Genomic DNA, 922,746 nt, shown 5'->3' on the forward strand with positions numbered 1-922,746 from the left:
TTTGGTCCAAAAGGAGAAAAAATGGAAGTTTTTCCTTTTCCAATACTTGCTCAACCAAAGTCTCAAATTTGTGGAACTCCACTGGGGAAATCTGTCCCACTGCACCCTGATGGTTATTCTTGGTCAGGCGGTTTAATTTTTCAACAGGAACATAGGAACAGCTTATTCCGTTTTTTCTAATGGAAGTTTCCAGTTCCCGGAAAAGTTCCCCGCCAAGCCCTTTTTGTAGAAAAACCTTGTTGATGGGCTGTTCGGCCTCGATGGCCTCCAATACGGCCCGTATTCCATAGATTTGGTTGCTCATGATGTCGTGTTATACCAGTGGTTGCAAACTTATGAAGTAAATTTGTGAACGGTCACCTCCCCGTTATTGACCGTATTGATCAAATATTTTTCGTTGGTCCCGGTTTCTATAAGTTCCATATCCTTTACATTGCCCTCCATATACAAACCGGTTTCTTGTTGGGGAATGCTGTAGTAGCCATCCTTTCCATTAGACATAAGAATATGGCCCGAAATAGCATCCAATCTTGGGGTTTCCACTTCGGTTTCATAAATATTGCCTGCCGTTATCACATCTTCGAAACCGTCATTGTTCAGGTCTACAAAAATGCAATCCAATAGAGGAAAGGCCTGACTTTGGACCGGAAGTATTTTCTTCTCAAAATTCCCATCACCTTTGTTGATCAGCACTATAGATTGGAATTCGGTGACGGTCCTTTCGTAAGAACTGTCCAATTTTTCACCATAGATATCGATCAAACTAGCATTTGCGAATTCGCTATAAGTGCCAAATTTTTCCTTGATAAAGGGCATTTGCTGGGAAGAGCATTCCCTTCCCCGAACCGGGACATAGGTGCCGTTGTATTTTTTGCTCAAGACAATATCGTTGGTTCCGTTTTCATCAAAATCGGCAGCAAATACTTTAAAGGGTTTTTCTTCTGAAGCTTTGAATTTGATGTTAAGACCAGCATTGCCCACAACATAATCTTTAAGCCCATCATTATTAACATCGGTTTCATTCACCGAGAACCACCATCCATGTTCTTGCAAAATGGGATGATCTATGGCACTATTTTGAAAAGAGCCTTGATTGTTTATGAAAACTCCAATGCCCGTCCATTCTCCAACGGCGATAAAATCGTCCCACCCGTCATTATTGATATCGGTGGTTAAAAGGTCGTTTACAATGCCAAATTCAAGTAGTTGGGGTGCAACCTTTTCGGTCACTTCTATAAGTTCGCCCTGGTTGTTCTCAAAAAGTGTGGAAGTTTGATGGTTGGGATACATACCTGGAACCACCCTATTTCCTACCAAAATGTCGCTGTCCCCATCTTTGTCAAAGTCGATAAAAGTTACGGACTTCCCATTTTTTGGGAATTTGCCCAAAGCGGCACTTTCCAACTTGGTAAAGGATCCTGTACCTTCATTAATATAAATTCTATCTGTATGATATGAGGAATGCTCCGCAAACTCATTGCCACCACTGACTACGTAAAGGTCCATATCCCCATCCCCATCAAAATCAAAAAACATGGATTCCATATCCTCATAATTCGCGTCATTGGCTAGGGCAGGGGAATTCAGCTGCTTAAATTTGTTACCAGCTTGTAGGAATAGCTGTCCTGCTTGGCCCGAAGCTCCACCAATATGCAAATCCATTTTTCCATCGTTGTTAATATCGCCCTTGGTCACAAATGGCCCTAGGTTGGATTGTTTGTATGGGAGAAGGATTTCCTTTTCAAAATCGTCAAATGGGTTTTCCCGATGGGTAAAATTCAAGCCCAGGGTTTTGGGATTGGTTTCTTGGAACATGCTATTACCTCTGTTAGACACCACAGGCTGAACGGCTGTAGCTTCCTTAAAGGCAATGGTGCTATTTGCCGCAATATTAAATCGCTGTTCCATTTTACCAGACGGCCAATAAATAGATACGGTATCGACCACCGCATGATCACCCAAACCAAATAGGGCGTTGTTCTCTTGGGAAGATCGATAGCCCCTAACCCGTTTTATCTCGATCATCTGGGAGCTACCCCCGGCTGAAATCACCACTTTTGGAAAAGCATCTGAAGCCTTGTTGGCCAATTGCACCTTTAAATAGTTGCCGGTTCCCATTTCCACAGCCTTATTCTGATAAACAAAGGCTTCATCATCCATGTTGTTGACAATTAGATCCAAATCCCCATCGTTGTCCAAATCCCCACTGGCAGCACCATTACTAAATGAAAAGTCGTCCAATCCCCATTCTTGGGATACATTTTTGAACTTCAGTTCAGAAGTTCTCTTATACATGATGTTGGGCAACCTCTCGGATGGCATGGATTCGTATAAGCGTTGCTTTACTTCCAAGGGTACGTTGTTCCCATATTTTTGCCGAGCTTCAAATACTTTGCGTTGAAGGTCGTTGTCTAGGGCATAACGTCGGTAGCCATTGGTGATATGGATGTCTTTATGACCATCAAGGTCAAAGTCGTTCATGAGAACGGACCAACTCCAATCGGTGTTTGCCACTCCTGAAAGCTGGGATATGTTGTTGAACTTTAAATCTCCAATATTTTTCTGAAGGGAATTGTACATGTATTGGTGCTGGAATTCCCTTTTGTTCACCAAGTAATCAAATCTGCTGGTGCTCATGGAGGCCATCAAGGTTTTGGACCTTACGTGATCGTTGGCGGCCATGTCCAGTACAAAAATGTCCTGAAGATTGTCGTTGTCCAGATCGGCAATGTCCATACCCATACCATAAAAGGAAATCTGCTTGGTGGTTTCCTTTATTTTGTCTGAAAACGTTCCATCTTGGTTGTTCAGGTACAGTGCATCGGGTAGGTAGTAATCACTGGCCAAGTAAATATCCATCCATCCGTCTTCATTGATGTCAGAAATGGCAAGCCCAAGTCCAAAAATTGGTTTTTCAAGTCCTGCGGCCCTTGTAATATCCACAAATTTACCTGCATCATTTCGGTACAGGTGTGATGAGTTGTAATAAACACTCTCTGGGTTGGACTGGATATAACGCTCCAGGCTGATAGGGTCAAATCCGTAAAGCTCGTTTTCGTTCATCACCATGCAATCCAAATCCCCATCCTTGTCAAAATCAAAAAAAGCGGATTGGGTGCTTATTCCCTCATCAGCTAGACCATAGACCTCAGCACTTTCTTTAAATGTCCCATCTTTTTGGTTGATGAACAGTAGATTTTTCCGATTTTCCCGGTTTTTGGGCCCTCCTTGGGAAAAATAGATATCCATCCAGCCATCACCGTTGATATCTGCAAAGGATACCCCATTGGTCCAGTATTTTCCACTGTTTATTCCTGAAGATTCCGTGATATCCTTGAATTTCAACCCTCCTTGATTCAGGTAAATGCGGTTAGCAACCTGATTCCCGCAGAACACCACATCCAAAAGACCATCGTTGTTCAAATCCTCCAGGCCTACTCCCGCACCATTGTAGAAATAGTCGTAATCGAAGAGGTTTTCCATAGTTCCCACGTTGTGGGTAATGGTGTTACTGAAACTTATCCCAGTATGGGAGCTCTCCAGTTTCGAGAACAAGGGGCTGGTTTCATCTATCGCAACTGATTTATTGATGTTGGGGTGGTCTTTTTGGTCCGCCCCACAACTTACAAGCAGAAGAAGTAAAAAGAATATTTTAACCTTAGGCATGGGTGAATTCAATTCGAATGGAAATATACTATAATATTGAGCTTGAAATAGTTAATATTTATATAGAATGTGTTTACCTAAGCAAGCTATAGTCCTAAAGCAACAATCCCGGGATGGTCGGTGTCGTAGTGGTAAGATCTCCAATAGAACCCTGGAGTATGAAATTTCCAAACTACCTCACCTGCTTCGGTAACTTCCCAAACGCCGAAATCGCCTTCGGTTATCAGTCTGTTCCCACTAGATATCCTTACCATTCCGGAAACTCTGGGGGCATAAAGCGCTTCATCTGTAAAACTCCAAGCCACGGCAGGTTCGTTATCTGTGTTGACCTGTAGTTCCAGAGGGTCTGGGAGTTGTAGTTCATAGGCTGTGGATTGTTCCAAATCGGCTCCATTGCTATAGATGGAGAACTTGCCCAAATCCATTCCGTCGAGTAATCTGGGATGGTGATTGTTTCGAAACAATCTTTCGCCCATGGCGTTGTCGTATGCTTTGGGGTTCCCGAATCGGTAAACCAAGTTTCCGCCAAGTCCGTAATTACCGCCAGAATTGGACGCAGCTTCCTCTGTGCTGGTACTATGGTCTATAACCCAAACTTCATGATAAAAGTTGACGCTAAGGAAAATCAAATCGTTGTTTTCATCATATTCGAGACCGTTCGCGTGCATAATATCCCCTTCCTTATCGGTAACATAATTCAGGTTGATACGATTTGGATTATCGGCTATTACGCCAAAATTTTCTTTGGTGTCGTCATGATCTTGGATGATATGGTCCCATGCATGCCATTCCCATACAATTTGATCCGTTGCAGGATTCACCTCAATTATCGCTTCGGGGAAGACATCGATTGCCAAGCTTGAGCCAGCCTGCTCTGCCTCTTCGGCAGTTTTCCGTTCCCAAACGATGGTCAATACATTGCCATTGGGCAGGAGTTCAACATCATGATGGGTTATATGTTCGGGCGTAGAGTAATCGAAATTCCAGTCTACAGAACTATCAGGATTAATAAATTGGAGTTTACCGCCTTGACCTCCGTATTGGATGTCAGGTTCCTCTGCTTTCATAATACCTAAAAGTCGACCATCAGGCAACAATTCAACATCGTTGCCAATTCCGAATGGTAGGTCCCATTCGTATAGAATTATCGAATTTTTGTCCATAAGATAAACTCTATCTGCACCAGCGTCGTTAATGAGCACATACCCGTCACTTACAAGGTCTTCATTTAAAAATTCGACTGTGCCTGCTTCTTCCCCAACTCCTGGAGGGTCTACAGGTTCGTCGTCCGTGGGTTCATCATCGGTAGGCTCGTCATCAGTGGGTTCGTCATCAGTGGGGGTTTCCCCTGGAGTGTCGTCAATAACTATTGTGGGTGGGTCATCGCTATTGCATGCGTTCATCAAAAACAGAATGGATAGCAAAGAAGCCAGAATCAATCGAAAGGTACGCTTCATAGGAATTTTTGAGCTAAAGGTAACTAAATTCAAAAAAAGGGGTGTATGGATACTGAAGTGTGCATCCTAACACGTCCAATCCAAAAGAAATGGAGTTATTTAAAAAAGGGGCATCAGTATGATGCCCCTTATTATAATTTATGATAGTTGCGCTATCTTATTCACATACAAGAATAGTAATTTCTCCGACTGCGGGGAAAGGACCATCGCTTGCTGCTGTCTTTAAATTTGGATCTTGAATGGTATATGAAACTTCACTCTCCCAATCACCGGATGAATAGGCAATTACTAAAGAAGTAGCTCCTTCCGGTACGGTGAAAGTAGAAGTGCCATTTTCACCATTTTCAAGTGTATAGCTAACTGTGTCACCGCCATCTATCGTTACATCGATAGACGCTCCATTCCAACCATCACCATAAGAGTCAAAGTGGTTAATGGTGTATTCACCTGGGTATGGAGCATCAGCATTCAACTGAATACATTCTGTTACGAAAACAGCTCTGTAGTACTCTGTATCGTTCTCATCAGTGGTCACAACTCTTCCGTCAGCAGTTACGATTTCGTAACGCAATTGGAATTCGTCATTTACACCAAGGTCATCAAACGTTAGGTTAGGACCATACAAGTCATCAAGAGTGATTTCATAGTCCAAAGAACTTACACCGTCCTCAATATCCAAATCGGCAATGTTCCAAGTTGCGAAAAGCTCTTCTGGCTCAGATGCGTTTATATCATCAACGATACTTCTGTCAACAAATGCACGATACAGGTTCAAAGTCGCTAGTAAAGCTTGGTCGTTACCATCATCAATTGTAATCGCTACGGAATAATCCATATTTGGATTGGTAAGGGAAACTTCATTGGCATTCACATCTTCGATATCGAATGCAATTCCGTCATCAACCAACTCAGTGTACTGGTATGGAGAACTAAAGAAAGAACCTCCACTTACGTTACCAGTTGTGTCAGAGTTTTTGAAAGACCTACCATCTGTCAAGAAAAGCTCCATGTCGATTACAAATTGGTCACCAGGAAGTACTTCTGTAAGTGCAACACCTGTAGCACTCAATACTTCCGCCATGGTAACGCTGTAATCGAAACTTGGCAGTCCATCAGTCTCACCAAATTCACTAGAAGCAATAGTGGCCAATGCAGCGTTGGCAACAGAGTTGTCGGCACCATTGTTATCCACAAAGCTTGCAGTGATTTCCACACGATCCAATAAAGCTCCACCTTCGGCATCTTGCTCTTGAATAGAGAAGGCCAAGGTACTAGCCGTATCGAACATATCCAACGCTCCAGTTGCAGAAAGCGTCCTTAAAATAGCTCCACTGGTAACGGTATCCTGCACGAGTACCGAAACCTTGTCGTCTTCGCTACACCCTGCAATAAAAATACCCAAGGCCAACAAGACGTACATCTTGAAATTTTTCATGAAATTAATTTTTACGTTTTTCATCGCTCTTTTTTTTAATTAGCCACAGGAGCTGTGGGGTTAGTATCCCAGAATACGGGCTGTGTCTGATCTGCCTTTTGGGTGATGCTAGAGTTGTTGTTCACCGCGTTTGCAGGATAGTACATAGATCTAATGAAAGTTCCTGGATCCGGCTCCAAGTTAGGTTGCAATGTGGTTGGGAAACCTGTTCTTCTGTAGAAGTTATAAGGCTCAACTCCATTACCAAAATGAGCTATGAAATATTGCTCAGCAATTACATCCCACTTACCGTCGGTATCGGCATCGTCAAAATTGATTCCAATTTGGGTGCTATAAGCGTTTATGTCTCCTTCAGAAGGAACGAAAGAAAGGTCTGCTCCTGCTTCTCTACCGGCTAAGAAACCGTGTACTTTAGCAACGGATTTAGCCAAGCCTTCCAACATAAATGTTCTTGCATCGCCAGTATTTCCAGCAACCATCGCCATCTCAGCTCTCATGAAATCTACTCCGAAAGCGGTCAAAAGGTTGGTGATTCCTGTTCCACCGCCACCTGCAGATGGGCTAATGGCCAAGAAACTATCGTCATCAAATCTACCACCTACAGGGTACGTTCCATAAGTAGCTCTCAACAATCCATCTGGTGGAATACCATCTGCTTCTCCATGGGCTCTTCCCCAGAAACCGTTAGGCAACCAGCAGAAATCCCCACCGAATCCGGCGTTGATGTAGTGCTGTGGTGGAGTTTCCAAAGAACAGTTCAGCAATTCCTCGTTAGGAGCAATCTCTGCCCCAGGAACCGCAGTGGTCTGTCTGTAGAAGTAGAAACGAGTCCTTGGATCGGCGGTTTCATCCATAAGGGACATTAGCCAGTTGGACATGTACTCTCCAGCACCAGCAGCTTGGTAGTTGATACCATATCTTGGGTGTCTTGTATCAGGCTGTGTAGCACTTGTAGCTGGCCATCTCCATACAAAATCATCAGCAGTATCCATGATATAGTTTCCGCTGTTGATAATAGAGTTGAAGCTAGAAGCTGCATTTGAATCAACTAATCTACGCTGAACATAGATTTTAAGTTTAAGCGTATTTGCAGCTCTTTCCCATTTTGCATAGTCATTTCCATAGTAGAAATCAACCGCAGGGTTAGCAGTTGGAGTGCTCCTGAAATTGGCGATAGCGTCATCGATCAAAGCCAAACAAGCGTCATAAATGCTTGCTCCAGAATCCAAAGCTGGATTAAAGTTAGATTCGGCACCTTGTACAATTTCAGAGTAAGGAACATCTCCGAAGAAATCCACCATACTGATCATCAAGTAAGCTTCAATGAACTGGGCTATACCAATGTGTCTGGTTAGACCAGCTTCTTCAGCCAAAGGAGTCATTGCACGAATGTCTGCAAGTACACCTCTATAGGCATTCAGCCATTCATCGTTCATGTCACTGTCTTGGTAAACGGTGTTATAGTTCCTACCGTTCATATTTACGATACGGGTCATTTCCATACCCAACTCGTTGAAACCGTCACCTGTGGTGTTACCACCAGATTGCCAGTTATCGTTAAGGTCAAAATCGGCGTCTCCTTCAAACTGCCTTACGAAATCTTCCTGGATCGAGTTTAGGAAGAAATCGACGCCCGCCTGATCTGGAGTCAGGAAGTTAGGGTTAGCTGTAAGATCGAGCTCCGTGGTCTCACAAGAGGTAAACGCTAGCAATCCTCCTAAGACCGTCAAAGTCATATATCTGCTTATGTTTTTCATTATTTTCATTATTATATTTCTTAGAATGATGCTTTTACACTAAGTCCGTACCTTCTTGAACTTGGTCCGTTAATAAAGTCGAAACCAAAACCGTTACCTACACCAGTACCACTTGTGTTTGGATCAAAGCGCGCTCCTTTTGGAGTATTGATGGCTCTGTACCAAAGGTTGTTTCCGGAAACTGTGAATGTAAGTGCTCCGAATGGTGTTTTATCCAAGAATTTGGATGGTAGGCTATAGCTCAAAGAAGCTTCTTGTAACCTTACCGTAGTGGCATCATAAACTTGCAGTTCACTTGGGCCAAATAATAGGTTACTAAAGAAATACGTTGAGTTATTGATCTGTCTGTTGTTGACATTTCCGTTAGCATCAACTCCAGGTAAAATAAAGGTGTTTTCCCTGTCTATAGTCTCAGTAATCAATCCCCTACCTAGTAGTGTGGAGATTGTAGATGAGTAAATATCACCACCTTGTGTCCAGTTCCACTGGAAACCTAAAGTGAAGTTTTTATAAGACAGGCTGTTTCTTACGTTAGCTACCCAGTCTGGGTTTGGATCACCAATGATACCATCACTTGGATCTTGAACGTAGTTACCATCAGCACCTACAACATAGTTACCGGCAGCATCAGTTGCGATTCTGCTTCCGAAGAATACACCAAGAGGTTCGCCTTCGATTGCAGCGTTACCCAAGTTGGAAAAACCGGAGTAAACTACTTGGTCAGTATCCAATCCTAAATTCGTAACCGTAGTTTCGTAAGCTGTGAAGTTAAGGTTAGTGCTCCAATCGAAGTCACCTTCCTCATCCCCTCTGATCCAGTTTACACCTAAATCGATTTCAACCCCTTCAGACTCAATCTCACCAATGTTGGTCGCTGTTACTGTAAATCCAGTAGCAGGATCAAGAGGTCTGTCCAAAATCAAATCGTTGGTCTTTCTCTGGTAGATGGAAGCATCCAATGTAATTCTGCTGTCCCACCATCTGGATTCGATACCAATTTCGATTTCTTCCAAAGTTTCAGGCTGTAGATTAGGGTTACCCAAACGAGTTCCTGTAGTATTGGTTACAACATTCTGTCCAGTACCATCTTGCACATCCTGAGTGTCCAAGATCAAAGTACTTGCAACGGGGTAGTTGGTAGTCAATACATCAAAGTTTGCAGAAACTCCGATACCACCTCGAATCTTCAAGTAGTTCAATACATTTTCAGATTTCAAACCATCGATCGCCGCTGTTGGAATAAATGACAAACTTGCGGAAGGATAGAACTGAGACCTGTTATCCTTAGAGAAGTTGGATACCCAGTCGTTCCTAGCTGCAACAGTTAAGTATAAGAAGTTGTCATAGTCAAAATCTGCCTGGGCATAAACCCCTGCAATGTTCAACTCACTGAAAGTTTGAATCTCGTTCTGGTTCAAGAAGTTGAAGTGTCTTAGTACTCCAAATACTTGCTGACCATCACTAGCTACACCATTTTGGTCGAAAACAGTTCTTCTTGTGGTTGCCCCAACGTTAAATGTAGAACCAATTTTTTCGGTAAGATCATAATCTCCGTTGATAACAAGGTTATGGTCCCAAATCGTATTGGTGTTGTTCCAAGTTTCATATACACCACTTGCCAATCTAACATCACCGGAGTTACTGTTGATACCTCCTTTGTTTTGGAAGTTGGTGTTGTTCTCGCTATAAACATCGATACCGGCACGGTAAATAATGTTTAAGTTGTCATTCAGTTCATATTGTACAGTTGCCTGTCCAAACACCCTGTTGGTCTCCTGATTGGTCTCAGCATTATTAATTGTCCAAAGTGGGTGCTGAATGGAGTTGTTCTGTCTGTAGTAAACACTACCACCAGTAATTGGATCCTGGAATGGAAGACCTTGTACGTCGATACTTCTTGGAGTAAACCAAAGGTCACCAAATACAGAAGAACCTGTACCTGTTGCTCCGTTACCCTGGCTCAATGCTACAGGAGGAGAGATGAACTTGGTTCTTGCAAAGTTAACGGTACCATTAATGGTGAATTTATTGGACAATTGCGCTCTACCACCAAGAGATAGTGTGTTACGAGTAACACTGTTGTTTGGGGTAAATCCATTATCCTTTAAATAACCATAGTTCATGTTGTAACCAACCTTGCCATCATCAGAAGTACCTCTTACGTTCACAGAAGTGTTGGCTACTGTTCCAGTCTTAAAGAAATTCTTTACACTGTCATAAGGTCTCCACTCATAACGCTGTCCCTGGAATTGTGGGAATGCAGCTTGAATAGCAGCAGTGGAAGTAGAGTATGGGTGAGCCAAGGTTCCTTGGTCATCAATTGCGGCTTGTGCACCCCATCCGGAAGCTCCCTCTCTTCTAAAGCTTGGTCCCCAGTTACTGAAGAACCATCCGAAAGACTGGTCGAATCCGTTACCGTACTCATCTTGATAATCTGGCAAAGAAGCGATCTGGTTAAAGAACATAGAAGAATTAACCGTGATCTCTGTCTTCTTTGGTCCGCTTTGCGACGATCCACCTTTAGTGGTGATCAAGATTACACCGTTACGTCCTTGTGAACCGTAAAGTGTTGCAGCCGCAAGACCTTTAAGTACGTTTACGCTTTCTATACTGTTTGGGTCAAGGTCCAAGAATCTACTGGAACCATTGTTACCGTTAACGAAATCCTGACGGTCTCCGTTTCTACCCATAGAGTTGGTGTCCGTACTGAAAGGAACACCATCAATGATGAACAAAGCTTGGTTACTACCACTAAAGGTAGTTTGACCCCTAATAACGATGTTGGTACCAGATCCGGAAAGACCACTCTGCTGGGTAATCTGTACCCCAGAAGCCTTACCTTGAAGTACCCTGGCCACATCACCTTCAGGACGTTGCTCCAAATCATCGGATCCAACTTCGGTTACTGCATAACCCAGAGCTTGCTTCTCCCTTTTAATACCAAGGGCCGTAACCACAACCTCTTCAAGCGCTTGGGTATCCTCTTCCATTTGAACATCGATTACGTTACTTGCACCAATGACCCTTCTGGCATCTCTCTGCCCTATGTAAGAAAAAAGAAGTGTCTGACCTTGACTGGCACTAATAGCATAGTTTCCGTCAAAATCTGTTTGGGTACCCGTAGTGGTACCTTCAACGACAATGTTGACTCCAGGTAACGGAAGGCCGTCGGCATCCGTAACAGTACCCGTAATCGTATTGTCTTGTGCAAAAGAAACATGCACAACAAACGCCAATAACAGCGTTAACAATCCATTAAGTTTTGTTCTCATTTTAAAATTATTTGAATTAGCTAGGCGCTAAAATCATAATTTCATGTTAATAATCCAAACTAATTTTACTAAAATTTTAAGACCGTGTTTACAAATGGGAATGCTGTAAAATCACATTTGATAATTGTAGTGTCATCAATTCGAAGGACTAAAAATTATAAGAATGATGATTTTGGGGCCAAATGAAAATGTGTTATGGAACCGTAAAAATGTCTAAACACCTGTTGTATTTGTAAAAAAGGGACCCTAAAGGACCTATAATAAAACAGTTTTTTGTTAAAAGGGGGTTGGGGTGAAATTGGTAGGGTAATAATTTGTAATTTATACCTTAATATATATATGGGTATGAGGTCAATAATTTTCATCATGTTTTTCTTCACCTCCGGATTGATGTTGTTGGCGCAACAAAGAGCCAATGTGCAACCTGGGGTCATTAGTGTCTATCAAAAAGGACTGCAAGGTATTGGGCCAGATTTTGGAAACAATCCTGCGTCAGAAAACTTCTACAGCCAAATGCGGGATAAATTTGCCGCTATGGGAATAGATCAAAAGTTGCAATTGAAGGATATTGAGGGGTCTATTTATGTTAACGATAAGTTTGAACCTGGGATAATTTTCTTCAAAGGAGAGGAGGAACGGAAGTTGTTTATGAGGTACAATGCTTTTAACGATGAATTTGAGATTAAAAACTCGGATCTAAAGGGTGAAAGAGCATTGGCTTTGTTCAAGAATAAAGACATTTCGTGCTTGCTAGGTAGTGCAACTTTTTCCTATATGAGCCATATGGATAAAAAAGGGGAGTCTGCAGAGTCCTATTTAAAGGAGTTATTGGTTACTGGGGATTATCGGTTATTGGAGCAACAGAAAAAGAAGTTCAAGGAGGGGAAGAAAGCCAAAACCTCCCATGCTGTTTCCTTTCCCCATCGCTTTGTGGATGAGGTTCATTATTATATACAAGTAGGAGAAAAAGTTCCTATGTATGCCCCTTCAAAGAAAAAAGAGTTGATCGCCCTGCTTCATGTTGGCCATCAGGAAAGTGTGAAAAAATTCATCAAGGAAAAAGGTATCGATATAAAAACCCAAAAAGGATTGACCAATGTACTGATCTTTGCTGGAAATCTGTAGGGTTTAGGTGGGATTGGAGTCTTCAAAAAATCTACCTTAAAAGCCGTTATTTTCCCCCGTGCTTTTTGGTGTATAAATTTGATTTTCAGAACGGATCGGAAATTTAATCTTAAGGGATTTGAATTATTCCGAAATATCACTACATTTGCAGCCCTCAAAACGAGGGTTGTTTTGATTTTTAATAGAAGTTTTAATGCCAACAATTTCACAATTAGTACGAAAAGGAAGAGCCACAATTACCAAGAAGAGTAAATCGGCTGCTTTGGATTCGTGCCCTCAGCGAAGAGGGGTTTGTACGCGTGTTTATACGACTACGCCTAAGAAACCTAACTCTGCCATGCGTAAAGTGGCAAGGGTAAGGTTAACCAATGGTAAGGAAGTTAACGCATACATCCCTGGCGAAGGACACAACCTCCAAGAGCACTCGATAGTATTGGTTAGAGGTGGAAGAGTTAAGGATTTACCCGGTGTACGTTACCACATTGTTCGTGGTGCATTGGATACCGCAGGGGTAGCAGGTAGAACGCAACGTAGATCAAAATACGGCGCAAAACGTCCTAAAAAATAAGAAGCGATGAGAAAAAGACAGGCGAAAAAAAGACCGTTATTGCCAGATCCAAGGTTTAACGACCAGCTGGTTACCCGCTTTGTGAACATGATGATGTGGGACGGAAAAAAATCCGTTGCCTTTAAGGTTTTTTACGATGCCATCGACATTGTAGATGAAAAAAACCAAGACGAAGAAAAAGAAGCTTTGGAACTTTGGAAAGATGCCCTTTCCAATGTAATGCCACACGTTGAAGTAAGAAGTAGAAGAGTAGGTGGTGCTACATTTCAGATTCCTATGCAGATTCGTCCAGACCGTAAGATTTCCACTGCCATGAAATGGTTGATCAGCTATGCTAGAAAGCGTAATGAAAAATCCATGGCCCAAAAATTGGCTGCTGAAATTTTAGCTGCTGCCAAGGAAGAAGGAGCTGCTGTCAAGAAAAGAGTGGATACCCACAAAATGGCAGAAGCCAATAAAGCATTCTCACACTTTAGATTCTAGTCAAAACAATGTCAAGAGATTTAAAATACACAAGGAATATAGGTATTGCGGCGCATATTGATGCCGGAAAAACCACTACTACTGAGCGTATTCTTTTTTACACAGGTGTAAGTCACAAGATTGGTGAGGTGCACGATGGTGCGGCGACTATGGACTGGATGGAGCAGGAGCAGGAGCGTGGTATTACCATTACCTCTGCAGCTACGACCTGTACATGGCAATTCCCCACTGAAAATGGTCAGCCAACAGCTGATGCAAAAGGATACCACTTTAATATTATCGATACTCCCGGACACGTGGACTTTACCGTTGAGGTAAACCGTTCCCTTCGTGTTTTGGATGGATTGGTCTTTTTGTTCAGTGCGGTTGATGGGGTAGAGCCCCAGTCCGAAACTAACTGGAGATTGGCCGATAACTATAAGGTGCCTCGAATTGGTTTCGTAAACAAAATGGACCGTCAAGGTTCCAACTTCTTGAACGTGTGCAAGCAGGTTCGTGAGATGTTGGGTTCCAATGCCGTACCAATTGTTTTGCCGATCGGTGAAGAAGCTGACTTTAAAGGTATCGTTGATCTTGCCAAGAATAGGGCGATCGTATGGCACGATGAGAATTTTGGTTCTACGTTCGATGTGATCGATATTCCTGCTGAAATGCAAGATGAGGTTAAAGAATATAGAGCTGCGTTGATCGAGGCGGTTGCGGAATATGATGAGGAGTTGATGGAGAAATTCTTTGAAGATGAAGATTCCATTACTGAAGAAGAAGTTCATGCTGCTTTGAGAGCTGCTGTTATGGATAGGGCTATCATTCCTATGGTTTGTGGTTCCTCCTTCAAAAACAAAGGGGTTCAATTCTTGTTGGATGCTGTATGTCGTTATTTACCTTCTCCTTTGGATAAAGATGATATCGTAGGTACAGATCCCGATACAGGAAATGAAATCACAAGAAAGCCAGATCCAAAAGAACCGTTCTCTGCTTTGGCATTTAAGATTGCTACCGATCCTTTCGTTGGTCGTTTGGCTTTCTTTAGAGCTTACTCAGGACGTTTGGATGCAGGTTCTTATATCTTGAACAACCGTTCAGGTAAAAAAGAGCGTATCTCCCGTATCTATCAAATGCACTCCAACAAGCAAAATGCAATTGAGTACATCGAAGCTGGGGATATTGGAGCTGCGGTTGGATTTAAGGATATCAAGACGGGTGATACCATGTCTTCCGAAAAACATCCCATCGTACTTGAAAGTATGGACTTCCCTGATCCGGTAATCGGTATCGCGGTTGAGCCTAAAACCAAGGCCGATGTTGATAAATTGGGAATGTCTTTGGCTAAATTGGCCGAAGAGGATCCAACCTTCCAGGTTAAAACCGATGAAGCTTCAGGTCAGACCATTATTTCAGGTATGGGTGAGCTTCACTTGGATATCATCGTTGATCGTCTAAGAAGGGAGTTCAAGGTTGAGGTGAACCAAGGTCAACCTCAGGTTGAGTACAAAGAAGCATTGACTGCTACAGCGAACCACAGGGAGACTTACAAGAAACAGACCGGTGGTCGTGGTAAATTTGCGGATATCGTATTTACTATGGAGCCTGCTGAAGAAGGTCAGGCCGGACTAGAGTTCATCAATGAAATTAAAGGAGGTAACATTCCTAAAGAATATATCCCATCTGTTGAAAAAGGATTCAAAGAGGCCATGAAGAATGGTCCTTTGGCCGGATTTGAGATGGATAGTATGAAGATTACCCTTAAGGATGGGTCATTCCACCCTGTGGATTCCGATTCCCTATCCTTTGAACTTGCTGCCAAGTTAGGTTACAAAGTGGCCGCTAAAGCTGCAAGAGCTGTGTTGATGGAGCCGATTATGAAATTGGAAGTGTTGACACCAGAGGAAAACATGGGTGATATCGTTGGTGACTTGAACCGAAGAAGAGGTCAAGTAAACAACATGGATGATAGAGCTGGTTCCAAAGTAGTAAAAGCTGAGGTACCACTTTCCGAAATGTTTGGATATGTAACTGCTTTGAGAACATTGTCTTCCGGTAGAGCAACTTCAACTATGGAATTTTCACATTACGCAGAAACTCCTACCAATATTGCAGAGGAAGTAATTAAATCTGTAAAAGGGGTAACCGCTTAAATTTTTCAGCAAGATGAGTCAAAAAATTAGAATTAAGCTTAAATCTTATGATCACAATTTAGTGGATAAATCTGCTGAGAAAATTGTGAAAACAGTTAAGACAACAGGTGCTGTGGTAACCGGACCTATTCCGTTGCCAACGCACAAAAAGATATTTACGGTTTTGCGTTCGCCTCACGTGAACAAGAAATCGAGAGAGCAATTTCAACTAAGTTCATACAAGAGATTGCTTGATATTTATAGTTCTTCTTCAAAAACTATTGATGCTTTAATGAAATTAGAGCTTCCAAGTGGTGTAGAAGTCGAAATAAAAGTGTAAGTTTGCACGCCCTTAGAGAAAAGGGTTGACATGTCCTGAGCTGCGTGCGAAGGAAAAACGGGAAAAAGAAAAATATCTGGGTCACAGAATCTTTTCTTTGACCCAATTTTTTTGCCAAGCATTTGCATTGGCACATTGAAAAATTAAATAATTGATTAATTAAATATTTATGTCTGGGTTAATAGGAAGAAAAATCGGCATGACCAGCATCTTCGACGAGAATGGAAAGAACATTCCATGTACCGTTCTTGAAGCTGGACCATGTGTGGTTACCCAAGTCAGAACCGAAGAGGTAGACGGGTACAGTGCCCTTCAACTAGGTTTCGATGACAAGGCAGAAAAGCGTGCAAACAAGGCCGAATTGGGCCATGTTAAAAAAGCTGGCGCTTCTCCAAAGAAAAAAGTCGTTGAATTCCGGGATTTTGAAGGTGAATACAAATTGGGTGACACCGTAGGTGTTGATTTATTTGTTGAAGGTGAATTTGTTGATGTAGTAGGTACATCAAAAGGAAAAGGATTCCAAGGAGTTGTGAAGCGACATGGTTTTGGTGGAGTTGGACAGGCTACACACGGTCAGCACAACCGATTAAGGGCTCCTGGTTCCATTGGTGCGGCCTCTTATCCAGCCCGAGTATTCAAAGGCATGAAAATGGCCGGTAGAATGGGTGGTGAGAGAGTGACAGTTCAAAACTTGAGAGTATTGAAAGTGGTTCCTGAGAAAAACCTTATCGTAGTGAAAGGTGCAGTTCCAGGCCATAAAAATGCTTACGTAACAATTGAGAAGTAATGAAGGTTGCAGTTTTAGATATCAAAGGAAAAGATACAGGAAGAAAGGTTGACCTTTCTAAGGATGTATTTGGAATAGAGCCTAATGAGCATGCCATCTACTTGGATGTTAAACAGTATTTGGCCCATCAAAGGCAAGGTACCCACAAGGCCAAGGAAAGAGCTGAGATCGCTGGAAGTACCAGAAAAATCAAGAAGCAAAAAGGTACAGGTACCGCTAGGGCCGGTAGTATCAAGTCTCCTATTTTTAGGGGAGGTGGTAGGATCTTTGGTCCTAGACCGAAAGATTACCAACAAAAATTGAACAAAAACGTTAAGCGATTGGCCAGAAAATCAGCCTTGACGTTGAAGTCCAAAGAGAAGGCAATCACTGTTGTTGAGGACTTCAGTTTTGAGGGGCCAAAGACAAAGGATTTCAAAGCGTTTTTGACCTCATTGGGCATCGAAAACAAAAAGTCTCTTATCGTATTGGGTGGCTCGAATAATAATGTATATTTGTCGTCGCGCAATTTGGAGCGTTCTGAAGTTGTAACTAGCTCAGAAATAAGTACTTACAAGATTGTTAATGCAAACAATGTAGTGCTTACCGAGAGTGCTTTGGAAGGAATAGAATCGAACCTTAAGAAATAAGAATATCATGAGTGTGTTGATAAAACCAATCATTACGGAAAAAATGACCGCTGATAGCGAGCTTTTCAATCGTTATGGTTTCTACGTTGACCCAGCGGCCAACAAGCTTCAAATCAAAGAGGCAGTAGAGGCTACTTATGGTGTTTCTGTGGAAAAGGTGCGTACCATGAATTATGGTCCAAATCGTAAGAGTCGTTATACAAAAACAGGAATCCAACACGGGAAAACCAATGCTTTGAAAAAAGCGATCGTTGACGTGGCGGAAGGTGATATTATTGATTTTTACAGTAATCTATAAAGACGAGAAATGTCAGTTAGAAAATTAAAACCGATAACCCCTGGACAGCGTTTTAGAGTAGTAAACGGATTTGACGCGATTACTACTGATAAGCCGGAAAAAAGCTTGCTTGCTCCGTTAAAAAAGTCAGGTGGTAGGAACAGTCAAGGAAAAATGACCATGCGCCATAGAGGTGGGGGTCATAAGAGAAGATATCGAGTCATCGATTTCAAGAGGGATAAGCAAGGTGTGGATGCCACTGTGGTTTCTATCCAATACGATCCCAACAGAACTGCATTTATCGCCTTGGTGGAATACAAAGACGGTGAGAAAAGATATGTAGTGGCCCAAAACGGTCTGCAGGTAGGTCAGAAGATTTCTTCTGGTGAAAAAGCTGCACCAGAAATTGGAAATGCACTTCCATTGAGTGAGATTCCATTGGGTACCATCATTTCCTGTATTGAACTTAGACCGGGTCAAGGTGCTGTAATGGCACGTAGTGCCGGTACATTTGCCCAGTTGATGGCCAAGGACGGAAAGTTCGTAACCATTAAGTTGCCTTCTGGTGAGACCCGTATGGTGTTGGCCAATTGTTTGGCAACCGTAGGTGCGGTATCCAACTCTGACCACCAATTGTTGGTATCTGGTAAAGCAGGTAGAAGCAGATGGTTGGGTAGAAGACCAAGAACTAGACCAGTAGCTATGAACCCTGTTGATCACCCAATGGGTGGTGGTGAAGGAAGGGCTTCCGGAGGTCACCCAAGATCTAAGAACGGTATCCCAGCTAAAGGGTTCAGAACCCGTTCCAAGACCAAGGACACCAATAGATATATCATAGAACGTAGAAAGAAATAAAAGAAAAAGTAAATGGCACGTTCATTAAAAAAAGGACCTTACGTTCATCACAGCTTGGAAAAGAAAGTACAGGCGAATATAGATTCAGGTAAGAAATCGGTTATCAAAACATGGTCCAGAGCCTCTATGATAACTCCAGATTTCGTAGGACAGACCATCGCGGTACACAACGGAAGACAATTTGTTCCTGTGTATGTAACCGAGAACATGGTGGGTCATAAACTTGGGGAATTTTCACCCACTAGATCCTTTAGGGGTCATGCGGGAGCTAAAAACAAAGGTAAAAAGTAAGTAAGCTATGGGAGTTCGTAAAAGACAAATGGCCGAAAGGTTAAAAGAAGAGAAAAAGCAGCTTGCGATTGCCAAGTTGAACAACTGCCCTACCTCACCTAGAAAAATGCGCTTGGTCGCTGATTTGATTAGAGGAAAGCAAATAGAAATGGCTTTGGCCATTTTGAGGTTCAACCCAAAGGAGGCTTCAAGAAAATTGGAAAAACTATTGCTTTCGGCAATTGCCAACTGGGAGGCCAAGAACGAGGATGCAAGCATTGAGGATGCTGACCTTTATATCAAGGAAATCCGTGTGGATGGTGGAACTATGTTGAAGAGACTTCGTCCTGCCCCTCAAGGAAGAGCACACAGAATTAGAAAACGTTCCAATCATGTTACCATGATCTTGGAATCCAATAACAACGTTCAAAGCTAGATTTTAATATGGGACAGAAGACCAATCCGATAGGAAATCGTTTAGGAATCATCAGGGGATGGGAATCCAACTGGTATGGCGGTAACGATTACGGCGATAAGCTGGCTGAGGATGATAAGATAAGAAAGTATATCCATGCGCGTTTGGCCAAGGCCAGTGTGTCAAGGGTAATTATTGAAAGAACCCTAAAATTGATCACCATTACCATTACCACGGCAAGACCTGGTATCATTATCGGTAAAGGTGGGCAAGAGGTAGATAAGCTTAAGGAAGAGCTTAAGAAGATTACCAACAAAGAGGTTCAGATCAATATCCATGAAATCAAGAGACCTGAATTGGACGCCAATTTGGTTGCTGCGAGTGTTGCAAGACAGATCGAGAGCAGAATTTCATACCGAAGAGCCATCAAAATGGCCATTGCAGCTGCAATCCGTATGAATGCCGAAGGGATTAAGATTCAGATTTCTGGACGTTTGAACGGTGCTGAAATGGCACGTTCAGAATCCTATAAGGAAGGACGAATTCCATTGTCAACTTTCCGTGCTGATGTCGATTATGCTTTGGTTGAAGCCCACACCACTTACGGAAGATTGGGAATCAAAGTTTGGATCATGAAAGGTGAGGTCTACGGAAAAAGAGAGCTTTCCCCATTGGTAGGATTGTCCAAGAGTCAAGGAAAAGGCGACAAGCGTGATGGTAAAAAACCACAACGTCGTAGAAAGTAATAAGATAAAGAAAAGGTAAGATGTTACAGCCAAAAAGAACCAAATTTCGTAAAGCCCAGAAGGGACGTATGAAAGGAAATTCCCAGAGAGGGCACCAACTTTCCAATGGAATGTTCGGTATCAAATCCTTGGATTCCCATTTTATTACTTCCCGTCAGATTGAGGCTGCGCGTATTGCTGCGACAAGGTATATGAAAAGACAAGGTCAATTGTGGATCAAAATTTTCCCGGACAAGCCCATCACCAAAAAGCCTCTTGAGGTACGTATGGGTAAAGGTAAGGGTGCTCCAGAATATTGGGTGGCCGTTGTTAAGCCTGGAAGAATCATGTTTGAAGTTGCCGGTGTGCCTATGGATGTTGCCAAGGAAGCCTTGCGACTTGCAGCTCAAAAGTTGCCTGTGAAAACCAAGTTTATCGTAGCAAGGGATTATTCCGCTTAATATTTAATTGGAAAGAAAGATGAAACAATCAGAGATAAAAGAACTTTCAATTGAAGAGCTAAAAGAAAAGCTTGCTGACCTTAAAAAACAGCACGCAGATCTTAAGATGGCCCATGCCGTAACTCCGTTGGAAAATCCTATGCAGATTAGAAAAACTAGAAGGACGGTAGCAAGACTTGCAACAGAATTAACTAAAAGGGAATTACAATAATCGGTTTTGCCTTATGGAAGATAAAAGAAATTTAAGAAAAGAAAGAATAGGCGTTGTTACCAGCAACAAAATGGAGAAATCCATCGTAGTTTCTGAGGTAAAGCGAGTAAAGCACCCTATGTACGGTAAGTTCGTTTTGAAGACCAAGAAGTATGTGGCTCATGATGAAAAGAATGACTGCAACGAAGGTGATACCGTAAAAATTATGGAAACCCGACCATTGAGCAAGACGAAATGTTGGAGATTGGTTGAAATCCTTGAAAGAGCTAAATAATTATGTTACAGCAAGAATCAAGATTAAAGGTTGCGGACAACACTGGTGCAAAAGAAGTTTTGACCATCCGCGTTCTCGGAGGAACTAAGAGAAGATACGCTTCTTTGGGTGATAAGATTGTAGTAACCGTAAAGGAAGCTACCCCCAACGGAACTGTAAAAAAAGGTTCGGTTTCCACAGCTGTGGTGGTTAGAACAAAAAAGGAAGTAAGAAGACCTGATGGATCTTACATCCGTTTTGACGACAATGCCTGTGTGCTTTTGAACCCAACAGGTGAAATGCGCGGAACCAGGGTTTTTGGTCCAGTGGCCAGAGAACTTAGGGACAAGCAGTTCATGAAGATTGTTTCATTGGCTCCGGAGGTGCTTTAACAGAAATATTAGTAAGATGAAATTGAAGATAAAAACAGGGGATACCGTAAGGGTCATTACAGGAGACCACAAAGGCACCGAAGGAAAAGTGCTCCAGGTAGACCGTGAAAAGAACAAGGCCATCGTAGAGGGAGTCAATATGGTTTCCAAGCACGAAAAGCCAAGTGCCAAGAATCCTCAGGGAGGAATTGTGAAAAAGGAGGCCTCTATCCATATTTCCAACCTTTCGTTGATCGACCCAAAATCTGGGGAGACCACTCGAGTAGGTTACGAAGTAAGGGATGGTAAGAAAGAAAGGTTGGCCAAAAAATCCAATGAAGTAATCTAGTTATGAGCTACATTCCAAGATTAAAGCAAGAATATAGGGAGCGTGTAATCAAAGCGCTTTCCGAGGAATTTGGGTACAAGAACGTAATGCAGGTTCCCAAACTGGAAAAGATTGTTGTTAGCCGTGGTGTTGGTGCCGCAGTTTCGGACAAGAAGCTGATCGACCATGCCGTTGAGGAGTTGACCAACATTACTGGTCAGAAAGCGGTAGCTACAATCTCCAAAAAGGACGTTGCTTCCTTTAAATTGAGAAAAGGAATGCCCATCGGTGCCAAAGTTACCTTGAGAGGGGAGCGCATGTATGAGTTTTTGGACCGATTGATTACTTCTGCCCTACCAAGGGTACGTGATTTTCAGGGTGTAAAAGCAACCGGATTTGACGGAAGGGGAAATTACAGCTTAGGGGTGACCGAGCAAATCATTTTCCCGGAGATCAACATCGACAAGATCAACAGGATCAACGGAATGGACATCACTTTCGTTACTTCTGCTGAAACAGATAAAGAAGCAAAATCATTGTTAACCGAATTGGGAGTACCCTTTAAAAAGAACTAGTATGGCTAAGGAATCAATGAAAGCCCGTGAGAGAAAAAGGGCAAAGATGGTTGCAAAGTATGCAGAAAAAAGAAAAGCTTTGAAAGAAGCCGGTGATTACGAGGCTTTGCAAAAGCTTCCTAAGAACGCTTCTCCGGTTCGCATGCGTAATCGCTGCAAATTGACCGGTAGACCAAGAGGATATATGAGAACATTTGGTATTTCCAGGGTTACATTCAGGGAAATGGCCAATCAGGGCTTGATTCCAGGAGTTAAAAAGGCAAGTTGGTAAACAGATAAAGAAGAGAAATGCTTACAGATCCAATTTCAGATTATTTGACCAGAATTAGAAATGCCAGCAGGGCAGGTCATAGGGTAGTGGATATTCCTGCTTCCAATCTTAAAAGACAGATGACCAAAATTTTGTTTGATCAAGGATATATCCTGAGCTACAAATTTGAGGAAAACGATACCCAAGGAAATATTAAAATAGCCTTGAAGTACGATAAGTTTACCAAGGAGCCGGTTATCAAAAAATTACAAAGGGTGAGCAAGCCTGGACTTCGTAAGTACGCAGGTTCAGAAGAGCTTCCAAGAGTTCTTAACGGTTTGGGGATCGCTATTGTCTCTACCTCCCATGGGGTAATGACCAGCAAACAGGCCAAACAAGAAAACGTAGGTGGCGAAGTATTGTGCTACGTTTATTAATTGAGAAAAGAAAAGAAAAATGTCTAGAATAGGTAACAATCCAATTACGATTCCAGAGGGTGTCACTGTAGAAGTGAACGAGAATGTAGTTACCGTAAAGGGTAAATTGGGAGAACTATCCCAAGAATTTTCTGGAGTGGAGATCAAGGTGGAAGATGGAAGCGTTCAGCTTTCCCGTTCTTCCGAATCCAAAGAGCTTAAAGCGAAGCACGGACTTTACCGCGCCCTTATCGCTAACATGACAGAAGGAGTTTCCAAGGGATGGACCAAGGAATTGGAATTGGTAGGTGTAGGTTATAGAGCAAGCAACCAAGGACAAAAATTGGATTTGGCTTTAGGTTTCTCACACAATATTGTGTTGGATATTGCTCCCGAGGTTAAAATCGAGACGATTTCCGAAAAAGGAAAGAACCCTATCGTAAAGTTGACTTCACACGACAAACAATTGGTAGGCCAAGTAGCTGCCAAGATCCGTGGCTTCCGTAAGCCAGAGCCTTACAAAGGAAAAGGTGTCAAGTTTGTTGGTGAACAATTAAGAAGAAAAGCAGGTAAATCAGCATAATAAGTAAGACTATGGGATTATCCAAGACTGAAAGAAGATTACGCATCAGAAGAAGAATTAGAAAAATTTCTTCTGGTACTGAAGCAAGACCAAGACTCTCTGTATTCCGAAGCAATAAAGAGATATATGCTCAATTGATTGACGATAACAAGGGTGTTACTTTGGCTGCTGCCTCTTCAAGAGATAAAGATATCGAAGCCAAGGGAAACAAAACTGAAGTGGCGGCCTTGGTAGGAAAAGCCATTGCTGAAAAAGCAAAAAAGCTAGGTGTTGAAGCCGTAGCTTTTGATAGAGGTGGAAACCTATATCATGGAAGAGTTAAATCATTGGCAGAAGGAGCTAGGGAAGCAGGACTTAAATTCTAATAAACTATGTACCAGAAATACAAAAACGTAGAAATAGTTAAGCCAGGTGGACTGGAGTTGAAGGATCGTTTGGTTGGAGTCCAAAGGGTTACCAAAGTTACCAAAGGTGGTAGAGCATTCGGTTTTTCGGCAATTGTTGTTGTTGGTGATGAGAATGGAGTTGTTGGACATGGTTTGGGTAAATCCAAGGAAGTTGCCACGGCAATCGCCAAGGCCATCGAGGATGCCAAAAAGAATTTGGTAAGGATTCCATTGAACAGCGGAACACTACCACATGAGCAAAAAGGGAAATACGGTGGTGCAAGGGTTTACATCCAGCCAGCATCCCATGGTACCGGGGTTATTGCCGGTGGTGCCGTAAGGGCCGTATTGGAAGCAGTTGGGGTACACGACGTATTGTCAAAGTCCCAAGGTTCTTCCAACCCGCACAACGTGGTAAAGGCAACTTTTGATGCGCTTTTGCAACTAAGGGGAGCCCATACCGTTGCGAAGCAAAGAGGAATTTCCTTGGAAAAAGTCTTTAAGGGATAAACCAAGTTGACGGTAAGCAGTAAAGCTGAAGAACTGACAACTGAAAACTAAGAAAATGTCAAAGATTAAAGTTAAACAAGTAAAGAGCGCCATCAAAAGGACCCAGACCCAAAAGAGAACTTTGGAGGCCCTTGGTTTGCGTAAGATAGGTCATGTGGTGGAGCACGATGCAACACCGAATATCCTTGGAATGATCAATAAAGTAAAACACTTGGTTTCCACAGAGGAAGCTTAAATATAAGGCACATGGAGTTACATAATCTTAAACCAGCAGGAGGTGCTGTACATAAAGAAGGAAAACGTGTAGGTAGAGGAGAAGGTTCCGGTAAAGGAGGTACTTCTACCCGTGGACATAAAGGTGCCAAGTCCAGGTCTGGATATTCCAAAAAGATTGGTTTTGAAGGTGGACAAATGCCTTTGCAAAGACGTGTTCCCAAATTTGGATTTAAGAACATCAACAGAAAGGAATACCAAGGAGTTGGTTTGGACAAGCTTCAAGAATTGGTGGACAAGGGAATCGTGAAAAAAGAGGTGACCTTGAAAACTTTGGTTGAAAACAGATTGGCACACAAAAACGATTTGGTAAAGATTTTGGGGAATGGTGAGCTTAAGGCATCCCTAAAAGTATCTGTACATAAATTTACTGCTTCTGCAAAAGCAGCTATCGAGGCCGCAGGAGGTGAAGCAATAAGTTTATAAGGAATAAGAAGGCATGAAGAAATTTATAGAGACCATATCAAACATTTGGAAGATTGAAGAGCTAAGGCAACGTATTATTGTTACCCTTGGCTTATTGTTGGTGTACCGTTTTGGTGCACAAGTCGTTCTTCCCGGTATTGATACTTCCCAATTGGCACAATTGAACGATGCCACAGGAGAGGGAATTCTTGGATTGCTTAATGCCTTTACAGGAGGTGCATTTGCGAATGCATCCGTTTTTGCATTGGGGATCATGCCCTATATCTCTGCTTCCATTGTGGTGCAGTTGATGGGTATTGCCATTCCGTATCTGCAAAAATTGCAGAAAGAGGGTGAAAGTGGTAGAAAGACCATCAACCAGATAACCCGTTGGTTGACCATCGCCATCTGTATCGTTCAGGCGCCTGCCTATTTGTTTGGTTTGGGTGCTTTGGGTGTTCCAGATACCGCTTTTGTATTGGGTAAAGGTCTTGATTTTATTATCCCTGCAGTAATCATCTTGGTAACCGGTTGTGTGTTCGCCATGTGGTTGGGTGAGAAGATTACCGATAAAGGTATAGGTAACGGTATTTCCCTTTTGATCATGATCGGGATCATTGCCACAATGCCACAGTCCTTTGTTCAGGAGTTTATTTCAAGAACTGCCAACAACACCGGGGGAATCATGTTCATGTTGATTGAGGTGATCATTTGGTTCTTGGTAATCTTGGCCAGTGTATTGTTGGTGATGGCAGTACGTCAGATTCCTGTACAATATGCAAGAAGAACGGCTTCTGGAGGTTACGAGAAAAACATCATGGGATCAAGACAGTACATCCCTTTGAAGTTGAACGCCTCTGGGGTAATGCCAATCATCTTTGCCCAGGCAATTATGTTTGCGCCTAGTTTATTGGGTAGAACATTTAACGACACCGCTGTGGGTCAGTGGATGGAAGTCCAGTTTGCCGATATTTTCGGATTGGCCTACAACATCCTGTTCGCAGTGTTGATTATCATATTCACCTACTTCTATACGGCCATTACCGTTCCAACGAACAAAATGGCGGACGATTTAAAAAGAAGTGGAGGCTTTATACCGGGTATTAGACCTGGAAAGGAAACAGGGGATTTCTTGGACAAGATTATGTCCTTGATCACCTTGCCAGGTTCTGTTTTCTTGGCCTTGTTGGCAGTGTTGCCAGCGGTTGTGGTCAAGTTGATGGACGTACAGGCAGGATGGGCCCTATTCTATGGTGGAACATCGCTATTGATTATGGTAGGTGTGGCCATCGATACGGTACAGCAGGTAAATTCATATTTGTTGAACAGGCATTATGACGGTTTGATGAAAACCGGTAAGAACAGAAAAGTAGCTTAATTAGAAGATAGACTATAGTTGGATAGGGAACTAGCGACTAAGGACTAATAACTAATAACTAAATATGGCAAAGCAGCCAGCAATAGAACAAGACGGAACAATAATAGAGGCATTGTCAAATGCTATGTTCCGAGTAGAATTGGAGAATGGGCACGTTGTTACAGCTCACATCTCTGGGAAGATGCGTATGCACTATATCAAATTGCTTCCTGGAGACAAAGTGAAACTGGAAATGAGCCCGTACGATTTAACAAAAGCAAGAATTACTTACAGATACTAAAGCGATGAAAGTAAGAGCATCAATAAAAAAGCGTAGCGCCGAATGCAAGATTGTTCGCAGAAAAGGCAGATTGTACGTGATCAACAAAAAGAATCCTAGATTTAAACAAAGACAAGGGTAATTATGGCAAGAATTGCAGGGGTAGATATACCCAAACAAAAACGCGGAGTAATTTCATTGACCTACATCTACGGAATTGGTAAAAGTAGGGCACAAGAAATCTTGGCTAAAGCCCAAGTAAGTGAAGATACCAAGGTTTCCGACTGGAACGATGATGAGATTGGAAAAATCCGTGAGGCGGTTTCCGCTTTCACCATCGAAGGAGAACTTCGTTCCGAAACGCAATTGAACATCAAGCGTTTGATGGACATCGGTTGTTACCGTGGAATTCGACACAGAGCAGGATTGCCACTACGTGGTCAACGTACCAAGAACAACTCTAGGACAAGAAAAGGAAAAAGAAAAACAGTTGCCAACAAGAAAAAAGCAACTAAATAATAATTAGAAAGCAGTCATTAGTCTTTAGAAGTTAGAAGAATCTGTTTGAAATGTAAAAGTCTAGGATTCCAATAACTAAGATCTAACACCGCGTGCCGCTGAAGCTTTGGCGGAAGCGCAGCTAAACACTAAAAAATATGGCAAAAGCAAGTACCAAAACCACTAAGAAGCGCAAAGTGGTAATCGAATCCACAGGGGAGGCGCACATTGTAGCTTCATTCAATAACATCATTATTTCCTTGACCAACAAAAAAGGAGATGTAATCTCTTGGTCTTCTGCAGGAAAAATGGGATTCAGGGGTTCTAAAAAGAACACTCCCTACGCTGCCCAGGTAGCCGCAGAAGATTGTGCCAAGGTTGCGCACGAAGCTGGTCTAAGAAAAGTAAAGGTTTATGTAAAGGGACCTGGAAACGGAAGGGAATCTGCAATTCGTTCCATTCACAATTCAGGAATCGAGGTTACAGAGATCATCGATGTTACCCCATTACCGCATAACGGTTGTAGACCTCCAAAAAGAAGAAGAGTTTAATTAATCATAATCGGCCCGTTAGGGTCTTCACGAAAGTGCATGGAGATTATCGAAGGATAAGCCTTAATTCATAATCGCACTTTCAAAAAATTAGAAGATGGCAAGATACACAGGACCAAAAACAAAGATCGCTAGAAAGTTTGGAGAAGCGATTTTCGGAGACGACAAGTCTTTTGAAAAGAAAAATTATCCTCCAGGACAACACGGTAACAACAGACGCCGTGGTAAAAAATCTGAGTACGCTATCCAGTTGATGGAGAAGCAAAAAGCCAAGTATACTTACGGTATCTTGGAAAAGCAATTTAGAAACTTGTTTACCGAAGCCAAAAGACGCGAAGGTGTAACCGGTGAAGTGTTGCTTCAATTGTGTGAATCCCGTTTGGACAACGTGGTCTACAGAATGGGAATCTCCCCTTCACGTAGAGGTGCCAGACAGTTGGTTTCGCACAGACATATTACAGTAAATGGAAATGTAGTGAACATTCCATCATATTCCCTTAGAGCTGGTGATGTTGTTGGTGTTAGGGAAAAATCAAAATCAGTTCAATCCATCCAGGATTCTTTGTCCGCCAACAGCAGCGTGTACGAATGGATCACCTGGAATTCTGAAAAGAAGGAAGGAACCTTTGTTGCTGTTCCAGAAAGACTTCAGATTCCTGAGAATATCAAGGAACAACTAATCGTCGAGTTATACTCTAAATAAAATCAACATTAATCCAATATGGCATTACTAAATTTTCAGAAGCCCGATAAAGTTATAATGATCGATTCAACAGATTTCGAAGGGAAATTTGAATTTCGCCCTTTGGAACCTGGTTATGGATTAACAGTTGGAAATGCGCTAAGAAGAGTACTTCTTTCCTCCTTGGAAGGTTTTGCTATTACTTCTGTGCGTATCGATGGAGTTGAACATGAGTTTTCTGTTATCCCTGGCGTTGTAGAAGATGTTACGGAAATGATCTTGAACCTAAAACAGGTCCGATTCAAAAGACAGATTGATGATGTTGAGAGCGAAACTGTTTCTGTTTCCGTAAGCGGAAAAGAGCAGTTGACCGCTGGTGATTTCCAGAAATTTATTTCAGGTTACCAAGTGCTTAACCCGGATTTGGTTATCTGTAACATGGATCCAAAGGTGAGCATCAATTTGGAGGTGATCATTGAAAAAGGACGTGGTTATGTTCCCGCTGAGGAAAACAAGAAATCCAATGCTCCCTTGGGAAGTATTGCCGTTGATTCTGTTTATACTCCTGTAAAGAACGTAAAATATAGCATCGAAAACTTTAGGGTAGAGCAAAAGACCGATTACGAAAAATTGGTTTTCGAAATCATCACCGATGGTTCCATCCACCCAAAAGATGCACTGACCGAAGCTGCTAAAGTTTTGATCCATCACTTTATGTTGTTCTCTGATGAGCGTATCACCCTTGAAGCGGATGAGATCGCACAAACGGAGACCTACGATGAGGAATCCTTGCATATGCGTCAGTTGTTGAAGACCAAATTGGTAGACATGGACTTGTCCGTAAGGGCTTTGAACTGTCTTAAAGCTGCCGAGGTGGATACCTTGGGAGATTTGGTTTCCTTCAACAAAAACGATTTGATGAAGTTCAGGAACTTTGGTAAAAAGTCCTTGACCGAATTGGAAGAGTTGGTGATCAACAAAGGACTTCAGTTTGGTATGGACCTTTCCAAGTACAAATTGGACAAAGATTAATTAATCATATTTTGCTCTCCTGTTTTTGGGATTTGGTAGCAAGATGATAAACTAGAGAAATGAGACACGGTAAAAAATTCAACCACTTAGGGAGAACAGCAGCCCACAGAAAGGCAATGTTGGCCAATATGGCTTGTTCCCTAATCGAACACAAGCGAATCAACACCACGGTTGCAAAAGCCAAAGCGCTAAAGCAATTTGTGGAGCCTTTGATCACTAAGTCAAAAACTGAAAATAATCAGACCACCGAGAAAAGCACCCACAATAGAAGGGTGGTTTTCAGTAACCTTAGAAGCAAGCATGCAGTAGCAGAACTTTTCAGCACTGTTGCAGAAAAGGTTGGTGAAAGACCAGGAGGTTATACCCGAATCATTAAATTGGGTAACCGACTTGGGGACAACGCTGATATGGCGATGATCGAATTGGTTGACTTCAACGAATTGTACAACGCTGGTAAACCGGCCAAGAAATCTACTAGAAGAAGTAGAAGAGGAAAAGGTAAACAAGTCGAAGCTGCGGCACCCGTAGCTGAGACTAAAACAGCAGCGGACGATTCAGAAGAATAAGAAGATGTTATTAACTATTGTATTAGTGGAAAAAGGATAAGTGAAAACTTATCCTTTTTTTATGTTTTTTTGCAAACAGAAATTTTAGAACTCACATGAAATATCAGGCTAAGAAAAAGGCGCTAGTGCTATTGGCAGATGGCACGGTATTCTACGGCAAGGCCGTAGGCGACAGGGAAGGAACCGCAGTTGGCGAGGTATGTTTCAACACTGGGATGACAGGTTACCAGGAAATTTTTACCGATCCCTCGTATTACGGACAATTGATGGTGACCACCAACGCCCACATTGGGAACTACGGGACCAATTTAGAAGAAGTGGAATCGGATTCTGTTAAAATTGCCGGACTTATTGTCAAAAATTTCAGCTATGAATACTCCAGACCAAGTGCCGATGCCAGTCTGTTGGAATTCTTGGACAAAAACAACCTTTTTGCCATATCCGACGTAGATACCCGGGCCTTGGTAAGCTACATTCGCGATAACGGAGCCATGAACGCCTTGATCTCCACAAGGGTGGACGAGCTCGATGCCCTTAAGGAAGAACTGAAAAAAGTTCCGAGTATGGAAGGTTTGGAATTGGCTTCCAAAGTGTCTGCCAAGGAGCCGTACTATTTTGGCGAAGAAAATTCCGAAATCAAAATTTCGGCCTTGGATATCGGGATCAAAAAGAACATTTTGAGAAACTTGGCCCAAAGAGGGGCCTATGTCAAGGTTTTTCCGTACAACACCCCCTTCGAGGAGTTAAAGGCATGGAATCCGGATGGGTATTTTATCTCCAATGGTCCCGGTGACCCAGAACCGTTGACGGACGCCATAGCAACGGCCAAGGAGATGATCAATTCGGACAAGCCGCTTTTTGGAATCTGTCTGGGGCATCAAGTGTTGGCTTTGGCCAATGGGGTGTCTACCTATAAAATGCACCATGGTCATAGGGGAATCAATCACCCAATCCTGAATTTAGTTACCGGAAAGGGCGAGATTACCTCCCAAAACCACGGTTTTGCCATCAATAGGGAAGAAACCGAAGCCAATAAGGACTTGGAAATCACCCACCTTCACTTGAATGATAATACCGTAGCGGGTATCAAAATGAAGGACAAGGATGTTTTCTCGGTACAATACCACCCAGAGGCTAGTCCTGGACCCCATGATGCAGACTACCTGTTCGACCAATTTTTTGAAGCGATCAAAACCAGTCGCAACTAAAACGTTGTAGTTTATTTTTAGGTTATTATCAGTGTTTTATGGGTTTTAGAATGAAGCTAAAAGGGACTCCTTTTGTATCTTTGCCGAATTAATTTCAACCATAAATTTTAAGTTCACATGAGCATTATCATCAACATTCATGCAAGACAGATTTTAGATTCCAGGGGTAATCCTACAGTAGAAGTAGATGTTATCACTGAAAATGGCATTTTGGGAAGGGCTGCCGTGCCGTCAGGTGCGTCAACTGGAGAGCATGAGGCTGTTGAGCTAAGGGATGGTGGTGATACCTTTATGGGGAAAGGCGTAGGCCAAGCCGTGAACAATGTAAATACGATCATTGCAGAGGAATTGGTGGGGACCTCAGTATTTGAGCAAAACCATATTGATGAGACCATGATCGCATTGGACGGAACACCCAATAAATCCAAATTGGGGGCTAATGCCATTTTGGGGGTTTCGCTTGCTGCTGCCAAGGCTGCAGCCAATGAATTGGGATTGCCTTTGTACCGTTACGTAGGTGGGGTTAGTGCCAACACCCTTCCTGTTCCCATGATGAACATCATCAACGGGGGATCTCACTCCGATGCTCCAATCGCATTCCAGGAGTTTATGATCATGCCCGTGAAAGCAAAAGATTTTAGCCATTCCATGCAAATGGGAACCGAAATCTTCCACAACCTAAAAAAAGTCTTGCACGATAGGGGATTGAGTACCGCTGTAGGTGACGAAGGTGGTTTTGCCCCAAATTTGGAAGGTGGAACCGAGGATGCCTTGGATACCATTGCCAAAGCAGTGGAAAAAGCGGGATATAAATTGGGTGATGAGGTAATGATTGCCTTGGATTGTGCGTCCGCCGAATTCTATGTGGATGGCAAATACGACTATACCAAGTTCGAAGGAGATAAAGGAGTGGTAAGAACTTCAGAGGAACAAGCTGCATATTTGGCCGATTTATGTGCTAAATATCCAATCATCTCCATCGAAGATGGGATGGACGAAAATGACTGGGACGGTTGGAAAGTATTGACTGAAAAAGTAGGAGACAAGGTACAATTGGTAGGTGATGACTTGTTTGTGACCAACGTGGAAAGATTGTCACGTGGAATAGACAACGGGATTGCCAACTCCATTTTGATCAAAGTAAACCAGATCGGAACCCTTTCAGAAACCATTGCAGCCGTGAACATGGCCAAAAATGCCGGATACACCTCCGTAATGTCACACAGGTCTGGAGAGACCGAGGACAACACCATTGCAGACTTGGCAGTTGCGTTGAACACGGGACAGATAAAAACAGGTTCAGCTTCACGTAGCGACCGTATGGCAAAATACAATCAATTATTGCGTATAGAAGAAGAGTTGGGAAGTACGGCCTACTATCCACAAGAAAAAGCATTCAAAGTTCAATAATTGATGATGATTTGATAGCATTAAAAAGGCCTTTCCATATTGAGAAAGGCTTTTTTTTGCTTCCAACTTAAACTTTGGCTACCTTAATTGAATAAACCGAGCAAACTTACCTAAATGAAGAACTTTCTTTTTGTGGCAGCAGAAAACGATGCCTTGGCCAATTGTAAGGCCGGTGGAATGGGAGATGTGGTCAGGGATGTACCCAGGCAAATTTCCGAGCGCGGCGATAAAGTTCATGTAATTGTGCCTTCCTATAGCCGGTTGCACCAAGAGGGGCTATTTAAGGCAAATTTGAATTTCAGCTTAAGGGGACTTTCCTATACCGCAGAGTTGTACGAGGTAAAACCCAAAAAAGAGTTTCCGAATATTGTACACTATGTATTGCACCATCCAGAGATAGAAGCGGGTGATATCGCCCATATCTATCACAACGACCCCGAGGAGCCTTTCTATACGGATGCCATCAAATATTTCATATTTGGTACCGCGGTGGCCGAGGCCATAAAAAAAGGTGCCTTTGGCGATTTGGATATTGTGCACCTTCACGATTGGCATGCCAGTTTGCTGCTTTTTTTGAGGGAATACCATCAGGAGTATACCAACCTAAAGGATATACGCTTTGTATACAGCATCCATAATTTGGCGATCCAAGGTATTCGTCCTTTTGATGATAATTACTCCTCCGTTAGAAACTGGTTCCCCGATGTCATTTTTGACCACAGAATGCTGATGGACTATCGCTATCAAGATTGTATCAATCTAATGGCAGTGGGAATCCGTTTTGCAGATGCGGTTCATACCGTTTCCCCTTCCTACAAGGAAGATGTCATGAAACCTAGTTCCCCTCCAGAATTTATTGGGGGTGAAAGTTTGGAAGAGGACTTGAGAACAGCTGACGAAGAAGGAAGATTATTCGGAATTTTGAATGGTTGTAATTACAAAAACATCAACGTAGAGGAAAAAGGTTTTATCTACAGGAATACCGTAAAGGCCTTGTTCCGGTGGTTGCAGGAAGAATCCAAAAAATACAAAGCGGACTTTTTGGCCCATACCGGGGAGAAGATTATGGAATTTGTGGATAACCGACCCAAATTTATTGTGTCTAGTGTAGCACGGCTTACGGAGCAAAAGTTTTACTTTTTTAGGAGATCTCCGGAGGCCTTCGTCGAAATTCTAAAGAAACTGGAGAAAATCGATGGCATTTTTATGTTGTTGGGAACAGGGGCTCCCGAGTACGAGGAGTTGTTCAGAAAGCTGAGTTACGAACACAAAAACTTTGTGTTCACCAACGGGCAGTCAGAAAACCTGATAGACTCCATTTACCTCGAATCTGACTTGTATTTTATGCCCAGTCTTTTTGAACCCTGTGGAATAAGCCAAATGTTGGCTATGCGGAATGGAAATCCATGTTTGGTGCACCATACTGGAGGATTAAAGGATACGGTGAAGCACATGAAGACCGGATTCAGTTTTGATGGGGAAACTTATGATGACAAGATTAAAAATATGTTAGATAGCTTTGATCAGGCTTTGGGTGTGTATAAAAAAGATAAAGAAACATGGAAAAAAATCCAGGCTGCAGCCAAGCGGAAGCGTTTTACCTGGAAAAAATCCGTGGACAACTATTACAAAGATCTATATCAGTTTAACACTGCGTAAACTGTTTTATACTTAACATTTATTTGTGTTTTTGCCGGGGTAGAAAGGGGGTTCAGAAATTGTTAATGGTTCTCCTTTTTCGTAATTTCCCCCTCCTATTTTATTAATCCTTTACAAGTTAAAATGTCGGACAAAGCTACACTAGAATATGCAGGCGAGAAATACGAATTCCCAGTTATAGAAGGTTCTGAGAATGAGTTGGCAATAGATATAAAAACCCTCAGGGGAACCAGCGGGATCGTCACTATCGACCCTGGATACAAGAATACCGGTTCCTGTGAAAGTGCCATCACTTTTCTGGATGGGGAGAAAGGAATTTTACGCTACAGAGGATATTCTATTGAAGATTTGGCCGAAAAAGCTGATTTCTTGGAGGTGGCCTACCTTTTAATTTTTGGGGAATTGCCCAATAAGGAACAGTTGGAGACGTTCCATAACGACATCAAGGAAGAATCGCAGGTAGATGAGGAAATGAAGAAGATTTTGGATGCCTTTCCAAAGTCAGCACACCCTATGGGAGTTTTGTCCTCATTAACCAGTGCCTTGGTAGCTTTTAACCCTACATCGGTGGATGTATCCTCTGAAAAGGCCATGTACCATTCCATAGTGCGCATCCTGGCCAAATTCCCGATTTTGGTGGCTTGGACACAGCGTAAGAAAAAGGGTCTTCCCTTGGATTATGGGGACGATTCTTTGGGCTATGTGGAGAACTTCCATAAAATGATGTTCAAAAAGCCTAGCCAAGAATATAAAAAAGATACCATCGCCATAGATGCATTGGACAAATTGTTGATTCTTCACGCGGACCATGAGCAAAATTGCTCCACCTCCACAGTAAGAATAGTGGGGTCTTCGCATGCAGGACTGTTTGCATCCCTTTCCGCAGGAATCTCTGCGCTTTGGGGACCATTGCACGGAGGGGCTAACCAAGCTGTTTTGGAAATGCTTGAAGCAATCCAGGAAGATGGCGGCGACACCAAAAAATACATGGCCAAGGCAAAGGATAAAAACGACCCGTTCCGCTTAATGGGATTTGGACATAGGGTTTACAAAAATTTTGACCCAAGGGCCAGGATCATTAAGAAGGCGGCAGATGAGGTTTTGGGCAGTTTGGGTATTGACGATCCAATATTGGATATTGCCAAGGGTCTGGAAAAAGAGGCCTTGGAAGATGAATACTTCGTAAAGCGAAAATTGTATCCAAACGTTGACTTCTATTCCGGAATCATCTACCGAGCCTTGGGAATACCCACGGAAATGTTTACGGTGATGTTCGCAATGGGAAGATTACCCGGTTGGATTTCCCAATGGAGGGAAATGCGCTTAAGGGGCGAGCCCATAGGCAGACCAAGGCAAATTTATATTGGAGAAAACCACAGGCCTTTTGTGCCAGTGGGCAAACGCAAATAGTATAGTGTACAAATAAGTGTAGAGAGGCGGCCTATGGGGTCGCCTTTTTATTTGGAGTTTTTTGCCAATCCTTCGGAACTTGAACTGAGGGATTTGTCCAGATGGTAACAAATTTGCATGGCTCCTATATGGTAGTATGTATTTGCTTTTGATAAGGAATCGGTACCCAGCGCATCTTTGTACTTTTTGTATGCAGCATGCAAAAACTGGTGCGCCTCCGTGGAATTCAGGTTGTCCACAACAGAGTCCATGGATGCACCATATTTTTTTAAGGATTGGTCCATTTGGTTAGATGCCGCAGAATCTTTGGGAGCTGTTTTGGGCTGATTGATCAGGAATCCCGATAATTCCAAGGAATCTATACAATCGGAATATTTTGTGGCCTGATCTGGCACACGCTTTCCCCGTGTCCAAAAAGTGATTGTAGGGGGAACTTTTTCGGGGAACATACCTAAGGAGGCCAGACCAAGGCTCACCATTGCTATTAAACAGATGAATAGAACACTCTTTTTCATCCCGGGGGTTATTTTCTTACTTAAAGTTAGTACTATCTAGGATGATAATGGAAGGTTTTGCTAAAAAAGTCCAAATAAATTTTATCTATAAAACTCTGTAAATCAGTTAATTGAATCAATTTAAGGACTTTTACAATTATCATTGTTAAAAGTGTTTGTCCAACTGTGTTATTTTCCAATTATTGAAAGGGAAAATCGCCAACAAAGCACTAGTTTTGTCTTAGAATTTTTGAGGAATTCCTCCCAATACGGATAGTGACGCATCCTAGTATTGGTCCTGAAAATTGAAACAAAATGCAACTGCACATTGAAAATGAAACAAGCCCGCTTAAAGCGGTGATATTGGGAACGGCCGAAAGCTGTGGTCCGACCCCAAAACCAGAAGAGGCATACGATCCCAAATCCTTGGAGCATATTTTAGCGGGAACATATCCTGTTGAAGAAGATATGATCCAGGAAATGGACGCCTTCGCCAAAGTATTCAAAAAACACGGGGTGGAAGTGTTCCGTCCCTCTGTCCTGAGGGACTGTAACCAGATTTTTTCCAGGGATATCGCCTTTGTCATCGAAGACAAGCTTTTCCACTCTAACATCTTACCCGATCGTGAAAGGGAATTTGAGGCCATCCAACACGTTTTGGATAAGATCGATCCCAATAAGATCATTAGACCTCCAGAGGAAGTCCATATCGAGGGAGGGGATGTTATGCCTTGGAACGAATATATTTTTGTGGGTACCTATACCGGCCCTGATTATCCTGATTATATAACTGCGCGGACCAATAAGGAAGCTGTTGAGTTTTTGAGGGAACAGTTTCCAAACAAAACAGTGAAGGCTTTCGAACTCCGAAAATCCAATACCAATGCCAAGGAAAACGCACTGCACTTGGATTGCTGTTTTCAACCTGTGGGAACCGACAAGGCCATTTTGCACAAAAATGGCTTCTTGGTGGAAGATGAGTATCAATGGTTGGTGGATCACTTCGGTCAAGAAAATGTTTTTGAGATTACTAAAGATGAGATGTACCAAATGTTCAGTAATGTTTTCTCCATTTCTCCAGAGGTAGTGGTGTCCGAGAAAAACTTTACCCGTTTGAACAATTGGCTACGGGACCAGGGTTTTACCGTCGAGGAAATTCCGTATGCTGAAATTGCAAAACAGGAAGGACTGCTTAGGTGCAGCACAATGCCATTGATTAGAGAATAGCCCTTCATCTAAACTAGGAACCCTTTCCTCTAACAAGCCCGATTCGTTTTGGATTAAGGATGAAGCTTAGGAGATTGTTGGTATCAGACGATTGGACTAAATATAACTTTCCAAATTTTCCGTTAGTACAATATCAATGGGAAACAATCTTTTCCTGGCAACTTCGGTATTGTAAAGTAAATGCTCGGAAAGCGTATTGATGCACGCATCCCCTTGCAATTTCGGATTTTGGTTTAAAAGTATATGGATGTTGCCGGTTTGTAATTGTGCTATGTTTTTAGGAACCAGGTCATATCCAATAACCTTCATTTTTGGATGTTTGTTCAGATGTGTCGATAGCAAATGGGCTTTGGAAGTAGTAACATAAATCCCGATAAAATCCTCCAATTGATTGGGCAAATCCTCGGCTAAATTATCCGAGGCAAAAGAAACCGTATCAATTTCCACCTTTGCATTATGCTCTTTAAAGTAGGCCTTAAACCCTTTTTCCTTGTCCTTTAAATGAATGGCGTGATCCGTATCGATACCCAGATGGGCAATAAGGATTTTACATTTGGGAAAAGGCTCCACAAGATTATCCATAAGCTGTGCGGCAAGCCTACCACTCTTATAATAATCTTGCCCTACAAAGGTCATGTAATTCAGTTCCTCAATGGGTGTATTGATCAATCCGATTGGAATACCTTTCATTTCCGTGCTGGAAAATAGAGGCTTTAACTCTTCATAATGGATGGGGGCCATTAAAACGGCGTTTGGATTCAATTCCAAGGCTAGCTCCAACATTGTGGCAAAACTTTCCTTGCTTTTGTGGTAATGGAAATACTTGAGGATGATCCCAAATTGATCCAATTTTTTACCGGCCTCTTCAATACCTTGTGCACATTGGTTCCAATAAATATCCTGTGGATTGGGGTGGGGAATTACCACGGCAATAACGAGATCCTTATGTCTTTTTAGCGAACGGGCAATCAGATTTGGCTTATAATCCAATTCCTTGAGAACATCTTCCACCCTTTTTTTTGCCTTTGCAGATACCTTGCCTCTCTTGTTCACCACCCTATCAACAGTTCCTCGGGAAACTTGGGCAAGTTTGGCTATATCTTGTAGGGTATATTTTTTAGGGTGCATAAACAATTTTGATTTCAAGTCTTGGATAGTGGCGGTTTGGGATGGATTGAGGGTCCAATACTATGCAAAATTGGAGTGATATCACAATGATCAAAGTTGTAAAACAAGCCGCAATTAATAAATATTATTCAACAAAAATACATTTTCTTTATTGAATATATAAATGTGCTCGTGAACATTTTGTAATATATTAGAATATTTTAGATTTGTTACGGTTGGTTGATTGCGATCAATATGCACATCATGGCCATTCTTGGAGTTGTTGTACACTTTTTTGGAATCCCGAAGATAAATCAGAGGCACTATGGAAATTTCAAACATTGATATTGCAATTGTTGTTGCGTATATAATCGGGGTTTTGGCGCTTGGTTTTTATCTGTCCAAACGAGCTTCCAAAAACTTGGAATCCTATTTTTTAGGAGGCAATCAACTGCCATGGTACTACTTGGGACTGAGCAATGCCTCGGGCATGTTCGATATTTCTGGGACCATGTGGACCGTTGGGATCCTTTTCGTCTATGGACTTAAAAGTGCTTGGCTCCCATGGCTATGGCCCGTATGGAACCAGGTCTTTATTTTCGTATACCTCGCAGTCTGGATGCGTAAATCCAACGTAATGACCGGGGCCGAATGGATTACCTTTCGCTTTGGGGATGGCAAAGGAGCCAAACTTTCCCATATCATCATTGTAATATTTGCCGTAATCAGTGTGCTCGGTTTTATTGCCTACTTTTTTGAGGGAATTGGCAAGTATTGCACCTCCATTTTACCATGGGATTTGGCCTTTGACCTTTTCGGTTACCAAGTTTCCTCGGCCAAGAGCTACGCCTTATTGGTTTGTGGACTTACATCGCTATATACCGTCAAAGGGGGAATGCACAGTGTTGTGGCCACCGAGGTGATGCAGTTTGTTATTATGACCATTGCCTGTATTGGGGTTGGAATCATTGCCTATACCATGGTCGATGCGGGTCAAATAGATAAGGTGGTTCCAGCGGGTTGGAAAGATCTGATGTTTGGTTGGGAGTTAAATCTGGATTGGAGCAACGCCGCTTTTCCTCAGGTAAATTCCAAAATAGCAAAAGATGGGTTCGACCTTTTTGGGTTGCTTTTTATATTGATGGTGCTCAAGGGAATTTTTGCTTCCATTGCAGGCCCGGTGCCTTCTTACGACATGCAGCGAATTTTGGCCACTAGGACTCCTGGCGAGGCAGCTAAAATGAGTTTTTTAACCATATGTGTGCTTTATATCCCAAGATACTTCATGATTGTGGGTTTCACCGTGTTGGCATTGGTGTATTTGGGTCCGGAGCTTTTGCAGATGGGAGAAAATATCGATTTTGAACAGGTGCTTCCCATGGCCATAAACAAGTTTTTGCCTGTTGGTTTAAAAGGACTGATGCTAGCAGGGTTCTTGGCTGCATTTATGGGAACCTTTGCAGCTTTTGTAAACGCAGCACCGGCATATCTTGTAAACGATATTTATAAAAAATACATCAACCCCGGAGCTACGGACAAGCGTTTGGTAAAATTAAGCGTGCTTTCCTCCTTGGGGATGGTTATGGTGGGCATTGTTTTTGGCTTAAATGCGGGCTCCTTGAACGAACTGATACTTTGGCTTAGCTCTGCCCTGTACGGGGGTTATGTTGCGGCCAATGTGCTCAAATGGATTTGGTGGCGTTTTAGCGGAAATGGCTATTTCTGGGGGATGCTTTTCGGATTGATTGCTTCGACCGTCAAACTCTTTTTCTTCCCAGAGTATGTAGACATTTTTGTATTCCCCATCATCTTCCTTTTCTCGTTTTTGGGATGTATCATCGGCACCTATGTGGAGCCCCTTCCAAATAGGGAAAAAGTGAAAAAGTTCTACAAACAGACCAAACCATGGGGTTTTTGGGGGCCCATAAAAAGGGAAGTCATGCAGGAAGACCCCTCATTTGTCCCCAATATGGATTTTAAGCGGGACAGTTTCAATGTGGTTGTTGGCATTGTTTGGCAAATGGCACAAGTGGTCATTCCAATTTATTTTATGCTCCGGGAAAATACCCAAATGGTGATTTGGTCCGCAGTTTTGATTCTTACAAGTTACCTGCTCAAAAAGTTCTGGTGGGACAACCTAAAAAACCTTGAATAAGATGGGGAAACGGTTATTGATCAACGCAACGTTCTTGGATGAGATCAGCCATGATATCCCACACCAAAATTGGGGTAAAAAAGAGTGGGACAAAGATTTCCAACACATGAAAAAGATGGGGATCAATACGGTGGTGCTTATCCGTTCCGGATATCAAAAATTTTTGACCTACCCTTCGGAATATCTTATCCAGGAAAAGGGATGTTTTTCTCCCCCGGTGGACTTAGTCCAACAATTTTTGGAACTATCCGACACCTATGGGATGGATTTTTATTTTGGGACTTATGATAGTGGGGTGTATTGGAAAACTGGGGATATGACCCACGAGATTGATGTAAACCTCCATGTAATTGAGGAAGCTTATGAAAAATACGGGCATTACCATAGTTTCAAGGGGTGGTATTTGAGTTTGGAGCTCAGTAGAAAGACAAAGGGGGCTATTACCGCCATTGCCCAATTGGGAAATCACTGCAAAGCGATCAGCAATAATCTCCCTGTTCTTATTTCCCCGTGGATTGATGGCAAGAAAGCAATTACCGCTTCAGAAAGTATTTTGACCAAACAAAATGCAATTTCTTTGGAAGAGCATTTTCAGGAATGGGATGAAATTTTCAAGGGGATCCAAGGAGCTGTTGATATTGTGGCTTTCCAAGATGGACATGTGGATTACGATAAACTTGAGGAATATTTGGTGATCAATAAAAAACTGGCCGATACTTATGGGATGCGATCCTGGACCAATATTGAATCTTTTGATCGGGACATGCCCATCAAGTTCCTGCCCATCAAGTTTGAAAAGCTGTTGTTGAAAATGCAGGCGGCCCAAAGAGCCGGTTGTGAAAGAGCCATTACTTTTGAGTTTTCCCATTTTATGAGTCCGCAGTCTTCCTATTTACAAGCGGGCCATTTATACAATCGGTACATGGAATATTTCAAAAAAGAGATTTCGCAACAAACCCTAAATCAGAGTCAGTTTTGAAAGAATATGCCGCGCTATACCGATCAGAGCTGTTGGACGAGGTCCTTCCCTTTTGGGAGCAGCATTCCTTGGATACCGTTCACGGAGGGTACTTTTCCTGCCTTACCCCAGAAGGAAAGGTGTACGATACGGATAAATTTATGTGGTTGCAGGCCAGACAAGCTTGGATGTTCTCCAAACTGTACAATTCCTTGGAAGCTAAAGCAGGCTGGAAGGCAGCGGCCAAAAACGGCATTGACTTTTTAGAAAAATATGGACGGGACCCCCAAGGAAATTGGTACTTCGCCTTGGACCAAAAAGGGAATCCGCTAGTTCAGCCCTACAACATATTTTCCGACTGTTTTGCTGCAATGGCATTTGGGGAATACTATAAATTGGAAAGTGACGAACGCTACGCCAAGATTGCCAATGATACTTTTCATAATATTTTATCCAGACAACAAAACCCCAAAGGGAATTACAATAAAAAAGTTTCTGGAACGCGGAACTTACAGGATTTTGCCCTCCCGATGATCCTGTGCAACCTGGCCTTGGAACTTGAGCACTTATTGGAAGAGGGGCAGTTGGACCATTTAACTGATTCCATTGTGGATTTGATCATGAATTGGTTCTACGATGCCGAGACGGGGATGGTATACGAAAACATATCCCTCGACGGCAAATTTGTGGACAGTTTTGAAGGTAGATTGTTGAATCCGGGCCATGCCATAGAGGCCATGTGGTTTGTGATGAACATTGGTTTGCGAAAAAACGACCCCAATTTGGTGAAAAAAGCGGAAACCATCATGTACGAACAATTGGAATTAGGATGGGACAAGGAACATGGTGGAATATTCTATTTTATGGATGCCAAAGGCCATCCTCCCGAGAAATTGGAATGGGACCAAAAATTATGGTGGGTGCACTTGGAAACTTTAGTGGCCTTGGCCAAGACTTATGCCCACAACCAAAGTCCGAAGGCTGCGGCATGGTTTCACAAAGTGCACGAGTATGCATGGAATCATTTTAGAGATCCCATTAACGGAGGTGAGTGGTATGGTTACCTCAACCGCCAAGGACAACTTTTGTTACATTTAAAAGGAGGCAAATGGAAAGGTTGTTTTCACGTACCCCGGGCGTTGTTCGAGATTTCAAAAACCCTGAATATCTAATCCCTTAAGAGCATGACCACGCATAAACTTCTTAAAAGTGTACTGCAAATCGCTGCTTTTCTCATTTTCAGTTTTGGATATGCCCAGACAGAAAAAGGGGTATGGTTGACCGATGTGGCCAGCGAAGCTTTGGACAGTAAGGAAGGCATTCAACAAGTTGTTGCACGTTGCAAGGCCATTGGTTTGGACAATATTTATGTGGTAGTTTGGAACAGGGGACATACACTATATCCCAGTCAGGTGATGGATGATCATTTTGGAATCAAGGTGGCGCCTCGCTTTTCAAAGTTTGATGTGCTTCAGACGTTGATAGACGAAGCTCACAAAGAAAATTTAAAAGTGCACGCTTGGTTCGAGTTTGGCTTTTCGTCCAGTTATAAAGAAGCGGACGGGGGACACATCCTCCGTAAAAAACCGGAGTGGAAAGCTATTGATGTAGATGGAAACTTGGTATCCAAAAATGGGTTTCAATGGATGAATGCTTTTGATCCCGAGGTTCAGGATTTTCTATTGGATTTGATGGTCGAAGTAGTTGAAAATTACGACGTGGATGGCGTCCAAGGGGATGACAGGCTCCCTGCCAACCCCTCCACAGCAGGATATGATACCTATACGGTTTCCGAATACAAAAAGGAACACAATGGTGCATCCCCACCTGAGGATTATCGCGATTCGAATTGGGTGGACTGGAGGGCATCCCGGCTGAACCTTTTTGTCGAGCGGGTGTATAAAACCATTAAATCCGTTAATCCAGAAGTATTGGTCACCATGGCCCCGAGCATTTTCCCCTGGAGCAAGGAGGAATACCTCCAAGATTGGCCCACTTGGGTAGAAAATGGGTGGGTAGATCAGATCATTCCGCAAGTATATCGATATGATAGTAAAGCATATAGTTCAACATTGGAGTCGAATTTGGACTTTATGCCCATGGATAAACGAAGTTTGTTTGTGCCCGGGGTGCTATTACGGGTTGGCGATTACACACCTTCGAAACGATTCCTTAAAAAAATGATCAAGGCCAACCGCAGTTTGGGGTTAAAAGGGGAAGTGTTCTTTTTTTATGAAGGATTGCAGTTCCACGACGCCTTTTTCAATAAAACCTATCCAAAAATGTAAACTATATGAAAAAAGTAGTTGGTCTCTTGGTCTTCAGTTTAGTGTGTGTGTCCGCGATGGGACAACAGGAAGTGGATATAGTAATCGTTGGTGGGGGAGCTGGAGGAACTTCCGCAGGAATTCAGGCATCCCGAATGGGGGCAAAGGTCCAGATTATAGAAAAAACCTCTTGGTTGGGTGGTATGCTAACTTCGGCCGGGGTATCGGCCATTGATGGCAACCACAAAATGCCATCGGGCATCTGGGGAGAATTCCGGGAAAAACTATATGGTCATTATGGGGGACCCAAAGCCGTGGCCACAGGATGGGTGAGCCATACTCTTTTTGAACCTTCGGTGGGCAAGGATATTTTAACCGAAATGGCGACCCATCCCAATCTGGATATTGTTTATGGAGCCAGCTACAACAAGCTTGAAAGACAAAATGGAAGGTGGATTGTTCACTATAAAGTAAATGGGAAACCATATACCACGTTTGCTACGGTCCTTATCGATGCGACCGAAACCGGGGAGTTATTACCGCTGGTAGGGGCAGATTTTCGCTTGGGGATGGATTCTAAACAAGATACAGGGGAAAAGGAAGCTCCTGAAAGTTCCAATACCATAGTTCAAGATTTAACCTATGTGGCCATTTTAAAGGATGTTGGGGACCAAAGAAGCCGGAAAGGTCTTGTGAAAAAACCAAAAAATTACGACCCTGAAGCATATGTCTGTGCATGCAAACGGGAAGGAGGGGAAATGTTTGGTTCCGTGGCGGATTGTGATCAAATGCTGACATATGGAAAACTACCGAACCAAAAATACATGATCAATTGGCCCAATTGTGGGAACGACTTCTTTGTAAACTGGGCCGAACTTTCAACAACAGCGCGGGAAGATGCGTTGAAACAGGCAAAGGCCTTTACACAGGGGTTTGTGTACTATATTCAAAATGAGTTGGGGTATAAAAACCTGAGGTTGGCAGATGAATTCCCGACCCGGGACAATTTTCCCATGATCCCGTATCACCGGGAGGGCAGAAGGGCTGTTGGTAAAACCTTTTTGGTGGTGGACCATTTGGAAAGACCCTATGATTTCAAACTGTACAAGACCGGGGTGGCTATAGGGGACTATCCCATTGATCACCATCACGATAAAAACCCGGACACTCCGGCCATCGAATTCATCAATATTAAGGTGCCCAGTTATTCCATTCCCATGGGCAGTCTGGTCCCAGAAGGGGTCGATAATTTTTTGGTTTCCGATAAAAACATAAGTGTGTCCAATATTGTCAATGGAACCACCCGCTTGCAACCTGTGGTCTTGGGTATTGGGCAGGCAGCAGGTACCATAGCCGCAACCGCTATTAAAGAGCAAAAAAACACCTCGGAGGTGTCCATCAGACAAGTACAAAAGGCACTTGTTGAGAGCAAGGCCTACATTATGCCCTACATTGATGTAACTCCGGATGACAAAGCCTTCGGGGCAATCCAGCGGATTGGGGCGTCAGGGGTGCTTAAAGGATTTGGAGTTCCATACAAGTGGGCCAATGAAACTTGGTTTTACCCGGAAAGGATGGTATCGGAATTTGAATTGAAGCATGGGTTGCTCCCGCTATATCCTGAGCTTAAAAATGAACATGCTTCAGGTCAGGGGGTCACCCCAGCATTTTTGGCTGCAATCCTTGCGAAGGTTGATAAGGAAATCACCTTGGATAAGTTGGGGCAATTATGGAAATCTGAAGCGTTGGAACCACCGTTTTCGTCAGCTGTACAATTAAATAGGCGTACCCTTAGTATATTGATAGATAGGTTATTGGACCCTTTTGGGGTTCCAGTGGATTTTAATGGGAATTTTAACTAAAAAAATCCGACTTCCAAGGCTATTTTCTTGCATATAATTGTTGCATTTGCATGTATATTTACCCTTGCAAAAATGAAACAAAAAGACAAGGGTTGTATGCAGATTACAAATACTATTTTAATGGTTCGTCCGGCCACTTTTCGTTCCAATGAGGAAACGGCCGTGAACAATTATTACCAGAAATCGGATGTTGGATTAAGCGAAGCGGAGTTGTTGCAAAATGCCCAGGCTGAGTTCGATGCTTTTGTGGAAAAACTCCAAGCGCAAGGAGTGAAAGTGGTGGTTGTGAATGCGGTAGAAGCCGACGATACCCCAGATGCCCACTTTCCCAACAACTGGATTTCCTTTCATGCCAACGGAACGGTAGCTTTGTATCCTATGTTCGCCGAAAACCGTAGAAGGGAACGACGAGAGGTCATTTTGGATATTTTGGAGGAACAAGGTTTCCAGATTGAAAATGTGGTGGATTATTCTTCCGCAGAGGCCGAAAATCTTTTTTTGGAAGGAACTGGCAGTATCTTAATGGATAGGGTACATAAAAAAGCCTATTGTGCACTTTCGCCTAGGGCCGATGAGGAACTGTTTATTGAGTTCTGCGAGGACTTTGAATATACCCCCGTAATTTTTACCGCCAACCAAACCGTGAATGGGGAACGCATGGCCATATACCATACCAATGTAATGATGGCTTTAGGAGAAAATTTGGCCGTAATCTGTCTGGATAGCATTGACGATAAAAAGGAGCGTAAAAATGTGGTAAACCACCTTAAGGCGGATGGGAAGGAAGTAGTTGCTATTTCGGAGGAGCAGGTCACGCATTTTGCAGGAAACATGCTTCAAGTAAAGGGGGCAAACGGACAAGCCTATATGGTGATGAGTGCCGATGCCTACCAAAGTTTGACTCCAAACCAGTTAAAGGACATAGAAAAGCATGGCCCCATTATCCACAGTGATTTACACTGGATTGAAACTTGCGGTGGCGGCTCTGCCCGCTGTATGATGGCCGAGGTGTTTTTGCCCAGCTAGGATATACCAAAAAGAGGCCGCTTTAAGCGGCCCTTTTCTTATTTGGTTAAGTTGTTAAAAGTTTTATTCTATGTCGATGGCGGGATCATATTCCCAGAAATCACCCAAGTATTGTGAGCCTTCTTCATCATAACCACCAAAAACGTATCCTTTGCCATTAATTCCCGTTGACATAGCTTCCTTGCGTGGAATTCCTTCGAAATCTCCTTTTTTGGTCCATGTTCCGTTACCTGCGGAGTCAAATTCCCATAAGTCATTTAAGTTTACTCCTTGGTTGGTTCTCCCCATTCCAATATAGGCCTTTCCATTAGCTACGAAACAAAGTGGGTTATCCCTCAATTCCCCTGGAAAGTTGGTTTTTTTGGTCCAAGACCCATCTCCATTGTTGGCGTACGGGTCATATTCCCATATATCGTTCAATAATTCATTTTGATCTTCTCCAAGAGCAATATATCCTTTACCATTCAAGGAAAAACCAATGGCTTGTTTTCTTCCGTTGGCATCAAAACCTGCTTTCTCTGTCCAGGTACCCTCTTCGGATGGGTCATACTCCAATAGGTTATTGTGAAATGTATCTACCGTAATGGATCCGCCATAGACATAGGCCTTTTCTCCAATGGTAAAGGACGAGGAATAAAACCTATTCGGGTCTTCGTTATCTTTGAAATCATTTAATTGGATCCATTGACCATTCCCATTATTTGCTGCTGGATCGAACTTCCAAAAATCATTAAACTGTTGTACAATTGTTGATTGACCTCCACCTAAATAGAAATTATCACCAATGGCAAATGCAAATGGTGCTATTCTATGTTGAGCAAGTAGGTTAGGTTTTTGTGTCCATGTCTGGGTAGTGGAATCAAATTCCCATAACTCCATATTGGTGTCCCCACTTTCAGTATAGCCAAGAACCATGTAAATCATGTTGTTAACGGTAACCGCTACACCTTGTCTTCTTTTTTCCCCCCCTATGTTTCCCAACTGGCGCCAAGGCAAAACTGTAAAGTCCATTGTGCTTTCGACACTTTGGTTCTCACCATTGGTAACGCTAATAGGACCAGTTGTTGCACTTTCTGGAACTTCCACGAGTATATGATTGTCCTGTATATCAAGAATTACAGCCGTAATCCCATTGAATTCAACAATGTTGTCCTCCAAACCTGGACTTAACATAAACGGAGGGTGAACGGTAATATCCACAGACTCTCCTGGAGCCCCTGATGTGGGGTCAAAAGTAATTGGAGAAAGAACTGTAAAATCCTTCGCACTTACGACTTCATCCTCCCCAATCACTACTTTAATTGGTCCAGAGGTAGCCTCTTCTGGCACAAAGGCTTCAATAAGGGAGGCACTTATGCTTTCAAGCTCTGCCTTGACATCGCCAAAGTAGACTTCCAAGGGCTGGGAGCCAAAATTATCTCCAGTAATTTCCACCAACGTACCCGGCGTACCTTCCTTGGGCTCAAAATCCGTAATTGTGGCCTCTGGGTCAGAGTCCTGAACGGTAAAGGTATCTTCACTGGTGGCGGTTGAGCCATACACAGTTACCTTGATTTTACCCGTTTGTGCCCCAACTGGTACTGAGGTACTGATAGAAGTTGGCGTGGAGCTTGAAACTTCAGCTTCGGTACCGCCAAAAGTCACTGTGTTTGCGCTTGCTGTGGTACTGAAATTTGTTCCAGAAATAGTGACTGGGTCACCCTCTTTGCCTTCAGTGGTACTCAATGCTGTGATGGTTGGTTGATTGGCATCTGGGTTGTCGTCCGGCTTTTTGGAATCGTCATCCTTACTACAATTGAAAAGCAACAGACCAAAAACAAGTAAAATAGAAAAATAAAGGGTTCTCTTTCCCATAACTTTAATTTTTAGGTTAAAGCCTAAAGGAAATACATAGTTTGAGGAAACGGAGTTGTCAATTGACGGATGGCCGTTTTGAGTTGACGGATTAGCATGAGAAGGAAGGATTAACTCTTTTCTTGAAAATTTAGTATTAAAAAAGGGCCGTATAGCGGCCCCTTTTTATTTGATAGCTGCTATTCTTATCAGGGTTCAATAACTTCAAAATCACTTTCACTCTGTGTGGTTTGCCCGGCAACATCTACTGTAATTGGGCCTGTTTCGCAACCATCGGGTACAGTAACCGTAATGCTGGTATCCGTAGCATCGGAAATGACAGCAGCAGTACTATTAAATTCCACGGTTAGAGCACCGTGTGAGAATCCTGAACCGGTAATGGTAACTTCGGTACCTGGAGTTCCTTGCATGGGTTCAATAGTTTCAATAACTGGTGGGGGAATTACTATGAAATTTTCGGCGCTGGTTACAAATTGTCCACCGATACTAACTTCAATTTGTCCAGTAGTAGCTCCCATGGGAACAGTGGCATCAATTTGGACATCTGAGGAAGCGGTGACCTCAGCCTCAACACCATCAAATAGGACAGAAACCGTTCCGTGGTCAAATTCTGTACCTGTAATGGTTACCTTGGTACCAGCAGGGCCTTCCATTGGATCAAAAGTATCAATACTTGGAGCTGGGGTAACCAAAAAATCTTTGTCACTTTCAAAGGATTGTCCTGGAGATGCCAGGGTGATTGGTCCATCAGTTACCCCTTGCGGAACTTGGACCTCTATTCCAGTTTCTGTGATGCTTAATATAGTGGCTTCTAAATCATTAAAATGAATTGACAATGGAATGGAAAACAGGAAGTTTGATCCAGTAAGGGTTACTATTTGACCGGCGAAGCTTTCTGCTGGGGAAAAACTTTCAAAAGTAATTTCCTTGCCGAAATTATAGGAGCTGGTTCCTGTTACTTCATCGACCCTTACGGTGATTGGGCCATGTACATCGCCTTCAGGGACTATAACCTTAAGCCCATCACTAGTGACCTTGGTCACCTCGGCCTCGATTCCGTTAAATTTCACCAGATTATCTTCCGGGCTTGCTCCAAAATCTTTTCCGAACAGGGTCACCTCGGTTCCGGGAGCTCCGAAGAAAGGTTCAAATTTTTTGATTTTGGGTTCTGGCGTTTCAATTATTACAAAATCCTTTGCGGAGAACCCAATACTGTTTTCGGAAGAAAGGCTAATTCGTCCAGTTTCTGCATTTTCAGGAACTACAACTTCAATACCATCGGAGGATACCGAGTTGATTTCGGCGACCACACCATCAAATTTCACGGTGATTTCATCCGCGGAAGCAACAAAGTTTCCTCCGCTAATGTTAACGGTGGTTTTTCCCACTTTACCTTCTGTAGGACTGAAACTTGAAATATAGGGAGGATTGTGGTTGCCTGGGCCATCGGGTTCCAGTGTTTCGCTGTCGCAGGCCATGAACAATAGGCTAAAAATCAAGAGGTGGAAATAATGTGGGGCTTTCTTTCCCATAACGTAATGAGTTTTAAATTTGGGAATAAAGAAAGGATAGAAGGGCAAGAAAAAAGCGGGTCAATTGACGGATGATGGGTTTGAGTTGACGGATGGCCCCTCCGGCTCAACTTGTGTTGTGACACCTCTCCCAAAAAGGGAAAAGGGGCATATGGATAAGTATGAAACCAAGGGGAGGTGGTTCCAGCAAAGCTGGAACCGGAGGGGTTGCAGCTGGAACCGGAGTGGTAGGGTACTACTCAGCTACCTCAAACTCCCGAATAGCCTGATTCGGCTCCATAATGGTATGCCCTGCCCAAAATTCCGGGTTGTATGCAGACAGGTAAGTGGCCCTAACCGTTTCGTCCTCTTCCAAATTTTCAATCTGGGGTTTGGATATGGTTTGGCTATCAAAAGCCACCCATTCGTATTTTTCGGTGTTGTAATTAACAATGTCAAGGCCAAGGGATAGTTCGTTCTGTTTTCTTGGACCTTTTACATGTTTATTTTTTTCTATCACCTTTAAGGGTCTATCCACACCAAATTTGCGCCCAAAGGTTAGGTTCATGAACTTTAGACTGTACTTGTCATTCCCAAATTTGGAAAACACAGTACTCCCCTTATATTGTTGTTCGGAATAGCTGAAACCCAAAAGCCTGATGTTTCGTAAGGGCTTTACATTTTCGTAGTCCAATCTAACAATCGCAAAATTCTCGATGTTCACAAAAAGTTTGCCCTGGAAATCGGCCCGGCCTTTTGGGACAAACCCTATTACATAAACCCCTTGGTTTTCCAATTCGGAATATCCTTGAAGCTCATAGTTGTAGCGATTCAGTTTTTGGATCACATCCAACTTCGACTTTTTGCCGAAAAACTGTGAATGGATCTCGGATAACACCTGTTTTCGCCCTCCTAGAAAACCATTTTTCTCGGGTTTTTTGAGTTCTTCCTCCAAATCGTCGGTTTCGTCCTCTGCCTCCATAATGGAATCCAATTGCACCTTTTCCCCAAATATGCCGGATTTAATCTTTAGGTAGGAGTCTGGTTTCACATTGGATTTGAAAATGGTCTCCAACTTTTCCGATAAGGCTTCCATGGAGCCTTCATTGCTCTTGTCATAAAGCTCGGCAGCCTTAATGACCTCCAATTTGCTCCCTTCTTCAGTACGGTAATAATCGCCCAAAGTTTCCGTATAATACGAAGCACTTCTCGGAAGAATGGAAAGGATGCTATCCATGAGTTCCTCGTTGAGTTCTTCAATCGTGGATTTTTTGAAGTCGATGTCTAACTTTTGCAGCGAGTTAAAACTGGATTGGCGCAAAAAGAACCGCTGTTTCACCGGATTTTTAACATAGTTATAGGGGAGGTTTTCCTCCACTTTTTCCATGATCTGATCAACAGTAAGCTCCTTATCGAATAGGTAAACACCACTGAGTTCAATAGTCTTTGGGTCAATGGAAATTATGCTATCCGTTAACTGTTCTAAGGAAAATCCCGTTTTTTCATACCTCATGGACGAGATGTAGATGGAATCAAGCACGGGAAAACCATCGCTTAGGACAAATGAAAAACGACCTTCTTCATTGGTGATCACCCCGTGGTGTTCCCCATATTGCACCGTGGCATAGGCAATCCCTTTTTGAGTCTTGGCATCTACGAGTTTTGCGCCCACAGTTTGTGCAGTGCCAAGAAAAGTCATCGAAATAAAAATCGATAGGAAAGCAAAAGTCCTGGATAAAATCATGAAATGCTTTTTGATATCATTTTTATAGACAACCAAAATCATAAAAAGGTTGCATCTGTTTTAGGACGAATGTAATGCACGTTTGTAACAGGAATTGTGTTAAAATAGCTTGTCCAAGAATTTGGACAGACCCAACCTTTCCATCCAACTTTACAAATCCCCAATAGAAGTTGGTGCATTGTCTGCCTTGTAATCCAACAATTTTTTAAAGAATTTCTGAATTGCCTTGGTATCCGATTTTACTTTAATGAAATAGTGATCATGATGTATGGAATACGTTGCCAAATCGCCTTTGTGGAGTTTAAGTTTGTAATAGGGAATGATCAAACCATAAGTTTCCAAAAGCGACCTGAACCGAACAATAATACCCTTGGGCCGCATCTCTATATTGCAGCAGTTAAGGTTGTTGTCGAGGATCAGAAGGTTTTGAATTTCAAGACTGGTGTGTGTAATAAAGAGTTTTGGGGAACCAATTCCACCAAGCTCCCAACGCTCTTTTAGGGTAAAGGGTCCGCCTACAGCGGCATCTATCTTTTGTGTTCTTGTTTTGTCGTTATAGGAGACATTCAAAAGCATGTTTAAAATTAACCAAAATCCTTGGGTTGGTTATTGGCAAAGCCTATGAATAATGGTGTAAACGGGCAAAAAATATGTAGTTTTGCAGGCTGAAAAGCCCAGATACATGAGTTTGCAAAATGTCATTTCACAAAGTGTGAGCAAAGCGGTAAGAGACCTGTACCAACTGGAACTGCCAACCGTTGAATTTCAACCTACCCGAAAAGATTTTGAGGGGGATATTACCGTGGTTGTATTTCCCATGCTCCGATTTGTAAAAGGAAACCCTGTAGAAATAGGGACCAAGATTGGGGAATATCTGGTGGAACATGTGGATGAAGTGGCCAAGTTTAATGTGGTCAAGGGGTTTTTGAACCTTGTTATTGAAGATGTCATTTACCTCAATTTTTTCAATACGATAAGGGATGAAGCGGATTATGGATACGTAAAGTCTCCGACTTCCGATGCGGTTATGGTGGAATATTCTTCTCCCAATACCAATAAACCCTTGCACCTGGGGCATATCCGGAACAATTTGTTGGGATATTCCGTTTCGGAAATCCTAAAAGCTGCAGGGAAGAAAGTCTACAAAACCCAGATCATTAACGACAGGGGCATCCATATTTGCAAGAGCATGTTGGCCTGGCAGAAGTTTGGGGATGGTGAAACCCCGGAAACATCGGGATTGAAAGGAGACCATCTCGTGGGAAAATATTACGTGGCCTTTGATCAAGCATACAAGGCCCAGATTGCCGAATTAGTGGACAGCGGCACCTCAAAGGAACAAGCGGAAAAAGAAGCTCCCATATTGTTGGAAGCCCAAGAAATGCTCAGAAAATGGGAATCTGGGGAAGTAGCGACCGTGACTCTTTGGAAAACAATGAACAGCTGGGTTTATGACGGATTTGATACCACCTATAAGAACCTTGGTGTAGATTTTGACACCTTGTACTACGAAAGCGATACGTATCTCCTTGGTAGGAATGTGGTGAAGGACGGTTTGGAAAAAGGAATTTTCTTTAAAAAACCGGACGGCAGTGTCTGGATCGATCTTACAGAAGAGGGGTTGGATGAAAAAATCGTTCTCCGATCCGACGGGACAGCGGTTTACATGACCCAGGATATCGGTACGGCCATCCAACGGGTAACCGACCATCCGGACATCAATGGTTTGGTATATACCGTGGGGAACGAGCAGGATTATCATTTTAAGGTACTATTCCTTATTTTGAAAAAATTGGGCTATCAATGGGCGCAGCATCTATACCATTTGAGTTATGGGATGGTAGATTTGCCAAGTGGCAAGATGAAGAGCAGGGAAGGTACTGTGGTGGACGCGGACGACCTTATTGCCAATATGGAGGAAACGGCAGAGGAAATCTCCAAGGAACTGGGCAAATTGGATGGATATTCCGAAACAGAAAAGAAACAGTTGTACCGAACCATCGGCTTGGGTGCGCTCAAATATTATATCCTTAAGGTGGATCCCAAAAAACGGATTCTATTTAATCCAGAGGAATCGGTCGACTTTCAAGGAAATACGGGTCCATTTATCCAGTACACCTATGCTCGGATTCAGTCCATTCTCAGGAAGGCCGGAGATGTTGGGTCGAGCGAAGTTGCTACCTCCTTGGGATTGCACGAAAAAGAGAAGGAACTGTTGAAACAAGTCCAACTGTTTCCAGAAACCGTACAATTGGCCGCGGAAAACTATAGCCCTGCGCTTATTGCCAATTATACTTATGATCTCGTTAAGGAGTTTAACTCCTTTTACCAACAGGTTTCTATTTTGGGGGAACCCAACGAAGATAAAAAGCACCTTAGGGTACAGCTGTCCAGAAAAGTAGGGGAAGTGATTGCATCGGCCTTTAGACTTCTGGGAATCCATGTGCCTGATCGTATGTAATGGATGGACTAGGACTTACAGCAACACAAAAGGAAATCGCTGCACTTGTTTTAGCGTTTGGCCTGCTGTATGTCTTTGCCCGGGTTGGATATCAGCAAATATTGGGAGAACGGTTCACTGTTTATAATGTATTTCACCCCGTTCGACGGATAACGGCAAGACAGCGCAATTTCATAAACAGCTTTTTGCTTCCTTATGAAAAATTCGATGACAAACAGCGAAAGACGTTTTTGAGACGATTCGCTTGGTTCAAATCCAAAAAGCCCTTTATTTTTTATGGCAACATTGAAAACAAGGAGGAAATACGGGCTTATGTGTCCGCTTCAGCTGTTTTATTGACCATGGGTATGGGTGACTTCAGGTTTGAGCGCTCTATCTCGAGAATTGTCATTTATCCCAATGAATTTTATTCCAGGATTGGAAAAAATCACCATGTGGGAGAATACAATCCACGTTTAAGAACCTTGGTTTTTTCGGCTGAGGCTTTGGCCAAAGGCTTTAAAATTCCCAATGACAACATGAATTTAGGTATCCACGAAGTGGCGCATGCCCTGATGTTCGAAACCAAAAAGAAATCCAGCTGGGAAGCCCGAAGGTTTAAAGTGGGCTTGGTTAAGATCAAAAGCTTGTACGATATGCCCGATTTCCAAGATAGGCTGTCGGAATCGGATTATTTTAGGGAATACAGCCGAACCAATTTTTACGAGTTTTTTGCCGTAGCGGCGGAAAACTTTGTAGAGACACCGGAAAAATTCAAGGAGGAATTTGTGGGGATTTACAACCTTTTGGCAAAAATGTTCAATATGGAATTTAGCTGATATAGAATGATTCAAAGGTTGGTCATATTTATTGTATTCTCTATTGCAGTGGTGTCCCATGCCCAACAGGAAGTACGGATACATTCCCATAACGATTATGAGCAACGTGTTCCGTTTTGGGATGCATTTTCGGCTGGTGCAAAGTCTATAGAAGCCGATGTGTTTTTCAAGGATGGGGAACTTTTTGTGGCACATGAACGAGAGCATATTCGAATGGGGAGGACATTGGAAACGTTGTATTTAATGCCCCTTAAAAGGGCGGAAAAAATCTACGGAGGGGAGCATTTGGGATTTCAACTGATGATAGACGTAAAAACGGAGGCCTACATCACTTTGGAAGCAATTGTTGCTGCCTTGGAAGTTTAAAAGTCTTTTCTCTATCCTTACAATAAGACCGGGGTTTTCGTAGTAATTTCTGGAAACCGACCCAAAGAAGTGGACTATGGGAATTATCCGGAACACATAAAATTTGATTGCCAAAACATCCAAACCATGCCTGGGGAGGCATGGAAGAAGGTGGCTATGATCAGTACCAGTTTTAGAAAATTCTCCAGCTGGAACGGGCGTGATGATATGAGCGAACTGGATTTGAATGTGCTTAAGAACTTTATTGAGGAGGCCCGACCCTTTACCCAACCCATAAGATTTTGGGCCACTCCCGACACTGAAAAGTCATGGGAGTTATTTGCAAATTTAGGTGTGGACTATATCAACACCGACAAACCCTATAAGGTGGCTAAACACTTTAAAATTGACCTGCCAAAAGCAGAGGATTAGCAGTTTAGGTCGAAACCAAGTGTTAAAAGCTTATCCTAAAACTAACATTGGGAGTAAGCCCCAAGGAAATGTTTTCCACTGTTTCTATTTGGTCGTCCTCTGTAACGCGATAGTATCTGTTTAAACTATTCTTTCGGTTGGTCATATTGAGCAAGGATACCCCGGCGTTCGCTTTTACCGTCCTACCAATATTGAATTTATAGATTGCAGATGCATCCGCCCGAAAATAATCTGGCAATCTACTGCTATTGGGCTCTTTGTAGTTGATCCTTACAGGAAAAACCGAAGTGTCAAGGGCCTGATCACCATCTTGCGGCTCTGTAAAGGGTTTCCCAGACCTGTAGTTAATGCCCACACTCAGCTTTAAGTTGTTGTAGGAGTAGGTTCCAGCAAAGGTCAGGGTATGTCGTATATCGAGATTGTTGGGAAAACTATTGGGAACAATGCTCTCAAAAGTATAATCATTCTGGTTATAGGTATAACTAAGCCAAGCGCTATAGTTGTTCCCTTTTTTGTTGATCAAAAACTCAAGGCCTTTAATATCGTAGCTTCCGATTTCGCCATTGAATTGGTTTTGGTTTTGAAATCCCTGGGTGCTCGTGCTTATTCCATCCACTTTTTTGTAAAAGCCCTCCAAACCTATATAAAACTCGTTGGTGTCGTAATTGATGCCAACAGAACCCTGTTTGCTCCGTGTTATGGGCAAAGTATCATCATCCGATAAAATCCAGCGCCGTTTTTCAATGCCCAAAAAATTTTGTTCCAAATCAATGACCTGGTTGGTGGTCTGGCTCTTGAACTCCCCCAAAACCTCTGCCCTGAAGTGATTGGCCAGCTGTAGACTGATGTTTAACCGTGGCTCTATGAGGAATTTGGTAAAGGTGTTGAGGTTTTCCATGTAATTGAAACGAACCCCGCCTCGCCCCACTAGTTTATTGTCCTCAGAACTGTAGGCAATCCCAGAATAGGGGGCATGGATTCGCACCACTCCCTTGATCTCGCTCTCAAACTGGGGCTGGTTGATCACTGTGGTGTTGGTAATCCCAGTTTCAATATATTGATAGCCATTGTTCCATTCCAAATTCTCCATGAGCTTGTACCGGGTATCCAGTTTAAAAGCATTTTCCAACACCTCGTTGTTTTGCAGCAACAACTGGATTTGGTTGGCGAAAATACTCTCTGCATCCAAGATATATTTCGAATAGTAAACGTTGAGGTTGGAGGAAAACCTATTGGTCCAGTCGCTCTGCAATTGTCCTCCGATGGAGATGTTTGTTTGGTCCAAAATACTGTTGGTGCTTTCCACATCGGTAAGGTTGGTTTCCTCATAGTCCAAATTGTTGGCCATGCTGATAAAGTTCAACCGCAGTTTGTGGTAGTCATTGATGTCGTACAAAAGTTTACCGGTAAAGTCGTAAAAGAAAAAGTTCTCGTTTCGGATAATCTCGTCGGCCACGGTAATATTATTAGCATTGGTCACCTCACTATCCTGAAATGCCCGATCAAAAAACTTGTTATAAGTGGGGGTATTCAAGAAATCGGTTGTGGAGCGCCGGGCAGAAAATTGAAAACCTAGATTACGCGAAATGGGAATTTGCCCGTATAGGTCCCCACTGATAAAATTGAGTCCGGCCCCACCCACAAAATAATCACTAAGTTCGTTGGTGGTTTCCATTTGTATTACACTGCTCACCCCATCCCCAAAACGCGAGGGTGTACCATTTTTTATTACGGAAACCTTGTCCGTGAGATAGGGATTAAAGGCAGATATCAACCCAAAAAAATGCCCGGATTGATACATTTTGATTCCATTCCACAAAATGAGGTTTTGGTCGTTGGTGCCACCCCGAACATTGATGTCCGATACAGTTTCGTCTATACTTTTAATGCCCGGTAATGCCTGTACGGTCTGCAGGACATCCGGCTCAATTAATCCGGGAAGGATGCCAAAATCTGCCGTGTTCAAGGTAATGCTTGCGTCGGTTTCCTTTATAATTCCTGTAGTCAAGAATTGATAGACCACAACTTCCTGTAACTGTTCGTAATGCTGTGCCATTAATATTTTGGGACATTCACCTTGTTGCAGCAATTGTTCCACAGAAATGTATTTGGTATTGAACCCAAGGTACCTGATCTTAAGGGTTGCATTTCGGGGGATATCCATCAATAGGAAAGAGCCATCGCTTTCGGTGGTCTGTGCAATTTCAGTTCCATAAACTTCAATGGTCGCACCGGGTATAGTGTTTTCGGCAAAATTGTCCAGCACCATTCCGCAGACCCTGACCAAGGTATTTTTGGTAAGGGTGTAATACCGGTCATTGAGTTTTTGGGTTTGGATTTGGAGCTTTGTGCTGATATAATCCAGAATATCTTGAAGCGCTACTAAGTTTTTGGGAATTGTAATGGAAAAATCCTCCAAATCTTCGTGGATATAGGAGAACTTGATGTCGAATTTCTCTTCAAGAGTTTTGATGTAGGCCACAAGATTTGTTGGTGTCCCTGTTTCTTCCTGAGCACGCACGAATGGGGTCAGAAAAAGCAAAAACACCAAGAAGGGGCCTAATCGGCTGCTAAGGAGTCTTTTCAGCATAGAAAAGTACATTATCGCCCTCAAGTTTGTAATTCATTCGAGATGGGGTGCTAATACTTTTTAACGCCATATTTATGTCTGTGTTGCTAAAAGTTCCTGTAAACAGAAGATTTTTATCAACATTTTGTGTTTTTACCTCAATATTGAACTGTCTTTCCAGTTCTGCCAATACAAATTCCAAAGGAATGCGGTCAAAGGAACTTTCATTGTTCACCCAAGAAGGTTGTAGGGTATCTGGCTTATCGACATCCATAATTTGCCCGTCGATTACCAAAAAGGAGCTGCCAGCAGGTAATTTGGTTTCTTGACCCTTGTATGCAACACTGACCAATCCTTCAAAACAGGTCACCTCAAAAAAGCCTTTACGGTTCTCCACATTGAACTGTGTGCCCAAAACGGCCACGGTACCATGATCTGTGGAAACGGTGAATTTTTTCCCTTTGGCTACCTTAAAAAAGGCTTCTCCATCTAGGTTCACATTCCGCTTTTCGTCCCATTTCTTTTCGCTATAGGAAATTCGGGAATCGGCATTTAGGATAATTTCGGAGTTATCTGGTAGTGTTATCTCTGTACGCTCGGCCAATTGTGTGGCAATGGACTCGTCCAAGGAATTTACATAGAAATAGGAGCCCGTTATCAATATTGCGATAGCCGCTGCCACCTGCAAGAATTTCTTGAACGGATGTAAGGTGATAACCTTTGGAGCGGTTTCCATGCGTTCCGCTTTAAGTTGCTGGAATGCTTGGTCCACGTCAAATTCTGGGGCTTCCAGCGTACTGGAGACCTCCTTGAGCCTTATATACGAAGCATAGGCCTCGGACTTTTTAAATTCCGATAGCTCTGCTTCTGAAAGCTCTCCGCTAAGCCATTTTGCCAAGTAATTTTCTTGCATGATTTCTATGCTTTACAAGTTAATAACAACTACCTTCCAAAAAACCCTACTTCTTCATTCAACAATTTTCAATTAACAATGTACAATGGTAGTTTTCCCAAATCTGGGAATTTCCAATTTTTCATTTTCAACTTTCCATTTTTCATTGATAATTGTACATTGAAACTAAATCCCATCAATCTGCTCCCTCAATGTTTTTAGGGCCAGATGCATCCGTTTTTCAATGGCCTTTACACTCACCCCTTCCATTTCCGCAATTTCCGCATATTTTTTTCCATCGATCCTGTTTAATAGGAACGTTGTTCGCTGATTTTCGGGCAAATCGTTCAAAGCCTTGTCCAATTTTTCCTTGTATTGCTGTTCCTCCATCAAAAATTCCGGGGACTCGTTCGAATGTCCCAGGGACGGGGCAGCATACTTTAATCGTACCTTTTCTGCCTTGATCACGTTTAAATACAGATTGTTGGCTACCGTATATAAATAGGACTTGGCCTTTTCGGGCATTACCTTGGAACAATTCTCCCAAAGCTTCACAAAAGCCTCCTGCACAGCATCGTGCGCCTTCTCCTCGTTGCCGAACTTATAATATATATAGTTGAATACCGTTTTGGAATTAGCTTTGAAAATGGAGCTAAAAACCTGCTCTTCGCAAACGTTGTTCATTTAGGAGGTTTTGGTTTGGACCAAAGATATTTGAAAAAAAACAAAGAAGAAGTAGGGTTTTTTTCTGTTGGGTTGTTTTACGATTGAATTCTAACTAAAAATCCAAATCGTTATGAAAAAGTTGATAAACTTAATGTATGCCAGCTTCGTGCTTGTGGCACTTACCTTTACCTCTTGTCAGGAAGAGTTTGAAGAAGTGGCTGGCGGCAATGAAAATGAGACTATCCAAGCCGATTCTTCCACTGCTTCGTTGATCGAGAAAACATCGTCCAACGATGGTTCTTTTGACAACATTGTGGACGGCGCAAGTTGTATCGCCCTTAAATTTCCGTATACCGTAGAAGTAAACGGTATTGAGGTTACTATTGATTCCCGCGAAGACCTTCACACCATCGAAGATATTTTTGATGAGGTGGACATCGATGAGGACATCTTGGAAATTATTTTCCCTATTACCATTACCCTAGCCGATTTTACCGAAGTGGTAATCGAGAATATTGGGCAATTAAGGGAGTTGGCCGCCGAATGTAAGGAAGGTGGAGACGACGATGACATTGAGTGTATCGATTTTGTTTATCCGATTACCCTATACACTTTCGATATCAACGAACAACAAACCGGTGAGGTTACTGTTGAAAACGATGAGCAACTGAGAAGATTCTTCAAGGGATTGGAAGACAATGACCTTGTAAGTATTGACTTTCCTGTTACCCTTAAAAAATACGATGGTACCGAAGTTGTTGTAAATAGCAATGCCGAATTGGCCCATGCTTTGGAATTGGCCAAGGACGAATGTGATGAGGACGACGATGACGATTATAACGACGATGACTTTGACGAAGAAAGATTCGATTTCTGTTTGACCGAGTGTCCATGGAAGGTTATGGAAGTGGTCAGGGATGAAGTAAACCATACAGACCAGTATTCCGCGTATCTTATGAACTTCACTGAAGATGGAGGAGTTACTGTCAAAGACAGAGAAGGTAATGTATTGGAAGGTACTTGGAGCAGAAGCTTTACCGATAGAGGTCCACTATTGACCTTGGAGTTCGAAACCTTGGTTGACTTTAACCTAGAGTGGTTGGTATATGAAATCGGTGAGCATACCATCAAGTTGTACGCTGAAAATGGTAACAAGATTATCATGAAACAACTTTGTGAGGATGATGAGCCAGGACCTGACACCCTTCGTGAAATCTTGAAGGAATGTGAGTGGATCATCAAAAAGGTGAAAAACCAAGGCGAGGAAATCGACAGATTGCTAGGTTGGGAATTCAAGTTCCACCCAGAAAATGTGGTAACCTTGAGCAACGGAGTAAACACTTCCGAGGGAACGTGGGAAATTGGATTGAACAACGAAGAAGTACCTTCCTTGTTGATCACCATGGGAGACGAGCCCGGTGTTAGCTTCGAATGGCCATTGAGAGATCTAGATGATCATAGACTGAAGTTTGAAGTAGAGGAAGTGGATTACGAATTGACCCTGCTTAGAGTATGTGACGATAATGCCAACGATGGTGATGTTACCGAAATCAGAAGCGCTATGAAAGATGGTACTTGGGTCGTAGCCTTGTATGAAGAGGATGATATGAACAAGACCGAGGAATTTGCCGGTTTGGACTTCTACTTCAATGAAATGCACCAAGTAAATGTCGATGAAAATGACAATCCGATCATCGAAGGACTTTGGAGAGTGGTTCGAGGAGACGAAGGATATTTAAAATTCTTCCTGAGCTTTGACCATGATGGAATGTTCAATGATATCACCGATGATTGGTATATTGAATCCGTGACCGCCAATCGTATAGAATTGGTTCACGAGGATGAAAATTCCACCGAAACTTTAGTTTTCGAGAAACTATAAGAATTTTTCCCCTATCTTTTTTTGAAAAGGACGGCTCTCCCCAAAGCCGTCCTTTTCTTTTTATTATTAAATTTGTCCCTCCTTTAAAATGACGAGAGCACATGTTTGATAACTTAAGCGAAAAACTGGATAAGGCACTCCACGTCCTCAAGGGACATGGCCAGATTACCGAGATCAATGTTGCGGAAACCTTAAAAGAAGTTCGTAGGGCCTTACTGGATGCCGACGTTAATTTTAAGATTGCCAAGGAATTTACCAATCGGGTAAAGGAAAAAGCCTTGGGCCAAAATGTTTTGACCACCCTGCAACCTGGGCAGCTCATGGTCAAAATTGTTAAGGATGAGCTTACCGAGTTAATGGGAGGGGATGCAGAAGAAGTCGACCTTTCTGGCAACCCGTCCGTAGTTTTAATGTCGGGGCTACAAGGTTCTGGTAAGACCACCTTTTCCGGTAAACTAGCCAACTATCTCAAGAATAAAAAGTCAAGGAAGCCTCTTTTGGTGGCTTGTGACGTATACCGTCCTGCGGCCATAGACCAATTACACGTAGTTGGAGAACAAATTGGCGTGGAGGTGTATTCCGATAGGGGGAACAACGACCCTGTGGCCATCGCCAAGGCGGGGGTTAAGCATGCCAAAAGTATAGGGAGCAATGTGGTGATCATAGATACCGCGGGACGTTTGGCGGTTGATGAGCAGATGATGACCGAGATTGCCAATATCCATAAGGCAATTACTCCCCAAGAGACCCTTTTTGTGGTAGATTCCATGACTGGACAGGATGCTGTAAATACGGCGAAGGCCTTTAACGATGTCCTTAATTTTGACGGGGTTATTTTGACCAAGTTGGATGGGGATACCCGAGGTGGTGCCGCCATATCCATTAAATCCGTAGTCGATAAGCCCATTAAATTCATTGGTACTGGGGAAAAAATGGAGGCTATTGATGTCTTCTACCCTGCCCGTATGGCCGATAGGATTCTGGGTATGGGTGATGTGGTTTCCCTTGTGGAACGTGCCCAGGAGCAATTCGACGAGGAACAGGCCCGTAAAATCCAAAAGAAAATTGCAAAAAACCGTTTTGGTTTTGACGATTTCCTCAGCCAGATTCAGCAAATAAAGAAAATGGGGAACATGAAGGACCTTATGGGGATGATTCCTGGCGCAGGAAAAGCCCTAAAGGGACTCGATATAGATGATGACGCCTTTAAACATATTGAAGCGATTATCCATTCCATGACCCCGGATGAGCGATCTACCCCATCAAAACTGAATGCAAGTCGAAAAAAACGGATTGCAGCAGGAAGTGGACGCTCCATTCAAGAAGTGAACCAATTGTTGAAACAATTTGAGCAAATGAGCAAAATGATGAAGATGATGCAAGGCGGTGGAGGCAAGAAAATGATGCAGATGATGCAGAACATGAGATAACTTCCAAGCACCAAGCACCAAGCACCAAGCACCAAGCACCAAATAACCAATAACCAGAACCACACCCATGGAAATCCTTGACGGAAAGAAAGTATCGAACCAAATAAAAGATGAAATTGCCGTTGAGGTGGCCCAAATGAAGGAACGGGGCGAAAAAGTACCTCATTTGGCCGCTGTTTTGGTGGGAAATGATGGTGCAAGTCTCACCTATGTGGGCAGTAAAGTACGCTCTTGTAAAAAGATTGGTTTTGAGTCCACCTTAATACATCTTCCCGAAGAGACCTCAGAAAGCGATTTGTTGACCCAGGTTAAGGCCCTGAACGAGAACCCCGATATAGATGGGTACATTGTTCAATTGCCCCTTCCAAAACATATTGATGAGCAAAAAGTACTTATGGCTGTGGACCCGGACAAGGATGTTGATGGGTTTCATCCCACCAACTTTGGAAAAATGGCCTTGGACATGGAATCTTTCATCCCAGCCACTCCCTATGGCATCATGGAACTGCTTCGCAGGTACAATGTCGACACTTCGGGCAAACATACCGTTGTAATTGGTAGAAGTCACATCGTAGGAAGGCCTATCAGTATTTTGATGAGCCAAAAAGGGAAAGCTGCGGATTCTACCGTGACCATAACCCATAGCCGAACAAAAGATTTAAAGAGTATTACCCTTCAAGCCGATATTGTGGTTTCCGCCTTGGGCGTGCCCGATTTTCTAAAAGCGGATATGGTAAAGGAAGGTGTGGTAATCATCGATGTGGGCATTACCCGAGTACCGGACGAATCAAGGGAGCGCGGATATTATATTACTGGAGATGTAGACTTTGATGAGGTAAGCCCAAAAGCCTCCTACATTACACCGGTACCTGGAGGAGTTGGTCCAATGACCATTGCCATGCTGCTTAAAAATACCCTCTTGGCCCGGGAAAGACATCACAAAATGGGCTGATCAACCCAAACTTCCACTCTTATTCTGAACCCGGGTTGATACTTGGGTTTGATTTTGAATCTGGTTTTCCTCTTCCTCAGGAGTTAGAAAATCCAAATCATTGTCACCTTCTTCATTGGTGCAACTTGTTAAGGCTAGGGCTGAAAAAAGTAGGGTAATGAACAAAAGAACAGTTTTCATAGGTTAAGATTTGGGATCAAAAAGACCTGTTCAACTTAAAATTATAACGGTTTGGGAAGGTCAATCTTATTTTTTATTGCAATTATTCGATAAATTGTAACCAAATCAACCATTTATGTCTAGCAGTACCAGAAACAAAATTGCATGGGTCGTTTTTGCATTCTTAGCAATTGGCGTTGGCTTATACCCAGTTTTGTATTGGGTAAATTCCGAACCCTTTGGCCTCTTGCTTAGTAAAACTTCGGCACTTTTGGAAAGTCAACTTTGGAACATCGGTTTTTATGGCCATGTTACTTTGGGAGGTGTGGCTTTGCTGACCGGCTGGTCCCAATTCAGTAAAAAAATTAGGGCGCGGAATCTTAAACTTCATAGAAACTTGGGAAAAATCTATGTGGTTTCTGTTTTGATAAGTGGGATTTGTGCAGTTTACATTGGGTTTTACGCGACTGGGGGACTTATTCCGGCCCTTGGCTTTATCAGTTTGGGTGTTGTCTGGCTCTACACGACCCTAAAGGCTTATTTTGCCATTAGGGCGAAGGACCTTGGCCTACATCAAGGAATGATGATCTATAGTTATGCCGCCTGTTTTGCCGCGGTGACCCTCAGGTTATGGTTACCATTATTGACCATGATGTTCGGGGAATTTTTAATGGCCTATAAAATTGTGGCTTGGTTATGCTGGGTGCCCAACATGATCTTTGCTTATTTCTGGGTAAGGAAAAAAGGAATTTCCCTAGTGTAAATCCTCTAATGTTCCAAGACCTTCAGCTTGATATCTCTGAATTCTATGGGTTGCCCTTCACTCTGGAGTGCAATAAATCCCTCTTTTAGGGGTTTGCCATCAATCTTTATACGTTCATCGTACCTGTTGGCTACCCCGCCTCCTATTTGGGGATGCGTGTATTCCAATACTTTTTCGCCATTGATGATATGCGTAACCAAAGAGTCACCATGAACAATGAGCTCTGCTTTTACCCATTCATCGGGCTTGTAGGTCTTGCTGGTTGAACTGATGCAATGCCGGGGATCCACCTTCCCTTCAAAAACGACATCGGTTCCCGGAGAACACATATTGCCCGTAGGTCGCTCTTCCCCTTCATTGACCTCCGCAAGAAACTGCATCTCCACGGAAATGGGCCAATCCTGTTCCTTGGGCATGGTCCGGGGATCTTGTGAATGAAACATGAGTCCACTATTTAGCAATGTATAACCCGGGGCTGAATCGTACCATGGGTCCGAAAAGCGATATTCCATACTTAGGTGATAATGGGAATAAGGCGTGTTGTAATACAGATGACCATAACGCCCATTAAAATCACCTTCATACTTGTCGTATCGCACTTTTATCAACCCATCTTCGACCCTGAAGGTATCTCCAAAATTGTCACCCACCTCATAGTGATGTATTTTCACAGTCCAGTCATCAATATCCTTACCATTAAAGAGTTGAATCCATGAATCTTCGGGTTGGACTTGGATTGGGTTTTGGTCCTGGGTCTTAGGTTTGCAGTTCACGAACAACAAACAAATAATCCAAACCAATGCTGGTATTGGAAGAAGTTTAAATCGGTTTATCATGGATTGGGTTTTGGTTATTTTGCAAAAAGTTGAGAGATGTCCTTAAAAGCTTTGAACTCAAGGGCGTTTCCGGCCGGGTCCAAAAAAAACATCGTGGCCTGCTCTCCGATTTCGCCCTCAAAACGAATGTAAGGTTCAATAATGAAATCCACTCCTTTCGATTTTAGGGTGTTGGAAAATTCTTGAAAGACTTTCCATGGCAAAACCACCCCATAATGGGGAACGGGTACATTTTTGCCATCCACGGGATTGGTATGCAGTACTTCTTCAGATTTTGGCTTGTAGTGAATGACCAATTGGTGGCCAAACAAATCAAAGTCGACCCAGTGATCACTGCTTCTTCCTTCTTTGCACCCCAGAATCTCTCTATAAAATATCCGGCAATCCTCGAGATTTTGAACCGGAATGGCCACATGGAAAGGTGTTACATTCTGCATAGGTAATAAAAGTAAACCGTGACGGCCAACCTTGCAAATTGAGCCGGTGTAATTTTGGTTCAACTACAGATAATTCCTCATAAAATAACATTCGTGGTTCAAGTTGTGTTGGTGGTATAAAAAAGTTTAAGCTAAAAATAAATGTAGTTACCTTTAGTGACTATCATTATAACCCATTGAATAACAAATAAGAAATGAAGAAAATAGCGATTCTTATATCGTTTTTGGCCATTGGTGCCTGCAAGTCAGTACAAACAGCTGATGCTGGAAAAGAAGTAAATCAAGCATCCAACGAATGGATATATCTATTCGATGGCACCAGTATGGATGGGTGGAGAGCCTATAATGGAGAAAGCATGCCCCCAGGTTGGACCATTAAAGATGGTACGTTGACGTTTGATACGGAACTCGGTCTAGAACAGGATTATAAGGGAGGTAAGGACATTATTTATGGCGAGGAAGAGTTTGACAATTTTGAACTTTATCTGGAATGGAAAATCCCTGCAGGAGGCAATAGTGGAATCTTCTACCATGTAAAGGAAGGCTATAGCGGACCGCCAGTTGTATCCCCGGAATACCAGCTCATCGATGATGAAAATTATGCCAAAATCCACGATTTAACGGGGTATAATTCCCAATTCGGTGCCGAACATCCAGAACTACTACAAGACTGGCAGAAAACGGGTGCCGACTATGCCATGCATGTTGCCGATGATACGCAAAAACATTTGAATCCAGTCGGGGAATGGAATTCCTCAAAAATCGTTTTCACACCAGAAAAAGTGGAGCACTGGCTTAACAGAAAAAAACTGTTGGAATTTGTGCCGTGGTCCGAGGATTGGAATACAAAGAAAAACTCGGGAAAATGGGATGAAGCCCCCGATTACGGAAAATACAAAAAGGGCTATATAGCGTTGCAGGATCACTCGAGCCCCATCTGGTTCAAAAACATTAAAATTAAGAAGCTATAGGAGCTGTAGTAAAAAATATTGGACTTGCTATAGTCACGTTGGTTGGCTTGTCGTTGATTATCGTTTCTTGTGGCGGACAAAGGGCGGTTACATCTAATACCGGGTTTGTCTCCCTTTTTAATGGCAAAAATTTGGACGGCTGGGTTGGAAACAAAAAATCCTATCGCGCCGAAAATGGCCAGATAATTGTTGATCCCAATGGTGGGGGAAGCGGAGGTAACCTCTTTACGGTGGAGGAGTACAGCAACTTTATCCTGAAGTTTGAGTTTCAGTTGACCCCTGGTGCCAACAATGGATTGGGCATTCATGCGCCCTTGGAAGGTGATGTGGCCTATGTTGGGAAAGAGTTGCAAATTTTGGACAATACAGCAGCAAAATACGCCTCTTTAAAGCCCTATCAATACCATGGCTCGGTTTATGGGATCATACCCGCTAAACGGGGTTTCCAGAAACCGATGGGAGAATGGAATTCCCAAACAGTTACGGTGGAGGGTTCCAAAATTACTGTTGAATTGAATGGGAACCTTATATTGGAGGGAGATTTTCAGGAAGCCAGTAAAAATGGCACCTTGGATAAAAAGGAACATCCCGGGCTTCAGAGAAGTAAGGGCCATATTGGGTTTTTAGGACATGGCGATGTTGTCCATTTTAGAAATATTAAAATCAAAGAGTTACCATAGAAAATAATTTAGAACATTTAGTATGAGCAAGAAGATTTCCAATCAAGATAGGAGGGATTTTTTAAAGAAAAGTGGGGTGGGTGCCCTCGGTTTGTTGGCCGCACCTTCAGTTCTTAGCGCCCATGAAAAGCTAAGGACAATAAAGCCGGAAGGCAGAATAAGGACAGCACATATTGGAGTGGCCAATATGGGAGCTGCGGACCTCAACGATATTTCATCACATCCGCAAGTTGATGTGGTGGCACTTTGCGATGTGGACGCAATCAATCTATCCAAGGCGCGAAAACAACACTCCAAAGCCCGTGTGTTTTTTGACTACCGCGTAATGTTGGAAGAAATGGCCGATGAGATTGATGCTGTGATCGTATCCACACCAGACCATACCCATGCTCCTGCCTCCATACTCGCCATGCAAAAGGACAAACATGTGTATTGCCAAAAACCTTTGACCCACTATGTTTCTGAATCCAGGGCCATGAAGAAAATGGCTGAAGATAAAGGCCTGGTTACCCAAATGGGAATACAGGTGCATTCCTTCTACGATTATAAATTGGCCACTTTGTTGATACAGGATGGAATTATTGGAAAAGTGCATACGGTTCATGCTTGGAGTCCAAAATCTTGGGGCTACAATGGCGCAGAACCGGAAGGAGAAGACCCAGTACCAGCACAATTGGACTGGAACCTTTGGTTGGGTACTTCCGCGGAGCGTCCTTACAAGGAAGGATACTACCACCCAGGAAACTGGAGAAAATTAATGGATTACGGCTGTGGTACTTTGGGCGATATGGGTGTTCATATCTTTGATACACCTTACAACGCCTTGAACTTGGATGTTCCAAGAACCATTAAAAATGAATGTCGCGAACCGAATGGATATGGATATCCAGAAAACAATACCGTTACCTACGAATTTCCAGGGACCGAATACACCGGTAAAAGCTTAAAGTGGATTTGGTATGATGGCCCAGGAATGCCTCCAGCCCATGAAGATTTGGTGCTTCCGGGTGCCAAGAATGGATCAAAGACCAAAAAGAACACTACCAAAACCGACATTTCCTTGGATGCAGGTGTTGCCGGTGAAGGCGAGTTGCCAGAACAAGGCGCCATGTTCGTAGGAACAAAGGGACGTTTGCTGCTACCTCATTTTATGCAGTTGCCTAGAAAAATTGTACGAGGTAAATATGTGGACATTTCCAAGGAAATTGCCAAGCAAAATATAGGTGAGCCGGTTAGAAACTATGCAAGTGAAGGCCCAAAGCACTATCACCAATTTATCGATGCTTGTCTGGGCAAGGATAAATGTACAGCGCCTTTTGAATATGCAGCCCGTTTAACCGAAACCATTCTGTTGGGCGTTATAGCTGGACGTTTCCCTAACCAGACCCTGCATTGGGACAGTGAAAAGGCCAAGTTTGCCGAAGAGGAAGCCAATCAATATTTGGAAGGAAAGTACAGGGACTTCTAAAAGAAGAACTTTGATTTGAAAAATAGAACCCTGGGTGTCTTTGATGCCCAGTTTTTTTTTGCTTTAGATTTCGTTTAAGCCTCCAGAAATTTAATGATGGTGTTATTGATCTCTTCCTGGTGCATGGAATGTCCCAGCCCTTCAGTAGTGACCAACTTGCTCCCCTTCCAAGAGGCATGGACCTGCTCCGAAGCATGGTATGGCGCGACCATGTCAAATTTATCATGAAATAAGAGTCCCTTTTTTGTATTGGTCTTAGCAAATTTTGAGGTAGAGAATTCACGGATATGGAATCCAAATCGATCGTGGATATAGCTGTCCAGAATGCCCATAAACCGGTCACTGAACTTAACCACGTTCTGATACTGGTCCATAATTTCATAAAATTCTGAAGGAGCCCCAATGACCACCATTTTCTCAACCCCTGGATTTGGATTTTGGTACTCGTTGTAAAGCAGTGTTAGCCCGCCCATGGAATGACCGACAAGGTATTTGGGGTCGTGTTTTTTAACCATGAAGTGCAAAACTTGTTCGTACAGTGGTGCATAAAGCAACTTGCCCGAGGAATATCCGTGAGAGGGAGCATCGAAGGCGATGATATTATACTGGGCTTCCTTAAGTTTTTGGATGAGGTTCCGCCACCTAAATGTATTGCTCTCCCACCCATGTACTAAAAGGACAGTTTCCCTGCTTCCCGGCCAAAGGTAGGATTGAATTTGGTGCCCTGCAACAGACTCCATGGCCAGTTTGGCCTGATCCAAATACTGCTTTTGCTGTGGCAACACTTTTCCCTTTCTTATGGTACAAAACACATTGAAAGCCATGTGGGCCGTACGTTTAGGAGCTAAAAGGGAAGAAAGATTGAAAAATTGGCCGTAGGCCAAGGGAACCATTTGGGCGATTAGTTTTTTCATTCGGTTACTTTTTGTAACTTACTCTAAATTTGAAACTAAAATTAAACATTCCATTTGGAAGGACAATGAAGTCACTGGAACACAACTAAGTATGGAAAGGGATACTGTTACTGAAAATCAGAAAGTTAGAACAGCAAAAAAGTTGGAAAAAATGTTTGGGCATATCGACTATAAAAACCCACCCGAACTGTGCCCTGTCAGGGATGTGATGTCCGTGGCATCTGACCAATGGAGTGCCTTGATCATACTTTGGTTGGGCTATTTTCCTGTATTGAGGTTCAATAAACTCAAAAAGTTCGTGTACGGAATCTCCAACAAAGTGCTGAGCCAGCGGTTGAAGGTTTTGGAAGCAGATGGCTATATCCAAAGAAAAGCCTTTGCCGAGGTACCTATCAGGGTGGAGTATAGTCTTACCGATTTTGGACAGTCCTATGTAGAAAAATTACTGGAACTAGCGGAATGGATGCAGACCAACAGCCCAAAAGTATTGGCCAATAGGGAAAAATATGGCTTGCTTTAATCTACAAGTCGGTTCCAGATATCGATGTACATTTTCCATCCTCCATCCTCCTTTTTCCAAACCACAACATACTTTCCCTTCCATTCAGAAACTGGATTGTTTCCTTTTTGGCTGGTTCCTTTGTAATAGCCATAGTCGTAAGCATGATTTCCCATAATATTAATTTCCGAAGCATCCATACTGTGGCTTAAAATTTTGGTGTCCTTACCCGAGATCCATCTCGATTTGATAGCCTCTCTACCTTCTACGATAGGGGTTCCCAAGGGCATCAATTTGGCATTTTCCGTATAGAGCATGGCCATGGCATCGAAATCCTGTGCCATATAGGCTTTGGAAAACTTTTTCGAGGCCTCCCTGATCAATTTTTTTTCATTTGCATCACCATTGTTGATTTTTCCGTTGGAACAATCAATTTTCCAAGTGGGGAAAACCACGGATTCTGTTTTGTCGACCCATTCACCAACCCATTTAAAGCCTTTGTCGTTGATGTCGTAAAAGGACAGTCGATAGAAGCCATCCATTCCATTGGGGGCCTTTTGTTCCCTATAAAGAACGATTTTTCCCTCCTCGGTTTTGCTTCCCTCCCAAACAGGAAGTACGGTTGAGGGAGCCCTGGTGCTATAGTAATGCACGTACCAACGTGTGCTGTCCGGGATAAACTGGCGAATGCTCCCCGAGTAGGTTTCGTCCTCTTTCATGGTTTCGTCCTGAATGGCCATCCCGTTCATGATGTACTTGAAACGCCAGACCATGTCAACTGGTTCTGCCCAGGTCTGATCCGCTTTTCGGGTCTCCGATTTACAATTGCACTCCCCGATCATGGGGGCGAAATCCATCAATTCCTTTGGAGCCTTTGGATTCGGTAAACCAAATGGATGTTCCAATGAAGGTTCGTAGTTGTATTGTGCAAGAAGGAAAAAGGGTAAAAACAAGATTGGAAAGAGGATTCTTATTTTCATTGGGTTGGGTTTTGTTCTTTCAAATTACCCAATTGCCGTTGAGCTTCACCTTGTTTTAGGAAATTATTAACGTCTGTTGCATCAGACTGTCCAGTCGGACCTTAGCAGAAGTTATGCGTTGTTTTTTTGTCCCAGGCCACCACCTGAACCCCTGGAGAATAGTGCACTAGATCTGGTTGAAAGCTAAAAAGAGCGCTAAATCTTGGGTATTGGATGGTAAGTTCGTCTGGATGTAACTCATACACCGGCCATTCCACATGATGGATTTCAAATGCGTTTAAGTGTTGCCCGAAATCTTGAAATAAGGCGTACCGCTCGGTGAGCCAGAGATCTAATGCTGTTTTCGTTGTTATTGCTTTACCTACCTGATATGAAATTGCAAGCTGATCTTGGAATTCACGGTTGTATGAGCTAAAATGGGTATGATCCCTTTGCATTTGAGAAAATCGGTAAGGCAGTTGCGACATTTTCCTGGCGACAAGGCAAGAAACAGGATTGCCTCCTTCGATGCTCAGGAAGTACACCCCAGTTTTGTTCCCGTGTTTCGCGTACGTCCGAATATTGACCTCATGGAAATTGGAAATAGGAGGAAAGGACGGCAATGTTTTTGGACGAATCTGTTCCATTCTAAAAATGACTACCGAAACCCAAGGCTTCCCTTCAAACAGTTCCAATTCCAAATTTGCAGGGACAAATTGCTTCAAAATTTCAAAGTCCACAGCCCAATGAAGGAAAACTACCTTGTTCCACTCTTGGTAGAACTTCCAACTTTCCGTTGGGAGTGCCCACGGGCGATGGTCGGTGTCTTCAAGTATTTCCCTAATTTTCATCAAGGTGGTATGTAGTGGAACCTACTCCCATCCCAACATAAGATATTTCACCTTGGCCGTATTCGGGATTTGCACGGCTTCGATGGTCGTTGCCGAGTATCGAAGATTCGATGGGAGTTCTTCCTTGTCGATTGTGAAGTACAAGTTGCTGTTTTTGGGGAATATTACAATGCTGTTCAGGGTGGTCACAATCTTTTTAATCCCATAATTGTTCTGGATATCCTGAAAAGTACTGTTTAATCCAATTCCCCGTTCTGAAAGGTATCGCGTATCAAAAATCCGGACGTTCCCTATGGTCGGGATACTATCGGCGTTGGGGGTGAGGGTCAATAGGTGTTTCCCCCCTTTCTCGTAGATCTTAATTTTTTCCGCCTTTGATCCCATAGTGATCTTGGAGGTATCCTGGACCACCGAATCCTGGGCAAAAATTGTACGCAATTCTTCAACAGGCGTTGTCTTTGTCAAGGGACCTACACTGTCTTCGGAGATCAAAAAGGTGGTGTCCTTTTCAGCGCAACCCAAGAGCACTAAACCCAATATTCCTATACTCAATTTCGTTCTTATCATCTTTCTAACATCTAACATCTAACATCTAACATCTAACATCTAACATCGTTATCGAATAACCTTTTTTAGCACGCCCAACACCCCTCGGATAAAAGTGGCGCTGGTAAGTACTTTTACTACTGGGTTCATTCGGGTACTTCTTCTGGAAGAAGTTCTTCTTGATGTTGAGGTTTTTTGTCTTTTTTCTTCTTCCTTTTCGGCTTCTTTTTGAGCCTTTTCAATTTTTTCATTGAGGATTTCGTAAGCACTTTCCCGATCTATATCCTCGTTGTATTTCTTTATCAATTTGGATTTGCCAATGGCTTCTTTGAGCTCAGCATCCGTAAGCACGTCCATACGGCTCATGGGCGCCCTTAACAGAGTGGCTGCGAGGGGAGTGGGTCTTCCTTTTTCATCCAATGCGGAGATGAGGGCCTCGCCAATTCCAAGGGAGGTCAGCACCTCTTTGGTGTCATAAAATTCGGATAGCGGATAGTTTTCAGCGGTCAGTTTGATGGCCTTTCGATCCTTGGCGGTAAATGCCCGTAGGGCATGTTGCACTTTAAGACCTAACTGCGCAAGCACATCATCAGGGACATCGGTCGGGTTTTGCGTAACAAAATAAAGCCCAATACCCTTGGAACGGATGAGTTTTACGATGCTTTCTATCTGCTCCAGCAGGGCTTTTGAGGCCTCCTTGAAAATTAAATGGGCTTCGTCTATAAAAAGAATTAGCTCTGGTCGGTCACTATCTCCTTGTTCGGGAAAAGTGGCATAAATTTCCGCCAACAAGCTCAACATAAACGTGGAAAACAGTTTGGGTCGATCCTGAATATCGGTCAACCGAATTATATTGATATAACCCCGGCCGTTTTCATCTATACGGACCAAATCTTCCACGTCAAAGGACTTTTCCCCAAAAAAGAGCTCGGCCCCTTGTTGTTCCAACTCTATGATCTTTCTTAGAATTGTTCCTGTGGAACTGGTAGAAATGCGTCCATATGCGGATTGAAATTCCTTTTTGCCCTCACCAGTGGCATATTGCAATACCTTTTTGAAATCCTTAAGGTCTAAAAGCGGTAATTTATTGTCATCACAATATTTGAATACTACGGCCACAATGCCTTCCTGGGTAACTGTCAGGTCCAGGATTCTACTCAGCAAAACAGGGCCAAATTCGGAAACCGTGGCCCTTAGCCGTACTCCATTTTGTTCGGAGAGTGACATAATCTCAACAGGAAAGCCATTAGGTTCAAAGGGAAGGCCAATTTTTTCGTGACGTTCATCAATTTTGGGATGCCCTGGGCTTGGCTGGGCAATTCCGCTCAAATCCCCTTTAAGGTCCATGAGCAATACTGGGATTCCCTTATCTGACAGGTTTTCTGAAATCACCTGTAGCGTCTTTGTTTTTCCCGTTCCCGTAGCCCCGGCGATCAGACCGTGGCGATTAAGGGTTTTTAATGGGATTTTTATAAAGGCATTGGTTACGGCTTCCCCATCCAACATTCCGGCCCCCATGGTTATGTAATCTCCCTTGGTGGTGTATCCTTTCTCAATATGTTCGAAGAATTTTTCCTTGATGCTCATGGAATTCTATTTCGGATAAAAATAGGGTAATTTTAGGCAAAACTGAAACGGGAAAAATAAAGAAATATGTAGGTCTGTGGAGTAATCCAACCTTCCACCGTATCTTTGCGGAATGGTTTCAGAAGAGGTTATGCGCATGGTGGATGAAGGGAAAATGCTTCCCTTGATGGAGGAATTCTATACCATTCAGGGTGAGGGATACCATAAGGGTTCTGCGGCCTATTTTATCCGGGTTGGAGGCTGCGATGTCGGTTGTCACTGGTGCGATGTTAAGGAAAGCTGGAATGCTGGGACCCATCCACCAACGGATATTGGGAGCATTGCGGAAAATGCGGCCAAATATTCCGATACGATTGTAGTTACCGGGGGGGAACCCCTGACATGGGATATGGGCCCCTTGACCACGGGCCTTAAGGCAAAAAACCTACAGACCCATATTGAGACCTCTGGAGCCTATCCATTATCTGGTGCCTGGGATTGGATTTGCCTCTCGCCTAAAAAGAACAAATTACCTGTTGCTGAAATTTATCCTTTGGCCAATGAACTTAAGGTGATCGTTTACAATAAGCACGATTTTGTATTTGCAGAGGAACAAGCAGCGAAGGTAGGACCCAATTGTATATTATATCTACAGCCCGAATGGAGCGTAAGGGATAAAATGGTTCCTTTGATTGTGGATTATGTTATGGAAAATCCTAAGTGGAAGGTATCTCTCCAAACCCATAAATATTTGAATATTCCTTAAGTCTACAGTCTACAGTCTACAGTCTACAGTCTACAGTCTACAGTCTACAGTCTACAGTCTACAGTCTACAGTCTACAGTCTACAGTCTACAGTCTACAGTCTACAGTCTACAGTCTATAGTCTAAAGTCTATAGTCTAATGTCTGAAGTCTTGCTTCTATTATCTTCCCCCGTTGTTTTGAAGATCTAGAATACATTCATCGTCCAGCACGGGTATCACGGCAGCGCCTTTAGATACATTTTTTTCCAGAAGTTTCATGGTTGGTCCCCCAAATTGAAGTTCCGCTCTCATTAAACATCCAGAAACGTTACAGTGGTTTTCGGCCTCAGGGTCTTCGTGATCATTCACGAGCTCGGTACCTAAATCCACCAAGCCCATAAGGTGGGCAAATTCATGGTTCAAAGTGGAACTTTCCACATCGCTCACGCTAATTATGTTACTTCTACTGGCCAAATCCCTGATCGTGGATTCATATATGACCATGGAAGTGTTTCTATATACGGCACCTAGGGTTACCAACCCCTCGTCCAAATCATCACCGTCAGAAGGAGCATCTGCAAAATAGATATATACAGCCAATGTGGTACCGTCGTTGTAGGCCGTTCTATTTTCTTGCTCTATATCGTCTACTTCTTCCGTGGTCAATGATTCTTCATTAGGAGAAGCGAGACTTCGATAAGAAAACTCAATATCGGTTTTAAAAGTCCTTTCCCTAATAAAGGTTTCAAAATTAGTGATTGCAGTGGTGGTGGGCCTAAACCCGTCCACATAAACAATCTCAAATACCAGCTTATCAAAATTGGTATTGGAAAGGATATCGTTGGCCGATGAACCGGTTACTTGTAAATTGGCCGTTTTATCAACGTTGCCGTTCGAGGGTGGAGAATCATCAGAATCTTTTGAGCAACTTAGTACAACAACCAAGCCGAGCAATGCGTAAAAAGCAATTTTCTTTTTCATACCAAAATGTTGTATTTACATAGAACGCTGAACAGCAACTTCTATTATTGTTGCGGCAAAAGTTTTGCTAAATAGTCGTAATGATTTCCCTCACTTACAAGTTCACATTGTAGATTATTGGCCAAACATGCGTTTTGTAGTGTGTTGAAATCCAGATAAAGCCAGGGAAATGGTCGCCCTTTAGCGCCCTTGTATTCCATGGTGAAGGTTACCTCTCCGTAATATACGCCATTGTCTGGAATCCAGTAGCCCCCGTCATCATCTTGTTCGAACATGTAAATGATATCACTGGAATCCAACAAAATTTGTCCGTTTGGGCGTAACAAGGCCGAAAGGTGCTTTAAGAATGAACCCAGACTTTGCAGTTTACCTGCAAGACCAATTCCGTTCATGAGCAGTAACAAGGTGTCGAATTGTGCCCCGGTATAGTCTAAAATTGTGGATTGAACGGTGCAGTCCACACCTCTAATTTTACAGACTTCAATTGCGCCTGGGGAAGCATCCAGGGCGGTAACATCAAACCCTTTATTTTGCAAATGAATCGAATGGTTTCCAGCGCCACTTCCAATATCCAAAACCTTGCCTTTGCACAACTCCAATGCCTTTTGCTCCAAGTAGGGCATGGTTTTATAATCGCGAAATAGATAGGGCAGGGGAATGCAATCCTCTTCATCCAAAGATGAATAGGTTTTAATATCCTCCGAATACTTTCCGGCCTGATAATCCAAAAGTGCTTTGCCAAAAATATCTTCCATGTCCGATTTGTTCTTGCAAAAATGGCACATTCGTCACATATAGGGGCACATTAATCACAAATAAAGCGATAAACCGAAACAGTTTTTTATGTTTGTCTTGATGGAAGAAGTTCTGAAACAACTACCCAAAAAAGCAAAGGACAAGCATTCAGAAAACAAAAAGTTTTTCGGAAAGTTGAAAAAAAAGCCGCCCAAAAACCTGGACTATTTAATGCAGGAACTTCATACGGAAGAGTTTGAAAGAACGGATTGTTTGGAGTGCGCCAATTGCTGTAAGACCACGGGTCCGTTGTTTACCAATGCTGATGTTGAGCGGATTGCCAAGCATTTTCGACTAAAGCCTTCGCAATTTATAGCCCAATATTTAAGGGTTGATGAAGAGGACGATTATGTTTTGCAACAGGTACCCTGTACATTTTTAGGAGCTGATAATTATTGCTCCATTTACGATGTGAGACCAAAGGCCTGCAGGGAGTTCCCACATACCGACCGGAAAAAATTCCACCAAATAAGCAATCTCACCTTAAAAAATGTGGCTATTTGCCCAGCAGCTTTCAACATCGTGGAGGAAATGAAACAAAAACTGAAGTTATAGCGATTTTTACAATATAAAACATGGAACAGATTATCAACTATTTTGAAAACATCCCCGCATTGCACCGAAGCCTGATTTTGGTTGGGGGAATCACTTTTTTCTGGATTTTGGAAGGCATTGTCCCCTTGTTTAGTGTGCCCTATAAAAAGTGGAGACATTCCGTGCCAAATTTCTTTTTCACCTTGACGACCATTCTCGTGAATTTCCCCTTGGCCTTTCTGTTTTTGAAGACATCGGATTGGGCCGTGGCCAATGATTTTGGGATAATCAATTGGTTGCCCGAAGTGCCGCTTTGGTTGTATGTAATATTAGGGTTGCTGTTCTTGGACCTTATCGGGGCCTACGCCGCGCATTGGGTGGAACACAAGGTAAAACCACTTTGGATGGTCCATTTGGTGCATCATTCCGATCACAATGTCGATACCACAACCGCCAATAGACACCATCCCTTGGAGAGCCTTATTAGGTATATCTTTACCTTGACAGGGATATTTTTGGTCGGGGCGCCTATCGGAATCATTATGTTGTACCAAAGTCTATCCGTTGTCCTTTCCCAATTCAACCACGCGAATATCCAATTGCCGGAGAAGTTGGACAAGGCCATCAGTTGGGTCATCATTAGTCCGGATATGCACAAAGTGCACCACCATTACAAGTTACCTTACACGGATTCCAATTATGGAAACATATTTGCCATCTGGGATCGCCTTTTCGGAACCTATATGTACTTGGACACAGATAAAATTGTGTACGGGGTAGATACCTTTCCGGACGAAAAGGAAAACAGCAGTATCGTTGGCTTATTAAAGCAACCCTTTCATAAATACAGAAGGCCGACTACCGAAGATCAGTCGTAGATAAGGTACTTTGCGCGTATTTTTTTGAAGGAATCCAGATCTGCTTGCCATGTAGCCTTGATTTCTGATTCCGTAAGGCCAGCTTCAATTTGTTGCTGCAATACCTCGGTACCCGCATGTTTGGTGAAGGAACTGGTTCTAAAGAATTTCGATTTGTCCACACAGTTTTTATACGCATCCAATATCCACTGTAATGAAACACTTTGCATCCGTTCTGATCCCGATAAATCTTTGCCAAAGCAGGTTTTGTTTTCCTCCTTGGGATGTTTTGCCCCAAAATTCGGTTGGGGAACATAGCTAAAATCGTACTGTGTGCTATCCAGAAAAGAGGCCCCATACCTTTGGAATTGGAATTCGGTCCCACGTCCGGCATTGATAAAGGTCCCCTCAAACAACCCCAAACTAGGGTACAGGGTTATGGCCCTGTCGCTGGGCAAATTTGGAGATGGTCGTATGGGTAAATGATAGTTGGACCTATGCGTATAGTTTTCCAACTCAATAACGGTCAATGCCGCTTTGTTGCCACCCTCGAGCCACAGTTCGCCGTTGATCATGCGGGCATATTCCCCGATGGTCATCCCATAAACCAGTGGGATGGTCGTCATCCCCAAAAACCCGGTGTTTTCGGCCTTCATGGTAGGGCCATCAACATAATGGCCATTAGGGTTGGGACGATCCAAAACAATTATTGGGACGCCCAGGTCCGCGCAGGCTTCCATAACCAGTTGCATGGTTGCTATGTAGGTATAAAACCGAACGCCCACATCCTGAATGTCGAACAGCACCACATCGATTCCGGCCAGTTGTTCCTTGGAAGGTTTTCTGTTTTTTCCATAAAGTGAGATTATAGGTAGGGAAGTTTTGGTATCCACGCCATCCTTGACGAGTTCCCCGGCATCCGCCTTGCCTCTAAACCCATGTTCTGGAGCAAAAACCACGCGTACATCCACTGCATGTACAAGTAGGGAATCTACCAAATGGGTATGCCCGGTATCCTCATAGATCACACTGGTCTGATTGGCCACTATGGCCACCTTTTTACCCTTGAGGAGCGGAAGGTAAGCTTCTGTCCGATTGGCGCCAACAACGATTTCGGGAACCAAGGCGGTTTTTTCGCTATCTGAAGCTTTGGAATTATCCTGTCCTTTACAGGAAGAAAGTAATAAAACCAATAAGAAAAATGTACTTTTGAAATGAGATAAAATGGGCATTCGTTGAATTTAGAATTGTTTATTGCCAAACGCCTGATCACAGGGAAGGAGCATAAAATTAGCATTTCCGCTCCTATAATAAAAATTGCCATTGCGGCTATTGCCATTGGTATCGTAATGATGCTGATAGCGATTGCCACTGGAGTAGGGCTCAAGCATAAGATCAGGGAGAAGGTATCCGCTTTTAACGGGCACATCCAAATTTCCAACTACGATAATAATACCTCAGAGGTTTCGGTTTTGCCAGTTTCGCTGGAGCAGGAGTTTTATCCCGAATTCAAGGATGTTGATGGGGTAAACCATATTCAAGCCGTTGCCATCAAGGGGGGAATTATCCGAACCGAGGAAACCTTTGAAGGCATATTGGCCAAGGGGGTGGGTATCGATTACAATTGGAATGTATTCACAGAGTATTTGGTTGATGGCCGTATTCCGGATTATTCGGGAAAACTGAACGAGGAAGTGCTTATCTCCAGAATGATGGCAAATCGCCTTCAATTGGGGGTCGGCGACACCTTTTTTTCCTTTTTTCTGAAGGATGGGGATGCATCCAGGGTACCCAACAACAGACGCTTTAAGATTGTGGGTGTTTACGATAGTGGGTTCGAGGAATTCGATAGCACCTACGTTTTCGTAGATATCAGACATATTCAACGCATGAACAAATGGGGCGAGGATGAAATAGGAAATTTTGAGGTTTTTCTAGACGATTTTGATCAACTTGAAGCAAAGAGCAATGAAATCTATGGAAAAACCCCATCGAATTTGGATGCTATCAATATCAAATCCAAATACTTCCGAATTTTTGAATGGATAGGCCTTTTTGATTTTAATATAGCTCTCATCATTGGGATCATGATCATCGTTGGTGGGATCAATATGATAACGGCCTTGTTGGTCCTTATTTTGGAGCGCACCCAGATGATAGGGGTATTGAAGGCCCTGGGGTCTGAAAATTGGAGTATTCGCAAGGTATTTTTGTACAATGCTGCCTACCTCATTGGAATTGGACTGCTTTGGGGGAACGGCCTTGGATTGGGCCTACTCATACTTCAGGATAAATATCGTTGGTTCAAATTTCCAAATCCGGAAGAGTATTACATCGAATACATCCCTGTCCATATTGATATACCTACCGTGCTTGCGTTAAACTTGGGTGTTTTGTTGTTGTGCTTGTTAATGCTACTCGTTCCTTCCTACATCATTACAAAAATAAGTCCGGTCAAAGCAATCAAATTTGAATAAAGGTCAAATGATCAACAATCAATGATCAATAATCAATGATCAATAACCAATAACCAAGCACCAAATTCCAGGCTCCTGTTGTAATCGTTTTCAATTTTTCCTTTTCCACTTTCAATTTATTAAGGCACCCAGCACCCACCCGTCCTGTAATCAATTTGTAAAAAAACAGACCAAGCACAGGAAATTGAATAGCTATCTTTGCAGCGACTATGGAATATGCAAACAACATTTTGGAAACCATTGGAAATACTCCTCTGGTAAAACTCAATACGCTTACTGCTGAACTGCCTTGCCTTGTATTGGCCAAATACGAAACCTTTAATCCGGGGAATTCGGTGAAGGACCGTATGGCTTTACAAATGGTGGAAGATGCCGAAAAACAAGGCTTGCTAAAACCTGGGGGGACCATTATTGAAGGAACTTCCGGCAATACGGGAATGGGATTGGCTTTGGCGGCGGTGGTCAAAGGGTACCGTATGATCTGCGTGATCAGCGATAAGCAGTCCAAAGAAAAAATGGATATCCTTAAAGCCATGGGAAGCGAGGTTCATGTGTGCCCTACCGATGTGGCCCCCGAAGACCCTCGAAGTTATTACTCCACGGCTCGTCGCTTATCCACCGAAATTCCCAATTCCTGGTATGTGAACCAATACGACAATCCAAGCAACACCAAGGCACATTACTTGAGTACCGGACCCGAAATATGGAGGCAAACCGAAGGTAAAGTGACCCATTTTGTTGTAGGGGTCGGAACTGGGGGAACGGTTTCTGGGGTAGGCACCTATTTGAAGGAACAAAATCCGAACGTTAAGGTTTGGGGGGTGGACACCTATGGTTCTGTATTTAAAAAATACCACGAAACCGGGATTTTCGATGAGAACGAGATTTATCCCTATATCACAGAAGGCATTGGTGAGGATATTCTACCTAAAAATGTCAATTTTGATATTATTGATGGTTTTACCAAAGTGACCGACAAGGATGCGGCGGTATATACCCAACGGTTGGCCAAGGAAGAGGGGATGTTTTTAGGAAATTCCGCAGGAGCGGCCGTAAAAGGTGTCTTACAATTGGCGGAACACTTTTCCAAGGATGACGTGGTTGTAGTGCTCTTTCACGATCATGGGAGCAGGTACGTGGGCAAAATGTTCAACGACGATTGGATGCGTGAAAAAGGATTTATTGAGTAGCAGCAGTTTATGTTCTATATTAGGGGTAAAAGAATTGTGACTTTTCCAACCATTGATTCCAGTTCCCCTATGCGATATTGTTTCCTTTTTTATGTATTTCTAATCAGTTTTGCCTGTAGCACAGAAGATGCTACGGTTCCCGATGAAAACAATGGGAAGGAAGAAGAAAATTTGATCCCACCAGAAAGCAAGCTTCCACAATTTATTATAAATACAGAGGGAGGCACAATTGTAGACGAACCGAAAATAGACGCTAGTTTTATTGTTACAAAAGCTGATTTAGTCACGTATGAAGGGAAATTAGGCATCGAAATTAGGGGGGCATCCTCCCAGATGTTCCCAAAAAAATCCTATGGATTTGAAACTCGTGATGAAGCCAACGAAGATTTGGATGTGTCCTTGTTGGATTATCCTGAGGAAGAAGATTGGGTATTATATGCACCATACAGTGATAAATCCTTAATGCGGAACATGCTTATCTATGACTTGTCTCGGGCAATACAGCGCTATGCTAGTCGCACCCAATTTGTCGAGGTAACCATCAATGATGCTTATCAAGGCCTTTATGTGTTCATGGAAAAGCTAAAGCGGGATTCAGGACGCATTGACATCAATAAACTTAAGGATGATGAAAACTCTGGAGAAGATCTTACTGGAGGGTATATTTTAAAAATAGATAAGACCGCAGGCTCCAATTTGGGAGAAGGTTATAATGACCAGAACTCCTTTGTTTCACAATACGATCCCCCAATGGCTAGCTTTGACCAAAAAATCTATTTCTTGTATGAAGAGCCGGATGCAGAAGACATAACAGCTGAACAAAAAACGTATATTTCGAATTATATAGGCGCTTTCGAAACGGCCTTGGCATCGGATGATTTCACAGACCCTGATTTGGGTTACACAGCTTATATTGATGTGGATAGTTTTATCGATTTCTTTCTTCTAAACGAAATTTCCAACAACGTGGATGGCTATCGGCTAAGCACCTTTATGCATAAGGATAAAAATGGAAAATTAAAGATGGGGCCCATCTGGGATTTTAATTTGGCCTTCGGTAATGCGGATTATTGCGGTGGTGGCGAAACCAATGTTTGGGCTTATAAATTTAACGAGCGCTGTTCAAATGATACCTGGCTAATTCCTTTTTGGTGGTCGCGGTTGATGGAGGATCCACAATTTGTTTCAAAACTACGGGCACGATGGCAAGCCCTTAGAGCAGATACCTTTTCCAATGACCAGATCTTGGATAAAATTAACGCATATTCACTTTTACTGAATGAATCAGGAGCTGCCAACGCAAACTTTTCCACTTGGGGAGTTTTGGGAAGCTATGTATGGCCCAATAATTTTGTTGGCAACACCTACGAATCGGAATTGAATTACCTATCAAATTGGATTGAAAATCGGTTGTCTTGGATGGACGGAGCCATTAATAATTTATAAAATGAATAAAACTAAGCTGAAATTATTGGTGTCGTGCATCATGTTTTGTGTGTACGGAACTACGGCACAAAAGCTATCCCGAACAGAAAAGAAAATTGTAAACACCGTAACCAAAAACAATGGGGATGCCATAAATTTTTTGGAAAAGGTGGTGAACATCAATAGCGGGACCTTAAACCTCACGGGGGTCAAGGAAGTGGGAATGGTGTTCAAGGATGCTTTTGAGGGCATCAATTTTAACACGCAGTGGATAGCATTACCATCAGAAATGGGGAGAGCAGGGCATTTGTTCGCCGAAACCTCTGGAACCAAAGGTAAAAAGTTGTTGTTGATAGGCCATTTGGATACCGTTTTCGAGGAAGACAGTCCTTTCCAAACATTTAAGAAAATCAACGACAGCATTGCCCACGCACCCGGAGGAAATGACATGAAAGGCGGGGATGTGATCGTATTATACGCTTTAAAGGCACTGCATGAAAATGGGCTTTTGGATGATGCGCAGATTATTGTAGCGTTCACGGGTGATGAGGAAAGTACCGGGAAACCATTATCCATCAGCCGAAAGGATTTGATAGATGCGGCGAAGCGAAGCGACATTGCCTTGGGTTTTGAGAATTCGACGGGGTTCAATTATGCTACTGTAGCCAGAAGGGGCGCTTCCGGTTGGGCTTTGGAGGTATCTGGTAAAAGAGCACATTCCTCTGGGGTGTTCAGTGAAAATGTAGGCGCAGGCGCTATTTTTGAGATGTCTCGAATCCTGCATCAATTTTACACCGATGTAAAGGGCGAGGACTTGCTGACCTTCAATCCAGGTACACTTTTGGGAGGCACTTTTGTTAACTTTGATTCGACCACCAGCAAGGGAGATGCCTTTGGAAAAAGCAATGTGGTGGCCCAAAAGGCGATGGCCAAAGGAGGGCTGCGATTCATTTCAGAAGAACAAAAGGAACGTGCACGGAACAAAATGCGTACAATTGTAAGCCAAAATTTACCAAAGACCGCCGCTGAAATTACGTTCACTGATAGCTATCCAGCCATGCGGCCCACATCAGGGAACCATGCGCTGTTGGGAATCCTGAACCAGGTCAGTTTGGATTTGGGCCAAGGGGAGGTAAAGGCTTATGATCCTGGAAAGCGGGGGGCAGCCGATGTTTCGTTTGTGGCCGAATACGTGGATTGCCTGGATGGCCTCGGAACCATGGGCACAGGAGCGCATACGCCCCAAGAGACCGTGAACCTTAATACCATTGAAGCTTTGACCAAGCGTACCGCAATACTTATCTATAGATTGATCAACTCCAGAAAATGACCTACCTACACTTCGAAAACAGTTCCGTAGCCATTGACCTAGGTGAACTTGTAAGCTTTATTCATGGAGACCACGAGTTTATCCATCAAAAAGGGAGTCCAGGTTGGGGAAGTTCGGATACGGAGATGTTTCCCATTATTGGTCCCGTAAATGAGGCCGGCTTTAGGGTACAGGTTGGTAAAGGGAATGCCATACAGGATCAGCATGGACACTTGCGCCAAATGCAATACAAACTGGTTTCAAGTACAACATCTTCAGCCACCTATAGAAAAGAGTACAAAGCAGGTACTGCAGTAAAAAACTCAAAATTCCCTGAAAAGTCTACGGAAGAATGGCTCACATGGCCTTATTCCTTTCAATTTGAAAAGAGCTTCAACCTTACGGCAAACCAATTGGAGATTACCTTCAAGATTTCGGGAGAGAAGGATATGCCTTTTATGTTGGGATATCATCCCGCATTCAAACTGTATTTGGAGAACCCCATTATTGTAGCAGGGGAACTGGAAATTTCACTGAACCAGGTTTTGGAAGTGGGCAGCCGGGCCTTGTCCGTTGAAAACTGCGAGTCCATAACCCTTAAGGATAAAAAAGAGATAAGCCTGACCACAGAAGGGTTTGGAAATTTCATGTGCTGGACGGAAGTACCTAACATGGTTTGTATAGAACCTATTTCTTTTTACCCCTATACGGTTGCACAAGACCAATTACACCAAGGATTTCACTTGCTAACGGAAGAGCCCCAGGTGTTTAAGGTGACGCTCAAGGTCTGATTTTTCGATGTACTACCAATTTCTTTAAGCCTTCCCGGAAAAACGTATCCATTTTCTTACTAAATTTGGGTTATACCTAAAGGATCTATTCCTTTTGGTGGTACTTTTCCATAGGAAACATTAAGAATTCCAGCTGCTGGAATTCCGGTATTGGGGCTTCTTTTAAACTAGTTTGTTTACCATGGATATTCTTCTCCCTTATATCATACTTGCGGCCCTAATTCTGATTGCTTGGATTGTTTTTATGGTGAAAATGTACCGGAAAATCAACAAATAAACTGGGTTAAAGCACAAAGGACTCCGACCTTGGTAACAAAGATTCCACGATACGTTGGGTTTCCAAGGTATTTTTTTGTGGAATAATGAATGCCGCGATATCCTCCAATGAGGAGACTTCGAGTTGATGGTCTATAAAACCGTAACCCTTATATACCCCCTCTTCAATCAATACCACGGCATTCTCATTGGAATGGCGACCTTCTTCCCTGATAATTCGGATTTCGCTTTGGGCCGATTTAATGCTAAAAATGGCGCTTTCCACTTTTTGGTTGTAATCTTCAATAGCCTCTTCCCCAGCACAAATGCCATTACATGTTGTTATTTTATGGTGCGAACAACTAGCGTTGGTCTGTTGCAGATGGCAATATTTAGGACAAAGCGAGAAAGTTTTGCACAGTTCTTCCAAATAGGCCCTGCAATCCGTTTGGTTATAGAATACCTTAATGGGGTTGGGAACTCCCTTTAAGGTGTTATAGGCCAGGTGAACAATCCCTTTTCTATCCTCATAGGTAAATAGCGCGTATTGTCTCCCAATCCGTTTTTGCGCGCTGTTGTAAGTTGGGAAATGCCGCTTGATCTCGGCAGATTCCATCAATAGGGCCACCAGCTCGCTTCCCGATAGTTCAAAATCTATGGAGGCCGTTTCCCTACACATCCTAGTTTCCTTGGTGCTCTTATCGTAGAAATGTCCCAGCACCCTTTTTTTTAGGTTGATGGCCTTGCCTACATAGATGATTTCCCCTTTTTGGTTTTTAAAATAGTAGATTCCGGGCTTGTGCGGAATCGCATCAAATATCGATTTGGGTAAATGCGGTGGGAGGGTGGCTTCCTGACTTCGCGCATTCAAGAACTTTTGAATGACTCCTTCCGAACCGGGCAAATTCACCAATTTGTGGAACAAAATGGTGGTGGCTTGTGCATCGCCACGCGCTCTGTGCCTATCTTTCAGAGGAATCTTTACGGCCGAACAGAGTTTCCCTAAACTATATGATTGTAAGCCAGGAATCAGTTTACGGGAGAGACGTACCGTACAGATTTTTTTTCTAACAAAGGAAATCCCTAATTGTCGGAACTCCTCCTTGATCACCCCGTAATCAAAATTTACGGCATGGGCCACAAAAATGCAGTCTTGGGTAAACTGAAGCACCGTTTGGGAAATTTCGGCGAAAGTAGGGGCGTCCCGTACCATTTGATCATCAATCCCGGTAAGACCCGTGATAAAACTTGGAATGGGGCTCTGTGGATTCACCAGGGTAGTGTACTCGTCTATAATTTGGGTGCCATCAAACTTAAATATGGCAATCTCGGTGATTTTATTGCCCTTGATGCCGTTCCCGGTCGTCTCTATGTCTATTATAGTGTACAATATCCTCAAAAATGGACATTGAAGTTAGGGATTATAGCAAAGGAAGGCAAATGACCGTTCCAAACTAGCGAAGCTCAATTTTCTTGAAAAACGAGACCAATTCTTTAGGGGCCGACCATTGGGGGTTGTGGTCCGCTTCCATTTGAAGCATGGACCAGCCCATTTCACGGGCGCGTGATGCGTGGAAGGCAAAATCATCTGTTTCGGGATCCATGCCCTTACCTACGGTAAGAATGTAGAATGAGGGAATTTTGAGCCTTTCCGGGTTTTTTAAGGAGATGTTATCGGTCCAAGTCTTGTAAGGATGGGGAACATCCTTTGGAGGTGCCTTGCCCTCAGGAACCCAAGGGGCAACAACATGTCCGTCCTTGATTTCATAGTCCATTCCATCGCCAGCAAACAAGGTGACGACGTTCTCCCCATCATTGGGAACCATGGCATCCAAATACACCATTTTAGCTATTCTCTCAGGAATGCTATCCGCTACCCCGGTGATAACCATTCCACCGTAACTATGGCCCACCAAAATCACATTTTGAAGTTCCTCGTAGAGAATCATATTTACCACATCCATAATATGGGTGTCCAAACCTACATGGGTACTGGCCAAATGCACCCGTTCCCCTTGCCCGGTAAGGGAAGGGCGATAGACGAGGTTTCCTGTGGCAGTAAGTAGGGAATCTACTTCCTTAAATGCCCAAGAACCGCCCCAAGCTCCGTGGACAATCACATAGGTGGGTTTTGGGTTTGTCTGGGAATGTAGAGGATTTAAGGAGATAAAACTGAAGGCTAAAATCCAGGTCAGGCTAAATATTTTCATGGAGCGTGTGGATTGAGGTCATGGTCTTCTGGAACATCCAAAATTCCTATTCGGTTGAGGTTTAAAGATAAGGGAAAGCATTTAGGTATTTTTCCTAATTGAAGCTGTTTGCGGTGGATTCCCGGATAATCAATTGGTGTCTCAAACTGATGGCGTTGGTTGGGTGTAAATCAATATTGCCATTGAGGTGATTGATTGCCCCTTGGGCCGCCAATACCCCCATTTGGTATCCAGGATAGTCAATGGTGCTCAACGATGGGGTTATCAATTCACAAATGGGGTCGTTGTTAAATCCAATGACCTTAATGTCCTTTGGAATGTCAAATCCCGCTTTTTGTAGTTCTTTGATGCAGCTTGCGGCAAATCGGTCGTTGGAGACGAAAATGCCATCAAAGGAAACATCGGTCTGTTTTAAGAAATCCACTAATTCGTTCACATTTTTGGGGTCAAGATCGCTTTCCCAAACATTCGCTTTTGAGTACTTTATTCCGGATTCGGCCAGGGCGGTCTTAAATCCACTAAGCCGATCTGCGTAAACACTCCGATTTAAATGACCGGAAATATGAAGAAGGTTCCGGCAACCTTGTGCAATCAAATGTTTGGTCGCGTCATAGCCGGCCTTTCGATTGTCAATAACGATAGTGGCACAATCATCCAAAGAAAATACACGGTCCACAAACAACACAGGGACACCAGCACTGATATAATTGGTGAAATGCTCGTAGCTGCTCGTGTCGTAGGCCAAAGAAACAATTAAGGCATCCACACCACTTTGAAATAGTGCCTGGGCATTCATTTTTTCCTTTTCCATGGACTCCAAGGATTGACTAATAATCAGATTGTACCCTGCCTCATTGGCCACTTTTTCAACCCCTGCCAACATGGTGGACATAAAAGCAGAATCCAATTTGGGCACGATAACCCCAATGGTATTGGATTTCTGTTTGCTGAGGTTCACCGCAAACTTGTTCACCTTGTATCCTGCATTCCTTGCTGCGGTAAGCACCTTGGTCTTGGTCTTAAGGCTGATGGAAGGATGGTTGTTCAGCGATCTGCTGACCGTTGCCGGGGAGACTTCGAGTTGTTCCGCTAAATCGTATATAGTTATTTTTTTACCCATGATCGGTTGTGCTGACCGCTAGTAATTATATATCCAGTTAATTATAATTTGTCATAAACATCACACTTTTCAATTCAATTTTTGAATGAGAGAAAGCAAGAACGCTTTGCTGCAGGAACCAAGAATAAAGTCGAATCATTGACTTGGCTCTAGGCTCTTGGTTCAAATGATTTTTTTTTGACATTTTATCCTGTTTCAGCTATACTCAATAATATAAAGAACTCCCCCCGCAGGGTGAAGTTTCGAATCCTACCTTCATTTCAATATTTTTTCATAGGCGAATCGTCGCATTCCAAGTTGCCGGCCACATAGTTGAGTCCATTTAAAAAGAACTTCAACAAGGCTGAATTTTCCATGCTTTGTGCACTATGCGAAGGAGAGGAATAAAAGACCTTGCCCTTGCCATATCGCTTTATCCACGATACATATTTGATGTTGTCCGGAACTTCCTTTTTGAGCCCCTCAAGCTTGTTTGCTTCCAAATAGAGTAGGGGTTTAAAATTGTAATCAAAATAGGCGTTCTTAAAAAAATAGGGTTCATCCTGATGGACAAATCCCGTGGATTCAAAACTCTGGACCAAGGGGTGTGTTGGGTCCGCCAACTTTACATGGATCTCTTGATGTTTTGGATGATAATCAAAACTACCTCCGACCATTTCTCCATAAGCTTTGGAATTGTTCTGCATTACAATGGAACCGTGTAAAACCATCAGGCCATGTCCTTTTTTCACGTATTTAACGAGATTCTTTTCCAGCTGCTTTGCCTTTTTGGCCCTGTCCTCCTCGCTCATGGTATTGTTTACTTCAAGGGCATCCCAGAACAAATCCCTCCTTGGGCCGACAGAGCAATTATTGTTCAAAACAATAGCGTCGAATTTCCTTAAATGCCTTTTTTCAAAGACAGAGATGTCCTTGGAAGTCATGACGGTAAAGTCTCCGGACTTTTCGGCAATCAGCTTGACCACGGCCTCGGTATGTGGAATGGTCCAATGTTCAAAACCTGTATGCAGCGAAAAAATTAGGATGTGCTGTTTGTCGCTACTTGGAGTATCCGATGGCTCGGGAGCTATGGCCCCAATTTTGGATAGCCATTCCTCGGACAGTTCAAAAGGCTTGATATCCTGGGCGCTAACATCAAGCGTTAGTAAAAACATCACGGGAACTAGGATTTTGATGGCGTTTTTTTTCATGGGTATGGTGCTACTAAGTCTTGGGTCCAGCTTTAAAATTTATAAGGATGCGCTAAGGAATCAAAGACGAAAATTTATGCAACAAGTTTAATGATAAAATTCAAATAGCGTCTAAATTTTAGAAAATAAATCGATTACTTAACCATAAATCTACAAAAATGCCTGTTTTTGTTCCTTGTTTAGTTAAAATTTAATGCAATCGGTTGCGTAATATATTGCATTTGGTTAGATTTGATTTCGAGTTATTAAATTGAGTTTTGTCAACTTAAATTGTGCAATTGAAATTAGTTTTAACTAAATTATTTTGCCCAAACCCAACCTCATGAAATCTGTATTTTTCTTTCTGATTATTTTACTTCTTAGCTCCTGCCAGGAAAATGGAATAGTTGGATTTGAGGTTGGAAAGGATGGCTTTGAAGGCCCCGTTGCTGTAGATTTGGAACCATGGGGTTTGAGCCCGGAGGAAATTATATTGACCAAAGAGGAAAATGATGGAGTGATTGAGGTGCCTTTTCAGCAAGATTCCGAAGCTTCAGGAAAAATATGGTTTCTCCATACTGCTTCTGGGAGTACAAGATATTCCCTCGACACAAAAAAGGCTGTTGGCGACCCAACAGCGACTGTGGACTATGAATTGGATGGGGAAATTTTACAGTTGCGTTTGCAAGGCAATCCTGTTGTTTCGTATCGTCATAAAACAAAATATCCACCCAAAGGCGTAGACTCCATCTTCCGGAAATCGGGTTATGTGCATCCGTTGATGACTCCTAAAGGAGATACCCTAACTAGGATTCAACCCCCGGACCACTATCACCATTATGGCATTTGGGGTCCATGGACAAGAACCAGGATTGGGGAGAGGTCCGTGGATTTTTGGAATTTGGGCGAAGGACAAGGTACCGTCACCTTCAAGGAATTTGGGCCAATGGTTTCCGGAAAGGTGTTTACTTCTTTTACGGCACATCAGGAACATTTGGACCTTGGTGCAGGCAAGCAAAACAGCATTGCCTTAAATGAAACTATTGAATTGCGACTTTGGAATTCATCACATCCCGATAGATACCTATTGGATTATACGTCCAACTTTAGTTCTCCCTTGGAATCCGGGATACTCCTCGAGGCCTATCGCTATGGCGGCGGACTTGGAATGCGCTTTACCGAACGATGGGATAAAGACAATTGTAAGGTTCTTACTTCAGAAGGGAAAGATCGTTTTAATGCCGATGGTTCAAACGCCCGTTGGTGCATGGTCAGCGGTGAGTCCTCGGATGGGAAGGGAACCAATGGAATCTTGTTTTTAAGCCACCCGCAAAATCGAATGCACCCAGAACCTATGAGAATATGGCCCGTGGACTCCAATGGAGGTAGGGGAGACATGTTTTTTGAGTTTTGTCCGATCCGGCACGAGCCATGGCAAATAGCATCAGGGAAAAATTATCAACTCACTTACAGGATGGTAGTGTTTGAGGGCGAGCTTACCGCGGCCGAAGCGGAAGCGTATTGGCAAGTGTTTGCGAAACTACCACAGATTATCAAATTAAAAGACTAAAATAACCAGACAATGCAAAGAAGAAAGTTCATTAACAAATCTGCACTGGGAACCGCCGCGCTGGTCGGTTTTCCAAGTATAGTCCCGGCCCATGTTTTAGGGAAAGACGCACCGAGCAATAAAATCAATATTGGACAGATAGGTTGTGGCCGAATAGCCCGCAGCCATGATATTCACGATACCATTAGATTTGATCAAACCAGGTTTATAGGGGTGTGCGATGTGGACTCCAAGAGGGCCAGGGATGCTAAGGTTCTTGTGGATACCTACTACAAGGAAAAAACCGGAAAAGACAAATATGTCAATGCCAAGATTTATGAGGACTATAGGGAAATGCTCCTGAACAAGGATATAGATGCCGTGGTGATCAGTACTCCTGACCATTGGCATTCCCAACCTGCAATGGAAGCCGCTTTGGCTGGAAAGGATATATATCTACAGAAACCTACTTCTTTGACTGTGAAAGAGGGGCAGCAGCTACGCGAAGCTGTCCAAAAGAAAAAAGTAATCTTGCAGGTTGGGACCCAGCAGCGCGCAATGGAACAATTCCGCATTGCTGCAGAATTGGTGAGAAACGGTCGAATTGGAAAATTGCATACGGTTAAAATTGGACTCCCGGGGGATCCATCCGGACCAGAAGTTCCTGAAATGCCGATTCCCGCTAATTTAAATTTTGATATGTGGTTGGGATCCACCCCAAAGGTGGCCTATACGGAAACTGGGGTTCATCCCCAGCACGATTATAGTAGGCCGGGCTGGTTACGTATCCGAAACTATGGCGCCGGAATGATCACGGGATGGGGTCAACATCACTACGATTCGGCTGCTTGGGGGATGGACACGGAACTTTCAGGACCAACTTCAGTAGAGGCCATTGCCGAATTCCCGAAATCCGGACTGTGGAACGTGCATGGGGACTTCCTTGTAAAGCAGGAATACCAAAACGGTATAACCGTTTACACCAGTGGCGGGTACACCAACGGAATCCGATATGAAGGTAGTGAGGGGTGGATTTTTGTGTCCAGAGGAAACTATAGTGCCTCGGCATCCGATCCGGTTTCCAAAAAACAGAGCAACAAAGCACTGGCAGCTTCCAACCCAGACATCCTTACATCCGAAATAGGGGAAAATGAAACCCATCTTTATAAAATTGCCGATCAACATGGGAATTGGTTGGACTGTATCAAAAGCAGAAAAGCCCCAATCTCCCCAATTGAGTCAGGGCACAAGGCATGTGTGGTTTGTTTGATCAGTGATATCGCCATGCAATTGCCCAGAAAATTGGAGTGGGACAATGACAAGGAGGAGTTTATCAATGATGATGAGGCCAACGCCATGTTAAAACGACCACAACGCCATCCGTATGGAACCGATTATGTAAAGGGCTAATGCCATTAGTAAAGGCACCAGTTTCCTTAGTCCCCAATTTTACCTACTCACCTATTTTGGAAGCCCCTTTTATGAGTACTGTGTGTATGGCAATATCAAAACGCATTTTGTATGGATGAACTATTCGATTTAAAGGGCAGATATTATCTGCTTTCTGGAGCTACAGGAATTCTTGGGGGGTCTATAGCTACCTATTTGGTTAGGCAAGGAGCACATGTAATTCTATTGGGCAGGTCCACCCAAAAATTGGCCGCTAAGCAAAAGGAATTGGATGAAATCCAACAGGGTAGGACCCACACTTTTGTACTCGATTTGATGAATGCCCAAGAATTGCATCAGCTGAAGGATACCATAAACAATAGGTTTGAAAAGTTGGATGGCCTGATAAATTTGGCTGGGGGCAATATTCCCGGAGCAACCCTTAAACCGGGACAGACTATTTATGATATTCAAATTGACCATACCCGTGAGGTGGTGGATTTAAATCTATTTGGAACGGTTACACCCACCCTGGTTTTAAGCGAAATCATGGCAAATGCCGGTTTTGGTTCCATCATCAACATTTCTTCCATGGCCGCCAAACAGAGTATTTCAAGGGTCTTGGGGTATTCCATGGCCAAGGCTGGCGTGGATGCCTTTACCAAGTGGATGGCCAATGAACTTGCGTCCAAATTCAGTGATAAAATCAGGGTTAACGCCATTGCCCCAGGATTTTTTATTGGCAATCAGAACAGGGCAATTTTAACCAACGAAGATGGGTCTTACACCGAAAGAGGTCAAAAAGTAATTGCAAATACCCCCATGGCACGGTTTGGCGATGCTTCCGAGCTCAATGGAATGGTCCATTACCTGTTAAGCGATGCATCCAGTTTTGTAACGGGCTCCATTTTTGAAGTGGATGGTGGTTTTAGTTCATTTTCTGGAGTTTAGCCAATGAAATACCTTAAAAAAACATTCAGATGGTTTGGCCCTTCTTTTGGCGTTTCCCTAAGGGAGATTCAACAATTGAATGTTGATGGTATTGTAGCCGCTTGCGGAAAAATTCCTATTGGAGAAGTTTGGCCATCGGATAGTATCAAAGCCCTCAAAACGGAAATTGAGGCGCACGGATTGGAATGGTCGGTGGTTGAGAGTGTCAATGTCCACAATGCCATTAAATATGGTTTGCCGGAACGGGACCGATATATTGAAAATTATATACAAACCCTCCGGAATTTGGCAGCCGAGGGAATCTTTGTGGTATGCTATAATTTTATGCCCTTGATCGATTGGACAAGGACCAACCTCCATTTCCAACTTCCTTCCGGAGCCATTAGTCTTCTTTTTGATCCGGTCGCTATCACTGCTTTTGACCGCTATATTTTAAAAAGGGAAAAGGCGAATTCCATGTATTCGGATTTAGAAACAAATCAAGCAAAAGCCTATTTCCAGGACTTGGGCAAAGAAGGCCAAAAGGCTTTGGAACAGTCCATTTTGGCTGGGATGCCAGGCTCGAAGGACCCCATTGCGCTTAATGAATTTAAAATCAACCTGGATCGTGTAAGCGAGATGAACAAAACTGAGTTGCGGAATAACCTTGTATATTTCCTCAAAGCCGTTGTTCCCGAGGCGGAGAAACTGGGAGTCAAGTTGGCCATTCACCCCGACGACCCTCCATTTCCCGTGTTTGGAATTCCCCGAATTGCTGCTACCTACGAGGATTTACAATTTGTGTTTGACAGTTGTCCGTCTCCTAGTAATGGGCTAACATTCTGTTCGGGTTCTCTAGGGGCAACCAAGGCTAACGACCTGAACAAGATAATTCGGGATTTTGGGGCCAAAATCCATTTTATCCATCTAAGAAATGTGCAGCGGGATGCCCATGGTGGATTCTATGAAGCTTCCCACCTCGATGGTTCGGTTGATATGGCAAGCGTGATGAAGGAAATTGTGGGGGAACAACAACGGAGAAGTACAATTGGAGGTGTAGTTGACATCCCGATGAGGCCGGACCACGGTCATTTGATACTCGATGACAAGCACAGGGAACAGGAATTTTATCCGGGTTACTCACTAATAGGGCGGGCCATGGGAATGGCGGAGTTGAAAGGTTTGGAAATGGGAATAAGAAGTTGACTCGAAACGACGACGAATTAATAATTAAAAGATAAACCGAAATCATGAAAAGACAGTTAAACCTACTATGGATGTTGATTCCCTTGTTTTTGATTTGCTGTAAGCAAGAACCAAAATCCAAGGATATAAAAGAAGTCGAACCCCAAAAATTTACGGGTGCAAAGGGAGAGGTAAAATTAATGACCCTTGACCCAGGACATTTTCATGCTTCCTTGATTTTAAAAACCATGTACGACCAAATGAATCCCGAAGTGCACATTTTCGCACCCGATGGGGATGATTTGGAAGGTCATCTGGCGAGGGTTGAAGGATTCAATTCCAGGGAAGAAAATCCAACCTCGTGGGATTTAAACACTTATAGGGGAGATGATTTTTTCGAGAAAATGATTGCGGAAAAACCTGGCAATGTCATGAATGTTTCCGGAAACAATTCCAAAAAGACCGAATTTATCCTGAAAACTTTGGAAGCAGGGGTAAACGTTTTGGCCGATAAACCCATGGCCATTGATGCGGAAGGATTTCAGCAGTTGGAAAAAGCGTTTCAGGTTGCGGAGGATAAAGGGGTATTGCTCTACGACATTATGACCGAACGTTATGAGATCACCACAATGCTGCAAAGAGCGTTGTCGCAAATCCCATCGGTGTTCGGAGAACTTCTTGAAGGAAGCCCTGAAGAGCCAGCAATTACCAAGGAAAGTGTACATCACTTTTCCAAGCTTGTGGCCGGGAAACCTTTAACTAGACCTGCCTGGTTCTTCGATACGGCACAGCAAGGCGAAGGGATTGTGGATGTGAACACCCATTTGGTGGATTTGATTCAATGGGAGGCTTTTCCCGGTCAAGTGCTTTCCAAGGATGATGTGGAACTGGTATCCGCTCGTCGTTGGACCACTGATTTAACTCCTGAAATGTTCAAAAGCGTTACCCATTTGGATACCTATCCGGCGTATCTCCAGAAAGATGTGGATGGGGAGCTGTTAAAAGTCCATAGCAATGGGGAGATCATTTACAAACTTAAGGGCGTACACGCCAAAGCCTCTGTAATCTGGAATTTTAAGGCTCCCGAGGGTGCCAAGGATACCCATTATTCCATTATGAGGGGTTCCAAATGCGATTTGATCATAGAACAAGGGGCAAAAGAAGCGTATAAACCTACCTTGTACCTTGCGTCCAAAGACAACCAACTTACAACGGAAGATCTACAGGTGGCCATTGACGAGCTGGCCAAGAAATTTCCGGGGCTGGGCCTCGAAAAATTGGAAGATAAGTTGTGGAAGGTAGCGATACCTGAGCAATACAAAGTGGGACATGAAGCTCACTTTGGCCAAGTAACCCAAAAGTATCTCCAATTTTTGAAAGCTGGCAAACTCCCGGATTGGGAGGTCCCCAATATGATTACAAAATACTATACAACAACAGCGGCACTACAACTGGCAAAGCAACAATAGGCGATTCCATATTTTTGGTCCAAATGGGAACCATTTCAATGGGATGGCATAGATTTGCAACAGTTAAATCGATTGTTCACACCATTGAATCCCATACAACGTTTTATTTCAAGACTTTTTGATTTTACCAGCATTGGCCGATTGCTTATGGCCAACTACCTGCTTCAAAAGAACTTTTTATCCAAAATTGGCTGGAACAAAAGTGTGAAAGGCAAAAAGCCGGTTGATAAAAAGGGTGGGGAATTGCCTTGGTTCACCTATAGTTTCATGGCCTTTTTGAAGGATAGGATACAGGTGGAAATGCAAATCTTTGAGTATGGCAGTGGAAACTCTACCCTTTGGTTTTCAAAGAAGGGCTGTGCTGTGGTATCGGTGGAGCACCACAAGGCTTGGTACGATTCCATGTTTGCCAAAATAACCGCTAATCCAAAGGTGGAATATCTTTGGAGGGATTTGGAGTCCAAAGCGTATTCCATGGAGATATTGAACTACCAGAAAGCGTTTGACGTCATTATTTTGGATGGCAGGGACAGGGTAAACTGTTGCTTGAATTCCCTGGGCGCGCTCAAGGATAATGGGGTGATCCTTTGGGACAATTCGGATCGGGAAGAGTACAACGAAGGCTACCAGTTCTTAATCGACAATGGATTTAAACGTTTGGATTTCCATGGATTGGGGCCCATAAACTCCAAAATGTGGTGCACCTCGGTGTTTTACAAGCAAGATAACTGTCTGGGAATTTGATTCATTAATTCACCACAAACTCCTCGATAAGTGATTTTTTGGACGGAGTTACACAAAAACAGTCGCGAACCCCATCATCCTCACTTCTGATCAAGGTTTCGGTTTTTTGCAATCCCTTTTGGGTGTGGTTGTAAAATGCATACCCCAAATCCTTTAAAATTGCCTCGATTGCCGCTTCATTTTTATTGAATAACGTCTCAACGATGATAATGGGTTGGTGTGCAGTAATGGTGCGGATACTTCCCTTAAGAATTTCTACTTCGGCACCTTCAGTATCAATTTTTATAAGATCGATTTTTTCCTGGGATGGGACATAATCATCCAAGGGAAAGGTTTTCACTTGGACCTTGGAAGCTGGAAGATTCTTTTTTGTGCCCATATTGTGCTCCCCGGATAAATTGGGCATCGACGGAAATTTTGGGTTTACAATTTGATGGAACTCAATTTCACCCTTAAAATTGGATAGCGCAATGGGCTCTAATTGGATTTGGCCCGATAGCCCGTTCAGGCGGATATTCTCTTCTAGATATTTTTTTGGTCCTTCTGAAGGTTCAAAGGCACGAACTTTTAGCTGGGGATTTACAGTAGACCCCAATACGCTGTAGTACCCAATGTTCGCCCCGATATCCCAAAAAGTATCCACTTTATTTATAAGGTCTTTAAAGATGGGGGTGTACTCAAAGGCCATTGGTCCGTTCCAAAAAATTTGACGGGTGATGTAGCTGGTTGGGTTCGTCTTCAGCATAAATGAGCTAGAACCTCCAATGCGAACTTTAATTGAACCGGATGGATGCAATTTTAAGTGTTCTGGTATCAACACCGAAAACAACTTGCAAACATTTCTAAGAATCCAGTTTATCTGGGGTTGGTAAATAACCGAACGTAACCAGTTCATCGACTTTTTTGTGGATTAAAGAGGATAAAAGTACCAATTTTAGTACACAATGGAATCGGTGGGCAAAAAGGGTACCTCGTAATTCCCATAGTCCACTTGGATTCCCTTTTCTTGAAATGTGCCATCATTGTTTTGCTGTACGTTGGTTTGATAGAGATACAGTTTCTGAAGCGATTTGAGTTCGGACAAGGCCGATAGATGGCTTTCTTCAAAATTGGAATGGGAAAGGTTTATGGATTTCAAATGCTGCAGGGACTGCAACTGGTCAATACCCTCTCCCGTAATCTGGGTATGATCTAAAGCTAGGACGGTTAATTGGGGTAGCTGCCCAAGTCTCCCAAAAATGGAATCGGAAACCTGCGTGCCTCCCAAATCCAGGATAGCAGTTTGTGCCGAAATGGCCGACAACACCTTAAAATCCGAGTCTGTAAAGTTGGGTTGATTAATACATGAAACCCGCAAATACGGTGTGACCTTGCTTATGGGTTCTACATGAATCCCAAATTGCTTTATGGCCTGAATACTGTCTGGATGTGCCTGGCTCACCTGTACATCAGGGTAATTAACCTCTATTTTTTTAGGAAAAAATGCAAGGAAATAGTCCTTGTCCAAACCAGATTCCCCGATGGTTTGGTCAAAAGGATGACCTACATTTATCCATTGTTTAATAAGTTCGACTTCAGCTTTGCTAGGTTGACTCTTGTCCTTTGGGGGCATGTGGTCTTCATGATCCCTGGGCAGGTTCATTCGCACAAAAAGGTCGCTTTCGTCTGCATTGCTTGCTTCTAGCACCAATCCGCTTTCCCCTCCCTTGAGAATACCCTCAATAGTATGGAGTTGTAGCTCACCTTTCATTTTTTTGTCGCTGTGACAACTTACACAGGAGTTTGTTAAAATCGGCTGGATGACTTCATCATACAATTGGGCATCCTGCCAATCCTCCTCATGGAGCACGATTTGTTTTTTTTCATAGGTTGGGAGGCCCAAAAAGTTTTTGACGGAATTTGGTAGTGGTTCGGTTAAAAAATTCTTGCCATGGGTGATATTCCCTCCCAGATGTCCGGTGATGGATATGAGCACAAAAAACAAGACGGTGAGCGCTGTAGGAGGTATCTTGTTTATAGGCTTTAAAAAGGAGGCCTCTTTAAAGCGGTACATCATTAAAAAGCAGAACAAAGTGGTGGCTATTCCCATCCACAAGTGCCATTTGATGGTGTCGTACAGGTATCCTTCCCCCAAATATTGAAAGTAACCGGACACACATGCCAAGGCCCCACTGAGCCCGCCCCAGTAAAATAATACGGGAATTACCTTACCCAATTGCTGCTGCTTGCGATCCGTCCAGTGCAAGAGCAATCCGGCGATAATAAATCCAATGGGTAGATGTACGACTACGGGGTGAAGCCGTCCCAACAACTGCGTTAATACCTCCATGAAAATTTGAGACTATTCAATGTTCATTCTTTGTTTAAGGGATTCCATCATAAAAACGTTCGCTTTCCATTGACTGGATACAGGTAATTGGGTGTACGGTAGGGTCGGCATATAATTTGGGGGACCAAACTCCGTGGTAACAGTAAAGGGTTTTCCTGTTTGCTTCCATTTTTGGCGAATCACTTTTTCCCAGATATCCAAATGCCGTTCCAAAGCCTTTTGCCATTCCCCGGCCCTGGGGTCATTCACCTGTGGACCTTCGGCATGTCCAATACGTGCGTGAATGTGATGCGAACGGTCCACAACGGTTTCCAATGCTGCATCCTTTCCCTGCAGCAAAGATTCATGGACTACCATCCAGTGACTAATGTCCAGGGTAAGCTTTAAATCGGGGATTGCTTTGAGATACGATTGTGTATCCGGTAGATTGAAGCTGAATCTGCCCCGATGCGTTTCATGATAAATGGGAATACCACTTGCTTCGGAAATATTGTTGGCGGCAGTTATAAAAGCCTTGTTCTGATCAAAGCTAAAAAAATCACTACCCGTATGGCAGTTGATGTAAGCTGGCTTCCAGGCAATGAGCACGCTAAATTGTCGCTTGTACTTTTCCAGGCTTTGCTCAAAGGGAATCGATCTGTCCGTGCCATTTAAAAACCCCACTAAAAGATCGTATTTTTCAAGCGCTTCCTTTAATTTTTGTTGACTGCTTTGGTCCGCTGGTAACCAAGTTTCTATGCCGTTATAGCCCGCTTCCTTGGTTTGTTTGCAAAACTCATCCCACGAAACCTGGCGTCCCCAATCTGTCTGAAAAAATACCAATTGCGGGCTATCTTGCGAGTAGGTGATAGTACAGGAGATTAGAAATATAAAGAGGTAAATTATTCTCATTTTCAAGGTTGATTTGATTTGGGTTATGCTAATATTTCATGGATTACGGAGCCTTCCACATCGGTTAATCTAAAGGGCCTTCCTTGAAATTCGAAGGTAAATTGTTCGTGATCAAAGCCCAAGAGATGTAATATGGTGGCATGCACATCGTGTACGGAGACCCTTCCTTCTACTCCAGAAAAACCAATGTCATCCGTTTGTCCGTGCGAGGCACCTTTTTTAATACCTCCACCACACATCCACATGGTAAAGGCATCACCATGGTGATCCCTACCCTTGAACTGCATTTTTTTGTTTCCCCGGTTCTCTTGCATGGGGGTTCTACCAAATTCACCTCCCCAAACAATCAAGGTTTCGTCCAAAAGTCCTCTTTGTTTAAGATCCAGTATCAGTGCGGTTATGGGACGATCTATTTGTGTGCATTTATTCCGTAGACCCATATCAATAGATCCGGACTTGACCACCCCGTGACTATCCCAGCCCCAATCGAACAATTGAACGAAGCGAACCCCTTCTTCCACCAATTTTCTGGCAAGGAGGCAGTTGTTGGCAAAGGATTCCTTACCCGGTTCTACGCCATACATCCGTCTTATATTTTCAGGCTCATCGTTGATGTTCATGACCTCTGGAACGGCAATTTGCATGCGATACGCCATTTCATACTGGTTGATACGGGCCAAGATTTCTGGATCTCCATACTTGGCGTATTCTTCCTTGTTTATTTTGTTGATGGCATCAATGGTGCTCTTTTTTAAATTTCGTGATATACCCTCAGGGTCTTCAATATAGAGCACGGGATCTCCTTTGGACCGGCATTGTACACCTTGATAGACCGATGGCAGAAAACCACTTCCCCATACACTTTTTCCCGCATCTGGGGTTTTCCCGCCGGAGGTGAGAACCACAAATCCGGGAAGGTTCTGGTTTTCGGAACCCAATCCATAGGTGGCCCAAGCCCCAATGCTTGGACGCCCCAATCGCGCACTCCCGGTATGCATGAACAATTGGGCGGGTCCATGGTTGAATTGGTCCGTATGGACTGCCTTTAGGAAAGCGACTTCGTCTACTACATTTTTAAAATGCGGTAAAAAATTCGACACCCAATTTCCAGATTCCCCTTCTTGTACAAATTCAGCTTGAGGCCCCATCAGTTTTGGGGTACCCTTGATAAAGGCAAACTTTCTACCTTCCAGCAAGGACTGTGGGCAATCTTGACCATGAAGTTTGAGAAGTTTAGGCTTGTAGTCGAACATTTCCAATTGGGAGGGTGCACCTGCCATATGGAGATAAATCACGGATTTAACCTTGGGACTGAAGGGAGGAGGGATTGTGGCCAGAGGGTTTAAATCCCTTTCCGAAAAACTCCTATTGCTGGATGAGCCTGTTTTTGAAAAGGACTCGCATCCCATGAGCATGGAACCCAATGCCAGACCTCCAAGTCCACTGGAGCAGCTCTTGATAAAATGCCTTCGGGTCTTGGATTGTGCCTCTTTGTTGAGGTGTTCTTTTATGAGCGCTTCTAGATTGTCCATCGCTATGATTTGGTTAAAAACTCATCGAGATTCATTATTGCATTGGCTACTACGGCCAAGGCCGCAAGTTCTTTTTCAGGTCTTTTTTGCAAGTGGTAAAAAGGCGAGTTTTCCGCACCGTTATCGAATTCCACTAAAGAAGTATTATATAAATGGGTCAGGGCTTCAAGCTTTTCCGGGGTGATTTCTGAATAGGTAGCCAAACCGTATCCCACTGAAATATTCTCCGTTGGACTTTCTGATATATTCATACGTCTAGCCAATTCAAGGGAAGCCTCAAGGTAGACGGGGTCATTCAAGGTCACCAATGCCTGGAGTGGTGTGTTGGTGGTCGTCCTTCTGATGGTACAGACTTCCCGACTTCCTGCGTCGAAGGTCAAAAAGGAAGGGTAAGGACTGGTGCGTTTCAGATAGGTGTAAATTGCCCTTCTATAACGGTCTTCCCCTTTACTCTCCTTCCATTGTGCTCCACTATAAACGGTTTGCCAAACCCCATCGGGCTGTGGTGGCATTACGCCAGGTCCGTACATTTTGGAACTTAAAAGACCAGAAACAGCCAAGGCTTGGTCCCTGATTTGTTCTGCACTAAGGCGCAGTCTGGGCCCTCTGGCATAAAACTCGTTTTCGGGGTCAATTTCATAGGCTTCCGGACTTGCAATTGATTCTTGCATATAGGTGCCAGACATTACAATTTCCTTGACCAAGGCCTTTATGCTCCATTGGTGTTCATTCATGAAGCGTAGCGCGAGCCAATCCAAAAGGGCAGGATGCGAAGGTGGGTCGGACTGCGAGCCAATGTCTTCTACCGTGGACACCAATCCACGACCAAATATCTGATGCCATACCCTGTTGACCAAGGTACGGGCTGTTAGTGGGTTCTCTTTGCTCACCAACCATTTGGAGAGTCCGAGTCTGTTTTTGGGCCAGTCGGGATTCCATGGATTTAGAACCTCAGGGGTAGCGGGCGCAATGGTATCGGTTTTCATCAACCAGTTACCCCGCTCAAAGAGTTGGTTGGTACGTTGCATGTGAGGAGGATTCTCGATCATAATGGGTACGGTGGGGGTAGTGGCATTAAGAAGGTCCACCACCGAATTCTCGATGCGCGCATAACCATTGGTTCCCTTTCCTGGAAGATCAGGAAGCAACCCGATCCAGTAAATGTTGACCGTATTTACCTCTTTGGCTACCTGATCGTTATTGGTTTCGATATACAAATCATAGACTCCTTCGGTTTTGGCAAATGGGATTTTTCTAATAATGCTCCCTTTCGTCTTATTGATTTGCATTTGGGCCAGGACTTCTCCTTCAGCATTGTTTTTACGAATGGTCATTACTGTACCGTTGACCCCAGAGCTGTATTTGAGAAATAAAGCGGTTGCATCTCCTGTGGTCACATTAGCCAACCTGCACGAACCGTCATCCCATAAAATGGAGGAGGCATGATCATCATAGGAACCGTTTTTAAAATCGGTCAAAGTATGGGCGTTGTAAACCGGCTCGTTATAACTTAGGAATTTGTTGTAGGCCTTAGCGGTAGCGTTATCTCCACGTTTGGCAACCCATTCCACCACTTTTTCAACTTGTTTCTTTTGATTCTCGGAATAGAACTTTAGGGTGGGCGCTTCGCTGGGGATATCCTCATCCCTGGTATTGTTATAAAACGCCATGAGTTTGTAAAACTCCTCGTATCTAAAGGGGTCATAGGGATGACTGTGGCATTGCACGCAGCCCATGGTGGTGCTTTGCCATACCTCAAAAGTGGTATTTACTCGATCAATGACGGCAGCGACACGAAATTCCTCGTCCTCGGTTCCCCCCTCATCATTGTTCATGGTGTTTCTATGGAAGGCAGTTGCAATAAGTTGGTCCATAGAGGGTTCTTCCAAGAGGTCTCCTGCCAATTGTTCTGTGGTAAACTGGTCGTAGGGCATATCTTGGTTAAGAGCCTTGATCACCCAATCCCGATAGGGATAGACATTCCTTCCCCCATCTTTTTCATAACCTTTTGTGTCCGAATACCGAGCCATATCCAACCACCAACTTGCCCATTTTTCTCCGTAAGACGACCGCGACAAAAGCTTGTCCACAAAACTCTCGTAAGTGATTTTATCTGCAACGAATTCTTGAAAAAGGGTGCTGTCTGGCGGTAGGCCTGTTAAATCCAAGGCAACCCTGCGGGCAATAGTGTGCTTTTCCGCATGGGGATTTGGTGTCATTTGGGTGTCCTCCATTCGGGCGAGGACAAAGTTGTCTATATTGTTCTGAATGAAATCTTCGGTTTCCAATGAAAATCCGGCCAGGGCCGGAGGTGCAGGAACATCCACTTGGGTAGGAAGGGAATAGGCCCAATGTGCCCCCCATTGAGCTCCTTGATCTATCCATTCGGAAAGCAATTCGATTTCTGCATTCGAGAGCGGTTCCTGCTCATAGGGCATACGAAGTTCAGGGTCCTTTTCCTTAAGGCGCTTGATCATTTCGCTTGCCGATGCATTTCCAGGAATGATTGCCGGTCTTCCAGCTTCCGTATTTCCTAGGGCTTCTTCCTCAAAAAGAACACTAAATCCTGCATTTTTCTTGACCCCTCCATGACAGCTGATGCATTTTTTGTTGAGAATGGGTTTGACTTGGGTGGCAAAATCCACACGGTCTGTCGGCTTGATTTTATTCCACAGTAACCCAACAAGCGTCAAAACAACGATTGCTGCAATTCCATAATAGAGCTGTTTTTTCATTGAAATCCAGAGTGTTTGGACCGTTCAACTCTAAAATTAGGGAAAATAAAAAAGGTCTGGGTTCACAAAGCCGCGCAATTTTGTGCAATGCGACCTATTAAGTGCCCAAAAATTCCATTGGCTTAAGCCAATCCGGGTTTTGAATCAAAAACTTTGGATTTTTTACAAGTAATAATGGATTATAATAAAACCTCTCTATTAATCACTGCCATGATAAAGAACACAGTGATGGAAATAATTAGACAGCTAATGGCTGCTGTTCGGTTTTGAGGAGAAGCAAACTCCTTTTTTAAGGTGTAGGCAATAGTTTTCATTTGGGTATAATTTTGAGGTAAAGTTTTGAATACTTCGACATTTGCTCCAAACAAATGGTCAAAGGAACGGAAGATGGGATTAATGGGATGAAATCTTCATTTTATCGGAAAAAGCTAAAGATTTATCTATTTTTTTGGTCGGTAAAAGCCTTCGGATAAACAGGGACAATGTCTGCATTTTGCCTGCAATAGCGGCGAGATGTATTAAAATTATAAGACCGCTCTCCCCCAAGAGCGGTCTTTGATAAAATACTAATAAACGTATAGCCTCCCTGTCCCATGTATTAGAGCAGTTAGCTAGACTGTCTAAGCCACAAACCTATTGCTGTAAACCGACATGTGTTTACGGTTTTCCATAAATGAGGATTTCTTAACCAAATCTTGTACAAATGTTATGCTGTTCCGGCAATGGAAGATTGAAATCAGATCAGGTCCAAGTCCTTTGCGATTGCAATGAGTTGGACATTGTTTTTGGCCTTGAGAATGTCCTTTAGTTTGTTCAAGCGTTTTTCAATGGTACTTAAGCTATTTGGTGTGATACCATTGGTCTTGAACGATACGGAAATTTGATCCTGTGTAAGTCCTTCGGACAAGTTTTGCAATAAGGAGACATCAAATTCTTGAATTTCGAATACGGACTTTCCATTGACCACCCTTTCGATTTTTTCTGAGAAAAACTGCCTTCCCGCAAATACCTCTGAAACGGCTGTTTTTAAATCCTTTAATCCATCCCGGCCTTTTAGAATGTAGGAAGCGACTTTATGCTCGTTTACAAATTGCTTCACCATGGCAGGTTTTTCATCAACCGTACACACGATAATTGGAATATTGTGCCCTTGTTCCCGAATTTTTTCGATCAAGGCCCTGCCTGAATTTAAGGTAAGAGGTCTATGGTCCCTAACGAAAGAGAGATCTGTGATCAATAATTCAAAGGGCTTATTTTGAAGCAGCGCTTTTTTGAATTTTAAGTACGCCTCGTCGCAATATTGCGTTAGGACTACCTCGTTTACGCCCAGTTCCTTTTGTAGCATCATAGAGATGCCATATCCCACGGTATCCAAATCCTCGACCACAAGTACTCTGCTAAACATACCAATCACTTCTTAAAATGGAATGGAGATTTTGGCTTTTGCCCCATTTCCTTCATTCCCTCCAAAAATAAATGTGCCCCCGACGGCTTTAATACGGTTTTCCGTATTTATGATGCCTATCCCCTTGATGCTTTTGGGGTTAATGCCTACGCCGTTGTCACTATAGGATATATGCAGCTTACCACTTTCATCCTCAAATTTCAGTAACACCAAACTGGCCTGGGCATGTTTTTTCATGTTTACTAATAGCTCCTTTAGCGAGCGGTGTACCACGATGCACTTGTGCTGATTCATTCTGGACCAGTTGATTTCGGCCACACCTTGGGTAATAATGGTGGTACCGTTGTATTGGTAGGTATTGATCAGTCCATTGAGTTCATCTTCAAATCCCTGCCCCGTTCTAAGGGCTGAATTTTCGTGTGAAATTCTTCGGGAAGCCTCGTAGATTGATTCCAATCTATTTAGAAGGCCCATATCTTGTTGTGGTTCGCTTTGCACTTGTGTGATCAAGCCAAAAATGTCGTTGGCCAGACCATCGTGTAAATCTTGGCTTATCCGTTTTTCCGTATTATATACCACATTTAATTTCTCCTTTCTGTGTTTTTGCTTGAGGAAGTAGTAAAGCAACGTACCCATTATGATCAGGAAGATTCCAGTAGCAATGAAGAGTAACTTTTGGGTTTCCTGACGTGCCAATTGTGCCTCTTGTTTGGCTTTTTCGGCCTCTAGTTTTAGCAATTGTTCCTTTTCCTGTTGATCTTGGTACTTTAAATAGGCGAATTGGGTCTTTACCTTTAGTTCTTGATTGTACAGACTATCCTTAAGACCAATAAGACGGTTTTTATAGCGGATGTTGTTGGGAGCGATTTGGGTAAGAAGCTCCAAGGCATCCAATTCCAACCGAGGTCTCTTTATTTTTTTGGCCAATTGCACTGATTGTGTCAAATGCTCCTTGGCCTTTTCAGGGGAGATGGTGCGGTAATATTCGCCAAACCTTTTATGGCTAAAAATGAGTCCATTGTAATCATCGATTTCAGAACTGATATTATAGGCGTTCTGAAAAAAGGGCATTACCCCAGGTTCATGGTTTTTCCATAGAGAATAGCCCAAGTTTTGGGTCACCCTTGCCAATTGCACAGAATCTTTGTGAATCAGGGAATCGCGCAGAATGGCTCTAAACGTGTTTGCCGCACTTGCATTCTGACTCGACTCCAAAAGCGCTACGCCGTAATTGTTTTGGTATACCAAGCGATCCAAATCGGAGTCCGTTTGCGCTATGGCCTTAGAGTAAAAATTTTGGGCCTCGGGCAAGTTTTTTAGCTCCATGTTCACAATTCCCAGTTCGTTGAACAGATTGGCCAATTGGTTGTCATCCACATTCGATGATTGTAGGGATAGAGCGGCGGTCAATGTTTCCTTTGCCCCAAAATAATCCCCTTGAAATCGCTGTATGTACCCCAATCGTACCATTCTCCCGAAGGCCCTGGAGCTATCCCCCGCCTGTAAAAAGCTTCTTTTAGCCAAGTCGTGATAATAGTAGGCACTGTCGAATTTGGAAGTGTTTTGCTCATGGTAAAACCCCAATAGGTGATAATATTTACCTGTGTTTACAAGGGTATGCCTAGATTTTCCACCGGCGATGAGTACTTGCCCATAGTATGTTGTACTATCATATTGTTTTAAACGGTAATAATTCCGGCTTAACGAGTAAAGTGCGTATGGCGTAATGGTATCATTTTCGGAGGAATTTTCGACCACATCTTTTAAAATCTTAATTCGGTCACCTATTGCAAGATTTTCGTCTTGGGCCACGGTGTAACGTGCACTGGTAGTATCGGAATTTTTGGCTTGATTGGGGGGAGGTTCGTCCACGCATGCCAAACATGTGATAATTGCTGTGAAAAGAACCCGTTTCATTTCTTGTTATTTTAAAACAAATTAAAGAAAGTGGACAAATATTTGCCCACTTCCTCAGATAATTCGGAAAAGTATTTCCGTCAGGAACTGTTTTTAATCATTTTTCAGGATCATCATTCCCAGTTCCAGTGTTTCCTGTTGAAGCCTCAATTTCCAATTTTTGGTTTACGTCAGTTACGACTGAATCCATTTCATTCTCAATAGGCTCGTGGGTGCAAGAAACAGACCCCAACGCCACAAGGGCAAAAAGCAATACGATTAACGATTTCATTTTTTTGTTGATTTTGATTTATCATGAAATCGGCAGTACTACCTGGATCATCACTGCCGCAAATGATCCAAGAATGGTTTCAAAAGCGCTTTGCTTTAATTGTTACTGTGAAAGTAATTTTCCCGATTAGGGGAGGTCGAATAATGTTTATGAAACAGGGGTTTTGGTGTAGGAAGTAAATCGGAAACCCAAAATGAAGGAATTTCGGCCTTTCCTTTTAGTGTACAGACCCCCTAAAGTAGAACCCATAACATGGAATGGTACTAATAGCGTACCGATTTAAAGGTTGCATTGTAGTAAGAAAGAAGTCGAGGAATAGCTAAATCGGTCTACTCGGGCTTAAGATGGTTTCACTCCATAAGCGTACAATCTCTTTTTCATGGGGTTCTGCCAATCTATTGAATTTCCCCCGAGCTTGTATAATCCGCAATGAAATTGGGGATATTTCTACGGTCAACATTTTTTCTTCATTTTTTGTGAGGGAGAAAATGGCTGAGGAACCGGAAACACATTTGTTCACATAGGTGCGTACGCAATGCCCCATTAGCTTACTTTCTTGAAACAGCGCTTTGCCGGAATTTAGCTCCTTGATCTCCCAAATATCCTCTTCCTCCTTATAGGTCCAATCCAGCCCATGGCTTTTCCAGGTATATTGATAACCGCGGTAATTGTCCCGGTTCATTTCCTCAGCATATTCCCTACTTTGTGCCAAAATACTTTGTAGGCTTCGGCCTTTCCAAGAAAAAATACGTTCGTCTCCTAATTCGCTTTCGGTATATCTGTGGACACCCCATGCCAGTATAATGTCGCTCTCAAAATCATCGATAAGCTCCTCATGGGTAATGAGCCAGTTCATGGTTTGGTACCAGAAGTTCAAATAGGTTTTGTTGAACCTATTTTCGGTTGGGTCAATTACCAAAGACCTATTTTCCATAACTCTTTCGAAAGTGATATGACTACCTCCCAATCTCAAGATTTCGGTATAGATACAGGCTTCTTTGGGGTATCTAATTTGGTCGGGAACCTGGAGCAGGTAATGTTGGAACTTGCTATGGATATTCCAGCCAAATAATTGGGCTGCCCGTTTTAGGCTACCTCCTTGGGTTATGATCAATAACCAAGTGATCCATTTAAATTTTAGTTCACTATGGCGCATTTCATATTGTTCTTCGTACCAACAAGAAAGCAGGAACAAAGGGTAGTCGTAATGGGCAAAAACGTGATCAAAAATGTAGGTTTTTGTGGGTTGGGGGTACGATTGGGGTTTTCGAAGCCAAAAGGGAGAAAACAATACTGCGCATTTGGTTACAAATTCCGCAAATTCTTGGTCAATATTATTTTTGAGTACCCGTACATTGTCTTGGTCCCCAACCATTTTTCTCAACAGGTGCGCATATTCATCCATTTTCCCATTGAGGTTGGTAATGCCCTTGATATGCTGATAAATTCGCTCTTCAATATTGTTTCCGGGTGTGGTTGGTTCGGTTTCTACGGTGATGTTTTTTTTCAACCGCTGTATTTTCTCTGGATCAAGAAGGTTCTCCAGGGTGTTTTGATGGATTACACTTTCATACAGCTTGTGATAGTTGTAATTACAGAAATCGGATTCCACTCCAAGGCCGATATGGTTGTAATAGCAATCACGACAACAATCCCATCCTTCCTCATAGTAGTAAACATCCGCCATGGGATCCTGAAGATAATTCCACCCATAGTCATACTCATGATTGGGTTCTTCTGTAAAATAGGTATCCAGTTCCTCGCTAAGCGAGGTTTTATCATTTTTGAGTTTAAAACCACGCTGACTTAACCGATACTTTGGATTGTATGGTTTGTGCCAGTTTTGGACCTTCTTGCCGAATTTTTTCTGTTTCATTAGGCTGTAAAAATGAAATATAAAACGATTAGGACAATGATAGCAATGATGATTTTATACATGGCCCTGGACAGGGCTGCCACAATTCCGGCGCTTATCAGTACCACAATCCAATCTCCTTCTCCCAGTTGAAATCCTAGGATAGCACCAGCGATTAAACCTAAAAAGGTGAAGAAATCCTTGGTGCCCGAACCAGAACTGGTTGAGGTGGATTTTTTGGTACTCTTGGGCGTAGTTTTTGCCTTAGCCGGTTTTGGGGTAGGTTTGGTATAGGTGGGAGGGTCGGGAACATTCAAGTATCCGGTTCCCCCACAAGTGAGACACAGTTTTTGGTCGTAAGCATAATAACTTGCACTTACCATTTTTTTGCTGCTGTAATCGGTGACGGTGCCTGCTCCACTGCAGTACGAACATATCTTGCTTGCCATTTTAATTTGTTTTAGAAAGGTTAATATTTATTCCATTTTCAGAACCAATTCCCGCATCATAGTCAAGTCCTGTTTTTAGGATGTGCATATCTTTAATATCGATGTCCCCATCCACTCTGTTGATGCTAAAAACACCTAGGCACAAGGCATCTTTTCGTAGAATAAATGCGCTTATCAAGGATTCGTTTTTGCCGTCATAAAGTACCCTCGGGTCTTTAAGGGTAAAAGTCCAGTCCAATTCCTTTTGCCTTAAAGCAAAATTCTCTTGGAACAACCTTTTTTGGGTAACCAGGGTATACCTATTGTTTTTTTTGTCATGAACTATGTTCACCATGAGTTTTAAGTATTCAATTACATCACGGTCATTGAATAAAAAGGGCCTTGCTTCCTTTAGCTTTTTGCTTAGTTTATTGACCTTGCCATGCAACAGTATGCTGGAATCGTTTGCTTTGAGCACATAGTCCAAATGGGCCGTTGTTTCGGAAGTCTTTTTGGAATATTCAAGGAGTTCCCCGTTTTTATAAATCTCCATTTTTCGTTTTCGAACGGTGTATGCATTTTCATTCTGATCAATTGTTTTACCTTTTAGCTTCCCAAGCAGTTGTAGCATGGAAATTTTCTCAGGGATACTGTCGATTTTCTTCCAACCGTCCTCAAAAAGTGAGTAGGGTAGATCCTCTTTAAAGGCTTTGCCGGTATAGTTCCAATCCAAGACTTGTGGTTCACAATATTCCCTATAGTCTGTTCTCAAAGCCAATTTAATTTCCCGATCATTTCTTTGTTGCCAGCCTTCGTTGGCCAAGTCTTCAGACGTATAGGTTCTCACATAAATCCGTCCCGTGGATTCATCCTCAAAATTGTTTTCACTTAGTGCAGCGGATAGTTCTTCCTTGATAAGATCTTCGAACTTTTCGTAATTGGTTGCATTGGCCTTTGGTAAGTTAAAAACCGGTGTCATGAATAGTTTACGGCATTCCTCATTTGTACCGCCACTGTAAAAGTTGGCAAAAGCCCAGTATGTTTTTGTACTCTCTTGGCCATGTGCGAAGGCAGCGATCAAAAGGAGCAATAGGTATAGCTTGTTTTGTAGGGTTTTCATAGTTAAATGTTTGTGTGCATCAATAGATCAAATGAGGTGTTTTCCCAGAAGCCGCCAGCATTTTGTACTGCCATATAGGGCAGGCCATACTGTAAAGTCTCCTTCTGTTGAAAATCAAGCAACAATTTGTCCTCTGGATCCAGTAGAAAAATAGAGTGCTCCGTTTTTAAGCTGTTCTCATAAAAATTTATGGCATATTGGGAATCTTGTTGATGTTTTGCCTTACCCAATGTCCAGCTGTCCACAAAAACCAATTGGTAATTAGTTTCGAGTACCGCTATGGAATCTTGAAGGGACTCTAGTTGATCCAGACATGGCCCACAATGTTGGGAGCTATAAAAGACCACCATTTTAGGTTTCCCGTTGTCATTTGGTATTTGGTTAAAGTTGGTGGCAACATTGCCATCAACCAAAACCTCACGAACCGGAATGGAATCCATTTTAGGGGTGATACTTGCGTTCAACAAAAGAAATCCGATAATTGTGAATAGGGTTCTCATGACTATAAATACTTGATTTTGTTATTATTATGAAGTAAATCTATTGACGTTCCATTGATTCATCTTAAATCAATGTATGAAACACCATTATTGGTATATGAAGGCGTGCAAGTATTGGAATTTTCCAAATTGGCGACCTTAAAGGAGTCCTTCATCGCTACGCTGTGTTCATTATGTCCGATTTCGTAAACGGCGGAGAATACCCCTTGGTTGATGGTAACAAAAGCTTGGACCAAGGACGTTTTGGAACCCTGATGAAACACTCTTGGAGAAGAAATGTGCAAGCCATTTTGCACTAGATCTTTTGGAAGACCCTCGGGTGAGAACAACATTTTTGGAGCGTTATTGGAGCTATTCCATTCACTGGCTTTTACCACCAAAAATTCCAATACGGCCAAATCGGAGGACAAAACAGGCGGATGATCTTTAAAGAAGGCTGCAACCTTCTTGGGTCTTTGCAACAACACCGATTGCATATTATTATTGATGAGGTAAACCAGGTGCTGCTGCCCATTTTCCGTAACCGTGAATTCATAGAGCCAACCATCATCATAAAAGGCCAAGGGTCTTTTGCGCAAGGAAACCATGGCTACCTCCTCGGAGGTTTTGACGCCAAAATGGTCTTTTAGGATTAGGGCATACCCTTTTTGCGGCTGGGTTTCAACAATGTTCCAACCGTGTTCGAAAATGGATTGTACGTTGGTATTGGAACAGCCACATGGTTCTGGATTGGCTTGTAAAAAATTAGCTGAAAGAAGGGCGACTAAGGTTAAAATTTTGAGATACATGTTTTTGATTTTTAGATTTAAACCAAATGTATCCCCGGTAGGAGCGAAGCTCTGAAGTTAATTCACGAAATGGGGGTTTTGTTGTATGTAATTGGAATCAAGGTGCTTGGAGCAAGTTTGGAACTGGATCAGGATGCAAGCGTTTCGCTCCTTCCAGGGACAAAAATTGGAAGCCATGAAAATCATCATGTTGAGCTGGATGGCCGCTATAGTTTGGTAAAGAGAATGGTATAAGGTAAGATTCGGTTGTTAAGGGAAGTCCGATTCAAAGTTTGTCCAAGATCAATTGGTAATACTCATTTTCAGATATCTCCCGGTATTGTGCCTTAAAATCGGACTTATCCATATTCCCTATATGTTCTCCGAGTTTTCTGTTGTCAATGTCCAAAACATGCATTCTGTAAAACCCATCGGGTCTATGGCTAACAACGCGAACTGGATTGCCTTCATATAGGAAATAGGTCATAAATACATGTTGATATACATCCAGTTCAGAATGATCCACTTTTAGCTGAAACTTGTACATCAATACCCTGGTATTGCAGGCTTCATAAAATGCTTCCTCAGAAATATCATCGAAATAAGGTCCATATCTATCTTTGAAACTAACATGGGTAATGACTAAACTGCTTTCCTTTACATTTATGGTATCAATTCCCATATATCTGCCCTGTTCATCAAATGCCACCCGATACGGCTGCCCGCCTATATGTTTTATATACTCATAGCTCCCAAAACCAGCTTCCCTTTCAATGGTGTCTTTTATCATGATAATATCGTTTACTAGTTGTTACAGTTTAGGTTCACCACATAGTCTCCATCAGCGTCTATGTTCATGTCATATTTTCTCATATCGTAGTATTGGGAACCTACTTTTCTGGACTCGTCTCCGCTCCAAGAGTAGCTGTAGCTTTGTGCATAAACGTACACGATGCCATTGTTGGAACTTAGTTTGTTGCCATTGCTAAAGTATAGGTACGACCCTTTGTTGGGTTCTACCTCGAACCAATATTTTGTGGCCCAATCATCATCGTTATAGCGATACCTGATGGCAATCTTTATGGTTTCGTTGCAATCGTTTTTTACGTAAATCCGACGTTTGTTGGAACTGCTACTATAGTTGTAGGTACTGGTATTGGTGTAGCTACTGGTACTGGTGTTGGTTTCAGCAAAAGAGTCAATCAACACCCCGTACATTTCAATTTTGGAGGGGGTAAGTGCCCCCCTTACAGCACTATTTCTGTCGGTCTCGTAAAAATTGTAGGAACTGCCATCTTTTTTTACGGTAAGCCTTCCTTTTATCTCGAAAGTTTCCTCTCCTTCGCACAATAGACACAATTTTCCCTTCCAGATAGCGCTCATTTTTATGGTATAGCTCTGGGAAAAGAAGCTGTAATCGACATCGTAGATGTAATAATGCGGGTTGTACCCCGTGTTCGGACTCGTAGATTTCATTAGTTTTCTAGCCATTTGGGAGGCATAATTCTTTACTCTGGAATCCTGTCCGTAAGCGGAAGAGAAAATTCCACTTAACAGTAGGAATACAAACAATAGTTTTACTTGATTTTTCATGATTTCTGATTTTTGGTTCTCATTGATTTCTAGACCAAATATCAGTTCATGCAGTATGGAAGTTGTTTTTTATTGTCTGGAACCTTGGTTTTAGTGTATGAAACCCAAAAAAGGGGGATGTTTTTGGGTTTCGGATCTATTGATTTTTTCGTGACGCATTAATCACAATCTATTCCAATACCCATAGCGCAAAGTTGTTCTTTGTCGTCTTTTTGGGCCGTGGACCTGGAAACATCGTTCACTACTTTTTTCTTACGGGCCTGGACCCTTTCGGCTGTTTCTTTTTTGGTTGCAGGGGGAGAGGGAGTATCCGATTTTTTCAAGGAATTCAATATGGTTTGGGCCTCATCGAAGCAGACGGAGTCAGACTTAATGCTGGACAAAAGGCTTCTGGCGTAATCCAATGCCTCATTTTTGATTGCCTCTTGGGCCTCTGCAATTACGCCCTGGCATTGCCTGTTGTTGTACATCACATAAGCTTGGTCCAGCAAGGCTTCAATGTCGCTATAGCAGCTCCCAGATACATTTACAGGAACGCTCCAGAGGAGGTTGATGGCCTTTTCAACATCACCCTTTCTTAATTCTGCCGAAGCTTCATTGTAGATATTCCGGCAATTGGCCTTAAAATATTCCGTGATTTTTTGTTTTATCCGGGTTACAAACCCATCGATTTCTGAACCACTGGTCTTGATCGAACCAATGGCTTTGGTAATGGCATCGGCCCTGCTATTCATGGAAATACCTTCCAATTCGAATGGATAGGAGGAGGCGATCAACGCACCGGTTTTTATATTTTGGACCTTAAAGGTCAACTCGGCAACAATATGGTGGTTACTCCCAAAGTTTCCGGGAATTACATCATCCTCATATATTTCAAATTCCGGATATACCACAAAATCGTTGACATAATCTGTGCTGATTATCCCATGTCGGGATACCATACGCTGCACTTTGGTCCTGATTTTTCCCAAATGCCTGGCATTTAGACCTTCTATGGAAAGTGAAGGGGGAAGAACCGCCAGTTTTATGCCACTGTTGTCCTCAACTTGAGCATTTACAGCGCCCATAACCATTAATAACGTTATAATAAGTGCTTTTTTCATCTTAAAGGATTTTTACAAAAATGGACGACCTACCAGTTTTAATCTCGAAATCCAATCCCAGATCGTCAAAAAATCGAGTGAGCTTCCGCTCAATTCTACTCGTTCTCATATTGCATTCATATCGGAACTCGTCAACTGTAAGTTGATTTGCTGTGCTGGTCTGTATTCTATAATACCCATCTTTAGCATTTGCTTCCAACCAATCTTCGATCACATATTTCAATCGCGCATTGTCGGCTTCCGGGATCTTACAATTCATATCGCAATCGGCGGCAGAATCTATGGTGAATTCAATATTGGCAATCGACCCAAATTCGACACACCGGTCCAGATAGTCCACGATTTCAAGCATAAAATGATCAATGTAAGACAGATCATTACCTTTCTTATCAGCATAATTGACCATGTTTATCGCATTTTTGGTCAACGCACTAATGTCTGGTGACCTAATGTAACGGGATTCGCAAACCTCGCTGGCCCAAGATGTAGAAGACGAATAATGGTACGCCTCCACGATTACAGTGACCTTGTTACCATGCGGTGTCTCCACATATTCCATTTCGAGTTCCACCAATACATCGGCAACAGCTTGATCAAACAACAATTCCAAGGGTTCGCATCGATCACAATCCTTAAGCTTACCGGTCCTCAGTAATTGATTGTAAGCGGCCTCAAAATCCTTGGTGTCAAACCCGAAATTTTTGAAGGCATCGTTAACCGCTGCCATTCCAACTTTTAGGTTGAAAGGGATTTTGTTATCATTCAAATTTTTGAAGGCCTTTTTTCCCGGAAGGATCATGATGCTGGGCAAAATAATCCTATCGCTCTTTTTATCTTGGGCATGGGCGCCCAGTGATAAAAGGACGGAGACCATAATTATTATTGTCTTTTTCATTCCACTCAATTTATTATTTTGCCTGGGCAGAATTTACATTCCACTTCTTGACAAATCAGTTCTACATCGGGGTCTTCCATTAATTCTTTCAGTTCTGCCACTTTGTTCTTTGGAATTTTCCCAGTAGAATAATCCCCTTGAACATCGTTAATGGAAAATTTGGTTATTTCCAGTTTTCTAATAGATCCATCATCGTATCGCTTCACCTTAAAAATTGCAAATCGGCTCCCCTTTCCAACGCCTTGGGCCTCTCCAACCTTCAGTAAAATATTGGTGTTTTTTCCATCCCTTTCCAATTCCTCTATTTGGGCATAGAACGGGGTGTTCTCGATTATAAAATTGTTTAACTTATTCCGCCATAAGGTCACTCGAGTTGCCATTGAGGTAATGGAATCAATACCATCTGGCGAAATAGGGGGTACTGGCGATGGTTTAAAGGTTTTGGAGGCTATAATTTCCTCGGTTGCCACATCGGTAATATTTATGCTAAATGTCATCTTGCAATGCAAGCCGTTTTTCATTTCTTGATACTCCACTGCCGTCAAAGTTCCACCGACCAGAAAAAGAGCCCCTTTTCGTACACCCTGTTTGGCAACAACCCCATTGATGAATTCAATCCGTTTTTGCATTTCCAATTCATCATCGATAGCCGAGGTCTCTTCAAAACTTGAACGATCTAAGGGAGCGTACTTTTTCGACTCCACAAACAGTTGTTTCAATGTGTTGGTTAGCAGGGCTGCCTCCCTGTAATCCTCGATGTCCAGGGCATTGAAGGTCAATAGTCCCAAGGTGGTTTTTTTATTGCCCTTTTGTTGCGCAAGGCAGCACATCGAACCCATCATAATTGCAATAAACAATATGGGGTATACTTTGGTTATAAGATTGTTCTTCATTTTCATTATGGTTTAATTATGGTTCTTTTTTAGTTTATTTTTTTGTATTCGTCCACGGCGCTGAATTTGGTTGCAATGGTTTCCTTTCCCGACTTGTCGATAAATCCCCATTTGGAATTGGTCCTTACCGGAGCAAAGCCAGTTTTGAAACTTCCCGTTCGTTCGTATGTGAAATCGATTACCTGCTTTCCTTTTTTGTCAATGAATCCCCATTTATCACCCAAACGTACTGCTGCCATTCCCTCGGAGAATTTTTTGGCCCTATCAAATTGACGATCGATCAATACTTCTTCATCCGTGTTGATAAAGACCCATTTTTCATCGGTGTTGAGTACAGCGACCATGTCTTCGGCATAGTCCCCGGCCTGTAGGTAGTTAAAACCGATTACTTGTTTTCCAGACCCATCAATAAAGCCCCATTTCCCCATTTTTTTTACTGCGGCAAGTCCATTAGAAAACGAATTGGCCGCTTCAAATTCTTGGTTAAAAACCGGATTTCCATCCTTGTCTATAAATGCCCATCCAGAATCGGTCAGTACCGGTGCCTTATTGTTGGCGAACAATTTGGCAGCCTTAAAGTTTTGATCGAAGGCCTTGTTGCCCTTTTTATCGATATAAAACCAATCATCCCCATTTTTTACCAGGGCCAGACCATCCGAAAAGGGGGTGGCCAAGGCAAAGTTTCCACTGATGATGGGTTTTTCCTCGATATCGATATAATTCCAACCCGATGATGTTTTGATCGGGGCAAGACCTTCACTAAAGTATAATCCTGCTTGGTAGCTCGGCGCTATGACGGCATCACCGTTGAAATCGATATATCCCGTTTTCCCATTTTCGGTAACCATGGCCAGATAGGAGGCACCTTTGTTGGTTGTTCCAAACTGCATAATTGCAATGACGATTCCCGCCAAAACCGCTGCCGCTATTCCAATGGCCCATATTTTTCTATTTCCCCCTCCACGTTTGTTCACGGGTTCGGTTGTCACAGGGTCATTGTCCTCGGCCGAAATACCCTCAAGTTCTGCGTGGTCAATGATGATTGTTTTATCCTCGGCGCCATCATCGATGGACAAAATTGCCGTTACCGTTTCCTGATCGTCCAAAATCTTGGTTTTAGACGCTTCTGTGTTGTTGGCATTTTCCTTAAGAAAAATATCTTTCTCAAGGTTATAGAGATCTATTGGTAAACTTCGCAATAGATCCTTGCCCGTGGAAGGTCTATCGTTTGGATTACGCTGGAGGCATAATTTGGCAATGGGTTGCCAGGTCTCCGGAAGTTTGTTGAACTCGTCGCTAAAATCCTTTTTAAAGATCTGTTGAATGATTTCCCCTTGTTTTCCGGCCGTGCCTTCGGCATGGCCAACAGGGTCGAACAGGGTCTTGCCCGTAAAAACCTCAAAAATAATGATGCCAAAACTCCACAAGTCCGTATTGAATTTAATATGGGAGCCCCTAAGCTGCTCTGGGGAGCTGTATTCAACCGTGCCCCCAGCAAAACTGTTTTTGAACAGGCTATGGGAGTCATCTATTTCGGCCAGTTTGCTCAAACCAAAATCGGTTATTTTGGGAATGATTCCCTCTCCCGGTCTGTTCACGACCAGAATGTTCCCGGGCTTGATATCCCTGTGCACTACCTTCTTATGGTGCAAATAGGCAATCCCCTGAAGGATCTGTACCAGTATTTTGCTTTTTTCAACTTCATCGGCCTCCGTATTTTTAAGATAGCTGGAAAGATTTCCCAAGGGATAAAACTGCATAATGCCATAGTCGAATACTCCTGGGCCATCCGAATAGCGATGTACACTTTCGTAATTGGCAATATTGGGATGGTCGTCCAGCGCTTTGATGGCATCATATTCGGATTGAAGTGAAAATTCCTTTCCCTCTATATCCTTTATTTCTTGGACCTTTACCGCAACCTCCCGATCCAACCTTCGATCATACGCCCGGTACACGGTACCAAAAGCACCCCCGCCAATTTTGTTTTTGCGGTTGTCGTACTGATATCTATCGTAAAACTCTTCCCGGGTCATGCTACCTTACTTAATTTCTTACCTTAATATTATCCTCTTTTAAGTTCAAAAGAAAGACATTGGGGTCTTTAATTCTGTTCCCATAGGATATCCTGAAGGATTTATCCCCGTCCATGACAATATTTTTCTCAGTTTGTCCGATCAAAGCGGCTTTTTTGCCATTTTTTGAAATAATGGAGTAGGTGAGAATCATAATTCTATGGGTTCCCGGGGTCAGTTTTATCTTGTTGTTGTATTTCACGTTCTTTTTGTTCATTCCAAATTTATAGGCCTTTTTTCCTCCATCAATAAATACCCCTAAATTTTGATAATCCTGAATGGAGCCCAGAACGCTGGCAATGTTCAAGGTGTACTTGTCCTTTTCGGTAAATACTGGGGCTTCGTAGTTTTCGTCCAGACGCTTAACATCGGCCCAGGTTATTCTTTTTAGATCCTGTTTGCCATATTTGACCCAGCCAAATCCCTGATGGCCCCATTTTTCCCCCCAGGAATTTTTGATGAGCCAAGCCCCTTTTCCATCATCCCAACCTACAATATTGATGGCATGGGTAACCCTTCCTGTGTTGTTGTCTTGAAGAATGCCCGATTCACTATTATATCTTTGAAAGGCAGTGGAACTTGCATTTAATGCCGCTATCAGTGCTCCATGTTTGACCAAGGCCGATTTAATTTCACCAATGGAGGCATTGTCGTCCAGCTGGCCCCAGTTGGAAACCTTTATCGGAGAACTCTGTACCAAGGCACAGTTGCCTTTGGTATTCAGGTAGGGAATTTCCTTTTCGCTGACAACGCCCTTATCATAGTTCAAAAGTTCTTGAAGGGCACCTTCGGGATGGCCTCCGTTGCAACCCCTACTTTTGGAGATGCAGTTAACCAGCTGCTGCTCGCTAAGATCCATCTTCTTTTTGTTGATCAATAGGCTGCTTGACTCCAATGCGGCCAGTGTGGAAAAGGCCCAACATGATCCGCAATCGAATTGATCTTTTATTTCGGTAACTCCTTTGACATCGCGCAGGTCGAACCTTGCGCTTTTTTCATCGCCGTAGGACGTTAGGAGCGCATCGTACAACAGCTCACCGGCACCTATAAAATCTGCCCTTAATTTTTCGAATTCCTTTTTTTCTTCCGGGGTCATCGGAATTAGGCCCATCCCCTTATTTTGGGCTGGCATTTCCGTTAGGAACAATAGAGATAGCAGTGCTATGATCCAAGGTCTCATTTTATATCTATTTTTTGATTTTTATTTCTATTTGTTTTCGGTTTTCATCCAAAATCAGGTTGGGTTGAAAACTCCGTATTTTATTGAATCTTAGCGAATATGTTCCCCTGCTAAGCCCTTTTAGGGTGTACACTTTGGAATATTGGTACAGTCCATTTTCTTTTTCTTTGCCGAGGTTTGTGGAATCCACAATCTGTATTTCGGGTATTTTTTCCATGTTCCATCCGAATCCACCATCACCTTCACCCTCCAGGGAAATTTTAAATTCTTCTCCAAGGGAGTAGCTTTGGGTGGATTTGCAGGAGACCGAACTGAAAATCAGTATCCATAAAACAATGCAATAACTCTTCATGATCCTATGTTATATCCTCACCAAAATTGTCCTCTTCGGCATATGCCTCCCCATCATTTAAACCGTCGATAATTTCTTCGTCCGTTCCTATTTCTTCCAAAGCGACCTCTTCCCGCTCATCATTGGCTTCTTCTGAGGAGGGTTTTTCCTCGTTTTCTGTTTCCGGGTTTTCTTGATGGCCATTCGCCTCATCACCATTGGAATCATCGTTTCTTCTTGCCTCTCCGTTTTCAAAATCCGTGTTCTCCCTGAAAACTTTGAAAAAAGTGGATTTATCTTCATCTGTAAAAGCGTCCCATTCTTCCTTGGTGTAGGTATTATAGTGCTGCCCCCTCCAAGTGAAAAAACCACCTTGGCCCAATTCTTCGCGTGCAGTCTTAAAGGCTTCCCCAAAGGACATTTCGTCAGAAACCGTATCGGCAAACTCCACCGAGGTTGGCACTTCGTATTCGTACATTTCAGGATCTTCCACGAGGTCTACTTCATCAATGTCCTCCTCACTTTCGGATTCATCCCGGGTTGCGAACTTTTCTTTTGCATATCCAAAAGCCATGGTTCCTGCCGAGCCACTGAGCAATCCAACAAATGCCGACAGGGACATTTGGTTGTTCTTCAGCAGACCAACTTGGGTTTTGTCCAAGCCCTTAAGCTTGACTTTTGACTTTTTATTCGAATTTGTTTTAAGCTCCATTATGTATACCGTTTGTTTAGCCAAATTAAAATGAACCCCATGGCATTTCATTGCTTATATACATGAAACACCCGTTTTGGTTCATAAGACCAGCCAAGTAGGTTTTTTTTAACTATAAAGGGGGAGGGGTGAACTTTAGGGTAAATGGCGATTACCCTGCGAAGTATTTTATCACTTTAAACATACTAAATATTATCCAATACTTATGAGGGTTATGGACAATAATTTTCTTGAAGGGAAAGGGAGTAATGGAATTGGATGTTTTGCAGGAAAACCGCTATAAATTTGTAGGTAAAAGGAGAATATTCTAAATCGAGTTCTTTGAAAAAGTAATCAAGGTGTTTCGCCCTATTTTGACCTTGTCCGAGGGGTCCAAATAGACCTGCTCCCAAGCTTCGAGCACTTCGGTTTGGTCGGCTCCGACCAAACGGGTTTTGTGCATGCTGTTCAAATCCTTGATGACCAACTGGTTTTTGAATTGATCACTTGCGACCCTAATTTCGAAATGGACCCTGGACACGGCAGGATCAAATTGGGTGGGAATCAATATGGGTTCGGCGGTAGAATCCACGGCTTTGATCTTATCCGCGTTTCTGCCCACAATGTACACCTTGTTGGCCATGAGCTCCTTTATGGCAAGGGTCTCCATGGAGTTGCTGTTCGAAATGGTGAGCTGAAAGGACTCTTGGGACCAATCTGAACCCTGAGTACTAGTTATTACCGTACCAGTGTCGGTTCGGGTGGGGATATTTTTGGAGCCCACGTGCTTTTGGATATTGAGCTTTACTTTTTTTCCGCAAATTTGGCAGCAGATTTTCTCATCCTTGCCAGCAAGGATCCACTCCTTGGGAATTTCTACCCGATAACCGCAACCGCTGCACGTATGATTCATAGGTTTTAGAGATCTAGATGGTCCATATCGTTGTCGATTTCATCATCTTGTTGGTCGTCATCCGCTTCGTGATCGAATCCTATGTCGTCATTGCCATCCACGGAATCTTGATTTTCTTCTTCGTCCAAATAGGAATAATCCAGCTCGATCACATTGTCTTCGTTCACCGGTAAATCTTCAATTATGGACTCGTTTTCTACTTCAATTTCGTAAATAAGTTCGTTCATGACTTTTTAGTTTACGTGCCAAGTGGCATTACAATTTTTATTTCTGCATGTTTTTTTCTCCTTCCAGAAAAACCCCTCCTTGCCATAGAATTCCGACCCGCATTTGGGACACACGAATTCCAGTTGGAACCTGGTTTTGAGCTTATCTAGAAGTTCTTCTTTTTTTCGTTCCGAGATACCCAAGGTAGAAATGGTGCTCCCGACTAAGGTAGCCCCGATCATCAGGGGGTATCGCAGTTCCGTTCCAAGATTGGGGATCAGGTAAATTACCACCACAATACCGATGGTAATGAGCAAGCGCGGCAACATGGCCAGCAACCTATAATTTTTGTTGAGATTTCTTCGCTTGGATTTGTATTGGGACTCTATACCCAAAAGGGTTGTAAACTCTGCGCTAAAATCTGTTCTAGCTTGTTTGATGTGATTGTTAAGGGTCTTAAAAAGTACAGGTCCGGCTACCTTGCTGTTCCCAAATTGAAAACTGTCTTTTTCCGTAATCTTTTTGGAGGCAATTTTTCTGCCATTGACCTTGCTTCCGTTGGCGGATTGTAGGTCCACAAGGGTAAAATCCTTGAAATTTTCCGAAATCTTGACCTCGGCATGTTTTCCGCTCACGGTATTGTCATTCAATACCAAATCGTTGTCCTTATGTCGTCCTATGGTTAGTTTCATGATCAATACCAGTATACAAATTCCCTTATTCGTTTCATATAGGTGTCCCCAAAGGTCAAGACCCTGGATGGGCAATTTCTGTTCGCCGTAAAGTAGACCTTATGCTCTTTGGAATCGACCCTGAAAACCCGGTTTCGGTTTATGATATATGAGCGGCCAATCCTACCCATGGAAGCCACTTTTTGAAGCCTATCGTTAATAAAGGAGATGGCCTTGCTTTCCACTCTTCGCTTCCCATTGCCCAGATGGATTTCGGTAAAGTTTCCGTCGGCCAGGCAATAACAGATGTCTTGAATGGGCTCTAAATCAAATTTCCCTTTAGATTTTATCTTAAGTTTTTCAATAGGGGCATTTTTGTTATACGGATAGCACCTAAGCCTTTTGACCAATTGCCTCATGGACCGCCCAACATCCTCTAAGGAAAAGCAGAAGCTTATGTCCTCTTCCCAACCGTAAAAATTAAAGAAAACCGAAGGTTTGTCACCAACCACTGCGATTCTGGCATGGTGGTATTGGCTGGACTGCCGGTTGTCCTCTTCCTCTTCGTTTCTATAGTGGCTCAAAAAAGCCCTGAGCCTTGAGCGTTGTTCCAAATCGTCGTTCGGGAGGTAAAAGAAGACCAAATGCTCACCGTCATCCACGAACTTGTCCTTGTGCAAATCCCACTGTGTCTGAAGCGTAGCTTCAACATCAAGATTGTTGAAATTCCTGAAAAATAATTCCGTGGGATTGCTGTTCATGGGAGTATGTTTTCTTTATCCGTGGGAAGATAAAAATATAATCCAAATTAATTTTACGGTTCACCCGTGATCTTGGTCCAAGTGGAAGGATAATTGGTGAAAAGCTCGATATCACTGGATTCAAACTCACCAAGTATGGCCGAATTGTTGTCCCTGCTAAGCTGGAGACATTGCTGTTTAATGGCATCCAACTTTTGATCAAGGGATAGTTGGGTGGAACCCAGAAGGAGGATCAATTCCTTTTCTTCAAAGGCTTCCAAAACCCCATCGGTACAAATAAAACAGAGGTCACCGGCTTCGATGTCGGAGAGGAAGTTCACCTCAGGAGAGGCCATTTTGCCTTTGCTGTGGGTAACTATGGCATTTGTAATTTGGTTCTTTAGGGGGTGGACCCTTGCCTCTTGGAGGGAAATTTCCCCCAATTTTACCATGGTGGCCACCACCGAATGATCCCATGTTTGCCAATATCGCCCGTCCTTTTTAACAATAATGATCCTACTGTCCCCAATGTGTAGGGTAAACAGCCCATTCTTTGAAGTGTAGACCATGGCCAGAGTAGTGGCCATTCCCTTTAGCTGTTCGTCTTCCTGTAAGATTTCTTGCTGTACTTCATGGGCCACATGTTTAAGGTCGTCGGCAGAGACAATTTGGGCATCCTTGGTTTTTTCCAGTACCCTGTTTACCACAAAAGTACTTGCCACTTCCCCTTTCTGTTGCCCGCCAACACCATCGCAGACCACCAGGCAGTTGTCATTGACCCCCAGATGGTCTTCATTGGTACTTCTTTTACCTATGTTGGAATAGTGGACGACCCGCATATTGTTTTGTTCTGTTGTTGAGGTCCAAAGTTTAAATATATCACTTGGGTGGCCAAAAACAATGTATGGAATGGGCTTTTTAATGTATAAGCCTGTAATTGGGTGAAAAACCACAAGTAGGGCAAGATCTTTACTGGATAACAGCTTTAGTCGTTGGACACCTCCTGAACCAGTTATTTATTCCTTCACTTCACGTGACCTTGGGCTTATCCTCGTAATCAATCTCAATTTCCTTATAGTGTACCGCTTTTGAAATATCGGCCCTGTTGGAAACTACTTTGGGCGCATACAGGTCTTTACTGATTGGTTGTGCGTACAAAAGTTCATCCGGCATATCGGAAACAATGATGTTCTCCAGTTCGTTTCTTTGGGTAGCACTGTCCAACCATTCGGCTACCTGTTCATCCCGCAAAATCACCGGTCTCCTTTTTTTGGTATTGTGGATTTTTTCAAACAGGGGTGTCGCCTTTCTTGTGATGATGGTGAAGGTGGCATGGCCATCATGGGTAAACTCGTAGATGCCGGCCAACTTCATCACCTGTTTGTCCCGGCGCTCGAACCTAAAGGGCACCTTAAAGGGCCTGCCCTTGACTTTGTGGGGGGTGGTGTGGGGTTCAAAGAAACCCGTTACCGGGATTACGCAGCGTCTGCTCTCTGCACTTTCCATGAACATGCGGGAGGAGAACAATTTTTCGGCAGTGGCGTTTAGGCCAGATCCGTAGGGAAGGGTCTTTTTATAATAGTCCGGGATGGTCTCACCGGAAACCTCCCTTGGCACAAAGCCCCACATTAAGGGAGTAAGAAATTTAGGGTTCTCCTGGGGTTGGATGAGCATCATCGGGTGTTCGGCAACCTTTTTGCCGCCATCCATATAATGCTTGGCAAATCCGTTGATATGGAATCTCAGCAAATCGTCATCGCACATAAAATCGGGCATTCGGGCAACAGCATCCATAATTTTTTCCAGATCAGCGATCGGGTTTATCTGTTCGGTGGCGTAGCACATGTTTAGTTAGTTGTACGAACAATTTAACAAAAAACCCTTTACGTTAACCAAGTCTTTGTCTCCCCCAAGACGCCAACTCCATTAACCGCAAAGGGCAGGGAATGAAAATTGCAAGGCCTGATGAAAGACTATTTGGGTAGGCCTTGCCAACTAACTAACTAAAACTATAGGTAAAATAAGCGATAGTGATTCGTGAAGTCAATACCCATTTCAGGGTATTTTTGGGTTAAAAGCCCTGTTTAAAACTTCGGGATAGCGGTACCAATTGGTTGGTGATCATTAAGAGGCCGTCGCTATTGGTCTGCTTGATGAAATTGGAGTTTACAATATATGAGCGGTGACTTTGAACAAAATTGGGGGGCAATTCCTGTTTTATCGATTTTAGCTTGCCCCTTACAAAGTGATTTTTCCCATTACTAAGAAAAAGATTGAGGTAGTGGTCATCGGCTTTGATGAACACCAGTTCTGAAATGTATACCTTGGTTTTATCCTTAAGCACAATATGGTTTTTGACAACAATTTTCTTCAACTCGTCTATCCGCTTAATGGATTCTTGGTTTTCCTTTTCGAGAATATCGATTTTACTTCCGATCAAAACCGAAAATACGATGGCCTCGAACAACGAACCGCAATACATAAATAGGGTAGGGTGGGCACTAAATTTTTGAATGAAACCGGAGTAGCCCCCAAATGAGAAGCCTGCAAAGAAAGAGCAGGTGGCCATAACGGAATAGGAGAACGAGCCCAATAGGAACAAATAGGTAATTCGGTTCTTGATTCTTAAGAAAAAATAGTAGCAACAAAGGGAAAATACGAAGGTGGCGAATCCGAGAACCATAAAAACGTATGTAAGCGCCCTACCCCCAAATAGCCCATAAATAACCAAGAACATGGGAACCATGAAAATGGTAATGTCGCGTGCCTGGAGCATTGTTTTATCCCATTTTGGAATACGCTTTTTTGTGGGCAACACCTCCCGAGCAAATGAGAGATAAAAAATAAAGGTGCCACAATGGATGCTTGGCGTTAATATATGAAACCACGCCATTTCTCCATGCCGGCTTAGGTCCTGCCCCAGAAAGAACAGGAAAATGCATAGAAAATAGAGACTATAGTGCAGGAACTGTTTGTTGTTGTTCTGAAAATAAACAAATAGGTTGTAGATGCAGAGCACCAAGATTCCTCCACGGATATATTGATAAAAAACGGAGTTTAAATCAGCTAACAACTAAGTAGGTTTTTGCAATGGTGATGGTGGATTGTTAGGGAGTCATGGATTGTTTGGAATCGGAATAATTTCCATTTTCATCTACAGTCCTAATATTGATAAAATAGGTGATGCCATCCTGCATCGACACGGTTGTGGATTGCTCAGTGGTATTGGACAACAATTGACTCGGTGGATCTTGATTGGAAAAATACACATCGTAGTACGCTATGTCATCATCCAAATCGGTTCCGGTCCAGCTTAGGGTCGCAGTCCCATCCCCATGATCTATGAGGTCGATTTCGGCTGGGAACGGCACATGGTTTTCTTCCGCAAGTCCTTCGGTGTAAAAATTAAAAGTTTCACTTGTTTTCGAATTTCCAAAATCGTCGCTCACGGTGACCTTCCATGCGTACAGGGTGCCCGGTTCCAATTCCAGTTCCAAACCAGAAGTTGGACTGGAAGCTGCAAAGGTTTCCTGGCTCACCGTGTCCTCATACTCCAACTCGTATGTAGCTACACCATCAACATCTTCCCAATCAAAGCTTACCCTGATTTTCCCGTTGGGCAGATCTACACCCAAACACTCTTGATTGTTGATAGGCAATAACAATTGTACTTCACCCAGGGAATTCACGGGTTCAAATTTTCCTTCACAAGAAAGGAGGGCAAAAACCAAGACGACAATACATCCAAATGGTATTTTAATGATTTTCATGGCCATTATCTTTTTATGATTTTCATTTCAAATTGTTTTTCCGAATCGTGACCCAATACGATATAGATCCCAGTAGGCAGATCATAAACGGGAAGCCTAACGGTGTTGGAATTGGAGGTGCCGAGGTTAGCACTTTTCATCAATTGACCTTCCATTGAAAAAATGGAGAGTTTAACCGTATCGAGAGCAGGGAGACCATGGATGTTTAGGTCGTTGGTCACAGGGTTGGGAAATGCGGTAACATTATGCCCAAAGGCTATTGTGTCTTTGAAAATTCCCTGACAATCGGATGCACCGGTTATGATTATATCGTTGGTTCCGGAATGTAATGGAACCGAGATGGGGCGGGGAGCGGTGGTGTCAAACTCATATTTTCGGTCAGACCCGTTCACCATTACGGTGTACGACTTGCTCCCTTCCACAGTGTATAGGGCGGTGAAAGTGGTGGTATCCAAACCTGTGGGGGTGATATCAAGTCTTTCGAAAGTAGATACATTGACCCCAAAACATTGCTCAAATTCGGGTATATCGTTGAGGGTAACGCAAACTTGGTAGTCCCCATTTTCTCGATTCCCTATTGTCAACGGAGCGTTCGTGGAAGCTTGTCCGACTAATTCCCCATTGAGCAAAACATTGAACGTATAGTCAACGTTAAAAATACTCACCTGAATTTCACCGTTGTTCTGTGCCTCGCAGGTTTCGCTGGTCACCAATACCTGAATGGCGGTGGGGTCGATAGTGAACCCTCCCTGATCTGGACAGCCGTTGTTTTCCGATGTTCCGACTTCAAAATCACAGTCATCTTCGGTATCTGGCACCCCATCATTGTCATCATCCAGATCGGCATTATCTCCAATGCCATCACCATCATTGTCGGCGGTTTCGGAAGCATCGAATGGAAATTCATCTTCGTCGTCGTTTGTGCCATCGTTGTCGTCGTCGTCGTCGCAAAGGTCGCCAAGGCCATCAGCGTCAAAGTCGGCCTGGTCCGCATTTGCAAGGGCAGGGCAATTGTCTTCATCATCCAAAATCCCATCTCCATCACTATCTGAATTGCCTAAGTCATTATCGGTAATAAGCCCAATTGCTGAAGCTGTTTCCAATATGAGTTCTGGATACGTTGTGCTTATAGAAGCTATAAAATTTTCAGTGCTTTCGTTAGGTTCGGCATCGTCAATGATTTCTATCTCGAATGTGACGGTTGCTTCATTTTCACCAAGGAACACGGTATTATCTGGAATGTTCTTAACCGTATCACTGAAATCCTCTAAAATTGTAGCTGCATTTACTCCATTGCCGGAAGACAATACAATGTCAAAGTCAATGGCATTCCCTGTAGCGTTTGTGGCCAGGTTTCCATTTTCGTCCCGAAGGGAAATTTGGAATATGGCATCTTGGGAGCCTTCGGCACCATTTTGTGACGGGGCCAATGTGACCCTATTGTCGTTGTCCTGAATGCCCATAATATCTGAAGGAGGAGACTGGTTGGGGTCCAAATAATATCCGATGCCTTCAACAATTTCCAGTTCAATGGTTTCTTCGCCTTCAAAAAGACTATCGTCAATCGGGATTACTTCTATGGACAATGTAGATTGTCCAGTCGGAATAGTACCACCGTTGAGTTCGTAGTCCGATCCTTGTTGGGCATTCCCATTGTCCAGCCAAAATATTTCGAGGATATCCCCGGTTTCGTTCGTTACTATATTGCTGTTTTCATCCACAAGAACTACGTCAAAGCTGCTGTTGGTACCATTTTCCATGATATCTCCATTGCTCGAAATCTCTACCCGGTAATCGTCTTCCAAAATGGTGTAGGTAAAGTTGGTTCGGCCGCTTAAAGGCGTTAAACCTGAATTACCTACCTCCAGTTGAAGATTAACGGTCTCGTTGCCTTCATAATCGGTATCGTCAAGAATGCTCCAATCTTCAAAGGTGATGGGATTGGTACCGTCATAGGTTCCAGGGTCTATTTGTATTATAGAACTGGTGTTGTTGGGAGTCAGTATGTAATCATCATTTACCGTAGCACTACCATTTCTTAAATCGATAACGGTAACAAAGGTTGCCTGGGATACGGTACCATTAAGGACCAATTGAGGCCTGTTCTCACCGTCTTGCTCTAAATCGCTGTTGGAAGGTGTTTCAAAGCCAATGGTCACCAAAGGTGGATTACAATCGGTTTTGACGACATCATTGTCAAACTGCCAGGTATTGTTAGCCACGTTTGTCTGTGCCTGTATGAGGTCACCTTGGTTGACCAGCACACATGAAAGATTGGGATGCCCTGTAGCGTCAAAGACAAAGTTGGCCACATTGAAGTTACCCAGATTGTTCCTCAGGTCAATTTCTTGTAGTGAGCCGTCCCCCTCTTCATCCGTAAAGTAAAAGGTATCGAATGCATCAAGGTTGGTGATTTGGGTTAAATCCAAGAAAGTAATACCAGTGTTGTCGGGCCTAAAAATGGCCAGGCTTGGCGTTTTGGTCAGGTCTATGGCCGCAAGATTTCTATTGTTTTGAAGGCTTAGACTTTCCAAAAGAGGAAGCGAGTTTCCGTTGAGGGTAACATTATTGAGTATGTCTTCATTGCTTCCTTGAAAAGAAACATCTATTCGCGTAAGTTGCGTGTTTGTACTTGAAGCGGTCAAAGATGAAATTTCATTGCTTGTAGCTTCAAACTCTTCCAAATTTGTGAGCTGGGAGAGATCCACCGCCCCAGTTATCTGTGCGAAGCTGACATTTAGCCTGGTTAAATTCGTGAACTGTTCAAGCCCTGAGAGGCTGTTGATCGGGGTGTTGTTGTAGCCCCCGTCCAGGTTTATCTCGAAGACCTCAGCAGCAGCTTCTTGGCAGACCTCCCCATTGACGATTAGTCCTCCAACCGGATTTCCCCCGTTGTCGAGAATCCTGTTTGCGTTGGCAGGGTCCACTAAGAAGGCCTTAAGATTGGCATCGGCAAAAACCAGTGGGGTGCATGTTGGGCATTGGGTACCCACAATGTTGATGTTATCAAACACCCAGGTACTGTTGACAACATTGGTTTGGGCCTGGGCGAGGTCACCTTGGTTTACAAGCACACAGGAAAGATTGGGATGTCCGGTGGCATCAAAGGCAAAGTTGGCCACATTGAAGTTGCCCTGATTGTTCCTCAGGTCAATTTGCTGCAAAGCACCGTCCCCTTCCTCGTCGGTAAAATAAAAGGTATCGAACGCATCCAGATTGTCTATTTGTGTCAAATCCAGGAATGTGATTCCCGTGTTGTCGGGCCGAAAAGTGGTCAGGCTTGGTGTTCCGGTGAGGTCTATGGTGGTTAGGTTTCTATTGTCCTGTACGCTTAGGCTTTCCAAAAGGGGCATGGGGCCACCATTAAAGGTGACACTGGAAAGAACATCGGCATTGTTGCCCTGAAAGGAGACCTCAATACGGGTGAGTTGGGTGTTTGCACTTGAAGCGGTCAAAGATGAAATCTCATTGCTTGTAGCTTCAAACTCTTCCAGGTTGGTGAGCAGGGAAAGATCCACATCCCCGGTTATTTGAGCAAAACTGACGTTTAGTCTGGCAAGGGTGGAGAACTGTTCAAGTCCGTCGAGGCTGAGGATAGGGGTGTTGTTGTACCCTCCGTCCAGGTTAATCTCGAAGACCCCAGCAGCAGCTTCTTGGCAGACCTCCCCATTGACGATTAGTCCTCCTACCGGATTTCCCCCGTTGTCGAGGATCCTGTTGGCGTTGGCAGGGTCCACCAAAAAAGCCTTAAGATTGGCATCGGTAAAAACCAGCGGCGTGCAGGGCGCGGCACAGGTAGTACTACTTTGTAGTTCGTTGAAGGTTGGATTGTAGGCATTTCCGGTAACAGCATAAACCGATGGTGTGCTGGTCAGGGCTGCCCAGGGTTGAATAGCACAAAGGCTCGATAAGGAACTGTTATCATCAATATTTACTCCTTCAGTAATATTGCTAAGACTCTCCAGTCCAGTTAGACTGGTTAGGGAATCGTTACCATTTATGGTTAGAATAGCAAGGTTTGTTAATGCACGAAGCCCGTTTAGATCGAGAAGTGCATCATTATTGGCAATAGAAAAATCCGTGGTGCCAGAACGTACTGTTGTAATATTATGAAGACCTTCTAAACTGGTTAGTTTGGTATTCTCAATGATAAACAAACCAAAAACATTGGTTAACCCACTCAGTGCTTCAATGGAAATAAGCTCGGCATTTCTGGCAATGGTCAATGATTCATTAAAAAAAGGTGTTGAGGTATTCAATAAATTGAGGGACTCCAATCCAGAAAGGTTAGTAAGGCTTGGATTGTCGGTGATGAACAAATTTGTTGTTATTTCCAGAATAGTACTAAGGGGAGATAGGTCTGTTATTGGACTACCTGAAGCGTTATCAGAAATGGTAAGACTGCCATCAATGATCGTGCAGCCATTTTGACCAAAAGCATTGACCTCTTCTTGGGATGTAAGAACAATATCACCTATACATGGGTCCACCAGACATGTGGCAAGACTTTGTAATTCGATAAAGGTTGGGTTATACGCGTTTCCATTTACAATCCAATCGGCGGATGCTCCTGGGTTATTGAATGCCCACGATTGGAGTGCACAAAAATTGGCCAGACCAAAATTGTTGAAAATCTCAATGTCCGCAATAGTGGTCAAGTTTTCCAATCCTGAAAGGTTGGTAAGTTGGGTATCTGCTATAATCGTGGATGGGATTTCCGTTAGGGTATTGAGAGGTGATAAGTTACTAATGGAAGTTCCTCCGCTGCTAGTATCCTCCTGGATAGCTAAGGAGGTTCCAACAATCCTTTCAAAACCCAACCCACCTAGAAAATTTACTTGTTCTTGGGTGTTTAGTATAGGGTCGTGATTCAGAATTTTTGGGTCGTAAAAATTTAGGCTTCTTAAATTAATATCTGATGCGTTTATGGGATTGCCATAAAAATAGAGTCGGTCATTAAATACTTTTCCAAATAAGGGGCGGATGTCCTGGGTCAAGGAAGGAATGACTCCCCGTACCCGGGGTAAAACCGAAGCCAAGGTAGATTCCCTCATTTCAAATAGTTTTAGGGAACCCGATTCCGAAGCGTAAAAAATCAATGCATCGTTGTAAATTCCTAGAAACTCTGCTCCATTTAAATTCCCAAGTGGAATTCCAAAAAAAGTGTTGCCCGTACTTCTAGAGAACAGTACAATGTTGTCAATCACATTATCATTATTGCTACTTACCAACAGCGCGAGTTGATTGTTATAGATAGTAGCACCTTTATTACTTCTATTGGTGCCTTCAAAACTAAATGGCGAAAGTCCTGGAGAAGTAAGAATAGGCTCAAACTGGCCAAGGGAATCCAGTCTATAGAACTTCATTCCATTGTTTGGCCCATCCTTGGAAATAATGTAGAGGTCGTCTTCGAAAACTGCAGAAGCAGGTACGGTATTGGCTACCCAACTTATACTCCCAACAGGTGACAGCACATTTGTACCCCCATTGGTATTTAGGCTGTAAAGCTGAAAGAAATCCTCAAATGTGGTTGGTACATCTCCGGTATCAATAAAAAAGTATAGTTGGTTGTGCGCAATTTGAAAGCGTACGGGAGCGAAATCCGTGCCTGGCACAATAGTGTTGACCGTATTAACTCCCTCGCTTGGCGAATAGCTGATCAGCCCAACTTCGGGGACACTCGTGTTCTGCCGACCAGGGAAATAGAGTCTATTGTTATACACAATCATTTCGCTAAAAAATATCTCATCAACTCGAACCGAATTATCAACCACAATGGGCACCCCATTATTAAATCGGTATAAGAGATAGCCTCCGCCTACGGTAAGGTTTGCCATGGCAAAATAGAGGTCATTGTCAAAGACGGTAAGCGCAATGATATCGAAGGTGTCTGTGAAAGTACCACCGGAAGATGGGTCAAACTTAAGTTCTATGTCGTTTGTTTGATCCAGTGCAAGGATAAAATCGGTGTTGTTGGTAGTTCCCAGATCTGAAATGTAGTAGAGTTCATTATTGAACTCAACGAATTCTGGACTTGTAGCCTGTCCAAATTCGTATGTGTTGCCGAATTCGTCTTGGTATTCGCTGATCTGCCCCCAAACCAAGGTAACGGAGCACAGCGCAATTATAAGGAGTAGTGTTTTTTTCATTTTATTGAGTTTAGTTGAATATCAAGGATGCAGTTCTAGAAACCCTTTGGCCATCTGGCAAATTCACAATCAAGGTTACAACATCCCGTACACCGGATTCTGCGCCTGGAATGCTCAGTGAATATTCCCCCAGAGCCTGCGGTTGAAGTGAGGTAGAATTAGAACTAAAAGTTATTTGGTCCGAATATCCGTCTGAGCCTGCTACAGAAATACTTCCTACCGTTCCTTGATAGAGACAAAAAATATCAGCAATGGCAAAATAGTCCTGACCAGCAACTGGAGAAGATGGCGATAATCTTAAAGAACGGATTGTAGTTTGCGAGTTGAAATTTATATTTAGTTTTGGAAGTAATCCACCTTCATTTACTTTTTCGAATGAACTTAGGACGTTATTCGGCAACGCTAATGCGCTAGCTCCTACGAAAATGTCCTCTTTGTATTCTCGGTCGAGAAAATCAGAGTTGCAAAGTTTTTGCTTTAAGTTTGGAGCACCCGGGGCAGGACTTCCAGTTGCAATGCAAACCACGTTTAAACCCGCAACTGCAGTGGCGCAAGCTGCTAAAAATTTGGCAGCTACCGGTGCCCCAACAACCGATTCCACAAGAGCTGCTGTGGTCGCAAGGCAAAGTTTTGGAAATAGATTGGAGTTAACTTTGTTGGCTAAGCACACATTACCCAATGCGGTTGAAGCTGACTGGCAGATATCTTTTAGATTGATTTTGGGTGCTATGGAAGAAGGGATAGAGGATGTATACCTTCCTGAGCTTAATCTCTTTGTTGGAAAAGTGCCCAATACTAGACCAGCTTCAGATTTCACGATTACCCTTACTCTAGCATCTTTTTCAACACCGCATTGAAAAACACTAATGTTTACCTTAGTTTCATCTATTGGTTTATTGGGATTATTAATAAATGGAATGCGGCTAGTGATTTTTCTTCTTGACGATTTATTTACGTTTAATACTTTATCTTCAAAATTATCTTTAGTAAAATCAACTTCAGTATTTAGCTGGGAACTTCCGTCATCTGATAAAAAAGTTACAGAAGCCTTTAACTCAGAATGCCAAACAAAATTTATTTGTGTTCCGTCTTGAGTAAAAATGTCCAGTGGCCGACCAATATTATCTAATCGGTAGATTGTTGTATCACCTTGATCTATTACGTCAAATTGGTTGATGTTAGTTGGCATTCCATTATCATCACGGTCCCCCCAGAAGTCAACTTGATAGTCATTGTCCATATAGGTTGCAATAAGCGGATCAGTAGCGTTGGTCATGACAAGAAAATTCGATTCGATTTCTGAGTTGCTATCTGTGACGTCCGTTTCTTCATCTTGCAATAAACTTGTGCAACCGAGCATTAACAGGGATAAAATAATTACCTTAATACCGATTCTGAGGGTTGATGACTTTTTCATTTTTTTGTTTTTACTTATTATCTTTTGTGATTTATCGGCACCTTAAAACCGAAATAAATGTTGGCTGTTTGGGCACTCTCCGTGAGTAAATTGGAAAGGATACTTCCAGAACCAATAATCACTGGACCTAATTTGAAACCGGCACCTAGACTTGTACTGCCCAATGCGCTATAGGTCACAGGCAGATAAATACTGATGGCTCGAGTCTCAAAACGCGGTGTTAAGGTGATTTGGTTAAGGCCATTGTTATTGTATGGACCCTCTTTTTTTACCAGGGTCTGATGAATGTCCAAGTTGGCATAGACCAGGGGAATTATTTTGTAATCAATATTAACACGAAGGGTAGTGGGCAACGCTACGGTTACATCCCCAGCTGCTGAAGTCGAAGTGAAATTGTTGTCCAAGGCATCGATAAAGTCCTCCTCAATTTCATCGGCATTTACTCCGCCATTTACATTGTAATTGGTGAGTTCGGTATCCTTGTAGGTAATGGAACCTATGTCTAAAACGGAAACCCCAATTTTTGCCCTGTATTTGTTCAGGGCCCTAGGGTTGTCATCGGCATCCGCAAATCGTGACCCCCTGGTGCGATATTCATAAACTACTCCTACATCCAACCCAAAACCCGGAGCCATGTCCTTGGCGTAGTCGCCTGTATTTTGATCTTGATCATAGCTGATCAGATATGACAATTCCCCATTTAAGGATACTTGGTTGCTTGTGGCATTAAAAGAACCATTCAATGTGCTGGAGGTAGCTTGGGCCACACCGGCCCCCATGAGGTATTTTAGGGTAAGTCCCCCTTTTAAATAGTGTTGGTCATAATCGTAGTATAACACTCGGCCATAGGCCAGTCCAACTTCACCCCAAATATGGGTAGTGGCGTTCAGGTTGTTCTGTTCAAAACTGAAATTGTCCGATGGAAAACCATCAACGATCCCTTCAAAGAATTCACCACTGATGTTATTGAATGTATTGGACATTCTGGCCTTGGTAATAAGACCAATACTGTGTTTTTCATTGATGTTGAACATAAATGAAGGACCCAATACCTCGGCATTGGCCAATACTTCATTTTGGGTTGATGATAGCGTGCCTAGATTGTTTAAATCTCCGTTGACCATGTCGATCATATTTGACAAGGAAAAATTGGTATAGTCGTTTGCTATTAATGCTCCGACGGAGAAAAGGTTCACATCAATTTGAACTCGGGCGTCTGCTATGTTTGCTGGGTTTACTGTTACCCCATGAACACCATTGAAGTTGTCTGTCTCATATCCTATCAAGGATTGTGACCATAAGGTTTTAGAGATGCTTAAAATAAATACTATGAGTAGCGTTTTCTTCATTTTTCAGGGTGGTTATTCGAGCATATCAAATGCGAGGGCAAACAATACGGTCTCCCTAGGGGTTTTTAGATTGATTTTCCTAGTGATATTCTTTCTATGGGTACCAACCGTATTCTTTGATATATTGAGTTCTGTTGCAATGGACTGGCTGCTATGCCCTTCCACAACTAATTTCAGAACTTGCCTTTCTCGTTTGGTCATTTTTTTAAATTGTACTTTATGTTCGGTGCATATGGCAGCTATGATGCCATACAGTTTGGTACTGGCTATTCTCATTTTTTTCGATAAAAATTGATGATTGGGGAAATCAGTCTTGTGCTTTAAAGGTGGGGGCCTTACATACTGACCATAACAAACTTAGCGTTCTAAGCAATGTTGGGAAATACCCAGTTCTGGGTATTTTTTTGCTCCAAATCCATAAAAAGAGCGAATAGGATTACATCTCGTAAACCATTAAACTTACCTTTTCTGTATATGTTCTTTTTATGGGTGTCTACGGTGTGTTTGGAGATGAATAACTTATCAGCTATTTCATAACTGTTTAGTCCCAAGGCCAGCTGCTTAATAATTTCTTTTTCCCTTGTTGTGAAGCAATGTTCATCAATGTGATGGTAGGATCTTGAGATGTTTGATAAGGTTCGCATAAAAGACAGGCTTATTTGTGCGTTTTCAGCATCTATGTTATCGAGTTTTTGCTTTGTTTCCATGTCAGTTGGTTTTATGTGTTCGATATCTCAAAACTCCTGTAAACAAAGGCTTTAGGCAAATATATGTCGTGAGTGACACGACAAATAGCGCGAATGGAATTTACAACGTATGAAAGGCGAAGATGATAGATTTGTTTGGGTTATGGAGGAAAGGCTTAACTCATCATTTAGACCACTCAAGGACTTCAAATAGATGAAGTGCTCCAGGAGTTTTCGACACGGTTAGCCAGAATGGAATTGCGATTTATTCGCACTTTTTAAGATGACGATCAAGAGCCGTCTGCAATTCGTTTATGATTAGATGGTCATTGGTCTTTTTAGCTTGTTCCAGTTTCTTCTGGAGCCTATCGATATTCTTTTGGCATTTACTGGTTTTGATTTTTGGAGGCTTAACCGACTTTTCGGACGTTTCGGATATTGGGTTTGCTTCCATATTTTCCGTTTTTGCCCTTTCTTTTGCTTCAGGCTTTTCTACATTGACCAATACGTCTGTTTTAACAGTACTATTTTCTGCCGATTCGGTTTCAATTGCTTGTTTTGCTGCTTCTTTTTCAGGGATGAATTGCTTTACCGGGTTAGGTAGGAATTCACCAAGTTCTACACGTTTGGCCAAATCGTCTATTTTGGATTTGCTGCTAAAATTTGGATATGCTGAATACACTACTTTCCGTTGTTGGGCCAAAGTGGTTTTAGAGGAAATGGCGCTGATCAACTCTTCAAACCGCAGAGCTTCCTGTTTTTTTTGGACCTTCTTTTTTACCACCGCCACTATTGTTGTAAACCCTTTACCACGAGTTTCGTTGACACGGATTGGAACACCCGTGCTTTCAATGGTAAAACTGCAATCCAAACATGCATAGGGGAATACAATACCTTCATTTTTTAGGTGGTTACCTGAAAATTCTCCCTCCGAAGTTTTAAATTTTTCAATGATGATGCTCCCTGGTTTAAGCTTGTTTCCCATCATTTCAAAAGTGCCTGAGAAACTGTTGTTGGATAAAAAACTCTTTTTCTGTCCGTAATTGAACATAGAACTAAGTAAGCATGCAGTTAGAAATAGTTTTTTCATGGGTTCGATTCAAATCAAAAATGTGCGTGTTGAGTTTACTGCCTCCTTAGTGTTAGGAAACCGGTAGCTTTATTTTTCCAGCCCGCGGTGCCACCACCCTCGTATTCAGATTCATAAGGCCCTGTGAAACTGTCTGTGTTCTCATCATAGGTTCCAGTATAGGTAAAAGTTCGGTCGGTGAAAAAGAAGCCGTTGCTTCTACTCACAATGTTGATATTGACAGTGGTTCCGTCAAATGTCCATTCATTTGTTACCACAGTATCTGAGTTGCCATTTCTTATATTGCTAAAGTCCATTATTCCGCAAATCATTGTCTGGCAGAACCCGTTAGGATTGGGAATAAAAACATAGGGCCTTGCATTTTGATGGTTGATACATTGTGTGTCATTACTGGTATTCGTAGGTTCACATGTTCTCACATCCCATTCCGGCATCCAATCCCCGTCCAATATGTTAGTGTTGTCCTCTTTTTTGCTAGCAGTATAACTCACTGTAGCAAATTGATTTAGGTCTATTGCCTCAATATCAAGAGCTCCATTTAGCGTTGTAGTGCTTGTTGTTGGATTAAACTGAGCCGTTACGGTCCGCATTTCACCAACCTCCAATACTGTTCCATTGCTCCAGTTGGTGGTAATTTCATCATGTTGGGGTGTTACGGAAAAACCTGCGGATGCATCAAGATTATTAGTGATGGTAAAGGTTCTGACCGAAGGGAAATCGCCTACTTCAACTTCCCCAAAATCCAAAACGTCAGGGTTGACAGAAATTTCCAGTTCCACACCTTCACCCATTATAGGTAATCGGATGGGCGTCTCTTGGGATTCCGTATTGTCCACTACGAATTCACCGTTGAAAAATCCGGCACGGTCAGGTTTGAAAGTTATTGTGAATTCCCGACTATCTTGCGAAGCAAGTGTGATTCCAGATGGATTGGCCAGCTCATTGTCCAGGGAAGTTGTGTAACCACCTTCAGCTTCGTTGGTGAACACAAAACCGTTGATTCCAATATTGATGTCTGTTGGGTTTGATATTCGCAATAATTTCGTTTCGCCTGTTTCTGAATTGACGTCCACTTTTCCAAAATCCAGGTCGTTTGGAGTGGATAAAACCTCTAATTGAAGCCCTTTATAACCATCCCCCCCCAGAGCTACCACAACATCCTCTTGGTCGGAGTCGGTTTTAAATATCAGGGAGGTGTTGTAATCTGCAAAATCATCTATTGGATTGAAAGCCACCTGAATAGAAACGGTCTCGCTGGCGACGAGGGTTTGCTCTGGAATGTTAAACGTATAACCATCTATAGAGGGCACTTCGCTTAGGATAAGATCCACATCAGATTCATTGGTCAGGATAATGGTTTGCGGTTCGCTGGATTCCCCCACCAAGATGTTTCCAAAATCAAGCTCCGTTTTATCTGATTTAAGGGCATTGACACCGTTAGCGAGTACTTCTAGTTTTGAGGTGCCGTTTTCTGCCAAATCCGTGATAACCTCAAACTCCCCAGAAAAGTCATCAACGGTTTGCGGGTTAAAGATGATTGTAAAATCCATGGAAGTACCATTTTCCAATTCCATGCCCTGATTCGGGATTTCAGGACTGCTTGTAAAGTCAGTTTTAGGGAATTTGAACTCGGTAATCTTAAAAGGTGCTTCGCTGTTGTTTCTTATAGTAACGGTTTTGTTTTGAGGTTTCCCAACTGGAACTCGGTTAAATTCCAACTCACCAGATAGGGTCACATCCTTGCAATTGACCACTTCGCCGGTAGATTTGTCTATGCAAAATTCAATTTTGTTTTTGTATCGGGCCCAATCTATGACCAGAAGACCAAATTCCGCTGCATTGAATAGTTCTTTCACTTTGACTACACTGGAAATTAGCAGCTTTAGTCTTTCGCTTTGGACCAGGGGATGATTACATTGATTTAGAACATTGCCGACCCCAACGGTATTATCCCTTAAAAGATTGAGGTTATCGTCTAGAAAATCGCTGTTGGAAATTTGGTTTCTAGAGATTTTTTGAAAGGTTTGATTGATATTCTGAAAAGCGAACTTGCCTAGAGCGTCGAGGCATTGGTCACTGGAGAAGGCACCTTTTAAGGAACTGCTTACCAATCCCAAAAGGCTGATTAGGATTTTACCGGCATTTCTATTAAAAACTGCATTGTCTTCTGCCGAGTTATCAAATTCCAACCCATTCTTTGCAATGATGGAATATTGCTGATTGTTGGGTATGTCAAAACTCACCTGGGTTTCTTCAAAGCCACTTAGACTTATGATGCGACCAATTTGGTCCAATGCAAACAAGTTTTTATTGACATCGGGAAGGATTTGCACTGCGTTGGAGCCATTTTCGCCCAATAACCTTATCCCATAGGCCATGCTGTTGTCAATGTTTTTAACCGTTAGGGTATTACCCTCTGTTGAAATGGCCAAAGGTTCTTTGAGTTCGTCTATCAATTTTGACGGTTTTGATTTACCGGCATTCGAGTCCAGAACCTTATTTATAAGATTTGCCAAGGAAGATTGTACCAGTTCGTTGTTTAGCAAATCAACATTTTCTTTAGAGACTTCGATTTCAATCCTAGTCTGTAAGGTTGTGAATTCGGGCATGCGCTCTATCTCGGTCATTACCTGTTTTTTAAGCTCAGTGGATAAATCCATGGCCCAGGGATGCATGAGCACTAGTGCTTGGGCAGTGCTACTGGAATTGAGGGTGAAGCTTGACGGATTGGTTGGATTAACAAAGCCAAAAAGAACAATATTCTGGTCAAGATCGGTCACAAAGGTCAATTCAAGACCGTCCCCGTTAAAATACTCCACGCTTGTGTTCCCAGCCGTAAGCGATGTATCATCTGTAAAGAGACCAGAGACTATAAGGTCAGAAGGGCTCAATTCGGCATTTGGAGGTAGTTCTATAGTAAGATCAACCAGGGTATTTCCATCTTGGGGCACTATTCCTTCAGATCCATCGTCAGTCCCTCCGAAAGGATTAGGATCGGAGGTGTCTGGTAGACAAGAAAAAAGGGTGGTAACAACAGTGAGAAATAGAGCTGCTTTTTTCATAATGGCTTTGACTTTGCTAAAGCGAAAACTACAAAAGAAGCGCTTGCGGCAAAATACCCATTGTTGGGTATTTTATTGATTTTCAACGAGTAAACCAGCAGTTGGTGGAAAGGTCAAGTAAGTTGACACTGTTCTAGGCATAAAAATATGGTTACTTTGGAAAAGCCAAAGATTGGCAAAGAGATATAGCTAATAGGTTAAAAACCCTCTTTAAAGCTTCGGGATATGGGAAGGATTTCGTTGTTGTAGATGATCAGGCTCTTGGCGTTTACCTGCTTGATAAAATTTGAGTTGACCACATAGCTTCTATGGCACTGTAGAAAATTTGGTGGCAATTCCTCTTTGATGGCTTTTATCTTACCGCGGACCAAATGATTTTTCCCATCACTAAGGAAGAGTTTGAGATAATGATCTTCGGCTTTGATATACATTAAATCGGCAATGTAGATTTTGGTTTTATCCTTGAGTACAATATGGTTTTTAATGACCAATTGTTTGAGTTCATCCAACTTTTGAAGGGTTTCCGATTTTTCTTCTTGGAGCTGTCCACTTTGCTTTTTATAATTCCTGAAAAGATAGTAGAGGATTGCCAGGACCAGTAGCAAAATACCTAGTATTGGCAAAACGGTATTCAGATTACTTTGTAATTTTTCAGCTTTCGCATTAATTGAATTTACTTCACTGTCAAGGCGCATCTTTGCAACTTTTGAGGCATGATCAATTTGGCTGAATTTATTTCGGATTACCCTGCTTTTTTCAGAAAAGTAGAATGCACTATCCAATTGGTTCAATTTTTCATAAGTACTTTTCAACCATACATATCGGTAAGAGTTTAAATAATCAATTGTTTTGCCACGCAAGTTTTGGTTAATTTGAAGCAACGGAAACACTTGATCATATTTTTGCTGCATAAAAAATATGACCGCCATATTGATCTTTATGGACTCCCTTAATGTGTGGTAAAGACCTGTTGATTGCCCTGCTATTAAGTCCAAAGCTTTCTTATGGTGGCTCAACGCCCTGGGGTAATCTTCGAGGACCAAATCATAATAATTGCCCAAAATTTTATGGGCCATTGATTTGTAATATTTGGATTTAATAAGGGGAATTATTCTTTTGATGTTGGCAATGATTTCCTCTCCATGAATGAATTTATCCCCATCAAATCCCATATCGGCTTCCAAGACCCAGAAAATGTATTTTTCCTGTTCGTCGTAAATGTTGTTTTTATATGTGGTTAGATAGTGTTTTGGATAATCTTCCAAAACCAAAAGCCTGTCATTATAGATAAGAATGGCCTTTATTACTTCACATGTGAGAACCTTATTCTGCTGCGAAATGGATAAGTTTAAAGCCCTATCAAGATAAGATAGGGCCTGGGATTCATTGTTATAGGTGTTTAGTAATAGCTGTAAGCCATAATTTAAGTTCTGAATTGTAGAATTCGGGTTTGGTCCACTTGAATTGGGCTTGGATTCAATCGTATTAAAATCGATTCCATAATTTTTATACGTGTTTAAATACCTATTCAACTCATAACTGATCGACTCATCATTGACCTTAGCTATGACCGATTCTGAATGCTGAAAATCAAAATGCCTAATCTCTTTTAAAACTTGGTCTAAAATATCATCCTTTGCGAACGAGAGAGCGGTAAAAGATGAGAAGCAACAAGCAATCAAAAAAACACCGAATCCTTTACAACCTAAATTGAACATAGGCAGGTCTGCATTTATAGGTAATGATTTCTCCATTTTTTTCGTCAATTTCAAAATCCCCGAAATTGTGGCCTTTGGGCAAAAAGACAGTTCCATCAGGCCTTTGGAATTTTTTGATATACAGTTCATCACCATCTCTTTCATACTTGTAACTATCAATGAAGATATTATTGTTGGTGCTGTCCTTTGGGTCAAAAATATTGGTGGGCAGATTATCATAGTATACAAGTACCCGCAATAAGTAATTTGGATTTATCCAGCCACCCATTAAGGACGACCAATCCGTGTTATCAGCGTAATCCTTATAGTTTAGAATACTTGGCTGTTTTCTTACCTTGATGGGTTGTGGCTGGTTGAATTCCACACAGGCATGTAAAGCCCTCACATGGACTTTTAAAAGATAGATGGGTTGATCAATAAATGCATCATAGATAATATCAACTTCTTGATTTAGTTTTACTAAACCCAAGGTGACATCCCCATAATAGTTTTGTAAAAATAGATCGCAAGACTCAGGATAAAATTTGACGTCATCGCCACCTCCCGTAATTTCACCGTTGAATTTGGCATACAAACAAAAGAAGGTGTTGTAATTCTGGGCTGGTATCAGCATTTGCATTTTTTGAAGCTTTCCATCTTTATTTCTTTCTTCTTTGGAAAGGTTCATTAAGGTTTGGTCATTAAGGGTAAACGAGGTTCTTAGGTTTTGATGCATACTTTAGAATTTAAGGTTACTAATTGGTTTTCAAATACGTTTCGATTAAATAGCAATTTCCAACGATAAGGCCCAATAACTCTGGTCAGCAAACCCTTTGGATGGGTCTTCTCCATTTTGATGGATAATGCTAATGGCCGGACTTATGTCTCTGTTATCGATTTTTGCCGGAAAGGGTTTATAAGAAACCGAGAAGGTCCATAGCGAAAATGAATTGCCTAGTTCTTCCGGTCTTGCAATCGCATACCTTTGTTGAAGGGAAATGGACGAGGAGAAAAATTGGGTGTCCTTTTTGGATAGGGCAAGGCCCAAAAGTGCCTTGCTATAGGTGCGAAAAAAATTTCCGTTAAAACCCGCATCGGGATTATTGTAGACATAGTCATACTCCAATCCGACCTTTGTATCGGTAAGGATGGTCAATGTCCCATTCAATAAAGGCTTAAAATAACTGGTTTTGACAAGCTTTTTGTTTTTATTCAAATGGCTAAGTTGCGGAGAGAGGATAATGCTACTTTGAAAGCTCTCCAAAACATTTTCATGGTCATCGCGATATGCAAGAATTACGGCTATTGGAACATTGAATAATCTACTGTCTGAATGGTTAGTTACAACATCTTCATAATCCAACCAATTCTGAACATAAGATACACCAGTTGTAAAATTATTCTGTTCCTCATCGATCAAGGTGTTTCGATCATACTGTACATAGGGGGCAATAGATCTTTTTGTATAGAGTAGCATACTGTCATTAGCGGCCACCTTTGAGAAGGAATACAGGAATCCGGCATTTACAAGAAACGAGGAACCTTTTTCCCTAGAGTTTGTAAAGCTCAAAATAGCCCCCTTTTTGGCTTTTTTGGATCCATTGTCCGCAAAATAATCTTGTATGGATTTCCGAAATATATAGACTCTTTTATGCTGTAAATCCAATGGGGTTGCCAAAAGATTAAATGATCTACTATCCTTTGTGAATTGTCTTTTTGTTACATATTGAGCCTTCAGGCTGGATATCATCGCGAACAAACAAACAAATAGTATTAGGTGCTTCACAACTTTTGGGTTTTGGTTGGCGATGATAAACTTCCCAGTAAATTAGTGAAAAGAAAAAAAAATGTCGTGAATTACACGACAAATAACGTGAATGGTGTGGTGTTTTGGTTAAACCAACCCTGGTAAGAAGGAGGCTAACCGCCAAATTAAACTTTTGAGTATAAGAGTTGTATAAATTTCGGGTTCTAAATGTTGGACGAAGAATCAAAAACAAGAGGGGGTAGCACGCTAATCTTTAACTGTAGTAAATAATCTGGCTCACTTCATCTGCTCCCGTACAGTATCCAAAAACTCGGCTTCCTCAAAAGGAATCAGTTGAGCTGCCACCTCCAAAACGGCTTTAATATGCTCATCCGGTTCTAAAATATCTTGGTGGTTGCCCGAGTTGGAGTTGTCCAACGCCAAAATACAGATGTTAAGAAGCGATTCCAATTTAAAAAGCAGGTCGCGGTAACCCTTTACCCGTAAACGGGTAAGCGAATAATCCTTTTTTTGCCGCTCTAAGGTTCCAAAATAGGCATCAACCGGGAGTTCCAGGTCATCAAGGTTGATCTTTTTCTTGTCTTTCATGGGAAATGATTTGGGATTGCTATTCAAAGATAATCATAATCTTCCGAATGCGGGCGATAGTCCGCACTTTATTCATAGCTAAATTCTTCCTTTGTTTACAATGGAAATAAACAAAGCCATTTGTAACTATATTTCATCGGAATGGATTGCTAAAGCCAAATCCAAACGAGCTTTTGCCTTAGACCATAATATTGATGAAAAAATCGTTAGAAAAATTTCTCAAAAGAACGGTTACAATATTCCATTAAAAACCCTCCACAGAATTTGTGAAGCAAGAGGAGTAAAACTTTCGGATTTTTTCAAACAAATTGAACTTCTACAAAGCTAGTTTTCAGTTTCTTGGCTTTAATAGGTGTAGCTTAAAGGTTTTAAGCCTTATTCTAAAAAATTCCTGTTGAAAGTAACAATCCATTTAGCTTATTTCTTAATTCCTCATAATTTAGTTTTGTATTGTTCAGCTTTAAATAATTGGTTTCGTCCAAAAATGATTCGGTCATTATATCGTTCAACTCTTCGGCAAGAATTTTGGAATATTTCAGATTATCTATTAAATCGTAGATTTTGGAAACATAAAACCCTGTAAAGTCTACAACATTCTTCTCATCTGCATAGTTGGACATGTATGATTCCAAATGTCGGATGAATCTTAAGAGATGGCTATTATTATTATATAATGTGCTGATAGCCTTCCCGATTTTTCGGTTATAGTCGATTTTGGTTTTTTTTAGGTACTCTGGATTATTAAGATGTCTGCTAACGAACGCTTCGTAGTCCCGGTTGAGAGCAATAATTCCGCTGATACTTCCCCTGTGGATTCTACTGTCAGATTCAACTACTGTGGTCTCAATTTCTTTAAAAAGATAGATAAGTGTATTTAAAGCTTGCTCTTTTCTAATCAGCTTCATTTGTATATCATGATTTCTTCGCTGGTCTAAGTTGGCTCTTATTTGAGCTACGAAAGACTTATAGACCAAAAAGGCAGCTAACAAGTTAACGAATGGTGCTGTAATACCCCCGATTGTATCTCCAATTTCTCCAGTGTTGTCAAATGTAATTCCCAAGAAGGTAGCCCTTGTAAAAATAAATGGTGCGCAGATAATCAAAAGTAAAAGCAAAATGATAATGGTCAATTCATATTTGTTAAAGTGTATTAGTGATTTTGTTGGATTCATTTCGAGTTTTTAGGTTGCTTTGGTATAAAATACCTAATAATATTATAGGAAAAATTTTACCATTCCTAAGCTAAAGCAAGATTGCATCTTATGGTAAGACAAATGGTTTCTTAGCTTGAGCCTAGATTCAACCTAACTTATGCTTTGGTTAGTCGTTGTAACTAATCCGCTCCCGTATCCCGCCACTGGCCCTATGGATAACAACGTCTGCCTTATATTTTTTGGCCAGGCTTTTGGCCTTTCTAATCGCTGTACTCTGTTTGCGGTGTTTGCTTGTAATGCGTTTGTTGCCCTCGCGGCGTACGGCCCAACCTTCTTCATAGGGCACCACATGTTGGTGCCATGTGCGACCTCGCTTATTCCCATTCTTACTGTTGATAAAAACCTCAATAAGCTCAATCAGGATTCGTAACCAAGATTTTCTTTTGGACATTGGAGTACTAGATAATCTCGAAGATAATGGTAATCAATGAAATAGTGAGGCCCTCCTTCACTTTTCGCTTTGCTCAAAACTACGGGGCGCGTTAAACCAAGCGTTTGTTCCTAAATGCTATGCCGGAGCCGGACTTTAGATATTTTTCAAATGCCAGGGCCTTGTATTTGTCTGTAAAAACTATGTAAGTGATCAAAATAAAGGGCAATCTATGTTTGGTGGATTTTACCTTACCATCATTGTGTTCAGAAAGTCTTCTGCTTAGATTACCGGTAAAACCCGTGTAATAATTTTTATCCTTGCATTTCAATAGATAAACTGTCCAACCCATAATAGCAGATATTGATACGGAACTTTGGTGGACCGGGTCCACCGAAGCCCGAGTGTTGTAAATAAAAAGAGGTTGAAAAGTGAAATAATGCCCTCCTTCGCTTTTCGCTATGCTCAAAGCTTCGGAGGGCGTAGGTGGAGCCGGGGAGAATCGAACTCCCGTCCAAACAAGCAAAGTCAATGCTTTCTACATGCTTAGTCTATGTTCAATTTTCGATGCACAACCGACCAAAGACCGCCTATTGTACACTTAGCTTCTTAAAGTTTTAGTGGTACTGCCAAAGCGAGCCGTACCCTTATGTTGACTTTTATGGTGCTCCAAAACGGATCGCCGTCAACAAGGGCTATCCAGGAACATCTCGCTTCCCTACCTAGTAAGGACGAGGCAAATCCTACTATAATTCAGATTATGCGGCAAGAGCGTAATTATTATCGCCAATTAAAAGTGTGGAAAATGAGTTTAACGAGCTGTATCCCAGCGCTCGACATGCTTACATTGCCAATGGTCTCGCTGTCAAAACCAGTCGGCCCCTTCAATGAGATAGCAAATCTATGATTTGCGTAATCGAATTGAATCCCGAACTTGATTCGGGATAAACCTGGTGAAAACCACCATCCACGATTTGCGTAATCGAATTGAATCCCGAACTTGATTCGGGATAAACCTGGTGAAAACCACCATCCACGATTTGCGTAATCGAATTACGTCCATCGAACCTGCCTTGCGCAGGGAAGATGGACAAAATCCTCTCATTTTTTTATCAAAGAACTAACGTCACTTCGAGTGTCCCAAACTTGTTTCGGGATGTATCGAGAAGTGGGCGTTCCCCTTTTTGCTAAAACTCCAAAGGGTTGGGCTTTCGGTGGTACATGGTACCTAACCTCTATCCCTAACGCAAAATCATACAAATTCCGTACGTTTGCCATGCCTTTAAAACTAGACATGGCCCGCAAAGGTACCCCAAAAAGCATTCCAAAAAAAGTTTTGAAATCCTACAGTCAAAATGTTATGTTTGTAACATTGGTGAATAGAAAAGTTATATAATTAATGAAATTCGGAATTATTCAGGAGCGAAAATCTCCGCCGGACCGTCGTGTAGTATTATCCCCGGAAGAATGTAAAAATGTGTTGTCAGCCTTTCCAGAAGCACAGATTGAAGTGGAAACTTCCCCAATCCGGGTGTTTACAGACAAAGAATATTCCGAAAAAAATATTCCCGTGGTTCAAAGCATGAATGGTGCCGATGTGCTGCTCGGGGTTAAGGAGGTACCCATAGATTCGCTGATTCCAAATAAGAAATATTTCTTCTTTTCCCATACCATTAAAAAGCAACCGTACAATAGAAAACTGCTCCAAGCGATTTTGGACAAGAATATTGAACTATACGACCATGAGGTCATCACCAATTCGAAGGGACAGCGCTTGGTGGCTTTTGGACGGTATGCCGGAATTGTTGGAGCTTACAATGGTATGCGTGCGTATGGCCTAAAGTATGGGATTTTCCAATTGCCCAAGGCGGAGACGCTTACAGATCAGCAGGCATTGATCTCGGAGCTCAAAAAGATAAAATTGCCCAATATCAAGATTTTGCTTACCGGCAGGGGACGGGTAGGGAATGGTGCCCGGGAGATGCTCGATGCCATGGATTTGAAACGGGTAAATGTGGGAGAATATCTTGCGGAAACCTTCGAAGAACCGGTCTATTGCCAAATAGATGCTTCGGAGTACAACAAAAGGAAAGATGGGGTTCGGGGCAACAAGGCCGATTTTTTTGCCAATCCCGAAGCCTATAAATCCAATTTTTTTAGGTTTGCCGAAGTAACGGACTTTTATATTGCCGGGCATTTTTATGGCGATGGCGCGCCCTATCTATATACCCGGGAGGATGCCAAGCACCCAAATTTTAAGATAAAAGTAGTGGCCGATGTAAGTTGCGATATTGATGGTCCGGTAGCTTCAACCATTAAACCGAGTACCATAACCGACCCCATTTATGGTTATCATCCCACATCGGAAAAAGAAGTTGATTTTAGGGATGAGGATGCCATTGCTGTAATGGCGGTGGATAATCTACCCTGCGAACTTCCCCGGGACGCCAGCAACGGATTTGGCGAGGCTTTTTCTAAATATGTGATCCCGGCTTTTTTCAACAATGATGAAGATGGGATTTTAGAACGCTCCAGAATGACCCAAAATGGAAAACTCACCAAGCAATACTCCTATTTACAGGATTACGTTGATGGCCTGGAATAGTTGACTAATCTTCACCTGCGGACTATTCCGTACCAACTTCAATTTCCCATTCAATGGTTGGATGTTGTTTCGGGGCCATATACGTCCCAACAGCCTCCAAGGATAGCGTAATATTTTCCTTTTTCTCCAATGTTTTTATCTGCAATGTGGTACTTCCTTTGGCTGGAACGGTAAACAGCGGCGGATGGGAATAAAATGTATAAGGCATTTTGTTCTGGAACAACAAGTCGCTGCTGGAATTGTTGGTTAGCGTAACCTTCAAAATGGAGGTCTTGTTGATATAAGCAATATCGCTGATTTCGATACAGGCTTTCAGCAACGGCTTAAGATACTCTTCCTTGCCTACCAACAATTCGTCGAACACGGCCACGGTCCTACCTGCCAAAAGAGCTTCTTTCAGGGCCGCTTTGGTTCTTTCTTTGGCAAAGACCAAGGTAATGGGGCGGGAATGTCCCTTTTCTTTAAAGTGCCAATCTATGAGACCATGGATATCACTGGTTCCCATGATGGTAAGGTTGTTTTCCAAGGCCATAGCTAAAGATTCCTCAGCATAATCCCCATCATTGATCACCTCAATTCCATGGAGTTCGCCATTTTTGATTCTTTCCTTTTGGAAGTCGCTTAGTTTGGGGTTCCCATTTGGATTTTGTGGGTACCATGCCGGATGGTTCCAGAAAACGAAGGCATCTTGTTTTTTTGCCGAAGCAAAGGCGTCCTCAGCTTTGTCCACCAAAAGCTTGTTCGCATCCGTGACAAACAGGGCATTGCTATGTCCAATTGGGGCTCCCCGGGTAATCTCCGAACCAGAAATAACCATCAAATCGTGGGATTTAGCCTCATTAAGCGCAATTTGATATGCTCTATTTCGATCAGGATGCGGTATATCTTCGGAATGGGGCTGGTATTCCAAATGCTCCGTGAGGGATACAGCATCCAAGTTATCCCGGAGGGCTTCCATAATCCTGATGGTGGGCCAAACATTTCCATCTGAAAAAACAGTGTGTTGGTGAAAGTCTGTGGTCAAAGTCTTGTACCCAGAGACATCCGGAAATGAAAAAGCGCGAGTGCTTTTATGGGAATGGTCCTGGGCATTTAGTGACAAACAAATTAAAAGAGCAAGGGAAAGAACTTGGATTTTCATAAGGTTGGTTTTTTCAAAAATACAAATCAGAAGGATTGCCTAAGCGCGGATTACGGTTATTTCTGGGTTAAACCGAAACTTTTTTGTAAAAAAATCCGCCTCGGATACACCAAGGCGGATTCCGACCTAAACCAACTATTGACCTCCAGACCAATCAATTTTTCTTGAAGTAAACATAATGGTGCCCAATATTAAAAATAACCCTATGCTTCCCACTAGCAAGGCGTAGTCTTCGAGCTGTATGATCACAAAAATGAAGGTGTACAAACTGAACATGGAACCTAGAACAAGCCAAGTGAACTTTGTATTTTTCAGAATGGATCGCGAATAAACACTGATCAAGGCGACCACCGAAAATCCAGAGACCAAGTAGGCAAAAAAGAAGTTTTGGTGTTCGGATATCGAAATCAACAAAGTATAGAACATTACCAAGGCCAAACCAATCATTAAATATTGGAATGGATGGATGGAAATTTTACTGCTGATTTGAATTAAGAGAAACACCAAAAGTGTGAGTCCAATGATCATAAGGCCGTATTTACTGGTACGTTCCGTTTTTTGGTAATCGTCCACGGGTACAAGAAACTCGGTTCCAAAGGCATAGTCGGATAAATCGGGAAGCTTGTCATAGAAATATTGCCCAAACCTCCGATTGGTTTCCAGTACCTTCCATTGGGCGCTAAAACCTTCCGGACCAATTTCCTTGCCCTCCACACTAGGGAGGAAATTTCCATTAAAACTGGGGGAGTGCCAATTGGATTTCATAGATACCCGGGTCTCTTTACCGATAGGCACAAATTGGAAACTCTTACTCCCGTTGATGTTCAGAAGGGAAATAAAAGGAATTGGGGAATCCCGAAGCAATTCCAAGTTCTTTAGATGTCCAGATTCCAAAGTGTTCATATACGAATGGTCAAACTGGGGTTTTAATTCGTAATCCTGGGTTCCCAAGGTCACCTTTACCGTACTTGTGATACCTTTTAGATTACTGGTTTTATAGAGTAGCGTGGCCTTGTCCCAAAGAATGTTTTCTGGTTGGATCTCTTTGTCTTTGATATAGGCTTCGAGCTGGGCAAAGCTTCCGCTGATTTTGGTGTTTGCATTGAACACAACGGATTCATAGATGCCACGTTCCAGGGGTTGGGTCTCCACTTGGGAGTCCATATCCAGTTCCCAAGGAAAAAAATAGGCTTCGTGCCGTACCGGTTTTTGTGTTTTTACAAAGGCTTCAGCCTTGCTGTCAAATACCTTTTCTTCGACAAATACATGGTAGGGTAATTTTAAAATGGGTCCGTTCAACACAACCTGTTGCCCCCATTTGGTGTTGATTTCTTCAATGACCTCGTGCTGGCGGACGCCTCTTTCCCGGATAAGATCTTTTACAAATGCCAAGGGAATCAGTAAGATCAGGATCAGAAATCCCACCACAAGCATTTTTGCTGAAATCGAGGTTTTGAACCAGTTTCCGATTTTTTGTTTTTGCGTATTCATAATTATAGGGTTTTAGAAATGGATAATTTTTTAAAAGTTGGCTTTGGACAAGTCCCAAAGAAGACACTTCGCAGCTCCGTCAAAGAGGCGGTAAGTAGTTTTTCAAAGTCCAATTGGTAAAAGGCATTGGCCTTTTTTCCTTTTTGATAGCTCCTTAGGTAATACCCGATATACTCGGGAAGCAATAGGGTTCCCAATACGATGGCGCCTAGGAGATAGGGACTTCGTTTTCCATTGCCGAAGCATAAGTATTGTAGGGCAATTTCATCTTCCACTTGGGTGCCATATCCGGTTAGTACGTGGTACACATCGTGCCGTTCCACCTTGGGGATGAGTTCAAAATTGTGGGCGGTTAAAAATTGCCCGAGTGCGTAACCCAGGGAGTGGGATGGAAGCTGCAACAGGGCCTCCCGATCCGTTTGCCAACCCGGATGGTGCTTGAACCACTGGGTGTAGCGTTTTTGGGAATTTTCAAACAGCCATATAACAAGATGTTTTCTTAGTTTTTTCATTTTTAAAAGTACTTTGAAATACAAAGTGAAGTAATAAAAAAATTTATGTTTGATTTTTAATGATATGTTCCAAGGCCTGAATATGTTTTTTAAAGGACAGCTTGCCCAATTTGGTCGCGGAATAACGCGTATTGGGCTTTTTGCCGATAAAGGACTTTTCGATACGGATGTATTCGGCCTTTTCCAAGGTTTTGGTATGACTTGCCAGGTTCCCGTCGGTAACCTCGAGCAACTCCTTCAATCGGTTGAAGTCGACTTCCTCATTGACCATGAGTATAGACATGATCCCCAACCGAATGCGATGATCAAATAGTTTGTTGATGTTGTCTATAAGACCCATGCTATTGCTTTTCCTCCTTAAAATAAATCAAACTCCCGTAGATAATGTGCAAAAGTCCAAAACCTAATACCCAAAACCAAAATCCATAGCCAGGGAAGGCTGCACAGACCAATCCGAGTGCTATTTGAAGATAGCCGAGGTACCTTACCTTACCAATGGTGTACTTGGATGCATTTACCAAGGCCAACCCGTAAAAAATGAGCATCAGCGAAGCTGTAAGTCCGTAATGTTGGCTGTTTAGTTTTATCAGGATATAGATTCCACCCGTGAGCAAGGGAACCAAAAAATTGACCAAAAGCCTACGTGTGGTTTCGTCCCATACTTTTTCGTTGTTCTTTTTGGCCTTTTTGGCACTGAGCAAATATGCAGTAACCGAGCTCAAAACCGCCACGGTCAACAGAATGCCAACGATCATTTTAAAGTTCCAGCTGTGCACGGTTAGGGGGGCTTCCCTTTGGGGGATAAGATAAAAGTATGCTACGGCAGCGCCGGTTATTGCATAGAGGCCGGCCAGTATCCCGGAGAGGCCACTAAGGGAAATAAACCGTGAGGAACGATTCATCATGTCCTTTATTTGAGAAATGTCTTCCAAGTATTTTTTTGATTCCATTTTAAAGTACTTTGAAATCCAAAGTTAAATGATTTTGTCAATCTACAAGGCTATTTTTCTTTTTTTTAAGATTTTCGGATGTTTACTGATCTAGCTTGAAGGCTATAATGGGTTTTTTGCCTATGTACAATATAAGTTGTTGCCCGTTCTTCAATTCTTCATCGATTTGCAGTTTGGAAACGAAGAGATTATCCCCTTGCCTTTCCACGTCCATGTTTTTGATTCTTCCTCTTTTTTGATCAGAAAAAATGCGGTATTTCAATTGATTTCTTTTTGGAAATTTTTCGAACGCAAATTCCAGCTCCAAATTTTCAGTTTGTTTAATCAAACCCTCCGTTAATGGGGCAAGCTCCACTTCTTTTTCAAAATAGGCCGGTAAAAAAATAGGTGCGGAGAAAAAAGTATTTAGCGATATGGGCTGTTCCAACAATTGCCATCGTCTTTTATCCGGAAAATGTTCCTTTATAAATGCCCCAGGGGCCGTGTCAAAATAGTGGTCATTGAATTTAGGGACAAAAACCTGTTTTGCCACATCTACGAAGCCGGCTGCCCATGTGGGATCCATCAACTTCCATTCGCTTTTTATTTTTACAGCGTTCCAAGAGTGGTTTTTATATACTTTTTCGCCATTTAGGGCCCTAATTTCCTCTTTGGCAATTCCCTGTATCACCTTGGATTCAAGCCCGAAGCGGTCGTACAATTCTTTTAAGATCATGGAATAATCAAAACAGACTCCCCTTCTGTTTTTAAATGCCTCTTTTGCTTTTTTGGCCCAAACCTTGTCCAATAACCTTACCCTTCCCCGTTCCGAATAGTAAATGATCTTTGTCTTCGGACTAAAAAGGTCGTCCAATGTTTTGCCGTAGCTAATGTTGCTGGCCACCCACACAAAAGCGGCCCTGACACGGTCAATATCATAAACAAAATCTGATTTGATTTGAGCGGCGAGTAAATCAATGCTCTTAAAATGGGGATAATCCAAGACAATTTCGTCCACTTCATCATAGTTTTGCGCAATACAAAACGAGGAAATACACATAAATATGTAAAGTGCTATTTTAGGCATACGCGAGTACATAAAGATATGAATCCTTCCGAAACCTATATTTTAAATCAAAAAGAACCGTTCAAATCAATTTTGCTACAGCTTCAGGTACTGATCGAATCGACCATCCCCCAATTGGAGCTTAAATTTAAATATCGCATACCCTTCTATTATCTTGAAGGGAAACCGTTTTGCTATCTTAATGTGCCTTCCAAAAAGAACTTTGTGGATGTAGGGTTTTGGAGTGCGGCCCATCTAACGGTCCACACCGACAAAATGGTGACCGAAGGTCGCAAGGTGATGAAATCCCTTCGGTATTCGGAATTGGATCAGTTGGATGCCCAAGTGCTTATCGAGGTACTACAAAATGCCATGGAAGTCAATCACAAAGGGTTTTGGAAGTGACTTAAAGCGCATTTATCGTTTTTCTAATAGCAACCAAATCGGTAAGCAATTTTTCCAGCAAGCTTAAATCCAGCATATTGGCCCCATCACTTTTGGCAGTTGCCGGGTCAAAATGGGTTTCCATAAAAAGGCCATCCACACCAGCTGCGATACCGGCTCTTGCCATAGTCCCAATTAATGCCGGTCTACCGCCGGTAACACCAGAAGATTGGTTGGGCTGCTGTAGACTGTGGGTCACATCCAAGACCACGGGGGCGTACTGCTTCATGGTGGGAATACCCCTAAAATCGACCACCATGTCCTGGTAGCCGAACATGGTGCCGCGATCGGTGATCCATGCTTTGTCACTCCCCGAATCAGCGATCTTCCTTACAGCATGTTGCATACTTTCAGGACTCATAAACTGTCCTTTTTTTAGGTTGACCACCTTCCCGGTTTTGGCAGCGGCAACGACCAAATCGGTTTGACGAACCAAAAAAGCGGGGATTTGAAGCACATCCACGTATTCGGCAGCCTTTTGGGCATCAGACACCTCATGGATATCCGTTACCGTGGGAACCTTAAAGGTTTCCGAAACTTTTCGCAAAATTTTCAGGGCCTTTTCATCCCCAATTCCCGTAAAGGAATCGATTCGGCTCCTATTCGCTTTTTTAAAACTCCCTTTAAACACATACGGAATTCCAAGCTTGTCCGTAAGGGCGACAACATGTTCGGCTATGCGCAAGGCCATATCCTCGCCTTCAATAGCACAGGGTCCGGCCAAAAGAAAAAAATTGTCACTTTTTGTATGTTTTATCTGGGGAATTACGTCTAACTGCATGCGCTAAGGATTTGTGCAAAAATACCATTTTGGTAAGTATTGCTATCTTAGAAAGCACCAAATTAACCTACAATGCAGAGATTTATTATTTTTTTGTTCTTGTTGTGTGCAGGGTATTCCCATGCCCAGTACGGAATCAACTGTGAGGTGCGCCAACTTAAACTAAATGCGTTTAATCCAGGCCTCGAGTACGAAATGGCCCTGGGTGTTAACAGTACCTTGGATATTCGAGCGGCGTGGCAACTGGCCTTGGAACCTGCTGCCTTAGAACCGATGGACGAACTTGTTTTCTTTCCGGCCCTAACAGTTCAAAATAGGTATTATCATAATTTTAATGGCAGGCAAAGGAGAGGACGGGATATCTATGGAAACTCCGGTAACTATTTGGCACCAACGGTGGCATTGTTTGCTCCAGGAGAACGGGTTGTGGAAGGTGAAATGGTGAAGGATTTCCACGGTCTTGGAGGTCTAGGGTATGGGGTTCAACGAAGCTATAATTCCGGGCTGAGTTTTTCTGTGGATGTGGGAGCGGGTTATTATGTGGGTCCCTTTATGGGAACGGTGCTTCCCGTGGCCAATTTGAGTATTGGCTGGATCATCAACGAAAAACGATGGTGTGTGGGGAGGTAAAGTTTAAACTATCTCAAAATCAATAAGATAAAATTAACGTGTGGTCGCATTTTCAAGTAAAAAATAGCAGTATCTTTGCAGGCTTAAAAATCAGCTTATGTCCAAGATCAAGAATATTGCGATCATTGCTCACGTAGACCATGGTAAAACTACCTTGGTAGATAAGATCATGTACCATTGTCGTTTGTTTCGGGATAACGAAAACAAAGGCGATTTGATTTTGGATAACAACGATTTGGAACGTGAACGCGGAATTACGATTGTTTCCAAGAATGTTTCCGTAGTCTACAAAGACACTAAAATCAATATTATTGACACTCCTGGTCACGCCGATTTTGGTGGGGAGGTGGAACGGGTACTCAACATGGCCGATGGGGTTTTGTTGTTGGTAGATGCCTTTGAGGGCCCAATGCCGCAAACTCGTTTCGTACTGCAAAAAGCCATTGATTTAGGATTGAAGCCCTGTGTGGTGATCAATAAGGTGGATAAGGAAAATTGTACACCGGAAGAAGTTCATGAAAAGGTCTTTGACCTTATGTTTGAATTGGGGGCTGAGGAATGGCAATTGGATTTTCCAACCGTCTACGGTTCGGCAAAGCAAAACTGGATGAGCGAAGATTGGCAAAAGCCAACTGAAAATATAGAACCACTTTTGGATATGGTTATCGACCATGTACCTGAATTTAAACCAGAAGAAGGTTCAACCCAAATGCTGATTACCTCTTTGGATTTTTCCTCGTTTACAGGACGTATAGCCATTGGTCGTTTACAACGTGGTTCGCTAAAAGAAGGGCAGCAGATTTCTTTGGTAAAAAGGGATGGAAGCATTGTCAAAACCAAGGTGAAGGAGTTGTTCACTTTTGAAGGATTGGGTCGCCAAAAGGTTTCAGAGGTGGTCGCTGGTGACATTTGTGCGATTGTTGGCGTGGAAGGTTTTGAAATTGGGGATACCGTAGCGGATTTTGAAAACCCTGAAAAATTGAAGACCATCGCTATTGATGAACCTACCATGAGCATGTTGTTCACCATAAACGATAGTCCATTTTTCGGAAAGGATGGCAAGTTTGTGACTTCTCGACACATCAAGGAACGTTTGGAGAAAGAATTGGAGAAGAACTTGGCACTACGAGTAGAAGAAACTGACAGTGCCGATAAATTCATGGTTTTTGGACGTGGGGTTTTGCACCTTTCCGTACTCATCGAAACCATGCGAAGGGAGGGTTATGAACTTCAGATTGGTCAACCGCAGGTAATTATCAAGGAAATTGATGGCGTAAAGTGTGAACCTGTTGAGCATTTGACTATTGACCTCCCAGAGGAAGTTTCAGGGAAGGCTGTAGAAATGGTTTCCATTAGAAAAGGGGAAATGACGAGTATGGAGGCCAAAGGTTCCCGTATGTTATGCGAATTCGTGATTCCGTCCAGAGGGATAATCGGTCTTCGAAATCAATTGTTGACCGCCACTGCCGGGGAAGCTATTATGGCGCATCGATTTTTGGAGTACCAACCCTTAAAAGGAGATATTGCCCAGCGTATAAATGGGTCATTGGTCTCTATGGAAAATGGTACCGCAATCCCTTACTCCATTGACAAATTGCAAGAAAGAGGAAAGTTCTTTATCGACCCGGGAGAAGAAATTTACGAAGGACAGGTAATTGGGGAGAACTCACGTGGCGATGATATGACCATCAATGTGACAAAGACGAAAAAGCTATCCAATGTTCGTTCTGCGGGGGCGGATGACAAGGCCAAAATTGTGCCTGCGATAAAGTTCTCTTTGGAAGAAGCCTTGGAATACATCCAAAAGGATGAATACGTGGAGGTGACCCCAAACCATCTTCGCCTTAGAAAGATTTACCTTAAAGAGGTAGATAGAAAAAGGAATAAGGTAAGCTAGCTTTTCTCGCTGAGGTTCAAGTGCCCATGGTGCTGTTCGCGCAAACATGCAACAGCAGGGCCGATAATGCCCGCATGGTTCATTAGTTCCGCTTTGACCACCTCGGTTTCTATTGTGATCAAATGGCTGAACTCCTTCCATTTTTTGGAGGTCCCACCACCTACAATGATCAAGTCAGGCGCGGTAATCAGCTCCACATAGTGTAGAAATTTATTGAAGCGCTTGCCCCACTTTTCAAAGCTCAGATTTTCCCGCTCTTTGGCCGAAGCCGCAGCCCAATGTTCTATTTTCTTGAATTTCTTATAGGGAATTTGTCCCAACTCAAAATTGGGAAGAAGGATGCCATTATAAAATGCTCCACTACCTAGACCGGTACCAATGGTGATCATGATCACCAAGCCTTTTCGGCCCTTTCCAACCCCGTAGTTCATGGAAGCGTAGCCAGCGGCATCAGCATCATTGAGCACAGTGAATTCATGGCCGGTAGCCTGGGTAAAAAGCTCGTCTATGTTCACCCCGACCCAGCTTGGGTGTAAATTTCCGGCGGAGGTACAAACCCCATTTTTAACGATGGTGGGAAAGCCACAGCCTACCGGACCCTCATAATTGAAGTGATCAACAATTTGCCTGACAACTGCTGCCATATCATTCGGTTTTCGTCCTTCAGGTGTTGGAATTCGATGCCTTTCGGACACCATCTCTCCAGTTTCAGCGTTGACCAAAGCACCTTTTATACCCGACCCGCCGATATCAATACCAAGAATTTCCATGCGAGGAATGTAGATTTAATTTTGACAAAGAAACAAAAAACTTTTTGCCATCAAAGTGTTGATTTGTTGGAATTTCCAATTGTTGTTAACGACATTGTTCAGCGCTTTGAATGAATTGTCCACGGAACTTCAAGTGCTCTGCAAAGCCATGTCGCATTCGATTCCGAATTATGTATGGATAATCCTTAAACTGCCTTTTGGATTACTTCAAAGACCTTACCACCATCGCACTTTAAGGTTTTGTGTGGATATTTTAAGATTAGGGCGTAGTCGTGGGTAGACATAATAACGGTTCGTCCCGTCTGGTTGATATCTTGTAATACCTTCATGACCTCCACGCTGGTCTGGGGATCTAGGTTTCCAGTAGGTTCATCGGCCAAGATAATTTCGGGGTCGTTCAAGAGTGCCCTGGCAATGGCAATGCGTTGCTGTTCCCCTCCCGAAAGTTCATGCGGAAATTTGAAACCTTTGGTCTTCATTCCAACCTTATCCAAGACCTCCTCGATCTTGGCGTCCATTTTGGAATCGTCCTTCCACCCGGTTGCCTTAAGTACAAACCGAAGATTGTTGTTGATATTTCGGTCCGGTAGGAGTTTAAAATCCTGGAACACGATACCGAGCTTGCGTCTCAAAAACGGAATGTCCTTTTCCTCCAGGCTCTTCAAATTAAAGTCCACGATAGTGCCAGAACCCTGTTTGAGCGGAAGATCGGCATACAGTGTTTTCATAAAACTACTTTTCCCACTTCCGGTCTTTCCGATTACATAGACAAACTCCCCTTTTTTCACTTGTAGGGTGATATGGTTCAAGATGAGATTTTCATTTTGAAATACGGCGACATCTTGTAATTTTAGAATGGTTTCGGGCATGTGTTGCAAAAGTTTAAAAGATTAGGGTTTGTCCTTGTTGCATACAGGCTTGAAAATTAACTGGAAAAGTTGTTAAATCCTAAATCAAAGTTACCATGTTTAAAATTAATCTACTTCGCACTTCTTCCTTACACCTTTTAATCAAAAATATACTTTGGCTTAAATTTTGACGTTATGGTAACAGTCAATCGAGAACAGCGTAGAACACTATGAGTCGAAAAAACTTCCTTTTGGTTCCCATTTTTCTGGGAACGATTTCCATACTTTTTGCCCAAGAGACCGAGATTTATTCGCATGATAATAAAGCATTTCAAGATGCTTTGGCCTTGTACAACGATCAGCAGTACCAAGCTGCGCAAACCATTTTTGAAAAAGTAAAGGCATCTACCACCGATGGCGAGATTGAGGCCAACAGCGCTTACTATTCCGCAAACGCCGCAATTCGATTGAACCAGCGTGGGGCTGATAAAATGATGGAGGATTTTGTGGCGCGTTATCCCACCTCCACCAAACGCAATTCCGCGTTTTTGGATGTGGCCGACTATTATTTTGAAACCGGAAAATACCCCTATTCTCTAAAGTGGTACAAAAAGGTAGATCAATCCGCAATGTCATATGCCGATCAAGAGCGCTTCAATTTTAATAACGGATATGCGCTCTACGCCTCCCGTAGACCCAAAGTAGCAGAACGTTACCTGAGCAGGGTCAGTACTTCCCAAAAATACGGTTCCCAGGCAAAATACTATCTGGGTTATATCGCCTATGAGCAAGACGACTACGATCAAGCCAGCACCCGTTTTGATCAAATCACGGACCCTTCACTCAACGAGAAACTGTCGTACTATCAGGCCGATTTGAATTTTAAACAGGGCAATTTCGAGGAGGCCATTGCCATGGCCAAAAAGCAGTTGCCCAAATCAGATAGAAGGGAAGTTTCCGAATTGAACAAAATTATCGGGGAGAGCTATTTCAACCTTAACCAATATGAGGAAGCCCTCCCTTATCTGAAAAAATATAGAGGTAGAAGGGGAAAGTTAAGCAACACGGATTATTACCTCATGGGGTATAGCCATTACAAACAAGGTGATTTTGAAGGAGCAATCCAACAATTCAATAAAATAATAGGAGGGACCAATAGTGTGTCCCAAAATGCCTATTACCACCTTGCTGAATGTTATTTAAAGTTGGACAAAAAGTCGGAGGCACTCAATGCCTTCCGAAATGCTTCCCAGATGGATTTCTCGCCGGAAATTGAAAAGGATGCCCTGCTGAACTATGCTCGCTTAAGCTATGAAATAGGAAATGCATACGAGCCGGTTCCCCAAGTAATGTCCTCTTATTTGGAAAAGTACCCCAAAGATGAGCACCAACAAGAGATACAGGAGCTTTTGGTGGACTCCTATATTACTTCAAAAAACTTTGAGGGGGCCATGGAACTGTTGGAAAAAAACAAAGGATATGCCAGCAAGGAAACGTATCAAAAAGTCGCCTTTTACCGTGGGGTTGAATTGTTTATGGACGGGGATTATGAAGGGGCCTTGGAACGGTTTTCCAAATCGATTAAGAGTGCGGATAACCCCGTTTTTGAAGCTCGGGCACAATATTGGCGGGCCGAAAGCAATTATAGATTGAACCGATTTGAGGAAGCTTTATCGGATTTCACACTTTTCCAAAGGAACACTGCGGCAAAAGCCTTGCCCGAATATCAAGAGCTGGACTACAATTTAGGTTACTGTTATTTTAAGTTGAAGGACTATGCTACGGCAATTTCGTATTTCAAAAACGCCACTGCCTCTGATGCTTCAGGGGAGGAGCGGGCGAACGATAGCTATGTGCGTTTGGGCGACAGTTATTTTGTGACCAGTAAGTACAATTCAGCTTTGTCTGCATATAACGAGGCTTCAAAAATGAATGGCCCCGAAAGGGACTATGCAGCCTTTCAAAAAACCTTGTGCCATGGGTTTTTGGGTAAGAATGCGACCAAAATTGACGGACTCAACCAATTTTTGACGAGATATCCCAAATCCTCCTTGCGGGACGATGCCTTTTTTGAGCTTGGGAATTCCTATATCAAATCGAATAATGAGACCCAAGGCCTCCAGACTTATGATCGGTTGATCAGTGAATATAGTCGAAGCAAATTTGCACCACGCGCCATGTTGCGACAAGGGTTGGTGCACTACAACGCGAGTAGAAACGATCAAGCCTTGGCCAAGTTAAAGATGGTGGTTCAAAAATACCCTAATACCCAAGAGGCCAAACAAGCGGTTGCTACGGCAAAATTGGTGTACGTGGACGAGGGTAGGGTAAGCGAGTACGCCGCTTGGGTAAGAAACCTGGATTTTGTCGAGGTTACCGACACTGAATTGGACAATGCGAGTTTTGAATCCGCCAACAGGAAATTTGCCGAAGGTAAAACAGATGCCGCGATACGTGGATTTGAGGATTACTTGAAACAGTTTCCGACCGGGATACATTCGCTGCAAGTGAACTTTAATTTGGCCCAGCTCTATTTTGGCAAGGATCAAAAAGACAGAGCGCTTGAAAAATATCTGGTTGTGGCCAACAGCGGAAGTGGGGAGCACACCGAACAATCCCTGACCCGGGTTTGTGAAATCTATATTGGAAAACAAGATTATCCCAGTGCCATTCCGTACCTGGAACAATTGGAGGGTATGGCAGAAATTGTCCAAAACAGGACTTTTGCCCAGTCCAACCTTATGAAAGGATATTATGGGCAACGGAATTATGACAAGGTAATTTCGTATGCGGAAAAGGTCCTCAATGCCCCAAAAATTGACAATCGGATAAAAAGCGATGCCCAGATTATGATTGCCCGTTCTGCCATTGCCACAAACGATGAGCGTTTGGCCGAAACCGCCTATCAAGAGGTCCAGAAAATTGCAACAGGTGAACTGGCTGCCGAAGCTTGGTACTACGATGGGTATTTTAAAAACAAAAACCAGGATTTTGAAGCATCCAATGCTTCCGTCCAGAAATTGGCCAAGGATTATTCCGCCTATAAAGAATGGGGTGGAAAGGGCTTGATTATTATGGCCAAAAACTTCTATGCGCTGGAAGATGCCTTTCAGGCGACCTACATTTTGGAAAGCGTAATTGCCAACTTTTCGGAGTACGATGAAATAGTTGCCGAGGCGAGAGGTGAGCTTGCCTTGATAAAATCTAGGGAGGCACAACACAATTCATCTGTAGACCCGGGCAACTAAATTGAGTCACTATGAGTAAGAACCACTATATATTTTCAGTTATTTTTTTGAGTCTTTGGGGAGCAGTTTTTGCTCAGGAAACCGATGATATAGGCACAGAAACGGTTACGGTGGTAAAACCGTATTCCCCCACCGTTTCAGATGCCTTTAAAATCAAATCCACGCCGGATCTCAACGATTCCATCGTCCTGAAGAAAAAAGAAATCGATTATAGCATTTTTTCAGTCCCTGTAGCTTCAACTTTCACCCCTGCGAAGGGTAAGGCTTCCAGGGTAAAACGGACGCCGCCGCCCACACTCTATAATTCCTATGCATCCATAGGTTTGGGCAACTACAACAATGCGTTGGTAGATTTGTACACCAGCAGGGGCTTTAACCGGGGAGAGGATTTGTTGGACTTTGGCCTAAGCCACCATTCCTCCCGTGGGGCCATTGAGACCACCCCTTTGGATGCTGATTTTTACAACACCAAACTGGACGTTTCCTATGCCAAAAAGGATAGGGACATGGATTGGGGTGCCAGTGTGGGACTACAACACCAATTGTACAATTGGTACGGAATTGAAAATGGGGCATTTGATGAGGCAACCATAGCTTCTTTGGATGAAACCCAAAATTATTTCAATGCCCAGGCCAAGGCCCACCTCAATTTGGAGGATTCTCCCTTTAAAAAGGGGCAGGTAATGTTGCGTCGGTTTTGGGATGCCACGGAATCTGGTGAGAACAGGGTGGTTTTGGAACCTACGGTGGAACTGCCCATTACCGAAGAATTGGTCACCATAAATGCAAAATTGGATTATGTTGGTGGAAATTTTAAAAATGCCTCCTTGAACAACACCGTCAATGATGGGGAGATCAATTATGGTCAATTTCAAGCGGGGATAAATCCGAGCCTTTTGGTACTACGTGACGATTTAACCTTAAATCTGGGTGCTAATTTTGTGTATGGCATGGATGTGGAAAATAGCGATTCCAACTTTTACATTTATCCGGCAGTTACGGCTTCCTACCGAGTAATGGATGAAACGGTTATTGCCTATGGTGGAATAGAAGGGCAATTGGAACAAAACTCGTACTACGATTTTGTCCAGGCCAATCCCTATGTGTCCCCGACCTTGGACATTCAACCAACTGATCGGCAATACGAAGGGTACTTGGGATTGAAGGGGCAATTGGTTTCCAATGTGGGGTATAACATTAAAGGATCTTACACCGCGGAAAACAGAAAGCCCTTGTTCTTTATGAATCCACAGAATTTGTTCCGAAATGACGACAAGGGATATTTTTACGGGAATTCCTTTCAAGTATTTTATGACGATGTAAAAACCTTGGGCATTTTTGGCGAATTGAATATTGATGTCAATCGGAATTTTACCTTGGGCATCAACGCTGAGTTTTTTGATTATGATACCGAAACGGATAATCCTGCATGGAACCTGCCCAGTGTCAAGGGCTCATTGTTCTTGGATTACCAGATAAACAAACAATGGTATCTAGGGGCCAATCTTTTTTATGTGGGAGAGCGTGACGATTTAATGGCACAGGCAATTCAAAATGCCCTTCCGTCCGAATTTCCGGCCACCATTGTTACCTTGGAAGGATTTTTTGATGCCAATGCGCATGCAGGGTATCGGTTTAATGATCAACTTTCCGTCTATGTAAAGGCTTCCAATATCGCCAATAACAATTATCAACGTTGGGCGAACTTTAGCGTACAGGGATTTCAGGCATTGGCTGGGGTTTCCTATAAGTTCGATTTTTAAAGTTATCCCAAAATTCTGGACATTCAACTGCTTTATATCTATCTTCCATGGCTAGGAGCTTATAAACTTGGCACATCAAATAAGATATAAGGAAGGCGATATTTTTGGAGTAAAGGGTAAAAAAGTGGATGGTAAAATACTTTTTTCCCAATTGCAAAAGTATGATGCAGCATCCTTAACCACGGACTACTCCATAAAGTTGGTTCTGAAGGGCATGGAGAAATATGTCTTTAACGGGCTTACAAAAACGGTGAAACCCGGTCAGTTTTTATTGGTGCCTCCAGGAGTTGAGCTTCAAACTCAGGTGATAGAGGGCCAGGGAGCTACTGGTATATGTATCTATTTGTCCAAGGACAGTTTTGAGGAAAGGTGTCATGACCTGACCCTAGAACCCATGAAAATGCCAACTTTCCCATTGGCCGTCAGCACTACAGGGCGAGATGTACTTCAAAAAGTAGCTAGAGGTGGCTGCAAAATTTCTCCTGACCACTACTTAAATGAAATTTTGGATTTCATGCCACAGTTCTTAAGCCATTATTCAAAAAAAGTGCAAGGAATCAAAGTCAAAAAATGGGAAACCAAGCTCCATTTAAGTGAAAATTTGGAAAAGGCACGGGCTTTTATGGACGAATATTTTTCCCATAAAATGAATCTTGATAAAATTGCCCAGATTGCTTGTCTTTCTCCTTTTCATTTCCAAAGAAATTTTAAGACGGTTCATGGGGTAACCCCAACCCAGTACCTAATGAAACTCCGAATTCAGCACGCTAGAAAATTAATTTCTACAGGGATGCCGTTACATCAAGTGGCCATGAAATCCGGTTTCCGTGATGTGAGATACCTAAGAAAGTGCTTACTGGATTGAATCCAAAACCAATTTCGCAAGATTTTTGCAGGGCAGATTTAGATCTAGAGTAAATTCCCTCTATGTTTTTATTGAATTTGATCGTAAACAGCAGGGATTTGAAGAAGAACGTACTAAAAAGGGATGTCTTAACGTGCATTATGTTGGGTGCCAGTTTATTGTTTAGTTTGAGCTGTACTGGCTTTCAAGAAGAGGCGAAATATGAAATCAAGGAGTTTTTTGATTTACCCTATTATCAAGGGGCAGATGCTGATAGCATAAAACACAAACTAAATTTGTTTGTGCCACAGGGCGTCCAAAATCCACCCTTGCTATTGTGGATACATGGTGGTGCCTGGGCATTTGGGGGAAGGAAGTTTGAAAGCAATCTGGCCAGGAAGTTTGCAAGGGAAGGGGTGGCCGTGGCGGCTATAAGCTATCGGCTAAGTCCAGGTACTTGGAGGAATCCAAAATTTAAGGAGGGAATCCAGCATCCGGAACATATTAAAGATGTGGCCAGGGCTTTTGCCTGGGTTCATGATAATGGACGAACCTATGGGTACGATACCCATTCCATATTTGTAAGTGGGTATTCCGCTGGCGGGCACCTGGCCGCACTACTTTCTATGGATCCGACGTACTTGCATGCTGTGGGTAAATCGGTGCGGGATGTACGAGGGGCAATTCCCATAGCCGGGGCCTATGATATTTCGGCCTATCACCAGAGCCATTTAAAATACAATGGCAGGGAAATGGCAGAAAAACACGTGCAAGCCGTTTTTGGGAATACCGAAGCGTCGTTCAGAAATGCTTCACCTACGAGTTTTGTGAATAATCAATGGGTACCCATGCTTGTGATATCGGAAAGGGAGACCTACGATTATACAAGGCTACTGGAAAATGCTGCAAAACAGGCAGAATATCACCATATGCAATTCCATCATATCAGCAATGAAGATCATGAATCACTTTTGGATAATTTGGCAAAGTCTGATCAAAGTCCATACAGAAAAATGATCTTGGACTACATTTGGGAGCATAGGGTACCATATAAAACCCTCCAAGCAAATGGTGTTCAGTTGGCATATCGGGTGTTTGGAACTGGTGAACCCCTTTTTGTTTTGAATGGGGGTCCAGGTTTTTCCAGTCATAATTTTCAGGGTTTGGCACAAAGATTCTCAAAAACCCATCAAGTTGTAATCTTTGACCAAAGGGGTACAGGTTTTTCCGAGTTGAATTCCGAAACGATTTCCATGAAGGCCATGGTAGAGGATTTGGAGGCACTCAGAAAACATTTGGGATATGACCAGATAAGTTTGTTTGGACAATCCTTTGGTGGAATGTATGCCATGTGCTATGCAAAAGCCTATCCCAATTGCGTAAAGTCCATGATTTTATCCCATTCTGGGGGAATGGACCTTCAATTTTTGGATGAGACCAATGAACGATTAATGCGTGGTTTAGCACCCGAAGATCATGAATCCCTGAGGGAGGTGTCAAGCATCAAAAACCCGGAACTACGAATGCTAGAACGACATAGGGCTTTGGCAGCAGGGTACGTTTTTGATAAAAATTTACGCAACCGTGTTTTTAAAGGGCTTGCCTTCAAATCTAGATTCTATCCGGAAGTGAATGAACAGGTTTGGTCTGATCTTAGAAAAAATGGCTACAACGTTTTTAAGGCAATGCAGCAGTTTGCAAACCCTGTGCTGATCTTGCACGGAGACCATGATGTTGTTCATCCAAAGTACGCTACATTGGCACACCAGACATTCCCCAATTCCAAACTCACCATCCTTAAGAATTGTGTCCATTACGGTTGGCTTGATGCTCCAAAAAATTACTTTGCGACCATTGAGAATTTTCTTCGTAGCCCATAGGTTTGTAGGAAAAATACAATAAAGTGTTAGGAAAATCGTTAGTACATGACCGCCAACCCATTTATTATGAATGGATTGGAAACCCCATATGGATTGGAAATCATGCGATTGCGATTCAGCTACATATTGACCAACCTCACAATTCCCCTGTTTTTTTCGACGGCGGTGGCCCAAAATCTAGTCCATAATGGTGGATTCGAGGATTTTGTGGATTGCCCTGTTAAAATGAGCAATCTCAACGGTGATGCCGAGTACTGGAGCGCTCCAACCCTGGGCACCACGGATTATTTTAACGAATGCAGCAAGACCAAGCTGGGAATCCCCATGAATTTTAAGGGAAAGCAGGAAGCCTATGAAGGTATCGCCTATGCGGGCCTTTATCTTTTTGCGCCCAAGGACTACAGGGAATATATTCAGGTGGCTTTGACCGAAACGCTGAAGAAAGGACATCGATATCGATTGAGCCTCACTTTAAGTCTTTCCGAAAAATCGGATGGCGCAGTAATGGACATTGGGGCCGTTTTTGCACAAAAACCCCTGTCAATTCATACCAAAAGACAACTCTCCAATGCGGTTTTAGCCTCTAATCAAACCAGAACAACACATGCCAAACAGTTTTCGGCAACCGGATTTTATGACGACAAAACGGAATGGATGCAGGTGAGCTTGGATATTGTGGCAAAGGGCTTCGAAAGTCACTTGATATTAGGGAACTTCAAAAGCAATGGAGGAACACACTATCTCGATTTTGGAAAAAAGACCACCCCGGGAGAAGGGTACTCGTACTATTATTTGGACGATGTATCGCTCGTTTATCTTGGACCGGATTACCAGCCAAACCAAAGTTATGTGCTCAACCACGTAAATTTCGACTTTGACCGTTTTGAATTGGAACCCAAGGCCAAACAAAGCCTAAAGGATGTTTTCGATTACCTCAGGAAAAACCCAAGCCTAAAAGTTTCCATTAGTGGGCATACGGACGACCAAGGTTCGGAAGAATACAACGATGTACTATCCAAACAACGCGCCCGAACGGTTGCTCGATTTTTGATGAATTTGGGCTTGGATTCCCGAAGGATATCTTCAGAAGGATATGGGAATAAGCTTCCCATTGATAGTGCGCTTACCGACAAGGCCAGACGAAAAAACCGGCGTGTGGAATTTGTGATGACGGAATTCGTGGACGAATAGATTTAGTCAGGAGGGCTTGAAGCTTGTCCATCATCTTCAAGCATGTCTTTTAGGTCCATATCAAATTCCAAAACAATGGCCCCGGTGTTTCCACCATCCAGTACAAAAAAGGATTCCGATTTATACCCCTTGGAGCTAATGTTGATCTTCCAATGAAAGTTCTTGGTACTACTTAGTTCAAACGAACCATCCAAATCTGTATAGGTAATGTTGTCCGTGGTCTGAAGTTCCACGGCCGCTCGATAAACAGGAAAGCCGAGCTCATCGACAATTTTGCCCATAATCTTGTTTTGCCCAAGACCAAAACAGGGCAGCAAAGTTAACACAAGCATACAGGTCACTATGCGCATCATAGTAAGATTTGGACTATTGTAACGCTTTATTTGGAAAGTTAGTATCATAGGAATGAGGAAATTAGCTCAATTTAAAATACCTGTAAAGGCAATACAGGCTTAAAACCCACGTTTATACTAACAGCACGGGAACCTAAAACAACGATAGTTATGTTTTATAAGGTTACCCGTATTTTTTTTGTCCCTCTTTTTGGTTTATTGCTCGGTAGTGCGGTCTACGGACAAAACCTGGTTATGAACCCCAGTTTTGAAAACTACAAAACTTGTCCAGTCAACATCACCGGATTTGATGCCGTTTTGGAAGATGTTTCCCTGCCGTCCTCAAGTTCCGGGGACTATTTTAACACCTGTGGTTCCGCAGATTTTGGTGTGCCTACCAATTTCAAGGGAATGCAAAAGGCCATTGACGGTTCTGGTTACGTGGGGCTATACTTTTATGCATTGAACGACTACCGCGAATATGTTCAACTGAACACCACCAAAACACTAAGGGAAAAACACCCATACAAGATAAGTCTGCAATTGAGTTTGGCCGAAGCCTCCAGTTTGGCCTTGAGGAATATTTCCATCTTATTGGTCAACAAAAAGGTAAAGCTCCCCAATAGCTCTGCCTTGACGAGTTCGCGAATGGATTTTCAAGAAGACCTTGAGTTTCATAAGGTAAAACTAAAACCGAGCACCTCTTTGGCAAACACGGACGACTGGATTACCATGACTGCAGAGTTTGAAGCCAGGGGGTTTGAGAACCACATTATTGTGGGCAACTTTGATGACAACACAAATACAGCGCTTTTGGAACAAGACGGTCCCGTTTTGTCCAGCGACTTCTCCTATTATTACCTTGATAACGTAGCGCTTGAAGAGTTGCCAAGGGTAAACTATGAAAAAGATAAGATCTATGTGCTTGAGCGCAACCCTTTTGAGCCTAAGGGATATGAACTGGATGCCGAGGCCATTGCCAGTGTCAAAAAGATATTCAAATACCTAAAGGAAAATGCCGAAGTGCAGATGAAGATTACCGGGCATTCGGATGACATAGGTCAACCTGGCTACACCAAGTTTATTTCCTCGCTTAGGGCCAGGGCCGTGGCACTCTATCTTACAAAACTTGGGATAGACGATAGTCGTATTGTCTGGGAAGGTGTTGGCGATACAAGACCCTTAGGCAACGGGAAACTCAAACAAAACCCCCTCGAAGATCGTAGGGTGGAATTTGTGATGACGGAAACAAAAAACTAGTTATTGACTAGACGTCTTAAATCTGCAAATATTTCTATAATTAATTGATTATCAAGGAAATGCATCTTGGTACAAGTGGGTATTGTCGGTTTTTAAAGTACCTCCGACGTTCCCCTTACATTTTCTATTTTTGAAGGAAACCTTCAAAACATGAAAAATTTCGTTTACTGTTTTTTCGTACTTCTATTTTTGATAGCCTGTAATCCAAAGGAAGAAGTGGATTTAATTGTCCATAATGCCAATATTTATACCGTAGACGGGGATTTCTCCACAGCCAATGAAATGGCGATTTCCGAGGGGAAGATTGTTGCAGTGGGGAATGCCAATTCACTCCTTGAAAAATTTAATGCAAAGGAGCAATGGGATGCCCAGGGAAAAACCATAGTTCCTGGTCTTATAGACGCCCACTGTCACTTTTATCGTTTGGGATTGACCCAACAGGTTGTGGATTTGGTGGGGACCAGAAGTTTCGAGGAAGTTTTGGAACGGGTAGTGGCTTTTCAAAAAGCACGGGCTTCCAATTTTATTCAGGGAAGGGGCTGGGATCAAAACGATTGGGAGGTAAAGGAATTTCCAACCAAGGAAAGATTGGACGAACTCTTCCCCAATACCCCTGTTGCGTTGGAACGCGTTGATGGTCATGCCTATTTGGTGAACCAAAAGGCGCTGGATTTAGCTGGCATTGATGGAACAACCATAATCGATGGTGGGGAAGTAGTCAAAGCACAAGGAATACCTACGGGAATTTTGGTCGATAACCCTATGGAATTGGTTGATGCAGTTATCCCGCAACCCAACAGAATGGCACAGATCCAAGCCTTAAAAGATGCCGAGCGCCTTTGTTTTGATTATGGACTGACCACAGTGAACGATGCCGGAATCGACCGATCTACCATTGAACTTATCGATAGCTTGCAGCAAGCAGGAGACTTGTCCATGCGGATATATGCCATGATCAGCAACACCCAAAAAAACCTGGATCATTATCTGGCCAAAGGAATTGTAAAGACTGAAATGCTCAACGTACGATCGGTAAAAGTGTATGGTGATGGCGCATTGGGATCTCGGGGAGCGGCCTTGCGCGAACCTTATTCGGACCATGAAGGGCACTTTGGTGCCATGGTAACTCCAGTGGATCAAATTGAATCTTTGGCCGAACGGATTTCGGCTTCAGATTACCAAATGAATACCCATGCCATTGGCGATTCCGCAAACATCGTGGTTTTAAGGGCCTACAAAAAAGCACTGGAAGGAAAAAAGGACAGGCGCTGGAAGGTGGAGCATGCCCAAGTCATCACCGAGGAGGATTTTGACCATTTTTCCGAAGGAATAATCCCCTCAGTACAGCCCACCCATGCCACTAGCGACATGTACTGGGCAGAGGACAGATTGGGCCCAGAAAGGGTCCAAGGTGCCTATGCGTTTAAAAAATTATTGGACAAAGCTGGACTGGTCGCTCTGGGTACAGATTTCCCGGTGGAACAGGTAAATCCATTCCTTACGTTCTATGCATCGGTGGCACGTCAGGATTTGGATAAATTTCCCAAAGGCGGTTTTCAAATGAAGGATGCCCTTAGCCGGGAGGAAACCCTGAAAGGAATGACGATTTGGGCTGCTTATTCCAATTTTGAGGAAGCTGAAAAGGGAAGCTTGGAACCTGGAAAATTTGCCGATTTTGTAGTATTGAGTGATGATATCATGACCCTTACAGCCGACAAGATTCCAAATCTAAAGGCTGAGCATGTCTTTTTGGGAGGAAAAAAAGTAAAATAAAAAAAGCCCCGACCATCGGGGCTTTTATACTTGATATTCTGTGTCTTATATGCTAATGGCCAAAGAAACCCTAGTGGTTCCCCAACCCATAACCAAGTTTCCGTTGTCGTCGAAAGCCATGGAAAAGGCTTCTAAGGACTCGCTATCGGAACTTGCTTTTGCTTCTACTCTGGCCACATCTGCAGCACTATCATAGGAGTAAGCCCCCCATTGATTCAGGTTACCGTTTAATATGACAGTCCACTCACCGTCCCCAGGAATTGTGAACATGGAGTAGGTTCCTGCTTTTACAGCCTTTCCACCTACGGTGGCATCTTTATAAAAAGTGATTTCAGCAGCTTCATTGGCTCCAGTTCTCCAAACCTTTCCTGCAGGTGCAAGATCAGCTAAACTTCTTCCTTTCAATTGAGGTCGGCTATAAATAACCCTTACCGACTTATCGGATACCCTATAACTCGAAGGGTAGGATGCAATATCAGCAGGACTTTTGTCCAGACCGCTAAATTTTTGGGCCGTGCTTTCCGTAGAAAATACTAAGGACAAGATTAAAATGGCAAGTGAAAAAATTCTTTTCATGATAATGATTTTAGTTGTTCCCAAAACTAGGGTGTTATTGAATGGTGATTTTATAAAAAGACGTTAAAATTTAACAAGACTTACAAAGTGATCGGGATTTGTGGTTTATCCAAACATATGATAACACTTGTTTCTGAAAATAGATATTGTAATTACAATTTGTAGTCATATTCACTATTAATGTTTGGTATTTGATATTACTGACGGATATTTGTTTCGAAAATGTTACAAACAGATTGAATTATGTGCGGAATAGTATGCGCGTTTGACGTGAAGGAGAGTACGGAGGCCCTAAGGCCACAATTATTGGAAATGTCCAAAAAAGTAAGGCACAGAGGTCCGGACTGGAGTGGAATTTATTCGGATGATAAGGCCATTTTGGCCCATGAGCGATTGGCGATCGTTGACCCGGTATCAGGAAAACAACCCTTGTTCAGCGAGGATGGAAAACTGGTATTGGCAGCCAATGGTGAAATATACAACCACAGGGAACTTAGGGCCCAATTTGATGGAAAATATCAATTCCAGACCCAATCGGACTGCGAGGTGATCCTTGCCCTTTATAAAGAAAAAGGAGTGGATTTTGTGGATGACCTCAATGGAATTTTCGGTTTTGCCCTTTATGATAGTGAGCAGGACGAGTATTTTATTGCCCGTGACCATATGGGCATTATCCCTTTATATATTGGTTGGGATAAGCACGGGACCTTTTATGTTGCTTCGGAACTTAAGGCTTTGGAAGGAACTTGCTCTAAAATAGAGTTGTTTCCTCCAGGACATTATTTGCACAGCTCCGATGGCGAGTTCAGGAGATGGTACCAAAGAGATTGGATGGAGTACGACGCCGTTAAGGAAAACGAGACCAGTATTCAGGAGCTCAGGGAAGCGCTCGAGGCAGCGGTACACAGACAATTGATGTCCGATGTGCCATATGGAGTGCTGCTTTCCGGTGGTTTGGATTCCTCTGTGACCTCTGCAGTGGCCAAAACATACTCCCAAATGAGGATTGAGTCTGGCGATACCAAGGAAGCTTGGTGGCCACAATTGCACTCTTTTTCCGTGGGCTTGGAAGGTTCTCCAGATTTGGCAGCGGCCCAAAAAGTAGCGGACCATATAGGAACAATCCATCACGAGATAAAATTTACCATCCAAGAAGGTTTGGATGCCATCAAGGATGTAATCTATAACCTTGAAACATACGATATTACTACCATCAGAGCCAGCACACCCATGTACCTTATGGCAAGGGTCATTAAATCCATGGGAATAAAAATGGTGCTGTCAGGTGAAGGAGCAGATGAACTATTCGGTGGCTACCTATACTTCCACAAGGCCCCAAGTCCAAAGGATTTTCACGAAGAGACAGTGAGAAAACTGGATAAGTTACACATGTACGATTGTCTTAGGGCGAACAAGTCCTTGGCGGCTTGGGGCATTGAAGGCCGGGTTCCATTTTTGGACAAAGAGTTCATGGATGTCGCTATGCGTATCAACCCAAAAGACAAAATGATCAACGGCGAACGCATGGAAAAATGGGTGATTCGAAAAGCTTTCGAATCCTATTTGCCTGAAAGCGTGGCCTGGAGACAAAAAGAACAATTCTCCGACGGAGTGGGGTATAGTTGGATTGACACCCTAAAAGCTCTGGTAGAGGAAGAGGTAACGGACAAGCAGTTGGCCAATGCCCACTTTAAATTCCCGATCCAGACTCCGACAACCAAGGAGGAATATTATTATCGTTCCATCTTTGAAGGGCATTTCCCTTCGGATGCAGCAGCCCTAAGTGTTCCGCAGGAACCATCGGTGGCCTGTAGCACCAAGATTGCCCTAGAGTGGGACGAAGCCTTCAAGAACATGAACGATCCATCCGGAAGGGCGGTCGCCAATGTTCACGAAGATGCATACGTAAAATAGCCGACCCATTATAGTTTATGTAGTAGGAAGATGCTGTTTTGTTTCATTTTCAATTAGTCAGAAAAGCCCCTTGAAAAAGGGGCTTTTTGATGGTGAGAACAACACTTACTGATGGAAATCAGGAACTGAATTTTTTAGGTGATCTTCGTAAGGGAATGGAAAATCCCATTTCAAGATTGGTGCTGTTATAGCCTGCGTTGGGACGCCCAAACCCAGCATTTGACACATGGCGCACCCCATATCGTAAATCGACCATTACACTATTGATCCTGTACAAAAAGCCTGTGGCTAGTATATCTGAAAAAGCAAACCCCTTTTTTTGGCGATAGGTCTCCGTATCGATAATCATGGGGCCAACACTTCCCAAAACATACCAATCCAAGTTTTTTTGAAGAGTATAGCTCATTTGAAGCCCTAGATTGAGTACGTACTCGTTCATATCACGCTGCAGCATAACGGCTGGCTCAGCAGTAGAAGTTTCCGATGTTTTGCTCACGGCTTTCACTTCCTTGCTAGAGGCTTCTATTTTGGGAAACTCGCCTTGGGTGCTAAAGTATATACCAGGCTCTATATTGAGCCCGATACGCATTTTATTGACCTTGGTGAGGTTGAGGTTGTAGTTGATTTTGATAAAACTTACATCGTAGGTATAGGAATCCGAGGAAAAGGGGAAGGACTGTTGCGTTCCCTGCCCATAATTTAATCCCAGCCTTTGATTAAATGGGTCCTGTTCATGGTTCATCTGGCTGTACCCGCTGTACAAACAAAGAACGAATACCACTTGGGCGACCGTCCATTTTTGGAAGTTGGTGAGTGTTCCCATTATCTTGTTGAGGTTTGGTATGTAACAATGTAATGGGGGGAATTGTCTTTAATATATCCATAGGAACCCGGTCCAGATTCCAGATATTTGGCAAGATCAAGATTCTGGACTCCTTCCTTTTACGGAAAAATGTACAGGTACTTTGGATTAGGAATGGGAATAGGCCTCGTCAGGTGTCACCCCAATCTCTTTTTTATATCTCAAGGGAGTTTTTCCGGTAGCTTTTTTAAATACATGGTAAAAAGCCGATTTGGAGTTGAATCCGGCCTCCAGGCCAATGGCCGTTATGGTGTACTCCGAAAAGTCCGGATTTTTAAGGTAGTTTTTGGCCTCAGTGATTCTTAGGTCATTGACATAATCGGTATAGTTGGTGTGTAGTTCGTTTTTTATGACCTTGGATAAATGGCTGGAGCTAAGGTCTAAATGATGGGCAACCGTTTCAAGGGTCAAATTGGGGTCTAAAAAGGCTTTTTCTTCCACAACCAATTTTTGAAATGCCTGAACGTGCTCGTTTTTGGCTTCACCTTGATTGGCAATTTTATTGTTTTTTACGGTATAGGCCCGAATACGTTTACGTTGTTCGATAATCCCAAATTTGTAGATTCCCACATGGCCCAACCAGTAAATGGTCGCCGCAATAACAATCCAGAGGGAATAATAGGATACATTGCTTCCCGGAACAAAAATGTTTCTATAGGTCAGATAGGCCCATAACAGGGTTCCAAGAAAAATTACGATTAAGGTGTACTTTAACCAATTTAGACTGGTGCGTATTACCTTGGGATTGAAGCCGACATGATGATTTCCAAAGGAAAATACTTTGATTATAGCCGCGGAAAGCAAAACAATGGCAAAAAGTACCGAGAAAATCTCAATGCCCATTACAAGCCTGCTAAATACGTCAAATACGGCATTTTCACTTCCATTCAGAACAAAATAGATGCGAAAAAGTAAAGTAAGCAATAGAAAGAGGGAAAAGGGGGCCAGCAAGCGCTTTTCAACGGCCGTGATTTTAGACATAGGCGTTAAAAAGTGGTGCACATACATGTAGAGCAACACCGGAATTAGGGCCGCGGAAGGCAAATATACGTAGCAGTACATGCTTTTTAAGGTCATGAGCCCCACATCGGGCAAAATATATTGGAGATTCCCCAAGGAATAGGCCAATACCAAAAAACCCAATAAACGGGTGCTAATGGATCTAAATTTCTTCGTGTTAAAAACCAAAAAAGAAAAGATAAACCCTTGAATGATTCCTGCTATTATAAGGCAATTGTAGATATTTAAATCCATCATTTTCAGGCTCTTATTAAATATATGAAATTTAAATTTGACCTAAACGCAATGAGAATAAGGGTTTTGAGCGATTTTTCTGATGGAATTCCAGTGAAAAAACTTCTGATTTTACCCTTTTTTGGCAAGGATTTTTTGAGTTTTCCCGATTCCGCCAAAAAATGGTTTTTTGAGCTTGAATTTTCCACAATTATTTGTTGATAACTTAAGGGGTCTAACAGACCTGAAACACCTATTTACATAGGGTATTCGTTATATTTGTAAGATTTGAAATTTTCAAGGCAAATAAAGAAGATGTATGAGCGAAGAAGCTAAAAAAAATCAATATTCCGCGGATAGTATCCAGGCCCTTGAGGGCATGGAGCACGTGCGCATGCGTCCCTCAATGTATATTGGCGATGTTGGGACCAGGGGATTGCATCATTTGGTATATGAAGTGGTGGATAATTCCATTGATGAGGCCATGGGAGGTCACTGTGATACCATTGAGGTCATTATCAATGAAGATAATTCCATTACTACAAAAGATAACGGTAGAGGTATTCCTGTAGGCCTCCACAAAAAAGAAGGTGTTTCCGCCCTGGAGGTGGTTATGACCAAGATCGGTGCCGGGGGTAAATTCGATAAGGATTCCTATAAGGTGTCCGGTGGTTTGCATGGTGTTGGGGTTTCCTGTGTCAATGCCCTATCCAGCCATCTAAAAGCAGTGGTGCACCGGGAAGGAAAGATTTGGGAACAGGAATACGAAAGAGGAAAGACCCTATATCCTGTAAAAAGCACTGGTACCACAAAAGAAACAGGAACCACGGTAACCTTTGTTCCTGACGATACCATATTCACCCAAACAACGGAATATAGCTACGATACCTTGGCCAATAGGATGAGGGAACTGGCTTATTTGAACAAAGGGGTGACCATAAGCCTTACAGATAAGCGAAATAAGGACGAGAAAGGGGAGTACATTTCCGAAACCTTCTATTCAGAAGAAGGACTGAAGGAATTTATCAAGTTTTTGGACGAGACCAGGGAACCTTTGATCCAAAGTGTGATTTCCATGGAAGGTGAGAAAAACGGAATTCCCGTGGAAGTGGCCATGATCTATAACACTGGATTTTCGGAAAACCTCCATTCCTATGTAAACAATATCAATACGCACGAGGGAGGTACCCATTTGTCCGGATTTAGGAGAGGCCTGACCACAACCCTGAAGAAATATGCCGATAATTCCGGCCTTTTGGATAAGTTAAAGTTTGAAATCTCCGGGGATGATTTCCGGGAGGGCTTAACGGCCATTGTTTCCGTAAAGGTGGCAGAACCCCAATTCGAGGGTCAGACCAAGACCAAATTGGGTAACCGGGAAGTAACCAGCGCCGTAAGTCAGGCAGTTTCTGAAATGCTGACGGATTATTTGGAAGAACACCCGGATGATGCCAAACAGATTGTTGAAAAAGTAAAATTGGCGGCCCAGGCACGTCATGCTGCCGCAAAGGCCCGGGAAATGGTGCAGCGAAAGAACCCAATGAGTGTTGGGGGACTCCCTGGAAAATTGTCGGATTGCTCCGAGCAAGATCCAACCAAGTGTGAGGTGTTCCTAGTGGAGGGAGATTCCGCAGGGGGAACGGCCAAGCAAGGTAGGGATAGAAATTTCCAAGCTATTTTGCCGCTTCGTGGTAAGATTTTGAACGTAGAGAAAGCCATGCAGCACAAGGTTTTTGAAAATGAGGAAATCAAGAATATCTATACGGCACTTGGAGTAACCATAGGTACCGAGGAGGATAGCAAGGCCCTCAACCTGGAAAAACTTCGATACCATAAGGTGGTGATCATGTGTGATGCCGATGTGGATGGTAGCCATATTGAAACCTTGATCCTGACCTTTTTCTTCCGCTATATGCGGGAATTGATCGAGAATGGGCATGTTTACATTGCCACTCCGCCACTTTACCTTGTTAAAAAGGGAAGTAAAAAGCGATACGCTTGGAACGATGAGGAACGCGATGAAATCGTGGAGTCCATGAAAGGTGGGGCGGGTATTCAACGGTACAAAGGTCTTGGAGAAATGAATGCCGAGCAGTTGTGGGATACTACAATGAATCCAGAGTTCAGGACCTTACGCCAAGTAACTATCGAAAACGCTACGGAGACGGATCGAATATTTTCTATGTTGATGGGGGATGAAGTACCACCAAGGCGGGAATTTATCGAGAAAAATGCAGTTTATGCCAATATAGACGCATAGCGGTATTCATCATATAAAACAAAAATCCCAGGGAAACCTGGGATTTTTTTTATGCGGTAAATCAGCAAACACATCAGTGCCACTCGAACGTTCCGTTTTCAAACGACCAATCGTTTCCAAAGAAACCGGCACATTTAACAGCGTCCGTTCCATATTCCATAATATCATTGCTAAACAAAAGCAAATCGGGATACGATGTTCCGTTCAATAGGTAGTGGTTGCTGTAAATGGCTTTCATTCCATCAATACCAGTTGCAGTTACCACCCCAACACTGGCTGTGTCACTATCCGGTCTGGGTGCAATAAAGTACATTCCCCATTGATTCCCCTTTACGGATTTTTTGTTTAATACCACCTCATTGTTCTTGACTACAACAGGAAAATCTTTTAAAAGTTTGTTCCATGCAGCATTGTTATCGCTATTGCCATAGATGACCACATTTCTATTGGAATAAGCTCTGGTTTTGAAGTCGACATCGGCGACCAATTCAACAGACCCGTTGGCTCTGTAATAAAAGGTTTCAGCATCCAAACGGGCTTTATTATAGAACCAGTCATTTTCCGTTGCTGTTCCCTTTGTGGCATAAACGAAAACCATTTGGTTATTGAATGCATCCTTGAACCCCCCATTTCTATGGGGTCCTTTTTCTTGGTAGGATGGTTTAACGCTTTGTTCCCAAGAACCATTGTTGTTTTTCAGATATACATGGTCTGCAGGGGTGACCTCTAGTTTGGTGTCATCAATCTGAAGGGATTTGGAGTCTGCTCCCAAGTCTTGCCAATCCAATTGTAACGAGCTTACATTGTTTGTTTGTATCGAAATTCCATTTTCTCGGGTAAAATCCACCGAACTTACTTCGAATGGTTTTTGTTGCTGTAAGATGGTTGCAAAATGTGAAGTGGCCGAAACACCCGGAGAGGCGGTGTAAAACTCCATCTTTTGGATTTCCGAATCTTGTGGAATGGTTCGTTGTTTAAAAAGGTCGAATATAGGAGGCCAATCCATGCTGTGGTCCCCGTACCAATGTGTTCCGCCCGGATACTCGTAATAGGTAAAATCGGGATGGAACTTGCCAAGTACCTGCCTCATTTCCCTCGCAATAAAGGTGGGCACTACATTGTCTTTTTCCCCATGGAGCACATAAATACCATGTTGCAGGTAGTTGCGCTTCAATTTTAAGGTCCTACTTGGGTTTCCGGCTCGTTGGATCATGTGGTCCATGGCCGTTAGCTGGGGTTTCTTTTGCATCTCTTCCAACATTTTGGGCGTAATGCCCCATCGCTTAAGCTCTTCCTTACTGGCACTTAAGGCCCTTTTTACAAAGCTATCGCGATAACCCAATAAATCTGGATACCCTGCACAGGGTGCAATGGCTGCAAATTTATCCGGGTAGGTGGCACCAAGATACCAAGTGCCATGTCCACCCATGGAATGCCCGGTAAGATATACTTTCTGTGGGTCGGGTCGGTAGATACGTTTACCTTCCGCCAAAACTTCCAAGGCGTCCAATCTGCCCCAATCCTCCCAAGCAAAACCAAATGGTCTTCGGTTGGTGGGCGCCACTACATGCCCCCAGTCTTTTTGTTTGTAGGCATTAGCCTGGTTTACAGCTTCAACCGATGCCCCGTGCACAGACAAGAAAAGCGCCCCATTTTCAAGGTCCTTGCTGGAGGAAGGCGCTACGCTGAAATACTGCACGCTATTGTCCATTTGACTGATAAATGTGCGTTTGTGTTTTCCGTATTTGGATTTGATATCAATGGCAATTTCTTGTTCGTCCAAGGCATTACCGATAGCTCCAAGGAGTTTAAGTTTTAGGTTGGATTTTCGAGGGGTAACACCGGTTTCCAAAGATGGGATTTCAAAAGCAACCTTGCGCACGCACATAGGGGGAATGGCAGGAATTGCTGAAATAGATGTTTTGCCCATGTGTTCCGTTTGTATTTTATGATCCCTGACCCAAGTGGTTGATGCATTTATAACCCGAATGGCACCCTGGTAGGTGATAGCTTCTTCAACAAGAAGGTCTGGAAGGGTCATGTCGCGCTGCGTAATAAGAACCCCTGCTTTTGGTTGTATCAATCGGGCGCGTACCCTGGGGAATCGCCCAACTTTAACCACAAAAACATTGACCCCTTTTTTTAGTTTAATAGGAATCAGGCTATAACCGAAATCATAATAGTCCCCTTCGTGGGGAAAACCATTGATGATGGCTTGGGTATGTCCGGAAGCCTCAAATAGAACGGTGGTTTCAGCATTGGACCTATAACTTAAGTATACATAGGAACCACGGAGCGATGGGTTGTTGAAAGTACTGCTGGTGTCCACCTCGATATTGGTCCATCGTTGGGCGGAACCGGTATGGTCAATATGGCCAATTTCACCTTCGGATACGGTCTTGGAGCTCATTAAAAAATCCTTGAAGACCTTGTCGGTGGGAAACGAAATGGAGTTTAGGGCATTTCTTTTGGTGGGAAGGTAAAGGGCCTCCTTGAACAAATGGATTACTTTGCCCTCTTTGACATCGTTAATTTTTTCCTTTCCAAAATACTCAACAATATTGCCTTGACGCTTTTGTGCGTGGGCAGCTGTTCCCAACAGGATACAGGCTAAAATTAGGTTTAGTTTAATGTTCCAAGATTTTCCCATGAAATATGATTTATCGTGAAAAATTAAAGATTTGGAACAAACGGCCCAAAAAGAATAGATTACCCAAGGGGGAGGGGCGACAGACAACGTAATTAAGCCAACCAACCGACTTTGGGAATGCTGGTCAAACATGGTTTGGTTGTAGGTGATTTCATCAAATACAATAGAATTGCCATCACAGAAATACGGCTAAGTATATAGATAATAGCGTTTCACAACAAAAAGTCGGCCCCAAAGGGGTAGTTTCATAGTTTTGGGAAAAACCTCACAGAATGAAAAAGATAGTTCTTTTACTTACATTTTCTAGTTTTTCGCTAGGAATGGCCCAGTCCAATTTGAACGACTTATTGGCGGCTGGATTAAACGATGCTGAGCGATTCACAACTTCTTGGTTGGCCCCGGTCACCGAAGCCGGTGTTTACAGTATCTCCAATGGATGGTACAATTCGGCCGATGCGAAGCCCTTGGGTGGATTTGAAATTTCAATAGTTGGAAACATCACGGGTTTCAAAAACAAGAGCGATAAAAAATCATTTACCCTCAACACCGCAGATTACGAAAACCTCACCTTTGTGGACGGTAGTATTTCCAAAGAGGTGGCCACAGCCTTAGGCGATATTGAAGGTGTGGACGTAGCCATTAATGCGTTGGTGCAGGGTCAACCCGTCAGTGCCACTTTTGAGCTTCCGTCCGGACTTTCTTCGGAAGACTTGAATTTTGTTCCCTCAGGTTACATTCAGGCCAGTGTTGGTCTTATCAAGGGAACCGAGGTAAAGGCAAGGTTTCTTCCCAAAATCAATACCGATGACGTTAAAATCGGATTGTATGGATTTGGAATCCAGCACGATTTTACCAAACATCTTCCCGCGGACAAGATATTGCCTGTTGCAATTTCTGCCGTAATTGGATACACCAATCTTAGCGGAGAGTACAATTTTACCAGTACCGATGTTATTGCAGGAGAAGATCAAAGGATAGATGCAGCATTTAGTTCTTGGAACTTTAGCGCAGTAGTGTCCACCCGTTTGCCCGTAATCAATTTCTACGGAGGGTTGAACTACATCACTGGAAAGGCGGATACCAACATCTTGGGTAGGTACGAAATTGAGACCATTGCCCAACCCATTGTATATACCGACCCGTTCAATATCAGTAATAAGGTAAGTGGGGTGTCTGGAAATATTGGAACCAAACTCAAATTGGGTTTCTTCAGGATAAATGCAGATTACAACATTGCGGAGTTTAGTACCTTGACCTTTGGTATTAACTTTGGATTCCGATAAAAAAGAGTATTCCACAAGTATGCATATAAAGAAGGCCCCGACATTCGTCGGGGCCTCCTATTTTCATATGGCGTGTCTTCATCTATTCCCTGGTGGCGAAGACGGAACCATTCTCCAAGGCTAAAATTTCTGGATCAGTTGATTTTTCAAGACTTACAATAACATCCGAAACCTGCTCATCGGAATACGTAATGGTGTAAACACCATTTTCCTCAGACCATTTAAAATCGGTATAGTATGTAAGGCTGGAATTGGAGTAGCTTTGATATCGACCTAGGTAAACGTCGTTAAAAATCCACTCTTCTCGGGAAGCATTTCCGCTCTTGTTGTTGTCCAAATTGGCATCGTTCCTGACCCAAATCCCAAGAATGGGATCATTGTTCTCAGGAATACTTGTACAGTTGCTGATCGCAATAATGGATGCAATGGCCAACAATGAAAAGAACTTTTTCATAGTTTAAGTAGGTTAAATCTGATTTGGGACTACTACAACGGTAATCCGGGACGAAGTATTGTTACAAAATCGACGTACGGTACCCTCCTTTCCAATTTCTTCGTTGAACTGCACAATTTGTTAACATTGTGAGTATTTTACCTACAATTTGTTAGTGAAGCTAAAACTGCCTTAAAATGGTGAAAAGTCAGGTTTTATCTGCTTCAAATGCCTTATTTTTGAGCGTTTAAAATTAAATCTTATAAAAATGAAAGTTACCGTAGTTGGAGCAGGTGCAGTTGGGGCCAGTTGTGCCGAATATATTGCCATGAAAAATTTTGCGTCTGAAGTTGTTTTGTTGGACATCAAGGAAGGATATGCCGAAGGGAAGGCCATGGACTTGATGCAGACAGCCTCGTTGAATGGTTTTGATACCAAAATCACTGGAACAACTGGGGATTACTCCAAAACTGCTGGTAGCGATGTTGCCGTGATTACCTCTGGGATACCTAGAAAACCGGGAATGACCAGGGAAGAACTTATTGGAATCAATGCTGGGATTGTAAAATCCGTGGCATCAAGCCTTTTGGAACACTCCCCAAACACTATAATTATTGTGGTGAGTAACCCAATGGATACCATGACCTATTTGGTGCACAAGACTACAGATCTACCCAAAAACAGAATTATTGGTATGGGTGGGGCTTTGGACAGCGCACGTTTCAAATATCGTTTGGCAGAAGCCTTGGAATCTCCCATTTCGGATGTTGACGGAATGGTGATCGGTGGACACAGCGATAAAGGGATGGTACCGCTAATTGGCCATGCTACCCGAAACAGCGTAAAGGTTTCCGAGTTCCTTTCCGAAGATAAAATGCAATGGGTCGTTGAAGAAACCAAAGTTGGTGGTGCTACCTTGACCAAACTATTGGGTACCAGTGCCTGGTATGCTCCCGGAGCTGCCGTTTCTGGATTGGTGCAGGCCATTGCGTGCGATCAAAAGAAAATGTTCCCTTGCTCTGCCTTGTTGGAAGGTGAATACGGCTTGGATGATTTGAGCATTGGTGTACCTGTAATATTGGGTAGAAACGGAATTGAAAAAATCGTGGAAATAGAGTTATCGGATGCCGAAAAGGCGAAAATGCATGAAAGTGCCGAAGGTGTGAAAAAAACCAACGGACTATTGCAGCTTTAAGCTAAATTTCCATAAACTTAAATGTCATTTCGACGGTAGGGAGAAATTCATCGTTGGATTTCCCATCCCCCGGATTCGAAATGACATTTTTGTTTTAACAGTTTTGCTGCCCTCCCCATATTGCAATTCCCCTAATTTCTATTGGCAAATCTTATCGGAAATGATATATTTGCACGCTGTTTAGCAAAACATCATAAAAATTTAATAATCAATGCAGAATAAAGGACTTATAAAGCTTTTCGCGCTCCTTTTTGGTTTGGTGAGCATCTATCAGCTTTCCTACACCTTCATCACAAGTAGGTTGGAAAAAGATGCTGAGACATTCGCCATTAGCCGGATTTCGGAAGCTGAGGATGATTATGTGACTAAGCGTGAGGCTTTAGAGGCATCGTATCTGGATTCCATTGGGAGCAATCCTATTTTGGGTTTCACAAGTTATGATGACGCAAAAAAGAAGGAACTTAATAAAGGATTGGACCTTAAAGGAGGTATTAATGTGACCCTTCAGATTTCCGTAAAGGATATCTTGAAAGGGTTATCAAACGATTCCAAGAATCCAGTTTTCAATAAGGCGCTATCCGATGCGGATACCGCTTCCAAGAACAGCCCCGACACTTATTTGGAGTTGTTTTTTGATGCTTTTGATGCTATCAAGGGAGACACCAAACTGGCTTCCCCGGATATTTTTGCCAACAAGGGCCTTAGCGATGTTATCAATTTCCAAATGACGGATGACCAGGTTAAACCAATCATCCGAACAAAAATTGATGAGTCCATCGTTTCTGCATTTGAGGTGCTACGTGAGCGTATCGATGGTTTTGGAGTGACCCAGCCCAATATTCAGCGGGAGGGGAATTCCGGACGTATTCTGGTTGAATTGCCCGGTGCTCGGGATATTGCAAGGGCACAGGAGTTGTTGTCCAGTACCGCTCAATTGGAATTTTGGGAAACCTATTCGCAGAGCAACCAAAGCTTGGGCACCTTCTTTATAAATGCCAATGAAAGACTTAAGGAAATTTTGGAACCTGTTGAAGAGGAGGAAGTGGCAGAGGCCACTCCAGAATCTGAGATTGATTCCCTGTTGTCCGATGTGGCACAAGATTCCTTGGACCTTACACCACAACTGAACCCACTATTGGGGAAACTAATTCCAGGAAATCCTGGTAGCCATGCCATCGCAAGGGCTTTGGTTTCAGATACGGCGGAAATTGGAGGATATCTAAGAATGCGCGAGATCAGAAGGTTGTTGCCCAGCGATGTGCAGTTTACCAAATTCCTGTGGGAGAGACCGGCCAAGGATTCTGAGATTGTAGAATTATATGCACTAAAGTCCAATCGTGACAATACCCCAAGAATTAGTGGGGATGTAGTGTCCGATGCACAAGATTCTTTTGACCAGTACAACAAGCCTTCGGTAGGGATGACGATGAATACCAAGGGGGCCAAGGAATGGGAAAAGTTGACCGGCGATGCCTTCAACAACCAAACCGGGATTGCCATTGTATTGGATAATAAAGTGTATACTGCTCCTGGGGTTTCCAGCGGACCTATTTCAGGTGGACGTTCGGAAATTACCGGAACTTTTACCGTTAACGAGACCAAGGATATCGCCAATGTTTTAAGGGCGGGTAAACTTCCGGCCTCTGCAGAAATTATCCAATCGGAAGTAGTGGGACCATCACTTGGGCAAGAAGCCATCGACAGTGGTTTTATGTCGTTCTTGATTGCCATGGCCTTTGTATTGCTATGGATGATATTCTATTATGGAAAAGCTGGAATCTTTGCAGATATCGCCTTGATCTTGAACATCCTATTGATTTTTGGGGTGTTGACAAGTCTTGGAGCAGTGTTGACCTTACCTGGTATCGCGGGTATCGTGTTGACCATTGGTATGTCGGTAGATGCCAACGTACTGATCTTCGAACGTGTCAAGGAAGAATTGGCAAGAGGAAAGGGTAAATCCCAGGCCGTGACGGATGGATTTAGCAATGCCTTGTCCTCCATTTTGGATGCCAACATAACCACAGGTTTAACAGCGATTATCCTATTTATATTTGGTTCTGGACCCATCAAAGGATTTGCAACCACCCTTTTGATCGGTATTGTGACATCCTTGTTCACCGCCATATTTATCACCCGATTGATGGTGGATACCTATATCGCCAAAAAAGGAAGAACCTTGGATTTCTCAACTTCTTTGACCAAGAACCTGTTCAGGAACTTGAGCATTAACTTCCTGGGCAAGCGAAAAATTGCATATGTGGCCTCATTCATTTTGGTCGGAGTTGGTATTTTCTCTTTGTTGACCACCGGGTTACAACCTGGGGTAGACTTTGCAGGAGGACGTTCCTACCAAATTCGATTCGAAAAAGCGGTCAATCCATCAGAGATTGCCTCCGAGTTGAATACAGAATTTGGAAGCGGCACCAATGTAAAAACCTTTGGTGAAGCCAATCAAATAAAAGTGACCACTCCATATAAGGTAGACGTTGAGGGAATCGAGGTGGACAATGAAATTCAGGATAAATTATATACTGCATTGCAAAAATATTTACCCGATGGTACTTCGTACGAAGATTTCACCGTAGGTGCTTCTGAGAAATCCATCGGTATCATGCAATCTGTTAAGGTAGGGCCGACCATCGCTGATGATATCAAGAACAATGCTTTCTTGGCCATTATCGGTTCCTTGGTGGTGGTGTTCCTTTATATTCTGTTGCGTTTTAGAAAATGGCAGTTCTCCCTAGGAGCCGTTATTGCGGTATTCCACGATGTAATGTTCGTATTGGGTATCTTTTCCCTCACCGGAAAGATCATGCCCTTTAACATGGAAATCGATCAGGCCTTTATTGCGGCCATCCTAACGGTGATCGGTTATTCCTTGAATGATACCGTGGTGGTGTTCGACCGTATTCGTGAAATTGTCAATCTGAAGGGTTGGAACAACGGTAAGAACATTAACGAAGCCTTGAACAGCACCTTGAGTAGAACATTGAATACGTCCTTAACAACTTTGATCGTGTTATTGGCCATCTTCACTTTTGGAGGAGAGAGCCTACGAGGATTTATGTTTGCAATGATCATAGGTGTTTTAGTGGGTACCTACTCCTCCGTATTCATTGCAACGCCAATAATGTTTGATGCCTTGAAAAAGAAAATCAGTTCAGCTAAGGAATAGTTGAAATTCTATAATTTAAGAAAGCCATTAATTCAATATTGATGGCTTTTTTATTTGGGTTTATGTAAAGAATGGACTCATCAATGTTTGCCTTTCCACCTTGGATAAATCGTAAAACCACATGGGGCAAATGCTTACTTTGGGGGTAGTGATTGTACATAATCATACCCTCTTTGAAGGTAATCGCCCAATACTTTGCTATTGTCCAACACGGCATCCGATATCAATACATATTCCCTCAAAACGGCACCATGCGATTTAAAAGGCAGCGCTCCATAAGCCTGGTCAAAAGCTTGCCTGTCTTCTTTTGATAGTCTAACTCCCAGTTCGCCATCCTTGTTGAGCAACGAGAACATATAACCATTTGCCGAGGTATAGGGCATGGTCTTTCCCTTACGGTCAAAATTGGGATTGGCGGCGACCACTTTATCGTAAATCTGTAGGACCTTTTCGCGCATAGACTCAAATTTAGGTTAATTCCTTGACCATGACCTGGAAATCAAAATCCTCCTGTCCAATACTGAAGTGATGATCACCTACCGTATTGAACCCATTTTTTAGGTAGAATCGGATGGCCCGGGTATTCTCTTTTAAAACGGAAAGCCAGATTTTTTGAAATCCAAGCGTTTTTGCTTTATCAAGTAAAACGTTTTGAAGTTCTAAACCAATTTTTTGGGAAAGGAAATCCTTCAATACATAAATTTTCTGAAGTTGACAGACCCTATCAGCATCCAAAAACGGACTTGGGGAATCCAATTTAAGCTTGGCATAGCCAACGGGAAGTTCATCCACATAAGCCAACCAGAATATGTTCTTTGGTTTAGCCAAACTAGCCCGCAATTTTGGAACTTTAAATGTCTGGTCCAAATATTTTTCCAAATCGGTCGGATCGGTAAAATAATGCCCAAAGGTTTCTGTAAAAGTAAACCGGGCCAATAAGGAGATGATGACAGCGTCATCCGGTGTGGCTTCCCTTAGTTGAATCATACCGGATTGTTTTTGAGGTTGTCCAGTATTTGTCGATCGTGGTGGGTCACGTGATAGATGGTGAAATAAAGCATCTCCCGTAGCGTCAATTTCCCCATGGCCGGATGCAATACTGCATGGGAGTCCAAAGTGGTTTCATCGAGTTGGGCTATACCAGAATTCAGTAATTCCACGGCGCCCATAAGTTCCGCTAGGGCCGATTTCCTGTGTTCAAATGTAATTTTGGTGGGAACAAACCTTTCGGGAAGTACAAAATCCTTTAAGTTTTCCAGCACCTTTAAATAATCGTTCACCAAAATTTGGTAACTCCTGCTCGGCTGTTCGGCCAATCCAAATTTGGATTCCAGGACTGATGGGTCGCTGTTAAAGATTTTAGCTGTTGGGATTACCGATTTTAAAATATGGTCCAATTGCTGGCCAGAGGTCCATTTACTGCCTGGAATACGTACAAAATCCTTCTCCGTTAAACCTTCAATTTTCTGCGCAAAGGCCTTGTGGTTGATGGTAAGCTGTTCGGTGATTTCTTCCTTTTTCATTTTTAGGATTATTTGACATATCCGATGGAGCCGGTTTCCCTCATTTCCAAAATATAATCATATTGGGGTTCCAGTCCAATTTCTTTCCTGTGGGAGACAAAAACAATGGTAGTGTTACTTTCCAGGGCAATTTTATTTACCAAGGCAATGAACAGGGAGGCGTTGGCATCGTCCAGCCCAGCTGTTGGTTCATCGAGGATAAGCAAAGGAGGATGTTTTACCATGGCCCGGGCGGTCATCACCAGCCGTTTTTGACCTTGGGTAAGTTCAAGGAACTGGGTCCCTTTCTTGTCTTCCATTCCCAAAAGTTTCAACCAAGCTTTGGCAACTCTTTTTTCATGGTCTGAAGGTCGGATATAGAGTCCTACGGAATCATGGAATCCAGAAACTAGCATATGCTCCACACTGTGATATCCATTAAACTTGTCGGTCATGGAAGGGGTAAAGTATCCAATCTTGCTTTTAAGTTCCCAAACGCTTTCCCCACTTCCTTTTCTCTGACCAAACAGCGTAAGGTCCTTTCCATAGCCTTTGTGACTATCTCCAGTGATCATGGACAAAAGCGTGGTTTTACCACTACCATTTGGACCAATGAGCTGCCAAAATTCCCCTTTTTTTATGGTCCAATTGATTTGGTCCAAAACTTGCCTGCCATCAAAACTGACCGAAACATCCTTAAAACTGACCAATGCATCCGTTGTGACTTCAATGGTATTGATGGGAGGGGGAATGGCTTCTTGAAATCTTTGGGTATCCTGTCTGTTCGAGGAAAAAAAGGCGTTGGAATCGGAATACCCAATAAGTTCCCCATTTTTTAGATTGAAATATTCGGAGTTTATAGGTAAAAAATCATTCAGCCGACTGATTACCTGGACCAAAATAGTGGATTTGGCTATGGCCATAAGCTGCTCTTTTAAACTGGCTTGGGTCGCTACATCCAGGTTGTCGTAGGGATTTACGAGTACCAAAAAGTCAGGATTTTGGGAGAGCAGATATTTGAGCAATGCCTTTTTTTGTTCCCCACTGCTCATGGTCTTCAAGGACTGTTCGGTCTCCTTGGTAATGATCTTTACATCGTGCCGTTCTTCCTCATCCATGAAACGATAAATCTCAGACTTGGAAAATAACAGTCCAAGTTTATTTTCCAAGCTTTGAAATTCCTTAGAATGGGATCCATTCAATAGGTTACTCACCAAAGATTTGGTCTTGGAAGTATTATTGGTGAGAATGGCAAAACTTTTAGGTTGGTCCATGTTGGCGTAAAGGATTTCAAATTAGAAATTATCCTTGATTAACCCTAAAAATATGTACAGGATTGTCCTTATAGCTTGTAGTTTTATCCAGGAACATTCCGTTTTTAATGGCCACCTTCTGGGATGGGATATTGTCTATATGGATGATGGAAATCAATGAGGTGGACAATTGATGGTCAAAGGCATGCACCTTACATTTGTTGGCCGCTTCAAAAGCAAATCCCTGCAGCCAGAATTCCGGAAGCACGGAATATCCGATTTCCAATTCCTGAATTTCGTCCACGGTCTGTACAAGTAGTCCGCACAAACCTATCAGTTGCCCTGTCTTTTTCAGAATCAAAGCGTTCATCCCACCAAGTCCTTGATCGTACCGTTCAAAAACCCGGTCAAATTGTTGTTGGCATGCTTCCTTGGGGTCGGAGGGCAATCCCTCCCAGAATTCCGTAGAACGCGAATCGTGGTAAAAAGGCAACCAAGAATCGAAATCCTCTTGGAGCAACTTTCGGAACATAAGTCGTTCCGAACTTTGGTTTTCTAAGAGTAGGGTAGCCATCTAGTTTCTGGAATATTCCACAGTATCCCCGACTTCCAATCCCCATTGGTCTGATAATCCCGCATTGACTTCCAAAACATATTTGATGGGGCCTTGGGACGGAAGTCCTGTTTCATCCAAGGGTTGGGCATTCTTCTGAAAACTTTCAATCTCCAGGTTTTCATCGATATAAATAATGTCCAAGGCAAATTGGGTATTCTTCATATAAAAAGAATGATGGGTCACATCTGGAAATATAAACAGCATTCCCTGACCATTTTGCATGGACTCCCGATACATCAAACCAGTCTGGGTTTCATAATCGGTTTCGGCAATTTCAATATCCAAGGCAACCAAAACCGAATCACTTTCCGCTTTACGAATGCTCAGCTCCCCTTCCTTTGTGAAGGAAACAGCCTTGGTCTTTATTTCTTTTTTGGCTTCGGATTTACAACCAATTATGCTTAAAGAAAAGCATAGCAGGCATACACAAAGTTTGCACCAATTGTACATGGAAAATTATTTATGGATTAACCTTGTTGGGACGAAACATAAAATACAGTCCAACCAAAATCATCGGGATACTTAACCATTGTCCTGTGGACAATAAGCCCAAGGTTTCTTCGATACCACCCTGTTCGCGTTTGAAGTTTTCAACAACAAACCTCACCGTCCAAAGGCAAACCATAAATAGACCGAATAAGTATCCCGGTTTATTTTTCTTATCAGTTTTCCAATACAGCAGGTACAGGATCACAAATACCCCTAGGTAACAAATGGCCTCGTAAAGTTGGGCTGGGTGTCTAAAAGGAATGGACTCCAAGATACTGGCAAACTGGGGGTCGTTCTCAATGGCCTTATAGGCGGCATTGGCGGTATTTTTCCCAGTAATCCGCATAGCATCGCTTTCGGGCATATCCTGATGATCCCTAATGAACCTGGTCGCCATAAAAAAGGAACCATCAGTTTCCTTTCCGTTGATTTCAGAATTGAAGAAATTGCCCAAGCGGATAAAACAAGCACCAATAGCGGAGACTACTGCCATCCTATCCAATAGCCAGAGCATTTTAATGTCTTTCCATTTCCGGCAGTACAGCCACATGCCCACAATAGCAGCAATGGTGGCACCATGACTCGCCAAACCTGCAAAACCCGTAAAGCGAAATCCGTTCACGGTGCTGATCGGCAACAGTACGGCCAAGGGGTCCTTGGTGAATAAATCGCTTTGGTAAAAAATAACGTGCCCTAAGCGCGCGCCGAGCATAATCGAAATCATTCCATAAAACAGCAGGGAATCCAACTTTTCCATGGACTTGTTTTCATTTTGGAAAATGCGCTTCATTAGCAGCCATCCCACCACAAAAGCGACAATCCAAAGTAGGTTGTAGTACTTGAGCTGAACAAAACCCAGCTGGAACAAGGTGCCATCAGGGTTCCAGTTAAATCCTAAAAAGTACATAGAGTAAAATTTTGGACTAAGATACTTAAAGATGTTAGACCGCTGCGCTTTTAGCCGTTAGATTTGAGCCAAAAAAGCACCCCGGATTTATCAGATCCCTTTCCTTTTTAACTTGGGTCCGTGTCTAATTGTAGAACTTGTTCAGGGAACTGGGTCATAGCCCTTGCCACCCCAAGGATGACAGCTGAAAATGCGCTTAATCGAAAGCCAACCGCCTTTAAAAAGACCATGTTTTTTTAGTGCTTCCAAGGTATATGCTGAACAGGTGGGAGAGTATCTGCAGGTTGCGGGTGTCAACGGGGAAATTAGCAATTGATACAACCGGACCAACAGTACAAAGGGGGCAATAAGGATTTTTTTAAGTGACATTCCCCTAATGGGCACAGTGTTAATTGATGCTGAAAGTTGTTCCGTCCTTGCCATCCTTCAATTGGATGCCCAAGGCGGTAAGTTCGTCCCTGATTTTATCGGAAGTGGCAAAGTCCTTATTGGCCCTTGCTTCATTCCTGAGGCCAATTAACAACTCCATTACTCCACTAAAGGTTTGGGATTTATCTTCGGAAGCTGCTTGGTTCTCAATGCCCAATATATCGTGAACAAAAACAGCCATCATGTTTTGCAGCTGGTTTTTGTCGGTTTCCGTGATGGTTTCTTTTCCTTCCTTGATTAAGTTGATGTGCTTTACGGCATCAAACAAATGGGAAATAAGGATAGGGGTGTTGAAATCATCATTCATGGCGTCGTAGCACTTTTGCTGCCATGCTTTTATATCAAAATCCGAATTTGATGCAGTTTCCAATTTTGCCAGATTGTCAATGGCCTCCATTAACCGATTGTATCCTTTTTCGGAAGCCTGGAGTGCTTCATCACTCAAATCGAGAATGCTGGTATAATGGGCCTGCATCATAAAAAACCGGACAACTGCCGCGGAGTAGGGCTTGCTCAAAATATCGTTCTCTCCACTCATAATTTCCGATGGGTAAATATTATTTCCCGTGGATTTGGACATTTTCTTCCCATTTAGCGTAAGCATATTGGCATGTAGCCAATATTTTACCGGGGATTTCCCCGTGCTGGCTTCGGCCTGGGCTATCTCGCATTCGTGGTGGGGAAATTTCAGGTCCATTCCACCTCCGTGGATGTCGAAAGTATCGCCCAAATATTTGGTGCTCATTGCAGTACACTCCAAGTGCCATCCCGGAAAACCATCGCCCCAAGGGGAAGGCCAGCGCATTATATGCTGCGGTTCGGCTTTTTTCCAAAGCGCAAAATCCTGGGGATTCCGTTTTTCGTCCTGGGCAGTGAGTTCCCGTGTATTGGCGATCATGTCCTCCAACTTTCTGCCACTCAACTTACCGTACTCATGTTTTTCATTGAATTTAACCACATCAAAATAAACCGAGCCATTGACTTCATAGGCTATGCCTTTGTCGATGATTTCCTTGATGATCTCTATTTGTTCAATGATGTGTCCCGTCGCAGTTGGTTCGATGCTGGGAGGCAAAAGGTTGAACTTTTGAAGTGTATTGTGAAAATCCACCGTATACCGCTGCACCACCTCCATAGGCTCAATCTGCTCTAGTTTGGCCTTCTTGGCAATTTTGTCCTCCCCATCATCCGCGTCATTCTCCAAATGGCCAGCATCGGTAATGTTCCGTACATAGCGTACTTTATAGCCCAAATGCTTAAAGTACCGGAAAATCATATCAAAAGAGATGAACGTACGACAGTTGCCCAAATGCACATTACTGTACACGGTCGGACCGCATACGTACATGCCTATATGCCCATCATTGATGGGTTGAAAAACCTCTTTTGTTCCTGAAAGTGAGTTATGTACCCGGAGTTGCTGGCTTTTGTAAAGTTGCATGGATTTGTTGAGGGTTAAAAGTCGGTATCTAGGTTGATGTAATCCAGAAATTCCCTTCTAACAGCTTCTTCCTTGAATTTTCCACCATATTCGGCCGTAACCGTGCTGCTCTCAATGTCACGGATTCCCCGTGAATTCACACATAGGTGCTTGGCATCGATAACACATGCAACGTCTTTCGTACCCAGTACTTGCTGAAGCTCCTTCACAATTTGGATGTTCATGCGTTCCTGGACTTGTGGACGTTTCGCAAAATAGTCGACTATACGGTTCATTTTGGAAAGACCTACCACTGTTCCGTTGGAAATGTACGCGATATGGGCCCTCCCGATGATGGGTAGCAAGTGGTGCTCACAGGTGGAATAGACCACAATGTTCTTTTCCACCAACATTTCGCCATACTTGTACTTGTTTTTAAAGGTGGAGGACTTCGGTTTTCTTTTGGGATGAAGGCCGCTAAAAATCTCCTTGACGAACATTTTCGCCACCCTTTTTGGGGTGCCGTTCAAGCTATCATCATCCAGGTCTAGACCCAAGGTCAGCATAATTTCCCGCACGCTTTTTTGGATGCGTTCAATCTTTTCTTCGTCGCTCAGTACAAAAGCATCTTCCCTGATAGGGGTCTCGGTTGAGGAACCAACATGGTCGTTGCCTCTTTCTTCATATTGCTCTTCCAAAGCCTGCTCTAGTTTCATTTGCTTTTTCTTCAAGACAGCAAAGATATACATTAATGCCCTATTTAACATCTGGTAGCCGCGGTTTGACAACATAAATTATTGTTAAGGGAAAAGCCATTTTATTTTTAATGTGCCCTAAATCTGTTGCACATCATGCTGAAATCGGCAATGAAACTAATCGGGATTGCGATTTTTGGTCAAATGACCTATGGCCAGGTCATTCCAGACTGTGGCAGTGCCGTGCCAATTTGTAGCAATACACCCATAAATGGTGGAACCAACGGTTTTGGAATCGACGATTTCAACGGGGCTTCGTCAAGTGGATGCCTAGAGCGGACTCCAAGTGGCAATATTGAGTCCAATTCGGCTTGGTATCGATTTAGAACCTCCGCTGCGGGACAGCTAGGCTTCAATATTGGACATGCCAACACGGAAGACTGGGATTTTGCATTGTACCAAGCCACCGATTGCAGCAATTTGGGCGACCCTATCCGATGTAATTTCTTCGACAACAGCGACGGTGTAGGATTTATAGGGGTAGGAGAGGACCCATCAGGGGTTTCGGACTCTGTCCATTATGAAGACTGGCTTCAAGTGGCCCCAAATGAGGATTACATCTTGGTCATCAATAATTTTAGCAACTCAAATTCCGGCTTTTCCATCCAATTTACTGGGGATATTTGGACAACCAACCCTACGGATGCCCTGGATTGTTCCATTATAAACAATCTTTTGGGACCTCCTGTAGCTGCTTGCGAGGGGGATACCATCACCTTGGATGCCACCACACCCGGAGCTCTTAGTTATGATTGGTTTAGCAATACTGGAAGTGGTTTTACCCCAATATCTGGAGCAACGCTGCCCACCCTGAATGTTACTGTTTCGGCCCAATATCGCGTGGTTGTGGGAACTCCATCGGGATCAATTATCAGCGATGTGCAAGCCGTTTTTAGCCCTATTCCGATTACCAATGCAGTCAGTGATGAGGTTTTTTGCCATACTTCGAATATGGTCTATGACCTTAACGGTAAGGATGCCGAAGCTTTGGGAGTCCAAGACCCCGCAGAGTTTTTGGTTAGCTATCATACGTCACAGGCAGAGGCCTTGTCAGGATCAAATCCGTTGGATAAAATGTACAACAAAGCGCAAGGGCTTGAAAGTGTATTTGTAAGACTCGCTTCAAGGATGAACCCCGATTGCTTTGATGCTTCCGTAAGTTTTGAATTGAATGCCTTGGAAACCCCAGAACCTAGCTTTTCTACAGAGGCTACACTCTGTGGGGATTCTGCAAATGTGGTTATTGGGGAAACCATGCCCAACCCTGGCTATATGTATCAATGGAGTTCTGGGGAGACGACTCCCAGTATTACAGTTTCGCAAGCTGGTGACTACACTGTGACCGTGACCAATTCGGCATCAGGGATAAATTGTGCTATAGACAGAACGGTCAGTGTGTTTGTTTCCAATGCTCCGCAAATTTCTGTGGACATTGAATTCGAGGATTTGAAACCCAACAATACGGTTAACGTGGAAGATTTGGTGGAAGGGGATTACGAATATCGTTTAGATGATGGCCCATATCAGTCCAACAACGTTTTTAACGAAGTTTCACCCGGGGCCCACACAATTACAGCCCGGGACATTTACGGTTGTGCCGAAGTGGTGGAAAATTTCGTTGTGGTTGGGTTTTTGCCCATTTTTTCACCAAATGGGGACGTGCTGAACGAAACTTGGCAAATTGAAGGGCTTTCGGTGTTGGATTCCCCTGTGGTGACCATATTTGATCGCTATGGAAAGCTCATTTGGGAGATGACCGAATTTAGTCCGGGGTGGGACGGAAGTTTTCAGGGAAAACCGCTTCCATCTACCGATTATTGGTTTAAATTGTCTTATTTGGATAGCGTAGGCAATAGAATTTATGCCAAGCATTTGCAGAGCCATTTTTCTCTTCGCCGATGATTTAGATTGCATTTTATCGATAAAGTGCGGTATTTTTCCGTTGAAGCATACTAAAACTTCATTTTTTGCAGTTATAGAGGTTATTATAGAATAACCCTATAGCCCCAAAATTCTATGAGAGCCCTATTTTGCGCTATTTGTTGCTTTCTGTTAGGCTTCAACATTGCAACCTCCCAAAATCCTCCAAATTCTCCGGATTGTAGAACAGCAATTCCCGTTTGTGCAGATATTGATGTTGATGCCCGAACTGATGGGAGTGGTGATATTGACGATTTTGACCCCATGGTCATCACCCAGTCGGGTTGTTTAGAAAAAGGGAGTGTGGCTTCAGCCAATATAGAGAACAACACTTCATGGTTTGTTTTTAGAGCGGGGACTGATGGGCAAATAGGATTTGATATTGAGTCTTTTCCGGTTTCCGGTACCGTTGTTACCTCGGAGTTGGATTTTGCATTATATGGACCTTTTGACCAGACATCGGGGCAAAATTTTTGCACCTTGGTGGGTAATGGTTCTGCTCAGCCCATCCGATGTAATTATGAGGTCAATGATACGCATCATACCGGGATTGGCGTGAATCCAGTTGACGGAAGGGTGGGAGCGCCCTTTGTTGTAGGAAGCCAGAATACCTATGATGAATACATCGATGTAATAGCTGGGGAGATTTACTATCTGTTTATCAACAACTATAACACCAATTTTAATGGGGATCCAGAACCTTATCAAATAAGATTTACTGGGAGTTCGGTGGATGCCGATCAGAATACCGCTTTGGACTGTACGCTAAGGGATGAATTTTTGGGCTTGGACATTATTGCCTGTGAAGGCGACCCAGACATTGTATTAAGCGCATTGAATTCACCAGCAGGGCCAAATATTACGAATATTACATGGGAGTTGGATGCCGATGATGATGGTACCTACGAAACTACCTTGGCCTCTGGGGCTGGCCAAACGGAATTAACGGTTTCCAGTCCAAATTCTGGAAGGTACCGAGTGACTATAGAAACTACATTTGCCACGATTATAACGGATGATATCCTAATTACCTTCTTTGCTACTCCCACTGCCACAGATTTTGATATTGTGGTCTTGGACGACTTGGTCAATAGTAATCAAACAGACCCCTACAATGTGGAGTTTATTCCATTATTGGACGGAAGTTATGAATATTCCCTAAACGGAGGTGAATATCAGGACGATCCCGTGTTTTCGGATGTACCCCCTGGTATGAACACCATGATTGTCAATGACAAGAACGGTTGTGGTACTTCAGAACCCATTCAGTTTTTAGTGGTGGGCTATCCTAAATTCTTCACCCCGAATGGGGATGGAATCCACGACAATTGGAATGTTGAAGGGATAGAGACGCTTACAAATCCGGCAGTATATATTTTTGACCGTTTTGGCAAGCTATTAAAAGAGCTGAACACGATTGGTGGATGGGACGGTACTTTTAACGGCAGGGATATGCCCTCTTCAGATTATTGGTTTCGGTTGGATTATGATCGGGATGACCAGGGCGTAGTGGTGGCGCGGCAGGTCAGGAGACATTTCTCCTTGGTCAGATAAATGAAAAAGGCCGGATTTCTCCAGCCTCTTTTACCTTTTTTTATTGTTGTTAGAACTTTAGGGTGTATCCCAAAGTAACATGGGTATTGATACGGTTTACCAAGGCTGTGCTGTTTATTCCGGAATCGAACAGGAACTCGTTTACATCTTGTTCGGTACGGTTAAAGGCCAAATCCAGTCTACTTCCTCCAAAATTATAGCCAATACCTCCTGAATAGCCGGTTAAATCGCCAACCATGTCCCCATTTTCATATGGACTTTCCTCCAAGCGATACCCCGCCCGAAGGCTGATTTGCTCAATACGATATTCACCGCCCACCCTATAGGAATTAACCACTCCCAGTTCACTGGCAATAAAATCATTCTCAGTGGCAAAACTGGGGTCGGTTGTGGGCCTCAGCTCTGCTTGGGACATATCTTGGTAGCCATAATCAAAGCTCAATAATCCATCTTTTCCAAATATCACGGCTACACTTCCAGTAAGTTTGGAAGGGGTCTTAATCCGATATTCCTCAAAGAAATTAACCACATTAAAGTTGATAAATCCAATGTCGGACACCGCTATATTGGAATTAATGCGTTGTGCGATATCATCTGTAAGTTCGTACCAAGTAGGTGACTGATAACTTCCTCCTACCCTGATATTCTCATTCAACTTGGCGATACCTCCAACACTAAAGGAAAAGCCATAACCCTCGGTATGAAGGAAATTGTCAAAAGTGGTGAAAGATACTGTGGAATCCTGATCGTATCCGTCCTCTTCCAAAAGGGTGAGTCGGTCGTAGATTATGGTATGGAAGTTCAGGGCCGCACCCAAATAGAGATTCTTTTGGTACTGTCCGGCGAAGTTTAAGGTAAACTTGCTATTGTAGCCTGTGGTGCTTTGCAAATATTCTTGATTGACATTGCTGTAATTGGCATTCGAAAAATATGTAGTATTGGCATCATCGTCTTCCGTGGGTTCTATAAGACCCGCTTGAAAACCAAGAAATGCCTGTTGCGCGCCATAGCCCAAATTGGAACCAATATCCAAATAGGCATCCTCGATAAGCTCTCCGTCCTGCACCCGCAATGGCCCGAGAGATTGTCCATCAGCAAAGTTTAGAAAATAGTTATCGATACCTTGGGAGGTATTTCCAGCTGCAAAAAACTCATTGTCAAAATTTTGAACCATATCGTAATTGAAGGCAAGGGCAATTTTTTGCCAGGGGCTATCCGATGATTTAAAGACGAATACCCCGCCCACTTGGTTCAAATCCACGGAATTTAGCTCTGTGTTCCGAACATTACTTCCAAAGAATGCGTCGTTGTTGCGATTGTAATTGGATCCCGAAATGGAAAACAGACTGTAGTTGAATACGGCCGACCCTGCCGGGTTTACATTTATGGAGGACATATCTCCGCCCAAGGCCCCAAATGCTCCGCCCATGGCTTGAAATCTTGCTGTTCCAAGTGTATTATCCGTACTATAGCGAACAACATCATTGATGTTTTGGGCGCTCACAAAAGCGCATGCCAATACCATTATGAAAGTTGAAATTCTTTTCATTTCCTTGATTTAGTTTTTACAATAAAAATTTATTGGATTTAATGCCTGCCACTGCTTCTACCTGCGGAAGACCTGGATGCTCCAGAAGATCTGCTGGACCCTGAACTTCTATAGCTTCCCGAACTCCTTGAGCTGCCTCCTGAGCTTCTGTAGCTTCCAGAGCTCCTAGAGGAACTACCCGAACTTCTGTAGCTTCCGCTACTACGAGAGCTTCTGCTCGGAGCACTGCTTCGGTAAGTCCCGGAACTACGTCTAGCACTGGACGATCTGCTGTAATTGCCAGTTCTTGGAATGGCCCTTCCGGACGATTGATAGTTTCTTGTGCTTCGGCCTTGCGTTCTATATCCTGAGGAACTTCTGTTCTGGGCACCACTTCTATACGTACCACTTCTTGACGCTCCGCTTCGGTACACCCCACTGCTTCTGGTCGCAGGGTTGGTGCCATACGAACGATAGGTTCTGGAACTCCTGTAATTGGGTGTGGCGCGGGTACTTCTACTTGTCCTAAAATTCCGATTCCTGGCGATTGCATCGGTTCCCACAGACCTTCTGGCCGTAGTACCACTTCTATAGCTTCTGGAACTTCTGCCCGTTGCACTTCTGCTAACATTGGAACGCCCTGCGCTACTTCTATATCTTGATGCATAACCGCTTCGTCTGGCTGTTACATTGGACCTGCCCCGGATTGTTGTTCCAGGAATAACCGAGTTGGAATATCCTCTTCTACTCCTATTATAGGCATAACCATAACCACGGTTAAAACCTCTGTTGTAATAATGTCCGCCATAGCCATAATAACCGCCCCAGCCCCAACGATTCAATCTCCAAGGGTTGTTCCAGCCCCAGCCCCAGGCGTAGCCGCCCCAGCCCCATCTGTTCCATCTCCAGGGATTATTCCATCCCCAACCCCAACCGGGACCCCAGCCCCAATTGTTCCATAGCCAAGGATCGTTCCATCCCCATCCTAAGCCCCAACCAAGACCACCCCAGGCCCAGCTGTTATCATAGACGTTGATGGATACGCTGGTCGGGTTATCTCCCCAACCGGGATTGCCATTGTATGTATTGTTGTTCGCGAAGTAATTGGTTTGCTCCCCTAGTGGAATGCTATCATTTGCTACATTGCTGCTATAGCTATCTATGTCCGTGAAAATTTCCTGATCTAAAATCTCTCCGTATTCTTGCGCCTTTTGCCCAAAATACTCTCCATAAATGTCACTTTCCTGTTGCGCCAACCTAACGCCTTCCGCATTTTGTTTCTCCACGTTAACCGCTCTGTTATTGTTCGAGTAAATGCCGTCTTCCTCGTAATAGGAAGACTGTTGGTACGAACCACAGGAGGCCAAAAGAAGAACGGCCAAAACCGATGTGGCAAGGATTTGAATTTTAGGTCGGGGTAAAGACTTTTTCATCGTACAATTTTTATTGTTGAACATACTAAAAATAGTTAGTTTTACCGAACTATTTTTGAAGATTAAGTCACAAGTTTTGTGCCAAACTACTGTAGATGGGTAAAAAATTAACGAGTCGAAGCGAGGATTATTCCAAATGGTATAATGAACTTGTTGTAAAGGCCGATTTGGCCGAGAATTCCGGAGTAAGAGGTTGTATGGTAATCAAACCCTATGGATTTGCCATTTGGGAAAAAATGCAGGCCCAACTGGATAAGATGTTCAAGGAAACCGGACACGAAAATGCTTATTTTCCACTATTTATCCCAAAATCGTACTTAAGCAAGGAAGCCAGTCACGTTGAAGGTTTTGCCAAGGAATGTGCAGTGGTTACCCATTATAGATTAAAGAATGCGGAGGACGGTAGTGGAATTGTGGTTGATGAAAATGCAAGATTGGAAGAAGAGCTTATCGTACGACCAACCTCTGAGACCATTATATGGGATACATACAGAAAGTGGATACAATCGTATCGCGACCTGCCCATTTTGGTAAACCAATGGGCCAATGTAGTTCGATGGGAAATGCGAACACGTCTGTTTCTCCGTACAGCTGAGTTTTTATGGCAAGAGGGCCATACCGCCCATGCTACAGAACAGGAAGCCTTGGAAGAAGCGGAACAGATGATGCATGTATATGCGGATTTTGTGGAAAACTATATGGGCGTGCCCGTAATCAAGGGAACCAAATCAGAAAGCGAACGTTTTGCCGGTGCTGTGGAAACATATTGCATTGAAGCCTTGATGCAGGACGGGAAGGCGCTTCAGGCAGGGACATCCCATTTTTTGGGACAGAACTTTGCCAAGGCATTCGACGTAAAGTTTGCGAATAAGGAAGGGAAGCAAGAATATGTTTGGGCCACTTCTTGGGGGGTATCCACAAGATTAATGGGGGCCTTGGTCATGACGCATAGCGATGACAATGGGCTGGTACTGCCTCCTAACTTGGCACCTATCCAAGTGGTTATTGTACCTATATATAAAGGATTGGATCAATTGGATGCTATTTCCGAAAAGGTGGAGCCATTAGTGAAGGAACTTAGGGCCAAAGGAATTTCCGTTAAATATGATAAACGGGATACCCACAAACCAGGTTTCAAGTTTAATGAATATGAACTAAAAGGAGTACCAGTTCGTATTGCTGTCGGACAGCGCGATCTGGAAAACGGAACCTACGAAGTAGCCAGAAGGGACACCCTGCAAAAGGAATCGGTCAAGGCCGAGGATATCCTTGAAAAGGTAGCATCCCTTATGACGGAAATCCAGGAGAACATCTTTAAGAAGGCCCTTGATTTTAGGGAGGAACGCATCACGGCAGTGGATACTTACGAGGATTTCAAAAAAGTAATCGAGGAAAAGGGAGGTTTTGTTTCTGCCCACTGGGATGGGACCACGGAAACCGAAGACAAAATTAAAGAGGAGACCAAAGCGACCATACGTTGCATCCCATTGAATGCCGAAACGGAAGCGGGGAGCTGTATGATATCAGGAAAACCATCGACCCAAAGAGTATTATTTGCCAAGGCCTATTAGGGGGAGCAAAAAATTAAAAAATTACTGTTGCAAGACTTAAAAATAGTTGTATTTTTGCACCCGCCTGAATGACATTTGGTTACAGATTTCAAAAAGGCTAAACGCTCATAAAATAAATTGGCCCGTTCGTCTAGGGGTTAGGACGCCAGGTTTTCATCCTGGTAACAGGGGTTCGATTCCCCTACGGGCTACTGAGTTCAATGAAAGATTGAAAATGTAAAACGCTTGGTTTGATTCTTGATTTTACATTTTTTATTTTTGGTTGATTTGGCCCGTTCGTCTAGGGGTTAGGACGCCAGGTTTTCATCCTGGTAACAGGGGTTCGATTCCCCTACGGGCTACCAAGAAAAATTGTAAATAATAAATGAAAATTGAAAAACGGGTATGCCAATTTTCAATGTTTCATTATCCATTTTAAATTTAGACAATGGCAAACCATAAGTCCGCATTAAAGAGAATCAGAAGAAACGAAGCAGTTCGCTTGCGTAACAGATACCAGCACAAGACGGTTCGTAACGCTATCAAAAAGCTGAGAAATGAAGAGGATAAGAAAGCTGCTGAAACACTTCTTCCCACTGTTGTTGGAATGATTGATAAGTTGGCTAAGCGCAACATCATCCATAACAACAAAGCGGCAAATCTTAAGAGCAAGTTGATGAGCAAGGTTGCTGCTATGTAAACCGATTCATGAAAAAGAATTAGAACGCCCCTTTTTAGGGGCGTTTTTTTTGTTGTTTTAGTTTCCTTTTAGCTTGGATTGATTCCTATAACCTGGAATGTTCTTATGCCAATCTTTTCTATTCTGTCCTCCAGATATTGCCCACTCTTCAAAAAACAGGTACCCCTCGTTAATAGGTTCTTTTTCCAAAAGTAATGGAAAGGATTCCACTACATTAATAGCCCATGGTAGACCATTTTCAGTAGCATAATTGCCATCGACATCTGCATTATTACCCTCTACATTGGGTTGGTTATCACCAAGGGATGTGGGTTCATGATTTGACAAATGAATTTCCTTGTCCCGTTCTCCATTAGCAACTAGAAATGGATTGAATGGTGTAGGATCTAGGATAGACTCTGTAATAGGATCGATTAAAACAATACTTACCTTATTTTCTTGATTTACGATGATGGAGTGATCATCAAATAGGGGAATTACCGAATGTGACTGCCCTAGTTCTGTTCCATTGCTATCCAGACTAAATACACTACGTTCCAAAAGTTGTCCTGAAATGGAAGCAACATTGTTTGGGTTGAGCCCTTTGATCTCAAATGCCAGGCTATTTACAAAACCAGCACCGTCTGAAGTTACCATGTAATCTATATCTATGGCTACAACCTCATTGGAGGCATTGAAGAATTTGGTAATGGAATAATCAATAGAGGTATCATTAAAATCCCAATCACCTCTAAATGGCCATAAATCTTCAAATACCAAAGAGGCCCTTGTACTGGCTGAAGGATAGGTTAGGGTAAAAGCCCTTGTGGCATCATTAGGAAACTCATCTACAGAATCAACTGCCCCATCTCCATCCTGGTCATTGCATAGTTCCACCTCTGAAAAAGTGAACCAATTGGAATCATTTTGAATATTGGACCCAGGTTCATCGATTCTTCTCCAGACAATTTTATCAAATGATCCACTTGTAGCTGAAATAAGTATGGTGCCATAACCATCACGGTAGTACCTTGCCCTTGATCCAGGATTTAGGTCTCTTAAAATTCGCTCGTTTTCGTCATATGTCAATTCACTTCCACCAGATAATAAGGTTTCGGTATGTTGGTTTCCAACAAACTGATATCGAGAAACATCCACACTTCTAACGTGCATCAACACATGCTGTATTGGTGCTTCAAAATCCATTTCAAATTCAACATAGCCATCGGGGTCGTTGTTGGTGTCGATTTTGGAATTGATCCAAAAAATAAATCCATTAAAGGTGAAAATAGGAGTGGAAAACCATCCTCCAGCTAAAGAAAATCTGTTTTTGAATTCGGCTCCATTAAAATCGGTTGCGGTGATAATCGCCGTCACATTGTTTTTGGGAAATTGAATATTGGATAAGGTATGCAACCCTGCGCCATTGGTGTCTATAGTGTTGCCAAGTTGGACGTAGAATTTTTGACCATAAACGTTGGAACAATCCGTATTTATTTTGGATTGGGAAAGTGGCGAACTGTTTTTTCCATGCTTTCCAATTATACCATTAAAGCTATAGGAGACTGAATTTTGAATTATTCGTATAGCTATATCATCTACTGAGGAATTGGATTTTCTAACCAAGAACAATTCGTCAACATAGGAAGGTACCGCAACACTTTCCAGGATTGAACCATTGTATGGCTCGCGTTCCAATAGTTTTTGGGGTAAGGGCCCGGAGACACTATCAAGGTTTTCGGTTAAATCGTCACTTAAAGGGTAAACTTCATAAACAACATTTGGTGTATTGTCCGAAATATTGATGGACACCACTTGTTCCGTTTTAAAATCAAAATTTTCAGGAAATTTCAATTCGGTCAATACGGGGTCTTCTACCAATGTTGAATCCCTAGCAAGAGATTCAAGGTACTTGTCATATTTCTGCTTAAGACAACTTTGGTTGAGCAGACCTACCAACAAAATGAGTGTTATATATTGAAATTTGAGCTTTTTCATCCATTATACCATTCCCTAAATGAACGAAAAAACCTACAAAATCATTGATTTTATCGATAAACTACCGCCCTAAGTTGTAAAACCCTTGAAAAGTGTTGTGAGCAAAATGTTTTGAGAATTTGATTTGCTTGCCTTCATGATTTTCACAGGGTTTTTACCCCAGCATAGGATCAATCCTTAAGCTGGGATTCATTTCTATAACCGGTTGAATCCTTATACCAATCTTGGAATAGCGTGCCCCCCGAGGTAGCCCATTGGTTAAAGTAATTATAGGCTTGGTTAACCGGGATATTTTCCTTCGGAGGCTTAAAATTATGTACAATGTTAATGGCCCATGGCAGTCCAGAATCGGTCTTGTAATTTCCGTCCAAATCTTGGTTCACACCTCCTACAGAGGTATCGTTTACACCCAAACTCGTTCTAAACCTATTGGGTAAATGAATTTCCCTACCTCTATCCTTGGCAACGATCAAAAATGGGTTGAACGGGGCAATACCCAATTGGTTTGTTGTGATGGGCGTAGTAAAATCGATGGTAACGGTACTTGGAATATTCAACATGGTTTCGTTATTATCAAATAATATTACCACTGCTCTGTCCTGACCCTGCTCCAATCCATTTTCGGCCACATTAATGTAACCCTCGGTTAAGACGGTTCCGGTTACGGACTCCACAAGACTTGGGGGAATACTCTCGAACTCGATGCCAAAAGCGTTGGTCAAACCGGCACCATCGGAGGTCACCTCAAAGTGGATGTCCAATTGGACTACCATATTATCGGCATTTAGAACAGCTACAAATCGGTAGTTGACAGCTGTATCGTTAAAGTCGTAATCTCCCATAAAGGGCCAAAGGTCTTCAAAAGCCACGGTTCCCCAACCATACTTACTGGGGGTGAACTGCTCAAAGGCCTTCTCGGCGTCATCCGGGAATTCGTCATTGCTATCGGTAATTCCATCCCCGTCTGTGTCTGGATCAACCGTCACTTCATCAAAAACCCTAAAAGTGGTCAAATCATTGATGGCACGGCCAAAGCTTACTCCTGAAGTGGAATTGGGCCCATAGCGATATTCCCAACCCCCAGTTTGCGTGTCCATAACAATGAGGTTACTGTTGCTACCATTATCAGCCAGCCACAATTCGTCATTGGAGTCAAAAGTCATCGATGTTGGTGAAAAGGGTAGGTCTTCCCCACTTATTCTAATGGCGTCATAACCACCACTTCCATTGGTATCCAAGCGATAAAGCCCTGAAAAAGAGCATAAAAATAAGGTGCCGTCAGGGGCAAATGCCAAATCCCCGCCATTCTTTTTGTGCAAACCAACGATATCCCAATTGGACAATACATTAGCCGTCTGCGGGTCTATGGAATATAGCTTGTTCCCGGTGGAAAAATACAGTAAACCGTCATTTTTATTGTAGTCCAATCGAGGCCCACCCATGCCCAGGTTACCAACGGTCACCCATGAATCGGTGGCCATGTCATACTTCATTAAGGGATGCGGATTACTTCTTCCCACGGAATACAACAGCCTATTGTCTTGATCAATGGCAGCTGTCCAACTACCCATGGGCATGTCCGAAATAAAACTGTAAGCCCCTGAGATCGGATCAATCTGAAACATTTCGCCACTGCCGTTAACACAGTAAAGAAAATCATCGACCATAGCTTTTCGGGTGGATGCGCTTTTTCCGTTATCGGGGATATGGGTATGTGTTATACTGTTTCCTGTAATATCAAGAATGGTTGAAGAAAACTTAAACCCCTCTTTTCTTCTTAGATACAGCTTTTCGATATAGCTGGGAATCGAAAACGTTTTTTCTAAGCTACCTCCAGATGGAATACCACTAAAGATCAGATGGTTGAGATTATCCACAGAAACCTCACGACCTGTTTCCTCCTCTTCCTCTTCGTTCAGGTATACGATTTCCTCCCCAAGGATTACTTCCTGGTTGTAGGCATAAACATGGTATTTTACATTGGGGGTGTTGTCGTTGATAACCAAGCTGATTTCTCTTTCGGTATCGAAATCAAAATCTACTGGGATGTTCAATTCTGTAATTTCAAGTTCCTCAACAGGCACTTCAATGGGTGTTTCTGGTTCTCCTGTTTCAGGATTTGGGTCGATAGGACTGTCCAAACTATCCTTTACACAGGAAGAAAAAGTACAAATACAAAAAATGCCAAGGGCAGAAAACAAGATTTGGGGCGCTTTCATAGCTTCTGATTTTACTATTTATTTAGTGCAATTTTCTTCTAAACTAGTTGTTGGTTCCCTTTTTAAGCCTGCGTTTTAGTTGGTTCGCAATCTGCTATCGATAAATGGTATGGTTTTATCGATGAATGATTTGAGGGGCCAAAACCATAGAATTGAACGAAAAAACCTACAAAACTGTATATTTTATCGATGAACGGTCGTTAGAAGTTCCGAAAGCCGTGAAAAATGTTGTGAAAATTACCTGAACGCTTGGCGCTTGCCCATGAGGAATCCAATGATAAACAAGATATACATAATAACGATGAAGCCCATTAGCCAATCGTGCAGTTGAAATCTGGCGTAGAAGCCAGGGGCATCGTAGGCGGCAATAAAAACAAAGGGGAAGAAAATATGGAAGATGGCCAATCCCAAACTGATCCAAAACAGGAGATTTCGTTTTTGGGGATATGGATTGTCCTCTGTCTTTTTCTCTTTGAAGTACATCCAAATACAAAAGAGCAATACCATCGAAGCTACGAGGTCGGCATAATATAGCCCTGTATGGAAGGGGTCCTGGAAAAACAGGCTTACCAAATAGCTTATGAGGCTAAAAAGAGCTGCATATTTTAGCCATTTTTTATGTGTATTGTTTTTTAGTACAACCCAGTAGATGTAATAAAAGAAAGCGAAGGACACCACGGAATAGATGTTGTAGATAATCACATTATGCCAGGTATACCGGGAATCCGAAAAAAACTGAAACTCCTCATAATTCTTAACAAAATACCCGAGTAGCTCTGTTAAAAAGGTGTACATGATAAAGATGGGGAAAAACCTAAGAACAGTGTCAAAATATGACCTGTACCGATACATGGCCACAAACCATGTTATCAGGTACAGGACTATATTGTAGCTATCCTCCAGGAAATGTTGGAATTCTTCGATCATCCCACTAGAAATCAGGATTTGGCGGTGGACCTGACTGTCCTCTGTTCAGATTTAAACTTCCTCCACCTTGGAGTGCTGCCGGTGAAAAGTTTGGCGCAAAACTTGCATAAGCTTTTTGCTTTTCGGTAGTGCTTCCCATTCCTTTGGCGCCAACCGCGTCCTTGATCAATTTGGCTTTCCCATCTGCTCCAATGTAGAAACCGTAATCCTGACCGTCAACCTTCATGGTGGGAACAATAAAGATGGAATTTTGTCTAGGGTGCACTATTTTTTTGCCATTAGGAAAATCTTCTTTATCCGGGTAGTTGGCAAAGTAAAGCCTAAGCGAAGAAATGTCGACTTCTGCGGATTTCGCCTCTTGTTCTATATAGGCCATATATTGTTGGATGGTTGCATAGTCAAAAGAACTAAACCTGGCCGCCTCAAAACCCTCTCCGCGTTGTACTTCATAATCCTGAATGATTCCAGCGCGGTTTTCGGTATAATTATCATAAAGGGATTTGGATTCTTCCAGCGAAATAATGCCTTCCGGTGGTTTCACCATTTCCTGCGTTTCTGCTGGAGCTGGTTCCGTTTCTTGCTGTTTCTTTTGTTGTTGACATGAGGCCAGAATCAAAAAGACAAGGGCCATTAATGGAATGGTTACTTTTTTGGTGTTTTTCATTTGTAAGGATTTTAAGTATTCATAGTATGGGGAAACTTTACTAAAGATATGTTTTTTCCCTAAATGAAATAACAAAAAAACCTTTGGGACTTCCCAAAGGTTCTTTAATATGTTGTGGAATAAATTGTGCTTGTGAACCTTATTCGTTCATGGTCAACAAAAACTCCTCGTTGTTTTTGGTTTGTTTAATGCGCTGCTCCATGAACTCCATGGCCTCAACCGGATTCATATCCGCAAGGTACTTGCGCATGATCCACATACGTTGGATTGTTGTCTCGTCCAACAATAGATCGTCTCTACGGGTGGAGGAAGTAACTAAATCAATGGCAGGGAAAATTCTTCTGTTGGAAATTCTTCTATCCAATTGAAGCTCCATGTTACCGGTACCTTTAAATTCTTCAAAAATCACCTCGTCCATTTTAGAGCCTGTCTCTGTCAGTGCGGTGGCAATAATGGAAAGCGAACCTCCATTTTCAATATTCCTGGCCGCCCCAAAGAATCTTTTGGGCTTGTGCAAGGCGTTGGCGTCCACACCTCCACTTAATACCTTTCCTGAGGCAGGTTGAACGGTGTTATAGGCTCTTGCAAGACGGGTAATGGAATCCAGAAGAATCACTACATCGTGTCCGCATTCCACCAAACGCTTGGCTTTTTCCAATACAATATTGGCGACCCGAACGTGCTCCGTGGCTTCCTTGTCAAAGGTGGACGCTACCACTTCGCCACGAACGTTACGTTGCATATCGGTAACTTCCTCCGGGCGCTCATCGATCAAAAGAATAATTTGGTATACCTCGGGATGGTTGGCTGCAATCGCATTCGCAATATCCTTGAGCAACATGGTTTTACCCGTTTTGGGCTGGGAAACAATCATTCCCCTTTGGCCTTTTCCTATTGGCGAGAACAAATCCATGATCCTGGTGGACAAGGTGCTCTGCCGTTCGGCCAATTTAAACTTCTCCTTGGGGAAAAGTGGTGTTAGGTGTTCAAAGGAAACACGGTCCCGGACCACTTGTGGATCCAAACCGTTTATTTTGGTAACCTTGATAAGCGGGAAGTACTTTTCACCTTCCTTGGGAGGTCTTACATTTCCGAGTACAGTATCACCAGTTTTTAGACCGAACAATCGGATCTGTGATTGGGATACATAAATATCGTCAGGGGAGGATAGGTAATTATAGTCGGAAGAGCGCAAAAAGCCATATCCGTCCTGCATAATATCCAAAACTCCTTCACTTTCTATTATGCTGTCAAACTCAAATTCCGGCTCCTTGTATCTGTTTTTCAGGTCCTTGTCAAAATTGCTGCTCTTCTTTTCTTGACCGTTCCTGTGGTGCTGGTTGTTCTTTTTGTGCTGATTTTTTTGGTGGGCGTGCTGCTTCTGATGCTCTTTTTTGGGAACTGGGTTTTCAGCGGTTTCAGCAGGCTCCTTGATTTCTTTTTCGGCCGGAGCTTCCTTAGTGGCTACGGCTACCTCTTTTTGCTCTTTTTGAGGTCGTGGCATTCTAGCCCTTTTGGGTTTCTGGGGAGTGTTTTCCTTGGCTGGTGCGGCTTTTTCCTTTACCGCCTGTGGGTTGGATGCCTGTACATCCAAAATCTGGTAGACCAAGTCCAGTTTTTTTAAGGTCTTGAATTTAGGGACATTAAGTCCTTTTGCAATTTCTTGCAATTCAGGAAGCTTTTTAGCTTTTAGATCTGAAATCTCGAACATTAAATAATGAATAAATTAAACTTGTCTAACGTAAATAATCTTGAAGTAAAAGTTATTGGGGTACTACGATAGGAAAGAATCCTGGGGCGAGTGCTTTGCTAATAACGACACAATAATACAAATTATTTTTCAACATAACAGCGTCTTTTACCGAAAAGACACCTATTTTTGCCTTCCGAAATCGATTTGGGCAATGATTCAAAGAATTCAGACATTTTTTTTGGTCTTGGTGGCACTAATTGCGGGAGTACTTCCGTTATTGGTACACTTGTGGCTCGATGAAAATGGAGCTGAGGTTTTTGCCAAAAATATCCTTTGGATCAGCTTGGCTCTTTATGCTTCGGCTTTACTGGCCTTGGTATCGATTTTTATGTATAAGAACAGACAAAATCAATTTGTTGTGAACAGATTGAATATGATATTGAACCTTTTTTTACTAGGATTTTTCGTTTACCGATCGCTAAACTTATCCGGAGAAACCATGGTTTCTGAGAAGGGTATTGGGATGCTGATTCCTGTATTTTCTATCGTTTTTCTGGTTCTGGCCAACAGAGCTATCAAAAAGGATGAAGATCTTGTAAAATCTGTTGATCGCTTACGTTAAACCTAACATCTTAGTAGTATTAGTGCGAGAAAACCCCGGTATTCACCGGGGTTTTTGTTTCCGGTAACTTTGGTTATAATCCAAATTGCTGCTGAAATTGCCCAATTTTAAATCCGTTCTTCAGTACAGAATCCCGCGCGGCACTTTCTTTTTTCAATAGTGGATTGGTATGGTTAAAATGGATAAAGTGGATTTTTTCTTTTTCCGATGGGGGTAGGGACTTAAAGAGTTCCATGCTCTCCACTACAAAAGGATGGGGAATTTCCGATATGTCCCGGCTGTTTATTTCCTCAGCATCAAAAAATGAGGCATCTAAAAAGGCGTAGTCCACCTTGCCCACTTCTTTGGAAATACTGGTTTCCCATTTTGCCCATTTATCAATATCTGGAATAAAAAGGGCACTTTTATTTGGGCCAATGATCTTAAAGCCCACGGTTTCGGAAAACTCATCCCTGTGGGGTACGGTAAAGGGCACTACTTTTAAGTTGGGGGTAAGTTCGACTTCTTGTAAATCCTCCATCTCATTTAATAAGATGTTATTTAGGTCCACTAACTGGCTCCATGGACCGTTACTTTCCAAAAAATGTTTCATTTTGGGCATGGCATAAACGGGGACTTGATTACTGCCTAATGCCTCACGTCCCAAGAACATGAGACCCGTATAATGCCCAATATGGGCATGGGTCAAAAAAATTCCGTTTGGTGTTTCCGGTTCCAATCCCGAAAAAGTTTTTAGCAGTTTCAACTGTGTGGGCATATCGGGAGTGGCCTCAAACAAATAGGATTTCTTGAACTCCTGGTCCACAACCCCCAAGGATACTACTTTGCGATTGGCATCTGGGTTTATGAACAATTCTGCACAACAATCACGTTTGCACCCAATATGGGGACTGCCGCCATCTTGAACGGTGCCCAAAACGATCAAAGAAACCTTACCCGTACTTTGGGAATTGCCATTGTGGTTTCCACAGGAAAAGAGCAATAGGCCAAAACAAATTATCCAGTATTTCATAAATTATCGTTTTCCCAATTCAATTACTTCCAAATCCGATATTTTATCACCATCGATTACAAAACGTAACATCGTGCGCACCTGATGGAATCCATACTTTCCACAGGCTCCTGGATTCATGTGCAGGAGGTTTAGTTTTTTATCGTGCATCACCTTCAAGATATGGGAGTGTCCGCAGATAAAGATTTTGGGAGGCCGTTTTTTGATTTCCTCCTTCACCCTGCGGTCATATCTATTGGGATATCCTCCAATATGGGTGATCCAAACATCCACCTCTTCACAATAAAACCGATTATGCTCTGGGAATTCCTTTTGTATCACATGGTCATCTATATTCCCATGTACGCCTCGTAAAGGTTTTAACTCCTGGATTTTGTCCGTAACCCCCAAATTTCCAATATCCCCGGCATGCCACACTTCATCAGCCTGGGCCACGTATTTTAGAATGGTGTCGTCCAAATGCCCATGGGTGTCGGAAAGCAACAATATTTTGGTCATTACGCTAAAAATATGCTAAAAATCAAAAGCAGGATTTCTTTTGGAGGGGATTAAAGTATCTTTAACAACTTAAAAGTAGGGAATCCCATTGAGATATTTTATCCGATTTTCTTATTTCGGAAAGCCGTACCACGGCTGGCAAAACCAACCCAATGCCATTACCGTCCAGGAGGTGCTGGAAAAGGCACTTTCCACCCTTTTGCGTGAAAAAGTGGAGGTTGTAGGTGCAGGAAGGACGGATGCCGGGGTACATGCCAAAGAAATGTACGCCCATTTTGATGTTGGGCCCATTGCCGACCCTGGTGAGCTGGTATATCGATTGAATGCTTTTCTACCCGAGGCGATTGCCATACAGGAAATAAGAGTGGTTAAGATGGATGCTCATGCCAGGTTTGATGCCGTTGAACGAACCTACGAATATTGGCTGGTCCAGGAAAAAAATCCGTTTTACGCCGAATATGCCCATTTTGTTTTCCAACCCTTGGATGTACAAGCAATGAACGAGGCTGCCAAGTACTTGCTGGCACATACCGACTTTGAATGCTTTTCCAAGTCCAATTCTGATGTGAAGACCTTTAATTGTGATGTGCGAAAGGCCATCTGGGAAAGCAGGGAGGACAAATTGGTTTTTACCATTACCGCGGATAGATTTCTGAGAAATATGGTCCGTGCGGTTGTGGGTACCCTATTGGATGTGGGCTTGGGCAAAATGGAAACTGGGAAAATAAACGACATACTTGCAAGCAAAGACCGCGGCCAGGCCGGAGTCTCCGTACCTGCAAAAGGATTATATTTGACAGCCGTCTCCTATCCTAAAAATATTTTTGATGAGCAAAAGTGACGAAATAGGCAAAGCGTTTGATTTTGGTTTGTTCAAAAGGGTGTTTGCCCATACCAAACCCTATAGGGGCATATTTTGGTTGGTGGCATTTGTGGCCATTTTGTCTGCCGGTTTTGCCGTATTAACCCCTGTTCTTGTTCGGGACGTTATCAATAAGGCCCTTACCGCCAAAGATGGTGGTTTATTGGAGTTTTTGGTATTGGCCATGTTGGGGGTGCTCGTAGGGCAGGTAATCTGCCAGCTTTTGTTTAACTACTACGCCAATTTGTTGGGAGAATCCGTGATTAAGGATATCCGGGTAAACCTGTTCCAACGGATGATGGGCTTTAAAATGACCTATTTTGACAATTCCTCTATCGGGGTTTTGGTGACCCGTGCAGTCGCTGATATGCAGCGTATTGGTGAAATTTTCAGCCAAGGGTTCTTTGTGATAGTGGCTGATACGCTCAAAATGCTGTCCGCGGCGGCGATTATGCTCATCATCAATTGGAAATTGGCCTTGATTGTGTTTGCCATTCTACCGGTGATTCTTATTGCTACCCGCTTGTTTCAGCAAGCCATGAAAGTTGCGTTTATAGAAGTGCGGGCCCAAGTGGCCAACTTAAATTCCTTTGTGCAGGAGCGCATTGCCGGTATGAAGATTGTACAACTTTTTAACCGGGAAGAAATTGAAAAGGAAAAATTCCGGAACATCAATGAAAAACATCAAAATGCGTGGTTACGTACGGTTTGGTACAACTCTATATTTTTCCCCATAGCAGAGATATCCTATTCAATAGGAATAGGATTGGTGGTGTATTTTGGGGTTATCCAGAATATAGAAAATGTTGGATTAAACGATACAGGTTCCATTTTTGCTTTCTTTTTCTTGATGGATTTACTGTTCCGTCCCCTTCGACAAATTGCCGATAAGTTCAATACCCTACAGATGGGGATGGTGGCTGCCAATAGGGTGTTTGGAATCTTGGATACCGACAGCAAGATTGCGGACGATGGAACACTCGAAAGGGAAAATGTAAAGGGAGACATCGTTTTCTCGGACGTTCGTTTTGGTTATTTGGAAAATGAAGAAGTGCTCCATGGAATCTCTTTTGATGTAAAGGCTGGGGAAACCGTTGCCATTGTGGGCGCCACGGGGGCCGGAAAATCCACGATCATTAATTTGCTCAATCGGTTTTATGAAATTAATTCAGGCGCTATTCTGATAGATGGGCACAATATTAAGGACTTCACTTTGAGGTCGCTCCGCTCCCACATTGCCATTGTGCTGCAAGATGTCTTTTTGTTTGCGGATTCCATTGCCAACAACATCTCCTTACGCGATGTGTCGGTGACTTTGGAGCATATCGAAAATGCGGCCAAACAAATTGGGGTGCACGAATTTATTTCCAGCCTTCCGAAAGGGTATCAATACAATGTGAAGGAAAGGGGAACCATGCTATCCAGCGGACAACGGCAGCTAATTGCCTTTTTGCGAGCCTATGTTAGTAATCCCAGCATCCTGATTTTGGATGAGGCCACCTCGTCCGTTGACACTTATTCGGAACAATTGATACAACAGGCTACGGACAAAATAACTGAGGGCAGGACTTCCATTATTATAGCGCACCGTCTGGCCACAATTAAAAAAGCGGACAAAATCATCGTTATGGATGCAGGTCAAATTGTGGAAATAGGCAACCATCAGGAGCTGCTGAAAAAAGGCGGATACTACAGCGATTTGTACGAAGCACAATTTTTGGCGGAGGAAGTAGCCTAGACTATTGACTATTTAGGAGCTAAATCCTCAATGGAAACTAATCCGGTCATCAAAGAAATGATGACAATGACGGCCCCAATTCCCATCATAACTATTATTAAGAGGACAAAATAAACCAGACCTCTCCAAAAGGTACCCCAAAATCGCAATTGGTGCATTCGCGCCAAAGCATAGAACTGGTATATGACCAGAAATATTAGAAACCCAAAATTGAACACATCAAATTTGATGGGGAACAGGCCTAAAAACAGGATGTAGGTAACAACCTGAACGTAAGAAGCTTGTCCGATGATATAGGCATTGGCCACCAAATGTTCGGTGTAATTGAATTTCTTGGTCCCGCTAAAGAGCATCCAAGTCATAAGTGCGTAAAGCGGCATGCTCATGTAGGCCAAAAGAGCCTGAAAATCGAATATAAAGTTTAATTGGGGAGCTGCTTCGTTGTTGAAACTGCTCTCGGTAAGGTTGATGTGATACACATCCCGAAGCACAAAAAACATTATCCCGGACAGGGTAATGGCAATGGCAAAATAGCCCACGGGGTTCATATATCTCCTACGAGTCCCTGAAATGTAGGAAAGAATAACTTCTTCGGGCTTGGAGCACAGTTTTTTAAAGGTTTTCAGGAAGGTATTGTCCATGTTGAATACCTGAAAACTAACATCCTGCCAAACATTTTTTAAGGTAAGTCGGTTCCGAATGACCTTGGCGCCACAGGCGTTGCAATAGCGGTCCGTGGGTTGCAGTGCATTATTGCAATTTTTGCACTCCATTTATTCCAAATCCTTTTTGATAAGGGCCGTAAGCTGATCAAGTCCCTTATATGGAACAAACTCTCCATTTTTGATATAGGAAATGGAGCCTGTTTCCTCACTGACCACCAAACAGATAGCATCTGTTTTTTCCGTAATTCCAACGGCGGCCCTATGTCGCAATCCAAATCGTAATGGGATGTTTCTGTCATTGGAAACAGGAAGTATCACCCGTGTTGCCGTAATGTAATTGTCCTGGATTATGGCCGCCCCATCATGAAGGGGGCTGTTTTTAAAGAAGATGCTTTCGAGGATGGGTTGGGTAATCTCAATATTCATGCTGTCACCAGAAGACTTGAAGAAGTCAAGTGGATTTGTACGTTCCAAAACCAAAATCGCTCCTGTTTTCGACATTCCCATTTTTTCACAGGCTGCAATAACTGCCTCCACGTTGGTGTCGGTGGGCATAGCTTCCTGTTTTAGGAACTTGAAGTGACGCGTAAAATTCCTTTTGGCGGCAAAATTGGTAGAACCGATCATCAACAAAAACTTCCTGATTTCTTGTTGAAATACGATGATCAAGGCTATAAGTCCGATATTCATAAAACCGCCGACCATGCTGCTGATCATTTTCATTTGTAGTAGTTCGGTGAGCTTCCAAAGCGCCCACACGATAACGATGCCAATGAAAATATTGATGGCCACAGTTCCTTTGACCAATTTGTAAATGTAGTAGAGTAGCGCGGCCACTAGCACGATGTCGATGACATCGGTAATTTTGAATTCAATAAAATTTAGGAAATCCAACCGCAGTGTTTTTGTAAAATTAGAAAAAAAAGCAGAACCTGAAATTAGAGTGAATTGGCTTTCAATTCTTGAACCAAGGTAACACATTCCATAGCTTCCCGAACATCATGTGCCCTCAATATATTGGCTCCCTTTAGGAGCGCTATGGTATGGAGGGAGGTTGTGCCGTTCAAGGCTTCTTTGGACGATGCTCCCAAAATCTTGTAGATCATGGATTTTCTACTTAGACCTACGAGCAGGGGCAAACCAAAGGTTTGAAACAAATCCAAATGGTTCAGTAGCGTATAATTTTGATTCGTGGTCTTTGCAAAACCAAAGCCTGGGTCAATAATAATATCGTTGATTTTTAAGGAAGCAGCCGCTTTTATCTTCTCGGCAAAGTACAATTTAAGGTCTTGGATCAGGTCGTCGTAAACCGTCTGTTTTTGCATAGATTGGGGAGTGCCTTTTAAGTGCATCATGATATAAGGAACCTGATGCTTTGCAACAGTATTGAACATTTCTTCATCCAGGTTTCCCGCAGAGATATCGTTGATTATTGCGGCACCGGCCTCGATGCTCAATGTAGCGACCTTGCTTCTAAAAGTATCGATGGAGATTAAGGTGTCGGGAAAATTCTTAAGGATCAATTCCACTATCGGGAGCATGCGTTGTAGTTCCACATCTTCAGGAACATGCTCCGCCCCGGGTCTGGAACTATAGGCACCCATGTCGATAAAAGTTGCTCCATCGGACAACATGTTTTCGACCCGTTTCAAAATGGCATTTTCATCCTTGTACCGGCCTCCGTCATAAAATGAGTCTGGGGTGAGGTTTAGAATCCCCATCACTTTCGGTTGGCCAAGGTCAATAAGCTTTCCCTTGCAGTTTATCGTCATAAAAAATAGGTGCTTTGTTGGGTTTGATTATCTTTGGCAAGGTGCTATTGTGCGCCTTATGTTTGGACGAAATTTACGCAAATTAGCAAGAATAGATGCAGCAGACCTCCCAACAATTCGATGCAGTGATCAACACCTGCAGGGAACTCTTTTTAAAAAAGACAAAAGATTATGGAACGGCATGGCGCATTTTGCGACTTCCATCGCTGACCGACCAAATTTTTATCAAAGCCCAACGCATTCGAAGTTTGCAGCAAAATGAAGTCCGAAAGGTGGATGAAGGGGAACAATCTGAATTTGTCGGGATTATTAATTACGCCATTATGGCCTTGATCCAATTGCAAAAAGGCGTTGCCGAACAACCCGATCTGGACGAAGCAGAGGCCATTGCACTTTACGATAAGGAGGTACTGACCGCCAAAACGCTGATGGAAAACAAGAACCACGATTATGGCGAAGCATGGCGCGATATGCGGGTTAGCTCACTTACGGACCTGATTCTCCAAAAACTGCTTCGCGTTAAGCAAATTGAGGATAATCAAGGGGAAACCTTGGTTAGCGAAGGTATTGATGCCAATTATCAGGACATTATCAATTATGCGGTTTTTGCACTGATACACCTAAGTCAAAATTCCAAATAACAATTCCCAAATCACAACTTATGCATGGTAAACGACAAAATTTATGATTTAGAAGAACGGACGTTTAAATTTGCAAAAGCCTGTAGAAAATTTGTAAAATCCCTCAACCAAACCATTGGAAATGTTGAGGATGGAAAGCAGTTGATTCGTTCGTCTGGATCTGTAGGTGCAAATTATATTGAAGCAAATGAAAAGCTTGGGGACAAGGATTTTTATTTCAGGCTTAAAATTGCAAGAAAGGAAGCTAAGGAATCTGGGTTTTGGTTACGACTTTTGTAGGATGGTAATCGGGATAAAGAAACTGTAATCCAAGAATTAATCGATGAATCCATAGCATTAAGGAAGATTTTGTCTTCTATAATAAATAGAGCCAAATAACCCTTTTTTCCATCTAATTCTAAATTTGGAATTTGGAATTTGGAGCTTGGAATTTGGAATTTGGAGCTTGGGGCTTGGAATTTGCCCATAGAATGGAATTATACTTTAAAGAAATATGAAATACTTGGTTTGGATATCCCGCATAATAGTTGGGATTTTATTTATTATCAGTGGCCTAATCAAGCTAAACGACCCCGTCGGTTTTTCCTTTAAACTTGAAGAATACTTTAGTCAAGGGGTTTTGGACCTTCCTTTTTTGATGCCCATGGCTTTGGCAATATCCATTTTTGTGGTAATTGTTGAAGTACTGCTGGGGGTGTTGCTTTTGATAGGTTTTAAACCCAAGTTTACAGTTTGGAGTCTTTTGCTAATGATTGTCTTTTTTACCTTTTTGACATTCTATTCCGCTTACTTTAACAAGGTTACGGATTGCGGTTGTTTTGGGGATGCCATCAAACTAACTCCTTGGGAGTCATTTACAAAGGATGTGATATTATTGGGGTTGATTTTGATTCTATTTTTCGGACGGAATTATATCAAACCGCTTTTTAATGATAAAACCAATTGGATAGTGGGTGGGGCCTCATTGCTTGCCTGCATACTTTTTGCAAATCAGGTGTTGAATCATCTCCCTTCGGTAGATTTTAGGCCCTATAAAATAGGGGCCAACATTCAAGAAGGAATGTCGGTGCCCGAAGATGCGCCCAAACCTCTTTACGAATATGCCTGGAGGTTCAAGGTGAATGGGGAGGATAAAATTGTGGTCACCCATGGGGAATATCCCTCCGTTGACGGTGAGTTTGTAGACGTGGAAACCACCGAAATCCAAAAAGGGTATGAACCTCCCGTTCATGACTTCACGATAGAACAACAAGGAGTTGATTTTGCCGCCGAACTTTTGGAGGAGGAAAAACTGTTGATGGTAGTTGCCTACGATTTGGCCAAGAGCAAAAAGGACTACTTTGCCGAAGTGGCAGAAATAGCCCAAAATGCCGCCGCCAAAGGTTTTAAGGTAATAGGGATGTCAGCTTCCAGCGACAATCAGTCCAAGGAACTGAAAAACAAATACAATCTTGGATTCGATTTTTATTTTACCGACGAAACCACATTGAAAACAATCGTGCGTTCCAATCCAGCTGTGCTGGTAGTAAGCAGGGGTACAATTTTGCAAAAGGTACACCACAACGATTTGGACGAGCTAAAACTTGATTGATGACCAATGACCAATTATCAATAAACAATTATCAATTAGCTATACCTAACAACTGAAAACTAATAACCGATAACTAAAAACCACTACTATGAGAAAGCAAATTGTCGCCGGAAACTGGAAAATGAATAAAAACCTGGAAGAAACCGAGAGCTTGTTGTCCGAGCTTTCCGCAAAACTACCCAATACCCATGCAGAGGTTGTTGTGGCACCTACTTTTGTGAATTTGGCCATGGCCCAAAGAAATCTGCAATCCTCAGCCATTAAGGTGGCCGCGCAAAACATGCATTTTGCGGAAAATGGTGCCTATACTGGTGAGATTTCAGCAGATATGTTGCTGAACATCCATGTGGATACTGTAATCCTAGGGCACTCCGAAAGACGTTCCTATTTTGGGGAGGATGATGCCTTGTTGGCCAAAAAGGTCGAAGCTGCCCTGGACAAGAATATGACTATTATCTTCTGCTTTGGGGAAGAATTGGATGAACGAAAGTCCAATAACCACTTTTCTGTAGTCGAAAGTCAACTTAAAAATGCATTGTTCCAATTGGATAGCTCTGCTTGGAAGAACATAGTTTTGGCCTACGAGCCCGTTTGGGCCATTGGAACTGGGGAAACTGCAAGCCCGGAGCAGGCTCAGGAGATGCATGCTTTCATTAGAAAGACCATTGCCGATGCTTATGGGTCCGCAATTGCAGATGAAGTTTCAATTCTTTATGGAGGTAGCGTTAAACCTGCTAATGCCGAAGATATTTTTGGAAAACCGGATGTGGATGGTGGACTTATAGGAGGCGCCTCTTTAATAGCGGACGATTTTATAGCCATTATCAAAGCGATTTAATACCAATTGTGGCATCGGTCTATATCGAATACCAATTTGAAATTGAGCCTGCTGTTCCGTGGACTGAGATTCTGATTGCGGAATTGGGGGAAGCGGGATTCGAAAGTTTTGTGGAGGGAGATACCGGTTTGTTGGCCTATATCCTAAAGACTGAATGGCGGGAAGATATGCTGCAAGATGTTGGCACTCTAAATAACCCGGAGGTTAATACCACGTTCACATTCAAGGAAATCGAGCAACAAAATTGGAATGCGGAATGGGAAAAAAACTTTCATCCCATACGTGTTGGGGAACAATGTGTGGTTCGCGCACCCTTTCATGAACCGGGGAAGGTTACCTACGATATTGTCATCGAACCCAAAATGAGTTTTGGCACTGGGCATCATGAAACCACCCACATGATGCTCCAGCATATTCTGGATATGGAGTTTAAAAATAAATCCGTTCTCGATATGGGTTGTGGAACAGGGGTCTTGGCAATTTTGGCCAAAATGAAGGGCGCTTCCACCGTTGATGCCATAGATATTGATGAATGGTGCTACCTGAATTCCTTGGAAAATTCGCAACGGAACAGTTGTCAAATTGAAGTCTCTCAAGGGGATAGTTCCTTGCTTGCAGGAAAGAAATATGATATTATCCTGGCCAACATCAACCGCAACATACTTTTGGAAGATATCCCCATCTATGCCGAATGCCTTAAATCTGGCGGAGCCCTTTTGCTAAGTGGTTTTTATTTAGAGGATTTGGATGCAATTTCCTCAAAATGTGGAGGGCATGGTTTACAATTTGAAAAAAAACTGCAAAAGAATAATTGGGTTTCGGCAAAATATGTAAATTAGGTAGTACTAATTCCAAATGTATGGGAATCAAGGAAAAGGAATCAGAGGAGCTATTACTGGAAGAGAAGGTGATCAAGCAAAGCGAGATTGTCTTGTTCAATGACGATGTGAATACCTTTGACCACGTTATTGAGACCTTGATTGCTGTCTGCGACCATACCCCTGAACAAGCCGAGCAATGTTCCCTCATTGTGCATTATAATGGAAAATGTACCGTAAAAACAGGCGAGTACAACGAATTAAAACCAAGATGCACCAAATTGCTTCAAGCTGGGTTGAGCGCGGAAATTATCTAAATTCCTAATTGTACTAACGCAGTCATAATCGGATTTTAATGCTTGTTGAAATATCACGAATTCTTTACATATCAACCATTGACCACCACCGTACTATATCTTAATTTTACCAACACAGACCAATTTATCGAACCAATAATCCGCTGGACCTGAAATGGGCGAATTTTTTAAGGCAGAATTAAAAGACCGTTTCTTGGAATATGCCCTAGAGCGACGAGATTATTTTGAAGTCCGGGTATTGTATGATGAGTTTTTGCGGCCCAATTACAGTCTGGCTTTTGTGGAAAAGTTGATTCGTGAGATTGAAGAATACGATTCAGGCTTATTGGATGTCATGGCTGGCAATGGGGTGGAATGGTTCATGTTGGCCTCCACACCCAAAACACAGGATTTTCTTCACGAGGGGGGATTTATGGAAATGCATGTGATGGAAGAGGAGAAGTGGGACACCTTTTTGGACCAACTCTCCGGGCATAGAAAACTGACCAAAGACGAAAAACAACTTTTAAAGGAAAACTCCCCCGAACTTAAACGGGAAAAAAAACTATTGATTTCCCTGATTTCGGCAGTGGTCATAAGCTTTTTATTTACCCTTTACAGTCTTATAAAGGGGGCATTCCTTGAACCCGAATATGTACCTGCGGACGAGTTTGAAAGAAAAATGGAAGCTTTACGTTCCCAGTATTCAGAGGAAAACCAACGGTTGGAAGCAGCACTGGAACAGGCAAAGACCACAATCGATTCCCTGTCAGGAAACTGAGCAACGCACCTAGGATTAGAGATCGTAATGATCAAATACTTCCTCTAGGATTTCATTGACCAATTCATAGCGCAACAAAGGACCGTCATCAGATCTACTTTGGTTGTTCAACATGGCAATACTGACCTTGCTGGTCGGCTCAAAGAACATATAGGCCCCGTAACCCCGCATCCCCCCTGTGTGACCGTAGGTAGAACGCCCATGAAAAATTACCTCCCGGGTACCCAGACCGTAGCTCACGAAAATATCGTCAGGAATATCAAAATGGGCGGTCGTCATATTGGTTCTTGATGCTTCGGAAACTGCATCGCCATTATACAGGTGTTGCGCCCACATGGAAAGGTCGGAGGCTGTTGCAAAAACATCGGCAGCACAATAGAAAATACTATGAAAAGCGGGGCCAAAGTCAGCTTCAATGTCTTCCAAGACCCCATCATCATCACTATCCCGCCATGGTGTGGCCCATGTGCCTTCAATGGGTTCGTTGGTGCCAAAATACATATGGTCCAGCTCCAAGGGAGTCCAAAACTTTTCGCGCATTACTTCCCCGACCGTTTTTTCGGTAGCAGCTTCAATGATCAACCCTAGAATAAGGTAATTGGAATTGGAATATTCGTGCCCAAACCCTGGTTCACCTACAGGGGGTCCTATAAAGCCATAAAGTGTCTCTTGTGGAATTGGAGTGTCAAGGTCTGCTTCGGCCATGGCCCAAAGATCATTGTACATATAACCAAACAGTCCGGAGGAGTGGGTCAACAACTGATAAATGGTAATGGAACTGTCCACGTTTTCCGAAGTCAATTCCAGCCAATCTGCTATGGTATCTTCCAGATCTAGAATGCCTTCATCCACGAGCTTCATAACCGTGGCGGCCACCACAGTTTTTGTAATGCTTCCAACCCCAAAACGCATGTTCTCCGTTATAGTAACGCCTAATTTGGAAATCCCTCCGGTTAAACTGAGATGTTCTTGGTCTCCAATTCGTACGGAAACGGATACCCCAACCAATTTGTCGGCATCGGTACCTACTTTTTCATCAATAATGTCCTGTAACTTTTCTTCGATGGTCAATTCGGGGGTCGGATTTGGATCTGGGTCAGGATTGGGATTGGAGTTCGGGTCTGGAGAGGTGTCGTCCCCGCCCGAAGAACAGGCCATTTGACAAATAATGAATATCAAACTTAGAATGCGGAGGGCATAGCTGGTAATACTGGATAACATCGGAAATGGGTTTTGATCGATGGTTAGCGAAACTCAATATACAGAATATTAAACAATTACAGTTTTGGAGACACTTACGAGGTATTCTTTGGAGGTTTATTGTTTATTTTGCGTTCGTTTCAAACTAAAAGACTGTAGGTCATGTATAAGTTTACCAATAGAAATTTACATAGGGATTTTGCTTACTTCTACGTAGGCTTGATCATTGCATTTTCATTTTCTGGTATCATATTAAACCATAGGCAGGATTGGTACCCCATGGATTACACTTTTGAAAGTGAGGAGGTATCCCTGGCCTTGGAGGCCAAAACCACGGACTTTTCCAAAGAACAGATTGAAGATTTTTCCAAGGATTGGGATGTGGAATATGACAGTCATAGGGTTCGCGATAATTCCCTGCGGGTATACTACAAGGACAATGTGATTCTGGACGCAGACCTGAAAACTGGCAAAGGGGTTTTGGAGTACAAGCGCAAGGTGCCATTTATTGGGCATACCATGTTCCTACACAAATCGACCAACTCCTTTTGGATTTGGTACTCGGATATTTTCGGGGCGGCAATGTTACTGATTGCCATCACGGGGATTTTGATTCCCAATGGAAAAAATGGCTTTAAAAGCAGGGGCTGGAAATTTGCAGTTGCCGGAATTTTATTTCCACTGCTGTTTTTGATACTTTACTCTTAGTTCGTTTTTCACGGGGTAGTGGAAATTATGGTTATGCCTTTAAAAATGAGAATGACTAAATTTTTTGGACTTGGTTGGATATTTAGTGACATGGACGTGTTTTCATAAGATATGATCTTGTAACTAGGGAGAACTAAAGAAATTTCTAATATGAATTTAAACTCGAAAGAAATTGAAAGCGTTTCAAAATTAGAGCCTTTTAAGAGGTATAATTATTTTATTAAAAAGATTGCTGATTTTGAAGAAATCTGGACGATTGTTGATAAACACGGCGAATTAGCTTTATCCGACATAGAAGAAAACACCCTTATATCATTTTGGACAGCAGAAGCTTTTATTAAAAGTAATCTTTATGGCAATTGGGAAAACTGCATTCCATTCAAAATTACGTTAGATGATTTTGAAGACATTTTTGCCCCTTTAATTGTGGATAATAATTATTTGATAAATGTTTTTCCTGTGAATGGAAAATCTGGCTTTGTTGTTAATCTAGATGAATTCATAAGAGATTTGAATGATGAATTGGAAAAATATCAATAGACCCTGCTCTATGTTACTGCTGGATTATATCTAATGGTTCTAACTAAAGCTGATGATTTCAAGCAGTTTTTTTAGAAACTGACTATTTTTTTGCAAGGTTTATCTAAGTGATTTTAGGGTGCCTGGCCCAATATCTCAATAATCCAGTGCAAAAACATCCATCACCTCCTCATAAGTCATTTTTTGAAGTGCTTTTTTGGAATAACCCGAATTTTTACCAATTAAAGTGCCTTGAATTATGACGTATTTAAAGGTGTATTCAGCAATCGTAAAAGATTGCAAATTTCCTGGCGTTGATCCTTGGACGGGTGTCCAAAAATAATGTAATCTAATATTGCCCACATTTGATTCGTGAACAATTTGCGTCTCATAGTCGGAACCAAATGCTGTAAATTTAAAGGGCAATGAATACCAGCCGTTTGATCCCCTCCTAAAGTAGACCAAAATCAATCCGTTTTCGTTAATATCTTCGTCGATTTCAGGGATACTCAAGTCCACATAGCGCGTGAACCAGGATGTAGAGGATGCTCCACCTTCTCCCGTATTAAAGGTGTAGCTGGCATTCCAAAGCCAATCTGCATTGGCTAAATCAACTGTTCCTGTTCGGACGTTGGCATTACCGTCCACACCGTCTTGCCCCGCAGCTCCTTGTTCTCCTTGTGGTCCTTGTGGGCCAGGAGCTCCGTCTTGTCCATCTTCCGGAGAACAAGCAGCAAGACCAATTAACAAGATTGTGAGGAAGGTTGATTGTGTAGTTTTCAATAAAAACTTCATGATATGTGATTTAGATTATGGGGGAATCAACTATAATATAGACGTTAAGGAGTTGATTATTAGATATATATGTGTGTTCGGTTCTAGTTGATGTGTATAAGGAATACGAAGCTGTATATTCTGCGCAGAAGGATTATTTTACTACTTTTCGATAGGCAAAAGGTTCAATTCCATTAGGTAAATCTTCAACACCAAAACCAGATAAAGACAATTGCGGAGGTTCTACTACCACACTAAATTCCAATAATTGGATACTATTTCATTGTAATAGGATGTACAATCATGCACTCAAAATGCCTTGATGGGCAAAAAGAGTATAGGTATATGTGCATTTTCTGGTGGAGAAAAGAATTTGGTCATACTACATTTAAGCTTTTTACGGAAATTATATTAGCTGGAAGGAAAAATCACTGCAAATGAAAATTTATAAGTTAGGAACAACCGCATTTATAGATAACGAAGGCCAATATCACAGAAAGGAAATTGTTAATTGGACAACTTTTCTTAATCGGGATGGACTTTACCAATCCCTTATCAATGAAATTTCGAATTGGGAAGAGACCGATGGTTCTTTTTTATCGGAAGATCGTTTTGATGCCCCAATGGGGAACCAGGAAATTTGGGCAGCGGGAGTTACTTACGAACGTAGTAAAGCAGCACGGATGGATGAAGCCAAGGAATCTGGAGGCGCTGTTTTTTATGATATGGTGTATGATGCGGAAAGGCCGGAGCTGTTCTTCAAGGCAACCTCACAACGATGTGTGGGTTCTGGGGATGAGGTCTATATACGAAAAGATTCCACTTGGAATGTTCCCGAACCTGAACTCACCTTGCTGATTAGTTCCAACGGGTCTATTGAAGGATATACGGCCGGTAACGATATGAGCTCAAGAAGTATAGAAGGAGAAAATCCCTTGTATTTGCCCCAGGCAAAGGTATATGAGAAGTGCGCGGCGATTGGCCCATGTATCTATGTGCCCAAAGAACCCCTTCCCGAAACTACCAAAATTCATATTTGCATAAAAAGAAGGGCCTCGGAGATGTATAATGAAGATGTTGCCATATCAAAGATCAAGCGGGAGTTTAAAGAATTAATATCTTTTCTATTCAGAGAATGTGATTTTCCACAGGGTGTCTTTTTAATGACAGGAACTTGTTTGGTACCTCCTGATGATTTTACCCTGGAAATTGGGGATGAGATAACCATTAACATTGACGGGATTGGTACTTTGACCAATCATGTTGGTTGTAAATAAATAAAATTACCCACAGAGATAGTAGAATTTCCATAAAATGAAATTAACACCAAGTTACAAATCAACAGTGCGGTATGCTTTGGTACTCCTATTGTGTACAGGGTTGCTTTCCTGTAACACAAGCTCCAAGGAACAAAAACCACCCAATATCGTTTTCTTTTTTGTGGATGACATGGGCTGGCAGGATACCTCTGTTCCTTTTCATACCGAAGTGACCCAACTGAACAAACAATACCATACCCCAAATATGGAACAACTGGCAAATGAGGGCATGAAGTTTACCCAAGCCTATGCTTCGGCTGTTTGTTCGCCATCGCGAATTAGTCTTATGACCGGGATGAACGCTGCAAGGCATCGGGTCACCAACTGGACCTTGTTCCCTGATAAAACCACAGATTCCAATCACGATAAAGTGGTAGCTCCAGCCTGGAACGTCAATGGACTTAGTGCCCAACCAGGAATAAATAAAACGGTTTATGCCAATACGCTACCACAGTTACTGCAAAAGGCGGGATACAAAACAATTCATGCCGGTAAAGCCCATTTTGGGGCAAAGGATACCCCAGGGGAAAGTCCTTTAAATCTTGGGTTTGATGTGAACATAGCGGGGCATGCTGCCGGAGGACCCGGGAGTTATTTGGGGAAATACAATTTTAGCGGTGCTTGGAGAAATGCAATGCGCGTTTGGGATGTCCCGGGACTGGAAAAGTATCATGGACAAGATATTTTTCTAACTGAGGCCCTGACCATGGAAGCCAACGAAGCAGTCAATCAAGCTGTGGCGGAAGACAAGCCATTTTATCTGTATATGTCCCATTACGCCATTCATGCACCTTGGGAAAAAGACGACCGTTTTTACCAAAAGTATATCGATGCAGGCCTGAATGAATGGGAGGCCACCTATGCAGCAATGATAGAAGGCATGGACAAATCCTTGGGAGATATTAGGGCAAATCTAAAACGATTGGGGGTTTCCGAAAATACCATTATCGTCTTTATGTCGGATAACGGGTCCCCTAAACAAGCCCCCCGAAACCTACCGCTACGAGGACATAAACTTACACCCTACGAAGGTGGGGTTAGGGTTCCCCTTCTGGTTAATTGGCCGGGGGTGACCAAAGCCGCCTCAATCAATGACCAATACCTCATTATTGAAGATATTTTCCCAACCTTTTTGGAACTGGCGGGATTGTATGAAGAAGCCAAATTGAGTTCGGATGGTATCAGTTTTTTGCCTTTGCTTTCTGAAATGGGAGCGTATCCAGAGGAACGGCCTATCTACTGGCATTTTCCTAATACCTATGACCAACCCCCCTATAGTGCCGTACGAAAAGGGCCATGGAAATTGATATACCATCATATTGATAGAAAAATAGAACTTTTCAATCTTGATGAAGATATAGGTGAAACTACAAATTTGGCCGAGGAAAACAGCGCGAAAACATTCGAATTGGCTCAGTTGCTTTCTGACCATTTAGTAACTGTTGAGGCCCAAATGCCCTTGGACAAATCCACAGAAAATCCTGTTGAATATCCGAACGAAATAACCAAAAACCATAAAAAATGATTTACAAAAAAATTGCGAGTCTTCTTATTGCAGCATTGTTGTTGGGAGCTTGCCAAGAGAAATCAAAAGAGGAAAAAGAAGCTCCCAATATTCTCTTTCTTTTTGCTGACGATTATACTTATGAAGCCATTCATGCATTGGGCAATAGTGTGATTGAAACTCCAAATCTGGACCGTCTTGTTAGTGAGGGCACCACCTTTACCCACGCTTATAACATGGGTGGTTGGAACGGGGCAATATGCGTTGCCTCCAGGGCCATGATTATTTCAGGCAGTTACATTTGGAATGCACATGGCACCACCACCAAATGGAGAGAAAAAGATTCCACTGCCCTAAGAAACACATGGGGTCGCTTAATGGCGTCGCAGGGTTACAATACCTATATGACAGGGAAATGGCACGTAAATGCTCCCGCCGATTATGTTTTTGATACGGCAAGGCACATTCGACCAGGGATGCCAGACGATCTAAGAAGTCAAGCAAACTGGAAGGAGATACGCCAAGCTTATAAAGAAGGTAAGGATGTGAAGCCTATAATGCCTCCGGCTTATTTTAGACCCGTTGATGAAAATGATACATTATGGTCTCCTTCCGACCCCAAACACAAAGGTTTTTGGGAAGGCGGTAAACATTGGAGCGAGGTCATCAAAGATGATGCGCTTGATTATTTGGAAGACGCAACCCAAAAGGAAGACCCCTTCTTTATGTACTTGGCATTTAACGCACCACATGATCCAAGACAGTCGCCCCAGTCATTCTTGGATAAATATGATATCGAAAACATTCCAGTACCCGAAAATTGGCTGCCCGTGTACCCATACCGGGACGCCATGAACAGTAACTTTCATATGAGGGATGAAGCCTTGGCACCTTTTCCAAGAACACCCTTCGCGATCAAGACCCATTTGAAGGAATATTATGCGATCATAACACATTTGGATGAGCAAGTGGGTAAGATTCTGGATGCCTTGGAAGCTTCGGGGAAATTGGATAACACCTATATTTTCTTCACAGGAGATCACGGTTTATCTGTTGGACATCATGGGCTTTTGGGCAAGCAAAGCATGTTTGACCATAGTATACGGGTGCCCTTAATGGTGGTAGGTCCGGATATCCCCAAAGGTCAAAAGATCAATACAGATGTTTACCTCCAGGATATTATGGCGACCAGTCTCGAGTTGGCCGATATTGAAAAACCAACATATGTGGAGTTTAATAGCCTGTTGCCTTTGGCAAAGGGGGAAACCACCAATGGGCATTTGCAGGATGGTGTTTACGGGGCCTTTGAAAAGGAATCCCAACGGATGATCCGTAAAGATGGATTCAAGCTTATAGTATATCCCAAAATCGACAAGGTCTTGTTGTTCAATATGGAAGAAGATCCAATGGAAATGCACGATTTGGCCGGGATGCCTGAAAATCAAAGCCGCGTAAAATCCTTGTTTTCTGATTTGATGGCATTGCAAAAGAAAATGAACGATCCGCTGGATCTGAATGAACTTTATGCAAACCTAAATCAGCTGTAGGAGACTGGATTTTGCTTTTTTGTGCTCGTGTGGGGTTTTGACTGCATGGATAGGAAACAAGGTCGATTTCTTTGACAAGAATGCATAAATTAGTTCCATCAATTAGCTTGTAGGATAACAGGCATTTAACCGAGGTATTTGGAATAGGGGAATAATCGGGTCAAACGATGGAATTGAAATGAAACCACAACTTGTAGATAGAACGAACCGTCTTAACAGAACACTATCTGAGCAACTACATTCCTTTCCTTACTTTCTAAAAGTTTGGCACTATCACCCGGAGATTGAGCTAGTCGCTGTTAAAAAGAGTACTGGAGTCATCTTTTTGGGCAATGATATGGAACGGTTTCAACCGGGCGATATTTTTTTGATTGGCAGCAATGTACCCCATATGCTATTGAATGACCCAAAATACTTTAAACCCTCCTCCAAACTAAAGGCAGAGTCCCAGGTGATTCATTTTGATAAGGCCTTACTTGAAAGTGACATTTTTAAGTTTCCCGAAGCCTCTGAAATGGTATCTTTTTTGGACGATGCACGGTACACGATAAAATTTGATTCAGCTATTCACGGAGTAGTTGAAAAGAAAGTTAGGAAAATGTTCGAAGTGGGGAATTTTGAGAAAATTATACTCCTGCTGCAATTGATGATTTTTTTGGGGACGGATGCGAAATATAAGGTGATAAGCAAGGGAGATGTCGCCAAGACCTCCATGCAGGCAGGAACGAGTCATAATATGGATAAGGTATATGACTATATCTATTGTAATTTTAGGGAATCCGTGGAACTGGATAAGTTGGTGGACATAGCATGCATGAACAAATCCTCGTTTTGCCGGTATTTTAAACGGATGAACAATAAAACGGTCTCAAGGTTTGTCAATGAGCTGCGTATCGGATATGCCTGCCAACTGTTACAGGAAAACAAGTTTAGTATCACCACAATTTGCTACGAAAGTGGGTTTAACAACATTTCCAACTTCAATAGACAGTTCAGGAATATAATGGACCTCTCGCCCTCAGATTATGTTAAAAAACTCAATTTTGGAAAGTAAAATTTCCAATTATGAATCCTATCTCGAAAGCTATCGATAACCGGAGAAGGGATTGACAAGCATATTTAGATGCTATATGATCAATACAACTTTATATTAATAAATTGTTGCCTGTAATCGCTTAGATTTTCTAAGGAACCAAGGCTTTCCATATCACCGTTTTTCTCTATCCAATGGCGAACTTTGTCCGTCCCGTTAATGACATCTATCGGATTTTGTGTGTAACTGTATTCGTACGGGGGATTTTTCCATTGGAAATCATTACCCAACAGATGATACAGCTCACGCATAATAAATTGCCCGACTCGCCAAGGCCTAAACGTTGACCGATGGGTCACATGGATTTGAAACCCGCCACAAACGGTATTTCCATGTTTTTGAAAAGTAGGAAGAAAGGTTATTGGCCTTAAAACGAAACCTTTGAGTTTCGATGTCTTTATTTTGGAGGCAAAATGGTTTTTATACAAGGAAAAGGGTTCAATTTTTGGATGCCCTACAATTTCCAGAGGTTGGGAGGTTCCTCTACCTTCACTAAGTTGGGTTCCTTCAAAAAAAACGGTTGCAGGAAAAGTAATTGTGCTTTCGGCCCTCGCAAGGTTTGGGGAGGGCAAAAGCCACGGAAGACCCGTATCTTCGAAGAACATTTCTCTTTTCCAACCTTGCATTTTAATGATTTTGAGCATTGCTTTTTCCTCAGCCCAAATTTTTTGATGCATTAGCGCGACTTCCCCGATGGTCATCCCATGGCGAATGGGCAAGGGATGTAGGCCAACAAATGATTCAAATTCAGGTTCGACCAAATTCCCTTCGATATCAATTCCGTTTATAGGATTGGGACGATCCAAAACAACGACCTGAATATCTTTATCGGCACATTTGTCCAACAATAGGGTAAGGGTGTATATGTAGGTATATATCCTACATCCCACATCTTGTAAATCCACAAAAATATGGTCTATATCCGCTAACATTTCATCGGTAGGTATGCGCGTTTCGGAATACAGGGAATACACCGGTATATTGAAGTGTGGATGTACCACATGATCGGTTTCAACCATATTGTCCTGGACATCTGTGGAAAAACCATGCTGGGGACCAAATAGTTTAATAAATCTTGGACCGAACATTTCCTGAAATCGAATCGTAGCATGCGTTAGCGTACCGTCCACGGAGGCATTGTGACAAAGTAAGGCCACATTTCCTGTGAATTCTTTTTGAAGGGCTTTATCCTTTGTTAAAACATCGAGGCCAGTTAAGACTTTCATTTAAATATGTTTTTCGTTAGAAATTAATCAGTACAGAAAAAAGATCATTCTGTTTGGCGCTATAGGATGATTGATTGTATAGGGACAACTATGCTGTTGCCCCCATACAATAACAACTAACCAACTCAAAACTTGCCTTTATATCGAAGGGTTTGCGGGTGTATTTGGGTTATTTTCCCGTTCTATCGTGGGATACGGATAAAAATTCCTATTCCTTTGATTGGTGGTGTTAGCCTCCAAGGGAACCACAAAATCTGGATAGAATCGCCTATTGTCTCCCCATCTCAAACCCGTTAGGAACAGTTCAATCGACCTATTCCTATAAATCTCATCCAAAACATCGGCCTGACTTGCAGCATCGCCCGTCCAAACCGGGAGATTTGCGTTCACCCCAAGCGGATCATCATTTTTTTGCCTCACCAAATCGATTTGAGCCACTGCATCGTCCAGTTGATTTTGTCTAGCATAGGCTTCAGCTTTGTTCAACATCATTTCACCAGGAAGGTAAATGGGTATCGAAGCAGTGTTTGTAGCCGCAAACCCCAACATTTCACTAATGGCCTGCCCCCCGGCATCCGCATTGGCGAAACCAGCATCGGCGCCTAGATAAAAGGCGATTCGTCCGTCTCCTACATCCGGAACCAAGGGCCCGAGTAGACCAAAGTTGGTCTGTGGCTTTAGGTCGGTGGAATTAACGGTTCTGTTCCATAAGGGATTTTGGTTATTTGCGTCATAAATCCACATGGAATTCGTAGCATCACTATCATTTAAAACAGCGTCTGCGGCAGCAATTGCCTCCGCATAATTCCCTGCCAACAAATGATATCTTGAAAGGAAGGCATTGATGGTTTTTGGCAAACTAATCTCCGTCCACAAAACTGTCGAAGCAAACTCCTCCGACATGGGTGTCCCGGCCAATTCATCCCGAGCACTCTGTAAAAGTGAGATGCACTCCGCCAATACGGCGGCCCGATCACTAAACGGGGCATCCCCATCAATCGAGTTGTTGATGGGAGCTTGCTCGAACATCTGAATCATGGACCCCAAAGAGATAGCCTTGAACAAATTGCCATAAGCCAAAAGACCACTTCGAGTACCGGCGGTAAGATCCACGGTATTGGCCCCCTCAATCAAGGATTCGGCCATGCCTTTTGCCTTCAAAAGATTTACCCATGGATTGGTGATACCCCCACTTTCGGGTGGTAGTTCGGCACCTCCTTTGGCCAATTCGTTGATATTCAAAAAGGTATTGGTCACCCCAAGTTCCCTAGTCGTAATTCCTGGTGCTTCAATTACCTGTCTCAGTGCTGTCACCGAATAGTATTGTCTAATACCCGTTGCCAGGGCGAAAAGTCCATCCTTCGTTTTTAAAACAACATCTTCGGTGGGATTGTTGGGGTTTTCAAACTCAGTTTCACAAGCGATAAATAATCCGCTGATCATAAGGAAAACACCTATTATGCTATATATTTTAATATTTTTCATCTTGATTTTTTTTAGAATGTAGCCGTTACACCAACTTTGATTACTCCGGGAATGGGAATAAGTCCCATTACCCCTCCTCTGGACCCATTGCTTTGTGCATCAATGTTCACTTCTGGGTCATAACTGGAAAAATTGTCGATGGAAAACAGGTTTCGACCTGTTAAAAAGAACTTGAAACTATCGACACCTTTAAACGGTTCCCTGAGCAGATAGCTAAAGGATATCTCCCGCAACTTAATGTAGGAGCCATCTTCTATATAGGATTCGGCTATGCCAAAATTGGCGCTTCCTGTTCCCCGAACCTGGTCTCCCCGAAGTTCGCTGGCAGTTGCCGGACCGCCTCCAAATCGATAGAACATTCGTTGGTCCCAGCTCAAAATGTCAACACCTTGAACCGCATCCAATTGCATTCTAAATGAAAAATCCTTGTATGTGAGTTCGTTTATTACGGAGGCTATAAAATCGGGATTTGGATCACCGATAACCTTACTTAAATTGGCGCCAGTCGGTTGTCCCGAGGCATCTCTTTCCGGCACCGGATTACCGTTGGCATCAAAACTACCCTTCTCCCTTTGCGGAAGGCCTGCAGGGGTAAGAAGTAAACTTCCATCTGGGTTCCTGGCATAATATCCCTGGTAAAAAACACCTAAAGGTTGACCATTTTTGGCAACGGAAAATCCGAAGTTCCCAATCCCGAACTGTTCCCCAGCAATATTGTTCACCTCGTTTCTATTTGAGGAATACGTCCCGGTAACCGACCAGTTAAAATTATTGGTTTGGACAGGGGTAGCGGTGATCATGGCCTCAAAACCTTTGTTGGTCATCGTTCCAATGTTTTCTACCCTGGAGCCTGCTCCGGTTGAGGGCGATAAAGTCCGTGCCAACAACAAATCTTCAATGTCTTGGGAATAATAGGTAAGTTCAACACCCAAACGGTTATCGAACAGGGCCATATCAACCCCAAATTCCAATTCGGTTTGTCTTTCGGGTTTTAAATCCGGATTTCCCAATTGCGTAGGGGCGATCAAACCAGAATTACCATCAATGCTTATGGCGGCGTAATTGGACAACCTGTCAAAAGGGCCAATTGCCGTGAGGTTTCCTGCTTGTCCCCAAGCAGCCCTCAATTTAAAGCTGTTGATGGCATCTCCAAGATTATCCTTCCAAAAATCCTCTTCGGACATGAGGTATGAAGCACTGGCCTTTGGATAAAATTGGTTCCTTTCATCGGCTCCAAACACAGAAGACCCATCCAATCGGATTGCACCGGTGAGGAAAAGTTTGTTGTCATACCCGAAAGTTTGCTGCAAAAATCCACCCCAAAATGTTCGTTCGCTCCTGTTTTCATTTGTGGTGATGGAAGCCGCTCCATTTGTGGTTCTAACACCCAAAGCCAATCCAGTACCTGAAATGGACCGAAGGATGTTTTCATCGGCCTGCCATGAAAACCCGGCTGTTGTAGTTGACTTTATGTCCTCAGAGAGCATTTTATTGTAGGAGGCATTTAGATCACTGTTCAACAATTTGGTGCTGATGGTAGTTGTACTAGCGCTGCCCAATGGAACCGTGGTAGTACCTATTGGCACATATCTTGTTCCCCTGGATTCCGCATTGTCGTACCCTAGGGTGTAGTTTATCTTTAAATCGTTGGTTGGGGATAAGTTGATCTGAAGATCACTGATCGTTCTATTGTTCTCCTGCTGAAAATCAAATGTCTCAATGTACTCGAGAATATTTGGGTAAAAGGTCATTTGAGGATAGTTGCCATTTTCATCAGGAACGGGATTGATCGTATTGTTCGTAAATAGGATCGTCTGTAACACTCCAAATCCATAACCCCCATTGGGAACATCGTTGCTATGACTTGTTGAAAAGTACATTCCGGCAGAAGCGGAGGCCCAATCATTGATTTTTTGGTTGACCCTTATCCGTCCACCTTCCCTTTCGTAGTCCGTGGATTTCATGATTCCTTCATTCTTCAAATAAGAAATGGAAGCGAAATAATCGGTATTTTCCGATCCTCCCGATATGGATACATAGTTGTCCGTTCCCATCGAATTCTGAAACACCATATCTTGGTAATCATATCTGGTGACGGACTCTGTATCGAGGACGGTGATATCCGATGAAGTCCAGTCCAAGGGCACTTGGTTAAAATCCCGTTTCTTTCTTAAGAAATTCATGTTGGCACTTGTTGATACCGTGATGACAGGCTTTCCAGAACGTCCCTTTTTGGTAAAAATCTGCACGACCCCGTTACTTGCCCGGGAACCATAAATGGCCGCTGCGGCAGCACCTTTGATTACCTCAATTCTGTCGATGTCCTGGGGATTGATATCCGAGAGCCTGTTCTGGACCACACTGGTGACGTTCAAAACATTTGTGGAATTGTTGTTTACGATTACCCCATCGATTATGTACAGCGGGTCCGAACTTCCATTTACTGTACTTGCACTACGCAATCTTACGCTAATTCCCCCGGCAGGATCCCCCGAGTTTTGCGATACTTGGATACCGGCCAACTTACCGGACAGAGCTGCAGAAATATCAACCGCTCCCGATTGTGCAATTTCTGTTCCTTCAACACTTGAAATGGTATTTCCAATTTGTTTTTTCGCAGTCAGTGCGCCGACCCCGGTAATCACCACCTGGTCAAGGCCCAAAATATCAGTGGCCATAACCACATTATTTTCAATCGTTGTCTGACTTCCGAAGGTTACCGAGACTTCTTGTGTGGTAAAGCCCAATGAGCGAAAAATAAACACATAATCTCCGGGATCCAGGTCTGCCTGCAAAACATAGTTTCCTGAAAAATCTGTGATCACGCCTTGGTTGGTGCCTTCTATTTGAACCGTAACGCCTGGAAGTGGGTCTCCAATTTCATCGGTGACCGTCCCTGAGACGACATAAGTTTCCTGAATATCGACCTTATTAACCGGGATTTCCTTTTTAGGGACGTCCGATTTGTTCAGGGTAAGCACAATCTGCCGATCGATTATTTTATACTTGATTGTGCCATCGGGAAAGAGTTTTCTAAGAACCTTTTGTATTTCTTGTTTTTTGACCTGGATGCTGACTTTTCGCTCCAAATCCAATTCCTCCTTACTATAGAAGAATTTAAACTCTGTTTTGGACTCTATTTCCTCAATAATTTTGGAAATAGTGACATTTTCAACATCTAAATCAATCTTGGTTTTTTGAGCATACCCCGATGACGCTTGAAGCTGAAAAAGGGTCACCATAAAAAACAAGAGTGAAAATTTCATTTTTAGATCAAGTTCCGGAAAGATGCGGGAACACCTTGCCAATGAGTTCATTAGTTTTTTCATAATTTTGTTTTGATTTTTGTTGATTCGTACGACTTAGATCAAATCTGTAATCGGAAAGTGCGGGAACACTTTCCGATTTTTTATTTTCGGTGGTGTTCAATTCATATAGCTTTTGTTTTTAGTTGCCTCCACAAACCAGGATTTTTTTTTCAAAATCCCTATGGTGATTCAGCTCGGTTATATAGTTTTTAATTTTCCATATTTACTATGGTTATGGTGTCATTGTCCACGGAATAGTCAAATGCCGTGTGTTCCTGAAAGACCCTTAGTATTTGATCTAAGGATTCTTTGGTGAAGGTTCCGGTGAACCGCTTTCCGTTCAGTTGATAAAACTGGTTGTCGATGGTTACATTAAAATGTCTTTCCAGTTCCTTTAAGATCAATTCAAAACGATCGTCTACGAAAAAGAGTTTGCCTTGGGTCCAAGCGGTAAACTTTGCCACGTTCACTTGGTCCACGGCTATAGTCCCCTCTTTAAACACGGCACGCTCGCCTATTTCCAAAACAATGGGCTTTTGGCCATCCGAATTGTTCGATTTGTAAACCCCTACACTACCTTCCACCAATACGGTAGAAGTGTTGTTTTCATTCTTATAACTGGAGACATTGAATTCTGTTCCGTAAACACTGGTATTCATATCGTCAGTAATTACGGTGAAGGCACGCTCCTTGTCTTTTTCCACAGAAAAATAGGCCTCCCCATCCAAATAGACTTCCCTGGGTTTCCCACTTAAAAAGGTTACGGGGTATCGTAGTTTTGATCCTGAATTAAGGAAGACATGAGTTCCATCCGACAATATCAGCTCAAACTTTTTACCATAGGGGATGGACAACTGGTTATAGGAAATATTCCCAGGTTCCGCCTCATTCTCACCGTGGTACAGCAAGGTATTTTCCTTCTGGTTTACTATTTGATGTCCATCGGCATTGGTAATGGTGCCTGTGGATGTTTCGTCCAATACCTTGATTGTTCCATCCTCTAATTCCAATGTTATTTGCGGGCTGTCCATTACAACTGAAGATTCCTTTGCAGTGAAAGCGCCTGTTTGGAATATAATGTAGGCCGTACCGATCAAACCGATAAAAAGGGCAGCAAACTTTAGCAGCTGCTTTCTTTTTAAACCATTTGACTTTCCGGGTATATAGATGTTGTTTCCAACTTCCTTTCTCCGTTGAATAATATCTTGCCACATGGTGTTGAAATCGGAATCGGAAAGTTCATCAACATCAAAGTCCATAAGTCGGATAAAACGGGCTGCATTTTGCACGACCTCCCTTTTGTCCGGATTTGAGGTAATCCAGTTTTCCCAAAAGTTTTTGGTCATATCGTCTGGGTTCAAGACCCATTTTTGAAAATATTCATCCTTGATAAAATCTTCTTCCGTGTAGTGGGTGTACTTCATCCTGCTTATGCCGAGATCAATTGTGTTGTTATCTACTAAGAGGGAGAATTTCAATTTTTACCCCAAAATATTTTGCCTTTTTTCAAAAAATAAAATTTGACTCTGTTAATCATTTGATTAACAGGATATTATTTTGCTATCCTAAAAGAGAAAAGAAGGCGGGTAAGCCTAAAAAAGATGGGAATTCAATTTGAAGTCGTTACGGAAGCAAAAGGGGAATGGTAAACAAGGGAGCTGCTCCCATATATTTTCTTAGGAAACCAATGGTCCTTCCCATTAGTTTATAGGTGCCTTTTTTGCTCAGGGACATAATTTCGGCAATTTCAATATAACTCAAAAAGGCATAGTATTTAAGGTAGATTATTTCCTTTTGACGATCTGTAAGTTTGTTTATGGCTTCTTTGAGCTTTACTTGCTGTTGGTCGAATTCTTGTTTTTCAATCAAGCTGTGTTCCAAGGAATGTGACGCGGTGTTTGCGGTCATAAAAAACTTTGCACCATGGACTGTTTTTCTACCTAAAACAGATTCTGAAATCAACTTTCTTCTTAGGGATTTAAAGAGGTAGGATTTTATGGATTTAACTTTGCCTAGTCGATGTTTGGAATCCCATAGTTCAACAAAGAGGTCTTGAATACAATCTTTGACAAGGTTTTTGTCGTTGACAATCTTCAACCCATAATTATATAGCACAAAGACGTTGTTTCTATAGATTGAGGCATAGGCCGCCTCATTACCGGATTGGAATTCGCTCCAAAGCTGGGAGTCTTCTATTTTAGTCCCACCAATTGGGTTCGAGGCCAGCTTGTTTTTGGTGTCCTCGGTAAAAGTTTTGGGTTGATGGATTGGTTTGATTGACAAAATGACTGACGATACAGGATTTTTATACCGTCAAGTTACAAAATTAATCAAGGATGATTGTTCTAGAAAATGTAGATGGTATTGTTCGTTTACATTTTACATGTGTTTCGTGAAGTTGTCTCTGTAGGATTGTTTCACCTCCTTTGTATTCCCTCCTGAAAATGCAAACAAGCATCGCTATCGCACTGCAGTTTTGTATTTCCTGCTCACTTATGAAAACAAAGTTTTCAATGTTAGCAAAAAATACAAAACCCTGCATTTTCATACAGGGTTTGCGCTTTAAGTGACCGCGGCAGGATTACCTTACATTGTTCGGTTTTCCTTTGCGCTGCGTAGTCTAAATGAAAAGCACTAAATCCTTGATTTGGCTGCTTTTTTATTTTCACTTCGCTTCTTGAACAAGTTCAAAGCTCGTTCAAATAAAAAAGCCCGCCATAGGCGAGCTTTTCATTCTTAAGTGACCGCGGCAGGATTCAAACCTGCAACCTTCTGAGCCGTAATCAGATGCGCTATTCAGTTGCGCCACGCGGCCGTAAATGGGGTGCAAATATATTTCTTTTTACCTTTACAACAAAACCGCTTTATCCAAAAAAACCTATGGATTTTCAGGCCTTTATCCGGGATGTGGAAGATTTCCCAAAGCCCGGTGTTACCTTTAAGGATATTACCCCCTTACTAAATCATCCCGAAGCATTGAACCAAGCTTGCGAAGCCCTGTTTTCCATGTTGGAGGGCTTGTCCATCAACAAGGTTGTTGGAGTGGATAGCCGAGGCTTCATTTTCGCACCAATGCTTGCCTCCAAGCTGGGCGCCGGATTTGTCCCGGTCAGAAAAAAGGGAAAACTTCCTTACAAAATCATATCCGAATCCTACCAGCTAGAGTATGGCGAGGATATTTTGGAAATGCACACGGATGCCATTAAACCCGGTGAAAAAGTTTTGGTGCACGATGATGTGTTGGCAACGGGAGGTACGGCGAGTGCTGTGTGCAAGTTGGTCGAAAAATTGGGTGGGGAAGTGGTTCAATGCAACTTTTTGATTCAGCTCACCTTTCTTAATGGGGCCGAAAAACTGGGTGATTACCCTATCAAATCCTTACTGCGCTATTAATCCAGCGCCCTTGTGGTCACAAAATACCGCCAACCTATAATGGCCAACTGCAGTTTGGATGCCTTGGCTGGATCCAGACCCTTTTTGGTATAGGAGGGAAGCACAGCCTTGTTGATTTTGGCAAGAATTTTGTAAAACATGCTTTAAGTGTTGGTTATGCAAATATAATCAACCTTGTCCGACCTGTTGAATAACAAAAAAGGGGCCGATCACTCGGCCCCTAGGAAAATATACCTAACAATTAACTATTTTCCTTGATCCATCTATTGATTTTATCTTCCAGCAAGGCTAATGGAACACAACCTGTTTCCAGCACTTGGTTGTGGAATTGTCGGATGTCGAATTTATCTCCCAAGGCTTCGGACGCTTTTTTGCGCAATTCTTGAATCTTTAGCTGTCCTATTTTATAGGATAAAGCTTGCCCAGGGTTGGCCATATAGCGTTCAATTTCGGAAATGATGGAAGCTTCGGATTCCGCTTCATTGTCCAAAGAATACTGGATGGCCTGTTCACGGGTCCAGCCTTTGGAATGCAGTCCGGTATCCACTACCAATCGAATGGCCCTGTGCATTTCGGCACCCAACATTCCAAAAAGTTGATAAGGGTCGGTATACAGTCCAAGCTCTGTTCCCAAAGATTCGCTATACAATGCCCAGCCTTCGCCGTAGCCACTGTACCACAATAGCTTTCTAAATTTGGGAAGCACTTCGCTCTCCTGGGTCAATGAAATTTGATAATGATGCCCAGGAATGGCCTCGTGGAGGAAAAGAGATTCATCGGAATAAACATTGTAGCGGGTTACCTCCGGAATCGGGGTATAGAAAATTCCGGGTCGGGTACCATCCAACGAACCTGGATTGTACTCGGCACTAGCGGATTTTTCCCTAAAAGCCTCCGTTCTTCTAACTTCAAAAGGCGTTTTGGGTTTCACATCGAAGAGCTTCTCTATCTGAGGTTTCATGCGGTCATGAATGGCATTGAAATTTTCAATAACCTGTTGTGGGTCCGTAAAGGGCATCAAATCCTTGTTATTTCTTACGTAATCAAAAAAGGATTTTAAGTCTCCCTCAAATCCAACCTGCTCCTTGATTTTTTCCATTTCGGACCTTATTCGCGCCACTTCACTTAAGCCCAATTCATGGATTTCGGCCGCCGTCATGTTGGTGGTGGTGTATTTTTTGATTTGGTGGGCGTAATAGGCATCACCGTTGGGTTCTCCTTGTATCCCGCTGGACTCGCGACCAGCATCCATATACTCATTGGCCATAAAAGCATGGAGCTTTTCGTAGGCGGGAATAATCTTGTTCTCGACCATATCCTGATAAGCTTTGGTCAACTTGGTCTTGTCCTCTTCTGAAAAATTATCTGGTATGTTATTAATTGGGGAATAAAATAGGTGCTTCTCCAAATCCTTTCCTGTTTGGGATTCCAGTTGTGGTAAAACCTTTTTGATCAGGGATTTGGGGAGTACATGACCTTTTTCCATTCCTTCCCGCATTTTGTCTTCCGCGCTGGCCAACCAGTCCAAGAAGCCGTCCACTCTTTTCATCCATTTTTCGTAATCCTCGACCGTGTTGAAGGGCTGTGCACTGGAACCGCTGGCCAATTGTCCCATGAATAGATTGGGAGACCACATTTGGTCAATGGGGGTAAGATTGGCATTGTGGTTAAACTCGTTTAAGTTGATATCGCATTCCCAGGCTAGGATAGCCTTGCTCATTTGCTCGCTCTCTGTTAGACTTTCATCTGGAAAATTGTCCAATTGGGCCTTAAAATTTTGAAAGTGGGCCTTTGACTTGGCAATGTGATCATCGGATAACTGATTTGCGAAACTGTCATCATATCTGTGGTCACCTGCAGTGGTGGCATTTATCGGGTTCAGTTTCAGACCATCTTCGTAATAGCTGTCCAAAACAGCAGCAAATTCTTCACTTAGGTTGGGGGATTCTTCTTTTTTAGCTTCCTGTTTACAGGATTGTAATCCAACGAGGACTGCTAAAACAATTGTTATTTTTTTCATCAATTTAGGTGTGATTTGTTATAAAAATGTAAAATACTGAAATCAACCTGATTGCTGTGCAAGGGAATTGCTAAAGTTTTCTAAAAAATAGTCCCGCTATTGCGGGACCGGTTCTAAAAGAAATGAGAACCTTCCATGGAAATGTTGGATTTGATAATGGGCTTGGTAACCAGGGTAACAATTCCTAAGCGTAAGATCGGTATTACAAACAAAGTAAGCATGGCAATTGGTTTTAAATGGTTAGACAAAAATGACGGTGAGAAGTTGGATGACCAACATCACCAAAAATTTTACGATTGTGATCATTGTTTAATTGAATTTTAAGGGTTGAAAATGGTGTTGTTAACCGGTTACTTTTTTTAAGATAAAATGACCGAAATCATGTTTCCAAATTTTTAGGGCAAAATCAATACAATTGCATACAAAATTGTAGTTAAAAAAATGAGAATGAATATAAAATTGATGTGACCTTCTACGATGAAGTATAAAATTGTAATATTAAATAACCCAAACAGTTTCAAATATTAACAATTGTAGGGGTGTTTTGGAGCATTTTTTGAAAACGTAGGGAGATTTTTTACGAAAAAGGGTCATTTTGGGCAATTTCGTTTCTTTTCAAATAAAAAAACCGACCACAAATGGGTCGGTAAAAATTAACTATTTATGAATATTTGGGATTAGTTTTCCACGCTCAATCATGGGTTTGCTGGTTGGTCGAAACCTGAAATTCCTTCTCTAAAATTTAACGGGATGTCCAATGGTGGCGGAAAGCTTTTTGGTGCTAACACTTATATAACCATTTTTGGTCTTATCGCCATATAAGGATGTCATAAAAGGTTTTTTGTTAACCGATATGGACGTGATATTTTCGGGTTTTAAGGCAATAAACTCTTGATAGGAAATCTCTTTGCCATTCAAAAGAATCAATCTATTTGATTCCAAGGTTTTTGGGGACATGTTGTTTTTCGCCTGATTAAAGGCCGCGATGTTATTTAGATCAATCGGGGATAGTTTGCTTGTTAAAACAACTTTATCATCATTTGGAGTATGCTCATGGGTTTCGCCATCTGAATGTGATTTCTCTTCTTTTTCCCCTTTTTTGGATTGTATTTTTTTACCACTATTCGAGGATTTATTGTAATTGGATTTGGTGATGATTTCAATCGCTCCGTTTTTAGCTTTGTTACCATACTTTTTTATCGCTCCCTCTCCTTTGTATACGCTTATGGATTGGATGGCATCCGGAGATAGTTTTTTTACTTCCTTTTCTTGAACTTTCTTGCCATCCAGAAAATATATGGGCTCCCCATTCGAATTACTGTTCCTGAACAATAGTCCATTGCTTCCAGGGATTGCTTCTAACCCATCATGACTATCAGATGCTATTGAAACGTGTACTTCCTCATCAAGTTTTTCATTTTCGTGTTGTTCGCCGTTATGGCCCGAATCAATATGCACTTCAACATCCCCTTCTTTGTGCTCATGTTCAACATCTATCGATACCTCATGATTGCTATCCGAATGGATACTTATGGTTTTGTCGTGGGAATTCCCAAAGGAAATTGTATTGGTGGTATCGTCGTAATGGATGGTAAGGGGTTTAATGGGTTCGCTCGAACTGGAATTGTAGTTTCCGCTAAAGGTTTCTCCATCCGAGTTTTTTCCACTGATATGGATTGCAATATCAATGATTTCCATTTTGTCGTTATGCACAACGGTATAGGAAAGGTCAATGCCATCTTTGGCAAATTTCTCTTTTATGTTTTTCAACTCTTCGTTCGAGGTGTCCTTGTTGATGGTGACCGATATAGAACGACCTTGTTCGAGATTTACTCCCGCCTCAAATGCTGAAGGGTCGGTAACATATATAGTTTTGGTGTTAAAACTCATTAGAAATATTGTCACAACGGGAATGATCAGTAGCATTTTGAGCATTCTGCTTTTTTTGGAATGATTTTGATTTAACATGACTATTCGTTTTTTGATCAATGAATTGTAAAAGGGGTTCGCCAAGGTCAAACGGTGCGGTCCAAGAACCTGTTTGAGCATTAGGTATTGATAGAATTTTTTGCCTTCACCTTCCGAGCAGCTTTTGGCGTCTGCCAAAAACTCCAAATTTTGTTTTAAACAGTTCCTGTACCACCAAATAAATGGATTGAACCAGAACAAGACCATCACCGCTTCCATAATAAGGATGTCCACCGAATGGTATTCCCTTGCATGTACTTTTTCATGTGCGATTACGGATTTAAGCTCGCTTGGGTCGAAAGTTTCTTTGTGATAAAAGATGTATCGGAAAAAAGAAAAGGGCGATACGTCTCGAAGCGTGCGAACGTGATAAAAGGGATGGTCCTTGTACAACATTCCGGACTTGATCAATTTCTTAATGGCCAAAAACTGTAAAAGCAGGCGGCCTCCAAAAAAGAGAACGCCCAGTAAATACGCAAGTAATACAGCTGTTTCCCAATCTAAAAAATCAAAAATACCCTTTGAATTTGATACTTCAGTTGGAACAACACTATAGGTAGATTGGTACACATTGAGCGGGGCAACCAAAACAGTTTCTGTGATAGGGGCGAAAGGTGCCAGCAAGGCCAGACCGATTCCGCCAAGCAAAAACCAACGATTCCCGTTAAAGAAGGTCTCATTTCTCAACAATAGGAGGTAGCAGCCCAAAAAGAGGAGCATAACTCCGGATGACTTCAAAAGATGTAAAAAAAACGGTTCCATTATTTCTTCTTTTCGATAAGATCAATAATCTCTTTTAGTTCTTCAACAGATATTTTCTCCTCCTTGGCAAAAAAGGAAACAAGGCTTTTATAGGAGTTGTCGTAAAAATCGGCGATGGTGGAGTTGATAAATTTTTTACGGTAAGCCTCCATGGTCACCAAGGGATAATATCTATGGGTATTCCCAAAAGCTTCATGACCCACATAATTTTTCTCTTGCAGATTTCTAATTATGGTAGAAAGCGTGTTGTAATGGGGTTTGTTGCCCTCCATTTGTTCCAAAACCTCCTTGACAAAGGCTTTTTTGAGCTTCCATAGGATCTTCATTACTTCCTCTTCCTTGTTCGTTAATTTTTGCATGATATAGGTGCTATTTAATTCAATAAAATCCGGGCCACATTTACGGCGAGGTCCACCGTAAAATCATTGGCTTTGTTGGACATCAGAATAATTGTTAATTCCTCCTCCAGAAGTCGCCAGAAATCGGCAAAGAACACTCCATTACCACCGTTATGTGTTATCAGGTCTGTTTCTCCGCCGGTTGGAATAATGACCCAACCATATCCGTAATAAGAGGGGTCTCCCGGTGCTTCTTCAATATGTTTTCCATAGTACTTGGATTTAGCTTCTTTGGACAAAATTTCATCCCCAAGAAGGGCCAAATGCCAAGCAAACAAATCTTCAACGGTGGATAATATCCCGCCATTTCCCTTTAAATGTAAATAGGGTCCATCAGAATCCCAAGGTTTTTCATTGGGTTTGCCCCATACTTTTTTCTTGGAATACCCGTAGGCTATGTTTTGTTCGTCCCAGTTGGGCAATAGATAGCCTGTATTTTTCATACCTGCTGGATTAAAAAGGTTTTCCCGCAAAAAGGTTTCATAATTTTCACCGGAAACTTTTTCGATGATTATGGACAGTAGGGCATATCCGACATTGGAGTACTCATGTTCCGAACCAGGTTCTATATGCTTGGCAGAGGCAAATGCTTTGGTAATGTATTCTTCTTCGGAGATTTTATCATAATCGCTGCCAATAGCTACTGGAAATCCAGCCGAATGGGTCAATAAATGATGGATTTCAATACCTGAAAGTGCTGCAGGAACTTTAGAAAAGTACTTGGAGATTTTGTCCTGTACCAAAAGTTTGCCTTGCATTTCGAGTTTCAGGATGGCGGCAGCGGTAAACTGTTTTGTGAGGGACCCGGTTCCAAAAATGGTAGTGACGGTGTTGGACTTTTTTTGTTCCAAATTGCGATACCCGTAACCATCGGCATGTAAAATACTGTCACCATGCGCGATAAGGATGGTCCCGGAAAATCCTTTGGAATCCAGTTTGGCCATGTACTCATCCAATTTCTCAAGGTTAGCTGCACTTGGTTTGGTGGATTGTGCTCTGCACAAACCGATTGCCATTATGAGTATTACTAGGATATAGTTTCGCATAATTCAAAGATTTGCATCAAACATAGTATTATAAATTTAGTTATACAACTATAACTATAGTTATTTAACTATTTATTTAGTTTTTATTTTGATGGGAATAGCCTTTTTATCATCAAATCTTCATCTATATTTACGGCAAAATTGACACTTGGGAAATCTACTATTTATTGTATTAGGCCTTGTTTTGCTTATCATTGGCGGAAATTGGTTGTTGAAAGCTGCGGTGGCCTTGTCACTTAGATTGGCCATTCCCAAAATTGTGATTGGGATGACGGTGGTATCTTTTGCTACCTCGGCCCCAGAATTGATCGTTAGTGTAAATGCTGCCCTGGAAGGATTGCCCGATTTGTCCCTGGGGAATGTGGTTGGGTCCAACATTGCCAACTTGGGATTGGTTTTGGCCATTACCATACTCATGGGGCCTATCCAAGTCCGTAAGAGTTTTTACACTACGGATTGGCCGGTAATGATGTTTGCTTCACTATTGTTTGTTGGGTTTATCTATTTCGATGGAAGACTTGAGCAATACGAGGGAATCATCTTTGTGGTTTTGCTGTTTTTGTTTTTGGTGTACCTGCTTCGGTTTCAAAAGACCGCAGTTGTGGATGAAATGCCGGAGGATGATGAAGTTCTTCCGCTTTACAAAACGGTCCTTTACTTAGGACTGGGCGGAACGGCATTGTGGGGCGGTTCGGAACTGTTGATCTACGGAGCGGAAAATATGGCCTTGGCCCTTGGGGTTAGTGATCGTATTATTGGTATAACCATAGTATCGGTGGGAACAAGCATCCCCGAACTTGCAGCATCTATTATTGCCGTTATGAAAAAGGAAAAAGCAATTTCCCTCGGTAATTTAATTGGTTCCAACATTTTCAACCTCTTCGCTGTGTTGGGGATTACCTCCATAATTACCCCCATAACAGTTGTAGATCAAGGACTCTTGACCAGCGATGTTTTCTGGATGCTCGGAATCTCTTTCCTGATTTTGCCCTTGGTCTTTTTCCCCAAAGGCTTACGATTGGGCTGGAGGGATGGCATTGTACTATTGATAGGATATGCTGCCTTCCTGTATTTTACGGTGAGTTAGTGGTTTTAGTGGAATAGTGATTTGGAGTGAGATAGTGATTTAGTGCGGGCGAGTGTTGTAAGTGGGTTAGTGTTTTAGTGTGGACTAGTGGACGTTAAAACGTTGTAGGTATATGATCTATTCCATTCATAAATTACCAAATCGATACATTTTCACATTGATTCAATCCCAATTTCCACATTGGTTCATTCCCACATTGGTCCATTCCCAAATTCCCACATTGATCAATTCCCACATTGATAAATTATCACATTGACTCATTGCCAAATTCCCACATTGATACAAAACCTGTATCTCCAAAACAAAAAAACCGCCCCTAGTGGGACGGCTTATAATTGATAAACAACAACTAATTTTATAAACTATACGGCTGCGGACTTAACAGTTTTAATGATTCTTCCCGCAATTTTGTATGGATCTCCATTTGAAGCTGGTCTTCTGTCCTCCAACCATCCTTTCCATCCTTTTTCCACTGTAATAATAGGAATTCTGATAGATGCACCACGGTCAGATACACCATAAGAGAAATCCGATACATGGGCAGTCTCGTGCAATCCGGTCAAACGTTCGTCATTAAACTCTCCATAAACGTCAATATGTTCTTCGGTAACAGGTCTAAATGCTTCACATATTTTTTCGTAAATCTCCTTAGATCCACAAGTTCTTAAAGTAGTATTGGAGAAATTGGCGTGCATTCCGGAACCGTTCCAATCTCCTTTTACTGGCTTGGGGTGGTATTCAATATAGTAGCCATACTTTTCAGTAAGTCTGTCCAAAAGGTAACGAGCAATCCAAATTTCGTCACCCGCCTTTTTGGCTCCTTTGGCAAATAATTGGAATTCCCATTGCCCAGGCGCAACCTCTTGGTTGATCCCTTCAAAGTTCAATCCTGCCTCAATACATAAATCGGCATGTTCTTCAACCAAATCCCTGCCCCAAGTGTATCTACCACCAACAGAGCAATAGTATTTACCTTGTGGACCAGGGAACCCTCCGCGAGGAAATCCTAAAGGTAAATCGGTTTTGGTATCCATTAAAAAATACTCTTGTTCAAAGCCAAACCAGAAGTCATTATCATCATCATCAATGGTTGCCCTGGCGTTGGAAGTGTGTGGTGTACCATCGGCATTTAAAACTTCTGCCATGACCAACCAGCCGTTCTTTCGTACGGGGTCAGGGTAAATAGCAACAGGCTTTAACAAACAATCAGAAGAACCTCCAGATGCTTGTTCAGTGGAAGAACCATCAAAGGACCATAAAGGACAATCTTCCAGTTTACCACTAAAATCGTCTTCAATTTTAGTTTTGCTCCTCATGTTTTGAGTTGGTTGATGGCCATCCAACCAGATGTATTCTAATTTAGATTTGCTCATAATTGCGGTCGTTATTTTGTTCTCAAAAAATTTAAAGAAACAAAAGTATGTTTTTCAGTTGATAATACGCATTTTAAAGGGTTAAAATCGCTATTACATCAATATGTTTTATCGAACCCCCAATTTTGAGGGGGTTAAACATAAAAAAAAGTAATTTTTGCAACATATATTATTAAATTGATAATCGTAGTTTTGTGTTTTAAAAGAAATAACCAATGGCAAACACCAGATTTGGGGCAATAACAGAAAGCGGAAAAAGAAGTCACTCCAAAATAGAAGAAACTGGAAGACGATCACAATTGTTCGGACAACAAGTGTTCAATGAGGAGAAAATGCTTCAATTTTTAACCAAGGAAGCTTTGGAAAAGGTCAAATCGGCCATTTTTCAGGGCAGCAAAATAGACCGTAAGATTGCGGATCAGGTTGCGGAGGGAATGAAGGCTTGGGCATTGTCCATGGGGGCGACCCACTATACCCACTGGTTCCAGCCCTTAACGGGGTCCACAGCAGAAAAGCACGATGCATTTTTTGATATCCTACCGGACGGTAGGGCTATGGAAAAGTTTGGGGGCGCACAACTGGTACAGCAAGAACCGGATGCATCCAGTTTTCCAAGTGGGGGAATCCGAAATACCTTTGAGGCCAGAGGATATACCGCATGGGATCCCACCTCTCCGGCTTTCATTTACAAAACAACGCTTTGTATCCCCACGATTTTTGTTGCCTATACGGGAGAGGCACTGGACAACAAGGCCCCTTTGCTTCGAGCTTTGCACGCCATAGATGAGGCGGCTACCGGTGTGGCCCAATATTTCGACAAAAATGTGCGGAAAGTATACGCTACCCTGGGCTGGGAACAAGAATATTTTCTGATAGATAAGGCATTGGCAAAGTCCCGATTGGATTTGGTCCTGACCGGTAGAACCATGGTCGGAAACGCAGCAGCTAAGGGACAACAGTTGGATGACCATTATTTTGGCGTGATACCCGCCCGGGCCTTGAGCTTTATGAGCGATTTGGAAAAGCAGTGCACCAAATTGGGCATTCCCGTAAAAACAAGGCACAACGAGGTGGCGCCCAACCAGTTTGAGCTGGCGCCTGTTTTTGAGGAGGCCAACCTTTCTGTGGACCACAACCTGTTACTTATGGATGTGATGGAGGAAATTGCCGACCGCCATAATTTTACGGTACTGTTCCATGAAAAACCTTTTGCCGGGGTTAATGGTTCAGGGAAACACAACAATTGGTCATTGGCTACAGATACAGGGGTCAATCTGTTGAGTCCAGGTTCCACACCCATGAAAAATCTACAGTTCCTGACCTTTTTTGTAAATACCATTAAAGCGGTGGATACGTACGAGGAACTTTTGCGTTCGTCCATAGCCTCGGCCAGCAATGACCATCGTTTGGGTGCAAATGAAGCTCCACCGGCCATCCTTTCCATATTTATTGGGAAGCAGCTGAGCGATGTGCTCGACGAACTGGAAGGAGTGTCGCAAGGAAAGCTGTCTCCGCAGGAGAAAACGGAGCTAAAGCTCAACGTGGTAGGGAAGATCCCAGAAATCCTTTTGGACAATACGGATAGGAATAGAACCTCCCCCTTTGCCTTTACCGGGAACAAATTTGAGATGCGTGGCGTTGGGTCCAAGACCAATTGCGCAAAACCCATGACCATTCTAAATACAATTGTGGCCAAACAACTGTCCGACTTCAAAAAAGAAGTGGATGCACTGATTGGTAAAAAGAATCTAAAGAAAGATGAAGCCGTGTTCAATGTGCTTCGGGAATACATAAAAACTTCAAAAAGAATTCGGTTCGATGGCGATGGCTATGGCGACGAATGGCAGGATGAGGCACGCAAGCGAAAACTGAGCAATAACAAAAACACCCCAGAGGCGCTTCAAGTGCTTACCTCCAAAGATAGTATTGCCTTGTTCAAGGAGATGGGAGTGCTGAGCGAGGTGGAGTTAAAGGCCCACCAGGAAGTGGAATTGGATGCCTATGTGCTGCACATGCAGATTGAGGGCAGGGTGTTGAGTGAAATGGTCTATAACCATATTATTCCAGCAGCGATTGGCTATCAGAATGCCTTATTGGAGAACGTAAGGGGACTAAAGGAGGTTTATGGCGCAGTGTATAACAAGGTGGCCGAAAGTCAGCTCAATATATTGGAACAGATTGGGGAGCACCTTGGCGAAATTAAAAAACAAACGGATGAAATGAACGCTGCACGCCGTCGTGCCAATGCACTCTCCACCGTGAACAAAAAAGCACAGGCCTATTGCGACAATGTAAAACCTTTCTTTGAATCGATTAGGGAACAATCCGATAAACTGGAAAAATTGATTTCGGACGAACTCTGGCCCTTTACGAAGTATAGGGAACTTCTCTTTGCAAAATAATCGCCATGGCATTGGAAATTAAGCAGGTTGAAAAGGCGAGGACCCGTATTGCCAAATTTGTCCACAATACCCCTGTGCTCACCTCATCTATATTAAATCAATGGCTGGGGCACGAGATATATTTCAAAGCTGAAAACTTTCAGAAAATTGGGGCCTTTAAGGTTAGGGGAGCTTGCAATACCCTGGCTTGGTTAAAGGAGCGTGGTCAAAGCCCGAACCATATAGTGGCCAATAGTTCCGGTAACCATGCCCAAGCAGTAGCATTTGCAGCAAAACGTTTTGGGTTGTCCGCCACTATTTTTATGCCGGAATACTCTTCCCAAGTGAAAATACAAGCCACAAAATCCTATGGTGCAGAGGTAGTACTAAGCAAAACCCGGGATATCACCGATGAAAAAGTTCGGGAGGCCGCCCAAAAGGAAGGGACCTATTGGATTCCCCCCTATAATCATGAGCAAGTTGTTTACGGGCAGGGCACTGCGGCCTATGAAGCGCTATCTGATGTATCCGAAGTAGATGCGGTTTTTGCACCTTGTGGAGGGGGCGGTTTGCTTTCCGGAACCCTAATTGCAGCAAGGGGGCTCTACCCAAAAACAGAAGTCCATGGTGTGGAACCCTTACTGGCAAACGATGCAGCCCAGTCGTTACAAACAGGGAAAATCCAGAGATTGTCCGGAATTCCGGATACCTTGGCCGACGGGGCCATGACGATGGCCGTGGGGGATATAACCTTTGAATATTTAAAGCAATTGGACGGTTTTCATGAAGTTTCCGAGGAAAAAATGAAATACTGGACGCAATGGCTGACACATCTCCTAAAATGCCGAATTGAACCGACCAGCGCGATGACCATGGGTGGGGTTTGTCAATGGTTAAAGGGGGTATCCGGCAGGAAAAAAGTTCTTGTAATACTCTCGGGAGGCAATCTTGATCAGCAAACCACCAACAAAATTTGGGCAGAAGACCATTTAGGCAACCCTCCACTCGATTTGTTGTAAAACAAGGGTGCCAAATAAAGGGTAGTTTCCCTATTTTTGCCCAAAATCCACCTATGTCCTCAGAAACCAGTAAAAGATATGCCCAAAGAGGGGTTTCAGCTTCCAAGGAAGATGTGCACAATGCAATAAAGAACATTGATAAAGGACTCTTTCCCAAGGCATTTTGCAAGATTGTACCCGATTACTTAACGGGCAGCGAGGACCATTGTTTGGTGATGCATGCCGACGGGGCCGGGACCAAATCTTCCTTGGCTTATATGTACTGGAAAGAAACCGGCGATGTTTCAGTGTGGAAGGGTATTGCACAAGATGCGCTGATTATGAACGTCGATGACCTTATCTGCGTTGGGGCTACCGATAACATCATGCTGTCCTCCACGATAGGGCGGAACAAAAATCTGATTCCTGGAGAAGTAATTTCAGCCATTATTAATGGCGCGGAAGCGTTGATTTCCGATTTGGCGGAACACGGAATTGTTATCCATTCCACAGGGGGTGAAACTGCCGATGTGGGCGATTTGGTTCGGACCATTATTGTGGATTCCACCGTAACAGCTAGGATGAGGAGAGATCAGGTTATTGACAATGCCAATATTAAAGCTGGTGATGTTATTGTTGGATTGGCCTCTTATGGGCAGTCCACCTATGAGTCCGAATACAACGGCGGAATGGGAAGTAATGGTCTTACCTCGGCCCGCCATGATGTTTTTGCCAAATATTTGGCGGAAAAATACCCGGAAAGCTTTGATGCTTCTGTACCTGAGGAATTGGTATATGCTGGGAATACCAAATTGACGGATGCTGTGGCAGATGCACCTTTGGATGCCGGAAAATTGGTGCTTTCCCCAACACGGACTTATGCACCAATCATTAAAAGGGTTTTAGGGCAATTTTCATCCAAGGAAATTCATGGAATGGTGCATTGCAGCGGAGGTGCGCAAACCAAAATTCTGCATTTTGTCGATAAGCTTCACATTGTCAAGGACAATCTTTTTCCAATTCCCCCACTGTTTAAATTGATTCAGGAGCAATCTGCTACGGATTGGAAAGAAATGTACCAAGTGTTCAACTGTGGGCACCGTATGGAACTTTATGTGGATGAAGCTGTGGTGAATGATATCATTTCAATTTCAAAGAGCTTCAACGTGGAAGCTCAGGTTATTGGAAGGGTAGAAGCGGGGCAGACGAAAAAATTGACCATCCAAAGTGAGTTCGGGAAGTTTGAATATTAGCATACGAATCCTATCAAAATAGCGTTCTCTCTATAAACCCCACGCTATGGAAAGAAAAAAGTTTCTAAGGAGTTTAGGCGCCGGTGCCGCATTTGCCCTTACTTTTCCCTGTTTAAATGGTTGTTCAAAAGATGCTGAAGGTGGCAATAGAATTGTGCCTTCGGGAGTGGACTTTACCATTGACCTATCTGCACCCTCGGCTGCTGCTTTGGGCAATAATGGTGGCTTCATAGAAGTTGCATCAAACGTTGCCGAAAACGGATTGACCGATATTGTTATAGCCCGTAATTTGGAGGGTGAATTGGTGGCCGCAAGTTTAATATGCAGTCATCAAGGATATGCTGAAGTGGAATTTTCAAGCCAAGATGACGGTATTTTTTATTGCGATGTGCACGGTTCCCGCTTTAGTCAGAACGGAGCCCCTTTAAATCAAGTGGACAGCAATCCAGCGCGAGCTTTGAAAGTGTTTATGACCGAATTAGAGGGTACCACCTTAAGGATTTTCGAATAGTACAAACATTTTAGATTGGACCTATGAGGCAATTGTTGATCATATTGGGCTGTATGTTTATGGGTTCCCTACAAGCCCAGAATTGGCAAGATAGTTTTGAGGATGCCTTGGCCTTGGCTAAAGATCAAGATAAACCCATTGTTTTGGTGTTTTCCGGGTCGGATTGGTGTGGTCCCTGCATTCGCTTAAAGCGTTCCATTCTGGAGACGGAGGACTTTATCAGCTATGCGGATAGCCATTATGTATTATACAATGCCGATTTTCCCAGGAAAAAGAAAAACCAACTGTCGGAAGACAAGTTAAACAACAACAAATCCCTTTTTGCGGAATACAATCCCAAAGGATATTTTCCTTTGGTCGTGGTGTTGGACAAGGACCAAATGGTGCTTGGAAAAACAGGTTTCGATAGACGAGCCTCCCCAAAAGACTATATTGATTTGTTGGATGGATTCATAAAATGAAAAGGTTACTGGTCCTTTCTTGGGTACTGATGGGTTCCCTGTCCTTTGGACAGTCGGAAAAGGATGTGACCGTCAAAAGGACCCTAAAACTTATGGGCACGCGGTTTGAAATTACCGTGGTCGCCCCGAATGAGGAAATTGGTTATATCAATATTAATGAGGCCGTTTCTGAAATCAAACGCATTGAAAAAATTATTTCTTCCTGGGACGAAACCTCAGAAACTTCCCTAGTGAACAATAACGCCGGAATACAGCCGGTAAAGGTGAGCTCCGAACTCTTTGGTCTGGTGGAACGGGCAAAGAAAATATCTGAAATTACCGATGGGGCATTTGATATCTCCTATGCCTCCATGGATAGGATTTGGAAGTTTGATGGCACCATGGACCGCGCTCCTTCCGAAAAAGCGATCCAACTTTCCATATCGAAAATTGGCCATGAAAAAATTATCCTGGACTATAACGAACGGACCATTTTTTTATCGGAAACCGGTATGCGGATTGGCTTTGGGGCTATAGGAAAAGGATATGCAGCCGATAGGGCCAAGGAACTCTTGGTGTCCAAACAGGTAAAAGGTGGCATTATCAACGCCTCTGGTGACTTGACTACCTGGGGGACCAAGACCACTGGTGAAAAATGGTTGGTGGGTATTGCCAATCCATTGAGCAAGGAGAAGGTTTTTAGTTGGCTTCCTGTGGTGGAATCGTCGGTGGCAACATCGGGCAACTATGAAAAGTACATTGTCTTGAATGGGAAAAAGTATTCCCACATTATCGACCCTCGCTCTGGCTATCCCACTTCCGGAGTGCACAGTGTTTCGGTATTTGCAAAATATGCCGAACTCTGCGATGCCTTGGCCACGGCAGTTTTTATTATGGGAAAGGACAGCGGTATCCATTTGATCAATCAAATTGATGGCGTGGAAGTGGTGGTCGTGGATTCGGATAATAAGATCCATAAGAGCTCTGGAATCATGTTCAACAATAATCCCTAATTTTAAGTATGCGCAAATTGCTTTTCCTTTTTATGCTTTTGATTTTTACAAGCTCCTGTGTTGTGGTTCGTGAGTACGACAAGGTGTACCTAAGCGATGCAGAAATGCTTTTGGGAGCTCGACCCTGCGAAAAATTTGAGACCAACTTTCAGATTTTTAGGGAAGCATCGGCCGGAGCAAATGGCGGAAAATCGGGAGGTGGATGTGGATGCAATTAAAGGAAAAACTGGAAAGTTAAAAGTTGAAAATGACGCAATCCAATAATCCAAGATTTCAGCAATTTAGAAACCTAACAATCCCCATGTTTGTTCTTTTGGGGTTATTGGGGGTAAGCTGTTGGTCCCAACAATCCAATACTTCGTACACCAAACGGGTTTTGGAAACCAGCGAAATCGATGCGCTCTTCAGCTATTATAGTCAAGATGGGAGCAATGCTGCGGTTACTGGGGGAGAGGGCACGGAAGAATTAACGGATGCAACTTCCAGTTTGGTACTGCGAATGCCCATGAATGCCAATGATGTACTTACCGTGGATGTGGGTTTATCCGCTTATACTTCAGCCTCCTCCAGCAATGTAAATCCCTTGGACGGAAACAATCTGAACACATCACCCTTCGATGCTTCTTCAGGGGAGTCAAGAAAAGACCTTTTGGCCTATATCAATCCCTCCTATCAGCATAGTTCGGATGATCGCAATTCCATTTGGAGTGGAAACTTATATTTCTCTACCGAATACGATTATTTTTCCGTGGGATTTGGTGGGGGTTATACACGACTATTCAATGAAAAAAATACGGAGGTGTCCGTAAGTGCCCGAGTCTTTTTGGACAAGTGGAACGCCATATACCCCATAGAGCTGCGCAATGGGTTTTTTGACAATCGGATTACGGGTAATGGCACCTATAATCCCAATTTTACCCCCTTTGATCAAGAAACGCGTAGTTCTTACGCTTTTTCTCTTGGCTTCTCACAGATATTGACCAAGAAAATGCAAGGGTCGATATTTATGGATGTTGTATCCCAAAATGGTTTACTGAGCACCCCTTTCCAAAGGGTTTATTTTGGGGATACCGAGGCTTTTTTTATCGATGATTTTCAGTTGGCGGATGATGTGGAACGTTTGCCAGATTCGAGGTTTAAGCTTCCAATCGGGGGTCGCCTAAATTATTATGTCAACGACTTTGTGGTACTGCGTTCCTACTATCGCTTTTATTGGGATGATTGGGGGATAACCTCCCATACCGCGAGTTTGGAGATTCCCTTAAAAGTAACGGAGCGGTTTACCCTGTATCCTACCTATCGCTTTTATTCGCAGTCGGCCGCGGACTATTTTTATCCAAAGGAAGCCGCATTGTCCACTTTTACCTACTATACTTCGGATTATGATCTTTCCCAATATGATGCCCATCAATATGGTTTGGGCGTCCAGTACAAGGATCTCCTTGCCAATGCCCGAATCTTAACTTTCGGATTGAAGACCATAGACCTGCGTTTTAACAAATATGATCGCAGTGATGGTCTTGATGCCTACATCATTACCTTGGGAACCACCTTTATTGGGAATTGAGATTTACATAACCAGAATTCACTAATTCCTCCGGACCACTTATTAATTTAGAAGCCCCTGCATTGAACAGATAAAGTGTGTCGCTCACATCCATAATATCCCGATAGAAATGATCGGTAACAAGGATAATCCGGTCCTGTTTCTGTTCCAATATCAGTTTTTTGATGCGTTCAACATATACAGGAGCTATAAAGGAAAATGGCTCGTCCAATAGCAAAATGTCTTTGTTCTGATGAAGAATGAGGTAGGTTTCCAGCACCCGAACTTCCCCACTGGACAGCATGGAAACTTTACTGTTTTTATAAATCTTGAATCCTTCAAATTCTTTGGTAAACTTTACCCAGTCCACATGAAACAACCTAAAGACCTTGCTGATTTCCATGTTGAAGGGCAACAGCTGATGTTGCGGCAAGTAGGCAATTCGATTGGACAGAAACAGCTTGCTTGTAATTGGAGATCCATCAATACGAATGCTCTTGTATTTTGGCTTGAGACTTCCGAAGAGAATATTGAAAAGAGAGGTTTTGCCTGTTCCATTTCTTCCCAAAATTCCCGTCACCCTTCCTTGTTCGGCCTTTATGTAAATACCCAATAGGATTCGCTTGGTGCCAAAGTTGAGTTCGATATTGTCTATTTCTAAAACCAAACAGAATATATTAGATAGATGACCAGGGTGATAAGCATATCGTAAACCAAGGAAATGGTGAAAAGCATGGGTTTGGAAATTCCAAAGTTCTGGTAAAAAACCAAGTGCTTTTTCAACCGTTCATTCTGGAACAGAATAAAAATCAGGGCCATTGCAATTATTTTGACTGTCAGCGTTGAGACAAGGGGGGCTTTCAGGGCTGCAAGGAGGATGGAAACCAGCGTGGATGCCAAAAGAACACCCTTGTAAAAATGGAAAATCAACGGGTAGGTTCTAAAACGGAGTAGTGCGGACATGATGTTAACTAAATGTACAAATTAATCGTAAATTCGCATCTTAAGGCCGATTGATTTATGCTAGATAAACTCAACATAGTTAAACAACGATTTGATGAGGTTTCCGACCTGATCATACAACCCGATATTATTTCCGACCAGAAGCGGTATGTAAAGCTGAACAAGGAATACAAAGACCTTAAGTTATTGGTGGATAAACGGGATCAGTACATTGCTTTTACCAACAATATCAATGAAGCAGAGGAGATCATTTCTGACGGAAGCGACCCGGAAATGGTTGAAATGGCCAAAATGCAGTTGGACGAGGCCAAGGAAGGTTTGCCCAAACTGGAAGAGGAAATTAAATTTTTGTTGATTCCCAAGGACCCAGAAGATGAGAAGGATGTGGTAATGGAAATCAGGGCAGGTACTGGCGGTGACGAGGCCAGTATTTTTGCCGGTGACCTCTATCGAATGTATTCCAAATATTGTGAGTCCAAAGGTTGGAAAACCAACATCATGGACTTGAGTGAGGGAACCAGTGGGGGTTACAAGGAAATCCATTTTGAGGTGAGCGGAGAGGATGTTTATGGTACCCTAAAGTTTGAGGCCGGGGTGCACAGGGTGCAACGGGTTCCCCAGACAGAGACGCAAGGTAGGGTACACACCAGCGCTGCCACTGTAATGGTGATTCCAGAAGCTGAGGATTTTGATGTGCAGATAGACCCCAAAGATGTTCGAATAGATTATTTCTGTTCTTCGGGACCGGGGGGACAATCGGTGAACACGACCTATTCCGCAGTGCGATTAACGCACGTTCCTACCGGTTTGGTGGCGCAGTGCCAAGATCAAAAGTCACAACACAAGAACAGGGAAAAGGCTTTTAAGGTACTTCGGTCCAGATTATACGATTTGGAGTTGGCCAAAAAGCAGGAAGAAGATGCCGCCAAACGAAACTCCCAAGTGAGTAGTGGTGACCGTTCAGCAAAAATTAGAACGTACAACTATCCCCAAGGAAGGGTAACTGACCATAGGATTGGGCTTACTTTGTACGATTTGCAGAACATAATCAACGGTGATATCCAAAAAATTATTGACGAACTGATGTTGGTGGAGAATACGGAGAAACTGAAGGAAGCATCGGAAATTTTTTAGGTTTCAGTAATCAGTAATCAGTAATCAGAATTTAGGAATCAGATTCTGGTGATGCGGAGAATCAAGGCCCTTTGCAAGCGATAGCTTAATTATGAAAATAGAACAATTAGTTTCCCAAATCCGAAAGAAAAAATCCTTTCTCTGTGTTGGTTTGGACACGGATTTGGACAAAATTCCAAAACATCTGCTTTCTGAAGAAGACCCTGTTTTTGCATTTAACAAGGCGATTATCGATGCTACCCACGAATACTGTGTGGCGTACAAACCCAACATCGCTTTCTATGAGGCTTACGGATTGGAAGGGTGGAAATCTTTGGAGCGTACCATGGAATATTTGAACAGGAATCACCCAGAAATATTTACAATCGCGGATGCAAAACGGGGAGATATCGGAAACACGTCCACGCGTTATGCCAAGGCTTTTTTCGAAACCTTGAATTTTGATTCCATTACCATTGCTCCTTATATGGGAAGGGATTCGGTGGAACCCTTTTTAGCCTTTAAGGACAAGCATACCATTTTGTTGGCCTTAACATCGAATCAAGGTGCCTTCGATTTCCAGACCAAGGATTTGGACGGTCAGGAATTGTACAAGCAAGTGTTGGAAACGTCCCAAAGCTATGAAGGCTCTGAAAATCTTATGTATGTTGTGGGGGCTACAAAGGCTAGCTTTTTAGCAGATATTAGGAAAATAGTTCCAGAAAGCTTTTTGTTGGTGCCAGGTGTTGGTGCTCAAGGAGGAAGTTTACAGGAAGTCTGCAAGTATGGAATGACTTCCGATGTGGGATTGTTGGTAAACTCGTCCCGTGGCATTTTATATGCTTCCGCAGAGGAGGATTTTGCGGAGAAAGCCGCGCTCCAAGCTAAATCCTTACAACAGGATATGGAGGTTGAATTGAATGCGGTTTAAAAAGCCTAGGCCAAGCTCTCCAATACCTTTTTGATACCTTGAGCCTTGCGCTTAAAAAACTCCCCTAAATTGGTGTTGATGTAAGCAGCGTCTGTGGCCATATCAATAAACTTTTGATACCTAAATTCCAAAACCGAAATGGCCTGGTTTCCGCTGGTGATGGGGGTCACTGCCCCAACTCGACAATACTGATTTTTCATTTTCTAAGATTTGTTATAACAAAGATACGTTCAAAATAGGGGCTTGGATTACCCGATGGGCGTGTATACACCTATAAATCAGGTACTTTATCTAAAAATTAACATAGAGGTAAACCGAAACCCGCTGTTTGTATACCCTTTTGGGTAAATTTTAACGTATTTTGAGAACAGCACGAACAAACCAAAACTCTTCAATATGTCAGTACAAAAACTAATTTTGATCGTTGGCCTCTTTGCGATAGCTCCCCTATTTGGTCAAAATTCCACCCCTTGTAATTGCTGCACGGAAAACCACAAAGCCTTTGACTTTTGGATTGGGGATTGGACGGTGTCCAATGCCACCAATGGTGCCCCGGCAGGTACAAGCAAGATACGTCAAGAGGAAGGTGGTTGCGTTATCCGGGAAAATTGGGTCAGCGCCAGCTCTGGCTACACTGGAACAAGCCTTAATTTTTATAATGCCACAGCAGAACGATGGGAACAACTCTGGATAGACAATAGTGGTGCATATTTGAAACTTAAGGGCAATAGAACGGGCAATAAGATGATTCTTGCTTCCGACCCCTTCGATAAGGATGGGAAAAAACTTGTCAACCGAATTACATGGACCGCGAACGAGGATGGAACCGTTAGACAACTCTGGGAAATTCTTGAAGGGGATAAGGTGATCAACACTGCTTTTGACGGACTCTATAAAAAAGAATAAACAGTCCAAAGCGTAATTTGATGACTAATTCAAATGTGTACCTAATGAGACTTGTATACTTCGGGAAGCTTGCTAGGACTGTTTATATTCCTAAAATAGGGGCGTAGGGGTGCTCTTTGGGCTAATCCTGATAAACTTTTACCTTCCCCGACTTAGGATTACTATAAAGGTCAATACCGAAGAATACTTTTTTGGTATTGCGAGGGAGTAAGTTGTGTGTCCTTTTTAAATGCCTTGTTGAAGGTGACCTTGTTATTATAGCCAACTTCGTAGGCTACATTGATGATATTCAATCTTCTGGATTTGTCTTCCAGCAACAGTTGTTTGGCCTCTTTTATCCGGTAGGTATTGACAAACTCATGAAAGCTCACATTGAAATGTTCATTGATGACCTGGGAAGTGTTATGCCTGGTGGTATTTAGTTTTTGAGCCACCATATCTAAATTTATATTGTTTTCCTTGTAGATTTTTTCGTGTGTAAAGAGGTACAACAGACTTTCCTTCAATTCAAGGGAGAGGCTTGGGGTAAGACCAGATTTTTCATACTTGGGAAACAGGCGATTGGTGTAATCGTAGGCACCACTGAACACATCCGGTTGAATATTGGCAGAATATCCAACATATAGCACCATAAGAGCCATCGAAGCAACCGAAATATCAAAAAGGAAACCGGATGAATACTCATTAGTGATCAAAATACCATAGGCCGTATAGGTAATCACATAAAGGATATGGATGTGGTACACGTTCTTTTGCCATATCTGATTTTTAGCTTGAACCAATTTTTCCCGCTTTCCCCTTCCGTACACCTTACCTATAAAATAACCATATACGGTGAGTGAGATTATTTTGAGAACCACCAATAATATCAGCTTGTTGGAATCCTGTGGGTTTAGGCCATGTTGTACCCGGGAAAGCATCCATTGAATCTTGGTCTCGCATGGGAAAGAATACACTTTGTAGCTCAAATACCCTACAAGTATCGCCGTTGGAATAAGGTGAATCAAGTCTCGAGACTTGAACCTGTATTTTTGGATAGTGGACTTAAAGTAGAAATAGAGTAGTGGGCCATATAAAAATGAAGCCCAGGTGGTCATCAGATAGGTGTGGGGATATTGAAAGTAATAATTGGAACTATTGATGGCAATGTGCAGGATAAAAAACGAATGCAAAAAAATGAAAGTAGCTATCAGGAATCGGGGAGATCGATGTATTCGCCGGTTCAAACAAATTAAAATAACTACATAAAATCCAATTAGGGCAACAAAAAGATATAGAAGTGACCATGAGGTGATTTTGGGAATCACCATTTCGGAAATATCCTTGAACTCCTCCGTTTTGCGAATGGGATCAAATCCCTCATTTAAAAGAAAATTGGGATTGAACTCCACTTGGAGATAATCGTTCAACGTGCTAATGGATTGTTTAGGATGCCCTAACGCGGCCTCACTAAGTGCAATCCGTTTTAACACATGTGTTTGTTCTTCCAGGGAGGCATCGACATTCTTTCTGTAAATTGACAGGGCCTTTTTGTACCTATGGATGTTGTAATAGTAATCGGCCCATTCCAGAGAGTCTTGAAGGGTGGGTGCCGGTGGAATCCGTGCAAAACTTGCGGTGCCAGAGGTGCTCATTGCCAAACACAAGTTGCATGACATCACAACCAGAATTACGAAGAAGCCCAACCGTCCCATGTGTTGATTAGTGAATTAGCCTTCTTGAAATTACCAATTTAACACACTGGATTTGTTAAAAAAAAACTAAAAACCGTAAATCCCGATAATAGTTTACCTTTTGTAATTTGATTTAAATATGCTTTTAGCCTGAATTTTTTTGGGTTTTGAGGGAGAATAAAAAATGAAAAAACCGGTGCACGCACCGGTTTAAACTAACTAACTCAAAAAAATGCTAACTCAGATAACTTGTCACAAAACTCTTTTTTAACAATTTAAACGAAGTTAAATTAACTTTAGGATTTTGTTAAAATTGTTCTGCTTGTGTTATCATAGTAACGATTATTTGTCCTACATATTGCATTATTATGAAAATTTTAGCATTAATCTTGTAAAGCAAACACCTTTTTTAACAATTCAGTGGTCCTGGACGAAATATTAGTACGAATTTTCTTCTCTTCCACAGCGATCATGGTGTACACCCCACCTAGAGCTTCTTGGGTAGTATAGTCAGTTAGATCCGGATTTACATCAGTGGTAAGTGGCAAATTATTGTACTTGGTAATGATGTTTCTCCAGATCACATCAGCCCCAACTTTATTGAAAGACTGTTCAATGACCGGATTGAATTTATTGTACAATTTGGTTTCGGTGGTGCGTTGCAAGTAGGACGTGGCAGCGTTGTCCGAACCCAATAAAATTTGTCGGGCATCGGCAAAACTAATGCCCTTAACAGCATCCACGAATATGGGAATGGCTTGATCAACAGCATCCTCGGCCGCCCTGTTCAAAATTCGTAGTCCTTCATCGGCCAGATTGCCAAGTCCAACATCACGTAGGGTTTTATCAACCTTTTTTAATTCATCGGGCAAGAGAATTTTCACCAGCTCATTTTTGAAGAACCCATCTTTTAAAGCCAATTTATTGACCTGTTTTTCAATCCCCAGTTTTAGGGCGTCCCTTAAAGCCTGTGCAATTTCGGCATTTCCGATGGTGGTTCCCTGAGGTAATTGGTTAACAACCTGTTGCAATTCAGTACAACTTGCCAATTGAAATAGCAATACACACAATATGAATCGTTTCATGTTTCAATGTTTTATAGTTGAAGTCAAGTTACTGCATAACTCCAATAAATCAACTTGAAAGAAACAATTTTATGAAAAGATCACAGTCTTGTTGTTGTAGACAATTGTTTTACGCGCCACATGAAAATGGACAGCGCGGGACAACACAATTTTTTCCAAATCCCTTCCTTTGGCGATAAAATCCTTGATGGAGTGCGAATGGGAAACCGTGGTTACATCCTGTTCAATAATGGGGCCTGCATCCAGTTCTTCGGTAACATAGTGACTGGTGGCACCAATAATTTTAACACCACGTTCAAAAGCGGCATGATAAGGTTTCGCACCTGCAAATGCCGGTAGAAAAGAATGATGGATATTGATGATTTTATGCGGAAACACATCAATTACCTTGGGCGAGACAATTTGCATATATCGAGCTAGCACGATAAAATCCACTTCATGTTTTTGTAATAATTTGAGCTGCTGTTCCTCTGCAGATTCGCGAATATCCCTGGTAAACGGAACATGATAATAAGGAATACCAAATTGCTCCGCGATGTAAGATAGGTCCGGGTGGTTGCTCAAAATGAATGGAATGTCTACTTGAAGCTCTCCAGAGTTATATCTGCTCAACAGGTCATAAAGACAGTGGTTGTACTTGGATACAAAAATGGCCATTTTGGGTTTAATGCCATCTTCATAAATACCCCACTTCATCTGATACTTTTGTGCCAGTTCCCGGTCAAATCCATCCTTGAAATGAGATAATTCAGGGGCAAGTTCAAATTCGCTCTCCAAACGCATAAAGAATACACCGGCTTCTTTGTCCACATGTTGGTCCAGATAAATGATGTTTCCCTTTTGTTTATGGATAAACCGTGTCACCGAACTAATAATTCCCGGTTGATCCGCACAGTGAATGAGTATGGTTAGCTTCATGCCATTATTTTAACCGGGTAAAATTATGATATTCAAAAAAAGCAAGCCTCCTTTTGGTGAATTTTTGTAATATTCTAAGTAAAATCGATTTTAGCCTGCATTTTCCGTAAATTGCAGGGCAAATACAGAGCCTTTATTGCCAATGAAACAATCAAAGCCTTATCAGCCCAAAAACAAAGTAAGGATAGTTACGGCCGCTTCCCTTTTCGATGGACACGATGCCGCCATCAACATTATGCGGCGAATAATCCAATCTACAGGTGTTGAGGTGATCCATCTGGGGCATGATAGAAGTGTGGCCGAAGTTGTGGAATGTGCCATACAGGAAGATGTAAATGCCATTGCCATGACATCCTATCAAGGAGGGCATAACGAGTATTTTCGATATATGTACGACCTCTTGCAGGAACATGGCGCGGGACATATCAAAATATTTGGTGGGGGAGGTGGAGTAATTCTTCCCACAGAGATAAAGGCACTCATGGAGTACGGTATAGAGCGTATTTATTCCCCGGACGATGGCAGGGAAATGGGCTTGCAGGGAATGATCAACGACTTGGTCAGCAGGTGTGACGTTCCCGTACCCAACCTGGAATTACCTAAAAAGAAAACCCTAGCGGAGCTGCTAAAGGATAAACAGGTGAACACCTTGGCAAGGCTAATTTCTTTGGCGGAGAACCGCCCGATAGATTTTGAGACTTATCGATCGCAACTGGAAAAGGCCTCAAAGAATCCTCCCGTTTTAGGAATTACGGGTACTGGGGGAGCCGGAAAATCGAGTTTGGTAGATGAGCTGGTCAGACGATTTTTGACCGACTTCGAGGATAAACACATCGGGATAATCTCTGTAGATCCCTCAAAACGGAAAACGGGTGGCGCGCTGCTGGGTGACAGGATTCGTATGAACGCCATTAACAATAAAAGGGTGTATATGCGCTCTTTGGCCACAAGGCAATCCAATCTTGCCCTGTCCAAACATGTGGCAGAGGCGGTACAAGTACTTAAAGCGGCCCAGTTTAATCTGATAATTTTGGAAACCTCCGGGATAGGCCAGTCCGATACTGAAATCCTGGAACACAGCGATGTTTCCCTTTACGTTATGACTCCTGAATTTGGTGCAGCAACCCAATTGGAAAAAATTGACATGCTGGATTTTGCCGATATCGTTGCTATCAACAAATTCGACAAAAGAGGGGCGTTGGATGCCTTAAGGGATGTGAAAAAGCAATACATGCGGAACCATGGTTTATGGGACCAAACAGAAGATGAATTGCCGATTTTTGGAACCATTGCCTCCCAATTCAACGATTCCGGGATGAACCAGTTGTATAAAGCCGTAATGGCAACTTTGGTGCAAAAAACGGATGCGGATTTGCAGTCTTCCTTTGAAGTAGGTGGTGGAATGTCGGAGAAAATCTATGTGATTCCGCCCGCTAGAACAAGGTATTTGTCGGAAATCGCGGAGAACAATAGAGCTTATGATGATAAGGTTTTGACACAGAAAAAAATTGCCCAACAACTTTACGGTATATTTCTGACCTTGACCTCCATTCTTGATAATAAAGTGTCCCATTCCCATCTCTTGTCCAAATCCGGATTGAATGAAAATAAGGTGTTGGAACACCTTGAACAGGAAAGCGACCAGGAATTTGCAAGGCTCTTGTTAAAGGAATTTGATAAGGTAAAAATGAACTTGGACCCCCACAATTGGGAAATTGTGGTCAACTGGGAGGAGAAAGTGAATCGGTACAAGTCCGAAACCTATTCCTTTAAGGTAAGAAACAAAGAAGTTTATATCCAGACACATACCGCTTCATTGTCCCAAAGTCAGATTCCGAAGGTTGCGTTGCCCAAATATGAGGCCTGGGGAGATGTCCTCCAATGGAATTTGCAGGAGAACGTTCCTGGTGAGTTTCCATATACCTCTGGCCTGTATCCTTTTAAAAGGGAAGGAGAAGACCCTACCCGAATGTTTGCAGGGGAAGGCGGACCTGAGCGTACCAATAGAAGGTTTCATTATGTGAGTTTGAACATGCCAGCAAAGCGTCTTTCCACAGCTTTTGATTCGGTGACCCTTTACGGCAATGATCCTGACCATAGACCAGATATTTATGGAAAAATTGGAAATGCAGGAGTTTCCATTTGCTGTTTGGACGATGCCAAGAAATTGTACTCCGGATTTGATTTGAGCGATTCAATGACCTCGGTCAGTATGACCATTAATGGCCCGGCTCCCATGCTTTTGGCATTTTTTATGAACGCCGCCATTGACCAGAATTGTGAGAAGTACATCAAGGAAAAGAGTCTGGAAAAAGAAGTGGAAAAGACTTTGTCCAAGATATTCGCCGGAAGGAAAATGGAGCGTCCGAGATATGCAGGGGAACTCCCGGAAGGAAACGATGGATTGGGACTTATGCTGCTGGGAGTTACCGGGGACCAAGTCTTGCCCAAAGCAGTATATGACAAAATCAAAAAAGAAACCTTGGGACAGGTTAGGGGAACGGTTCAAGCAGATATATTAAAGGAGGACCAGGCACAAAATACCTGTATATTTTCAACAGAGTTTGCCCTACGCCTCATGGGGGATGTGCAAGAGTACTTTATTTCGAACGAGGTCCGTAATTTTTATTCCGTTTCCATTTCGGGATATCATATTGCGGAAGCGGGTGCGAACCCTATCACCCAGTTGGCCTTTACCTTGGCCAATGGCTTTACCTATGTGGAGTACTATTTGAGTAGGGGAATGGACATTGACCAGTTTGGTCCCAACCTTTCCTTCTTCTTTTCCAATGGGGTGGATCCAGAATATGCGGTGATAGGAAGAGTGGCCAGACGGATTTGGTCCAAGGCCATGAAAAAGAAATATGGGGCCAACCCAAGAGCGCAAATGCTAAAATACCACATCCAAACCTCGGGTAGAAGTCTGCATGCCCAGGAGATAGATTTTAATGATATCCGTACCACTTTGCAAGCGCTGTATGCCATTTACGACAATTGCAATTCCCTGCATACCAATGCTTATGACGAAGCCATTACCACTCCCACCGAAGAATCTGTGCGCAGGGCCATGGCCATACAACTGATCATAAACAAGGAACTAGGCTTGGCCAAGAATGAAAATCCAATGCAAGGTTCCTTTATCATAGAGGAGCTTACCGATTTGGTAGAGGAGGCCGTACTGGTTGAGTTTGACCGTATTACCGAACGTGGTGGGGTTTTGGGTGCCATGGAGACCATGTACCAACGTTCCAAAATCCAGGAAGAGAGTCTGCACTACGAAACCTTGAAGCATACTGGGGAATATCCGATTATTGGGGTGAATACGTTTTTGAGCTCCAAGGGATCCCCTACCGTGTTACCCGACGAAGTTATCCGGGCAACCGAGTCGGAAAAACATGATCAAATAAAGACGTTGGAGAACCTGCATTCAGGGCATAAAGACAAGGCCGCTACCATGCTGGGAGAACTACAGCAAACTGCAGTACAAAACGGAAATATATTTGAAAAGTTGATGGAAGTGGGCAAAATTTGCTCCTTGGGACAAATAACCCAGGCCCTATTCCAAGTGGGCGGGCAATATCGACGCAATATGTAAATGTCCGGTTAGGAGGATGGGTCGTTCCCGTTCCCAGGATGGAATGACTTGCGCCACTTTTTAAAGGACGATCTAAACGTCTTGATTTCCCCTCGTAATAGGTTCAAATACTCTTTTTCCTTAACTCCATCCCGCTCCAGGCCGTTGCAATATGCCAAAATGTTTCGCGTCATTATATTGATGAAAGTAAGGCTTCGCATCTTAACCGAATACGAATTGCTCAGGGCAGCTTGTTCCACTTCCTTGGTTATTTGGACGGCATCTGTCATTAAGGACTGACTGATATCGTCCCTAAAACTTCCAATTTTGGGTAAAGAAAACAAATCTTTGTTCCGGGAGAAATAGTGGGCAACCGCTTCGCTTAAATCGCGTAGGGCCAGGGATCTTTGGTAAACACCAAGTGAATTTAATGATTGTCTCTCCATTTTTTCAATAGCAATTTTTCATTATAAAATTACATATCAAAAGGATAACTTAACTTTGAAATCAAAAGCAATAATTCAAATTCTCTTTGGAATGTTAATTATAATGTGATTTTACTTAAAAAATGAAGATAGATGAACTCAACTGGCAAATCCTTACCTGTTTACAGGAAAATTCTAGGGAGACTTTTGCCAATATCGGACGTAAAATAGGGCTTACACCCCCTGCAGTGGCAGAGCGGGTGAAGAAAATGGAGGACGTTGGAATAATCCAGGGTTATAATACCAAGGTTTCCTATGCTCTGGCAGGTCATCAACTAAAGGCCATTATTATGCTTCGGGCGTTTGTAGGAAAGTTGAAACCCTTTTTGGGCAAGGTGGATACCTTTCGGGAAGTGGTCAATTGTTATCGGATTACCGGGAACGAAAATATTATAATGGAAGTCGTGCTAAAGGATCAATCCCATTTGGAAAAATTTATAGACCAACTCATTGTGTACGGGGAGTGCCGTACCCATATTGTGTTGTCTGATGTAATTTCAAATGCTCCCATAAAAAACGGTAAGGTTTACTAAAGAATTTCGATTATTTTTAGTAGACCTAAGAATGTATCCTCTTTGGCTAGATTTTTGTTGTGAAAGGAATATGAAAAAAAATCTCGTTTTACTTTTTCTTGCCTTATTTGTTGCGCCGAGTGTTTTTTCCCAGCAAATGGTACTGAGAAAGGGGGCGGTTTTGAACGCCCTTCCTGTGAATGACACCCTTCCAGAAACCTATTCACTTTATTTACCTTCCAATTTTTCAACCGATAAAAAATGGCCCCTGCTTGTCGTTTTTGATTTGAATGGAAAGGAATCGCAGGCGCTTGCCATGTTTGTTATGGCGGCAGAGGACGAGGGCTACATTTTGGCCGCACCTCAAGTTCGGGATACAGCCTCTTTGGCCAATAATATGGCGATAACCACAAGGGCGGTCCAAAAAATAATGAAATTGTTGCCCATTCATAAATCCAGGATTTATACGGCGGGTGAGGGGTCTGGAGGGCGGTTCGCCAACTTGGTGCCAACACTTTCAAAGGATGTAAGCGGGGCAATTTCCATTGGGTCCGACATAACCAATACCGAACTCCTGAACATAAGGCGTCCCTTTCATTTTATAGGGATAGTCAACAAGAGAAATTACAACTATCCGGGCCTTTTGTCCTCTGAAAAAATCTTGGATCGGATACGATTTCCAAATCAGGTGCTTATCCATGCCGAGGAAAAGGAATGGCCCCATATCTCATATCTAAAGAAATCCTTGCAATTGCTCACGCTCAATGCCATGAAAAGGAAATTGGTTCCCAAGGATTCGAGCTATGTTGAAATGGCATACCAAGAAGACTTGGCACAAGCGAATCAACTAAGGAATAGTATGAAATTGTTGTTGGCGGAACATCACTTAAGCGAGATGATGGGAGTTTATGGCGCCCATAAAAACTTGGATTCACTACGATTGCTGCAACGTTCCATTAGAAGAAACAAAATGTTCAGAAACATGAAGAGATTGGAAAATGCCTCCTTCTTGAAAGAGTCCCTATTAAAGGAGGATTACCTCTACGATATGGAAGAGGACCTCTTAACCTATAATTTCAACAATTTGGGCTGGTGGAATTTCCAAATGGGGGAAATCAACAAGTTTATTGAGGGATCCAGCAAGTATGAAAGCGACATGGGGTACCGATTATTGGGTTACATCAATGCTTTGGCAGAAGATAATATTGATATTGTAGCCTCCGAGGAATTGGTTGATGAGGGCGCCTTGATCTTTCTTTATATGTTGAAGACCATCTTGGAGCCGCAAAATTTCAATTTTTACTTAAAAGTCATTTCGTTGAGTTCCAAGAACGAGGATTATGGAACGGCCTTGTTTTATCTAGAGGAAGCGCTGAAAAAAGGGTTTGCCGATACGGATAAACTGTACAGTTTGGAACATACCACTTTGCTTCGTATTGACCCAAAATTCAATGCCTTGGTGTCGAAATATTTAGAGGACGCCCGCTATAATATCAAGGAGCAATAAACTTCGGAACCTCCTCCAAATTCCAATCGATGACCAATCCGCCCGCGATGGATTCGGCAATTTCCTTCCCGTATAAATACTCGCATAGGTAAAGGGCGGCTTCAAAACTTTTAGCACCTCCTGCTGAGGTAATGTATTTTCCATCATGCACAAAGAGTACACTGTCCTTGATATCTAAATGGGGGAACATGACCTTATATTTGGGTATGTCGCTGGGAAAGGTGGTAGAGGCCACCTTATCCAGGATACCGGTTTTCGCCAACACAAAGGCCCCATCGCAATGCGAGGTTACAAAAAGCGCATCCTTGTCCGCTTTTTTCACAAAATCCAACATAATAGAGTCCTTCAGGTCTGTGTCCAAATGATGCTCTGCGCTGGGAACCACCAATACATCAATTTTTGGAATGGAATCTTGGGTGTAGTCAAAATCCGGCAGAATCCGAACCCCCTCAAAAGAGGTGATCGGGTCCAAGGTGTTAGCCACCGTAAAGGTGTTCATGGCTTTAATGCCCTTGCGGTATTGGGTGTGCTGAAAAATATCGAACGGAGCGGTGAACTCTGTGTTGTACACCCCATCCATGATTAAAAAGGCCACATTGTACCGATTCGGTTCCAGGGTTGGCATTACCCTTTGTGTGGTTTTGGATTCGGCTTCCATTGGTTTTCTTTCGCCACAGGAAACGATTGTAAACAAAAGGGAAATTGCGAGGACTTTTTTAAGCATCGTACTTTATTTTGATGTGCGAGATGCTAAGGTACCAATCAAAATGATTTCCGCTACTTTTATATCAAATTTAAAAGGATGAAATATTTGGTTCTCGTTGTGTGCAGTCTGATGATGGCATGTAAATCCGATAAAAAATACCATTCTGAGGTTAAGGAATCTCATGCCCAATCAAGATTAATGCAAGGAATCCTCGATTTTCAGGAGGATTTGAACGCTTCCTTCAAGGACCCTGAGACCTCCCCATTACCGGACAGATTTCGAAAGGACTTTGAAACTTTGGATTTTTATCCTGCAGATACAACCTATGTGGTCACGGCTGTATTGGAACGTACTCCCAATGCTCTTCCTTTTCTTATGAAAACCACCACGGACGAACAGCGACAAGAAGTGGTTTATGGGGTGGCCCATTTTCAACTGAACAGGATACAACACCAACTGGAAATTTATCAAAGTTTAGATGAAACCTCCGATGCTTACGAGGATTATTTGTTCTTGCCGTTTTTGGACGATACCAATGGTGGGGAAACTTATGGTGGTGGACGCTATATAGACCTGACCGTTCCAAAGGGAGATTCCATCGTGATTGATTTTAATCGAGCGTACAATCCCTATTGCGTTTACAATAAGAAGTACTCCTGCCCTCTGGTGCCAAGGCAAAATTATTTGAGAACTAGCGTGAAGGCAGGAGTGAAAGACTTTATCAAGGAATAAAAAAGCCTTACTCCCGGGGGAATAAGGCTTTTTAACTTTCAATTAATCAGGTTTTTAATTTGCTAGAACGAATAGATCGCTGCAACAAGAAATGAAGCCAAGCTGGATGTTGGGTCGGCGTCTGTATCAATAAAAGCATCTTCCGAAGCACTATCCAATCGTAGTTCAGGTTTTAGAATCAGGTCACCAATAGTGGCGCTTCCGGTTAGGGTAAGTGCAAGTACGCTTGCGTCCCCATCAGCATCAGCTGCTCCTATGGCACCAAAAAAGTCACCTTCCATAAAGTACTCACCCCTTAGTCCAATGGTGAAGTTATCGGAGGTGGCCAATTGTGGGTAAAGTGCTACCCCGGTAAAACTACCGCCATCGTCTTCCTGGCTAAAGTGGGCCGCGTTGATTCCCAAGAAAAAATCTTCGGTTACATCGAACCCGCCGGTGTAATCCACCTCAAAACCACCTTGGCTATACAAGAAGTTCAAAAATTGACCGGAATATCCCAATTGTGCACCTACTGCGTAATCCCCAGTTCCGTTAAGCTCTGTTAGATCCGTTGGATTCATAACAGCCAACATGGCGCTCCATTCGTTGCCAAGGTCGAAATCGGCCTTTAATCCTGTGTGGCTAAATGGCCCATAGGAGAACAAATAGGAAGTGCTGTAGTTGAAATTGGCCGCGGGCGAAATTACTTCATACCCCAAGAAGGTGTTGAAGTTACCGAAGGTAAGGGTGACGTTGTCGCTTACATTCCAATACACATACAATTGGTTTACAATGTCGCCTGTGGCTGAGTACATGGGAGAAGCGAAAATGGCATCGGTACCCCTAGGGCCAAAAACCAAATCGGCCACAAATCCTACATCATCGCCATCGTAGCTGGCAATTACGTTTGCCATACCTAGGGAAAACCCGTCTAAATTGGCAAAAGAAGAGCCTGGGGCTATGGCGTCTTCCCCATTGGGGGCGGTTAAGTTCGTTCTAAAATAAGCATCTACCGTGCCAGTAAATTCGAACTTGGATTTGGCTTCTTCTTCCTCTTGTGCGAAGGCTAAAATTGGCATGCTTGCCAGGGCAATAAAAGCTATTTTTTTTATGTATTTTGTGCTGATAATCGTTTTCATAATCTTAAACATTAGGTGCCTCAATACAGAAGCATTTATTTGTATTAAATTGAGATTGTTACAGTGAAAAAGGTTATTTAACGGAGCGTTCTGCCAAACGCTCCGTTTCCTTTTATTTTAATGTTGGTTCATTCTAAAATCGGCATAGGCGTCCATACCGTGTTCGTGAATATCGAGTCCTTGAAGCTCTTCTTTTTCGGTTACCCTTATGCCAGCAAACTTCTTCACCGCAAAGAGAATGATGAAGGCAGATAGGGGACAGAATAATGCCACCGAACCTACACCGGCCAATTGTACTAAAAACTGGTCGAATCCTGCTAGTTTTCCAAAAATACCTACGGCAAGGGTACCCCAAATACCGCAAATCAAGTGGACCGCTACTGCTCCTACCGGATCATCCAATTTTAGTCTATCTATCAAGGCGACCCCGGCTACAATCACGATACCTGCGATCAAACCGATCAGCACTGCTTCGTTTGGTGACATTTGATCTGCGCCAGCCGTGATGCCCACCAATCCACCAAGTATTCCGTTTAGGAACATAGTAAGGTCGTAGTTTTTATACGCCAAGAAAGAAGTTAGGAATGCGGACACTCCACCAGCGGCTGCTGCCAAAGATGTGGTTACCAATACCAGAGAAGTCAATTCTGGATCGGCCGATAGTACAGACCCTCCATTAAATCCAAACCAACCCAACCATAGGATAAGTACACCGGCTGCTGCCAATGGAAGATTGTGTCCTGGGATAGCCTTTGGTTTTCCATCTTCTCCAAACTTTCCGATTCTTGCACCAAGAAGGTAAATGGCGATCAAAGCTCCCCATCCTCCTACGGAATGCACCAATGTAGATCCGGCGAAATCATAGAAGCCCTCTGCTTCACCAAAAGAAAGTGTTGAAAGGAATCCACCTCCCCATTGCCAAGAACCGACTATGGGATAAATGATGCCGACGTAAATGATGGTGAAAATCATAAATCCACCTAGTTTAACACGCTCCGCAACTGCACCGGAAACGATGGTTGCCGCAGTTGCAGCAAACATACCTTGGAAAAGGAAATCGGTCCACCAAGTGTAACCGCCGTCGGCGTAATCCGGGGTCATTCCCCCTTCAGGTGCTGCGATACCGGGATTAATTCCTGCAACAAATCCATTAAATTCTCCAGGGTACATTAAATTAAATCCAAATGCGTAGTACAATAGAAGACCTACACATATAATAAATACGTTCTTAAATAATATGTTTACCGTATTCTTTTGACGAGTGAGTCCAATCTCCAGAAAGGAGAATCCCAAGTGCATAAAAAACACCAGGGCGGTACAAATCATCATCCATACGTTGTTAGCTGTAAATAATCCTGCGTCCATAATCTTTAAATATTGTGAGTTAAGTGTTGTGGTTAGTTGATTCCGGCACTGCCGCTTTCCTTGGTTCTGATTCTGTAGGCTTCGATCATATCGGAAACGAAAATTTTACCATCGCCGACATTTCCTGTGGAAGCGGACTCGAGTAGTGTGTTTACCGTACGCTCCAAAAAGCTATCCGACACTACAATGACCAAGTACCTTCTTTGAATGTCCGAAGTGCTATAGGAAATTCCTCGATACACATGCCCTTGTTTTTCATTACCCACTCCGGTTACATCCCAGTAACTGAAGAAGTTTACCTCGATTTCATGAAGTGCTTTTTTCACCTCATCAAACTTGGATTTTCTAATAATTGCCTCGACTTTTTTCATAATTAAGTAGTTAATTGATGGGTCAAATATATATCAACAGAAATATCACCTCCTAAAAAATAGGGGTGTAATCAATAATTTTTATGATAAAAAGAAAAACACCCCCTTAAAATTAGGGGTGTCATAAAAAAAATATAAAATTTTTGGAATCAGTATTGAAAAAAGGCACGGCTTTGGGCAGCAATAACCATTATCCACATGATAATCATGGGATTTCAGCTAATTCCTAGTAGAAAAAATCAGAAGGAAATATATATAGGTATGAAAATCAGTCGCCCAGTTTGGACAACCATATTCCTAGGGCAACAGCAAGTATGCCTACCACCACACTAGAGATGGTATAGATGGAGAAGTGGAGCAGCTCACTGTTTTTGAGTAAACTGTGCTTTTCAAAGGCGAATGCAGAAAAAGTAGTGAAGCCACCGCAAAAACCAGTGGCCAAAAAGATGGTGGTGTTACCTGAGAACACATTGTTCTTGGTAGAAATTCCTAGAATGATGCCAATAAGCAGACAGCCAACAATGTTGACTAAAAAGGTGCCTAGGAAAAAATTTTGAAGTACAATGTTCAGGGGCTTGGAAATCAGGTATCGCAATGCGCTGCCTAGACCCCCTCCCAAAAAAACAAGAAGTACCTGTTTCATACCTTAAAGGTACAAACTATACAGCTTTCTTGTATTCGTTCTCGGACTGATCGCGGGGGAGGATTTTTTTGATCGTGGAATCCGAAACTTTCTGAATGGGTTTTCTAAAGCTTCCGCCGGAACCATTTACGCTAAATACTAAAAGTATGGCGTTAACGGCTAGTAAAATAAATAAGAGGCTGAAAAATGTGATCATTTGTTTATGCAAATCAGATGCAATACAAAAGTACGTCTTTTCCTATAGCGATGATGCTATAGTCTGATTAAAGTTGTAAACATCCACATTTTTGTTGTGTAATCAATAAGATTGTTAATTTTTGAGAAAATATTTGATCATAAACAGGATAATTATGAAAAGTACAAACGAGATCAACACCCATTGAACACCCTTGTAATTCTTTTTGTGCCAAGACTTATCCTTTTTATAGGTTAGCGTAATCACGATCACAAATGCGATAAAAAAAAGGGCGGCAAAAATTAGTTGTCCGGTGCTGAACATATTTTCTATTTTTATGCAAAGCTAAATCAAAAGAAGCAATGCAAAGTAAAATTAAAGCTGTGGAATTGTTCCATAATTCGTTCGGTCTTGGGGTGAAACAAAAACCCCAGGCAAATCTTGGAGCGGAAAAGAACCGGTTGCGGTTCAATCTAATGGACGAGGAGAACAAGGAATATTTGGAAGCAGCAAACGAGGGTGATTTAATCGAGGTCGCCGATGCCTTGGGCGATATGCTCTACATTCTGTGCGGAACCATTTTGGAACACGGAATGCAGTACAAGATAGAAGAGGTTTTTAACGAGATCCAACGGAGCAATATGAGCAAATTGGGCGAAGATGGAAAACCTATATATCGGGAAGATGGAAAGGTGCTCAAGGGTCCTAACTATTTTAAACCCAATATTGAAGAAATTCTAAACAATTAAAAAAAGCGCCGAAAGGCGCTTTTCTTTTTAGTTTACTGGATATCTCCAGCCAAATTTGTCATCGGAACGGTTGTATTGTACATCCGTGATATATTTCTTGAGCCTATCGGCATAGCTATCCTCCAATTCTGGAAGTTCATAATCGGTTCCCTTGTGTCCGAATGCCGCGATTGGGGAAACCACGGCTGCGGTACCCGCGCCAAACATTTCCTTAAGACTGCCGTTGTTGGCGGCCTCCACCACTTCGGATACTGAAATTTTGCGAACCTCGGTTGATATGCCTTGATCTTCGGCAATTTGCAGGATACTTTTTCGGGTGATACCATCCAAAATACGGTCGCTGGTCGGGCCGGTGATCAAAGTATCGTTAATACGAACGAAGATGTTCATGGCGCCTGCTTCCTCGATATACTCGTGAGTGTTATCGTCGGTCCAGATCACCTGGTGATATCCCTTTTCTATGGCCAATTGGGTAGGGTAAAACTGACCGGCATAATTCCCGCCCGCCTTGGCATATCCAACCCCTCCGTTGGCCGCCCGTGAGTAATTCTCTTCAATAAGTACTCTTACTTTTCCAGAAAAATAGGCACCGGAAGGAGCGCAGGCAATTATGAATTTATACTCATCCGCCGGGGAGGCGTGGAACCCGTTTCCTGAAGCCAGGATAAAGGGCCTGATATACAATGAGCTCCCGGGGTTTTGCGGAATCCAGTCCTTCTCTACCTGCAATAGGGTAGTTAGGCCATCCATAAAATGGGATTCCGGCAATTCTGGAATCGCCAATCTCTTGGCCGACTTGTTGAATCGTTTAAAGTTCTCCAAAGGTCTGAACAACCAAGCTTTTCCATTTTCGTCCTTGTAGGCCTTCATTCCTTCGAAAATGGACTGGCCATAGTGAAAAATTTTGGCAGATGGGTCCAGACTAATTGGCTGATATGGAACCACCTTTGGTGTTTGCCATGCCCCATCCACATAGTCGCAGACTAGCATGTGGTCCGTATAGACACTTCCAAAGGAAAGGTTGTCAAAATCAACATCGTTAATTTTGGAAGTGATAGCTTTTTCCACAAAAATGTTGTTTACCATTGTATCCATAACTTTACCAATTAGACCCTAAAATTAGCCATTTATTGTTAGTTTTGGTACAATGCCTTTTTCTAATTATCATCCTTTGTTAGGGTGGGTACAAAACTTATAGATTATGAGTTTTTTTAACAAATTCACTACAATTTTAGCAATGTTTTTTTGGGTTTCGTTGAGTGCCCAAGAATCTCAGAAGGGGATTTTCTATGGAAAAGAATTTGATATTCAGCCAAAAGCTTCAATTTCCAATATTCAAGAGGACATAAGTGTTGATGAAGTAGTACAAACCCAATTGAAGGGGAGGATTAAGGAAGTCTGCCAAGCAAAAGGTTGCTGGATGAATGTTACCCTTGACAATCAAGTGGTGGTATTTGTAAGGTTTAAGGATTATGGTTTTTTCGTGCCCACTGATTCAGCGAACCATGATGTTGTCCTAAATGGTGTTGTTTTTATGGAGGAAATATCGATCGAAGACCAAAAGCATTATGCAAAAGATCGCGGCGATTCCCCTGAGGAAATTGCCAAAATAACCAAGCCAATGCGCCAATTGCGTTTTGAAGCTGAGGGAGTTTTAATCCACTGATAAAGTTGAAGCGCCGTATTATCAAGACTGCAGATGGCTCCAAAACCATCCAAATCGAGGATTGGAACGAACAGTATCATTCCAAGCATGGTGCCGTTCAAGAAGCCTATCACGTTTTTATCGAGCACGGATTGCGAATGTTCGACACGCCCAAACTGAACATTCTTGAAATTGGCTTTGGCACTGGATTGAATGCCCTGATTACCCTAATGGAATCACAAACACGCAACCAAAAAATTAGCTATGTGGGGGTTGAGGCGTATCCCGTTTCTACAGAAGAGGTTGAGGCCTTGGGGTATTGCGCTCAATTGGATGCCGACATTTTTGAACCTGCCTTTAAAAGGATGCATTCCTCTCCCTGGGAAGAACAAATTGCCATAACAGAACATTTTCAACTACTAAAGCAACAAAAGGATTTCAAGGAGATTGTTGACTCCAATATGTTCAACCTTATCTACTTTGATGCTTTTGGGGCGCGAGTACAGCCCGAACTTTGGACAGAGGATATCTTTTCCAAAATGTCTGAGGCATTAATGCCCGAAGGGATTTTGGTTACCTATGCCGCCAAAGGCAGCGTGAGAAGGGCTTTGCAAGCAGTTGGGTTTATCGTGGAACGGTTGCCCGGCCCTCCCGGAAAAAGGGAAATGCTCAGGGGCACCAAAAAATAATCTTGATGTATTCGGAATCCAACGGATTCGTTAGGGTTAAACAATTCTGTTAAACCTACATTAATACCGAAATAACCACCTGTTAAAACGACTAACTTTGCACTAAATTAAAGGTATGAAGGTGCTGATTACGGGAGCAACAGGATTGGTAGGGCAAGAGATTGTCAAAGTTTTGAATTCTGAAGGTGCAACAGTCCATTATTTGACCCGAAACAAAAAGAAAATTAGTACTTCGGACAACTACAAGGGTTTTTATTGGGATCCCTCGAAAAGGGAATTGGACGTACGAAGCCTGGACGGGGTTTCGGCCATCATCAACCTAGCTGGTAGCAGTATAGCCAACAGATGGACAAAATCACATAAAGCCAGGGTACTGGAAAGTAGGGTGAACAGCTTGTTGACCCTTAAAAAAGCATTGGAAAAGGTTAATGTGTCGCACATCAAATCCTTTGTGTCCGCTTCCGCCATCGGTATTTACCCCCATTCGTTAACCAAGCTGTACAATGAAAATGAGGAAGGTGTGGACAAGAGTTTTTTAGGTGACGTGGTTGCGCAATGGGAGGATACTGCAAAGGGTTTTAAGGATTTTGGTTTCAATGTCTCCCTGGTGAGAATAGGAATTGTGCTGTCCAATCAAGGAGGTGCGCTCCCCAAAATGGCAAGACCCATCAAAAATTATGCGGGTGCCGCCTTTGGTAGTGGGGAACAATGGCAATCGTGGATACACATTACCGATTTGGCCCAGATGTTTGTTTATATCGTTACCCAAAACCTTAAGGGAACCTTTAATGGAGTGGCACCAAATCCAGTGACCCAATCCAAAATGACCAAAATCTTGGCCAACGTGCTACAAAGACCTCTTTGGTTGCCTAATATCCCAAAATTTATAATGAAGGGACTGCTGGGGGAGATGTCGTATTTATTGTTTTCCAGCCAACGGGTCAGCAGTAAACGCATAGAGAAAAAAGGGTTTGTTTTCACCTATTCCAATTTAGAACCTGCCTTGATCAATCTCTACGAAAAAAGGGAGGTAAAATCCACTGATACCCCATAAAGTTTTCTCGGAAACACCCTTGTAATCTTCTTTCTTAATTAGGATTCCCGCCTTTGGCGGATTTTTTAGTGTTTTCTTGTGACATTTTGACATTTTTGGACAAATGGCAGTACTTTTGCCACTTCAAAAAAGGAAAAAACAAAGCGTATATGAGCAAGAAGAGTAAGGTTGAGGAGATAGAGGGGGAATTGAATGAATCCCAAATAGCCGAAAATCCTGAACTGAACCAAGAAAATAAGGATGGAGCAAACGAAGCTGAATCTGGGAATTTATCCGAGGAAGACCAATTGCGCGAGGAACTGGCCAAGGAAAAGGACAAGTTTCTAAGGTTATTCGCAGAGTTTGAGAACTTCAAAAAAAGGACTTCCAAAGAACGCATGGATCTGTTCAAGACTGCCGGTCAGGAGGTCATGGTTTCCCTATTACCCGTTTTGGACGATTTTGACCGTGCCATGAAGGAATTGTCAAAATCCGAGGACAAGGAAATGTTCAAAGGAGTGGAGCTCATCAACAATAAATTCAAAGAAACCCTTAAGGCAAAGGGATTGGAGCAGATAGAAGTTGGCGAGGGTGATGTGTTTGATGCCGAAGTGCACGATGCAATTACCCAGATTCCAGCACCCAATAAAAAATTGAAAGGAAAAATAATCGATGTGGTTGAGAAGGGCTTTAAACTTGGAGAACGCATCATCCGTCACCCCAAAGTGGTTGTGGGCAACTAAAATATTATGAAGGAGGACTTTTACGACATATTGGGGGTTTCCAAGGGTGCATCCGCAGCGGAAATCAAAAAGGCCTATAGGAAAAAGGCCATTGAATTCCATCCTGACAAAAACCCTGGGGATACCAAGGCAGAGGAAATGTTCAAAAAAGCTGCCGAAGCCTACGAGGTGCTCAGTGATCCGGATAAACGCGCCAAGTATGACCAATTTGGTCATGCAGCATTCGAAGGAGGTGCCGGATTTGGTGGCGGAGGTATGAACATGGACGATATCTTCAGTCAATTTGGAGATATCTTTGGAAGTGCCTTCGGTGGCGGCTTTAGCGGATTTGGCGGATTTGGTGGCGGGCAACGCCGTGTAAAGGGGAGTAACCTCCGTATCCGTGTAAAACTGACCCTGGAAGAGGTGGCCAATGGCGTTGAGAAAAAAGTAAAGGTGCGCAGAAAGGTCCAGGCCGATGGCGTAACCTATAAAACCTGCCCCACCTGTAACGGAACGGGCCAGGTTACCAAGATTACCAATACCATTCTTGGACGCATGCAAACCGCAACAACATGTAATACTTGTGGTGGAGCAGGGCAGAGTATCGATAAACGCCCTAGCGATGCAGATGCCCAAGGTTTGAAAGTGTCCGAGGAAACCGTTTCCATCAAAATTCCTGCAGGCGTGGAAGATGGGATGCAGCTAAAAGTGAGCGGGAAAGGAAACGAAGCCCCTGGAAATGGGGTGCCAGGGGATTTATTGGTGGCCATTGAGACCACAGAACACGCTACCCTTAAAAGAGAAGGTGATAACCTTCACTACGATTTATACATCAGTTTTTCCGAAGCGGTATTAGGAAGTTCCAAGGAAATAGACGCAGTTGGAGGAAAGGTTCGCATAAAATTGGAACCTGGAATCCAATCTGGAAAAATATTGAGATTACGGGGCAAGGGAATTTCCAGTATTAATGGATATGGAAGCGGAGACCTCTTGGTCCATGTAAATGTGTGGACCCCCAAAGAGCTCAACAAAGAACAAAAAGAGTTCTTTGAACGCATGCAGAGTGATGAAAATTTTACCCCTAAACCCGAGAAATCGGACAAGTCGTTCTTTGAAAAGGTCAAGGATATGTTTTCTTAAAGAACAGAATAAAAGTTTTCTGTTTAAATAAAAAACGTATATTTGGAACTGATGTTGGGAAACCAATATCTAATTTTCTTTTTCATAGCAATTTTTTTCCCATCCTTAGATTTTTTTAAGGGTGGGTTTTGTTTTTAGGGATAATCCGGTCTTTTTGACCAATTATATATCTTTGAAAAAATAGTTTAGATGGACCACATCCTTGTTGCCAAAGACGTCTCCAAATCTTACGGGGATCACCAAGCATTGCGCAACATTTCATTGGAAATACCCGAAAATTGTATCTATGGCCTACTAGGTCCAAATGGTGCCGGAAAGACCACTTTTATTAGGATTATCAACCAGATTACCTATCAAGATTCCGGGAAGGTTTTGTTCAACGGAAAATCTTTGGCTCCTGAACATATTGCCCTAATTGGTTACCTCCCAGAGGAAAGAGGGCTGTACAAAAGCATGAAAGTGGGGGATCAGGCCTTGTACTTGGCCCAGTTGAAGGGCTTGTCCAAAAGTGAGGCCAAAAAAAGGCTCAAATATTGGTTTGATCGTCTTGATATTGGGGATTGGTGGGGAAAGAAAATTCAGGAATTGTCCAAGGGCATGGCCCAAAAAATCCAATTTATTGTAACCATACTCCATGAGCCCAAACTGTTGATATTTGATGAACCTTTCAGCGGTTTTGACCCCATAAATGCCAATATCATCAAGGATGAGATTTTGCAGCTCAAGGAGAAAGGAACATCCATAATATTTTCCACCCACCGAATGGAGTCTGTGGAAGAATTGTGCGAGTATATCGCACTGATCCACAACTCTGAAAAAATATTGGATGGGAAATTGTCCGATATCAAAAAATCATATAAGAACAACATTTTCAATGTGGGGCTGCAAGTGGATAGGGACGCACAGCTGTTTTTAGATGATTTGAAGACGCAATTCCAGATTTTATCATCCCAGTTTTATCAACAGGAATGCCAATTGGATTTTAAAGTGCAATTACCCTCAGGGAACACAACGGAAATTTTGACTCAATTGTCCAAACAAGCAAACATTAATCGTTTTGAGGAAACCATTCCCACGGCCAACGATATTTTTATTCAAACAGTAAACAAGAGGGACAATGGCAGGTAAGCTGGGTTTGATCATAAAAAGGGAATATTTGGCAAAGGTGAGGAACAAATCCTTTATCGTCATGACCATTTTGAGTCCCATTCTAATCGTGGGCATGATTGTATTGATAGCCTACCTCACCAAGGTGAACGACAGTGAAAAAAGAGTGGTGGCGGTGCTTAATGAAAGTGGGTTTTTGCATAGGGAATTTTCAACCTCGGAGCATACTTCCTTTATTCAATTCGAAGACATTTCCCTGGATAAAGCCAAGGATTCTACCAGTTCCATGGGGCTTTATGGACTTTTACATATTCCTGATGGAAAAGGTCTGGAACAAGTTGCTAAAACAGCCTATTTATACACAAAGGACAATCCAAATACCCAGATTACCCAGCAATTGGAAAGGGTTTTTCAGAGAAAACTTCGCCAAAACAGGTTGGGCGACCTTGGGGTTTCAAGTGAACAATTTTCGGACATAGAAAAACCGTTCGAACTAAACTTGGCCACATTTGAAGGTGAAAAGAGCGTAAAGGGAATAACCGAGATCAAGGCTTTTATCGGGGGTGGTTTTGGATACGCAATCATGATGTTCATTATTATTTACGGCACGTTCGTGATGCGCAGCGTAATCGAGGAAAAAACAAGCAGGATCATTGAAGTGATTATTTCTTCGGTGAAGCCCTTTCAACTTATGCTGGGCAAAATTATAGGGACTTCCTTAGCTGGGGTCACCCAATTTGTTATTTGGTTGATTTCGGCCTCTTTGCTCTTGTTTGTAGTGCTGCTTATTTCGGGAATCGATATTTCCGCTGTAATGGCCGAACTACAGAATACGCCAGGGGCTATGGGCGGAATGTCGGAGTTGGCCAACACCTTGGACGAGGATACCCTCCTTTACGCCCGCGAAATCGTGAACATTCCCTGGTTGCTTTTGATTTCTTCATTTCTATTGTATTTTGTGTTGGGCTATTTTATCTATAGTTCCATTTATGCGGCCATTGGGGCGGCTGTGGACAATGAAACCGATACCCAACAATTTGTGTTTCCCGTTATTTTGCCACTAATGTTGGCGATTTATGTAGGATTCTTTTCAGTGTTCAGCAATCCCCACGGGCCTATAGCTGTCGGTTTTTCCTTGTTTCCATTAACTTCGCCCATTGTGATGCTAATGAGACTCCCGGCAGGAATAGGGGAAGGGGGAGTTCCGCTATGGCAACTTTTATTGTCTATCCTACTTTTGATAGGCAGCTTTTTGGCCATAGTTTTCTTGGCAGCAAAGATTTATAGAGTGGGAATTTTGATGTACGGCAAGCGACCCACCTACAAGGAACTGGTAAAATGGCTTCGATATTAAGGTAATATGCAGCAAGAAACAAACGAGATAAAGGAAATCATCCAAGAGGATATCTGGGGTTCCGTCAAGGAGTTCCTCAATTTGGGAATCCATTTGGGGGAGGGTGAAAAATCAATTCACCTGACCATTGGTCTTTTGCTGTTGCTCGGGGTGGCGTTTGTGGTGACCAAATTTTTACTGAAATGGGTACGACATCTGTTGACCCGGAAAATGGAGACCGAGGACAAACAGAAATTTTCCAGTGTCTTTAAGTTTACCAACTATTTTATCTATCTGGTGGTCGTCATGGTTACCCTTAGTGCCGCTGGAATAGACATTACGTTGATCATCACTGCCTCTGCCGCTCTTTTTGTGGGCTTGGGATTGGCGCTTCAAGAACTGTTTCAGGATATTCTTGGGGGTATTTTGATCATAGTGGATAAATCTTTGCAAGTGGGTGATATTGTGGAGGTCGATGAAAAAGTGGGGAAGGTTTTTGAAATAAAGCTGCGAACCACTAGGGCCATTACACGGGACGATAAGGTAGTGGTTATTCCAAATCATAAGTTTATTAGCGATATTGTTTTTAACTATACGCAAAACCACCGGACCACTATGGAGAAAATAAGTGTGGGAGTGGCGTATGGGAGCAATGTGGAATTGGTGACGCAACTATTGCAGGAGGTTGCGGCCGAACAGAAATTGGTACTGAAAAATCCAAAACCTTTTGTCCTTTTTGATGATTTTGGGGATTCGGCCCTGCAATTCTCCCTAAACTTCTTTACTAATGATAGTTTTGCAGGACCTCGGATAAAAAGTGCGATTCGCTATAAGATAGATACCAAATTCAGGCAAAACAACGTTACTATTCCATTCCCACAACGGGATGTACACATTATACAGCAGCAAAAACCTCAAGCATCACAAAAACCTCAACATATCAAAAAACCAACTGGAGACGAGTAATTTGGCTTGGCTTGTTGTTTCCCTTTCTTGGTTTTGGACAAAGTTCGGATGTACTGCGTTTGGAATACCTGAACATTCCTGAAAATGATACAGGGATAAAGACCCAGCGCTATAAATTCCTTTTCAATCTACCCATTAGGCTCAATCAAAAAAAAGACTACCTGATTGCTGGTTTGGAGTATAACAAACTGGACGTGGGCTATGCCAGGGATTTCGGTTTCGATAAAAGCGGTCTCAACCGCTTCCATGTAGTTGATTTAAACGCCGGGTTCATCACCAAATGGAACGAAAACTGGAACCTGGTGGGGATTATTACCCCGAGATTTGCATCAAATTTTACAGACGGCACCTTGACTGATGATTTTTTCCTGAATGCCACGGCGACCATGTGGAAGGAAAATTCCAAGGCGGAGAAGCCCTATAGGATTGTTTTGGGCCTTTCTTACAATAGTACCACAGGATTACCCATTCCCTTGCCATTGGTAAGCTACTATCGCAGGTTCCATCCAAAATGGTCTTATACCCTGGGGATTCCGCGCTCCAGCTTTAAACACTATATTGCCAAAAAGCATGTTTTCGAATTGGCATTGTTCTTGGATGGCTACTTTATAAATATCCAGGACAATATTGTTTTGCCAGATAGTCAAATTGCTTCCAAAATATCGTTATCGGCCCTGGTGGGTGCTTTGGGATACCAATATAGCTTAAGCAAGCGAATGAAATTTTACACCTTGGTGGGGCGTTCCATCGAGCAACAGGGCAAACTGAGGAATGATCAAAGGGGCGATGTTTTTGTGTTGAATGACGAAGCAAATTTTTATATTCGGACTGGGTTCAAGATTGGAATTTTTTAAATAGAAATGTATGTCAAAAATATTGGTCATAGAAGACGAATCGGCCATTAGAAGGGTCTTGATAAAAATATTGAGCGAAGAGAGCGATACCTATAGCGTTCACGAGGCAGAAGATGGTTTAAAGGGAATGGAGGCCATAAAAAAAGAGGATTTTGATTTGGTTCTTTGCGATATAAAAATGCCGAAAATGGACGGAGTTGAGGTATTGGAGGCTGCTAGAAAGATAAAACCTGAGATTCCGTTTATCATGATTTCGGGGCACGGGGACTTGGATACCGCCGTGAACACCATGCGCCTTGGAGCCTTTGATTACATCTCCAAACCCCCAGATTTAAACCGATTGCTTACTACAGTTAGAAATGCCCTGGACCGAAAGGAATTGGTGGTAGAGAATAAAATATTAAAGAAAAAGGTCTCCAAGAATTACGAAATGATTGGGGAGAGCAAAGAGATAGGGACCATCAAAGATATGATCGAGAAGGTGGCCCCAACCGATGCCCGGGTGCTGATTACTGGACCCAATGGGACGGGAAAGGAGTTGGTGGCGCATTGGTTGCATCAAAAAAGTCCGCGTTCCGTGGCTCCTTTTATTGAGGTAAATTGTGCTGCAATTCCTTCTGAACTTATTGAAAGTGAGCTTTTTGGGCATGTGAAGGGAGCGTTTACCTCGGCTGTAAAGGATAGAGCCGGAAAGTTTGAGGCCGCCAACAAAGGGACGATTTTTTTGGATGAAATTGGGGATATGAGTCTTTCGGCCCAAGCCAAGGTACTTCGCGCCCTACAAGAAAATAAAATTTCGAGGGTTGGGACCGATAAGGACATTAAAGTGGATGTGCGGGTTTTGGCCGCTACCAACAAGGACCTTAAAAAGGAAATTACAGATGGTAAATTTCGGGAAGACCTTTATCATCGATTAGCGGTGATTCTCATCAAGGTTCCCGCATTGAATGATAGAAGAAACGATATTCCACTGCTCGTTGATCATTTTTCAAAGAAAATAGCATCGGAACAGGGAACCGCAGCCAAGGATTTCTCCAAAAAGGCCATGGAACTGCTAAAGAGTTACGATTGGACAGGAAATGTCCGGGAATTGCGCAATGTAGTAGAGCGACTGATCATTCTTGGGGGAAAGGAAATCTCTGAGGAGGACGTCAAGCTTTTTGCTAGCAAGTAATTAATCCACAGTACATTCTCCCAAGCGTACTAGGGCGTCACTTGCAATGGTCTTAACGCGTTGGTGATATTGCTTTTTATGTTCGGATAGTTCGGTGTTTAGCAGGGTAACGCTTGCTTCTTCATGAATTTTGGCAATAAACTGGTAGGCTTCCTTGCACTCCACATCGGTTACCACTTTGCCTAGGGAAGATTCGAACCCCAGTAAGCAATTATGGACTTGATTTTTTACAGGATCACCATCCGGTAATACCACCCCTCCTTGTTGCTTTAAGGCTTCAGTTGTATTCAAAAAGAGCACATCGTTTCCGTAGGCACTGGTAGAGTCTTCTTCGAAGACTTTGAGAACCTTACTACTGATCTCAATGTTTTCCAAAGCAGTATGCAACAGCTTCTTGGAGGCTGTAAACGATTTGGCTTTTGTGGCATCTTTCAGGAAAAAGAGCGCGGCTTCCAAGCTTTCTATAGCACCATCACAACCACATTCAAGGAAATTACTCCTTGTTTTTTCAATACTGTTTAGGGCCTTATAGGCAAAGTATTTGGATTGTTCAAAATCGTCCGCAACAATGGCGGCCTCGGTTTTACCTTTAATGTAGTCCAAATTGGAGTTGGCGTATTCGCAGGCATTGCGCGAAATAAAGGAAGACAATATCAATAGGCTGATAACACCTAAGATAAAGACTATAAGTAGGATAATCTTTCTTGTTTTCATAACGCTCGATTTGGGACGGTGCGTCTTATGTTTCCTACGAAATTAGATGAAGAATCCGCAATCGGTAAAAAAAATCGATAAAACACGAACTTCCACTATAAGATGTAGATAGGATCGGTGAGTTGCGCTTTTTGTTCGACGGTTGAAGTACTGGTCAAAAAAAACTATATTCATTCCCATGGAAAACAAGGATTTGGACCAGTATCGGGTAAAAAAGGCAGTAAAACTCTCCCAAATACCCACTTTGGAGGACTTTGGGACCGATAATAAGACCCTTAAAAAGGAATTGGAGGATATAAGGGAAGAATTGGGAAAATTTCAAGATAAGCTCTATGCCCATGGAAAATATGGGGTGTTGGTCTGCTTGCAGGGAATGGACACCGCGGGCAAGGACAGCCTTATTCGGGAGGTTTTCAAAGATTTCAACGTTAGGGGGGTACAAGTACACAGTTTTAAGGTGCCAACGGAATTGGAGTTGAAACACGACTATTTATGGCGGCACTATATTGCGCTTCCGGAACGGGGCAAATTCAGTGTTTTTAATCGTACGCACTACGAAAATGTACTGGTGACCAAAGTGCATCCAGGCTATATTTTAGGGGAAAACATCCCAGGAATCAATACCGTGGAGGATATAGATGATACCTTTTGGGAAAATAGATATCGGCAAATCAATGATTTTGAGCGCCATATTGCGGAAAACGGCACCCTAATTTTTAAATTTTTTCTGCATTTATCCAAAGAAGAACAAAGACAACGCTTGTTGCGAAGAATCCGATTACGGGAAAAAAATTGGAAGTTTTCACCGGGAGACCTAAAGGAACGTAAGCTCTGGGATGCCTATCAAGACTGTTACGAAGAAGCCTTGAACAAAACCTCGCCGGAGCACGCTCCATGGTATATAATACCTGCGGATAATAAAAGGGCGGCAAGGGTAATAGTGGCCTCCATCTTGTTGGAAGCGTTAAAAAAATATAAAGATATAGAGGAACCGGAGTTGGATGCCGAAATAAAGGCTAATTTAGAAACCTTCAAACAAGAACTTGAAAAAGAAAGCTAATGAGAACGATTTTACTCCTGATTCTTTTGGCGGTCAGTGCCCCAATTGTTGCCCAATCCGAAGACGAGAAACAATTAAGAGCAATCTACGATATGGCGCTTACCAATGGTAAGGCCTACGATTGGCTCAACCATTTGTCCAATCAGATTGGGGGTCGACTTTCCGGGTCGGTGCAGGCACAGCAGGCTGTGGACTATACTAAAGGGCAGTTGGATTCTCTTGGGTTGGACCGGGTGTGGCTGCAACCTGTTATGGTTCCCAAATGGGTTAGGGGAACTCCGGAGTTTGCCTATATCGAAACCAAACCAGGACTTACGACCAATGTTCCCATTTGTGCCCTTGGAGGGTCCGTGGCCACCCCAGAAGGTGGGGTAAAGGCCAAGGTTGTGGAAGTGCAGGGGATTGAAGACCTCGAAAAATTGGGCAGGGAAAAAATTGAAGGGAATATCGTTTTTTACAATAGACCCATGGACCCCAAACTAATCAGCACTTTTGCATCGTATTCCGGTTGTGTGGACCAGCGGTATTCTGGAGCAGCGGAGGCTGGAAAATATGGTGCCGCCGGTGTAATTGTGCGGTCTATGACGCTTCGATTGGACGATTACCCGCATACAGGTTCCATGGCTTATGGGGATACGCCAGTGGCCAATCGTGTTCCAGCGGCGGCCATTAGTACACAAGGGGCAGAACTTTTGAGCACCACGCTAAAGCTAAATCCGGATATCAAATTTTATTTTAAGCAGAGCTGCAAGCAGTTTGATGATGTGGAATCTTTTAACGTGATCGGTGAAATTCGGGGAACAACCCATCCCAATGAGATCATGGTTATTGGTGGACATTTGGATTCCTGGGATTTGGGCGACGGTTCCCATGATGATGGCGCGGGTTGCGTACAGAGCATGGACGTGCTACGCTTGCTTAAAGAAACGGGATATAAGCCAAAAAGAACCTTACGTGTGGTACTTTTTATGAACGAGGAAAATGGGCTTAGGGGTGGCAATAAATATGCTGAAGTTGCCCGGAACAAGAATGAAAAACATGTCTTTGCCTTGGAGAGTGATGCTGGAGGGTTTACCCCTCGGGGGTTTTCCTTTGATTGCTCGGAGGAAAATTTGGCCCAGGTACAAAGTTGGAAAGGTCTGTTTGAGCCTTACCTTATCCACATGTTTGTTAAGGGATATAGCGGGGCGGATATTGGTCCCTTAAAACACGAGGGATTGGTATTGGCAGGGCTTCGACCCGACTCACAACGTTATTTTGACCACCACCATGCCGAAAATGACACCTTTGAGCATGTAAACAAGCGGGAGTTGGAATTGGGTACCGCTACTATGGCCAGTTTGGTGTATTTGATGGATAAGTACGGGACCATCCCCGATACAAAGATTAAGGGGTAACCAATAATTAATTTGAAGTAATCCGGGGTGATTAATTTTACTCGGAATCAAAGCTATTCAAGGAGAATTAATTTTCAGGCAACATTGTCCCACCCACATACATTCATATATGCTTGGGTTTCCTTATCAGCCATGAAAAAGAACTGCATACAATTTTTAAGAGTTACTATGTCCCCATAGACCCAACATCCCTTACCATCCCACCAATACCCTCGAACTACGGATTCTTTGCATGGGTCGTCAATTCCTTTATCATCACCTTGGTGGATTACTGTATTTCCCTTTTTTATTATTACGTGAATGACATTATCGGTTTCACCATCCAAAACCTGTATGACTTCCAATTCTTCTGATTCAATCACCAAAGGTGTAAGAGAAATTATTTTGGCAGAAAAAGTGTCAAATTCCACGTGTTTTTTAGCATGTTCGTGAGGGCTTTCAAAGTTCAACTGTAGATTAACAGATTGTGGATCTGTTGAAGGTCCTATCTCTTCCTGGGAACAGGAAAAAATCAACAAAAAAACAATTGATAGTGTAAGTAGATTAATGGTTTGGATTCTCATAATTTTGGTTTTTTGGTTAGAGAATAGTTTGTGAAATCTAATTGTTGGAATACGATGGAGTAAGTCATTACCACAAATAGTGTTCTTAAATAAAAAAATGTAAGGTCGAAATTGATACCCAGGGAGGTTCTTCGTAGGATATCGATGAGGTTAGGTAAACCTAGTGTTTACTTTTTGTAAGAATAAGCCATTTTCCAAATTAAACGGAAGTAATTGTTTGTACTTAGTTTACAATGGCTCCACAAGCGCTCGGGCAAATTCATAAGCCGAGATTTTATCAAAGCAGTTGTTGGCCCCATTTTGGGCTTTGCCGTTGATTTCCAAATAGAGGGTGAACGTACCCTTTACAACCTGAATAATGACCAAGTCCAATTCCCCAAATTCCACTTGGATCAAGCCAAAAGCATCATCCCCAAGGTCATCTGCAGGTTCATAAGTGGCCACGGATAAAGCATCCGCCTCTTCTGCATTGTACTCTTCAAGTGCAGCCTCCTCGGTAAAATGGTTGTACACCCTAATGGAAACGGTATCGTCGAATCTGTAGACACCTTCCTTTTGGTCGGCATTACAAATATCTACGGGAAGGGTATTGAATTCAAATTGTCCAGCAGCTAATCCGCAAAAATCATTGATCCGGACACTGGCCCAATACTCAGCACAGTTTAAACTATTTTCGGGCGGGTTTTGGCAGTGACCTTCATAGCTTAGTAGCAATAAGGTCAAAGCCATAAAAGGGATGAATTGCTTTTTCATGACACATGGTTTACAGATAGGAATAATCTTCGTAACGTTCGGAGGTTCTTCAAGTTACGAAAAAAAGCAAAAGCATATTACCCAAAAATGGCAATTTGGAATAGAGCTTATCGGTTAGAAAGGAAGTACAATCCACTTTCCCTCAAAACAAACCCTAAGCTTTTATACATTTGAATTGCAGGTACTCGGTGGTGCCCGCTAAAAAGGAGAATTTCTGCAAGTTCTTTTTCCTTGGCGATATCCAGGAGCTTTTCCATCAGTTTTCGCCCAATACCCTGTCCTCGGGAATTGAAATCCACCACCACATCCTCGATCCAACCTTTGTTTCCAGATATGGCAAGATATTCACATAAAGAGGCAATACCTAGAATCTGCCCATTTGCCACACAATACACCAAGGTGGCTTTGTTTGAGTTATCGAGTACACGATCTAGGTTCGCTTGCTTTAGGTCGGGGGCAAGCTGTTTGAACAAATCGCTAATCTGTGTTTGGATTTGTGGCGTAAGGTCTTCTTTTTTTAAAACGTCGATTTTCATGGGGCTGATACTATTTTTTCTTTAAACCTTCCACGGTGTAGGTCGTTATGGGTTCCGATTTCCCCTTTACCAGTAACGGGGGCATTTTCTTTAGGATAAATCGGTCATCCAAGTCATTCTTAATGTCATCTGTGATAAGAATATCGGTATTGTGTTCCCGGGTAAGTGCCTCAACGCGGGCCGCCACGTTGATGGGATCGCCAACAACCCCAAATTTGCTCAACTCGTAGTTGCCCATGACTCCAGCGAGAACCCTTCCTTTATGTATTCCAATTCCAAAAGATAGTTCGGGAAACCCTCTGTCCTTCAGTTCTTTGTTGTACTCCTCCAAGGCCTCTCTCATCTCCAAGGCGGCCATTACAGCATCCTGAACCTGCCATGGATTATTTCTGAGAGCTCCAAAAAGCGATAAGATACCATCACCAATCAGTTCTGTTACCTGGCCATGATTTTTACTCAGTACCTGGCTCATGCACCGGAAATAGCCATTTAAAATACCCACCACATCCGAGGGTTCCATTTCATCGCACATTCTGGTGAATCCTTTCAGGTCGGCAAACAGCACGGTTACCGAACGCATGGTAGGCTGATATGCGCTGTCGGAATCTGTGAGGTGTTCGATAACTTCTTCTGGTGTAAATCGCCCAAAATGGATTTGAAGTCTTTCCAGTTTTTCGTTCGTGTGCTCGAGTAGCTTCACCAACTTTTTGTTATGTTTTTTTAGCCGAAGAATAAGCAAGGTACAGACCGTTGCCAACACTAAACCGATTAAAATGAAATACACTAAGCCCATTATCCTAAGAGAACTGCAAGTCTAACGGTTGAATTTGCAAGAGACGCGACCCCAATCGCTTCCAGCATCATGGGTTCGCCAACCTCTTGGGTGAGTTCCCGTACCCTCGATTGGATGGAGGCATTCTGAAAGTGGATGGTCTCCCTTGTCCATGCCAGCAGGCTTTCTTCCTTTTCATTTAAGTGGGAAGAGGATAAGGTGGCGAGTGCGGTTTTAAATTCTTCTTCGGAGAACCCACAATTCAATGCCATGTCGTGGGTTTCCGCCATACAGAACTCACAATTCAACGTATTGGCCACCACAGCGAACATTAGCACTTTCAATTTTCTGGATAGCGTGTCCGATTCCAATGCCCCATTAAGGGCGTCGTGCATGGCCTTGGCCGCCGGTAAGCCTATCAATTTTTGTACAACCCCTGGAAAGGACTCGGGGTCACCTTCGATATTTGTGGATTCTGTCCAACCAATACTCCTAAGTTTCTTTCCAATTAGAGGTCGAAAAATCTTCCCCAAAAGGCTATTGGGCAAGCGTTCCAAGGATGCCATTGGAGGAGCAGAAATAAAGGTGCACACCCGGTTCATAAAACAATGGTTTACGATCACGAAAGCCATTTCTGCAACAGCCATGGGCGAGTATCCCAACCGAAGAAGCTCTTCCCGGTCCTTTTTGGGAGGTCTTGGATTGGAACGGGATAAATTTCTACAGAATCGGATAAAGGCGCGCTCTTTCTCGTTCATGTCCGCCAATTGAACATTATGTTCAATGTTCTTTATCATTTTTTCCGAATAGCCCCAAAGGCGCATCCATGATTTGGCTACCCCGTAGCAGTACCTACAGGCATTTTCTTGGGCTGCCACAAGGCCACAGATATCAGCCAATTTTGTTGGGAATTCTTGGGCTTCGTACCGAGGCCATTTTAATACGGTTCTTCTAAGCCAAGGACTTCTAGAGGTTCGCGTGTGGATATCCGGGATTTGACCAATATCCGCTTTGATCTCGGCTTCCCATTCCGCATCATGAAATACGGAGATGGTGGGGTCTCCCCATTCAATTTCGTTAATTAATAAGCCCATACCATCTATATTATTTGTTCCCTCTTCTCACTCCCTATCCACGCATAACGGAATATACGGTTAAACCTAAAGATCAACAAAAAATAGCCAAAAAACCGTTGTTTTTCAGGGGATTGTGCAGAGTATGTCATTGAAAGGAATACGATATGTCCCTTATTGAGTTAAATTGGATTAATCCCCCGTAAAACTCTTACCTTTGCAGCCTTAAATTTGAAGAATCGAGCAATCGAATAATCTAATATTCAAAGAAATGCAAGACGGAATCTACGCAAAATTCAATACCTCAAAAGGAGAGGTCTTGGTAAAACTAACCCATGATAAAACCCCGGGTACTGTGGGAAACTTTGTGGCCTTGGCCGAAGGAAATATGGAGAATTCAGCCAAACCCCAAGGAAAACCTTATTACGATGGCCTTAAGTTCCACCGGGTAATTGCTGACTTTATGATACAGGGTGGATGCCCACAAGGAACTGGAACCGGTGATCCCGGGTACAAGTTTGATGATGAGTTCCATCCAGAATTGACCCACGAAGGTCCTGGAGTGCTTTCCATGGCCAATGCAGGTCCTGGAACCAACGGAAGTCAATTTTTCATCACTCATGTCCCTACCCCATGGTTGGACAATAAGCACACTGTTTTTGGACATGTGGAGCACGGTCAGGAAGTTGTGGACGCTATTGCACAGGGTGATGCCATAGACAGTCTTGAAATTGTACGGGTTGGCGCCGAAGCCGAAGGCTGGAATGCCATTGAGGCCTTTAGAACTTTTGAAGGTGCTAGGGAGAAGAGAATTGCGGAAGCGAAGGCACGTGCTGAAGCGGAAATGGAGAAGTTGGCAGCAGGTTTCGAAAAAACCGATAGCGGTTTGCGATTCAAATTGATTCAAGAAGGAAGTGGTGCCAAGGCCGAGAAAGGCAAAATGGTATCTGTTCATTACGAGGGGAGTCTAACCGACGGGCAAGTATTCGATTCCTCTTACAGCCGAAACCAACCCATAGATTTTACCTTGGGTGTGGGGCAGGTTATTCCAGGATGGGATGAAGGTATAGGATTGTTGAAGGTTGGGGACAAAGCCCGTTTTGTGATTCCTTCAAATTTGGCCTATGGCAGTGCAGGTGCTGGTGGTGTTATTCCTCCGGATGCCACTTTGATTTTTGATGTAGAGCTAATGAACGTTAAGTAGCGGAACAATCAATAGAAATAAAAAAAGCCTCCTAAAAAAGGAGGCTTTTTTTATTTAGATCTGTTTACGCTTACCAACAGTAAGCAGAGGTTGAGCGCAAGTAATAATAGCAGAATCGTAAAAAATGTGCCCATAGTCAATGATTTTTCAATACCGTTTGTGTTTGTTTAGTAACAATTCAACGGGAAAATACCCTACTATATTGTGCTACTTTTTTGAACTATTGACACTTAGCAGTAGCAAAATCAAGTTGACGGCCAATAAAATGGCGAGGATTAGAAAGAAGGTATTCATGCAATTTCAGTTTAATGGTCGAGGGGGAACGGTGTTCTTGTTAATTAGATAGAAAAAATCAGGGAGGTTGCGCGGAGATCAAACAAAATTGCAAATAAAAAAACCCGGGATAAAATTCCCGGGTCGTATCGTATAAAAAAGTAAGTTGGTACCTTAATCTATGACTTGCACATTAACGGCGTTCATACCTTTTTTTCCTTGTTGTAGTTCGAATTCTACAACGTCACCTTCCCTAATTTCGTCAATTAAGCCAGAAATGTGTACAAAGTGATCTGTTTCTGAACCGTCTTCAGTGATGAATCCATAACCTTTGGAATCGTTGAAGAATTTTACTGTTCCTTTACTCATTACTAAATGTTAAAAAATTAAATGAGCTGCGAAGGTACACTTAATTTATTCAGAAACAGGATTTTTTTAGTTTTTTCAACAAACTAATGTATTAAGCCGTGGGATCGGGGGTTAACCGTAAATAAGGTTTTATTTCCTCAACCCCTTTGGCGAAAATTTCTTTGGCCTCCCCGGTTGGGATAGCGGGACTTACCACCACTTTTTCCCCACTTTCCCAATTTGCAGGTGTAGCGACCTTGTGGTATGCCGTGAGTTGTAGTGAATCCACAACCCGAAGCAATTCGTAAAAATTCCTACCTGTGGATGCCGGATAGGTCAATATCAATTTTACAGACTTGTCAGGACCAATGATGAATACGGAACGCACGGTCAGGGTATCATCCGCATTGGGATGGATCATGTCGTAAAGATCAGAGACCTTTCTATCCTCATCTGCAATAATAGGAAAGTTAACTACGGTGTTTTGGGTTTCGTTGATGTCTTTTATCCATTCGGCATGGGATGCCACACCATCAACACTCAGGGCCATCATTTTTACGTTGCGTTTTGCAAATTCCTCCTTGAATTTGGCCGCGGTACCAAGCTCGGTGGTACAAACGGGAGTAAAGTCGGCGGGATGGGAGAACAAAATGCCCCAACCATCGCCTAAATAGTCGTAAAAATTTAGTGAGCCTTGTGAGGTCTCTGCTGTAAAATCCGGGGCAGTATCGCCCAATCGTAATGTTGCCATTTTATCTTGTTTTTTTAGATTGTAAATAGGGGGTCTTACAAAGTTAAGAGATTGTGGTTCCCCAAGTTCATACAGGAGTTAAAAGTGTATTAAAGTTTTTTTTCACCCAATGATTTTCATCAGGTAACATGGGTTGTACTGGAGTAAAGTTTCCTATTTTTAAACCATGGAAAAAGACGAACAACATCTACGTTACCCCATAGGTACATTTCAGGCCCCGGAACATATTACAGAGGATCATGTGAATGGATGGATAACTGTTTTGGAACAACTTCCGAAGCGATTGGAAGCCTTGGTTTCCCCACTTTCGCACGAACAATTGGAAACGCCATATCGCCCGGAAGGTTGGACGGTTAGACAATTGGTCCACCACATTTCGGATAGTCACCACCATAGCTATATACGATTTAAATGGGCACTAACGGAGGATAATCCTGTAATCAAACCCTATTTTGAAAAGGAATGGTCCAAACTGTTTGATGCAAAATCCGCGCCCATAGAAATGTCATTGGATCATCTGAGGGTAGTACACGCTAAATTGGTCTATTTGCTCAAGGGACTCACGAAAGAACAGCTACAGCGAACCTTTACACATCCCGACGGCAATGAGGTGGTCACCTTGGAAGAAAATATTGGCAGGTACGCATGGCATGGAAGCCATCATTATGCCCATATCGAGAATTTGATCAAGCGGGAATCTTGGTAAACTAGAGTTGTTTCGTAAGTACCCACATCGCTTTTTCTGAAGGAATGGCGTGGGGCAGGGTAAGCTCACATTCCCTTTTAATTTGGAAGCCGTTTTTGAGATAAAACTGAATCGGACCGCCCTTTTGCATGGTGTCCAACCATACTATATTCTTCCCTAGATTTTTTGCGTAGGATTCGATGAGCCAAAGTACCTGTTTGCCTATGCCTTTTCCAGAAAATGCTTCGAGCAAATAAATCTTTTCGGCCAATAGGGCTTCCGCCCCTGAAAGTTCATCCAATGGGGAGTCCAGTACTAATTTTACAATTCCCGCGATACTATCCTCCGATTTAACCAGAAAATGCTTTAGGTTGGAATTTTCCAAACCCTTTTGGACCACTGCAGTGGTAAAGCTCCGACTAATATAGGGGCCAGGGTCCCGATTTTCCCATAGATGCAAATAGTGCTCATGATAGCTTTGTTTGCCAACGGAAATATAGGTATCCAAGTTTTCCTGGGTTACGGGCTCAAGCGTTACATTTTGTGCCATAGCTATGGGTTTTCCCCACCTTCCGGACCATAAAACAGGACCCAGGTGGCAAAATCATCCGTAAAATTTTCAAAACGATGGACTACCCCTGCAGGTACGAATAGGAAATCTCCGGGTCCAAAGGTGGTTCTAAGCTCTCCATTTAAAAATTCTCCAGTTCCCGAGATTACAACATAGACCTCATCCCTGCTATGGGGTTGTTGGAGATCCACCTTATCAGGTTTGTAGATTTCCACTTCCAAGGTTCCGTGATTGAAAAGGGTTTTGAATGGGCCATCGTGTTTTGCCAATGCCTCCAACGCCTCTTTTGGATTTATTTTCATTGATGTAGACTTAGGTTCCTGTCCCAACAGGAATCATTTTTTGATTACTTCCATTTGATATTACACCCAATACTTGGTTTTTGCTCTCCGCTGATTTCCCTACCCTCGAGCAAGGCATCCAGGGCATTTCTGAGGTCTTTGCCCGTTAGGGGCAATCCATTACCTGGTCTGGAATCGTCCAATTGTCCGCGATAGACCAAGCATAAATCCCCATCAAACAGAAAGAAATCCGGGGTACAGGCAGCATCATACGCCTTGGCCACATCTTGGGTTTCGTCATATAGGTAGGGGAAGGTATAACCTTCCTCCTGCGCCTTTTTTTTCATCAAATGGGGAGCGTCGTCCGGATAGTTGACCACATCGTTACTGGAAATGGCCACAAAACCAATTCCCTTGGATTGGTACGCTTTTCCCAAAGTAGAAATTTCTGGGTTTACGTGCACCACAAAAGGGCAATGGTTGCAAATAAACATAACCACGGTTCCCTTTGTTCCCTTCACCTCGTTCAAGGAAAGGTGAGCATCGGATACTGTATCAATTAGGTTAAAACTGGGGGCCTTGGTTCCCAAGGCCAACATATTGCTAGGGGTTCTTGCCATGTTTGCTCTTGTTTAAGACCATGAATTTAGTGGACTTTGTCCACAATTGAAAGAATCCTGTATATTGTAGGACAAACCCTGTTGTTTTTTGGAACAAATTATTGATAACGTTCATATCAATTTTGACGAAAACGCACTTTGGACACTTAACGTGGCCTTGGCATTGGTCATGTTTGGTATAGCCTTGGAAATTTCCATGAATGACTTTAGGAGACTGCTAAAGACCCCAAAACTTGTATTGACCGGGGTGATGAGTCAATTTCTTTTACTTCCCATTATCACATTTTTTCTGGTTTGGATTACCGAACCCCTGCCAAGTATTGCGCTGGGCATGTTTATGGTTGCGGCCTGCCCAGGAGGCAACGTATCCAATTTCTTTACCCATTTATCCAAAGGCAACGCTGCCTTATCCGTTACCTTGACTGCAATTGCTACCTTGTTGGCCATTTTTATGACCCCTTTTAACTTGAGTTTTTGGGGTGGTTTGTATCCACCTACAGCCTCCATTTTAAAACAAGTATCGATTTCACCTTTGGAGATGGTCAAATTGGTTGCACTTCTACTGGGGGTTCCCTTGATTTTAGGTATGCTCGTGAACCATTATAAACCCAAAATTGCCAAGAGAATGGCCAAAGGGTTTAAGATAGGGTCACTGGTATTTTTTATGTTCTTGGTGTTTTTGGCCCTTTACAACAATCGGGAGATTTTCATGGAATACATCTTCTATGTTTTTTGGTTGGTGGTGATCCATAATTTAGTGGCTTTGCTAACGGGCTATTCCCTTGCCAAATTGATGCGATTCTCCAAGGAGAATGTGCGATGTTTGACGATAGAAACCGGCATCCAGAATTCAGGATTGGGTTTGCTATTGATCTTTACATTTTTTGACGGTCTGGGAGGTATGGCATTATTGACCGCCTTCTGGGGTATTTGGCATTTGATTTCAGGTCTGGCCATGGGCCTTGTTTGGGGAACGCGACCAATTGATAAAAAGAAGTTGATTTGAAGCAATTGACCTATCAGCTCATTAAACTTTGGATTAAATTAGGGTTGTATTGCTATTATAGAAAAATCACCCCGAAGGGTACGGAACACATACCCAAAGACAAACCGGTTCTCTTTCTTTCCAATCATCAGAATGCCTTGATGGATGTACTCTTGATTGCGACCCATGTGAAACGAAAGCCATGGTTTCTAACACGCTCCGATGTTTTTAAAGGTGGTTTGGTCAATGGATTATTCGGCTTTTTACAGATGCTTCCCATCTATCGGATTCGGGACGGAAAATCCAATTTGCATAAGAACAAGCTCGTTTTTGATCAATGCGGAAATTTATTCGGGAACAAGGAGGCAATTTTGATATTTCCCGAGGCCAATCATAGTCTAAAACGGAGGGTAAGGCCTTTGAGCAAGGGATTTGCCCGAATAATTACAAATGCTTTGCAGCAAAACCCAGAATTGGATATACAGTTGGTTCCAATTGGTCAGAACTACGCGTATCCAAGGCAAGTTGGGGATTCAGCGGCTCCTCACTTTGGTCGACCCATTCCCGTTAGGAAGTTCTTGGATTCCGCTGACTTTGTAGGGGATATCAAACTAAGGGTTTTTGAAGGCCTCACCGCCCTTACGACCCATATCCCTGAATCCATGAATGATGAGTTGGTACAAAAAATTGGAACGGAAGGTAAAATTTACCTAAACCCAATGGAAGTCAATGCGATGGTTCCCCAGAACAGCTATTCTGAAAAATTAGCTTCTCGAAGGAGCGTTTTTCCAAGAATCCTGAAATCGCTTTTTTATGTATGGAATTTACCCTTTGTGCTGTTGTGGCGCGTTGTGATAAAACCGAAGGTTCCAGAGCCCGAATTTGAAGCAACATTTCGTTTTGGCTTTATGGTTTTTGTCTATCCCTTATGCTATTTGATTTTACTATTGGCGCTATGGAAGGAATATACCTTATCAACTGCCTGCCTTGTCATTCTTGGTCATGCAATGCTGAACATTTTGTTGGTGAAAATGGGAATAGCATCCCCTGCTTCACAAAAATAGATTGCTAATTGGCATACTTGCCCTGGGCATAGGAAGCCACAATACTACTGTTGGCGTTTTTACAATTGTTTGGAAAATCAAAAAAGTAGATACACTTGGGAAGGCCATTGGTAAAGGTAATCCGTACCCAGCCGTCGCTGCTTCCTGCAAAACCTTTGTAACGATAATTCGCCTTTAATTCCACAGGTCTTTGTTGTGCATCGCGCCGTTGTATCGCCAACCCTGAAACGCTACCAGGAATGTATCGGTTAAAAGCCCAGGTTGTGGATTGGTTGGCCACGAGATCGTTTACCAATTGGGTAAAATTCTGACTGCCAGTTGGGCCGCCAGATGTTTTCATGGCCGTGTACTTGCTAGTGCCGCCCATTTTTAGGGACGGTTGTGCCTGGGCATATCGTTTTAGGTTTTCTTCAAAGCGTCTTAAGCCGGGACTGTTACAGTTATTCAGGGTAAAAAATTGGGCCATATCATTTTGCAGCCCATTGGCTTTGTGCACCATATCCAACGAATTTCCAATAGCGTTGGGGTCGGTGGCCATAGCAACCACTTTGCGAAATACATCCTTGCTCAGCATATTTTCCAAGTTAAGCTTGGCCTTGTACAAATCTGGCCGGGCATACAGTCCGGAGCCGACGGTGGTCCAATCGATACATACCCTGCTCGTTTCCACACCAAAACCGTTGGTGGTCACTTGTTCCGTGGCACAGACCCAGTCCATAATCTGCACTTTGTTGGAGGGTAGTGCATTGGGACATTGCCTGCCAAAGGCCCGGAGGTATTGCTCAAAAATCATAAGGAAGGGGGTGTCCTCACGTTTGAACTCCACATCTTCAAATTGCCCCCTAAAAATGTAATCGTAGAATTCTGCAAAGTACATTCCATCAGTATTCAAGACCAAGGATTGCTGCAATTCTTCCGCGGAAGAATTTTTGTTGCTCGAGGATGGAACAAATGAGGTAAAAAGGCTGAAAATCAACAGGAATACTCCAAACAAGGAGAAAACTTTCTTTTTCTGCATATCACAGGGTGTTTTGAGGTTTCAAATCCGTTAAAATAGAGGGGGAGAACTTAAAGATAGTAAATGCAGTTGGGACAATTTGACGGTTTACCGGAATTTATGGACCTGCTTATCTAGGTTTTGGCGTCCAATAATGGTCATTATTTCTACCATATCCGGTAATACACGAAAGTAGATGGTATCCGATTTATGAACGCATCTGCGGTAGCCGTTTTTTATATGGTCTGCAGAAGGAAACTGAAAAGGGTTGCGGCCAATAATTTCGAAGTATTCGAAAAATGACAAGTAATACGTATCGGCTTGGGCTTCGCCAAATTGGAGTAATCCATATAACCAGATTCGATAAAGATCTTCCTTAGCGCTGGGAGATAGTCTAAAGTTTGCCATCCAATTTGGCCCTTTCCTTAAATTCCTTCAGCATTTGTTTTGAGGTTAAGGTTGTGGGCCCGTGAATGGCCATATCTTGTTCTGCCCGCTCCAGTTTGGCTCGGATATATGCTATTTCTTTTTCGTTTTCCCGGGCGCGACGGATAAGGTCGTTCACCACCTCACTTTTGCTGGAATACTCCTCGCTTTCCACAAGGGATTTTAACCAGTCATCATTCGGTCGGGTAAGGGAAATACTCTGTCTGGGCATGATTCATTAAATGAATGTGGTGTAAATATACATCAAAAACGCATCAATATTACATATTTAGAATCAAATTATCCATGGTGTATGTCGAAATTCAATATTAACAATGAACATTCGATTAATGACCCAAATACTTCTTCGGAATATCCTTGCCGTCAACATTGCTCATGGTCCAGATCATATTGGCAATCCACCAGCGCCCATCAGAATAGATCAAATGATAACTTCCCACCCCAATACCAGATACGTTTTCAGAATCTAGGCCCTTAAAACTTTGGATGATTTGTGCAATACCATTGTACTCTTCCACAATTTCCCCGATAGCTTCCTCATGGTAACCCAAGCTATAATATTCATCCGTTAGCATTTCGGCAAAGCTTGGTAAATCCATGGTCTCGTGAGCATAAACTCCGTTTTCCTGCCCTACGACCGTAAATCTGGCCGAAGGAAGAAAAAGGGTTTTAAAATAGGCGGTATCAATCTTCTGTCCAGCCTCTATGGAAATGATGCGTTGGGTTTCTTTGGCCAACTCGTTCGGGTCTTGGAAGACCTGTTCTTTTTGCCCAAAACATACAGTTTGCGCTAAAATCGTAATACCTAAATAGATTGTTTTTTTGATAGTCATAATTTCAATTTTACATCATTTGGCCAAAGAAAATGGCATTCATCAATAGCTTGTTGGTGCCATACCAAAAAGCTCTGAAATTAGTATTGTCCGTAAACAAGACTACCCGGCCGCGTCCCAACCTTTTGACTTTGAAGGGTACACTATTCTTGATCAATTCCTGATTCTCTTCAGAAATATACCCGCTTAAAAGCGGATCATTGGTGTATTGAATGGGGTTGTCATAACTGTTTTTTTCAGGCTTTAGGTAAATGTTGGTGTTTCTGAACATGGCCAGATTGGTGTTCTTGTACCCATAGTTGATAGGATGGGAGCGGTCTATTCTTGTTTCGAAAATGGCTCCGCCAGTAACTTGGGCACCCGTAAAATCATCCTTTTGGTCAAAGGCGACGTTTTTCGCCACCAAAGTGTCTTTTTTGGTATCCACTTTTATAAAATCGTTCTTTTCGAGCCAGTTCACGGCGGTGCGATATCCTATGACGGTGCCACCTTCCTTAACCCACGAATGAATTTTTTTAGCCGCCGCAGTATCCATGATTTGACTTCCCCATCCACTTGGGATAATCAAATCCGTATAGATGTCCAGGTTCACATCACTAAAATCCCGGGTGTCCAATTTGGTGATCTTCATATCGTATCGGGTATCGAACAAATGCCAGATTTCCCCAGCATCGTAGGAACGCACCCCATCGCCTACCAAAATGGCAACTTTTTGTTTTTTAATGGGGTCAAAGTCATTACTTCCCAAATCAATCCCCCTGGTGAGCCCTGTGGAAACCGCGGTGATCTTAATTTGACTTTCCTTGGCAACCTTGTTTAAAAAACTATGGAGCTCATCCGCATCCAACTTCTGATTTTGGACCGGAATCATGATGGTACCGTAATCATAAGTTTTGCCCTCTAAGGTAAAAGGGGATTTTGCAGTCTTGGCACGCAGCCCTTTTTCCAAAATTTGGTTCAATGCCTTTGGGGTATAATATTCGTGCCATTCGAAAAGATAGGCATAGGTGCTTTTTTGATCCACACCACCTTTAGGTGTTTGGAAATCCGTAACCTCTGGGCCGGCATTGGAAAGGGAAGTCAAATTGGCGTAATCCACATTGAATGCCAAGGGAAACGTCCAAGCGGAAACATCGTAGAACAAGCTGTCCTTAAAAGTGGTTCTTTTTTCAAACATGGCCTGGATAAGGCGTGGGTTCTTTTGGTTCATTGGAACTACATAGCTATACCCTTTTTTGTACGCCTTTCCAGAAATGGTCACGTCATTGGCCAACTCGTGGAACTTAATTTTATGTCTGCGCAAAATTTCCGCCAAATGATAGGTTTTGGAAGCATCCTTACTATCCCCAAAAACAATCCCCTTGGTTCGGTTTCGGGTCACTTCGCTCTTCATATCGGCATAGAATTTCTGCTGATAATCTAGCAGTTTAGAGCGCATGTTTTTAGCGGCCTCAACGGTGGACATTGCGGTGGTAAACTGGTTTCTTATGGTAAAGGGAAAGGTTAAAATCCCATTTTCACTTTCTTGGATATGACCACGCGAACTTCCCTGTTCAAAAAGGATTCCAATGCTCCCGTTCACATCTGGGAAGGTAGAACCCTTGCCATAGTAATAATCATCATAATTCTCTTCGGAATAGTACAGCGAACCAATTTTATCCAAGGCCTTGGCATGATAGGTGCCAATCTCTCGGGTTAGGTCCTGGTTGATATGCGGGGTCAAGGGGTTTACCCTAGATGGTTCCCCAGGCTGAAAAAAGAAGGTTGAATTAGTGCCCATCTCATGGTGATCGGTAAGGATGTTGGGCAGCCATTTGTGGAAGGTTGCGATCCTAGCCCTACTTTCTGGAAGCTGCACTGGAAGCCAATCCCTGTTCATATCAAACCAATAATGGTTGGTACGGCCGCCGGGCCACACCTCATGGTATTCCCGCTCGTTGTTATCTGGATTTAGATTGATGCTCTTATTGGTATTGGCCCAATAAGCAAAGCGCTGAAGACCATCTGGATTGAAACTTGGATCTAAAAGAACCACCATTTTATCCAACATGGACTCAATTTCCGGGCCTTGGGCTGCGGCTAAATAGTATGCATAGGCCAAAGCGGCATTGGAACCACTTGGCTCATTCCCGTGTATCGAAAATCCTTGGTAAACCACTACAGGCATTTGGGAGGTATCCACATTGCCACCACCATCTGAAAGTTCTAGGTGCTGTTGCCTTATGGTTTCTATGTTCTGGTGGTTGTTGGGGGTGGTGATGGTAAGCAGAAGAATGGGCCTGCCTTCAAAAGTCTTTCCCCGGTCTTCGAGTGTAATTCGCTCACTGGACGCAGCTAGCTGCTGCATATAAAACATCAACTTATCGTGGGTTACATGCCATTCGCCCACTTCATGACCAATGACATCGGCAGGCTTCGGAATATTGGGGTCATAGGTGACATGCTGTGGTAGGTAATAGTCCAAGGTCACATCTTGTGCAGATAGACCCAGGGTGAACAATAGCAAAAACAGAAAGTTGATGTGTTTCATAAGAGCATTTTTGAATTAGTCAGCACTAAAAATAAAAAACGGCCTGCAGAGGGCAGGCCGTTTTAAGCTTTTTTTAAAGAAAAGGATTAGATATCGTCAAAACTCACATCGGTAAAGTTACCTGCACTTCCATTTTCACTAATTCCGTTTTCATCTTCCTTTTTAAAATCTTTTTGATGGCGTTCCGAAATAACTTCCAAACCTTTTTCATCGATGATGTAATCCATCATTTCTTCCATGATTTCCTTGAAAGCCGTAAAATCTTCCTTGTACAAATAGATTTTGTGCTTTTTGTAATGGAAAGAACCATCATCATGCGTGAACTTTTTGCTTTCTGTGATGGTTAGGTAATAATCCCCTGCCTTGGTACTTCTTACATCAAAAAAATAAGTCCTTCGGCCGGCTCTTAGGACTTTGGAATAAATCTCTTCCTGATCCATTATATCTTTATCCCTCATGTAGTAAAGTGTGTTTAGTGCAATAGTGTATAATTCTACCAAAAATGTAAAAAAAATGCTAATTCAGCAACTTTTTTCCTATTCTTTCTCAGAGAGTTGGTTCAGATATAGTTCTTTATAGTACCCCTCGATATTGTTCAATTCCGCATGAGTGCCCTCCTGTATGATGGCTCCATTTTCCAGAACAATGATCTTATCCGCATTCTTCGCCGACGACACCCTATGGCTTACAATTAAGGTGGTTTTGTTTTGGGACACTTGTTTTAAGTTGTTCAAAATTTCCTCTTCGGTCTCGGTATCTACGGCAGACAAGCAATCGTCAAAAAGATAGATTTGGGGATCTTTTAAAAGGGCCCGTGCAATGGATACACGTTGCTTTTGTCCTCCACTTAGGGTAATGCCCCGTTCTCCTAGAATGGTATCGTATTTTTTGGTGAAGCCCTCAATGTTTTTATGGACCACCGCCTTTTTGGCCACTTCAACAATTTCGTCCATGGTCGCATGTTCGTTTCCAAAGCGGATATTGTTTTCTATGGTATCCGAGAAAAGAAATGCGTCTTGTGGAACTGCACCAATACTGCTCCTTAGGCTATCCAAATTGTGTTTTTGTACGGGCTTTCCATCGACTTGAATCTCTCCAGAGGAAACGTCGTATAATCGGGCCACCAAATCCAAGATGGTGGATTTACCGGAACCTGTTTTGCCCAAAAACGCCACGGTCTCTCCGGGATTTATAGTGAACGAAATATTGTTTAGCGCGGTAATATTCGTGTCGTCATAGGTAAACGTCACATTTCTAAACTCGATACCTCCGGACACCTGAGTAGGTTCCACAACCTCATTTTTGATCGAGGGTTCTTCCAATAGAAACTCATTGATCCGTTTTTGCGAAGCCTCTGCCCTTTGGATGATTGAGGTGAGCCATCCCACAATGGCAACCGGCCAGGTGAGCATGTTCACATACAGGATAAATTCTGCAATGATGCCAAAAGAGGCGATTTCCCCGTCGATGTACTGCTTTCCGCCAATATAGATCACAAAAATATTACTGACACCAATCAACAAAATCATTAATGGGAAAAACCAAGCGTTTACCTTGGCCAGATCCATACTGGTATCCTTTCCTTCTTGGGCAAGCGCGCCCACCTCGGTGTGGATTTTGGGTTCAAGTCCATAGGCCTTTATCACTGCCACCCCGGAAAATGATTCTTGGGTAAAGGTAGAGAGCGTACTCAAAAACTCTTGGACCTTGGTACTGCGCTTGTGGATAATTTTACTGATCTGATAAATCAGCACGGATAAAATGGGAAGTGGAATCAATGTGTAGGCGGCCAATGTAGGCGCCTTGATAAACATCAAAGGAATGATGCAAACGAACATGGTTAGGGTGTTAATGCCATACATAATGGCGGGCCCTACATACATTCGCACCTGATTGATGTCCTCACTGATCCGGTTCATTAAATCCCCGATTCTATTTTTTTTGTAAAAGCTGAGATTCAGCAATTGGTAATGATCAAAAACTTCATTCTTTAAGTCATATTCGATATATCTGGAGACATTGATGATAGTCTGCCGCATTAAAAACGTAAACAAGCCAGAAAGAAGAGCGGCCCCTATAATGATCAAGATATACCCAAAGAGCAGTTCTTTGGCCTCCAATTTCGTAATGGTGTCTCCTAAAAAGCCCTCAATGGCTTGGATGGATTTGCTCACATAGGAAGGCATGATCAAGGAAAATACTCGGGCAATTATGGTTATTATAATGCCCATGAGCAGCTTAAACCAGTATTTTTTGAAGTATTTATTGAGGTATTTGAGTTCCTTCATAGGAGGATCTAACGGTTGTTTTTTTGATGGCAATTAGCAAATATAGCCGATACACCACAAAGTAAATGTTATAAAACTGATAAGAAAACAACTTTGGTAGGTTGGATTGAAATATAAGGTTACTTTTGCGCAGTGAATGCCAACAAACGACTTTAAAGTTCTTTAAAAAATGCTTACCAGAAGGCACATCAGAGTAAAGGTGATGCAGTGCATCTACGCGTTGATCCAATCCAAGGACGACTCCTTGGAAAAGCAGCAGAAATTTCTTAAAACGAGTATAGAGAACATGTATGTGCTCTATCTTTTGGTACTGAGCCTTTTGGTGGAACTACACCGTTTGGCCGAAAAGCATGTGCAACACGCTTCCAAAAAGTACTTGGCCTCCGAGGAAGACGGTTATCCCAATCCCGAAAAGTTTGTAAAAAATGGCCTGTTGGTCCAAATAGCGTCCAACAAGAACCTCCAAAACGAACTATCCAATAGAAAACTGAACAACTGGTACTTGAATGAGGAATATGTAAAGATCATTTACAAGGAAATAGTGGCCAGCGATATTTACAAAACCTATATGACCAGTAGTGCAAAAGGTTATGATCAAGATAGGGATATGATCATTCAGTTGTTTAAGGAAATTATTGCACCCAACGAGAAAATCTACGAATATTTCGAAGATGACAAACTCACTTGGGTGGACGACATTCCGATTGTAAACACCTATCTGGTAAAAAGGCTGCGCAAGGCCACTACAGATTCCAATGAAACCTTCTTTTTGCCTTCCCTATTGAAAGATCAACAGGATATGGTCTTTGCCAACGACCTTTTGACCAAGACCTTGTTGAACGATACAAAATGGGAAAAGGAAATTGAGGGCAAGACCCCAAATTGGGACAACGATCGTATTGCGGAAATCGATTCCATCATTCTAAAAATGGCAATCTGCGAGCTTTTAAACTTCCCATCGATTCCTGAAAAAGTGACACTAAATGAGTATTTGGAGATCGCCAAAGAGTACTCCACCCCCAAGAGCAGTATTTTTATAAACGGGGTTTTGGACAAGCTGGCCAAGGAGTATAAATCCACTGGGCAAATGCAAAAAATGGGACGTGGGCTCCAGTAAAACAATATTTGATTAATTTTGGACAAATAAATTTTTAACATGAGAAAAGTAACAACAATTTTAAGTTTGATCTTGGCTGTTGGTCTTGTAAGTGTTTCTTGCAAGGACAAGGCATCTAGCAAAATAGTTGCCGACAACGTGGAGAATGCATCCAACAGGGATGAAGCACAAAAGCAACTTCCTGTAATGAGTTTTGATAAGCAAGAGCATGATTTTGGTACCATTACCCAAGGTACAGCACAACAAACAACCTTTAAATTTACGAATACCGGGAACGCCCCTTTGATCATCACAGATGCTAAAAGTAGTTGCGGTTGTACCGTTCCTGAATATCCAAAAAACACCCCTATCGCTCCTGGAGAATCTGGAGAACTTTTGGTAAAGTTCAATGGATCTGGACAAAATCAGGTGACCAAGACCGTTACCGTAACGGCCAACACCGACAAGGGGACAGAGCTATTGCGCATCAAAGCCTTTGTAAACCCAAAGAACGCTGCGCAGGCAGGTCCTGTTAACTAAGAAGTAAGACCCAAATAAATGGAAAACCTCGGACAGTTTTTACCTTTGATGCTCATCTTTGTGGTGGCGTATTTCTTTATGATCCGCCCACAGATGAAACGTCAGAAGGATGAGAAAAAATTTGCATCGGAATTAAAAAAAGGAGACCGTATCATTACCAAAAGCGGACTCCATGGCAAAGTTGTGGAATTGAATGACAAGGACTATTCCTGTGTGATCGAGACCATGGCTGGAAGGCTTAAGTTTGATCGCTCGGCCATTTCTATGGAAATGAGCAAAAAATTAGCCGCCAACGCCAAGAAATAATCCGGTAATTATAAAATTGGGAGCCCCTTGAATTTATTTTCAAGGGGCTTTTTGTATTTTATGGTCAAAATAATCAACCATGGGCAACCGAAGACAATTTATCAAACAGAGCTCCATGCTCTCCGCTGGCATAGGCGCATCATTTATTTTTCCAACGGAACTGTTGGCATCCATCAGAAAAAAAGTAAGTCCAAATGACCGTATACAAGTTGGCCTTATTGGATGCAACGGGATGGGATTCGCTAATCTTAAATCCCTTTTAAAGAACAGTGAAGTAGAAGTGGTGGCGCTTTGCGATGTGGACAAGAATGTGCTGGCAGCCAAAACCGAGGCTTTGGAAAAAGCTGGGGTCAAAAAGCCCAAATGGTACGGGGATTACCGAAAAATGTTGGAGGACAAGGATGTGGATGTTGTTGTGATAGGTACGCCGGACCACTGGCATTGCCTACAACTTGTCGATGCTGTGGATGCCGGTAAGGATGTCTATTGTGAAAAGCCCATCGCCAATTCCATTGCGGAATGCGATGCCATGCTGAACAAGGTCAATGCAAGTGATCGCATGGTACAGATTGGGCAATGGCAGCGAAGCCAACCCCATTTTGTGGATGCGATAAATTATGTACACTCCGGAAAACTGGGCCAGATTCGTTTGGCCAAGGCTTGGGCCTATCAAGGTTGGATGGGATCCATTCCCGTGGTGGCCGATGCCCCGGTACCTGATGGGGTGGACTACAAAATGTGGTTGGGACCCGCACCGGACAGACCTTTTAACAAGAACAGGTTCCATTTTAACTTTAGATGGTTTTGGGACTACGCCGGGGGGCTAATGACGGATTGGGGCGTACACTTGATAGATTATGCCCTATATGGAATGAAGGCGGCCAATCCAAAATCGGTGATGGCTTTGGGAGGCAAGTTTGCTTATCCGGACGATGCGGAGGAAACCCCGGATACATTACAAACTGTATATGAATTTGATGGGTTCTCCCTATTGTGGGAACACGCCACGGGAATAGATGGGGGCAATTACGGGCTAGACCATGGTATTTCCTTTATCGGAAACAATGGAACATTGGTTTTGAACCGCGGAGGATGGAAAGTGATTCCGGAGAAGGACCGAAGTAAGGAAAATGGCCTAAAATTGGAAGCAGTACCCCATCAAAGTGTTGCTGCCAACGGTTTGGATTTGCATACCGTAAACTTTTTGGAGGCGGTAAAATCCAGGGACAAGGATATCTTGAATGCCCCAATTCAAGTCGGATATGACACAGCTCGGGTATGCCATATGGGCAATATTGCCTTCAAAACGGGGAAACGGGTTTACTGGGATGCAGCTAATGCCAAGTTTAGCAGTGCAGAGGCTAATGCCCAACTCGGCAAGGAATATCACAACGGTTGGAAACTTCCTATGGGTTGATTTGGAGAATTATCAACGATAGGCATCGTTCAACCCTACACCCTTTAGGATCATGGGAAGGATTTTCTCTAAACGCCTTAACTTGGTCTTTTCCTGTTTGGCTTCTGAAATATACTCGCAAAATTCCCTTTGCTTATAGGGGGTAAAGGCTTCGAATGCGTTGTTTAACTCATTATTTTCATCCAATTGGGATTGGAGTAGGGTAGGGATTTCAGTGCTCCCGCTCTTTTTTTCCTGAACAATTTTTAATCCCTTTCGCTCATTGTCAATCGCTTCGTTCATATAGGCGACCACGCCCTGCTGGTCCACTTCGTCAATAGATTCAAAGTTCCAATGCCGCATGCCCTTGGTCTTGCCTTCTTGGGCATTGCGAAGCACTTTTTTAGGGTCGATTAAAAAGGAGCCATTAAAGAACCAAACCCCAAAATGACTTTTAAATCTGCAAATGCCAAATACATTTTTTCCATTGACTGTATACACCGGAAAATTCCATTTTAAGGTTTCGATACTATCCGTTTCTTGGGCCAAATTTCGGAGTAAGGCTATGCCCTCCTTAAAAGGATGCTCCTTTTCGTAATAGGCCTCAAGACTTTTTACTCTTTCCATTTGATTTTATTTGCGTTGCTGTCAGTTCACAAATCTTTACAATTACCTGGACTGCCTTTTCCATGCTTTCCAGTGGAATATATTCATATTTTCCATGAAAATTATGACCTCCAGCAAAAATATTGGGGCAGGGAAGTCCCATAAAACTGAGTTGGGAGCCATCCGTTCCACCGCGGATAGGTTTAATGAGGGGCTCAATATTTAAGGATTCCATAGCCTCCTTGGCAATTTCAACGATATGAAAAACAGGCTCCACCTTTTCTCGCATATTGCGGTACTGGTCCTCAATTATTATCTGTATACAATCCCCATATTTTTGGTTTAGTTTACTGCTGATATCTTCCAAAAGTTCCTTTCGGGCATCAAAATGACCGGCATCATGATCTCTGATGATGAGCTCAATCTCCGCATGTTCAATTTCGCCTTTTAGCTTGTGCACGTGGAAATACCCTTCCCGTCCCTCGGTGTGCTCTGGAACCTCGCGTGGAGGTAGTAGCCCTAAAAATTCGTTGGCAATTCCAATGGCATTGACCATTTTGTTCTTTGCATAGCCGGGATGCACGCTTTTTCCTTCAATCTTGATTTTGGCGCTTGCTGCATTAAAGTTTTCAAACTCCAGTTCCCCAACCTGGCTTCCGTCCATGGTATAGGCCCAATCGGCGCCAAACTTTTCAACGTCAAACTTATGGGCACCCCTGCCAATTTCCTCATCCGGGGTAAAAGCTATACGAATGGGGCCATGTTTTATTCCAGGATGTTGCACCAAATACTCCATGGCGGTCACGATCTCGGCAATTCCCGCTTTGTCATCCGCGCCCAACAAGGTGGTTCCATCCGTGGTAATAAGGGTTTGACCCACATATTGCTCCAAGTCTTCAAAATAACTCGGTGATAGTACAACGTCCTTGGATTTGTTCAAGATAATGTCCTGTCCATCATAATTTTTTACGATTTGTGGTTTCACGTTTCGCCCAGTAAAATCAGGGGAAGTATCCATATGAGAAATAAAACCGATGGTAGGCACCTCCTTGTCCAGATTACTAGGAAGCGTGGCCATGATATAGGCGTTTTCATCGATGGAAACCTCCTGCATTCCAATTTGATGTAGCTCCATCACCAATTTTTTGGCCAATGTCCATTGTTTTTCAGTACTTGGAGTGCTTTTGGAATAAGGATCGCTTTGGGTGTCGATGGAAACATATTCCAGAAATCGGGCTAATAATCCGTCCATAAAGTGCGTTTCATCAAAAATAATGTTTATTCAATCGTGATTTTGGTTAAATCAAGGCTTTAAGACCTATCTTTTTTTTCCGCTAAAGCCAAACCAGTGAAGCCAATATTGTTTTCTTTTCTGCTGTTCTGCAGTTTTTTTTCGTATTCCCAGGAGGACTGCTTTTTGGGGATAGGGGGTGAGGACGATGATACCATAGCCGAAGTTTTTCAATTGGACGAGTCACAACTGGAGCAACTGCGGAATTGGTCGGCCGAGGTGAAGGTGCGGAACGGATACCTTAAAGACCAGGCCAAGTACCTTTTAAAAAGGCATGCCCAGAGCTCCCCGGAAGATTTAATGGGAATGTCCTATAAATATAGGGGACTGTTGGATAGCATGAGACAAAATGTGCGGTTGTTGGACAAACGCCTGTTGTCCCTCTTCAATGATCAACAGTATAACCTCTATTTGGAGTTTTGCGGACAACTTACCCTGCGTCCTATCTATATAGATAGGTCGGTCAACGAAAAATGATGGTTTTGAAGGAATGTGATGACAGAGTTTTTATTTTTGTCGAAAATTTTCTGAATGTACAAGTTCCTTATTCGCCCTCTCCTTTTTGTACTCGATGCCGAAACAGCACACCATTTTTCTTTTAAGGCGATAAGGATACTGTCCAAATTGGGATTTGGACCCATGTTCCGCAAACAATTCCTGGTAAACGACCCAAGATTGGAAAAGGAGGTATTTGGACTCAAATTCAAAAACCCTGTAGGACTTGCGGCAGGTTTTGATAAGGACGCTGTACTCTATAACGAACTTTCAAATTTTGGTTTTGGTTTTGTCGAAATAGGAACCTTGACCCCAAAGCCCCAAGCCGGGAATCCCAAAAAACGACTTTTTAGATTGTTGGAGGACGAAGCCATTATCAATCGAATGGGGTTTAACAACAAAGGGGTGTTCGAAGCTGCGGAGCAACTTAAAAAGAAACATAAGGTTCTGATTGGGGGCAACATTGGAAAGAACAAGGTAACACCCAACGAAAAGGCCCTCAAGGATTATTTAATTTGCTTTGAAGCGCTTTTTGAGCATGTGGATTACTTTGTTGTAAATGTTAGTTCGCCCAACACGCCAGGATTAAGGGAATTACAGGACAAAGAGCCTTTGACCAACCTGTTGAAAAAACTCAAAAAGCAAAATGTCAAGTTTGCCAAAAAGCTGGAATCCAAAGAGAAACCCATTCTATTAAAAATTGCCCCCGACCTTTCCAAAAGCCAGTTATTGGATATTGTGGACATCGTAAAGGATACGGGTATCAGCGGGATTATCGCTACAAATACCACGATTTCCAGAAAAGGATTAAAGTCCCATTTGATAAAAACAGAGGAAAAAGGTGGTCTAAGCGGGAAGCCCTTGGCCAATAGGAGTACGGAGGTTATCCGATTTTTGGCGGAAAAGAGTGGCAAAGCATTTCCCATAATCGGGGTAGGGGGTATCCACTCACCTGAAGACGCCATGGAAAAGCTGGAGGCCGGAGCGGATTTGGTCCAGGTTTATACCGGTTTTGTGTATGAAGGACCAGCCTTGGTCAAAAAAATCAATAACGCTATTCTGGCCCAAAAGGCTTGATCAAATAATCTTAAAACTTCCTGCTATTGGAAGGCACAATCGTATGCTTTCTGATAAATAGTGGTAATTTTATAGGAAGCCTATGTCCGATGTAAAACTCATAGAATGTCCTAGGGATGCCATGCAGGGTATTAAGACCTTCATTCCCACCGAAGAAAAAGTAAGGTATATACAGTCGTTGTTGGGTTGTGGTTTCGACACCTTGGATTTCGGAAGTTTTGTCTCGCCCAAGGCCATCCCACAGATGGTGGACACAGCAGATGTTCTTTCCCAGTTGGATCTTACCAAAACCAAAAGCAAATTGTTGGCCATTGTGGCCAATACCCGTGGAGCCAACAATGCATGTGAACATGAGGCCATTGATTATTTGGGATACCCGTTTTCCATATCCGAGAATTTTCAGATGCGGAACACCCACAAGACCATTGCCCAATCTGTGGAAACACTAAAAGAGATTTTGGAGATTGCCCATGCTCATGATAAACAAGTGGTCACTTATGTTTCCATGGGATTTGGAAACCCCTACGGAGATCCATGGAATGTGGAGATTGTGGGGGAGTGGACGGAAAGATTGGCGGAAATGGGTACCACCATTTTATCCTTGTCCGATACCATAGGCAGTTCCACACCAGAAGTTATTGACTATCTCTTTTCCAATTTGATTCCGAAATATCCCCACATCGAATTTGGGGCCCATTTGCATACCACCCCGACCAAATGGCACGAAAAGGTGGATGCGGCCTATAAGGCCGGCTGTAGACGCTTTGATGGGGCGGTACAGGGTTTTGGGGGCTGCCCCATGGCCAAGGACGAGCTTACCGGCAACATGCCCACGGAAAAAATGCTCTCGTACTTCACAACGACCAAGGCTGAGACTGGTGTAAATTGGATGGTCTTCGAAGCGGCCTATAACAAGGCCACGGAACTTTTTTCAGTATACCACTAGGTTTACAATCAATTAGTTATAGCTCAGAATCTGGAGAATCTTAAATTTTATTTAAAATAAGTCTAAATAAATTTGGTCGATTTGTAAGGTGGAAATATATTTGCGCCTCACTTTATTTGAAATCAATCTAAATAAAAACAAACACCGACGATGAGGCACTTATTTCTTTTATCAACCTTGTTATTTTCAACCGTATTTTTTGCTCAGACGCGTACCGACTCCATCCAATTTGATCCACAAAAGCAGCTAAACGCCGCACAGCGTATTCTCTCGGGAAACTATGCTTCCGCTGTAACTTTGGGAGCTTATGGGGAGATGTTGTACAACCAACCTGATGGACAAAACGGGGAATTGGATGTACAGCGATTGGTGGTTCTTTTGGGTTATCGTTTTGATGATCGGACCCAGTTTGTGACGGAAATCGAATTTGAGCACGTAGAAGAAGTATTTGTTGAGCAAGCTTTTGTAAACTATAATGCCGCTCCAAATTTTAATATTAGGGGTGGTCTGATGCTGGTTCCCATGGGAATTGTGAACGAATTTCATGAACCAACCACATTCAACGGTACTGAAAGACCTGCCATTGACAATGTAATTGTCCCCACAACTTGGCGAGAGCTGGGGGTAGGGGTAACCGGAAGGTTCAATTCCATTTCTTTGGGATACCAAGCCTATTTGTTCAACGGTTTCAAATCTGCTGAATCAGATGGTGAAGGTGGCGTTACCGGAATCTTAAAGGGCTCAAACGGACTAAGAAGCGGAAGACAAAAAGGAATTCAATCCACAATAGATCAACCCAACCTGTCCACCAAATTGGACTACTATGGGATCCCCGGTCTTCGATTGGGCTTTTCCACGTATTTTGGACGTACCCAGGCCACGGACGATGTGGACACTTTTGACGGCTCGGATGTGGGCATTTCCATGCTTGGTTTGGATGCTCGATATGCATATCAAAAGTTCACCGCACGGGGACAATTTATCCATGCTTCTTTGTCCGATACTGATGCATACAATAATCTAACCGGGAGAGACTTGGGTAGTGCGATTCAAGGGTGGTACGTAGAAGGCGCCTATAACTTGCTTCCCACCGGAAATCGACAAAAACTTTTTGTCTTTACCCGTTACGAGGACTTCAATACTCACGCCGATACCGATGGCACGCTCATTGCGAACGAAGCGTATGATAGAACTGATGTTACTACAGGATTAACATATCATATTGCACCGGGTGTGGTAGTCAAAGGAGATTATCAATTTAGAAGCAATGCCCTAGAAGATGGCGATGTTGCCGATAGATTAAACTTTGGAATAGGGGTGTGGTTTTAACCACACCTTTTTTCTTCCGTATTCTTTAGCTTATTTTTATTCATAATAAGTCTAAATTAATATATTTGCGGTATGAAATCCGCCACTCCATACACCTTGCTGCTGGCAATGCTTTTGCTTCTGGGGTTTACCGCTCCCAAGACCGTGCATAAAAAGGTGGTTAAGGAAGTAGAAAAGACTTTTGCGGTTGAAGGGGTTGCTTTTAACCCCTTTGTTGTTTCCAATGAATTAAATCAAGAATTGCCCACCAAAATTTCTGGAGAAAACTTTTTTAAGATCCACGTCCAGGACTCACTTTTGGGTTATGCCTTTGTTGACCAAGCTCCCAGTAAAACAGCCAAATTTGATTACTTGGTAGTTTTTGATGGGGAATTAAAAGTGGTGAATTCCAAGGTCCTTATTTATAGGGAGGAATACGGTGGTGAAATTGGAAGCAAAAGGTGGTTGAAACAGTTCCTTGGAAAAACGGGCAATGACCGTGTAAGTATCGATTCAAATATTGATGCCATTTCGGGCGCCACTATTTCCGTGAGATCTATGACCAAATCCATGGACAATTTGCTCCAAACCATCGGAATTCTTCAAAAAAATGGACAGTTGTAATGGATTACAACGGCCTTCTGGGATCCTTTCCAAGAGAAATTAGATTGTTTGTCGCTGCCTTTGTGGTAGTCTTATCCATTGGATTTTTTACAGGACTTTTGTTTGTAAAGCAGACCGAATCCATAACACCGGCAGGAGTGGAGGAAAATTATCTGGGTAACGAGGAGAACGAAGCTGCAGAGATCATGAAATTCAAAAAAGGGGAAAGGGAGATGTTGACAATCGTTCATACCCATATACTTTCCATGGCCTTTATCTTTCTTTTGCTTGGCGGGCTGGTGTGGATCACCAAATTTCCAAAGAACTGGAAGTTGTTTTTGACCATCGAACCCTTTTTCTCGGCAGTGCTCACTTTTGGGGGTATTTATCTGATGTGGATGGGGATATTATGGATGAAGTACGTTGTAATATTTTCTGGGATTCTAATGACGGTGACCTTTACCTTTTCTGCGGGTCTCGTTTTGAAGCAGTCCCTTTTTCCAGCAAAACGTTAGAGGAAGAAGACTGTGCGAAAGGTATCATTCCCCAATAACCAAAATTCAATCGAGGTTTAGTTTTCAATAAATTTGTAGGCAATGTCTTTTGCAGCCAAGAATTTTAGGCCTTGTTTTTTGATTTTCAGCAGCCCCTTAAGTTCATCAACCTCCCTGCCGTCCAATAGAATCACAAAGCACTTGTTTCCAACAGAAATGGGAACCTTTCTATGGGTCGGGGCATAAGCTATGGTCTTTTCCCAGTAGTTTACGTCCAGTTCGCATAGGTGTTTTCGGAATGCCTCCAATTCCCACTCATAAAACTCAAAACACAGATTATTGAATACAAGTTGAAAGAGTTTGCTGTGGTTACAAAAGGTTAAAATCCCATTTTTACTCTGTTGTAATACTTTTATGGAGGGGCACATAGTAGCGATATTTATTTCCTTCAAAAATACATTATTTAAAATAAGTCTAAATAAAAATAATATTAAAATGTTAAGGTAGTTTTCAAAAAGTAGGGTTGAATTAAAATATGGTATATTTGCACGCAATTAATCCGTAATTGCAATGGAAGCCCACCTAAACAAAATTGTTGGCGAAGGATTGACATACGACGATGTTCTCCTTGTGCCTGGATATTCCGAAGTTCTCCCGAGGGAAGTCAACATCCAAACCAAGTTTACACGAAACATTACCATTAATGTTCCCATCGTTTCCGCTGCGATGGACACTGTTACCGAATCCCAAATGGCCATTGCAATGGCCCAGGAAGGTGGTATTGGTGTGCTGCACAAAAATATGACCATAGAACAACAGGCCATTAAAGTGCGCAAGGTTAAAAGGGCAGAAAGTGGGATGATCATGGATCCGGTTACCCTTCCTTTGGAATCTGTGGTCCTCGATGCCAAGGCCAATATGAAAGAACATAGTATTGGCGGTATTCCCATTGTGGACGACAATAAAAAACTATTGGGGATTGTAACCAATCGTGACCTTCGTTTTGAAAAAAACAACCAGCGTCCCATTTCAGAGGTGATGACTTCCGAAAATTTGGTGACCGTAGGGGAGGGCACCTCCTTGACCGAAGCTGAGGTAATTCTTCAAAAAAATAAGATTGAGAAGCTCCCAGTGGTAGACGGGAACAATGTTTTGGTAGGCCTCATTACATTTCGGGACATTACCAAACTAACCCAAAAACCCAGTGCCAACAAAGATGAATATGGCCGCCTGCGGGTTGCAGCTGCCATTGGCGTTACACCCGATGCGGTGGATAGGGCAGGAGCCTTGGTCAATGCAGGGGTAGATGCCATCGTGATAGATACTGCCCATGGCCATACCAAAGGTGTGGTTGGTATCCTAAAGGAAGTAAAAAGGGCATTTCCAAAGTTGGAAGTGGTGGTAGGTAACATTGCCACTGCCGAGGCCGCAAAATATTTGGTGGAAGCCGGGGCCGATGCCGTTAAGGTAGGGATTGGACCAGGATCCATTTGTACCACCCGCGTAGTAGCAGGTGTTGGGTTCCCACAGTTTTCCGCAGTTCTAGAAGTTGCTGCTGCCATTAAGGGAACCGGGGTGCCGGTTATTGCCGATGGTGGTATTCGATATACAGGGGATATCCCCAAAGCGATTGCCGCAGGGGCCGATACCGTTATGTTGGGATCTTTGCTTGCAGGTACCAAGGAATCTCCAGGAGAGACCATTATCTATGAGGGGCGTAAGTTTAAGTCTTACAGGGGAATGGGCTCGGTGGAAGCCATGAAAGAAGGTAGCAAGGATCGCTACTTCCAAGATGTTGAGGACGACATTAAGAAATTGGTTCCTGAAGGAATCGTAGGTCGAGTACCATATAAGGGTGACCTCTATGAAAGTATGCACCAGTTTATTGGAGGCTTACGGGCCGGAATGGGATATTGTGGTGCTAAGGATATCGAAACCTTAAAGGAAAACGGACGTTTTGTGAAGATTACCTTTAGTGGTATCAACGAAAGTCACCCACACGATGTAACCATTACCAAAGAGAGTCCGAATTATAGCAGATAGAGGAAATTTGCAAATTCGGAAATGTGCCAATAGCTACTAATTGCACACGTCCTTTGCGCCTTCTGGTAATTCCGGACTAAAAACTAGGGTTTTTCAGGATTTATTTGGTCCCGGCATAAGCTTGCCAGTCCTTGTCCTTGTAGATGTCATCACCAAAGTAACGGGCGATTTGAAGAAAAGGCTTTGCCTTTTGGTAGCCGGGTACCGGGGAAAGCATATTTAGCTTTTCATCTAAAAATACTACGGTAGGATAGCTCATTTTTCCTTGAAGCAATGCTGCGGCAAATTCATGGTATCCGCGCCTGCCAGATGGAACATACTTAAAGGTGTTCCCCTTGAATTCAATAGGGTCTTTGCCTTCGGCATCCAACTTTACCATATAAAAATTATCGGCCATATAGGCGGCAACCTCAGGGTTTTGGAAGGTATCCTTATCCATTTTTTTGCACCAACCGCACCAATCGGTGTAAACATCAACAAATATCTTCTTGGGTTGCGCATCGGTCTGGGACAATTGCACGGCCTCGTCCCAACTGATCCATTTTACATTTTGGGCATGGGATTGAAATCCAAACAATAACGAGAGAAGCAAGAAAGTCCGGGTTAAGTAGGTGAAAACAACACGCATCATTCCTAATTTTTTTGGGTTTGGTCTTGCGACCGTAACAAAACTAACGAAAATTATGCCAAAATAGTGTTAACCAAATGTTTCCAGCAGTAGGATGAGCACCCCCATTAGAAGGCATAAAGGGGAATAATACTTCGTATCTAGGATTGAAAATTTACTGTTTTTGGCTGTTTTAAAAAACCCAACATACTTAAAGTCGCCAAACGCCCTAATAATAAATACGAGAGCGATACCTATTGAAACATACCGTAACCAAGGGTGACTTATATAGCCAATAACTTTGTTGATATAAACAAAAGCAAAGCCCAGCAAAATTACTCCCACGAACACAGCCATAATTTTACCCGGGGTTTTTACCGTTTTGCTCTCTATTTGCGTGGGAAGCACGGCAGCGGGATCTTTGATTCCAAATATTGACCAATAAAAATGTAAAACCGCTAAGGAAATAAGAACAACGGACAACATTATGGCCAAAACATCCATAGATTTTATTTGAGGACTTCAGCTTTTGGGGTTTCGAACAAGTCCTTGATATCCACTTGATTTCTTAGGATATCATCAAAAGTCTCACGCTCCCTGATCAAATGGGCTTTCCCCTTGTGCCAAAGCACCTCTGCGGGTCTAAAACGTGAGTTGTAATTGCTGGACATGGTAAAACAATAGGCTCCGGCATTTTTGAAGCAAAGAATGTCCCCTTCCGAGATTTCATTGATTCTTCGATTGCTGCCAAAAGTGTCTGTTTCACAAATATAGCCAACTACGGAATAATAGCGCTCCTTACCCTTTGGGTTGGAAATATTACTGATTTCGTGCGCGGAACCATATAACATGGGTCTAATCAAATGATTGAATCCAGAATCCACACTGGCAAAAACGGTAGATGTGGTCTGCTTAACCACATTTACCTTGGCTAGGAAGTACCCAGCCTCACTAACCAAAAATTTTCCAGGTTCAAAGGCCAATGTGAGTTCCTTGCCATATTCTTCGCAAAATTGATTGAAACGGGTGGTCAATTTTTTGCCCAGCTCCTCAATATTGGTTTCAATATCCCCAGCTTTATAAGGGACCTTAAATCCGCTTCCAAAATCGATAAACTCCAAATTTTTAAAGTTTTTTGCGGTCTCGAAAAGAATCTCGGAGGCGTATAGGAACACGTCAATATCCAAAATATCACTTCCCGTATGCATGTGGATTCCGTTGATATTCATTTTGGTGAGATCCACAATGCGCAACAAATGTGGAATCTGGTGGATGCTGATGCCGAACTTCGAATCGATATGTCCCACCGATATTTTGGAATTCCCACCTGCCATCACGTGTGGGTTAATTCGGATGCAAACAGGCACATCTGGGTGCTTGCTGCCAAATTGTTCCAGAATGGAAAGGTTGTCTATATTAATTTGTACGCCAAGGGCAGAGGCCTCCTCTATTTCTTCCAAGGACACGCCGTTAGGAGTGAAGATGATGGATTCAGGTTTGAAACCGGCCATCAGTCCCAATTTAACTTCTTGGATGGAAACCGTATCAAGTCCGCTGCCGAGGTTGTTCAGTAACCTAAGGATGGAAATATTCGAAAGGGCCTTGGCGGCATAGTTCAATCGAAGGCTTCCCACACCCTTAAAGGCATTGGTCAGTCGTTGGTATTGCGATTCAATTTTTTCGGCATCATATACATAAACGGGTGCACCATGTTGCCGAGCGATCTTGAGTAAATTCTGGGCGTTCATATTCAAATTAGTCTTTCAAACAAATCTATGGGTTGCGGAATAGTTGACCAAGAATATAAGTCTAAATCAAATAAATATAACATTTTGTTTGAAAAATAACACATATTAAAAAAAGGGCTTGCGGCTTTACCCTCCACATTGTACATTTAATACAAATTCGCAGCATGAAATTACCCCTTTTTCCCTTGCAGTCGGTCTTTTTTCCGGGTGAAACCGTACCGCTGCACATATTTGAGGAACGTTATAAACAATTGATCAATGATTGCCGTAAGGAAGCGGTGACTTTTGGGATTCCTGTTTTTATAGACAATTCCATTGCCTTTGGCACCGAGGTGCAGCTCGTAGAGGTGGTTACCACCTATGACAATGGGGAAATGGATGTGGTTTGTGTTGCTAGGCAGGTTTTTAGGGTATTGACCTTTGAGCAGCAACTGGAAGGGAAGTTGTATGCAGGGGGTGAGGTCGAGTTTTTGGATATGGAATACGGCACGGATAAAGCATTGAGGGAAGAGGTGTTGTCCAAGCTCGAATCCCTCTATAATTTGATGGAGGTTCCGTTCACAAAAGTGGCGTCAAAACAGTTTAACAGCTTTTCCTTGGCGCACAAAATGGGCCTCTCTTTTGAACAGGAGTACGAGTTGCTTCAAATCTCAAAGGAAATAGACCGGCTTATGTTTATCAGGGAACATTTGGACTCAACAATAACCGTACTCGAAGAAGTGAATAGGACCAAGTCCCTTATCGAGATGAACGGGCATTTCAAAAACTTTGACCCCTTGGACTTCAAGAACTTTAAGACTTAAGACACAAGCTCCAAATTCCAATATCCAAATTCCAAGCATCTAGCATCCAACATCCAACATTCCATTTTCAATTTTCAATTTTCAATAACCAATAACCAATAACCAATTTCCAAATCCCAAATCCCAAATCCCAAATTCCAAATTCCAAATATCCAGCCACCAACATCAAGCGTCCAACACCTATCACCCAGCATTCGACTTTCCACTTTCCATTTTCCATTTTCCATTTTCAACTTTCAATAACCAATAACCAATAACCAATAACCAATAACCAATACCCAATTTCCAAATCCCAAATCCCAAATCCCAAATTCCAAATATCCAGCCACCAACATCAAGCGTCCAACACCTATCACCTAGCATTCGACTTTCCATTTTCCATTTTCCATTTTCAACTTTCAATAACCAATAACCAATAACCAATAACCAATAACCAATACCCAATTTCCAAATCCTAAACTTCCAGCATCCAGCATCCAGCATCCAGCATCCAGCACCCAACATCCAACCCCTTCCATGAGCCCCAAATACGACACATAAATACAGCTGCGCCAACATTTGGCTGTTTTAATTCTTTTTAGCCTTCAATTTGTCGATGGTGTTTTCTATTTTTGTCCGCAAATCAAAGTCAATTCACAGATGAATCTTCACGAATATCAAGGGAAAGAAATTTTAGCCAGCTTCGGCGTAAGAATACAACGTGGTATCGTTGCCCGCAATGCAAAGGAGGCGGTGGATGCTGCCAAGCAACTCACACAGGAAACCGGAACGGGATGGCACGTGATCAAGGCGCAGGTACATGCAGGAGGTAGAGGTAAAGGCGGGGGTGTAAAACTGGCCAAAAACCTTAAAGAGGTCGAGGAATTGGCAGGGGACATCATTGGAATGAACCTGATAACCCCACAGACTTCTGCTGAAGGGAAAAAGGTACATCAGGTATTGATTGCCGAGGATGTTTACTATCCAGGGGATAGCGAGACCAGCGAATTCTATATGTCCGTTCTTTTGAACAGGGGATCGGGAAGAAATATGATCATGTACTCCACGGAAGGTGGGATGGATATTGAGGAAGTAGCCGAAAAGACCCCTCACCTCATATTTACTGAAGAAATTGATCCAGCGGTTGGTTTGATGCCTTTCCAAGCCCGAAAAATTGCTTTCAACCTTGGACTCTCCGGAGCGGCATTCAAGGATATGGTCAAATTTGTTTCCGCGTTGTACAGAGCTTACCAAGAAAGTGATGCAAGTTTGTTCGAGATCAATCCGGTGTTGAAAACATCCGACGATAAAATCATGGCAGTGGATGCCAAGGTTTCTATTGACGACAATGCCCTATATCGTAGAAAAACATATGCCGAGATGCGAGACCTTAGGGAAGAGAACCCTATTGAGGTGGAAGCACGCGAGGTTGGATTGAATTATGTGGATTTGGATGGCAACGTTGGCTGTATGGTAAACGGTGCTGGATTGGCTATGGCGACTATGGATTTGATCAAAATGGCAGGGGGAGAGCCCGCCAACTTTTTGGATGTTGGAGGAACTGCCGATGCCAAAAGGGTAGAGGAAGCTTTCCGGATTATCTTGAAAGACCCCAATGTAAAAGCAATTCTGATCAATATTTTCGGTGGAATCGTACGTTGTGATAGAGTGGCGCAAGGCGTTGTGGATGCTTACAAGAACATGGGCGATGCCATTAAGGTGCCGATTATTGTAAGACTTCAAGGTACCAATGCCGAGTTGGCCAAGGAAATTATCGATAACTCCGGTTTGGCGGTTCATTCAGCTGTGCAGTTTCAAGAAGCTGCTGATAAAGTAAAGGAAGTATTAGGGTAATATCCTTTCTATAAAGTATACCTAAAGGGTGTCGTTTGTAACGATGCCCTTTTTTTGTACCCTTTGGATATTAAAGTTGACAAATCCATTTTAACATAGTTAATTTAAGGGATATAGGCACTAAAACCATGGGTTTGACAGTTATCTACTAGGGACCAACCCTTAAATCGAAACCATGGGAACCTACCAAGAGAAACTGAGTATTCTTTCGGAGATGATTGCCTTTGCACGGGTAGATTATTCTTTGAAGGATTCCGAGTACCAGTTTTTACTTGGGGTGGCATCCCATTTGGGCATCGATAAAAAAACCTTCGATGGTCTGCTCAACGAGAAAACCAAAAAGGTGATTCTAAAGTCGCAAGCTGAGCGGATAGTACAGTTCCACAGACTGCTTTTGCTTATGAACATTGACCAAGAGCAGCATCAGAAAGAAATTAGGACCCTTCACAACATTGGTCTGGCTATGGGTCTTCCACCTTCTGCAATCGGACAGGTTCTGGAGATCATGTATCAATATCCCAACAAGGTGGTTCCCGTAGATGTGCTCATCAATATCTTCAAGGCGCATTACAACTAGCGACATATTGACAGTGTAATTTGTTAATAAAATGTCAAAATGACATATAAATACTGTTGGTATAGCATTTGACTATGCTAAGGTGATTTAGAAGTTTAATAAAAAATTGAATCACCATGAGTATAGTAAAAAGAAATAATCTGTTTTTTCCTTCCCTAATGAATGACTTTCTAAAACCTGATTGGTTTGGGGGAACGGAAAACTGGAATTCCAATCTTCCCGCTGTAAACATAAAAGACAATGTTGAGGGATTTGAGTTGGAACTTGCGGTTCCCGGAGGAAAAAAAGAGGACTTTAAAGTGGAGGTGGATAACGATATACTCACCATTTCCAACGAAGTAAAGTCTGAAAACAAGGAAGACATAGGCAATTATACCCGTAGGGAATTTGCTTATTCCTCATTTCAAAGGGCATTTACCCTTCCAGAAACTGTTGACGGTACCAAAATCGACGCAAAATATGAGGATGGTATCCTTCGCTTGACCTTGCCGAAAAAGGAGGAGGCTTTGCCTGCACCCAAGCGTTCGATTTCTATTGGATAAGGAAAAAAAATTTTTGAGAACACCAACTTTGGTGTTTCATGATGCCTGCCTATCAGGCAGGATTGGTTTAGTTGGTTAGTTTGTTGGCGCGTTCCTGCACTTCTACGCAGGGGCGCGCTTTCTTTTAGTCCTGTTCCTGCAGTGTTTTTATCTCATCCCTAAGCTTGGCAGCTTCCATAAAGTTGAGCTCCTTGGCAGCTTTCTCCATAGCTTTTCGCTTTTCCCGAATCAACTTTTCTTTTTGATCTTGGGTCAAATATTCCAAATCGGGTTCTGCGGCACGTAACTCCTCTTTCTGGAAATGGTATGTCGAAACTGAATTTTTGGCCAGCGCGTTATCCAGATTTTTGTTAAGGGCCTTGGGAGTAATATTGTTCTCCCGGTTGTATTCTATTTGTTTCTCCCGGCGGTAATTGGTCTCATCAATAGTTTTTTGCATGCTCTCCGTAATGGTATCCGCATACATAATAGCTTTTCCGTTAAGGTTACGGGCGGCTCTTCCAACGGTTTGGGTCAGAGATCGGTTGCTGCGCAGAAACCCCTCTTTATCTGCATCTAGGATTGCGACCAAGGACACTTCGGGGAGATCCAATCCTTCCCGCAACAAATTCACCCCGATCAACACATCAAAAAGCCCTTTTCGTAAATCTTGCATGATTTCCACTCGTTCCAAGGTATCCACATCGCTGTGGATGTATCGACAACGTACATCGATACGTGCAAGATATTTAGCCAATTCTTCTGCCATGCGCTTGGTCAGCGTCGTCACCAACGTACGTTCGTCCAGTTCCACCCTTTGTTGGATTTCCTCCACCAGATCATCTATTTGGTTCATACTGGGCTTTACCTCAATAATGGGGTCCAATAAGCCTGTAGGTCTGATCACTTGCTCCACATATACACCTTGACTCAATTGGAGCTCATAGTCGGCAGGGGTTGCACTTACATAGATTGCCTGGTTCTGCAGGGCTTCAAACTCTTCAAACTTTAGGGGCCTGTTGTCAAGTGCAGCCGGAAGGCGAAACCCATAATCCACAAGATTCTCTTTTCGGGAACGGTCGCCCCCGTACATGGCATGCACCTGTGGAATGGTTACATGGCTTTCATCAATAATCATCAAATAATCATCAGGAAAATAGTCCAACAAGCAGAAAGGCCTGGTGCCGGGCTCCCTGCCATCCAAATACCTCGAATAGTTTTCAATTCCGGAGCAATACCCAAGTTCCCGAATCATTTCCAAATCAAAATTGGTACGTTCCTCCAAGCGTTTTGCTTCCAAGGGTCTTCCTATTTCCTTGAAATAATCCAGTTGTTTTACCAAATCATCCTGGATCAAACGGATGGCATTTTGAAGTATATCCGGTGACGTCACGAACATATTGGCCGGATAAATGTTCAGGGAGTCGTAGATCTCAATCACCTTGTTGTTAAAAGGGTCCAAAGCCTCGATTTCCTCAATTTCATCCCCAAAAAAATGAATTCGGAAAGCATGGTCGGCATATCCGGGGAACACGTCCACAACATCCCCTTTAACCCTAAAATTCCCGTTTCTGAAATCTGCGGTAGTCCTGGAATAAAGACTTTGAACAAGTTGCTTTAAGAATTTGGTCCTGGAGATGACTTGGTCCCTATGTATGGAAATCACGTTTTTCTGAAACTCCACCGGATTACCAATTCCATACAGGCATGAAACCGAAGCCACCACAAGAACGTCCCTTCGGCCAGAGAGCAAGGATGATGTGGCGCTCAATCGCAATTTTTCAATATCCTCATTGATGCTAAGGTCCTTTTCTATATAAAGCCCACTGGTTGGGATATAGGCTTCCGGTTGGTAATAATCGTAATACGATACGAAGTATTCCACCGCGTTATTCGGAAAAAACTGCTTGAACTCTGAATACAATTGGGCCGCCAAGGTCTTATTATGGGCGAGGACCAAGGTAGGTCGTTGCACCCGCTCCACCACGTTGGCAACCGTAAAGGTCTTACCCGAACCCGTTACTCCCAATAGGGTTTGATGGGGCTCTCCCTCTTCAATTCCGGTTACCAATTGCTGAATGGCCTCGGGCTGATCCCCGGTGGGATCAAATTCGGATACGACTTGAAACTTCATGCTGTAAAAATACTAAAGGCAAGGGGGAATGGGAAGAATCGCGGCGCTATCTTTTCAATGAAAAATGCCCCTTTACTTCCCGATTTAAATCATCAATGGCAGAGAACCAATATTCTCCTGCCGGAAGGGGTCTCCCGCCATAATTTCCGTCCCAACCCAACGAATTTTGGGTTATCACGGAAAGCAGCCTTCCAAACCTATCAAAAATACGAATATCCCGAAGTACAATCTGACCTCCTTCGACTGGTTGGATAAATTGCCAAAAATCATTGATGTTGTCTCCATTTGGAGTAAAGAATTTGGGAAATCCTTCCACCGTTAAATCCTGTTCAAACGGTTCGCTTACGGTACCACAGCCATTTTTGTCCCGTACATAGAAAACATGGCTTCCTGGAGGAACCGCATTGAATCGGTTGCTGTCTTGGAACGGGCCGTTGGGGTCGTCAATGGCATATTCGTAATCCCCGCCTCCGGATGCACTCACGGTTACATCAAATCCCAAGGCGGTATCCACCGCCGACACCCCATCGATAGTTGCAATCTCTGACGAAACAACTTCAAAAACCGTTGAGTTTGGACATTCAAGGATGGCTCCGGACTGGGAAATGATGTTGTAGGCCATATACCGATAGCGTCCATTTTCGCTGAGCGTTACCTCGTTGGAATTGGAAATCATCACCTCATTGTCAAAATCGTCAATTTGAAACCACCGGTACCCATCAGCAATATCTGGGGCGGTAACTGTTTTTGGGGAATCATTCTCGCAAAATGAAAGCGTCGCTGGAAAATTCACTTCTGGGCTGAAGGTGACAAAATCCCCAGTTCTTGGATCCAGGTAAGGCCCGCAGCCCAAGAGTGTCGAAAAACTTTCTTGTCCGCAACCGATGGCTTCCCCTGCCGTATTGAAAGGAACTATGGTTATAAAAAATGTCTTGTTCGGTTCAAAATTGAGTACAAAAGTTGAATTGGTATTGAAAGCGGTATTATCCAAAATATCGGTACCGTCGGGCGTGGTACCAATTGTAACGCGATATCCCGTTGCCCCGGGAACGGGAAGCCATTCCAAAAATGGGGTCAAGGGTACATTGACCTCACCATTAAATGGTGTTACCATGGTGGTGCAACCCGGAAGTGGGGCCAAAATACCGGTTGTAAAGCTAATTTCTGAACAACCCATGGCATTTCCTACGCCATTATAGGGTGTCACCGTTGTGTAGATCACCGTACTTGCCGGTAACTCCCCAGGAGGGTTGAACAGCAGTGTATTCCCAACATCTGTGGGGGCAACAATATCCGTTAAACCGGGTCCTGTACCCATGGAAACTGTATAGCCGGTGGCCCTGGGAGCATAAAACCAGGAAATATTGGAAAAAACGCTAACATCTGTACTGCCGTCCACAGGAGTACGGAAGGAGACGCAATCTGGAACGGTGGTAACATTTTCGGTGGTAAAGGATTGACTGCTACAAACAATATCATCTCCCCCTTGAAATAAAAAATCCAAGATTATGGTCACATAAATGGTTGTGTTTGCTGGTAGCCCCAAGGGGGGGGTATAGGTAGTAGCGCTGCCCACGGAACTATCCGTGATCTCACTTCCACCGGGTGTGGTGCCCAATCTGATCCTGTATCCGGGCACACCGTCCGAAGCGGCCCATGTGATAGCGGCATCGACGGCAACGCCCGTAGCCCCATTGACAGGACTCAACAGGTTAGGGCATTCCTGACCGATTCCATAGACGGAGCAGCCAAAAACAAGACCAAACAGCAATTTTTTTAACATTCAATAGCAATTATCCCGTTAAGTTAGTCTTTTTACCAACATCACGGGTTTATCGTTTTAGGGTGAAATGCCCTCTATAAATCCTTTCATCCTCCAAATTCACTTTAAACCAATAATCGGAAGCCGGTAATTCATTGTTGTTGAAAGTACCGTTCCAACCGTTGGTCTTTGGGCTAATCAACGCCATTAGTTTTCCATACCGGTTGTATATGGAAATCAGACTATTGGCTTGGTATTCTTCATTGATTCCGATGAGTTGCCAAGTATCGTTGATATTGTCCCCGTTGGGAGTGAAAAATTTTGGATAGCCAATAACCGTGGTTTTTTGCTTGGTGATCCCGCAACCATTTTTGTCCCGGACACTAAGGGTCAAAAACCCAGGATCAACATTCTCAAACAATGCCGAATCTTGATAGTTGATGCCATCCAAAGAAAATTCATAATCCCCATCTCCGGAAACTAATACCTCCACCATATTGTTGTCGGCTAGGTCGGTGACGTCAATATCTTCTATAAAAGCCTTGTTCGAAGGAAGAACTTCAAAATCCACAGCATTATAACACTCAAAAACCCCGGCATTTGTGGAATAGTGGTAACCAACCTCCAAGGAATAGGTGCCCAAGGAAGCGATAGTTATATCTTGTTGCGTACTGATGGGTTCCAGATTAGACCCTTGTTTTCGAAACCATTGATAGCTGTCAAATCCGTCCGGGGCCCGTATGGGTAAAGGAGGTCCATCTGTGCACCATAAAATCTCTTCTTCAAAAATTAAGCGGGGGGTAGGGTTGACCACCAGGTTAAGCCAGTCAATATCTTGGCATTCATTCCCACTCTCCAAACGGGCAAAGATGGTGGTTGCTTCTGATAAATAGTTGCCCGAAATAGGGTTTTGTTCAAGGATGGCATCATCAACCGTAGCGTAAAACGCCATATCGTCATTGGGATATTCCAAGGCGCGGATTTGGTCCAAATTGAACATTCCTGCAAGCAAAGTGTCTTCCGGGTCTACTTCACATTCATAAAACGTCTTTTCATCGCTGGGGTCCAAGACAACCGTCTGGATTTCCAGTTGCAACTCCCCGGAATTGGCACATCCGTTGGAATCAACAATTTCGTAATAAATGGTCTGGTTAAACGGTGTTGTATTGAGAAACCCTATAGGGTTAGATATTGCATTTCCAGCGTTGAGATCGGATAAGGTTTCGTAAAATGAATACGAATAAGCATCATCCACAATGGCTTCTTCCAAATTGAAGGCCGTTAAACCATCTGCTGGTCCGTTCAAGACCACATCGCATTGCACAAGGTTCAAAACTGGTGTTTGGGGCAAAGGATTTACGGCAATAAAGGCCTCGCCAACTATGGGACATTCACTTGCGTCATTGGGAACGATGCTAAGGCTATATCTTCCAGCATCCGTTAGGTCTGCATTGCTAATGGTCAGAGTATTACCGGTATTGGCGATGGGGTTGCCATCTTTTTCCCATTCGTAGGTTGCGTTGGGAATTACATCAGCCTCAAACGAAAACTCCTCACCTTGACAAATTTCCCCGGAAGTACTTTCTGTACCATCGCTGTTTTTAATGATGGCCACGCGATCAAAATACGATTGGATAAAGGGAGGAAGGCCCTGAGTGGCACTTCCGGAGCCCAAGAAAACTGCATTGTGGTTGTAATTGGCGGCGTCTCCAAGCTCATTGGGGCTTTCAATAACACCCAAATACGAGGTGCCGCGTACGTAGTTTTCTGCTATGGTCCGATATATTTTTCCGTTTTGAGCCAACTGTAGAGCGCCTCTGTATATGGGTCTTCTGTCAATCTCTATTTCTGAGGCAGCTACATTTGGAGCTGTTAGGTCAAATTGCAGCAAAGAGGAAGAATGGCCCGTTTCGTCTATAGCAGGTTGATTGTTGGAGGTATGGACATATAAAAACCTTTGGTTGGGTGAAAACTCTAGACCATATGGCACCTTGTTGGGCGCGGTAATCGGAACCTGTGATTGGTTGGATACCATCCCGGTGGTATTGTCAAAGTCGTACAACTGAAGTCCAAAGGCCATATTGGCACTGGCCAACTTCTTTCCATCTGCAGAGAATTTGAGATATCCCCTTGGATCTAGAATCTCCAGGCCTGGAAAGGTCGATTTAACGGAAGTGGTATTGACTCCTGCCGTGCTAACCTCAAAGGCGTGGTAGGTATTGAAAGGTCCTTCGCTGCCATCCTGGGATCCCAAGGTCACTACCCATATGGATTCTTCGGAGCAGTTTTTTATCACGGCCGTTATTTTTTCTGAGCAATCGGATAAAAGATTGACGTTTCTTTGGGTGATACCGCCATTGCCACCATTTAAGGTCATGTCCACTACAGAATAGCTAAGACCGCGATCTGGGTCACCTTCAAAAGTTGAGGTATCCACCGTGAAAATATAAAGGATGTTCGGGTCTTGGGGTTTTTGCACCACAATGGCAGATTGCGTACTGGAGGGGTCGCCATACAACCCACTGCCTCCTTGCATTACGTTATGGGTACGGTCATAAACGGTAATCCCGTCGGTATATAGCAAGAGATTACCGATACCATCCGAAATGGAAGCACAACCTTCAAAAGTGTTGATGCGGCCCCCAGATAATGAAGACACCGTACCATCGTTGTTAAAGGTTATTCCCGCCCCGTTACCAAAAAACCAATTGGAGGTCTCCCCTTGGGCATAGGTTGCCAAGGAACCCATAAAGAATAGCAAAACTTTTAGGTATCTATATAGCATTCAACGGATAACAGTACCTGACAAGATACTATAAATCCCGCTTTTTCAATAATGCGTATGATAAATAGACAAAAAGAACGGTCCAAAAGATAACTACGAGGAATTCGTACCAATACACTTGGTAATCAAAGTCCATGTTCTCCCCAATCTGCTGCCCAATGTTCTGCACCGCGGATAGTCGGGTAAATGGTTCCTTGATAAGGTTCTGCATGGACTCCAAGGGAAAGAAGTTCTTAATGCTTTGTGCGACTTCCCAAGTTGTAAATTTCCATCCGAGGACTCCAAATATGATTTGCTCCAAAATCACCCATAAGATCAGGAAACCTAAGGCAAATGCAGAACGTTTTACGAAAATCCCCAAAAACAGACAGAAGGAAAAGAATCCAACCAGTTTAAAGAAGAATGCCAATACAAACTCCAAATCAGAGAAAATAATCGACAGTTCGTTATAGTCCGAATAAATCAGTCCCAAAATCATGGATACGGCAAATACAAAGACCGTGGAAACCAGTGAAAATGATATGACTGTCAGGAATTTGGATGCAATAAACTCCTTTTTGGAAAGTCCGTCGATCAAGTTTTGTTTGATGGTCTTATTGCTGTATTCATTGGCCATCATGGAAACAATGACAATGGCCAAAAAGAGCTTAAAAATAGCAGTAACAAAGGTGTTGAAATGCCAGATATACGGAAAGTTGAAAATCCCTTGGTCTGCCAAGTGAAATTTTACCGGGCCAATATCAAATTTTATGGCTGCAATAAGAGCAATGGATGTCAACAGCACAAAATAGGAGGTAATCAGTATTTTACTGGCCCTGTTGTTCCAAAGTTTGATGAATTCTATTTGTAGTAAGCGTACCATTCGTTTTTTGATTAGTTGTTTTTGGTCAATGTCAAGAATTGTTCCTCAAGACTTTCCTTGCGTTTTACCAGGTGGGACAGCACAATGCCCTTTTCGTAGAGAAATTTGTTGAGTTCTTCAGCCTGCATTTCTTCTTTTAGAAAGGCCGTAAGCGTACCATTTTCCCTTGTGATTTTTCCAAAACTTGCGTTCTTCTCCAATAATTCATGAAGTTTTTCCAAATCCGTAGTGCGCAATTCGAAGAAACCATGACTGGCCAACATACCATCCACCGGTCCGGAATACAGTTTTTGGCCCTTTCTAAGAATCACTACATGTGAGCATACTTTTTCCACCTCGTCCAATAAGTGGGAGGCCAAAAGAATGGTAGTCCCCTTGCCGGCAATTTTCTTGATGATTTGCCGTATTTGATGAATTCCTTGGGGATCTAGTCCGTTGGTGGGTTCATCCAAAATCAGGATTTCCGGGTCGTTCAAGAGCGCGGAGGCAATGGCCAGACGCTGTTTCATACCTAAAGAATAGGTGCGGAACTTACTGTCTTTGCGGTCCCAAAGTCCTACCAATTCCAATTTTTCCTGAATCTTGCTTTCGGGTACCTCTTTAATTTTGCAAACCAATTTGAGATTTTGGATAGCGGTCATATAGGGATAAAAGTTAGGGCGCTCAATTATGGCCCCGACCTTCTTTAGGGCTTCGTGGGTTGACATGTTCCCATCGAACCAGCTAAAATTGCCCGAAGTGCGGTTTACCACATTAAGGATAATGCCCAAGGTGGTGGACTTTCCACTTCCATTAGGCCCCAGAATGCCATAAACATTGCCTTTTTCAATGGTAAAGGACAAATCATTGACGGCAGTGAGAAAACCAAATTTCTTGGTCAGATTTTGTACGGTCAGTATTGTTTCCAAGACGGAATCGTTTTTTGATTAGTTTATAGTAACTTGACGAGGTATAGCCAATTTTGTTACAAAATAGGGAAAGAATGTCCGAAGAAAAATTGATGTCCAAGAAAAAGCCGGCCTACCCGGTCAACGAAAAATTGGATGGGTACTTACATCGGTATAGCCGTAAGATCGAGATTCCCATTTTTTACGAAGACCTGTTGCGTTTTGCAGGATCGGTAGTGGTGTATGATAATGAAGGGGAAGACACGCTCTGGGTTAGGGTGTATTATTCCGATTTTGATCGTGAGGAGATAGACATGAGTTTGAAGAAGGTCTATTCCATTTTACATTCGGATGGAAGTAATCGGATTTTGGATTATCTCAATGTTGATGCGGTGGATTATTGCACTTTTGGGAATTCAAAACCCTTTCGTATAAAGGTCCGGAATATTCTAAATGACAATTACACCTATTTCTATGTAAAAAAAACGGATGCTTCGCGGGTGTACGGATTGGAGCTGGAACACATGTTGTCTCCTTACAACCTAAATTTTTTGGTCTATGGCGATACCTTGATCGAAGAACATATCGCAGGAATTCCCGGAGACGTTTTTATCGAGGACATGTTGCCCAAGTGCACGGAAGCTGAGAAGGCCCAATTGGCCAAGGAATTTGTAAAGTTCAATGAGCGCTGTATGATCAGGCTTTTGGGCGATATGCGATCCTACAACTACGTGATTGTGCCTGTTCACGATTTTGACCATGTGGTGTATAAAATCAGGGCCATTGATTTTGACCAACAGTGTTTTGAGGGGAAATTAAAAGTGTACAGACCCCAATTTTTCAAGGAAAATTTTCAAATGGTGGAACTGGTTCGGACCAAGCTGCAAAAGTATTCAGTGGACCAGTATAAGATTGAGGAACGATCTATAGTAGCCAAGCGAATATTGAGTTCTGGGGATCGGATAAAACGATTATTGGATGCTTGTGTAATTGACGAAATATCCCTTGACGAAAATATCACAAAGCTAAAATTGGAAATCTACGAACTGGCCAAGGACATTAACTTTAAAAAATGTACTAAAATGGGGGAGGTGTTGGCCCTGGCCTTAGATTTTGTTAAACGGAACTATCAGGACGTGAACATGCGGCAGATTTTTGATAGCTAAATAACAGAGGTCAGATGCTGGATGCTGGTTGTCTGTTGGATTATTGGATTGTTCGATTGTTGGAAGAAGTAACTGTGGAGTTAGTGTTAAAGCAGTTGGTTAGCAATACCCAAAATCTAAGACCTATACCTTTGGACTTTGAGTTTGAACTTGAACTTCGGTTATAACTAACTTTTCTGCTCCTTGTTGAAGTACACTAAATAATAGTACATCTGCCGTTCCTCGTCCCAACCTTTTTCCACAAACTTCTCTGCGGATTCGGGATTGATGAAATCCATTTTAATCTGAATGTTGGTGTCGAGATTGATAACATTCTTTATTTTTTTTCGAGCATCGGAAACAGCCTTGTTGGCAATGTCAAAATTGGAAACGTCCTCAATGCTGTATTTAGGCCCTTTTTCCACTTTATAGTGCTTGAATTCCGGAATCAGCTCAGGATTTTCCATCACCTCATTGAGAAAGGAAGTTTCTTCGAAAGCATCATTTTTGGCAAAGTGGTTTACCGCCCGGTTCATGAAAAGCACCTCTTGCTGTTTGTCCTCTGCAGGTAGCACCACATCCTTGGCAAAGTTCTGACAGAATTTAAGGTAGTTCTTGGTATAGAAGTTCTCATCAGTGAGCGCGGATAGACCCAAAAAGTTGTCCAACCAGTATTTGGCATCGTACCTATTACTGTCTACGGATAGCACCTTAAAACCTTCTTCCTTGTCCACATCGAAGACAATGCACCCTTTGTCCAATTTGTTGATGTTGATTCCTTGCTTGATCAAGATCTCAAGATTTTGTCCATCTTCCTTAAATTGAAGGAAATCGTGCTTTAGTTCACTTTTGAAAATCCCAACAGCATCCACTTTTTGATTGTCCAAGACCATATCCGAAAAATGAACCACATAGACCTCACCACTTTTAATATGGGGATGGTTGGATTGTTCGAACAAATGGGTGGTTATCTTTTGCGACAACAAATGGATCTTGGAAGAATCTTCAAAAATTTCCCCAACTGCCTTGTAGATTTCGTTAAACTCCACATCTACCTCATTGTCAAAACGGAAATAGTTTTCTTCTTTTTCGCGAAAGGGTTTAAAGAAATACTCCTTTAGCAACCCAGACATTTCATCATTTAAGCTGAAGGGCTCGGCGGACAAGAAGATAGATTCGTTTTTGCTTTTGTTTCCAACACGGTGCAGGGACACACTTTCAATTTGGGCGGGATATAGGTTTAGCATTTTTTGGGTTTATCAGTAATCAGTAATCAGATGTCAGTAATTTGTTATTGGTTGTCAATGGAGCATATAGGCTATTGATCATTGGTAATTGATCATTGTAAATTGAACTTTATCAATTCCAATTTTCGTCAAAGTCTAAATCGTCATAGCTTTCAAAAGTGTCATCGAAATCCATGGTGGGCTTGGATTCAAACTTTTTTTCCGGAGGTGAATCCGGTAGTTCGCCAAAAGTGAACAACAGGTTAGGGTAACTTCTCCCATCTTCTTTTTCCACAATATCGGCCAGCTCCACAAAAAAGGTCCACATGCTCAAAAAGTCATACACGTAGATCATTTTCGGATTGTCTTCCCCAAGCACGTCCTCCACAGTGGTTTCGTTCATCAACCGGACATCGGAACCCGTTTCGCTCATATCGAACAAGGCAATTTCCTCGTCCTGGTTCCATTCGGAATCGCAGGTATAAAACGAGGCCATTTCGCTTCCTCCAAAACCAAATGCCTGGGTAATGGCATTGTGAAATTCCTCCAAGGAGTTGGATGCCTCGATTTCCAAATCCCTAAAAATATCTTCCTCCGCATCAAGAATAATCCTGATCTTGTAAATCATTCAGCAAAAAATTAAAGTGGGGTCAAAGTTACGATAAATAGTGTTTTATTTGGAGAATCGGTGCAAGGTAAACGTCATTGCTGCCAAAAGGAAAAATGCGCCCACTTGATGCAGGATTCCCAGCCACAACGGTACCGCCAAAATCAGGGTGAGTACCCCCAATAAAAATTGAATTCCCACTAAAGCGAGCAAGCCATGGACACCCTTTTGCTGCAGTTGGGTCAATTTTAGGTTTTTGGTTCTGTACCAAATCCCAATTACTAGGGCGACCACTACATAAGCGAGGTATCGATGTACAAATTGAACCCCACTTTTACCTTCATAAAGGTTTTTGATGAAGGGCTGTTGTTCTATATACACCGTTTCGTGAATTAGCTTGCCATCGCTCATCAACGGCCAATGGTTGTGTATAAATCCAGCATCCAAGCCAGCTACAAAGGCCCCCCAAATAATTTGAATGACCAAAACTGCCAAGGCTACACGAACCAAATTCCGGATAGATTTCTGGATTTCCATTTTGGTTGGATAGCGCAGGTCCAAAGCTACCCAAAGGCTATAAGCAAAGGTTAAAAATGCGGTGGTTAAATGGGCCGCCAAGCGATAGTGGGATACATCCGGCCTATCCACCAATCCACTTTTAACCATGTACCAACCCAAAAATCCTTGGAATCCACCAAGAAATAACAGGATAAGGCATTTTTTGATGGTGCTGCGATCCAGTCTTTTGGTCAACAAAAAAAACAGGAATGGGAGGATAAAAACAACCCCAATAAATCTCCCGATAACCCGGTGCAACCATTCCCAGAAATAAATACTCTTAAAATCCTCAAGGGTGAAGTGGTAGTTCAATTTTTGGTATTCCGGATACTGTTTGTACAGATCGAAGGCCTCTTGCCATTCCTGCTGGTTCATCGGGGGAAGAGTCCCGCTTATAAGGTTGTAATCTGAAATGGAAAGCCCAGAATGGGTCAATCGGGTGATTCCGCCAACCACTACCATGATAAAAATCAGGGCACAACCTGTCAATAGCCAATAAATGACGTACCTATTCTTTTTCATCCACAATGGGTGTTAAATTCAATTGCTTCCCTTTTTCCAACATAAATGCATAGGCGGCTTTGTATTCGTTGGGGATTTCGCCCTCCAAGATGGCTTCCTTGATCGCATCTTTAATGATTCCGATTTCTTTGGAAGGTTTTAGGTTGAATACTTTCATGATTTCCTCACCGGAAACTGGGGGCTGAAAATTTCGGACATGGTCGCGTTCCTCAACCTCCACAATTTTCTGACGCACAATTTGGAAGTTGCTCCGGTATCTTTTCTGTTTCCTTGGATTTTTGGTGGTGATATCCGCTTCGCACAAGGTCATGAGGTCGTCCACAAACTCTCCGGCATCAAAAACCAATCGTCGAACGGCTGAATCGGTTACGTGATCTTCAGATAGGATGATGGGCCTAGAGCTCATCAATACCATCTTTTGCACGAATTTCATCTTGTCGTTCAAGGGCATTCGAAGGCGTTTAAACAGTTTGTACACCATTTTGGAACCCACAAACTCATGTCCGTGGAAGGTCCAGCCAATTTTCTTGTGGAATCGCTTGGTTGGGGCTTTGCCAATATCGTGGAGCAAAGCGGCCCAACGTAGCCAAAGATTGTCTGTGGTCAATGCGATATTGTCGACGACCTCAAGGGTGTGCCAAAAATTGTCCTTATGCCGTTGTCCTTCAATCTCTTCGATGCCCTGAAGAGCAGTAAGTTCGGGTAAAATGATAGGGAGCAACCCAGTTTGGTGCATCAATGCAAAACCAATTGAGGGTTTTTCGCTTAGAAGAATTTTATGCAGTTCATCCACAATCCTTTCCTTCGAAATGATTTTGATTCGTTCCCTATTGTCAGTAATGGCCTGAAGGGATTTTAGCTCAATTTCAAAATTTAGTTGGGTGGCGAACCTGATCGCCCGCATCATCCGAAGTGGGTCGTCAGAATAAGTGATTCCTGGTTCAAGTGGGGTTCGAATGGTCTTTTTTCTTAGATCCTCCAATCCGTTGAAAGGATCTACCATTTGCCCAAAATTATCTGAGCCCAAGGAAAGGGCCATTGCGTTAATCGTAAAGTCCCTACGATTTTGGTCATCCTCCAGGGTTCCGTCTTCCACGTGGGGTTTTCTACTGTTTCTATCGTAGCTTTCCCTTCGGGCGCCGACAAACTCCAACTCTAGCTCATGATACTTTATCATCGCTGTTCCAAAGTTCTTAAAAACCGATACTTGTGGTTTTCCTTTTAACTTTTCGGCCACCTTTTTTGCGAGTTCAATTCCGCTTCCAACGGCAACAATATCAATATCCTTGGGAGTTCCTCTTTGTAATATATAATCCCTAACAAAACCGCCAATGACATAGGCATCCATCCCTATTTCCTGCGAAGTTTCGCCAATAAGCTTAAAAATAGGATGTTCAATGGCTTTTTTATGGAATTCTTGCGTCATGCTACTCCCGGATTACCTTGACCAGTCCATCGTTGCTTAATTTGATAATGGATGAAGGTGAAGGGTCTTTGTTTTCGTCCGGCAAATTTACCACATAGTCCACTCCTTTTAAAATTTCTGGGGAAATGTCCTTGAAAGATTTTGGTGTTGGAAAACCTGAAATGTTGGCTGAGGTGGAGACAATAGGTTTACCAAACTTATTGAGCAGGTATTGGCAGAATTTGTCGGAGGCCACACGAAACGCAATGGAGTCATCCGAGGCTATAAGATTGTGGGCAATACCTACAGGATGATCAAAGATTATCGTGGTTGGTTTTGTTGCTAGATCCATAATGTCATAAGCGGCATCGGGGACCTCCTTTACGTGCCTTTCCAACATGGCTTGATGCGCCACAAGGCAAATTAAGGCTTTACTGTCTTCCCGTTGTTTTAGGGCATATACCTTTTTTACCGCCTTGGGATTTGTGGCATCGCAACCAATGCCCCAAACGGTATCGGTAGGGTAGAGGATAAGACCTCCACTTTTTAATATTTCTTTGGCTTTGTTTATTTCCTCTTTCATTGCGTGCTTTTAAGCAAACCCGGTAATGTACTTTTGATTTTTTGGAATGGTTGGAAGTACCATATAGTCGCCCAAAATTTTGTTGTACTCATCAGGGTAAAAATCATTTCTACCATCTCCTGGATAAAAAGTCATTTCCCCAAACAGAATCCGGCCGTCCAAGTTATATAGATCTACCCGAACAAATGGAAAATCCTTAGAAAGTGTTCTGCAAATGTCAAGCATTTTCTCAAAATTCTTGGGTGGTTCCACTTGGTGGTCCATGGGTTTAAACCCTTTACGAGTGATGGGGATTTGTTCCCATTGGGTATTGTAATAACATCTTCGATGGTTAACGCCGCGGTCAACATCCAGTTGAACAACCTTGGGGTTTCCTCCAAAACAAAAGAACTTAAAATCGTCAATTCCCTCTTTGTCCAATTCGGACAAAAATTCTTCCGCCACCAATTTAGGACGTACGTCCTTGTAGGCCCATTCGAGTCCGCCCCTGTAATATTGGTTTCTTGAAAGCCATTTTCTAAAGAGGTATGATGCCTTTAACCGGTTTAAGGATGATTTATCTTTTACAATCAAATTGAAGTTATACCCATGGGCTCCTTTGATCACAAAACTATTCGGGAGACTGTCAATATTTACCTCAGACGCTTTGTAATAAACTCCAATTAACTTGTTTAAGTACTGTGCGCCTATTTTTTTTTCTACGAAGGACCTCACTTCATACTTATCGACCAATTGGTTAAGAATGGGATTTTTGTAATAGACCTTTAACCACTGTATCTTTTCATTGAATTCCACAGGATTTTGAAGGTTTAGTTTCTTGCCCGTGTAGTATTCGTAATATACTTTAACATAAAATGAAGGGGGCAAAAACTTCATTTTTTTGAGGAGACCGAGTACAATTTTCCTTAGCATTGAGGCTAAAATTAATGCAAGCCAAAGATATACATAAAGACTTTTATATTTTTGCCAGATGAACCAAAGTGAAAAGGACATACCTAAAATATCCGTCATTGTAAGCACCTATAATTCCGAAGAGTGGTTAAAAAAGGTGTTATGGGGGTTTAATTGCCAGATTTTCAAACGCTTTGAAGTGGTGGTGGCCGATGATGGTTCGGGTCCAAAGACCAAGCAGTTGTTGGAAGATTTGTCCAAAGAGGTCTTTTATCCCATTGTTCACGTTTGGCAGGAAGACGATGGTTTTCAGAAATCCAGAATCCTCAATAAGGCAGTAGAGGCCTGCAGGGCCGATTATATAATTATGACAGATGGCGACTGCATCCCCAGGGAGGATTTTGTGGAGGTGCACTACATCAACAAGGAATCGGGCTTCTTTATTTCCGGGGGGTACTATATGCTGCCCATGAATATCTCCAAGATGATCACTTTGGAGGACATTGAGCAGCAAAATTGCTTTAATATCAATTGGTTGAAGGACAAGGGTATTCCAAAAACCTTTAAGAACAACAAATTAACGGCAAGTGGATTTATATCCAAATTGTTGAATACCATTACACCAACAAATGCCAGTTGGAACGGTCACAATTCGTCCGGATGGAAACAGGACATACTCAATATCAATGGTTTTGACGAGCGCATGCAATATGGGGGGCAAGACCGTGAGTTGGGAGAACGCTTGTTCAATTTTGGAATTAAATCGAAACAATTGCGCTACAGCGCCGTATGCGTTCACCTAGATCATAAAAGAGGGTATAAAACTCCGGAATCCATAGCCAAAAATAAGGCTATCAGGAGAGAGACAAGAACCAAAAAATTAGTTTGGAGCCATCACGGCATTACCAAATAGTAAGTAAGCTTATTTTTTTTCTCCAATCTTTTGAGTTCCCTATAACGTTCCAATACGCCCAATGCGTTGAGGTAGGAAACAATAACGCCCCGTTTGCCATCCAAGAATCCCAATCGAATCACAAAATGGTTGAAGAATTTCCAAAGGGGCCTAAAGACCAATAAAAAGTAATTGAACTGCTTTTCCTTGTAGAATGCTTCCTTTGCCTTAAGTTGGCCATATCGTAGCATCTTGCCCTTGTAATCCTCATAGTTCTTGTAGCAATAGTGCGTCAACCTTTCTTTTAGAATGCAAGATTTTCCATCCACTTCGAGCGCTTCGTGAACCAATTTCTTGTCGGTGAACTTGGCCTTACTTTTTCTAAAGAGTCGGTGATTTTTGTCCGTTTGCCACCCACTGAAGTTCAGACGTGTATTTTGGAACATGAATATGCGATAGAACCAATAGGCTTCACAGGCCTTAGGGTCATTGATTGTCGAAATAATCTCCCTTTGAAGTTTTTCACCCACCACTTCATCGGCATCCAAGAAAAGAATCCAATCATTGGAGGCTTGTTTTAGGGCAAACGACTTTTGTGCGGTAAAGTTTTCAAAAGGATGTTGGATTACCTTCACTTTGGGATGATTTTGAAGGTATTCGTAGGTGCCATCCGTACTATATGAATCCACCACAAGGATTTCATCAGCGAATGCAACTGACTTTAAGCATCGCTCTATATATCCAATTTCATTGTAAGTGATGACAAGTGCGGATAGCTTTTGCTTTGGGGTTAAAGATCCAGCCATATATTGGTACGAGGTTTGGTGATTACAAAACTATAACAAAATAATAACGAGAAAATTGTTTTAAAGTGTAATTTTCTTACACCTAGCGGATTTACGAAATCCTTCAATTCCTCTATAAAATTTTAACAATGTAGGTGGTTTTGTATGAAGTAGATGACAAAACTACAATAGGTTGCTTACTTCAATGAAAAAAAGATGTCACCCTTGAGGTTATTTATATTAACAGGACAGAAAAAGACAGCAAATGACCTAAAAATATGGACTTAAACGGATACATCATGCTCCCTAAGTGCATTATTCAAGGAAGTTTTTTTGTCAGTACTTTCCTTTCTTTTCCCAATAATCAGGGCGCAAGGAACTTGAAATTCCCCAGCAGCAAATTTTTTGGTATAACTCCCCGGAATTACCACGGATCGGGCAGGAACCCTTCCCTTGAGCTCAATGGGTTCCTCTCCAGTAACATCAATAATTTTTGTAGAAGCGGTAAGTACCACATTGGCACCAAGAACGGCTTCTCTTTCAACCCGGACCCCTTCAACAACGATACACCTGGAGCCGATAAAGGCATTGTCTTCAATAATCACTGGGGCGGCCTGCAAGGGTTCTAGGACCCCGCCAATTCCAACTCCTCCACTTAAATGGACATTCTTGCCAATTTGTGCGCAACTGCCCACGGTGGCCCAAGTATCTACCATGGTTCCTTCATCAACATAGGCACCAATATTTACATAGCTGGGCATTAATATGGTACCCGACGAAATATAAGCTCCATGTCTGGCCACGGCATGGGGTACCACCCGGACACCTTTTTCCTGGTAGCCTCTTTTTAAGGGGATTTTGTCGTGATATTCAAAGATTCCTGCCTCCAGAACCTCCATTTTCTGGATAGGGAAATACAGGACTACAGCTTTTTTTACCCATTCATTGATTTGCCAACCGTCATTACTGGGTTCGGCACAGCGCAATTGGCCCAGATCTATAAGATTGATCACTTCCCTGATGGCATTTTGGGTGCCCTCTTCCTTTAGCAATTCCCTGTTGTCCCAAGCGGCTTCAATCAATGCTCTAAGCTGTGTCATATTTTTCAAATTTTGACAAAGATAATGGCCTCATGAGAATAATCGCCCTTATTTTAATCGCATAACATTTTTAGGGTTATTTTTGCCAAAAATTTAGAATTGGCGAGAATTTTGGCTTTGGATTATGGGAAGGTTCGAACCGGCATTGCGGTCACGGACGAGCTTCAGCTTATAGCCTCTGGACTTACTACTGTGGAAACCAACGAGTTGATTGATTTTCTATCTGAATATCTCGAAAAGGAATCCGTGGAAAGGTTTGTGATAGGGCTTCCCAAGCAAATGGACAATAGTCCATCAGAATCCGAAGTGCTGATCCAAGAGTTTCTGAAGAAGTTGACTGGCCGTTTTCCATCCATTCCAGTGGAAAGACAGGATGAGCGGTTTACCTCTAAAATGGCAAAACAGTCGATGCTCCAGAGCGGAATGAAAAAGAAAAAACGCCAAGATAAAGCCTTGGTCGATGAAATAAGTGCGACCCTTATTTTACAGGCCTATCTAAACAGATTTTAGTTTATGATTTTACCTATTGTAGCCTACGGGGATCCCGTTTTGCGTAAAGTAGCCAAAGATATCGACTCGGATTATCCCAAACTAACCGATTTGATCGCGAACATGTGGGAGACCATGTACAATGCCCATGGGGTTGGCCTTGCCGCCCCCCAGATTGGTTTACCAATCCGTATGTTTTTGGTCGATACTTCCCCATTTGCGGATGATGAGGATTTGGGACCAGAGGAGCAAGAGGCCTTAAAGGGCTTTAAAAAGGTCTTTATCAATGCAAAAATTGAAGAGGAAACCGGGGAAGAATGGGATTTTAATGAAGGCTGCCTGAGCATACCGGACATTCGGGAAGATGTAAAGCGTAAACCCCAGCTACGTATTAGCTATGTTGATGAGGATTTTAAACCCCAAACCGAGATCTATGATGGACTTTTGGCAAGGGTCATCCAGCATGAGTATGATCATATCGAGGGCGTACTGTTCACCGATAAGCTTTCATCCCTCAAAAAACGACTTCTTAAAAACAGACTGGATAAAATATCCAAAGGAAAAATCAACGTGGACTACAAAATGAGGTTCCCGAACATCAAAAAAGGACGTTAAAAAAAATGCTGTTTGCTATAAAAGCATAATTTTGCGCGCATAAAACCAAAATATGGCACTGGACAAGATTTTATCAATAGCAGGAAAACCTGGACTTTACAAACTTTTGACACAGACCCGTTCTGGATTTGTGGGCGAATCGCTCCTGGATGGAAAGCGGGTTACCGTGGGGATGCGCAACAACGTAAGTGTGCTTTCCGAGATTGCCATATACACCTTGGAGGAAGAAGTTCCGTTAAAGGAAGTCTTCCAAAAAATCAAGGAAAAGGAAAACGGTAAAAAAACCGCGATAAGCCACAAGGCTGAAAAAATTGCCTTGGAAGAGTATTTCTTCGAGGTTCTACCCAATTACGATGAGGACAGAGTGTATGCCAGCGACATCAAAAAAATAATTCAGTGGTACAACCTCTTGCTGGATAACAAAATCACCGACTTTACCGAGGCTAAGGAAGCAGAAGCCGATACCGCCGCTTCCGAAGAGGAATAATCACTCTCCCCAATCCACCAATTTGGTTGGATAATATTTAATGTCCATTCGTTTCATGTAGGGAACCTGCTTGGCAAGACGTACCTTATAGTCCTCCCAATCCCTGTTTTCCGCTCTGGACCAACCCAATTCTGCATATCCGATAACCCTTGGGAATGCCAAATACTCAAGTTCGGCGCTGTTGCTAATGGTTTCGGACCAAAGTGGGGCCTCAATGCCCAATACACTTTCCTCAGGTAGATCTTTAATATAGGTCTTTGGATCCCAGTTGTATCCAACATCCACAGGAATCATCCCAGCCCAGGTCAATCCGTACTCCGAGATGGAATCATATTTCATGTCGAGGTACATTTTTTTCGCTGAGGAAACAATGATCTTAGATCCATTCTTTGCCGCATTGATAGCATCATGTGGTTCGTCGTTCCAGAGTTGGACCACACTGGATGGACTTATTTTGGCTTGCGCAATTTCGTTCCATCCAATAGCTTGCTTCCCGTGCTTGTGAACAATTTTTTCAACCTTTTCCACAAAGTGGATATAATCCTTCTTTTTGGTCACATGACTTTCATCGCCACCAATATGGAAATAAGGGCCAGGGGTAATGGCCGCAATTTCCCGGATTACGTCGTCCAAGAATGCATAAACGGTATCTTTTCGGGTGTGGAAGGAGCTATATCCAACCAACATATCTGTTCTCACTCTGGGTTTATCCGCTTTTCCACCAGCGTGAAGGAAGGGATAACTTAGCGAGGCGGCATTGGTATGTCCGGGCATGTCGATTTCAGGTATAATGATAATATGACGCTCCGCGGCATAAGCTACGAGTTCTTTGTAATCTTCTTGGGTGTAAAATCCTCCTTCACCCCCGCCTACTTCGGAAGCACCACCGACTTCGGTAAGTTTTGGCCAGGATTTGATTTCTATTCGCCATCCTTGGTCGTCGGAAAGGTGTAAGTGCAGCGCATTGAACTTGTAGTACGCCAGTATATCCAAATATTTCTTGACCTCATCAACCGTAAAAAAGTGCCGGGCCACGTCCAACATGGAGGCGCGATACCCATATCTGGGTTCGTCCAGAACTTTTCCCGTAGGGATCAACCACAATGGGTGGTCCGTAAGGGTATCGTTGGTCTGCTCTGGAATAAGTTGTCTCAGCGTCTGGATTCCTCGAAAGGCGCCCGCTGCGGTTTTGGCATTGAGGAAAATGGAATCCTTTTTTACGTAAAGCTGGTAGGACTCTGGAGTGCTTAACTCCTCGCTATCCGATTGGTTAATGTACACCACCCGCTCCACTGGAGTATCGCCATCGGTAGGGTTTACCCCTAGGTCCAATCCCGTTTTCTTTTTTATTTTTTGGGACAAGAACTGGCCCACAGCTTCAAAATTTGCGTCTGTGGTACTCGTATAAATCGCTGTTTCCCCATCCAAGGCAAAAGCACTGTTTGTTGCAATGGTCTTTAGCGGTTTCGGAATCAGGGCCACTTGGGTCAGGTCCGTTTTTGGAAAATTGATTTCTTTCTTTTTGGGTTGGCAGGCGACCAAACTGATTATGGCCACAAAAACCAAAACAACACGTGAGATCATATCTATAATGTATGGTTTATATAATTTTTTATTACCTCGTGCCAAAGGTCGTAACCTTTGGTGTTCATGTGGAGCCCATCTGAAATGAAAAGGTCCCGCTTAAGTTTTCTTTTAGCAAGCATAATGCTCCAAACATCAGCGTATCTAACCCCCGGTGTTTGGGAAGCCAACTTTCGAAGTCTTTTGTTGAAACGCATGTATTTGCGCTTTAAATGCCATCTGGCAATGCTGGGTTTGGCAGAGATGAGCACAATATCGATTTCTGGTGTATGGGTCTGGAGTACTTCCAAAATATCCTCTAGGGTACCAATGATGTTTCTAGGACTCTTTTTGGCATTGATATCATTATCCCCCTCGTAGATAAAAACCTGGGTAGGTTGGTAATCCAAGATCAATTCGTCCAAAAAATGTTCCAAATCCGAGGATTGTGATCCCCCAAAACCGGTGTTCAATATCTGTGTTTCTGGAAAACGTTGTTGCATGTTGTTCCACATTCTAATGCTCGAACTACCTGTAAATACTATGGTTGCTTTGGTGCTATCCCAAGCTTCTTTTGTAGTTTGCTGAATCTTTTTTACCTCATCCGAAAAAGGTAGTGTCTCTTGTCCCAAAGCAGTAGTGAAGAACAGTAAACCAAGGGTTAGGACAGAGAGAAATTTCATTTGGAGCTTCATGATAACCTGAACTTGTTGATAAATAATTTAAAGTAGCCCAAAATTACCTAAAAACCAGTCTGCCTAAAAGTAAGGTCTTTGTACTTTTAGATAAAATTTTATAGATGAATGCAAGATCTGAGCAGCTAAAGGCCATTGATAGACTGCTTACCATCATGGACGAACTTAGGGCAGAATGCCCCTGGGATAAAAAACAGACCATGAAGACCCTGAGGCACTTGACCATTGAGGAGACCTACGAATTGGGAGACGCGATTTTGGACAATGATCTGGAAGAAGTGAAAAAGGAATTGGGCGATCTTTTGCTGCACATTTTTTTCTATGCCAAAATCGGCTCCGAAACAAAGGATTTTGATATCGCTGATGTAGCCAATGGTATTTCTGAAAAGCTCATCAACAGGCATCCACATATTTATGGGGATGTTAAAGTGAAGGACGAGGAAGAAGTAAAGCAAAACTGGGAAAACATCAAACTGCAGGAAGGAAAGAAAAGTGTTCTTGAAGGTGTTCCCAATAGCCTGCCCGCCCTGGTAAAAGCAAATAGAATCCAGGAAAAAGTGGCAGGCGTGGGCTTCGACTGGGAGCAGCCCGAACAGGTTTTTGAAAAGCTGAAGGAAGAACTTGCCGAACTTCAGGACGAATTGGTTCAGGGCAATCCAGATCGGATTGAATCAGAATTTGGGGATGTACTATTTTCCATGGTCAATTACGCCCGCTTTTTGGACATTAATCCAGAAAACGCCTTGGAACGTACCAACAAAAAATTCATAAAAAGGTTCCAGTATTTGGAGCAAAAAGCCAAGGCTTCGGGCAAGACCCTAAAGGAAATGACCCTTGCCGAAATGGACGTGTTCTGGGAAGAGGCGAAACAGGTATAATAGGATTTAGCTGTTTTTAGTCCACATTTTTCAATAGTTTTATAGCACTTCAAACCAAACATTGAAAAATGAATCCATTTGCCAGACCAAAAAATTACCTGTTGTATGTAGGGTTGATACTACTCGCTTCATGCGCTCCAAAGACGGAACAAGAGGAAGTGGAGCAACCCAATATCCTATTTATTCTCTCCGATGACCATACATCACAGTCATGGGGGCTTTATGGGGGAATCCTTCAGGACTATGTCAAGAATGAAAATCTAAATCGGTTGGCACAAGAAGGAGCCTTGTTGAACAATGCTTTTTGTACCAATTCCATATGTACACCGAGTCGAGGAAGCATACTTACAGGGCAGTACAGCCATGTGAATCAAGTGTATACCTTAAGTGAACCGTTGCCCAAGGGGCATCCCAATATCGCCAAAACACTCTCGGAAGTGGGGTATCAAACCGCGGTTATCGGAAAATGGCATTTGGTGGGAAAACCCGAGGGCTTTGATTATTTTAATGTGTTGCCCGGACAAGGGCTTTATTGGAACCCGATCATGAAAACTGACGAGGATTGGGTGGACGGATACGACAGCTCACAGGGGACTATTCACGAAGGATTCTCTACCGACGTAATCACCGATTTGACCATTTCCCATTTGGAAAAAAGGGATACGACCAAACCCTTTCTCATGTTCTGCAATTTTAAGGCAACGCATGAGCCTTTCGAATATCCTGAGCGCTTTGCACACCTATATCAGGATGAGGAAATTCCAGAACCGGAATCGCTTATGGATTTTGGAAAAGAAACCACAGGAAGAACCTTTGGAGGCCAAATTTTGGAACGCTTGGCCGCCCGTTGGGAGGAAGCCACCAAGAATCCCGATGAGTTTTGGACAAGTTATCCGGGATTACCCTATCCTTTGGACGGATTGGACAGCATTCAGAAACGCAAAAAGATCTATCAAAAACTGGTCAAGGATTTTATGCGCTGCGGTGCCGCTATCGACGATAACATTGGAAAATTACTGGACTGGTTGGAGGCCGAAGGGATTGCCGACAATACCATAGTGGTCTATACGGCAGACCAAGGATATTTTTTGGGAGAGCACGGCTTTTTCGATAAGCGCCTTATTTACGAGGAATCCCTGCGCATGCCCTTCGTAATCCGATATCCCAAGAAGATAAAAGGCGGACAACGCATAGACGATATCATTCTCAATATCGATTTTGCCCCATTGATGGCCGATTATGCCGGGATTGAAAAACCGGACTATATGCAAGGAGAGAGTTTCCGTGAAATTTTAGAGGGCAAACCCAAGAAGGGATGGCGAAAGCAAATGTACTATCGTTACTGGTTGCACCATCCACATAGACCGGCCCACTTTGGAATTAGAAACGACCGGTACAAATTGGCACTTTTTTACGGTCAACCACTTGGTAGATTTGGAACTTCGCCCAACACCACCGAACCGCAATGGGAGTTTTACGATTTGGAAGAAGACCCAAAAGAACTTAGAAATGCAATTGCGGACGAAAAGTATGCCTCTACCATTGCCGAGATGAAAAAAGAACTGCTAAAAGAGCGGGAAAAATATGGAGATATGGACATGGATTACCCAGTGATGCAGGATATCCTGAGTTCTGAATTTGAGTAAGCATTTAAACCAAAAATGGTTCGGTTAAGCTTGCCGGAAGCAGTATCTTTGGCAGGCTAAACCAACTCAATTGCTCTCTAACTATACCAAAGAGTTTGCTTACAATTTAAAACTGGCATACCCCGTAATCCTGGGGATGCTGGGGCATACCTTTGTTGCCTTTGCCGATAACATTATGGTGGGGCAACTGGGTACTGCAGAGTTGGCGGCCGTTTCCTTGGGCAACAGTTTTGTGTTTATTGCCATGTCTCTGGGGATTGGTTTTTCCACTGCCATTACCCCTCTTGTTGCAGAAGCCGACGGGGCAGGGGACAAGGTAGCTGGGAAGAGTGCCCTAAAACATGGATTGGTACTTTGTACCCTTCTGGGAATCTCGCTTTTCGGTATCATCCTACTGTGCAAACCCTTCCTTCATTATATGAAGCAACCAGAGGAGGTTGTGGAACTGGCCATACCGTATTTGGAGCTGGTGGCATTTTCCTTGGTGCCGCTAATCATGTTCCAAGCGTTTAAGCAGTTTTCTGAAGGCCTTTCCCAGACCAAATATCCCATGTATGCAACGGTATTAGCCAATGTTATCAATATTGTGATCAATTACCTATTGATCTTTGGTTCCTTCGGATTTCCAAAATTAGGGATAGTGGGCGCGGCTATTGGAACCCTGACCTCACGGTTTATCATGGTGGGCTATATCTGGTTTTTGTTGAAACGAAAGGAGAAGTTCCAATTCTATGTGACAGGTTTCAATTTTAAGTCCATCGAAAGAAAGATTATGGACAAGATCATTGGCCTAGGCTTTCCATCGGCGCTACAAATGTTTTTTGAAGTGGCCATATTCACCGCAGCCATTTGGTTGAGCGGGGTGCTGGGAAAAAATGCCCAGGCAGCCAATCAGATAGCTCTGAACTTGAGTAGTATGACCTTTATGGTGGGAATGGGACTCAGTGTTGCCGCTATGGTACGGGTCGGCAATCAAAAAGGCCTAAGGAGTTTTAGGGAGTTGCGAAGGATAGCACAGTCCATCTTTTTCTTGACCTTACTTTTAGAAGTGGTTTTTGCTGCCTTGTTTTTGATTGGTAGACATTGGTTACCTACTATTTATTTGGATGTGGATGATGTAGTAAACCAGATGGACAATACGGAAGTGATCATTATTGCTGCCAAATTGCTATTGGTTGCCTCGTTTTTCCAGATTTCAGATGGCATCCAAGTGGTGGTGTTGGGTGCTTTGAGGGGACTTCAAGATGTAAAGGTTCCAACATTCATCACCTTTATAGCCTATTGGCTAATCGGGTTTCCGGTTTCCTATTACTTTGGACTGTTTTCAGAATTGAAAAGTGTGGGCATTTGGCTAGGGCTTTTATTGGGCTTAACCGCATCGGCTGTAATGTTGTATATTCGATTTAACTACCTGACCAAAAAACTGATAAAGAGCAATTGACGCTTTTGAATCTGCGTATAAAACATTAACATGGAGTTACCGAAATTTCTTTTGGGCGATAACACAGATTACCCAAATTCAATTTTTATAGTGCATACCGAATTCCCAAGATTTGTCATCAATCTTGAAAACGACGAAGTGGAATGGTTGGAAGAATTTTCAAGGGAAGATGAAGCGGAGTTGGCTACAGAGACCGAAAATTTGATCAATGCCGCTACTGCCTTTTACGATCGGGAAGTTTCTAGATACAACGAATAGACATGCTAGAAGAACTGGTACGCCTCGATCAAGAACTCTTTTTGTTTCTCAATAGTTTGGGAACCGAAACCTGGGACGGATTTTGGATGTTCATGACCAAGACCAGGAATTCCATTCCGCTATATGCATTGCTGCTCTATCTGGTGATCAAGAATTTTGGGGCCAAAAAAACACTTGTGGTATTGGTGGCCGTCGCCTTACTGATTACTTGCACGGATCAATTGTCCAATTTTTTTAAATATGGAATAGGTAGGCTTAGACCTTGTCATGATCCAGAGGTTAGTGGGGTAATGCGGTTGGTGAAGAGTTATTGTGGTGGAAAGTTCAGTTATTTTTCGGCCCACGCCGCCAATTCTTTCGCCCCTGCCACCTTTTTTGCATTGTTGTTCAAAGGAAAGGTTAGGCTGATTGGATGGGTACTTTTGGTATGGGCCTGCATCGTGGCCTATAGTAGAATTTACATTGGGGTACACTTTCCATTGGATGTGTTAACTGGAGCTTCCATTGGAGCCTTCTTCGGTTGGGTGTTTTACAAGTTGGTTATATTTGCGTTCCAAAAATTGGGTACATGATATCTTCTGCTAGATATTGGTTTTTGCTCGCCCTTGTTGTGGTGGTCTACATTGCCGGCCTCTTTGTGACCCTGTTTGAAAACGATTCCGCGCAATTTGCTGTAATGGCCATGCGAATGGTCCAAGAAAACGATTTTTTTACCCTGATCAAGGGAACCGAAGAATACTTGGACAAACCTCACATGCATTATTGGCTGGCGGCGCTGTCTTACAAACTATTCGGTATTCACGATTGGGCTTACCGCATTCCTGGAATCTTGGCCATTTTTTTGGGCGCTTACAGTTGTTTTGGATTGGGTAGATTGCTCTATAACAAAGACGTTGGTAAAATTTCGGCCCTCATTTTTTTAACGGCCCAAACCATTGTGCTTTCCGGAATAGATGTGCGTACGGATGCAGTGCTTACAGGCTTTGCAATTTTCGCAATTTGGCAGTTGGCCCTGTACATCGAAAAAAATACACTGTCCAATCTTCTTTTGGGTGCTTTTGGGGCAGGATTGGCGTTTTCCACCAAAGGACAGATCGCGTTGGTGGTAATTGGGGTAGCTGTTTTATGCCATTTGGCCTATACCCGTAAGTGGAACCGGTTATGGAGTTGGAAGGTATTGTTGGCCCTGCTGGTTTTTGGTATCACCATTGCCCCCATGCTTTATGCGTACTACTTGCAGTTTGACTTGCATCCAGAAAAAGTGATTCGAGGTCGGGACAGTCGAAGTGGGATTTTCTTCATTCTTTGGGAACAAAGTTTTGAGCGGATGAGCGGACAGGGCATTGGCAAAAATAGTAGCGATTTCTTTTTCTTTTTCCACACCTTTCTTTGGGTGTTTCTGCCTTGGACAGTGCTTGCACTCATAGCCTATTGGTGCAGAGTGAAACTTTTCTGGAAAATGCGTTTTGCCTATAATCCCAAGTTTGAATTTCTAACCTTGGGCGGAATTACCATTTTGTTCTTCCTGATAAGTTTGGCCCAGTTTAAGTTACCACACTACATAAACATACTGATTCCCTTGTACGCCATTTTATCCGCGTCCTATTTGCACAAATTGTACAAAGAGGAGAAACAAAGTATTATAAAAACTTTGTTGGGAGTCCAGTATTTTATTTTGAGCTTGGTCTTTATTGGAACCCTGCTCATTTGCTTCTATGTCTTCAAGTTTGAAAAGATCTATTGCTATGTGCTTCTGATCGGGCTTTTGGCTGTAATCACCTATTTCTGTTTAAAGAGGGAGGCTTACTATATTCGAATAATCACTTTATCTGTCTATAGTTCCCTTTTGCTAAATGCCGTGCTCAATATGCATTTTTATCCTGAATTATTGAAATTTCAAGCGGGATCGACCATGGCCGAAATTGTTGCAAAAGAGGAAATCCCGGTGGATGAAATCTATAAGATATCCAAGAGACACACCTGGGCTCTGGATTTTTACAACCAACATCCCGTGAAAATTCTAGGCATTAAGGATTTGGAGGACAAAAAGGGGATTTGGGTCTACGCCAATGAAAAGGAACTGGAAAAACTGGTGAATGCAGGTTACCACTGGCACGAAAAGATAACGGTCGACCAATTCCGAATTACCAGGCTGCAGTTTAAATTTTTAAACCCCAATACCCGAGGCAAGAAACTCAATAAGATGCACTTGATCCAATTGGATTAGGAGAGCGTTTCCAACTTGGGCTTTTTAAAGTGATAGACTATCCCAAACAGGGAAATCAAGGCGGTGATCAGGAAGAAGATAAAACTGACACCAACGGATGTGCCAGCGTCCAACTCCAACCATTTAGCACCATACAAGAAAGTTACCTCCCTGCTTCCAATTCCCCCAATGGTCAAGGGAATTACAGAGACAATGGATGAGACCAAGAAAACAAATAGATATGCGATTACGTCCCAACTGATCGAAAGCGATTTTAAAATGCACAGGATACAGATCAATTGCGTACCCTGTACCAAGGATGAATACCCTAAGGACTTCCAAAAAACAGGCAATGCATAGCTAAATAGCTTTTTGTTCAACAACCAATAAGTGAACACAGCCAAGGGAATGGCCAAGACAACCAACCATGCCACTTTTTGAAATTGGCCCTGAGGCAACAAAAGAGCCAGGATGCAACCGTACGAGAATATGAGCAGCATTCCGCTCAATCTGTCAAGGAGAAGAACCCCCACCACCTTTTTGGTGCCGGTCTGGTATTTTTTCTGGATCACATAGCCCTTATAGGCATCGCCACCAATCCCACCGGGAAGGAACAGGTTGTAAAACATCCCCAGTAAGTACAATTTTAGATTACTTAGTTGGGTAATCTTTACCCCAATTTGACGAAAGTACAAGTTGAGTCTAAAGGCTGCGAGTACCTTGGAAAGGACAACCAAAAGAATACCGAGCACCAAATAAAAAGGCTTACTGCCCTTTAAGGCACGGACCACATCGTCAAAATTAATTTTCGTGAAAATAAAATAGATCAAGGCCGCACTGACCAAAATCTTTAGGACGGTAATTAGTTTTTTACGCAGCTTTTCCGTCACCTATGCTAATTTTTTTGATGCGGTATGGCCTTTTTTGTTGGGATTCATAGTAGGTACGTATCAAAAGCTCCATAACAATTCCGATGGTAAACAATTGAATACCCCCCAAGATGAACATCATACCAAAAATCAACAACGGCCTACTGCCAATGTCTTCCCCAAAACCAAGTTTTACAACAAGTAGATACATATTGATGAACACCCCTAGAATAATCAGAAGCACCCCGAAAATCCCGAAAAGGTGGATAGGGCGTTGAAAATATTTTCGGATAAAAAGGAGGAGCATCATATCGGCGACCACCTTAAAAACCCGCTCAAGCCCGTATTTGGATACCCCCGCATGCCGGGCATGATGTTTAACGGGAACCTGCTTGATCTGTGCACCCTCCAAATGGGCCAATAGCGTTATAAAACGGTGCATCTCTCCATACAGGTTCAGCCCTTTGGCGATATCCTTGGTGAAAACCTTTAAGGCACAACCATTGTCCTTTATGTTGAGCTTGGTGACCCTTCGCACCAAGAAATTGGCAATTTTCGAGGGGATTTTCTTAACGAGCGAATCCTTTCGCTTCTGCCGTATGCCTGTGATTACATCGTACTCGCCGGTAACGGCTTCCTGCAACATCGCAGGAATGTCGGAGGGGTCATTTTGAAGGTCCCCATCCATGGTAATGATATATTCCCCTTCAGCATAATCGATACCTGCCGCTAATGCCAAACTTTGACCGTAGTTCTTCTTCAGCTCTATGAGGTGCACTTTTGTGTCATCCATGTCCTTGACCACCTTGCGGGTCTTGTCCTTGGAAAAATCATCCACATAAACAATCTGATAGTTGTATCCTTCAAGGCTTTCATGGATTTTTTCGGTCAAGAGGACCACATTATCCTCCTCGTTGTACAATGGAACAACAACAGAGAGAAAGGAATTGGTGACAATGCTCATGTGATGGCTCATAAACGGGGCAAATTTACTTCTTTTATTTAAGTTCTTGGGTGAGGTCTGCCAATAAGGTTTGGGCCGCGTAATACGGTGATATCTTGTTCTCCTCTATGGCCTTGAGCATTTGGTCTTGTTTGGATTTGAATGTCTTTTTCTGATGGAAGAACTGTTTGAGTTGTTCATCCACGGTTTGAAGGAACCAATTTTTGTTTTGGGTCTTTCTGTTTTTATCAAAATGGCCAGTTTCGGAGGTTTTAATGGCAAAATCTCGAATCATTTCCCATATTTCCACTATCCCGTTGTTTTCCATGGCTGAACAGCGAAGCACTTTGGGTGTCCAACCGTTTTCTTTGGGAGGGTATAGGTGTAAGGCCCTGGTGAATTCGGTTTCGGCTAGTTTGGCCTTCTCCACATTATGCCCATCCGCTTTGTTGATGGCAATGGCATCGGCCATTTCCATAATACCTCTTTTTATACCCTGAAGTTCGTCTCCGGCTCCAGAAAGTTTTAGCAGTAAGAAGAAATCGACCATGCTGTGCACCATGGTTTCACTTTGTCCGACGCCCACGGTTTCCACCAAAATAACATCGAACCCCGCAGCTTCACAAAGTACAATACTCTCTCGGGTTTTTCGTGCCACTCCGCCCAGCGATTCCCCGGACGGTGAGGGTCTAATAAAGGCATTGGGGTCTTTGGAGAGGGACTGCATCCGGGTTTTATCGCCAAGAATACTTCCCTTGCTCAGCGAACTTGTGGGATCCACGGCCAACACCGCCACTTTTTTTCCGATTGAGGTAAGCGTTGTTCCCAAAACCTCAATAAAGGAACTTTTTCCAACTCCAGGAACGCCGGTTATTCCAATTCGGATAGTCTGAGTGGATTTGGCAAGGCATTTTTCCACTAAGGTGTTCGCTTTATCAAAATGCTCAGGATTGGAGCTTTCCAGAAGGGTAATGCCTTGGGCCAATAAGGTTTTGTCCCCTTCAAAAATACCTTTGGTCAAAGTTTCTATAGGAATTTCTTGCCTTCGAAGCTTTTTAATTTTGGAAACTGTATGTTCAGGTATACCTTTTTTACTGGACAAAAATCTCGGATTTACTACGAAGGTATAAAGATTTGGCATGGCATCCGAAAAGAAGGGAAGCTCCCTTAATTTGTTAAAAAATCTTCAAAAGCGTATTATTTTGCAACGGGGCTGTTTTTACATCGTCCTTAGAGCAAACAACTAAAACACCAAACCTTTAACTCTACATGTTTCAGATTGAACTGGTAGAACAATGTAAGGCTAACGACCGCAAAGCGCAGATGCAATTGTACAAGCAGTATTGCGAGGGCATGTATGTGGTGGCCGTACGGCTCGTCAAGGATGCAGATGATGCCGAGGATGTGGTACAGGAGTCCTTCATCAAGGCTTTTCAACGTATCGACCAGTTTAAAGGGGAAGTTACTTTTGGGGCCTGGTTAAAACGTATTGTGATAAACCGAAGTATTGACTTTTTGAAATCGAAACATCAGAAAAAGGTGGAGTTACATGAAGGACATTTGCGCTTGACCGAAGATGAGGACTGGACGGTTGATGATGGGGTTACCGTGGAAAGTGTAAAAAAGGAAATGGAAGTACTCCCAGAGAAATACAAGTATGTAGTTCAGTTGTTTTTGATGGAAGGGTACGACCATAGCGAAATTGCACAGATTTTGGGAATATCGGAAACCGCATCACGGACCAGGTTACTGCGCGGAAAGGCACAGTTGAAAGAAAAACTTAAAGAAAAAGCTTATGGCACAGGATCTTAGAGAAATGTTCAAAAAAGACAGGGAAAAGAAGACCTATTCCATGAAGAAGGGCCATGAAGACCGTTTTCTGTCCAAATTGGAGGAGGAACTTCCGGAAGGTGCGGCAGCAAAAAGAAAAGGCGGAATGTTTTGGCTAAAAATAGCCGCATCCATAATAGTGGTCTTTGGTTTGGCAGCCTACTTTTTTGGGGGATTTAATACAGTGGAGCCTGTTCCCAAAACCCAGGTAGTGGACAATGTTCCACAAGAAGCCGAAGTCCAGTCCATTTCACTGGGAGATTTATCCCCAGACTTGAAGAAAATCGAGAGTTATTACGTAACCAACATTAACCTAGAGCTTTCAGGCCTGGAGTTTTCAGATGATAATAGGGACATTATAGATGGCTATATGGAACGATTGGCCCAACTGGATGGGGAATACAAAGCACTGAACGAAGAGTTGAACAGTGTTGGTCCAAACGACCAAACCATAAATGCCCTGATCATGAACCTGCAGCTTAGGTTGCAGCTATTGCAAAAATTAAAATCAAAGTTAAATCAATTAAAATCATCAAAAAATGAACAGAAACAATCAAATATTATTTAGCGTTTTCCTGATGTTGTTGGTGGGGTTGACCGCTAGGGCCCAGCAGAATACCAAAACCTACAAGGAGACTTTTAATGTGGGCGATGAAACGGTGTTGGATATCGATACCCGGCATGCCGATATTGAATTTGAAACTTGGGACAAGCAAGAGGTGGAAATCACTGCGGTGGTCGAATTGGATGGGGCCACCAATGACGAAGCCAAGGAGTACTTTGAAAAGGATGCAGTCCAAATTATAGGGAACAGCAAGGAAATCCAGGTGAAGACCCGAGGACAAAATTTCGGGGTTTTTGCACCAGGGAATATGGACTTTGGAAGTTTTAACATTGTGGTTCCCGATGCGCCCATGGTGGAACCCATATTTGGACACTTGGAAATTCCGGAAATCCCCGAAGTATTTGTGTTGCCCGAATTACCTCCATTGCCCCCTGTTCCGTTTACGGACTTTGATTATGACGCCTATAAAAAAGATGGGGACAAGTATTTAAAGGAATGGAAAAAATCGTTTGACAAAAGTTTCAACAAAGACTATCAAAAGAAGTTGGAAGCATGGAGCGAGCGCATAAAGGAAGTGTCGGAGGCGCGAAATCGAGAACGCGAGGCAATTGCCGAAGAACGCAAAGCATACAGGGAAGAGGCCCGCGCAGTTCGTGAGGAAGCCCGGGCACAACGCGAAGAAGCCCGTGCCGAAGTGCGGGAACAAAGGGAGAGGCTTAAAAACAAGATTGTCCAAAGCAAAACCTTAAGTATCCATAGTGGTGACGACTCCAATATATTTTATTTTTCCTCTGATGGGGAACATAAGGAGTACAAAGTAAAAAAGCGCATCAAAATTAAAATGCCGAAGTCCGTTAAGTTGAAAATGAACGTGAGGCATGGGGAAGTAAAACTTTCTGCCAATACCAAAAACATAAAAGCAAGCTTGTCTCACGCAAGCTTGCTTGCTTCCACAATAGATGGGGACATGACCGATATCAGGGCTTCGTATAGCCCGGTGGTGGTGCAAAAATGGAATTATGGCCGGTTAAAGACCGATTTTTCAGAGAAAGTTGACCTAAAAGAGGTTCAGGAACTGCGATTGAACGCGGTGTCCTCACAGGTTACCATAGACAAACTGGTAAGCAAAGTTTATGTGACCAACAATCTTGGTGCCGTTCAAATAAACACGGTTGCAGATAGTTTCTCCAATATTGATATCACAGTTGAGAATGGGGAGGTGGACTTTGCTATTCCCTCGGTGCCTTTTACCATTTATGTGAACGAGACCACTTCAGATTTTGAATATCCGGATGTTTTGGCCATGGATAGTTCCGAGAATTATAACACCACCGTACACAAAGGATATCACATCAACAATAAGGCAGACAAGTCCATCAATATCAATTCCAAATACAGCGAAGTGGTTCTTAAGGAATAGGGGAGGTACGAAGCACGGGGTACAATGTACAAAGTCCAAATTCCAAGCATCTAACTTCCAGCATCAAGCACCAAATCCCAAATCCCAAGCTCCGGTTCTAACCGTTTTCAATTTTCCATTTTCCACTTTCCATTGATGTACGGCATCAAGCACCAAATCCCAAATTCCAAGCACCAAATACCTAGGGGCAAGTAAACATTTTCAATTTTCCACTTACCATTTTAAAGAACTAGCAAGGTCACGAATCAGTGACTTTCTTCCTTTAGGTAAGACTTAAAATTTTCCTTGAACCGGTTTAAGCGGGGAATGGATACATTCCGGATATAGGAGTTGTTCGGATTTCTTTTTTCATAATCCTGATGATATTCCTCGGCCTTGTAGAACTTTTTAAAGGCCACAACCTGGGTTACAATCGGCCTGCCATAAACTTTGGAATCTTCGAGGGTATCAATGTATTTTTTGATGATTTCCTTTTGCTCCTTGGTTTTATAAAAGGCAATGGAGCGGTAATGGGGGCCTTTATCGGGTCCTTGGCGGTTTAGCGAAGTTGGGTCGTGGGAACCAAAAAAGACCTGTACCAACTCTGTAAAACTTATCACTTCGGGATCATAGTACACTTCTACGGCCTCAGCATGTCGCGTTCTGCCGTAAGCGACCTGTTCATAGGTTGGGTTCTTTTCTGGTCCTCCCGAATAGCCCGAATACACTTCGGCCACACCTTTTACACTTTCAAAAATGGCTTCCACACACCAAAAGCAACCGCTGGCAAAATATGCGGTTTCATAGTTTTGAAGATCTTGGGCCTTCATAGGCTCCACTTCTATAGTTTCAGGTTGAAAAGCAACCACTTTTTCTTCTGTGGTCTTGGGTTTGCAGGCTGTGGAGGCGATAAAAAGCAGTGCGAAAAGTACGGTTCTCATTGTTGTAGACTTAAATTTTCCTGTTTGGTCGTCCTGGAATGGGATGCATTACGGACTTGATCCTAGATTTCCTATAGTTAAATGGAAATGCTCTGTCCCACTTCCAGCAAAATCAACTCCTTACCCCTGTCCTTAAAATAGGTGGTAGCAGCTTCCTTATCCAGTTTAATGGGAGGAAAAGTATCATAATGGCAGCCCAAAACCCTGTTGCATTCTACAAAATCACTGGCAATAGCGGCATCTTCATAGCCCATGGTAAAATTGTCCCCAATAGGCATAATGGCCAAATCGATGGTCGGAGAGGTTAGGGGAATCAGCTTCATATCCATGGTAAGAGCGGTATCACCCGCAATGTATACACTTTTAGACCCGGCGGTGACCACAAAGCCACCTGGATTTCCTCCATAGGAGCCATCTGGAAGTACACTGGAATGTATGGCATTCACATATTTAAGGGTGCCAAAATCCAATTTATACTTACCACCATGGTTCATCGGATGCCCGTTGATTCCCTTTGCGCCGAACCACTGCACAATTTCGTAATTGGAGATTAGCAGGGCATTGGGGTTGTTTTTAGCGATTGCTTCCACGTCCAAGACATGATCTTGGTGCCCATGAGTCAATAAAATGTAATCGACTTGGATCGCATCCAAATCGATATGCCCAGCAAGTTCGTTGCCGCTAATAAATGGATCCACAATGATTTTGGTGTTATCGATTTCCATGAGGATCGTAGCATGGCCAAGAAATGTGATTTTCATATTGGAAGATTTAAGAAATAAGGATTAAGGTTCATGAATTGCTCCTGAAATTATGAAATAAACGGCATTGACCCAAAACTTCTGTCCGACGATTTCATCGAAAAACCAGATGAAATGCATGGTCTGAATCAATTGATATTACTGGGAATATCGATGAAATGCACAAGCTATCGGCAGCCTGTTTTTTTACATAAAATCTTTCATCGAGGATAAAATACACTTCAGCCGAAAAAAGTTCCATCACCGAAAAAAAATGGGGGTTAAGCGATGAAAATCTAGCCCGGGTTGACCCCAAGGTAACTTTACCATGTAAAAATAACCCAAGTCATGAAAGCAATTTTAACCCTTATCGCAATCGTCTTCTTCGGAACTCTAGCAATGGCACAAAACGTATCTAAGGAAGTAAAAGTAGAAACCACTACTGTAGGTGTGGAATTGAACATTGAGGTTCAGAACGAGACTGAAAAGGAAACTGAAGTAGCGAGATTGTACATGTTCAAAAACTCTAGGATTAAAAAAGCACTTTCTTTCAGAACAAAAAGAAACAAGTCTAAATTGGCCTAATCATGATATTGGAAATCGCAATACCTTTTACCTTGTTCTTAAGTCTGGCCTTTGTAGTTGCGTCCTTGGTATTCTCCTTGCGCAAAAAAAGACCTGTACCCAAAGCCAAAAACGCTTCATCGGATTAAATCGCAACAGACCGATTATAAATCCAATACACCTTTACATTCCCCTATTTTAGTAAATAGCTAATCAACAAATCCCACGCATTATGGATATTATTCTAATCCCGGTTGCTTTATTTTGTAGTTTAATTTTTGTTTCTGCTGCTGTACTGTTGTCTTTACGTCTTGCAAAAGCGCCTTCGCGTCGTAAATAATGCCATCTTTTATGGTGTAGGTTACTCCACCAACCCGTACAACTTTGTTATCCTCGGTAAGTCTAATGGCTCCTGTGCCATATAGTACTTTCAGGTTTTTGAGTGGATTTTCCCCTACGATCACAAAATCTGCCAATTTTCCTACCTCCACCGTACCAATCCTATCGGCCATACCCAAAGCTTCCGCACCATTTAAGGTTGAGGAACGAATTACCTCCAAGGGATGAAAGCCGGCTTCACGCAACAATTCCATTTCTCGGATGTACGCAAATCCATATAATTGAAAGATAAAACCGGAATCTGAACCCGTGGTCACCCTTCCACCGCGATTTTTGTATTCGTTTACGAATGTCATCCAGAGCTTGTAGTTTTCCCTCCAAGCAACCTCTTGTTCCGTTCCCCAGTCGTGCCAATACGAACCGTGGGATATTTTACTGGGTTGGTAGAAGTCCCAAAGTGTCGGTAAGGTATACACTTCATGCCATTCTGCTCTTCTGGCCCTATGGAGGTCCCTACTGGCCTCATAAATGTTTAATGTGGGGTCTAGGGTGAAATCCAAGGAGATGAGTTCATCCATTACCTTGTTCCAATGCTCGGAATAGGGTTTTGCTGCTTGTTTCCACAGTTTGCCAGCTTCCTCAAAGCGGTGCTGCTCGTTTTGGTAATTGTACTCTAAGGGATAGTCCTGTACAGTTCTGTCCTCGAACAGCGCCTCTGGAAGTCCATACCAATGTTCCATACTTGTAAGTCCAGCTCTTGCAGAGTGCAATACATTCCAACGGGCCACATCCAATTGGGCATGATGGCAGGCTGAGCGCAAACCCAATTTCTTATTTTCGTCCAATGCTGCCGCCATTATTTCAGGAGGGGCACCAAAAAATTTGATACCGTCAGCACCTCGCTGTGCATTGGCCCGTACCCATTTTCGCGCCTGCTCGGCCGTACTGATGGGAGCATCGTTAAGGGGGTTGAAGTTGCCCGACTTTTGCCCAAATGCGGTGTAAGCTTGAATTCTGGGAGCAATTATTTCGTTTTTCTCACTTTTTCGTTTCAAATCCAAGGTCCAATCGACCCCTCTTCCAGCTGGTTCTCGTACTGTGGTAATACCATGGGCCATCCACAATTTGAAGACATAGTCCGAATCTGCACCTTGTGCAACCCCGCCTATATGGCCGTGCATATCCACAAACCCTGGCAAAAGAAACATTCCTGTGCAGTCAAGTTCCTTTCCGCCCGACTTTAATTGGGGTCTTTTGCTTTCGTCAATCTTGACTCCAGGATAGCCTACTACCTGAATGTTGACAATTTTGTTGTTTTCGACCACGATATCTACGGGCCCCCTGGGAGGTGCACCGTTACCATTGATCAAAGTGACCCCTCGTATGATCAGCTGCGAAAAAGGTCCTTCGCTAAGATTGTCTTGTGCGCAAACCAAGAGTCCGTTAAAAAGAATCAATAAGGAAAGTAATTTTTTCATAGTGTTCTTATTCTGGAATTTCAATTTTGTCTCCTAAAAACAATGCATTCAGGAACAGTCGGTTGGTACCATACCAGGATCCCCTAAAATTTGGATTATCAGCAAAAAGGACCACCCTTCCCCCTCCAACTTTACTTACGATAAGTGAGGCCGAAGGTTTTAGGAAATCTTCCATGTTTTTCTTGGTGATAAACCCATCGATATGGGGGTCTTTGGCATATTTGGCCACTGTTGCGTATTCATTTTTGCTTGGGGCCAACCAAACCGAATTGTTCTTGTATACCGGGATGGAGGTATCGTGATACCCAAAGGCTAGGGGGTGGGTAATGTCCAGGTCGACCTTAAAAATGGCACCACCTACGCTTTCCTTGCCCAAGTTTTCGGGGGCATCCACATAGGGTTTTCTAACCACCGATTTAGTAGAATCCTCTTCTTTTTTGGTCAACGCCTCCTTGACCAGTTTCTTTTCAATGGCCCATTGGGTAGCAGTTCCTATGGTAACAAGCGTATTGCCTCGGCTTACCCAGTTCTTTATTTTCTCCTGTTGCTTTTTGGTAAAATTGTAATTGCCCGATACCATGACCAAGGTGTTGTATTTGTCAAGGTCCGCCCTCCCAAAGTTTCGCATCGGAATCTTGGTTATTGGCATGTGCACCCGGGTGTCCAACAAATGCCAGACCTCTCCGGCGTCGTAGGAACGCACCCCATCTCCAATAAGCAATGCGGCCTTGGGTTTGGTTAAGGGCTCCACATATCGACTACCAAGGTCAATGCCCTGGGCATTGTATCCTGTATGCGCAGCGGAAATGGGTACTTGGAATTTTTCCTGTGCTTTGGAAACCAGCTTAAAGACTTCATCCGGGTTCTTTTTTTGAAAGCTCACGGCAATCGCCAGAGCCCCGTAATTGAACCTTTTGTTGCCTTTTGTGGTTTTGGCTGTAAAGGGTTTGAAAGAAGAAGAGACCACCAATCCTTTGGACTGGAGATAATTTAGGGCTGCAACGGCATTGTAATCATCATAATCAATGATGTACGCATAATCGGTTTTTACAACTGCCTCCGGATTTACCAAATTATCCGTGGTGGTGATTTGCTCCCCGAGATTTAAGGCGGTCACCGGGTTGTGCTTCATATTGTAAAAGTTGGCCACGGACCAAGCGGACGCATCATAATAAACACTGTCCCGAAACTTTTCATAGGTTTCGAACATGGTCTGTACCATACGATATTGCGGTTGTCTGGTGGGTACCACAAATTGGTTCCCGGATCGATAGACATCAATTTTATGTAGCAATAATTTGTCTACAAAGGCCTTGACCCTGTTGGGGTCGTGGTCATCCTTAAAGGAATATCCGCGTATCCGACTTTTGGAAGCATTCCCCAAAGCACTTTTAAAGAATTCTTGCTGGTATTTTCGAAGTTGTGCCTTGTTCTCCACCGCTGCCTTAACAGTGATAATACTGGACAGATATTGGTTTCTGATGGTAAATGGGAAAGTGATTTCCCCGAAGTCGGTGGTTTGTTTATGGCCCCTTGAACTGGCCTGTTCGAACAATAGTGCCAATCCACCCTGCAGATCCGGATAGGAGGACCCGTAACCTGGATACGTACCATCAAACACTTCTTTGGTGAAATAAAAAGAACCGATGCTGTCCAAGGCTTTGGCATAATAATCACCAAAAAGATTGTTGAGGTCGATATAGTTTTCCTTGGGCATGATCGGGTCCCAAGAGGCATTATCCTTCATAGGCTCAAAGAAATAGGAACTTTGGGTGCCCATTTCATGAAAATCGGTTACCACGTTGGGATACCATTGGTGGTACCAAGTAAGCTTGCCCCGACTTTCCGGATTGATGCCCAACAACCAATCCCTGTTGAGATCGAACCAATAGTGGTTAGTACGCCCCCTTGGCCAATATTCGTTGTGTTCTGCATCTTGTGGGTCGGCTACCAAGGGACTTCCTTGGTACATGTTTGCCCATTGGGTATGGCGGTCCCTTCCATCTGGATTTATGGTAGGGTCGATAAAAATGACGCCATTATTGATATAGTTAAGGATTTCTGGATTGTTGGAAGCAACAAGGGTATAGGCAGTCAACATGGCTGCCTCTGAACTCGAAGGTTCGTTGCCATGAACGTTATATCCCAAATTGATGAAAATGGGAACGTCATTGTAGTTGGTGGGGCTTTGGGAAGGGTCCACAAATTGCAAATGCTGACTTTTGATTTGATCCAGATTATTCAGATTTCTTGGCGACGTAACCGTTAGCATAATCAATTTTCTGCCTTCATGGGTTCTCCCGTATTCATAGATGCTCGCCCTATCGGAAGATGCTGCAAGTTGGGTGAAATAAGCAACAATAAGATCGTGACGTGTATGATGTTGACCTATGGGATATCCCAGAAATTCTTCGGGGGAAGGGATGTCGGAATTAAAAGGATGGTACTTTTTGAAGAAATAGTCTTGTGCTGAAACTGATGTGCCCACAAAAAGGGCCACCAAAAGTAGTTTTTTCAACATGTTGGGAAGATTAAGTTAATCTTCTAAAGATAGAAAAAGGATTTAATCAATTGCCTTGAATTCCTCTATAATTTCCTCAAATTCCAAACGGTAGTAGGTGCCCTGTTTTTCTCGGTCACGCTCGATGGAGCCCCTGAGCTGTCGGGCTAGGTTATAAATCAGTTTAAGGCCTAGGGACTTTGAAGTTTCTGGGCCAATATCATCGGCATAACCAATGCCATTGTCGCCTAGATGCATTTCATAGCGCTTGTCCGATAACTGACGGAGGGAAATCAAAATTTCACCTGCATCATCCCCTTTTATTCCATATTTCAGGGCATTGGTGATGGTTTCGTTGATAATCAATCCCAAAGGTATTACGGTATCAATGCTGAGCTTGTAATCGTCTACATGAAGATTGACCTTGATCTTATTGGTGTTGCCCTTTACCGAACGCACCAAGTAATTGCAAAGCTCCTCAACATAGGGTCTCAGCTCTATTTTGGAAAGATAGTCATCGCGTTTGTACAACATCTCGTGTACCATGGCCATGGAGACAACCCTGTTTTGACTGCTTTTGATAATGCCGCTAATCTTTTCGTCCGAAACAGCCCTGGATTGAAGGCTAAGCAAACTGGAAACGGTCTGTAGATTGTTCTTGACCCTATGGTGCACCTCTTTGAGCAGGGTTTCTTTTTCCTCAATCCGCTCTTGTACCTCTTTTCTTGATTTATACAGGTTGTGATGCGCGCGCAGGAGATTTCTTCCGAAGACACCGCCCAATAAATACACTGCAAAAACAACACTCAAGAAGGCAAACCACCTTCGTGAAATTTCGGGGACCATGTTCTCTGTAAGGTTCAGATCTGCCAAATCATAAATGAAAATAGCGGCTACCAGTACTAAGTTTACAATAAGGTAGAGTTCACCGTACATTTTGGTTGTCACATATCCAGCAAATACTACAATGGCAAGTACCAAAATAAACGGGCTTTGGATTCCCCCGCTGTGAATGGTGATCAAAATACCCCCGACCATAGCCAATAAGGACGCAATGTTATAGGTAACGGTGAGGTTTTTGTGCTTGTTATAGAGATAAGTGTTGACGAAATTAATGGTAGCATACCCAAAGAAAACTGTGGGGATAATGCCCTTTATATCCAAAAGAAAAATACAAACCAACCCAAATATAATGGATGTCAAGATGGAATTATGACTAACCTTAAGGATCAATTGAATTTTATCCTGCAAACGACGATTTTCCTCGTTGGGCATGTTCATAGGCATGGTACGGTTATCCCTTTTACTACAAATGGTTGAAAAGTGGTAGTAAAAGTAGCTATGTGGGGGTGTTTGGGATGTAAAGCTAATTATGTTTTTGTTATAATCAAAAGCGGCGACCTTAATTGATCGCCGCTTTTTAGTTTTTATGGATGATTGATCATTGGTCGACCAATACCCATTCCCCCTTATCTATCAGAGGCTCAGCTTGTTTGTATTTTATAGTCTTACTTTCTCCAGACATTACATTTTTTATGGTCACCCTTTCGTTTCTTCCAATTTTTGGGCGTTCCCTAACCACAGTTTCCGTGACTTGCGGTCTTCTTCCCTGTGTTTGCCCGGCTGCTCTATTTTGGGCTGCAAGTTCATCACTGTTAGGGATTTCCTCCTTGGAAGTTTTTAGATTTTCCTTGGGCCTCCTGACGGTTCTAGCCTCTTGGATTTGATTGGTGTTTTCCGATGGAAGCTCCCCTTTGAACAAAAATGAAATAACTTCCTTGTTCACTTTGTCGATCATACTTTTGAAGAGCTCAAAGGCCTCGAATTTATAGATCAATAAGGGGTCTTTTTGTTCATGCACCGCCAACTGGACAGATTGCTTCAACTCGTCCATCTTGCGCAAATGCGTTTTCCACGAATCGTCGATGATGGCCAGGGAAATGTTCTTCTCAAAATCCGTGATCAACTGTTTTCCATCACTCGTATAGGCGTCCTCCAAGTTGGTGACCACGTTCAGGGTTTTGATACCGTCCGTAAACGGAACCACGATGCGCTCAAACTTGTTGGTCTGGTCCTCATATACTTTTTTGATCACTTGGAAAGCAATCGTGGCGCTGCGCTCCATTTTCTGCTGATAGAAGTCGTAGGCATCCGTGTATACTTGGTTGGCAATTTCCTGAAAGTTCAACTTTCTAAATTCCTCCTCGGATACTGGTGAAGTGATGGAGAAGTATTTAATAAGTTCAAACTCGAAGTTTTTATAGTCTTCGGCGAGCTTGTTGGTTTCCGCGATCACCTCACAGGTATCATAGATCATATTGGCGATGTCCACCTTCAAACGCTCACCTTGCAGGGCATGTCGTCTTCGTTTGTAGACCACCTCACGTTGGGCATTCATTACATCGTCATATTCCAAGAGTCGCTTACGGATGCCAAAGTTGTTTTCCTCGACCTTTTTCTGTGCCCTTTCAATGGACTTGGTCATCATGGAGTGCTGGATTACCTCGCCTTCTTCCAGACCCATACGGTCCATCATTTTGGCTACTCGGTCCGACCCGAACAAGCGCATCAGATTATCCTCCAAGGAAACATAGAATTGTGAACTTCCCACATCACCTTGGCGACCAGAACGCCCTCGAAGCTGTCTGTCTACACGTCTTGAATCGTGCCTTTCCGTACCCACAATGGCGAGTCCCCCGGCCTGTTTCACCTGGTCGCTCAATTTAATATCCGTACCCCTACCGGCCATGTTGGTGGCAATGGTCACCACTCCAGCATTACCTGCCTCGGCAACAATATCCGCCTCTTTCTTGTGCAATTTGGCGTTTAGTACGTTATGCGGAACCTTACGAACACTTAGAAGCTTAGATAATAATTCCGATATTTCTACCGAGGTGGTACCAATCAGAACAGGTCTTCCCGCTTTCGAAAGATCGGTAACCTCTTCAATAATAGCATTGTATTTTTCACGCTTGGTCTTGTAGATCAAATCGTGGCGGTCATCCCTAGCAATAGGCCTATTGGTTGGGATTTCCATCACATCCAACTTGTAGATTTCCCAGAATTCCCCGGCCTCGGTAACAGCGGTACCTGTCATCCCTGCCAGTTTGTTGTACATTCTGAAGTAATTCTGCAAGGTTATGGTGGCAAAGGTCTGGGTCATGGCCTCAATCTTCACATTTTCCTTGGCCTCAATGGCTTGGTGCAATCCATCGGAATAACGCCTGCCGTCCATAATACGTCCGGTCTGCTCGTCAACTATCATCACTTTATTGTCCATCACAACGTACTCCACATCTTTTTCAAAGAGGGTGTAAGCCTTGAGTAATTGACTCATAGTGTGGATTCGTTCGCTCTTTACAGCAAAATCCTTGAAAAGCTCTTCCTTAAGTTCTGCTTCCTTTTCTATTTCCAGTTCCTGCTCTTCAATCTTGGCAATTTCGCCACCAATATCGGGCATCACAAAGAAATCTTTGTCTTGATCTCCAGAGATATAATCAACCCCTTTATCGGTCAATTCAATCTGGTTGTTTTTTTCATCGATGGTAAACAACAAGTCGGCATCCACTTTGGGCATTTCCCTATTGTTGTCCTGCATGTAGAAGTTTTCCGTTTTTTGAAGCAGCTGTTTTACTCCTTCTTCACTCAAGAATTTGATAAGTGCCTTATTCTTGGGCAAACCTCGATATACACGAAGTAGTAGGAATCCTCCTTCTTTGGTATCGCCCTCTTTGATCAACTTCTTGGCCTCGGCCAAAACCCCGGTCAAATGCTGCCGTTGTTTTAGTACGATATCGGAAACTTTGGGCTTTAACTCGTTAAACTCGTGTCGGTCGCCTTCAGGCACCGGTCCAGAGATGATCAAAGGTGTCCTTGCATCATCGATCAATACGGAATCCACCTCATCAACAATGGCGTAGTGATGTGGTGGTTGCACCAAATCCCCCGGCGTATGGGCCATATTGTCCCGTAGATAATCAAACCCAAATTCGTTATTGGTTCCATAGGTGATGTCCGAATTGTAGGCAGCTCTTCTACCTTCAGAATTGGGTTGATGTTTGTCAATACAATCTACTGAAAGGCCATGGAACTCAAAAATAGGGGCCATCCAGGCGCTATCCCGCTTTGCCAAATAATCGTTTACGGTTACCAAATGGGCTCCTTTCCCAGAAAGTGCGTTGAGATAGAGTGGAAGGGTGGCCACCAAGGTCTTTCCTTCTCCCGTCTGCATTTCCGCAATCTTACCTTGGTGCAAACAAATGCCTCCAATAAGCTGTACATCATAATGGATCATATCCCAAGTCACTTCCTTACCGGCAGCATCCCATGAATTTTTCCAAACAGTACTATCCCCTTCAAGGGTGACGTAATCCTTTGAGCCCGAAAGCGAACGGTCAAACTCTGTGGCCGTCACCGTAAGGGTTTCGTTTTTTGCGAAGCGTTTTGCTGTTTCCTTTACCACTGCAAAAGCTTCGGGAAGGATATTGTTTAAGGTCTTCTCCGAAATTTTGTAGGCCTCTTCGTTGAGTTTGTCTATTTCGGAATAGATCTCCTCATTCCGGTCTATATCCGTTGAGTTTTGCACCTCTTCTTGTAGGGATTCAATTTGATCATTGATTTCCTTACAATCTTCGGCTATTTGGGATTTGAATGCTACTGTTTTTTGACGTAGTTGATCATGTGACAAACCTTCCAATGCTTGTTCGAAGGATTTGATCTCATTTACCAAAGGTTGCAATGCCTTGACATCTTTCTCGGATTTGTCCCCAACAAAAACCTTTAGTACGGAATTAATAAAACTCATGAATAAATTTTCTTTTGGATTGCAAAAGTTGTTCCATTGTCCAGAACGGCATGGAAACCACTTGCAGGGCTGTCAAAATTACATAAAAAAAAGCCTCATAAGAGACTTTTTTAGTTCGGTTTTTATATAAGAAGTTTAATACTCGTCCTCGTTCCAGAGGTAATCTTCCTCGGTGGGATAATCGGGCCAGATCTCCTCAATGGACTCGTATATTTCGCCACCTTCCTCTTCCATGGACTGCAGATTTTCCACAACTTCCAACGGAGCTCCGGTACGGATAGCGTAATCAATTAATTCGTCTTTGGTGGCTGGCCAAGGCGCATCACTTAAATATGAGGCTAATTCTAATGTCCAGTACATAGTAACGGTTTGATTTTTAATTTTTGCAAAAATAATTTTTAAACCCAATTTGTCAAGTAAAAATGGGATTATTTAAAAAATATTTTCGACGTGTTAATCTGAAACGCAGAAAATTAGGATTTATTCTTTCAGTTTTTCAGGAATCCACTTGACCTCTTCCGCGTGCAAATCCTTTGACAATTTTCGTGCCAACACAAAGAGGTAGTCGGAAAGGCGATTGATATATGACAAGAGTTTCTCGGGAACAGGATCCTCCTCGTGCAAATAAGAAATTGTTCGTTCGGCCCTTCGACAGGTAGTTCTGGCAATATGACAGTATGACACGGTGGTATGTCCTCCGGGAAGGATGAAATGGGTCATTTCGGGAAGTTCCGCATTCATTTGGTCCATTTCATTTTCCAGAAATGTTATGTCCGAATCTGATATACGGGGAATCTTTAGACGGTTTTCCTTATTGGGTTCCGTGGCCAAAATAGCTCCAACGGTAAACAGTTTATGCTGAATTTGGGATAGGATATCCTTCGAGTGTGTGTCTATTTCCTGATCTCGCACAAGTCCCAAGACGGCATTCAATTCGTCTATGGTCCCATAACTTTCAATGCGGATATGGTGCTTGGGGACCCGTTTGCCCGTAAACAATGCGGTGGTTCCCTTATCGCCAGTTTTGGTATAAATTTTCATGTCGGTTCAATAGTTATGGGTGAAAGATGATCGAATAGTGGAAAATCGCATCGATAATTGCTAATTGACCATTGCTAATTGTTCTTGGTTCATTGCACCTTGTCAATTGTCCCTTTTGTGCCTCCTTTTCCCATCCATAAATTGCCTAGATCGTCTTCGTTTGTTGCCTCTCTTGTTTCTGAAAAGTATAATCAAATAAATTAGGAACAAGACCCCCAGAACGTACCAAATAGTGTAATCCGTTGTTGTGCTTTCCATACCTAAAATTACCTTTTTATATCCGGATAGTGAAATGTTCCTTTTGCTGCTCCTTCCTGATGAATAGGGCACCTAGATGATACATATCAATGCTAACCGTAATGTTGGGGAGCACTTTTAAGGCATTCCATTGCCCTTGTTTTTTGGGATTTTGATGGATTCCAGCAATCAGGATCATACTATCGTTATGAAGTTTTCCCTCAGAAAGCTGTTGTTTGAAGTGGAATTCCTCAAATTCATTGGCAAAAACCACATCATAGGTAGTTGACTTGAAAGCAATCCCAGGAAAAGATTCCAAAACAACCTGGGCAGCCTCAAGATGGTCCAGAATGGAAATGTTCTGGGCATCGAAATACGCAATACTTTTAAGTAAAACGTCAATGGGTTTAGTGCCGTGCCTTTTTTTCATTCCGTAAAGGCACTTGGTCACGAAGTTGAACACAAAGGGGGAGTGCACCCCATGTTCGTTGGTAGACTTAAGAATGAAATTAAGATACGATACGAATTTGAACATCATTTTGATCGTATTACGATGAAAAGTTACCCTTCCAAAATAGCCGAAAGTTCAAACCAACGTTCGGTCTTGGTCTCTATGGTATCGGTAACCTGGTTGAGCTCCTTGGACAATAACGCTATATCATCTCCGCTTAATTCAGGGTCCATAAATTTATTTTGAAGCGTTGCCTTTTGCTCTTCCAGTTTCTGGATTTCCTTTTCCAGTTGTTTGTGTTCCTTTTGCTCCTGATAGGTTAATTTTCGGGAATCGTCCTTTTCCTTCCACGAAATCTTTTCGGTTTTTTCGGAACTTTGGTTCTTTGCTTCTCGCTCGGCGATCACCTTACTGTTCTCGTAGGCTCTATAATCTGAGTAGTTTCCGGGGAAATCCTCGATAACCCCGTCTCCCTTGAACACAAAAAGGTGATCCACGATCTTATCCATAAAATACCGGTCGTGGGATACCACGATCAAGCAACCCGGAAAATCGAGGAGAAAACTTTCCAGCACGTTCAGGGTAACTATATCCAAATCGTTGGTGGGCTCATCCAAGATCAAAAAATTGGGATTTTGAATCAATACGGTACATAAATACAAGCGCTTGCGTTCTCCACCACTCAATTTTTCCACAAAATCGTATTGCTTTTTTCTATCGAAAAGAAAACGCTCCAAGAGTTGTTGGGCAGAAATTTGTTTTCCCTTTTTAAGCGGAATGTAATCCCCAAATTCCCGAATGATATCAATAACTTTTTGCCCCTCCTTTATTTGGATTCCTTTTTGTGTGTAATAGCCAAATTTTAGGGTGTCTCCCACAACCACTTTTCCGGCATCAGGATGTTCAGTTTGGGTAAGCAGGTTCAAAAATGTGGATTTTCCCGTACCGTTCTGACCAATGATTCCAACCCGTTCACCTTTGGTGAAGTTATATTCGAACTTGTTTAAAATGGTTTTGTCCCCAAAAGCTTTGGAGACATTGTGCAACTCCAGAATTTTACTTCCCAAACGTTCCATGTTCAACTCAAGTTGCACTTGGTGGTCCTGTCTTCTTTGATGGGCTTTTTTCTTGATTTCCTTGAAATCGTCTATCCTGGATTTGGATTTCGTGGTTCGCGCCTTGGGCTGTCTGCGCATCCAATCCAATTCTTTTTTGAAAAGTATTTTAGTCTTGTGCTGTTCCACAGCGTCCCGTTCTTCTCGCGCTTCTTTTTCCCTTAGGTAATACGAGTAGTTGCCCTTATAGCTATAGAGCTGGTTGTTGTCCAGTTCAATGATTTCATTACAGACCCTTTCCAAAAAATATCGATCGTGGGTGACCATAAAAAGCGTCATATTTTCTTTGGAAAAATAAGCTTCCAACCACTCTATCATTTCTAGATCCAGATGGTTGGTAGGTTCATCCAAAATCAAAAGGGCAGGTTTGTTCAGCAAAGCATTGGCAAGGGCCAATCTTTTTTTCTGACCTCCGGAAAGGGTTGCCACCTTGGCATCCAACTGATCTAAATGCAGTTTGAACAGGATTTGTTTGTATTGGGTCTCAAAATCCCAGGCATTGTGCCGCTCCATGGCATCAAAGGCCTGCTGGTACCGGTCGGAATCATCGGGATGTTGCACTGCCTTCTCGTAGTCTGCTATTACCTGTAGGATCTCGTTGTCCGTAGTAAAAATGGTTTCTTCAATGGTCAGATTGGGATTGAGGTTGGGTTCCTGTTCTAGAAAAGAGATTTTAATTCCTTTTCTGGAAACTACCTGTCCGGTTTCTGAGTTGTCTTTCCCCGACATAATGTTGAGAATGGAGGTCTTACCACTCCCATTCTTGGCAATCAAGGCTATTTTTTGATCTTTATTTATTCCGAAGGAAATGTCGGAAAACAGGACCAATTCGCCATAGGATTTCGATATGTTCTCAACAGTAAGTAAGTTCATTCCGAGGGATTTGGTGGTGGTTTAGCCTTTACTAAATTTTAATAGATAGCCATATCGTATGGCCAAGGTTAATAGCAAGGGAATTAGAACTGGGGAGAAAATTTGAACCTTTATAATCCAAAGGAGAATCATTAATGCTAAAAACCCTAATGCTACCCATAGATATTTGCTAAACCAGGAAGGTAAATGTTGTGGGAAGGCGAAGATATAGGCCACTCCCAAATTCGCTGGCAAAGCCCATAAAATGTTGAAGTTCCATGGGGTAGAGGTGTGGTCGGTGGCTACCCAAAGAATCAATAAAAATATACCAATTAGCCCTGTTAGGGTAAACAAGGAAAAATCCAACCATCTGCTACGCGTACCGTGTTTATTATCCAAAAAGGTGACAATGGCCGTAAACAGAAGAAATAGGATGAACCAGAACATGGGGGATAGTGGGAAAAATCCAGTCTGTGTAATTTCCGCGTAATCCAAGACATTGCGTTCCCGTTTTACCAAAGGCTTACCATCCTTTGTGGTATTTCTCAGCTGCCTCATGGCGTAGTCAGGCAAAAACATGTGTTCTTGTACCGTGGCTTTCCGGTCTACGACCGAACCAAAGGCCACGTCAATACCAAAGCAGGCCCATGAATTTACGTTGAGGTTTTGCCGCACCAATTGTCTAAAGGTATACTGCTGATCCAAATACGATCCGTCGAATTCAATGGCATCTCCAAATTGGTCTTTTAAAATGGTTCCAGTAATGCTGGAACAATTGTTCAGCAGTGGGTCGTATAGGTAATCCCGATTTTCCGGTAGGTAGTTGGTCTCAAAAAAATTGAGCAATTGATTCTTTTCTGCAAGTGTTAGGTCCAATATTTGTTCCCTGACCCAGCGTTTTTCAAGCTCGTATTCAAATAAAAATCGGTCAAAGCTGCTTCTGGACAGCCAAAAAATCAGTCTACCCTTAACAAAATTCCCATAGAAGTTAGGCCGATTAAAATCAAAGGTGCCATAATTGTAGACCACATCAATACCTAAAACCGAATCCTGTACCCGAAAGGCCGTATGCCCAAAGAGGGAATAAAGTTCTTCACCAGGCGAACAAGTCAACAAGCTAATTTGTGATTTTTCGGATAGCGATGGGGTTTGGGAACACAATCGTCCGCCAAATAGTAGCAATAGCACCAAAAGGAAAAGTGGGAGCCTAATTTGTGACATAGTCCCGCAAATATCAGAATAAAATGCGCAAGGTGTATCCCCAAAATCAGTCACTTCATTTTTTAGCTTATTTTTACGAAAATCCCAACCCAATGAGGTCCTATATTCCCAATTTTTTAACACTTCTTAATCTATTCAGTGGTTGCGTTGCCACGGTTTATGCGGTGCTCAACCATTTGGAAATGGCAGCGCTCTTTGTTTTCATTGGTATTTTCTTCGATTTTTTCGATGGGTTGGCTGCCCGGGCCTTGAATGTGCAAAGTGAAATTGGGGTGCAACTGGATTCTTTGGCCGACATGGTCACCAGCGGACTTGTTCCGGGAATAGTGATGTTCCAATTGTTGGATATGTCCCAAACTTTAGGTTGGGAAGAAGGGCAAAGTAGTGATTTTATGGGGTTGGGCGAAAATGTGGCTCCCATCGCTTTCTTCGGATTCATCATAACCTTGGCTTCGGCCTATCGATTGGCCAAGTTCAATATTGATGAGAACCAAGTTTCTTCTTTTGTTGGCCTACCCACGCCGGCCAATACACTTTTGATTTTGTCCTTGCCGCTTATCCTCATGTACCACCATAACGATACGCTCAACGAAATCATCCTTAACCAATGGTTTTTAATGGGATTGACATTGGTAAGCGCATACCTGCTCAATTCACGAATTGAACTCTTTGCCCTCAAATTTGATAATTGGAGCTTTAAGGACAATGCGGTACGTTATCTATTTATCATAGGAAGTCTGGTTCTGTTAATGACCCTACAGTTTTTAGCCATTCCCGTAATCGTGGTTTTTTATATTTTAATATCGATGGTAAGTAAAACCCCTTGAAAAGTGGTTACGGAAAGCAAAAGATATAGATCAAAAGTAGGCCCTGTATTGCTGATTTTTATACTACTGATTTATGGGGCTGCAACTTATTTTTTGCTTATGGATTGGAATTGGACCGGAGGGGTGATCCATTTTTCGGTTATGATATTGACCTTGTACCTATTGTTTTCAATTTCGTATGAAGTCAAGGGAAGGGAATTACTGATCAATTATGCAGCTTTTTATCAAAAGAAATTGGATATATCCACGATTACCCATATCGGTGAATCGCGAAATCCCATGGGTTCGCCTGCTGCTTCCTTAGACCGTTTGGGAATTAGCTATAAAGGGGGATTTGTTTTGGTTTCGCCCAAGGACAAAAAGGGCTTTGTTGACCATTTAACTTCGATCAACCCTAGAATTACGATTCAATTAAAGGAAAAAGAGTAACTAAAAGTCCAACTTCTTTTTTCGAAGCTCAAAATTTTGTCCGAGATATACCTTTCGCACCATTTCGTCCACAGCCAATTCCTCGGGTACCCCGGCTTTTAGAATTCCACCTTCGAACATTAGATAGGAACGCTCGGTAATGGCCAAGGTTTCTTGAACATTGTGGTCGGTGATCAGGATACCGATGTTCTTGTTCTTCAATTGGGCCACAATACGCTGGATATCCTCGACAGCCACGGGATCTACACCGGCAAAAGGTTCATCCAACAAAATAAACTTAGGGTCGGTGGCTAGCGCGCGTGCTATTTCAGTACGTCTCCGTTCACCCCCAGAAAGTAAATCCCCCCGGTTCTTACGGATGTGCCCCAAACCAAATTCATCAATAAGCGACTCCATCTTCATGTGCTGCTCTTTTTTGGTGAGATTGGTCAATTGCAGTACACTCAAAATGTTTTTCTCGATGCTCAATTTTCGGAATACGGAAGCTTCCTGGGCCAAATACCCTATGCCATGTTGTGCCCTTTTGTACATGGGAAAGGTGGTGATTTCCATATCGTCCAAAAAAATCTGCCCGCCATTGGGTTTGATCAATCCCACGATCATGTAGAACGATGTGGTCTTTCCGGCACCATTTGGGCCCAGTAGCCCAACAATTTCTCCCTGGTTAACTTCAAGGGAGATGCCTTTTACGACCTTTCGGCCGCGATAGGCCTTCATGATATTTTCAGCACGTAGCTTCATAAGAATTCGCCAAAACTAAACATATTCTTCTTTGGGGTCACTGACTTTGGGATTTTTTTAAGCCTCACTGGCTTCCAGTTCCTCCCAATATTCATAAGCGCGCCTAAGATGGGGAATAACTATGGTACCGCCGATCAAAGTAGCAATTCCCAAGGTTTCCATAACCTCTTCTTTATTGGCGCCGGACTTTTTGGAGCTTTCCAAATGATACTTGACACAATCATCGCACCGCATTACTGCCGAGGCTACAAGACCTAAAAGTTCCTTGGTCTTTACATCCAAGGCGCCTTCCATAAATGCATTGGTATCCAAATTGAAAATACGCTTGAGTACTTTGTTGTTTTCGGCCAGCAGTTTTTCGTTCATCTTGGCCCGATATGCATTAAATTCCGCTACTTTATTTGGCATTTTGCTTTTCTTTTTTGGCTTCTTTTTTAACCACAATACTGGAGATGTAAATACTTGCTTGGTATAGCATTAACACCGGAATGGCAACAATAATCTGGCTGGTCACATCGGGAGGTGTAATTACCGCACATAGGATCAGCACAACCACCAATGCCATTTTCCGATATTTTTTGAGAATTTCGGGAGTGACCAACCCAATTTTCGTTAAGAAGAAGATAATAATGGGCAATTCAAACAAAATACCACAGGCTAATACAGATGCCCTGACCGTGGCAATAAAATTGCTTAAATCTATTTCGCTGGTGACTTCTTCACTTACCGTATAGGTGCCCAAAAAATTAATGGATAGCGGGGCAACGACATAATAGCCAAACAATACGCCCATAAAGAACAGGGTAGAGGCTACGAGAATAAATCCTCGGGAATATTTACGCTCATTCTCATGAAGTCCTGGACTTATAAAACGCCATAATTCCCATAAAATGTAAGGAAATCCTATTATTACTCCTGCCCATATGGAAGTCCATATATGCGCAGAAAATAATCCTGCCATAGTTCTATTTTGAATCGTAAAAGGAAACGAATCAGCACAAAAATCTGAGGTTGCACCGAAGAATGTGGCTATATTACAGAAAAAGCGATAGGTCGGGAAATCCATTCTTTTAGGTCCAAAGATGACCGTGTCAAAAATGAAGGACTTCATTACAAATGCAAAACATGCAATGATAACTACGGCCAGCACCGATCTTATCAAATGCCATCTTAATACTTCCAAATGGTCCAAAAAGGACATTTCGTTTGGGTTGGTCTGCTCCTTAGTTGCCATTATAGGATACCTTCGTTTATAAGATTATGAATATGGACTACACCTGAATACGTTCCATTGCTAAAGGCTAACAACTGGGTGATTCCATTGTCTTGCAGAATTTTTAGGGCCTTTACGGCCAGGGTGTCCACGTCAACGGATTTTGGATCCTTGGTCATGATATCCCCTGCGGTAAGATCCCCGATATTGTCGTAAGTACTTAACATTCGCCTTATGTCCCCATCGGTGACCACACCTACTACCTTATTATTTTCCATGACAGCGGTTACGCCCAACATTTTTTCGGAAATTTCAACGATTACCTCTTTTACGCTGGAGTTGACATCCACTTGGGGCTTCTGATTGTTGATCACGATATCTGCGACCCGCAAATACAGTTTTTTGCCCAAAGCTCCTCCTGGGTGGTATTTGGCAAAATCCGCACTGCTAAACCCGCGTAATTCCAATAGGCAAATGGCCAGTGCATCCCCCATAGCCAATTGGGCCGAGGTACTGGTGGTCGGTGCCAGATTGTTTGGACATGCTTCTTTTTCCACATAGGCCCCAAGCACAAAGTCGGCTTGTTTGGCCAAAACGGATTCCATATTTCCGGTAATGCCAATGAGTTTGTTTCCCCCATTTTTGATCAGGGGAAGCAGAGCCTTTATTTCTGCTGTGTTCCCGCTCTTGGATAGGCAGACGACCACATCGTTATTTTGAATGGTTCCCAAATCGCCATGAATGGCATCGGCAGCATGCATAAAAATAGCAGGGGTTCCCGTGGAATTAAGCGTGGCCACAATTTTGGAGGCGATTATGGCGCTTTTGCCCACCCCGGTCACCACAACCCGCCCTTGGGATTTTAAAATATGTTGGACAGCAGCAGCAAACTGCTCATCCAATTGACCGATCAAATTGTGGATGGCCTTGCTTTCTGTTTCCAGGGTCCTTTTTGCAATGGATAGAATAGATTGGGTTTCGTCCAAAGTAATTAACTGATTATCTAATTGTATTCCTAAAAGAATGTCTTATATTTAAGTTTACAAAACTAAACAAACTATCTCTTACAGACCATCTAGAGGAGATAGATTACTTCTTCTTTTAAATGGATGTTTAAAATGAGGATATGAACCACCTCCCGATTAGGTTGTTTTATGTTAACAGAACGCATGGAAATGGGTCCTACCAATACTGATTTATACACCTCGCTAAAAAAATATTTTGGTTTTTCACAGTTTAAAGGACTTCAAGAAAAAGTAATCCAAAACATTCTTAATAACCATGACACTTTTGTGATCATGCCCACGGGCGGAGGTAAATCCCTGTGTTACCAACTTCCTGCCATTATGAAGGAGGGAACCTCCATTGTGGTTTCTCCCCTGATTGCCCTTATGAAAAACCAGGTGGATGCCATTCGTGGCGTCTCTGAGAACCATGGTATAGCCCATGTTCTCAATTCGTCCTTGACCAAAACTGAGGTGAAGCAGGTAAAGGAGGATATCACCAAGGGAGTCACCAAACTGCTTTATGTAGCCCCGGAATCGTTGACAAAAGAGGAAAATATTGAGTTCTTAAAAGGAGTGACCCTTTCCTTTGTCGCTGTGGATGAAGCACATTGTATCTCGGAATGGGGACACGATTTTAGACCGGAATACCGGAATCTAAGGAATATCATTAGCAGGCTGGGGGATAATATCCCAATCATTGGCCTTACGGCAACAGCAACTCCCAAAGTACAGGAAGACATTATTAAAAATCTGGGGATGACGGATGCCAAGGTTTTCAAGGCATCATTTAATAGGCCCAACCTTTTTTACGAGGTGCGCCCCAAAACCCAAAATGTTGATGTGGACATTATCCGTTTCATCAAACAAAACCAGGGAAAATCGGGAATCGTCTATTGTCTTAGTAGAAAAAGGGTGGAGGAACTGGCCCAAGTACTCCAAGTGAATGGTGTTAGCGCAGTACCTTATCATGCCGGTTTTGACGCCAAAACACGCTCCAAGTACCAAGATATGTTCTTGATGGAAAAGGTGGATGTTGTGGTGGCGACCATTGCTTTTGGAATGGGTATCGATAAACCGGATGTTCGCTTTGTGATCCATCACGATATCCCAAAAAGCATAGAGAGTTATTACCAAGAGACCGGACGTGCCGGTAGGGATGGGGGCGAAGGGCACTGTTTGGCCTTTTACGCCTACAAGGATGTGGAAAAATTGGAAAAGTTCATGTCGGGTAAACCGGTGGCCGAACAGGAAATCGGAAATGCTCTGCTGCAGGAAATTGTGGCCTATGCCGAAACATCCATGTCCCGACGAAAATTCATTCTCCATTATTTTGGGGAGGAATTTGATGAGGTAAACGGGGATGGTGCCGAAATGGATGACCATGCACGCAATCCCAAACCCAAGGAGGAGGCCAAAGACGATGTGGTAAAACTTCTCAGTGTTGTCCGTGATACCAATGAAAAATTCAAGACCAAGGAAATTGTCAAGGTATTGGAGGGCAAGGTAAATGCAATGATTTCCTCCCATAAAACGGATGAAAGGCCCTTTTTTGGTATCGGGAAGGACAAGAATGAGGCACATTGGATGGCCTTGGTGAGGCAAGTGATTGTTGCAGGGATGCTGAAAAAGGAGATTGAGCGTTACGGAATTTTAAATGTTACCCCAGCTGGGAATTCATTTTTGGAAACTCCGTGCTCCTTTATGATGACCAAGGACCACGAATATAGTGAGGAGAACAATGACGCGATCATTACAGCTGCAAAATCTAGTGGAGGGGCCGCAGATGAGGCCTTGTTAAAGCTTTTGAAGGACCTTCGTAAAAAAGAGGCCTCGAAATTGGAAGTACCGCCCTTTGTAGTTTTCCAGGATCCCTCTTTGGAGGATATGGCTTTAAAATATCCCATTCGTATCGACGAGCTTTTGAACGTTCATGGTGTTGGGGACGGGAAGGCCAAAAAATATGGTAAACCCTTTGTGGAACTCATTTCCCGATATGTTGAAGAGAATGATGTAGTGCGTCCAGATGACCTGGTGGTAAAGAGTACCGGGGCCAATTCAGGATTAAAGTTGTACATCATCCAGAACGTGGACCGCAAATTGCCCTTGGATGATATTGCTTCGGCCAAAGGCTTGGAATTACCATCCCTCATCAAAGAGATGGAGCAGATAGTTTTTAGTGGAACCAAACTCAATATTGGATATTGGATAGATGAAATCCTGGATGAAGACCAACAGGAAGAAATCCACGAATATTTTCTGGAGGCCGAAACCGACTCGATATCCGAAGCGATAGAAGAATTTGAAGGGGATTATGAGGATGAAGAGTTACGGCTCTACCGCCTCAAATTTATAAGTGAAGTGGCCAACTAGCCATTAATATCCACTATCCCAGTTGCCGGAACCAATGGCAGCCATGATCAATCCAAAATAGGCAATAAACAGAATCAAATAGATAAGTGCCAATCCTAGACCGATGTAGGCCAGGACCTTGCCTGTTTTTACATTGCTGAAATCTGTGTATGCACCTGGATTCTGTTGGTGTAACTGCGTTGCGGATTTGGCCTTGGTCAATGCAATAATGCTAAATATTGCCCCGAACGGCCCACAACAAAAAAAGGTGCCAACAATGGAGATGATCCCCATTGTTAGCACAGTACTGGCTCCTGGTAAAGGTTGTTGACTCATAATTAATACTATTGTCCGTATTGTTCTAGAATCTCTCTCTGCATTTCCTGAATACCTTCCATACCTATGGTGCTGAACAGGAATATGGTGTATCCTAAGTACAATACATTGAGCACAATACCAATAATTGCTAGTATTTTTCCAGTTTTTACATTGCTGTAGCCATCATAATTTTCAGGGTTCTCCATGTACAGTTTGGTGGCTTTATTGGCCAAGACCAAAGCAATAATACCGAAGATCAGCCCTAGTACCCCATAGCAACAGCATGTTACGATGGAAACGATTCCGAAAACCAGAATCAGCGTCGAATTTGGGAGTTTTTGTTTTTCCATAATCAGAGTTTTAATTGAAAAGATTAGTCATTTTTAGTACATAACTTATGATAATGGTCCCTGCCGTGACCAACATCAAAAAAAGCTTTATTTGATGTGCAAACTTCAATTTTAAAAAAAGGTTGGAAATCAAAAAAATCAAGAGTAACAGTATGGGGTATATGGCCGGGTACATTTTGAAGGCAGCCACAAAATCTCCATGAAAAAGAAGATAGGCCGCCCTTTGCATACCGCAACCAGGGCAATCAAGACCAAAAATCTTTTTGTTGAGACAGGGAAGCATAAAATCCCGGGCGTTCAATAAAAGAAAGGTGAATTGTGAAAACATGGTCTTGGTTACTGCCAAGTAAATTACTATTATTTTTGGTATTGCTGATATAAATTCAAAATATTTTTGTCAAGGAGAAATGCGCGAGTTTAAGCTTGGGGATAGGGTGGAAGTGCTGGACGAGGACATAGCGGGTTTTGTGGAAACCATCGTAGGCGATACGATTACCATAATGACCGATGATGGCTTTCCCTTGCAATATCACCACAGAGAACTTGTATTGAAAAAAGAAGGCATAAAGGTCTCCAATTTTGAAGCCCACCAGATAAAGAAACAAAAGGACGCCCCTCAAAAAAAGCGTCCTGCAACGGTTAAACCCAAACAACGGAACGAGCCCAAAATGGTCGTGGACCTACACATTAATCAATTGGTGAAATCCCCTAAGGGATTGAGCAATTTTGACATGTTGGAACTGCAACTGGAAACGGCTAAACGACAATTGGAATTTGCCATCTCAAAGCGTATCCAGAAAATCGTGTTCATCCATGGAGTAGGGGAAGGAGTGCTAAAAGAGGAACTCCAATATCTTTTCAAAAAATATGACAAGGTGAAATGGTACGATGCCGATTACCAAAAATATGGCTTGGGTGCGACCGAGGTCTATATCTTTCAGAATGGTTAGTTGGAAATTGTTGTACTTACCGTTCCAAATTCATCAATGGTCAAGTTGGTTATCCGTTCCCCATTCTCCGTTACAAAGGAAACTCCACTGAGGCGGATAATATGTTCAAACTCGGTTTCGTCCTCACTTGCTGAAGTTTCTACGATCACAGTGCCATCTTCCGCCTCAACTTCTTGCGCTACCGTGGGGGTAGCTGGCGGAATATCATCGCAAAAATAGCTAGAGCTGATAGTCCCGGAAAAATTGCGGTAGGTCAATTGCGATTGACCTGGAATGGAACTTTCGGTAACTATGGTCTCGCCAATAACCCCTTTGTTGAGCAATCCGCTGTTTAAATTTAAGATAAGGGCCTCAGTTTCATTGGTCTTAAATACAATGTTACGTCCCGAGGCTTGGGGCTGGTCGCAAAATTGGATTGCCACATTGTTAAAATCGATGGTTTCGATTTGAAGGTCACCGTCGTCGCAACCACCAATGATTAGCAAAAGTAGGATGGGGAAGAATAATTTTCTCATGCGCCAAATTTAAAGGAATTCCAATTTATAAGCCCAAGGAAGCGCAATACTTTAAAAGAAATTAACTTTATTTCGCCTATTTTTGATGATCTTTTAATTGATAGCTAACCCATGCAAAAAGTGTATCTGGATAACGCGGCCACCACCCAGGTGAGGCCCGAGGTAATTGAGAAAATGCAAGAGGCCCTGACCGAATTCTACGGAAACCCCTCTTCCACCCATAGCTATGGAAGATCGGCGAAGACGGCTGTGGAACAAGCTCGAAAAACTATCGCCAAAACCTTGAATGCACATCCATCAGAAATAATTTTTACCTCTGGTGGTACCGAGGCCGATAATATGATCCTCAGATGTGCAGTTCGTGACCTGGAGGTCAAGACCATCATTACCTCAAAAATTGAACATCATGCCGTGTTGCACACTGCGGAAGAGTTGGTAAAAGAGTATGGTATTTCATTGCGGTTTGTGGACCTGGATTCCGATGGAAACCCTTTAATGGATCATTTAAAGGAGTTGTTACAACAAGATGACAGCAAAAAACTGGTCAGTTTAATGCACGTGAACAACGAGATTGGGAATATTGTTGATATTGATGCCATTGGAGCCCTTTGTCAGGAACATGGGGTGCTATTTCATTCCGATACCGTGCAATCGGTTGGTCATTACCCATGGGATGTGCAAACAACACCCGTGGATTTTTTCACTGCTGCCGCCCACAAATTCCATGGTCCCAAGGGTATCGGGTTTGCATTTATCCGTAAAAATTCAGGCTTAAAGCCAATGATTTTTGGAGGTTCACAGGAACGCGGGTTCCGCGCAGGAACCGAACCTTTCCACAATATAGTTGGGTTGGAAGAAGCTTTTGTGCAATCCTATGATCATCTGGATGAGGAGATACAGTATGTAAAAGGTTTGAAAGAACATTTCATTGCGGAAATCAAAAAAGCCATTCCAGAAATTGAGTTCAATGGGCATTCCGGGGATATGGACAAAAGTACCTATACCTTGGTCAATGTTCGGTTGCCTTTTGACAAACAAAAAGGACTGATGTTGCTGTTTCATTTGGACATTAAAGGTATCGCCTGCTCCAAGGGTAGTGCCTGTCAATCGGGGAGCAATATGGGGTCCCATGTACTTACCGAGATTTTATCCGAAGAGGAGTTGAAAAAACCTTCGCTACGGTTTTCTTTTTCCAAATACAACACCAAAGAAGAATTGGATTACGCCATTGGCGTACTCAAAGAATTTGCGGAGAGCTAAATTTTGTTTTTGCGCTGCTTTTTCTCTTTGTCATAAGGAAATTTACGGGAGGCCAGCTTCATCATCCTATCGATGAGTTCGGTGGTGTTTTTACCCGTTTTCTTGGTAATGGCCTTTTCGTATTTCCAAAGTAATTTTCCAGATTCACCGTCGCTTACCTTTACCCCGATTCTACCGTAGTTGGCATCGCCACTAAAGTAGTCGAACAAGCTAAAGTCGGTAGGAACTCCCTTGGAAAGGAGGATGTTTAGGTTGAGGTTGCCACTGATTATACCATCCACATCTAGGATTTTGCATAGTTGCTTGATGGTATGGATGTCAAGATTTTCGTAGGTAATCCCGTTTTGCGCCAAAATGGCATTGGTATCCTCAATATTTTGGAATTCTACATTGAACTTCTTTCGCTTCTTTCGTTTGGAAAAATAGGTTTCCAAAGCATTTTGGACCTCGTATCCTTCTTTTTTGGCCAATTCCATCAGCTCGTTTCCGTCAACATTTCGTTTCAGGTCCAAATTGGCTATAAAAGGGATTATGGCAAGTAGTTCGTGGTCTTCGCTAAGTTCATCGAACCTACGGTTTTCATAGATGTTCTTCTGTGCGGTGCCAGCGGCAACCACGAGAAAGGTCAATAGAAAAAGAATTTTTTTCATCAATGTTCTTTAAAAGCGAATCCCAAATTTTAAGTTCAGGACACGGGGTGTTAGGAAGTTGGGAACCGCAAATTGCTGTTGGGTATCCACATCCCTTACCCAGGTATTTGTTATGGAATTTTGATTGTTGAACATATTGAAAATTTCAAATCCAACATTGAATTCCTTGAACTTGTGCAACCAATGCCCTTCTGGATATTGGCTTTTTCTGTCGGCAAAAATATAGGAAATTCCTATATCAGCCCTTCTATAGTCTCTTAATCTATTCTGAAAATCGTAAGGGTCGGCGTTGTTGGGAGAGCCTCCAGGAACCCCAGTGTTGTACACCATATTAAGATACAGCTTTAAGTTGGGGATGGTGGGGATATAATCTTGAAAAAGTACAGCAAACTTTAACCGTTGATCAGTAGGTCGGGAAATATTCCCCCTTTGGTCCGAGTTTTCCTTGGTTTGGAGGTAACCAAGACTGACCCAGGATTGCGCGCCTGGAACAAAGGCCCCTGTCAATCTAAAATCAAAACCATAGGCATAAGCTGTTGCATTATTGTTCGCTGCATATCTTACCCTAACATCTTCAATGGTGTAGGTGTTGATGTTGGTCAAATCCTTGTAGTATGTCTCACTTACCAAAGTAAATGGGCGGTTCCATAAATTAAAACTGAACTCGCTCCCCAACACATAGTGAATCGATTTTTGGGCCTCCACTTCAGGATTGATGGTTCCCGTGATATTCCTAAGTTCCCGATAAAAGGGAGGTTGCTGGTAACTTCCGACGGAAATGCGGAAAAAAATGTCCTTTTCCCAGTCAGGTTTTATGGAAAACTGCGCTCGAGGACTGATCAAACTTTGGGCGTTTGTCTCAAACCCTTCTCCGCTCAATCTCCAATATTGTGCCCGTAATCCAAGGTTGAAATAAATATTATGCGGTCCCAATTTGCCTTGTTCGCCATATTGCGCAAAGGCAGAAAACCTACTAGTTTTTACAAAATTTGTAGCCTGGACATTTTCATAGGCCACCAAATCACCAGCAAAGGGTTCCTCGGGCTGATTGTTGGCAAAAGCCGGCTCAAAAGGGCGGATAAAAAAACCAGCAGAATCAATAAACTGCGATTCCCGCAATTGATCTCGAATATCCTCATGTGTAAACTTGGCGCCCCATTCCACCGTGGTATTCCCTTTTTTATGGGCACCTCGATGGGCAAAATTTAAGATTAAAGCATCCAACTGGTTCCTGGCCCTTTCCAGCTCGGAACCCACTCCCCTGGAATTGGTGACCTCTCCCAAATTATCACCCCCCAGATTGGTGTCCAGCTCTCCCAATTCATAGGAAGCGATCACATCTGAGAATTCCTCCTCCTGGGTGTGATACACCGAAGCGGTCAAGGACATTTTTGTGCTGTCGTTGATCAGGTAATCGGTTTTGACCGCCGCAAGCCCACTTTCATATTTGCTGTTTTCTTGACCTTCATAAAAAATCAACAAGGCCCTTGGGTCGCTTAGGGTACCAAAATTCGTCTGTCTGGTCAAGGGTTCGTTTTTGTAGTCGTTCACCGAATAGGTTCCCAGAAAATTTAAGTGCAACCTGTCCGAAACCCGATAGGTCAAAAGACTTTGGACATCGACAAAGGTGGGCTTGAAATTGCCTTCTGTTTGCTGGCTGTTTACCAGAAGACTGTTGTTGCGGTACCGGAGTCCTGTAATGCTACTGAATTTTTTGTTTTTTGAAATGGACTCCACGGTTGCCGATGCTCCGAGTAGACTGCCTTCCAACTTCAGTCCAAATTCAACTGGACTTTTATAAGTGATATCCAAAACCGAAGATAATTTGTCACCATACTTGGCTTGAAATCCTCCGGATGAAAACTCCAAAGCGGTAATCATATCGCTGTTGACAAAACTAAGCCCTTCTTGTTGGGCAGAGCGCACAAGAAAAGGACGATACACCTGGATGCCATTTACGTATACCAGGTTTTCGTCAAAATTACCGCCACGAACATTGTATTGGGTGCTTAGTTCATTGTTGAATGAAACCCCGGGGAGTAATTTCAGGATATTTTCTACCCCTGCATTGGCCCCAGGAATTTTTCGCACAATTTCAGGTTCCACTGTGGTTATCCCTTCCACACTTTTCTCTCCGGTGGGGGAGACCTCCACTTCAGCCATTTGGGTAACCATGGTTTTCATCACCGGATTGAACCCAAAAGTTTCATTCGTTGTCAAAATCAGATTTTCGAGCACCACATTTTCATGCCCAAGATGGGAGAATGTGATGCTTATTTTGGTCTCTGCAATCAACAACAGCAAATAGTGACCGTTGGCATCTGTTGTGGTTCCGGTTTCTCCTGCATCAATGTTAACATTGGGAATGGGTTGGTTGTCTTCGTCCAAAACAGTACCCACCAGCGTGGCAGTCTGTGCATGGGTGAACGCAACCCAAAACAGGGAAAGAACGAATAGGAGGTTTTTAAAATGGGGTAACACTATTTTCTAAAAAAAGTACTCCTAAAAGTACTGGAGTTGCCTACATTATCAGTAACGACCACCTTTAGGTCGCATTGTGTCCCGTCCAAGATTTTATCGTCAAAATTGTAGGTGAGCGTCTTGGTCTTAGGTTCGTATTCCATCAAAATCCATTCGCCATTAATGGTGGCGTTGTAGGTGTTTATGCCACTAAGATCATCCGAAATTTTAAGGCTCAGATAGCTATAATTGCTCAGCCATTGTTTCTCCTTGAAATTCCTAGGTGAAATTTCTGGCGCAATCGTATCCTTGGCCAAAGTATAGGTGCCCAAAGATCTTGTGCGGGTGGTAAACGAACCCTCTCGTTTGAAGGTTTTCGCATATCTGGGCCTCATTCGGTCATCCAAACGGGCTATGAACATTTGCTTTTGATCGTCCGAGGAATACTTGGAGGCATCAAAACTAATGGTGAAATTTCGGTGGGCGGGTACCGTGTTGTTGTGTATGGCTACCGTGTCCTGCCCCTTTTTTAGTTCAATATAAAAATCCTCATAAAAGGTATTGGCTGGAAAATAAACCTTTGCGCCCCCAAGGTCAAAATTGTTGGGCTTGTCCGCAATAATAAAATCGTCGGTCTTATCCCGGTCGCGTGAAATCTTGGGATCTTCCCTTTTTCCTTCAACAGGAATAATGACCTTGGTCTGATTTTTCTCAATGTCCAAAATCAAAAGTTCCACATTGTAGGTCATACCGGGCTTAACAGTTATCTTCCCGTTGTTGTGGAGGGTTTTATAGATGCCCAAGCGATTATGCGGCTCTTTAAAACACTTTTGTATCCGTTGGCTATACTTCCCGTAGTGGGCATAGTCAATCAAGGTGTTGATGTATCGGGTTTCCCCAAAAGAAAATGTCTCAAAATTGTATTCGGAATATACCTTGCCATTTACCGTTTGCTTTACGGCATAAACGCCATTTTTGTTGGCGGCCATGTCTTGGCGGTCAAAACCATTGAATCCGAAACCTATTTCCCCGATGGCGGTGACCTTATCGGCTAGAAAAGAACCATCGGGTTGCTTGGAAAAGTTGAGCTGTATTTTTCGGGCACTTTGGTTTACTACTGCATCTTCAGAAATGGGATAGCCAAACAATCCCAAAAGCGTTGGATTTGTGGCATCCCTCACTTCGTAACCATACAATAGGGGATTGGTGGGTTTTTCGGAAACGCTACTTCTGATTTCGAAGTGCAAATGGGGGCCGGAGGAGCCACCAGTGTTCCCGGAATATGCGATAGTGCTACCTTTTGTAACTTTTAGTTCTCCATAATCAGGAAAAACTTCCACCTCAAAGGACCTCTTTTTATATTGGATTTCCTTGATATAGGCCTCAATCTCAGGGCCAAATTTTTGGAGGTGGGCATAGACAGAGGTATATCCGTTCGGATGCGCCACGTACAATGCCTTTCCATAGCCCCACAACGAAACCTTGATGCGGGTAACTGTGCCATCGGCAATGGCCAAAACGGGCAATCCCTGTCTTCTTTCGGTCTTTATGTCGATGCCCGAATGAAAATGGTTGGAACGCAGTTCACCAAAAGTACCAGCCAAAATCAAAGGGATTTCAAGGGGGGACTGAAAAGTGTCTTGTGGATATTTTTCCTGAGCCTGAAAAAGGACAGGGGTAAGCAATAGAATTCCCAGAATGTAAAATCGCATAGTGGAATTTGTAATTACCTACGAATGTAACCAATGTTTTTTTTAGGGAAAAGGCTTTCTCCTTAGTTTAGGGGCTTGTAGGGCTTTCCTCCAAGAATAATCCCAAAAGTATTGTGCGGTTAGCCAAGGTTGGTTAACTTTGTGTGATACGCATTGATGTTTGCATTATGGGCGAACTTGTTGAGATTGTTGATTCTTTGGAAAACAAGGTGAGCAAATTGTTGCACAAAATGGAATTGTTGCACAAGGCCAATGCCAAGTTGAAGGAAGAACTTAACCTCGCAAAAGAGGAAAACAAGGCGCAGCAAGAAGCCGTTAACGAATGGGAGGAAAAATATAACTCCTTAAAAATGGCAAACACCATGCTAGGCAGTAATACGAATAAAACAGAAGCCAAGCTCAAGATAAATACATTGATACGCGAACTGGACGTTTGCATAGCCAAGCTTGCAGATTAAGTTGGTGACAATATTATGGAGGAGAAGCTCAAAATAAAGCTTTCCATTGCTGATAGGGTCTATCCATTGACCATAGATCCAAAACAGGAGGAAGGATTACGCAAAGCGGCCAAGAACATAGAAAATCTGGCCAAAAAATTTGAGCAGAACTATGCGGTACGCGATAAACAGGATGTTCTGGCAATGTGTGCCCTGCAGTTCGCTTCCAAAATTGAGCAAGGTGGTATAGACAGTTCGGAGAATACCAAAGCGGCTTATGAGCGCTTAAAGGCCTTGAACGATTTGGTGCACTCCAAACTTGGGGAATAAGTTCTTTTAAATAAAATATTTGTTACTGCCCACATTGGTAATTAAATTTTGACAAACTCAACACTATTATAATTAAAAAGGGTGAGTTTAAGTTGTAAAAGCAGGCCCTACCTGTATAGGGATCCTTGAGCAGCTTGTTAGCCCTAAACCTGTAATTTGGAGTTTGTACAAGACTTCGCCCAATGTGGGCTTTTTTTATAACCAAACATAAACAACATGGATAACACTATAATTTTGGTTGTAGCGGCTGTAGTAGGATTGGTAATAGGATTTGTTATTGCCAAGATGCTGGAGAAAGGGAAGGCTGCAAAAACCATTTCCGGGGCAAAAAAAGAGGCTTCAGATCTAATAAGGGAGGCCAAAAAAGAAGGAGAGAACATTAAAAAAGATAAAATTTTCCAGGCCAAGGAAAAGTTTTTGGAACTCAAGGCCGAACATGAAAAGGTCATCATAAATAAGGATAAGAAAATTGCGGAGGCCGAAAAAAGGACCCGCGATAAGGAATCGCAGATCAGCAATGAACTGTCCAAAAACAAAAAGCTGAACGATAAACTGGAGGCAAGAATCAAGGAGGTTTCCTATAAAAGCGAGATTCTTGACAAAAAACAATCCGAAGCGGAAAAATTACATAAAAGTCAAGTACAACAATTGGAGGTCATTTCGGGATTGTCTGCCGAAGATGCCAAAAGCCAATTGTTGGAATCCCTGAAAGAAACGGCCAAGACAGATGCCATGGCCTATCTACAGAGCACCTTGGAAGAGGCAAAACTTACTGCTCAACAGGAAGCGAGAAAAATTGTGATCAATACCATTCAGCGTATTGGGACCGAAGAGGCAGTGGAAAACTGTGTTTCGGTCTTTAATCTGGAATCAGACGATGTGAAGGGGCGTATTATTGGTCGCGAAGGACGAAATATTCGTGCGCTTGAGGCAGCTACCGGTGTAGAAATTATAGTCGACGACACCCCAGAAGCAATAATTTTATCCTGTTTCGACTCCGTGAGGAGGGAGGTAGCCCGTTTGTCATTGCACCGTTTGGTTACTGATGGAAGAATCCACCCTGCGCGCATCGAGGAAATTGTAAAGAAAACCGAAAAGCAAATCAACGAGGAAATCGCCGAAATCGGGAAACGGACCGTTATCGATTTGGGTATCCATGGCCTGCACCCTGAATTGATTAAGGCAGTGGGTCGGATGAAGTACCGTTCCTCGTATGGACAAAACCTGCTCCAACACTCGCGCGAGGTTGCCAAACTCTGTGGAGTTATGGCCGCAGAACTTGGGCTTAACCCCAAAATTGCCAAGAGGGCAGGATTGCTACACGATATCGGAAAAGTTCCCAACACCGAAGTGGAGGTAGAAACCCCGCACGCTATCTTAGGGATGCAATGGGCCCAAAAATATGGGGAGAAAAAGGAAGTATGCAATGCCATTGGTGCGCACCACGATGAAATTGAAATGAACACTCTTATATCCCCCATAGTCCAGGTTTGTGATGCCATAAGTGGTGCACGTCCCGGTGCCAGAAGGCAGGTGCTCGACTCCTACATCCAACGTTTGAAGGATTTGGAGGACATTGCCTTTGGATTCAATGGGGTGCAAAAGGCCTATGCCATCCAAGCAGGAAGGGAACTACGTGTGATTGTGGAAAGTGAAAAAGTGAGCGACGACAAGGCCGCGGAACTATCCTTTGAAATTTCGCAAAAAATCCAAACGGATATGACTTATCCCGGTCAGGTAAAGGTTACCGTTATTCGCGAGACCCGTTCCGTTAACGTAGCCAAATAGAGCAACTACGGAAGCCCACCGGAGTTTCTTTCGTATTTAAAATTGAATGTATCGGAATAGGTGTGTTCCTGTTCCATAATATCCTCAATTTGCTTCACAATTTCGGGATTGTCGGTAGCAAGATTATGCATTTCTGCCTCGTCCGATGAGAGGTTGTAGAGTTCAATAGCTGCATTCGGATTTTCGGCCATATTGTAACGAACCCCTTTCCATTTTCCAAGGCGAACAGCTTGCCTTCCCCCAAGTTCATGGAATTCCCAGTACAGATGATCATGCTTAGGTTGTTCATTGCCCAAAAGCTCGGGAAGAAACGAAATGCCATCAATATTACCTGGGGTTTCCATTTGGGCAAGGTCACAGACCGTGGGCAAAAAGTCCCAGAAAGCAGAAATATGGTCCGATGTGGTGCCTGCCTTGATCTGGTTTGGCCAATAAGCGATCATGGGAACCCGAATCCCTCCTTCGTATAAATCTCTTTTGTAACCTTTTAGATTAGCATTGCTATCGAAAAAATCAGGGTCGGCACCGCCTTCCTTGTGTGGACCATTATCCGAAGTGAAAATGATGATAGTGTTGTCGGCTATACCCAAGGCTTCCACCTTGGCTCGGATTTCACCCACTTGATCGTCCAACAACGAGATCATGGCCGCAAAGGCTGTATGCGGTTCTTTTTGCGAACCATACCCTCCATTTTTATAAAATGGGCCATCGTCGACTCCAGTAAACGCTTCTTCAGGGCTAAATTGACTTCGGTGCATTTTCATATAGGTTTCGGGTGCAGCCAACTCTGCGTGGGGTATAATGGATGGGTAGTACATGAAAAAAGTACTGTCCTTATTGGTCTCAATAAAGTCCAATGCCCTCTCATGAATCACATCTGGTCCATAGGTATTGGTTTCCTTTTCTTTATTACCATCCAATACTAGCTTTTCTTGATTGTGCCAGAGGTGGTAGGGGTAATAATTATGACCTACGCGCTGGCAGTTATATCCAAAGAAATCATCAAATCCTTGGTTGTTGGGATCTCCTTCTGAGCCTGGATAGCCCAATCCCCATTTGCCATAGGCCCCGGTAACATATCCATTTTTCTTTAAAAGTTCCGCAACGGTAACCACGGTGGAAGCCATGGGATGCTGCCCTTCAGGTTTTACTTCGCGGTTGCCACGAATAAAGGTGTGCCCGGTATGCAGACCTGTCATTAATGCAGAACGTGAGGGGGCGCAAACGGTAGATCCTGAGTAATGCTGGGTAAAGAGCATCCCGTCCTGTGCAAGTTTGTCAATATTGGGCGTACTGAACTTTTGCTGGCCAGTCAGGCTAAGGTCACCATAGCCCAAATCATCCGCCAAAATATAGATGATGTTCGGTTTTTTAGCCACCTCTGGGGCAGGCTCTTTTTTGGTTGACTCCTTGCATCCTAACAGCAGGGCAAACAGCGTAAATAAGCAAAGTGGGTTTGTAAATATGGATAGCTTTGGTCGTAACATGTTTGGTGTTATTTGGTTGGAATTCGAAGTTATGGAATTATGGCACAAGATGACATCCGAACTGACAATTATCATGCTTTTCCACAGGGATTCAGACTAATTTCATAGTCGATTAAAATCAAATATCATGAAAAAGAGAGTGCCTGTTTCCGAGATAATGACCCGAGATTTGGTGACTGTAACCACCAATGATAATCTTGTAAGTGCTGAAGAACTTTTTAAAAAATACCGAATTCGGCACATCCCCGTGGTTTCTGGAAGAGAGATTGTGGGAATGCTGAGTTATACCGATTTGCTGCGGATCAGTTTTGCCGATGCTGTGGACGAGCATGAGGAAAGTGTGGACACCATGGTCTACAACATGTTCACCATTTCGCAAGTTATGGCAAGGGATGTGGTGAGCGTAAGCTCGCAGACCACCATAAAGGAGGTAGCCCAGTTTCTGGCTTCAAAAGAATTCCATGCTTTACCCGTAGTGGACGATGGTAAATTGGTAGGTATTGTGACCACCACCGACTTGATCAACTATCTGTTGGATCTGTATTAACGTGGCATAGGCCTATTCCTCCTCGTTACTGGATTCTTGGTCGGCTTCCTCTGCTTCCTTGTTGCGGTTATTTTTAAGGATGTTCAGTTTTTTCAGTTTGGCCTGCCAAGTTTCCAAAGCAGCTTTGTGCTGGTCAATGTTTTTGATAACATCCTTTACCAGGGGATTGTCTTCCGAAGCGTTGGAGAAGAATTGCAGGTTGTTTTCCAACTGCCTGATTTCTGCCTTGCTTTCGTCTATTTTTCTTCGGATAAAGGTGCGCTCATTGTTAATGGCCCTATCATCATCGGATTTGGCCAATTCTTGCATCTTGTTACCATACCGAAGTAATTCAGACTCATGCTTGTTTACTCCCAATTTCCTGAACAACGCATCAACAATTTTATTGAACTTACCGTTGATGTGCTTTTTGTTATAAGGTATGCGGCCATAGGACTTCCATTCTGCAATAAATTCCTTTAGGGTCTTAAGGTCTTTCTCATTGTCTCCAGTGAGTTGGAAGGCCTTGAGTCGGTCCAAGCACTCGTTTTTCTTGTTGTAGTTCTCGTATTCTTCTTTCTGGGACTCGTTTTTCTCTGCATGCAAACGGTTAAAATAGTGGTTGCAGGCATCCTTGAACTCATTCCAGATTTTATCCGAATATTTTCTGGGTACGTGCCCTATTTTTTTCCACTCACTTTGAATGCGTTTCATTTCAGGAGTGGCCATGTCCCTGTCTTCACTGTCTTTCAAAGCCAATGCCAAACCTAAAAGTGCCCTTTTCTTTTCAAGATTTTCCAGTTGATCCTTTTTCTGGCTCTTATAAAAGGCATTTTTATTTCGGTTGAAGGTTCTGACCGATTCCTTGAAAGCACTCCATGTCTGTTCGTTTACCTTTTGGGGAACCTTTCCTGCTTTAAAGAAGGATTCCCGCAGCGCCTCTACTTCTTTGATTTGTTGTTGAAGAGCCCTATGGTTGTGGGTAACATTATTGGCAATTTCCGTGATTGAAGCTATTATTTCCTGCTTCTTTTCCAAGTTCTTTTCATAGACTTTTTCCAACTCATGGAAATGCTCTTGCCTGCGATGGTGCATGGCTTTGGTTGCATTGCTAAAGCGCTCCCAAACTTCTTCACGCTGTTCCTTGGCCACTGGACCAATGTCTTCCTTCCAGATTTTGTGGAGGGTCTGGAGCTCCCTAAATGCCTTGCCCAGGTCAGGTTCGTTGACCAAAGCCTCTGCACGTTCCACGAGTTTTTGCTTTTCTTCCAGATTGTGTTTAAAATCCAGGTCCCGCAATTCACGGTTAAGGTGCAAAAAGTCATAGAAGATTTCCATGTGGTGGTGGTAGGTGCGCCACACATCGTTATAACTGTTTCTTGGAACAGGTCCGGCATTACGCCAGTTCTCCTGTAGTTCCTTGAAGTTTTTGTAGGTGGTATTGATATCCTCCTCTACGTTCACAAGGCTTTTGAGTTCTTCGATGATCTCCAATCTGCGTTGAAGATTGTTTTTTAAGGACTGTTCTAGCTGTTTGTAGTACTGGTCCCTTTTTTCGCGGTATTCGGAGAACACCTCGTTAAACTGCCTTTTGGCCACGGAGTTGTACCGGAAGTCGATTTCATTGCCGCCATTGGCCACAAATTCTTCCTTTTTGTGCTCTATAAACTCTTGGAATTTTTGGTCGAACTCATATTTGATAGAGCTCACATGCTTGTTAATGGCCTGGACCTTTTCATTTTTTACTAGGCGTTGCAGTTCGCCCACCAAGTTTTCCATGGACATGGAATGGTAGTCCAAAAAGGGGATATGATGTCGCTTTTCATTCTCCACATCTTCAGCATCTTCAGCGTTCGACTCTTCAATTTCCTCGATGGCCTTATCGCCTGAACCATCATCGGAGGAGGCTTCGGTATCAGCCTCACTTTCGGATGCAGTTTCAACTGCCTCCTTTTCTTTTTCTTCTTGTACTGGGGTATCGGATGTGCTTGGCTCAGAATTGGGGGCTTCCGCTATCGTTGTCTTTTCAATATCCGTACTTTGCTCAGTACCACCACCTTCAGTTTCCTGAAGTTCTTGTTCGTTATCCTGCATTCGTAGTTTGTTTACCTTTTGGATTGATGATAATTATAGCCAAGTTAACAACTATATTACCCAATAACAAAAGTAGTGATTCTTCTTTTGATCAGGTTTTTTGCCTTCTGAGAGCAGAAAAGGTGTAAGTGGATGGGCGATTTAGAGGGTATTCCAAATTTCCCATGCTTTTTCCGCTTGGAATTCCAACATTTTTTGCCCGTTGCAAATGGTTGCCCCTTGTGCTTCACCTGCAGCTAAAAATGCCGTTTTGGGCGGATTATAAATCAGGTCGAACAACAGATGTTTTTCGGTGAGATGTGTATAAGGAATATCGGGTTTTTCGGTGATGTTGGGATACGTCCCTAGTGGGGAGCAATTTACAATTACCGTGTGGTCGGCGATAACTTCTGCATCCAATTCGTCATAGGTCAATTGCCCCTCCTTTTTGCTTCGCGATACATAGCAATGGGCAATACCAAGTTCATCCAAAACAAATTTTATGGCTTTGGAGGCACCTCCGGTTCCCAAGATCAAGGCTTTGATATGGTGTGGCTTTAGCAATGGTTCCAAGGATTGTTGAAAGCCGTAAAAGTCCGTGTTATAGCCTTTCAGGCCCTCCTTGGAGAATTTAATCGTATTCACCGCGCCAATGGTCGCGGCTTTTTCGTCCATGTCCGAAAGAAAAGGAATCACCTGTTCTTTGTAGGGTATGGTCACATTCATACCTCTTAATTTGTTTTGGGCGACCAAGGCTTCAAAATCGGAAATATCGGGAATATCAAAATTCTCATAGCTATGGTCATCCAATCCCAAATCTTGAAATTTCTGTGTGAAGTATCCCTGGGAAAATGAATAGCTAATATTTCTACCTAGTAGCCCGAACCTTTTTTCTTTCCTTTCTATTTTTTCCATACCAATCCAACAGTAATAAAACGAAAATTCCTAGAATAACAAATACCACGGCCCACCATGTCTCCATTTCCGAAATATTTGGAAAATAGCGTTCGTAATTGTGCACCACCTTATCCCCATTAGTATCAAGCAGGGGATTTCCAAGCGCATCCATTTTGTACATGGTTCGCTTCCAGGGCCATAAAACACCAAGTGAACCGGTTATAAAACCCAGAATCATGGCGGTGGACATTTTTTTGTAATGCTTCAGCACATAGCTCAACAAATGGGAAAAGGTAACCAAGCCTGTGGCGGATCCCAAGGTAAAGACAGCCAAGATTTTTAGGGTCTGCATCCGTTTTGGGTTGTCCATAAAACCAAAATCACCCACAAAAATTTCAGAAAGGGTGTCGTATAGTGCATTAACGGAATCCACTAATAATAGCACATAGTTCCCAAGCAGAATAAGGATAAAGGAGCCGGAAAGTCCCGGGAGGGTCATCCCAGAAACACTAATGATCCCACAGAAGAAAATGAAAATCAAGTTGTCGTTTTCGGTGGCCGGACTTAAAAAACTGATGGATATTCCCACTATCAATCCAATAAGCCCGCATGAAATGGTACGCTGGTTCCAATGATTAAAATCCTTGCCGATATAATAGATAGAGCCAAGAATCATCCCAAAAAAACCGGCCCAGACATAGAGTTCCTTTTGCTCCAGGAAATAATCCAGCACCCTAGAAATACTAAAATAGCTGACCAGCATTCCAAAAATTAATAAGAGCAAAAATTGTCCGTTTGTATAGCGATAAAAACTCTTGAAACGTCCGTTGAAAAGGAGTTTAAATGCTTTGCCGTTAATTTTTTGAAGGGAATAAATAAACTCCTCATAGAAGCCTCCCACAAAGGCAACGATACCGCCCGAGACACCTGGAACCTTGTTGGCCGCACCCATGCATAGGCCTTTTATGACCAAAAAGAAATTGTCAAGAAATGTTCTTGGCTGATGCATTAACAATGAAGTTTATCCTATTTCTTGGAAGCTGTTCTTTCCAGGATAAAAATAAGCGAAAAACCTACAATAGCTAGGACAATGGCGAGGAATAACTGGTTGTCCCCTTCAAAGGCTGAGGGCCAAACATTTACATCGTCCACAACAACGGTTTTGTCACCAAAGGTCTTGGTCTCCAAAACTTTTTTCCAAGGCCATATTTGAATTATTGAACCAATAATCAAACCCGTAAGAACGGCAAATGTTGGGAACTTGTACTTGCGTAAAAGCCACTTTAGAACTTTAGAAAAACTCAATAGTCCTATAACTGCACCAGAAACGAATACCAATAACTTTTTAAAATCCAATTCCGCGATGGCTGTGCTTAGGGTGCTATAGGCGCCCAATAAAATCAATATTAGGGTGCCAGATATACCGGGCAAAATCATGGCACAAATAGCTACCGCAGCGCATATAAAGAAATATAGCGAACTATCGTTGACCTCCGCACCAGGCAAAGTGGTCAGATAGTACCCAATGCCAACTCCCAAAATAAGAAATACAATATTGGTTACGGTCCATTTTGGAATTTGCTTTCCTATATACCAAATACTGGCGATAATCAGTCCTAGGAAAAACGATTTAATCAGAATTGGGTGGTATTCTAAAAGATACTTGGCCATTTTCATGAACGAAACGTAACTGATCAAAACCCCAGCCCCAAGCGCTAATACGAAGTTGCCATTGGCATCTCTCCAAAAATCCTTAAACCTGCCTTGGAATAATTTTTTAAATAAGCTTAGATCAACGTTGGCAATTGTTTGGACAAGCTCTTCGTAAATGCCTGAAACCAATGCTATGGTTCCACCTGAAATTCCGGGAACCGCATCGGCGGCTCCCATGGCCATTCCCTTTAATGTGATCAACACATAATCGATTAATCTGCGTGCTTTCATAAAATGATAGGCGTAGGAAAATCCTATTTTAGGTAGATGTCTTTTTAATTTCGGAAACAAGGTTTCTCAGCCAAGCCACTTTTTGGAATTCAGGGAATTCCTCTTCGAAAAAAGGGAGCTTTTCTATATCCATGTGCATGGCTTGGGCCAGTTTTTTCTTGGCGTTCAGTACTTCATCATTTTTGAGATAAACACCTGCCAATTTATAGACCAGCTGGGCATTTTCGGGATAAAACTCCAAACCTTGCACCAGCACTTGGATGGACGAGCTATAGTCTCCGATGGTTCTTAAAACATTGGCCCAATTTAACCAAGTGTCCAATTCGTAATTTCCAAGGTCTACCGCTTGTTTGTACGCGAAATCGGCTTCGTCGAAATTACCGAGGGCCAAATAGATTTTGGCAGATTTTTTCCAGTAAATCGGGTTTTCACCATCAATGTTTATGGCCTTATTGATGTAATACAAAGCCCGCTCGTAGTTTTCAAGTTTGAAATGAAAATCGGTAATCGCCAACCATCCCTTGTCCAATAAGGGATCCTCGTGAACGGTATTGTAATAGTAATACTTGGCCAAATCGTTGTTGCCCAATTTTTCGTGGCAGCGCCCTATACGCAAATAGGCGTGCGATGTTGGGTCTTCTATGGAAATGGTGATTTCGTAGTTCTCAATGGCTTCGTTATACTTGCCCAGTTTCTCCAAAACCTTTGCTTTTTCAAAATAGGCACCGATAAAGGAATCGTCCGAAATAATGGCAAAATCGAATGAGGTGATCGCCTCGGCATACATTTCTTTGCTGAAATAGATTTTCCCTAGTTGGTGCCACGCCACTTCGCAATACGGATTTCGCTCCAGATATTGGTTAAGGAACAATATGGCACCATCAAAATCTTCCAGAAACTCATAGCAGTATACCACGTTGTACAAGGATGCGTAATCGGAATCATCAAACTCCACGCATTTTATAAAGCTTCGCTTGGCCTTTTCATAGTCGTCCATAAAAAGGTACTCCATGCCAAGGAGTGAATGGATATCAAAACTTTCCTCTGTTAAATGAAGGGCCTCCAACAGCAGGTTAACCGCCGCTTGGTGATTGTCTTGTTTGGATTGAATATTGGCCCGTTGGATGTAGATTTCCTCGTTATGGGCATCTATGGTCTGAAGTTCATCCAACAAACGCTCCGCAACCTCATATTTATCCTCAAAGACCAAAACCTCGACACGAAGCAACTTCAGCTCCAAGGAATTGGGATGCTGTTCCAAACCAATCTGGATAGCCTTTTTTCCCAAGGAGATTTTGCCGTTGTTCAAGTAATGGTGAATGATTTCCTCGAAGTCCTCCGCATCAAAAAAATACACATCATCGGTCTTGAGCATCGACTCAAATTTGCTGATGGATTTTTCCGGAAATTCGTTAGAATCTAACGCCATAGTAAGGTGTTTGGTTTAACTATGGACTTAAAATTAGCCCTTTGGAGCTATCAAAAAGTCCCATTTTTGGGGATGTTATCAACAAATTAGTTAACAGCAGTAGGCTTAAAAGTGTTTAAAATGCTAATGATTTGGTCACATCCTTCCTTAATTTCCTGCTCGGAAATTGTCAGCGGCGGTGATATTCTGACCGCTTTTGGCTCAAAGAGCAACCAAAATAAAATCAATCCTTTTTTGGCCGCGGTCAGTATGAGATAATCAGCAATTTTTTTGTTTTCAAGCAACAGGGCCAACATAAGGCCCTTCCCTCGTATTTCTTTAATCAAAGGATGTACCAAACAGGACCGTAAGAGTTTTTCTTTTGCCAGGGTTTGCTCAATAAGTTGACTTTCAGTGATTTCCTTGAGGGTTGCCAGGCTGGCAGCTGCAATGACGGGATTTCCGCCAAAAGTGGTGATATGCCCCAATTTTGGGCTTTGTTGCAGGGCATCCATTATGGTTTTGGAGGAAACAAATGCCCCTACCGGTAGTCCTGAAGCCATTCCTTTGCCGATTACCAGAATATCGGGAACGCAATTAAAATGCTCAAAGGCGAACAACTTACCGGTGCGGCCAAACCCAGGTTGGATCTCATCCAAGATCAATAAGGCCCCCACCTCGTTACAGCGTTTTCGAACCTTGGCCAAATAATCGTTTTGAGGCATGATGAAACCAGCACCTCCTTGGATGGTTTCCAAGATTACCCCAGCAGTTTTTTCGGTAATATTTTCCAGTGCTTTTTCATTATTGAATGGGATAAAGGAGACATCAGGGATCAAAGGCCTAAATGCACTCTTCCGTTCTTCGTATCCCATGAGGCTAAGGCTGCCCATGGTGTTGCCGTGATAGCCTTTGTCGGCAGCAATCAATTGGGTTCTCCCCGTGTACCTTCGGGCTAATTTTATGGCTCCTTCCATGGCTTCGGTCCCAGAGTTTACCAAATAGGTGGTCTCGAGCTGTTTTGGCAAATGTGAGGCCAGTAGCTTGGCATACGCAACTGTGGGTTGTTGTACATATTCGCCATAGACCATCACATGCATATATTGTTCCGCTTGTTGTCGCACAGCTTGGACCACGCGAGGATGACAGTGTCCCAAACTACAGGCAGAAACCCCTGCTACAAAATCCAAATGCGCTTTCCCTTGGGCATCATAAATATAACTGCCCTTGGCATGGGAAATCTGGAGCCCAAGTGGATGAGGTGTGGTCTGTGCCTGATATTTGAAAAAGTCTTCTTTCAATTAGCAATTAGCAATTAGCAATGGTCAATATCCAAAATGTGAGCAAGGATGAACTTGGGCAACAGGATTCCCACAGGTTCTTAATTGCTACTTTTTTTCACCTTGGTCTTTTTTGGCTTTGTGGCAGCCGTATTGGGATTTTGATTGGTATCTGAATCCAATGGGAGATTACCGCTCCGTTCTTGTTCTTCGGTGTCTATGTCAACAGGATTATCAATCCCCCGTATTTTCACCAATTCGATGTTGTTGTCGTCTTCGTCAAAAATATCGTCCTTGGAAAGCAGTCTTTCCTCGCCGCGCCAGATAAAACCCTTTAACTCCCTACTTTCCTCCGGAAAATCGGCCTCTGGAAAGATATCCCCATCCGGGTTGACAAAGAAGGTGATATCCTCAATATCGCTGTTGGCCATGAGCAATCTGATCTTGCTACAGATACTTTTGTTGATGCCTATGAGCTCATCGTCATCGTTGTACATGTAATAAATTACCTCGGTATTTTTCACCAAGTCGATGATTTTGAGTTCATTTTCCACAAACTTGCCAAAGAGATCTACGCCCTTGGCCTGGTTGTAACCTCTGTTCCCAATAGTGTCGATGGAGATGATAAAGGCATTTTCCAGTACTTTCAGTGAATCTAATTTCTCGGTCTCCAAGTCGGAAATTAGGTGGATACTGTCCCCAGTAATCTGATTGTCCAGGTTCCAAAGTATGGGATTGGTGATCAATTGGGTGATTCCGGTTTTTTCCTCGGAATGGATGGAATCGCATTTACCACTCAGGTCGGTTTTGTAAAACTTGGCATTTCGGAACGCACGCACAATCCTAGACTCGGGCTTTCCGGTTACCATCAGGGTATCTCCGTGAATGTATAGGGAATCCTGCTGCACCAGATTAATGGCTACGGCACGCTTGGTAGCAAAAACAGAATCATTCTCTTTGAACACTTCTGCATAATGTGCCTTGATCACTCCATTGTTGATGGTGTCCGTGACTTTTATGTTGTTGGTCGCAGAAGCAAACGAAGTAGTTTTGTCAAAGTAAACACTATCTCCCTCAATAATACGATTGCTATAATCGATTCGGGTATTTTTCACCCCATATCCGCGTTCGATTGTGGTATCGTAAAAGCCCCTTTCGCAATAGATTTTGTACTCCTCTCCCGTTATGGTTGAAGGGCCGTACATGTAGGCGTTTTTAGACCTACGGTAATAATCCAATTGCTCCGAATCAATGATGTACTCCGGATTGTCTATATGTACATCTTTGCGAAATTGGACCTTTTTTAGCTTCATGTAATAGTAGCCGACCTTACTGGTAAGCACATTTGCAGAATCGACCACCTTACCTCCGGACCGATAATAAGAAAGTTGATTTTCGCGATCAAAATAGAGCGTATCAGTGGTCAAGGTCATTTTCCCATCCGTAAGATCTACATTTTCCCAAGCCTTGGCCAAATTGCTATTGCCATCATAGTCCATTTTCCCACTGTTCATCTCTATGGAATCGCCTTGCTGCAAACGAATGTTACCAATGGCCTTTAGCCTGTTTTCCTGATTGTAGAAGATGGCGACATCGCACCAAAGATCTGCGCCCTTATGTTCGAACTGGACTTGGCGTTCATCGTCTTTGCTAAAAATGGAGGCCCCAGGGAAATTTTTTTCATCCTTGGTAAAATTGGCCCCATATACAATATTGATTTGCCTGCCTTGCACCTGCTCGGGTTCTTCCTGACCGAAAACAGGTAGCACAAAGAGCGTCAAAATAAAAAAAACAACTTGCTTCAATACCACAAATTTTGTCCAAAAGTAGGCTTTTTGCCAAAAGTAGGGGATAGGATTTAGAAAGCTTTGGGATAATTTTGAAAGGATTGCGTTTTGCCTTGGTCCCATAATGTGCATGACGAGTTTGGATTGCCAAAACGTTTATCTGGTCAGGCATGACTTCTGTCGATTTTAGGATAGTTATTAAGTTCAATTTTAATTTCTTGTTGTTCAAAATTTCCCACGATATGCGTTTTTTAATCAAATTCATTCCATTATTGGTTTTAGTACTGGGGCTTCAAGCCTGCACCGAGGTGGTACAATTGCCAGAATTCATACTAGAACACCCACTGGAGATTTCGGTTTTGGATTCCGACGGAAAAACCGAACATTCCATATACCAAGAAAATCACCCTTCGGAGTCAGGGGAGCCATTGGTCGAGGTAAGCAAAAGGGTAACGCAGTCCTCAGACGGGGGATATGTTTTTGAATATACGGTGATACCTGTGCAGCAAATGGCGGTTAATCTTCAGAAAAGATGGTCCCTGAAGCAAGGTTCTTTTAAAAGTGCGGAGTTTTTGCTTCCAGGTTTTTGGTACAAGCGGAACCTCAGGTCGCCGGAAAAAGCTCCGTCCTTTAAAACCGCTGACTATTGGTCGTTCCGGGATGATCGCATGAGTACGCCCATGGCGGTCGCTTTTGATCCCAAAGCCGAAAAATGGCTAAAATTAGAGCGCATGGATACCCTTGCCCTAGAGGAAACTCCGGATTCCACGGCAGGCAAAATTGGTATTAGAACCGATATCGGGAGTTTGGGAATTGGAAAAATGGGAGCGGACCAAATTCAATTGGCGGCCAACTTTCCTTTTAATGAAACTCCAAAATCCTATCAATCCAAACTAACACTAAATCCGGAATGGAAGGGATATTATGAATTGGACGCAGGTGATACCTTATCCGTGAGATGGAAAATCAGCCATGGAGTAGCCCAAGATTTTACCGCTTTGGTATCCAAAACTTGGGAACTGGCTTACGAGAGATATCAGCCTCAACCCGTGTCAGCCAAGAAAACGGATGCGGAAATCAAAGAGATCTTGAGCAATTATTTTTATGAAAGCTATGCCGAAACCAAGGACCTTAAGGGTTTTGCTGGTTTGTGGTTCAATACACAGACCTGTGAGAATACCGGCGTGCTTTCTGTTGGCTTTTGCGGCAAAACCTTTGCCAATGCCTACAATTTGTTGGAATATGGTCATGAGCAGGACAATGAGGAGCACAAAGCCTTGGCACGCAAAGTATTGGATGCCTATTATGCCAAAGGTTTTACGGATTCTGGCCTGATTCGGGAACTGGTATATGGGGATAACGCAGAGGATGTGTATTCGCTTAGAAAGCAAAGTGAAGGTCTCAAAAACCTTTTGTTCTTGATGGATTTCGATAAGCAACAGGGCAAGGAGTATCGAAAACTGGAAACTACCATAGCTGACCTGATGCACAAATTGACAGAGATGCAAGATGAGGAAGGTGGTTTTCCAAGGAAGTTTGATGAAGGGTACAAAGTGCTCGACGACTCCCGGGGAAGTACCCAAAGTATAATAACCCCCATGATTATGGCTGCTCGATATTTTAAGGAGCCCAAATTCTTGGAAGCAGCTATCAAGGCAGGAAACTATGCCGAAAAGTACATCATAGACCAAGCGGACTATTTTTCCTCTACCCTGGATGCGAATTGCGAGGACAAAGAAGCGGCAGCGATAGCAGCGGTGTCCTTTTATCATTTGGCATTGGCCACCGAGGGTGAAAAACGGGATAAATATGTGGACTTGGCAAAAAAGGCTGCCTATTTTGGATTAAGTTGGTACTATCTGTGGGATGTGCCCTTTGCGCAAGGAAGTTTATTAAAGGAAGCCGGTTTGAAGACTCGTGGATGGGGGAACGTATCCACCGAAAACAATCACATAGATGTTTGGGCCTTCGATTTTCCGCATGTACTGGAGTGGTTGTCCAAGGAGACCCAAGATGCCCGGTTTGGCCAGATGGCCGAGGTGATTACATCGTCCATCAAGGACCAAATGTTGCCTTATGAGGGACATATGGTAGGGGTGGGTAAAAAGGGATATATGCCCGAAATTATCCAGCACACCGTTTGGGATTATGGTGCCAATGGCAAAGGATATCTCAATGCACACATGTCCGTAGGTTGGACCGTTGCCTCTATCTGGGAAGTGTTGACCCCTGGAAGATTTCAGAATTTTATGGAACGAAACCCGGGATAGTATTTGAATGCTATTTGCTGGGGTTTAACGTAACCGAAACACCCTGCCTGAGGGTATTGTGGATTTCCGCAACCTTGTCCGTATGGGCTATGAGTTCGTCCAATTTTGATTGAGGAGCATCACCTTCAAGTTTCACTTTGTAGTTGATATTGTAACCTGGTTCACCCTCTGCGGCAAATTCTCCCGAAGCTTCCACTTCCACTTTGGTTACGGTGATGTTCATTTTTGCAGCTTCTCTATAAATATCGTTGCAAAAACATGTGGCAAGGGAAAGGAACAACAACTCGCCCCCATTGGCGGATGATCCAAAGCCTGAAGATCTGCCCGGGATGTTGATTTCGTTAATGTTTCCATTCGTTTCCAATTGTACCTGGTGGGTGTTTAGGCTGTTGACGACCTTGGCTGCTATTTTCATAGGTTGATTTTTTACAATTAGGTTTTAGTCTATTTTCTTTTCCAACACATAATCGTCCATTACAAAACCATTGCCAATATCCTGGACTACGGAGTCCACATTTATAAAGCCTATTTTTTCATACGCTTTAATGGAATTGCTGTTGTACTTGTTCACGGTCAATCGGATTTTTTTTAGGTTGAGTTCTTTGACCCTTGTTTTCATGAATTCAATGGCCCTCCTTCCCACGCCCTTGCCCCGGTGTGAACTTTGGACATAAATCTTGCTCAAAAAAAGAAAATCTTCATCCACACGGAAAGCAAAATACCCCACGGGGACCTGCTCATACTGCAATAGGAAGTAGGAATAACCATTCTTAACCTGACCTTCAATCGCGGCAGAAGATTGGAATTTGTCCAACATATAGGTCACCTGCTGTTCCCCAATTATTGGGGTATAGTGCTGGGTCCAAATATTGCGGGCCAATTCGGAAATGGTCTTAAAATCTTCAGTTGAATGTGCCGCTGTAATTGAAACCATAAGTTATTGTTGGTGTGTGATTTAGTTTATTGGAATTAGCCATACATTGTTTTCCATATCTATTTGACCTCGCATTTCTTGTTTAACCACCCTATCGGTGATTTCCAATCCTTTTAAGGCCATATTTTCGAACGTATCGATACCTCCATCCAAGAAATTTTGTCGGGTTCGATGAATATTGTATCGATTTGAAAAGGAACGATCAAAAGCTTTTTCGATGCCCTGTTTTCCAATCATAAAACCTATAAGGCCTCCCCATGTGGCTGTAGGATTGTCCGAGTCCCAACCTGCCAACGCCCCAATTTTTATGGTTTCTTTTAAATCCCCAGCTCCATAAAACAAGCTTACTAGACTGGCGGCAAAGTTAATTCCCGCCGCAAAACATCCATTGCAGTGCAAATTGCTGGAGGTGATGTTGTACCCATCCTCCTGATTGACCTGATATCGGAAATAGATGGAATCCCTGGTCTGTTCCCATGGAATACCGGATTTGAATAGTTTATGGGTGTAGTCATACATCTTGGCGGAGTAGGAGCTGTCCGGCAACACTTTCCTGGCCTCTTGTGCCATCCAAAATAGTTGTTCGGAGGTAGACTTTTTTTCCATCACTTTGGAAGCAAGCGCATGCATGGTGACATAAAAATTGGAGATGTACTCCGCATTTTGCCTAGCGGTTGTTTGAATGGACAAACGTGCCATTTTTAAAGCTATTTCCGGCCGTGCAGGGGCAAACAAACCAAAAATCTCGGTTGTCAATTGGGCATCGATCATGTCAAAATGCTCATTGTTACTAGGGTCACCTGTCGCAGGTGGAAGTATTCCACTTCGCATGAGGTCATGCGCCTTTTGGTTGGATACCCATAAATAGTTTTCCTCTTCACTTTTTATATGCTTTAACCAACCATCCCTGATTTGTCCTGGAGATAGCATGCTGGTTTGATGGGTGTGCAGCAAATGTTGGTACATGTACTCAATATCTGTATCATCATCTGCGCCCCAGATTTCTGTACTGTCCCTAAACACAAAATCGATGGTTGGAGAGATGTCACTTGGCACCCCTTCGGACCAAATATTTGGAAGATCGGGTTTGCCCCAATCCTTTCGGGTGTAGAAATCCCCCGTTTTTATCTCGCCAATATTCCCAATCTTATCCATCTCGGTTACCAAACCGGTCCAATTGGCAATACATTGTCCCAACCAAAATCCATACAATCCGTCCTTGTACCTATCTCGGGAAACGATGAGGTAATCTTCCGCTTCTCCAGAATTGTTTGGTTTTTGATCTTTGGTTCCGCAGGAACTAAAGATGATAATTAGAGACAAGATTAGATAGTTAATTTTCATACTTGCTATTTGTGATTTTGGTGTTTTCAAGGTTGGGTGTCCAATAAGGTTCGATATTTGTCAGGTAGTTTGTCTTTTAGAACTTCCTTCAATTCCTGGACCATGGCAAAATCCACCTCTGCCACATTCTTTGATTCACCTTCGGGGGAGGTATGGTCATAAAGCTCTGTAAACCCATCCTTATGAAGCGTCAAACGATGAGTTTGGGTCCTTACTGTAATCGCCCCATTGGTATATGCAAATGCAGGATTGCCCTTAAGTTCCTGATTGGATAAAATGGGCATTAAGGATTCTCCATGGACGAATTTTGGTTTTTCAATACCGCTTAAATCGCAAAGTGTCGGGAAGATATCCACTGTTTCCACAATGGCTTTGGTTCGGGTATGTGTACTTTCCATTCCTGGGTGGTGAATGATCAAAGGGGATTGCAGGGACTCCTCGAACAGACTATGCTTACCCCAGATGGCATGTTCGCCAAGGTGCCAACCGTGATCCCCCCATAGAATAACGATGGTGTTTTTGTCCGCTCCGGAACGTTTTAATTCGGCCATTACCCTTCCGACCTGCTGATCTACATAACTTACACAGGCCGCATAATGACGGCGTACCTCATCAGCAAAGTCAGGGTCATTATTTGGGTCTTTTCCCCAGCGGTTGTACTTCATAAATTCCCCAGAGGGATGCCAAGTGGTTTTCGTTTCAGGTTTTTGCCGATGTTCTGGAATGGGAATCTCGACCCCATCATACGTATCCAGGTAGGGTTTTGGTGCTCCAAAGGGCAGATGCGGTTTGATAAAACCGACCGCGAGAAAAAATGGCTTTTCATCTTGTTCTGAAAGGGTCCTTAATTGTGTTATAGCCTCTTCCGCAATAATACCATCCGGATAGTTATTATCCGTGCCTTCCGCACTTTGAAAAACGTCCATGTCCTCTGCTTTTACGCGAATTTCGCCATGGGCCAAACCATGCATTGCACCACGGGGATGCATCCATTCGGCAACGGGCATCAAGTGTTTGTCCCATGCATTGGGCATTTCCACCAAGGTACTATCATTCCAATCTGAACCACCCCTTCCTCCTGGATGGTGTGATACCTTGCCAACAGAAACTGTAGTATACCCATGGGTTTTGAACCATTCTGGCATGCTTGGGTTCGCGGTTTTGCCACCTTCCCCTATGGCTTCGGCCCGTTTGAAAAGGGCATCGTTATTTGCCCCGCCATATTGACCTGTCAATAGGGTATATCTGGAAGGGCCGCAACTTGGTGCGTTCACATAATGATTATAAAACGAGACACCTTGACTTGCCAGTTGATCTATATTGGGGGACTTAATGTGACTTGCGCCAAAACTGTTGAGCTCGGGACGAAGATCATCCACACAAAGTAAAAGTATATTGGGCCTTTTGTCTGGTTTTGGACTGCTACAGCTAACCACAATTGAAGCGCAAAGCAAGGAATAAACAAGTATTTTGATTGTTTTCATGGTCGTTTGTTGGTTGCTCAGGTCAACTGAAGGTGTGAATAAATGGTCCCGCCGTAACTACAATCTAATTTGGTCACAGTTTAAAGGTATAAAATATGAACTTTGGGGAATACCTAATCATTATCAAAACAAGTAACCACATCCTCCATAAAATAAGGATCTTGATTCACCCAAAACATATAGCTGACCCTGAGAAAATCCTTGGCAAACGCATGCAATAGCGGGACTAGGTTTTTACGTTTATTTTGACCTTCGTCCAATCGCTGATTGTAATCCAGGTCGGCCCCTGTGGTTCCTACATAATTCCCATCCTGAATCGCTATTCCCAAGGGTACCGTGAATTTATTTTCGTGCATCATCGCTAGGGTATGATTGAGTTGCCCCTTTCTGGTGACCATTAAATCCGGACCCCCCAAACCCACGCCAATTTCCTGGCCATATTGATAAATGGACCTAAGATATCCTTTGTCATCCCAGGGCAACCATTCATCGGGCATAAAGTTGGCGTATTGCATGGTGGTAGATTGGGGGAAGGCTTTCTTAAGAGCAAGCATGTTGGTTTTTAAACTTTCCGCATATTGCTTAGGGTTAAAAGAGGGGTCTTCTCCGGAACTGACGCCAACAGCACTTTCTTGCAGATTGATGCCTTCGATTTTACCATCAAATTCTTTTCCCAAAGCTTGCATCAGCATAGCAAAACGATGTTGCACCTGCGGGTTCCATCTTTTAGTGACCCATCCCTCCGCTGTACCTTGATCATTAAAAGAACGGGTGCACCCTCCATCAAAATCCGAAGTCATTAGATAATCGGGAATGGCTTTGTACCTCACATCAAAGGTTACATCCTGAAATTGAATGAACAACTTTTTATTGTGCCCCAGAAGGTAATTGTAATCCTCATGGATTGTTGAAAAGTCGTATCTACCCCGTTGCGGTTCCAATTGGCGCCAGGAGTACATTATTTGGGCGCCAACAATGCGCTTGACCCTAAGAAAAGGATGATCGTGAATTTGTTCCCTGTCCCTTGAGAAATAGACAAAATGTTTGATGCTGTCACTTTCCAATGGGCAAGCGGCCCCCAAATATTGTTTGTAGGCATGCGCATATCGATTCGCGGGCTCACTGCTTTGCCCGGCTACATGGACAACTACAAAAAGCCCGAGGACAATGGAACAGATTAGTTTGCTGAAGTTCATTGATTGGAAATGGCTATATACTTGCATGTAATTGGTTCTGTAGATGGCAACTTTGATTTTAATGGTCCCCCCGTCCCAAATAAGCTCTGATGGATGTAATCAGACCTTCAGGATTAAAGGTAATAACATCCACTACAAAGAGCTCTTCACTTCCATTCACGGTAATTTTCAGTTCTGCCGCAACTGTATCATCACTTTCATAGGTAGCCAAAACAGCTATGGCAATAGTGTCCGCAGCTTGAAAGTTCTTTTGCGTTTCCGCTACGGCAGTTTCTTTTCCTGTAACACGAATTTTCCAGTCCCTTAAGATTATATCCTCCGAAAACATGGCTTCGATTCCACTAAGGTCCTTGACGGCATATTTTCTTAGGTACGAAAGGCACAACTCTTTGTTAGAAATGGTTGTCATTTTAGTTGATAATTTTTGAGTTTGTCAGTCTCATGAAAAAGAACTGCCTTTGTTGTTAGCTATATGTTTGGTGATGGCATTTTTAAGTTGGTCATACTCGGTTTGAATCAACCAATGTCCGGCATCCAATTCCAAGAACTCGTAGTCACTTTTCATGTACTGGTGGCCTTCATTGACCCCGAAAGCCCCAATGGCGAGGTCTTGGTTGCCCCAAATAAACAAGGTGGGCACTTGAATATTCCCTAAAATTTGACCTATGGCCGCCTTCTTCAATAGTTCATAATTGCTGCGATAATAGTTTATGGCCGCAGTAAGTTGCCTAGGGTTTCGGAATACTTTTAAATAATCAGCCACCTGCTCGGGCTCGCTATGTCGCCAAAACTTTCTGAAAACCTTAAAGTCATTTTTGCGAAGCATTTTTTCTGGGAGGAGGGGCCATTGAAAATCCCTTACATATTGACTCATTTTACGTTGGCCCTCGTCCAAAACCATGGCTTTACCAAAAGCTTGGAGATGCGGAACGGAAACCCCGGTCCAGCTTAGGATGGCTTGGGGATGGTCGTGAACCACTTTCCATCCAATCACCGCCCCCCAATCGTGCCCTACAAGATGGAACTTATCCTTGCCCAGGAATTGGGAAATGCCCATAACATCCTTGGACAGTTTATCCAGACTGTAATGTCTTTTTCCCCTCGGACAAGCCCCTTTGCTATACCCCCTTAAGTTGGGTGCAACACCATAGTAGCTCTCTTCGGGAAAGGTGGACATCAGCCTTTTCCACATGTACGAGGTCTCAGGAAATCCATGCAGAAAAATTATGGGTTCGCCCTGTGGGTTTCCATGGGTTCGGCAATCAAAGCGGTATTTTCCAATGGGTATTTGAATGGTTTCTTGCATGGATTGCAGTAGTGGTCGGTGGTTTTGGTTATAGCTAGGCTGTACTTCTGATTGTACTTATCTAAAAATAAGAAAACTTAGGTGGAACGAACTATTCAATCGAAAGCAGTTTGTGAAAGCACATTTTGAGCTATAGAATTGCTCATTGCACTACGGTTCTGCTAGATTTCCGATATGTCGTCAATAAGCTATCCATCTCCGCGACCTTTTCCGGATGCGCTTCATACAGGTTAATGCGCTGTTCGGAATCGTTCGCCATATCAAAGAGAAGACCTTTGGTGTTAAAATCAGTGTATCCTGTAAGTTGCTTGAAGGATTCGGGCAGCGCTCTATGTCCGCCTGTGGAATCGTTGATGTAGAGCCAATTCTCTTTTCGTATACCCCAAGTGTTTTCAAAAGTATTATGGATGGTGGCTTCCCTAAGCGGGGATTCATATGTGTTTCCGCTGAAAACTTCCGTGAGGTCATAACTGTCGGGAGCTGCATTTTCGGGTAACTCCGCTCCGGTGATGTTGGCCAAAGTTGCCATGATATCCACTTGGGAAATCACTTCCTCGGAAACGGTGTTTGCCTTAATCTTTCCAGGCCATTTAACGATAAAGGGCACATGATGTCCGCCTTCCCATACATCCCGTTTTAAGCCCCGGAAATTCCCCATACTAAAATGACCATATTTTTCAGCTCGTTCCCAAGCATAGAACTCGGTTCCGTTATCGGCACTAAAAATGACGATGGTGTTTTCCTCCAATCCTTTTTCTTCAAGCGCCTTTAAGACTTGTCCAACAACCCAATCGGTCTGAAACATGAAATCGCCATAGCCACCGGCTTGGGATTTTCCGTCAAATTCATCATTCGGAATAATAGGGGCGTGGGGCGAAGGCAAGGAAAAATAAAGGAAAAACGGTTGCTCTTTTTCCTGGGTGTTTATCCATTCAACCGTCCTGTTGGTCAGTGTGGGCAAAACCTCATAGGGGTTCCAATCCTTTAGTCGTGGCCCTGGTCTAAATTCCCAATGGCCTTCCTTGGTTTCATAGCCAATATTGTCAAGTCCCATTTCTTCGGTTGGGGGTTCTAATAGGCGGTCGTTTTCAATCCAGGCGTAAGGTGGAAAATTAATGGTGCCATCCCCAAAGTAATAATCAAAGCCCCGGGCTAGCGGCCCTCCACTAACGGGTTGGCTCCAATCTATGTCCCTAGAGTGGTAGACATCCCTCATTTTTCCCCATTGCATAACTTTTCCCGATGGGGGGTTTTTAAATTCCCAATCCCAGCCCAAATGCCATTTACCTATACAGGCCGTGGTGTAATTTTTGGTTTTCAATATTTGGGGCAATGTGATATCGGAATCCTGGAAAAAGGGTTTCCCAAAAGGCCCAACAATACCGTGTTGCCTACGCCAATGATAGGTGCCCGTTAGCAGCGCAAATCGACTGGGAGAACAAATGCCCGAGGAACTATGTGCATCTGTAAAGCGCATCCCTTCCGAGGCAAGTTTGTCGAGGTTCGGGGTAGGAATCTTTGAATCGGGATTCTGGCAATTGAGGTCACCGTAGCCCATATCGTCCGCATAAATTATTACGATGTTTGGTAGGCGGGATTCTTTTTCTGAACAAGAACTAAATGCAATGCATATCAGAAGTAATGCAAGTATTTTTGATGGTTTCATGGTTGGTTTTAATTGGCAACTGAAAGGTATGGGATATTTCCATAGCAAAAGTGGAAATGATGTTATATAACAACAGCTTTGGTTGTATGCCGTTTTTCTTTATTCGGCATCAGTATTATAAACCAACTTTTCGAGCTTGGCCGTCCTAGATTTCAATTGCCCGTCAATAAAAAGCAGCAGCCCTTTTCCCAAATTATATTTGCTGCCGGTCCGGTCCCAAACAACGGTAACTTCTTTTCCTTGGTAAAAGACATTGTCCAAATAAAACCAATCCCAAGTATCCGGAACAAGGGGATTGAGTTCAATAAGGTGGTCTAGTCTTGGTTTAAGTCCTATGAGGTCGGAAATGACCAAATCACAAAACCCTGAATGATTATAGTCCTTGCCTCGTTCCACTCCCCCTTTTTCATTGGACCAAGTTCCGTTGTCCCAAGTTTTAAGCCTGGTTCTTGATATCCAATCTCCGGTAAATGGATTTAAGTTTTCGTCTATCCATTTTTGCTGTTCCCCATTTTCGTAGGTTATGGAATGACTTCTCGCATATTGAAGCAAAAGGGTATAATAGTCCTCTTTTGAAACCCCTCCCTTATTGGTGTAATTGTTTAGCAGATTTGCCAACCCTTTCAGTGTTTGCGTGGTGGCAAATGGCCATGACGGACCATTCCATTGGCATTCATGCCCGGTGTAATCAATTGCAAAGAATGGGTGCGAGCGTTCACAAACCGTTAGCCCGTAGGGGGCATAGAATCCAGTTGTGTCCATCACTTTTTTCCAGGCATTTGAGTAGGTAGACTTATCATCGGGCAAATTAAAGTACCAGGGTACGTAACCGATGGCCTCCCTGATGTCAATAGGTTGCGAAGTAGCCGTATAATCCCTTGGGAGCACAGTAAAGAAGCCGAGTTTCGAATTCCATAACCGCTTTTGGACTGCCTGCTTTATCATACTGGCTTTAGCGCTATAGTCTGAACTGATGGATGGGTTTCCTGTTGATTCCGCAAGCATTGAAATCGCCATTGCGTCGCCAAACATATAACTATTCATGCTAGGCCGGATGGATGACATGCTACCAATGGAGATACCCTCGTTCAATAATCGCCCACTAGCTGATACCTCCATCCCTTCCTTGGCATCATCCTGCCAAAAAAGAACATTTGTGGAATCCCGTCTTATTTTTTCCCATGCTTCATAGTTCTTTACCAAACTTGGCAATTGTTGTTCCAATATTGCATCATTTTTATGGACAGAATGAAATGCAAGTACCGCATCCGCAATCCAAAAACTGTACTGGCGAATTCCATTTCCGGATTTGGTTAACCAAAAATCCACGTAATTGGAGATGAATTTAGAATCTCTCAACCATCTTCCTTCATAAATATGATGAGCAGCTGGGCAATTGATTGTATTATATTTTCCTGACCATGGAACCTTTGGCAGGAATTCGGTGATAACAAAACCATCCGGGGTATGCTTGATGTGTTTTCGGTATGTCCACCAGCGGAAGTAGTAGGTCTCTTCAATGTCTTTGTCCGGAAATTCAATAAGGGGGATGTTTTTGGATAGAAACGCAAAAGCCGAATCGTTGGGGATGTTTTGGGTATATAGTTCGTTATCCAACTGATTAAAGCGCTCTATATAGGTTTGGAAATGACAACTATCCAAGTTTAGGGCCTCTTTGTTTTTAGTACAACCCACAAGGATCAATAGAAAACCAATGATAGCAAGTTTTTCGATTTGCATATGGTAGTGATTAAAGCTGGGTTACAGCCTTGCAAGGATTCCCAAAATTGTCTAATAGTACTGTTCGAAACAGTTTTAATCCTTGTTCTTGGATATTAAAACATCCAATTCTAGATATTTCTCTTTCATGGTGCCCAGGGCAAATGCCGCTGCCGAAGCTACAAATACCGAATAATCAAGTGCTCCTTTTACTCCCGTGGAAAATGTAATGGCCAAAGCAAAAATCAGCATGAGGTAACCACTGAGTTTGGCGGTCAATTCTGTTTTAAACCCTATGATCAAACATATTCCAAACAGTATCTCGGCCCCCGTAGCAATACCCCCAACAGCCGGAACCAATGATTCTGGAATAATAGGGTTGATCAATTGGGTATACCCCAAAAAGTTTTCCCAATTGCCCCAGGCCGATATTTCTGCTGGCCATAATCCAAATCTATCGGCTACTGCGGATAAAAAACCAATTCCAATCCCCAATCGTAAGAATAGTTTGATAAATTTTTGACTCATTTTATGTGTTTATTTCGGTGCATCTTTTGAAACAGGGAGTGATGGGAACCTCATTTTATGGTATATCCCTGCTAGGTTCTAAAGATAGTTGATCAGGACCATTCCAGACGCATGATTTCCTGAAAGAAAACACACCGATGTTAACTCCTATAGGTTATTAAATGCTACAATGAAGAGATCAAAGCAAAAATATGAAGTGCACCAAAAACAAGTTCAAAGATCAATCCTTGAATTAACTGTTTGTTGGGTGATTATCGCGGTCAACCTAGAAAGTCTGGGCTTTTTGCTCTTCCATTTTACTTTGTAAAATCGTCCACTTCTGTAAAGACTTCCACGGAAACACGTTCTCCCAAATCGTGCATGGACTGCATTTGACCAGGCTTGCTATCTTGCCAGAATTTTTTCCAATCCTCTAGGGAATCCCATTTTGCTATGGTCTTTATTTCCCCGGGATTACTGTTGTTCTGTAACATAAAACTGCCTTTGGCCCCTTTGACCTCTTCATGAATTCTGTTGGTTGTTCTTTTCCAAGTGGCTATAAAAAGTTCCAAATTTTCTGGGGCTACATTCCAACTGTATATAATCCGTACCATCATTATAATTGGTTAAGCGCTGTTGTGTTATTTTAAAAGTCCAAATTGGGTGGATAAATTGCTATTCGTTGCTTAGAATTTCCCTTAAAACGGTATCAACTTGACTATTGTTCAACCCAATACCCATTTCGGGGTGGTATAATAACCGGATCAAGTCCCTGTCAATTGGGGCGTACTCCGTCGTTGTAGTCCAATCTTGTTGGAAGATACTCTGGGAATATAAATGGGAATCGTTGGCCAACCCTAGGGACTGTGTCAATTCCTCCCGTAGCAAATGTTTTTGTGCAGTGGTATTGGCCCTGACAATATCAACGTACATATGGCCCGAGGTAAACTGATCCTGACCATTCCAGAAAACGGAAAACAAACCCCAATTGGAAACGACCAAATTGGACTGATTTGGAAATATCTCGGCATATTCGAACCCCGTTCCAAAAAAGATATAATAGTTGGATTGCAAGGTGTCGTTCACAATGTTCACTTGAAATCCATCCGTGGCCAGCTCATTAATTTCCGTCTTAATCCTGTCCAATTCATCCAACAAATCTGTATCGGGATTTCCCCCGACGAATATCCTCAAATCGGAATTCCATTTTCGAGTAATCTTGCTAGCATTCCCAAATTCGAATCCCAAGGCGACTTCCTTAAAGTAATTTATCACATCGATCTCATGTTCACTCAATCCAGACAGGCCTTCTTCGTCCTTGGAGCACGACACCAAGATGAGTATGAGGAATAGGATGAATAAGATTCTATTGTTCGATTTCATAGTTTGTTACTGCAACTTACAGGGTAATCTGGTTTGGTTTAATCGAGTTTTACCGTAATGGGAAACCCGTTGAACTGTTTCGCATCCGCATTGGAGACATCACTGTCCCTTGACCAACATTCGAAGGTTGCTTCCTTTTCCTTTTTGTTGAATCGGATAAGGCCATACCCGGAACCATTCGATGGATTATCTGGATTTACATAGGCATGCATGGTGATTTTGTTGTTGAAACCATCCAAAAACCTACCGTTCCAAGGAAGTTTACCGTTCGAATTCGCGCCCGCTTTTTCGTTTTCTGGCCACCACCATCGGCTATAATAGTTGTTCACGATAGCGGGAACCACAAAGGCCCAAGGACCGTCCTCGTATTCGTCGATGCCGTGATGGATCACGGTCGCGAGGTGCTGATCCCCGGCAATGTGGACGGCATTCGCATTTTTAATGGCTTTCAAGGCTTTGTTTCTTCCAGTTTGCGGCCATCCGTTGGAATCCATATCGGCATGCAGCCGATTATCTTTATTACCATGGATGTGGGCACCCCCGCAGAAACCTGTTTGGGACAAGACCACCTTGATGTTCCCTTCATTTTGTTGCCCCCACTCGTTAAGGAAATTTAATTGCCTATCCCCAAGCAACTCTAGACCTTCCACATCAACACTTGCGGGGTCGTAGTTGGGGTCGCGGATGTGATCAGGTCGGGGACCAATTTGGGGAATTTTGCCTTTAGGTCCCGATTTGAATTTACGATCTTCGATAATGGCAAAATCAATATCGCCCACCACAAGATTGGTATAGTAGACTCCAATGCCCTGCTCGATGGGAGTGGGGTCATATGGGTCGGGTAAATGTGCTGTTTGACATCTTTCGACCATTTTCACATATTCTGGATGGAAAAAATAACCTCCGTCATTTCCTGCCATGGTCGAGGCTTTTTTGCCATATTCGCCCCAGAGGTTTCCTTGACCGATATCGTGATCGTCAGGAATGGTGATGCAGGGCCTATTGCGAAAGACTTCTCTAAATTGCATTCCGAATTTTAACCAGGCTGCGGTATGTTCGGAATGATCATAGGACTGGTCGCCGGCGAAAAACACGAGGTCGGGGTCCTGATGATTGATATTCTTTACGTACTTGTCACGATCTCCCCGGTCTTGGTTACTGTTGCAGGAAAGTGCTGCCAAAACAATTTCTTCTTTGTCCTTGGGATTCTTTCGGATCAACCCTTCAAAAGCGGCTTTTTCCCCGTGCAAAACCCGATACGGAGTGTCTTTGGTACTGTCCCAGTCATCCACGCGGAACAAGGCTGACCATCCGAGGTCGTTCACGTCCTTTGTTTGTAGCTCCTCCCATGTATCATTGCTTTTAATTTCCAAACGAACCTCCCGTGTTTCATCAGGATAGAGCGGGAAAAGTTGGGCCGTTAATTTTAGCGTTTGGTTTTGGACCGTGTATAGGGCAAATGCCACCACATTTTCGCGTTCCACTTTCACATCAATAATTTCATTGGGTTTTCGGTTCCACCAATCGTTGGTGGCAATGGTGTCGATATTGGTGAACGGTGCCGTCACCGGGGGTACAAGCTCAGTTTTGGCTGTTGGTTTGTTTTGACAGGCAAAGTTGATGACCAGAAGGGCTGTCGCACAAAGGAAAAAGGATAGGTTTTTCATGATGTTGGTTGTATGGTTGAAAGTAGCCTTGATGTTGGTTCCAAAAGTTGATGGATTACTGGATTGAAGTTAACGAATTCTCCGTGTCCAACTACTAGGAATTTCTAAATTGCCGACCTTGCCATCCACTTATTTAATCGATTCTTACCAAAACCCTTTTCCAGGTTCGGTTGTCCCCAATAACCAGGGTAACGGTTTTTATTTAATCAGTCCAGAAACATTTTTCCATTCGAGGTCTTTTTCCATTGTAAAATTCACTCGCCTTTTTTGTTGAACTTGGTCAAATAATATACTTGTTTTTTCTTGGTCAAATCTTGGTTCTTGGACATAAAAAATTATATCCCTAAATCCATTATGAGTTACACGTCCGATAAAATGGGTTTTATGTCTTTCCGAAATAAATTTCTCAATTTCGTCTTCCAATTCATTTAGTATTTGTGCTTCGCTTTCGGTTGGCATTTTTCTATCGTCAATGTCCACAAGTTCCAATGTCACTTGAATCCACCAAGGGAAATATTTTTTGTTAGGATAATTGTCGTAAGATTTATTAATATTAGAAAATCCAAAGAAACCATTGTCATCTGATATTTCACTAACCTCAAACAATTCACCTGGATAAATCGGTTCAGTTGGTCCGTAAGTCTTAGGTTCTTTTTTTGAAAATAATTTTTTAAACATCTTGTTTGGGTTAAATGTGTGCTAACGGCCTCGTATAACCGTCAGTTACGGGTTAATATGCGTTAATTTTCGGTTTAGTACTGGCTTTAGCAATTCCGAGTGGATTCTAGCCTGTCCTGAGCGCCCGCTTTCCGAAGTCTCGCACGGAGGATAGGCAGTCGAAGCATAGTCGAATTCGCCGACCAGAGCAAAGCGACTGATGAACACCTTAACCAAAACAATAAGCGGTGAATAAATTGCGGTTATACATTGTTGTGTTGCGTTGATTAAATCGTTTTTGTATACCTTATTTATTCAATTGCGATTTCCACACTTTCCAATACATCATTAGCCAGACCAATATGCATAAATACGCTATTGCAAAAGTTGCAAATTCTAGAACTTTAGATAAATGACCATTTAACGAGAGCCATCCAAAAAAAGCAGAAAGAAAGAGACCAGCAATATTAATGACTATTACGCGTCGATAAGATCTAAAGAAAAATACTTTAGAATCGAATTGAGACGCCCTATAAAATGTAAATAGCATTGTTAAAGTAGTTACAAGTGAATAAAAACAAATGGCAAAGTAAAACTGATAGTGTGGTTTAATAATAAAAGAATTTAATGTGAAATGAGCTATTGAAATTGCAAAGACATTAACAGCATCAGCAGGAATTGGGATTAATTTTACAGAAATGGCATGCAAAGAGTATGATATCCAAGCATTCATTATTAGTAAAACAATCAAGATTAAACTAAGCCAATGAAAATAATCGGGATTCTCTATAGTACGAAAAATACTAACGAGATCTGCTAAAGCAACACCTAACAGAATACTACTTAGAGTAATATAAACTGTGGAATAATGACTTTTAATTAGTTCGTCATTCATATACTTTATTTTTAAAGAAGCGCTTACCGCACTATGCAATGCACCACAACGGTCTCGGCTATGATTTCGTCCCGAGTCCTCGGGATGAATTTAACCATTGTTACAACAAGTTTATTAATAACTTAGTCTTTACCCTTTAGGGCTATCTCATTTCCATTTTTCCATACCCTAACGATACTATAAACATTTTTGATGTTGGTAGTTGGGTCTCCTTCAATCAAAACTAAGTCGGCTGGAAATCCTTCCTTAACAAACCCTTTGTCTTTGAGGTTGAATGCCCTTGAAATATTTGATGTAGCAGACCTTAATGCATCAATTTCGCTAATCCCACTTTCTACAAATAGTTCCAATTCTTTAAATAGGTCAGAGCCATAATTAATATTGTGATTTGGTGGGTCTGTTCCTGCCAAGATTGGAATTCCGGCTCTATAGACTCTTAATAACTCCTGCTTCATTAAATCAATATTAACTTTTCTCCAATTCGATTCATCAGCTTTTTTCCATGCTAAAACAGTTGGAACAATGAATATCTTGCTTTCCTTTAACAATTTTAAATCTTGTTGTGTTATTTCAGAAGAATCTCTGCTCCACAGATGGGCAAAACCATCAATTCCATAACTAGCCGCTTTAATAGCGTCTGAACGCCAGGTAATATGTGCAATAGAAACTATATTGTTCTTTTTAGTTTCTTCGATTGCTTTCTTAATCATTTCATCGGTTAACGTTGGGATTTTATAAGTAGAATCACCTCTTTCTATTATAAGTTTTATAAAATCGGAACCTTCGTCAATTCTGTCGGATATGAATTTTGGAATATCTTCTACGTCCTTAATTAGTGGTACGGGCCCAAATTGAGAACCATGACCTCCTTGAACAGTTACGGTTGGTCCTGCAAAATAAAAATAAGCATGTTCTTTTGAGGTATTCCCTAAAATCTTTAGAGAGTCTGATCTTTTGGGTTGAGTGCTAAACAGGCCTAATAAGGTTAATACTCCTGATTGTACAGCTTCTTTAGTATGTTCTTTGTTAAATGCATGAACATGAGCATTTATAAAACCAGGTGTTAAAGTAAATCCTTTTCCATCAATAATGTTCTCTCCTTCAAATTCAGTAATATTTGTTTTAATAATTTCTTTAATCTTATTACTGTCTACTAAAACAGTCGCATTTTCATAGAAACTCTCTCCGTCGAATAGTTTAACATTTTGAATAATAAAATCATACCCCGATATATCCCTTTTGGATTCACAGCTTAAAATAATACTGGTTATCAGGAATAAAAAAAATAGTTTCTTCATAATATGCTATTTATCAAATTTGTGCTAACGGTCTCGTATAACCGACCGCCACGGGTTTTAAGTTTTGATTTTTCTATTAAGCACAAACTCTCTCAATTCCAGGAAGCCCCATCCATAAATTATTATACAACAAGCTATGCTTTCCCAATCCAAGTGGCTTTGTGCCATAGTTTTTCCAAGGGGCCTTGTTTATAACGTTTAAACCATAGGTGATTAAGATACAATTGAAACATAAAAATGAATATTCCAACAAGTAAACTAGCTGCATAACCTAAATATGGAGAGAGGTGCAATCCGATTGGGAAAAATATAAATGCACCAATAATGGATTGTGTAACGTAGTTTGTAAGACTCATTTTACCATACACTTTTAGTTTAGCAACCTTTGTTTTAAAGGAACAATGGTAGTATGCCGTTATAAATGAGGACACAATAACTAGGGTAAAAGCCAGTTTTTGCCACATATCCAGCGCGGTACCGATACTCCTTTTAATAATTGCACTATCTACATTATCGTACCATTCAACTTTTAAAGGATACAATACTCCAAACAATAGAGACGAAACTATAAGTGTCTTTATCCAAAATTGGGTGTTTCCTTGTGAATTGACAAACAAGTTTTTTCTGCTAAGGAGAAACCCGAGCAAGAACAACCCAATGGTTTGAACAAAGCGTCCACCGCCAATAGCCCATAATAAGCTGGCTTTTTGTCCCGTAGTAACATTTTCAATTAAAAAAGTTTTCCAGCTACCGCTTTTAACCCCTTCTTGTACAATTTTATATAAACCGCCAATATTCAAATCCGGCAAGGTGTATGAATCATTAAAACGGCTGCTTACAAAATGAAACAACTCGATAGGCTGTAAAAAGCAAATAGCAGCAATTATCAGTATTGCTTTGTCGCTCATTTTGCACACCAATACCAAGGCGAGCCCTGTAACCACAAATAACATAAGTACGTCGCCTCCAGGAAAAAAAGCCGCATTAAGTGTTGCAAAAACACTCAAAAGTAGGAGCCTCCATATAAAACGCCCCCTGAAATCAAATCCTTTATTCTGTTGATTCTTAAATTGAATGTAAAAGGTAAAGCCGAATAAAAGCGCAAAAATGGAATATCCTTTACCTGCTATAAGCGAAAAAATCACGTTAAACACTACGGAATCTAGAGCAACCAACCAGTCTGGTTGTACCATTTTATCAGGATAAACAGGGTAAATAAAATGCTCTAAACTGTGTATGATAACTATTGCCATTACGGCTAAACCGCGCAGGGCATCAACAACTTCAACTCTGGGGATACTGGGAATTGTGGTTTCTTTCATTCTCTGTTTTTATGGGTGGTTATGGTCCGGCTATGTGTATTTCAGAGCAATTGTTTATAGCCGTTGTTACTTTGCGTTTTTATATGTTTTCAATTTGTTTCAACACTTTGTCAAGTCTTTTTACTTGCGATTCTTTTTCACATTCTGTTTTCCGTTCGTTGATTATTCTCTGATAAATCTCCTTATTCCTTTCGGTTATTGAAATAGCAGATTTCTCTATGTATTTTGGAAATTGTTTTATCGGACATTTCCATAGTTGGTTGGTCAACAAACTTTCAACTTTGTCTTGATATTCCGAATATTTATTAAGCTTCGCAAATATCTCGACGCCACAATCAATAGTAATAACCGAACCTTTATTTACCGTATCTGAAATCAGGTCCAATGACTCATACAGTTCCTTGCTTTTCAAATCTGCAATTGTCATTAATGCAATCATTCCGCCCCAAACCAGTCTGTTGTTTTTATGGGATAAAAGTCCTAGGAATTCGGAATAATGGTCAGCTATCAATCCAGGTTTTATATATGCAGTTTCATAAAGTGTTTTTATGCAATCGGCTTGTATTTTTTTATCCTTGTTTTCTAGATGCTCAACAAGTTCTTTGATTGCATCCTTATTTTCAGTCTCCGCAATTTCTTTTGCTAAGGCAATATTTGCATCATTCCCTTTTTGCCCCAATACTGATGAAAGTTGATTAATTACGGTCACTGTTCCTTATTGGTTTTTCGGTTGGTGGTCAAATGCAGTACGATGGTTTGGCTATTATTTAGGGCGGTGTTGGAAATCTTAGGATTTCCAGCCGTAGTAAATCCAGCCGTTAGTTGTTTTGTAGTTTCAAGTTAACGAAAAGCAGCTATAAATTATAGCCCTTCTTGTCCAAAATCTCAAGTTTAATGAACTTTCCATCTTTCCAGTATATTTTTTTCATGTCATTCTTCCGTGTGAGAACCATGTATCCCTGTCTAAGTCCATTTTCGTCGTCAAATCCAGTTGTATCATTTTCATACACAAAATATCTTTTTTCGTAAGGACGTACTTTGGGTAAGTCCGTTCGTAATTCTCTTTTGTTTACAAAGAATTTGGTTTTTGAATCAAAAACAGAATTAAATCGAACAACAAAGTCATAGGCACAGATACATTCACATTCCACACCATCTTCTTCAAGTTCCATTTTTACAATGTTTTCTATTAAGGTGCTTTTAATTCTAAAGTCCACGCAACAAGTTGCTGAAGTCGAAAAATGGATAATCCTTGTCCCATTCGATATAGAGTCCTTGGTAAGTATTGTGTTAAGGCGATAAGCATCCGAGTTTTCATCGCATAGAACACTTAGGATTTCTGATTCAATATGCGATTCCTGTCCAAATGCCAGATTGGAAAGGGTAAGCAGAAATATTACAATCAGTTTATTCATCTAAAATGTACTACAACGGTTCGGATATGAGTAGTTGCGTGATTTAGCACGAAATTTCGCAAGTACACACCAAACTGAAAATCCGCGAGGATTTTCAGAAGTAGACGAGAACCAGCAATTGCTTATAGCCATTGTTGTGGTGTTGTTTTTTATTTTTTATCCCAATAATCACCATTTTTTATCTTTTCAGATACTGATTTGATGAATTGGTTATATTTTCCAATTGGTTCAAATTTCAATAACTCGGGATTTTCAGTCAACCATTTTTCGATAATTCCAGAAGTCCAAACTTCAGGCAACTTTTCATTATCCAAATAATTTGACATAAAAGCAAACTCATTTACCATAGTCAGTTTATCAAAATCATATTCCGATTTGTCCGTTGGGAAATGTTCAATAATATATGATTGATGATAACACTTTAAATGTTCCGCATAAAGTTTTGCGAAAACCAAAGTCACATTTTGTTTGTGAGCAGTTTTATCAATCGTTCTTAATTCTTTAAATGCTTTAATGATGTCAGTTGGAATTGAGTCCAAATTCTCCGAACGATTTGGCGAGAAGTTTTCTGCAAATTCAGTGACGATTTTATTGTAATCTTGTTTTTCGGTCTTGATATCTGATTCGGAATTCGTTTCTATTCTTTCAGTATTTTGACCTTCAGATACTTTTTCTTCTACTGTACTAGTTTCTGTAATCGTGAAAACATTGTAAATAAAAATTCCAACAACTATTGTGGTAGTTATTATTGCCAATAATGAATAGAGGTTAGTTTTATTTATACTAATTCCGTGTTTTTTTATTTCTTCCTTAGTTTTCTTTCTTACGTTCGCCTCAAACCTGCTTTTTTCCATCATTCGATATTCTATAAATAGAAGAATAGCGAGGTTGATTAAAGGAATTATTATTCCATAAATTGAGAACGAGTCATAAATTTGTGATAGGGCAAAGTAACCTCCAATTAGAATATTATTGAAAGTAAATAGTTTATCGTGAATTCTGTCGAAATATTTTAAAATATTCTGAACGCCTTCGATTTCAGTCCGCTTAAAATTTTCGTCAATTTCATCTAATTCTTTGTCGGTCATTAAACCGTGTTTTTCCCAATCAAATTCTTCTTCCATTATTTTTTGTCAAATGCACCACAACTCGTTTATATCCCCAATTTACCTCATTTTATATGGATAACCTTCCTTTATAGGCGGATAAAACCTACTTTTTTAAGCACTTGCCATATATGGCATTAAACGGTCTTGGGATTTCTTCTTTCTTTGGCCTTATGAAATACAAACCATTGACCAATTCCCAAAAGAAACAACTCTCCCATTTTATTAAAGAAGGCTATGGCTCCCCACAGGAGTTTGCCAAGGTGCTGGACCGTAACCTGGAAATGCTCTTTTATATAGAGGAAGAAGTATTTACCCCACGCGAGGTGCAAAGTGTGGTCTCAGCGCTAAGGGGCATTGTAACAATCCTTAGAATAAGGGAAAGGAAAAAGCAAATGAAAAATTGAAAATGGAAAATGGAAAATGGAAAATGGAAAATGGAAAGTGGAAAGTGGAAAATGGAAGATTGAGTTTGAGCTTGAGCTTTGAACTTGATCTTCAACCCTGGTCATTGGACTTTGTTGCTCCCTGTTTAATGCTAAATTCTGAATTCTGAATTTTGGATTGTTCGATTTCAAACCCCAAATCCCAAATCTCACTTCCTACTTTCGACATTTGACTTTGAAACTTGACCGTAAAAGTTGGCCGTTACCTTAAGACACATTAGCAATGTGCTGCGCCCAAAAAGAATAAGCACGTTTTATGCGGGAACGGGTTCTTTAAGTGTTCGGCCTTTGATCAGCAGCCAGAACATAAACACCAACTCCCCAAAAAAGGTAAAGAACAGCATATCCAAATTGGTTTCCGGGCTAAAGAAGGCGCCCAAGGTGTGGATCACATACCCCAAGCCTGCAATCAACAATAGAATTGCGAAAATTTTTGGTACATAAGTGGCCTTAAAGACCAGTATGCCCAACAATACCAAATACACCCCAAAAATGACCAGCCCGAAGGACCATTCCAATCTAAAGGCATCCACATAATACTGCATGGATTCGGCCACTTGTGCATTTGTTCCTGTAGAGTAGGTATGCACTAGGGTCAGTATTTTTATCAGATTGGTCAGCGCTACCAGATACATAGCGGTATAGATCAACCTAAACCATGCCACTAGTAGGGAGAAGTAGCGTTGCGCGGGTTTTAAAAAAAGATAGAGCGCCCAGGCCACCACAATATCGCAGAGCAGGGTGATCAAATGCAGAAAAATGCTGGTGGTAAACAGCAGTTTTTCATTACTGATGTTTTTAGCGGTGGTCATGGCATCACTCGCAATAAGCTTGGGAAAAATATAGAATTCCGCAAAAGGAACGGTAAGGGTCATAAGCAAAAGGCCCAATCCGGCAATTAAGGCGGCTTTGCCCAAAGTAAGTGTATTTTCGGTGGTAGTTGTAGTGGTCATGTCGTCCAGTTTTTATCTAAGACTGATCACCACGCATTTTGTTACCAAGCTGCTTCAAAAGGTGTTCAGGTTGTTGTGGATTCTCTCCGTCAAATCTTTTCGTACTTGCGCCTGTTTGGCATAGGTTTTCCAGGTTTTTACCACTGCATTGATTTCCTCTAGGATGTTCTTGCCTTTTTTAAGATTGTTGTCCTTGGCAATGGTCATCAAATCCTCCTTGCCGATGTTTAGTCGTTTCCCATTCACGCTCAAGGTCTGTTTGTTTACCCAATGGTTGGTGGGGTCATGGGAAAAGCAGAGGTCATAGGCAGGGGCCAGTCGCCAGTCGCCATCTTTTTTTAGGATAAAGGAAAAATTCTTGGTGTGGTCGTCATAGTTGGTGGCCAGTACGTTAAGGGCCATCCTTCGGAACATTTGCTCCGCCTCGGGGTAGGTCAACCGCAGTATGCGCATCGTTTGGAACAGCTGTTCATAGCTGTAGCCGTACATATCATTAAAATCGTAGTGCTGTATCCCGCAAAGCGATTGAATATGGTGACGGGTATTTTCCTCACGATCAAAACGCTGGGTCATAAAATGGGCCCTTCCGTTTTCTTCCAACAATTGGCATTCGCTCATGTCAATTCCGCAATCCTGAGCCATAAGATAATAGGCATATTCTACGCGCCCCCATCCCGAGCTTTCCCCAAACTGGTCCCCACTGACCCCATCCAGTTTAAGCAGCCAATGCTCAAACCCTTTGGGCACATTGCCCTGTCCGGAGCGTACTTCCTTGGTCTTTGGGTTATAGGCAATTACCGCCTTGGGGCGGGCACCTCCGGCTGAGGTTCCAATTTTAAGGATGTCCATCATGGCCTTTTCGTCATCCTTGTTCAATTGGGTCAGGAAGGTTTCGCGCTCGTTCAGCATTTTCTGGGCTACTTCCACTAGACCGTCCAGTTCCAGGGCGTAGGTATAGGCCGCTGTTTTTATCCGGGCGGGTTCAAATTCCAGTGCGCCCATACCCCTAGAGCCGATAAAACATAGCTTCTCCACGGGGTTCATGCTGTTCTCGGGTCGTCCTTGTTGGGTTAACCAGATATTGATCAGCTTGTTTCCGTATTTGTCCGGTAGGGCATCGGATAATAGACCGGACAAACCTTTGAAAGCATCTTCGGTCTCGCCCCTTGCTTTGCGCAATTCGGGAAAGCTATAGATACGGGAGCCTTGGTCCAAGGGCATTTTAATAGGGGACAGGTCCCAGCCATTTTGGGCAAATTTGGGGTCGTACTGGAAATAGCCCAGTTGTTGCGATTCATCCCAGCGAATGGCGCCAACCAGTTCCCCCCATATTTTTACCTCGGCTACATCTACCATCCTAAATCTTCTTTGTTGGGTTTAGGATTGGATTTGCCACTGGCCCTTTGTCTTTGCTGTTTTTTGAGTTTGGCATACGCCAGAGGGCTTATTTCTTCGGAAACTTGGAAGGTATCCAGAACATAAAGACTATTTAGAGCCCTAAGAATTTGGATTAGGCTCATTAAGGTAACGGGCTCACCATTCTCTATTTTGCTGATGGTCCATCGGTTTAAACCTGCTTTTTCTGCCAATTGGGCCTGCGAGGTATCTTGTTGCAAACGCAAACGCTTTATGTAACGCCCTAATTGTTCCACTATGGCAGCATCTGTCATGTGATTCCAATTGATGTTGGTATTAACCATCATTATCTGATTAAATTAATATTAATGTGTGGATTTACCAACAAATATATGCATAATTTTATGAATATTAAAATAATAATGTTAGTTAATACCATCATTAATGCTTAAAAAAGTATTTAATGTTGGTAAAAACCATCAAGTAATGATAGAAAAGAATGGTTTTGTAAAAAAATAAAGTAAAAGTGCTACCTATGAATCGTCTGCACGCGGTCTGGCCCCACGGAAACAATTTTGATGGGAACGTTCAATTCTTTTTCCAAAAAGGAGATATACTCATTTAGGGCAGGTGGAAGCTCCTCGGCCTTGGTCAATTGGGTCAAGTCTTTGGCCCAACCTTTCATTTCGGTATAAACAGGAGTTACGTTCTCACTTTCAATATTGTAGGGCAGGTGCTGAATTTCTTCACCATTGTACTTATAGGCCGTACAAACTTTCAGGGTTTTAAAACCACTAAGGACATCAGCTTTCATCATCATCAGCTCGGTTACCCCGTTAATTTGAACCGCATATTTCAAAGCTACCAAATCCAGCCAACCGCAACGTCTGGCTCTTCCAGTAGTGGCACCAAATTCATTGCCCACACGGCCCATGGTTTCACCATCCGCATCAAAAAGTTCGGTAGGGAAGGGGCCACTGCCAACACGAGTGGTGTAAGCCTTAAAAATTCCCAGTACGCGGCCAATCTTATTGGGAGCAACACCCAATCCGGTGCAAGCGCCTGCTGCAGTAGTGTTACTTGAAGTAACAAATGGATAGGTTCCAAAATCAATGTCCAAAAGGGAACCTTGGGCGCCTTCAGCCAATATTTTCTTTCCTTCGGCCTGTGCTTTGAAGATAAACTCTTCGCTATCAATAAAAGTGAGCTTTTTGAGTGTTTCCACCGCCTCAAAAAACTCGGATTCCAACTCAGCCAGATCGTATTGGATGTCCACATTGTAAAAACCGATCATGGCCTCATGCTTATCTGCCAGGGTACGGTATTTCTTTTTCCAAGCATCAAACTCCAAATCTCCAACCCGCATTCCGTTACGTCCTGTCTTGTCCATATAGGTAGGGCCAATACCCTTAAGGGTAGAACCAATTTTGGCCTTCCCTTTGGCTGTTTCAGAAGCTGCATCCAACAAACGATGGGTAGGTAAAATCAAATGGGCCTTTCTAGAGATTAAAAGCTTGGAGACAATATCAATATTGAACTTATTCAAGTTGTCCAGCTCCTTTTTAAAGATTACGGGATCTATGACCACTCCATTGCCTACTATGTTCAGTGCGTTTTTATGGAAAATTCCAGATGGAATGGTATGAAGCACATGTTTTATGCCATCAAACTCCAAGGTGTGCCCTGCATTTGGGCCGCCTTGAAAACGCGCTATAATATCATAATCCTTGGTAAGAACATCAACAATCTTTCCTTTTCCCTCGTCTCCCCATTGGAGTCCAAGCAATAAATCTACCATGAAGTGTGCTGGTTATTCGGTTAGGTTTTCTTCTTCTTTGTTACGGGTTCCGTAGAAATAAAGTGAGTGGTTGCTGATCTTGATGTCAAAAACCTCCTCGATGGTTTTTTTGATGGATTGGATACGCGGATCGCAAAATTCAACAACTTCGCCCGTATCCGTTAAAATTACATGGTCGTGCTGACGGTCAAAATAGGATTTTTCGTATTGGGCCTGGTTTTTTCCAAACTGGTGCTTGCGTACCAACTTGCATTCCAAAAGGAGCTCAATAGTATTGTAAAGCGTGGCCCGGCTAACGCGGTAGTTCTTGGTCTTCATCTTGATGTAGAGTGATTCCACATCGAAATGGTCGTCACTTTCGTAGATTTCCTGAAGAATAGCGTAGCGTTCCGGAGTTTTCCTATGCCCTTTTTCTTCCAAAAAGGAAGTGAACACATTCTTTACAATTTCCTGATTTTTAGAGTTACCCATAGCGTCTCACCAATGCTAAAGGACAAAGGTACATCTTAAAAATTAAATTCGGGAGACTTTGTCGATCCCCTCCACCTGCTTTAGGTTGTTCACCAACTTTTTAAGGATATTGTTGTTTTTTACCACCAAGGTGATCGTACCGGTAAAGGTACCCCCGTCGGCACTAAAGTTGAGGTTACGCATGTTCACATGCATATTGTCCGAGATTATATTGGTGATCTCGTTCACAAGTCCAAGGTTGTCAATCCCGGTAATTCGGATATCTGCGGCAAATTCCTCTTGGGTGGAATCTATCCATTTGGCCGACATGATTCTATAGGCGTAGCTGGACTGCAATTGAATGGCATTGGGGCAGCTTTTGGTATGCACCTTTATCCCTTCGTTCACACTTAAAAACCCGAAAACTTCGTCCCCGGGAATGGGATTGCAACATTGCGATAGTTTATAGGGGAGTTTTTCCTCTTCCTTCCCAAAGACGAGCATGTCGTATTTGGTGGTGATTTCCTCCTTGTCCACATCTTTTGGCGTGGGGTTTCTTCGGATTTTGTTTTTAAAGAAATTAAGGAAGGCGTTGTGATAGGAGGACGCAAAATCTTTGATACGCTCATTATCGATTACCCCAATTCCAACCCGATAGAAGAGGTCCAAACTCGTTTTTAACTTGAAGAAGTTCACCAGCTTGTTTATGGTATCCTCGTTCAAGGTTATTTTTTGCGACTTTAGCTTTCGTCGCAAGATCTCCTTGCCATCCGCGGCAATGCTCTTTTTCTCCTCACTGAGCGAAGATTTTATCTTGGATCGTGCCCGGGCTGTCTGCGCATAGTCCAACCAGTTTTGGGATGGCTTGGCACTTTCCGAGGTAATGATCTCCACTTGGTCCCCGCTTTGAAGTACTGAGCCAAGCGGTACAAGTTTCCCGTTTACCCGGGCTCCCCGAGTCTTTATTCCGATTTCCGTGTGTATGTGAAATGCAAAATCCAGGGCTGTGGCCCCTTTGGGCATGGATTTAAGGTCTCCTTGGGGCGTGAAAACAAATATCTCCTTGGAGTATAGGTTCAGTTTAAATTCCTCTACAAAGTCCACCGCATTTCCATTGGAATTTTCAAGGGCTTCCTGCAGGCGGTTCAACCATCCCTCAATACCTTGTTCCTTTTGATCCCCATGCTTGTATTTAAAGTGGGCCGCATAACCTTTTTCGGCAATTTCGTGCATGCGTTCGCTACGGATCTGTACTTCCACCCATTTGCCCTTAGGGCCCATTACGGTAATATGCAGGGCCTCATAACCGGTGGATTTTGGCGAGGTGATCCAATCCCGCAATCGGATTGGGTTGGGGGTAAAGTGGTCCGTAACGATGGAATAGATCTTCCAAGCCAGGAATTTTTCGTTTTTCCGATCGGATTTATACATGATCCGAATGGCAAATTTGTCGTAGACCTCATCGAAGGCAACATTTTGGGCCTTCATTTTCCTTCGGATGGAAAATATGGATTTCATCCGACCCTTGATGTCATAATTGAGCCCCTCTTTATCTAAGGAGTTTCGTATGATATTCGAAAAATCCTCGATATAGGCCAATTGCTCTTCCTCCGTATCCTCGATTTTGGCCTGGATATCGTTATAGACCTCGGGTTCAGTATACTTTAAACTGAGGTCTTCCAGATGCGTTTTAATGTTGTAAAGTCCTATCCTATGGGCAAGGGGCGCATAGATATACAATGTTTCCGAAGCAATCTTTACCTGTTTGTGCTCCGGCATGGAATCCATAGTGAGCATGTTATGGTAACGATCTGCAATTTTAATGATGATCACCCGAACATCGTCATGAAGGGTCAACAGCATTTTTCTAAAATTCTCTGCTTGTTGACTAATGTCCTTGTCCTTTTTTAGGTGTGCGATCTTGGTAAGCCCATCCACAATACGGGCAACGGTCTCCCCGAACATACGCTCAATATCGTCCAAGGTATAGGGGGTGTCCTCGACAACATCATGCAACAGTGCAGACGCAATGGAAACCGCATCGAGCCCAATTTTTGAAGCTACAATTTTGGCAACGGCAATAGGATGGAAGATATAGGCCTCTCCAGATTTACGGCGCTGGTCCTTGTGGGCATCTACGGCTACGTCAAAGGCGGAACGTATCAATTTCTTGTCGTCATTGGACAAAGTTTGATAGCTGATGCGAAGCAATTCCTTGTACTGCTTGGCAATCTCCTTATTCTCCTTTTCGATAGCAGCCTCCGTCATAGTATATTAAAATTAGCACAATCTTTAAAGCAAACCAACAAAAATTATGCCTTTAAGTTTCGTATGCGCTCAATTAAAGGAGGGTGCGAATAGTGAACAAACACGTAGGCCGGATGGGGCGTAAGGTTGCTCAGATTATTCTTGGAAAGCTTTTTTAGGGAAGTTACCAAAGGGTCGGCGGCAAATGTCGTTTTGGCATAGTTATCTGCCTGAAACTCAAACTTTCGTGACAGAAAGTTCATGGCCAGTCCGGTGATTTCCGATATTGGACTGTACAAGAGTACAAAACCGATTAGCCCAGCGTGAAAACTGGGAGTCGATACCCCAATGGCCAGGGAAATTTCCGGGGTATTGATGAATAGCGATAGGATATACAGGGTAAACCCTGTGAGCAAGAGCGAGACCACAAGGTTAAAGATAATATGCTTCCGTTTGTAATGTCCCACCTCATGCGCCAGAACCGCAACGATTTCCTCTTCGCTTAGATCATCGATTAAGGTATCGAAAAGGGTAATTCGCTTTTCCCTTCCAAATCCGGAGAAATAGGCATTTGCCTTGGTGGATCGTTTGGAACCGTCGATCACAAAGATGTTTTTCAGTTCAAAACCAACTTTATGGGCATACCCCTCAATGGCATTTTTTAAACTTCCGTCGTTTAACGGAGTCTGCTTGTTGAACAAGGGAACGATCAATCGACTGTAAAAAAGGTTCATGAACAGAATTACCGCTGCGGTCAAAATCCAGGTATAAATCCAAAAAATAGGACCTGTCCATTGGTAAAAGAGGATGAACAGCGATAAAATTCCACCTCCGAAAACCATCGCCAATATTCCTGCCTTGATTTTGTCCAAAACGAACAAACTTTTGGTGGTTTTGTTGAACCCATATTTTTCTTCGATCACAAAGGTTTGGTAGTAGGAAAAGGGCATTCCGGCAATACTGCTTGCCACCATGATGATTCCAAAAAAGATTAGGGCCATCAAGATGGGATTGTCCGTAAGACTACGGGTCGTTTGGTCTACCCATTCAAATCCGCCCAGCAACAAAAATGCCAGGGTAGCCACTAAAGAAGCTCCTTCCGAAATAGAACCAAACCGGTAATTGGTCTGCTTGTACTCCTGCGATTTTTGATATTCTTCAGCGTCAAAAACATCTTTGAGCTCATTAGGGACTTGGGAGGCAAAACGCTTGGCATTCAAGTACTCCAATACTTGATGAGCCACGTATTGCACCACTAAAATAAAAATGATGACATAGAACAGGGTAGTCTTTTCCATAGGCTAGAATCCGCGTTGCCGCTTGGCTTCAAATATAAGTATTGCAGCCGACACCGAAACGTTCATGGAGTCAATTTCACCTTGCATCGGAATAATGATGTTTTGGTCGGAATTTTGGAGCCAACTGTCCGTTAGCCCAGTGGCTTCCGTCCCCACGACAATGGCATTTGCACCTTTAAAATCACATTCCACATAATTTTTGGAAGCTGTTAGGGCCGCACAGTTGATTTGAATGTTGTTCGAATTTAAAAATTGGATGATCTCGTCCGTACTTCCCATTCCTATTTGGGTGGTAAACACACAGCCCACACTGGACCGAACAATGTTTGGGTTGTACAGATCGGAGCGTGGATTGGCAATTAAGACGGCATCGAGTGCAGCGGCATCGGCCGTACGTAATAGTGCACCAATATTCCCTGGTTTTTCCGGCGCTTCGGCTACTAAAATTAACGGATTGTCATTTATAAATTGAAGATGGGCCAAAGCATGTTCTTTGCTTTTCACCAAGGCCAACACTCCCTCGGTGGTTCCTCGGTGGGCCAATTTTTCGTAAACCGCTCTGGTCAACTGGATTTGGTCGGGAGTTGAATTTTTGACAAGTGGGTTTGTATCAAAATCTGAAAGGATTTCTGGGCAGCAAAGCAAGGTGTCAATGGAATAACCCCCTTTTTGGACCAATTCAATTTCCCGTTTTCCTTCAACAACAAAAAGCCCTGCTTTTTTTCGCTCCCGGGATTTTTCCTTGAGCAGTAACACTTTCTTGATCAATGGATTTTGCGTACTGCTAATGAATTTGTGCTCCTTCACCCCACAAAAATACATATTCTTGTAATCTCCCAATTCAGTTTTCGACAAAGGCTTTTGTGAATCAAAGAATCATGAAAAAAACAACTATCCTAGCACTGATTTTAATCATTGCTTCCTGTAAACCAGAGTCCAAAAAAGAAGAATCCAAAACAATTGAACCCACTGTTGAGACCCGGCAGGTTAGGAACTACCCAAAATTACTTGCCGATATATTTACCGCCCACGGGGGGCTGGATGCTTGGAAATCCCAACGTACGTTGACCTTTGAGCTTCCCATGGAAGATGCTAAGGAGAAACATACGATTGACCTTCGGTCTAGAAAAGATAGAGTGGACACCGAGCAAATTTCCATGGGGTCCGATGGCAAAGCTGTATGGCTAATGGATACTGAGGGACAGTACAAGGGGGACGCCGTTTTTTACCATAATTTGATGTTCTACTTCTACGCAATGCCCTTTGTGCTCGCGGATGATGGGATTGTGTACCATGAGACGGAGAATTTGGTGTATGCGGAAAAGAGCTATCCCGGTATCCGAATTGCGTATGAAACAGGAGTGGGAACTTCCCCGAAGGACGAGTACTTTATACATGTAGATCCAGAAACGGGCAAAATGGCCTGGTTGGGTTACACGGTAACCTATCGTACCGGTGAATCATCGGATAACGTTAAATGGATCAGATACGATAACTGGCAAACGGTGGAAGATTTGGTGCTTCCAAAGTCCATTACTTGGTATAATTATGAGGGTCCAAAAATCTTGGATGCAAGAAGTACGGTGAACTTCGAAAACGTGGCGCTGAGCAAGGATGCCAAGTCGGGTGAATTCTATGCAAAACCTGAAAAGGCAGTTGTTGTGGAACCTAAAAATAAGGGGTAAACCCTTGAATACTGCACTAGTCCAAAATGACAGCTTCTAGAATCCGTATTTGTGGTGGTAGCCGATGAGCAGGCCAACCACGGAGTTATAGCTTTTGATGCCTTCTTCCTGGTTGTTGGCCTTTAGAAACGTATTGAAGATGGATTTGAAAAGGGGCTCCATGGGGTTTTGGTAACGTTCCCAAAATTGGGTCACTTCTTGATAGTTCTTTTTGACTCCCGGATTAAGTTCTTCCACCAGTTTTTTGAAGGTGGGCTCGTCTTTTCGGGCCAAATCCGACAGGCAATAACCCAAGGCATGGGAATAGGCCGTGTACTTGAAATAGGGGTCATCATTTTTTGAAGTGACCAAAAAACCAATAAAATTGGTGGCGTCCTCTGCCGAATATCCCAGCTGATGCCCCACTTCGTGTCCACTTACCGTAGGCATTCGATATATTGGGGTGATACCGTTTATCTGGGCCTCGTTGGAGAAGGGGTTTAAATAGCCCCCATAACCCATATAGCTTAACGGTATGCTGAACAAGGACGATTTTAGACTTTGGTTCTTATACTCCAAGTACGGATAGTCCTCCTTTAGCTGCCCATATCCGGTTTTGGTCAATTGAAATACCTCCTTGCGATTATAGGGAAGTTTTACGGCTTTGGTGCTATCCCCGGTAAGTTGAACTTGATACTGATTGGATAGTTGGATCAAATACCTCGAGAAACTTACCAACTGCTCCTTGGTGTATTCCTTTTCAATGCCCAATTTCCAGGTTATGGGCTGCCGGTAGTAGTTCATTCCCCATAAAAAATGAAAGGCGAAATAAACAATGGACAAAACCACCGCAATATCTTTTAAGAATCCCAAAGGTTTTTCCTTGATTTTTTTCCAATTGCGGTACACGTATCTTCCGGCCAGAACAAATAAGGCCAAATAAATAATATCGCCCATTGAAAAGGGTATCCAACCGAAAAGAATCCGAAGCATTCTTGAAATAATGGGATACAGGCCTTCACTGTAATACTGTTCCACAAAGGCCGGGTAGCTTCCAATCCATTTCACCAAAACAATTTGGACAGGAAGAGCAACAGCGATAATTGTTTTTACTTTGGGTCGCATGTAAATGAATCGGGCAATAATGGAATAGTGACTTCTAAACTACTTTTTAATTTTCAATTTTTAGCCCATAAGGCTGGGTCTTAACAAAGCTTTGTGCAAAATAAAAAAGGCCGGACATCGTGTCCGGCCCTTTATCCATATTTTGAAATTCTTATTCTTGGATTCCGGTGATTTCCAAATCAAAGACCAAATCGGAATTCGGGGGAATGGGGCCACCTCCTTGTGGGCCATACCCCAAATGCGGCGGAATGAACAAGCGTACCTTGTCCCCAACCTTCATGGTCTGCAAACCTTCCTTGAAACCAGGAATCAAACGGGCATCTGGGCTATAATCCATTGGAGTTGGGAAGTATAGGCCCCTTTGCTTTTTTTGAATATTAAATTTGTTGAATTTGGTTTCTATTTCCTCGTAATTACTATCAAATAGCGTTCCGTTGGCCAGCCAACCGGCATACATTACCAGCACTTTTTGGCCAATTTTTGGTTGCTCCCCATCTCCCTTTTTTAGGGATAGTATTTTAAGACCGGAAGGTAGTTCCTCCGCCTGCTCCTTTTGGGTAGCAAGCTCCGCAGCGAAATCTTCCACCATTTTTTTGAAGGCAGCCACGGCCGCTTCCTCTTCGGCAAAATAGTCGGTTATGATCTGTACAGCATCAAACTTTTTGGCTTCCTTGCCATTGCGGACAATTTCCACTTTGTTCATCACCACATCTTCCTTTGGCTTGTTCGATGGCACATCAACCTCCACACTTGCAATGGTGTCCACAACTTCCAACCCACTTACCACTTCGCCAAAAACGGTATGCCTACCATTGAGCCAAGGCGTTTCTTTATGGGTAATGAAGAACTGGCTACCATTGGTCTTGGGTCCGGAATTTGCCATGGACAGAATTCCTTTTCTGGAGTGTGTTAGGGAATCGTTGAACTCATCCTTAAACTTGTATCCAGGATTCCCGCGTCCGGTTCCCATTGGATCACCACCTTGGATCATAAAATCCTTCATGACCCTATGGAAAATAAGGCCATCATAGAAATTCTTGTTTTTTAAGCTATCCGCTACGAAGGGGCTATTGCCTTCGGCAAGGGATACAAAACTGGCCACGGTCACTGGGGTTTTTTCGTGTTCCAGTTTAACGATAATATCGCCTTTATTGGTCTGGATATCGGCAAAGATGCCATCTCCCAAATCGGCATACTTGCTTGATTTGCATGCCAACAAGACCATGGAAAAAAGCGCAATAAGTACTAAGGGTCGTGTCATTATATTATGGTTTTAGATTTAGACTATCTTGATTAATGATGATCGTATGTAGTTCCACCGTGGATTTTAACGGGGTTCTTGGGCCTATTTGATTTCCATCCCCGTGATAGCCGAAAGCCTGGAGGGAGGGGAACAAAAAGGTTGCTCGTTCATTGATCTTGAGCAGCTTTACCGCATTTTGAAGACCTGTGAACAATTGTTCCTTGTCAACCACATAGGAGGTTGGGCCGAGTTCCTGGGCCGTATAGATGGTATCGTTTTGCAAAGTGACCAAATTATAGGAAAACAGAATTTGGTCATTGGGTTTCGGCAGGTAGGTTGCAGTTTCGTTCTTTTTCTCCAGATAATACCAGAAACCATTGGGGCTGGCGACATAGTCGTGCAAACTATCCGCATCAATGATGTTTTGTATAAGGGCTTCCTCTTGGGCCAATAAGGCCTTGTTACGTTCCACGGATTCTTTAAAAAAGCTACCGGAATTTATTTTGACGGGCCTTCTGGGCTCTGGACCACCACAACCTATCAAGAACATACCCATCAATATCATTAAAACCGCCTTCATACGTTCAATGCGTTTTTATAGGATTCTAGTACCGTATTAAATTTTTCCAAGGTTGCCTCCAGACTTAGCTCGCTTCTTCCCCCAGCGGCATTGTCATGACCCCCTCCATTAAAGTGTTCCCGCGCAAATTGGTTTACAGAGAAATCCCCAACCGAGCGGAAAGAGATTTTGATGATGCCTTCTTCCCTGTTTTCAATAAAAATGACAGCAAAATTAACGTCTTCGAGCGTCAATCCGTAATTCACGAAGCCCTCGGTATCCCCCTTTTTAAAATCGTTGTTGTCCAATTCCTCTTGGGAAAGGGTTATGTAGGCCGTTTTGTATTCAGGCAAAATGACCATATTGCTCAACGCCACCCCCAATAGGTGTAGGCGGGATGGGGAGTTGGTATCAAAAACATTCTGATGGATGTCCATGTTTTGGGCACCCTTGTCGATTAGGTCGGCCACTACGCGATGTGTTCTGCTTGAAGTTGACCGATATTTGAAAGACCCGGTATCCGTCATGATCCCGGTATACAAATTGGTGGCGATTTCCGGGGTTATTTGGTCCACGGCACCCAAGTATTCTATAAAATTATATACCATTTCACAGGTAGAACTCATGCTTATGTCAGAATAGGTGACCTTGGCATAATCCTGAGGTTGCTGGTGATGGTCGATCATGATGAAATCAGCTACCTTTTCCTTTAAAGGCGTTTCCAATTGACCAGTGCGGGACAGATCATTAAAATCGAGAGTGAAGACTACGGAAGCTTCTTCCAGGGCCCTTTTGGCTTGACTATTTTCCCTTTCATAATTTAGAATAGTATTGCAGCCAGGCATCCATTTTAAGAATTTTGGGAAATCATTGGGTGATATTACCGAAGCTTTATGCCCACTTCCCGCAAGAAATTCATGTAGCGCCAAACTGGAGCCAATAGCATCTCCATCTGGATTTTTATGGGGTATGATTACGATGTTTTGGGGCTGGGAAAGAATCGACTTTACCGTCGTGATATCCTCTAAATTCATGCGCCCAAAGATACAATAATATAATATAGAGGTATGGCTTGATGTTCTATTTTTGTCTTAACTCAAAATAGAAGTATGATACGTGTTCTGTTACTTTTTATAACTACAATCCTAGTATTGTCCTGCAGGCCCAACCCTAAAACATTGCCGTCGATAGCTGCGAATGGTGAAATTTCAAATCCCATCTTTCGGATCGCCTTTGGATCTTGCAACAAACAGGATTTGGACAATCTTTATTGGGACGATATATTGAAATTGGATCCCCAAGTATGGATTTGGGGAGGGGACAATATCTATGCCGATACAGACGACATGGAACTCCTAAAATCCCTGTATGCCCAACAAAACAAGGTTGAAGGTTATGCCCTACTAAAATCCCAGGTTCCAGTGATTGGTACTTGGGACGATCACGATTACGGTCTTAACGATGGTGGGGAGGAATTTACAATGAAAGCGGGTAGCCAGCAGGAATTTTTGGATTTCCTTGGAGTGACTCCCGAGAGCGAGCGTAGAACCCGAAAAGGGGTCTATGCCTCCCACGATTTTGAAACCCCTGAAGGAAATGTAAAGTTCTTGGTCTTGGATACTCGATATTTTAGGAGTCCCCTTGAAAAAGATCCTGACCCATCAAGAAGGTATAAGGTGAATACGACTGCTAATGCCACAATTTTGGGCAATGCCCAATGGGAATGGCTTCAAACCGAATTGAACGCGTCAAAGGCCGATTTCAATTTGATCGTGACCAGTATTCAATTTTTGTCCAGGGAACACGGATTCGAGTCATGGGGAAATTTTCCGAAGGAAATCGAAAAAATGAACCAGCTTATCACCAATTCCAAAGCTAAAGGGGTCATCATGCTATCGGGGGACAGGCATATTTCGGAATTTTCCAAAACCGTGTTGGAAGGGATGTCCTATCCCATCGTGGATTTTACCAGTAGCGGACTTACCCATTCCTATGCGGATTTCAAGGAGGAACCCAATGCCTTCAGGGTAGGAGAGGTTGTTTCTACCACAAGTTTCGGATTGATAGAATTGAATTTCAGGACCGAGGAAGTCCACTTCAAAATCCATGGAGAGAATGGGTTGATCCATCAAGAATTAAAACAAGCCTATTAAACTTGTCCGTTGATTGAAAAACCGTAAGTTTGCGCAAAATTTTTTTAAATAATGGGAAATAGAACGTTTACCATGATCAAGCCAGATGCTGTTGAAAACGGTCATATTGGCGCTATATTGGAAAAGATAACAGGTGCTGGCTTCAAGATTGTGGCCATGAAATATACCCAATTGAGCAGAAGAGATGCGCAAGAATTTTACGCAATTCACAAAGAGCGTCCTTTCTTCGGCGAGTTGGTTGAATTTATGACCCGTGGGCCCATCGTTGCTGCCATTTTGGAAAAGGACAATGCCGTAGACGATTTTCGTGCTTTGATTGGAGCTACCAATCCAGAGGAGGCTGCTGAGGGAACCATCCGTAAATTGTATGCCACCAGCATTGGTGAAAATGCGGTTCATGGTTCAGATAGCGATGAAAACGCCGGTATTGAAGGTGCTTTCCACTTTTCAGGTAGGGAAGTATTCTAAAAAATACATTTCTAAGGAAATGGAAGCCACTTTTTAAGTGGCTTTTTTGTTGGAAAAAAGTAACAGCTCCTCCCGCTTTCCTGGAGGTTTAATCGTTCCAATTTCTTGCAGTCCAATTTTGGAAAGAAGATTCCGCGATTTGATGTTTGCCGGGGTGGTGATACCCAAAATACATTCCAGATTCAAATTCTCATTGGCATGCATCATTAGCGTTTTACATGCCTCAAAGGTGTACCCGTGCCCCTCAAAGCCGGGAAGGGTTGCAAAGCCAATATCCGGATAATCCAGGTAATCCCGCTGCAAAAATCCGCATAGCCCAATGGGAGTCTTGGATTCCTTAAGGACCATGATATAAAGCCCAAACCCATGTTTTGTGTAAGAACTGACCAGGCTGTTTTTGATATAGCCAAGGGCTTGTTTTTCGGTTTTAACACCTCTATCCCCTATGAAAGTAATCCAATTGGGACTGTTTAGAAGTTCGATAATAAATTGGTAATCCTTGGGGTTTGCTTCCCGAATGACCAATCGCTCTGTTGTTGCAATATTTCCCATTTGAGTCTAGCGGAGCACCAACATTTTGATCAACTCCTTTCCCAACTCCTCATTGAGCATGGTTATAATCTTACTCTTTCCCAAGCTCAGCTCTTCCCTAAGCACCGATGAGGAAAGGGAAACATAAAGGGTTTCGTTTCTTAGTTCCACAGCCGTGGTATAATTGTTCACCCCATTTCCCATGAGTTTAACCCAAGCTTCCCGTGCATCAACCTTGTCCATGCCTTTTTGGAGCTTATTTTCCTTGATAAACTCACCCAGGGCATCCCTTAGGTTTAAATGGGAATTTTGTCGTTTGGCCATTATTTGGGTATGGTTATGGGTTGAAAACGCTTATACGAATATTGAACTCCTTCCTCGTTCCGAATGGTAAAGGACAACGAATCCAATTGAATCAAGGTCTCTTCCCATTGGTTTAAATTGTTCTGATAACTGAGGATGTAAGTTTCATGACTTTGCTGCAGTTTGAAGGATTCTGTTTGGTTGGAGGTGTGATAACTGCCGTCAAACTTTGGTTGCATCTTTTTCCTGAACCCTTGCTCCCCTTCCAACTGGATAAAATCTATAACCGGGTTGATACCGTAGTTTTTTTGGCTCCCATCCGGAAAAACCACCTCATTAATTTCCCAATAGCCATTCAGATAGGGTAAATCTTCCTGCCCAACCGTGGAATTTCCACAAGCGAGGAGGGTAAAGCACATAATAAACAACAGAAATCGGGCCATGCTACAAGTTAAATATTTTATAGCTCTGGCGTATGCTTTTTACCACATTTTCAGTGCGCTCGGCATGGGTGTCGCTTATAAACAACTGACCAAAACTGTCGTTGTCCACCAGCGATACAATCTGGGAAACCCGATGTTCATCCAGTTTGTCAAAAATATCATCCAAAAGTAGAATAGGCGTAGTTTTGGCCTGCTTCTTTATAAAATGGAATTGTGCAAGTTTCAGGGCAATAAGGAACGACTTCTGCTGTCCCTGACTCCCAAATTTTTTGATGGGATGCCCGGCAATCGTAAAATGCAGGTCGTCTTTATGGATACCCACACTGGTATACTGCAAGGCCCTGTCCTTATCTATGGCCCCCTCCAATAACGCTATTAAATCCTTGTCCTTCAGCTGACTTTCGTAGGACAACAAAATTTGCTCATCCTTTTCCGAAATATGGGCGTATTGCTCTTGGAAAATGGGAAGAAACGCAGCAATAAATGCCAACCTTTTGGAATGGATTTCCGTTCCAAGGGTGTGAAGCTGATCGTTGTAAATAGACAAGGTGTCCGGGTCAAAAGTAGTATTGGCCACGAAGTACTTGAGCAGGGAATTCCGCTGTACCAGAACCTTGTTGTATTTGATCAGGCCCTGAAGGTATTGCTTGTCAGATTGTGAAATAACCCCGTCCATAAACTTCCGGCGGGTATCACTTCCCTCAATGATCAAATCCCTGTCCGATGGTGAGATGATAACCAGGGGCAAGAAGCCAATGTGTTCCGAGAATTTCTCATACGCTTTGCCATTACGTTTGATGACCTTTTTCATACCCCGTTTAAAACTACAGATGATTTTTTCTTCGCGTTCTTCCTTTTCAAATTCTCCTTCGATCACAAAAAAATCTGTACCGTGTTTAATATTCTGGGTGGACACCGGATTGAAATAGCTTTTTCCAAAAGCCAGATGGTAAATGGCGTCCAAAATGTTGGTCTTTCCCACCCCATTGTCCCCAACCAAACAATTGATTACAGGGTCGAATTCCATGATTTTGGAATCAAAATTTTTGTAATTCACTAAGGATAAATGCTTTAAAAACATGAAAAGCTAGAGGAGTAATGGTTTTGATGTGATTTTGAGATCCATTAAAGATTCCAAAAATAACGAATAAATTGCCTTTTGGTTTTGGATAAAAACTTTATTTTTGCGCGATTAATTTAATGAAGAATGGCAACATACAAGAAGCGAGGCTTTAAACCGAAGAACAAGGTTGAAGAAGTATCTATCGACGAAAACAGTACAACGGCAGAGGTGTTTAGCACCCTGGATGAGAGTGCTTCGAAAACGGAGGCTTGGGTACAGAAGAACCAAAACTTTATCTTGGGAGCCATTGGAGTGATTGCGATTGGTGTACTTGGATTCTTGGGATACAACGAGTTTATCCAGAAGCCCAAGGAAGCTTCCGCTGCCAACGAATTGTTCTATCCACAGCAATATTTCGATCAGGCCTTGATCACCGAGTCCGCTAAAGATTCTTTGTTCACCTTGGCATTGAACGGTGCTGAAGGTAAATTTGGATTTTTGGATATTATTGAAGAATACAAGGGTACCAAAGCGGCCAATTTGGCTAAATATTCTGCTGGTATGACTTATTTGAACCTTCAGCAGTACGACGAGGCCATTAGTCAACTCGAGGATTTTTCCTCGGAGGATGATGTTCTAGGTGCAATGGCAAAGGGAGGAATCGGAGATGCTTTTTCACAATTGAACCAGAATGACGATGCCTTGGATTACTATGAAAAGGCCATTTCACATAGCAACAATGAGTACACCGCTCCACGATTTTTATACAAAGCAGGTGTTTTGGCCATGAACCTTGGTCAAAAAGATAAAGCTTTAGGCTTTTTTGAGCGTATCAAAGATGAGTTTGATGGGTCACAAGAAGCCAATGATATTGATGTACTTATTGGGCTAGCCCAAAACTAAGCGCATGGCCACTGAAAATAAAAACCTTTCAGTTTACGATAAATCCAAAATCCCAAATGCGAAGTCACTTCGGTTTGGGATTGTTGTTTCTGAATGGAACACTACCATTACGGAAGCACTTTTTCAAGGAGCGCAAGAAGCGCTTTTGGATTGCGGGGCACTTGAAGAAAACATTGTGCGCTGGGACGTTCCTGGGAGTTTTGAATTGACTTTTGGCTGCAAAAAAATGCTGCAAACCGAAAAGGTTGATGCTGTCATAGCCATTGGTAGCGTGATTCGAGGGGAAACCAGTCATTTCGATTTTGTGTGCAGCGGGGCCGCCCAGGGAATCAAAGACCTGAATATTGCATACGACGTGCCGGTCATTTTCTGTGTACTTACCGATGATACCTTGCAACAAGCCCAAGACCGCAGTGGGGGAAGGCATGGTAACAAAGGTACTGAAGCCGCTATAGCCGCTATTCAAATGGCGGTGTTGGGGAAGTAGGGCATACTTTTGAATGTTGGTCAATGTTTAGTTTTTAATGCTTGATTTTGAATAAAGAGCCAAGAATCAAGAGACCAGAACTTCCAGCATCAAACATCAAGCACCAAATCCCAAATCCCAAATCCCAAACTACAATCAACAATCAACAATAAACAATTTTCCATTTTCAACTTTCCATTTAGCATAAGCATCGAGCATCCAGCATCGACCATCAAACATCAAGCACCAAATTCCAAATCCCAAATCCCAAACTACAATTAGCAATCAACAATTTTCAATTTTTCATTTTCAAATTTCCATTTTAGATTAAGCATCGAGCACCAAATCCCAAAATCCAACAATCCCTTAACCCTTAAACTTGATTTTTGAGTTTGAACTTGAACTTGAGCTTGCAATTGAGTTTGAACTTGAACTTGAGCTTGCAATTGAGTTTGAACTTGAATTTGAGTTTGAACTTAAATTTGAACTTTTTCCTTGTTAACATTTTTTGGCAAGCCTCCCGAGCCATGTTTTTTGATTTTAAGTACCTTTGAGGTTACACTGAAAAGGATGCCATGCGAAATTTTCTAAAACTTAGAAAAAACAGGACGTTTGACTACTCGCCGCGCTATTACAAGGGAGAGGGCAATCCTTATAAAATTGAACATAAACTTGATAAATTCAGAAGTACGGCCCATACGCAAAGGGGAATAAAGAGCAAGGTATCTTCCGCCATGGACGATTTAAAGAACGAAGGGGATAAAAATCTTAGACTCCGATTTCTCATCATTGTGGCTGTTTTGATACTGTTGTTTCTCTTCATCATCGACTTTGATTTATCCATATTCCTAAACCCCTAATGGCGGACATCATTAAACTTTTACCAGACCATGTTGCCAACCAAATTGCAGCAGGGGAAGTGGTTCAGCGCCCAGCTTCGGTGGTAAAGGAATTGTTGGAGAATGCCATTGATGCAGGGGCCACCTTGATCAAACTGATTGTTAAGGACGGGGGTAAGACGCTAATCCAGGTTGTGGACAATGGTCAGGGGATGAGCGAAACAGATGCTCGGCTTTCCTTTGAACGCCACGCCACCTCCAAGATTTCCAATGCGCAGGATTTGTTTAACCTACAAACCAAAGGTTTCCGTGGTGAGGCATTGGCCTCCATTGCGGCGATTGCCCACGTAGATATGCTTACCCGGGTTGCAGCTATGGATGTGGGAACCCACATTAAGATTGAAGGGAGCAAGGTAGTATCACAAGAAGTGGTGGCTACGCCCAAGGGCACTTCAATTTCCGTGAAAAACCTCTTTTTCAATATTCCGGCAAGGCGTAACTTTTTAAAATCCAACCAGGTTGAGCTACGGCATATCACGGATGAATTTCATCGTGTAGCACTAGTGCATCCCAATGTCGAATTTCACTTTTATAACAATGGTTCGGAGATATTTAATCTACCAAGAGCCAGTCATCGTCAGCGCATAAGCCATGTTTTTGGAAGCAAAATGACAGAGCGTCTGGTCCCGGTGGAAGAAGAAACCGAGGTTGTCAATATTACCGGATTTATCTGTAAAGCAGAATTTGCCAAAAAGAGTAGGGGAGAGCAGTTTTTCTTCGCCAACAATAGATTCATTAAAAGTCCTTACTTGCATCATGCAGTCGTATCGGCTTTTGAGGGACTCATAAAACCTGATGCATTTCCGGGCTATTTTATCTATTTAGAAGTGGACCCCAAGTCCATAGATATCAACATCCACCCGACCAAAACCGAAGTAAAGTTTGATGATGAGCATACTCTTTATGCGATGTTACGGTCTACGGTAAAGCACAGTTTGGGTCAATTTAATATAGCGCCGGTCCTGGATTTTGAGCACGACCCCAATCTGGATACACCCTATGCCTATAAGGAAAAGGGGGTCGTATTGCCAAAGGTTACGGTCGATGCCAGTTTTAATCCTTTTCAGGAGACAACGAAAAATGTTGGTGGCCGAACAAGCACGTTCAAAAAGGAAAGTGCCAAGGGATGGGAAAACCTATACCAAGGGCTGGATTTGGATGAATCAGGCGGTTTTAGCAGCGTGGAAATTGAGACGGAAACTGTAGTGCAAGGGACCATTTACGCTGAAAATGAAATGGAAGCGCAGACGGGTACGACCTTTCAGCTTCAAAGAAAATATGTGGTCAGCACCATCAAGTCGGGCATGTTGGTAGTGCACCAAAATAGGGCGCACGAACGCATTCTCTTTGAAAAGTTCTTGGGCGAGATCACGGTAAAGGAAGGGATAAGCCAACAGTTGTTATTTCCATTGGAGCTATCTTTTACCAAACAGGATGTGGAGGTATTGAAAGAGGTAAGGGAGAGTTTGTACAATGTTGGATTCGCCTTTGAAAACCTGGACCAGGAAACTGTAAAAGTGACAGGGGTGCCGGTATTGGTCTCCGAAAGTGGGATTGGCACGGTATTGGATCGGTTGATTGCAGACTATAAGGAAGGCTATCAAGGCGGTTCAATTTCGCAGGCTGAACTGCTGGCACAGGCTTTATCGCGAAATTTGGCCGTGAAGACGGGTGAGCTTTTGGATACCGAGTCCCAGCTGGCTCTGGTAAATGATCTGTTCGGATGCAAGGAACCCGCATTAAGCCCTTCCCAAAAACAAACGTACACCATTATCTCCGAAGGGGATATCGATAAAAAATTGAACTAAATGGGTAGATTGACAGAGGCAGTAAAGCACTTATTGATAATCAATGTCATTTTGTTTTTTGCCACCCAAATATATGGGGACCAAATGTACCAGTGGTTATCACTTTGGTTTCCCGAGAACAACAACTTTCGATGGTGGCAGGTAGTCTCCCACATGTTCATGCATGGCGGACTTATGCATATTGTCTTTAACATGTATGCGTTATGGGCTTTTGGAACCCCTTTGGAGCAAGTCTGGGGCAGAAATAAGTTTTTGTTCTTTTATTTCTCCGCTGGTCTGGGTTCGGCAATGCTGCACTCCGCAGTAAACTTTTATCTGTTTAATGAAGGGTTGACTGCCTTGATTGATGCAGGCATGACCAAAAATCAAGTTTTGGAGATTCTATCTAGGGGGCAATACAGTCCAGACTGGTATAACCTGGCCTCCCGAAGCACCATAGATAATTTCTTAACCGCTTACAATACCCCGGCCGTTGGGGCTTCAGGTGCCATTTACGGGATTTTGGTCGCCTTTGCCTTTATGTACTCGGAGGCACGACTTATGTTGATTTTCCTTCCGGTTCCAATTAAGGCCAAGTACTTTGTTCCTCTATTGTTGTTGGGGGATTTAATTTTTGGCATTGGTAATGTAAACACAGGGGTGGCCCATTTCGCCCATATTGGTGGAGCGCTTATTGGATTCATCATGATGTGGTATTGGAAAAAGAATCAGTTTAACCAAAACCGATGGGATTGAGCAATGGCTAGCGGAGGGATCAAATATTATTTTGCGCGACTAAGCATAGCTGAAAAGTTGATCGCTATCAATGTCCTGGTTTTTATTGTTGAAGGACTTGCATTGGCTTTGTACGATATACCCCTTTCCAATTGGTTTCAGTTGCCCAAGGATTATTTGGAGTTTTTTGGACAACCCTGGTCCTTGATCACCTATTCCTTTTTCCATGCAAGTTTGGGACATATCTTTTGGAATATGATCATGCTATATTTCTCGGGGCGTATCTTTCTAAATCTTTTTGATAACCAGAGATTCCTGAATGTTTACTTCTTGGGAGTCCTTGTTGGGGGATTGGTGTTTTTGCTTAGTTACAACTTCTTTCCCACCTTACTGTCCAGCAATACGGTATTGATCGGTGCCTCGGCTGGGGTAACCGCTGTTTTGATTTTTATTTGCGCCTATATTCCCAATCAGGAAGTACGCCTGATCTTCTTCAATGTGAAGCTATGGTATATAGGGGCCTTTTTTGTATTAGTGGATTTGATCCAGATACCGGGTGGTGGAAATGTAGGAGGCAGATTGGCCCATTTGGGAGGTGCCCTGCTGGGTTATGTATATGCCAGGCAACTGTTGAAAGGAAATGATATTGGTTCAGGTTTTGCCAAATTCTGGAAGGGTTTTGCACAAATTTTTAAACCCCAGGAAAAGAAAGCTCCACTTAAGACAGTCTATAAAAAGAAAGAATCCAAGGCCAAAAGCAAAGCGGATTACGATAAGGCTGCACATCAGAAAAAAATAGACGATATCTTGGACAAAATAAGCAAATCGGGTTACGAGAGCCTCTCTAAAGCTGAAAAGGATTTTTTGTTCAAAGCAGGAAAAGAAGACTGAGTTTTGAAGAAACGTTCCAGGGGTTTTAATAAGGTCATGTATGGAATCAACTTATTGTTTGGGTTGATAACGCTTGTTGCCTTGATTGTGGCTTTTATTCCTGTTACCTATTTACCCGCATTGTCCGCCATTAGTTTTTTGGTGCCAGCACTAATAAGTATTCATGTGGCCTTTGTGCTATTTTGGTTTGTAAGGAAGAAAAGGTACATGTTGCTATCCGGCGCATTAGTGGTCATATGGTATATGTTACTTGGGACTTTCTATCGATTTTCTGGTCCAAGTAATGCCGATGCCGATTCCGAGAAGAGCCTGTCCGTGATGTCGTTTAATTCTCGGCGCTTTAATGAACATAGGCAGTTGGATCGGGACAATGTGGATAGTTTGATTTTGGACTTTGTTACCGAAAAAGACCCGGATATTCTGTGTTTCCAAGAGTGCTATTATCTGATGAAGCGAAATGGGGCCTTGGGGCAATATAAATACCGCTATGTGGACTACGAATGGGGAAAACCTGCAAAGAGGGTTATTCAGGCCATATATTCCAAATACCCGATCATTAAAAAAGATTCCATTTTGTTTCCCAAAAGTTCCAATAGTGCCATTTATGCTGATATCCAATACGGGAATGATACCTTAAGAATCTATAATGTGCATTTGCAATCGTTTAGCATTATTCCGGAGTTTGATGCCATTACCAACCAAAAATCATCCAAATTGTTGGCTAGATCCAAACAAGTTATGCTCAAACAGCATGAGCAAGTGAATTTGGTAAAGGAAAGTATGCGTCAAAATCCCTATAAAAAAATCGTGGTTGGGGATTTTAACAACACCCAATACTCCAATGTGTATCAGACTATTAAGGGTGAAATGACCGATACTTTTTTAGAAAAGGGAAGCAGTTTTGGACGAACCTATAATTTGTTGGGTTTTCCAATGCGAATCGATTATATCCTAGCAGATCCCAGCATTGAAGTAGTTTCCCATAAGAATTTTAATGAGAAGTTGTCTGATCACTATCCGGTCATGGCCATCTTACGCATCAAGGAAGATCATTAAGCAGTCCACCAAGTCGGCTATGATGTGAATGATCAAGGCCAATCCAATTATACGTGTAGGTCTAAAGAAGGGTAAAATACAATACACCAAAATGGCCCAATAGCTATGCAAAGGATGAAAATTGATGCTGCACCGTTGCGGGTCAAATATGGGGTTGGCCCAAAGATGGTCGATATCAATAAGGATTCCGGCCATTAACAAAAGACTAATCCGCACCCGATGGTTCGGAAAACATAAAAAGCCAATTGCGATGGGAACCAAAAAGTGAATGCCATAATGGAGGATAAACCTAAGCATTCAAAAAATCCAATTGAAGGTTCTGTAAATACGAAACAGTATTGGGTCCTTCGTTAAAAAGTAAATCCAAAATGCTAAGATTGGGCAAAAAATCATGGCGTTCCCCAAACACTTGCACATATTCCGGAGCACCGAAGGATAATGGCCTTTTGGCTTCCACCAAAAATCGAGCATCCAGTAAATTATCTGGCGACACTTTGTAGCTAGTGGTCCGCTCCGCATTAAAGTCCAATCCAAGACAGTCACCCAGGGTTTGAATGGTTTTTAAATTGAACTGAAAAAGGGAGGATATGGTGCCTTCGAACAAAGGTCTAAGGTCATCTTCATAAAATTCAAAAAAGGGAGATGTGCGGTACGCAGTTTCCAAGGTACGCCAGTGCAGTTTCGTCCAATTTGTTGAACTATCCGGCACCACATCCCTGTATTTTTGCCTTCCTTCTTTCCCGCCTACATGTTTAATGGGAATGTTGAGCATGTGCCTACCTTGGTCTGTGCATATATAGCATCGATTGCGATAGGTTTGTTTTTGAAAATTGTCCTGCGCCTCCCAGATTATCTCCTTTTGGACCATTACGGCAAAAGTGGCAATGCTTGGAAAATAGGTTGGATGTAGCAGAATCTTGGACATATTTTAAGTGCTTTGTCCCTAAGTAATTTGTTAATTTCTACAGTCTACAGTCTACAGTCTACAGTCTACAGTCTACAGTCTACAGTCTACAGTCTACAGTCTATGGTCTACAGTCTATGGTCGTTAATCTGTTTTTTTATTTCGTCGCTTTCTGAAAAAGTCGTATACAAACCAGCCCAAAATTACGGCAACAAAATACCAACGATAGGAAACGGGCTCTCCACTTCCTCCAACGGTGGTAAACACCCTTTCCCATCTTGGGCGCCAGCTAAAAAGACCATCTTTGAAGTTGTCAAAACTCATCCATAAAAACACGGGTTTACCAACAATGTGGTTGGCAGGAACATAACCCCATGCACGACTGTCTTCAGAACTGTCCCGGTTATCTCCCATCATCCAGTAATAGTCTTGTTTAAAGGTGTAGGAATTGGTATCCTCACCATTGATGAAAATCTTCTGTCCTGTAACTTTTACATCGTTGTTTTCATAATCCCGGATAATCTTTTTGTACAAAGGGATGGTCCTATGGTTTATTTCCACTGTTGCACCCGCTTCTGGAAGGTAAATTGGGCCAAAGTTATCATTGTTCCATGGGTAGAGATTTGGCTTTTGCGGAAATGCCCCACCATAGTCACCTTTCTCTTCGTTGGTACGCACCACGGAATCTATTTCGGGATTGGCCCTCAATTGGGCAACCATTTCATCGGTCATATTGGCCAAACGGGACAAAGGTCTTTCTTCGGAAAGGGATAAGCGCAATTGCCTGATAACCTCTGTAGGGATGCCTTTAATACCGGTAATGATCTCAATTTGTCCCTTTGGATTTTTATAGGCCCCTTGGATATACGGGGAAAGGCCATTCGCTTGGGCATCGTTCAGGGAATTGGCAAAGTATTTTCTGGAATAGTCTGCCGCATCAACTTCTGCCAAAGCCTTGCTAGAAACCCCTTTTTTGGAAAAAATAGTATAGAAATACATGACTTTGGCACGATCGGACAATTTTAACCTTTCTCCATTTATGTGCACAAAACCGTCGATTACCGCTAGGGAATCACCTGGGGTGCCCACGCAGCGTTTTACATAATTTGATTTCTTATCTATGGGTTTTTTTACTGCTTTATCCGCCCTAAAAAACTGGTATAGGGTGTCGGAAGGCAGACTGAAAACCACAATGTCGTTCTTCTTAACCGTATTAAATCCAGGCAATCGCATATAGGGCAACTGCAGTTTGTTGATCCACGATGTCTTGTAGGTTTCTGGGTCTACGTCGGCAAGGTAGGATCTCTTTTTTATAACCGGTAGGGTATCGTGAACCATGGGTGCCGCCAAAGTGGTCATGGGGACACGTGCCCCATAATGGAATTTGCTCACAAACAGAAAATCCCCAATGCGAAGGGTTCTTTCCAAGGATCCCGTCGGAATCACATAGGGCTGAATAAAGTAGGTATGTACGAAGGTAGCGGCCACAATGGCAAATACAATGGAACTAACCCATTCTCCCAAACCAGTTCTAGGTTTTAGGCTTCTATCTTCTATATAGGTAACATCCTCGGCGTAGTTGACGTAATAGATGTAAAATCCTAGGGTGAGGATAACCGCCCAGGTGTCCACCAATTTGTTCTTGCCAAAACTTCTGATGGTCTCTACCCAGACCACAGGGAACATCAATAAATTAATTATGGGAATGAACAGTAACAGCACCCACCACCAAGGTCTGTTGATGATTTTCATAAGTACAATGCCGTTATAAACGGGAATTGCGGCTTCCCAAGCCTTTCGACCTGCTTTTACATAGAGTTTCCAAGTACCCAAAAAGTGTATGACCTGAATGATCAAGATAAAAATGATCCACTGTGTACCGTCCATAAAAAGTTTATTTGTGAGACTTAAAGTCCAGCTTGTTGTTACTTAGTTAAGTGAGATTTAACACATCTTTCATTGAAAAAATGCCCTTTTTTTCCCGAATCCATTCTGCTGCGATTACTGCCCCCAGTGCGAATCCTTCGCGGTTATGGGCAGTGTGCTTTATTTCAATGTCATCTACCTTGCTTCCATAGGAAATGGTATGGGTTCCGGGCACGGTTCCTTCTCGTTTAGAATGAATTGGAATCGTATATGCATCTGCTTCATCCAATTTCCAATTGTCATAACCCGAATTTGAAATAATACCTTCGGCGAGGGTAATCGCAGTTCCGCTTGGTGCATCCAGTTTTTGGGTATGGTGAATTTCCTCCATAGCAACCTTGTACTGATCCAATCCTTTCATCATTTTGGCCAAATAGGCGTTCAGTTCAAAGAACACATTCACCCCCAAACTAAAGTTTGAGGCATATATGAAAGCACTTTTTTCCGCCTTGCAAATAGACTTGGCCTCGTTGAATTTATCCAACCACCCCGTGGTTCCTGAAATCACAGGAACACCATTTCTAAAACAGTTTGTGATATTGGCAAAGGCCGCATCCGGGGTGCTAAAATCTATGGCTACATCCATACTCCCATACGGAATTTCAGTAGTGTCCACATCTACCCGGGCAATTATGTTGTGACCTCTTTCTTGGGCTATTTGCTCAATCATTTTTCCCATTTTGCCATAGCCGAACAGTCCAATATTCATATATCAATATTTTATGACCAAGGCCAGTCCATAATTGGGTTTATTGGTCAGGGGATTAAGGTCTAAATATGGTTGAAAGTCGATGACCAAGTCGTCATCTACATTGTATTGTTTTAAGTGGGAATCCACATTGGCATCAATGATGTTCAGCGCATAGAGCGCGATGGTGATCAACAGCGCCAAATCCCGGTCCCGTTGTGTGCTTTCCTGTGCATCTTGTAAAGCTTCCAAGGAAATATCAGGTCCTTCTCCATCGCCGGTGATATCAAAAAACTCATCTTCCAGACCTACCCGCCTTCTTTTAAATGCGTCTCGGGCCCTATTGTACTCCGTGTTGTTAAAGGAATAGGCGTAAATCCCCGTTCCGATGGCTCCCCAAACTAAAGGGGCCTTCCAGTACCGTTTGTTATAGATTTGCCCAAGACCCGGAAATATGGCGGAATAAAACGCGGCCTTACTTGGCGCCAGCGGGTTGATTTTCTTTTTTTCATAGGTCACTTCCTCAATGGTAATGCCTTTACCTTCGAGATCTTGTGCCAAAGAGTCAATTTCGGGTGGGGGCGGTTGGATTTCATCCTCTTGGGCAAAGGAGAAGTTCAACAGAAAAACGAAAAAGCCCCAAAAAAGAAGGTTTTTACTCACCTGTAAGTAATTTTTTTAGACGCTGGAATTCTTCCTTGGAGTGAAAAGGAATAACGATTTTACCTTTCCCATTGGAGGAGGTGGTTATATCTACCTTGGTGGAAAGATGCGATTTTAACGTATCGATTCCTTTGGTTACAAAATTGGGAACCTCTTTTGAGGTCGTTGACTTTTTGCTCTTAACGCCATCTCCTTTGGATGTCTTGTAGGATTGGACCAATCGTTCTGTTTCCCTCACGGACAATCCTTCGGAAACAATTTTTTCGTAAATGTTGATTTGATCCTTCTTTTTATCGATGTTGATGAGCGCCCTACCGTGCCCCATGCTAACAAAACCGTCACGCATTCCCGTTTGAATTATGGGATGCAACTTTAAAAGTCTAAGGTAATTGGTGATGGTGGAACGCTTTTTGCCCACCCGGTCACTCAATTTTTCTTGGGTCACCTGTATTTCATCAATCAGGCGTTGGTAGGACAAGGCTATTTCGATGGGATCTAGGTCTTGGCGCTGGATGTTCTCCACCAAGGCCATTTCCAAGGATTCTTGATCATTGGCAATTCTTATATAGGCCGGGATGGTTTCCAGCCCTACCATTTTGGAGGCCCTAAAACGACGTTCCCCGGAAACCAATTGGAATTTGTTGAAATCCAGCTTTCTAACGGTAATCGGCTGAATTATACCCAATTCCCTTATGGAACTTGCCAATTCCTTAAGCGTGTCGTCATTGAAGTTGGAACGCGGCTGAAAGGGATTGACCTCGATGGATTCAATATCCAGTTCAACTACATTTCCTATGACCTTATCCGCATTTTTATCCGAAACAGATTGGATATCGTTCTCCGGATCTTTTAATAGTGCGGACAGACCTCTTCCCAAAGCCTGTTTTTTGGTTGCTTTCGCCATTTAAACTTTCTCCTTGTTTTTCTTCAATATTTCATTGGCCAGGTTGAGGTAATTGGTAGCTCCTTTGCTACTGGCATCATACTTAATAATGCTTTCCCCATAACTTGGCGCCTCGCTAAGCCTAACGTTCCTTTGGATAATGGTATCGAAAACCATATCCGCAAAGTGTTTTTTTACTTCTTCCACTACTTGATTGGAAAGTCGTAGTCTTGAATCGTACATCGTGAGCAACATACCCTCAATATCGAGGTCGTTGTTGTGTATTTTCTGTACGCTTTTTACCGTATTCAGCAGTTTTCCAAGTCCTTCCAAGGCAAAGTACTCACATTGAATCGGAATCATTACAGAGTCTGCAGCGGTTAGGGCGTTTAGTGTCAATAAACCTAGTGAAGGTGCACAGTCGATCAGCACAAAATCATAACGGTCACCCAAAGCTTTAAGGGCTTCCTTGAGCATATACTCCCTATTGTCCTTGTCCACCAATTCAATTTCAATGGCCACAAGGTCAATATGGGCCGGAATAAGGTCCACATTAGGGGAATCCGTTGGTATGATCACATCATCCACACCTTGGGTATGCTCCAGCAATTGGTAGGTTCCCTTTTCTACCCCATCAACATCAATTCCCAATCCAGAAGTAGCGTTGGCCTGGGGGTCTGCATCGATCAACAACACCTTTTTTTCCAGCACGCCAAGAGAGGCAGCTAGATTTACTGTAGTCGTTGTTTTTCCAACACCGCCCTTTTGATTTGCAATAGCAATAATTTTGCCCATTTCATAGTAAGTTAGGGGCTAAAAATACGATTATTTAAGACGCTAAAAAATGTATTTTGTTAACAGAAGGTGAATAACCTTAACATGTGGAGTTAAAGAAAGTTAAAGTTGTATATGCGAGGGTATTATGAAGCCCTAATCCATCAAAATCTTTAAGATTTCGATAGCTGCTTCACTGATTTTGGTACCAGGGCCAAAGACCGCAACTGCACCATGTTCCATCAAGTGGTTGTAATCCTGTTTTGGAATAACTCCCCCAACAATGACCATGATGTCTTCCCTTCCGTGGCTTTTGAGTTCTTTTACCACTTCCGGAACGAGGGTTTTATGTCCGCCGGCCAAGGAGGATATACCAAGTACGTGCACATCGTTTTCGATGGCTTGCTTGGCCACTTCGGCTGGAGTTTGGAACAAAGGCCCGATGTCCACATCAAACCCAAGATCGGCATATCCTGTGGCAACAACTTTGGCCCCGCGATCATGACCATCCTGCCCCATTTTGGCCACCATTATCCTGGGTCTTCGTCCTTCGTCCAAAGCAAATTCGTCTGCCATCTTTCTGGCCTTCTCGAAACTTTGGTCATTTTTGATTTCTTTGGAATACACTCCGGTAAACGATTGAATTTTTGCTTGGTAACGGCCAAAGGCCTTTTCCATGGCATCACTGATTTCACCTAAGGAAGCCCTTTCCTTGGCGGCCTCCACGGCTAAAGCTAGCAAATTTCCACGATCAGCATCGTTTTCCATGGCCTTTTGGGATGCTTCGGTAATGTTTTGCAATGCCTGGCCCACTGCTTCCTCATCCCTAGAAGCTCGAATTTTTTGCAGCTGTGCAACCTGTTGTTTTCTTACCTTATCATTGTCCACTTCCAGAATTTGCAGCTCGTCCTCATCCTCAAGTTGGTATTTGTTGACCCCAACAATGGCGTCTTGTCCGCTATCAATCCGAGCTTGTTTTTTGGCCGCAGCTTCTTCGATTCGCATTTTGGGAATACCAGCTTCAATGGCCTTGGTCATTCCGCCCAATTTCTCAACTTCCTGGATAAGCTCCCATGCTTCCTCAGCTATATCTTGGGTCAATTGTTCCACGACATGGCTTCCGGCCCAGGGGTCCACGGTTTTTGTAATATGGGTTTCCTGTTGCAGATAGATTTGTGTGTTTCTGGCAATCCTGGCTGAAAAATCCGTTGGGAGGGCAATGGCCTCATCCAAGGCATTGGTATGCAGACTTTGGGTGCCCCCAAATGCTGCCGCCATGGCTTCGATGGTTGTCCGGGCCACATTGTTAAAGGGGTCTTGCTCCGTTAAACTCCAGCCACTGGTCTGGCTATGGGTTCGAAGCATCAACGATTTTTCATTTTGGGGTTCGAAGGCTTTTACCAATTTGGCCCAAAGCATACGTCCGGCCCTCATTTTGGCAATCTCCGTAAAATGGTTCATTCCAATTCCCCAGAAAAAGGACAATCGCGGAGCAAAATCATCTATTTTGAGCCCAGCTTTTATTCCGGTCCGAATGTATTCAACTCCATCAGAAAGGGTATAGGCCAATTCCATTGCGGCAGGTGCCCCGGCCTCGTGCATGTGATACCCCGAGATGCTAATGCTGTTGAAACGGTGCATATTTCGACTTGTAAATTCGAAGATGTCCGCGACCAACTGCATGGAAGGTGCTGGTGGATAGATGTAGGTGTTTCGCACCATAAATTCCTTCAGAATGTCGTTCTGGATGGTGCCTGAAAGTTGCTTCATGGATACGCCTTGCTCCAAGGCGGCAACAATATAAAACGCCATAATGGGGATAACCGCCCCGTTCATGGTCATGGAAACCGACATTTTATCCAACGGAATCCCATCGAAAAGCACCTTCATGTCCTCAACGGAATCGATGGCCACACCTGCCTTCCCAACATCCCCGACCACACGTTCGTTATCGCTGTCGTAACCTCTGTGGGTAGGAAGGTCAAACGCTACGGAGAGCCCTTTTTGGCCCGCTTCCAGATTTCTCCGGTAAAAGGCATTGCTTTCCTCGGCGGTGGAAAATCCTGCGTATTGCCTTATGGTCCAAGGCCGTCGCACATACATGGTGGAATAGGGTCCGCGCAGAAAGGGAGGGATGCCCGCAGCAAAATCGGCAAAATCGGGTTTGGTGGTTCCAACTTCGCTGGATGAAGAACCGGATACCAATTGGAGCTTGCTTACATCTTTCCTACTCATTGTCCAATCTTTTTTGTTCCACTTTTTCCGCCAGTCGCTTTTCTATAATCGGTTCCAGAATCGTTTTTCTCGGATGGGTCTTTGTAAACGGATAGAGCTCCATTTCATCCTTCATGCGGTCCATTGGGTTTTGGTATTTGTTGGTACCCAAAAGCGTAATTTCACCTTCATCGAACAGCAATTGCTCTTTGGCCGCACTTTCCTTGATCTTCCGTTGAATATTGCCCTTTTTCAGTTCTCCTAGAAATCCTCCAGATTGTTCAATTTGCTTAAACAAATCAAGGCTTTTTTCAGCCAATTGTTGGGTGAGGGATTCTATATAATAATTGCCCTCAGCCACTTTGTCCCCGTGTTCAAAATAGCTTTCCTCCTTTAGGAGCACGGCTTGATTTCTCGCGATTCTATCGGCAAATTTATTGTCCTTGTGGTATATGGCATCGTAGGGTAGATTGCACAAAGTATCTGCTCCCCCCAAAATAGCAGACATGCACTCGGAGGTTGTTCGGAGTAGGTTCACGTTGTAATCGTAAAGTGTTTTGTTCCTTTTCGACGGAAGCGCCAAAATGTGGCAATCCGACTCAAGTCCGTAAGCTGGGGCAATGGATTTCCAGAGCCATCGCAATGCCCTTAATTTGGCTATTTCAAAGAAATAGTTTCCCCCCACAGCTACTTTAAAGGCAAGGGTCGTGGATTTTAGCGCAGCTACGGTGGTTTGCTTGCTAAAAAGATTCAAATATTCGTTGGCGTGCGCAAGGCCGTAAGCCAGTTGCTGTACCATATTGGCTCCTGCATTTTGGTATAAGGATACATCAACCCCAAGTACAATTCCGACCTCTTGTTCCACGGACCAACTGAATATTTTCTCAAGCAACCCATGGTCTTTTTCCAAATTCTGGTACCAATTCCCAGTTCGGGCCAGATTTCCAATGAGATCTATATGAAAAAACCGGGAACCCCCTTTGCTCTTTAAGAATTCAAATAATTGTTTTGTGGTAACTCCATCAATGGGTTTAAAGTTAAAGTGAAGAGGCGTTTTCGCTATATCAATGCCTTGAAACAAAAGGGAAAAATCCAAATCCCCTTGAGGAATAGTCAATATGAGGCTCTCCGCCCCCCTTTGAAGAAGGTCGTGCATTCGTACATTGGCCTTTTTTGCATCGCCAGCATAGATGGTTTGTGCAATTTTCCAGCCTTGGGTGCGGGACAGTTGGAATGTTTTTAGATTTTGAAGGTCATCGGGATGGTAAAAGGGCTTGACCTTGATACCTTCCAATGATTCCCAAACCAAAGATTCGTTATAATCCGCTCCCTTTAGATCAAATTGGATCTTATGTTTCCATTGCTTAGAAGAAACTGAAGGGAATTCATCAAACAAATTTGGGCTATCCATCTTTTTTTGTCTTAAGACTGTCTTCATATTCAATCAGGAAGATTTCTTCCTTTTCCTTCTTCATATAGTACTTTTCCCGGGCAAATTTTTCCAATTCCTCCTTGTCCGACAATTTGTCCAAAATCGATTTGTCCTTGTCGATCTCCCCCTCGAGAAACTCCTTTTGCTTTTCAAGTTTTTTTATTTCCTGGTTCAACTCCCTATGAATGAGCAGGGAATTGGCATCAAAGAAAATCATCCAGATTACAAAAACGGTCAGTACCAGAACATAGATGTTCCGCATAAACTTGAACCACCGTTTGTTGTATATATCTTTTAGCCCCATATCAGCCCAGCCTTTCGTTAATAATGGTTCGGACCATATCCACGGCCACGGTATTGTAATGGTTATTGGGGATGATGATGTCAGCGAATTCCTTGGAGGGTTCGATAAATTGCTCGTGCATCGGTTTTACCGCAGTTTGATACCGGGTCAAAACCTTTTCCAAATCATGTCCCCGTTCTTTGATATCCCTTTGCAACCTTCTGATAAGACGTTCATCAGAATCGGCATGCACGTAGATTTTGATATCGAACATATCTCGAAGCAAGGGATTGCTTAGCACCAAAATACCTTCAACTATCATCACCTTCCTGGGTGGGGTTAGAATAGTGTCTTCCAATCGGGTTTCTTCCACAAAGGAATACATGGGTTTTTGTATCGACTTCCCTTCCTTTAACTGTTGCAAATGGGAGATGAGCAGTTCAAAATCAATGGAATTAGGGTGGTCAAAATTCACTTTTCCCCGCTCTTCTTTGGTGAGATGGGAAAGGTCGTTGTAATAGGAATCTTGGGAAATGACACCAACTTCATTTTCAGGCAGTTCCTCAACTATTTGATTAACTACGGTAGTCTTACCGCAACCAGTACCACCGGCGATACCCAAGATTAGCATAAATAATAATTTTAATGTCAAAAGTAAGCAATTGATAAGATTTTCTATGTTCCGTTCCCATTGCATAGTTAGTTGACTTTGGCGTAAAAACGAATGACCATTGTCATGAATCCTGAAAGGAAATAGGTATAGTTTTGTTCTGGAACACAGCTTTAACCTTATATTTATATAGCTAACAAATGAGTACTTTCTTTATGGAAAAATCCTTTACCATTAAGGTTGATGGACAACCGGATTTTCACTTATCCGAGGACGATATAACTGCCCTTGACCTCCTTAAAACCCATGGAGGTCATTATCATTTGCTGAAGGATGGGACTTCATACCATATACAAGTGGCAAGTTCCAATATTAATGACCGGACCTATACGCTTATGGTCAATGGAAGTGAATACCAAACTAAAATAAACACTCCCTTGGATGCACTTATCCAAAAGATGGGCTTTGCCACCGAGGGAACAAAGAACATCAATACCATTGTGGCCCCAATGCCCGGATTGATTCTGGACATCTCGGTAAAGGAGGGGCAGGAGGTTGAGGAAGACGATGCTTTGGTCATTCTTGAAGCCATGAAAATGGAGAACATTATCTCTTCCCCACGCGCAGGGACCATCAAAAAAATTGCAGTAAAGCAAGGTGATGCAGTAGATAAAAGTCAATTGCTTATCGAATTTGAATAAACGTACTATGAAAAAAATACTGGTTGCCAATCGTGGAGAAATTGCCATTAGGGTCATGCGGACGGCAAAGAAAATGGGGATACGCACTGTGGCGGTCTTTTCTGAAGCGGACAGAAACGCTCCCCATGTCCAATTTGCGGATGAAGCGGTTTGTATTGGTGAAGCTCCTTCTAATCAATCGTACCTGCTCGGTGACAAAATTATTGATGTAGCAAAAGAACTACAGGTGGATGGAATCCATCCAGGTTACGGGTTTTTAAGCGAGAATGCCGACTTTGCCGATGCGGTGGAGAAGAAGGGGATCACCTTTATTGGCCCCAAATCCAAGGCCATTAGGGTCATGGGTAGCAAGCTTGCTGCAAAAGAGGCGGTGAAGGCCTATGACATTCCCATGGTACCCGGAATCGATGAAGCCATTACCGATGTGGCGACCGCCCATAAAATTGCAGATGAAATAGGCTACCCCGTTTTGATCAAGGCCTCCGCAGGAGGAGGTGGAAAAGGGATGCGGATTGTTGAGAAAAAGGAAGACCTGGAATCGGGGATGGAAAGAGCCATCAGCGAGGCCACATCCGCATTTGGGGACGGTTCCGTTTTTGTTGAAAAATATGTGACCTCCCCAAGACATATAGAAATTCAGGTGATGGCCGATACCCATGGTAATGTCCTTCACTTTTTTGAACGGGAGTGTAGTGTGCAAAGACGGCATCAAAAAGTAGTGGAAGAGGCACCATCGTCCATATTAACCCCGGCCCTTCGAGAAGCCATGGGGGTGGCCGCGACCAAAGTGGCCAGAGCCTGCGACTATGTGGGAGCGGGAACCGTGGAGTTTTTAATGGATGCCGACCTCAATTTTTACTTCCTTGAAATGAATACTAGATTACAAGTGGAGCATCCTGTAACCGAGATGATAACTGGGGTCGATCTTGTGGAACTCCAAATAAAAGTAGCTCGGGGTGAAATACTTCCCATGAAGCAGGAGGACCTGCAAATCAATGGACATGCCATGGAACTAAGGGTGTATGCCGAAGACCCTATGAACGATTTTCTACCTAGTGTCGGAAATTTGGAAACATATCAGTTACCTGTCGGGGACGGAATTCGGGTCGATAACGGCTTCGAGGAAGGGATGAATGTCCCCATTTATTACGACCCGATGTTGTCCAAGCTAATTACCTATGGTAAAACCAGGGAAGAAGCGATCGGGTTGATGTTGGTGGCCATTCGGGATTACAAAATAAAAGGAGTACGTACCACCTTACCTTTTGGAGCTTTTGTGATGGAGCACGAGGCTTTCCGCTCAGGGAATTTTGATACGCACTTTGTAAAAAATTATTATTCCCCTGAAAAGATTATGGAGAAAAACAAGGCTGAAGCAGAAATTGCTGCCCTTATGGCCCTGTACCAATATTTAGAGGATCAAAAAATAATTAAGCTACCCACAAACTAAACGCATGGATTCCAAGATAAAAACCTTAAATGAAAAATTGGCCGAGGCCCGTTTAGGAGGCGGCGAAAAACGGATAGAAAAACAGCATCAAAAGAAAAAACTCACAGCACGGGAGCGTGTCCATTATCTTTTAGATGAAGGATCTTTTGAGGAAATGGGAATTTTGGTCACGCACCGAACCACCGATTTTGGCATGGACAAAGAAGTGTATTATGGAGATGGCGTGGTTACCGGCTATGGAACCATCAACGGCAGGTTGGTATATATTTACGCCCAGGATTTTACCGTTTTTGGAGGGGCTTTGTCCGAAACCCATGCAGAAAAGATTTGTAAGGTGATGGATTTGGCCATGAAGGTGGGTGCGCCCATAATCGGCCTAAACGATTCAGGGGGTGCCCGGATACAGGAAGGAGTAAAGTCTTTGGGGGGTTATGCGGACATATTTTATAGAAATGTACAGGCCTCCGGGGTTATTCCGCAGATTTCAGCAGTGATGGGTCCTTGTGCAGGAGGGGCTGTATACTCACCCGCCATGACCGATTTTATTGTGATGGTGGAAGAGACAAGTTATATGTTTGTAACAGGCCCAAACGTTGTAAAAACAGTTACTAACGAGGAAGTTACCTCGGAAGAACTCGGAGGCGCGAATACCCATGCCAGTAAATCCGGAGTGGCCCATAAAATTTCGGCCAACGATGCAGCTTGCTTGGATGATATCCGCGCCTTGTTGGAATATCTACCCCAAAACAACAAGGAAACCCCTAAAAAGTTGGAATTTCAATTGGGTGATGAGGTCAGGGAAGTCCTTTCCAATATTGTTCCCGATAATCCCAACAAACCCTATGACATGCACGATGTGATCAATGGCATTATTGATGACGATTCTTTTTATGAGATCCATAAGGATTATGCAGAAAATATTATTGTAGGCTTTGCTAGGTTAGGGGGTAGGAGTGTTGGTATTATTGCCAATCAGCCCATGTTCCTAGCCGGGGTATTGGGGGTGAAAAGTTCCAGAAAGGCTGCCCGGTTTACCCGTTTTTGCGATGCTTTTAATATTCCATTATTGGTCTTGGTGGATGTGCCCGGATTCCTGCCTGGTACCGACCAAGAATGGTCAGGAATTATAATGCACGGCGCCAAACTACTTTATGCCCTTAGTGAAGCGACAGTACCTCGGGTGACAGTTATTACTAGAAAGGCCTATGGTGGAGCGTATGACGTGATGAATTCCAAGCATATTGGGGCTGATTTCAACTTTGCCTGGCCCAGCGCGGAAATTGCTGTAATGGGGGCCAAAGGTGCCAGTGAGATAATTTTCAGAAGGGAAATAGCGGCTGCAGATGACCCGGCCGCCAAGCTTAAAGAGAAAGAAACAGAATATGCCGATAAGTTCGCCAATCCGTACCGCGCTGCTAGACGTGGTTTTATCGATGAGGTGATTCTTCCGAAAGATACCAGACGAAAGTTGCTGAAAGCCTTCGCCATGTTAGAGAAAAAGGAAGTGGTGAGCCCTAGAAAAAAACATGGGAACATTCCCCTATAAATCGTTGACGTAGCAATGGGTGTTCAAAAAATATTCTTTTTTTGATGTAGTGTGATTTGACAGCGCTCGACCAGAAAATGGAAAATTTGGAGTTACCTCAAAAAAACGGTTTTTCCTGTTTTTACGGATTCATCCGCGGCGAGAACAACCTTTAGGCTGTTTACCGCATCATTTAGATGATGGGTGAGGTCCCGGTCGTACACAATACAGTCCAAAAGATATTCCTGCTCCAAGAGACAAAGCCCGTCATGATCAGGCTCATCCGCCGTATTGATAAATTCATCACTTTTCGCAAAGTTACCTTCCGAATCAAGGATACTGTGGTGTAATTTCAGACTTCCTGTTTTAGTATGCCCTTCGATATCCTCGGAGGCACCTTTATCCGCATCACTGATGGAAACGCAGCCCTTGGGGCCAATCACGTCCTTGATAAAAAAGGCATTTTCGCTCATCATGGGTCCCCAACCAGCTTCGTACCAACCAACAGAACCGTCTTCAAAGCGCACTTGAAGTTGACCATAATTGTACATATCGGCATCAACCTCATGGGACAATCGCGCCCCAATGGCCGAAACACTTACCGGGTTGGATTGCACCATGGAACACATAATGTCCACATAATGTACCCCACAATCTACAATGGGTGACATGGATTGCATAAGTTGTTTATGGGTAAACCATTGATCCCCCGAACTTTGTTGGTTCAGGTTCATGCGCATGACCAAGGGTTTGCCCAAATGTTGTGCCATTTCGGTAAATTTGGTCCAAGTGGGATGTACTCTTAAGATATACCCGACTACCATCTTTTTTCTCTTTTTCTGGGACAATTCCACCAGTGTTTGTGCCTCTTCCACGGTTAGTGCAAGGGGTTTTTCCACGAACACATGGGCATTGGCTTCCAACGCTTTTTTTACATAGTGGAAGTGGGTATCTGGATAGGTGTTGATGGAAACCACATCCGGTTGAATTGTTTCAAGGGCCTCTTCATAATCTGCAAACGTTGGAAGCCCATTGAGTTCTATGGACAGACGTTCCCGGCTTTTTGCCCCTCTACTTACAAGGCCCACAATCTCAAATCCGTCCAATTTATGATAGGCACGGGCATGGGAGGTTCCCATATTTCCGCAGCCGACGACCAGTGTTTTTAGTGTTTTCATAATCCTTTAGAATACAATCAAATATAGGCATTCAGTTGCTGTTTTGGTTATCTGGGAGATTGGTAATTGTGTTACATTATGTCTAGATAAAGCCGGGTTTGTGAAACTATAAACTTTGACTATAAATGATACTATTAATACTATCATAAAAGCTTCACAGGTCCATCGGGGATGCCTAATTTTGCCCCATGCAAAAAGAAGCCCAAAAACCCAATTTCGAATTTATAGCCTTAATGGCTGCATTGATGTCCATTGCTGCATTGGCGATAGATGCACTTCTTCCTGCAATTTCCAATATTGGTGATGCCATCAAGAGTTACAATTCTACCGACAATCAGTTGTTGGTCACTATGATTTTTTTGGGACTTGGGGTAGGCCAATTGGTGTTTGGCCCCCTTTCCGATTGCTATGGAAGAAAACCGGTGGTTTATCTTGGATTCGTATTGTTCGCTATTGCAAGCGTCATTTGCGTTTGGGCCCCCTCCTTGGAAGTTATGGTGGTGGGTAGGATTCTGCAGGGCATCGGACTTTCAGCTCCCAGAACTTTGGCTATTTCCATTATCAGGGATACCTACAAGGGAGACTATATGGCCAAGGTGATGTCTTTTGTGGTTGCCTTCTTTATTTTGATTCCTGTGGTGGCACCGGCATTTGGTAAGCTTGTTTTGGATGCTTTTGGATGGGAGGCCATTTTCTATATCCAGCTATTTTTTGCCCTTGTAGTGGCACTTTGGTTCTGGAGAAGACAACCCGAAACCTTGAAACCTGAATATAAAATTCCTTTCACGCGACATGTGTTTGTGGATGGGGTCCGGGAATTCTTCAAGTATCGGGATACTGTAGTGTTTACCTTTATTTCAGGGTTGGTCACTGGGGCCTTTTTGGTTTATTTAAGTTCGTCCCAGCATATTTTTGAGAACCAATACGACCTCAAAGAGGCATTTCCATACATTTTTGCCGGCTTGGCCATTTCCATTGGACTGTCTACATTCATGAACGGGACCTTGGTGATGCGATTTGGTATGCGGAAGTTGTCTTTACTGGCTCTTTCCTTTTTTTCGATAATAGCAATTGTCTATGTCTTCCTGTTTTGGGGAACCCCCAACCCTAATATCTATATTTTGGTTGGATTCCTGTCCCTTCAGTTCTTTTGCCTGGGGTTTATGTGGGGGAATTATCGCTCCATAGCCATGGAACCCATAGGGCATATAGCGGGTATTGGGGCCGCAATTAATGGTTTCGTGTCCACCCTACTGGCCATCCCCATCGCAACCTTTATTGGAGATTTTATTGCTGAAAGTGTTTGGCCGCTGTTCGCAGGATTGGCCCTTTGTGGAATAGTTTCTTTGATCATTGTTTTAGCCACAAGAAAGCGCAAGCAAGTGGTGCTTCCAACTAATGTTGTGGGTAAAAGATAATCCCACTACATGAGTCTTCGCTTGATCCCGTTACGGAACTCAGTACATTGGTTTTATCTTGGACCCTTAAAACGCCCATCAAGGCAAACACCAGCGCTTCCTTATAGGCAATCAGTGTCCTGGATGGAGTGGTGACCTTTATTTTCGGTCCCAATTTTTCTTGTAGAACCTCAATAAAAAATGCGTTAAGGGCCCCGCCTCCGGTGACCAGGATTTCTTGGAATTTTCCTGTAGCATGTTGGTGTACCTCCTTGGCGATCTGCTCACAATTGTGATGGATCAAGGTATGCAGCAAATCGCGATGGGAAGCCTTTGTGTCTTCAATTAAAGGGACAACTTTTTCGGAAAACCATTCATACCCCGTTGATTTTGGATGGGGCAGTTGGTAATATTCGAGAGCATTCAGTTGGTTCAATAACTCGGAGTTTTGGCTTCCTGAACGCGCGAGATTTCCATTTTCATCGTAAGCGAGGCCTATTTTTTCAGTAACAAAATTCAAGGGCATATTGGCCATCCCAATATCGTAAGCAATACGTTTTCCATCCTTTTCCAGGGAGATATTGCTGATTCCTCCCAAGTTCAAACAAAAATCATATTGATGGAACAATAGGCTGTCCCCAATAGGAACCAAAGGAGCACCTTGACCCCCTAAGGAAACATCCTTGGTTCGGAAGTCGCAGACCACTTTTTTGCCACAGTTGTCCGCCAACAATTGCCCATTACCCAATTGAAAGGTAAAACCATCTTCTGGTCTATGGTGGGAGGTGTGTCCATGACTGGCCACAAAATCAACTTCCAAATGGGCTTCCTTCAAAAAACTCTTGACTTGTTCGCCCAACCATACCCCATACTCATCATGCAATTGCCGATGTGCTTCATCTGTAAGATGGATGGCATTTTTTAGCCGGTTTCGCATCTTGCTGCCATAGCCAATCTCCTTGGTTTTTTCAATGGAAAATTTCCAGTTTTGACCCTCTTCCCACAAATGACAGTAGGCCAAATCCAATCCATCCAAGGAAGTACCAGACATTAACCCCAATACTTTAAACATTTGCATAGGCTAATTTTTGTTTTGTAGACATTTGAGTTGAATGGGGAGTTTCCCCTGGGCTTTCAATTTACCCTGGAAGTGCTCAAAGGCGATTTCTTGAAATGCCCTAAAATCCTGGTAGACAAATACAAGATTAGAGTTGGTGTCTGCTCCCAAAACATCGGCCACGTATGGGTTTCCGAAAAGATAGACCAAAACGTTCTTGTTGGATAATAGATTCCCCACGAATTCGACGATAGAGGGTTCAAACCCGAATAGCCCTTTTGGTTTTACAGCGGGTGGGAACAAGGCGAGCACAACATTATCTGCAGCCGTAACCGCTTTTTTGATTTCATCCAGATTACCTGTCCCGACATGCCGATAGGGTTCACCTGTATTTTGTTCGATGGCTTGGGAAAAGCTGTTTTCGTCATTTTTGCCCATGACGAGGTTGAGAAATCCGTTTTTTTTCAAAGGGGCAAGGGCATTCGGGTTTCCATAATATTCCGTAAGGGAGCATTGTGCCAAACTTCTATTTAATGCATCTGCGTCCCCGGTGATGATTTGTGTCTCCGTGGTTTTACCTAAAAATGCCTTTTCCTTCAATCCCCAGACCCTTTTAAAACTCTCTTCGATCCGAGTTTCGGAAGCTGCGTTTAATATTTCATCAATCCCTTCTTTTGGGTATTCGGAAAAGCACATCATATCCATCCCCGCCTGGAGTGCAGTTACTTCCAACGTTCCCTTAATCGAATATTTTTTAGAAACGGCGTGCATGTTCAATGCGTCCGAAATTATTACCCCTTTAAAACCAAGTTCTTCGCGTAGGAGGTTGGTGATAATGGGATTGGAGGTGGTGGCAGGGTTTCCAGATGGATCTAAGGATGGTACCGAAAGATGCCCCACCATTACCGAATCCACGCCTTGTTCAACTAACCTTCTAAATGGGAATAGTTCATTGGCCAACAACTCCTCCTTTGATTTGTCAATTACCGGAAGCCCTAAGTGGGAATCCGTGGCCGTGTCCCCATGACCTGGAAAGTGCTTTAACGAATTAAGCACCCCAACACTCGACATTCCTTTGATAAAGGCTTCGGATTTAGTGCTCACTTTTTCTGCATCGTCCCCGAATGAACGATAGCCGATTACCGGGTTTTCCGGATTGTTGTTTACGTCAACTACGGGAGAAAGATTCCAATGCATACCCGCTTTTAAGCAATCCAACCCTATTCGTTTACCTACTTCTACAAGTAGGTCATCTTGTTCTTGTATGGCCCCAAGGGTAATGGCGTAGGGGTAATGCGGGGTGTTCTCAATCCGCATGGCCAACCCCCATTCCGCATCAATGGCAATGAGCAATGGGATTTTTGCAGCCTTTTGATACCGCTCAATAAGTTGTACCAGGCGATCATAACTTTTCTCGTTGTGGACCACCTCTTTTTTGCCTTCAAAATTTGTAGCGGCACTTGCCCTACTGTGGAAGAAACATAGGGAACCGATGTCCAAGGTGCGAATCAGGTGCTCCATTTTTTGGACTTCCTCTTCACTATCGTTGATGAACGCAGCGGGCATAAACAGCTGCCCCACTTTTTGCTTTAAAGACAAACTATTTTTGGCTTCTGTGTACCTCGGCAATGAATTATTCATTGGAATTGGCATTTTTCTTCCCGTAATCGGCAGGGTATTTCAAGAATTTGAGGAGTAGAAAGGCGGGTAGGGCCGCGATAACAACCCAAAGAAAGAAACCGTCATAGCCCAACCATTCCTGGATATAACCACTCAACATTCCTGGAAGCATCATCCCCAAGGCCATAAAGCCGGTGGCAATAGCATAATGTGAGGTTTTGGAGGCTCCCTCGGCTATATAGATCAAGTAAATCAGAAAGGCGGCGAAACCAAAACCATAACCAAATTGTTCCACGACCACAGTGCCCACGACAGCAACGAGGCTGGAGGTTTTGGTAAAGGCCAATAAGGCATAGAGAATATTGGGTAAATTAAGTGACAGCAACATGGGGAGCATCCATTTTTTTAGGCCATCCCGTGAGATTAAAATTCCCCCGATGATACCACCCAGCGAAAGCATGATCACCCCAACCGTACCGTATATTGTTCCAACTGCCTCTGTGGAATAGGCAAGACCTCCGACTTCCTTTGTATCCAGTAAAAATGGTGAGGCCATTTTCACCAATTGTGATTCCCCCAACCGATAAGTGAGAATAAACAAAAGGGCGACCCCAATCTGTTTTTTTCTAAAAAAGGTGGCAAATACTTCCCAAAAATTACCCGGTTTGTCAGTTTTTTGATCCAGCGCCTGCTCAAATTTTGGCGCAGCAAAAAAATTGGAAATCGTTAGCATCAACATGAGGACTGCAGCACAGATCATAGTGAGGGACCAAGCCTTGGTATTATCCCCATATTGGTTTTCCAAATACCCAGCAAAGATGACCAAAAGGCCTTGACCCGTTACCATGGCCAGACGGTAAAACGTACTCCTCATCCCGATGAAAAAGGACTGTTTTTTTTGGGTGAGACCAATCATATAATAGCCATCTGAAGCAATATCGTTGGTGGCAGAAGCAAAGGCGGCCATCCAGAAAAAAGCAAGAGAGACCAAGAAAAAGGCGTTGGTGGGTAATGAAAGTCCTATTCCCAAAAAGGCCAGGGAAACAATCAGTTGCATCGCCAGAAACCATTTTCTTTTGGTGCCATTCAAATCCACAAGGGGACTCCAAAGCGGTTTCAGCACCCATGGCAAATAAAGCCAGCTGGTATACAGACCAATTTCCGCATTACCCACCCCCAAGCGTTTGTACATGATCACCGAAACGGTTACAATTAGGATATAGGGTATCCCTTGGGTAAAATAGAGGATGGGCACCCACACCCAGGCTCCTTTGTCTTTTGCTACACCACTCATTTAAATCTATTTCGTTGCATGCTTATTCAGTTATTTCCTTGGGTTTCCACAACTAGCACCTCACTCTCATTTCCGAAAGCATCGGATATGGTTATTCCGGCCGGAACCCTAAGACTGTTTATTTCCAAGCACATATCCTGTTCGCCTTCCGGTAAATACTTTTTCTCCACCATTACGGCATCCCCACTTTTAAAATTACTCTTTGAGCGATATAGGTTGAGGAATCTTGGTACCGTATCGCTATGGGAAACACAAAGTTCCAAGGTTTTGTTATGTTTTCTGTACGAGGCAATGCCAGGTAGTGCGATTTCCCTTTTGGATACTACAAGTCCCACCGGATTATGCGCTGGAAATCGATAAAATTTTCGCTTTAGGGTGTTGGTGACCCGCTCATGCTGCCCCATCAATGATTTTGCGCTAAAGAAAATGTTCCCGTCAATTTTCCCCAAACCTCTAGCTAAACGTAGCTGTTTTGGAATTTCATTTCTTCGGTTCCAAGCCTTGTCCGCATTGTTTTTGATTTTGTAGGTGCCATTTCCAATGTAAAGATTGCCACCTTTGGCGTTGGTTTCCCACCATTCGGTGATAATCCGATGGGAGGCCGGAGCATAATCCATGCTCCAATACACTTGGGGAGCTAAATAGTCCAACCAACCCTGTTCTGTCCATAGTAAGGGGTCGGCATAAAGATCTTCAAAAGTGGTTTGCCCTGCTTTGGTATCCGAGCCTTTGGGGTCGGTACCCTTATTTTTCCAAACCCCAAAAGGGCTAATCCCAAACTGTACCCAAGGTTTGTGGCGTTTGATGGTTTGATGGACATTTTTTACAAGAGAGTCCACATTGCTGCGTCGCCAATCTCCCAAGGTTTGATCGGGAAGGCCAAATTGCTCAAAAGTCAAGGAATCATTAAATACTTCATCTTTGATTTTATAGGGATAGAAATAATCATCAAAATGAATGGCATCTATCTCATAGTTTTGAACCAGTTCCGCAATAATCGAATCAAACTTTTTTCGAACTTCTGGTAACCCGGGATTGTAGTAATATTTCTTACCGTATTTGACCATCCATTCGGGATGCTGATAAAAATCGTGTTGTTTGGAAAGCGAGAGGGTATCTAAATCTACCGTGGCCCTATAGGGATTCAACCAAGCATGAAATTCCATACCTCTTTTATGCGTTTCCTGGATCATCCATTGCAGCGGACTTTCAAAATCGGAAGGAGGTTCTCCTTGCTTTCCTGTTAGATACTTAGACCATGGAGAGCGTTGTGATGGATACAATGCATCACCTGCGGTTCTAATTTGAACAATGGCTGCATTGAAGTTGAGGTTTTGGTAGAAATCCAAAATGCGGATAAAATCCGCTTTTTTCTTATCCGTAAGGTCGTTTGCATTTTTAGGCCAGTCAATATTCGCCACAGTGGCTATCCAGATTCCTCTAAATTCTGTTTTTGGGGTTATTGATGGGGCTCTGAAAACAGAACAGGAAATAAAAAGTAACGGGAAGATTAAAAAAGCAATCGTGCGCATTGAAAAAGAAAAAGGCCTACTCCTGAATAAAAGTAGGCCTTTTTGTACGGATTATTTGAATTTGTACCGTACAAATCCTTCCATGGCTTCGTACTCCGCCATTCCCAGTTGGTTGTATTTTCTTGCGGTATCCTTATTTCGTTCTTCGGCTCTCATCCAGAATTCCCTGGAATCATCCCCTTGGAACATTACTCCATCTTTTTGCGATTGGTGACAGAAAATGGCCAAACGCTTACGGAGTACTTGATCCGGGCTCATGGGCACTGCCATTTCAATTTCGTGGGTGTCCCATTCGTGCCATGCTCCTCTGTACAACCAAACCCAGCAATCGTCCATGTACGATTCGTCTTTTAGTTCCTCCAAGGCGGCGAACAAGGCATCCAAGCAGGTTTTGTGGGTGCCGTGGGGGTCGGCAAGATCTCCGGCAGCATATATTTGATGGGGCTTGACATCTTTAATCAGGTCAACCATAATGGCCACATCGGCATCGGAAAGGTCGTTTTTCTTGATGGCTCCGGTTTCGTAAAAAGGAAGGTCCAAAAAGTGCACATTGGAGTCATCAACCCCAAAATATCGCGTTGCCGCGAAAGACTCGCCACGTCTAATGTTTCCTTTGAGCTTTCTAACTTCAACAGGGTCAAAATCCGCCTCTTTTTTCGATTTTATGGCGTCGATAATGGTCTGGGCCTCTTCGGATGGATTAATGGACTTGGCAATTTCGGCAAATTTTAGTGCTTCGGTATCAGAGACCGCAATGTTCCCTGAAGTTTGGTAGGCTATGTGTACATCGTGACCTTGCTGAACCAAACGGTCGAAAGTTCCACCCATGGAGATTACATCGTCATCCGGGTGAGGGCTAAAAATGATAACTCGTTTACTAACGGGCAAAGCACGTTCCGGTCTGTTGGTATCATCCGCATTAGGTTTTCCACCTGGCCAACCTGTAATGGTGTGCTGCAGCCTGTTGAACATTTTAATGTTCAAGTCGTAGGAATCATGTTGTGTCAGCAAGCCGGACATTCCATTGTCGTTGTAATCCTTGTCCGTTAGGCTCAAAATGGACTTTCCGGTTTGTCCACAAAGCCATACGATGGCCTTGGCGGTCAGTTGCTCGTTCCAGGCAAGGGATTCATCCACCAACCATGGGGTTTTATGTCTGGTAAGTTCGCTGGCTGCGGCCGTATCCAAGATAAAGGAGCAGTTGTTGTGCTCTTGAAGATAGGTGGCAGGAACATGGGAAGAAATTTCTCCTTCAATGGTCTTTTTAATGATTTCTGCCTTGTTGGGTCCCCATCCCAATAGGACAATTCTTTTGGCGCTCATTACCGTTGAAATTCCCATGGTAATGGCCCTTCTTGGAACATTATCGATACCCAAGAAAGCAGGAGCGGCATCTACACGGGTAATGTGATCCAAGGTGATTACCCTGGTTGCAGAATTATGGTGAGACCCTGGTTCGTTGAATCCAATATGACCAGTTCGACCAATACCCAAGAGTTGAAAATCCAATCCGCCGGCCTTCTTTATTTTCTTTTCATAATCCAGACAGTGTGCAATGATTTCCTCCCCTGAAACAGTGCCATTGGGAATGTGGACGTTTTTAGGTTCGATGTCGATATGGTTGAACAAGTGTTCATGCATAAAGTAATGGTAGCTCTGGCGATTGTCCTTTTCCATAGGTAGATACTCATCCAGATTGAAGGAAATAACATTGGAGAAGCTCAAACCTTCATCTTGGTGCATCCGGACCAATTCCCTATATACGCGAATCGGGGATGACCCTGTAGCCAATCCAAGAACACAGTTTTGGCCTTTTGCCTGTTTTTCCTTGATCAAGTCTGCAATTTCCTTGGCCACGGTAGCTGAACCATCTCCGGAGTTTTCAAAGATGATGTTGTGAACCTTTTCAAAACGGGTTTCCTCAAATTGCCCCGCAGGTTTGAACGATATGTCCACTCTTCCATTTTTTACTGTTGCTGTTTCCATGAAGCACTAATTTTCAATACGGTGTTTTACTAATAGTTGGTTTTAAAATCCTAAATCAAAATTTGGAATGGCAAAAATAGGAATTAAAATTGAATTTTGCTGTTTTTTGCAATCTTTTTGCAATCTTTTGCTTTTTTTAATGATTTCGTAACAATTTATTTGAATTAAACAGCATAAAATGGGATAGTTTTCTTTACATTTGGCCTTAAATTCAATTTCAAAGTTCATGCTTAAGGAGGAGCGACAGCATACCATCTTGAACGAAGTGGAGCTGCATAATCGGGTTCTGCTTACCGATTTAGCGGAAAGATTGGACGTGTCCATTGACACCGTTAGGAGGGATGTTAAGGAATTGGACGGGGAAAATCGGTTGGTGAAGGTTCACGGTGGGGCAGTATCCCTGGGTTTTGCAAATCATAGCCCAAAGCGGAACAATGTCTATGCCTTGGACGAGAAGATTACCATTGCCAAAAAGGCTACCTCCTTTTTAAAGGAGAACAGTGTAATCTTAATTGATGGTGGAACCACATGCCAAGAGTTGGCCCGCTTGTTGCCCACAAACATCAACCTCACTTGCTTTACGTTGAGTCTTCCCGTGGCTATGGAATTATTGGGCAAACCCAATGTGGAAACAATCTTTATTGGAGGGATGCTTTCCAAGGATTCCCAGATTGCCATAGGTTCCAATGCTATCCATAACTTATCCCAAATAAAGGTTGACTACAGTTTTATTGGGACTGGATATGTGGATGCAGGCTTTGGATTGACCGAGTTTGATTGGGACATTGTCCAAACCAAAAAAGCGGTTATCCATGCTTCCAAAAAGACCGTATTGCTGTGTATTTCCGAAAAATTGAATTCACAGCACCGTTTCAAAACCTGTGATCTTAATATGATAGATACCATGATCACCGAATTGGAACCAGAGCATCCGCTGCTTGAAAGTTTTAAAAATCAAGACCTATACCTATTATAATATGACGGATTACATCAAAATTACCGAGCGTCCATCCAATCATGATCATCTGGAAAAGATGTCCACCAACGAAATTTTGGAAGGGATCAACCAAGAGGACAAGCAAGTAGCAGAAGCTGTGGAGCAAGTCTTGCCCCAATTGGCAAAACTGATTGATGGCATTGTTGAACGTTTCGAGAAAGGGGGGCGTTTGTTCTATATAGGTGCTGGTACCAGTGGTCGCTTGGGCATATTGGATGCTTCAGAAATACCACCCACTTTTGGGATGCCCCACGACCGGGTCATAGGTCTTATGGCTGGTGGGGATGTTGCCATTCGCAAATCCGTAGAGCATGCGGAGGATGACACCCAACAGGCTTGGAAAGATCTTTTGGAATACAATGTGGATGCCAATGATGTCCTGGTGGGAATTGCCGCATCGGGAACCACTCCGTATGTGTTGGGGGGGCTTGAAGATGCCAAAAAACATGGGATTTTAACTGGAGGGATAACCAACAATCCCGGTTCACCCTTGGCTAAATTGGCGGATGTTGCCATCGAAATCAATGTAGGACCAGAATTTTTGACCGGGAGTACCCGAATGAAAAGTGGCACAAGCCAAAAGTTGGCCTTGAACATGATTTCCACCGCTTTGATGATCAGAACCGGAAGGGTTAAAGGAAACAAAATGGTGAATATGCAATTGAGCAACAACAAGCTCGTGGACAGGGGAACCCGATATTTGGTGGAAGCACTTGGCCTAGGCTATGACGATGCACAAAAAGCCCTAAAAAAATACGGTTCGGTTAAGAAAGCAATTGAGGCTTTACAGTAGGAATCCTATTTTGGATCTAGTCGATAAATCCCTTTTCCTTCAATCCCAACATAGATAAACCCATCGGGGGCCTGCCGCACATTGCGGACTCTACCCATACCATCCAAAAGCTTTTCCCGGTAGGTAACCTTGTTGTTCTCAATTACCAATCGTTCCAAGTATTGGAAGGCTAGGGATCCTACCAGTAGATTTCCATTCCACTTTGGGTATTTATCCGAGGAAACAAAGGCCATTCCGCTAGGCCCTATGGAAGGGGTCCACTGATACACAGGTTGTTCCATGCCTGGTTTTGAAGTTTCGTCTGTAATTTTTGTACCACTATAATTGATGCCATAAGTGATTACTGGCCAGCCGTAGTTTTTACCTTTTTGTACCTTATTGATTTCGTCCCCGCCCCTAGGTCCGTGTTCATGTTCCCATAGTATTCCTGTTACGGGATGTAGTGTAAGGCCTTGTGGATTTCTGTGGCCATAGCTGTAAATGGCTGTTTTAGCTCCGGATTTGTCCACAAATGGGTTGTCGGCCGGAATTTTTCCGTCATCATGGATGCGGTAAATTTTTCCACCATCCCTCTGGATACTCTGGGGGTTTTCGTCCCTATTTCCGCGATCTCCGACCGAAAAGTAGAGGTAACCCTGCTGATCAAATTCCAATCGGGAACCAAAATGCTGTCCTTTGGTGGTATTCGGTCCTGCTTTATAGAGGAGTTGATGGTCCGTTAATTGCGTCCCAGACAGCTTTGCCCTTGAAATTGCCGTGTTTCCGCCTTTACCATCACCCTCTTCAGAAGAATATGAAAAGTAAATCCATCCGTTTTGGGCATAATTCGGATGCAATTCAATGTCCAATAAGCCTCCTTGGCCTCTAACATAAATTGCTGGAAGATTAGAGATTTCTGTCGTTTTTCCGCTCTTAAAGTGTAGCAGTTTACCTGATTTTTCCGTGACCAAGATGGCGCCATCGGGCAAAAAAGCCATACCCCATGGGTTTTGAATGACTGGAATTACGGAATTTACAGTAAAATCAATGCTTTTGGGAAGATTTATGCCCTTGTCAGAATTTTGGGCACAAGATGTAGTAAGCATTACAACGAAAAAAATAGGTAATATGGTACTTTTTTTCATAATTTGACGTTGAAATTATAGATTTTATAGACGAACGACGGCTTTTTGAAGTCGAAAGATAAAGAGAATTATATAAGTTTAGACAATTACAATCTAGAATATTAAGACCCCAAATCTGAAGTATTCTACCATAACAAGACTTAACCTATGCTCCCACAGAAAACAAGGCATTTGCTGTATGCCGTGTTGTTGGTGTTTATATCAATATTTTGTTCCACGGTACTTGCAAAAACAGAGGTCAACAGGGTATTTGCCAAGGTAGTGAGTGCAGTATCCAATCCTGACCGGGAAGAAAAGACCCAGAAACTGGATGTTGACATTTCCATTACGCACGATGAAAGTTCCCTAGCCGTCGCTAGCCCCATGTTCATGACCATTTTACAAGGGGCCGACGAAGAGGTGGTATGCCCCAACGATGGTAGTACGCTGGCCAAATTCTTCCTATGTGGTACCAGCGATATCCGAACTTTGACCCTTAGTCAATCCGGTAGTAGCTACGAATGGCAGCAATTGGATACCAATACCTGTGCCCCTACAGTGGTTGACGATTGTCCGACCATAAACGCGGCTTGTACCTGGAACACGGTAGGCACCAGTGCAACCTATAGCTTATCCACTGCCGGGGAGTTTAGGGTGCGTGTGGATTCCGGTCAATACTTCTATTTCAAATCCACCTTGAACCCGTTGGACCCCCAATTGATTAAAGAGGACATTATCTGCGGAAATCCGGGCAGGGTGGAAGTGACCAATGTTCCTGCAGGCTACGAATACAGCATAAGCGGAGCCGCAGGACCGTATCAAGACGATCCATTTTTTGATGTTACCACGGCTGGTAATTATAGGGTTTGGGTACGTTTGAAAAACGTTTCTGCCAGTGCCTGTGTGTTCCCTTCAAACACGGTAAATGTGCAGGACTTGGACATTACAGTTGACGTAACCGCCAACGACATTCTTTGTAGTGGAGAGCTCGGAAGTGTGGACGTCCAGGTTGCTGGAGTCCCGGGATTTTATACCTATAGACTCATCAAAAATGGAGTGACTGTGGACACTTTTGGTCCAAATGGGGCAGATTCGTACACTTTTGCCAATGTTAGTCCAGGAACCTACAGCATCAGAGTTGACACCAATGATTGTTCCGAGACGGTTACGACGGTTACAGGAGGTGGTCCCATTGAGATTGGTAATGGGATTAGTCCCTTGGATGTTTCAGCAACAGCTTCAGCCAGTTTTGGCTGCGGGGCAACTTCAGTCGATGTGGACTTAACGACTTCCGGGGGAACGGCTCCCTATCGCTTTAGCGTGGACGGTGGTCCCTTTGGCTCCACATATACCGGGTCCACATCTTTCACGGTATCAACAGCAGGTACCTACAATATTTTGGTCGAGGATGCCAACGGATGCCAGCGGGGCGCTTCCGTGGACGTACCCGACATTCCACCACCTTTATTCAATTTTACCGAAGAGGATGCCAATTGCGGGGGTGCCAACGATGGTAGAATAACGATAAACGTGACCAATGGATTTGGATACGAAATCGAGTATAGTATTAACAATGGGGCCAGCTATCAAGTGAGCAATGTGTTCTCCAATTTAGCACCGGGAACCTATGATGTGGTATTGAGATATGAGCAGGATTCTTTTACCTGTACCACAACACCACAAACTGCAACAATTGGTACCCCATCCACCATCAGCGCTACAGCCACTCCTGATTCTGCACCAACCTGCTTAAATGAAACAGGAGGTCAGATCACCATTTCCGGAGTTTCTGGCGGAACCCCTCCTTATGAATATAGTATTGGTGCAGGGTTTGGACCCGGCACGGTGTTTACCAATCTAGGAGTGGGAACTTATACCCCATTGGTTAGGGATGCAAATGGTTGTGTGCAGCCATTGCCGGATGTTGTTTTTAATACTTTGGACAAACCTACTGACTTGGCATTTACCATTTCAAGTTTGGATTGTATTTCCACCACGGCTTCCGTGGGATTGGTTGTCACAGGCGGAACCGGTCCTTATACTTACGAGATCATTGCGCCGGCCGCAAGTGCTATCAACAATGGAAACAATGATACTTTCACCGGATTGGGCCTTGGAACCTACACCTTTAGGGTTACTGATAATGAGGGTTGCTCTTACGATGAGAACTATGCAATAACCGATATTAGTTCAATTGGGGTGCAAGCGCAGCAAACCAGGGTGGTTACCTGTGTTGGCGATGCCGATGGGGAAGGTCGTTATTTGGTGGACGGATTCAACACCACATACAGCTATAGCATTGATGGAGGGTCGCTATTCACGGGTCAGAACAGTGGGATTATACCCCTTACTGGATTGACCGCAGGGAACTATGTGATTTCCGTTACGGATGAAGACACCAATTGTACCGATACGGCTACCTTGACTATTGAGGAACCATCAACAGCATTTGCTATTTCAAGTTTGGATGTTACCGACATGAACTGTCAAAATGGAAACATTGGGGCAGTCCGCGTAAATACCGTTGGAGGATGGGGAGGTAACCGCTATACCTTGACCCAGCCGGACAGCTCGACAAGGGGACCGCAGAACAGCCGTGTATTCTCCAATTTATCCCAAGAAGGCTTATATCAGGTAAGTGTTACCGATGCCAATGGTTGTACCGTTACCGATAGTTTCACCCTAACAGCCCTTCAGGCGCCCACACTTACTTTGGATACTGGAGCATCGGACTTTTGTTATGACAATTTCACGGCTGCTACTTTGGTGGTCAATGCAACCTTGGGAACAGCACCTTATCAATATCGGGTTAATGGCGGTGCTTTAGGCGCCAGTAATACCTTTACGGGACTAACCCCGGGCACCTATACCATTGAAGTGGTGGACGCCAATGATTGTCGGGATACCGTCACTGCTACCATCGAACCTCAGGTTATGGCTACCGCTACAACCATCCAAGAATTGGATTGTGCCGGGCCACCTGCCCAGATTCAGGTTAATATTTCCAACGGATATACTTCTGGGGGAGACTACGACATTTACGAGGTGAGCATCAATGGTGCTCCATATACTTCGGACAACAACAACATTACTGGAAACTCATTCATTTACAGCATTCCCAATGATGGTTCCATAGTTTCGGATACCACTTACCAATTCATGATTACTGATAGCGAAGGTTGTACTACCGAATCCAACGTCGTGACTATTACCCCGCCTGAAACCATTGCAGGGTCTGTGGTAGGTACGGATACCCAATGTGGGGATGCAACTAGCGGAATCGTGGAACTTGTCCCCGATACCACACAAGGTGTACCACCCTATGAGTTCAGTAACGACAATGGTGCAACCTTTGTGGCGGGTAACATTTTCTCCGGTTACGGACCTGGTACCCATGGAGGTTTTGTAATCAGGGATAGTAGAGGGTGTGTCAGTCCAGCGTATTCGGTCACCATTGGAGCAAGCGCCGCCTTGGATGCCACTGCAACGCCAACACCAGCGGTCTGTTCGGCCGGTTCGGTATTAGGCTCTGTTTCTACTACAATCAACAATGGAGTAGCACCTTTCGATTATGTTTTATTGGATGTTGCAGGAAACCTAGTAGCGTCATCCATGGGTACGGCAAGTACCACGGTAAACTTCCCGAATCTTCCTGTTGGTAACTATACAGTGGTCACTACAGATGCTCAAGGATGCGAGGACAGGGATGACGTAATTATCGATCAGAACATATTGGATTTAATTCCATTGGACCCACCTCCAGCCCTTTGTACGGATGCATTTATTTCTTATCGGGTGCAAGCCACTGGGGGAACTGCACCATATGAATTTAGATTGGTGGGCGACCCTGCCTTTGTTCCGGCCAATGTAAATGGTGTAGATATTCATGATTTTTCTGCTGTGGTCACCTTTGGTACAACATATTTTGTGGAAGTCAGGGATGCCTTGGGCTGTATTTATATTGAAGAAATTGACCCCATTGCTGCTCCAAGTCCAGTGACAGTTACCGCTACCGCAACGACTGCATCCTGTAATGTGGCCGGAAGTGGGGCGATAGATTATGATGTAACCGGAATAGCAAGCCCGGCGGATTTAACGATTACCCTCGAAAACACGGATACAGGCGCAACAATCTCTGGTCCAACAAATCATAACAATGTGACCATTCCTTTCAATGATACCTTTACAGGTCTGGCTCCGGGAAATTACCAGATATTGGTCACCGATAACAATACGGGTTGTACCGGAAGTACCTTGGTCTTTATTGGATTTAGTTCACCTTCCATAGTAATTGACAGCAATGTACAAGCCACCTGTAACGCTGGGGCGTTTGTAACCGTTAGGGGAATTGGTGCAGCCACTCCTTTTGCATATGCCTACGTACCTACAGGAGACCCAGCTCCCACAGTATTCAATACCGACACTACTTTTGAGATTGCTGGACCATATCCCACTGACTACGATTTCTATGTCCAAGATGCGAATGGATGTACTGCAATGACTACCGCCACGGTGAGTCAGGAGGCAGGCGTGCCCAATCCAACCATTGATGTGACTAACCAGTGTACCGCCACTAGCGGGTATCAGATTGAAGTGACTTCGCCCTTGACAACCGGTTCTGGTTTGCCAGAGGATACATTTATGTATGATATTGGAAGTGGATTCCAGACCAGTGTCAACTTCGTGGTTCCGAACCCAGGAAGCTATGTAATTACCGTACGTGATGGGAATGGATGTATTAACACGGTCACAGCTGAGGTGTTTGATTTCTTTGCCATCACCGCCGATGCAACTTCCTTCCCAACCTGTAACGCCGGGGACGGTGGGATTACAGTTAACACGACAGGGGGAAGTGGAAACTTTGAGTTTCAACTTCGCGATGCGGGAACCCTGGCCAATATTGGCCCACCCCAAAGTTCCAATGTGTTTACGAGCGTAATGCCAGGCGATTACAACATTTTGGTGACGGACCTTAGTTCTAATACCACTCCCTTGTGCTCCGATGAGGCCATTGTAAATGTTTCCACAGTGAATACACCTGTGATTACAGCTACCCCAACTACCGAAATCACCTGTAATGGAGCTGACAATGCAACCATTGCTGTGGAATTGCAGCCCGGTAGTGACACGGATACTCCCATTAACTACATCCTATACGATGGAGGAAGTTCCACCATAATCGCAGGCCCCCAAGCGTCCCCAATATTTGATGGGCTAGCTCCAGATACCTATCAGGTCGAGGTGGTATCAGATAGGGGCTGTACAGATCGCTCTGGAGATATAGTAATTGCTGAGCCTACCTTGCTACAAGTGGCAGCGACGAACACTGAGTTTAGCTGTAATCCATCCAGCAACCAATTTAGTACTGCAACCATTACCATTTTTACGGATACCAATGGGGATGGGACTGGAACAGCTACCGGTACCGGACCTTATACCTACAGCTTGAATGATGGAACCCCACAGTTTGATGGCACCAATTTTCAGACGAGCAATGTTTTTGAGGTTATCGACAATGGTACGAACCAGACATTTATCCTAACCGCAAGGGACCAAAATGGCTGTGAGGAAACCACCACGGTTAATATTAATACCCCAACGGACATCACCTTTAGTTATAATGTGGGACAAATAACCTGCGATGCTTCAGGGGTTGGCGTGAATCCAGGATTTATAGAGATTATAGTAAACGAAGGTCCTGGCAATTACGAGGTCGAAATTTTACCCCTTGGGTCCGAGCCTGCAAGAAACTCCTCTGGAACAGATCGCGTTACTTGGGATATCTCAACCCCGGGAGACTACATTTTTGCGGTAACGGATATTGGAAGTGGTGGATGTTCCTACCTCACTGCTACCATCAATATGCCGGAGTACAACAATATCGAAGCCATCATCGCTGAGGTACAACCGGTTACCTGTTTTAATGGTAATGACGGGGAAATCAGCATTGAAATCAACAATTACAGTGGATCGTACAATTATGAGGTCTTTTCTCGGGATAATTCGGGTGTGGAAACCACTACTGGAGTAACGGGTAGTTTCGATACCAATGTGCCCATTAATAGTCCTGAAATTATTACAGGCTTGCCAGCTGGTAATCTCGTAGTACATGTTGAAGCAATGGATTCCCCATTTTGCGATGTAATTAGCAATGTAACCACGGTTCGCTCACCCGACCGTCCCCTTTCCGTTGTGGCCATACAGACTTCCGAAGTCACCTGTAATGTTCCCGGATTTGGTGAGATTACCGCTACCGGCGATGGGGGTTGGGGTACGTATGAATACCAATTGATCGCTCCTGACGGAACCACGATACTTGTGGATTACCCAAATACCAATCCTGTTTTCCCAGATTTATCTACGGGAACCTATACAATTAATGTCCGGGATTTTAGGGGATGTGAAGAAAGTACCACCATTAATTTGCCACTACCAACACCGATTTCTGCGGATATTCAGGTGGTTCAACCGCTAAGATGTAATAATGATAACGACGGAATCATCGAGGCCTATAATATGGCCGGTGGTCAAGGACCGGGTAATTATTTGTATCAATTGAACCGGATTACGGATGGTACGAACAGTGGACTGCAAACAACCCCAACCTTTGCCAATTTGTCGGCAGGGGACTACACCATTACCATTTTTGATGGATGGAACTGTAGTTTCACCACTTTGCCGATTACCGTTCAGGACCCTGAAATCGTGATTGCGGAACTGGTAGAGCTTCAACCTCCAGGTTGTGGGGATTTGGGTAGAATGGAATTAACCGTGACCAACCCAGAAGTTGGGGTGGATTACTTTTACCGCAGATCCGGGACAAGTGACCCCTTTACTCCATTTGGTCCGGGATTGTCCAGTATAGAGATAACGGCAGACATCACGCTCGATCCAGGACCTTTCCAATACGATGTGCAAAATTCTAACGGTTGTCCATTTGAGCTTTCCAATCAAATTTCCTTGGATCCCGCTGCACCTTTGGTTATAGCACTGGATTTGACCAATGCTACCATAAACTGTGCGGGTGAGGCAACCGGAATTATCCGATCTGAAGCATTTGGAGGAATCGGCAGTTATGTTTATACCCTTCTGAATTCCAATGTACCACCAGTTCCAACGCCATCAACAACCGTGAGGGCAGCTCAAAGCTCAGGAATTTTTAGAGACCTTCCTCCGGGAACGTATTATGTCTATGCCCAGAGTGGCGGTTGTGAAGCCATTTCCGACCCCATCATCATTGAGCCAAAACCACCTTTGGTACTCGAGTACTTGGAAGCCGTACCCGTTTCTTGTTGGGGCGATACAGATGGACAAATTATTATTGAGGCCAGCGGGGGAACCGGTGCAATTCGATACTCAATTTCAGATACCTTGAGCGAATTCTTTGAAGGGGATGACCCGGCCAATCCAAATAGAAAAACCTTTGACGACCTTTCACCAAGAACCTATGATGTAATCATTCAAGACGACCTGGGATGTACCATCACCCGAACTGTAGAGATTACCCAACCCATGGAACTTTTGGCCGGTGTGGCCTCTACAACCCCAGAAGTATGTTTAGGCGATATGGATGGAACCTTGACCTTGGAGGTAACGGGAGGTACAGCACCCTACTTCACCAGTGTAAACTCCGCTGACGATGCAGATTTTGTGCAAAATGATACCCTGTTCTTTGATAATCTTCAAGGGGGTGAAACCTATGTGATATTTGTGCGCGATTCCAATGGATGTCAAACAGATGTTACCGCCGAAATTGGAGTTGGAATTGAGCTGATGGCCGAACCCATAGTGGAATATGGTTGTGAGGGGATTTTCCCTTATAGCACGGCAACTGTATCCATAGCGGATGAATCCATGTTGGATGAGTTGTTATTTTCCTTGGATGTGGATGATGTCAATTTAGCTACGGAGCAGCGTACGTTTGGTGACCTTCCGGAAGGGGAACATACGGTGTACATCTATCACCAAAATGGTTGTGTGACTTTTGTTGAGTTTGAAATTGAGGCGTATGAACCATTGACTTTGGAGGTGCTTAAAACCGGTCCAACAGAAATAAAGGCCATAGCTTCTGGTGGTTTTGGTGGCTATGAGTATTTCTTCCAGGGCGATTCGTATGGCGATACCAACACCTTCAATATTACCTTTGATGCCAATGTAAATGTGATGGTCCGCGACCAGTATGGATGTGTTGCCAGTTTAGTAATGCCCTTCAATTTTGAAGGCATGCCTGAAATGCCGCCGTTCTTTACCCCGGACGGGGATGGAATGAATGACAACTGGTACCCAAGAAACCGGGAGTATTTTCCAAACATCGATGTTATTATCTATGACCGTTACGGTAGGGTAGTGGCTAGATTGGATCAGGTTAAAAAGTGGGATGGGGCCTATGAAGGACACCCGCTTCCTACGGGGGATTATTGGTATGTAGTTTATGCCAACGATCGCGAAAAGCAACAATACGTAGGGCATTTTACCCTGTATAGGTAATTGATTTTACTATCGTTTATTTGAACTGAAACTTAACTAGATTGTATGCTGTGAATTTTGGAAACCTTACGAGCTAATCTTAATGTTGGCCCCTAAAATCTTATTCTGTCAATCCATTGATATTTTGTAGGTCCAATTTTCTGAATTCAACCTCTGCACCTTCGGCCTGAATGGCAATCTGTCCGCTACTTACCGTAGCATGATAACCGTAGTTTACCAGTTCTCCATTGAGCCAGACTTTGATCTTATCGCGATAGCATTCAATTACCATATTGTTCCAATCTCCAAGCGGTTTTTCGGAACCATCGGTAAGGTTCAAAATTCTACGTTTGGTTCCTTCCGTGGTTCCCCATTCATTCTTTGGCCCTCTTCGCTCCTCCATATTATCTACGGTGATATCTTCTACAATTACCCAAAAATCCCCAGCATTTTCATGTTTCATTTGAACTTCTAATGACTTTGGAAACATTTGATATAATGACTTGGGTGTAGAAGCATGTACCAATACTCCACAATTGCCGGGTTCACCAGGAAATCGATATTCAACTTCAAGGCGATAATCCTTAAAGGTTGAATCAGTAATAAGGTGACCTCTAGGTTCGCCTAAGCTCACTAAAATACCTTCCCTAACGACAAATGGTTTTGGGGAATTTGGCAAACTGTCCAACTTAGGAACGTCCATATGCCAACCTTCTAAATTCTTACCATTGAACAATTCCTTTTTTTCTTTTTGACATGCGCAAAGGAATAAAAGAAGAATTCCTAACAATCCTAATTGTTTCATCTTCATAATTTTATAAGTTGAACCACTAACTAATCCAGTATTTACACTAATTAGATTGTAAAAAGAAAAGTAACCAGAATATCGCCCAAATCAAACCTAATGAATTGATTATTGTCGAAAAGTCATCTTTACGATTCTTTCTAAGGTCTTTGATCGCAGGAATCAACAACAAATTTATTGAAAGGGTAATCGGTAGGATCATTATCCCAAAACCCATCGGCCCTCCCCAATCTTTTAATATCACAAAGGTGCACCATAGGAAGTAGATGTTGATAAGAAGAATGGATATTGAAAGTATTTTCGGTACCGCAGGAGGAACAAGTCGCCTAATTTTAAAAATATACCTTACCACATCGTTCGCACTCATAGATTCCCATAAGGGTACTTCTCATCGTTTTAACGTAAAGTGTCCTTTGAAGGATCTCCCATCTTCCAAAGAAACGCTAAACCAATAATCAGACGCCGGTAAAGGTTGACCATTCCAACTGCCGTCCCATCCCGGGGAGGCTGGGTCGACTTGGGCAAGCACATTGCCATATCGGTCAAAAATGTAGACGATGGACTGGGACTGGATATCCCCGCTAATCCCTTGGATCTGCCAAAAGTCGTTTACGTTATCGTTGTTGGGTGTAAAGAACGCCGGATGACCGATCACGGAAAATTGAAATTCCACCACTTCACAACCATTAGCATCCCTGGCATAGGCCTTGTGGATTCCTGGAGTTACATTCTGAAAAATATTGCCCGGCTGAAAAGGCCCAAGTGGGTCATCAAGTGAAAACTCAAAATTGCCGTTTTCCACCAGTTGGACTGTTGCCGTACTCTGTGAACTGATCAGGCCATCCACCTGCACATCGACAATTTCTGGAGGGTCTATCGTCGTAACTTCTATAGTTTTGAAAGCTTCACAACCCGTTCCATCCGTTTGCATGGCATTTACTGTGAAAATCCCCGCTCCGGGAATATCAAAATTCTGTCCAGTACCTACCACATTGCCTTCAGCATCGGTCCATTCATAGGCATAATTGCCTTGTGGATTTCGCGCACCTATGGAATAGGGCAATTGGTTCTGGCAAATTTCCAGGGTCGGTTCCAAATCAAAAAGTGGGCCCTCATCCACAGCCAAGGTGATATGTTCGCCTAGCCCAACACAGGCATTCTGGTCCGCGCCATCTACCCGGACCCAAATACGCTGTTGTCCCGGGGAACTTGCATTCCGGTACCGGGATGGATCAATGGGATTGAGTTCCGATAAAGCGTCTGATTCTGAAGCGTAGAACCCAACGGTAAAATTGCTGTTCGATGGGAATAGCGCAAGAATTGAATTGGTAGCATCGCTAAACTCAAAGGTTCCAATACCGTCGGCGTAGTTATTATCAATACCATCGTCACAGGCCCGGACCTCCAAGTTAAAATTACTGGGAATGGCAGTGCTCACCACCCTTAGGTCCAGCGTAGTAATATCAAAACAGCCCAGTTCGTTTTCGACCCGAACATACAATTGGGAACCAGAAGCGTTGGAATAAGACTCAGGATTGGGAATGGGACTTGAACCACCCCTTGCCCCACGTTCAGAATCGTGAAAGCTAAAGGTAAGCCCTTCGGCAGCGTTGATCAGGGAAGCAGACTCGAATAGATTAAAATTGGAGAAGCCGTCCCCATCTAGGTCACATTGCACCAACTCCGCAGCATTGGCAAAGGGTAGAGCGGTAACTTCAACTTCCTTGGTATAGGTTTCAACTTCGGCACCTTTGGTGATGGTGGCGGTAACTATGTAGGTCCCTGGTCTGTTATACACATGTTCTGGGGATTTGTCCACCGTATTCAGAACCGGGGAACCATCTCCAAAATCCCATGCAATATTATCTGGGTCGGGGAGATAATTGGTTGAGAGCTTGGTGGAGTCATCCACGCAAGCTTCTTCATATTCTACCCGAACTTGAAAATAGGATTGTACAAATGAGGGAAGCCCCTTGTGGCTACTACGACTCATGGGAAGGCCATCTTCTACATAGTTACAGGCCGCACCAAGTTCCTTGGGATTGTTGATTACTCCCAAATGCCGGCGTTGCACATGGGCCTGATATATTTTTCCATCTATGGCCAATTGTAAGGCGGTAGGGTCGACCAAGGATTCAGCTATTTTTTGATACCTATTGTTGTTTTCTAAATCTATTTGCACCAGTATACTTCCGTCATTATCATGACCACTTGGTGGAACATCCCCATTGTTATAGCTGCTTACCGTGGCATACAGCATTTTGGAATCGGGTGAAAACTCCACCCCGTATGCAAACACAAAATCATCGTCCATCAATTGTTGCGCATTGGAAATCGCGCCAGTCAAAATGTCAAAATCAAATAGATAGAGACTTCCAGGGGAATGTCCGCTGGGATCAACATTGTTCATGAAATTGGCCATCGCCAATTTGGTGCCATCGGGAGACATTTTTATCTGCCCTTTGGCGTTGCCAGAATAGGCTCCCAAATGTATCGAAGGCCCCACTTGGGAAACCACTGGGTTTTCATCTACTCCATTTTCGTCTACCTTGAAAGCATAAAACGAATCATTGAAATGGGCTACGACCCAGTAAATTTCTTCACAGGGATCTTTGATGGCAGTTAGTTTTTGAGAGCATTTCAAGGCCCTTTCAAATCTATTGTCAGGATCGTACGTAATAAGATGTGCACCCCGACTGCTGATGGTTCCAGGCCCCGTCATGTTCACTTCAAAAAAGTTGAGGCCATCCCCGTTCCAAACGATGGTATCGACGGTCTCATAGTCATCCGTTATAAACAGATAGTAGAAATTGGGGAACCCTGGTTTGGGAACAATAATTGAAGATTGTGTGCTAAAATTGCTTCCGGATAAAGCCCTACTACCAGGCATTCGGCGGTGTAACCGATTATAAGCAATTTCTGAATCTGTATAAAAAAGTAATCTCCCTTCCTCTGTAGAAATGGTGGCGCTACCCTCATAGGTATCCATGTCGCTACCTACCAAAGATTGCGGGACGAGACTATTGAAATCAAGCCCTGCGTACTGTCCAAAATGCCATATTCCCGCCTCTCTGTCTTGGGCGCACGCCATTCCAAACCAACATGCCATTAGCAATGTAAGTGCTCTCTTCATAGCAAAATCGGAGTATTATTTCTTTCCTAAAACGATGAAAGTTAATAGCTATCAACTCTAAATATAGTGAATTCATGATTTTAGCCATTAAGGAGTGGATAAAATGGGTTGTTCCTCAAGAATATTGGATAAACAGAAACGACAGGACAAATGAATTTATCGCTTCAAGGTAAAATGCCCTTTGAATGACCTGCCATCTTCCAAGGAAACTGTAAACCAGTAGTCCGAAGCGGGTAAGGGTTGACCATTCCAACTCCCATCCCATCCCGGAGATGCGGCATCGACTTGGGCAAGCACATTGCCATAGCGATCATAGATATAGACTATGGATTGGCTTTGGATATCGGCGCTGATGCCCTGAATTTGCCAAAAGTCGTTGACATTGTCGTTGTTGGGTGTAAAAAATGCCGGATGCCCAATCACGGAAAACTGGGATTCCACAACCTCACAACCGTTAATATCCCTAGCATAGGCCTTATGCACTCCAGGAGGTACATTTTGAAACACATTACTTTTTTGGAAAGGGCCAAGAGGATCATCCAGCGAAAATTCGAAGTTTTCGTAGCTAACTAATTCCACGGTTGCGGTGGTCTGCAAGCTGACCAGACCGTCTACTTTAACACCCAATATTTCAGGGGGGTCAATAGTGGTTACTTCGATGGAACTATAGGCCTCGCATCCCGTTCCATCGGTCATTGTTGCTCTAAGGGTATATGTACCTGCTGCTGGAAGATTAAAACTTTGGTTTGTACCCAAGACAGTTCCATCCGAATCCATCCATTCATAGGTATAGTTGTCTAGAGGGTTTCTGGCACTAATGGGATAGGGCAGTTGATTGAGGCAAACTTCCAGAGAGGGTTCCAAATCAAAAATGGGCCCTTCATCAATGACCAAGGTAACATGTTGCCCAAGACCGATACAAGCATTTCTATCAGTGCCGTCCACCCGTACCCAAATATCCTGCCTGCCAGGTGAATCCTCATTTCTGTATTGGGTAGGGTCGAGAGGGTCGGTTTCCGATAGCGCATCTTCGGAGGAGGTATAATAACTTACCTGAAAGTTGTTGTTTGCAGGAAATAGGGCCATTATCGAACTAGTAGCCCCACTAAAATCGAAAGTTCCAATACCATCCCCATAATCGTTGTCCACTCCATCGTCGCATGCCCTGACTTCCAAAGAAAATCCGCTTGGAATTGCCGTACTGACCACCCTTAGGTCCAAGGTAGTGACATCAAAACATCCTAAATCGTTCTCCACCCGAACAAAGAGTTGGGCCCCCAACGCATTGGAATAAGTTTCCGGATTCCCAACAGGACTTGAATTGCCACGTGCTCCACGTTCTGTATCGTGGAAACTAAAGGTAAGCCCATCTGAAGCATTGATCAAGGTAGCGGCTTCAAGCAAATTGAATTCCGAGAAGCCATCCCCATCTGGATCACACTGCACCAGTTCGGCCGGATTGGCAACAGGTAAGGAGGTTACCTCCACTTCTTTGGTATACGTCTCCACATCGGCTCCTTTGGTTATGGTGGCGGAAACGATATAGGTTCCGGGACTCGTATACACATGCTCGGGGGACTTGTCCAAGCCGTTTAGAACCGGAGAACCATCCCCAAAATCCCAAGCAATGTTATCGGGGTCGGGGAGATAGTTTGTCGAAAGCTTGGTTTGGTCGCCCACACAGGCTTCTTCATACTCCACCCGAACTTGAAAAAAGGACTGTACAAATCCAGGGAGGCCTTTTTGGCTGGTTTGGCCAGTGGGTTGTCCGTCTTCAACATAGTTACAGGAAGCACCAATTTCCTTGGGATTATTGATTACCCCTAGATATCTTCTTTGCACCTGAGCGTGATAAATCTTACCATCAATAGCCAATTGAAGAGCGGTTGGGTCGTATGGGGAATCAGCAATTTTCCGATAATTGTTGTTGTCCTCTAGGTCCACTTGAACCAACATACTGCCCGTATTGAAAAAACCGCTGGGAGGGACATTTCCGTTGTTGAAACTGCTTACAGTGGCGTATAGTTTTTTGGAATCGGGAGAGAACTCCACCCCGTAGGCAAAGACTAAATCATCGTTCATGAGCCTTTGCTCATTGGATACCATTCCAGTATGTACATCAAAATCAAAGAGGTAAAGGCTACCAGGGGCGTGACTTTCTTTGTCGACCCCATTTTGAAAATTGGCCATGGCCAATTTGGTGCCATCGGGTGACACCTTGATTTGCCCTTTAAAATTTAGGAAAGGTTTGCCTAACTCAACAGAAGGGCCAATTTGGGAAATAACTGGAAGGTCGCTTACCCCATTTTCATCTATTCTGAATGCGTAAAACGCATCTTTAAAATGAGTGATGAGCCAATATATTTCGTGGCAGGAATCTTTTATTGCGGTAAGTTTTTCCGAGCATTTCAATGCTCTTTCAAACCGGTTGGAGGCGTCGTAGGTAACCAAATGTGCCACGTCGTCTCTAATTGAGCCTGGGCCTGCCATTCCCACGGTATAATAATTGAGCCCGGATCCAGTCCAGACTACAGTGTCCGCAGTTTCGTAAGTGTCCGTTACAAATAGGAAATAGTTATTAGGGTTGGAAGGGTCTGGAACGATAAGTGCCGACTGGGTACTGTTTGTACTTCCGATAAGAAATCGGCTTCCCGAGACTAATCTATGGGAACTATTATGGGCGCTTTCCCCATCAGCATAAAAAATCAAGCGGCCTTCATCGGTGGATATCGCTGAGGTTCCTTCGAATGTATCGCTGGCACCAATGGCTAGGGAACGTGGTGTAAGGCTATTAAAATCTAGTCCCGCATATTGCCCAAATTGCCAAACCGCCGCTTCCCGGTCTTGGGCGCATACCAAACCGGTCCAAATTGCCATAATGGTCAAAAGTGTTCTCTTCATGGGCAATTAGACAATGTTGTCTTAGGTAAAACCTTGAAAATGAGTTGCTATCGAACTAAAGATAGCAATTCCACATTAGTAACTGTAAAAGCACGGATTAAAATGGTTGGGTGAACCAAAAAATAGGGTGAAATGAATAGTTTGATAAATCTTTCCAAATTGTATATTTGCACTCCCAATTTGCAATGCATTGCTAGGAAATTGGGTATTGTTTATTGAAAATTGTTGACCGAAGGTCAATTACGGGATGTGGCCCCTCGGTCATACTCGGGATAAACTCCGTCTGGTACCCAGACTGCTTTATTGCAGTGGGCGCATTGGAAATTGGGTATTGTTTATTGAAAATTGTTGACCGAAGGTCAATTACGGGATGTGGCGCAGTCTGGTAGCGTACACGCATGGGGTGCGTGTGGTCGCTGGTTCGAATCCAGTCATCCCGACGAACCACTTTTCAGTGGGTATCAAAGCACTGTCAACTGACTGATTGACAGTGCTTTTCATTTTTATTGCATTCATCTGATATCATCTAAAATCATATAAAAGGTGTAGAGTTCGGTGAATGAATTGGTACGTTCCTTGTGCATAATTTTGATAGCATATAAGGCTATTTAGGGTCGTCTTTGCAAACAACCAATGTTTCATTTAAAAGACCTGTATCATGCGGAACAACAGTACATTAAAGGTGCTCATCTTTACCAGAGACCACACAAACAATCCAGAAAGACTAACCATTTATGCACGGATAACCGTGGATGGAAGACGGGCGGAAATCAGTTTGAAACGCTACGTTTCGGTGAGTGATTGGGACGAAATACGAGGTAGGGTCATTGGCTTCTCTCAGAAAGCACGACTCCTGAACAGTTATCTGGACGAAGTCTATGTGCAGATCATGGACTCACATAAACAATTGTTGGGTGAGGGAAAAGTTATTACCGCACAGGCCATCAAGGCCCGTTTTCTTGGGCAGGACGACCAAAACAAAACTTTAAAGGAACTTGTAGAATACCATAACAAGACACAGGTATTGGTACTTCGACCGGGTACCATGAAGAACTACTATTCAACGGAAAGATATCTGGATAAGTTCTTAGACGAAAAATTGAAGCTCCCCGACATCTATTTGAAACAATTGAGCTATAGGTTTATTTTAGATTTTGAACAATACCTCAGGACTTATCAACCCAAAAAAGCGAGAAAGACCTGTTCAAACAATGGGGCCATGAAACATCTGGAAAGGCTCATGAAGATGGTAAACCTTGCGGTAAGACTTGAATGGTTGGCAAAAGACCCGTTTCGTAATTACAAGCTCAACTTTCACAAAACAGAACGAAGCTACCTTTCCGAAAGGGAACTTCATCTTATTGAGGAAACAACTTTCAGTGGAGCCGGCTATGAAAAGGTAAAGGATGTATTTCTTTTTTCATGCTATACGGGGCTTTCCTATATAGATGTCAAAGAATTGAAACCCCAACAGTTGGTTCTGGGAATCGACGGCAACCTTTGGATACATACCAAAAGGGAAAAGACCAATGAGACAGTAAAGATTCCATTATTGCCCAAGGCAAAAAAGATTATTGAGAAGTACAGAAAAGATGCAAGACCTGATGTCTTGGGAAAACTTCTTCCCGTTTATAGCAATCAAAAGACGAATTCATATCTAAAGGTAATAGCCAAAGCCTGTGGTATCCATAAACATATAACTTTCCATACGGCAAGACACACTTTTGCTACTACAGTGACTTTATCCAACGGAGTACCGATTGAAACCGTTTCCAAAATGTTGGGTCATACCAAACTCACCACTACCCAAATCTATGCTAGGGTACTTGAAAGGAAAGTGGGAGAGGACATGCAAAACCTTATTGCAAAAATTGAAACCAAAAATAATATTGAGAAAGTACGATATCAGAAAAGATGAAAAGGCATTTCATGTTTTCAGGATTTGATAGTGGAACGGTCAAATTCGGAAAAGCAAGAGGGTAACGCGCTAGAGCGACGTTACGTTATGATAATTGATTTTAAAATACTGAAAATCAATTATTTAAAAATAGATTAAAAAGGAGCTTGAAAAATTAAATTGTAACAATTCACCCTAAAACCTTTATAAATTGGGCTTTAGATTGTCACAATTGAATGGGAAAAATAAGAAAATGGATCAATTCGGAACCATACGGCTGCACCATAGAACCATAAAAAGGTTCAGGCGATTTTCAAGGAAAATCACCAAGTCCTATTCTGAAACTTTGGAAGTAGTCATGGATTTCTTTGAATGGCATGGAATTACCCCTTCAAGTCGATTTCCGAAGCGGGTTGATGAAGATGGGGAGAAGACCCGCAAAAGAATAAATGCTCTTATCGCTATTGTAAAGGATATAGAAAAGACCCAGACATTGCCAACGAATGAAATGCTATTGGCCCTTTTTGGACATCATGAAATTGTTAAAAAGAAAAAGGAACCGATTCGGGAAGAAACGATGTTCAAGAAATTGACCAGGGAGGAATGGAACAAATTGGAAAAAACGGTGCCGAAGGTTAAATATGAGTTTTTGGAACAGGATTATAAAACAGCAACTAGAACAGCATTGCATTTTCTGGACAGGGTGGAATGGGTAAAACCCAGGTTCGGTTCTCCCTATTACAGAGTGGACACGGACGCAGGGGAACTGCACATTCTAAAAAAGAGATTCAAAGATGGCTTTTGAGCAGTTACCTCGCTCAGTAGTATTAGTCCCTGGTAAGGATTTGGGGCTTGCAGCGCGAAATTTGATTTCGCTCGTTTAATTAGTTTGACCTTCTATATAATGGAATCCGACTTTTTGTTGGGCAAATGGATTAATGATGCCAGAATGTTGGCACAAACAAACAGCAAGCCGCCATAGATGAAAAAAACGCACGTATGCAGGTTACCACATTAACCGAAGGTGAAAGTATACTCAGGGATTATGCTTGGTGGGAATGGAACAGCTTGCTGAAAACCTATTATAAGCCTAGATGGGAAATGTTTATTGAAGAAATGAAAAATCGTCTTAAAGGACAAACGGCCAAGGAAATTGATTTTTATTCACTTGAGCGCAGTTGGATGGAACAAACATGGGACGAGCAATCATATAATGTAGTACCATCCGGAGACGCAATAAATATTTCAAAAGAAATTTTGGGAAAGTGGAACTTCCTCAATGATGATTCGTTGATGTACAATGGCCAAATCCAAAATCATCTGTAAAAAAAGAAAACTCGGTCCTTGCTAGGTAAGAATTGACCCCTGAATCTGATATTTTTTATTTGATGACCTTTCCTTCATGGAGATTTTTAGGCTTATTGGGGTGTAAAATTGTAATTCTAATTCTCCTGTCAATCAAATCTTCCCGGTTGGCCTTTATTTTAATAAGCACATCCGAGTATCCGAAAGGATCCAATTTTGGAATGGTGGCTTTTCCCATGATTGTCCAATTGCCATTTTTCATTTCTTCCACAATCATTTTAGATGATCTTGACTTTACTTGGCCAAAATTATCGACCCTTACCATTAATCCATTAGTTTGAAGCTTTGGATCACGTGCCGATAAAATGGGCTCGATATAGTTTATCCATGGCAAGCGGGCATAACCAAAAACCAACTCACCTTGCTTAGTTTTCCCCAATAATTTTACCGTAAAATTGTCATTGCCGATACCATTGTCCGTAGCATCAAAGTGTACGATAAGGTCTGCCCCGTGCTTTTCCGTTCTCACTGCCTTGCATCCTTTTCCAAAATTTACTTTCTCGGGTGCTCCGAATCGTAACGAACTCAAATCAAGGTCGGTAATTGGGTTAAAATCCTTTTCATGCTTTATGCGCACAGAAATAGTTTTGGTTTTCGATGAAATTTTTCGCTTGTGAAGTAGTTCTAACTGTTTTGGGACAGCAAGAGGAATACCGATATTTTTTGAACTATGCCCGTCCAGGGGCTTGTCTTGGAACTTTAGGGTGTCTATCACGGCAAAATTGGCTTGAACTGCCCTTCCCAAACTGTCTTGCAATATTTTTATCCGTTCGTATTTGAACCAATCTTCCATGGTGCCATCTTCATACTTGGCAATGCCTGGCAGATAAGCCTCGCCGGGTTCTATTTTCCATTTAATACCGTTTTTTGACCGTAGGTAAAAAGCTATGCGACCCAACCAATCGTTTACGATCATGTGATACTGCACATGGTCCCTCCATACAACAGGGTCTTCAAATTCTCCTTCAACAGGCGGGTAAACACTTTTATCGGTTGTTTGGTTATACGGAGCCACACCGTCCTTGCTCAACCATATGCTACCTCCCCTGCACACCATAAGATAAGATCCATTTTCTCTTTTTGCGAATGACAGATTGGAGAGCCCTTCAATGATTGGTCTGTCCCTAGGATCAAAATCAAACTTGCCGTATGTCCACGGTCCATTAATATTGTTTGATAGATAATAACCGTTTATTACGTAAATTGCGTACCTACCGTCCTGTAATTGAAATGCTTCAGGGTTGTGTCCTTCCCCTATGGTTTCCACAACCTTAAAAGGTCCTATCGGATTTTTGGAAACAGCATGGACAACTTCCGAATTGGGCCACTCCATATGTCCTTTTGAAGAATCTTCACGCCATCTGCAAACAAACATATGGTATTTACCATCGTTTCCCATTAAAATATTTCCACCCCAATAAGACCAAGCTTTGTCTTCAATACCATTGTTTTTATATCTGGGAACCACGTTTTTTCCTCCCCAAACTTGGGACGTGAGGGAATCTAAAACGGGAATGGGCCTGAACAGATCCATAAATCTTCCACCCTCACTTAAACTATTCCATTCCGCAGGTCTTTCCCTATGTGTTGTTTGGGCGTTTGTCACAAATATCATTGAGATAAATGAAACCAGGGTGCATACTTTGATTTTCATGTTGTTCTATAAAACTTTAAGAAAGCCTAAAAGCAGCTCAAATTCGGTATCCACAAACTTGGTGTCGTAGACCTGTACTTCATTGCCTGCCGCCAAAATGTCCTTTTTTATTTTTTCTGGATTGTTGTTTTTATATTTTGCTTCTACCCATTTTAGATATTGGTTATTGGGTTCATGTTGCAATGCTTCTTTTAGCAGGTTGTTGGCTTCTTGGGTTTTGCCTAGTTTTTCTAACGCCATAAGTTGCAAACAAAATTTGGTGCTTTCGTTCAGATACTTGGGCGTGCTATGCTCTGCAATCATTTTATAGACCTGTCCAGCTTTGGATTTTTTGCCCATTTGATCTAAGCTATAGGCGATTATGAAATTATCCAAGCGCTCATCCACATCGTAATGCTTGCCCACACCTAAATTCTGTGGCCAAAGTTTGGCCTGTTCTGCATAGGCTATGGCTTTTTTATAATTGTTTTTCTGAAGGGCATCGTATGCGGCATTGATGCAGGCATCATGGTACATTGTCCGTCCTATGGTTGCACCCTCATAGGGCAGTACATTAAAGTGTTTTAAAAAGCTGATGCATTCGTCATAGCGTTTCATGACCATCAATGCTTTGGCATAGTGCATCCCGAATTGTGATTTTTCAGGATATAGCCCTAAATAGATTTTGGCTTTATGGGCTGCGGCTTCAAACTCGTTGTTGGCCAAGTGCTGTTCTATGCGTGCCATATTTACCCGCCAATCTTTGTTATTCAGAGCGTATGCTTTTTCCAAGGCATGCGCGATAGTATTGGCTTCATCTGAAAATAATTTAATTTTTGACAGATAAAAAACAGGACTATCAGGTTCATTGCCACATTCGGTAAACAAGTTTTTGGCAGCTTCCACCAATCCTTTGTTCCAATAAATAAGCCCCAAATAATATTTTAATTTCCAATGTGGATTTTTACTGATGAATTCATTTAGCATCGATACGGTTTCCACCCTATGCGGAAACACCAAATCTATGGGCATTTCTAGGGCTTCTTGTAAATGCTCTTCAGTATGCTTAGCGTCCAAATAGGCCAGCCATAATGCTGCAATGGGATATTCTGGTGCTAATTTTAATATGGTCATGGCTTCATCCCGATGGTTTAAGGCCAAGTAGTGCAAAGCGAGTTCCAAGTAGGTTTCATAGGGTAATTCGTTGGTGATATTGCTTTTGAATTCAGTACTGTTAAGTTCTCCGATAAACATCAATTCTGAAGCGGTAAACACGCTGGTGGCATCTAAGTTTGTGATGTTTTGTATTGATTTTAAAGCTGCTGCTTTTTTGTTCTCTTTTCTATGGATAAGCACCTGAAGCTCATAGGCTTTTATGTTGAATGCATTAAAATTTAGAGCTTTTTCTATATATGTTTTGGCTTTACTGAATTGATTTTCATTAAAGAAAAGCTTGGCTAATTCGGTGTAAGCGGCCGACCTATAGGCAATGTCCTGACTGGCGATTGAAAAGCCGCTTTTGGCTTCGTTGGTATTCCCTAAAACGGTATGGATTAAACCGAAGTTGTAGTTTGCCAATCCGTCGTAGGTATCGATTGCCAATGCTTTTTTAGTGTATGCCAAAGCACTTTTGTATTGCATGATGCGATAATGACCCAGTGCCAATCGGTTTAGTGCAGGCGCAAACCCTGGTTCTTTTTGGTAACTTTTTTCATAGGCTTGCAGCGCTTCGGGATAACGGCGTTGTTTCTCCAATTCCAAGCCTTCAACATATAGACCATAAGAGGTTTCCCAATTAAAATAGGTATTGGGTTTAATGGGCCTATCAACGCTATTATTTGGGTTTTTGGAACTGTAATACAGTTTTTTATTTCCGAAATTAATTTCAAAATCACTGCCATTCTCTATGGTTACTGTTTCTGTAATCAATTGCAACGGGGTCGCTTTTGTCTTTTTATTTAAAATGATTTTTCCTTGTGAGGTCACTACCAAATCGTCATTTAAATGCTGCAAGGCACTTAAAAATAGGGTGACTTCATTCCCAGATTGCTCAACGTTTAAAACACCATATTTTGAAGCGGCTACCATCCCATTTGTTTCTTTTAGAGGAAACCAATATTCGTGCATCACATCGGTATCGTGGGGCGTAAATTCACGATGCTTAAAGGGGGTGTTGGTGCTACTCGCTGCGGCTTGGTTGAACAGCTTACCCGATTGGTATTCAATATATTGTCCGTCGGAATCTGTTAATAGGTCTTCCCAAATCATCCCTTGGTCGGAAAGGCCCCAAATCCATATTTTTTTTCCGGGCTTATCGTCGTAAAGGCTATAGTGTCCGAAACCAAAATCGTCATCGTGGTAATAGCCTCCAAAATAATCGGAATAGGAATTAATAACGTGATAAGACTTGTAAATTCCAAAATCATTCTGCTTATAAAAATTGATTTCCCGTCCATCATCCATCGGCCATTCGCCTATTTCGCCCCCATGACCAATACGTTTGTTACCTGGGTAGAGAAATTCTAAATTACCTTCGGATTTTGCTGCGGCATTCATCCAATGGTAATAGGTTACCGGCACATCTGAATTGTTAAACCATGTGGCTTTGGTTTCAAAATAGGCCTTGTCTTTGGGCAATCGTATTTCTACATTCCAATTGGTTCTGGATGGCAAGTCCAAAGCACCAACAATACAAGACACGCTGCCGTCTTCATTTTCTTTAATGTGATAATCTACAGGAGTAGCACAGGTTGGAATATGGCCTATATCTCCAAAATTATATTCCAATCCGCCCGAGGTCCAAGCACCACGCATGGCTACGTCCCTAAACTTGACCACATGATTGAAATACATGAATTCCTTTCCAGTTGATTTTTCGATAGCACCCCATATTTTACCGCCAATATCGGGACACACAAATACTTTTATATAGTCGTTTTCTAAAAGAACCATATTCCACACTTTCTCTTTTGCTTGGTCTGTATAGCCGTCAAACCTAAAATAGGGATAGAGTCTACCAATTTGGGGAATGGGACTAGGGTCTGAAAACATATAGGTTTTCATGTTCAGCTTTTCTTCTTTTATAGTGGCTTTTTGTGCACCGCCTATATTTGAAAGCAAAATGAAAGTCAGTATAATGATGGTTCTCAACATTTTGTCACGTTTTTATACCCATGAAAATTACAAATAATGGGAGGCATAAAAACATTAATTGTGATTTGTGTATCAGTTTTGTAGTAATACAACAGATTGACCAGGGTTCAACGTAAATGATACTATATCACCCTCCCAAACAGCCTTCAAATTTCCATCAATACTGATGTTTTTGTCCTTAAAAGGATTTTTTAATTTTATTGTTCCTCCTTTTTCCGAAGTAATTGTAACCTGTTGCATATTGCCATCTTTCATGAAAGCTGATATCAGAAATGCACCTTCGGTGCGAAGACTTTCAAAAGAAACATTTTTCCAATCTTGTGGTATGGCAGGAAATAAATGTACGGTGCCAGTATGGCTTTGTAGTAACATCTCCTGTATGCCAGTCATGAAGGCGAAATTCCCTTCTAATGTAAATGGACGATAAGTGAAGTTAGAATAACCCTTTCCACTTTGATCACCATTGACATGAAAGCTATTGGGCAAGCAAAAGCTTGTAGCGAAGATTTTCAATGCTTCGGCAGCTCCCTTACCATCAAACGCACGTGCTTTTAAATTTCCTAGCCAACTAAAGGAATAGCCCGTCCAACCGGCAGTGCCTACCTCTTCGAGATTTTTTAAAGTATTTTCGATTGTTGAGCGATCATTTTCACCTTGTGAGAAATCTATGAGTCCTAATGGATGATAGGCCATCAAATGTGAAAAATGGCGATGCGATTCTTGATAGGGCAAATTAGGGGAAAACATCAACCCCGTTTCATCAAAAGCAAAATAAGGCCATTCTTTCAATTTTTGTTGCCACTTTATTATTTCATCTTTTTTGCCAAGCTCCTGTGCCAGTTCTGATGCTTTTTCGTAAGTCCATCGAACCAATGCAAGGTCATAGTTTGTGGTTTTATCGAACCAAGCATCCCTTGAATTGTTGTGTATTTCAGGGCTTGAGGACAAGGGCAGTTTTCGTTTCCCATCTTCTCCTACAATGGATAAATTATTGAAATGAATTGCAACGTCTTTAATCCAAGGGTAAGCTCGTTGTTCCAGAAAGTTCCTATCCATGCTGTAGCGCCAGTGTAGATAGAAATGATGTCCTAACCATGCCCCAGCCGTGGGCCCAAAGGCATATTGTATCCAGCCCCCCATAGGTTCCCCGGTCAATGTTGTCACTCCAGGAACGTTAAGGCCATCTGTGCCATAAAAATCCTTGGTAAACTTTTTAAACGTGCTTTTATGAGTATCTAACCAGTCCAAAAAGCCTTCTTCAAGATTTAAATGATTGCCTGAATATGTAGGCCAATAACTCAGCTGTGTATTAAGGTCGTGATGATAATCTCCCTTCCATGGTGGCAATTTACCGTTGTCGGCTGTCCATACACTTTGAAGTGAAATGGGTGGTGCCCCTTTTCTTGCAGCTGCACCTAATTTGTACTTTTCCATATACCACTGATGTTGCAAAATGGAATCGGGAACGGTGATGTTGGAACGCTCCCAAAATTGTTTCCACCAATTTTTATGATCGTTAAAGGCATTTTGCCATCCTATTTCATTGAAATCATTTACTGTTTGCTGTGCATTTTTAGATATATCGGTAGTATCTTTTTGAGAAGATATACTCCAACTTCCCATTAGATCATCATCCTTCTGATTCCATTGGGTGTGTATCTGAAATTTAAAATCGGACCACCCTTTTTGATTATACGTAATGGAGTTTTCTGTGCTTGTGAGCTCTCCTTTTGGGTAGCCCAGCCTTCTAAGGTCCTGGCCGGAAACAGGGTCGTTCAATGATGATACCTTGTCTGAATAATAAGGTGGAGGTACAATGGTCGGTTTTATAGTACCTGTTATATTTTTAAACCTGTACCAAGCAATTGGCTCTGTAGCATGAACAAAGATATGAAGCATGGCTCCGTTTCTCCATTTGACTTCACAAACGGCATCCTTTAATATTAGTTTTACGTACTCAACTGGTCCTAGTTCTTGTATGTTAAACTCCATAGCTCCGCCAGGGATTTTAGACGGTGCTGGCAGATTATCATAGGGTACGTCGTATTTTTGTTGCACTTTTTCATAAGTGTCCTTTTTCCATTGTTCCCATACCCAATTGAAATCGTAGTTTTCAAAATCTAGGTTTGCCATTGGTCTTAAATCCCAAAGGTCTGCCCTATCCAAAGAAATACGAAGTTTGTCCCCATTTTTCCACACCAATGCTCCTAAGGTGGCATTTCCCAATGGTATGCCTTCGTCCCAGCTTTGGGCCAATTCTTCGAATACGAGTTCATGTGTTTTTTGTTGAGTTTCTTTATGGGTTTGCGATTTTTTGTTACAGGAAACCAGCAACAATGCCATTAGGGGATAAAGTAGTATGATTCTTATTCTGTTTCTCATTAGTGCCATCAAGTTTTACGTTTTATTCTATAATGAACAACCAGCCTTTTGTGGGTTCTATACTAATCTCATCATTTACTGAAGAGTGTTTCTCTGGTTGAAAATTTTCAATCTTAGGGGCTTTTATTTTTATCTGATTCCTATTTAAACCAACAGCATCCCAATCGATATTCAGTTTTACCGTTACCGTTTCTTTTGCCCAACTCGCTACTGAAACCAAAAGTTTTCCTTCCTTAACATAAGCCGTAGCCTTAACATCCGGATGATTGGTACTTGCCACAGGGTGTTTATCCCAATAACCTATCATTTTGGCTTCAGCAATACCAAAACTGTCCCATACTTTCCAAATCTGTCTGGGGTCGCAGGTAACGCCATCTGTAAACCACGGGTAGCGTACGGTCATCCCATATACCATCCCCCGCCAAGGGTTTCCACCGGCATGTAGCATATCACCCATGTGTCCAAATGGAATGCCCGAAACTTCTACCAACCAATTTTCTGCTGGCATGTTATCATATACAAAACTTTCTCCAAACCACAATTTATCCAAATACGGGAAAAACTCAGTGTATTGGGTTGCAGGGCCTTTTGAAAATCCGGTATTGGAGTGTAAATCCATCATACAGCCCGGTTTTGTCCTATCCAATATTTTGCGCATTCGTTTTAAAATACGTCTATCGTAAGACACGTCATCCAAGTACAAGCCGTCTATATCGATGTGCTTTACCAACCACGCCAAACCTTCTAAATAATAGTTGTACCAACGGGAATCACCAGGTGCGTTAACTATGGATGCATCGATACCATTTTCTAGCGGTGAATACCATTGCCAACGGTAATCGTCTACCAAATGTTCTTGCAACCATGGATAGCCACCACCATTGCCCGTACCCAAGATTTCATTTCCCAAACTGCGCAAAGCCCAAATTTCTGTGGTATAATTGGATAGTTCACGGATGGTGTAGTAAATTTTCGTCTTTAGGCTTTTGGCATGCATGTCATTAACAAAGCCTTTCATCTCTTTTGTGGCTATAAAAGGATAGTTGATATACGGGTTATACGTGCTAGCATGATGCAGGTTTACAATTTTTACGCCGTCGGTAATTTCGTTTTCTTCTGGTTTAGGATCCAATCCGTCGTGATAGTACCTGTTGGTGAATTGTCCTTTGGTATCTATCTGTCTTACCGGCGTGATTAAGAACGATACTTCAAACACCAAAGCTTCCCCTTTTTTAAAGGTTCGTTTTCCAGAATAGACAGTTGCTGTGGTTTCATTAGCTTTTTTTTCTATTGTAAAGCCTCCTTTTCTTCCGTTATGCCAACTTTCGGGCGGCTCGGGCTTGTATAGATTAAGTAACGGCCCGTGATAATCACCTCCTCTTAACTCGACGTGCAGTCCGCCATAGGTATTTCCAACCCAAAAACTATCTTGGGATCCTTTCCATTTGGCTGTGTGACTTTGAGCGACAAAGGTGCCTGGTAAGCCCATACCCATCATATATTCTGCTATGCTGGACTGAAATGGGATTTCTAGTTTAAAATCCTTGAGTTCATTGTCGTTTTTGGCAACAAGTTTTATCTGGTAATTTATATAACCGTCAAACTCGGTTGTATTGATGGTTTGAATCTCAAAATTTTCCGATTGGGCCGAAACCGTTCGTGCAAAAATACCTGAATCTAGATTTGTTTTGTGAACACTTGAAGCTACTATGGTTTCGCCTTCCAAAACATATTGTATGGGGCCCTTCAAAATTTCGGTATCCCAAACCGTAATGGCAGCGGGTAAACCAAATTCGTTTAATGTAACCTGTTTTCCGTATAAATCGAGTTGATTTTCCTCTTTTAAGCTAATAGGCGTGTAAGGTTTTGTAGGTTCGTTATCCAATCCAATAGTAGAGTTTAACCAACGTAAACGGGAGTGTCTCCATGGTTCGTTATCGCCTCTATCGGCAATGGTTTCTTCGGAAACATGTAAGGTGATGTCAATGGTTTTATCGGGTTGATTATTAGCCTTAATGGTAACATGCCCTTTGTACGTACCTGGTTGCATGTGCACGGGGATGTCCGTTCCTATCCATAAGGGTTGCACTTTACCTTTGGCAACGTCTACTTGTTTGGTGAACGGTGTTCCGTACGGGTCTATACCATGGGTGTTGAAACAGGTAAAGGCACTTGCTGTAATACTATTGTTAGTTGAGGATTTTAAATCGTGAAATTGTAGCGTTATATTTTCAAGATTTGTTTTGGATGCATAAATGCCTATTTGGAAGGCATAGTATTCGTTTTTTTGGGCTGTTCCTTCAAATTGATCGGTGATGCCTTCTTTAATCCATTTTAATGGCAGATGATGCCGCATTTTAATTGGATAACGCCTATCTTCGGCAATGGCGATGTAATCTGAATTCGTGCGGCTTACCAACTGTTTTTGTTCAGCTCGCTTGGCCGTTACCTCCATGGGGTAAAACGAGTCGAAATCTGTTCTGGCTTGAACTTCAGCACAGATGGCCTTTGGTAATTTTTTCAGCTTTTTGGGCTGTTCCAATTGGTTCTCGTCCATCCAATGCTTGCTCGGAGCGTCTTCTTTTTTAAGATAGCCGTAACGGTAAAATCCCCATTCATTGTCGGGTTTAAAGGGTAAATAATAGAAGTGATAGGTTCCCTTTTCAACGGGGCCAAAAACCAATTTACAGGTTTCGTTATTTACGGATAATCTATGAATATTGGGAATGGTATCTCCTGTTTGGGCATTTACTATTAAAAACCTACGTTCATCAGGATTTTTATCATGCCGCCTCCAATTAAAGTCGAGTTTTACTGCATCAGCATTTTTAGAAACTTCAATAATAGCCCTGTGATTACCTAATCCAGCATTCCAAGGGGAAGATGGAGTGCCATATTTGATAGTGGCTTGGCCAAAGCCAAAAAGGTTTGTAAATAATAAGCAAATCAATATGTTTTTTTTCATTCTTCTGGAAACAGTATTTCTTGTATTTTTTTAATAGGATCGTCAAAAGTTGAGGGATTGTTTTTCCATGCTGATGTTATCCAATCTTCTTCCCATTGCAGCATATCAAATTCATTTTCTTGTCCTTTTGCATCGAGCCATAATTGCCAACGTTTCGCATAGTAATCCCCGATGAGTCCGTTCCAGGTCCGTGCAGCATATTCATTGACACCCCCACCCCAAGTGGTATTCAATCTTTTTGCATTGCTTTCGTAATACAGTTTCTCCTCTTCCGTATCGCCAAACCCTCTTGCCAACTCAACCCAATTACCCAATTTATGATTGGGATGGGATGCCAATACTTTATCCAAAATATGCATAAGGTCTATAGCCGTTTGATAGGTCTCGAATACTTTTTTCGAGTCCGTATGCTTTTCTGCAGCCATTAGTAGTTTGTCAATCTTTAAGCCCATCAACTGTGCTCCCAATTCAATGGCGTCTGCCCTATACAAATGATTCTCTCCCATCTGGCTTGAGGCTTCCAAGAACAACTTTACTGCTTTTTCAAAATTTTCTGATTTGTGCACTGTAGCTCTGCCAGTACCGGGTCTGAATTGATATTTGAACCTAGGATGGTCGGTAAATGTTCCCAAAGCCGATTTTCTCAATAAGTTATAGGCTTCATTTATTTCATTTGGATAAGCACCGTAACGTGCCAAACAGTAGCTTTCTATCCAAGTATCTAAATCTATGGGAGTGTCTCTCCACCCCCAATCGGATAAGAGCTCATAAATAATTTCATTATTTTCGATGCCCTCGGGTGCAAAACCAAAACCTGCTAAATTACCTTTGTTCTTATAATCCAGTGCTTCTTTTGGTGCTCTTGCATAAAAATCCAAAACGCCATTTAAGGGCACTTTCCCACCCATGTTTGGTATAAAGGAATAAATCCATTGTTTGCCAAAGAACCCTTTGTACATATCCCACGAGTAATCAATTTTCCAATGGATCGCATTGTATTCGTTTGCCATATCGAGGATCAAGAGCTTATCATCAGGGATTTTGGACATCATGGCTTTTAATCGCTCAGGAGTCCAAAATAGTTTACCCTCTTTATCCCTATGGTAAGGAAACGTCCAGCCTTGCATCACCCATATCGCATCTGGATTGGCTTCTGCTATAGGCTTGTAGACAATCTCCCCATAATCGGCCAATTCTTGTTTGGCTATTTCGGGATTGTGGGAAAGGGGAACATCCATTTCGTTAAAACTATCGGCCAAATAAAATTTACCCTTTCCAAATTCTTTTTCCCATTCTTCTATAAATAACTTACCTATTTTGGTAAAGAGATCACTTTTGGGAGAGAGAATATGCACTTTTTTGTCAAATCCTCCCCAGCCCAACTCACGAAGCTCTTCATTGGGGTATAAACGTTGAATGGCCTCTGGCACAAAACCTGCAAAAGCATGAACAATGGGTTGCATTTTGAGTTCGTTCATACGATCGAGCATCTTATGGGTCAATGTAATTTGTTTGTTGAAAAAAGAGATTGGGGGAGGGCCGTCCCAACTGCCTATATTTCCCATTCTGTTCCATGGAAAGTGGGCAGGGCCGGAAAAATAATCGAGAGCTTCTTCTTCTGTCAGCCCCAATCTTTTAAATGTTCTCAATAAAATAGCTTCGTGAGCTCCTGCTATCAAAGGCATGTTCATGCCGTGCATGGCCATCCAATCAATTTCTTTTTCCCAACGGTTCCAATCCCAATATGGAGTTGTGTAGCCATGGGTCACCGAATTCATATAATAACGATATTTGAAAGGGGAACGTACCGTCTTCTCATATTTTGGAAGCTTTTCTGGGAAATTAATTCGGTTACCCGACCAACTGATTATAGAATGTGTACCATTGCGCAGGTAGTCATAGGCTCCACGTGTCAAAGCGTTGGGCGTATTTGCAGTTATGGTCACCCCATTGTCATTGGCCGAAATTGTATAGGTGTCCAGACCATCTTGCTCAGCAAGCACTAGTTCAAATTTTGATGCATGCTCTTCTCCAAGTGTTCTGGCAAGTACGTTTTTGGTCGCATCTTCTCCTAATGACAATTTCTTGTTTTCTTGTTCGCAGCCAGATAAAAAAAATAGAAATAAAGATAAATGGATGATGTGCCTCATTAATGGAGTTTTGGTTGAAAAGAATATCTTTTAAGAATGTTGGTATATCATTGAACAGCACCTATATTTTTACTAGACTCAGTAAGGTAATTTATAAAAAAGGCGTGATATGTCCTATGAGTGTATATAAAGAGCCCCCGCAAACAAAAAACTAACTCAAACCAACTCTTTGTAGCGGGGACCTCTCTTATTTCAAAATTTAATACCCTGTATTTTGCTTTAAATTAGGGTTGTTGATCAATTCAAATTCAGGTATAGGCCAGGTATAGTCCCTTGGTGCTGTGAAAAGCCTGTCTTCCAGTGATACTACCCCAACAGCTGGCATATTCATTGTTGTTTCCAATGACCTCCATCTATGGTAATCAAAATAGAGCAGGCCTTCCGCTGCCATTTCAATGATTCGTTCCCTTCTTATAATGTCCCTAAAACTATCTTTTGTAAGACCTGCTAGCTGTATAGGCGGCACTGCAATATCTGTACCATCGTCTGCAGCTCCTTGTCCACCTCTGGTTCTAAGTTCATTGATTAAGTCCACCTGTTCTTGGGTAGGACCATTGACCTCGTTCATGGCTTCAACATAGGTTAGGTACATCTCTCCCAACCTGAAAACGATAAAATCGTTATGGCTTTGTTGTTCCGCGGTTTCAGCTGGATTTATCCATTTCCTGAAATTGAGCCATGTACCATTGTTCACAAAAGAAGAGCCTTCATAATCCACGTCTTCGCTCCAATTAAATATGGATTGCGCCATACGTGGATCTCTATTTTCAAAAGGCATATCGGGATTATACAAGGGACTGGTTGCGATATCCTCCCCGTTGATATCGGGATAGGTTTCCACAAGTGCCATGGTTGGGGTGTATATGGACCATGAAGCATGGAAGCTAATAGGTCCGAGCCACTGGCCAAGTGAATGATAGCGACCAGGAAGATCTGCATTTACCCTTGCCAAAATAATTTCACTGCTTCCCTCTCCTTCGGGGCGGAACAGTTCAGTATAATTATCGTGGAGATCAAAACTGCCAGACGTCATGATCTGATCTGCAAGATTGGCACTTTCTGTCAACATTCCGTTATCTTGGGAAAGCGTACCTTCATACAACAAAATCCTTGATTTCAAAGCCATGGCCGCCCATGTTGTAACTCTGCCGTATTCCGGGGAGTAATCAGACACAGAAAGCTCACTCATTACAGCATCCAGTTCGGTAAGTACAAAATCCAGAACGGTAGCCCTTGGGCTAGGTTCAACTTGACCCTCGTTTACGGCAAGCAGGGTCGTAACCAAGGGCACGTCCCCAAACTGATATAGTAATCTATAATGTGCCCAAGCCCTGAAAAAGCGTACTTGACCTTTGTATTTGGCCAATTGGTTTTCAGTAAGCGGTGCTTTTTCCACGTTGTCCAAGAACCAATTGGCATCCCTGATGGTTGCATACTGACCAGTCCACAAACTATTTACCAGACCTGATCCTGGGTTTATCCCACCCGATGAAATCTCAAGGGTGGCTCCATCCTGACTATACATGATTTCAGTCAGGGCATCCCATTGTATTTCGCCTACATTGGGAAGGGAGAAATATAAGGCACTGGTTGCCTGTGCCACTTCTTCCTCACTGCTCCAAAATGCATCTTCTGACAATGCGGTTACGGGGAGCTTTGTTACGTCTTCCTCTGAACAGCCTTGCATAATCAGGAAAACAAGAACTAGCAATGGCTTTATCTTACTATTGATATATTTTTTCATGCTGATTTTTTTTAGAAATTAATGTTTACTCCCAATGAAAAAGTTTTCAATGGCGGAATAACCAAACCATTGGATTCGGGATCAAAACCAGGTCTAAAATCTGATACGGTAAATACATTTGTACCTGCAAAATAGATTCTGGCCTTATTAATGTATTTATTATCACCTATAGGCAGTGTATAACCCAATTGTAGGTTCTTCAACCTTAAATAGTTTGAGTTAAATGTCCAGAAACTGGATCTTTGATAAAAATTCTGGAAGTAGGTTTGCTGTGCAAAAAGTAACAATCGCGGATAGGTACCGTCTGGGTTTGAATCGCTCCAAGCGTCATTTGCCTCTTCGGGGATCCATGAAAAGTTTCCAAAGAGGTCATTGCTCTTATGTTCCTTGGATTTACCGGTTCCTTGGAAAAACAATTGTAAATCAAAATTTTTCCATTCAGCATTTAAATTGACCCCATATGTGATTTTTGGAATGGTCTCGGCTATGGCGACATTATCTTCAAAATTCAGTGCACCGTCACCATTTACATCTACATAACGAATGTCCCCCATGGTGGTGTTTGGACTGATGCCCGAGGTAATGGCTGCATTATAGGCATCGACCTCTGCTTGAGATGACAAAATACCATCAGCAATATAACCGTACACCGTGCCCAAAGCGTCTCCAACCCTGTAAGAGGTGTCAAATTCTGAAAAGGAATCCGTTAGCTCGGTAATCTCATTAGTGTTATAAGTCCCATTTACGGATATTCCGTATGAAAAATCATTTGCAAGTGTGTTGCTATGGTTCAGTACCAACTCAAACCCGGAATTTTTCACGCTTCCTGCATTAATGGCAGGACCTCCTCTTCCCGTTCCCACTGTTCCAGGTACTGGACTTGGCAGTAAAATATCATCAGTGTTCTTTACATAATAATCCAACGAGCCTGAAAATAGGCCACTTTTCAAGGAAAAATCAACACCTACGTTAGTCGTGCTGGTGGTCTCCCATTTTAAATCCCTAAAAGGAATTCCTCCTTCTGCCGAAGTGGGAACAACAATTTCACCATTTGCACCAAAAACATATGTGCCAAAGGCAATATTTGAGAAATAGCTTCCATTCACCCTATTGTTACCGCTTACCCCATAAGAGGCTCTCAATTTAAGGAGGTCAACGGACTCCATATTGAAAAAATTCTCCTTGTTGATTACCCAACCAAAGGAAGCCGAAGGAAAAAAGCCGTATCTGTTTTCAGGAGCAAAAATTGAGGCGCCGTCATACCTTCCGGCAAGTTCAACCAAATATTTTTCATCATAGTTATAGTTTATTCTTCCCACAGCGGATTGCAACACATTTTCAACGGTGTTGCTCCCTAATCCGGTAATATCGTCATTGTCACCTGAATTCGGGGCGCTGAATTCGGTCAAAAGGTTATCAAACTGGAAATTTCTTCTTGACGCGCCCAAGCCAGAATCTTCATTGAACTGAATATCCCAACCTGCCAAAACACCCAACGTATGCTTGCCAATACTTTTGTCATAGCTAAGGAAGGTCTGCGCATTGTATTGGTTGTCATCCCTCCAAGTTTGCGATAGGCTATTTACATCAGCAAACCAAGGTGGACCACCTGTCGTGGAACGTTTGTATATACTTGAAACGCCTTTAGTAGTGCTCGAGATCAAGGAATAACGTCCGATGAACTTGAGTCCCTCTATTAATTCCCAAGTGAGGTTTGTGTTGGCCGTAAAGGTCTTCTGCTTTGTATTTGCGGTGCCTGCTTCCAACTCCCACATTACGTTCCAAAACCCTCTTCCATAAGAACCAGCTTCATTGAAAAACTGAAAATTCCCATCTTCATTTCGTACTGGCAAAAATGGAGCTGTACTGTTCATGTGCAAATAGATGTTGTCTATTCCTCCATTTACATTTGGAGCGGTATTGTTCTGTAACACATAGTTTAGGTTAACATCAAAATCAATATTGTCCCTCAGTTTGGTTTTTAGGTTTGTTCGCAGGTTGAACTGTTTCCTATCGATTCCCGATTGAACAATTCCATCAGAATTTCTGTAGCCAAGTGAGAAATAATAGGAGGACCTTTCATTGCCCGCCGAAGCACTTAGAAAATATCTGTTGGTAATTTCTGTTTTCAAAAACTCTTTTTTCCAATCTGTATTGGGATAGCTGGGATCATTCCCTGTTTCAAATAGGGATATATCCTCTGGTGAGAACAAAGGGTCTCCGCCAGAATTAATGGAAGCCTCGTTCATTATCCTTGCTGATTGAAGCGAGTTGGCAGCTTCTTGCACTGTTGTCAATTCGCCAAAACTGATGAAACTTTCAAAATTGAATGAAGCTTTTTGGTTTTTTCCTGTTTTGGTGGTCACAATAATAACGCCGGCAGCAGCCCTTGAACCATAAATAGCGGAGGCAGCACCATCCTTTAAAACAGAAATTGCTTCAATATCATTTGGATCCACTGTCAACAAATCTTGCGGAACACCATCTACAATAAACAATGGTGAATTGTTGCCAATGGTTGTGGCTCCCCTAACAAAAAAAGATAAATTTTGGTTATATCCTGAGTCTCTGATGAACAATCCTGGTGTACGACCCTGTAGAGCAGCTGCTATATTCTGTGTAGTCACATTACCAAGTTCTTCGACATCCACGGATGAGACTGCAGAGGTAAGACTGGTGATTTTCTGCGTGCCATAGCCTACCACTACAACCTCTTCCAAGTTGGAAGTATCTTCCAATAGGGTAATGTTGAGTAATGATTGCCCGTTTACTTGGATTTCTTGTGTTGTGAATCCAATATAGGAAATCAAAAGTGTAGCATCATCATTCAACAACCTGAGTGAGAATTTACCATCAAAATCGGATTGTGTTCCATTTGAGGTTCCTTTTTCCACAACACTTGCTCCTGGAAGAGGCTGCCCATTTTGGTCTAAAATGGTTCCCTCGACCGTACTTTGAACTTTTGGTTTTTCTTTGGGAGTCAGCGTTGGGGTTACCATCTTGCTTATTTGCATGTTCCCTTTTCGGGTCAAAATAATCTGTTTGTCCAAAATATCGTATTGTATTCCGGTGTTTCGAAGCAACAGATTAAGTAAGGTATGAATACGTGCTTTGTTGACCTTTACCGTTACTTTTTGGTTTAGGTCAATAGTTGAGTTTTCGTAAAAAAACTTAAAGTCGGTCTCTTTTTCTATGTTGTCAAACAGTACGGACTCGATTGTTGTGTTCTCAACGTCCAAGGTAATCCTTGCGTTCTGTGAATAAGTACTGGCGTTGATTTGAAACAGGCATAAAAAAAGAAATGCGGTAGTTAGTTTCATTTTCAAATCAAATTTGAGCGAATGCGTAGCGCAAACACTATGCCCTCGTGTATTTTTCATATTTTTGGAATGATTTAAAGGTTATTTAGCTTTTTAAATTCAATTTAGACATCGGGAAGTGCTGGTACCATTTCCCGATTTTTGTTTTGGTTGTTTTTAGTTCATAGAGTTGTTTTTTAAGGGTTAATTATAATTTGGCGGTTAGAAATCCTATAATTGAAGGGGTTTGTCCTTTGAAAAGTGTTCAAAATTTGCTCGACCGTTTCAATGTCAAACCTTCCTGTAAATCTTTTTTCATTCAGCGCCAAGTTATTGTTGGTGATAATTACATTGTAATGGCGTTGTAGCTTACGGGCAATATTTTCAAATTTTTCGTTTTTGAATATCAATTGGCCATCGACCCAAGCGATGTAACCAGATACGTCTACTTGTGTTATAGTAATTGGAGCTTTTCCGCTTATTGAGGCCATTTGGTTTGGTACCAATTTGGTGTGCTTTTCTGGATCAAATCTGGTTTCTTCTTCAAAAACTCCTATACTGCCCTCCACCAATACAATTGATGTTTCATTGTCCTCCGAATAAGATGTTACATTGAACTCGGTTCCGAATACTTCTGTGCTGGCCCCATTTGCCCTGACTATGAAAGGAGATTCATCATTCTTCGTTACCTTAAAATAGGCTTCTCCCTCCAAAAATACCTCACGCGGTACGTTTGGCGCAAAGTGGGCAGGATATTTTAGTCTTGACCCAGCATTGAGATAGACATATGTTTTGTCCGACAACTCAACTTCAAAGGTTCTGCCATAGGGTACATTAAGGATGTTATATACTATTTCACCAGATTCTAGATTTCCATTATAACTTAGTGTTTCGCCATTTTGAGTTGCCACCACTTCTTCATTGTTTTTGGAAGTTATTGATCTTTGGCCGGATACATCCAAAATGTATGTACCGCCATCAGTTTCCAAAGTGACCTCATTTATGGGCAGGTCGGCAGTAGGTTGTTGGTTAAGGTGGTATACCAAATAACCCATTGATATAGTTATTATAAGCATTGCCGCATACCTCAAATATGGCTGTATCCTTATAACTTTTGATTTGGTATTTTTATCCTGTCCGGTTCTTCGTTCAAAGACATCGTAGGCTTTGTCAACATCGAACAAAGGGCTTTTGTAATGTTCGGCCAGGTGTTCTTTGAACATTTTTTTGTTTTCAGGCACGGACACCCATTCTTGTAAAATCTTTAAGTCCTTGGCAGAGATTTTATTCTCTAGATAGTCCTTTATTATATATTTTATTTTTTGCTCCACGTGCTGAACTATTTTATGTTATGACAACCAATAAATGGAATACCATGCATTTATTTGATGTTTTTTTTTATTTTTCGGGATGCAAGTGGAAAATGATGATATGGTTTATGATGAAGATGTAGTGGTAAAGGGGTTGAAAAAGGGCGATAGAAAGATATATCGGTTTTTGTTCGATACCTATTATACAATCTTGTGCCTTTACGCCACCAGTCTTACTCTTGATAGGTCCAGCGCGGAGGATATTGTGCAGGAAGTATTTATAAAACTGTGGGCAAAGAAAGATAGGTTGCATATAGAATCTTCCCTTAAAAACTATCTCTATAGGGCAGTTTACCACACTTTCTTGAACGAAAGAAAAAGGAATAGTAGAAAAACGAACGATCTTGACCAAGTTCATGTCGAAGTGCTTCAAGCTTCTATACAGGAAGAGGAACAATCAATTAAAGAAAAATTGGAATGGATCAACACACAAATTGAACAGCTTCCGAAAAAATCCAAGGAAATATTTATAATGCACAAAAAGAGAGGGCTTACCCACTCTGAAATAGCACAAATACTTGGGGTTTCGGTAAATACCGTGGAAAGCCACATAGTCAGGGCATTAAAACGAATTCGTGAAAAGTTGCCAAAACCTTTGATGCTCTTCTTTTTTGTCTGATCGGGATTCTTTGTTTTGTATTATTGTCTCATAGAAATTTTATACTTTTCCTTCTGTAAGTAACCCCTTAAACTACAGTGGGATGAAAATTAGATTTTCAGTTCTGTCCTTACTTTTTCTTTCAACCTGCATATTCCTTTCGGCACAGGAAAGACCAAACATTGTATTGATTTTTCCAGATAACCTTGGAATTGGCGAGGTTGGGGCATATGGAGGCGTCAGGGGTGTGCCTACCCCCAATATAGACAAGATAGGGGAAGAAGGGATCCGTTTGACCAATTTTAATGTGGAGTATACCTGTGTTCCCTCAAGAATAGCGATACTTACGGGTAGGTATGCCACAAGGACAGGGGAAAATTATTTTAAGGGAATACCCTTATGGGAGAAAACAATTGCAGAAGGCCTGAAATCTGTTGGGTACTCCACAGGTCTCTTTGGTAAATGGGACGTAGGGGGTCCCAATTGGGAAGGAGTCCGCGCGCCCACCGACCAAGGCTTTGATGAATGGTACGGTATTCCGGGAACCAGCCATGTGGCCCAATTTCCATCCATGGAGGGATTTAATCAAAACTTGCATCCGATTCCATATATCTGGGAAGGAAAGGTGGGAGAAGTATCCAAAAAAGTTAAACCGTTCAATCCTGAAACCAGGCGAACTCTTGATCGTGAGGCCGCAGAAAGGGGTATCCGTTTTATGCAGCGAAGCGTGGCACAGGAAAAACCGTTCTTTATATATTATCCCATGACCCAATTGCACTTTCCGGCGCTTCCACATCCCGATAAGGAAGGCTCAACAGGGGCTGGGGACATGGGGGATTCCATGGCTGATGTGGACCACAATGTAGGTCTTCTCCTTTCTGAATTGAAGCGATTGGGCATTGAGAAAAACACCTTGGTCATCTGGTGTACGGACAATGGAGCTGAGATGCGCAGGCCTTGGCGTGGTTCTCCAGGCCCTTGGAGGGGATTTTACAATTCGGCCATGGAAGGCGGAATAAGGACACCGTGTGTGGTCAGATGGCCGGGTAGGATTAAGCCGGGCCAGGTATCCAACGAAATGTTCCACCAAGTGGATTTGTTCACCACCATAGCAGCTGCGGTCAATGCCGCCGATATAGTCCCAACGGACCGCATCATTGATGGGGTTGACCAGCTTCCGTTTTTAGAGGGAAAACAAAAACAGTCCAATAGGCAGAGCAGCATTTTTATGAACGGTTTCGGAAATGTCATGGCCGTTAAATGGCATGATTGGAAGCTGTGGTACAACTTTAAGACAGAAATACCGGATCCAAACCCCGATAACCTGGTACGATTGTTCGACCTAAGGGTCGACCCAAAGGAAGAGAACGATGTCAAGGATTATTATCCATGGGTGGTGGGAATCATGGACAGCATAGTAAGGGATTATGAAAATTCGTTGGTGCAACATCCCAGAATACCTGAAAGTGCCAATGAGGCAGAACCTTATATGCCTGCGGCAAAAGGTTCAGGGAAAAAAGTACAGACTTATTGGCGAACTGACAGAGAGGTGCTCGCGAAGCGTTCTCCTGCCATGAAAAATCCAAATTTTTCAGGCACATGGTCCACAAAGGTGCTGCACACGGTATCGGTCATCAATCGCAAAGAGAAACCGAAAATTCCCGATTTGGGTAGTGGGTGGGGAGACCAAATTTCGATATACCAAACGCCTAAAATCATGGAAGTGGAAAGGGTGGTCTTCATACCTAGGGAGATACAACCTTTGGTAAAATACAAGTATGCCCTTGATGGATCCAAGACACAGATTAAAGTGGACGTGGGCCGATCGGATATTGTGCCTACATCCACAACAAAATGGGAAGGGGATAGATTGGTTATTACTACCTCTTATCCATTTCAAGACCTAATGACAGGGAATTGGATGCAAGGGAAGAGCATACTGACCATGTGGCTGCAACCGGCGGAACAAACGCCATGGGAACCTCGTTTGATTGTTGAAACCACTAGGGAGGGTGTTTTGGGTGGAATAACAACTACAAGTAGGACCGTCTATGTCAAAGGATATCGATGAGGTGGAGGTAGACCGATTTGTTGCATGGTCAGACATTCCCCAAATAAACACTTCAGATTTACTTTACAACTCAGCAATTGGATGGGGAGCTATTGTGGGGCAGTGTAAATATTTTAAGTATTTGATGGATACATTATTCTACTCAGTTTTTGCATGATAAACGTACATGCTCAAAAGGCATCCCTTAACAAAGATGAAGAACTCATCCTAGCAAATTTTAAGAAACAAGAAACTTGCTGGAACGACCAAGATATTGAGTTCTATAGGCAAGCATGTTCCACTTCGGATAAAATTCAGACTATATCTCCTCAGGTAGGGTAACTTTTGGGTATGAAAATACCATTTCCAATTACAAAAAATACTTCCCCAAAGGAAAAATGGGAAACCTCCAATTTGATGAGTTCAACCTTTGAAGACAATCAAAAAAGCTATATTTCGTAACATGTCGCTTTAACTAAAAATTCAAAGGTCGCGAATAACTATTACGAAGTTGGTTTTCGGTCATTATAAAAAAGGAGAAGGGAAGTTGGTTTATTATCACCGATCATTCAAGTTGAGGAAAACAAGTGGATATTTATGGTCTTTTTGAAGCAAAGATGGCTTTTTCATAGTGTGTGATTATCGGAAAATTGCAAAATCGGCAGCATTCATAAAAAGTTGAAATGGAAGTTATAGAATACGCGAAATAGTAGTTAAGAATAATATAGATAGAGCTATGTTTAGAATACATTTTGAAGTTTTTTACAATTAGGTTAAATTTGGGAATAGCAAAACACCCATAAATTTTGCATCAGAATGTACTGATTTGAACCAAGTTCAGAGTTCGGTGAATCAGTTCAGAAGATTAGTGTAAAATATTGATATACAATCATTTGCGATGGCTATATGAATCCAGTCATCCCGACAAGCTAAAGCAGAAAAGCTCTCGTAGAAAGTTTACTTTCTTAAGAGAGCTTTTTGCGTTTAGAGTAAATTAAAGTCTGCTTTAATTTGCTACAAACCCGTTCTGGATGCCCACAGTGAATCCAGTTATCTCGAAAAAATAACAACAAGGTTCTCGTAGGAAGTTTACTTTCTTATGGGAACATTTTCATTTAGAACCAATTTTATTCCTTCCTTTATTGGGTTTTCTGTGTTTTGTTTTAAAGCGTTGATTTTTAATAATTTAAGGATTTAAGTGCCAATTTTTGTCCTTCTAGGGATGTCTGTTGATAAGATTGTGGAGAACCTCGTGCACTTATCATAAAATTAAAGTAAAGAAAATGTGAATTTTACACATAGGTTATTTTAAACCGTTCCAGTCTAAATCAATTTTTTTATGGAGATTTCGCATATCACTAAAAGGGATTTTAGCACAAAACCCTTTGAATTATACAAAATTACCAATGCAATTTTGAAGGCAATGACGGCTGTGGAGCACGGTCAAATGTCGGATGCCCAAAGCATAGCACAAGGCGTTTATGAAGCTCTTTTGGAACGCAGGGGACAAGACGAAAACTACGTTCCCACGGTGGAGGAAGTGCAAGATATTGTAGAGCACAAATTAATGGCCAGTGAATTCCAAGATGTAGCCAAGGCCTACATTATTTACAGGAACCAACAGGCTTTGAGCAGGCAATCCAACATTTTTGAGAAGCGCATCAACCTTAAACCATATGAATACCCTCAGTTATACGAATACGTGCCCGCCATACGTCATTCTTATTGGATTCACACAGAGTTCAATTTCACCAGCGACATCCAAGATTTTAAATCCAGATTGACCGAAGTTGAGCGTAGTGCCATCAAAAATACTATGTTGGCCATTTCACAAATTGAGGTGGCCGTTAAGACTTTTTGGGGCGATATCTATCACCGAATGCCCAAACCGGAAATTGGCTCGGTAGGAGCCACTTTCGCGGAAAGTGAGGTACGTCACCACGATGCCTATTCCCATTTGTTGGAAATATTGGGATTGAACAAGGAGTTCGAAACCCTCAAGAAAAAACCTGTGATCATGAAGAGGGTCCAGTATTTGGAAACGGCCCTTAAAAACGCCAAAAGCGAGGACAATAAGGAATATGCGGAGTCCATTTTGCTCTTTTCCCTGTTCATCGAACACGTTTCCCTGTTTTCACAGTTCTTGATCATCATGGCTTTCAATAAGCACAAAAACATGTTCAAGGGTATTTCCAATGTGGTGGAAGCGACTTCAAAGGAAGAACAGATCCATGGGGATTTTGGTATTGATGTAATCAACATCATCAAAAAGGAAAACCCAACTTGGTTCGATGCCGAGTATCAGCAAACGATTCAGGAGTTGTGCGATAAAGCCTATGTCGCGGAGAGCAAAATTGTAGACTGGATCTTTGAGGAGGGCGAACTTGATTTCTTGCCAAAGGACGTCGTAAATGAGTTTATCAAAAACCGTTTCAACAATTCACTGGAGAGCATTGGCATCCAAAAAATGTTCGAAATCGATCAAGCATTGATAAAGCAAACCGAATGGTTCGATGATGAGATTATCGGCACAAAACATGGGGACTTCTTCGTAAAAAGATCCATTAACTACAGCAAAAGAACACAAAGTATAACCAGCGACGACCTTTTTTAAAATATGGAAAACAAAACCTTCGAAAAACCAAGCATCCAAAACGAAACCACCACAACCCAAAAACTGGTCGATGCCAGAAAAAAGGGTCTCACAGATCTTAAAACTTCAAAGGACAACGAGGGATTTAAATGGCTCAATGAACACAGTAGAAAGTTTTTGGGCTCCGGCTACCTAACAGAAGGAGCGACCCCGGAGAGTCGTATCCGGGAAATTGCGGATAGGGCGGAACAAATTTTGCAGATTCCAGGCTATTCGGATAAGTTCTACAACTATATGTCCGAAGGGTATTTTTCCTTGGCGTCGCCCGTTTGGTCCAACTTTGGAAAGGAACGTGGATTGCCCATTAGCTGTTTTGGTTCCCATATTGATGATGATATGGGCAACATTCTCTATACCCAATCTGAGGTTGGGATGATGTCCAAATTAGGAGGTGGTACCTCAGGGTATTTTGGTAAAATAAGACATCGCGGGGCTCCGGTGAAAAATAATGGGGAGGCTTCTGGTGCGGTGCATATTATGCAATTGTTCGAATCCATGGTCGATGTGGTTAGCCAAGGTTCGGTAAGACGAGGGCGTTTTTCTCCCTATCTACCGATAGAACATCCAGACATCAAGGAGTTTTTGGAAATTGGAACAGAAGGAAATCCTATTCAGCAACTTACGCATGGGGTCACCGTTACCAACCAATGGATGCAGGAAATGATTGATGGAGATGTGGACAAGCGTACCATTTGGGCCAAGGTGTTGCAGTGCAGGGGAGAAATGGGATATCCCTATGTCTTTTTTACGGACAATGCCAACAATGGCAGCGCCGATGTCTATCAAGACAAAGAACACAAAATCTATGCAAGCAACCTATGTACGGAAATCATGCTGCCGTCCAACGACAACTGGTCGTTTGTTTGTGTGCTTTCCAGTATCAACGTATTGCATTATGACAAATGGAAGGATACCGATGCCGTGGAGACCATGGTGTTCTTCTTGGATGCCGTGATCACAGAATTTATTGAAAAACTGGAAGTTTATCGGGATTCCGCCAATAGGGAGGATCGCCAGACCTTTTTGTTTATGGAGCGGGCCTACAACTTTGCCAAGGAAAACAGGGCCCTGGGCTTGGGCGCACTGGGTTGGCACTCCTTATTGCAATCCAAACGAGTCGCATTTAATAGCCAAGAAGCATATAATTTGAACAACGAAATATTCAAAGCCATTAAGGAGCGATCGTACAAGGCCTCTGAAGCTTTGGCGGAACGTTTTGGGGAGCCTAAAGTGCTTAAGGGATACGGTAGACGAAATGCAACCCTTAACGCCATTGCACCCACGACCTCCTCGGCTTTTATTTTAGGTCAGGTATCCCAAGGTATAGAGCCCATTTGGTCCAACATCTATGTGAAGGATATAGCCAAGATCAAGGTTACCATTAAAAACCCTTTTTTAATGGATATGCTAGAGGAAAAAGGGCAGAATACAGACGAAGTTTGGAAAAGTATCCGGGATCGGGATGGGTCCGTACAACATTTAGACTTTTTGACCGATGAGGAAAAGGCAGTTTTTAAAACGTATTCGGAGCTTGATCAATTGGATGTTATTTATCAGGCTGCAGCAAGGCAAAACCATATAGATCAAGGCCAATCGGTAAATATTATTGTGCATCCCGATATGCCCACAAAGGATATCAACAAAATACACGTTACTGCGTGGAAATTGGGCCTAAAATCCCTCTACTACCAACATAGCATGAACGCGGCACAAAAGTTCAAACAGAAGAAAGAATGCACCAGTTGCGAAGCATAGCAAATTGTATTGGCCCATTTGGCAAGAAATGTTTGGCTTAATGTTGATAAATAGCAAGATATAGGAGTGATGATTCATTCATCCAAAAAAAAAGCACCGATTTTATCGGTGCTTTTTTTTTAATACGATCAATTGAATTTCAATATTTTGAAATAGGTAATGTTCATTCCCAAATTAGGCTGATCACCTAGGTGGTAGAAGTTATGGACTATTGTGGTGGTTGTGAAAAATGGTTTAGCAAAGAATTGTCATTACGCAATTGCCGATTTAGTTGCTTATATTGCTTTAGATGACAATCCGCTTGGTCATCACAAGAACCTAACCAAACTAAACAAATGGATAATCATCCGTCAACCAAAAACTCTTTTGTCAAAAAACTCCTTGCCCTTATTTTGGCATTTGGTCCCGGCATTTTTGCCATTGGATATACCATAGGTACGGGAAGCGTTACTTCGATGATAGTTGCTGGCAGTACCTACGGAATGCAATTGCTGTGGGTATTGTTGTTGAGCTGCGTGTTCTCGGGCATTTTGATGTTCGTCTACGGCAATTACACTTTGATTACGGGGGAAACGGCCCTATTTGCCTTTAAAAAACATCTAAAATGGGGCAAGGTCATGGCGATTATGATCATCGTCGGGGTCGCCCTGGGCCAGTGGAATTCCTTAATGGGAATCATGGGGCTTTCCGCCAATATTATTTATGAAATTCTGGCCATTTACTTTCCAGGAATTGCACCTTACCAATATGAAACCGTTCTTCTTATAGCCATCCTGGTAACAATAATAATGTATGCTTTACTCTTAGTGGGCAAGTACAGCTTTTTCGAGAAGATTCTTGTCATTTTTGTTACCATTATGGGGCTGTCCTTTCTTATATCACTCTTTTTGGTGTATCCCTTGCCATCAGAGGTGCTGGGCGGACTTGTGCCCTCGGTTCCAAAAGTGGAAGGCGGACAGATGATGGTTGCCGCTTTTGTAGGGACCACCATGGCTGCAGCCACATTTTTATCACGCCCCCTTTTCGTAAAAGGAAAGGGATGGACCATAAAAAATTTGAACGAACAAAAAAAGGATTCGATTGTAGCCGCAATATTGGTGTTCATGATAAGCGCAGCCGTGATGGCGGTGGCCTGCGGAGCCCTTTTTCATGAAGGCAAGCCAGTAACCAAGGTTTTGGATATGGTTTACACCCTTGAACCGGTCGCAGGAAAATTTGCGCTTACCCTATTCTTTTTTGGAACCTTGAGCGCTGGACTGTCCTCCATTTTTCCCATTTTACTGATCGCTCCCATCTTAATTGCGGATTACCAATCCGGGGAGTTGGACACCAGCTCCCGACAATTTAAGACCATAACCGCCTTTGCGTGCTTGTTTGCCCTCATAGTTCCCATATTTGGGGCCAATCCGGTGGAAATGCAGATCGTCTCCCAGATTTTCAATGTGTTTGTACTTCCCTTAGTGATTGTTGGCATCCTCTTGCTGATCAACAATAAAAAATTGATGCAGGGTCATAAGACTGGAATTGCTGTTAATTTGGGACTTATCGCTGCCCTGTTTTTTTCGTTGATCATATCTTACAATGGCATATTGGCATTGACGAGTTATTTCTAGGATAGGGGCAACCCACAGTGAATACTGCTTATCTAGGGAACAAGGGTTTCTTTTTGGTTGTTAATGGCGAACAACTGAAACTTTAGGTTGGGTTGGCTAAGTTTAAAAACCCGTATTTCCTTTTTTTCTGACGGCTTACCGTAGTCAAAGTACACTGTTGCCTTTAGGTAGGTAGGGGTAACATCAAGGTCTCCTAAATAGTTGATGTTTATTTTCCAATCCCCTTTGGTGTTGTCGTCCAAAAAGAACTGCTTACTGCTATACCCTTTTATTTTTGCTGTGTTTTGGCCGGTTTCTTCATGGGATGCATGGTTGCTCCAACTATCAAAATAACTCAAAGGATCTACCACTTGAAGTTCAAAATCGGCATCACTGCGATTCCATTCCAAGACCAAGCGGGTGTCATGGTTGTCCAGTTTCTTTAAGATACCATTGTTATCAAGAGAAGCGTCTTTGCCAACCAAGCGAATCAAATTGTCCGACTCTGTTGCCATCAGCAAATCGCTTCCATATTTATCATAGGGAATTGTATCCAAGATGGAAACTGCTCTTTCATATTGCGTATACACCAATAGGGCTTTGTTGTAATTCCCTGTTTGCGCATAAGCGTTAGCCAGGTTTCGATGCGATTGCGCATCTCTCGTTTTAAGTTTAAGTGCTTTTAAATATAATTCCAATGCAATATCCCATTGACCCAGTTCCTCGTAATGGAAGGCAAGGGCTTTTAGAAATTCTGCATTATCCGAAAGTTCGGAATTGGCCAGATCCAGGATTTCTTTAGACGTTTTGGTATTCTTAAATCTGTCTTTGACAAAATTGGCTATTTCCAGAAAATCCGAAGGGGAAGGTTCGTTGTTGGATTCCACTTGCTTTTTGAGCAATCTAAAAACCTCTTTTTCCGTTGCGGCTTTTTCAAATGCTTTAAGATGGGAAGCAATATTTGGAACATAAGGGGCAGGTGCAAGCGCCTTATGGCTTAAACTGTCCATAAGCGCACCGTTGTCGTAAACCCTGGTTACTCCTAGTTCATCAATACGATTGGCCTGCTTGGTATTGATGATGATTACGCCTCCAACACCTTTTGGTCCATAACGTCCTATGGCCCCGTTCCCAATCATTACAGCAATTCTATCAATTTCATCCACGGAAAGATAGGTGGGTGGTCTTTCATAATATATGCCATCTACCTCATATATGGCCGGTGTTTCCCCCCATATGCTAAAATCCCTTAAAAAAACTGAATCCCTTGTTTCACTGATTCTCATGGTGGGATAATACACTCTTAGGGCTTCGAGAAAATCGATGCCGATGGCCCTTAAATCTTCCTTGTCTATGATTCTCATGGATGACGAAGATTTATCTTTATCCAAAATGCCGCGGGAAGTTTTTATAAGATTTTTATCGTAGGGATAATCCGCCATCAATTCCTTTTGTGACCGTCGCAGGCCTCTTTTGATTACGACCTCATCCAATTTTTCTGTTTTCGTGTCCAACCGAACATTGGGGTTATCCAAAATTTCGTCAACAGTTACCTCGACAGTTTTCATTCCCACATAGGAAAACATCAAAACATCTGTGGTCTGAACCACGATGGAATATCGCCCTTTTTTATTGGTCTTGGTGCCTTTAGAAGTGCCCTTTACAGTGACATTTGCGTGGGAAACAGGTTTGCTGAGATGCGTAACATGACCATGTATCCGTATTGCTTCCTGACTATAACCAGATGGGCAGCATAAAACAGCCCAAAGAAAGAGTATCGGCTTTAGGTTATATGGATTTTTTCGTCCCACCTGATAGGATTATTTAACACGTTTTCAAGATATAAGATAATAATTTGAAACTACTTAGTTGTTAAATTAAATTAAACGAACATTGTAAACTCGGTGTATTAAATGCTACTGAGCTGCCGCTAGATTATAACTAGTAGTTACGGAAACAACCAACAGCCAGTCTCATCATAAGGGACTATTTTTTTTGGATTAAGTTTGATATTAGAATATGGGTTGATTGCAACAAGATGCAATCTTGCGGCAGTGATGGGCAATGTCTAGTTAAACTTCCAAACCAATGTAAAATGAATATAGGAAAACTAGTAATCGGAATATTCTTGGTGCTATTGTCTTTGGCGTATTTTGTCTACACTTTACGAAGTATGTTGAAAGATGAGAACTATAGGCCAATTCTATTTTCCTTTGATATTAAAATATTATTTGCCACCGTTGCGATTTGCGTTGTTGGTTTAATCTTAATTTATCGTGAGGTTTTTGAGTAAAAAGAATCTATTTAATTTGTGTAAAGGGAGTATGAGTAAATGCATACATTTTTAGGAATTGGGACGAAGTTAATCTTACTTTATGAAAAAAGTTTTGAACATTATAGGTGTGACCTTGGGCTGTTTTGCTATGTATTATCAGGTGTTAAACTTTGTCTTTGTTAATCTAAATAGAAGTTCCAACGATACTAAAAACTATATTTTCGATGACATTGCTCAACTAACAACAGTTTTAATTTTGCTTTTATTCATACTTTTTTGCTTAAAAAGTTTGAGGGAAGCTTAATAGCACAGCTACCGCTAGTTTCCAACTAGTTGTCAAAGAAACAACCAACAGCCAGTCTTTTTGTTAGAGGATTTTTTTAGACCAAGATTTATATCGGAACAATGAATGTTTGCCACAAGATGCAATCTTGCAATAGGGCGGGGTCTAAATCTAGGGTGAGCGTGTCCAATAGTCCATGACCAGCACATCTTCAATATGCGGCGAAGCCAGTTCCACAAAAGCTTTATGGTCTGGATGGGGGAGGTAGGCGTCCCTGTCTTTTTCGTTTTTGAAGGTGATAAAAAAACAATGGGTAAACCCTTTATCCAACCCCTCCGGACTGTTGTTCAATCCCCACTCATAATCCACTATTTCCTTTATTTTGGACGATAGGTCCCCAAAAGTGTCCTCAATTTGCTTTAGTTGTTCCGCAGTAGTTTCCGATTTGAACTTAAACAGCACCACATGCCGAAGTACACTATCTTGTGGCATAGTATTCCCCGCAATTTGTTCGTTGTTACTTGCCATTTCTTCGATTTTGGTTGATGCATTCGCGGACATAAAGCCCAATGTCACTACTAGGATTGGAATTAGTGTTCTAATTGATTTCATAACGTTCATTTGACCATGGTCGAATTTAGAAAAAATTACCGTTGTATTCCCAATTCCCAACTATTCACTAACCACATGGCCAAATTCCAAAATCCAAAACTCTAAAAATCCAACCATCTACCATCCAGCCCAAAACAATTTTTCAATTCAATTGAAAAAAATAGAATTTAAGGATCGGAAACAATAAGGTGTTTGCAACAAAGCTATTCGGGGTAAAATAATCTGGGATTGATAGTGCGTGCAACTGTTTTATAGCGAACCTAACATTCTGCCATTGGGTTAGGGTAGTTGTCCGATTGATCCTCCAAGGTATTGTCCAAACAGGCAAAATCTTTTTCTAGTAGGAGGAACAGCTCTTGTCCATTCTCCAACTTCATATAGTTTTGGAAACCCACCAGATCGTTCTCAAACCACACTTGGCTATCACTTTTTGGAACATACAGTGTAATGGTATTCTCCTTGAAATCTGCTTTTAATTCTTTTATGTTGTCAAGAGCTTGTACGCCATAGTCGAAAGAAATGTGCCCGAACGCTGTTTTTTCCGTAAAACTTCCAGTTCTTGAAAAGGTTTCCACCTCAGATTTGGTAAGTCTGAACCGAATTGAATTTCCTTTGATTCTAATTTTCATTTTGTTGTACCGATTAAACTGTTTCTGATTTCAGTATTTTCTTCTTTTTATATCTCAATTTACCCAATTCTATACCAATCGAGGTTTTGGCCAGCATTGTAAAAACAAAGGCTCCCATGGCCCAAATGCCCAGGGTGACCCAGATTTCAATCCAAGTAGGGGTATATTCGGCTATTTTTCCATAGGGTCCTGGGATAAACCCGGGAACGATAAGTCCAAATCCTTTTTCAATCCAAATGGCCACAAAGAGGATAAAACAACAGAAGTATAAAACCTTGGTGTTGTTACGGAGTTTATGGAATGTCAATAACACGGTTGCCAAAACATTTAGCGGAATTGCGGTCCAAATCCATGGTAGCAATGCCGTTTTTCCTTCCAATCCAAAAAACAGATAATAGGCACTTTCGCTATGGTGTGTTGGGGCATAAAACTCTTTAAAAAGCTCGGATATGAGCATGATCAGATTGATCTGGGCCGCCACGGTTACGATCATGGCTATTTTGCTGATCGTCTTATCCTCAATTTTAAATTCCGAAAACTTTCGGATGGCCGCCAATACCAAAATGATCAAAGCTGGGCCTGCGGCAAATGCCGATGCCAAAAACCGTGGTCCCAAAAGGGCGTTGTTCCAAAACGGACGCGCTTGGAGACCTTCGTATAGGAATGCGGTGACCAAATGGATGGCCACGGCCCAAAGTACCGATATGATGGACCCCGGAATGTACACCTTGGATTTTGCCTCTTTTCCTTGATAGTGTCGAAAAAGGATGTACAGCGGAATGGTAATATTGATAAAGAGGTAGCCATTGAGCACGATCACATCCCAGGCCAGCATTGAATTGGGGAAGTTAAAGACGCCAATCCCAGGAATCATATGCCATAAAACGGATGGACCTCCCATATCGGCCACCACAAAGGCCAGGCACATCACAAGGGCGGCTACCGCAAGACCTTCCCCGATCAAGACAGCCTGTTTAAAGTCGATGTCCTTTAATACATAAGTGGGCATCACTAGCATAACGGCCGCTGCTGCAACTCCGACCAAAAAGGTAAAGTTGGAGATGTACAATCCCCAGCTCACACGGTCGGTCATTCCGGTAACACTTAGTCCTTCATCCAACTGAATGGAATAACAGTACATACCGATGAGCATGATCACGGTTAAAAATATCATCCAGATATGGTAGGTTTTGGACCCATGGGTGATGTAGTCCAAACTGTCCTTCACCATATGTCGAAATGCCCTAAATGTTCCCATTCATTTTGTTTTTAATCTTGACCGATTGCATTCTTAATCCATAAAATACCAGAACTTAGGTTCGGTTCCCAGGTCTTCTTTTAAGCGAAAAACCTGCTTGTTCTCCAATACCCAACGAATAGTGCTATTGGGGTCCAGCAGATTACCAAAGATTCTGGCACCTGTGGGACAAGCCTCTACACAGGCAGGATCTTTCCCGGCCCTTGACCGCTGCACGCAGAACGTACATTTTTCCATAACCCCTTTTTTGCGCAATCGATTCCCAAGGTAATGTTGGTTTTTATTGATTTCGTCCTCAGGTACTTCAGGTTTGCTCCAATTAAACCGTCTTCCATCATAGGGACAGGCGGCCATACAATAGCGACACCCGATGCACCAATCATAATCGACCACCACAAGACCATCTTCTTCTCTCCAGGTGGCCTGTACCGGACAGACATTCACACAAGGGGGATTGTCGCAATGGAAACACTGGGTTCCCATATAAAAATGCCCCTCTGCGGGTACTTCGTGGTAGTAATTGTCATCCGCCTCGTTAAATTTAAAACCCTCGCCATCTTTCATCTCATGGATGCGGATATACTGCATTTGTGAATTGCGGTCCTGGTTGTTCTCCTTTACACAAGCACTTACACAATCCATGTATCCCTGGCACTTGGAAATGTTGAAAGCGTAACCGAACAACACATCTTTAGAGGCATCGGCAGCGGACATTTTGATGTTTTCCTTTTTTCGCAATTGATAAGACCGCACCAAGCGATCTACGGTGGCTTGCTTTTCTTCCTGGGTCATTAGTTTGTAGTTGCCCTTAAACTGTTCTTCCCAGTCAATCTGTGCTTTTTCCTTGGCTTCCTCCCCAGAGGTCACGCTACACGAGGTGTGTACGGCCCCAGCCCCTACCAAGAGGCTCGCGGTGAGCTTACGAAAGGCGGTTCTTCGGTCCATTTTCCTATCGAACACCTGTTGAAAACCGTCCTTACGTGTTTGCGCAACCATAGAATCTTCCATAAGCTCTTGTTCCACAGCTGCATCGAATTCCTCAGCAGAAATAGTGAGGTCGTTTTTGGGAGGTTCAGTTGCATGCGAACCACAACCGCCACTTGGTTTGCCACATCCGCAGCTGCCAGCAACAGCCTGTTTTTGGCCAAGGCCTAAATCCAATTGAAACCATTTCTTTTTATCTCCCATCTTACACGTGTTGACTGGCTATTTTCTTTCGTTCTCTTTTTCGGTATTGAACCGTACGGGCCATTTTGAGCCTATTTGGGGCCTATGGGGGTTATGGCAATTTATACAGGTCATTGCGGCCCTGGGTTCTGCCCATCCGCCAATATTCTTCCCATGGGCGCCTCCTTTCCAATCTTCAAATTGGGCACTATGGCATTGCGCACACAATTGATAGCTCTGGTTAAAATCAATCGTATTTCCTGTTAAGCTATGCAGATTGTCCATATTGGTTCCATTGTGACAAGTGGCACAGTTCATCGCATTGGCGTTGGCATGGTTTAGTTTGATATCCCAATGTGCCTTTGGTTCTTTAGGACCTTTTTGCAGCTGGGCCAAAGATTTTGAATGACATTCGGTGCAGGCAAATGATTTTATCTGTCCCTTTCGTTCTGGAATCAAGAAGGTGTGTCCTCCCTCTGTTATTTCGATGGTATTGATGTCACCAATATATGCTTCTGAAGAAATTCCCGGGTCTTGATAGTGTTTGCCCTCCTCTTCGATTTTTTCTTTCAAGCTATGGTACTCACCTTCTTTATGCTTGCAGGAAAACAAACCGCACAACATTATGATGCTAAAAACTATTCCGAGCTTTTTCATTCTATATTGGTATTGGCCCTTACGAACAGTTCAACATTTTTTACTTCTTGCACTTTGGGGACATGGCATTGTCTACAGTTGACCCGCTCTGGATGGTCGAACCTTAGTTCTTTTACGGCTGCCGGTCCTGCATGGCAAGAAAGGCAGTTTTCCCTCATCTGCAATTGATGCGGGATTGTTGGGGGACTACCGGGTAAAGCATTGTTCACTCCCACCTCTGGTGCCGGTTTCTTATAAAAGTTGGTGGTGACAAAGGTCGATGTTGTTTGTTGCTCTAGATGACATTGCTTGCAATTGATCATTTCCGGGTGCGGTGTTACTGGTGCGTAGGCATTGAACTTGTCCACAAACCCCCCGTTTTGGTGACACTGCAAGCAAACATTGCCCCCCATACCAAGTTTTTCTTTGACGGGGTGGGGGATGCTAGGGGGAGCTCCGGTATAGGCTCTGTTGCTATAATACGTATCCAAGGTTCGCTGATGGTTTTCATCAACAGGCATGTTAAGATAGTCAATGGCGTACTGGGAACGTTCGAAAACCTTTTTCTCGGACGGAATTACAGGAATTTCACTGGCCTCATGAATAGGGATGTAGGCTTCCTCAAGACCCTGGTAATAGCTATAGGTCCAATTCGCCAAAAACCCAATGAATAAAAGGGCAAAAACCAACAAGATTCCGACTCTTTTTTTCATCTTAGGCTTTTTCCACTTTTACAGCACATTTTTTATAATCCGGTTCTTTGGAAATCGGACAGAAGGAATCTAAAGTGATGTCATTGATGAGCATGTTCTCATCGAAAAAGGGCACAAATACTTGCATGGGAGCCGGTACACCTCTTTCATTGACTGATGCAGGAAGGGTTATCTCGCCCCTTCGCGTAGTGAGTTTTACGGAATCACCGGTACGTATCTGCATTCGTTTGGCGTCCTCCGGATGTAATTCCACGTAGGCATGTGGCATCGCTTGGTGCAATACAGGTATCCTCCTTGTCATAGACCCCGTATGCCAATGTTCCACAACCCTTCCGGTTCCCAACCAAAATGGGAATTCCGCATCTGGTTCTTCCGCGGCTGGCTCGTAGGGGCGCTGCCAAATGATGGCCTTTCCGTCTTTCTTTCCATAAAAGTGAAAGTCCTTTCCATTGGAACAAGCTGGGTCATATTTAGCGTTAAAGCGCCATTTGGTCTCCTTGCCATCCACATAGGGCCACATGGCTCCGGGTTGGGTTTTTAGCACCTCGAGGGGCGCCATATTGTGTTTTTTATTATCGTGATGTCTTCGGTATTCGTTGTAAATCTCTTCGATATGGGTTTCGTCCTTATAGTAGAACTGCTTTTCAAATCCCATGCGTTTTGCCACCTCAATCAGTTGCATTGTATCACTCATGGCCTCCCCGGGCGGCTCCACCATTTGTTCAAAATATTGGGTGCGACGCTCGGAATTTCCATACATTCCCTCACGTTCCACCCACATGGCAGAGGGCAGAATCACATCCGCTATGTCGGTTGTGGGGGTAGGGTAAATGTCCGAAACCACGATAAAACGGCCTTCCTTTTTGGCACCGTCGCGGTATCTTTTGAGTTTTGGCATAGTGACCATGGGATTGGTGACCTGAATCCACATAAAGCGGATATCACCCCTATCCAAGGCCCTGAACATTTCCACGGTATGATAGGTGGGTTTTGGAGCAATGTTTTCAGCAGGAACATCCCAAATTTTCGCAGCAAACTCCCGATGTTCTTTATTCATGACCACCCCATGCGGTAATTTATGGGTCAAGGTACCTACTTCGCGAACGGTTCCGCACGCACTGGGTTGACCGGTTAAAGAGAAAGGGCTGTTTCCAGGACTTGAAATTTTTCCTGTGAGCAAATGGATATTGTACACTAAATTGTTTATCCAGGTTCCCCTGGTGTGCTGGTTCATTCCCATGCACCAAAGGGACATCACCTTTTTATTGGGGTCTCCATAATGGGCTGCCAAATATTTAATGTCCTTCACGGAAACCCCAGACAGCTTGGAAACTTTCTCTGGGGTATAATCTTCCAAAAATTTCTTGTATTCTTTTAAGGAGACCGGTTCCGGCTTGTCTGTGAATTTATAGTTGTCTTCCAGACCGTACCCCATATTGGTCAGCCCTTTTCTAAAATTGCAATGTTCCTGAACAAATGCATTGTTCATCCAACCATTATTGATGATTTCGTGGCAGATGGCGTTGGCAACAGCCAAATCGGTTTGTGGATTAAAGATGATGGACTTATCGGCAGCCATGCTGGTTCTTGTAGTGCGCGTGGCAAAATCTATGATTTTCACACCTCTCTTTAACCGCTGATCCAGCAGACGAGAGAACAGCACAGGATGCATTTCCGCCATATTATTGCCCCAGAGCACAAAGGTGTCTGCGTGGTCTATGTCTTCATAACATCCCATGGGCTCATCAATTCCGAAGGAGGTTAAAAAACCTGTCACCGCGCTTGCCATACACAAACGCGCATTGGCCTCTACATTATTTGTTCCTATACAACCCTTGAATAGTTTGGAAGCGACATATCCATCGGGAATCGTCCATTGTCCCGAGCCGTAAATAGATACTGCATCTTTACCATGTTCTTCAATGGTTTCCTGCATTTTGGAAGCCACTAAATCCAGAGCTTCCTGCATGGAGGTTTCCACATATCTTCCATTCTTTTTGACCAAGGGTTTAGTCAATCGGTCCTTGCCATACATGGCCATGATGGAATGGTAACCTTTTACACAACACAATCCTTTGTTCACAGGGGATTTTGGATCTCCTTTTACCGCAACCGCCTTGCCATTTTCAGTTCCTATGAGCACCCCACATCCCACACCGCAGAATCGGCAAGGTGCTTTCTTCCAATCCAACTGGGCACCTGTAGGAATCCCTCTTTCTTGTTCTTCGGCAAAAATGATTCCCGGGAACATCCCGGCTGCAGCTGTCATTGCCGACAACATGGCCATTTTTTTAATAAAATCTCGCCTGTTGGTTTGCACGGATTGATACATATTTATGCGTTTTTGGGAGTATTGAAGCCAGAAACCATGGCTAATAACTTTAAACTCTTGATTGTTTCCAATTGGATTTTTAATTGGGCTTCCTCTTCTTTGCTTTCAGTGGCAGTGACCAAGGCGATTACATCCCGGTTCTGGGCAGGCACTGCATCACAGGCCTCGATGGCCGAAAGCTCCTCTAGAAGCTCCTGTTGCTTCCCCTCGTGTGGATGTGCCAAGTAGCTAGTAATAGGCATTTTGCCAGTTGGTTTTAAGGTTTACGATCACATCTTGGTCTGATAGGAAAGTTAATTCCTAAACTACCTTTAAGATATTGGTTTATTCCATATAAAAGACAGAAAAGTCCTAATTTAGAATCATTATATTTTTTCTGGATTCTTCAAGTCCATTTGTAATAGCCGAGGGTTGATAATAAGTTGGGCCCATGCCCAATTATTGGTGTTGTCATGGGGTCTTCCTCCCTTTATGAAACTCATACTCTCTGCTGCGAACATATGGGAATATCCAAGGTTGAATTTTATGCCCTTACCAACATTCTGGGTGTATACCAAATCCAATTCCGTTCCTAAATATTTGTCTGAATTGTTCGTCAAATTGGCATTGGCGGCGAAATAGTGGGCCTTGACCAATAAGGTAGATTTTTCACCGGTGCTGCAAACCATCTTCGCGTACAGGTCGTTGAGTCCAATATTATTGGCGTGGTTGCCCACATAAAAGTAATCCATGAACCCATTGAATTTGTGATTCGTACCATATAGGGGGAAAAAGGATTTGTTTTTACTTTCTCCATCTTGATTGGTTCCGCTCAGAACTTCAATTCCTATGGCATACAAGGTTTTGTTAGGTTTATAACCTGCTTCAAGGGATGCTTGGTAAGCGCTTAAATCTGTAGTGGCATTTGCTTTGCCGAACTGGTAGTAGGCACTACCGGCCAGATTGATATTGTTCCAGGGAAATTTGAAATAGGAACCAGCAGTATGTCTATAATACACCCCATCTGGAATATCCGAATTCGGTCCAGTGAATTTCTGGAACCCTGTGTTCAAAAGCAGAAAGCTAACCGAATTGTTTTCCCAGGACTTGTTAAAGTGCGCATATTGCATCGCCTTATACGTAAAAAATCCTTGAATGTTGTACACGGTTCCCTCGTTGGACTGTCCTTCCTGGCTAAACGCAAAACCTAGATCAGTGCTAAATCCGTTTTTGGAATATTTAATAAGGGCTGCATCGTGAAACCGACCCTGCATCGCCCAATCCAGTCCACCAAAAATGCGTTGATCATCGTATGAAAGTACTTGCCTACCGGCCTTAAGTGACCAATGCTCATTCAGGTAAACCTGTCCCCAGGCTTGAAAAAGTGAAAAGGAGTCATTTCCATCAATCGGCAAAATCTGCCTAGTGTCACCCCAGGTACTCACATCCTGTACGCTAATAAAGATCTTGAACATCTCATTGTTATATCCAATGTTCAAGCGTGATCTTTGCGCAACGAAAGCCGCGGGGTCGGCATCGTTGGGAAAAAGGTTGTTAAATCCATGGCGGTATTCAAACCTTGACCTTAAATCGGCATCAACCACAAATTGGGCATTTAGGTCAACCATCGAAATGGTATACGCAAATAGAAGTAATAGAAATGATTTACTTTTCATACCTGACATTTTTAGAAATTTAAATCCATTGTAAAAATCCATCTTATTACCCTTACGATTCTATGACATTTGTCATGATTTTGAAATCGTTCTGGAAAACACGAATACATCGTTGCTTATCTTTCACAACATAACAACTTGATTATAAGTAAGTTTAATGAATTTATTTAGTTATTGTGCCAATTCCGATTGGAAAAGAAGAAAAAGGTGTTTTAATTTGGATTGCTTTTATCAATGTTGACTCAAAAACAACTCTTAGTAGCGCTTTTATACTTTGTGCTAGCGGCTTTTATCGGATTGCTTCTTCGTCTTTTTGTGATTTTTCCGTTGGAGGTGCCTTATAAATTCCTTGTACATACACACTCCCATATCGCCCTTTTGGGCTGGGTGTACGTCGCCCTTACCACCTTGATCTATTCCATATTTTTGAGAGGGACTTTGCACGTTAAAAAATACAAACGGATTTTCTGGTTCACCCAATTCACCCTTGTGGGCATGTTGGTGACCTTTCCCTTGCAAGGGTATGCCCTGTTTTCCATTATTTTCTCCACGCTTTTTTTGGTGGCCTCCTATTGGTTTTTTGGCTTTTTTCTGCGTCGTTCCCAACCTGCTTTAAAAGGCACCCCGGCCTATCTATGTATTCGTGCCGCCCTGTGGTATATGGTTATTTCTAGTTTGGGGCCTTGGGCCTTGGGCATGATTATGAACACCCTTGGGCCAACCTCCATGTGGTATCGGATGGCCATTTACTTTTATCTCCATTTTCAATACAACGGCTGGATGATGATGGCCCTGCTGGGGCTTTTCCTAGTTGTTATGGACCAACGCGGATTCCAGATGTCAAAGCAAAGTTTTAAGGCCATTTTTTGGAGTGCAAACGCAGGCATTGTGTTAAGCTTCTTTTTGTCTGTGTTGTGGATAAAACCTCCTGTATTGTTCCATATAGTTGGGGGATTAGGTGCTCTTTTTCAGATAGGGGCTTTGGTACTCTTGCTTCGCTGGATTTTAAGGCAGTCAAAAAATGGTTATGCCCTGGGTCCCAACGCGCTTTTTCTTGGGATATTGATCATCCTAAAATTTGGCTTACAGCTGATAAGTTCCCATCCCTATTTTGCCCAGCTTGCCGCATCCCAATTGGATTTTACTATCGGCTATCTGCACCTTACGTTTTTGGGGGTAGTTACCTTAGGTATTTTTATGCTGTGCGAAGCAATGGGCTACTTAAAGGTTTCAAAGGCCGCATTCCTAGTATATACCATGGGTTTTTTGCTCACTGAGGTTTTGATTTTTTATCGGGGAATTGCTGCCTGGTTGGATTTTTCAGTAGTACCGAACCACTCAATGCTGTTGGCCCTTGCTAGTGGCGTAATTGTATTGGGGTTGATCCTGTTATTTGTGGATAATGTAAAACAACTATCATCGGGATAAGAAGTCTTTTTTTATCCGCCTTGGATTTCGCTCCAATTTGGTTGCCTGTAAGGCAAAACTTTCACTTTGCTCCAAATAAAACGTTGGAGTTTTTATCGCATCAACCAAAATGTGGCTTATCTTAGAGGTGCTAACTTTTTGATTATAAGACAGGAATGATCAAGATTTAGGCGTATACGATGAGAAAAATTGTCCTTTTATTGGCCTTTGTGGCCTGCTCGTCGGGCTGGGCGCAGTCCAAAATCGAAGGTTTTATCTACGATAAGACCAACGATGAACCCTTGCCATTTTGTTCCATCCGAATCTATGGCTCCCAGGAAGATTATACCATCACCAATGAAGATGGCAAGTTTGGCGTGGATATAGGATTCGGAAAAGATTCGCTGGAAGTTAGACATATTGGGTTTTTGCCCAAAAAAGAAGCCTTTTCCTATTTCGAGAACAACGATAAACTCTATTTGGATACCGATGTCTCCTCTTTGGATGAGGTGGTGCTCACGGCAGGGGAGGACAAGGAATATCCCTATAGATTATTGTTTAGTGCGGTGGAAAAATATCGCGAAAAAAATAAGGAGACCAACAGCAAGGCGTTTCTGAAACTGACCTCCTCGGCAAGAAATATTCCCATAGAACAACTGGAAGGTTTTTATAGTAGCAAACAAAGTTTGTCTGGCGGTATTTTGGACCTTCAGGTTAAAAGTGGACGGTTTGGGCAGAACAAAAAATTTGCCTTTTATAGTTTGGACAACACCAAAGTACTCAGCGATTTTAGGTTGTTCGGGACCTCGGGCCAAATACTGCCCCAATATCCGGGCAATATGAGCTATGATGCCATTGTGCGTAGGTATAATGTTCGAATTGATGAATGTTCCACTTGCAATGATCAGGAAGTCTCTTTGTCTTTCTTTCCCAAGAAGCCGAACGGACGATTTTTTTACGGCAAAATGCTGTTGGACTTTCAGCAATTATTAGTCAAAAAAATTGAGCTTGGAGTAAAGGACCCAAGCACAAATACCTTGACCTCCATTAATGAAAATGTGGAACTGACCCCACGGGAGATCATGTTGGATATTGCTTTTGACCCTATGGATTTTGAAAAAATACAATACCTAAACCTCGATTTCCGAATGGATTTCAAAATGGAAAATGTGTCGGAACTGATCAAGTCCCGAACGTTTATGTATTTCTATGATTACGACTCCACTTTTGAAACCCCTTATTTCACCAAGGAGGTTACTTTTAACAACGACTACGACAAGATCATTGCCCTACAGGCATCCAACGAGTTTTGGGAATCGAATTACCAATTTCCGAAAAGTTTTAAGGACGAACGGTCTTTGGATTTCATGAAAAAACATGGATTCCTGATCAATTACAACAACGATATTCCGTTGGAAGATCTCGTATATGCAAAACCGTCCGTGCTATCGTGGCGTAAAAATTACCGCTTGCAATGGGAACATCTGGAGTTGTACCGAAACGATGAAGGAAACGAAAAGATCATGACCACCTCAAAAACCGGTAGGAGGGATGTGACCAGGGGCAAAGCCTATGATTCTCCGCTGGAGGCCCATACGAAAAGTACCCGGGTAGCACCTTCAAAAGAGATGAACGTTAGTTATATGGTGGACAGTTATAGGGATGGGGACGGAGCTACAAAGAGTGTTAGTCGAACCTTAATGGATATCAGCGGCCCCCAGTTTGCTGAGGATGGGACCAGACACAAATTGGCCCATATCAACATGGTATTTGATATCTATGAGGTCTATAGGCGTTTGGCCGCTACCCGGATTACACCCGAAATGACCTTTGATGAGATCAAAGCGGTCTATGATGAGATTTTCCAAGGAGCCGCCATTGAAGTTAAAAACATGGAAAGGGAGACCGGCAGGGGCTTGGATCATCAGGAAATGCTGAAATGGAACAGCAGGATAAAATCCAGACTGGGTGTCGATAATTTTACCCTGAACCATTGATAGTTTAGGTTTTACTCTCCAATGGTTCTTTTTTGTGTATCGAGCGCCAGAAGATGATTGCCCCGATAGTTCGGGGTTAATTTAAATAGCCGAATCTTGGTTTTTTGTGAGGGAAGCCCGTAATCGAAATACACCATAATTCGCAGGTAGGTGGGATCTCCCTCAAAATGGCGCAGATTCAGTTGCCATTCTCCTTTGGGTTCTTCTTCGACAAAGAATTGTGACGTATTGAATTTGACCACACCATCGTTCTTCTGGGATTCCGAAGCTTCCCAAATTTGCAAAAGCGATTCTGGACTTACGATTTGCATTCCCAATTGGGTATTGGGATTGCTCCATGAGGCCACAATGCGGGTGGGTGTGATTTTATTGCCTGTAGTATTTCCCAGATTTTCCACATCCAAGGGCACGTTTAAAGGTCTTTTGGTATTTTCCGATTCTATGAGCATAAAGGTATTGGCCCGTGGACTTTCTGAAGCCTTAAGTTGATTCCTTATTTTTTCATAATTCGTGTAGAGTTCCGCGGCCTTTTCCCGATTTCCCAAAGCAGCAAAGGCATTGGCCACGTCTCCGTAGGATTGTGGTGTCAGGGAATCCTGTTTTAAGACCTTTTGAAATACCTCCAAGGCTTGATCATGCCTGCTTAAAGATTCGTATCTATACGCCAGAGACCTTAGCGCAGGAACATTGTTCGGGAACTTCTGGAGCACCTCGGCAAGGAGCATATCAGCATTTTTATCATCGTTCCAACGTCCCCTAAAATAGTAGGCAAGATCTAGAAAGAAATGGGGCTCATCCGTAAAATGTTCCTTGGATTCATTTAGAAGCTCCCGTGCTTTTGGTAAAGACGTAGCACTCCCAAAAGCCTCCATATAATACGGGGTATTGGGCACATAGCTTTTTTTCTCGGTGAAGAGATTAGAGAGGCTATCTTGCATCGTGGAATTATCATAATTTCTGACAATTCCCCTGCCATCCATCTGGTTTTGCCCTTTGGTATTGATAATGATTACCCCACCAATTCCCCTAGGGCCATATCTAGATATGGCAGAATTCCGTTGGAGTACCGCAACACGATCTATATTATGGGAAATGAGATAGGTGGGTGCTGTTTCCAGAATAATCCCATCCACGTCAAAAAGGGCTCTCGGAGCTGTGTTCTGCGTTCCAGAGGAATCTTGGGAATAGGACATTCTATTCATATATACTTCCACCTGAGGAGTTACCGGTGGCCTAACCACCCGCATTCCGGGAACGTGGTTTTTCAGGGATGTTAAAAAGTCGGGTCCGATGGTTAGTAGTCTCTCACCGTCAATAATTTGCATGGACCCAGACGAACGATCTTTGTCCAATATCCCAAATGATGTTTTTATGAGTCTTGGATTTTCATCATAATCCGCCAGTAAATCCTGTTGTCTTTTCCGCTTTCTTTTTTTAACGGTGACTCCACTTAACCGTGTGGTCTGAGGAGAAAGAACCACATTTAAAGATGATGGGTTTTCTGGAACGGTGAGCTCCAGGGTGCCATACCCGATAGCGGAGAACACCAAAACCTCACCGCTTATGGCCTGTAGCTCAAATTGACCCATGGCGTCCGTTTGCGTACCTTGGGTGCTGCCTTTTACCAAAATGTTTACATCCCGAATAGGGGTTTCCCATACATCAGTTACTTTTCCCGAAACAGCGTTTTCAGCTGTTTGTGCACAAACGGGGAGGGCAAACAATACCAATAAATAAACCAGGCCTTTTTTCATAATTGATTTGAATAACATTCCAACTACTTGGAACAAAATAGTGTTGGGGAGCAATTGGAATACAAGTTAAGAAAATACTTTTTCCATTTCTCCGAACCATGCTCGATTTAACAGCGCTGGTTTCGAACTTGTTACAAAATGTTACGGATTATTCAGAACGAAGGGTTTGTCCAAGTTAGGAGGGGCGCAACGATCGAGGCTTTAGGAATTGTCCTACTAAAAAGCCGGTTTTTTGGAAATCAAACAATTTAACATTCGGGTGTTATTTTTCTCGAAAACCCCATGCTTTCTGCGTTCCTGACCGATGACGTATGGTGGACATGATTCCTTTAACATTTAAAATGTGTTAACGTACACATTTTTTACTATATTGCATACGTAACCCGGTTTTCTGGCACAACCTTTTTGAACTAAATAACCAACCAACCAAGATAGGAACCCTGTGCCAGAATGTCCGGGATTTGTAATGCCTGTTCCTAAGTTTACATCTACCTAGATTTTACACTACACTGGGAACTACTGAAAACAGTGGGCACAATCCTAACAAATATGAAAAAACCACTACATCGAACCTTAATTGCCTTGTTGCTAATGTTAATTGCGGTGCCTGTGTCCGCACAATCCGAGGCTAAAGATTCAAAAATTGTGAAGGTGCTCTCATTCAATGTGCTTGGGGGAAGAACGACCAAGGGTGATTTGAATTTTGAGGTGGTGGCCAAGGTAATTCGAGATATCGACCCTGATTTGGTGGCCATTCAGGAAGTGGATTTTAAGGTTAATCGATCTAGAAAAGTAGATCTGGTTACTGAGTTGGGATATAGGACCAATATGGTGCCCATCTTTGCCCGCGCGATGTACTACGATGGTGGGGAGTATGGGGAAGGAATCCTTTCCCGATATTCGTTCGTAAGCACTAGGAATGTCCCACTACCGTATATGGAAGGGGAGGAGCCCCGTTCGGCTTTGGAAGTGGTCGTTGAGCTTCCATCCAAAGATACCATCGCCTTTGTGGGTACCCATTTTGCCCATGAAAGGGCAGCTGGTAGGCAGCTTCAGGCCAAAATGGTTAACCAGGTTTTCACAGAAAACAAATATCCGACCCTATTGGCAGGCGACCTCAACGCAAGACCGGGAAGCGATACCATAAATATTTTGGAGGAGTTCTGGACCTCCACCTACGATCCAAAGAATCCCGAACCAACCTATCCTTCAAGTGGACCCCGTTCCAAGATTGACTATATAATGTATCATCCCAATAACAAATGGAGGGTGCTTAATAAGGAAGTGATCGTGGACACGTACGCTTCCGACCACTGCGCCTATTTGGTAACCCTTGAGCTTATAGATTAATGAACTATGGTCTGGAAATCCATTAAAATTGCGGTTTTTTCCTTGGTGTTGCTTGCGGGATGTAAATCCAAGCAACAGGAGGAGGTATCCAAGACCAATGTTATTTTTATTTTGGTGGATGATCTGGGATGGATGGATTTGGGATGCTACGGAAGCTCGTTTTACGAAACCCCCAACTTGGATAGATTGGCCGGCCAAAGTGCACGGTTCACCAATGCGTATGCCGCTAGTCCCGTTTGTTCTCCAACCCGGGCCGCTATTTTAACAGGAAAGCATCCGACACGGGTAGGGATTACGGATTGGATACCCGGAAACGACCCTAAAAATAGGCCACTCCTTGGGCCCGAGGATATGCACCAGTTGCCTTTGGAGGAAACAACCTTGGCCGAAACACTGAAGGAAGATGGGTATATGACCTTTTTTGCAGGAAAATGGCATTTGGGTAACGATGGGTTTTTCCCAGAAAATCATGGATTTGATATCAATATGGGTGGGCACCATAGAGGTTCGCCCCCTGGTGGATATTATTCGCCCTATAAAAATCCCAATCTTTCGGATGGGCCAGAGGGGGAATACCTGACCGATAGGTTAGTGGATGAATCCTTGCAGTTTATTCAAGCAAACCAGCAAAACCCTTTTCTCCTTTATCTTTCTTTCTACACCGTGCATACCCCGATTCAGGCAAGTAAAAAACATATAGAGAAGTTTGAGGCAAAACGCGCAAGTTTGCAGGATAGTCTACCGAGAACGATAACAGAAGGTTTGGGCTACACGGTCCAAAACCAAAGCAATGCCGATTATGCATCCATGGTGTACGCCATGGACGAGAATGTGGGACGGATTCTTGAGGCACTGGAAGAACTGTCCCTAATGGACAACACTTTGATTGTGTTTACATCGGATAATGGTGGGCTTTCCACCTTACAAAATCCAACCTGGAATGCACCAACCAGCGTGCTTCCGTTGAGAGGGGGGAAAGGATGGGCCTATGAAGGGGGGATTCGCGTTCCCTTGCTCATCAAAAAACCCGGAAATAACCAAAGTCTGGTTGTGGATGCTCCTGTTACCAGTATGGACCTTTATCCAACCATTCTGGACATTTTAGGGATGGAAGCGAGGCCTGAGCAACATGTAGACGGGGCAAACCTTAATCCCTTATGGGATGGCTCCAAAGAGCAGCCCCATGGTACTCTTTTTTGGGATTTTCCACATTACCATGGCAGTGGATGGACTCCTGGATGTGCAATTCGAAAAGGGGATTGGAAATTGATCCAATTTTACGAAGAGGACAGATTGGAACTATATAACTTAAAAGATGACATTGGGGAGTTGAACGATCTGGCTGAAAAATTTCCAGAAAAACTTCAGGAAATGTCTGTTGAATTAGAGCGAATAAAAGATGAAATTGGAGCAAAAACTCCAATGGAGAATATAAATTTTGAAACAAAACAAGGAATTTGAGAGATAATTGAGTACCTTGTTTACTGTAAACAGGTCGTCAACGTTAAGTTTTTGTCGATAATATGTGTTTCTAGGAACTTAGCGAACTGCCTGAACTGCAACACCTAACTACATAACCATGCCATCACCAAAAGTCTTGTCAACCGCACAAGTACGTGGGCTAGAGGATAATTCCGAAAGGAACTCTGGTACCTACGATTTTGATGCTGCAAAGGAATGGAAATTGTTTTGTGATGGCAGTGAGGCGGCCTTTGTTAAAATCTACAACCACTATTTTCAAATGCTCTATAACCTGGGAAGACAATTTTCTGGGGACAATGAGTTGTTGAAGGATACCTTGCAGGAAACCTTCATAAAAATTAGGGAGAAGCGGAGCAAATTACACAAAGTTGTTTCGGCCAAAGCTTTCCTTATCAAATGTTATCGGAACAATATTATTACCGAACAAAAGAAGCGCAAGAAGGACATGACCCTAAATTTTGCTCTGGCACCCTTTGCGTTTCATTTAACTCCCTCGCATGAGAGCGTCTTGATCAACAGGCGATTCGAGGACGATCAGATCAAATTGATCCAGGAATCCCTCAATAAACTGACCCGTAGGCAAAGGGAGGCCATCTACTATTTGTATTATAATGGGCTTACCTATGCGCAGATCAAAGATGTTATGGGTTTTGCCAGCATTCGGGCCGCCAGGAACCTTATTTATCGATCCCTCACCGAGTTGAAAAAACAGGTTGAAATATTGGGGGCGTATGAAAAGGTTGCCGATAAGTAGAGATCAAGCCCCAAATTCCAATTAATTCTTAATTTTTTTTAAAAGAAATGTCACTTGCTAGTTGCCTCAAAATCAGCTAGAAACAAACGGTGCGATATAAATAATCAATGTAATTCTTAAATTTTTGTAAAAAAGGCAATTTTTTTTGATGTCATTTAACAATTTCTTAAGTCTATATAATATAGGAGAACACTGAATGGATTATCACGATTACGAGCTGGAAGATTTTTTAGCCGACCCGGAATTCAGGGATTGGGTAATAAAACCAAATAGATCTTCACATTTTTTCTGGAAAAATTGGCTTACTGCCAACCCTTCGAAGAAGGAGATGGTCTTGGCGGCCAAAGAGATTCTCTTATCCTTGAGCTATTATCCCGATGCTGAAATTGATTCAAAGGCAAGGGAGGAGCTTTTAACTTCCATATTGGGCAAGAATAGGTTCACTTCCAATAACAAAAACAATTTAATGTCCTATATGCTGCCGTTGGCAGCCTGTGGGCTTTTACTGTTTGGATTGGTAGTGGGCATGCGGACATTTGCCACCACGGCTTTGGCTTCAACCTCACAATCCATTACCTATATAGTTAAAGAGAATTTAAGGGGAAAAAAATCCAGGATTACCCTACCGGATGGATCCACGGTTTTCTTAAATAACAACAGTAAGATCAAATATGCCTCCAGGTTTGTCAAGGACCGTCAAATCTTTTTGGAAGGGGAAGCCTATTTTGAAGTAGAAAAGGATGCTTCCAAACCTTTTTTGGTAAAGTCCAATGGATTGGTAACAAAAGCATTGGGTACAGCCTTCAATATTAAGGCGCACAAAGGAGAGCAGGTTGAGGTAGGATTGGTTGAAGGGAAAATTTCCGTAGGCGCGGTATTTGAGGACCAGAATGTGGGAATCATCGATAAGCCGGGAGGAAAGGCAACTTATGTTTCGGAAGAAGGAGAATTGAGCCTGTCCGCCTATGCGGATATGGATTTTTATAAATGGACCGAACGTACCTTGGTCTTTAAGGCTGCTGGTTTTAACGAAATAGAGGAAACTCTTGAAAACTGGTACGATGTGGACATTACCGTACACAATTTAAATAGACGTGTTTCCTACACTGGGGAATTTCCGAGTGAAAGTCTTGAGAATGTGCTGAAGCGCATATCCTATGTAGAGAAGTTCACCTATCGTATAGATAAAGAGGATGAAAGGGCAATAGCCATATATTTTTGATTTAGAGCAATAACCAACGAGATAAACATTCAATATTAACAACTAAAAACTAAAACTTATTCAAACTAAAAAGCAAAGATGACTATTCAACAAAAAACTTATTCATTAACAACTAAACTAAATTCAGAAGTATGAAGTCAAAGCAACTTAAGACAATTTACATGCTCCTTAAGGTTTTCATTGTACAGCTTGTTTTTTGCTGTTTCGCAATGGCTAATGAGGGGTACACCCAGAGTATCAAGGACATCTACTTGGAGTGGGATTCCGCTAAGCAAGTTGAGGTGCTTGAGATCTTTGAGGAAATCGAGAACCAAACGGCTTTTAAATTCAACTATGATGAGAAAGATGTAAACAGACAAACGGAATTACGTATTTCACGCGGTTCTCATTCTGTATATGTTCTTTTGGAAAAAATAGGTAAAGTCGCCCCTTTAAACTTTAAAAGGATGAACAACACTATTGCAGTAACTCCAAGGCCTGAAAAAGAAGTGCCAGAGATTACTGAGAAAGTTGTTCAGCAGACGGTTACAGGGAACGTGACCGACGATGCGGGTACTCCACTACCTGGGGTGAACGTATTGGAAAAGGGAACTTCCAATGGTACTTCCACCGATTTTGACGGAAATTATAGCATTTCCGTGTCTAATGGTGCTGTACTGGTATTCTCTTCCTTAGGTTTTACTGCTCAAGAAGTAGCCGTAGGTGGACAATCAACTATTAATGTTACGCTTGGTGAAGATGCCCAACAATTAGGAGAAGTGGTTGTAACCGCTTTGGGTATCAAGAGGGAGGAAAAAACCCTTACTTACGCCCAGCAAACGGTTAGTGCCGATGAGATCACTAAAACAAGGGATGTTAACTTCCTTAATAGTATCAATGGTAAAACTGCTGGTGTTGAGATCAAGAAAAGTAGCTCGGGTGCAGGTGGTTCTACCAAAATTGTACTTAGAGGTAACAAATCCTTGACTGGGGACAGTACTCCATTGTTCGTAATCGATGGTATTCCATTGGCGAACAACAGAGGTGGTCAGCCTGGTATGTGGGGTGGAACGGATTCCGGTGACGGTATTTCGGCCCTGAACCCGGATGATATTGCCAGTATCAGTATACTGAGAGGTGCGAACGCGGCACTTCTTTATGGTAGTGCTGGTGCCAACGGGGTGGTACTTATTACCACTAAAGAAGGTGAAGCTGGTAAAACCACTGTTTCTTTGAATTCTGGTGTTACTTTTGAAAGTATCATTGAAACTCCAGACCTACAATTTAAGTATGGAGCCATCGGAGAAGCAAAAGAAAGCTGGGATACTACTCCAGGTAACTATGCTAGCGGATATGTGGATGATTTCTTTTCTACAGGTGCCAACTGGATCAACTCTATTTCTGTAAGTGGAGGTAATGACAGGACTACAGCTTATTTCTCGTATTCCAATACAACCGCCACAGGAATTACGCCAGAGAATACATATTCCAGAAATAACGTATCCTTCAAGCAGTCTACCAAGTTATTGGATGATAAGTTGACCGTAAGTTCTAACATTATCCTATCGATAGAGAATTCTGAGAACAGATTACCGTCAGGATATTATTTGAACCCGTTGACCGGTCTTTATTTCTTCCCTCGTAACAGGGATTTTGCCGATACACAGGCTAATTTTGAAATTTTTGACCCGGCTCGTAACTTAATGGCTCAGAACTGGTTTGTAAATGACCACCACCAATCCAATCCATATTGGATCATTCACAGACAGCCTAGGGAGCAGAACAATAGAAGGGTTATTGCCAACTTAACTTTGAACTACCAGCTCATGGACCAACTTAACCTTCAGGTTAGGGGTAACTATGATTACGCAAACGTAACTAGGGAGCAAAGACACGCGGCGACATCCAACCCAACAAACGTTAATATCAACGGTACTTGGGATTACCACAAGTACGAAGATCGTTTGATCTATACCGATGCGATTTTGACGTATGATAATGATTTGTCGGAAGACTTTAGTCTTACTGCCTTGGTAGGGGGTAGCTACACGGAGACCGATTACGGTGATGGTGTAAGGGTAACCCCAAGTAGTGGTAATGGATTGATTTATCCAAACGAGTTCAACTTCCAGAACTTGGCATTGACCCAAACTCCTGTTCGCTCGGTTACCAACGGGGTGATCAAGAAGCAAGGTCTATTTGCAAACGCCACTTTGGGATATAAGGAAATGCTTTTCTTAGATCTTGGTGGTAGAAATGACTGGGCCTCTACTTTGGCACTAACAGGAAATGATTCCTACTTCTATCCATCTGTGGGTATTACTGCCATTGTGAGCGAAATGTTTGAAATGCCGGAAGCCATTAGTTTTGCAAAATTCAGAGTTTCGCAAACGCAAGTGGCCAATGAGGTGCCTTTTAACAGGATCAACCCTCAAAACAGCATTTCTGACCCAGTGGGAAGTTTGACGAGAAATACGACAAAACCATTTACGGATGCAGAGCCTGAAATCATCACTAGTACAGAGATTGGTGCTGACTGGCGTTTCTTCGGAAATAGATTGGGAATCGATTTCACTTATTATCACATAAAGAGTGAAGATCAGTTTATTACAGTTCCTTTGGATGCCTCTGATCCAGAATCAGAAGGTAGATATACCCAGAAATTCATCAACGCTGGTGAGATTGTGAACAGAGGGGTGGAGATTTCCCTTAACGGTACTCCAGTTAGAAATGATGGTTTCGAGTGGAATACAGCATTTAACATCACTAGAAATAGAAGTGAGATTGTAGATATAGGACCGGACGATGAAAGAATCATTAACCTTGGATCTTCCGAAGGTTATAGTTCCAGATTGGTTGAAGGTGGACGTTTCAATGACTTGTATGTATTGAAATTCCGTAGGGATGATCAAGGAAGAATCCTTTTTGATGACAATGGTAACCCATTAAGAACGCCTGAGCGTGAATTGATTGGTAACCTTGATCCAGATTTCACCTTAGGTTGGAATAACACCGTCTCTTTTGGAAGATGGAGTGCAAGTGCCTTGATCAATGGTGTGTTTGGTGGGAAGGTATTTAGCCAGACCGAATCCATGTTGGATGGTGCAGGGGTTTCCCAAAGAACAGCCGATGCACGTGACGCAGGAAGCGTTGCCGTGAACGGGGTTGTAGAGTCCTCTGGTGCAGCTGTAACCAGCGTAGACCCAGAGCAGTGGTTCCGTTTTATCGGAGATCGTAACGGTGTTGGTGAGGCATATGTTTACGATAGAACCAATATCCGTTTGGCACAATTGTCTTTGGGATATGACATTGATCTAGCTAAGCTTAATATGCCATTTATTAAAGCAGCTTCCATATCCTTTATCGGAAACAACCTATTCTTTTTCAAAAAAGATGCACCCTTTGATCCTGAACTGGCTATGAGTACCAACAGAAATTCAGTAGGTCTAGATAACTTTAATCTACCATCTACAAGGAATTACGGACTGAATCTTAAAGTAACTTTTTAAAAAATGAATATGAAAAAGTATATTTATTATGTATTAGCTATGGTATTTGTACTAGGTGCATGTACCAGCGACTTTGAAGAGACCAATACCAATCCTTATGAGATTTCAGATGAATCATTAAAGCAGGATTTTAATAATATTGGTGCTTTCTTCCCCGGATTGTTGTCAAACCTTTACGGTATTCAGATTGACCACAATTTGACCAATGATTCCTATGCCCGGCACTTGGCTACGCCAACGCCGTTCGTGGGAGGTGTGAACAACACCACGTACTACTTGCGTTGGAACAGGTATTGGAATGTCCAGTACAACAACGTAATGGCCCCTGCCAACCAGGTAATCGACATTGCCTCCCAAGAAGAGGGAAATGAAGTGTTTATTGAATTGGCCAATTTGATCAAGATTCTTTCCATGCACCGATTAACGGTGTACCAAGGACCCATTATTTACACAGAATTTGGTCTTGGAAAATCTGGGGAGTACGATAGCGAACAAGTACTGTACAATGCTTTCTTCTCCGATTTGGATCGAATCATTACTGAGTTGAAAGCCAATTCCGATTTTGAAGGATTTAAAGCTTTTGATGCTTCCTATGGTGGAGATATTGCCATGTGGGCCAAGATGGCCAACTCATTGAGGCTTCGTCTTGCCATCAGGATTTCCAAAGTAGATCCTGCCAAAGCGCAAACTGAAGGGGAAAAGGCCCTAGCGGATTCCGCTGGACTTATTCTTACCAATGCTGAAAACTTCAACATTTCCAACTACGGTAGAAAGTACCACCCAGCAGTAATCTGCTTCGAGTGGAACGACACCCGTATGAGTGCTTCGATGGAATCCATCCTAGGTGGATATGGTGACCCAAGGGTTAGTGCCTTTTTTGATGAGGCAACAGATCCTGCGGTTGTGGCCGACCACCCTGACTTTCCGTACAAGGGAATCCGTAATGGTGCGAACTTGGTGGCAAAGGATGATCGTTTGAGCTACTCTACCATCGACCTTTCGTTTAACGATCCAGCAGTGGTTACTGAGCGTAAGATGTTGAGTGCAGATGAGGTGTATTTCCTAATGGCCGAAGCTGCCCTACGTGGCTGGGCTGGAGCAGGAGACGCAGGTGCCAACTACGAGATGGGAGTTAGAACTTCCTTCGAATTGTGGGGCGCAGGTGGTGTTGACGATTACTTGGCCGACGATACTAGTATTCCATGGGATTATGATGATCCAAAAGCGACAGGAGATGTCAATGACTTTGTTAACCGAATCACCAACACGGTGGCTTGGGACGAGGCAGCGGACAACGAGATCAAATTGGAGAAAATCATTACTCAAAAATGGATTGCTGCGTATACTGATTCCATGGAACCATGGGTAGACCATCGTAGAACGGACTATCCAAAACTTCCATTCAATTACCAAAATGATAGTAATTCCGATTGGGGGGTTATCGCTGCCGATGACTTCTTGAGAAGAATGACCTTCATAAACAGCGAACGGGAAAATAATCCTACAGGTGTCGCTGATGCAACTGCGAAGTTAGGTGGCCCCGATGAAATAGGAACACGACTCTGGTGGGATACCGGAGGACCGAATTTCTAAAGGGGCAAAAAAAAAACCTGTGGCTAACCCCACAGGTTTTTTAATTTTCTATCTTTTCAAAATTCAATCCAAACCTAATATTTATGCGTTCCCACCACAAAGCGTTGTTGCTACTGTTTTGTATCGTTGCTTCATGCAATAAAATAGATTCCAGCAAATTATTTTCAAAAATGCCCTCCAGTCATACGGGCATAAAATTCAAAAACCTTGTCACGGAAACCGATGAGTTCAATATCCTTACCTACGGTAATATTTACAATGGGGGAGGAGTGGCCGTCGGGGACATCAACAACGATGGTCTCCAGGATATATACTTCACAGGTAGTATGGTCGGTAGTCGTCTGTATGTGAACAAGGGGAACTTTAAATTTGAGGAAATTGCCCAAAAGGCAGGCGTTTTTGCAGAAGGGCTTTGGAATACGGGAACGTCCATGGCCGATGTAAATGGTGATGGGCTCTTGGATATCTATGTTTGCCGATCAGCGGCCAAAGCCAAAGAAAAAAGAAGAAATCTGCTCTTCATCAATAACGGCGACCTTACCTTTACTGAAAAGGGCGCGGCTTACGGCTTGGATGACTTTGGGTATTCAACCCAAGGGAATTTTTTTGATTATGATAAGGACGGGGATTTGGACGTTTTTGTGCTCAATCATTCTGTTCAACCTTATTCAAGCCTAAAAAATGCCTCCAAGAACTTAAGGAAGAAACAGTATCCCGACTATGCAGATCGTTTGTACCGAAATGATAATGGCAAATTTGTCGATGTTAGTGCTGAAGCTGGAATAATGTCTAGCGTGCTGGGATTCGGACTTAGTGTTTCGGTAAGTGACGTAAACGACGATAATTGGCCGGACATTTACATTTCCAACGATTTTCATGAACATGATTTTTTATACCTGAACAATGGGGATGGCACCTTTACCGAGAGTTTAAAGGAATTTATTGGCCATACCTCCCACTTTTCCATGGGCTCGGACATTTCGGACATCAATAATGATGGAATGCCGGACATTGTTACCCTGGATATGCTCCCAGAAGGGAATTTTAGACAAAAAATGGTCTCGGGACCCGATAACTACGATAAGCACCAATTTCTTGTAGACTCCGATTTCCATCATCAATATATGCGGAACATGCTGCATTTGAACAAAGGAAATTCCTTTGCTGAGATTGGACAATTGGCGGGTATTCACGCCACAGATTGGAGTTGGGCACCCCTTTTTGCAGATTTTGACAATGACGGCTTCAAAGATCTGTTTGTAACCAACGGGGTAAAACGGGACTATACCAATATGGACTTCATGAACTTCGCCGTTCAAAAACGGTTGGAGGAAATGGATTCCGGGGTTGAAACTGTGATTAAGGACTTGCTGGAAAATATTCCCTCTACCATTGAAGAGAATTACGCTTACCGAAATAAAGGAGATTTGACCTTTGGTAAGACCACCAACGATTGGGGTTTGGGTGGAAAATCCCTGTCCAATGGGGCAGCATACGCCGATTTGGACAACGATGGGGACTATGATCTCATAGTGAACAATACCGATCAGGAAGCCTTTATTTATCGCAATAACAGCGACCTTAGGAAAGAGAACAATTATTTAAAAATACAATTAAAGGGTAAGGATGGGAATACCTTGGCCGTAGGAGCCAAAGTGATTTTAAAATCGGATACCCTGTTACTTCATCAGGAGCTGTACCCAGCAAGGGGATTTCAGTCCTCTGTGGATCCCTCTCTCATATTTGGTTTGGGGAGCCACCAAACTGTCGAGGAGCTCAAGATTATTTGGCCCGATGGCATGGTCAGCACACAAAATAATGTAGCGGTAAACCAAACACTGCAATTCAAACAAGAGGAGGCTACGGTGGCCCAAACCTCTGAAGAAACAACAGAAAGCCAATATTTTTCTGACGTCACAGCCGATAGTTTGCTTGTTTTTTACCATGTGGAAAATAGGTTTGTGGACTTTAAAAGAGAGTCGTTAATCCCACACCAACTCTCTACCCAAGGACCAAAAGTGGCCAAGGCCGATGTTAACAACGACGGATTAGAAGATATTTATATCGGGGGTGCCAAAGGTGCTCCGGGTATACTATTGTTGCAAAGAAGGTCCGGTGATTTTGTCGAAACGAACACAAGTTCATTGGGAAGTGATACAGCATCGGAAGATACAGGAGCCCTATTTTTTGATGCTGATAATGACAACGATATGGACCTTTATGTTGTGAGTGGAAGTCACGAGTTTGAGGAGGACGCTCCCGAGCTGCAGGATAGACTGTACATTAACAATAATGGAAACTTTAGGAAAAAGGAATCTGCCTTACCCACCATGCTTGCCAACGGATCTTGCGTACGGGCCTATGATTTTGACCAAGATGGTGACCAGGACCTTTTCGTAGGTGGGAGATCTGTTCCTGGAAAATACCCAACGGCTTCAAGAAGTTATATCCTTGAAAACGATGGTAAAGGCAATTTTAGTGATAGTACCCAAAGTGTCAACCAAGATTTAGGAGAAATTGGAATGGTTTCCGATGCCTTGTGGACGGATTTTAACGGGGATTCCGTTAAGGATTTGATTTTAGTAGGGGAATTTATGGCCGTTCGTTTTTTTAGGAACGATAATGGAAAATTAATTGAAGAGACCAATGCCGTTCCTGCCAAGAACTCCAAAGGATGGTGGAACAAAATTGTGGAAGGGGATTTTGACAATGATGGTGATTTGGATTATGTGATTGGAAATTTTGGTTGGAACTCCCAATTAAAGGCTTCAACCACCGAACCCGTGCAATTGTATGCCAAGGATTTTGACGATAATGGAGCAATCGACCCTATTCTTTGTTCCTACCTTATGGGAGAGAGCTACCCTGTATTTTCCAAAGACGATTTAGTGGAACAATTGAATGGACTCAAACCCAAATATGTCAACTATTCCGATTATGCAACCCAAAAAATAACCGACATTTTTACTCCAGAAGAGCTGGAGGGAGCCTATGTGCTGGAAGCCAATAATTTTGCTACGAGTTACGTGGAAAATTTGGGAAATGGACAGTTTACCCTTAGTCCACTGACCACCCAAGCGCAATTTTCACCAATCTATGCAGTGCTGGCAGAAGATATAGACCATGATGGAAATTTGGATCTTGTTCTGGCTGGAAACTTTTATGGAACGCGAGTTAAATATGGCCGCTATGATGCCAACAAAGGACTTTTGCTCCTCGGAAATGGTCAAGGAGGATTTCAAGCAGTTGGGGATATGGAAAGCGGACTGGATGTAGATGGCGAGGTTCGGGATTTGGTCTTAATCAACAAGGATTCCGAAAACCCACTCCTGTTATTTGCAAGAAACAACAGCTCCGTTCAATTATACAGCACAAAAACCGAAACCACCGATTAAATCAAAAGCTTTGAAAAGAATAACCTCCCTTTTATGGATCATTTCTCTGAGCGCTGTGGCGCAAAATGCCACCATTAGCGAAGAGATCAGACAATTGGATACCTACGGGTTTAGCGCACCAAACCCGGTACCGATTTTAACCGAGAACCCCAAAATATTCCCCTATTTTAAGTTTGAGGAATATGCCCATGCACCCCAGAAACAGGGTTGGAAAGTAGTAAAACTGGAAAACCAGTACATTGAAGTTTATGTGTTGCCCGAAGTTGGCGGCAAAGTTTGGGGAGCGATTGAGAAAAGTACAGGGAATGAGTTTTTGTACCGGAACGAGGTGGTTAAATTCAGAAATATAGCAATGCGGGGGCCTTGGACCTCGGGGGGAATTGAATTTAACTTTGGGATAATTGGACATCACCCGGGAACTGCAACCCCAGTGGATTACAAGATGAAAACCAATGATGATGGCAGTGTAAGCTGTATTGTGGGCAATTTGGACCTGCCTTCACGGACGTATTGGCAAGTAGAAATTAGATTGGAGGGCGATAAGGCCTATTTCGAGACGAACGCCTCTTGGTACAACGGAACACCCCTAAACCAGTCCTATTACAATTGGATGACCGGGGCGGCACCCGCCACCAACGATTTGGAGTTTTTTATTCCAGGAAATGGATATTTGGAACACAACGGGACTTGGCAAAAATGGCCTATCGACGATCAAGGAAGAAATTTGGCCCTATATCGCAACAACGATTTTGGTCCCGCAAAATCCTACCATATTGTTGGGGATTACAAGAACTATTTTGGAGGCTATTACCACGACAGCAAGATCGGGTTTGGACACCTGTCTCCCTACGAGGAGATGCCAGGCCAAAAGTTATGGCTCTGGGCACTTTCCCGCGCAGGGGGTATTTGGGAAGATCTTTTGACCGATACTGATGGGCAATATATTGAGTTCCAAGCGGGCCGACTGTTCAATCAATATTTTCCGGGTGCTGAAAATCCAGTGACCCAAGCAAACTTTGACCCCTATGTTATGGATTCCTGGCAGGAACTTTGGTTTCCGATCAAGGAGATTGGTGGGATGGAAGCTGCATCCGAATATGGGGTCTTGAACATGGAACGCAATGGCGACAGTGCCACAATGGGAATCAATGCACTTCAAGCATTTAACCAACCTCTGCAAATTTTCATAAACGGGGAGGAAGCCTCTTTGGAAAACCTGGAAATGGCGCCGATGGAGGTTTTTGAGAAAACATTTGAATGCAAGGATACCGATACACTGGAAATATATCTGGGCGCTGATAAATTGGAGTATACATCGGTAAGCAAAACCCTGCTCAAGAGAGATTTTGTATACAATCCTGAAATTAAGCCTTCCGCTATAGAACAGTTATATCATGAAGCCTCGGAAGCCATGAAATTCAGGGAATATGCATTGGCCGATGAAAAATTAGCTGATTTGTTCGCTTTGGATGCGACACATCCAAATGCATTATTGCTGGCAGGCGAAGGCGAATATCGGAAAACGAGATATGACAAAGCCCTGGATTTTGCCAATACTGCGCTTCAGTTGGACACCTACAATCCACAGGCCAATTATCTAGCCGGTATTTCGTATTGGGCCCAGAAAGATGCACTGAATGCATTGGAGTATTTGGGTTGGGCGGCCAGATCAATCCAATTTCGTTCCGTTTCATTCGCCCAAATGGCGGAGATACATCTAAACAGAAACGATTTGGGAAAAGCAGCGGAGTATGCAAAGAAAGCTTTGGCGTTCAACGCCTATAACCTTAATGCTAGACAGGTTTTATTAGTGGTCTACCGAAAACAGAACAATACCGAAGCTTTTAACAAGCAGCTCAAAAAAGTATTTAAGATCAGCCCCATAAACCATTTTGCAACTTTCGAGGAAATCCTCTTTCAAAAAGGTGGTATGGCTGCAATCAAAGAGGGGGTTCAGAATGAATTTCCCAACGAAACCCTCTTGGAGTTGGCCTTGGAATACCTGAATTTAGGACAGGATAAAACTGCGGTTGAATTACTTGAACTGAATGGAACGGACAGTAAATCCAAGTTGTTTTTGGCGTATGCTTTGAAAAATTCAGAGAAAAGCAATGCCTTGCTTCTCGAATTGGCAAACGAATCCCCGGACTTTGTTTTTCCATACAGACGGGAGACCATACCTGTGTTGGAATGGGCTGTGATGACCAATAGCGATTGGAAATTCAAGTATTTCTTGGCCCAAAACTTTTTGGCCGTGGGTCAAAAGGAGAAAGCCATTGCCCTGCTAAGGGATTGTGGCAATGCCCCGGACAATGATTCGTTTTACATTTTTAGGGCCAAGGTGCTTGCAGATGATACCTATCAGAACAATCTAGCAGATTTTACCACCGCGTTGAATTTGGACAAGAACCATTGGAAAAACTGGGACGATTTTGTGCTGTTCCACTTGGAGAACAAAGAGAACGCCAAGGCTTTGGAATTGGCTAAAAAAGGATATCGTAAGTTCCCAGACAACTATAATATAGGTCTTAGCTATGCGAAAGCATTGGTAACTAATAGTAATTATTCCCAAGCCATCAAGGTTTTGCGCAATTTGAATATTTTACCTTTTGAACATGCTTCGGAAAGTAAAAGGGTCTTTGATCGCGCCCATTTCAATCTGGCAAAACAAAACTTGGACAAGGGGCAATTTGCAAAGGCTATTCCCCTGTTGGAAGCAACCAAGGAATGGCCGGAGAATTTGGGGATTGGATCTCCATTTAATCCAGATAACCGACAGTCAGATTATCTTCTGGGACTCTGTTTTGAAAAAACCGGGAATCAGGAAATGGCAAAAACCCATTATGAAAAGACGGCGAACTACACCAAGGAAAACGGCGACAAACTTGGAAAAAACGAATTGTTCAAACTTTTAGCGCTTAAAAAGTTGGGTAGATCTCAGAAGGTGGATCAAATGGTTTCCAAGCTTAGAAGTAAGTCAAAGGAGAGTAAAACGGTTGCGCTTTTGTTGGCCCTTTATGATCAGGACGCGGAAAAAATAAAATCCTTGAACGATTCCCTAAAATGGGAAAATGGACAATTGGAATTGCTCAAGTATGCCACAGGGCAATAAACCTACCGGCTTGATTCCTTGGGAAGGAGAGGTTAGGATACCTTTTTAGATATTCGAGTATTGCAAGGGTACATTGATTTTCCAGTCAATGACCTTCATTAAATTCTTGCATATCTTTCTTCCTAACTTCCGTTGTTCCTTTTCATTTTCGGCACTAAGGCAAGTTCCAATGCATTTTACCAAGTGCAGTCCTTTTTTGGAGTGGTGTTCCAGTAGTTTTTCCGTTGCCACATCGGCTTTTGGACAAAGGAAGACAAGTCCATCAAAGCCCTTTTTACACTCCAGTTTTTTAAGGGTTTGGGGCAAGGTGTCATGCTCAAATTGGTGTACCAGAATTTGGAATCCCTTTGCCTGTGACTCTTCCAAAATGCCCTCCACAATCGCATGATAAGTAAGTAAGCCGTGTTTGGGCAGGCAAATCAGAATTGTGTCTGATTTCTGTTTTCGAAGTGCACAAGCAGCCTTGTTGGGTGTATAGTTATGGGTATTGGCCAGTTTTCTTAGTTTCTCCTTGGTCAGTTCGCTTATCTCGCTACTGTCGTTCAAGGCTTTGGAAACTGTGGAGATGGAAAACCCGGAAATTTTGGCCAAATCCCTTAAGTTGGCGTTGAGAGGGGTGATTGTTGGATCGGTCGTTTTATTGTTGATGATACTTTGCATGCTTTCAATTTATAAGCTTGTTGATTTTTTGTGTTTCCAAACCCCTACACCTTAAGCTGAATCCCAATCCAACTGCTGATAGTTTGTTTTTAAAAATTCCTTTACGGCGACGATATCTTCTTTTGCGGTAAGATCTGGCACATGCTCAGAAAATGGGATTCCTATAGCTGTGAGCGGATGGTCTTTGAGCATGTTTAGGAAGGCAGTTGGGAGTTCCTTTTCGTTCCTTTCCTCATTAACTGGACAATTTTTGAGATAGGGATAAAGCATTTCGCCTTGAAATTTGAAGGCGTTCATGCTTACTCTAAGTTTGCCAGAGGCGTCCCTAAATTGTTCCACCATATCTTCGGAGGGCTTTTCAACGATTTCCAAAAGATGTCCATCACCATCAAGTTTGGCCAATGCAAATCTTGAGATGCGTTCCATCGGAAAGAGCATGGCGTCCCTATCGTAGCCAATAAAGGCATTGGGGCTCTCTGTGGTTCTTAGGGCAGCCAAAGCTTCAACAGAGTATAGGTTATCGCTGTTGCAAACAGAGTATGGGACACTGTTCAATTCTGGGAATTGCTCCACAGCCTGAAACAGCGCATCCGCCGTACCAAAAGGCTTTACCCTTCCCTCGGGGATAAATTGGATGGCGAAGGAAATCTTTAATCCATTCCATGGATTGTCTTTGTCCTTGCTGCCGTAATATTCGCGAAACAGATTTCCTTGTTCGCCAATCACAATATAGATGTTCTCGTAGCCAGCGCGCTTGGCGTTGTAGAGCACGTAATCCATCATAGGTCGACCTTCCTGACCCACGGAAATAAGTCCCTTGCTTCGTTCGTTGGCTTGTTTAATGTCTTCATTACTGAGCCCTGCTTCGGGTTTCGCAGTTTTTTTCATCCTCGAGGATGCTCCCCCGGCCAATATTACCAAGTTTGGGTGTCCGTTCATTTATATCAGTGTTTTTAGTTTGGGTTCTAAAATTTGTGCTCCTTTATCTACTTGTACCGCATATGCATCTTTGGCACCTGCCTTTATAAGTGCTTGGATTACCTTGTCCTGTTCCCCGTCCCTGGCCAATACCACAATGCTTCCTCCTCTTCCGGATCCCACAATTTTGGCACCAAGCGCCCCTGCGCCCAGTGCGCCGTCCACCATGGCATCGATGCGTGGAACCGTGATGTTCAGGTAGTTTTTAAGAACATTATGGTGTTGGTTCATAAGGTTCCCAATTTCAACAGGATCCAATTCATTCCTTTTAAATTCCTTAAGTGCTTTTTGGGTTACATCATGGTTGAGTACCGCCGCATCCAGAAATATTTTGAGCTCATCGGATACGTAGTTCCGATACTTGGGCAGATCGGCTTTGGTAACTTCACTTATTTCAAAATTGGGAAGTTTTTCCTTTACCTTGTTTATGGCCAAAAGTGCCTTTTCCTTTAGTTCGCCAAGTACTCCGGTCGTATCCTTCGGAATACCAGATTCGGCCACAATTAGGCCGGTTAGCGGTTTGTGGAATACCTCAAAATTTAGATTTTCACCTGTTTCCAAATAGATGATGCCTCCTAGACCAATGCTGTACTGGTCCATTTTGCCACCAGGTGCACCGTGAAAGGTTACTTCGGCCTCGTAGGCTACCTGGGAAACAAATTCTTTAGTGACCGGGACGTTACATCCGTAGGCGGTAACCAAAAATAGCGTCCATGTAATCAATAGGGCACTGGAACTAGATGTACCGGAATTGATGGCCACATTTCCCGAGATGGTAAGGTCGTAGCCCCCTTCCGGAAAACAATCAAAACGTTCAAGAATCTGTAGGGCTGCCATAAGGTGATCACCTTTTTTGACTTTGGACGGCATGGCATTTAGGTCAATCACCCTTTGTCCGTCAATATCTGGCATATTGATCACCAATTTTTCAGTTGTGTTTTTTGTTGCGGACAATTGAATGTGACGGTCAAATGCACAGGCAATAACTGGAAGACCTAGATAATCTTGATGGTCTCCGAACAGACATGTTCTTCCAGGCGCTATTGCGACAATTTTTTCCTTCATTTTTTGGTAGGTCAGATGTAGGTTGATGAAAGCTCAATTTTGGGACAAAAATAAGGTCTATCAACCAAATATGAGAGCAAGATATAAAAAAATGTGTACGTTAACACAAAATTTGTGTTAAGGTACACAAACCACGACTTCCAATTTTGGATATATTTGTGTAAACGCATGAAAAAAAACACCACAATTAAGGACATAGCTAAGTTGGCAGGTGTGTCCATTGGCACTGTAGACCGGGTTTTGCACAATAGGGGCAGAGTTTCAAAAAAGGCATTGGAAAAGGTGAACCAAGCCCTAAAGGAACTTGAATACACGCCTAATCCGATAGCTAGATCGTTGAGAAACAATGTGGTCTATACGGTCCAAATACTTATCCCGGACCCAAAGAAAGACCCGTATTGGTTGCCATGTATGCAAGGGGTAACGGAACTTATAGAGGAATTTGCTGCGTTTCACCTCAATTTTGCGGTCCACACCTTTGATCCTTCCAAACCGCAGTCTTTTTCCAATATGGGGAATAAATTGTTGGAACTAGGTCCGGATGCCATCATGTTTGTTCCTTTGTTCGGGAAAGAAAGTACCCAACTGCAAAAGCAACTTTTTAAACGCGATATTGTATCTATTACCTTCAATAGTCCTATTAAAGACCATTTTCACCATCACGTGGGCCAAGATTTGTTCTTGAGTGGACGGGTAGGGGCCAAACTGGTGTCGGGTCTTGTAAAGGCACCCTCGCAACTAGCCATAATCCATGTGGAAGAAGCTTATAACAATGCGGCCCATATGCAAGAAAAGGAAAATGGGTTCCGGTCTTATTTTCAGGAGGAGGAAACTGGCTACGATATCAAAACTTTGACCTTGAAGACCAAGGAAATTAGGGAACAATTTGACAAAGTCGTACAAACACACCCCGAAATAGAGGCGTATTTTGTGACCACCTCAAAAACCTATGAGGTAGCCAATGCGTTGACCCAATTGGGAATTCGGAAAGCCGTGATTGGATATGACCTTATACCAAACAATGTCAGCTGTCTTCAAAAAAATCAGATTCAGTTCTTGATACATCAGGCCCCAAAAAAGCAGGCTTATCTCGGTTTGCGTAGTCTTGTGGAAAAACTACTGTTCAACAAAGAATTGGCGAAGGTCGAACTTTTGCCTATCGACATCATAAATTCGGAAAACGTAAAAAGTTACCTGTAGCTTGATTACAGGATTACCCCATCAATTCCAGAGTGCCGAAGGTAGCGGGAACATGGAAATCTGGCGTTTTTCGCTTAGGATCTATCCAGGTAAGCCAATTTAGGGTGGATTGACCACAATTTTCATCGGGCAAGGCTTCACAGTGTCCCAGATAAATTCCCGCCAAGATTCGGTTTTGATGAATCAGGCCCAGCTGTTCCAAGGATTCCTTACTGATTCTTACATCGACTTGATAATCCTCAGGTCTAATTTGTGCAGTTGCAAAAAGATGTCCTTTCGGCCAACTCCAGTTGTAATCAAAATCCCTGTGGAAGGATGCCGTATAGTCCAAGATTCTCTCCGAAGGGTCAATTTCCAAACAATAGTAGGTTTGCAATTTTGGATCCTGGGCTAGGAAGATTTCCACTCTTTCAGATTGCACCACGTCCATTTTTCCACCTTGACCCTCAAAAATGAGCACCTTGGGATTGGTTACCTGATATCTCAGAAAGAGATACTCGTAGTTGTGAAGAGCCCTAAATGAGATTTTGGGGCAATCCGCATCCCCCCAAGGTTGGGAAAAATGTTGAAGAACTTGTGCCCGTTCCCACAATTGGCTACTTGGGAATTTTATTAATTCTTCGGCTGGGTCTATTCTTTGAATAGCATATACATCTGCTCCGACGTCTAAAATTTTCATGCTGCAAAGGTTATGAAATTATAACAAATAGGTGATGCCTGACCGAAGGTTGTACGAGGCAGCTGCAATCGTAGGAAAGTGTTATAATTCTTGGATTTTGTTAAGAGTTTGGATGTTTTTGGATTCTAAATTGGAGATTTCAAAGTAAATTCTGATATTTGGTGGTAACGTTAACACAAATTATAACATCCTTAAAATGAGACTTTTAAAACCAACCCTATTTTTACTGTTCCTTACGATTTTTTCATCATGCCAAAAACAAGAAAAAATTCTGGTTTCGGCCACCTATGAAGAACCTGCGGATCCATCGCCGGACCAAAATTCCGATTGGGACGCTACGGCCGAGGGACTCAATGCCAGTTTTGTGTCCACTGGGGTACGGTTTGTAAAAAGTGTCAAACCCAATATCCAACCAAAGACAAGCTGGAAGATGGAAGCATGGAAAGGGGAGCGGGTTTCTGCCCAAATGGTGGCATGGACGAAAGATTCCTTGGTGAACGTTAGGGCCACGGTATCGGATTTCGAATCTGAATCCGGCGATATATTGGGTAGCGGAATTGCCCAGGCCCGTTTTGTAAAATATGTGATCACGGATGAATTTGCAGATGGCTGTGGCTATAGAAAACCCGAAGATTTTGCAGCCTCCTTGGCCGCAGATGCGCTGGATACGGTTTCGAGCTATACCGTAAGGTCTAAGGAAACCAGACCACTTTGGCTCACTTTTGATGTGCCCAGTGATGCCAAACCCGGCCTTTACAAAGGGACTGTGGCTATGGAAATCGAAGGACAAAAAAAACAAAACTTTGAATTGGCGTTGAAGGTCTTGGATAAAGTACTGCCACCTCCGTCCGAGTGGGCGTTTCATCTGGATCTATGGCAAAACCCCTATGCCATCGCGAGGTATTACAATGTGGAACCATGGTCACCAGAACATTGGGAGTTGGTAAAACCAGGGATGAAGCGTTTGGCGGATGCCGGACAAAAAGTGATTACGGTGTCTTTGAACAAAAGACCTTGGGGCGGACAGACCTTTGATCAATTTGAAGGGATGATCGAATGGAAAAAACAGAAGGATGGAACTTGGAACTACGATTTTACCCATTTTGACAATTGGGTGCAGTTTATGATGGACCTTGGGGTGAAAAACCAGATCAATTGCTATTCCATGGTGCCATGGGGCAATGAGATTTACTATTTCGATGAAAAGGAGAACAAGGAGATCAAAGTAAAAGCTGCTCCGGGAAGTGAGGAATATGAAGCCTTGTGGGTACCTTTCTTAAAGCAATTCAAAACCCACTTAGCAGAAAAGGGATGGTATACCATTACTAGAATGGCGATGGATGAACGCGGACCTGAAGAAATGAAGGCGATGTTGGGACTACTGGAAGCGCATGCCCCGGAACTTGGGTTTTCACTTGCGGACAATCATAAAAGCTATAAGCTCTATCCGAACCAAATGAAAGATCTGTCCGTGGCTTTTGGGGCTACGGTGGATGCAGAGGATTTGGACCTGAGAAAAGAAAGGGGTTACATAAGTACCCACTACGTATGTTGTGCGGATAAATTCCCGAATGTATTTACTTTTTCGGACCCTTCCGAAGGTGTTTTTATTGGATGGTACAGCATAGCTGCCGAGTTTGATGGATTCTTGCATTGGTCTTACAACAGTTGGGTAGAAAACCCATTACAGGATTCCCGATTTAGGGCTTGGCCTGCCGGAGATACCTACCTGGTTTATCCCGATAACCGGACTTCGATTCGTTTTGAGACTCTAAGGGAAGGAATCCAGGATGCTGAGAAAATTCGGGTTCTCAGGGAAGATTTCACAAAAAGAAACTTGGAAGGTGAGCTGGACAAGTTGAACAAGATTGTGGAGGCTTTCAATATCACGGAGAAACCGGAAAACTTGGAACAGATGCTAAATGATGCCAAGAAGGAATTGAATGAATTGGCAAGTAAATAGTGATTGATAAAAGACGATTTTACACTGAATTATAAAGTAGCCAAAATAAGAGGAAATCTTGGATGGGCACTATCCAAAATCTATTTTCTATAGGAATTGAACTGAGCTTAGTCCATAAATAAACGAGGCAGATAAAGCGATAGGTCTGGTAATAGGGTTACCAAAATCAAAATAAAAATGCTTACGAGCAAGAAGGGAAGTCCTGCCTTACTCACTTTTCCTATGGAAACCTTTCCAATACTGGAAGATACAAATAGGCATACTCCCAAAGGTGGGGTGGTCAGCCCTATCATGAGGTTTAACAGGGCGATCACCGCAAAATGGATGGGATCAACTTCTACCGCCACTGCCACTTTTAAAAGGATGGGAAATAGGATTAGGAGTGCTGCTATGGTTTCCATGAACGTGCCCACAAAAATCAGGAGTAAATTGATCAACAGCAGCACCACATATTTGTTTTCTGAAAAATTAATGATCTCGGTGGAAATCAATTGCGGTAGTTGTTCGGTGATCAAAATCCAACCAAAAAGATTGGCGAATCCGATCAGGACCATTAACGAGGCGGAAGTTTTCATGGAATCCAGAACCACCACCATAACATTTTTGAAATTGAGCTTTTTATAGACCAAGCTTCCCACCAATAGGGCATAAATAACCGCGATGATGGACGCTTCGGTAGGGGTAAACACCCCGCCTATGATTCCAAATAGGATGATGAAGGTCATTAAAAGGGACCAAAACGTATCTATAAATCCTTTAAGGATTTCCTTGGGCTTACTGCGCTCCAACTTGGGGTATTTCCTTTTTTTGGCGATGAAATAGGTCAAGACCATCAAACTAAAACCCAATAAAAATCCAGGAAGCGCCCCGGCCAAAAAGAGTTTTCCAACAGAAAGCCCACTAAGGGTAGCGGCAATGATCATAGGAACGCTTGGTGGTATAATCGGCCCTACAGTGGACGAAGATGCGGTAATGGCACAGGAAAAATCGGCATCATATCCCTCTTTTTTCATAGCTGGAATCATAACTGAACCTATACTGGCCGTATCGGAAATTGCCGTTCCAGAAATTCCAGCAAATAGCATGGATGCGCCAATGTTCCCCAAGGCAAGTCCACCCCTTACGTGTCCTATAAGGTGATTACAGAAGCTTATGATTTTTTCCGTCAATCCGCCATGATTCATCAAATTTCCTGCTATGATAAAGCCTGGTATGCTCAGTAGGACAAAAACATCGATACCGGAGTACATTTTCATGGGCATAATGATCAACGGCACCCCTTTTACAATCAAAAAAACCAAACAGGAAAGTCCAAGGCAGAAAGCGATGGGAAACCTCAGCAATAGACATAGAATAAAAACGGTAATCAAAATCCAGATCATATCGACTTATCTATTTTTAAAAAGTGAAAGCAACTTAACTACGGCATAGTAAGAGATTCCCAATCCCATAATGGTAACTCCCACAAATGCTATGGCCATGGGGAATCGCAAACTTGGGGATTTCTCGACCCATCCGTCCGAAACAAATTGAAAGCTGTGATACATAAAAATGACAAATAGCACCAGAATCAGTAGGTAAATTACCTTCATGATCATCAATTGCAATTTTTGGGGAAGTTTTTCATGCAAGAAGTCGAAATGCACATAATAGTTGCCCCTCATGGCCAATCCCGATGCGAAGCCAACTGCAAAAATAAAGAACAGGCGGGCCGCTTCTTCGGTCCATGAAGGTGCTTGTTCCATAAAAAAGCGGGCATAGATCTGAATTAGGGTGGAGGCCACAAAACCGAAGGTACTGAACAGGGTGCCCAGCTTCAACAATTTTCCAATCCTACGATGTACTGCTTTCATTCTTTTAAATCGTTTCTAATTTTGGTATAAATTTCCTGCATTTCTGGAGAAAGGGTATCGTAAATGGCATCCCCACATTTGTCCATAAAGGCTTGCTTGTCCACTTCTACAAAGGTCATTCCCAATGCCTCAAGTTCTTGTCGTGCACTTTCTTCATACTCCCGGAAGAGCTTTCGCTCGTAAACTTGCATATCTGCTGCGGCCTGAAGAAATACCTCCTTAAGATCATTGGGGAATTTTTGGAACTGCTTTTCCCCAATAAGCGGGTAGACCCAACTGACCACGTGCCCCGTAAGGTTCACATAATCCTGTACCTCATAAAATCCAGAGACCTTTATTTGCGCCAAGGGATTTTCCTGCGCTTCTATGGTTCCCTGTTGCAAAGAGGTAAACACTTCGGAAAATGCCATCGGGGTGGCCTTGGCCCCCAAAGCTTCCCAGGCTTTGACAAAAGCCGGTACATTGGGTACCCTAATAATTAGCCCGTTTAAATCATCAGGATGTTTAATAGGTCTGTTGGAGGTAAGGTACCGGGTTCCCATTTGGAAGTACCCCACCGGACGTAGTCCGGCCTTGGATATCATTTCTTGGGAGATACGTTCCCCCAAGGGACCATTGACCAATTTGTCGACATTATTTGGGTTCTGGATAAGGAAGGGCATTTCACAGAAAACCATTACCTCCACCCAACTGCTCAGTAAGGAACTGGTTACCGTCATATCAATAACTCCGGCCTGAATCATACGGATTGCCTCTACCTCTTTTGCCAACTGTTCCGAATGGTAGTTTTGAAGCACGATCCTTCCGTTGGAACGCTCCTCCAGGATTTCCCCAAAGTATAGAAATGCCTTGTACCAAGTATGGTCTTCTCCTACCAAATGACTGGCACGTAATACAAATTCAGGTTCATTTTTTGGCGTACATCCAACCAACAGGAGAACAAGCGCTAGACCAAAGAAGGTACAAAGGCTCTTTTTCATAAAAGGAAAGGTTGTTTATTCGGTTGGATTCCAAATTACAAAAAACAACGGGCTATTTTCCCATGCTGGACATTTATAAAAGTTGTTCTTCAAGATGTTCGGGATTTAACAACGCCTTGGCCATATGTTTCAATTTTAAACAAAGTGTTGAGCCAGCGGCAATTTTGAGGGATTACCAACTAAATATCAGGTTATTTCCCAAATATTGAGTAGCTTCAGAACAAACTAAATATCATGGCCAAAACATCACAGAAGAGCAACGAAACCAATAGGAGAAAATTTATAAAACAAACAGGTTTGGCCGTTGGGGCATTTAGCTTGATACCCCGGCACGTTTTGGGGAAAGGATTCGTGGCCCCAAGTGACAAGATTAATATTGGGGTAATTGGCCTGGGCAAGCAATCGCATGGTTTGGCCAAGGCTTTTATCAGAAATGAGAATTGCCAGGTGGTTGCGGGCTGTGACGTTTGGACAACCAAAAACGAGTGGTTTAAACAAATGGTGCAATCGGAATACGCTACCACCAAGGGAAGTAACTCCTATAAAGGAACCCGAACCTATTTGGATTACAAGGAGTTATTGGAGCGTAGCGACATTGATGCTGTGGTCGTGGTTTCTCCAGACCATTGGCATGCTGCACAGTCCATAGATGCGATGAAATCTGGAAAGGATGTGTATTGTGAAAAACCGTTGGCACATAATATAAAGGAAGGTCGGGCCATGGCCAAGACCGCCCAAAAAACAGGTAAGATATTGCAAACCGGAAGTATGCAGCGGTCGGGCAAGAATTTCCTAAAGGCCTGCGAGCTGGTTCGGAACGGATATTTGGGAGAGATCAAACAGGTTTTGGTCAATGTTGGCGATCCGGCTATTACGTATAATATGCAAGAAGAACCCATGCCTGCTGAGGTAAACTGGAACCAATGGTGCGGACCAGCGCCCTTACTGGCTTATAACCACAGATTAGCACCTTCTAGGAACAACGTGGACTTCTGGCCAGATTGGAGGCTCTTTAAGGAAGTAGGAGGAGGGATACTGTCCGATTGGGGTGCCCATATGTTCGATATTGCACAATGGGCCTTGGGTATGGACAAGACCGGCCCTGTTAGATTGGTTCCTCCATCTGATGCTTCTGCAGTTCGTGGTATGAAATTCTACTATGACAATGGCATTGAAATGATACATAAAGACTTTGGTAGGGGATGGGGTGTTCGATTTATTGGGACTGAAGGAATAATGGATATAAGCCGCAGCTATTTTGAAACGGATCCAGAAAATTTGACCACGGCGGCGTTGAAGCCTACCGATGTGAGGCTTTACGATACCAATGGGGACCATTACCAAGATTGGCTATCGGCCATTAAAACCAGAAAACAGCCTATCTGCGATGTGGAAACGGGCCATAGATCTGCCTCTGTCTGCCATTTGGCCAATATCGGTTACCAGTTGAACAGACCTTTGGAATGGAACCCAGTAAAGGAAAAATTCAAAGGGGATTCCGAAGCAAATAAGCTAAGGGGCAGAAAAGCACGAAAATTTTAACGGATTGGTAAAACAAACCTAACGGTTACTCTGTACTTTCATGGTAGGTTTATGGTGAATGGGGAAATTGCAGGAGTTGGCAATAAAACACATTTCATTCGCTTTTTTATGGATTTGTTCGAGTAGTTCTTGGTCAACGGGTTCAGCAACGGTGATTTCCGGATGCAAGGTAACCTCCTTGAACTTTCCACTGCCATCCTTGGCTTCCAGCATGGTGCCTGTGGCTCGGTCGTGGTAACCCATTACCACAATTTTATGGGTGCTGCACAAATGTAAAAACCACAACATGTGGCATGAGGCAATGGAAGAAACAAAAACATCTTCCGGATTGTACCTTGTCTTATCTCCCCTAAAACTTGGGTCGGATGAACCTTGGATATTATGGCTTTTACCCATGCCCAATACTTCAAAATCCCGACTATAGGAGCGGTAATCTTTGGTGCCCACCCCGAGGCTTCCGGTCCACTTAAGGTCAATTTGGTAATTGTGTTCCTTCATTAAGGTTGTCTATTTATGGGATGGAACGCCACAATAATAAAGAAAAAGGCGCCCTCTAATTCATCTCTGCTTTTAATGATTTTCCAATTTTTGGGTTAAGCCAATCAAATTGGACGACAATTTTAAAATTTTCACCTAAAGATACTACGATCATTTTTGCAACCATTGATCCAGAAGCATCATTCGTCAATGCAAAAGGGCCATTGATCCATTGGGGGCACATTTTGATTGACGGGCACACTATGTTTGTGGAAGAAATAATGAACGATCATTGAAATCAAGAAACAAACCTCGACAGGCCAGATACAAAGTATTCTGAGAACACTTTTAAGCGTTCCTTACCTAAATCTGGTACCTGAGAGGTTTCCGTTGTGCTAAGGGGTTTTGAGGTTGAGCCCCTTGGCCGGCGGTTTTTGATAACATTATAACATATCTTCATTCACTTAACCTGCATGTTTGGACAAAGAGTCGAGACCCGGACTCTTTTCCTTTTTTGTCTTATCCCCCCTGTTGGATTACCATCCATCTATAATTGTGTAAAACTACTTGCAATTCGAGTATGCCCCCGTGTAAGTTTCTGCTCAAAAAACCTACTTTTGTAAAACGAATTTTAGTAGAAACTTTGTTATGTCAGAACAGATTGAAAGAATAAAGACGCTTATTATTGGTTCCGGGCCGGCAGGATATACTGCTGCCATTTATGCCTCTAGGGCAGATTTGAAACCTGTACTTTATACAGGAATGGAACCTGGGGGACAATTGACCACTACAACCGAGGTGGACAACTTTCCAGGATATCCGGAAGGGGTAGATGGCCCAACAATGATGGTGCAGTTACAGCAACAGGCCGAGCGTTTTGGAACTGAGGTGAGAATTGGGATGGTTACTGAAGTGGAATTTAGCGACGAACCAGGAGGCATTCATAAAATTACGGTGGATGATAGCAAGCAAATTGAAGCAGAATCCGTGATTATTTCCACAGGCGCTACCGCCAAATACCTTGGATTGCCGAGTGAACAGCGTTTGCGTGGCGGAGGAGTATCTGCCTGTGCGGTCTGTGATGGGTTCTTTTATAAAGGGCAGGAAGTTGCCATTGTAGGTGCTGGGGATACTGCCGCAGAAGAGGCTTCCTATTTGGCCAACATCTGTGAAAAGGTAACCATGTTGGTACGTAAAGATTATATGCGGGCTTCCAAAGCCATGCAACATCGGGTGAACAGCCTGGAAAATATCGAGATAAAATATAACACCGAAGTTGATGAGGTTTTGGGTGATCAGGTGGTTGAAGGACTCCGCATGGTGAACAACCAAACAGGAGAAAAAGAGGAAATCGCCATAACAGGACTTTTCATAGCGATAGGACATAAACCCAATACTGACATTTTTAAGGGGCAGTTGGACATGGACGATACGGGATATATCATTACCGAAGGGAAATCCACCAAGACCAACAAGCCAGGTGTCTTTGCCAGTGGGGATGTGCAGGATAAAGAATACAGACAGGCTGTTACCGCTGCGGGAACCGGCTGTATGGCGGCTCTGGATGCAGAACGCTATTTGGCCTCTGTGGAGAGCAAGGAAACTGTGGCTTCATAAGTTGGAAGAATTACAATAACAAAAAGGGGCAACGCAAAGCGTTGCCCCTTTTTTTGTGGAATGCTAATTCAATTAATCTATGCGTTTGTAATTTTCGGAGAAGGTTCTGTGACCCTCCTCGTCAAAACTTATTTGACTATAAGTGTCATCGGTCATTTTCAATTCAAACCTAAAAACCCGAAGTGTGTCTAGTGCTGACATCATGGGAGCAGAACCATATTCCAATGTCTCTATCAGGGAATCCGCGGTGATTTTGTAGGTACCATACCCAAACCACTCTCGCGGATCTTGAGGTGAATGCCGGGTCCACATTATTTTGCCGTTATAGTACATTTTAACTTGGCGGTATCCCTCCGCAGTTGGAACTGTATCTGATATGTTGATGCCATCATCATAATTGTAAAAACTCTGAAGCTCCCAGGTTCCTTCAATGGAATGCATGGCGGCAGGCTTGGGAGAAGCTATTTCCGTCGCCGACATCAGAAAGAACATTAACAAGGCCAATCCGAATAATTTTTTCATGGAAGTGTGTTTAGTGTTAGAATTCCGTTTTCACATATAAGGTATGATTTTTTTAACAAATAATCAATAAATACCCTTCAGAATTGACAATATGAAAACGAGGCTTCTTAAAACCTTGAAAGAAACTTAATCAGGCTTTTACTTGGGTGTTGGACGAAGTCAATAATTAGAACACCTTGCGCTCTGTCAAATACAGAATTCCCTCATCTTTTTGATTTAGGAGACGTTTGGTCTTGAGGTAACGGTTGTGGTTGAATTCATCAAAATGTTCAGCATTCTGCTCCATGCTACTGATGTGTACATCGCCTGCCGCGTGTATAAATTCATTGTTGCCGATCCACATGCCCACATGGGTCGCTTTTTCCAAGGTGGAATCCGTGGCCTTTCGTCCAAAAAAGAGTAAATCTCCAGGAAGCAGTTTACTGAAATCCCCATCAGCATCAACCAATACCCCTTCATGGACTTGTTGGGAAGCATCTCTGGGAATAATCATTCCGTTCATAAAAAAAACGGTTTTGGTAAAGCCGCTACAATCGACCCCTTTGGCCGAGGTTCCTCCCCAGAGGTAGGGAACACCAAGCATTTTCTTTGAGGTTGCTACCAAGGCTTCGTTGCTGAATGGAAGTTGTGTTTTCCAATCTTGGTATGGAGCTGCCTCGGCTTTGGAGATATAGGCTTTTTTGCCATCGGCGTAGGTAGCCTCAAAAAAGTCCCCTTGCTCCCCGTTCAATTGCAAAATGTTGCCGAAAACCAAATCGGACACAACTTGGGAAGTCCTATCCGCTTTCTCAAAGGAATTTCCAAATGTTTTCGTATAGATCAATTTATCCGAACCCTGCCAATCTTCAAACTGACTTTTGTCCATTAAAGCGACACCACCGCTGTCCACCCAACCCAAGTAATGGTCCGGCGTTTGTATACGGTACCAGCTTTTATTTTTTTGAAAGATTTTTACCGGGGTTCCCATAATCGCTTGGGTGACCATTTCGGCAGAATGCGCAGGTCGTCCACGCAGGTTGGCGACTGAAACCTTGATAACGCCATGTATGTTGCCCTCGAGCGCTTGGGACGGAAGAACTTCAACACTATCAACATAGCTAATTTGGTGTTTTTCCAATTCTAATTGAAGCGCCTTTAGGGCTTCGGGAAGGTTGGTGGAGCCTTTCAAAATATAGCCATCATTGTTCGGTTCGGCCCCAATTTCAAAAATGGCGATTCGCTTATCAGGCACATGGGCCTTAGCTACCGTGGAAATAGCAGTCTCAATGGCTTGGTGTTGTGAAGACGAATTCGTATTACAGGAGGCGAAAAACAGGGTGAGACCAATTAGTAGTGGTATTTCTTTTCGGAAAAATGGATACTTCATAGGTTCAGTTTGTATTTTACTTCATTGGACACGTACAAGGTACACAATTGACGCAACTCAATTTTAAAGGATAAAATTATTCAGACAATCCACTAGATCTTGTACATCCTGTTTTTTGTGATAGGCGCTCAGAACAATTCTACTGACAATGGGACCCTTATGGTCAGGATAATTGAAATTGGTAAAAATAAACCCCTTCCCTTCCAAGTAGTTGGCCAATTCCAGATTACGGAATTCAAAAGTTGGATGTCCGTTGATATGGGTGAAAAGTTGCAAAATATCGGGCAGACTTTCCAAATAATCCAGATGTTCGAACAGGCGAGCCCTTCTTTCCTTGTAAATATCCCCAGCATATAAAAGTGTGCTAAGGAAAGCTGGGGCTGCCGGGCTTGCTCCCCCAAAAAAAGCTGTATCCCGGAGTACATCCACCGTACTTTTGGTGCCAAAAATGGCCCCGGCCTGTATACCCAAACCTTTTCCAAGGGAGCAGCAGACAATGAGTTGAGCGGGTTGTAGTTCCTTTAATGTGCTATAGCAGCCGTTGCCATTGGCTCCTACCAATCCGATACCATGCGAATCATCTCCCACCAGGATAACTTTGTCTAATGGCAATTGCCGTAACATCGCGAAATCTGGATATTGTCCTTTGGAAAAGTCGATGGTGTCAAAAAGGATAGCTGGGACAGCATCCTTTCCCAAGTTCAACATTTCGTTCAGCTTTGCATGAAATTCTTCTGGGCTGGACGTGTTGATCACATTATCCGTTGATAGCGCTATATGCGCATTGGGTACTGCAATTGTAGGGTGCCCCTGCTGTACAAGGGTCTGTACCACCAACTGCGCGGCCAAATATCCTGAGGAAAGCGTTATACAGGCTTGGCTACCCACCATGTTGGCCAAATGGGCCTCCGCTTTTTCAAAGATGCTTAGCTGAATGTTGGATTTTCGCGAAGCGCCATAATTGGTGCCATAGCGTTTTAGATTTTTGATGTATAGGTCTTGAAACTCTTTGTCCAATTGAAGTCCTAAATAGCTTGTTCCCCCAAAATAGAGGTATTCTTTGCCGTTTTTATGAATCGTACGCCCTGGGAAAGAATCAATGGTGATTGCCATTATTATAAAGTTACGCCACTACCGGCTATGGTGGGGAATGTAATTTCTCCGTTGTTTTTAATGATTACCCCATTGGCAATGTCTTCCTTGAGCAACATGGCCCCATCCATGTCCACGTAATCCAATTGGGGAAGTAATTGGGCAATAGCGGAAATACCCACTGAGGATTCCGTCATACAGCCCACCATGATTTTAAGGCCCAAGTCCCTTCCCTTCTTGATCATACGTAGGGCAGGGGTAAGCCCTCCACACTTGGTCAATTTTATGTTGATGCCGTCGAAGAAACCGCTACACTTTTCGACATCACCTTCCTCGATACAGCTTTCATCCGCAATCACGGGAAGCACGCTTTCTTTTTTTACCTTTTCCATGCCTACCCAATCATCGGCTTTTAACGGTTGTTCCAAAAATTCCACCCCTAATTCTTTTAACAAAGGTGCATTTGCGATAGTTTGTGCTGCGGTCCAGGCACAATTGGCATCAATGCGGAAAACACTATCGGTATGTTTTCGGAGTTCCCTCACAATGGCCACATCATCGGGTGTGCCCAGTTTTATTTTATAGACCGGCCACGGTTTTTCGTTCAGTTTTTCAACCATTTTTGAAATCGTATCAATGCCAATGGTGTAGTTGGTGATGGGATATTTTGAAGATTCGGTCCCCCAAATTTCATACAGCGGTTTATCCAATAGTTTACCGTAAAGGTCATGGGCTGCCAAATCCAAGGCACAAAGGGTAAAATTTTGAAGTCCCAACTTTTCCAGATAGCTGTAAAAGCGCTCTGGAGTGTCAAAATCATAGGCTTCGATTTGGTTTTGGACCGCCCCTATTTCTGCCCTCATGCTTTCTACCGTAATGTCGTAGTACGGATTGGAAGTGGATTCACCATATCCCGTTTTTTCGTTGTGGGACAAGCAGACTATCATAGTGTCTTGGGTTATATGGGTCTCCCTAGAGATACTGAAAGGGTGCTGCAATTGCAACGCGTACTTCCTAATTTCAATGCGCATGCGTATGATGGTTTTGAACCTACTAAGATAACCACAACAAGTATTGGAAAAACAAAAAACCCGCTGATATTTCAACGGGTTTTCCAAGTTTTGGATAACTTGATTTGTCTGCTAAAACAACCGAAAACTTCGGAATTTCTGTATATAGATTAAATCAATATTTATGGACACTGCCAGAAACTGATTTCTTTGTATGTACCTTGGCATCCCCGGTATAGGATATATCCGCTCCGCTACTTGCATCTGCGGTGAGCTTTTCTGACACATTTACCGAGATTCCAGAACCGCTGCTAGCGTCTGCGTTGCAGGTTTTTGCCAAAAGTTCCCGGGCACGGATATCAGCTCCGCTGCTGGCGTCTGCGTAAAGCGCCTCCACCGAACCGGATATTTTAATGTCCGCACCACTACTTGCGTCTGCCGACACTTCGGAAGCAACAAGCTCAATAAGCAGGTCGGAACCACTGCTGGCGTCCAACTCCAATTTTTCGGACTCGATGACGTTCTGCGCGATAAGGTCGGCTCCACTTGAACTTTTTAAACCAGTTACCACAGGGAGGGAAACATATACTTTCTTAGTGGCCCTGCCAATGTTTTCAATGGCGTGTATTCTTAGTTTTCCATCTCTGATATCGGTGCCAATAAGGTCGATGATGTTCTCGTCCGCTTCCACCGAAATACTGAAATCTTGGTCTTGGGTTACAAATACGTCCAAACCTTCCGAGGCGGAAACCACGGTGAAATCTCCTGTTACCTTGCGGGTTTCCTCCACTACTTGTCCATTACCTTTTTTACCGCTCCCAAAGTTGATGTCCATCACACAGGAGGAGGCAAAAAGTGCCATTAAAACTGCGATTGCGATTCTTGCTAAAGTTGTCATGATTGTTCTTTTTGATTGATTAAAATTCGTGTTTATGATTGTTGTTTTCTATTAAAGCATTCCCAATTGTCAAAAAATTGGATTCAATTGTTGTTTTCCCCTGCTTTTATCTCCAGGCCGTCCTCGTCCAGTTTCATTTGGAACTGTTCGTTCCTGTCTTTGATGTTTATGTTCACCCCATCTTCATCGATAATGATCTTACCACCTTCCTCGGTCTCTTCCAATTCGGGTTCTTCGGGGCAATCCAAACATTTTAGTTCCCCATCTTCGCCCATTACCCAGGTATGGCCTATAATGTCACTTCGATAGTAATCCCTATCATTTTTGATTCCTCTGCCTACATGCCCCCTTGTGGATTCTTGGAATTGGACAAATTTGCCCTCCGGCAGGTAGATTGTCGAGGTAACTTCTTGGTTTCTGGCCTTGCTCGATGTTGGAGTAGTCAAATAATCGTCCAGGATGATCTGATTGTCGGACAACTCATACCCATAACTGATTTGTTTGGCCCTCTCCCTTGCCGCCAAAGTGGTTCTTCCGTGCGAATCTTTCCTAACATTTAGGGAAACGATGCTGTCTTCGGCCTTTCTCAATCTAATGTCCACTTCGTCCGAGATTAGGATACGGGTATCGTTTTCATCATAGGTAAAGCGCATTCTTCCAAAGTGTACTTCTTCCATATTAAATTCCAATTCGGAGTCACGCATTTTTATGACCAAGGTATCTGAAGTGTTATCCGCCACTAGTTGCTCCCGAACATTTACACTTCCCACGTTGGTAAACTCAGCAGCCTGACGGATACCCAAAGCAAACAACGTACCGATGGAAATTAGCCATAATCCCAATAAGGAGAACTTGGCAATATTACCAATGGATTTCAGGTTGTTCACCAAGATTTTCAATCCCAAGTACATAAGGAAGAAGAAGGGGATGCCAATCGTGAAAAATATAAGGATGGACATGACCCAAACAGGAGTTCCTGTTGTACCGACAATTTCATAAAAGTCTACGCCGGGAATATGTACTGCATTGGAAATACCTACGGTAAACATGGCAATGAATAAACTGATCATGGCAGATGCCCCAATGATGATCAATAAAATCCCAATGAATTTGCCAATGATTTTAAAGAAGAACATAATAATGTCCCCTATTGTATCAAAAAAGGTCTTGGAGCCGCTCTTGACCTTGTTGCCCACTTTTTCGTAGTCAACATTTTTTACTTTGTCTGCAACATCATCAAACCCCTCTTTAACTTTGCGTTCTATATTGCTGATGTTGATGGGCTCTCCCGACATATCCAGTTTTTGGGAGGTTGTAGTCGCTTCGGGAACCAAAATCCAAAGTAGAATGTAGGCCACCAATCCAAAACCGCTGAAAATGGTCAAAATGATGAAGAGCAATCTAACCCAAAGGGCATCTATACCGAGGTAGTGCTCCAAACCGGCACAAACTCCACCAATGTACTTTTGGTCAATATCCCTGTACAATTTTTTAGTTCTGCGAGTGCCTTGTTCCTGCGATTTTCGTGGTTCATCTTCAAAGATGTCCTCGTCCACCATATAATCCTCGGGTTGTCCCATTATATTAATGACTTCATCCACTTCCTTTTGGGTAATGACCTGTCGCTCATTTTCCATTTTTTCGAGGAAAAGCTCGGCCACCCGGGCTTCAATGTCGGCTATGATCTCGTCGCTACCCGCCGTCCCGGAAAAGGACCGTTTTATGGATTCCAGGTATCGCCTAAGCCTGTTATACGCCTCATCATCGATGTGAAACAGGGTATTTGCTAGATTTATATTTACTGTCTTGTTCATTGCGTGATTTATTTTGTGTTGGTTACCAGATTGACTGCATTTCTAAGTTCGTCCCAGGTGCCATTGAGTTCGTTTAGGAACAGGCGGCCAGTTTCGGTAAGGGCATAATATTTTCTTGGCGGTCCCGATGTGGATTCTTCCCAACGATAGTTGAGCAAACCGGCATTTTTTAACCTCGTGAGAAGCGGATAAATCGTGCCTTCCACCACTAGCATCTTTGCGTCTTTTAGGGCACCGAGTATCTCTGAGGCATACTTGTCCTTATCACTCAGGATAGAGAGAATGCAATACTCCAGAACCCCCTTGCGCATTTGTGCTTTTGTGTTTTCTATGTTCATAATTTCATGATTCTAATTTTGCCGAACCAGGTTCGGTGTCCGATTAACTGCTCGTTTTTTGTCGACTTTAATTCGACCTTGTTTCCGTACCGTCCCGCTTTGATGAGAAGCGGGTACGGAAACGTTTTTTGATTGATGATTGTTTTGATTGATGTTTTGTTTTTTGATTGTTGATTAAACTCCTTATGCTATTTGATGAATTTTATGGTTATGGGATATTTGAACACTTCCCCCTCGTTGGTCTTGATAGTTGCCAAGATGGTATAGACCACATTGATCACTACGAGGGCCAATTGTAACAGTCCTGTGATTCCTGCCGGCCAAAAGAGGCGTCCAAGCCTGAAATCATCACTGTTTATATGGATGTTCAGGTTATTAAAATCGTTCAGGCGATGAAATCCGAACCAGTTCCAATCGAAAATATCTGGTAAAAACCCGATAAAGAAGGGAATGCTTACCAATCCTACCAAAATGGAATACAAGAACATGCTAATCTGAAAATTCAGGGCCTGCTTCCCATTGTAATCCACAAAATCGTAATCCTTTTTGTTGGCCGTCCACAGAATTAGTGGAAGGATAAAATTTCCAAAGGGAATAAAGTATTTGGAAAAGGTAGACGCGTGTATGATCGCGGATAAATTTCGTTCGTGTTTGGTTAATGTTGTCGCCATTTTTAATTGATGATTTTTGATAGTAACAATAGTTTGCCTATTAGCTTACGATGCAAATATATATCCAAAAGATGGTACTATGCAAAACAAAGTACTAAATATTAACATTTATTTAACAAATATCCATGGAAATATTTTTGCCTATTTTTAAGGGTTCAAAACTCAAGATATGGCTCTTAAACCCAGTAAATTCAATACATTCACTTTTTTTAATTTACCGTCTGCATGGTGGTGTGGTGTTCGACTTCGGTACATCGATGAACAAAAAGCCGTAACCACAGTGAAACACCGATGGTTCAATCAGAACCCATTTAAATCCATGTTTTGGGCGGTTCAGGGCATGGCCGCGGAACTAAGTACCGGGGCCATGGTCATTAGTCAAATTCAGAAAAGTGGTAAGAAAATCTCCATGTTGGTTGCCAATAACAAGGCAACATTTACCAAAAAGGCTACGGGTAAAATTACGTTTACGTGTGAGGATGGTCATTTAATCGGGGAGGCCATCGAAAAAACGATTGCCACAGGACAGGGGCAAACCTTCTGGATGAAGTCTGTAGGAGTAAATCGGGATGGGGTTGAAGTTTCCACCTTCAACTTCGAGTGGACGGTGAAGATTAAAGGGTGAGGGCCAATAGTGTTCTAGATAGCCTGGGATTTGCCGATTTTGTGGGATTTAACGTCATTCGTCTAAACAATTTTCCTTACCATATTTAAAAAGGTACATTAGGGTAACTGAATTACCACTATGATTTTCCACAAATGGGTTCGCCCTTCTGATAGATTCTCCTGTAACCAAGACAATCTTTTAAATAGCGGTCGTGGTAAAAACTAGCACTTCTTTTATCCCTTATATATTGTCCTTTACTTTTTTGGGAATCGGGTTTGGTCAAACTTCGGTTCCGGAACAGGAGTATTACCGCTGGTTCGATACTGCCACAGGTTGGGAAAGTTCCAATTTGTTTGAAGGCACCTTGACCACGGAGAAGTATGGTACTTTGGACGGAAACCATAAATATTACGATTCCAACGATTATCTAACCGGCCATATCGTCTTTGATGGCGCAACCTATTTTGACGTAAAATTAAGGTACGACATCTATGAAGATGAACTGCTGCTGCCGCTACGGAGCGACTCCAGGGCAATGATGCTGAAATTGGTAAAGGAGCGAATTGCCGAATTTCAAATTGGCGGACATAGATTTATTGGGGTAAGCAATGAAGACCATGAAAATGGACAGGTCTATGGTTTTTATGAAGTCTTAAAACAAACTTCGTTGTTGTCGCTGCTTAAAAAGCATAAAAAGGTTGGCTTTGCCAATTATAAAAAGAATTACGTCCGCTATAGGTTTGTGGACAAAAGCGAATACTATGTTGATCATACCGGCGAGCTCTTTAAAATCAAAAACAAAAAGGATATCCTCAAGATTTTCCCCCAACTCCGGGGTAAGCTAAACAAGCAATCCTTTGAATCCCTCCGAAAAAAGGATATGGATACCTACCTGATAAAAATGATAGAGGTTGTTCATCAATTCCTATCCCAAAAAACACTGTGATAACATGAAAGCTGTATTGAGCATTTGTATTTTATTCAGTTTTTATTTGGGCTTGGCACAAAATCAGGAGAACCGGATAAGCGTGCAATTTGATAATTTGCCACTTAAGGAAGCCATTGTTAAGCTTCAAACGTCCACGACCTATACCTTTTATTATATTGATGATTGGATGGGCTCCAAACGTGTTTCCGGAAACTTTGAACGAGCGTCTATTGGTGAGGTATTGGATCATCTTTTCGCAGAAACTGACCTTAACTACCATATCATGGAAGGTAGACGGGTGATCTTGACCAAGGGCAGCGTAATTTATGATCAACTTCCAGATAATTTCTTTCCATCCACGGTAATTGATAGTACGCAATCCCTTGTAGTGGAAAACATAGCTGCCGATGATATGTTGCCCATTCTTCAGGGCACCAGTCAAGAAGCGATCCGAAAAAGCAATGCGATCATTAAAATTGGAAGAGAGGATAGAAATAGCTCAAGACGGTCTGCAACCCTACAAGGCCGTGCCATGAATAGAGCTACCCAAAGGCCCATTTTGGATTTGGCCGTTGTGGTAAAACAGACGGGGAGTGGTACAACCACCAACGCCCAAGGTTATTATTCCATTGAGGTACCCTTGGGAAGGAATCAGATAACCGTAAGTGGCTTGGGGTATCGAGGGGAACAAAAAGAGCTTATGGTTTACGGGGATGGCCAATTGAATTTTGAACTTACTGAGAGTTTTGAAGTGCTGGATGAAGTGGTCGTTGAAGGCAATCGAAACAGGAATATAGAACAGACCATTGGCGGGGTGCTGCAACTTGAGATGAAAGAGATCAAGAACATTCCCTTAGTATTGGGCGAACGGGATATTTTTAAGGTGGCCACGGCCTTACCTGGGGTGACAACCGCTGGAGAGGGGGCTGCAGGTTTCAACGTGAGGGGTGGAAAAACAGACCAGAACTTGATTCTACTGGATCATGCGGTTATTTACAACCCTGCGCACTTTTTTGGACTATTTTCCGCAATCAACCCTTTTACGACCAGCAATGTGGAAATCTACAAAGGCAATGTTCCCGCAGAGTTTGGTGGACGACTGTCATCCGTTTTCGATATCCAGACCAAGGATGGTAATGATCAAAAGTTTACTGGGGAGGCCTCCATTGGCCCAGTTACCAGTAACTTAATGTTGGAAACACCGGTGGTCAAGGATAAATCTTCGCTCCTGATCGGAGGAAGAGCCACTTATTCCAACTGGATTTTACGGTCTTTGGATGATGAGACCTTAAAGAACAGCGAGGCTTCTTTTTTTGACGTAATAGCCAAATACAATCATAAAATCAACGAGAACAACGATGTTAAGGTGATGGGCTATTACAGTGATGATGCCTTTAACATTACCAGGGATTCGGTGCAGTCCTATAGTAACCGTGCTGCATCGGTACAGTGGAACCATAAGTTTAGCGAACGAAGCAAAGGGGCACTGATTTTTACCAATAGCCAATACAAATTTGACATAAACTTCGATGCCAATTCAGTGAACGACTTCGATTTAAAATACAATATCGAAGAGACTTTGTTGAAATTGAAAATGAAGTATTTGCACAATTCCGACCATAATTTTGATTACGGATTTTCCGGGAAGCTTTATCGCGTTAACCCCGGAAGTATTGAGCCATTATCTGGAGAATCGGTGATCAACCCCATATTTCTTCCCAAGGAAAGGGGCTTGGAAACAGCGGTGTTTATTTCGGATGATTTTAAGATCAACGAGAAATTGTCGATCCATGCAGGGTTGAGATATTCCTTATATGCCGCCTTGGGGGCCTCGTCGCAACGCATTTACGAGCCCGGGCAACCCCTAAGCGAGGAAACCCTTGTTGAAACACAAACCTTTGATAAGAATGAGGTAATCAAAACCTATGGTGGTGCGGAAGCCAGGATTTCAGCACGATATTTTTTAAACCCAAGTTTATCAGTAAAGGCTAGTTTCAACAATACCTACCAATACGTCCATACCTTGAGCAACAACACCACTGCATCCCCTACGGACACCTGGAAACTATCGGACATCAATATAGCGCCCCAACGGGCCGATCAATTTGCCTTAGGGATTCATAGGAACATCAATGATAGCGAATACGAGTTGAGCATAGAAAGCTACTTCAAAAAGTTTGATAACATTTTAGATTACAAGACCGGGGCCAACTTGCTGCTCAATGAAGCGGTGGAGACCAACGTTCTGCAAGGAGAGGGAAAATCGTATGGAGTTGAATTGCTGATAAAAAAGAACCAGGGGAAATTGAATGGATGGCTGGGCTATACGTACTCCCGTTCCCTGATAAAGTTTGATGGGGCCTTGGAGGAGGAACGTATAAATGGCGGATCCTATTTTGCTTCAAATTACGATAAGCCACATGACCTGAGCCTAGTGACCAACTTTAAATTCAATAGGCGTTACAGTCTTTCGGCCAACTTTGCCTACCAAACAGGGAGGCCGGTCACCTATCCTGTTGGCAACTATGTGTACGAGGGCAAGGAATACACTTTTTATAGTGACAGAAATAAATTTAGGATACCGGACTACTACCGTCTGGATGTTAGTTTCAATATCGAAGGAAACCATAAGATCAAGAAGTTCGCCCACAGTTTTTGGAATATTTCTATATATAATGTGTTGGGAAGGAACAACCCTTTTTCCGTCTTCTTTGTGACCGAAGAGGGGCAGATAAAAGCATATAAAAGCTCAATATTTTCCATTCCAATCCCAACCATTACCTATAATTTTAAGTTTTGATGCAAGAAAAGATGTTACATAGGACGCAATTGGGCATGCTTCGAACTGCAGTATTACTGCTGATGGGATTTGGGCTCAACAGTTGCATCGAGTCTTTTGTGCCCGAAACGGAAACCTTTGAAGATGCGTTGGTTATCGAAGCAACTATAACTGACGAAGTGAAGCAACAGCAAGTAATTTTAAGCAGGGCCTTTCCCTTGGAAGAATTGGTTCCAACACCGGAGACCAATGCCAATGTCACCATTGTTGATGATCTTGATAATGAATATGTTTTTCAGGAAATGAATCCAGGTGTTTATGGGTCAGCAATAGATTTTGGAATAGAATCAGGGAGGAGATATCAACTTTTGGTGAGGACCAACGACGGTCGGGCATACGAATCTGACGCTGTCCTGGGATTGGACCCTACGCCGATGAATGACTTAACGGTTACCAGAACAACCATTGATGAAACCGAAGGCCTGGAAATAACAGTGAACTACGACAATTCGCAGCTCTCAAAGCACTTTCGTTATAAATATGAGGAGACCTATAAGATAATTGCTCCTTCTTGGAGCGGTCAAACTTTAAGACTGCTAGGTGGTGAGCTTGTGCCTTGGCCCATATATGGTAGCGTGGGACGAACATGTTACAATACCGATTTATCCAATGATATCATCTTGAACAGGCCACAGGAATCAAACTCAGGTAACCTTCAAAGATTTCCCATACGTTTTATTGATAGAAGTAATTTCATTATATCACATCGTTACAGCATATTGGTCAAACAACTTGTTATCTCACAGGAATCATATAGTTATTTGCAGACCTTGGGTGAATCAACAGCGGAAGACGATTTATTTTCACCCAGTCAACCGGGTTTTTTTAGAGGGAACGTTAGATCAACAAGCAATTCAAACGAAAAAGTACTTGGGTTCTTTCATGTGGCATCGGTAACATCCCAGAGGATATTCTTCAATTATACAGACTTTTTTCCTGATGAGGAGTTACCTCCTTATGTAGATGCCTGTTTGCCATTTGTTCCTCCTTTGGAAACCAACGATGGTACTCCAGATATTTTTGATCTATTGGCATCTGATGCTGTGAGGTACCACAGTTCAACCCCAACAGGAGATATTGCTGTGGTTACAACCGTTTGTGCAGATTGTTCTGTGATGTGGGATACAACTTTACCTGAATTTTGGGAAGAATAACTAGTGTGGAGCAAATGGAGATGATAAAAAAGAATTTTGGTTTTTGGGTCGCGAGTTTCGCGTTTTTGCTTTCGCTTAACTTGATGGGACAAGTTGGAAGTACCAATACACCGCGAAGCGCCTATCAGGAAATAGTGTACCTGCACCATAACAAGGCCCTAGTATTTGCCGGTGAGCAGCTGTATTATAAGATGTATGTTTTGCAATCCGGGACCAAGGCTATGAGTAACTTTAGTAAAATAGGGTATGTGGAATTGGTGGGAGAGGATTCCAATGTGGTGTTTCGTCACAAGATACGGTTGAATAATGGTATTGGGCAAGGGGAGTTCTTCATCCCGGTGACGGTGCCTTCAGGGAACTACAAGCTTATTGGATACACCCAATGGATGAAGAATTCTGACATGGACCACTTTTTTAAAAGTGACATCGGATTGATCAACCCGTTCCAAAATAATCAAACATCCATTGCACAAAATCTCGATGAGTCAAATAGCCCGTCTCCTGATACCGATCCTGGAAACTATGAAACGGAAAATACCCAAAACAGAATCTTCACTTTTGCCCTCAACAAAAAGACTTTCACTTTCCGTGACCAAGGGATTTTGACAATTAAGGCACTTCAAAAAAACTCGGGAAGTTATTCCCTATCCATTAGTAAGCTTGACACCATTGGAAAAACACCGCTGTTGTCTGCCCAAGGGTATATGTTGCAACAACGTGCAGCAGATGGTCAAAAAATAATCGGCTCAACAAATCCCGATAACCTACCAGAGCTTAGGGGCGAACTGGTGTCCGGAAGAATAATTCCAAAAGACCCCAATCTTAAATTGGAGGAGGAAGTGGTTGCTCTATCCCTTCCAGGAGAGCAATTCGTTCTTAAACTGACTCGGACCAACGGCAATGGCGAGTTTTATTTTAACCTTAACCAAGAATACCAAAACAACGGGGCCTTTGTCCAGATTTTAGGAGAGAACAAGGATGCATTTGCTATTGAACTGGACGAGCAATCTTCCATAAACTACGCAGATTTGAAGTTTGACCAATTGGTCATAACGCCCCAAATGACCGATTTGATCCTAAAACGTAGTGTGCACAATCAAGTAGAGAATGCTTTTATTGAGATGAAGCGGGATACCGTGCAACCCATTCAACAAATCCTACCCGTGTACCGCAATTTTTCCAAAGTGTATGATTTGGACGATTATACCCGATTTTCCACCATTAGGGAAACAGCCTCAGAAGTTTTGGAACATGTATGGATACATCGGGGAAACAAGGATGGGGAACAATTGAAAATCAGGGGAGCGGAAGACGAGATCGATCCCAATTCCATTCCCTTGGTGTTGATGGACGGATTGCTGATCCAGCGACACAGTGATATTATCGATTTTGATGCCAAGCGAATTAAAAAAGTAAATCTCTCCCGGGAAGATTGCGTTATCAATTCCATTGTTTACAAAGGAATAATTGCAATGGAAACCATAGATGGAAACTTTCACCAGGAATTTAGTAGGGATTTTATTCTCGAAACTGAACTGTTTTCTCCTTTACCTTCCAAAAGGTATTTCAATCAGCAGTATACAGCTCGCAACACATCAAAATCAGCCCAAATCCCAGATTTCAGGGAACAACTTCTTTGGTTACCAGAGGTGACGTTGGAAGAAGAAACCACCAAAATAGAGTTCTATACCTCAGATGTAGCCGGAACGTATGAGGTGTATCTGGAAGGATTCACTGAACAGGGAGACCCAGTATCTTGGAAGGAAACTTTCGTCGTAAAATAAAAATCAAAATAAATTATTAGAATGCTTAAAAACCTAACCCTTGCACTTTCGTTGCTTGTTGGATTGGCCGCACAGGCCCAAACAGGAAATAATTGGCCTCAACCCTCGGGCCCAATTGGCGATTGGACTATAAAAACTGATGATAAGGTTCCAGTTGAATTCAGCGTGACCACGGGAAAGAACATTCTTTGGAAAGCGGAGTTGCCAGAAGGAGGGCAAAGTGGCATTACAATTTGGGAGGATGCCATCTTTCTTACCGTCATGAAACCCGTACAAAAAATTGAGGAAGGCCAGCCAATCAAGGGAGCGGATGTATTGGCCTTGCACATCGATGCCAAGGATGGCCGCATCCTATGGCAGAAAGAATTGAAAGGAAGCGCGGATAGCGAGTATATGTATGGATTCAGCGATTCGTCCACCCCTGGGCCAGTGACCGATGGGAAGCATGTGTGGTTTTACAATGCAAGTGGAAACCTAAGCTGTTTTGATTTTGATGGGAACCGAGTTTGGGAACGCACCTGGAACCCGGTTGAGGAATTGGATGGGGTCCATTTTCCATTCAACAAGCAATTTGAACCTGTGGTTGTGGGAGCGCTGATCATCAATATGGAAACCTATTGGGAAAAGGATGGTGACCGCGTTTATGGATGGAACTATTTGTATGGAATTGACAAGGCTACCGGAAAAGTACGCTGGATATCCCAGGACGGGCTAACACATTACAATACGCCCTTTTTGTCCACGACCTCCGATGGAAAACCCGCTATGATGATAGGTAGGGGGGGACATCACGATGTTCCCGAAACTCCAGTGGGATATTCCTTGATCGACTTGGAAAATGGGAAAAGGATTTGGAAATACGATGCGGACGAAGGTTTGGCCCTATACAATGCAACCTGGAACGAGGATTATGCGGTCTGGTATACCGAAAAGGAATGTGTGGTTCATCTTGTGGATTCCAAAACCGGGAAATTGCAAAGAAAGGTTTCCTTGACGGCAAATGCCGATATCCGGAGCTACGATACCGAAACTGATTCCTATATGGTCCAAAAAAATGTAGATATCCAAAAAGACATGGGAATTAATGTGTTCCCGGCTTGGTTTACCAACATCGTTGTGGAGGACAAACTCTTTTTCCTCTGTTTTAAATCTGGGAACTATCGCAAGGACATCGGGCCTGAATACTCCATCGCCCGTGTAGACCTGAACACCGGAAAGGCAGAATACTTGCAGCTTCCGGTTCAGGTGGCATACGCTGGTAATGATAAATCTTATATCTGGAACAAGGAAATGTCTACCCAAACCATTAATGCTAGGGGATTGGATGTATCCAATGACAAAAGATCCCGAAGGGATGGATGGCACTGGAATTTTAACGGAAACCCCATCGCTGTGAACGGAAAGATTTTTTTCACAACCATGCTGGGGGTTGTATATTGTATAGATGCCACAACGGATGTTTTTGACGAAACCGCCTTTATCAGCCTCAACGACCTTGGTCCCCAGGGAAATACGTGGTCTGTGAACACCCCATCCTTTGCCCAGGGCCGATTGTACCATAGAACCTTAAAACATCTTATTTGTATTGCGGAAAAGTAGGTTTCAATTGAAAGTTTGCTGGCGAGATGTTACCTTTCCATTGTAACAAAAACTAGAAACGCCCAACTTATAGGTGTCAACAAAAAACAAAGGAGCAATGAACGCACACGAAATAGATTATCAGATTTACGGAGAGGAAATGCAATATGTGGAAATAGAGCTGGATCCGCAAGAGGCCGTTGTTGCCGAAGCGGGAAGCTTTATGATGATGGATACCGATATAAAAATGGACACCATTTTTGGTGATGGGTCCGGTCAGGATTCCGGGGTGCTGGGGAAATTATTTTCTGCTGGTAAAAGGTTATTGACAGGCGAAAGCCTTTTTATGACTGCTTTTTTAAATATAGGTCAAGGTAAAAAGCAAGTAAGTTTCGCTTCACCATATCCAGGTAAAATTGTCCCAATAGACCTATCGGAGAAGGGAGGCAAGTTCATTTGCCAAAAAGATGCCTTTTTATGTGCGGCCAAAGGAGTTTCCGTGGGGATTGAATTCTCTAAACGTCTTGGGCGCGGACTTTTTGGTGGCGAAGGCTTTATTATGCAAAAACTGGAGGGGGACGGCCTTGCTTTTGTACATGCGGGAGGAACCATGGCCAAAAAAGAACTGGCTCCTGGAGAAGTCCTTAAGGTGGATACAGGTTGTATCGTCGGTTTCTCCCACACGGTGGATTATAATATTGAGTTTGTCGGCGGAATCAAGAATACCGTTTTTGGCGGAGAAGGCCTATTTTTCGCAACCCTACGAGGACCTGGAACAGTGTATGTCCAGTCATTGCCATTCAGTAGATTGGCAGGAAGGGTTCTTGCATCCATTCCAAGAGGGGGCAAGGACAAAGGAGAGGGCAGTATCCTCGGCGGACTGGGTGATATTGTGATGGGGGATAATAGATTCTAGAGATTAGATTCAAGACCCAAGACCCAAGACTCAAGACGATAGATATTAGATGAGGGGAAAATAGTTTTATTTTAGTCTCTTAATATCTGCACATGGACTTTTCAGCTTTATTCGACTTCCTTGGCAATCTCCAAAAAAACAACTCCAAAGAATGGATGGATGCTAACCGAAAATGGTATAAGTCCCTTCGCGAGGATTTTATCCTTTGGTTGGATGGATTGGATATGGCCATGGCACAAGTGGACGATGATTATTACCCAACGCCAGGTAAAAAAGGGATTAATCGAATCAATAATAATTTGATGTTCCATCCCCATAAACCTATTTATAAGGATCATTTTGGAGCAGGCCTGGACAAGGCACCCCATTCGGCGGATTTTTATATTGAAATAGGGGTAAAGCAATGCTTGTTGGCAGGGGGATTTTGGCGCCCGGACCCAATGACGCTGCGGAGTATTCGGGAAGGGATAGACTATAATGGGGAGGAACTACAGGAAATTCTTGATAAACCCTCCTTCAGGAAAACCTTTGGAACCCTCTATGAAGATGAAAAACTGACAAATGCCCCAAAAGGATTTGTCAATGATCATCCGCATATTCATCTACTTAGGAACAAAACCTTTGCTGTCGTCCATGAATTGGACCCCAAAGAAGTATTGAGTAAGAATTTTGATAAAAAAATTAAAACGGTCTATATGGAGATGCTCCCCTTTCGGCGCTATTTAAACAATGCTGCTTCTGTATAAAATAGTACATTGCCTCCCGCTAACCACTAACCACTAACCACTAACCTCTAACCACTAACCACTAACCAACAACCAATAGCCCATGAAAAATGGAAAAGTCAAGAACATAAAACAAGAATTGCTCTCCGATAATTGGTATACCCTTAATAAGGTTACATTTGAATACCACCGGGAAGATGGCGAATGGGAAACCCAGGTTAGGGAAGCCTACGACCGGGGTAATGGGGCTGTGATTCTATTGTACAATAAGGAAAATAAGTCCATTGTATTGACCCGGCAATTTAGAATGCCTACCTATTTGAATGGCAATACGGATGGCATGATGATCGAAGCCTGTGCCGGTATACTGGAAAAAGGAAATGCTGAACAGACCATTCGAATGGAAGTCGAGGAAGAAACAGGGTATAAAATCGACAAGGTGGAAAAGGTTTTTGAATCCTACATGTCCCCAGGTTCGGTTACAGAGATATTGTACTTTTTTATCGGAGAATATCACAAGGACATGAAAGTTAGCGAGGGGGGTGGGGCCGACGACGAAACGGAAAATATTGAAGTACTCGAAATGTCGTTTGAACAGGCACTTCAAATGATGGGCGCCGGTGAAATTAGGGACGCCAAGACCATCATGCTGTTACAGTATGCCCAAATACATAAGTTATTCGGTTAGGGGTTTTACGACCAATACCATATGGAACTCAAGAAAATTGCCTTGGGTGGAGGATGCCACTGGTGTACCGAAGCCGTTTTTCAATCGTTGGTAGGTGTGGATAAAGTGGAGCAGGGTTTTGTTTCCACGCAAAAGGAATTGGATGCCTATTCCGAAGCCGTAATTGTTCACTTTAGCCCCAGCTTGATTACATTACAGGATTTGATCGAAGTGCACTTGCATACCCATAAGAGTACTAGTAATCATTCCTTTCGAAAAAAATACCGTTCTGCCATCTATGCTTTTAATGAAATGGACCTTCAGCAATCTGAAATCCATTTAAGGGATTTGCAGAAGGGTTTTGAGGCCAAGTTGGTAACCCAAGTTTTTCGTTTTGGAAAGTTTAAGTCCTCCGAGGTCCAATTTCACGATTATTATTTCAACAATCCTGAGAAGCCGTTTTGTGAAACTTATATCTCTCCAAAATTGCAAGTGCTAATGCAAAACTTTGGCAAACTCGTAGACCATGGGAAAATCAATAAGTCCCATGAATTGTCTTAAGGGTTTCAAATATTTGCCTCCGGATTTCCTGTGAGGGAACTCTAAAGTGATTGTTCATAAAACTAAAAATCAGCAACTTCCCCGATTTGGTTTTAAGATAGCCACTAAGGTTGTAGTGGTTACCAAACGAACCGGATTTGGCAAAAATAAAAGGAGGGACATCCGTATGATTCCATTCCGCAACGGTTCCGGTAGCATCCCACATGGGGAAAAGTTGAAACAGTCGTTCTTCGGGAACTTGGCGGTGAAGTTTTTGAAGAATCTGTACCAAGGAATTAGGAGTGAAAAGGTTGTAACGGGAAAGTCCGGAACCATCCACCCATCGTGGAGGTAGGTGCAAATCTTTTAAGTCTCCATCCAACATATGGGAGATTGCTTTTTTGGTGCCAAGGGTGTCCGATAAGGTAGACGAGGCCAGCAGTAGGATTTGTTCTGCCAAAAAGTTATCACTTCGGTGCATCATCCTTTTATAAATGGAATCCATCTGCGCTCCATAAAGTACCTTTTTCTCAGCCTCAGGGAATTGTGGAACAGTGTGCACATCTTTTCCGGTAACCTCCGACAACAAATTCGTTACGACCTGGTCGTTGATCACAAAAGGCACCTCCAAGGTGTCCGCAATATTGGGTGGTAGATAAAACCGATTTTCAAATTCAGCTCTCCGGAATTTTTGCTTGACAATTTCAACATCATCCTTGAAAAATTTGGGAGACACCAAAATTTCAGGGGAACTGGATAGGGTCACTACATTGCCAAAGAGAGGTAGCGTACTTTTTTCAGGGGAAAAGTAAGTGTCGAAATCTTCCCATGCCCATCCTGGACCATAACGGTCTTCGGTGGCATTATTGGGATGCCAATAAAGAACGTTGTGTTTTTGTATCAACCCAAGAGCAGTACTATCCTTGAAAAAGGGATGTAAAAATGTAGGGTCACCTGTTCCCTCAAAATATAGGGTGTCGTTTTGCGAAACGTACTTTAGGGCCGGTACTTGCTCAGGCAATAACTGAATCCCGGTATAAAGGGTAACGATTTTGACATTACTGGCCGGGGTAAAATAGCGGTGTCCGTTGTGGTTGTAAATCTCCTTTTGGGTCTCTGCATTGAGGACGACCAATCCATGAAAAGAACTGTTGAGTGGCTCGGAATTTACCTTGGATTTAAAATGGGCGAAGCGGGATGAAGAGCACCCGGATAGCAGGAAAAGGACTACGAACGGCATGACTGCCAGATAGTTAACTACTTGATTGTATGAACGGTACATTTTGCGGTTCATCGATTTTAACACGAAATTATTTAATTTTTAACTCTGAGTCCATGCATAGCGTGTTGTTTTTTTATATTTTAGGAGGACAACCTTTTAATCCAAATCAAAATTTCTATGCCTAGAGCAATGTTAGATTACACCAAAACCGTCTTACAAAAGGTGAGTTTTGATGCTAAACTATTCGCTAAAGAACTGAAAAAAGCCGTATCAAGGCTACTACCAAGTGAAATTGAAGAACTTAAAATCTGGTTGCAATTCTTTATTTTGGATAAACCGGAATTACGACCCACTTTATTATTAGTGGAAGCAAATTAAAGAAGGCCGCGAAAGCGGCCTTTTTTTTTTTTATTCCTAGTGCCCTTAATTCTTTGACAAGGGACTGATAATCTTCACATCCTGAAACGCGATTGCACCCTTCACAATACTTGATATCACTTCCTTTAAGGCTTCCGTAATCTGTATCTTCAGTTCGCTCTTGTGATAAATAAGGCTGATTTCACGGGCAGGTGACGGGTTTTTAAAAGGCCTCAATTGTTGTGTTTTGGCTTTGTCCAGTTCCAAGGTATTCAGATAGGGGAGAAGGGTCATGCCCATACCTTCGTCAGAAAGACTGACCAAGGTTTCAAAACTTCCACTTTCAATTTTAAATTGCTCGTCCTTCATATTTTTGGGGGTCTTGCAAAGATTAATGACCCCATCCCGAAAACAATGGCCATCCTGGAGTAATAGGATGTCATTGACATCTAGGTCCTCAATTCCCAACTCTTTATGCTGGGATAGCCGGTGGTTTATTGGCACGTAACCCACGAACGGCTCATAATACAGCGGACGTTCCTTTATAAATTCAATTTCAAGAGGTGTGGCCGCAATTCCGGCGTCCAAATGCCCATCCAGAATATTGCGAATCAGGGCTTCTGTGGGCTGTTCCTTTATAATAAGGTTGACCTTGGGATATTTCTTTATAAAAGTATTGAGGAACATGGGCAGCAAAGTGGGCATAACGGTAGGGATGATTCCAATGGTAAAATCCCCGCCAATAAATCCCTTGTCTTGATCCACAATATCCTTAATGCGTTCTGCTTCGGCGACTATGTTCTTGGCTTGGGCCACAATTTTCTTTCCCACCTCGGTAATCATGATGGGTTTTTTTCCGCGATCAAAAATCAAAACATCCAGTTCGTCCTCCAATTTTTGCACCTGCATGCTCAATGTGGGCTGGGTAACATAACTCTTTTCCGCAGCCAAGGTGAAGTTTCGATGTTCGGCGACTGCTAGAACATACTGCAATTGTGTTATCGTCATCAATATAAATTTGTAAAATAAAAATATAAAAAACCATCAATAAAATCTATAGTGGAAAGAAAGATAAAACTGGCCTTTTTCCCCCGCAATCTTAATGGACCAAGGGAAAATTTAAATTTCAAATCTGTATATTTATTTTATTCCTAACCTTCATAGGGGAACAATGACCACATCCACACCCGACCAACTTGTAGATTTCCTTACCGGGGTTACCTTCTTTTCGGAAGTATCCAAACCTTCATTGTTGCAATTATGCAAAAATCTAAAGCAGGAACATTACGGAAAAAAGGACACCATTATCCAAAAGGGCGATGTGGGGGATGCCATGTATGTGATATTGGAGGGGGAAGTGAAGGTCCATGATAAGGACCACTTATACATTATGCTTTCCCAGACCGATTGTTTTGGGGAATATGCCCTTATTGATGACGAACCCCGCTCTGCATCAGTAACCGCGGTTGAGGATACCAGCTTGCTAAAGATTGAGACCAAGCATTTTGTGGAATTGATTACCACGGATAGAGGTTTTGCGCAAGGGATTTTGTCCGTACTTATCAAAAGGCACCGCGAATTGGATATCATACAGGAACGTTTGACTGTTTCTAAACGGGAGTTGGAATTGGCCAATTCCAAAATGATGGGCTTGATAAATGGGGCCATGGATGCCATAATCATGTTCGATAGTAACTTCAGAATACTAGTGGCCAACGATTCGGCCAAGGAAGTCCTGGAGAACGAAGATGTTATCCAAAGAAACATTCTGTTCTTTTTGGACGAGGCGGGAGCCGACCTATTGGAATCTTTGGTCTCCGCGGATTTGTCCGGGAATGGAAAAGGGATGAATACCTATCTGCCCAAAGTGGTGAAGGTTATTGGCTCAGATGAAAGGGAAACCTTAAATGAAGGAACGATTAGCCGTTATGGGAACGATCAGAGTACTTTTTACACTTTGATTCTTAGGAATATTGAAGAACGCTTGCAGGCTGAATCCAAGATCACTTCCCTTACCAACCAGACCAAGTACTTACAAGAGGAAATTAAGGAGTTGACCAGTGGCTATGGGATAATTGGTCAAGATAAATCCATGATAAAAGTGCTTAACCTTATTGAGCAAGTAGCCCAGACCAGGGCGACCGTATTGATTCAGGGGGAGACAGGAACCGGAAAGGAATTGGTGGCAAGGGCCATTCACTTGGCAAGTGAACGCAGTGAAAAACCCTTGATCCGAATAAATTGTGGGGCTATTCCGGAAAATCTTATAGAAAGTGAACTATTCGGACACGAAAAAGGCGCCTTTACCGGGGCCACGGCTAGCCGAAAGGGAAGGTTTCTCTTAGCAGACAAAGGAACCATATTTCTTGATGAGATTGGAGAATTGCCATTGGCCCTTCAGCCCAAACTGCTCAGGGTTATCCAGGAGGGGGAGTTTGATCCTGTGGGAAGTTCCACAACGGTAAAGGTGGATGTGCGCATCATCGCCGCCACGCATCGCGATTTGTTCGAATTTTCCAAAGAAGGTAAATTCAGGGAAGACCTGTTTTATCGGTTGAACGTTTTTCCTATTCAAGTTCCCGCCCTAAGGGACCGGGGAACCGATGTCTGTTTAATCGCCAACCAAATGGTACTGCAGTATGGTAAAAAGCTTAATAAAGAGGTAGGGCCATTGACCGAACAACAGGAAAACCTTTTCCTTGACTACGATTGGCCTGGGAATGTAAGGGAACTGCAGAACCTCGTAGAGCGTGCCATCATAGTATCTCAAAGTGGCGGGGTGGATTGGTCCAGCATCATTCCAAATCCCAATCGAACCCAAAACCCAATGCAGGAAACGCAAACCGAGCAAATCTTTACCGCCCAAGAATGGATGGAACTGGAGAAGTCCAATATTTTGAGGGCCCTGAAGCGAACCAACTGGAAAATTTCCGGGGAAAAAGGAGCAGCTGCACTATTAGGATTAAAGCCTACAACCCTCACTTCCAAAATAAAGGCCATGGGTATCTCTCGGCCCGTCTAAATTCACGAGATTTCATAAATCTACTAACGATATTTCGTTAATTAGCGAAATATCGTTAGCATTCCATGCTTCTGATTTTGATGTAATAAGCTGAAATTCATTTGATTATAAGTTTTGGCACGCCAAATGCATCCTTTATGGCAAATGCGAAATAATTAATCTTAAAAACAAAAAAAATGATTACAACAGCAAACATTAAAAACGGAGTAAACGTAGATCAATTGGTAGATACTATCAATGCAGTACAAGGAAACCCAGAATTGGCCAAATTCGAATTTAGGGCCAAGAACAATTGGATCACTGGAGGACATTGTGTAACCAGTGCTAAAGGATTCTACGGTGTTGGACAAGAAGACACCACAAGACAAGAAACTTTTACCATGGAGTGTGATCATCCAAGTGTTCTTTTGGGTGAAGATAAAGCTGCAACCCCAGTTGAAGTTGTTCTTCATGCATTGGGATCTTGCCTTACTGCTGCAATGACTTACCATGCTGCCGCCCACGGTATCGACATCGAGGGTATGGAATCTACCTTGGAAGGTGGTATCGATTTGCAGGGATTTTTGGGATTGGATCCTGAAATCAGAAAAGGATACGATGGTATAACTGTAAAGTTCAAAGTGAAGTCTGATGCTTCTGAGGAGCAATTGAGAGCCTTGGCGCAATTCTCTCCTGTCTTTGACATTATCAGTAATCCAACTCCAGTATCTATTGAGTTTGAAAAGTAAGAATGAAACAAGCCGCCGTTTAGGCGGCTTGTTCACTTCATTTTTGTAAAAGTGACAATCCCTCCCAAAATGAAAAGTCAGCAATACATCACCGTAAATGGAAATCAGGCAGTGGCCCATGTAGCCTATCGTGTTAACGAGGTCTGTGCCATTTATCCTATTACCCCATCCTCCGAAATGTCCGAATTGGTCGAGGCATGGAGTGCAGATGGGCAAGAAAATATTTTTGGTGATGTTCCTTCTGTATTTGAAATGCAGGGAGAAGGAGGGGTGGCCGGGGCCATGCACGGATCGTTACAAACTGGTGCCCTGTCCACCACCTTTACAGCATCCCAGGGTCTTTTGCTGATGATGCCGAACATGTACAAAATTGCCGGGGAACTTACCTCTAATGTAATCCACGTGGCCACTAGGTCGGTTGCGACCCATGCCTTATCGGTTTTTGGAGACCATAGTGATATTATGGCGGTAAGGAACACCGGATATGCATTCTTAGGGGCGGCATCGGTACAAGAAGCCATGGATTTTGCACTGATATCACAAACAGCAACCTTGCTTTCCAGAATACCCTTTGTACACTTTTTTGACGGCTTTCGAACTTCACATGAGACCTCAAAAATTGAAAAAGTAACGGATCAGGTCATAAGTGCCATGATCCCACAAGATATTGTAGCTGCCCATGCCAATCGGGCGCTAAACCCAAACACCCCTGTAATTCGGGGAACTTCACAAGGACCGGATGTGTTCTTTCAAAGTAGGGAGGCCGTAAATCCATTTTACAATGTCTGCCCCAATATAGTCCAGGAACAAATGGACAAATTTGCCCAACTTACCGGAAGGCAATACCATTTATTCGATTATGTTGGACATCCAAAAGCGGAACAGGTGGTCATCGCCATGGCTTCGGCCACCGAGACCGTGGAGGAAACTATACTTCATTTAAATTCGAAAGGCGAAAAAATTGGACTGATAAAGGTTCGATTGTTCCGACCTTTTAGCACGGATCATTTATTAAATAGCATTCCAAAGACCTGCAAATCCATAGCCGTATTGGATCGTACCAAAGAACCTGGGGGAACCGGGGAGCCACTTTATTTGGATGTATTGCAATCCGTGGTGCATAAGGGGCATTCTAAATTTAAAAGCACCCCCAAACTTGTTGGAGGGCGCTACGGTCTTTCTTCTAAAGAGCTAACACCTGCCATGGTCAAAGCTGTAGTGAACAACCTAAAAAGAAAGCAGCCCAAAAACAATTTCACCATTGGAATTACAGATGATGTAACCCAATTAAGCTTGGAATTTGATTCCGATTTTACATTTTCCCAGGGTAGCCATCAGGCTTTGTTTTACGAAACCAAGGAGGTGGGCACCCAACACCATTTCAATTCCATCTTAAAATTGGTAGGGAACAACACGGATCATTTTGTTCAAGGGTATATGGAATGTGACTATAAAAAATCAAATTCCAGAAGTGTCGGAAACTTGCGTATTGCCAACAGCCCTATAAAAGCACCGTATATGGTTGATAAAGCAGATTTTGTGGTTTGTGGGTCCAGCAAATTTGTGGAACAGGATTCTGCCATTGCAAAACTTGTTGAAGCGGGTGCCCTGTTGGTTAATTCGAACTTAGGACCTGACGAATTTTGGATAGGCCTTTCGGATGCAATCCGGAAAAATATCCAGAAAAAGAACATAGCGGTTTATCTCGTGGATTTGGAAACGCTTCCAGAAACAATCAGCGTCAACGGCCTTGCAGTTTCAGCCTTGCACGCTTGCTATTTTGCAATGACCGACCATTTGCCTAGCCATCTATTTTCCGATGAGGTAATGGGAAGGATCAGAAAGGTAGAAACCGATAAGATCCATCAAGAAGAACAGCCTTTGGAGATGGATGCTGAATTTGCAGACACTCTTTTGGGCAGATTACTTGCGGGGAAGGGCGATCAAGTTCCTGTTAGTATGCTTCCTGTTGATGGTACTTTTGAAACGGGCACTTCCAAATTCAACAAGCGGGATGCAGATCACGAAATCCCTGTTTGGGACAAAGATCTGTGTATTCAATGCGGGGTTTGCAGTATGGCTTGTCCACAAGGGGCAATTCGAGTCAAAGCTTATCCGCGGGAAATACTAAATGGCGCTCCGACGCAATTCAAATCAACACTTTTTCTAGAAGGTATCGAGGGCTTTGATTTGCTCAATTACACGGTTCAGGTGAACCCTGATCAGTGTACAGGTTGTAACAATTGCGTGGATGCATGTCCTGCCAAGGCATTGACCATGAAAAAATCAACCTTTAAACAAGAAATTGAAAAGAAGAACTGGGAATTTTTCACTTCGATTCCCGAGTTCGACCGCACAAAGATTGATAATAACAAAGTGGCGCAACAGCAGCTTCAAGAGCCCTTATTTACCTATGCCATGGGGGTCGATGGGTGCGGGGAAGCGCCCTATTTGAAAGTGTTATCGCAACTTTTTGGAGATCGGATGTTAGTGGCAAATGCTACGGGTGCCAGTTCCATTTTTGGTGGGGCATTGCCCACCACGCCATGGTCAAAGAATGGTGCGGGTAGAGGTCCGGCTTGGTCCAATTCCTTATTTGAGGACAACGCAGAATTTGGTTTAGGATTTAGACTGTCCCTTGATCACAAGGAAAATAGGGCTAAAAACCTACTATCAAAATTGTCGGACCAATTGGAGGTTGGTTTGGCAGATAAAATACTACATGCTTCACAGCGAACAGATCAGGAGATTTCAGAACAACGAGTGCGTGTGGAGCAACTAAATAAACAACTAAACAACCTAAATAACAACGATGCCGAAAAACTCTTGGAGGTTTCGGATCATTTGATCAAAAAAAGCATTTGGATTGTGGGGGGCGACGGCTGGGCCTATGATATTGGTTATGGGGGATTAGACCATGTCTTGGCATCTGGCAAAAATGTGAACATTTTAGTTTTGGACAACGAGGTATATTCAAATACCGGGGGACAAATGTCCAAAGCAACGCCCTTCGCAGCCAAAGCAAAATTTGCCGCAAAAGGAAAGCAAAAACAAAAGAAAGACATGGGACTTTTAGCGATGGGTTATCCTGATGTTTACGTGGCCTCTGTAGCCATTGGAGCTGATCAAGAACAGACCTTAAAAGCTTTTGTCGAAGCCGAACAACACGATGGCCCTTCAATCATCATTGCATATTGCCACAGTCCGGCACATGGAATAGATATGAAGAATCCATCACAGTACCATAAAGCCGCGGTCGATTCCGGTCAATGGATGCTCTATCGGAGAGACCCTAAAAGCATAAAGGCCCTGGAATTGGATTCCCAAGAACCCTTTCTTCCCATCCAGGATTATTTGAGAATGGAAAAACGGTTTGAAAATTTGTTTGATCAGCATCCCTTGCATTATGCCGAATTGATTCAAAAAGCGCAGCAGACTATCGATGAAAAGTATCGCGCGTACAAGGTCAAAAGCTCAAGGCTAAATGCTTCGGAAGTCTTTGAAATCGCACAATTGAATTAGCCCATTACTTCTCGTGCATTACCGTGACGGACTGCCAGTTGCCGGGAGCACCTGAAATGGCATAAATATTCGCTTTATTTTGAAAATAAACGGCGACCGTATCTTCTGGATTTTGGGCAAGCACTTTTTCAAAAAGCTTGGCGGCTTCCTCAAACTGCTGATCAAAGAACAGCTTTACTCCTTCGTCGTAATCTTTTTTGGTCTTTAGTTTCAAGGAAATGCTTTCCACCGAATCCCCATCGATACATTCATAGATTCCCATCACTTTCTGTTTGCCCTTGACCTTGACCTTACCCAGGTACCTAAAGTTAAACCCACTGGAATCCTTCATAGAGGTCAAACAACTCTCACTAATAATGATGTTGGCGCCATAATGCTTGGTTACCCCCTCCACCCGTGCGCCGCTGTTTACAGTATCGGCGATAACCGCAGGATCATTTCTTTTGGTATCTCCGATGATTCCCATGACCAGGGGGCCGGAGTGTAGACCCATACCTACTGTTATGGGTTTATATCCCTTTTCCTCAATTCTTCTTTTGTTGTAGAGGGCCAAGGTACGTTGCATCTCAATGGCTGCATCGAGGGCATTTTCGGGTTCATCGGTAAACAATGCCATGATTCCATCTCCCAAATATTGGTTTACAAAACCTTTATTTTCCTTGATAATGGGACCCATTCGACCTACGTAGGCATTTACAAACTTGAAGTTCTGGGTTGGGGTCATGCTCTCGGCCAAAGTGGTGTAATCCCGTATATCGCTAAAAAGTACAGTCACATTTTTTTCTACGTGATCACCCAATCGTACGTCGGTAATGGATTCTTTTCCAACAGATTGCACAAACTCTAGAGGCACAAACTTGGAAGTGGCCCTATGTATGGTGTTGAGGTTTACATGGGTGCGGATACGGCTCAACAATTCGTTTTTGGAAAAGGGTTTGGTCAAGTAGTCATTTGCGCCGGCATCAAAACCTGCCACCAATTCATTTATCCGATTTTTGGCGGTCAACAAAATAATGGGCAGTTCGCTTGCCGGTATATCTTCTCTAATTTTTTTGCAGACCTCGTATCCAGAAAGGCCGGGCATCATTACATCCAGGAGAATTAAGCTAAAGTTGGTCCCGGAATCCAAGATTTTCAGGGCTTCTTTACCAGAACTTGCCTCAAATATGCTGTAGCCGGCCACGGTGAGATGGTTTTCCAAAACCCGTCGGTTCACAGGTTCATCGTCTACGATCAAAATATTGATGCCCTGCGTATCCAGCTTGGGTTTATCTTCGGCCAGTAGCTCTTCTTTGTAGGTGTTCAAATTTTGTACAAAATCCATGGAAGCATCAAATTTAGCCTTCGTTTTTTTGCGTTTTTCAGCGCTTATGGGAAGGGTGAAGGTGAAAATGGAACCCTTACCTTCCTCCGAAGTCGCCTGAATGGTTCCCCCATGCAATTCTACAAGTTTTTTGGTTACAGAAAGCCCCAGGCCGGTTCCACCATATTCCCGTTGGGTGGAGCCATCGACCTGTTCGAAGGAATTGAAGATGGTCTCGAGCTTGTCCTTGGGAATACCGATTCCTGTATCGGAAACCACAACCGACAACATATCGTTTTTGGGTTCGGCCAGCAAGGTAATATACCCCTTGGGAGTAAATTTTATGGCATTACCGAGGAGGTTGTACATAATCTGTTGGAGTCGGTTTTCATCGGCATCCACTAAGACCACTTCCTTTGGAATGGAGTTGATCAATTTCACCTGCTTGCCCTGCAACAGTGGCTTGGACAACTGCAGTACGATGTTGGCCACGGCATAGATATCCACCGGTCTTTTGGAAAGTATCAGGTCCTTGTTCTTCAATTTGGAAAAATCAAGAATGTCATTGACCAAATGGGACAATCGTTTTCCGCTGTTGGCGATCATATCCAAATTTTCAATGGCCTTTGGCGGCAAGGCCCCTGCAATTCCATCCTTTAAGGATTCGGTTAAACCGATAATACCCACAAGCGGGGTTCGCAGTTCATGGGAGGTATTGGCCAAAAATTCATCCTTTAATTGGTCAATTTTCTGAAGCTCGCTAACCCTTTGTTTTTCAATTTCTGTTCGCTCACGCTCCTCCAAGATGGCACGCTTTTTTTCCTCGTCTTCCCGTTTTACCCTTTGGGCGTGTCGGTATCGGTTAAAGGCAAACAATAGAAAAAGGACAATGGCAACGGCTACTCCTATAATAATGTTTCGAAGGGTGGCCTGTTGTTTCAGCTGCAATTCAATTATTTCAGCATCTTTCTCCAATGCAGTTATGGCATCTTGTTTTTTTTGGGTGTCGAAACGTACTTGCAGCTCCTCAATTTGTTGGGATTTTGCCTCATTGTATAGGCTGTCCTTTAGGCTTACAGATTGGTTTTTGAAGGTGAGGGCCTTCTGAAAGTCCCCTTTTTTTTCATAGAGATTGGAAAGGAGACCATAATTCGTTTGCAGTTCGGATTTTGCTCCAATTTTCCTTGAAATCTCTATGGCAGTAATCAAACTTTTTTCGGCCTGACCGTAGTTGCCCGATTCCAAATGGACCTTTCCTATTTCGGTATGGCTCATGGAAAGCTCGCGTTGTAAACCTAATTTTTCCCTAAGCTCCAATGCTTGTTTTTGATAATTCAGGGATTCACCGAAATTCTTTTGGAAGGCATATACTTTACCAATGGCTGCATAATCGTAGGCAAGACCCCATTCGTTTTGGGTTTCCAGATCAAGTTCCAATGCCCTTTGAAAATGGCCGAGGGCCATGTCGTAGGCTTCCATTTGTAAATGTGCGTCTCCAATATTGTACAGACAATTGGCAATTTCTCCTTTATCGCCCAACTGGGTGAAAATGGTCATGGCCTTGGTATAGGTCTCCATGGCCTTTTCTTTTTTTCCTGTTTTTTTTAGGACCTCGCCAATGGCGTTCAAGGTGGATGCCTCTCCAAAACGATCACCCTCATCCTCATAGATTTTTAGGATGTCGTAGTAGATTTCCAAACTTTTTTCAAAGTCCCCAAGATCATCCAGGGTCAATGCTTTTTGATACAGGCCATTGGCCATTGTAAAAGGTTGGTTTCTGGACTCATAATAATCCAGATAATTTTGGATATGGTTCAAGGCCTCCCCATAGTTGCCCCGCTGTCTTTCAAGAACAGCATATTGATAATGGGCCAATTGGATTCCCCCATTGGAATTAATGCGTTGGCTAATAGTATGGAAGCTATCAATATGCTTTTCGGCCAGCTCCAGGTTCCGGCTGTTGTTCAGATACTGCCAAGAAATGTTTTTTAAAACCTTGATTCGCGATGAGTCCTCTTTTACGGTCTTATAGTGTTTTTGAAGACTATCCAGTACGCTGTTCTGTGCGCCCAGTTGTGCGGCCGCAAGGCATAATACTATTAGTATGTATAGTTTTTTTTTGATGGATGTGGTTTTGATGGTTGATAAACAGGTAATTAAATGTAGCGTTTTAAAAGTTAATGTTCCAAAAACCATCACTTCAAACTTCAAATTAAGCTATAGCTTACGATAGTGCGCTTTTGCATATTATAGAGTTGGCATGTTTTTTGAAAGCTGTCATTCAGTGTTTTACGTTGCTTACTTAAATGTATCAAACCATGTTTCAATCCCTTTTTCGACTATCTGTTTTATGTTTGATTATCATCGGATGTAGTAAAAACAATCCCGACGGCGATAATAACCTTCCTGATAACCCGGAAAATTCCATAAAAAATGGATTGGATACGTCCTTATTGGATATTGCTGCGCAAAACGCCTCCAAAGCCGAAAATTTTCAAGCCTTGTACATTGTTAAAAATGGTGAGGTTATGGTTGAAGAATACTTTAATGGGAATGCATCGGATACAAAATTTCACCTTCGTTCAATTACAAAGAACATAACCTCAGTTTTGGTTGGAATAGCAATTGAGGATGGGGTGTTGGATGGATTGGATTATGGTATCAAGGAACTGTATCAGGATTTATTGATTGGAGAAAAGGAATCATTGACCATTAGGAATCTATTGAATATGACTGCTGGACTGCCCTGGGACGAACAAACCGAAGTGCTGGATTTGATTGAGGGAAGAATGTCAAATCCAATTGAAAATCTTCTTTCAAGAGCACTTGAATCCGAACCAGGCAGTACATTTAATTACAATACATTACTTACTCATCTTACAGGTGAAATCATTGGCAGAAAATCAAACAGTTCGATGGCAGATTATGCAAATTCCAAGTTGTTTATACCTCTTGATATTGGTTCATTTGAATGGGAAAAAGATTTGGAAGGCAATGTTTGGGGAGGAACAGGATTGCAACTAACCATGGAAGACTTAGCAAAATTTGGGCAATTGTTTCTTGATAAAGGTCGTTGGGACGGGGAACAACTTGTTTCACAAGAATGGATAGAACAATCTTCCACAGTACAATTGCAAATTCCCCAATCAAGCTCTGGTTACAGTCTACATTGGTACGTGGCCGATAATTTGGACAAAAAAGTTGTTTTTGGTCAAGGTTATGGAGGACAATATCTGATGCTTATTCCTGATGAAAACATGATGATTATTGCTGCCCAGGAACATTTGGTAACGTATAGTCAGAATACCCAACAATCAAACAACTTCCTGAACAATGTATTCCCCGTGATTTATCAATCCATTCAATAACTTTCCATATTTCGGCAATTCATCACCAAAAATCCACAACTGGGTATATAGGATTGGTGTTGGCTGGGTTTTGATGGCATTTTTGGACCATCAAACAACGAACAGTCATGAAAAACCGAATCCTATTTTTCCTTTTTGTTATCCATCTAACTGCTTTGATGGGGCAGACCACAGTGTCTGGAACCGTTACGGATCATAAAAATGTCCCTATAGCAGGCGCCAATGTGTATTTGGAGGGAACTTATGATGGAGGATCCACTGGAGAGGATGGCACTTTTGAATTTGAGACTACTGAAACCGGAACCCAAACCTTGGTCATTTCAATACTTTCCTATGACCCACATTATGAGGTTGGGGACGTGTCCTATTTTAAAGACCTGACCATTGCATTACAGGAATCGATAAACGCCTTAACCGGAGTAACCCTTACTGCTGGGACCTTCGAAGCTGGGGACAATTCCAAAGTATCCGTTTTGAAGCCTTTGGACATCGTGACGACGGCAGGAGCCGCAGGGGATTTTGTGGCCGCTTTACAAACCTTGCCAGGAACCACCACCGTAAATGAAGATGGTCGCCTGTTTGTTAGGGGCGGGGAGGCCGGAGAGACCCAGGTATTTATAGATGGCCTTCGCGTTTTCCAACCCTTTAACGCCACGGCCAATAATATTCCAACCCGGGGTAGGTTTTCCCCATTTTTGTTCAAGGGAATAACCTTTAGCACCGGGGGGTATTCCGCGGAATACGGGCAGGCCTTGTCCAGCGTGCTGCTCTTGAACACCACGGACGTTCCCGTCCAGGATAAAACGGATATTTCTGTCATGTCCGTTGGTGGAGGCTTGGGGCACACCAAAATTTGGGGCAATGAATCCTTGAGCATCAATACCAACTACATCAACCTGTCCCCCTATGAATCGTTGATTCCATCTACCCAAGGGGTGCGATGGAATAGTCCTTACGAGTCCGTTTCCGGCGAAGCGGTCTTTCGGAGTAAGCGGGACAAAAGTATATTTAAGCTGTACACGGGTTTTAACCATGCGAAATTGGATATTGAACAAGAAGACATCAACTTTGAGGACTTTGTTCGCTTTGGGTTGACCAACAACAACCTATATTTCAATTCTTCCTACAAATATTATTTCGACAATGATTGGAGCCTTAGCACCGGAGGTGCCATTTCTTGGGACACCAATACTATTGGTCTGCAAGGGAATGCAATTGAAAACAAGGAAACTGCATCGCATTTTAAAGTAAAGGCCCGTAAGAACTTCAGCAGCAGGTTTAACCTGAATTTGGGCGCTGAATTCTTTACTACCAATTATGATGAGACGTTTTCGACTCCAGAAAACTTCTCTTTCGAAAATAAGATCAAAGACCGCTTATGGGCCGGATTTTCGGAAGCGGACATTTTCTTGAGCAACGCCTTTGCCATGAAATTGGGGGCTAGGGTGGAACACAGTTCGCTCTTAAATCAATTTGAGCTGATGCCCAGGGTTTCCTTGGCATACAAACCTGGTGACAAGGGGCAGTTCTCTCTTGCTTATGGCGATTTTTATCAGAACCCGCTAGCCGAGGTGGCTAAATTTGGACAGGCCCTAGGGTCCGAAAAAACCTCCCATTACATCTTAAACTATCAACGAACAGGAGATGGGAAGACCTTTAGGGCCGAAGCGTATTACAAAGACTATGACAACCTCGTTAAATATGACACCGAGCTGCCTCAGTTCAACTCCAATTTTAATAACGCTGGAAGTGGATATGCCACTGGGTTGGATGTTTTCTGGAGGGATAACCAAAGCATTAGCCAACTGGATTACTGGATTTCATACTCCTATTTGAACACAGAAAGGGATTATCGAAATTTTTCGGAAAGGGCAACCCCAAACTTTGCCCCGGAACACAGTCTATCTGTAGTTACGAAATATTTTGTGACCAAATTGAGGTCCCAAATAGGGATGTCGTATTCGTATGGTTCTGGAAGGCCCTATGATAATCCCAATACTCCGGATTTCTTGGCTGAAAAAACTAAGGCCTATAACAATTTAAGTTTCAATTGGGCCTACCTCATTGATCAACAGAAGATTCTCTACTTTTCTGTGAACAATGTGCTTGGGTTTAGAAATGTCAACAATTATCAATACTCGGACACCCCCAATGTAGATGGTATATTTGATAGACGGGCCATTACGCCCGCGGCGGACAGGTTCTTTTTTGTGGGGTTCTTTTGGACCATCAGTACCGATGGCCGAAGCAACCAATTGGACAACCTTTAGTGGTGGATCATTGCTGCATCTTTAGATAATAATCTGCTGAATGCTTTCCAGAACCATACACCACAAAGAAAATACAGACCAACAAGGTGATGGTTGCCAAAATAAGGTTGGTCGTATTCATCACCCCAAGGAAATTGGTTAACACGGCACCCACAAGAATGGGCAGTTGTGCCAAGGCGGCCCAACGGGTAAGCAATCCTACAACAATCAAAAATCCACCAACAAAATGGGCGGGGGCAATGTAATGTAGCAGAATCATACCTCCAGGCATATCCTGGAAGGGCCTAACCACCTCTGCCATTTGCTCATGGTTGGTCATAAATTCCACGCCTTTCATAAATAGAAAAACGCCCAAAGCAATACGGACAAGATCAAGGGGATAATAGGTATGGGCATTGGCCCATTTGTTCAATCTTTTAACGGTTCCCATGGCTTTAACTTTTAAGATGACTCTTATAAGTTACTCATTTTTAACGGGATGTAAAAATCAGAGGGAGCATATCATCAAGGATATTTTTTGTGGTTGAAACTAAGATTTAGACAGATCCAGCTCCATTTGAATATCGCTGCGTTCGTATGGGGAACTTGCCCCAACGATTTCGACAAAACCAAGTTTTCGATATAAATTCAAGGCAGGAAGGAGAATGCGATTGCTCTCCAAATACAGCCGTTTGGCTCCCAACGATTTGGCCTTTGCAATAATGTGTTGCCCCAATAATTTTCCAATTCCCTTTCCCTGGGTATGTGGGGATACACCCATTTTGGCCAGCTCAAAATCGAAACCGTCACGATCGCTTGGAATTAGGGCGCATACCCCTACGGCTTCACCATTTAGGAGGGCTACCCCTATGTACCCCCCTTTATCAATAATGTATTCTCTGGGATGGTTGAGTGAAATTCTATCCATTTCCTCCATCTTGAAATATTTCCTGATCCATTCTTCATTGAGCGATCTAAACGCATCTGAATAAGCATTGGAGAAGGGAACTATTTGTACGGTATTGCTCATTATGCTATGAAAAATGCTAAAATTGATTGAACAATAAAAGTACTATGAATTGCCAAAATTTCCGAAGGTGGGGCGACCCTTATTTTTGCAAAATAATTAGCTAATAAGCTCGTTTTTAAAGTGTTGACTTGTAAATTGTCGCTTAAAGTATGCAGTTGAACGATAAAATTGGTTTTTTACCGATAATATATGTAATATTACAATTAAGTTAATAGTAAAACTCTTACAAGAATCCCAAATCTTGCTAATGAGAACCAACAAAACACACAAACCTGTACCAAACAGGCCCTTTAACCTACTAACACCATTTGGCTATGGAAGTACAACTACCCCTATTCTCCCAAAGCAAAAATTCAGCACCCTTTAAGTACGTCGTTTATGTACTTTTATTCTGTTTGCTTGTTCCCAAATTGAGCGCGCAGGAAAGCAATCCGTACGTGAGTTATGATGTACCCTTTCAAAATTTGCTGAAATTTAATCGCTTCCTGATCAATCCCACATTTTCTTCGGTTCGTGAAGACAAGTCTTATGTGAACTTGTTCCACCGAAGTCAGGGAGCTGATTTTAATGACAATAACCAAAACTACTTTTTGAGTTATAGCGGCCGACTAAATGATCGGGTCGGTCTGGGCGTAAGCCTTTATAACCAGCAAGAAGGCGTTATCTCCAACTTGGGGATCATGGCCAACTATGCACATGGCATCCAATTGGGACAAAAAAGTAAATTGAGTTTTGGGGTGAACATACCTTATTATGTGAGCAGTTTTGATCCCGACAGGGCGGTTGCCTTGGATGATGACCCCATCTTGAACTCCTCCACGCAGAATTCGATTATTTCCTTTCAGCCCGGATTAAACCTTTCTTTGGGCAAATTTGATTTTGGGGTATTCGCCCAAAATTTAGTGGATTATAACATCAAGACGGGAAAATCCTTAAGCGAATTCAATGAAAAGACGTTTTCCGGACATATCCAGTTTGCCCATGATTTTGAAAACGCTGCCGGGATATTTGAAGACGGACGCTTGTTACCTTTGGCGAGGGCCAGGTTTGAAGCTGAACAAGACCCCATTTTTGGAGGAGGACTGATTCTGGATCTTCCCAAACTGGGTTGGATTCAAGGCGGATATGATCAATTCTACGGAGCCTCTGCCGGTACTGGGTTCAATCTAAACCGGAGACTTTCCTTTGGATACAACTTTGAAAAGAACATCAACAGAAACCTTTCCTATCTAGGGGTCACCCATGAGGTGTCCATTGCATTTTCATTCGTGCCCAGCATGTCCCGCAACATTTTGGCCTCTAATGAAACACCAGAGCGCAAGCCTATCGAGGGAACTTTTATAGCCGATATCAAGGAGAGTAAAAAGGAAAAGAAAAACAAACTGAACGCAAAAACCACTTTAAGACCTACCAACAAAGAGGATTTGGCATTCTGGGAGGCGCAAGTCAAAGAGTTAAAGGCGCAACAGGAAGATAACTACGCCGTGATCAATGAACTGATCTTTAAAATGGACTCCTTAGAGCAGAATCGACAAAGGGATTTGGAAAAACGCTTTGAGATGGTGATGCGCATGGTCAAGAGACAGACCGATAACAAGAGACCTGATATAGAACAACAAGCGCAAAAGCTTTATTTGGCGCAAAGCACGGATTTGGATTCTTTGGCAAGCGCAATGAACAATACTAGCGTGGCAGCAAATTCCCCCAAGCCCGAGAAAGCGGCCAAACCTAAGGGAACCTTTACTGGGGGAGCCTATAAACCTATCGAAAAATTCATCAACTTGGATGGGGTAGGGAAGGGCCACTATATCGTTGCCAATGTGTTCAAGAACGAAACTTATTTAAAAAACTTCATGGCGGACCTTAAAAAGCGCGGTTTGGAAGCGAAGTATTTTAAAAATCCAGACAACGGGCTCAACTACGTTTACCTGGCCAAATATGAGGAGAACGAACTCGCCTATGCGGCCTATCGTTCGCAAATGGAGGGCGAATACAAAGGTGAGCTGTGGATAATGCATGTGGATAATCCGCGATATTCCAATTGGGCGGATACCAAGTTCCAGGACAACGAATAATTGGTGCTAAGGGTTTAGCTTCTTCATTTTTTTAGAAATGGCTTTACTGCCGGCATCTTCCCTTTGCCCGAGCTCCTGTATGATTTCTGCATGATCTTCAGGTCTGCCCTGGGACAGCTTGTATGCCGCCTGGATATCAATGATCTTAATTTGAAAGCCGACAACTCCCTTGACCTGCCTTAAAGTCTTGGGAGATAAATCGTTTAGGGACAAGGGTTTTTTTGAATCTTTTTCATACTTGTCCACCAACCTGTGCAAGGACGCCATAGTGCCCGATTCATCCAGAATTTTCAACCTACCGTAAATGTGAACTGCTATATAGTTCCAGGTAGTTACCTCTTCCTCTTGGTACCAAGAAGAAGAAACATAGGCGTGGGGTCCGTTAAATATGCACAACACCTCGGCCTCGTCTTGGAATGCCTTCCATTGCGGATTGGCTTTGGCAAGATGGCCCTCTAGTAGATGGGCGCCGTTGTCGTCGGTCCAAAGCTCTAGGGGAAGGTGCGTGGCCCAGGGTTTGCCCTCCAGTTGGTTAATTAGTATACCGAAACTGTTGTGTTTTAAAAATTCCTTGATTTCCTCAAGGTTCTCGTTTTTATAAATATGGGGAATGTACATAATACTTCTTCTTCAGGTTTTTTGGTTCAGTTGTGATGTTGGAGATTAAGTCGAATTGACTAACAGATCAAGAGCAACTGCCCTTCGAAGTTACAATGGGATTTAAAATAAAAAAAGCGGACCTGAGTCCGCTTTTATATATTGATTGCCATAAACTTTTCAATTCTCGGGATCTTCGATTACTTCCTTTTCCAATTGAAAATCCTGTATGGTCTTGTTCGCAACCACAATTTCCACATCAAGGGTGTCGCTGTTTATGTAACCCTCCAAAGCCGAAAAAACCTTATAAGTCCCAGCTTCCAATCCCATAATGGTATACTTTCCATCAGCATCGGTGAAACCCGAGGTGTTGAGGGTATCAGCTGCCCAGACCGAAATTTGTGCTCCCTCCAGCGGTACTTCGTTTTCGTCTTCCCATGTGGATACCAATCCGGTTAGACTTCCTGCTGTGGATATGTTGCATGCCTTAATTACTGGTTTGAAATTGAAACCGTGGATTCCATTTACGGATTTTGTATTTCCTTTTGCGATAAAGGAACGACTAACGTCAAAATCCAACAACAAATCTGCAGACAGGCCTCCCGCTACAGTAATCCCGGGTTTAATAAATATCTTGATTCCAGTTTGTTCTCCACTAGGAACTTTTAAATCGAAAACCCTACCATCCGTTAGGACCACATTTACACCTCTAACATAAACTCGCACCAAATCGTAAGTTCCCACCGGAACTTCAATATCGGCAAGCATCTCAGTTGTTCCGTTGGTAAGTTCTAGTAGATTCACATCGATTTCATCTTCCATAAGGACAACAAATGGGGAATCGTTACCATTTTCCATGTCATCATCATTTTCATCTCCTGCTTCGCTGTCTTCATCTTCGTGATCATCGCTCTTTCGTGCCTCCACTTTAAATATTGTGACATTAGCTTCTGCCACAAGCTCAAATGGAAAGGGAGCATCGGTTAACTGGACTGTCAATCTACCCATTTTATCTGCATCTGCATTGGGTTCCCCGGTGCAGCTTGCCATTAGAAAAGTTAGCGATAACAGTATTAGGGTGCAAAACTTAGTGTTCATAACTATGGGGTTTAGTTAATTTTTTATAACCTACTGAAAATTAAGGGGTAGGGGTAGGTCAAAGATGCCAAGAGCTACCCAATAATCATAAAATTCCACGAATTATTCGATGAACTACCGTAGTTTTTAATCCTATTCTTACAACCAGCTGGACAATGTAATACCTTAAGTATTTTTGAAAGGCTGTCTTTTCTTATATGTCAAGGAACGCCAAAGCCATTCCGCAGGTCCAAATTGGAAATATTTGAACCAAATTGGACTATAGATCAACTGCACAATCCATATACCGCCAACAATATAATAGAGTTCATGTCTCTCTAGTTGACCGAACAGTGAAAAGCCGAAGCCATAAAACAAAAATGCTGCAATTATGCTATGCACGAGATAATTCGTCAACGCCATTTTTCCAACCGCTGCCAATGCGTTTTGCAGAAATCTTAGCATCCCAGATTTAATAAATAACATAAACAGCCCAACATGACCTAGCGTTGTGAACATCCGACCAAGCTGATAGGTCAGTCCAGCTTGTGAATTTGCCATAACGTCAAAATTTGCGCCGACCAGCAGGCAGGTTTCATAATAGTTGACAGAAAGACCAATTAGGTAGCCTATCACTGCCATTAGGAGATAATACTTGGTGGTTCTTTCGCCATGGAAAATTCGCAACTTAAAAAATGCCATTCCTATCAGCATAAAGCTCATAAGGTCCCATGGCCAATATCTGTAAACGAACCAAGTTTGAAAAAGTTGATTGGTCTTGACTTTGCTTTTTACATTGGACCAATAACCTTTTTGTCGTTTATCAATTTCTTCCTGGACTTCTTCTGGGGTTTTCTTTTTTCTCTTCTTTTCCCATTTATCCAAGGCAGTTTGTTGCTTTTTGGTAAGCGAATCCCCAGTTTTCTGAATTGCAATAGCAGCCAATCCTTCTTCTTGTGTCACCAAGGAATTTTGGTAATCCGAGGAGTCCCAAAGCATGCCCAATAGTAAGAGAACTAGGCCATAACCAATTAGTTTCTTTGGAGTTGAATTTCTAAATGGAAACAACATCAAACCAAAGATGGCATAGGGATATAGAATGTCACCTTCCCATAAGAAAATGTAAACGTTGATGATTCCGAAAAGGAGTAGCCAAAGTAATCTTCGATAATAGATATCTGCGGTAATAATTCCAGCTCCCTTATTTTGAAGTCGAGAAGTAAGAAGTATCACCCCAGCACCAAAGAGCAAGGTGAACAAACCTCTCATGGTGCCCTCGAAAAGCATGTTGTTCACTACCCAAACATAAAGATTGGCCCCATCGGAGCCACCCGCAACCGAGGGGTCTCCATAGGCAAATGGGAGGCCCATGCCATTTATGTTCATTAATAGTATACCTAAAAGGGCAATGCCGCGGATAACATCCAGGGAATTGATGCGGTCTTTCTTTTGGATTGGTTTAAAATTTTGGTTTGAAGTGGTCATATTTTGGTTGTTAAAGGTGAAAACATAAAAAAGGGGCGATGAACGCCCCAATTCTAGGTTGGTTTTATACTATTGCCGATTCGCAGACTCTACGGAACCGTCCGACCCGCTTAGATCCGGTCTAAATACCCAAAGTTCTTGTATGCTCTGATGGGTGGTGTCATCAAAGGCCGAAAGAAAATCCTTAAAGGACCCTTCTCCGTGGACCTCTTCGTACCATTGCGGAAATTTGTCTTCCCGAGACATCCACGAACTTTTATCATAGAAGTTGACCCAGGCCATATCCCTTCCATCAGCATTGGCGAGTTCGTTAAAATACACGCCCCATTGCTCGTTGCCGTCCTTAGCCTTGAAAACCTCGGTTACCTTATCCAATACTCCCGAAAACTCAGGCCCCTTAAATCTTTTAATATCCAGCATAAACACCGCCAAATTTTTAAGGGTAAAATCCTGGGTGAAATTGGAACGCCTTGTATCTAGTTTCCAATAGGTAACATCGGATTCGGCCAGGGCGTTGGCAGCCACATTCTTGTTCCAATCGTCGTTGTGTCCGTTTTCTCCCTGTGGGGCATTGTCCATGGCGCTCCATGGATTTGGTCCCATGCTCCAAATATATTTACCAAAGTTCTTTCCACTCATTACAAAGAATACATTCGCTTGAAAAGGTCCTTCGGAATGGAATTTTTTGTTGTGTGCCGCCAATCCCGCCTCAAATTCTGAAATTTTTTCTGGATGTGCCGTTAGCATAAGATTGGTGAACATCCCGTACTCCTGTACCTCTTGAGCTGATATCATTAAAGGTATCAGCAGTGCTACTAAAAATAATTTTTTCATTGTGTGTTGGTTTATAGTGATACTTACTTTTATTCTTCTTGGGACTCTTCCTTAGCCATTTTAGCAGCTTCTTCCAGCTCCCTAAGTGTCAGCACGATTTCCGTGGGATCCCAATAACCGTATTCCCGTACTATTTTTCCATCCACAAAACGGTAGGTGAGATGTAGTGGAACTTTAACTTCCTTACCATTGGCCGCAAGGGTCCCTTTCCACTCCACCCAGCAATTAACCCAGGTTTCTCCCTTATCGGTGACCACCATTTCAAAATCTTGATCTTCTGGATTGAATCCCCTGCTGGAATAATTGGCATCGGTTTGTTTGTGGTATTCCATAGTCTCGGAAGGTGACATGCTCTTCGAACTGTTATAGTTGGTTTTAGAGGTGTCGGCATACATACTGGTATCGTAGCTCTTGCTATCGTAGTTGGCCAGCAGTTTTTTTACGGTGTCGATTTCTGGAGAGTTTTGGGTATATCTCGTGGGGCCTTGGTTGCAGGCTGCAAAAAGTGCAACCACTAAACCCAATACATATAATTTTTTCATTGTTTGTTGATTTTTTTGATTAAAAAAACCGCACCAAAATGGATGCGGGATTAAAAATTATTGTGGTGTATAGGCAAGGTCTGATCTCATTTCACCGGTAATTTCTTCCATTTTGGTCACATGTTTCAGCACCTTTCCGAACACAGCTTGTGCCTCTGGCCCAAGGAGTTTATCGTTGGCCTCACTGTTCATTTCAAAAGTAGTCCCATCCTTGGCGGCAACTGCAACCATGTAAAAACTTCCCATAGTGCCAAATGCACTTCGGTAAACGCGATAATGGGTTTTGGAACCCTTTTCCTCAAACATTTTTTTAACGGCTTTCATTCCTTCTTTCATTCCTGCCATTTGTGCTGGGGTGGTGTGTAGGTAAAAGAAACGTCTGTAATCTTGGCCTTCGGGTGTCTGGGTTATACCACCTGGCATATAGGACAAACTTTTGTCGAGAACAATTACATAGTCGCCATGGGCCGTATAACAATCGTCCATGTCATCGAACAATTTGTCAAATGTATCTTCTCCCATTTTCTCCCGTAGGGTGCTAAAACCTTTGTTTGCCTTGGAAATGTCCGATAGCGAATCGATTGGGGAAATAAACAGATATCTAAAGTCATCTGTTTGTGCAGCAATCCAGGCCAAGGTTTGGATATTGTGCTTTTTGCATTGATCTGAGAGTTCCTTCGTTGCTTTTTCGTACTCTGCGACCATGGAGGGCATTACCCGGTCTTCATGGACCCAAAAGGCTTGCGTAGTTTTTTCCTGGGCGAATACCGAACAGGAGATTGCTGCGGCGAAAATAGTCACCAACAGCTTTGCTGATAGTTGTTTCATAAGGTTGAAATTAAATGTTGCTATTATGTTGAATTAGTCACAAAATGGATAAGCTACAACTTGCTTAATCTCAACCAACATGTATCCGCCTGCCTTTTGCAAGTAAAGGGCCTACTTCTTAGGGGAACGGATAGGGAATGAAGAAGTGTAAAATGTTAAATTCCCAACCCTTTAATATAGTAAAAAACTGGTAATGAATGTATTAATGCTCTAACATTCTAATAAATGTTAATAAAATGACTAGAATATGACGCTTTTTCCTACAGCTGGAAATCTATAGTATCACAATAGGATATTTTTCCCTGTGGTAATTAATATCAATTCAATATTTAAAAAGGTTCTAACAAGTAAACCCCAAGGACAGCAAAACTGAACCTCGGGGTCTGCACCAACCAAAAAACTACTGAAATATATATGTCTCTTGCACCATTTGGGTCACCCTAAAGTAGCCATATGGGGTATTGTCCGTATTGTCCAAATTAATGCAGTTTCCTACCAAGGGCACCGGGGTAGCACTAAAAGGATCTCCTGAACTTTCAAACTGTTCTATAAGCAGTTGCATGTAGTTATAATAGTTTCTGGAGATACCAAGAAGTTTGATGTCCACCACATCTCCAGGTTGAAATTCCGAGATATTGTCCTGTTCGTCCTCAATCTTTTCGTAATAGAAGGTGGCCTCATTACCATCAATGAATTCGTCCTTGATATCGAAAAGCTCAGGGAGCAGGTCATTTTGGCTTTGGAACCGCAGGAAATAGTAATTTTCAATCCCTTCTGGATCTTCAAAAGAAACGTTTACTTCCAAGGCTTCGTCGTCCTCTCCATCCTCTGTGGATTGAGTAACTTCCGAAATGTCACTTACACTATACAAAGTTTCCGAACCTGTGTAGTGTTCTCCTTCATAATTGATATCCAAAGTGTAGGTGTCACCAATCACAGGGACAAAAGCGTCCGTGGTGTATCTGCCGTCTTGCTGATCTGTGAATGCAAACACAGCACCTGAATCCACATTTGTCACTTGAACGGTTGCTCCGTTGACGGGGTTTGGGTTTTGATTGTCAAAAAATGGCGTAGAGGTACTTAAAAGAATGGTTTGGTTGTTCCCGAGCGTTCCCTTTTCCCAATCCAAGGACGCCTCTATGGTCAATCTTATTGGACCTTCCGGAACATCTACTTCGATGACATCCGTGCATGAAGTTGAGGTCAAAACCAATGCGCCAAGTATTATTTTATATATGATTTTCATGCTGTTAGAATTTAAAGTTATAGGTAAGCGATGGCACGATACCGAAAATTGCTGTTCTGGTTGCCTCATTGGCTCCGGTTTCAAAATTCTGTCCAAAGGAGATTGAGGCGGCATTTTTCCGGTTAAAAACATTGTAAACACTCAAGACCCATTCGCCTTTCCATTTTTTATGAGGCTTTTTGTTGGGTTTGTAGGTCGCTGAAACATCCAGCCTATAGTAATTAGGCAGGCGGTCTGCATTGCGTTCGGAGAAATTGGCCACGGAAACGCCTTCGTATTGGTATTGCCCATTTGGATAGGTTACGGGTCTACCGGTTTGGTAAATGGCATTGGCCCCAAAACTCCATTTTTTGTTCAACTGATAGGCCCCAGTTACCGAAATATCGTGGGTTCTGTCGTATGGAGTACTGTACCAATTTCCGTTATTGATACCCGGGCCGCCAGCTTTGCTGTCCGTGGTTCGCTGTTCCGATTTGGATAAGGTATAGGCAATCCATCCCGTAAAATCCCCTTCGTTTTTTCGAAGTAATAACTCAAGCCCATAGGCACGGGATTCCCCATTTAGGATTTCCGTTTCAATAGTGTTGTTTCCTATAAGGTCCGAACCATCAATATAGTCGATTCGATTGTCTACAGTCTTATAATACAGCTCGGCTTCCAAGGAGTACATTTTGTCAGTGAAATTCCTGAAATAGCCGAGGGCATATTGGTCGGAGAGCTGCGGTTTGATGTATTTTCCACTTGGGGTCCATACATCCAAAGGGGTAACCGAGGAAGTGTTGGACAATAAATGAATGTACTGGGCAGCTCTGGAATACCCAGCCTTGAGGGATGAATTGTCATTTAGCTGATAGGCCAAGGACAGTCGAGGTTCAAAATTGGAAAACTTTTTAATGCTTTCACTTTTACTGAAGGTCACCTCGTCCACGGGATCTGTTCGTTCGTAAAATCGGAGCGTGGGATTGTAGACCAAGGGCTGATCGTTGGCATAAATGGACAAAGGTTGCCCACCCATTCTGTTGAAGTGACTAAAACGGATACCATACTGTGCCGTTAATCGGTCCGTTAGTTTATGCTCGGCATTGATATATGCTGCACTTTCCAAGGCCCTTTTCTGGTCCAATTGTAATTCATTGATGGCTGAGGTGGGACCAGTGGGCTTTATTTGTCCAGGATCAAACTCGTATTTTATGGTGCTCACCCCAAAATCCAATTTAAAGGCATCGCTGAAATAGTATTTAAGATCGTATTTGGCGTTGTAATTATTGATAGAGGAAATCCAGTCGAATTCAAAATCCGTTATTCCCAATTCATAATCGTACCTGCTGTAGATCAAGGAAAGGTTGGAAAACAATCTGTCATTGAAAATATGGTTCCACCTCAAGTTTCCAGAAGCATTCCCATAACTACTGCTGAACGAACCGTCAAAATCGAACACATCCCTTCCAAAATAACCGGAGAGATACAACTTGTTGTTTTTGTCGATTGTGTAGTTGGTCTTTAGGTTTAGGTCGTAAAAACTGACACTGTTCTTCTCTCCTGCAAGTTTCATTAGTAGGTGGGCATAAGAGCCTCTTCCGGCCACTAAAAAGGAACCACGATCATTAAACATGGGACCTTCGGCCGCTAATCTGCTTGATATTACACCGATTCCACCAGTCAAGGCAAAGTTTTTACTGTTGCCATCTTTTTGCCGCACATCGAGTACAGAGGACACCCTTCCCCCGAACTTTGCCGGGATTCCTCCCTTGTACAGTTTTAGGTCCTTAACGGCATCGGCGTTAAATACGGAGAAAAAACCAAGCATATGGGAGGTGTTGTAGATGATGGCTTCGTCCAACAGAACCAGATTTTGGTCCACGGCTCCCCCGCGAACATGAAACCCACTTGAACCTTCGCCATTGCTTGTTACCCCGGGGAGGACCTGAAGGGATTTTATAACATCCACCTCGCCCAAGACCACTGGCATTTGCTTTACGGTTTTGATATTGAGTTTGGACACGCTCATTTCCGGTTTTCTGAGAATCGCCCTTTCGGGTTCTTCAGCCGTGACTTCCACTTCATCGAGGAGGGTTGAAAACTCCTCAATTTCCATGTCCAGCTTTTGATTTTGTTCCAAATTAATTTCCCTGGAAACTTCTTTGTAGCCCATATAGGAGAATACAATGGTATAGGTTCCGGCTGGAGCGCTCAGGGAATAAAAGCCGTATTCGTTGGTGACTGCCCCAATGGTGGTGCCTTTGAGGAAAATGGTGGCGCCAAATAGCGTTTCTCCATTGATTTTGTCGGCAACCTTACCACTAATGGTGAAATTTTGTTGTGCTTGGAGTGCCGTTGCTCCCAATAAAAGACATAGGCCCGTCCATATCCAGGGCAGGCTTCGCCTTTTTCTTTTTTGTTTCATGTTTTTTGATTTAATGAATTAGACAAATTCCTGTTTTAGGATTTGTTTGCCTAAAGGACAGAAGCATATAGGAAAAGGTTGCATCAAAGAAATGTTAAATGTTGGAATTGGGATTCTTTATTTTTATCGCAAAACGTATTGTGTTGATTGGTAATCAATTGGGAAGAATCGCCTTGTTGAAGTTTATGACGGACACTTAAGGATGTAAACAAAAAAAGGCCCCTCGAAGGGACCTGGTGAAATTTTTGAGCCAATTGGTCATTTGCAGGTTGGTGGGAGGTAGCGTTGTGTACCGTGAATAGTTCCGTGATAAGCGCCATCTACCATTTGAAAACCTTGTTCCAATCTTGAACCATTTGGCATTAAGGAAGTAATATATCCCTGGATTATGGAATACATAAAAACGCCTGTTATCTCATGATACACATTAATTGTTTCCGTATAAACTGCGGATTGTGGTTTCTCCTTCCACCCAGATTTTGAGGCCTCTCTTTTGACCGCTGCCAACAATTGACTGGCTAAATGGTTTTTTGCTCCTTTGATTGCACCATAATTTTTTCCACCACTATTACAAAAGGGTTTCCAGCTGTCTCGAGTAATCTGGACTTTAAGCTCACCGGACGTAGCCATTAATACTTCTAAAGGAAACTTGTTTTCGCCTTCTCCCGCATTCGTATCCGCCACGTTGTAATTTACAACCCATTTTTGAATTTCTAGAGTGTGCTCTCCATAACCTGGATTTAGTGCAAAAATTCCTTCAAAACCTTCTCTATATGGATCTTGGGCATTGCCATTCGGTTTAAACATGGCCTCTCTATAATTCGTAGCTTCGTTGGTTATTTTCACATCGTCCGGTTTGGTGCATCGAAGAAAATCTTGACCTACTTCTTTCCCATCAAAAATTACCCTGGTTCTGATAGCCGCTCCTATTTTTCCGGCTGGAGGATACCCCGTTAGCTTTAGTAGCTCTATTGGGGTTCTATGGTCTTCAACAAAGGTGCGTGTCCACAAAGGATCACCTAAGGTAAATGAATCGGTTAAGGTAATATCTGTGCCACTAGAATGACCATCCCTTTTACCATTGGCATAGATTGGACCTTCTGTTGAAACCAATATTTTGCCCAAGTTGTTTTTAGTAAATGTAGATAGATTGGCTTGTTCAATGCCTTCTGAGGTTCTTTCTGCCACGACCTCTTTTAATTCTTCTTCGGACATATTATTACCTAAATACATAATGGCCAAAATTTCTTCTCCGTTGAGAAGTGCCCATTGATATATTTTTCCTGACCCGGTTTCCGTTGGAACAGGGATAATAACTCCGTTGCCAAGTCCCTTTATTTCAAAAGTGAAATATTCTGGTTTTGTTTCATTGGAGGGAAAACTCAGCTCCCCCTTAAGTGCAACATCAACTTCTTCAAGTGTAAAAGGTTGCTTGTTTTTGTCCCAGCTAAATTCAACGGCACCGTCAATTGTAAATTTTTTCCAAATACCCGTGGTCACATATGTCCCAACTTCCATGAAGGTTCCACTTCCTTTTTTCTCGTTGATGTAATTCTTGGCATCGCTGATTTCACCCTCGAGTTTCGAAGTGTCACAATTGGGATCTCTTGCTCGAATCTTCTCCAAGTAGTTGTTTACGCGCTCCAAAATTGTTTCCATATCAAAAGGTGAAGTGTCTACAAGTCCATCTTTGTCGTCTTGTATTTTCTTCAAATCTTTGCGGGCATTTTTAAAAAAATATTCGGTGCTCTTGCAATTTTCTTCACCACCTATGCCAATGGATGAGGTTGCTGTTTTTGTAGTACCCATGTTTGAATTTTTGGAAATGTTTGAAATTTTATCAGTTTTTGTTTTAGGCAGTTTTCCAGTTTTTTCTGCATTGTTTATGGTTTTTTTTATTTTTCTTTCTTCCATTTTTACCTTGTTTGACACCTTTTTTCCCAATTTTCCCAATTGGGCATGAACGTTTTGAATACTTCCCAATCCTAGAGATAGCATTAATACAATTATTGATAGTTTTTTCATTGGATGGATGATTTAGATTAAAAGGGAATATTAGAAGTAAATTTTCAAAAAAGACCCTACCATTTGACGGATGGGTATTTTGGGTTTACGAATCCTACTTTTGGCTGGACGGTTTCTTTTTTTCAATATGATTTGGTGTTCGTATCGTGAGCCATGTCGTTTAGCTAAGAATCAAACGATTACCGAAAAAGTTTGGCTAAATTCAAATCCGAAAAACACAAAAACTCAAAAATGAAGCGAATTTTCCTGATAATGCTTATGGCGATGGCCTTGGTTTCATGTACTGAAAAACATAAGATTCCGGTTTATGCTTGGACAGGTGGTCCTGGGGAAGAAACCGATGCCGAGATTTCTTCGAAATTTGAAGATTTTAAAGCCAAGGGTATAGACGGGTTGATGTACAATGGGGGACATGACCCAGCTACCTACAAACGCGTGGGGAAATTGGCAAAGCAAGCTGGATTGGAATTCCATACTTGGATTCCTACTATGGTACAGGGCAAAAATCCAAAGTTAAAAAAGGAGTGGTACGCCATTAATGGTAACGGGGAATCTGCTTTTGACAAACCGGCCTATGTTTCTCATTATACCTTTCTCTGCCCCAATAAGGATGGAGTCTACAATTTTTTGGCAGAACTCTACGGTAGCGTGGCCGAAGTAGAAGAAGTGGACGGAATTCATTTGGACTACATTCGTTTTCCAGATGTTATCTTGGCCCGAGGGCTTTGGGATAAATATGGCCTGGTCATGGATCGGGAATTTCCACAATTCGATTACTGTTATTGCGACCAATGTACTTCGGATTTCCAAAGTAAAACTGGGATAGACATCAAAGCGGCGGAAGACCCATCCCAAGTAGCTGAATGGAAGCAGTATAGATATGATTTAATCACCAGTATGGTCAACCGACTTACAGAAGTTGTCCATTCGAAGAACAAAAAAATAAATGCTGCGGTTTTCCCAGGCCCTTCCATCTCCAAAAAACTGGTTAGACAGGAATGGAACAATTGGAATCTGGATGCAGTATATCCCATGAACTACAATGATTTTTACCTAGAGGGTCCGGAATGGGTTGGCGAGATGATCACCGAGGAAGTAGCTGCTGCCAAAAACGGCGCCCCGGTTTACAGCGGGTTGTTCATTTGTCCAAACCCGGAAAAGAAGGGGAGTGAAAAAGATCCTGAAAACCACGGTCTGCTTCCGGAAGAAATAGGAACTGCCATAGCCACTTCCATGGAAAATGGCGCCACAGGGATATGTCTGTTTACCCCTGGAAGAATGACAGATGCCCATTGGGAGGCTTTTGATGAGGCCATTCACAAAGATTATAGCAAGCGTTAGTTTTTATATTTCAATTGGGATACCCGGTAGTTTTTTGGCTATCGGGTATTTTTTTGCCCAAAAGTTACAGTCCATCCCCAGATTCATACAATTGAGTCATTGTTTTTACACTTCAACCGGACTTAGGCCCAAATTTGGGCTGAGAATCATTAAAACGAAAAGTGATGAAAGCAATAATCTTGAGTCTGGGGTTTGTCCTCTGTACATCCGTATTCGCCACAGCGCAATCAAAGGCAACGCTAAGGGTGCAAATCCAAGACATCGCAAGTGATGAGGGAACCTTAAAGGTTGGCCTCTACAATTCCGCCGAGAAATGGTTGGAAGAGGTCTATATGGGCGAAAGCTCCGACATCAAAGATGGCCAATGTGAGGTTGTGTTTGAAAACCTGCCCTTTGGGACCTATGGCATCTCCGTGTATCACGACGAAAACAACAATGGAAAAATGGACAAATACTTGGGCTTTTTTCCGAAGGAAGACTACGCTTGTAGCAATCAGGCGCCTGCAAAATATGGCCCTCCGGAATGGAAGGATGCCAAATTTATCATCAATCAAAAAACGAATCAGCAACTCATAAAACTCTAATCATCATGAAAAAAATTATCGTACTTGTTATTTTTTGTATTTCCGGTTTAACCCATGCCCAGGACAAATATTCCAAAGGGATGGAGAAAGCATTTCAACTGTGGGGTGAACAAAAGCCTACAGAGGCCTCCAATCTATTTGAACGAATCGCCATGGCAGAACAGGACAACTGGATTCCCCATTACTACGTGGCACATGTGAATGCCATTTCTTCCTTTGGCGAAAAGGATTTTGAAAAGCTGTCCAAACAATTGGAAAAGGCGAAGGAGTTTTTGGATTTGGCCAAGGCAATTTCAGAAAACAATCCAGAGTTAATGGTGCTCGAAGCTTTGATAAACACAGCATGGATTGCCTATGACGGTGCCACCTATGGAATGACACTTTCAGGAAAGAATTTTCAGTTGTATGAACAAGCGATGGCCATGTCACCCGAAAATCCAAGGGTAGTGTTGGCCAAGGCGGAATGGGAAATGGGAAGTGCCAGGTATTTTGGTAAGGACGTTTCTCCCTACTATAAAGATATTGAACGCTCCTTGGAACTTTTTGCTAATTTTAGCAACGACACCCCTTTTCACCCATCTTGGGGAAAGGATAGGGCAGAAGCATTATTAAAGCAACGCAGTGAATGAAATTTACCTCAAAATATATCGGCAGATTATTGGCTGTATCGATTTTGATCGGAATCCTGATCGCAGGTATATTTATTGGACTTAGAGCACTTTCTGGAAGATCGGTATCTTTTGATATTGACCTTCTACGAGAAATAGGATATAATGTTTTCTATTCTATCGTCTTAGGGCTGATCAATGGGATTTTTTACGATTATTTAAATCACAAAGTGGTTTGGAAACGATACGGAAAGTATCGTCTGCTAATAGGCGGTCTTGGGAGTGTGGCGCTTACCATGTTGGGGATTTTTTGGATACGGATCGTAATCAATCTGGGTTTTGAAGGAGAGTCTTGGGAGGAATTCATAGCAGGGGAAAGGGCGATTTACTATGCGGTTGCTCTGCTTATTACCTTGGTTATTTCCGTGTTTTTCCATGCATTTTACTTTTATAGGAGTTGGCAGGAAAAAAAGGTCAAGGAACAGAAGATCATTGCAGGAACGGCATCCGCGCGTTTTGACGCCCTGAAGAATCAACTTGATCCCCATTTCTTGTTCAACAGTCTAAATGTTTTGACGAGTTTGATCGAGGAAGACCCCGACCAGGCGCAACGGTTTACGACCTCACTTTCAAAAGTCTATCGCTATGTGCTGGAACAGAAGAACAAGGATTTGGTTACTGTGGATGAGGAGCTCAACTTCGCCCGGACCTATGTACGTTTGTTGAAAATGCGGTTTGAGGATAGCATTGTCTTTGAGATTCCTGAAAAAAGCAGTGTTCCTGACGCCAAAATTGTTCCGCTGTCCCTTCAATTGTTATTGGAAAATGCAGTGAAGCACAACGTGGTCACCGCTGCCAAACCCCTACATATACATGTGGAAGAAAAGAACGGAATGCTTGTGGTCCGCAATAACCTTCAGGAGAAGCAAGTGGTCAAAAAAAGTAGTGGGGTCGGTCTACAGAACATTAAACAACGCTATGGGATTTTGACGGATAGAGCTGTGGAAATTGAAAAAAACCATTCCCAATTTAGCGTGACATTGCCCATTTTGACCCAACAAGTGAGCGTGGTAGAAACGCAGCAAAGTTATATTGCCGAGAAACGATATCTAAAGGCCAAAGAGCGCGTAAAGGCGATTAAAGACTTTTATTCCAACCTTACAGCCTATTGTATTGTTATTCCTTTTCTATGGTGGCTCAATTTTAGGACCACGGATTTCCTATGGGCCTTCTTTCCCACCTTCGGTTGGGGGATTGGGGTATTGGTCCATGGTATGGAAGCCCACGGATACAACCCACTTTGGGGCAAACGATGGGAGGAGCGAAAAATCCAGGAACTTATGGACAAGGAAGATTTTTAGGTTTTGTGGAGCACAGTTCACGGCGTACCACGCAGTTATCAGTCTTGGGTCTAATGTCTTAAGTCTAACATCTATCGCCCAACAACTCATCCCATAAAAACTACAATTGGATCCACCTCTTTTTTATTACCCCCGTTTGATACCGAAATTTGAATTGTAATTAGAAACAAGTCAAACTAAAAAATAAAGAAAATGGAAATCACCAACGATATCAAATACCAAAGGGCAAAGGAAAAGGTGGAATGCCTTAAGAGCTTTTATTCCAATTTATTGGCCTATTGTTTGGTCATTCCCTTTCTGGCCTATATCAATTATATGACCACCAGTTTTCTGTGGGTCGTTTTTCCTGCCATAGGCTGGGGGATAGGGCTAACATTGCACTGGATCAATGCAACCGGCAACCATCCTTTTTTGGGAAAGGACTGGGAAGAACGTAAAATCCGGGAGTATATGAACAAGAACGAATACTAACGAATCCGTATCTTTAAATACCTGTCTTAACACCAACTAAAATGGAAAATCCAACTAAGGAAAGTAAGTATATAAGAGCCAAGGAGCGTGTAGAGGAGCTTAAAAAATTCTACGGGAATCTTTGGTCATATATAGTCGTTATCTCGGCGCTGGCAGTAATCAATTATTTAACCAATGAATTTAGGTATATGTGGTTTTTATGGGCCGCATTTGGGTGGGGGATTGGACTTTTCTTCCACGCTTTGAGGACATTTAACTTGAATCCTTTCTTTGGAAAAAGCTGGGAGGAACGCAAAATAAAGGAGATAATGGAAGAGGATGAGAACACTAATAAATGGACATGATCATGGAACACTTGGATCAAGAAAAATACAATAGGGCCAAAAAGAAAATCGAGGAAATCAAGGGCTTTTACATTCACCTTTTGATTTTTGTGGTCATCAACACCTTCATTTTGGTAAACATCTACCTGAATTCGGATAACTTTTGGCAATGGCCACACTTTGTCGCCTTTTTCGGCTGGGGTGTAGGGCTGTTGATCCATGCGGGTAAAACTTTCGGGTTTATTCTATTTTTTGGCAAGGACTGGGAAGAACGACAGATTCAGAAGTACATTGAGAAGGATAAAAAGGAAATGGATAAATACCGATAATGGAACCAACCCAAGTTCGACTGGAAAAAGCGCAGCAAAGGATACGGAAAATCCGAAGGTTTTATACCCATCTTGCAATATTTCTCGTGGTCAACATCATTTTGTATCTAGTAAAGGCAGATACAATGGCGCTGATCATCGAGGAAACCGGCATACACGAAATAGGCTTTGTCAACTATTTGCACTGGCAATTTTGGACCATAACACTTAGTTGGGTCATTATTTTGCTGGTTCAAGGATTGCAACTATTTGGTCGGCCCCTTATTGCCAAATGGGAACAACGAAAAATTAAAGAACTCATGGATAAGGAGGATCAAGACTTTCAATCCAATTAACCGCACAAGATTTAACATCACATGAACGTAATCATAATTGAAGATGAAAAACCGGCAGCACGAAGACTGAGCAGATTGCTATCCAACCTAAATGTTAGCGTTTCTACCATGTTGCATTCCGTTGAGGAGTCCATCGAATGGTTTCGGAACAATCCACACCCCGATTTAATATTTCTGGACATCCAATTGTCGGATGGTCTGTCCTTTGAAATTTTCGACGACATCGAGGTAAAAAGTGCCATCATTTTTACCACCGCTTACGATGAATATGTCCTTCAAGCTTTTAAGCTAAATAGCATTGATTATTTGTTAAAACCAATAGACGAAGAAGAGCTGGAAAGTGCGGTGAAAAAGTACCGGAATTTTATGCCCAGTGAACAAAAAATTTCGATGGATTTTGACGACATAAAAAAGCTGTTGGGAAATCCCTTGGAACGGGAATACAAAAAAAGGTTCACGGTGAAAGTGGGGCAACATCTTAAAATAATAAATGCGGATGAGGTCGAATGTTTTTATAGTGAGAACAAGGGAACTTATGCCGCTACCACCGAAGGTCGAAATTATTTGTTGGACACCACATTGGAACATTTGGAAGATGAGCTTTCTCCCAAGTTATTTTTTAGGGTCAGCCGAAAGTTTTACGTGAACGTAAACCACATCAAAGATATCATTTCCTATACCAATTCTAGGCTTCAGATCAAACTAAATCGCTATAATGAGCAAGAAATCATTGTAAGTAGGGAACGTGTGAAGGACTTTAAGTTATGGTTGGAATAGTTGACCGTAAAATTCTGGAATACAAAATTATATACTACGTATAAAACTACTATAAGTTTTCTTTATAGTGCTTTTTTTAGTCCTTTTTCCACTAATTTTCTTCAATACGGTTGTCATCAAAAGCAGAAGGAAGAAGTTTTGGTATCAGCTTGATGAAAATGGGTAAAAGTACTGCTCCCCCAGGCAGCATAAATATCGCCAACGAAGGTACGCTTTTGAAAATATCCAAGAGCTGGTTTTGTACTTTTTTCTTTTCCTCGGCACTTAATTCCTTGACGGTTGATTTGGATAAAAGGGTTACCAATTCTTTACTTTCAGTCAGCTCTTTTTTGAGCCGCTTGCTATTTCGCAAAATTAATTTACTCACATTTTTGGACATCCCATCATAGAATTGTGAGGCCAGATTTTTGTCATTCAAATAAGAAACTTTATCCCTGTTTTTATCAAAAAAAATCACCACACTATCCAAGGCCGATTTTACGTCGTTTTTGACCTTTCCTAGATGAGATGCCAAGCTAAAAATATAATCGTATTCTGAACGGTTCAAAGCTTGGTCTTCCCAAATGGTCAAACATGCCATATCCAGAAAATAATTCTTTTCTTCCTCGGTAAAATTATCGTCCAAAAGTTCCTGTTGCCCATCCCTAAAATTGGCTTGGTCAAAATCCACATAAGTAAGGGAAGAAGCCAAAAGTTGCACCAATTTGTCCTCCTTTTTGTCCGCTCCCTTCGAATTCAAGGTTTGTAAAGCGATGTTCATGGTGGCATATTCCAATTTTTGGGCATGTTCCATAATAGATGGATATCCTTTTAAGTATACTTTGAAGATCAGGACATCAACATACAGCAGGGAGTTGGTGATGCTATTTCCTAATGCCCTGTTAAACGCATTTCCACCTAAATAAATTCTGGAATCCAATAGCTTCTCCAGTTGGTTCTCGGTCCGGTTTCCGATTAGAATCTTGTTCAGAAAGGTGATTTTGCCCACATCCAAGGACTGATAGTAGTTGAAGACAGTGCTTACAAATTCCTCAAAGTCCGTCTCCCCTTTTTCAAACCTGAACGTAAAGTATAGGGCGGTAAGTAGGTTTATTTTGGCTATTTCATCTTCCGTAAGTTCATGCTGCACAGGGATGAAGTTGGAAATCCCTAAATGGATGCCATAAATAAACCCGTTTTTTTTGAGTTCCTCGTATAGGCTCTCAAAGTCGGGAAAGTGGGGCAGCTCACTTTTGACTAGATGTCCAAACTTATTGATCCATCCGGAAGCAGAAGGGTTCATCAGGCTAAGATTTTCGTACCAAAATAAAGCAAATTATGATACTTAAAACCCCATCGATTTATGTTTACCAACAATTTTTGGTAGTGTGAAAAATACTTTTCCTACCTAAGCCTTGGTTTTATTGGGAGTTTCATGTTCAATGATAAAGGTCATATTCCTAGAAGTATTCCCAAGGTAGTTTTGGTGAAATTTTAAACACAACAACATGGGAAAAAGAGTATTTTTTGTTTTGGTTATGTTACTAGCAATGGTAAATGGTGTTTTGGCCCAAGATTCAGCCAGTAACGATGATACAGGCAAGTGGCAGTTTCGGTTAAGGGGAATTGTGGTTACCCCCGATGAAAGTGCGGAAATAGAAACAATTGGAGGGGACGCGTCCATATCAACAGCAGTGGTTCCTGAGTTCGACATCACTTATTTTTTTGATGAAAACTGGTCCATGGAACTTATACTGGCCACTACCAAACACGATGTGGAGGCTGTAGGTACGGCCGCAGGGGATTTGGACCTGGGACACGTATGGTTACTTCCACCAACCTTGACCGGGCAATATCACTTTACCGGAGGGGATTTTGTTCCTTACGTGGGAGCAGGACTGAACCTGACGCTATTTTACGGTGTTGACGAAGGACCGGTAGCGGATAATGTGGATTATGATACCGCCGTGGGATATGCACTACAAGGAGGTTTTGATGTAATGATCAGTGATAACTGGTTTTTGAACCTGGATGTAAAAAAACTCTTTTTAAGTACGGATGCAACCGTAAATGCAACCACCGCTCTGGGTGCCACCGTAGGCGCCGATGTGGATATCAACCCCTGGATAATTGGCTTTGGAGTAGGGGTGAAGTTATAAGAACCAGTATTGGTTTTTAGGTTTATTTTGATGGTGAGAGCGGCTTGTGTTAGCAAGCCGCTCTCTTTTTTAATTGATTCCTTCCACCTGTTTAATGGGCCTGACTTCCACGCGCCAGATGCCTTCCTCAAATCGAGGGTCTTCCTTGGCAATGGCAATGGCTTCATCCAAATTTTCCGCTAATAGGTGATAGTATCCTGAAATGATTTCCTTGGTCTCATTGTATGGCCCGTCAATAATTTGACCGTTTTTGTACGACAATATGGTTCCTTCCATCTCCAAGGGTTGGGCCGACTTCATTCTACCTTCTTCTGTTAGTCGTTTTAGATAACCACCTACTTTTTCAATGTGTTGCTGTAATTGTTCAGGGGACAAATCCGCCTTCGGCGCTTCTTCACTCCTGATCAACAATAGAAATTCTCTCATAATCTTTTTGTTTTGGATTTATTTTGACCCTAAGACAATCGGGATTACAAATCAGGGACAAGAAAATCCAGTTTTTTTTGCAGTAGTTCTTTGTCCCTTGGATTATTGGCCAATTGCAATGCCTTATGATAGGCTTCCTGTGCCCGTCCCAGTTGACGGTTCTTTTTGTAAAGCTCGGCCAAGGTAAAATAATAAAGGAAATAGTTGTTGATGTCTGTTGACTCCCCTAATTGCTGAAGGCTTTCCAGCGCAGATTGATATCCTTCCACTTCGGCAAGTGCAACGGCTCGATTCAGATGGATGATCGGGGAAGCTTCCAATTTCAACAATTGATCATACAGGGTTAGAATTTGAATCCAATTGGTGGTTTGGTAAGAAGTGGAAACACAATGATTAGCGGAGATGGTCGCCATAATAATATATTTTGAAACCACTGCACTTTCCGTTGCCAACTGCAGGTATTGGGAGCCCGTTTGAATGGATTCCATGTCCCATAAAGTGCGATCTTGTTCTTTTAGGTCAATGATTTCGCCCTTCTCTGAAACTCTGGATTGAAATCGGGACACGTTAAAATACATAAGGGACAGAAGCGCGTAAACTTCTGTTTTTTGTGAAATGATGTCACTATGTTCAAGGAGCTGGGCCAATCGGATAGCCTCTAGGCACAGGTCGAAGCGAATCACTTGGTTTTTACTGGATGGGAGATATCCCTCGTTGAACAATAGATAGATGATTTTTAATACGGCGTCCAATCGTTGGTTTAGAACAGCTTTATCGTGAATCTCCAGATTTAATTGCCTAAGCTGCTTTCTGCCGCGAACCAAACGTTTGTTAATAGTCTCCCTGTTGGAAAAGAAGGCATCGGCAATCTCACCAATGCTAAAGCCCGATAAAATTTTCAGGACCAAGGCAATCTGGGAGTTCTCTGGAATGGATTCATGGCAACAAGCGAACATCATTTTTAGTTGACTGTCCGCAATCAGCTCTTCAGAAAAAGGAATTACCTGCTCACTTAGCTGTTTGTCAGGCATGCTGGATGCATAGTCCCGTTGGTACTTTTGACGCTTCAGGATATTAAGGGATAGGTTCTTTGCTGTGGTATATAACCAGGCCTTTGGATTTTCTGGAACTCCCTTGATTTCCCAATGTTCAGTAGCTTTCAGAAGCGTTTCTTGTACAATGTCTTCCGCCGTTTGCACATTGTTGTTTCCTAGATACCGTGTGATGACCGCGACCAATTTTCCGTATTCACTTCTAAAAAAGTGGGAGGTAAGTTCTTTACTCGAGTGTTCTGGGAAATGACTCATGGAGAGGCAAAACTTTGGTTTGAACCCCAAGTTACTCCAGTTTTAACTGAAATCCATAGACCTTGAGGCCATTTAATTCAAAATCCAATTTGGGATATCGACGAAAACCCAACTTTTTGTACATCTTTTGGGCAGGTGCCATAAATTCGGTGGAGTGGATCAGGATTTGAGAATGTCCGTGTTCCCTTGCTTTGGCTATGCACGCAACGCTCAGTGCTTTTCCAATGCCGAGGCCTCGAGTCGATGGGTCAACCGCCAATAAACGGAATCCAGAAGCGTTTTTTTGTTCCGTGATAACACCTCCCGAGCCGTAATGCTTCAAATCCCTGAAGTAAAGGACTCCGCCCAATATTTTTCCATTGGGTGTAACTGCAGCCAACAATTCCGTTCCCTTGTTTTTGGTGAAATCCCCAATGTTTGCCAAAGATTGATAATATTCCGGTTGTTCGTCGGCTTTAGGGAATCCCTGCAATCCGGAATACACCAAAACCATCAGCTGACCGATCTCTTTAAACTCGGATGGGTCTGCATTGCGAATAGTAAATGGTTGGTTTTCTTGGTCGCTAGCGAACTTGGATTGGTAACGTTCGTGAAAGCTCTTTTTATGCAGCTTGTCCTCCAGGTCATTCAATTTGCCTAGAAAATCATCGTCCACAAACTCTTGCAGTACTTCCTTGATGCGATACCATTCCTTTTCGTACCTAGGAAGGGCTTCTTTTCCATCGGCCGAGAGCTGGATCAGGGTTTTGCGACCATCCAAAGGATGTTTTACCATATCCAAATAACCTCTATCCTGCATTTTTCGGGTAATCTTGATCATCGCAGGGTGGGAGAAACCCAGTATTTGGGCTATTTCGGTTACGGTAAGCGATTCCTTCTCTTTCAACAACAAAAAGATAACATGCCAATTTGGTTCTATGTTCATGCTGATGTTGGCATAGTGGGATAGGGTACTGGAAACGATACTTTCGTTTAAGCGCTTGATTCGAGCCGTAAATCCCAAGTGCCCCAAGGTCTGAAGAAAATCTTGCCCCATATTTATGTAACTGGTTACGTAAATATAGTTAATATTTGTAACAACCCCAGTTCCTAGAGTGCAATAAGTAAAGTTTCCTACCCGTTGATGTGGTAAGGTCTAATGGAGAATGCTAAAATCCGGATAGTGGATGTTTAGTCGCTACTTTTTTCCAGAAGAATGGAGGCTTTTACGGCCACATCCTCCCAAGTCTTGCTAACCCCATCTGGGCCTGTGTGTAATTGTTCACACGCTTTGTTAAGCGATGCCAAGGCGTCTAGGGCGTTCCACTTTTTTAGGTCCATTGTACCGGAAAAATTAAAATGGGTGTCCCCAACCACTTCATATTCCAAGGGAAGTTCGACAGGCACACCATTCATACTAAGTGTTGCCGTACAATTTTTGTCTGCATCAAAGGCAAGGGAACCTTTGAGGAATTCTGTTTGGTCCATTACGCCAAAAAAGAAATGTAAAATCTTGGGATCTCTTGTATTTGTAGTATCGTTTGTGAAAAGACTGCTCACAGGAATGGAAAAATTAAGTCCATTCAATGTTTCCAATGGAGTATCAGAAGAAGTGTAGGAATAATTCACTTTGGTGAAAGTGCCCCCAACTGGTTTTTTTTCAGTTGTTTTATAAGCAGTGAAACGAATATTTGTTGAATCTTCTACTATGCTATAAGCTTGAACAGCTTCTTTTTCAGTTGCTTCCTTCTTGGCCTGTTTACAGCTGAAAGCCACAAGCACAAGAAGTCCTATAGTCACTAGTTGTATTTTTTTCATCGTAAGGGTTTTTAGGTTTGGCCTAAGTTACAGATTATTTTATTCTGATTTGATTTAAAATTGTTTCAGAAGCTCCTTGGTATCCCGGATTCCCCTTTTCAAATTCTCACAAATTATTAGCGATTTGTCTATTCGGGTCTGGGAGGTTTTATAACGGGATATGGCATAGATGATTCCTCTCTTTTTTCCATCCGTTAGCGCTTCAAAGATTTGCTGGGCTTCCCCGTCACTGGTAAGCACCGCATTGAATTCTTCCGGCATTTCAACGCCGTATTTGGAATTGTCCTCAAAGAGCTGTACTTGAAAGTAATCATTGGGGAAAATCCCAAGGGCTTGTTGATTTTTCTTGTTCAGCATGATAAAGCGCTGGTCCTGTCTTTTTTGAAGGGCGGCATTATACGCAACGGACCGGTCCTCAAAAACAATCCGTACCCGGACCCTTTTATGACCTTTTTTCTCGAAGGGAGCGCAAATCTCTTCAGGAACGGAAAAACTGTGCATTCCGTGTAGGGTAGCCTCAAAAATGGGACTCTTCATGATTATTTAGTACTAATGAGCATATAAAATACATCAATCCGGTCAAGATTTGGTCATGTGATTGAAATATAAATTTGGGCTAGGTCCACCATCAAAGTAATGATCTTTTGTTTAAGACGTTATTTATATAGGACCCAACCCCCCGATGGGCGTCATAAAAATTGAAGTTATGTTGGTGCAACAACCATCACATTATATCGATTTTCTGATGTACTGCAAAAAGAGGCGATCTTTTTGTAAGGGATATCATCGTCTCAAAAAGCTCCTGTATAAAGGTGATATTGGGTATGCTGATTATGTAAGATCCCTAAGAAAGTTACACCGGGAGGCCATTGAGCTGGAGTTGGATTATTTTGATATCCTACACATGCGCCGCTACTAGGACAAGGCTATTCCAATAAGGTACTTATAACCTGTGTTTCACTGTGCAAAGTCTTGTGTACAGGGCATTTATCCGCAATTTGCATGATTCTCGCTTTTTGTTTTTCATCCAAATTGGCCGTTAGTTTAATTTCCCTGTGGAACGTATCTATTTTGGTATTGTCCGCCTCACAATTTTCACAATCTTGGGCGTGGGTCTTGCTATACGAAGTGTGTACTTCCACATTGTCAATAGGCCACCCCTTGCGCTTGGCATACATTTGGATGGTCATGGCGGTGCAGGCCGACAGTCCCGCGGAGACCAACTCATAGGGTGAAGGGCCAAAATCGTTTCCGCCATAACTAGTAGGTTCATCGGCAACCATGTAGTGATTTCCCACTTTCATTTGGGTAGTAAAACCATCCGCCCCATCAAGACTGGCCAAAACCTGATGTTTGGTTTTCAGTTTTCCGCCGGCCAAATCCAAATTACCCACATACCTCTTGGCCCATCCGGCTATGACCTCGCCCACATACATGGAATCCTCTTTTTTACTGAGCAAATGGTCGGCTCCATCCAAGGAGACAAAACTTTTGGGATGATGCGCTGCCTTGTAGATTTCTTCTGCATTGTTTACGCCCACGGTATCGTCCTGCGGCGAATGCAGGATCAATAATGGCTTTCGAAGCGCTTTTGCGGTTTCTGGAAGTGATTTGGTCTCCAAATCGTCCAAAAATTGCTTTTTGATGGTAAAATCCCTACCGCTCAAATTGATCACGGCCTTTCCTGTAGCCAGGATTTCGTCGACTCCGCTTCGCAACAAATGCTTTACATGCACAGGATTCGAAGGAGCACCGATAGTGGCCACTGCTTTTATGCTTGGGATTTCAGCTGCGGCAAAAATGGATGCGGCACCACCTAGGGAATGCCCAATTATCAGGGTTGGGGCCTCGTAATTGCTTTTCAAGTATTCGGCTGCCGCCACCAAATCTTCCACATTGCCGGAAAAATTGGTGTCCGCAAAATCCCCGTCACTTTCTCCCAGACCGGTAAAATCAAATCGCAAAACACCAAAACCATGGGAGGTAAGTGCCTTACCAATGTTTTTTACTGCCAACAGGTTTTTGTTGCAGGTAAAGCAATGCGCAAAAATTGCAAAATTGTGGGGATGTTGATCTACCGGAAGCTCTAGGCGACCAGCCAGAGTGTGTCCATCCGAGTTCTTAAAAGAAATTTTTTGAAGGGCCATAGTTGACTGCTACTAAGTTAATCCTAGTATCCAAGTCGAAAACTATGGACCTATCTCATCAATCCTTCGGCGTTTTCTTCTTGAATACCTTCCTTAAGTCGGGATTATAGAAGATTCCTATCTGTACCCGATTATAGACCGCATTGGCAAATTGATTTCTAAGATAACCGAACTGCACGCTGCTGTTTTCGGTTACGTGGATTCCCAACGCCCCGTACAAACGGTTTTGCCCAAAAAGGTCATCTTGTAAATTAATGAACAGTTCATCGTAGAAATTAAGGAAGAATGTCTCTGTCAAAGGCAAGGTCATTTGAATTCTATACCGGCCTCTGTGCTGGGTATCTGTGCGATTCCCAAAATCCAGGAACCTTTGCTCCAAACGATAACGGTGTTCAAAGAGAAATTCCCAAACTTTGTTTTTCAAAATGAACTGTTGGAAAATACGATGCTCCTTGCTGTTGGTTTCGTTGGGAAACTCCTCAAAAGTACCATCTGTGGTGATATATCCGTAACCCATGGTAGCGATGGCCTCCTTGGAAATATGATAATTGAGCCCCGTACGTAGCAACATTTGGTTAAAATTGGAAGCGGCTTCATAGAATCGGAATTGGGCCTCGGTATGGATGCTAAACCTATCAGCTATTTTGTTGGTGCCAAAATACATGTACCAAGCTCCCAACTCATTCTCACCATTGTTTTGGGCGTTTAATTGGACCGTAAGCCCAAGCATTAAAATGCCTAGTGCAATTCTCTTTATCATCTTATTTTATTCTAGTTCAAAAATTTGAGTTTCCTTAAAAGGGGACAAATTTAAGGCTTCTATGGATTTCTGATAAGGTTTCCAATCATTTGTGAAAAAGGAATTCGTTTTTTCCAATGCCGAACTGAGCTCATCGGCAGCAAATTGAACCAATTGTTTTTCGGTTTCTGTAATACCGTTTTTTCGTGTTCCCACATAAAAAGAGGCTGTGTTTATACGCTGCATCACCGTTATTTCCGGGTTGCGGGTGATTCCTTGTCTTTTATCCTCTTTTCCAAGATAAAGAGCGACAATAGTATCAATTTGCTTTGCAATATCCCCGGAGGCCTTGATCTGATCCTTGTATTTTTCCTTGTCCAGTTCCTTCATTTCTTTTTCAAACTTCTTGACCAAATTCTTGCTCTGCACCAATTGCTTAACCGCATCGGCCGAGGTTTGGGTATAAGTTTCAAGCTTTTTCCCCATTTCATACACTTCGTTGATAGCTGCAAGGGAGGTGTTTAATCGGGGGTCTGTTTTTACCGTTACCTGGGTAGAATCCATGTTGGTTCCATAATGGATTTTTATCGTATAGGTTCCTGGTTTCACCGAAATGCCTCCATTTTCTCTTTTGCTCTTACTGATTTTCCGTGCAGGCGTATCCGGTCCTTTTTCATCCAGCCCCCAATAAACCCTATGAAATCCGGCCTTTTTGGGAGTTTTGTGGGAAAGGGTCCTGATCAATCTATCCCCGTCATAAATTTTGATAAAAACAGAATCTTTTTTGGACTTTTCATCTTGTGTATCCGTTTCGGATTTGGCTTCATCCTCCTCCTTTTTATCCTGTTTTACTTCCGGTTTCTTTCCTTCTTTAAGATAATAGGTCAACATGGCTCCCCGTTTACGGTTTTCCCCATTGTAAATAGCGTCGCCACCAAAACGACTTCCAGTGGCTTGTTGGTATGCCGCTAAATAGGCATCAGGGCTTTTAAATAAGCTTATTTCCTTGTTTAGAACAGTTGAATTGTTGGCCACAGCTCTTAGAGGGCGTATATCATCAAGCACCCAAGCAGCCCTCCCGAAAGTTCCAATGACCAAATCCTGCTCCCTGGGATGGATAACCAAATCCTTGGTTGAAACGGTAGGATATCCCTCTGTCCATTTTTGCCATTTTCCACCCGCATTGAAGGATAGATATAGACCATCGTCAGTCCCTAAAAACAGCAAATTCGGATTTTCTGGGTCCTCCACTATGGCAAGGGCATAACTTTCCACATCACTGCCGTCCACAATACGGGTCCATGTTTTTCCATAATCCTTGGTTCGATAGACATAGGGCGAGTAGTTAAATCGTCTATAATCATTGGCGACCAAAAGGGCTTCGCCCTGCTTGGTTTTGGAGGCTTTTATCTGTGGAATCCAGCTACCTCTTGGCAGTCCCTTAATATTTTGGGTCACCTCAGTCCAGGTTCCACCCCCATTCTGGGTTACATGCACACGACCGTCGTCGGTCCCGACCCAAAGCATATTTTGCTCTACAGGTGAAGGTTCTATGACGATGATGGTACAATAGTTTTCGGCCCCGGTGGCATCCATGGTAAGTCCGCCACTCTCGCTTTGTTTTTGTTTTTCTTTATCATTAGTGGTCAAGTCTGGGGAAATAACTTCCCAGGTCAATCCCTTGTTCGTGGATTTATGGACGAACTGACTTCCGAAGTAAACGGTACTATTGTCAAAAGGGTCTTGCCCGATTCCAGCGTTCCAGTTAAATCGAAGTTTTGTTGTGGCATCTGGCGGAGTTGGACGAACAATGTAGTTGTTCCCTGTTTTCCAATCGTATCGGGAAACAAAGCCCTGCTGACTCATGGCATAGCCAAACTGGTTGTCATCCAAATCGGGAACTACATCAAATCCGTCCCCAAAGGCGATTTCCTGCCAATAGTCGTTTCGTATCCCTTGATGGCGCCAGGTATAGGCAGGCCCTCTCCAGGAGCCATTATCCTGCATTCCCCCATATACATTGTACGGATATTCATTGTCCACACTAATATGATAGAACTGGGCTAGAGGTAGGTTACCCACAAAACGCCAGGTTTTTCCCCCATCTTTGGTGATATTCATCCCTCCATCGTTCCCATCGATCATAAATTGGCCATTTTCAGGATGGATCCACCAAGCGTGGTGGTCCGGATGTACCCCATTGTCCACCTGGTAAGCGGGCATTAACTGCTTGAAGTTTTTTCCACCATCTTCCGAAACGTTCACATAAGTGAAAATAGAATATACCCTGTTCTCGTTCCCAGGATCTACATAGATTTCCGAATAGTAGAACGGACGATTGCCGATATCGTTCTTATCGTTGATTTTTTTCCATTTGGAACCGCCATCCTCGGATTTATATAGTGCATTTTTCTTGGCTTCCACCAGGGCGTACGCCACATTGGGCTTGTTTTTGGCGATGGCTATTCCAATTCTTCCCAAATCACCTTTGGGGAGTCCATCCTCATCCGATACTTTTTTCCAGTTTGCACCCCCATCGTGGGTGGTATAAAGTCCGCTTCCTTCCCCACCAGACTTAAAGAACCAGGGATCCCGCTTGTGCTCCCACATGGCAACTATCAGCTTATTGGGGTTGGAGGGGTCCATAACCATGTCCGCAACTCCTGTCTTGTTGTTCACGTATAAGATTTTGCTCCAAGTTTTTCCTCCATCCGTGGTTTTGTACACGCCGCGTTCGGGATGTACCCCCCAAGGAGAGCCAATGGCACCAACATAAACAATATCAGGATTCGTGGGGTCAATGATAATTCTATGGATGTGTCTTGTTTTTTCAAGTCCCATAGCCGTCCATGTCTTTCCTCCATCCAAGGATTTGAAAATGCCATATCCACCGTTAAGGCTGTTTCGCGGATTTCCTTCCCCGGTACCTGCCCAAATTACGGAAGGGTTGGACTGTTGGATGGCAACCGCCCCTATGGAGCCGGTAACCTCCTTGTCGAAAATGGGTTTCCATTTGATTCCTCCTGAAGTGGATTTCCAGAGTCCACCGGATGCGGTGCCCACATACATGATGTCGGGATTGGCATGGACCACATCAATGGCCGTTACCCGCCCGCTCATTCCTGCTGGACCTATATTTCTTGGTTTCATATCCTGTACCAAGTCCATTGAAAATTCTTGGGCAATAACAAACGGGGATGCGATTAGCATCAATAGGAATAGTAATTTTTTGATCATTTTTTGAAAGTTAACACGTGTGTTCAGGTTGATTTGTATGAATGCGCCCTAGTTTTTCAAGGCGTTCTCGGCAATTTTCTCAAGTTTAAGGACTATTTGTTCTTTGGATAACCATTTTCCTTGTACGAATACTCCATTAATTTTTTTTAGGGATTTAAGGTCCTCCAATGGATTGGCCTCTAAAAGTATAAGGTCTGCGGCCAAACCTTCCTTAACCTCACCAAAATCGTCCTCCATGTCAAAGAATTTGGCCGGATTGATTGTGCCCGATTGAAGGATTTCCAAAGGGGTCATGCCCGCACGTTCCATACCCTCGATCTCGTGATGGATTGAAAACCCGGGAACGTTGAAAAGCTGGGGTGCATCGGAACCCAATAAGATTCCCTGTCCCTTGTCCTGCAAAGCCTTGAGCAATTGCCTGCGGATTGCAATAAAATCTTCCCATTGGGCTGCATCAAACCCGGAATCCGGGCCTGTGGAGTTCAGCTTGACCCTCTCCCAGTTTTCCAGAGTTGACACTGGCATGTACTTCATTTCAGGTTGCGCCAAAAGGGTTTCCGCGGAAATAGGGGCAAACCATCGTTCAAAAAGACTTTGGGTGGGAACAATCCAAACCTGATGTTCCTTGGAAAGTGCAACCAAATCATCAATGAGGGAAGCATCTGCCATAGGGGTAAAATTGTATCCGAAGAATCCGTTGGCCGTAGGCTCAACATTTTCTGAAGCAGGTACCAATCCTTCCAAAAAACCATCAATATGGTCAATAGAGGCGAAATTGCTCTCCAGTGCATGCCTAATTCCAACATCAACGGGTACATGGCCAGCAAAGGAAATACCCACTTCATCAGCTGTTTTGACCAGGGCATCAAAGACATTTCGTTGAATACCCGGATGTATTTTCAGAAAGTCGTATCCGTCTTTCTGATACGCGGTGACCTTTGTAATGGCCTCTTCTTCTGAAGTAACCGAATTGCCATTCAGGGAAGGACTAGAGGTAAAAATCCGAGGTCCCAAAATCTCTCCTTTTTTTACCTGTTCCCGCAATTCCAAATGACTCGATGCTCCTAACATGCCCCGAATGGTAGTGACACCATTGGAAAGGTATAGAAACAAGGTTTCCTCCAGCCGTTCTTGAGAAGTGGAGGGTGGGGGGATGTGGGCATGCATTTCCGCTAGCCCAGGAATGACAAACTTTCCCGCTCCATCAATTTGTTGGTCAAAGTTTTTGGGGTCCTGTTCGGCTGCAAGAATATGTTTTATTTTCCCAGAATCAATCACAATATTTTGATGGGCCAAAACGGTTCCTTCCCGAACGTCGATCACATTGACATCACTAAGTAAAAGATCGCCGGTAATTGCTATTTCCTGGGCTTGATTGCATGCCGTTAGAGCAATCATGACTGAGAGCAGTGCTATTTTTTTCATCGTAATTTGTTTTTGCCCTACAAGTTGAAAGGGCGATTAGTTGTGCCCTATATGGCAGCCACAGCCCGGACGCGTAAAGCTTTGGGCTTCTTCATGCCAGGGGAAAGCAGCATTGTACTTGTTGTTTTCCCACCAAAACTGGCTTCGACTTTGCTCGGTATTCCCGATTTCATCCATGGTCGCCGTGTCAAAAAGCCGACCGTTGACCATAGTATATTTCACGGTTTCCGTATTCCGGATATCCTCCAAGGGATTTTTGTCCAGCACGATCAAATCCGCAAGTTTGCCGACTTTTAAAGAGCCAATATCGTTTCCTGCGCCAATGTATCGTGCCCCGTTAATGGTTGCCGCCTGCAATGCCTGCATATTGGTCAACCCACCTTGATGTAGCAACCAGAGTTCCCAATGTGCTCCAAGACCTTGCAATTGTCCGTGGGCACCCAGATTAACCTTTACGCCCTCATTGGTCAGGGCCGTTGCCGTTTTTGATACAAGAATATGCCCGTTTTCATATTCTTCATCCGGAATCATGGTTCTATATCTTGATCGGGAATCTACTAGGCCCCTTGGGGTATATTTGAGCAGCCTTTCATTCTCCCATATCTTGTCTTTCTGATAGAAATAGTACTCACCATTGATTCCCCCATAGTTGACCACAAGAGTAGGAGTATAGCCCGAACCACTGGTTTTCCAAAGTTCAACCACATCCTTATAAACAGGTGCCACTGGAATGTTGTGCTCAATTCCCGTGTGGCCATCCATGATCATGGACATGTTGTGGTAGAAAGTAGAACCTCCTTCGGGTACCACATTAATTCCCAATTCCCTAGCGGCCTGCATCACTTGTTGGCGTTGGTCCCTTCTGGGTTGGTTATAACTCTTCACAGATTTGGCACCAAAGGCCTTGGTTCTACGAATGGCGGAACGCGCATCATCCAAATTGTTGATAACGGCCTTAAAATCCCCATCTGCACCATACAGGATAATACCTGTGGAATACAGTCGAGGCCCTACCATGTTTCCATTTTTTATTAATTCGGACATGGCGAAGATGGATTCTGTATTTGCCGAAGGATCGTGGGAAGTGGTCACTCCAAAAGCCAAATTAGCATACAATTGCCAATGCTTTTGTGTTGTTAATCCATAGCGGAAACCACCTATATGGGCATGGGCATCCACAATGCCGGGCATGATGGTTTTTCCTGAAACATCAAAGACCTTGGCATTTGAGGGCACGTTAATTTCATCGGATTTGCCCAAATATTCAATTTTATTCTCGTTGATAACGATGGTCCCATTTTCAATGACTTCATCGCCTTCCATGGTCAAGATTCGCGCATTGGTAAATGCGATTCTACCCGAAGGTTTATGGGTTTTGGAAACCAAACCGATTTTGGTTCCGATGCTGTCCATCTTTGCTGCTTTTTCAGGAGAACCTGGTAAAAACGTATATCGATCCTTGATCTCATTGGCAAAATATTCGTCCCCAAGGGTCCAAAAGACTTTTTTGCTATCCTTTGACCAATGTAGATTGATTCCCGCGTCCTTGGAGATTTGGGAAACAGGTACTGACTTGGAGTTGTTGTCCAAATCGATTTCCTTTCCATTGAGCACCAAGGGTGCAACATAGGCTTTATGAAGATTGGTAAAGGCAATCCACTTGTTGTCCGGACTCGGTACCAGACGGTTGGCGTATTTGGATTTTACATGTGTTTTTTTGTCTTGCCCGCTTAAGTCCACAGATTTTAGTTCCTTGGTAAGACTTCCAAAGAACATTCCGCCCGATTGGTAGAAAATACGTTTCCCATCTTTACTGAAAATGGGGTATTCCCCCTCATTAACCACCCATTTTGGGTTGGAACCATTCGCATTGATCGTGTACACGCCTGTTTTTTTGGCAAAGCTTCTCCCTTGATCATTGTTCCCAGGCTCCTTCCGGTAGGTAATCCTATTGCCATCCTGACTGAACGATGGCGTGCGGTAAATTCCCTTTTCCGAACTAAGCTTTATGGGTGTTCCCCCGGAGGCAGAAATCTTGTATAATGCCCCTAGATTTTCATCATTCCATGTGACATAGGTGACGGTTTTTCCGTCTGGAGAAAAAGCGGGTTCAAACTCAAAATCAGTGCCCTTGGTCAACCGTTTGGGTTTGCCATTGGGTAGCTTCTTGGTCCATAAATGGCCAAGTGCGTTGAAAACCAAGGTTTTTTCATCCGGAGAGGTAACCGTATGGCGAATCACCTTTGCCGTAAATTGGTCTGGAGCCACTTGTGAATCTACCCGGAGCGTTTCTGCAATCTTGATGTTGGCATCTACTGTAAATGGGATGTTGGTTACCTCTTGGCTCTCAATATTGATTTTATGGATTTTGCCCTTGTTCCAAAAAACCAGCTCTTTGTTATTGGGCAACCAGCTAAAGTTGGGGTATACCCCAAAAATGGCCCAGGCTTCCTGTTGATCTTTGTTCAAGGAATCCAGAATAGGCCATTCCTCCCCAGTTTCCAGATCGTGAAGAAACAATACACTTTTGGTGCGGACACGTTTTACAAAGGCAAGCAATTTCCCATCTGGGGACACTTGTGGCCTGGCGGCTCCACCGGGACCCCCGGTTACGGTAATGGTTTTACCCGTTTCAAAATCGTACCGTTTTATAACATAAATCTGCTTATTGGGATCCTTGTTGTATTGGAAAAAACCTCCAGGATACACATCTTCGCTGTAGTATAGGTACTTGCCATCTCTGGAAACACAGGGTTCGTTTACATCCTGCTGATCATTTTTCCGTTTGGTCAGCTGTAAACCCGACCCACCGGTGATGTGGTATTGCCAAATTTCACCAGCACCTAGGGAACGTTGCGAGGTAAAGTGCTTTCGGGCCACTAGATAATGGCCATTGGGCATCCAATAGGAATTATTCAGCAACCTAAACTTTTCCTTGGTAATCTGTTTGGCATTGGAACCATCTGCATCCATCACCCAAATATTGTCCCCGCCACCGGCATCACTCGTAAAGGAAATTTTGGAACCATCAGGGCTAAATCGTGGTTGAATCTCAAAAGGAATTCCTGTTCTTAATGCCTTAGCCTTTCCGCCAGAAATAGGCATTGAATAAATGTCGCCCAACAAATCAAAAACAATCTGGGAGCCGTCTGGACTTACATCCAGATTCATCCAGGTACCTTCGTTGGTGGTAAATTGATGGTCTTCGTAATTGAAATCCCCTTTGGGGTTGGACACATCCCATTTGGGATCCTCTTTTTTATCTTTTTCTTGGGCAGGCAGGAATACTGATGCAAGCAACATCAGGGCAAGGTAGAAGTATTTCATTATAGGTTCAATTAGTCAGCTAAAGATACCAAAAAGGCTTAGTGCATTTCTTAAAAAGGTGTTAAGGGATTTCGGCGATTTAATTTTGTGTATTTTTAGCGGGCATGGAAAAAAAATCCCCTTGGTATTATCTTGCTCTGTTGATTTTGGCCGGGGAAGCCGTATTTATTCTTCCTTTTGTATTGCCCCGAATTTTTCGAAGTACCGTCCTTGATGTATTTGAACTGGATAATTACACTTGGGGGCTTTGTACTTCCTTGTACGGAATTATAGCATTGATTTCCTATCCATTTGGAGGGCCCTTAGCCGATAAATTTCCACCGCGAAAACTAATCGCCATCGCACTTTGGATGACTGCTTTAGGAGGTGTGTTCTTTGTAACCTACCCCAGTTTTGAACAATTGCGGGTCCTATATGGATTCTGGGGATTTACCACCATCTTTTTGTTTTGGGCCCCGATGATCAAGGCAACCCGGGTATGGGGTGGCGATACTTCCCAGGGAAGGGCCTTTGGGATGTTGGATGGGGGCCGTGGACTGGTAGGTGCGCTCTTTGGATTGATGGGGGTTCTGATATTTTCTTTTTTTCTGGGCGAAGAAGTGGATGCTAGCTCGCTAGAAAAACGCAGGGAAGCCTTTCAGTACGTGGTGTATACCTCGTGCATAATCATCGGTTTGGTAGGATTACTGGTATGGTTGTTTATGAAATCGGGGATGGATGAAAGTAAAATCTTGGTAGAACGTATTTCCAAAAAGGAAATTGGGCAAGTACTGCGGATTCCCTCGGTATGGCTGTTGATGATCATCATTCTTTGTGCTTATGTGGGGTACAAGATTACGGATGTCATTTCGCAATATGCCAATGAGGTGATGTTGTACGATGAGGTAAAAGCTGCCCAAACCGGTACCTTTTTCCAGTTTTTAAGACCCACCACAGGAATTTTGGTTGGACTCTTGGTGGATCGTTTCCGAATAACACTTTGGTTGGTGTATAGTTTTGGAGCCTGTATTTTGGGCGGTATCCTGTTTGGCTCGGGAATCATTGATCCCTCGACCACGGCCTTGTTTTTTGTTTCCGTGGTTATTGTGGCTGCAGGGGTGTATGCGGCACGGGCGCTTTATTTTGGGGTAATGAAAAAAGGAAAAATACCATTGATGCTTACAGGAACAGCGGTGGGTCTGATTTCCTTGGTAGGATATACTCCGGATATCTTTGCCAGTCCTGCCTTTGGGATGCTATTGGATGCCCATAAGGGTGAGGAATTAGGCCACCAAAATGTGTTCTGGATGTTAACGGCGTTTTCTTTTGTTGGCGGTGTTGCTGCAGTGATTTACCATAGGATGTACGGCAGAACCTAAACCTGCCAACCTCCTCTGGATTTAATGTTCTTATTACAGCCATCCACGATTTCTGCAATTCTTTTTTGCCGTGTTTCTTCCCGTTTAGCTTGATTTAACCAGTAGAGGTAACTCTTTTTTTGTGACCGGGAAAAACCCTGAAAATTGGAAAAAGCCTTTTTATTTCGGTTAAAGGCCTTTTGCAAGTCGGGAGGGACCACTCCGTTTTCCACAGCGTCCAAAGCGACCCAGGACCCATTGGTCTTGGCTATTTGAATGGACTCCAACCCGCTTTCGTGCATCAAGTTTTTGGCCATTAGATCATTGATGTGGTCCTTGTTCACCTTGCTCCATACACTTTTGGGTTTTCTGGGGCAGAAGTATTGCCGTCTTTTACCATCTCCAAGACTTTTAACTGTGCTGTCTATCCAACCATAACAAAGAGCTACCCGAACGGCTTCTTCCCATCGCATGCTTTCCATGGGATGGTCTACTTTGTAAAGAATAAGATGGATGCCCTTGGAATTACTATGGTTATCGTGCAGCCACTTTCGCCATTCAATATCGTTTTTAAAATAATGCTCCTCTAAATCTTTCATGGTGGTTTAATCAATTCTGGATTTCTCCAATAACTGTTTAAGTGCTGATTTTTCGAACAAACTGCCTCCTTTACATACGGCAAAAATCTTTCGGGTTACGCGGATATCTTCAAGTGGATTTCCTTCCAACAAAACCAAATCGGCTACTTTCCCCTCCTGGACTGTCCCATAATCGCTTTCTTGATGCAAAAACTTGGCTCCGTTGTAGGCGGAGGTTTTCAAGGCATCCAAGGGAGAAATTCCATTTTCCACCATAAGTTCGAGCTCCTGGTGCAGGGAGATGCCAGGATAGGTATACGAATTATAGGCCCCACTGTCCGAACCCGCCAATAATTTCACACCAGCATCGTTAAGCGATTTTGCCAGTTTCCCGAAAAAGGCATCCAACGCTTTTCTTTCTTCCCGATTTTCTTCCGTGGCATTCATGGCCCGATCAATACGACCTTGATAGGTTTTGATTACACCATTGCCCATATAGTCTAGGTAGGCATCCTTACTGTGATCTATCTCGTCCAGATAGCTAAGGGTTTTGCCAATATGAAGCGTAGGAACGACAAAGACATTGTTATCCTTTAGCTTTTTAAAAGTAGTTTGTGCCGTACTATCGGAATAGTGTTCTAAAAGTGAGGGTATAGCCTGCCAAAAACCAAATTCCTTTTCTTTAATTTTTTGGGTTATTTCTGCTTCATTGGAGGCACATCCCTTTAAAACAAAATAGAGATGCTCTATGGCATCCATGCCAGCATTCACAGTTTCTTCCACGGTCACAGAAAAAGGCATGTGGCCTGAAGTTATCAAGTTTCGTTTTTCAGCTTCGAAAAGAATTTTTAAATAGTTTTCTCCAGAAATACGGCTATCGTACAGTTTTACAAAATCAACCGGAAGTTTTTCAAGGGAGTCCAGTGCTGTTTTAATGTCCCTTTCCTTTTCCACAGCCAAAGAGCCCGCCCAAGTCGCATTGGGTCCATCAATTTTGGGGCCCGATGTGAATAGGGTCGGACCAATTAAATTTCCTGATGTGATTTCTTTTTTCCATGATAAAACGGAAGGGGTCAGGTCCCCTCCGGCATCACGTACCGAAGTAATCCCATTGGCGATAAAAAGTTTTAGGAAGTTTTTGTTGTTCTTGACCAGGGAATCCCCGCCCCTAAGATGGATATGGTTATCCCAAAACCCAGGCAGCAAATACTTTCCATGGGCATTGAACTCAGAAGTCGCCTTGAAATCGGTTTTGGTCCCCTTGTCCAAAATGGCCGTGATTCTACCGTCTGCTAAATAAACATCCTGATTCTTAATCTCCCCGGTCTCCAAATGAATCACTTGGGCATCGCCGATGACCATATCAACAATCCGTTCCTTGGACTTTTCTTGACAACCTGCAACAAGGGACAGCAGCATTACACTAAAAGCAAGGAAGCGCATCATCTAAAACAGTTGTCTTAAGGTTGAATAGGCTCGTGATTGACATAGAAGTTCTCATCAAAAACAAGATTATCACCAGCTAAGGTTTCGGATTTCCACTCAGATTTTGGATAAATCCACTGCTCCTTGCCCTCTACAAAAACCCGAATAGGCATATCAAAATCCGTTACAATATCCACGTACCTAAAGGTTAATTGGGAACCTTCCCGTTTGTACTCCAATTTCGGAATCATGGTCGTGCGAAGGTATTGGTTAAAGAAGGCCGTGAGGTCTATTTTGGTTTTTTCGCTGATGTAATTCTCTATTTGTTGGGTTGTGACCGTTTGATGATAGAATTCTTCGTTCAGGCCCCTCAAAATCTGCCTCCACAGCTCATCGTCTTCAAGCAGTTGTCTTAGCGTGTGCAGCATATTGGCTCCTTTATAGTACATATCCCCTGAACCTCGTTGGTTTACATCGTACGGGCCAATGATTGGTTTGTCGTTACGGATGTTCATTCTTGTGCCGATTACATATTCGGCCGAAGCTTTTTTGCCAAAATGATAATCTAAATATAGATTTTCGGAATAGGCTGTAAAGGCTTCATGAATCCACATGTCCGCAATGTCCTTGTAGGTAATATTATTAGCGAACCATTCGTGTCCGCCCTCATGTATAATAATAAAATCGAATTTTAAACCCCATCCCGAACCGGATAAATCTCTGCCGAGATATCCATTTTGGTAATGATTTCCATAGGTCACAGAACTTTGATGTTCCATGCCCAAATAAGGAACTTCCACCAATTTAAAACTATCCTCATAAAAAGGGTAGGGGCCAAACCAATGCTCGAAGGCTTTCAGCATCATCCCTGTTTGCTTGAATTGCTCCCGCGCCTTTACCAAATTGTCCCTAAGTACATAATAGTCCACATCCAGTGCTCCCTTCTCACCTTCAAACTTCTCCCCAAAATGCACATAGTCGCCAATGTTCACGTTTACACAGTAGTTGTTGATGGGGTTGGAAACAAACCATGTAAAGTTTGTTGAAGTTTCATTTTCCTTGGTCGAAACCAAACGGCCATTGGAGACATTCATTAGGTTTTTGGGAACATCCACGCTGATTCTCATGCTGTCCACCTCGTCGTACATATGATCTTTATTGGGCCACCAAATACTGGCGCCCAATCCTTGGCAAGAAGTCGCCGCAAAGGGGTTCCCGTTGTTGTCCCTTTCCCACGAAAAGCCACCATCCCAAGGCGCCCTTATGGCTTTTCTAGGTTTACCGGAGTATTCCACTTTTAGTTTATTGATCGAACCGGGAATCTGCCTTTTTTTAAGCTTGATAAAATGGGCAGGTCCAATGGAGCTCACCTCCAAGGGTTGCCCATCTTGAGAAACAGCATCAATTTTTAGGGGCTCCTGGAGATCAATTTGAATGATATCTGAAGCCTTCAGGACTTTATATTGGATCACATTGTACCCAGAAATAAATTCCTCTTGTGGTTTCACTTGAAGGTTGAGGTCGTAATAAGTAAGGTCCCACCATTCACGTTCGGGGGTTATACTTCCTCTAAGGGTGTCCAGCTTGGTAAAATGCTGACCAAGGGAGCTAGTGAAAACCCCCAACATAAGGCCTAAAACAAGGTAATGCTTCATTTTTTTGTATTTGTTATACTACTGTTTAGGAATGGCTACTATCTAAAAACTTTATTGGGAAAGACCACCTGGCTTTCATGACCATTTTTACCAATGGCCGCAACTCCAAAAAAGAAATTGTCAATAACAATGCCATCCAGGGTAAATTCAGATACATCACCCACATATTGATGATGGTCCCAAGTGGGGGAAGTGGTATCCCTCCAATATATTTTATAGCCGACAGCTCCATCTACCTTGCTCCATTTAAGTTTGGCGGAAGGTTCCACAATTCCTCCAATCTCCACGATTTTTGGCGCGGGTGGCGCCCAGGCAATGGAGGCTAAATTAATGGCATTTACAGCGGTCAGTTTTTTGGCGTAATCAAAGTTGACATGCTCCAATACATCGCCGTAGGCGATACCATTTTCAACCCGAATATCTTGGTGTTGTTGGGTATAGTTCTCATGGGCCTCCATAATTCGGATTCCCGCATAGCCTGCATCGTTAAAAGGTCTGTGATGCCCACCGCGACCAAACCGGTCCAGCCGATAAACCATGATGGGATTCATTTCGGGCATATAAGTTTGGGTCGTTTTATGGACATAACGTGCCAGCTGTCGGGAAATGCCATCCACCTCGCCACCGTAAAAACGACGGGCCCTACGTTGTTCTTCTGTTTCCGTTGGCGGTACAGGTTCGGAAAAAATCCTGAAATCCCTGTTGCTGACCACGCCGTCAACTCCAGTAATGTTACCAATCATGTCGTTGTTCAAAATTCCGATGATTTCCCAGCCTTCACGCTTTGCATGGGCCGCCAAGCCCTTGCCTCCAAACAGCCCTTGTTCCTCCCCGGAAAGCCCAACGTAAATGATACTGTTTTCGAATTGATACTTGGACAGCACCCGCGCAGCTTCCAAGGCACCAGCCATTCCGCTGGCATTATCATTGGCACCAGGCGAATCCGATGTAAAGTTATTGGGGTCGCTGACCCGGGAATCTATATCCCCACTCATAATGATAAAGCGATTGGGGTACTTGGTTCCCCGCTGAACAGCCACTACGTTGACCACCCAAACATCTTTTACAATACGAGAACCTTCACCTTTTTTTACTAAATCCTTCTGATAAAAAACATCCAAACACCCATTGCAGGCCTTGGAGGTGTTTTCAAATTCTGATTTTATCCATCTCCGGGCAGCTCCAATTCCCCGAGTTTGCGATACCGTATCACTCAAGGTATGGCGTGTGCCAAAATTGGCAAGTGTGGTTATATCTTTTTCGATGCGCTCCGCAGAGACAGCATTTATAATAGTGTAAAGACGGGTGTCTGTTTGCGAACAAAGTGAAGCGATACAGAACAACGCGCCAATTAGCGTAAAACCCTTTTTCATTGCGGTGTTATTTTCCTATCAATTCTACAAAAACCCCATCTGGATCTTGTACTAAAACAAAACGTCTGCCATCTCCGATGTGGGTGGGTTCTTCGCTTAGGAATTTAATGTTCTTTGCTTTGAGTCTTTGAATCACGGCGTCCAAGTTTTTGTAAAAGAGCGTGATGTATCGCATGCGGTTGCCGTCTTGAATGTAGTTTCCACCTGGTGTCTTGTCATTGTCAAAATGTACAATCTTAAATTCGGTGGCGTATTCATCTTCTTCAAGTTTTAATATCCTAACGGTGAAGGGTGCTCCTCCGGATAAACCGGATTTTTTCCCGAAAGCTTCATCAATACTAAATTCCCTGCTTTTCTTCATTCCAATAATATTGGTGTAAAAATCCAAAGAAGCGTCCAAGTCGGTCACGATGACCCCAATTGATATGGAGGACTTGTCAAATTCCGATTGGGCGATGCCCAAGTTCAGGGCAAAAAATGCCACTAGTCCAAAAAGAAGTTTATGTTTCATTTTCATCGAATTAGTTTAGTAAAGTTTTCTGTGAATGTAACAAAAGCGTGTCAATTATTTAAATAGGAGTTTGTTGGTCGGGTTTAACGGATAAAGGTTACCCTGGAAATTTTCCCATCTTCGACCTCGTATACCGCGACAGCCCTAATTTGGGAATCCTTAAGGGTCACCAATTCCTCATCAATTACTTTGTTCCCGATTACGATTCTATTTTTTATTTCGCAATGTAGGTTTGGGTTGGCCTTAAAGAAGTTTTGGTATGCTTCCTTCATTTTGCTCCGATTCCCCTGGCTTAACTTATTGGGGAAGTTGTAGAGCTGCACATCGTCAGAGTAGGTGGCCATAAAGGCATCAATATTTCGTGCGTTGTAGGCATCCAATTGGGTCTGTACAATGGATTCCGAATCAACGGTCTCCCGTTCGGGAAAAATAAAGCGCATGGAAGCTATAAATCCGTTTTCCACCTCATAAATGGCCACTTGATGCCCCTTTCTCCCGTCCACCATGCTAATTTCCTCATCTATGACCGTATTCCCGAGTCGAATTCGGTTGACCACTTCAACTTTGGCATCCTTGGTATTCTGATAGAACCGGTCGTAGTTATCCGTCATTTTTTCCCGGCCGGTATACATCGGCTGATCAGGAAAGCGCTCTACAACAACATCTTCCGTATAGCAGGAAACAAAGCCGAACAAATCTCGGTTGTTGAAGGTTTCCACTTGTCGATTAATGATTTGAAGCGGCGAAACCTCTGCAACGAATGCAAGTCTATTTCTTCCAGGGTTAACAGCGATGCGACTAATATTGTTGATTTCATCCAAATCGAATTGGATTACTTCCTCCCATCCTTTATTCTCGCTAGTATTCAATTTGAATAAGGATTTTCCAATTCCGGTGAGGATGGTTGTTTGGTCCAACCAACAAAGGTCCTCACTTTGATGGAGTACCTCTGCAATTTTTTTCGTCTGTCCCGTCTTGGGGTCTAGTGACAGTATTTCCCAATTTTCACCGGCTTTACTGATATAACTTACCAATTGGGTATTTGGAATTTTATGAAAAGAACGACCCACGCTTCTGGCAATGGTCTGTCGCGAACCATCTTTAACATTATTAACCACAAGGTCCATACGGTTGTTGACCAATACTGAGGTGACCAAAATATCGGCATTGAACCAAACATGGTAACCCACTTTTTGGTTAGGTAATATGGCTTTGGATTTCCCAGAGGAAACATTGTAATTATACAACAATTGCAGCCCGTCCAAATCCAAGCGAATGGAAGAAACGGCATCTTTTCCCGGAATTTTCAAAGGAGAATATTCGCTTCCGGTTGGGGTGTTGGTAATCCATGAACTTGTGCTACCAGCTTCAATATTGAATTTTATGATATCTGTTTGGTCCGACCGGGTGGAGGCAAACAAGAGCGTATTGTCGTCCCAAAAGGAGGGTTGGTTGTCGTAGCCATGGTTATTGGAGATGTTCTTGGGATTGGTAAGTACCGGACTTCCATTTTCAAGATCAAGGTCAAAAAGATATACTTCGGTATTGGCCTGCCCGAGCAGTTGTAATGAGGTTAGGAGCAAAATAAGGGGGAGCAGTCTGCTGATCATGCCAGTACAAGTTGATGGAGTAAATCGCGCACTCGCTTCGTGTTTTCCACAAAATACTTGGCTTGGGTCTTCTTTAATCCAACTTTAACGGTTATTGCTGATTCCGGTAGTTCTTGGAACATAAATTCGTCTGTCCAATCATCACCAATGGCAAAAACAAAATCGTAGTCATCCTCGCCAAGGATACGCACAGAGGCTCGGCCCTTGTTGACATTGCTACTTTTAACTTCCATCACCTTATTGCCGTTGAGCACGCTGATATCATCATTACCGATAAGACTGGTAAGCACCGTGTTGAGTTCCGTAGCCCGTTTTGTACCAAAATCGGGATCCGTGTTTCTATAATGCCAGGCCATGGAATAGTTCTTTTCCTCTATAAACGAGCCAGGGGTTCTATCCACAAAGGATTCCAAGACTGGTTTTATTTTTTCCATCCATTCCCCTTTTACATTTTCCAGCATTTTAAAAGGTTCCCCTCCTGTAGAGATCCAAACCCCGTGCTCTACGATCATGTTGTATTTTTTGTCCAAGAACCATTTGGTAAAGGTCTGTTTGTCCCTTCCGCTAATTAGAAAGAGGGTGGTATTTTCATCGTTGTGCAATTTATCCAATAGACCGTACAACTCTGCATCGGGGGTTGCCTTTTGGGGGTCCTTATGGAAACCTGTCAGGGTGCCATCGTAGTCGAGGAACAACAATCGTTTTTTAGCGGTGTTGTATTGTTTGCTGATCTTGTTAAGAATGGCATTGGTTAATTTTTGGGAAACAAAGGTATCTGCATCATCACTTTTTTGATTGAGGGAGTTCATGAATTCATTCGCCCATACTTCCACATTGTATCGTTCCAACCGGTTTTGAAGGAACATGTTCCGAGCCATTTGTTCTTCTTTGGGCATGGTGATCGCCTGTTTAAGCGTATCCGCCTGCTGTTCAAAGTTATTGGGATTGATTAAAAGGGATTCATTCATCTCATAAGCGGAACCGGCCATTTCGCTCAAGATTAGCACCCCAGTTTTATCAATTCGGGTAGCAATGTATTCCTTGGCCACCAAGTTCATTCCATCCCGTAAAGGGGTAAGCCACGCAATGTCACTGCTGGTATAAAGGTCAATTAGATTTTCAAAAGGGAGGGAACGATAGAAATACCAAATAGGCGTCCAGTTTACCGTGGACAATTCCCCGTTGATTCGCCCCACCAGCTCATCAACCTCTTTTTTGAGCAATTGATATTGGGGAACATTGGAACGGGAAGGCACGGCTAGAATAATCAGTCGGACCTTCTCCTTGTATTCGGGATATTTGTTCAAAAAATACTCGAAAGCGTTTATACGCTTCGCTATACCCTTGCTGTAATCCAACCGATCAATGGAAAGGATCAATTTTGTATCTGGGGCAGAAGCCTTGTGGTTATCCAATCGTATCTGAAAATCCGTGCGTTTGCCCTTGGTGTTTTTTTTATGGTCAATAGCCGCATCCCTAAACTTCTTATAATCTATTCCCATGGGGAACGAATCCACTTTGATGACCCTGTGGTCGAGGTACACATCATTAAAACTCACATCCAACCCCAAAAGCCTTCGTACCGAGCTTAGGAAATGACGTTCATAATCGTAAGTGTGAAAACCGATGAGGTCCGAACCCAATAGCCCTCGCAACACTTCTTCCCGCCAAGGCATGGTCCTAAAAATCTCATAGGAGGGGAAGGGAATATGCAAAAAGAATCCAATCGAGGTGTTGGGTCTTTTCTCCCTGACCATTTGGGGAACAAGCATGAGTTGGTAATCGTGTACCCAAATGGTATCATCTTCGTTGGATTGCTCAATGATCGCATCTGCAAATTTTTGGTTGACCGCCTTGTAGGTGTTCCAAAAGTCCAGCTCAAATTCGGTGTACTCCAAAAAGTAATGAAAGAGGGGCCATATAGTCCTATTGCTGAACCCAAAATAGAACCCTTCCATTTCGTTGGCTGTAAGATTTACCTTGGCACATCCATGCTCGGCAAGCGCTTTGTCAATCTCGCCTTCTAGCGCTTCAGGTGTATCTTCTTCAGTGAGCCCCGACCAACCTATCCATAGACTTTCCCCACCGCTATGAACCGACTTCATTCCCGTAGCCAGGCCCCCAACACTGGGAATGGCAGTAAGGCCGCCATCACTTATTTGTAATTGTACTGGTAGCCTATTGGAAATAATTATAGTTTTACTCATGAAAGGTGATTTTAGGACTAAAATGTAATAAAATTCCTATTTTTTCGATTTAATAGAAGGTAAAAAAACCAACAATAACCAACAGAATTTTAAATCCCCACTATGGATAACCTAAATTACGGAATAATTGGTAACTGTCGAAGCGCCGCTTTGATTTCCGATACAGGCTCTCTGGACTGGTGCTGTTTGCCCCAATTTGACTCAACTTCTGTTTTCGCCAAACTTTTGGATGAACAAAACGGGGGTAGTTTTGAGATCCAGGCGAAATACAACTACGAAATCCATCAGGAATACCATAAAAATACGGCCATATTGGTCACTCGATACTCGGATGGGGAAAATACCTTCGAGGTGCACGATTTTATGCCCAGGTATTACAAACTCAACGGTAAATACAATGCCCGGCCAGAGATTGTCCGATATATAAAGCACATTTCTGGAACCCCCCGTTTCAAAGTATTATACAATCCAAGATTGGCCTATGCCCAGGGGCAGACCACGAATCATGTAAAGGCCAACTTTATTGTGAGTTTGACCAACAAACAAAAATTTGACACCCTATTTCTGTATACCTCCTTCAACAAAAATCGGGTATTGGACGGGGATGAAATTGTCCTTAAGGAAGACGGCTATTTTCTAATCTGTTATAACGAAAAAATCTTGAAGCCCTCTACCGAAAAGATGTCCTTGGAATTGGAGCGCACCAAGATTTATTGGTTAGACTGGGTAGATCGCACTCCGACCTACAAGCAGTTCAACGATGAGATCATGAGAAGTGCGATTACATTGAAAATGCTGACGTATGATAAGACCGGTGCTGTTTTGGCGGCTGCCACTACATCGCTACCCGAGACCATCGGGGAAGTGAGGAATTGGGATTACCGATTTTGTTGGATCAGGGATGCTTCCATGGTGATCAAGGTGGTATCGGAGTTGGGTCACAAGAACTCAGCCAAGCGGTATTTGCAATTTATCATTGACCTGATGCCGGAAAAGGATGAAAAACTCCAGATCATGTATGGCATCAACAAACAAAAGACCTTGACGGAAAAGACCTTGGAGCATTTGGATGGCTACAAGGGGTCCAAACCGGTTAGAATTGGAAATGCCGCGTACAAGCAAAAGCAGAATGACATCTATGGAATATTGATGGATGTTATCTACGAGCAGCTGGTTAAGTTCAGCAACGATATTGAGAACGGGGAAGAACTCTGGAGCATTACCAAAGGAATTGTCTGGATCGTGAACAAACACTGGCGCGAACCGGATAAAGGTATCTGGGAGTTCCGTGGGGAAGACCGGCATTTTACCTTCTCCAAAGTCCTTTGCTGGGTAGCTTTGGACCGTGCCATAAAGGTTGCGCGGATCTTTGGAAAGCACAGAAAAATTGAAAAATGGACGGCCTTGGAGCAGGAAATCAAGGAAGATATCCATGAAAATGCTTGGAACAGCAACGTCAATGCCTTTGTACAGTCGTATGGTTCGGATCATTTGGATGCTTCAGTGCTTCTGATGGAGTCCTATGGCTTTATTCATGCCAGGGACCCCAAATTTGTGAGCACTGTTAGGGCCATTGAAGAGGATTTGAGCAACGATGGGCTGCTGTACCGCTATAAAAACAAGGACGATTTTGGATTGCCTTCATCTTCCTTTACCATTTGCACCTTCTGGTTTATCAACAGTTTGTTCAAGATTGGGGAGGAAGAAAAGGCCTTGGCACACTTTGAGCGTTTGTTGAGTTATAGTAACCATTTGGGGCTATTCAGTGAAGACATAGACTTTAAGACCAAGCGATTGCTGGGGAATTTCCCTCAGGCTTATTCCCATTTGGCCTTGATTGAATGTGCGATCAATTTTTCTAGAAAGAAGAGCGAGGAGAAAATCCTCGAATCCATCAGCTAGGATTGTTGGTCAGTAGTTTATGAGCCTCTTGTTTAATTTTGTGGATGAGTTGGCCCAAATGTTCCATGGTCGTAAATGGATTCATCAAGGTGGTCCGCAGATAGTGGATTCCCCGTAGTTTGGTTTGAACCAAATAATATTCCCCATCTTCCAAAAGAATTTGGCGAATGGTTTGATTAAGTTGATTCAACTCCTCAAGGTTCAGGTTTTCGTCCACATAGCGGAAACAAAGTATATTGGACATGGGTTGAATGGCCAACTCAAAATGTAGGTCGTTTTGTATAAGTTGGGCAAAAGCTTCGGCCAAATCGTACAATTGGGTCACATTCTGATCAAAAACTTCCTCACCATACATTTTTAGGAGGATGTACCAATGCAGGCTCATCATGGATTTGGTGCACTCAAACGTCCGTTTCCCGCCATTGTACCAATCTTCTTCATCCGTATCCGTTAGCAGGTAATCCGCCTTTTGGCTAAAAGTAGTGTGGGAATGTTGTCCCTCCTTAAAAATCAAGGCCGTAGTGATGGTGGGCATCATCAGCATTTTATGCCCATCGATAACCACAGAATCGGAATGTTCTATTCCCTGAAGCAAGTGTTTGTATTTTTTGGAAAATATAGCGGCTCCACCATGGGCGCCGTCCACGTGGAACCACAGGTTGTGTTTGCCCGCGAATTGCCCAATAGCTACTAAATTGTCATAGATGCCCGTTGCGGTGGATGGGGCACTGCCGACAATGGCAAAAACTTGGACTCCATTTGCTATTGCCTGTTGATAGCGGGTTTCCAGTTGGGATACATCCATGGTGAAATCCTCGGTCACAGGCACTTTAATGATTCCAGCATCTCCCAGGCCCATGATTTTGGCCGCCCTATCTACACAATAATGCGCTTCTTCACTTACCATGATAGCCAAAGGTCCTGTATGTCCGTTGTTCCAAACATTGCTCTCTACCTTGGCTTTTCTTGCCGCCAAAAGGGCAGTGAGATTGGCCAGTGTGCCTCCAGAGGTCAAGATACCTCTTGAGTTTTCCGAATATCCAATGTTTTGGCCAAGCAAGTCGCAAACGATACGCTCCATGGCGGTGGGAGACATTCCCATTTCATATACGGCCATACCGTTGTTGAGCATGGATGCAATTAATCCTGTCAATGCAGTAATTGGTGCCGGCACGGCAACCTGATGTCCCACATACTTCGGGTTATGGACATGAGTGGTTCGCTTTAGGATTTCTGGAAAAAAATCGTCCATTTTTCCCGTTTCCAAAAAACTGTTCCAAAAGGCCAGTTCATCTTCGGGAAGATTCCAATCGATGGTTTTGGAGGAACCCCTTGAAGCATTGTTTAAATGATGGGCAAGTAGTTGAACAAGTTGGTCCCCATGGTTCTTAAAAGTTGATGCATCATAAACGGAATCGAGCAATTTTTTATCCATGGAATAAAGGTATGTGGATTGCTCTTGGCTTCAAAATATTGCATAAAAAAACCGCCCTAGAAGGGCGGTTTCCAAATTAAGCTTTGTTTCAGCATCATTTGAATTAGTCAAAGGTATACCCGTTATCCGCAGCTACTTTATCCGCCACTAGGGTGCGGAGTGCCACGACATTGGGTTGATTCGTATATTTCGTAAAACGTTTAAGTCCCATAAGCATCATACGTTGTTCGTCGCCTTCAGCAAAGGAAACTATCGCTTCTTTTCCTTTTTGTGTGATAATATCCACGGCTCGGTATAAATACAACTTGCTCATTGCAATTTGGGCCGCTTGTGCCTCTTCTCCAAACCTTTTGGCATTTTTCTCGGTGCGCAAGATAGTGGATTCTGCCAAATAAATCTGTATTAAGATATCTGCGGCCGACATTAGCAGCATTTGGTGCTCTTCCAGGGCTGGTCCGTACTTTTGGACTGCGCTTCCAGCTATCATTAGAAACACTTTTTTCAAGCGGGTCACTAAATCTTTTTCTTCAGAAAAAAGTTCGGAAAAATCAGGAGTATCAAAGGATGGAATACCCATTAACTCTTCGCCAACTGCTGTAGCCGGACCCAATAAATCCACATGGCCTTTCATTGCCTTTTTGACCAACATACCCACGGCCAACATTCTGTTAATCTCGTTGGTGCCTTCGTATATTCTGGAAATTCTGGCATCTCTCCAGGCAGATTCCATAGGAGTATCTGCGCTAAAGCCCATCCCACCAAAAATTTGGATGCCCTCATCCGTAGTGTGCTGTACGTGTTCTGAAACCGCCACTTTTAAGATGGAACATTCAATGGCATATTCCTCAACGCCCTTTAGTTCTGCTTCTTGGTGACTATTACCATCAGCTTCACGCAAAGCGATTCTATCTTGAATATTTTTAGCAGCCCTATAACAAGCAGACTCATCCGCATAGACGTTGGTAGCCATGTCTGCCACCTTGGCCTTAATAGCCCCAAAGTTTATGATTGGGGTTTTGAACTGAATTCGTTCGTTTGCATACTTAACAGCCTCAGTGGTCACCCGACGTTGTGCTTCCAAACAGGCTGCTGCCAACTTAATTCGCCCCACATTTAGGGCATTCATGGCAATTTTAAACCCGTTGCCTCTCTCAGAAAGCATGTTTTCAACGGGAACCTTGGTTTCATTAAAGAAAACCTGGCGGGTAGAGGAGGAGTGGATACCTAGTTTCTTTTCCTCATCTCCTAGCGTGATTCCATTTTCAGGGTCATTTTCTACTATGAATCCTGTAATATTCTTATCGTCCTCGATTCTTGCAAAAACGATAAACACATTACAGAATCCTGCATTGGAAATCCACATTTTTTGTCCCGTGATGCTATAGGACTTCCCATCTTTGGATAAAACGGCTTTGGTTTTACCAGAATTGGCGTCCGATCCAGCGCCAGGCTCCGTTAGGCAATAAGCACCAAACCATTCGCCCGTTGCCAATTTGGGAACATATTTTTGTTTTTGCTCTTCGGTTCCATAAAGCGTGATGGGCATGGTTCCTATTCCAGTATGCGCACCAAATGCAGTACTAAAGGATCCTGTTGCTCCGGAAATATAATCGCATACCAACATGGTGGAAACAAATCCCATTCCCATACCCCCGTAAGCTTCCGGAACAGCAATGCTCAACAATCCCAATTCTCCAGCTTTGCGCATGGTTTCTTCAGTGTAAGCATAATCTTTCTGCTCAAAACGTTCCCAGTGGCCCCAAAGTTCCCTATCAACGAATTCTTTGGTGCTTTCCCGCATCATTTTTTGCTCCTCATTCAGGTCCTCAAGGGTAAACACATCTTCGCATTTGGTTTCCTTGACCAAAAATTGCCCACCTCGTAGGATGTCTTTATTTATAGTTTCCGTACTCATTATTATAAGATTTAAGATTCAAGAACCAAGAATCAAGACTTGCTGTCCAATCCATTTTGGAAGCCTGAAATCATTTTTGGTAATTGTTCAATTTTATTTGTTAAATGGAGAAATTGATTTTTCTCTATGTAATTTCTTCTATATGCTATTGTAAGTTGGGTCTCCCATTCAAATGTGGAGCCTAGACTTGTTTCTAAATAACTTTTCAAGTGTCTCTGCGAAGATTTACTTGTTCCTTCGGCAATGTTGCTCGGAATTGACACAGCGCATCGAACTAGTTGGGAGGCTAGATTGTATTTTTCAATATCAGGGAAGTTTCGAATAAAGTTGTAGGTTTCATCAACTATCCTCATTCCTTCTTCCCATATTTTCAGTTTTTTGAAATTATGCCTTCCCATAGTCTTGTTTCTTGGTTCTTAACGTCTTTTATCTAATTAAGAAACTCATATATCCCCGCAGCTCCTTGCCCGGTTCCTACACACATGGTGACCATACCGTATTTTCCTTTCATATTGCGCTTGCGCATTTCATCAAAAAGTTGAACCGATAGTTTGGCACCAGTGCAGCCTAATGGATGCCCCAATGCAATCGCTCCACCATTGACATTCACAATTTCCTGGTTCAAATCCAACTCCCGGATTACGGCAAGGGATTGAGAAGCAAAAGCTTCGTTTAACTCAATCAATTCCACATCATCCTGTTTCAATCCCGCTTGTTTTAAGGCCTTTGGGATAGCTTTTACCGGGCCTATTCCCATGATTCTGGGTTCCACTCCGGCTGCCGCATAATTGACCAATCGGGCAATGGGCTCCAGATTCAATTCTTTCACCATTTCTTCGCTCATAACCATTACAAATGCCGCACCATCACTCATCTGGGAAGAATTTCCTGCAGTAACGCTGCCTCCAGCAGCAAAAACCGGACGCAGTTTGTTCAAGGTTGGAATGTTGGTACCTTTTCTGGGGCCTTCATCCTTATTGACCGTATAACTCGTCGTTTCCTTTTTTCCAGCTCCGTTAATAAAGGTATGCTCAACTTCAATCGGTACAATTTGATCCTGGAAGCGATTTTCCTCTTGGGCCTTTAGCGCTTTCATGTGGGAATTATAGGCAAACACATCCTGATCTTCACGGGACACCTTAAATTGTTGCGCAACAGCCTCTGCTGTAAGCCCCATGCCCCAATAATAATCCTCGTTGCCTTCCTTGGCGGTTGCATAATCCGGCGTAGGTTTGTAACCACCCATGGGAATATAGCTCATGCTTTCCGAGCCACCTGCAATAATACAATCTGCCATTCCCGATTGGATTTTAGCTGTAGCGATTCCTATGGTTTCCAACCCAGAAGCACAATAACGGTTAACGGTAACCCCCGGCACATCATCCACATTCAACCCCATTAACGAAATTAACCGAGCCATGTTCAGGCCCTGTTCGGCTTCGGGCATTGCATTGCCGACGATCACATCATCAATGCGTTTTTTATCCAGATTTGGCAACTCCTTCATCATGTGTTCTATGGTCTCGGCTGCCAATTCATCCGGTCTTTTAAATCGAAACAAACCTCTGGGGGCCTTTCCCACTGCGGTTCTGTATGCTTTTACGATGTATGCTGTTTTCATTTTATTCTAGATGTTAGAATTTAGATGTGAGATTTTAGACCTCTCACCTGGTAAATTTTTTGATCAATGAGTAATTAATTTTTTGTACTTCAATCAAGTTATCTAAAATGGGCTTTAGCTCTATCTCTGGAATCAAACCCAATCTTTGTGACAAAATCAATTGAGAAAATAATTCATTGGAAGAGCCACTAGCAATCCCGAGAAAATTCTTAAACTCCCCATCTGTATTTCGTCCTGCACCTTCTGCTATATTTGAGGGAATTGATACCGCACTCCTTCTAATTTGACTAGTTAAGCCATAAATTTCCTCTTTAGGAAATTTCGAACTAAGTCGATAAATATCTTCAACAATATCCATCGCTTTTTTCCAAATTATCAACTCCTGAAAATTATGCATAGTCTATAATCTCAAGTCTAATGTCTCACATCTAATTTCGAAGCGGTTTCCCAGTCTTCAACATATGCTGTATGCGTTCCAAGGTCTTTCTTTCTGTGCAAAGGGATAGGAAGGCTTCCCGCTCAATGTCCAGTAAGTATTGCTCGGATACATAGCTAGCTTCTGATAAATCCCCGCCGGCCATAACATAGGCCAACTTATCTGCAATCTTTTTATCATGCTCGGAGATATAATGTCCGGCCTCCATCGAATCCGTACCCACAAGGAACATCCCGAGTGCCTGCTTACCCAGGACTTTTACATCCTTTCGTTTTACAGGTCGGGTATAACCCGCCTCGGCCATTAGTTTGGCATAAGCCTTGGCCGTAGCTATTTGTCGGTCTTTATTGACAACCACTACATCCTTTCCTTTTTGAAGGATGCCCAAATCGAACGCTTCATAGGCGGAAGTGGATACTTTGGCCATTCCAATGGTGAGGAAATACTCCTGCAATACGTTGAGTTCCACATCGTTTTTTCGGAAGGTGTCGGAGGCACGAAGAGCCATCTCTTTAGAGCCACCACCTCCAGGTATCACACCTACTCCAAATTCCACAAGTCCGATATAGGTTTCCGCAGCGGCAACGACTTTGTCGGCATGTAGTGAAAGCTCACATCCACCGCCCAAACACATCCCGTGCGGTGCTGCAATTGTTGGAATGGATGAATAGCGCATCCGCATCATGGTATCTTGAAAATACTTCACCGACATGCTCAATTCGTCGTACTCTTGTTCAACGGCCATCATAAAGATCATTCCAATGTTGGCCCCAACTGAGAAATTGGCTCCTTGGTTCCCTATCACCAGTCCTTGGAAGTCTTTCTCGGCCAAATCGACGGCCTTATTCAGTCCGGCCAGTACATCGCCACCTATGGTGTTCATCTTGGATTGGAACTCTACATTTAAAATGCCATCGCCCAAATCCTCGATTACAACCCCACTATTTTTAAAGACTTCATTGGATTTTCTAATGTTATCCAAAATGATGAAGGCATCCTGACCTGGAACTTTTTCCATGGCTTTTTTCGGAATGTCGTAGAAATAGGTTGCCCCATCTTTTACGGAATAAAAAGAGTCTATTCCTGAAGCCTTCAATTCGGTGACCCAGGCGGCAACTTCCAGCCCTTCGGCCTTGACAAACTCCAATCCTTTTTCCAATCCAACAGCATCCCAAATTTGAAAGGGTCCATGTTCCCATCCAAATCCGGCCTTCATGGCGTCGTCAATCTTATAAAGCTCGTCCGTTATCTCTGGTATTCTGTGGGAAACGTAGGCAAACAGAGCCCCAAAACTTTTTCTGTAGAATTCCCCCGCTTTGTCCTTTCCACCGGCTAGCACTGCAAAACGGTCCACTACCTTGTCGATGGTCTTGGTCAGTTCCAGTGTGGCGAACTTGGCACTTTTCTTGGCCCGATAGTCCATCGAATCCAAGTCCAGCGTTAGAATTTCGCTTTTTCCTTTATCGTCCTTTACTTTTTTATAGAACCCTTGTCCGGTTTTGCTTCCCAACCATTTGTTCTCCACCATGGTGCCGATGAAATCTGGAAGTTGGAACAGCTCCAAGCGCTCATCCTCCTTACAATTTTCGTGGATTCCGTTGGCCACATGGACCAAGGTGTCCAACCCAACTACATCAACAGTACGGAAAGTTGCTGATTTAGGTCGACCTATTACAGGTCCGGTAAGCTTGTCCACTTCTTCCACGGTCATTCCCAATTCCTTCACGGCATGAAACAAACTCTGAATGCTAAAAATCCCGATTCGGTTACCGATAAATGCAGGGGTGTCCTTGGCAACCACTGAGGTTTTTCCTAAAAATTGCTCTCCATAACCATTTAAGAAGTCCAAAACGTCCTTTGAAGTTTTCGGACCCGGAATGATCTCAAAAAGCTTTAGATATCTGGCAGGGTTAAAGAAGTGTGTGCCGCAAAAGTGCTTTTGAAAATCGTCACTTCTTCCCTCGCTCATAAATTTGATGGGAATCCCAGAGGTGTTGGAAGTAATCAGCGTTCCGGGTGTTCGGTGCTTTTCCAGATTTTCAAAAACCTGCTTTTTGATATCGAGGCGCTCCACCACTACTTCTATGATCCAATCCACGCCACCAACTTTGGAAATGTCGTCCTCCAAATTCCCTGTAGTAATTCGCGAAGCAAACTTTTTATGGTAAATGGGAGAGGGCTTTGATTTTAGGGCCGCAGCCAAAGAGTCGTTGACCAAGCGGTTGCGCACTGCCTTGTCCTCCAAGGTGAGTCCTTTGGACTTTTCTTTTTCGTTGAGTTCCCGGGGAACGATGTCCAGTAATACTACTTCGACCCCGATATTGGCAAAGTGACAGGCGATGCCGCTACCCATGATTCCAGACCCGATAACGGCAACTTTATTGATATGCCTTTTCATTAAGCTTTTGAATTAATTTGTTGATTTTATATAGATTTTTTTATCTACGATGAGTTTATTGATGACCGTTGCAGTTTTAAAGAAACTGGCCAAATCCTCTTCCGAAACATTTTCTTTCACCACCTCGTTAAACCTTAGAACGACATCCTTTGAGTCTTTACGTTTTTCCAAACCCAACGCGGTTAGGTGTATTAGTACGCCCCTTCCATCTTTTGGGTTGGGTTTACGCTGGATGTATCCCTTTTCCTCTATGCTCTTCAGAATTCTGGATAGACTAGTGGCCTCCATGCCCATTTTGGGACCCAAAGCAGTGCTAGGGGTACCTTTTTTGGGATCTATGCTAAGCAGGGTAAAACCTATGGCCATCGTAAGTCCGTAGTTTTTGGCCTCCTCATTGTACATTTTACTAACGGCTTGCCAAGTGGCCCTTAAAGCATAATCTATGGTCAATTCTTTCATAGAACAAGATTGGTGTGCTCAAATATACAAAAATATATTATGCATGCATAATATATTGATAAAATGTAAAAATGAAAAAGCCCGAAGGTATCCGGGCTCAAAATATGAAGTAAATTTCACTGAATTAATACCCGTAAATACTATTATACAGGTCTAGATATTTTTCTTTGACAATTTTCCGGCGGAGTTTCATAGTAGGAGTCAAGTGACCATCGTCAATACTCCAAACATCGGGTGTTAATCTAAACTGTTTTACTTTTTCCCATTTGGCAAAATCCTCATTGGCCATATCCACTTCTTCCTGGAAACGGGAAATGACCTTTTCGTTTACGGTAATATCGGAATTGGCCCCTATGGTAATCTCATGCCGTTTGGCCCATTCGTGAAGAAACTCAAAATTAGGCTGAATGAGTGCAGCTGGCATTTTCTCCCCTTCGCCCACAACCATGATCTGTTCTATAAATCGGGATTGTTTGAAACGGTTCTCCAACAATTGCGGAGCCACATATTTTCCACCAGAAGTCTTGAACATTTCCTTTTTACGGTCCGTGATTTTTAAGAATCCTGCTGCATCAATTTCGCCGATGTCCCCGGTATGGAAATAACCATTTTTTAGCACTTCGGCCGTCTTTTCAGGGTCTTTATAATAGCCCATCATAACGTTGGGCCCTTTGCAGAGAATTTCCCCATCATCGGCAATCTTCACCTCAACCCCTTCAATGATCTTCCCCACTGAACCAATTTTCCAGCCTCGGTTCCTTTCATCGTTCACGGAAATCACAGGCGAGGTCTCTGTAAGGCCATAACCTTCCATCACGGGCATATCTGCAGCCGCGAATACTCGGGCCAATCTAGCTTGCAGGGCTGCACTTCCAGAAACCATAGTGCTGAGGTTGCCACCGAGAGCCTCTTGCCACTTGCTAAAAATAAGCTTACGGGCAATGCCAAGTTTCTTTTCGTACAACCACCCATTTTTACCGTATGGTTCGTATTTCAATCCTAATTCCACAGCCCAGAAAAACAATTTCTTCTTGACCCCGGTAAGTGCAGTCCCTTTAGCGATAATGGCATCATATACCTTTTCCAGTAGACGGGGAACCACGGTCATCACATCGGGCTTTACCTCCTTGACATTGTCGCTGATTTTGTCGAGCCCTTCCGCAAAGTGGATTTCTATCCCGCAATAACAATAGAGGTAGAGGATCATTCGCTCAAAAATGTGGCATACAGGTAGAAAGCTCATGGCAACCCCTCCTGTTTGGAAAGGTACCCGTGGTTGACTGCTAAGCACATTGGATACAATATTATTATGGGATAACATAACCCCTTTGGGCCTCCCAGTTGTACCAGAGGTGTATATTAAAGTGGCCAAGTTGCCAGGTTCTACAGCCTCTTTTCGTTTGTCAACTTCATCTTGATTGGACGTGTCCTTGCCCTTTTCCAAAACCTGTGACCAGTGGTTGCAATTTTCCAATTGGTCAAAGGAGTACACATCTTTCAAATTCTTAAGGTTGCTGCTAATGGCAAGTACCTTTTCGAGCACTTCTTCACAGGATACAAAGCAATACTTGGCTTCCGAGTGGTTCAGTACGTATTCGTAATCTTCTTGGGATATGGTTGGATAAATTGGGACGGTCTGCGCTCCCAATTGCAATACTCCAATATCCATAATGTTCCATTCCGTTCTATTGGTCATGGAAATAATGGCTACTTTCTCATTGGGTTTTACCCCCAACCGTAATAACCCCCTGCTTATGGCATTGGCTTGGCTAAGGTAGTCTTCGGTAGATGTTGCTACCCATTGACCGTTTTGTTTGGTAACCAGCGATTTTTCAAGGGGGGAGTTTTCCAATTGGTAGTAAGGAAAATCAAATAATCTGGTAACTGTTTGCATAGTAAGTTTCTGTAAAGTAATTGCAAAATAGGGAAAGGATGTCGGATTTTAAAATGGATTTCTAGATAATTCGATTGCTGGATTGTCAGATTCGTAATTTCAACACCATCGGTTTCGGACAACAACCAACTCTATAAAATAATAGCCTAAACGGGGTTAACGCAGATGCAATTTCATTCCTTCATGGGAGGATTTAAATCCCAGGGAATGATAAAACTCCAAGGCATCAGGACGTTTTTTATCGGTGGTGAGTTGAACCACATGCGCTTCTTTGGCCTTTGCTCGTTCAATGGCCCAAAAGAACAATTGTTTCCCAAGCCCCTTCCCTTGATGATCCACATGGATACGAACAGCCTCAATCTGGGCGCGAACACCACCTTGATAGGTTAAATATTGGATAAAACTAAGCTGCAAGGTGCCAATTATTTTTCCAGTTTCATGTTCCAATACCACCAATTCTTGATTGGGATCATTCTCGATATTCTCAAAAGCTTCATAATATTTTTCCGGCAAGGGTAACTTGTAATCTTCTCGGAGTTTTCCCAAGGTATCATTCGCCAGCATTTCAATGATTGCGGGAAGGTCTTCAATTTTAGCTTGCCGTATGGTATTGGGCACTATTGTATGTTTTTTGTCTACAGTCTACAGTCTACAGTCTACAGTCTACAGTCTACAGTCTAAAGTCTATTTTTAGCTATTTTCTTCCACCCACTCCCTGGCATTTACAAAAGCTTGCAACCAAGGTGAAACTGTGTCATTTCTATCCGTTGGATAGTGCGCCCAGTTCCAAGGGAAGGTAGAACGTTCTATGTGCGGCATGGTAACCAAGTGTCTTCCGGTTTTATCACAGAGCATGGCGGTATTGAAATCACTTCCGTTGGGATTGGAAGGATAGTCTTCATATCCGTATTTGGCAACAATATCATAGTCTTGTTCGGAATTTGGCAAACTAAATTTTCCCTCCCCATGGGAAATCCAAACACCAAGGGTGGTGCCTGCCATAGAGCCCAACATAACCGAATTGTTTTCCTGGATTTTCACAGAGGTGAAACTACTTTCGTGCTTTCCGGAGTCGTTATAGGTCATTTTGCCATGTGTTTCGTGTTCAGGATTGATCAAATCCAATTCCATGAACAATTGGCATCCGTTGCAAATACCAATGGACAAGGTATCTGGTCGGGCAAAAAAGTCCTTGATTACCTTATTGGCCTTTTCATTGTATTTAATGGCCCCGGCCCAGCCTTTGGCACTGCCCAACACATCAGAATTGGAAAAGCCACCAACGGCGCCCAAGAATTGGATATCCTCCAAGGTTTCCCTGCCTGAGATCAGGTCCGTCATGTGTACATCCTTTACATCGAACCCGGCCAAGTACATAGCGTTGGCCATCTCACGTTCAGAATTACTTCCTTTTTCCCGGAGGATGGCGGCTTTTGGCTTCTCGATACTTCCCGATTTCACCGGGACACTCGAAGCGAAGCCTTCAGGGAATTGGTAAACCAACGGTTGGTTTTTGTAATTTTCATATCGGTCTTTGGCAAGTCCATTCGCTGTCTGCTGGTTGTCCAGGAGATAAGATGTTTTATACCAAGTATCGCGAAGCGAGCTCACGTTCAATCCAATTTCAATCCCATTATTTTTGATGGATAGAGTGTCTTCGGAAGTAACGGTCCCTAGTTTATGGCAAGCAATCCCTGCTTCGGAAAGAATGGTTTCAACCGATGCGTCTTTGGCTTGGAAAACTATTCCCGCATTCTCTGAGAACAGCAATTTTACGGCATCTTCTTCCCCAATACTCGATAAATCCAAATTGGCTCCCAAATCCACATCTGCAAAGCACATCTCCAACAAAGTGGTAATCAAACCTCCGGATGCCACATCGTGGCCGGCTAGAATTTTACCGGCCCTGATAAGGTCCTGGATGGTATTGAAGACTTTTTGCACATAATCTGCATCAGCAACTGTCGGAGCCTCGTTCCCAATTTCGTTAAGAATTTGTGCAAAGGAGGAACCGCCTAGTTTATAGGTGTCTTTGGAAAGGTTGATATAATAAATATCCCCCCCATTTTTTTGTAGAACGGGTTCCACAATTTTATTGATATCATCACAATTTGCACCAGCGGATATGATTACGGTTCCGGGTGAAATTACCTCTCCATCCTTATACTTTTGTTTCATGGAAAGGGAATCCTTCCCGGTTGGAACATTGATACCCAATGCAATGGCAAATTCCGAAACCGCTTCAACAGCTTCATACAATCGTGCATCCTCCCCTTCATTTTTACAGGGCCACATCCAGTTCGCAGAAAGGGAGACTGATTTTAATCCATCCTTAAGAGGAGCCCAAATAATATTGGTCAAGGCTTCAGTAATACTGTTTCGACTCCCTGCCACTGGGTCGACCAAACCAGAAATAGGGGAGTGGCCAATGCTAGTGGCTATACCTTCTTTTCCTTTAAAGTCAAGGGCCATGACACCACAATTGTTCAATGGAAGTTGTAGGGGACCCGTACACTGCTGCTTCGCAACCTTACCACCCACACAGCGGTCCACTTTGTTGGTCAACCAATCTTTACAGGCCACGGCTTCTAGTTGGAGTACTTGTTCCAGATAATCATGGAAATACTCCAAAGCATAGGAAAGTCCCGGGTAATTTCGCGGAATGGTTGCATCCTGCATAATAGTCTTTGGTGAACTTCCGAACATGTCGGATAGCTCCAAATCCATTGGTTTATCACCTGTTTTTTGGGAAGCAAAGGTAAATCGATGATCGCCTGTTACCTCGCCTACATTGTACATGGGCGAACGTTCCCTGGCAGCGATTCGGTCCAATAGATCCATGTCCTTTTGACCAATCACCAAGCCCATACGCTCTTGGGATTCGTTGCCAATAAGTTCTTTGGCCGATAGGGTGGGATCCCCTACTGGAAGTTTGTCCGTGTTGATAGTACCCCCTGTTTCCTCTACCAGCTCAGAGAGGCAGTTGAGGTGTCCGCCCGCACCATGATCGTGAATGGACACAATAGGATTATCATGACTTTCCACCAATCCTCGGATGGCGTTGGAAGCTCTTTTTTGCATTTCAGGATTGGAGCGTTGCACGGCATTAAGCTCAATGGCAGAACTGAATTCCCCGGTGTCAGCACTAGATACAGCTGCACCTCCCATTCCAATACGATAATTGTCACCACCCAGAATGACTATTCTGTCTGCCTTTTTTGGAGTATCCTTTAAGGCTTGCTCACTCTTGCCATATCCGACTCCTCCAGCTAGCATTATCACTTTGTCAAACCCTAGTTTTCGAGCGTCCTCTTTATGCTCAAAGGTAAGTACGGAACCTGCAATCAAGGGTTGCCCAAATTTGTTACCAAAATCGGATGCTCCATTGGATGCCTTGATCAAGATATCCATTGGGGTTTGGTATAACCAATTCCGCTCTTGCATTCCTTTTTCCCAAGGTCGATTTTCTTCCAGCCTGGAATAGGATGTCATATATACAGCAGTACCAGCTAGCGGTAGTGACCCTTTACCTCCTGCCAAACGATCCCGTATTTCGCCCCCGGAACCTGTTGCAGCGCCATTGAAAGGTTCCACGGTCGTTGGAAAGTTGTGGGTCTCGGCTTTTAACGATAGCACTGAATCAAATTCCGTTTCTTCATAATAGTCAGGTTTGTCAGCACTTTTAGGTGCAAACTGAACCGCTTTGGGTCCCTTTATAAAGGCCACATTGTCTTTATAGGCCGAAACAATGTCGTTGGGATTTTCTTGGGAGGTCTTCTTGATCAGTTTGAAAAGGGAACTTGGTTTTTCTTCTCCGTCGATTACAAAAGTCCCATTAAAAATTTTGTGGCGACAGTGTTCGGAGTTTACTTGGCTAAAACCAAACACTTCTGAATCTGTCAGTTTTCTTCCAATTTTTTCTGAAAGCCCTTCCAAATATTTTACCTCCTCATCGCTCAAGGCCAAACCTTCTTGTTGGTTGTAGGCCGAAATATCATCGATTTCCAAAATGGGCTCGGGAGTAATATTTATGGTATAAAGGCCCTGGTCCAACTTCCCATATTTTTGGAACAGCATGGGGTCATAATCCTGATAATCCTCTTCGACTGCGCTGAATTCTTCAATCCGAAGGATTCCGGTCACTCCCATATTTTGGGTTATTTCCGTGGCATTGGTACTCCATGGGGTAATCATTGCAGCACGTGGGCCAACAAAAAAGGCGTCAAGAGACGCCGAGTTTATCTTAGGTTGGTTGCCGAACAACCATGTCAGTTTTTGAATGTCCTTTGAAGTAATTTCTTGTGCAGTCTGGACGGCAAAAACTTTTTCTGCCTCGTCCCCGAAGAAATGAATCATATCAGCGTATCAATTGAGCGGTTCAAGAAAGTGCAAATTTACATTTTTAAATGCGATTCCGTATCAAGGTCCCAAACAGTTTTCAACCTTTGTTTGTTAATAGATTCGTTCTTCAATTATCAATTAACAATTATCAATAACCAATAACCAATAATCAATAACCAATAATCAGTAATAAAGCATTACCCAATTGCAATTGATAATTGAAAACTGTTTATTGCTCATTGAATATTGTTCACTGTTTTTTAAGCAATGCCATGTAAAATCCGTCAAAGCCTTTTTTGGATGCATATACATTTTCCTCCTTGACAAGCTCGAATCCCTTGCCAGCTTCCGATTCCATGAAAGCTTTTACCTGTGCCGTGTTTTCTTGTGGCAGAATTGAACAGGTGGCGTAGACCATTTGCCCCCCCTTTTTGAGCATCTTACTATAGTTTTGGAGAATATCCTGTTGTACTCCCATGATTCGCTCCAAGAACTCCGGTTGCAGTTTCCACTTGGAGTCTGGATTTCTTCGGATAACCCCTAATCCGGAACAGGGAGCATCCAAAAGCAGCCGGTCCGCACTGTTATGGAGTTTTTTTATAACCTTGGTGGAGTCGATGACCCGGGTTTCTACATTGTGGACACCGTTTCGCCTTGCTCGGACCTTTAACTTTTTGAGCTTACTTTCATAAATATCCAAGGCAATCAGTTGGCCCTTGTTCTGCATTTGAGACGCTAAGTGTAGCGTTTTTCCACCGGCTCCTGCACAAGCATCGATAACGCGATGGCCGGGTTCCACTTCCAGAAAGGGAGCGATCAGTTGGGAGGAGGCATCTTGGACTTCAAATAGTCCATCTTTGAAAGACTCAGTAGTAAAGACGTTTTTCCGCTCCGTGAGTTTTAGGGCATCCCCATACCCAGGTATTGCTTCAGTATCAATGCCCTGGTCTTGCAGAGCGGCCTGCAATGCCTCTTTTTTGGTTTTCAGGGTGTTGGTTCGGAGAATTACTTCTGCTTGCTTGTTTAAGGCAGCAATTTCTTGGGTCCAAAGTTTTTTTCCCAAGGACTTTTCCCCAAGTTGGTCTATCCAATCCGGCACGGATTCCCTAAACTTTCTGATTTTTGAAAGTTCGTCAAACCTGCCTTTTATCCTGCGTTCAGGGGTTCCTTCCAGCTGTTTCCAATCCGGGATTCGAATACCTCTAAGCACGCACCAAACAGCGAACATTCGAAATAAATGTGGCCTGGAATACGGTTCGTGGACCTCAGCTATTTCGGCATATAGTCGCTTCCAGCGGACAATATCATAAGTGGTTTCTGCAATGAATCCTCTATCCCTTGCACCCCATCGCTTATCGTACCTCAGCACTTTCTCTATAACCTTGTCGGCATATTCATTTTCATTGAAGATCAGGTTGAGGGCGTCTATAACGGCAAATACCAAGTTTCGGTGTAATCGCATCTTAAAAATTAAGAAATGCAAAGGTATGGTTTCTAGGAAGATTCCAATTACATTTGGGAAAACCCATTTTGCATGAAATATTCGGTATTGGTTTTATTGCTAATTGTTGGCACAGCCTGCTCAACGGGAGAAAAGCGAAAGCCATTTACTTCCGTCCATATACAACCTGTTTTGGAGGACTCGGTAAGTATACGGGCCATCGAATTTTTGGATAGGAATACCCTTGCTTTTGCAGGAAGCAATGGAATGTTTGGAACCGTGGATGTTAAAACGCAAAATGTACGCAGCAATACACAGCAACACGATTCCCTGTTTCCGGAATTTAGGGCCGTAGCGAAGACTTCCAAGGATTTTTTTATGCTCTCAGCTGGGAACCCGGCGTTGGTTTACAAAACAGGCGAGTTTGGTAAGATGGAGTTGGTCTATAAAGAAGAAGGGGAAGGTGTTTTTTACGATTCCATGAAGTTTTGGGATGACAAGGAGGGGATAGCCATTGGAGATACCATGCAAGGGTGCCTGTCCATAATCTTGACCGAGGATGGAGGGAAGCATTGGCAAAAGTTACCCTGTTCGCGATTACCACCAGCTGATGAAGCGGAAGGCGCATTTGCCGCCAGTAATACCAATCTTGCCATAATAGGGGACAAGGTATGGATTGCCACCACAGGGGGAAATGTCTATTCTTCAGGGGATAGGGGAAAAAACTGGACCAAGACTTCAACTCCCATAGTACAGGAGAAACCTACTGAGGGAATCTATTCCATCGACTTTTACAATGGTAAAATTGGCTTTGCCATTGGTGGGGACTATACCCAGCCCGAATCAAACAAAGCGAATAAGATAGTTACCCAAGATGGGGGTTTGTCATGGCAATTGGCGGCAGATGGCGCAGAGCCAAACTATAAAAGTTGTGTGCAGTTTGTGCCAAATACCGGAGGAAAAGGTTTGGTTGCCACGGGATTTACAGGAATTTCCTATTCCCATGACGGTGGGGTAAACTGGAATAAACTTAGTGATGAAGGGTTCTATTCCCTTCGTTTTTTGAACGACACCATTGCCTACGCCTCGGGCAAAAACCGCATTGCCCAATTGGTGTTTAAATAAAAGAAGCGACGATTGAAACCGCCGCTTCCTTTGCTAACTAAAAACCAACCTAACTAAACGTTGACCACCACAAAGTGGCGTCCTGATTTTTTATACCAGATTCCTCTGTATTTATATAATTTTCTTCCATTTACCACAACAACCCTTCGGGCGCTGGGCAATCGCTTTACACGGATTCCCCTAGGGGCGGCGCAGACCACATATTTTGGTCCACGGGCCTTGTACCAAACGCCATCGGCAAAATAGAAGTTGGTTTTCTTGTGTACTACAACTTTGGGTTTTTTAATAGTAGTAACAATGGTTCCGTGTTTGGGATATACTCGCACAACTGTTTTTTGGGCACTAACTACCATTGTTCCTAAAAGTGCCAAGCTTATGAGTATTGTTTTTAATGCTTTCATAATGTAGATTTTTATGGGTTTTAGTTCTTTGACCACTGTTTTATGAGATGGTTTAAATAAAAAAGGAGCCAATTGGCTCCTTTTTGTGTATTTGGTCGAAATCTGAGGTTATCCACTTCCCATTCTACGTTTGCGCATTTGTTGTAATAGGCGTTTTTTGAAGTCCTCCTCCGCTTTTAGGAGCAAGAGGGTCTTTTTGGGAGAGATCACATTTTTTATCCTGGCGATAAAATCCTGTTCCGCATCGTATTTGGCTTTTTGGATAGTCGAATATTGTTCCAATAGGGAAGCAGATTCACTATCTGATAAATCCTGCACCAAGGCTACGCGAGACCGCAATTCCAGACGCTCTTTTCTTCGTATTTCCTCTAGTTTGGCTTCGTATTCGTTATAAATTGGCCAAAAGTCTTGGGCTTCCAGGCTCGTAAGATTCACCCGTTCGGTGATAAACGCGATTTTTAAGGTTCTGATGCGTTCCCTAGCCGGTCCTTGTGCAAAACTCCAAGATGTTGCCAGTACAAAGGCGAACAATAGTAGTAGTTTTTTATTCATAGTCATCATAATCCAAATTTAGGTCTTCAAAATCCTCCACATTCTCATCCAAATATTCCATGATATTTTCTTCCCCTAAGGTATTGTCGAGCATATCAAATAGTTCTAGATTCTCATCAGCCACCACTTCTGCTATTTCATAGGAGCTTAAGCTAAATTCTGTAGATTCCAGATATGCATCAATTTCCGAGCTGGCCAAATCGTCAAAAGTTATTTCAGAATTGGAATTCCACGTCAATCCAAAAAATAACAGCAAAACGGCGGCTACGGCTGCAATGCTATAGTAATACTTTTTATAAGAGTTTATTGAAATGACTTTGGTGTCCTTTGCTTCAATTTTGGCAATCAGTGCCGGGGTAATGTCTTCAAAATAGGCCTCTGGAACGGCAAAACCATCAGATTTAGGAATGAGGGATTCGCTCTGAGGATTTTCCTCGGAATGGATTTTATCCATTAACCGGTCATGAAAGTTCTCAAAATAGCCCTCGGGGGTTTTGAATTTATTTTTTTTGTCTTTTCCCATCTTTTCTGGTTAGACCAATAAAACCTTAAAAGGTTTAATCGGCTTTAAGATACGCTTCAATTTTCTTTACGGCCAAGTGATAGGAGGTTTTTAAAGCTCCCACAGAGGTTTCCAGTGCAGCCGATATTTCATCATACTTCATGTTCTGAAAGTATTTCATGTTGAAAACCAACTTTTGCTTATCTGGAAGGGTGGCCAAGGCCCTTTGTAATTTCAACTGGATTTCATCACCTTCAAAATACACATCGGACTGCAAATTTTCCACCAAGGACATTTTCAGCTCCTCATCACTGATCCCGGCCTTTCTTGATTTTTGTTTTAAAAATGTCAAGGACTCATTGGTTGCAATGCGGTACATCCAAGAATACAATTTACTATCCCCTTTAAATCCGTCAATGTTTCTATAGACTTTGATAAAGGTGTTTTGGAGTACATCGTCGGCGTCATCATGATTCAAAACAATACGACGTATATGCCAATACAGCCTTTCCTTATAGGTGTTGACCAACACTTCAAAGGCTTTGGCTTGACTTTCCTTTTGTTTAAGCTCCTGTACTAAGGTCTCCTCAGCAATCAATTTTTTGTCGATTTGATGCTATGACTAAGGTAAAGGAAAAAGGTTTAAATTTTATTTAGACGTGAGACGTGAGACGTGAGATATTGAATGTTGGATGTTAGATGTCCAGTGTTCTCTGTTGGATTATTGGAATTTGGTAATTTGAGCTTGCGCTTGAACTTGAACCTAACCCAAATTCTGCATTTCCACCAATTTCCTATATCCCTTTTTAGATTTCATGAGTTCTTCATGAGTTCCTTGTTCTATAATCTTCCCTTTGCTAAGTACCACAATGGTATCGGCATTTTGAATGGTGGAGAGTCTATGGGCAATAACAATGGAAGTTCGATTTTGCATCATTTTTTCCAGGGCTTCCTGTACCAACTTTTCGCTTTCGGTATCCAAAGCGGAAGTGGCCTCGTCCAAAATCATGATGGGAGGATTTTTTAGGACCGCTCGGGCAATGGACAGTCGTTGTTTTTGTCCACCGCTGAGTTTGTTTCCGCTATCTCCGATATTGGTGTCATATCCATCTGGAAGGTCCAAGATAAAATCATGGGCGTTGGCCACTTTGGCCGCTGCTATAATCTCTTCGTCGGTGGCACTTTCCTTGCCCAGACCAATGTTTTTCTTGACGGAATCGTTAAACAAAATGGAGTCTTGGGTTACTAGTCCCATGAGTTCCCGCAGGGATTTTTTGGTAATATCCTTGATATTGGTCCCATCAATAAGGATCTCTCCCTTGTCCACATCATAAAAACGGGTCACCAAGTTGGCAAGGGTACTTTTCCCACTCCCGGATTGTCCTACCAACGCTACCGTATGCCCTTTTTTAACCTGTAGGTTGAAATTCTCCAGGACATAGTCATCCTCATATTTAAAGGAAATCCCATTAATGGCGATATCCTGGTTAAAATCGGATTTTACCTGAGCATTTGGAACATCGGTAATAGGATTTTCGGTCTCCAGTACTTCAAAAATACGTTCCGCGGAGGCATTTCCTTTTTTAATATTGTAGTTGACTGTGGTAATGGCCTTAACCGGATTGATGATGGTATAAAACAGCCCGATGTATCCCATAAATTCTTGGGGTGTGAGGGGACTTTGCTCTCCAAAAACCAAGCTTCCTCCATACCATAGGACGGTTATTACCACAGTAACCCCCAAAAATTCACTGAACGGAGAGGCTAGCCCTTTGCGCTGTAAAACGGCGGTCATGATTTTTTTGAACCGTTGGGTGGAATCCGTGAATTTTTTAGAGAACCTACCTTCTGCGTTGAATCCCTTGATTATTTTCAGGGAGCCCAGGGTTTCTTCCACAAAAGACAAAAATATCCCTGTTTCCTTTTGGGCTTCCAAGGATTGAGATTTTAATTTTTTTCCTACGATTGAAATCAAAAAGCCTGCAATAGGCAAAAAGATAAAGACGAACAAGGTCAATTGGGCACTTATGGCCAACATCGAGATCAGTACGATGACGATGGTAATGGGTTCTCGCGCCAAGGCCTCCAAGGAGTTGATGATGGAGTTTTCCACTTCTTTTACGTCGGCAGTCATCCGAGCCAGTAAATCCCCTTTTCGGGCCTCCGAAAAATAGCCTAGGGGCAGGTTTAGGGTTTTATGGTATAGATCATCTTGGATATCCTTCACCATTCCTGTTCGGAGATAGGCCAAAACATACATGGCAGCGTAGCGGAAAAGATTTTTCAATAAGAAAATCACGATACTGGTGATGCAAATAAAAACTAGTGCCGCTAAGGGTCCTTCATCATCTACTTTTACAGTAAGAAAATGGTTCAGGGAATTTTCAAGATATTCTTTCAGATTTCCCATTCCCTCATAAACTGGGGCTGTTTCCACTTTTTCCTGGGTTCCAAAAAGTATGCCCAGAGTTGGGATAAAAATGATAATCGATAATACGTTGAAAATCGAATACAGAATATTGAAAAGTATGTTCAGCAGGCCATATTTGCGGTAAGGACCCGCAAAACGGAGAATCTTCTTAAAGTAATTCATTCATTACAAATTCAATTCGGAAACGATACCTTCCAATTTAGCATCCAACTGCGAACTTACTGTTTTGTAATCGGCAGCATTTTCTAACTTGGCGTTGGTGCTCATATAAAACTTGACTTTTGGTTCGGTTCCGCTAGGTCTTGCGGCAATTCGTGTGCCATCTTCGGTCTCGTAGATCAAAACGTTTGATTTTGGCAGGTCTATGGTCTTTTCCTCTCCAGTTTGTACATTTTTGGCAGTTGAGGTGTTGTAATCCTCTATCCAAACCACCTTGGAACCTTGTACGGATTCTACCGGATTTTCTTTAAAATCCTTGAGCATTTGTTTGATTTCTACGGCCCCGCTAATCCCTTTTTTGGTTAATGAGATTAGTTTTTCCTTGTAAAAGCCAAAGCTCACATAGCTATTGATCAATTCTTCATAGAAAGAGCTTCCGTTTGCCTTGGAACTCGCCGCAATCTCGCAGGCTAGTAGGGTAGAGGTGACCGCATCTTTGTCCCGAACAAAATCACCTACCATATATCCGAAACTCTCCTCTCCTCCGCCAATAAATTGCGAATCTGGGAAGTCCTTGATCATTTTGCCGATCCATTTAAAACCGGTCAATGAGGTTTTGCACTCCACGCCATAGGCTTTCGCCATTTGGGCCATCATAGGGGTGGATACAATGGTTGAGGCCACAAATTCGTTACCCTTAAATCCTTTTTCCTTGAAGCGGTCCAATAGGAATTTGGTCATCAAGACCATCGTCTGGTTCCCATTGAGCAGTTCCATTCTTCCTTCCAAGTTTCTAACGGCGATTCCCAGACGGTCACTATCAGGGTCGGTTCCCACCACCATATCTGCGCCAATTTCCTCGGCTTTTTCGATGGCCATGGCCAGGGCGGCCGGTTCTTCTGGGTTGGGCGATTCCACAGTTGGGAATGCTCCGTCGGGTTCGGCTTGTTCCGCGATAACGGTAACATTGTTATATCCTGCCCGCTTTAGTACTTCTGGGATGGCGGTGATGGAGGTCCCGTGCAGCGAGGTGAATACAATCTTAAAATTTTCCTTCCCTGGGGCGTTAAAGTTGCCATTGTTTACCGAGGCCTCAAAAAAAGCTTCGTCCACTTCTGTGTCGATCTGTTCAATAAGGGAAGGATTGGAATCGAATTTAATGTCTTCAAAAGATAGGGCCTCAATTTCTGCAATGATTTCCCCATCTTGTGGAGGTACGATCTGACAACCATCGGACCAATACACTTTGTAACCATTGTACTCCGGCGGATTGTGGGAAGCTGTCAGTACAATTCCAGCATCACAACCCAAATGCCTTACCGCAAACGAAAGTTCTGGTGTGGTACGGAGTTCGGAAAAAAGAAACACTTTGATGCCATTGGCAGAAAAAACTTCGGCAACGGTCTTGGACAAAGTGTCAGAGTTATGGCGACAGTCGTATGCAATCACTACTTTAACTTCCTTGTCACCATATACCTTTTTAAGGTAATTGCTTAGCCCCTGCGTATTTTTTCCGAGGGTATATCTGTTGATTCTGTTGGTTCCCACGCCCATTACCCCACGCATACCTCCTGTGCCAAACTCGAGATTTTTATAGAAACGTTCCTTGAGTTCCTCAGTGTCGTTTTCCATTAAATGTTGAATCTCTTTCTTGGTATCGGCATCAAAAAAATCGGATAGCCAGGTCTGTGCGGTTGTGGTAATCGAATCCATGAATTGTAATGTAGTATTTTCCCGTTAAAAGTACGAAGAATCTGAAATTGCGCCCCTTCTAAATATTAATTTTATTGGAGATGCTGTAACGGGTGTCATTTTTTCTTGAACGCACCATAATCTCTCCTAAAAAACCGGCTAAAAAAAGTTGGGTACCTATGATCATTGCAGTCAGGGCAATATAAAACTGTGGGCGGTCGGTGATCAAACGACCTGTTGGGTTAAGAAACAATTTGTCAACGCCGAGATAAATGGAAAACCCAAAGCCGATTAAAAACATGATAACCCCGAGCGCCCCGAACAGATGCATGGGGCGTCTTCCAAACTTGGATACAAACCAGATGGTGATCAAATCCAGGAAGCCATTGATAAATCGCTCTGCCCCAAATTTGGTGCTGCCATATTTTCTGGCCTGGTGTTGCACCACTTTTTCAGTGATTTTCGAAAATCCAGCGTTCTTGGCCAACACCGGTATATATCTGTGCATCTCACCATAGACCTCAATGTTTTTAACGACAGCTTGATTAAAAGCCTTTAGGCCGCAATTGAAATCGTGGAGGCGGACTCCCGAAGTACGGCGTGCTGCCCAATTGAAAAGTTTGGAGGGTATATTCTTGGCGATAACCGAATCGTAGCGTTTCTTTTTCCAGCCTGAAACGATATGAAATCCCTCTTCCTTGACCATTTTGTAAAGCTCTGGAATCTCCTCAGGATTGTCTTGTAAGTCGGCATCCATGGTTATGACCACTTCGCCGAGGGCGGCTTTAAACCCAGCGTGCAACGCTTGGGACTTCCCATAATTTTTTAGGAACCGGATCCCCTTTACATTAGCGTTGGCACTGGACAACTTTTCGATGGTTTTCCAGGAATCGTCGGTGCTTCCATCATCAATAAAAATAACTTCATATACAAAACGATTGGACTGCATAACAGATGCAATCCAATCATGGAGTTCAATTAGGGATTCCTGTTCGTTAAGTAAGGGGATTACAATGGAAATTTGCATTGTTGCTTTCTGGAATTCCCTTCAAAAGTAGCATTTTTTGGCTTAGTAAGCGGGTTTGTCCTTTTTCATGATAAGACCGGCAATGAGGCTTACCACAAATCCAAAAACCACCGAAATAATCATAAAAACCGCCATGATAACCCAGAAAAAACGCTTTTGCATTTCAATTCCCTGATTGACCTGTTCTGCGGTCAGGTTGGGATTCTGTTCCATCATCTGTTGTTTTCCCACTTCATAGGCCTCCTCCATAAAATTTGGCTCAATGATGTTAGAAAAGATTAAAAAATAAATAGTGCCCACTACAAAGCTGATAGCTGCTACGCCCGCTCCCATTTTTAGGGCGTCAATTAAATTGAGATAACCCCCGTTGGCTTTTTTGTATTGCATAACTGCCAACACAACAAAGATGGCCAGAATGGCAAACTGAACAGCTTGGATGCCCATACTTCTTTCGTGATGCATATCGGCAAAATAGAGCATGAGGGAAAACACGATTCCCGCAGCTCCTGCCAAAGCACCAAAATTTAGTGAGAACCGGCCCACTTTTGGTTTATTTTCTTCCATTTTATTCGAAATTAAAGGTTGTTAGCAGTATGTTAGTGATAGTTGTTAAGGTTTTGTTACAGCTAAAGTTAGATTTTTTCTTTTTTAATGGATTTAGGTTGTTGTTCTAAAAGAAATCATTAAATTTGCACCTCGAAAATTCTGAGATTAAGTATTTAAGGCGATGAGAAAAGATATACACCCAGAGAATTATAGATTGGTAGCATTTAAAGACATGTCAAATGACGATGTTTTTATCACAAAATCTACCGCTGAGGCCAAGGAGACCATTACCGTTGATGGGGTAGAGTATCCGTTGGTTAAATTGGAAATCTCAAGAACTTCCCATCCTTACTATACTGGGAAGACCAAGTTGGTCGATACCGCTGGTAGAATTGACAAATTCAAAAATAAATACAAGAAATTCAGCAAGGAAGAAAAGAAGGCGGAATAGTCGAATTTTCTTAATAAATATATAATGCGCCCTTGATTTTTAATCAAGGGCGTTTTTTATTTTTACATCCAGAAACAACCAATATGAATTATATCCTTGCCGACGGCCCAAGAAGGGATGCGCTACTTCCCTTTACATTTACCAGACCAGTTGCGGAGATACGAATAGGAATATTGACCATAAAGGAAAAATGGGAACGACGCCTCAATACTCCAGTGAGTTTTAAAACCGAGGAATACCTTTCTGAAAAGTTTCCCATGGTTTCGGAAAAGGAAAACATCATCATTGACGGTTCCATTGTCCCGGATAAGGGATTATCGGAAATGGTTCAATCCCTCGTAGGGAATGAGGCCATTCAATACGGAGACAGGGTTGTAGCTTACCATACCACTGCCCCTAGTTCCGAACCCGATTTCTCTAAATACAAGATAAAAGAGTACCATGGCGACTTGATCACAGTTGATTTTACCTGGGATATTTTCTCCAAAAATGGAGAGGCGCTTCAAGCCGATTATGATTTTCTTACGGAAGGAAGGCAAAGTGCCCCTATTTCGAATACCAACAAACTTATCGCTTCGGACAACATTTTTTTGGAGGATGGTGCAAGCGTTGAACACAGTATTTTGAATGCCTCTGAGGGCCCAATCTATGTGGGTGAAAATGCCCAGATTTGGGAAGGGGGACTTATTCGAGGTGCATTGGCCCTTTGCGATAGTGCCGTGGTGAAGATGGGAGCCAAAATTTACGGACCTACAACCGTTGGACCCCATGGAAAGGTGTGCGGAGAGATAAGCAACTCTGTTATTTTTGGCTATTCCAGTAAGGGACATGAGGGATATTTGGGCAATGCTGTGTTAGGGGAATGGTGCAATATTGGCGCAGATTCCAATAATTCAAACTTAAAGAACAATTATGCCAAGGTGCGTATGTGGAATTATGAGACGGAGACCTTTGATCATACGGGACTTCAGTTTTGTGGCCTAATGATGGGAGACCATAGCAAGACCGCAATCAACACCATGTTCAATACAGGGACGGTAATTGGGGTAAACTCCAACATTTACGTTCCAGGATTCCCGAGAAACTTTATTCCAAGTTTTAGTTGGGGTGGAGCCTCCGGATTCTCAACATATATGCCCAAAAGAGCCTTTGAAGCCGCCAAGGTTATGATGTCCAGAAGAGGAAAGGAGTTTGATGACAAAGAGGCTCGAATTTTGGAGCATGTTTTTGAACTCACAAAAAAGTGGAGAAACTACTAGCATTTTCATTTGGATTCGTTTGTGGCCTAAGAATCCCAAGTTATGGCCAAATTGTTTTTGATCGAGTACCTTAAGACGGATTGAAGATGCCCTCTGGTTTGTTTCATTTACAATTAACTACCTTGTTCAAATACAACAAATCAAACAAAATGAGATTTTTCACAAGCATTGCCCTTTTGATTTTAATTGTCTCTGGCTGTAAACCTGAAACAGAGAATCTAGTAAAAACACAACTCAATACAGAACCAGAGAAGGAGGCCATTAAATCCACACTTGTTGCCATGTGGGACGCCATTGAACAGGGAGATGTGGAACGTTATGCTACCTATGTACATCCAGATTTCACACAATTTGGGGAAACCGATTCCATTCTTAGCGTAGGGAAAGAAACGGAAGTCAAGGGTGTGGCAGCATGGGTAAAGGACTCCGAGGGCATTCATACCGAAATGGATGAGCCGTTGGTGACGGTAAAAGGCGATGTTGCTTGGATCACCTATTATTGGCGTGACTATGGCATCACAAACGGGGAACCATTCAACTCGAGAGGTAAGTCCACCAGGATTTTTGTGAAAGAATCGGGTAAATGGCTATGTATTCATGGGCACTACACCCTGTTATAAGAGTGCACTAAATGAAATCATCAAAACCGTCCCGTTAATCCGTTTGGAGAACTTTCACCATTTCTTGTGCAATAAGCGCATATCCTTTACTGTTCGGATGTAGCCCGTCCGTAAAGAGGGATTCGTCCAACGCTCCATTTTCAAGCAACAGGGGAGTACCAATATCTGCATAATGCACATTTTCGCCATCTGCTATTTTCGAAATTTTAAGGTTTAGCTTTTTGATGTCTTCCTCCTTATCGGTTCGGGGTAAAATTCCCATGATGAACAACTTGCTCTTCGGCTGTCGTACTTGGATTGCCTGTATCAAATTTTGGAGACCCTCCAAAATCTCGGATTCGCTGTTGAGATGCAAATTATTGGTCCCAATCATTAACACAACCTTTTCGGCCTCAAATCCGTCCAATTCATCATGATGTACCCGCCAAAGTACATTTTCGATACGGTCCCAACCAGATCCAAAATTTTGTATGCCCAAAGGAACCATGACCGATTTCCAAGAATCTGCTCCATTGACTATGGTGGAAGCGGGCGTTCCTCCCCAAAAATTGATTATGGAATCTCCAAAAAGACAGATTTTGGGTGGGTTTACCACATTGGATTCCAAAATTTCCTGATGTCTATCCTCCCACTTGTAAACCGAAATATCCCTGCTTTGGGTTGTGGGTACCGTTGTGGAAATTGTCCCAACAGGTTCTTTGAGCACCTCCCGAATCAATTTTTCGTAAGCATCGGTGTATTGGATCATCCCAAAATCGTTGGGGTGGATAATGTCCACGAAAGAATCAAACCCTAGCTGAATTGCGTCTTTGGTCAGAAGGTAAATATCTTCATAGCCGTCCGCTATCAATTGGTCATAAATCTTGGTCAATTCCTGGTTTAAGGGTTCGTACCTCTTTTTGTTTTCCTCGTTGGTAAAATCGTCCGCATAACCCACATGAGCCGTTAGGATTATGGGGGTGTTTGGTCTCTTTTCCCGGAGTTTTTTCACTGCGTTCCAAGTTAGCAGATAGGTGTTATGCCGGGTTGGACTCAAATTTGGTAAGCAATCCAAGATGTATAATTTGGCGTCAATTTCCGACATTAAGTCAATGAGGGCAGGTTCCAATCTTCCGTTGCCGGAGAATCCCAAATTTATAATGGACCGGTCCAGCCGACGCTCGAGTATGTTGGTCCACGCCATCCCGGGTCTCGAGGCGCAAGCTCCTTGACAGATGGAGGTACCGTAAGCCACTATGGGCTTTTCTTTTCTTTGGGGTAACGGCTTTAAAAAAGAGGTTTCCGCTATCCCAATTTCAAGATTTTCGATTTCATTGTAAAGGGGCAAGAAGAGTTGGTATTCCCGACCATATTTGTTGTAAGTTTTCGAATTGGATTCAATGGTGAAGGTATAGGTACTTTCCTTGTCAAGAGCATAAAATCCCCAAAACCGAAGCCAATCTCCATGCTCGGTTTTCCCATATAAATCCAAGCCACTGACGCCAGTTGCAGGCATGTGTGGCATTGAAATCCCACCTTTAAGTGTATATTTTACTTGGATGCTTGGGGCGTTGCTCCAAAATCTAATGGATAGACCTGCTGCCTGTTTTGAAAGGCCCCAAACCGGAGGTCTCACATTTTTCTCTGCTCTTGCGGGAAGTCTGTGGTATTGGGACTTTACCTCTTCAGGCCATGCTTGACCAGATATGACCGGGAATTCGTTTTCGGCCGGATTCCACCAACGTAGATTGGCTTTCTCCTGCGCCGATACCTGAAAAAGGGAGGCTATAAAAGCTAAGAGCAGAATTTTCTTCATTGTATTGTTTTTGGATTGCCTAAACCGACAACGAAAATAACCCAAGTTTTGTGCATTCTCCAAGAAAGTGTGGGTAAGATATCCTTAATAGGACTTATTGGGACCACCCAACATGCGCAACACCTGCCTAACCTTCCTAAGTCCCAATGAATCATTATCTTTGCAGGCCAAAATTCAGTAAGGTTCAATGAACAAAAAGGTCGCATTTTACACTTTGGGCTGCAAGCTAAATTTCTCAGAAACTTCGACCATTGCAAGAAGTTTTGAAAAGGAGGACTTTGATCGTGTGGATTTTGCTGAAAAGGCGGATATCTACGTGATCAATACTTGCTCGGTTACGGAAAATGCCGACAAGCGCTTTAAGACCATTGTAAAACAGGCCCAGAAAAACAATCCGGATGCCTTTGTGGCCGCCGTGGGTTGCTATGCCCAATTGAAGCCCGAAGAGTTGGCTGCCGTGGATGGGGTGGACCTTGTTTTGGGCGCGACGGAAAAATTCAAGATTACCGATTACCTGAACGATCTTTCCAAAAATATGCAGGGAGAAGTCCATTCCTGTGAAATTGAAGATGCGGATTTTTATGTGGGGAGCTATGCCATTGGTGACAGAACCCGTGCTTTTTTAAAGGTCCAGGATGGGTGCGATTATAAATGCACCTACTGTACAATTCCATTGGCAAGGGGCATATCGCGAAGCGATACCTTGGAAAATGTGCTTAAAAATGCCATTGAAATTGCCTCCAAGGACATTAAGGAAATTGTGTTGACGGGTGTAAATATTGGTGATTACGGGAAAGGGGAATTTGGCAATAAGAAGCATCAGCATACCTTCTTCGAATTGGTGCAAGCCTTGGACAAGGTTGAAGGAATTCACAGATTACGAATCTCCTCCATAGAACCAAATCTGCTAAAGAACGAAACCATCGATTTTGTATCCAAGAGTAGGTCGTTTGTGCCGCATTTCCATATTCCATTGCAGAGTGGAAGTGATGAAATCCTGAAGAAAATGCGTCGCAGATATTTGTCGAATCTTTATGTGGACAGGGTAAATCGAATTAAACAGACCATGCCCCATGCCTGTATTGGGGTAGATGTCATCGTTGGCTTCCCTGGGGAGACCGAAGAACAGTTTTTGGAAACCTACCATTTTTTAAATGATCTGGATATTTCCTATCTCCATGTGTTCACGTATTCTGAAAGGGACAACACCTTGGCTTCCGAAATGGAAAATCCAGTACCCAAGAACGTTCGAAGCAAGCGAAGCAAAATGTTGCGTGGCCTTTCGGCCAAAAAGCGCCGTGCTTTCTACGAGGGTCAGTTGGGTAGTACCCGTACTGTTCTTTTTGAAGGCGAAAACAAATCGGGGTACATCCACGGGTTTACCGAAAACTATGTGAAAGTAAAAGCACCATGGAACCCTGGGTTGGTGAATACCTTACACCAAGTGGAACTTACTGAGATAGATGAAGATGGCCTGGTCCGGTTTGAGTTTGTTCCAGAAAGGGTATTGGTATAAAAAAACCTCTCAAAAAGAGAGGTTTCAATTAGTCTTGATTTTTTGGATTAGATACGTATTCCTACTGGGAGCATCTCTTTGTATTGTCTGTTCTTTCTTAAAAAACCTGCAATGTGCGGACTTGTGGGTACCACGCGGAGGTTTTTTTCTTGGATTTCATGCAAAACGGCCTTAATAAATGTTTCTTTAAAACCTTCTTGGGTAATTTCCTCGGGGATGACCAATTTGGTCAAAAATACTTTACGTTCTTGCGAGGAGTACTCAATTTTAGCCAAATGGCCATCAACCCTAGTTTCAAATTGGCGTAAGAAACTATTGTCATTAATTTCCATTTCTGTCATATAGTATTGTTTTAAAATTGACACAGCACATTACCAAAGCGGTAATTGTAAAATCTTCCTTTTGGCTATTTGTTCAAAATCAATGGGGCCTGTTGCAAAAGGGACACAAAATTAGTCAAAAAATTGTTAATTTCCTAGCCCAATTGATATTAGGGAAGAAATGCCCCACTCCAAAATCCACCTTTATTTAATGCCTGGGATGGCAGCCAACCCATCCATCTTCGACGGAATCAATTTACCAAAAGAGACCTTTGAGCTCCATAAATTACAATGGTTTGTTCCTGATAAGGGAATGGACCTGAGGCAATATGCCCAGAAAATGGTTTCCCAAATACCACATAAAAACCCAGTATTGCTCGGCGTTTCTTTTGGTGGGATGTTGGTGCAGGAAATGGCAAAGCTAATGGATGTTCAAAAAGTAATCGTGGTATCAGCAGTTAAGAGCCAGGCCGAACTTCCCAAAAAAATGTGGCTGGCCAAACACACCAAAGCCCACAAGCTTCTACCGACAGGCTTGGTAAACAACGTAGAATTTTTAGCGAGATATGCTTTCGGGGAGAAAGCGACCAAACGGTTGGAACTCTATGAAAAATATTTATCCGTCCGGGACAAAAGGTACATCGACTGGTCCATAGATAACATTGTGAACTGGAACCAAGATACCCCACCTCCTAATCTGGTGCACATCCACGGGGATAAAGATGCCGTATTTCCCATTGCAAATATCAAAGATTGCATGGTGGTCAAAAACGGAACCCATACCATGATCATCCATCGCGCGAGATGGTTCAAGGAGCATCTTCCGGCAATTATTTTAGAAGAAGGAAGTTCTATATAGTATCTTTATCCAACAATAAGGTGTACTATGAAACAGATTAAAAACGTATTGGCGGTAATCGGACTTTTGGTAGTAGTGGGAAGCTTAATTTTTGCAGTACAGTCCAAACCTGAGGATTACGTTCAGATGGAATCAACGGAACAGGAGAGTGAAAACGATAAAAATGTGGCTGATGGGTATCGCATCAGTGCTATCGAAATACCGGAAGACCTCAACTTTGCGGGTGAGCCTGTGCCCTTTGATGACCCTGAAGTCATGGAGCGGGTAGATCGTGAGTTTTTAGTAAACACTTATTGGCAGTCCAATGCCTTGTTGCTGATGAAAAGAGCCAACAAGTACTTTCCCATTATAGAACCCATATTGGCCAAAAATGGTATTCCGGATGATTTTAAGTATTTGGCCGTGGCCGAAAGCGCACTTATTGATGTGGCATCCCCAAAGGGCGCTGCGGGAATGTGGCATTTTATGCGGGCCACCGGAAGGGAATATGGACTCGAGGTCAATGCCAATGTTGATGAGCGCTATCATATTGAAAAATCTACCCAAGCTGCCTGTGAATATATCAACAAATGGAAAAAACGCTTTGGGACTTGGACACTTACCGCTGCATCATATAATGCAGGTCCAGGTGGAGTGCAGAAATACATGAATATCCAAAAAGTGGACAACTATTATGATCTTTTATTGGGCCAGGAGACTGGGCGCTATGTTTTTCGAATTTTGGCCCTCAAGGAAATCCTTTCCAACCCTGATAAGTATGGATTTGAAGTGGGGCAGGAGGATTTTTATAAAACAGTACCCACCTTTTCCGTTCAAGTAGATACCGCAGTCACAAGCTGGGCAGATTTTGCCAAACTTTATGAAATCAACTACAAAATCCTAAAAAGACATAATCCCTGGTTGCGCGAACCCCATTTGAACAATGCTTCCCGTAAAAAATATGTTATTGAGATTCCGAACAAAGGGTATTACCGGAACATGAGTGCTGGGGAATAAAAGACTAAAACCCAAATTTCAAGCACCAATTTCCAAAGCAAAATTGCATTACATTTCACATATGGCTATTGGACATGGCAGACTTTTGAAAACTTATCTAACACATATTAGCGAAAATGAAACATTATACTTGCGCTTCTCCAGCCATTGTAAATAACTTTTGTTAGCTCCATGTGCTTTACTCCTTCTCTAAAAGTCTCTCCACATTCTTATTTAATCGCTTTAATTCCAATAATATTGAGTCTTGTGTTGTCTTTCTACCAGGGTCCAAGAGTTTATCAACAAATTCCAATGCATTGTCAATATTTAACTCTTTGTCAAAATCAATCTTCTGCTTTTGACCTTCAATCTGTTGTCCGTCTTTAAACATTTCAATATCCAGACCAGGGTATACCTCAATTGCCGCTACTCCTAAAAAGTCCTTTGTTAAATATGCTCTTGAATCAGATGGTAGACCATACTCTTTATTAATGGAAATGGTTGTAACAACTTTATTGTCCTGTCCCAGCTTTATTGTTCGCACTTGTCCTATTGTGATGCCATTTAATTTCACTTGTGAATTTGTTGTAAGTCCGTCAGCGTCGTTAAACAAAACCGTTAATTCATAGTCATCACTTGAGAACAAATTACAGCTGGTCAATAAAGTTGCTGTAAGAATTATTTGAAGTGTTTTTACTGTCATTCTACCGTAATTAAATCGTTCAAGTCGTTTTGAAGCATAGGCGCTAACAATTAAGTTAAAAATCATTTTAATGATTTTCTAGCGACCTATAAGTGAAGTTGTGGGTTTTTGAATTGGAAAGCTATGCCAAATTGATGGACGGCCCTTTTGAATTGACGAATCGGTGTATTGCTTAGTTACTGTTCTTGAGAAACGATAATAAAAAGAGTAGAAGAATTTTGACAAATGTTTAAAAATCTGAATTCCAAGCACCGAATTCCAAAACTAACTTTGGATTACACTAGTCGGTCTCGATTATTAGTAGTTGCATTAGTTAGTACTTACTTTTGCAAGCCTGCCTGCCCCAAGCTTGTCGAATGGTGTGTTTGAACAAGCAATTGCTAATTACAATGGTTAGTGATTGTTACTGTTTTCTTTTTAAGTCTGTAATCAATAGTGGATTCTCTTTTGTTAACCTATCTAGTAAGATCTTAGCTTCTGTCGTTTTAGGATTTTGTTTTAGTTGCTCGTATTCTGTCGTGGTAATTCCTACCATCTGTAAAAACTGAACATGCCCATTGGGCGTCTCAATTATTCCCATTTCAGGATCTTCAATAAATGCAATTGCGGAAATATCAGTTTCCGTATTTAATCTAATTGGGCCATTTGCAGGAATGAAATGGTAATCTTCAAACCACTTTTCACTATTGAAAACATATTTTGCAAGGTTCTGCATTAAGGATATCACCCATTTAGGTTCTTCTTTATCTTCTTCAAATGGGATTAGCCTAAACGTAAATTCAAATCCCCAACCACTAAATTCTTGTCCACAGTTCTCTAAATCATAGTACAAATTGGACATTCCATAGGATACAAAATGGTAGTGGTCTTGTTGATTTTTACTTTCAAATATACTTACACCATCCAAAGGGTCTTCGCCTCCAAGCCCATATTTATCAAGAGTACCATAATGTTTGGGTTCTTGGTTTGTATATAATTCCTCTGTTAGTTTATCTATGCTCAACCAACCAACAGCATCATCTTCTTTAAACTTTTTTTTATACTCGTCTTTATTCATTGTCCCATTTCATTATAACTGCTTACGATTAAGCCAAAAAAATATTTCAAGCGACTAAAATCAAGTTATTGGCTTTTAATCTGAAAATGAATGCTAAATTGACGGATTGCCCTTTTGAATTGACGAATGACTTTGAATCACCCAAATTTTAAAGTACGAAGAAAGTAAAAGGGCCATTCTAACAATCAAATTTCAAAAAAGAAAATTGGTGTTTACGAGCTTGTGTTTGAACTTGAAATTTACGGATCAGATTTTCTTCATTTGCTGCTGCATCATCTTGATCTGCTCTGTAAGCATGTTGTTTTTGTCCAATTTCTTGGCTTCCTGCAGCAATTGTGTGGCTTCGCGCTTTCTTCGCTTCTGCATGGAAATCCCTGCCAAGCTCAACTTGGCCATGGCAAGATCATAATCCATGGTCAATCCTAGCTTAATGGCCTTCTTAAAATACTTCTCGGCCTGGGTAAGGTTCTTTTGTGAATAAATAATACCATGTAGGTAATTGTAATATCCCTGCTGCTTTGTAGTAAGGGCTGCTTCAGGGTTCTTTATTTTGGACAACCATTTTTGGGTACCCTCCATATCTTGCTTTCGCATCCTCAAAAATGCCAACAAGATCATTTCATTCCTGAAATAAAGAAAGATAAAAATCAGGGAAAGCAATATTAGCGAGATACCATTGCCAATATAGCCTTCAACGAACTGATAACCGGAATATCCCACGATAAGGGCTGCAATGACTAGTTTTATATTTTTGTTGAACATTTTGAAATGCGGTTTTAGCTGAAATTAGGAGCAGGCAAAAGTACTAAAAACTAAATTAAATATTTTTATTTTGCACTTGTCAAAGTAAAAACTCTTCGTATATTTGCGCCCAGAATTTTTCGGGTAGTTTTATCTCCCATCAACAAAATCCATTAAAAGAGTTCCGAAATGAAAAGAACGTATCAGCCGTCAAAGAGGAAGAGAAGAAACAAACATGGTTTTAGAGAACGCATGGCGACTGCCAATGGTAGAAAAGTTCTTGCTAGAAGAAGAGCGAAGGGAAGAAAGAAAATATCTGTTTCATCAGAACCACGTCATAAGAAATAATGACTGTAAATAACTTTTTAATAAAGGTGCTACTTTTTCAAGATTAGCACCTTTTTTTTGACCTAATTTTGAAAAATTTGATAACGAGTAACCCTATTTAGAATGCCCAAAAGAAAAGATCTTAAATCGATTTTGATTATTGGTTCTGGCCCTATCATTATTGGTCAGGCATGTGAGTTTGATTATTCCGGTTCCCAATCCCTAAGATCCCTTCGCGAAGATGGTATAGAAACCATCTTGATCAATAGCAATCCTGCTACAATCATGACGGATCCGGCCATGGCGGACCATGTGTACCTGAAACCCTTGACCACGAAATCCATTATTGAGATTTTAAAGAATCACCCCAATATTGATGCGGTTTTACCGACCATGGGGGGGCAAACAGCCTTGAATCTCTGTATTGAAGCTGACGAAAAAGGTATTTGGGAAGATTTTGGAGTAGAGATCATCGGTGTGGATATCGATGCGATCAATATCACTGAAGATAGGGAAAAGTTCCGCGAATTGATGTTGAAAATAGGCATCGGAATGCCTCCGCAAGCATCAGCAACCTCCTTTCTAAAAGGAAAGGAAATAGCCCAAGAATTTGGATTTCCATTAGTGATAAGGGCATCATTCACACTTGGTGGGGCAGGGGCATCCATTGTTTATGACCCAGAAGATTTTGACACCCAATTAAGTCATGGGCTGGAAGTTTCCCCCATACACGAGGTGATGATTGATAAGGCTCTAATGGGATGGAAAGAATACGAATTGGAGTTGCTTCGGGATAAAAATGACAATGTCGTCATCATTTGTACCATTGAAAATATGGACCCCATGGGTATCCACACAGGAGATTCCATTACTGTGGCCCCTGCAATGACACTTTCGGATAGGACTTTCCAAAGGATGCGGGACATGGCGATCCACATGATGCGCAGCATTGGGGATTTTGCCGGTGGATGTAATGTACAGTTTGCGGTGAGCCCGGATGAGAAAGAGGATATAATTGCCATCGAGATCAACCCAAGGGTTTCCCGATCTTCCGCTCTGGCTTCCAAAGCAACAGGATATCCAATTGCAAAAATTGCCACCAAATTGGCCATTGGGTATACCTTGGACGAGCTAGACAATCAAATCACCAAATCTACATCAGCCTTATTTGAGCCCACATTGGATTACGTCATCGTAAAAATTCCACGATGGAACTTTGATAAGTTCGAAGGTTCCGACCGAACCTTGGGACTACAGATGAAATCCGTGGGAGAGGTGATGGGAATTGGTCGTTCCTTCCAAGAGGCATTGCATAAAGCCACCCAATCGCTTGAAATCAAACGAAATGGGCTTGGCGCCGATGGTAAGGGATACAAAGATTACGACAAAATCATCCAAAAACTAAAAGTCCCAAGTTGGGATAGGGTTTTTGTGCTTTATGATGCCATCCAGCTTGGAATTCCCTTAAAGACCATCCATGATATTACCAAAATAGATATGTGGTTCCTAAAACAATATGAGGAATTGCACTATTTGGAGATGGAGATTTCCAAGTACACAGTGGAAAGTCTCCCAAAGGCTTTGTTGTTGGAGGCCAAACAAAAGGGTTTTGCCGACCGGCAGATTGCCCACATGTTGGATTGTTATGAAAGCGAGGTGCACAAAAAGAGAATGGCGTTGAACATCAACAGGGTATACAAGTTGGTGGACACCTGTGCCGCAGAATTCAAGGCAATGACGCCCTACTATTATTCCACTTTTGAGGAAGAGATAGAAACGGCTGATGGAAAACGTTTTGTGGCTAATGACAGTGAGGTTACTGATAGAAAGAAAATTGTGGTTTTGGGTTCGGGCCCTAACCGGATTGGACAAGGAATCGAGTTTGATTACTGCTGTGTGCATGGCGTTTTGGCCGCCGCGGAATGCGGGTACGAAACGGTAATGATCAATTGTAATCCTGAAACGGTTTCCACGGATTTTGACACTGCGGATAAACTCTATTTTGAGCCCGTTTTCTGGGAACACATTTATGATATCATCCTTCATGAAAAACCGGAAGGGGTAATCGTACAGCTTGGGGGACAAACAGCGCTGAAATTGGCCGAAAAGTTGGATCGCTATGGCATCAACATCATCGGCACTAGTTTTGAGTCCTTGGATTTGGCCGAGGATAGGGGTAGTTTTTCAACCTTGTTAAAGGATAATAATATCCCTTATCCAAGATTTGGCGTTGCTGAGACCGCCGACGAGGCCCTTGAACTTGCCGACGAGCTTAACTTTCCCTTATTGGTCCGGCCGTCTTATGTTCTTGGGGGCCAGGGGATGAAAATTGTCATCAATAAGGAGGAGCTGGAGGCTCATGTGGTGGATTTGCTCCGAAGCATTCCGAACAACAAACTTTTGTTGGACCACTATTTGGATGGAGCCATAGAAGCTGAGGCCGATGCCATTTGTGATGGGGATGAGGTCTATATCATTGGAATTATGGAGCATATTGAGCCATGTGGTATCCATTCAGGGGATTCCAATGCAACCTTACCTCCCTTTAATTTGGGTGAGTTTGTGATGCAGCAGATCAAGGACCACACTAAGAAAATTGCCTTGGCCCTTAATACTGTGGGACTCATCAATATCCAATTTGCCATTAAAGATGACATTGTTTATATCATCGAGGCAAACCCAAGAGCGTCACGGACCGTTCCGTTTATTGCAAAAGCCTATGGGGAACCGTACGTAAACTATGCAACCAAGGTGATGTTGGGAGAGAAAAAGGTAAAAGATTTTGAATTTAAGCCGCATTTGGACGGTTATGCCATCAAACAACCGGTGTTCTCGTTCAATAAATTCCCCAATGTGAACAAGAACTTGGGTCCAGAAATGAAAAGTACAGGAGAAAGTATCCTGTTTATAGATAGTTTGAAGGATGACGATTTCTACAACCTATACTCGCGTAGAAAAATGTACCTGAGCAAATAATTTCCGGAATCAATCCTGTATTTGAATGGCATCGCAGGTACCTGAAAAAGGTACCCCGTTGTAGCCAAAGGCATAGGTGATCAGTCCAACATATACGGTGTTCTCAAAAGAGGGTGCCGTTCCTGGTAAATCCCCTGTTTCGTTGTACATTATCCAGTCATCCGCAACGGATTCGTACTCCAAATTGGGCAATTGCCAGTATACTTTTATGGTCCGATTTTCGAGTCCCACAATTCTAATGTCGGCCCTTCCGTCGGGTACTGTATTAGCGCCGATATCGTTTACACTGGAATTTCCGTTCAGGGTGTTTTTTCCTTCGATGGTAAAATGTGTATTACCTCGATGACCAACCACCACATGTGCTGAATTTACATCGTTTAAGTCTTCTACATGAACCTGGACACCGCAGAAAATGTAAAGAGAGCCGGAGGGCGTTGGTGCAGTTTGTGAATCTTCCAAGGTTCCAATGCCAATATTACGGGCAATAAATTCGAATGGGAAGGAAACCTCCTTGGCATCCAATCTTCCTTGCTCATTGTTAAAATGAAGTGTTTTATCATCTTCATTATCGGTGAGTTCCGCTAGGTAACGGCCCTCATTTCGGCCAATATCTGGGAGGGCACTTTCGTTGTTGGTCACAAAATCAACCAAGTCACCTGTTCCTTCAAAATCAAAGAGTTCAAAGGATTCATCGGAAACATTTTCTTGTTCGTCAGATTCGTCTTGATTTTGATCGGCTTGTTCATCATGTTGCTGATTGTCGCCTTCCTCTGAGAAGGGTTCAATTTCCGCGGAGCAGCCCAACAAAAATAACGGCATTGCAATGTAGAATAGTAGGATTTTCTTCTTCATGGTATGGGTAATGGTCTGGAATATAACGGTATAGTGTCTGCATAAAGTATACCGTTCATCGAAAACCAAACCGCATGAAAAAGTGCAGTTGGCACAAGAATTCTTGACTAAAACTGAAAAATTGCGCCAACAATTGTTGGGAAATCAGACCTGAATGTGGGAGCGGTTTATTTCGGATTTTTGTTATCCGCTTGCTCTAGTTTATCCAATCGTTCCATCAAAAGGTCGATGGTTTTGTTCTGCTGAGACAAAACTTCGTTTAGACTTTTAAGACGATCAATTTCTTTTTGCTGTTGAATTGTGTAGAGCGTCAATTCTTCAATTTTTTGCAACAATTTGGCATCCATGATACCAAGATCTATCCCATTTTCCTCAACAGTCTTAGCACTGGGAATGTTTGGAAGATGTCTGTTTTTGGCAATATAATCAGCTACTTCCTCCAAAGACATCAAATTAAACTCCTCTCCAAAAACAAAGTCTGGCCAAGCCCCTTCAAGTTCCACCTTAACTCCTTCGGCGATAACGTTCCCTGCCACGGCCAACATATAGCCTTGGGGATTGGTAGTTCCAATGCTTACGTTCCCAGTGGTATAAGAAATATCGTTTCCTGAAGTCACCCATTGCGAGCTCTCAATGGCGGATCCGTTTAGTAGAATATTGGTTGCGTTCATGGTTCCGGCCACGTCAAGTGTAAAGTTGGGGTCGTTGGTTCCTATTCCAACGTTTCCTGCGGTATAGAAGGCTTCATCCGCGTTCAAGCTCCAAACTTGGCTTGGCAAGGCAGATCCATTCAAAAGGATGTTTGTAGCATTTAAAGTTCCCGCAACATCCAATGTGAAGTCGGGGTCATTGGTTCCGATACCGACATTTCCGGTATTATAAAAGGCCTCATCCGCGTTCAAGCTCCAAATTTGGCTTGGCAAGGCAGATCCATTCAAAAGGATGTTTGTTGCGTTCAAAGTTCCCGCAACATCCAATGTGAAATCGGGGTCATTTGTTCCGATACCGACGTTTCCGGTATTATAAAAGGCCTCATCCGCGTTTAAGCTCCAAACCTGGCTTGGTAATGCAGCTCCGTTCAGGAGGATATTTGTGGCATTGAAAGTACCTGCTACATCCAAAGTAAAGTTGGGGTCGTTGGTTCCGATACCGACGTTGCCAGTCGTATAGAAGGCCTCATCAGCGTTTAAACTCCAAACCTGGCTTGGCAAGGCAGCTCCATTTAAAAGTATGTCTGTGGCATTCAAGGTACCTGCTACATCCAATGTAAAGTTGGGGTCATTGGTTCCAATACCCACATTTCCTGCATTGTAGAATGCCTCACTGGCATTCAAGCTCCACACAGGTTGTTCCAATGCAGAACCGTTTAAAAAGATACTTGTGGCATTCAAAGACCCGTTTACGTCCAAATTAAAACCTGGAGTATTCGTTCCTATACCTACATTGCCAGCGTTATAAAACGCGTCGTTCCCATTGGCACTCCAAAGGGGATTTTCCAAAGGGGAGCCATTTAAAAAGATACTTGTGGCATTCAAAGACCCATTTACATCCAAATTAAACCCTGGGGTGTTTGTTCCGATCCCGACATTGCCTGCGTTGTAAAAGGCGTCGTTCCCGTTGGCATTCCACAAGGGGTTTTCCAAGGGTGAGCCATTCAAGAATATTGTTGTTGCATTTAGAGATCCACTTACATCCAAATTATACCCTGGTGTGTTGGTACCAATGCCCACATTACCTATGTTGTAAAAAATATCATCTGTAACAATGGACCATGGAGAACTTTGAAGTTGTGTTCCATTGAGAAATAGCTCCGATGCGTTGATAGAGCCCATTACCTCCAGATTATAGCCTGGAGTCAAGGTTCCGATACCAACGTTACCCGATGCTGGAAATGAGTTTTGTCCCAGCATTGTTGCTGTGAAAAGAAAAATTAGAACTGTGCTAAATAAAGTAATTGTCTTTCTCATTATCTACCTTCAAAGGGTGTTTATTAATTAAAATTGTAAAGCATGGCAACAAAAGCGGATTACTTATTCGTATTCCCTCAGCTCAAAGGACAAATTGCTAAAATTGTCCGCAAAAGCATTGATGCCATTTTGCAGTTCGATTCGCACTTGGTTGTCTCCAACAATTTCACCCCTAACCCCAGTGTGGGTTGTGGGAGTTGTATAGAAAATTACCGTTTTTGAGATGTCTATGGTCTTGTCCAGGTCGCCAACATACATTCCTTGTGCTTCCCGGGTCCATGTGATGTTTAAATCCAAGGTATTCTCTAAAATTGAACTTTCAGGGTCGTCCGTTCCGGATTGACTGATCAGAGATACATAGGTCAAATAAGGAAGTCCCGATGTGTCCCCATTACACAAGTACTCCGAAGTATCTACTTCGTTGGCATCCAATTCCCCGTTTCCGTTGTCATCCTGACCGGCTTCAAGCAAAAATCCCCCATTCGCACAATTCTCACCAGGTTGCTCAATAATGGTATTGATCAAACTGTTCAGACCGTCGGATCCATCGTTTCCGTCAACACCATTGGAACCGTCCCTTCCATCTAGGCCATTAACACCATCTTTGGCACAACCAACAAGGGTAAGGGCGATTACAAAAAGAATATAAAACCTTTGGGAAAATCTGAATTTCATGGATTTCTCGGGTAAAGGGGTTAAGAGTGGCAAAAGTAGCAATCACTTTTAATTTAAGGAGATACTACGGGCAGAAATGCAGATTTTTTAGACGAACGACATAGATTTTATTCCAAAAGAATAGGAACCCCTCAACTTACCCTTGGTAACCACATTCCCATGGTGGCAGCAAAGGTGCCCAAAGCAGTAATCAAGGTGAGAAGAATCAGCCCTATTGACATGGCAATTTTACCATTTGTTGATGATCTTCGTTCCGCTGAAAAATAGAGTTCCAAAACTGCCAAAGGAATCAAATACTGGGCAAAACCAAGAAATACCAAAAAGGGACCCCGAAAAGTTTCAGGGTCAAATCCAACCGGTTTTCCGTGAACGAAAAGCCAAAACATCAGCCCAATTCTAAAAAACCAAACTCCCGCCATGGACAAAAAGAGGCGCAGTGCCCATTTTCGATGGCTGGAAAGATTCCGTTTTACCGCTGTCCGAATGGCCAAATAGGCAAAGGTCAAAATTAGAACTCCGTTTAAGCTGACACTGATATCCCCGACCAAACCACTAATGGTTCCCTTGGTTATCACCATGTAGATTCCGCTTAAACTTATGAGAAGGGCAGCGGCAATATAAAATCTACCGTTCCAATGGTGGAAACGCGGCAGGGATTTCCGAATTTTTGGAATAAACTGCATAGGTCCACCGACCATGACGATCACTGCGAACAGCAAGTGGATGGCCACCGCGGTATTTCCCATGGTTTCACCCTCTGCATACCCGTGCGGTAACACCCTGTTCCATCGCAAAAAATCCCCGTCAATTGCAGCTCCACCATAAAATAGGGCCACGTAAAAGGCAAAAATCCACTGTCCTATGACGGCAACTGTAAACCAAATTTGAACGGTTCTTTCCAAAATTTTTCCAGGACGTAGCCTGCTTGGCCTACCCGAAGTAAGCACCTCTGAATTGGTAATCATGATGTTTTGTTTTTTGATTGTTGAAATTGATGAAACTAGCGCTCCAAGCCTTTTGGACTAGAAAATCCCTTGGCAATGAGCCATCCCATAAATGCAATCATGTGGATGCCGTTTTGGGAGTAAAAATGAAAGCTAATGTCCATTTCAAAAATATTGGCCCAAGACGCAAAAAATACTAGGGAAATGGCGGTCATTCCCCAAGCGGAAAGCCATCTAGGGACGAGTTTTGTCCGAAATAAAAAGTAATACAGGACAAAAGCTGCTGATGCATAGGTGATCAAGGCCATAAAATGGGACCAATAATAGTCCTCAATTTTAAGAAAGCCCAGCGTATTTAACATTTCTTGAGCCATGCCATTCTTTTTTACAAATGATTCCGCCAACGAAAGCAAGGATAAATTGCTGATGTTACCATAAATACTAACCCCAAAATTTACGACCCAAAGGCCAAAAAAAGCCAAAGCCAAGGAAGGTTTGAACGATTTAATTTTGGGAAAAAGGAGACAAGCAATAAAAACCCATAGGGCACTTGCCAAAATATCTAAGACAATGGCAATACGTGTTCTGGCAGCATTTTCATGGACCAACTTTAAAAAGTCAGGTTCCATGTAAAGGGAGTACGAAAGCCCCCTGAGGCCTAGCGAAGGTATCCCCAATGCCATAATTAACAGCAATGTGATTCCTACAATTCTTCCAATTTTTTGATTTGATTTCATAATTGTTCGTTTTTTGATTGATGAATGATGATTGATTGATGAATAATGGCTGATTGATTTCCGCAAATTAGCTGGTGTCAGTAATCGCGAAATGTTTTTTGATTGGTCATCTGTCTTCGATAAGTTCAATATTTGTGATTTCCCCTTTCAATTGTATCGAACCCAGGGAGGTGTTCTTATAAATCAAGGTGTCATAGTTCAAATTCAATTTAGCAGAGCTATTGCCCCCAAAATCTAAGTAAAGCCGTCGACCAGATATCTGATTGGTGGTTTCAAAATGAGGACTGAGCATCAAGGCCAGACTATCCAAAGCTTTGCCTGAAATATAAATAACCACACTATCCTTTTTCTGTAAACCCAAGCCCGAATGTATTTCCAAAACCTTGTTTGATACCTTGGTGACAACCGAATCTAAATGGTAATCGGGTGCTTCTATTTGAACGGATTGCTCTTCGCTTTGCTCATAATAGATATGAAATCTTCCAGCTACTGCAAGGGAGGTGAAATCGGAAAGCTCCAGTTTTTTCGATAGGATTTGCATAGGCTTTTTATTCGCCTTTACGTCTTTCACATTTTGATGGACAACCAACTGAAAAATCAAGATGAAAATAAAAATGGAGATTATGGCCCCAACAAGAAGTAGTTTACTTTTTTTCATTTTTGTGTTGGTTGTAAGCGTTTTTCAATTGTTCAAAGCTGATGCCCAATAGCCCCATTTTTTTAAAGACATCTGGGAGATTTTGCTCAAGGAATTCCCGGCGTTTAATCTCCAAAACCTTGGTATAGCCGTTGTCCGAAACAAAATATCCAATTCCTCTTTTATTGTAAATGACCTCTAGATCCTGTAGGTGGTTGAACGCCCTTATTGCGGTGTTCGGATTTACCTCTACCATCATGGCCACCTCCCGCACGGAAGGGATTCTGGTGCCTTCCTGCCATTCTTTGACCAATATGTTTTCATAAAAGAAATCCACGATTTGTAAATAAATAGGTTTGCTATTATCAAAATCCATCCTACACCTCCTTTTCCACCATTTTAAAATAGGCCACTACCAGCATAAGTGGCCCAAAGATCAATCCATAGAACCATTGGCCAAAAATTGAGAATTGGGTGCTGGCCTTTCCAAAGGCAACAGAACCAAGCCCGTCTTCTGCGAACACCCCAAGCGAGTGGTTGAACATGGCATACAACAAAAAATTCAAAAGGAGAAAACACAGCAAGGCAATACCCAAGGACAGCAGTGTTTTTCCGATTTTATTTTTAGAAAAACTCATTGCCCCAACCATAAATACAGGTTGTACAAACAGGTATATTGCAACAATATTGATATAGGATGTAGAGAACAAGGTGGGCACGTTAAAATCGGCTCCAAATAACACTATGCCGAAAATCAAGGCCAATATGGCGATCAATAAGGCCACCACCGAAAACACAATGGTGTAAACCAAGGTTGACACAAGCCACTTGGCCACTAATCGTTCCAAGCTGGAAACCGGCAATGCCAGATATAAGGCATTGGTTTTTGGGTTGCCAAATTCCCGGAACAAGGAGAACGTAAACAAGAGTCCCAAAGGCAAATAGACAAGCGCAAATATCCCATAAAACTCTTCCAAGCCCAATTGTTTGTCCCACATCATGTTGAACAAGCAAAACAGAAAAACCAAGATAATGGCAACAAAAATTCCTGTGCTAAATGTACCACGCAGGAGTATTAAATCCCGTTTGACAAACTGTCTCACCCTATTAAAATCAAACCTTTGAACCATGGCCTTTTTTATCTATGAGTTGGTTTATTTTTTGCGTTTCGTGCAACACGCCATTAAAGAGCAATTCCAAATCTACCTCGGATTCGTCCTGGTCGGTTCGTTGGAGGAGTGATTTACCACCAAAAGCACCTTCCGAGTAAATCACTTCTTCTTGGTTGCTGGCCCTTCCAAACCAAAGGGCTTGGGTTACTTGATCCAGCGAATGATCAAAAATGACTTGGGCGTTGTTCAAAATCATCACATGATTGATCAAACTGTGTAAGTCCCGAACCTGATGGGTGGAAACCACAATGCATTTTCCCTCGTCTACCGAAGACGCCATTACCTTTCTAAACTGACTTTTGGAAGGAATGTCCAAACCGTTGGTGGGTTCGTCCATAAGCAACAATTGGGTATTTGTGGCAATTCCAAAGGCGATGAGCACTTTTTTCTTTTGTCCAAAGGACAAGGTGGAAATGAGTTGCCGAGGCTGTAATTGAAACTCTTCCAAAAGCCCATAGAACTGCTCCTTGGAAAAACTAGGATAGAAAACTGAATTAATGTATTCAAAAGCCTTTATGGACACAGATGGAAGCTCAAATTCCTCCGGAATCAAAAATATGTCCTGCAACAACTCGGGGCCCCGCTTTTGGGTAGGTTTTCCTTTGAAGGTACAATTACCTGCCTTTGGAAATAGCAATCCGGTCATGATCTTGATCAGCGTGCTCTTTCCTTCCCCGTTTTTACCAAACAGCCCGTAAATGTTGCCCGGCTTAAGCTCCAGGTTAATGGCCTTAAGTACCGGGCGACTGGTTGGGTAGTTGAAATAAAGGTTGTTTGCAGTTAGCATTTATAGTGTGTTAGATAACTAGAACACTGCAAATGTAAATTATTTTTTTGAAATTCCAAATGTTTCTTGAAAAGAGGGTAGGGGATAATAGGTTGATTACCAACCAAAAGTAACCAAATAGAGCTGCGTTGCGCTGCTCCGTTTTAGTGTTTTATAATGATGTTACAAATTCCGACAATCGGTCAAACACGGAGCCCCAACCATTGTAAAATCCCATCTCTTCCTGTTGTTTGCAGTATTCCTCGGTCTGGTGTACACAATTAAAGGTGAAATGGGTTTTGTCGCCATCTGCTTTAAAAATGGCCTGGATTTCCACACCTTCGGTCATGGGTTTAAAGTTGGCTGTGGATATTATGCTTTCCTTTGGAACAATGTCTTTATAAATTCCGTCCGCAATAAATTTGTTTCCGTCGGACATGGTCATGGCATACTTCCATTGTCCGCCTACTTCAAAATTGTGTTCCAATACCTTGGTTTCCATTCCTTTGGGTCCCCACCATTTGGCGATATGTTCCGGTTGTGTCCAAGCTTCCCAAACAAGGTCTATGGGTGCCTCAAAAGTTCGTTCTAGGCTAAGTGTTCTGTTCTTAGGATCGTTCATTCTTTTTGTTTTGTAGTTGATTTAAATAGTTTTCAAAGGAATCCAGTTTTTCTTCCCAAAGGTTGCGGTATTGGTCTATCCAAAGAAAGGCTGGAATAAGGTTTTTAGGCTGAATAAGGCAATAGCGCTCCCGACCTTGTTGGTCAAAAGTTATAATACCACATTCTTCCAGAATCTTCAAGTGTTTGGAAATAGCCGGTCTACTCACATCGAATTGCTCAGCGACCGCGTTTACCGTTAGTTCCTGTTTTGCCAATAGCTGAATGATGTCCCTCCGTACAGGGTCGGCTATGGCCTGAAAAACATCTCTTCTCATTTTTGAGTAACCGTTTGGTTACAAATATATATGTAATCGTTCGGTTACGCAAATATCTTCAGGAATTTTTTATTAATAATTGGTTTTGAGGATAAAAAAAGCCCCAGAAAAGGGGCTTCTTACCTAATACTGAGCGTACGTTTGATAGTGCGAAACACCTTGTTCAGGTTGGGAGGTATCGGCCTCCTCCATCAGTGCAAAATAGGTTGAACAGGCCGCGCTATCCTTCACTTTTTCCATTACGCCATGCGCTGCTTCCATATTTTCCCAAAGAACCATATCGATATAGTTCCTGTCGGATTGAACCAAAAGCTCTCTACGGATAAACCCGCTTTGTTTTTCCAAGAAATCGGTTTGCAAAGCTTTGGAGGCCTGCAACAGCTCTTGTTCGGTGATTCCTTCTTTGATGGTGAATGGGGCCCATTCCAAAATGTGATGATTTTTGTCCATGTTTTATCTTGTTTTTCATTTGAAAACAAAATTAAATCTGGACTATGACAAGGGTATGTCAGTAGGGTTTAAGAATATTTTTCGCCCCTTTTTTTAAAATGCTCCTGCAGGTTGAATGTAATGGCTTTCCCAGATTTTATCTCGGTGGGTTTCAAGACTAAAATCCTATCCAAACGAAAGTCCCTATAGTCGTTCCGCAAACGACAATAAGCCACCATTACCCATCGGTTTTCAGTAAAGTACAGCCCTAAAGGGTCAACTTTTCGCTGGGTGCTCAACCCTTGCAGGTTGCGATATGAAATTTCAATCACCTCAAAAGAGGTAATGGCTTTTTGTACCTCCGCCAAATAAGAGGAGTTTTCATTTTTATTGAATTGCCGTGCCGGACTTATCCGGCTTTCCAAAAGGGCTGCCTTATCCTTTTCGGAAGTTCGGAGCACAGCTTTGATCTTGGTAAGGGCGGAGCGGTAATTTTTCACCAAGGAAGTTTCCATGTTTTGAAGTACAAATTTTTCCGCGGTAACCAGGGCATTGGCCTCATCTTCTATAAAGGCAACTGGGGGTAGGCGATATCCATCAACCATAAAGTACCCGATGCCCGCCTCCGAGCCTATGGGAACCCCTGCCTCCTGAAGTGTTTTCACATCTCGGTACACGGTTCGCAGACTTACATCAAACTCGTCCGCAATTTCTTGGGCGGTTATGGTGCTTTTGGACTGCAGCTTGATCAATATGGAGGTAATGCGGGTGAGTCTGTTCATAGGAATACAAAAAGGAAATCCTCCGGCATGTTTTTTACTTTAATTCTAATCCTCCCATTCCGTATGGAAAATTCCCTCTTGGTCCAGGCGTTCGTAGGTGTGGGAGCCAAAATAGTCACGTTGCGCTTGAATAAGGTTCAAGGGCAATCTTCCACTGGTATACGCATCAAAATAAGTCAGCGCATTGGAAAGACCAGGAAGTGGAATACCATTGGTAGCTCCGTAGGCCACCAACTCGCGGGCCGCGCCCACAGTTTCCTTCACCTTTGGCACAAATGATGGAGAGAGTAGGAGATTCCTAAGCCCGGCATCGGCTTGAAAGGCCTCGGTAATATCGGCCAACAATGCTGCGCGAATGATGCAACCAGCACGCCAGATTTTGGCAATTTCACCCAATTGAAGTTCATAGCCGTACTCGTTGGAGGCATCGGCCAATTGGTGCATTCCTTGCGCGTAGGTCATAATAAATGAGAAATAGAGCGCTTGTTCCGCTTTACCCACCAAAGAATCTTTGACCACCGACTCCGGAGTGGGTCGGTCGTAGATTTTATCGGCCTCCAAACGTTCGTTCTTTAAGGCTGAAATCTCCCGCATACTTACCGCAATATCTATGGTGGGAACCGGAATTCCCAAGTCCATGGCATTCTGTGAGGTCCATTTTCCGGTTCCTTTTTGTTTGGCTTTATCCAGTATTTTATCCACCAAATGCCCGTCTCCCAAATCATCCTTTTGCGCAAAAATTTGAGAGGTGATTTCTACCAAAAAAGATTGCAGTCGTCCTGCATTCCAAGAAGCAAAGGTTTGGTGCAAGGTTTCATTGTCCAGGCCTCCGGCTTTTTTCAAAAGGTCATAGATTTCTGAAGTTAGCTGCATCAACCCATATTCAATGCCATTGTGGACCATTTTTACGTAATTCCCCGCCGATTTTGGTCCTAAATAGGCCACACAGGGCTCGCCTTTGTATTTTGCAGAGACCGCTTCAAAAACAGGTTTTACATATTGATAGGCTTCCCGGGACCCGCCTGGCATGATGCTAGGTCCTTTTCTGGCTCCTTTCGCGCCCCCGGAAACCCCGGCCCCAAAAAAGTTTATGCCTTTTTCTTTGAGATAGGCCTCCCGTCTGTCCGTATCCGTAAAAAATGAATTTCCACCATCAATGATAATGTCACCTTGGTCCAAATGGGGCAGTAGGCTTTCAATTACAATGTCCACCACTTTTCCCGCAGGAACCAAAAGCATAATTTTTCTAGGGGTACTTAGTGCGGCAACAAAGGTTTTGGCATCTGTACTGGCATTTACTTTGGAAGTATCTCCTCCTTCAGAAATTAGGGCGTTTACCTTTTCTTCATCCAGGTCATTGCCATAAGCCGTAAAACCATTGTCTGCTACGTTCAGGATAAAATTCCTTCCCATCACTCCAAGCCCCACGAGGCCAAAATCGTATGTGTCCGCCATTTTTTCTTTCTTTTTTGATGTCTTTTGTTATGTCAACAGCAAGTAAGTTGACTCTCCAATTACGAACCTAAAATAAACGTTATATTCGTCATGCTCAAAAATAAATGGTCAGCTAAAACATTTTTATGGAATCGTTATTTTACGGCCATTTTATTGTAAAAAGAAGGGCGATTACATTTGTGATACCATGAAAAAGACAGAAAATCAAATTCTTGTGATCTTCGGGGCTTCGGGAGACCTAACCGCCAGAAAGCTGGTGCCGGCCCTTTTCAATTTATATGTCGCCCAACAATTGCCCAAAAACTTTGTGGTCCTAGGGGCTAGTAGAAGTGACATGTCGGATGAGGATTTTAGAAAAAAGGTTGTTTACGAAAGCCCTTATTTAAAGGAGAAATTGGAGGATTTGAAGGAGAACTACATTCAAGGGTTTGCGAACCGCTTCTTTTATGAGGACCTTGGTGCCACCTACGATACAGACTATGCCAACCTTAGGAAAAGGGTAGAGGCCTTGAAGGCCGAATATGACACTTCCGGAAATATTATTTATTATCTGTCTACACCACCTACCTTATATGAGACCATTGCCCACCGTTTGGCGGAAGCCGGAATGAGCACCCAAAACAATGGTTGGAAAAGACTGATTGTGGAAAAACCTTTTGGATACAGCTTGGAAACCGCCAAAAAACTGAACGAAGGGTTGCACCAATATTTTACCGAACCACAGATTTATAGGATTGACCATTATTTGGGAAAGGAGACCGTACAGAATTTGTTGGTCACCCGATTTTCCAACAGCATTTTTGAGCCGCTCTGGAACAGGAACTATATCCATCATGTGGAAATAACCAATGCAGAAAGTGTTGGGGTGGAAAAGAGAGGGGGTTATTATGATAAATCCGGGGCCTTACGCGATATGTTCCAAAACCATCTTTTGCAGATAGTATCCTTGGTGGTAATGGAACCTCCTATCGGGGACCAACCCGAAGAAATCCGGAACGAGAAGGTAAAGGCGTTAAAATCCCTTCGCATTATGCGGGATGAAAAAACGCTTTGGGACAATACCATTAGGGCGCAGTATGTGGCTTCCGAGATCAATGGTGAAAAAGTGAAGGGATATCGGGAAGAGGACGGTGTTGATCCCGATTCCACCACCGAAACCTATGCTGCGATAAAATTCTATGTGGACAATTGGCGTTGGCAGGGGGTTCCCTTTTATGTGCGGACCGCCAAACGTATGCCTACCAAGGTAACAGAAGTGGTCATACACTTTAAAACGCCACATCATCAAATTTTTCAGGATTCCGGGGTAAACAGTAAGGATAACAAGTTGATTATTCGCATTCAGCCGGACGAAGGAATTCTGATGAAATTTGGGGTTAAAGTCCCCGGGCAGGGCTTTAAAGTAGAGCGTGCCAACTTGGATTTTTACTATTCCAGTTTGGCTCAAACCTATGTGATGGAAGCATACGAACGCCTTTTGTTGGATGCCATGCAGGGAGACGCCACTTTATATGCACGAGCTGATGAAGTGGAGGCGGCCTGGGAGTTTGTAGACCCAATTTTGGATTATTGGAAAAATGGGAAGGATGTACGGATGTATGGATATGCGGCTGGCGTTTGGGGCCCTGAAAACTCGGATGAGCTTATTGACGAATTGGGTTTTTGGCGGAATCCAGGAGAGAATTTGGCGGATGACCCCGGGTATTGTGTGATTTGCTAGTGTCAATGAACAATGAACAATTAATAATTGACAGTTGACAATTGTTTGTGCGAGCGCAGTCAACAACAAACTAAGCTATATAGTAGAACAGAGACAAAAGACTTGAGATAACAGTCCATTTTGGAATTTGGAGTTTGGAATTTTTGAAAAATTATGGAGTTAAAAATATATAAGGACAAACAGGAAGTAGCTGAACAGTTTTCAACCTATTTCGCTGAATTGGTGAGGGATAAAAAAGAAGTTCATGTGGCATTGTCAGGTGGTAGTACACCCAAAATTGTCTTTGAAGTTTTGGCTTCCGATTATGGGGACAAAATCGACTGGAGCAACATCCATTTTTATTGGGGGGACGAACGCTGTGTACCACCCACGGATGATCAAAGCAATTACAAAATGACTGTGGAGCACCTATTTTCCAAAATAAAGGTTCCCCAAGAGAACATACATCGGGTTTTGGGGGAGAACGACCCAACACCTGAGGCTATGCGGTATGCCAACTTGTTGGAAATCAATTTGGATAGGGTGGAAGGAGTTCCCCAATTCGATTTGGTGATTTTGGGTATGGGAGATGATGGACACACAGCTTCCATATTTCCTCATGAAATCGAACTATGGGATGCGGAAGATCATTGCGTAGTGGCGACCCATCCCGATTCTGGGCAACAAAGGGTATCCATCAATGGCAAGGTAATCAACACCGCTAAGGAAGTGGCTTTCTTGGTCACCGGTCAAGGAAAGGCGGAAAAAGTCCAGACCATTATTGGAGAATCCGAAGGATTCAAAGCCTACCCGGCGGCCTTGGTCAATCCGATTTCAGGGAGTTTGACCTGGTTTTTGGATAACGAAGCTGCCTCGCTTATTAGCTAATCTCTATTTGTACATTTTCTCCTTCTAATAAGTGTAGGTATTCCTTGGGTACAAACTTTTTAGGACTGTATTTGGTGTCCCTGTCATAGGCAGAAGATTTCCGTTCTATACTTCTTGCAAAACGGCGCAATCCATTTTTATCCTCGACGATTAAGCCTGGAACTGGAATATTTTTCCCATCGTTGTCCTTTGCAACCATGGTAAAGTAGGAGGAATTGCAATGTTTGGTTGTTCCGTTTTTCACATTTTCAGCTTCTACCCGTACCCCGACCACCATGGAAGTTCGGCCTGTGTAATTTACACTAGCCTTGAGGGTTACCAACTCACCTACTTCTATCGGATTAAGGAAGTTCACCCGATTGACAGAAGCGGTGACACAATAGGCCTGTGAATGTTTAGAAGCGCAGGCAAAAGCAATTTGGTCCATAAGATTAAGAATATGTCCGCCATGAACCTTGCCTCCAAAATTGGAATGGGAGGGTAGCATCAATTCGGTGATGGAAACCCTTGATTCCTTTACGGTTTTGTACTTTTTCATAACAATAGGTGTTACATGGATATTGACCTAGAGCTCCAGTTTTGGTTCTTGATAGTCATCTTCCTCAGCCCGTTTTAAGATGGGTTCGGGAATGGATTTTTTGGCTTTGGCCCCCATTTTCTTGAGCTTTTCAATACTGGTCACGATATTTCCCCGGCCTTCCACCAGTTTGTTCATTGCACCACGGTATTCATTCTTTGCTTCATCCATTTTTTTGCCCACCTTGGTCAGATCGGTCACAAAGCCTTCAAACTTATCATAAAGCGCCCCGGCCTGCCGGGCAATTTCGATGGCGTTTTTCTGTTGTTTTTCGTTGCTCCACATGGTATCGATGGTCCTCAAGGTAGCCAGTAGGGTAGAAGGGGTGACAATCACAATGTTTTGTTCAAACGCCTTGTTGTACAGGGAACTATCCTCATTTATGGCCACTGCAAAGGCAGGTTCAATAGGAACGAACAACAACACAAAATCCGGGCTTTCCATTTCATAAAGGTCTTCATACTTTTTGGCAGAAAGCTGCTCTACATGTTTTCGTAGGGAGTTGATGTGATCTTTTAAATGCTTCTCCTTGTCCGCTTCGTCAGCATTGGTGTAGCGCTCATAATCCGTGAGGGAAACTTTGGAGTCCACCACCATTTTTTTGCCATCGGGAAGGTGTATGATCACATCGGGCATGACCCGGGAGCCGTCTTCCCTGGTAAAGCTTTGCTGCACACTGTATTCCCGATCTTTTTCCAGGCCCGATTTTTCCAAAACCCGTTCCAATACCAGTTCCCCCCAATTGCCCTGCATTTTGCTATCGCCTTTTAGCGCCTTGGTCAGGTTTTCCGCCTCCTGTGTGATTTTAAGATTTTGATTTTGAAGATGGAGCAATTGTTCCTTTAAAGCAGAATGTATGCTGATATTCTCTTTTTGGGTAGCCTCTACCTTTTTTTCGAACAACTGGATTTTTTCCTGGAGGGGATGCAATATCTGCTTGATGTTTTTTTGATTCTGCTCTGTGAACTTTGTGCTTTTTTCATCCAGGATTTTGTTGGCCAAATTCTCAAACTCCTTGGTGAATTTTGCTTGAAGCTTTTCAACTTCCTCCTTTTGTTCGGTATTGATTCGCTGCAGGTTTTCCAAATCTGCCTGGTAACGCACTATCTGATTGCCCTGTTGCTCTTTTTCATGTTGTAGTTGTCGTTTATCCTCATCCACCGTCAGTAATTTCTCGTTCATAGAACGAAGATTGGCATTGAGCTGCTGTTCCCTTTCCTGCCAAACGCCCTCGTTGGATTTGGTTTTCAATCTTTGGATATACATCCCCAAGAATAACCCTAAACCGGCGGTCAAAATCCCAACAATTACATAAACCAATTCGCTGCTCATGGAATAAAAATCTTCGGATAAAGATACAGGAGGAATGTTAAAGTAACCTACTTTTTCACCTTAAATGAACCCGTCTTTTCATCAAATTCGACCATTTCTGATGGGAAGAGGTGTTCAAAGTGTTTTTGCTGGATAAGTTCTTCTGGAGTTCCAAAAGGATTTTCCCTTCCATCCAAAATCAGGATTTTATCGCATAGCTGTATGGCCAAATCAATTTCGTGGGTGGTGAACAGGATGGTCTTTTTGTTTTGATGGGCCAATTGCTGCATCATTTTAAGAATTTGCACCTTGTGATAAAGATCTAAATGGGTAGTGGGTTCGTCCAATACTATAATCGGAGTGTCCTGTGCCATAGCCCTTGCTATAAACACGCGTTGCAACTGTCCATCACTGAGTTCGTGGCATTTTTGATGACGCAGTTCCTCGAGCAAAAAAGCTTTGAGACTGTCTTGAACAAGGATTTTGTCCGACGGGGTCAAACTTCCTACCCAATTGGTATAGGGTTGCCTTCCCAAGGCGATTAATTCTTGGACCCGAAGATTTTTGGATGCTGGTTGTTCCGTTAGGACTACGCTGAGGATTTTGGCCAATTGAGCGGCTGTTGGGCTTTCTAAAGGATGGTCCATCATAAAGATGTTCCCCGATATTTTGGACTGCAACCTGCAAAGGGTTCGGAGTAAGGTTGATTTCCCCGCACCGTTCACCCCAATTACGGCACATAGTTCACCCTCCGCTAAGGAAAAATCAATCTTGGAAGCCACTACTTTGGTGCCATATCCAATGGATAGTCCCTGAACCCAAACGCTATGTTTTTTGTCGTGTGCCATTAGAACAACATTTTTCGTTTTCTGACCAAAAGCCAAATAACCATGGGACCTCCCACAAGAGAGGTGATGGCATTGATAGGCAAAACGCTGGCCGAATTGGGCAATTGGGCAATCAAATCGCAGAGCAGCATTAAAATGGCACCATACAGAAAAACAGCCGGAATCAATACCCGGTGTTCCATGGTGTCAAAAATTTGTCGGGTGAGGTGGGGAACCGCGAGTCCCACAAAGGCAATGGGTCCGGCGAAGGAGGTAATCCCCCCGGCTAGAATTCCTGTTGCTGTGATGATCAGCAATCGGGATTTTTTAATGGAGATGCCAAGGCTACGGGCATAATTATCACCTAATAAAAAGGCATTGAGCTGCTTCATGCTTAAAATGCTTAAAACAAGCCCTATCCCCACAATTGAACCAAGCAGGGCCACCTGGTTACCGGATAGATTTCCAATGCTTCCAAATGACCAGAAGATAAACCGTTGTAAGTTTTCGGCACTGGTGAAGTATGCCATAACGCTGACCAAGGCGGAAGTTATACTTCCGAACATCAACCCAATGATCAAAAGGGCCATAGTGTCCTTAATGCGGTTGGCCACCAACATGACAACAAGGAGCACCAAAAAACTACCAATGCTGGCCGCAATGGCCACGGAAATATCGTTCACAAAGCCAAGAATGGACATTCCGGGCAAGAGGGCAAATCCCATGAGCAGCAAGGCTGCCCCCAAACTGGCCCCTGAACTAATACCCAAGACGAAGGGTCCGGCCAACGGATTTCGAAAGAGGGTCTGCATCAACAAGCCACTCAATGAGAGCCCACCACCGACCAGAATTGCGGTAAGGGCTTTCGGGATTCTAAAATTCCAAATTATATAGTTCCATGATTCCACTTCCAGGGAACCGCCGGATAGTGCGGATATTATGCTGGAAAAGGGAATGGTCACCGAGCCGGAACTAATATTGAGCAACAAGGAGAGCAGCAAGGCCACGCCGAGCAATAAAAACGAAAAGGTATATGATCGCGATTGGCCCATTTACTGTAAAGGCATAAAAAATACCGGTTCATGATTGGATATGAGTCCTGGATGCAAAATAGAAATCAGGTCTTTGAGCACCAAATCTGGGCGTTGGGGAGCCAATTCATAAAATAACAATCCTCCAGTTTCTCCCTTCTTGATGGCATTCGAAAAAACCTTTCGGGTAGAAAAAGCATTGAACTGGGGATAATGGGAATTGGCCTCTACCAACTCTTCATAAGTGGCATGGAGGGAAGGGTTGAACCAAAAATCGGCCTGGGAGCCTTTTTCCAATACCGCTTCGAGACTGAGACCAATACTGCCACTGGCTTCGGTTTCCGCCCAAAGATAATCGGCATTGGCATCCTGAAGAAACTTCGCCATCCAACTGTTTCCGCCGGCTACATACCATACATCCTTGTACAATCCCCCAGTTAGTACAGAAGGTTTTGTTTCCGCATTTTTTGCCAAATCCTTTGCTGTCCGGTAATCAGTTTCAATTTGTTTAAAAATACTATCGGCCATTGCTTCCTTGTGGAAAAAAGGAGCAAAAAACTTGACCCACTCGGCTTTTCCCAAGGGAGTAGGTTCCGTCCAATCGCCATTGTAGACAATTGGCACTCCGGATTTTCTTATAGTTTCATAGGCCTTGTTGGTACTGTTGATACCAAAGCCTACCACCACTTCCGGATTGAGCTCCAGTAATATTTCGGTATTGATGTTCTCATTGGTTCCCAATTCCGTGATTTTCCCATTGGAAATCCGTTTTCTAGCTGCCGGGGATGAAATCAAATCCGTGCTTGGAAAACCAACTATAGCATCTAGGGCATCCAAAGCCTCCAGGGAAGCGATGTGGGTTGTTGAAGTAATGACCATGCGTTCCACAGGAGTGGCTACAATGGCATCGTAGGTGTCCGCAGGAAGGGTGATCATCGGTAATTTTTCCTTGGGGACAAGGGCATAAGTAAAGGTTGTTTCAGAACCGGGCCAAGCAGAGCTAACGGCAATTTCGGTATAATCGCCCATTGGTTGAACCGTAAAACCTGAGGCTCGCTGAATCGTGGAAACATCTTTTTCGGAGGTGGTTGATACAGGTTTCTTCATTTCCAGGCAACCCGAAAGTGAAACCATAAAAAACAAGCTAAAACCGATGAGCCAATTGTGCTTAAATCCCATGCCGTCAAAAGTAAGATTATTTAACATTTTCAAAAAAAGATTAAACAGAATCATTACTTTCGCCCTGAATTTTGGTTCTTACGGGCAAGTTGTCCGTAGGATTAAAAGGGAATCCAGTGATTCTAAAGTTGGAAATTAGCTAGCGACTTAAAAAATTTCAATTTTGATTTCCGGCTTGGAAAATTCTGGAACTGTTCCCGCAACTGTGATTTTTTGTCGAAGTTTTCGATACCGCTCTCAAGGGTGTTGTTTTCTGCAAAGCCACTGCTTCCGCTAAATTCATTTTAGTGGGGATGGGAAGGCAAAACAACATAAAATAAGTCAGGAGACCTGCCAATTTCAAACAAACATTGTTAAACTTTCGGGATAAAGGTTTACGTATGGGACAGCATACTATTCTCCCGTTTATTCACTTAAACGAAATGAAAAAAAGTAATTTATGGATTTGCACCGCTATTTTGGCGGGCCAGGGACTCGCTGCACAAGAAGTTCAGCAAGAACCCCTGCAAACGACGCAGCTGGATGAGGTTGTGGTGAGCGACTCACGTTTTGCCCTTAAGAGGGAAAATTCAGGTAAGACCGTTATCAAAATCTCTACGGAGGAATTGGAGCGCAACCAAGGAAGAACGGTTGCCGAATTGATCAATACTAAAAGTGGGATTGAGATAACTGGTAGTCGAGGTAGGGACGGCTCCGTATTTGGAGTTTTTGCCCGGGGTGGCCGCGGCCGTCAAGTATTGGTAATTGTTGATGGGGTGCGGGTGTCGGACCCTTCGTCTTTTTCGCAGGAGTATGACCTTAGACTGCTATCTACGTCCAACATTGAGTCGATTGAGATCATTAAAGGAGCGGCAAGTACCCTTTACGGGACCAACGCAGCAACGGCGGTTATCAACATTACCACTAAAAAGGGTTCTGAGCGACCTATTTCGGGCAGTTTTAGGTCGAGTATGGGAACCAATCAAACTTCAAATGACCGAAATGGAAACTTGGGAAATATTTCCAACGGGGCTTCGGTAGGTGGACAACTGAATAAATTCAGCTATGGGGTGGATTTCTCGAACCGCTATTCGAGCGGACTTTCAGCTGCGATAACTCCGGAAAATGAGGAAGATATCACTTCCCATTTTACCGCCAATGTGAAGTTTGGATATCAATTTTCCGAAAACTTTGGACTATCCGTTTATGGGAACCAGACGAAGTTCAGGACCGATTTCGATGCAGATCGTATGGAGGCATCCAATTGGTCCAAGGTGGAACAAGAAAGGGTGGGGTTGTCCACTGAGATCAAATATGGTAAGGGCGCTGTTCATGTAAACTCGGCATATTCCACCTACGATTCCTTTAATGTCAGCACCTTTGGGGAGAGTACTTCCGAAGGAAGCAATTGGGTTTTGGATGCCTATAATAAGTATGTTTTTGATGATAAATGGCACACTATTTTGGGGATAAATTACATAAAGGATAATGCAGTGTTCTCATCCGAGGCCGATTTTACCATTTTAGACCCTTATTTGAATGTGGTCTATGTTTCTGATTTTGGCTTTAACCTGAATACCGGGGCCAGACTGAACACCCATTCGGAGTACGGTAATCATTATGTATATAATGTAAATCCGTCCTTTGCGTTTCCTACGGAAAATGGATATGTAAAAGTGCTCGGGTCGTATGCAACTTCCTATATCACTCCGAATTTGATTCAATTGTTTGGGGATTTTGGCGCCAATCCGGAATTGGAACCAGAGGAAAACCGAACCTTGGAGGGTGGGGTTGAGTTCTTCGTGAACGACAAACTTAGACTAAGTACTTTGTATTTCGATAGAAACGAAAAAAACACCATTGGTTTTGATCAAAACTTTACCAGTATCAACGTCGCAGACGAAATTGATGCTAATGGGGTGGAGGTGGAGCTGTCGTGGCACCCTTCCCAGCGGTTATCTTTGGACACCAATTATACATTCACCGAGCGTAAAGGGGATGCCGCCATCCGAATACCCAAGCATAAAATAAACTTGGCATTGGGTTACGAAGTTTGTAAATCGACAAACCTGTCCTTTACCTATGCCTATACTGGCCAAAGGGTTGATACGGATTTCAGTACGTTTTCCGATGTTTCCCTGGATGCATTTTCCCTAGTAGGACTTTATATAGAACACCAACTAATTCCAGAAAAAATGAAGATTTTCTTGAATGGGTCAAATCTGCTCAATGAGGATTTCATCGAAGTGGTTGGATTTACCACAAGAGGAAGGAACATTAGCGCAGGATTTCAACTGAACCTATAATCCATATCTTGTACAGATGCTAAAAGTCTGTTCTTTTTTACCCGCGGTTACCCAAATGATCTATGACATGGGTCTGGAGGATCATTTATATGGGATAACTTTTGAGTGTCCGGAGCGGGCACTACAGGAAAAGCAACCAGTGGTCCGGTGCATTTTGGAAGGTAAAAACTTGTCCAGTAAGGAGATTGACACCCTTTTTTCAGCTAGCAAAAATCAGGGGAAAGACTTGTATTATGTGGATGAGCAGCTTTTGGAACAAATTGAACCGGATATCATTTTTACCCAGGATATGTGTGATATCTGCCAGATAGACACCGCATGCACTGCTGCGGCTGTCGCTAAACTGAAGAAGCAGCCCGAGCTGATTTCTATCAGTCCGGAATCCCTGGAGGATGTCTTTGCCTCTGCAGTTACCATAGCCAAAGCTTTGGGACGGGAAGAACTCGCCTACACGTATTTGGATAGTTTGAACAAACGCATTGACAAAGTGGTGGATGATTTGCGTAGCGTAAAGGCCGTTCCCAAGCGTGTTATGCTTATGGAATGGTTGGAGCCCATATTTAATTGTGGGCATTGGATTCCCCATCAAATTGGATATGCTGGCGGTGTTGATATGCTCTCCAATCCTTCGGGAGATAGTGTGGTAACCTCATGGGAAAAGATTCTCAAGTATAACCCCGAGATTTTGGTCATTGCGCCTTGTGGGTTTACGGTGGAGCGAACCCTCGAGGAAATGCACATGCTAACCTCCAAAAAAGGATGGCGCGATTTAAAAGCGGTACAAGAAAACAAAGTCTTTATCGCAGATTTTGATATGTTCACACAATCTTCGGCCAATACCTTGGTCAACGGGATTGAAGTGTTGGCTGGGATGTTTCATCCGGAGGCTGTAAAAGTGCCAGAACATTTGACAACTAAATTTAGGCAGTTGGATCTACAGCATGCAAGAATTCCCAGATAAAGAATGAAAAAAGAAAAGCGGCTAATTAGCCGCTTTTTTATTATTTGTTCAATTGTAATGGTTTGTCCAGATACATATTGTCACGCAAGGGTGTTTCTATGCGAGATCCTGTAAACGCCTTGGCAGGCATCTGTACGGCAAACGATTTTTTACTGGTAATCCCCGTAATTTCCTCGATGGCCCTTGCCAGTAAGGGCTCATTGGGATCACCTAATACCCCGAGATTTGCCAAGTCCTCTTCTAAGAATATATCTGGGGTCAACCCACTGGTATAATCATAAAAACCATCTGCATTCTCGTTACGTCCAACCAAAGGTTGAATGCCCCAACTGTTATCTGGGTTGATTTGGTTTTCCCGATCACTGTTATAGATATAAGAATTGTCGAGGTCATCCACCAAAGTGATGGAAAACTCGTTTTTCCCTCTGGTTGTTTCACCAATATGCACTACATCCACGTAGGGCGCCAAACCGTTCATGACCAGTTCGCTGGCCGAGGCGGAGCTATTGGTTGCCAAAACATAGACTTTGCTAAGGTTTAAGGAATTGACCGGACTAGAACCTGTATTGTTAGCAAAATAATCCTCCAATTGTGCGGCGCTTAACTGGCTCTGGATTTTACTGTTCCATCGTTGTCTGATATAGAGTTCGTCCGTATGGGTGCCATAGACCATGCTGGCCAGGAGACGGGATGTGTTTACCGACCCACCCGGATTATAGCGCATGTCCAGCACCAATTCTGTAGCGCCCTCAGCCACAAAATCAGCAAAAGCCGCATTGAGTTCCTCGTTAAAATTGCTCAAAAAGCGATTGTACATTAAATAAGCAATTTTGGTACCGTTGATATCCAAGGTTTCTGCCACTAAAATGGGATCCTCCACCTGATTGGCAATTTTTGTGAGTTCAATTTCCGTATCGTTGTCGGTAATGTTTGTGCCATTAATGTCCGCCAGCCCCAAAGTATAGGTGTCGTTATCGCCAAACAAGAGGGCCACGTAGTTGTCCAATGTCAGCGCAGTACCATCAACACGGGTGAAAATATCCCCTCTTTTGATATCGGTTTCGGAAGCATTGGAATTGGGAACAACGTACTGTACGTATCCAAAAAGCCCATCGCCTTCGGAAAAGCGGACCAAACCAAATTCCAATCCGTTGCTTTTGGAGACCCCGGAAAGATTATTGACCAATTCTGAGTAGTCTTCGTTTAAAAAACTGAATCTGTCTTCATTAAAAAGAAGGATGTCAAAGAAAAAATCACCGGGATTTTCATGCTGCTCCAAGAAATCGGTGAACTCCTGGTTGTTGGCGAACCGGTCATCGGCAAGTACATCCACATCGGCTTGCCAAAAATACCAAAGGTTCATGGCGTTCCACATAAAGGCTTGGGCATCTAAATTTTCACTAGTGGGGTTGTTTGGGTCGTTTGGATTATTAATTCCGTTGTCATCACTTTTACAGCTGACCAGGAGCAATCCAAGCCCAACAAATAGATAAAGTATTTTTTTCATAGCTAATTTTGGTAAAATTCATCAATTATCATTCCACAATAATCTTTGAGGCATATTGAATTTGTAGAATTAATTCCTAATTTCTTACAGCAAATATCATCACAAAATAGCTACTTGCGAGCAGATTACAAATTTTTTGTAACAAATTTCGATATACGTCGTCGTGATAATGTAGGCGCAAAAAAAAAGCTTACAACAACTATCAAAACCAAATGAAACAGGCTGAATTTTTAAATGTGGTAATGCCCTTTAAGGATAAATTGTACCGACTGGCAAAGCGCTTGTTGGTATCTAAGGAGGAAGCGGAAGACGCCACCCAGGAAATTTTGCTGAAACTATGGTCAAAGAACGAATCCATGGGCGAGTATAAAAATGTGGAAGCTTTTGCGATGACAATGACCAAGAACTTTTGTTTGGACCGTTTAAAGTCCAAGCAGGCCAGCAATTTAAAATTGGTGCACAGCAACTACCAAGATGAAAACACCTCATTGCAAAACCAATTGGAAGCAGAGGACAGTGTTAGGTGGATGGAGCGCATCATGGAAGAATTGCCGGAACAACAAAAAATGGTATTGCAATTACGGGATGTGGAGCAATACGAATTTGAGGAAATATGCGAACTCATGGACATGAAACCCACCGCAGTACGCGTTACCCTCTCAAGAGCAAGAAAAGCAGTACGACAAGAATTGATTAAAAAACATAGCTATGGAATTGGATAACATAGAAAAATTATTGGAAAAGTACTTTGAGGCAACCAGCACGGTAGCCGAGGAGCAGACCCTACAGGCCTATTTTTCGCAGGAAAAAGTTGCTACTCATCTTGAGCAGTACAGGCCCATGTTCAATTACTTTTCCAGCGCCAAGGAAGAACGGTACACCAAGCAGGTTCCATTAAAACCTAGAAGAAACTACTACAAATGGCTTTCCGTTGCGGCAGTGGTTGTTTTGACCTTCGGCATTTATTATGAGTATCAGCAACAACGGGAGGCGGAAAGGGTCTACCAACAAACCAAGGAAGCGTTTGCGCTCCTAGCTGAGAATTTTGGCAAGGGCACGGAGAAAGTGGCCTACCTACAAGAATTTGAAGTCGCAAAACAAAAAATTTACAACAACGATTAAAACAAAAACGATGAAGCGAAATATTTTAATTTTAATGATGGCCATAATGCCTTTGGCCGGTTTTTCACAATCTCTTTTTGACCGATTTGAAGACTTGGACGAGGTGACTTCTGTGGTAGTCAACAAGAGTATGTTCAACTTGTTGGCGAAGATAGATGTTGAGGTAGACGACCCGGAAGCCCAAGATTTTATGGACATTGCCAGTAGTCTTAAAAGTTTGAAGGTGTTCACTACCGACAACAAGGAAATTGGGGACGATATGAAATCATCCGTACAGAAATACCTAAAATCCTCAACCATGGAAGAGTTGATGCGGGTGAAGGACAAGGATGCCAATGTGAAATTCTACATTAAGCAAGGGAAGGACGATGACCATGTGAGCGAGCTGCTCATGTTCGTTACCGGACTTAAGGAAGTTGAAGCCGATGGTCGAAAGTTTGAGACCGTGCTGCTTTCCTTGACCGGGGATATCGATTTGAACAAGATCAATTCCTTGACCAATAAAATGAACTTGCCCAAGGAGTTGAACAAAGCAGGAAAACAAGAATAGTATATAGCATACGGTAATCAGTGTACAGCAATCAGTTTCAATTGGCAGTTTCTAAACTGTTCGCTGATTGCTGTAAGCTGTCAACTTAACAACATCAATCAAAAAACAACAGTCATGAAAAAACTTAGTATAATTTTAATAACCCTTTTACTGCCATTTTTGGGCGCCTCCCAGTCCATTTTTGATAAATTCGAGGATTCGGATAGAATTGGTTCGGTAACCATAAACAAAGGAATGTTGGGCATTGCGGCCACCATGATGGCCCATGATGAGGATGAAGATACCCAAGAGTTCATTGAGATGGCAAAGAGCATCAACAACATTAAAATCTTCATGTCCGAAGACGAAGATGCATCGGCAGATATGGCCGCGACCATGAAGCGATATGTCCGTTCCTCAAAATTGGAGGAACTAATGAAGGTGAAGGATGGAGATACCCATGTAAGATTCTATATTAGAAACGGGAAAGATGCCGACCATGTGGCCGAATTGTTGATGTTTGTAACCGGAATTGAGGAAAAAGGTCAAAAGCACGGACGTCATTTTGAGACCGTATTATTGACCATGACCGGGGATATAGACCTGAACAAGGTAGGGTCTTTGACCAAGAAGATGAAACTGCACAAGGGGTTGCACAAATTGGACGAGCATTAACAATTAATAGTCTCGTACCTTTAGCATTTAAGAATTCTTCAAAATAAGAACAATGAAAAATATAATTAAGGGCATCGTATTGGCAGGAATGGTTTTATTCGCCTCATGCTCATCACAACAGAGTCTACAGGAATACTATGTGGACAATTCGGAAAATCCCAATTTTATTGCTATTGATGTTCCGGCTAGCATCTTAAAGATGGATGCTGTGGAGTTGACTTCGACCCAGGAGGAAGCTATTGAGTCGTTGCGCAAGTTTAACCTGTTGGCCTTTAAAAAGACTGCAGATAATGCGGCCGAATACAAGGTTGAAAAAACCAAGGTAAAGGAAATATTGAAGGGGGAAGACTTTGTGGAACTGATGAAAATCAATTCGCAATACGGTAAAGGCGTCATCAAGTACATTGGCGACGAGGATGCGATAGACGAAGTGATCATATATGGAGACAGCAAGGACAAGGGATTTGCATTGGTTCGCGTGTTGGGCAAGGATATGAACCCCGCCCATATTGTACAACTTATGCAAGCCATCCAAAAATCGGATTACGACGGTGCAGGACTTGGCGAAATAGGCGAATTCTTGAAGGGATAAACTAAACATCAATCAAAAAACCGGATCCCGATAGCAAAGCTATCGGGATTTTTTATGTGCTGGTGTTGTTCCAATAATTTGTGACCTTCTTCCTATCTTAGTGTCTCACACATGGAACACTAACAAAATCAATTGAATCCTATGGAAAAAGCACAAGAATGGATAAACTATGGCCTAGACTTGGCCAAAGAGTTTGGCCCCAAATTAGTGACCGCAATTCTCATTTACATTGTCGGTTCGTGGATTATAAAGAGAATCGTATCAGCGACCAGAAAGGTCATGTCCAAGAGCAAGTATGAGGAATCCCTTCAAAAATTCTTGCTGAACCTGATTTCATGGGCACTTAAAATATTCCTCATCATCCTTGTGATTTCCAGGTTGGGGGTTGATGTCACCACTTTTGCGGCTGTCATTGCTGCGGCTGGTTTGGCGGTCGGACTGGCCCTACAGGGCTCTCTTTCCAATTTTGCAGGAGGGGTTTTGCTGATGATCTTTAAACCTTATCGCATCGGGGACCTTATTGAGGCCCAAGGTGAATTGGGCGTGGTCAAGGAAATTGAAATTTTTACCACCAAACTCATAACCCCAGAGAATAAATTGGCCATTGTACCCAACGGGGCCATGGCGAATGGGAATATCGTCAATTATTCCGCTGAGGGTAAAATTAGGGTGGATACGGTAGTTGGCGTTGGATACGGGGAAGACATCAAAAAAAGTAAGGAGGTTTTGTTGAAGGTCCTTACCTCCAATCCACAGGTATTGCAAGACCCGGCACCGTCGGTAAATGTGCTGGAGTTGGCGGATAGTTCGGTAAACTTTGCAGTTCGTCCCTATTGTAAACCCGAAGATTATTGGGATGTCTACTTTTCAACCTATGAGAATTGCAAATTGGCCCTGGATGAGGCCGGAATAGAAATCCCTTACCCACATCAAGTCGAAATCCATAAAGAAGGATAATTCCAAGATATACTTAAACCCCAGTATAATTTGCTGGGGTTATTTGTTTGAGCTCCCCTTTGATACCATCTGAAACCTCCAGGGTATCTATAAAATCCGCAATGGACTTCTGCGTAATTTTTTCGTTGGTTCGGGTCAGCCCTTTCAATGCCTCATACGGATTCGGATAGCCTTCCCTACGCAAAATCGTCTGGATGGCCTCGGCTACCACGGCCCAATTATCCTCCAAATCCTGCTCGAACTTATCGGCATTCAATACCAGTTTGTTCAGGCCTTTAAGGGTAGATTGTAGGGCTACTTGCGTATGGGCAAAGGGAACACCGACGTTTCGGAGTACGGTACTGTCCGTTAGATCTCGCTGCAATCTAGAAACGGGTAATTTTGCCGACAAATGCTCAAAAATTGCATTGGCAATGCCCAAATTTCCTTCGGAATTTTCAAAATCGATAGGGTTTACCTTATGGGGCATGGCTGAAGACCCAACTTCCCCTTTCTTAATTTTCTGTTTGAAATAATCCATGGAAATATAGGTCCAGATATCCCGGTTCAAATCAATATAAATGGTGTTGATACGTTTCAAGCAGTCGAATAGGGCCGCCATGTGGTCGTAATGCTCTATCTGGGTAGTGGGGAAGGAGTGGTGCAAACCTAATTTTTCCTGCACAAAACTTTTCCCAAAGCTCTTCCAATCAGTATCAGGATACGCCACCTTATGCGCATTGTAATTTCCGGTGGCACCACCAAATTTGGCCGCGCTCGGAATGTCGTTCAATAAATTGAACTGTTCTTTTAACCGCTCCACGAACACATCGATTTCCTTGCCCAAACGGGTAGGGGAGGCCGGTTGCCCATGTGTGCGTGCCAACATGGGAATCCCTGCCCATTCGGCTGCAAGTTCCTGCAATTTCTTGAACACCTCAAAATACAGGGGCACATATACATCGTTCATGGCTTCCTTGATGGACAGCGGGATAGCCGTATTGTTAATGTCCTGTGAGGTGAGACCAAAGTGGATAAACTCCTTATACTTTTCGAGTCCCAAGGCATCAAATTTTTCTTTGATGAAATATTCCACGGCCTTTACATCATGGTTGGTGGTTTTTTCAATTTCCTTGATGGCCGTAGCGTCTTCCGAAGAAAAATCAGTATAGATCTTCTGTAAATCCGAAAACTTGCTGTTGTCAAAGTCTGCCAATTGTGGCAAAGGAATTTCACAAAGGGCGATAAAATATTCTATCTCAACGAGAACGCGATATTTGATCAAAGCCTCTTCAGAATAATAGGCACCTAGGGCTTCGGTTTTATTTCGGTATCTGCCATCAATAGGAGAGATGGCGTTGAGTTGGTTTACTGACATGGTGTGGTTTTAGAAAGGAGTAAAGATACTTAAACTCTTAGAGTTTAGTGCCCTAATTGGGCAAGCTTGTCCAGGGTTTTTTTTGCCCTGTTCTTGTAGCCGGCGGTACCATTGGAGATGGTTTCCTCGAGAATCATCCGCAACTCCGGGTGCACCCAATCAAAACGGGTTCCCAAGTAATAAAGACTGCTCATGGCAAACACCTTGGCAGCCACTTTATGAGGGCCTATAAACCAATCAAAACAGACCGTCATCATCGTTTCAAGATGGGTTTGGGTCATATGCATAAGGAAGGCTTCATCTTTCTTTTTAAAATAGGCTTCACATAGCATTTCACAGACATGGGCCATAGGCCGGATACCAGATTCGTCCCGTAATTTTGACAAGCCATGGGTAAAGGAATCCAAATGAGGGAGGAGATAAACCAATCTTTTACGCATCAGATGGTCGAAAACCCAACTTGCGTTGAACGTATCCTTGGAATCTTGTTCGAATACCTCTTGAAGCAGCTTTCCGGTGAGTTCAGGATGCAGCTCCAAGGTTTCCACAAGTCCGGAAATCTGTACCTTGGAAAGCCTTCCAGAATTCAATGCCAAATGCAGTTGTTGTTCGGTCAATCTGTTTGGGGTTTATCCGTTTAAAAGTTGATTTACCAAAGTCGGGACCCCTTCCGTGGCGGTTTTGGGAATCACGCTCAAATTTCGATAATCTGCAGGTCTTACATTGGGTTTTGGGTCGATAAAGTAAATGGGAGTGTCCCGGGGTATGTAGTTGATCAGACTGGCGGCTGGATATACCTGCATGGAGGTGCCTATGATCAATAGGATATCCGCTTTTAGGGTGATTTCAATGGCAGTTTCCAACATGGGCACCATCTCACCAAACCAAACAATGTGGGGCCGCAATTGATGCCCATTGGGGTCCAAATCTCCCAGTACAAGGTCTTTCTTCCATTCCAACACATAATTTTCATCGACCGTGCTGCGCACCTTGAACAGCTCCCCATGTAAATGCACCACATGCGAACTACCGGCCTGTTCGTGAAGGTTGTCCACATTTTGGGTGATAATACTCACGTCGAAATCTTTCTCCAGATCTACCAGGGCAGTATGACCTAAATTGGGAGAAACTTCCAACAGTTGCCTTCGTCTTTGGTTGTAAAATTCCAGCACTACGTTCGGATCACTGGCAAATCCTTGGGGGGTGGCAACTTCCATTACATCGTGTCCCTCCCATAATCCATTGGCATCCCTGAAGGTTTTTAGTCCGCTTTCTGCACTCATACCGGCCCCAGTGAGGACCACAACTTTTTGATTGTTTCCCATAATCCCTAAAATTATGAAATTCATTTTTCGCTATCTTGTCATTTATGGTAAATGATGATCTGTTTGCTTATTTGGAGACCTTTCTCACCGAGGACAGGAAGCAACGCTTTTTGGAAGTACTGCAGCATAGGACCAAATACCTGACAGTGGCCATCGAGGATGTTTTTCAAATGCACAACACCAGTGCTGTTATTCGAAGCTGTGATGCCTTTGGCATTCAGGAGGTCCACGTGGTGGAAGACCGATTTGGACAACGGTTGGACAAGAATATTGCTATGGGCGCGGAACAGTGGGTGGATGTGCACAGATATGGGAATACCTCGGACTGTATAACAACATTGAAAGCAAAGGGGTACCAAATTATTGCCACTACTCCCCATACCGATTCCAATGAACTATCCGATTTTGAAATTACCGGGCCCACTGCTCTTTTTTTTGGAACTGAGAAAGAAGGATTGAGCAACGAGGTGATGGAACAGGCCGATGGGTTTTTGAAGGTGCCCATGGTAGGTTTTTCAGAAAGTCTGAACATTTCGGTTTCCGTGGCAATCATCATCCAAGAGCTTGCCCAAAAACTCCGGCGTTCCCAATTGCCGTGGAAGTTGACCGCCGATGAAATCGTGGAAAAACGAATGGATTGGACCAAAAAGTCAATCAAGAACGTAGAAGGAATAATTGAAAGGTTCCAGACCCAATAGTTTTTTGTATTTTGTAGGGTAACCAAATGCATAAATCACATGACTACAGCACTCTACATTTTGGGCGGGATTGTTCTGCTCGTTCTTATCCTGGCTCTAATAGCCCCAAAAAATTATAATGTTTCACGATCTATTGAGATAGCACAACCCAGAGCGGTGGTGTTTGACAATCTTCGCTATCTGAAGAACCACGACCAGTGGTCACCCTGGGGCAAAAAGGACCCTAATATGGAAAAGAAGTTCACGGGAACGGACGGGGAAGTTGGCGCAATCAGTTATTGGAATGGAAACAAGGATGTTGGCGAAGGCGAACAGGAACTTACCAAGATTGTTGACGGAGAACGAATTGAGTCCGAATTACGGTTCCTTAAACCATGGAAATCCACTTCGGACGCATATTTGGTCACTGAGGATGCATCCAATGGAGCTACCAAGGTTACTTGGGGATTTTCTGGGAAAAACAAGTTTCCCTTTAGCATCATGATGTTGTTTATGAACATGGACAAGGCAGTAGGTGGGGATTTTGAGGATGGATTGTCCAGCTTAAAAGCACTGTTGGAGCAATAATTCTTGCATTATGGAACAAAATATGGTGGGCTGGTTCGAAATCCCTGTTGTGGACATGGATCGGGCCAAAGCCTTTTACAATGAGGTTTTTCAAATAGAAATACAGGTGCAGGACTTTGCCGGAACCCTAATGGGATGGTTTCCTTGGGCGGAAGGAAAAGCAGGTGCTAGTGGGTCGCTTATTCAGCATGAAGCCTATAACCCGAGTACTACGGAAGGTGTGTTGATTTATTTTTCCAGTGTGGATGTTCAAAACGAACTGGATAGGATTGAAAACGCTGGAGGAAAAATATTGAGACCAAAGACGCAGATAAGCCCCGAGGTGGGGTATATGGGTGTATTTTCCGATTCAGAAGGCAACAGAATTGCGTTGCATTCAAGAAAGTGACCCTTATTCCGCTAATTCCAGCAAGGCAATATCGTAATCATTATCGAGGATTACCTTACCCTTGGTAACCATGACCTCTGTTTCTGAATACGTATCGTATAGTTTGGTGCCGTCACCAAAAAAACCTTTTACCCAAAGGGATTTTTTGCCTTTGGGCAAGTCTAAACCGACTACCACCTTATCCTTGTAATCACCTTTCATGTAAGTTCTGGAAAACACGTAGGGCTTTTTTGCCAATCTTTTGTGCTTTCCTGCGCCCACCGCAGGGTGGTTCCTTCGGAATTGCCCTAGTTTTTGCCAGTGTTTATGGATTTTCTGCGTTTCCGGTAGGCTGTCCAGTTCTTCCCAGTTCATAAAGGAACGAAGCGTAGCATCTCCTTGTGTCCCTTCTATGATAAGGCTTCGAGCCGTTTCATCCCCGTAATAGACTTGGGAGGCCCCAGGGGTAAGCAAGAGCACATTGGCCGAGTAAATGGAATTCTTTCGCTCCTTGTCAAATGGATTTCCATCATCATGGGAGGTAAGATAATTGAGTACACTTTTTCCGGTTAGTTTCGTGTGAAGCAGACGGCTGTATTTTTTGAAAATTGTCTCGTAGTTTTTTTGGGCATCTGTCTTCAGGTCAAAGTTGATGAGACTTTTAAATCCATAGTCGAAAAAGTCCACTTTTTTGTCCCCGAAATCAAACTCACGTCCACCTGTAATGCCATAGTTGTAGACCTCCCCAACCATGTAAAAGGGATTATCATCCAAAACTTGGTTTGGGTTCTTTTTCTTCCAAGTCTCAAAAGCATAACTGGCCTCCTTGTACAGATCGGACCAGGCATTTTCATTGACATGCTTTACGGTATCTACCCTAAAGCCGTCCACTCCAAAATCGTTGATGTAATCGGTGAGCCATTTGATAATATAGAACCTTGGTGCCCTCGGGTACCCGGTACGTTCAAAAAAGAGCTGTAGTTCGTCCAATTCCTGGCTTAAACGACCCTCGTCCTTCCATTTGGCCAAGAGCGCATCTGGAAGCTCGACAGGTTCGTCCGATTCGGTAAGTATATCCGGAAGGTTCTCAACGAGCGCACAGGCGGTGGTATTTTCATAGGTGGTAAACTCACATTTTGGCCCAGTTCGTACCCATTCATCCGGCCAAACCGGGTCCATGTCGGTTACAGGCCCTGTGTGGTTGAGAACCACATCCAAAAGAATACGGATGCCTTTGGAATGCGCAGTTTTTACCAACTTTTCCAAATCTTTACGAGTCCCAAAATTGGGATCTATAGCTGTCCAGTCCTTGGTCCAATAGCCATGATAGGCATAGGTGTTCCCGGTTCCTTCGTCGGTGGAACCATGCACCTGCTCCACAATTGGGGTGAACCAAATGGCATTGATGCCCAGTTCGGTAAAATACCCTTCTTCAATTTTTTGGGTGATACCTTGGATATCCCCACCTTCAAATCCTCTAAGGACCGCTGTTTCGTTGTTTTGGTCGAATTGGACTCCTTTTTCCGGGTTGCCAATGTTGAATCTATCCGTAAGGAGGAAGTAAATGTTGGCCCCTTCCCATACAAATGGTACATCCTTTTTCTGGGCAATTTCGGTTACTACTTGATTTGCTTTTTTCTCGGGCTCCTTAGCTTTTTTACAGCTGGCAATCAGGGATAGGATTGACATGATAGCAAGTAGTTTTTTCATCTTTTGGGATTTTAGCTAAAGCTATAAAATGCTTGTGGAACTAGAAAATTTATTTGTTTCCGAAAAAGATGGGTTTTGGGATAAAAAGGGTTGTGGGTCTATCTTCTATTCAGCACTCTGTATTCCTCATAACAATTGGAAATGGCATCCAAAATCTGCAAATCATTGGCTGTATTGATAAAGGACCTGGAGTAGTTACAGTTGTTGAGAATGTCCTCGATGTCTACCTTTTCTAATTGAAGCAATTCGGTAAGGGTTTCCCTATCAAATTTGGAGGCAAGCAGATCACGAATGTCGTCATCCTGCTTCATTTGTTGCAATTTTCGCATCTGTTTGGGCTTTTTGCCAAAGAGGTTTCGCAGGAGGTCCGCAGGGTTTAGGATGGCCCCCAATACTTTGGTCACAGCACTCGGGCTTTTACTACCGCCCTCATAACTTTTTGAAAGCCCAGAGATGCTGTACTGATATGCATTGTTGATGGGTAGGTTTTTGACATCAATTTCCAAATAACCCGTGAGCTGATAGGGCCTTACAATTACCTCTTCCAAGGCATAGGCCAGCTCGGTCAAGGCAATTTCCGTTCCCTCAAACTTGAACATGTCGCTGGTTACTCGAACTTTTTCCGATTTATAACCCAAGTAAGTAAGATATAGGGTATCGTTGACCGCAGCGGGAATTTTAAAACGCCCTTCTTGGTCGGTAATGGTACCGACGACCTTGTTGAGGTTAATGACATGCACGCTCACCATGGGAAAGCCATTTTGGGCGTTGACCACGGTCGCCTCAAGTTCACCTTCAACAGCTGAATCCTCTTCGTCTTGGGAGAAACCGATAAAAGCAGTAAGGAGAAAAAATGTAAGTAGAACTCTTTTCATGCAATCTTTGTAGCCATAAAAGTACTAAACAAAGAAAAATAAACAGGAGTCTTCTAGGATTTAATATAGAATTAACTAATAAAATCCTGGCCTTCTTTTGCCGCCGCGTCTTCCGGAACCTCCTTTTCGACCGCCTCTAAAGGATTTGTTGTCACCTCCTTTGCGATGTCCACGTTTCCTGTCCCTTTTTCTACCTCCTTTACCCGCACTTCCTGGGTTTTTGGATACTTCCACATTTATAAATCGCCCTTTGACCTTAAATTCGGTAAAGGTTTGCAAAATAAAGTCGGTAAGTTGCGCGTCAGTGTTGAAAAAAGAGAAACTATCCTTGGTATCCACATTGAATATGTCGTCTTTTTCGAGGTTCAATGTATCCCGTAAAAAGTCTTTAAGTGCCATCCAATCGTATCCGTCGCGTTCCCCAACATTGATAAAGTAGCGTACAGAACCATCACTTTGCTTGTTACCTTTTCCTTCGCCTTTTTCGGCTCTTTCATTGCGACCGTCACTGGAATTCAAGTCCCGGGTTTTGCTGTAGTAATTGTAGAAACGGGTAAATTCTACCGAAACGATTTTTTTAATAAGCTCTTCCCGGTCGAGACCATCCAACACATCGTGTATGGCTGGGAGGTAGTTGTCAATTTCAGGATTGATTTCGGTTTCTTTGATCCTACTCGCCAAATGATAGAGCTGTATTTCACAGATTTCAATTCCTGTAGGTATTTTTTTGGTAATAAAATCTTGTTTGATTTTCTTTTCTATGGCCTTGATCTTGCGCAGTTCAGATCGGGTAACGATTACCATGGATATTCCTGACTTACCAGCACGCCCCGTACGTCCACTTCTGTGCGTATAGGTTTCAATTTCATCGGGCAATTGATAATTGATAACGTGGGTTACATCGTCCACATCGATCCCTCGTGCAGCAACATCGGTTGCAACCAACATTTGCACCTGCTTTTTTCTAAAGGCATTCATGACCAGGTCCCGCTGGTTCTGACTTAAATCCCCATGTAAAGCCCCTGCATTGTATCCGTCCTCAATGAGTTTTTCAGCAACCCTTTGCGTGTCTCTTTTTGTACGGCAGAAGACCACGGAAAAAATACCAGGGTTGGCATCGGCCAAGCGTTTTAGGGCGGCATAGCGATCGCGACCTCCAACAGTGTAATATTCATGTTGTACGGTGGATGCACCGGCGTTTTTCGTCCCCACGGTGATTTCCTTGGGTTTGTGCATGAATTTTTTCGCAATGGAAGCTACCTCCTTGGGCATGGTTGCCGAAAAAAGCCAAGTAAACTTTTCCTCGGGGGTATTGGAAAGAATATCCTTGATGTCCTCATAGAAGCCCATGTTAAGCATTTCATCGGCTTCATCAAGCACACAATAATCTATTTTGGAAATATCCACCATCCCGCGGCCAATCATGTCTTTCATCCTACCTGGGGTGGCCACAACAATTTGTGCTCCCCGCTTTATTTGTCTTGCCTGCTCCGTGATGCTTGCTCCTCCGTAAATGGCCACAGTGTTGAGCCCTTTGATGTATTTGGAATACAACTTTAGCTCGTTGGTGATTTGTAAACAGAGTTCCCTCGTTGGGGAGAGGATCAAACCTTGTGTGGTTCTGCTCTCAGCATGAATTTTTTGAATCATGGGAAACCCAAAAGCAGCGGTTTTTCCGGTTCCGGTTTGGGCCAAGGCCACCAAATCGGTCTCTTCCTGCAATAAAATTGGGATTGATTTTTCTTGTACTTCGGACGGGGTCTCAAATCCAAGATCGGAAATAGCGTCCAATAGGGGTTTGTCCAACCCCAGGGTTTCAAATTTTGTCATAGTGGTGTATACCTTAAATCGCAAATATGTTGTGTTGCATAGAGCGATTTTTGGATACGCATTGAAGCCCCGCGCAACACCTTGCCCATACCGGCGGCGTTAATAAAGGCGCAAATGTACGCTAATTTAACAAGCTGGCGGCTATAATTGCCTGTTATTGAAAAAGGAAACCAATTTTTGGATGGCCCGACCTCTATGGCTAATAGCATTTTTGCGTGCTGCGGATAGTTCCCCGAAGGTTAGGTCATGCCCATTGGGTTTGAAAATAGGATCGTAACCGAAACCGCCATCACCCTGTTCCGCTTCAGTGATTACTCCCTTGACGATTCCATTAAAAACATGGTTTTCCCCGTTTATGTTAAGATGGACCACCGTCTTAAAATGTGCTTCTCGTTCAGCCACTCCTGCCAACTGTGAGAGCACTTTGGCCATATTGTCCTTGGCATTTTTATGTGCTCCTGCGTACCTGGCGGAATATACCCCAGGAGCGCCATTCAAGGCATTGACCAACAGTCCAGTGTCGTCCGAAAAGCAATCGAAACCGTACTTTTTTGTAACAAAATCTGCTTTCAGTTTTGCATTTTCCTCCAAGGTCTCCCCAGTCTCTGGGATTTCCTCAATACAGCCAATATCCTCCAAGGACAGTAATTCGATACCAGAAGGTAAAAGTTGCTGGACCTCCTTTAGTTTATGGGCATTGTGGGTGGCAAAAACAAGTTTCAAAGCTGGAAAAGGTTCTGAATAAGGGCCAAAAGTAGTAATTTAGAACCATAAGTAATATCCGCATGAAAATGAAAATCCTACCGCCTTTGGTGATGGTCATCTTTGGGTTGCTCATGTACGTTTTGCATCGATTTTTACCTGTTGGCCAATTTGAATTTTTCGGCAGAAAGGAATTATCCATTGGTTTATTTGGGTTGGCACTATTGGTCATTTTTATGGCCCTTTTTCAATTTGTACGCGCCAAGACCACTACCAATCCCATCAATTTGACCAAATCCAGCAGTTTGGTCACCAATGGCATTTTTAAATATTCGAGAAACCCCATGTATCTGGGGATGCTCATTATTCTACTTGGATTTGGTCTTAAACTGGGCAATGCATTCAATACCTTACTGGCCGCCGGATTTGTCTACTATATGAACCACTTTCAGATAAAAAAGGAAGAAGAAGCGCTATCGGAACTGTTTGGAACAGCGTACCGAAATTACTGCAAGGCGACAAGACGTTGGTTCTAGCCCTTACTTTTTTAGTCAATTTGAAACATTTAAGGGGTGTTTTTTGATATATCCTCAATTGTATACTGATTTTGTAGGGTTCCAATTCCATGCATGGAATTAATGTTTAATTTTATGGCTTAATTTTTTCGAATTAATTCATGGTTGAAGTGGGACGCAAGTACGTTTTTGATTTTGATAGTACCCTTACCAGGGTGGAGGCGTTGGATGTTTTGGCGGAAATGACACTGCAGGGAAATTCCAACAAGGATCAAATCATTCAAGAAATTCAAGACATTACCAATCTGGGAATCGATGGTGACATTTCGTTTACGGAATCGCTGGAACGTAGGATCCAATTATTAAAGGCCCATAGAAACGATTTGGACGGTTTGGTTGGTGAATTGCGTCAGAAAATCTCCAAATCCATTGCATCCAATAAGGAGTTTTTCGAAAAATATTCTGAAGATATTTACGTGATTTCCTGTGGATTCAAGGAATTTATAGATCCTATTGTTGAGGAGTACAACATTCCGTCGGAACGGGTATATGCGAATACCTTTAAGTTTGACGAGGAAGGAAACATAATTGGCTTTGATGAGGCCAATGTTTTGGCATCCCATAATGGAAAAATCGAGTGTTTGAAAAATCTGGATTTGGAAGGGGAAGTACAAGTAATCGGAGATGGATACAGTGATTATGTGATGCGGGAGGCCGGTATCGCCGACAAGTTCTTCGCTTATACCGAAAATGTCCACCGTGAAAAAGCGGCCAACAATGCCGACCATGTAACACCCAATCTGGACGAGTTCCTATATGTCAACGACCTTCCACGTAATATATCCTATCCCAAAAACAGGATCAAAATCCTATTGTTGGAAAATGTGCACCCCGATGCCTTTGATAACCTTTCGGAAGATGGTTTTTCTGTGGAACTGGTTAAGCACAGTTTGTCTGAGGATGAATTGATAGAGCGAATTAAAGGTGTCCATGTCTTGGGAATCCGTTCAAAAACGCAGGTAACCCAAAAAGTTCTCGATGCCGCCAACAAACTGTTGGTCATTGGGGCCTTCTGTATTGGAACCACACAGATAGATCTCGAATACAGCAAAAAGAAAGGGGTAGTGGTCTTCAATGCTCCTTATAGTAATACCCGTTCTGTGGTAGAGTTGGCCATAGGCCAGATTGTAATGCTCAAAAGGAACATTTTTACGCGGAGTACCGAGATCCACCAAGGAAAATGGAATAAAACTGCCATTAACTCCAGGGAGGTCCGAGGAAAGAACTTGGGTATCGTGGGTTATGGAAATATCGGCAAGCAGTTGTCCGTTTTGGCCGAGGCCATGGGCATGCGCGTATATTACTACGATGTTTCGGATAAACTGGCCCTTGGAAATGCCATCAAATGCACCAGTTTGGAAGACTTACTATCCGTTTCGGATGTGGTGACCCTCCATGTGGACGACAACAAGGCCAACAAGAATTTTATTGGGGAGCGGGAGATAAACCAAATGCGTGATGGTGCTATCCTTATCAACTTATCCCGAGGATTTGTAGTGGATATTGAAGCTTTGGCGACCGCCTTGAAGAGTGGAAAATTGGGAGGCGCTGCAGTGGATGTATACCCATCCGAACCACGAAGCAATGGAGAGTTTGTAACTGCACTTCAAGGTTTGCCCAATGTGATTTTAACACCGCATATTGGAGGAAGCACCGAAGAGGCCCAAAGGGATATAGCAGACTTTGTGCCCAACAAGATCATGGATTATATTAACTCTGGAAATACTGTGGATGCGGTAAACTTCCCTAACATTAGGCTGCCCAAGCAAACCAATGCACATCGTTTCTTGCACATCCACAACAACGTGCCCGGTATTATGGCCAAGATCAACAAGGTTCTGGCAAAATATGAAATGAATATAACCGGCCAATATTTGTCAACGGATGACAAAGTGGGTTATGTAATTACCGATTTGGACAAGGATTACAATAAGGAGGTGATGAAGGCGCTTAAGAACGTGGAGAACACGATTAAGTTCAGAGTCCTGTACTAAAAAGTGGAAGCCACATGGCAAATTAAGGTTTCACAATCTGAAACACCCGTTTCACAACATTTTTAGCTATTCCTGTATTTTTCAACCTAAATTGTAGGCAAATACTTACTTGTTAGCCTAAATGAAGATTGGAAGATTCGTAATTTTTGAAAAAGGTTTCCGCGCCTATTATTTGCTCGTAATTTCAATTGTGGTGTTGACGATTACCATTCAGTCTATGACACAATACTCCCTGAGCCAGCAACGATCCACCGCCTTGATTGTCAATTTATCTGGAAAGCAACGAATGCTAAGCCAGAAATTGTTGAACGAGCTCTATTCCTGCAGATACCACAATTGCGATTATGCCGAGATGAAACTGGCACTTACAAAATTGTACCAAATGAACCGTTTTCTGCAAGAAGGGAATGCGGCCTTGCGAATAGAACCATTGGACGATGTGGCGATACAGAAAGAGTTTTCCCGATTGGAAACCCACATTGAATGGTTATACCACAAACTGAAGAATTTCAAGAACTTTAATGAAATCTCCTTTAACGATGCAAGGTATCACGTAGACAGGTTTGTAGTTATCATGGATGGGATTGTGAACTTGTTTCAGCACAAGTCGGAGAACGACATCAAGACCATGATGGTGATAGAGTTGGAGTTGGCTATTTTTTCCATTGTAATCTTGATCTTTGAAATTTTCTTCATCGTAAATCCCATCATTAGTCGGATTATGAACCAGAAAAAGAAATTAGCGGAGATTGCCTGGCATCAGTCCCATGTTTTCAGTTCCCATATGAAGAACATTACGGACCTGCAGTATGTGCTGAAGGTAGAAAAGAATCCCGAAAGACAACGGGAGATTTATGGGTTTATAGGTGAAGAACTGGATGAACTTAAGAAGGTTTCCAAACACATGGTGGAATCCCTGGAAAAAACTACTCAAGAGGTACGTCCACACCACCTTGTAATACAAAAAGTCGAGGACTTTTTGGAAAAATATAACCTACTGACAACGGAAAAGGCTCTTATTGATGATGATAAGGCTCATTCCGTAAAATAGTGAACCCCCTATAGAGTTGTTCGATGATAAACAAACGCACCATTTGATGTGAAAAAGTCATTTTGGACAAGCCCAACTTTTCCCGACCTCTTGCATATACCGCCTCGCTAAAACCGTAGGGTCCCCCAATGACCAAAACAAGCTTTTTGATTCCGCTGTTCATCTTTTTCTGAAGGAACTGGGAAAATTCCATGGAGGAATATTGCTTTCCCTTTTCGTCCAAAAGCACTACCACATCCGAGGGCTGGACCTGCTTCAAAATCAACGCTCCTTCCTTCTCTTTTTGTTGGGTCTCGGAAAGGTTTTTACTGTTTTTTATATCAGGTAATACCAGCAATTCAAATTTGATATAGTGAGCAAGTCGCTTTTCATAAATATCCATAAGCCGGCCAAGGTCCGGGCTATCTGTTTTGCCAATGGCGATCAAGGTAATTTGCATATCCAAAAGTAGTTTTTTCAGGTCAAACTTGAAGCTTCGAAATTGTATGGGCACTAATGTTTTTAGTATTTTCGTCAAAACCCCATATGGATGATTGCCCAAGAACAGTTCAATAAAGAAATTGCCCTAATAATCTCCAATGCGATTCGCGAGGATGTGGGGGAAGGAGATCATAGTTCCCTTGCCTGTATCCCTGCTTCCGCCCATGGAAAGGCCAAACTTTTGGTAAAGGACGAAGGTGTTTTGGCCGGCGTGGAATTTGCCAAGGAAGTCTTTGATTATGTAGACCCAAATATGACCATGGAGGTGGCCATTGAGGATGGTGCCCACGTGAAGTACGGGGATATCGCATTTTATGTAGAGGGTAGTTCCCAGAGCATTTTAAAAGCAGAGCGATTGGTGTTAAATGCCATGCAGCGTATGAGCGCCATTGCCACAAAGACCAAACATTTTGTAACCTTGTTGGAAGGTACCCAGACTAAGATATTGGATACCCGTAAGACCACTCCCGGTATTCGGGCCTTGGAAAAGTGGGCCGTGAAGATTGGGGGAGGGGAAAATCACCGATTTGCCTTATACGATATGATCATGCTCAAGGATAACCACATCGATTTTGCAGGTGGTATTACCAAGGCTATCCATAAGACGCAGCAATATTTAAAAGATGTTCAAAAGGATTTAAAAATAATTGTGGAAGCTAGGGATTTGGAAGAGGTAAAGGAAATATTGGCCGTAGGAGGGGTATACAGGATTCTGCTGGATAATTTTGATTATACTGATACTCGAAAGGCTGTAGCGCTAATCGGCGATCAATGCCTTACAGAGTCTTCCGGTGGGATTAATGAAGAAACCATCCGGCACTATGCCGAGTGTGGCGTGGACTATATTTCTTCGGGAGCCTTAACGCATTCCGTTCACAATATGGATTTGAGCCTAAAAGCAGTTTAATGTCGATAGCAATAGAAGAAAGGTTGGAAAAAATACCAGTGGTGAACTGGTTAGTACGCTTGCTCAAAAGCCTTAAGCTTAAGGCTTTTGAAGGGCTTTCGTTTTACGACCTTCTGGAAATGTACCTATTGGGAATTTTTAAGGGGGCAGTTTCAACTCGGGCAAGTGCCATTGCCTTCAGTCTTTTCATGGCTTTATTCCCATTAATGATTTTCTTGGTGACCCTAGTTCCATGGATCATTCCCTATGCCAGTGTTGGCAATGAAAATTTTGATGCCCAATTTCTTTTGTTCTTGGAATCATTTCTTCCTTCCGCGACCAGCGATTATTTTGGGGATATATACCAGCAGATCAAAAACCAAAAGAGCGGTGGAATTCTCTCCTCAGCCTTTTTGGTCTCCATTTTTTTGGTGGCCAATGGGGTGAATTCCATTTTTGGCGGATTTGAACATTCCTATCACGTAGAACTTACCCGTAACTTCTTCAGGCAATACGCCTATGCGCTTATGGTGGGACTTATATTGTCCACGCTCTTGATTTTGGGTGCTGTGGCCTTTGTTTATTTTGAATTCTATGTGGTGGAGTACACCAGTGAATATTTCGGAAAAACCTTGGGCTACGATGTGGAAAAGGGCGATACCATAGGTATTCAGTTGACCAAGATTCTATTTTTCATGATTTTGTCCTATCTCACCACCGCCATCCTCTACTATTTCGGAACTGCAGAGGGAAGAAAGGCCCGATTTTTTTCAGCAGGCGCTTTGATGACTACCTTGTTGTTCGTGCTTACATCCTATCTGTTCGGGGTCTATGTGGAAAAATTTGCAAGATATAACGAGCTGTATGGTGCCCTGGGGGGATTGTTGATTTTGATGGTCTTCATTTGGCTGAATTCCAATATTTTACTTTTGGGTTTTGAACTCAATGCCACCTTAAATTCCCTAAAAAAGAAACATGAAAAAAAGCTGGAAAATCAATAAATACCTACTAATTATTTTCTTGCTGATATGCCAAATATCATGGTCACAGTCGGTATTTGGTAAGTGGAAAACTGTAGATGATCGTAATGGTATAACCAAAGCGATAGTTGAGGTATATGAAGAAAATGGCCTGTTGCAGGCCAAGGTTCTTAAAGTGGTTGAGGAAGGAAAGGAAAATGCACTTTGTATAAAATGCAAGGGAGAACTCAAAAACAAACCCATTAACGGGATGAAAATCATGGACGACTTCAAAAAGAATAGCAAAGGCGAATATAAAGGCAGCAGACTCTTTGATCCAGAACAAGCAATGACCTTTAGGGGAAAAGTTTGGTTAGACCCAGATGATGTGAACAAATTAAAGGTACGCGGTTATTTGGCTTTCCTGTATAGAACCCAAACCTGGCATCGAGTAACCGAAGAGTAAAGGTATGCAGTATTTTTTGGATGTTGTTCTTCCCATTCCTTTGGAAAGACTTTTTACCTACAAAATTACTTCGGAAGAGGCTACTTTCCTGAAACCCGGAATGCGGGTGGCCGTTCCCTTTGGAAAATCCAAGATTTATACAGCATTGGCCTATGCCTTGCACCAAGAAGCCCCAACGGCCTATGAGGCCAAGGAAATTTATCAAATTCTGGACGAAACCCCCTTGGTAAATCCCTATCAACTTCAGCATTGGCAATGGATAGCCAAATACTATATGTGCACTTTGGGCGAAGTAATGCGAAGCGCCTTGCCCAGTGCTTTTTTATTGGAAAGTGAAACCCTGATCTTACCCAATAAGGAAGCAGAGGTGGATGAAATGGGATTAAAGGATGATGAGTTTCTTGTTTTCGAGGCCCTACGGTATCAATCAGCATTGAAGATTGGGGAGGTCAGTAGCATTGTGGACAAAAAGAACGTGTTGCCCTTGGTAAACCGACTGGTGCAAAAGGGAGTGGTGCTGCAAAAAGAAGAACTGTACGAACAGTACAAACCTAAGCTGGTCCGTTATGTAAAATTGGGAGGGGCATATGAGGCGGAGGATGCGTTGGAAGCATTGCTGCAGGATTTGACCAGGGCTCCCAAACAAAGTCAGGTGGTGCTTTCCCTTTTTCAGTTGCAGGCCGCGCATAAGAAACCCATACGCGTAACCGACTTGGAGCGGGAAAGCGGAGGATCTCGAGCCGTGATCAAGGCACTAATAGATAAAGGGATACTGAAAGAATATTTTATTAGAACGGATAGGGTGGAGCAGGAGGCAGAATCGGCTTCTGTTGCCAATATTACCTTGAATTCGTATCAGCAAGATGCCCTCCAGGCCATCCAGTCTGGATTTTCGGAAGCAAAACCGGTATTGTTGCATGGGGTTACTTCTGCTGGTAAGACTGAGGTCTATTTCAAGTTGATCCAGGATTTTTTGGAAAACGGAAAGCAGGTTCTTTATCTCCTTCCGGAAATTGCCCTAACGTCCCAACTTATAAATAGGCTTCGTCATTATTTTGGGTCAAAGGTTTCCGTATACCATTCCAAATTCAGCATTCATGAACGGGTGGAGGTGTGGAACAACGTTCAGAAAACTGAAGATAAGGCTCAAATAGTAATTGGCGCACGCTCGTCCCTGTTCTTGCCTTATTCCAACCTGGGATTGGTTGTGGTGGACGAGGAGCACGAGAGTTCCTTTAAACAGTTTGACCCAGCACCGAGGTATCACGCCCGTGATGCCGCCATTGTGCTGTCCAATCTACATGGGGCAAATTGCCTATTGGGTTCCGCTACCCCAAGTATTGAAAGTATGGACAATGCTCAAAAAGGAAAATTTGGATATGCTTCAATTCCATATAGATATGGCAATGTGCTAATGCCTGAAATTAATTTGGTGGATATTAAAGAGGCCACTAGGAAGAAGCGGATGAAGGGGCATTTTTCAGAAACGCTGTACAATGCGATAGCGGAAGCTTTGGAAGAAGGGGAACAAGTGATTTTGTTTCAAAACCGACGAGGCTTTGCACCCATTGTGGAATGCACCACCTGTGGACATGCAGCCCAATGCCCCAATTGCGATGTAAGCTTAACATACCATCAGCATAGAAATCAGCTGCGCTGCCATTATTGCGGATATCATATGGCCTTACAACAGGCGTGTTTGGCCTGTGGAAGTCATACCTTGGACAAAAAGGGATTTGGAACGGAACAGATACAAGAGGAGTTGAAGGAATTATTTCCCGAGGCCAAAGTGGGAAGAATGGATTTGGATACCACGCGGGGAAAATACGCCTATGAAAAAATTATCACGGCTTTTGAGCAACAAGATATGGACATCCTGGTCGGGACCCAAATGGTCACCAAGGGATTGGACTTTAGAAATGTGAGCTTGGTGGGTATCATGAATGCCGACACCTTATTGAACTTCCCTGACTATAGGGCGCACGAAAGAAGCTTTCAATTATTGACCCAAGTAGCGGGTAGGGCAGGAAGGACCAAAAAACGGGGCAAGGTTTTGATCCAGAGCTATAATCCCTACCACCAAATTTTGCAGCAGGTCACTACCAACGATTACGATAAAATGTTTGCGGAGCAATACTACGAACGGGAGCAATTTAAATATCCTCCCATTGTTCGTATCATAAAAATTACCCTCAAGGATAAGGATTATAACAAACTCAATGAAGCTGCGGAATGGTTTGCCGGTTCATTACGAAATGTTCTGGGTCAACAAGTTTTGGGGCCGGAGTATCCTCCTGTGGCTCGAATCCGTCGGGATTACCTAAAAAATATTTTGGTGAAGATGCCGAGGAATTTGTCAATCTCCCAAACAAAAAATAGCATTAAAAGAATTGAAAAATCTTTTAATGCTATTTCTAAGTATAAAAGTGTGAGACTGGTCTACAACGTGGACCACATTTAACTTTTCTATACGTTGGCCAGCGCTTCGGCCAGCTCGGTCTTTTTATTTCTGCTCAACGGTATCTGTCTTCCCCCTACTTCTACATTCTTACTGTTGAACTTTTCAATCTTTTCTAGATTGACAATATATGATTTATGGATTCTAAGGAACTTTTCCGCAGGAAGTTGCTTTTCAAAAGCCTTCATGGTGGAAAGGATTACAATATTGGCCTCGTCAGTGACCAATTTAATGTAATCTCCAAGTGCTTCGATCCATTTAATATCGTTTAGGATAACCTTACGCTTTTTAAGGTTACTTTTTACAAAGATGTGTTCCTCATCCTCATCAACACGGTTCATTTGCTCGTATTTGGCCACCGCTCTTTTTACGGAGGATTCAAATCGGGCCAGGGTGATGGGTTTATGAAGGTAATCGGTTACATCATAATCGAATGCTTTAAGGGCATAATCAGGTTTTCCGGTAATCAAAATAACCTGTGGTGGGTTCTCTAGGGCCTCTAAAAGGTCAAACCCACTAATGATTGGCATTTCTACATCTAGGAAGATAAGATCAATGTCGTGGTTCTTCAACCCATTTTTGGCTTCAATAGCATTGCTATATTCGGCTACAAGGGCAAGATGTGGGTGATTGTTGACCAATTTTGCAACGGCCATCCGCTGCATGGAGGAGTCGTCTACAATTATACTTTTTAATTTCATAGAATGGGGTGATTTGTAGGGTTTTAAATCATCGGCAAATTACACAAAAAGGACGTTTAACTGCAACAAAAGATGTAAACATGGTCTATTTTGTTGTGTATATTACCATATACGTTACGAAGGTTTAGTTGGTTCTTTATTGTTAATAACTCTTGACCCTTAAACGAAGAAATTTACCTTTTCTTGCGGAGGTGATCAATTATTGCTACTTTTGCGCTCCTTTAAAATAATAATATATGAACCATTACGAAACTGTTTTCATTTTGAATCCCGTTCTATCTGAGACCCAGATAGAGGAAACAGTCAAGAAATTCGAGGATTTCTTGATTAAGAATGGTGGCAAAATGGTCTCCAAGGAAAACTGGGGACTAAAGAAATTGGCCTATCCCATTCAGCACAAAAAAAGTGGCTTTTACCACTTGTTTGAATTTACCGTTCCTGGTGAAGCAATCGCTCCCTACGAATTGGAATTTAGAAGAGATGAACGTGTCATGCGTTTTTTGACCGTTAAATTGGACAAGCATGCAATTGCTTGGGCAGAAAAAAGAAGAACCAAATTAAAAGCAAACGCATAGGGTATGGCATCTATAGAACAACAAGCAAAGTCTAAAAAAGATGGGGAAATCAGGTATTTGACCCCATTGAACATTGAGACCAACAAGCAAAAGAAATACTGTAGGTTCAAAAAGTCCGGTATCAAGTATATCGATTACAAAGACCCGGATTTCTTGATGAAACTGGTAAACGAGCAAGGAAAATTGCTTCCGAGAAGACTTACTGGAACTTCTCTAAAGTACCAAAGAAAAGTGGCACAGGCCGTAAAAAGAGCCCGTCACCTAGCCTTAATGCCGTACGTTGGCGATATGTTGAAATAAAAAATACTGAAGAATGGAACTTATTCTAAAAGAAGATATACAGGATTTGGGTTTTAAGGACGATATCGTTACGGTAAAGAACGGTTACGGACGAAATTACCTTATTCCCCAAGGATTGGCTGCGTTGGCTACTCCTTCTGCCAAAAAAGTTTTGGCCGAAAACCTTAAGCAACGTGCCCATAAAGAAAAGAAAGTCATTGATGAAGCCAATAAATTGGCCGAGGCACTAAAACAATTGGAAATCCGTATTCCTGCCAAGGTTGGAGCGGGCGACAAATTGTTCGGTTCCGTGAGCAATATTGATTTGGCAGCTGCTTTGGATAAATCAGGTCATCAAATTGAAAGAAAGTTTATCAATATCAATGGTGGAACCATCAAGCGTGTTGGCCCGTACAACGCCAAGATTAGGTTGCACAGGGAAGTCATCGTCGATTTTCCTTTTGAAGTGATTGCTGAGGCTAAGTAGCCTACAAAACTTTCGGCAAATAATTTAAGAAGAGCTATGCATGCATAGCTCTTTTTTTTTGCTATGTTTGTAGCTACTCAAAACTAACTCTATATGAAGAAAATTCTGCCCATTTGGATACTGTTTCTAATGGTATTCACCTCGGCTTTCGCACAAGTCACCACGTCCAACATCAGAGGTACTGTTGTTGATGACCAGAACGCTCCCCTTTTAGGAGCCAACGTAGTAGCGGTACACACGCCAACAGGAACGCGCTACGGTGCCATTACCAACGAAGAAGGTCGGTACAACCTGCTCAACCTTAGGGTGGGTGGACCTTACGAAGTAACCATTTCTTACGTTGGATTTGCCAGCAATGTGAAAAACGACATTTTCCTATCCTTAGGTAAGACCTTTAACCATAATGTGGCCTTGATATCTGACAGTCAGGCCTTGGATGAAGTCGTTGTTGTGTCCGACCAAACCGGAACTTTTGGTAGCGATAGAACAGGTGCTGAAACCAGTGTAGGTAGAAGGGAATTGACCAGATTGCCCACAATTTCAAGATCTACCAACGATTTTACCCGTTTGGAGCCCACTGCCAGTGCAGGCTCTTTTGGGGGTAGGAACGACCAGTTCAACAATTTTTCATTGGATGGAGCAATTTTCAACAATCCATTTGGACTGGATGCCGCCCAACCTGGTGGTCAAACAGATGCCAACCCGATTTCCATTGATGCTATTGACCAAATCCAAGTAACGACTGCACCTTACGATGTGACCCAATCCGGTTTCACGGGGGCATCCGTTAACGCGGTGACCAAAAGTGGTACCAACGAATTTTACGGCACGGTCTATGGATTTTACAGAAATGAAAGTTTAACGGGTGGAAAAGTAGCTGGGGATGATGTTTTTAAGGCCGATTTGAGCCAATCCCAGTACGGTATCAGTATTGGTGGGCCCATTGTTAAGAACAAGGTATTCTTCTTTGCTAACTTTGAGAAGGACGACCGTACCGATTTGGGGTCCAATGGTTTTGTTCCCAACAGAGGCGGCGGTGGCATAAACGAATCTAGGGTTTTGGCATCCGATTTTGAGTTGGTATCCAATATCCTAAGCCAAGTTTCCATCGGAAATGGGGAATTCTATAACCCTGGACGATATGAGGGATTCAATTTCGACCAAGAATCCACCAAAGGGATCTTCAAATTGGATTGGAACATTAATGACAATAACCGATTGGCTGTCATTTACAATTTCTTGAACGCTTCCAAGGAAAAACCGGCGCACCCGACGGCTTTGGGTTTTAGGGGGCCAAACCTGTCCACCTTGCAATTTGAAAATGCCGGATATGAGATCAACAATAAAATTCAATCCGTGCAAATCGAATTGAACTCTACCCTTTCGGACGAAGCTATCAATAAGCTGCAAGTAGGGTACACCCATTTTGATGATTTCAGGAACCCGAAATCAACTCCAGCTCCGACCATTACCTTATTGGATGAAAACGGAGCTTCGAACTACATCATTGCAGGTCATGAACCTTTCTCCATCAACAATCGTTTGGATCAAAAGGTGTTCCAGCTGACTAACAATTTAAATTTCTTTAAAGGAGATCATACGTTCACGGTTGGGTTCTCTTTTGAAAAGTTCCAATTTGACAACTCCTTTAATCTTGGGGTATATGGAGCCCAGGGTGTATTCTTCCCTACTGGTTCCATCGCAGATTTCAGGGGATTGGATGCTGCAGGCGAAGCCGCTTTGGTAGGCGTTTATCAGGGTCAGTTTAATGCAGCTATCGCAGCCAACAATGCCTTAAATGCTGCAGGTGAAGGAAATGCCGGAGGCTGGGCTTTGGCCGAGACCAATGTGGGTCAAATGGCATTTTATGTACAAGATGAATGGAACGCTACCGAAAACTTTAAGCTTACTTACGGTCTACGTGTGGATAAACCGCTTTACTTTGATTCAGCGGATAAAGCCCAAGATGTTATAGAGCGTGCACCGGCAGTGGTTCCTGGCATACCTTATGTAAACCCAAATAATGGTGAAACGGTATTCATAGATAACACCAATTTACCCACTAATGATTGGTTGATTTCACCCCGAGTTGGATTCAATTGGGATGTGAATAACGATGGAAATTTGCAAATCAGGGGTGGTTCCGGAATATTTACGGGTCGCTTTCCATTTGTATGGTTGGGCAACCAGATAGCCAACCCCAATGTATTTTTCCTAACTGCGGTTGACCCCGATTTCCAATGGCCACAAGTCTTTAGAACCAGTTTGGGCGCAGACAAGCGCCTGGAAAATGGTTGGATTTTGACTGCTGATTTGTCTTACTCCAAGGATATCAACGGACCCCACGTTCAGAACTGGGGGCTTACCTCTCCTTCTGAGTCTTTGCAAGGGGTGGATAACAGACCGGTATATGCCGCGACGGATTTGATCAACAATGCCTATGTGTTCTCCAATTCAGATGAGGGAAGAATTTGGAATGCAGTTTTGAAGGGACAAAAAACATGGGACAATGGGCTTTATGCCAGCTTGGCGTATAGCTACTTGAATTCAAAGGATGTAAATTCCATTGAAGCTGAGATCACCAGTGATGCCTTTGCGGCCAATGCCATTGTAAGTGATGCCAATGCGGACGTATTGTCTTACTCCAGATATGGGGATACCCACCGTTTTGTGGGGGTTATTTCCAAGGCATTCAAAACAGGAACTACCATTTCCACATTTTTTGAATATGCCCAAGGTGGTCGTTTCAATTATATCTATGGTGGGGATATCAATAGGGATGGATCAAGCATAAACGATTTGTTGTACATCCCAACCTCTTCGGAAGTCAACCAGATGAACTTTGCCGAAGCGGGCGATGCCGCCGCCTTTGAAGCTTTTATTCAGCAAGATGATTATTTGAGTGAAAACCGTGGTTCCTACGCGGAACGATACGGAGCCTTGGCTCCATGGAGAGGCCGTTGGGACTTGAAGGTGTTGCAGGATATCAAGATTGCCAATAAGAACACCATTCAATTGAGTTTGGATGTATTGAACGTCGGTAACCTGATCAGTTCGGATTGGGGTGTAGTTGAAATTCCGACCAACCAGCAGGTATTGGGGGTAACCATTGATGACAACAATAATCCAACGTACAGTTTTGATGAGAATTTGACGGAAACTTTTAGTTCAGATACCAGTTTGCTATCCAGATGGCAGGCCCAGTTTGGAGTACGGTACATCTTCAACTAAAAGAACATAATTTATAAGCTAAAAAGGCTGCGCAACTGCGTGGCCTTTTTTACTTTTGCAGAATTAAAGGAATCTGATTCAATGAAGTACGCAAGATTGACGCAACAACAATTGGAAGAGTTGCATCCTGAATTCATCAACTTTCTGGCTACCCAGTCCATCACCGCTGAAGAATGGGCGGGTATAAAAGAAGAAAAACCTGAAGTAGCAGAGGAAGAAATAGATGTTTTTAGCGATTTGGTTTGGGAAGGAGTGCTGTCCAAAGTGGAGTACCTTGAAAACATATCGGAAATGCATATGCACCTGTTCCATTTAACCGAAAAGGAGATGAAACTCTTTTCCGTAAAAGTGCTCAATCCTGAAATCGATTTGCGAACAGAGGAAGGATTCGGTTGGTTCAAGCGCAACTTCCAGTCCGATTTTGTGGAGTACCTAACTGCCTCCAAGGCGTATTCCGACGATAAGAACAAAGATAAGTTTGACTTGATCCAACAAGGTGCGGCCATAACCAAGGGAGAATTGTTCCAATGGTTTGAGCAGATTATGGAATAATGTTGGATGATTGATGTTCAATTCTTGACTTATAATGTTGAATGTTTGAGTTCTACCAACGAACTTCGCGCAAATTCGCGTAATTCGTGTCAAGCTCACAAAGATGATCTCGTTATTTGTTAAATGCTAGATGCTAGATGCTAGATGCTAGATGCTAGATGCCAGATGTACCATGCATAGTTTTCAGTTCTTAGTTTTTAATGTTGAATGTAGGCGTTCAATAACAGCGGTTTTAGGTGCAATTCGTGAAATTCGTGTCGGACCCTAAAGCTATCAAACGAACAAAGCACTTATATTTGCACGAGAATTACCAGTTTTCATGCCACAAAAACCATCCATTCCCAAGGGAACGCGCGATTTTTCACCAGCTGAGGTTGCCAAGCGCAACTACATCATCCAAACCATCAAAAAGCACTTTGAGGTATATGGGTTCCAACCCATAGAAACCCCATCCTTTGAAAATTCCGAAACCTTGATGGGCAAATATGGCGACGAAGGAGACAGGCTTATTTTCAAGATTCTGAATTCCGGGGACTTTATTTCCAAAGTGGACGATGTTACCTATAGTTCCAAGAACTCAGCTTCGCTGACACCGAAAATCTCCGAGAAAGCACTTAGGTATGACCTTACGGTTCCTTTTGCCCGTTATGTGGTCATGCATCAAAATGAAATTGATTTCCCCTTTAAACGCTATCAAATCCAGCCTGTGTGGCGAGCGGATAGGCCACAGAAAGGACGTTTCCGTGAGTTTTATCAATGTGATGCCGATGTGGTAGGAGCAAAGTCTTTGCTTCAGGAGGTAGAATTTGTACAACTCTACGATGCGGTCTTTACCGATTTGGGCCTAAAAGGGTCCACAATCAAAATCAACAATAGAAAAGTATTATCTGGAATTGCCGAGGTCATCGGAGCCAAGCATTTGCTCATTGATTTTACCGTTGCCTTGGATAAACTGGACAAAATAGGCGAGGAGGGCGTGAAAAAGGAGATGTTGGCAAAAGGAATTTCCGAAGGTGCTATTGCCAAAGCTGCGCCCTTATTTTCGATGCCGGGTTCCAATGCAGATCAGTTGGAGCAACTGAAGACCTTATTGGTACATTCCGATATAGGAATGGCGGGAATCGCCGAACTGGAGGGCATTGTCACCCAAATTAATGCACTTGGACTTCAATCCGCCCAGCTGCAATTGGACGTTACTCTGGCCCGTGGATTGAATTATTATACAGGAGCCATTTTTGAGGTCAGTGCGCCAGCCGGAGTTCAAATGGGTTCTATCGGCGGTGGTGGACGATATGATGACCTCACAGGGATTTTCGGTTTAAAAGATATTAGCGGAGTCGGTATTTCATTTGGTTTGGACCGGATTTATCTTGTTTTGGAAGAATTAGGACTTTTTCCTGAAAGTCTTGACAGGACCATTGATGTTTTGTGCATCAATTTTGGAAACGAAGAAAGTTTGGCTTCCCTGCAATTGGTTGGGAAACTAAGGGGTCATGGAATTAAAGCCGAGGTGTATCCTTCCAGCGCTAAAATGCAGAAGCAAATGAAATACGCCAACAATAGAAACGTGCCCTTTGTGATACTCATTGGGAAACAAGAGTTGGACCAAGGTGATTTTGTGGTTAAAAACATGGCCAATGGGGAACAACAAACGTATGAGTTGTCAAGCCCAGAGGATTTTGTCCAAACCTTATAGTCTTTTTGAGATTTCTTCGATTACCGATTGGTAGTATGCGGTGTCGTGGGGCACAAAGCCATCCAATTGCCCCCTATTTAATCTGGATTCAAATTCGGTAATGGCAACAGTGTCAAGAGCTTCCACTTCACTTGCCTGTTTTGTGAGTTGCGACATGGGTACTTTTAACTCGGAAAGAAAGGTATGGTGCAGTTCGTGGTCTATCAAGGCTTCGGAATGCCGATGTAAGGACTTGAAGATTCCGATTTTTTCCAAATCAGTCAGCGCCAATGCTAGGCCTATCTCCTCGAGCACTTCTCTCATTGCGGCCTCCAGAATGTCCTCCCCAGCTCCTATGTGCCCAGCAACGGAAACATCCCAAAGGGATGGGAAAGTGTCTTTATTGGCGGCTCTTTTTTGAAACAATATTTGGCCATTGACAGTATAGAACCAAACATGAATGGTGGGGTGGAGCAGCCCATTGCGGTGCGCTTCGGATTTTAAACAAGTTCGCCCAGTAGGGTTTCCGTGTTCATCCAGAATGTCCACCAATTCATCCATGAATCACTGCTTAGTGTGATTACCGCGAAAGCGGGAATGTCAACTTAGTCAAAGTAACTAAAAGTCTCCCCTTCTTTGATGGTAAGGAGCGTCTCGTATATCAACTTGATTACGTTCTCCACATCATCCTTGTGCACCATTTCCACCGTGGTATGCATATAACGAAGAGGCAGGGAAATCAAGGCAGAAGCCACACCACCATTGCTATAGGCAAATGCATCGGTATCTGTTCCCGTATATCTCGAAGATGCCAATCTTTGGAAGGGTATTTTTTTGGCCTCGGCGGTTTCAATAATTCGCTCCCTTAATTTGTTCTGTACGGCAGGGGCGTATGAAATAACCGGTCCGGAACCTATGGCGGTTTCCCCTTCCTTTTTCTTGTCGATCATGGGTGTGGTGGTATCGTGACAAACATCCGTCACAATGGCCACATCGGGTTTGATGGTTTGGGTGATCATTTCGGCACCGCGAAGTCCAATCTCTTCTTGTACCGAGTTGGTGATGTACAATCCAAATGGGAGTTTTACCTTGTTTTCATGCAACAACCTGGCTACTTCTGCAATCATAAATCCACCTGCTCTGTTATCTATGGCCCGGCACACAAATTTATTTTTGTTGAGTACCTGGAACTCATCCGGATAAGTAATCACACAGCCTACATGAACCCCCATTTTTTCAACTTCCTCCTTGTCTTTTGCACCTATATCAATGCAGATGTTGTCCAGTTTGGGAGGTTCCTCTTTGGAACGGTTTCGGGTGTGGATGGCCGGCCATCCGAAAACGCCTTTCACAATCCCTTTTTTGGTATGGATATTCACCCACTTGGATGGCGCAATTTGATGGTCACTCCCCCCATTTCGGATAACATAGATCAGGCCATTGTCCGTGATGTAGTTCACATACCACGAAATCTCATCGGAATGCCCTTCAATGACCACTTTGTATTTGGCATCTGGATTGATTACTGCTACCGCGGTGCCGTAAGTATCCGTGATAAAATCGTCCACATACGGTTTAAGATAGTCCATCCAAATTTTTTGACCCTCCCATTCATATCCCGTTGGGGAGGCATTGTTTAGGTATTTTTCAAAGAATTTTAGCGATTTTGCAGTGATGATTTTTGATGCTGCCATGAAAGTGATTTAGTCCACAAACATAACAATATTCACTTTTATTTAATAGCCAATTCTTAGCTTTATCCTTAATTTTGGCAGGACTTTTGACTTATGATTAGAATGAGGCGTTTTTGTGCAAGTGTTGTTTTTCTACTGCTGTGTGCCCTTGGTTTTTCGCAAGAAACCCCAAAGGATTCCCTAAACGATTACTACGTACGGTTCGAAGGGGATTCCATTCTGTACAGTTCCATAGCCCTTGATGAGGTCTATCTTTTTGGTAATTTGGAGTTTGCCAATCGAAAGGAAAAGCTTCGGTACTATATCTTACGCAGAAAGACCTTAAAGGTCTATCCCTACGCAAAATTGGCTGCCGAGCGCTTGGTGGAATTGAACGATAGCCTGGCCAACATTAAAAAGAAAAGACATCGGAAGAAGTATACCAAAAAGGTTCAAAAGTATATTGAGGGAGAGTTTTCTACAGAGCTTAAAAAACTGACAAGGACCGAGGGGCAGATTTTGGTCAAGCTGATCTACAGGCAAACGGGTAAAACAGCATTCGATTTAGTGAAGGAACTCCGGAACGGATGGCGGGCCTTTTGGTACAACACCACGGCCAAAGCATTCAAAATCAGTATTAAGGAAGAATTTCATCCTGAGAAAATCCACGAGGACTATTTGATAGAGGATATTTTACAACGCGCCTTTGCGTCCAATAGACTGGAACGTCAAAAGTCGGTGCTGGACTACGATTATGCCCAACTCAGCAACAAATGGAAAAATAGCAAGGCAAATAAGGACTAGTCCTTTGTCTTCTTTCCAAAAAGCGCATCCATAAAAATCTTAATGGTATAGAACCCTAGCCCAATGGCTACAATGGCCAGTAACAATCCTACGACCAAAACTGGAATATAGGCCGGGTGCCCTTCATTTTTGAAGGCTTGATAGATGGTGAACGGAGCCAAAAACATTACAGCCACGGTATAGCCTATAAATTTTAGTCCCTTTCCCAAAAGCTTTTTGTCGGTGTGCATGGTAGCTAAAGTAGCAACTTTGGATTATACTCGGAGTATTTTATGGAAAAATAGCTTGCTAATTCGGTTAGGTTGTAACAACTAAAAAAGCGGTGATCAATCCCATTTGATTAAGGAAATAGTTACTGAATGGTAAGGGTTTGTTTGAACTCTTCCACCACGGCAAAATATCCCAAAGCGAATGATTCGGGGCGACCTACATTGTCAAAAATATTGATATTGTCCAGTCCGGTTATATCAAAAACATTACCTCTTACCGTTGCTGCTGGAGTCTCAAAAACACCACCATCATTTTGGGTTTGTTCGACTAATAGATCCATGTAATTATGAAACTCTTGGTCAGCACCCAGAACACTGATTTCAACCTCTTGGCCTACCTCCAAATCTTTCTGGTAGAAATAGGAAAATTCAAACTGTTGCCCATCTATGAATTGGTCGTCCAAGGCCAAAAACTCCCCAAAGCCAAAATCAAAGACGAAATAATTCTTCTCCTCGGGCACATCGGTTATGGTCAATTTTATTTCGGTGTCATCTTCATCAAATAGGGTTTCCGTCCCCAATTCAAGTTGATCAATGGGAACCGTTCGGGTGTAACTGCTTTGGGCCAAATATTTATTCCCTTTATGCTCTACTATCAGAAAGAACACGGTGTTTGGGGTTAGGAACCTCGTTTGTATACGCTCGTCCACATATACCGTATCGGGTTCGTAAACTCCACTTCCTGGAGTTAATTCCTTTAAGATTTTTGTGGATAAATTAAACAAATCGGGGGCATCCGGATTGGGTTCGCCAACCAAGATTACAGCACTTTCCAAGGTAGTGATTGTGGGTTCTTCAAAAAAACCATTGGTTTCGGTTACAGCAATCTTAATGGGTAAAAACTCCTGGCTGGGATCTACGCGAACAATACCATTAACAATGAGTCTAGACTCATTTTGGGGCAAATCCACATCCACAACGTCCTCACAGGCGCATACGAAAACAGCAATCAAGAGAAATGCAAACCTTCCCATCGGAATAAGAATGGTTTATGGGTTAAAAAACGAGCACACTTGATTATTCTATAATCAAGCTTTGCTTAAATTCATCCACCACGGCAAAGTAACCTAGTGGGAAAGCTTCGGGGCGATTAACATTGTCGAAAATTAGGGTATTATCAAGGCCCGTTACGTCAAAAATGTTGCCGCGCACCGTGGCAGCAGGAGTTTCAAAAACCCCACCATCATCCAAGGTCTGTTCCACCAACAGATCCATATAATTGAAAAATTGTTGGTCCGCTCCCATGATGCTGATTTCAACCTCCTCACCAGGTTCTAAATCCTTTTGGTAGAAATAGGAAAACTCGAATTGTTGGCCGTCTATAAATTGATCATCAAGGGCCAAAAATTCGCCAAAACCAAAATCAAATACGTAATAGTTTTCAACATCTTCGATATCCGTGATCGTGATTTTAACTTCCGTATCATCCTCGTCAAAAAGGGTTTCGTCTCCCTGTTCCAGATTATCCATGGGCACTACCGGCGAATATGGTGTTCTTGCCGCATAATCCCTTCCTTTATGCCCAATAAGCAAGATGAACACCGTATTTGGAACTACAAATTGGGTCCTAATCCGTTGGTCTGCATCAAATGTGGGGTCGGGCACGTAAATTCCGGAACCTGGGGCAGATTCAGCCAATGAGGAAGTCCCCATGTTGTTCAATAGTTCGGGAGCATCCGGATTGGGCTGCCCGTATATGATCAGGGCATTCTCCAATTCAGTAACCGGTGTTTCACCAAAAAAGTTATCAGTTTCGGAAACCCTTATTTCCACAGGAAGAAATTCCTGGTTACGGTCTACCCTTATCAGACCATTAACGATCAAGCGAGGTTCGGTAGTTGGCACTTCAACATCAATAACGTCTTCGCAGCCCGTTACCAACAGTAATAGTCCTATGGCAAATGTTAGATACCGCATATTAAAACTTGAAGTTATAGGTTATGGCCGGAATTATCCCAAATATCGAGGTCCGGATGGCCTCGTTTCTTCCCGTATCCTGATTCTGTCTAAAATTGATGGATGCCGCATTTTGACGGTTGTAGACATTGTAAATGCTAAAAACCCACTCAGACTCAAAGTCACGGTTTCTTTTCCGCTTGTTTTTAAGCGTGGCCGATATATCAAGTCTGTGATAATCGGGTAAGCGGGTTTGATTACGCAAACCAAAGAACGGGACTACCAATCCTTGGAATTCAAATTGCCCAACCGGATAATTGGTGGGTTGGCCCGTTTGAAAAACGAAATTGGCATTAAAATTCCATCGGTCACCCACATCATAGCTACCATAGAGGGCAAGATCATGGGTTTTATCAAAGGGGGTACTGTACCATTCCCCGAAATTAATTCCAGTCTCCAAATTGGAACGGCCATTGTCCACAACCGCTTCCCTTCCCGGAGTGCGCTGTTCTGAACGGGACAGGGTATAGGCCAGCCATCCGCGAAAGCGTCCTTCGTTTTTTCGAAGCAAAAGTTCGAGCCCATAAGCCCGGGCTTCTCCATTTAAAATCACCTGTTCTATGGCATTGTTGGCTATTAAATCCGCCCCATCAATGTAGTCGATTCGGTTTTGAATGTCCTTATAAAACCCTTCAAGTTCCAAGGTATAGGCGCCATTCTTAATGTTTCTGAAATAACCCAATGCATATTGATCCAGTAATTGTGGTTCCACAAAGGGGCCACTGGGGGTCCAAACATCCAGTGGAGTGGGGGAGCTGGTATTGGAAAGCAAATGGAGGTACTGGGCCAAACGGGTATAACTGGCCTTTATGGAGTTGTTTTCGTTCATGGCATAGGCCGCCGAGACCCTAGGTTCGAGGTTTGTAAATGATGACAGATTCTGGCCCCGTCCCGGGTTAATGGTATCTATGGGTTCCGCTTCACGGTATACAAGCTGGAAGGGGTCGAAAATTACAGGTTGGTTGTTCCTATAGACGAAAAGTTCATCTTGGCCCAATCGGTTAAAAAGGCTTACCCGCAGGCCATAGTTTACACTCAACTTGTCCGAAATCTTTTGTTCCACATCCACATAACCAGCCGTTTCATTGGCGTATTTTTTGGTCAGTTGCTCCTCAACAATTCCAGAATCGGGGCTGTTGGGAACAATCTTCCCGGGATTGAACACATAATAGATATTATTGATTCCGTAGTTGACTTGGAACTTATCGTTGATATAATGTTTGAGGTCGTACTTTAAGTTAAAATTCTGGATGCCGGAGTCCCATTCAAACCCTACAAAATCAAGCTCAAGTCCGTAGAAATAATCGGAATAGATAAGGGAAAGGTTGGAAAACAATTTATCCGAAAACAGATGGTTCCACCTAAAGTTGCCCACGGCATTTCCGTAGGTATTCACAAAACTGTCGTTGATGCTGAACAAATCCCTTCCAAAATAGCCGGAAAGATAAATGCTATTCCGTTCGTTTATTTTATGGTTGATTTTGGTGTTGAGGTCGTAGAAATACGCTTTGTTGTCCACGTCGAACAGAGGCAAGAGCAAATGGGCATAAGAGGCCCTACCACCAGCCAAGAAAGCAGTTCTGTCCTTAGTAATTGGGCCCTCTACCAATATTCTACTGGCAACCGCCCCGATTCCACCATGGACTTTTAGGTCCTTGCTATTTCCTTCCTTTTGAAAAATTTCGAGCACGGAGGAAACCCTGCCACCATATCTTGCGGGAATGCCTCCCTTAAACAACTTTACATCTTTTATTGCATCCGGATTGAACACAGAAAAGAAACCAAATAAATGGGATGAATTAAAGATGGTAGCCTCGTCTAAAAGGATTAGATTTTGGTCGGCAGCACCACCCCGTACATTAAAACCAGAGGAAGCTTCCCCTGCATTGGTAACCCCCGGTAGCAAAACCAACGACTTAATGACATCCGCCTCTCCCAAAACGACAGGGATTTGCTTTATGGTCTGCACCGCCAGGGTGTTAACGCTCATTTGGGGTTTTCGTATGTCCAAACGCTCAGCGTCATCGGTAACCACCACTTCTTCCAGTTCTTCCAAGCTCTCGTACATTTCAAAATCCCTTCGGATATTCGAGCGTAGGGTAATGGTCTGCTTTATGTCCTGAAAACCTAAGTAACTCACTACTACCTCATAATTGCCCGCGGGTAAGGTAATGGAATAGAATCCATATTCGTTGGTGGTGACCCCCGTCTTTAATTCTGGGAAGGCCACCGTAACACCAATCATTGTCTCGTTACTTTTTCCTTCGGAAATGGTACCGCTAAGGGTGTATTTTCGCTGGGCATGTAAAAAACATAAGGGTAGAATGAGCAGGGCAAGCAGTAGCAATCTTCTTTTTAGCATGCGTTTGAGTTTCTTAAATGTAGTTATTACTTCTGAATAATAAAACAAGCAATACTATCATCTAATGAATAGTGAGGAAAGCCGTGTCAAACTCGGACAAAGCGAAATAGCCAAATGCAAAATTATCTGGGTTGGAACTATTGACAATGTTCCCTCGAACTGTTGCCGGAACGGTAAAAGGGCCGCCACCACCATTGTCTTCCCCTGCTTGCTGCAAAACCTGCTCTACATAATTGGCAAATTCTTGGTCTACCCCAAAAACGGAGACAGCCAACAATCTTCCTGGTAGAATATCCTCATAGAAATAGGAGAAGGTTATTTGCTCGTCTTCAAAAAATCTATCTTCAATGACAAGGAAATTTTCGAATCCAAAGGAAAATAGGTATTGATCCCTTCTCCCTGGCAAGTCGGTAATGGTAATCTTAACCTCCGTTTCCGATTGCTCGTCGAACAGGAAGCCATCACCTTGCTCCAAATTGTCGATGGTAGTCGACTCCACAAGTCGCTCTGTTGCACTATAAAGCTCACCGTTGTAGATTACCTGTAGGGTATAATCCCTATTGAATCGAAGATTGGGGAATCCTCGAGCAAAAATACCAGGTTGCTCCTCCGATATTTCGGATACTACTCCAGTGGATTCGTCGATAATGAATACTTGGGCATTTAAGGCCGGAGTTACCGTATTGCCCAAAAAGGGTGCGGTTAGGGTTAGTTTTACCTCTCCTACAGTTATGGGATCCCCATTTTCTCCATTGTAACCTAGAAGGGCATCAATTACCAATCTAGTTTGTGAGGTGGGAAGTTCAGGATCAATAACCTCCTCGCATCCCAACATAAGTAAGAGGATGGGGAGAAGGAGAAAACTCTTTTTCAAACTATAGCGATTTAGGAACTATAGTCTAAAATAGTCAATTATCCTTTCGAAATTTTCCCTTAAAGCAGATTCTTAAATGGATATTACTTTAATTGAGGCCTGCTAGAATGTTGTTTAGCGTTTCGCTGGGACGCATCGCTTTCGAAGCTTTTTCGGCATCTGGAAGATAATATCCACCTATGTCAACCGAAGCACCTTGGGCGTCAATCAATTCTTGCGCAATTTTCGCTTCATTGCTACTCAGTTGTTTGTAGATGTCGCCGAAAATGGATTTGAGGTTCGTATCTTCATTTTGTCCGGCCAATTCTTCAGCCCAATACAGGCACAGATAAAAATGGCTACCACGCGTATCCAATTCGTTTACCTTTCTGGAAGGGGATTTATCGTTGTCCAAGAATTTCTCCGTGGCCTTGTCCAAGGTATCGGCCAATACCGTAGCCCTTTTATTTTGGTCTTTTTCACCATAGAACTCCAAGGAAACCCCAAGGGCCAAAAACTCGCCAAGGGAATCCCATCTCAGGTGGCCTTCTTCCAAAAACTGCTCCACATGCTTGGGTGCAGAACCTCCCGCGCCGGTCTCGAACAAACCGCCCCCGTTCATCAAAGGTACGATGGACAGCATTTTTGCACTGGTTCCAACTTCCAAAATGGGGAATAAATCAGTTAGGTAATCCCGAAGCACATTTCCGGAAACCGAAATCGTATCCTTGCCCTCTTTTACACGTTGGAGCGTGAATTTTGTTGCTTCAATTGGTGAGAGGATGTGAATTTCCAATCCCTCCGTATCGTGGTCTTTTAGATATTCGTTGACCTTGGTAATCAACTCCGCATCGTGGGCACGATCTTTGTTCAACCAGAAGACGGCAGGGGTATTGGTGGCCCTGGCTCTTGACACCGCTAGTTTTACCCAATCCTGAACTGGTGCATCCTTCACTTGGCACATCCTCCAAATGTCTCCTTCTCCTACCTGATGCTCGATCAAGGATTGATTGCTGGAAGTACTCACTACACGGACCGTTCCGGCGGTAGGAATCTCAAAAGTTTTATCGTGGGAGCCATATTCTTCGGCCTTTTGTGCCATTAGACCCACATTGGGCACGGTTCCCATTTTAGTAGGGTCGAACGCCCCGTGTTCCTTGCAAAAATCGATAGTGGCCTGGTACACTCCAGAATAGCTGCTATCTGGAATTATGGCTTTGGTATCTTGCAATTGTCCATCCTTGTTCCACATTTTGCCCGAAGTCCTGATCATGGCTGGCATGGAGGCATCAATGATCACATCGCTGGGAACATGGAGGTTGGTAATACCCTTGTCTGAATTGACCATGGCCAAATCCGGACCATTTTCAATGTTTTTCGCAATGGCCGCTTCAATTTCTTGTCGCGTCTCCGCAGGAAGCTCTTGAAGTTTATCCAATAGGGTTTCAAGTCCGTTGTTGGCATTGATTCCCAATTCCTCAAAAGTGTCGGCATATTGGTCGAACAAATCGGCAAAGTAGGCCTCCAGGGCATGACCAAAGATTATGGGGTCGGAAACCTTCATCATGGTTGCCTTAAAGTGTAACGAAAGCAGAAGTCCCTCTTTTTTGGCATCTGCAATTTCTTTTGCGAGGAAATCTACCAAAGCCTTTTTGCTCATCACAGTGGCATCTATAACTTCACCTTTTTGAAGCGCAACCTTTTCCTTAAGGACGGTAATATTTCCATTGGCATCGACCAATTCAATGCGGATGTCATCCGCTTGCGGCATGGTCAATGATTTTTCATTGCTTCTGAAATCCCCATGCTCCATGGTTGCTACATGGGTCTTGGAGTCTGAAGACCAGTCTCCCATGGTATGTGGATTCTTTTTGGCGTAATTTTTTATGGCTTTGGGTGCACGTCGGTCCGAGTTTCCTTCGCGGAGCACTGGGTTAACGGCGCTACCTTTAATTTTGTCGTATCGGGCTTTGATGTCCTTTTCGGCATCGGTCTGTGGCTCGTCTGGGTAGTTGGGTAGGTTGTACCCTTTTTGTTGCAATTCTTCAATGGCTTCCTTCAGCTGAGGAATAGAGGCGCTGATGTTTGGCAATTTGATGATATTGGCCTCAGGCGTTTTGGCCAAATCCCCCAAAATTTTCAAATCGTCGGAGATTTGTTGGGCTTCGTTTAAAAATTCAGGAAAAACCGCGGCTATTCTACCGGCCAAGGAGATATCCTTGGTCTCAATTTCAATGTCTGCAGTTTTTGTAAAGGCTTTTACGATGGGTAAAAAAGACTGGGTTGCCAAGGCTGGGGCTTCGTCTGTCTTGGTATAAAAAATCTTCGCCATTTAGGTGTTTTTATTCGAGCGGTGCAAATATACAATTTATGGCTGTTGCTATACCAAGGGATTTGATGAAAAGTGTGATTATTGGAGGGATTACAAAAACAAAAGCCATACCTATGTCGAAACATTGATATGGCTTTCTGAAAAGAGCTAAAAGATTTTATTCTGCGTTGCCGCAAAATTGCAACCATTGATTGCATCCGTTGCTCCTTTGACGTTTACTCAACACTATGTTCTTAATTATGCAACTAAACAACATCTTGTAAAGTATCCTAATAGTTTCCTAAACCCTATCAAAACGAAAAATTGCTCTCTCGCCCGCACATAGGGCCCATCATTTCTCTTGTGGTTCCGCCGAAGCTTCCCCTCTTTCGAAATTCCTTTTGTGATCAGTAGTGTTACCAATTTCAAAGGGAAACATCAGTTTTTTAAAGAACGTCAACTTTAAAAACAAATACAAATTTGATTGCTCTCCTTCATATTTGTTTGACTAAATTATAATAAACTCCCAGATATCCAAATTTTGCAAGCAATTAAAAATCAACAACCTATGAACCATGGTTATTAACAATTGTTCATAAAAAAAGCACCCAATTGGGTGCTTATCTTGTTTTCAAGGCGGAGAGGCTTATCCCCTAATTTCCTTGATACGTGCTTTTTTACCTGTAAGGCCTCTAAAGTAGAAGATTCTTGACCTACGTACTTTACCTTTTTTGTTGACCTCTATCCTTTGTAACGCAGGCATATTGATTGGGAAAATTCTTTCCACACCTACTGTTCCGGACATTTTTCTGATGGTAAAGGTTTCTGTTGCGCCTGTACCTCTTCTTTGGATCACTACACCCTTGAAGTACTGCGTACGTGTTTTTTCACCTTCCTTAATTTCGTAGTACACGGTAATGGTGTCACCGGAAGAAAATTTTGGGAAGTCTTTTTTTGGAACAAATTCGTCTTCAACAAATTTTATTAGAGATTCCATGGAATGTTTTTTTAACGTTTTACAAGATCAACTTTCACGAGTTTCGTCAGAGGTTAATTTTGCGATTGCAAAAGTAATGCATTATTTATAATTGACAAGCGGTTTTTCAATTTTTGAAACCAATCTTAGACCTTTCCTTGTTTTTTAACGTGGTTTACTGCATACAGCAACAATCCAATTGCAAAAAGGATGTAGGGCAATGGCCCCAAAACGGCGGCAAGCTTGGACCAAGTTAAAATGGCTTCGGTCCCATATTGGCCTGCAATCACGGACCATAACATATTGCCAATCATAAAAAAGAGGGAGAAAATGCTCGCGACCAACATAAGAATGGTGGCCGTATTTTTTCGTTTACCCACTAAAACTATACAACCTACAATAACTGCTAACTGGGCCAAAGCGCCCAAAAAACTTCCAAGTCCATAAAACAACATATTAGAATCTTCCATAACTATTTCAATAAATCGGGTCTTTTTTGTTCAGTGCGTTCCAAGGCTTGATCTTCCCTCCATTTCTCAATTTTAGGAAAATCGCCGCTCAAAAGTATCTTGGGAACTTCCATTCCTTTATAGGTAGATGGACGTGTGTATACAGGCGGTGCCAATAAATTATCCTGGAAAGTGTCCGTAAGTGCAGAGGTTTCATCGTTCAACACGCCCGGTAGCAGGCGTATCACCGCATCGCAAAGCACAGCAGCGGCCAACTCTCCTCCAGAGAGCACATAATCTCCAATGGAGATCTCGCGGGTCACGAACATATCCCGGACCCGTTGGTCCACTCCTTTATAGTGACCACAGAGGATGATCAGATTTTTCTTTAAGGAAATTTCATTGGCGATTCCCTGGCTCAAAGTTTCCCCGTCCGGGGTCATATAAATGATTTCATCATATTCCCGTTCTGCCTTTAATCCGGAAATACATTTATCGATGGGTTCTATCATGAGCACCATTCCGGCACCACCTCCAAACTGATAATCATCGACCTGCTTATAATTTCCAACAGTATAATCCCGGAGATTGTGGAAATGAACTTCCACAAGGTTTTTTTCCTTGGCCCTGCTAAGGATGGAGGCATTGAATGGACTCTGCATCAACTCTGGCAATACCGTGATAATATCTATCCGCATGGGCACAAAAATAAAGTATGCAGGGTTGATACCCTACTTTGGGTTGCTCCAAAAATAGTGAAAGTAGCTCTCGTCCTTTTTCCAACCCAGTCGTTCGTACAACTTCTGCGCAGGATTATCGATAGCGGTTTCCAAAGCAAGCCCCTTGTAGTTTCTGGTTTTACAGAAAGTCTTGGCATGGTTCAACAAGGCCTCACCAACCCCCTTTTTCCTAAATTCAGGTGCCACGAACAGATCATTTAAAATATAGAAGGGCTGCATGGAAACGGATGAGAAGGTTCTATAGAGCTGGGTAAATCCTACCGGGACTTCGTTTTCCAAAGCCAGGAACACAACATTTTCCGCATTATTGAAACGTTCTAAAAGGAAATTTTTGGCAGCTTCCATATCAGATTCTTGCCCATAAAAAACCCGGTAAGCATCAAATAGGGGAGTAACGAGGTCGATATCCGCTATTGTGGCTTGTTTGATCATGATGCGGGCAGCAGCGGGATGCTATTTTTTGTTTTTGTTGAGCTCGTCTTGTAGTTGTCTGCTAATTTTTTGCTCTCTTTCCAAGGCACGTCGCCTGTGTTCCTCGAATTCTTGCTCCAGGTCTGCCAAGGCGGTTTTGGCCTGACTGGTAAGCACGTTGCTGTTCCTGAATTTGTAGATGAATAGGAGAAGAAATAATAATAGCCCAACAATAATCCCCCACAGGATCAGCTTATAAGTGCCCTTGCTCACCTGCGCTCCAAAAAAAGACATGCTATCCTTTTCCGTGGTTACGGTTCTAAGATTGTTGGAAGTATCCTGCAACCTGGTGTTGAGGTCCTCTATTTCCGCTTTGTTATTGGTTATTGTCGCAGATAGGTCCTTAATGGTCTTGTTGGCCGTATTGATGGAATCAAAAATATTCTCTTTGATCCTGTTCAAATCCACAAGGCGAATCACCTCATAGCGAATGCCGTTGGCTCGGTAGTTTCCAGACTTTTTTTCCAATCGTTGAAACTGGCCTACCAAGGAAGGGTCTTCCTCTTGGTTGTTTTGTTGTGCCGAAAGCGTAAACAATGGGGTCAGTAAGGCTAGGACGAAAATAAAACGTAATCTTTTCATGGTCAATGTTCTATTAAATTTAGATAAAGGGTAGGGCGAAATTACACCAATTAACTAAAATTCAAAAGAAAATCAGACCAGACGAAACCTGCCTCCCCAAAAAAGTACTAATAATAGGTATAGCGTCTTACCTTGGCAATGTACTTGGCTAATCGGATCACTTGGTGGGAATATCCATATTCGTTGTCATACCATATATATAGGACCACACTTTTTCCATCGGCAGAAACCAAGGTAGCTTGGCTATCATAGATAGAGGGGGCAGAGGCTCCCACGATGTCTGAAGAAACAAGTTCATTGCTCAGCGAATATTTGATTTGCTCCACCAAATCGCCTTCCAAAGCGTATTTTTTTAAAATGGTATTCAGACTTTCCTTGGAGGTCTTGTGCTTCACCTCAAGATTTAAAATGGCTAGGGAACCATTGGGTACTGGTACGCGAATGGCGTTGGAGGTCAATTTTCCCTTTAACGAGGGTAGCGCCTTGGCCACCGCTGCGCCTGCTCCTGTTTCCGTAATAACCATATTTAGGGCTGCTGCACGACCCCTCCGATATTTTTTGTGCATATTGTCCACCAAGTTCTGGTCGTTGGTATATGCATGAATGGTCTCCAAATGCCCTTTTTTAATGCCCAGGGAATCTTCGACCACCTTTAAAATAGGAGTGATCGCATTGGTGGTACACGAAGCTGCAGAATAGATCTTGGTTTTTTCAGGGTCAAATTCAGTATGGTTTACTCCGTGCACTATGTTGGGTACTTCCTTTCCCGGTGCGGTAAGCAGCACTCTACTCGCCCCTTTGGATTCCAAATGTCTGGAAAGCGCTTTCTTGTCCCGAAAGGCTCCGGTGTTATCTATAATCAAGGCATTGTAAATACCATGCTGGGTATAATCAATGGTTTCTGGTTTGTCCGCACTTATAAATTTTACAGTGGTACCATTGACGATCAGTGCATGATTTGCAGCATCGACATCCACCGTTCCCATGAACTGCCCGTGAACCGAATCCGTTTTTAATAAGGCGGCGCGTTTTTCCAATATTTCTTCTGAAATCTCTCCGCGCACTACTATAGCCCTAAGTCTTAACTGGCTACCTCTACCGGTTTTCGCCATAAGTTCCCGAGCGACCAATCTGCCAATTCGTCCGAAGCCATAAAGGACCACATCTTTGGGCTTGATTTCTTTGGTTGCTTGGGCATCTTTGAGCTTTTCCAGTACAAAAGCCTTTACATTGAGATGGGTATTGTCTTCGGAATGGTATTCGTAGGTGAGTTTTCCAATATCCAGTTTGGCTGGTGGAAGGCTAATATCATTGATGGCCCTTAAAATTTCAACAGAATCGAAGATGGAAATGGGCTTTTGCACAAATTCTCCAGCATACTCGTGCAGGTTGATAATATCACTGACATTTTTGTCAATGATTTGGTTTTTGAAAAGTACCACCTCAATAGCTTTATCGTACCACAGATCACTAATGATTTTTATGAATTCGGTGGTTGCCTTTCTTCTGTCCGCCTGGAAGGCCAATTCCTTTTCGTAGGACTTGATGTCACTCATGGTTGTCGATTACGGTTACAATATTTTTTGGCAAAAGTATAGATTTCAAACGTTTTCGTAAAAGGAACGGGCCATAAAAAAGCACCCACTCGGGGTGCTTTTCAAAGTCTTCCAAAGAATATGGATTATTGTAAAATTAATCGTTCCTTTTCTCCTTTTTCGTTGATCATAGTGAAGCTTGTGCGACCATATCTTGAGATTTCCCCAAAATGCTCTTGGGCATCATTAATATTCGCTACTTCATTATCATCAACCGCAATGATGACCTTGTTTTTGAGGTCATATCGTTCGTAACCCTCTGGAACATCAATGATCTTGACACCTTTTTTGACCCCAAAGGTCTTTTTATCATCGTCCGAAAGGTTTTTTACCATGAATCCTGTTGTAGGCAAAATAACGGTCTGTTGTTTTTTCAAGGTGACTTTCTTTGTCAACTTGTTCCCCTCCCTGTCCACAATTACGTCAACGGTATCTCCAGGTCTCTTGGAAGAAAGATATCCAGTAAGCTCAGAGAATTTGCGAACAAGAATGTCGTCAACTTGCTTGATAATATCGCCTTCTTGGAGCCCGGCCTCTGCAGCCCCAGAATCCTCCGAAACTTGGGAGATATATACCCCTTCAATTTCGTCCAAGCCCAATTCCATGGCGGCCCTGGAATTTACATTGGCTGCTGAGATTCCCAATAGCCCACGCTGTACATTCCCAAATTCCATGATGTCCTCCACCACTTTTTTAGCAATGTTACTAGGTACGGCGAAAGCATAACCAACATAAGACCCTGTTTGGGATGTAATTGCGGTATTGATACCGATTAAATCCCCATTGGTGTTCACCAAGGCGCCACCACTATTGCCTGGATTTACAGCGGCATCTGTTTGTATAAAACTTTGGTTTCTTCCCAATGAACGGGCTTTGGCACTTACAATACCTGCCGTAACCGTTGAGGTAAGGCTAAACGGGTTTCCAACGGCGAGCACCCATTCCCCGACCCGGGAATTGTCCGAATCCCCAAAGGCCAAATAGGGCAAGGGACGGTCAACATCAATTTTTAACAGTGCAATATCGGTATCCGAATCCGCGCCAATGACCTTGGCCTCGTACGTTTTTTTATTGTTTAGGGTTACCTCCAGTTGGGTGGCATTGGCAATCACATGGTTATTGGTGACAATGTACCCGTCAGGAGAGATAATAACCCCAGAACCTGTCCCAATCTGTGGAGTCTGTTGCCGTTCAAAACCGTAAAAGAAATCAGAAAGGCTGTTGGACCCTTTATTGGTGCTCATGTTTTTCACGTGTACCACCGCATTTACGGTCTTTTCTGCTGCTATGGTAAAATCCACTTCATTGATCCCGGCACCTTTGGCCGAGGTGGATAGGTTACTCGTGCTTAACACAGGTGTGTCTTGATCTGCCTGCACCCATTTATAATGGTCTTCCTCGAAAAATAATTTATAAGCTCCTAAAGTAATGGCCCCGGCAAACAAGCTTACCAGGAATAAACTGGCTATTCTCTTCATAATTCAATAATAATTTAACATTTAGCTTTAACAAAATTAAATGAATCTAATAATGGCTTTGTCGGTTTAACTCGTTTTTAACTACAAAAAAATCCTTAAAGAATGCGCTATATTTGTTCCTTTGCAGAGCAATATGCAGATAGAATTTTTCAAATATCAGGGCACAGGAAACGATTTTGTAATTATTGATAATCGACAACAACTCTTTCCCAAAAACGATACCAAAATTATAACACAGCTTTGTGATCGTAGATTTGGGGTGGGAGCAGACGGTTTGATTTTATTGGAAAATGATACGAAATCGGACTTCTATATGGATTATTACAATTCAGATGGAAGTCAGAGCATGTGTGGTAATGGTGGGAGATGCGCAGTGGCATTTGCCCATTTTCTTGGAATGATCGGTGAGGAAACCACCTTCCATGCCATTGATGGAATCCACACCGCGACCATACAAGGAGATATTGTAACCTTAAAAATGCACGACGTTTCCGAGATCCGTCAGAAAGAAGTCTATAGTTTTTTGGATACCGGGTCGCCCCACCATGTGCAATTGATTGAGGGATTGGGAGATTTCGATGTAAAGAAGGAAGGCGCCAAATTGCGTTATGGCTTGTATGGGGAAACGGGCAGCAATATCAATTTTGTGGAGCAATCCGATGCTACTTCCTTTAATGTAAGAACGTACGAACGTGGAGTGGAAGATGAAACCCTTTCTTGTGGTACAGGGGTCACGGCGGTGGCCATTGCCATGCACAAAACGGGTAGGACGGCTTCCAATCGCGTACATATAGATACCCCAGGAGGAAAGTTGACCATTAGTTTTGAACAGCAAAATGGTGCTTATACCGATGTTTTTCTTCAAGGGCCGGCCAAAATGGTCTTTAACGGTAAAGTGTCATGGTAGAATTAAAGGGAAAAAACATCTATTTAAGGGCTTTGGAACCCAAGGATTTGGATTTTTTGTACCAACTGGAAAACGACACTTCCATTTGGGAAATCAGTGGAACCCTTAAACCGTATTCCAAAAAGGTACTTCGACTTTATTTGGACAATGCCCATCGGGATATTTACGATGTTAAACAATTGCGACTTTGCATTTGTGCCCCAGATGACCAATGTGTGGGCTTGATCGATTTATTTGATTTTGATCCCAAAAACAAACGGGCCGGAATGGGAGTCGTGATTGCCAATCCGGCCGATAGGAACAAGGGTTGGGGAGCCGAAGCTATCGAGATACTCTGTGAATATGCATTTTCCACCTTGGATTTGCACCAGTTGTATGCCAATATTTTGGAAGAAAATGAAGCAAGTATCCATTTGTTTGTAAAACTTGGGTTTGACCACATTGGAATTAAAAAGGAATGGGTCAGAACCAATAAAGGTTTCAAAAACGAACTGATGTTCCAAAAAATCAATACCAATGCATCTTAAAAGAGTGCTCTGGGCAACTGCCATTCTAGGTCTTGTGATCTGCAGTTTCATAGCCTATCAAATATATACCGCCATTTTTAGTCCCAATACGCAATTCAATAATGAGGAGGCTTTCGTCTATATTGCCTCAGATGCTACTATGGAGGAGGTGAAGGCTAGCTTGGAGCCCTTGGTCCAGGATTTGTCGACTTTTGAAGCAGTGGCAGACCGTAAAGGATATTCCAGCAATATAAAAGGAGGGAAGTATGTCATTAAAAAGGGAATGAACAATAACGACATCATTAATTCCCTTCGAAGTCGAAATGTTCCGGTTCGCGTTTCCTTCAACAACCAAGAGTCGGTAGCCGCACTGGCGGGTAGGATTTCCGAACAAATAGAAGCGGATAGTCTTTCCTTGGCGCAAGCATTTGACGATTCCCAATTTTTGACCGAAGCGGGTTTTGATGGCGACACCAAACTGGCCATGTACCTTCCCAATACTTACGAATTCTTTTGGAATACCAGTGCTGAGGGATTTCGGGATAGAATGCACAGGGAATACACCAAGTTTTGGACGGAAGACCGATTGGCCAAGGCCCAAAAACAAAATTTGACCCCTGCCCAAGTAATTTCCCTGGCTGCCATCGTGCAAAAAGAGACTGTAAAGTCGGATGAGCGCCCAAGAGTTGCAGGCGTTTATCTGAATAGAATTAGAAAAGGAATCCTGCTTCAGGCAGACCCCACGGTGATTTTTGCCATCAAAAAGGAGACAGGAAACTACGACACCATAATTAAAAGGGTTCTTTATAGGGACTTGGAGATAGATTCACCCTATAACACCTATAAAAATGCCGGTGTACCCCCTGGTCCCATTACCATGCCGGATATTTCTTCCATTAAGGCGGTACTAAATCCCGAAAAACACGATTACCTGTTTTTTGTGGCCGATGTTTCCAACTTTGGATACCACATTTTCGCCGAAACTTTGGCGCAGCACAACCGAAATAAGGTGCAATACATTCGTTGGCTCAACCAACAAAATGTGCGCAGATAGTACTGCTTACCGTTTATTTTCAGCCTTTTAACGTTATTTGGGCCACAATTAAGAAATTCTTATGAGCTTTATCATTGTTAAAATAAAGTCTCCCCCTATATTTGCCGGCCAAATTTAATCTCATAGCATAATTGCTTTGAAAAATTAAATATGTGAATTATGAAAAGATGGATTGGTTTTATACTGCATCTTGCCATGATTGTGCTCTTGACAAGTTTTGTTTCGTACACCACTTCCAATAAGGTGGAGTACAATGTACCGGACGCGTTAATAGCAAGAATCAATGTGGAGGCCACTGTGTTCCCAGAACCTGTGGTAATCCAGGAAGACGACCTAGTATCTCCTCCCTTTTTGGGGAATGCCTTTAATGGTTTTAAAGAAGCCTTGGCATTTAAAGAGTCGCAAGGAAGATATGACGTTATAAATACCTTGGGGTATTTGGGAAAATACCAGTTTGGAGTTGGAACGCTTAAGTTATTGGGAGTTTATAATTCCGAAAGCTTTTTGAAGAATCCGGAATTGCAGGAAAGGGTTTTTGAAGCCAATATTGCTAGAAACAAGTGGATTCTTAGAAGGTATATTAAACTGTATAACGGTAAAAAAATAAGAGGTACGGTAATCACCGAATCCGGAATGTTGGCCGCAGCACATTTGGCTGGAGCAGGTAACGTTAAAAAGTACTTGCGCTCCTACGGAAAGAACGATGTGGCCGATGCTTATGGTAGTAGCATTTCCTACTATATGAGAAAATTCTCAGGATTTGACACCTGTGCCATTGAACAAAAAAAGAATGCCAAAATATAAGTTTGGATAGTGTATAAATAGTATGAAGAAGCCCAAGGTGTCACCTTGGGTTTTTTTATGCCTGAATGATAAAAATTGTTGGCCTTTTATTTAAATCCAAGTCCAATTCGCTCCACTCATGGATGCTTTTGGTTTGTATGAACTCCGTTGGTAGGGTAATATCGGTGGCGATGCACAAGCGGGTGTTTTTATGGAGTACCCGGGTCAATTCTTGAAGTAGCTTTTCATTTCTATAAGGGGTTTCCATAAAAATTTGTGTTTGCCCCTTTTCGCTGGAAAGCCGTTCCAACTGTTTTAGTTTGGTTTTGCGTTCCGCTTTGTCCATGGGCAAATACCCATTGAAGGCAAAGTTTTGACCATTCATCCCACTGCTCATCATTGCCATTAAAATGGACGATGGCCCTACCAAGGGAACCACCTGAATGCGCCGCTCGTGGGCAACCTTGATCACTGCCGCTCCTGGATCTGCGATACCCGGGCAACCCGCTTCGGATAGTACTCCAATACTATGACCACTGATGCAGGGGTCAAGATAGGAAGGAATGACAGCGGGGTCGGTGTACTTGTTCAGAGTTTCTATTTGCAAGTTCGGTTGGGGTTTGTTCGGACTTACCTTTTTGATAAAACGCCTGGCTGTTTTTTCGTTTTCCACCACATAGTAATCTATGTTTTCGATGGTGCGCTTTATGGAAATAGGCAAAACTTCCAGAGGGGCGTTGTCTCCCAAAGTTGTGGGAATCAGATAGACTTTGCCCAAAACTAGGCCAGGTTTGCTTTCTTCCATGGGATCAATTTAGTTTTTTGGCAATGGACTCGCAAGCCAAATCAACCATTTGATAGACATTTTCAAAACCGTCAGGACCCCCGTAATAGGGGTCTGGAACTTCGTTGAACCCCAGATCCACTTCGTCCAAAAGTAATTTCACCTTTTTTTCATCTTCAGGATGCCTCGCCAGTTTTAAGATGTTCGAGAAATTGCTAAGGTCCATGGCATAGATCAAATCAAATTCATCAAAATCGCTAGCCTCAAATTTTCTGCAGGTCTGGTGACTTATGTTGATCCCATGATTTTGGGCAACGGCTATGGACCGTTCGTCGGGACGATTGCCCACATGATATCCGGCAGTCCCGGCGGAATCCACAAACACCAAGTTTTCATCCACTTTGGATTTTAGGATGCCTTCGGCCAAAGGTGATCTGCAAATGTTGCCTAGGCAAACCATTAACACCTTGGTTTTCATGAAATAGGGATTAGGAGAATTTCTTGTTCAGATCCTCGATGTATTTTCTGAACTGCTTATCGGTTTCGGCCAAATTATCCACAGTTTTGCAGGCGTGCAATACTGTGGCATGGTCTCGCTTCCCTATTTGGGAACCGATACTGGCCAAAGAGGCCTTGGTAAACTTTTTGGCAAAGAACATGGCCAATTGCCTTGCTTGCACAATATGGCGTTTTCTGGTTTTGGATTGCAAGGTGGCCACATCCATTTCAAAGTAATCGGATACTACTTTTTGGATGTAATCTATGGACACTTCGCGTTTGGTATTCTTTACAAATTTTTCAACCACCTGTTGTGCCAATTCCAAGGTAACCTCCCGTTTGTTGAAAGAAGACTGGGCAATCAAGGAAATAATGGCCCCTTCCAATTCGCGAATATTGGTTTTGATGTTCTTGGCAACATGATCGATGATATCTTCCGGCATTTCAACCCCATCTCGGTAAAGCTTGTTCTTTAGGATAGAAACCCGAGTTTCATAATCCGGGCTCTGCAATTCTGCAGAAAGGCCCCATTTGAAACGGGAAAGCAAGCGTTGTTCAATATCCTGCATGTCTACAGGAGCTTTATCCGATGTTAGGATCACTTGCTTGCCGTTTTGGTGCAAGTGGTTGAATATATGGAAGAATACATCTTGCGTACCGGATTTTCCAGAAAGAAACTGCACATCATCAATGATCAACACATCAATAAGCTGATAAAAGTGGATGAAGTCGTTTCGGGTATTCTTTTTTACAGATTCAATATACTGCTGTGTGAACTTTTCCGCAGAAATATAGAGTACGGTCTTTTCGGGGTATTTATCCTTGATCTCCACGCCAATGGCATGGGCCAAGTGTGTTTTTCCCAATCCTACACCTCCAAATACCAACAGCGGATTAAAAGAGGTACCACCAGGTTTGTTGGCGACAGCCATTCCCGCAGATCGGGCCAAGCGGTTGGAATCCCCTTCCAAGAAATTCTCGAAATTGTAGTTGGGATTTAATTGGGACTCTATTTTGATATTGCGAATACCTGGAATCACAAAAGGATTCTTCAGTTCGGGACTTTTGGAAGTAATGGGAACATCGAGTTCCTGTGGTTCCACGGCGGTCCTATTGGCACTCGGAATCTGCTCCGTAAAAGGTTCCTTGTTACCATACTTATTTTCCATCTTTATGATGTAGATAAGTTTGGCGTTGTTTCCCAGTTCCTTGGTAAGCGCAACTTTGAGCAATTTAACATAATGCTCTTCCAACCATTCATAGAAAAATTTACTGGGAACTTGAATGCTAAGCGCACTGTCTGTTAACTTGATGGGCTTAATAGGCTCAAACCATGTTTTGAATGCCTGCGGTTGGATATTATCTTGGATAAAAGCCAAACAGTTGTTCCACACGGAATTTGCAGTAACACTCATAAAAGTTTTTCCTTAGTTTAATGGTTAGCCTTGTTGCTCTAGGTCAAAGCATCAAAGGGTTACAGGATGCTCGTTGGATGCGACAAATATGTGAACAAAACTTTGAAAAAAAAAATGATTTTGCCATTGAATATTTTGTTTTTTTTTCGCATGTTTCACTAACGTAAACAGAGCCTCTAAATATATAATTTTTCAGTTAATATATGCGGATAAATTCATTTTCTTTTCGCGTCCGATACGCGGAAACCGACCAGATGGGCGTAGTACACCACGCAAGCTATGTACCGTACTTGGAAATGGGAAGGATAGAGTGGTTAAGGGAAGTGGGGGTGTCTTATAGGGAAATGGAGGAAAATGGTATCATACTACCTGTAATTTCCTTACAAATCAATTATAAAAAATCTGCGCTGTACGACGATTTGCTAACCGTGCAAACCAGCCTTAAAAAAATACCCTTGGTAAAGATAGAATTTGACTATAAAATCTTTAACCAAAACAAGGAACTCTTGGCTGAGGCCAATACCGTGTTGGCCTTCATGGACCAAAAGAACAATAAGCCCATGAAATGCCCCGATTATATTCTTGAAAAACTGAATCCCTAATCCAGTTTTTTTACGGCTATCCGGTGCATTTGTTGGAACATTCCAAAAACCGCGTCGGCGCTCCCCTGTCTCACAGAGATTACCACGGTGCACCCCATCTCCATTTTTTGGGAAATTATGGCTAGGTTCTTTTGCTTGATGGCACGCATAACCTGATCCATTTGAGGGTAGTCAAAATCCAGTTGAAAATGGGATGTCACAATTTTTTCGATAATTGTTGCATTTTCAAGCGCCATTTGTGCAGCCATCCGATAGGCTTGGATAAGGCCGCCAACCCCCAACTTGGTTCCTCCGAAAATTCGGGCAACGGCTACCAACACATTGGTCACTTCAAATGACTGAATTTGCCCGTAAATGGGCATTCCTGCCGAATTATTGGGTTCTCCGTCATCATTGGCCCGGTACAACACTTTCTGTGTACCCAATTGCCAGGCGTAGCAAACGTGATTGGCCGTGTGGTGTTGCTTTCGTAAAGCTTCTATCAAAGGTTTGACCTGAGCTTCGGAATCGATGGGAAAGGCATAGCCAAAGAATTTGCTTTTTCTGTCTTTGAACAAAATTTCCGCAGAGGGTTTTTCCAATGTTCTGTATACGTCAGCTTCCATCAGAAAAGGGCAACTAGAACAATGCTTAAAACTGCCAAAGCAATTCCACCCCAATTTTTGGGACTCAATCGCTCCTTAAACATTAAAATCCCCAATAGGGTGCACAACATAACCACGGCCACGTTGTTGATCGTGAAAATTGCGGCACTGCTCAAACTTTCATTTTGAAGGGCGCGCAGCAAGAAGAATATGGAAAAATAATTGGGGACACCCAGAAAAATTCCTCCGAGAACATTTCTGATATTGATGCCAACGGTTTCACGAGTGGCCTTGTACCCAATGAACACAAAACCTGAAAGTGCGGCAAAACCAAAGAGCATGGCCGAGAAAATGGCCACCTCCTGCGGGGCCACATGCCGTTCTTCAAAATATTTGATGCTGGTGTCGATAATCCCGGAACCCAGAAACACCAATAGGGGAAGCAAAAGGGCTTTTTTGGAAATTACCATGGATTTCTCCTTAATGGAGGTAAAATAAACCGCTGCCAATGCTAAAAGAATGCCCACAACTTGAAGGGCGGAAAGTTTTTCGTTATAGAGGATGACCCCGGCCATGACCGGAATCACCAAAGACATTTTGGTAGCTACCGAAGCCACCGAGACCCCAGCCACCTGCGAAGCCCTCGCCATCAAGTTAAAGATGAGAATAAAAAAAATGCCCAGGCCCATGGCACCCCAAAACCAGGAAGCATTGAAAATTGACCCAAAATTGACAGTCCCTTCATACAAACAAATCCCCACGGTAAAGGCCACCACATAATTCACTACAATGGCATAGGGAGTTTGTACTTTATAGGTGTCGAACAATTTGAATACAACAAAAATGGTACTGGTGCAGAGTACACTGAACAGCAGATCTAACATTAAAGGTGTCTTTTAAGTTCGGTAATATCTTCCTTGCCAACTTGTAGGTTCCAAACCTGTATGCCCAAGGAAGCCGCAGTGTCCGTGTTTTCTTTGGTGTCGTCCACAAAAAGGGTTTCCTCCGGCACCAAGTTGTGGGTATTCAAAACAAATTCAAAGATTTCCGCATCGGGTTTCCGCATGCCCATTTCATAGGACAGGTAGAATACCTCAAACGAATTTTCAAATCGAGCAAAATTCTCCTTTCCAATCCGGTTTCTCACAAATTCTATATGGAGGTCATTGGTATTGCTCAATAGGAACAATCGATAGCGCCCTTCTTTGCCCAGCTGTTCCACAAAATCCAAACGGCTTTTCGGAAAGTCCTTTAAGATGGCATTCCAGGCATCTATCAAATAGTCCTCCGTAGCATCTGGAAAATATTTAGAAACCTGTTTTAGAAAGGAAGGGGAATCCATCTCTCCCTTTTCATAAGCATTGAACAGGGTTTCCAAATCCGGGGTCAATTTGGTGAAACCATATTTTTTCATGGCCCTTGCGGTGGCAGGTTTGTCCAGATCGATGAAAATATCACCAAAATCCAGAATAATGTTCTTAATCATTGATCAATAGTGTTAGGTTATCCGATAATAAGTTTGTTGATGTAAGGGTATGTCCGGAAATTTTGGGAGCCCGGATTCCCGAACCAAAGGTGGTGTCCCCGGTAAAAATACGTGCCTCATCCCACAGTTTGGCATCAATAAATCCCTGAAGCGTCTGGGAACCTCCTTCTATTAGGACACTGGATATGGAAAGTTTGTGCAACCAATCGCAAATTTGCCCGGGCAAGCTTTGGTTAAAATCCAAAAGTTTGTAGGTAACCCCATCCACATATTGGGAAGAATCATCAAATTCGGTAAACGCCATGGTTTCAACACTCCCGTCCAAAACATGGAAGTCGGATGGAATTTTTAACTGTCGGTCCAATATGATTCTAATCGGATTTTTTCCGGCCCAATGTCGTACCGTAAGCTTGGGATTGTCCTCCAATACTGTGCTAGTACCTACAAGAATGGCCTGTTCCTCTGTTCGCCACTGGTGCACCGTTTGTTTGGAATACGGATTGGTGATCCAAAAGGGTTCTGGACTTTCGTTCCGAAGGCGTTTGTCCGGAGCGATAAAGCCATCCGAGGTTTCAGCCCATTTTAGTACAATATAGGGTCTCTTTTTTTCCTGAAAAGTCAAAAATCGTTTATGGTGGTTTTTGCATTCCTGTTCCAATATCCCAATGGTGACCTTACACCCTGCATCCCACAACTTTTGGATTCCCTTGCCGGCAACTTTTTTGTGTGGGTCCTGTATTCCAATAACGACCTCCGGAATTTTCGATTCAATGATCAAATCTGCGCAAGGAGGAGTTTTGCCATAATGGGAGCAAGGCTCCAATGTCACATATAAAGTTGACTTTTTAAGCAGCTGTTTATCCCTAACTGAGCCAATGGCATTAACCTCTGCGTGGGGACCGCCATAGGGACTTGTGAACCCCTCCCCAATAATTTTATCCTCGTACACGACCACACTACCGACCATAGGATTGGGTGCGCTGCTACCAAGCCCTTTTTTGCCCAATTCAATGCACCGCAGCATGTATTTTTCGTGTATATTCACGGGACAAAAATAGGACAATAAAACGCAATATGGCCCAGCTGGAAATTAGAGAGATACAGCCCAAGGACAATGCCCAAGTAGCGGAGGTGGTCCGCAAGGTTTTGGTGGATATGGGCGCACCGAAAATTGGAACGGCTTATGAAGATAAAGCTCTCAACGATATGTATGCAGCCTATAACGTGCCAAGGGCGGTCTACTATGTGGTCGAAGAAAATGGGGAGATCATTGGTTGTGCCGGAATTGCCCAATTGGACAATTTTGAGGGCAATGTTTGTGAACTGCAAAAGATGTACTTTTTGGAGGAGGCCAGGGGTAGGGGACTGGGCTCCAAAATGATCGAGGTATGCTTGGAAAAGGCCAAGACTTTTGGGTTTGAGGCATGCTACTTGGAAACCATGCCCTATATGGAAGCCGCCCAAAAGCTCTACAAGAAAAATGGCTTTGAGTATATTGATGAGCCCATGGGTAACACGGGCCACTATTCATGTCCGGTCTGGATGCTAAAGAAAATATAGGTGCAGCTTCGGGAAATCAAGGACATTTTTTATCAAGAACTCCAGGATATTTACCCCAAAGAGGAAGTGGATTCCTTTTTTTACGGTTGTATAGAGCATTATCTGAATTTGGAACGGTTTGTTTTGGTGCTTCAGCCAAACATTACGCTAACCAAGAAGGAGGAAGCTCCCCTTTTTGCCGCACTGGCTGAACTCAAACAAGAAAAACCACTGCAGTACATTCTTGGTTCGGCCCATTTTATGGATTTGGAATTCATGGTCAATGAATATGTGCTGATTCCCAGACCAGAGACGGAAGAGCTGGTGGAGTGGGTCGTTTCCGATATTCAAAAGCAGACATCGGACATCAGGCATCAAACATCAAACATTAGAATTTTGGACATTGGAACCGGAAGTGGCTGTATCGCCGTGGCTCTCGCCAAAAATCTACCGGATGCCAAGGTATATGCACTTGATGTCTCTGAAAAAGCATTGAACGTAGCCCAAGAAAATGCTAAAAAAAATGAAGTTGAGGTCACTTTTATCCATCAAGATATCCTGAACCCTGAACTTGCTCTTGAACTAGATTTTGATGTGATTGTATCCAACCCACCTTACGTAAGGGAATTGGAGAAAGAGGAAATCAAAAAAAATGTAAAGGACTTTGAACCCCATCTGGCACTCTTTGTCAAAGACGAAGACCCCTTGTTGTTCTATAAGGCCATTACGCAATTTGCCCTAACCCATTTGAATAAAGGGGGGCGACTTTATTTTGAAACCAACCAGTATTTGGGAAAGGAAACAAGAACACTTTTAGAAGCGCATAATTTTTTGGAAATTGAACTCCGAAGAGACCTTTTTGGAAACGAAAGAATGCTAAAGGGCCAATGGAAATGAAACGAATTGCAGTATTTTGTGGAAGCAGTGAGGGCAGCGACCCAAAAATTGTGAAATTGGCCTATACCACTGGGACTGTGCTAGGCACCAAAGGCATTGGCTTGGTGTATGGAGGCGCCAAAATTGGGCTCATGGGAAAGGTGGCGGATGGCACTTTGGATAAAAATGGCGAGGTGATCGGAGTGATTCCCCATTTTTTGAAGCGAAAAGAGGTTTTTCATCCGAAAATCACTGAACTGATCACCGTGGATACCATGCACGAGCGCAAGTTAAAAATGCATGAACTCTCTGATGGATTCATTGCCCTACCTGGCGGTTATGGCACCTTGGAAGAACTATTTGAGATCATTACATGGGGACAACTGGGCCTAAACCAAAAGCCCATGGGAATATTGAACCCCAATGGTTTTTTCGAACCCATGCTCCAACTGTTGGACAATATGGTATTAAAAGGGTTTTTAAAACAGGAAAACCGCGACATGCTTCTGGTCGATAACTCCATTGAAGGCCTATTAAGGCAAATGCAGCAATATCAACCCTTGGCCATTCCCAAATGGATTGAAAAAGAACAAACATAGATGAACATTGAAACTAAGATAATAACCCTTCGGGACGAACTCCGGCAACACAATTACAATTACTATGTATTGGACAAGCCGACGATTTCGGACTATGAATTTGACATCAAGCTAAAGGAACTCCAAAAACTGGAAGAAGAACATCCGGAATTCCATGATCCAACATCGCCGACCTTGCGGGTTGGGGGAACGGTCACCAAAAATTTTGAGACCGTAAAACACGAACACCGCATGTATTCCTTGGATAATTCGTATTCCAAGGAGGACTTGGAAGACTGGGAAAAACGTATCCAGCGCATTTTAGGGGATGTGGATGTGGAATTTACCTGTGAGTTGAAGTACGACGGGGCGTCCATCAGCCTAACCTATGAGGATGGTAAACTGGTTCGCGCGGTCACCCGGGGCGATGGATTTCAAGGGGACAATGTCACCACCAATATTAAGACCATAAAATCGGTGCCCTTACAGTTAAAAGGCAACTATCCACCAAAATTTGATATCCGAGGGGAGATTATCCTCACCTTGGAGGGTTTTGCCCAAATGAACAAAGATCGTGTGGAAGCAGGGGAAGAGGCCTATATGAATCCCAGGAACACAGCCTCAGGCAGTTTAAAACTGCAAGACAGTGCCTTGGTAGCCCAACGACCCTTGGAATGTTTGCTATATAGCATAGTGGGTAACAACTTGGAGATAACCTCCCAATTTGAAGTATTGGAAAAGGCCCGGGCTTGGGGCTTTAAAGTTCCTACCGTGGCCAAATTATGCAAGACCACAGAGGAGGTAATGCAATTTGTGGAATATTGGGATGAAAAACGGCACGATCTACCGTATGAAACCGATGGCGTTGTCATCAAAGTCAATAATCTGCGGCATCAAGAGGAATTGGGCTATACGGCCAAAGCTCCCCGTTGGGCGATGGCTTATAAATTCAAGGCGGAGCAAGTATTAACGGTATTAAACGAGATTACCTATCAAGTAGGTCGAACCGGGGCCATTACACCAGTGGCGAATTTGGAGCCGGTACTACTAGCGGGAACGACCGTTAAACGGGCTTCGTTGCATAATGCCGACCAAATAGAAAAATTGGACATCCGCGAAGGGGACACTGTTTTTGTGGAGAAGGGTGGAGAGATTATTCCCAAGATTATCGCGGTGGATTTTACCAAGCGTCAGGCCTCATCCATGCCGACCCGATACATCCAAAATTGCCCAGAATGTGAGACTCCACTAGTGCGAAAGGAGGGCGAAGCGCAACACTTTTGTCCAAACGACACCGGCTGCCCCACCCAGATCACGGGACGCATCCAGCATTTTATCTCCAGAAAGGCCATGGACATCGAAGGTTTGGGAGGTGAGACCGTGGAACTATTATTTAAGGAAGGCCTGATTGCCAACTATGCCGACCTGTATGTTTTGACCAAGGAGCAGGTGATGCCCTTGGAGCGGATGGCGGAGAAATCGGCCGAGAATTTGGTGAACGGGGTTGCAGCTTCCAAAGCAATTCCGTTCGAACGTGTATTGTTCGCTTTAGGAATCCGTTATGTTGGGGAAACCGTGGCTAAAAAACTGGCCAAAGCCTATAAAAATATAGATGCGCTGATTGCGGCTTCAGAGGAAGAACTGGTGGCAGTGGATGAAATTGGCGGCCGTATTGCCGAAAGCGTGGTGCAGTTTTTTGGGAATTCAGACAATGTGGAAATCGTATCCCGATTAAAATCCTACGGATTACAGTTTTCGCTTTCCGAGGAACAGCTGGAAAACCAATCGGAAAAACTTAAAGGGCAAACCTTTGTGGTCTCCGGTGTTTTTGAGTCCATCGGCAGGACCGAGCTTAAAAAACTGATTGAGGACAATGGTGGGAAGGTAGCCTCTTCCATTTCTTCCAAAACCAGTTTTTTGGTGGCTGGAGCCAATATGGGACCCAGTAAAAAGACCAAGGCCGAGACTTTGGGGGTACCTATTATCTCGGAGCAGGAGTTTATGTCCAAACTGGCCGAATGATCACCAACACCACAAGACGTTTCTGGTATTTATTATTGACCAGCTTCGCCTTTCTGGTGCGTTACCGGTATATCAAAAAATGGTTTTGGGTCCCCTTACTTATTTTACTGATAGGTTTTTTGCTTCCGTATTCCATGATAATTCCAGTGCAGGATGCTTCTACCTCGAGTTGGGATAAAAAATCGTTTTGGGCCTATCCTTGGGGCAGTTCCATTACCCACAAGGGCATAGATATTTTTGCGGACAAAGGAACTCCTGTAATAGCTTCAACCCATGGTGTTGTTGTGTATACCCACGAGGGAGGTAAAGGCGGAAAATCCGTGATGGTATTGGGTCCCAAATGGCGGTTTCACTATTATGCCCACTTGGAGGAGATCCAAACTTTTCCTTTGAAGCCGGTAAAACAGGGTTCGGTATTGGGGACTGTGGGTACTACTGGAAATGCTGTCGGCAAACCCCCACATCTCCATTATGCCATCACCACACCCGTTCCCTATGTATGGCTGCAAGACAGCGAGGCTGTACAGGGATGGAAAAAAATGTTCTATTTAAATCCCGATACTTGGTTGCGCCCTGCAGCTACCAACTGATTTTATTGTTGTCAGTTTTTTCCTTAAATTGAAGCAATGGAAGCAACCTATGAAATCGTTACAACCATCATGGCGGTCTTTGCCGCTTTGTACGTTCTGTTGGAGGTTTTCTTGAACGTAAACGGTATTGATGATGATACTTCCAATATCATCTTACTAGAAGCATCCCAAAAGAAGCTGTTTATTATCCCCTTTGCCTTGGGAGCCATTCTGGGGCACCTGTTTTTGGGAACCACCAACACCTTTTTTCAAATGTCCAGTTCACTTTATCCGGTGATTATTCTCTTCGGACTTGCCATTGCAACCTATATTTTTGCCCGCTTGGTTGATTTTAAAAAGCCAATTTGGTTTTTAAGCTTATTACTTGTTTTAGGGTTGATATACGGCCATCTGCTTTGGTCCATGAATTATAGCTCATGAAATCGTTATCAGAACAAAATAAAAAGGCCTTAAGGGTCATTAAAATTGTGATTGCCTCGCTTCTGGGAATCATGATTGTGATAGATATTGTTTTGGTGAGCCTGGAAGATCGGGGGTTCCCGACTTTTAGTGAGGTGATTAAGAACGATCGTACCGCTCTTATTTGGTTGAATTTTTTATTGGGCGGTTTGGTGTCCAAGGTGTTCTTCAACAGAAAAGTAACTACCAAACAACACGAAATTTCAGGCTTCTTTACCTTTTTGGCCATGTTGGTGTTGCTCTTCGCCTTGGGAAAATTGTTTACCATCGAAATTGAAACACCCTATCACTTGCTTATCATGGTTTGCGGCGGTATCTTGGCCTATCGGGCTTGGCCGCAATATATTAAGGATGAAAACACCCCTTGATTACGAACATTTTCAGGAGACTTTAGGGAAACCACAACCACCAGAGTCATGGCCCGATGCCTTGAGGGCACTTTGGTACGATGCCAAGGGGGATTGGAACGCATCACACGATATCGCGCAGGACCTGCATACTTCCATGGGCAGTTGGATACACGCTTACCTGCACCGCAAAGAAGGGGACAGGTGGAATGCCGGATATTGGTACCGACAAGCTGGGGAACCTTTTCCTGAGGTTAGTTTGGAGGAGGAGCTAAAAGTGATGGTGGAATCCCTTTTGCATGGCTAGTCCATTCGTATAAACCGCTGCGCTCCTGCATCAAACTCAAATTTGTAGATATCGTACTTTCCGCTTCGGGCATCTCTTTCCAATTTTTGGGCCATCACCATTTTATCCCCGTCACTGCGCAAACTGATCATCCCGTAACGCGTTAAATAGGAGTTGATTTCCTTGTATTTTTTGATTTTATCTTCCTTTAGTTGAGCCAAAACCTGTTGGTTGGCGGAAGTATCCACAAAATTTTCAAGAAAGTCCGCATAGGCATTTTCAGCCTCCTCCCACTTTTGGTATTTCTTGACCAACTCGGGAATGGTGGCCGAAGTAAAATCTTTGTTGGACCGCGCCAATTCTGTACTAAAGATCAATGGCTTTTTGCTGAACCCTGTTCGTCCAATGGCACCCAAGGTATCGGGTCTGGGGTGGCTATAGTTTTCATCGTCCCCGCTAGAGATAACCGTGCCCAAGGCGTTGATGTTCTCCAAAAACTCGTAACTGAACAAATGGCTGCCATGGTGGCACGCCTTGGCGATATCGGCCTGTAACACTGAGCTTGCATTAGCGCCCAATTTGGCATTGATGTACTCCCCGGCTTCCTCATTAATGTCCCCGCCCAGCATAACCCTGAGCTTTTTATATTTCACCATCAATAGCACGGAATGCCCGTTTTTGGTCTTTCCGTTGTTACCATCCAAGTAAGGAAGCACTGTTTTTCCGTCTTGTTGATCCAGAATTGGGGCCACGATTTCCAATGTAAACTCATTGTCCCCTCCATTTCCTAGGAGAAATCCCGTTTGATCGTTGAGCGCGACAAATTCCGGTTGATTCGGTTGCGAGAGTACCTTTGCCATGGTCTTCGGATATTGGGATCCCGTTCCGGAAGAATTATTGGGGTCGTTTAATATGGATTTGATTGCATTATCCGTGAGTTCCAGGGATAACAGGTATTCCTTGCCGTCCGAAAGCTCCTCTACCTTGCCCAATTGGGTGTTCCATCCCTTGGTGTGGTCCACCGGCCGATGCACGATCCCATTGTGGTAGATTTTGTCGAACTGGATAACGGGATTATCGAAGATATCGGCAAATCCCAAATAGTGGTCATTATCCGGATGGCTCACCACCGCCTTGAATTGCATGGGGAGGTTGTCGTTTTCATCCAAATTAAAACGCCAGTAGAGATACCTGAACATATTGTCTCCCTTCCCGGCATCGATAAGGTAATGTTCATCATCAGGAGTGACCATATGGCACCCGTCGCCTTGGCCAATATCCACAAAATTCACTTCCAAGATCTGATTTTGCTGGATTTTGTCCACAGGAATCCATCCGACTTTATTCCTACAGCTTACCCGTACCCGTTCGTTGACTATTTCGGTGTCCAAAATAACAATGCGGTCACCGAACAACAGATGCTGTACCCATTTGTTGGAGGTCTCATTTTCCAAGATTTTAGCATCAGGAAAACCTGCAAATGTAATTTTTAAGGAGTTCTTAATGATAAATTTGGAGTTCTCTAAATGTGCCATTGCTCTGATTTTTAGGAAATTTTGTAACCGCAACTCAATGAAGTTAAGAATTTTCCTAGTGCAAATGCAGGGCGGTGTAAGAGAAGGTGGAATTTGTGTATGGATGGCAGTCTTGGTGTTCTATCAACCCAAAGCTGGCATCCATCAATTCAAAAGGGGCATTCATAAATTGGCCCGGATATAAATGTAAAATAGAGGGCATTTTTATGGTTCACTATAAAATAATAGACCATGAAGCAGAAAATTATATTTTGGGCCCTAACGATTGTCTTCGCACTTTCCTCCTGTGGAAAAGATGACGATGGTAAAAGTAACAGAGCCCCGGAAATAACTTCAACTTCGGTTAATGCACCTGAAAACACTACCGAAGAGACGACTTTTGCAACTATTGAGGCTACCGACCCCGACGGTGACGAATTTTTCTTTTCGCTTGATGCATCGGAGACCATGTTCCAAATTACAGCCAATGGCGATCTACAGCTTAAGTCCGGACAACAATTTGATCGTGCCACGGCTACGCAACACACGGTAAACGTAACGGTAACTGATGAGCATACGGCCGAATCTGAGTCGGCTGTGACCATTAATGTAACGGAAGCAGAAGAGGAAACCAATCAAGCGCCAACGGTGAACAATGAAGTTTTGGAATTTGAGGTTTCAGAAGATATTTTGGACTCTGAAACCATTGGAATTGTAAATGCAAGCGACCCGGAGGAACAAACGTTGGAATATTCGGTTGTTTCTCAAATAGAACTTATTGAAATTTCGGAAACCGGCGAATTGTCCTAAGTAGCCGGGGAGGAATTTGACTATGAAACAGCAACTTCACATACCGTTAGGGTAAGAGTATCAGATGGCGAGAACATAGTGGATACGGATTTTACCATTGTTTTATTAAATGTCGCAGATTCCCTTCCAGAGTTATCTTCATCGTTTATTACAACTTGGTCTATCGACAGTACTAATGAAACGATAAGCTTTGGGGACATTGAAAATGGGGAGTACAACTGCGAAATAGACTGGGGGGATGGTACAACAGGAACTTATGTTGGCACCACCGCACCAAGTCATATCTATGACGAACCTGGAGATTATACTGTGGCTGTTGGAGGCACATTCTCAAGGCTGAAGTTGGGAGGGACGGACTCCGCTCCCAAACTTTCAAGTATTGAGCAATGGGGAGATATCGAATGGCAAGATTTTTCGTATGCATTCACAGGTTGCACAAATATGGTCTACAATGCCAAGGACGCTCCAAACCTTTCACAGGTTACTGATTTGTCTTATATGTTCAACAGTGCGGAGAAATTCAATGGAGACCTAAGTAATTGGATTGTGACCAACATTCAGAACATGGAAGGGATGTTTTCATATGCTTCAGTGTTTAATGGCAATATCACCAATTGGGATGTCATTAATGTTACCAATATGAAAGCTATGTTTCAGGTGGCATCCGCATTTAACCAAAACATTGGAGCTTGGGATGTGGACAACGTAACCGATATGAGTTTAATGTTCTACTATGCGGAGTCATTTAATCAGGACATTGGTGCATGGAAGGTGAGCAAGGTAACCAATATGAGTAATATGTTCAACTCAGCTTTGGTGTTCAACCAAAACCTTAATGATTGGACGGTAAGCGGGGTAACTTCTATGGCTGCAATGTTTGGTTCCGCTCTTGAATTTAATGGGAATATAAGCAGCTGGGAAGTGCATAATGTAAAGGATATGAGCAATATGTTTGCCTATGCTTACTATTTCAAGAGCGATATCTCCAATTGGATAGTAAGCAGTGTTGAGGATATGAGCTATATGTTCAACTTTGCTGAGTCGTTTAATCAAAATATTAACAATTGGCAGGTTGGGCAAGTAAAAAATATGGCAGGAATGTTCAAAAACGCTTCTCTGTTTAATGCTGATATAAGTGGATGGACTGTGGACAACGTCACCAATATGAGGGCCATGTTTCAGGGAGCTTCGGAATTTAATCAAGACCTAAGCAATTGGAATTTTGGGAATGTAACCGATATGTCTTACATGTTCAGAAATGCATCTCAATTTGACCAAAATTTGGGTAGTTGGGACTTAAGTGGGTTAGTCGCACCAGGAATGGTGTCCATGTTGGATAATTCTGGCATGGATGCAGAAATGTATTCATACTCCATTATGGGCTGGAATGATAATGTGGCGAACATGCCAAACGGAATTACGGTTGGGGCCCTTAATTTGGATTATTGCGGCTTGATTGCGGATACTGCAAGGAATAATTTAATCAACTCCAAGGGCTGGTCTTTTAACGGCGATACTGATAATTGCGGAGGTGATTAACTTTTGTGACTCTAAAGAACACATGCTTCTCAATTTTTATAAAAACGCTGCTACAGCTAGATTAAAACTAGTGGATTGTAGATTAGCATACAAGAATAGAAAGATAGAATTGGTACCAAGGCCACGGCTATTTTGCGGTTGTGGCGTTTAATGCTATCAATTTGAAACTGGCAATAACGACAGCCCGTGGGTAAGTGGTTCTCGATATATCCCGAATTTCATTCGGGACACTCGAACTGACCCTGAGATAAGGTTTACACAGAAATACTCACCCCATTCGCGGAAACATTCTTCTTGGAGTCAAAATAAAAATCGATACGGCCCAAGTTTAGCCCGTAGGCCCCGACTTGGTTTACCAATACAGCATCGCCGTTTAGGTTGGTGCGAATCTCGGGTTTATCCAAAAACGTATGCGTATGCCCGCCAATGATCAATTGGGTGTGGTAGGTGTTTTGTGCAAGCTTAATATCAGAGGGTCGCTGTGGGTTTTCATATTCGTACCCCAAATGGGAAAGACAAACAATCAAATCGCATTGCTCTTCTTTTTTTAGTTGACGTTCCATGTCCAAAGCCAACTCAAAGGGGTCGTTGTACACAGTTTCTTTGTACAAGCGCTTGGTCACCAGCCCGTCTAGGGCAATACCCAATCCGTAGACCCCGATTTTAATACCATCCAGTTGGTATATCTTATAGGGCTTTACAAAACCGTCCAAAACCGTATTGGAAAAATCGTAGTTGGCGGAAAGCAAATCGAAGGTGCCGTTCGGAACCTGGGCCAATAGCCCGTCCACACCATTGTCAAAATCGTGGTTGCCGATGGTGGCGGCATCGTATTTCAGCTTGCTCATCAGCTTAAACTCCAATTCCCCGCCATAAAAATTAAAGTAGGGGGTACCTTGGAAGATATCACCCGCATCAAATAAGAGGGTATTGGGGTTTTCATTGCGAATTTGTTCCACTAAACTAGCCCTTCGGGCCACCCCGCCCAAATTGGCATATAGAGAGTGGGAACTCGGAAAAGGATCTATATGGCTGTGCACATCGTTGGTGTGCAAAATAGTGATGTGTTTTCTGCCCAGTCCAGCACAGGATTTGAGGCTTAGTCCCCCAAGTCCAACCAAGGTCGAGGCCGCTGCTGTTCGCGATATAAATTTTCGTCGTTCCATTTATTGAAGTTGTATAAAGCGGTCATCCACTTGGGCGGTTAGCGTATCCACCTTTTTAAAGTGATCGATCATGGCATTGCGAACCAGGTAGCCTGTGTCGTGTACGGAAACCATATCGCTAAAAAAGCCGATACTGGGACCACCCTGCACGAGATAATCGGAAGTGGCCACAAAATAGTTTCGGTTTTCATCAAAAGGGCTGCCGTTAATGTTCACGGATTCCAAATGGCCTGTTTTGTCCAAAATAATCTGCATCCCCGCAATCGCATGTATCCGAGAGGATCCAATCAAAAAACTGATTAATTTTCGCATGGCGGTGCCATCCAGCTCTACCACAGAAATGTAGTTTTCGAAGGGCATCACCTCGAAAGCGTTTCGCGCGGTAACATTGCCGGCCGAAATAACGGCACGTATACCGCCCCGGTTCATCACCACAAAATCCAGTTCTTTTCCCGTTTGTTTATGAAAAAGGGGCCGGGTTTCCTCCAAAAGCGCATCTGCCATAAGATTGCCCATGGAGGTATTGCGAGGGCCATCATCCAAAATAATGTCCTTTGGGGCAATGGCCAAGGTACTGTCCAATATCTGGTTGATCCGGTTTCGAAATGGCGCAACATAAGCTGAAATGGAATCAACTGCCTTATAAGTTGAATCTACTTTTAGTAAACTTCCATCAATACTCGAAAGCGTTGGGTTCCCTTGTTTGCAGGAAATTGAAACACAAATTGTTAAGAATAAAACAATTTGTTTGATTTTTAAAATACTCACTAGCGTATCTTTGTTTAAGGAGTCGAGGTAGATTAATTACCTTTGTAAAAATGCATAAAAATAATGTTTTTAAGAGGGCTCCAGGATAAATTTAAGGTAAAATCAGGTCAAAAATATTTACAAGAAGAAATGCAAAAACCCACGACCGAAGTTGATCGTGGAAAGGGCATTACCAGCATCGGGTGTATTGTAGATGTGGACAATTTTGGAAACGCTGAGGTTTTTTATGAGTTGATCGACGAATATGAACTAAGGCCCAATGCTATCAAGATCATTGGATATAAGCGTGAATACGATAAAAATTCACCTTATGCCATCCAGATTTTTTCCGACAAGGACCTAGGCTGGAAAGGCGACATAGAAAATGGTTATGTGTTGGAGTTTTTGGGTAGGGAATACGATATGCTGATCAACTACTACCAGGAGGATAATTTGATGATGAAGTTGTTATCCGTAAAAACCCAGGCGCGCCTGAAAGTGGGATTTGCAACATTGGACCCCAAAATAAACGATTTGATCTTGAATACGTCCTTGAATGATTTTGAATTGTTCAAAAGTGAACTAAAAAAGTATTTAAAGGTTTTAAACGAATTGTAATGGAACAATTAATGGGAACGGGTGTGGCATTGGTAACCCCGTTCAAGGATGATCTCACGGTGGACACCAGTGCTTTGGAACGTATTGTGGAGCACAACATCCAAGGGGGTGTGGACTATTTGGTGATTTTAGGAACCACAGGCGAATCGGTAACACTTTCCAAAGCGGAAAAGCAGTTGGTGATGGATGTGGCCATTAGGGCCAATGCCGGCAGACTTCCGCTGGTACTTGGGGTTGGCGGGAACAACACCGCAGCGGTAATTGAGGATTTGACCACTTTGGACCTTTCTGAGTTCACGGCCATATTGTCGGTTTCACCGGCCTACAATAAACCCACCCAAGAGGGGATTTACCAACACTTTAGGGCTATCGCCAATGCATCGCCCAAACCCATCGTACTCTATAACGTTCCAGCGAGAACAGGGAGCAATATGCTGCCCGAGACCACGGTGCGTTTGGCCCATGATATCCCCAACATTGTAGCGATCAAAGAAGCTTGTGGGGACATGATCCAGATAGATAAGATCATGAAAGAAAAGCCGGAGGACTTTTTGGTGATTTCAGGTGATGATTTTACGGCACTACCTACTGTTTTGGCAGGCGGGGCAGGGGTAATCTCTGTTTTGGGCCAAGGGCTTCCAGCGGCATTCTCCAAAATGATTGCATTGGGAAGTAACGGAAATACAGATGAGGCCTATGAGATCCATCATGCATTGCTTCCTGCCATGCAGCTGATTTTTGAAGAGGGCAACCCAGCGGGTATTAAAACCGTGTTCGAAACTTTTGGTTTATGCTCCGCAGGAGTCAGGCTCCCTTTGATGGAAGCAACCCCAGGACTTAAGAAAAGGATTGCAGACTTCTTAAAATCCTTTAACAGGGTGCATGCTTAACCAAAGTTAAAACTTCGCCAAAACCTTGGCAGGAAGCGGTACAGCGACTTATTTTTGGAAGTGGTTTTCTATTTTTTAAATCCGTTGATTATCACTAATTTTGCAAAATGTTTTTGAAAATGAGGTCGATTCTTCCATTACTTTCAGCCCTAATTTTGTTAACCTCCTGTAATGAGTACCAAAAAGTACTTAAAAACGAGGATGTTAAGGCCAAATATGATATGGCTCAAAAATTCTATGAAGAAGGGGATTACAAAAGGGCGAAAAGATTGTTCGAACAAATCGCTCCGCGTTATGTGGGGAAACCACAGGGCGAACGGGTCATGTTCTTTTTTGCCGATTCTTATTTCAAGACAAAGGACTATTACCTTTCCGGCTATCAGTTTGAAAGATTTGTGAAGTCATACCCAAGGAGTGACAAAATTCAGGAAGCTTCATTTTTGGGAGCCAAGAGTTACTACGAATTGTCCCCGGCTTATTCTTTGGATCAAACCGATACGGACAAGGCCTTGGCAAAACTTCAGACATTTATCAATACCTATCCTGAATCTGAGTTTTTTGAGGAAGCCAATGCCATGGCTCGCGAGCTGACCTCCAAAAAGGAAAGAAAACAAATCGAGGTTGCAAAACAGTTCAACAAACTGGGTAAGTTTAATTATCCAATATTGATCTCCGCCATAACCGCCCTGGACAATTTTATCTCGGATAATCCTGGATCTATTTATAGGGAAGAGGCATTGTACTATAGAATTGAGGCAGCGACCAACCTTGCTGTTAACAGTACCGAAAACAGAAAACAAGAACGTTTGGAAGAAGCCATGTCATCTTATAACAATTTGATGCGGTACTTTCCGGAATCCCAATTTAAAAAGAAAGCGGACGACCTGTCCGAGAAAATACAAAAAGAGCTGAGCGTATATACCAGCTCCAAATAACAGTTTAAACAATCCGTGTATGCAAGATTTGAAAAACACCAAGGCTCCCGTTTCCACAGTTACCCATAACAGGAACGAATTTGACGAGAAGACGGACAATATTTATGAGGCCATTTCCATAGCATCCAAGCGTGCCATCCAGATCAACTCCGAAATAAAGAAGGAGTTGTTGGAGAAATTGGAAGAGTTCGCCACGTATAGCGATAGCTTGGAGGAGGTTTTCGAAAACAAGGAACAAATTGAGGTTTCCAAGTTTTATGAAAAACTTCCAAAACCACATGCTCTTGCAGTTATGGAGTGGTTGGAAGACAAAATCTACTACAGAAACACAGAGAAAGACGCCTAACAAATGCTTAGCGGTAAAAACATCCTTTTGGGAGTTACTGGGGGAATTGCCGCTTACAAGACCACATTTCTTGTTAGGTTATTGATAAAAGCTGGTTCCCAGGTCAAAGTTGTAATGACCCAGAGTGCCGGCTCTTTTGTTTCCCCCCTTACGCTGTCCACCTTGTCCAAAAATCCCGTTTTATTGGATTTTGTGAACGAAGAGGATGGCAGTTTGTCCTGGAACAATCATGTGGAGTTGGGCCTGTGGGCCGATTTGATGATCATTGCCCCGGCCACAGCAAACACCTTGTCAAAAATGTCGCAGGGAATCTGTGACAACTTGTTGTTGGCCACCTATTTATCGGCCAAGTGTCCGGTTTATTTTGCTCCCGCGATGGATTTGGATATGTACCAGCACCCTTCCACCAAAATCTCCTTGGACAAATTGGTTTCCTACGGAAATACCATGATTCCAGCAGAGTCTGGGGAATTGGCAAGTGGGCTGCATGGCGAGGGCCGCATGGCGGAACCAGAGAACATTCTGGCCTTTATTCAAAATGATCTGGTGCAAGACCTGCCGCTTCATGGCAAAAAGGTTTTGATTACTGCAGGACCAACCCAGGAAGCCATCGACCCAGTTAGATTTTTGGGAAATCGCTCCTCGGGTACCATGGGTTTTGAGCTCGCAAAACGTGCTGCAGATCTAGGTGCCAAGGTAATCTTGGTTTCTGGCCCTACCAATTTAAATCTGGAGCATGACGCTGTGGATGTCATACGAATTACTTCGGCCCAAGAAATGTTCGATGCTTGCCATCAACATTTTTCGGAGGTGGATGTGGCCATTGCCGCCGCCGCCGTAGCGGATTATCGACCCAAACACATAGCCAAGGAAAAAATGAAAAAGAAGGATGGGGACCTTCATATTGAATTGGAACGAAATCCAGATATCCTGTTTTCCTTGGGTGAAAAGAAGCACAAACAGTTTTTAGTGGGATTTGCCCTGGAAACCCAAAACGAATTGGAGAACGCCAAGGGCAAGCTAGAGCGCAAGAACTTGGATGCTATTGTCCTTAATTCCTTAAAGGACGAAGGAGCCGGATTTGGGGGGTCTACCAACAAAATCACTTTTATTGATAAGAATTCCCAGATAAAAACGTTTGCATTGAAGACGAAGCCGGAAGTGGCTTCGGATATTTGGGAAGAAATTATCTCCAGAATCCATGCGTAGTTTTGTACTGTTTGTTTTAGCGCTTTCGTTGTCGCAAATCACTTTTGCCCAAGAACTCAATTGTACCATTACGGTCAACTCCGACCAAGTGGGGCAGACCAACCAGCAAATTTTTAGAACCCTGGAACGCTCCCTCAACGATTTTGTGAACAAGAGCAAATGGACGGATAGAACCTACAAGGAAAACGAAAGGGTGAGTGCCCGGATGTTCATTACGGTAACCCAATACGAGTCTGACCGATTCGAGGCCAATATCCAAATCCAGTCATCCCGACCGGTATTCAACACCTCTTACGAGAGTCCTATTTTTAATTATAAAGACAACGCTTTCAATTTCCAGTATCAGGAATTCCAACCCTTGGTGTACAACGAAAATGTTTTTGACTCCAATTTGGTTGGGGTAATTTCCTATTACGTTTATGTGATTCTAGGTTTGGACGCTGATACTTTTTCATTGGAGGGTGGGGACGATATGTTCCGGAAAGCACAAAATATTGTAACCCAGGCCCAGGGTTCCAATTTTTCTGGATGGAGCCAAGAAACTGGGGAACGATCTAGGTTTGAACTGGTAGACAATCTGATGAGCAACTCTTTTAGGGAGTATCGTATTGCCATGTACAACTACCATAGAAAGGGACTGGATATACTTGGAGACAACAACAGCACCGGAAAGCAAGTGGTAGCGGGAAGTATGCGATTGTTTGAAACTTTGATCAAGCGTAGGCCCAATGCCTTTTTGATCCAGACGTTTTTCGATGCCAAATCGGAGGAAATCCGAAATATCTTCTCGGATGGACCCAAGGTGGACATTGTAAAACTCAAGGAAACCCTCAATCGCGTAGCTCCATTTTATTCCAGTACCTGGAACGAAATAAATTACTAGCCCATTTCTCCAAAGAGCCATATCTTTACGGGGAAAATCCGTCAAATTGCTTACAAATCTTTCCATTCAGAACTATGCATTGATTGATGACATGAACGTGTCGTTCGCGGAAGGATTCACTACAATTACTGGAGAAACCGGAGCCGGTAAATCCATTTTATTGGGCGGACTCTCTTTGGTGTTGGGAAAGCGGGCCGACCTGACTTCTCTTAAGAATCAGGAGCGGAAATGTATCATAGAAGCGGATTTTGATGTTTCCAAATACAGCTTGAAACATTTTTTTGCCAATCATGACTTGGACTACGAGAATCACACCATTTTGCGACGCGAAATTTTGCCTAGTGGAAAATCCCGGGCTTTTGTGAACGATTCTCCCGTAACCTTAGACGTCATGAAAGGTCTTGGGGAACGCCTTGTGGATGTGCACTCACAGCACCAAACACTCCGACTTACCGAAAATGATTTTCAGTTAAAGGTAGTGGATGCCCTGGCAGATAATCAGGATAACCTTGTTGGCTACCGGGTTCATTTGTCGGCTTATAAAAAGGCAGCAAATGAATTGGAGGAACTGCTGGATTTTCAGGCCAACTCCAACAAAGAGCACGATTATAACAGTTTTTTGTTGAAGGAATTGGAATCTGCCAATTTAAAAGATGGGATGCAGGAGTCTTTGGAAACGGAATATGAGCAGCTGAACAATGTGGAGCAAATCATGGAACAATTGTCCCTTGGGCACCAGCTCTTGAATGACGAGCAAATGGGCATCTTGGGAAAATTGGCCGACCTCAAAAGAGCCTTCCAGCATTTGTCCGATTACGGGGATAATTACAAATCATTAAATGAAAGGGTGCAGTCCATCTTTATTGAAATGGATGATGTGGCCGGGGAACTGGAAACCCTAAGGGATGGGGTGGAAGCGAACCCGAACCGTTTGGAAACCATCAACGGACAACTCCAGTTGCTGTACGACCTCCAAAAAAAGCATCAGGTGGGCACCGTGTTGGAGTTAATTGCCGTGAGAGACCAGTTATCTGGCAAAGTGGATGCGGTGGAAAACATTGAATCCAAAATCAGGGAGAAAGAACAGGAACTTCAGCAAAAGACCAAGGAAGTGGAAACCTGGGCAATCAAAATACGGGATGCTAGAAATGCTGTGATACCCAAATTGAAAAGTACACTTCAAGAAAATCTATATGCATTGGGCATGCCCTCTGCCACTTTCAAAATAGCCATAAATCCTTCAGACTCCTTCAAAGTAAACGGAAAAGACGATTTGGTATTTCTGTTTTCGGCCAATAAGGGCTCGGAATACGGGGAGTTAAAAAAGGTCGCTTCCGGGGGGGAACTCTCCAGGATCATGCTTACGATAAAGGCAATACTGGCCCAATACGAGCAACTACCCACTATGATGTTCGACGAGATTGACACCGGGGTTTCCGGTGAAATTTCCAATAGGATGGGGGAGATCATGAAAGAGATGGGACAGACCATGCAGGTGTTTTCCATAACGCATTTACCCCAAGTAGCCTCTAAGGGCCGCCAACAGTTCAAGGTGTTCAAAGAAGAAGATGTGATGGGCACCACCACCCAAATGAAAAAACTTACCCAAGAGGAACGGGTAAGGGAACTCGCCGAAATGCTGGGAGGAAAGACACTTTCGGAATCTGCATTGGCCCATGCCAAGCAATTGCTACAGTAATCTTTGGTCCGACCATCTTACTTCTTCCAAAGGAAGAAAAATCGATTAGAATAAATATCTTTGCCGCTAAACCAACAATAATCAAGAAGAATGGCATACAATCTTTTAAAAGGTAAACGGGGAATTATTTTTGGAGCTTTGGATGAAAACTCCATTGCTTGGAAAACCGCAGAGCGCGTTCACGAGGAAGGTGGAACATTTGTACTGACCAACGCTCCCATAGCGATGCGAATGGGTCAAATCAATGAATTGGCTGCGAAGACAAACTCCGAAATTATTCCGGCTGATGCCACTAATGAGGAAGATCTGCAAAATTTGGTGACCCAATCCATGGAAATCTTGGGCGGGAAGTTGGATTTTGTGCTTCACTCCATTGGAATGTCGGTTAACGTAAGAAAGGGGAGGGCCTATACGGACGAAAAATATGATTTTACCACCAAGGGCTGGGATGTTTCCGCCCTTTCGTTCCACAAAGTAATGCAGACGCTTTTTAAGGCCGATGCCATGAATGAGTGGGGCAGTATTGTGGCCTTGACCTATATGGCCGCCCAACGAACCTTCCCAGATTACAACGATATGGCCGATAACAAAGCTTATCTGGAATCCGTGGCAAGAAGTTTCGGCTACTTCTTCGGAAAAGAAAAGAAAGTAAGGGTAAACACCATTTCGCAATCCCCAACTCCTACCACAGCTGGACAAGGAGTTAAAGGGTTTGGTGGTTTTATCAATTATGCCGAAAAAATGTCGCCTTTGGGCAATGCTTCAGCAGCCGACTGTGCGGACTATACGGTGAGTCTTTTCTCTGACCTTACCCGAAAAGTGACCATGCAAAACCTGTTTCACGATGGAGGTTTCTCCAATACGGGAGTGAGCCAAGAGGTAATCGATGAATTTAGCGAGTAAAACACAAAATCAATAGCAGGAGCCATCCTTGTACAAGGGTGGCTTTTGTATTTTGGGATGAACATAGAAATTTCCATAATAGTTCCGGTGTACAATCGGCCCGAAGAAGTTCGGGAATTGCTGCAAAGCTTAAGTGCCCAAGAATTCACCGGGGACTTTGAGGTGGTTATTGTGGAAGATGGGTCGACGCAAAGCTCGGAAGACATTGTGGATAGCTTTCGTAAAAACCTGAATATTTCCTATTATTTCAAAGCCAATTCTGGCCCAGGGGATTCCAGGAACTTTGGCATGCAAAAAGCCAAGGGGAATTATTTTATTATCCTAGATTCGGATTGTATTTTACCTCCTCAGTACCTGGTTGAGGTGGATAGGGAGCTTCAAAATAATTTTGTTCATTGCTTTGGCGGGCCCGATGCCGCGGACCAATCTTTTAGTACTGTCCAAAAGGCCATCAATTATGCGATGACCTCCATTTTTACCACTGGGGGTATCAGGGGAGGAAAGAAATCCGTGGGCAAATTTCAACCGCGGAGCTTTAATATGGGTATTTCGAGAGTGGCCTTTGAGAAAGCAGGTGGATTTGGACGTATTCACCCAGGGGAGGACCCCGATTTGAGTTTTCGCATTTGGAAGGCGGGTTTTGATTCCCGTTTGTTCCCCAATGCCTATGTGTACCACAAGCGCCGTATTGATTGGAACAAGTTTTATACCCAAGTAAACAAATTTGGGATGGTTAGGCCCATCCTGAACCAGTGGCACCCTGGAACCGCAAAACTGACCTATTGGTTCCCCACACTGTTCATGTTGGGGTTGGTTGTGTCCATTGCCTTGACCTTTATTGGGATTTATCTGCCTTTGATGCTTTACGGGTGCTACTTTTTTCTGTTGCTTGTTGATGCCTTGCTCAAAACCAAAAATATAGCGGTAGCCCAGTTATCGATTTTTGCAGCCTTGATTCAATTTACGGGATACGGCATCGGTTTCCTTAAATCCACGATCTTGCTTAATTTTAGTAACAAGGAACCAGAGGAACTTTTTCCAAAGTTGTTCTTCAAAGTAAAATAGGGTGATCAAAAAATTGTTGAAAGGACTGAACAAGAGAAAGCTAAAAGTATTTTTGCTCTTTTTGGCCTGTTCCTTCTTTGCCTGGTTTCTGAGCAACCTATCCGAATCTTATGAATCCAGGGTCAACTTCAATTTAAATTACCGAAACCTACCGGACACCTTGCTATTGGGCAACAATGCGGTCAATTCCATGGAGGCCAAAATCCGGACAAGCGGCTTTCAATTTTTGTACTATAGGTTTTGGAACAAACGAATCAATGTAAATCTATCCGATGTAGCGTACCAGAATGGGAGATTTATACTTTCCGAGGACAACCTCAAAAAACAAATGGAGCAACAATTGTCGCAGAACATTTCCCTATTGGATTTGGACCGTAATCAACTTACGGTGGACCTTTACCAGGTGGCCACAAAGGAAATACCTGTAGTGGCCCAATTGGATGTTCAGTTTGAACCTAATTTTATCTTGGATGGAAAACCAAACGTACAGCCAGCGACCATTACCGTGAAAGGTCCCAAAAATGAAATCGACACTATATTAAGTATAAATACCATCAAACTGGAAATGGCCAATGTTTCCTCCGATTTCTCTGAGCGTGTACTATTGGTGTTTCCCAAAAAACTGGTCAACAGTATTTTTTCCACCACCCGGGTCGAGGTATCCGGAAAGGTGGTAAAGTTTTCAGAAGAGGTTTTCGAGATTCCGGTGAAGGTGACCAACCTACCGGAAGGTTACAGTGTGAAGACCTTCCCTAATTCAATTTCCGTGCTGTGCCAGGCTACTCCAGAACGACTTAAAACCCTTTCGCCGGGCGATTTTGTGGTTGAGGCGGATTATCGGCAGTTGGGAAATACCGACAGCAATGAACTTTTTCTCGAGATCCGTGAAAATCCCGAAAACGTGTTTGATCTTAGGTTGATGGTCAACAAGGTTAACTTTGTATTGGAACAGGAATGAAGATTGTTGGGTTAACAGGCGGGATTGGAAGCGGAAAGAGCACGGTTGCCAATATGTTTAGGGACTTGGGTGTTCCGGTATACGATTCGGATAGGGAGGCCAAAGAACTGATGGTAACTTCTGAGAAACTCCGGAACGCAATTATCGACCTACTTGGTCCGGAGTCCTATAAAGAAGGCAATCTAAACCGGCCGTTCATTGCCTCAAAGGTGTTTTTGGGCCAAGATCTATTAATGGCCCTCAATGCAATTGTGCATCCTGCTGTTCGGGAGCATTTTCAGGATTGGGCCAAGGCACAGGAGGCTCCCTATGTAATTCAAGAAACGGCACTGATCTTTGAAAATGGGATGCAAGATCAATTCGACCATGTAATTTTAGTATCTGCCCCATGGGAAATTCGTCTGGAACGCGTGATTCGTAGGGATCAAGTTGAAGAACAGGAAGTGTTGAATCGAATGGACAACCAAATGGAAGATGGTCTGAAAGAGAAATTGGCTCATTTTAGCATCGTCAATTTGGATTTGGAAGATACCAGGCAACACGTACAAAAACTCCACGAAACACTGGTAAAACAGGCCGATTGACCTATCATTTTAACATTTTTGTTAAGGTTAGGTTAAACGGTAAAAGGCCTAAATGTTAAATTTCTAATTTTACCCCAATGAACAAGAAGTTATTTGTTCTTCTCGTCATTTTAATGAGCTTGTCCCTTATCGGGATAATTTTTGTTCAAGTATACTGGATAAGAACCTCGATAAACGACAAGGAGGAGCAATTCTCAAGAACGGTCACCGACATACTGGATAGAGTCGCAAGCAGGGTGGAGAAAAGGGAGATGAAGGATTATTCAGATCGTTTGGCCTCTTTGGTGGATAGCGTAGGGCAACCGAAGACCACTCAGTTCAAGAATTTTTTATTTGTTGATAGGGATTTAAACTCCGATGAAATTCTGTTCTATTCCCACGGAATCTTGGAAGAGGATTACAATATATCATCAACGTTCTTTGACAATCTAATAGGGGAGGAAGATTCCACGACCATTACCAACTTTACTAGCAAACGGACCCGTGCCGTTTTTAAGGAGGAGTTTGGTTTGGACGGAAAAAGATATAGCCTCACGCCCATTCAAAGGGCTGAAAAGATTGGGGGGCTGTCCAGCATTGAAAAAGCGGCTTGGGAAGACGTTTTTATGGAAAAGGCAAAAAGTGAACCTATCCATAAAAGAGTGTCCAAACAGGAATTGGAACTACTTCTGAGCCAGGAATTGGCGGATAGGAATATCGACGTCGATTACGAATACGGTGTCTATAGTCAAGGATATCCTACCAAGATAAAATCCAAAAAATTCAAATTCTCGGAATCCAAAATGTATGAGGCACGGATTTTTAAGGACAGCGAGGGACAGACCAATTTTTCGTTGTTGCTGACATTTCCTTCCATGAACAAATTTTTGTTCCAATCGATAATGGGAATGGCGCTGTTGTCCTTGATTTTCACCATAGTAATTATGGTGGCGTATTCAAGTGCAATCTACCAGTTGATCAAACAGAAGCAGATTTCTGAGATCAAAACGGATTTCATCAACAATATGACCCATGAGTTCAAAACGCCCATTGCCACGATCAATTTGGCCGTGGAGGCGATTCGCAATCCCAATTCCATTGAGGACAAGGACAAGGTGCTACGCTATTTGGGAATGATAAAGGATGAAAACAAAAGGATGCATGCCCAGGTAGAAAATGTACTTCGGATTTCCAAACTGGAGAAAAACCAACTGGACATCCGCAAGGATCGGGTCGATGTCCATGAAATTATTGAAGATGCGATTACCCATATTGAGTTAATCGTCTCGGACAGAGGTGGGTATGTGCATTCGCACTTGGAGGCTGAACGGTCGGATGTATTGGCCAACGACACGCATTTTACCAATGTGATCGTCAACATACTGGACAATGCCGTAAAGTATTCACCTGAATCCCCTAAAATAGATGTCTATACCGAGTTGGTCAAGAACAACATCATAATAAAAGTGCAGGATCACGGAGCTGGAATGAGCAAGGCGGTCCTTAAAAAAGTTTTTGAGAAATTTTACCGGGAACATACCGGAGATATACATAATGTAAAAGGCCACGGCTTAGGATTGGCCTATGTAAAACGAATAATTGAAGATCATCAGGGTGAGGTTTATGCAGAAAGTGAAAAAGGAAAAGGCAGTACTTTCTTTATAAAGCTTCCCTTAATTTAAAAAATATGGAGACAGAGAAAAAGAAGATTCTTTTGGTAGAGGACGACCCCAATTTTGGGATTGTGCTCAAAGATTACTTGTCTATGAACGACTTCGATGTGGTTCTTGCAAAAAACGGAATGGAAGGTTTTGAAAAATTCAAAAAGGACAATTACGATGTCTGTATTTTGGATGTGATGATGCCCTATAAGGACGGCTTCACACTTGCCCGTGAAATCCGGGAGAAAAACGAGAATGTTCCGATTATTTTTCTAACGGCCAAGACCATGAAGGAGGATGTTTTGAAAGGGTATAAAGCCGGAGCGGACGATTATCTGAACAAGCCATTTGATTCTGAGGTACTATTGATGAAACTTAAAGCGATACTTCAGCGAAAAGCATCCAGTACCTTGGCCGACAGTAAACAATTTGAGTTTCAAATTGGGAACTTCCATCTCAATTCAAAACTGCGTTTCCTTACTTATATGGAAGAAGAGCCCATTAAGTTGTCTCCAAAGGAAAACGAATTGTTGCGCTTATTGGCCCTACATGAAAACGATTTGATGCCAAGGGAATTGGCATTGACAAAAATATGGAGGGACGATAACTATTTTACCTCCAGAAGTATGGACGTATACATTGCCAAACTGCGCAAGTATCTGAAACGTGATGACGTCGTGGAAATCTTAAACATCCATGGTGAAGGATTTAGGTTGGTGGTGAAGGCCGAAAACCAATAGTCCAGAATAAAAGCTAAATTGAAAACCACCTTAATCGGTGGTTTTTTTTATGCTTTACTGTTATTATTTGCTGATTTGATTTAAAACTTGGGTAACAATTTCCTCAGGACTTAGGGCAATGGAAACAGTGATGGCATCTTTTGGAGTTTCCAACGTGTCAAATTGGGATTGGAGCAGGGCGGAGGTCATAAAATGCCCCTTGCGATTTTCCAATCTGGATTTAATCAGTTCAAAAGAACCTTCCAAATGAACAAATTCCAACTGCTCTTCCATTTCTTGTCGCAGTAGTTGTCTATAGCTCTCTTTTAGGGCGGAACAGGCAATGATGGCCCCTTTGGACTTGTATGCTTGGGCCAACTCGTTCAAACGGAGGAGCCAGCCCTCACGATCTTGGTCAGTCAATGGAACTCCCGAGGTCATTTTTTGCACATTTGCTTCCGGATGGTAATCATCCCCATCAAAAAATGGGATTCCCAATACTTCGGAGAGCCTATTCCCAATAGTGGATTTTCCCGTGCCGGAAACACCCATCAAAATAAAAACCGAATTCCTAGTTGCCATTTGTTGCTTGTATCTTGTTTTCGATTATGGAAAGGATAGCTGCTGGTTTGGCCTCGAAGTCGACCCAGAGTATTTGCTCATTCTTTCTTAGCCATGTAAGCTGTCGCTTGGCAAACCGTCGACTATTCTTCTTAATTTCTGCTATCGAGAACTCCAATTCACAGTTCCCTTCAAAATATTCAAAAAGTTCTCGATAGCCCACAGTTTGAAGCGCATTCAAGTGTTTATGGGAATGTAGACTTTTTGCTTCCTCCAACAAGCCATCCTTCACCATGATATCCACCCTTTGGTTGATGCGCTCGTAAATAATTTCCCTGTCCGCTTCTATGCCCACATAAACAGATTGGAATGGCCTTGGGTTCCTATTTTGGTTCAAAAAGGAGGAATAGGGTTTTCCAGAAGCTATGCAAACCTCCAATGCCCGAATCAAACGATGTGGATTTTCCAAATCCACTTGCTCGTAGTATATGGGGTCTCTGGTCTTAAGTTCTTTTTGTAAAGCTTCTAAACCAGCGCTTTGCAGTCGTTCATTCAAGGAAGTTCGAATTGAAGGGTCAACCTCTGGAAATTCGTCCAAACCTTTGGTGACAGCATCCACATAAAGGCCGCTACCACCAACCATGACCACGACATCATTCAAGGCAAAGAGTTCTTCGAGTTTGTTCAATGCATCCCGCTCAAAATCACCAACGGAATAGGAGTCCTCAACACTTAAGTGCTGGATGAAATGATGTTTTGCCGTATTCAGCTCCTTTTCGGAAGGAACTGCGGTCCCTATCCTCATTTCCTTAAAAAATTGACGGGAGTCTGCCGAAATTATTTCGGTGCCAAAATGTTGCGCGATCTCGATTGCCAACTTGGTCTTACCGATGGCGGTGGGCCCCACAACCGCTATCAAAACCTTGGAACTCATAGCAAATCTCCGCACTTATAGCAATTGGTAGCATCGTCTCGATGGCCTTCTGCAGTACAGCTTGGGCAGGCCTGGGTGTTGGTGTGCACCGCGAGATTTTCTTTTTTGCCTTTTTGATGTTTAGAGAACTCCACAGTCACAATGCCTGTAGGTACGGCAATGATTCCGTAACCCAAAATCATGATTACCGTGGCCAGAAACTGCCCCACATTGGTTTGGGGCGCGATATCGCCGTAACCAACCGTGGTAAGGGTGACTATGGTCCAATAAATACTTCTAGGAATACTGGTAAATCCGGCCTCGTCACTTTCAATAAGGTACATTATGGTTCCCATGATCACCGACAGGATAAGCACCACATAAATAAAAACGGCAATTTTTGCCCTGCTGGCCCTTAATGCAGCTTTTAATTGCGAAGCTTCCCCCATAAACTTCACCAGTTTCAAGATTCTGAATATCCGTAACAGTCGAAACGCCCTAACAGCGAGCAACACCTGGGAGCCAGCCAAGATATAAGACAGGTACAGCGGTATGGTGGAAACAAAATCGATAATGCCATAGAAGCTGAAAACATATTTCCATGGCTTTTTTATGCTTATGAGCCGTGCAATGTATTCCAAAGAAAAAAAGATGGTGACCACCCATTCAAGGGTTAGCAGGGTCTTGTGGTAGTGCATATCGACTTCTTTCACACTTTCCAACATCACCAATACCACGCTCAACACGATTAGGAAGATCAACAACATGTCAAAAAGCTTGCCCAATGGAGTGTCCGCCTCATAAATGATTTCATGAATAGTGTTTTTCCAACCAGAATGTATCTTATGTTCTTTCAAGCGGTGGGTGTTAACTCCAAAACTTTGAGCTTACGATTTTTCCTCAAGTACGATTCCACAATAAAAGTAGTGTTTTCGTCACTGGTCATAGGGGTTAAAATCGATTCTAAGATATGAATATTATTTATTTGATGGTTCAGTTCCACATAGCCAAACCCTTTAAGGGTACCGTCCTTGATTAAGATAAAACTTTGCTCCCCAAGCTCCCTGCCTTTATCCAGAATGGCAATATTTTTGTTCGCCAAACTGTATTTCCCAAATGCTGTATTCACCTTAAGATTGTATTCTGGTATGTCATCAATATCTATGCAGCCGTTTTGAACATGCGCGCCTTCAATATTCAATCCCAAAGATTTTGGGCATAATTCAAACTCTTCACTAATCCTTTTAAGGAAATTTTTTGCTGAGGGAACCCCGTTAAAACCAATATTTTGCTTCTTTCGAAACTTGTTTTTTACAATTTCCAAAGTGATGTGTGGCGTACCGTTTTGATGAAAATTGACTACATGTGAGAACAACTTCTTTCTGGAAATATGATTGTGTCTGGGTCTGTTGTTCTGTAATTCCTGATATTCCTTGAGGATGGCGACCAGTTCACTCCCCGTGCGGTCAAAGGAGACTTTCTTGGTTTCTTTTTGAAGTTTTCTGGCCAATTGCCCCACATTGGTAAAATGCTGATTGACTCTTTTTTTGGCGTTTTTGGTCTTGCCCAAAAAGATAATTTCCCCTTCCTTATCGTGCATATAATACACCCCGGTCTCGGAAGGAAGCTCGGAGACAATATCCAGCTGTGTGGGAGAAAGTTCGCCTTCGGTTTCCTCACGGATAACCTCTTTAACAATGGTCTTATTGGAATCCTTGTCCAACAGCATTTTAAAAAGCTTAAGGGTGGCAATGGCATCCCCGTTGGCCCGGTGTCGGTCACTCATGGGAATACCCAAAGAACGGACCAATTTTCCTAGACTGTGTGATTCTGCCTCCGGGAGCAACTTTTTCGATAAATCCACGGTGCACAACGTCTTTCTTTGGAAATCATATCCCAACCTGCGGAATTCGGTACGAAGGATTCTGTAATCGAATTGGGCGTTGTGGGCAACGATCACGGCACCTTCCGTAATTTCAACGATTCGTTTGGCAACCTCATGGAACTTGGGAGCGGAACGCAACATTTTGTTGTTGATTCCTGTGAGTTTGGTCACAAAGGGTTGGATTTCCCGTTCGGGATTCACAAGGCTCATGAATTTATCCACCACCTCATGTCCGTCAAACTTGTGGATGGCAATTTCCATAATGCCCTCCTCGTTGTATTTACCTCCGGTGCTTTCTATATCGAGTACGGCGTACATGAGTGTGGTTGGAAATAGGAATTAATGATAATTGCGTGCTCCAAAGATACTACTTCCTATACGCACCATGGTACTCCCTTCCTCCAATGCTATGGTGTAATCCCCGCTCATGCCCATGGAAAGGGTGTTGATTTCGGGCAATTTCATTTTCAACCGCTCAAAAGCTGATTTAAGGAATGCGAATTCCTTCCGGATTTGGTCTTTGTTATCGGTGAATGTGGCCATTCCCATTACCCCAACAATTTTAATATGCTCCAATCCGCTAATAGTTTCAGAGGCCAACAGCTCGTTCAACTCCTGTTCATCCAGTCCAAATTTTGTAGACTCCTCGGCAATATGCAGCTGCAAAAGACAAGGTATAATACGATTGTGTTTTTGGGCTTGTTTGTTTATTTCGGCCAATAAACGAAGGCTATCAACTCCATGAATCAAGGAAACAAACTCGGCCATGTACTTCACTTTGTTACGCTGTACGTGACCTATCATATGCCATTCAATATCTTTGGGAAGTGCCTCCCATTTGTTCGCCATTTCCTGGATTTTGTTTTCCCCGAATATCCTTTGCCCAGCCTCATAAGCTTCCAAGATGGTTTCCACGGGTTTGGTTTTGGAAACGGCAACCAAGGTGACTTCCTTGGGTAAGGCATTGTTTATTTTATCTAGATTTTCCTTTATCGCCATGGTACTTAAAATTCATAAATTGTCAACCCACTTCGCAATTTCGGTTCTATATAAGTGCTTTTCGGTGGCATCACCAAACCTGCATCCGCAATGGCCTTGATCTCATTCATGGTGGTTGGGACCAAACTAAAACCAACAGCAAATTCCCCTCGGTCGATGCTGTCTTTCATTTTAATGATGTTGTGCTTACCATATCCATAGGATATGCGCTTGTCTTTTCGAAGATCGTGAATGCCCAAAATGGGTTCCAAAATGGTCTTGTACAAAATTTGCGTATCAAGTTCGCTCAGCGCATCGGTAAATTGATAGAAGGTTCTTCTAAGGTATAAGGAGTAGAATTCCCCATCCAAATACATACTAAAATGATGTTTCTGGCTAGGTTTGTAAAGCCCATCCTCTTTCTTTTCAATTCGGAACAGTTCATCCAACTTGATCAAAAATTCTTCCTTGGACAATCCATTGAGGTCCTTCACCATTCGGTTGAATTCATAGATTTTTATTTCCGATTCTGGAATTAGATAGGTCATAAAAAAATTATAGGCCTCATTCCCGGTGTGTCCTTTATTTTCGGCTTTTTTCTTGTCGGCCAAAAGATTAGAGGAGGCACTTCTGTGGTGACCATCCGCGATGTAAAGTGCCTCTATGTTCGCAAAAGCTTTCTTGAGCTGTTCAATGGTCTCCAACTCGTCTATTTTCCAGAGTTGATGGTTGTATTTGTCGGTGGTGGTAAAGTTGTATTCCGGGGCTTTGGAAGCTTCTTGGGCCAACAAGGCACTTATGGCCTGATCGTCTGTATAGGTCATGAGAACAGGCTCGGCATTAAAGCCGACGGTATCGAGGTAATCGGCAAAAAGTTTTTCACGGTGTTGGATGGTATCCTCATGTTTCTTTATAACATCATTACGATAATCCACAACGCTGCAGGCACAGAAAAATCCCAAGGTCCTAAAATCACCTTTAGAAATTTGGTAGAGGTAAAAACAAGGGCTTTCCTCTTTGAGAAAAATATTGTCCTCCAAAAACTCGAGGTATCGATTGTGCACCAACTTAAACCGTTCCTTACCAGAAATGTTCTTGTGAAATTTGAATCCCGGGTTGATGATGTGCAAAAATGAAAACGGATTGTACTTTAAGACCGATTTAAGCTCGTCCTTGGCATATTCTTCATACGAGCGGGTAGCTACAAAGGAGGCTTTGTCCTCCGTAGGGCGAATGGCCTTAAAGGGTTTAATGACCGCCATTTCCTAACTAAATTGGTCTGCTACCTTTTCAGCTTTTCTTGACTCAGAATAGTCGTAGAAGCCTTCGCCGGATTTCACCCCTAACTTTCCGGCCATCACCATATTCACCAGTAGGGGGCATGGCGCATATTTCTGGTTTTTAAATCCATCGTACATCACCTTTAAAATCGATAGGCATACGTCAAGCCCAATAAAGTCGGCCAATTGAAGTGGGCCCATTGGGTGGGCCATTCCCAATTTCATTACCGTATCAATTTCCTGTACTCCAGCTACGCCATTGTACAAGGTTTCTATGGCCTCATTGATCATCGGCATTAGGATTCGGTTGGCTACAAACCCCGGGTAATCATTTACCTCTGTAGGGGTTTTGCCCAATTGGGACGATAGCTCCATGATGGTATTGGTGACATCATCCGAAGTGCTGTAACCTCGGATAATTTCCACCAATTTCATGATTGGAACCGGATTCATGAAGTGCATTCCAATCACCTTATCAGGCCTCCCGGTCACCGATGCTATTTGGGTAATGGAAATGGAAGAGGTGTTGGTGGCCAAAATGGTACCAGAATCGCAGAGCTGGTCCAATTCTTTGAAAATACCCAGTTTGATTTCCAAATTTTCTGTTGCCGCTTCCACAACAAGGTATGTTTTGGAGACCCCTTTGCCCAAATCGATATAGGTGGTAACATTCCCCAACGTTGTTTCCTTGTCTTTTTCGGAAATGACCTCCTTGGCAATCATCCGGTCCAAGTTTTTGGTGATAGTTGCCAGGCCTTTGTCCAAAGATTCTTGGGAGATTTCTATTAAATTGACCTGAAATCCGTTTTGGGCAAAAACATGGGCTATTCCATTCCCCATGGTTCCAGCTCCTATAACCGCAATTGTCTTCATGTTGATAGGTTTTATTTCATTTCAGTTGGGCCGCGGCTCAAAGGCGAGGAGCCCTAATCTGAAATAGTATGGTTACTAAAACGATCCAATAATTTGAAGGGCCACCCGCAACGCCTGGGTTCCTTGTTCCAACGTCACAACGGGTTGAGTATCGTTGTTGATGGCGTCCGCAAAGGTTTCCAACTCATCCAAGATGGCATTATTGGCCTCAATATCTGGGTTTTCAAAATAGATTTGCTTCTTTTCGCCCTCCGCATTTTGAAGGATCATATCAAAATCTCCAGGTTTTTCCGGAGCATCCTTCATTTTAACCACTTCCACTTTTTTCTCTAGAAAATCTACAGAGATATAGGCGTCGCGTTGGAAGAATCTTGATTTCCGCATGTTCTTCAAAGAGATTCTGCTCGAGGTAAGATTGGCCACACAACCGTTTTCAAATTCGATGCGGGCGTTGGCAATGTCCGGGGATTTACTGATGACTGATACTCCGCTGGCGTTGATTTGCTTTACATTGGAGTTCACAACACTTAAAATGGCATCTATGTCATGGATCATCAGGTCCAAGACCACGGGAACATCGGTTCCACGGGGGTTAAATTCTGCCAGTCTGTGGGTTTCAATGAACATGGGAGTGTCTATGTTGTCTTTAACGGCCAAAAACGCCGGATTGAATCGCTCCACATGCCCCACTTGCCCCTTTACATTATGTTTGCCCACTAAATTCAACAGCTCTTCAGCTTCTTCAAGGGTATTGGTTATGGGCTTTTCAATAAAAATATGTTTGCCTTTTTCAATCGCTTTTTTGGCGCAATCGAAATGGGAAAGGGTAGGGGTTACAATATCCACAATATCCACGGCATCCATCAAAGTGTTGATGTTTTCAAAATAGGAGTACCCAAACTCGTCGGCCACTTTTTTGGCATTGATTTCATCGGGATCGTAAAAGCCAACAAGATCATACTTCTTCGATTCGTTTAAGAGCCTTAGGTGGATTTTACCCAAATGTCCGGCACCAAGGACACCAACTTTTAGCATACCTTCTATTTTTGTCAAAAATAAGGATATGGCACCACTCTTCCATGAAAAATAAGAAGTCTACCTGCTATTAATTTCGGAGGGAACTTTTTAAATTCGTGGGCCAGACCAATACAATGAAAGATACGCTCAAACATCGGGGAATGCGCAACCAGCTGGTTGACATTTTAATTTCAAAGGGAATTCAGGACAAGGGCGTTTTGGAGGCCATAAAGACGGTGCCCAGACACCTCTTTTTGGACAGTGGTTTTGAAGACCATGCGTATCAGGACAAAGCTTTTCCCATAGGTGCGGAACAGACTATCTCCCAACCTTACACTGTTGCGTTTCAGACGGAACTACTGCAAATAAAGCCCAACGATTCCATTTTGGAAATTGGGACAGGGAGTGGTTACCAAACTGCTGTACTGCTACATTTAAAGGCCAAGGTGTACACCATAGAGCGCCAACGGGAGCTTTTTAAGAAAACCAAGCTATTCTTTAATAAAATGGGTTACCGACCCAAAAAAGTAGTTTTTGGGGATGGCTACAAAGGTTTACCGGACCAGGCCCCCTTCGATGGAATTATTGTTACCGCAGGGGCACCAAAAGTCCCTAAAGCCCTTTTATCACAATTAAAAGTTGGGGGTAGATTGGTAATTCCGGTTGGGGTGGATAGCCAGATTATGACCTTGTTCACAAGAAAATCGGAGAAAGAGTTTGAAAAACAGGAGTTGGGTTCGTTCAGGTTTGTCCCACTGCTGGAGAACAAGAACTGATTTTAATTATTGAAGTTCTTTTTGATTCGGGATAAATCCCGTTTGTTGTCACGGTCCTTGATGGTCTCCCGCTTATCGTAGAGTTTCTTCCCTTTGGCCAACCCAATATTTACCTTGGCCAATCCTCTTTCGTTAATGAACAAGTTTAAAGGGATAATGGTGAGCCCGGTTGTAGTGACCTCCTTCCTCAATTTTTTTAGTTCCTGTTTGTTCAGCAATAACTTTCGCTCTGCCTTGGGTTTATGGTTGTAATATCCGCCATGGCTATATTCATCAACCTGCATGTTGATTACAAACAGTTCTCCCCGGTCGTTAAATTCGCAGAAACTTTGGGATATGGATGCCTTGCCCAATCGAATGGACTTAATTTCAGTACCCCCCAAAACAATCCCAGCGGTGTAGGTGTCCAAGATTTCGTAATCGAAACGGGCCCGTTTGTTTTTTATGTTAATGTTTTTCTGCATTGTGGGGCAAAAATAGAAACTCTTTGTAATGTTGCATTGGATTTTACGATTATCTATGAAACCAATCTTTATGAAAAGAGCTTTTTTCGGGTTGATTTTGCTACTGACCCTTTCCTGTAAACAAGAATCCACGCCAAAATTGACCGTCCAGGAGATTGTGGACAAAGCTATTGAGGCTAGTGGAGGGCTTATGTACAAAACACATGGTACTTCGTTTATGTTTCGGGACAGGAAATATATTTCCCAGAGAAAAGAGGGCAAAAAAGTTTTACAGCGTATTACCTATTTGGATTCGGTGACCATAAAGGACGTTAAAACCAACTCGGGGTTAACGAGATATTTTAACGATACGATTGTAGCAATTCCGGATTCGATTGCTTTCAAATATGCAAACTCCGTCAATTCAGTACATTACTTTGCACGCCTGCCTTATGGATTAAATGATAAGGCGGTAAACAAAGAGCTGTTGGGGGAAGAAACCCTTAAAGATGTCGCTTATTACAAGGTCAAAATCACCTTTGATCAGGAAGGTGGTGGCAAGGATTTTGACGATACCTATGTGTATTGGTTCAACAAAACTACTTTTAAGCCGGACTACCTGGCTTATGATTACCATACCGATGGCGGTGGACAACGTTTTAGGGAAGCGTACAACGAGCGTTACGTGGGCGGAATCCGCTTTGTGGATTACAACAATTACAAATCCAAGGACAAGGGCACCAAACTTTTGGAAATAGGTAAATTATTTGAAAAGGGTGAACTCGCACTCCTATCCCAAATTGAGCTATCCGAGATTGAAGTAGTTAAAAACTAATCCATACGTAAACGGATGTCGGTGGCCTCACCGTCAATGATTCGGACAATAAACAGACTGCTATTGTCCGTATCGTCCATGGAATCATATTTTGATGTGCCCAACATTTTGTTTACAAAATCTGGCGTGGTATTGCTATGGCCGACCACAAGCACATTTAATCTTTCGTTAGACGTTTTGAAAGCTTCAATATCCACCGATCTTGGATCGTAGTACTTAATGGGGATATCCTTTTTTACAGAAGTAGGGGCCGCGGTCATGGAGGTGCGTTCGTAATTTGTGGAATAGACCGCATCCAACTCGATAGGGTCAAAAACCTCGGCCCACCGTATGGCCCGCATTAAACCATCCTGGTTAAGCTCGGGGTCTTTATTTTCTGGATTGGTCCGGTCTTTTTCGGCATGTCTAATAAAATAAAATGTGGAAACCACGGGGTCTTCCGTAATTTCCATATCTTTATTAGAATCCTTGCAACCCACTATTGCAAGGGTGCAAAATGCAATGGCGATTAAATGCTTGGTCATTCGCATAATAATTGAAATAAATTCCCCCTTAATTTTACTTTTGTTGTGTTTAAAAGTAACGCTTAAATTTTGTTTTATCGTATGCTTAGACATTTGATATGCCTTTTGGTACTATTCACAACCGTTGTGTTGTATGGTCAGGACCGCACTTTGCCCACGGATTTTAGACAGCACAATTTGACCCAGTTTAATGCCAGTTTGGTAAATCCCACTTACGCGTTGGATTGGAATCTTCCCAATGCCTTGTCCGTTTGGACGCGATGGCAGTGGCAGACCATAGATGGGGACCCTACCACCCTTTTTATCAATTATACGCAACGCATCAACGCTAATGCGGCTGCGGGAGTTGGGTTTTTACAGCATAATACGGGAACCTACCTCAATAGCGGGCTAAATCTAAACTATGTCCATGCTTTTCAATTAGAAAGCAATATTCGATTATTTATTGGGGCCAATGTTTTTGGCTTCCGTGAAAAATTGGCGGATGATCGATTTATTCCAGACCCGGATGTTGAATTGCCCGAATTGGAAAGTACCGATGATTTTATCTTCATGTTCTCTCCGGCTGTCCGATTACAAGTAGATGATTTCAATTTGGGGTTGGCTGTGGAAAACGTAGGAAACATCAATTTATCCGATAGCGGAAAAGGTAGAGGTGATGGGGGGACTGTCATTGTCGGAACGGCAAGTAACGATTTCCCCGTCACTTTGTTTAATGGATTGGGACATAGTTTTGTGAGGCCTATGGTCTATGTAAAGTCAATCCCTGATGGAAGTACCCAAGTGGGTGTTAACGGATTGCTGTCCACCTCCAAATTTTGGGTTCAAGGGGGCTATAATAGTTTTTATGGTGTTTCTGGGGGATTGGGTGTTACCATTGCCAATCATTTTTCTCTTGGCGGACTTGTGGAGTTAGGTGTGGATGACACCCTAAGGGATGAAAAATCAACTTTGGAACTCGTGGTGTCCTATCATATGGGAACCACCGATAATCGTAAAAAGGTGGTGGACTTCGACTGGGAGAAGGATGACGCATTGGCCTATGCACGTATAGAAGCTGAGGAGGAACAGAGGCGGAAAGAGGAAGAAAAGCGATTGGCAGCAGAGCAAAGGTTGAATGAAGAGGAACGCTTGGTCCTAAGGGAGCAGGAAAAACGAGATTCCATAGCCGCCGCAGCATTAGCAGAGGCCAATAGGTTGGCAGAACAGCAACGATTGGATAGTATCGCTCGGGCCCAAAAACAAAAAGTGGAACTACTTCCCAACGAGCGTTACGAAGAAGTGGCCAGCGCAGAAGGGCTGGAACCTGGATTTTATCTGATTGCCAATGTATTTGGAACCAAAAAATACTACGAGAGTTTTATGTTGCTCTTGAAAAAAAGAGGGTTGGAGCCCAAATCCTTTTATAGAAGCCAGAACAAGTTCAATTATGTATACCTGAAGCGCTACAATACCATGCAAGAAGCGCGTAGGGCAAGGGATAGCAAATTCGATGGAAAGTATACCCATAAAACATGGATATTTAGGGTTCGGGGAGATTGAGGAATTCTTCTGGTGTAATGGCTGTTGGAGGTTTAGTTTTCCCAAGTGGCCAGTTTCCTTAGTTTTTTGAGCTTAAGCTTGCGTAGCGGAAAACTGTAAATGTTTTCAATTCGCTTTTCACCTTCAAGAATGGTCCTTGAAAAAAGGAACCTATTTGTTGAAAGATCAATGGTGGGGCAAAACTCGCTATCTTCTGTATTTATCTTATTTCCAATATTTTGGGGTTGGCTCCAATGATCTCCTTTTTTAAAACTGACATATAAATCCGCTTTACCATAGCCTCCGTCCCTGCTGGAGATGAATATCAGAAAATCCTCATCGGCGGAAATGTAGGGGTTGGAATCGCTGGAATCTGTATTTACCCCGCCAGACAACGGGGTTGCTTGCTGATAGCCACTCGTTTCGTTCCATTTGCTTACGTAAATATCATTGCTTTCCATTCTTCTTGTAAAATAGATGTTTCTGTTAAGGGACATGGTAGCATAAAACTCATGCTTTTCCGTGTTTATAGCTTTGGATAGTTTGGAAGGCTTGGACCATCCAGATGCTGTTCTTTCCAAAACAAAAACATCGTAACCGTCGTCTTCGTTTACCAAGGAATTGTACAGAATGAAGGAGCCGTCCGGTGCAAATGAGGGGTCTATTTCATTGTAGTTGGGCTTGGCAAAAAAGGCCTTGCCAGGATTTTGCCATTTACCTTTGATCTGTTTCGATTCGAATAAGTGTAAAGAATCCCTGCCACCATAGGCCCTTACAAACAATAGATTATTCCCATCAGGAGATATGCTGATACCAAAAGACTGATTATCGGAAATGGCATTTGGTTCAAACATTTTAACCTGTCCCAATGCTGCATAACTTATAAGAAGGCAGAAAACCAACAATTTGAATTGCATATTGAATCGAATTTTAATTGTCCACGCTTGTTTTTACCGTATTGGTATTGCTCTTTCGGCCCATATTTATTTTACCCAACCTATTTAATTGTGATAGGGTTAAGTCCGGATTCAACTACCTTTTGATTTCCTGTTTTACCAAGTGCTCCAAATAAGCAATGGTATTGACCAGATACTTACGGTCGCGGGTCATGGTAGACATGGCAATGGCGCCTTGCAACATGGTAAACAACTGTTTTGCAAATTGAAGTGGCGGTACCGGAAGGTGAATTTCCCCACTATTGGAACCATTTTCCAATACCAAAGCGATTTTCCCCTCGATTTCCTTAATGGTCTCCTTTACCGCAGCAGCCAGTAATTTATTGTTACTCTGGGCATCCACACCAACATTCAATATGGGACAACCTCCCATGGGCAGGGTATACACATCGTATTGCTTGTAAAAACGCATAAGGGAGTCAAGTTTTACCAATGCCCTACCTTCTACCGCTAGTTTTTCGTCAATAATAGCGAGTAAGTGGTTGCGGTTGTATTCAAAGGCAGAAAGCGCCAAAGATTCCTTGTTCTCAAAATTCCCGTAAATGGCACCTTTGGTCAGACCTGTTGCCTCGGTAAGGTCGCTCATGCTTGTGCCTACGTAGCCAAACTTATTAAAGATGGGGGCAACGGTCTCAATGATGTAGGCGGTAGTCCGTTCGGCTTTGGTTGACATTTTAGGTTCAGTTGGTGTTAGCTAATATATAAAAATATACTGTTGGGTATCTCTGGACCCCATTTTTTAACATCAACTCCAGACCCTTTCCAGGAACCGTAGAAAGTTGGCATGCATAATATTCTCAATGTCAGGAGTAGTATATCCCCTTTGGGATAAAAGCTCCCGAACCCGCTGTAAATCAGCGATAGTGTCCAGGTCGCTGGGACTTTGCTCCTTGCCAAAAGCCCCATCCAGGTCGGTGCCCAAGCCTACATGTTCCGTGTTACCGGCTATTTGGCATATATGGTCCATATGGTCCACCATCAGCTCCAAAGTCACTCCCATTTCCTTTGGTGTTGATTTTCCCCTGACCCAATTGGGGATCATCATCCAGGCGTCAAGGGGCATTCCAATTACGGCTTTTCGCTGAATCAATTCCTTGACTTGTTCATCGGAAAATTGACGATTGTGGTCTACCAAGGCCCTACAATTGCTGTGACTTGCCCATATAGAGCCATTGTACATTTTCAGGGTCTCCCAAAAACTGACATCGCACAAATGTGTGGCATCCAAAATAAGATTAAGCTCCTCCATCTTTTTTAGAAGCTCTTTGCCTTTGGCTCCAATTCCCCCGACCGAATCCGTTCCATGGGCATAGACCCCAGGCCCATAATGCGCGGGTCCAACTGCTCTTAGCCCAGAATCATAGGCTTTTTCCAAATAGCTCATGTCCACAATGGAATCTGCCCCCTCCAAACTCAAGATAAAACCTATGGGAGTTTGGGCATCTTCATTTTGCCAAAGCTCCAAATGTGTGTTCAACTCTTCGAGATTGGTTATTTGGGTCATCTCACCGGCTGCAACCATGCTCTGGTACCAAGCTAATTGACCTTGGGTCTGGGCCCAAGCTTGATGTTGTGAGTTCCAGCCCGGTAATGGATTGTTGCCATCGGAATATCTTGCAATCTGCGTAGCCACACAAAGTCCAATATTTCCCTTCCTCAAAGCATCAAGGGAAACAGTGTTTTTGCCACGATCTGGTTTGTCATTCATTCCTTTTTCGAAATCCCGAATTTGAGATACTGGTAGCCGTAGGTCCCGGTTCCATTCCAAAGCGTTCATGGCCAAGTCCAAATGGGCATCAAAAACCAACATGATTTTGTTTAATTAAAGAATGAAATATAAGTAGGTAATATATTGATAATCATATTTTTAATTGAAACATAGCTTCTATCTCTACGGGAATGTTCTGGGGAAGCATCATCCCTACCGCACTTCGTACTCCAATGCCCTTGTCGGGGCCAAAAATATCTGCCATTAGTTCGCTAAAACCATTGATCACGTATGGCTGATTCCCAAAGCCTGGGGTACAATTGACCATTCCCAAAACCTTAACGACCCGGTCTATTTTGTCAAGACTTCCAAAATGGGTGGTAATTGTGGACAACATGGTCAATCCCACTTGTCTTGCGCCAAGCTTGGCAGCGTCCTTGTCCAAATCATCCCCGGCGCGACCTTGCATGAGTGTACCATCCGTGTTCATTGGACCCTGACCGGAAACATAAAGGAAGTTGTCAACTACCAAAACAGGTTTGTAAACCCCGGCAGGTGGTGGAGCTGGAGGTAGGATCAATCCAAGTTCTTCTAATCGTTCTGAAGGTGTTTTTGCCATATTCTTAAAGTATCATATTCATAACCAACACTCCCAGAAGTCCCATTATGCCCACTAGGGTTTCCATTACGGTCCAAGTGGAGAGTGTTTCTTTTACGGTAAGGTTGAAGTATTCTTTGAACATCCAGAAGCCAGTATCATTCACATGGGATAGCATTAGGCTTCCAGAACCTATTGCCAAGACCATGAGTTCTGCACTTACACCAGTACCAGAAGCCAATGGGAGTACAATTCCCGCTGCGGTTAAACCTGCTACGGTTGCCGACCCTACACTTACCCGAATGGCGGTTGCTATCAGCCAAGCCAAAACCAGGGGGGAAATGCTGGAACCTTCCAAACTGGATGCGATGTATTCACTAACCTTACTGTCTATCAAAACTTCTTTTAATGCCCCCGCACCTGCTATGATCAATAGAATCATGGTAATGGTGGACACCGAGGTGGAAATGGATTGCATTACCGATTTCATATCCTTCCCACGGGTAATCCCCAAGGTATAAATGGCTACCAAGACCGAAACAAGCAAAGCAATTACCGGATTACCCAAGAACATCAAAATCTCTTGTGCGATTCCGGCAGGCAACAGATTCTCCGCACCAATTCCTATCCCAATAAGAATAATGGGAAGGAGGGCGGTCAAAATACTGTTGGCAGTTGAGGGCAATTCATCTTCTGGAATCAATACCGGATTGTAAAATTCCTTGAGGGGTTTGGCCTCTACGTTTTTTATAGTCCTTGCGAACAAAGGTCCCGCAACCAAAATAGCTGGAATGGCGATGATGATGCCGTACATCAATGTTTTACCAATATCTGCATTGAACATGGCTGCAATCGCAGTGGGTGCTGGATGGGGTGGAAGGTAGCCGTGGGTGACCGAAAGGGAGGTCAGCATCGGAAGGCCCACATATAGCAAGGGCAAACCTGTGGAAATGGCGATAGTGAACACCAAAGGAATCAAGATTACAAAGCCCACGGAATAAAACATGGGAATTCCAACGATGAACCCAGTAACCACCATGGCCCATTGTACATTCTTTATCCCAAATGCATCCACCATTCTAGTGGTAATGCGTTGGGCGGCCCCACTATCGGCAACAAGCTTGCCCAACATGGCGCCAAGACCCAATATCAACACTAAAAAGCCAAGGGTGTTCCCGATGCCCCGTTGTATCGATTTCACAATATCCGGAAGCTCCATGCCTTGGAAAATCCCAACAAAAAGACAAACAATGATGAAGGCCAAAAAGGCATTCAATTTAACTCGTGCAATAAGGACAAACAGCAGTAAAATGCCTAGAACGGCGATGACAATTGGCATAGTTGGTGGTATGTAAAAACCTCTAAAATAGAAATTTGCCTGATATTTAGGACGGTGAGTTTTCGATTTTTTCGTGAAGTCCTTATTTGAGTGGAAATAAAAAACCCCTACGTCAATCAGAAATAGGGGTCTTTTTTGGGTATAGATGTATTATTCCACCAACTCACTTTGGTTTCTAAACACCAATTTATCGTCAAACGAATCCAGGAGTACAATGCTTTCGGCTTTGATTTTTCCCGCCAACAACTCTTTTGAAAGATTGTTCAACACCTCCTTCTGAATCAATCGTTTTACGGGTCTCGCGCCAAATTGTGGGTCGTAGCCCTTCGCTGCCAGATAGTTAATGGCCTCCTCGGTTGCATCCATAGTAATCTGCTGTTTGGCCACCATTTTTTTCAACTGTTCCAATTGCAGCCGAACAATGTCCTTGATATTGGATTTATCCAATGGTGTAAACATGATAATGTCGTCTATCCGGTTCAGAAATTCGGGTCTAATGGTCTTACGCAACAATCCCATGACCTCTACACGGGCAGCTTCCGTAGCGCCGTCCATATCCGTGACATCCTCAAATTTCTCTTGGATGATATGACTTCCCATATTGCTGGTCATGATAATGATCGCATTTTTAAAATCGGCAACACGGCCTTTGTTATCCGTCAGCCTGCCCTCGTCCAATACCTGTAAAAGAATATTGAAGGTGTCCGGATGTGCTTTTTCAATCTCATCCAGCAATACCACGGAGTAGGGCTTTCTTCTCACGGCCTCTGTTAACTGTCCCCCTTCGTCATACCCAACATATCCAGGAGGTGCACCTACCAAGCGGCTAACCGCATGTCGTTCTTGATATTCGCTCATGTCGATACGCGTAATGGCATTTTCATCATCAAAAAGAAAGGCGGCCAAGGTCTTTGCGAGTTCTGTCTTACCCACACCGGTGCTTCCCAAGAACAAGAAGGAACCAATCGGTTTTTTCTCATCCTGCAATCCGGCACGGCTTCTTCGGATGGCATCCGAAACCGCGGTAATGGCCTCTTCCTGACCCACAACGCGTTTGTGCAAAACATCTTCAAGCTTCAGTAGTTTTTCCCGTTCGCTCTGCAACATTTTGGTAACCGGAATGCCGGTCCATTTGGCAACCACCTCGGCAATGTCCTCGTTGGTCACTTCCTCTTTGATCAAGGTCCCGGCGGTTTGCTGTGCTGCTAGCTCATCCTGTAATTTCTGGAGCCTTTCCTGGGCCTCTTTGATTTTACCGTATCGCAATTCAGCCACTTTTCCATAGTCCCCGTTCCGTTCCGCACGTTCCGCCTCCAATTTAAAGTTTTCAATATCCTGTTTGGTTTTTTGGATATTGTCGACCACACTTTTTTCGCTTTCCCATTGGGCAAAGATTTCGTTGCGCTCCTCTTTTAAATTGGCAAGCTCCAAGTTGAGGCTCTGCAATTTGGCCTTGTCATTTTCTCTTTTAATGGCCTCGATTTCTATCTCCAGTTGCATGATCTTTCTATCCAGGACATCCAACTCTTCGGGTTTGGAGTTGATTTCCATTCGAAGTTTGGAGGCCGCCTCGTCCATTAGATCAATGGCCTTGTCCGGTAAAAATCTATTGGTGATGTATCGCTGTGATAGCTCCACCGCAGAAATTACCGCCTCATCCTTGATGCGAACCTTGTGGTGGGTCTCGTATTTTTCCTTGATTCCCCTTAATATGGAAATTGCACTTTCCGTGTCCGGCTCGTCAATGATCACTTTTTGGAACCTTCGCTCCAAGGCTTTGTCCTTTTCAAAATACTTTTGGTACTCGTCAAGGGTAGTGGCCCCAATGGCCCTTAATTCTCCTCGGGCCAAAGCTGGTTTTAAAATATTGGCCGCATCCATGGCGCCCTGACCGCCACCGGCCCCAACCAAGGTGTGGATTTCATCAATAAAGAGCACAATATCCCCATCGGACGATGTCACTTCCTTGATTACAGCTTTTAACCGCTCCTCAAATTCGCCCTTAAATTTGGCCCCCGCAATCAGGGCTCCCATGTCTAGGGAATAGATGGTCTTGTCCTTAAGGTTTTCTGGAATGTCGCCTTGTATAATTCGATGCGCCAAACCTTCGGCAATGGCCGTTTTACCAACTCCGGGTTCACCGACCAGCATAGGATTGTTCTTGGTTCTACGGGATAGAATCTGTAGCACACGACGAATTTCTTCATCCCTGCCAATAACAGGGTCCAATTTGCCGCTATCGGCCAATTGGTTTAGGTTTTTGGCATATTTGTCCAAGGAGTTATAGGTGTCTTCAGCACTTTGGGAGGTAACCTTCCCACCTTTTCGAAGTTCCTGGATAGCAGCGTTAAGGTCCTTTTCATTTACACCTTGGTCCTTTAAAATCTGTGCAATCTTGCTTTTGGATTTAAAAATGGCCAGGAGCAAATGCTCTATGGACACAAACTCATCGCCCAGTTTTTTGGCCACAATATTGGCCTCATTCAAGGTTTTCCCAGCTTCTCGGGACAACATGATCTCCCCTCCATCCACTTTTGAAAAACTTTCCAGTTCCTTGTCCAATATTTGGGTGAGCAAGGAGGTATTTACATTCAGTTTTTTCAGTATGAAGGGAAGCACATTCTCGTCCACCGTACTTATGGCCTTAAAAAGGTGCTCGTTTTCTATTTGTTGATGCCCCATTTCTTGTGCAAGCTGTTGGGCTTGCTGAAGGGCCTCCTGTGATTTTATCGTAAAGTTGTTAAAGTTCATCTTCAATCGCTTTTGCCCTTGAAATGTCAACAACCTTACCAGAGACCCCTAACGGTCAAAATGTCGCTAAATGCCCAAAAAAACAGGACATTTAGTCAGTTTGTAAGCTTTTTGTTCAAGCTCGACATAACTTATAAATTTGCAGCATGGGATTATTTGGAAATGTATTTGGAAAAAAGGAACAACAGGAGAAATCTGCACCTAAAGTGCCATGGATTCCTTTGGAAACTCTAGAGCAGTTGATGGAGATTGAGGAGCGATCCAATACACGGACCCAGCTAATTTTTAAGCATTCCACCACTTGTGGCATTAGCCGTATGGTATTGAATATGTTTACTGGAAGTTATGCCCTTGGGGATGAACATGATATCTATTTTTTGGATTTGCATGCGCATCGAAATGTGTCCAATGCAGTAGAATCCAAGTTTAGGGTACGACACCAATCCCCGCAGCTCTTGATCATTAAAAATGGGGAGGCTACTTTCCATACGTCCCATGGGGCCATTTCCGATATAGAATTAGCGCAGTACGTTTAGGGCCGCGAAAACAGTTCGAGCGCAGCCGAGAAGGGCATATTTAATTGCCTTAGTCTTCTCTACTGCGCTCGAAGTGGTTTTTAAGCTATTCCTATCGGAACAGAATCAATGCTGTACTAAGACCGATAGTATTAATCATTAAAATGGTTCTCGGCTACAAACTGGTTCTGGACAATTATGTTCTTTAGCCTCAATTTTAGGTCTTCCCCAGCATCGTAGACCATTTGCTCGTTGGTAGGGAAGGGAACGGCCCTAACATTCAATAAAGAAATCAAATCGGTATCCAAAGCTCTTTTATCCCCTCGATAATTGGCATAAATGTGCTCAAACACAAATTCACTGGCCAAGGGGTAGGAGTTGATTTCCTGTCCGTTCGACAAATCTGTAATGCTCACCCTGGCGCCAATCTGGGCAGCCTTAAACTGGGTAAACTGATAGAAATTACACTTTACCTTTTTGAACTTATCCACTTTGATGTCATTTCCAAGACTGTCCTTGGCCACGTTTCCATTGTCATCTAATACGTACTCAAATCCGTCTTTGACCAATTTTTCTTTTATGATCTGCTTTTCGTTTATCTGCTCAGGTGAAACATTGATTTCCCTAAAGTCAAGGTTCAGCGCATAGTCATAGTCAATATCGGCAACTGGATTGGCATGGTATTCCATCCAAAAATTATTGATACCATAGGCGTTGAAATCCAATAGCTCTTCTTCCAATCTTTCCGGAATAATTTGTTGCGTATCATTACCAATATCCACGCGCACATATTCCAATCCTTTGGTGTAGGCCTCATCCATTTTGGCTATGGTCTCCTTATAACCTGGATTGATGTCCTGCAGATATTTCAAATCGTTATAAACAACCCGGTAATCGGCCTTTTCCTTTGCGGAGGCCAACAAGCCGTTGGCATTGCTGTACAAATATTCCGAAAGGTTGTTTTTGGTGACCAATATTTGGGAGTCGTAATTCTGGAAATTAAAACGGGCGTCCCTGCCTTCATCATAAACAGAAAGGGGCAATAGGGGCCTGATTCGCTGTTGTATTTCCTTCAAATAAAGATATTTGTTATAGATGATCTCAAAGTTTGCTGGATTGCCATCTTGTTGTAAAAATGCAATTTGCTCTTGCTCGCGCTCGGCATTTTTGGCAAAAGCATCCTCGAGCATCACCACGTAGGCTTGATGCCCTTTTTTGGTTTTGTTCTCCGCAAGGTTTTTGATGGCCTTGTTCATAGCGGACACATAATTTCCGCTGTTCAAAGCTTCTTGGGTTTTCTTTACCCCGCCGCAGGCGGTAAAAAGTACTAGGGTACCAATGAGTAATATTTTTTTCATGGCTTTTTGATTTTATTGGTTATGGAAGGCTTTTCAACTGCCGTGCCAAAAAGCTTCACTTTATAAACGAAAAAGGTCAAAGGGTAGTATAATATCGATGAAATGCACTTTTTTCAACATTTGTACCCATGATGGACGCTGTCGAATGATTTGCAAATCTTGGCTTATTTGCTATTTTAGTTCCACCAAATCGATTTCCATGAAAACTGCATTTCAACTTAACCTAAGGTTGAGTTATCTAGTATTGGGCTTACTGACCATCTGTTTTTTAGGATTATGGCTGTTTTTGGAATTTTTCCCCGAAAACGGTTGGTTTCCAACTCTAATTGATGTAATGGCATATTGCACTGGCAGCGTGGCAATCCTTACTTTGGTATACCATGCCTTGAACCTGACCATCACACAAAATATCCATAAGGAAAATCTTGCCATACGCAAGAATCAGTATTCTTTTGAGGTTATAGCAAAATTTCATGAGCCGTCAATGGCAAATACCCTTCGAGATTTAAGGGATATTAGGAACAGTCCAAAGAAGTAACTTGAAAAAAAGAATATCAAAGACTTTTTGAAATTTTTGGATAAAGAGAAAGAGGTTCACATCAACATGGTTCAATTGTTTAATTATTTTGAGCACATTAGTTTACTGGTGGAAAAAGGGCATGTAGATGAAAAAATTGTAAAATCTGCATTCAAGACTCTGTTTTTAAGTATTTATTCGGAGTTTAAATTTTACATAGATGAACGACAAGTCCAGCACCGCAGATCTTGGATAAAATTTGAAGAGCTTTGCCTGAAATGGGCAAAGGAATGATTCAAAATATCAATTCGGATTTTGCAGTTATGGGTATAAATGGCTAACTTTAAATTAAAATGTACGACTATGAAAACATTGGCTTATAAATTCTACGATTTCGACGGGCTGTAGCACGCGTTCGATACAATATAGATAAGCCTCCTGTAATTGGGAGGCTTTTTTTATTGGATTGACTGTAGTCAATATTGTTAATTGCCGTTTGATAAATTGGCTTTTTTGCCACAATTTTTTTCCGTTCCGTTAGCTTTTCTATTTGTACTTTTAGCACTTCTTAATTCAAAAGGCAAATGGAAAGAGACCACCGGATTTTTGAACTCATTGAAAACGAAAGGGAAAGACAGCTCGAAGGCTTGGAACTCATTGCTTCCGAGAACTTTGTAAGCCCGCAGGTCATGGAGGCCGCTGGCTCCGTGCTCACCAATAAATATGCAGAAGGCTACCCTGGAAAGCGATATTATGGTGGCTGCGAGGTGGTGGACCAAGTCGAGCAATTGGCCATAGACCGTGCCAAGGAGCTCTTTGGGGCCACATACGCCAATGTGCAACCCCATTCCGGGTCACAGGCCAATGCATCCGTATACCATGCTTGCCTTCAACCGGGAGATACCATTTTAGGATTTGATCTGTCCCATGGAGGACACCTTACCCACGGTTCGCCCGTAAACTTTTCCGGAAAGCTATACAACCCTGTTTTTTATGGGGTAGAGGAGGAGACCGGAATGTTGGACTACGATAAAATCCAAGAGGTTGCCGATAAGGAAAAACCAAAACTGATCATCGCTGGGGCATCTGCCTACTCACGCGATATGGATTTTAAACGTTTTAGGGAAATAGCGGATAGTGTGGACGCCCTTTTGGTGGCCGACATTTCACACCCTGCGGGATTGATCGCCAAAGGCATCATGAACGATCCCATTCCGCATTGCCATATTGTGACAACCACCACCCATAAAACCCTTCGCGGACCAAGGGGCGGACTGATCTTGATGGGGGAAAACTTTGAAAACCTATGGGGCATCCGTCTAAAGAACGGTAACCTAAGAAAGATGTCCGGACTTTTGGATTTGGCCGTTTTTCCTGGAAACCAAGGGGGACCTTTGGAGCACACCATTGCCGCCAAGGCAGTGGCCTTTGGGGAGGCACTTACCGATGACTTCCTGCACTATATCATCCAAGTGAAGAAAAATGCAGAGGCCATGGCCAAGGCATTCGTGGCTAAGGATTACAAGGTAATCTCTGGAGGTACCGATAACCACATGATGCTCATCGACCTAAGAAACAAGGACATTACTGGAAAAGATGCCGAAAAAGCACTGGAATTGGCAGATATCACCGCCAATAAGAACATGGTGCCTTTCGATGACCAATCACCATTCATTACTTCGGGTATCCGTTTTGGGACTTCGGCCATTACCACCAGAGGCCTCAAAGAAGCCGATATGGAGACCATTGTCGGGTATATCGATGAAGTACTGATGGACGCTTCCAACGAAAAAAATATTGCTGGAATAAAACAAAAGGTCAATGACCTAATGAAGTCAAGACCTTTGTTTTCTGCCTAATTAGGCGGGGTGTTCTTAGGTTAAGCCTAAGGAATCAATTGTCTTTAGTCCAAAAGGAAAAAATCTTCTTTTTCCATCGTCTTGGATTCTAGGGAATACACCATCGCATCCAATTGCGGGTCATCTTCGAAGTACAGCCCCCAATGGTCAAAAAAGCTTTGATTGGGATCGTTCTTGGTCGTCCCAATTTTTGGGTCTTCCTCAAAAACGGGCACAAAGATTTCATAGGGCATTTCCGTAAGGCCTTTGGTAAAGTAAACAAAGTGTTCGCTTATCTTATTGATAATGGCCCCCAGTTGCTCTGGAATGCTGTAGTCCTGTACCTTGCTTATTACAAGGGAGGTGTCCCTAAAATGGATGGATAGTTCGGTAATATCCACATTACCGTCATTGATTTCCCTTAATCGTGCGAAAGCATTGTCAAAAGAGGAGTTTCCGCTCGAATTGCATGCAACTCCGCCCCAATCTTCTGTGTTGAAATGGTGCAGGCTCTCTGTGAGCCCAAAGTTGCAGTTAATGTCTAAAATCAGTTCTGTTCCTTCATTTTCTCTTTTGTACCGACATTTTACCGTCACCTCTGCAAAAAAATCCTTCTCAAGTGTTCTAATGAATTCGTCTAATCCTTCTGCAGCAACAAATGTCCGGATACCAGCTAGGGGGAAAATGAGGTTGGATCGTTTTTGGTATGGCATTTCGTTTCTTCATCGTGTTCCCTATCAAAGTTAAAACGAAACTTTATCATTCGATTGGAGGAAAACCTTAAAAATTCTGGGGTTTTTCTCCAATTTGCCCCCTTTTTTACCGGTTTTTGGGAAAATTGGAAAAAACGGTCTTCGCGAAATTGGGTTTTACGCCTATTAAAAGATTAAATAAATCCACGGTTTTTTGCCGCCAAGATCAATGCCAGATCATTCTCGTTTTCGGTGCCAAAAAGGGTCTTCATATGCCGTTTCCTGTTCTCGATGGAAGAAGGGGACAGGCGGATATGTTTTTCCAAATCCTTGTTCTTGGTGCCGATGGACAAATGGTAGAGTATTTTCTTGTCCTTCTCATCCAGGCTAATATCGTTCTTAAGTTTTTTACGGATGGCGGCCAAAGCTTTGGACGAATAGTAGGGTGGGTTTAGCACCACGGTCTTCACCGCATCTTCCAGTGTTTTCGGGTCTATGTCGTTTTTGATCAGGTAACCATCGGGATCTACGGACATAAGAATACTATTGATCCTAAAGTTGTCGCTGAACGAGGACATAAAAACAATCTTGGTGTCGGGCACCAACCTACGGGCCAGCTTTCCCAAGTCCTCACCAGAATTAGGTTGTTTTTCGTTAGGCGGGTACAATTGGACGTCCAAGAAAAGGATATCGTACTTAAAGGAGTCCACGGATTCCTCGATCAATCTTTTGCCAAGTTCGTAGGAGTTGGCGGTATCCACAATAATGGAGTACCCTTCAAAAACAATGCGTTCCAGGATGTATTTGTACCCTAGCATGGTCATCTCATGATCATCTATGGTCAATATCCTTAATGTTTTCATACGTTCCGTTTTAAGATTTAGGCGTTCAATGTTTGTTTCTGTTCCCCGATATTCGAAAATTGTTTTGGCCTAACATATTTGGCCGGTATTTGCACGGTTATGGTTGTACCCTCTCCCTTTTGACTCTCTACCTGCAGCGAACCATTAATTTTCTCCGCCCTGGAGGTTAGGTTGCGAAGCCCGATGCCGTTCCGGCCCTTGTTCACCTCAAAACCTACCCCGTCGTCCTGGATGGTGAGGGTAAGCAGACCATCTTCCAAGGTAAAGGAGATGGTGGCCTGTTTACACTGGGCATGTTTAACGCTGTTTTTAAGGGATTCCTGCACAATCCGGTAGGTGTTGATCTTGATATCACCGTCCAGGGCATCCCATTCAACGTGGTCGTCAAAAGTAAAGGAACATTTGATTCCCGATGAGCTACTGATCGTGCCAATCAGCTCCTCAAGGGAAACAATAAAGTTATAAAATTTTTCGTACGAGGCATTGCTCAACTCATGGGAGATGGTGCGGATTTCCTCCTCCACTTCCCGCAGTTTTTCGATCATATCGGCGCGTTTGGATACGGCCTCCTCGTTGTTGTCGTTGTTGAGCACGCCCATGAACATGCGTATGCTCAACAGGTCTCCAAGAACACTGTCGTGCAGTTCTTCGGAGATCCGCTTTTTCTCCAACTTTTTGCCCTCTTCGAACTTGCCCTGTTGCGAGAGCATGAGGTTGTAGATCTCTTGGTTGGCCTCTTGCTGCTTTTGCTGGAATTTGAGCTTGTTGTTACTGGCCCTTTGTGCCAGGATCACAAAAATAGCGACCGAGGCCAAGAATACGGCAATGGCGATCAGGGCCCAAATAAGTTTATCGCGGGATAGGGCCTCGTTACGTTGGATTACTTGGTCGGTCTCTAGGCGGATGCGGGCAAACTTATCACGAGTGGTGCGCTCTTCCTCTTTAATTTGCTCGTTGAGCTGGTAGTAGGTATCGGAATAAGCAACGGCATTCTCCGAATCGATATGGGTGAGCAAGCGAAGAATCTCCAAATGATGGAAGTTGTTGGAAGAAGCTTTTGCCAATTCCAAACCTTCTTCAGCCTGGATTTTTGCGTTAAGGGTATCACCTTTTGCAACTAATACTTCGGCGTAAAATTGTTTGGCCCTGGCCTGATCTTCAGAAAATTCCAATTGTTCAAATGCCTCAAGTGCATTTAACAGGTGCGCGCTCGCTTCGCCATAATCCTTTTTGCCTTTGAAAATTGCATATGCGAGGCTTACAAGAGCAGTTGGGTAAAGCTCTTCATCGTTTTCCTTAAGATTATTTCCCAACAATTTTCTATAGGCTCTTTCCGCTTTTTCATACTCATTTCTATTTAATAAAGTATGGGCAATATTGTTTTTATTTTGACGGATTAAATCTTTCTTATCTGCAACATCTAGTTTTTTGATTCCTTCTCCTGCTTTTTGATAATAATTTAATGCCATCTCAGTATCATCCATATTATTGGAGATAACCCCCAATAAATTGTTGCATAGATAAGCCCTGTATTCATCTTCCAGGTCATCATAAATCCGTAAAGCTTCGGTAACGCTTTTTTCAGCCCCTAGATAATCGTTAAAAAAATCTTCTATCGAGCCCATGTTGAATAAAATCCTTCCACGAAGGGATTGTGAAGTAGAATCTGTTGGCAATTGCAGAAAACTGTTATACGCCTTTTGATAATAAAAATAGGCGCTATCCATTACTCCGTAGGATTTTTGGAAAGCGGCCATATCCCAATAAGATTCCCCTTCGGCCTTATAGAGTTTGCCTTTTGATGCCAATTGCAGCACCTCGGCATTCATTTTGCGAAAACCCAAGGAATCCCCTAAACGTTTATAACCCAAGGAAATGCGGGATAGATGGTCCAATCGTAATGTATCATTTGCAACTTCTGACAATTCCATTTTTGCACGTACCAAAAACTGCGTACGTTGGACTATGTCCAGATGCGCGGAATCCCTGCTAGCATCGATTAGGGTTCTAATGTCATCAGTTTGTGCTTTTGTTGTATCTGAGGGCCCCCTGGATTGTTTATTACAACTAAGAAAAAGCAACAGAATTAATATGAAGTAATTGTATCTCAATTATATGTGCATTAAAATGCTCGGATATTTAGTTTTCCTATTATACAAGGTAAAAAAAAAGCCCCAAACCATAATGGTTTCGAGGCTTTTCAATACGTTTAAATTCCGTTATAATTCTCTGTCGTCGTTGGCAATAAACCGTAATTGGGAATATTCTTTTGGCAAATACTCATTTATGGTTTCCATTTCCTTAGATATCAATTCGGTGCGGGCATCAGCGGATTTGTTTTCCAGGTCTCCCTCTTTGGAGACACAGCCGAATAACAGCACACATCCGAAAATTATAAGGAACATAGGCACCAACGATTTCATGTAATTTAAATATGGGTTATTGTCTGTCATCAGAACCTTTATCAGCTCCAGTGGATGAATCCTGATCCTCCAAGCTTTCCATGAGTGCTTCGGTTTCACTTACATTATCCGCTTCGCACGAAAACAATCCCATAGTCATTACAACAACAGCAAAAATACTTACAACCTTTCTCATCATCTTTCTTATTTTTTGGTTAGAAAATTTGTTTATACAGCCAAGTTATCTTAGCATCCGAAAAAGAAAGGATGGGCGCGAAAAGTTTTAGTAAACGACCCTTTTGGGCTAGAATTTTGCCAAAGTGTGTAAGAATTACACTAATTATAGGTATTTATTGCGGTTTTGGAGAGCATTTCCTTTAGGCCATCCACTTTTTCCCTATAGGTCTTGGAGAAGGGCAGCTCGTCCTCGCGTTTGTTGCGCAGGGTGCATATGGATTTACCATAGTTGATACGCCCCACATACCGGCTGTTTAGGATATAGCTCTGGTGGATACGGATAAAACTCTGTGGCAGTTGCTCCTCAAAAGACTTCAAGGTTTTAAAGGCACTGACCACATTGCCATTGCTCATAAAAAAGTCGGTGGAGTTGTTGTCCGACTTTAGGTACATGATCTCACTGGTGTTGAGGTACCTATAGTCGTTATAAGATTTTAGGCAAAGTGTTGAGGGGACATTATGTTTCGGGAAACGTTTGCGGAGCCGCATAATGGTCTTTCGTACATCGAACTCGTTATGGGGCAGGATCCAATAATCAAAGAAACCGCTTTTAATGGCGTTGTATGCATATTTTTTGGAAGTGGAGTATCCCACTATGATCGGCAAATTGTTCAAAAACTGATTGAGTTCCGATACCATATGAAAATAGGCCATGCCCTCTTCGTTAAGGTTGATCAAGACCAAATCGGGGGCAAATTTTAGGATGCCGTTCAATCCGTCTTCGGCATTGGTATCGGTACCTACACAATTAAAATCCCCATACTCCCTCATATAAAGCTGCAATTGGAGCTTGGAAGCGGCATTGGAATCGATTATGGTATAGGTATAATCCATGGGTAAAGTGCTGGGTGCAAGTTAATAACGTCTCAAAAAAACTCGTTGCATTTTTCCCTTAAAAAAACTGGGGGATTCCCTCAAAAAAGGCCTTTTTCGGGGTTTTTTTTCTAAAAATACCGTTAACGTTCAATTCCCCGGCACAAATTCGTAGGCCCCAATGTCAGGATTTTGGGACCGGTCCACACCCCTAATATCCAACGAAAGGGGAGGGGCAACATTTGGGTCTGCCGCATCTCGCGCAAACGAATTGGGACCAATCTGGAACTGGTTTTCAAAAGGTAAGAAAAAATCCGAGTCTTTATCAAAAATTACATCAATATAACGATTTGTGTCCTCAAAGTTAAAAAGAGGATTTCCGGCATGGCTGTTGTCCGTATCATTGAACTGCAATAGGCAGTTCCTAAAACTAAATTCAAAGGTTTCGGTCTCATCTTGCAATAAAACCAACTCCACGGCCATGTTTCCGCCAATAATACAGTTGATAAAATCGGCCTGTTCCAAGGACACCGTAGTATTCTGGTCAAAATTGTCGAGGGCCAGGGCGGTTCCGGTTCTAAAGCCATTGCCCCAGTAATTGGCCAAGGTACAGTGCGCAAAGCGGTAGCTCCCGCCCAATTGCCCCAAAAAGCTGTATCCCCCTGCACCGCCCAATACCGAGTTTTCGGCAGTTATCCGTGCCGAGGTGGCCCATAGGTTATGGCTCAGGCTGTTATAGATCTGGGTGTTGGCCAGATCAAGAGTAGGGGAGCCCGAAAGCGGGTCGCCATCTACCCGTAGCCCCACTGTGGCATTTTTAAGGGTAAGGAATTCGAGATTGTTGCCAACGCTTCCCTCCCGGAACCAAACAGTGCCCCATTGCCCGGGCTCGTCGGCATAGCCAGGTTCCAAACGGTCCCCTTCAAAGATCACCTCGTTTTCCAGCAGATCCTGGTCCTCGCTCAGCGCGCCGTTTACCTGGAGCGAAGCTCCATCTTCCACAATAAGCCCCGAGTTGTTATGGAAATGTACGCGGGTCCCGGCCTGCATGCTAAGCGCACTGCCATCGGGGACTGCGGCGTAACCGTAGACCACATAGGGTTTTTCGTTGGTAAAATCTAACTGCCCGGATTCTAGATAAAAGCCTTCCACGCGAATTTCATTGCCCTCTGGATCCAAGCCCAAGGTAAGGGTCTCCTTGGTGCCGTTGGACAAGGTAGCGGGATATAGAAAAACGGCATCCTTTACCAGGGTTACCAGTTCTACCCTTTGGGTATGGTCGCCATTGCCAAACAGCAGGCCTTCGGTATATAGAAACTCTGACTGGTTGGTGGGGGCCACATCAAAAGTGGTTTCTATAAATACAAATAAACTGTCTTTGGCCAAGAGGGGAATGTCGGTGAACTCCTTGCCGGGCAATCCGTCCACATTTAGGCGGTAACTGCTACTTGGCCCGGTTTCCAACCCAATGTAAGGGATAAGCACATCGCTGATGCCCCGGTTGTATACCTTTAAGGTATAAGTGGCACTACCAATATTGGTAAAAATGGTATCCAAGAAAACAGTGTCCTTGGAAAAGGAAAGGTTGCCCGTGCTCGGGGCATAATCAAAATCTTTTCGGCAGGAGGTTCCCAGCAGGACGAGGGTAAAAACCACACCTGTCAACAATCCTTTTATGTACCAGCGATCCACCTTTAGTCAAATATTTTTTGAATGGCCTCTGGAACGCGTTTGGGCCGTAAAGTGGTCGCGTCCAGCAGGCACCATTGGGTAATAGCTTTAACTAAGAGTTGGTCGGTTTTATTGTTACTGATTTCCACCACACGGATGGAAAGTGGTCCTTTGGTCTCTTTAATATAGGTCTTAACCTCCAGTTGGTCGCCCAAAAGCGCCGAACGTTCGTAAGTGATGTTATGGTTTTTCACTACCCATATCATGTTTTCCCGTTCGGTGGCCTGGGTAGCGGCTTCCCAATGGTTTTTGGAGATTTCCTGTACCCATTCCACATAACGTACATTGTTGACATGCTGGTTGTCGTCCAGATCATCGTCCTGTACGGTAAGAAGATGGGAATAGGTCTGCATTATTCTTTTTTACGGATTTGCACCTCGAAAAGCTTGTCCCAGTTTTTGCCGGTCACAAAAAAGGTGCCGCGCTCTTGGTGATAAGCCACCCCGTTGAGCACCGAGTTGCCCTCGTCCCAATTGGCGCCTTTTCTTATTTTGTTCTTTAGCCCACCAAAATTGATCACGCCCTCTATGGCGCCGGTAGTGGCATCAATGATCATCATGCTCTCCTTTTGGTATACGTTGGCGTAGATTTTCCCGTTTACATATTCCAGTTCGTTGGCCTTATTGAAGATGGATTTGTTGGTCACGGTTTCTATATAGCCCATTTCCTCCAGGGTTTCTGGATCAAGGAACCAAATTTTTTCGGTGCCGTCACTTTTATACAGTTTGGTGCCATCGTTGCAAAGTCCCCAGCCCTCGCGACTCTTCCCATACATAAAATCCTTCTTTTTTTCCAGGGTGTTGGCATCGTAGACATAGCCCAGTCGCTTTTGCCAGGTTAGGTGGTACAATTGATCATTGAGCAGGGTAATGCCCTCTCCAAAAACATCGGCATCCATTTCTATTTTCTCGGAAACCTCCCCGGTTTCAAAGTTTACCTTGCGAACGGTGGAGCCCCCTTTTTTTCCAGTGCTTTCATACAGTATTCCTTTATGGAATTCCAGTCCTTGGGTGTAGGCGTTTTGATCGTGGGGATAGGTATTGATGATCTCGTAGGTATATACCTGCGGGGCAGATTGGGCTAGGAGCCGTATTTTCTTTTCTATTTGTATGGATTGATCGCCGTATCCGATTTTGGCCACTAGGATTTTGTTGCCCAAGGTTTTTGCATCCAGTTTTATTTTGCCATTGGTCACCGGAAGGGTTTCACCATCGAGGGAATATTGCAGATCGGTGATTTCGATTTCCTTTTTGTTCTTAAGGGCGACCCCAACTTCCTGTCCCTGTTGGAATTTGTTTCCATTACCTTCCAATTGGATGGCAAAAAGTTTGGTGGGGTCGGTTTCCCCACAACCTAGGAAAAAGAGCAGGAAACCAAAAACAGACAATAGCTTGACCATGGAGTTCAGTACTTTTTTCATGCGATTAGACTTGGATATCGAAATTAAGAATGAAATAGGATTGCGGCAAATTTAAAATGGTCGTATATTTGCATTTGGCAAGTCCTACACGACCAGCTCCTGCAAAATCCCCCAGGGCGGGAACGCAGCAAGGGTATGCGGTTGTAGCGGTGCGATGTAGGTAGCTTGCCTTTTTTTGTGCCCTAAATTCTCCTGATCGTGTATCTTTCCAACCCAAATACAAGCGGAACACATGGATAAAAAAGTGGTTTTGATCACCGGCGGCTCTTCCGGAATTGGAAAATCTGTAGGGACCTATCTTACCGAGAAAGGATTTAAGGTCTATGGAACCACCCGAAACCCTGATAATTATCCGGATTTTGATTCCTTTGAATTGGTCCAGTTGGATGTAAAACATCCAGAAAGTGTATCCAATGCCGTGTCGGAGGTCATTTCCAAGGCCGGTAGGTTGGATGTTTTGATAAACAATGCCGGAGTGGGAATCACTGGCCCTGTGGAAGAAACCCCACACGAGGAAATCCTGAATGTTTTCGATACCAATTTTAATGGCCCCGTGCACATGATGAAAGCCGTGCTGCCCCAAATGCGAAAGCAAGGAGGCGGGCTGATCATCAATACCACTTCCATAGCAGGCTATATGGGACTGCCGTTCCGGGGTTACTACTCGGCCACCAAAGGCGCATTGAACATTATCACCGAAGCCTTGCGCATGGAGACCAAAAAATTTGGGATTTCCATTACCAATCTTGCTCCAGGGGATTTTGCGACCAATATTGCGGCAGGGCGTTATCATGCTCCCGTGACCAAAGGGTCTGCCTATGAGGAGGAATACCAAAGAAGTCTAGATCTTATGAACGAACATGTGGATGCTGGCGGGGATCCCATGGTGGTGGCGAAAAAAGTGTATCAAATCATCCAGAAGAAAAAGCCGAAAGTGCACTATCCTGTGGGAGAATTTACGCAAAGGCTTTCGCTGGTGCTAAAAAAGATATTGCCCGATAGGGTTTACGAGAAACTCTTGCTCAACCATTACAAGTTGTAAACCACGATGGCATGTTTTTTGATTTCATAGAAAACATGAAACCAAAGAACATTACAATCATCATTTTATTGGCGGCCTTTAGTTTTCTTTTTCAGGGCTGCGACGAAATTTACGAGTGTGTTTTCAACATCAATCCAGAACTTCATGATAGACCCTTGGAAATAGGTTTTGTTGGTGAACGCTACTACGACGAGGTGACCGCGGAGATAAGCAACGAGGTCAACGACAACGATTACATTTACGATTTTGAGGTATACGGCGATCTTCCACCCGGAATTTCTTTTGATTTTACCCGACGTTCCGTGGAACTTTTTGGAAGGCCAGAAGAAAGGGGTACCTATAGGTTTACGGTAGAGCTGTTTGTGGAATCGTACGATTACGACGGTTACGACGGCAGCCCAACCTGTTCAGATTCAGCCAGAAGACAATTCACAATCCAAGTAGTGGAATAGGATCATCCTAACATTAATTTTAAACAATTTGTTAAGCCGGACTTTCTTATTGTTGTACATTCGCAATGAATTCTAGTACAACGTAAAACAGCTTAAGAAGGATGAGATTTTTTATAGACACGGCCAATCTAGACCAAATAGCCGAAGCCCAACAGCTCGGTGTATTGGACGGGGTTACGACCAACCCTTCCCTTATGGCCAAAGAGGGCATTACCGGAACAGAGAATATTTTAAAACACTATGTGGACATCTGCAATATTGTGGACGGTGACGTTTCTGCAGAAGTGGTAGCCACTGATTTTGACAATATGGTCAAAGAAGGGGAGGAGCTTGCCAAATTGCACGATCAAATCGTGGTGAAGGTTCCCATGATTAAAGATGGGGTAAAGGCCTTAAAATATTTTTCCGATAATGGTATACGTACCAACTGTACCTTGGTGTTTTCCCCAGGGCAGGCTTTGTTGGCGGCCAAAGCGGGAGCTACCTATGTTTCCCCTTTCTTGGGAAGATTGGACGATATTTCCACGGACGGGTTGAACCTGATCGCCGAGATTCGTCAGATCTATGACAACTACGGATTTGAAACACAAATCCTAGCGGCTTCCATCCGACATACCATGCACGTGATCGATTGCGCAAAAATTGGTGCCGATGTTATGACCGGGCCGCTTTCGTCCATTACCGGATTGTTGAAACATCCATTGACCGATATAGGATTGGAGAAATTCTTGGCGGACTACCGCAAAGGAAATTCCTAAGTAAAAAGAAGATTAAAATCGACAAGGCCCTGAATTAGTTCGGGGCTTTTTTATTTAGAAAGAATAATAGAGGCTGGCAAAAGCGTCCACCACTAAGGTGTCTTTGGCTATAACGCATTTGTAAAGATCGTCCAAGATCATGGAGGTTTGGATTTCCTCAAAGTCGTCGCCGTGGAACTGGTCGGCCTTATCCAAGCCATATTCTTCCAACAAGTTTTGCCATTGGGTGTAGCTGGTCTTCACATTAATTCCCACAAAGCGATACTCTGGATGCTTTTTTTGAAGCTTGGCCACATGTTGGGTCACATTTTTTAGATGTCTTTTCTGTGCGCCAGTCCAAAAGTAAAAAACGGTCTTTTGCTTTTTACTGATATCCTTGATGGATACTTCCTGATTTTCCACATTGGTGACAATAAGCTCTGGAAGCTCACTATTGGGCTGTAGATTTTGGATACCCTCGTAGAGATCATCTATTTCCTGCTTGTGGTCGTCGCTCGAGGATAGCTTTCGGAATTTTTCAATAAAAATTTGGCATTCCTTACTGGCCGAATGCTCCCTAAGAAGGTAATCCATCGCAATGTTCCTGAACAAGAGGTTTCTGAGCTCGTCTTCGCTTACAAGACTATCAACCATGGTCAATTTATGCTTGTTGTAATGCAGCCTGCCCATAGACTCTTTGCCCTCCATACCTCCACAACCTTTCATGCAGGCCATATAGGAGATATTTCCAAAATGGTATTTCACATAATCAAAATAGGGCCTAAAATATGCGAGTTCCCTGTTGTTTAAATCCACCGATTTTCTGTAGGAATAGAATTCTTCCGGAAGCTCTGGAAAGGTTTCCTTGCCTGTTTTTTTCTTGTGGTAAAAAGGATAGGATTCCCTGTGGGTAAAGCTTTGGTAGTTCACCGAAGCCGTGGCCAAACCTATGGCCTTTTCAGACAATTGGTTTTCCGTGATGAGCTCATTCAAATGGGCGAGCTTTTTTTCTTGAAGGGAGTCAATCTTTTTCTGAAAGTCCATGGGTGGAAGGTGATAAAAGCCATAGATTTCATGTTCTTCCTGCTCATGGGCCAAGAACATCTCGATCAAAAAATTATTGATTTCGCTTCCCTCGCCTGAAAACACAAGAGACTCGTCAAATTCCATGGTGTTCAAGCGAATGAGAATGCTATCTCCTTCCTGTAAGTATAAATATTGAAGTTCCGGGCTGTGGTCAAAATGATAGAGTCCTTCCTCTATACCCTGTAGTTTGAAAGAAAACCGATTGCCTGTATCGAGTTTTGCAGAATCAATATAGGTGTCATTTCTATAAAGGACGACATAATCGCTGGTAGGATTTACAATTTCCCCTCCAAAAAAGACAGTAGGGCATTCTCCTGATCTGTCAGTACACGCCAAAATCGAGAAAAGGGAGAGGCCGAGTAAAATTCTAATCATACAATGGGAACAATCACATTCGACCAACAAAATTAAGGATAGCACGACCCATAGCTTGTTAATGGCTAGTTAAATGTTGTAAAAGCTTGTTTTTCTGTAGTTTAATAATATCGTTTTAAATTGGAAATACGAGAGGGTTTTAGCTACTTTTGCAGCAAAATTTTTTACGGCATGTTATCAGTATCAAATCTATCGGTACAATTTGGAAAAAGGGTGTTGTTTGATGAGGTCAATGTGACTTTTACCCATGGGAATTGCTATGGTATCATTGGGGCGAATGGAGCCGGAAAATCTACCTTTTTAAGGATTTTATCCGGACAGAACGATCCCACCTCAGGAAGTGTGAACTTGGAACCGGGGAAAAGAATGTCCATCCTGGAACAGGACCACAATGCTTACGACGAATTTCCAGTATTGGAATCCGTGGTAATGGGCAACAAGCCCCTTTTTAAGATAAAGAAGGAGATAGATGCCCTTTATGCTGATTATACTGATGAGAATGCTGAGAAAATCGGGGAGCTCCAAGTGCAGTTTGAGGAAATGAACGGATGGAACGCGGATAGCGATGCCGCCGCGCTTTTGTCCAATTTGGGAATCACGGAAGAACTGCATTATACAACCATGGCCGACATGGATTCCAAGTTAAAGGTGCGGGTTCTTTTGGCCCAGGCATTGTTCGGAAACCCGGATGTGCTGATCATGGATGAGCCTACCAACGACTTGGACTACGAGACTATAAATTGGTTGGAAAATTTCTTGGCCAACTACGACAACACTGTAATTGTAGTATCGCACGACCGTCACTTCTTGGATGCTGTCTGTACCAGTATCGCCGATATCGATTTTGGAAAAATCAATTTGTTCTCGGGGAACTATACCTTCTGGTACCAAAGTAGCCAGTTGGCGGCAAGACAACGTGCCCAACAGAATAAAAAAGCTGAGGAAAAAGCCAAGGAACTCCAAGAGTTTATCCAACGGTTCAGTGCCAATGTGGCCAAAAGTAAGCAGGCCACTTCACGGAAGAAGATGTTGGACAAGTTGAAGATTGAAGACATCAAACCATCTAGCAGAAGATACCCTGCCATTATTTTTGATCGTGAACGTGAGGCCGGGGACCAGATTTTGAACGTGGAGAATCTTTCGGCCACTTCGGAAGATGGCGATTTGCTGTTCCAAGACGTGAACATTAATTTGGCAAAAGGCGATAAGGTAGCTATTATCTCAAGGGATTCTAGAGCTACCACAGCTTTCTATGATATCGTAAACGGTGTGGCAAAAGCGGATAAGGGATCGTACCAATGGGGAGTGACCACGACTCAGTCTTATTTGCCGGCGGATAACGCCTCTTTTTTCAAACAGGATATCAATTTGGTGGATTGGCTACGCCAATGGGCCAAGACCGAAGAGGAGCGCGAAGAGGTCTATATTCGCGGATTCTTGGGTAAAATGTTGTTCAGCGGAGAGGAGGCCCTTAAAAAGTGCACAGTACTTTCAGGAGGGGAAAAGGTACGTTGCATGCTCAGCAGAATGATGATGCTTCGGGCCAATGTACTGTTGCTGGATGAACCCACGAACCACTTGGACCTGGAAAGTATCACCGCCTTTAACAATTCGCTCAAAAACTTTAAGGGAACCGTACTGTTAACCACCCACGATCACGAATTTGTGCATACGGTGGCCACCCGAATCATAGAGATTACCCCAAAGGGAACCATTGATCGTTATTTAAGTTTTGACGACTATATGTCGGACAAGTCCATTAAGGCGCAGCGCGATAAGATGTACGCCGTGGAAAGCGTTTAGGTTAGGGGTTAAAGTATTTGCTGTTCCAAATAGCGGGATTAAAGTTTTTCCCCAAGGCGAAGCCGTAAAATATGATCACGGCTGCAATCCATTTGAACATAAAAAAGAAGATGATCCAAAATTCGGCGGTGGTGTTGTTTTTGGAAAACAATCCATCTGGCACCAAAAGGGTTACCAAGTAACTCATCAAAACGGTGAACAACACCAAATTCACCATTCCTTTGAATGGCCAAACCAACCATTTCCGCAAAGGGTGCAAGTCATTTCCCCACTGGTGCACCAAGTAGAAGTAGTTATTGCCCATGGGAACAAAAAGTAGGGGGTCGTCCTTATCCTTTAATTTGAAAAGCTTGGACGGAGCCATGATTTTGAAGCCTTGCAGATCGGTATTGTGGATGGAATCCAATTCTTGGATGGCACTAAGCGCACAGGCCGGAAGTTCCCCTTTAAAAAAACGGCTGTCCAAAAAGCGAAGCCGGTAATCGATACAGATTTTCTTGATGTGTTCTAGATGGTAAATCCGGTGGGTTTCCAAGAGATCAAAATTGAAGGTATTGGAACCCGACTCATGTGAGGAAATTAGTTTGTCCTTTATACGATCTTGGGCCGTTATGTGACCCTTCAAGCTTTGTTGGATTTGTTTCAAAAAGTCCTCTTCCGAAATTTGTCCTTTTCGAAATTTTTGAAGTTTCTGCGCGATATTGGTCCTCTGGATTATCATGCTCAATCTGGGTTCAACACACTCAAAGTTAAGCATTTGAAAAGGAGGTGCTTTAGTTGCAAAAATCAACAAATGTTAACATTTTGTTAAATACCTGTCAGACGTCCATTTTAATGGGTGTTATTGACAAAAAAATGTATCTTATCGAAGTTTTTGGCATTTGAACGTAAAAACGTACAATTTCTACCTTCGGTTAGATCGTCCCAAAGATTTAGAACACTACTATGAAAGCCCTTTTTACCAAAGTCCTACTTGGCCTATGTTTTGCCTTTTCGGTACTGGTTTCCGCCCAGGAAACGGATACGGTTCCTCAAGAATTGGAGGTTGGTGAAAATGTAAATTCGGAACGTCATAAAATTTTATTGGAAGCTGTAAAAGCGACCGAAATGGATGTCATTTTGGAGAATTCAGGGCCATTTACGGTTTTTGCCCCTTCAGATGCAGCATTCCAGCGGTTTTCCAATGGTCGGATTGAGGAATTGTTAAACTCCAAGGATAAAAGTGAGCTTAAGACCCTTTTGGGTTACCATATTGTAGCAGGCCATTTGACAGCTTCACGAATGTTGAGGGCCATGTGCAGAGGAAATGGAAAAGCCAGTTTTACCACCATTCAAGGGAAAAAACTTGTGGCCCATTTGGAGGGCTACGACATTATCCTTACCGACTCAGTGGGCAACACGGCAAGAATTACCACAGCCGATGTAAGTCAGGGAAATCGAGTTATTCATGAAATAGACAGTGTGATCGTCCCAACACGGATGTGGGGTTCCTTACCTTAGTTCAGCACCCAATTCATTCTGGTACCGGGTCACCAACTTTGACATGATCTTATCAATCTGCTTGTCGGTCAAGGTTTTATTTTCATCCAACAGTGTAAAACTCACAGCGTAGGACTTTTTGCCTTCCGGAAGGTTTTTGCCCACGTACACATCAAATAGATTTACTTTTTTCAAAAGCTTCTTTTCCGTGGTCCAAGCGAGGTCGTATACTTGTTTAAAGGAAACTCCATCATCCAACAAAAGGGCAAGGTCTCTGGACACTTCAGGATACTTTGGAATATCCTGGAATACCACATTGTTCTTATTTACCAATTTAAGGATGGCGTCCCAATCGAGGTCGGCATAAAAGACCTCTTGCTTGATGTCAAATTCCTTTAGCAGGGCTTTGGACACCAAACCATAGCTACCCAGATGTTGGCCGTTTAGATAGCAGCTAAGCCCTTCGGAGAAAATTTTACCGGAGTAAGGTTTTGTCTGTACTCCCTTTAGACCAAGACGTTCAAAAATGGAATTGAGCGTCCCTTTCAAATGGAAGAAATCGGTGCTTTTGGAATCCGATATCCAACTGTTTGGATTTCTATCCCCGGTAATAAATACACATAAATGTTGACTTTCCAGATTATCCCCCGAAACTTTATGATAGGTTTTCCCGTATTCAAAAAGCTTTAAGTCGTTTTTCTGACGATTCAGGTTATACGCAATGGTCTGCAATCCGGAAAACAACATGCTGGTCCGAAGCACGGACAAATCGGAGCTCAATGGATTGAGCATGCGAACAGCCTCATTTTCAGTATCCAAAAGCGTTTGGGTTTCCGAAGCGACCAAACTATTGGTCATGGTTTCGTAAAATCCTTGGGCGGCCAACATATCCGCTACAACATCCTGGACCCTATGGTTTTCAAATTTGGACGTCTGTGCAATCGATGCAGTCAACTTCTCCTTATAATCGATATTATTATACCCGTATACGCGAAGGATTTCCTCGATAACATCAACCTCCCGTTCCACATCTACCCGGTAATGCGGAATGGTAAGCCCCAATCCAGACTCGGTTACATTGTTCACCTTGATCTCCAAAGAGGTCAAAATGGACTTGATGGTATCCCTAGGGATTTCCTGCCCAATGAGGGAGTTGATTTTATCGAAGGTTAGGAACACTTGTCTTTCCTGCGCCTTTTTGGGATATAGATCTACAACCTCAGAACTGATATCGCCACCGGCAATCTCCTTGATCAATAAAGCGGCCCGTTTTAAGGCATACTCAGTCATGTTGATGTCAATACCTCGTTCAAACCTAAAGGAAGCATCGGTGTTCAATCCGTGTCTTTTTGCCGATTTCCTAATGGAAACAGGGTCAAAATAGGCGCTTTCCAGGAAAATTGCCGAGGTATTCTCTGTGACTCCTGAATCGATTCCTCCAAATACCCCGGCAATGCACATGGGCTTATCCGAATCGCAGATCATAAGATCATCCGCATCCAATTCCCGTTCCACCTCATCCAAAGTGGTAAACTTGGTTCCAGAGGGTAGGGTTTTCACCTCGATTTTGCCTCCCTTTATTTTTGCCGCATCAAAAGCGTGCAAAGGCTGCCCCAGTTCGTGCAACACGTAATTGGTTACATCCACTACATTGTTGATCGGAGATAGGCCAATGGACTTAAGTCTATTTTTAAGCCAATCTGGGGATTCCTGTATAATGAGGTTGCTAATGGTAACACCACAATACCTTGGCGCCAATTGACTGTCTTCCACTTCCACATCAATTTTAAGCGAACGGTTGTCGATTAAAAAATTACTTGTGGATGGGGTCAAAAGCCCTTTTTGAATCTCTTGTTGCTCCAAACCTGCCTTTAGGTCACGCGCCACCCCAAAATGACTCATGGCATCTGCCCTGTTTGGGGTCAATCCGATTTCGAAGACATGGTCATTTTCAATGTCAAAGACTTCTGAACAAGGGGTTCCAGGTTCTAGGATGTCACTTAGGACCATGATGCCATCGTGACTCTCCCCAAGGCCCAGTTCGTCCTCGGCGCAGATCATTCCATGACTTTCCTCGCCTCGTATTTTTCCTTTTTTAATTTGCCAAGACTCCCCTTCTTTAGCGTAAAGTGTAGTTCCAATAGTGGCCACCGGGACTTTTTGCCCTGCTGCAACATTGGGTGCTCCACAAACTATTTGTACTGGAGATTCGCCACCTATATCTACCGAGGTGACCTTTAATCGGTCGGCATTCGGGTGTTTGTCGCAGCTTAGTACATGGCCAACAACCACGCCGTTCAATCCTCCCTTGACCGACTCAAAACTGGAGATTCCTTCAACCTCAAGACCCAAATCCGTTAACAATTCCCCGGTTTTTTCAGCCTCCCAATCAATCTGCAAAAACTGCTTAAGCCAGTTATAAGAAATCTTCATACCCAATTTTAAAGTGGACAAAGATAAAACAATAGGTGAAGACATTCAACGGAAAATAGCGTGGGATTTAGGGCTTTGCCCGTAAGTTTTGAAAGGGAATTCCGATATTTACCCCAAAATAGATTTGGTATGCACAGCGTCCGGTATTTTATCCTCGCATCATTTTTATTGTTGTTCTCCTGCGAAAGTGGCGAAACGCCATTACATCTTGGTGACTGGTGGGGCGCCATGGATGTTTCCCAAGAGGAGACCCTGCCGTTCAATTTCACCATTTCCAAGGACGCAAATGGAGATTATCTCATGAAGATGTACAATGCCGAAGAGGTAGTAATTGTTGATGAAATTGAGTTGAAGGACGGAACGATCAGAATTCAAATGCCCATTTTCGAGGGTTATATAGAAGGAACCTATGATGAAAATGGGATTCAGGGAAGCTTTATTAAAGAGAGTTTGAATCGCGTTGTACCCTTTCATGCCATTTATGGCAAGCGAGACCGTTTTGAGATTGCGGAAGATGCCACGGTGGATGTCTCCGGTGTTTGGGAAACCCATTTTAATATTGGCTTGGACAATGAGTATCCAGGAAAGGGGATTTTTTCACAATCCGGCAATAGGGTCACTGGAACCTACCGGACCAATACTGGGGATTATCGCTTTTTGGAAGGGGTGATCAGTGGAAACTCTTTAAAACTTTCCGCTTTTGACGGGGCCCATGTTTATCTTTTTACTGCTGAAGTTTCCGATAGTACCATGCAAGGTACTTTCTACAATGGAAATCATTCTGTTAGGCCATTTGTAGGTAAGCGCAATGATGCATTTGAGCTTCTTGATGCGAACTCACTCACTTATTTAAAGGAAGGGTATGAGGAATTCAATTTTTCTTTTGAGGACGAAACGGGCAAAATGGTGACCCTATCTGATCAGCGCTTTTTGGATAAACCGGTCTTGGTTCAGATTATGGGAACCTGGTGTCCAAATTGTTTGGATGAAACCCGATTCTACGTAGACTATTTAAAGCAGAACCCAGAAGTGGATATTGAATTCGTGGCCCTGGCCTTCGAATATGCCAAAACCAAAAAAAAGGCGCTGGAGGGGATTTCCCGACTCAAGGAAAGGGCAGGGGTGGAGTATCCGGTATTGTTGGCGCAATACGGTACATCGAGCAAGCAAAAGGCCAACGAAAAATTACCCATGTTAAACCATGTACTTTCATACCCCACCACAATTTATATCGACAAGGCAGGGGAGGTCAAAAAAATCCATACCGGATTTAATGGGCCCGCCACTGGCGAGAAATACGAAGCGTTTAAAAAAGAGTTTGAGGAAACTGTACAGGAACTGACCGAATCGGAGGCTTCTGTTTCTAAATGATTGTGGACTTGCCTAAATCGATGTTTTCATCATTCATATTGAAATCATCTTCAATGTCCACAATATTCTCCGCAATAAAATCTCCCACTTGATGGGTGCCATATTGACTCTTGGCATCCAAATCGGGAGTTACTATACCCTTTTTCAACGATTTGTCCACTGCCTCACGCACGGCCATCGCTTCTTCGAAAAGCCCAAAGTGTTCCAAGAGCATCGCTGCTGAAAGGATGGAAGCAACAGGGTTTGCAATATCCAATCCTTTGGCTTGGGGATATGAACCGTGAATGGGCTCAAACATAGCACTCTCCTCTCCCACAGAAGCAGAGGCCAGCAAACCGATAGATCCACCGATTACACTGCCTTCATCAGAAATTATATCACCGAACATGTTTTCTGTTAGGATAACATCGAACTGTTTTGGGTTAAGAATGATTTGCATGGCGGCATTGTCGACGAACATATAATCCAAACTCACTTCTGGATAGCTCTCCCCAATTTTGGTGACCACTTTTCGCCATAAGCGTGAAGATTCCAGCACATTGGCCTTATCCACCAACGTAAGTTTGTTTCGTCTATTTTTGGCCGCCTTGAAAGCCAAATGGGCAATTCGGCTAATTTCCTTTTCGGAATATTCGCAAAGGTCGGAGGCAACTGTTCCCTCTTCGTTAAGGTGCTTTTCACCAAAATAGATGCCTCCTGTCAATTCCCTGTAGATCATAAAATCCGTTCCGGAAATAATTTCGGGCTTTAACGGGGAATTCTTGATAAGGGCTGGGAATACTTTTACAGGCCTAATATTGGCAAAGAGTCCAAGTTGTTTTCTCAATTCCAGTAAACCTTGCTCGGGACGAACTTTAGCGTTTGGGTTGTTGTCGTATTTTGGATCGCCAATGGCTCCGAACAAAACGGCATCGGCTTCTTGGCAAAGTTTTAGGGTGCTATCTGGTAGCGGCTTCCCCTTTCTGTCTATGGCAATGGCCCCAACCTGGGCTTCCCGATAAATGAACTGGTGGTTAAAGGTTTCCTCAATGGCTTGGAGGCATTTGACTGCTTGGGCCAACACTTCGGGGCCAATACCATCTCCGGGCAGCAAGGCGATATTCAAGTTCATCCCAATGGTGATAAAAGGTGTTGCACCTAAGCCATGCTTTGGATGGATATTCCGCTGGTGTCTATAATTTCGTGGATATCATCATCCATGATTTCCTTTTTTCGATCGGCAAACTTCAGGAAGTTCTCATATACAACATCCAACTGCAATTTTGTAAGCTCGTAACCCACATTTTTTGCACGGTAAGCTAGCGCGGCACGACCACTTCGGGCTGTCAACACAATAGAGGATTCACTCACACCGACATCTTTGGGGTCAATGATCTCGTAGGTCTCCCGTTGTTTGATTACCCCATCTTGGTGAATTCCCGAACTGTGTGCAAAGGCATTCGAACCTACAATGGCCTTGTTTGGCTGCACGGGCATTCCCATTTTTTGGGACACCATTTGGCTCGTATCCAAAAGCAGTTGGCTATTGATATCGGTATCCAAGTTGAGATAAGGGTGCTGTCTTAAAATCATCACGACCTCTTCCAAGGATGTGTTCCCAGCGCGCTCCCCAATTCCGTTAATGGTACATTCTATTTGGCGGGCTCCGTTGATTACCCCTGCTATGGAGTTGGCAGTGGCCAATCCCAAATCGTTATGGCAATGACAAGAAAGAATCGCTTTGTCAATACCCTTTACATTTTCTTTGAGGTATTTCATTTTGGCTCCATATTCTTCTGGAAGACAGTATCCTGTGGTGTCTGGAATGTTCAAAACAGTAGCTCCGGCCTTGATTACCGCTTCGCAAACCCGGGCCAAAAATTCATTGTCGGTCCTACCGGCATCCTCGGCATAAAATTCCACGTCTTCCACAAATGACTTTGCATAGGAAACGGCTTCCACCGCGCGCTCAATAATTTTATCACGTGTGGAGTTGAATTTGAATTGGATATGGGAATCCGAAGTACCTATTCCGGTATGGATTCTAGGTCTTTTTGCAGCTTTGATGGCCTCTGCTGCCACTTCTATATCTTTTTTAACGGCCCTGGTAAGTCCGCAAACCGTAGCATTTTTTACCAATTGGGCTATCTCATGAACTGAGTTAAAGTCACCAGGACTTGAAATAGGAAAGCCGGCTTCGATGATATCGACCCCTAGTTCATCCAGCCTTTCAGCGATGACCAACTTTTGTTTTGTGTCCAATTTGCAACCCGGGACTTGTTCTCCATCCCTAAGGGTTGTGTCAAAAATTTGTACCTTATCTTTACCCATTATTTAAGCCAGTTTATTCTAATCTATACGAAGATAGTCCAGTGCTTGGCAAGAACGGTAAATTGCAAAAATCCATTACAACGTTAAATTGTATTTCAATAACCTTAAGTTGTTGAATAGCAAATGTTTAAAGTATATTTTTTACGATGACAAATACCCATAAGGACGCCTTGTTTGTGTTGATCGAGTCACTCTCCAAATCGGAAAAACGGCAGTTTAAACTGTATGTGGGGCGCTTGGGGGTGAATACGGACGCAAAGTTCTTGGCCTTGTTTAACCTGTTGGACAAAATGCGGACGTATGACGAGAAACAGATTTTGGATAGCGGGATCGTAAAAAAAGCGCAGCTTTCCAATTTGAAGGCACACCTCTACAAGCAGATTTTGGTTAGTCTACGATTGAATCCTGTGAACCAAAACATCAGGGTTCAAATTCGGGAGCAGTTGGATTTTGCCACCATTCTTTATCAGAAAGGACTTTACAAACAAAGTTTGAAGATTTTGGACAAGGCCAAAAATATGTCCATTGAAAACGAGGAAAAGAATGTGGCCTATGAGATCGTGGAACTGGAAAAAATTATTGAAACCCAATATATTACCCGGAGTATACCCCATAGGGCAGATGAATTAGCCAAGCAGGCAAAGGAATTGTCCGAGGACAATGTGATGACCAGTAAGCTTTCCAATCTTTCCCTTCAGTTGTATGGGATGATGTTGAAGGTGGGATATGTGCGCAATGACGAGGACCTCAAAAAGGTACAGAGCTACTTCGAGGCCCAATTGCCTTTGGTCGATATTGAAAAACTTGGTTTTCGGGAAAAGTTATGGCTCTACAAAGCACATTTGTGGTACAGTCTGTTGACCCAGGATTTTCTTTCTTCCTACAAATATGCGAGCAAATGGGTGGATCTTTTCTACGACAATAAGGAAATGATTTCCCTAAACCCGGTTTTTTACCTGAAGGGAAACCACTATTTGCTGGAGGCCTTGTTTTTTGTGAAATACGCGTCGCAATTCAAGGACACTTTGGAACGATTGGAAGCGCAGGTAAACAGCTCCGGATTTCCAAGCAATGATAATATTGCTTCCCTCGCCTTTTTGTACATCAACTCCAACAAATTGAACTTACATTTTTTAGAGGGAACCTTTGATAAAGGGCTGTATTTGGTGAACATTGTAGAGTATGGCATCAAAAAACACAGGGCGCGGATTGATGAGCACCACATTATGCTCTTGTACTATAAAATAGCCTGTTTGTATTTTGGTACCGGCGATCACAAGAACTGCATTGTTTATCTCAAAAAAATCATTTCCAACAAGAATCTAAAAATGCGGGAGGATCTAATGTGCTTTGCCCGGGTACTCAGTCTGGTAGCGCATTATGAGGCCGGGATGGATTATCATTTGGAAGTACAACTTAAGAGTACCTATAAGTTCTTGTTGAAAATGAACGATTTACACGCCGTTCAAAAGGAAATGATCAAATTTCTTCGAAGCCTTGGGGATATTTATCCGAGCGACCTTCGGAACGAATTCCAAAAACTATACAACGAACTCAAAAAATATGAGAACCATCCCTATGAGAAACGTGCTTTTCTGTACTTGGATATTCTTTCTTGGTTGGAAAGTCACTTGCACAACAAGCCTGTTGCACAGGTGATTAGGGAAAAAGCCTTGGCGGTCACTCGCTAATACATGCGTTCCAAATGGGGTCGTCAGGTGGTGGGGCCGTAAAGGAAATCAATTCCTTTTTCACGGGGTGCTCCAATTCCAATTTTCGGGCGTGAAGGTGGATACCACCATTTTTGTTACTTCGCGCCGCGCCGTATTTTAAATCCCCTTTGATTACACATCCAATAGCGGCCAATTGTGCCCTAATTTGATGATGCCTTCCTGTCTTCAAATCGATTTCCAAAAGATGGTAAGACTCCAGTTGTTTAAGCATTCGATATACCAACACGGCTTTTTTACTGTTGGGAACTTCCTTTACATGGGCGTACGATTTGTTCTGCTTTGGATTCCTTACAAGCCAGTGGGTCAATTCCGCACTTGCTTCTTCTGGCGCTTGCTTGACTATTGCCCAATAGGTTTTTTTTGTTTTTCCTTCGGAAAACAATTTGTTGAGCCGAGGTAGGGCCTTGGAGGTTTTGGCAAAAACGATAATGCCCGTTGTAGGTCTATCCAAACGGTGCACCACACCCAAATATACATTACCCGGTTTGTTATATTTTGCCTTCAAATATTGTTTGACCACCTCGCTTAAGGGAACATCACCCGTTTTATCTCCTTGCACAATGTCTCCGGCCCGTTTGTTGACAACAATAAGGTGGTTGTCTTCGAAAAGAACGATGAGATTTGATTTATTGGATTTTTGGATTTTTGGATTTTTCGATAACTCCGAATTCACCGTAGGGAAGATTTAAATTTAGATGTCATTTTAATCATTGATTCCAGGTGCTTTAGAAGAGATTCCAGTTCTAGATTTCCAAGAAACTTCATATCATTTGAAATCAATAATTGGGTCTCCAATTCGTACATTGAACCTATAGCAATTTCCAAAAACCTGGAAAACTCTTTGTTCGAGTGTCTAGAGCAACATTCTGCAATGTTACTTGGAATTGAGATGGAAGCTCGCCTTAACTGATTAATCAGGCCATATTTTTCCGATTCTGGGAATGATGCGGTTGTTAAGCAGATTTCAGGGCAAAATGCCCGTCCTCTTTTCCATATTTCCAAATCTTTAAACCTATGCATGTAATAGATATTTAATGGCTTGGGATTAAGAGGCTGGTCGAATTCTAAAAATCAAATAACTAAGAATCCAAAAATCCAACAAGCTGTATCAGTATTGTTCACTTTCATTGGGGAAATCGCGACGCTTCACATCATCCACATATTGCGAGATGGCATTACCCATATCTTCATATAGATTCATGTAACGCCTTAAGAATCGTGGATTGAATTCGTGTGTCATCCCTAGAAGGTCATGAACAACCAACACTTGGCCATCCACACCACCACCTGCTCCAATTCCAATAATTGGGATAGAAACACTTTCGGCCACCTCTTGGGCTAATTTTGCTGGAATTTTTTCCAAAACAATTCCAAAACAACCCAATTCCTCAAGCATTTTGGCATCTTCCTTCAACTTTTGGGCCTCCTCTTCCTCCTTAGCCCTAACGGTGTAGGTTCCAAATTTGTAGATGGATTGTGGCGTCAATCCTAAATGCCCCATTACAGGGATTCCTGCTTCAAGAATCCGGGTAACCGATTGATTTATTTCAGAGCCACCTTCAACTTTTACGGCATGTGCGCCACTTTCCTTCATAATGCGGATGGCAGACCGCAAGGCCTCTTTTGAGTCACTTTGATAACTCCCAAAGGGAATGTCTACCACAACTAGTGCTCTTTTGGCAGCCCTGACAACTGAGCTGGCATGGTAAATCATTTGGTCCAAGGTAATGGGCAAGGTGGTTTCATGGCCAGCAATGACATTACTTGCGGAATCACCCACTAGGATGACATCTACATTCGCGGCATCCACAATTTTGGCCATCGAATAATCGTAAGAGGTGAGCATGGAGATTTTCTCCCCATTTTGTTTCATCTCGATCAAGGATTTGACCGTTACCCTCTTGTACTCTTTTTTTGCAACTGACATTCCGTTGGGTTTTAGGAGCTAAATGTAAGCAGATTTGTTTAAATTGGACTGCAATCAAAAAACAACAAAAATGAAAACAATCTTTACGCTTATTCTATCCTTGTTTGTAGTTGTCCAACTTTCCGCCCAAGGACCAAATCCTGACGGGTATGAAGCGGATAAGGCAGCAGTTAAAAAAGTTATTGAGACTTTTTTTGATGGATTTCACAAGCAGGATTCCACGATAATCAACAGTACCGTGGCTGACCATGTGGTGCTCCAAACTACCGGACGTGACAAGGAGGGGAAGACAAGGTTCAGAAACGAAGAGTTTTCAAAATTCATTCAATCGATTACCAGTATTCCCGATAGTATCAATTTCCAGGAAAAGCTGACTTCATATTCCATTCAGGTGGACCGTACCATGGCGAATGCCTGGGTGGGTTACGAATTTTGGCTGAACGACCAATTTAGCCATTGTGGCATCAACTCTTTTCAGTTGGTCAATTTTGATGGGGAATGGAAGATTATCTACCTGATTGATACCCGTGGCAGGGCAGGTTGCCTAGACGAATAAAAACTAATTTTTCTTACGGAATTTTCTTTTTTGCACCCTTCGCTTTTTTAGGAAATTAAAAGAGGTGGATACCGTATGCGCCCTTAACCCATTGGACCGGGAATAGAAGAAGTATCTGAACGAAAAATTATGCAACCCCTTGTTTTTACGGTTTGTTGGCCAATGACTCCATCCCATTCCAATGGTCAATGAATTGATGGAAGACAGGTCATAGTCAGAGGTATAGTAAGTGTCGTTGGGATTATGTTCTCCCTTTGGCGCAAAGTACTTGGAACCTTGTTGGGTATGGTATCTGAGACTGGGAAGCAGTGTCCACTTCGGACTGAGTTTAATGGCTGTTTCATGATCCAAGGTGAGGGCCAGAATTCCGAAATCGTCCATATAGGTGCCTAAAGTGTTTTTGAGGATAATACCATTTTGGGTAAACCGGTTCCATTTCAGGGAAATTGCCAATTTCTGTCTTTCCTCGGGGAGTTGTTCAACAGCCCTTGAATCATCCGTAAAGAAAACCCGGTGGAAGGGGGTTGCCAACAAGCCTTTCTGTAAACTAAGTGCCGAAAAAATACCCACTGTATTTCTCTGGTCCACAACTTGGGTGAACCCCAAATTGAGATTGTAGGAGTCCCGCTCATACTCGTCGTACCATTCCTGAAAGCGCAGTTCTATGGGATAGATCAAGAATTGTGGCTCGGCAAGAAAGCCACCTTCCAGACGCCCCCATCGTAAATCATCATTGAATATTTGTAGTTCTGCGGAATAGGTTCTCATATCATTTTCGGAAGTCTTGGTCACCGACAGGTACTTACCCACGGACGCATAATCCGATTCAATGGAACCACTTAGACCCACACTGAGACTCATTTTACTTTTTTCAATATATCGGGTGTAATGCAAACTCGTGTAGGTTCGTGCATCCAATCGGGATGCCGATGATTTTATTCGATCAATATTGTCCGTAGAAGCTGAGGAGATAATATCCGCCCCCAATTGAAAATTGAAGCCGTTTTTTCCAATGCTCTTATTTAGGTTGAACGAGGGGCCGTATACAATTAAACGTTCGGTACCCTCGCCGCCCGTTACCGCAGAATTGTCCCCGTTCTGGAGATAGTGGTTGTACAAGAGTTCTACTTGGGTCTCTTTTACCTTGAATTCAGAAGCTTCCCGCTTTTGTGCCTTGGCCATGAGCATGGAAAATGCAAGACTCCCAACAAGTACCGTGCGTTTGTTCATAGGCCTTAACTAGTTGCAACCGCAGCCCCCACTGCCTTTTTTTCCTCCTGGAATAATTGCACCTTCCCTAATTGCACAGACATAATGCTGAAATTTGTTGGCACTGGTCCCGGACATAGACATTTCGGGATCATTGATATACTGTCGTTCATAAGGTTTTAGAGTTGTGGAACACGACCCTAGCGAAGTCACCGCCAACAGTAACAAAAATCTAAGAAGGAACGGCTTCATATTGCAATTGTTTGGAGAAGAATACCTTGTTTTGAGCATTGACAATAATCCCGTGGGTATGGGGTAATTGGTTCAGAAAGGACATTCCCTTCTGTGGGCCCATGGAATACACCGCAGTTGCCAAAGCATCCGAAAGCTCTGCACTCGGAGAAAATACGGAAACGCTCTTGACCCCGGTTACAGGGAAGCCCGTTTTCGGGTTGATATTGTGGGAATACCGTATTCCCTGAAACATGAAATGTTGTTCGTAATCCCCAGAAGTGGCCACTGAAGCATGGTTTAGGGGAATGTGGAATAGGGTTTGATCCTGGTTGTCGGGGTTGGCAATACCTATTTTCCATGCTTCGCCTTTTTCGTCCGTTCCAAACGCGGTAAGGTCCCCACTGGCATCAATATAACCCCCAGGGATTTCGTAGTTTTTCCATTTTTGTCGAACCACATCGGCTGCGTATCCCTTGCCTATGGCGGCTAAGCTTATCCGCATTTCTTTTTGGGTCAACAAGGCGGTATTGTTTTTTGCGTCCAATTGCAGATGGCTATAGCCTACATGTTTTAGGGTGTTGGAAATCCTCTTTTTGTTTGGGAAGGCGACTTCCTTGTTTTTAAATTGATACAGTTGTTTGAGCGCCCCCATTGTAATATCGAAATACCCATCGGAAAGATTGGAGATTTGCTGAGACCGGTGCAGCAGTTGCAAAACTTCTGGTTCGACCTCCACAGGTTTTATTCCAGCATTTAGATTGATTTTGGAAATGGTGGAATCCTCGCGGAACTCGGTTAAAAGATGTTCAATCCGTTGGATTTCGCGAATCCCGTCTTCCAAAATTCTCATCGCTTCGGATTCGCTATCCGCCACGACGCCCAACTCAAAAGAACAGCCCATTAGTTTATGTCGTCTTCTGAAGCGCTTCATCCGTTATTCTTTTAGATTGGCGGCTATTTGGTCCATAAAATCTTCGCAGCTTTGATCAAGATATTCCAACATCTGTAACTCCTCCGAGTCTGAACTCGTCAATATAATGGTGGGAAAGACACCCTTGAAGCCATACTTCTCCGCCATTTTGGCGTTGTATTGTTGGGTGGCTTGGTCCAGTTGCTTCCGTTGTGGAAAGTCAATCCGCTCTATGGAGATATTATTTTGCTCCATAAAGTTGACAAAGACAGCTTTGGTCAACACATTTTTTTCGAGCCGAATGCAATTCACGCACCAGTCCGAGCCTTCGAAAAGAATTAGTTTGTGCTCCTTGGCTTCTGTTTCCCTGGGACTAAAGGATAAGGAAAGTAAAAGTACCAGAACAAATCCAAATGGGAAAAGTCTTGAGGTTGACATATTTTGGAATTCTATATTATGTTTTGTTGACTATGCTAACAATCACTTAAAAAGACGCCTACAGCAAGTCCGCCCTCCGAGGTTTCCTTGTATTTGGTGTTCATGTCCTTGGCAGTCTCCCACATGGTGCTAACCACTTTGTCCAAGGGCACTTTGGCATCTTTAGGGTCGGAATCCAAGGCCAACTCAGCGGCATTAATGGCTTTTATCGCCCCCATGGAATTCCGCTCGATACAGGGTACTTGTACCAAACCGCCAATAGGATCGCAAGTAAGGCCCAAATGATGTTCCATGGCTATTTCCGCAGCCATCAAAACCTGTTCTGGACTGCCACCCAAAAGTTCGGTCAAAGCACCGGCGGCCATGGCCGAAGACACTCCGATTTCTGCTTGGCATCCACCCATCGCTGCCGAGATGGTGGCACCTTTCTTAAAGATACTTCCTATTTCGCCCGCCACCAATAAAAACGTTTTAATGTGCTCAAAATTCGCCTTATGGTTTTCGATGACCATATAGTACATCAAAACAGCGGGAATTACACCTGCACTTCCATTAGTGGGCGCGGTAACCACTCTTCCTAAAGAAGCATTGACTTCATTGACGCTCAAAGCAAAACAACTCACCCATTTTAGGATCTGTCTGAATTTTACCCGAGTCTTCCGAATGACTTCCAACCATTCCTGGGGATTGGCATAGGGGAGTTCTCCTTTTAGTTTTTGGTGCATTTCAAAGGCTCTACGCCGTACATTTAGTCCGCCAGGCAATGTTCCCTCGGTATGGCACCCGAGATACATGCACTCCAACATGGTATTCCAGATTCTTCGCAATTCTGAATCTATCTCGGTTGTAGGCCTCAAGGAAAGTTCATTTTCTAGCACCACTTCTGAAATTGAAGCTATTTTGGTTTCACAATACCCAAGTAACTCGTCCCCTGTTTTAATAGGACAGGGAAAAGTTTTAAAAACAGCCTTGTTTTCTTTGGAATGGGAAAGGTCTTTCTTTACCACAAATCCACCTCCGATGGAATAGAAGGTTTCCGAGACTGTTTTCCCATCCTCAAGTTGGGCCTCAAAGCACATCCCGTTGGCATGAAAAGGAAGAAACTCCTTTTTGAAAACTATATCGTCATCAAAACTAAATGGGATTTTTCGAATCCCTCCCAATGCAAGTTGTCCAGATTTCTTTAGATTTTCGAGCGTTGGGTCGATGGTCTCTGTGGGCACAGTTTCGGGATCACTGCCAATTAAACCCATGATTACCGCAATATCGGTAGCATGCCCTTTACCGGTCAAGGAAAGGGAACCGTAGAGATAGACCTTTACGATGGTCACGGAATTAAAATGGTTGTTGCTTTTTAGCTCGTTGACCCATTGTTCGGCTGCCCGCCAAGGCCCCAAAGTGTGGGAACTTGAAGGCCCTACACCAATTTTTAGCATATCAAAAACGCTGATACATTCCACAGGCAAAATCGTTTTATCAAATATAAGAAGAGCGGATAAGTTAGCTACAAGAAGTTTTACCGACGACGCAATAATCAATGAACAGTAAACAATGAACAATGAACAATGAACAATGAACAATGAACAATGAACAATGAACAATGAACAATGGCCAATTAACTTTAATCCTTTACCAAACTCCAAACTCCAAACTCCAAACTCCAAACACCAAACACCAAACTCCAAGCACCAAGCACCAAATCCCAAGCACCAAACTTCAAGCACCGCGCATCAAGCATCAGGCACCAAATCTCAAATCCCAAATTCCAAACTCCAAGCACCAAGCACCAAGCACCAAGCACCAAATTCCAAATTCCAGACTCCCGTTCTAATCGTTTTCAATTTTCCCTTTTTCACTTTGCATTGATGTAAGGCGCCAAACTCCAAGCAACTAGCATCCAACTCCAACCACCAAACACAAAATTTCATCTGCCACCTTGTCATATTCTTTGCCATGGCATGAACATTGTCACTCATAGAGCGAGACAAAAATGAATTTTCAACGATATAACTTTAAATAAAATGAGCAAAATTATAGGTATAGACTTGGGTACGACCAACTCCTGCGTCTCTGTAATGGAGGGTAACGAGCCTGTGGTAATTCCCAATGCGGAAGGGAAGCGAACCACACCTTCTGTTATCGCCTTTGTTGAGGGCGGTGAAATTAAGGTGGGAGATCCTGCCAAACGACAGGCTGTGACCAATCCACATAAAACCATTTATTCTATCAAACGTTTTATGGGGAACAAATTTTCCGAATCGCAAAAAGAAGCGAATCGTGTTCCTTACAAGGTTGTAAAGGGTGACAACAATACACCAAGGGTAGATATAGACGGACGTTTGTATACACCTCAGGAACTTTCGGCCATGATTCTTCAAAAAATGAAGAAGACAGCTGAGGATTACTTGGGCCAAGATGTGTCCAGGGCGGTAATCACAGTCCCTGCATATTTTAACGATTCACAAAGACAGGCAACCAAAGAGGCCGGAGAGATTGCAGGTTTGACCGTGGAGCGAATCATCAACGAGCCTACAGCCGCTTCTTTGGCCTATGGTCTTGATAAAAAAGATACCGATCAAAAAATTGTTGTTTTCGATTTTGGAGGAGGAACACACGATGTTTCCATTTTGGAATTGGGTGATGGTGTTTTTGAGGTGTTGGCCACTGATGGAGATACACACCTTGGAGGAGATGATGTTGACCAAAAGATCATTGACTGGTTGGCAGAGGAATTCAAGAATGATGAAGGATTAGACCTAAGGGAAGATGCCATGGCCTTGCAACGTTTGCGCGAAGCAGCCGAAAAGGCTAAAATTGAATTGTCGGCATCTGCCCAGACCGAGATCAACTTGCCTTATGTAACGGCAACAGCTTCTGGACCCAAGCACTTGGTTAGAACCTTGAGCCGCGCCAAATTTGAGCAATTGATCGAGGATTTGGTGAAAAGAACCATAGAACCTTGTGAAACTGCCCTTAAAAGCGCAGGACTTTCCAAAAGTGATATCGACGAGATTATCTTAGTAGGGGGATCTACCCGAATTCCTGCCGTACAGGAAGCTGTTGAGAAGTTCTTCGGGAAAAAACCTTCCAAAGGTGTTAACCCTGACGAGGTGGTTGCTGTTGGAGCCGCAATCCAAGGGGGCGTATTAACAGGGGATGTAAAGGATGTACTCCTTTTGGATGTTACCCCACTTTCCTTGGGAATCGAAACTATGGGAAGCGTGTTTACCAAATTGATCGAGGCGAACACAACAATTCCTACGAAAAAATCACAGGTGTTCTCCACAGCAGCGGATAACCAACCTTCGGTTGAAATCCATGTGTTGCAAGGGGAAAGACCCATGGCTGCAGATAACAAAACAATCGGTAGATTCCACTTGGATGGGATTCCACCCGCGCCAAGAGGTACACCTCAAATTGAAGTGACCTTTGATATTGATGCCAATGGTATTATCAAGGTATCTGCCACGGACAAGGCCACGAACAAAACGCAGGATATCCGAATCGAGGCTTCTTCTGGCTTGACCGATGAGGAAATCCAAAAAATGAAGGCAGAAGCTGAAGCCAATGCCGAAGCGGATAAAGCGGCCAAAGAAAAAGCTGACAAGTTGAACGAGGCAGATGGAATGATCTTCCAGACCGAAAAACAACTTAAGGAGTTTGGCGATAAACTTTCCGATGACAAGAAAAAGCCAATTGAGGATGCCTTGGAAGAATTGAAGAAAGCTTACGAGACCAAAGACGTTGCGGTGATCGAACCAGCTTTGGAGAAGATCAACGAAGCTTGGAAAGTTGCCTCTGAGGAAATGTACAAGGCCCAGGCGGAAGCCCAAGCCAATGGCTCAGCTGATGCTGCGGCTGGAGACGCTGGAGCCAGTGACTCCGCAGAAGGAGATAACGTTGAAGACGTTGATTTTGAAGAAGTGAAATAAACACTCCTAGAATCATAATTTAAAAGATGCCCTACAATAAAATGTAGGGCTTTTTTTTATTTTTGTTTACGAAGGTTTAAAACTTGATGTTCCAAATTTTACCATTATGAGGTACGCATACTCCATAGTTATACTGCTGCTCTTATTCTCTTGTAGCTCATCCAACGAATTGCCCAATGAGGGTGTAAATGACGATGAAGTGGTTGATACCAACAATCCACCCGTCGAAGAGGAGGACCCTGTTGAGGAGGAAGAGGAAGAGGAATTCGATCCAGTCGAAAAAGAGTATAATCTTGAAATCTTAACCACCTCTGGGGATGATGAGATACAGCTGAGCCTGGAATACGTCTCGGGAAATGTGGTAGAAACCAATCTTACCCAAGAGTTGGGCATACAAAAAACCGATTATTACATCCGGGAAATTGAGAACAGTCTTCTAAGCTTCCATTCTTGGCCATCCAGTTATACCTCGATCAGCACCTATCAGAAGGATGTAATTAGTGGATCCATTGATATAACTGAAGATTACTGTATTCTCCCACCCGATGCAAATGGGGTAAATAATGGGATTTCCCTCTATACAGGGAACCAAAACAAACTGGTTTTGGTGCATTCCACTTATGATATTCCGGTGACCTTGGAACAATATTATGTTACGATTTATGACAAGGCTTCTGGGGAATGCAAACAAGTTGAGCTTGATCCCAATCCCAAGGCTAACCAAATATCTCTGGGTATCCAGTTCCAAATAATAAACGAAGACGTGCTGGCACTGCTTTACGTTACTGGGGACAATTTAAATCCAACAGTTGCCTTCATTGATTTGGAATCGGCAACCGTTCTCAGTAGTAAGATCTTTAATAGGTTTTCCGCAGGAAGCTTTTATAATGGAGATTTTCTGGCCATCCGACTGGAGTCCAGTAACTTCTTGATAGAAACCTATGATATCCAAAGTTTTGAATTGGAAAGCACCAAAACGGCCAACGGACTCCCTAGCATTCTCTATGGGCTATCCCACACCGTATTTTTCAACGACCAATTTAGTTTTGAGAAAGTATACCCAGCATCTGAACATTATAGAAGGCAACCCGCAATCTATGATATGGGAAGTGATAAAGTTGTTGAGGGGAATCAACCTTTTCTGGAAGAATTGGCTGTTGACTTACAAGATGAACTGGGTACTGCTCCCATTTTTCCCGTACGAAAGGTGGATGTGGAGAACAGGAACATAATTTTGGGCTACGATCGCAATGATGGTTCCGAAACAGGAGGAATTGTTTTTACCAATTTTGATTTAGAGGTCTATAAGGTAGTAGAATTGGATTATGTGCCTGAGGAAATCATAATCAAGAGTGTTAACTAGAATATACTGACTTTGGAACGCAGTTCAATCATGTGTTTTGGACGAAGCCGCTACCAATCTATTGATTTCGTTGAGCTCCTTGTCCGTTAAATCCCGCCATTTGCCCACCGGAATATCCAATTTGACGTTCATGATCCGGATACGTTTCAATTTTTTGACCCGATAGTCCAGATACTCACACATTCTACGAATCTGCCGATTCAAACCTTGGGTAAGGATAATTTTAAACTGGTAGGACCCCAATTGTTCCACTTCGCACTTACGCGTCATAGTGCCCAAAATGGGAATTCCGTTGCGCATTCGCTTTAAGAAGTCTTGGGTAATGGGCTTGTTTACGGTAACCACATACTCCTTTTCATGATTGTTGCGTGCCCTTAGAATCTTATTTACGATATCCCCGTCGTTGGTCATAAAAATGAGGCCTTCACTGGGTTTATCCAACCGACCAATGGGGAATATGCGCTTGGGATAGTTGATAAAGTCTATAATATTATCTTTTTCTACTCGGGTATCTGTAGTGCACACTATCCCAACAGGCTTATGAAACGCAAGGTAAACAGGTTTGTCCTTGGGTTCAGAAATCAGCTCGCCATCCACCCTTACTTCGTCCGTAGGTTTTACTTTGGTCCCCATTTCTGGAATCTTACCATTAATAGTCACCCGCCCTTGGTCTATCAATTTGTCGGCTGCCCGTCTGGAACAATACCCGACTTCACTCAAATACTTGTTTATACGTGTTTCCTTCATGGTTCAATGCCCTCTTTTTCGTCCAGGAACAAGGTTTGGGTAAAGTCCAACAATTCCTTTCCGCCCGGTTTTCCGTGTCCCGGTACAACAAACTGTAACGTTGAAAATTCCTTTTTGATTTTTTCTATGGAATGTGGCCACTCGCCCAGATTGGCCTCTTCAATATAACCTTTTCCAGCTCCGAGGGACTTGAGCAAGCATCCTCCGAAAAGTACCTGTTCTTCCGGGATGTAGCCCACTATATTATCCTCTGTATGCCCTTCCCCAATGAAAGTGATAAGGACCTGCTGGTTACCCACTTCAATTTCCATTTTATCTTGAAATCCATTTAGGGGAATGGGAAAACCTTTTTCCCTTGCCAATTGTTGTGTACGCTGATTGGCATAAGAATTAATTCCGGATTCATGAAAGGTATTTAATCCAGCTAGGCAGTCCTCGTGGGCATGGGTTGGAACCACCCCAACAACATTGGCTCCCCACTCTGAAGCTATCCACGCTAACAATTCTTGGGATACCTCATCAGAGATGGGGGTATCAAAAATAAGGACGTCGTTACCATTTCTATAGAGCAATCCATTGCAACCCACTTTTCCAAAACTTTCAGTTTGCAAAAAAGAAACATGGACGTAGGTGCCCGAAGTGAGTTGATGGATTTCCAGATTGTCCGTTTTGTAAACCACTTCATTTTTAGCTAGTTTACAGGAAGCAATGCAGAAAATAAGCAAGAAAAGATATAGGAACTTGAACTTCATTCGATTTTGTATAGTATGGGATTAAAGGCTTTTGATGCTACAATAACGGCATCCCCGACCTTAAGATTTTCGATTTCGGATTCTTGGGCTATCACCTTTACCATTTGGTTTTGCACAAGAACAGTGACAATATAAACTACTTCGTTTTTCTCTATTTGAAGCACCGCTCCTTGAAACTTGAATTTTCCACTTAAATCTTGGTTTACAAATACCTGGGAGGGAGTTCCTTGGCGGATAACCCTTCCTTCTTCCAATACAATTACTCTATCTGACAACTTATGGATTTCCCCTATATCATGGCTGATTAGAATGGTGGTCAATAGGTATTTGCGGTGTACCTTTTGAAGATAGTCCTGCAACCTCAGTCTGGTTTTTAGATCCAGGGCCGAAAGTGGCTCGTCCAATAATAGCAATTTGGGTTGTTGGACCAAGGTCCTTGCCAAGGCCACGCGTTGCTGTTGCCCTCCGGATAGGGTGGTGGGCTTTTTTTGTTGGATGTTATTCAGCTCCATAACTTGGATAAGTTCCTTCACGATGCTCGGGTCACCTTGCCTAGGCAATGCAAACTCCAGATTTTGTTTTACGCTCATATTTGGAAAGAGCGCATAATCTTGGAATACATAGCCAATGTTCCGTTCCTGTGGTTTTACATGGATGTGCTTTGAGGTATCCAACCAAACCTTATCGCCAACAGTGATTTTGCCCGCTTCCGGTTGCATCAGTCCTGAAAGGATTTTGAGGGTAGATGTTTTACCGGCCCCTGACGAGCCATAAAGGGTTACGAATTCACCTGGTGCAACCTGAATGTTCACGTCAAGACGCATTGGGCCCTCGGGACCGTCCAATTGCTTTTGTATCTGGATGGTCATCATTTCCAGAATTTTTTAAGATATCCGCCATTGATCAGATATACTGTGAGTAAAATGCAAAAGGTAATGGCAAAGAGTACCAAGGAATAGAAATTGGCCGCTCCGTAATTAAGGGCTTCTACCTCATCGTAAATCGCAATGGATGCCACCTTGGTCTTTCCAGGAATATTTCCCCCTATCATCAGCACCACACCAAATTCCCCAACTGTATGCGCAAAGGACAATACGGTACCGGTGAGCAAAGCAGGCTTGATATTGGGCAAAAGAACATGCAGCAAAATTTCAAATTTGGACTTTCCCATAAGAACAGCAGCTTCCCGCAATGAAGTATGAATCCCTGTAAATCCAGATAGAATGGGATGCACCATAAAGGGCAAGCTATAGAGCATGGAAGCCAGTACCAGGCCAGGAAAAGAAAATACCAATTGAATTCCGAGTGTTTCCGATAACCAGCCTCCCAATGCATTATTGGGACTAAAGGCAATCAGAAAATAAAACCCCAAAACTGTGGGTGGGAGGACCAGTGGCATGCTTACCAAGGTTTGGATAATGGGCTTTGCCCGTGCCTTGGAATACGCCAACCAATAGGAGAGCGGAATGGATAAGACCAATAGGATCAACGTGGTCACCAAAGCGAGTTTAAAGGTCAGTATTAGCGGTTCCCAACTCATATCTTGGCCAACATTACTTCGTTGAGTTTGATCAAGGCGACTGCCGTGGTATTTTCTTCAAGTTCCAATTTTTCCACAGCATTGGAACTGATAACGGAGGTTATGGTTCCTGATGGGGTGTCCAATACTACTTTTCCCAGCAAAGTTCCCTTGTGGACCTCTTTTACGGTGCCAGCTATCCGGTTCTGCATACTGATGTTAGAAACTTCCCCAACACCAATAACCACCTCGGTTTCCTTGAACAAGGTTTTAATAGGCTCCCCTTTCGTGAGGTAACTTGCAGATTCGGGGGTTTCCACCACAATGGCTTTGATGATGGTTTTAGGGTGTACTTCAACGCAAACGAGAGACAAATTCCCGCTGACTTCAACATCCACAATGGTACCCTCTAAACTATTCATTTACCGAATATCCGTATTTCTTCAAAATTTTTTGGGATTCATCGGAAAAAATAAAATTGTAAAAGGCCTCCGCCTTCTGATGCTCCTTGGTTTTCGTGCCTACCATTACAATGCCTTGGGCAATGGGCGTATAACTATTTGAGTCCAACGCTAGCCAATTTCCCTGATTGGCCATGGAAGGGGTAAATACAGTGGATTTAGCAGTAAATCCGATTTGTGCCGCCCCTGTTACCATGAATTGGTTGGTTTGGGAGACATTCTCTCCATACACCAATTTATGACGCACGGAATCAAGCATTGCATGATGTTCCAACACTTCCATTGCCGCCGAACCGTAGGGAGCTGTTTTGGGATTTGCCAGGGCAATATGAACGATGCTGTCCTTCAACAGCATTTCCATTTTTGGGTCAGTATTGGCATTGGGTGAATACAAAACCAATTGTCCATAGGCGTAGACTTTTGGAGCGGCCGGAGCCATACCATTTTGAAATAACATTTGGGGATATTTCATATCTGCGGACAACAACACATCAAAAGGAGCACCTTCCATAATTTGGGCGGTGAGTTTACCAGAAGATGCCACAACTAAATCGCATTCAATTCCGGTAGTTGCAGTAAACCTGGCTGCAATTTCCTCTATGGAAAACTGCATATTGGACGAAACGGCAAGTGTCAACCTTTGGGATTTTGAGCTGGGATTACAGCCCAACTGTGAAAATAAAAGAAGCACCCAAAGGAGGTAAGATATTCTAAACATGTTGGTTATGGTGCTGGGAGATATCGATAATGTCCTATAATCTTAAAGTCAAACAAACAATCTTCAATCACTTGTCCTTGTCCTATGTTATGGACAATGAGGTGACCCTGGCCGTCCCTTGACTTTTTGTCTATTACAATACCAATGTGGGTGGTGCCTCCACCCAGATTCCAACAGACCACATCCCCGGGTAAATAATCCTTGGCTTGAAGCGTAATGGCTTGTGATGCTCCTTGGCGTTTAAAATAGGTCATGAGATTGGGCACCCTTCTATGATCAATATTGGTGTCGGTGGATCGTAGTCCCCAATTTTGGGGATACGCCTGGAAATTTGCTTTCATGTCCTCATGTACCCGTTGTTGGAGGTCTATTCCTAGTTTTCGATACGCCCTTATCACCACATCGGTGCATACTCCTTTACCGCTTGGGACATCCCCATTGGGATAATCGATGGAAAAATAACTGGGATCATAGGTCACCTGCTGCTTTGTGAGTTCCAAAGCCGCTTCGGAGAGATCAACCGCCTCATGGCTGCGCTGCGCAAAACAAATTTGGCAGGTTAAAGCAATTAAGAAAATCCTGAGGCGTATCATTCCATTTTAGTCGTTCAAATAGGTTTTGGCAAACGCAGAGGGAACATGAAAATCGGCTTTGGGCGTATCGGGAATGGTTTTGGCATACCAATTTACCTTACGGCCCCCATGAAAATCAGCTCGAAAGACTCCAAAGTAGAATTCGTTGGTAATACCAAAGGATTCCAATTCCTTTCTGGAAATACTCCCTTCCACGATATATCCATCGTCTAATTTTTTGGTAGCTAAGGTTAAGGTTTCAAAATCCCACCCATGGTCGATATTGCGTGGGAAACTCGCTTTAAAATCCAGTACCTGTTTATCCGGTGTCATCTCTGCCCCGTAATATTCAGATAACTCTTTATCGGCTGAGAAAAACAACTCCACTCTGTCTGCCCATAACAAGGAACGTTCATTTACATAGTCGACTTCGGTGGGGGTATGGTCTATGGTCTTAAAATAAAAATAAAAGTGCTCCGGGGTGGCGGTAAAATCAAAATGGGTCTGGTCCTTACCTTTAAGTACCCAAGGGTCGGAGAGTCCAAAGAGATAATTGTACTTGCCCCAATCCTCTAGGTTAGCATCCACTTGGAATTCCATGCTACCACCTTGTTCTTGTGCCGTTTCTTTCACGATCGACTTGATAAACTCCACCTCTTCTGTTTTGTAGGGAGTTCCATCCGTCCTAAAAATATCGTGAAACCATAGGTCGGGTTCGTCGGTGTATTCTTTTTGCCAGGAATCCCACGGGTATATGGTCTGTGATTTACCAGAAACAAACCCCCAATTGTAGGCAGCCACTTTGTGCTTTTTAAAGATAGGGAGGATTTCCTGAAAGGTTGAGCTGACCGATCTTGCCATATACTCCGTGCAAAATAGGGGGCGATTGGACTCGGCTAAACGCTCTACCATTTTTGCTGTGGCCTCCGCGTTAGCATAGCAGTGAAAGTTGATAACATCCGAATTTTCATAGGCAAATTTGTCGATGTCGCTCATTTGGTCTAAGGTTTTGTTGATGGAGGTCCACACATCGATGCTAATGGGTTGTGACGGATTTACCTCCCGGGCCCAAGCATACACCTTTTTAAGCAGTTTCAGGGAATGCACACTCTTGTTTTCGGGCTCCTGTTCGCCATAGCTGTTACCATTACCATTACCGGGTTCGTTGTATAAGTCCCAAATCAACACCCGTTTATCGTCCTTAAAATGGGTCATCACTCCCTTTACGTAATCTTCCAACTTCTTATGCTGGGTAGAATCCACGAGTACTTCGTGCCCTGGACTTTGCACCCAACCGGAGTTGTGCACGTGTGGTTTCGGTTCAGGTTGCTTACCAAGTTGGGGGTAGGGGTTCCAAACATCATCCAATAGCACCAGCATGGTATTGATGCTATGGCTTTCAGCGATATCAAGATAGGTTTCTACCCGTTTTATCAAGCCTTGTGCATCTTGTTCCCAGAGCAGGTCATGTAAGAACACCCGCATGGTATTAAAGCCCAAATCCCTTGCCCAGGCTAGCTCCTGGTCAATTAGTTGTGGGTCAAAGGTGTCAGCCTGCCACATCTCCAACTGGTTGATGGCCGAAGAAGGCGCAAAATTTGCCCCTACCAGCCAATCCTGTTCGTCATACCAGGCATTTATTCTTGTTTCTGACCACCGCTCCCCAGTGTTTTGGGAAGGGGTTTCGACTTTTTTGGTTTTTTGTTGGCAAGAACTGGATAAACCAATTACGGCCAGCGCCAGGCAATGGGCTAAAATTTTACGTGTTGATATCATCGGTTTTGGTTTGGTTGTTGGATTTAGTAAAAGTATAAATATAATCGCTTAAATCTAGGTGTTGTCGAGGCAGATAACCTGCCAAGGTTAAAAGATTTTTGACGCATCTTTAAAGTTTGTTTGACTTTAACCAATTGGTAAATAAATGAATCCATTGGTCGGTACCGTCTTCTTTTCTCCCCAGTCCAAAGCCATGACCCCCTTTGGAAAACACATGAACTTCATTAAGTACATTGTGCTCGTTCAATTTGTTGGCGTATAGGGTGGTTTCTTCTACGCGACAGATATCATCGTCGTTGGTATGGATCAAAAAAGCAGGGGGTGTTTGCTTCGAGACCAAATTGAGAAGATTGTTCCGCACTATTTCCTCCTGGGTCATTTCCCTGTGGTACAGTTCCTTCTCTAACCATTGTCTATTGGCATCGGAAAAATTGGTCACCCCGTAAATAAGGGCAGAAAAATCTGGATTCTCTTCCTGCACCTCACTTTTCCAGAGGCTGGCCACTGTCGCCAAATGGCTCCCTGCCGAAAAGCCAAGTACACCAACTTTAGTTGTGTCGAACCCATATTCATCGGCCATTGACCTCAGTAATTTCAGTGATTTCCGGGCATCCGTAATCGGAACCAAATGGGGTTGGGTTGAGGATTCAGGGTTGGGAAGTCTATATTTTAGTACCGCGGCCGTAATACCTTGGGCCGATAAAGCTTCGGCTACATCGTAGCCTTCATGGTGCATGGCGACCAGGGTGTACCCGCCGCCAGGAAAAATTATCACAGCTTTGCCGGTATTCTCTCCTTTGGCCTTGTAAACGGTCAATGTAGGTTCCGTTATGTTGAAATGACATAAGGTTCCCCATATTTCTTTCTGATATTCCTTGAGGTTATTTTCCTTGTAGTAGGGTGTCTGCTCACCTTCCCATAGGGGATATACCGTTTGTGATTGGACCAAATTTCCGATGATCAAAAAAAGAAGGGGTAGGAGAGCTTGTTTTGTTGTTTTGGGGTTACTAAACTTGATCATCATAGCTATTTTTCTTTTTTTATTAGCTGAATGGCTTTATCTGCAAAACGATGGCCCATTGTCACATAACCTTCACCGGACATGTGCAGGTCGTTGGTAATTTCCTTACCATTTCTATTGAACCCGTCGTTAAGGTCGTCAGTGTCAATCCAATCAAACCGTGAATTGGACTCGGCCACCTTTACCTGAATGTCCCGAATCATGGTCCAATGGGGGTATTTTTCATTGGACATGTCAAAATCGCTCAATCTGCCAATTACAAAATTCATTTTGTTGAATGTAAGATCCTTGGCCAACTGTTCGTGCAGGCCCAACAAACTCTCTTCGTAAACATCGCCCAGTTTTTCCCGTGCGTCACGTTCACCTTGCATCCAAATAAAGGTTATGGTGGCGATTTTTTGGCCTTGGATTTTGGTGTGCACTTTGGTCATCAAGGAGTCGTACAAATCTGGTTGGGCCTTTGGACCATCTGGATCCATCGACTTCCACTTTTTGTACCAACGTCGTATAGGCTGACCACCATGGGCATCCTTTACCACAAGGGTGTTTTCGGCTCCAAACTCGGCTTCAACCCTTGGAGTAAATGACTCTTCTGGTAGCATACCTGCCATGTTGGACTGACCCGACAGGATAAACAAATGCTTACCCGATGGTTCCGGACTGCACGATATAAGGATTAAGGCCATCCAGCACAATCCGAAGACAGTTTTTGTTTTCATCGTTTTTGGTTTGTCAGTTCGTATGGTTCGTTCAAAGGACGACCAAACACTTTTTATATAAGGCGCTATTCTTTTTGACTAAAATCAAACTCGGCCATTATGGGAAAATGATCGGATAGCGCCTCTGTTTCACCACTGTTGTAGGTAGTCACCCCAATACAAGATTTGGAAATCACTGGGCTGGACAGTATATAATCTATGCGTTCCCTGGTTAGGATTACCTCTTCCATGTTTTCCCTATACGACCCCATTAAAACGGGAGAGGGGTAGGTAAATCGGTCGCGGACATCGTTGAAATTCTTGCTTAAATCTATCGAGGGTAATCCTAAGAAAGTTGAAATAGGGGCGAAATCAAAAGTTCCGAGCCTTAAGTTGGAATATTTATCCGACTCCCCTTTGGCGTACTTCTGTAGCAGCGATTTGTTATGTTTTAGCGCTTCTCCATCAAAGGGAGAGTGTGCATTAAAGTCCCCAAGCACCATGAAAGTATCAGTATGGGCGGCTTTTATTTTTTCAGAAATAATTCCCGCTTCCTTCAACCTAAAATTGGCATCGGCAGGGGAGAGGTGTACCACAAAAAAGTCTATCCCATAGGTCTTACAATGTAGCATACCATGCCAAAGGGAGTCCAAGGCGCGTTCTTTGAGTACAATGGGTTTTTTGGACGTGAGCCCAACTGGATACCCTTTGGTTTTCAATATTTTGGAGTAGGGATGCCCCCATTTTGCCGCATCAGCCTTGAGTTTTTCCTCGGTATATCCACATAGCTCCTGTAAAGCCAGTACATCGGGGTCTTTGCTTTTAATCCAATCAATGAATTTAGTCTGCCTTTCAGTGTCTTTTCCCCAATCAAATCCGTTCCAAATATTATAGGTCATGACCTTTAGTTTGGTTTGGGACTGCTGAGCGATTCCATTGGAACAACATAATAATAAGGCAAGAAGCAGCGTGATTTTTTGAGTCCAGTGAGGAGATGTCATTTTGAAAGTTGAGTTTATAAATTAATCGTATTCCATGCGGTACTTGCAGCGACCAAATTAAAGTACTGATTTTTCAGGTTACAAAGAGGTGAACCGGCAGATTTGACAGGTTTTATAACAACAAATAACGGAAAGTTGGAAAATTTCTATAGACCGCTGTTCAAAAATTGGGTTGCGATTCCATCCACAGTTTTGTGACTGTCTTCCCAAGCATCGTATACCTCATTTGCCCAATTCTTTAAGAGGGGCATTAGGTCACTTTTTTCTGAATAAGCTTTCACAATATCAGTAGATGTAATTTTACCCCTTTTATGAATATCCGGAGGAGATAAAAACTCATCTTGCCTACCCACCTTATACTTATTTATACAATTACTTAACTGGGTGGTTAGATGATAATACCAATTTACCTTGTAATTGAAAATTAAATGCAAGCGGGCTAGGTGCAAGTGATTGCTCCACCTACCATGGATCTCCGGATGTTGCAAAACATGGGCATCTACTAAGTAAAATCTATAGACTTGATTTTCCTTCCTATGAAGTTCCATGTTTTCAAGATCCAGCGCAAAAATTTCCAAACATTCGTGGATGCCCCTTTGGGTATTTGCACCACAGAATTGGCAGCTTCCCTTGGCGATGAGGGTAATTCCATTCTTTTCGGCCAATTCTAAATAATCTTGCATCGCAAAAGTGCTAAATACACGTCAATTTTTGTTAATTAATGCAATTATTGTACAAACTGTACAGTTCCACGGCTTCCATGTTCCGCATTTCCTTATTGCTATAATCCGTCGCCAAACTGGGGCATTCATACATAAATTCCCGCGCCTTTCGCTTATAGGATTTTGCAGAGTGATCACTGTATATGGTCTTTAACGGATAGGCTTTATTGTCACTTTTCTTCCAAAGCCAAAACTCGGTGGACCTGCCTCCATAAAAACCGGAAAGCGGCCCGCCAATATGAACCATGTTGAAGCAAACCAAGGGGTGTTTTCCATTGATCAATACCTTGAAGAACAACTTTTTGCATTTCTTGTCTACTGGAATAGCGTAAATAACACCTCGATGTTTTACTGTCACACTGTCCACTTCCACAGCCTTGAAGGTTTGCTTTTTTCCACTGGTTTCATTGCCCCAATAAAATACCCTTGGATTCTTTTTTTGAATACCGGCCGCTATCCTGGAGAATTCTACAAATCCTGGCAATACGGTTCCGTTGCTCAAGTAAATGGTCCCCGAAGACCTCTCTTGCCCATGGACAGAAATACCGAACAGGAGTAGGACTAGTAGATATTTCATGGATTCAGTTTTGAAAAATGCGAATGGTTCACTGATGTTTTATCCTATTATTGGAGTCGAAATGTAATGGGCATGGTATAGTGGACCATAATATTTTGCCCATCTTTTTGGTACGGATTCAGTTTTTTTAATGAATTCATTATTCTAAAACATTCGGTGTCCAACGACTTATACCCTTTTTCAAGAATTCGTAAGTTACCCACATTTCCATCCTTATCTATAGTGAATTGTATCCCGACCCTTCCTTGAATTCCATTAGCCTGGGCTGTTTCAGGATAGCGGAACTTTTTTCGAATATGCTGTTGTATAATTTTGGAATTTTCATCTGACATAGGGGCAATACCCAATGCTTTGTATCGGATTGCATTTTCAGGAACCAACTCTCCATATTGCAAGACAAAATCATAATTCCGTTCGGATTCAACATTTCCTTTCTTGTCGAACCACTTCCAAATGCCATAGGGTTGTTCGCCCAAATATGCCTTCGTCCATATAATTTGTCCACTTTTGGTTTTGGAGAACAATTCGGAGACCACACTGTCATTTTCTTTTTTCAATTCCTTTTTAAAAGCTCCTTTATGCACTTGTTTATAGCCATATTTATCGGAATAATAAGTGGTTCCGATTTCAATTTGTCCAGTTGCAAAGGTTGTGCATAGCAAGAGTAGCATTGCAGTAATTTGTTTCATGTAGTCTGTTTTTTCCATTTTATTTTAACGGCTGATATGTGGTCAAGTTCTAATCTAGTTTCCGGTATTTTTTTGAATCCATGTTTCAAGTAAAACCCCAAGGGGGATTTGTAGGGCTGACCATTCCTTTTATGATCCTTATTGTGATCGATTACCCAACCATTCAGTATGGATTCTTTTTGTTTGGCCATGTTCAAAATCTTGGTCCCGAGACCTTTGCCCTGAACCTTGGAACTTAATATAATGGCGAACCATTTTTCGTTTTCACGAGTGAAATCAAAATACCAAGCTTGTATTTTCTCACTTGCATCTTTCACCAAAATATGTGATTGTTCCGATAAATTTTCGAGATAGCTTTCGAATTCCCCAAGGTTTTTATAGTTCAATTTTTCTGGATATTCATTGTTCCACAGTTCGAGAATTTCTCTGTGATATATTTTTGGAAGTTTGGTAAGTATACTAAAATCCACAAATAGGGTTATTGCCTAAAGATACCACATCAAATTTCTGTTATCAAGTTATAAGCTTTATTGCGGGGGAAGAGGGCTTCATTGCAAGAGATACATCCCGAATTGGAATCCAATACCATGAAAAACTCCTAATAGCGCCATTTTTATTTTTTATTGCAAATTGAAACCAGTAATGTTTGCTCCAAAAAATAAAAAAGCTTCACCAAGGTGAAGCTTTTCTTTGCGGAGGAAGAGGGATTCGAACCCCCGGAGGTGTGACCCTCAACAGTTTTCAAGACTGCCGCATTCGACCACTCTGCCATTCCTCCAATGTTTGCGGGCTTGCCCGCCCTTTACATCCTTTTACCGTTGCAAAGGCGGGTGCAAATATAGTAAGCTTTTTTATTTCCGTAAAAACCTGAACACTTTATTTTATTTAAGATTTCCATTCCATTTATACCACTTACATTTGCCTCCATGGATCAGTGGTACCATTATGTACTTTTGGTTGTGGTCGGTTTTGCCGTGGGATTTATCAACACCATTGCGGGTGGAGGGTCCCTATTGGCCCTGCCCACACTCATTTTTATGGGGCTCCCGCCTAGCGTGGCCAATGGAACAAATAGGGTGGCCATTGTAATTCAAACATCCTTGGCAACCGCCGGGTTCAAAAGCAAAGGCGTATCAACGTTCCCTTTTAATGCATACTTGGGAATATCCGCATTGATAGGAGCAATTATTGGGGCTCAAATTGCTGTGGATATCAAGGGAGAGACCTTCAACCGAATCTTGGCCGTTGTTATGTTGGTGGTAGTGGTGATCATAGTCTTTAAACCAAAAATAAAAGTTGAAGAGTTGGCAGAGCGAACCAAGGGAAAGTACCTTTGGATTGGAATAATCGCTTTCTTTTTTATTGGAATTTATGGTGGTTTTATTAATGCAGGAATAGGGTTTGTCATCATTTTATTTTTGCACTATGTGAACAGAATGAATTTAGTGAGGGTCAATGCTACAAAAGTTTCGGTGGTCTTGGCCTATACACTTTCGGCCTTGACTGTTTTTATAGTAAATGATAAGGTAGATTGGATTGCAGGGCTCACCTTGGCCATTGGTACTGGATTGGGAGGTTGGGTTTCCAGCCGTGTATCGGTAAACAAAGGCGATGGATTCGTAAAAATATTTTTAATAATTATGGTTATTGTAATGGCTATAAAACTGTGGTTTTTTGGGTAATCAATGTCCAATTATCAATAACCAATGATCAATAACCAATAACCAATAACGAACAACACATAACCATTAACAATATAAAAGATGCCTGGATTTGAACTTTTTGGGGAGCAAGAACGAAAACAAGTAAACGATGTCTTGGACTCTGGAGTGTTGATGCGATACGGTTTTGACGGCATGCGCAACGAACATTGGAAGGCCAAGGAACTGGAGGCTGCCCTTTCGGAAAAAATGCAATCCGACCATGTACATTTGGTAAGTAGTGGTACAGCGGCTTTAACCGTAGCCTTGGCAAGCGCCGGGGTTGGCGCTGGAGATGAGGTTATCATGCCCACTTTTACTTTTGTGGCCAGTTTTGAATCCATCCTGGCATTGGGAGCAATTCCCATTTTGGTCGATGTGGACGATACCCTGACCTTAGATCCAAAGGCAGTTCAACAGGCCATCACGCCCAAAACCAGGGTGATCATGTCAGTGCACATGTGCGGGTCAATGGCAAACTTGGATGCACTGCAAGCCATTTGTGACCAACATGGGCTATTGTTGTTGGAAGACGCCTGTCAGGCTATTGGGGCGACCTATAGCGGAAAACCATTGGGAAGCATTGGCGATTTGGGATGTTTTTCTTTTGATTATGTAAAGACCATTACCTGTGGAGAAGGTGGTGCGGTATTGACCAACAACGAAGCCTATTATCAAAATGCCCATAAATACTCTGACCACGGACATGATCATATCGGCAATGACAGGGGAGCAGAAACGCATCCCTTTTTGGGCTACAATTACCGGATTTCTGAGCTAAATGCAGCTGTAGGTTTGGCACAACTCTCCCGCTTGGATGACTTTATCTCGATTCAAAAAAAGAACTATACCATAATGCGAGAGGCTTTGTCAGCAATCGAAGGCGTTCAGTTCCGGAGCGTTCCCGATGGCGGTGAGGAGAACTATTCCTTCCTTAGTTTCTTCCTTCCTTCGGAAGAACTGGCAAAAAAAGCCCAAAACGCCCTCGGTGAAGCAAGGGTGGATGGCTGTTTTTATTGGTTCGATAATAATTGGCACTATTACCGCAAATGGGAACACTTGACCCATAAGAAGTCCTTGGGAAAACTGCCCCAGGAGGTTTTGGAGGCTCTTCCTGATTATGAAAAAGCAGATTTTTCCGCTTCTGACCATTGGGTGGGTCGCAATTTGTCCTGTTTGATCAAATTGGGTTGGACCGAGCAGGAAGTACACCAGCGGGCCAAAACCATGGCAGAGGTGCTCCAAAACATCATCCAAGGGGCATAAAATTCCATTTTTTCCACTTTAAGGGTTGTTCTTTTTGCGTTCCATGTCATATTTTCAACTGACCTGTAACTAAAAGGGTAAAGGCAACCATCCATATGAACAAAGATTTAGAGCGTACCTTCCTAAATGCGTTGGAAAAGTCCCAGGAAAAGCTGTTCCGTATTTGCTATTCCTACGCAACCAACCCAGAAGAGACCAAGGACTTATTTCAGGAGGTGTTGATCCATATTTGGAAGGCGCTGCCCAATTTCAAAGGAGATGCGTCCTTATCTACCTGGATGTACCGGATTACCCTCAATGTTGCACTCAGATATCGCTCCAACCTGCAAAGGGCCAAAAATCGGATATCCCAAATTGGAAGTATTACCATTGAACAGATTGGGGAGCAGCAAGAAGAAAGCGAAAGCCGACACAAATTGGACTTGTTGCGGCAATGTGTCAGGAGTCTCAATGAAATTGACAAGGCGGTGATCACCCTGTATCTGGAAGAACTTCCCTATAAAGAAATCGGAACTGTTTTGGGATTGAAGGAAAACACGGTTGCCGTTCGCGTAAAACGCATCAAAAAGAAATTGTTGAACTGTCTAAACGAAAAATTATGATTGAGAATGAGTTGATCCAGATTTGGCAGTCCTCGCCAAAGCACGAGCGCATAAAGTTTGAAAAGTCGAAGTTGATGCTGGATGTGCAATCCAAATTAAACAGTTTTGATAGGGCTGTTAAAAGACGGGATTTCATAGAGATTAGTGTAGCAATACTAATGACCCCTCTTTTTTTATACCAAGTTTATCGGCAGCCCAATTTATTGGCAAAAATTGGAGCCATTTGGATTGTGGCCTATATCTTATTTGTTGTTTATAAGCTTCTAAAAGCTAAAAAAGGAAAACCAAGCGAAGCCAGTTCCTATCTTGAATATTTAAAGGAGAGCAAGAGCTATCTGGAAAAACAAAAGAGATTGATTGAAAGTGTACTGTACTGGTATATTCTTCCTGGTTTAATGGGCTGCGCGATATTTTTGATTGGCTCTTTGGATTTACTGAATAAAACTTGGCAGGAAATTATTAAAATAAAGAAAGTATGGGTTGGCCTGTCGTCATTTATTGGGGTTGGTGTATTCACATACTGGTTAAATAAAAGGGCGGTCAAAAAAGAATTTATTCCCAGATTGGAGAGGGTAGACGAGTTGATACGGTTAATGGAGGAAGAATAGCACACCTGGAAAATAGGGTAGGTGTTTTATATGCTTAGGTTATGGGGCAAACTTCCAAATTCCAAAATCCAAAGGCTAAAGTCCAAAAATCAAATCTCAGAAGTCAGATATCTGAATTGTGAATACCCAAAGTTCAAAATCTAAAACTTAACAATTAGTAGCCGACATACTCCACAATCTCAAGTCCATAGCCAACCATACCCACTCGTCGGGTTTGTCTTGAATTGGTCAATAACCTGATTTTGGAGATATCCAAGTCGTGAAGTATTTGTGCCCCAATACCGAAATCTTTAGTGTCCATGTCAATTTTTGGCGCCTTCATGATACCCTGGCTCTGTAGTTTTTTCAATTCGGCCAAACGTCCGAGTAAATTCATGCGCTGGTTGCCCTGATTTATAAAAATCATCGCACCTTTTTCTTCAGCATTGATGGCATCGAACATGTGTTGCAAGCGTTCATCGGGATTGTTGGTGAGGGTGCCCAACATGTCATTGTTCACCAAAGTGGAGTTGATTCGGGTCAATACCGGTTCTCCGGAATTCCAATGTCCTTTGGTCAAAGCAATGTGAACTTGATCATTGGTGGTCTGTTTATAGGCCCGGAGACGAAAATCCCCAAATCGGGTTTTAATGTCAAAAGCTTCCTTGCGTTCGATCAAGCTATCATGTTCCATACGATAGGCAATCAAGTCCTCGATGGAAACAATCTTAAGATCAAACTTTTTGGCCACTTCCTGGAGCTGTGGCAATCGTGCCATGGAGCCGTCCTCATTCATGATTTCCACAATAACACCTGCCGGCTTAAGATCCGCCAAGCGAGCAAAATCGATGGCAGCCTCCGTATGTCCGGTTCGCCTCAACACGCCACCTTCCTTGGCGATCAAAGGAAATATATGCCCCGGTCTTGCCAAATCATGCGGTTTGGTGCCTTGTTCAGTGAGCGCTATAATGGTTTTAGCCCTATCCCCGGCAGAAATTCCAGTAGTAACCCCATTACCGCGTAAATCCACCGATACGGTAAAGGCAGTTTCCAGCGGGTCAGAGTTGTGGGAGACCATCTTATGAAGTCCGAGGTCTTCGCAACGCCCTTCGGTAAGAGGAACGCATATAAGCCCCCGACCGTGGGTGGCCATAAAATTGACCGTTTCAGGGGTGATCAGTTCAGCGGCAGCCAGAAAATCACCTTCATTTTCACGATTCTCATCATCAACCACAATGATTACCTTCCCCTGTCTGATGTCCTCTATGGCCTCTTCTATGGTGTTGAGTTGCGTTTTGCCCATTATTGGTCAGCTTTTAAGACTCTAGCTATTTGAGTTTTTAAGAATAAGAATTAAATGATTGTTGGTTTCAGCTATCTGTTGAAGTTTAAAAGCTACGTCATCTTCACTTTTCCTCTCTCTTTTCAGAAACTCCCAAATCATAATAATTAAATCAATGAATGATGTTCTATTATTGGTCCAGTGTTTATTGCCTTTATTCAAATACTCATCCAATTCTGATGCTTCTAAAATTGGGTAGTTTGTAATTTGATTGAAAATTATTCCAGATTCGTCTTCTTTGCTGATTTGGCTCAGCGAATCTACGTTTCTCCTGTGAATGGACATAAATTCGGCGATATTGGAATTGTTCAAATTGTTTTTATGGTTCTTGATGAATTCAAGCGAATCCACTAACAGTCCAAGTTCATCCTCAGTCAAGGTTGAGGTGCTTTCTTCCAGATTAAACTCTCGTAAATCATCCAATTTAATGGATTTTGGATCTTCTGCCTTATCCGATTTTTGAGCCTTACGAAAGAGTGCCCCAATACGACTAAGAAGATTGCCGTCACCCATCAACCCTCGATCTGCCGTTGCCCTTTTGGTGAGCAAAATCCCCAATGGCAACATGATCAGTGTGGACAACCAAGCTCCAAGTGCTGGGTGGACGTTGCCTTCCTTGGAATAGTTCCCTGCAAAAACCCCGATGAAATAATAGGCCAAAAACAACATGATCGCGATAACCATAGGCAATCCCAAACCACCTTTTCTGATGATGGCTCCCAGTGGAGCACCAACAAAAAACAAGATGATACAAGAGAATGCCAAGGCGTATTTTTTGTGAAGGGACAGAATATGGCTATTGTAAAACTTAAAGCGTTTTTGGAGTTCCTCCTTTTTTCCGATCACCGTGGTCAAAATTCCCTTGGTCGAAGTCCTAGCAGAGCTCAACACCTGCATTTGCTGCCATTGCTCTAGAGTATTGATAAACTCCTTTAGGGTTGAGATACTATCGTATTGTGCCTTTTTCTTATCGGTAATTCCTTTTCTGGACTCAGTGATTTCCCTCGTAGTCTTTATACTGTCCTCCACTTTGGGCGTGGGAAATGCTCCCATCCGAGTAATAATGTTCTTGGAGAAGGCCTCTACCTTTTCCAAATTGTTTTTGCCCAAGGAATCGATATCCTTCACCAAGCGGAACACATTTTTCATTTTGTCCGTGGTTATGTTTCCGTCTTCCTCCAAATCCTGGTTGTTAAGCTCGGAAATATCGATATTTATGGTATAGGTCTCGAACTGGGCTTTGGCAAAAGGATGCTTCCTTTTTTCCTTACTGTTCTTGGGTTTCAGCTCTTCGTAATAGTTACCATCCTTCAACACCAACTGGATAATATCGGAGTCCTCGCTACTGATCAGTTCACCAGATTTGGCCTTGATAACCGTGTTGTTGATCGCTTGTTTGGTTTTCTTGTGGATGATCACATTGTCCAGAAATCGGTCTTGCTCTCCATATTTTCGCTCCACTTTAATGTTCATGCCCTCGCCGGTTCCTTCGAAATCACTAAACACCCCTTCCGTTATGGCCGCAGCGGGCTTTACCTTGGCAATATTACGCCTAAGGTTGAACATCTTTTGTTCAGATTTTGGGATGATGTTGTTCGCAAAGAAGAAAGTGACAACGCCCAGAAAGAGCACAAAGACGATCAAACTTCGCATCCCGCGCTGTAACGAAATCCCGGATGCCTTCATGGCAGCGAACTCGTAGTTTTCCGCAAAGGTTCCAAAAGTAAGTATAGAGGACAAGAGCACCGTCAGTGGCAGCACTTTATCCACCAGGGTTGGGATAAAGTAAAAAATGAACTTGGCAATAATCACTATGCCAAGTCCTTTTCCCGCCAAGTCATCTATAAAAAGCCATATTCCTTGAAAAATGAATATGACGATAAGGATGCAAAAGGAGCTAAAGAAATTATAGAGAAACCTATATAATATATACCGGTCAAGTATCTTCAATGCCTAGTTTCTTATGATGTAATACCCGTCGTCCTCGTATTTTTTCGCGTTAAAGGTAAACAGTGTACTTGACAATGGTTGGTTGGTTTTGAAAGAATTAACGGTAATCGTGGTTTTTGTGCTGTTCTTTCCGGTTTGGATAAGCTTGTAGATGTGTTTGGTGCCCATATCCACACCCAATAAGATGGACTTTATCTCGGTGTTGGAATCGATAGGGGTCAACTTCACATATTGTATTTTTCGTCCCCCTACATTTTGAAGGATATCCCAGGCATAGTTATGCCCCGACCTGTAAAAGGTCAACATTTTGGAAGGGGTAATATTGTTCTCGTCCTCAGCAATCGCGTCGATGGTCACCTCTTCATTTTCGGGAACGATGGTATAGACCTTGGAACCATCGCTCATGACCTGTGCGCCTAAATAATCCAGCAGATAGTTGTCTCCGCTGAGGGTTACATTTCCATTGGATTCCTGATTGAGGTTGGCCTCAGTATTTTCGAGACCGTAGCTAAAGTCTATATAGATGTTGTCATAGCTTGTTGCCTTTGCATATACCTCTTCCAAAAGCGCTTTGGCTTTGGAAGCATTCTGGGCGTTTGCTATAAATCCGATGGTAAAAAGTCCGATAAAGAGAAATAATCTTCTGAACATGGTATTATTTTGTTTCATTTTCCAATAATTGTTCCAGGGCAAATATGTCGGGGACCAAAACCTGTCTGGCCTTACTACCTTCAAAAGGCCCCACGATACCGGCGGCCTCCAATTGATCAATGATTCTTCCGGCCCTGTTATATCCTAATTTTAATTTTCGTTGGATGAGCGATGCGGAACCTTGCTGGGCATTTACAATGACTTCTGCCGCTTCTCGGAACATGGCATCCCTGTCCGCAATGTCATAATCAATCCCCGTGCCAGAATCCTCACCTACATACTCTGGCAGTAAATGGGCGTCTGGATAGGCTCGCTGTGAACCGATGTACTCCGTAATTTTTGCCACCTCGGGCGTATCCACAAAGGCACACTGCAGTCGGGTGACATCATTTCCTTGGGTGAACAACATATCCCCTCTACCAATAAGTTGGTCCGCGCCTTGGGTGTCCAAAATAGTTCTGGAGTCAATTTTTGAGGTTACCCGAAACGCAATCCGAGCGGGGAAGTTGGCCTTGATAATCCCTGTAATAACATTGACCGAAGGCCTTTGTGTTGCAATGATCAGGTGGATGCCAATGGCCCTGGCCAATTGGGCCAAGCGCGCAATAGGAGCTTCTACCTCCTTGCCGGCCGTCATAATCAGGTCGGCAAACTCATCGATCACCAAAACAATATAGGGCAGGAACTTGTGTCCGTCGTTCGGATTCAGTTTTCTCGCCTTGAATTTGACGTTATATTCTTTAATGTTACGGACCATGGCTGTCTTCAACAGCTCGTATCGGTTGTCCATTTCAATACAAAGCGAATTCAGGGTGTTGATTACTTTGGTATTGTCCGTGATAATGGCATCCTCAGAATCAGGGAGTTTGGCCAAGAAATGCCGTTCAATTTTGTTGTATAGCGTTAGTTCCACCTTTTTAGGGTCCACCAAAACAAACTTGATTTCTGCCGGGTGCTTTTTATACAAGAGCGAGGTAATCACTGCGTTCAATCCTACGGATTTACCTTGCCCGGTAGCCCCGGCCATAAGCATGTGCGGCATTTTGGCCAGATCCACGACAAAGGTTTCATTGCTGATGGTCTTTCCAAAGGCAATGGGCAATTCCATCTCGGCCTTTTGAAACTTGTTGGAAGCGATTACCGAACGCATGGAGACCACAGAGGCATTTTTGTTGGGCACCTCGATACCGATGGTACCCTTACCTGGAATCGGAGCAATTATCCGAATTCCTAAGGCTGCCAAGGACAGGGCTATATCGTCTTCAAGATTTTTGATCTTGGAAATCCGGACTCCTGCCTCTGGAACAATTTCGTAGAGGGTAACAGTGGGCCCGATAGTGGCCTTTATTTGGGCAATACCGATCTTATAGTTTTTGAGGGTACTTACAATTCGGTTTTTGTTTTCCTCGAGTTCTTCTTGGTTGATGGTAATGCCACTTGCGGCCCCATGGGGTTCCAAGAGGTCAATGATCGGGAATTTGTAGTTGCCCAATTCCAACTTGGGGTCGAATTCCCCAAAATCCTTCACCAATTTCTCCGCCTTGATGTCCTTCTCTTCCTTTTCCTCTTTTACGGCCTCAACCTTTAGGTCAATTTCGGGTTCTTCTTCGGGTAGGTTAACATCCAATCCAGCTTCCGGCCTAAGAGGGGGGATGTCCTTTTTATGGGTGTAGGTATCAACGAGTACAGGTTCCTCTTCGGCACTTAATTCTATACTGTTTTCAGTGGTGTCCACAACCGGAGTAGGGGATTCCTTCTTTTTAAAATCCGATTTCAGGCTTTCCCTTTGCTTCCTAAAATAGTTGCCGATACCTTCTGGGCTAAAGTTGAATAGCCGAACCAAAATGACCGTCAGCATAAAGAGCAAGATCAAGAAGACGCCAATTTTGCCGGTGTAATCTTGGAGAAAATCGTTCATTTCGTAGCCGATAAGACCCCCTAAAAGCGGTTGCTCCGTAGCAAAGAAACCAAGCGCACTGGAAACCCAGATGATTCCAATCAATCCCCAAATCCATTTACCCACAAGTCCTCTTCCGTTCAATCCCAAAAAGAGATAAAGCCCGGTAACGGCCAGGAGTAAAGGGAAAACAAATGAAGCCAAGCCGAAACCTTTGTACATGAAAAAGTGACTGACTGCGGCCCCAAACTTGTTCAGCAGATTGCTGGCCTGTTCATTACGGTCCCTAAATTCGGAAAGCAGGCTTTGGTCTTCCTGCCAAGTAAAATAGTAGGACATAAAGGAGAAGAACAGGGCAATACTGAACACAATAAGGAGACTGCCCAAAATAATCTTGTTTTGTTTGGACGGCTTAAGTGATACTTTTTTTGTGGCGGATTTAGGTTTGGATTTTGTCCTCTTCTTTGCCATGCAATTGATTAATAACGGGGCTAATTTACAAATTTACGTTGCTTGCGTTGGATACGGATGTCTTTAAACGAATTTAGGTATATAAATAATCATTCCCACGATGCAGGCAATAATGGATACTATCATAACGGCTCCTGCGGAGATATCTTTTATGAAACCGATTTTTGGATCCTCGTTGGGTTGGATATAGTCCGAAATTTTTTCTACGGCTGTGTTCATTCCTTCAATGCCCATGACCAAACCTATGGAAAGGAGCTGCGCCATCCATTCCAAATTTGAAATTTCAAAATAAAAACCGGCCGCGGTCATCAGCAGGGCGATTACAAATTGGATTTTGATGCTGGCTTCGGTCCGTAACAACAGAAATAGCCCTTTAATGGCATAACCAACACTTTTTATCCTATTGATGAAAAAGGAATCCTTAGGCATCCATCAAGGCTTCTAAAGCAGCTTTGTAATTGGGTTCGTTTCCGGTTTCTGGCACTTGCTCGGTATACAATACGGTTCCGGATACATCCAGAACCACCACACATCGGCTCAACAAGGATTCAAAGGCAGAATCGGCGAACGTCAGACCATAAGCTTGACCAAAAGCCCCTGTTTTATAATCGGAAAGCATCTCCACATTTTCGATGCCCTCTGCGCCGCAAAATCTGTTCTGGGCAAAGGGAAGATCCTTGGAAATGCAGAGTACTTTGACCCCAGGCAGTTCAGCAGCTTCCTCATTGAACTGCCGGACAGATTGCGAGCATGTTCCAGTATCCACACTCGGAAATATATTCAAGATTACCTTGTTTCCCTTATAGTCTTCCAGTGTTTTGGTGGACATATCGGATTTGGTAAGTGTAAATGAAGGTGCCTGTGTTTGTATTGCGGGAAGGTTCCCGACCGTATTGGCGGGATTCCCACCAAGTGTTATTGATGCCATATATAAAATTTTAAGAGGGATGAAATTACTAAATAATCCAGAGCAGCCCGTAAAAAAGAAAGCCCATTTGAAAAATCTTTCAAATGGGCCATTCCAAGTTATTTTTAAAGGCTTGTTCCAAGACCTCCTTTGAAGCAACCCTAGAGCCCTAATTGGCGTGTTTTGATAGGTATTCAGCCACCCCACTACGATCAGCGTTCATAGCTTCTTCCCCGCTGTTCCAGTTTGCAGGGCAAACCTCGCCTTTTTCCTGTACATGGGAATAGGCATCTATCAACCTGAGGAATTCAGAAACGTTTCTGCCCAAGGGCATGTGGTTAACACTTTCGTGGAAAACAGTTCCTTCTTCATCAATAAGGTAGGTAGCCCTATAGGTAACGTTGTCACCTTCTACGGTAAAGACTTTGGTTTCCTCATCGTATTTTTCGTCGGTAATGTCCAAAATACCTAGGGTGGAAGCAAGATTTCGGTTGCTGTCTGCCAACAATGGATAGGATACGCCCTCAATTCCACCGTTTTTCTTAGGAGTGTTCAACCAAGCAAAGTGAACCTCAGCCGTATCGCATGAAGCTCCAATGACCATGGTATTTCTGTGGTCGAATTCTTCCAGTGCCTTTTGGAAAGCGTGTAATTCCGTTGGACATACAAAGGTGAAATCCTTTGGATACCAAAACAGGATTATTTTTTTATTGGACTCTTGGGCTTTTTTTAGCACATTCAATTTGAATGTGTTCCCGGATTTGTCCATTGCATTTACCTCTAAGTTTGGAAATTTTTTACCTACGAATGTCATTATCTATGTGTTTGTTTTTGGGTTGACAAATTTAGCTCTTGCACATCAATACTTATTCTTTTTTGAATCATAATTTGCCGACAAAAACACGTATTTCCATTTGCATAAAAAAGAAGTGAAATTATTGAGTGAACTAAAAAAAAAGGGTACGTAGAAAGATGAACTGATAATGAATCAATCGTTTTGCTGAATATTTTTTAAGCAGGTTAATGTTGAACAAAGCATAAAATAATCCCATGTTCTGTGTATGCCAAATTGCATTGAATGCCGATGGGTTTCGGCAACCTTATCGGTTCCAAAACACTTGATTTTGCACCCTGTTTGTGAATACCCCATTATTTTCTTGTAATTTGATTCAGTGTTCTGATCATAACCAAAGGTGAATGTTACGGTTTACGGCCAAAAGACGGTTTGCACAACTTTTTCCAAATGCACTACAGTTTAACACTAAAGAAATACAAATCTAGATATGCGTAACTATCAAAAAGGGACTACGGGTCAAAGTCTTGTTTTAGGATTATTTAAGGCTTCCCTGCTTATTTCCATTTTAAGTTTTATGGTTTCCTGTGGGGAGGAGTTTTCCGGGCCTATTACGGATCAAATCACCATGAACGATATAACCCTTCCGGAAGGTTTTGAAATAGAAAAATTATATAGCCCTGGTGAGCGTGAGCAAGGATCTTGGGTGAGCATAACCAAGGATGATAAGGGACGTTTGTATGCCTCTGACCAATACGGAACGGTTTACAGGGTTACCTTACCTACTGCAGAAAACAATGTAGACAGCGTTGAGGTCAAAAAGATTGATATAAAAATTGGCATGGCGCAAGGTTTACTTTGGCATGAAAATATGTTGTACGCCATGGTAAACGCAAGTAGCAAAAACGACTTAAACATTGGAAGCGGTTTGTACAAAATAACCGATGCAAACAATGATGATGAGTTTGATACGGTTAAGATGCTTCGCGCATTTAAGGGTTGGGGAGAACATGGTCCACACAACATAACCTTGGCTCCAGACGGACAATCATTATATATGGTTTTAGGAAACCATACCGATATTCCTGAAGATATTGGAAGCGTTATACCCAAGAATTGGGGAGAAGATAATTTATTGCCTGTTATCAAAGACCCTAGCGGTCATGCAAATAACGTAAAAGCTCCTGGTGGTTGGGTGGTTAAAACTGATTTTGACGGCAAGGATTGGACACTTGTAAATGTAGGACTTCGAAATACTTTCGATATTGCTTTTAATCCCGATGGAGAATTATTTGGGTTCGATTCTGATATGGAATACGATATGGGAATGCCGTGGTATAGGCCTATTAGATTCTGCCATTTAACCAGTGGGGGCGATTTTGGCTGGCGTACAGGAACAGGAAAATTTGATGCTGAATTTCCGGACAATTTACCCAGTGTTGCAAATTTAGGACAAGGATCTCCAACAGGAGTTTTGGAAGGCGAAGGGTTGAAATTCCCAGCTTATTATCAGAATGGATTTTATCTATTTGATTGGAGCTACGGCACCATGTATTTTGCCAATTTGACACCCAAAGGAAGTAGTTATACCGCTGAAATTACCGAGTTTATTTCAGGAGTGCCTTTGCCGATGACCAATGGAATTGTAGGAAATGATGGCGCACTGTATTTCTTAACGGGAGGAAGGCGATTGGAGTCAGCTTTGTATAAAATAACCTATACCGGAAAATTAAATAATGAGGTTAAGCAGCCAACACCAAACAAATTAGGCGAAAAGGAAAGAAATCTTAGGAAGAATATTGAAAGTTATCAGACCATAAAAAGTCCTGGGCACATCGATTTTCTTGTTGAAAATTTGGATCATGAGGATAGATATATTCGATTTTCATCCAGAGTAGCTTTGGAAAATCAAGATGTGGATAAATGGAAACATAAAGTAGCTGAGGAAAAAAGGGTTTTAAGGAAAATTGCCTTAGCGATTGCCATAGCCCATCAGGGTGAGGACAGCGATAGAGTAGTGGCGTTACAAACCTTGATGGAATTGGATTGGACAGCTTTAACGGCACTAGAAAAGATAGACTTCGTAAGGGCTTTGGAATTATTGATGATACGAAGCAATCAAAATATTGATGCATCCTTAAAAGGGGAAATAGCTACTAAATTATTACCGGTTCACTTAAAAGAATCGGAATATCTCAATAGGCAAATAACAAAATTGTTGAGTTATCTCGATGCATCTGAAATTTTGGAGGCTACAATTTATAAAATGGAGCATGATACCATTACCGCCAATCTAAAATCAAATTATTTATCTGGTGATGTTACCCAAAGAAGTGATCAGTATGGCAAGGATGTGGAAAACATGCTCAAAAATATGCCCAATCAGCAAAATATCAGCTATGCCAAAAGTCTGAGCGAGGTTAAATCTGGTTGGACAAAGGAATTACGGGAACGCTATTTTAGATGGTACAACAGAGCATTAAAAAAGTCTGGAGGTAAACAATATGCAAATTTTATAAAAGCCATTCAGCGCAAAGCCTTGGTAAATGTTCCAGATGGGGAAAGGGCCTATTTTGAGTCCTTGGCAAGTGAATCCATGAACCAACAAGCAGCGTTGATGAAAAATGTTAGAATGCCAGAAGGTCCAGGAAAAAACTATACCGTAGCACAGGTTGAAAAAGCATTTACGGAAAATAAAAAGGACGCAGACTTTGCCAATGGAGAAAACTTTTATAGGGCATCATTATGCGTTTCATGCCATAGCATAAAAGGTGTTGGAGGCAATTCAGGGCCTGAATTGACACGAATAGGAACCCGCTTTACAATTAAAGACATGGCAGAGGCCATTGTGAATCCTTCAAAAACGGTTTCAGACAGATATCGAAACACTATTTATCACTTAAAAAATGGCAATACCGTTATAGGAAGGCTAGTAGAAGAAAGAGACGACGATATTATCGTAAGTATAAATCCATTCTCTCCCGATATTACAAGTACCATAAAAAGAACGGATATCGTTAAAGTTGAAGAATCTATACAATCTGCAATGCCCGCGGGTTTAATAAATAGATTAAACGAGAAAGAACTAAGTGATCTAATTGCCTTTTTGATAGCAGGCGGGGACGAGAACAATAAAATTTACGACTAGCTTTCGGAATCAAATAAAATGATCAAAACACTTTTGCTTATAATGCGTTTTATTTCGTGCTAAGTTGCTTGATTTTTATTTTGAAGGCCGCAAAGAGCAATGTCATAAAAGGGCTTAGCCAATTGAAAATGGCGAAGACAAAATAATCCACTACGGGTACGCCCAATACACCGCTGTGGTAAGCACCACAGGTGTTCCAAGGCACAAGTACTGAAGTTACCGTACCGGAATCCTCCAAGGTCCTACTGAGGTTTTCAGGTGCAAGTCCACGCTCCTCATAAGCTTTGGAGAACATTTTACCAGGAACCACTAACGCTAGATACTGGTCAGAAGCCGTAACGTTCAGGGCCAAACAGCTACCAACGGTGCTGGCAAATAGACCAAAAGTGGTCTTGGCCATACTGAGCAATGACTTTGTGATTCGCTGTAGCGCACCAATCCCGTCCATAATGCCACCAAAAACCATGGCGCACACAATCAGCCAGATGGTACCCAACATGCCTGCCATACCCCCAGATGAGAAAAGGTCGTTTAGTGCAGGGTCCGAGGTTTCAATAGCAGTATCCACGGTGATCGCATTTAAAATTCCTTTGTATCCTGACTCAAAACTTAGGCTTGTCCCACCTCCAATGGTGGTGACCAAATCGGGTTGGAAAATCAATGCGAAAAGCCCACCTAGGAGAGTTCCAATTAAAAGAGCCAAAAGCGGTGGCGCTTTTTTTACGATTAAAAATATCACTACCAAAGGGACCAAAAACAACCACCCATTGATATTAAAGGTGGCGGCTACATTTTTAAGGATGGCGTCCGTATCTGCAACTCCAGAAGTATCTATGGTAAATCCGAGAATAATAAAAACCACCAAGGTTATCGAAATGGTTGGAATCGTAGTCCAACCCATATATCGAATATGGGAAAACAAATCCCCTCCTGCCATGGCAGGGGCGAGGTTTGTTGTGTCACTCAAGGGAGACATTTTGTCTCCAAAATATGCGCCGGAAAGTACGGCTCCTGCAGTCATTCCCAAAGAAATTCCAAGAGCTTCCCCGATACCGATCAAGGCAATTCCCACGGTTGCAGCCGTGGTCCAACTACTTCCTGTTGCAATGGAAATAATGGCACAAATAATAACACATGCTGCCAAAAATATGGTGGGATTCAAAATTTGAAGTCCATAGTAAATCATGGCGGGAATAATGCCGCTGATCAGCCAAGTTCCGGACAAAGCCCCCACCAAAAGTAAGATGAGCAAGGCACCTGTTGTAGATCGAACATTTTCGGCTACCTCAGCCAGCATTTGCTTGTACGAAACATTATTGAAGAATCCAACAATGGCCGCGACAGCCCCTCCTAAAAGTAGGATGAATTGGTTGGAGCCACTCAGCGCATCATCGCCAAACACATAAACGTTATAGGCCAACATGGCCACCAAGGCGAAAACCGGGATTAGGGCTTCCCAAATATTGAGTTCTTTGTTTTCTACGATGTTTTCTGCTTCTCTATACTTGGGTTTTTGGGCTTTTTCCGCCATGTAGTCTGGTTTTGTTAACGAGTAATATTACGACATTGCATCCTGTTCTGCAAACAATGTGGGCAAGGGGCTTTTATACCAGTACTTTGCCTGTTTGCAAAATTCCAAGGCGTTCCATACACGAACGCATGGCCATATAAGTTTTGTGAATATCGTTGTCCAAACCAATGGAGAAGCGTATCAATCCCTGAGACAATCCCAGTGCTTCCTGCTCGTCCAGCGGTATCTCTGACGAAGTGGAGGTTCCGGGTGCACTGAAAAGTGTCTTGTAGAATCCGAGGCTAACCGCCAAGTACCCAAGTTTTTCACGCTGCATCAACTCCATCAAGGCGTTGGCCATGTCCAGGGAGCCAACATCCAAAGTGAGCAAACCGCCATAACCAAATTCCGGATTGTATTGGGAGGTCATCACCTGATGTCCCGAATGGGATTCAAGACCGGGATAAACAACGGTAAAACCATCGTTTTCAAATTGATGCGCTAGGTATTCGGCATTTTCGCTATGCTTTTTGATACGGATATGTAGCGTACGCATATTTTTAAGGATGGATGCTGCACGGAGACTATCGAGCGTTGAACCCAACAACATACCGGCGCCATCGTTTACATCCTTTAGACTTAGACAAAATTCCTTGGATGCACATACAGCTCCAGCTACACAGTCACTGCTGCCGTTGATGAATTTGGTAAGGCTGTGCACCACAATATCCGCTCCTAGTTTGGCCGCACTGATGGATAGTGGGGAAAAGGTGTTGTCCACCACGAGAGGGATCTCAAATTGTTTGGATAGTTTGGATAAGGCTGCAACATCGGCTACCTCAAGCAATGGATTGCTGATCGCTTCACAATACACCATCTTTGTTTTTGGGGTGATGGAGTTTTCCACGACATCCAATTTGGTAATATCCACGAAGGAGGCGGAGATATTGAATTTTCTCAAGAAATTTTTCAATAGGGCATAGGTTCCCCCGTAAATGGTTCGGCTACAAACAATGTGGTCACCTGCATCACATAATTGGAGTATGACTGCACTAATCGCTCCCATTCCACTGGCATAGACGTTGGCTGACTCGGTACCTTCCAATTGGGCCATGGCTTCCCCCAAATAGAGATTGGAAGGGGAGGAGTGCCTACTGTACAAGTAGCAACCTTCGGTATTGCCCTCGAAGGTATCGAACATGGTTTTGGCCGACAAAAAGGTATAGGTGGATGAATCTGAAATAGAGGGATTAACACCTCCAAACTCTCCAAAATACTGTAAATCTTGGATTTGATCTGAAGCTTTATATTTCATTAGGTAAGTTTTGCAGTAAAATTACCCTAAACAAGAAAAAATGTCAATAATTATTTAGATTAATGGAACTTAGCTCTATATATAGCTATTATTTAGAATATTATTCTAAATTTATCGTTTAATTAATTGAAAACATGAAAAATTGTCGGTATGGAATTGGATGACCTTGATAAAAGACTAGTTAATCTACTGCAACAGGATTGTAAAAAAACCACCAAGCAGTATGCGGACAGCTTAGGGTTGTCCAAAACTGCGGTATACGAGCGTATTCGAAGATTGGAGCGAAATGGCGTCATCACCGATTATGTGGCTCTCGTTGACAAAGAGAAAACACATCGAAATTTTACTGTCCTCTGCCATATACGCTTGGCGCAGCACATCAAGGAAAATGTACTCCGTTTTGAGCGGGAGATTCTAAAATTGGAGGAGGTTTCCGAATGTTTCCATGTGAGTGGGGACTACGATTATATCTTAAAGGTCCATGTGGCAAATATGGCCAAATACCGGGAATTTATGGTTGCCAAACTTACTGCAATCAATAACATCGGGAGTACGCAAAGTTCCTTTGTTATCAACGAAGTCAAGCATAGCACGGCAATTTCTATTTAGCAAAGTTTAACGTAAATCGATGTTAAATAGGATTCCGGATTCGTGGGATATTCCTAATTTTTTGGTCAAATCAAGAAACGAACCACAATCAAAAAACATCTTTTTACTCATGAATTCGCGTACACGGGTTTTACTCACGGTGCTCTCCACGGTCATTGGAGGGTTATCCCTTATACTTTATACAACAATATCACATAACATTTTATTTAAAGGCTTAAGTTTTTGTACATCTACTATTCAAGAATTGTTTTTTGGAAGTACGGCATTTTTTCTTTCTGCGGTAATCGCTGGATTTATTTCGACTTTAATTGTCGTCAAGGATAATTTTTTGCCATTGTTTTTAATTTCACTTTTCATTATTGGAGAGTTCCTTGTTCTTACATCCAGCGGGCACTGGCATGGGCCAGTTTGGTTTGAAACCGGACTATATCTTTCCCATATTGGTGGTCTTTGGATTGGGTGCTATGGCGCCGTCAAGTTTCCTTTGGCCCCGATGTAATTCCGCTATAACGTTTTAAGATAGGCTGCCATTTTGTTCCTTGCGGTCTTGTCTGGGATTTTTCCCAGTCCAGCTCCCATATTGTCCAACATGTGGTGCGGTTTGGACGTTCCGGGGATAACGCAGCTAACCTCTGGGTTGGATAATATGAACTTCAGAAAATACTGCCCCCAACTATTGATATCCCACTCCTTGGCCCAAGGTGGAAGTAGTTTGCCTTTGACCAATCTAAACAAAGAACCACCCCCATAAGGTTGGTTGATCAAAGTGGCCACCTTATGTTTTTTGGCAGTTTCAAACAGGGATTTTTCAGCATGCCTAGACCGGATGGAATAATTAAACTGTACAAAATCAGGCTGTTCGGATGCCATAATGTGCTCCAAGGATGCATGGGCGGAATCTACATAATGGGTGATGCCCCAATAGCGTATTTTTCCTTGTTCTTTCCATTCTTTCAAGGTTTTCACATGGGTTTTCCAGTCCACCAGATTGTGGATCTGCATCAAATCCATTTGCTTTCTTCCCATTTTGGAAAGGGAGGAATCCATTTGGCGTATGCCCGCTTGTTTAACTGATGTCCACACTTTAGTTGCGTAGAATAACCGGTTGTGAAAAGTCAATTCCCGGGTCAGGTCGCCCACCACCCTTTCCGAGCTACCGTACATCGGTGATGAGTCAATAACCGTTCCGCCCAAGCTGTGCAATGTGGATAAAACTTGGGAAAGCACCTTGTGTTTTTCGGGAGAACTTCCCACATCGAAGGTTTGCCAAGTACCCAATCCCACAATGGGTAACGCCTCACCTGTTTTGGGAATGGGTCGTGTATGGATTTTCTTTTCAGATTCCAACATCCCGAACATTGGGTCTAGTGAGAGCCCTAAACCTGCCAACAAAGACAACTTCAAGGTGTCCCTTCTGTTATACATGTTTTTCATACATCTTGTCTTTTAAAGTTAATGCATTCTCTTTTTCCAATTGTGATTTCCCTAATCGAAAGCCAACCAGTCCCCATAAAATGGACAGGGGCACCGTCATAAAAGCGATAAATCCCAGACTCCATCCAATGGCGCTTACACCGGCAAAAATCCATCCGACCAAGGCATCCCCACCGCGATAAACCGCTGTGTCTATAAAATTCTTGGCCTTGTATTTTTCTTCAAAACCAGTCACGGTAAATAGGATTTCGCGCCCGGGCCGTAAGAGCATAAAATTTCCGGAACGATGCAAAACCATTAAAACTACGATAATGGGAAGGGTGGCATTTTGCCCTAAAAAAAATAAACCAATGGCCATCAAAAGCGGAATGGAAGTCAACACCAAAGGGAGCCCAATTTTTTGAATAAGCTTGGCGGTTAGGAAAAACTGCCCGAAAATGGCAATGGCATTGATTGTGAAATCCAGTTTGGAGAAGTAATCGATACGGTCTGCACTCTCGGGCAGTTCCTGTTCCACAATATGGGCCTGCTCAAAATATAATACGGTGGAGATGGAGGTGTAAAGGAGCACAAAACCCACAATGCCCAAAAGGTAAGGGGACCGGACCACCTGCCGAATCCCTCCAAATAGTTTCTTAAGCGTTACTGTTTTTGCGTCATCTTTATAATCGGAAACCTTTTCGGGTCGATGCTTTAGAATGAAATGAATGCAACAAAGTGCCATCAGTAGAAAAAATGCAGCCAGGAGTAGCAAAAGCCCGATAGAAAAATACCTGCCCACTACATTGGCAATCACGGGCCCTACAAGTGCTCCCAAGCTCCCACCAGCAGCAATTATCCCAAAGTATTTTTTGGAGGCCAAACTGCCAAATAGGTCCGCCATAAAACTCCAGAAGAGGGAAACCACGAATAGGTTAAATACGCTCAACCAAATAAAAAAAGTGGCCGCAATACCTTTGGATGGACCTTGGATGGTGAACAGGAGATAAAAAATCAAAATATTGGAGATGCAGAAACCATAGGCGTACAACAATATTTTGTCCACGGAATACCTACTTGCCAAAAAACCAAAAATGGGAACCACGGCCAGCATTGCCACAAAAGTTCCCGTAAAAAGCCACTGCATATTTACTGCCCCGTTTAGGATGCCCATCTCGTCCCTCAGTGGACGTAAAATAAAATAGCTACAAAGCAGACAGAAAAAATAAAGAGCAGACCATGCCACCAGTCGGGGAGTCTTGTCCTTGGATTGTGTTGGCGTAAACCCGAAAAAATTCTTGATGCCCATGGAAACCAAGATGGACATAGTAAACCAGCTGCACTGTGTTATTGATGAATAGCTCTGACGAATTTATAAATCGCTAAGCCGAGAGGTTAGCTTTTTGGAAGCCAGTAGGAGTGGTGCCAGTATTTTTTTTGAAGGCAGCGTTAAAGGAAGAAAGCGTGTTAAAGCCACAATCGTAGGCAATACTTGCGATTTTGGTATTTTGGTATTCGGGATTGATCAAGTACTGTTTTACAGCCTCTATTCGAAAAGTGTTCAAAAAATCCGGAAAGCTTTGTCCTAAGACTTGGTTGACCACATAGGACACCAAATACGGGGGTAACTTGGCAGCCGAGGCGACTTGGGCCATAGTGCAATTGGGGTTCAAATACAATTTTTGGGACAGCATAAGATTTTTCAATTTTAAGGCTGTTTGTTCCAACGCTGCTTGTGATAGCCTAATATTCTGATGGCTATCAATTGTGCGCGTTTTTAACAAGGATGGATTCTTAAAGAGCAAGAAGGCCAAAAAGTAAATCAAGGGAAGATATACCATTGGCCCCAACATATAGGGTGTTATACCCAAAATGTAGTTGGTAAAATACAGTAGTTGAAGGACAGCTGTTCCCAAAACCAGTGCAATCAGCCATATCTTGGCGATTTTCTTCAATTTAACACGGATGCTCCTTTGTCGAAAGAATCGAATCAGGACCGTTAGACCTGCTGCGCTATAAGCCAGTTGATGGAACAATAGCACATGATAGCCACCTGCATACCAAAATCCTTCTTCGGAAAGGTTGTTCATGGATAGGCATAAAAGAAGTCCTGGGACAAAATGTAAAAGATTCCATTTGGACCATTTTCTTCGGGATAAAAAGTACCATACATATAGCAACAGGGCAGGCCCGGATAAAGCATGGGCGGCAAATCCTAGATTGATCAACCAAACCGGTGTAACATCCATATACACCCAAAGAATGGATTTTGTAAGTCTTATGGTTATGGCTAAAAAGAACAGAAATAATAGCAGGTTCCTAAAATCCCGTTTACGTTCCAACAAACTGTGGATAGACATAAAAAGACTTTGGACCGCCCCGACCCCGGCGGCAAACAGCTCTATTTCGGTTTGTAATTTGAAGGTTCGCATAGGTGCAAAAGCAATTGAAATTAATCAAATTTCACGGTGCTGGAGTGGGCTTTAACATAAGATTGTTAGAATCCCTAACCTAGATAAATCAAATCCCAAAAAGAGAAGGTGTTTCTAAGAAACATCGTTATTTTTGTACCCAATATCAAAACGAAACAAAATCCCTAAGAAACTGATATGAATCAATATGATGTGGCCGTAATTGGCTCTGGACCTGGAGGCTATGTAGCGGCAATTCGCTGTGCACAATTAGGAATGAAAACCGCAATCATAGAAAAGTACAGCACTTTGGGTGGTACTTGTTTAAATGTGGGATGTATTCCGTCCAAGGCCATGTTGGATTCCTCACACCACTATGAGGACGCCGTAAAGCATTTTGAGGAGCATGGTATCGAGATTCCTGGAGAAGTCAAGGTAAACCTCCAAAAAATGATTGGAAGAAAGCAATCTGTTGTGGATCAGACCACAAAGGGCATCCAATTTTTGATGGACAAAAACAAGATTGATGTCTATCAGGGGGTAGGGAGTTTTAAGGACGCAACACATATCAATATTGATGCTGCAGACGGCAAGACAGAGACCATTGAGGCCAAACATACCATTATTGCCACTGGTTCAAAACCATCTACCTTACCTTTTATCACTTTGGATAAAGAACGAATCATCACATCTACAGAAGCCTTGGAACTGAAGGAGGTGCCCAAGCATATGATCGTAATTGGGGGAGGTGTTATCGGTTTGGAATTGGGACAGGTGTACAAGCGTCTTGGGTCTGAAGTTAGCGTGGTGGAGTTCATGGATCGGATCATTCCTGGGATGGACGGCGGACTTTCCAAGGAATTGATGAAATCCCTGAAAAAACAAAAGATGAAATTCCATCTTTCCCATAAAGTGAAGTCAGTGGAGCGCAAGGGAGATGAGGTAATTGTGAAAGCCGATGACAAAAAAGGCAATGAGGTTGAGTTCAAAGGGGATTACTGCCTTGTTTCAGTGGGAAGAAGACCTTATACAGATGGATTAAATGCAGAGGCTGCGGGAGTAAAGTTGGACGAAAGGGGAAGAGTGGAGGTGAACGAACACTTGCAGACCAGTGCATCGAATATCTACGCCATAGGCGACGTGGTTCGCGGAGCCATGTTGGCCCATAAGGCCGAAGAAGAAGGTACCATGGTAGCGGAGATTTTGGCCGGTCAGAAGCCGCATATCAATTACAACCTAATTCCCGGAGTGGTATATACTTGGCCGGAGGTTGCAGCAGTTGGGAAGACCGAAGAAGAACTAAAGGAAGCCGGGATTGAATTCAAAACTGGACAGTTTCCAATGCGTGCATTGGGAAGGGCCAGGGCCAGTATGGATATCGATGGTTTTGTAAAAATCCTAGCGGACAAGAACACCGATGAGGTGTTGGGAGTACACATGATCGGGGCTCGCTGTGCGGACTTGATCACGGAAGGGGTTACTGCCATGGAGTTCAGGGCTTCCGCCGAAGACATCGCACGGATGAGCCATGCGCATCCGACCTATGCCGAAGCGGTAAAAGAAGCTGCCTTGGCTGCCACGGAAGATAGGCCAATCCATATTTAGAAATCGAAATTATTTGACCGTTCGAAGTACACGGTTCAAAAATAGTTTCACCTTTAGGGAAACATCTTTGACGGCAGGTTTTGCGAATTGATAAAGCTCGCCACCCTTGATTTTTAGCTGTGCAATTCCGTTGGATAATTGCGCCTTGATTTCAATCTCGTGTTTGTTGTACAACAGTGCCAAATAGGTACACATAACCATAAATGCCAAGGCTCCGGCAATTACCACCGAAGGTGAAAGACTGTATTTAAAGAATCGATAGAGACCCATTCCCGTGAAGCTTCCATAGAGAATGATAAAGTGGATCACATAAATGGAAAGGGTACTCGCCCCAATCTTTAAAACCGTGGTGTTGGTCAAGAACTTTCGGATGATCATGAACACGGCAAAAACCACAAACACATCGCCCAATCGAATAAAGAGATAATTGTTGGACTGGATCAGGCTGAACAATTCAATTCCCGTTACCTGATGAAGGGACACAAACCCTAGGGAGGAATAGTAAATCAGGGATAGACCGACCAAGGTAGCGATAGCAATGGCGGTCGGGTACAAATATTTAAGGTCCCTGAACTTGGTGAATAGGACGGATAGGAATCCTCCAACTGTGGCATATCCCAACCAGGGAATTATGGTGAACACCGAACCGTTCGCCTTGGTGAAATAATTGGCGATCATTTCTGGCAAAAAGCCAAAGGACCATTGTTTGTATACAGGTTCAAACAAGAATAGCCCCAAGGTTATACCGAGCAATACGACAGGAAATACCCAGCTGCCCCTCTTTGCAGAAAAGAGGTACACCCCGACTACAGCCAAAATGGAAAGCCCAATACAATGTAGCACATCCACCAAATAAAAAGAGCCGTAAATATGTCCGCTTAAAAGACCAACAAAATTGGTGCGCAACAAATAGCCTATGAGCAGAAGTTGTAATCCTCGGCGGATTCCTTTTTTCACCCTTGGATTATCAAACCCTTTTTGCGGAACCCTAATCAATAAATAGGTAAAAATAAATCCCGATACCGTAAAGAAAACGGGAGCGGTGATGCCCCTAAAATAAAGCCAGGTTTTGAAAACCATGTTTTCCTTATCCCTAAAAATGGGATCCAACAGCCCATCAATGAAATGCCCTTGGAGCATCATTAAAATGGCCCAGGCCCTCATGGCGTCGATAAAGAACAATCTTGCGGACTTGGCTTTCATCTGGTGTACAATTACCCTATATACTTGCCTAACAGCAAGTTTGGACGTTTTGCGGGTCAAAATTAGACAAAATACTCGCATGGAATGGCGTTTTAGGGTATTTTAGCGAAACAATCATAGATTTTCCCGTATGGCTGCGATTTTAGCATTTGCAGGAAGCAATTCTTCCACTTCCGTTAACTTTAAATTGGTGCAGTACACCACTGCATTAATTGATGGACATGACATCCAGTTGTTGGACATGACCCGTTATCCCTTCCCTATGTTCAGCGAGGATGAGGAAAAAGAAAAAGGATATTCAAATTCTTTGGTGGAGTTGAAGAACGATATTGCAAAAGCCCAAGGTTTGGTTCTTTCCGTCAACGAGCACAATGGGAATCCTTCAGCCTACTTTAAGAATGTATTGGACTGGTTGTCCCGAGTGGACCGGAATTTCTTGGAAAACACAAAGGTCCTGCTTATGTCAACCTCACCAGGAAGACGTGGGGGGATTGGTGCCTTGGGGGTAGTGGAGGCCATGTTGCCGAGATTTGGCGCTGAGGTTGTGGCAACTTTTTCCTTGCCCTCCTTCAATCATAGTTTTGACGACAATGGCGTAATGGAGGCGGAGTTTGGGAAAGCCCTTCAAGCTGCATTGACCCAATTTTTGGAATCACTTAAGTAAATCCTATTGCGAGAGCAACGTTCGTTTCCCGTAGTTTCCTCCAAAAAATTCAAAAATGCCCTTTTGGAATGGTCCAGGCATTTTGAAAACGTGGCTTGGTTGGATAGTAATAATCATTCAGATTCCTTTGGAAAATTCGATGCAATTCTTGCTATTAACGGACAGAACGATAAGTCTGAAATTCCCATAAAAACCATCGATAAAACAGCTGATTTTATCGACAAAAGACAAGATTGGTTGTTTGGGTACATTTCGTACGACTTTAAGAACCAATTGGAAAACCTGTATTCCCATAACCATGATGGACTGGAATTCCCGGAGATCCATTTTTTTCAGCCCAGCAAAATCATCCTGCTAAGAGATGGGGAATTACAATTTTTGTACATGCCGTCAGTTTCGGATGACATCCCCCTAGATTTTGAGGCACTCCAAAAATTGTCCGGAGAAAGATCCCCGGCGGAGAGGGATCAACAATCGGTTCGAATAAAATTGCGCATACACAAGGATGCTTATTTTGAAAAAGCCAACCGTTTTTTACACCATATACAACGAGGAGATATTTACGAGGCCAATTTCTGTCAGGAATTTTATGCAGAGGACACGACAATTGACCCTTGGGAGACCTATAAAAATCTCAATCGAATTTCCACCCCGCCTTTTGCCTCTTTTTTAAGGTTGGAGGACAAGTATCTTTTATGCGCATCCCCGGAACGTTATTTATGCAAACGAGGGAGGAGGGTGGTCTCGCAACCCATCAAGGGGACGGCCCCGAGGGGAGAAAACGCCATGGAAGATATCCATCTGATGCAGACTTTGGAATTGGACATAAAGGAGCGGACGGAGAATATTATGATTACGGATTTGGTTCGGAACGACCTGTCCAAAAGTGCCCTTAAGGGAAGTGTGGAAGTCAAGGAATTGTGCAAGGTGTATCCCTTTAAGCAGGTGCATCAGATGATTTCCACCATTGTGTCTGAAGTGCCGGAAAACTTTAGTCCCATACAATTGATCAAGGATACCTTTCCTATGGGTAGCATGACGGGAGCTCCCAAGGTTTCGGCCATGAAAATCATTGAGGAACAAGAAGAGACCAAACGTGGGTTGTACAGTGGAGCGGTCGGTTATTTTGATCCAGAGGGCAACTTTGATTTCAACGTTGTAATCAGAAGTATCCTGTACAATGCAACCAAAAAGTACGTGTCCTTCTCCGTGGGAAGTGCCATTACCTCCAAATCGGACCCAGAACGGGAATACCAAGAATGTCTGCTCAAGGCCAAGGCCATGCGGAGCGTTTTGGAAGGAAGCTAAGGTTTATTGCTACTTTTGCCAGATGCTATCGGAATTTGAGGCACATATCAAAAATCATTTCCCATTTCTTCAGGGAAGACCTATCCTCATCGCTTGCAGTGGCGGTTTGGATAGTGTGGTGTTGACCCATTTGGCCCATAAGTTAGGGTGGGACATTACCTTGGCCCATTGCAATTTTAATCTGCGGGGAAAGGAAAGTGATGGGGATGAGGCCTTTGTCCGCGATTTGGCCAAACAACTTGGTGTGGGCGTCGAGGTAAAATCTTTTGAAACCTCAAGTTATGTGGAAACGCATCGGGGCTCCGTTCAAATGGGGGCACGAAGATTACGGTATGATTGGTTCAAAAGTTTGCTGGAAACTGGATCTTATGACTATGTGCTTACCGCGCATCATGCAGACGATAGCCTCGAGACTTTTTTGATCAACCTCTCCAGGGGTACGGGAGTGGACGGACTATCCGGAATCCCGGCCCAAAATGGCAAGATTGTAAGGCCCCTGCTTCCATTTTCCCGAAGGGAACTTCAGGATTTTGCAGCAACCCAAAATGTGGAGTGGCGGGAAGATAGCAGCAATCAAGAAACCAAATACCTCCGAAATAAAATTCGACATCAATTGGCCCCAGAGCTTAAGGGGTTACATCCGTCTTTTTTGGAGAATTTTAAAAGCACCCAAGAACACCTTCGGAATAGCAAAAATTTGTTGGGAATTTATACGGACCAGTTAAAAGCGCGCTTGTTCGAGGAAACGGATGGCCTGATACGGGTGAATACAAATCAACTGCTTCAATTGAAACCCCTGGAACCACATCTCTATGAACTCTTCAAGGAATTTGGATTTAGGGAATGGGATGACGTCAAAGGGTTATTGACAGCACCTAGCGGCAAGGAAGTACATTCCACCACACACCGGATGCTAAAGGACAGGGAGGATTTGATACTGGCAGAAAAGCATGAAAAGTCCAATCAAAACTTTTTGGTTTCTGCAAAGGAAACAGCTATAAAAACACCCATAAGACTTCAGTTTGAGGAAGTTAAGATAATGGGCCAAACGTCCAAACAAACCATTTTTGTTGATAAGGAAAAGTTAAACTATCCGTTATTATTAAGGAATTGGGAAAAAGGCGACTATTTTTATCCCTTTGGAATGCAAGGCAAAAAAAAGCTGTCCAAATTCTTTAAAGATGAGAAAATGGATGTCTTTTCCAAGGAAAAACAGTGGTTGCTGTGTTCCGGTGATGCTGTTGTATGGGTAGTGGGGCAAAGAATGGATGACCGGTTTAAGGTAGAACCTTCGACCCAAACGATATTAAAAATTACGCTGCTTTTATGAGAAAGTTGTTGTTACTGCTGACTTTTATCTCGTTCAGTTTTGGGCTCCAGGCACAAACGGACAAAGAACCAGCCATTTGGTCACATGAGGTCAACAAGATTTCAGATACGGAATACGAACTCGTTTTTGAGGGGATAATCATGGAAGGTTGGCATGTGTACTCCCAATACACGGCCGAAGGGGGCTCTCTGCCCAGTGAGTTTACATTTGAAGGGGCCGGCGAGGATTATGAGTTGGTTGGCAAAACCCTCGAAAGTGAAACCATTAAGGAATACAGTGATATTTTTGAAGTAGAGGAGACCTTCTTTAAAAAGGAGGCCATTTTCACCCAAAGGATAAAACTCCTCAATCCGGAGGTTCGGCAAATTTCCGTTAACTTATTTTATCAGATTTGTAAAGAGGTCTGCATCCCCATGGATGCTTGGTTCCAGGTTTCCTTGGATGGACAGGCTTTTTTGGGCTCATCGAGAAATGTCGATGAAGCGAGTTTGGCCATGAGCCAATCCTTAAAACTGGATCTGAAGAACAAAGAACTGCTTCAGCAAGGTGGTCTTACCGAGGCCAAGCAGAAATCAGGGCTTTGGATGATTTTTGGTCTGGGATTTCTGGGTGGGTTGATAGCCTTATTGACCCCCTGCGTATTTCCGATGATTCCCTTAACGGTCTCATTCTTTACCAAACAGTCGCAGCAAAAATCCAAGGGCATAACCAATGCCATGCTCTACGGTTTCTTTATCGTACTGATTTATTTTTTACTGAGTCTTCCTTTTCATTTGTTCGACTCCATAGACTCTCAAATTCTACAGAACATTGCTACCAATATTTGGCTCAATGTGTTCTTTTTTGCCATTTTCATCTTTTTTGCCTTTTCCTTTTTCGGATATTACGAGTTGACCTTACCTAGCTCTTGGGCCAATAAGATGGATGCAGCATCTTCCAAGGTTGGGGGAGGGCTGGGTGTCTTTTTTATGGCCCTGACCCTAGCGATTGTTTCCTTTTCGTGTACCGGACCTATTTTAGGCGGTTTATTGGGGGGAACAACCTTGACACAAGGGGATATGGCTAACAATTTGTCGGCGGGAATGGTAGGCTTTGGCTTGGCTTTGGCCCTTCCGTTTGGGTTGTTTGCGTTGTTTCCAACATGGTTGAATTCCCTACCAAAATCTGGTGGATGGATGACCACCGTAAAAGTAGTCTTGGGCTTTTTGGAACTGGCCCTTGCGTTCAAATTCCTGTCCAATGCCGATTTGGTGGGCTACTGGGGCATACTAAAGCGTGAGATATTCTTGGGAATCTGGATTTTGATTTTTGTCCTGACTGCACTATACTTATTTGGAGCTTTCCGTTTTCCACACGATGGACCCAAGCAAAAATTATCAATGGGAAGAAAATTTGTGGGAGTGATCAGTGCTGCCTTTTCGGTGTATTTGATTTTGGGTGTATTGAATATTGGAAATTTGAAACTGTTAAGCGGATTTATTCCCCCGGACTTTTACACCCTTGCAAAAAAGGAGACAGATTGCCCCTTGGGCTTGGATTGCTTTAAGGATTTTGATGAGGGATTGGCGTACGCCCAAGAAGTGAACAAACCTATATTGCTGGACTTTACCGGATGGAATTGTGCCAACTGCAGGAAAATGGAAGAATATGTTTGGAGCGACCCTAGTATTTATCCAGTCATCAAAAACGAATATGTCCTGATTTCCCTTTATACGGATGACCGCAAAGAGCTTCCTGAAGCTGAGCAATTTGATTTTAAGTACGATAGCGGACAAACAAAGACAATTTCCACGGTAGGATTAAAATGGGGAACTTTCCAGACCATTAATTTCAACGAAATCTCGCAACCCTACTATGTGCTGCTATCACCCAACTTAGAGATTTTGAACGAGGCGATGAATTATGCAGATGTGGAGGAATATGGACTATGGCTCAAATCGGGTCTAGCTACCTATCAATTATCCATGATTAAATAGTTATCACTCACTTTTGGTTTTAGGCTTTTTGCAAAATAGTGTACCTTAGAGTAACTATTCAATTAACCAAAACCCCCGTGAAGAAGCTAAAAAAAATACTTTTAGTACTGGCTAGCCTTGTTTTAATACTAGTAGTCGGTGCCCTTCTGTTTGTGCAAAGTCTTAAGCCTGATTACGATGGCACAAAAACTTTGTCAGGCATATCCAATGACGTCAAAGTTTATTTTGATGACTATGGCATTCCACACATTTATGCTGATAATGAAAAGGATGCCATTAAGGCCTTGGGGTATGTTCATGCACAGGATCGACTCTGGCAAATGGAACTGTTGCGCCGGGTAGCCAAAGGTCGACTTTCAGAAGTTTTCGGACCTGATTTAGTGGAGACTGACAAGTTTTTTCTTTCCCTTGGGATAGACGACAATTCCCTGCAAACAGTCTCTGAAATGGACATGGAGAGTGAAACGGTAGCCCTTGCAACTGCATATTTGGAAGGCGTGAATCAGTTTATAGCGGAGGGACCTACACCAATAGAATTTTATCTCACCGGATTAAAAAAGGAATCGTTCCATCTGAACGATATTTTGGATGCCATGGGGTATATGGCCTTTAGTTTTGCCATGGCCCATAAAACCGACCCTTTATTAACGGACATCAAAAATAATCTTGGAGAAAAGTACATTCAAGACATGGCCGTGTATTCCGACACCTCCACGGTTTGGATCAAGAACTACAGAAATGCCAAAACGGATAGTTTGGATGTCAATATCACGGCAGGAGTTTTCAAGGCTTTGGAAAAGTTGCCAGTTCCTCAATTTGAAGGGAGCAACAGTTGGGTAATTGCACCCGCAAAGACGAAGTCCGGAAAAGTAATCTTGGCCAACGACCCCCATATTTCGTATGCGCAACCTTCTGTTTGGTACGAAGCCCACATTAGTACCCCCACCTATGAAAAGTATGGCTATCACATGGCCGGGGTTCCGTTCCCCATGTTGGCGCACGATCGAAACTTGGCGTATGGCTTAACGATGTTCGAGAATGACGATATCGATTTTTACCAAGAACAAACGAATCCAGCAGATAGTACGGAGTACAAAACAGAAAACGGATGGGAAAAGTATGAATATGTCAACAAGGAAATCGAGGTAAAGGACGCTGACCCCGTTTCCTTTACCATTAAGAAGACCAGGCATGGGCCAGTGGTAAATAAGGTTGTGAAGGATATTGAGGGGGATACACCGATTGCAATGTCCTGGATTTATACCCAAAAGAAGAACGAGGTCATGGATGCTGTATACGAAATGAGCCATGCCGCTAATTTGGAGCAGTTTAAGGGGGCTTTGCCCAAAATTCATGCTCCTGGATTGAATGTGATGTATGGGGATGCTGAAGGTAATGTTGGTTGGTGGGCCACTGCACTGCTATACCAGATGCCAGATAGCGTATCTACCAAAATGATCATGGATGGGGCTTCCGGGAAAGACGAACCCATTCGCTATTTGGATTTTTCCGAAAATCCCTCGGCCATAAACCCGCCGTGGAATTATGTGTATTCCGCCAACAACCAACCAGATTCCATCGCTGGAATGCTGTATCCGGGATATTACTTGCCAGAGAACAGGGCGATGCGAATAGTGCAGTTGTTGGAAAGTAGGGATGGTTGGGACCGGGAGTCCACCTCAGAGATGATGTTGGATGCCACCTCATTGGTTAACCCCGCCTTGGTAACCGAATTGATCAAACTTTTGGACGTCACCCACTTAAATGAAGAGCAATTGGTGCAGGTGGATGCACTACGAAACTGGGATGGAACATATACGCTGGATGGTACCAATCCAACCCTTTACCATCGATGTGAATACTACGTGGTTAAAAACACTTTCCTTGACGAATTAGGTGAGGAAAAATTCAAACAATTCTTGGGTACTCATGTGTTTAAACGTCAGATTGCTTTTGGGGCCCAAATGAAGACTGGGGCATGGTGGGACAACATCCATACAAAAGATAGGGTGGAGACACGGGATGAAATTGTTCTTAAATCCTTTGCCGAAGCTTGGCAATCCTTGATTGACGATTTTGGTCCCGATGCCTCTCAGTGGACCTGGGACAAAGTGCATACTTTGGAACATCCGCATCCTATTGGGCAGGTGGAATCGCTAAGGAGCTTTTTCAATGTTGGACCCTTTCCGGTCAACGGGACAAGAGAGGTGATCAATAACATGACCTTTACGTATGATGGTTCGGGTTATCATAAAGTTAACGTGGGACCATCAACCCGAAGGGTGATAGACTTTTCAGATATTGAAAATAGTATCAGTATACTTCCCACTGGGCAATCGGGAAATCCTTTCAGCGAACATTATAAGGACCAAGCCGAACTGTTTGTGGAGGGCAAATTCCGAAAAATGATGATGAACAAGGAAGAAATCCAAAGTGGATCGTCATCAGTTCTCATTTTTGAACCCCAATGATTCAGATTCATTAGAAATTCTTTGTTAAAAGTCGTTAAAACACAAACAAAATATTTGTGATTTAACCATGTTCCTGAATATTCATGAATTTTTAACAAAAATTTAAAATTTATCACATTAAATGGTAAATTGGGTCAAGCTAATTCAAATAAAACAACATACCGCAATCATCAATCAAACAGCACGATGCTTTATTTCTTTCGGAACCCGTTAAGGGTATTGGTGGCTCTTGGATGCATTATATCTACTCATGCCCAAGATTCCCAAGAAGTTGACTACTACAACCATTTTGACCAGCAGATAGGCCTGGAAAACACGGGTCTGTACCAGGGGATAATCCATACGGACAAGTATAGGACCATTAATGAATACACCCAATATTATAAGAGCAGGGACTTTTTAAACGGCAGTGTTTGTTACGATGGCGAGTGTTACCACGAATTGGAATTAAAGTACGATGTCTTCGAGGACGAAGTACTTCTAAGACTGATCAGCAATGCCGGGGGAGGAACCTTGCAACTTTTTAAGGAAAAATTGGTTTCCTTTACTATAGATGGTGTAGACTTTATAAAACTGGACAATGAGCAGGCCCCGGGAATCAACGCATATGGCTTTTATGCAATAGCCTATCAAGGTCCACGCTTTACCCTTTACACGAAATACACCAAGAAAAGTTTTGACCGTAAGGACCGTAGTTCGCTCTACTATGAGTTTTTGGACGGACCAAGCGAACATGTACTGTTTTTTCAAGGGAAATACCATATTGTAAACACCAAAAAGGACAACATTTTGGTGTTCCCCCATTTAAAGAAGGACATAGATAAATTCTACAACCTGGCGAAAAGGCTTAGGAAATCAGACCCAGACGGTTTCCAGATAAGTCTAATGAAACGATTGGAAATTCTGTTGTCCCAACCTAAAAACACTTCCAAGTGATGAAGAAAATTTTGATTTCGTTCATGCTTATTTTAGGCATGCAACATGCTTTGGCACAAGATGAGATCCCAAGAATTTCCATATCCTTTACCAATGTTGATGTAATCGATGCGCTTAGTTCTATTGAGAGCAAAACCGATTACAGATTTTACTATTTGGAAGCTTGGCTTAAAGACATTAAGGTGACCGGTAGTTATCAGGATATGCAGGTAAGTCTAATTTTGGACGACCTCTTCAAGAACACCGTGCTCAATTTTTACATTGCAGAGGACAATAAGATATTCTTGCTTCAAAATAACCAGATCTACGAATCCCTGCCAGAAGATTTCTTTGGAAAGAAGGATGAAATAGAGGATGATGGTCCCAGTTATGACGACATCCAAGATTTGGGCCCCTTATTTGTCAATACTGAGGATTCCGGGGTGTCCAGGGGAATGCAGGTCATCAAGATTGGAAAGGAAAATCGCAATAACAGGCAAAGAACATTTACCTTAAGTGGAAAAGTGACCAATGCGCGAACGGGGCAGCCGATTCCCGATTTGGCCATTATCGTGGAGGGCAACGACGAAGGAACCTCTACAAATGCGAGCGGGAACTTCAGTTTGCAACTGCCAGTGGGGGAGAACATCATTAGAACGCAAGGTCTGGGTATCCAAGATTCCCGAACCAAGATCATACTTTACAACAACGGAGTTTTCAATTTTGAGCTTAACGAAAGTGTTGAGGCCTTGGATGAGGTAGTGGTCCAAGGGAATTTGGATAGGAACGTAGAGACCGCCCTGACCGGGGTAACCCTGATCGAGGTGGAGAAAATTAAAAACATTCCCCTGGTCTTGGGCGAACGGGACATCCTAAAAGCGGCCGTTACCCTACCGGGTATTACCACAGCAGGTGAAGGAGCAGCCGGTTACAATGTTCGTGGTGGAAGAACGGATCAAAACCTGATTTTATTGGATAATGGGGTCATTTACAACCCCTCCCACTTTTTTGGAATCTTTTCGGCGATCAACCCGTTTACAACAGGTTCGGCTGAAATTTACAAGGGAAATATCCCGGCTGAATTTGGGGGAAGGCTATCCTCTGTGTTCGATATTGAGACCAAAGACGGGAATACCCAGAAATTTTCCGGGGAGGCTTCCATAGGACCTGTAACGAGTAATATTGTTTTGGAAACTCCTGTGGTGAAGGATAAATCAGCCCTTTTGGTGGGCGGTAGAGCCACCTATTCCGATTGGATCTTAAAGGCTTTGGACGACGAACAGTTGAACAACAGTACGGCTTCCTTTTTTGATGTGGTTGCCAAATACAACCATACTATAGACGATAAAAACGAAATCAAGGCCACAGGTTATTTTAGCCGGGATGAGTTCAGCATCACTTCGGATTCCATTTTTGACTATAGCAACCGTTTGGTTTCCCTAAGTTGGGATCACAAATTCAGTGAAAAAACAACGGGTAGCCTAAATATATCCAACAGTGAATACAAGTTTGGAATCGAGTTCGACGGAACCTCGAACGACGATTTCGACTTGGGCTACAAAAACAACGAGACGGAGGTAAAGCTAAAGATGAAGTATCTCCATAGCGACAAGCATAAGTTCGATTTTGGGTTGTCCAGCAAGCTTTATGTGGTAGACCCAGGAGATATTGTGCCATTGGGTCCTGATTCGGAGGTAACCTCCCTTGTAATTCCCCAAGAAAAGGGACTGGAATCGGCGATATTTGCTTCGGACAGTTATGAGGTCAATGATAAATTGTTGATAGACCTTGGCCTCCGCTATTCGTTTTATGCCGCCTTGGGAGCTTCCTCACAACGAATCTACCAGGACAACGCGCCTAGGAACAATGGTACTTTCGTGGAAACCCAGGATTTTGACAATAATGAGGTGATTGAAACCTTCGGGGGCCCAGAGGCAAGAATATCGGCACGGTACTTTCTTAGTCCGGACTTTTCTATCAAGGCCAGTGTCAACAACGCCTTTCAATACATCCATACCCTGTCCAGCAATACCACGGTTTCCCCAACGGATACATGGAAACTCTCGGATTTGAACATCAAGCCCCAAGAGGCCTATCAAGGTTCCCTGGGATTGTACAAGAATTTCGAAGGGAATATGTACGAACTCAGCTTGGAAGGGTACTATAAAAAGCAAACCAATCTTTTGGACTATAAAGTAGGTGCCCAGCTACTACTGAACGAAGCCATTGAGACCGAAGTTATCCAGGGGGATGGAAAGGCCTATGGGGTGGAGTTCCTGCTTAAGAAGAATGATGGTAAACTAAATGGGTGGATTGGATATACCTATTCCAGGTCCTTTGTAAAATTGGATAGTGAATTTGGTGAGGAAAGGGTGAACAACGGGGAGTTCTTCCCGTCCAATTTTGATAAACCGCATGATATTAGTGTGGTGGCCAACTACAAGTTTACCAAAAGGTTTAGCGCCTCGGCCAATTTTGTTTACCAAACGGGAAGACCTGTAACGTTTCCTATTGGAAGTTTTGCCTTTAACAATTCGGAATTTGTGTTTTATAGTGATCGTAACAAATTCCGGATTCCGGATTACTACCGACTCGATTTGAGTTTTAATATGGAAGGCAATCACAAAATCAAAAAATTTGCCCATAGTTTTTGGAGTTTCTCCATCTATAATGTCTTGGGAAGGAACAATCCATATTCCGTGTTTTTTGTAACCGAGGATGGGGAAATCAATGCTTATCAAAGCTCTATTTTCTCTATTCCAGTGCCAACAATTACGTATAATTTCAAATTCTAACAATGCTAGTTGCTCCAAGGGACTTGGGAACACTGTTTGCTTTTGGCGTGATGTTGACTTCATCATGTGTGGAGCCTTTTGAAGTAGATTCAGGAGAATTTTTGAGTGCCCTGGTAGTTGATGCAACCATTACTGATGAGATGGGCAGGCAGTCCGTATATCTTTCGTATACCTACAATTTTGAGGAAGAGCCCGAAGGTGCAACAGGTGCATTGGTTAAGGTTGTGGAAAATGGAACCAATGAGATACTTTTTACAGAATCGGCACCTGGAGTATTTAGGTCACAGCAAGAATTTGCTGCACTGCCCGGGAACAGTTATAAACTTGAAATCGTTACTGGGGATGGATCATCCTATAGTTCGCAAAGCAACGAACTACCCCAGCCTGTGGAATTGGACAGCGTTTATGCAGCTCGAATAACAAGCAATTTGGGTGAAGAAGGCATCGCAATTTTTGTAGATAGTTTCGACGCCACCGGGAATGCCCAGAATTTTAGATACGAATACCAAGAAACTTATAAAATCATCGCTCCGGAATGGAATGATTTTGATTTGTTGAGTACAGGGGTTGATTGCGGGGTGGACGTTATTCCCAAAACCACGCAAAACCGTATTTGTTTTGCGACCAATTATTCCAACGAAATTATTTTGACAACCACCGCAGACCTTAATGAAAGTAGGGTGCAAAGGTTTATGGTGCGATTTATGGACGATAACAACTATATCATTTCGCATCGCTATAGCATCGAGGTGACACAGTACACCCAGTCCAATGATGCCGCATCTTACTATAGTTCGTTGGACCAAATTTCAAGTTCTGAAAGTATTTTTTCAGAAAGTCAACCCGGTTTTTTGGTGGGCAATGTTGTTGCGGATGGAGACCCGAACGAAAAAGTGTTGGGCTACTTTGAGGTTAGTTCGGTTTCCAAGAAGCGTATTTTCTTTGACTATGAAGATTTTTATCCAGGAGCGGATTTACCAGATTATGTTAACCCCTGCCTGGCAATTGCGCCTAAGTTAATAAGTCAAGGTGGAGCTCGTTGCGTGTTGAGTGCCATGGTCGAAGCGAATCAGGTGAGTTACTTGAATGTAAATGACGACCCACCATTTGAAGAAGGGCCATATTTGGTGGTCCCGCGCGAATGTGGGGATTGTACGGTTTTAGGCAGTAACACAGCCCCCGAATTTTGGACAGAATGATTAATATGAAAATAATAACCCACAGGATTGGAGTTTTTGTGCTGACAGCCACCTGGCTGTTGGCATCCAGCTGTATTGAACCCATTGATGTGGTTTTTGAGGATTTTGAAAGCGCCATAGTAGTGGAAGCGACCATAACGGATAAAATGGAGGTCCAGCGCGTTTTTTTGACCCGTACTTTTGAATTTGAGGATGAGGGCCCTCTCGCTGAGCGCAACGCGAATGTTACCGTGACCGGAGGAGGAAACACTTTTGTTTTTACAGAAAGTTCCCCAGGGGTATATCTTTCGCAGTTACCCTTCGCAGCCCAACCCAGTACACCCTATCAGTTGTCTGTCCAGACCCAGGATGGTAGATCGTATAGTTCTTCCGAAATGACACTGACCCGTGCCACCCAAATAGACGATGTTCGGGTGGAGCGAATCACAAACGATTTTGGAGTGGAGGGTATTGCCGTATTGGTCGATAGTTTTGATCCCAGTGGAAGCTCAGTGAACTATCGCTATCAATATGAAGAGACCTATAAGGTCATTGCCCCGTTTTGGAACCCTACCGGATTGGAAAAGGTTCCCGCGGCCGAAGCTGAGGTGCTTTGCGAAGTGCGATTGATTCCGGATACCGTTTCCGAACAGATTTGTTTTACCACTGAGTATTCCAATGCCATCATTCAGACCAATACCAGCGATTTAAATGAAGACAGGGTAAGCAATTTTATGGTTCGTTTCATTCCGCGGGATAAACACATCATATCACACAGATACAGTATTTTGGTACGCCAATTTGTACAATCGAATTCAGCATATAATTTTTACGAAACCTTGAACGAGTTTTCCGGTAACGATAGTTTCTTTTCCCAGACCCAACCCGGTTTTTTGGAAGGGAATATTGGCTCAGATACCAATGCGGAGGAAAAAGTTCTGGGCTATTTTGATGTGGCCTCTGTACAGGAACAACGCATATTTTTCAATTATGATGACTTATTTCCAGGAGAGGACTTGCCTCCCTATGTGGATCCCTGCTCACCCGCTGCACCTATTTTGGTGACACCGGGATTGCCCCCAAGATGTGTTTTGAGCACTATGGTGGAGGAGAATTTGGTAAGATATGTGGGGAATAACGACAGCCCGGATCAGAATGAAGGCCCTTACTTAATTGTACCTAGGGTTTGTGGCGATTGCACAGAGATTGGTAATGCCACAGCACCCGAATTTTGGATTGAGGAATAGTATATGAAACAGAATTTAATTCAAATAAAATATAGATTGTTCGTGGCCTTTATTGTGGTCAACCTTATGGGGTGTATTGAGCCGTTTGAAGGGGAATTTGTGGATTTTGAGAGCGCCTTGGTGATTGAAGCGACCATTACGAACGAAGTTAAAAACCAACAAGTGATACTTTCACGTACATATGAGTTTGATGCAGATGGCCCCATTGCCGAATCGGGTGCCACGGTTAGGCTGTCGGCCGGAGGTAACACTTTTGATTTCCAACACACAGGAAATGGGGTATACCTATCTGACCAGGTCTTTGCTGCCCAATCCGGAGTGGACTATCAATTGGACATTACCACTAGGGACGGAAGGGGTTACAGTTCGAATATTGTCCAAATGTCGGCAGTAACCTCACTGGACGAAGTAAGGGCAGAAAGGATTACCAGCGATTTTGGGGAAGATGGCATGGGCATTTTTGTGGATAGTTTCGACCCCTCGGGAAGTTCTAAAAATTACCGGTACGAATATGTGGAGACCTATAGGGTAATAGCGCCCACTTGGACTCCGACATCGCTGGCTGGGGACCCGGAAGGGGGTTGTAACGTCATAAAAGTTCCCAATACCACCGATGAGCAGGTGTGCTATCCCACGGATTTTTCCAATGCCATAGTGCTCACATCCACCGAAGACTTGGATGAAGACCGGGTTAACAATTTTATGGTTCGATTTATTCCAAGGAATAACTATATCATTTCCCATAGATATAGCATTTTGGTCAGGCAGTTTGTGCAGTCCAATGAGGCCTTTACCTTTTTTGAGACTCTAAATGAACTCTCGGGCTCTGAAAGTTTATTTTCCCAGACGCAACCAGGATTCTTGGAGGGGAATGTTTTTTCCAAGGAAAGTGAGGAAGAACGCGTACTTGGATTTTTTGATGTAGCCTCGGTCGATGAGAAACGCCTCTTTTTCAACTATGATGATTTTTATCCCGGGGAGCGACTCCCACCTTATGTTGTGGATTGTAATCCGAGCGCCCCGCCCATAGTTTCTATGGGTGGTACATGCGTTTTACGCCCCATAATTGAAAGTGGCCTGGGTGTTTACGTAGCTGATAATACACCACCTGGAGCCGGAGAGGGACCTTATTTTATAGCAACTCGGGTCTGTGGGGATTGTAAAGAACTGGGAACCTCGGAGTTACCCGAATTTTGGATTGAATAACATATGATTATGAAATATAGTATCATCACATTATTGATAAGCCTGCTAACCCTATCAGGATTTGGGCAGACTTCCAGTGCGGTTGGTCAAGGCACCGGCCTCTTGAACACGGTGCCGCAGGAAAAGGTTTTTGTCCATACAAATCAGTCCCTTGTTTTTTCTGGGGAGTATCTGATGTACAAGATATTTTGTTTGGACAGCCAACAGAGAAAGTTAACCCATATTAGCAAAATTGGATATGTTTCTTTGGTGGATAAAAATGGAAAAGCAGTGTTCACCCATAAAGTGAGATTGGAGAACGGAGCAGGTTATGGCGACTTTTTCGTTCCCACTTCAATTTCCACTGGGAGTTACAAACTTTTGGGATATTCCCAATGGATGGAGAATTTTGGGACACAGGCTTTTTTCCAATCGAACATCCATATCATCAATCCGTACCAACCCATACCTGAGGCACACCTAGCCCAGATTCCTGATTCCCTTCAACAGCCTGAGGCTGCTATATCAAACCCTAGTTCAGGGGTGAATGGCAATACAAATACCCGTCAAGATGGTCTGGTTCAGATTAAATTGGACAAAACGGAGTTGGGTGTACGCCAACCCTTGAGCTTGGAGATAATAACTGGGGATGATGCCGAAAAAAACGGAAACTATGTATTATCCGTTAGGAAAGTTGACCATGTTTCGGAACCGGAGAAAATGAGCACTTCGGAATTTATGAAGCGCTATATGAACCATGGTGGGACTCCAGTGAAAAATGGTTCAGCAAGTTTGGAGTTGCCGGAAATTAGAGGGGAAGTGATCTCGGGAACCGTTACCCACAAGGCCACGGGACAGCCGGCAAAGGATGTTAGGGTGTCACTTTCCTTACCAGGAAATGACTACTTGTTCAAGGTTGCACGTTCCAATGCACAAGGTGCGTTTAGGTTCCTTTTTAATCGGGAATATGATAATGTATCCGCGGCTCTTCAGGTCCTTTCCGATAACTGGGAAGATTATGATATTGTGATGGATGAGGCTGCAACGGAATTTTCGAATGTAGAGGTAACGGAATTTATTGTTCCGGAAGGAATGCAAGATTTTATACTTCAAAAAAGCATACAAAACCAGATAGAAAATGGGTACAGGGAAGTAAAGTCGGATGCGTTGATTCCTGCCGAGCATCAACTTCCCTACTATCGCAAATTCTCAGTCAACTATAATTTGGACGATTACACCCGTTTTAACAGTATTCAGGAAACCATCGTTGAGGTCGTTGACCAAATGTCGGTTAGAAAATTGGAGAACGGTGACCGTGTGTTTGAGATCAGACCAGAGGAAGGATTTACAGATCTTGGGTTGCTGCCTATGGTTTTTGTGGATGGACTGTTCATAAAAAAGCATGAGGATTTTATGGATTTTAGTGCCAAGAAAATAAAGAGCATCCATTTTTCCAGGAACAAGGTAATTTTGGGCCCACAGATTTTTCAGGGAGTCCTAAATTTCAAGACCGTTGATGGGAATTTTTACAATGAGTTCTACACACCCCATATTGTAAATCTTGATTTGTTTAAGCCCCAACCACAAAAAGAGCACTTTAACCAAACCTATAATTCCAACAATTTACAGGAACGCGTCCCCGATTTTAGAAATCAGTTATTATGGGAACCCAACTTGGATTTATCATCGGGTTCCAAGGAGATTGTTTTGTACACTTCAGATGTAACGGGAGAGTACGAGTTGATCCTGGAGGGCTTTTCGTCAATTGGGAACCCGGTATCCGTCAAACGGCGCTTCTTGGTTAAGTAGTTTCAGATTACATTGTCGGCATAGTGAAACCAACTATTCAAAAGGTGAATTATGCTAATAAAAATTTATGGCAGCGCAGTGTTTGGCGTCGATGCCCAAACCATCATTGTAGAAGTTAATGTAGATAAAGGTGTAGGATACCATTTGGTAGGGCTTCCAGATAATGCAATCAAAGAAAGTAACTATCGTATCGCCGCAGCACTACAGAACAATGGATATCGTATCCCCGGTAAGAAAATAACCGTTAACATGGCCCCGGCAGATCTGAGAAAAGAAGGGTCTGCCTATGATCTCACCTTGGCCCTGGGAATCCTTGCGGCTTCCCATCAAATTAAATCAGAGGACATAGAAAAGTATCTTATTATGGGTGAACTCTCCTTGGATGGAGCTGTTAAGCCCATAAAGGGGGCACTCCCTATAGCCATAAAAGCAATGGAAGAAGGTTTTAAAGGTTTTATCCTTCCTTCGGAAAATGCAAAGGAAGCCGCGGTAGTGGACGACTTGGAAATTTATGGGGTGGAATCCATCAGGGAGGTAATCGATTTCTTTGATTTAGGGAAACCTTTGCAACGAACCATTTTGGATACTAAAAAGGAATTCCATGCGCAACAGGATTTTCCCGAGTTTGACTTCGCCGATGTAAAGGGGCAAGAGAGTATCAAACGCTGTATGGAGATTGCCGCAGCAGGAGGCCATAATATCATTTTAGTTGGCCCACCAGGTTCCGGAAAAACCATGTTGGCCAAGCGTTTACCTTCCATATTACCACCAATGACGCTTCAGGAAGCCTTGGAAACCACGAAAATTCACAGTGTTGTTGGAAAAGTAAAGAATATGGGGCTCATGAGTCAACGGCCATTTCGCAATCCACACCATACAATAAGTAGTGCCGCGTTGGTTGGGGGAGGTAGTTACCCACAGCCCGGAGAAATTTCCTTGTCACATAATGGAGTACTGTTCTTGGACGAACTTCCCGAATTTGAAAGACGGGTTCTCGAAGTTATGCGACAACCCATGGAAGATCGCGAAGTAACCATTGCCAGAGCCAAATTTACGGTGACGTATCCCAGCAGTTTTATGTTGGTGGCCAGTATGAATCCCAGCCCTGGAGGCTACTTTAACGACCCGGACGCCCCCGTAACTTCTTCGCCCATGGAAATGCAGCGATATCTTGGAAAGATTTCGGGCCCGTTGTTGGATCGTATAGACATACACATAGAGGTTGCGCCTGTACCTTTCGAGAAACTTTCAGATGACCGCAGGGGGGAGGGGAGTTCAGATATTAGGAAAAGGGTTATTGCGGCAAGAAATCTCCAAACGCTAAGATTTCAAGCTTTAGGAGCGATTCATTACAATGCGCAAATGGGAACCCAACAGATTCGGCAATTCTGCGTTTTAGATGCCGGGACCAAAGAACTCCTGAAGAATGCGATGGAGCGACTCAACCTGTCCGCTAGAGCTTATGACAGGATACTTAAAGTGGCAAGAACTATTGCTGATTTGGAAGGCACCAACGAAATTGCAGGGCAACACATATCGGAGGCCATTCAATACCGAAGCCTGGACCGCGAGGGTTGGCTGGGATAAGGGATGTAATTATATTGTTTCAATTTGAAGGTTCGGTGAAACTTCTTTAAAAAAATTATGGACCCATAGAGTTTTAAAGGCCTGGCCCCTAATTTACGTTTGAATTTTATTGATGACTTGTTTAAGTAGTCTGTTACACTGTAAATATTTTGGATTCCTTCTTCACGAAGCATTTTGTATACTTGAAACCTTAGATAAGGCGCTAGATTTTTTCCTCTAAACGATTGAAACGTGTACATGTTCAAAAGATAGGCTTCGTTCCGTTTTAACTCAAATTCCTTTTTACGGAAAAAGAAGTCGTTGTATTCAACACAGGTGAATGCGGCAAATTCATTTTTGGACTTTAACCCGATTACTTTAGATCCATTATCAAAACTTTGAATGAGCTTGTCGTAATTGATAAATGTAAGATTCCTTAGAATTTGTAGGTCATCCCTAGACATAGGAACAACTTCGTGCGTATTTTCGTCATCACGAACTTTGGGTTCATCAATTTCATTGGCTCCCTCTTGTTCCCAATAGAATAGCATAAAATCCAGACCAATCTTGGAGAGAAAACTTCTTAAGGTAAAGAGAAAAAGGCCATGTTTTATGCGAATAAAGAGTAATTGGAACTTGTAAAATTTTCCATCTTCCTTGTTGCTCATGATGCCTGCTTTTTTATCCGACCGTATCTTCCGTTTTCGGTTTGGAGATTCATTTTTTCCCTAAATTCCAATGGGGACATTACCGTCCTTTCATTGGCCTCCGCAATTGTATGAATTCTTTTGATCAGGGCCTCGTTGGAAGCCAATTTGGTCCTATTTGCATCGTACCAGATATTGTCCTCTATTCCTACACGTACACCACCACCCATGGCTATTCCGATGGAATTCATTTTCAGCTGTGCATTCCCAATTCCGGCAAGACTCCAAATAGACTGATCAGGTAGATCATTTATCATGATACCTGCATTTAGCAGATTAGCTTGCGCGCATGCGATATTTCCCAATATCAAGTTGAAATAATAAGGTGGCTCCAACAATCCCTTTTTCTCCAAATATTTGGCATAATTGATCATTCCAATATCAAAGGCCTCCAGTTCAGGAACAATCCCCCTGTCCAACATTTCCTTTGCCAAATCTTGGATCATTTGAGGTGAATTGGAACTTGCTGTCGCATTAAAATTTAAGGAACTTAAGGTTAAGCTGCCCATGTCGGGTTTTAGGGCGCCTTCCAGAAACAAGGGTTCTGCCCGTTTCTCGAACTCGGAATAATTACGCCCGCTAAGAGAAACGCAAATGACCAAATCGGGAACGTGTTTTCGTATTCCTTCAATAATTTGACCATATAATTCTTTTTTGTACGTGGGGTCTCCGGAGTCCGCTTCCCTCGCGTGCAGATGAGCCATAGTGATTCCAATCTCGGAAACACGGTGAACATCTTCAATAATTTCGGAAACATCAATTGGAACATGCGGGGTCAATTTCTTAGTTGGAATCATCCCCGTTGGTGTAAAGTTGATTACAAGTTTTTCGGCCATTTTTATGGATTTAGGTTGATTATGGTGCCAAAAGCAGGCGTAAGCTAGTCCCGATAATAATTTGGGCCTATTTTATCGGTTAGGCCACCTTTTTTTAAGTTGGAATGCACAAAGTAGGCACGGGGTACCTAAATCAAAATGGCGTATGGTCTGTCAAATACAGAAAAAATGGACAAACGGTATAATATGACCAATTTGAATGAGGAAAATAGACTCAAAGTAAGTGTTGGCCACTTAATGCAACGTAATGGAAAATGGGAGGGCGTATTTTAGATAACCTTGATATTAGCCTTCAATCCATCGATGATTCCAAGAATGTTTTGCACCGTGTCTTCCAGATAATATTTAACGGCCAGATGCGGAATCCTGATTGTGGTAAAACCATTTTTAAAGGAATGCATGGCCTCTTCTAGGTCACTAATGGCCTGCTCATGGGTTATCGTATTATAATCCTTATCAATTTCAATATTGAGTTTCACCCGGGAGATGGCAAGATCCACAGATTTTTTACCATCCCACCATTCCAACATGGGGTGGGCACCAGCCTCTTTTAAGGCATAAAAAAGATGGATGGCCTCAACTGGTGTATTGTTGTTTAATATGATTTTCTTTATAAGTCGGGAATGTCTTTCGCAGAGGGCTAAGCCCAAGGATTCGGTCGAATCCGCATATTGGTCACGGCCAATTTTTTTACCACAGTCTTTACAGATCATGAGTATTGGTTAAGTTTAGGTCAATTCTTTGATTTGGGACTATTATAACTTTGGTATTTTCATATTCGTATAATTTATCGACGTATAACATCCCATTTTTAGATGAAATGCATTTTTTTGGATGAAATGCATCATTTTGGTCAAATCATCTAACTTTAAAAACCCTAAATACACTTCGTTTTATGTTTAAGAAAATTGGACCAGGAATCCTTGTAGCAGCTGCGTTTGTAGGCCCAGGAACGATAACGGTTTGCACCTTGGCAGGTGTTCACTTTGGTTACAGCTTACTATGGGCTGTCCTCATTTCCATAATTGCTACCATTGTGCTTCAAGAAATGTCTGGCAGGATTGGGGTACTCACCCAAAAAGGCCTTATGGATGTCGTAAAGGAAGAGATAGGAGTCAAATGGATCAGAAATTTGGTCATCAGCTTGGTATTGTTGGCCATCCTAATTGGCAATGCCGCTTATGAAGGTGGAAATATAAGTGGTGCCACATTGGGTCTTGGAGGACTATTGGGGGATGGGGTGTTGTCCAGATTCTACCCACTAATAGTAGGGATAATTGCCTTTGTTTTATTATGGTTTAGCGGATATAAAACCTTGGAAAAGGTATTTGTGGGATTGGTGGGACTCATGGGCGTTTGCTTTTTGATAGCCGCCATTTTAACCAAACCCAATTTGGCAGATATCACCAAAAACATGTTTGTACCCAATATGCCTGAAGGTGGTTTACTTACCATAATCGCATTGGTGGGAACCACTGTGGTGCCCTACAACTTGTTTCTTCATGCGTCCTTGGTCAAAGAGAAATGGAAATCTGAAGGAGAATTGTCCACCGTTAAATGGGACACGATAATTTCAATTGGTTTGGGCGGATTGGTTTCTATGGCCATTCTAATTACGGCAGCTTCCGCACCCTTGAAAGAGGTATCGGATGTAATGGATTTGGCAGTTGGGCTCGAACCACTTTTTGGAAAAAGTGCAGTCTTCTTTATTGCTTGCGGACTTTTAGCTGCTGGGGTAACCTCGGCCATTACGGCACCATTGGCGGCCGCTTTTGTTGCAAGCAGTAGCTTGGGATGGGAAGGCGGAATGTCTAACATAAGATTCAAAGCGGTTTGGATGGTTATTTTGTTTTTGGGCGTACTTTTTCAGTCGTTCGGTATAGAACCCATACGAGTGATTCAATTGGCCCAAGTTGCGAACGGAATGGTTTTGCCGATTATGGCCATACTTTTATTGTGGATTGTCAATAAAAGTTCTGTAATGGGCGCACATCGGAATACACTTTTTCAAAATGTAATGGGGTTTGCCATTGTGGCCTTTTCCATCTTTTTGGGGGTTAAGAGTATAGCAAAAGAATTGGGATTTTTCTAAATGGAAAGTTGGGAGATAGATATTAATTGTGATGTAGGGGAGGGTGTTGGCAATGAAGCTTTGCTTTTCCCAATTATAAGTTCTTGCAATGTAGCTTGTGGCGGGCATGCTGGTGATGCAGAGAGCATGATTCAAGTTGTCCGGTTGGCCAAGGAATACAAAGTAAAAGTCGGTGCGCATCCTTCCTACCCGGATAAGATCAATTTTGGTAGGGTTGTGATGTCCATTTCCGAACCTGCATTAAAACAAAGCATTCTTGAGCAGTTGCAAGGTTTTTCAACGGTACTCAAATCCGAAGGTGTAACCTTGCACCATATTAAGGCCCATGGTGCCCTTTATAATGAATCGGCGAAAAATGAAAAGGTGGCACGTTTGTACTTGGAAACTCTTAGGGTGTTCGGAGCAGAGGTTCCTTTGTATGTGCCGTACGGGTCCGTGATGGCCAGTATGGCCATGGAAGCAGGTTTTGATGTGCATTTTGAAGCTTTTGGAGATCGCAACTACAACACCGATTTAAGCTTGGTCTCTAGAAAACAACCTAATGCGCTGATTCAGGACCCAGTCGCTGTGCTGAATCATGTGCTGCCTATCATAAAAACCGGGAAAATTGTGACATTATCTGGGCAAAAAACAGATATAGAGGCGCAAACGATTTGCATTCATGGGGATACCCCTTCGGCATTTCAAATATTAATGTATCTTTCAGAAGAATTCCCCAAGCATAGGGTAGCAATACGAAAGTGAAAAACCACCCCATCAGTATTAAACCATTTGGACAGCGGGCAATCCTTGTCGAGTGGCCAAATGAAGTCAGCGAATCCATTTTGGGGGAAATCCTGGAATTTGTCGAATGTTTTAAAAGCATGGAAATGCACGGCTGGGAAATGTCCATTGCGTATAATTCATTGACCATGGTCAACACCTTGGAAGATGTCGATTTTGAATCCATCAATAAGCAGATTTTGGATTGCCATGGGAGACCAAAAGGAACAACCGCAAAAAGGGAGCGATTTTTATGGAAAATCCCAGTTTGCTATGATCTGGAATTTGGAATTGATTTGGAAGAAGTTGCCAATACCTTGGGACTGTCGCAAGAACAACTGATAGCACATCATACTTCGCACGAGTACACAGTTTATGGAATAGGGTTTCTCCCTGGGTTTATGTATCTAGGTGGATTGCCAGGACAATTGGAAATTCCCAGGAGAAAGGAACCTCGATTGCATGTAGCTAAAGGTTCCGTGGGCCTAGCTGGCAAGCAGACAGGCATTTATCCGCAGGATTCCCCGGGAGGATGGAATATCATTGGAAGCTGTCCTACCCCTGTTTTTAACCCCAATGCTGATGAACCCTGCTTTGTGAAAGTAGGGGATAGAATCCAGTTTAAGCAAATATCCAAGGGGGAATACGACTTGCATAAAATTGAGGCCGAAGTAGGCATTTACAAACCCGAAAAATTTAAGTTGGATGCTTAAAGTGCTGAAATCAGGTTTTTTTATGACTCTTCAGGATATGGGTCGATTTGGCTACCGCGATAGGGGAGTTCCTGTATCTGGTACCATGGATTTTGAGGCCGCAAATAAAGCCAATCAACTCTTGGAAAATGAATCTGACTCTGCGGTACTGGAAATCACCATGACCGGCCCCACCTTGTTATTTGAGGACCCAAGCTATATCTGCCTTTCAGGTGCTTTTTTATCCCCGACCCTGAATAATGAGCCAATCGAAAATTATGAAGTGGTCCAAGTGGCAAAGGGGGATATTTTATCCTACGGCAGGTTGGAAAAGGGTTTTAGAACCTATTTGGCAATAAAAGGCGGTTTTAAGGCGCCAAAGATTTTAGGAAGTAGGTCACAATACCATCCCGTTACCCCAACAAAGTGTTTAAAGGATGGTAGTGCCGTCGAATATGATGAAACCCTGGCTTTTGAGCCTGCAATTTCCGGCTTAAAAGTGGAGGATAAGTTGGGCAAGGATGTTCTTGAGGTTTATAAGGGACCTGAGTTTTCCATCTTGTCTGATGCCCAATTGGGGGCCTTGTTTGGACGATCGTTTTCCATTTCTGAAAAAAATAATCGAATGGCCTATCAGTTGACAGAATTGATACAAGGCCACAAACATTCCATGCTTACATCTGGAACCATGCCCGGCACCGTACAGTTTACACCCGCAGGTCGGTTGATCATTTTAATGAAGGATGGCCAGACTACAGGAGGCTATCCCAGAATATTGCAACTTTCGGTGGAGTCCATAGGACTTCTGGCCCAAAAAAAGTTTGGTGATTCCATTTCGTTTAAGTTGGTGTGAAAATTTTCCATCACGTTGGATTTTTAATTTATTTTTTTGTACTCTTGAATTGTGAAAACAAAAAACCTGATCAATAGCGTCGTCATTATTATTCCAGCAATGGAGTGATACAGATTTGTTATTGATTCAAAAAAAGCCTGTATCCACAAAAGATACAGGCTTTTTTTTATGTGCTTGAAAAGAAATGAATATGGGATTTTAAATCAAGTTAAATATCTGATTATCATTAAGATAAGGGTGTATTGATTTAAATGGATTTAGAGCCCTCAAAACTGTTAAAAATATAGGGTATTTGAAACATCTATCTTTGGATAATGGAGTAAATTCAATAGAATTTTAGAATTGAAAGAAAGTCATTAATGGAATTGAACAAACATAGTAAGAACGTCACCCAAAACCCTTCGCAACCAGCATCGCAGGCCATGTTATATGCCACTGGATTAAGGGAAGAGGACATGAAAAAGGCGCAAATAGCCATTGGAAGTACCGGCTACGATGGCAACCCTTGCAATATGCACTTGAATGAAATTGCGCAGGAAATCAAAAAGCATGTCAACGAAGTGGGGCAAGTGGGACTGACATTCGGAACTATTGGGGTATCCGATGGTATTTCCATGGGAACACCGGGCATGAAATATTCGTTGGCTTCCAGGGATATAATTGCAGATTCCATGGAGACTGTGATGAACGGTATGTCCTATGATGCATTGATTGGGGTTGTTGGATGTGATAAAAATATGCCTGGGGCCATTATTGCAATGCTAAGGCTTAACCGACCATCCATAATGGTTTATGGTGGTAGTGTTGCTTCAGGAAACTACAAAGGAAAAAAGCTGAATATAGTATCCGCGTTTGAAGCCTTGGGGCAGAAAATTGCCGGAGAAATCGATGAGGCAGAATACAAGGAAATCATCAAGAGGGCAATCCCCGGGGCAGGTGCCTGTGGAGGCATGTATACAGCAAATACCATGGCCTCATCCATAGAATGTATGGGGATGTCCTTACCTTATAATTCATCCATACCAGCCGTCAATCCCAACAAACTTTCCGAGGCCGAACGTACGGCCCAAGCCATCAAAAATCTTTTGGAGCTCGATTTAAAACCAAAAGACATCGTTACAAAAAAATCCATTGAAAATGCAATCACTTTGGTCAATGCCCTCGGGGGTTCTACTAATGCCGTATTGCATTATTTGGCCATTGCCTATGCGGCAGATATAGATTTCACCTTGGAGGATTTTCAACGGATAAGTGATAGAACGCCGCTCATCGGAGATCTAAAACCTTCCGGAAAATACCTCATGGAGGATGTTCATGGTATTGGAGGAACCCCAAAAATCATGAAGTACTTGTTGGAACAAGGCTTTTTACACGGGGACTGTATGACCGTAACTGGTAAGACTTTGGCGGAAAATCTTGAAGATGTTGAGGCCATGGAATTTGAGGAGCAAGACTTGTTGTACAGCGTTGACAAGGCTTTGAAATCTTCTGGTAATTTACAGATACTAAAAGGAAATTTGGCAGAAGATGGTGCAGTGGCAAAAATATCGGGCAAAGAAGGCTTAAAGTTTGAAGGAAAAGCTGTGGTATATGATAGTGAACCTGAAGCCAATGAAGGCATATCTAGAGGCGAAGTGGAAAAAGGGAATGTAGTGGTTATTCGCTATGTAGGTCCAAAAGGAGGACCAGGGATGCCCGAAATGCTAAAACCCACATCTATGATTATGGGAGCCGGTTTAGGAAAATCGGTTGCATTGATTACGGATGGTCGTTTTTCTGGAGGAACCCACGGATTTGTGGTTGGTCACGTAACCCCAGAAGCTCAAGAAGGAGGGGCGATTGCCCTTGTGAAGACCGGTGATCTAATTACCATCAGCGCTTTGGACAATTCCATTACCTTAAACATTTCAGATGAGGAAATGGAAAGAAGAAGGGCCAAATGGCAAGCTCCACCCTTAAAATTTACCAAAGGAATATTGTACAAGTACGCAAGATCTGTTGCATCGGCTTCAGAAGGATGCGTAACCGATAAATACTAAACCATTTTGTCATTCCCATTTCGATGGGAATCTCATCAATTAAAGTTGAGATTATGAGTACAGAGACACTAAAGAAAGAAAAAAACAAAACGGCCAAGAGCATTCGAATAAGCGGTGCGGAGGCTATTATACATTGTCTTTTGGCGGAAGGGGTAGACCTCATTTATGGATATCCTGGAGGAGCCATCATGCCCGTGTATGACGAGCTATATAAGTTTCAGGATAAACTGACCCATATTCTCACCAGACACGAGCAAGGTGCAACTCATGCTGCCCAGGGATATGCAAGGGTCAGCGGAAAGGTGGGGGTGGCCATGGCCACTTCAGGTCCTGGGGCTACCAATTTGGTAACAGGTTTGGCGGATGCCCAGATTGACTCAACCCCGATGGTGTGCATTACTGGACAGGTTCCAAGACATTTGTTGGGCTCAGATGCGTTTCAGGAAACCGATATTGTGGGTATTTCGACCCCGGTGACTAAATGGAATTACCAAGTGACCAAAGCCAGTGAGATTCCTGAGATTATGGCCAAGGCTTTTTACATAGCTCGGTCCGGTAGGCCAGGTCCAGTGTTGGTGGATATCACCAAAAACGCGCAATTTGATGAGCTGGATTTTGTGTATGAAAAATGCACAGGGGTCCGCAGTTACAAACCGGTACACAAACCGGATATAAAAGCTATTGAGGCTGCTGCCGAGATAATCAACAGGGCAAAAAAGCCGTACATCGTATTTGGACAAGGGGTTATTTTAGGCCACGCCGAGGAAGAATTAAAAGCATTGGTAGAAAAAGCTGGTATTCCCGCAGCTTGGACTGTACTGGGACTTTCTGCAATGGACACCGACCATCCGCTGAATGTGGGTATGGTGGGTATGCATGGAAATTATGGACCCAATGTCCTGACCAATGAATGCGATGTGCTCATTGCTATCGGCATGCGATTTGATGACCGGGTAACCGGAAATTTGGATACCTACGCAAAACAGGCCAAAGTCATCCATTTTGAGATTGACCCAGCTGAAATCAACAAGAATGTAAATGCAGACATAGCCGTCTTGGGCGATGCAAAGCAAACATTGGGGTTGTTATTACCATTGGTCAACAAAAATGAACATAAGGACTGGCTGGCAGAATTTGATAAAAAGTATCAAATAGAATACGATACAGTCATTAAAAAAGATATTGAGCCAACCAAGGAGGGGCTTACCATGGGTGAGGTGATTGAGCAAATCAACAAAGCTTCTGGACATAAGGCCGTGGTGGTTACCGATGTGGGACAACATCAAATGATCGCTTGCAGATATGCCAAGTTCAAACAATCCAAGAGCAATGTTACCTCTGGAGGATTGGGAACCATGGGGTTTGCCCTGCCAGCAGCCATAGGTGCCAAAATGGGTGCCATGGAACGTGAGGTGGTGGCTATTATTGGTGATGGAGGGTACCAAATGACCATTCAGGAACTTGGGGTAATCTTCCAACATAACGTACCGGTAAAAATAGTGGTGCTCAACAACGATCATTTGGGTATGGTGCGCCAGTGGCAGGAGCTTTTCTTCGAAAGTAGATATGCGTCCACAGTGATGACCAACCCTGACTTTGTCAAAATAGCGGAAGGCTACCATATCAAATCAAGAAGAGTTACGGAACGCAGTGACCTACAGGATGCTGTTGAGGAAATGATTGCTTCCAAAGACCCATATTTCTTGGAAGTTAGGGTGGAGAAAGAGGACAATGTGTTTCCAATGATTCCATCCGGAGCCTCGGTATCTGATATTCGATTGAAGTAAGATGGACCAAGCAAATATCTTGGATACGCCAAACGTATATCCCAGCTTATTGAGCAAATCCGATGAAATTGGGTTCACCATGCCATCTGATTTGTATATAGGTTCCTTGTTGAAAACTTTGGTGGCCTCCAAACCTTCGGGGAGTTTCCTGGAGTTGGGGACTGGAATGGGGTTGTCTTTGGCGTGGATACTGGAAGGAATGGATACGGCTTCCAAGTTGGTCAGTATAGACAACGATATGGATCTCATCAATATTGCTAAGGGTTTTTTCAGAGATGACAGTCGCCTCCAATTGATATGTGCAGATGGCGAAGATTGGATTGCCCAAAACCAAGATGAAAGGTTCGATTTGGTGTTTGCCGATGCATGGCCTGGGAAGTACAGTTATCTAGAAGAAACTTTGGAGCTGATTAAAGTAGGAGGATTTTATATTATTGATGATATGGAAGAACAGCCCAATTGGCCGGAAGGACATTCGGAACAGGTATCGTCACTGGTTAATAAATTAGAAACAAGACAAGATTATACAATTACTAAAATGGACTGGTCAACGGGAGTCATCGTTGCGGTTAAAACAAAATAAGCATGGAAAAACAATGGTATACCATTTCGGTTTATTCGGAAAATAACGTGGGGCTATTGAATAGAATATCGGGAATATTCTTAAAGAGACACATTAATATTGAGAGTCTAAATGTCTCTAAATCAGAAATAGAGCATGTGTCAAAATTTACCATCGTAATTCACTCGACCGAGGATTGGGCCAGAAAAATTGTAGGGCAAATTGAAAAGCAAATCGAAGTTATTAAAGCCTTTTACCATACGGATGACGAAACCATCTATCAGGAATCAGCGCTTTTTAAAATA

General features: G+C 43.0%; 846 protein-coding genes, 5 tRNA genes, 3 other RNA genes, 2 pseudogenes and 1 riboswitch (2 of these 857 running past the window's edge). Of the genes and pseudogenes, 370 read left to right on the forward strand and 486 right to left on the reverse strand.

All coding sequences use genetic code 11. The features are described from left to right. The 6 genes from rlmB to M3P07_RS00560 form a co-directional block, all read right to left on the reverse strand. Positions 1–304: the 5' portion of a 23S rRNA (guanosine(2251)-2'-O)-methyltransferase RlmB gene (gene rlmB / locus M3P07_RS00535; protein WP_249967947.1), read on the reverse strand. Its footprint begins 434 nt before the window's first position; only the first 304 of its 738 coding nucleotides appear in the window; it begins with the start codon at positions 302–304; its stop codon lies beyond the left edge, outside the window. 29 nt (positions 305–333) lie between these two features. Beyond that, the gene (locus tag M3P07_RS00540) at positions 334–3,666 is read right to left on the reverse strand and encodes a VCBS repeat-containing protein (protein WP_249967948.1); all 3,333 of its coding nucleotides are present in this window, start codon (positions 3,664–3,666) and stop codon (positions 334–336) included. A gap of 86 nt (positions 3,667–3,752) precedes the next feature. Continuing rightward, on the reverse strand, positions 3,753–5,123 hold the full coding sequence (locus tag M3P07_RS00545; protein WP_249967949.1) for an aryl-sulfate sulfotransferase: 1,371 nt from the start codon (positions 5,121–5,123) through the stop codon (positions 3,753–3,755). A 157-nt stretch (positions 5,124–5,280) separates the two neighbouring features. Next, positions 5,281–6,558, reverse strand: coding sequence for a hypothetical protein (locus M3P07_RS00550; protein WP_249967950.1), 1,278 nt, complete (start codon positions 6,556–6,558; stop codon positions 5,281–5,283). Positions 6,559–6,593: 35 nt separating this feature from the next. After that, positions 6,594–8,315 (reverse strand): SusD/RagB family nutrient-binding outer membrane lipoprotein, encoded by a 1,722-nt coding sequence (locus M3P07_RS00555; RefSeq protein ID WP_249967951.1) that lies wholly within the window; start codon positions 8,313–8,315, stop codon positions 6,594–6,596. A 20-nt stretch (positions 8,316–8,335) separates the two neighbouring features. Beyond that, on the reverse strand, positions 8,336–11,587 hold the full coding sequence (locus M3P07_RS00560; protein WP_249967952.1) for a SusC/RagA family TonB-linked outer membrane protein: 3,252 nt from the start codon (positions 11,585–11,587) through the stop codon (positions 8,336–8,338). Between the two features lie 345 nt (positions 11,588–11,932). On the opposite strand from M3P07_RS00560, the gene M3P07_RS00565 reads away from it, so the two are divergent. From M3P07_RS00565 to M3P07_RS00745, 37 genes are all read left to right on the forward strand, one after another. After that, entirely contained in the window at positions 11,933–12,712 is a 780-nt protein-coding gene (locus M3P07_RS00565) for a hypothetical protein (protein WP_249967953.1), read from the forward strand. A 193-nt stretch (positions 12,713–12,905) separates the two neighbouring features. Continuing rightward, the gene (rpsL, locus tag M3P07_RS00570; protein ID WP_013305196.1) at positions 12,906–13,280 is read left to right on the forward strand and encodes a 30S ribosomal protein S12; all 375 of its coding nucleotides are present in this window, start codon (positions 12,906–12,908) and stop codon (positions 13,278–13,280) included. 6 nt (positions 13,281–13,286) lie between these two features. Continuing rightward, on the forward strand, positions 13,287–13,763 hold the full coding sequence (rpsG, locus tag M3P07_RS00575) for a 30S ribosomal protein S7 (protein ID WP_138835188.1): 477 nt from the start codon (positions 13,287–13,289) through the stop codon (positions 13,761–13,763). A gap of 8 nt (positions 13,764–13,771) precedes the next feature. Then, the gene (fusA, locus tag M3P07_RS00580; protein WP_249967954.1) at positions 13,772–15,898 is read left to right on the forward strand and encodes an elongation factor G; all 2,127 of its coding nucleotides are present in this window, start codon (positions 13,772–13,774) and stop codon (positions 15,896–15,898) included. Between the two features lie 13 nt (positions 15,899–15,911). Then, positions 15,912–16,217, forward strand: coding sequence for a 30S ribosomal protein S10 (rpsJ, locus tag M3P07_RS00585; protein WP_007094989.1), 306 nt, complete (start codon positions 15,912–15,914; stop codon positions 16,215–16,217). 169 nt (positions 16,218–16,386) lie between these two features. Then, entirely contained in the window at positions 16,387–17,004 is a 618-nt protein-coding gene (gene rplC / locus M3P07_RS00590; protein ID WP_249967955.1) for a 50S ribosomal protein L3, read from the forward strand. Then, positions 17,004–17,633, forward strand: a complete 630-nt coding sequence (gene rplD, locus M3P07_RS00595) for a 50S ribosomal protein L4 (RefSeq protein ID WP_249967956.1) — start codon at positions 17,004–17,006, stop codon at positions 17,631–17,633. The genes rplC and rplD overlap by 1 nt, the downstream gene beginning before the upstream one ends. A 7-nt stretch (positions 17,634–17,640) precedes the next feature. Beyond that, positions 17,641–17,931, forward strand: coding sequence for a 50S ribosomal protein L23 (rplW, locus tag M3P07_RS00600; protein ID WP_249967957.1), 291 nt, complete (start codon positions 17,641–17,643; stop codon positions 17,929–17,931). A gap of 9 nt (positions 17,932–17,940) precedes the next feature. After that, positions 17,941–18,765 (forward strand): 50S ribosomal protein L2, encoded by an 825-nt coding sequence (gene rplB / locus M3P07_RS00605; RefSeq protein ID WP_249967958.1) that lies wholly within the window; start codon positions 17,941–17,943, stop codon positions 18,763–18,765. A 12-nt stretch (positions 18,766–18,777) separates the two neighbouring features. Beyond that, complete coding sequence (gene rpsS / locus M3P07_RS00610; RefSeq protein ID WP_171659910.1) at positions 18,778–19,056, forward strand: 30S ribosomal protein S19; 279 nt, start codon at positions 18,778–18,780, stop codon at positions 19,054–19,056. A gap of 7 nt (positions 19,057–19,063) precedes the next feature. Continuing rightward, a complete protein-coding gene (gene rplV, locus M3P07_RS00615; RefSeq protein ID WP_249967959.1) occupies positions 19,064–19,471 on the forward strand; it encodes a 50S ribosomal protein L22 in 408 nt (135 codons plus the stop codon). 8 nt (positions 19,472–19,479) lie between these two features. Beyond that, positions 19,480–20,196: a 30S ribosomal protein S3 gene (rpsC, locus tag M3P07_RS00620; RefSeq protein ID WP_249967960.1), complete on the forward strand. Its 717-nt coding sequence runs from the start codon at positions 19,480–19,482 to the stop codon at positions 20,194–20,196. A gap of 20 nt (positions 20,197–20,216) precedes the next feature. Then, on the forward strand, positions 20,217–20,636 hold the full coding sequence (gene rplP / locus M3P07_RS00625) for a 50S ribosomal protein L16 (RefSeq protein ID WP_073181010.1): 420 nt from the start codon (positions 20,217–20,219) through the stop codon (positions 20,634–20,636). 19 nt (positions 20,637–20,655) lie between these two features. Continuing rightward, positions 20,656–20,847: a 50S ribosomal protein L29 gene (gene rpmC / locus M3P07_RS00630; RefSeq protein WP_249655644.1), complete on the forward strand. Its 192-nt coding sequence runs from the start codon at positions 20,656–20,658 to the stop codon at positions 20,845–20,847. A 13-nt stretch (positions 20,848–20,860) separates the two neighbouring features. Further along, entirely contained in the window at positions 20,861–21,121 is a 261-nt protein-coding gene (rpsQ, locus tag M3P07_RS00635; RefSeq protein WP_249655645.1) for a 30S ribosomal protein S17, read from the forward strand. A 2-nt stretch (positions 21,122–21,123) separates the two neighbouring features. After that, positions 21,124–21,492, forward strand: coding sequence for a 50S ribosomal protein L14 (gene rplN / locus M3P07_RS00640; RefSeq protein WP_073181004.1), 369 nt, complete (start codon positions 21,124–21,126; stop codon positions 21,490–21,492). Between the two features lie 16 nt (positions 21,493–21,508). Continuing rightward, positions 21,509–21,820 carry a 50S ribosomal protein L24 gene (rplX, locus tag M3P07_RS00645; RefSeq protein ID WP_249967961.1) on the forward strand — a complete coding sequence of 104 codons (312 nt, stop codon included), beginning with the start codon at positions 21,509–21,511 and terminating at the stop codon, positions 21,818–21,820. 2 nt (positions 21,821–21,822) lie between these two features. Beyond that, positions 21,823–22,374, forward strand: coding sequence for a 50S ribosomal protein L5 (gene rplE / locus M3P07_RS00650; protein WP_249967962.1), 552 nt, complete (start codon positions 21,823–21,825; stop codon positions 22,372–22,374). Position 22,375: 1 nt separating this feature from the next. After that, positions 22,376–22,645, forward strand: a complete 270-nt coding sequence (gene rpsN, locus M3P07_RS00655) for a 30S ribosomal protein S14 (RefSeq protein ID WP_116218582.1) — start codon at positions 22,376–22,378, stop codon at positions 22,643–22,645. A 17-nt stretch (positions 22,646–22,662) separates the two neighbouring features. Then, positions 22,663–23,061: a 30S ribosomal protein S8 gene (gene rpsH, locus M3P07_RS00660; protein WP_249967963.1), complete on the forward strand. Its 399-nt coding sequence runs from the start codon at positions 22,663–22,665 to the stop codon at positions 23,059–23,061. Between the two features lie 19 nt (positions 23,062–23,080). Continuing rightward, on the forward strand, positions 23,081–23,623 hold the full coding sequence (gene rplF / locus M3P07_RS00665; RefSeq protein WP_249967964.1) for a 50S ribosomal protein L6: 543 nt from the start codon (positions 23,081–23,083) through the stop codon (positions 23,621–23,623). 11 nt (positions 23,624–23,634) lie between these two features. After that, positions 23,635–23,988, forward strand: a complete 354-nt coding sequence (rplR, locus tag M3P07_RS00670) for a 50S ribosomal protein L18 (RefSeq protein ID WP_249967965.1) — start codon at positions 23,635–23,637, stop codon at positions 23,986–23,988. 6 nt (positions 23,989–23,994) lie between these two features. Then, on the forward strand, positions 23,995–24,519 hold the full coding sequence (gene rpsE, locus M3P07_RS00675) for a 30S ribosomal protein S5 (RefSeq protein WP_249967966.1): 525 nt from the start codon (positions 23,995–23,997) through the stop codon (positions 24,517–24,519). Positions 24,520–24,574: 55 nt separating this feature from the next. Continuing rightward, positions 24,575–24,754 (forward strand): 50S ribosomal protein L30, encoded by a 180-nt coding sequence (gene rpmD / locus M3P07_RS00680; RefSeq protein WP_249967967.1) that lies wholly within the window; start codon positions 24,575–24,577, stop codon positions 24,752–24,754. A gap of 11 nt (positions 24,755–24,765) precedes the next feature. Next, positions 24,766–25,218: a 50S ribosomal protein L15 gene (rplO, locus tag M3P07_RS00685; protein ID WP_249967968.1), complete on the forward strand. Its 453-nt coding sequence runs from the start codon at positions 24,766–24,768 to the stop codon at positions 25,216–25,218. A gap of 13 nt (positions 25,219–25,231) precedes the next feature. Then, a complete protein-coding gene (gene secY / locus M3P07_RS00690; RefSeq protein ID WP_249967969.1) occupies positions 25,232–26,575 on the forward strand; it encodes a preprotein translocase subunit SecY in 1,344 nt (447 codons plus the stop codon). A gap of 64 nt (positions 26,576–26,639) precedes the next feature. After that, positions 26,640–26,855, forward strand: a complete 216-nt coding sequence (gene infA / locus M3P07_RS00695; RefSeq protein ID WP_014031991.1) for a translation initiation factor IF-1 — start codon at positions 26,640–26,642, stop codon at positions 26,853–26,855. A gap of 4 nt (positions 26,856–26,859) precedes the next feature. Then, complete coding sequence (gene ykgO / locus M3P07_RS00700; RefSeq protein WP_013621733.1) at positions 26,860–26,976, forward strand: type B 50S ribosomal protein L36; 117 nt, start codon at positions 26,860–26,862, stop codon at positions 26,974–26,976. A gap of 2 nt (positions 26,977–26,978) precedes the next feature. Further along, on the forward strand, positions 26,979–27,353 hold the full coding sequence (gene rpsM, locus M3P07_RS00705; protein ID WP_249967970.1) for a 30S ribosomal protein S13: 375 nt from the start codon (positions 26,979–26,981) through the stop codon (positions 27,351–27,353). A gap of 137 nt (positions 27,354–27,490) precedes the next feature. Further along, positions 27,491–27,883: a 30S ribosomal protein S11 gene (rpsK, locus tag M3P07_RS00710; RefSeq protein WP_249967971.1), complete on the forward strand. Its 393-nt coding sequence runs from the start codon at positions 27,491–27,493 to the stop codon at positions 27,881–27,883. 97 nt (positions 27,884–27,980) lie between these two features. Beyond that, entirely contained in the window at positions 27,981–28,586 is a 606-nt protein-coding gene (gene rpsD, locus M3P07_RS00715) for a 30S ribosomal protein S4 (protein WP_249967972.1), read from the forward strand. Positions 28,587–28,604: 18 nt separating this feature from the next. After that, positions 28,605–29,597, forward strand: coding sequence for a DNA-directed RNA polymerase subunit alpha (locus M3P07_RS00720; RefSeq protein ID WP_097047045.1), 993 nt, complete (start codon positions 28,605–28,607; stop codon positions 29,595–29,597). A 59-nt stretch (positions 29,598–29,656) separates the two neighbouring features. Further along, the gene (rplQ, locus tag M3P07_RS00725; protein WP_249967973.1) at positions 29,657–30,163 is read left to right on the forward strand and encodes a 50S ribosomal protein L17; all 507 of its coding nucleotides are present in this window, start codon (positions 29,657–29,659) and stop codon (positions 30,161–30,163) included. A 95-nt stretch (positions 30,164–30,258) separates the two neighbouring features. Then, the gene (gene carA, locus M3P07_RS00730; protein WP_249967974.1) at positions 30,259–31,371 is read left to right on the forward strand and encodes a glutamine-hydrolyzing carbamoyl-phosphate synthase small subunit; all 1,113 of its coding nucleotides are present in this window, start codon (positions 30,259–30,261) and stop codon (positions 31,369–31,371) included. A gap of 117 nt (positions 31,372–31,488) precedes the next feature. Next, positions 31,489–32,781, forward strand: a complete 1,293-nt coding sequence (eno, locus tag M3P07_RS00735) for a phosphopyruvate hydratase (RefSeq protein WP_249967975.1) — start codon at positions 31,489–31,491, stop codon at positions 32,779–32,781. 114 nt (positions 32,782–32,895) lie between these two features. After that, positions 32,896–34,440, forward strand: a complete 1,545-nt coding sequence (locus M3P07_RS00740; protein WP_249967976.1) for a glycogen synthase — start codon at positions 32,896–32,898, stop codon at positions 34,438–34,440. Between the two features lie 123 nt (positions 34,441–34,563). Beyond that, the gene (locus M3P07_RS00745; RefSeq protein WP_249967977.1) at positions 34,564–35,850 is read left to right on the forward strand and encodes a citrate synthase; all 1,287 of its coding nucleotides are present in this window, start codon (positions 34,564–34,566) and stop codon (positions 35,848–35,850) included. Between the two features lie 47 nt (positions 35,851–35,897). On the opposite strand, the gene M3P07_RS00750 is transcribed toward M3P07_RS00745, so the two are convergent. Beyond that, positions 35,898–36,365 (reverse strand): hypothetical protein, encoded by a 468-nt coding sequence (locus tag M3P07_RS00750; protein WP_249967978.1) that lies wholly within the window; start codon positions 36,363–36,365, stop codon positions 35,898–35,900. Positions 36,366–36,659: 294 nt separating this feature from the next. Between M3P07_RS00750 and M3P07_RS00755 the strand changes: the two genes are divergently transcribed. Further along, entirely contained in the window at positions 36,660–37,571 is a 912-nt protein-coding gene (locus tag M3P07_RS00755) for a dimethylarginine dimethylaminohydrolase family protein (RefSeq protein ID WP_249967979.1), read from the forward strand. A 96-nt stretch (positions 37,572–37,667) separates the two neighbouring features. Here M3P07_RS00755 and M3P07_RS00760 read toward each other — a convergent pair whose 3' ends face one another. Then, positions 37,668–38,699: a substrate-binding domain-containing protein gene (locus tag M3P07_RS00760; RefSeq protein WP_249967980.1), complete on the reverse strand. Its 1,032-nt coding sequence runs from the start codon at positions 38,697–38,699 to the stop codon at positions 37,668–37,670. Between the two features lie 304 nt (positions 38,700–39,003). Here M3P07_RS00760 and M3P07_RS00765 point away from each other — a divergent pair, with 304 nt between their 5' ends. The 6 genes from M3P07_RS00765 to ctlX all read left to right on the forward strand — a co-directional run bounded on the left by M3P07_RS00765 (position 39,004) and on the right by ctlX (position 46,946). After that, complete coding sequence (locus M3P07_RS00765; RefSeq protein WP_249967981.1) at positions 39,004–40,833, forward strand: sodium:solute symporter family protein; 1,830 nt, start codon at positions 39,004–39,006, stop codon at positions 40,831–40,833. A 1-nt stretch (position 40,834) separates the two neighbouring features. Beyond that, complete coding sequence (locus M3P07_RS00770; RefSeq protein WP_249967982.1) at positions 40,835–41,812, forward strand: DUF4434 domain-containing protein; 978 nt, start codon at positions 40,835–40,837, stop codon at positions 41,810–41,812. Next, a complete protein-coding gene (locus M3P07_RS00775) occupies positions 41,809–42,963 on the forward strand; it encodes a n-acyl-d-glucosamine 2-epimerase (RefSeq protein ID WP_249967983.1) in 1,155 nt (384 codons plus the stop codon). The genes M3P07_RS00770 and M3P07_RS00775 overlap by 4 nt, the downstream gene beginning before the upstream one ends. Before the next feature lie 12 nt (positions 42,964–42,975). After that, complete coding sequence (locus M3P07_RS00780) at positions 42,976–44,079, forward strand: glycoside hydrolase family 10-like protein (RefSeq protein WP_249967984.1); 1,104 nt, start codon at positions 42,976–42,978, stop codon at positions 44,077–44,079. Between the two features lie 5 nt (positions 44,080–44,084). Continuing rightward, the gene (locus M3P07_RS00785; protein ID WP_249967985.1) at positions 44,085–45,920 is read left to right on the forward strand and encodes an FAD-dependent oxidoreductase; all 1,836 of its coding nucleotides are present in this window, start codon (positions 44,085–44,087) and stop codon (positions 45,918–45,920) included. 72 nt (positions 45,921–45,992) lie between these two features. Continuing rightward, positions 45,993–46,946 carry a citrulline utilization hydrolase CtlX gene (gene ctlX, locus M3P07_RS00790; protein WP_249967986.1) on the forward strand — a complete coding sequence of 318 codons (954 nt, stop codon included), beginning with the start codon at positions 45,993–45,995 and terminating at the stop codon, positions 46,944–46,946. A gap of 63 nt (positions 46,947–47,009) precedes the next feature. Here ctlX and M3P07_RS00795 read toward each other — a convergent pair whose 3' ends face one another. The 4 genes from M3P07_RS00795 to M3P07_RS00810 form a co-directional block, all read right to left on the reverse strand. Continuing rightward, positions 47,010–48,800, reverse strand: coding sequence for a Kelch repeat-containing protein (locus M3P07_RS00795; protein ID WP_249967987.1), 1,791 nt, complete (start codon positions 48,798–48,800; stop codon positions 47,010–47,012). Positions 48,801–48,988: 188 nt separating this feature from the next. Next, on the reverse strand, positions 48,989–50,332 hold the full coding sequence (locus tag M3P07_RS00800) for an IPT/TIG domain-containing protein (protein WP_249967988.1): 1,344 nt from the start codon (positions 50,330–50,332) through the stop codon (positions 48,989–48,991). Positions 50,333–50,567: 235 nt separating this feature from the next. Then, positions 50,568–52,055 carry a carboxypeptidase-like regulatory domain-containing protein gene (locus M3P07_RS00805; protein WP_249967989.1) on the reverse strand — a complete coding sequence of 496 codons (1,488 nt, stop codon included), beginning with the start codon at positions 52,053–52,055 and terminating at the stop codon, positions 50,568–50,570. A gap of 150 nt (positions 52,056–52,205) precedes the next feature. Beyond that, a complete protein-coding gene (locus tag M3P07_RS00810) occupies positions 52,206–52,631 on the reverse strand; it encodes a hypothetical protein (RefSeq protein ID WP_249967990.1) in 426 nt (141 codons plus the stop codon). 106 nt (positions 52,632–52,737) lie between these two features. Here M3P07_RS00810 and argS point away from each other — a divergent pair, with 106 nt between their 5' ends. The 4 genes from argS (at position 52,738) to M3P07_RS00830 (ending at position 56,111) form a co-directional block, all read left to right on the forward strand. Further along, on the forward strand, positions 52,738–54,516 hold the full coding sequence (gene argS, locus M3P07_RS00815) for an arginine--tRNA ligase (RefSeq protein ID WP_249967991.1): 1,779 nt from the start codon (positions 52,738–52,740) through the stop codon (positions 54,514–54,516). Beyond that, the gene (locus M3P07_RS00820; RefSeq protein WP_249967992.1) at positions 54,516–55,334 is read left to right on the forward strand and encodes a zinc-dependent peptidase; all 819 of its coding nucleotides are present in this window, start codon (positions 54,516–54,518) and stop codon (positions 55,332–55,334) included. Before argS ends, M3P07_RS00820 begins: the two co-directional genes overlap by 1 nt. 6 nt (positions 55,335–55,340) lie before the next feature. Beyond that, entirely contained in the window at positions 55,341–55,700 is a 360-nt protein-coding gene (locus M3P07_RS00825) for a PI-PLC domain-containing protein (RefSeq protein ID WP_249967993.1), read from the forward strand. 126 nt (positions 55,701–55,826) lie between these two features. Beyond that, a complete protein-coding gene (locus M3P07_RS00830; protein WP_249967994.1) occupies positions 55,827–56,111 on the forward strand; it encodes a PI-PLC domain-containing protein in 285 nt (94 codons plus the stop codon). A gap of 22 nt (positions 56,112–56,133) precedes the next feature. Here M3P07_RS00830 and M3P07_RS00835 read toward each other — a convergent pair whose 3' ends face one another. The 3 genes from M3P07_RS00835 to M3P07_RS00845 form a co-directional block, all read right to left on the reverse strand. Continuing rightward, complete coding sequence (locus M3P07_RS00835) at positions 56,134–58,701, reverse strand: TonB-dependent receptor (protein ID WP_249967995.1); 2,568 nt, start codon at positions 58,699–58,701, stop codon at positions 56,134–56,136. Next, positions 58,682–59,593: a FecR family protein gene (locus tag M3P07_RS00840; protein WP_249967996.1), complete on the reverse strand. Its 912-nt coding sequence runs from the start codon at positions 59,591–59,593 to the stop codon at positions 58,682–58,684. Before M3P07_RS00840 ends, M3P07_RS00835 begins: the two co-directional genes overlap by 20 nt. A gap of 165 nt (positions 59,594–59,758) precedes the next feature. Next, positions 59,759–60,256: an RNA polymerase sigma factor gene (locus M3P07_RS00845; RefSeq protein WP_249967997.1), complete on the reverse strand. Its 498-nt coding sequence runs from the start codon at positions 60,254–60,256 to the stop codon at positions 59,759–59,761. A 112-nt stretch (positions 60,257–60,368) separates the two neighbouring features. Here M3P07_RS00845 and M3P07_RS00850 point away from each other — a divergent pair, with 112 nt between their 5' ends. The 3 genes from M3P07_RS00850 (at position 60,369) to folD (ending at position 64,502) form a co-directional block, all read left to right on the forward strand. Next, positions 60,369–62,120 carry a hypothetical protein gene (locus tag M3P07_RS00850; RefSeq protein WP_249967998.1) on the forward strand — a complete coding sequence of 584 codons (1,752 nt, stop codon included), beginning with the start codon at positions 60,369–60,371 and terminating at the stop codon, positions 62,118–62,120. A 101-nt stretch (positions 62,121–62,221) separates the two neighbouring features. After that, positions 62,222–63,550 (forward strand): signal recognition particle protein, encoded by a 1,329-nt coding sequence (gene ffh / locus M3P07_RS00855; protein ID WP_249967999.1) that lies wholly within the window; start codon positions 62,222–62,224, stop codon positions 63,548–63,550. Positions 63,551–63,617: 67 nt separating this feature from the next. Continuing rightward, a complete protein-coding gene (gene folD, locus M3P07_RS00860; RefSeq protein WP_249968000.1) occupies positions 63,618–64,502 on the forward strand; it encodes a bifunctional methylenetetrahydrofolate dehydrogenase/methenyltetrahydrofolate cyclohydrolase FolD in 885 nt (294 codons plus the stop codon). On the opposite strand, the gene M3P07_RS00865 is transcribed toward folD, so the two are convergent. Then, a complete protein-coding gene (locus tag M3P07_RS00865) occupies positions 64,503–64,682 on the reverse strand; it encodes a hypothetical protein (RefSeq protein ID WP_249968001.1) in 180 nt (59 codons plus the stop codon). A 115-nt stretch (positions 64,683–64,797) separates the two neighbouring features. Between M3P07_RS00865 and M3P07_RS00870 the strand changes: the two genes are divergently transcribed. Further along, positions 64,798–65,424, forward strand: a complete 627-nt coding sequence (locus tag M3P07_RS00870; protein ID WP_249968002.1) for a DUF2306 domain-containing protein — start codon at positions 64,798–64,800, stop codon at positions 65,422–65,424. Between the two features lie 5 nt (positions 65,425–65,429). Here M3P07_RS00870 and M3P07_RS00875 read toward each other — a convergent pair whose 3' ends face one another. Continuing rightward, positions 65,430–66,260, reverse strand: coding sequence for a 3-keto-disaccharide hydrolase (locus tag M3P07_RS00875; protein ID WP_249968003.1), 831 nt, complete (start codon positions 66,258–66,260; stop codon positions 65,430–65,432). A 14-nt stretch (positions 66,261–66,274) separates the two neighbouring features. Continuing rightward, positions 66,275–66,697 carry a VOC family protein gene (locus M3P07_RS00880; RefSeq protein ID WP_249968004.1) on the reverse strand — a complete coding sequence of 141 codons (423 nt, stop codon included), beginning with the start codon at positions 66,695–66,697 and terminating at the stop codon, positions 66,275–66,277. Between the two features lie 194 nt (positions 66,698–66,891). Here M3P07_RS00880 and M3P07_RS00885 point away from each other — a divergent pair, with 194 nt between their 5' ends. Genes M3P07_RS00885 through M3P07_RS00895 form a run of 3 tightly spaced genes read left to right on the forward strand, consistent with a single transcriptional unit; the run spans position 66,892 to position 69,816 of the window. Then, complete coding sequence (locus tag M3P07_RS00885; protein WP_249968005.1) at positions 66,892–67,668, forward strand: 3-keto-disaccharide hydrolase; 777 nt, start codon at positions 66,892–66,894, stop codon at positions 67,666–67,668. Between the two features lie 47 nt (positions 67,669–67,715). Then, positions 67,716–68,348 (forward strand): 3-keto-disaccharide hydrolase, encoded by a 633-nt coding sequence (locus M3P07_RS00890; protein ID WP_249968006.1) that lies wholly within the window; start codon positions 67,716–67,718, stop codon positions 68,346–68,348. A 22-nt stretch (positions 68,349–68,370) separates the two neighbouring features. After that, positions 68,371–69,816, forward strand: a complete 1,446-nt coding sequence (locus M3P07_RS00895; protein ID WP_249968007.1) for a Gfo/Idh/MocA family protein — start codon at positions 68,371–68,373, stop codon at positions 69,814–69,816. Between the two features lie 74 nt (positions 69,817–69,890). Here the strand turns inward: M3P07_RS00895 and M3P07_RS00900 are convergent, their stop codons facing one another. After that, entirely contained in the window at positions 69,891–70,730 is an 840-nt protein-coding gene (locus tag M3P07_RS00900) for an alpha/beta fold hydrolase (RefSeq protein ID WP_249968008.1), read from the reverse strand. Positions 70,731–70,821: 91 nt separating this feature from the next. Between M3P07_RS00900 and M3P07_RS00905 the strand changes: the two genes are divergently transcribed. After that, positions 70,822–71,250 (forward strand): winged helix-turn-helix transcriptional regulator, encoded by a 429-nt coding sequence (locus tag M3P07_RS00905; RefSeq protein ID WP_249968009.1) that lies wholly within the window; start codon positions 70,822–70,824, stop codon positions 71,248–71,250. On the opposite strand, the gene M3P07_RS00910 is transcribed toward M3P07_RS00905, so the two are convergent. The 4 genes from M3P07_RS00910 to M3P07_RS00925 form a co-directional block, all read right to left on the reverse strand. Then, positions 71,247–72,209, reverse strand: a complete 963-nt coding sequence (locus M3P07_RS00910; protein WP_249968010.1) for a YybH family protein — start codon at positions 72,207–72,209, stop codon at positions 71,247–71,249. The genes M3P07_RS00905 and M3P07_RS00910 overlap by 4 nt on opposite strands. A 101-nt stretch (positions 72,210–72,310) precedes the next feature. Beyond that, entirely contained in the window at positions 72,311–73,039 is a 729-nt protein-coding gene (locus M3P07_RS00915) for a YqjF family protein (protein WP_249968011.1), read from the reverse strand. Between the two features lie 21 nt (positions 73,040–73,060). Next, positions 73,061–73,606, reverse strand: a complete 546-nt coding sequence (locus M3P07_RS00920; protein ID WP_249968012.1) for a hypothetical protein — start codon at positions 73,604–73,606, stop codon at positions 73,061–73,063. A gap of 48 nt (positions 73,607–73,654) precedes the next feature. After that, positions 73,655–75,172, reverse strand: coding sequence for a helicase HerA-like domain-containing protein (locus M3P07_RS00925; RefSeq protein ID WP_249968013.1), 1,518 nt, complete (start codon positions 75,170–75,172; stop codon positions 73,655–73,657). Between the two features lie 112 nt (positions 75,173–75,284). On the opposite strand from M3P07_RS00925, the gene M3P07_RS00930 reads away from it, so the two are divergent. Then, complete coding sequence (locus M3P07_RS00930) at positions 75,285–75,917, forward strand: 7-carboxy-7-deazaguanine synthase QueE (RefSeq protein WP_249968014.1); 633 nt, start codon at positions 75,285–75,287, stop codon at positions 75,915–75,917. A gap of 159 nt (positions 75,918–76,076) precedes the next feature. On the opposite strand, the gene M3P07_RS00935 is transcribed toward M3P07_RS00930, so the two are convergent. Further along, complete coding sequence (locus M3P07_RS00935; protein ID WP_249968015.1) at positions 76,077–76,877, reverse strand: hypothetical protein; 801 nt, start codon at positions 76,875–76,877, stop codon at positions 76,077–76,079. Positions 76,878–76,921: 44 nt separating this feature from the next. Then, positions 76,922–77,632: a class I SAM-dependent methyltransferase gene (locus M3P07_RS00940; RefSeq protein WP_249968016.1), complete on the reverse strand. Its 711-nt coding sequence runs from the start codon at positions 77,630–77,632 to the stop codon at positions 76,922–76,924. Between the two features lie 100 nt (positions 77,633–77,732). On the opposite strand from M3P07_RS00940, the gene M3P07_RS00945 reads away from it, so the two are divergent. After that, a complete protein-coding gene (locus M3P07_RS00945) occupies positions 77,733–78,227 on the forward strand; it encodes a YkgJ family cysteine cluster protein (protein WP_249968017.1) in 495 nt (164 codons plus the stop codon). Between the two features lie 20 nt (positions 78,228–78,247). Beyond that, complete coding sequence (locus M3P07_RS00950; protein WP_249968018.1) at positions 78,248–79,084, forward strand: sterol desaturase family protein; 837 nt, start codon at positions 78,248–78,250, stop codon at positions 79,082–79,084. On the opposite strand, the gene M3P07_RS00955 is transcribed toward M3P07_RS00950, so the two are convergent. Next, complete coding sequence (locus M3P07_RS00955; protein WP_249968019.1) at positions 79,075–80,295, reverse strand: exo-beta-N-acetylmuramidase NamZ family protein; 1,221 nt, start codon at positions 80,293–80,295, stop codon at positions 79,075–79,077. The two genes, M3P07_RS00950 and M3P07_RS00955, sit on opposite strands and share 10 nt — an antisense overlap. A 3-nt stretch (positions 80,296–80,298) precedes the next feature. On the opposite strand from M3P07_RS00955, the gene M3P07_RS00960 reads away from it, so the two are divergent. The 5 genes from M3P07_RS00960 to M3P07_RS00980 all read left to right on the forward strand — a co-directional run bounded on the left by M3P07_RS00960 (position 80,299) and on the right by M3P07_RS00980 (position 86,255). Further along, on the forward strand, positions 80,299–81,540 hold the full coding sequence (locus M3P07_RS00960) for an ABC transporter permease (protein ID WP_249968020.1): 1,242 nt from the start codon (positions 80,299–80,301) through the stop codon (positions 81,538–81,540). 209 nt (positions 81,541–81,749) lie between these two features. Then, a complete protein-coding gene (locus M3P07_RS00965; RefSeq protein WP_249968021.1) occupies positions 81,750–82,730 on the forward strand; it encodes a PLP-dependent cysteine synthase family protein in 981 nt (326 codons plus the stop codon). A gap of 69 nt (positions 82,731–82,799) precedes the next feature. Then, the gene (locus M3P07_RS00970) at positions 82,800–84,176 is read left to right on the forward strand and encodes a CotH kinase family protein (RefSeq protein WP_249968022.1); all 1,377 of its coding nucleotides are present in this window, start codon (positions 82,800–82,802) and stop codon (positions 84,174–84,176) included. 1 nt (position 84,177) lies between these two features. Then, the gene (locus M3P07_RS00975) at positions 84,178–85,485 is read left to right on the forward strand and encodes a M20/M25/M40 family metallo-hydrolase (RefSeq protein ID WP_249968023.1); all 1,308 of its coding nucleotides are present in this window, start codon (positions 84,178–84,180) and stop codon (positions 85,483–85,485) included. Further along, a complete protein-coding gene (locus tag M3P07_RS00980) occupies positions 85,482–86,255 on the forward strand; it encodes an aldose epimerase family protein (RefSeq protein WP_249968024.1) in 774 nt (257 codons plus the stop codon). Before M3P07_RS00975 ends, M3P07_RS00980 begins: the two co-directional genes overlap by 4 nt. A 283-nt stretch (positions 86,256–86,538) precedes the next feature. Here M3P07_RS00980 and M3P07_RS00985 read toward each other — a convergent pair whose 3' ends face one another. The 4 genes from M3P07_RS00985 to M3P07_RS01000 form a co-directional block, all read right to left on the reverse strand. Then, a complete protein-coding gene (locus M3P07_RS00985; protein WP_249968025.1) occupies positions 86,539–87,900 on the reverse strand; it encodes an exonuclease domain-containing protein in 1,362 nt (453 codons plus the stop codon). Between the two features lie 64 nt (positions 87,901–87,964). Continuing rightward, positions 87,965–88,720, reverse strand: a complete 756-nt coding sequence (locus M3P07_RS00990) for an alpha/beta fold hydrolase (protein WP_249968026.1) — start codon at positions 88,718–88,720, stop codon at positions 87,965–87,967. A gap of 94 nt (positions 88,721–88,814) precedes the next feature. Continuing rightward, complete coding sequence (locus M3P07_RS00995) at positions 88,815–89,840, reverse strand: LacI family DNA-binding transcriptional regulator (protein WP_249968027.1); 1,026 nt, start codon at positions 89,838–89,840, stop codon at positions 88,815–88,817. A 260-nt stretch (positions 89,841–90,100) separates the two neighbouring features. Continuing rightward, positions 90,101–91,030, reverse strand: a complete 930-nt coding sequence (locus tag M3P07_RS01000) for a ThuA domain-containing protein (RefSeq protein WP_249968028.1) — start codon at positions 91,028–91,030, stop codon at positions 90,101–90,103. A gap of 322 nt (positions 91,031–91,352) precedes the next feature. Between M3P07_RS01000 and M3P07_RS01005 the strand changes: the two genes are divergently transcribed. The 6 genes from M3P07_RS01005 (at position 91,353) to M3P07_RS01030 (ending at position 98,275) form a co-directional block, all read left to right on the forward strand. Continuing rightward, positions 91,353–92,579 (forward strand): DUF6807 domain-containing protein, encoded by a 1,227-nt coding sequence (locus tag M3P07_RS01005; RefSeq protein WP_249968029.1) that lies wholly within the window; start codon positions 91,353–91,355, stop codon positions 92,577–92,579. A gap of 12 nt (positions 92,580–92,591) precedes the next feature. Continuing rightward, positions 92,592–93,968 (forward strand): Gfo/Idh/MocA family protein, encoded by a 1,377-nt coding sequence (locus M3P07_RS01010; protein ID WP_249968030.1) that lies wholly within the window; start codon positions 92,592–92,594, stop codon positions 93,966–93,968. Between the two features lie 111 nt (positions 93,969–94,079). Further along, complete coding sequence (locus M3P07_RS01015; protein ID WP_249968031.1) at positions 94,080–94,898, forward strand: SDR family oxidoreductase; 819 nt, start codon at positions 94,080–94,082, stop codon at positions 94,896–94,898. A 3-nt stretch (positions 94,899–94,901) separates the two neighbouring features. Next, positions 94,902–96,083: a mannonate dehydratase gene (uxuA, locus tag M3P07_RS01020; protein ID WP_249968032.1), complete on the forward strand. Its 1,182-nt coding sequence runs from the start codon at positions 94,902–94,904 to the stop codon at positions 96,081–96,083. 44 nt (positions 96,084–96,127) lie between these two features. Further along, entirely contained in the window at positions 96,128–97,531 is a 1,404-nt protein-coding gene (locus M3P07_RS01025) for a putative oxidoreductase C-terminal domain-containing protein (RefSeq protein WP_249968033.1), read from the forward strand. 72 nt (positions 97,532–97,603) lie between these two features. Beyond that, positions 97,604–98,275 (forward strand): class I SAM-dependent methyltransferase, encoded by a 672-nt coding sequence (locus M3P07_RS01030; RefSeq protein WP_249968034.1) that lies wholly within the window; start codon positions 97,604–97,606, stop codon positions 98,273–98,275. A 4-nt stretch (positions 98,276–98,279) separates the two neighbouring features. Here the strand turns inward: M3P07_RS01030 and M3P07_RS01035 are convergent, their stop codons facing one another. From M3P07_RS01035 to M3P07_RS01095, 13 genes are all read right to left on the reverse strand, one after another. After that, positions 98,280–99,170 carry an FkbM family methyltransferase gene (locus M3P07_RS01035; RefSeq protein ID WP_249968035.1) on the reverse strand — a complete coding sequence of 297 codons (891 nt, stop codon included), beginning with the start codon at positions 99,168–99,170 and terminating at the stop codon, positions 98,280–98,282. 39 nt (positions 99,171–99,209) lie between these two features. After that, the gene (locus M3P07_RS01040) at positions 99,210–100,604 is read right to left on the reverse strand and encodes a c-type cytochrome domain-containing protein (RefSeq protein ID WP_249968036.1); all 1,395 of its coding nucleotides are present in this window, start codon (positions 100,602–100,604) and stop codon (positions 99,210–99,212) included. A gap of 12 nt (positions 100,605–100,616) precedes the next feature. Next, complete coding sequence (locus tag M3P07_RS01045; RefSeq protein WP_249968037.1) at positions 100,617–101,495, reverse strand: sugar phosphate isomerase/epimerase family protein; 879 nt, start codon at positions 101,493–101,495, stop codon at positions 100,617–100,619. Positions 101,496–101,518: 23 nt separating this feature from the next. Then, entirely contained in the window at positions 101,519–103,027 is a 1,509-nt protein-coding gene (locus tag M3P07_RS01050) for a DUF1501 domain-containing protein (protein ID WP_249968038.1), read from the reverse strand. 2 nt (positions 103,028–103,029) lie between these two features. Then, on the reverse strand, positions 103,030–105,762 hold the full coding sequence (locus M3P07_RS01055; protein ID WP_249968039.1) for a DUF1553 domain-containing protein: 2,733 nt from the start codon (positions 105,760–105,762) through the stop codon (positions 103,030–103,032). Positions 105,763–106,498: 736 nt separating this feature from the next. Continuing rightward, positions 106,499–107,167, reverse strand: a complete 669-nt coding sequence (locus M3P07_RS01060; protein WP_249968040.1) for a helix-turn-helix domain-containing protein — start codon at positions 107,165–107,167, stop codon at positions 106,499–106,501. 12 nt (positions 107,168–107,179) lie between these two features. After that, complete coding sequence (locus tag M3P07_RS01065) at positions 107,180–109,084, reverse strand: tetratricopeptide repeat-containing sensor histidine kinase (RefSeq protein WP_249968041.1); 1,905 nt, start codon at positions 109,082–109,084, stop codon at positions 107,180–107,182. Between the two features lie 97 nt (positions 109,085–109,181). Then, a complete protein-coding gene (locus M3P07_RS01070) occupies positions 109,182–109,355 on the reverse strand; it encodes a hypothetical protein (RefSeq protein WP_249968042.1) in 174 nt (57 codons plus the stop codon). 319 nt (positions 109,356–109,674) lie between these two features. Then, positions 109,675–111,231, reverse strand: a complete 1,557-nt coding sequence (locus tag M3P07_RS01075; protein ID WP_249968043.1) for a PcfJ domain-containing protein — start codon at positions 111,229–111,231, stop codon at positions 109,675–109,677. Beyond that, complete coding sequence (locus M3P07_RS01080; protein ID WP_249968044.1) at positions 111,231–111,659, reverse strand: hypothetical protein; 429 nt, start codon at positions 111,657–111,659, stop codon at positions 111,231–111,233. Before M3P07_RS01080 ends, M3P07_RS01075 begins: the two co-directional genes overlap by 1 nt. A gap of 1 nt (position 111,660) precedes the next feature. Continuing rightward, positions 111,661–112,758 carry a hypothetical protein gene (locus M3P07_RS01085; protein ID WP_249968045.1) on the reverse strand — a complete coding sequence of 366 codons (1,098 nt, stop codon included), beginning with the start codon at positions 112,756–112,758 and terminating at the stop codon, positions 111,661–111,663. A 2-nt stretch (positions 112,759–112,760) separates the two neighbouring features. Beyond that, positions 112,761–113,258 carry a hypothetical protein gene (locus M3P07_RS01090; RefSeq protein WP_249968046.1) on the reverse strand — a complete coding sequence of 166 codons (498 nt, stop codon included), beginning with the start codon at positions 113,256–113,258 and terminating at the stop codon, positions 112,761–112,763. A 59-nt stretch (positions 113,259–113,317) separates the two neighbouring features. After that, positions 113,318–114,046 carry a hypothetical protein gene (locus M3P07_RS01095; protein WP_249968047.1) on the reverse strand — a complete coding sequence of 243 codons (729 nt, stop codon included), beginning with the start codon at positions 114,044–114,046 and terminating at the stop codon, positions 113,318–113,320. 69 nt (positions 114,047–114,115) lie between these two features. On the opposite strand from M3P07_RS01095, the gene M3P07_RS01100 reads away from it, so the two are divergent. Further along, positions 114,116–114,280, forward strand: coding sequence for a hypothetical protein (locus M3P07_RS01100; protein ID WP_249968048.1), 165 nt, complete (start codon positions 114,116–114,118; stop codon positions 114,278–114,280). Positions 114,281–114,311: 31 nt separating this feature from the next. Here M3P07_RS01100 and M3P07_RS01105 read toward each other — a convergent pair whose 3' ends face one another. From M3P07_RS01105 to M3P07_RS01240, 28 genes are all read right to left on the reverse strand, one after another. Beyond that, positions 114,312–114,815 (reverse strand): hypothetical protein, encoded by a 504-nt coding sequence (locus tag M3P07_RS01105; RefSeq protein ID WP_249968049.1) that lies wholly within the window; start codon positions 114,813–114,815, stop codon positions 114,312–114,314. 14 nt (positions 114,816–114,829) lie between these two features. After that, positions 114,830–115,618, reverse strand: coding sequence for a DUF1036 domain-containing protein (locus tag M3P07_RS01110; protein ID WP_249968050.1), 789 nt, complete (start codon positions 115,616–115,618; stop codon positions 114,830–114,832). A gap of 158 nt (positions 115,619–115,776) precedes the next feature. Beyond that, positions 115,777–116,721, reverse strand: coding sequence for an outer membrane protein assembly factor BamD (locus M3P07_RS01115; protein WP_249968051.1), 945 nt, complete (start codon positions 116,719–116,721; stop codon positions 115,777–115,779). A gap of 1 nt (position 116,722) precedes the next feature. After that, positions 116,723–117,616 carry a DUF6175 family protein gene (locus M3P07_RS01120; protein ID WP_249968052.1) on the reverse strand — a complete coding sequence of 298 codons (894 nt, stop codon included), beginning with the start codon at positions 117,614–117,616 and terminating at the stop codon, positions 116,723–116,725. 5 nt (positions 117,617–117,621) lie between these two features. Beyond that, complete coding sequence (locus tag M3P07_RS01125; RefSeq protein WP_249968053.1) at positions 117,622–118,509, reverse strand: CsgG/HfaB family protein; 888 nt, start codon at positions 118,507–118,509, stop codon at positions 117,622–117,624. 29 nt (positions 118,510–118,538) lie between these two features. Continuing rightward, positions 118,539–120,545 carry a serine/threonine-protein kinase gene (locus M3P07_RS01130; protein WP_249968054.1) on the reverse strand — a complete coding sequence of 669 codons (2,007 nt, stop codon included), beginning with the start codon at positions 120,543–120,545 and terminating at the stop codon, positions 118,539–118,541. 10 nt (positions 120,546–120,555) lie between these two features. Further along, positions 120,556–121,764 carry a C1 family peptidase gene (locus tag M3P07_RS01135; RefSeq protein WP_249968055.1) on the reverse strand — a complete coding sequence of 403 codons (1,209 nt, stop codon included), beginning with the start codon at positions 121,762–121,764 and terminating at the stop codon, positions 120,556–120,558. A gap of 7 nt (positions 121,765–121,771) precedes the next feature. After that, the gene (locus M3P07_RS01140) at positions 121,772–122,116 is read right to left on the reverse strand and encodes a protease inhibitor I42 family protein (protein WP_249968056.1); all 345 of its coding nucleotides are present in this window, start codon (positions 122,114–122,116) and stop codon (positions 121,772–121,774) included. Between the two features lie 4 nt (positions 122,117–122,120). Further along, on the reverse strand, positions 122,121–122,807 hold the full coding sequence (locus M3P07_RS01145) for a hypothetical protein (RefSeq protein WP_249968057.1): 687 nt from the start codon (positions 122,805–122,807) through the stop codon (positions 122,121–122,123). Positions 122,808–123,114: 307 nt separating this feature from the next. After that, positions 123,115–123,699: an FHA domain-containing protein gene (locus M3P07_RS01150; protein ID WP_249968058.1), complete on the reverse strand. Its 585-nt coding sequence runs from the start codon at positions 123,697–123,699 to the stop codon at positions 123,115–123,117. Between the two features lie 5 nt (positions 123,700–123,704). Next, complete coding sequence (locus M3P07_RS01155) at positions 123,705–123,926, reverse strand: hypothetical protein (RefSeq protein ID WP_249968059.1); 222 nt, start codon at positions 123,924–123,926, stop codon at positions 123,705–123,707. A 6-nt stretch (positions 123,927–123,932) separates the two neighbouring features. Beyond that, the gene (locus tag M3P07_RS01160) at positions 123,933–124,598 is read right to left on the reverse strand and encodes an FHA domain-containing protein (protein ID WP_249968060.1); all 666 of its coding nucleotides are present in this window, start codon (positions 124,596–124,598) and stop codon (positions 123,933–123,935) included. A gap of 2 nt (positions 124,599–124,600) precedes the next feature. Then, entirely contained in the window at positions 124,601–125,338 is a 738-nt protein-coding gene (locus M3P07_RS01165; RefSeq protein ID WP_249968061.1) for a LytTR family transcriptional regulator DNA-binding domain-containing protein, read from the reverse strand. 53 nt (positions 125,339–125,391) lie between these two features. Then, complete coding sequence (locus M3P07_RS01170; protein ID WP_249968062.1) at positions 125,392–126,156, reverse strand: PP2C family protein-serine/threonine phosphatase; 765 nt, start codon at positions 126,154–126,156, stop codon at positions 125,392–125,394. Between the two features lie 190 nt (positions 126,157–126,346). After that, positions 126,347–127,162: an SOS response-associated peptidase gene (locus tag M3P07_RS01175; RefSeq protein ID WP_249968063.1), complete on the reverse strand. Its 816-nt coding sequence runs from the start codon at positions 127,160–127,162 to the stop codon at positions 126,347–126,349. Positions 127,163–127,388: 226 nt separating this feature from the next. Further along, positions 127,389–128,390 carry a LytTR family transcriptional regulator DNA-binding domain-containing protein gene (locus M3P07_RS01180; RefSeq protein WP_249968064.1) on the reverse strand — a complete coding sequence of 334 codons (1,002 nt, stop codon included), beginning with the start codon at positions 128,388–128,390 and terminating at the stop codon, positions 127,389–127,391. Positions 128,391–128,424: 34 nt separating this feature from the next. Then, on the reverse strand, positions 128,425–129,087 hold the full coding sequence (locus tag M3P07_RS01185) for a fibronectin type III domain-containing protein (RefSeq protein ID WP_249968065.1): 663 nt from the start codon (positions 129,085–129,087) through the stop codon (positions 128,425–128,427). 5 nt (positions 129,088–129,092) lie between these two features. Beyond that, a complete protein-coding gene (locus tag M3P07_RS01190) occupies positions 129,093–135,236 on the reverse strand; it encodes a T9SS type A sorting domain-containing protein (RefSeq protein WP_249968066.1) in 6,144 nt (2,047 codons plus the stop codon). 10 nt (positions 135,237–135,246) lie between these two features. Then, positions 135,247–136,653, reverse strand: coding sequence for a hypothetical protein (locus M3P07_RS01195; protein WP_249968067.1), 1,407 nt, complete (start codon positions 136,651–136,653; stop codon positions 135,247–135,249). 17 nt (positions 136,654–136,670) lie between these two features. Next, the gene (locus M3P07_RS01200; protein ID WP_249968068.1) at positions 136,671–138,002 is read right to left on the reverse strand and encodes a DUF5723 family protein; all 1,332 of its coding nucleotides are present in this window, start codon (positions 138,000–138,002) and stop codon (positions 136,671–136,673) included. Between the two features lie 12 nt (positions 138,003–138,014). After that, on the reverse strand, positions 138,015–138,278 hold the full coding sequence (locus M3P07_RS01205) for a response regulator transcription factor (protein ID WP_249968069.1): 264 nt from the start codon (positions 138,276–138,278) through the stop codon (positions 138,015–138,017). Positions 138,279–138,367: 89 nt separating this feature from the next. After that, complete coding sequence (locus M3P07_RS01210) at positions 138,368–138,709, reverse strand: response regulator transcription factor (RefSeq protein WP_249968070.1); 342 nt, start codon at positions 138,707–138,709, stop codon at positions 138,368–138,370. 244 nt (positions 138,710–138,953) lie between these two features. Then, on the reverse strand, positions 138,954–139,778 hold the full coding sequence (locus M3P07_RS01215) for a hypothetical protein (protein ID WP_249968071.1): 825 nt from the start codon (positions 139,776–139,778) through the stop codon (positions 138,954–138,956). A gap of 35 nt (positions 139,779–139,813) precedes the next feature. Beyond that, positions 139,814–142,840, reverse strand: coding sequence for a choice-of-anchor D domain-containing protein (locus M3P07_RS01220; RefSeq protein ID WP_249968072.1), 3,027 nt, complete (start codon positions 142,838–142,840; stop codon positions 139,814–139,816). A 197-nt stretch (positions 142,841–143,037) separates the two neighbouring features. Beyond that, positions 143,038–144,594, reverse strand: a complete 1,557-nt coding sequence (locus M3P07_RS01225) for a LytR/AlgR family response regulator transcription factor (protein ID WP_249968073.1) — start codon at positions 144,592–144,594, stop codon at positions 143,038–143,040. Continuing rightward, on the reverse strand, positions 144,539–145,273 hold the full coding sequence (locus M3P07_RS01230; protein ID WP_249968074.1) for a hypothetical protein: 735 nt from the start codon (positions 145,271–145,273) through the stop codon (positions 144,539–144,541). The genes M3P07_RS01225 and M3P07_RS01230 overlap by 56 nt, the downstream gene beginning before the upstream one ends. A 45-nt stretch (positions 145,274–145,318) precedes the next feature. Continuing rightward, positions 145,319–146,323: a hypothetical protein gene (locus M3P07_RS01235; RefSeq protein ID WP_249968075.1), complete on the reverse strand. Its 1,005-nt coding sequence runs from the start codon at positions 146,321–146,323 to the stop codon at positions 145,319–145,321. A 258-nt stretch (positions 146,324–146,581) separates the two neighbouring features. Further along, positions 146,582–146,893, reverse strand: coding sequence for a hypothetical protein (locus M3P07_RS01240; RefSeq protein ID WP_249968076.1), 312 nt, complete (start codon positions 146,891–146,893; stop codon positions 146,582–146,584). Between the two features lie 100 nt (positions 146,894–146,993). On the opposite strand from M3P07_RS01240, the gene M3P07_RS01245 reads away from it, so the two are divergent. Next, on the forward strand, positions 146,994–147,221 hold the full coding sequence (locus M3P07_RS01245) for a transcriptional regulator (RefSeq protein ID WP_249968077.1): 228 nt from the start codon (positions 146,994–146,996) through the stop codon (positions 147,219–147,221). Between the two features lie 52 nt (positions 147,222–147,273). On the opposite strand, the gene M3P07_RS01250 is transcribed toward M3P07_RS01245, so the two are convergent. From M3P07_RS01250 to ssrA, 4 genes are all read right to left on the reverse strand, one after another. Next, the gene (locus M3P07_RS01250; RefSeq protein WP_249968078.1) at positions 147,274–147,798 is read right to left on the reverse strand and encodes a hypothetical protein; all 525 of its coding nucleotides are present in this window, start codon (positions 147,796–147,798) and stop codon (positions 147,274–147,276) included. A 415-nt stretch (positions 147,799–148,213) separates the two neighbouring features. Next, a complete protein-coding gene (locus M3P07_RS01255) occupies positions 148,214–148,498 on the reverse strand; it encodes a DUF2188 domain-containing protein (protein WP_249968079.1) in 285 nt (94 codons plus the stop codon). Positions 148,499–148,589: 91 nt separating this feature from the next. Further along, on the reverse strand, positions 148,590–149,003 hold the full coding sequence (locus M3P07_RS01260) for a GIY-YIG nuclease family protein (RefSeq protein WP_249968080.1): 414 nt from the start codon (positions 149,001–149,003) through the stop codon (positions 148,590–148,592). Then, positions 148,962–149,360: a transfer-messenger RNA gene (ssrA, locus tag M3P07_RS01265) on the reverse strand. The genes M3P07_RS01260 and ssrA overlap by 42 nt, the downstream gene beginning before the upstream one ends. A gap of 516 nt (positions 149,361–149,876) precedes the next feature. Between ssrA and M3P07_RS01270 the strand changes: the two genes are divergently transcribed. Then, entirely contained in the window at positions 149,877–151,082 is a 1,206-nt protein-coding gene (locus M3P07_RS01270) for an NAD(P)-dependent oxidoreductase (RefSeq protein WP_249968081.1), read from the forward strand. Positions 151,083–151,104: 22 nt separating this feature from the next. Here the strand turns inward: M3P07_RS01270 and M3P07_RS01275 are convergent, their stop codons facing one another. The 6 genes from M3P07_RS01275 to M3P07_RS01300 form a co-directional block, all read right to left on the reverse strand. Continuing rightward, positions 151,105–152,223, reverse strand: a complete 1,119-nt coding sequence (locus M3P07_RS01275; protein WP_249968082.1) for an Sb-PDE family phosphodiesterase — start codon at positions 152,221–152,223, stop codon at positions 151,105–151,107. 135 nt (positions 152,224–152,358) lie between these two features. Further along, positions 152,359–153,714 (reverse strand): cell envelope integrity protein CreD, encoded by a 1,356-nt coding sequence (creD, locus tag M3P07_RS01280; RefSeq protein ID WP_249968083.1) that lies wholly within the window; start codon positions 153,712–153,714, stop codon positions 152,359–152,361. A 2-nt stretch (positions 153,715–153,716) separates the two neighbouring features. After that, positions 153,717–154,226, reverse strand: coding sequence for a Coq4 family protein (locus M3P07_RS01285; RefSeq protein ID WP_249968084.1), 510 nt, complete (start codon positions 154,224–154,226; stop codon positions 153,717–153,719). Positions 154,227–154,269: 43 nt separating this feature from the next. Then, entirely contained in the window at positions 154,270–154,566 is a 297-nt protein-coding gene (locus M3P07_RS01290) for a winged helix-turn-helix domain-containing protein (RefSeq protein ID WP_249968085.1), read from the reverse strand. Between the two features lies 1 nt (position 154,567). Continuing rightward, complete coding sequence (locus M3P07_RS01295) at positions 154,568–155,176, reverse strand: hypothetical protein (protein ID WP_249968086.1); 609 nt, start codon at positions 155,174–155,176, stop codon at positions 154,568–154,570. Positions 155,177–155,258: 82 nt separating this feature from the next. Beyond that, complete coding sequence (locus tag M3P07_RS01300; protein WP_249968087.1) at positions 155,259–156,173, reverse strand: transglutaminase domain-containing protein; 915 nt, start codon at positions 156,171–156,173, stop codon at positions 155,259–155,261. A gap of 87 nt (positions 156,174–156,260) precedes the next feature. On the opposite strand from M3P07_RS01300, the gene M3P07_RS01305 reads away from it, so the two are divergent. After that, entirely contained in the window at positions 156,261–156,626 is a 366-nt protein-coding gene (locus tag M3P07_RS01305) for a DUF1801 domain-containing protein (protein WP_249968088.1), read from the forward strand. 1 nt (position 156,627) lies between these two features. On the opposite strand, the gene kdsA is transcribed toward M3P07_RS01305, so the two are convergent. Beyond that, complete coding sequence (kdsA, locus tag M3P07_RS01310; protein ID WP_249968089.1) at positions 156,628–157,446, reverse strand: 3-deoxy-8-phosphooctulonate synthase; 819 nt, start codon at positions 157,444–157,446, stop codon at positions 156,628–156,630. Positions 157,447–157,518: 72 nt separating this feature from the next. Between kdsA and M3P07_RS01315 the strand changes: the two genes are divergently transcribed. Both M3P07_RS01315 and typA read left to right on the forward strand, forming a co-directional pair. Continuing rightward, positions 157,519–158,076: a hypothetical protein gene (locus M3P07_RS01315; RefSeq protein ID WP_249968090.1), complete on the forward strand. Its 558-nt coding sequence runs from the start codon at positions 157,519–157,521 to the stop codon at positions 158,074–158,076. A gap of 97 nt (positions 158,077–158,173) precedes the next feature. After that, complete coding sequence (gene typA, locus M3P07_RS01320; RefSeq protein ID WP_249968091.1) at positions 158,174–159,973, forward strand: translational GTPase TypA; 1,800 nt, start codon at positions 158,174–158,176, stop codon at positions 159,971–159,973. On the opposite strand, the gene ppgK is transcribed toward typA, so the two are convergent. Both ppgK and M3P07_RS01330 read right to left on the reverse strand, forming a co-directional pair. Next, positions 159,970–160,743 (reverse strand): polyphosphate--glucose phosphotransferase, encoded by a 774-nt coding sequence (ppgK, locus tag M3P07_RS01325; RefSeq protein WP_249968092.1) that lies wholly within the window; start codon positions 160,741–160,743, stop codon positions 159,970–159,972. The genes typA and ppgK overlap by 4 nt on opposite strands. Positions 160,744–160,928: 185 nt before the next feature. Beyond that, positions 160,929–161,612: a cell division ATP-binding protein FtsE gene (locus M3P07_RS01330; protein ID WP_249968093.1), complete on the reverse strand. Its 684-nt coding sequence runs from the start codon at positions 161,610–161,612 to the stop codon at positions 160,929–160,931. A gap of 209 nt (positions 161,613–161,821) precedes the next feature. Here M3P07_RS01330 and M3P07_RS01335 point away from each other — a divergent pair, with 209 nt between their 5' ends. The 5 genes from M3P07_RS01335 to M3P07_RS01355 all read left to right on the forward strand — a co-directional run bounded on the left by M3P07_RS01335 (position 161,822) and on the right by M3P07_RS01355 (position 170,517). Beyond that, a complete protein-coding gene (locus tag M3P07_RS01335) occupies positions 161,822–164,839 on the forward strand; it encodes a tetratricopeptide repeat protein (protein WP_249968094.1) in 3,018 nt (1,005 codons plus the stop codon). Between the two features lie 11 nt (positions 164,840–164,850). After that, positions 164,851–166,602 (forward strand): TonB-dependent receptor, encoded by a 1,752-nt coding sequence (locus M3P07_RS01340; RefSeq protein ID WP_249968095.1) that lies wholly within the window; start codon positions 164,851–164,853, stop codon positions 166,600–166,602. Positions 166,603–166,669: 67 nt separating this feature from the next. Next, complete coding sequence (locus M3P07_RS01345; RefSeq protein ID WP_249968096.1) at positions 166,670–167,467, forward strand: helix-turn-helix domain-containing protein; 798 nt, start codon at positions 166,670–166,672, stop codon at positions 167,465–167,467. Between the two features lie 62 nt (positions 167,468–167,529). Beyond that, positions 167,530–169,326 carry an alpha/beta hydrolase gene (locus tag M3P07_RS01350; RefSeq protein WP_249968097.1) on the forward strand — a complete coding sequence of 599 codons (1,797 nt, stop codon included), beginning with the start codon at positions 167,530–167,532 and terminating at the stop codon, positions 169,324–169,326. A gap of 45 nt (positions 169,327–169,371) precedes the next feature. Beyond that, a complete protein-coding gene (locus M3P07_RS01355) occupies positions 169,372–170,517 on the forward strand; it encodes an OmpA family protein (protein WP_249968098.1) in 1,146 nt (381 codons plus the stop codon). Positions 170,518–170,519: 2 nt separating this feature from the next. Here the strand turns inward: M3P07_RS01355 and M3P07_RS01360 are convergent, their stop codons facing one another. Next, on the reverse strand, positions 170,520–170,798 hold the full coding sequence (locus M3P07_RS01360) for a carboxypeptidase-like regulatory domain-containing protein (RefSeq protein ID WP_249968099.1): 279 nt from the start codon (positions 170,796–170,798) through the stop codon (positions 170,520–170,522). A 222-nt stretch (positions 170,799–171,020) separates the two neighbouring features. Between M3P07_RS01360 and M3P07_RS01365 the strand changes: the two genes are divergently transcribed. Together M3P07_RS01365 and M3P07_RS01370 are read left to right on the forward strand one after the other, a co-directional pair. After that, positions 171,021–172,109: an OmpA family protein gene (locus M3P07_RS01365; protein ID WP_249968100.1), complete on the forward strand. Its 1,089-nt coding sequence runs from the start codon at positions 171,021–171,023 to the stop codon at positions 172,107–172,109. Between the two features lie 150 nt (positions 172,110–172,259). After that, the gene (locus tag M3P07_RS01370; RefSeq protein ID WP_249968101.1) at positions 172,260–173,882 is read left to right on the forward strand and encodes an amidohydrolase; all 1,623 of its coding nucleotides are present in this window, start codon (positions 172,260–172,262) and stop codon (positions 173,880–173,882) included. Between the two features lie 45 nt (positions 173,883–173,927). Here the strand turns inward: M3P07_RS01370 and M3P07_RS01375 are convergent, their stop codons facing one another. Then, positions 173,928–174,458 carry a DUF2911 domain-containing protein gene (locus M3P07_RS01375; protein WP_249968102.1) on the reverse strand — a complete coding sequence of 177 codons (531 nt, stop codon included), beginning with the start codon at positions 174,456–174,458 and terminating at the stop codon, positions 173,928–173,930. Positions 174,459–174,701: 243 nt separating this feature from the next. Between M3P07_RS01375 and asnB the strand changes: the two genes are divergently transcribed. Then, the gene (asnB, locus tag M3P07_RS01380) at positions 174,702–176,372 is read left to right on the forward strand and encodes an asparagine synthase B (protein ID WP_249968103.1); all 1,671 of its coding nucleotides are present in this window, start codon (positions 174,702–174,704) and stop codon (positions 176,370–176,372) included. Between the two features lie 118 nt (positions 176,373–176,490). Here the strand turns inward: asnB and M3P07_RS01385 are convergent, their stop codons facing one another. Both M3P07_RS01385 and M3P07_RS01390 read right to left on the reverse strand, forming a co-directional pair. Then, positions 176,491–177,195, reverse strand: a complete 705-nt coding sequence (locus M3P07_RS01385; protein ID WP_249968104.1) for an acyloxyacyl hydrolase — start codon at positions 177,193–177,195, stop codon at positions 176,491–176,493. A 147-nt stretch (positions 177,196–177,342) separates the two neighbouring features. Then, complete coding sequence (locus tag M3P07_RS01390) at positions 177,343–178,491, reverse strand: helix-turn-helix domain-containing protein (RefSeq protein WP_249968105.1); 1,149 nt, start codon at positions 178,489–178,491, stop codon at positions 177,343–177,345. A gap of 295 nt (positions 178,492–178,786) precedes the next feature. Here M3P07_RS01390 and gyrB point away from each other — a divergent pair, with 295 nt between their 5' ends. Continuing rightward, complete coding sequence (gyrB, locus tag M3P07_RS01395) at positions 178,787–180,727, forward strand: DNA topoisomerase (ATP-hydrolyzing) subunit B (RefSeq protein WP_249968106.1); 1,941 nt, start codon at positions 178,787–178,789, stop codon at positions 180,725–180,727. Positions 180,728–180,800: 73 nt separating this feature from the next. Here gyrB and M3P07_RS01400 read toward each other — a convergent pair whose 3' ends face one another. After that, positions 180,801–183,377: a carboxylesterase family protein gene (locus M3P07_RS01400; protein ID WP_249968107.1), complete on the reverse strand. Its 2,577-nt coding sequence runs from the start codon at positions 183,375–183,377 to the stop codon at positions 180,801–180,803. A gap of 272 nt (positions 183,378–183,649) precedes the next feature. Between M3P07_RS01400 and M3P07_RS01405 the strand changes: the two genes are divergently transcribed. After that, positions 183,650–184,660, forward strand: a complete 1,011-nt coding sequence (locus M3P07_RS01405; RefSeq protein WP_249968108.1) for a DUF6588 family protein — start codon at positions 183,650–183,652, stop codon at positions 184,658–184,660. An 82-nt stretch (positions 184,661–184,742) separates the two neighbouring features. Here the strand turns inward: M3P07_RS01405 and M3P07_RS01410 are convergent, their stop codons facing one another. Further along, positions 184,743–185,114 carry a hypothetical protein gene (locus M3P07_RS01410; RefSeq protein ID WP_249968109.1) on the reverse strand — a complete coding sequence of 124 codons (372 nt, stop codon included), beginning with the start codon at positions 185,112–185,114 and terminating at the stop codon, positions 184,743–184,745. A gap of 247 nt (positions 185,115–185,361) precedes the next feature. Here M3P07_RS01410 and mdh point away from each other — a divergent pair, with 247 nt between their 5' ends. Next, complete coding sequence (gene mdh, locus M3P07_RS01415; protein ID WP_249968110.1) at positions 185,362–186,288, forward strand: malate dehydrogenase; 927 nt, start codon at positions 185,362–185,364, stop codon at positions 186,286–186,288. Positions 186,289–186,499: 211 nt separating this feature from the next. Continuing rightward, positions 186,500–189,466: a protein translocase subunit SecDF gene (gene secDF, locus M3P07_RS01420; RefSeq protein ID WP_249968111.1), complete on the forward strand. Its 2,967-nt coding sequence runs from the start codon at positions 186,500–186,502 to the stop codon at positions 189,464–189,466. A 134-nt stretch (positions 189,467–189,600) separates the two neighbouring features. Here the strand turns inward: secDF and M3P07_RS01425 are convergent, their stop codons facing one another. The 10 genes from M3P07_RS01425 to folE form a co-directional block, all read right to left on the reverse strand. Next, on the reverse strand, positions 189,601–189,924 hold the full coding sequence (locus tag M3P07_RS01425) for a hypothetical protein (protein WP_249968112.1): 324 nt from the start codon (positions 189,922–189,924) through the stop codon (positions 189,601–189,603). Between the two features lie 10 nt (positions 189,925–189,934). Then, the gene (locus tag M3P07_RS01430; protein WP_249968113.1) at positions 189,935–190,453 is read right to left on the reverse strand and encodes a GNAT family N-acetyltransferase; all 519 of its coding nucleotides are present in this window, start codon (positions 190,451–190,453) and stop codon (positions 189,935–189,937) included. Further along, positions 190,450–190,989: a DinB family protein gene (locus tag M3P07_RS01435; RefSeq protein ID WP_249968114.1), complete on the reverse strand. Its 540-nt coding sequence runs from the start codon at positions 190,987–190,989 to the stop codon at positions 190,450–190,452. Before M3P07_RS01435 ends, M3P07_RS01430 begins: the two co-directional genes overlap by 4 nt. An 8-nt stretch (positions 190,990–190,997) precedes the next feature. Continuing rightward, positions 190,998–192,242 carry an ATP-binding cassette domain-containing protein gene (locus M3P07_RS01440; RefSeq protein WP_249968115.1) on the reverse strand — a complete coding sequence of 415 codons (1,245 nt, stop codon included), beginning with the start codon at positions 192,240–192,242 and terminating at the stop codon, positions 190,998–191,000. A gap of 28 nt (positions 192,243–192,270) precedes the next feature. Further along, positions 192,271–192,795 carry a GNAT family N-acetyltransferase gene (locus M3P07_RS01445; RefSeq protein WP_249968116.1) on the reverse strand — a complete coding sequence of 175 codons (525 nt, stop codon included), beginning with the start codon at positions 192,793–192,795 and terminating at the stop codon, positions 192,271–192,273. Next, positions 192,796–193,287: a DUF192 domain-containing protein gene (locus M3P07_RS01450; RefSeq protein ID WP_249968117.1), complete on the reverse strand. Its 492-nt coding sequence runs from the start codon at positions 193,285–193,287 to the stop codon at positions 192,796–192,798. A 10-nt stretch (positions 193,288–193,297) separates the two neighbouring features. Then, a complete protein-coding gene (gene lgt, locus M3P07_RS01455) occupies positions 193,298–194,233 on the reverse strand; it encodes a prolipoprotein diacylglyceryl transferase (RefSeq protein ID WP_249968118.1) in 936 nt (311 codons plus the stop codon). Positions 194,234–194,374: 141 nt separating this feature from the next. After that, on the reverse strand, positions 194,375–194,602 hold the full coding sequence (gene yidD / locus M3P07_RS01460; RefSeq protein ID WP_249968119.1) for a membrane protein insertion efficiency factor YidD: 228 nt from the start codon (positions 194,600–194,602) through the stop codon (positions 194,375–194,377). Between the two features lie 19 nt (positions 194,603–194,621). Further along, entirely contained in the window at positions 194,622–196,103 is a 1,482-nt protein-coding gene (gene cysS / locus M3P07_RS01465) for a cysteine--tRNA ligase (protein ID WP_249968120.1), read from the reverse strand. A gap of 14 nt (positions 196,104–196,117) precedes the next feature. Then, complete coding sequence (gene folE / locus M3P07_RS01470) at positions 196,118–196,798, reverse strand: GTP cyclohydrolase I FolE (protein ID WP_249969430.1); 681 nt, start codon at positions 196,796–196,798, stop codon at positions 196,118–196,120. A 135-nt stretch (positions 196,799–196,933) separates the two neighbouring features. On the opposite strand from folE, the gene M3P07_RS01475 reads away from it, so the two are divergent. Then, a complete protein-coding gene (locus tag M3P07_RS01475) occupies positions 196,934–198,739 on the forward strand; it encodes a T9SS type B sorting domain-containing protein (RefSeq protein WP_249968121.1) in 1,806 nt (601 codons plus the stop codon). A 114-nt stretch (positions 198,740–198,853) separates the two neighbouring features. Then, positions 198,854–200,311 carry a T9SS type B sorting domain-containing protein gene (locus M3P07_RS01480; protein WP_249968122.1) on the forward strand — a complete coding sequence of 486 codons (1,458 nt, stop codon included), beginning with the start codon at positions 198,854–198,856 and terminating at the stop codon, positions 200,309–200,311. Positions 200,312–200,360: 49 nt separating this feature from the next. On the opposite strand, the gene M3P07_RS01485 is transcribed toward M3P07_RS01480, so the two are convergent. Both M3P07_RS01485 and M3P07_RS01490 read right to left on the reverse strand, forming a co-directional pair. After that, complete coding sequence (locus tag M3P07_RS01485; protein WP_249968123.1) at positions 200,361–201,860, reverse strand: OmpP1/FadL family transporter; 1,500 nt, start codon at positions 201,858–201,860, stop codon at positions 200,361–200,363. A gap of 38 nt (positions 201,861–201,898) precedes the next feature. Then, a complete protein-coding gene (locus tag M3P07_RS01490) occupies positions 201,899–203,272 on the reverse strand; it encodes a hypothetical protein (RefSeq protein WP_249968124.1) in 1,374 nt (457 codons plus the stop codon). A gap of 95 nt (positions 203,273–203,367) precedes the next feature. Here M3P07_RS01490 and proS point away from each other — a divergent pair, with 95 nt between their 5' ends. The 4 genes from proS to rpsT all read left to right on the forward strand — a co-directional run bounded on the left by proS (position 203,368) and on the right by rpsT (position 205,522). After that, complete coding sequence (gene proS, locus M3P07_RS01495) at positions 203,368–204,843, forward strand: proline--tRNA ligase (protein ID WP_249968125.1); 1,476 nt, start codon at positions 203,368–203,370, stop codon at positions 204,841–204,843. 119 nt (positions 204,844–204,962) lie between these two features. Beyond that, a tRNA-Glu gene (locus tag M3P07_RS01500) sits at positions 204,963–205,034 on the forward strand. 78 nt (positions 205,035–205,112) lie between these two features. Then, positions 205,113–205,187, forward strand: a tRNA-Glu gene (locus M3P07_RS01505). 83 nt (positions 205,188–205,270) lie between these two features. Continuing rightward, positions 205,271–205,522 carry a 30S ribosomal protein S20 gene (gene rpsT / locus M3P07_RS01510; protein WP_073175882.1) on the forward strand — a complete coding sequence of 84 codons (252 nt, stop codon included), beginning with the start codon at positions 205,271–205,273 and terminating at the stop codon, positions 205,520–205,522. Between the two features lie 57 nt (positions 205,523–205,579). Here rpsT and M3P07_RS01515 read toward each other — a convergent pair whose 3' ends face one another. From M3P07_RS01515 to rho, 5 genes are all read right to left on the reverse strand, one after another. Beyond that, positions 205,580–207,499 (reverse strand): LruC domain-containing protein, encoded by a 1,920-nt coding sequence (locus tag M3P07_RS01515; RefSeq protein WP_249968126.1) that lies wholly within the window; start codon positions 207,497–207,499, stop codon positions 205,580–205,582. A 170-nt stretch (positions 207,500–207,669) separates the two neighbouring features. After that, positions 207,670–209,718 carry an LruC domain-containing protein gene (locus tag M3P07_RS01520; RefSeq protein WP_249968127.1) on the reverse strand — a complete coding sequence of 683 codons (2,049 nt, stop codon included), beginning with the start codon at positions 209,716–209,718 and terminating at the stop codon, positions 207,670–207,672. A gap of 237 nt (positions 209,719–209,955) precedes the next feature. Next, positions 209,956–210,645 carry a hypothetical protein gene (locus M3P07_RS01525; protein WP_249968128.1) on the reverse strand — a complete coding sequence of 230 codons (690 nt, stop codon included), beginning with the start codon at positions 210,643–210,645 and terminating at the stop codon, positions 209,956–209,958. 4 nt (positions 210,646–210,649) lie between these two features. Continuing rightward, positions 210,650–211,309 carry a hypothetical protein gene (locus M3P07_RS01530; RefSeq protein ID WP_249968129.1) on the reverse strand — a complete coding sequence of 220 codons (660 nt, stop codon included), beginning with the start codon at positions 211,307–211,309 and terminating at the stop codon, positions 210,650–210,652. Positions 211,310–211,448: 139 nt separating this feature from the next. Further along, positions 211,449–213,020: a transcription termination factor Rho gene (rho, locus tag M3P07_RS01535; protein WP_249968130.1), complete on the reverse strand. Its 1,572-nt coding sequence runs from the start codon at positions 213,018–213,020 to the stop codon at positions 211,449–211,451. Positions 213,021–213,213: 193 nt separating this feature from the next. On the opposite strand from rho, the gene M3P07_RS01540 reads away from it, so the two are divergent. Continuing rightward, positions 213,214–213,624, forward strand: coding sequence for a DUF4293 domain-containing protein (locus M3P07_RS01540; RefSeq protein ID WP_249968131.1), 411 nt, complete (start codon positions 213,214–213,216; stop codon positions 213,622–213,624). 73 nt (positions 213,625–213,697) lie between these two features. Here M3P07_RS01540 and M3P07_RS01545 read toward each other — a convergent pair whose 3' ends face one another. Both M3P07_RS01545 and M3P07_RS01550 read right to left on the reverse strand, forming a co-directional pair. Beyond that, positions 213,698–214,636 carry an MBL fold metallo-hydrolase gene (locus tag M3P07_RS01545; RefSeq protein ID WP_249968132.1) on the reverse strand — a complete coding sequence of 313 codons (939 nt, stop codon included), beginning with the start codon at positions 214,634–214,636 and terminating at the stop codon, positions 213,698–213,700. 3 nt (positions 214,637–214,639) lie between these two features. Next, entirely contained in the window at positions 214,640–215,134 is a 495-nt protein-coding gene (locus M3P07_RS01550; RefSeq protein ID WP_249968133.1) for a metallophosphoesterase family protein, read from the reverse strand. Between the two features lie 88 nt (positions 215,135–215,222). Here M3P07_RS01550 and truA point away from each other — a divergent pair, with 88 nt between their 5' ends. Further along, entirely contained in the window at positions 215,223–215,975 is a 753-nt protein-coding gene (truA, locus tag M3P07_RS01555; protein ID WP_249968134.1) for a tRNA pseudouridine(38-40) synthase TruA, read from the forward strand. Beyond that, positions 215,962–217,734, forward strand: coding sequence for an ABC transporter ATP-binding protein (locus M3P07_RS01560; RefSeq protein ID WP_249968135.1), 1,773 nt, complete (start codon positions 215,962–215,964; stop codon positions 217,732–217,734). The genes truA and M3P07_RS01560 overlap by 14 nt, the downstream gene beginning before the upstream one ends. A gap of 8 nt (positions 217,735–217,742) precedes the next feature. Here M3P07_RS01560 and M3P07_RS01565 read toward each other — a convergent pair whose 3' ends face one another. Genes M3P07_RS01565 through folP form a run of 3 tightly spaced genes read right to left on the reverse strand, consistent with a single transcriptional unit; the run spans position 217,743 to position 220,171 of the window. After that, positions 217,743–218,507, reverse strand: coding sequence for a DUF3667 domain-containing protein (locus M3P07_RS01565; protein WP_249968136.1), 765 nt, complete (start codon positions 218,505–218,507; stop codon positions 217,743–217,745). Beyond that, positions 218,508–219,293, reverse strand: coding sequence for a diadenylate cyclase CdaA (cdaA, locus tag M3P07_RS01570; protein WP_249968137.1), 786 nt, complete (start codon positions 219,291–219,293; stop codon positions 218,508–218,510). A gap of 44 nt (positions 219,294–219,337) precedes the next feature. Further along, entirely contained in the window at positions 219,338–220,171 is an 834-nt protein-coding gene (gene folP / locus M3P07_RS01575; protein WP_249968138.1) for a dihydropteroate synthase, read from the reverse strand. A gap of 95 nt (positions 220,172–220,266) precedes the next feature. Here folP and M3P07_RS01580 point away from each other — a divergent pair, with 95 nt between their 5' ends. The 7 genes from M3P07_RS01580 (at position 220,267) to M3P07_RS01610 (ending at position 225,136) form a co-directional block, all read left to right on the forward strand. Further along, positions 220,267–220,812: a DUF1599 domain-containing protein gene (locus M3P07_RS01580; protein ID WP_249968139.1), complete on the forward strand. Its 546-nt coding sequence runs from the start codon at positions 220,267–220,269 to the stop codon at positions 220,810–220,812. Positions 220,813–220,836: 24 nt separating this feature from the next. Beyond that, the gene (locus M3P07_RS01585; protein WP_249968140.1) at positions 220,837–221,091 is read left to right on the forward strand and encodes a four helix bundle protein; all 255 of its coding nucleotides are present in this window, start codon (positions 220,837–220,839) and stop codon (positions 221,089–221,091) included. Between the two features lie 214 nt (positions 221,092–221,305). Then, positions 221,306–222,403 carry a BT_3928 family protein gene (locus M3P07_RS01590; protein ID WP_249968141.1) on the forward strand — a complete coding sequence of 366 codons (1,098 nt, stop codon included), beginning with the start codon at positions 221,306–221,308 and terminating at the stop codon, positions 222,401–222,403. A gap of 88 nt (positions 222,404–222,491) precedes the next feature. Beyond that, on the forward strand, positions 222,492–223,241 hold the full coding sequence (gene tpiA, locus M3P07_RS01595; RefSeq protein WP_249968142.1) for a triose-phosphate isomerase: 750 nt from the start codon (positions 222,492–222,494) through the stop codon (positions 223,239–223,241). An 8-nt stretch (positions 223,242–223,249) separates the two neighbouring features. After that, positions 223,250–224,080 (forward strand): 50S ribosomal protein L11 methyltransferase, encoded by an 831-nt coding sequence (gene prmA, locus M3P07_RS01600; RefSeq protein WP_249968143.1) that lies wholly within the window; start codon positions 223,250–223,252, stop codon positions 224,078–224,080. A gap of 20 nt (positions 224,081–224,100) precedes the next feature. Next, positions 224,101–224,376, forward strand: coding sequence for an ATP-dependent Clp protease adaptor ClpS (locus tag M3P07_RS01605; RefSeq protein ID WP_249968144.1), 276 nt, complete (start codon positions 224,101–224,103; stop codon positions 224,374–224,376). 154 nt (positions 224,377–224,530) lie between these two features. Next, positions 224,531–225,136 (forward strand): hypothetical protein, encoded by a 606-nt coding sequence (locus tag M3P07_RS01610; RefSeq protein ID WP_249968145.1) that lies wholly within the window; start codon positions 224,531–224,533, stop codon positions 225,134–225,136. Positions 225,137–225,151: 15 nt separating this feature from the next. On the opposite strand, the gene M3P07_RS01615 is transcribed toward M3P07_RS01610, so the two are convergent. Further along, entirely contained in the window at positions 225,152–226,357 is a 1,206-nt protein-coding gene (locus tag M3P07_RS01615) for a serine hydrolase domain-containing protein (RefSeq protein WP_249968146.1), read from the reverse strand. Between the two features lie 141 nt (positions 226,358–226,498). Here M3P07_RS01615 and M3P07_RS01620 point away from each other — a divergent pair, with 141 nt between their 5' ends. Together M3P07_RS01620 and M3P07_RS01625 are read left to right on the forward strand one after the other, a co-directional pair. Continuing rightward, the gene (locus tag M3P07_RS01620) at positions 226,499–227,044 is read left to right on the forward strand and encodes a PepSY-associated TM helix domain-containing protein (protein ID WP_249968147.1); all 546 of its coding nucleotides are present in this window, start codon (positions 226,499–226,501) and stop codon (positions 227,042–227,044) included. A gap of 150 nt (positions 227,045–227,194) precedes the next feature. Then, positions 227,195–227,584: a DUF2750 domain-containing protein gene (locus M3P07_RS01625; RefSeq protein WP_249968148.1), complete on the forward strand. Its 390-nt coding sequence runs from the start codon at positions 227,195–227,197 to the stop codon at positions 227,582–227,584. A gap of 135 nt (positions 227,585–227,719) precedes the next feature. Here M3P07_RS01625 and M3P07_RS01630 read toward each other — a convergent pair whose 3' ends face one another. Then, entirely contained in the window at positions 227,720–228,358 is a 639-nt protein-coding gene (locus M3P07_RS01630; protein ID WP_249968149.1) for a collagen-like triple helix repeat-containing protein, read from the reverse strand. Positions 228,359–228,774: 416 nt separating this feature from the next. Here M3P07_RS01630 and M3P07_RS01635 point away from each other — a divergent pair, with 416 nt between their 5' ends. From M3P07_RS01635 to M3P07_RS01650, 4 genes are all read left to right on the forward strand, one after another. Further along, the gene (locus tag M3P07_RS01635) at positions 228,775–229,614 is read left to right on the forward strand and encodes a fumarylacetoacetate hydrolase family protein (protein WP_249968150.1); all 840 of its coding nucleotides are present in this window, start codon (positions 228,775–228,777) and stop codon (positions 229,612–229,614) included. A 37-nt stretch (positions 229,615–229,651) separates the two neighbouring features. Beyond that, positions 229,652–231,181 (forward strand): sulfatase, encoded by a 1,530-nt coding sequence (locus M3P07_RS01640; RefSeq protein WP_249968151.1) that lies wholly within the window; start codon positions 229,652–229,654, stop codon positions 231,179–231,181. After that, positions 231,178–232,707: a sulfatase family protein gene (locus M3P07_RS01645; RefSeq protein WP_249968152.1), complete on the forward strand. Its 1,530-nt coding sequence runs from the start codon at positions 231,178–231,180 to the stop codon at positions 232,705–232,707. Before M3P07_RS01640 ends, M3P07_RS01645 begins: the two co-directional genes overlap by 4 nt. A gap of 178 nt (positions 232,708–232,885) precedes the next feature. After that, positions 232,886–233,761 (forward strand): AraC family transcriptional regulator, encoded by an 876-nt coding sequence (locus M3P07_RS01650; protein WP_249968153.1) that lies wholly within the window; start codon positions 232,886–232,888, stop codon positions 233,759–233,761. Between the two features lie 80 nt (positions 233,762–233,841). On the opposite strand, the gene M3P07_RS01655 is transcribed toward M3P07_RS01650, so the two are convergent. The 6 genes from M3P07_RS01655 to M3P07_RS01680 all read right to left on the reverse strand — a co-directional run bounded on the left by M3P07_RS01655 (position 233,842) and on the right by M3P07_RS01680 (position 242,634). Beyond that, positions 233,842–235,026 (reverse strand): exo-beta-N-acetylmuramidase NamZ family protein, encoded by a 1,185-nt coding sequence (locus M3P07_RS01655; protein WP_249968154.1) that lies wholly within the window; start codon positions 235,024–235,026, stop codon positions 233,842–233,844. A 138-nt stretch (positions 235,027–235,164) separates the two neighbouring features. Next, on the reverse strand, positions 235,165–236,511 hold the full coding sequence (locus M3P07_RS01660; protein WP_249968155.1) for a RagB/SusD family nutrient uptake outer membrane protein: 1,347 nt from the start codon (positions 236,509–236,511) through the stop codon (positions 235,165–235,167). Between the two features lie 11 nt (positions 236,512–236,522). After that, entirely contained in the window at positions 236,523–239,840 is a 3,318-nt protein-coding gene (locus M3P07_RS01665; RefSeq protein ID WP_249968156.1) for a SusC/RagA family TonB-linked outer membrane protein, read from the reverse strand. A gap of 188 nt (positions 239,841–240,028) precedes the next feature. After that, complete coding sequence (locus M3P07_RS01670; protein WP_249968157.1) at positions 240,029–241,243, reverse strand: FecR family protein; 1,215 nt, start codon at positions 241,241–241,243, stop codon at positions 240,029–240,031. A gap of 199 nt (positions 241,244–241,442) precedes the next feature. After that, positions 241,443–242,102, reverse strand: coding sequence for an RNA polymerase sigma factor (locus tag M3P07_RS01675; protein ID WP_249968158.1), 660 nt, complete (start codon positions 242,100–242,102; stop codon positions 241,443–241,445). A gap of 458 nt (positions 242,103–242,560) precedes the next feature. Further along, positions 242,561–242,634 (reverse strand) — tRNA-Arg (locus tag M3P07_RS01680). Positions 242,635–242,699: 65 nt separating this feature from the next. Here M3P07_RS01680 and M3P07_RS01685 point away from each other — a divergent pair. Continuing rightward, positions 242,700–243,212 carry an adenine phosphoribosyltransferase gene (locus tag M3P07_RS01685; protein ID WP_249968159.1) on the forward strand — a complete coding sequence of 171 codons (513 nt, stop codon included), beginning with the start codon at positions 242,700–242,702 and terminating at the stop codon, positions 243,210–243,212. Here the strand turns inward: M3P07_RS01685 and M3P07_RS01690 are convergent. The 5 genes from M3P07_RS01690 to M3P07_RS01710 form a co-directional block, all read right to left on the reverse strand. Then, a complete protein-coding gene (locus M3P07_RS01690) occupies positions 243,209–243,352 on the reverse strand; it encodes an SsrA-binding protein (RefSeq protein WP_249968160.1) in 144 nt (47 codons plus the stop codon). The two genes, M3P07_RS01685 and M3P07_RS01690, sit on opposite strands and share 4 nt — an antisense overlap. Positions 243,353–243,453: 101 nt before the next feature. After that, a complete protein-coding gene (locus tag M3P07_RS01695; RefSeq protein WP_249968161.1) occupies positions 243,454–245,232 on the reverse strand; it encodes a DUF885 domain-containing protein in 1,779 nt (592 codons plus the stop codon). A 735-nt stretch (positions 245,233–245,967) separates the two neighbouring features. Then, positions 245,968–247,962 carry a M56 family metallopeptidase gene (locus M3P07_RS01700; protein ID WP_249968162.1) on the reverse strand — a complete coding sequence of 665 codons (1,995 nt, stop codon included), beginning with the start codon at positions 247,960–247,962 and terminating at the stop codon, positions 245,968–245,970. Continuing rightward, positions 247,962–248,321, reverse strand: a complete 360-nt coding sequence (locus M3P07_RS01705; protein WP_249968163.1) for a BlaI/MecI/CopY family transcriptional regulator — start codon at positions 248,319–248,321, stop codon at positions 247,962–247,964. Before M3P07_RS01705 ends, M3P07_RS01700 begins: the two co-directional genes overlap by 1 nt. 14 nt (positions 248,322–248,335) lie before the next feature. Next, the gene (locus M3P07_RS01710) at positions 248,336–249,406 is read right to left on the reverse strand and encodes a serine hydrolase domain-containing protein (protein ID WP_249968164.1); all 1,071 of its coding nucleotides are present in this window, start codon (positions 249,404–249,406) and stop codon (positions 248,336–248,338) included. Positions 249,407–249,554: 148 nt separating this feature from the next. Between M3P07_RS01710 and M3P07_RS01715 the strand changes: the two genes are divergently transcribed. After that, a complete protein-coding gene (locus M3P07_RS01715) occupies positions 249,555–250,493 on the forward strand; it encodes a calcium/sodium antiporter (RefSeq protein WP_249968165.1) in 939 nt (312 codons plus the stop codon). 362 nt (positions 250,494–250,855) lie between these two features. Here M3P07_RS01715 and M3P07_RS01720 read toward each other — a convergent pair whose 3' ends face one another. After that, on the reverse strand, positions 250,856–251,866 hold the full coding sequence (locus M3P07_RS01720) for a glutamine synthetase beta-grasp domain-containing protein (protein ID WP_249968166.1): 1,011 nt from the start codon (positions 251,864–251,866) through the stop codon (positions 250,856–250,858). A gap of 215 nt (positions 251,867–252,081) precedes the next feature. On the opposite strand from M3P07_RS01720, the gene M3P07_RS01725 reads away from it, so the two are divergent. The 8 genes from M3P07_RS01725 (at position 252,082) to M3P07_RS01760 (ending at position 260,029) form a co-directional block, all read left to right on the forward strand. Next, positions 252,082–254,268 (forward strand): glutamine synthetase III family protein, encoded by a 2,187-nt coding sequence (locus tag M3P07_RS01725; RefSeq protein ID WP_249968167.1) that lies wholly within the window; start codon positions 252,082–252,084, stop codon positions 254,266–254,268. A gap of 5 nt (positions 254,269–254,273) precedes the next feature. After that, positions 254,274–255,266 carry a serine/threonine dehydratase gene (locus M3P07_RS01730; RefSeq protein ID WP_249968168.1) on the forward strand — a complete coding sequence of 331 codons (993 nt, stop codon included), beginning with the start codon at positions 254,274–254,276 and terminating at the stop codon, positions 255,264–255,266. A gap of 53 nt (positions 255,267–255,319) precedes the next feature. Beyond that, positions 255,320–256,498: an AIR synthase related protein gene (locus tag M3P07_RS01735; RefSeq protein ID WP_249968169.1), complete on the forward strand. Its 1,179-nt coding sequence runs from the start codon at positions 255,320–255,322 to the stop codon at positions 256,496–256,498. A 46-nt stretch (positions 256,499–256,544) separates the two neighbouring features. Then, positions 256,545–257,009, forward strand: coding sequence for a QcrA and Rieske domain-containing protein (locus M3P07_RS01740; RefSeq protein ID WP_249968170.1), 465 nt, complete (start codon positions 256,545–256,547; stop codon positions 257,007–257,009). A gap of 23 nt (positions 257,010–257,032) precedes the next feature. Beyond that, entirely contained in the window at positions 257,033–257,470 is a 438-nt protein-coding gene (locus M3P07_RS01745) for a thioredoxin family protein (RefSeq protein WP_249968171.1), read from the forward strand. After that, on the forward strand, positions 257,467–258,462 hold the full coding sequence (locus M3P07_RS01750; protein ID WP_249968172.1) for an FAD:protein FMN transferase: 996 nt from the start codon (positions 257,467–257,469) through the stop codon (positions 258,460–258,462). The genes M3P07_RS01745 and M3P07_RS01750 overlap by 4 nt, the downstream gene beginning before the upstream one ends. 8 nt (positions 258,463–258,470) lie before the next feature. After that, entirely contained in the window at positions 258,471–258,680 is a 210-nt protein-coding gene (locus M3P07_RS01755) for a DUF4266 domain-containing protein (protein WP_249968173.1), read from the forward strand. Positions 258,681–258,763: 83 nt separating this feature from the next. Next, a complete protein-coding gene (locus tag M3P07_RS01760; RefSeq protein WP_249969431.1) occupies positions 258,764–260,029 on the forward strand; it encodes a DUF3570 domain-containing protein in 1,266 nt (421 codons plus the stop codon). On the opposite strand, the gene M3P07_RS01765 is transcribed toward M3P07_RS01760, so the two are convergent. Then, positions 260,016–260,675 (reverse strand): ATP-binding cassette domain-containing protein, encoded by a 660-nt coding sequence (locus tag M3P07_RS01765; protein ID WP_249968174.1) that lies wholly within the window; start codon positions 260,673–260,675, stop codon positions 260,016–260,018. The genes M3P07_RS01760 and M3P07_RS01765 overlap by 14 nt on opposite strands. Continuing rightward, positions 260,666–260,971 carry a hypothetical protein gene (locus M3P07_RS01770; RefSeq protein WP_249968175.1) on the reverse strand — a complete coding sequence of 102 codons (306 nt, stop codon included), beginning with the start codon at positions 260,969–260,971 and terminating at the stop codon, positions 260,666–260,668. Before M3P07_RS01770 ends, M3P07_RS01765 begins: the two co-directional genes overlap by 10 nt. 57 nt (positions 260,972–261,028) lie before the next feature. Between M3P07_RS01770 and prfA the strand changes: the two genes are divergently transcribed. Together prfA and pyrF are read left to right on the forward strand one after the other, a co-directional pair. Then, positions 261,029–262,105: a peptide chain release factor 1 gene (gene prfA, locus M3P07_RS01775; RefSeq protein ID WP_249968176.1), complete on the forward strand. Its 1,077-nt coding sequence runs from the start codon at positions 261,029–261,031 to the stop codon at positions 262,103–262,105. 91 nt (positions 262,106–262,196) lie between these two features. Further along, on the forward strand, positions 262,197–263,015 hold the full coding sequence (gene pyrF, locus M3P07_RS01780) for an orotidine-5'-phosphate decarboxylase (protein ID WP_249968177.1): 819 nt from the start codon (positions 262,197–262,199) through the stop codon (positions 263,013–263,015). A gap of 5 nt (positions 263,016–263,020) precedes the next feature. Here pyrF and M3P07_RS01785 read toward each other — a convergent pair whose 3' ends face one another. Then, complete coding sequence (locus tag M3P07_RS01785) at positions 263,021–263,215, reverse strand: hypothetical protein (RefSeq protein ID WP_249968178.1); 195 nt, start codon at positions 263,213–263,215, stop codon at positions 263,021–263,023. A gap of 196 nt (positions 263,216–263,411) precedes the next feature. On the opposite strand from M3P07_RS01785, the gene M3P07_RS01790 reads away from it, so the two are divergent. Next, positions 263,412–263,921 (forward strand): hypothetical protein, encoded by a 510-nt coding sequence (locus M3P07_RS01790; protein ID WP_249968179.1) that lies wholly within the window; start codon positions 263,412–263,414, stop codon positions 263,919–263,921. Positions 263,922–264,091: 170 nt separating this feature from the next. Here the strand turns inward: M3P07_RS01790 and M3P07_RS01795 are convergent, their stop codons facing one another. From M3P07_RS01795 to purU, 3 genes are all read right to left on the reverse strand, one after another. Continuing rightward, positions 264,092–265,615: a helix-turn-helix domain-containing protein gene (locus M3P07_RS01795; RefSeq protein WP_249968180.1), complete on the reverse strand. Its 1,524-nt coding sequence runs from the start codon at positions 265,613–265,615 to the stop codon at positions 264,092–264,094. Between the two features lie 362 nt (positions 265,616–265,977). Further along, a complete protein-coding gene (locus M3P07_RS01800) occupies positions 265,978–266,679 on the reverse strand; it encodes a DUF4197 domain-containing protein (protein WP_249968181.1) in 702 nt (233 codons plus the stop codon). A gap of 69 nt (positions 266,680–266,748) precedes the next feature. Next, complete coding sequence (gene purU, locus M3P07_RS01805) at positions 266,749–267,597, reverse strand: formyltetrahydrofolate deformylase (RefSeq protein WP_249968182.1); 849 nt, start codon at positions 267,595–267,597, stop codon at positions 266,749–266,751. A gap of 142 nt (positions 267,598–267,739) precedes the next feature. On the opposite strand from purU, the gene M3P07_RS01810 reads away from it, so the two are divergent. Next, positions 267,740–271,192: a methylmalonyl-CoA mutase family protein gene (locus M3P07_RS01810; protein ID WP_249968183.1), complete on the forward strand. Its 3,453-nt coding sequence runs from the start codon at positions 267,740–267,742 to the stop codon at positions 271,190–271,192. Between the two features lie 8 nt (positions 271,193–271,200). Here the strand turns inward: M3P07_RS01810 and M3P07_RS01815 are convergent, their stop codons facing one another. After that, on the reverse strand, positions 271,201–271,617 hold the full coding sequence (locus M3P07_RS01815; RefSeq protein WP_249968184.1) for a TIGR03643 family protein: 417 nt from the start codon (positions 271,615–271,617) through the stop codon (positions 271,201–271,203). Positions 271,618–271,739: 122 nt separating this feature from the next. On the opposite strand from M3P07_RS01815, the gene M3P07_RS01820 reads away from it, so the two are divergent. Continuing rightward, positions 271,740–272,189, forward strand: coding sequence for an Lrp/AsnC family transcriptional regulator (locus M3P07_RS01820; RefSeq protein ID WP_249968185.1), 450 nt, complete (start codon positions 271,740–271,742; stop codon positions 272,187–272,189). Positions 272,190–272,325: 136 nt separating this feature from the next. After that, entirely contained in the window at positions 272,326–273,675 is a 1,350-nt protein-coding gene (locus tag M3P07_RS01825) for an alpha/beta hydrolase (protein ID WP_249968186.1), read from the forward strand. On the opposite strand, the gene M3P07_RS01830 is transcribed toward M3P07_RS01825, so the two are convergent. After that, complete coding sequence (locus tag M3P07_RS01830) at positions 273,662–274,333, reverse strand: DJ-1/PfpI family protein (RefSeq protein WP_417952482.1); 672 nt, start codon at positions 274,331–274,333, stop codon at positions 273,662–273,664. The two genes, M3P07_RS01825 and M3P07_RS01830, sit on opposite strands and share 14 nt — an antisense overlap. 144 nt (positions 274,334–274,477) lie before the next feature. Between M3P07_RS01830 and M3P07_RS01835 the strand changes: the two genes are divergently transcribed. Then, the gene (locus M3P07_RS01835) at positions 274,478–275,113 is read left to right on the forward strand and encodes a DUF1684 domain-containing protein (protein WP_249968188.1); all 636 of its coding nucleotides are present in this window, start codon (positions 274,478–274,480) and stop codon (positions 275,111–275,113) included. 62 nt (positions 275,114–275,175) lie between these two features. On the opposite strand, the gene M3P07_RS01840 is transcribed toward M3P07_RS01835, so the two are convergent. The 4 genes from M3P07_RS01840 to crcB form a co-directional block, all read right to left on the reverse strand. After that, a complete protein-coding gene (locus tag M3P07_RS01840) occupies positions 275,176–276,231 on the reverse strand; it encodes an outer membrane beta-barrel protein (RefSeq protein ID WP_249968189.1) in 1,056 nt (351 codons plus the stop codon). A 117-nt stretch (positions 276,232–276,348) separates the two neighbouring features. Then, positions 276,349–277,596 carry an ammonium transporter gene (locus tag M3P07_RS01845; protein ID WP_249968190.1) on the reverse strand — a complete coding sequence of 416 codons (1,248 nt, stop codon included), beginning with the start codon at positions 277,594–277,596 and terminating at the stop codon, positions 276,349–276,351. A gap of 32 nt (positions 277,597–277,628) precedes the next feature. Further along, positions 277,629–277,967: a P-II family nitrogen regulator gene (locus M3P07_RS01850; RefSeq protein ID WP_249968191.1), complete on the reverse strand. Its 339-nt coding sequence runs from the start codon at positions 277,965–277,967 to the stop codon at positions 277,629–277,631. A gap of 268 nt (positions 277,968–278,235) precedes the next feature. Then, positions 278,236–278,610 (reverse strand): fluoride efflux transporter CrcB, encoded by a 375-nt coding sequence (crcB, locus tag M3P07_RS01855; protein WP_249968192.1) that lies wholly within the window; start codon positions 278,608–278,610, stop codon positions 278,236–278,238. A 537-nt stretch (positions 278,611–279,147) separates the two neighbouring features. On the opposite strand from crcB, the gene M3P07_RS01865 reads away from it, so the two are divergent. Further along, positions 279,148–279,534, forward strand: a complete 387-nt coding sequence (locus M3P07_RS01865) for a nucleoside triphosphate pyrophosphohydrolase family protein (RefSeq protein ID WP_249968194.1) — start codon at positions 279,148–279,150, stop codon at positions 279,532–279,534. Positions 279,535–279,561: 27 nt separating this feature from the next. Here the strand turns inward: M3P07_RS01865 and M3P07_RS01870 are convergent, their stop codons facing one another. Then, on the reverse strand, positions 279,562–280,629 hold the full coding sequence (locus M3P07_RS01870) for a branched-chain amino acid aminotransferase (RefSeq protein WP_249968195.1): 1,068 nt from the start codon (positions 280,627–280,629) through the stop codon (positions 279,562–279,564). 106 nt (positions 280,630–280,735) lie between these two features. On the opposite strand from M3P07_RS01870, the gene M3P07_RS01875 reads away from it, so the two are divergent. From M3P07_RS01875 to M3P07_RS01920, 10 genes are all read left to right on the forward strand, one after another. Beyond that, positions 280,736–281,200, forward strand: coding sequence for a DUF4920 domain-containing protein (locus M3P07_RS01875; protein ID WP_249968196.1), 465 nt, complete (start codon positions 280,736–280,738; stop codon positions 281,198–281,200). Positions 281,201–281,205: 5 nt separating this feature from the next. After that, on the forward strand, positions 281,206–281,868 hold the full coding sequence (gene mnmC2, locus M3P07_RS01880; protein ID WP_249968197.1) for a tRNA (5-methylaminomethyl-2-thiouridine)(34)-methyltransferase MnmC2: 663 nt from the start codon (positions 281,206–281,208) through the stop codon (positions 281,866–281,868). Between the two features lie 115 nt (positions 281,869–281,983). Continuing rightward, on the forward strand, positions 281,984–282,922 hold the full coding sequence (locus tag M3P07_RS01885) for a TIGR01777 family oxidoreductase (protein WP_249968198.1): 939 nt from the start codon (positions 281,984–281,986) through the stop codon (positions 282,920–282,922). Between the two features lie 149 nt (positions 282,923–283,071). Continuing rightward, positions 283,072–283,644, forward strand: a complete 573-nt coding sequence (locus M3P07_RS01890; protein ID WP_249968199.1) for a nucleotide exchange factor GrpE — start codon at positions 283,072–283,074, stop codon at positions 283,642–283,644. A gap of 6 nt (positions 283,645–283,650) precedes the next feature. After that, a complete protein-coding gene (gene dnaJ / locus M3P07_RS01895) occupies positions 283,651–284,766 on the forward strand; it encodes a molecular chaperone DnaJ (RefSeq protein ID WP_249968200.1) in 1,116 nt (371 codons plus the stop codon). A gap of 189 nt (positions 284,767–284,955) precedes the next feature. Next, on the forward strand, positions 284,956–285,894 hold the full coding sequence (locus M3P07_RS01900) for an ABC transporter ATP-binding protein (protein WP_249968201.1): 939 nt from the start codon (positions 284,956–284,958) through the stop codon (positions 285,892–285,894). Further along, on the forward strand, positions 285,884–287,227 hold the full coding sequence (locus M3P07_RS01905) for an ABC transporter permease (RefSeq protein ID WP_249968202.1): 1,344 nt from the start codon (positions 285,884–285,886) through the stop codon (positions 287,225–287,227). The genes M3P07_RS01900 and M3P07_RS01905 overlap by 11 nt, the downstream gene beginning before the upstream one ends. 6 nt (positions 287,228–287,233) lie before the next feature. Continuing rightward, positions 287,234–288,172 (forward strand): mechanosensitive ion channel family protein, encoded by a 939-nt coding sequence (locus M3P07_RS01910; protein WP_249968203.1) that lies wholly within the window; start codon positions 287,234–287,236, stop codon positions 288,170–288,172. A 14-nt stretch (positions 288,173–288,186) separates the two neighbouring features. Beyond that, positions 288,187–289,026 (forward strand): DUF6268 family outer membrane beta-barrel protein, encoded by an 840-nt coding sequence (locus M3P07_RS01915; RefSeq protein ID WP_249968204.1) that lies wholly within the window; start codon positions 288,187–288,189, stop codon positions 289,024–289,026. A gap of 10 nt (positions 289,027–289,036) precedes the next feature. Then, positions 289,037–290,200 carry a sigma-54-dependent transcriptional regulator gene (locus M3P07_RS01920; protein WP_249968205.1) on the forward strand — a complete coding sequence of 388 codons (1,164 nt, stop codon included), beginning with the start codon at positions 289,037–289,039 and terminating at the stop codon, positions 290,198–290,200. On the opposite strand, the gene M3P07_RS01925 is transcribed toward M3P07_RS01920, so the two are convergent. After that, positions 290,201–290,914, reverse strand: a complete 714-nt coding sequence (locus tag M3P07_RS01925) for a hypothetical protein (protein WP_249968206.1) — start codon at positions 290,912–290,914, stop codon at positions 290,201–290,203. It abuts the gene before it with no gap. 178 nt (positions 290,915–291,092) lie between these two features. Here M3P07_RS01925 and M3P07_RS01930 point away from each other — a divergent pair, with 178 nt between their 5' ends. Together M3P07_RS01930 and M3P07_RS01935 are read left to right on the forward strand one after the other, a co-directional pair. Beyond that, complete coding sequence (locus M3P07_RS01930) at positions 291,093–291,974, forward strand: PPK2 family polyphosphate kinase (RefSeq protein WP_249968207.1); 882 nt, start codon at positions 291,093–291,095, stop codon at positions 291,972–291,974. Beyond that, positions 291,974–293,371 (forward strand): M20/M25/M40 family metallo-hydrolase, encoded by a 1,398-nt coding sequence (locus M3P07_RS01935; RefSeq protein ID WP_249968208.1) that lies wholly within the window; start codon positions 291,974–291,976, stop codon positions 293,369–293,371. Before M3P07_RS01930 ends, M3P07_RS01935 begins: the two co-directional genes overlap by 1 nt. A 74-nt stretch (positions 293,372–293,445) precedes the next feature. On the opposite strand, the gene M3P07_RS01940 is transcribed toward M3P07_RS01935, so the two are convergent. From M3P07_RS01940 to M3P07_RS01960, 5 genes are all read right to left on the reverse strand, one after another. Continuing rightward, complete coding sequence (locus M3P07_RS01940; protein WP_249968209.1) at positions 293,446–293,934, reverse strand: hypothetical protein; 489 nt, start codon at positions 293,932–293,934, stop codon at positions 293,446–293,448. Positions 293,935–294,162: 228 nt separating this feature from the next. After that, positions 294,163–294,687, reverse strand: a complete 525-nt coding sequence (locus M3P07_RS01945; protein WP_249968210.1) for a hypothetical protein — start codon at positions 294,685–294,687, stop codon at positions 294,163–294,165. 107 nt (positions 294,688–294,794) lie between these two features. Further along, positions 294,795–295,223, reverse strand: a complete 429-nt coding sequence (locus M3P07_RS01950) for a GNAT family N-acetyltransferase (RefSeq protein WP_249968211.1) — start codon at positions 295,221–295,223, stop codon at positions 294,795–294,797. Positions 295,224–295,233: 10 nt separating this feature from the next. Then, on the reverse strand, positions 295,234–295,923 hold the full coding sequence (locus tag M3P07_RS01955) for an adenylate/guanylate cyclase domain-containing protein (RefSeq protein ID WP_249968212.1): 690 nt from the start codon (positions 295,921–295,923) through the stop codon (positions 295,234–295,236). A 92-nt stretch (positions 295,924–296,015) separates the two neighbouring features. Next, positions 296,016–297,089, reverse strand: a complete 1,074-nt coding sequence (locus M3P07_RS01960; RefSeq protein ID WP_249968213.1) for a carboxymuconolactone decarboxylase family protein — start codon at positions 297,087–297,089, stop codon at positions 296,016–296,018. 250 nt (positions 297,090–297,339) lie between these two features. Here M3P07_RS01960 and M3P07_RS01965 point away from each other — a divergent pair, with 250 nt between their 5' ends. Beyond that, positions 297,340–298,272 (forward strand): peptidylprolyl isomerase, encoded by a 933-nt coding sequence (locus M3P07_RS01965; RefSeq protein WP_249968214.1) that lies wholly within the window; start codon positions 297,340–297,342, stop codon positions 298,270–298,272. A 447-nt stretch (positions 298,273–298,719) separates the two neighbouring features. Here the strand turns inward: M3P07_RS01965 and M3P07_RS01970 are convergent, their stop codons facing one another. Together M3P07_RS01970 and M3P07_RS01975 are read right to left on the reverse strand one after the other, a co-directional pair. Beyond that, positions 298,720–298,914, reverse strand: a complete 195-nt coding sequence (locus tag M3P07_RS01970) for a cold-shock protein (protein WP_249968215.1) — start codon at positions 298,912–298,914, stop codon at positions 298,720–298,722. 91 nt (positions 298,915–299,005) lie between these two features. Then, entirely contained in the window at positions 299,006–299,644 is a 639-nt protein-coding gene (locus M3P07_RS01975; protein WP_249968216.1) for a peroxiredoxin, read from the reverse strand. Between the two features lie 166 nt (positions 299,645–299,810). On the opposite strand from M3P07_RS01975, the gene M3P07_RS01980 reads away from it, so the two are divergent. After that, complete coding sequence (locus M3P07_RS01980; protein ID WP_249968217.1) at positions 299,811–300,350, forward strand: YfiT family bacillithiol transferase; 540 nt, start codon at positions 299,811–299,813, stop codon at positions 300,348–300,350. Between the two features lies 1 nt (position 300,351). Here M3P07_RS01980 and M3P07_RS01985 read toward each other — a convergent pair whose 3' ends face one another. The 3 genes from M3P07_RS01985 to M3P07_RS01995 are packed head-to-tail and all read right to left on the reverse strand — an operon-like array spanning position 300,352 to position 301,801. Next, positions 300,352–300,879 (reverse strand): GNAT family N-acetyltransferase, encoded by a 528-nt coding sequence (locus M3P07_RS01985; protein WP_249968218.1) that lies wholly within the window; start codon positions 300,877–300,879, stop codon positions 300,352–300,354. A 2-nt stretch (positions 300,880–300,881) separates the two neighbouring features. Beyond that, the gene (locus M3P07_RS01990) at positions 300,882–301,202 is read right to left on the reverse strand and encodes a cupin domain-containing protein (RefSeq protein WP_249968219.1); all 321 of its coding nucleotides are present in this window, start codon (positions 301,200–301,202) and stop codon (positions 300,882–300,884) included. A 44-nt stretch (positions 301,203–301,246) separates the two neighbouring features. After that, positions 301,247–301,801, reverse strand: a complete 555-nt coding sequence (locus M3P07_RS01995; protein ID WP_249968220.1) for a thioredoxin family protein — start codon at positions 301,799–301,801, stop codon at positions 301,247–301,249. A gap of 88 nt (positions 301,802–301,889) precedes the next feature. Here M3P07_RS01995 and M3P07_RS02000 point away from each other — a divergent pair, with 88 nt between their 5' ends. Both M3P07_RS02000 and M3P07_RS02005 read left to right on the forward strand, forming a co-directional pair. After that, entirely contained in the window at positions 301,890–302,807 is a 918-nt protein-coding gene (locus M3P07_RS02000) for a bile acid:sodium symporter family protein (RefSeq protein ID WP_249968221.1), read from the forward strand. Next, the gene (locus M3P07_RS02005) at positions 302,804–303,850 is read left to right on the forward strand and encodes a 1-acyl-sn-glycerol-3-phosphate acyltransferase (protein ID WP_249968222.1); all 1,047 of its coding nucleotides are present in this window, start codon (positions 302,804–302,806) and stop codon (positions 303,848–303,850) included. Before M3P07_RS02000 ends, M3P07_RS02005 begins: the two co-directional genes overlap by 4 nt. Before the next feature lie 4 nt (positions 303,851–303,854). Here the strand turns inward: M3P07_RS02005 and M3P07_RS02010 are convergent, their stop codons facing one another. The 7 genes from M3P07_RS02010 to M3P07_RS02040 all read right to left on the reverse strand — a co-directional run bounded on the left by M3P07_RS02010 (position 303,855) and on the right by M3P07_RS02040 (position 310,945). Then, the gene (locus M3P07_RS02010) at positions 303,855–304,868 is read right to left on the reverse strand and encodes a hypothetical protein (RefSeq protein ID WP_249968223.1); all 1,014 of its coding nucleotides are present in this window, start codon (positions 304,866–304,868) and stop codon (positions 303,855–303,857) included. Positions 304,869–304,955: 87 nt separating this feature from the next. Then, entirely contained in the window at positions 304,956–305,255 is a 300-nt protein-coding gene (locus M3P07_RS02015; RefSeq protein WP_249968224.1) for a type II toxin-antitoxin system RelE/ParE family toxin, read from the reverse strand. Further along, positions 305,242–305,505: a ribbon-helix-helix domain-containing protein gene (locus M3P07_RS02020; protein ID WP_249968225.1), complete on the reverse strand. Its 264-nt coding sequence runs from the start codon at positions 305,503–305,505 to the stop codon at positions 305,242–305,244. The genes M3P07_RS02015 and M3P07_RS02020 overlap by 14 nt, the downstream gene beginning before the upstream one ends. Before the next feature lie 115 nt (positions 305,506–305,620). Next, positions 305,621–306,127 carry a hypothetical protein gene (locus M3P07_RS02025; RefSeq protein WP_249968226.1) on the reverse strand — a complete coding sequence of 169 codons (507 nt, stop codon included), beginning with the start codon at positions 306,125–306,127 and terminating at the stop codon, positions 305,621–305,623. Between the two features lie 10 nt (positions 306,128–306,137). Then, positions 306,138–308,657 carry a M14 family zinc carboxypeptidase gene (locus M3P07_RS02030; protein ID WP_249968227.1) on the reverse strand — a complete coding sequence of 840 codons (2,520 nt, stop codon included), beginning with the start codon at positions 308,655–308,657 and terminating at the stop codon, positions 306,138–306,140. An 86-nt stretch (positions 308,658–308,743) separates the two neighbouring features. Beyond that, a complete protein-coding gene (locus M3P07_RS02035) occupies positions 308,744–309,115 on the reverse strand; it encodes a PUR family DNA/RNA-binding protein (RefSeq protein ID WP_249968228.1) in 372 nt (123 codons plus the stop codon). 78 nt (positions 309,116–309,193) lie between these two features. Further along, a complete protein-coding gene (locus M3P07_RS02040) occupies positions 309,194–310,945 on the reverse strand; it encodes an ABC transporter ATP-binding protein (RefSeq protein WP_249968229.1) in 1,752 nt (583 codons plus the stop codon). 169 nt (positions 310,946–311,114) lie between these two features. On the opposite strand from M3P07_RS02040, the gene nusB reads away from it, so the two are divergent. The 4 genes from nusB (at position 311,115) to M3P07_RS02060 (ending at position 314,304) form a co-directional block, all read left to right on the forward strand. Beyond that, positions 311,115–312,062, forward strand: a complete 948-nt coding sequence (nusB, locus tag M3P07_RS02045; protein ID WP_249968230.1) for a transcription antitermination factor NusB — start codon at positions 311,115–311,117, stop codon at positions 312,060–312,062. Between the two features lie 39 nt (positions 312,063–312,101). After that, entirely contained in the window at positions 312,102–312,581 is a 480-nt protein-coding gene (locus M3P07_RS02050; RefSeq protein ID WP_249968231.1) for a DUF1573 domain-containing protein, read from the forward strand. Positions 312,582–312,599: 18 nt separating this feature from the next. Beyond that, positions 312,600–312,887: a preprotein translocase subunit YajC gene (yajC, locus tag M3P07_RS02055; protein WP_249968232.1), complete on the forward strand. Its 288-nt coding sequence runs from the start codon at positions 312,600–312,602 to the stop codon at positions 312,885–312,887. 79 nt (positions 312,888–312,966) lie between these two features. Beyond that, positions 312,967–314,304 (forward strand): Gfo/Idh/MocA family protein, encoded by a 1,338-nt coding sequence (locus M3P07_RS02060; RefSeq protein WP_249968233.1) that lies wholly within the window; start codon positions 312,967–312,969, stop codon positions 314,302–314,304. A gap of 12 nt (positions 314,305–314,316) precedes the next feature. Here M3P07_RS02060 and M3P07_RS02065 read toward each other — a convergent pair whose 3' ends face one another. Then, positions 314,317–314,910 carry a YdeI/OmpD-associated family protein gene (locus tag M3P07_RS02065; RefSeq protein ID WP_249968234.1) on the reverse strand — a complete coding sequence of 198 codons (594 nt, stop codon included), beginning with the start codon at positions 314,908–314,910 and terminating at the stop codon, positions 314,317–314,319. Continuing rightward, complete coding sequence (pepT, locus tag M3P07_RS02070) at positions 314,888–316,141, reverse strand: peptidase T (RefSeq protein WP_249968235.1); 1,254 nt, start codon at positions 316,139–316,141, stop codon at positions 314,888–314,890. The genes M3P07_RS02065 and pepT overlap by 23 nt, the downstream gene beginning before the upstream one ends. A gap of 96 nt (positions 316,142–316,237) precedes the next feature. Between pepT and M3P07_RS02075 the strand changes: the two genes are divergently transcribed. From M3P07_RS02075 to M3P07_RS02100, 6 genes are all read left to right on the forward strand, one after another. Next, the gene (locus M3P07_RS02075; RefSeq protein WP_249968236.1) at positions 316,238–316,657 is read left to right on the forward strand and encodes a hypothetical protein; all 420 of its coding nucleotides are present in this window, start codon (positions 316,238–316,240) and stop codon (positions 316,655–316,657) included. A 54-nt stretch (positions 316,658–316,711) separates the two neighbouring features. Next, positions 316,712–317,752, forward strand: coding sequence for a quinone-dependent dihydroorotate dehydrogenase (locus M3P07_RS02080; RefSeq protein WP_249968237.1), 1,041 nt, complete (start codon positions 316,712–316,714; stop codon positions 317,750–317,752). Positions 317,753–317,834: 82 nt separating this feature from the next. Beyond that, complete coding sequence (locus M3P07_RS02085) at positions 317,835–318,698, forward strand: hydroxymethylglutaryl-CoA lyase (protein WP_249968238.1); 864 nt, start codon at positions 317,835–317,837, stop codon at positions 318,696–318,698. A 150-nt stretch (positions 318,699–318,848) separates the two neighbouring features. Then, complete coding sequence (locus M3P07_RS02090) at positions 318,849–320,027, forward strand: hypothetical protein (RefSeq protein WP_249968239.1); 1,179 nt, start codon at positions 318,849–318,851, stop codon at positions 320,025–320,027. A 72-nt stretch (positions 320,028–320,099) separates the two neighbouring features. Then, a complete protein-coding gene (locus M3P07_RS02095) occupies positions 320,100–320,630 on the forward strand; it encodes an FMN-binding protein (protein ID WP_249968240.1) in 531 nt (176 codons plus the stop codon). Next, on the forward strand, positions 320,630–321,124 hold the full coding sequence (locus M3P07_RS02100) for a hypothetical protein (RefSeq protein ID WP_249968241.1): 495 nt from the start codon (positions 320,630–320,632) through the stop codon (positions 321,122–321,124). The genes M3P07_RS02095 and M3P07_RS02100 overlap by 1 nt, the downstream gene beginning before the upstream one ends. Positions 321,125–321,180: 56 nt before the next feature. On the opposite strand, the gene M3P07_RS02105 is transcribed toward M3P07_RS02100, so the two are convergent. Further along, on the reverse strand, positions 321,181–321,531 hold the full coding sequence (locus M3P07_RS02105; protein WP_249968242.1) for a DUF6686 family protein: 351 nt from the start codon (positions 321,529–321,531) through the stop codon (positions 321,181–321,183). 142 nt (positions 321,532–321,673) lie between these two features. Here M3P07_RS02105 and guaB point away from each other — a divergent pair, with 142 nt between their 5' ends. Further along, positions 321,674–323,146: an IMP dehydrogenase gene (gene guaB, locus M3P07_RS02110; protein ID WP_249968243.1), complete on the forward strand. Its 1,473-nt coding sequence runs from the start codon at positions 321,674–321,676 to the stop codon at positions 323,144–323,146. A 100-nt stretch (positions 323,147–323,246) separates the two neighbouring features. Here the strand turns inward: guaB and M3P07_RS02115 are convergent, their stop codons facing one another. The 3 genes from M3P07_RS02115 to lysA all read right to left on the reverse strand — a co-directional run bounded on the left by M3P07_RS02115 (position 323,247) and on the right by lysA (position 325,501). Beyond that, positions 323,247–323,774 carry a thioredoxin family protein gene (locus M3P07_RS02115; protein ID WP_249969432.1) on the reverse strand — a complete coding sequence of 176 codons (528 nt, stop codon included), beginning with the start codon at positions 323,772–323,774 and terminating at the stop codon, positions 323,247–323,249. Positions 323,775–323,843: 69 nt separating this feature from the next. Then, positions 323,844–324,257: a DUF3995 domain-containing protein gene (locus M3P07_RS02120; RefSeq protein ID WP_249968244.1), complete on the reverse strand. Its 414-nt coding sequence runs from the start codon at positions 324,255–324,257 to the stop codon at positions 323,844–323,846. 5 nt (positions 324,258–324,262) lie between these two features. Beyond that, positions 324,263–325,501 (reverse strand): diaminopimelate decarboxylase, encoded by a 1,239-nt coding sequence (gene lysA, locus M3P07_RS02125; protein ID WP_249968245.1) that lies wholly within the window; start codon positions 325,499–325,501, stop codon positions 324,263–324,265. 164 nt (positions 325,502–325,665) lie between these two features. Between lysA and M3P07_RS02130 the strand changes: the two genes are divergently transcribed. Then, the gene (locus tag M3P07_RS02130) at positions 325,666–326,304 is read left to right on the forward strand and encodes an LON peptidase substrate-binding domain-containing protein (RefSeq protein ID WP_249968246.1); all 639 of its coding nucleotides are present in this window, start codon (positions 325,666–325,668) and stop codon (positions 326,302–326,304) included. A gap of 183 nt (positions 326,305–326,487) precedes the next feature. Here M3P07_RS02130 and M3P07_RS02135 read toward each other — a convergent pair whose 3' ends face one another. Then, positions 326,488–326,862, reverse strand: a complete 375-nt coding sequence (locus tag M3P07_RS02135) for a hypothetical protein (protein WP_249968247.1) — start codon at positions 326,860–326,862, stop codon at positions 326,488–326,490. 81 nt (positions 326,863–326,943) lie between these two features. On the opposite strand from M3P07_RS02135, the gene sucC reads away from it, so the two are divergent. The 3 genes from sucC (at position 326,944) to M3P07_RS02150 (ending at position 329,256) form a co-directional block, all read left to right on the forward strand. Beyond that, on the forward strand, positions 326,944–328,137 hold the full coding sequence (gene sucC, locus M3P07_RS02140; RefSeq protein WP_249968248.1) for an ADP-forming succinate--CoA ligase subunit beta: 1,194 nt from the start codon (positions 326,944–326,946) through the stop codon (positions 328,135–328,137). A gap of 175 nt (positions 328,138–328,312) precedes the next feature. Further along, entirely contained in the window at positions 328,313–328,714 is a 402-nt protein-coding gene (locus M3P07_RS02145; protein ID WP_249968249.1) for a TerB family tellurite resistance protein, read from the forward strand. Positions 328,715–328,830: 116 nt separating this feature from the next. Then, on the forward strand, positions 328,831–329,256 hold the full coding sequence (locus tag M3P07_RS02150) for an Hsp20/alpha crystallin family protein (RefSeq protein WP_249968250.1): 426 nt from the start codon (positions 328,831–328,833) through the stop codon (positions 329,254–329,256). A gap of 124 nt (positions 329,257–329,380) precedes the next feature. On the opposite strand, the gene uvrB is transcribed toward M3P07_RS02150, so the two are convergent. The 5 genes from uvrB to M3P07_RS02175 are packed head-to-tail and all read right to left on the reverse strand — an operon-like array spanning position 329,381 to position 337,686. Continuing rightward, a complete protein-coding gene (gene uvrB / locus M3P07_RS02155) occupies positions 329,381–331,369 on the reverse strand; it encodes an excinuclease ABC subunit UvrB (protein ID WP_249968251.1) in 1,989 nt (662 codons plus the stop codon). A 46-nt stretch (positions 331,370–331,415) separates the two neighbouring features. Then, positions 331,416–333,152 carry a T9SS type B sorting domain-containing protein gene (locus tag M3P07_RS02160; RefSeq protein ID WP_249968252.1) on the reverse strand — a complete coding sequence of 579 codons (1,737 nt, stop codon included), beginning with the start codon at positions 333,150–333,152 and terminating at the stop codon, positions 331,416–331,418. Positions 333,153–333,201: 49 nt separating this feature from the next. Continuing rightward, entirely contained in the window at positions 333,202–335,916 is a 2,715-nt protein-coding gene (locus M3P07_RS02165; protein ID WP_249968253.1) for a T9SS type B sorting domain-containing protein, read from the reverse strand. Between the two features lie 28 nt (positions 335,917–335,944). Beyond that, positions 335,945–336,778, reverse strand: a complete 834-nt coding sequence (locus tag M3P07_RS02170; protein WP_249968254.1) for an ABC transporter permease — start codon at positions 336,776–336,778, stop codon at positions 335,945–335,947. Between the two features lie 11 nt (positions 336,779–336,789). Then, entirely contained in the window at positions 336,790–337,686 is an 897-nt protein-coding gene (locus M3P07_RS02175) for an ABC transporter ATP-binding protein (protein ID WP_249968255.1), read from the reverse strand. Positions 337,687–337,760: 74 nt separating this feature from the next. Between M3P07_RS02175 and M3P07_RS02180 the strand changes: the two genes are divergently transcribed. After that, the gene (locus M3P07_RS02180; RefSeq protein WP_249968256.1) at positions 337,761–338,831 is read left to right on the forward strand and encodes a hypothetical protein; all 1,071 of its coding nucleotides are present in this window, start codon (positions 337,761–337,763) and stop codon (positions 338,829–338,831) included. A gap of 14 nt (positions 338,832–338,845) precedes the next feature. Beyond that, entirely contained in the window at positions 338,846–338,998 is a 153-nt protein-coding gene (locus tag M3P07_RS02185) for a hypothetical protein (protein WP_249968257.1), read from the forward strand. Here the strand turns inward: M3P07_RS02185 and M3P07_RS02190 are convergent, their stop codons facing one another. The 6 genes from M3P07_RS02190 to M3P07_RS02215 all read right to left on the reverse strand — a co-directional run bounded on the left by M3P07_RS02190 (position 338,999) and on the right by M3P07_RS02215 (position 344,587). After that, entirely contained in the window at positions 338,999–340,057 is a 1,059-nt protein-coding gene (locus M3P07_RS02190) for a nucleoid-associated protein (RefSeq protein WP_249968258.1), read from the reverse strand. 112 nt (positions 340,058–340,169) lie between these two features. Continuing rightward, a complete protein-coding gene (locus M3P07_RS02195) occupies positions 340,170–340,664 on the reverse strand; it encodes a plasmid pRiA4b ORF-3 family protein (protein WP_249968259.1) in 495 nt (164 codons plus the stop codon). A gap of 45 nt (positions 340,665–340,709) precedes the next feature. Beyond that, positions 340,710–341,723 carry a COX15/CtaA family protein gene (locus M3P07_RS02200; RefSeq protein WP_249968260.1) on the reverse strand — a complete coding sequence of 338 codons (1,014 nt, stop codon included), beginning with the start codon at positions 341,721–341,723 and terminating at the stop codon, positions 340,710–340,712. Then, the gene (locus M3P07_RS02205) at positions 341,710–343,149 is read right to left on the reverse strand and encodes a CCA tRNA nucleotidyltransferase (protein WP_249968261.1); all 1,440 of its coding nucleotides are present in this window, start codon (positions 343,147–343,149) and stop codon (positions 341,710–341,712) included. The genes M3P07_RS02200 and M3P07_RS02205 overlap by 14 nt, the downstream gene beginning before the upstream one ends. A gap of 1 nt (position 343,150) precedes the next feature. After that, positions 343,151–343,711 (reverse strand): L-threonylcarbamoyladenylate synthase, encoded by a 561-nt coding sequence (locus M3P07_RS02210; RefSeq protein ID WP_249968262.1) that lies wholly within the window; start codon positions 343,709–343,711, stop codon positions 343,151–343,153. A 9-nt stretch (positions 343,712–343,720) separates the two neighbouring features. Continuing rightward, positions 343,721–344,587 carry an ATP-grasp fold amidoligase family protein gene (locus M3P07_RS02215; RefSeq protein ID WP_249968263.1) on the reverse strand — a complete coding sequence of 289 codons (867 nt, stop codon included), beginning with the start codon at positions 344,585–344,587 and terminating at the stop codon, positions 343,721–343,723. 94 nt (positions 344,588–344,681) lie between these two features. On the opposite strand from M3P07_RS02215, the gene M3P07_RS02220 reads away from it, so the two are divergent. Then, entirely contained in the window at positions 344,682–345,515 is an 834-nt protein-coding gene (locus tag M3P07_RS02220; RefSeq protein ID WP_249968264.1) for a glycosyltransferase family 2 protein, read from the forward strand. On the opposite strand, the gene M3P07_RS02225 is transcribed toward M3P07_RS02220, so the two are convergent. Both M3P07_RS02225 and M3P07_RS02230 read right to left on the reverse strand, forming a co-directional pair. Further along, complete coding sequence (locus M3P07_RS02225; RefSeq protein ID WP_249968265.1) at positions 345,497–346,300, reverse strand: glycosyltransferase family 2 protein; 804 nt, start codon at positions 346,298–346,300, stop codon at positions 345,497–345,499. The genes M3P07_RS02220 and M3P07_RS02225 overlap by 19 nt on opposite strands. A 263-nt stretch (positions 346,301–346,563) precedes the next feature. Next, positions 346,564–347,379, reverse strand: a complete 816-nt coding sequence (locus M3P07_RS02230; RefSeq protein WP_249968266.1) for a 2,3,4,5-tetrahydropyridine-2,6-dicarboxylate N-succinyltransferase — start codon at positions 347,377–347,379, stop codon at positions 346,564–346,566. A 99-nt stretch (positions 347,380–347,478) separates the two neighbouring features. Between M3P07_RS02230 and ruvX the strand changes: the two genes are divergently transcribed. The 3 genes from ruvX to M3P07_RS02245 are packed head-to-tail and all read left to right on the forward strand — an operon-like array spanning position 347,479 to position 348,970. Beyond that, positions 347,479–347,889, forward strand: a complete 411-nt coding sequence (gene ruvX, locus M3P07_RS02235; protein ID WP_249968267.1) for a Holliday junction resolvase RuvX — start codon at positions 347,479–347,481, stop codon at positions 347,887–347,889. Between the two features lie 3 nt (positions 347,890–347,892). Continuing rightward, positions 347,893–348,483: a peptide deformylase gene (gene def, locus M3P07_RS02240; RefSeq protein ID WP_249968268.1), complete on the forward strand. Its 591-nt coding sequence runs from the start codon at positions 347,893–347,895 to the stop codon at positions 348,481–348,483. Positions 348,484–348,535: 52 nt separating this feature from the next. After that, entirely contained in the window at positions 348,536–348,970 is a 435-nt protein-coding gene (locus tag M3P07_RS02245) for a DUF5606 family protein (protein ID WP_249968269.1), read from the forward strand. On the opposite strand, the gene M3P07_RS02250 is transcribed toward M3P07_RS02245, so the two are convergent. Continuing rightward, positions 348,971–350,554: a family 20 glycosylhydrolase gene (locus M3P07_RS02250; protein WP_249968270.1), complete on the reverse strand. Its 1,584-nt coding sequence runs from the start codon at positions 350,552–350,554 to the stop codon at positions 348,971–348,973. A gap of 2 nt (positions 350,555–350,556) precedes the next feature. Then, positions 350,557–351,228 (reverse strand): SGNH/GDSL hydrolase family protein, encoded by a 672-nt coding sequence (locus tag M3P07_RS02255; RefSeq protein WP_249968271.1) that lies wholly within the window; start codon positions 351,226–351,228, stop codon positions 350,557–350,559. Positions 351,229–351,332: 104 nt separating this feature from the next. Between M3P07_RS02255 and mazG the strand changes: the two genes are divergently transcribed. The 6 genes from mazG to M3P07_RS02285 all read left to right on the forward strand — a co-directional run bounded on the left by mazG (position 351,333) and on the right by M3P07_RS02285 (position 357,678). Continuing rightward, positions 351,333–352,106 carry a nucleoside triphosphate pyrophosphohydrolase gene (gene mazG / locus M3P07_RS02260; RefSeq protein WP_249968272.1) on the forward strand — a complete coding sequence of 258 codons (774 nt, stop codon included), beginning with the start codon at positions 351,333–351,335 and terminating at the stop codon, positions 352,104–352,106. A 68-nt stretch (positions 352,107–352,174) separates the two neighbouring features. After that, the gene (locus M3P07_RS02265; protein ID WP_249968273.1) at positions 352,175–353,752 is read left to right on the forward strand and encodes a sulfatase family protein; all 1,578 of its coding nucleotides are present in this window, start codon (positions 352,175–352,177) and stop codon (positions 353,750–353,752) included. Positions 353,753–353,822: 70 nt separating this feature from the next. Then, positions 353,823–355,193, forward strand: a complete 1,371-nt coding sequence (locus tag M3P07_RS02270; protein WP_249968274.1) for an MATE family efflux transporter — start codon at positions 353,823–353,825, stop codon at positions 355,191–355,193. Between the two features lie 30 nt (positions 355,194–355,223). After that, a complete protein-coding gene (locus M3P07_RS02275) occupies positions 355,224–355,451 on the forward strand; it encodes a hypothetical protein (RefSeq protein WP_249968275.1) in 228 nt (75 codons plus the stop codon). Positions 355,452–355,453: 2 nt separating this feature from the next. After that, positions 355,454–356,023 carry a phosphatase PAP2 family protein gene (locus M3P07_RS02280; RefSeq protein ID WP_249968276.1) on the forward strand — a complete coding sequence of 190 codons (570 nt, stop codon included), beginning with the start codon at positions 355,454–355,456 and terminating at the stop codon, positions 356,021–356,023. Continuing rightward, positions 356,020–357,678 (forward strand): ArnT family glycosyltransferase, encoded by a 1,659-nt coding sequence (locus tag M3P07_RS02285; protein WP_249968277.1) that lies wholly within the window; start codon positions 356,020–356,022, stop codon positions 357,676–357,678. Before M3P07_RS02280 ends, M3P07_RS02285 begins: the two co-directional genes overlap by 4 nt. Here M3P07_RS02285 and M3P07_RS02290 read toward each other — a convergent pair. The 3 genes from M3P07_RS02290 to meaB are packed head-to-tail and all read right to left on the reverse strand — an operon-like array spanning position 357,675 to position 360,571. Next, entirely contained in the window at positions 357,675–358,547 is an 873-nt protein-coding gene (locus tag M3P07_RS02290; RefSeq protein WP_249968278.1) for a lysylphosphatidylglycerol synthase transmembrane domain-containing protein, read from the reverse strand. The genes M3P07_RS02285 and M3P07_RS02290 overlap by 4 nt on opposite strands. After that, entirely contained in the window at positions 358,528–359,490 is a 963-nt protein-coding gene (locus M3P07_RS02295; protein WP_249969433.1) for a glycosyltransferase family 2 protein, read from the reverse strand. Before M3P07_RS02295 ends, M3P07_RS02290 begins: the two co-directional genes overlap by 20 nt. Positions 359,491–359,524: 34 nt before the next feature. Then, positions 359,525–360,571 carry a methylmalonyl Co-A mutase-associated GTPase MeaB gene (gene meaB / locus M3P07_RS02300; RefSeq protein WP_249968279.1) on the reverse strand — a complete coding sequence of 349 codons (1,047 nt, stop codon included), beginning with the start codon at positions 360,569–360,571 and terminating at the stop codon, positions 359,525–359,527. Between the two features lie 167 nt (positions 360,572–360,738). Here meaB and M3P07_RS02305 point away from each other — a divergent pair, with 167 nt between their 5' ends. The 3 genes from M3P07_RS02305 to M3P07_RS02315 are packed head-to-tail and all read left to right on the forward strand — an operon-like array spanning position 360,739 to position 363,284. Next, positions 360,739–361,281: an RNA polymerase sigma factor gene (locus M3P07_RS02305; RefSeq protein WP_249968280.1), complete on the forward strand. Its 543-nt coding sequence runs from the start codon at positions 360,739–360,741 to the stop codon at positions 361,279–361,281. Further along, on the forward strand, positions 361,265–361,867 hold the full coding sequence (locus M3P07_RS02310; RefSeq protein ID WP_249968281.1) for a hypothetical protein: 603 nt from the start codon (positions 361,265–361,267) through the stop codon (positions 361,865–361,867). The genes M3P07_RS02305 and M3P07_RS02310 overlap by 17 nt, the downstream gene beginning before the upstream one ends. Beyond that, on the forward strand, positions 361,839–363,284 hold the full coding sequence (locus M3P07_RS02315) for a hypothetical protein (RefSeq protein ID WP_249968282.1): 1,446 nt from the start codon (positions 361,839–361,841) through the stop codon (positions 363,282–363,284). The genes M3P07_RS02310 and M3P07_RS02315 overlap by 29 nt, the downstream gene beginning before the upstream one ends. Before the next feature lie 245 nt (positions 363,285–363,529). On the opposite strand, the gene msrA is transcribed toward M3P07_RS02315, so the two are convergent. After that, the gene (msrA, locus tag M3P07_RS02320) at positions 363,530–364,204 is read right to left on the reverse strand and encodes a peptide-methionine (S)-S-oxide reductase MsrA (RefSeq protein WP_249968283.1); all 675 of its coding nucleotides are present in this window, start codon (positions 364,202–364,204) and stop codon (positions 363,530–363,532) included. A 77-nt stretch (positions 364,205–364,281) separates the two neighbouring features. Further along, on the reverse strand, positions 364,282–364,965 hold the full coding sequence (locus tag M3P07_RS02325; RefSeq protein ID WP_249968284.1) for a metal-dependent hydrolase: 684 nt from the start codon (positions 364,963–364,965) through the stop codon (positions 364,282–364,284). Between the two features lie 327 nt (positions 364,966–365,292). On the opposite strand from M3P07_RS02325, the gene M3P07_RS02330 reads away from it, so the two are divergent. Together M3P07_RS02330 and M3P07_RS17725 are read left to right on the forward strand one after the other, a co-directional pair. Then, positions 365,293–365,529: a hypothetical protein gene (locus M3P07_RS02330; RefSeq protein ID WP_249968285.1), complete on the forward strand. Its 237-nt coding sequence runs from the start codon at positions 365,293–365,295 to the stop codon at positions 365,527–365,529. A gap of 2 nt (positions 365,530–365,531) precedes the next feature. Continuing rightward, positions 365,532–365,657: a hypothetical protein gene (locus tag M3P07_RS17725; protein WP_284042084.1), complete on the forward strand. Its 126-nt coding sequence runs from the start codon at positions 365,532–365,534 to the stop codon at positions 365,655–365,657. 90 nt (positions 365,658–365,747) lie between these two features. Here M3P07_RS17725 and M3P07_RS02335 read toward each other — a convergent pair whose 3' ends face one another. The 9 genes from M3P07_RS02335 to M3P07_RS02375 form a co-directional block, all read right to left on the reverse strand. Beyond that, a complete protein-coding gene (locus tag M3P07_RS02335; RefSeq protein WP_249968286.1) occupies positions 365,748–367,325 on the reverse strand; it encodes an amidohydrolase family protein in 1,578 nt (525 codons plus the stop codon). Positions 367,326–367,332: 7 nt separating this feature from the next. Continuing rightward, complete coding sequence (locus M3P07_RS02340; protein ID WP_249968287.1) at positions 367,333–369,846, reverse strand: M14 metallopeptidase family protein; 2,514 nt, start codon at positions 369,844–369,846, stop codon at positions 367,333–367,335. A gap of 42 nt (positions 369,847–369,888) precedes the next feature. Continuing rightward, positions 369,889–371,106, reverse strand: coding sequence for a sensor histidine kinase (locus M3P07_RS02345; protein WP_249968288.1), 1,218 nt, complete (start codon positions 371,104–371,106; stop codon positions 369,889–369,891). Positions 371,107–371,266: 160 nt separating this feature from the next. Further along, positions 371,267–374,629 carry a preprotein translocase subunit SecA gene (gene secA, locus M3P07_RS02350; protein ID WP_249968289.1) on the reverse strand — a complete coding sequence of 1,121 codons (3,363 nt, stop codon included), beginning with the start codon at positions 374,627–374,629 and terminating at the stop codon, positions 371,267–371,269. A gap of 135 nt (positions 374,630–374,764) precedes the next feature. Next, the gene (locus tag M3P07_RS02355) at positions 374,765–374,989 is read right to left on the reverse strand and encodes a DUF2795 domain-containing protein (RefSeq protein ID WP_013551418.1); all 225 of its coding nucleotides are present in this window, start codon (positions 374,987–374,989) and stop codon (positions 374,765–374,767) included. 120 nt (positions 374,990–375,109) lie between these two features. Continuing rightward, positions 375,110–375,670 (reverse strand): cob(I)yrinic acid a,c-diamide adenosyltransferase, encoded by a 561-nt coding sequence (locus M3P07_RS02360; protein WP_249968290.1) that lies wholly within the window; start codon positions 375,668–375,670, stop codon positions 375,110–375,112. 274 nt (positions 375,671–375,944) lie between these two features. Next, positions 375,945–376,445, reverse strand: a complete 501-nt coding sequence (locus M3P07_RS02365; RefSeq protein ID WP_249968291.1) for a hypothetical protein — start codon at positions 376,443–376,445, stop codon at positions 375,945–375,947. A gap of 23 nt (positions 376,446–376,468) precedes the next feature. Continuing rightward, positions 376,469–378,346, reverse strand: a complete 1,878-nt coding sequence (locus tag M3P07_RS02370; RefSeq protein ID WP_249968292.1) for an ABC-F family ATP-binding cassette domain-containing protein — start codon at positions 378,344–378,346, stop codon at positions 376,469–376,471. Positions 378,347–378,367: 21 nt separating this feature from the next. Then, positions 378,368–379,546 carry a lipoprotein N-acyltransferase Lnb domain-containing protein gene (locus M3P07_RS02375; protein ID WP_249968293.1) on the reverse strand — a complete coding sequence of 393 codons (1,179 nt, stop codon included), beginning with the start codon at positions 379,544–379,546 and terminating at the stop codon, positions 378,368–378,370. A gap of 92 nt (positions 379,547–379,638) precedes the next feature. On the opposite strand from M3P07_RS02375, the gene M3P07_RS02380 reads away from it, so the two are divergent. Together M3P07_RS02380 and M3P07_RS02385 are read left to right on the forward strand one after the other, a co-directional pair. Next, positions 379,639–380,373, forward strand: a complete 735-nt coding sequence (locus tag M3P07_RS02380) for a CDP-alcohol phosphatidyltransferase family protein (RefSeq protein WP_249968294.1) — start codon at positions 379,639–379,641, stop codon at positions 380,371–380,373. A gap of 3 nt (positions 380,374–380,376) precedes the next feature. Then, positions 380,377–380,802 (forward strand): PH domain-containing protein, encoded by a 426-nt coding sequence (locus M3P07_RS02385; protein WP_249968295.1) that lies wholly within the window; start codon positions 380,377–380,379, stop codon positions 380,800–380,802. Here the strand turns inward: M3P07_RS02385 and lptB are convergent, their stop codons facing one another. Genes lptB through M3P07_RS02405 form a run of 4 tightly spaced genes read right to left on the reverse strand, consistent with a single transcriptional unit; the run spans position 380,803 to position 383,742 of the window. Next, positions 380,803–381,543, reverse strand: coding sequence for an LPS export ABC transporter ATP-binding protein (gene lptB / locus M3P07_RS02390; RefSeq protein ID WP_249968296.1), 741 nt, complete (start codon positions 381,541–381,543; stop codon positions 380,803–380,805). It abuts the gene before it with no gap. Positions 381,544–381,600: 57 nt separating this feature from the next. Next, the gene (locus M3P07_RS02395; protein WP_249968297.1) at positions 381,601–381,951 is read right to left on the reverse strand and encodes a carboxymuconolactone decarboxylase family protein; all 351 of its coding nucleotides are present in this window, start codon (positions 381,949–381,951) and stop codon (positions 381,601–381,603) included. After that, positions 381,941–382,777, reverse strand: coding sequence for a twin-arginine translocase subunit TatC (gene tatC / locus M3P07_RS02400; RefSeq protein WP_249968298.1), 837 nt, complete (start codon positions 382,775–382,777; stop codon positions 381,941–381,943). The genes M3P07_RS02395 and tatC overlap by 11 nt, the downstream gene beginning before the upstream one ends. Beyond that, positions 382,777–383,742: a KpsF/GutQ family sugar-phosphate isomerase gene (locus M3P07_RS02405; RefSeq protein ID WP_249968299.1), complete on the reverse strand. Its 966-nt coding sequence runs from the start codon at positions 383,740–383,742 to the stop codon at positions 382,777–382,779. Before M3P07_RS02405 ends, tatC begins: the two co-directional genes overlap by 1 nt. Positions 383,743–383,931: 189 nt before the next feature. Between M3P07_RS02405 and recQ the strand changes: the two genes are divergently transcribed. After that, positions 383,932–386,133 (forward strand): DNA helicase RecQ, encoded by a 2,202-nt coding sequence (gene recQ, locus M3P07_RS02410; protein ID WP_249968300.1) that lies wholly within the window; start codon positions 383,932–383,934, stop codon positions 386,131–386,133. Positions 386,134–386,136: 3 nt separating this feature from the next. On the opposite strand, the gene M3P07_RS02415 is transcribed toward recQ, so the two are convergent. Genes M3P07_RS02415 through M3P07_RS02425 form a run of 3 tightly spaced genes read right to left on the reverse strand, consistent with a single transcriptional unit; the run spans position 386,137 to position 387,126 of the window. Beyond that, positions 386,137–386,448: a CCC motif membrane protein gene (locus M3P07_RS02415; protein WP_249968301.1), complete on the reverse strand. Its 312-nt coding sequence runs from the start codon at positions 386,446–386,448 to the stop codon at positions 386,137–386,139. An 8-nt stretch (positions 386,449–386,456) separates the two neighbouring features. Further along, complete coding sequence (locus M3P07_RS02420) at positions 386,457–386,780, reverse strand: CCC motif membrane protein (protein ID WP_249968302.1); 324 nt, start codon at positions 386,778–386,780, stop codon at positions 386,457–386,459. Positions 386,781–386,790: 10 nt separating this feature from the next. Beyond that, complete coding sequence (locus M3P07_RS02425) at positions 386,791–387,126, reverse strand: DUF2752 domain-containing protein (protein ID WP_319946553.1); 336 nt, start codon at positions 387,124–387,126, stop codon at positions 386,791–386,793. 61 nt (positions 387,127–387,187) lie between these two features. On the opposite strand from M3P07_RS02425, the gene M3P07_RS02430 reads away from it, so the two are divergent. After that, positions 387,188–387,730 carry a Smr/MutS family protein gene (locus M3P07_RS02430; protein WP_249968303.1) on the forward strand — a complete coding sequence of 181 codons (543 nt, stop codon included), beginning with the start codon at positions 387,188–387,190 and terminating at the stop codon, positions 387,728–387,730. On the opposite strand, the gene M3P07_RS02435 is transcribed toward M3P07_RS02430, so the two are convergent. Beyond that, complete coding sequence (locus tag M3P07_RS02435) at positions 387,727–388,245, reverse strand: hypothetical protein (protein ID WP_249968304.1); 519 nt, start codon at positions 388,243–388,245, stop codon at positions 387,727–387,729. The genes M3P07_RS02430 and M3P07_RS02435 overlap by 4 nt on opposite strands. Before the next feature lie 111 nt (positions 388,246–388,356). On the opposite strand from M3P07_RS02435, the gene M3P07_RS02440 reads away from it, so the two are divergent. After that, a complete protein-coding gene (locus tag M3P07_RS02440; protein ID WP_249968305.1) occupies positions 388,357–389,505 on the forward strand; it encodes a cysteine desulfurase family protein in 1,149 nt (382 codons plus the stop codon). On the opposite strand, the gene M3P07_RS02445 is transcribed toward M3P07_RS02440, so the two are convergent. The 3 genes from M3P07_RS02445 to M3P07_RS02455 are packed head-to-tail and all read right to left on the reverse strand — an operon-like array spanning position 389,502 to position 394,327. Further along, positions 389,502–390,155, reverse strand: a complete 654-nt coding sequence (locus M3P07_RS02445) for a hypothetical protein (protein WP_249968306.1) — start codon at positions 390,153–390,155, stop codon at positions 389,502–389,504. The two genes, M3P07_RS02440 and M3P07_RS02445, sit on opposite strands and share 4 nt — an antisense overlap. Before the next feature lie 9 nt (positions 390,156–390,164). After that, positions 390,165–392,636: a TonB-dependent receptor gene (locus M3P07_RS02450; RefSeq protein ID WP_249968307.1), complete on the reverse strand. Its 2,472-nt coding sequence runs from the start codon at positions 392,634–392,636 to the stop codon at positions 390,165–390,167. Beyond that, entirely contained in the window at positions 392,636–394,327 is a 1,692-nt protein-coding gene (locus tag M3P07_RS02455) for a M23 family metallopeptidase (RefSeq protein ID WP_249968308.1), read from the reverse strand. Before M3P07_RS02455 ends, M3P07_RS02450 begins: the two co-directional genes overlap by 1 nt. A gap of 167 nt (positions 394,328–394,494) precedes the next feature. Between M3P07_RS02455 and M3P07_RS02460 the strand changes: the two genes are divergently transcribed. The 4 genes from M3P07_RS02460 (at position 394,495) to rny (ending at position 396,882) form a co-directional block, all read left to right on the forward strand. Continuing rightward, on the forward strand, positions 394,495–394,785 hold the full coding sequence (locus tag M3P07_RS02460; protein WP_249968309.1) for a hypothetical protein: 291 nt from the start codon (positions 394,495–394,497) through the stop codon (positions 394,783–394,785). Between the two features lie 15 nt (positions 394,786–394,800). Beyond that, positions 394,801–395,094 carry a cell division protein ZapA gene (locus M3P07_RS02465; RefSeq protein ID WP_249968310.1) on the forward strand — a complete coding sequence of 98 codons (294 nt, stop codon included), beginning with the start codon at positions 394,801–394,803 and terminating at the stop codon, positions 395,092–395,094. A gap of 55 nt (positions 395,095–395,149) precedes the next feature. Next, positions 395,150–395,259: non-coding RNA, 6S RNA (gene ssrS, locus M3P07_RS02470), on the forward strand. 51 nt (positions 395,260–395,310) lie between these two features. Continuing rightward, the gene (gene rny, locus M3P07_RS02475; RefSeq protein WP_249968311.1) at positions 395,311–396,882 is read left to right on the forward strand and encodes a ribonuclease Y; all 1,572 of its coding nucleotides are present in this window, start codon (positions 395,311–395,313) and stop codon (positions 396,880–396,882) included. A 5-nt stretch (positions 396,883–396,887) separates the two neighbouring features. Here the strand turns inward: rny and M3P07_RS02480 are convergent, their stop codons facing one another. Continuing rightward, positions 396,888–398,369, reverse strand: coding sequence for an arylsulfatase (locus tag M3P07_RS02480; protein WP_249968312.1), 1,482 nt, complete (start codon positions 398,367–398,369; stop codon positions 396,888–396,890). 127 nt (positions 398,370–398,496) lie between these two features. On the opposite strand from M3P07_RS02480, the gene M3P07_RS02485 reads away from it, so the two are divergent. Beyond that, positions 398,497–398,916: a CBS domain-containing protein gene (locus tag M3P07_RS02485; protein WP_249968313.1), complete on the forward strand. Its 420-nt coding sequence runs from the start codon at positions 398,497–398,499 to the stop codon at positions 398,914–398,916. Between the two features lie 12 nt (positions 398,917–398,928). Here the strand turns inward: M3P07_RS02485 and M3P07_RS02490 are convergent, their stop codons facing one another. From M3P07_RS02490 to M3P07_RS02520, 7 genes are all read right to left on the reverse strand, one after another. Further along, positions 398,929–400,989, reverse strand: a complete 2,061-nt coding sequence (locus tag M3P07_RS02490; protein WP_249968314.1) for a DUF349 domain-containing protein — start codon at positions 400,987–400,989, stop codon at positions 398,929–398,931. Between the two features lie 141 nt (positions 400,990–401,130). Next, positions 401,131–401,883 carry a shikimate dehydrogenase family protein gene (locus tag M3P07_RS02495; protein ID WP_249968315.1) on the reverse strand — a complete coding sequence of 251 codons (753 nt, stop codon included), beginning with the start codon at positions 401,881–401,883 and terminating at the stop codon, positions 401,131–401,133. Further along, on the reverse strand, positions 401,837–402,874 hold the full coding sequence (locus M3P07_RS02500; RefSeq protein ID WP_249968316.1) for a DUF368 domain-containing protein: 1,038 nt from the start codon (positions 402,872–402,874) through the stop codon (positions 401,837–401,839). Before M3P07_RS02500 ends, M3P07_RS02495 begins: the two co-directional genes overlap by 47 nt. 17 nt (positions 402,875–402,891) lie before the next feature. Then, positions 402,892–403,809 carry a DUF368 domain-containing protein gene (locus tag M3P07_RS02505; protein WP_249968317.1) on the reverse strand — a complete coding sequence of 306 codons (918 nt, stop codon included), beginning with the start codon at positions 403,807–403,809 and terminating at the stop codon, positions 402,892–402,894. A gap of 28 nt (positions 403,810–403,837) precedes the next feature. Continuing rightward, positions 403,838–405,238 (reverse strand): tetratricopeptide repeat protein, encoded by a 1,401-nt coding sequence (locus tag M3P07_RS02510; protein ID WP_249968318.1) that lies wholly within the window; start codon positions 405,236–405,238, stop codon positions 403,838–403,840. A gap of 86 nt (positions 405,239–405,324) precedes the next feature. Continuing rightward, positions 405,325–406,518 carry an aspartate aminotransferase family protein gene (locus tag M3P07_RS02515; RefSeq protein ID WP_249968319.1) on the reverse strand — a complete coding sequence of 398 codons (1,194 nt, stop codon included), beginning with the start codon at positions 406,516–406,518 and terminating at the stop codon, positions 405,325–405,327. Between the two features lie 80 nt (positions 406,519–406,598). Then, positions 406,599–408,302, reverse strand: a complete 1,704-nt coding sequence (locus M3P07_RS02520) for an OstA-like protein (RefSeq protein WP_284042085.1) — start codon at positions 408,300–408,302, stop codon at positions 406,599–406,601. Positions 408,303–408,526: 224 nt separating this feature from the next. On the opposite strand from M3P07_RS02520, the gene M3P07_RS02525 reads away from it, so the two are divergent. Then, a complete protein-coding gene (locus M3P07_RS02525) occupies positions 408,527–410,554 on the forward strand; it encodes a hypothetical protein (RefSeq protein WP_249968321.1) in 2,028 nt (675 codons plus the stop codon). 10 nt (positions 410,555–410,564) lie between these two features. Here the strand turns inward: M3P07_RS02525 and M3P07_RS02530 are convergent, their stop codons facing one another. The 20 genes from M3P07_RS02530 to M3P07_RS02625 form a co-directional block, all read right to left on the reverse strand. Further along, positions 410,565–410,969: an OsmC family protein gene (locus M3P07_RS02530; RefSeq protein WP_249968322.1), complete on the reverse strand. Its 405-nt coding sequence runs from the start codon at positions 410,967–410,969 to the stop codon at positions 410,565–410,567. A gap of 24 nt (positions 410,970–410,993) precedes the next feature. Next, positions 410,994–411,488, reverse strand: a complete 495-nt coding sequence (locus tag M3P07_RS02535; protein WP_249968323.1) for a GNAT family N-acetyltransferase — start codon at positions 411,486–411,488, stop codon at positions 410,994–410,996. A gap of 21 nt (positions 411,489–411,509) precedes the next feature. After that, positions 411,510–412,832, reverse strand: a complete 1,323-nt coding sequence (locus M3P07_RS02540; RefSeq protein WP_249968324.1) for an ADP-ribosylglycohydrolase family protein — start codon at positions 412,830–412,832, stop codon at positions 411,510–411,512. A 26-nt stretch (positions 412,833–412,858) separates the two neighbouring features. Beyond that, positions 412,859–414,316 (reverse strand): sulfatase, encoded by a 1,458-nt coding sequence (locus tag M3P07_RS02545; protein WP_249968325.1) that lies wholly within the window; start codon positions 414,314–414,316, stop codon positions 412,859–412,861. A 113-nt stretch (positions 414,317–414,429) separates the two neighbouring features. Further along, a complete protein-coding gene (locus tag M3P07_RS02550) occupies positions 414,430–415,512 on the reverse strand; it encodes a hypothetical protein (protein ID WP_249968326.1) in 1,083 nt (360 codons plus the stop codon). A 58-nt stretch (positions 415,513–415,570) separates the two neighbouring features. Then, complete coding sequence (locus M3P07_RS02555; RefSeq protein ID WP_249968327.1) at positions 415,571–415,921, reverse strand: nuclear transport factor 2 family protein; 351 nt, start codon at positions 415,919–415,921, stop codon at positions 415,571–415,573. Positions 415,922–415,951: 30 nt separating this feature from the next. Further along, positions 415,952–416,818, reverse strand: a complete 867-nt coding sequence (locus tag M3P07_RS02560; RefSeq protein ID WP_249968328.1) for an alpha/beta fold hydrolase — start codon at positions 416,816–416,818, stop codon at positions 415,952–415,954. Between the two features lie 142 nt (positions 416,819–416,960). Then, a complete protein-coding gene (locus tag M3P07_RS02565) occupies positions 416,961–418,484 on the reverse strand; it encodes a sulfatase family protein (protein ID WP_249968329.1) in 1,524 nt (507 codons plus the stop codon). 99 nt (positions 418,485–418,583) lie between these two features. Then, a complete protein-coding gene (locus tag M3P07_RS02570) occupies positions 418,584–420,224 on the reverse strand; it encodes an MGH1-like glycoside hydrolase domain-containing protein (RefSeq protein WP_249968330.1) in 1,641 nt (546 codons plus the stop codon). Between the two features lie 75 nt (positions 420,225–420,299). Beyond that, on the reverse strand, positions 420,300–420,731 hold the full coding sequence (locus M3P07_RS02575; protein WP_249968331.1) for a DoxX family protein: 432 nt from the start codon (positions 420,729–420,731) through the stop codon (positions 420,300–420,302). Between the two features lie 296 nt (positions 420,732–421,027). After that, positions 421,028–421,327 carry an antibiotic biosynthesis monooxygenase family protein gene (locus tag M3P07_RS02580; RefSeq protein ID WP_249968332.1) on the reverse strand — a complete coding sequence of 100 codons (300 nt, stop codon included), beginning with the start codon at positions 421,325–421,327 and terminating at the stop codon, positions 421,028–421,030. 58 nt (positions 421,328–421,385) lie between these two features. Continuing rightward, positions 421,386–422,093, reverse strand: a complete 708-nt coding sequence (locus M3P07_RS02585) for a DUF2927 domain-containing protein (RefSeq protein WP_249968333.1) — start codon at positions 422,091–422,093, stop codon at positions 421,386–421,388. Between the two features lie 38 nt (positions 422,094–422,131). Then, positions 422,132–423,760: an alkaline phosphatase D family protein gene (locus M3P07_RS02590; protein ID WP_249968334.1), complete on the reverse strand. Its 1,629-nt coding sequence runs from the start codon at positions 423,758–423,760 to the stop codon at positions 422,132–422,134. 198 nt (positions 423,761–423,958) lie between these two features. Beyond that, positions 423,959–424,438, reverse strand: coding sequence for a DUF695 domain-containing protein (locus tag M3P07_RS02595; RefSeq protein WP_249968335.1), 480 nt, complete (start codon positions 424,436–424,438; stop codon positions 423,959–423,961). Positions 424,439–424,724: 286 nt separating this feature from the next. Further along, positions 424,725–425,312 carry a hypothetical protein gene (locus M3P07_RS02600; RefSeq protein WP_249968336.1) on the reverse strand — a complete coding sequence of 196 codons (588 nt, stop codon included), beginning with the start codon at positions 425,310–425,312 and terminating at the stop codon, positions 424,725–424,727. Positions 425,313–425,434: 122 nt separating this feature from the next. Continuing rightward, positions 425,435–426,610, reverse strand: coding sequence for an amidohydrolase family protein (locus M3P07_RS02605; protein WP_249968337.1), 1,176 nt, complete (start codon positions 426,608–426,610; stop codon positions 425,435–425,437). Between the two features lie 134 nt (positions 426,611–426,744). After that, a complete protein-coding gene (locus M3P07_RS02610) occupies positions 426,745–427,932 on the reverse strand; it encodes a DUF418 domain-containing protein (RefSeq protein WP_249968338.1) in 1,188 nt (395 codons plus the stop codon). A gap of 79 nt (positions 427,933–428,011) precedes the next feature. Continuing rightward, entirely contained in the window at positions 428,012–428,641 is a 630-nt protein-coding gene (locus M3P07_RS02615; protein WP_249968339.1) for a hypothetical protein, read from the reverse strand. Between the two features lie 145 nt (positions 428,642–428,786). Next, a complete protein-coding gene (locus tag M3P07_RS02620) occupies positions 428,787–429,347 on the reverse strand; it encodes a hypothetical protein (protein WP_249968340.1) in 561 nt (186 codons plus the stop codon). A 149-nt stretch (positions 429,348–429,496) separates the two neighbouring features. Next, positions 429,497–430,471 carry a hypothetical protein gene (locus M3P07_RS02625; protein ID WP_249968341.1) on the reverse strand — a complete coding sequence of 325 codons (975 nt, stop codon included), beginning with the start codon at positions 430,469–430,471 and terminating at the stop codon, positions 429,497–429,499. Positions 430,472–430,584: 113 nt separating this feature from the next. Between M3P07_RS02625 and M3P07_RS02630 the strand changes: the two genes are divergently transcribed. Further along, positions 430,585–430,860, forward strand: a complete 276-nt coding sequence (locus M3P07_RS02630; protein ID WP_249968342.1) for a hypothetical protein — start codon at positions 430,585–430,587, stop codon at positions 430,858–430,860. Between the two features lie 293 nt (positions 430,861–431,153). On the opposite strand, the gene M3P07_RS02635 is transcribed toward M3P07_RS02630, so the two are convergent. From M3P07_RS02635 to M3P07_RS02670, 8 genes are all read right to left on the reverse strand, one after another. Beyond that, complete coding sequence (locus M3P07_RS02635) at positions 431,154–431,852, reverse strand: DUF4386 domain-containing protein (RefSeq protein WP_249968343.1); 699 nt, start codon at positions 431,850–431,852, stop codon at positions 431,154–431,156. Between the two features lie 54 nt (positions 431,853–431,906). Then, positions 431,907–433,208 (reverse strand): type II toxin-antitoxin system HipA family toxin, encoded by a 1,302-nt coding sequence (locus M3P07_RS02640; protein ID WP_249968344.1) that lies wholly within the window; start codon positions 433,206–433,208, stop codon positions 431,907–431,909. Beyond that, positions 433,202–433,555 (reverse strand): helix-turn-helix domain-containing protein, encoded by a 354-nt coding sequence (locus M3P07_RS02645; protein WP_249968345.1) that lies wholly within the window; start codon positions 433,553–433,555, stop codon positions 433,202–433,204. Before M3P07_RS02645 ends, M3P07_RS02640 begins: the two co-directional genes overlap by 7 nt. Positions 433,556–433,737: 182 nt before the next feature. Beyond that, complete coding sequence (locus M3P07_RS02650; RefSeq protein ID WP_249968346.1) at positions 433,738–435,006, reverse strand: adenylosuccinate synthase; 1,269 nt, start codon at positions 435,004–435,006, stop codon at positions 433,738–433,740. A gap of 12 nt (positions 435,007–435,018) precedes the next feature. Further along, the gene (locus M3P07_RS02655; RefSeq protein WP_249968347.1) at positions 435,019–435,477 is read right to left on the reverse strand and encodes a Fur family transcriptional regulator; all 459 of its coding nucleotides are present in this window, start codon (positions 435,475–435,477) and stop codon (positions 435,019–435,021) included. A gap of 42 nt (positions 435,478–435,519) precedes the next feature. After that, on the reverse strand, positions 435,520–437,724 hold the full coding sequence (locus M3P07_RS02660; RefSeq protein ID WP_249968348.1) for a RelA/SpoT family protein: 2,205 nt from the start codon (positions 437,722–437,724) through the stop codon (positions 435,520–435,522). A gap of 44 nt (positions 437,725–437,768) precedes the next feature. Beyond that, positions 437,769–439,001 (reverse strand): M48 family metallopeptidase, encoded by a 1,233-nt coding sequence (locus M3P07_RS02665; RefSeq protein WP_249968349.1) that lies wholly within the window; start codon positions 438,999–439,001, stop codon positions 437,769–437,771. Between the two features lie 3 nt (positions 439,002–439,004). Further along, positions 439,005–439,823 (reverse strand): TrmH family RNA methyltransferase, encoded by an 819-nt coding sequence (locus tag M3P07_RS02670; protein ID WP_249969435.1) that lies wholly within the window; start codon positions 439,821–439,823, stop codon positions 439,005–439,007. A gap of 56 nt (positions 439,824–439,879) precedes the next feature. On the opposite strand from M3P07_RS02670, the gene M3P07_RS02675 reads away from it, so the two are divergent. Beyond that, positions 439,880–440,686, forward strand: a complete 807-nt coding sequence (locus tag M3P07_RS02675) for a DUF6503 family protein (RefSeq protein WP_249968350.1) — start codon at positions 439,880–439,882, stop codon at positions 440,684–440,686. Between the two features lie 36 nt (positions 440,687–440,722). On the opposite strand, the gene M3P07_RS02680 is transcribed toward M3P07_RS02675, so the two are convergent. The 4 genes from M3P07_RS02680 to M3P07_RS02695 form a co-directional block, all read right to left on the reverse strand. Then, on the reverse strand, positions 440,723–441,790 hold the full coding sequence (locus M3P07_RS02680) for a DUF3810 domain-containing protein (RefSeq protein ID WP_249968351.1): 1,068 nt from the start codon (positions 441,788–441,790) through the stop codon (positions 440,723–440,725). 151 nt (positions 441,791–441,941) lie between these two features. Next, positions 441,942–443,051: a peptidylprolyl isomerase gene (locus tag M3P07_RS02685; RefSeq protein ID WP_249968352.1), complete on the reverse strand. Its 1,110-nt coding sequence runs from the start codon at positions 443,049–443,051 to the stop codon at positions 441,942–441,944. 4 nt (positions 443,052–443,055) lie between these two features. After that, the gene (gldI, locus tag M3P07_RS02690; protein ID WP_249968353.1) at positions 443,056–443,613 is read right to left on the reverse strand and encodes a gliding motility-associated peptidyl-prolyl isomerase GldI; all 558 of its coding nucleotides are present in this window, start codon (positions 443,611–443,613) and stop codon (positions 443,056–443,058) included. Further along, positions 443,610–444,626 (reverse strand): DHH family phosphoesterase, encoded by a 1,017-nt coding sequence (locus M3P07_RS02695; RefSeq protein ID WP_249968354.1) that lies wholly within the window; start codon positions 444,624–444,626, stop codon positions 443,610–443,612. The genes gldI and M3P07_RS02695 overlap by 4 nt, the downstream gene beginning before the upstream one ends. Positions 444,627–444,770: 144 nt before the next feature. Between M3P07_RS02695 and M3P07_RS02700 the strand changes: the two genes are divergently transcribed. Further along, a complete protein-coding gene (locus tag M3P07_RS02700; RefSeq protein WP_249968355.1) occupies positions 444,771–445,745 on the forward strand; it encodes an alkaline phosphatase D family protein in 975 nt (324 codons plus the stop codon). 48 nt (positions 445,746–445,793) lie between these two features. Continuing rightward, positions 445,794–446,213 (forward strand): nucleoside-diphosphate kinase, encoded by a 420-nt coding sequence (locus M3P07_RS02705; RefSeq protein WP_249969436.1) that lies wholly within the window; start codon positions 445,794–445,796, stop codon positions 446,211–446,213. A gap of 33 nt (positions 446,214–446,246) precedes the next feature. Here M3P07_RS02705 and M3P07_RS02710 read toward each other — a convergent pair whose 3' ends face one another. The 4 genes from M3P07_RS02710 to recF are packed head-to-tail and all read right to left on the reverse strand — an operon-like array spanning position 446,247 to position 448,571. Next, complete coding sequence (locus tag M3P07_RS02710) at positions 446,247–446,765, reverse strand: GNAT family N-acetyltransferase (protein WP_249968356.1); 519 nt, start codon at positions 446,763–446,765, stop codon at positions 446,247–446,249. Between the two features lie 6 nt (positions 446,766–446,771). Then, complete coding sequence (locus tag M3P07_RS02715) at positions 446,772–447,068, reverse strand: DciA family protein (RefSeq protein ID WP_249968357.1); 297 nt, start codon at positions 447,066–447,068, stop codon at positions 446,772–446,774. Next, positions 447,068–447,490 carry a lipocalin family protein gene (locus tag M3P07_RS02720; protein WP_249968358.1) on the reverse strand — a complete coding sequence of 141 codons (423 nt, stop codon included), beginning with the start codon at positions 447,488–447,490 and terminating at the stop codon, positions 447,068–447,070. The genes M3P07_RS02715 and M3P07_RS02720 overlap by 1 nt, the downstream gene beginning before the upstream one ends. Position 447,491: 1 nt before the next feature. Continuing rightward, entirely contained in the window at positions 447,492–448,571 is a 1,080-nt protein-coding gene (recF, locus tag M3P07_RS02725; RefSeq protein WP_249968359.1) for a DNA replication/repair protein RecF, read from the reverse strand. A 126-nt stretch (positions 448,572–448,697) separates the two neighbouring features. Here recF and M3P07_RS02730 point away from each other — a divergent pair, with 126 nt between their 5' ends. The 7 genes from M3P07_RS02730 (at position 448,698) to M3P07_RS02760 (ending at position 455,290) form a co-directional block, all read left to right on the forward strand. Continuing rightward, the gene (locus tag M3P07_RS02730; RefSeq protein ID WP_249968360.1) at positions 448,698–449,456 is read left to right on the forward strand and encodes a tetratricopeptide repeat protein; all 759 of its coding nucleotides are present in this window, start codon (positions 448,698–448,700) and stop codon (positions 449,454–449,456) included. A 4-nt stretch (positions 449,457–449,460) separates the two neighbouring features. After that, a complete protein-coding gene (ribH, locus tag M3P07_RS02735) occupies positions 449,461–449,943 on the forward strand; it encodes a 6,7-dimethyl-8-ribityllumazine synthase (RefSeq protein ID WP_249968361.1) in 483 nt (160 codons plus the stop codon). 554 nt (positions 449,944–450,497) lie between these two features. Then, the gene (locus tag M3P07_RS02740) at positions 450,498–450,782 is read left to right on the forward strand and encodes a riboflavin synthase subunit beta (protein ID WP_249968362.1); all 285 of its coding nucleotides are present in this window, start codon (positions 450,498–450,500) and stop codon (positions 450,780–450,782) included. Beyond that, complete coding sequence (mutL, locus tag M3P07_RS02745) at positions 450,782–452,629, forward strand: DNA mismatch repair endonuclease MutL (protein WP_249968363.1); 1,848 nt, start codon at positions 450,782–450,784, stop codon at positions 452,627–452,629. Before M3P07_RS02740 ends, mutL begins: the two co-directional genes overlap by 1 nt. Then, entirely contained in the window at positions 452,630–453,364 is a 735-nt protein-coding gene (locus M3P07_RS02750) for a rhomboid family intramembrane serine protease (RefSeq protein WP_249968364.1), read from the forward strand. Between the two features lie 3 nt (positions 453,365–453,367). Further along, positions 453,368–454,234 (forward strand): rhomboid family intramembrane serine protease, encoded by an 867-nt coding sequence (locus tag M3P07_RS02755; protein ID WP_249968365.1) that lies wholly within the window; start codon positions 453,368–453,370, stop codon positions 454,232–454,234. A gap of 36 nt (positions 454,235–454,270) precedes the next feature. After that, positions 454,271–455,290, forward strand: a complete 1,020-nt coding sequence (locus M3P07_RS02760) for an endonuclease/exonuclease/phosphatase family protein (protein WP_249968366.1) — start codon at positions 454,271–454,273, stop codon at positions 455,288–455,290. On the opposite strand, the gene M3P07_RS02765 is transcribed toward M3P07_RS02760, so the two are convergent. The 11 genes from M3P07_RS02765 to udk all read right to left on the reverse strand — a co-directional run bounded on the left by M3P07_RS02765 (position 455,267) and on the right by udk (position 465,688). Then, on the reverse strand, positions 455,267–455,587 hold the full coding sequence (locus M3P07_RS02765; RefSeq protein ID WP_249968367.1) for a DUF6122 family protein: 321 nt from the start codon (positions 455,585–455,587) through the stop codon (positions 455,267–455,269). The genes M3P07_RS02760 and M3P07_RS02765 overlap by 24 nt on opposite strands. Next, the gene (locus M3P07_RS02770) at positions 455,580–456,215 is read right to left on the reverse strand and encodes a WbqC family protein (protein ID WP_249968368.1); all 636 of its coding nucleotides are present in this window, start codon (positions 456,213–456,215) and stop codon (positions 455,580–455,582) included. The genes M3P07_RS02765 and M3P07_RS02770 overlap by 8 nt, the downstream gene beginning before the upstream one ends. 123 nt (positions 456,216–456,338) lie before the next feature. After that, positions 456,339–458,081: a signal peptidase I gene (gene lepB / locus M3P07_RS02775; RefSeq protein WP_249968369.1), complete on the reverse strand. Its 1,743-nt coding sequence runs from the start codon at positions 458,079–458,081 to the stop codon at positions 456,339–456,341. A 46-nt stretch (positions 458,082–458,127) separates the two neighbouring features. Then, on the reverse strand, positions 458,128–458,829 hold the full coding sequence (gene dapB / locus M3P07_RS02780) for a 4-hydroxy-tetrahydrodipicolinate reductase (RefSeq protein ID WP_249968370.1): 702 nt from the start codon (positions 458,827–458,829) through the stop codon (positions 458,128–458,130). A 3-nt stretch (positions 458,830–458,832) separates the two neighbouring features. Next, positions 458,833–459,471: a DUF5683 domain-containing protein gene (locus M3P07_RS02785; protein WP_249968371.1), complete on the reverse strand. Its 639-nt coding sequence runs from the start codon at positions 459,469–459,471 to the stop codon at positions 458,833–458,835. Then, a complete protein-coding gene (locus M3P07_RS02790; protein WP_249968372.1) occupies positions 459,464–460,375 on the reverse strand; it encodes a ParB/RepB/Spo0J family partition protein in 912 nt (303 codons plus the stop codon). Before M3P07_RS02790 ends, M3P07_RS02785 begins: the two co-directional genes overlap by 8 nt. Then, on the reverse strand, positions 460,376–461,149 hold the full coding sequence (locus M3P07_RS02795; protein ID WP_249968373.1) for a ParA family protein: 774 nt from the start codon (positions 461,147–461,149) through the stop codon (positions 460,376–460,378). 135 nt (positions 461,150–461,284) lie between these two features. Next, positions 461,285–463,363: a methylmalonyl-CoA mutase gene (gene scpA, locus M3P07_RS02800; RefSeq protein ID WP_249968374.1), complete on the reverse strand. Its 2,079-nt coding sequence runs from the start codon at positions 463,361–463,363 to the stop codon at positions 461,285–461,287. Then, entirely contained in the window at positions 463,356–464,753 is a 1,398-nt protein-coding gene (locus tag M3P07_RS02805) for a methylmalonyl-CoA mutase subunit beta (protein WP_249968375.1), read from the reverse strand. The genes scpA and M3P07_RS02805 overlap by 8 nt, the downstream gene beginning before the upstream one ends. Continuing rightward, entirely contained in the window at positions 464,746–465,078 is a 333-nt protein-coding gene (locus tag M3P07_RS02810; protein ID WP_249968376.1) for an FtsB family cell division protein, read from the reverse strand. Before M3P07_RS02810 ends, M3P07_RS02805 begins: the two co-directional genes overlap by 8 nt. Position 465,079: 1 nt before the next feature. Continuing rightward, positions 465,080–465,688, reverse strand: a complete 609-nt coding sequence (gene udk / locus M3P07_RS02815) for a uridine kinase (RefSeq protein WP_249968377.1) — start codon at positions 465,686–465,688, stop codon at positions 465,080–465,082. Between the two features lie 179 nt (positions 465,689–465,867). On the opposite strand from udk, the gene M3P07_RS02820 reads away from it, so the two are divergent. The 3 genes from M3P07_RS02820 to M3P07_RS02830 are packed head-to-tail and all read left to right on the forward strand — an operon-like array spanning position 465,868 to position 469,364. Then, the gene (locus tag M3P07_RS02820; protein WP_249968378.1) at positions 465,868–466,368 is read left to right on the forward strand and encodes an acyl-CoA carboxylase biotin carboxyl carrier protein subunit; all 501 of its coding nucleotides are present in this window, start codon (positions 465,868–465,870) and stop codon (positions 466,366–466,368) included. A 7-nt stretch (positions 466,369–466,375) separates the two neighbouring features. Then, on the forward strand, positions 466,376–467,818 hold the full coding sequence (accC, locus tag M3P07_RS02825) for an acetyl-CoA carboxylase biotin carboxylase subunit (RefSeq protein ID WP_249968379.1): 1,443 nt from the start codon (positions 466,376–466,378) through the stop codon (positions 467,816–467,818). A 4-nt stretch (positions 467,819–467,822) separates the two neighbouring features. Next, positions 467,823–469,364 (forward strand): acyl-CoA carboxylase subunit beta, encoded by a 1,542-nt coding sequence (locus tag M3P07_RS02830; RefSeq protein ID WP_249968380.1) that lies wholly within the window; start codon positions 467,823–467,825, stop codon positions 469,362–469,364. Positions 469,365–469,456: 92 nt separating this feature from the next. On the opposite strand, the gene M3P07_RS02835 is transcribed toward M3P07_RS02830, so the two are convergent. Beyond that, on the reverse strand, positions 469,457–470,521 hold the full coding sequence (locus M3P07_RS02835) for a Gfo/Idh/MocA family oxidoreductase (protein ID WP_249968381.1): 1,065 nt from the start codon (positions 470,519–470,521) through the stop codon (positions 469,457–469,459). A 188-nt stretch (positions 470,522–470,709) separates the two neighbouring features. Between M3P07_RS02835 and M3P07_RS02840 the strand changes: the two genes are divergently transcribed. Next, a complete protein-coding gene (locus M3P07_RS02840; RefSeq protein WP_249968382.1) occupies positions 470,710–471,939 on the forward strand; it encodes a multidrug effflux MFS transporter in 1,230 nt (409 codons plus the stop codon). Here M3P07_RS02840 and M3P07_RS02845 read toward each other — a convergent pair. The 5 genes from M3P07_RS02845 to nagB are packed head-to-tail and all read right to left on the reverse strand — an operon-like array spanning position 471,917 to position 479,407. Beyond that, on the reverse strand, positions 471,917–472,990 hold the full coding sequence (locus M3P07_RS02845) for an anhydro-N-acetylmuramic acid kinase (RefSeq protein WP_319946554.1): 1,074 nt from the start codon (positions 472,988–472,990) through the stop codon (positions 471,917–471,919). The genes M3P07_RS02840 and M3P07_RS02845 overlap by 23 nt on opposite strands. A gap of 9 nt (positions 472,991–472,999) precedes the next feature. Further along, on the reverse strand, positions 473,000–474,616 hold the full coding sequence (locus M3P07_RS02850) for a glycoside hydrolase family 3 protein (protein ID WP_249968384.1): 1,617 nt from the start codon (positions 474,614–474,616) through the stop codon (positions 473,000–473,002). Then, positions 474,609–475,889 carry an MFS transporter gene (locus tag M3P07_RS02855; protein WP_249968385.1) on the reverse strand — a complete coding sequence of 427 codons (1,281 nt, stop codon included), beginning with the start codon at positions 475,887–475,889 and terminating at the stop codon, positions 474,609–474,611. Before M3P07_RS02855 ends, M3P07_RS02850 begins: the two co-directional genes overlap by 8 nt. A 26-nt stretch (positions 475,890–475,915) precedes the next feature. Then, positions 475,916–477,421 (reverse strand): glycoside hydrolase family 10-like protein, encoded by a 1,506-nt coding sequence (locus M3P07_RS02860; protein WP_249968386.1) that lies wholly within the window; start codon positions 477,419–477,421, stop codon positions 475,916–475,918. A gap of 51 nt (positions 477,422–477,472) precedes the next feature. Continuing rightward, positions 477,473–479,407, reverse strand: coding sequence for a glucosamine-6-phosphate deaminase (gene nagB, locus M3P07_RS02865; RefSeq protein WP_249968387.1), 1,935 nt, complete (start codon positions 479,405–479,407; stop codon positions 477,473–477,475). A gap of 226 nt (positions 479,408–479,633) precedes the next feature. On the opposite strand from nagB, the gene M3P07_RS02870 reads away from it, so the two are divergent. Both M3P07_RS02870 and murQ read left to right on the forward strand, forming a co-directional pair. Beyond that, positions 479,634–480,383 carry a DeoR/GlpR family DNA-binding transcription regulator gene (locus tag M3P07_RS02870; protein ID WP_249968388.1) on the forward strand — a complete coding sequence of 250 codons (750 nt, stop codon included), beginning with the start codon at positions 479,634–479,636 and terminating at the stop codon, positions 480,381–480,383. A gap of 1 nt (position 480,384) precedes the next feature. Continuing rightward, positions 480,385–481,197, forward strand: coding sequence for an N-acetylmuramic acid 6-phosphate etherase (gene murQ, locus M3P07_RS02875; protein ID WP_249969437.1), 813 nt, complete (start codon positions 480,385–480,387; stop codon positions 481,195–481,197). Between the two features lie 5 nt (positions 481,198–481,202). Here murQ and M3P07_RS02880 read toward each other — a convergent pair whose 3' ends face one another. Beyond that, on the reverse strand, positions 481,203–482,321 hold the full coding sequence (locus tag M3P07_RS02880) for a PQQ-dependent sugar dehydrogenase (RefSeq protein ID WP_249968389.1): 1,119 nt from the start codon (positions 482,319–482,321) through the stop codon (positions 481,203–481,205). Positions 482,322–482,468: 147 nt separating this feature from the next. Between M3P07_RS02880 and M3P07_RS02885 the strand changes: the two genes are divergently transcribed. Next, the gene (locus M3P07_RS02885; protein ID WP_249968390.1) at positions 482,469–490,787 is read left to right on the forward strand and encodes a T9SS type B sorting domain-containing protein; all 8,319 of its coding nucleotides are present in this window, start codon (positions 482,469–482,471) and stop codon (positions 490,785–490,787) included. A gap of 100 nt (positions 490,788–490,887) precedes the next feature. On the opposite strand, the gene M3P07_RS02890 is transcribed toward M3P07_RS02885, so the two are convergent. From M3P07_RS02890 to M3P07_RS02905, 4 genes are all read right to left on the reverse strand, one after another. Continuing rightward, positions 490,888–491,571 (reverse strand): 3-keto-disaccharide hydrolase, encoded by a 684-nt coding sequence (locus M3P07_RS02890; RefSeq protein ID WP_249968391.1) that lies wholly within the window; start codon positions 491,569–491,571, stop codon positions 490,888–490,890. A 388-nt stretch (positions 491,572–491,959) separates the two neighbouring features. Continuing rightward, complete coding sequence (locus M3P07_RS02895) at positions 491,960–494,704, reverse strand: T9SS type B sorting domain-containing protein (protein WP_249968392.1); 2,745 nt, start codon at positions 494,702–494,704, stop codon at positions 491,960–491,962. A 156-nt stretch (positions 494,705–494,860) separates the two neighbouring features. Beyond that, positions 494,861–497,605, reverse strand: a complete 2,745-nt coding sequence (locus tag M3P07_RS02900; protein WP_249968393.1) for a T9SS type B sorting domain-containing protein — start codon at positions 497,603–497,605, stop codon at positions 494,861–494,863. A 193-nt stretch (positions 497,606–497,798) separates the two neighbouring features. Continuing rightward, positions 497,799–498,005, reverse strand: coding sequence for a hypothetical protein (locus M3P07_RS02905; RefSeq protein ID WP_249968394.1), 207 nt, complete (start codon positions 498,003–498,005; stop codon positions 497,799–497,801). Here M3P07_RS02905 and M3P07_RS02910 point away from each other — a divergent pair. From M3P07_RS02910 to M3P07_RS02925, 4 genes and pseudogenes are all read left to right on the forward strand, one after another. Then, positions 497,972–498,045, forward strand: a tRNA-Pro gene (locus M3P07_RS02910). The two genes, M3P07_RS02905 and M3P07_RS02910, sit on opposite strands and share 34 nt — an antisense overlap. Before the next feature lie 218 nt (positions 498,046–498,263). Further along, on the forward strand, positions 498,264–499,523 hold the full coding sequence (locus tag M3P07_RS02915; RefSeq protein ID WP_249968395.1) for a site-specific integrase: 1,260 nt from the start codon (positions 498,264–498,266) through the stop codon (positions 499,521–499,523). A gap of 232 nt (positions 499,524–499,755) precedes the next feature. Then, positions 499,756–500,307: a BfmA/BtgA family mobilization protein gene (locus M3P07_RS02920; protein WP_249968396.1), complete on the forward strand. Its 552-nt coding sequence runs from the start codon at positions 499,756–499,758 to the stop codon at positions 500,305–500,307. Positions 500,308–500,462: 155 nt separating this feature from the next. After that, positions 500,463–500,828, forward strand: a pseudogene (locus M3P07_RS02925) (alpha-N-acetylglucosaminidase C-terminal domain-containing protein); the annotation flags it as partial. Between the two features lie 55 nt (positions 500,829–500,883). On the opposite strand, the gene M3P07_RS02930 reads toward M3P07_RS02925, so the two are convergent. The 8 genes from M3P07_RS02930 to M3P07_RS02965 all read right to left on the reverse strand — a co-directional run bounded on the left by M3P07_RS02930 (position 500,884) and on the right by M3P07_RS02965 (position 519,524). After that, positions 500,884–502,521 carry a glycoside hydrolase family protein gene (locus tag M3P07_RS02930; RefSeq protein ID WP_249968398.1) on the reverse strand — a complete coding sequence of 546 codons (1,638 nt, stop codon included), beginning with the start codon at positions 502,519–502,521 and terminating at the stop codon, positions 500,884–500,886. Between the two features lie 6 nt (positions 502,522–502,527). Further along, positions 502,528–505,653: a DUF5107 domain-containing protein gene (locus M3P07_RS02935; protein WP_249968399.1), complete on the reverse strand. Its 3,126-nt coding sequence runs from the start codon at positions 505,651–505,653 to the stop codon at positions 502,528–502,530. Between the two features lie 72 nt (positions 505,654–505,725). Next, positions 505,726–507,711, reverse strand: a complete 1,986-nt coding sequence (locus M3P07_RS02940) for a glycosyl hydrolase family 95 catalytic domain-containing protein (protein WP_249968400.1) — start codon at positions 507,709–507,711, stop codon at positions 505,726–505,728. Positions 507,712–508,057: 346 nt separating this feature from the next. Beyond that, positions 508,058–511,000 carry a glycoside hydrolase domain-containing protein gene (locus tag M3P07_RS02945; RefSeq protein ID WP_249968401.1) on the reverse strand — a complete coding sequence of 981 codons (2,943 nt, stop codon included), beginning with the start codon at positions 510,998–511,000 and terminating at the stop codon, positions 508,058–508,060. Continuing rightward, complete coding sequence (locus tag M3P07_RS02950) at positions 510,997–513,150, reverse strand: alpha-N-acetylglucosaminidase (protein WP_249968402.1); 2,154 nt, start codon at positions 513,148–513,150, stop codon at positions 510,997–510,999. The genes M3P07_RS02945 and M3P07_RS02950 overlap by 4 nt, the downstream gene beginning before the upstream one ends. Before the next feature lie 199 nt (positions 513,151–513,349). Beyond that, entirely contained in the window at positions 513,350–514,894 is a 1,545-nt protein-coding gene (locus M3P07_RS02955) for a RagB/SusD family nutrient uptake outer membrane protein (RefSeq protein ID WP_249968403.1), read from the reverse strand. Between the two features lie 11 nt (positions 514,895–514,905). Continuing rightward, positions 514,906–518,214: a SusC/RagA family TonB-linked outer membrane protein gene (locus M3P07_RS02960; RefSeq protein WP_249968404.1), complete on the reverse strand. Its 3,309-nt coding sequence runs from the start codon at positions 518,212–518,214 to the stop codon at positions 514,906–514,908. A 176-nt stretch (positions 518,215–518,390) separates the two neighbouring features. Then, the gene (locus M3P07_RS02965; protein ID WP_249968405.1) at positions 518,391–519,524 is read right to left on the reverse strand and encodes a FecR family protein; all 1,134 of its coding nucleotides are present in this window, start codon (positions 519,522–519,524) and stop codon (positions 518,391–518,393) included. A gap of 79 nt (positions 519,525–519,603) precedes the next feature. Here M3P07_RS02965 and M3P07_RS02970 point away from each other — a divergent pair, with 79 nt between their 5' ends. The 6 genes from M3P07_RS02970 (at position 519,604) to M3P07_RS02995 (ending at position 528,232) form a co-directional block, all read left to right on the forward strand. Further along, the gene (locus M3P07_RS02970) at positions 519,604–520,182 is read left to right on the forward strand and encodes an RNA polymerase sigma factor (protein ID WP_249968406.1); all 579 of its coding nucleotides are present in this window, start codon (positions 519,604–519,606) and stop codon (positions 520,180–520,182) included. An 82-nt stretch (positions 520,183–520,264) separates the two neighbouring features. Further along, the gene (locus M3P07_RS02975) at positions 520,265–522,232 is read left to right on the forward strand and encodes a sulfatase-like hydrolase/transferase (RefSeq protein WP_249968407.1); all 1,968 of its coding nucleotides are present in this window, start codon (positions 520,265–520,267) and stop codon (positions 522,230–522,232) included. 153 nt (positions 522,233–522,385) lie between these two features. Beyond that, a complete protein-coding gene (locus tag M3P07_RS02980; protein ID WP_249968408.1) occupies positions 522,386–522,553 on the forward strand; it encodes a hypothetical protein in 168 nt (55 codons plus the stop codon). Positions 522,554–523,550: 997 nt separating this feature from the next. Next, positions 523,551–524,825: a ribonucleotide-diphosphate reductase subunit beta gene (locus M3P07_RS02985; RefSeq protein WP_249968409.1), complete on the forward strand. Its 1,275-nt coding sequence runs from the start codon at positions 523,551–523,553 to the stop codon at positions 524,823–524,825. Positions 524,826–524,828: 3 nt separating this feature from the next. Beyond that, entirely contained in the window at positions 524,829–526,619 is a 1,791-nt protein-coding gene (locus M3P07_RS02990; protein WP_249968410.1) for a ribonucleoside-diphosphate reductase subunit alpha, read from the forward strand. 335 nt (positions 526,620–526,954) lie between these two features. Further along, on the forward strand, positions 526,955–528,232 hold the full coding sequence (locus tag M3P07_RS02995; RefSeq protein ID WP_249968411.1) for an NRAMP family divalent metal transporter: 1,278 nt from the start codon (positions 526,955–526,957) through the stop codon (positions 528,230–528,232). A 32-nt stretch (positions 528,233–528,264) separates the two neighbouring features. Here M3P07_RS02995 and M3P07_RS17815 read toward each other — a convergent pair whose 3' ends face one another. Continuing rightward, positions 528,265–530,022, reverse strand: a complete 1,758-nt coding sequence (locus M3P07_RS17815) for a carboxypeptidase-like regulatory domain-containing protein (protein WP_249968412.1) — start codon at positions 530,020–530,022, stop codon at positions 528,265–528,267. Between the two features lie 284 nt (positions 530,023–530,306). On the opposite strand from M3P07_RS17815, the gene M3P07_RS03005 reads away from it, so the two are divergent. Further along, positions 530,307–530,504, forward strand: coding sequence for a hypothetical protein (locus M3P07_RS03005; RefSeq protein ID WP_249968413.1), 198 nt, complete (start codon positions 530,307–530,309; stop codon positions 530,502–530,504). A 436-nt stretch (positions 530,505–530,940) separates the two neighbouring features. Here the strand turns inward: M3P07_RS03005 and M3P07_RS03010 are convergent, their stop codons facing one another. The 9 genes from M3P07_RS03010 to M3P07_RS03050 form a co-directional block, all read right to left on the reverse strand. Continuing rightward, complete coding sequence (locus tag M3P07_RS03010) at positions 530,941–531,381, reverse strand: Dabb family protein (RefSeq protein ID WP_249968414.1); 441 nt, start codon at positions 531,379–531,381, stop codon at positions 530,941–530,943. A gap of 260 nt (positions 531,382–531,641) precedes the next feature. After that, positions 531,642–532,010: a DUF7009 family protein gene (locus M3P07_RS03015; RefSeq protein ID WP_249968415.1), complete on the reverse strand. Its 369-nt coding sequence runs from the start codon at positions 532,008–532,010 to the stop codon at positions 531,642–531,644. A 13-nt stretch (positions 532,011–532,023) separates the two neighbouring features. Continuing rightward, on the reverse strand, positions 532,024–533,268 hold the full coding sequence (gene dsrP / locus M3P07_RS03020; protein ID WP_249968416.1) for a sulfate reduction electron transfer complex DsrMKJOP subunit DsrP: 1,245 nt from the start codon (positions 533,266–533,268) through the stop codon (positions 532,024–532,026). A gap of 33 nt (positions 533,269–533,301) precedes the next feature. Beyond that, positions 533,302–534,456, reverse strand: a complete 1,155-nt coding sequence (locus tag M3P07_RS03025; protein WP_249968417.1) for a 4Fe-4S dicluster domain-containing protein — start codon at positions 534,454–534,456, stop codon at positions 533,302–533,304. An 18-nt stretch (positions 534,457–534,474) separates the two neighbouring features. Then, the gene (locus M3P07_RS03030; RefSeq protein WP_249968418.1) at positions 534,475–535,092 is read right to left on the reverse strand and encodes a cytochrome c3 family protein; all 618 of its coding nucleotides are present in this window, start codon (positions 535,090–535,092) and stop codon (positions 534,475–534,477) included. Then, on the reverse strand, positions 535,089–535,784 hold the full coding sequence (locus M3P07_RS03035; RefSeq protein ID WP_249968419.1) for a nitrate reductase cytochrome c-type subunit: 696 nt from the start codon (positions 535,782–535,784) through the stop codon (positions 535,089–535,091). The genes M3P07_RS03030 and M3P07_RS03035 overlap by 4 nt, the downstream gene beginning before the upstream one ends. A 1-nt stretch (position 535,785) precedes the next feature. Continuing rightward, the gene (locus tag M3P07_RS03040) at positions 535,786–538,116 is read right to left on the reverse strand and encodes a molybdopterin-dependent oxidoreductase (protein ID WP_249968420.1); all 2,331 of its coding nucleotides are present in this window, start codon (positions 538,114–538,116) and stop codon (positions 535,786–535,788) included. A gap of 2 nt (positions 538,117–538,118) precedes the next feature. After that, positions 538,119–538,358: a hypothetical protein gene (locus tag M3P07_RS03045; RefSeq protein ID WP_249968421.1), complete on the reverse strand. Its 240-nt coding sequence runs from the start codon at positions 538,356–538,358 to the stop codon at positions 538,119–538,121. A 123-nt stretch (positions 538,359–538,481) separates the two neighbouring features. Continuing rightward, positions 538,482–539,771, reverse strand: a complete 1,290-nt coding sequence (locus tag M3P07_RS03050) for an alginate export family protein (RefSeq protein ID WP_249968422.1) — start codon at positions 539,769–539,771, stop codon at positions 538,482–538,484. Positions 539,772–540,005: 234 nt separating this feature from the next. On the opposite strand from M3P07_RS03050, the gene M3P07_RS03055 reads away from it, so the two are divergent. Continuing rightward, positions 540,006–541,199 (forward strand): hypothetical protein, encoded by a 1,194-nt coding sequence (locus M3P07_RS03055; RefSeq protein ID WP_249968423.1) that lies wholly within the window; start codon positions 540,006–540,008, stop codon positions 541,197–541,199. Between the two features lie 179 nt (positions 541,200–541,378). Then, positions 541,379–543,175, forward strand: coding sequence for a carboxypeptidase-like regulatory domain-containing protein (locus tag M3P07_RS03060; RefSeq protein ID WP_249968424.1), 1,797 nt, complete (start codon positions 541,379–541,381; stop codon positions 543,173–543,175). 11 nt (positions 543,176–543,186) lie between these two features. On the opposite strand, the gene M3P07_RS03065 is transcribed toward M3P07_RS03060, so the two are convergent. Beyond that, a complete protein-coding gene (locus M3P07_RS03065; protein ID WP_249968425.1) occupies positions 543,187–544,929 on the reverse strand; it encodes a tetratricopeptide repeat protein in 1,743 nt (580 codons plus the stop codon). Positions 544,930–545,478: 549 nt separating this feature from the next. Here M3P07_RS03065 and M3P07_RS03070 point away from each other — a divergent pair. The 8 genes from M3P07_RS03070 to M3P07_RS03105 all read left to right on the forward strand — a co-directional run bounded on the left by M3P07_RS03070 (position 545,479) and on the right by M3P07_RS03105 (position 561,325). Next, positions 545,479–546,279, forward strand: coding sequence for an endonuclease/exonuclease/phosphatase family protein (locus tag M3P07_RS03070; RefSeq protein ID WP_249968426.1), 801 nt, complete (start codon positions 545,479–545,481; stop codon positions 546,277–546,279). A gap of 6 nt (positions 546,280–546,285) precedes the next feature. After that, a complete protein-coding gene (locus M3P07_RS03075) occupies positions 546,286–547,740 on the forward strand; it encodes a sulfatase (protein WP_249968427.1) in 1,455 nt (484 codons plus the stop codon). A gap of 118 nt (positions 547,741–547,858) precedes the next feature. Further along, entirely contained in the window at positions 547,859–548,515 is a 657-nt protein-coding gene (locus M3P07_RS03080) for an RNA polymerase sigma factor (protein ID WP_249968428.1), read from the forward strand. 196 nt (positions 548,516–548,711) lie between these two features. Next, complete coding sequence (locus M3P07_RS03085) at positions 548,712–549,737, forward strand: FecR family protein (protein ID WP_249968429.1); 1,026 nt, start codon at positions 548,712–548,714, stop codon at positions 549,735–549,737. Positions 549,738–549,868: 131 nt separating this feature from the next. Further along, positions 549,869–553,225: a SusC/RagA family TonB-linked outer membrane protein gene (locus tag M3P07_RS03090; RefSeq protein ID WP_249968430.1), complete on the forward strand. Its 3,357-nt coding sequence runs from the start codon at positions 549,869–549,871 to the stop codon at positions 553,223–553,225. A gap of 9 nt (positions 553,226–553,234) precedes the next feature. Further along, positions 553,235–554,818, forward strand: coding sequence for a SusD/RagB family nutrient-binding outer membrane lipoprotein (locus M3P07_RS03095; RefSeq protein WP_249968431.1), 1,584 nt, complete (start codon positions 553,235–553,237; stop codon positions 554,816–554,818). Positions 554,819–554,901: 83 nt separating this feature from the next. Then, positions 554,902–558,213, forward strand: a complete 3,312-nt coding sequence (locus M3P07_RS03100) for a VCBS repeat-containing protein (RefSeq protein WP_249968432.1) — start codon at positions 554,902–554,904, stop codon at positions 558,211–558,213. A gap of 10 nt (positions 558,214–558,223) precedes the next feature. Continuing rightward, positions 558,224–561,325, forward strand: a complete 3,102-nt coding sequence (locus M3P07_RS03105; protein ID WP_249968433.1) for a DUF5107 domain-containing protein — start codon at positions 558,224–558,226, stop codon at positions 561,323–561,325. A gap of 45 nt (positions 561,326–561,370) precedes the next feature. Here M3P07_RS03105 and M3P07_RS03110 read toward each other — a convergent pair whose 3' ends face one another. Genes M3P07_RS03110 through M3P07_RS03120 form a run of 3 tightly spaced genes read right to left on the reverse strand, consistent with a single transcriptional unit; the run spans position 561,371 to position 564,028 of the window. Continuing rightward, positions 561,371–561,985, reverse strand: coding sequence for a LacI family DNA-binding transcriptional regulator (locus M3P07_RS03110; RefSeq protein WP_249968434.1), 615 nt, complete (start codon positions 561,983–561,985; stop codon positions 561,371–561,373). Between the two features lie 51 nt (positions 561,986–562,036). Continuing rightward, positions 562,037–562,924 (reverse strand): sugar phosphate nucleotidyltransferase, encoded by an 888-nt coding sequence (locus tag M3P07_RS03115; protein ID WP_249968435.1) that lies wholly within the window; start codon positions 562,922–562,924, stop codon positions 562,037–562,039. Next, the gene (locus M3P07_RS03120) at positions 562,925–564,028 is read right to left on the reverse strand and encodes a GHMP family kinase ATP-binding protein (RefSeq protein WP_249968436.1); all 1,104 of its coding nucleotides are present in this window, start codon (positions 564,026–564,028) and stop codon (positions 562,925–562,927) included. It abuts the gene before it with no gap. 168 nt (positions 564,029–564,196) lie between these two features. Between M3P07_RS03120 and M3P07_RS03125 the strand changes: the two genes are divergently transcribed. Next, positions 564,197–565,228 (forward strand): LacI family DNA-binding transcriptional regulator, encoded by a 1,032-nt coding sequence (locus M3P07_RS03125; RefSeq protein ID WP_249968437.1) that lies wholly within the window; start codon positions 564,197–564,199, stop codon positions 565,226–565,228. 13 nt (positions 565,229–565,241) lie between these two features. Here M3P07_RS03125 and M3P07_RS03130 read toward each other — a convergent pair whose 3' ends face one another. Beyond that, a complete protein-coding gene (locus M3P07_RS03130) occupies positions 565,242–565,907 on the reverse strand; it encodes a sugar-binding protein (protein ID WP_249968438.1) in 666 nt (221 codons plus the stop codon). Positions 565,908–566,103: 196 nt separating this feature from the next. Here M3P07_RS03130 and M3P07_RS03135 point away from each other — a divergent pair, with 196 nt between their 5' ends. Continuing rightward, positions 566,104–567,870, forward strand: coding sequence for a DUF4091 domain-containing protein (locus M3P07_RS03135; protein ID WP_249968439.1), 1,767 nt, complete (start codon positions 566,104–566,106; stop codon positions 567,868–567,870). A gap of 107 nt (positions 567,871–567,977) precedes the next feature. On the opposite strand, the gene M3P07_RS03140 is transcribed toward M3P07_RS03135, so the two are convergent. From M3P07_RS03140 to M3P07_RS03150, 3 genes are read right to left on the reverse strand one after another with little or no spacing between them, the layout of a single operon-like run. Continuing rightward, positions 567,978–569,252: a TRAP transporter large permease gene (locus M3P07_RS03140; RefSeq protein WP_249968440.1), complete on the reverse strand. Its 1,275-nt coding sequence runs from the start codon at positions 569,250–569,252 to the stop codon at positions 567,978–567,980. Between the two features lie 6 nt (positions 569,253–569,258). After that, entirely contained in the window at positions 569,259–569,723 is a 465-nt protein-coding gene (locus M3P07_RS03145) for a TRAP transporter small permease (RefSeq protein WP_249968441.1), read from the reverse strand. Further along, positions 569,720–570,703 carry a TRAP transporter substrate-binding protein gene (locus M3P07_RS03150; protein WP_249968442.1) on the reverse strand — a complete coding sequence of 328 codons (984 nt, stop codon included), beginning with the start codon at positions 570,701–570,703 and terminating at the stop codon, positions 569,720–569,722. Before M3P07_RS03150 ends, M3P07_RS03145 begins: the two co-directional genes overlap by 4 nt. Positions 570,704–570,937: 234 nt before the next feature. On the opposite strand from M3P07_RS03150, the gene M3P07_RS03155 reads away from it, so the two are divergent. After that, complete coding sequence (locus tag M3P07_RS03155) at positions 570,938–572,245, forward strand: Gfo/Idh/MocA family protein (RefSeq protein ID WP_249968443.1); 1,308 nt, start codon at positions 570,938–570,940, stop codon at positions 572,243–572,245. Positions 572,246–572,263: 18 nt separating this feature from the next. On the opposite strand, the gene M3P07_RS03160 is transcribed toward M3P07_RS03155, so the two are convergent. Continuing rightward, positions 572,264–572,743 (reverse strand): OsmC family protein, encoded by a 480-nt coding sequence (locus M3P07_RS03160; RefSeq protein ID WP_249968444.1) that lies wholly within the window; start codon positions 572,741–572,743, stop codon positions 572,264–572,266. Between the two features lie 627 nt (positions 572,744–573,370). On the opposite strand from M3P07_RS03160, the gene trxB reads away from it, so the two are divergent. Beyond that, positions 573,371–574,339, forward strand: coding sequence for a thioredoxin-disulfide reductase (gene trxB, locus M3P07_RS03165; protein WP_249968445.1), 969 nt, complete (start codon positions 573,371–573,373; stop codon positions 574,337–574,339). Between the two features lie 72 nt (positions 574,340–574,411). Here the strand turns inward: trxB and M3P07_RS03170 are convergent, their stop codons facing one another. From M3P07_RS03170 to M3P07_RS03205, 8 genes are all read right to left on the reverse strand, one after another. Next, complete coding sequence (locus tag M3P07_RS03170) at positions 574,412–574,861, reverse strand: hypothetical protein (protein WP_249968446.1); 450 nt, start codon at positions 574,859–574,861, stop codon at positions 574,412–574,414. 166 nt (positions 574,862–575,027) lie between these two features. Next, positions 575,028–576,227: a C40 family peptidase gene (locus M3P07_RS03175; RefSeq protein ID WP_249968447.1), complete on the reverse strand. Its 1,200-nt coding sequence runs from the start codon at positions 576,225–576,227 to the stop codon at positions 575,028–575,030. Positions 576,228–576,290: 63 nt separating this feature from the next. Next, entirely contained in the window at positions 576,291–577,340 is a 1,050-nt protein-coding gene (locus M3P07_RS03180) for a pyridoxal phosphate-dependent aminotransferase family protein (protein ID WP_249968448.1), read from the reverse strand. A 2-nt stretch (positions 577,341–577,342) separates the two neighbouring features. Then, positions 577,343–578,350, reverse strand: coding sequence for a dipeptide epimerase (locus tag M3P07_RS03185; protein WP_249968449.1), 1,008 nt, complete (start codon positions 578,348–578,350; stop codon positions 577,343–577,345). A 154-nt stretch (positions 578,351–578,504) separates the two neighbouring features. After that, a complete protein-coding gene (locus tag M3P07_RS03190; protein ID WP_249968450.1) occupies positions 578,505–579,227 on the reverse strand; it encodes a head GIN domain-containing protein in 723 nt (240 codons plus the stop codon). Positions 579,228–579,310: 83 nt separating this feature from the next. Next, positions 579,311–581,041: a PspC domain-containing protein gene (locus tag M3P07_RS03195; protein WP_249968451.1), complete on the reverse strand. Its 1,731-nt coding sequence runs from the start codon at positions 581,039–581,041 to the stop codon at positions 579,311–579,313. 8 nt (positions 581,042–581,049) lie between these two features. After that, positions 581,050–581,379, reverse strand: coding sequence for a PadR family transcriptional regulator (locus M3P07_RS03200; RefSeq protein WP_171658714.1), 330 nt, complete (start codon positions 581,377–581,379; stop codon positions 581,050–581,052). Between the two features lie 188 nt (positions 581,380–581,567). After that, positions 581,568–582,050, reverse strand: a complete 483-nt coding sequence (locus M3P07_RS03205) for a DUF4870 domain-containing protein (protein ID WP_249968452.1) — start codon at positions 582,048–582,050, stop codon at positions 581,568–581,570. Positions 582,051–582,219: 169 nt separating this feature from the next. On the opposite strand from M3P07_RS03205, the gene M3P07_RS03210 reads away from it, so the two are divergent. The 10 genes from M3P07_RS03210 to M3P07_RS03255 all read left to right on the forward strand — a co-directional run bounded on the left by M3P07_RS03210 (position 582,220) and on the right by M3P07_RS03255 (position 593,809). Beyond that, the gene (locus tag M3P07_RS03210; protein WP_249968453.1) at positions 582,220–582,675 is read left to right on the forward strand and encodes a DUF4442 domain-containing protein; all 456 of its coding nucleotides are present in this window, start codon (positions 582,220–582,222) and stop codon (positions 582,673–582,675) included. A gap of 193 nt (positions 582,676–582,868) precedes the next feature. Continuing rightward, a complete protein-coding gene (locus M3P07_RS03215) occupies positions 582,869–583,603 on the forward strand; it encodes a hypothetical protein (RefSeq protein WP_249968454.1) in 735 nt (244 codons plus the stop codon). 4 nt (positions 583,604–583,607) lie between these two features. Continuing rightward, positions 583,608–586,385: a TonB-dependent receptor gene (locus M3P07_RS03220; RefSeq protein ID WP_249968455.1), complete on the forward strand. Its 2,778-nt coding sequence runs from the start codon at positions 583,608–583,610 to the stop codon at positions 586,383–586,385. After that, on the forward strand, positions 586,385–587,578 hold the full coding sequence (locus M3P07_RS03225; RefSeq protein ID WP_249968456.1) for a DUF4249 domain-containing protein: 1,194 nt from the start codon (positions 586,385–586,387) through the stop codon (positions 587,576–587,578). The genes M3P07_RS03220 and M3P07_RS03225 overlap by 1 nt, the downstream gene beginning before the upstream one ends. Next, positions 587,566–589,362 (forward strand): hypothetical protein, encoded by a 1,797-nt coding sequence (locus M3P07_RS03230; RefSeq protein WP_249968457.1) that lies wholly within the window; start codon positions 587,566–587,568, stop codon positions 589,360–589,362. Before M3P07_RS03225 ends, M3P07_RS03230 begins: the two co-directional genes overlap by 13 nt. A gap of 21 nt (positions 589,363–589,383) precedes the next feature. Then, on the forward strand, positions 589,384–590,961 hold the full coding sequence (locus M3P07_RS03235; protein ID WP_249968458.1) for an outer membrane protein assembly factor BamB family protein: 1,578 nt from the start codon (positions 589,384–589,386) through the stop codon (positions 590,959–590,961). 97 nt (positions 590,962–591,058) lie between these two features. After that, a complete protein-coding gene (locus M3P07_RS03240) occupies positions 591,059–591,856 on the forward strand; it encodes a TIGR00266 family protein (protein ID WP_249968459.1) in 798 nt (265 codons plus the stop codon). Positions 591,857–591,948: 92 nt separating this feature from the next. Next, the gene (locus M3P07_RS03245) at positions 591,949–592,602 is read left to right on the forward strand and encodes a DUF2461 domain-containing protein (RefSeq protein WP_249968460.1); all 654 of its coding nucleotides are present in this window, start codon (positions 591,949–591,951) and stop codon (positions 592,600–592,602) included. Between the two features lie 82 nt (positions 592,603–592,684). Beyond that, a complete protein-coding gene (nudK, locus tag M3P07_RS03250; protein WP_249968461.1) occupies positions 592,685–593,269 on the forward strand; it encodes a GDP-mannose pyrophosphatase NudK in 585 nt (194 codons plus the stop codon). A 21-nt stretch (positions 593,270–593,290) separates the two neighbouring features. Further along, positions 593,291–593,809, forward strand: coding sequence for a peptide-methionine (S)-S-oxide reductase (locus M3P07_RS03255; RefSeq protein ID WP_249968462.1), 519 nt, complete (start codon positions 593,291–593,293; stop codon positions 593,807–593,809). Here M3P07_RS03255 and M3P07_RS03260 read toward each other — a convergent pair. Beyond that, complete coding sequence (locus tag M3P07_RS03260) at positions 593,784–595,028, reverse strand: D-alanyl-D-alanine carboxypeptidase (protein WP_249968463.1); 1,245 nt, start codon at positions 595,026–595,028, stop codon at positions 593,784–593,786. The genes M3P07_RS03255 and M3P07_RS03260 overlap by 26 nt on opposite strands. A gap of 159 nt (positions 595,029–595,187) precedes the next feature. Here M3P07_RS03260 and M3P07_RS03265 point away from each other — a divergent pair, with 159 nt between their 5' ends. Further along, positions 595,188–595,388, forward strand: coding sequence for a hypothetical protein (locus tag M3P07_RS03265; protein ID WP_249968464.1), 201 nt, complete (start codon positions 595,188–595,190; stop codon positions 595,386–595,388). Positions 595,389–595,433: 45 nt separating this feature from the next. On the opposite strand, the gene M3P07_RS03270 is transcribed toward M3P07_RS03265, so the two are convergent. Beyond that, positions 595,434–596,375: a LysR substrate-binding domain-containing protein gene (locus tag M3P07_RS03270; RefSeq protein ID WP_249968465.1), complete on the reverse strand. Its 942-nt coding sequence runs from the start codon at positions 596,373–596,375 to the stop codon at positions 595,434–595,436. Between the two features lie 163 nt (positions 596,376–596,538). On the opposite strand from M3P07_RS03270, the gene M3P07_RS03275 reads away from it, so the two are divergent. From M3P07_RS03275 to M3P07_RS03285, 3 genes are all read left to right on the forward strand, one after another. Further along, entirely contained in the window at positions 596,539–598,389 is a 1,851-nt protein-coding gene (locus M3P07_RS03275) for a sigma 54-interacting transcriptional regulator (RefSeq protein WP_249968466.1), read from the forward strand. A 176-nt stretch (positions 598,390–598,565) separates the two neighbouring features. After that, on the forward strand, positions 598,566–599,117 hold the full coding sequence (locus M3P07_RS03280) for an OsmC family protein (protein WP_249968467.1): 552 nt from the start codon (positions 598,566–598,568) through the stop codon (positions 599,115–599,117). Positions 599,118–599,186: 69 nt separating this feature from the next. Further along, positions 599,187–602,639 (forward strand): 4Fe-4S binding protein, encoded by a 3,453-nt coding sequence (locus tag M3P07_RS03285; RefSeq protein ID WP_249968468.1) that lies wholly within the window; start codon positions 599,187–599,189, stop codon positions 602,637–602,639. Between the two features lie 4 nt (positions 602,640–602,643). Here M3P07_RS03285 and M3P07_RS03290 read toward each other — a convergent pair whose 3' ends face one another. Then, a complete protein-coding gene (locus M3P07_RS03290; protein ID WP_249968469.1) occupies positions 602,644–606,153 on the reverse strand; it encodes a tetratricopeptide repeat protein in 3,510 nt (1,169 codons plus the stop codon). 107 nt (positions 606,154–606,260) lie between these two features. Between M3P07_RS03290 and M3P07_RS03295 the strand changes: the two genes are divergently transcribed. Beyond that, the gene (locus tag M3P07_RS03295) at positions 606,261–607,310 is read left to right on the forward strand and encodes a serine hydrolase domain-containing protein (protein ID WP_249968470.1); all 1,050 of its coding nucleotides are present in this window, start codon (positions 606,261–606,263) and stop codon (positions 607,308–607,310) included. Positions 607,311–607,417: 107 nt separating this feature from the next. Further along, a complete protein-coding gene (locus M3P07_RS03300) occupies positions 607,418–609,580 on the forward strand; it encodes a TonB-dependent receptor (protein ID WP_249968471.1) in 2,163 nt (720 codons plus the stop codon). A gap of 7 nt (positions 609,581–609,587) precedes the next feature. On the opposite strand, the gene M3P07_RS03305 is transcribed toward M3P07_RS03300, so the two are convergent. Then, positions 609,588–610,010, reverse strand: a complete 423-nt coding sequence (locus M3P07_RS03305) for a DoxX family protein (protein WP_249968472.1) — start codon at positions 610,008–610,010, stop codon at positions 609,588–609,590. A 99-nt stretch (positions 610,011–610,109) separates the two neighbouring features. After that, on the reverse strand, positions 610,110–610,589 hold the full coding sequence (locus M3P07_RS03310; RefSeq protein ID WP_249968473.1) for a GNAT family N-acetyltransferase: 480 nt from the start codon (positions 610,587–610,589) through the stop codon (positions 610,110–610,112). 314 nt (positions 610,590–610,903) lie between these two features. Here M3P07_RS03310 and M3P07_RS03315 point away from each other — a divergent pair, with 314 nt between their 5' ends. Then, entirely contained in the window at positions 610,904–612,664 is a 1,761-nt protein-coding gene (locus M3P07_RS03315) for a PorP/SprF family type IX secretion system membrane protein (RefSeq protein WP_249968474.1), read from the forward strand. A 6-nt stretch (positions 612,665–612,670) separates the two neighbouring features. Here M3P07_RS03315 and M3P07_RS03320 read toward each other — a convergent pair whose 3' ends face one another. The 9 genes from M3P07_RS03320 to M3P07_RS03360 all read right to left on the reverse strand — a co-directional run bounded on the left by M3P07_RS03320 (position 612,671) and on the right by M3P07_RS03360 (position 623,702). Then, a complete protein-coding gene (locus tag M3P07_RS03320; RefSeq protein WP_249968475.1) occupies positions 612,671–613,282 on the reverse strand; it encodes an FMN-binding negative transcriptional regulator in 612 nt (203 codons plus the stop codon). 159 nt (positions 613,283–613,441) lie between these two features. Next, positions 613,442–614,311 (reverse strand): DUF4382 domain-containing protein, encoded by an 870-nt coding sequence (locus M3P07_RS03325; protein WP_249968476.1) that lies wholly within the window; start codon positions 614,309–614,311, stop codon positions 613,442–613,444. 213 nt (positions 614,312–614,524) lie between these two features. Then, positions 614,525–615,823, reverse strand: coding sequence for a DUF418 domain-containing protein (locus M3P07_RS03330; protein ID WP_249968477.1), 1,299 nt, complete (start codon positions 615,821–615,823; stop codon positions 614,525–614,527). A gap of 69 nt (positions 615,824–615,892) precedes the next feature. Then, positions 615,893–616,657 carry a hypothetical protein gene (locus M3P07_RS03335; RefSeq protein ID WP_249968478.1) on the reverse strand — a complete coding sequence of 255 codons (765 nt, stop codon included), beginning with the start codon at positions 616,655–616,657 and terminating at the stop codon, positions 615,893–615,895. 29 nt (positions 616,658–616,686) lie between these two features. Beyond that, positions 616,687–617,199, reverse strand: a complete 513-nt coding sequence (locus M3P07_RS03340) for a nuclear transport factor 2 family protein (protein ID WP_249968479.1) — start codon at positions 617,197–617,199, stop codon at positions 616,687–616,689. A 57-nt stretch (positions 617,200–617,256) separates the two neighbouring features. Then, positions 617,257–618,027 (reverse strand): hypothetical protein, encoded by a 771-nt coding sequence (locus tag M3P07_RS03345; protein WP_249968480.1) that lies wholly within the window; start codon positions 618,025–618,027, stop codon positions 617,257–617,259. A gap of 400 nt (positions 618,028–618,427) precedes the next feature. Next, on the reverse strand, positions 618,428–619,273 hold the full coding sequence (locus tag M3P07_RS03350) for a DUF4249 domain-containing protein (protein WP_249968481.1): 846 nt from the start codon (positions 619,271–619,273) through the stop codon (positions 618,428–618,430). Between the two features lie 4 nt (positions 619,274–619,277). After that, positions 619,278–621,677 (reverse strand): TonB-dependent receptor, encoded by a 2,400-nt coding sequence (locus M3P07_RS03355; RefSeq protein ID WP_249968482.1) that lies wholly within the window; start codon positions 621,675–621,677, stop codon positions 619,278–619,280. Between the two features lie 258 nt (positions 621,678–621,935). Then, a complete protein-coding gene (locus M3P07_RS03360) occupies positions 621,936–623,702 on the reverse strand; it encodes a hypothetical protein (RefSeq protein ID WP_249968483.1) in 1,767 nt (588 codons plus the stop codon). Positions 623,703–623,933: 231 nt separating this feature from the next. Between M3P07_RS03360 and M3P07_RS03365 the strand changes: the two genes are divergently transcribed. The 9 genes from M3P07_RS03365 to M3P07_RS03405 all read left to right on the forward strand — a co-directional run bounded on the left by M3P07_RS03365 (position 623,934) and on the right by M3P07_RS03405 (position 629,831). Beyond that, entirely contained in the window at positions 623,934–625,043 is a 1,110-nt protein-coding gene (locus M3P07_RS03365; protein ID WP_249968484.1) for a glycoside hydrolase family protein, read from the forward strand. Positions 625,044–625,207: 164 nt separating this feature from the next. Further along, positions 625,208–625,627, forward strand: a complete 420-nt coding sequence (locus M3P07_RS03370; RefSeq protein WP_249968485.1) for a DUF2141 domain-containing protein — start codon at positions 625,208–625,210, stop codon at positions 625,625–625,627. A gap of 5 nt (positions 625,628–625,632) precedes the next feature. Beyond that, positions 625,633–626,256, forward strand: coding sequence for a hypothetical protein (locus M3P07_RS03375; RefSeq protein ID WP_249968486.1), 624 nt, complete (start codon positions 625,633–625,635; stop codon positions 626,254–626,256). After that, positions 626,253–627,596: a 2TM domain-containing protein gene (locus tag M3P07_RS03380; protein ID WP_249968487.1), complete on the forward strand. Its 1,344-nt coding sequence runs from the start codon at positions 626,253–626,255 to the stop codon at positions 627,594–627,596. The genes M3P07_RS03375 and M3P07_RS03380 overlap by 4 nt, the downstream gene beginning before the upstream one ends. A gap of 192 nt (positions 627,597–627,788) precedes the next feature. Further along, complete coding sequence (locus M3P07_RS03385; protein WP_249968488.1) at positions 627,789–628,067, forward strand: 2TM domain-containing protein; 279 nt, start codon at positions 627,789–627,791, stop codon at positions 628,065–628,067. A 41-nt stretch (positions 628,068–628,108) separates the two neighbouring features. Further along, positions 628,109–628,411 carry a 2TM domain-containing protein gene (locus M3P07_RS03390; protein ID WP_249968489.1) on the forward strand — a complete coding sequence of 101 codons (303 nt, stop codon included), beginning with the start codon at positions 628,109–628,111 and terminating at the stop codon, positions 628,409–628,411. Continuing rightward, positions 628,408–628,719, forward strand: a complete 312-nt coding sequence (locus tag M3P07_RS03395) for a 2TM domain-containing protein (protein WP_249968490.1) — start codon at positions 628,408–628,410, stop codon at positions 628,717–628,719. Before M3P07_RS03390 ends, M3P07_RS03395 begins: the two co-directional genes overlap by 4 nt. Further along, positions 628,719–629,054 carry a 2TM domain-containing protein gene (locus M3P07_RS03400; protein ID WP_249968491.1) on the forward strand — a complete coding sequence of 112 codons (336 nt, stop codon included), beginning with the start codon at positions 628,719–628,721 and terminating at the stop codon, positions 629,052–629,054. The genes M3P07_RS03395 and M3P07_RS03400 overlap by 1 nt, the downstream gene beginning before the upstream one ends. A gap of 21 nt (positions 629,055–629,075) precedes the next feature. Beyond that, the gene (locus tag M3P07_RS03405) at positions 629,076–629,831 is read left to right on the forward strand and encodes a LytR/AlgR family response regulator transcription factor (protein WP_249968492.1); all 756 of its coding nucleotides are present in this window, start codon (positions 629,076–629,078) and stop codon (positions 629,829–629,831) included. 91 nt (positions 629,832–629,922) lie between these two features. Here M3P07_RS03405 and M3P07_RS03410 read toward each other — a convergent pair whose 3' ends face one another. After that, positions 629,923–631,113, reverse strand: coding sequence for an LETM1-related biofilm-associated protein (locus M3P07_RS03410; RefSeq protein WP_249968493.1), 1,191 nt, complete (start codon positions 631,111–631,113; stop codon positions 629,923–629,925). Positions 631,114–631,318: 205 nt separating this feature from the next. On the opposite strand from M3P07_RS03410, the gene M3P07_RS03415 reads away from it, so the two are divergent. Further along, entirely contained in the window at positions 631,319–631,969 is a 651-nt protein-coding gene (locus tag M3P07_RS03415; protein WP_249968494.1) for an OmpW/AlkL family protein, read from the forward strand. Positions 631,970–632,038: 69 nt separating this feature from the next. On the opposite strand, the gene M3P07_RS03420 is transcribed toward M3P07_RS03415, so the two are convergent. From M3P07_RS03420 to M3P07_RS03440, 5 genes are all read right to left on the reverse strand, one after another. Then, on the reverse strand, positions 632,039–632,395 hold the full coding sequence (locus M3P07_RS03420) for a YciI family protein (protein WP_249968495.1): 357 nt from the start codon (positions 632,393–632,395) through the stop codon (positions 632,039–632,041). 44 nt (positions 632,396–632,439) lie between these two features. Continuing rightward, entirely contained in the window at positions 632,440–633,702 is a 1,263-nt protein-coding gene (locus M3P07_RS03425; protein ID WP_249968496.1) for an RNA polymerase sigma factor, read from the reverse strand. A gap of 31 nt (positions 633,703–633,733) precedes the next feature. After that, the gene (locus M3P07_RS03430; protein WP_249968497.1) at positions 633,734–634,738 is read right to left on the reverse strand and encodes a bifunctional helix-turn-helix transcriptional regulator/GNAT family N-acetyltransferase; all 1,005 of its coding nucleotides are present in this window, start codon (positions 634,736–634,738) and stop codon (positions 633,734–633,736) included. 134 nt (positions 634,739–634,872) lie between these two features. After that, the gene (locus tag M3P07_RS03435) at positions 634,873–635,499 is read right to left on the reverse strand and encodes a YceI family protein (protein ID WP_249968498.1); all 627 of its coding nucleotides are present in this window, start codon (positions 635,497–635,499) and stop codon (positions 634,873–634,875) included. A gap of 54 nt (positions 635,500–635,553) precedes the next feature. Beyond that, positions 635,554–636,036, reverse strand: coding sequence for a YdeI/OmpD-associated family protein (locus M3P07_RS03440; protein WP_249968499.1), 483 nt, complete (start codon positions 636,034–636,036; stop codon positions 635,554–635,556). 145 nt (positions 636,037–636,181) lie between these two features. On the opposite strand from M3P07_RS03440, the gene M3P07_RS03445 reads away from it, so the two are divergent. Continuing rightward, on the forward strand, positions 636,182–636,418 hold the full coding sequence (locus tag M3P07_RS03445; protein WP_249968500.1) for a hypothetical protein: 237 nt from the start codon (positions 636,182–636,184) through the stop codon (positions 636,416–636,418). A 7-nt stretch (positions 636,419–636,425) separates the two neighbouring features. On the opposite strand, the gene M3P07_RS03450 is transcribed toward M3P07_RS03445, so the two are convergent. The 5 genes from M3P07_RS03450 to M3P07_RS03470 are packed head-to-tail and all read right to left on the reverse strand — an operon-like array spanning position 636,426 to position 646,374. Next, positions 636,426–637,646, reverse strand: a complete 1,221-nt coding sequence (locus M3P07_RS03450; protein WP_249968501.1) for a bifunctional alpha/beta hydrolase/OsmC family protein — start codon at positions 637,644–637,646, stop codon at positions 636,426–636,428. A 58-nt stretch (positions 637,647–637,704) separates the two neighbouring features. Beyond that, entirely contained in the window at positions 637,705–638,406 is a 702-nt protein-coding gene (locus M3P07_RS03455) for a DUF2490 domain-containing protein (RefSeq protein ID WP_249968502.1), read from the reverse strand. 6 nt (positions 638,407–638,412) lie between these two features. Continuing rightward, positions 638,413–641,619, reverse strand: a complete 3,207-nt coding sequence (locus tag M3P07_RS03460; RefSeq protein WP_417952486.1) for a WD40/YVTN/BNR-like repeat-containing protein — start codon at positions 641,617–641,619, stop codon at positions 638,413–638,415. Between the two features lie 51 nt (positions 641,620–641,670). Next, positions 641,671–643,047: an amidohydrolase family protein gene (locus M3P07_RS03465; protein ID WP_249968504.1), complete on the reverse strand. Its 1,377-nt coding sequence runs from the start codon at positions 643,045–643,047 to the stop codon at positions 641,671–641,673. 36 nt (positions 643,048–643,083) lie between these two features. Next, complete coding sequence (locus M3P07_RS03470; RefSeq protein WP_249968505.1) at positions 643,084–646,374, reverse strand: amidohydrolase family protein; 3,291 nt, start codon at positions 646,372–646,374, stop codon at positions 643,084–643,086. Between the two features lie 104 nt (positions 646,375–646,478). Here M3P07_RS03470 and M3P07_RS03475 point away from each other — a divergent pair, with 104 nt between their 5' ends. Next, positions 646,479–647,732, forward strand: a complete 1,254-nt coding sequence (locus M3P07_RS03475) for an MFS transporter (RefSeq protein WP_249968506.1) — start codon at positions 646,479–646,481, stop codon at positions 647,730–647,732. On the opposite strand, the gene M3P07_RS03480 is transcribed toward M3P07_RS03475, so the two are convergent. The 7 genes from M3P07_RS03480 to M3P07_RS03510 form a co-directional block, all read right to left on the reverse strand. Further along, positions 647,729–648,310 carry a YdeI/OmpD-associated family protein gene (locus M3P07_RS03480; RefSeq protein WP_249968507.1) on the reverse strand — a complete coding sequence of 194 codons (582 nt, stop codon included), beginning with the start codon at positions 648,308–648,310 and terminating at the stop codon, positions 647,729–647,731. The two genes, M3P07_RS03475 and M3P07_RS03480, sit on opposite strands and share 4 nt — an antisense overlap. Positions 648,311–648,316: 6 nt before the next feature. Beyond that, positions 648,317–649,735 (reverse strand): amidohydrolase family protein, encoded by a 1,419-nt coding sequence (locus M3P07_RS03485; RefSeq protein WP_249968508.1) that lies wholly within the window; start codon positions 649,733–649,735, stop codon positions 648,317–648,319. Between the two features lie 14 nt (positions 649,736–649,749). Then, positions 649,750–651,369, reverse strand: coding sequence for a M1 family metallopeptidase (locus tag M3P07_RS03490; RefSeq protein WP_249968509.1), 1,620 nt, complete (start codon positions 651,367–651,369; stop codon positions 649,750–649,752). A 38-nt stretch (positions 651,370–651,407) separates the two neighbouring features. Then, complete coding sequence (locus M3P07_RS03495; protein WP_249968510.1) at positions 651,408–652,742, reverse strand: M28 family peptidase; 1,335 nt, start codon at positions 652,740–652,742, stop codon at positions 651,408–651,410. Between the two features lie 7 nt (positions 652,743–652,749). After that, positions 652,750–653,253 carry a VOC family protein gene (locus tag M3P07_RS03500; RefSeq protein ID WP_249968511.1) on the reverse strand — a complete coding sequence of 168 codons (504 nt, stop codon included), beginning with the start codon at positions 653,251–653,253 and terminating at the stop codon, positions 652,750–652,752. 83 nt (positions 653,254–653,336) lie between these two features. Continuing rightward, positions 653,337–654,863 (reverse strand): nuclear transport factor 2 family protein, encoded by a 1,527-nt coding sequence (locus M3P07_RS03505; RefSeq protein WP_249968512.1) that lies wholly within the window; start codon positions 654,861–654,863, stop codon positions 653,337–653,339. Beyond that, on the reverse strand, positions 654,860–657,070 hold the full coding sequence (locus M3P07_RS03510) for a bifunctional alpha,alpha-trehalose-phosphate synthase (UDP-forming)/trehalose-phosphatase (protein ID WP_249968513.1): 2,211 nt from the start codon (positions 657,068–657,070) through the stop codon (positions 654,860–654,862). Before M3P07_RS03510 ends, M3P07_RS03505 begins: the two co-directional genes overlap by 4 nt. A 102-nt stretch (positions 657,071–657,172) precedes the next feature. Here M3P07_RS03510 and M3P07_RS03515 point away from each other — a divergent pair, with 102 nt between their 5' ends. Then, the gene (locus M3P07_RS03515; protein ID WP_249968514.1) at positions 657,173–658,972 is read left to right on the forward strand and encodes a glycoside hydrolase family 15 protein; all 1,800 of its coding nucleotides are present in this window, start codon (positions 657,173–657,175) and stop codon (positions 658,970–658,972) included. Here M3P07_RS03515 and M3P07_RS03520 read toward each other — a convergent pair. The 11 genes from M3P07_RS03520 to M3P07_RS03570 form a co-directional block, all read right to left on the reverse strand. Further along, entirely contained in the window at positions 658,965–660,407 is a 1,443-nt protein-coding gene (locus M3P07_RS03520; RefSeq protein ID WP_249968515.1) for a pyridoxal phosphate-dependent decarboxylase family protein, read from the reverse strand. The two genes, M3P07_RS03515 and M3P07_RS03520, sit on opposite strands and share 8 nt — an antisense overlap. Before the next feature lie 103 nt (positions 660,408–660,510). After that, positions 660,511–662,322: an acyl-CoA dehydrogenase family protein gene (locus tag M3P07_RS03525; protein WP_249968516.1), complete on the reverse strand. Its 1,812-nt coding sequence runs from the start codon at positions 662,320–662,322 to the stop codon at positions 660,511–660,513. Positions 662,323–662,354: 32 nt separating this feature from the next. Next, a complete protein-coding gene (locus tag M3P07_RS03530; protein WP_249968517.1) occupies positions 662,355–662,720 on the reverse strand; it encodes a four helix bundle protein in 366 nt (121 codons plus the stop codon). 32 nt (positions 662,721–662,752) lie between these two features. Next, positions 662,753–663,943 (reverse strand): acetyl-CoA C-acyltransferase, encoded by a 1,191-nt coding sequence (locus M3P07_RS03535; protein WP_249968518.1) that lies wholly within the window; start codon positions 663,941–663,943, stop codon positions 662,753–662,755. Positions 663,944–663,986: 43 nt separating this feature from the next. Continuing rightward, positions 663,987–664,340, reverse strand: coding sequence for a four helix bundle protein (locus tag M3P07_RS03540; protein WP_249968519.1), 354 nt, complete (start codon positions 664,338–664,340; stop codon positions 663,987–663,989). Positions 664,341–664,371: 31 nt separating this feature from the next. After that, complete coding sequence (locus tag M3P07_RS03545) at positions 664,372–666,777, reverse strand: 3-hydroxyacyl-CoA dehydrogenase/enoyl-CoA hydratase family protein (RefSeq protein WP_249968520.1); 2,406 nt, start codon at positions 666,775–666,777, stop codon at positions 664,372–664,374. Positions 666,778–666,789: 12 nt separating this feature from the next. Then, the gene (locus M3P07_RS03550; protein ID WP_249968521.1) at positions 666,790–667,236 is read right to left on the reverse strand and encodes a MarR family winged helix-turn-helix transcriptional regulator; all 447 of its coding nucleotides are present in this window, start codon (positions 667,234–667,236) and stop codon (positions 666,790–666,792) included. A gap of 124 nt (positions 667,237–667,360) precedes the next feature. Then, positions 667,361–669,130 carry an AMP-dependent synthetase/ligase gene (locus tag M3P07_RS03555; protein ID WP_249968522.1) on the reverse strand — a complete coding sequence of 590 codons (1,770 nt, stop codon included), beginning with the start codon at positions 669,128–669,130 and terminating at the stop codon, positions 667,361–667,363. A gap of 156 nt (positions 669,131–669,286) precedes the next feature. Next, on the reverse strand, positions 669,287–669,748 hold the full coding sequence (locus tag M3P07_RS03560) for a GNAT family N-acetyltransferase (protein WP_249968523.1): 462 nt from the start codon (positions 669,746–669,748) through the stop codon (positions 669,287–669,289). Positions 669,749–669,820: 72 nt separating this feature from the next. Next, positions 669,821–673,486: a phosphoribosylformylglycinamidine synthase gene (gene purL / locus M3P07_RS03565; RefSeq protein WP_249968524.1), complete on the reverse strand. Its 3,666-nt coding sequence runs from the start codon at positions 673,484–673,486 to the stop codon at positions 669,821–669,823. Between the two features lie 235 nt (positions 673,487–673,721). Then, positions 673,722–674,933: an RsmB/NOP family class I SAM-dependent RNA methyltransferase gene (locus M3P07_RS03570; protein ID WP_249968525.1), complete on the reverse strand. Its 1,212-nt coding sequence runs from the start codon at positions 674,931–674,933 to the stop codon at positions 673,722–673,724. 72 nt (positions 674,934–675,005) lie between these two features. Here M3P07_RS03570 and M3P07_RS03575 point away from each other — a divergent pair, with 72 nt between their 5' ends. Next, on the forward strand, positions 675,006–676,037 hold the full coding sequence (locus M3P07_RS03575) for a WD40/YVTN/BNR-like repeat-containing protein (protein ID WP_249968526.1): 1,032 nt from the start codon (positions 675,006–675,008) through the stop codon (positions 676,035–676,037). 53 nt (positions 676,038–676,090) lie between these two features. Here the strand turns inward: M3P07_RS03575 and M3P07_RS03580 are convergent, their stop codons facing one another. The 8 genes from M3P07_RS03580 to M3P07_RS03615 all read right to left on the reverse strand — a co-directional run bounded on the left by M3P07_RS03580 (position 676,091) and on the right by M3P07_RS03615 (position 683,365). Then, positions 676,091–676,438, reverse strand: coding sequence for a DUF6515 family protein (locus M3P07_RS03580; protein ID WP_249968527.1), 348 nt, complete (start codon positions 676,436–676,438; stop codon positions 676,091–676,093). Positions 676,439–676,546: 108 nt separating this feature from the next. Further along, positions 676,547–676,999: a hypothetical protein gene (locus tag M3P07_RS03585; protein ID WP_249968528.1), complete on the reverse strand. Its 453-nt coding sequence runs from the start codon at positions 676,997–676,999 to the stop codon at positions 676,547–676,549. After that, entirely contained in the window at positions 676,983–677,513 is a 531-nt protein-coding gene (locus M3P07_RS03590) for a hypothetical protein (protein ID WP_249968529.1), read from the reverse strand. The genes M3P07_RS03585 and M3P07_RS03590 overlap by 17 nt, the downstream gene beginning before the upstream one ends. A 34-nt stretch (positions 677,514–677,547) precedes the next feature. Further along, complete coding sequence (locus M3P07_RS03595) at positions 677,548–678,090, reverse strand: RNA polymerase sigma factor (RefSeq protein WP_249968530.1); 543 nt, start codon at positions 678,088–678,090, stop codon at positions 677,548–677,550. A 165-nt stretch (positions 678,091–678,255) separates the two neighbouring features. Next, positions 678,256–680,085: an ABC transporter ATP-binding protein gene (locus tag M3P07_RS03600; RefSeq protein WP_249968531.1), complete on the reverse strand. Its 1,830-nt coding sequence runs from the start codon at positions 680,083–680,085 to the stop codon at positions 678,256–678,258. 3 nt (positions 680,086–680,088) lie between these two features. Then, positions 680,089–681,795 carry a phospho-sugar mutase gene (locus tag M3P07_RS03605; protein ID WP_249968532.1) on the reverse strand — a complete coding sequence of 569 codons (1,707 nt, stop codon included), beginning with the start codon at positions 681,793–681,795 and terminating at the stop codon, positions 680,089–680,091. Between the two features lie 58 nt (positions 681,796–681,853). Further along, positions 681,854–682,801: a glycosyltransferase family 2 protein gene (locus M3P07_RS03610; RefSeq protein WP_249968533.1), complete on the reverse strand. Its 948-nt coding sequence runs from the start codon at positions 682,799–682,801 to the stop codon at positions 681,854–681,856. 42 nt (positions 682,802–682,843) lie between these two features. After that, positions 682,844–683,365: a DUF4199 domain-containing protein gene (locus tag M3P07_RS03615; protein WP_249968534.1), complete on the reverse strand. Its 522-nt coding sequence runs from the start codon at positions 683,363–683,365 to the stop codon at positions 682,844–682,846. Between the two features lie 163 nt (positions 683,366–683,528). Here M3P07_RS03615 and M3P07_RS03620 point away from each other — a divergent pair, with 163 nt between their 5' ends. The 3 genes from M3P07_RS03620 (at position 683,529) to M3P07_RS03630 (ending at position 685,677) form a co-directional block, all read left to right on the forward strand. Continuing rightward, positions 683,529–683,798, forward strand: a complete 270-nt coding sequence (locus M3P07_RS03620; protein ID WP_116183112.1) for a type B 50S ribosomal protein L31 — start codon at positions 683,529–683,531, stop codon at positions 683,796–683,798. A gap of 83 nt (positions 683,799–683,881) precedes the next feature. Then, entirely contained in the window at positions 683,882–685,057 is a 1,176-nt protein-coding gene (locus M3P07_RS03625) for a GlmU family protein (RefSeq protein ID WP_249968535.1), read from the forward strand. Positions 685,058–685,206: 149 nt separating this feature from the next. Then, positions 685,207–685,677 (forward strand): YybH family protein, encoded by a 471-nt coding sequence (locus tag M3P07_RS03630; RefSeq protein ID WP_249968536.1) that lies wholly within the window; start codon positions 685,207–685,209, stop codon positions 685,675–685,677. 34 nt (positions 685,678–685,711) lie between these two features. On the opposite strand, the gene M3P07_RS03635 is transcribed toward M3P07_RS03630, so the two are convergent. Further along, positions 685,712–687,472, reverse strand: a complete 1,761-nt coding sequence (locus tag M3P07_RS03635) for an SGNH/GDSL hydrolase family protein (protein ID WP_249968537.1) — start codon at positions 687,470–687,472, stop codon at positions 685,712–685,714. 187 nt (positions 687,473–687,659) lie between these two features. Between M3P07_RS03635 and mtaB the strand changes: the two genes are divergently transcribed. Further along, entirely contained in the window at positions 687,660–688,988 is a 1,329-nt protein-coding gene (gene mtaB, locus M3P07_RS03640) for a tRNA (N(6)-L-threonylcarbamoyladenosine(37)-C(2))-methylthiotransferase MtaB (RefSeq protein ID WP_249968538.1), read from the forward strand. Between the two features lie 47 nt (positions 688,989–689,035). Here the strand turns inward: mtaB and M3P07_RS03645 are convergent, their stop codons facing one another. Further along, a complete protein-coding gene (locus M3P07_RS03645) occupies positions 689,036–689,329 on the reverse strand; it encodes a GNAT family N-acetyltransferase (protein ID WP_073176257.1) in 294 nt (97 codons plus the stop codon). Between the two features lie 190 nt (positions 689,330–689,519). On the opposite strand from M3P07_RS03645, the gene M3P07_RS03650 reads away from it, so the two are divergent. After that, positions 689,520–690,167 (forward strand): alpha/beta hydrolase, encoded by a 648-nt coding sequence (locus M3P07_RS03650; RefSeq protein WP_249969438.1) that lies wholly within the window; start codon positions 689,520–689,522, stop codon positions 690,165–690,167. Between the two features lie 27 nt (positions 690,168–690,194). Continuing rightward, complete coding sequence (locus M3P07_RS03655) at positions 690,195–691,163, forward strand: lytic transglycosylase domain-containing protein (RefSeq protein WP_249968539.1); 969 nt, start codon at positions 690,195–690,197, stop codon at positions 691,161–691,163. A 178-nt stretch (positions 691,164–691,341) separates the two neighbouring features. Here M3P07_RS03655 and M3P07_RS03660 read toward each other — a convergent pair whose 3' ends face one another. The 3 genes from M3P07_RS03660 to M3P07_RS03670 all read right to left on the reverse strand — a co-directional run bounded on the left by M3P07_RS03660 (position 691,342) and on the right by M3P07_RS03670 (position 693,664). Further along, the gene (locus M3P07_RS03660; RefSeq protein ID WP_249968540.1) at positions 691,342–691,911 is read right to left on the reverse strand and encodes an MlaD family protein; all 570 of its coding nucleotides are present in this window, start codon (positions 691,909–691,911) and stop codon (positions 691,342–691,344) included. 337 nt (positions 691,912–692,248) lie between these two features. Continuing rightward, entirely contained in the window at positions 692,249–692,902 is a 654-nt protein-coding gene (locus M3P07_RS03665) for a suppressor of fused domain protein (RefSeq protein ID WP_249968541.1), read from the reverse strand. 246 nt (positions 692,903–693,148) lie between these two features. After that, a complete protein-coding gene (locus M3P07_RS03670) occupies positions 693,149–693,664 on the reverse strand; it encodes a DUF2892 domain-containing protein (protein ID WP_249968542.1) in 516 nt (171 codons plus the stop codon). Positions 693,665–693,832: 168 nt separating this feature from the next. Between M3P07_RS03670 and rpmH the strand changes: the two genes are divergently transcribed. Both rpmH and carB read left to right on the forward strand, forming a co-directional pair. Further along, positions 693,833–693,991 carry a 50S ribosomal protein L34 gene (rpmH, locus tag M3P07_RS03675; RefSeq protein WP_073176261.1) on the forward strand — a complete coding sequence of 53 codons (159 nt, stop codon included), beginning with the start codon at positions 693,833–693,835 and terminating at the stop codon, positions 693,989–693,991. A gap of 102 nt (positions 693,992–694,093) precedes the next feature. Beyond that, positions 694,094–696,946: a carbamoyl-phosphate synthase large subunit gene (gene carB, locus M3P07_RS03680; protein ID WP_249968543.1), complete on the forward strand. Its 2,853-nt coding sequence runs from the start codon at positions 694,094–694,096 to the stop codon at positions 696,944–696,946. A 9-nt stretch (positions 696,947–696,955) separates the two neighbouring features. Here the strand turns inward: carB and M3P07_RS03685 are convergent, their stop codons facing one another. The 14 genes from M3P07_RS03685 to gndA all read right to left on the reverse strand — a co-directional run bounded on the left by M3P07_RS03685 (position 696,956) and on the right by gndA (position 708,300). Then, on the reverse strand, positions 696,956–697,798 hold the full coding sequence (locus M3P07_RS03685; protein ID WP_249968544.1) for a hypothetical protein: 843 nt from the start codon (positions 697,796–697,798) through the stop codon (positions 696,956–696,958). A gap of 167 nt (positions 697,799–697,965) precedes the next feature. Beyond that, positions 697,966–699,708: an autotransporter outer membrane beta-barrel domain-containing protein gene (locus M3P07_RS03690; RefSeq protein WP_249968545.1), complete on the reverse strand. Its 1,743-nt coding sequence runs from the start codon at positions 699,706–699,708 to the stop codon at positions 697,966–697,968. A gap of 120 nt (positions 699,709–699,828) precedes the next feature. Then, entirely contained in the window at positions 699,829–700,440 is a 612-nt protein-coding gene (locus M3P07_RS03695) for a DUF7151 family protein (protein WP_249968546.1), read from the reverse strand. Positions 700,441–700,571: 131 nt separating this feature from the next. Then, on the reverse strand, positions 700,572–701,405 hold the full coding sequence (locus tag M3P07_RS03700; RefSeq protein ID WP_249968547.1) for a DUF2306 domain-containing protein: 834 nt from the start codon (positions 701,403–701,405) through the stop codon (positions 700,572–700,574). 35 nt (positions 701,406–701,440) lie between these two features. After that, a complete protein-coding gene (locus M3P07_RS03705) occupies positions 701,441–702,121 on the reverse strand; it encodes a DUF4386 domain-containing protein (RefSeq protein ID WP_249968548.1) in 681 nt (226 codons plus the stop codon). Positions 702,122–702,227: 106 nt separating this feature from the next. Then, on the reverse strand, positions 702,228–702,779 hold the full coding sequence (locus M3P07_RS03710) for a GIN domain-containing protein (protein ID WP_249968549.1): 552 nt from the start codon (positions 702,777–702,779) through the stop codon (positions 702,228–702,230). Next, the gene (locus M3P07_RS03715) at positions 702,766–703,134 is read right to left on the reverse strand and encodes a GntR family transcriptional regulator (RefSeq protein ID WP_249968550.1); all 369 of its coding nucleotides are present in this window, start codon (positions 703,132–703,134) and stop codon (positions 702,766–702,768) included. Before M3P07_RS03715 ends, M3P07_RS03710 begins: the two co-directional genes overlap by 14 nt. Before the next feature lies 1 nt (position 703,135). Further along, a complete protein-coding gene (locus M3P07_RS03720; RefSeq protein WP_249968551.1) occupies positions 703,136–703,888 on the reverse strand; it encodes a hypothetical protein in 753 nt (250 codons plus the stop codon). After that, complete coding sequence (locus M3P07_RS03725) at positions 703,872–704,717, reverse strand: ABC transporter ATP-binding protein (protein ID WP_249968552.1); 846 nt, start codon at positions 704,715–704,717, stop codon at positions 703,872–703,874. The genes M3P07_RS03720 and M3P07_RS03725 overlap by 17 nt, the downstream gene beginning before the upstream one ends. A gap of 151 nt (positions 704,718–704,868) precedes the next feature. After that, positions 704,869–705,318, reverse strand: coding sequence for an SRPBCC family protein (locus M3P07_RS03730; protein WP_249968553.1), 450 nt, complete (start codon positions 705,316–705,318; stop codon positions 704,869–704,871). Then, a complete protein-coding gene (locus M3P07_RS03735; protein WP_249968554.1) occupies positions 705,305–705,634 on the reverse strand; it encodes an ArsR/SmtB family transcription factor in 330 nt (109 codons plus the stop codon). Before M3P07_RS03735 ends, M3P07_RS03730 begins: the two co-directional genes overlap by 14 nt. A gap of 123 nt (positions 705,635–705,757) precedes the next feature. Then, the gene (locus M3P07_RS03740) at positions 705,758–706,084 is read right to left on the reverse strand and encodes a hypothetical protein (protein WP_249968555.1); all 327 of its coding nucleotides are present in this window, start codon (positions 706,082–706,084) and stop codon (positions 705,758–705,760) included. Between the two features lie 68 nt (positions 706,085–706,152). Continuing rightward, positions 706,153–706,845, reverse strand: coding sequence for a helix-turn-helix transcriptional regulator (locus tag M3P07_RS03745; protein WP_249968556.1), 693 nt, complete (start codon positions 706,843–706,845; stop codon positions 706,153–706,155). A gap of 45 nt (positions 706,846–706,890) precedes the next feature. Beyond that, positions 706,891–708,300 (reverse strand): NADP-dependent phosphogluconate dehydrogenase, encoded by a 1,410-nt coding sequence (gene gndA / locus M3P07_RS03750; RefSeq protein WP_249968557.1) that lies wholly within the window; start codon positions 708,298–708,300, stop codon positions 706,891–706,893. Between the two features lie 187 nt (positions 708,301–708,487). On the opposite strand from gndA, the gene zwf reads away from it, so the two are divergent. Beyond that, positions 708,488–710,020, forward strand: coding sequence for a glucose-6-phosphate dehydrogenase (gene zwf, locus M3P07_RS03755; protein WP_249968558.1), 1,533 nt, complete (start codon positions 708,488–708,490; stop codon positions 710,018–710,020). A gap of 153 nt (positions 710,021–710,173) precedes the next feature. Further along, positions 710,174–710,887 carry a 6-phosphogluconolactonase gene (gene pgl / locus M3P07_RS03760; protein ID WP_249968559.1) on the forward strand — a complete coding sequence of 238 codons (714 nt, stop codon included), beginning with the start codon at positions 710,174–710,176 and terminating at the stop codon, positions 710,885–710,887. On the opposite strand, the gene M3P07_RS03765 is transcribed toward pgl, so the two are convergent. From M3P07_RS03765 to M3P07_RS03785, 5 genes are read right to left on the reverse strand one after another with little or no spacing between them, the layout of a single operon-like run. Beyond that, positions 710,880–711,425 (reverse strand): acyl-CoA thioesterase, encoded by a 546-nt coding sequence (locus M3P07_RS03765; protein ID WP_249968560.1) that lies wholly within the window; start codon positions 711,423–711,425, stop codon positions 710,880–710,882. The two genes, pgl and M3P07_RS03765, sit on opposite strands and share 8 nt — an antisense overlap. Before the next feature lie 27 nt (positions 711,426–711,452). Beyond that, on the reverse strand, positions 711,453–712,796 hold the full coding sequence (locus tag M3P07_RS03770; RefSeq protein ID WP_249968561.1) for a DNA recombination protein RmuC: 1,344 nt from the start codon (positions 712,794–712,796) through the stop codon (positions 711,453–711,455). 47 nt (positions 712,797–712,843) lie between these two features. After that, positions 712,844–713,623 (reverse strand): ABC transporter ATP-binding protein, encoded by a 780-nt coding sequence (locus M3P07_RS03775; protein ID WP_249968562.1) that lies wholly within the window; start codon positions 713,621–713,623, stop codon positions 712,844–712,846. Further along, positions 713,623–714,654, reverse strand: a complete 1,032-nt coding sequence (locus M3P07_RS03780; protein ID WP_249968563.1) for an iron ABC transporter permease — start codon at positions 714,652–714,654, stop codon at positions 713,623–713,625. The genes M3P07_RS03775 and M3P07_RS03780 overlap by 1 nt, the downstream gene beginning before the upstream one ends. Further along, positions 714,655–715,839: an ABC transporter substrate-binding protein gene (locus M3P07_RS03785; RefSeq protein ID WP_249968564.1), complete on the reverse strand. Its 1,185-nt coding sequence runs from the start codon at positions 715,837–715,839 to the stop codon at positions 714,655–714,657. A 28-nt stretch (positions 715,840–715,867) separates the two neighbouring features. Continuing rightward, positions 715,868–716,164: riboswitch (cobalamin riboswitch) on the forward strand. A gap of 70 nt (positions 716,165–716,234) precedes the next feature. On the opposite strand from M3P07_RS03785, the gene M3P07_RS03790 reads away from it, so the two are divergent. Both M3P07_RS03790 and M3P07_RS03795 read left to right on the forward strand, forming a co-directional pair. Beyond that, on the forward strand, positions 716,235–718,097 hold the full coding sequence (locus tag M3P07_RS03790; protein WP_249968565.1) for a TonB-dependent receptor plug domain-containing protein: 1,863 nt from the start codon (positions 716,235–716,237) through the stop codon (positions 718,095–718,097). Positions 718,098–718,113: 16 nt separating this feature from the next. After that, positions 718,114–719,058: an ABC transporter substrate-binding protein gene (locus M3P07_RS03795; protein ID WP_249968566.1), complete on the forward strand. Its 945-nt coding sequence runs from the start codon at positions 718,114–718,116 to the stop codon at positions 719,056–719,058. Between the two features lie 40 nt (positions 719,059–719,098). On the opposite strand, the gene M3P07_RS03800 is transcribed toward M3P07_RS03795, so the two are convergent. Next, a complete protein-coding gene (locus tag M3P07_RS03800) occupies positions 719,099–720,565 on the reverse strand; it encodes a S41 family peptidase (RefSeq protein ID WP_249968567.1) in 1,467 nt (488 codons plus the stop codon). A 212-nt stretch (positions 720,566–720,777) separates the two neighbouring features. On the opposite strand from M3P07_RS03800, the gene M3P07_RS03805 reads away from it, so the two are divergent. The 6 genes from M3P07_RS03805 (at position 720,778) to M3P07_RS03830 (ending at position 724,440) form a co-directional block, all read left to right on the forward strand. Then, the gene (locus M3P07_RS03805; protein ID WP_249968568.1) at positions 720,778–721,287 is read left to right on the forward strand and encodes an RNA polymerase sigma factor; all 510 of its coding nucleotides are present in this window, start codon (positions 720,778–720,780) and stop codon (positions 721,285–721,287) included. Beyond that, positions 721,274–721,687: a FecR family protein gene (locus tag M3P07_RS03810; protein WP_249968569.1), complete on the forward strand. Its 414-nt coding sequence runs from the start codon at positions 721,274–721,276 to the stop codon at positions 721,685–721,687. The genes M3P07_RS03805 and M3P07_RS03810 overlap by 14 nt, the downstream gene beginning before the upstream one ends. Before the next feature lie 10 nt (positions 721,688–721,697). Further along, complete coding sequence (locus M3P07_RS03815; protein WP_249968570.1) at positions 721,698–722,237, forward strand: DUF4252 domain-containing protein; 540 nt, start codon at positions 721,698–721,700, stop codon at positions 722,235–722,237. Between the two features lie 114 nt (positions 722,238–722,351). Next, on the forward strand, positions 722,352–722,891 hold the full coding sequence (locus M3P07_RS03820; protein ID WP_249968571.1) for a DUF4252 domain-containing protein: 540 nt from the start codon (positions 722,352–722,354) through the stop codon (positions 722,889–722,891). A 52-nt stretch (positions 722,892–722,943) separates the two neighbouring features. Then, positions 722,944–723,483 carry a DUF4252 domain-containing protein gene (locus M3P07_RS03825; RefSeq protein WP_249968572.1) on the forward strand — a complete coding sequence of 180 codons (540 nt, stop codon included), beginning with the start codon at positions 722,944–722,946 and terminating at the stop codon, positions 723,481–723,483. 141 nt (positions 723,484–723,624) lie between these two features. Then, complete coding sequence (locus M3P07_RS03830) at positions 723,625–724,440, forward strand: mechanosensitive ion channel family protein (RefSeq protein ID WP_249968573.1); 816 nt, start codon at positions 723,625–723,627, stop codon at positions 724,438–724,440. 13 nt (positions 724,441–724,453) lie between these two features. On the opposite strand, the gene purB is transcribed toward M3P07_RS03830, so the two are convergent. The 3 genes from purB to M3P07_RS03845 are packed head-to-tail and all read right to left on the reverse strand — an operon-like array spanning position 724,454 to position 727,146. Continuing rightward, complete coding sequence (purB, locus tag M3P07_RS03835) at positions 724,454–725,797, reverse strand: adenylosuccinate lyase (RefSeq protein ID WP_249968574.1); 1,344 nt, start codon at positions 725,795–725,797, stop codon at positions 724,454–724,456. 44 nt (positions 725,798–725,841) lie between these two features. Next, positions 725,842–726,414: an adenylosuccinate lyase gene (locus M3P07_RS03840; RefSeq protein WP_249968575.1), complete on the reverse strand. Its 573-nt coding sequence runs from the start codon at positions 726,412–726,414 to the stop codon at positions 725,842–725,844. A gap of 12 nt (positions 726,415–726,426) precedes the next feature. After that, entirely contained in the window at positions 726,427–727,146 is a 720-nt protein-coding gene (locus M3P07_RS03845; protein ID WP_249968576.1) for an SIR2 family NAD-dependent protein deacylase, read from the reverse strand. A gap of 20 nt (positions 727,147–727,166) precedes the next feature. On the opposite strand from M3P07_RS03845, the gene M3P07_RS03850 reads away from it, so the two are divergent. The 3 genes from M3P07_RS03850 to M3P07_RS03860 are packed head-to-tail and all read left to right on the forward strand — an operon-like array spanning position 727,167 to position 728,775. Then, the gene (locus M3P07_RS03850) at positions 727,167–727,820 is read left to right on the forward strand and encodes a TrmH family RNA methyltransferase (RefSeq protein WP_249968577.1); all 654 of its coding nucleotides are present in this window, start codon (positions 727,167–727,169) and stop codon (positions 727,818–727,820) included. Positions 727,821–727,859: 39 nt separating this feature from the next. Next, positions 727,860–728,387, forward strand: coding sequence for an SRPBCC family protein (locus M3P07_RS03855; protein ID WP_249968578.1), 528 nt, complete (start codon positions 727,860–727,862; stop codon positions 728,385–728,387). A gap of 10 nt (positions 728,388–728,397) precedes the next feature. Continuing rightward, a complete protein-coding gene (locus tag M3P07_RS03860; RefSeq protein ID WP_249968579.1) occupies positions 728,398–728,775 on the forward strand; it encodes a VOC family protein in 378 nt (125 codons plus the stop codon). Positions 728,776–728,778: 3 nt separating this feature from the next. Here M3P07_RS03860 and M3P07_RS03865 read toward each other — a convergent pair whose 3' ends face one another. From M3P07_RS03865 to M3P07_RS03880, 4 genes are all read right to left on the reverse strand, one after another. Then, on the reverse strand, positions 728,779–730,464 hold the full coding sequence (locus tag M3P07_RS03865; protein ID WP_249968580.1) for an alpha-amylase family glycosyl hydrolase: 1,686 nt from the start codon (positions 730,462–730,464) through the stop codon (positions 728,779–728,781). A 98-nt stretch (positions 730,465–730,562) separates the two neighbouring features. Then, on the reverse strand, positions 730,563–731,339 hold the full coding sequence (locus M3P07_RS03870; protein ID WP_249968581.1) for a carboxypeptidase-like regulatory domain-containing protein: 777 nt from the start codon (positions 731,337–731,339) through the stop codon (positions 730,563–730,565). A gap of 75 nt (positions 731,340–731,414) precedes the next feature. Continuing rightward, the gene (locus M3P07_RS03875; RefSeq protein WP_249968582.1) at positions 731,415–733,169 is read right to left on the reverse strand and encodes a DEAD/DEAH box helicase; all 1,755 of its coding nucleotides are present in this window, start codon (positions 733,167–733,169) and stop codon (positions 731,415–731,417) included. Positions 733,170–733,310: 141 nt separating this feature from the next. After that, on the reverse strand, positions 733,311–733,892 hold the full coding sequence (locus M3P07_RS03880; RefSeq protein ID WP_249968583.1) for a non-canonical purine NTP diphosphatase: 582 nt from the start codon (positions 733,890–733,892) through the stop codon (positions 733,311–733,313). Between the two features lie 62 nt (positions 733,893–733,954). Between M3P07_RS03880 and M3P07_RS03885 the strand changes: the two genes are divergently transcribed. From M3P07_RS03885 to M3P07_RS03895, 3 genes are all read left to right on the forward strand, one after another. Next, positions 733,955–734,407, forward strand: coding sequence for a methyltransferase family protein (locus M3P07_RS03885; RefSeq protein ID WP_249968584.1), 453 nt, complete (start codon positions 733,955–733,957; stop codon positions 734,405–734,407). Positions 734,408–734,547: 140 nt separating this feature from the next. Next, positions 734,548–736,440: a phosphoglycerate dehydrogenase gene (gene serA, locus M3P07_RS03890; protein WP_249968585.1), complete on the forward strand. Its 1,893-nt coding sequence runs from the start codon at positions 734,548–734,550 to the stop codon at positions 736,438–736,440. 121 nt (positions 736,441–736,561) lie between these two features. Then, positions 736,562–737,491, forward strand: coding sequence for a type IV pili methyl-accepting chemotaxis transducer N-terminal domain-containing protein (locus M3P07_RS03895; protein ID WP_249968586.1), 930 nt, complete (start codon positions 736,562–736,564; stop codon positions 737,489–737,491). Here M3P07_RS03895 and rlmH read toward each other — a convergent pair. After that, entirely contained in the window at positions 737,457–737,930 is a 474-nt protein-coding gene (gene rlmH, locus M3P07_RS03900; RefSeq protein ID WP_249969439.1) for a 23S rRNA (pseudouridine(1915)-N(3))-methyltransferase RlmH, read from the reverse strand. The genes M3P07_RS03895 and rlmH overlap by 35 nt on opposite strands. 90 nt (positions 737,931–738,020) lie before the next feature. On the opposite strand from rlmH, the gene nadC reads away from it, so the two are divergent. From nadC to priA, 4 genes are read left to right on the forward strand one after another with little or no spacing between them, the layout of a single operon-like run. Continuing rightward, positions 738,021–738,878, forward strand: coding sequence for a carboxylating nicotinate-nucleotide diphosphorylase (nadC, locus tag M3P07_RS03905; RefSeq protein WP_249968587.1), 858 nt, complete (start codon positions 738,021–738,023; stop codon positions 738,876–738,878). Continuing rightward, positions 738,878–739,858 (forward strand): YihY/virulence factor BrkB family protein, encoded by a 981-nt coding sequence (locus M3P07_RS03910; RefSeq protein WP_249968588.1) that lies wholly within the window; start codon positions 738,878–738,880, stop codon positions 739,856–739,858. Before nadC ends, M3P07_RS03910 begins: the two co-directional genes overlap by 1 nt. Continuing rightward, positions 739,833–740,282 (forward strand): DUF2147 domain-containing protein, encoded by a 450-nt coding sequence (locus M3P07_RS03915; protein ID WP_249968589.1) that lies wholly within the window; start codon positions 739,833–739,835, stop codon positions 740,280–740,282. The genes M3P07_RS03910 and M3P07_RS03915 overlap by 26 nt, the downstream gene beginning before the upstream one ends. A gap of 4 nt (positions 740,283–740,286) precedes the next feature. Continuing rightward, on the forward strand, positions 740,287–742,743 hold the full coding sequence (gene priA, locus M3P07_RS03920) for a replication restart helicase PriA (RefSeq protein WP_249968590.1): 2,457 nt from the start codon (positions 740,287–740,289) through the stop codon (positions 742,741–742,743). A gap of 5 nt (positions 742,744–742,748) precedes the next feature. Here priA and M3P07_RS03925 read toward each other — a convergent pair whose 3' ends face one another. Beyond that, positions 742,749–743,441 (reverse strand): LytR/AlgR family response regulator transcription factor, encoded by a 693-nt coding sequence (locus M3P07_RS03925; protein ID WP_073176311.1) that lies wholly within the window; start codon positions 743,439–743,441, stop codon positions 742,749–742,751. 236 nt (positions 743,442–743,677) lie between these two features. On the opposite strand from M3P07_RS03925, the gene rpsF reads away from it, so the two are divergent. From rpsF to hisS, 6 genes are all read left to right on the forward strand, one after another. After that, positions 743,678–744,016, forward strand: a complete 339-nt coding sequence (gene rpsF, locus M3P07_RS03930; RefSeq protein ID WP_249968591.1) for a 30S ribosomal protein S6 — start codon at positions 743,678–743,680, stop codon at positions 744,014–744,016. 3 nt (positions 744,017–744,019) lie between these two features. Next, positions 744,020–744,316 (forward strand): 30S ribosomal protein S18, encoded by a 297-nt coding sequence (gene rpsR, locus M3P07_RS03935; protein ID WP_055392375.1) that lies wholly within the window; start codon positions 744,020–744,022, stop codon positions 744,314–744,316. 13 nt (positions 744,317–744,329) lie between these two features. Then, positions 744,330–744,782 (forward strand): 50S ribosomal protein L9, encoded by a 453-nt coding sequence (gene rplI / locus M3P07_RS03940; protein ID WP_249968592.1) that lies wholly within the window; start codon positions 744,330–744,332, stop codon positions 744,780–744,782. Between the two features lie 93 nt (positions 744,783–744,875). Continuing rightward, positions 744,876–748,013, forward strand: coding sequence for a TonB-dependent receptor (locus M3P07_RS03945; protein WP_249968593.1), 3,138 nt, complete (start codon positions 744,876–744,878; stop codon positions 748,011–748,013). An 81-nt stretch (positions 748,014–748,094) separates the two neighbouring features. Further along, entirely contained in the window at positions 748,095–748,565 is a 471-nt protein-coding gene (locus tag M3P07_RS03950; protein ID WP_249968594.1) for a DUF6495 family protein, read from the forward strand. 319 nt (positions 748,566–748,884) lie between these two features. Further along, positions 748,885–750,261, forward strand: coding sequence for a histidine--tRNA ligase (hisS, locus tag M3P07_RS03955; RefSeq protein WP_249968595.1), 1,377 nt, complete (start codon positions 748,885–748,887; stop codon positions 750,259–750,261). Here the strand turns inward: hisS and M3P07_RS03960 are convergent. Continuing rightward, positions 750,256–750,801, reverse strand: a complete 546-nt coding sequence (locus tag M3P07_RS03960; RefSeq protein ID WP_249968596.1) for an NUDIX hydrolase — start codon at positions 750,799–750,801, stop codon at positions 750,256–750,258. The genes hisS and M3P07_RS03960 overlap by 6 nt on opposite strands. A 44-nt stretch (positions 750,802–750,845) precedes the next feature. Beyond that, complete coding sequence (locus M3P07_RS03965) at positions 750,846–751,934, reverse strand: M42 family metallopeptidase (RefSeq protein WP_249968597.1); 1,089 nt, start codon at positions 751,932–751,934, stop codon at positions 750,846–750,848. Positions 751,935–752,036: 102 nt separating this feature from the next. Between M3P07_RS03965 and M3P07_RS03970 the strand changes: the two genes are divergently transcribed. Continuing rightward, a complete protein-coding gene (locus M3P07_RS03970) occupies positions 752,037–752,717 on the forward strand; it encodes a DUF4294 domain-containing protein (RefSeq protein ID WP_249968598.1) in 681 nt (226 codons plus the stop codon). On the opposite strand, the gene M3P07_RS03975 is transcribed toward M3P07_RS03970, so the two are convergent. From M3P07_RS03975 to M3P07_RS04035, 13 genes are all read right to left on the reverse strand, one after another. Then, positions 752,714–752,947 (reverse strand): DUF6095 family protein, encoded by a 234-nt coding sequence (locus tag M3P07_RS03975; protein ID WP_249968599.1) that lies wholly within the window; start codon positions 752,945–752,947, stop codon positions 752,714–752,716. The two genes, M3P07_RS03970 and M3P07_RS03975, sit on opposite strands and share 4 nt — an antisense overlap. Positions 752,948–753,069: 122 nt before the next feature. Next, positions 753,070–753,960 carry a DUF4249 family protein gene (locus tag M3P07_RS03980; RefSeq protein WP_249968600.1) on the reverse strand — a complete coding sequence of 297 codons (891 nt, stop codon included), beginning with the start codon at positions 753,958–753,960 and terminating at the stop codon, positions 753,070–753,072. A 43-nt stretch (positions 753,961–754,003) separates the two neighbouring features. Next, complete coding sequence (locus tag M3P07_RS03985; protein WP_249968601.1) at positions 754,004–754,903, reverse strand: DUF4249 family protein; 900 nt, start codon at positions 754,901–754,903, stop codon at positions 754,004–754,006. 1 nt (position 754,904) lies between these two features. Continuing rightward, positions 754,905–757,304: a TonB-dependent receptor gene (locus M3P07_RS03990; RefSeq protein ID WP_249968602.1), complete on the reverse strand. Its 2,400-nt coding sequence runs from the start codon at positions 757,302–757,304 to the stop codon at positions 754,905–754,907. Positions 757,305–757,365: 61 nt separating this feature from the next. Further along, complete coding sequence (locus M3P07_RS03995; protein WP_249968603.1) at positions 757,366–758,178, reverse strand: DUF4249 domain-containing protein; 813 nt, start codon at positions 758,176–758,178, stop codon at positions 757,366–757,368. 88 nt (positions 758,179–758,266) lie between these two features. Beyond that, complete coding sequence (locus M3P07_RS04000; protein ID WP_249968604.1) at positions 758,267–760,489, reverse strand: NADP-dependent isocitrate dehydrogenase; 2,223 nt, start codon at positions 760,487–760,489, stop codon at positions 758,267–758,269. 625 nt (positions 760,490–761,114) lie between these two features. Further along, positions 761,115–761,465 (reverse strand): 50S ribosomal protein L19, encoded by a 351-nt coding sequence (rplS, locus tag M3P07_RS04005; RefSeq protein ID WP_249968605.1) that lies wholly within the window; start codon positions 761,463–761,465, stop codon positions 761,115–761,117. Positions 761,466–761,590: 125 nt separating this feature from the next. Next, positions 761,591–761,914, reverse strand: a complete 324-nt coding sequence (locus M3P07_RS04010) for a hypothetical protein (RefSeq protein WP_249968606.1) — start codon at positions 761,912–761,914, stop codon at positions 761,591–761,593. 2 nt (positions 761,915–761,916) lie between these two features. After that, positions 761,917–762,591 carry a tRNA (guanosine(37)-N1)-methyltransferase TrmD gene (gene trmD / locus M3P07_RS04015; RefSeq protein WP_249968607.1) on the reverse strand — a complete coding sequence of 225 codons (675 nt, stop codon included), beginning with the start codon at positions 762,589–762,591 and terminating at the stop codon, positions 761,917–761,919. 33 nt (positions 762,592–762,624) lie between these two features. Further along, positions 762,625–763,065: a GNAT family N-acetyltransferase gene (locus tag M3P07_RS04020; protein ID WP_284042087.1), complete on the reverse strand. Its 441-nt coding sequence runs from the start codon at positions 763,063–763,065 to the stop codon at positions 762,625–762,627. Positions 763,066–763,086: 21 nt separating this feature from the next. Continuing rightward, the gene (locus M3P07_RS04025; protein WP_249968608.1) at positions 763,087–763,686 is read right to left on the reverse strand and encodes a tRNA (guanine-N1)-methyltransferase; all 600 of its coding nucleotides are present in this window, start codon (positions 763,684–763,686) and stop codon (positions 763,087–763,089) included. Positions 763,687–763,793: 107 nt separating this feature from the next. Further along, positions 763,794–765,242, reverse strand: coding sequence for a glyceraldehyde-3-phosphate dehydrogenase (locus M3P07_RS04030; RefSeq protein ID WP_249968609.1), 1,449 nt, complete (start codon positions 765,240–765,242; stop codon positions 763,794–763,796). 125 nt (positions 765,243–765,367) lie between these two features. Beyond that, on the reverse strand, positions 765,368–766,759 hold the full coding sequence (locus M3P07_RS04035) for a S1C family serine protease (protein ID WP_249968610.1): 1,392 nt from the start codon (positions 766,757–766,759) through the stop codon (positions 765,368–765,370). Positions 766,760–766,892: 133 nt separating this feature from the next. On the opposite strand from M3P07_RS04035, the gene dapF reads away from it, so the two are divergent. The 4 genes from dapF to M3P07_RS04055 all read left to right on the forward strand — a co-directional run bounded on the left by dapF (position 766,893) and on the right by M3P07_RS04055 (position 770,030). Further along, positions 766,893–767,666: a diaminopimelate epimerase gene (dapF, locus tag M3P07_RS04040; RefSeq protein ID WP_249968611.1), complete on the forward strand. Its 774-nt coding sequence runs from the start codon at positions 766,893–766,895 to the stop codon at positions 767,664–767,666. Next, a complete protein-coding gene (locus M3P07_RS04045; RefSeq protein ID WP_249968612.1) occupies positions 767,660–768,193 on the forward strand; it encodes a GNAT family N-acetyltransferase in 534 nt (177 codons plus the stop codon). The genes dapF and M3P07_RS04045 overlap by 7 nt, the downstream gene beginning before the upstream one ends. Beyond that, a complete protein-coding gene (gene mltG, locus M3P07_RS04050) occupies positions 768,183–769,226 on the forward strand; it encodes an endolytic transglycosylase MltG (RefSeq protein ID WP_249968613.1) in 1,044 nt (347 codons plus the stop codon). The genes M3P07_RS04045 and mltG overlap by 11 nt, the downstream gene beginning before the upstream one ends. Positions 769,227–769,385: 159 nt before the next feature. Continuing rightward, positions 769,386–770,030 (forward strand): hypothetical protein, encoded by a 645-nt coding sequence (locus M3P07_RS04055; RefSeq protein ID WP_249968614.1) that lies wholly within the window; start codon positions 769,386–769,388, stop codon positions 770,028–770,030. Between the two features lie 55 nt (positions 770,031–770,085). Here the strand turns inward: M3P07_RS04055 and M3P07_RS04060 are convergent, their stop codons facing one another. From M3P07_RS04060 to dnaA, 3 genes are read right to left on the reverse strand one after another with little or no spacing between them, the layout of a single operon-like run. Then, positions 770,086–770,814, reverse strand: a complete 729-nt coding sequence (locus tag M3P07_RS04060; RefSeq protein ID WP_249968615.1) for an SAM-dependent methyltransferase — start codon at positions 770,812–770,814, stop codon at positions 770,086–770,088. Between the two features lie 4 nt (positions 770,815–770,818). Continuing rightward, positions 770,819–771,271: a low molecular weight protein-tyrosine-phosphatase gene (locus M3P07_RS04065; RefSeq protein WP_249968616.1), complete on the reverse strand. Its 453-nt coding sequence runs from the start codon at positions 771,269–771,271 to the stop codon at positions 770,819–770,821. 10 nt (positions 771,272–771,281) lie between these two features. Continuing rightward, positions 771,282–772,706, reverse strand: coding sequence for a chromosomal replication initiator protein DnaA (gene dnaA, locus M3P07_RS04070; RefSeq protein WP_249968617.1), 1,425 nt, complete (start codon positions 772,704–772,706; stop codon positions 771,282–771,284). 203 nt (positions 772,707–772,909) lie between these two features. Here dnaA and M3P07_RS04075 point away from each other — a divergent pair, with 203 nt between their 5' ends. After that, positions 772,910–773,308, forward strand: a complete 399-nt coding sequence (locus M3P07_RS04075) for an acyl-CoA thioesterase (protein WP_249968618.1) — start codon at positions 772,910–772,912, stop codon at positions 773,306–773,308. Here M3P07_RS04075 and M3P07_RS04080 read toward each other — a convergent pair. From M3P07_RS04080 to ribD, 4 genes are read right to left on the reverse strand one after another with little or no spacing between them, the layout of a single operon-like run. Then, complete coding sequence (locus tag M3P07_RS04080; protein ID WP_249968619.1) at positions 773,305–773,913, reverse strand: IMPACT family protein; 609 nt, start codon at positions 773,911–773,913, stop codon at positions 773,305–773,307. The two genes, M3P07_RS04075 and M3P07_RS04080, sit on opposite strands and share 4 nt — an antisense overlap. Continuing rightward, positions 773,913–774,776: an EamA family transporter gene (locus tag M3P07_RS04085; protein ID WP_249968620.1), complete on the reverse strand. Its 864-nt coding sequence runs from the start codon at positions 774,774–774,776 to the stop codon at positions 773,913–773,915. Before M3P07_RS04085 ends, M3P07_RS04080 begins: the two co-directional genes overlap by 1 nt. Further along, complete coding sequence (locus M3P07_RS04090; protein ID WP_249968621.1) at positions 774,776–775,378, reverse strand: HAD family hydrolase; 603 nt, start codon at positions 775,376–775,378, stop codon at positions 774,776–774,778. Before M3P07_RS04090 ends, M3P07_RS04085 begins: the two co-directional genes overlap by 1 nt. Continuing rightward, entirely contained in the window at positions 775,371–776,423 is a 1,053-nt protein-coding gene (gene ribD / locus M3P07_RS04095) for a bifunctional diaminohydroxyphosphoribosylaminopyrimidine deaminase/5-amino-6-(5-phosphoribosylamino)uracil reductase RibD (protein ID WP_319946555.1), read from the reverse strand. The genes M3P07_RS04090 and ribD overlap by 8 nt, the downstream gene beginning before the upstream one ends. 29 nt (positions 776,424–776,452) lie before the next feature. Here ribD and M3P07_RS04100 point away from each other — a divergent pair, with 29 nt between their 5' ends. From M3P07_RS04100 to M3P07_RS04135, 8 genes are read left to right on the forward strand one after another with little or no spacing between them, the layout of a single operon-like run. Then, entirely contained in the window at positions 776,453–776,938 is a 486-nt protein-coding gene (locus M3P07_RS04100; protein WP_249968623.1) for a GNAT family N-acetyltransferase, read from the forward strand. Further along, the gene (prmC, locus tag M3P07_RS04105; RefSeq protein WP_249968624.1) at positions 776,939–777,814 is read left to right on the forward strand and encodes a peptide chain release factor N(5)-glutamine methyltransferase; all 876 of its coding nucleotides are present in this window, start codon (positions 776,939–776,941) and stop codon (positions 777,812–777,814) included. Next, the gene (locus M3P07_RS04110; RefSeq protein ID WP_249968625.1) at positions 777,811–778,392 is read left to right on the forward strand and encodes an LOG family protein; all 582 of its coding nucleotides are present in this window, start codon (positions 777,811–777,813) and stop codon (positions 778,390–778,392) included. The genes prmC and M3P07_RS04110 overlap by 4 nt, the downstream gene beginning before the upstream one ends. Further along, a complete protein-coding gene (gene ligA / locus M3P07_RS04115) occupies positions 778,393–780,393 on the forward strand; it encodes an NAD-dependent DNA ligase LigA (protein ID WP_249968626.1) in 2,001 nt (666 codons plus the stop codon). After that, positions 780,390–780,983 carry a M23 family metallopeptidase gene (locus M3P07_RS04120; RefSeq protein WP_249968627.1) on the forward strand — a complete coding sequence of 198 codons (594 nt, stop codon included), beginning with the start codon at positions 780,390–780,392 and terminating at the stop codon, positions 780,981–780,983. Before ligA ends, M3P07_RS04120 begins: the two co-directional genes overlap by 4 nt. 36 nt (positions 780,984–781,019) lie before the next feature. Continuing rightward, a complete protein-coding gene (locus tag M3P07_RS04125) occupies positions 781,020–781,403 on the forward strand; it encodes a hypothetical protein (RefSeq protein WP_249968628.1) in 384 nt (127 codons plus the stop codon). Beyond that, a complete protein-coding gene (locus M3P07_RS04130) occupies positions 781,400–781,810 on the forward strand; it encodes a hypothetical protein (RefSeq protein WP_249968629.1) in 411 nt (136 codons plus the stop codon). Before M3P07_RS04125 ends, M3P07_RS04130 begins: the two co-directional genes overlap by 4 nt. Continuing rightward, positions 781,794–782,096, forward strand: a complete 303-nt coding sequence (locus tag M3P07_RS04135; protein WP_249968630.1) for a hypothetical protein — start codon at positions 781,794–781,796, stop codon at positions 782,094–782,096. Before M3P07_RS04130 ends, M3P07_RS04135 begins: the two co-directional genes overlap by 17 nt. On the opposite strand, the gene M3P07_RS04140 is transcribed toward M3P07_RS04135, so the two are convergent. Next, complete coding sequence (locus M3P07_RS04140; protein WP_249968631.1) at positions 782,093–783,610, reverse strand: ComEC/Rec2 family competence protein; 1,518 nt, start codon at positions 783,608–783,610, stop codon at positions 782,093–782,095. The genes M3P07_RS04135 and M3P07_RS04140 overlap by 4 nt on opposite strands. Before the next feature lie 37 nt (positions 783,611–783,647). Here M3P07_RS04140 and M3P07_RS04145 point away from each other — a divergent pair, with 37 nt between their 5' ends. The 3 genes from M3P07_RS04145 to M3P07_RS04155 all read left to right on the forward strand — a co-directional run bounded on the left by M3P07_RS04145 (position 783,648) and on the right by M3P07_RS04155 (position 785,938). Next, entirely contained in the window at positions 783,648–783,794 is a 147-nt protein-coding gene (locus tag M3P07_RS04145) for a hypothetical protein (protein WP_249968632.1), read from the forward strand. A gap of 47 nt (positions 783,795–783,841) precedes the next feature. Next, a complete protein-coding gene (locus M3P07_RS04150) occupies positions 783,842–784,399 on the forward strand; it encodes a cadherin repeat domain-containing protein (protein ID WP_249968633.1) in 558 nt (185 codons plus the stop codon). A gap of 78 nt (positions 784,400–784,477) precedes the next feature. Next, positions 784,478–785,938, forward strand: a complete 1,461-nt coding sequence (locus tag M3P07_RS04155) for a BspA family leucine-rich repeat surface protein (RefSeq protein WP_249968634.1) — start codon at positions 784,478–784,480, stop codon at positions 785,936–785,938. 254 nt (positions 785,939–786,192) lie between these two features. Here the strand turns inward: M3P07_RS04155 and M3P07_RS04160 are convergent, their stop codons facing one another. Beyond that, positions 786,193–787,104: a metallophosphatase gene (locus tag M3P07_RS04160; protein ID WP_249968635.1), complete on the reverse strand. Its 912-nt coding sequence runs from the start codon at positions 787,102–787,104 to the stop codon at positions 786,193–786,195. Further along, positions 787,105–787,872, reverse strand: a complete 768-nt coding sequence (locus tag M3P07_RS04165; RefSeq protein WP_249968636.1) for a 5'-nucleotidase C-terminal domain-containing protein — start codon at positions 787,870–787,872, stop codon at positions 787,105–787,107. 63 nt (positions 787,873–787,935) lie between these two features. Between M3P07_RS04165 and M3P07_RS04170 the strand changes: the two genes are divergently transcribed. From M3P07_RS04170 to M3P07_RS04230, 13 genes are all read left to right on the forward strand, one after another. Continuing rightward, positions 787,936–788,469 (forward strand): DUF6913 domain-containing protein, encoded by a 534-nt coding sequence (locus tag M3P07_RS04170; RefSeq protein ID WP_249968637.1) that lies wholly within the window; start codon positions 787,936–787,938, stop codon positions 788,467–788,469. Further along, entirely contained in the window at positions 788,469–789,359 is an 891-nt protein-coding gene (gene dapA / locus M3P07_RS04175) for a 4-hydroxy-tetrahydrodipicolinate synthase (RefSeq protein WP_249968638.1), read from the forward strand. Before M3P07_RS04170 ends, dapA begins: the two co-directional genes overlap by 1 nt. 107 nt (positions 789,360–789,466) lie before the next feature. Beyond that, positions 789,467–790,294: an outer membrane protein assembly factor BamD gene (locus M3P07_RS04180; protein ID WP_249968639.1), complete on the forward strand. Its 828-nt coding sequence runs from the start codon at positions 789,467–789,469 to the stop codon at positions 790,292–790,294. Between the two features lie 19 nt (positions 790,295–790,313). Continuing rightward, entirely contained in the window at positions 790,314–790,640 is a 327-nt protein-coding gene (locus M3P07_RS04185) for a DNA-directed RNA polymerase subunit omega (RefSeq protein WP_097046104.1), read from the forward strand. 3 nt (positions 790,641–790,643) lie between these two features. Then, complete coding sequence (gene coaBC / locus M3P07_RS04190; protein ID WP_249968640.1) at positions 790,644–791,849, forward strand: bifunctional phosphopantothenoylcysteine decarboxylase/phosphopantothenate--cysteine ligase CoaBC; 1,206 nt, start codon at positions 790,644–790,646, stop codon at positions 791,847–791,849. Next, positions 791,842–792,732 carry a type IX secretion system protein PorD gene (porD, locus tag M3P07_RS04195; protein ID WP_249968641.1) on the forward strand — a complete coding sequence of 297 codons (891 nt, stop codon included), beginning with the start codon at positions 791,842–791,844 and terminating at the stop codon, positions 792,730–792,732. Before coaBC ends, porD begins: the two co-directional genes overlap by 8 nt. 46 nt (positions 792,733–792,778) lie before the next feature. Further along, entirely contained in the window at positions 792,779–794,431 is a 1,653-nt protein-coding gene (gene recN, locus M3P07_RS04200; RefSeq protein ID WP_249968642.1) for a DNA repair protein RecN, read from the forward strand. A gap of 90 nt (positions 794,432–794,521) precedes the next feature. Further along, the gene (locus M3P07_RS04205; protein WP_249968643.1) at positions 794,522–795,334 is read left to right on the forward strand and encodes an enoyl-ACP reductase FabI; all 813 of its coding nucleotides are present in this window, start codon (positions 794,522–794,524) and stop codon (positions 795,332–795,334) included. Positions 795,335–795,391: 57 nt separating this feature from the next. Beyond that, positions 795,392–796,399: a glycosyltransferase family 2 protein gene (locus M3P07_RS04210; RefSeq protein ID WP_249968644.1), complete on the forward strand. Its 1,008-nt coding sequence runs from the start codon at positions 795,392–795,394 to the stop codon at positions 796,397–796,399. A 1-nt stretch (position 796,400) separates the two neighbouring features. Beyond that, complete coding sequence (locus tag M3P07_RS04215; protein WP_249968645.1) at positions 796,401–797,357, forward strand: CdaR family protein; 957 nt, start codon at positions 796,401–796,403, stop codon at positions 797,355–797,357. Further along, positions 797,354–797,941 (forward strand): dephospho-CoA kinase, encoded by a 588-nt coding sequence (coaE, locus tag M3P07_RS04220; RefSeq protein ID WP_249968646.1) that lies wholly within the window; start codon positions 797,354–797,356, stop codon positions 797,939–797,941. Before M3P07_RS04215 ends, coaE begins: the two co-directional genes overlap by 4 nt. Before the next feature lie 77 nt (positions 797,942–798,018). Continuing rightward, entirely contained in the window at positions 798,019–799,602 is a 1,584-nt protein-coding gene (locus M3P07_RS04225) for a sensor histidine kinase (RefSeq protein WP_249968647.1), read from the forward strand. A gap of 5 nt (positions 799,603–799,607) precedes the next feature. Then, positions 799,608–800,321: a response regulator transcription factor gene (locus tag M3P07_RS04230; protein ID WP_073176364.1), complete on the forward strand. Its 714-nt coding sequence runs from the start codon at positions 799,608–799,610 to the stop codon at positions 800,319–800,321. A gap of 63 nt (positions 800,322–800,384) precedes the next feature. Here the strand turns inward: M3P07_RS04230 and M3P07_RS04235 are convergent, their stop codons facing one another. The 8 genes from M3P07_RS04235 to M3P07_RS04270 form a co-directional block, all read right to left on the reverse strand. Further along, the gene (locus M3P07_RS04235; RefSeq protein WP_249968648.1) at positions 800,385–800,882 is read right to left on the reverse strand and encodes a gluconokinase; all 498 of its coding nucleotides are present in this window, start codon (positions 800,880–800,882) and stop codon (positions 800,385–800,387) included. Continuing rightward, positions 800,872–801,795 (reverse strand): tRNA (adenosine(37)-N6)-dimethylallyltransferase MiaA, encoded by a 924-nt coding sequence (miaA, locus tag M3P07_RS04240; RefSeq protein WP_249969441.1) that lies wholly within the window; start codon positions 801,793–801,795, stop codon positions 800,872–800,874. The genes M3P07_RS04235 and miaA overlap by 11 nt, the downstream gene beginning before the upstream one ends. Beyond that, positions 801,792–802,631 carry an ion transporter gene (locus tag M3P07_RS04245; RefSeq protein WP_249968649.1) on the reverse strand — a complete coding sequence of 280 codons (840 nt, stop codon included), beginning with the start codon at positions 802,629–802,631 and terminating at the stop codon, positions 801,792–801,794. The genes miaA and M3P07_RS04245 overlap by 4 nt, the downstream gene beginning before the upstream one ends. Then, positions 802,628–803,977 carry an exonuclease domain-containing protein gene (locus M3P07_RS04250; protein ID WP_249968650.1) on the reverse strand — a complete coding sequence of 450 codons (1,350 nt, stop codon included), beginning with the start codon at positions 803,975–803,977 and terminating at the stop codon, positions 802,628–802,630. The genes M3P07_RS04245 and M3P07_RS04250 overlap by 4 nt, the downstream gene beginning before the upstream one ends. 21 nt (positions 803,978–803,998) lie before the next feature. After that, positions 803,999–804,658 carry a YggS family pyridoxal phosphate-dependent enzyme gene (locus M3P07_RS04255; RefSeq protein WP_249968651.1) on the reverse strand — a complete coding sequence of 220 codons (660 nt, stop codon included), beginning with the start codon at positions 804,656–804,658 and terminating at the stop codon, positions 803,999–804,001. Between the two features lie 5 nt (positions 804,659–804,663). Continuing rightward, the gene (locus tag M3P07_RS04260; RefSeq protein WP_249968652.1) at positions 804,664–805,899 is read right to left on the reverse strand and encodes a DUF1015 domain-containing protein; all 1,236 of its coding nucleotides are present in this window, start codon (positions 805,897–805,899) and stop codon (positions 804,664–804,666) included. A gap of 3 nt (positions 805,900–805,902) precedes the next feature. Then, positions 805,903–806,790 carry a 3-hydroxyacyl-CoA dehydrogenase family protein gene (locus M3P07_RS04265; RefSeq protein ID WP_249968653.1) on the reverse strand — a complete coding sequence of 296 codons (888 nt, stop codon included), beginning with the start codon at positions 806,788–806,790 and terminating at the stop codon, positions 805,903–805,905. Positions 806,791–806,865: 75 nt separating this feature from the next. After that, positions 806,866–807,825 carry a Gfo/Idh/MocA family protein gene (locus M3P07_RS04270; protein ID WP_249968654.1) on the reverse strand — a complete coding sequence of 320 codons (960 nt, stop codon included), beginning with the start codon at positions 807,823–807,825 and terminating at the stop codon, positions 806,866–806,868. Positions 807,826–807,941: 116 nt separating this feature from the next. Here M3P07_RS04270 and M3P07_RS04275 point away from each other — a divergent pair, with 116 nt between their 5' ends. After that, entirely contained in the window at positions 807,942–808,583 is a 642-nt protein-coding gene (locus tag M3P07_RS04275; RefSeq protein WP_249968655.1) for a protein-L-isoaspartate(D-aspartate) O-methyltransferase, read from the forward strand. 2 nt (positions 808,584–808,585) lie between these two features. Here M3P07_RS04275 and smpB read toward each other — a convergent pair whose 3' ends face one another. Further along, complete coding sequence (gene smpB / locus M3P07_RS04280; protein ID WP_249968656.1) at positions 808,586–809,047, reverse strand: SsrA-binding protein SmpB; 462 nt, start codon at positions 809,045–809,047, stop codon at positions 808,586–808,588. A 70-nt stretch (positions 809,048–809,117) separates the two neighbouring features. Here smpB and M3P07_RS04285 point away from each other — a divergent pair, with 70 nt between their 5' ends. Continuing rightward, the gene (locus M3P07_RS04285; RefSeq protein ID WP_249968657.1) at positions 809,118–809,861 is read left to right on the forward strand and encodes a DUF6503 family protein; all 744 of its coding nucleotides are present in this window, start codon (positions 809,118–809,120) and stop codon (positions 809,859–809,861) included. On the opposite strand, the gene M3P07_RS04290 is transcribed toward M3P07_RS04285, so the two are convergent. After that, on the reverse strand, positions 809,858–810,385 hold the full coding sequence (locus tag M3P07_RS04290) for a histidine phosphatase family protein (RefSeq protein ID WP_319946557.1): 528 nt from the start codon (positions 810,383–810,385) through the stop codon (positions 809,858–809,860). The two genes, M3P07_RS04285 and M3P07_RS04290, sit on opposite strands and share 4 nt — an antisense overlap. An 81-nt stretch (positions 810,386–810,466) precedes the next feature. Here M3P07_RS04290 and M3P07_RS04295 point away from each other — a divergent pair, with 81 nt between their 5' ends. Further along, positions 810,467–811,927, forward strand: coding sequence for a PorP/SprF family type IX secretion system membrane protein (locus tag M3P07_RS04295; RefSeq protein ID WP_249968659.1), 1,461 nt, complete (start codon positions 810,467–810,469; stop codon positions 811,925–811,927). A gap of 32 nt (positions 811,928–811,959) precedes the next feature. Here M3P07_RS04295 and M3P07_RS04300 read toward each other — a convergent pair whose 3' ends face one another. The 6 genes from M3P07_RS04300 to clpB form a co-directional block, all read right to left on the reverse strand. Continuing rightward, positions 811,960–812,823, reverse strand: a complete 864-nt coding sequence (locus tag M3P07_RS04300) for a TolB family protein (protein ID WP_249968660.1) — start codon at positions 812,821–812,823, stop codon at positions 811,960–811,962. A 115-nt stretch (positions 812,824–812,938) separates the two neighbouring features. After that, positions 812,939–813,535, reverse strand: coding sequence for a TetR/AcrR family transcriptional regulator (locus tag M3P07_RS04305; protein WP_249968661.1), 597 nt, complete (start codon positions 813,533–813,535; stop codon positions 812,939–812,941). Positions 813,536–813,607: 72 nt separating this feature from the next. Then, positions 813,608–814,672: a dipeptidase gene (locus M3P07_RS04310; protein ID WP_249968662.1), complete on the reverse strand. Its 1,065-nt coding sequence runs from the start codon at positions 814,670–814,672 to the stop codon at positions 813,608–813,610. A gap of 49 nt (positions 814,673–814,721) precedes the next feature. Continuing rightward, positions 814,722–815,189 (reverse strand): RidA family protein, encoded by a 468-nt coding sequence (locus M3P07_RS04315; protein ID WP_249968663.1) that lies wholly within the window; start codon positions 815,187–815,189, stop codon positions 814,722–814,724. A 4-nt stretch (positions 815,190–815,193) separates the two neighbouring features. Then, positions 815,194–816,507 carry a gluconate:H+ symporter gene (locus M3P07_RS04320; protein WP_249968664.1) on the reverse strand — a complete coding sequence of 438 codons (1,314 nt, stop codon included), beginning with the start codon at positions 816,505–816,507 and terminating at the stop codon, positions 815,194–815,196. 150 nt (positions 816,508–816,657) lie between these two features. Beyond that, on the reverse strand, positions 816,658–819,258 hold the full coding sequence (gene clpB / locus M3P07_RS04325; RefSeq protein WP_249968665.1) for an ATP-dependent chaperone ClpB: 2,601 nt from the start codon (positions 819,256–819,258) through the stop codon (positions 816,658–816,660). 146 nt (positions 819,259–819,404) lie between these two features. On the opposite strand from clpB, the gene ytxJ reads away from it, so the two are divergent. Further along, positions 819,405–819,794, forward strand: a complete 390-nt coding sequence (gene ytxJ, locus M3P07_RS04330; protein ID WP_249968666.1) for a bacillithiol system redox-active protein YtxJ — start codon at positions 819,405–819,407, stop codon at positions 819,792–819,794. A gap of 131 nt (positions 819,795–819,925) precedes the next feature. On the opposite strand, the gene M3P07_RS04335 is transcribed toward ytxJ, so the two are convergent. Then, positions 819,926–821,131 (reverse strand): hypothetical protein, encoded by a 1,206-nt coding sequence (locus M3P07_RS04335; protein ID WP_249968667.1) that lies wholly within the window; start codon positions 821,129–821,131, stop codon positions 819,926–819,928. Positions 821,132–821,330: 199 nt separating this feature from the next. On the opposite strand from M3P07_RS04335, the gene M3P07_RS04340 reads away from it, so the two are divergent. From M3P07_RS04340 to glyA, 3 genes are all read left to right on the forward strand, one after another. After that, positions 821,331–821,669, forward strand: coding sequence for a hypothetical protein (locus tag M3P07_RS04340; RefSeq protein ID WP_249968668.1), 339 nt, complete (start codon positions 821,331–821,333; stop codon positions 821,667–821,669). A 36-nt stretch (positions 821,670–821,705) separates the two neighbouring features. Then, entirely contained in the window at positions 821,706–821,942 is a 237-nt protein-coding gene (locus M3P07_RS17850) for a DUF4760 domain-containing protein (protein WP_470299684.1), read from the forward strand. 290 nt (positions 821,943–822,232) lie between these two features. Then, a complete protein-coding gene (gene glyA / locus M3P07_RS04345; RefSeq protein WP_249968669.1) occupies positions 822,233–823,507 on the forward strand; it encodes a serine hydroxymethyltransferase in 1,275 nt (424 codons plus the stop codon). A 44-nt stretch (positions 823,508–823,551) separates the two neighbouring features. On the opposite strand, the gene M3P07_RS04350 is transcribed toward glyA, so the two are convergent. From M3P07_RS04350 to M3P07_RS04390, 9 genes are all read right to left on the reverse strand, one after another. After that, positions 823,552–824,199 carry a hypothetical protein gene (locus M3P07_RS04350; RefSeq protein WP_249968670.1) on the reverse strand — a complete coding sequence of 216 codons (648 nt, stop codon included), beginning with the start codon at positions 824,197–824,199 and terminating at the stop codon, positions 823,552–823,554. Between the two features lie 173 nt (positions 824,200–824,372). Next, positions 824,373–825,041: a response regulator gene (locus M3P07_RS04355; protein ID WP_249968671.1), complete on the reverse strand. Its 669-nt coding sequence runs from the start codon at positions 825,039–825,041 to the stop codon at positions 824,373–824,375. 17 nt (positions 825,042–825,058) lie between these two features. After that, positions 825,059–827,122 carry a tetratricopeptide repeat-containing sensor histidine kinase gene (locus tag M3P07_RS04360; protein ID WP_249968672.1) on the reverse strand — a complete coding sequence of 688 codons (2,064 nt, stop codon included), beginning with the start codon at positions 827,120–827,122 and terminating at the stop codon, positions 825,059–825,061. A gap of 138 nt (positions 827,123–827,260) precedes the next feature. After that, on the reverse strand, positions 827,261–827,464 hold the full coding sequence (locus M3P07_RS04365) for a hypothetical protein (RefSeq protein ID WP_249968673.1): 204 nt from the start codon (positions 827,462–827,464) through the stop codon (positions 827,261–827,263). 16 nt (positions 827,465–827,480) lie between these two features. Further along, positions 827,481–827,642: a hypothetical protein gene (locus M3P07_RS04370; protein WP_249968674.1), complete on the reverse strand. Its 162-nt coding sequence runs from the start codon at positions 827,640–827,642 to the stop codon at positions 827,481–827,483. A 137-nt stretch (positions 827,643–827,779) separates the two neighbouring features. Further along, entirely contained in the window at positions 827,780–828,514 is a 735-nt protein-coding gene (locus tag M3P07_RS04375) for a LytR/AlgR family response regulator transcription factor (RefSeq protein WP_249968675.1), read from the reverse strand. Positions 828,515–828,643: 129 nt separating this feature from the next. Further along, positions 828,644–830,185 carry a choice-of-anchor Q domain-containing protein gene (locus M3P07_RS04380; protein WP_249968676.1) on the reverse strand — a complete coding sequence of 514 codons (1,542 nt, stop codon included), beginning with the start codon at positions 830,183–830,185 and terminating at the stop codon, positions 828,644–828,646. Positions 830,186–830,187: 2 nt separating this feature from the next. Beyond that, the gene (locus M3P07_RS04385; RefSeq protein ID WP_249968677.1) at positions 830,188–830,577 is read right to left on the reverse strand and encodes an acyl-CoA thioesterase; all 390 of its coding nucleotides are present in this window, start codon (positions 830,575–830,577) and stop codon (positions 830,188–830,190) included. Then, positions 830,577–831,644 (reverse strand): glutaminyl-peptide cyclotransferase, encoded by a 1,068-nt coding sequence (locus M3P07_RS04390; RefSeq protein ID WP_249968678.1) that lies wholly within the window; start codon positions 831,642–831,644, stop codon positions 830,577–830,579. The genes M3P07_RS04385 and M3P07_RS04390 overlap by 1 nt, the downstream gene beginning before the upstream one ends. A 75-nt stretch (positions 831,645–831,719) precedes the next feature. Here M3P07_RS04390 and ffs point away from each other — a divergent pair. From ffs to fsa, 4 genes are all read left to right on the forward strand, one after another. Continuing rightward, positions 831,720–831,818, forward strand: an RNA gene (gene ffs, locus M3P07_RS04395) — signal recognition particle sRNA small type. Between the two features lie 58 nt (positions 831,819–831,876). Beyond that, complete coding sequence (locus tag M3P07_RS04400; protein ID WP_249968679.1) at positions 831,877–832,686, forward strand: SDR family oxidoreductase; 810 nt, start codon at positions 831,877–831,879, stop codon at positions 832,684–832,686. 35 nt (positions 832,687–832,721) lie between these two features. Then, entirely contained in the window at positions 832,722–833,138 is a 417-nt protein-coding gene (locus tag M3P07_RS04405) for a hypothetical protein (RefSeq protein ID WP_249968680.1), read from the forward strand. 101 nt (positions 833,139–833,239) lie between these two features. Then, positions 833,240–833,896: a fructose-6-phosphate aldolase gene (gene fsa / locus M3P07_RS04410; RefSeq protein ID WP_249968681.1), complete on the forward strand. Its 657-nt coding sequence runs from the start codon at positions 833,240–833,242 to the stop codon at positions 833,894–833,896. Positions 833,897–833,950: 54 nt separating this feature from the next. Here fsa and M3P07_RS04415 read toward each other — a convergent pair whose 3' ends face one another. Then, entirely contained in the window at positions 833,951–835,336 is a 1,386-nt protein-coding gene (locus M3P07_RS04415) for a TlpA family protein disulfide reductase (RefSeq protein ID WP_249968682.1), read from the reverse strand. Positions 835,337–835,507: 171 nt separating this feature from the next. On the opposite strand from M3P07_RS04415, the gene M3P07_RS04420 reads away from it, so the two are divergent. Continuing rightward, positions 835,508–837,139 carry an ABC-F family ATP-binding cassette domain-containing protein gene (locus M3P07_RS04420; RefSeq protein WP_249968683.1) on the forward strand — a complete coding sequence of 544 codons (1,632 nt, stop codon included), beginning with the start codon at positions 835,508–835,510 and terminating at the stop codon, positions 837,137–837,139. 1 nt (position 837,140) lies between these two features. Here the strand turns inward: M3P07_RS04420 and M3P07_RS04425 are convergent, their stop codons facing one another. Further along, the gene (locus M3P07_RS04425) at positions 837,141–837,764 is read right to left on the reverse strand and encodes a hypothetical protein (protein ID WP_319946558.1); all 624 of its coding nucleotides are present in this window, start codon (positions 837,762–837,764) and stop codon (positions 837,141–837,143) included. 320 nt (positions 837,765–838,084) lie between these two features. Between M3P07_RS04425 and M3P07_RS04430 the strand changes: the two genes are divergently transcribed. After that, positions 838,085–838,639 carry a fasciclin domain-containing protein gene (locus M3P07_RS04430; RefSeq protein WP_249968685.1) on the forward strand — a complete coding sequence of 185 codons (555 nt, stop codon included), beginning with the start codon at positions 838,085–838,087 and terminating at the stop codon, positions 838,637–838,639. On the opposite strand, the gene pheT is transcribed toward M3P07_RS04430, so the two are convergent. Continuing rightward, positions 838,631–841,051 (reverse strand): phenylalanine--tRNA ligase subunit beta, encoded by a 2,421-nt coding sequence (gene pheT, locus M3P07_RS04435; RefSeq protein ID WP_249968686.1) that lies wholly within the window; start codon positions 841,049–841,051, stop codon positions 838,631–838,633. The genes M3P07_RS04430 and pheT overlap by 9 nt on opposite strands. Before the next feature lie 129 nt (positions 841,052–841,180). On the opposite strand from pheT, the gene M3P07_RS04440 reads away from it, so the two are divergent. After that, the gene (locus M3P07_RS04440; RefSeq protein ID WP_249968687.1) at positions 841,181–842,422 is read left to right on the forward strand and encodes a peroxiredoxin family protein; all 1,242 of its coding nucleotides are present in this window, start codon (positions 841,181–841,183) and stop codon (positions 842,420–842,422) included. On the opposite strand, the gene leuB is transcribed toward M3P07_RS04440, so the two are convergent. Together leuB and M3P07_RS04450 are read right to left on the reverse strand one after the other, a co-directional pair. Next, positions 842,415–843,533 carry a 3-isopropylmalate dehydrogenase gene (gene leuB, locus M3P07_RS04445; RefSeq protein WP_249968688.1) on the reverse strand — a complete coding sequence of 373 codons (1,119 nt, stop codon included), beginning with the start codon at positions 843,531–843,533 and terminating at the stop codon, positions 842,415–842,417. The genes M3P07_RS04440 and leuB overlap by 8 nt on opposite strands. 26 nt (positions 843,534–843,559) lie before the next feature. Beyond that, complete coding sequence (locus M3P07_RS04450; protein WP_249968689.1) at positions 843,560–844,732, reverse strand: 2-isopropylmalate synthase; 1,173 nt, start codon at positions 844,730–844,732, stop codon at positions 843,560–843,562. 146 nt (positions 844,733–844,878) lie between these two features. Between M3P07_RS04450 and M3P07_RS04455 the strand changes: the two genes are divergently transcribed. Further along, a complete protein-coding gene (locus tag M3P07_RS04455) occupies positions 844,879–846,423 on the forward strand; it encodes a metallophosphoesterase family protein (protein WP_249968690.1) in 1,545 nt (514 codons plus the stop codon). On the opposite strand, the gene M3P07_RS04460 is transcribed toward M3P07_RS04455, so the two are convergent. From M3P07_RS04460 to panB, 3 genes are all read right to left on the reverse strand, one after another. Next, positions 846,413–847,138, reverse strand: coding sequence for an RluA family pseudouridine synthase (locus M3P07_RS04460; protein ID WP_249968691.1), 726 nt, complete (start codon positions 847,136–847,138; stop codon positions 846,413–846,415). The two genes, M3P07_RS04455 and M3P07_RS04460, sit on opposite strands and share 11 nt — an antisense overlap. Next, positions 847,135–847,485: a four helix bundle protein gene (locus M3P07_RS04465; RefSeq protein ID WP_249968692.1), complete on the reverse strand. Its 351-nt coding sequence runs from the start codon at positions 847,483–847,485 to the stop codon at positions 847,135–847,137. Before M3P07_RS04465 ends, M3P07_RS04460 begins: the two co-directional genes overlap by 4 nt. 88 nt (positions 847,486–847,573) lie before the next feature. Next, positions 847,574–848,392 (reverse strand): 3-methyl-2-oxobutanoate hydroxymethyltransferase, encoded by an 819-nt coding sequence (panB, locus tag M3P07_RS04470; RefSeq protein WP_249968693.1) that lies wholly within the window; start codon positions 848,390–848,392, stop codon positions 847,574–847,576. 70 nt (positions 848,393–848,462) lie between these two features. Between panB and M3P07_RS04475 the strand changes: the two genes are divergently transcribed. Further along, positions 848,463–848,948, forward strand: coding sequence for a nuclear transport factor 2 family protein (locus M3P07_RS04475; RefSeq protein WP_249968694.1), 486 nt, complete (start codon positions 848,463–848,465; stop codon positions 848,946–848,948). A 3-nt stretch (positions 848,949–848,951) separates the two neighbouring features. Here the strand turns inward: M3P07_RS04475 and M3P07_RS04480 are convergent, their stop codons facing one another. From M3P07_RS04480 to M3P07_RS04500, 5 genes are read right to left on the reverse strand one after another with little or no spacing between them, the layout of a single operon-like run. After that, entirely contained in the window at positions 848,952–850,178 is a 1,227-nt protein-coding gene (locus M3P07_RS04480; protein ID WP_249968695.1) for a DUF3570 domain-containing protein, read from the reverse strand. 9 nt (positions 850,179–850,187) lie between these two features. After that, the gene (locus M3P07_RS04485; protein WP_249968696.1) at positions 850,188–850,409 is read right to left on the reverse strand and encodes a DUF4266 domain-containing protein; all 222 of its coding nucleotides are present in this window, start codon (positions 850,407–850,409) and stop codon (positions 850,188–850,190) included. Further along, positions 850,390–851,322 (reverse strand): FAD:protein FMN transferase, encoded by a 933-nt coding sequence (locus tag M3P07_RS04490; RefSeq protein WP_249968697.1) that lies wholly within the window; start codon positions 851,320–851,322, stop codon positions 850,390–850,392. Before M3P07_RS04490 ends, M3P07_RS04485 begins: the two co-directional genes overlap by 20 nt. 3 nt (positions 851,323–851,325) lie before the next feature. Beyond that, positions 851,326–851,739: a thioredoxin fold domain-containing protein gene (locus M3P07_RS04495; protein WP_249968698.1), complete on the reverse strand. Its 414-nt coding sequence runs from the start codon at positions 851,737–851,739 to the stop codon at positions 851,326–851,328. A gap of 35 nt (positions 851,740–851,774) precedes the next feature. Beyond that, entirely contained in the window at positions 851,775–853,199 is a 1,425-nt protein-coding gene (locus M3P07_RS04500) for an L-serine ammonia-lyase (protein ID WP_249968699.1), read from the reverse strand. 561 nt (positions 853,200–853,760) lie between these two features. On the opposite strand from M3P07_RS04500, the gene dnaK reads away from it, so the two are divergent. Further along, a complete protein-coding gene (gene dnaK / locus M3P07_RS04505; RefSeq protein ID WP_249968700.1) occupies positions 853,761–855,671 on the forward strand; it encodes a molecular chaperone DnaK in 1,911 nt (636 codons plus the stop codon). 106 nt (positions 855,672–855,777) lie between these two features. Next, complete coding sequence (locus M3P07_RS04510) at positions 855,778–857,034, forward strand: hypothetical protein (protein ID WP_249968701.1); 1,257 nt, start codon at positions 855,778–855,780, stop codon at positions 857,032–857,034. Positions 857,035–857,058: 24 nt separating this feature from the next. On the opposite strand, the gene rluF is transcribed toward M3P07_RS04510, so the two are convergent. The 16 genes from rluF to M3P07_RS04590 all read right to left on the reverse strand — a co-directional run bounded on the left by rluF (position 857,059) and on the right by M3P07_RS04590 (position 869,065). Next, a complete protein-coding gene (rluF, locus tag M3P07_RS04515; protein WP_249968702.1) occupies positions 857,059–857,781 on the reverse strand; it encodes a 23S rRNA pseudouridine(2604) synthase RluF in 723 nt (240 codons plus the stop codon). Further along, a complete protein-coding gene (gene bla / locus M3P07_RS04520) occupies positions 857,778–858,533 on the reverse strand; it encodes a subclass B1 metallo-beta-lactamase (RefSeq protein ID WP_249968703.1) in 756 nt (251 codons plus the stop codon). Before bla ends, rluF begins: the two co-directional genes overlap by 4 nt. Next, the gene (locus M3P07_RS04525) at positions 858,530–859,405 is read right to left on the reverse strand and encodes an ABC transporter ATP-binding protein (RefSeq protein ID WP_249968704.1); all 876 of its coding nucleotides are present in this window, start codon (positions 859,403–859,405) and stop codon (positions 858,530–858,532) included. Before M3P07_RS04525 ends, bla begins: the two co-directional genes overlap by 4 nt. Beyond that, on the reverse strand, positions 859,402–860,073 hold the full coding sequence (gene modB / locus M3P07_RS04530) for a molybdate ABC transporter permease subunit (protein WP_249968705.1): 672 nt from the start codon (positions 860,071–860,073) through the stop codon (positions 859,402–859,404). The genes M3P07_RS04525 and modB overlap by 4 nt, the downstream gene beginning before the upstream one ends. After that, positions 860,070–860,474, reverse strand: a complete 405-nt coding sequence (locus tag M3P07_RS04535) for a TOBE domain-containing protein (RefSeq protein ID WP_249968706.1) — start codon at positions 860,472–860,474, stop codon at positions 860,070–860,072. The genes modB and M3P07_RS04535 overlap by 4 nt, the downstream gene beginning before the upstream one ends. Continuing rightward, positions 860,467–861,231: a molybdate ABC transporter substrate-binding protein gene (modA, locus tag M3P07_RS04540; RefSeq protein WP_249968707.1), complete on the reverse strand. Its 765-nt coding sequence runs from the start codon at positions 861,229–861,231 to the stop codon at positions 860,467–860,469. Before modA ends, M3P07_RS04535 begins: the two co-directional genes overlap by 8 nt. Positions 861,232–861,236: 5 nt before the next feature. Then, the gene (locus M3P07_RS04545) at positions 861,237–861,824 is read right to left on the reverse strand and encodes a DUF1287 domain-containing protein (protein WP_249968708.1); all 588 of its coding nucleotides are present in this window, start codon (positions 861,822–861,824) and stop codon (positions 861,237–861,239) included. A 6-nt stretch (positions 861,825–861,830) separates the two neighbouring features. Continuing rightward, entirely contained in the window at positions 861,831–863,579 is a 1,749-nt protein-coding gene (locus M3P07_RS04550) for a glycoside hydrolase family 2 TIM barrel-domain containing protein (RefSeq protein WP_249968709.1), read from the reverse strand. 109 nt (positions 863,580–863,688) lie between these two features. Next, on the reverse strand, positions 863,689–864,603 hold the full coding sequence (locus tag M3P07_RS04555; RefSeq protein ID WP_249968710.1) for an alpha/beta hydrolase: 915 nt from the start codon (positions 864,601–864,603) through the stop codon (positions 863,689–863,691). A 2-nt stretch (positions 864,604–864,605) separates the two neighbouring features. Next, on the reverse strand, positions 864,606–865,319 hold the full coding sequence (locus tag M3P07_RS04560; protein ID WP_249968711.1) for a sialate O-acetylesterase: 714 nt from the start codon (positions 865,317–865,319) through the stop codon (positions 864,606–864,608). Positions 865,320–865,384: 65 nt separating this feature from the next. After that, the gene (locus M3P07_RS04565; protein ID WP_249968712.1) at positions 865,385–866,197 is read right to left on the reverse strand and encodes an endonuclease/exonuclease/phosphatase family protein; all 813 of its coding nucleotides are present in this window, start codon (positions 866,195–866,197) and stop codon (positions 865,385–865,387) included. Positions 866,198–866,445: 248 nt separating this feature from the next. Continuing rightward, entirely contained in the window at positions 866,446–866,982 is a 537-nt protein-coding gene (locus tag M3P07_RS04570) for a DUF5946 family protein (protein ID WP_249968713.1), read from the reverse strand. Positions 866,983–867,013: 31 nt separating this feature from the next. Further along, positions 867,014–867,598, reverse strand: coding sequence for a hypothetical protein (locus tag M3P07_RS04575; RefSeq protein ID WP_249968714.1), 585 nt, complete (start codon positions 867,596–867,598; stop codon positions 867,014–867,016). 47 nt (positions 867,599–867,645) lie between these two features. Continuing rightward, positions 867,646–868,287: an energy transducer TonB gene (locus M3P07_RS04580; protein WP_249968715.1), complete on the reverse strand. Its 642-nt coding sequence runs from the start codon at positions 868,285–868,287 to the stop codon at positions 867,646–867,648. After that, complete coding sequence (locus M3P07_RS17875) at positions 868,284–868,757, reverse strand: GNAT family N-acetyltransferase (protein ID WP_319946559.1); 474 nt, start codon at positions 868,755–868,757, stop codon at positions 868,284–868,286. The genes M3P07_RS04580 and M3P07_RS17875 overlap by 4 nt, the downstream gene beginning before the upstream one ends. 223 nt (positions 868,758–868,980) lie before the next feature. Continuing rightward, positions 868,981–869,065 (reverse strand) — tRNA-Ser (locus M3P07_RS04590). Positions 869,066–869,213: 148 nt separating this feature from the next. On the opposite strand from M3P07_RS04590, the gene M3P07_RS04595 reads away from it, so the two are divergent. The 4 genes from M3P07_RS04595 (at position 869,214) to M3P07_RS04610 (ending at position 872,463) form a co-directional block, all read left to right on the forward strand. Beyond that, the gene (locus M3P07_RS04595) at positions 869,214–869,969 is read left to right on the forward strand and encodes a sulfite exporter TauE/SafE family protein (RefSeq protein WP_249968716.1); all 756 of its coding nucleotides are present in this window, start codon (positions 869,214–869,216) and stop codon (positions 869,967–869,969) included. Between the two features lie 81 nt (positions 869,970–870,050). Then, positions 870,051–871,253 carry a DegT/DnrJ/EryC1/StrS family aminotransferase gene (locus M3P07_RS04600; RefSeq protein WP_249968717.1) on the forward strand — a complete coding sequence of 401 codons (1,203 nt, stop codon included), beginning with the start codon at positions 870,051–870,053 and terminating at the stop codon, positions 871,251–871,253. A gap of 95 nt (positions 871,254–871,348) precedes the next feature. Then, positions 871,349–871,855, forward strand: coding sequence for an RNA polymerase sigma factor (locus M3P07_RS04605; RefSeq protein ID WP_249968718.1), 507 nt, complete (start codon positions 871,349–871,351; stop codon positions 871,853–871,855). Continuing rightward, positions 871,852–872,463 (forward strand): hypothetical protein, encoded by a 612-nt coding sequence (locus M3P07_RS04610; RefSeq protein WP_249968719.1) that lies wholly within the window; start codon positions 871,852–871,854, stop codon positions 872,461–872,463. Before M3P07_RS04605 ends, M3P07_RS04610 begins: the two co-directional genes overlap by 4 nt. Positions 872,464–872,617: 154 nt before the next feature. Here M3P07_RS04610 and ribB read toward each other — a convergent pair whose 3' ends face one another. From ribB to M3P07_RS04645, 7 genes and pseudogenes are all read right to left on the reverse strand, one after another. Then, positions 872,618–873,745 (reverse strand): 3,4-dihydroxy-2-butanone-4-phosphate synthase, encoded by a 1,128-nt coding sequence (ribB, locus tag M3P07_RS04615; protein WP_249968720.1) that lies wholly within the window; start codon positions 873,743–873,745, stop codon positions 872,618–872,620. Positions 873,746–874,231: 486 nt separating this feature from the next. Then, positions 874,232–875,734: pseudogene (locus M3P07_RS04620) on the reverse strand (LptF/LptG family permease); the annotation flags it as partial. Between the two features lie 3 nt (positions 875,735–875,737). Next, complete coding sequence (lolA1, locus tag M3P07_RS04625) at positions 875,738–876,385, reverse strand: outer membrane lipoprotein periplasmic chaperone LolA1 (protein WP_249969443.1); 648 nt, start codon at positions 876,383–876,385, stop codon at positions 875,738–875,740. Between the two features lie 4 nt (positions 876,386–876,389). Further along, positions 876,390–878,753: a DNA translocase FtsK gene (locus M3P07_RS04630; RefSeq protein WP_249968721.1), complete on the reverse strand. Its 2,364-nt coding sequence runs from the start codon at positions 878,751–878,753 to the stop codon at positions 876,390–876,392. A 63-nt stretch (positions 878,754–878,816) separates the two neighbouring features. Continuing rightward, entirely contained in the window at positions 878,817–879,182 is a 366-nt protein-coding gene (locus tag M3P07_RS04635; protein ID WP_249968722.1) for a diacylglycerol kinase family protein, read from the reverse strand. Next, positions 879,175–879,681 (reverse strand): thiol peroxidase, encoded by a 507-nt coding sequence (gene tpx, locus M3P07_RS04640; RefSeq protein ID WP_249968723.1) that lies wholly within the window; start codon positions 879,679–879,681, stop codon positions 879,175–879,177. The genes M3P07_RS04635 and tpx overlap by 8 nt, the downstream gene beginning before the upstream one ends. A gap of 148 nt (positions 879,682–879,829) precedes the next feature. Then, positions 879,830–880,474: a peroxiredoxin gene (locus M3P07_RS04645; RefSeq protein WP_249968724.1), complete on the reverse strand. Its 645-nt coding sequence runs from the start codon at positions 880,472–880,474 to the stop codon at positions 879,830–879,832. Positions 880,475–880,943: 469 nt separating this feature from the next. On the opposite strand from M3P07_RS04645, the gene M3P07_RS04650 reads away from it, so the two are divergent. Then, positions 880,944–883,601, forward strand: coding sequence for a c-type cytochrome (locus M3P07_RS04650; protein WP_249968725.1), 2,658 nt, complete (start codon positions 880,944–880,946; stop codon positions 883,599–883,601). A gap of 49 nt (positions 883,602–883,650) precedes the next feature. Here the strand turns inward: M3P07_RS04650 and nhaC are convergent, their stop codons facing one another. Next, a complete protein-coding gene (gene nhaC, locus M3P07_RS04655) occupies positions 883,651–885,132 on the reverse strand; it encodes a Na+/H+ antiporter NhaC (protein ID WP_249968726.1) in 1,482 nt (493 codons plus the stop codon). Positions 885,133–885,205: 73 nt separating this feature from the next. Then, positions 885,206–886,426 carry an aminotransferase class I/II-fold pyridoxal phosphate-dependent enzyme gene (locus tag M3P07_RS04660; RefSeq protein ID WP_249968727.1) on the reverse strand — a complete coding sequence of 407 codons (1,221 nt, stop codon included), beginning with the start codon at positions 886,424–886,426 and terminating at the stop codon, positions 885,206–885,208. A 150-nt stretch (positions 886,427–886,576) separates the two neighbouring features. On the opposite strand from M3P07_RS04660, the gene M3P07_RS04665 reads away from it, so the two are divergent. Continuing rightward, positions 886,577–887,035 (forward strand): Lrp/AsnC family transcriptional regulator, encoded by a 459-nt coding sequence (locus M3P07_RS04665; protein ID WP_249968728.1) that lies wholly within the window; start codon positions 886,577–886,579, stop codon positions 887,033–887,035. A 504-nt stretch (positions 887,036–887,539) separates the two neighbouring features. Here M3P07_RS04665 and M3P07_RS04670 read toward each other — a convergent pair. The 3 genes from M3P07_RS04670 to M3P07_RS04680 form a co-directional block, all read right to left on the reverse strand. Continuing rightward, positions 887,540–888,469, reverse strand: coding sequence for an aldo/keto reductase (locus tag M3P07_RS04670; RefSeq protein WP_249968729.1), 930 nt, complete (start codon positions 888,467–888,469; stop codon positions 887,540–887,542). After that, positions 888,453–889,757, reverse strand: a complete 1,305-nt coding sequence (locus M3P07_RS04675; RefSeq protein ID WP_249968730.1) for an NTP/NDP exchange transporter — start codon at positions 889,755–889,757, stop codon at positions 888,453–888,455. Before M3P07_RS04675 ends, M3P07_RS04670 begins: the two co-directional genes overlap by 17 nt. Positions 889,758–889,830: 73 nt before the next feature. Further along, positions 889,831–890,880 carry a helix-turn-helix domain-containing protein gene (locus M3P07_RS04680; protein ID WP_249968731.1) on the reverse strand — a complete coding sequence of 350 codons (1,050 nt, stop codon included), beginning with the start codon at positions 890,878–890,880 and terminating at the stop codon, positions 889,831–889,833. A 177-nt stretch (positions 890,881–891,057) separates the two neighbouring features. On the opposite strand from M3P07_RS04680, the gene lpdA reads away from it, so the two are divergent. Then, positions 891,058–892,464: a dihydrolipoyl dehydrogenase gene (gene lpdA / locus M3P07_RS04685; protein WP_249968732.1), complete on the forward strand. Its 1,407-nt coding sequence runs from the start codon at positions 891,058–891,060 to the stop codon at positions 892,462–892,464. A gap of 9 nt (positions 892,465–892,473) precedes the next feature. Here the strand turns inward: lpdA and M3P07_RS04690 are convergent, their stop codons facing one another. Continuing rightward, a complete protein-coding gene (locus tag M3P07_RS04690) occupies positions 892,474–893,748 on the reverse strand; it encodes a heparan-alpha-glucosaminide N-acetyltransferase domain-containing protein (protein WP_319946561.1) in 1,275 nt (424 codons plus the stop codon). A gap of 49 nt (positions 893,749–893,797) precedes the next feature. Between M3P07_RS04690 and M3P07_RS04695 the strand changes: the two genes are divergently transcribed. The 12 genes from M3P07_RS04695 (at position 893,798) to M3P07_RS04750 (ending at position 912,132) form a co-directional block, all read left to right on the forward strand. Further along, on the forward strand, positions 893,798–894,331 hold the full coding sequence (locus M3P07_RS04695; protein ID WP_249968733.1) for an NADPH-dependent FMN reductase: 534 nt from the start codon (positions 893,798–893,800) through the stop codon (positions 894,329–894,331). 6 nt (positions 894,332–894,337) lie between these two features. After that, a complete protein-coding gene (locus M3P07_RS04700; RefSeq protein WP_249968734.1) occupies positions 894,338–895,639 on the forward strand; it encodes an anthranilate synthase component I family protein in 1,302 nt (433 codons plus the stop codon). 22 nt (positions 895,640–895,661) lie between these two features. Beyond that, complete coding sequence (tilS, locus tag M3P07_RS04705) at positions 895,662–896,969, forward strand: tRNA lysidine(34) synthetase TilS (RefSeq protein ID WP_249968735.1); 1,308 nt, start codon at positions 895,662–895,664, stop codon at positions 896,967–896,969. Further along, positions 896,966–898,945 carry a protein-disulfide reductase DsbD family protein gene (locus M3P07_RS04710; protein WP_249968736.1) on the forward strand — a complete coding sequence of 660 codons (1,980 nt, stop codon included), beginning with the start codon at positions 896,966–896,968 and terminating at the stop codon, positions 898,943–898,945. The genes tilS and M3P07_RS04710 overlap by 4 nt, the downstream gene beginning before the upstream one ends. A gap of 77 nt (positions 898,946–899,022) precedes the next feature. After that, entirely contained in the window at positions 899,023–901,416 is a 2,394-nt protein-coding gene (locus M3P07_RS04715) for a penicillin acylase family protein (protein WP_249968737.1), read from the forward strand. A 186-nt stretch (positions 901,417–901,602) separates the two neighbouring features. After that, complete coding sequence (locus M3P07_RS04720) at positions 901,603–902,352, forward strand: hypothetical protein (RefSeq protein ID WP_249968738.1); 750 nt, start codon at positions 901,603–901,605, stop codon at positions 902,350–902,352. Continuing rightward, the gene (locus M3P07_RS04725) at positions 902,352–905,126 is read left to right on the forward strand and encodes a TonB-dependent receptor (RefSeq protein ID WP_249968739.1); all 2,775 of its coding nucleotides are present in this window, start codon (positions 902,352–902,354) and stop codon (positions 905,124–905,126) included. Before M3P07_RS04720 ends, M3P07_RS04725 begins: the two co-directional genes overlap by 1 nt. Positions 905,127–905,128: 2 nt before the next feature. Next, positions 905,129–906,325: a DUF4249 domain-containing protein gene (locus M3P07_RS04730; RefSeq protein WP_249968740.1), complete on the forward strand. Its 1,197-nt coding sequence runs from the start codon at positions 905,129–905,131 to the stop codon at positions 906,323–906,325. Positions 906,326–906,330: 5 nt separating this feature from the next. Continuing rightward, positions 906,331–907,551 carry a DUF4249 domain-containing protein gene (locus M3P07_RS04735; RefSeq protein ID WP_249968741.1) on the forward strand — a complete coding sequence of 407 codons (1,221 nt, stop codon included), beginning with the start codon at positions 906,331–906,333 and terminating at the stop codon, positions 907,549–907,551. Positions 907,552–907,554: 3 nt separating this feature from the next. After that, positions 907,555–908,757 (forward strand): DUF4249 domain-containing protein, encoded by a 1,203-nt coding sequence (locus M3P07_RS04740; RefSeq protein WP_249968742.1) that lies wholly within the window; start codon positions 907,555–907,557, stop codon positions 908,755–908,757. Positions 908,758–908,766: 9 nt separating this feature from the next. Next, positions 908,767–910,545 carry a hypothetical protein gene (locus tag M3P07_RS04745; protein WP_249968743.1) on the forward strand — a complete coding sequence of 593 codons (1,779 nt, stop codon included), beginning with the start codon at positions 908,767–908,769 and terminating at the stop codon, positions 910,543–910,545. A gap of 51 nt (positions 910,546–910,596) precedes the next feature. Then, on the forward strand, positions 910,597–912,132 hold the full coding sequence (locus tag M3P07_RS04750; protein WP_249968744.1) for a YifB family Mg chelatase-like AAA ATPase: 1,536 nt from the start codon (positions 910,597–910,599) through the stop codon (positions 912,130–912,132). On the opposite strand, the gene M3P07_RS04755 is transcribed toward M3P07_RS04750, so the two are convergent. The 3 genes from M3P07_RS04755 to M3P07_RS04765 all read right to left on the reverse strand — a co-directional run bounded on the left by M3P07_RS04755 (position 912,093) and on the right by M3P07_RS04765 (position 914,367). Then, positions 912,093–912,779: a GNAT family N-acetyltransferase gene (locus tag M3P07_RS04755; protein WP_249968745.1), complete on the reverse strand. Its 687-nt coding sequence runs from the start codon at positions 912,777–912,779 to the stop codon at positions 912,093–912,095. The genes M3P07_RS04750 and M3P07_RS04755 overlap by 40 nt on opposite strands. Next, a complete protein-coding gene (locus M3P07_RS04760; protein WP_249968746.1) occupies positions 912,776–913,654 on the reverse strand; it encodes a beta-keto acid cleavage family enzyme in 879 nt (292 codons plus the stop codon). The genes M3P07_RS04755 and M3P07_RS04760 overlap by 4 nt, the downstream gene beginning before the upstream one ends. Positions 913,655–913,923: 269 nt before the next feature. After that, positions 913,924–914,367, reverse strand: coding sequence for a hypothetical protein (locus M3P07_RS04765; RefSeq protein ID WP_249968747.1), 444 nt, complete (start codon positions 914,365–914,367; stop codon positions 913,924–913,926). A gap of 182 nt (positions 914,368–914,549) precedes the next feature. Between M3P07_RS04765 and M3P07_RS04770 the strand changes: the two genes are divergently transcribed. The 8 genes from M3P07_RS04770 to ilvN form a co-directional block, all read left to right on the forward strand. After that, positions 914,550–915,746, forward strand: a complete 1,197-nt coding sequence (locus M3P07_RS04770; protein ID WP_249968748.1) for an Nramp family divalent metal transporter — start codon at positions 914,550–914,552, stop codon at positions 915,744–915,746. Continuing rightward, positions 915,747–916,490, forward strand: a complete 744-nt coding sequence (gene pxpA, locus M3P07_RS04775) for a 5-oxoprolinase subunit PxpA (protein WP_249968749.1) — start codon at positions 915,747–915,749, stop codon at positions 916,488–916,490. Continuing rightward, entirely contained in the window at positions 916,487–917,221 is a 735-nt protein-coding gene (gene pxpB / locus M3P07_RS04780; protein ID WP_249968750.1) for a 5-oxoprolinase subunit PxpB, read from the forward strand. The genes pxpA and pxpB overlap by 4 nt, the downstream gene beginning before the upstream one ends. After that, on the forward strand, positions 917,214–918,053 hold the full coding sequence (locus M3P07_RS04785; protein ID WP_249968751.1) for a 5-oxoprolinase subunit C family protein: 840 nt from the start codon (positions 917,214–917,216) through the stop codon (positions 918,051–918,053). Before pxpB ends, M3P07_RS04785 begins: the two co-directional genes overlap by 8 nt. 359 nt (positions 918,054–918,412) lie before the next feature. After that, complete coding sequence (gene ilvD, locus M3P07_RS04790) at positions 918,413–920,092, forward strand: dihydroxy-acid dehydratase (RefSeq protein ID WP_249968752.1); 1,680 nt, start codon at positions 918,413–918,415, stop codon at positions 920,090–920,092. Positions 920,093–920,145: 53 nt separating this feature from the next. Continuing rightward, positions 920,146–921,879, forward strand: coding sequence for a biosynthetic-type acetolactate synthase large subunit (gene ilvB / locus M3P07_RS04795; RefSeq protein ID WP_249968753.1), 1,734 nt, complete (start codon positions 920,146–920,148; stop codon positions 921,877–921,879). A 1-nt stretch (position 921,880) separates the two neighbouring features. Continuing rightward, positions 921,881–922,462, forward strand: a complete 582-nt coding sequence (locus M3P07_RS04800; RefSeq protein ID WP_249968754.1) for an O-methyltransferase — start codon at positions 921,881–921,883, stop codon at positions 922,460–922,462. A 2-nt stretch (positions 922,463–922,464) separates the two neighbouring features. Next, a protein-coding gene (ilvN, locus tag M3P07_RS04805; protein WP_249968755.1) for an acetolactate synthase small subunit crosses the window boundary here: on the forward strand, positions 922,465–922,746 show its 5' portion. The gene runs 246 nt beyond the window's last position; 282 of the gene's 528 nt are visible here — the first part of the coding sequence; it begins with the start codon at positions 922,465–922,467; the stop codon falls past the right edge of the window.

It is taken from the genome of Flagellimonas myxillae, assembly GCF_023502235.1.
Classification (GTDB): domain Bacteria; phylum Bacteroidota; class Bacteroidia; order Flavobacteriales; family Flavobacteriaceae; genus Flagellimonas; species Flagellimonas myxillae.

What these genes read in the sequence shown, in the direction of transcription:
- M3P07_RS00540 (WP_249967948.1), bottom strand. Translation starts at nt 3,666, where the DNA reads ATGCCTAAGGTTAAAATATTCTTTTTACTTCTTCTGCTTGTAAGTTGT.
- M3P07_RS00545 (WP_249967949.1), bottom strand. Translation starts at nt 5,123, where the DNA reads ATGAAGCGTACCTTTCGATTGATTCTGGCTTCTTTGCTATCCATTCTG.
- M3P07_RS00550 (WP_249967950.1), bottom strand. Translation starts at nt 6,558, where the DNA reads ATGAAAAATTTCAAGATGTACGTCTTGTTGGCCTTGGGTATTTTTATT.
- M3P07_RS00555 (WP_249967951.1), bottom strand. Translation starts at nt 8,315, where the DNA reads ATGAAAAACATAAGCAGATATATGACTTTGACGGTCTTAGGAGGATTG.
- M3P07_RS00560 (WP_249967952.1), bottom strand. Translation starts at nt 11,587, where the DNA reads ATGAGAACAAAACTTAATGGATTGTTAACGCTGTTATTGGCGTTTGTT.
- M3P07_RS00565 (WP_249967953.1), top strand. Translation starts at nt 11,933, where the DNA reads ATGAGGTCAATAATTTTCATCATGTTTTTCTTCACCTCCGGATTGATG.
- rpsL (WP_013305196.1), top strand. Translation starts at nt 12,906, where the DNA reads ATGCCAACAATTTCACAATTAGTACGAAAAGGAAGAGCCACAATTACC.
- rpsG (WP_138835188.1), top strand. Translation starts at nt 13,287, where the DNA reads ATGAGAAAAAGACAGGCGAAAAAAAGACCGTTATTGCCAGATCCAAGG.
- fusA (WP_249967954.1), top strand. Translation starts at nt 13,772, where the DNA reads ATGTCAAGAGATTTAAAATACACAAGGAATATAGGTATTGCGGCGCAT.
- rpsJ (WP_007094989.1), top strand. Translation starts at nt 15,912, where the DNA reads ATGAGTCAAAAAATTAGAATTAAGCTTAAATCTTATGATCACAATTTA.
- rplC (WP_249967955.1), top strand. Translation starts at nt 16,387, where the DNA reads ATGTCTGGGTTAATAGGAAGAAAAATCGGCATGACCAGCATCTTCGAC.
- rplD (WP_249967956.1), top strand. Translation starts at nt 17,004, where the DNA reads ATGAAGGTTGCAGTTTTAGATATCAAAGGAAAAGATACAGGAAGAAAG.
- rplW (WP_249967957.1), top strand. Translation starts at nt 17,641, where the DNA reads ATGAGTGTGTTGATAAAACCAATCATTACGGAAAAAATGACCGCTGAT.
- rplB (WP_249967958.1), top strand. Translation starts at nt 17,941, where the DNA reads ATGTCAGTTAGAAAATTAAAACCGATAACCCCTGGACAGCGTTTTAGA.
- rpsS (WP_171659910.1), top strand. Translation starts at nt 18,778, where the DNA reads ATGGCACGTTCATTAAAAAAAGGACCTTACGTTCATCACAGCTTGGAA.
- rplV (WP_249967959.1), top strand. Translation starts at nt 19,064, where the DNA reads ATGGGAGTTCGTAAAAGACAAATGGCCGAAAGGTTAAAAGAAGAGAAA.
- rpsC (WP_249967960.1), top strand. Translation starts at nt 19,480, where the DNA reads ATGGGACAGAAGACCAATCCGATAGGAAATCGTTTAGGAATCATCAGG.
- rplP (WP_073181010.1), top strand. Translation starts at nt 20,217, where the DNA reads ATGTTACAGCCAAAAAGAACCAAATTTCGTAAAGCCCAGAAGGGACGT.
- rpmC (WP_249655644.1), top strand. Translation starts at nt 20,656, where the DNA reads ATGAAACAATCAGAGATAAAAGAACTTTCAATTGAAGAGCTAAAAGAA.
- rpsQ (WP_249655645.1), top strand. Translation starts at nt 20,861, where the DNA reads ATGGAAGATAAAAGAAATTTAAGAAAAGAAAGAATAGGCGTTGTTACC.
- rplN (WP_073181004.1), top strand. Translation starts at nt 21,124, where the DNA reads ATGTTACAGCAAGAATCAAGATTAAAGGTTGCGGACAACACTGGTGCA.
- rplX (WP_249967961.1), top strand. Translation starts at nt 21,509, where the DNA reads ATGAAATTGAAGATAAAAACAGGGGATACCGTAAGGGTCATTACAGGA.
- rplE (WP_249967962.1), top strand. Translation starts at nt 21,823, where the DNA reads ATGAGCTACATTCCAAGATTAAAGCAAGAATATAGGGAGCGTGTAATC.
- rpsN (WP_116218582.1), top strand. Translation starts at nt 22,376, where the DNA reads ATGGCTAAGGAATCAATGAAAGCCCGTGAGAGAAAAAGGGCAAAGATG.
- rpsH (WP_249967963.1), top strand. Translation starts at nt 22,663, where the DNA reads ATGCTTACAGATCCAATTTCAGATTATTTGACCAGAATTAGAAATGCC.
- rplF (WP_249967964.1), top strand. Translation starts at nt 23,081, where the DNA reads ATGTCTAGAATAGGTAACAATCCAATTACGATTCCAGAGGGTGTCACT.
- rplR (WP_249967965.1), top strand. Translation starts at nt 23,635, where the DNA reads ATGGGATTATCCAAGACTGAAAGAAGATTACGCATCAGAAGAAGAATT.
- rpsE (WP_249967966.1), top strand. Translation starts at nt 23,995, where the DNA reads ATGTACCAGAAATACAAAAACGTAGAAATAGTTAAGCCAGGTGGACTG.
- rpmD (WP_249967967.1), top strand. Translation starts at nt 24,575, where the DNA reads ATGTCAAAGATTAAAGTTAAACAAGTAAAGAGCGCCATCAAAAGGACC.
- rplO (WP_249967968.1), top strand. Translation starts at nt 24,766, where the DNA reads ATGGAGTTACATAATCTTAAACCAGCAGGAGGTGCTGTACATAAAGAA.
- secY (WP_249967969.1), top strand. Translation starts at nt 25,232, where the DNA reads ATGAAGAAATTTATAGAGACCATATCAAACATTTGGAAGATTGAAGAG.
- infA (WP_014031991.1), top strand. Translation starts at nt 26,640, where the DNA reads ATGGCAAAGCAGCCAGCAATAGAACAAGACGGAACAATAATAGAGGCA.
- ykgO (WP_013621733.1), top strand. Translation starts at nt 26,860, where the DNA reads ATGAAAGTAAGAGCATCAATAAAAAAGCGTAGCGCCGAATGCAAGATT.
- rpsM (WP_249967970.1), top strand. Translation starts at nt 26,979, where the DNA reads ATGGCAAGAATTGCAGGGGTAGATATACCCAAACAAAAACGCGGAGTA.
- rpsK (WP_249967971.1), top strand. Translation starts at nt 27,491, where the DNA reads ATGGCAAAAGCAAGTACCAAAACCACTAAGAAGCGCAAAGTGGTAATC.
- rpsD (WP_249967972.1), top strand. Translation starts at nt 27,981, where the DNA reads ATGGCAAGATACACAGGACCAAAAACAAAGATCGCTAGAAAGTTTGGA.
- M3P07_RS00720 (WP_097047045.1), top strand. Translation starts at nt 28,605, where the DNA reads ATGGCATTACTAAATTTTCAGAAGCCCGATAAAGTTATAATGATCGAT.
- rplQ (WP_249967973.1), top strand. Translation starts at nt 29,657, where the DNA reads ATGAGACACGGTAAAAAATTCAACCACTTAGGGAGAACAGCAGCCCAC.
- carA (WP_249967974.1), top strand. Translation starts at nt 30,259, where the DNA reads ATGAAATATCAGGCTAAGAAAAAGGCGCTAGTGCTATTGGCAGATGGC.
- eno (WP_249967975.1), top strand. Translation starts at nt 31,489, where the DNA reads ATGAGCATTATCATCAACATTCATGCAAGACAGATTTTAGATTCCAGG.
- M3P07_RS00740 (WP_249967976.1), top strand. Translation starts at nt 32,896, where the DNA reads ATGAAGAACTTTCTTTTTGTGGCAGCAGAAAACGATGCCTTGGCCAAT.
- M3P07_RS00745 (WP_249967977.1), top strand. Translation starts at nt 34,564, where the DNA reads ATGTCGGACAAAGCTACACTAGAATATGCAGGCGAGAAATACGAATTC.
- M3P07_RS00750 (WP_249967978.1), bottom strand. Translation starts at nt 36,365, where the DNA reads ATGAAAAAGAGTGTTCTATTCATCTGTTTAATAGCAATGGTGAGCCTT.
- M3P07_RS00755 (WP_249967979.1), top strand. Translation starts at nt 36,660, where the DNA reads ATGCAACTGCACATTGAAAATGAAACAAGCCCGCTTAAAGCGGTGATA.
- M3P07_RS00760 (WP_249967980.1), bottom strand. Translation starts at nt 38,699, where the DNA reads ATGCACCCTAAAAAATATACCCTACAAGATATAGCCAAACTTGCCCAA.
- M3P07_RS00765 (WP_249967981.1), top strand. Translation starts at nt 39,004, where the DNA reads ATGGAAATTTCAAACATTGATATTGCAATTGTTGTTGCGTATATAATC.
- M3P07_RS00770 (WP_249967982.1), top strand. Translation starts at nt 40,835, where the DNA reads ATGGGGAAACGGTTATTGATCAACGCAACGTTCTTGGATGAGATCAGC.
- M3P07_RS00780 (WP_249967984.1), top strand. Translation starts at nt 42,976, where the DNA reads ATGACCACGCATAAACTTCTTAAAAGTGTACTGCAAATCGCTGCTTTT.
- M3P07_RS00785 (WP_249967985.1), top strand. Translation starts at nt 44,085, where the DNA reads ATGAAAAAAGTAGTTGGTCTCTTGGTCTTCAGTTTAGTGTGTGTGTCC.
- ctlX (WP_249967986.1), top strand. Translation starts at nt 45,993, where the DNA reads ATGAAACAAAAAGACAAGGGTTGTATGCAGATTACAAATACTATTTTA.
- M3P07_RS00795 (WP_249967987.1), bottom strand. Translation starts at nt 48,800, where the DNA reads ATGGGAAAGAGAACCCTTTATTTTTCTATTTTACTTGTTTTTGGTCTG.
- M3P07_RS00800 (WP_249967988.1), bottom strand. Translation starts at nt 50,332, where the DNA reads ATGGGAAAGAAAGCCCCACATTATTTCCACCTCTTGATTTTTAGCCTA.
- M3P07_RS00805 (WP_249967989.1), bottom strand. Translation starts at nt 52,055, where the DNA reads ATGATTTTATCCAGGACTTTTGCTTTCCTATCGATTTTTATTTCGATG.
- M3P07_RS00810 (WP_249967990.1), bottom strand. Translation starts at nt 52,631, where the DNA reads ATGCTTTTGAATGTCTCCTATAACGACAAAACAAGAACACAAAAGATA.
- argS (WP_249967991.1), top strand. Translation starts at nt 52,738, where the DNA reads ATGAGTTTGCAAAATGTCATTTCACAAAGTGTGAGCAAAGCGGTAAGA.
- M3P07_RS00820 (WP_249967992.1), top strand. Translation starts at nt 54,516, where the DNA reads ATGGATGGACTAGGACTTACAGCAACACAAAAGGAAATCGCTGCACTT.
- M3P07_RS00825 (WP_249967993.1), top strand. Translation starts at nt 55,341, where the DNA reads ATGATTCAAAGGTTGGTCATATTTATTGTATTCTCTATTGCAGTGGTG.
- M3P07_RS00830 (WP_249967994.1), top strand. Translation starts at nt 55,827, where the DNA reads ATGCCTGGGGAGGCATGGAAGAAGGTGGCTATGATCAGTACCAGTTTT.
- M3P07_RS00835 (WP_249967995.1), bottom strand. Translation starts at nt 58,701, where the DNA reads ATGCTGAAAAGACTCCTTAGCAGCCGATTAGGCCCCTTCTTGGTGTTT.
- M3P07_RS00840 (WP_249967996.1), bottom strand. Translation starts at nt 59,593, where the DNA reads ATGCAAGAAAATTACTTGGCAAAATGGCTTAGCGGAGAGCTTTCAGAA.
- M3P07_RS00845 (WP_249967997.1), bottom strand. Translation starts at nt 60,256, where the DNA reads ATGAACAACGTTTGCGAAGAGCAGGTTTTTAGCTCCATTTTCAAAGCT.
- M3P07_RS00850 (WP_249967998.1), top strand. Translation starts at nt 60,369, where the DNA reads ATGAAAAAGTTGATAAACTTAATGTATGCCAGCTTCGTGCTTGTGGCA.
- ffh (WP_249967999.1), top strand. Translation starts at nt 62,222, where the DNA reads ATGTTTGATAACTTAAGCGAAAAACTGGATAAGGCACTCCACGTCCTC.
- folD (WP_249968000.1), top strand. Translation starts at nt 63,618, where the DNA reads ATGGAAATCCTTGACGGAAAGAAAGTATCGAACCAAATAAAAGATGAA.
- M3P07_RS00865 (WP_249968001.1), bottom strand. Translation starts at nt 64,682, where the DNA reads ATGAAAACTGTTCTTTTGTTCATTACCCTACTTTTTTCAGCCCTAGCC.
- M3P07_RS00870 (WP_249968002.1), top strand. Translation starts at nt 64,798, where the DNA reads ATGTCTAGCAGTACCAGAAACAAAATTGCATGGGTCGTTTTTGCATTC.
- M3P07_RS00875 (WP_249968003.1), bottom strand. Translation starts at nt 66,260, where the DNA reads ATGATAAACCGATTTAAACTTCTTCCAATACCAGCATTGGTTTGGATT.
- M3P07_RS00880 (WP_249968004.1), bottom strand. Translation starts at nt 66,697, where the DNA reads ATGCAGAATGTAACACCTTTCCATGTGGCCATTCCGGTTCAAAATCTC.
- M3P07_RS00885 (WP_249968005.1), top strand. Translation starts at nt 66,892, where the DNA reads ATGAAGAAAATAGCGATTCTTATATCGTTTTTGGCCATTGGTGCCTGC.
- M3P07_RS00895 (WP_249968007.1), top strand. Translation starts at nt 68,371, where the DNA reads ATGAGCAAGAAGATTTCCAATCAAGATAGGAGGGATTTTTTAAAGAAA.
- M3P07_RS00900 (WP_249968008.1), bottom strand. Translation starts at nt 70,730, where the DNA reads ATGAAAAAACTAATCGCCCAAATGGTTCCCTTGGCCTACGGCCAATTT.
- M3P07_RS00905 (WP_249968009.1), top strand. Translation starts at nt 70,822, where the DNA reads ATGGAAAGGGATACTGTTACTGAAAATCAGAAAGTTAGAACAGCAAAA.
- M3P07_RS00910 (WP_249968010.1), bottom strand. Translation starts at nt 72,209, where the DNA reads ATGAAAATAAGAATCCTCTTTCCAATCTTGTTTTTACCCTTTTTCCTT.
- M3P07_RS00915 (WP_249968011.1), bottom strand. Translation starts at nt 73,039, where the DNA reads ATGAAAATTAGGGAAATACTTGAAGACACCGACCATCGCCCGTGGGCA.
- M3P07_RS00920 (WP_249968012.1), bottom strand. Translation starts at nt 73,606, where the DNA reads ATGATAAGAACGAAATTGAGTATAGGAATATTGGGTTTAGTGCTCTTG.
- M3P07_RS00925 (WP_249968013.1), bottom strand. Translation starts at nt 75,172, where the DNA reads ATGAGCATCAAGGAAAAATTCTTCGAACATATTGAGAAAGGATACACC.
- M3P07_RS00930 (WP_249968014.1), top strand. Translation starts at nt 75,285, where the DNA reads ATGGTTTCAGAAGAGGTTATGCGCATGGTGGATGAAGGGAAAATGCTT.
- M3P07_RS00935 (WP_249968015.1), bottom strand. Translation starts at nt 76,877, where the DNA reads ATGAAAAAGAAAATTGCTTTTTACGCATTGCTCGGCTTGGTTGTTGTA.
- M3P07_RS00940 (WP_249968016.1), bottom strand. Translation starts at nt 77,632, where the DNA reads ATGGAAGATATTTTTGGCAAAGCACTTTTGGATTATCAGGCCGGAAAG.
- M3P07_RS00945 (WP_249968017.1), top strand. Translation starts at nt 77,733, where the DNA reads ATGGAAGAAGTTCTGAAACAACTACCCAAAAAAGCAAAGGACAAGCAT.
- M3P07_RS00950 (WP_249968018.1), top strand. Translation starts at nt 78,248, where the DNA reads ATGGAACAGATTATCAACTATTTTGAAAACATCCCCGCATTGCACCGA.
- M3P07_RS00955 (WP_249968019.1), bottom strand. Translation starts at nt 80,295, where the DNA reads ATGCCCATTTTATCTCATTTCAAAAGTACATTTTTCTTATTGGTTTTA.
- M3P07_RS00965 (WP_249968021.1), top strand. Translation starts at nt 81,750, where the DNA reads ATGGAATATGCAAACAACATTTTGGAAACCATTGGAAATACTCCTCTG.
- M3P07_RS00970 (WP_249968022.1), top strand. Translation starts at nt 82,800, where the DNA reads ATGCGATATTGTTTCCTTTTTTATGTATTTCTAATCAGTTTTGCCTGT.
- M3P07_RS00975 (WP_249968023.1), top strand. Translation starts at nt 84,178, where the DNA reads ATGAATAAAACTAAGCTGAAATTATTGGTGTCGTGCATCATGTTTTGT.
- M3P07_RS00980 (WP_249968024.1), top strand. Translation starts at nt 85,482, where the DNA reads ATGACCTACCTACACTTCGAAAACAGTTCCGTAGCCATTGACCTAGGT.
- M3P07_RS00990 (WP_249968026.1), bottom strand. Translation starts at nt 88,720, where the DNA reads ATGAAAATATTTAGCCTGACCTGGATTTTAGCCTTCAGTTTTATCTCC.
- M3P07_RS00995 (WP_249968027.1), bottom strand. Translation starts at nt 89,840, where the DNA reads ATGGGTAAAAAAATAACTATATACGATTTAGCGGAACAACTCGAAGTC.
- M3P07_RS01000 (WP_249968028.1), bottom strand. Translation starts at nt 91,030, where the DNA reads ATGAAAAAAAACGCCATCAAAATCCTAGTTCCCGTGATGTTTTTACTA.
- M3P07_RS01005 (WP_249968029.1), top strand. Translation starts at nt 91,353, where the DNA reads ATGAAATCTGTATTTTTCTTTCTGATTATTTTACTTCTTAGCTCCTGC.
- M3P07_RS01010 (WP_249968030.1), top strand. Translation starts at nt 92,592, where the DNA reads ATGCAAAGAAGAAAGTTCATTAACAAATCTGCACTGGGAACCGCCGCG.
- M3P07_RS01015 (WP_249968031.1), top strand. Translation starts at nt 94,080, where the DNA reads ATGGATGAACTATTCGATTTAAAGGGCAGATATTATCTGCTTTCTGGA.
- uxuA (WP_249968032.1), top strand. Translation starts at nt 94,902, where the DNA reads ATGAAATACCTTAAAAAAACATTCAGATGGTTTGGCCCTTCTTTTGGC.
- M3P07_RS01025 (WP_249968033.1), top strand. Translation starts at nt 96,128, where the DNA reads ATGAAAAGACAGTTAAACCTACTATGGATGTTGATTCCCTTGTTTTTG.
- M3P07_RS01035 (WP_249968035.1), bottom strand. Translation starts at nt 99,170, where the DNA reads ATGAACTGGTTACGTTCGGTTATTTACCAACCCCAGATAAACTGGATT.
- M3P07_RS01040 (WP_249968036.1), bottom strand. Translation starts at nt 100,604, where the DNA reads ATGGAGGTATTAACGCAGTTGTTGGGACGGCTTCACCCCGTAGTCGTA.
- M3P07_RS01045 (WP_249968037.1), bottom strand. Translation starts at nt 101,495, where the DNA reads ATGAGAATAATTTACCTCTTTATATTTCTAATCTCCTGTACTATCACC.
- M3P07_RS01050 (WP_249968038.1), bottom strand. Translation starts at nt 103,027, where the DNA reads ATGGACAATCTAGAAGCGCTCATAAAAGAACACCTCAACAAAGAGGCA.
- M3P07_RS01055 (WP_249968039.1), bottom strand. Translation starts at nt 105,762, where the DNA reads ATGAAAAAACAGCTCTATTATGGAATTGCAGCAATCGTTGTTTTGACG.
- M3P07_RS01060 (WP_249968040.1), bottom strand. Translation starts at nt 107,167, where the DNA reads ATGTTTAGCAGAGTACTTGTGGTCGAGGATTTGGATACCGTGGGATAT.
- M3P07_RS01065 (WP_249968041.1), bottom strand. Translation starts at nt 109,084, where the DNA reads ATGAAACGGGTTCTTTTCACAGCAATTATCACATGTTTGGCATGCGTG.
- M3P07_RS01070 (WP_249968042.1), bottom strand. Translation starts at nt 109,355, where the DNA reads ATGAAATCGTTAATCGTATTGCTTTTTGCCCTTGTGGCGTTGGGGTCT.
- M3P07_RS01075 (WP_249968043.1), bottom strand. Translation starts at nt 111,231, where the DNA reads ATGAAACAGAAAAAATTCGGCAAGAAGGTCCAAAACTGGCACAAACCA.
- M3P07_RS01080 (WP_249968044.1), bottom strand. Translation starts at nt 111,659, where the DNA reads ATGGCAAGCAAGATATGTTCGTACTGCAGTGGAGCAGGCACCGTCACC.
- M3P07_RS01085 (WP_249968045.1), bottom strand. Translation starts at nt 112,758, where the DNA reads ATGAAAACCCTACAAAACAAGCTATACCTATTGCTCCTTTTGATCGCT.
- M3P07_RS01090 (WP_249968046.1), bottom strand. Translation starts at nt 113,258, where the DNA reads ATGAGAACCCTATTCACAATTATCGGATTTCTTTTGTTGAACGCAAGT.
- M3P07_RS01095 (WP_249968047.1), bottom strand. Translation starts at nt 114,046, where the DNA reads ATGTATCTCAAAATTTTAACCTTAGTCGCCCTTCTTTCAGCTAATTTT.
- M3P07_RS01100 (WP_249968048.1), top strand. Translation starts at nt 114,116, where the DNA reads ATGGGGGTTTTGTTGTATGTAATTGGAATCAAGGTGCTTGGAGCAAGT.
- M3P07_RS01105 (WP_249968049.1), bottom strand. Translation starts at nt 114,815, where the DNA reads ATGATAAAAGACACCATTGAAAGGGAAGCTGGTTTTGGGAGCTATGAG.
- M3P07_RS01110 (WP_249968050.1), bottom strand. Translation starts at nt 115,618, where the DNA reads ATGAAAAATCAAGTAAAACTATTGTTTGTATTCCTACTGTTAAGTGGA.
- M3P07_RS01115 (WP_249968051.1), bottom strand. Translation starts at nt 116,721, where the DNA reads ATGAAAAAAGCACTTATTATAACGTTATTAATGGTTATGGGCGCTGTA.
- M3P07_RS01120 (WP_249968052.1), bottom strand. Translation starts at nt 117,616, where the DNA reads ATGAAAAAGACAATAATAATTATGGTCTCCGTCCTTTTATCACTGGGC.
- M3P07_RS01125 (WP_249968053.1), bottom strand. Translation starts at nt 118,509, where the DNA reads ATGAAGAACAATCTTATAACCAAAGTATACCCCATATTGTTTATTGCA.
- M3P07_RS01130 (WP_249968054.1), bottom strand. Translation starts at nt 120,545, where the DNA reads ATGACCCGGGAAGAGTTTTACGATAGATATCAGTACGACAACCGCAAA.
- M3P07_RS01135 (WP_249968055.1), bottom strand. Translation starts at nt 121,764, where the DNA reads ATGAGACCTTGGATCATAGCACTGCTATCTCTATTGTTCCTAACGGAA.
- M3P07_RS01140 (WP_249968056.1), bottom strand. Translation starts at nt 122,116, where the DNA reads ATGAAGAGTTATTGCATTGTTTTATGGATACTGATTTTCAGTTCGGTC.
- M3P07_RS01145 (WP_249968057.1), bottom strand. Translation starts at nt 122,807, where the DNA reads ATGGAGCTTAAAACAAATTCGAATAAAAAGTCAAAAGTCAAGCTTAAG.
- M3P07_RS01150 (WP_249968058.1), bottom strand. Translation starts at nt 123,699, where the DNA reads ATGAATCATACGTGCAGCGGTTGCGGTTATCGGGTAGAAATTCCCAAG.
- M3P07_RS01155 (WP_249968059.1), bottom strand. Translation starts at nt 123,926, where the DNA reads ATGAACGAACTTATTTACGAAATTGAAGTAGAAAACGAGTCCATAATT.
- M3P07_RS01160 (WP_249968060.1), bottom strand. Translation starts at nt 124,598, where the DNA reads ATGAAACTAACCATAGGACGACATAAGGACAACGATTTGGTATTGAAT.
- M3P07_RS01165 (WP_249968061.1), bottom strand. Translation starts at nt 125,338, where the DNA reads ATGAACAGCAATCCCACGGAATTATTTTTCAGGAATTTCAACAATCTT.
- M3P07_RS01170 (WP_249968062.1), bottom strand. Translation starts at nt 126,156, where the DNA reads ATGCGGGTCGTCCACTATTCCAACATAGGTAAAAGAAGTACCAATGAA.
- M3P07_RS01175 (WP_249968063.1), bottom strand. Translation starts at nt 127,162, where the DNA reads ATGTGCTACGCCACCGAACAGATAAACCCGATCGCTGATCTGGAAAAA.
- M3P07_RS01185 (WP_249968065.1), bottom strand. Translation starts at nt 129,087, where the DNA reads ATGAAAATCATTAAAATACCATTTGGATGTATTGTCGTCTTGGTTTTT.
- M3P07_RS01190 (WP_249968066.1), bottom strand. Translation starts at nt 135,236, where the DNA reads ATGAAAAAAACACTACTCCTTATAATTGCGCTGTGCTCCGTTACCTTG.
- M3P07_RS01195 (WP_249968067.1), bottom strand. Translation starts at nt 136,653, where the DNA reads ATGAAAAAGTCATCAACCCTCAGAATCGGTATTAAGGTAATTATTTTA.
- M3P07_RS01200 (WP_249968068.1), bottom strand. Translation starts at nt 138,002, where the DNA reads ATGAAGAAAACGCTACTCATAGTATTTATTTTAAGCATCTCTAAAACC.
- M3P07_RS01205 (WP_249968069.1), bottom strand. Translation starts at nt 138,278, where the DNA reads ATGAGAATAGCCAGTACCAAACTGTATGGCATCATAGCTGCCATATGC.
- M3P07_RS01210 (WP_249968070.1), bottom strand. Translation starts at nt 138,709, where the DNA reads ATGGAAACAAAGCAAAAACTCGATAACATAGATGCTGAAAACGCACAA.
- M3P07_RS01215 (WP_249968071.1), bottom strand. Translation starts at nt 139,778, where the DNA reads ATGAAAAAACTATTTCTAACTGCATGCTTACTTAGTTCTATGTTCAAT.
- M3P07_RS01220 (WP_249968072.1), bottom strand. Translation starts at nt 142,840, where the DNA reads ATGAAAAAAGCAGCTCTATTTCTCACTGTTGTTACCACCCTTTTTTCT.
- M3P07_RS01225 (WP_249968073.1), bottom strand. Translation starts at nt 144,594, where the DNA reads ATGGAGAAATCATTACCTATAAATGCAGACCTGCCTATGTTCAATTTA.
- M3P07_RS01230 (WP_249968074.1), bottom strand. Translation starts at nt 145,273, where the DNA reads ATGCATCAAAACCTAAGAACCTCGTTTACCCTTAATGACCAAACCTTA.
- M3P07_RS01240 (WP_249968076.1), bottom strand. Translation starts at nt 146,893, where the DNA reads ATGAAAGACAAGAAAAAGATCAACCTTGATGACCTGGAACTCCCGGTT.
- M3P07_RS01245 (WP_249968077.1), top strand. Translation starts at nt 146,994, where the DNA reads ATGGAAATAAACAAAGCCATTTGTAACTATATTTCATCGGAATGGATT.
- M3P07_RS01250 (WP_249968078.1), bottom strand. Translation starts at nt 147,798, where the DNA reads ATGAAGCTGATTAGAAAAGAGCAAGCTTTAAATACACTTATCTATCTT.
- M3P07_RS01255 (WP_249968079.1), bottom strand. Translation starts at nt 148,498, where the DNA reads ATGTCCAAAAGAAAATCTTGGTTACGAATCCTGATTGAGCTTATTGAG.
- M3P07_RS01270 (WP_249968081.1), top strand. Translation starts at nt 149,877, where the DNA reads ATGAAATTCGGAATTATTCAGGAGCGAAAATCTCCGCCGGACCGTCGT.
- M3P07_RS01275 (WP_249968082.1), bottom strand. Translation starts at nt 152,223, where the DNA reads ATGAAAATCCAAGTTCTTTCCCTTGCTCTTTTAATTTGTTTGTCACTA.
- creD (WP_249968083.1), bottom strand. Translation starts at nt 153,714, where the DNA reads ATGAATACGCAAAAACAAAAAATCGGAAACTGGTTCAAAACCTCGATT.
- M3P07_RS01285 (WP_249968084.1), bottom strand. Translation starts at nt 154,226, where the DNA reads ATGAAAAAACTAAGAAAACATCTTGTTATATGGCTGTTTGAAAATTCC.
- M3P07_RS01290 (WP_249968085.1), bottom strand. Translation starts at nt 154,566, where the DNA reads ATGGGTCTTATAGACAACATCAACAAACTATTTGATCATCGCATTCGG.
- M3P07_RS01295 (WP_249968086.1), bottom strand. Translation starts at nt 155,176, where the DNA reads ATGGAATCAAAAAAATACTTGGAAGACATTTCTCAAATAAAGGACATG.
- M3P07_RS01305 (WP_249968088.1), top strand. Translation starts at nt 156,261, where the DNA reads ATGAATCCTTCCGAAACCTATATTTTAAATCAAAAAGAACCGTTCAAA.
- kdsA (WP_249968089.1), bottom strand. Translation starts at nt 157,446, where the DNA reads ATGCAGTTAGACGTAATTCCCCAGATAAAACATACAAAAAGTGACAAT.
- M3P07_RS01315 (WP_249968090.1), top strand. Translation starts at nt 157,519, where the DNA reads ATGCAGAGATTTATTATTTTTTTGTTCTTGTTGTGTGCAGGGTATTCC.
- typA (WP_249968091.1), top strand. Translation starts at nt 158,174, where the DNA reads ATGTCCAAGATCAAGAATATTGCGATCATTGCTCACGTAGACCATGGT.
- ppgK (WP_249968092.1), bottom strand. Translation starts at nt 160,743, where the DNA reads ATGGAAATTCTTGGTATTGATATCGGCGGGTCGGGTATAAAAGGTGCT.
- M3P07_RS01330 (WP_249968093.1), bottom strand. Translation starts at nt 161,612, where the DNA reads ATGCCCGAAACCATTCTAAAATTACAAGATGTCGCCGTATTTCAAAAT.
- M3P07_RS01335 (WP_249968094.1), top strand. Translation starts at nt 161,822, where the DNA reads ATGAGTCGAAAAAACTTCCTTTTGGTTCCCATTTTTCTGGGAACGATT.
- M3P07_RS01340 (WP_249968095.1), top strand. Translation starts at nt 164,851, where the DNA reads ATGAGTAAGAACCACTATATATTTTCAGTTATTTTTTTGAGTCTTTGG.
- M3P07_RS01350 (WP_249968097.1), top strand. Translation starts at nt 167,530, where the DNA reads ATGTTTTTATTGAATTTGATCGTAAACAGCAGGGATTTGAAGAAGAAC.
- M3P07_RS01355 (WP_249968098.1), top strand. Translation starts at nt 169,372, where the DNA reads ATGACCGCCAACCCATTTATTATGAATGGATTGGAAACCCCATATGGA.
- M3P07_RS01360 (WP_249968099.1), bottom strand. Translation starts at nt 170,798, where the DNA reads ATGGGCAAAATTGTCGATGAGCTCGGCTTTCCTGTTTATCGAGCGGCC.
- M3P07_RS01365 (WP_249968100.1), top strand. Translation starts at nt 171,021, where the DNA reads ATGTTTTATAAGGTTACCCGTATTTTTTTTGTCCCTCTTTTTGGTTTA.
- M3P07_RS01370 (WP_249968101.1), top strand. Translation starts at nt 172,260, where the DNA reads ATGAAAAATTTCGTTTACTGTTTTTTCGTACTTCTATTTTTGATAGCC.
- M3P07_RS01375 (WP_249968102.1), bottom strand. Translation starts at nt 174,458, where the DNA reads ATGAAAAGAATTTTTTCACTTGCCATTTTAATCTTGTCCTTAGTATTT.
- asnB (WP_249968103.1), top strand. Translation starts at nt 174,702, where the DNA reads ATGTGCGGAATAGTATGCGCGTTTGACGTGAAGGAGAGTACGGAGGCC.
- M3P07_RS01385 (WP_249968104.1), bottom strand. Translation starts at nt 177,195, where the DNA reads ATGGGAACACTCACCAACTTCCAAAAATGGACGGTCGCCCAAGTGGTA.
- M3P07_RS01390 (WP_249968105.1), bottom strand. Translation starts at nt 178,491, where the DNA reads ATGATGGATTTAAATATCTACAATTGCCTTATAATAGCAGGAATCATT.
- gyrB (WP_249968106.1), top strand. Translation starts at nt 178,787, where the DNA reads ATGAGCGAAGAAGCTAAAAAAAATCAATATTCCGCGGATAGTATCCAG.
- M3P07_RS01400 (WP_249968107.1), bottom strand. Translation starts at nt 183,377, where the DNA reads ATGGGAAAATCTTGGAACATTAAACTAAACCTAATTTTAGCCTGTATC.
- M3P07_RS01405 (WP_249968108.1), top strand. Translation starts at nt 183,650, where the DNA reads ATGAAAAAGATAGTTCTTTTACTTACATTTTCTAGTTTTTCGCTAGGA.
- M3P07_RS01410 (WP_249968109.1), bottom strand. Translation starts at nt 185,114, where the DNA reads ATGAAAAAGTTCTTTTCATTGTTGGCCATTGCATCCATTATTGCGATC.
- mdh (WP_249968110.1), top strand. Translation starts at nt 185,362, where the DNA reads ATGAAAGTTACCGTAGTTGGAGCAGGTGCAGTTGGGGCCAGTTGTGCC.
- secDF (WP_249968111.1), top strand. Translation starts at nt 186,500, where the DNA reads ATGCAGAATAAAGGACTTATAAAGCTTTTCGCGCTCCTTTTTGGTTTG.
- M3P07_RS01425 (WP_249968112.1), bottom strand. Translation starts at nt 189,924, where the DNA reads ATGCGCGAAAAGGTCCTACAGATTTACGATAAAGTGGTCGCCGCCAAT.
- M3P07_RS01430 (WP_249968113.1), bottom strand. Translation starts at nt 190,453, where the DNA reads ATGATTCAACTAAGGGAAGCCACACCGGATGACGCTGTCATCATCTCC.
- M3P07_RS01435 (WP_249968114.1), bottom strand. Translation starts at nt 190,989, where the DNA reads ATGAAAAAGGAAGAAATCACCGAACAGCTTACCATCAACCACAAGGCC.
- M3P07_RS01440 (WP_249968115.1), bottom strand. Translation starts at nt 192,242, where the DNA reads ATGGACCAACCTAAAAGTTTTGCCATTCTCACCAATAATACTTCCAAG.
- M3P07_RS01445 (WP_249968116.1), bottom strand. Translation starts at nt 192,795, where the DNA reads ATGGCTACCCTACTCTTAGAAAACCAAAGTTCGGAACGACTTATGTTC.
- M3P07_RS01450 (WP_249968117.1), bottom strand. Translation starts at nt 193,287, where the DNA reads ATGTACAATTGGTGCAAACTTTGTGTATGCCTGCTATGCTTTTCTTTA.
- lgt (WP_249968118.1), bottom strand. Translation starts at nt 194,233, where the DNA reads ATGTACTTTTTAGGATTTAACTGGAACCCTGATGGCACCTTGTTCCAG.
- yidD (WP_249968119.1), bottom strand. Translation starts at nt 194,602, where the DNA reads ATGTCACTTAAAAAAATCCTTATTGCCCCCTTTGTACTGTTGGTCCGG.
- cysS (WP_249968120.1), bottom strand. Translation starts at nt 196,103, where the DNA reads ATGCAACTTTACAAAAGCCAGCAACTCCGGGTACATAACTCACTTTCA.
- folE (WP_249969430.1), bottom strand. Translation starts at nt 196,798, where the DNA reads ATGAAACTAGAGCAGGCTTTGGAAGAGCAATATGAAGAAAGAGGCAAC.
- M3P07_RS01475 (WP_249968121.1), top strand. Translation starts at nt 196,934, where the DNA reads ATGCTGAAATCGGCAATGAAACTAATCGGGATTGCGATTTTTGGTCAA.
- M3P07_RS01480 (WP_249968122.1), top strand. Translation starts at nt 198,854, where the DNA reads ATGAGAGCCCTATTTTGCGCTATTTGTTGCTTTCTGTTAGGCTTCAAC.
- M3P07_RS01485 (WP_249968123.1), bottom strand. Translation starts at nt 201,860, where the DNA reads ATGAAAAGAATTTCAACTTTCATAATGGTATTGGCATGCGCTTTTGTG.
- M3P07_RS01490 (WP_249968124.1), bottom strand. Translation starts at nt 203,272, where the DNA reads ATGAAAAAGTCTTTACCCCGACCTAAAATTCAAATCCTTGCCACATCG.
- proS (WP_249968125.1), top strand. Translation starts at nt 203,368, where the DNA reads ATGGGTAAAAAATTAACGAGTCGAAGCGAGGATTATTCCAAATGGTAT.
- rpsT (WP_073175882.1), top strand. Translation starts at nt 205,271, where the DNA reads ATGGCAAACCATAAGTCCGCATTAAAGAGAATCAGAAGAAACGAAGCA.
- M3P07_RS01515 (WP_249968126.1), bottom strand. Translation starts at nt 207,499, where the DNA reads ATGAAAAAGCTCAAATTTCAATATATAACACTCATTTTGTTGGTAGGT.
- M3P07_RS01520 (WP_249968127.1), bottom strand. Translation starts at nt 209,718, where the DNA reads ATGAAAGCGCCCCAAATCTTGTTTTCTGCCCTTGGCATTTTTTGTATT.
- M3P07_RS01525 (WP_249968128.1), bottom strand. Translation starts at nt 210,645, where the DNA reads ATGATCGAAGAATTCCAACATTTCCTGGAGGATAGCTACAATATAGTC.
- M3P07_RS01530 (WP_249968129.1), bottom strand. Translation starts at nt 211,309, where the DNA reads ATGAAAAACACCAAAAAAGTAACCATTCCATTAATGGCCCTTGTCTTT.
- rho (WP_249968130.1), bottom strand. Translation starts at nt 213,020, where the DNA reads ATGTTCGAGATTTCAGATCTAAAAGCTAAAAAGCTTCCTGAATTGCAA.
- M3P07_RS01540 (WP_249968131.1), top strand. Translation starts at nt 213,214, where the DNA reads ATGATTCAAAGAATTCAGACATTTTTTTTGGTCTTGGTGGCACTAATT.
- M3P07_RS01545 (WP_249968132.1), bottom strand. Translation starts at nt 214,636, where the DNA reads ATGAAATACTGGATAATTTGTTTTGGCCTATTGCTCTTTTCCTGTGGA.
- M3P07_RS01550 (WP_249968133.1), bottom strand. Translation starts at nt 215,134, where the DNA reads ATGACCAAAATATTGTTGCTTTCCGACACCCATGGGCATTTGGACGAC.
- M3P07_RS01560 (WP_249968135.1), top strand. Translation starts at nt 215,962, where the DNA reads ATGAGCAAAAGTGACGAAATAGGCAAAGCGTTTGATTTTGGTTTGTTC.
- M3P07_RS01565 (WP_249968136.1), bottom strand. Translation starts at nt 218,507, where the DNA reads ATGGAGTGCAAAAATTGCAATAATGCACTGCAACCCACGGACCGCTAT.
- folP (WP_249968138.1), bottom strand. Translation starts at nt 220,171, where the DNA reads ATGACGATAAACTGCAAGGGAAAGCTTATTGACCTTGGCCAACCGAAA.
- M3P07_RS01580 (WP_249968139.1), top strand. Translation starts at nt 220,267, where the DNA reads ATGCAGCAGACCTCCCAACAATTCGATGCAGTGATCAACACCTGCAGG.
- M3P07_RS01585 (WP_249968140.1), top strand. Translation starts at nt 220,837, where the DNA reads ATGGTAAACGACAAAATTTATGATTTAGAAGAACGGACGTTTAAATTT.
- M3P07_RS01590 (WP_249968141.1), top strand. Translation starts at nt 221,306, where the DNA reads ATGAAATACTTGGTTTGGATATCCCGCATAATAGTTGGGATTTTATTT.
- tpiA (WP_249968142.1), top strand. Translation starts at nt 222,492, where the DNA reads ATGAGAAAGCAAATTGTCGCCGGAAACTGGAAAATGAATAAAAACCTG.
- M3P07_RS01605 (WP_249968144.1), top strand. Translation starts at nt 224,101, where the DNA reads ATGGGAATCAAGGAAAAGGAATCAGAGGAGCTATTACTGGAAGAGAAG.
- M3P07_RS01610 (WP_249968145.1), top strand. Translation starts at nt 224,531, where the DNA reads ATGGGCGAATTTTTTAAGGCAGAATTAAAAGACCGTTTCTTGGAATAT.
- M3P07_RS01615 (WP_249968146.1), bottom strand. Translation starts at nt 226,357, where the DNA reads ATGTTATCCAGTATTACCAGCTATGCCCTCCGCATTCTAAGTTTGATA.
- M3P07_RS01620 (WP_249968147.1), top strand. Translation starts at nt 226,499, where the DNA reads ATGTATAAGTTTACCAATAGAAATTTACATAGGGATTTTGCTTACTTC.
- M3P07_RS01625 (WP_249968148.1), top strand. Translation starts at nt 227,195, where the DNA reads ATGAATTTAAACTCGAAAGAAATTGAAAGCGTTTCAAAATTAGAGCCT.
- M3P07_RS01630 (WP_249968149.1), bottom strand. Translation starts at nt 228,358, where the DNA reads ATGAAGTTTTTATTGAAAACTACACAATCAACCTTCCTCACAATCTTG.
- M3P07_RS01635 (WP_249968150.1), top strand. Translation starts at nt 228,775, where the DNA reads ATGAAAATTTATAAGTTAGGAACAACCGCATTTATAGATAACGAAGGC.
- M3P07_RS01640 (WP_249968151.1), top strand. Translation starts at nt 229,652, where the DNA reads ATGAAATTAACACCAAGTTACAAATCAACAGTGCGGTATGCTTTGGTA.
- M3P07_RS01645 (WP_249968152.1), top strand. Translation starts at nt 231,178, where the DNA reads ATGATTTACAAAAAAATTGCGAGTCTTCTTATTGCAGCATTGTTGTTG.
- M3P07_RS01650 (WP_249968153.1), top strand. Translation starts at nt 232,886, where the DNA reads ATGAAACCACAACTTGTAGATAGAACGAACCGTCTTAACAGAACACTA.
- M3P07_RS01655 (WP_249968154.1), bottom strand. Translation starts at nt 235,026, where the DNA reads ATGAAAGTCTTAACTGGCCTCGATGTTTTAACAAAGGATAAAGCCCTT.
- M3P07_RS01660 (WP_249968155.1), bottom strand. Translation starts at nt 236,511, where the DNA reads ATGAAAAATATTAAAATATATAGCATAATAGGTGTTTTCCTTATGATC.
- M3P07_RS01665 (WP_249968156.1), bottom strand. Translation starts at nt 239,840, where the DNA reads ATGAAAAAACTAATGAACTCATTGGCAAGGTGTTCCCGCATCTTTCCG.
- M3P07_RS01670 (WP_249968157.1), bottom strand. Translation starts at nt 241,243, where the DNA reads ATGAAGTACACCCACTACACGGAAGAAGATTTTATCAAGGATGAATAT.
- M3P07_RS01685 (WP_249968159.1), top strand. Translation starts at nt 242,700, where the DNA reads ATGGATTTTCAGGCCTTTATCCGGGATGTGGAAGATTTCCCAAAGCCC.
- M3P07_RS01690 (WP_249968160.1), bottom strand. Translation starts at nt 243,352, where the DNA reads ATGTTTTACAAAATTCTTGCCAAAATCAACAAGGCTGTGCTTCCCTCC.
- M3P07_RS01695 (WP_249968161.1), bottom strand. Translation starts at nt 245,232, where the DNA reads ATGAAAAAAATAACAATTGTTTTAGCAGTCCTCGTTGGATTACAATCC.
- M3P07_RS01700 (WP_249968162.1), bottom strand. Translation starts at nt 247,962, where the DNA reads ATGGAACCGTTTTTTTTACATCTTTTGAAGTCATCCGGAGTTATGCTC.
- M3P07_RS01705 (WP_249968163.1), bottom strand. Translation starts at nt 248,321, where the DNA reads ATGCAAAAATTAACGAACAAGGAAGAGGAAGTAATGAAGATCCTATGG.
- M3P07_RS01710 (WP_249968164.1), bottom strand. Translation starts at nt 249,406, where the DNA reads ATGCGAAACTATATCCTAGTAATACTCATAATGGCAATCGGTTTGTGC.
- M3P07_RS01720 (WP_249968166.1), bottom strand. Translation starts at nt 251,866, where the DNA reads ATGAGCAAATCTAAATTAGAATACATCTGGTTGGATGGCCATCAACCA.
- M3P07_RS01725 (WP_249968167.1), top strand. Translation starts at nt 252,082, where the DNA reads ATGGCAAACACCAGATTTGGGGCAATAACAGAAAGCGGAAAAAGAAGT.
- M3P07_RS01730 (WP_249968168.1), top strand. Translation starts at nt 254,274, where the DNA reads ATGGCATTGGAAATTAAGCAGGTTGAAAAGGCGAGGACCCGTATTGCC.
- M3P07_RS01735 (WP_249968169.1), top strand. Translation starts at nt 255,320, where the DNA reads ATGTCCTCAGAAACCAGTAAAAGATATGCCCAAAGAGGGGTTTCAGCT.
- M3P07_RS01740 (WP_249968170.1), top strand. Translation starts at nt 256,545, where the DNA reads ATGGAAAGAAAAAAGTTTCTAAGGAGTTTAGGCGCCGGTGCCGCATTT.
- M3P07_RS01745 (WP_249968171.1), top strand. Translation starts at nt 257,033, where the DNA reads ATGAGGCAATTGTTGATCATATTGGGCTGTATGTTTATGGGTTCCCTA.
- M3P07_RS01750 (WP_249968172.1), top strand. Translation starts at nt 257,467, where the DNA reads ATGAAAAGGTTACTGGTCCTTTCTTGGGTACTGATGGGTTCCCTGTCC.
- M3P07_RS01755 (WP_249968173.1), top strand. Translation starts at nt 258,471, where the DNA reads ATGCGCAAATTGCTTTTCCTTTTTATGCTTTTGATTTTTACAAGCTCC.
- M3P07_RS01760 (WP_249969431.1), top strand. Translation starts at nt 258,764, where the DNA reads ATGTTTGTTCTTTTGGGGTTATTGGGGGTAAGCTGTTGGTCCCAACAA.
- M3P07_RS01770 (WP_249968175.1), bottom strand. Translation starts at nt 260,971, where the DNA reads ATGTCCGCACTACTCCGTTTTAGAACCTACCCGTTGATTTTCCATTTT.
- prfA (WP_249968176.1), top strand. Translation starts at nt 261,029, where the DNA reads ATGCTAGATAAACTCAACATAGTTAAACAACGATTTGATGAGGTTTCC.
- pyrF (WP_249968177.1), top strand. Translation starts at nt 262,197, where the DNA reads ATGAAAATAGAACAATTAGTTTCCCAAATCCGAAAGAAAAAATCCTTT.
- M3P07_RS01785 (WP_249968178.1), bottom strand. Translation starts at nt 263,215, where the DNA reads ATGAAAAATCAGTATTGTCGAGTTGGGGCAGTGACCCCCATCACCAGC.
- M3P07_RS01790 (WP_249968179.1), top strand. Translation starts at nt 263,412, where the DNA reads ATGTCAGTACAAAAACTAATTTTGATCGTTGGCCTCTTTGCGATAGCT.
- M3P07_RS01795 (WP_249968180.1), bottom strand. Translation starts at nt 265,615, where the DNA reads ATGGGACGGTTGGGCTTCTTCGTAATTCTGGTTGTGATGTCATGCAAC.
- M3P07_RS01800 (WP_249968181.1), bottom strand. Translation starts at nt 266,679, where the DNA reads ATGAAACGATTCATATTGTGTGTATTGCTATTTCAATTGGCAAGTTGT.
- purU (WP_249968182.1), bottom strand. Translation starts at nt 267,597, where the DNA reads ATGAAGCTAACCATACTCATTCACTGTGCGGATCAACCGGGAATTATT.
- M3P07_RS01810 (WP_249968183.1), top strand. Translation starts at nt 267,740, where the DNA reads ATGAAACAATCAAAGCCTTATCAGCCCAAAAACAAAGTAAGGATAGTT.
- M3P07_RS01815 (WP_249968184.1), bottom strand. Translation starts at nt 271,617, where the DNA reads ATGGAGAGACAATCATTAAATTCACTTGGTGTTTACCAAAGATCCCTG.
- M3P07_RS01820 (WP_249968185.1), top strand. Translation starts at nt 271,740, where the DNA reads ATGAAGATAGATGAACTCAACTGGCAAATCCTTACCTGTTTACAGGAA.
- M3P07_RS01825 (WP_249968186.1), top strand. Translation starts at nt 272,326, where the DNA reads ATGGTACTGAGAAAGGGGGCGGTTTTGAACGCCCTTCCTGTGAATGAC.
- M3P07_RS01830 (WP_417952482.1), bottom strand. Translation starts at nt 274,333, where the DNA reads ATGGAAGCCGAATCCAAAACCACACAAAGGGTAATGCCAACCCTGGAA.
- M3P07_RS01835 (WP_249968188.1), top strand. Translation starts at nt 274,478, where the DNA reads ATGAAATATTTGGTTCTCGTTGTGTGCAGTCTGATGATGGCATGTAAA.
- M3P07_RS01840 (WP_249968189.1), bottom strand. Translation starts at nt 276,231, where the DNA reads ATGAAAACGATTATCAGCACAAAATACATAAAAAAAATAGCTTTTATT.
- M3P07_RS01845 (WP_249968190.1), bottom strand. Translation starts at nt 277,596, where the DNA reads ATGGACGCAGGATTATTTACAGCTAACAACGTATGGATGATGATTTGT.
- M3P07_RS01850 (WP_249968191.1), bottom strand. Translation starts at nt 277,967, where the DNA reads ATGAAAAAAGTCGAGGCAATTATTAGAAAATCCAAGTTTGATGAGGTG.
- crcB (WP_249968192.1), bottom strand. Translation starts at nt 278,610, where the DNA reads ATGAAACAGGTACTTCTTGTTTTTTTGGGAGGGGGTCTAGGCAGCGCA.
- M3P07_RS01865 (WP_249968194.1), top strand. Translation starts at nt 279,148, where the DNA reads ATGCAAAGTAAAATTAAAGCTGTGGAATTGTTCCATAATTCGTTCGGT.
- M3P07_RS01870 (WP_249968195.1), bottom strand. Translation starts at nt 280,629, where the DNA reads ATGGATACAATGGTAAACAACATTTTTGTGGAAAAAGCTATCACTTCC.
- M3P07_RS01875 (WP_249968196.1), top strand. Translation starts at nt 280,736, where the DNA reads ATGAGTTTTTTTAACAAATTCACTACAATTTTAGCAATGTTTTTTTGG.
- M3P07_RS01885 (WP_249968198.1), top strand. Translation starts at nt 281,984, where the DNA reads ATGAAGGTGCTGATTACGGGAGCAACAGGATTGGTAGGGCAAGAGATT.
- M3P07_RS01890 (WP_249968199.1), top strand. Translation starts at nt 283,072, where the DNA reads ATGAGCAAGAAGAGTAAGGTTGAGGAGATAGAGGGGGAATTGAATGAA.
- dnaJ (WP_249968200.1), top strand. Translation starts at nt 283,651, where the DNA reads ATGAAGGAGGACTTTTACGACATATTGGGGGTTTCCAAGGGTGCATCC.
- M3P07_RS01900 (WP_249968201.1), top strand. Translation starts at nt 284,956, where the DNA reads ATGGACCACATCCTTGTTGCCAAAGACGTCTCCAAATCTTACGGGGAT.
- M3P07_RS01905 (WP_249968202.1), top strand. Translation starts at nt 285,884, where the DNA reads ATGGCAGGTAAGCTGGGTTTGATCATAAAAAGGGAATATTTGGCAAAG.
- M3P07_RS01910 (WP_249968203.1), top strand. Translation starts at nt 287,234, where the DNA reads ATGCAGCAAGAAACAAACGAGATAAAGGAAATCATCCAAGAGGATATC.
- M3P07_RS01920 (WP_249968205.1), top strand. Translation starts at nt 289,037, where the DNA reads ATGTCAAAAATATTGGTCATAGAAGACGAATCGGCCATTAGAAGGGTC.
- M3P07_RS01925 (WP_249968206.1), bottom strand. Translation starts at nt 290,914, where the DNA reads ATGAAAACAAGAAAGATTATCCTACTTATAGTCTTTATCTTAGGTGTT.
- M3P07_RS01930 (WP_249968207.1), top strand. Translation starts at nt 291,093, where the DNA reads ATGGAAAACAAGGATTTGGACCAGTATCGGGTAAAAAAGGCAGTAAAA.
- M3P07_RS01935 (WP_249968208.1), top strand. Translation starts at nt 291,974, where the DNA reads ATGAGAACGATTTTACTCCTGATTCTTTTGGCGGTCAGTGCCCCAATT.
- M3P07_RS01940 (WP_249968209.1), bottom strand. Translation starts at nt 293,934, where the DNA reads ATGAGAATCCAAACCATTAATCTACTTACACTATCAATTGTTTTTTTG.
- M3P07_RS01945 (WP_249968210.1), bottom strand. Translation starts at nt 294,687, where the DNA reads ATGAAAAAGCAATTCATCCCTTTTATGGCTTTGACCTTATTGCTACTA.
- M3P07_RS01950 (WP_249968211.1), bottom strand. Translation starts at nt 295,223, where the DNA reads ATGAAAATCGACGTTTTAAAAAAAGAAGACCTTACGCCACAAATCCAA.
- M3P07_RS01960 (WP_249968213.1), bottom strand. Translation starts at nt 297,089, where the DNA reads ATGGGCTTATTAATTAACGAAATTGAATGGGGAGACCCCACCATCTCC.
- M3P07_RS01965 (WP_249968214.1), top strand. Translation starts at nt 297,340, where the DNA reads ATGCAAGACGGAATCTACGCAAAATTCAATACCTCAAAAGGAGAGGTC.
- M3P07_RS01970 (WP_249968215.1), bottom strand. Translation starts at nt 298,914, where the DNA reads ATGAGTAAAGGAACAGTAAAATTCTTCAACGATTCCAAAGGTTATGGA.
- M3P07_RS01975 (WP_249968216.1), bottom strand. Translation starts at nt 299,644, where the DNA reads ATGGCAACATTACGATTGGGCGATACTGCCCCGGATTTTACAGCAGAG.
- M3P07_RS01980 (WP_249968217.1), top strand. Translation starts at nt 299,811, where the DNA reads ATGGAAAAAGACGAACAACATCTACGTTACCCCATAGGTACATTTCAG.
- M3P07_RS01985 (WP_249968218.1), bottom strand. Translation starts at nt 300,879, where the DNA reads ATGGCACAAAATGTAACGCTTGAGCCCGTAACCCAGGAAAACTTGGAT.
- M3P07_RS01990 (WP_249968219.1), bottom strand. Translation starts at nt 301,202, where the DNA reads ATGAAAATAAATCCAAAAGAGGCGTTGGAGGCATTGGCAAAACACGAT.
- M3P07_RS01995 (WP_249968220.1), bottom strand. Translation starts at nt 301,801, where the DNA reads ATGGCAAGAACCCCTAGCAATATGTTGGCCTTGGGAACCAAGGCCCCC.
- M3P07_RS02010 (WP_249968223.1), bottom strand. Translation starts at nt 304,868, where the DNA reads ATGCAGAAAAAGAAAGTTTTCTCCTTGTTTGGAGTATTCCTGTTGATT.
- M3P07_RS02015 (WP_249968224.1), bottom strand. Translation starts at nt 305,255, where the DNA reads ATGGCAAACTTTAGACTATCTCCCAGCGCTAAGGAAGATCTTTATCGA.
- M3P07_RS02020 (WP_249968225.1), bottom strand. Translation starts at nt 305,505, where the DNA reads ATGCCCAGACAGAGTATTTCCCTTACCCGACCGAATGATGACTGGTTA.
- M3P07_RS02025 (WP_249968226.1), bottom strand. Translation starts at nt 306,127, where the DNA reads ATGACTATCAAAAAAACAATCTATTTAGGTATTACGATTTTAGCGCAA.
- M3P07_RS02030 (WP_249968227.1), bottom strand. Translation starts at nt 308,657, where the DNA reads ATGAAACACATCAACTTTCTGTTTTTGCTATTGTTCACCCTGGGTCTA.
- M3P07_RS02035 (WP_249968228.1), bottom strand. Translation starts at nt 309,115, where the DNA reads ATGAGGGATAAAGATATAATGGATCAGGAAGAGATTTATTCCAAAGTC.
- M3P07_RS02040 (WP_249968229.1), bottom strand. Translation starts at nt 310,945, where the DNA reads ATGAAGGAACTCAAATACCTCAATAAATACTTCAAAAAATACTGGTTT.
- nusB (WP_249968230.1), top strand. Translation starts at nt 311,115, where the DNA reads ATGCTTACCAGAAGGCACATCAGAGTAAAGGTGATGCAGTGCATCTAC.
- M3P07_RS02050 (WP_249968231.1), top strand. Translation starts at nt 312,102, where the DNA reads ATGAGAAAAGTAACAACAATTTTAAGTTTGATCTTGGCTGTTGGTCTT.
- yajC (WP_249968232.1), top strand. Translation starts at nt 312,600, where the DNA reads ATGGAAAACCTCGGACAGTTTTTACCTTTGATGCTCATCTTTGTGGTG.
- M3P07_RS02060 (WP_249968233.1), top strand. Translation starts at nt 312,967, where the DNA reads ATGGGCAACCGAAGACAATTTATCAAACAGAGCTCCATGCTCTCCGCT.
- M3P07_RS02065 (WP_249968234.1), bottom strand. Translation starts at nt 314,910, where the DNA reads ATGGAAAGAGTAAAAAGTCTTGAGGCCTATTACGAAAAGGAGCATCCT.
- pepT (WP_249968235.1), bottom strand. Translation starts at nt 316,141, where the DNA reads ATGGACGGATTATTAGCCCGATTTCTGGAATATGTTTCCATCGACACC.
- M3P07_RS02080 (WP_249968237.1), top strand. Translation starts at nt 316,712, where the DNA reads ATGTACAAGTTCCTTATTCGCCCTCTCCTTTTTGTACTCGATGCCGAA.
- M3P07_RS02085 (WP_249968238.1), top strand. Translation starts at nt 317,835, where the DNA reads ATGTCCGATGTAAAACTCATAGAATGTCCTAGGGATGCCATGCAGGGT.
- M3P07_RS02090 (WP_249968239.1), top strand. Translation starts at nt 318,849, where the DNA reads ATGAGGCACTTATTTCTTTTATCAACCTTGTTATTTTCAACCGTATTT.
- M3P07_RS02095 (WP_249968240.1), top strand. Translation starts at nt 320,100, where the DNA reads ATGAAATCCGCCACTCCATACACCTTGCTGCTGGCAATGCTTTTGCTT.
- M3P07_RS02100 (WP_249968241.1), top strand. Translation starts at nt 320,630, where the DNA reads ATGGATTACAACGGCCTTCTGGGATCCTTTCCAAGAGAAATTAGATTG.
- M3P07_RS02105 (WP_249968242.1), bottom strand. Translation starts at nt 321,531, where the DNA reads ATGTGCCCCTCCATAAAAGTATTACAACAGAGTAAAAATGGGATTTTA.
- guaB (WP_249968243.1), top strand. Translation starts at nt 321,674, where the DNA reads ATGGAAGCCCACCTAAACAAAATTGTTGGCGAAGGATTGACATACGAC.
- M3P07_RS02115 (WP_249969432.1), bottom strand. Translation starts at nt 323,774, where the DNA reads ATGCGTGTTGTTTTCACCTACTTAACCCGGACTTTCTTGCTTCTCTCG.
- M3P07_RS02120 (WP_249968244.1), bottom strand. Translation starts at nt 324,257, where the DNA reads ATGGATGTTTTGGCCATAATGTTGTCCGTTGTTCTTATTTCCTTAGCG.
- lysA (WP_249968245.1), bottom strand. Translation starts at nt 325,501, where the DNA reads ATGAACGCCCAGAATTTACTCAAGATCGCTCGGCAACATGGTGCACCC.
- M3P07_RS02130 (WP_249968246.1), top strand. Translation starts at nt 325,666, where the DNA reads ATGAAATTACCCCTTTTTCCCTTGCAGTCGGTCTTTTTTCCGGGTGAA.
- M3P07_RS02135 (WP_249968247.1), bottom strand. Translation starts at nt 326,862, where the DNA reads ATGTTGGCGCAGCTGTATTTATGTGTCGTATTTGGGGCTCATGGAAGG.
- sucC (WP_249968248.1), top strand. Translation starts at nt 326,944, where the DNA reads ATGAATCTTCACGAATATCAAGGGAAAGAAATTTTAGCCAGCTTCGGC.
- M3P07_RS02145 (WP_249968249.1), top strand. Translation starts at nt 328,313, where the DNA reads ATGGGAACCTACCAAGAGAAACTGAGTATTCTTTCGGAGATGATTGCC.
- M3P07_RS02150 (WP_249968250.1), top strand. Translation starts at nt 328,831, where the DNA reads ATGAGTATAGTAAAAAGAAATAATCTGTTTTTTCCTTCCCTAATGAAT.
- uvrB (WP_249968251.1), bottom strand. Translation starts at nt 331,369, where the DNA reads ATGAAGTTTCAAGTCGTATCCGAATTTGATCCCACCGGGGATCAGCCC.
- M3P07_RS02160 (WP_249968252.1), bottom strand. Translation starts at nt 333,152, where the DNA reads ATGTTAAAAAAATTGCTGTTTGGTCTTGTTTTTGGCTGCTCCGTCTAT.
- M3P07_RS02165 (WP_249968253.1), bottom strand. Translation starts at nt 335,916, where the DNA reads ATGCTATATAGATACCTAAAAGTTTTGCTATTCTTTATGGGTTCCTTG.
- M3P07_RS02170 (WP_249968254.1), bottom strand. Translation starts at nt 336,778, where the DNA reads ATGGTACGCTTACTACAAATAGAATTCATCAAACTTTGGAACAACAGG.
- M3P07_RS02180 (WP_249968256.1), top strand. Translation starts at nt 337,761, where the DNA reads ATGTCCGAAGAAAAATTGATGTCCAAGAAAAAGCCGGCCTACCCGGTC.
- M3P07_RS02185 (WP_249968257.1), top strand. Translation starts at nt 338,846, where the DNA reads ATGCTGGATGCTGGTTGTCTGTTGGATTATTGGATTGTTCGATTGTTG.
- M3P07_RS02190 (WP_249968258.1), bottom strand. Translation starts at nt 340,057, where the DNA reads ATGCTAAACCTATATCCCGCCCAAATTGAAAGTGTGTCCCTGCACCGT.
- M3P07_RS02195 (WP_249968259.1), bottom strand. Translation starts at nt 340,664, where the DNA reads ATGATTTACAAGATCAGGATTATTCTTGATGCGGAGGAAGATATTTTT.
- M3P07_RS02200 (WP_249968260.1), bottom strand. Translation starts at nt 341,723, where the DNA reads ATGAAAAAGAATAGGTACGTCATTTATTGGCTATTGACAGGTTGTGCC.
- M3P07_RS02205 (WP_249968261.1), bottom strand. Translation starts at nt 343,149, where the DNA reads ATGACGCAAGAATTCCATAAAAAAGCCATTGAACATCCTATTTTTAAG.
- M3P07_RS02210 (WP_249968262.1), bottom strand. Translation starts at nt 343,711, where the DNA reads ATGAAAGAGGAAATAAACAAAGCCAAAGAAATATTAAAAAGTGGAGGT.
- M3P07_RS02215 (WP_249968263.1), bottom strand. Translation starts at nt 344,587, where the DNA reads ATGAAGTTTTTGCCCCCTTCATTTTATGTTAAAGTATATTACGAATAC.
- M3P07_RS02220 (WP_249968264.1), top strand. Translation starts at nt 344,682, where the DNA reads ATGAACCAAAGTGAAAAGGACATACCTAAAATATCCGTCATTGTAAGC.
- M3P07_RS02225 (WP_249968265.1), bottom strand. Translation starts at nt 346,300, where the DNA reads ATGGCTGGATCTTTAACCCCAAAGCAAAAGCTATCCGCACTTGTCATC.
- M3P07_RS02230 (WP_249968266.1), bottom strand. Translation starts at nt 347,379, where the DNA reads ATGACACAGCTTAGAGCATTGATTGAAGCCGCTTGGGACAACAGGGAA.
- def (WP_249968268.1), top strand. Translation starts at nt 347,893, where the DNA reads ATGATTTTACCTATTGTAGCCTACGGGGATCCCGTTTTGCGTAAAGTA.
- M3P07_RS02245 (WP_249968269.1), top strand. Translation starts at nt 348,536, where the DNA reads ATGGCACTGGACAAGATTTTATCAATAGCAGGAAAACCTGGACTTTAC.
- M3P07_RS02250 (WP_249968270.1), bottom strand. Translation starts at nt 350,554, where the DNA reads ATGATCTCACGTGTTGTTTTGGTTTTTGTGGCCATAATCAGTTTGGTC.
- M3P07_RS02255 (WP_249968271.1), bottom strand. Translation starts at nt 351,228, where the DNA reads ATGAAGCTCCAAATGAAATTTCTCTCTGTCCTAACCCTTGGTTTACTG.
- mazG (WP_249968272.1), top strand. Translation starts at nt 351,333, where the DNA reads ATGAATGCAAGATCTGAGCAGCTAAAGGCCATTGATAGACTGCTTACC.
- M3P07_RS02265 (WP_249968273.1), top strand. Translation starts at nt 352,175, where the DNA reads ATGAATCCATTTGCCAGACCAAAAAATTACCTGTTGTATGTAGGGTTG.
- M3P07_RS02275 (WP_249968275.1), top strand. Translation starts at nt 355,224, where the DNA reads ATGGAGTTACCGAAATTTCTTTTGGGCGATAACACAGATTACCCAAAT.
- M3P07_RS02280 (WP_249968276.1), top strand. Translation starts at nt 355,454, where the DNA reads ATGCTAGAAGAACTGGTACGCCTCGATCAAGAACTCTTTTTGTTTCTC.
- M3P07_RS02285 (WP_249968277.1), top strand. Translation starts at nt 356,020, where the DNA reads ATGATATCTTCTGCTAGATATTGGTTTTTGCTCGCCCTTGTTGTGGTG.
- M3P07_RS02295 (WP_249969433.1), bottom strand. Translation starts at nt 359,490, where the DNA reads ATGAGCATTGTCACCAATTCCTTTCTCTCTGTTGTTGTTCCATTGTAC.
- M3P07_RS02305 (WP_249968280.1), top strand. Translation starts at nt 360,739, where the DNA reads ATGTTTCAGATTGAACTGGTAGAACAATGTAAGGCTAACGACCGCAAA.
- M3P07_RS02310 (WP_249968281.1), top strand. Translation starts at nt 361,265, where the DNA reads ATGGCACAGGATCTTAGAGAAATGTTCAAAAAAGACAGGGAAAAGAAG.
- M3P07_RS02315 (WP_249968282.1), top strand. Translation starts at nt 361,839, where the DNA reads ATGAACAGAAACAATCAAATATTATTTAGCGTTTTCCTGATGTTGTTG.
- msrA (WP_249968283.1), bottom strand. Translation starts at nt 364,204, where the DNA reads ATGAGAACCGTACTTTTCGCACTGCTTTTTATCGCCTCCACAGCCTGC.
- M3P07_RS02325 (WP_249968284.1), bottom strand. Translation starts at nt 364,965, where the DNA reads ATGAAAATCACATTTCTTGGCCATGCTACGATCCTCATGGAAATCGAT.
- M3P07_RS02330 (WP_249968285.1), top strand. Translation starts at nt 365,293, where the DNA reads ATGAAAGCAATTTTAACCCTTATCGCAATCGTCTTCTTCGGAACTCTA.
- M3P07_RS17725 (WP_284042084.1), top strand. Translation starts at nt 365,532, where the DNA reads ATGATATTGGAAATCGCAATACCTTTTACCTTGTTCTTAAGTCTGGCC.
- M3P07_RS02335 (WP_249968286.1), bottom strand. Translation starts at nt 367,325, where the DNA reads ATGAAAAAATTACTTTCCTTATTGATTCTTTTTAACGGACTCTTGGTT.
- M3P07_RS02340 (WP_249968287.1), bottom strand. Translation starts at nt 369,846, where the DNA reads ATGTTGAAAAAACTACTTTTGGTGGCCCTTTTTGTGGGCACATCAGTT.
- M3P07_RS02345 (WP_249968288.1), bottom strand. Translation starts at nt 371,106, where the DNA reads ATGAACATGCCCAACGAGGAAAATCGTCGTTTGCAGGATAAAATTCAA.
- secA (WP_249968289.1), bottom strand. Translation starts at nt 374,629, where the DNA reads ATGAGTTTTATTAATTCCGTACTAAAGGTTTTTGTTGGGGACAAATCC.
- M3P07_RS02355 (WP_013551418.1), bottom strand. Translation starts at nt 374,989, where the DNA reads ATGTACTGGACATTAGAATTAGCCTCATATTTAAGTGATGCGCCTTGG.
- M3P07_RS02360 (WP_249968290.1), bottom strand. Translation starts at nt 375,670, where the DNA reads ATGAAAATTTATACCAAAACTGGCGATAAGGGAACCACCGCATTGTTT.
- M3P07_RS02365 (WP_249968291.1), bottom strand. Translation starts at nt 376,445, where the DNA reads ATGATGTTCAAATTCGTATCGTATCTTAATTTCATTCTTAAGTCTACC.
- M3P07_RS02370 (WP_249968292.1), bottom strand. Translation starts at nt 378,346, where the DNA reads ATGAACTTACTTACTGTTGAGAACATATCGAAATCCTATGGCGAATTG.
- M3P07_RS02375 (WP_249968293.1), bottom strand. Translation starts at nt 379,546, where the DNA reads ATGTCACAAATTAGGCTCCCACTTTTCCTTTTGGTGCTATTGCTACTA.
- M3P07_RS02380 (WP_249968294.1), top strand. Translation starts at nt 379,639, where the DNA reads ATGAGGTCCTATATTCCCAATTTTTTAACACTTCTTAATCTATTCAGT.
- lptB (WP_249968296.1), bottom strand. Translation starts at nt 381,543, where the DNA reads ATGAAGCTACGTGCTGAAAATATCATGAAGGCCTATCGCGGCCGAAAG.
- M3P07_RS02395 (WP_249968297.1), bottom strand. Translation starts at nt 381,951, where the DNA reads ATGCCAAATAAAGTAGCGGAATTTAATGCATATCGGGCCAAGATGAAC.
- tatC (WP_249968298.1), bottom strand. Translation starts at nt 382,777, where the DNA reads ATGGCAACTAAGGAGCAGACCAACCCAAACGAAATGTCCTTTTTGGAC.
- recQ (WP_249968300.1), top strand. Translation starts at nt 383,932, where the DNA reads ATGGGTCCTACCAATACTGATTTATACACCTCGCTAAAAAAATATTTT.
- M3P07_RS02415 (WP_249968301.1), bottom strand. Translation starts at nt 386,448, where the DNA reads ATGAGTCAACAACCTTTACCAGGAGCCAGTACTGTGCTAACAATGGGG.
- M3P07_RS02420 (WP_249968302.1), bottom strand. Translation starts at nt 386,780, where the DNA reads ATGGAAAAACAAAAACTCCCAAATTCGACGCTGATTCTGGTTTTCGGA.
- M3P07_RS02430 (WP_249968303.1), top strand. Translation starts at nt 387,188, where the DNA reads ATGCGCGAGTTTAAGCTTGGGGATAGGGTGGAAGTGCTGGACGAGGAC.
- M3P07_RS02435 (WP_249968304.1), bottom strand. Translation starts at nt 388,245, where the DNA reads ATGAGAAAATTATTCTTCCCCATCCTACTTTTGCTAATCATTGGTGGT.
- M3P07_RS02440 (WP_249968305.1), top strand. Translation starts at nt 388,357, where the DNA reads ATGCAAAAAGTGTATCTGGATAACGCGGCCACCACCCAGGTGAGGCCC.
- M3P07_RS02445 (WP_249968306.1), bottom strand. Translation starts at nt 390,155, where the DNA reads ATGAAAAAAATTCTTTTTCTATTGACCTTTCTCGTGGTTGCCGCTGGC.
- M3P07_RS02455 (WP_249968308.1), bottom strand. Translation starts at nt 394,327, where the DNA reads ATGCGATTTTACATTCTGGGAATTCTATTGCTTACCCCTGTCCTTTTT.
- M3P07_RS02460 (WP_249968309.1), top strand. Translation starts at nt 394,495, where the DNA reads ATGGGCGAACTTGTTGAGATTGTTGATTCTTTGGAAAACAAGGTGAGC.
- M3P07_RS02465 (WP_249968310.1), top strand. Translation starts at nt 394,801, where the DNA reads ATGGAGGAGAAGCTCAAAATAAAGCTTTCCATTGCTGATAGGGTCTAT.
- rny (WP_249968311.1), top strand. Translation starts at nt 395,311, where the DNA reads ATGGATAACACTATAATTTTGGTTGTAGCGGCTGTAGTAGGATTGGTA.
- M3P07_RS02480 (WP_249968312.1), bottom strand. Translation starts at nt 398,369, where the DNA reads ATGTTACGACCAAAGCTATCCATATTTACAAACCCACTTTGCTTATTT.
- M3P07_RS02485 (WP_249968313.1), top strand. Translation starts at nt 398,497, where the DNA reads ATGAAAAAGAGAGTGCCTGTTTCCGAGATAATGACCCGAGATTTGGTG.
- M3P07_RS02490 (WP_249968314.1), bottom strand. Translation starts at nt 400,989, where the DNA reads ATGCAGGATAACGAACAAGAACTTCAGGAAACTGAAGGTGGTGGTACT.
- M3P07_RS02495 (WP_249968315.1), bottom strand. Translation starts at nt 401,883, where the DNA reads ATGGAAAAAATAGAAAGGAAAGAAAAAAGGTTCGGGCTACTAGGTAGA.
- M3P07_RS02500 (WP_249968316.1), bottom strand. Translation starts at nt 402,874, where the DNA reads ATGCATCAGCCAAGAACATTTCTTGACAATTTCTTTTTGGTCATAAAA.
- M3P07_RS02505 (WP_249968317.1), bottom strand. Translation starts at nt 403,809, where the DNA reads ATGAAAGCACGCAGATTAATCGATTATGTGTTGATCACATTAAAGGGA.
- M3P07_RS02510 (WP_249968318.1), bottom strand. Translation starts at nt 405,238, where the DNA reads ATGGCGTTAGATTCTAACGAATTTCCGGAAAAATCCATCAGCAAATTT.
- M3P07_RS02525 (WP_249968321.1), top strand. Translation starts at nt 408,527, where the DNA reads ATGCGTTTTTTAATCAAATTCATTCCATTATTGGTTTTAGTACTGGGG.
- M3P07_RS02530 (WP_249968322.1), bottom strand. Translation starts at nt 410,969, where the DNA reads ATGAAAATAGCAGCCAAGGTCGTCAACAGCCTAAACACCCACCAGGTA.
- M3P07_RS02535 (WP_249968323.1), bottom strand. Translation starts at nt 411,488, where the DNA reads ATGGTTTCAATTACAGCGGCACATTCAACTGAAGATTTTAAGACCATT.
- M3P07_RS02540 (WP_249968324.1), bottom strand. Translation starts at nt 412,832, where the DNA reads ATGAAAATTAACTATCTAATCTTGTCTCTAATTATCATCTTTAGTTCC.
- M3P07_RS02545 (WP_249968325.1), bottom strand. Translation starts at nt 414,316, where the DNA reads ATGAAAACAATCAAAATACTTGTTTATTCCTTGCTTTGCGCTTCAATT.
- M3P07_RS02550 (WP_249968326.1), bottom strand. Translation starts at nt 415,512, where the DNA reads ATGAACTTCAGCAAACTAATCTGTTCCATTGTCCTCGGGCTTTTTGTA.
- M3P07_RS02555 (WP_249968327.1), bottom strand. Translation starts at nt 415,921, where the DNA reads ATGACAACCATTTCTAACAAAGAGTTGTGCCTTTCGTACCTAAGAAAA.
- M3P07_RS02560 (WP_249968328.1), bottom strand. Translation starts at nt 416,818, where the DNA reads ATGCAAGAAACCATTCAAATACCCATTGGAAAATACCGCTTTGATTGC.
- M3P07_RS02565 (WP_249968329.1), bottom strand. Translation starts at nt 418,484, where the DNA reads ATGAAACCATCAAAAATACTTGCATTACTTCTGATATGCATTGCATTT.
- M3P07_RS02570 (WP_249968330.1), bottom strand. Translation starts at nt 420,224, where the DNA reads ATGCAAATCGAAAAACTTGCTATCATTGGTTTTCTATTGATCCTTGTG.
- M3P07_RS02575 (WP_249968331.1), bottom strand. Translation starts at nt 420,731, where the DNA reads ATGAGTCAAAAATTTATCAAACTATTCTTACGATTGGGGATTGGAATT.
- M3P07_RS02580 (WP_249968332.1), bottom strand. Translation starts at nt 421,327, where the DNA reads ATGATGGTACGGATTATATACAGTTGGAATGTAGCCCCAGAAAATTTG.
- M3P07_RS02585 (WP_249968333.1), bottom strand. Translation starts at nt 422,093, where the DNA reads ATGAAATCGAACAATAGAATCTTATTCATCCTATTCCTCATACTCATC.
- M3P07_RS02590 (WP_249968334.1), bottom strand. Translation starts at nt 423,760, where the DNA reads ATGAAAAACCTATCCTTTTTCCTTTGTGCGACAGCCCTTCTGGTCATC.
- M3P07_RS02595 (WP_249968335.1), bottom strand. Translation starts at nt 424,438, where the DNA reads ATGTTTAAAAAATTATTTTCAAAAAAAGAACCTAAGACTTACGGACCA.
- M3P07_RS02600 (WP_249968336.1), bottom strand. Translation starts at nt 425,312, where the DNA reads ATGAATGACGAACTAATTAAAAGTCATTATTCCACAGTTTATATTACT.
- M3P07_RS02605 (WP_249968337.1), bottom strand. Translation starts at nt 426,610, where the DNA reads ATGAAGAAACTATTTTTTTTATTCCTGATAACCAGTATTATTTTAAGC.
- M3P07_RS02610 (WP_249968338.1), bottom strand. Translation starts at nt 427,932, where the DNA reads ATGAAAGAAACCACAATTCCCAGTATCCCCAGAGTTGAAGTTGTTGAT.
- M3P07_RS02620 (WP_249968340.1), bottom strand. Translation starts at nt 429,347, where the DNA reads ATGAATAAACTGATTGTAATATTTCTGCTTACCCTTTCCAATCTGGCA.
- M3P07_RS02625 (WP_249968341.1), bottom strand. Translation starts at nt 430,471, where the DNA reads ATGGAAGAAGAATTTGATTGGGAAAAACACGGTTTAATGACCGACAAA.
- M3P07_RS02630 (WP_249968342.1), top strand. Translation starts at nt 430,585, where the DNA reads ATGGCATTAAACGGTCTTGGGATTTCTTCTTTCTTTGGCCTTATGAAA.
- M3P07_RS02635 (WP_249968343.1), bottom strand. Translation starts at nt 431,852, where the DNA reads ATGACCACTACAACTACCACCGAAAATACACTTACTTTGGGCAAAGCC.
- M3P07_RS02640 (WP_249968344.1), bottom strand. Translation starts at nt 433,208, where the DNA reads ATGGTAGATGTAGCCGAGGTAAAAATATGGGGGGAACTGGTTGGCGCC.
- M3P07_RS02645 (WP_249968345.1), bottom strand. Translation starts at nt 433,555, where the DNA reads ATGATGGTTAATACCAACATCAATTGGAATCACATGACAGATGCTGCC.
- M3P07_RS02650 (WP_249968346.1), bottom strand. Translation starts at nt 435,006, where the DNA reads ATGGTAGATTTATTGCTTGGACTCCAATGGGGAGACGAGGGAAAAGGA.
- M3P07_RS02655 (WP_249968347.1), bottom strand. Translation starts at nt 435,477, where the DNA reads ATGGGTAACTCTAAAAATCAGGAAATTGTAAAGAATGTGTTCACTTCC.
- M3P07_RS02660 (WP_249968348.1), bottom strand. Translation starts at nt 437,724, where the DNA reads ATGACGGAGGCTGCTATCGAAAAGGAGAATAAGGAGATTGCCAAGCAG.
- M3P07_RS02665 (WP_249968349.1), bottom strand. Translation starts at nt 439,001, where the DNA reads ATGGAAAAGACTACCCTGTTCTATGTCATCATTTTTATTTTAGTGGTG.
- M3P07_RS02670 (WP_249969435.1), bottom strand. Translation starts at nt 439,823, where the DNA reads ATGTATTTTTGTGGGGTGAAGGAGCACAAATTCATTAGCAGTACGCAA.
- M3P07_RS02675 (WP_249968350.1), top strand. Translation starts at nt 439,880, where the DNA reads ATGAAAAAAACAACTATCCTAGCACTGATTTTAATCATTGCTTCCTGT.
- M3P07_RS02680 (WP_249968351.1), bottom strand. Translation starts at nt 441,790, where the DNA reads ATGCGACCCAAAGTAAAAACAATTATCGCTGTTGCTCTTCCTGTCCAA.
- M3P07_RS02685 (WP_249968352.1), bottom strand. Translation starts at nt 443,051, where the DNA reads ATGACACGACCCTTAGTACTTATTGCGCTTTTTTCCATGGTCTTGTTG.
- gldI (WP_249968353.1), bottom strand. Translation starts at nt 443,613, where the DNA reads ATGAAGGCGGTTTTAATGATATTGATGGGTATGTTCTTGATAGGTTGT.
- M3P07_RS02695 (WP_249968354.1), bottom strand. Translation starts at nt 444,626, where the DNA reads ATGAATTTAGAGGATATCACGACGGTAAAGTCGATTCTTTCCCAGCCC.
- M3P07_RS02710 (WP_249968356.1), bottom strand. Translation starts at nt 446,765, where the DNA reads ATGGGAAATATTGCAACAACAGAGCGATTGGTCATTCGGGAAGCAAAC.
- M3P07_RS02715 (WP_249968357.1), bottom strand. Translation starts at nt 447,068, where the DNA reads ATGGCCAAACGACAAAATTCCCATTTAAACCTAAGGGATGCCCTGGGT.
- M3P07_RS02720 (WP_249968358.1), bottom strand. Translation starts at nt 447,490, where the DNA reads ATGGCCCGATTTCTGTTGTTTATTATGTGCTTTACCCTCCTCGCTTGT.
- recF (WP_249968359.1), bottom strand. Translation starts at nt 448,571, where the DNA reads ATGTTTTTAAAGCATTTATCCTTAGTGAATTACAAAAATTTTGATTCC.
- M3P07_RS02730 (WP_249968360.1), top strand. Translation starts at nt 448,698, where the DNA reads ATGGCAACATACAAGAAGCGAGGCTTTAAACCGAAGAACAAGGTTGAA.
- ribH (WP_249968361.1), top strand. Translation starts at nt 449,461, where the DNA reads ATGGCCACTGAAAATAAAAACCTTTCAGTTTACGATAAATCCAAAATC.
- M3P07_RS02740 (WP_249968362.1), top strand. Translation starts at nt 450,498, where the DNA reads ATGCGAAATTTTCTAAAACTTAGAAAAAACAGGACGTTTGACTACTCG.
- mutL (WP_249968363.1), top strand. Translation starts at nt 450,782, where the DNA reads ATGGCGGACATCATTAAACTTTTACCAGACCATGTTGCCAACCAAATT.
- M3P07_RS02750 (WP_249968364.1), top strand. Translation starts at nt 452,630, where the DNA reads ATGGGTAGATTGACAGAGGCAGTAAAGCACTTATTGATAATCAATGTC.
- M3P07_RS02755 (WP_249968365.1), top strand. Translation starts at nt 453,368, where the DNA reads ATGGCTAGCGGAGGGATCAAATATTATTTTGCGCGACTAAGCATAGCT.
- M3P07_RS02760 (WP_249968366.1), top strand. Translation starts at nt 454,271, where the DNA reads ATGTATGGAATCAACTTATTGTTTGGGTTGATAACGCTTGTTGCCTTG.
- M3P07_RS02765 (WP_249968367.1), bottom strand. Translation starts at nt 455,587, where the DNA reads ATGCTTAGGTTTATCCTCCATTATGGCATTCACTTTTTGGTTCCCATC.
- M3P07_RS02770 (WP_249968368.1), bottom strand. Translation starts at nt 456,215, where the DNA reads ATGTCCAAGATTCTGCTACATCCAACCTATTTTCCAAGCATTGCCACT.
- lepB (WP_249968369.1), bottom strand. Translation starts at nt 458,081, where the DNA reads ATGGACGGTACACAGTGGATCATTTTTATCTTGATCATTCAGGTCATA.
- dapB (WP_249968370.1), bottom strand. Translation starts at nt 458,829, where the DNA reads ATGAATATTGGACTGTTCGGCTATGGCAAAATGGGAAAAATGATTGAG.
- M3P07_RS02790 (WP_249968372.1), bottom strand. Translation starts at nt 460,375, where the DNA reads ATGGCGAAAGCAACCAAAAAACAGGCTTTGGGAAGAGGTCTGTCCGCA.
- M3P07_RS02795 (WP_249968373.1), bottom strand. Translation starts at nt 461,149, where the DNA reads ATGGGCAAAATTATTGCTATTGCAAATCAAAAGGGCGGTGTTGGAAAA.
- scpA (WP_249968374.1), bottom strand. Translation starts at nt 463,363, where the DNA reads ATGAGTAGGAAAGATGTAAGCAAGCTCCAATTGGTATCCGGTTCTTCA.
- M3P07_RS02805 (WP_249968375.1), bottom strand. Translation starts at nt 464,753, where the DNA reads ATGGATAGCCCAAATTTGTTTGATGAATTCCCTTCAGTTTCTTCTAAG.
- M3P07_RS02810 (WP_249968376.1), bottom strand. Translation starts at nt 465,078, where the DNA reads ATGGGGCTAAAAGATATATACAACAAACGGTGGTTCAAGTTTATGCGG.
- udk (WP_249968377.1), bottom strand. Translation starts at nt 465,688, where the DNA reads ATGCTAATCTTGGGTATCGCCGGTGGTACTGGTTGCGGTAAGACTACC.
- M3P07_RS02820 (WP_249968378.1), top strand. Translation starts at nt 465,868, where the DNA reads ATGAGTACTTTCTTTATGGAAAAATCCTTTACCATTAAGGTTGATGGA.
- accC (WP_249968379.1), top strand. Translation starts at nt 466,376, where the DNA reads ATGAAAAAAATACTGGTTGCCAATCGTGGAGAAATTGCCATTAGGGTC.
- M3P07_RS02830 (WP_249968380.1), top strand. Translation starts at nt 467,823, where the DNA reads ATGGATTCCAAGATAAAAACCTTAAATGAAAAATTGGCCGAGGCCCGT.
- M3P07_RS02835 (WP_249968381.1), bottom strand. Translation starts at nt 470,521, where the DNA reads ATGAAAACACTAAAAACACTGGTCGTCGGCTGCGGAAATATGGGAACC.
- M3P07_RS02840 (WP_249968382.1), top strand. Translation starts at nt 470,710, where the DNA reads ATGCAAAAAGAAGCCCAAAAACCCAATTTCGAATTTATAGCCTTAATG.
- M3P07_RS02845 (WP_319946554.1), bottom strand. Translation starts at nt 472,990, where the DNA reads ATGTTTAAAGTATTGGGGTTAATGTCTGGTACTTCCTTGGATGGATTG.
- M3P07_RS02850 (WP_249968384.1), bottom strand. Translation starts at nt 474,616, where the DNA reads ATGAATAATTCATTGCCGAGGTACACAGAAGCCAAAAATAGTTTGTCT.
- M3P07_RS02855 (WP_249968385.1), bottom strand. Translation starts at nt 475,889, where the DNA reads ATGAGTGGTGTAGCAAAAGACAAAGGAGCCTGGGTGTGGGTGCCCATC.
- M3P07_RS02860 (WP_249968386.1), bottom strand. Translation starts at nt 477,421, where the DNA reads ATGCGCACGATTGCTTTTTTAATCTTCCCGTTACTTTTTATTTCCTGT.
- nagB (WP_249968387.1), bottom strand. Translation starts at nt 479,407, where the DNA reads ATGGAAACAGCAACAGTAAAAAATGGAAGAGTGGACATATCGTTCAAA.
- M3P07_RS02870 (WP_249968388.1), top strand. Translation starts at nt 479,634, where the DNA reads ATGCTTAAGGAGGAGCGACAGCATACCATCTTGAACGAAGTGGAGCTG.
- murQ (WP_249969437.1), top strand. Translation starts at nt 480,385, where the DNA reads ATGACGGATTACATCAAAATTACCGAGCGTCCATCCAATCATGATCAT.
- M3P07_RS02880 (WP_249968389.1), bottom strand. Translation starts at nt 482,321, where the DNA reads ATGAAAAAAAGTACCATATTACCTATTTTTTTCGTTGTAATGCTTACT.
- M3P07_RS02885 (WP_249968390.1), top strand. Translation starts at nt 482,469, where the DNA reads ATGCTCCCACAGAAAACAAGGCATTTGCTGTATGCCGTGTTGTTGGTG.
- M3P07_RS02890 (WP_249968391.1), bottom strand. Translation starts at nt 491,571, where the DNA reads ATGAAACAATTAGGATTGTTAGGAATTCTTCTTTTATTCCTTTGCGCA.
- M3P07_RS02895 (WP_249968392.1), bottom strand. Translation starts at nt 494,704, where the DNA reads ATGAAGAGAGCACTTACATTGCTAATGGCATGTTGGTTTGGAATGGCG.
- M3P07_RS02900 (WP_249968393.1), bottom strand. Translation starts at nt 497,605, where the DNA reads ATGAAGAGAACACTTTTGACCATTATGGCAATTTGGACCGGTTTGGTA.
- M3P07_RS02905 (WP_249968394.1), bottom strand. Translation starts at nt 498,005, where the DNA reads ATGCGTGTACGCTACCAGACTGCGCCACATCCCGTAATTGACCTTCGG.
- M3P07_RS02915 (WP_249968395.1), top strand. Translation starts at nt 498,264, where the DNA reads ATGCGGAACAACAGTACATTAAAGGTGCTCATCTTTACCAGAGACCAC.
- M3P07_RS02920 (WP_249968396.1), top strand. Translation starts at nt 499,756, where the DNA reads ATGGATCAATTCGGAACCATACGGCTGCACCATAGAACCATAAAAAGG.
- M3P07_RS02930 (WP_249968398.1), bottom strand. Translation starts at nt 502,521, where the DNA reads ATGAAAATCAAAGTATGCACCCTGGTTTCATTTATCTCAATGATATTT.
- M3P07_RS02935 (WP_249968399.1), bottom strand. Translation starts at nt 505,653, where the DNA reads ATGTTGAGAACCATCATTATACTGACTTTCATTTTGCTTTCAAATATA.
- M3P07_RS02945 (WP_249968401.1), bottom strand. Translation starts at nt 511,000, where the DNA reads ATGAAAAAAAACATATTGATTTGCTTATTATTTACAAACCTTTTTGGC.
- M3P07_RS02950 (WP_249968402.1), bottom strand. Translation starts at nt 513,150, where the DNA reads ATGAGGCACATCATCCATTTATCTTTATTTCTATTTTTTTTATCTGGC.
- M3P07_RS02955 (WP_249968403.1), bottom strand. Translation starts at nt 514,894, where the DNA reads ATGAAAAAATATATCAATAGTAAGATAAAGCCATTGCTAGTTCTTGTT.
- M3P07_RS02960 (WP_249968404.1), bottom strand. Translation starts at nt 518,214, where the DNA reads ATGAAACTAACTACCGCATTTCTTTTTTTATGCCTGTTTCAAATCAAC.
- M3P07_RS02970 (WP_249968406.1), top strand. Translation starts at nt 519,604, where the DNA reads ATGCAAGTGGAAAATGATGATATGGTTTATGATGAAGATGTAGTGGTA.
- M3P07_RS02975 (WP_249968407.1), top strand. Translation starts at nt 520,265, where the DNA reads ATGAAAATTAGATTTTCAGTTCTGTCCTTACTTTTTCTTTCAACCTGC.
- M3P07_RS02980 (WP_249968408.1), top strand. Translation starts at nt 522,386, where the DNA reads ATGATAAACGTACATGCTCAAAAGGCATCCCTTAACAAAGATGAAGAA.
- M3P07_RS02985 (WP_249968409.1), top strand. Translation starts at nt 523,551, where the DNA reads ATGGAGATTTCGCATATCACTAAAAGGGATTTTAGCACAAAACCCTTT.
- M3P07_RS02990 (WP_249968410.1), top strand. Translation starts at nt 524,829, where the DNA reads ATGGAAAACAAAACCTTCGAAAAACCAAGCATCCAAAACGAAACCACC.
- M3P07_RS02995 (WP_249968411.1), top strand. Translation starts at nt 526,955, where the DNA reads ATGGATAATCATCCGTCAACCAAAAACTCTTTTGTCAAAAAACTCCTT.
- M3P07_RS03005 (WP_249968413.1), top strand. Translation starts at nt 530,307, where the DNA reads ATGAATATAGGAAAACTAGTAATCGGAATATTCTTGGTGCTATTGTCT.
- M3P07_RS03010 (WP_249968414.1), bottom strand. Translation starts at nt 531,381, where the DNA reads ATGAAATCAATTAGAACACTAATTCCAATCCTAGTAGTGACATTGGGC.
- M3P07_RS03015 (WP_249968415.1), bottom strand. Translation starts at nt 532,010, where the DNA reads ATGAAAATTAGAATCAAAGGAAATTCAATTCGGTTCAGACTTACCAAA.
- dsrP (WP_249968416.1), bottom strand. Translation starts at nt 533,268, where the DNA reads ATGGGAACATTTAGGGCATTTCGACATATGGTGAAGGACAGTTTGGAC.
- M3P07_RS03025 (WP_249968417.1), bottom strand. Translation starts at nt 534,456, where the DNA reads ATGGGAGATAAAAAGAAATGGTTTCAATTGGATTTAGGCCTTGGCCAA.
- M3P07_RS03030 (WP_249968418.1), bottom strand. Translation starts at nt 535,092, where the DNA reads ATGAAAAAGCTCGGAATAGTTTTTAGCATCATAATGTTGTGCGGTTTG.
- M3P07_RS03035 (WP_249968419.1), bottom strand. Translation starts at nt 535,784, where the DNA reads ATGAAAAAAAGAGTCGGAATCTTGTTGGTTTTTGCCCTTTTATTCATT.
- M3P07_RS03040 (WP_249968420.1), bottom strand. Translation starts at nt 538,116, where the DNA reads ATGTATCAATCCGTGCAAACCAACAGGCGAGATTTTATTAAAAAAATG.
- M3P07_RS03045 (WP_249968421.1), bottom strand. Translation starts at nt 538,358, where the DNA reads ATGCCTATTACTAGCTACTTGGCACATCCACACGAGGGGAAGCAACAG.
- M3P07_RS03050 (WP_249968422.1), bottom strand. Translation starts at nt 539,771, where the DNA reads ATGAAAAGTAAATCATTTCTATTACTTCTATTTGCGTATACCATTTCG.
- M3P07_RS03055 (WP_249968423.1), top strand. Translation starts at nt 540,006, where the DNA reads ATGTTGACTCAAAAACAACTCTTAGTAGCGCTTTTATACTTTGTGCTA.
- M3P07_RS03060 (WP_249968424.1), top strand. Translation starts at nt 541,379, where the DNA reads ATGAGAAAAATTGTCCTTTTATTGGCCTTTGTGGCCTGCTCGTCGGGC.
- M3P07_RS03065 (WP_249968425.1), bottom strand. Translation starts at nt 544,929, where the DNA reads ATGAAAAAAGGCCTGGTTTATTTATTGGTATTGTTTGCCCTCCCCGTT.
- M3P07_RS03070 (WP_249968426.1), top strand. Translation starts at nt 545,479, where the DNA reads ATGAAAAAACCACTACATCGAACCTTAATTGCCTTGTTGCTAATGTTA.
- M3P07_RS03075 (WP_249968427.1), top strand. Translation starts at nt 546,286, where the DNA reads ATGGTCTGGAAATCCATTAAAATTGCGGTTTTTTCCTTGGTGTTGCTT.
- M3P07_RS03080 (WP_249968428.1), top strand. Translation starts at nt 547,859, where the DNA reads ATGCCATCACCAAAAGTCTTGTCAACCGCACAAGTACGTGGGCTAGAG.
- M3P07_RS03085 (WP_249968429.1), top strand. Translation starts at nt 548,712, where the DNA reads ATGGATTATCACGATTACGAGCTGGAAGATTTTTTAGCCGACCCGGAA.
- M3P07_RS03090 (WP_249968430.1), top strand. Translation starts at nt 549,869, where the DNA reads ATGAAGTCAAAGCAACTTAAGACAATTTACATGCTCCTTAAGGTTTTC.
- M3P07_RS03095 (WP_249968431.1), top strand. Translation starts at nt 553,235, where the DNA reads ATGAAAAAGTATATTTATTATGTATTAGCTATGGTATTTGTACTAGGT.
- M3P07_RS03100 (WP_249968432.1), top strand. Translation starts at nt 554,902, where the DNA reads ATGCGTTCCCACCACAAAGCGTTGTTGCTACTGTTTTGTATCGTTGCT.
- M3P07_RS03110 (WP_249968434.1), bottom strand. Translation starts at nt 561,985, where the DNA reads ATGCAAAGTATCATCAACAATAAAACGACCGATCCAACAATCACCCCT.
- M3P07_RS03115 (WP_249968435.1), bottom strand. Translation starts at nt 562,924, where the DNA reads ATGAACGGACACCCAAACTTGGTAATATTGGCCGGGGGAGCATCCTCG.
- M3P07_RS03120 (WP_249968436.1), bottom strand. Translation starts at nt 564,028, where the DNA reads ATGAAGGAAAAAATTGTCGCAATAGCGCCTGGAAGAACATGTCTGTTC.
- M3P07_RS03125 (WP_249968437.1), top strand. Translation starts at nt 564,197, where the DNA reads ATGAAAAAAAACACCACAATTAAGGACATAGCTAAGTTGGCAGGTGTG.
- M3P07_RS03130 (WP_249968438.1), bottom strand. Translation starts at nt 565,907, where the DNA reads ATGAAAATTTTAGACGTCGGAGCAGATGTATATGCTATTCAAAGAATA.
- M3P07_RS03135 (WP_249968439.1), top strand. Translation starts at nt 566,104, where the DNA reads ATGAGACTTTTAAAACCAACCCTATTTTTACTGTTCCTTACGATTTTT.
- M3P07_RS03140 (WP_249968440.1), bottom strand. Translation starts at nt 569,252, where the DNA reads ATGATCTGGATTTTGATTACCGTTTTTATTCTATGTCTATTGCTGAGG.
- M3P07_RS03145 (WP_249968441.1), bottom strand. Translation starts at nt 569,723, where the DNA reads ATGAAAGCAGTACATCGTAGGATTGGAAAATTGTTGAAGCTGGGCACC.
- M3P07_RS03150 (WP_249968442.1), bottom strand. Translation starts at nt 570,703, where the DNA reads ATGAAAAAGAGCCTTTGTACCTTCTTTGGTCTAGCGCTTGTTCTCCTG.
- M3P07_RS03155 (WP_249968443.1), top strand. Translation starts at nt 570,938, where the DNA reads ATGGCCAAAACATCACAGAAGAGCAACGAAACCAATAGGAGAAAATTT.
- M3P07_RS03160 (WP_249968444.1), bottom strand. Translation starts at nt 572,743, where the DNA reads ATGAAGGAACACAATTACCAAATTGACCTTAAGTGGACCGGAAGCCTC.
- trxB (WP_249968445.1), top strand. Translation starts at nt 573,371, where the DNA reads ATGTCAGAACAGATTGAAAGAATAAAGACGCTTATTATTGGTTCCGGG.
- M3P07_RS03170 (WP_249968446.1), bottom strand. Translation starts at nt 574,861, where the DNA reads ATGAAAAAATTATTCGGATTGGCCTTGTTAATGTTCTTTCTGATGTCG.
- M3P07_RS03175 (WP_249968447.1), bottom strand. Translation starts at nt 576,227, where the DNA reads ATGAAGTATCCATTTTTCCGAAAAGAAATACCACTACTAATTGGTCTC.
- M3P07_RS03180 (WP_249968448.1), bottom strand. Translation starts at nt 577,340, where the DNA reads ATGGCAATCACCATTGATTCTTTCCCAGGGCGTACGATTCATAAAAAC.
- M3P07_RS03185 (WP_249968449.1), bottom strand. Translation starts at nt 578,350, where the DNA reads ATGCGCATTGAAATTAGGAAGTACGCGTTGCAATTGCAGCACCCTTTC.
- M3P07_RS03190 (WP_249968450.1), bottom strand. Translation starts at nt 579,227, where the DNA reads ATGACAACTTTAGCAAGAATCGCAATCGCAGTTTTAATGGCACTTTTT.
- M3P07_RS03195 (WP_249968451.1), bottom strand. Translation starts at nt 581,041, where the DNA reads ATGAACAAGACAGTAAATATAAATCTAGCAAATACCCTGTTTCACATC.
- M3P07_RS03200 (WP_171658714.1), bottom strand. Translation starts at nt 581,379, where the DNA reads ATGAACATAGAAAACACAAAAGCACAAATGCGCAAGGGGGTTCTGGAG.
- M3P07_RS03205 (WP_249968452.1), bottom strand. Translation starts at nt 582,050, where the DNA reads ATGGCGACAACATTAACCAAACACGAACGAAATTTATCCGCGATCATA.
- M3P07_RS03210 (WP_249968453.1), top strand. Translation starts at nt 582,220, where the DNA reads ATGGCTCTTAAACCCAGTAAATTCAATACATTCACTTTTTTTAATTTA.
- M3P07_RS03220 (WP_249968455.1), top strand. Translation starts at nt 583,608, where the DNA reads ATGAAAGCTGTATTGAGCATTTGTATTTTATTCAGTTTTTATTTGGGC.
- M3P07_RS03225 (WP_249968456.1), top strand. Translation starts at nt 586,385, where the DNA reads ATGCAAGAAAAGATGTTACATAGGACGCAATTGGGCATGCTTCGAACT.
- M3P07_RS03235 (WP_249968458.1), top strand. Translation starts at nt 589,384, where the DNA reads ATGCTTAAAAACCTAACCCTTGCACTTTCGTTGCTTGTTGGATTGGCC.
- M3P07_RS03240 (WP_249968459.1), top strand. Translation starts at nt 591,059, where the DNA reads ATGAACGCACACGAAATAGATTATCAGATTTACGGAGAGGAAATGCAA.
- M3P07_RS03245 (WP_249968460.1), top strand. Translation starts at nt 591,949, where the DNA reads ATGGACTTTTCAGCTTTATTCGACTTCCTTGGCAATCTCCAAAAAAAC.
- nudK (WP_249968461.1), top strand. Translation starts at nt 592,685, where the DNA reads ATGAAAAATGGAAAAGTCAAGAACATAAAACAAGAATTGCTCTCCGAT.
- M3P07_RS03255 (WP_249968462.1), top strand. Translation starts at nt 593,291, where the DNA reads ATGGAACTCAAGAAAATTGCCTTGGGTGGAGGATGCCACTGGTGTACC.
- M3P07_RS03260 (WP_249968463.1), bottom strand. Translation starts at nt 595,028, where the DNA reads ATGCCGTTCGTAGTCCTTTTCCTGCTATCCGGGTGCTCTTCATCCCGC.
- M3P07_RS03265 (WP_249968464.1), top strand. Translation starts at nt 595,188, where the DNA reads ATGCCTAGAGCAATGTTAGATTACACCAAAACCGTCTTACAAAAGGTG.
- M3P07_RS03270 (WP_249968465.1), bottom strand. Translation starts at nt 596,375, where the DNA reads ATGACGATAACACAATTGCAGTATGTTCTAGCAGTCGCCGAACATCGA.
- M3P07_RS03275 (WP_249968466.1), top strand. Translation starts at nt 596,539, where the DNA reads ATGACCACATCCACACCCGACCAACTTGTAGATTTCCTTACCGGGGTT.
- M3P07_RS03280 (WP_249968467.1), top strand. Translation starts at nt 598,566, where the DNA reads ATGATTACAACAGCAAACATTAAAAACGGAGTAAACGTAGATCAATTG.
- M3P07_RS03285 (WP_249968468.1), top strand. Translation starts at nt 599,187, where the DNA reads ATGAAAAGTCAGCAATACATCACCGTAAATGGAAATCAGGCAGTGGCC.
- M3P07_RS03295 (WP_249968470.1), top strand. Translation starts at nt 606,261, where the DNA reads ATGTTTCAATCCCTTTTTCGACTATCTGTTTTATGTTTGATTATCATC.
- M3P07_RS03300 (WP_249968471.1), top strand. Translation starts at nt 607,418, where the DNA reads ATGAAAAACCGAATCCTATTTTTCCTTTTTGTTATCCATCTAACTGCT.
- M3P07_RS03305 (WP_249968472.1), bottom strand. Translation starts at nt 610,010, where the DNA reads ATGGGAACCGTTAAAAGATTGAACAAATGGGCCAATGCCCATACCTAT.
- M3P07_RS03310 (WP_249968473.1), bottom strand. Translation starts at nt 610,589, where the DNA reads ATGAGCAATACCGTACAAATAGTTCCCTTCTCCAATGCTTATTCAGAT.
- M3P07_RS03315 (WP_249968474.1), top strand. Translation starts at nt 610,904, where the DNA reads ATGGAAGTACAACTACCCCTATTCTCCCAAAGCAAAAATTCAGCACCC.
- M3P07_RS03320 (WP_249968475.1), bottom strand. Translation starts at nt 613,282, where the DNA reads ATGTACATTCCCCATATTTATAAAAACGAGAACCTTGAGGAAATCAAG.
- M3P07_RS03325 (WP_249968476.1), bottom strand. Translation starts at nt 614,311, where the DNA reads ATGGCAAGCTGCACCGGGGAACCCAATGCAGATGCAGATAAAATGGGT.
- M3P07_RS03330 (WP_249968477.1), bottom strand. Translation starts at nt 615,823, where the DNA reads ATGACCACTTCAAACCAAAATTTTAAACCAATCCAAAAGAAAGACCGC.
- M3P07_RS03335 (WP_249968478.1), bottom strand. Translation starts at nt 616,657, where the DNA reads ATGAAAAAATTATTTTTAGTAGCACTGCTGATACCTTTAATGATATCA.
- M3P07_RS03340 (WP_249968479.1), bottom strand. Translation starts at nt 617,199, where the DNA reads ATGAAAAAATTATATGTATTGGGTTTAGTGGTTGCACTTTTTGCAGCC.
- M3P07_RS03345 (WP_249968480.1), bottom strand. Translation starts at nt 618,027, where the DNA reads ATGAAACAACTATCAGCAAAGCTGTTGGTGACTATTTTCGCCGCAGCA.
- M3P07_RS03350 (WP_249968481.1), bottom strand. Translation starts at nt 619,273, where the DNA reads ATGAAAATCATATATAAAATAATACTTGGCGCATTGGTTTTGACCTCA.
- M3P07_RS03355 (WP_249968482.1), bottom strand. Translation starts at nt 621,677, where the DNA reads ATGAAACAAAAAAGAAAAAGGCGAAGCCTGCCCTGGATATGGACGGGC.
- M3P07_RS03360 (WP_249968483.1), bottom strand. Translation starts at nt 623,702, where the DNA reads ATGAAAAAACTATCAATAATTGTATTAATGCTATCTCTAGGATTGGGA.
- M3P07_RS03365 (WP_249968484.1), top strand. Translation starts at nt 623,934, where the DNA reads ATGAAGCGAATTTTCCTGATAATGCTTATGGCGATGGCCTTGGTTTCA.
- M3P07_RS03370 (WP_249968485.1), top strand. Translation starts at nt 625,208, where the DNA reads ATGAAAGCAATAATCTTGAGTCTGGGGTTTGTCCTCTGTACATCCGTA.
- M3P07_RS03375 (WP_249968486.1), top strand. Translation starts at nt 625,633, where the DNA reads ATGAAAAAAATTATCGTACTTGTTATTTTTTGTATTTCCGGTTTAACC.
- M3P07_RS03380 (WP_249968487.1), top strand. Translation starts at nt 626,253, where the DNA reads ATGAAATTTACCTCAAAATATATCGGCAGATTATTGGCTGTATCGATT.
- M3P07_RS03385 (WP_249968488.1), top strand. Translation starts at nt 627,789, where the DNA reads ATGGAAATCACCAACGATATCAAATACCAAAGGGCAAAGGAAAAGGTG.
- M3P07_RS03390 (WP_249968489.1), top strand. Translation starts at nt 628,109, where the DNA reads ATGGAAAATCCAACTAAGGAAAGTAAGTATATAAGAGCCAAGGAGCGT.
- M3P07_RS03395 (WP_249968490.1), top strand. Translation starts at nt 628,408, where the DNA reads ATGATCATGGAACACTTGGATCAAGAAAAATACAATAGGGCCAAAAAG.
- M3P07_RS03400 (WP_249968491.1), top strand. Translation starts at nt 628,719, where the DNA reads ATGGAACCAACCCAAGTTCGACTGGAAAAAGCGCAGCAAAGGATACGG.
- M3P07_RS03405 (WP_249968492.1), top strand. Translation starts at nt 629,076, where the DNA reads ATGAACGTAATCATAATTGAAGATGAAAAACCGGCAGCACGAAGACTG.
- M3P07_RS03410 (WP_249968493.1), bottom strand. Translation starts at nt 631,113, where the DNA reads ATGAACCCTTCTGCTTCCGGATGGATCAATAAGTTTGGACATCTAGTC.
- M3P07_RS03415 (WP_249968494.1), top strand. Translation starts at nt 631,319, where the DNA reads ATGGGAAAAAGAGTATTTTTTGTTTTGGTTATGTTACTAGCAATGGTA.
- M3P07_RS03420 (WP_249968495.1), bottom strand. Translation starts at nt 632,395, where the DNA reads ATGAGAGAATTTCTATTGTTGATCAGGAGTGAAGAAGCGCCGAAGGCG.
- M3P07_RS03425 (WP_249968496.1), bottom strand. Translation starts at nt 633,702, where the DNA reads ATGAGTCATTTCCCAGAACACTCGAGTAAAGAACTTACCTCCCACTTT.
- M3P07_RS03430 (WP_249968497.1), bottom strand. Translation starts at nt 634,738, where the DNA reads ATGGGGCAAGATTTTCTTCAGACCTTGGGGCACTTGGGATTTACGGCT.
- M3P07_RS03435 (WP_249968498.1), bottom strand. Translation starts at nt 635,499, where the DNA reads ATGAAAAAAATACAACTAGTGACTATAGGACTTCTTGTGCTTGTGGCT.
- M3P07_RS03440 (WP_249968499.1), bottom strand. Translation starts at nt 636,036, where the DNA reads ATGAAGAGTCCCATTTTTGAGGCTACCCTACACGGAATGCACAGTTTT.
- M3P07_RS03445 (WP_249968500.1), top strand. Translation starts at nt 636,182, where the DNA reads ATGGGCGTCATAAAAATTGAAGTTATGTTGGTGCAACAACCATCACAT.
- M3P07_RS03450 (WP_249968501.1), bottom strand. Translation starts at nt 637,646, where the DNA reads ATGGCCCTTCAAAAAATTTCTTTTAAGAACTCGGATGGACACACTCTG.
- M3P07_RS03455 (WP_249968502.1), bottom strand. Translation starts at nt 638,406, where the DNA reads ATGATAAAGAGAATTGCACTAGGCATTTTAATGCTTGGGCTTACGGTC.
- M3P07_RS03465 (WP_249968504.1), bottom strand. Translation starts at nt 643,047, where the DNA reads ATGAAAAAAATAGCACTGCTCTCAGTCATGATTGCTCTAACGGCATGC.
- M3P07_RS03470 (WP_249968505.1), bottom strand. Translation starts at nt 646,374, where the DNA reads ATGAAATACTTCTACCTTGCCCTGATGTTGCTTGCATCAGTATTCCTG.
- M3P07_RS03475 (WP_249968506.1), top strand. Translation starts at nt 646,479, where the DNA reads ATGGAAAAAAAATCCCCTTGGTATTATCTTGCTCTGTTGATTTTGGCC.
- M3P07_RS03480 (WP_249968507.1), bottom strand. Translation starts at nt 648,310, where the DNA reads ATGAAAGATTTAGAGGAGCATTATTTTAAAAACGATATTGAATGGCGA.
- M3P07_RS03485 (WP_249968508.1), bottom strand. Translation starts at nt 649,735, where the DNA reads ATGATGCGCTTCCTTGCTTTTAGTGTAATGCTGCTGTCCCTTGTTGCA.
- M3P07_RS03490 (WP_249968509.1), bottom strand. Translation starts at nt 651,369, where the DNA reads ATGAAGCATTACCTTGTTTTAGGCCTTATGTTGGGGGTTTTCACTAGC.
- M3P07_RS03495 (WP_249968510.1), bottom strand. Translation starts at nt 652,742, where the DNA reads ATGAAAAAGGGTTTTACGCTAATTGGCGCGTTGTTCTGTATCGCTTCA.
- M3P07_RS03500 (WP_249968511.1), bottom strand. Translation starts at nt 653,253, where the DNA reads ATGAAACATAAACTTCTTTTTGGACTAGTGGCATTTTTTGCCCTGAAC.
- M3P07_RS03505 (WP_249968512.1), bottom strand. Translation starts at nt 654,863, where the DNA reads ATGATCAGCAGACTGCTCCCCCTTATTTTGCTCCTAACCTCATTACAA.
- M3P07_RS03510 (WP_249968513.1), bottom strand. Translation starts at nt 657,070, where the DNA reads ATGAGTAAAACTATAATTATTTCCAATAGGCTACCAGTACAATTACAA.
- M3P07_RS03515 (WP_249968514.1), top strand. Translation starts at nt 657,173, where the DNA reads ATGGATAACCTAAATTACGGAATAATTGGTAACTGTCGAAGCGCCGCT.
- M3P07_RS03520 (WP_249968515.1), bottom strand. Translation starts at nt 660,407, where the DNA reads ATGGATAAAAAATTGCTCGATTCCGTTTATGATGCATCAACTTTTAAG.
- M3P07_RS03525 (WP_249968516.1), bottom strand. Translation starts at nt 662,322, where the DNA reads ATGAGTACGGAAACTATAAATAAAGACATCCTACGAGGTGGGCAATTT.
- M3P07_RS03530 (WP_249968517.1), bottom strand. Translation starts at nt 662,720, where the DNA reads ATGGGAAGGCATAATTTCAAAAAACTGAAAATATGGGAAGAAGGAATG.
- M3P07_RS03535 (WP_249968518.1), bottom strand. Translation starts at nt 663,943, where the DNA reads ATGAAAACAGCATACATCGTAAAAGCATACAGAACCGCAGTGGGAAAG.
- M3P07_RS03540 (WP_249968519.1), bottom strand. Translation starts at nt 664,340, where the DNA reads ATGCATAATTTTCAGGAGTTGATAATTTGGAAAAAAGCGATGGATATT.
- M3P07_RS03545 (WP_249968520.1), bottom strand. Translation starts at nt 666,777, where the DNA reads ATGAAAAGGCATATCAATAAAGTTGCCGTTATCGGGTCTGGAATCATG.
- M3P07_RS03550 (WP_249968521.1), bottom strand. Translation starts at nt 667,236, where the DNA reads ATGAAAGAATTGACCATAGATTATGCTTTAAGGGCCACTTGGCAAGCC.
- M3P07_RS03555 (WP_249968522.1), bottom strand. Translation starts at nt 669,130, where the DNA reads ATGCAAACAGTTACCAGATTATTTGATTTTCCTTACTACCAATTGGAA.
- purL (WP_249968524.1), bottom strand. Translation starts at nt 673,486, where the DNA reads ATGATTCATTTCTTCGGGGACGAGGCAGAAAAAGTTTTTGCCGTCCAG.
- M3P07_RS03570 (WP_249968525.1), bottom strand. Translation starts at nt 674,933, where the DNA reads ATGCGATTACACCGAAACTTGGTATTTGCCGTTATAGACGCCCTCAAC.
- M3P07_RS03575 (WP_249968526.1), top strand. Translation starts at nt 675,006, where the DNA reads ATGAAATATTCGGTATTGGTTTTATTGCTAATTGTTGGCACAGCCTGC.
- M3P07_RS03580 (WP_249968527.1), bottom strand. Translation starts at nt 676,438, where the DNA reads ATGAAAGCATTAAAAACAATACTCATAAGCTTGGCACTTTTAGGAACA.
- M3P07_RS03585 (WP_249968528.1), bottom strand. Translation starts at nt 676,999, where the DNA reads ATGATGACTATGAATAAAAAACTACTACTATTGTTCGCCTTTGTACTG.
- M3P07_RS03590 (WP_249968529.1), bottom strand. Translation starts at nt 677,513, where the DNA reads ATGGGAAAAGACAAAAAAAATAAATTCAAAACCCCCGAGGGCTATTTT.
- M3P07_RS03600 (WP_249968531.1), bottom strand. Translation starts at nt 680,085, where the DNA reads ATGAATTACTTTAAGAAGATTCTCCGTTTTGCGGGTCCTTACCGCAAA.
- M3P07_RS03605 (WP_249968532.1), bottom strand. Translation starts at nt 681,795, where the DNA reads ATGGATTCGATTACCACAACCGCACAGACCTGGCTATCCGATTTTTTT.
- M3P07_RS03610 (WP_249968533.1), bottom strand. Translation starts at nt 682,801, where the DNA reads ATGCAAATTTCCATTGTAATCCCCTTACTTAACGAACAGGAATCCCTA.
- M3P07_RS03615 (WP_249968534.1), bottom strand. Translation starts at nt 683,365, where the DNA reads ATGGAAGAAAATAAACCAAAAGTGGGCCGGTTCTCACTAAATTTTGGT.
- M3P07_RS03620 (WP_116183112.1), top strand. Translation starts at nt 683,529, where the DNA reads ATGAGAAAAGATATACACCCAGAGAATTATAGATTGGTAGCATTTAAA.
- M3P07_RS03625 (WP_249968535.1), top strand. Translation starts at nt 683,882, where the DNA reads ATGAATTATATCCTTGCCGACGGCCCAAGAAGGGATGCGCTACTTCCC.
- M3P07_RS03630 (WP_249968536.1), top strand. Translation starts at nt 685,207, where the DNA reads ATGAGATTTTTCACAAGCATTGCCCTTTTGATTTTAATTGTCTCTGGC.
- M3P07_RS03635 (WP_249968537.1), bottom strand. Translation starts at nt 687,472, where the DNA reads ATGAAGAAAATTCTGCTCTTAGCTTTTATAGCCTCCCTTTTTCAGGTA.
- mtaB (WP_249968538.1), top strand. Translation starts at nt 687,660, where the DNA reads ATGAACAAAAAGGTCGCATTTTACACTTTGGGCTGCAAGCTAAATTTC.
- M3P07_RS03645 (WP_073176257.1), bottom strand. Translation starts at nt 689,329, where the DNA reads ATGACAGAAATGGAAATTAATGACAATAGTTTCTTACGCCAATTTGAA.
- M3P07_RS03650 (WP_249969438.1), top strand. Translation starts at nt 689,520, where the DNA reads ATGCCTGGGATGGCAGCCAACCCATCCATCTTCGACGGAATCAATTTA.
- M3P07_RS03655 (WP_249968539.1), top strand. Translation starts at nt 690,195, where the DNA reads ATGAAACAGATTAAAAACGTATTGGCGGTAATCGGACTTTTGGTAGTA.
- M3P07_RS03660 (WP_249968540.1), bottom strand. Translation starts at nt 691,911, where the DNA reads ATGATTTTTAACTTAATTGTTAGCGCCTATGCTTCAAAACGACTTGAA.
- M3P07_RS03665 (WP_249968541.1), bottom strand. Translation starts at nt 692,902, where the DNA reads ATGAATAAAGACGAGTATAAAAAAAAGTTTAAAGAAGATGATGCTGTT.
- M3P07_RS03670 (WP_249968542.1), bottom strand. Translation starts at nt 693,664, where the DNA reads ATGTTCAACAAAAATATAAAACTAGTCATTGCAGCCCTTATCGTGGGA.
- rpmH (WP_073176261.1), top strand. Translation starts at nt 693,833, where the DNA reads ATGAAAAGAACGTATCAGCCGTCAAAGAGGAAGAGAAGAAACAAACAT.
- carB (WP_249968543.1), top strand. Translation starts at nt 694,094, where the DNA reads ATGCCCAAAAGAAAAGATCTTAAATCGATTTTGATTATTGGTTCTGGC.
- M3P07_RS03685 (WP_249968544.1), bottom strand. Translation starts at nt 697,798, where the DNA reads ATGAAGAAGAAAATCCTACTATTCTACATTGCAATGCCGTTATTTTTG.
- M3P07_RS03690 (WP_249968545.1), bottom strand. Translation starts at nt 699,708, where the DNA reads ATGCTGGGACAAAACTCATTTCCAGCATCGGGTAACGTTGGTATCGGA.
- M3P07_RS03695 (WP_249968546.1), bottom strand. Translation starts at nt 700,440, where the DNA reads ATGAAATTCAGATTTTCCCAAAGGTTTTATATTCTTTTTGTAATCGCC.
- M3P07_RS03700 (WP_249968547.1), bottom strand. Translation starts at nt 701,405, where the DNA reads ATGATTACCAATTCAGAGGTGCTTACTTCGGGTAGGCCAAGCAGGCTA.
- M3P07_RS03705 (WP_249968548.1), bottom strand. Translation starts at nt 702,121, where the DNA reads ATGAAATCAAATCAAAAAATTGGAAGAATTGTAGGAATCACATTGCTG.
- M3P07_RS03710 (WP_249968549.1), bottom strand. Translation starts at nt 702,779, where the DNA reads ATGAAAAAAAGTAAACTACTTCTTGTTGGGGCCATAATCTCCATTTTT.
- M3P07_RS03715 (WP_249968550.1), bottom strand. Translation starts at nt 703,134, where the DNA reads ATGGATTTTGATAATAGCAAACCTATTTATTTACAAATCGTGGATTTC.
- M3P07_RS03720 (WP_249968551.1), bottom strand. Translation starts at nt 703,888, where the DNA reads ATGGTTCAAAGGTTTGATTTTAATAGGGTGAGACAGTTTGTCAAACGG.
- M3P07_RS03725 (WP_249968552.1), bottom strand. Translation starts at nt 704,717, where the DNA reads ATGCTAACTGCAAACAACCTTTATTTCAACTACCCAACCAGTCGCCCG.
- M3P07_RS03730 (WP_249968553.1), bottom strand. Translation starts at nt 705,318, where the DNA reads ATGAACGATCCTAAGAACAGAACACTTAGCCTAGAACGAACTTTTGAG.
- M3P07_RS03735 (WP_249968554.1), bottom strand. Translation starts at nt 705,634, where the DNA reads ATGAGAAGAGATGTTTTTCAGGCCATAGCCGACCCTGTACGGAGGGAC.
- M3P07_RS03740 (WP_249968555.1), bottom strand. Translation starts at nt 706,084, where the DNA reads ATGGACAAAAATCATCACATTTTGGAATGGGCCCCATTCACCATCAAA.
- M3P07_RS03745 (WP_249968556.1), bottom strand. Translation starts at nt 706,845, where the DNA reads ATGAACAGACTCACCCGCATTACCTCCATATTGATCAAGCTGCAGTCC.
- gndA (WP_249968557.1), bottom strand. Translation starts at nt 708,300, where the DNA reads ATGGCGGACACATACGATTTTGGCCTCGTGGGGCTTGGAGTGATGGGA.
- zwf (WP_249968558.1), top strand. Translation starts at nt 708,488, where the DNA reads ATGAAAAAGACAGAAAATCAAATTCTTGTGATCTTCGGGGCTTCGGGA.
- pgl (WP_249968559.1), top strand. Translation starts at nt 710,174, where the DNA reads ATGGAGTTAAAAATATATAAGGACAAACAGGAAGTAGCTGAACAGTTT.
- M3P07_RS03765 (WP_249968560.1), bottom strand. Translation starts at nt 711,425, where the DNA reads ATGAAAAAGTACAAAACCGTAAAGGAATCAAGGGTTTCCATCACCGAA.
- M3P07_RS03770 (WP_249968561.1), bottom strand. Translation starts at nt 712,796, where the DNA reads ATGAGCAGCGAATTGGTTTATGTAATTGTTGGGATTTTGACCGCCGGT.
- M3P07_RS03775 (WP_249968562.1), bottom strand. Translation starts at nt 713,623, where the DNA reads ATGGCACACGACAAAAAACATAGCGTTTGGGTTCAGGGACTATCCATT.
- M3P07_RS03780 (WP_249968563.1), bottom strand. Translation starts at nt 714,654, where the DNA reads ATGGGCCAATCGCGATCATATACCTTTTCGTTTTTATTGCTCGGCGTG.
- M3P07_RS03785 (WP_249968564.1), bottom strand. Translation starts at nt 715,839, where the DNA reads ATGTTAAATAATCTTACTTTTGACGGCATGGGATTTAAGCACAATTGG.
- M3P07_RS03790 (WP_249968565.1), top strand. Translation starts at nt 716,235, where the DNA reads ATGAAAAAAAGTAATTTATGGATTTGCACCGCTATTTTGGCGGGCCAG.
- M3P07_RS03795 (WP_249968566.1), top strand. Translation starts at nt 718,114, where the DNA reads ATGCTAAAAGTCTGTTCTTTTTTACCCGCGGTTACCCAAATGATCTAT.
- M3P07_RS03800 (WP_249968567.1), bottom strand. Translation starts at nt 720,565, where the DNA reads ATGAAAAAAATACTTTATCTATTTGTTGGGCTTGGATTGCTCCTGGTC.
- M3P07_RS03805 (WP_249968568.1), top strand. Translation starts at nt 720,778, where the DNA reads ATGAAACAGGCTGAATTTTTAAATGTGGTAATGCCCTTTAAGGATAAA.
- M3P07_RS03810 (WP_249968569.1), top strand. Translation starts at nt 721,274, where the DNA reads ATGGAATTGGATAACATAGAAAAATTATTGGAAAAGTACTTTGAGGCA.
- M3P07_RS03815 (WP_249968570.1), top strand. Translation starts at nt 721,698, where the DNA reads ATGAAGCGAAATATTTTAATTTTAATGATGGCCATAATGCCTTTGGCC.
- M3P07_RS03820 (WP_249968571.1), top strand. Translation starts at nt 722,352, where the DNA reads ATGAAAAAACTTAGTATAATTTTAATAACCCTTTTACTGCCATTTTTG.
- M3P07_RS03825 (WP_249968572.1), top strand. Translation starts at nt 722,944, where the DNA reads ATGAAAAATATAATTAAGGGCATCGTATTGGCAGGAATGGTTTTATTC.
- M3P07_RS03830 (WP_249968573.1), top strand. Translation starts at nt 723,625, where the DNA reads ATGGAAAAAGCACAAGAATGGATAAACTATGGCCTAGACTTGGCCAAA.
- purB (WP_249968574.1), bottom strand. Translation starts at nt 725,797, where the DNA reads ATGTCAGTAAACCAACTCAACGCCATCTCTCCTATTGATGGCAGATAC.
- M3P07_RS03845 (WP_249968576.1), bottom strand. Translation starts at nt 727,146, where the DNA reads ATGAATTTCATAATTTTAGGGATTATGGGAAACAATCAAAAAGTTGTG.
- M3P07_RS03850 (WP_249968577.1), top strand. Translation starts at nt 727,167, where the DNA reads ATGGTAAATGATGATCTGTTTGCTTATTTGGAGACCTTTCTCACCGAG.
- M3P07_RS03855 (WP_249968578.1), top strand. Translation starts at nt 727,860, where the DNA reads ATGACTACAGCACTCTACATTTTGGGCGGGATTGTTCTGCTCGTTCTT.
- M3P07_RS03860 (WP_249968579.1), top strand. Translation starts at nt 728,398, where the DNA reads ATGGAACAAAATATGGTGGGCTGGTTCGAAATCCCTGTTGTGGACATG.
- M3P07_RS03865 (WP_249968580.1), bottom strand. Translation starts at nt 730,464, where the DNA reads ATGAAAAAACTACTTGCTATCATGTCAATCCTATCCCTGATTGCCAGC.
- M3P07_RS03870 (WP_249968581.1), bottom strand. Translation starts at nt 731,339, where the DNA reads ATGAAAAGAGTTCTACTTACATTTTTTCTCCTTACTGCTTTTATCGGT.
- M3P07_RS03875 (WP_249968582.1), bottom strand. Translation starts at nt 733,169, where the DNA reads ATGACAAAATTTGAAACCCTGGGGTTGGACAAACCCCTATTGGACGCT.
- M3P07_RS03885 (WP_249968584.1), top strand. Translation starts at nt 733,955, where the DNA reads ATGAAAATGAAAATCCTACCGCCTTTGGTGATGGTCATCTTTGGGTTG.
- serA (WP_249968585.1), top strand. Translation starts at nt 734,548, where the DNA reads ATGGTTGAAGTGGGACGCAAGTACGTTTTTGATTTTGATAGTACCCTT.
- M3P07_RS03895 (WP_249968586.1), top strand. Translation starts at nt 736,562, where the DNA reads ATGAAGATTGGAAGATTCGTAATTTTTGAAAAAGGTTTCCGCGCCTAT.
- rlmH (WP_249969439.1), bottom strand. Translation starts at nt 737,930, where the DNA reads ATGCAAATTACCTTGATCGCCATTGGCAAAACAGATAGCCCGGACCTT.
- nadC (WP_249968587.1), top strand. Translation starts at nt 738,021, where the DNA reads ATGATTGCCCAAGAACAGTTCAATAAAGAAATTGCCCTAATAATCTCC.
- M3P07_RS03910 (WP_249968588.1), top strand. Translation starts at nt 738,878, where the DNA reads ATGTCGATAGCAATAGAAGAAAGGTTGGAAAAAATACCAGTGGTGAAC.
- M3P07_RS03915 (WP_249968589.1), top strand. Translation starts at nt 739,833, where the DNA reads ATGAAAAAAAGCTGGAAAATCAATAAATACCTACTAATTATTTTCTTG.
- priA (WP_249968590.1), top strand. Translation starts at nt 740,287, where the DNA reads ATGCAGTATTTTTTGGATGTTGTTCTTCCCATTCCTTTGGAAAGACTT.
- M3P07_RS03925 (WP_073176311.1), bottom strand. Translation starts at nt 743,441, where the DNA reads ATGAAATTAAAAAGTATAATTGTAGACGACTCCTCCATGCAGCGGATG.
- rpsF (WP_249968591.1), top strand. Translation starts at nt 743,678, where the DNA reads ATGAACCATTACGAAACTGTTTTCATTTTGAATCCCGTTCTATCTGAG.
- rpsR (WP_055392375.1), top strand. Translation starts at nt 744,020, where the DNA reads ATGGCATCTATAGAACAACAAGCAAAGTCTAAAAAAGATGGGGAAATC.
- rplI (WP_249968592.1), top strand. Translation starts at nt 744,330, where the DNA reads ATGGAACTTATTCTAAAAGAAGATATACAGGATTTGGGTTTTAAGGAC.
- M3P07_RS03945 (WP_249968593.1), top strand. Translation starts at nt 744,876, where the DNA reads ATGAAGAAAATTCTGCCCATTTGGATACTGTTTCTAATGGTATTCACC.
- M3P07_RS03950 (WP_249968594.1), top strand. Translation starts at nt 748,095, where the DNA reads ATGAAGTACGCAAGATTGACGCAACAACAATTGGAAGAGTTGCATCCT.
- hisS (WP_249968595.1), top strand. Translation starts at nt 748,885, where the DNA reads ATGCCACAAAAACCATCCATTCCCAAGGGAACGCGCGATTTTTCACCA.
- M3P07_RS03960 (WP_249968596.1), bottom strand. Translation starts at nt 750,801, where the DNA reads ATGGATGAATTGGTGGACATTCTGGATGAACACGGAAACCCTACTGGG.
- M3P07_RS03965 (WP_249968597.1), bottom strand. Translation starts at nt 751,934, where the DNA reads ATGGCAGCATCAAAAATCATCACTGCAAAATCGCTAAAATTCTTTGAA.
- M3P07_RS03970 (WP_249968598.1), top strand. Translation starts at nt 752,037, where the DNA reads ATGAGGCGTTTTTGTGCAAGTGTTGTTTTTCTACTGCTGTGTGCCCTT.
- M3P07_RS03975 (WP_249968599.1), bottom strand. Translation starts at nt 752,947, where the DNA reads ATGCACACCGACAAAAAGCTTTTGGGAAAGGGACTAAAATTTATAGGC.
- M3P07_RS03980 (WP_249968600.1), bottom strand. Translation starts at nt 753,960, where the DNA reads ATGGGAAGGTTTGCATTTCTCTTGATTGCTGTTTTCGTATGCGCCTGT.
- M3P07_RS03985 (WP_249968601.1), bottom strand. Translation starts at nt 754,903, where the DNA reads ATGCGGTATCTAACATTTGCCATAGGACTATTACTGTTGGTAACGGGC.
- M3P07_RS03990 (WP_249968602.1), bottom strand. Translation starts at nt 757,304, where the DNA reads ATGCTAAAAAGAAGATTGCTACTGCTTGCCCTGCTCATTCTACCCTTA.
- M3P07_RS04000 (WP_249968604.1), bottom strand. Translation starts at nt 760,489, where the DNA reads ATGGCGAAGATTTTTTATACCAAGACAGACGAAGCCCCAGCCTTGGCA.
- rplS (WP_249968605.1), bottom strand. Translation starts at nt 761,465, where the DNA reads ATGGAATCTCTAATAAAATTTGTTGAAGACGAATTTGTTCCAAAAAAA.
- M3P07_RS04010 (WP_249968606.1), bottom strand. Translation starts at nt 761,914, where the DNA reads ATGGAAGATTCTAATATGTTGTTTTATGGACTTGGAAGTTTTTTGGGC.
- trmD (WP_249968607.1), bottom strand. Translation starts at nt 762,591, where the DNA reads ATGCGGATAGATATTATCACGGTATTGCCAGAGTTGATGCAGAGTCCA.
- M3P07_RS04020 (WP_284042087.1), bottom strand. Translation starts at nt 763,065, where the DNA reads ATGATCAAACAAGCCACAATAGCGGATATCGACCTCGTTACTCCCCTA.
- M3P07_RS04025 (WP_249968608.1), bottom strand. Translation starts at nt 763,686, where the DNA reads ATGAAAAGATTACGTTTTATTTTCGTCCTAGCCTTACTGACCCCATTG.
- M3P07_RS04030 (WP_249968609.1), bottom strand. Translation starts at nt 765,242, where the DNA reads ATGAGTGACATCAAGTCCTACGAAAAGGAATTGGCCTTCCAGGCGGAC.
- M3P07_RS04035 (WP_249968610.1), bottom strand. Translation starts at nt 766,759, where the DNA reads ATGAAGAGAATAGCCAGTTTATTCCTGGTAAGCTTGTTTGCCGGGGCC.
- dapF (WP_249968611.1), top strand. Translation starts at nt 766,893, where the DNA reads ATGCAGATAGAATTTTTCAAATATCAGGGCACAGGAAACGATTTTGTA.
- M3P07_RS04045 (WP_249968612.1), top strand. Translation starts at nt 767,660, where the DNA reads ATGGTAGAATTAAAGGGAAAAAACATCTATTTAAGGGCTTTGGAACCC.
- mltG (WP_249968613.1), top strand. Translation starts at nt 768,183, where the DNA reads ATGCATCTTAAAAGAGTGCTCTGGGCAACTGCCATTCTAGGTCTTGTG.
- M3P07_RS04055 (WP_249968614.1), top strand. Translation starts at nt 769,386, where the DNA reads ATGAAAAGATGGATTGGTTTTATACTGCATCTTGCCATGATTGTGCTC.
- M3P07_RS04060 (WP_249968615.1), bottom strand. Translation starts at nt 770,814, where the DNA reads ATGGAAGAAAGCAAACCTGGCCTAGTTTTGGGCAAAGTCTATCTGATT.
- M3P07_RS04065 (WP_249968616.1), bottom strand. Translation starts at nt 771,271, where the DNA reads ATGAAAACCAAGGTGTTAATGGTTTGCCTAGGCAACATTTGCAGATCA.
- dnaA (WP_249968617.1), bottom strand. Translation starts at nt 772,706, where the DNA reads ATGAGTGTTACTGCAAATTCCGTGTGGAACAACTGTTTGGCTTTTATC.
- M3P07_RS04075 (WP_249968618.1), top strand. Translation starts at nt 772,910, where the DNA reads ATGCGGATAAATTCATTTTCTTTTCGCGTCCGATACGCGGAAACCGAC.
- M3P07_RS04080 (WP_249968619.1), bottom strand. Translation starts at nt 773,913, where the DNA reads ATGGAAGCTGACGTATACAGAACATTGGAAAAACCCTCTGCGGAAATT.
- M3P07_RS04085 (WP_249968620.1), bottom strand. Translation starts at nt 774,776, where the DNA reads ATGTTAGATCTGCTGTTCAGTGTACTCTGCACCAGTACCATTTTTGTT.
- M3P07_RS04090 (WP_249968621.1), bottom strand. Translation starts at nt 775,378, where the DNA reads ATGATTAAGAACATTATTCTGGATTTTGGTGATATTTTCATCGATCTG.
- M3P07_RS04100 (WP_249968623.1), top strand. Translation starts at nt 776,453, where the DNA reads ATGGCCCAGCTGGAAATTAGAGAGATACAGCCCAAGGACAATGCCCAA.
- M3P07_RS04110 (WP_249968625.1), top strand. Translation starts at nt 777,811, where the DNA reads ATGAAACGAATTGCAGTATTTTGTGGAAGCAGTGAGGGCAGCGACCCA.
- ligA (WP_249968626.1), top strand. Translation starts at nt 778,393, where the DNA reads ATGAACATTGAAACTAAGATAATAACCCTTCGGGACGAACTCCGGCAA.
- M3P07_RS04120 (WP_249968627.1), top strand. Translation starts at nt 780,390, where the DNA reads ATGATCACCAACACCACAAGACGTTTCTGGTATTTATTATTGACCAGC.
- M3P07_RS04125 (WP_249968628.1), top strand. Translation starts at nt 781,020, where the DNA reads ATGGAAGCAACCTATGAAATCGTTACAACCATCATGGCGGTCTTTGCC.
- M3P07_RS04130 (WP_249968629.1), top strand. Translation starts at nt 781,400, where the DNA reads ATGAAATCGTTATCAGAACAAAATAAAAAGGCCTTAAGGGTCATTAAA.
- M3P07_RS04135 (WP_249968630.1), top strand. Translation starts at nt 781,794, where the DNA reads ATGAAAACACCCCTTGATTACGAACATTTTCAGGAGACTTTAGGGAAA.
- M3P07_RS04140 (WP_249968631.1), bottom strand. Translation starts at nt 783,610, where the DNA reads ATGGCACATTTAGAGAACTCCAAATTTATCATTAAGAACTCCTTAAAA.
- M3P07_RS04145 (WP_249968632.1), top strand. Translation starts at nt 783,648, where the DNA reads ATGAAGTTAAGAATTTTCCTAGTGCAAATGCAGGGCGGTGTAAGAGAA.
- M3P07_RS04150 (WP_249968633.1), top strand. Translation starts at nt 783,842, where the DNA reads ATGAAGCAGAAAATTATATTTTGGGCCCTAACGATTGTCTTCGCACTT.
- M3P07_RS04160 (WP_249968635.1), bottom strand. Translation starts at nt 787,104, where the DNA reads ATGGAACGACGAAAATTTATATCGCGAACAGCAGCGGCCTCGACCTTG.
- M3P07_RS04170 (WP_249968637.1), top strand. Translation starts at nt 787,936, where the DNA reads ATGTTTTTAAGAGGGCTCCAGGATAAATTTAAGGTAAAATCAGGTCAA.
- dapA (WP_249968638.1), top strand. Translation starts at nt 788,469, where the DNA reads ATGGAACAATTAATGGGAACGGGTGTGGCATTGGTAACCCCGTTCAAG.
- M3P07_RS04180 (WP_249968639.1), top strand. Translation starts at nt 789,467, where the DNA reads ATGTTTTTGAAAATGAGGTCGATTCTTCCATTACTTTCAGCCCTAATT.
- M3P07_RS04185 (WP_097046104.1), top strand. Translation starts at nt 790,314, where the DNA reads ATGCAAGATTTGAAAAACACCAAGGCTCCCGTTTCCACAGTTACCCAT.
- coaBC (WP_249968640.1), top strand. Translation starts at nt 790,644, where the DNA reads ATGCTTAGCGGTAAAAACATCCTTTTGGGAGTTACTGGGGGAATTGCC.
- porD (WP_249968641.1), top strand. Translation starts at nt 791,842, where the DNA reads ATGCGTAGTTTTGTACTGTTTGTTTTAGCGCTTTCGTTGTCGCAAATC.
- M3P07_RS04205 (WP_249968643.1), top strand. Translation starts at nt 794,522, where the DNA reads ATGGCATACAATCTTTTAAAAGGTAAACGGGGAATTATTTTTGGAGCT.
- M3P07_RS04210 (WP_249968644.1), top strand. Translation starts at nt 795,392, where the DNA reads ATGAACATAGAAATTTCCATAATAGTTCCGGTGTACAATCGGCCCGAA.
- coaE (WP_249968646.1), top strand. Translation starts at nt 797,354, where the DNA reads ATGAAGATTGTTGGGTTAACAGGCGGGATTGGAAGCGGAAAGAGCACG.
- M3P07_RS04225 (WP_249968647.1), top strand. Translation starts at nt 798,019, where the DNA reads ATGAACAAGAAGTTATTTGTTCTTCTCGTCATTTTAATGAGCTTGTCC.
- M3P07_RS04230 (WP_073176364.1), top strand. Translation starts at nt 799,608, where the DNA reads ATGGAGACAGAGAAAAAGAAGATTCTTTTGGTAGAGGACGACCCCAAT.
- M3P07_RS04235 (WP_249968648.1), bottom strand. Translation starts at nt 800,882, where the DNA reads ATGGCAACTAGGAATTCGGTTTTTATTTTGATGGGTGTTTCCGGCACG.
- miaA (WP_249969441.1), bottom strand. Translation starts at nt 801,795, where the DNA reads ATGAGTTCCAAGGTTTTGATAGCGGTTGTGGGGCCCACCGCCATCGGT.
- M3P07_RS04250 (WP_249968650.1), bottom strand. Translation starts at nt 803,977, where the DNA reads ATGTACGCCGTACTCGATATAGAAAGCACCGGAGGTAAATACAACGAG.
- M3P07_RS04255 (WP_249968651.1), bottom strand. Translation starts at nt 804,658, where the DNA reads ATGGCGATAAAGGAAAATCTAGATAAAATAAACAATGCCTTACCCAAG.
- M3P07_RS04260 (WP_249968652.1), bottom strand. Translation starts at nt 805,899, where the DNA reads ATGGCGGTCATTAAACCCTTTAAGGCCATTCGCCCTACGGAGGACAAA.
- M3P07_RS04265 (WP_249968653.1), bottom strand. Translation starts at nt 806,790, where the DNA reads ATGAAGACAATTGCGGTTATAGGAGCTGGAACCATGGGGAATGGAATA.
- M3P07_RS04270 (WP_249968654.1), bottom strand. Translation starts at nt 807,825, where the DNA reads ATGCTAAAAGTTGGTGTCCTTGGTGCCGGACATTTGGGTAAAATCCAC.
- M3P07_RS04275 (WP_249968655.1), top strand. Translation starts at nt 807,942, where the DNA reads ATGAAAGATACGCTCAAACATCGGGGAATGCGCAACCAGCTGGTTGAC.
- smpB (WP_249968656.1), bottom strand. Translation starts at nt 809,047, where the DNA reads ATGCAGAAAAACATTAACATAAAAAACAAACGGGCCCGTTTCGATTAC.
- M3P07_RS04285 (WP_249968657.1), top strand. Translation starts at nt 809,118, where the DNA reads ATGAAAAGAGCTTTTTTCGGGTTGATTTTGCTACTGACCCTTTCCTGT.
- M3P07_RS04290 (WP_319946557.1), bottom strand. Translation starts at nt 810,385, where the DNA reads ATGACCAAGCATTTAATCGCCATTGCATTTTGCACCCTTGCAATAGTG.
- M3P07_RS04295 (WP_249968659.1), top strand. Translation starts at nt 810,467, where the DNA reads ATGCTTAGACATTTGATATGCCTTTTGGTACTATTCACAACCGTTGTG.
- M3P07_RS04300 (WP_249968660.1), bottom strand. Translation starts at nt 812,823, where the DNA reads ATGCAATTCAAATTGTTGGTTTTCTGCCTTCTTATAAGTTATGCAGCA.
- M3P07_RS04305 (WP_249968661.1), bottom strand. Translation starts at nt 813,535, where the DNA reads ATGTCAACCAAAGCCGAACGGACTACCGCCTACATCATTGAGACCGTT.
- M3P07_RS04310 (WP_249968662.1), bottom strand. Translation starts at nt 814,672, where the DNA reads ATGTTGGTTTTTGATGCCCATTTGGACTTGGCCATGAACGCTTTGGAA.
- M3P07_RS04315 (WP_249968663.1), bottom strand. Translation starts at nt 815,189, where the DNA reads ATGGCAAAAACACCTTCAGAACGATTAGAAGAACTTGGATTGATCCTA.
- M3P07_RS04320 (WP_249968664.1), bottom strand. Translation starts at nt 816,507, where the DNA reads ATGCCAATTGTCATCGCCGTTCTAGGCATTTTACTGCTGTTTGTCCTT.
- clpB (WP_249968665.1), bottom strand. Translation starts at nt 819,258, where the DNA reads ATGAACTTTAACAACTTTACGATAAAATCACAGGAGGCCCTTCAGCAA.
- ytxJ (WP_249968666.1), top strand. Translation starts at nt 819,405, where the DNA reads ATGGGATTATTTGGAAATGTATTTGGAAAAAAGGAACAACAGGAGAAA.
- M3P07_RS04335 (WP_249968667.1), bottom strand. Translation starts at nt 821,131, where the DNA reads ATGAAAAAAATATTACTCATTGGTACCCTAGTACTTTTTACCGCCTGC.
- M3P07_RS04340 (WP_249968668.1), top strand. Translation starts at nt 821,331, where the DNA reads ATGAAAACTGCATTTCAACTTAACCTAAGGTTGAGTTATCTAGTATTG.
- glyA (WP_249968669.1), top strand. Translation starts at nt 822,233, where the DNA reads ATGGAAAGAGACCACCGGATTTTTGAACTCATTGAAAACGAAAGGGAA.
- M3P07_RS04350 (WP_249968670.1), bottom strand. Translation starts at nt 824,199, where the DNA reads ATGCCATACCAAAAACGATCCAACCTCATTTTCCCCCTAGCTGGTATC.
- M3P07_RS04355 (WP_249968671.1), bottom strand. Translation starts at nt 825,041, where the DNA reads ATGAAAACATTAAGGATATTGACCATAGATGATCATGAGATGACCATG.
- M3P07_RS04365 (WP_249968673.1), bottom strand. Translation starts at nt 827,464, where the DNA reads ATGAAATCGTTGGTGCCTATGTTCCTTATAATTTTCGGATGTGTGCTG.
- M3P07_RS04370 (WP_249968674.1), bottom strand. Translation starts at nt 827,642, where the DNA reads ATGATGAGAAAGGTTGTAAGTATTTTTGCTGTTGTTGTAATGACTATG.
- M3P07_RS04375 (WP_249968675.1), bottom strand. Translation starts at nt 828,514, where the DNA reads ATGGATTATACCTATACCATAATCGATTCCAATGCCGCTTCCAAGCTC.
- M3P07_RS04385 (WP_249968677.1), bottom strand. Translation starts at nt 830,577, where the DNA reads ATGCAGACCTATTCCCATCTTCTTACCGTACAGGACGATGATCTGGAC.
- M3P07_RS04390 (WP_249968678.1), bottom strand. Translation starts at nt 831,644, where the DNA reads ATGAAAAAAGTACTGAACTCCATGGTCAAGCTATTGTCTGTTTTTGGT.
- M3P07_RS04400 (WP_249968679.1), top strand. Translation starts at nt 831,877, where the DNA reads ATGGATAAAAAAGTGGTTTTGATCACCGGCGGCTCTTCCGGAATTGGA.
- M3P07_RS04405 (WP_249968680.1), top strand. Translation starts at nt 832,722, where the DNA reads ATGAAACCAAAGAACATTACAATCATCATTTTATTGGCGGCCTTTAGT.
- fsa (WP_249968681.1), top strand. Translation starts at nt 833,240, where the DNA reads ATGAGATTTTTTATAGACACGGCCAATCTAGACCAAATAGCCGAAGCC.
- M3P07_RS04415 (WP_249968682.1), bottom strand. Translation starts at nt 835,336, where the DNA reads ATGATTAGAATTTTACTCGGCCTCTCCCTTTTCTCGATTTTGGCGTGT.
- M3P07_RS04420 (WP_249968683.1), top strand. Translation starts at nt 835,508, where the DNA reads ATGTTATCAGTATCAAATCTATCGGTACAATTTGGAAAAAGGGTGTTG.
- M3P07_RS04430 (WP_249968685.1), top strand. Translation starts at nt 838,085, where the DNA reads ATGAAAGCCCTTTTTACCAAAGTCCTACTTGGCCTATGTTTTGCCTTT.
- pheT (WP_249968686.1), bottom strand. Translation starts at nt 841,051, where the DNA reads ATGAAGATTTCTTATAACTGGCTTAAGCAGTTTTTGCAGATTGATTGG.
- M3P07_RS04440 (WP_249968687.1), top strand. Translation starts at nt 841,181, where the DNA reads ATGCACAGCGTCCGGTATTTTATCCTCGCATCATTTTTATTGTTGTTC.
- leuB (WP_249968688.1), bottom strand. Translation starts at nt 843,533, where the DNA reads ATGAACTTGAATATCGCCTTGCTGCCCGGAGATGGTATTGGCCCCGAA.
- M3P07_RS04450 (WP_249968689.1), bottom strand. Translation starts at nt 844,732, where the DNA reads ATGGGTAAAGATAAGGTACAAATTTTTGACACAACCCTTAGGGATGGA.
- M3P07_RS04455 (WP_249968690.1), top strand. Translation starts at nt 844,879, where the DNA reads ATGACAAATACCCATAAGGACGCCTTGTTTGTGTTGATCGAGTCACTC.
- M3P07_RS04465 (WP_249968692.1), bottom strand. Translation starts at nt 847,485, where the DNA reads ATGCATAGGTTTAAAGATTTGGAAATATGGAAAAGAGGACGGGCATTT.
- panB (WP_249968693.1), bottom strand. Translation starts at nt 848,392, where the DNA reads ATGTCAGTTGCAAAAAAAGAGTACAAGAGGGTAACGGTCAAATCCTTG.
- M3P07_RS04475 (WP_249968694.1), top strand. Translation starts at nt 848,463, where the DNA reads ATGAAAACAATCTTTACGCTTATTCTATCCTTGTTTGTAGTTGTCCAA.
- M3P07_RS04480 (WP_249968695.1), bottom strand. Translation starts at nt 850,178, where the DNA reads ATGAACAAACGCACGGTACTTGTTGGGAGTCTTGCATTTTCCATGCTC.
- M3P07_RS04485 (WP_249968696.1), bottom strand. Translation starts at nt 850,409, where the DNA reads ATGAAGCCGTTCCTTCTTAGATTTTTGTTACTGTTGGCGGTGACTTCG.
- M3P07_RS04490 (WP_249968697.1), bottom strand. Translation starts at nt 851,322, where the DNA reads ATGAAGCGCTTCAGAAGACGACATAAACTAATGGGCTGTTCTTTTGAG.
- M3P07_RS04495 (WP_249968698.1), bottom strand. Translation starts at nt 851,739, where the DNA reads ATGTCAACCTCAAGACTTTTCCCATTTGGATTTGTTCTGGTACTTTTA.
- dnaK (WP_249968700.1), top strand. Translation starts at nt 853,761, where the DNA reads ATGAGCAAAATTATAGGTATAGACTTGGGTACGACCAACTCCTGCGTC.
- M3P07_RS04510 (WP_249968701.1), top strand. Translation starts at nt 855,778, where the DNA reads ATGAGGTACGCATACTCCATAGTTATACTGCTGCTCTTATTCTCTTGT.
- rluF (WP_249968702.1), bottom strand. Translation starts at nt 857,781, where the DNA reads ATGAAGGAAACACGTATAAACAAGTATTTGAGTGAAGTCGGGTATTGT.
- bla (WP_249968703.1), bottom strand. Translation starts at nt 858,533, where the DNA reads ATGAAGTTCAAGTTCCTATATCTTTTCTTGCTTATTTTCTGCATTGCT.
- M3P07_RS04525 (WP_249968704.1), bottom strand. Translation starts at nt 859,405, where the DNA reads ATGATGACCATCCAGATACAAAAGCAATTGGACGGTCCCGAGGGCCCA.
- modB (WP_249968705.1), bottom strand. Translation starts at nt 860,073, where the DNA reads ATGAGTTGGGAACCGCTAATACTGACCTTTAAACTCGCTTTGGTGACC.
- M3P07_RS04535 (WP_249968706.1), bottom strand. Translation starts at nt 860,474, where the DNA reads ATGAATAGTTTAGAGGGTACCATTGTGGATGTTGAAGTCAGCGGGAAT.
- modA (WP_249968707.1), bottom strand. Translation starts at nt 861,231, where the DNA reads ATGTTTAGAATATCTTACCTCCTTTGGGTGCTTCTTTTATTTTCACAG.
- M3P07_RS04545 (WP_249968708.1), bottom strand. Translation starts at nt 861,824, where the DNA reads ATGATACGCCTCAGGATTTTCTTAATTGCTTTAACCTGCCAAATTTGT.
- M3P07_RS04550 (WP_249968709.1), bottom strand. Translation starts at nt 863,579, where the DNA reads ATGATATCAACACGTAAAATTTTAGCCCATTGCCTGGCGCTGGCCGTA.
- M3P07_RS04555 (WP_249968710.1), bottom strand. Translation starts at nt 864,603, where the DNA reads ATGATGATCAAGTTTAGTAACCCCAAAACAACAAAACAAGCTCTCCTA.
- M3P07_RS04560 (WP_249968711.1), bottom strand. Translation starts at nt 865,319, where the DNA reads ATGAAAACAAAAACTGTCTTCGGATTGTGCTGGATGGCCTTAATCCTT.
- M3P07_RS04565 (WP_249968712.1), bottom strand. Translation starts at nt 866,197, where the DNA reads ATGACCTATAATATTTGGAACGGATTTGATTGGGGAAAAGACACTGAA.
- M3P07_RS04570 (WP_249968713.1), bottom strand. Translation starts at nt 866,982, where the DNA reads ATGCAAGATTATTTAGAATTGGCCGAAAAGAATGGAATTACCCTCATC.
- M3P07_RS04575 (WP_249968714.1), bottom strand. Translation starts at nt 867,598, where the DNA reads ATGAAATATCTACTAGTCCTACTCCTGTTCGGTATTTCTGTCCATGGG.
- M3P07_RS04580 (WP_249968715.1), bottom strand. Translation starts at nt 868,287, where the DNA reads ATGAAACAAATTACTGCAATGCTACTCTTGCTATGCACAACCTTTGCA.
- M3P07_RS04595 (WP_249968716.1), top strand. Translation starts at nt 869,214, where the DNA reads ATGGATCAGTGGTACCATTATGTACTTTTGGTTGTGGTCGGTTTTGCC.
- M3P07_RS04600 (WP_249968717.1), top strand. Translation starts at nt 870,051, where the DNA reads ATGCCTGGATTTGAACTTTTTGGGGAGCAAGAACGAAAACAAGTAAAC.
- M3P07_RS04605 (WP_249968718.1), top strand. Translation starts at nt 871,349, where the DNA reads ATGAACAAAGATTTAGAGCGTACCTTCCTAAATGCGTTGGAAAAGTCC.
- M3P07_RS04610 (WP_249968719.1), top strand. Translation starts at nt 871,852, where the DNA reads ATGATTGAGAATGAGTTGATCCAGATTTGGCAGTCCTCGCCAAAGCAC.
- ribB (WP_249968720.1), bottom strand. Translation starts at nt 873,745, where the DNA reads ATGGGCAAAACGCAACTCAACACCATAGAAGAGGCCATAGAGGACATC.
- lolA1 (WP_249969443.1), bottom strand. Translation starts at nt 876,385, where the DNA reads ATGTTCAGAAGATTATTTCTCTTTATCGGACTTTTTACCATCGGATTT.
- M3P07_RS04630 (WP_249968721.1), bottom strand. Translation starts at nt 878,753, where the DNA reads ATGGCAAAGAAGAGGACAAAATCCAAACCTAAATCCGCCACAAAAAAA.
- M3P07_RS04635 (WP_249968722.1), bottom strand. Translation starts at nt 879,182, where the DNA reads ATGCCTAAGGATTCCTTTTTCATCAATAGGATAAAAAGTGTTGGTTAT.
- tpx (WP_249968723.1), bottom strand. Translation starts at nt 879,681, where the DNA reads ATGGCATCAATAACACTTGGTGGGAATCCCGCCAATACGGTCGGGAAC.
- M3P07_RS04645 (WP_249968724.1), bottom strand. Translation starts at nt 880,474, where the DNA reads ATGACATTCGTAGGTAAAAAATTTCCAAACTTAGAGGTAAATGCAATG.
- M3P07_RS04650 (WP_249968725.1), top strand. Translation starts at nt 880,944, where the DNA reads ATGCGTAACTATCAAAAAGGGACTACGGGTCAAAGTCTTGTTTTAGGA.
- nhaC (WP_249968726.1), bottom strand. Translation starts at nt 885,132, where the DNA reads ATGGCGGAAAAAGCCCAAAAACCCAAGTATAGAGAAGCAGAAAACATC.
- M3P07_RS04660 (WP_249968727.1), bottom strand. Translation starts at nt 886,426, where the DNA reads ATGAAATATAAAGCTTCAGATCAAATCCAAGATTTACAGTATTTTGGA.
- M3P07_RS04665 (WP_249968728.1), top strand. Translation starts at nt 886,577, where the DNA reads ATGGAATTGGATGACCTTGATAAAAGACTAGTTAATCTACTGCAACAG.
- M3P07_RS04670 (WP_249968729.1), bottom strand. Translation starts at nt 888,469, where the DNA reads ATGAAAAACATGTATAACAGAAGGGACACCTTGAAGTTGTCTTTGTTG.
- M3P07_RS04675 (WP_249968730.1), bottom strand. Translation starts at nt 889,757, where the DNA reads ATGGGCATCAAGAATTTTTTCGGGTTTACGCCAACACAATCCAAGGAC.
- M3P07_RS04680 (WP_249968731.1), bottom strand. Translation starts at nt 890,880, where the DNA reads ATGCGAACCTTCAAATTACAAACCGAAATAGAGCTGTTTGCCGCCGGG.
- lpdA (WP_249968732.1), top strand. Translation starts at nt 891,058, where the DNA reads ATGAATCAATATGATGTGGCCGTAATTGGCTCTGGACCTGGAGGCTAT.
- M3P07_RS04690 (WP_319946561.1), bottom strand. Translation starts at nt 893,748, where the DNA reads ATGCGAGTATTTTGTCTAATTTTGACCCGCAAAACGTCCAAACTTGCT.
- M3P07_RS04695 (WP_249968733.1), top strand. Translation starts at nt 893,798, where the DNA reads ATGGCTGCGATTTTAGCATTTGCAGGAAGCAATTCTTCCACTTCCGTT.
- tilS (WP_249968735.1), top strand. Translation starts at nt 895,662, where the DNA reads ATGCTATCGGAATTTGAGGCACATATCAAAAATCATTTCCCATTTCTT.
- M3P07_RS04710 (WP_249968736.1), top strand. Translation starts at nt 896,966, where the DNA reads ATGAGAAAGTTGTTGTTACTGCTGACTTTTATCTCGTTCAGTTTTGGG.
- M3P07_RS04720 (WP_249968738.1), top strand. Translation starts at nt 901,603, where the DNA reads ATGCTTTATTTCTTTCGGAACCCGTTAAGGGTATTGGTGGCTCTTGGA.
- M3P07_RS04725 (WP_249968739.1), top strand. Translation starts at nt 902,352, where the DNA reads ATGAAGAAAATTTTGATTTCGTTCATGCTTATTTTAGGCATGCAACAT.
- M3P07_RS04730 (WP_249968740.1), top strand. Translation starts at nt 905,129, where the DNA reads ATGCTAGTTGCTCCAAGGGACTTGGGAACACTGTTTGCTTTTGGCGTG.
- M3P07_RS04735 (WP_249968741.1), top strand. Translation starts at nt 906,331, where the DNA reads ATGAAAATAATAACCCACAGGATTGGAGTTTTTGTGCTGACAGCCACC.
- M3P07_RS04740 (WP_249968742.1), top strand. Translation starts at nt 907,555, where the DNA reads ATGAAACAGAATTTAATTCAAATAAAATATAGATTGTTCGTGGCCTTT.
- M3P07_RS04745 (WP_249968743.1), top strand. Translation starts at nt 908,767, where the DNA reads ATGAAATATAGTATCATCACATTATTGATAAGCCTGCTAACCCTATCA.
- M3P07_RS04750 (WP_249968744.1), top strand. Translation starts at nt 910,597, where the DNA reads ATGCTAATAAAAATTTATGGCAGCGCAGTGTTTGGCGTCGATGCCCAA.
- M3P07_RS04755 (WP_249968745.1), bottom strand. Translation starts at nt 912,779, where the DNA reads ATGAGCAACAAGGAAGATGGAAAATTTTACAAGTTCCAATTACTCTTT.
- M3P07_RS04760 (WP_249968746.1), bottom strand. Translation starts at nt 913,654, where the DNA reads ATGGCCGAAAAACTTGTAATCAACTTTACACCAACGGGGATGATTCCA.
- M3P07_RS04765 (WP_249968747.1), bottom strand. Translation starts at nt 914,367, where the DNA reads ATGATCTGTAAAGACTGTGGTAAAAAAATTGGCCGTGACCAATATGCG.
- M3P07_RS04770 (WP_249968748.1), top strand. Translation starts at nt 914,550, where the DNA reads ATGTTTAAGAAAATTGGACCAGGAATCCTTGTAGCAGCTGCGTTTGTA.
- pxpA (WP_249968749.1), top strand. Translation starts at nt 915,747, where the DNA reads ATGGAAAGTTGGGAGATAGATATTAATTGTGATGTAGGGGAGGGTGTT.
- M3P07_RS04785 (WP_249968751.1), top strand. Translation starts at nt 917,214, where the DNA reads ATGCTTAAAGTGCTGAAATCAGGTTTTTTTATGACTCTTCAGGATATG.
- ilvD (WP_249968752.1), top strand. Translation starts at nt 918,413, where the DNA reads ATGGAATTGAACAAACATAGTAAGAACGTCACCCAAAACCCTTCGCAA.
- ilvB (WP_249968753.1), top strand. Translation starts at nt 920,146, where the DNA reads ATGAGTACAGAGACACTAAAGAAAGAAAAAAACAAAACGGCCAAGAGC.
- M3P07_RS04800 (WP_249968754.1), top strand. Translation starts at nt 921,881, where the DNA reads ATGGACCAAGCAAATATCTTGGATACGCCAAACGTATATCCCAGCTTA.